General features: G+C 71.1%; 864 protein-coding genes, 15 tRNA genes, 3 rRNA genes, 1 other RNA gene, 2 pseudogenes and 4 riboswitches (2 of these 889 cut by a window edge). Of the genes and pseudogenes, 493 read left to right on the forward strand and 392 right to left on the reverse strand.

Annotation, left to right across the window (positions count from 1 at the left end):
• Both cbiE and cobM read left to right on the forward strand, forming a co-directional pair.
• On the forward strand, nt 1-360 hold the end of the coding sequence (gene cbiE, locus OG379_RS20365; RefSeq protein WP_405664612.1) for a precorrin-6y C5,15-methyltransferase (decarboxylating) subunit CbiE. Its footprint begins 912 nt before the window's first position; 360 of the gene's 1,272 nt are visible here — the last part of the coding sequence; its start codon lies off the left edge, out of view; it ends in the stop codon at nt 358-360.
• Entirely contained in the window at nt 357-1,106 is a 750-nt protein-coding gene (gene cobM / locus OG379_RS20370) for a precorrin-4 C(11)-methyltransferase (RefSeq protein ID WP_405664613.1), read from the forward strand. Before cbiE ends, cobM begins: the two co-directional genes overlap by 4 nt.
• 35 nt (nt 1,107-1,141) lie before the next feature.
• Here cobM and OG379_RS20375 read toward each other — a convergent pair whose 3' ends face one another.
• Entirely contained in the window at nt 1,142-2,260 is a 1,119-nt protein-coding gene (locus OG379_RS20375; RefSeq protein ID WP_405664614.1) for a cobalt-precorrin-5B (C(1))-methyltransferase, read from the reverse strand.
• A gap of 15 nt (nt 2,261-2,275) precedes the next feature.
• Between OG379_RS20375 and OG379_RS20380 the strand changes: the two genes are divergently transcribed.
• Nucleotides 2,276-3,025, forward strand: a complete 750-nt coding sequence (locus OG379_RS20380) for a cobalt-precorrin-6A reductase (RefSeq protein ID WP_393766154.1) — start codon at nt 2,276-2,278, stop codon at nt 3,023-3,025.
• A gap of 22 nt (nt 3,026-3,047) precedes the next feature.
• Here OG379_RS20380 and cobJ read toward each other — a convergent pair whose 3' ends face one another.
• Genes cobJ through cobG form a run of 3 tightly spaced genes read right to left on the reverse strand, consistent with a single transcriptional unit; the run spans nt 3,048 to nt 6,560 of the window.
• Nucleotides 3,048-4,577 carry a precorrin-3B C(17)-methyltransferase gene (gene cobJ, locus OG379_RS20385; RefSeq protein WP_393766153.1) on the reverse strand — a complete coding sequence of 510 codons (1,530 nt, stop codon included), beginning with the start codon at nt 4,575-4,577 and terminating at the stop codon, nt 3,048-3,050.
• Nucleotides 4,574-5,200, reverse strand: a complete 627-nt coding sequence (locus tag OG379_RS20390) for a precorrin-8X methylmutase (protein WP_405664615.1) — start codon at nt 5,198-5,200, stop codon at nt 4,574-4,576. Before OG379_RS20390 ends, cobJ begins: the two co-directional genes overlap by 4 nt.
• A gap of 55 nt (nt 5,201-5,255) precedes the next feature.
• Nucleotides 5,256-6,560, reverse strand: a complete 1,305-nt coding sequence (cobG, locus tag OG379_RS20395) for a precorrin-3B synthase (RefSeq protein WP_405664616.1) — start codon at nt 6,558-6,560, stop codon at nt 5,256-5,258.
• Between the two features lie 172 nt (nt 6,561-6,732).
• Nucleotides 6,733-6,887: riboswitch (cobalamin riboswitch) on the forward strand.
• A 33-nt stretch (nt 6,888-6,920) separates the two neighbouring features.
• Here cobG and cobN point away from each other — a divergent pair.
• Entirely contained in the window at nt 6,921-10,520 is a 3,600-nt protein-coding gene (cobN, locus tag OG379_RS20400) for a cobaltochelatase subunit CobN (protein WP_405664617.1), read from the forward strand.
• Nucleotides 10,521-10,604: 84 nt separating this feature from the next.
• Nucleotides 10,605-11,354 carry an IclR family transcriptional regulator gene (locus tag OG379_RS20405; protein ID WP_405664618.1) on the forward strand — a complete coding sequence of 250 codons (750 nt, stop codon included), beginning with the start codon at nt 10,605-10,607 and terminating at the stop codon, nt 11,352-11,354.
• 194 nt (nt 11,355-11,548) lie between these two features.
• Here the strand turns inward: OG379_RS20405 and OG379_RS20410 are convergent, their stop codons facing one another.
• Nucleotides 11,549-12,121 (reverse strand): TetR/AcrR family transcriptional regulator, encoded by a 573-nt coding sequence (locus OG379_RS20410; protein WP_405664619.1) that lies wholly within the window; start codon nt 12,119-12,121, stop codon nt 11,549-11,551.
• An 86-nt stretch (nt 12,122-12,207) separates the two neighbouring features.
• Between OG379_RS20410 and OG379_RS20415 the strand changes: the two genes are divergently transcribed.
• The 4 genes from OG379_RS20415 (at nt 12,208) to OG379_RS20430 (ending at nt 14,819) form a co-directional block, all read left to right on the forward strand.
• The gene (locus tag OG379_RS20415) at nt 12,208-13,116 is read left to right on the forward strand and encodes an SDR family oxidoreductase (RefSeq protein WP_405664620.1); all 909 of its coding nucleotides are present in this window, start codon (nt 12,208-12,210) and stop codon (nt 13,114-13,116) included.
• Nucleotides 13,117-13,255: 139 nt separating this feature from the next.
• Nucleotides 13,256-13,870, forward strand: coding sequence for a glyoxalase (locus OG379_RS20420; RefSeq protein WP_405664621.1), 615 nt, complete (start codon nt 13,256-13,258; stop codon nt 13,868-13,870).
• An 83-nt stretch (nt 13,871-13,953) separates the two neighbouring features.
• Entirely contained in the window at nt 13,954-14,403 is a 450-nt protein-coding gene (locus OG379_RS20425; protein WP_405664622.1) for a helix-turn-helix transcriptional regulator, read from the forward strand.
• A 5-nt stretch (nt 14,404-14,408) separates the two neighbouring features.
• Nucleotides 14,409-14,819 (forward strand): VOC family protein, encoded by a 411-nt coding sequence (locus OG379_RS20430; protein ID WP_405664623.1) that lies wholly within the window; start codon nt 14,409-14,411, stop codon nt 14,817-14,819.
• Between the two features lie 56 nt (nt 14,820-14,875).
• Here OG379_RS20430 and OG379_RS20435 read toward each other — a convergent pair whose 3' ends face one another.
• Both OG379_RS20435 and OG379_RS20440 read right to left on the reverse strand, forming a co-directional pair.
• Nucleotides 14,876-16,033: a hypothetical protein gene (locus tag OG379_RS20435; protein ID WP_405664624.1), complete on the reverse strand. Its 1,158-nt coding sequence runs from the start codon at nt 16,031-16,033 to the stop codon at nt 14,876-14,878.
• A 219-nt stretch (nt 16,034-16,252) separates the two neighbouring features.
• Nucleotides 16,253-16,897 carry a dihydrofolate reductase family protein gene (locus tag OG379_RS20440; protein ID WP_393766143.1) on the reverse strand — a complete coding sequence of 215 codons (645 nt, stop codon included), beginning with the start codon at nt 16,895-16,897 and terminating at the stop codon, nt 16,253-16,255.
• Nucleotides 16,898-17,250: 353 nt separating this feature from the next.
• Here OG379_RS20440 and uppS point away from each other — a divergent pair, with 353 nt between their 5' ends.
• From uppS to OG379_RS20465, 5 genes are all read left to right on the forward strand, one after another.
• Nucleotides 17,251-18,102 carry a polyprenyl diphosphate synthase gene (gene uppS, locus OG379_RS20445; RefSeq protein ID WP_405664625.1) on the forward strand — a complete coding sequence of 284 codons (852 nt, stop codon included), beginning with the start codon at nt 17,251-17,253 and terminating at the stop codon, nt 18,100-18,102.
• A gap of 98 nt (nt 18,103-18,200) precedes the next feature.
• On the forward strand, nt 18,201-19,619 hold the full coding sequence (locus OG379_RS20450) for an oxygenase MpaB family protein (protein ID WP_405668587.1): 1,419 nt from the start codon (nt 18,201-18,203) through the stop codon (nt 19,617-19,619).
• Nucleotides 19,620-20,380: 761 nt separating this feature from the next.
• Entirely contained in the window at nt 20,381-23,401 is a 3,021-nt protein-coding gene (locus OG379_RS20455) for an NACHT domain-containing protein (RefSeq protein ID WP_405664626.1), read from the forward strand.
• A gap of 232 nt (nt 23,402-23,633) precedes the next feature.
• Complete coding sequence (locus tag OG379_RS20460) at nt 23,634-23,990, forward strand: GntR family transcriptional regulator (protein WP_405668589.1); 357 nt, start codon at nt 23,634-23,636, stop codon at nt 23,988-23,990.
• Nucleotides 23,990-24,559 carry an HD domain-containing protein gene (locus OG379_RS20465; protein WP_405664627.1) on the forward strand — a complete coding sequence of 190 codons (570 nt, stop codon included), beginning with the start codon at nt 23,990-23,992 and terminating at the stop codon, nt 24,557-24,559. The genes OG379_RS20460 and OG379_RS20465 overlap by 1 nt, the downstream gene beginning before the upstream one ends.
• Here OG379_RS20465 and OG379_RS20470 read toward each other — a convergent pair.
• Nucleotides 24,547-25,020, reverse strand: coding sequence for an NUDIX hydrolase (locus OG379_RS20470; RefSeq protein ID WP_405664628.1), 474 nt, complete (start codon nt 25,018-25,020; stop codon nt 24,547-24,549). The genes OG379_RS20465 and OG379_RS20470 overlap by 13 nt on opposite strands.
• A gap of 3 nt (nt 25,021-25,023) precedes the next feature.
• Nucleotides 25,024-25,782, reverse strand: a complete 759-nt coding sequence (locus tag OG379_RS20475; RefSeq protein ID WP_405664629.1) for a helix-turn-helix domain-containing protein — start codon at nt 25,780-25,782, stop codon at nt 25,024-25,026.
• 668 nt (nt 25,783-26,450) lie between these two features.
• On the opposite strand from OG379_RS20475, the gene OG379_RS20480 reads away from it, so the two are divergent.
• The 13 genes from OG379_RS20480 to OG379_RS20540 all read left to right on the forward strand — a co-directional run bounded on the left by OG379_RS20480 (nt 26,451) and on the right by OG379_RS20540 (nt 36,875).
• Entirely contained in the window at nt 26,451-26,747 is a 297-nt protein-coding gene (locus OG379_RS20480; protein WP_405664630.1) for a hypothetical protein, read from the forward strand.
• Nucleotides 26,744-27,766 carry a DUF2637 domain-containing protein gene (locus tag OG379_RS20485; RefSeq protein WP_405664631.1) on the forward strand — a complete coding sequence of 341 codons (1,023 nt, stop codon included), beginning with the start codon at nt 26,744-26,746 and terminating at the stop codon, nt 27,764-27,766. The genes OG379_RS20480 and OG379_RS20485 overlap by 4 nt, the downstream gene beginning before the upstream one ends.
• Nucleotides 27,763-28,407 (forward strand): GGDEF domain-containing protein, encoded by a 645-nt coding sequence (locus OG379_RS20490; protein ID WP_405664632.1) that lies wholly within the window; start codon nt 27,763-27,765, stop codon nt 28,405-28,407. The genes OG379_RS20485 and OG379_RS20490 overlap by 4 nt, the downstream gene beginning before the upstream one ends.
• Nucleotides 28,407-28,793 (forward strand): RRQRL motif-containing zinc-binding protein, encoded by a 387-nt coding sequence (locus OG379_RS20495; protein ID WP_405664633.1) that lies wholly within the window; start codon nt 28,407-28,409, stop codon nt 28,791-28,793. The genes OG379_RS20490 and OG379_RS20495 overlap by 1 nt, the downstream gene beginning before the upstream one ends.
• Nucleotides 28,794-28,934: 141 nt before the next feature.
• On the forward strand, nt 28,935-31,157 hold the full coding sequence (locus tag OG379_RS20500) for a cell division protein FtsK (protein ID WP_405664634.1): 2,223 nt from the start codon (nt 28,935-28,937) through the stop codon (nt 31,155-31,157).
• Nucleotides 31,158-31,296: 139 nt separating this feature from the next.
• Complete coding sequence (locus OG379_RS20505; protein ID WP_362450908.1) at nt 31,297-31,548, forward strand: hypothetical protein; 252 nt, start codon at nt 31,297-31,299, stop codon at nt 31,546-31,548.
• 154 nt (nt 31,549-31,702) lie between these two features.
• Complete coding sequence (locus tag OG379_RS20510) at nt 31,703-31,891, forward strand: hypothetical protein (RefSeq protein ID WP_362450911.1); 189 nt, start codon at nt 31,703-31,705, stop codon at nt 31,889-31,891.
• 11 nt (nt 31,892-31,902) lie between these two features.
• A complete protein-coding gene (locus tag OG379_RS20515; protein ID WP_405664635.1) occupies nt 31,903-32,511 on the forward strand; it encodes a hypothetical protein in 609 nt (202 codons plus the stop codon).
• 1 nt (nt 32,512) lies between these two features.
• Nucleotides 32,513-32,836, forward strand: a complete 324-nt coding sequence (locus tag OG379_RS20520) for a hypothetical protein (RefSeq protein ID WP_405664636.1) — start codon at nt 32,513-32,515, stop codon at nt 32,834-32,836.
• Between the two features lie 85 nt (nt 32,837-32,921).
• A complete protein-coding gene (locus OG379_RS20525) occupies nt 32,922-33,848 on the forward strand; it encodes a bifunctional DNA primase/polymerase (protein WP_405664637.1) in 927 nt (308 codons plus the stop codon).
• Nucleotides 33,845-35,239: a phage/plasmid primase, P4 family gene (locus tag OG379_RS20530; RefSeq protein WP_405664638.1), complete on the forward strand. Its 1,395-nt coding sequence runs from the start codon at nt 33,845-33,847 to the stop codon at nt 35,237-35,239. The genes OG379_RS20525 and OG379_RS20530 overlap by 4 nt, the downstream gene beginning before the upstream one ends.
• A gap of 121 nt (nt 35,240-35,360) precedes the next feature.
• Nucleotides 35,361-35,606 carry a helix-turn-helix domain-containing protein gene (locus OG379_RS20535; RefSeq protein ID WP_405668591.1) on the forward strand — a complete coding sequence of 82 codons (246 nt, stop codon included), beginning with the start codon at nt 35,361-35,363 and terminating at the stop codon, nt 35,604-35,606.
• Nucleotides 35,607-35,615: 9 nt separating this feature from the next.
• Nucleotides 35,616-36,875: a tyrosine-type recombinase/integrase gene (locus tag OG379_RS20540; RefSeq protein ID WP_405664639.1), complete on the forward strand. Its 1,260-nt coding sequence runs from the start codon at nt 35,616-35,618 to the stop codon at nt 36,873-36,875.
• Nucleotides 36,876-36,955: 80 nt separating this feature from the next.
• Here the strand turns inward: OG379_RS20540 and OG379_RS20545 are convergent.
• Nucleotides 36,956-37,043 (reverse strand) — tRNA-Ser (locus OG379_RS20545).
• A gap of 132 nt (nt 37,044-37,175) precedes the next feature.
• Here OG379_RS20545 and ffs point away from each other — a divergent pair.
• The 6 genes from ffs (at nt 37,176) to OG379_RS20575 (ending at nt 45,767) form a co-directional block, all read left to right on the forward strand.
• Nucleotides 37,176-37,272, forward strand: an RNA gene (ffs, locus tag OG379_RS20550) — signal recognition particle sRNA small type.
• A 79-nt stretch (nt 37,273-37,351) separates the two neighbouring features.
• Nucleotides 37,352-39,604 (forward strand): DNA polymerase III subunit gamma and tau, encoded by a 2,253-nt coding sequence (locus OG379_RS20555; protein ID WP_405664640.1) that lies wholly within the window; start codon nt 37,352-37,354, stop codon nt 39,602-39,604.
• 134 nt (nt 39,605-39,738) lie between these two features.
• Nucleotides 39,739-40,992, forward strand: coding sequence for a phosphoribosylamine--glycine ligase (gene purD, locus OG379_RS20560; protein WP_405664641.1), 1,254 nt, complete (start codon nt 39,739-39,741; stop codon nt 40,990-40,992).
• Between the two features lie 299 nt (nt 40,993-41,291).
• Complete coding sequence (locus OG379_RS20565; protein ID WP_405664642.1) at nt 41,292-43,007, forward strand: hypothetical protein; 1,716 nt, start codon at nt 41,292-41,294, stop codon at nt 43,005-43,007.
• 219 nt (nt 43,008-43,226) lie between these two features.
• Complete coding sequence (locus OG379_RS20570; protein ID WP_405664643.1) at nt 43,227-44,690, forward strand: N,N-dimethylformamidase beta subunit family domain-containing protein; 1,464 nt, start codon at nt 43,227-43,229, stop codon at nt 44,688-44,690.
• A 150-nt stretch (nt 44,691-44,840) separates the two neighbouring features.
• Nucleotides 44,841-45,767: a phosphoribosylaminoimidazolesuccinocarboxamide synthase gene (locus OG379_RS20575; protein WP_393766236.1), complete on the forward strand. Its 927-nt coding sequence runs from the start codon at nt 44,841-44,843 to the stop codon at nt 45,765-45,767.
• A 44-nt stretch (nt 45,768-45,811) separates the two neighbouring features.
• On the opposite strand, the gene OG379_RS20580 is transcribed toward OG379_RS20575, so the two are convergent.
• The 6 genes from OG379_RS20580 to OG379_RS20605 form a co-directional block, all read right to left on the reverse strand.
• Nucleotides 45,812-45,884: transfer RNA gene (locus OG379_RS20580), tRNA-Gly, on the reverse strand.
• 22 nt (nt 45,885-45,906) lie between these two features.
• Complete coding sequence (locus OG379_RS20585; RefSeq protein WP_393766235.1) at nt 45,907-46,530, reverse strand: response regulator; 624 nt, start codon at nt 46,528-46,530, stop codon at nt 45,907-45,909.
• Nucleotides 46,527-47,786: a sensor histidine kinase gene (locus OG379_RS20590; RefSeq protein WP_405664644.1), complete on the reverse strand. Its 1,260-nt coding sequence runs from the start codon at nt 47,784-47,786 to the stop codon at nt 46,527-46,529. Before OG379_RS20590 ends, OG379_RS20585 begins: the two co-directional genes overlap by 4 nt.
• 166 nt (nt 47,787-47,952) lie before the next feature.
• Nucleotides 47,953-48,025 (reverse strand) — tRNA-Gly (locus OG379_RS20595).
• 79 nt (nt 48,026-48,104) lie between these two features.
• A tRNA-Gly gene (locus OG379_RS20600) sits at nt 48,105-48,176 on the reverse strand.
• Nucleotides 48,177-48,327: 151 nt separating this feature from the next.
• The gene (locus tag OG379_RS20605; protein WP_393766233.1) at nt 48,328-48,663 is read right to left on the reverse strand and encodes an Lsr2 family protein; all 336 of its coding nucleotides are present in this window, start codon (nt 48,661-48,663) and stop codon (nt 48,328-48,330) included.
• Between the two features lie 384 nt (nt 48,664-49,047).
• Here OG379_RS20605 and purS point away from each other — a divergent pair, with 384 nt between their 5' ends.
• The 8 genes from purS to OG379_RS20645 all read left to right on the forward strand — a co-directional run bounded on the left by purS (nt 49,048) and on the right by OG379_RS20645 (nt 56,771).
• On the forward strand, nt 49,048-49,299 hold the full coding sequence (gene purS, locus OG379_RS20610) for a phosphoribosylformylglycinamidine synthase subunit PurS (protein ID WP_099173088.1): 252 nt from the start codon (nt 49,048-49,050) through the stop codon (nt 49,297-49,299).
• Nucleotides 49,296-49,976, forward strand: a complete 681-nt coding sequence (purQ, locus tag OG379_RS20615; RefSeq protein WP_104787613.1) for a phosphoribosylformylglycinamidine synthase subunit PurQ — start codon at nt 49,296-49,298, stop codon at nt 49,974-49,976. The genes purS and purQ overlap by 4 nt, the downstream gene beginning before the upstream one ends.
• On the forward strand, nt 49,973-52,222 hold the full coding sequence (purL, locus tag OG379_RS20620; RefSeq protein WP_393766231.1) for a phosphoribosylformylglycinamidine synthase subunit PurL: 2,250 nt from the start codon (nt 49,973-49,975) through the stop codon (nt 52,220-52,222). The genes purQ and purL overlap by 4 nt, the downstream gene beginning before the upstream one ends.
• Before the next feature lie 104 nt (nt 52,223-52,326).
• Nucleotides 52,327-52,854: an ArsR/SmtB family transcription factor gene (locus tag OG379_RS20625; protein WP_405664645.1), complete on the forward strand. Its 528-nt coding sequence runs from the start codon at nt 52,327-52,329 to the stop codon at nt 52,852-52,854.
• Between the two features lie 30 nt (nt 52,855-52,884).
• Nucleotides 52,885-53,709 carry a M23 family metallopeptidase gene (locus OG379_RS20630; RefSeq protein ID WP_405664646.1) on the forward strand — a complete coding sequence of 275 codons (825 nt, stop codon included), beginning with the start codon at nt 52,885-52,887 and terminating at the stop codon, nt 53,707-53,709.
• A gap of 43 nt (nt 53,710-53,752) precedes the next feature.
• Nucleotides 53,753-55,036, forward strand: coding sequence for a hypothetical protein (locus tag OG379_RS20635; protein ID WP_405664647.1), 1,284 nt, complete (start codon nt 53,753-53,755; stop codon nt 55,034-55,036).
• Between the two features lie 51 nt (nt 55,037-55,087).
• A complete protein-coding gene (locus tag OG379_RS20640) occupies nt 55,088-55,888 on the forward strand; it encodes a sterol carrier family protein (protein ID WP_405664648.1) in 801 nt (266 codons plus the stop codon).
• A 37-nt stretch (nt 55,889-55,925) separates the two neighbouring features.
• Complete coding sequence (locus OG379_RS20645; RefSeq protein ID WP_405664649.1) at nt 55,926-56,771, forward strand: META domain-containing protein; 846 nt, start codon at nt 55,926-55,928, stop codon at nt 56,769-56,771.
• 33 nt (nt 56,772-56,804) lie between these two features.
• Here OG379_RS20645 and OG379_RS20650 read toward each other — a convergent pair whose 3' ends face one another.
• Nucleotides 56,805-58,265 carry a sulfatase gene (locus OG379_RS20650; RefSeq protein WP_405664650.1) on the reverse strand — a complete coding sequence of 487 codons (1,461 nt, stop codon included), beginning with the start codon at nt 58,263-58,265 and terminating at the stop codon, nt 56,805-56,807.
• A 201-nt stretch (nt 58,266-58,466) separates the two neighbouring features.
• A complete protein-coding gene (locus OG379_RS20655; protein ID WP_351527697.1) occupies nt 58,467-58,559 on the reverse strand; it encodes a putative leader peptide in 93 nt (30 codons plus the stop codon).
• A 443-nt stretch (nt 58,560-59,002) separates the two neighbouring features.
• Between OG379_RS20655 and purF the strand changes: the two genes are divergently transcribed.
• The gene (gene purF, locus OG379_RS20660; protein ID WP_393766224.1) at nt 59,003-60,529 is read left to right on the forward strand and encodes an amidophosphoribosyltransferase; all 1,527 of its coding nucleotides are present in this window, start codon (nt 59,003-59,005) and stop codon (nt 60,527-60,529) included.
• 60 nt (nt 60,530-60,589) lie between these two features.
• Entirely contained in the window at nt 60,590-61,663 is a 1,074-nt protein-coding gene (gene purM / locus OG379_RS20665; protein WP_405664651.1) for a phosphoribosylformylglycinamidine cyclo-ligase, read from the forward strand.
• 144 nt (nt 61,664-61,807) lie between these two features.
• Here the strand turns inward: purM and OG379_RS20670 are convergent, their stop codons facing one another.
• Nucleotides 61,808-62,065: a DUF3073 domain-containing protein gene (locus tag OG379_RS20670; protein ID WP_031097368.1), complete on the reverse strand. Its 258-nt coding sequence runs from the start codon at nt 62,063-62,065 to the stop codon at nt 61,808-61,810.
• Nucleotides 62,066-62,411: 346 nt separating this feature from the next.
• The gene (locus tag OG379_RS20675) at nt 62,412-63,509 is read right to left on the reverse strand and encodes a Leu/Phe/Val dehydrogenase (RefSeq protein ID WP_405664652.1); all 1,098 of its coding nucleotides are present in this window, start codon (nt 63,507-63,509) and stop codon (nt 62,412-62,414) included.
• A 177-nt stretch (nt 63,510-63,686) separates the two neighbouring features.
• Here OG379_RS20675 and OG379_RS20680 point away from each other — a divergent pair, with 177 nt between their 5' ends.
• Together OG379_RS20680 and bldC are read left to right on the forward strand one after the other, a co-directional pair.
• Nucleotides 63,687-64,529, forward strand: coding sequence for a hypothetical protein (locus OG379_RS20680; RefSeq protein WP_405664653.1), 843 nt, complete (start codon nt 63,687-63,689; stop codon nt 64,527-64,529).
• Between the two features lie 660 nt (nt 64,530-65,189).
• A complete protein-coding gene (gene bldC / locus OG379_RS20685; protein WP_003949541.1) occupies nt 65,190-65,396 on the forward strand; it encodes a developmental transcriptional regulator BldC in 207 nt (68 codons plus the stop codon).
• Between the two features lie 547 nt (nt 65,397-65,943).
• Here the strand turns inward: bldC and OG379_RS20690 are convergent.
• The 3 genes from OG379_RS20690 to hrpA form a co-directional block, all read right to left on the reverse strand.
• A complete protein-coding gene (locus OG379_RS20690; protein ID WP_405664654.1) occupies nt 65,944-66,267 on the reverse strand; it encodes a DUF6274 family protein in 324 nt (107 codons plus the stop codon).
• Between the two features lie 141 nt (nt 66,268-66,408).
• A tRNA-Asp gene (locus tag OG379_RS20695) sits at nt 66,409-66,483 on the reverse strand.
• Between the two features lie 116 nt (nt 66,484-66,599).
• Nucleotides 66,600-70,535 (reverse strand): ATP-dependent RNA helicase HrpA, encoded by a 3,936-nt coding sequence (gene hrpA, locus OG379_RS20700; protein WP_405664655.1) that lies wholly within the window; start codon nt 70,533-70,535, stop codon nt 66,600-66,602.
• Between the two features lie 235 nt (nt 70,536-70,770).
• Here hrpA and OG379_RS20705 point away from each other — a divergent pair, with 235 nt between their 5' ends.
• Nucleotides 70,771-71,550: a DsbA family protein gene (locus tag OG379_RS20705; RefSeq protein WP_405664656.1), complete on the forward strand. Its 780-nt coding sequence runs from the start codon at nt 70,771-70,773 to the stop codon at nt 71,548-71,550.
• Entirely contained in the window at nt 71,547-72,377 is an 831-nt protein-coding gene (locus OG379_RS20710) for a cytochrome c biogenesis CcdA family protein (protein WP_405664657.1), read from the forward strand. The genes OG379_RS20705 and OG379_RS20710 overlap by 4 nt, the downstream gene beginning before the upstream one ends.
• 39 nt (nt 72,378-72,416) lie before the next feature.
• On the opposite strand, the gene OG379_RS20715 is transcribed toward OG379_RS20710, so the two are convergent.
• The 4 genes from OG379_RS20715 to OG379_RS20730 form a co-directional block, all read right to left on the reverse strand.
• A tRNA-Phe gene (locus OG379_RS20715) sits at nt 72,417-72,493 on the reverse strand.
• A gap of 22 nt (nt 72,494-72,515) precedes the next feature.
• Nucleotides 72,516-72,590, reverse strand: a tRNA-Asp gene (locus OG379_RS20720).
• 39 nt (nt 72,591-72,629) lie between these two features.
• Nucleotides 72,630-72,702 (reverse strand) — tRNA-Glu (locus OG379_RS20725).
• A gap of 80 nt (nt 72,703-72,782) precedes the next feature.
• The gene (locus OG379_RS20730) at nt 72,783-74,312 is read right to left on the reverse strand and encodes a metallophosphoesterase (RefSeq protein ID WP_393766216.1); all 1,530 of its coding nucleotides are present in this window, start codon (nt 74,310-74,312) and stop codon (nt 72,783-72,785) included.
• A 124-nt stretch (nt 74,313-74,436) separates the two neighbouring features.
• Between OG379_RS20730 and OG379_RS20735 the strand changes: the two genes are divergently transcribed.
• The 8 genes from OG379_RS20735 to OG379_RS20770 all read left to right on the forward strand — a co-directional run bounded on the left by OG379_RS20735 (nt 74,437) and on the right by OG379_RS20770 (nt 81,505).
• The gene (locus OG379_RS20735; RefSeq protein WP_015578045.1) at nt 74,437-74,790 is read left to right on the forward strand and encodes a metallopeptidase family protein; all 354 of its coding nucleotides are present in this window, start codon (nt 74,437-74,439) and stop codon (nt 74,788-74,790) included.
• Between the two features lie 56 nt (nt 74,791-74,846).
• Nucleotides 74,847-75,284: a fluoride efflux transporter FluC gene (locus OG379_RS20740; protein WP_393766240.1), complete on the forward strand. Its 438-nt coding sequence runs from the start codon at nt 74,847-74,849 to the stop codon at nt 75,282-75,284.
• Complete coding sequence (locus OG379_RS20745; RefSeq protein WP_405664658.1) at nt 75,281-75,664, forward strand: fluoride efflux transporter FluC; 384 nt, start codon at nt 75,281-75,283, stop codon at nt 75,662-75,664. The genes OG379_RS20740 and OG379_RS20745 overlap by 4 nt, the downstream gene beginning before the upstream one ends.
• A 118-nt stretch (nt 75,665-75,782) precedes the next feature.
• The gene (locus OG379_RS20750) at nt 75,783-76,340 is read left to right on the forward strand and encodes a hypothetical protein (RefSeq protein ID WP_405664659.1); all 558 of its coding nucleotides are present in this window, start codon (nt 75,783-75,785) and stop codon (nt 76,338-76,340) included.
• Between the two features lie 239 nt (nt 76,341-76,579).
• Nucleotides 76,580-78,793, forward strand: a complete 2,214-nt coding sequence (locus OG379_RS20755; protein WP_405664660.1) for a DEAD/DEAH box helicase — start codon at nt 76,580-76,582, stop codon at nt 78,791-78,793.
• Between the two features lie 102 nt (nt 78,794-78,895).
• The gene (locus tag OG379_RS20760; protein ID WP_405664661.1) at nt 78,896-80,440 is read left to right on the forward strand and encodes an amino acid permease; all 1,545 of its coding nucleotides are present in this window, start codon (nt 78,896-78,898) and stop codon (nt 80,438-80,440) included.
• Nucleotides 80,441-80,530: 90 nt separating this feature from the next.
• Nucleotides 80,531-80,604, forward strand: a tRNA-Lys gene (locus OG379_RS20765).
• Between the two features lie 241 nt (nt 80,605-80,845).
• Nucleotides 80,846-81,505, forward strand: a complete 660-nt coding sequence (locus OG379_RS20770) for a histone protein (RefSeq protein WP_405664662.1) — start codon at nt 80,846-80,848, stop codon at nt 81,503-81,505.
• 57 nt (nt 81,506-81,562) lie between these two features.
• On the opposite strand, the gene OG379_RS20775 is transcribed toward OG379_RS20770, so the two are convergent.
• Nucleotides 81,563-82,018, reverse strand: coding sequence for a MarR family transcriptional regulator (locus OG379_RS20775; protein WP_362936210.1), 456 nt, complete (start codon nt 82,016-82,018; stop codon nt 81,563-81,565).
• 361 nt (nt 82,019-82,379) lie between these two features.
• On the opposite strand from OG379_RS20775, the gene OG379_RS20780 reads away from it, so the two are divergent.
• A complete protein-coding gene (locus OG379_RS20780) occupies nt 82,380-83,720 on the forward strand; it encodes an ABC transporter substrate-binding protein (RefSeq protein ID WP_405664663.1) in 1,341 nt (446 codons plus the stop codon).
• 24 nt (nt 83,721-83,744) lie between these two features.
• Here the strand turns inward: OG379_RS20780 and OG379_RS20785 are convergent, their stop codons facing one another.
• From OG379_RS20785 to OG379_RS20795, 3 genes are all read right to left on the reverse strand, one after another.
• Nucleotides 83,745-83,966, reverse strand: a complete 222-nt coding sequence (locus tag OG379_RS20785) for a hypothetical protein (RefSeq protein ID WP_104787660.1) — start codon at nt 83,964-83,966, stop codon at nt 83,745-83,747.
• 85 nt (nt 83,967-84,051) lie between these two features.
• Nucleotides 84,052-84,210: a hypothetical protein gene (locus tag OG379_RS20790; protein WP_393766209.1), complete on the reverse strand. Its 159-nt coding sequence runs from the start codon at nt 84,208-84,210 to the stop codon at nt 84,052-84,054.
• A gap of 207 nt (nt 84,211-84,417) precedes the next feature.
• Nucleotides 84,418-85,809: an FAD-binding oxidoreductase gene (locus tag OG379_RS20795; protein WP_405664664.1), complete on the reverse strand. Its 1,392-nt coding sequence runs from the start codon at nt 85,807-85,809 to the stop codon at nt 84,418-84,420.
• Between the two features lie 484 nt (nt 85,810-86,293).
• Here OG379_RS20795 and OG379_RS20800 point away from each other — a divergent pair.
• The 5 genes from OG379_RS20800 to OG379_RS20820 all read left to right on the forward strand — a co-directional run bounded on the left by OG379_RS20800 (nt 86,294) and on the right by OG379_RS20820 (nt 91,107).
• Nucleotides 86,294-86,367: transfer RNA gene (locus OG379_RS20800), tRNA-Met, on the forward strand.
• A gap of 114 nt (nt 86,368-86,481) precedes the next feature.
• On the forward strand, nt 86,482-87,228 hold the full coding sequence (locus OG379_RS20805) for a MerR family transcriptional regulator (RefSeq protein WP_405664665.1): 747 nt from the start codon (nt 86,482-86,484) through the stop codon (nt 87,226-87,228).
• Nucleotides 87,229-87,362: 134 nt separating this feature from the next.
• Complete coding sequence (locus OG379_RS20810) at nt 87,363-88,520, forward strand: PP2C family protein-serine/threonine phosphatase (RefSeq protein ID WP_405664666.1); 1,158 nt, start codon at nt 87,363-87,365, stop codon at nt 88,518-88,520.
• A gap of 233 nt (nt 88,521-88,753) precedes the next feature.
• Nucleotides 88,754-88,906: riboswitch (cyclic di-AMP (ydaO/yuaA leader) on the forward strand.
• Between the two features lie 11 nt (nt 88,907-88,917).
• Nucleotides 88,918-89,958: a M23 family metallopeptidase gene (locus OG379_RS20815; protein ID WP_405664667.1), complete on the forward strand. Its 1,041-nt coding sequence runs from the start codon at nt 88,918-88,920 to the stop codon at nt 89,956-89,958.
• Nucleotides 89,959-90,162: 204 nt separating this feature from the next.
• Complete coding sequence (locus OG379_RS20820; protein ID WP_405664668.1) at nt 90,163-91,107, forward strand: aldo/keto reductase; 945 nt, start codon at nt 90,163-90,165, stop codon at nt 91,105-91,107.
• Here the strand turns inward: OG379_RS20820 and OG379_RS20825 are convergent.
• From OG379_RS20825 to OG379_RS20840, 4 genes are all read right to left on the reverse strand, one after another.
• Nucleotides 91,104-92,552, reverse strand: coding sequence for a PrsW family intramembrane metalloprotease (locus OG379_RS20825; RefSeq protein ID WP_405664669.1), 1,449 nt, complete (start codon nt 92,550-92,552; stop codon nt 91,104-91,106). The two genes, OG379_RS20820 and OG379_RS20825, sit on opposite strands and share 4 nt — an antisense overlap.
• Before the next feature lie 70 nt (nt 92,553-92,622).
• Entirely contained in the window at nt 92,623-93,516 is an 894-nt protein-coding gene (gene trmB / locus OG379_RS20830) for a tRNA (guanosine(46)-N7)-methyltransferase TrmB (protein WP_405664670.1), read from the reverse strand.
• On the reverse strand, nt 93,509-94,765 hold the full coding sequence (lhgO, locus tag OG379_RS20835; protein WP_405664671.1) for an L-2-hydroxyglutarate oxidase: 1,257 nt from the start codon (nt 94,763-94,765) through the stop codon (nt 93,509-93,511). The genes trmB and lhgO overlap by 8 nt, the downstream gene beginning before the upstream one ends.
• A 168-nt stretch (nt 94,766-94,933) precedes the next feature.
• On the reverse strand, nt 94,934-96,430 hold the full coding sequence (locus OG379_RS20840; RefSeq protein WP_405664672.1) for a sporulation protein: 1,497 nt from the start codon (nt 96,428-96,430) through the stop codon (nt 94,934-94,936).
• Between the two features lie 941 nt (nt 96,431-97,371).
• On the opposite strand from OG379_RS20840, the gene OG379_RS20845 reads away from it, so the two are divergent.
• Together OG379_RS20845 and OG379_RS20850 are read left to right on the forward strand one after the other, a co-directional pair.
• Nucleotides 97,372-99,483 (forward strand): asparagine synthase-related protein, encoded by a 2,112-nt coding sequence (locus OG379_RS20845; RefSeq protein WP_405664673.1) that lies wholly within the window; start codon nt 97,372-97,374, stop codon nt 99,481-99,483.
• 39 nt (nt 99,484-99,522) lie between these two features.
• Complete coding sequence (locus tag OG379_RS20850) at nt 99,523-102,753, forward strand: ATP-binding protein (RefSeq protein WP_405664674.1); 3,231 nt, start codon at nt 99,523-99,525, stop codon at nt 102,751-102,753.
• On the opposite strand, the gene OG379_RS20855 is transcribed toward OG379_RS20850, so the two are convergent.
• Both OG379_RS20855 and OG379_RS20860 read right to left on the reverse strand, forming a co-directional pair.
• A complete protein-coding gene (locus OG379_RS20855) occupies nt 102,740-104,662 on the reverse strand; it encodes a sigma-70 family RNA polymerase sigma factor (protein WP_405664675.1) in 1,923 nt (640 codons plus the stop codon). The genes OG379_RS20850 and OG379_RS20855 overlap by 14 nt on opposite strands.
• Nucleotides 104,663-104,952: 290 nt before the next feature.
• Complete coding sequence (locus tag OG379_RS20860) at nt 104,953-105,762, reverse strand: TetR/AcrR family transcriptional regulator (RefSeq protein ID WP_405664676.1); 810 nt, start codon at nt 105,760-105,762, stop codon at nt 104,953-104,955.
• 384 nt (nt 105,763-106,146) lie between these two features.
• On the opposite strand from OG379_RS20860, the gene OG379_RS20865 reads away from it, so the two are divergent.
• The gene (locus OG379_RS20865) at nt 106,147-107,535 is read left to right on the forward strand and encodes an NAD(P)/FAD-dependent oxidoreductase (RefSeq protein WP_405664677.1); all 1,389 of its coding nucleotides are present in this window, start codon (nt 106,147-106,149) and stop codon (nt 107,533-107,535) included.
• 322 nt (nt 107,536-107,857) lie between these two features.
• Nucleotides 107,858-109,528 carry a SpoIIE family protein phosphatase gene (locus tag OG379_RS20870; protein ID WP_405664678.1) on the forward strand — a complete coding sequence of 557 codons (1,671 nt, stop codon included), beginning with the start codon at nt 107,858-107,860 and terminating at the stop codon, nt 109,526-109,528.
• Nucleotides 109,529-109,535: 7 nt separating this feature from the next.
• Here OG379_RS20870 and OG379_RS20875 read toward each other — a convergent pair whose 3' ends face one another.
• The gene (locus tag OG379_RS20875) at nt 109,536-110,831 is read right to left on the reverse strand and encodes an MFS transporter (protein ID WP_405668593.1); all 1,296 of its coding nucleotides are present in this window, start codon (nt 110,829-110,831) and stop codon (nt 109,536-109,538) included.
• A gap of 138 nt (nt 110,832-110,969) precedes the next feature.
• Here OG379_RS20875 and OG379_RS20880 point away from each other — a divergent pair, with 138 nt between their 5' ends.
• The 6 genes from OG379_RS20880 (at nt 110,970) to OG379_RS20905 (ending at nt 119,110) form a co-directional block, all read left to right on the forward strand.
• A complete protein-coding gene (locus OG379_RS20880) occupies nt 110,970-111,527 on the forward strand; it encodes a MarR family winged helix-turn-helix transcriptional regulator (RefSeq protein ID WP_099173040.1) in 558 nt (185 codons plus the stop codon).
• Nucleotides 111,528-112,194: 667 nt separating this feature from the next.
• A 16S ribosomal RNA gene (locus OG379_RS20885) occupies nt 112,195-113,720 on the forward strand.
• A 302-nt stretch (nt 113,721-114,022) separates the two neighbouring features.
• Nucleotides 114,023-117,148: ribosomal RNA gene (locus OG379_RS20890) — 23S ribosomal RNA — on the forward strand.
• A 79-nt stretch (nt 117,149-117,227) separates the two neighbouring features.
• Nucleotides 117,228-117,344: ribosomal RNA gene (rrf, locus tag OG379_RS20895) — 5S ribosomal RNA — on the forward strand.
• Together the 16S, 23S and 5S rRNA genes form the textbook arrangement of a ribosomal RNA operon.
• A gap of 207 nt (nt 117,345-117,551) precedes the next feature.
• A complete protein-coding gene (locus tag OG379_RS20900) occupies nt 117,552-117,959 on the forward strand; it encodes a YciI family protein (protein WP_401512307.1) in 408 nt (135 codons plus the stop codon).
• An 8-nt stretch (nt 117,960-117,967) separates the two neighbouring features.
• Nucleotides 117,968-119,110 carry an RNA polymerase sigma factor gene (locus tag OG379_RS20905; RefSeq protein WP_405668595.1) on the forward strand — a complete coding sequence of 381 codons (1,143 nt, stop codon included), beginning with the start codon at nt 117,968-117,970 and terminating at the stop codon, nt 119,108-119,110.
• 36 nt (nt 119,111-119,146) lie between these two features.
• Here the strand turns inward: OG379_RS20905 and OG379_RS20910 are convergent, their stop codons facing one another.
• The 4 genes from OG379_RS20910 to OG379_RS20925 form a co-directional block, all read right to left on the reverse strand.
• Nucleotides 119,147-119,815, reverse strand: coding sequence for a response regulator (locus OG379_RS20910; RefSeq protein WP_405664679.1), 669 nt, complete (start codon nt 119,813-119,815; stop codon nt 119,147-119,149).
• Nucleotides 119,812-120,999 carry a sensor histidine kinase gene (locus OG379_RS20915; RefSeq protein ID WP_405668597.1) on the reverse strand — a complete coding sequence of 396 codons (1,188 nt, stop codon included), beginning with the start codon at nt 120,997-120,999 and terminating at the stop codon, nt 119,812-119,814. The genes OG379_RS20910 and OG379_RS20915 overlap by 4 nt, the downstream gene beginning before the upstream one ends.
• A gap of 116 nt (nt 121,000-121,115) precedes the next feature.
• The gene (locus OG379_RS20920) at nt 121,116-121,904 is read right to left on the reverse strand and encodes an ABC transporter permease (RefSeq protein ID WP_405664680.1); all 789 of its coding nucleotides are present in this window, start codon (nt 121,902-121,904) and stop codon (nt 121,116-121,118) included.
• Nucleotides 121,901-122,830 (reverse strand): ATP-binding cassette domain-containing protein, encoded by a 930-nt coding sequence (locus OG379_RS20925; protein ID WP_405664681.1) that lies wholly within the window; start codon nt 122,828-122,830, stop codon nt 121,901-121,903. Before OG379_RS20925 ends, OG379_RS20920 begins: the two co-directional genes overlap by 4 nt.
• Before the next feature lie 165 nt (nt 122,831-122,995).
• Here OG379_RS20925 and OG379_RS20930 point away from each other — a divergent pair, with 165 nt between their 5' ends.
• Entirely contained in the window at nt 122,996-123,550 is a 555-nt protein-coding gene (locus OG379_RS20930; protein WP_405664682.1) for a GNAT family N-acetyltransferase, read from the forward strand.
• A gap of 22 nt (nt 123,551-123,572) precedes the next feature.
• Here the strand turns inward: OG379_RS20930 and OG379_RS20935 are convergent, their stop codons facing one another.
• From OG379_RS20935 to OG379_RS20975, 9 genes are all read right to left on the reverse strand, one after another.
• Nucleotides 123,573-125,150: a type VI secretion protein gene (locus OG379_RS20935; protein ID WP_405664683.1), complete on the reverse strand. Its 1,578-nt coding sequence runs from the start codon at nt 125,148-125,150 to the stop codon at nt 123,573-123,575.
• Between the two features lies 1 nt (nt 125,151).
• Nucleotides 125,152-126,570: an ATP-binding protein gene (locus OG379_RS20940; RefSeq protein WP_405664684.1), complete on the reverse strand. Its 1,419-nt coding sequence runs from the start codon at nt 126,568-126,570 to the stop codon at nt 125,152-125,154.
• 18 nt (nt 126,571-126,588) lie between these two features.
• On the reverse strand, nt 126,589-128,139 hold the full coding sequence (locus tag OG379_RS20945) for an SCO6880 family protein (RefSeq protein WP_393757164.1): 1,551 nt from the start codon (nt 128,137-128,139) through the stop codon (nt 126,589-126,591).
• Nucleotides 128,136-129,479: a hypothetical protein gene (locus OG379_RS20950; RefSeq protein WP_405664685.1), complete on the reverse strand. Its 1,344-nt coding sequence runs from the start codon at nt 129,477-129,479 to the stop codon at nt 128,136-128,138. Before OG379_RS20950 ends, OG379_RS20945 begins: the two co-directional genes overlap by 4 nt.
• Nucleotides 129,469-130,341, reverse strand: coding sequence for a hypothetical protein (locus OG379_RS20955; protein ID WP_405664686.1), 873 nt, complete (start codon nt 130,339-130,341; stop codon nt 129,469-129,471). The genes OG379_RS20950 and OG379_RS20955 overlap by 11 nt, the downstream gene beginning before the upstream one ends.
• Nucleotides 130,342-130,528: 187 nt before the next feature.
• A complete protein-coding gene (locus OG379_RS20960) occupies nt 130,529-130,837 on the reverse strand; it encodes a hypothetical protein (protein WP_014047394.1) in 309 nt (102 codons plus the stop codon).
• A 370-nt stretch (nt 130,838-131,207) separates the two neighbouring features.
• Nucleotides 131,208-131,849 (reverse strand): DUF402 domain-containing protein, encoded by a 642-nt coding sequence (locus OG379_RS20965; RefSeq protein ID WP_405664687.1) that lies wholly within the window; start codon nt 131,847-131,849, stop codon nt 131,208-131,210.
• Nucleotides 131,846-132,748, reverse strand: coding sequence for an oxidoreductase (locus tag OG379_RS20970; protein WP_405664688.1), 903 nt, complete (start codon nt 132,746-132,748; stop codon nt 131,846-131,848). Before OG379_RS20970 ends, OG379_RS20965 begins: the two co-directional genes overlap by 4 nt.
• A 41-nt stretch (nt 132,749-132,789) precedes the next feature.
• Nucleotides 132,790-135,357, reverse strand: a complete 2,568-nt coding sequence (locus OG379_RS20975) for a polysaccharide lyase family 8 super-sandwich domain-containing protein (RefSeq protein ID WP_405664689.1) — start codon at nt 135,355-135,357, stop codon at nt 132,790-132,792.
• 235 nt (nt 135,358-135,592) lie between these two features.
• Here OG379_RS20975 and OG379_RS20980 point away from each other — a divergent pair, with 235 nt between their 5' ends.
• Together OG379_RS20980 and OG379_RS20985 are read left to right on the forward strand one after the other, a co-directional pair.
• Nucleotides 135,593-136,222 (forward strand): class I SAM-dependent methyltransferase, encoded by a 630-nt coding sequence (locus OG379_RS20980; protein WP_405664690.1) that lies wholly within the window; start codon nt 135,593-135,595, stop codon nt 136,220-136,222.
• A 370-nt stretch (nt 136,223-136,592) separates the two neighbouring features.
• Nucleotides 136,593-137,897 carry an alpha/beta hydrolase gene (locus OG379_RS20985; protein ID WP_405664691.1) on the forward strand — a complete coding sequence of 435 codons (1,305 nt, stop codon included), beginning with the start codon at nt 136,593-136,595 and terminating at the stop codon, nt 137,895-137,897.
• Nucleotide 137,898: 1 nt separating this feature from the next.
• On the opposite strand, the gene OG379_RS20990 is transcribed toward OG379_RS20985, so the two are convergent.
• The 3 genes from OG379_RS20990 to OG379_RS21000 are packed head-to-tail and all read right to left on the reverse strand — an operon-like array spanning nt 137,899 to nt 139,163.
• Entirely contained in the window at nt 137,899-138,126 is a 228-nt protein-coding gene (locus OG379_RS20990; RefSeq protein WP_405664692.1) for a DUF397 domain-containing protein, read from the reverse strand.
• Nucleotides 138,119-138,307: a DUF397 domain-containing protein gene (locus OG379_RS20995; protein WP_405664693.1), complete on the reverse strand. Its 189-nt coding sequence runs from the start codon at nt 138,305-138,307 to the stop codon at nt 138,119-138,121. The genes OG379_RS20990 and OG379_RS20995 overlap by 8 nt, the downstream gene beginning before the upstream one ends.
• A gap of 10 nt (nt 138,308-138,317) precedes the next feature.
• Nucleotides 138,318-139,163: a helix-turn-helix domain-containing protein gene (locus tag OG379_RS21000; RefSeq protein ID WP_405664694.1), complete on the reverse strand. Its 846-nt coding sequence runs from the start codon at nt 139,161-139,163 to the stop codon at nt 138,318-138,320.
• A 204-nt stretch (nt 139,164-139,367) separates the two neighbouring features.
• Between OG379_RS21000 and OG379_RS21005 the strand changes: the two genes are divergently transcribed.
• Nucleotides 139,368-139,832 carry an ATP-binding protein gene (locus OG379_RS21005; RefSeq protein WP_405664695.1) on the forward strand — a complete coding sequence of 155 codons (465 nt, stop codon included), beginning with the start codon at nt 139,368-139,370 and terminating at the stop codon, nt 139,830-139,832.
• Nucleotides 139,833-139,844: 12 nt separating this feature from the next.
• Here OG379_RS21005 and OG379_RS21010 read toward each other — a convergent pair whose 3' ends face one another.
• Nucleotides 139,845-140,228, reverse strand: coding sequence for a VOC family protein (locus OG379_RS21010; RefSeq protein WP_405664696.1), 384 nt, complete (start codon nt 140,226-140,228; stop codon nt 139,845-139,847).
• Between the two features lie 20 nt (nt 140,229-140,248).
• On the opposite strand from OG379_RS21010, the gene OG379_RS21015 reads away from it, so the two are divergent.
• Nucleotides 140,249-140,425 (forward strand): hypothetical protein, encoded by a 177-nt coding sequence (locus OG379_RS21015; RefSeq protein WP_405664697.1) that lies wholly within the window; start codon nt 140,249-140,251, stop codon nt 140,423-140,425.
• Between the two features lie 98 nt (nt 140,426-140,523).
• On the opposite strand, the gene OG379_RS21020 is transcribed toward OG379_RS21015, so the two are convergent.
• Together OG379_RS21020 and OG379_RS21025 are read right to left on the reverse strand one after the other, a co-directional pair.
• Nucleotides 140,524-142,101: an adenosine deaminase gene (locus tag OG379_RS21020; protein WP_405668598.1), complete on the reverse strand. Its 1,578-nt coding sequence runs from the start codon at nt 142,099-142,101 to the stop codon at nt 140,524-140,526.
• 103 nt (nt 142,102-142,204) lie between these two features.
• Complete coding sequence (locus OG379_RS21025) at nt 142,205-142,834, reverse strand: histidine phosphatase family protein (protein WP_405664698.1); 630 nt, start codon at nt 142,832-142,834, stop codon at nt 142,205-142,207.
• 204 nt (nt 142,835-143,038) lie between these two features.
• On the opposite strand from OG379_RS21025, the gene OG379_RS21030 reads away from it, so the two are divergent.
• From OG379_RS21030 to OG379_RS21055, 6 genes are all read left to right on the forward strand, one after another.
• The gene (locus tag OG379_RS21030) at nt 143,039-143,416 is read left to right on the forward strand and encodes a hypothetical protein (RefSeq protein ID WP_405668600.1); all 378 of its coding nucleotides are present in this window, start codon (nt 143,039-143,041) and stop codon (nt 143,414-143,416) included.
• On the forward strand, nt 143,413-145,212 hold the full coding sequence (locus tag OG379_RS21035) for an alpha/beta hydrolase (RefSeq protein WP_405664699.1): 1,800 nt from the start codon (nt 143,413-143,415) through the stop codon (nt 145,210-145,212). Before OG379_RS21030 ends, OG379_RS21035 begins: the two co-directional genes overlap by 4 nt.
• A gap of 101 nt (nt 145,213-145,313) precedes the next feature.
• The gene (locus tag OG379_RS21040) at nt 145,314-145,769 is read left to right on the forward strand and encodes a hypothetical protein (protein WP_405664700.1); all 456 of its coding nucleotides are present in this window, start codon (nt 145,314-145,316) and stop codon (nt 145,767-145,769) included.
• Between the two features lie 100 nt (nt 145,770-145,869).
• A complete protein-coding gene (locus OG379_RS21045) occupies nt 145,870-146,874 on the forward strand; it encodes an NlpC/P60 family protein (protein WP_405664701.1) in 1,005 nt (334 codons plus the stop codon).
• 301 nt (nt 146,875-147,175) lie between these two features.
• Entirely contained in the window at nt 147,176-147,907 is a 732-nt protein-coding gene (locus tag OG379_RS21050; protein WP_405664702.1) for a phosphatase PAP2 family protein, read from the forward strand.
• A gap of 143 nt (nt 147,908-148,050) precedes the next feature.
• Nucleotides 148,051-151,194, forward strand: coding sequence for a tetratricopeptide repeat protein (locus tag OG379_RS21055; RefSeq protein ID WP_405664703.1), 3,144 nt, complete (start codon nt 148,051-148,053; stop codon nt 151,192-151,194).
• A 4-nt stretch (nt 151,195-151,198) separates the two neighbouring features.
• On the opposite strand, the gene OG379_RS21060 is transcribed toward OG379_RS21055, so the two are convergent.
• Nucleotides 151,199-151,414 (reverse strand): hypothetical protein, encoded by a 216-nt coding sequence (locus OG379_RS21060; RefSeq protein WP_405668843.1) that lies wholly within the window; start codon nt 151,412-151,414, stop codon nt 151,199-151,201.
• 153 nt (nt 151,415-151,567) lie between these two features.
• Here OG379_RS21060 and OG379_RS21065 point away from each other — a divergent pair, with 153 nt between their 5' ends.
• A complete protein-coding gene (locus tag OG379_RS21065; RefSeq protein WP_405664704.1) occupies nt 151,568-152,452 on the forward strand; it encodes a hypothetical protein in 885 nt (294 codons plus the stop codon).
• Between the two features lie 99 nt (nt 152,453-152,551).
• The gene (locus OG379_RS21070) at nt 152,552-152,761 is read left to right on the forward strand and encodes a hypothetical protein (RefSeq protein WP_322984271.1); all 210 of its coding nucleotides are present in this window, start codon (nt 152,552-152,554) and stop codon (nt 152,759-152,761) included.
• 22 nt (nt 152,762-152,783) lie between these two features.
• Here OG379_RS21070 and OG379_RS21075 read toward each other — a convergent pair whose 3' ends face one another.
• Nucleotides 152,784-153,131 carry a metal-sensitive transcriptional regulator gene (locus OG379_RS21075; RefSeq protein ID WP_322984270.1) on the reverse strand — a complete coding sequence of 116 codons (348 nt, stop codon included), beginning with the start codon at nt 153,129-153,131 and terminating at the stop codon, nt 152,784-152,786.
• Nucleotides 153,132-153,352: 221 nt separating this feature from the next.
• Between OG379_RS21075 and OG379_RS21080 the strand changes: the two genes are divergently transcribed.
• Together OG379_RS21080 and OG379_RS21085 are read left to right on the forward strand one after the other, a co-directional pair.
• Nucleotides 153,353-153,973 (forward strand): DUF47 domain-containing protein, encoded by a 621-nt coding sequence (locus tag OG379_RS21080; protein WP_073743490.1) that lies wholly within the window; start codon nt 153,353-153,355, stop codon nt 153,971-153,973.
• Nucleotides 153,974-153,978: 5 nt separating this feature from the next.
• Nucleotides 153,979-154,977, forward strand: a complete 999-nt coding sequence (locus tag OG379_RS21085) for an anion permease (RefSeq protein WP_393757208.1) — start codon at nt 153,979-153,981, stop codon at nt 154,975-154,977.
• 148 nt (nt 154,978-155,125) lie between these two features.
• Here the strand turns inward: OG379_RS21085 and pstB are convergent, their stop codons facing one another.
• The 12 genes from pstB to OG379_RS21145 form a co-directional block, all read right to left on the reverse strand.
• A complete protein-coding gene (gene pstB / locus OG379_RS21090) occupies nt 155,126-155,902 on the reverse strand; it encodes a phosphate ABC transporter ATP-binding protein PstB (protein ID WP_405664705.1) in 777 nt (258 codons plus the stop codon).
• Between the two features lie 27 nt (nt 155,903-155,929).
• Complete coding sequence (gene pstA, locus OG379_RS21095; RefSeq protein WP_405664706.1) at nt 155,930-157,018, reverse strand: phosphate ABC transporter permease PstA; 1,089 nt, start codon at nt 157,016-157,018, stop codon at nt 155,930-155,932.
• Nucleotides 157,015-158,007 carry a phosphate ABC transporter permease subunit PstC gene (gene pstC / locus OG379_RS21100; protein WP_393757214.1) on the reverse strand — a complete coding sequence of 331 codons (993 nt, stop codon included), beginning with the start codon at nt 158,005-158,007 and terminating at the stop codon, nt 157,015-157,017. Before pstC ends, pstA begins: the two co-directional genes overlap by 4 nt.
• Before the next feature lie 132 nt (nt 158,008-158,139).
• A complete protein-coding gene (gene pstS / locus OG379_RS21105; protein ID WP_405664707.1) occupies nt 158,140-159,270 on the reverse strand; it encodes a phosphate ABC transporter substrate-binding protein PstS in 1,131 nt (376 codons plus the stop codon).
• 273 nt (nt 159,271-159,543) lie between these two features.
• Nucleotides 159,544-159,954: an NUDIX hydrolase gene (locus OG379_RS21110; protein ID WP_405664708.1), complete on the reverse strand. Its 411-nt coding sequence runs from the start codon at nt 159,952-159,954 to the stop codon at nt 159,544-159,546.
• The gene (locus OG379_RS21115) at nt 159,951-160,943 is read right to left on the reverse strand and encodes a CHAD domain-containing protein (RefSeq protein WP_405664709.1); all 993 of its coding nucleotides are present in this window, start codon (nt 160,941-160,943) and stop codon (nt 159,951-159,953) included. The genes OG379_RS21110 and OG379_RS21115 overlap by 4 nt, the downstream gene beginning before the upstream one ends.
• Nucleotides 160,930-163,176, reverse strand: a complete 2,247-nt coding sequence (locus OG379_RS21120) for an RNA degradosome polyphosphate kinase (protein ID WP_405664710.1) — start codon at nt 163,174-163,176, stop codon at nt 160,930-160,932. The genes OG379_RS21115 and OG379_RS21120 overlap by 14 nt, the downstream gene beginning before the upstream one ends.
• 270 nt (nt 163,177-163,446) lie before the next feature.
• Nucleotides 163,447-164,430 carry a hypothetical protein gene (locus OG379_RS21125; protein WP_405664711.1) on the reverse strand — a complete coding sequence of 328 codons (984 nt, stop codon included), beginning with the start codon at nt 164,428-164,430 and terminating at the stop codon, nt 163,447-163,449.
• Nucleotides 164,427-165,326, reverse strand: coding sequence for an ABC transporter ATP-binding protein (locus OG379_RS21130; protein WP_405664712.1), 900 nt, complete (start codon nt 165,324-165,326; stop codon nt 164,427-164,429). The genes OG379_RS21125 and OG379_RS21130 overlap by 4 nt, the downstream gene beginning before the upstream one ends.
• Nucleotides 165,323-165,733, reverse strand: coding sequence for a GntR family transcriptional regulator (locus tag OG379_RS21135; protein WP_393757229.1), 411 nt, complete (start codon nt 165,731-165,733; stop codon nt 165,323-165,325). Before OG379_RS21135 ends, OG379_RS21130 begins: the two co-directional genes overlap by 4 nt.
• A 92-nt stretch (nt 165,734-165,825) precedes the next feature.
• A complete protein-coding gene (gene mshD, locus OG379_RS21140; RefSeq protein WP_405664713.1) occupies nt 165,826-166,749 on the reverse strand; it encodes a mycothiol synthase in 924 nt (307 codons plus the stop codon).
• Nucleotides 166,750-166,829: 80 nt separating this feature from the next.
• Nucleotides 166,830-167,834 carry a YhcG family protein gene (locus OG379_RS21145; protein WP_405664714.1) on the reverse strand — a complete coding sequence of 335 codons (1,005 nt, stop codon included), beginning with the start codon at nt 167,832-167,834 and terminating at the stop codon, nt 166,830-166,832.
• 181 nt (nt 167,835-168,015) lie between these two features.
• On the opposite strand from OG379_RS21145, the gene OG379_RS21150 reads away from it, so the two are divergent.
• A complete protein-coding gene (locus tag OG379_RS21150; RefSeq protein WP_405664715.1) occupies nt 168,016-169,827 on the forward strand; it encodes a bifunctional metallophosphatase/5'-nucleotidase in 1,812 nt (603 codons plus the stop codon).
• A gap of 166 nt (nt 169,828-169,993) precedes the next feature.
• Entirely contained in the window at nt 169,994-170,887 is an 894-nt protein-coding gene (locus OG379_RS21155) for a phosphatidylinositol-specific phospholipase C (RefSeq protein WP_405664716.1), read from the forward strand.
• A gap of 18 nt (nt 170,888-170,905) precedes the next feature.
• Here the strand turns inward: OG379_RS21155 and OG379_RS21160 are convergent, their stop codons facing one another.
• Nucleotides 170,906-171,247 carry a hypothetical protein gene (locus OG379_RS21160; RefSeq protein WP_405664717.1) on the reverse strand — a complete coding sequence of 114 codons (342 nt, stop codon included), beginning with the start codon at nt 171,245-171,247 and terminating at the stop codon, nt 170,906-170,908.
• A gap of 142 nt (nt 171,248-171,389) precedes the next feature.
• On the opposite strand from OG379_RS21160, the gene OG379_RS21165 reads away from it, so the two are divergent.
• Together OG379_RS21165 and OG379_RS21170 are read left to right on the forward strand one after the other, a co-directional pair.
• Nucleotides 171,390-171,974, forward strand: coding sequence for a DUF2975 domain-containing protein (locus OG379_RS21165; RefSeq protein WP_405664718.1), 585 nt, complete (start codon nt 171,390-171,392; stop codon nt 171,972-171,974).
• Nucleotides 171,974-172,210, forward strand: coding sequence for a helix-turn-helix domain-containing protein (locus OG379_RS21170; RefSeq protein WP_405664719.1), 237 nt, complete (start codon nt 171,974-171,976; stop codon nt 172,208-172,210). The genes OG379_RS21165 and OG379_RS21170 overlap by 1 nt, the downstream gene beginning before the upstream one ends.
• Before the next feature lie 7 nt (nt 172,211-172,217).
• Here OG379_RS21170 and OG379_RS21175 read toward each other — a convergent pair whose 3' ends face one another.
• From OG379_RS21175 to OG379_RS21200, 6 genes are all read right to left on the reverse strand, one after another.
• Nucleotides 172,218-173,627 carry a sensor histidine kinase gene (locus OG379_RS21175; RefSeq protein ID WP_405664720.1) on the reverse strand — a complete coding sequence of 470 codons (1,410 nt, stop codon included), beginning with the start codon at nt 173,625-173,627 and terminating at the stop codon, nt 172,218-172,220.
• Nucleotides 173,624-174,355 (reverse strand): response regulator transcription factor, encoded by a 732-nt coding sequence (locus OG379_RS21180; protein WP_033297079.1) that lies wholly within the window; start codon nt 174,353-174,355, stop codon nt 173,624-173,626. The genes OG379_RS21175 and OG379_RS21180 overlap by 4 nt, the downstream gene beginning before the upstream one ends.
• A gap of 47 nt (nt 174,356-174,402) precedes the next feature.
• Nucleotides 174,403-174,576, reverse strand: a complete 174-nt coding sequence (locus OG379_RS21185; protein ID WP_405664721.1) for a hypothetical protein — start codon at nt 174,574-174,576, stop codon at nt 174,403-174,405.
• Nucleotides 174,577-174,588: 12 nt separating this feature from the next.
• Nucleotides 174,589-175,752 carry a S1C family serine protease gene (locus tag OG379_RS21190; RefSeq protein WP_405664722.1) on the reverse strand — a complete coding sequence of 388 codons (1,164 nt, stop codon included), beginning with the start codon at nt 175,750-175,752 and terminating at the stop codon, nt 174,589-174,591.
• A gap of 94 nt (nt 175,753-175,846) precedes the next feature.
• Nucleotides 175,847-176,890 (reverse strand): LacI family DNA-binding transcriptional regulator, encoded by a 1,044-nt coding sequence (locus OG379_RS21195; protein WP_104787752.1) that lies wholly within the window; start codon nt 176,888-176,890, stop codon nt 175,847-175,849.
• Nucleotides 176,891-176,914: 24 nt separating this feature from the next.
• Complete coding sequence (locus OG379_RS21200; protein ID WP_405664723.1) at nt 176,915-177,739, reverse strand: winged helix-turn-helix domain-containing protein; 825 nt, start codon at nt 177,737-177,739, stop codon at nt 176,915-176,917.
• A gap of 297 nt (nt 177,740-178,036) precedes the next feature.
• Between OG379_RS21200 and OG379_RS21205 the strand changes: the two genes are divergently transcribed.
• From OG379_RS21205 to OG379_RS21240, 8 genes are all read left to right on the forward strand, one after another.
• The gene (locus tag OG379_RS21205; RefSeq protein WP_405664724.1) at nt 178,037-178,975 is read left to right on the forward strand and encodes an alpha/beta hydrolase; all 939 of its coding nucleotides are present in this window, start codon (nt 178,037-178,039) and stop codon (nt 178,973-178,975) included.
• 41 nt (nt 178,976-179,016) lie between these two features.
• Nucleotides 179,017-179,271: a MoaD/ThiS family protein gene (locus tag OG379_RS21210; protein WP_104787757.1), complete on the forward strand. Its 255-nt coding sequence runs from the start codon at nt 179,017-179,019 to the stop codon at nt 179,269-179,271.
• A gap of 10 nt (nt 179,272-179,281) precedes the next feature.
• On the forward strand, nt 179,282-180,574 hold the full coding sequence (locus OG379_RS21215; RefSeq protein WP_405664725.1) for a hypothetical protein: 1,293 nt from the start codon (nt 179,282-179,284) through the stop codon (nt 180,572-180,574).
• 154 nt (nt 180,575-180,728) lie between these two features.
• Nucleotides 180,729-181,424, forward strand: coding sequence for a DUF2993 domain-containing protein (locus OG379_RS21220; protein WP_405664726.1), 696 nt, complete (start codon nt 180,729-180,731; stop codon nt 181,422-181,424).
• A 248-nt stretch (nt 181,425-181,672) separates the two neighbouring features.
• Nucleotides 181,673-181,753, forward strand: coding sequence for a putative leader peptide (locus OG379_RS21225; protein WP_350310325.1), 81 nt, complete (start codon nt 181,673-181,675; stop codon nt 181,751-181,753).
• A 151-nt stretch (nt 181,754-181,904) separates the two neighbouring features.
• Nucleotides 181,905-182,744, forward strand: a complete 840-nt coding sequence (locus OG379_RS21230) for a sulfurtransferase (RefSeq protein WP_099174180.1) — start codon at nt 181,905-181,907, stop codon at nt 182,742-182,744.
• Between the two features lie 48 nt (nt 182,745-182,792).
• Nucleotides 182,793-183,080 (forward strand): DUF1416 domain-containing protein, encoded by a 288-nt coding sequence (locus OG379_RS21235; RefSeq protein WP_014154938.1) that lies wholly within the window; start codon nt 182,793-182,795, stop codon nt 183,078-183,080.
• 120 nt (nt 183,081-183,200) lie between these two features.
• Complete coding sequence (locus OG379_RS21240; RefSeq protein ID WP_405664727.1) at nt 183,201-183,530, forward strand: DUF3099 domain-containing protein; 330 nt, start codon at nt 183,201-183,203, stop codon at nt 183,528-183,530.
• A 41-nt stretch (nt 183,531-183,571) separates the two neighbouring features.
• Here OG379_RS21240 and OG379_RS21245 read toward each other — a convergent pair whose 3' ends face one another.
• Nucleotides 183,572-183,934, reverse strand: coding sequence for a DsrE family protein (locus OG379_RS21245; RefSeq protein ID WP_393757261.1), 363 nt, complete (start codon nt 183,932-183,934; stop codon nt 183,572-183,574).
• 106 nt (nt 183,935-184,040) lie between these two features.
• On the opposite strand from OG379_RS21245, the gene OG379_RS21250 reads away from it, so the two are divergent.
• The 6 genes from OG379_RS21250 to OG379_RS21275 all read left to right on the forward strand — a co-directional run bounded on the left by OG379_RS21250 (nt 184,041) and on the right by OG379_RS21275 (nt 188,907).
• Nucleotides 184,041-184,832, forward strand: a complete 792-nt coding sequence (locus OG379_RS21250) for a hypothetical protein (protein ID WP_405664728.1) — start codon at nt 184,041-184,043, stop codon at nt 184,830-184,832.
• Nucleotides 184,829-185,671: a hypothetical protein gene (locus OG379_RS21255; protein WP_405664729.1), complete on the forward strand. Its 843-nt coding sequence runs from the start codon at nt 184,829-184,831 to the stop codon at nt 185,669-185,671. The genes OG379_RS21250 and OG379_RS21255 overlap by 4 nt, the downstream gene beginning before the upstream one ends.
• Entirely contained in the window at nt 185,668-186,561 is an 894-nt protein-coding gene (locus OG379_RS21260) for a hypothetical protein (protein ID WP_405664730.1), read from the forward strand. The genes OG379_RS21255 and OG379_RS21260 overlap by 4 nt, the downstream gene beginning before the upstream one ends.
• Before the next feature lie 259 nt (nt 186,562-186,820).
• Nucleotides 186,821-187,393, forward strand: coding sequence for an FABP family protein (locus tag OG379_RS21265; protein WP_393757269.1), 573 nt, complete (start codon nt 186,821-186,823; stop codon nt 187,391-187,393).
• Nucleotides 187,394-187,458: 65 nt separating this feature from the next.
• Entirely contained in the window at nt 187,459-187,911 is a 453-nt protein-coding gene (locus OG379_RS21270; protein ID WP_393757271.1) for a Fur family transcriptional regulator, read from the forward strand.
• A 30-nt stretch (nt 187,912-187,941) separates the two neighbouring features.
• Nucleotides 187,942-188,907 carry a YgfZ/GcvT domain-containing protein gene (locus tag OG379_RS21275; protein ID WP_405664731.1) on the forward strand — a complete coding sequence of 322 codons (966 nt, stop codon included), beginning with the start codon at nt 187,942-187,944 and terminating at the stop codon, nt 188,905-188,907.
• Between the two features lie 18 nt (nt 188,908-188,925).
• Here OG379_RS21275 and dtd read toward each other — a convergent pair whose 3' ends face one another.
• On the reverse strand, nt 188,926-189,375 hold the full coding sequence (dtd, locus tag OG379_RS21280; protein ID WP_393757275.1) for a D-aminoacyl-tRNA deacylase: 450 nt from the start codon (nt 189,373-189,375) through the stop codon (nt 188,926-188,928).
• A gap of 115 nt (nt 189,376-189,490) precedes the next feature.
• On the opposite strand from dtd, the gene OG379_RS21285 reads away from it, so the two are divergent.
• From OG379_RS21285 to OG379_RS21295, 3 genes are all read left to right on the forward strand, one after another.
• Nucleotides 189,491-190,171 (forward strand): ABC transporter substrate-binding protein, encoded by a 681-nt coding sequence (locus OG379_RS21285; protein ID WP_393757277.1) that lies wholly within the window; start codon nt 189,491-189,493, stop codon nt 190,169-190,171.
• Nucleotides 190,172-190,223: 52 nt separating this feature from the next.
• Nucleotides 190,224-191,201 (forward strand): asparaginase, encoded by a 978-nt coding sequence (locus OG379_RS21290; RefSeq protein WP_405664732.1) that lies wholly within the window; start codon nt 190,224-190,226, stop codon nt 191,199-191,201.
• Nucleotides 191,202-191,279: 78 nt separating this feature from the next.
• Nucleotides 191,280-192,536 carry a GNAT family N-acetyltransferase gene (locus OG379_RS21295; protein WP_405664733.1) on the forward strand — a complete coding sequence of 419 codons (1,257 nt, stop codon included), beginning with the start codon at nt 191,280-191,282 and terminating at the stop codon, nt 192,534-192,536.
• Nucleotides 192,537-192,559: 23 nt separating this feature from the next.
• On the opposite strand, the gene OG379_RS21300 is transcribed toward OG379_RS21295, so the two are convergent.
• The 3 genes from OG379_RS21300 to OG379_RS21310 form a co-directional block, all read right to left on the reverse strand.
• Nucleotides 192,560-193,387, reverse strand: coding sequence for an alpha/beta fold hydrolase (locus OG379_RS21300; protein WP_405668602.1), 828 nt, complete (start codon nt 193,385-193,387; stop codon nt 192,560-192,562).
• Nucleotides 193,388-193,595: 208 nt separating this feature from the next.
• Complete coding sequence (locus OG379_RS21305) at nt 193,596-194,369, reverse strand: ABC transporter permease (protein ID WP_405664734.1); 774 nt, start codon at nt 194,367-194,369, stop codon at nt 193,596-193,598.
• A complete protein-coding gene (locus OG379_RS21310; RefSeq protein WP_405664735.1) occupies nt 194,362-195,330 on the reverse strand; it encodes an ATP-binding cassette domain-containing protein in 969 nt (322 codons plus the stop codon). Before OG379_RS21310 ends, OG379_RS21305 begins: the two co-directional genes overlap by 8 nt.
• A 97-nt stretch (nt 195,331-195,427) precedes the next feature.
• Here OG379_RS21310 and OG379_RS21315 point away from each other — a divergent pair, with 97 nt between their 5' ends.
• Nucleotides 195,428-196,201, forward strand: coding sequence for a TetR/AcrR family transcriptional regulator C-terminal domain-containing protein (locus OG379_RS21315; protein ID WP_405664736.1), 774 nt, complete (start codon nt 195,428-195,430; stop codon nt 196,199-196,201).
• Entirely contained in the window at nt 196,198-196,842 is a 645-nt protein-coding gene (locus OG379_RS21320; RefSeq protein ID WP_405664737.1) for a TetR/AcrR family transcriptional regulator, read from the forward strand. Before OG379_RS21315 ends, OG379_RS21320 begins: the two co-directional genes overlap by 4 nt.
• Here the strand turns inward: OG379_RS21320 and OG379_RS21325 are convergent.
• The 9 genes from OG379_RS21325 to OG379_RS21365 all read right to left on the reverse strand — a co-directional run bounded on the left by OG379_RS21325 (nt 196,811) and on the right by OG379_RS21365 (nt 202,942).
• Nucleotides 196,811-197,617: a phosphotransferase enzyme family protein gene (locus OG379_RS21325; RefSeq protein WP_405664738.1), complete on the reverse strand. Its 807-nt coding sequence runs from the start codon at nt 197,615-197,617 to the stop codon at nt 196,811-196,813. The two genes, OG379_RS21320 and OG379_RS21325, sit on opposite strands and share 32 nt — an antisense overlap.
• On the reverse strand, nt 197,614-198,237 hold the full coding sequence (locus OG379_RS21330; protein ID WP_405664739.1) for an HAD-IA family hydrolase: 624 nt from the start codon (nt 198,235-198,237) through the stop codon (nt 197,614-197,616). The genes OG379_RS21325 and OG379_RS21330 overlap by 4 nt, the downstream gene beginning before the upstream one ends.
• Nucleotides 198,234-198,722, reverse strand: a complete 489-nt coding sequence (locus OG379_RS21335) for a TIGR03618 family F420-dependent PPOX class oxidoreductase (protein ID WP_405664740.1) — start codon at nt 198,720-198,722, stop codon at nt 198,234-198,236. Before OG379_RS21335 ends, OG379_RS21330 begins: the two co-directional genes overlap by 4 nt.
• A gap of 55 nt (nt 198,723-198,777) precedes the next feature.
• On the reverse strand, nt 198,778-200,139 hold the full coding sequence (locus tag OG379_RS21340) for an MFS transporter (protein WP_405668604.1): 1,362 nt from the start codon (nt 200,137-200,139) through the stop codon (nt 198,778-198,780).
• 214 nt (nt 200,140-200,353) lie between these two features.
• The gene (locus tag OG379_RS21345; RefSeq protein WP_393757300.1) at nt 200,354-200,845 is read right to left on the reverse strand and encodes a MarR family winged helix-turn-helix transcriptional regulator; all 492 of its coding nucleotides are present in this window, start codon (nt 200,843-200,845) and stop codon (nt 200,354-200,356) included.
• A 69-nt stretch (nt 200,846-200,914) separates the two neighbouring features.
• A complete protein-coding gene (locus OG379_RS21350; RefSeq protein ID WP_405664741.1) occupies nt 200,915-201,250 on the reverse strand; it encodes a deoxyxylulose-5-phosphate synthase in 336 nt (111 codons plus the stop codon).
• Nucleotides 201,251-201,290: 40 nt separating this feature from the next.
• Nucleotides 201,291-201,638 (reverse strand): hypothetical protein, encoded by a 348-nt coding sequence (locus tag OG379_RS21355; RefSeq protein WP_405664742.1) that lies wholly within the window; start codon nt 201,636-201,638, stop codon nt 201,291-201,293.
• 51 nt (nt 201,639-201,689) lie between these two features.
• Nucleotides 201,690-202,283 (reverse strand): DinB family protein, encoded by a 594-nt coding sequence (locus tag OG379_RS21360; RefSeq protein ID WP_405664743.1) that lies wholly within the window; start codon nt 202,281-202,283, stop codon nt 201,690-201,692.
• A gap of 137 nt (nt 202,284-202,420) precedes the next feature.
• Nucleotides 202,421-202,942, reverse strand: coding sequence for an ATP-binding protein (locus OG379_RS21365; RefSeq protein ID WP_405664744.1), 522 nt, complete (start codon nt 202,940-202,942; stop codon nt 202,421-202,423).
• A gap of 133 nt (nt 202,943-203,075) precedes the next feature.
• Here OG379_RS21365 and OG379_RS21370 point away from each other — a divergent pair, with 133 nt between their 5' ends.
• The 3 genes from OG379_RS21370 to OG379_RS21380 all read left to right on the forward strand — a co-directional run bounded on the left by OG379_RS21370 (nt 203,076) and on the right by OG379_RS21380 (nt 204,746).
• A complete protein-coding gene (locus OG379_RS21370) occupies nt 203,076-203,582 on the forward strand; it encodes a helix-turn-helix domain-containing protein (RefSeq protein WP_405664745.1) in 507 nt (168 codons plus the stop codon).
• Nucleotides 203,583-203,610: 28 nt separating this feature from the next.
• Nucleotides 203,611-204,291: a hypothetical protein gene (locus OG379_RS21375; RefSeq protein ID WP_405664746.1), complete on the forward strand. Its 681-nt coding sequence runs from the start codon at nt 203,611-203,613 to the stop codon at nt 204,289-204,291.
• Nucleotides 204,292-204,410: 119 nt separating this feature from the next.
• A complete protein-coding gene (locus tag OG379_RS21380) occupies nt 204,411-204,746 on the forward strand; it encodes a DUF2516 family protein (RefSeq protein WP_033298647.1) in 336 nt (111 codons plus the stop codon).
• Here the strand turns inward: OG379_RS21380 and OG379_RS21385 are convergent.
• The 3 genes from OG379_RS21385 to OG379_RS21395 all read right to left on the reverse strand — a co-directional run bounded on the left by OG379_RS21385 (nt 204,728) and on the right by OG379_RS21395 (nt 208,373).
• On the reverse strand, nt 204,728-206,077 hold the full coding sequence (locus OG379_RS21385; protein ID WP_405664747.1) for a PP2C family protein-serine/threonine phosphatase: 1,350 nt from the start codon (nt 206,075-206,077) through the stop codon (nt 204,728-204,730). The two genes, OG379_RS21380 and OG379_RS21385, sit on opposite strands and share 19 nt — an antisense overlap.
• A 256-nt stretch (nt 206,078-206,333) precedes the next feature.
• Nucleotides 206,334-207,401: an NlpC/P60 family protein gene (locus OG379_RS21390; protein ID WP_405664748.1), complete on the reverse strand. Its 1,068-nt coding sequence runs from the start codon at nt 207,399-207,401 to the stop codon at nt 206,334-206,336.
• 186 nt (nt 207,402-207,587) lie between these two features.
• The gene (locus OG379_RS21395) at nt 207,588-208,373 is read right to left on the reverse strand and encodes a class I SAM-dependent methyltransferase (RefSeq protein ID WP_405664749.1); all 786 of its coding nucleotides are present in this window, start codon (nt 208,371-208,373) and stop codon (nt 207,588-207,590) included.
• Between the two features lie 193 nt (nt 208,374-208,566).
• On the opposite strand from OG379_RS21395, the gene mshA reads away from it, so the two are divergent.
• A complete protein-coding gene (mshA, locus tag OG379_RS21400; protein WP_405664750.1) occupies nt 208,567-209,916 on the forward strand; it encodes a D-inositol-3-phosphate glycosyltransferase in 1,350 nt (449 codons plus the stop codon).
• 49 nt (nt 209,917-209,965) lie between these two features.
• Entirely contained in the window at nt 209,966-210,472 is a 507-nt protein-coding gene (locus OG379_RS21405) for a YbjN domain-containing protein (protein ID WP_393757320.1), read from the forward strand.
• A 16-nt stretch (nt 210,473-210,488) separates the two neighbouring features.
• On the opposite strand, the gene OG379_RS21410 is transcribed toward OG379_RS21405, so the two are convergent.
• Nucleotides 210,489-211,463 (reverse strand): phosphotransferase family protein, encoded by a 975-nt coding sequence (locus OG379_RS21410; RefSeq protein ID WP_405664751.1) that lies wholly within the window; start codon nt 211,461-211,463, stop codon nt 210,489-210,491.
• Nucleotides 211,464-211,686: 223 nt separating this feature from the next.
• On the opposite strand from OG379_RS21410, the gene OG379_RS21415 reads away from it, so the two are divergent.
• Entirely contained in the window at nt 211,687-212,466 is a 780-nt protein-coding gene (locus tag OG379_RS21415; RefSeq protein ID WP_405664752.1) for a hypothetical protein, read from the forward strand.
• Nucleotides 212,467-212,487: 21 nt separating this feature from the next.
• Here the strand turns inward: OG379_RS21415 and OG379_RS21420 are convergent, their stop codons facing one another.
• The 4 genes from OG379_RS21420 to OG379_RS21435 form a co-directional block, all read right to left on the reverse strand.
• Nucleotides 212,488-212,730 carry a hypothetical protein gene (locus OG379_RS21420; protein ID WP_104787806.1) on the reverse strand — a complete coding sequence of 81 codons (243 nt, stop codon included), beginning with the start codon at nt 212,728-212,730 and terminating at the stop codon, nt 212,488-212,490.
• Complete coding sequence (locus OG379_RS21425) at nt 212,727-212,975, reverse strand: hypothetical protein (protein WP_393757326.1); 249 nt, start codon at nt 212,973-212,975, stop codon at nt 212,727-212,729. The genes OG379_RS21420 and OG379_RS21425 overlap by 4 nt, the downstream gene beginning before the upstream one ends.
• Before the next feature lie 382 nt (nt 212,976-213,357).
• Nucleotides 213,358-213,786, reverse strand: a complete 429-nt coding sequence (locus OG379_RS21430; RefSeq protein ID WP_405664753.1) for a VOC family protein — start codon at nt 213,784-213,786, stop codon at nt 213,358-213,360.
• Nucleotides 213,787-213,908: 122 nt separating this feature from the next.
• Nucleotides 213,909-214,670 carry a phosphoglyceromutase gene (locus OG379_RS21435; protein WP_393757333.1) on the reverse strand — a complete coding sequence of 254 codons (762 nt, stop codon included), beginning with the start codon at nt 214,668-214,670 and terminating at the stop codon, nt 213,909-213,911.
• Nucleotides 214,671-214,886: 216 nt separating this feature from the next.
• Between OG379_RS21435 and OG379_RS21440 the strand changes: the two genes are divergently transcribed.
• Nucleotides 214,887-216,158: an MDR family MFS transporter gene (locus OG379_RS21440; protein ID WP_405664754.1), complete on the forward strand. Its 1,272-nt coding sequence runs from the start codon at nt 214,887-214,889 to the stop codon at nt 216,156-216,158.
• A 123-nt stretch (nt 216,159-216,281) separates the two neighbouring features.
• Here the strand turns inward: OG379_RS21440 and OG379_RS21445 are convergent, their stop codons facing one another.
• Both OG379_RS21445 and phoU read right to left on the reverse strand, forming a co-directional pair.
• Nucleotides 216,282-216,425 carry a hypothetical protein gene (locus OG379_RS21445; RefSeq protein ID WP_164493608.1) on the reverse strand — a complete coding sequence of 48 codons (144 nt, stop codon included), beginning with the start codon at nt 216,423-216,425 and terminating at the stop codon, nt 216,282-216,284.
• A gap of 181 nt (nt 216,426-216,606) precedes the next feature.
• Nucleotides 216,607-217,284 (reverse strand): phosphate signaling complex protein PhoU, encoded by a 678-nt coding sequence (phoU, locus tag OG379_RS21450; protein ID WP_099174137.1) that lies wholly within the window; start codon nt 217,282-217,284, stop codon nt 216,607-216,609.
• Nucleotides 217,285-217,479: 195 nt separating this feature from the next.
• On the opposite strand from phoU, the gene OG379_RS21455 reads away from it, so the two are divergent.
• The gene (locus OG379_RS21455) at nt 217,480-218,748 is read left to right on the forward strand and encodes a sensor histidine kinase (RefSeq protein WP_393757338.1); all 1,269 of its coding nucleotides are present in this window, start codon (nt 217,480-217,482) and stop codon (nt 218,746-218,748) included.
• The gene (locus tag OG379_RS21460) at nt 218,745-219,425 is read left to right on the forward strand and encodes a response regulator transcription factor (protein ID WP_014047499.1); all 681 of its coding nucleotides are present in this window, start codon (nt 218,745-218,747) and stop codon (nt 219,423-219,425) included. The genes OG379_RS21455 and OG379_RS21460 overlap by 4 nt, the downstream gene beginning before the upstream one ends.
• A gap of 60 nt (nt 219,426-219,485) precedes the next feature.
• Here the strand turns inward: OG379_RS21460 and OG379_RS21465 are convergent, their stop codons facing one another.
• Nucleotides 219,486-220,160 (reverse strand): DUF461 domain-containing protein, encoded by a 675-nt coding sequence (locus OG379_RS21465; protein WP_405664755.1) that lies wholly within the window; start codon nt 220,158-220,160, stop codon nt 219,486-219,488.
• 648 nt (nt 220,161-220,808) lie between these two features.
• Here OG379_RS21465 and OG379_RS21470 point away from each other — a divergent pair.
• The 10 genes from OG379_RS21470 to OG379_RS21515 all read left to right on the forward strand — a co-directional run bounded on the left by OG379_RS21470 (nt 220,809) and on the right by OG379_RS21515 (nt 232,650).
• Entirely contained in the window at nt 220,809-221,291 is a 483-nt protein-coding gene (locus OG379_RS21470; protein ID WP_006380568.1) for a CarD family transcriptional regulator, read from the forward strand.
• Nucleotides 221,292-221,713: 422 nt separating this feature from the next.
• Entirely contained in the window at nt 221,714-222,478 is a 765-nt protein-coding gene (gene ispD, locus OG379_RS21475) for a 2-C-methyl-D-erythritol 4-phosphate cytidylyltransferase (RefSeq protein ID WP_405664756.1), read from the forward strand.
• Nucleotides 222,468-222,980, forward strand: coding sequence for a 2-C-methyl-D-erythritol 2,4-cyclodiphosphate synthase (ispF, locus tag OG379_RS21480; RefSeq protein ID WP_405664757.1), 513 nt, complete (start codon nt 222,468-222,470; stop codon nt 222,978-222,980). Before ispD ends, ispF begins: the two co-directional genes overlap by 11 nt.
• Nucleotides 222,981-223,093: 113 nt before the next feature.
• Complete coding sequence (locus OG379_RS21485; protein WP_405664758.1) at nt 223,094-223,723, forward strand: GNAT family N-acetyltransferase; 630 nt, start codon at nt 223,094-223,096, stop codon at nt 223,721-223,723.
• 27 nt (nt 223,724-223,750) lie between these two features.
• The gene (locus OG379_RS21490) at nt 223,751-225,268 is read left to right on the forward strand and encodes an ABC transporter substrate-binding protein (RefSeq protein ID WP_405664759.1); all 1,518 of its coding nucleotides are present in this window, start codon (nt 223,751-223,753) and stop codon (nt 225,266-225,268) included.
• Nucleotides 225,269-225,272: 4 nt separating this feature from the next.
• A complete protein-coding gene (locus OG379_RS21495) occupies nt 225,273-226,985 on the forward strand; it encodes an ABC transporter permease subunit (RefSeq protein WP_405664760.1) in 1,713 nt (570 codons plus the stop codon).
• 46 nt (nt 226,986-227,031) lie between these two features.
• Entirely contained in the window at nt 227,032-228,288 is a 1,257-nt protein-coding gene (locus tag OG379_RS21500) for an MFS transporter (protein ID WP_405664761.1), read from the forward strand.
• Nucleotides 228,289-228,348: 60 nt separating this feature from the next.
• A complete protein-coding gene (cysS, locus tag OG379_RS21505; protein ID WP_393757354.1) occupies nt 228,349-229,746 on the forward strand; it encodes a cysteine--tRNA ligase in 1,398 nt (465 codons plus the stop codon).
• A gap of 106 nt (nt 229,747-229,852) precedes the next feature.
• On the forward strand, nt 229,853-230,809 hold the full coding sequence (gene rlmB / locus OG379_RS21510) for a 23S rRNA (guanosine(2251)-2'-O)-methyltransferase RlmB (RefSeq protein WP_104787824.1): 957 nt from the start codon (nt 229,853-229,855) through the stop codon (nt 230,807-230,809).
• 206 nt (nt 230,810-231,015) lie between these two features.
• Nucleotides 231,016-232,650, forward strand: a complete 1,635-nt coding sequence (locus OG379_RS21515; protein WP_405664762.1) for a DoxX family membrane protein — start codon at nt 231,016-231,018, stop codon at nt 232,648-232,650.
• Between the two features lie 71 nt (nt 232,651-232,721).
• On the opposite strand, the gene OG379_RS21520 is transcribed toward OG379_RS21515, so the two are convergent.
• The 3 genes from OG379_RS21520 to OG379_RS21530 all read right to left on the reverse strand — a co-directional run bounded on the left by OG379_RS21520 (nt 232,722) and on the right by OG379_RS21530 (nt 235,253).
• Nucleotides 232,722-233,441 (reverse strand): NDP-sugar synthase, encoded by a 720-nt coding sequence (locus OG379_RS21520; protein ID WP_393757359.1) that lies wholly within the window; start codon nt 233,439-233,441, stop codon nt 232,722-232,724.
• Between the two features lie 36 nt (nt 233,442-233,477).
• The gene (locus OG379_RS21525) at nt 233,478-233,891 is read right to left on the reverse strand and encodes a hypothetical protein (RefSeq protein WP_356707977.1); all 414 of its coding nucleotides are present in this window, start codon (nt 233,889-233,891) and stop codon (nt 233,478-233,480) included.
• Between the two features lie 225 nt (nt 233,892-234,116).
• Nucleotides 234,117-235,253 carry an ABC transporter ATP-binding protein gene (locus tag OG379_RS21530; protein ID WP_405664763.1) on the reverse strand — a complete coding sequence of 379 codons (1,137 nt, stop codon included), beginning with the start codon at nt 235,251-235,253 and terminating at the stop codon, nt 234,117-234,119.
• Nucleotides 235,254-235,429: 176 nt separating this feature from the next.
• On the opposite strand from OG379_RS21530, the gene OG379_RS21535 reads away from it, so the two are divergent.
• Nucleotides 235,430-235,504, forward strand: a tRNA-Thr gene (locus OG379_RS21535).
• A gap of 15 nt (nt 235,505-235,519) precedes the next feature.
• Here OG379_RS21535 and OG379_RS21540 read toward each other — a convergent pair.
• The gene (locus OG379_RS21540) at nt 235,520-236,149 is read right to left on the reverse strand and encodes a TetR/AcrR family transcriptional regulator (protein ID WP_405664764.1); all 630 of its coding nucleotides are present in this window, start codon (nt 236,147-236,149) and stop codon (nt 235,520-235,522) included.
• 300 nt (nt 236,150-236,449) lie between these two features.
• Between OG379_RS21540 and OG379_RS21545 the strand changes: the two genes are divergently transcribed.
• Genes OG379_RS21545 through OG379_RS21560 form a run of 4 tightly spaced genes read left to right on the forward strand, consistent with a single transcriptional unit; the run spans nt 236,450 to nt 241,302 of the window.
• Entirely contained in the window at nt 236,450-237,049 is a 600-nt protein-coding gene (locus tag OG379_RS21545) for a (2Fe-2S)-binding protein (protein ID WP_405664765.1), read from the forward strand.
• Nucleotides 237,046-238,038, forward strand: coding sequence for an FAD binding domain-containing protein (locus OG379_RS21550; protein ID WP_405664766.1), 993 nt, complete (start codon nt 237,046-237,048; stop codon nt 238,036-238,038). Before OG379_RS21545 ends, OG379_RS21550 begins: the two co-directional genes overlap by 4 nt.
• Nucleotides 238,035-240,164 carry a xanthine dehydrogenase family protein molybdopterin-binding subunit gene (locus tag OG379_RS21555; RefSeq protein ID WP_405664767.1) on the forward strand — a complete coding sequence of 710 codons (2,130 nt, stop codon included), beginning with the start codon at nt 238,035-238,037 and terminating at the stop codon, nt 240,162-240,164. The genes OG379_RS21550 and OG379_RS21555 overlap by 4 nt, the downstream gene beginning before the upstream one ends.
• Nucleotides 240,157-241,302: an XdhC family protein gene (locus OG379_RS21560; protein ID WP_405664768.1), complete on the forward strand. Its 1,146-nt coding sequence runs from the start codon at nt 240,157-240,159 to the stop codon at nt 241,300-241,302. The genes OG379_RS21555 and OG379_RS21560 overlap by 8 nt, the downstream gene beginning before the upstream one ends.
• A gap of 30 nt (nt 241,303-241,332) precedes the next feature.
• Here the strand turns inward: OG379_RS21560 and OG379_RS21565 are convergent, their stop codons facing one another.
• Nucleotides 241,333-242,742 carry an NAD(P)/FAD-dependent oxidoreductase gene (locus OG379_RS21565; RefSeq protein WP_405664769.1) on the reverse strand — a complete coding sequence of 470 codons (1,410 nt, stop codon included), beginning with the start codon at nt 242,740-242,742 and terminating at the stop codon, nt 241,333-241,335.
• A 59-nt stretch (nt 242,743-242,801) separates the two neighbouring features.
• Here OG379_RS21565 and OG379_RS21570 point away from each other — a divergent pair, with 59 nt between their 5' ends.
• Nucleotides 242,802-243,713, forward strand: coding sequence for an aminoglycoside phosphotransferase family protein (locus tag OG379_RS21570; RefSeq protein WP_405664770.1), 912 nt, complete (start codon nt 242,802-242,804; stop codon nt 243,711-243,713).
• A 32-nt stretch (nt 243,714-243,745) separates the two neighbouring features.
• Nucleotides 243,746-244,222, forward strand: coding sequence for a GNAT family N-acetyltransferase (locus OG379_RS21575; protein WP_104787841.1), 477 nt, complete (start codon nt 243,746-243,748; stop codon nt 244,220-244,222).
• A 10-nt stretch (nt 244,223-244,232) separates the two neighbouring features.
• On the opposite strand, the gene OG379_RS21580 is transcribed toward OG379_RS21575, so the two are convergent.
• Together OG379_RS21580 and OG379_RS21585 are read right to left on the reverse strand one after the other, a co-directional pair.
• Nucleotides 244,233-245,222: a zinc-binding dehydrogenase gene (locus tag OG379_RS21580; protein WP_405664771.1), complete on the reverse strand. Its 990-nt coding sequence runs from the start codon at nt 245,220-245,222 to the stop codon at nt 244,233-244,235.
• 75 nt (nt 245,223-245,297) lie between these two features.
• Nucleotides 245,298-246,494, reverse strand: coding sequence for an NAD(P)-binding protein (locus OG379_RS21585; RefSeq protein ID WP_405664772.1), 1,197 nt, complete (start codon nt 246,492-246,494; stop codon nt 245,298-245,300).
• 100 nt (nt 246,495-246,594) lie between these two features.
• On the opposite strand from OG379_RS21585, the gene OG379_RS21590 reads away from it, so the two are divergent.
• Entirely contained in the window at nt 246,595-247,299 is a 705-nt protein-coding gene (locus OG379_RS21590; protein WP_405664773.1) for a pentapeptide repeat-containing protein, read from the forward strand.
• Nucleotides 247,300-247,315: 16 nt separating this feature from the next.
• On the opposite strand, the gene OG379_RS21595 is transcribed toward OG379_RS21590, so the two are convergent.
• From OG379_RS21595 to OG379_RS21605, 3 genes are read right to left on the reverse strand one after another with little or no spacing between them, the layout of a single operon-like run.
• Entirely contained in the window at nt 247,316-247,813 is a 498-nt protein-coding gene (locus tag OG379_RS21595; RefSeq protein ID WP_033297163.1) for a hypothetical protein, read from the reverse strand.
• A 53-nt stretch (nt 247,814-247,866) separates the two neighbouring features.
• The gene (locus OG379_RS21600) at nt 247,867-248,511 is read right to left on the reverse strand and encodes a response regulator (protein WP_405664774.1); all 645 of its coding nucleotides are present in this window, start codon (nt 248,509-248,511) and stop codon (nt 247,867-247,869) included.
• The gene (locus OG379_RS21605) at nt 248,508-249,791 is read right to left on the reverse strand and encodes a sensor histidine kinase (protein WP_405664775.1); all 1,284 of its coding nucleotides are present in this window, start codon (nt 249,789-249,791) and stop codon (nt 248,508-248,510) included. Before OG379_RS21605 ends, OG379_RS21600 begins: the two co-directional genes overlap by 4 nt.
• Nucleotides 249,792-250,039: 248 nt before the next feature.
• Here OG379_RS21605 and OG379_RS21610 point away from each other — a divergent pair, with 248 nt between their 5' ends.
• The gene (locus OG379_RS21610; protein WP_405664776.1) at nt 250,040-250,597 is read left to right on the forward strand and encodes a heme-binding protein; all 558 of its coding nucleotides are present in this window, start codon (nt 250,040-250,042) and stop codon (nt 250,595-250,597) included.
• A gap of 32 nt (nt 250,598-250,629) precedes the next feature.
• Here the strand turns inward: OG379_RS21610 and OG379_RS21615 are convergent, their stop codons facing one another.
• The 4 genes from OG379_RS21615 to OG379_RS21630 form a co-directional block, all read right to left on the reverse strand.
• Nucleotides 250,630-251,643 carry a hypothetical protein gene (locus OG379_RS21615; protein WP_405664777.1) on the reverse strand — a complete coding sequence of 338 codons (1,014 nt, stop codon included), beginning with the start codon at nt 251,641-251,643 and terminating at the stop codon, nt 250,630-250,632.
• A gap of 129 nt (nt 251,644-251,772) precedes the next feature.
• Entirely contained in the window at nt 251,773-252,003 is a 231-nt protein-coding gene (locus OG379_RS21620) for a hypothetical protein (RefSeq protein WP_405664778.1), read from the reverse strand.
• Between the two features lie 216 nt (nt 252,004-252,219).
• On the reverse strand, nt 252,220-253,797 hold the full coding sequence (locus tag OG379_RS21625) for a M4 family metallopeptidase (RefSeq protein WP_405664779.1): 1,578 nt from the start codon (nt 253,795-253,797) through the stop codon (nt 252,220-252,222).
• A 211-nt stretch (nt 253,798-254,008) separates the two neighbouring features.
• The gene (locus OG379_RS21630) at nt 254,009-254,584 is read right to left on the reverse strand and encodes a TerD family protein (protein WP_104787851.1); all 576 of its coding nucleotides are present in this window, start codon (nt 254,582-254,584) and stop codon (nt 254,009-254,011) included.
• 172 nt (nt 254,585-254,756) lie between these two features.
• Between OG379_RS21630 and arfB the strand changes: the two genes are divergently transcribed.
• Complete coding sequence (gene arfB, locus OG379_RS21635) at nt 254,757-255,191, forward strand: alternative ribosome rescue aminoacyl-tRNA hydrolase ArfB (RefSeq protein WP_187355791.1); 435 nt, start codon at nt 254,757-254,759, stop codon at nt 255,189-255,191.
• Between the two features lie 31 nt (nt 255,192-255,222).
• On the opposite strand, the gene OG379_RS21640 is transcribed toward arfB, so the two are convergent.
• Nucleotides 255,223-255,729 carry a flavin reductase family protein gene (locus OG379_RS21640; RefSeq protein WP_393757393.1) on the reverse strand — a complete coding sequence of 169 codons (507 nt, stop codon included), beginning with the start codon at nt 255,727-255,729 and terminating at the stop codon, nt 255,223-255,225.
• Nucleotides 255,730-256,077: 348 nt separating this feature from the next.
• Here OG379_RS21640 and cdgB point away from each other — a divergent pair, with 348 nt between their 5' ends.
• A complete protein-coding gene (gene cdgB, locus OG379_RS21645; protein WP_393757395.1) occupies nt 256,078-257,730 on the forward strand; it encodes a diguanylate cyclase CdgB in 1,653 nt (550 codons plus the stop codon).
• 132 nt (nt 257,731-257,862) lie between these two features.
• Entirely contained in the window at nt 257,863-258,825 is a 963-nt protein-coding gene (locus tag OG379_RS21650) for a carbohydrate-binding protein (protein ID WP_405664780.1), read from the forward strand.
• A gap of 91 nt (nt 258,826-258,916) precedes the next feature.
• Here OG379_RS21650 and OG379_RS21655 read toward each other — a convergent pair whose 3' ends face one another.
• The 3 genes from OG379_RS21655 to OG379_RS21665 all read right to left on the reverse strand — a co-directional run bounded on the left by OG379_RS21655 (nt 258,917) and on the right by OG379_RS21665 (nt 262,042).
• Nucleotides 258,917-259,849, reverse strand: coding sequence for a 1-phosphofructokinase family hexose kinase (locus tag OG379_RS21655; protein ID WP_405664781.1), 933 nt, complete (start codon nt 259,847-259,849; stop codon nt 258,917-258,919).
• 145 nt (nt 259,850-259,994) lie between these two features.
• The gene (gene nagA / locus OG379_RS21660; protein WP_405664782.1) at nt 259,995-261,149 is read right to left on the reverse strand and encodes an N-acetylglucosamine-6-phosphate deacetylase; all 1,155 of its coding nucleotides are present in this window, start codon (nt 261,147-261,149) and stop codon (nt 259,995-259,997) included.
• The gene (locus tag OG379_RS21665; RefSeq protein WP_405668605.1) at nt 261,149-262,042 is read right to left on the reverse strand and encodes an ROK family protein; all 894 of its coding nucleotides are present in this window, start codon (nt 262,040-262,042) and stop codon (nt 261,149-261,151) included. Before OG379_RS21665 ends, nagA begins: the two co-directional genes overlap by 1 nt.
• Nucleotides 262,043-262,270: 228 nt before the next feature.
• Between OG379_RS21665 and OG379_RS21670 the strand changes: the two genes are divergently transcribed.
• The 3 genes from OG379_RS21670 to otsB all read left to right on the forward strand — a co-directional run bounded on the left by OG379_RS21670 (nt 262,271) and on the right by otsB (nt 264,804).
• The gene (locus tag OG379_RS21670; protein WP_405664783.1) at nt 262,271-263,548 is read left to right on the forward strand and encodes an ABC transporter substrate-binding protein; all 1,278 of its coding nucleotides are present in this window, start codon (nt 262,271-262,273) and stop codon (nt 263,546-263,548) included.
• A 14-nt stretch (nt 263,549-263,562) separates the two neighbouring features.
• On the forward strand, nt 263,563-263,823 hold the full coding sequence (locus tag OG379_RS21675; protein WP_393757405.1) for a DUF3263 domain-containing protein: 261 nt from the start codon (nt 263,563-263,565) through the stop codon (nt 263,821-263,823).
• A 132-nt stretch (nt 263,824-263,955) separates the two neighbouring features.
• A complete protein-coding gene (otsB, locus tag OG379_RS21680; protein WP_405664784.1) occupies nt 263,956-264,804 on the forward strand; it encodes a trehalose-phosphatase in 849 nt (282 codons plus the stop codon).
• Here the strand turns inward: otsB and OG379_RS21685 are convergent.
• Nucleotides 264,791-266,182, reverse strand: coding sequence for a trehalose-6-phosphate synthase (locus OG379_RS21685; RefSeq protein ID WP_405664785.1), 1,392 nt, complete (start codon nt 266,180-266,182; stop codon nt 264,791-264,793). The two genes, otsB and OG379_RS21685, sit on opposite strands and share 14 nt — an antisense overlap.
• A gap of 70 nt (nt 266,183-266,252) precedes the next feature.
• Nucleotides 266,253-267,203 (reverse strand): glucosyl-3-phosphoglycerate synthase, encoded by a 951-nt coding sequence (locus tag OG379_RS21690; protein ID WP_405664786.1) that lies wholly within the window; start codon nt 267,201-267,203, stop codon nt 266,253-266,255.
• Between the two features lie 153 nt (nt 267,204-267,356).
• Nucleotides 267,357-267,484, forward strand: a riboswitch (SAM riboswitch).
• Nucleotides 267,485-267,502: 18 nt separating this feature from the next.
• On the opposite strand from OG379_RS21690, the gene thrC reads away from it, so the two are divergent.
• From thrC to groL (OG379_RS21710), 4 genes are all read left to right on the forward strand, one after another.
• Entirely contained in the window at nt 267,503-268,801 is a 1,299-nt protein-coding gene (gene thrC / locus OG379_RS21695; RefSeq protein WP_356707948.1) for a threonine synthase, read from the forward strand.
• Nucleotides 268,802-268,828: 27 nt separating this feature from the next.
• Nucleotides 268,829-269,104 (forward strand): MoaD/ThiS family protein, encoded by a 276-nt coding sequence (locus tag OG379_RS21700; RefSeq protein ID WP_099174090.1) that lies wholly within the window; start codon nt 268,829-268,831, stop codon nt 269,102-269,104.
• 449 nt (nt 269,105-269,553) lie between these two features.
• Nucleotides 269,554-269,760, forward strand: a complete 207-nt coding sequence (locus tag OG379_RS21705; protein ID WP_003967346.1) for a cold-shock protein — start codon at nt 269,554-269,556, stop codon at nt 269,758-269,760.
• 367 nt (nt 269,761-270,127) lie between these two features.
• Nucleotides 270,128-271,750, forward strand: a complete 1,623-nt coding sequence (gene groL, locus OG379_RS21710) for a chaperonin GroEL (RefSeq protein WP_351272810.1) — start codon at nt 270,128-270,130, stop codon at nt 271,748-271,750.
• A 120-nt stretch (nt 271,751-271,870) separates the two neighbouring features.
• Here groL (OG379_RS21710) and OG379_RS21715 read toward each other — a convergent pair whose 3' ends face one another.
• The 8 genes from OG379_RS21715 to OG379_RS21750 all read right to left on the reverse strand — a co-directional run bounded on the left by OG379_RS21715 (nt 271,871) and on the right by OG379_RS21750 (nt 281,146).
• A complete protein-coding gene (locus tag OG379_RS21715; RefSeq protein ID WP_405664787.1) occupies nt 271,871-273,199 on the reverse strand; it encodes an NADase-type glycan-binding domain-containing protein in 1,329 nt (442 codons plus the stop codon).
• Nucleotides 273,196-273,753, reverse strand: a complete 558-nt coding sequence (locus OG379_RS21720) for a phage tail protein (protein WP_405664788.1) — start codon at nt 273,751-273,753, stop codon at nt 273,196-273,198. Before OG379_RS21720 ends, OG379_RS21715 begins: the two co-directional genes overlap by 4 nt.
• 28 nt (nt 273,754-273,781) lie before the next feature.
• Nucleotides 273,782-275,740: a putative baseplate assembly protein gene (locus OG379_RS21725; protein WP_405664789.1), complete on the reverse strand. Its 1,959-nt coding sequence runs from the start codon at nt 275,738-275,740 to the stop codon at nt 273,782-273,784.
• Nucleotides 275,740-276,192 carry a GPW/gp25 family protein gene (locus OG379_RS21730; RefSeq protein ID WP_393757418.1) on the reverse strand — a complete coding sequence of 151 codons (453 nt, stop codon included), beginning with the start codon at nt 276,190-276,192 and terminating at the stop codon, nt 275,740-275,742. Before OG379_RS21730 ends, OG379_RS21725 begins: the two co-directional genes overlap by 1 nt.
• A gap of 58 nt (nt 276,193-276,250) precedes the next feature.
• The gene (locus tag OG379_RS21735) at nt 276,251-278,152 is read right to left on the reverse strand and encodes a VgrG-related protein (protein WP_405664790.1); all 1,902 of its coding nucleotides are present in this window, start codon (nt 278,150-278,152) and stop codon (nt 276,251-276,253) included.
• Nucleotides 278,152-278,871, reverse strand: a complete 720-nt coding sequence (locus OG379_RS21740; protein WP_393757422.1) for a LysM peptidoglycan-binding domain-containing protein — start codon at nt 278,869-278,871, stop codon at nt 278,152-278,154. The genes OG379_RS21735 and OG379_RS21740 overlap by 1 nt, the downstream gene beginning before the upstream one ends.
• A gap of 27 nt (nt 278,872-278,898) precedes the next feature.
• Complete coding sequence (locus OG379_RS21745) at nt 278,899-279,321, reverse strand: phage tail protein (protein ID WP_104787882.1); 423 nt, start codon at nt 279,319-279,321, stop codon at nt 278,899-278,901.
• A gap of 67 nt (nt 279,322-279,388) precedes the next feature.
• A complete protein-coding gene (locus OG379_RS21750) occupies nt 279,389-281,146 on the reverse strand; it encodes a hypothetical protein (RefSeq protein WP_405664791.1) in 1,758 nt (585 codons plus the stop codon).
• Between the two features lie 772 nt (nt 281,147-281,918).
• Between OG379_RS21750 and OG379_RS21755 the strand changes: the two genes are divergently transcribed.
• Nucleotides 281,919-282,383, forward strand: a complete 465-nt coding sequence (locus tag OG379_RS21755; RefSeq protein ID WP_405664792.1) for a hypothetical protein — start codon at nt 281,919-281,921, stop codon at nt 282,381-282,383.
• Nucleotides 282,384-282,934: 551 nt separating this feature from the next.
• Here OG379_RS21755 and OG379_RS21760 read toward each other — a convergent pair.
• From OG379_RS21760 to OG379_RS21775, 4 genes are all read right to left on the reverse strand, one after another.
• A complete protein-coding gene (locus OG379_RS21760; protein WP_393757426.1) occupies nt 282,935-283,093 on the reverse strand; it encodes a DUF6760 family protein in 159 nt (52 codons plus the stop codon).
• A complete protein-coding gene (locus OG379_RS21765; RefSeq protein WP_405664793.1) occupies nt 283,090-283,587 on the reverse strand; it encodes a hypothetical protein in 498 nt (165 codons plus the stop codon). The genes OG379_RS21760 and OG379_RS21765 overlap by 4 nt, the downstream gene beginning before the upstream one ends.
• A complete protein-coding gene (locus OG379_RS21770) occupies nt 283,587-284,030 on the reverse strand; it encodes a phage tail protein (protein ID WP_104787890.1) in 444 nt (147 codons plus the stop codon). The genes OG379_RS21765 and OG379_RS21770 overlap by 1 nt, the downstream gene beginning before the upstream one ends.
• A gap of 66 nt (nt 284,031-284,096) precedes the next feature.
• Complete coding sequence (locus OG379_RS21775; RefSeq protein WP_405664794.1) at nt 284,097-285,680, reverse strand: phage tail sheath subtilisin-like domain-containing protein; 1,584 nt, start codon at nt 285,678-285,680, stop codon at nt 284,097-284,099.
• A gap of 241 nt (nt 285,681-285,921) precedes the next feature.
• Between OG379_RS21775 and OG379_RS21780 the strand changes: the two genes are divergently transcribed.
• Nucleotides 285,922-287,463 (forward strand): DUF4157 domain-containing protein, encoded by a 1,542-nt coding sequence (locus OG379_RS21780; RefSeq protein ID WP_405664795.1) that lies wholly within the window; start codon nt 285,922-285,924, stop codon nt 287,461-287,463.
• A gap of 121 nt (nt 287,464-287,584) precedes the next feature.
• Nucleotides 287,585-288,988, forward strand: a complete 1,404-nt coding sequence (locus tag OG379_RS21785; protein ID WP_405664796.1) for a hydrolase — start codon at nt 287,585-287,587, stop codon at nt 288,986-288,988.
• Nucleotides 288,989-289,018: 30 nt separating this feature from the next.
• Here OG379_RS21785 and OG379_RS21790 read toward each other — a convergent pair whose 3' ends face one another.
• From OG379_RS21790 to OG379_RS21800, 3 genes are all read right to left on the reverse strand, one after another.
• Entirely contained in the window at nt 289,019-291,154 is a 2,136-nt protein-coding gene (locus OG379_RS21790) for an AAA family ATPase (protein ID WP_405664797.1), read from the reverse strand.
• Entirely contained in the window at nt 291,151-291,831 is a 681-nt protein-coding gene (locus tag OG379_RS21795; protein WP_405664798.1) for a DUF4255 domain-containing protein, read from the reverse strand. The genes OG379_RS21790 and OG379_RS21795 overlap by 4 nt, the downstream gene beginning before the upstream one ends.
• Nucleotides 291,832-291,994: 163 nt before the next feature.
• Nucleotides 291,995-292,651: a LuxR C-terminal-related transcriptional regulator gene (locus OG379_RS21800; RefSeq protein ID WP_393757441.1), complete on the reverse strand. Its 657-nt coding sequence runs from the start codon at nt 292,649-292,651 to the stop codon at nt 291,995-291,997.
• Between the two features lie 358 nt (nt 292,652-293,009).
• Here OG379_RS21800 and OG379_RS21805 point away from each other — a divergent pair, with 358 nt between their 5' ends.
• On the forward strand, nt 293,010-295,760 hold the full coding sequence (locus OG379_RS21805; RefSeq protein ID WP_393757442.1) for a LuxR C-terminal-related transcriptional regulator: 2,751 nt from the start codon (nt 293,010-293,012) through the stop codon (nt 295,758-295,760).
• 11 nt (nt 295,761-295,771) lie between these two features.
• Here the strand turns inward: OG379_RS21805 and OG379_RS21810 are convergent, their stop codons facing one another.
• The 4 genes from OG379_RS21810 to OG379_RS21825 all read right to left on the reverse strand — a co-directional run bounded on the left by OG379_RS21810 (nt 295,772) and on the right by OG379_RS21825 (nt 301,441).
• Nucleotides 295,772-296,659, reverse strand: coding sequence for a hypothetical protein (locus tag OG379_RS21810; RefSeq protein ID WP_405664799.1), 888 nt, complete (start codon nt 296,657-296,659; stop codon nt 295,772-295,774).
• Between the two features lie 248 nt (nt 296,660-296,907).
• Nucleotides 296,908-297,828 (reverse strand): RNA polymerase sigma-70 factor, encoded by a 921-nt coding sequence (locus OG379_RS21815; RefSeq protein WP_393757446.1) that lies wholly within the window; start codon nt 297,826-297,828, stop codon nt 296,908-296,910.
• Complete coding sequence (locus OG379_RS21820; protein WP_393757448.1) at nt 297,825-299,030, reverse strand: NAD(P)/FAD-dependent oxidoreductase; 1,206 nt, start codon at nt 299,028-299,030, stop codon at nt 297,825-297,827. Before OG379_RS21820 ends, OG379_RS21815 begins: the two co-directional genes overlap by 4 nt.
• A gap of 155 nt (nt 299,031-299,185) precedes the next feature.
• The gene (locus OG379_RS21825) at nt 299,186-301,441 is read right to left on the reverse strand and encodes a hypothetical protein (protein ID WP_405664800.1); all 2,256 of its coding nucleotides are present in this window, start codon (nt 301,439-301,441) and stop codon (nt 299,186-299,188) included.
• Between the two features lie 309 nt (nt 301,442-301,750).
• On the opposite strand from OG379_RS21825, the gene OG379_RS21830 reads away from it, so the two are divergent.
• Complete coding sequence (locus tag OG379_RS21830) at nt 301,751-302,332, forward strand: hypothetical protein (protein WP_405664801.1); 582 nt, start codon at nt 301,751-301,753, stop codon at nt 302,330-302,332.
• Between the two features lie 16 nt (nt 302,333-302,348).
• Here the strand turns inward: OG379_RS21830 and OG379_RS21835 are convergent, their stop codons facing one another.
• On the reverse strand, nt 302,349-303,008 hold the full coding sequence (locus OG379_RS21835; protein WP_393757454.1) for a TetR/AcrR family transcriptional regulator: 660 nt from the start codon (nt 303,006-303,008) through the stop codon (nt 302,349-302,351).
• Nucleotides 303,009-303,067: 59 nt separating this feature from the next.
• Here OG379_RS21835 and OG379_RS21840 point away from each other — a divergent pair, with 59 nt between their 5' ends.
• Nucleotides 303,068-304,021 carry an NAD(P)-dependent alcohol dehydrogenase gene (locus tag OG379_RS21840; protein ID WP_405664802.1) on the forward strand — a complete coding sequence of 318 codons (954 nt, stop codon included), beginning with the start codon at nt 303,068-303,070 and terminating at the stop codon, nt 304,019-304,021.
• 14 nt (nt 304,022-304,035) lie between these two features.
• Here the strand turns inward: OG379_RS21840 and OG379_RS21845 are convergent, their stop codons facing one another.
• Both OG379_RS21845 and OG379_RS21850 read right to left on the reverse strand, forming a co-directional pair.
• Complete coding sequence (locus tag OG379_RS21845) at nt 304,036-304,689, reverse strand: response regulator (protein ID WP_405664803.1); 654 nt, start codon at nt 304,687-304,689, stop codon at nt 304,036-304,038.
• An 88-nt stretch (nt 304,690-304,777) separates the two neighbouring features.
• Nucleotides 304,778-306,430: a sensor histidine kinase gene (locus tag OG379_RS21850; protein ID WP_405668607.1), complete on the reverse strand. Its 1,653-nt coding sequence runs from the start codon at nt 306,428-306,430 to the stop codon at nt 304,778-304,780.
• A 504-nt stretch (nt 306,431-306,934) separates the two neighbouring features.
• Between OG379_RS21850 and OG379_RS21855 the strand changes: the two genes are divergently transcribed.
• Nucleotides 306,935-307,174, forward strand: a complete 240-nt coding sequence (locus tag OG379_RS21855) for a hypothetical protein (protein WP_393757460.1) — start codon at nt 306,935-306,937, stop codon at nt 307,172-307,174.
• 67 nt (nt 307,175-307,241) lie between these two features.
• On the opposite strand, the gene OG379_RS21860 is transcribed toward OG379_RS21855, so the two are convergent.
• Together OG379_RS21860 and OG379_RS21865 are read right to left on the reverse strand one after the other, a co-directional pair.
• Nucleotides 307,242-307,508, reverse strand: coding sequence for a DUF397 domain-containing protein (locus OG379_RS21860; RefSeq protein ID WP_405664804.1), 267 nt, complete (start codon nt 307,506-307,508; stop codon nt 307,242-307,244).
• Nucleotides 307,489-308,331, reverse strand: coding sequence for a helix-turn-helix domain-containing protein (locus tag OG379_RS21865; RefSeq protein ID WP_405664805.1), 843 nt, complete (start codon nt 308,329-308,331; stop codon nt 307,489-307,491). The genes OG379_RS21860 and OG379_RS21865 overlap by 20 nt, the downstream gene beginning before the upstream one ends.
• A gap of 118 nt (nt 308,332-308,449) precedes the next feature.
• On the opposite strand from OG379_RS21865, the gene OG379_RS21870 reads away from it, so the two are divergent.
• Nucleotides 308,450-308,689: a hypothetical protein gene (locus tag OG379_RS21870; RefSeq protein ID WP_405668609.1), complete on the forward strand. Its 240-nt coding sequence runs from the start codon at nt 308,450-308,452 to the stop codon at nt 308,687-308,689.
• A complete protein-coding gene (locus OG379_RS21875) occupies nt 308,679-308,912 on the forward strand; it encodes a hypothetical protein (protein ID WP_393757466.1) in 234 nt (77 codons plus the stop codon). Before OG379_RS21870 ends, OG379_RS21875 begins: the two co-directional genes overlap by 11 nt.
• Before the next feature lie 15 nt (nt 308,913-308,927).
• Here OG379_RS21875 and OG379_RS21880 read toward each other — a convergent pair whose 3' ends face one another.
• Nucleotides 308,928-309,920 carry a hypothetical protein gene (locus OG379_RS21880; RefSeq protein ID WP_405664806.1) on the reverse strand — a complete coding sequence of 331 codons (993 nt, stop codon included), beginning with the start codon at nt 309,918-309,920 and terminating at the stop codon, nt 308,928-308,930.
• Nucleotides 309,921-310,057: 137 nt separating this feature from the next.
• Between OG379_RS21880 and OG379_RS21885 the strand changes: the two genes are divergently transcribed.
• Nucleotides 310,058-310,663: a Uma2 family endonuclease gene (locus tag OG379_RS21885; protein ID WP_405664807.1), complete on the forward strand. Its 606-nt coding sequence runs from the start codon at nt 310,058-310,060 to the stop codon at nt 310,661-310,663.
• 70 nt (nt 310,664-310,733) lie between these two features.
• Here the strand turns inward: OG379_RS21885 and OG379_RS21890 are convergent, their stop codons facing one another.
• From OG379_RS21890 to OG379_RS21910, 5 genes are all read right to left on the reverse strand, one after another.
• Nucleotides 310,734-311,087, reverse strand: a complete 354-nt coding sequence (locus tag OG379_RS21890) for a PRC-barrel domain-containing protein (RefSeq protein ID WP_393757472.1) — start codon at nt 311,085-311,087, stop codon at nt 310,734-310,736.
• Nucleotides 311,088-311,279: 192 nt separating this feature from the next.
• Nucleotides 311,280-311,450 (reverse strand): hypothetical protein, encoded by a 171-nt coding sequence (locus tag OG379_RS21895; protein ID WP_031093367.1) that lies wholly within the window; start codon nt 311,448-311,450, stop codon nt 311,280-311,282.
• Nucleotides 311,451-311,585: 135 nt separating this feature from the next.
• Nucleotides 311,586-313,112, reverse strand: a complete 1,527-nt coding sequence (locus tag OG379_RS21900; protein WP_405664808.1) for a PTS transporter subunit EIIC — start codon at nt 313,110-313,112, stop codon at nt 311,586-311,588.
• Nucleotides 313,113-313,147: 35 nt separating this feature from the next.
• Nucleotides 313,148-314,116 carry an N-acetylmuramic acid 6-phosphate etherase gene (murQ, locus tag OG379_RS21905; protein WP_393757476.1) on the reverse strand — a complete coding sequence of 323 codons (969 nt, stop codon included), beginning with the start codon at nt 314,114-314,116 and terminating at the stop codon, nt 313,148-313,150.
• A gap of 58 nt (nt 314,117-314,174) precedes the next feature.
• A complete protein-coding gene (locus OG379_RS21910) occupies nt 314,175-315,092 on the reverse strand; it encodes a MurR/RpiR family transcriptional regulator (protein ID WP_405664809.1) in 918 nt (305 codons plus the stop codon).
• A gap of 104 nt (nt 315,093-315,196) precedes the next feature.
• Between OG379_RS21910 and OG379_RS21915 the strand changes: the two genes are divergently transcribed.
• Nucleotides 315,197-315,565: a hypothetical protein gene (locus OG379_RS21915; RefSeq protein WP_405664810.1), complete on the forward strand. Its 369-nt coding sequence runs from the start codon at nt 315,197-315,199 to the stop codon at nt 315,563-315,565.
• Complete coding sequence (locus tag OG379_RS21920; protein WP_362941310.1) at nt 315,562-315,834, forward strand: DUF4031 domain-containing protein; 273 nt, start codon at nt 315,562-315,564, stop codon at nt 315,832-315,834. Before OG379_RS21915 ends, OG379_RS21920 begins: the two co-directional genes overlap by 4 nt.
• Here OG379_RS21920 and OG379_RS21925 read toward each other — a convergent pair.
• From OG379_RS21925 to OG379_RS21950, 6 genes are all read right to left on the reverse strand, one after another.
• A complete protein-coding gene (locus OG379_RS21925) occupies nt 315,785-317,020 on the reverse strand; it encodes a Cmx/CmrA family chloramphenicol efflux MFS transporter (RefSeq protein ID WP_393757822.1) in 1,236 nt (411 codons plus the stop codon). The genes OG379_RS21920 and OG379_RS21925 overlap by 50 nt on opposite strands.
• A 106-nt stretch (nt 317,021-317,126) precedes the next feature.
• The gene (locus OG379_RS21930; protein ID WP_405664811.1) at nt 317,127-317,795 is read right to left on the reverse strand and encodes a hypothetical protein; all 669 of its coding nucleotides are present in this window, start codon (nt 317,793-317,795) and stop codon (nt 317,127-317,129) included.
• Between the two features lie 50 nt (nt 317,796-317,845).
• On the reverse strand, nt 317,846-318,886 hold the full coding sequence (locus tag OG379_RS21935; protein ID WP_405664812.1) for a DUF2891 domain-containing protein: 1,041 nt from the start codon (nt 318,884-318,886) through the stop codon (nt 317,846-317,848).
• A 37-nt stretch (nt 318,887-318,923) separates the two neighbouring features.
• Entirely contained in the window at nt 318,924-319,892 is a 969-nt protein-coding gene (locus tag OG379_RS21940) for a DUF979 domain-containing protein (RefSeq protein ID WP_393757486.1), read from the reverse strand.
• On the reverse strand, nt 319,889-320,620 hold the full coding sequence (locus tag OG379_RS21945; RefSeq protein ID WP_360368389.1) for a DUF969 domain-containing protein: 732 nt from the start codon (nt 320,618-320,620) through the stop codon (nt 319,889-319,891). The genes OG379_RS21940 and OG379_RS21945 overlap by 4 nt, the downstream gene beginning before the upstream one ends.
• A 193-nt stretch (nt 320,621-320,813) precedes the next feature.
• Nucleotides 320,814-321,539 carry a GntR family transcriptional regulator gene (locus tag OG379_RS21950; RefSeq protein ID WP_405664813.1) on the reverse strand — a complete coding sequence of 242 codons (726 nt, stop codon included), beginning with the start codon at nt 321,537-321,539 and terminating at the stop codon, nt 320,814-320,816.
• Between the two features lie 156 nt (nt 321,540-321,695).
• On the opposite strand from OG379_RS21950, the gene OG379_RS21955 reads away from it, so the two are divergent.
• The 6 genes from OG379_RS21955 to OG379_RS21980 all read left to right on the forward strand — a co-directional run bounded on the left by OG379_RS21955 (nt 321,696) and on the right by OG379_RS21980 (nt 328,787).
• Entirely contained in the window at nt 321,696-322,445 is a 750-nt protein-coding gene (locus OG379_RS21955; RefSeq protein ID WP_405668611.1) for a LamB/YcsF family protein, read from the forward strand.
• Nucleotides 322,442-323,077 (forward strand): allophanate hydrolase subunit 1, encoded by a 636-nt coding sequence (locus OG379_RS21960; protein WP_405664814.1) that lies wholly within the window; start codon nt 322,442-322,444, stop codon nt 323,075-323,077. Before OG379_RS21955 ends, OG379_RS21960 begins: the two co-directional genes overlap by 4 nt.
• Nucleotides 323,074-323,934, forward strand: a complete 861-nt coding sequence (locus OG379_RS21965) for a biotin-dependent carboxyltransferase family protein (RefSeq protein ID WP_405664815.1) — start codon at nt 323,074-323,076, stop codon at nt 323,932-323,934. The genes OG379_RS21960 and OG379_RS21965 overlap by 4 nt, the downstream gene beginning before the upstream one ends.
• A 158-nt stretch (nt 323,935-324,092) precedes the next feature.
• A complete protein-coding gene (locus tag OG379_RS21970) occupies nt 324,093-325,496 on the forward strand; it encodes a lipase family protein (protein WP_405664816.1) in 1,404 nt (467 codons plus the stop codon).
• A gap of 176 nt (nt 325,497-325,672) precedes the next feature.
• Nucleotides 325,673-326,362, forward strand: a complete 690-nt coding sequence (locus tag OG379_RS21975; protein ID WP_405664817.1) for a copper homeostasis protein CutC — start codon at nt 325,673-325,675, stop codon at nt 326,360-326,362.
• A 127-nt stretch (nt 326,363-326,489) separates the two neighbouring features.
• Nucleotides 326,490-328,787 (forward strand): MMPL family transporter, encoded by a 2,298-nt coding sequence (locus tag OG379_RS21980; RefSeq protein ID WP_405664818.1) that lies wholly within the window; start codon nt 326,490-326,492, stop codon nt 328,785-328,787.
• A 33-nt stretch (nt 328,788-328,820) separates the two neighbouring features.
• Here OG379_RS21980 and OG379_RS21985 read toward each other — a convergent pair whose 3' ends face one another.
• Nucleotides 328,821-329,807: a lytic polysaccharide monooxygenase gene (locus tag OG379_RS21985; RefSeq protein ID WP_405664819.1), complete on the reverse strand. Its 987-nt coding sequence runs from the start codon at nt 329,805-329,807 to the stop codon at nt 328,821-328,823.
• A gap of 216 nt (nt 329,808-330,023) precedes the next feature.
• Here OG379_RS21985 and OG379_RS21990 point away from each other — a divergent pair, with 216 nt between their 5' ends.
• On the forward strand, nt 330,024-330,689 hold the full coding sequence (locus OG379_RS21990; protein ID WP_405664820.1) for a GPP34 family phosphoprotein: 666 nt from the start codon (nt 330,024-330,026) through the stop codon (nt 330,687-330,689).
• Between the two features lie 49 nt (nt 330,690-330,738).
• On the opposite strand, the gene OG379_RS21995 is transcribed toward OG379_RS21990, so the two are convergent.
• Nucleotides 330,739-332,799 (reverse strand): HelD family protein, encoded by a 2,061-nt coding sequence (locus tag OG379_RS21995; protein ID WP_405664821.1) that lies wholly within the window; start codon nt 332,797-332,799, stop codon nt 330,739-330,741.
• A 293-nt stretch (nt 332,800-333,092) separates the two neighbouring features.
• Complete coding sequence (locus tag OG379_RS22000) at nt 333,093-333,458, reverse strand: winged helix-turn-helix transcriptional regulator (protein WP_405664822.1); 366 nt, start codon at nt 333,456-333,458, stop codon at nt 333,093-333,095.
• A gap of 149 nt (nt 333,459-333,607) precedes the next feature.
• Between OG379_RS22000 and OG379_RS22005 the strand changes: the two genes are divergently transcribed.
• Nucleotides 333,608-334,588, forward strand: coding sequence for a zinc-dependent alcohol dehydrogenase family protein (locus OG379_RS22005; RefSeq protein ID WP_405664823.1), 981 nt, complete (start codon nt 333,608-333,610; stop codon nt 334,586-334,588).
• Between the two features lie 126 nt (nt 334,589-334,714).
• Nucleotides 334,715-334,906: a hypothetical protein gene (locus tag OG379_RS22010; RefSeq protein ID WP_356707896.1), complete on the forward strand. Its 192-nt coding sequence runs from the start codon at nt 334,715-334,717 to the stop codon at nt 334,904-334,906.
• A gap of 27 nt (nt 334,907-334,933) precedes the next feature.
• On the opposite strand, the gene OG379_RS22015 is transcribed toward OG379_RS22010, so the two are convergent.
• Nucleotides 334,934-336,577: a DNA repair helicase XPB gene (locus OG379_RS22015; protein ID WP_393757511.1), complete on the reverse strand. Its 1,644-nt coding sequence runs from the start codon at nt 336,575-336,577 to the stop codon at nt 334,934-334,936.
• A gap of 325 nt (nt 336,578-336,902) precedes the next feature.
• On the opposite strand from OG379_RS22015, the gene OG379_RS22020 reads away from it, so the two are divergent.
• Nucleotides 336,903-337,688, forward strand: a complete 786-nt coding sequence (locus tag OG379_RS22020) for a uracil-DNA glycosylase (protein ID WP_393757513.1) — start codon at nt 336,903-336,905, stop codon at nt 337,686-337,688.
• 23 nt (nt 337,689-337,711) lie between these two features.
• Here OG379_RS22020 and OG379_RS22025 read toward each other — a convergent pair whose 3' ends face one another.
• Complete coding sequence (locus OG379_RS22025) at nt 337,712-340,171, reverse strand: helicase-associated domain-containing protein (protein ID WP_405664824.1); 2,460 nt, start codon at nt 340,169-340,171, stop codon at nt 337,712-337,714.
• Nucleotides 340,172-340,234: 63 nt separating this feature from the next.
• On the opposite strand from OG379_RS22025, the gene OG379_RS22030 reads away from it, so the two are divergent.
• From OG379_RS22030 to OG379_RS22045, 4 genes are all read left to right on the forward strand, one after another.
• Nucleotides 340,235-341,410, forward strand: coding sequence for a hypothetical protein (locus tag OG379_RS22030; RefSeq protein WP_405664825.1), 1,176 nt, complete (start codon nt 340,235-340,237; stop codon nt 341,408-341,410).
• A gap of 56 nt (nt 341,411-341,466) precedes the next feature.
• Nucleotides 341,467-342,048: a sugar O-acetyltransferase gene (locus OG379_RS22035; RefSeq protein WP_393757519.1), complete on the forward strand. Its 582-nt coding sequence runs from the start codon at nt 341,467-341,469 to the stop codon at nt 342,046-342,048.
• A gap of 10 nt (nt 342,049-342,058) precedes the next feature.
• Complete coding sequence (locus OG379_RS22040; protein ID WP_393757521.1) at nt 342,059-342,598, forward strand: TetR/AcrR family transcriptional regulator; 540 nt, start codon at nt 342,059-342,061, stop codon at nt 342,596-342,598.
• Nucleotides 342,599-342,701: 103 nt separating this feature from the next.
• The gene (locus tag OG379_RS22045; protein WP_405664826.1) at nt 342,702-343,337 is read left to right on the forward strand and encodes a hypothetical protein; all 636 of its coding nucleotides are present in this window, start codon (nt 342,702-342,704) and stop codon (nt 343,335-343,337) included.
• A 13-nt stretch (nt 343,338-343,350) separates the two neighbouring features.
• Here the strand turns inward: OG379_RS22045 and OG379_RS22050 are convergent, their stop codons facing one another.
• The 5 genes from OG379_RS22050 to OG379_RS22070 form a co-directional block, all read right to left on the reverse strand.
• A complete protein-coding gene (locus OG379_RS22050) occupies nt 343,351-344,334 on the reverse strand; it encodes an ABC transporter substrate-binding protein (RefSeq protein WP_405664827.1) in 984 nt (327 codons plus the stop codon).
• Nucleotide 344,335: 1 nt separating this feature from the next.
• Nucleotides 344,336-345,202 (reverse strand): ABC transporter ATP-binding protein, encoded by an 867-nt coding sequence (locus OG379_RS22055; RefSeq protein ID WP_405664828.1) that lies wholly within the window; start codon nt 345,200-345,202, stop codon nt 344,336-344,338.
• Complete coding sequence (locus OG379_RS22060) at nt 345,199-346,284, reverse strand: FecCD family ABC transporter permease (RefSeq protein WP_405664829.1); 1,086 nt, start codon at nt 346,282-346,284, stop codon at nt 345,199-345,201. Before OG379_RS22060 ends, OG379_RS22055 begins: the two co-directional genes overlap by 4 nt.
• Nucleotides 346,281-347,291 carry a FecCD family ABC transporter permease gene (locus OG379_RS22065; RefSeq protein WP_393757531.1) on the reverse strand — a complete coding sequence of 337 codons (1,011 nt, stop codon included), beginning with the start codon at nt 347,289-347,291 and terminating at the stop codon, nt 346,281-346,283. Before OG379_RS22065 ends, OG379_RS22060 begins: the two co-directional genes overlap by 4 nt.
• A 116-nt stretch (nt 347,292-347,407) precedes the next feature.
• Nucleotides 347,408-347,959, reverse strand: coding sequence for a hypothetical protein (locus tag OG379_RS22070; protein WP_405664830.1), 552 nt, complete (start codon nt 347,957-347,959; stop codon nt 347,408-347,410).
• A gap of 79 nt (nt 347,960-348,038) precedes the next feature.
• On the opposite strand from OG379_RS22070, the gene OG379_RS22075 reads away from it, so the two are divergent.
• Entirely contained in the window at nt 348,039-348,665 is a 627-nt protein-coding gene (locus OG379_RS22075; RefSeq protein ID WP_393757535.1) for an HAD family hydrolase, read from the forward strand.
• Between the two features lie 22 nt (nt 348,666-348,687).
• Here OG379_RS22075 and OG379_RS22080 read toward each other — a convergent pair whose 3' ends face one another.
• Nucleotides 348,688-348,924: a hypothetical protein gene (locus OG379_RS22080; protein ID WP_031093294.1), complete on the reverse strand. Its 237-nt coding sequence runs from the start codon at nt 348,922-348,924 to the stop codon at nt 348,688-348,690.
• Nucleotides 348,925-349,090: 166 nt separating this feature from the next.
• On the opposite strand from OG379_RS22080, the gene OG379_RS22085 reads away from it, so the two are divergent.
• Nucleotides 349,091-349,474, forward strand: a complete 384-nt coding sequence (locus OG379_RS22085; RefSeq protein ID WP_014154805.1) for a cold-shock protein — start codon at nt 349,091-349,093, stop codon at nt 349,472-349,474.
• Nucleotides 349,475-349,514: 40 nt separating this feature from the next.
• Here the strand turns inward: OG379_RS22085 and OG379_RS22090 are convergent, their stop codons facing one another.
• From OG379_RS22090 to OG379_RS22105, 4 genes are read right to left on the reverse strand one after another with little or no spacing between them, the layout of a single operon-like run.
• Nucleotides 349,515-350,420 (reverse strand): 1,4-dihydroxy-6-naphthoate synthase, encoded by a 906-nt coding sequence (locus OG379_RS22090; protein ID WP_405664831.1) that lies wholly within the window; start codon nt 350,418-350,420, stop codon nt 349,515-349,517.
• Nucleotides 350,392-351,111, reverse strand: a complete 720-nt coding sequence (locus OG379_RS22095; RefSeq protein WP_405664832.1) for a futalosine hydrolase — start codon at nt 351,109-351,111, stop codon at nt 350,392-350,394. The genes OG379_RS22090 and OG379_RS22095 overlap by 29 nt, the downstream gene beginning before the upstream one ends.
• A 29-nt stretch (nt 351,112-351,140) precedes the next feature.
• On the reverse strand, nt 351,141-351,623 hold the full coding sequence (locus OG379_RS22100) for a DUF2771 domain-containing protein (protein ID WP_405664833.1): 483 nt from the start codon (nt 351,621-351,623) through the stop codon (nt 351,141-351,143).
• Between the two features lie 27 nt (nt 351,624-351,650).
• Entirely contained in the window at nt 351,651-353,096 is a 1,446-nt protein-coding gene (locus OG379_RS22105) for an MFS transporter (protein WP_405664834.1), read from the reverse strand.
• A 439-nt stretch (nt 353,097-353,535) separates the two neighbouring features.
• On the opposite strand from OG379_RS22105, the gene OG379_RS22110 reads away from it, so the two are divergent.
• Both OG379_RS22110 and OG379_RS22115 read left to right on the forward strand, forming a co-directional pair.
• Nucleotides 353,536-354,465, forward strand: coding sequence for a DUF3027 domain-containing protein (locus tag OG379_RS22110; RefSeq protein ID WP_393757544.1), 930 nt, complete (start codon nt 353,536-353,538; stop codon nt 354,463-354,465).
• A gap of 314 nt (nt 354,466-354,779) precedes the next feature.
• A complete protein-coding gene (locus tag OG379_RS22115; protein ID WP_405664835.1) occupies nt 354,780-357,959 on the forward strand; it encodes a sacsin N-terminal ATP-binding-like domain-containing protein in 3,180 nt (1,059 codons plus the stop codon).
• A gap of 46 nt (nt 357,960-358,005) precedes the next feature.
• On the opposite strand, the gene OG379_RS22120 is transcribed toward OG379_RS22115, so the two are convergent.
• Nucleotides 358,006-358,350 (reverse strand): hypothetical protein, encoded by a 345-nt coding sequence (locus OG379_RS22120; RefSeq protein WP_405664836.1) that lies wholly within the window; start codon nt 358,348-358,350, stop codon nt 358,006-358,008.
• A 134-nt stretch (nt 358,351-358,484) separates the two neighbouring features.
• Here OG379_RS22120 and OG379_RS22125 point away from each other — a divergent pair, with 134 nt between their 5' ends.
• Nucleotides 358,485-359,348 carry a calcium-binding protein gene (locus OG379_RS22125; protein ID WP_405664837.1) on the forward strand — a complete coding sequence of 288 codons (864 nt, stop codon included), beginning with the start codon at nt 358,485-358,487 and terminating at the stop codon, nt 359,346-359,348.
• Here the strand turns inward: OG379_RS22125 and OG379_RS22130 are convergent, their stop codons facing one another.
• Nucleotides 359,349-361,757, reverse strand: coding sequence for an HAD-IC family P-type ATPase (locus OG379_RS22130; RefSeq protein ID WP_405664838.1), 2,409 nt, complete (start codon nt 361,755-361,757; stop codon nt 359,349-359,351).
• Between the two features lie 136 nt (nt 361,758-361,893).
• On the reverse strand, nt 361,894-362,175 hold the full coding sequence (locus OG379_RS22135; RefSeq protein ID WP_393757554.1) for a DUF2530 domain-containing protein: 282 nt from the start codon (nt 362,173-362,175) through the stop codon (nt 361,894-361,896).
• Nucleotides 362,176-362,350: 175 nt separating this feature from the next.
• Here OG379_RS22135 and OG379_RS22140 point away from each other — a divergent pair, with 175 nt between their 5' ends.
• Nucleotides 362,351-363,802, forward strand: coding sequence for an NCS2 family permease (locus OG379_RS22140; RefSeq protein ID WP_405664839.1), 1,452 nt, complete (start codon nt 362,351-362,353; stop codon nt 363,800-363,802).
• Between the two features lie 48 nt (nt 363,803-363,850).
• Here OG379_RS22140 and OG379_RS22145 read toward each other — a convergent pair whose 3' ends face one another.
• Complete coding sequence (locus OG379_RS22145) at nt 363,851-364,066, reverse strand: hypothetical protein (RefSeq protein WP_187355795.1); 216 nt, start codon at nt 364,064-364,066, stop codon at nt 363,851-363,853.
• Between the two features lie 134 nt (nt 364,067-364,200).
• Here OG379_RS22145 and OG379_RS22150 point away from each other — a divergent pair, with 134 nt between their 5' ends.
• The 3 genes from OG379_RS22150 (at nt 364,201) to thpR (ending at nt 366,784) form a co-directional block, all read left to right on the forward strand.
• Entirely contained in the window at nt 364,201-364,641 is a 441-nt protein-coding gene (locus tag OG379_RS22150) for a MarR family winged helix-turn-helix transcriptional regulator (protein WP_393757558.1), read from the forward strand.
• Between the two features lie 93 nt (nt 364,642-364,734).
• Entirely contained in the window at nt 364,735-366,069 is a 1,335-nt protein-coding gene (locus OG379_RS22155; protein WP_405664840.1) for an MFS transporter, read from the forward strand.
• A gap of 142 nt (nt 366,070-366,211) precedes the next feature.
• Nucleotides 366,212-366,784 (forward strand): RNA 2',3'-cyclic phosphodiesterase, encoded by a 573-nt coding sequence (thpR, locus tag OG379_RS22160; RefSeq protein ID WP_405664841.1) that lies wholly within the window; start codon nt 366,212-366,214, stop codon nt 366,782-366,784.
• Between the two features lie 142 nt (nt 366,785-366,926).
• Here the strand turns inward: thpR and OG379_RS22165 are convergent, their stop codons facing one another.
• The 5 genes from OG379_RS22165 to OG379_RS22185 form a co-directional block, all read right to left on the reverse strand.
• Nucleotides 366,927-367,922: an aldo/keto reductase gene (locus OG379_RS22165; RefSeq protein WP_351272623.1), complete on the reverse strand. Its 996-nt coding sequence runs from the start codon at nt 367,920-367,922 to the stop codon at nt 366,927-366,929.
• Nucleotides 367,923-367,971: 49 nt separating this feature from the next.
• Nucleotides 367,972-368,946 (reverse strand): prolyl aminopeptidase, encoded by a 975-nt coding sequence (gene pip / locus OG379_RS22170; protein WP_405664842.1) that lies wholly within the window; start codon nt 368,944-368,946, stop codon nt 367,972-367,974.
• A 20-nt stretch (nt 368,947-368,966) separates the two neighbouring features.
• Nucleotides 368,967-369,497 carry a hypothetical protein gene (locus OG379_RS22175; RefSeq protein ID WP_405664843.1) on the reverse strand — a complete coding sequence of 177 codons (531 nt, stop codon included), beginning with the start codon at nt 369,495-369,497 and terminating at the stop codon, nt 368,967-368,969.
• Nucleotides 369,498-369,689: 192 nt separating this feature from the next.
• Nucleotides 369,690-370,520 (reverse strand): ammonia-dependent NAD(+) synthetase, encoded by an 831-nt coding sequence (nadE, locus tag OG379_RS22180; protein ID WP_405664844.1) that lies wholly within the window; start codon nt 370,518-370,520, stop codon nt 369,690-369,692.
• Nucleotides 370,517-371,008 carry a hypothetical protein gene (locus OG379_RS22185; RefSeq protein ID WP_405664845.1) on the reverse strand — a complete coding sequence of 164 codons (492 nt, stop codon included), beginning with the start codon at nt 371,006-371,008 and terminating at the stop codon, nt 370,517-370,519. The genes nadE and OG379_RS22185 overlap by 4 nt, the downstream gene beginning before the upstream one ends.
• Nucleotides 371,009-371,098: 90 nt before the next feature.
• Here OG379_RS22185 and OG379_RS22190 point away from each other — a divergent pair, with 90 nt between their 5' ends.
• Nucleotides 371,099-371,467 (forward strand): MerR family transcriptional regulator, encoded by a 369-nt coding sequence (locus tag OG379_RS22190; RefSeq protein WP_393757573.1) that lies wholly within the window; start codon nt 371,099-371,101, stop codon nt 371,465-371,467.
• Here the strand turns inward: OG379_RS22190 and OG379_RS22195 are convergent.
• Nucleotides 371,457-372,038 (reverse strand): hypothetical protein, encoded by a 582-nt coding sequence (locus tag OG379_RS22195; RefSeq protein ID WP_405664846.1) that lies wholly within the window; start codon nt 372,036-372,038, stop codon nt 371,457-371,459. The genes OG379_RS22190 and OG379_RS22195 overlap by 11 nt on opposite strands.
• Before the next feature lie 237 nt (nt 372,039-372,275).
• On the opposite strand from OG379_RS22195, the gene OG379_RS22200 reads away from it, so the two are divergent.
• Nucleotides 372,276-372,767 (forward strand): hypothetical protein, encoded by a 492-nt coding sequence (locus tag OG379_RS22200; RefSeq protein ID WP_405664847.1) that lies wholly within the window; start codon nt 372,276-372,278, stop codon nt 372,765-372,767.
• A 15-nt stretch (nt 372,768-372,782) separates the two neighbouring features.
• On the opposite strand, the gene OG379_RS22205 is transcribed toward OG379_RS22200, so the two are convergent.
• A complete protein-coding gene (locus OG379_RS22205; RefSeq protein ID WP_405664848.1) occupies nt 372,783-373,061 on the reverse strand; it encodes a metal-sensitive transcriptional regulator in 279 nt (92 codons plus the stop codon).
• A gap of 194 nt (nt 373,062-373,255) precedes the next feature.
• On the opposite strand from OG379_RS22205, the gene OG379_RS22210 reads away from it, so the two are divergent.
• Complete coding sequence (locus OG379_RS22210; protein ID WP_405664849.1) at nt 373,256-374,059, forward strand: ABC transporter ATP-binding protein; 804 nt, start codon at nt 373,256-373,258, stop codon at nt 374,057-374,059.
• Nucleotides 374,060-374,062: 3 nt separating this feature from the next.
• A complete protein-coding gene (locus OG379_RS22215) occupies nt 374,063-375,403 on the forward strand; it encodes an FtsX-like permease family protein (protein WP_405664850.1) in 1,341 nt (446 codons plus the stop codon).
• A gap of 45 nt (nt 375,404-375,448) precedes the next feature.
• Here OG379_RS22215 and OG379_RS22220 read toward each other — a convergent pair whose 3' ends face one another.
• Together OG379_RS22220 and OG379_RS22225 are read right to left on the reverse strand one after the other, a co-directional pair.
• Nucleotides 375,449-376,276, reverse strand: a complete 828-nt coding sequence (locus OG379_RS22220) for an aminoglycoside phosphotransferase (RefSeq protein ID WP_405664851.1) — start codon at nt 376,274-376,276, stop codon at nt 375,449-375,451.
• Between the two features lie 643 nt (nt 376,277-376,919).
• Nucleotides 376,920-377,534, reverse strand: coding sequence for a TetR/AcrR family transcriptional regulator (locus tag OG379_RS22225; RefSeq protein ID WP_405664852.1), 615 nt, complete (start codon nt 377,532-377,534; stop codon nt 376,920-376,922).
• Between the two features lie 113 nt (nt 377,535-377,647).
• Here OG379_RS22225 and OG379_RS22230 point away from each other — a divergent pair, with 113 nt between their 5' ends.
• Complete coding sequence (locus OG379_RS22230) at nt 377,648-378,676, forward strand: aldo/keto reductase (RefSeq protein WP_405664853.1); 1,029 nt, start codon at nt 377,648-377,650, stop codon at nt 378,674-378,676.
• A gap of 12 nt (nt 378,677-378,688) precedes the next feature.
• Here the strand turns inward: OG379_RS22230 and OG379_RS22235 are convergent, their stop codons facing one another.
• Nucleotides 378,689-379,750 (reverse strand): hypothetical protein, encoded by a 1,062-nt coding sequence (locus OG379_RS22235; RefSeq protein ID WP_405664854.1) that lies wholly within the window; start codon nt 379,748-379,750, stop codon nt 378,689-378,691.
• Between the two features lie 132 nt (nt 379,751-379,882).
• Between OG379_RS22235 and OG379_RS22240 the strand changes: the two genes are divergently transcribed.
• The 3 genes from OG379_RS22240 to OG379_RS22250 all read left to right on the forward strand — a co-directional run bounded on the left by OG379_RS22240 (nt 379,883) and on the right by OG379_RS22250 (nt 382,465).
• Nucleotides 379,883-380,518, forward strand: coding sequence for a TetR/AcrR family transcriptional regulator (locus OG379_RS22240; protein ID WP_405664855.1), 636 nt, complete (start codon nt 379,883-379,885; stop codon nt 380,516-380,518).
• 93 nt (nt 380,519-380,611) lie between these two features.
• The gene (locus OG379_RS22245; protein ID WP_393757597.1) at nt 380,612-381,475 is read left to right on the forward strand and encodes a DUF4429 domain-containing protein; all 864 of its coding nucleotides are present in this window, start codon (nt 380,612-380,614) and stop codon (nt 381,473-381,475) included.
• A 348-nt stretch (nt 381,476-381,823) separates the two neighbouring features.
• Nucleotides 381,824-382,465, forward strand: coding sequence for a TetR/AcrR family transcriptional regulator (locus tag OG379_RS22250; RefSeq protein WP_393757599.1), 642 nt, complete (start codon nt 381,824-381,826; stop codon nt 382,463-382,465).
• A gap of 24 nt (nt 382,466-382,489) precedes the next feature.
• On the opposite strand, the gene OG379_RS22255 is transcribed toward OG379_RS22250, so the two are convergent.
• Complete coding sequence (locus OG379_RS22255) at nt 382,490-383,449, reverse strand: endonuclease/exonuclease/phosphatase family protein (RefSeq protein ID WP_405664856.1); 960 nt, start codon at nt 383,447-383,449, stop codon at nt 382,490-382,492.
• Between the two features lie 45 nt (nt 383,450-383,494).
• Nucleotides 383,495-384,253: a GDSL-type esterase/lipase family protein gene (locus tag OG379_RS22260; protein ID WP_405664857.1), complete on the reverse strand. Its 759-nt coding sequence runs from the start codon at nt 384,251-384,253 to the stop codon at nt 383,495-383,497.
• Between OG379_RS22260 and OG379_RS22265 the strand changes: the two genes are divergently transcribed.
• Nucleotides 384,252-385,238 (forward strand): WD40 repeat domain-containing protein, encoded by a 987-nt coding sequence (locus tag OG379_RS22265; protein WP_405664858.1) that lies wholly within the window; start codon nt 384,252-384,254, stop codon nt 385,236-385,238. The genes OG379_RS22260 and OG379_RS22265 overlap by 2 nt on opposite strands.
• 136 nt (nt 385,239-385,374) lie before the next feature.
• The gene (locus OG379_RS22270; protein ID WP_405664859.1) at nt 385,375-386,043 is read left to right on the forward strand and encodes a histidine phosphatase family protein; all 669 of its coding nucleotides are present in this window, start codon (nt 385,375-385,377) and stop codon (nt 386,041-386,043) included.
• On the opposite strand, the gene OG379_RS22275 is transcribed toward OG379_RS22270, so the two are convergent.
• Both OG379_RS22275 and OG379_RS22280 read right to left on the reverse strand, forming a co-directional pair.
• The gene (locus OG379_RS22275; protein ID WP_405664860.1) at nt 386,040-387,182 is read right to left on the reverse strand and encodes a serine hydrolase domain-containing protein; all 1,143 of its coding nucleotides are present in this window, start codon (nt 387,180-387,182) and stop codon (nt 386,040-386,042) included. The genes OG379_RS22270 and OG379_RS22275 overlap by 4 nt on opposite strands.
• 129 nt (nt 387,183-387,311) lie before the next feature.
• Entirely contained in the window at nt 387,312-388,241 is a 930-nt protein-coding gene (locus OG379_RS22280; protein WP_405664861.1) for a LysR family transcriptional regulator, read from the reverse strand.
• A gap of 107 nt (nt 388,242-388,348) precedes the next feature.
• On the opposite strand from OG379_RS22280, the gene OG379_RS22285 reads away from it, so the two are divergent.
• On the forward strand, nt 388,349-389,197 hold the full coding sequence (locus OG379_RS22285) for an SDR family NAD(P)-dependent oxidoreductase (RefSeq protein ID WP_405664862.1): 849 nt from the start codon (nt 388,349-388,351) through the stop codon (nt 389,195-389,197).
• An 89-nt stretch (nt 389,198-389,286) separates the two neighbouring features.
• On the opposite strand, the gene OG379_RS22290 is transcribed toward OG379_RS22285, so the two are convergent.
• A complete protein-coding gene (locus OG379_RS22290) occupies nt 389,287-389,688 on the reverse strand; it encodes a PPOX class F420-dependent oxidoreductase (RefSeq protein WP_393757615.1) in 402 nt (133 codons plus the stop codon).
• 43 nt (nt 389,689-389,731) lie between these two features.
• Nucleotides 389,732-390,505 (reverse strand): TetR/AcrR family transcriptional regulator, encoded by a 774-nt coding sequence (locus OG379_RS22295; RefSeq protein ID WP_405664863.1) that lies wholly within the window; start codon nt 390,503-390,505, stop codon nt 389,732-389,734.
• A gap of 98 nt (nt 390,506-390,603) precedes the next feature.
• Here OG379_RS22295 and OG379_RS22300 point away from each other — a divergent pair, with 98 nt between their 5' ends.
• Genes OG379_RS22300 through OG379_RS22310 form a run of 3 tightly spaced genes read left to right on the forward strand, consistent with a single transcriptional unit; the run spans nt 390,604 to nt 393,016 of the window.
• Nucleotides 390,604-391,602, forward strand: a complete 999-nt coding sequence (locus OG379_RS22300; RefSeq protein ID WP_405664864.1) for an ATP-binding cassette domain-containing protein — start codon at nt 390,604-390,606, stop codon at nt 391,600-391,602.
• Nucleotides 391,599-392,429, forward strand: a complete 831-nt coding sequence (locus OG379_RS22305) for an ABC transporter permease (RefSeq protein WP_393757621.1) — start codon at nt 391,599-391,601, stop codon at nt 392,427-392,429. The genes OG379_RS22300 and OG379_RS22305 overlap by 4 nt, the downstream gene beginning before the upstream one ends.
• Nucleotides 392,430-392,461: 32 nt before the next feature.
• Nucleotides 392,462-393,016 (forward strand): GNAT family N-acetyltransferase, encoded by a 555-nt coding sequence (locus OG379_RS22310; RefSeq protein ID WP_405664865.1) that lies wholly within the window; start codon nt 392,462-392,464, stop codon nt 393,014-393,016.
• A gap of 211 nt (nt 393,017-393,227) precedes the next feature.
• Here the strand turns inward: OG379_RS22310 and OG379_RS22315 are convergent, their stop codons facing one another.
• The 8 genes from OG379_RS22315 to OG379_RS22350 form a co-directional block, all read right to left on the reverse strand.
• A complete protein-coding gene (locus tag OG379_RS22315; protein WP_405664866.1) occupies nt 393,228-393,839 on the reverse strand; it encodes a Uma2 family endonuclease in 612 nt (203 codons plus the stop codon).
• Nucleotides 393,840-393,988: 149 nt separating this feature from the next.
• On the reverse strand, nt 393,989-395,107 hold the full coding sequence (gene serC, locus OG379_RS22320) for a phosphoserine transaminase (RefSeq protein ID WP_393757627.1): 1,119 nt from the start codon (nt 395,105-395,107) through the stop codon (nt 393,989-393,991).
• 140 nt (nt 395,108-395,247) lie between these two features.
• Nucleotides 395,248-396,456 (reverse strand): cytochrome P450, encoded by a 1,209-nt coding sequence (locus tag OG379_RS22325; protein ID WP_405664867.1) that lies wholly within the window; start codon nt 396,454-396,456, stop codon nt 395,248-395,250.
• Nucleotides 396,453-397,688 (reverse strand): cytochrome P450, encoded by a 1,236-nt coding sequence (locus tag OG379_RS22330; protein WP_405664868.1) that lies wholly within the window; start codon nt 397,686-397,688, stop codon nt 396,453-396,455. Before OG379_RS22330 ends, OG379_RS22325 begins: the two co-directional genes overlap by 4 nt.
• Nucleotides 397,685-398,341, reverse strand: coding sequence for an ATP/GTP-binding protein (locus tag OG379_RS22335; RefSeq protein ID WP_393757633.1), 657 nt, complete (start codon nt 398,339-398,341; stop codon nt 397,685-397,687). Before OG379_RS22335 ends, OG379_RS22330 begins: the two co-directional genes overlap by 4 nt.
• On the reverse strand, nt 398,322-398,693 hold the full coding sequence (locus OG379_RS22340; protein ID WP_405664869.1) for a DUF742 domain-containing protein: 372 nt from the start codon (nt 398,691-398,693) through the stop codon (nt 398,322-398,324). Before OG379_RS22340 ends, OG379_RS22335 begins: the two co-directional genes overlap by 20 nt.
• Complete coding sequence (locus tag OG379_RS22345; protein ID WP_393757637.1) at nt 398,690-399,136, reverse strand: roadblock/LC7 domain-containing protein; 447 nt, start codon at nt 399,134-399,136, stop codon at nt 398,690-398,692. Before OG379_RS22345 ends, OG379_RS22340 begins: the two co-directional genes overlap by 4 nt.
• On the reverse strand, nt 399,133-400,635 hold the full coding sequence (locus OG379_RS22350; protein WP_405664870.1) for a sensor histidine kinase: 1,503 nt from the start codon (nt 400,633-400,635) through the stop codon (nt 399,133-399,135). Before OG379_RS22350 ends, OG379_RS22345 begins: the two co-directional genes overlap by 4 nt.
• Before the next feature lie 448 nt (nt 400,636-401,083).
• Between OG379_RS22350 and OG379_RS22355 the strand changes: the two genes are divergently transcribed.
• Nucleotides 401,084-402,853 (forward strand): LCP family protein, encoded by a 1,770-nt coding sequence (locus OG379_RS22355; RefSeq protein WP_405664871.1) that lies wholly within the window; start codon nt 401,084-401,086, stop codon nt 402,851-402,853.
• Nucleotides 402,854-402,917: 64 nt separating this feature from the next.
• Here OG379_RS22355 and OG379_RS22360 read toward each other — a convergent pair whose 3' ends face one another.
• Both OG379_RS22360 and OG379_RS22365 read right to left on the reverse strand, forming a co-directional pair.
• Entirely contained in the window at nt 402,918-404,084 is a 1,167-nt protein-coding gene (locus OG379_RS22360) for a serine hydrolase domain-containing protein (protein WP_405664872.1), read from the reverse strand.
• Nucleotides 404,085-404,150: 66 nt separating this feature from the next.
• Nucleotides 404,151-405,080 (reverse strand): LysR family transcriptional regulator, encoded by a 930-nt coding sequence (locus OG379_RS22365; protein ID WP_393757645.1) that lies wholly within the window; start codon nt 405,078-405,080, stop codon nt 404,151-404,153.
• 141 nt (nt 405,081-405,221) lie between these two features.
• Between OG379_RS22365 and OG379_RS22370 the strand changes: the two genes are divergently transcribed.
• From OG379_RS22370 to OG379_RS22380, 3 genes are all read left to right on the forward strand, one after another.
• Nucleotides 405,222-406,181 carry an EamA family transporter gene (locus tag OG379_RS22370; protein ID WP_405664873.1) on the forward strand — a complete coding sequence of 320 codons (960 nt, stop codon included), beginning with the start codon at nt 405,222-405,224 and terminating at the stop codon, nt 406,179-406,181.
• A gap of 93 nt (nt 406,182-406,274) precedes the next feature.
• Entirely contained in the window at nt 406,275-406,793 is a 519-nt protein-coding gene (locus tag OG379_RS22375) for a DinB family protein (protein ID WP_393757826.1), read from the forward strand.
• Between the two features lie 102 nt (nt 406,794-406,895).
• Nucleotides 406,896-407,063, forward strand: coding sequence for a hypothetical protein (locus OG379_RS22380; RefSeq protein WP_405664874.1), 168 nt, complete (start codon nt 406,896-406,898; stop codon nt 407,061-407,063).
• 64 nt (nt 407,064-407,127) lie between these two features.
• Here OG379_RS22380 and OG379_RS22385 read toward each other — a convergent pair whose 3' ends face one another.
• Nucleotides 407,128-407,541 (reverse strand): spore-associated protein A, encoded by a 414-nt coding sequence (locus OG379_RS22385; RefSeq protein WP_405664875.1) that lies wholly within the window; start codon nt 407,539-407,541, stop codon nt 407,128-407,130.
• Nucleotides 407,542-407,780: 239 nt separating this feature from the next.
• Here OG379_RS22385 and OG379_RS22390 point away from each other — a divergent pair, with 239 nt between their 5' ends.
• From OG379_RS22390 to OG379_RS22430, 9 genes are all read left to right on the forward strand, one after another.
• Nucleotides 407,781-408,170, forward strand: coding sequence for a signal peptidase I (locus OG379_RS22390; RefSeq protein WP_405664876.1), 390 nt, complete (start codon nt 407,781-407,783; stop codon nt 408,168-408,170).
• A gap of 113 nt (nt 408,171-408,283) precedes the next feature.
• A complete protein-coding gene (locus tag OG379_RS22395) occupies nt 408,284-409,090 on the forward strand; it encodes a TIGR03084 family metal-binding protein (RefSeq protein WP_405664877.1) in 807 nt (268 codons plus the stop codon).
• Entirely contained in the window at nt 409,087-410,790 is a 1,704-nt protein-coding gene (locus OG379_RS22400; RefSeq protein WP_405664878.1) for an acyclic terpene utilization AtuA family protein, read from the forward strand. Before OG379_RS22395 ends, OG379_RS22400 begins: the two co-directional genes overlap by 4 nt.
• Nucleotides 410,787-412,382, forward strand: a complete 1,596-nt coding sequence (locus tag OG379_RS22405; protein ID WP_405664879.1) for an acyl-CoA carboxylase subunit beta — start codon at nt 410,787-410,789, stop codon at nt 412,380-412,382. The genes OG379_RS22400 and OG379_RS22405 overlap by 4 nt, the downstream gene beginning before the upstream one ends.
• A gap of 8 nt (nt 412,383-412,390) precedes the next feature.
• Nucleotides 412,391-414,379, forward strand: a complete 1,989-nt coding sequence (locus OG379_RS22410) for an acetyl/propionyl/methylcrotonyl-CoA carboxylase subunit alpha (protein ID WP_405664880.1) — start codon at nt 412,391-412,393, stop codon at nt 414,377-414,379.
• Nucleotides 414,376-415,578 carry an acyl-CoA dehydrogenase family protein gene (locus OG379_RS22415; protein WP_405664881.1) on the forward strand — a complete coding sequence of 401 codons (1,203 nt, stop codon included), beginning with the start codon at nt 414,376-414,378 and terminating at the stop codon, nt 415,576-415,578. The genes OG379_RS22410 and OG379_RS22415 overlap by 4 nt, the downstream gene beginning before the upstream one ends.
• Nucleotides 415,579-415,671: 93 nt before the next feature.
• Nucleotides 415,672-417,249, forward strand: coding sequence for a 4-coumarate--CoA ligase family protein (locus OG379_RS22420; RefSeq protein ID WP_405664882.1), 1,578 nt, complete (start codon nt 415,672-415,674; stop codon nt 417,247-417,249).
• Entirely contained in the window at nt 417,246-417,980 is a 735-nt protein-coding gene (locus OG379_RS22425) for an enoyl-CoA hydratase family protein (protein ID WP_405664883.1), read from the forward strand. Before OG379_RS22420 ends, OG379_RS22425 begins: the two co-directional genes overlap by 4 nt.
• Nucleotides 417,968-418,546: a TetR/AcrR family transcriptional regulator gene (locus OG379_RS22430; protein ID WP_405664884.1), complete on the forward strand. Its 579-nt coding sequence runs from the start codon at nt 417,968-417,970 to the stop codon at nt 418,544-418,546. Before OG379_RS22425 ends, OG379_RS22430 begins: the two co-directional genes overlap by 13 nt.
• A 56-nt stretch (nt 418,547-418,602) precedes the next feature.
• On the opposite strand, the gene OG379_RS22435 is transcribed toward OG379_RS22430, so the two are convergent.
• Together OG379_RS22435 and OG379_RS22440 are read right to left on the reverse strand one after the other, a co-directional pair.
• Nucleotides 418,603-419,469 (reverse strand): isocitrate lyase/phosphoenolpyruvate mutase family protein, encoded by an 867-nt coding sequence (locus tag OG379_RS22435; RefSeq protein WP_405664885.1) that lies wholly within the window; start codon nt 419,467-419,469, stop codon nt 418,603-418,605.
• Nucleotides 419,470-419,536: 67 nt separating this feature from the next.
• On the reverse strand, nt 419,537-420,646 hold the full coding sequence (locus OG379_RS22440) for a citrate synthase 2 (RefSeq protein WP_405664886.1): 1,110 nt from the start codon (nt 420,644-420,646) through the stop codon (nt 419,537-419,539).
• A 258-nt stretch (nt 420,647-420,904) separates the two neighbouring features.
• Here OG379_RS22440 and pdxH point away from each other — a divergent pair, with 258 nt between their 5' ends.
• The gene (gene pdxH / locus OG379_RS22445) at nt 420,905-421,537 is read left to right on the forward strand and encodes a pyridoxamine 5'-phosphate oxidase (protein ID WP_405664887.1); all 633 of its coding nucleotides are present in this window, start codon (nt 420,905-420,907) and stop codon (nt 421,535-421,537) included.
• Between the two features lie 4 nt (nt 421,538-421,541).
• On the opposite strand, the gene OG379_RS22450 is transcribed toward pdxH, so the two are convergent.
• Nucleotides 421,542-422,153, reverse strand: a complete 612-nt coding sequence (locus tag OG379_RS22450) for a TetR/AcrR family transcriptional regulator (RefSeq protein ID WP_405664888.1) — start codon at nt 422,151-422,153, stop codon at nt 421,542-421,544.
• Nucleotides 422,154-422,255: 102 nt separating this feature from the next.
• Between OG379_RS22450 and OG379_RS22455 the strand changes: the two genes are divergently transcribed.
• Both OG379_RS22455 and OG379_RS22460 read left to right on the forward strand, forming a co-directional pair.
• Nucleotides 422,256-423,041, forward strand: coding sequence for an SDR family oxidoreductase (locus tag OG379_RS22455; RefSeq protein ID WP_405664889.1), 786 nt, complete (start codon nt 422,256-422,258; stop codon nt 423,039-423,041).
• Nucleotides 423,042-423,427: 386 nt separating this feature from the next.
• Nucleotides 423,428-424,819: a PAS domain-containing protein gene (locus tag OG379_RS22460; RefSeq protein WP_405664890.1), complete on the forward strand. Its 1,392-nt coding sequence runs from the start codon at nt 423,428-423,430 to the stop codon at nt 424,817-424,819.
• Between the two features lie 46 nt (nt 424,820-424,865).
• Here OG379_RS22460 and OG379_RS22465 read toward each other — a convergent pair whose 3' ends face one another.
• On the reverse strand, nt 424,866-425,621 hold the full coding sequence (locus tag OG379_RS22465; protein WP_362939548.1) for an SIS domain-containing protein: 756 nt from the start codon (nt 425,619-425,621) through the stop codon (nt 424,866-424,868).
• 209 nt (nt 425,622-425,830) lie between these two features.
• On the opposite strand from OG379_RS22465, the gene OG379_RS22470 reads away from it, so the two are divergent.
• Nucleotides 425,831-426,523, forward strand: coding sequence for a metal-dependent transcriptional regulator (locus OG379_RS22470; protein ID WP_393757682.1), 693 nt, complete (start codon nt 425,831-425,833; stop codon nt 426,521-426,523).
• Nucleotides 426,524-427,293: 770 nt separating this feature from the next.
• Nucleotides 427,294-428,187, forward strand: coding sequence for an alpha/beta fold hydrolase (locus OG379_RS22475; RefSeq protein WP_405668613.1), 894 nt, complete (start codon nt 427,294-427,296; stop codon nt 428,185-428,187).
• Nucleotides 428,188-428,218: 31 nt separating this feature from the next.
• On the opposite strand, the gene OG379_RS22480 is transcribed toward OG379_RS22475, so the two are convergent.
• From OG379_RS22480 to OG379_RS22490, 3 genes are read right to left on the reverse strand one after another with little or no spacing between them, the layout of a single operon-like run.
• Complete coding sequence (locus OG379_RS22480) at nt 428,219-429,862, reverse strand: transporter (protein WP_405664891.1); 1,644 nt, start codon at nt 429,860-429,862, stop codon at nt 428,219-428,221.
• Nucleotides 429,859-430,683 (reverse strand): ABC transporter ATP-binding protein, encoded by an 825-nt coding sequence (locus tag OG379_RS22485; RefSeq protein WP_393757686.1) that lies wholly within the window; start codon nt 430,681-430,683, stop codon nt 429,859-429,861. Before OG379_RS22485 ends, OG379_RS22480 begins: the two co-directional genes overlap by 4 nt.
• A gap of 38 nt (nt 430,684-430,721) precedes the next feature.
• On the reverse strand, nt 430,722-431,399 hold the full coding sequence (locus OG379_RS22490; protein WP_405664892.1) for a bifunctional DNA primase/polymerase: 678 nt from the start codon (nt 431,397-431,399) through the stop codon (nt 430,722-430,724).
• Nucleotides 431,400-431,654: 255 nt separating this feature from the next.
• On the opposite strand from OG379_RS22490, the gene OG379_RS22495 reads away from it, so the two are divergent.
• Together OG379_RS22495 and OG379_RS22500 are read left to right on the forward strand one after the other, a co-directional pair.
• Entirely contained in the window at nt 431,655-433,037 is a 1,383-nt protein-coding gene (locus OG379_RS22495) for a transcriptional regulator (RefSeq protein WP_405664893.1), read from the forward strand.
• 159 nt (nt 433,038-433,196) lie between these two features.
• Complete coding sequence (locus OG379_RS22500; RefSeq protein WP_405664894.1) at nt 433,197-434,693, forward strand: hypothetical protein; 1,497 nt, start codon at nt 433,197-433,199, stop codon at nt 434,691-434,693.
• Nucleotides 434,694-434,771: 78 nt separating this feature from the next.
• Here OG379_RS22500 and OG379_RS22505 read toward each other — a convergent pair whose 3' ends face one another.
• Nucleotides 434,772-436,040, reverse strand: a complete 1,269-nt coding sequence (locus OG379_RS22505) for an ABC transporter substrate-binding protein (RefSeq protein ID WP_405664895.1) — start codon at nt 436,038-436,040, stop codon at nt 434,772-434,774.
• A 174-nt stretch (nt 436,041-436,214) separates the two neighbouring features.
• On the opposite strand from OG379_RS22505, the gene OG379_RS22510 reads away from it, so the two are divergent.
• Both OG379_RS22510 and purU read left to right on the forward strand, forming a co-directional pair.
• Nucleotides 436,215-436,661 carry an SCO4402 family protein gene (locus tag OG379_RS22510; RefSeq protein WP_104788089.1) on the forward strand — a complete coding sequence of 149 codons (447 nt, stop codon included), beginning with the start codon at nt 436,215-436,217 and terminating at the stop codon, nt 436,659-436,661.
• 28 nt (nt 436,662-436,689) lie between these two features.
• The gene (gene purU, locus OG379_RS22515; RefSeq protein ID WP_104788091.1) at nt 436,690-437,589 is read left to right on the forward strand and encodes a formyltetrahydrofolate deformylase; all 900 of its coding nucleotides are present in this window, start codon (nt 436,690-436,692) and stop codon (nt 437,587-437,589) included.
• A gap of 4 nt (nt 437,590-437,593) precedes the next feature.
• Here purU and OG379_RS22520 read toward each other — a convergent pair whose 3' ends face one another.
• Together OG379_RS22520 and OG379_RS22525 are read right to left on the reverse strand one after the other, a co-directional pair.
• On the reverse strand, nt 437,594-438,895 hold the full coding sequence (locus OG379_RS22520) for a maleylpyruvate isomerase N-terminal domain-containing protein (RefSeq protein WP_405664896.1): 1,302 nt from the start codon (nt 438,893-438,895) through the stop codon (nt 437,594-437,596).
• Complete coding sequence (locus OG379_RS22525; protein WP_405664897.1) at nt 438,892-439,473, reverse strand: RNA polymerase sigma factor; 582 nt, start codon at nt 439,471-439,473, stop codon at nt 438,892-438,894. Before OG379_RS22525 ends, OG379_RS22520 begins: the two co-directional genes overlap by 4 nt.
• A 289-nt stretch (nt 439,474-439,762) precedes the next feature.
• Between OG379_RS22525 and OG379_RS22530 the strand changes: the two genes are divergently transcribed.
• From OG379_RS22530 to OG379_RS22540, 3 genes are all read left to right on the forward strand, one after another.
• Nucleotides 439,763-440,137, forward strand: a complete 375-nt coding sequence (locus OG379_RS22530) for an STAS domain-containing protein (protein WP_393757701.1) — start codon at nt 439,763-439,765, stop codon at nt 440,135-440,137.
• Nucleotides 440,138-440,219: 82 nt separating this feature from the next.
• Entirely contained in the window at nt 440,220-440,756 is a 537-nt protein-coding gene (locus OG379_RS22535) for an EF-hand domain-containing protein (protein ID WP_405664898.1), read from the forward strand.
• Nucleotides 440,757-441,352: 596 nt separating this feature from the next.
• A complete protein-coding gene (locus OG379_RS22540; protein WP_393757705.1) occupies nt 441,353-441,814 on the forward strand; it encodes an ATP-binding protein in 462 nt (153 codons plus the stop codon).
• A 53-nt stretch (nt 441,815-441,867) separates the two neighbouring features.
• Here the strand turns inward: OG379_RS22540 and OG379_RS22545 are convergent, their stop codons facing one another.
• Nucleotides 441,868-442,857 (reverse strand): GlxA family transcriptional regulator, encoded by a 990-nt coding sequence (locus tag OG379_RS22545; protein WP_405664899.1) that lies wholly within the window; start codon nt 442,855-442,857, stop codon nt 441,868-441,870.
• 76 nt (nt 442,858-442,933) lie between these two features.
• On the opposite strand from OG379_RS22545, the gene OG379_RS22550 reads away from it, so the two are divergent.
• Both OG379_RS22550 and OG379_RS22555 read left to right on the forward strand, forming a co-directional pair.
• Entirely contained in the window at nt 442,934-443,359 is a 426-nt protein-coding gene (locus OG379_RS22550; RefSeq protein WP_405664900.1) for a DUF2809 domain-containing protein, read from the forward strand.
• A 79-nt stretch (nt 443,360-443,438) separates the two neighbouring features.
• Nucleotides 443,439-444,746, forward strand: a complete 1,308-nt coding sequence (locus OG379_RS22555) for an MFS transporter (RefSeq protein ID WP_405664901.1) — start codon at nt 443,439-443,441, stop codon at nt 444,744-444,746.
• Between the two features lie 10 nt (nt 444,747-444,756).
• Here OG379_RS22555 and OG379_RS22560 read toward each other — a convergent pair whose 3' ends face one another.
• From OG379_RS22560 to OG379_RS22580, 5 genes are all read right to left on the reverse strand, one after another.
• Entirely contained in the window at nt 444,757-445,944 is a 1,188-nt protein-coding gene (locus tag OG379_RS22560) for a flavin-containing monooxygenase (RefSeq protein WP_405664902.1), read from the reverse strand.
• Between the two features lie 89 nt (nt 445,945-446,033).
• A complete protein-coding gene (locus tag OG379_RS22565) occupies nt 446,034-446,618 on the reverse strand; it encodes a PspA-associated protein PspAB (protein WP_393757715.1) in 585 nt (194 codons plus the stop codon).
• 9 nt (nt 446,619-446,627) lie between these two features.
• Nucleotides 446,628-447,539, reverse strand: coding sequence for a zinc metalloprotease HtpX (gene htpX / locus OG379_RS22570; protein WP_405664903.1), 912 nt, complete (start codon nt 447,537-447,539; stop codon nt 446,628-446,630).
• A gap of 77 nt (nt 447,540-447,616) precedes the next feature.
• Complete coding sequence (locus tag OG379_RS22575; RefSeq protein WP_405664904.1) at nt 447,617-448,282, reverse strand: pyridoxal 5'-phosphate synthase; 666 nt, start codon at nt 448,280-448,282, stop codon at nt 447,617-447,619.
• Nucleotides 448,283-448,427: 145 nt separating this feature from the next.
• Complete coding sequence (locus OG379_RS22580; protein ID WP_405664905.1) at nt 448,428-449,075, reverse strand: TetR family transcriptional regulator; 648 nt, start codon at nt 449,073-449,075, stop codon at nt 448,428-448,430.
• A gap of 356 nt (nt 449,076-449,431) precedes the next feature.
• Here OG379_RS22580 and OG379_RS22585 point away from each other — a divergent pair, with 356 nt between their 5' ends.
• Together OG379_RS22585 and OG379_RS22590 are read left to right on the forward strand one after the other, a co-directional pair.
• Entirely contained in the window at nt 449,432-450,226 is a 795-nt protein-coding gene (locus OG379_RS22585) for a VOC family protein (RefSeq protein ID WP_405664906.1), read from the forward strand.
• 194 nt (nt 450,227-450,420) lie between these two features.
• The gene (locus OG379_RS22590; RefSeq protein WP_405664907.1) at nt 450,421-452,799 is read left to right on the forward strand and encodes a PQQ-binding-like beta-propeller repeat protein; all 2,379 of its coding nucleotides are present in this window, start codon (nt 450,421-450,423) and stop codon (nt 452,797-452,799) included.
• Nucleotides 452,800-452,814: 15 nt separating this feature from the next.
• Here OG379_RS22590 and OG379_RS22595 read toward each other — a convergent pair whose 3' ends face one another.
• Complete coding sequence (locus OG379_RS22595) at nt 452,815-453,486, reverse strand: hypothetical protein (RefSeq protein ID WP_405664908.1); 672 nt, start codon at nt 453,484-453,486, stop codon at nt 452,815-452,817.
• Between the two features lie 212 nt (nt 453,487-453,698).
• Here OG379_RS22595 and OG379_RS22600 point away from each other — a divergent pair, with 212 nt between their 5' ends.
• From OG379_RS22600 to OG379_RS22610, 3 genes are all read left to right on the forward strand, one after another.
• Nucleotides 453,699-454,235 (forward strand): hypothetical protein, encoded by a 537-nt coding sequence (locus OG379_RS22600; protein ID WP_405664909.1) that lies wholly within the window; start codon nt 453,699-453,701, stop codon nt 454,233-454,235.
• A gap of 138 nt (nt 454,236-454,373) precedes the next feature.
• Nucleotides 454,374-454,520: a hypothetical protein gene (locus OG379_RS22605; RefSeq protein WP_405664910.1), complete on the forward strand. Its 147-nt coding sequence runs from the start codon at nt 454,374-454,376 to the stop codon at nt 454,518-454,520.
• A gap of 36 nt (nt 454,521-454,556) precedes the next feature.
• Nucleotides 454,557-454,772, forward strand: a complete 216-nt coding sequence (locus tag OG379_RS22610; RefSeq protein WP_405664911.1) for a hypothetical protein — start codon at nt 454,557-454,559, stop codon at nt 454,770-454,772.
• A 121-nt stretch (nt 454,773-454,893) separates the two neighbouring features.
• On the opposite strand, the gene OG379_RS22615 is transcribed toward OG379_RS22610, so the two are convergent.
• From OG379_RS22615 to OG379_RS22630, 4 genes are all read right to left on the reverse strand, one after another.
• A complete protein-coding gene (locus tag OG379_RS22615; protein ID WP_393757731.1) occupies nt 454,894-455,067 on the reverse strand; it encodes a hypothetical protein in 174 nt (57 codons plus the stop codon).
• 192 nt (nt 455,068-455,259) lie between these two features.
• Nucleotides 455,260-458,232 carry a BTAD domain-containing putative transcriptional regulator gene (locus tag OG379_RS22620; protein ID WP_393757733.1) on the reverse strand — a complete coding sequence of 991 codons (2,973 nt, stop codon included), beginning with the start codon at nt 458,230-458,232 and terminating at the stop codon, nt 455,260-455,262.
• Nucleotides 458,233-458,410: 178 nt separating this feature from the next.
• Nucleotides 458,411-459,235 (reverse strand): MerR family transcriptional regulator, encoded by an 825-nt coding sequence (locus OG379_RS22625; RefSeq protein WP_405664912.1) that lies wholly within the window; start codon nt 459,233-459,235, stop codon nt 458,411-458,413.
• A 61-nt stretch (nt 459,236-459,296) separates the two neighbouring features.
• The gene (locus OG379_RS22630; protein WP_405664913.1) at nt 459,297-460,187 is read right to left on the reverse strand and encodes a MurR/RpiR family transcriptional regulator; all 891 of its coding nucleotides are present in this window, start codon (nt 460,185-460,187) and stop codon (nt 459,297-459,299) included.
• Between the two features lie 141 nt (nt 460,188-460,328).
• Between OG379_RS22630 and OG379_RS22635 the strand changes: the two genes are divergently transcribed.
• The 6 genes from OG379_RS22635 to OG379_RS22660 are packed head-to-tail and all read left to right on the forward strand — an operon-like array spanning nt 460,329 to nt 466,791.
• A complete protein-coding gene (locus tag OG379_RS22635) occupies nt 460,329-461,513 on the forward strand; it encodes a C45 family autoproteolytic acyltransferase/hydolase (protein WP_405664914.1) in 1,185 nt (394 codons plus the stop codon).
• A gap of 13 nt (nt 461,514-461,526) precedes the next feature.
• Complete coding sequence (locus OG379_RS22640; protein WP_405664915.1) at nt 461,527-463,179, forward strand: ABC transporter substrate-binding protein; 1,653 nt, start codon at nt 461,527-461,529, stop codon at nt 463,177-463,179.
• 4 nt (nt 463,180-463,183) lie between these two features.
• A complete protein-coding gene (locus OG379_RS22645; protein ID WP_393757743.1) occupies nt 463,184-464,131 on the forward strand; it encodes an ABC transporter permease in 948 nt (315 codons plus the stop codon).
• Nucleotides 464,128-464,976, forward strand: a complete 849-nt coding sequence (locus tag OG379_RS22650) for an ABC transporter permease (RefSeq protein ID WP_405664916.1) — start codon at nt 464,128-464,130, stop codon at nt 464,974-464,976. The genes OG379_RS22645 and OG379_RS22650 overlap by 4 nt, the downstream gene beginning before the upstream one ends.
• A 4-nt stretch (nt 464,977-464,980) precedes the next feature.
• Entirely contained in the window at nt 464,981-465,964 is a 984-nt protein-coding gene (locus OG379_RS22655) for an ABC transporter ATP-binding protein (RefSeq protein WP_405664917.1), read from the forward strand.
• Nucleotides 465,961-466,791: an ABC transporter ATP-binding protein gene (locus tag OG379_RS22660; protein ID WP_405664918.1), complete on the forward strand. Its 831-nt coding sequence runs from the start codon at nt 465,961-465,963 to the stop codon at nt 466,789-466,791. The genes OG379_RS22655 and OG379_RS22660 overlap by 4 nt, the downstream gene beginning before the upstream one ends.
• Nucleotides 466,792-466,910: 119 nt before the next feature.
• Here OG379_RS22660 and OG379_RS22665 read toward each other — a convergent pair whose 3' ends face one another.
• Nucleotides 466,911-467,114, reverse strand: a complete 204-nt coding sequence (locus OG379_RS22665; protein ID WP_003967102.1) for a cold-shock protein — start codon at nt 467,112-467,114, stop codon at nt 466,911-466,913.
• Between the two features lie 298 nt (nt 467,115-467,412).
• Between OG379_RS22665 and OG379_RS22670 the strand changes: the two genes are divergently transcribed.
• The 4 genes from OG379_RS22670 to OG379_RS22685 all read left to right on the forward strand — a co-directional run bounded on the left by OG379_RS22670 (nt 467,413) and on the right by OG379_RS22685 (nt 472,345).
• Nucleotides 467,413-468,291 (forward strand): menaquinone biosynthetic enzyme MqnA/MqnD family protein, encoded by an 879-nt coding sequence (locus OG379_RS22670; RefSeq protein ID WP_393757751.1) that lies wholly within the window; start codon nt 467,413-467,415, stop codon nt 468,289-468,291.
• A 459-nt stretch (nt 468,292-468,750) separates the two neighbouring features.
• A complete protein-coding gene (locus OG379_RS22675; RefSeq protein WP_405664919.1) occupies nt 468,751-470,418 on the forward strand; it encodes a serine/threonine-protein kinase in 1,668 nt (555 codons plus the stop codon).
• 72 nt (nt 470,419-470,490) lie between these two features.
• Nucleotides 470,491-471,690, forward strand: coding sequence for a cyclic dehypoxanthinyl futalosine synthase (gene mqnC, locus OG379_RS22680; protein WP_362933603.1), 1,200 nt, complete (start codon nt 470,491-470,493; stop codon nt 471,688-471,690).
• A gap of 7 nt (nt 471,691-471,697) precedes the next feature.
• Nucleotides 471,698-472,345, forward strand: a complete 648-nt coding sequence (locus OG379_RS22685) for an imidazolonepropionase-like domain-containing protein (RefSeq protein WP_405664920.1) — start codon at nt 471,698-471,700, stop codon at nt 472,343-472,345.
• Nucleotides 472,346-472,385: 40 nt separating this feature from the next.
• On the opposite strand, the gene OG379_RS22690 is transcribed toward OG379_RS22685, so the two are convergent.
• Nucleotides 472,386-473,225, reverse strand: coding sequence for a DUF3152 domain-containing protein (locus OG379_RS22690; RefSeq protein ID WP_405664921.1), 840 nt, complete (start codon nt 473,223-473,225; stop codon nt 472,386-472,388).
• 386 nt (nt 473,226-473,611) lie between these two features.
• Between OG379_RS22690 and OG379_RS22695 the strand changes: the two genes are divergently transcribed.
• Complete coding sequence (locus tag OG379_RS22695; RefSeq protein ID WP_405664922.1) at nt 473,612-474,304, forward strand: demethylmenaquinone methyltransferase; 693 nt, start codon at nt 473,612-473,614, stop codon at nt 474,302-474,304.
• A 16-nt stretch (nt 474,305-474,320) separates the two neighbouring features.
• Here OG379_RS22695 and OG379_RS22700 read toward each other — a convergent pair whose 3' ends face one another.
• Nucleotides 474,321-474,839 (reverse strand): GNAT family N-acetyltransferase, encoded by a 519-nt coding sequence (locus OG379_RS22700; protein WP_393757762.1) that lies wholly within the window; start codon nt 474,837-474,839, stop codon nt 474,321-474,323.
• Between the two features lie 97 nt (nt 474,840-474,936).
• Here OG379_RS22700 and OG379_RS22705 point away from each other — a divergent pair, with 97 nt between their 5' ends.
• The 4 genes from OG379_RS22705 to mptB all read left to right on the forward strand — a co-directional run bounded on the left by OG379_RS22705 (nt 474,937) and on the right by mptB (nt 482,337).
• Entirely contained in the window at nt 474,937-476,220 is a 1,284-nt protein-coding gene (locus tag OG379_RS22705; protein ID WP_389198692.1) for a geranylgeranyl reductase family protein, read from the forward strand.
• Between the two features lie 121 nt (nt 476,221-476,341).
• On the forward strand, nt 476,342-478,480 hold the full coding sequence (locus OG379_RS22710) for a protein kinase domain-containing protein (protein ID WP_405664923.1): 2,139 nt from the start codon (nt 476,342-476,344) through the stop codon (nt 478,478-478,480).
• A 47-nt stretch (nt 478,481-478,527) separates the two neighbouring features.
• Complete coding sequence (locus OG379_RS22715) at nt 478,528-480,765, forward strand: protein kinase domain-containing protein (protein WP_405664924.1); 2,238 nt, start codon at nt 478,528-478,530, stop codon at nt 480,763-480,765.
• Between the two features lie 54 nt (nt 480,766-480,819).
• Nucleotides 480,820-482,337, forward strand: a complete 1,518-nt coding sequence (mptB, locus tag OG379_RS22720; protein ID WP_405664925.1) for a polyprenol phosphomannose-dependent alpha 1,6 mannosyltransferase MptB — start codon at nt 480,820-480,822, stop codon at nt 482,335-482,337.
• Nucleotides 482,338-482,511: 174 nt separating this feature from the next.
• Here mptB and OG379_RS22725 read toward each other — a convergent pair whose 3' ends face one another.
• Entirely contained in the window at nt 482,512-483,330 is an 819-nt protein-coding gene (locus OG379_RS22725; RefSeq protein ID WP_405664926.1) for a C40 family peptidase, read from the reverse strand.
• Nucleotides 483,331-484,232: 902 nt separating this feature from the next.
• On the opposite strand from OG379_RS22725, the gene OG379_RS22730 reads away from it, so the two are divergent.
• The 15 genes from OG379_RS22730 to recQ all read left to right on the forward strand — a co-directional run bounded on the left by OG379_RS22730 (nt 484,233) and on the right by recQ (nt 502,321).
• Nucleotides 484,233-484,592 (forward strand): NADH-quinone oxidoreductase subunit A, encoded by a 360-nt coding sequence (locus OG379_RS22730; RefSeq protein WP_405664927.1) that lies wholly within the window; start codon nt 484,233-484,235, stop codon nt 484,590-484,592.
• An 18-nt stretch (nt 484,593-484,610) separates the two neighbouring features.
• Nucleotides 484,611-485,165 (forward strand): NADH-quinone oxidoreductase subunit B family protein, encoded by a 555-nt coding sequence (locus tag OG379_RS22735; protein WP_014154689.1) that lies wholly within the window; start codon nt 484,611-484,613, stop codon nt 485,163-485,165.
• On the forward strand, nt 485,162-485,878 hold the full coding sequence (locus tag OG379_RS22740) for an NADH-quinone oxidoreductase subunit C (RefSeq protein WP_405664928.1): 717 nt from the start codon (nt 485,162-485,164) through the stop codon (nt 485,876-485,878). The genes OG379_RS22735 and OG379_RS22740 overlap by 4 nt, the downstream gene beginning before the upstream one ends.
• Entirely contained in the window at nt 485,878-487,212 is a 1,335-nt protein-coding gene (locus OG379_RS22745; RefSeq protein WP_393757771.1) for an NADH-quinone oxidoreductase subunit D, read from the forward strand. The genes OG379_RS22740 and OG379_RS22745 overlap by 1 nt, the downstream gene beginning before the upstream one ends.
• Before the next feature lie 29 nt (nt 487,213-487,241).
• Entirely contained in the window at nt 487,242-488,060 is an 819-nt protein-coding gene (gene nuoE / locus OG379_RS22750; protein ID WP_393757833.1) for an NADH-quinone oxidoreductase subunit NuoE, read from the forward strand.
• Nucleotides 488,057-489,433, forward strand: coding sequence for an NADH-quinone oxidoreductase subunit NuoF (gene nuoF, locus OG379_RS22755; protein ID WP_405664929.1), 1,377 nt, complete (start codon nt 488,057-488,059; stop codon nt 489,431-489,433). Before nuoE ends, nuoF begins: the two co-directional genes overlap by 4 nt.
• A complete protein-coding gene (locus OG379_RS22760) occupies nt 489,430-491,937 on the forward strand; it encodes an NADH-quinone oxidoreductase subunit G (RefSeq protein WP_405664930.1) in 2,508 nt (835 codons plus the stop codon). Before nuoF ends, OG379_RS22760 begins: the two co-directional genes overlap by 4 nt.
• Entirely contained in the window at nt 491,934-493,352 is a 1,419-nt protein-coding gene (gene nuoH / locus OG379_RS22765) for an NADH-quinone oxidoreductase subunit NuoH (RefSeq protein WP_405664931.1), read from the forward strand. The genes OG379_RS22760 and nuoH overlap by 4 nt, the downstream gene beginning before the upstream one ends.
• Complete coding sequence (nuoI, locus tag OG379_RS22770) at nt 493,345-493,941, forward strand: NADH-quinone oxidoreductase subunit NuoI (protein ID WP_393757779.1); 597 nt, start codon at nt 493,345-493,347, stop codon at nt 493,939-493,941. Before nuoH ends, nuoI begins: the two co-directional genes overlap by 8 nt.
• Nucleotides 493,938-494,792 (forward strand): NADH-quinone oxidoreductase subunit J, encoded by an 855-nt coding sequence (locus tag OG379_RS22775; RefSeq protein WP_405664932.1) that lies wholly within the window; start codon nt 493,938-493,940, stop codon nt 494,790-494,792. The genes nuoI and OG379_RS22775 overlap by 4 nt, the downstream gene beginning before the upstream one ends.
• Complete coding sequence (gene nuoK, locus OG379_RS22780; RefSeq protein ID WP_014154680.1) at nt 494,789-495,088, forward strand: NADH-quinone oxidoreductase subunit NuoK; 300 nt, start codon at nt 494,789-494,791, stop codon at nt 495,086-495,088. The genes OG379_RS22775 and nuoK (OG379_RS22780) overlap by 4 nt, the downstream gene beginning before the upstream one ends.
• 12 nt (nt 495,089-495,100) lie before the next feature.
• A complete protein-coding gene (gene nuoL, locus OG379_RS22785; RefSeq protein WP_405664933.1) occupies nt 495,101-496,996 on the forward strand; it encodes an NADH-quinone oxidoreductase subunit L in 1,896 nt (631 codons plus the stop codon).
• A 4-nt stretch (nt 496,997-497,000) separates the two neighbouring features.
• Nucleotides 497,001-498,572: an NADH-quinone oxidoreductase subunit M gene (locus OG379_RS22790; protein WP_393757785.1), complete on the forward strand. Its 1,572-nt coding sequence runs from the start codon at nt 497,001-497,003 to the stop codon at nt 498,570-498,572.
• Nucleotides 498,569-500,233, forward strand: a complete 1,665-nt coding sequence (nuoN, locus tag OG379_RS22795; RefSeq protein ID WP_405664934.1) for an NADH-quinone oxidoreductase subunit NuoN — start codon at nt 498,569-498,571, stop codon at nt 500,231-500,233. Before OG379_RS22790 ends, nuoN begins: the two co-directional genes overlap by 4 nt.
• Nucleotides 500,234-500,350: 117 nt before the next feature.
• Complete coding sequence (gene recQ / locus OG379_RS22800) at nt 500,351-502,321, forward strand: DNA helicase RecQ (protein ID WP_405664935.1); 1,971 nt, start codon at nt 500,351-500,353, stop codon at nt 502,319-502,321.
• An 18-nt stretch (nt 502,322-502,339) separates the two neighbouring features.
• On the opposite strand, the gene OG379_RS22805 is transcribed toward recQ, so the two are convergent.
• From OG379_RS22805 to OG379_RS22855, 11 genes are all read right to left on the reverse strand, one after another.
• Nucleotides 502,340-502,948, reverse strand: a complete 609-nt coding sequence (locus OG379_RS22805) for a Uma2 family endonuclease (protein WP_405664936.1) — start codon at nt 502,946-502,948, stop codon at nt 502,340-502,342.
• 85 nt (nt 502,949-503,033) lie between these two features.
• Nucleotides 503,034-505,760 (reverse strand): fumarate reductase/succinate dehydrogenase flavoprotein subunit, encoded by a 2,727-nt coding sequence (locus OG379_RS22810; protein ID WP_405664937.1) that lies wholly within the window; start codon nt 505,758-505,760, stop codon nt 503,034-503,036.
• Between the two features lie 5 nt (nt 505,761-505,765).
• Nucleotides 505,766-506,512 carry an ABC transporter ATP-binding protein gene (locus OG379_RS22815; RefSeq protein ID WP_405664938.1) on the reverse strand — a complete coding sequence of 249 codons (747 nt, stop codon included), beginning with the start codon at nt 506,510-506,512 and terminating at the stop codon, nt 505,766-505,768.
• A complete protein-coding gene (locus OG379_RS22820) occupies nt 506,509-507,372 on the reverse strand; it encodes an ABC transporter permease (RefSeq protein ID WP_405664939.1) in 864 nt (287 codons plus the stop codon). Before OG379_RS22820 ends, OG379_RS22815 begins: the two co-directional genes overlap by 4 nt.
• Nucleotides 507,369-508,742 carry an ABC transporter substrate-binding protein gene (locus tag OG379_RS22825; RefSeq protein ID WP_405664940.1) on the reverse strand — a complete coding sequence of 458 codons (1,374 nt, stop codon included), beginning with the start codon at nt 508,740-508,742 and terminating at the stop codon, nt 507,369-507,371. The genes OG379_RS22820 and OG379_RS22825 overlap by 4 nt, the downstream gene beginning before the upstream one ends.
• A 15-nt stretch (nt 508,743-508,757) precedes the next feature.
• Nucleotides 508,758-508,985, reverse strand: a complete 228-nt coding sequence (locus OG379_RS22830) for a ferredoxin family protein (protein WP_033297536.1) — start codon at nt 508,983-508,985, stop codon at nt 508,758-508,760.
• 33 nt (nt 508,986-509,018) lie between these two features.
• Entirely contained in the window at nt 509,019-509,789 is a 771-nt protein-coding gene (locus tag OG379_RS22835; RefSeq protein ID WP_393757802.1) for a GntR family transcriptional regulator, read from the reverse strand.
• A gap of 152 nt (nt 509,790-509,941) precedes the next feature.
• Nucleotides 509,942-510,613: a GPP34 family phosphoprotein gene (locus tag OG379_RS22840; RefSeq protein WP_405664941.1), complete on the reverse strand. Its 672-nt coding sequence runs from the start codon at nt 510,611-510,613 to the stop codon at nt 509,942-509,944.
• On the reverse strand, nt 510,610-511,839 hold the full coding sequence (fahA, locus tag OG379_RS22845) for a fumarylacetoacetase (RefSeq protein ID WP_405664942.1): 1,230 nt from the start codon (nt 511,837-511,839) through the stop codon (nt 510,610-510,612). The genes OG379_RS22840 and fahA overlap by 4 nt, the downstream gene beginning before the upstream one ends.
• Before the next feature lie 110 nt (nt 511,840-511,949).
• A complete protein-coding gene (locus OG379_RS22850; RefSeq protein WP_405664943.1) occupies nt 511,950-513,944 on the reverse strand; it encodes a CocE/NonD family hydrolase in 1,995 nt (664 codons plus the stop codon).
• Between the two features lie 9 nt (nt 513,945-513,953).
• On the reverse strand, nt 513,954-515,453 hold the full coding sequence (locus tag OG379_RS22855; RefSeq protein WP_405664944.1) for a peptide MFS transporter: 1,500 nt from the start codon (nt 515,451-515,453) through the stop codon (nt 513,954-513,956).
• A 156-nt stretch (nt 515,454-515,609) separates the two neighbouring features.
• Between OG379_RS22855 and OG379_RS22860 the strand changes: the two genes are divergently transcribed.
• The 5 genes from OG379_RS22860 to OG379_RS22880 all read left to right on the forward strand — a co-directional run bounded on the left by OG379_RS22860 (nt 515,610) and on the right by OG379_RS22880 (nt 520,891).
• On the forward strand, nt 515,610-516,620 hold the full coding sequence (locus OG379_RS22860; protein WP_405664945.1) for a polyprenyl synthetase family protein: 1,011 nt from the start codon (nt 515,610-515,612) through the stop codon (nt 516,618-516,620).
• Between the two features lie 218 nt (nt 516,621-516,838).
• Nucleotides 516,839-518,077, forward strand: coding sequence for a LolA family protein (locus OG379_RS22865; RefSeq protein ID WP_405664946.1), 1,239 nt, complete (start codon nt 516,839-516,841; stop codon nt 518,075-518,077).
• A 120-nt stretch (nt 518,078-518,197) separates the two neighbouring features.
• Nucleotides 518,198-519,184, forward strand: coding sequence for an ABC transporter ATP-binding protein (locus OG379_RS22870; RefSeq protein ID WP_405664947.1), 987 nt, complete (start codon nt 518,198-518,200; stop codon nt 519,182-519,184).
• Nucleotides 519,171-520,052, forward strand: a complete 882-nt coding sequence (locus OG379_RS22875; protein WP_405664948.1) for an ABC transporter permease — start codon at nt 519,171-519,173, stop codon at nt 520,050-520,052. The genes OG379_RS22870 and OG379_RS22875 overlap by 14 nt, the downstream gene beginning before the upstream one ends.
• Nucleotides 520,053-520,249: 197 nt before the next feature.
• Nucleotides 520,250-520,891 carry a TetR/AcrR family transcriptional regulator gene (locus tag OG379_RS22880; protein WP_405664949.1) on the forward strand — a complete coding sequence of 214 codons (642 nt, stop codon included), beginning with the start codon at nt 520,250-520,252 and terminating at the stop codon, nt 520,889-520,891.
• Here OG379_RS22880 and OG379_RS22885 read toward each other — a convergent pair.
• The 6 genes from OG379_RS22885 to OG379_RS22910 form a co-directional block, all read right to left on the reverse strand.
• A complete protein-coding gene (locus OG379_RS22885) occupies nt 520,884-521,429 on the reverse strand; it encodes a flavodoxin family protein (protein ID WP_405664950.1) in 546 nt (181 codons plus the stop codon). The genes OG379_RS22880 and OG379_RS22885 overlap by 8 nt on opposite strands.
• A 181-nt stretch (nt 521,430-521,610) precedes the next feature.
• Nucleotides 521,611-522,420 (reverse strand): HAD-IIB family hydrolase, encoded by an 810-nt coding sequence (locus tag OG379_RS22890; RefSeq protein ID WP_393765934.1) that lies wholly within the window; start codon nt 522,418-522,420, stop codon nt 521,611-521,613.
• Between the two features lie 114 nt (nt 522,421-522,534).
• Nucleotides 522,535-522,984, reverse strand: a complete 450-nt coding sequence (locus OG379_RS22895; RefSeq protein WP_405664951.1) for a hypothetical protein — start codon at nt 522,982-522,984, stop codon at nt 522,535-522,537.
• 12 nt (nt 522,985-522,996) lie between these two features.
• Nucleotides 522,997-524,607 carry an FAD-dependent monooxygenase gene (locus OG379_RS22900; protein ID WP_405664952.1) on the reverse strand — a complete coding sequence of 537 codons (1,611 nt, stop codon included), beginning with the start codon at nt 524,605-524,607 and terminating at the stop codon, nt 522,997-522,999.
• Nucleotides 524,608-524,676: 69 nt separating this feature from the next.
• Nucleotides 524,677-525,666 (reverse strand): EamA family transporter RarD, encoded by a 990-nt coding sequence (rarD, locus tag OG379_RS22905; protein ID WP_405664953.1) that lies wholly within the window; start codon nt 525,664-525,666, stop codon nt 524,677-524,679.
• Nucleotides 525,667-525,783: 117 nt separating this feature from the next.
• On the reverse strand, nt 525,784-526,644 hold the full coding sequence (locus OG379_RS22910; RefSeq protein WP_405664954.1) for an SDR family oxidoreductase: 861 nt from the start codon (nt 526,642-526,644) through the stop codon (nt 525,784-525,786).
• Between the two features lie 107 nt (nt 526,645-526,751).
• Between OG379_RS22910 and OG379_RS22915 the strand changes: the two genes are divergently transcribed.
• Entirely contained in the window at nt 526,752-527,174 is a 423-nt protein-coding gene (locus OG379_RS22915; protein ID WP_405664955.1) for a winged helix-turn-helix transcriptional regulator, read from the forward strand.
• A 7-nt stretch (nt 527,175-527,181) separates the two neighbouring features.
• On the opposite strand, the gene OG379_RS22920 is transcribed toward OG379_RS22915, so the two are convergent.
• The 5 genes from OG379_RS22920 to OG379_RS22940 all read right to left on the reverse strand — a co-directional run bounded on the left by OG379_RS22920 (nt 527,182) and on the right by OG379_RS22940 (nt 534,060).
• Nucleotides 527,182-528,183, reverse strand: a complete 1,002-nt coding sequence (locus OG379_RS22920) for a 2-oxoacid:ferredoxin oxidoreductase subunit beta (RefSeq protein WP_405668615.1) — start codon at nt 528,181-528,183, stop codon at nt 527,182-527,184.
• 55 nt (nt 528,184-528,238) lie between these two features.
• On the reverse strand, nt 528,239-530,194 hold the full coding sequence (locus tag OG379_RS22925; protein ID WP_393765928.1) for a 2-oxoacid:acceptor oxidoreductase subunit alpha: 1,956 nt from the start codon (nt 530,192-530,194) through the stop codon (nt 528,239-528,241).
• A gap of 256 nt (nt 530,195-530,450) precedes the next feature.
• Complete coding sequence (locus tag OG379_RS22930; protein ID WP_393765946.1) at nt 530,451-531,110, reverse strand: response regulator; 660 nt, start codon at nt 531,108-531,110, stop codon at nt 530,451-530,453.
• A 210-nt stretch (nt 531,111-531,320) separates the two neighbouring features.
• Complete coding sequence (locus OG379_RS22935) at nt 531,321-532,673, reverse strand: sensor histidine kinase (protein WP_405664956.1); 1,353 nt, start codon at nt 532,671-532,673, stop codon at nt 531,321-531,323.
• Nucleotides 532,674-532,860: 187 nt separating this feature from the next.
• The gene (locus tag OG379_RS22940) at nt 532,861-534,060 is read right to left on the reverse strand and encodes a sensor histidine kinase (RefSeq protein WP_405664957.1); all 1,200 of its coding nucleotides are present in this window, start codon (nt 534,058-534,060) and stop codon (nt 532,861-532,863) included.
• A gap of 227 nt (nt 534,061-534,287) precedes the next feature.
• Between OG379_RS22940 and OG379_RS22945 the strand changes: the two genes are divergently transcribed.
• From OG379_RS22945 to OG379_RS23010, 14 genes are all read left to right on the forward strand, one after another.
• A complete protein-coding gene (locus OG379_RS22945) occupies nt 534,288-534,689 on the forward strand; it encodes an NADH-quinone oxidoreductase subunit A (protein WP_099173887.1) in 402 nt (133 codons plus the stop codon).
• Nucleotides 534,680-535,315 carry an NADH-quinone oxidoreductase subunit B gene (locus tag OG379_RS22950; protein ID WP_405664958.1) on the forward strand — a complete coding sequence of 212 codons (636 nt, stop codon included), beginning with the start codon at nt 534,680-534,682 and terminating at the stop codon, nt 535,313-535,315. Before OG379_RS22945 ends, OG379_RS22950 begins: the two co-directional genes overlap by 10 nt.
• The gene (locus OG379_RS22955; protein WP_405664959.1) at nt 535,312-536,439 is read left to right on the forward strand and encodes an NADH-quinone oxidoreductase subunit C; all 1,128 of its coding nucleotides are present in this window, start codon (nt 535,312-535,314) and stop codon (nt 536,437-536,439) included. Before OG379_RS22950 ends, OG379_RS22955 begins: the two co-directional genes overlap by 4 nt.
• Complete coding sequence (locus tag OG379_RS22960; RefSeq protein ID WP_104788209.1) at nt 536,436-537,404, forward strand: complex I subunit 1 family protein; 969 nt, start codon at nt 536,436-536,438, stop codon at nt 537,402-537,404. Before OG379_RS22955 ends, OG379_RS22960 begins: the two co-directional genes overlap by 4 nt.
• Nucleotides 537,404-538,006, forward strand: a complete 603-nt coding sequence (locus tag OG379_RS22965; RefSeq protein WP_405664960.1) for a NuoI/complex I 23 kDa subunit family protein — start codon at nt 537,404-537,406, stop codon at nt 538,004-538,006. Before OG379_RS22960 ends, OG379_RS22965 begins: the two co-directional genes overlap by 1 nt.
• Nucleotides 538,003-538,650 (forward strand): NADH-quinone oxidoreductase subunit J, encoded by a 648-nt coding sequence (locus tag OG379_RS22970; RefSeq protein ID WP_405664961.1) that lies wholly within the window; start codon nt 538,003-538,005, stop codon nt 538,648-538,650. The genes OG379_RS22965 and OG379_RS22970 overlap by 4 nt, the downstream gene beginning before the upstream one ends.
• Nucleotides 538,650-539,066 carry an NADH-quinone oxidoreductase subunit NuoK gene (gene nuoK, locus OG379_RS22975; RefSeq protein WP_405664962.1) on the forward strand — a complete coding sequence of 139 codons (417 nt, stop codon included), beginning with the start codon at nt 538,650-538,652 and terminating at the stop codon, nt 539,064-539,066. The genes OG379_RS22970 and nuoK (OG379_RS22975) overlap by 1 nt, the downstream gene beginning before the upstream one ends.
• Nucleotides 539,063-541,063 carry an NADH-quinone oxidoreductase subunit L gene (locus OG379_RS22980; RefSeq protein ID WP_405664963.1) on the forward strand — a complete coding sequence of 667 codons (2,001 nt, stop codon included), beginning with the start codon at nt 539,063-539,065 and terminating at the stop codon, nt 541,061-541,063. Before nuoK (OG379_RS22975) ends, OG379_RS22980 begins: the two co-directional genes overlap by 4 nt.
• Before the next feature lie 27 nt (nt 541,064-541,090).
• Nucleotides 541,091-542,638, forward strand: a complete 1,548-nt coding sequence (locus tag OG379_RS22985) for an NADH-quinone oxidoreductase subunit M (RefSeq protein ID WP_393765945.1) — start codon at nt 541,091-541,093, stop codon at nt 542,636-542,638.
• Entirely contained in the window at nt 542,635-544,170 is a 1,536-nt protein-coding gene (locus OG379_RS22990) for an NADH-quinone oxidoreductase subunit N (RefSeq protein ID WP_405664964.1), read from the forward strand. Before OG379_RS22985 ends, OG379_RS22990 begins: the two co-directional genes overlap by 4 nt.
• Before the next feature lie 117 nt (nt 544,171-544,287).
• Nucleotides 544,288-544,752, forward strand: a complete 465-nt coding sequence (gene mscL / locus OG379_RS22995) for a large conductance mechanosensitive channel protein MscL (protein ID WP_393765918.1) — start codon at nt 544,288-544,290, stop codon at nt 544,750-544,752.
• Nucleotides 544,753-544,972: 220 nt separating this feature from the next.
• Complete coding sequence (htpX, locus tag OG379_RS23000) at nt 544,973-545,836, forward strand: zinc metalloprotease HtpX (RefSeq protein ID WP_099173877.1); 864 nt, start codon at nt 544,973-544,975, stop codon at nt 545,834-545,836.
• Complete coding sequence (locus OG379_RS23005; RefSeq protein WP_104788222.1) at nt 545,833-546,225, forward strand: YccF domain-containing protein; 393 nt, start codon at nt 545,833-545,835, stop codon at nt 546,223-546,225. The genes htpX (OG379_RS23000) and OG379_RS23005 overlap by 4 nt, the downstream gene beginning before the upstream one ends.
• Nucleotides 546,226-546,303: 78 nt before the next feature.
• On the forward strand, nt 546,304-546,576 hold the full coding sequence (locus OG379_RS23010; protein ID WP_104788223.1) for a GlsB/YeaQ/YmgE family stress response membrane protein: 273 nt from the start codon (nt 546,304-546,306) through the stop codon (nt 546,574-546,576).
• Between the two features lie 102 nt (nt 546,577-546,678).
• On the opposite strand, the gene OG379_RS23015 is transcribed toward OG379_RS23010, so the two are convergent.
• On the reverse strand, nt 546,679-547,167 hold the full coding sequence (locus OG379_RS23015; protein WP_014154639.1) for a YajQ family cyclic di-GMP-binding protein: 489 nt from the start codon (nt 547,165-547,167) through the stop codon (nt 546,679-546,681).
• 162 nt (nt 547,168-547,329) lie between these two features.
• Here OG379_RS23015 and OG379_RS23020 point away from each other — a divergent pair.
• Nucleotides 547,330-547,411 (forward strand) — tRNA-Tyr (locus tag OG379_RS23020).
• A gap of 102 nt (nt 547,412-547,513) precedes the next feature.
• Here the strand turns inward: OG379_RS23020 and OG379_RS23025 are convergent.
• The 7 genes from OG379_RS23025 to OG379_RS23055 form a co-directional block, all read right to left on the reverse strand.
• Nucleotides 547,514-548,350 carry a hypothetical protein gene (locus tag OG379_RS23025; RefSeq protein ID WP_405664965.1) on the reverse strand — a complete coding sequence of 279 codons (837 nt, stop codon included), beginning with the start codon at nt 548,348-548,350 and terminating at the stop codon, nt 547,514-547,516.
• 112 nt (nt 548,351-548,462) lie between these two features.
• The gene (locus OG379_RS23030; protein ID WP_405664966.1) at nt 548,463-549,659 is read right to left on the reverse strand and encodes an MFS transporter; all 1,197 of its coding nucleotides are present in this window, start codon (nt 549,657-549,659) and stop codon (nt 548,463-548,465) included.
• Nucleotides 549,660-549,719: 60 nt separating this feature from the next.
• The gene (locus OG379_RS23035) at nt 549,720-550,364 is read right to left on the reverse strand and encodes a response regulator transcription factor (protein ID WP_362933757.1); all 645 of its coding nucleotides are present in this window, start codon (nt 550,362-550,364) and stop codon (nt 549,720-549,722) included.
• On the reverse strand, nt 550,355-551,497 hold the full coding sequence (locus OG379_RS23040; RefSeq protein ID WP_405664967.1) for a sensor histidine kinase: 1,143 nt from the start codon (nt 551,495-551,497) through the stop codon (nt 550,355-550,357). The genes OG379_RS23035 and OG379_RS23040 overlap by 10 nt, the downstream gene beginning before the upstream one ends.
• Nucleotides 551,498-551,589: 92 nt before the next feature.
• Nucleotides 551,590-552,252 (reverse strand): DedA family protein, encoded by a 663-nt coding sequence (locus OG379_RS23045; protein WP_405664968.1) that lies wholly within the window; start codon nt 552,250-552,252, stop codon nt 551,590-551,592.
• 185 nt (nt 552,253-552,437) lie between these two features.
• Entirely contained in the window at nt 552,438-553,094 is a 657-nt protein-coding gene (locus tag OG379_RS23050) for an SDR family oxidoreductase (RefSeq protein WP_405664969.1), read from the reverse strand.
• 34 nt (nt 553,095-553,128) lie between these two features.
• The gene (locus OG379_RS23055; protein ID WP_405664970.1) at nt 553,129-554,352 is read right to left on the reverse strand and encodes an amidohydrolase family protein; all 1,224 of its coding nucleotides are present in this window, start codon (nt 554,350-554,352) and stop codon (nt 553,129-553,131) included.
• 305 nt (nt 554,353-554,657) lie between these two features.
• Here OG379_RS23055 and OG379_RS23060 point away from each other — a divergent pair.
• From OG379_RS23060 to OG379_RS23095, 8 genes are all read left to right on the forward strand, one after another.
• A tRNA-Thr gene (locus OG379_RS23060) sits at nt 554,658-554,730 on the forward strand.
• A 45-nt stretch (nt 554,731-554,775) separates the two neighbouring features.
• Nucleotides 554,776-554,848 (forward strand) — tRNA-Met (locus OG379_RS23065).
• A gap of 89 nt (nt 554,849-554,937) precedes the next feature.
• Entirely contained in the window at nt 554,938-555,102 is a 165-nt protein-coding gene (gene rpmG / locus OG379_RS23070) for a 50S ribosomal protein L33 (protein WP_003956487.1), read from the forward strand.
• 110 nt (nt 555,103-555,212) lie between these two features.
• Nucleotides 555,213-555,665 (forward strand): MaoC family dehydratase N-terminal domain-containing protein, encoded by a 453-nt coding sequence (locus OG379_RS23075; RefSeq protein WP_393765907.1) that lies wholly within the window; start codon nt 555,213-555,215, stop codon nt 555,663-555,665.
• Nucleotides 555,665-556,093 carry a MaoC family dehydratase gene (locus OG379_RS23080; RefSeq protein WP_405664971.1) on the forward strand — a complete coding sequence of 143 codons (429 nt, stop codon included), beginning with the start codon at nt 555,665-555,667 and terminating at the stop codon, nt 556,091-556,093. Before OG379_RS23075 ends, OG379_RS23080 begins: the two co-directional genes overlap by 1 nt.
• Nucleotides 556,094-556,210: 117 nt before the next feature.
• Entirely contained in the window at nt 556,211-556,756 is a 546-nt protein-coding gene (locus OG379_RS23085; RefSeq protein WP_393765905.1) for a TetR/AcrR family transcriptional regulator, read from the forward strand.
• A 134-nt stretch (nt 556,757-556,890) separates the two neighbouring features.
• Complete coding sequence (locus OG379_RS23090; RefSeq protein ID WP_405664972.1) at nt 556,891-558,321, forward strand: MFS transporter; 1,431 nt, start codon at nt 556,891-556,893, stop codon at nt 558,319-558,321.
• Between the two features lie 64 nt (nt 558,322-558,385).
• Nucleotides 558,386-559,441 carry a UDP-N-acetylmuramate dehydrogenase gene (locus OG379_RS23095; RefSeq protein ID WP_405664973.1) on the forward strand — a complete coding sequence of 352 codons (1,056 nt, stop codon included), beginning with the start codon at nt 558,386-558,388 and terminating at the stop codon, nt 559,439-559,441.
• A 90-nt stretch (nt 559,442-559,531) separates the two neighbouring features.
• Here OG379_RS23095 and OG379_RS23100 read toward each other — a convergent pair whose 3' ends face one another.
• A complete protein-coding gene (locus OG379_RS23100) occupies nt 559,532-560,167 on the reverse strand; it encodes an NAD(P)-dependent oxidoreductase (protein ID WP_405664974.1) in 636 nt (211 codons plus the stop codon).
• Between the two features lie 87 nt (nt 560,168-560,254).
• Between OG379_RS23100 and OG379_RS23105 the strand changes: the two genes are divergently transcribed.
• Nucleotides 560,255-560,836 carry a TetR/AcrR family transcriptional regulator gene (locus tag OG379_RS23105; protein WP_405664975.1) on the forward strand — a complete coding sequence of 194 codons (582 nt, stop codon included), beginning with the start codon at nt 560,255-560,257 and terminating at the stop codon, nt 560,834-560,836.
• Here the strand turns inward: OG379_RS23105 and OG379_RS23110 are convergent.
• Together OG379_RS23110 and OG379_RS23115 are read right to left on the reverse strand one after the other, a co-directional pair.
• The gene (locus OG379_RS23110; RefSeq protein WP_405664976.1) at nt 560,829-561,842 is read right to left on the reverse strand and encodes an adenosine deaminase; all 1,014 of its coding nucleotides are present in this window, start codon (nt 561,840-561,842) and stop codon (nt 560,829-560,831) included. The genes OG379_RS23105 and OG379_RS23110 overlap by 8 nt on opposite strands.
• A 124-nt stretch (nt 561,843-561,966) precedes the next feature.
• On the reverse strand, nt 561,967-563,193 hold the full coding sequence (locus tag OG379_RS23115; RefSeq protein ID WP_405664977.1) for a pyridoxal phosphate-dependent aminotransferase: 1,227 nt from the start codon (nt 563,191-563,193) through the stop codon (nt 561,967-561,969).
• 214 nt (nt 563,194-563,407) lie between these two features.
• On the opposite strand from OG379_RS23115, the gene OG379_RS23120 reads away from it, so the two are divergent.
• The 9 genes from OG379_RS23120 (at nt 563,408) to OG379_RS23160 (ending at nt 575,862) form a co-directional block, all read left to right on the forward strand.
• Nucleotides 563,408-563,480, forward strand: a tRNA-Trp gene (locus OG379_RS23120).
• Between the two features lie 106 nt (nt 563,481-563,586).
• Complete coding sequence (gene secE, locus OG379_RS23125; protein WP_031096325.1) at nt 563,587-563,874, forward strand: preprotein translocase subunit SecE; 288 nt, start codon at nt 563,587-563,589, stop codon at nt 563,872-563,874.
• Nucleotides 563,875-563,948: 74 nt separating this feature from the next.
• On the forward strand, nt 563,949-564,887 hold the full coding sequence (nusG, locus tag OG379_RS23130; protein ID WP_405664978.1) for a transcription termination/antitermination protein NusG: 939 nt from the start codon (nt 563,949-563,951) through the stop codon (nt 564,885-564,887).
• A 178-nt stretch (nt 564,888-565,065) separates the two neighbouring features.
• Complete coding sequence (gene rplK, locus OG379_RS23135; RefSeq protein WP_018550660.1) at nt 565,066-565,500, forward strand: 50S ribosomal protein L11; 435 nt, start codon at nt 565,066-565,068, stop codon at nt 565,498-565,500.
• An 82-nt stretch (nt 565,501-565,582) separates the two neighbouring features.
• Nucleotides 565,583-566,305 (forward strand): 50S ribosomal protein L1, encoded by a 723-nt coding sequence (gene rplA, locus OG379_RS23140; protein WP_014154604.1) that lies wholly within the window; start codon nt 565,583-565,585, stop codon nt 566,303-566,305.
• Between the two features lie 393 nt (nt 566,306-566,698).
• Nucleotides 566,699-567,262, forward strand: coding sequence for a 50S ribosomal protein L10 (rplJ, locus tag OG379_RS23145; RefSeq protein WP_099173858.1), 564 nt, complete (start codon nt 566,699-566,701; stop codon nt 567,260-567,262).
• 89 nt (nt 567,263-567,351) lie between these two features.
• Nucleotides 567,352-567,735, forward strand: coding sequence for a 50S ribosomal protein L7/L12 (gene rplL, locus OG379_RS23150; RefSeq protein WP_405664979.1), 384 nt, complete (start codon nt 567,352-567,354; stop codon nt 567,733-567,735).
• A 612-nt stretch (nt 567,736-568,347) separates the two neighbouring features.
• Nucleotides 568,348-571,833 (forward strand): DNA-directed RNA polymerase subunit beta, encoded by a 3,486-nt coding sequence (rpoB, locus tag OG379_RS23155; protein WP_405664980.1) that lies wholly within the window; start codon nt 568,348-568,350, stop codon nt 571,831-571,833.
• Nucleotides 571,834-571,962: 129 nt separating this feature from the next.
• Complete coding sequence (locus OG379_RS23160; protein WP_073744247.1) at nt 571,963-575,862, forward strand: DNA-directed RNA polymerase subunit beta'; 3,900 nt, start codon at nt 571,963-571,965, stop codon at nt 575,860-575,862.
• Nucleotides 575,863-575,943: 81 nt separating this feature from the next.
• Here OG379_RS23160 and OG379_RS23165 read toward each other — a convergent pair whose 3' ends face one another.
• From OG379_RS23165 to OG379_RS23215, 11 genes are all read right to left on the reverse strand, one after another.
• Entirely contained in the window at nt 575,944-576,204 is a 261-nt protein-coding gene (locus OG379_RS23165; RefSeq protein ID WP_393765895.1) for a hypothetical protein, read from the reverse strand.
• Nucleotides 576,191-576,442 (reverse strand): hypothetical protein, encoded by a 252-nt coding sequence (locus OG379_RS23170; RefSeq protein ID WP_405664981.1) that lies wholly within the window; start codon nt 576,440-576,442, stop codon nt 576,191-576,193. Before OG379_RS23170 ends, OG379_RS23165 begins: the two co-directional genes overlap by 14 nt.
• A 13-nt stretch (nt 576,443-576,455) precedes the next feature.
• The gene (locus OG379_RS23175) at nt 576,456-577,373 is read right to left on the reverse strand and encodes a peptidoglycan-binding protein (RefSeq protein WP_405664982.1); all 918 of its coding nucleotides are present in this window, start codon (nt 577,371-577,373) and stop codon (nt 576,456-576,458) included.
• An 82-nt stretch (nt 577,374-577,455) separates the two neighbouring features.
• Nucleotides 577,456-578,913, reverse strand: coding sequence for a phage tail protein (locus tag OG379_RS23180; protein WP_405664983.1), 1,458 nt, complete (start codon nt 578,911-578,913; stop codon nt 577,456-577,458).
• 51 nt (nt 578,914-578,964) lie between these two features.
• Nucleotides 578,965-579,681: a hypothetical protein gene (locus tag OG379_RS23185; protein WP_405664984.1), complete on the reverse strand. Its 717-nt coding sequence runs from the start codon at nt 579,679-579,681 to the stop codon at nt 578,965-578,967.
• Nucleotides 579,682-579,685: 4 nt separating this feature from the next.
• On the reverse strand, nt 579,686-580,792 hold the full coding sequence (locus OG379_RS23190) for a hypothetical protein (RefSeq protein WP_405664985.1): 1,107 nt from the start codon (nt 580,790-580,792) through the stop codon (nt 579,686-579,688).
• An 8-nt stretch (nt 580,793-580,800) separates the two neighbouring features.
• Nucleotides 580,801-582,000, reverse strand: a complete 1,200-nt coding sequence (locus OG379_RS23195) for a hypothetical protein (RefSeq protein ID WP_393765889.1) — start codon at nt 581,998-582,000, stop codon at nt 580,801-580,803.
• Nucleotides 582,001-582,049: 49 nt separating this feature from the next.
• Nucleotides 582,050-582,994, reverse strand: coding sequence for a phage distal tail protein (locus OG379_RS23200; protein WP_405664986.1), 945 nt, complete (start codon nt 582,992-582,994; stop codon nt 582,050-582,052).
• 42 nt (nt 582,995-583,036) lie between these two features.
• Nucleotides 583,037-584,320: a tape-measure protein gene (locus tag OG379_RS23205; protein ID WP_405664987.1), complete on the reverse strand. Its 1,284-nt coding sequence runs from the start codon at nt 584,318-584,320 to the stop codon at nt 583,037-583,039.
• Nucleotides 584,317-585,516 carry a phage tail protein gene (locus OG379_RS23210; protein WP_405664988.1) on the reverse strand — a complete coding sequence of 400 codons (1,200 nt, stop codon included), beginning with the start codon at nt 585,514-585,516 and terminating at the stop codon, nt 584,317-584,319. The genes OG379_RS23205 and OG379_RS23210 overlap by 4 nt, the downstream gene beginning before the upstream one ends.
• A 38-nt stretch (nt 585,517-585,554) precedes the next feature.
• Nucleotides 585,555-586,256 carry a hypothetical protein gene (locus OG379_RS23215; protein ID WP_405664989.1) on the reverse strand — a complete coding sequence of 234 codons (702 nt, stop codon included), beginning with the start codon at nt 586,254-586,256 and terminating at the stop codon, nt 585,555-585,557.
• Nucleotides 586,257-586,316: 60 nt separating this feature from the next.
• Between OG379_RS23215 and OG379_RS23220 the strand changes: the two genes are divergently transcribed.
• A complete protein-coding gene (locus OG379_RS23220; RefSeq protein ID WP_405664990.1) occupies nt 586,317-586,697 on the forward strand; it encodes a hypothetical protein in 381 nt (126 codons plus the stop codon).
• A 108-nt stretch (nt 586,698-586,805) separates the two neighbouring features.
• Here the strand turns inward: OG379_RS23220 and OG379_RS23225 are convergent, their stop codons facing one another.
• The 4 genes from OG379_RS23225 to OG379_RS23240 form a co-directional block, all read right to left on the reverse strand.
• Nucleotides 586,806-587,132 carry a hypothetical protein gene (locus tag OG379_RS23225; protein WP_405664991.1) on the reverse strand — a complete coding sequence of 109 codons (327 nt, stop codon included), beginning with the start codon at nt 587,130-587,132 and terminating at the stop codon, nt 586,806-586,808.
• A 65-nt stretch (nt 587,133-587,197) separates the two neighbouring features.
• Nucleotides 587,198-587,488 carry a hypothetical protein gene (locus OG379_RS23230; protein ID WP_405664992.1) on the reverse strand — a complete coding sequence of 97 codons (291 nt, stop codon included), beginning with the start codon at nt 587,486-587,488 and terminating at the stop codon, nt 587,198-587,200.
• Between the two features lie 81 nt (nt 587,489-587,569).
• Nucleotides 587,570-588,172: a phage tail protein gene (locus OG379_RS23235; protein ID WP_393765881.1), complete on the reverse strand. Its 603-nt coding sequence runs from the start codon at nt 588,170-588,172 to the stop codon at nt 587,570-587,572.
• A 116-nt stretch (nt 588,173-588,288) separates the two neighbouring features.
• Complete coding sequence (locus OG379_RS23240; RefSeq protein WP_405664993.1) at nt 588,289-588,699, reverse strand: hypothetical protein; 411 nt, start codon at nt 588,697-588,699, stop codon at nt 588,289-588,291.
• A 297-nt stretch (nt 588,700-588,996) separates the two neighbouring features.
• Between OG379_RS23240 and OG379_RS23245 the strand changes: the two genes are divergently transcribed.
• A complete protein-coding gene (locus OG379_RS23245) occupies nt 588,997-589,257 on the forward strand; it encodes a hypothetical protein (protein WP_405664994.1) in 261 nt (86 codons plus the stop codon).
• 78 nt (nt 589,258-589,335) lie between these two features.
• On the opposite strand, the gene OG379_RS23250 is transcribed toward OG379_RS23245, so the two are convergent.
• Together OG379_RS23250 and OG379_RS23255 are read right to left on the reverse strand one after the other, a co-directional pair.
• Nucleotides 589,336-589,530: a hypothetical protein gene (locus tag OG379_RS23250; RefSeq protein WP_356714153.1), complete on the reverse strand. Its 195-nt coding sequence runs from the start codon at nt 589,528-589,530 to the stop codon at nt 589,336-589,338.
• Nucleotides 589,527-590,267 (reverse strand): hypothetical protein, encoded by a 741-nt coding sequence (locus OG379_RS23255; protein ID WP_405664995.1) that lies wholly within the window; start codon nt 590,265-590,267, stop codon nt 589,527-589,529. Before OG379_RS23255 ends, OG379_RS23250 begins: the two co-directional genes overlap by 4 nt.
• A 197-nt stretch (nt 590,268-590,464) precedes the next feature.
• Between OG379_RS23255 and OG379_RS23260 the strand changes: the two genes are divergently transcribed.
• The 6 genes from OG379_RS23260 (at nt 590,465) to tuf (ending at nt 596,457) form a co-directional block, all read left to right on the forward strand.
• Nucleotides 590,465-590,905 (forward strand): helix-turn-helix domain-containing protein, encoded by a 441-nt coding sequence (locus tag OG379_RS23260; protein ID WP_405664996.1) that lies wholly within the window; start codon nt 590,465-590,467, stop codon nt 590,903-590,905.
• A gap of 225 nt (nt 590,906-591,130) precedes the next feature.
• Nucleotides 591,131-591,811: a hypothetical protein gene (locus tag OG379_RS23265; protein ID WP_405664997.1), complete on the forward strand. Its 681-nt coding sequence runs from the start codon at nt 591,131-591,133 to the stop codon at nt 591,809-591,811.
• Nucleotides 591,812-592,092: 281 nt separating this feature from the next.
• Nucleotides 592,093-592,464, forward strand: a complete 372-nt coding sequence (rpsL, locus tag OG379_RS23270; RefSeq protein WP_003948652.1) for a 30S ribosomal protein S12 — start codon at nt 592,093-592,095, stop codon at nt 592,462-592,464.
• 2 nt (nt 592,465-592,466) lie between these two features.
• Nucleotides 592,467-592,937 (forward strand): 30S ribosomal protein S7, encoded by a 471-nt coding sequence (gene rpsG / locus OG379_RS23275; RefSeq protein WP_018101248.1) that lies wholly within the window; start codon nt 592,467-592,469, stop codon nt 592,935-592,937.
• Nucleotides 592,938-592,975: 38 nt separating this feature from the next.
• Nucleotides 592,976-595,105, forward strand: coding sequence for an elongation factor G (gene fusA / locus OG379_RS23280; RefSeq protein WP_104788291.1), 2,130 nt, complete (start codon nt 592,976-592,978; stop codon nt 595,103-595,105).
• Between the two features lie 158 nt (nt 595,106-595,263).
• Entirely contained in the window at nt 595,264-596,457 is a 1,194-nt protein-coding gene (gene tuf / locus OG379_RS23285; protein ID WP_329231830.1) for an elongation factor Tu, read from the forward strand.
• Between the two features lie 113 nt (nt 596,458-596,570).
• Here tuf and OG379_RS23290 read toward each other — a convergent pair whose 3' ends face one another.
• Nucleotides 596,571-598,559 (reverse strand): PIG-L family deacetylase, encoded by a 1,989-nt coding sequence (locus OG379_RS23290; RefSeq protein ID WP_405668616.1) that lies wholly within the window; start codon nt 598,557-598,559, stop codon nt 596,571-596,573.
• A 313-nt stretch (nt 598,560-598,872) separates the two neighbouring features.
• Between OG379_RS23290 and OG379_RS23295 the strand changes: the two genes are divergently transcribed.
• Nucleotides 598,873-600,045: a hypothetical protein gene (locus tag OG379_RS23295; RefSeq protein WP_405664998.1), complete on the forward strand. Its 1,173-nt coding sequence runs from the start codon at nt 598,873-598,875 to the stop codon at nt 600,043-600,045.
• A 12-nt stretch (nt 600,046-600,057) separates the two neighbouring features.
• Here OG379_RS23295 and OG379_RS23300 read toward each other — a convergent pair whose 3' ends face one another.
• Together OG379_RS23300 and OG379_RS23305 are read right to left on the reverse strand one after the other, a co-directional pair.
• Nucleotides 600,058-600,510, reverse strand: a complete 453-nt coding sequence (locus OG379_RS23300; RefSeq protein WP_405664999.1) for a GNAT family N-acetyltransferase — start codon at nt 600,508-600,510, stop codon at nt 600,058-600,060.
• Between the two features lie 55 nt (nt 600,511-600,565).
• Nucleotides 600,566-601,537, reverse strand: coding sequence for an alpha/beta hydrolase fold domain-containing protein (locus OG379_RS23305; RefSeq protein WP_405665000.1), 972 nt, complete (start codon nt 601,535-601,537; stop codon nt 600,566-600,568).
• 186 nt (nt 601,538-601,723) lie between these two features.
• On the opposite strand from OG379_RS23305, the gene OG379_RS23310 reads away from it, so the two are divergent.
• From OG379_RS23310 to truA, 32 genes are all read left to right on the forward strand, one after another.
• Nucleotides 601,724-602,182, forward strand: a complete 459-nt coding sequence (locus tag OG379_RS23310; protein WP_405665001.1) for a MarR family winged helix-turn-helix transcriptional regulator — start codon at nt 601,724-601,726, stop codon at nt 602,180-602,182.
• Nucleotides 602,183-602,623: 441 nt separating this feature from the next.
• Nucleotides 602,624-602,932, forward strand: a complete 309-nt coding sequence (gene rpsJ / locus OG379_RS23315; protein WP_003948644.1) for a 30S ribosomal protein S10 — start codon at nt 602,624-602,626, stop codon at nt 602,930-602,932.
• 14 nt (nt 602,933-602,946) lie between these two features.
• A complete protein-coding gene (gene rplC / locus OG379_RS23320) occupies nt 602,947-603,591 on the forward strand; it encodes a 50S ribosomal protein L3 (protein WP_014154591.1) in 645 nt (214 codons plus the stop codon).
• A gap of 4 nt (nt 603,592-603,595) precedes the next feature.
• Entirely contained in the window at nt 603,596-604,246 is a 651-nt protein-coding gene (gene rplD / locus OG379_RS23325; RefSeq protein WP_103514097.1) for a 50S ribosomal protein L4, read from the forward strand.
• Nucleotides 604,246-604,569 (forward strand): 50S ribosomal protein L23, encoded by a 324-nt coding sequence (rplW, locus tag OG379_RS23330; protein WP_014154589.1) that lies wholly within the window; start codon nt 604,246-604,248, stop codon nt 604,567-604,569. The genes rplD and rplW overlap by 1 nt, the downstream gene beginning before the upstream one ends.
• Before the next feature lie 39 nt (nt 604,570-604,608).
• The gene (gene rplB, locus OG379_RS23335; RefSeq protein WP_099173848.1) at nt 604,609-605,445 is read left to right on the forward strand and encodes a 50S ribosomal protein L2; all 837 of its coding nucleotides are present in this window, start codon (nt 604,609-604,611) and stop codon (nt 605,443-605,445) included.
• Between the two features lie 12 nt (nt 605,446-605,457).
• The gene (rpsS, locus tag OG379_RS23340) at nt 605,458-605,739 is read left to right on the forward strand and encodes a 30S ribosomal protein S19 (RefSeq protein ID WP_003966956.1); all 282 of its coding nucleotides are present in this window, start codon (nt 605,458-605,460) and stop codon (nt 605,737-605,739) included.
• Nucleotides 605,740-605,782: 43 nt separating this feature from the next.
• Entirely contained in the window at nt 605,783-606,130 is a 348-nt protein-coding gene (gene rplV, locus OG379_RS23345; protein ID WP_073733141.1) for a 50S ribosomal protein L22, read from the forward strand.
• A complete protein-coding gene (gene rpsC, locus OG379_RS23350; protein WP_014047784.1) occupies nt 606,130-606,966 on the forward strand; it encodes a 30S ribosomal protein S3 in 837 nt (278 codons plus the stop codon). Before rplV ends, rpsC begins: the two co-directional genes overlap by 1 nt.
• A gap of 5 nt (nt 606,967-606,971) precedes the next feature.
• The gene (gene rplP, locus OG379_RS23355; RefSeq protein WP_014154587.1) at nt 606,972-607,391 is read left to right on the forward strand and encodes a 50S ribosomal protein L16; all 420 of its coding nucleotides are present in this window, start codon (nt 606,972-606,974) and stop codon (nt 607,389-607,391) included.
• Nucleotides 607,391-607,615, forward strand: a complete 225-nt coding sequence (gene rpmC, locus OG379_RS23360) for a 50S ribosomal protein L29 (protein WP_014047786.1) — start codon at nt 607,391-607,393, stop codon at nt 607,613-607,615. Before rplP ends, rpmC begins: the two co-directional genes overlap by 1 nt.
• Nucleotides 607,615-607,899 (forward strand): 30S ribosomal protein S17, encoded by a 285-nt coding sequence (gene rpsQ / locus OG379_RS23365; RefSeq protein WP_069171155.1) that lies wholly within the window; start codon nt 607,615-607,617, stop codon nt 607,897-607,899. The genes rpmC and rpsQ overlap by 1 nt, the downstream gene beginning before the upstream one ends.
• Nucleotides 607,900-607,999: 100 nt before the next feature.
• Nucleotides 608,000-608,368 (forward strand): 50S ribosomal protein L14, encoded by a 369-nt coding sequence (rplN, locus tag OG379_RS23370; protein WP_003974257.1) that lies wholly within the window; start codon nt 608,000-608,002, stop codon nt 608,366-608,368.
• Nucleotides 608,369-608,370: 2 nt separating this feature from the next.
• On the forward strand, nt 608,371-608,694 hold the full coding sequence (rplX, locus tag OG379_RS23375) for a 50S ribosomal protein L24 (RefSeq protein WP_014047788.1): 324 nt from the start codon (nt 608,371-608,373) through the stop codon (nt 608,692-608,694).
• Nucleotides 608,694-609,251: a 50S ribosomal protein L5 gene (gene rplE / locus OG379_RS23380; protein ID WP_073718383.1), complete on the forward strand. Its 558-nt coding sequence runs from the start codon at nt 608,694-608,696 to the stop codon at nt 609,249-609,251. Before rplX ends, rplE begins: the two co-directional genes overlap by 1 nt.
• A 2-nt stretch (nt 609,252-609,253) precedes the next feature.
• Nucleotides 609,254-609,439 (forward strand): type Z 30S ribosomal protein S14, encoded by a 186-nt coding sequence (locus OG379_RS23385; protein ID WP_003948630.1) that lies wholly within the window; start codon nt 609,254-609,256, stop codon nt 609,437-609,439.
• 221 nt (nt 609,440-609,660) lie between these two features.
• Nucleotides 609,661-610,059, forward strand: a complete 399-nt coding sequence (rpsH, locus tag OG379_RS23390) for a 30S ribosomal protein S8 (protein ID WP_104788302.1) — start codon at nt 609,661-609,663, stop codon at nt 610,057-610,059.
• Between the two features lie 21 nt (nt 610,060-610,080).
• Nucleotides 610,081-610,620: a 50S ribosomal protein L6 gene (gene rplF, locus OG379_RS23395; RefSeq protein WP_275493830.1), complete on the forward strand. Its 540-nt coding sequence runs from the start codon at nt 610,081-610,083 to the stop codon at nt 610,618-610,620.
• 2 nt (nt 610,621-610,622) lie between these two features.
• The gene (gene rplR / locus OG379_RS23400) at nt 610,623-611,006 is read left to right on the forward strand and encodes a 50S ribosomal protein L18 (RefSeq protein ID WP_033297607.1); all 384 of its coding nucleotides are present in this window, start codon (nt 610,623-610,625) and stop codon (nt 611,004-611,006) included.
• 47 nt (nt 611,007-611,053) lie between these two features.
• On the forward strand, nt 611,054-611,656 hold the full coding sequence (gene rpsE / locus OG379_RS23405) for a 30S ribosomal protein S5 (protein WP_014047793.1): 603 nt from the start codon (nt 611,054-611,056) through the stop codon (nt 611,654-611,656).
• Nucleotides 611,656-611,838, forward strand: a complete 183-nt coding sequence (gene rpmD / locus OG379_RS23410) for a 50S ribosomal protein L30 (protein WP_214920405.1) — start codon at nt 611,656-611,658, stop codon at nt 611,836-611,838. Before rpsE ends, rpmD begins: the two co-directional genes overlap by 1 nt.
• A gap of 1 nt (nt 611,839) precedes the next feature.
• The gene (gene rplO, locus OG379_RS23415; RefSeq protein WP_014047794.1) at nt 611,840-612,295 is read left to right on the forward strand and encodes a 50S ribosomal protein L15; all 456 of its coding nucleotides are present in this window, start codon (nt 611,840-611,842) and stop codon (nt 612,293-612,295) included.
• Between the two features lie 224 nt (nt 612,296-612,519).
• Nucleotides 612,520-613,839, forward strand: a complete 1,320-nt coding sequence (secY, locus tag OG379_RS23420) for a preprotein translocase subunit SecY (protein ID WP_104788304.1) — start codon at nt 612,520-612,522, stop codon at nt 613,837-613,839.
• Nucleotides 613,839-614,498: an adenylate kinase gene (locus OG379_RS23425; RefSeq protein ID WP_356714192.1), complete on the forward strand. Its 660-nt coding sequence runs from the start codon at nt 613,839-613,841 to the stop codon at nt 614,496-614,498. The genes secY and OG379_RS23425 overlap by 1 nt, the downstream gene beginning before the upstream one ends.
• Before the next feature lie 127 nt (nt 614,499-614,625).
• Nucleotides 614,626-615,462 carry a type I methionyl aminopeptidase gene (map, locus tag OG379_RS23430; protein ID WP_405665002.1) on the forward strand — a complete coding sequence of 279 codons (837 nt, stop codon included), beginning with the start codon at nt 614,626-614,628 and terminating at the stop codon, nt 615,460-615,462.
• Nucleotides 615,463-615,664: 202 nt separating this feature from the next.
• Nucleotides 615,665-615,886 (forward strand): translation initiation factor IF-1, encoded by a 222-nt coding sequence (gene infA, locus OG379_RS23435; protein ID WP_003956442.1) that lies wholly within the window; start codon nt 615,665-615,667, stop codon nt 615,884-615,886.
• Between the two features lie 60 nt (nt 615,887-615,946).
• Nucleotides 615,947-616,060 (forward strand): 50S ribosomal protein L36, encoded by a 114-nt coding sequence (gene rpmJ, locus OG379_RS23440; RefSeq protein ID WP_003956441.1) that lies wholly within the window; start codon nt 615,947-615,949, stop codon nt 616,058-616,060.
• A 197-nt stretch (nt 616,061-616,257) separates the two neighbouring features.
• A complete protein-coding gene (gene rpsM, locus OG379_RS23445) occupies nt 616,258-616,638 on the forward strand; it encodes a 30S ribosomal protein S13 (RefSeq protein ID WP_014154579.1) in 381 nt (126 codons plus the stop codon).
• Nucleotides 616,639-616,742: 104 nt separating this feature from the next.
• Nucleotides 616,743-617,147: a 30S ribosomal protein S11 gene (rpsK, locus tag OG379_RS23450; protein WP_003956432.1), complete on the forward strand. Its 405-nt coding sequence runs from the start codon at nt 616,743-616,745 to the stop codon at nt 617,145-617,147.
• Between the two features lie 137 nt (nt 617,148-617,284).
• Nucleotides 617,285-618,307: a DNA-directed RNA polymerase subunit alpha gene (locus OG379_RS23455; protein ID WP_003966937.1), complete on the forward strand. Its 1,023-nt coding sequence runs from the start codon at nt 617,285-617,287 to the stop codon at nt 618,305-618,307.
• A 131-nt stretch (nt 618,308-618,438) separates the two neighbouring features.
• Nucleotides 618,439-618,942 carry a 50S ribosomal protein L17 gene (gene rplQ / locus OG379_RS23460; protein ID WP_362935024.1) on the forward strand — a complete coding sequence of 168 codons (504 nt, stop codon included), beginning with the start codon at nt 618,439-618,441 and terminating at the stop codon, nt 618,940-618,942.
• Between the two features lie 78 nt (nt 618,943-619,020).
• Nucleotides 619,021-619,875: a tRNA pseudouridine(38-40) synthase TruA gene (truA, locus tag OG379_RS23465; protein ID WP_405665003.1), complete on the forward strand. Its 855-nt coding sequence runs from the start codon at nt 619,021-619,023 to the stop codon at nt 619,873-619,875.
• Here the strand turns inward: truA and OG379_RS23470 are convergent.
• Entirely contained in the window at nt 619,844-621,730 is a 1,887-nt protein-coding gene (locus OG379_RS23470; RefSeq protein ID WP_405665004.1) for a hypothetical protein, read from the reverse strand. The genes truA and OG379_RS23470 overlap by 32 nt on opposite strands.
• Before the next feature lie 70 nt (nt 621,731-621,800).
• The gene (locus tag OG379_RS23475) at nt 621,801-622,652 is read right to left on the reverse strand and encodes a hypothetical protein (protein WP_405665005.1); all 852 of its coding nucleotides are present in this window, start codon (nt 622,650-622,652) and stop codon (nt 621,801-621,803) included.
• A gap of 67 nt (nt 622,653-622,719) precedes the next feature.
• Between OG379_RS23475 and OG379_RS23480 the strand changes: the two genes are divergently transcribed.
• The 4 genes from OG379_RS23480 to glmM all read left to right on the forward strand — a co-directional run bounded on the left by OG379_RS23480 (nt 622,720) and on the right by glmM (nt 627,174).
• Nucleotides 622,720-624,339, forward strand: a complete 1,620-nt coding sequence (locus tag OG379_RS23480; RefSeq protein ID WP_405665006.1) for an ABC-F family ATP-binding cassette domain-containing protein — start codon at nt 622,720-622,722, stop codon at nt 624,337-624,339.
• Between the two features lie 230 nt (nt 624,340-624,569).
• Nucleotides 624,570-625,013, forward strand: a complete 444-nt coding sequence (rplM, locus tag OG379_RS23485) for a 50S ribosomal protein L13 (RefSeq protein ID WP_030914195.1) — start codon at nt 624,570-624,572, stop codon at nt 625,011-625,013.
• Nucleotides 625,014-625,058: 45 nt separating this feature from the next.
• Entirely contained in the window at nt 625,059-625,595 is a 537-nt protein-coding gene (gene rpsI, locus OG379_RS23490; RefSeq protein WP_393762454.1) for a 30S ribosomal protein S9, read from the forward strand.
• Between the two features lie 220 nt (nt 625,596-625,815).
• Entirely contained in the window at nt 625,816-627,174 is a 1,359-nt protein-coding gene (glmM, locus tag OG379_RS23495) for a phosphoglucosamine mutase (protein ID WP_393762452.1), read from the forward strand.
• Nucleotides 627,175-627,181: 7 nt separating this feature from the next.
• On the opposite strand, the gene OG379_RS23500 is transcribed toward glmM, so the two are convergent.
• From OG379_RS23500 to OG379_RS23520, 5 genes are all read right to left on the reverse strand, one after another.
• Nucleotides 627,182-628,774, reverse strand: a complete 1,593-nt coding sequence (locus tag OG379_RS23500; RefSeq protein WP_405665007.1) for a PH domain-containing protein — start codon at nt 628,772-628,774, stop codon at nt 627,182-627,184.
• Nucleotides 628,775-628,908: 134 nt separating this feature from the next.
• Complete coding sequence (locus tag OG379_RS23505; RefSeq protein ID WP_405665008.1) at nt 628,909-629,871, reverse strand: DUF389 domain-containing protein; 963 nt, start codon at nt 629,869-629,871, stop codon at nt 628,909-628,911.
• Nucleotides 629,872-629,889: 18 nt separating this feature from the next.
• Entirely contained in the window at nt 629,890-630,882 is a 993-nt protein-coding gene (gene coaA / locus OG379_RS23510) for a type I pantothenate kinase (RefSeq protein ID WP_393762445.1), read from the reverse strand.
• 251 nt (nt 630,883-631,133) lie between these two features.
• Complete coding sequence (locus OG379_RS23515) at nt 631,134-632,105, reverse strand: CU044_5270 family protein (RefSeq protein WP_405665009.1); 972 nt, start codon at nt 632,103-632,105, stop codon at nt 631,134-631,136.
• On the reverse strand, nt 632,093-632,701 hold the full coding sequence (locus tag OG379_RS23520; RefSeq protein WP_405665010.1) for an RNA polymerase sigma factor: 609 nt from the start codon (nt 632,699-632,701) through the stop codon (nt 632,093-632,095). Before OG379_RS23520 ends, OG379_RS23515 begins: the two co-directional genes overlap by 13 nt.
• Nucleotides 632,702-632,849: 148 nt before the next feature.
• On the opposite strand from OG379_RS23520, the gene glmS reads away from it, so the two are divergent.
• From glmS to OG379_RS23560, 8 genes are all read left to right on the forward strand, one after another.
• Nucleotides 632,850-634,697, forward strand: a complete 1,848-nt coding sequence (gene glmS / locus OG379_RS23525) for a glutamine--fructose-6-phosphate transaminase (isomerizing) (protein WP_405665011.1) — start codon at nt 632,850-632,852, stop codon at nt 634,695-634,697.
• A gap of 12 nt (nt 634,698-634,709) precedes the next feature.
• Nucleotides 634,710-635,078, forward strand: coding sequence for a holo-ACP synthase (locus OG379_RS23530; protein ID WP_362934985.1), 369 nt, complete (start codon nt 634,710-634,712; stop codon nt 635,076-635,078).
• A gap of 3 nt (nt 635,079-635,081) precedes the next feature.
• Entirely contained in the window at nt 635,082-636,527 is a 1,446-nt protein-coding gene (locus tag OG379_RS23535) for an NAD(P)H-hydrate dehydratase (RefSeq protein ID WP_405665013.1), read from the forward strand.
• Nucleotides 636,528-636,564: 37 nt separating this feature from the next.
• Nucleotides 636,565-636,948 carry a DUF488 domain-containing protein gene (locus OG379_RS23540; protein ID WP_393762435.1) on the forward strand — a complete coding sequence of 128 codons (384 nt, stop codon included), beginning with the start codon at nt 636,565-636,567 and terminating at the stop codon, nt 636,946-636,948.
• A 61-nt stretch (nt 636,949-637,009) separates the two neighbouring features.
• Entirely contained in the window at nt 637,010-638,164 is a 1,155-nt protein-coding gene (gene alr, locus OG379_RS23545) for an alanine racemase (protein WP_405665014.1), read from the forward strand.
• A gap of 51 nt (nt 638,165-638,215) precedes the next feature.
• Nucleotides 638,216-639,442, forward strand: coding sequence for an alpha/beta fold hydrolase (locus OG379_RS23550; RefSeq protein ID WP_393762431.1), 1,227 nt, complete (start codon nt 638,216-638,218; stop codon nt 639,440-639,442).
• 19 nt (nt 639,443-639,461) lie between these two features.
• Complete coding sequence (tsaE, locus tag OG379_RS23555) at nt 639,462-640,004, forward strand: tRNA (adenosine(37)-N6)-threonylcarbamoyltransferase complex ATPase subunit type 1 TsaE (RefSeq protein ID WP_405665016.1); 543 nt, start codon at nt 639,462-639,464, stop codon at nt 640,002-640,004.
• 155 nt (nt 640,005-640,159) lie between these two features.
• The gene (locus tag OG379_RS23560) at nt 640,160-640,342 is read left to right on the forward strand and encodes a hypothetical protein (RefSeq protein WP_405665017.1); all 183 of its coding nucleotides are present in this window, start codon (nt 640,160-640,162) and stop codon (nt 640,340-640,342) included.
• Nucleotides 640,343-640,393: 51 nt separating this feature from the next.
• Here the strand turns inward: OG379_RS23560 and OG379_RS23565 are convergent, their stop codons facing one another.
• Nucleotides 640,394-640,951, reverse strand: a complete 558-nt coding sequence (locus OG379_RS23565; RefSeq protein ID WP_405665018.1) for a hypothetical protein — start codon at nt 640,949-640,951, stop codon at nt 640,394-640,396.
• A 169-nt stretch (nt 640,952-641,120) separates the two neighbouring features.
• Here OG379_RS23565 and tsaB point away from each other — a divergent pair, with 169 nt between their 5' ends.
• The 7 genes from tsaB (at nt 641,121) to OG379_RS23600 (ending at nt 645,247) form a co-directional block, all read left to right on the forward strand.
• Complete coding sequence (tsaB, locus tag OG379_RS23570) at nt 641,121-641,768, forward strand: tRNA (adenosine(37)-N6)-threonylcarbamoyltransferase complex dimerization subunit type 1 TsaB (protein ID WP_393762499.1); 648 nt, start codon at nt 641,121-641,123, stop codon at nt 641,766-641,768.
• Entirely contained in the window at nt 641,765-642,256 is a 492-nt protein-coding gene (rimI, locus tag OG379_RS23575) for a ribosomal protein S18-alanine N-acetyltransferase (RefSeq protein ID WP_405665019.1), read from the forward strand. Before tsaB ends, rimI begins: the two co-directional genes overlap by 4 nt.
• Complete coding sequence (gene tsaD / locus OG379_RS23580) at nt 642,256-643,362, forward strand: tRNA (adenosine(37)-N6)-threonylcarbamoyltransferase complex transferase subunit TsaD (RefSeq protein WP_405665020.1); 1,107 nt, start codon at nt 642,256-642,258, stop codon at nt 643,360-643,362. The genes rimI and tsaD overlap by 1 nt, the downstream gene beginning before the upstream one ends.
• Nucleotides 643,359-643,628 (forward strand): hypothetical protein, encoded by a 270-nt coding sequence (locus OG379_RS23585; RefSeq protein WP_405665021.1) that lies wholly within the window; start codon nt 643,359-643,361, stop codon nt 643,626-643,628. Before tsaD ends, OG379_RS23585 begins: the two co-directional genes overlap by 4 nt.
• 98 nt (nt 643,629-643,726) lie before the next feature.
• Nucleotides 643,727-644,191, forward strand: a complete 465-nt coding sequence (locus OG379_RS23590) for a VOC family protein (RefSeq protein ID WP_393762417.1) — start codon at nt 643,727-643,729, stop codon at nt 644,189-644,191.
• Between the two features lie 78 nt (nt 644,192-644,269).
• Nucleotides 644,270-644,542, forward strand: coding sequence for a DUF1876 domain-containing protein (locus OG379_RS23595; protein WP_104791830.1), 273 nt, complete (start codon nt 644,270-644,272; stop codon nt 644,540-644,542).
• A 54-nt stretch (nt 644,543-644,596) separates the two neighbouring features.
• Complete coding sequence (locus OG379_RS23600) at nt 644,597-645,247, forward strand: hypothetical protein (protein WP_405665022.1); 651 nt, start codon at nt 644,597-644,599, stop codon at nt 645,245-645,247.
• Here the strand turns inward: OG379_RS23600 and OG379_RS23605 are convergent, their stop codons facing one another.
• Entirely contained in the window at nt 645,248-646,471 is a 1,224-nt protein-coding gene (locus tag OG379_RS23605; protein WP_405665023.1) for a THUMP-like domain-containing protein, read from the reverse strand.
• A 90-nt stretch (nt 646,472-646,561) separates the two neighbouring features.
• On the opposite strand from OG379_RS23605, the gene OG379_RS23610 reads away from it, so the two are divergent.
• From OG379_RS23610 to groL (OG379_RS23620), 3 genes are all read left to right on the forward strand, one after another.
• On the forward strand, nt 646,562-647,515 hold the full coding sequence (locus tag OG379_RS23610) for a polysaccharide deacetylase family protein (protein WP_405665024.1): 954 nt from the start codon (nt 646,562-646,564) through the stop codon (nt 647,513-647,515).
• 273 nt (nt 647,516-647,788) lie between these two features.
• Nucleotides 647,789-648,097: a co-chaperone GroES gene (gene groES / locus OG379_RS23615; RefSeq protein ID WP_003966899.1), complete on the forward strand. Its 309-nt coding sequence runs from the start codon at nt 647,789-647,791 to the stop codon at nt 648,095-648,097.
• A gap of 98 nt (nt 648,098-648,195) precedes the next feature.
• Complete coding sequence (gene groL / locus OG379_RS23620; protein WP_104788346.1) at nt 648,196-649,824, forward strand: chaperonin GroEL; 1,629 nt, start codon at nt 648,196-648,198, stop codon at nt 649,822-649,824.
• Nucleotides 649,825-649,908: 84 nt separating this feature from the next.
• On the opposite strand, the gene OG379_RS23625 is transcribed toward groL (OG379_RS23620), so the two are convergent.
• Both OG379_RS23625 and OG379_RS23630 read right to left on the reverse strand, forming a co-directional pair.
• Complete coding sequence (locus OG379_RS23625) at nt 649,909-650,682, reverse strand: SDR family NAD(P)-dependent oxidoreductase (protein WP_405665025.1); 774 nt, start codon at nt 650,680-650,682, stop codon at nt 649,909-649,911.
• Between the two features lie 294 nt (nt 650,683-650,976).
• On the reverse strand, nt 650,977-651,651 hold the full coding sequence (locus OG379_RS23630; RefSeq protein ID WP_405665026.1) for an MOSC domain-containing protein: 675 nt from the start codon (nt 651,649-651,651) through the stop codon (nt 650,977-650,979).
• Between the two features lie 82 nt (nt 651,652-651,733).
• Between OG379_RS23630 and OG379_RS23635 the strand changes: the two genes are divergently transcribed.
• Entirely contained in the window at nt 651,734-652,624 is an 891-nt protein-coding gene (locus OG379_RS23635) for a LysR family transcriptional regulator (protein WP_401513126.1), read from the forward strand.
• A gap of 85 nt (nt 652,625-652,709) precedes the next feature.
• Here the strand turns inward: OG379_RS23635 and OG379_RS23640 are convergent, their stop codons facing one another.
• Nucleotides 652,710-653,039, reverse strand: a complete 330-nt coding sequence (locus OG379_RS23640; RefSeq protein ID WP_099173812.1) for a WhiB family transcriptional regulator — start codon at nt 653,037-653,039, stop codon at nt 652,710-652,712.
• Between the two features lie 423 nt (nt 653,040-653,462).
• Between OG379_RS23640 and OG379_RS23645 the strand changes: the two genes are divergently transcribed.
• The 4 genes from OG379_RS23645 to OG379_RS23660 all read left to right on the forward strand — a co-directional run bounded on the left by OG379_RS23645 (nt 653,463) and on the right by OG379_RS23660 (nt 657,852).
• Entirely contained in the window at nt 653,463-654,074 is a 612-nt protein-coding gene (locus OG379_RS23645) for a response regulator transcription factor (RefSeq protein ID WP_003948568.1), read from the forward strand.
• Between the two features lie 335 nt (nt 654,075-654,409).
• Nucleotides 654,410-654,985 carry a sigma-70 family RNA polymerase sigma factor gene (locus tag OG379_RS23650; RefSeq protein ID WP_393762401.1) on the forward strand — a complete coding sequence of 192 codons (576 nt, stop codon included), beginning with the start codon at nt 654,410-654,412 and terminating at the stop codon, nt 654,983-654,985.
• Between the two features lie 136 nt (nt 654,986-655,121).
• Nucleotides 655,122-656,624 (forward strand): IMP dehydrogenase, encoded by a 1,503-nt coding sequence (gene guaB, locus OG379_RS23655; protein WP_393762399.1) that lies wholly within the window; start codon nt 655,122-655,124, stop codon nt 656,622-656,624.
• A gap of 103 nt (nt 656,625-656,727) precedes the next feature.
• Nucleotides 656,728-657,852 (forward strand): GuaB3 family IMP dehydrogenase-related protein, encoded by a 1,125-nt coding sequence (locus OG379_RS23660; protein ID WP_099173810.1) that lies wholly within the window; start codon nt 656,728-656,730, stop codon nt 657,850-657,852.
• Nucleotides 657,853-657,921: 69 nt separating this feature from the next.
• Here OG379_RS23660 and OG379_RS23665 read toward each other — a convergent pair whose 3' ends face one another.
• Nucleotides 657,922-658,536: a hypothetical protein gene (locus tag OG379_RS23665; protein ID WP_405665029.1), complete on the reverse strand. Its 615-nt coding sequence runs from the start codon at nt 658,534-658,536 to the stop codon at nt 657,922-657,924.
• A 121-nt stretch (nt 658,537-658,657) separates the two neighbouring features.
• A complete protein-coding gene (locus tag OG379_RS23670) occupies nt 658,658-659,920 on the reverse strand; it encodes a nucleotide sugar dehydrogenase (RefSeq protein ID WP_405665031.1) in 1,263 nt (420 codons plus the stop codon).
• 255 nt (nt 659,921-660,175) lie between these two features.
• Here OG379_RS23670 and OG379_RS23675 point away from each other — a divergent pair, with 255 nt between their 5' ends.
• The 6 genes from OG379_RS23675 (at nt 660,176) to OG379_RS23700 (ending at nt 672,954) form a co-directional block, all read left to right on the forward strand.
• A complete protein-coding gene (locus OG379_RS23675; protein WP_393762393.1) occupies nt 660,176-661,882 on the forward strand; it encodes a glycerol-3-phosphate dehydrogenase/oxidase in 1,707 nt (568 codons plus the stop codon).
• Nucleotides 661,883-662,298: 416 nt separating this feature from the next.
• Complete coding sequence (locus tag OG379_RS23680; RefSeq protein WP_405665032.1) at nt 662,299-664,392, forward strand: serine/threonine-protein kinase; 2,094 nt, start codon at nt 662,299-662,301, stop codon at nt 664,390-664,392.
• A 189-nt stretch (nt 664,393-664,581) separates the two neighbouring features.
• A complete protein-coding gene (locus OG379_RS23685) occupies nt 664,582-667,431 on the forward strand; it encodes a protein kinase (protein WP_405665034.1) in 2,850 nt (949 codons plus the stop codon).
• Between the two features lie 115 nt (nt 667,432-667,546).
• Entirely contained in the window at nt 667,547-669,208 is a 1,662-nt protein-coding gene (locus tag OG379_RS23690; RefSeq protein WP_405665035.1) for a serine/threonine-protein kinase, read from the forward strand.
• Between the two features lie 226 nt (nt 669,209-669,434).
• Entirely contained in the window at nt 669,435-671,069 is a 1,635-nt protein-coding gene (locus tag OG379_RS23695) for a succinic semialdehyde dehydrogenase (protein WP_393762385.1), read from the forward strand.
• Nucleotides 671,070-671,115: 46 nt separating this feature from the next.
• Nucleotides 671,116-672,954, forward strand: coding sequence for a GMC oxidoreductase (locus OG379_RS23700; protein WP_405665036.1), 1,839 nt, complete (start codon nt 671,116-671,118; stop codon nt 672,952-672,954).
• Between the two features lie 70 nt (nt 672,955-673,024).
• On the opposite strand, the gene OG379_RS23705 is transcribed toward OG379_RS23700, so the two are convergent.
• Nucleotides 673,025-674,035: an LAETG motif-containing sortase-dependent surface protein gene (locus OG379_RS23705; RefSeq protein WP_405665037.1), complete on the reverse strand. Its 1,011-nt coding sequence runs from the start codon at nt 674,033-674,035 to the stop codon at nt 673,025-673,027.
• Nucleotides 674,036-674,324: 289 nt separating this feature from the next.
• Between OG379_RS23705 and OG379_RS23710 the strand changes: the two genes are divergently transcribed.
• The gene (locus OG379_RS23710; protein ID WP_405665039.1) at nt 674,325-676,076 is read left to right on the forward strand and encodes a peptidase; all 1,752 of its coding nucleotides are present in this window, start codon (nt 674,325-674,327) and stop codon (nt 676,074-676,076) included.
• 293 nt (nt 676,077-676,369) lie between these two features.
• On the opposite strand, the gene OG379_RS23715 is transcribed toward OG379_RS23710, so the two are convergent.
• A complete protein-coding gene (locus tag OG379_RS23715; protein ID WP_104788373.1) occupies nt 676,370-676,672 on the reverse strand; it encodes a chorismate mutase in 303 nt (100 codons plus the stop codon).
• A gap of 311 nt (nt 676,673-676,983) precedes the next feature.
• Here OG379_RS23715 and guaA point away from each other — a divergent pair, with 311 nt between their 5' ends.
• The 4 genes from guaA (at nt 676,984) to OG379_RS23735 (ending at nt 681,447) form a co-directional block, all read left to right on the forward strand.
• Nucleotides 676,984-678,570 carry a glutamine-hydrolyzing GMP synthase gene (gene guaA, locus OG379_RS23720; RefSeq protein ID WP_401513155.1) on the forward strand — a complete coding sequence of 529 codons (1,587 nt, stop codon included), beginning with the start codon at nt 676,984-676,986 and terminating at the stop codon, nt 678,568-678,570.
• Between the two features lie 137 nt (nt 678,571-678,707).
• Complete coding sequence (locus OG379_RS23725; RefSeq protein ID WP_405665042.1) at nt 678,708-679,463, forward strand: SAM-dependent methyltransferase; 756 nt, start codon at nt 678,708-678,710, stop codon at nt 679,461-679,463.
• A gap of 130 nt (nt 679,464-679,593) precedes the next feature.
• Nucleotides 679,594-680,862: a hypothetical protein gene (locus OG379_RS23730; protein ID WP_405665044.1), complete on the forward strand. Its 1,269-nt coding sequence runs from the start codon at nt 679,594-679,596 to the stop codon at nt 680,860-680,862.
• Nucleotides 680,863-680,937: 75 nt separating this feature from the next.
• Complete coding sequence (locus OG379_RS23735) at nt 680,938-681,447, forward strand: DoxX family protein (RefSeq protein WP_405665045.1); 510 nt, start codon at nt 680,938-680,940, stop codon at nt 681,445-681,447.
• Between the two features lie 14 nt (nt 681,448-681,461).
• On the opposite strand, the gene OG379_RS23740 is transcribed toward OG379_RS23735, so the two are convergent.
• Both OG379_RS23740 and OG379_RS23745 read right to left on the reverse strand, forming a co-directional pair.
• On the reverse strand, nt 681,462-681,725 hold the full coding sequence (locus OG379_RS23740) for a hypothetical protein (protein WP_405665047.1): 264 nt from the start codon (nt 681,723-681,725) through the stop codon (nt 681,462-681,464).
• A complete protein-coding gene (locus tag OG379_RS23745) occupies nt 681,712-683,046 on the reverse strand; it encodes a PspC domain-containing protein (RefSeq protein WP_405665048.1) in 1,335 nt (444 codons plus the stop codon). Before OG379_RS23745 ends, OG379_RS23740 begins: the two co-directional genes overlap by 14 nt.
• Before the next feature lie 175 nt (nt 683,047-683,221).
• Between OG379_RS23745 and OG379_RS23750 the strand changes: the two genes are divergently transcribed.
• A complete protein-coding gene (locus tag OG379_RS23750) occupies nt 683,222-684,520 on the forward strand; it encodes a PspC domain-containing protein (protein WP_405665050.1) in 1,299 nt (432 codons plus the stop codon).
• On the forward strand, nt 684,517-685,212 hold the full coding sequence (locus OG379_RS23755; RefSeq protein ID WP_099173788.1) for a response regulator transcription factor: 696 nt from the start codon (nt 684,517-684,519) through the stop codon (nt 685,210-685,212). Before OG379_RS23750 ends, OG379_RS23755 begins: the two co-directional genes overlap by 4 nt.
• A 13-nt stretch (nt 685,213-685,225) precedes the next feature.
• On the opposite strand, the gene OG379_RS23760 is transcribed toward OG379_RS23755, so the two are convergent.
• Together OG379_RS23760 and OG379_RS23765 are read right to left on the reverse strand one after the other, a co-directional pair.
• A complete protein-coding gene (locus tag OG379_RS23760) occupies nt 685,226-685,981 on the reverse strand; it encodes a GNAT family N-acetyltransferase (protein WP_405665052.1) in 756 nt (251 codons plus the stop codon).
• Between the two features lie 12 nt (nt 685,982-685,993).
• A complete protein-coding gene (locus OG379_RS23765; RefSeq protein ID WP_405665053.1) occupies nt 685,994-687,064 on the reverse strand; it encodes an NlpC/P60 family protein in 1,071 nt (356 codons plus the stop codon).
• A 353-nt stretch (nt 687,065-687,417) separates the two neighbouring features.
• On the opposite strand from OG379_RS23765, the gene OG379_RS23770 reads away from it, so the two are divergent.
• The gene (locus OG379_RS23770; protein ID WP_393762340.1) at nt 687,418-687,771 is read left to right on the forward strand and encodes a hypothetical protein; all 354 of its coding nucleotides are present in this window, start codon (nt 687,418-687,420) and stop codon (nt 687,769-687,771) included.
• Nucleotides 687,772-687,832: 61 nt separating this feature from the next.
• Here OG379_RS23770 and OG379_RS23775 read toward each other — a convergent pair whose 3' ends face one another.
• Nucleotides 687,833-688,999, reverse strand: a complete 1,167-nt coding sequence (locus OG379_RS23775; protein WP_405665056.1) for an NlpC/P60 family protein — start codon at nt 688,997-688,999, stop codon at nt 687,833-687,835.
• A riboswitch (cyclic di-AMP (ydaO/yuaA leader) is annotated at nt 688,998-689,159 on the reverse strand. (Overlaps the previous gene by 2 nt.)
• A 260-nt stretch (nt 689,160-689,419) precedes the next feature.
• Here OG379_RS23775 and pcrA point away from each other — a divergent pair.
• Complete coding sequence (pcrA, locus tag OG379_RS23780) at nt 689,420-691,858, forward strand: DNA helicase PcrA (protein WP_405665057.1); 2,439 nt, start codon at nt 689,420-689,422, stop codon at nt 691,856-691,858.
• 47 nt (nt 691,859-691,905) lie between these two features.
• Here pcrA and OG379_RS23785 read toward each other — a convergent pair whose 3' ends face one another.
• The gene (locus OG379_RS23785; RefSeq protein WP_405665059.1) at nt 691,906-693,528 is read right to left on the reverse strand and encodes a M23 family metallopeptidase; all 1,623 of its coding nucleotides are present in this window, start codon (nt 693,526-693,528) and stop codon (nt 691,906-691,908) included.
• Between the two features lie 237 nt (nt 693,529-693,765).
• Complete coding sequence (locus OG379_RS23790; protein ID WP_405665060.1) at nt 693,766-694,704, reverse strand: esterase/lipase family protein; 939 nt, start codon at nt 694,702-694,704, stop codon at nt 693,766-693,768.
• 352 nt (nt 694,705-695,056) lie between these two features.
• On the opposite strand from OG379_RS23790, the gene OG379_RS23795 reads away from it, so the two are divergent.
• Nucleotides 695,057-695,470 (forward strand): cobalamin B12-binding domain-containing protein, encoded by a 414-nt coding sequence (locus tag OG379_RS23795; protein WP_277332360.1) that lies wholly within the window; start codon nt 695,057-695,059, stop codon nt 695,468-695,470.
• A gap of 48 nt (nt 695,471-695,518) precedes the next feature.
• On the opposite strand, the gene OG379_RS23800 is transcribed toward OG379_RS23795, so the two are convergent.
• Complete coding sequence (locus tag OG379_RS23800) at nt 695,519-697,147, reverse strand: DUF5691 domain-containing protein (protein ID WP_405665061.1); 1,629 nt, start codon at nt 697,145-697,147, stop codon at nt 695,519-695,521.
• An 85-nt stretch (nt 697,148-697,232) separates the two neighbouring features.
• Nucleotides 697,233-698,603 carry an SWIM zinc finger family protein gene (locus OG379_RS23805; RefSeq protein ID WP_405665062.1) on the reverse strand — a complete coding sequence of 457 codons (1,371 nt, stop codon included), beginning with the start codon at nt 698,601-698,603 and terminating at the stop codon, nt 697,233-697,235.
• 224 nt (nt 698,604-698,827) lie between these two features.
• Here OG379_RS23805 and OG379_RS23810 point away from each other — a divergent pair, with 224 nt between their 5' ends.
• The 5 genes from OG379_RS23810 to sucD all read left to right on the forward strand — a co-directional run bounded on the left by OG379_RS23810 (nt 698,828) and on the right by sucD (nt 705,844).
• On the forward strand, nt 698,828-699,940 hold the full coding sequence (locus OG379_RS23810; protein ID WP_405665063.1) for an AAA family ATPase: 1,113 nt from the start codon (nt 698,828-698,830) through the stop codon (nt 699,938-699,940).
• On the forward strand, nt 699,937-702,246 hold the full coding sequence (locus OG379_RS23815; protein ID WP_405665064.1) for a DUF5682 family protein: 2,310 nt from the start codon (nt 699,937-699,939) through the stop codon (nt 702,244-702,246). Before OG379_RS23810 ends, OG379_RS23815 begins: the two co-directional genes overlap by 4 nt.
• Nucleotides 702,243-703,466, forward strand: a complete 1,224-nt coding sequence (locus OG379_RS23820) for a VWA domain-containing protein (protein ID WP_405665065.1) — start codon at nt 702,243-702,245, stop codon at nt 703,464-703,466. Before OG379_RS23815 ends, OG379_RS23820 begins: the two co-directional genes overlap by 4 nt.
• Nucleotides 703,467-703,756: 290 nt before the next feature.
• The gene (gene sucC, locus OG379_RS23825) at nt 703,757-704,938 is read left to right on the forward strand and encodes an ADP-forming succinate--CoA ligase subunit beta (protein ID WP_104788409.1); all 1,182 of its coding nucleotides are present in this window, start codon (nt 703,757-703,759) and stop codon (nt 704,936-704,938) included.
• 21 nt (nt 704,939-704,959) lie between these two features.
• The gene (sucD, locus tag OG379_RS23830) at nt 704,960-705,844 is read left to right on the forward strand and encodes a succinate--CoA ligase subunit alpha (RefSeq protein ID WP_099173770.1); all 885 of its coding nucleotides are present in this window, start codon (nt 704,960-704,962) and stop codon (nt 705,842-705,844) included.
• Between the two features lie 132 nt (nt 705,845-705,976).
• Here the strand turns inward: sucD and OG379_RS23835 are convergent, their stop codons facing one another.
• Nucleotides 705,977-707,254 (reverse strand): helix-turn-helix domain-containing protein, encoded by a 1,278-nt coding sequence (locus OG379_RS23835; protein ID WP_405665066.1) that lies wholly within the window; start codon nt 707,252-707,254, stop codon nt 705,977-705,979.
• A 131-nt stretch (nt 707,255-707,385) separates the two neighbouring features.
• On the opposite strand from OG379_RS23835, the gene OG379_RS23840 reads away from it, so the two are divergent.
• Nucleotides 707,386-709,185: a DUF6350 family protein gene (locus OG379_RS23840; protein ID WP_405668619.1), complete on the forward strand. Its 1,800-nt coding sequence runs from the start codon at nt 707,386-707,388 to the stop codon at nt 709,183-709,185.
• A 24-nt stretch (nt 709,186-709,209) separates the two neighbouring features.
• Here the strand turns inward: OG379_RS23840 and OG379_RS23845 are convergent, their stop codons facing one another.
• Nucleotides 709,210-710,151, reverse strand: coding sequence for a hypothetical protein (locus tag OG379_RS23845; protein WP_405665067.1), 942 nt, complete (start codon nt 710,149-710,151; stop codon nt 709,210-709,212).
• Nucleotides 710,152-710,390: 239 nt separating this feature from the next.
• Here OG379_RS23845 and purN point away from each other — a divergent pair, with 239 nt between their 5' ends.
• The 3 genes from purN (at nt 710,391) to OG379_RS23860 (ending at nt 714,222) form a co-directional block, all read left to right on the forward strand.
• Nucleotides 710,391-711,047: a phosphoribosylglycinamide formyltransferase gene (gene purN / locus OG379_RS23850; protein WP_405665069.1), complete on the forward strand. Its 657-nt coding sequence runs from the start codon at nt 710,391-710,393 to the stop codon at nt 711,045-711,047.
• Complete coding sequence (gene purH, locus OG379_RS23855; RefSeq protein ID WP_405665070.1) at nt 711,034-712,587, forward strand: bifunctional phosphoribosylaminoimidazolecarboxamide formyltransferase/IMP cyclohydrolase; 1,554 nt, start codon at nt 711,034-711,036, stop codon at nt 712,585-712,587. The genes purN and purH overlap by 14 nt, the downstream gene beginning before the upstream one ends.
• Nucleotides 712,588-712,764: 177 nt before the next feature.
• Nucleotides 712,765-714,222: a DUF2079 domain-containing protein gene (locus tag OG379_RS23860; protein ID WP_405665071.1), complete on the forward strand. Its 1,458-nt coding sequence runs from the start codon at nt 712,765-712,767 to the stop codon at nt 714,220-714,222.
• 62 nt (nt 714,223-714,284) lie between these two features.
• Here the strand turns inward: OG379_RS23860 and OG379_RS23865 are convergent, their stop codons facing one another.
• The gene (locus tag OG379_RS23865) at nt 714,285-714,893 is read right to left on the reverse strand and encodes a hypothetical protein (protein ID WP_393762307.1); all 609 of its coding nucleotides are present in this window, start codon (nt 714,891-714,893) and stop codon (nt 714,285-714,287) included.
• A 233-nt stretch (nt 714,894-715,126) separates the two neighbouring features.
• On the opposite strand from OG379_RS23865, the gene OG379_RS23870 reads away from it, so the two are divergent.
• From OG379_RS23870 to OG379_RS23885, 4 genes are all read left to right on the forward strand, one after another.
• Nucleotides 715,127-716,005, forward strand: coding sequence for a bifunctional methylenetetrahydrofolate dehydrogenase/methenyltetrahydrofolate cyclohydrolase (locus OG379_RS23870; RefSeq protein WP_393762305.1), 879 nt, complete (start codon nt 715,127-715,129; stop codon nt 716,003-716,005).
• 20 nt (nt 716,006-716,025) lie between these two features.
• Complete coding sequence (locus tag OG379_RS23875; protein WP_405665072.1) at nt 716,026-716,658, forward strand: DUF3017 domain-containing protein; 633 nt, start codon at nt 716,026-716,028, stop codon at nt 716,656-716,658.
• Nucleotides 716,659-717,077: 419 nt separating this feature from the next.
• Nucleotides 717,078-718,139, forward strand: coding sequence for a DUF2690 domain-containing protein (locus OG379_RS23880; protein WP_405665073.1), 1,062 nt, complete (start codon nt 717,078-717,080; stop codon nt 718,137-718,139).
• 176 nt (nt 718,140-718,315) lie between these two features.
• Complete coding sequence (locus tag OG379_RS23885) at nt 718,316-719,305, forward strand: malate dehydrogenase (RefSeq protein WP_405665074.1); 990 nt, start codon at nt 718,316-718,318, stop codon at nt 719,303-719,305.
• Between the two features lie 84 nt (nt 719,306-719,389).
• Here OG379_RS23885 and OG379_RS23890 read toward each other — a convergent pair whose 3' ends face one another.
• Complete coding sequence (locus tag OG379_RS23890) at nt 719,390-720,127, reverse strand: isocitrate lyase/phosphoenolpyruvate mutase family protein (protein ID WP_405665075.1); 738 nt, start codon at nt 720,125-720,127, stop codon at nt 719,390-719,392.
• Between the two features lie 48 nt (nt 720,128-720,175).
• The gene (locus tag OG379_RS23895; protein WP_405665076.1) at nt 720,176-720,688 is read right to left on the reverse strand and encodes a carboxymuconolactone decarboxylase family protein; all 513 of its coding nucleotides are present in this window, start codon (nt 720,686-720,688) and stop codon (nt 720,176-720,178) included.
• A 46-nt stretch (nt 720,689-720,734) separates the two neighbouring features.
• Here OG379_RS23895 and OG379_RS23900 point away from each other — a divergent pair, with 46 nt between their 5' ends.
• The 3 genes from OG379_RS23900 (at nt 720,735) to OG379_RS23910 (ending at nt 723,729) form a co-directional block, all read left to right on the forward strand.
• Complete coding sequence (locus OG379_RS23900; RefSeq protein ID WP_393762293.1) at nt 720,735-722,135, forward strand: PLP-dependent aminotransferase family protein; 1,401 nt, start codon at nt 720,735-720,737, stop codon at nt 722,133-722,135.
• 122 nt (nt 722,136-722,257) lie between these two features.
• Nucleotides 722,258-722,533 (forward strand): hypothetical protein, encoded by a 276-nt coding sequence (locus OG379_RS23905; protein WP_405665078.1) that lies wholly within the window; start codon nt 722,258-722,260, stop codon nt 722,531-722,533.
• A gap of 8 nt (nt 722,534-722,541) precedes the next feature.
• Nucleotides 722,542-723,729 (forward strand): glutathionylspermidine synthase family protein, encoded by a 1,188-nt coding sequence (locus tag OG379_RS23910; protein ID WP_405665079.1) that lies wholly within the window; start codon nt 722,542-722,544, stop codon nt 723,727-723,729.
• A 57-nt stretch (nt 723,730-723,786) separates the two neighbouring features.
• On the opposite strand, the gene rocD is transcribed toward OG379_RS23910, so the two are convergent.
• A complete protein-coding gene (gene rocD, locus OG379_RS23915; protein WP_393762287.1) occupies nt 723,787-724,992 on the reverse strand; it encodes an ornithine--oxo-acid transaminase in 1,206 nt (401 codons plus the stop codon).
• Nucleotides 724,993-725,283: 291 nt separating this feature from the next.
• Here rocD and trpS point away from each other — a divergent pair, with 291 nt between their 5' ends.
• Together trpS and OG379_RS23925 are read left to right on the forward strand one after the other, a co-directional pair.
• Entirely contained in the window at nt 725,284-726,297 is a 1,014-nt protein-coding gene (gene trpS, locus OG379_RS23920) for a tryptophan--tRNA ligase (RefSeq protein WP_405665080.1), read from the forward strand.
• 89 nt (nt 726,298-726,386) lie between these two features.
• Entirely contained in the window at nt 726,387-726,977 is a 591-nt protein-coding gene (locus OG379_RS23925) for a 2'-5' RNA ligase family protein (RefSeq protein WP_393762283.1), read from the forward strand.
• Between the two features lie 21 nt (nt 726,978-726,998).
• On the opposite strand, the gene OG379_RS23930 is transcribed toward OG379_RS23925, so the two are convergent.
• Nucleotides 726,999-727,757, reverse strand: a complete 759-nt coding sequence (locus OG379_RS23930; RefSeq protein ID WP_405665081.1) for a decaprenylphospho-beta-D-erythro-pentofuranosid-2-ulose 2-reductase — start codon at nt 727,755-727,757, stop codon at nt 726,999-727,001.
• Nucleotides 727,758-727,916: 159 nt separating this feature from the next.
• On the opposite strand from OG379_RS23930, the gene OG379_RS23935 reads away from it, so the two are divergent.
• Nucleotides 727,917-728,849 carry a YihY/virulence factor BrkB family protein gene (locus tag OG379_RS23935; RefSeq protein ID WP_405665082.1) on the forward strand — a complete coding sequence of 311 codons (933 nt, stop codon included), beginning with the start codon at nt 727,917-727,919 and terminating at the stop codon, nt 728,847-728,849.
• On the opposite strand, the gene OG379_RS23940 is transcribed toward OG379_RS23935, so the two are convergent.
• Complete coding sequence (locus OG379_RS23940; RefSeq protein WP_405665083.1) at nt 728,797-730,044, reverse strand: D-alanyl-D-alanine carboxypeptidase family protein; 1,248 nt, start codon at nt 730,042-730,044, stop codon at nt 728,797-728,799. The two genes, OG379_RS23935 and OG379_RS23940, sit on opposite strands and share 53 nt — an antisense overlap.
• Nucleotides 730,045-730,165: 121 nt before the next feature.
• Here OG379_RS23940 and OG379_RS23945 point away from each other — a divergent pair, with 121 nt between their 5' ends.
• The 3 genes from OG379_RS23945 to OG379_RS23955 all read left to right on the forward strand — a co-directional run bounded on the left by OG379_RS23945 (nt 730,166) and on the right by OG379_RS23955 (nt 733,483).
• Nucleotides 730,166-730,411, forward strand: a complete 246-nt coding sequence (locus OG379_RS23945) for an SCO4848 family membrane protein (RefSeq protein ID WP_104788442.1) — start codon at nt 730,166-730,168, stop codon at nt 730,409-730,411.
• A 54-nt stretch (nt 730,412-730,465) separates the two neighbouring features.
• Entirely contained in the window at nt 730,466-731,797 is a 1,332-nt protein-coding gene (locus tag OG379_RS23950; RefSeq protein ID WP_405665084.1) for a metallophosphoesterase, read from the forward strand.
• Nucleotides 731,798-731,929: 132 nt separating this feature from the next.
• The gene (locus tag OG379_RS23955; protein WP_405665085.1) at nt 731,930-733,483 is read left to right on the forward strand and encodes an ABC transporter substrate-binding protein; all 1,554 of its coding nucleotides are present in this window, start codon (nt 731,930-731,932) and stop codon (nt 733,481-733,483) included.
• On the opposite strand, the gene OG379_RS23960 is transcribed toward OG379_RS23955, so the two are convergent.
• The 9 genes from OG379_RS23960 to OG379_RS24000 all read right to left on the reverse strand — a co-directional run bounded on the left by OG379_RS23960 (nt 733,470) and on the right by OG379_RS24000 (nt 740,353).
• Nucleotides 733,470-734,243: a TetR family transcriptional regulator gene (locus OG379_RS23960; protein WP_405665086.1), complete on the reverse strand. Its 774-nt coding sequence runs from the start codon at nt 734,241-734,243 to the stop codon at nt 733,470-733,472. The two genes, OG379_RS23955 and OG379_RS23960, sit on opposite strands and share 14 nt — an antisense overlap.
• 10 nt (nt 734,244-734,253) lie before the next feature.
• The gene (locus OG379_RS23965) at nt 734,254-734,706 is read right to left on the reverse strand and encodes a thiol-disulfide oxidoreductase DCC family protein (protein WP_405665087.1); all 453 of its coding nucleotides are present in this window, start codon (nt 734,704-734,706) and stop codon (nt 734,254-734,256) included.
• Between the two features lie 7 nt (nt 734,707-734,713).
• Nucleotides 734,714-735,148 carry a hypothetical protein gene (locus tag OG379_RS23970; protein ID WP_393762267.1) on the reverse strand — a complete coding sequence of 145 codons (435 nt, stop codon included), beginning with the start codon at nt 735,146-735,148 and terminating at the stop codon, nt 734,714-734,716.
• 294 nt (nt 735,149-735,442) lie between these two features.
• Nucleotides 735,443-736,033 (reverse strand): hypothetical protein, encoded by a 591-nt coding sequence (locus OG379_RS23975; RefSeq protein ID WP_393762265.1) that lies wholly within the window; start codon nt 736,031-736,033, stop codon nt 735,443-735,445.
• 175 nt (nt 736,034-736,208) lie between these two features.
• The gene (locus tag OG379_RS23980) at nt 736,209-736,976 is read right to left on the reverse strand and encodes a succinate dehydrogenase iron-sulfur subunit (protein ID WP_405665088.1); all 768 of its coding nucleotides are present in this window, start codon (nt 736,974-736,976) and stop codon (nt 736,209-736,211) included.
• Nucleotides 736,976-738,730, reverse strand: a complete 1,755-nt coding sequence (gene sdhA / locus OG379_RS23985; RefSeq protein ID WP_393762261.1) for a succinate dehydrogenase flavoprotein subunit — start codon at nt 738,728-738,730, stop codon at nt 736,976-736,978. Before sdhA ends, OG379_RS23980 begins: the two co-directional genes overlap by 1 nt.
• Before the next feature lie 30 nt (nt 738,731-738,760).
• Nucleotides 738,761-739,240 (reverse strand): succinate dehydrogenase hydrophobic membrane anchor subunit, encoded by a 480-nt coding sequence (locus OG379_RS23990; RefSeq protein WP_393762259.1) that lies wholly within the window; start codon nt 739,238-739,240, stop codon nt 738,761-738,763.
• 5 nt (nt 739,241-739,245) lie between these two features.
• A complete protein-coding gene (sdhC, locus tag OG379_RS23995; protein WP_104788456.1) occupies nt 739,246-739,626 on the reverse strand; it encodes a succinate dehydrogenase, cytochrome b556 subunit in 381 nt (126 codons plus the stop codon).
• Nucleotides 739,627-739,792: 166 nt separating this feature from the next.
• Complete coding sequence (locus OG379_RS24000) at nt 739,793-740,353, reverse strand: 2-oxo-4-hydroxy-4-carboxy-5-ureidoimidazoline decarboxylase (RefSeq protein ID WP_405668621.1); 561 nt, start codon at nt 740,351-740,353, stop codon at nt 739,793-739,795.
• 372 nt (nt 740,354-740,725) lie between these two features.
• Here OG379_RS24000 and OG379_RS24005 point away from each other — a divergent pair, with 372 nt between their 5' ends.
• The 6 genes and pseudogenes from OG379_RS24005 to OG379_RS24030 all read left to right on the forward strand — a co-directional run bounded on the left by OG379_RS24005 (nt 740,726) and on the right by OG379_RS24030 (nt 746,418).
• Entirely contained in the window at nt 740,726-742,315 is a 1,590-nt protein-coding gene (locus OG379_RS24005; RefSeq protein WP_405665089.1) for a beta-N-acetylhexosaminidase, read from the forward strand.
• 314 nt (nt 742,316-742,629) lie between these two features.
• Nucleotides 742,630-742,974, forward strand: a pseudogene (locus OG379_RS24010) (DUF4328 domain-containing protein); the annotation flags it as partial.
• Between the two features lie 205 nt (nt 742,975-743,179).
• Nucleotides 743,180-743,686 (forward strand): hypothetical protein, encoded by a 507-nt coding sequence (locus OG379_RS24015; RefSeq protein ID WP_405665091.1) that lies wholly within the window; start codon nt 743,180-743,182, stop codon nt 743,684-743,686.
• Between the two features lie 124 nt (nt 743,687-743,810).
• Nucleotides 743,811-744,404, forward strand: coding sequence for a hypothetical protein (locus OG379_RS24020; protein ID WP_405665093.1), 594 nt, complete (start codon nt 743,811-743,813; stop codon nt 744,402-744,404).
• A gap of 266 nt (nt 744,405-744,670) precedes the next feature.
• Nucleotides 744,671-745,354, forward strand: a complete 684-nt coding sequence (locus tag OG379_RS24025) for an RNA polymerase sigma factor (RefSeq protein WP_393762249.1) — start codon at nt 744,671-744,673, stop codon at nt 745,352-745,354.
• Nucleotides 745,354-746,418, forward strand: coding sequence for a hypothetical protein (locus OG379_RS24030; protein WP_405665094.1), 1,065 nt, complete (start codon nt 745,354-745,356; stop codon nt 746,416-746,418). The genes OG379_RS24025 and OG379_RS24030 overlap by 1 nt, the downstream gene beginning before the upstream one ends.
• Nucleotides 746,419-746,595: 177 nt before the next feature.
• Here OG379_RS24030 and OG379_RS24035 read toward each other — a convergent pair whose 3' ends face one another.
• Nucleotides 746,596-747,489, reverse strand: a complete 894-nt coding sequence (locus OG379_RS24035; protein WP_405665095.1) for a L,D-transpeptidase family protein — start codon at nt 747,487-747,489, stop codon at nt 746,596-746,598.
• Between the two features lie 255 nt (nt 747,490-747,744).
• Here OG379_RS24035 and OG379_RS24040 point away from each other — a divergent pair, with 255 nt between their 5' ends.
• Nucleotides 747,745-749,325 (forward strand): methylmalonyl-CoA mutase, encoded by a 1,581-nt coding sequence (locus tag OG379_RS24040; protein WP_405665096.1) that lies wholly within the window; start codon nt 747,745-747,747, stop codon nt 749,323-749,325.
• A 254-nt stretch (nt 749,326-749,579) separates the two neighbouring features.
• Complete coding sequence (leuE, locus tag OG379_RS24045; RefSeq protein WP_405665097.1) at nt 749,580-750,239, forward strand: leucine efflux protein LeuE; 660 nt, start codon at nt 749,580-749,582, stop codon at nt 750,237-750,239.
• Nucleotides 750,240-750,251: 12 nt separating this feature from the next.
• On the opposite strand, the gene OG379_RS24050 is transcribed toward leuE, so the two are convergent.
• Both OG379_RS24050 and OG379_RS24055 read right to left on the reverse strand, forming a co-directional pair.
• On the reverse strand, nt 750,252-750,710 hold the full coding sequence (locus tag OG379_RS24050) for a MarR family winged helix-turn-helix transcriptional regulator (RefSeq protein WP_405665098.1): 459 nt from the start codon (nt 750,708-750,710) through the stop codon (nt 750,252-750,254).
• An 18-nt stretch (nt 750,711-750,728) separates the two neighbouring features.
• Nucleotides 750,729-752,153, reverse strand: a complete 1,425-nt coding sequence (locus OG379_RS24055; RefSeq protein ID WP_405665099.1) for an FAD-dependent monooxygenase — start codon at nt 752,151-752,153, stop codon at nt 750,729-750,731.
• Between the two features lie 38 nt (nt 752,154-752,191).
• Between OG379_RS24055 and OG379_RS24060 the strand changes: the two genes are divergently transcribed.
• The 6 genes from OG379_RS24060 (at nt 752,192) to OG379_RS24085 (ending at nt 760,192) form a co-directional block, all read left to right on the forward strand.
• The gene (locus OG379_RS24060; protein WP_405665100.1) at nt 752,192-752,836 is read left to right on the forward strand and encodes a TetR/AcrR family transcriptional regulator C-terminal domain-containing protein; all 645 of its coding nucleotides are present in this window, start codon (nt 752,192-752,194) and stop codon (nt 752,834-752,836) included.
• 180 nt (nt 752,837-753,016) lie between these two features.
• Nucleotides 753,017-753,982, forward strand: a complete 966-nt coding sequence (locus OG379_RS24065) for a glycosyltransferase family 2 protein (RefSeq protein WP_405665101.1) — start codon at nt 753,017-753,019, stop codon at nt 753,980-753,982.
• A 3-nt stretch (nt 753,983-753,985) separates the two neighbouring features.
• On the forward strand, nt 753,986-755,335 hold the full coding sequence (locus OG379_RS24070; RefSeq protein WP_405665102.1) for a polysialyltransferase family glycosyltransferase: 1,350 nt from the start codon (nt 753,986-753,988) through the stop codon (nt 755,333-755,335).
• Between the two features lie 56 nt (nt 755,336-755,391).
• Nucleotides 755,392-756,681 carry a hypothetical protein gene (locus OG379_RS24075; RefSeq protein ID WP_405665103.1) on the forward strand — a complete coding sequence of 430 codons (1,290 nt, stop codon included), beginning with the start codon at nt 755,392-755,394 and terminating at the stop codon, nt 756,679-756,681.
• Nucleotides 756,678-759,041, forward strand: coding sequence for a polysaccharide pyruvyl transferase family protein (locus OG379_RS24080; protein WP_405665104.1), 2,364 nt, complete (start codon nt 756,678-756,680; stop codon nt 759,039-759,041). Before OG379_RS24075 ends, OG379_RS24080 begins: the two co-directional genes overlap by 4 nt.
• A 56-nt stretch (nt 759,042-759,097) precedes the next feature.
• Nucleotides 759,098-760,192 carry an acyltransferase gene (locus OG379_RS24085; protein WP_405665105.1) on the forward strand — a complete coding sequence of 365 codons (1,095 nt, stop codon included), beginning with the start codon at nt 759,098-759,100 and terminating at the stop codon, nt 760,190-760,192.
• On the opposite strand, the gene OG379_RS24090 is transcribed toward OG379_RS24085, so the two are convergent.
• Both OG379_RS24090 and OG379_RS24095 read right to left on the reverse strand, forming a co-directional pair.
• The gene (locus tag OG379_RS24090; RefSeq protein ID WP_405665107.1) at nt 760,193-761,527 is read right to left on the reverse strand and encodes a polysialyltransferase family glycosyltransferase; all 1,335 of its coding nucleotides are present in this window, start codon (nt 761,525-761,527) and stop codon (nt 760,193-760,195) included.
• Complete coding sequence (locus OG379_RS24095; RefSeq protein ID WP_405665109.1) at nt 761,524-762,507, reverse strand: glycosyltransferase family 2 protein; 984 nt, start codon at nt 762,505-762,507, stop codon at nt 761,524-761,526. The genes OG379_RS24090 and OG379_RS24095 overlap by 4 nt, the downstream gene beginning before the upstream one ends.
• A 208-nt stretch (nt 762,508-762,715) precedes the next feature.
• On the opposite strand from OG379_RS24095, the gene OG379_RS24100 reads away from it, so the two are divergent.
• From OG379_RS24100 to OG379_RS24120, 5 genes are all read left to right on the forward strand, one after another.
• Nucleotides 762,716-764,101 (forward strand): DUF6716 putative glycosyltransferase, encoded by a 1,386-nt coding sequence (locus OG379_RS24100; protein ID WP_405665110.1) that lies wholly within the window; start codon nt 762,716-762,718, stop codon nt 764,099-764,101.
• 20 nt (nt 764,102-764,121) lie between these two features.
• Entirely contained in the window at nt 764,122-765,360 is a 1,239-nt protein-coding gene (locus OG379_RS24105; protein WP_405665111.1) for a cytidylyltransferase domain-containing protein, read from the forward strand.
• Between the two features lie 28 nt (nt 765,361-765,388).
• Nucleotides 765,389-766,324 carry an N-acetylneuraminate synthase family protein gene (locus OG379_RS24110; protein WP_405665112.1) on the forward strand — a complete coding sequence of 312 codons (936 nt, stop codon included), beginning with the start codon at nt 765,389-765,391 and terminating at the stop codon, nt 766,322-766,324.
• 11 nt (nt 766,325-766,335) lie between these two features.
• Complete coding sequence (locus OG379_RS24115) at nt 766,336-767,376, forward strand: hypothetical protein (protein WP_405665113.1); 1,041 nt, start codon at nt 766,336-766,338, stop codon at nt 767,374-767,376.
• A 126-nt stretch (nt 767,377-767,502) separates the two neighbouring features.
• Nucleotides 767,503-768,414 (forward strand): hypothetical protein, encoded by a 912-nt coding sequence (locus OG379_RS24120; protein ID WP_405665115.1) that lies wholly within the window; start codon nt 767,503-767,505, stop codon nt 768,412-768,414.
• A 114-nt stretch (nt 768,415-768,528) separates the two neighbouring features.
• Here OG379_RS24120 and OG379_RS24125 read toward each other — a convergent pair whose 3' ends face one another.
• The 4 genes from OG379_RS24125 to OG379_RS24140 form a co-directional block, all read right to left on the reverse strand.
• Nucleotides 768,529-770,262: a protein kinase domain-containing protein gene (locus tag OG379_RS24125; protein WP_405665116.1), complete on the reverse strand. Its 1,734-nt coding sequence runs from the start codon at nt 770,260-770,262 to the stop codon at nt 768,529-768,531.
• 45 nt (nt 770,263-770,307) lie between these two features.
• On the reverse strand, nt 770,308-771,126 hold the full coding sequence (locus tag OG379_RS24130) for an SGNH/GDSL hydrolase family protein (protein WP_405665118.1): 819 nt from the start codon (nt 771,124-771,126) through the stop codon (nt 770,308-770,310).
• Nucleotides 771,113-771,682, reverse strand: a complete 570-nt coding sequence (locus OG379_RS24135) for a PadR family transcriptional regulator (RefSeq protein ID WP_405665119.1) — start codon at nt 771,680-771,682, stop codon at nt 771,113-771,115. The genes OG379_RS24130 and OG379_RS24135 overlap by 14 nt, the downstream gene beginning before the upstream one ends.
• A 100-nt stretch (nt 771,683-771,782) precedes the next feature.
• Nucleotides 771,783-772,463 (reverse strand): macro domain-containing protein, encoded by a 681-nt coding sequence (locus tag OG379_RS24140; RefSeq protein WP_405665120.1) that lies wholly within the window; start codon nt 772,461-772,463, stop codon nt 771,783-771,785.
• 218 nt (nt 772,464-772,681) lie between these two features.
• Between OG379_RS24140 and OG379_RS24145 the strand changes: the two genes are divergently transcribed.
• The 12 genes from OG379_RS24145 (at nt 772,682) to OG379_RS24200 (ending at nt 786,381) form a co-directional block, all read left to right on the forward strand.
• Nucleotides 772,682-774,298: an ADP-ribosyltransferase domain-containing protein gene (locus tag OG379_RS24145; protein WP_405665122.1), complete on the forward strand. Its 1,617-nt coding sequence runs from the start codon at nt 772,682-772,684 to the stop codon at nt 774,296-774,298.
• A 136-nt stretch (nt 774,299-774,434) separates the two neighbouring features.
• Complete coding sequence (locus tag OG379_RS24150) at nt 774,435-775,310, forward strand: NAD(P)-dependent oxidoreductase (RefSeq protein WP_405665123.1); 876 nt, start codon at nt 774,435-774,437, stop codon at nt 775,308-775,310.
• Nucleotides 775,311-775,695: 385 nt separating this feature from the next.
• On the forward strand, nt 775,696-776,676 hold the full coding sequence (locus OG379_RS24155) for a MarR family transcriptional regulator (protein WP_405665124.1): 981 nt from the start codon (nt 775,696-775,698) through the stop codon (nt 776,674-776,676).
• Nucleotides 776,677-776,839: 163 nt separating this feature from the next.
• Nucleotides 776,840-778,054, forward strand: a complete 1,215-nt coding sequence (locus tag OG379_RS24160) for an amidohydrolase (protein WP_405665125.1) — start codon at nt 776,840-776,842, stop codon at nt 778,052-778,054.
• A 206-nt stretch (nt 778,055-778,260) separates the two neighbouring features.
• Entirely contained in the window at nt 778,261-779,310 is a 1,050-nt protein-coding gene (locus tag OG379_RS24165) for a BMP family protein (RefSeq protein WP_393767233.1), read from the forward strand.
• Nucleotides 779,311-779,552: 242 nt separating this feature from the next.
• A complete protein-coding gene (locus OG379_RS24170; RefSeq protein ID WP_405668623.1) occupies nt 779,553-781,136 on the forward strand; it encodes an ABC transporter ATP-binding protein in 1,584 nt (527 codons plus the stop codon).
• The gene (locus tag OG379_RS24175; RefSeq protein WP_405665126.1) at nt 781,136-782,254 is read left to right on the forward strand and encodes an ABC transporter permease; all 1,119 of its coding nucleotides are present in this window, start codon (nt 781,136-781,138) and stop codon (nt 782,252-782,254) included. The genes OG379_RS24170 and OG379_RS24175 overlap by 1 nt, the downstream gene beginning before the upstream one ends.
• Nucleotides 782,251-783,516, forward strand: a complete 1,266-nt coding sequence (locus OG379_RS24180) for an ABC transporter permease (protein WP_405665127.1) — start codon at nt 782,251-782,253, stop codon at nt 783,514-783,516. Before OG379_RS24175 ends, OG379_RS24180 begins: the two co-directional genes overlap by 4 nt.
• Nucleotides 783,513-783,911: a cytidine deaminase gene (locus tag OG379_RS24185; RefSeq protein WP_405665129.1), complete on the forward strand. Its 399-nt coding sequence runs from the start codon at nt 783,513-783,515 to the stop codon at nt 783,909-783,911. The genes OG379_RS24180 and OG379_RS24185 overlap by 4 nt, the downstream gene beginning before the upstream one ends.
• Before the next feature lie 137 nt (nt 783,912-784,048).
• On the forward strand, nt 784,049-785,326 hold the full coding sequence (locus tag OG379_RS24190; protein ID WP_405665130.1) for a thymidine phosphorylase: 1,278 nt from the start codon (nt 784,049-784,051) through the stop codon (nt 785,324-785,326).
• 98 nt (nt 785,327-785,424) lie between these two features.
• Nucleotides 785,425-786,015 carry a Uma2 family endonuclease gene (locus OG379_RS24195; protein ID WP_405665131.1) on the forward strand — a complete coding sequence of 197 codons (591 nt, stop codon included), beginning with the start codon at nt 785,425-785,427 and terminating at the stop codon, nt 786,013-786,015.
• A 21-nt stretch (nt 786,016-786,036) separates the two neighbouring features.
• Entirely contained in the window at nt 786,037-786,381 is a 345-nt protein-coding gene (locus OG379_RS24200) for an STAS domain-containing protein (RefSeq protein WP_405665133.1), read from the forward strand.
• Between the two features lie 7 nt (nt 786,382-786,388).
• Here OG379_RS24200 and OG379_RS24205 read toward each other — a convergent pair whose 3' ends face one another.
• From OG379_RS24205 to OG379_RS24220, 4 genes are all read right to left on the reverse strand, one after another.
• The gene (locus OG379_RS24205) at nt 786,389-786,700 is read right to left on the reverse strand and encodes a hypothetical protein (RefSeq protein WP_405665134.1); all 312 of its coding nucleotides are present in this window, start codon (nt 786,698-786,700) and stop codon (nt 786,389-786,391) included.
• The gene (locus OG379_RS24210; protein ID WP_405665135.1) at nt 786,697-787,683 is read right to left on the reverse strand and encodes a sigma-70 family RNA polymerase sigma factor; all 987 of its coding nucleotides are present in this window, start codon (nt 787,681-787,683) and stop codon (nt 786,697-786,699) included. Before OG379_RS24210 ends, OG379_RS24205 begins: the two co-directional genes overlap by 4 nt.
• Nucleotides 787,684-787,780: 97 nt before the next feature.
• Nucleotides 787,781-788,497, reverse strand: coding sequence for a L,D-transpeptidase family protein (locus tag OG379_RS24215; protein WP_405665136.1), 717 nt, complete (start codon nt 788,495-788,497; stop codon nt 787,781-787,783).
• 89 nt (nt 788,498-788,586) lie between these two features.
• Complete coding sequence (locus OG379_RS24220) at nt 788,587-789,894, reverse strand: MFS transporter (RefSeq protein WP_405665137.1); 1,308 nt, start codon at nt 789,892-789,894, stop codon at nt 788,587-788,589.
• Between the two features lie 62 nt (nt 789,895-789,956).
• Between OG379_RS24220 and OG379_RS24225 the strand changes: the two genes are divergently transcribed.
• On the forward strand, nt 789,957-790,910 hold the full coding sequence (locus tag OG379_RS24225) for a LysR family transcriptional regulator (protein ID WP_405665138.1): 954 nt from the start codon (nt 789,957-789,959) through the stop codon (nt 790,908-790,910).
• 16 nt (nt 790,911-790,926) lie between these two features.
• Here the strand turns inward: OG379_RS24225 and OG379_RS24230 are convergent, their stop codons facing one another.
• On the reverse strand, nt 790,927-791,685 hold the full coding sequence (locus OG379_RS24230; RefSeq protein ID WP_405665139.1) for a dienelactone hydrolase family protein: 759 nt from the start codon (nt 791,683-791,685) through the stop codon (nt 790,927-790,929).
• Nucleotides 791,686-791,788: 103 nt separating this feature from the next.
• Here OG379_RS24230 and OG379_RS24235 point away from each other — a divergent pair, with 103 nt between their 5' ends.
• The gene (locus OG379_RS24235) at nt 791,789-792,943 is read left to right on the forward strand and encodes an adenosine deaminase (protein WP_405665140.1); all 1,155 of its coding nucleotides are present in this window, start codon (nt 791,789-791,791) and stop codon (nt 792,941-792,943) included.
• Nucleotides 792,944-793,077: 134 nt separating this feature from the next.
• On the forward strand, nt 793,078-793,374 hold the full coding sequence (locus tag OG379_RS24240; protein WP_393767205.1) for a hypothetical protein: 297 nt from the start codon (nt 793,078-793,080) through the stop codon (nt 793,372-793,374).
• A 74-nt stretch (nt 793,375-793,448) separates the two neighbouring features.
• On the opposite strand, the gene OG379_RS24245 is transcribed toward OG379_RS24240, so the two are convergent.
• The 5 genes from OG379_RS24245 to afsQ1 all read right to left on the reverse strand — a co-directional run bounded on the left by OG379_RS24245 (nt 793,449) and on the right by afsQ1 (nt 797,322).
• Nucleotides 793,449-793,652, reverse strand: a complete 204-nt coding sequence (locus tag OG379_RS24245) for a PspC domain-containing protein (protein ID WP_104788518.1) — start codon at nt 793,650-793,652, stop codon at nt 793,449-793,451.
• A gap of 92 nt (nt 793,653-793,744) precedes the next feature.
• Nucleotides 793,745-794,320, reverse strand: coding sequence for a VanZ family protein (locus OG379_RS24250; protein ID WP_393764877.1), 576 nt, complete (start codon nt 794,318-794,320; stop codon nt 793,745-793,747).
• Between the two features lie 166 nt (nt 794,321-794,486).
• A complete protein-coding gene (locus OG379_RS24255; RefSeq protein WP_393764676.1) occupies nt 794,487-795,128 on the reverse strand; it encodes a hypothetical protein in 642 nt (213 codons plus the stop codon).
• Complete coding sequence (locus OG379_RS24260) at nt 795,125-796,648, reverse strand: ATP-binding protein (RefSeq protein ID WP_393764678.1); 1,524 nt, start codon at nt 796,646-796,648, stop codon at nt 795,125-795,127. The genes OG379_RS24255 and OG379_RS24260 overlap by 4 nt, the downstream gene beginning before the upstream one ends.
• Entirely contained in the window at nt 796,645-797,322 is a 678-nt protein-coding gene (afsQ1, locus tag OG379_RS24265) for a two-component system response regulator AfsQ1 (RefSeq protein ID WP_176724363.1), read from the reverse strand. The genes OG379_RS24260 and afsQ1 overlap by 4 nt, the downstream gene beginning before the upstream one ends.
• Nucleotides 797,323-797,503: 181 nt before the next feature.
• Between afsQ1 and OG379_RS24270 the strand changes: the two genes are divergently transcribed.
• Nucleotides 797,504-798,250 (forward strand): SigE family RNA polymerase sigma factor, encoded by a 747-nt coding sequence (locus OG379_RS24270; RefSeq protein ID WP_405665141.1) that lies wholly within the window; start codon nt 797,504-797,506, stop codon nt 798,248-798,250.
• Nucleotides 798,251-798,428: 178 nt separating this feature from the next.
• Here OG379_RS24270 and OG379_RS24275 read toward each other — a convergent pair whose 3' ends face one another.
• Nucleotides 798,429-799,133, reverse strand: a complete 705-nt coding sequence (locus OG379_RS24275) for a uridine kinase (RefSeq protein ID WP_405665142.1) — start codon at nt 799,131-799,133, stop codon at nt 798,429-798,431.
• A 63-nt stretch (nt 799,134-799,196) separates the two neighbouring features.
• Here OG379_RS24275 and OG379_RS24280 point away from each other — a divergent pair, with 63 nt between their 5' ends.
• Nucleotides 799,197-799,622: a hypothetical protein gene (locus tag OG379_RS24280; protein ID WP_393764684.1), complete on the forward strand. Its 426-nt coding sequence runs from the start codon at nt 799,197-799,199 to the stop codon at nt 799,620-799,622.
• A gap of 59 nt (nt 799,623-799,681) precedes the next feature.
• Here the strand turns inward: OG379_RS24280 and OG379_RS24285 are convergent, their stop codons facing one another.
• From OG379_RS24285 to deoC, 3 genes are read right to left on the reverse strand one after another with little or no spacing between them, the layout of a single operon-like run.
• Complete coding sequence (locus OG379_RS24285) at nt 799,682-800,578, reverse strand: aldehyde dehydrogenase family protein (RefSeq protein ID WP_405665143.1); 897 nt, start codon at nt 800,576-800,578, stop codon at nt 799,682-799,684.
• The gene (locus OG379_RS24290; protein WP_393764688.1) at nt 800,571-802,007 is read right to left on the reverse strand and encodes an aldehyde dehydrogenase family protein; all 1,437 of its coding nucleotides are present in this window, start codon (nt 802,005-802,007) and stop codon (nt 800,571-800,573) included. Before OG379_RS24290 ends, OG379_RS24285 begins: the two co-directional genes overlap by 8 nt.
• Nucleotides 802,008-802,013: 6 nt before the next feature.
• Nucleotides 802,014-802,961, reverse strand: a complete 948-nt coding sequence (deoC, locus tag OG379_RS24295; protein ID WP_405668625.1) for a deoxyribose-phosphate aldolase — start codon at nt 802,959-802,961, stop codon at nt 802,014-802,016.
• A 124-nt stretch (nt 802,962-803,085) separates the two neighbouring features.
• On the opposite strand from deoC, the gene OG379_RS24300 reads away from it, so the two are divergent.
• Nucleotides 803,086-803,724, forward strand: a complete 639-nt coding sequence (locus OG379_RS24300; protein WP_405665144.1) for a PH domain-containing protein — start codon at nt 803,086-803,088, stop codon at nt 803,722-803,724.
• Between the two features lie 501 nt (nt 803,725-804,225).
• Here OG379_RS24300 and OG379_RS24305 read toward each other — a convergent pair.
• The 3 genes from OG379_RS24305 to OG379_RS24315 form a co-directional block, all read right to left on the reverse strand.
• A complete protein-coding gene (locus OG379_RS24305; RefSeq protein WP_405665145.1) occupies nt 804,226-805,866 on the reverse strand; it encodes a phospho-sugar mutase in 1,641 nt (546 codons plus the stop codon).
• Nucleotides 805,867-805,987: 121 nt separating this feature from the next.
• Entirely contained in the window at nt 805,988-806,812 is an 825-nt protein-coding gene (locus tag OG379_RS24310) for a purine-nucleoside phosphorylase (protein ID WP_362940621.1), read from the reverse strand.
• A gap of 105 nt (nt 806,813-806,917) precedes the next feature.
• The gene (locus OG379_RS24315; RefSeq protein ID WP_033297850.1) at nt 806,918-807,355 is read right to left on the reverse strand and encodes a gamma-glutamylcyclotransferase; all 438 of its coding nucleotides are present in this window, start codon (nt 807,353-807,355) and stop codon (nt 806,918-806,920) included.
• Between the two features lie 251 nt (nt 807,356-807,606).
• On the opposite strand from OG379_RS24315, the gene OG379_RS24320 reads away from it, so the two are divergent.
• On the forward strand, nt 807,607-809,046 hold the full coding sequence (locus OG379_RS24320) for an NAD(P)H-quinone dehydrogenase (RefSeq protein ID WP_405665146.1): 1,440 nt from the start codon (nt 807,607-807,609) through the stop codon (nt 809,044-809,046).
• Nucleotides 809,047-809,169: 123 nt separating this feature from the next.
• Nucleotides 809,170-810,138 carry a DeoR/GlpR family DNA-binding transcription regulator gene (locus tag OG379_RS24325; protein WP_405665147.1) on the forward strand — a complete coding sequence of 323 codons (969 nt, stop codon included), beginning with the start codon at nt 809,170-809,172 and terminating at the stop codon, nt 810,136-810,138.
• 23 nt (nt 810,139-810,161) lie between these two features.
• On the opposite strand, the gene OG379_RS24330 is transcribed toward OG379_RS24325, so the two are convergent.
• Both OG379_RS24330 and OG379_RS24335 read right to left on the reverse strand, forming a co-directional pair.
• Nucleotides 810,162-810,776, reverse strand: a complete 615-nt coding sequence (locus OG379_RS24330) for a TetR/AcrR family transcriptional regulator (protein WP_405665148.1) — start codon at nt 810,774-810,776, stop codon at nt 810,162-810,164.
• A 98-nt stretch (nt 810,777-810,874) separates the two neighbouring features.
• Nucleotides 810,875-812,629 (reverse strand): acetyl/propionyl/methylcrotonyl-CoA carboxylase subunit alpha, encoded by a 1,755-nt coding sequence (locus OG379_RS24335; protein WP_405665149.1) that lies wholly within the window; start codon nt 812,627-812,629, stop codon nt 810,875-810,877.
• A gap of 375 nt (nt 812,630-813,004) precedes the next feature.
• Here OG379_RS24335 and OG379_RS24340 point away from each other — a divergent pair, with 375 nt between their 5' ends.
• On the forward strand, nt 813,005-813,442 hold the full coding sequence (locus OG379_RS24340; protein ID WP_405665150.1) for a hypothetical protein: 438 nt from the start codon (nt 813,005-813,007) through the stop codon (nt 813,440-813,442).
• 12 nt (nt 813,443-813,454) lie between these two features.
• Here OG379_RS24340 and OG379_RS24345 read toward each other — a convergent pair whose 3' ends face one another.
• The 4 genes from OG379_RS24345 to OG379_RS24360 form a co-directional block, all read right to left on the reverse strand.
• Complete coding sequence (locus OG379_RS24345; protein WP_393764705.1) at nt 813,455-814,066, reverse strand: nucleoside triphosphate pyrophosphatase; 612 nt, start codon at nt 814,064-814,066, stop codon at nt 813,455-813,457.
• Nucleotides 814,067-814,097: 31 nt separating this feature from the next.
• Nucleotides 814,098-814,226 (reverse strand): morphogenic membrane protein MmpB, encoded by a 129-nt coding sequence (gene mmpB, locus OG379_RS24350; RefSeq protein ID WP_099174806.1) that lies wholly within the window; start codon nt 814,224-814,226, stop codon nt 814,098-814,100.
• A 70-nt stretch (nt 814,227-814,296) separates the two neighbouring features.
• Nucleotides 814,297-814,503, reverse strand: a complete 207-nt coding sequence (locus OG379_RS24355; RefSeq protein ID WP_356712939.1) for an acyl-CoA carboxylase epsilon subunit — start codon at nt 814,501-814,503, stop codon at nt 814,297-814,299.
• 15 nt (nt 814,504-814,518) lie between these two features.
• Nucleotides 814,519-816,099: an acyl-CoA carboxylase subunit beta gene (locus tag OG379_RS24360; RefSeq protein WP_405665151.1), complete on the reverse strand. Its 1,581-nt coding sequence runs from the start codon at nt 816,097-816,099 to the stop codon at nt 814,519-814,521.
• A 168-nt stretch (nt 816,100-816,267) separates the two neighbouring features.
• Here OG379_RS24360 and OG379_RS24365 point away from each other — a divergent pair, with 168 nt between their 5' ends.
• From OG379_RS24365 to hutH, 5 genes are all read left to right on the forward strand, one after another.
• Complete coding sequence (locus OG379_RS24365; RefSeq protein WP_405665152.1) at nt 816,268-817,137, forward strand: biotin--[acetyl-CoA-carboxylase] ligase; 870 nt, start codon at nt 816,268-816,270, stop codon at nt 817,135-817,137.
• A 151-nt stretch (nt 817,138-817,288) separates the two neighbouring features.
• Nucleotides 817,289-818,479 (forward strand): adenylate/guanylate cyclase domain-containing protein, encoded by a 1,191-nt coding sequence (locus tag OG379_RS24370; RefSeq protein ID WP_393764712.1) that lies wholly within the window; start codon nt 817,289-817,291, stop codon nt 818,477-818,479.
• Nucleotides 818,480-818,536: 57 nt separating this feature from the next.
• A complete protein-coding gene (locus OG379_RS24375) occupies nt 818,537-819,349 on the forward strand; it encodes an enoyl-CoA hydratase-related protein (protein WP_322983928.1) in 813 nt (270 codons plus the stop codon).
• Nucleotides 819,350-819,443: 94 nt separating this feature from the next.
• Entirely contained in the window at nt 819,444-820,619 is a 1,176-nt protein-coding gene (locus OG379_RS24380) for a diguanylate cyclase domain-containing protein (protein ID WP_393764715.1), read from the forward strand.
• A gap of 66 nt (nt 820,620-820,685) precedes the next feature.
• Nucleotides 820,686-822,236, forward strand: coding sequence for a histidine ammonia-lyase (hutH, locus tag OG379_RS24385; protein WP_405665154.1), 1,551 nt, complete (start codon nt 820,686-820,688; stop codon nt 822,234-822,236).
• A 55-nt stretch (nt 822,237-822,291) separates the two neighbouring features.
• Here hutH and OG379_RS24390 read toward each other — a convergent pair whose 3' ends face one another.
• Complete coding sequence (locus OG379_RS24390) at nt 822,292-822,612, reverse strand: hypothetical protein (protein WP_405665155.1); 321 nt, start codon at nt 822,610-822,612, stop codon at nt 822,292-822,294.
• 108 nt (nt 822,613-822,720) lie between these two features.
• Between OG379_RS24390 and OG379_RS24395 the strand changes: the two genes are divergently transcribed.
• From OG379_RS24395 to gdhA, 5 genes are all read left to right on the forward strand, one after another.
• Complete coding sequence (locus OG379_RS24395; protein ID WP_393764721.1) at nt 822,721-823,122, forward strand: hypothetical protein; 402 nt, start codon at nt 822,721-822,723, stop codon at nt 823,120-823,122.
• A 181-nt stretch (nt 823,123-823,303) separates the two neighbouring features.
• A complete protein-coding gene (locus OG379_RS24400) occupies nt 823,304-824,572 on the forward strand; it encodes an Ig-like domain-containing protein (RefSeq protein WP_405665156.1) in 1,269 nt (422 codons plus the stop codon).
• Between the two features lie 180 nt (nt 824,573-824,752).
• The gene (locus tag OG379_RS24405) at nt 824,753-826,216 is read left to right on the forward strand and encodes an ABC transporter permease (RefSeq protein WP_405665157.1); all 1,464 of its coding nucleotides are present in this window, start codon (nt 824,753-824,755) and stop codon (nt 826,214-826,216) included.
• A gap of 46 nt (nt 826,217-826,262) precedes the next feature.
• Nucleotides 826,263-826,946 carry an ABC transporter ATP-binding protein gene (locus OG379_RS24410; RefSeq protein WP_393764727.1) on the forward strand — a complete coding sequence of 228 codons (684 nt, stop codon included), beginning with the start codon at nt 826,263-826,265 and terminating at the stop codon, nt 826,944-826,946.
• 294 nt (nt 826,947-827,240) lie between these two features.
• Nucleotides 827,241-828,620: an NADP-specific glutamate dehydrogenase gene (gene gdhA, locus OG379_RS24415; RefSeq protein WP_405665158.1), complete on the forward strand. Its 1,380-nt coding sequence runs from the start codon at nt 827,241-827,243 to the stop codon at nt 828,618-828,620.
• 53 nt (nt 828,621-828,673) lie between these two features.
• Here the strand turns inward: gdhA and OG379_RS24420 are convergent, their stop codons facing one another.
• Both OG379_RS24420 and OG379_RS24425 read right to left on the reverse strand, forming a co-directional pair.
• Nucleotides 828,674-829,057, reverse strand: a complete 384-nt coding sequence (locus OG379_RS24420; RefSeq protein WP_405665159.1) for a YrdB family protein — start codon at nt 829,055-829,057, stop codon at nt 828,674-828,676.
• A gap of 46 nt (nt 829,058-829,103) precedes the next feature.
• Nucleotides 829,104-831,263, reverse strand: a complete 2,160-nt coding sequence (locus tag OG379_RS24425; RefSeq protein WP_405665160.1) for a sigma-70 family RNA polymerase sigma factor — start codon at nt 831,261-831,263, stop codon at nt 829,104-829,106.
• A 289-nt stretch (nt 831,264-831,552) separates the two neighbouring features.
• Between OG379_RS24425 and OG379_RS24430 the strand changes: the two genes are divergently transcribed.
• From OG379_RS24430 to OG379_RS24440, 3 genes are all read left to right on the forward strand, one after another.
• Nucleotides 831,553-832,986, forward strand: a complete 1,434-nt coding sequence (locus OG379_RS24430) for a pectinesterase family protein (protein ID WP_405665161.1) — start codon at nt 831,553-831,555, stop codon at nt 832,984-832,986.
• 55 nt (nt 832,987-833,041) lie between these two features.
• Nucleotides 833,042-834,508 carry an RICIN domain-containing protein gene (locus OG379_RS24435; RefSeq protein ID WP_405665162.1) on the forward strand — a complete coding sequence of 489 codons (1,467 nt, stop codon included), beginning with the start codon at nt 833,042-833,044 and terminating at the stop codon, nt 834,506-834,508.
• A 99-nt stretch (nt 834,509-834,607) separates the two neighbouring features.
• On the forward strand, nt 834,608-834,970 hold the full coding sequence (locus OG379_RS24440) for a helix-turn-helix domain-containing protein (protein WP_405665163.1): 363 nt from the start codon (nt 834,608-834,610) through the stop codon (nt 834,968-834,970).
• Nucleotides 834,971-834,990: 20 nt separating this feature from the next.
• On the opposite strand, the gene OG379_RS24445 is transcribed toward OG379_RS24440, so the two are convergent.
• Nucleotides 834,991-835,776 (reverse strand): hypothetical protein, encoded by a 786-nt coding sequence (locus tag OG379_RS24445; protein ID WP_405665164.1) that lies wholly within the window; start codon nt 835,774-835,776, stop codon nt 834,991-834,993.
• 174 nt (nt 835,777-835,950) lie between these two features.
• Between OG379_RS24445 and OG379_RS24450 the strand changes: the two genes are divergently transcribed.
• Nucleotides 835,951-836,703, forward strand: coding sequence for an esterase/lipase family protein (locus OG379_RS24450; protein WP_405665165.1), 753 nt, complete (start codon nt 835,951-835,953; stop codon nt 836,701-836,703).
• A gap of 77 nt (nt 836,704-836,780) precedes the next feature.
• Here the strand turns inward: OG379_RS24450 and msrA are convergent, their stop codons facing one another.
• The 3 genes from msrA to OG379_RS24465 form a co-directional block, all read right to left on the reverse strand.
• Nucleotides 836,781-837,485, reverse strand: coding sequence for a peptide-methionine (S)-S-oxide reductase MsrA (gene msrA / locus OG379_RS24455; RefSeq protein ID WP_362940682.1), 705 nt, complete (start codon nt 837,483-837,485; stop codon nt 836,781-836,783).
• 68 nt (nt 837,486-837,553) lie between these two features.
• Nucleotides 837,554-837,712: a hypothetical protein gene (locus OG379_RS24460; RefSeq protein ID WP_393764743.1), complete on the reverse strand. Its 159-nt coding sequence runs from the start codon at nt 837,710-837,712 to the stop codon at nt 837,554-837,556.
• Nucleotides 837,713-837,751: 39 nt separating this feature from the next.
• Entirely contained in the window at nt 837,752-838,855 is a 1,104-nt protein-coding gene (locus OG379_RS24465; RefSeq protein WP_393764745.1) for a hypothetical protein, read from the reverse strand.
• 79 nt (nt 838,856-838,934) lie between these two features.
• Here OG379_RS24465 and OG379_RS24470 point away from each other — a divergent pair, with 79 nt between their 5' ends.
• Nucleotides 838,935-840,080 carry a cystathionine gamma-synthase gene (locus OG379_RS24470; protein ID WP_393764747.1) on the forward strand — a complete coding sequence of 382 codons (1,146 nt, stop codon included), beginning with the start codon at nt 838,935-838,937 and terminating at the stop codon, nt 840,078-840,080.
• Nucleotides 840,081-840,128: 48 nt separating this feature from the next.
• Here OG379_RS24470 and OG379_RS24475 read toward each other — a convergent pair whose 3' ends face one another.
• From OG379_RS24475 to OG379_RS24485, 3 genes are all read right to left on the reverse strand, one after another.
• Nucleotides 840,129-840,662 (reverse strand): triphosphoribosyl-dephospho-CoA synthase, encoded by a 534-nt coding sequence (locus OG379_RS24475; RefSeq protein ID WP_405668627.1) that lies wholly within the window; start codon nt 840,660-840,662, stop codon nt 840,129-840,131.
• Entirely contained in the window at nt 840,659-840,850 is a 192-nt protein-coding gene (locus OG379_RS24480; protein ID WP_393764749.1) for a DUF1059 domain-containing protein, read from the reverse strand. The genes OG379_RS24475 and OG379_RS24480 overlap by 4 nt, the downstream gene beginning before the upstream one ends.
• An 80-nt stretch (nt 840,851-840,930) precedes the next feature.
• Complete coding sequence (locus OG379_RS24485) at nt 840,931-841,461, reverse strand: MarR family winged helix-turn-helix transcriptional regulator (RefSeq protein WP_393764751.1); 531 nt, start codon at nt 841,459-841,461, stop codon at nt 840,931-840,933.
• A 158-nt stretch (nt 841,462-841,619) separates the two neighbouring features.
• Here OG379_RS24485 and ilvA point away from each other — a divergent pair, with 158 nt between their 5' ends.
• From ilvA to OG379_RS24500, 3 genes are all read left to right on the forward strand, one after another.
• Nucleotides 841,620-842,849: a threonine ammonia-lyase gene (gene ilvA, locus OG379_RS24490; RefSeq protein WP_393764753.1), complete on the forward strand. Its 1,230-nt coding sequence runs from the start codon at nt 841,620-841,622 to the stop codon at nt 842,847-842,849.
• 149 nt (nt 842,850-842,998) lie between these two features.
• Nucleotides 842,999-844,003 carry an ATP-binding cassette domain-containing protein gene (locus OG379_RS24495; protein WP_405665166.1) on the forward strand — a complete coding sequence of 335 codons (1,005 nt, stop codon included), beginning with the start codon at nt 842,999-843,001 and terminating at the stop codon, nt 844,001-844,003.
• Nucleotides 844,000-844,851 (forward strand): ABC transporter permease, encoded by an 852-nt coding sequence (locus tag OG379_RS24500; RefSeq protein WP_393764757.1) that lies wholly within the window; start codon nt 844,000-844,002, stop codon nt 844,849-844,851. Before OG379_RS24495 ends, OG379_RS24500 begins: the two co-directional genes overlap by 4 nt.
• Nucleotides 844,852-845,005: 154 nt before the next feature.
• Here OG379_RS24500 and OG379_RS24505 read toward each other — a convergent pair whose 3' ends face one another.
• The 3 genes from OG379_RS24505 to OG379_RS24515 all read right to left on the reverse strand — a co-directional run bounded on the left by OG379_RS24505 (nt 845,006) and on the right by OG379_RS24515 (nt 849,575).
• Nucleotides 845,006-845,764 carry an alpha/beta hydrolase family protein gene (locus OG379_RS24505; protein ID WP_405665168.1) on the reverse strand — a complete coding sequence of 253 codons (759 nt, stop codon included), beginning with the start codon at nt 845,762-845,764 and terminating at the stop codon, nt 845,006-845,008.
• A 141-nt stretch (nt 845,765-845,905) separates the two neighbouring features.
• A complete protein-coding gene (locus OG379_RS24510; protein WP_405665169.1) occupies nt 845,906-847,450 on the reverse strand; it encodes an FMN-binding glutamate synthase family protein in 1,545 nt (514 codons plus the stop codon).
• 175 nt (nt 847,451-847,625) lie between these two features.
• Nucleotides 847,626-849,575: a BTAD domain-containing putative transcriptional regulator gene (locus tag OG379_RS24515; protein WP_405665170.1), complete on the reverse strand. Its 1,950-nt coding sequence runs from the start codon at nt 849,573-849,575 to the stop codon at nt 847,626-847,628.
• Nucleotides 849,576-849,685: 110 nt separating this feature from the next.
• Here OG379_RS24515 and OG379_RS24520 point away from each other — a divergent pair, with 110 nt between their 5' ends.
• Nucleotides 849,686-850,564: an alpha/beta fold hydrolase gene (locus OG379_RS24520; protein ID WP_405665171.1), complete on the forward strand. Its 879-nt coding sequence runs from the start codon at nt 849,686-849,688 to the stop codon at nt 850,562-850,564.
• A 93-nt stretch (nt 850,565-850,657) separates the two neighbouring features.
• Here the strand turns inward: OG379_RS24520 and greA are convergent, their stop codons facing one another.
• Together greA and OG379_RS24530 are read right to left on the reverse strand one after the other, a co-directional pair.
• Nucleotides 850,658-851,155, reverse strand: coding sequence for a transcription elongation factor GreA (gene greA / locus OG379_RS24525; protein WP_033297886.1), 498 nt, complete (start codon nt 851,153-851,155; stop codon nt 850,658-850,660).
• Nucleotides 851,156-851,346: 191 nt separating this feature from the next.
• The gene (locus OG379_RS24530) at nt 851,347-851,748 is read right to left on the reverse strand and encodes a DUF4307 domain-containing protein (RefSeq protein WP_393764767.1); all 402 of its coding nucleotides are present in this window, start codon (nt 851,746-851,748) and stop codon (nt 851,347-851,349) included.
• 97 nt (nt 851,749-851,845) lie between these two features.
• Between OG379_RS24530 and mca the strand changes: the two genes are divergently transcribed.
• On the forward strand, nt 851,846-852,727 hold the full coding sequence (mca, locus tag OG379_RS24535; RefSeq protein WP_362940105.1) for a mycothiol conjugate amidase Mca: 882 nt from the start codon (nt 851,846-851,848) through the stop codon (nt 852,725-852,727).
• 1 nt (nt 852,728) lies between these two features.
• Entirely contained in the window at nt 852,729-853,001 is a 273-nt protein-coding gene (locus OG379_RS24540) for a hypothetical protein (RefSeq protein ID WP_405665173.1), read from the forward strand.
• Between the two features lie 66 nt (nt 853,002-853,067).
• On the opposite strand, the gene OG379_RS24545 is transcribed toward OG379_RS24540, so the two are convergent.
• Both OG379_RS24545 and OG379_RS24550 read right to left on the reverse strand, forming a co-directional pair.
• On the reverse strand, nt 853,068-856,283 hold the full coding sequence (locus tag OG379_RS24545; RefSeq protein WP_405668629.1) for a tetratricopeptide repeat protein: 3,216 nt from the start codon (nt 856,281-856,283) through the stop codon (nt 853,068-853,070).
• 206 nt (nt 856,284-856,489) lie between these two features.
• A complete protein-coding gene (locus tag OG379_RS24550) occupies nt 856,490-857,056 on the reverse strand; it encodes a Uma2 family endonuclease (RefSeq protein ID WP_405665174.1) in 567 nt (188 codons plus the stop codon).
• Between the two features lie 176 nt (nt 857,057-857,232).
• On the opposite strand from OG379_RS24550, the gene OG379_RS24555 reads away from it, so the two are divergent.
• On the forward strand, nt 857,233-859,257 hold the full coding sequence (locus tag OG379_RS24555) for a thioredoxin domain-containing protein (protein ID WP_405665175.1): 2,025 nt from the start codon (nt 857,233-857,235) through the stop codon (nt 859,255-859,257).
• 74 nt (nt 859,258-859,331) lie between these two features.
• Here the strand turns inward: OG379_RS24555 and OG379_RS24560 are convergent, their stop codons facing one another.
• Nucleotides 859,332-860,015 carry a hemolysin III family protein gene (locus OG379_RS24560; RefSeq protein ID WP_405665176.1) on the reverse strand — a complete coding sequence of 228 codons (684 nt, stop codon included), beginning with the start codon at nt 860,013-860,015 and terminating at the stop codon, nt 859,332-859,334.
• 283 nt (nt 860,016-860,298) lie between these two features.
• On the opposite strand from OG379_RS24560, the gene OG379_RS24565 reads away from it, so the two are divergent.
• Complete coding sequence (locus OG379_RS24565) at nt 860,299-862,125, forward strand: phosphoenolpyruvate carboxykinase (GTP) (protein WP_405665177.1); 1,827 nt, start codon at nt 860,299-860,301, stop codon at nt 862,123-862,125.
• A 183-nt stretch (nt 862,126-862,308) separates the two neighbouring features.
• On the opposite strand, the gene OG379_RS24570 is transcribed toward OG379_RS24565, so the two are convergent.
• The 6 genes from OG379_RS24570 to OG379_RS24595 all read right to left on the reverse strand — a co-directional run bounded on the left by OG379_RS24570 (nt 862,309) and on the right by OG379_RS24595 (nt 868,289).
• Nucleotides 862,309-862,707 carry a hypothetical protein gene (locus OG379_RS24570; RefSeq protein ID WP_393764779.1) on the reverse strand — a complete coding sequence of 133 codons (399 nt, stop codon included), beginning with the start codon at nt 862,705-862,707 and terminating at the stop codon, nt 862,309-862,311.
• Between the two features lie 83 nt (nt 862,708-862,790).
• The gene (locus OG379_RS24575) at nt 862,791-864,002 is read right to left on the reverse strand and encodes a pyridoxal phosphate-dependent aminotransferase (protein WP_104788609.1); all 1,212 of its coding nucleotides are present in this window, start codon (nt 864,000-864,002) and stop codon (nt 862,791-862,793) included.
• A 201-nt stretch (nt 864,003-864,203) separates the two neighbouring features.
• Nucleotides 864,204-865,016 (reverse strand): arylamine N-acetyltransferase, encoded by an 813-nt coding sequence (locus tag OG379_RS24580; protein ID WP_393764781.1) that lies wholly within the window; start codon nt 865,014-865,016, stop codon nt 864,204-864,206.
• A 92-nt stretch (nt 865,017-865,108) separates the two neighbouring features.
• Nucleotides 865,109-866,344 (reverse strand): amidohydrolase family protein, encoded by a 1,236-nt coding sequence (locus tag OG379_RS24585; protein WP_405665178.1) that lies wholly within the window; start codon nt 866,342-866,344, stop codon nt 865,109-865,111.
• A 53-nt stretch (nt 866,345-866,397) separates the two neighbouring features.
• Complete coding sequence (locus OG379_RS24590) at nt 866,398-866,865, reverse strand: GAF domain-containing protein (protein ID WP_405665179.1); 468 nt, start codon at nt 866,863-866,865, stop codon at nt 866,398-866,400.
• Complete coding sequence (locus OG379_RS24595) at nt 866,862-868,289, reverse strand: MFS transporter (protein ID WP_405665181.1); 1,428 nt, start codon at nt 868,287-868,289, stop codon at nt 866,862-866,864. Before OG379_RS24595 ends, OG379_RS24590 begins: the two co-directional genes overlap by 4 nt.
• A 162-nt stretch (nt 868,290-868,451) precedes the next feature.
• On the opposite strand from OG379_RS24595, the gene OG379_RS24600 reads away from it, so the two are divergent.
• Complete coding sequence (locus OG379_RS24600) at nt 868,452-869,399, forward strand: MurR/RpiR family transcriptional regulator (protein ID WP_405665182.1); 948 nt, start codon at nt 868,452-868,454, stop codon at nt 869,397-869,399.
• Here the strand turns inward: OG379_RS24600 and OG379_RS24605 are convergent.
• A complete protein-coding gene (locus OG379_RS24605) occupies nt 869,396-869,938 on the reverse strand; it encodes a MarR family winged helix-turn-helix transcriptional regulator (RefSeq protein ID WP_405665183.1) in 543 nt (180 codons plus the stop codon). The genes OG379_RS24600 and OG379_RS24605 overlap by 4 nt on opposite strands.
• Nucleotides 869,939-869,977: 39 nt before the next feature.
• On the opposite strand from OG379_RS24605, the gene OG379_RS24610 reads away from it, so the two are divergent.
• From OG379_RS24610 to OG379_RS24620, 3 genes are all read left to right on the forward strand, one after another.
• Nucleotides 869,978-870,862: a DMT family transporter gene (locus OG379_RS24610; protein WP_405665184.1), complete on the forward strand. Its 885-nt coding sequence runs from the start codon at nt 869,978-869,980 to the stop codon at nt 870,860-870,862.
• Nucleotides 870,863-870,976: 114 nt separating this feature from the next.
• Nucleotides 870,977-871,816: a serine protease gene (locus tag OG379_RS24615; protein WP_405665185.1), complete on the forward strand. Its 840-nt coding sequence runs from the start codon at nt 870,977-870,979 to the stop codon at nt 871,814-871,816.
• 173 nt (nt 871,817-871,989) lie between these two features.
• Nucleotides 871,990-872,205, forward strand: a complete 216-nt coding sequence (locus OG379_RS24620) for a hypothetical protein (RefSeq protein ID WP_405665186.1) — start codon at nt 871,990-871,992, stop codon at nt 872,203-872,205.
• 52 nt (nt 872,206-872,257) lie between these two features.
• On the opposite strand, the gene OG379_RS24625 is transcribed toward OG379_RS24620, so the two are convergent.
• The 3 genes from OG379_RS24625 to OG379_RS24635 all read right to left on the reverse strand — a co-directional run bounded on the left by OG379_RS24625 (nt 872,258) and on the right by OG379_RS24635 (nt 876,448).
• Nucleotides 872,258-873,259: a helix-turn-helix transcriptional regulator gene (locus OG379_RS24625; RefSeq protein WP_405665187.1), complete on the reverse strand. Its 1,002-nt coding sequence runs from the start codon at nt 873,257-873,259 to the stop codon at nt 872,258-872,260.
• Nucleotides 873,260-873,484: 225 nt separating this feature from the next.
• Complete coding sequence (locus tag OG379_RS24630) at nt 873,485-875,107, reverse strand: amidohydrolase family protein (RefSeq protein WP_405665188.1); 1,623 nt, start codon at nt 875,105-875,107, stop codon at nt 873,485-873,487.
• A 39-nt stretch (nt 875,108-875,146) separates the two neighbouring features.
• Nucleotides 875,147-876,448 carry an alanine racemase gene (locus tag OG379_RS24635; protein ID WP_405665189.1) on the reverse strand — a complete coding sequence of 434 codons (1,302 nt, stop codon included), beginning with the start codon at nt 876,446-876,448 and terminating at the stop codon, nt 875,147-875,149.
• Nucleotides 876,449-876,588: 140 nt separating this feature from the next.
• Here OG379_RS24635 and OG379_RS24640 point away from each other — a divergent pair, with 140 nt between their 5' ends.
• The 4 genes from OG379_RS24640 to OG379_RS24655 all read left to right on the forward strand — a co-directional run bounded on the left by OG379_RS24640 (nt 876,589) and on the right by OG379_RS24655 (nt 880,434).
• Nucleotides 876,589-877,641, forward strand: a complete 1,053-nt coding sequence (locus OG379_RS24640; protein WP_393764805.1) for a sugar kinase — start codon at nt 876,589-876,591, stop codon at nt 877,639-877,641.
• Nucleotides 877,638-878,396: an IclR family transcriptional regulator gene (locus OG379_RS24645; RefSeq protein ID WP_393764807.1), complete on the forward strand. Its 759-nt coding sequence runs from the start codon at nt 877,638-877,640 to the stop codon at nt 878,394-878,396. Before OG379_RS24640 ends, OG379_RS24645 begins: the two co-directional genes overlap by 4 nt.
• 6 nt (nt 878,397-878,402) lie before the next feature.
• Nucleotides 878,403-878,813, forward strand: coding sequence for a RidA family protein (locus tag OG379_RS24650; RefSeq protein WP_104788630.1), 411 nt, complete (start codon nt 878,403-878,405; stop codon nt 878,811-878,813).
• Nucleotides 878,814-878,958: 145 nt separating this feature from the next.
• A complete protein-coding gene (locus OG379_RS24655; protein ID WP_393764811.1) occupies nt 878,959-880,434 on the forward strand; it encodes a GntP family permease in 1,476 nt (491 codons plus the stop codon).
• Nucleotides 880,435-880,495: 61 nt separating this feature from the next.
• Here OG379_RS24655 and OG379_RS24660 read toward each other — a convergent pair whose 3' ends face one another.
• Entirely contained in the window at nt 880,496-881,692 is a 1,197-nt protein-coding gene (locus tag OG379_RS24660) for an MFS transporter (RefSeq protein WP_405665191.1), read from the reverse strand.
• Between the two features lie 105 nt (nt 881,693-881,797).
• Here OG379_RS24660 and OG379_RS24665 point away from each other — a divergent pair, with 105 nt between their 5' ends.
• Nucleotides 881,798-882,406: a TetR/AcrR family transcriptional regulator gene (locus OG379_RS24665; RefSeq protein WP_405665192.1), complete on the forward strand. Its 609-nt coding sequence runs from the start codon at nt 881,798-881,800 to the stop codon at nt 882,404-882,406.
• Nucleotides 882,407-882,492: 86 nt separating this feature from the next.
• Nucleotides 882,493-883,797 (forward strand): Nramp family divalent metal transporter, encoded by a 1,305-nt coding sequence (locus tag OG379_RS24670; RefSeq protein WP_405665193.1) that lies wholly within the window; start codon nt 882,493-882,495, stop codon nt 883,795-883,797.
• Between the two features lie 64 nt (nt 883,798-883,861).
• Here OG379_RS24670 and OG379_RS24675 read toward each other — a convergent pair whose 3' ends face one another.
• Nucleotides 883,862-885,595 (reverse strand): chitinase, encoded by a 1,734-nt coding sequence (locus OG379_RS24675; protein ID WP_405665194.1) that lies wholly within the window; start codon nt 885,593-885,595, stop codon nt 883,862-883,864.
• Between the two features lie 560 nt (nt 885,596-886,155).
• Here OG379_RS24675 and OG379_RS24680 point away from each other — a divergent pair.
• From OG379_RS24680 to OG379_RS24750, 15 genes and pseudogenes are all read left to right on the forward strand, one after another.
• Complete coding sequence (locus OG379_RS24680) at nt 886,156-887,022, forward strand: hypothetical protein (RefSeq protein ID WP_405665195.1); 867 nt, start codon at nt 886,156-886,158, stop codon at nt 887,020-887,022.
• A gap of 84 nt (nt 887,023-887,106) precedes the next feature.
• Nucleotides 887,107-887,811, forward strand: a complete 705-nt coding sequence (gene cpaB, locus OG379_RS24685) for a Flp pilus assembly protein CpaB (protein ID WP_362940041.1) — start codon at nt 887,107-887,109, stop codon at nt 887,809-887,811.
• Nucleotides 887,812-887,818: 7 nt separating this feature from the next.
• On the forward strand, nt 887,819-889,093 hold the full coding sequence (locus OG379_RS24690; protein WP_405665196.1) for a CpaE family protein: 1,275 nt from the start codon (nt 887,819-887,821) through the stop codon (nt 889,091-889,093).
• Nucleotides 889,090-889,506: a TadE family protein gene (locus OG379_RS24695; protein WP_405665197.1), complete on the forward strand. Its 417-nt coding sequence runs from the start codon at nt 889,090-889,092 to the stop codon at nt 889,504-889,506. The genes OG379_RS24690 and OG379_RS24695 overlap by 4 nt, the downstream gene beginning before the upstream one ends.
• Nucleotides 889,507-889,512: 6 nt before the next feature.
• Complete coding sequence (locus OG379_RS24700; protein WP_405665198.1) at nt 889,513-889,914, forward strand: TadE/TadG family type IV pilus assembly protein; 402 nt, start codon at nt 889,513-889,515, stop codon at nt 889,912-889,914.
• 30 nt (nt 889,915-889,944) lie between these two features.
• The gene (locus tag OG379_RS24705) at nt 889,945-891,282 is read left to right on the forward strand and encodes a CpaF family protein (protein WP_405665199.1); all 1,338 of its coding nucleotides are present in this window, start codon (nt 889,945-889,947) and stop codon (nt 891,280-891,282) included.
• Nucleotides 891,283-891,292: 10 nt separating this feature from the next.
• Nucleotides 891,293-892,228 (forward strand): type II secretion system F family protein, encoded by a 936-nt coding sequence (locus OG379_RS24710; protein ID WP_393764830.1) that lies wholly within the window; start codon nt 891,293-891,295, stop codon nt 892,226-892,228.
• A gap of 13 nt (nt 892,229-892,241) precedes the next feature.
• Nucleotides 892,242-893,129, forward strand: a complete 888-nt coding sequence (locus OG379_RS24715) for a DUF5936 domain-containing protein (RefSeq protein ID WP_393764832.1) — start codon at nt 892,242-892,244, stop codon at nt 893,127-893,129.
• 11 nt (nt 893,130-893,140) lie between these two features.
• Nucleotides 893,141-894,475, forward strand: coding sequence for a sensor histidine kinase (locus OG379_RS24720; protein WP_405665200.1), 1,335 nt, complete (start codon nt 893,141-893,143; stop codon nt 894,473-894,475).
• Nucleotides 894,476-894,537: 62 nt separating this feature from the next.
• The gene (locus OG379_RS24725) at nt 894,538-895,662 is read left to right on the forward strand and encodes a response regulator (protein ID WP_405665201.1); all 1,125 of its coding nucleotides are present in this window, start codon (nt 894,538-894,540) and stop codon (nt 895,660-895,662) included.
• Between the two features lie 224 nt (nt 895,663-895,886).
• Nucleotides 895,887-896,117, forward strand: coding sequence for a hypothetical protein (locus OG379_RS24730; RefSeq protein ID WP_405668631.1), 231 nt, complete (start codon nt 895,887-895,889; stop codon nt 896,115-896,117).
• A 35-nt stretch (nt 896,118-896,152) separates the two neighbouring features.
• Nucleotides 896,153-896,767 (forward strand): annotated as a pseudogene (locus tag OG379_RS24735) (pilus assembly protein TadG-related protein); the annotation flags it as partial.
• The gene (locus tag OG379_RS24740) at nt 896,768-897,382 is read left to right on the forward strand and encodes a hypothetical protein (protein WP_405665202.1); all 615 of its coding nucleotides are present in this window, start codon (nt 896,768-896,770) and stop codon (nt 897,380-897,382) included.
• An 8-nt stretch (nt 897,383-897,390) separates the two neighbouring features.
• Nucleotides 897,391-898,041 carry an OmpA family protein gene (locus tag OG379_RS24745; RefSeq protein WP_405668633.1) on the forward strand — a complete coding sequence of 217 codons (651 nt, stop codon included), beginning with the start codon at nt 897,391-897,393 and terminating at the stop codon, nt 898,039-898,041.
• A 17-nt stretch (nt 898,042-898,058) separates the two neighbouring features.
• Entirely contained in the window at nt 898,059-899,348 is a 1,290-nt protein-coding gene (locus tag OG379_RS24750; RefSeq protein WP_405665203.1) for a hypothetical protein, read from the forward strand.
• On the opposite strand, the gene OG379_RS24755 is transcribed toward OG379_RS24750, so the two are convergent.
• Both OG379_RS24755 and OG379_RS24760 read right to left on the reverse strand, forming a co-directional pair.
• Nucleotides 899,336-899,527: a hypothetical protein gene (locus tag OG379_RS24755; RefSeq protein WP_405665204.1), complete on the reverse strand. Its 192-nt coding sequence runs from the start codon at nt 899,525-899,527 to the stop codon at nt 899,336-899,338. The genes OG379_RS24750 and OG379_RS24755 overlap by 13 nt on opposite strands.
• 11 nt (nt 899,528-899,538) lie before the next feature.
• Nucleotides 899,539-900,390 carry a helix-turn-helix domain-containing protein gene (locus OG379_RS24760; RefSeq protein WP_405665205.1) on the reverse strand — a complete coding sequence of 284 codons (852 nt, stop codon included), beginning with the start codon at nt 900,388-900,390 and terminating at the stop codon, nt 899,539-899,541.
• Nucleotides 900,391-900,664: 274 nt separating this feature from the next.
• Between OG379_RS24760 and OG379_RS24765 the strand changes: the two genes are divergently transcribed.
• Complete coding sequence (locus OG379_RS24765) at nt 900,665-901,129, forward strand: ATP-binding protein (protein WP_405665206.1); 465 nt, start codon at nt 900,665-900,667, stop codon at nt 901,127-901,129.
• A gap of 108 nt (nt 901,130-901,237) precedes the next feature.
• On the opposite strand, the gene OG379_RS24770 is transcribed toward OG379_RS24765, so the two are convergent.
• The 3 genes from OG379_RS24770 to OG379_RS24780 form a co-directional block, all read right to left on the reverse strand.
• Nucleotides 901,238-901,642, reverse strand: a complete 405-nt coding sequence (locus tag OG379_RS24770) for a squamosa promoter-binding protein 15 (protein ID WP_405665207.1) — start codon at nt 901,640-901,642, stop codon at nt 901,238-901,240.
• A 43-nt stretch (nt 901,643-901,685) separates the two neighbouring features.
• The gene (locus OG379_RS24775; RefSeq protein ID WP_405665208.1) at nt 901,686-902,711 is read right to left on the reverse strand and encodes a S1 RNA-binding domain-containing protein; all 1,026 of its coding nucleotides are present in this window, start codon (nt 902,709-902,711) and stop codon (nt 901,686-901,688) included.
• A 111-nt stretch (nt 902,712-902,822) separates the two neighbouring features.
• Entirely contained in the window at nt 902,823-903,761 is a 939-nt protein-coding gene (locus OG379_RS24780) for an endonuclease domain-containing protein (protein WP_405665210.1), read from the reverse strand.
• A 190-nt stretch (nt 903,762-903,951) separates the two neighbouring features.
• Here OG379_RS24780 and OG379_RS24785 point away from each other — a divergent pair, with 190 nt between their 5' ends.
• Nucleotides 903,952-904,417, forward strand: partial view of a 2-phosphosulfolactate phosphatase gene (locus OG379_RS24785; protein ID WP_405665211.1) — the 5' portion only. 236 nt of this gene lie beyond the right edge of the window; the window shows 466 of its 702 coding nt (coding positions 1-466); its start codon is at nt 903,952-903,954; its stop codon lies off the right edge, out of view.

Here is a 904,417-nt window from a genome sequence, read left to right on the forward strand (position 1 = left end):
CGTAACGCCGACCGACTCGGCGTCCCCGGGCTGCGCGTGGTCACCGGCCGCGCACCCGACGCCCTGGCCGGACTGCCCGTGCCCCACGCCGTGTTCATCGGCGGCGGGCTCACCGCGCCGGGGCTGCTCGACGCCTGCTGGGACGCGCTGCCCCCGGGCGGCCGGCTGGTCGCCAACACGGTCACGCTGGAGTCGGAGGCGCTGCTCGCCGAGTGGTACCGGCGGCTCGGCGGCGACCTGGTCCGGCTCTCGGTGGCCCATGCCGTGCCGGTCGGCGGGTTCACCGGCTGGCGTCAGGCCATGCCCGTCACGCAGTGGTCCGTACAGAAAACCCCGCACGCTCCAGGAGACGACAGATGACCGTGTACTTCATCGGCGCGGGCCCCGGCGCCGCCGACCTGATCACGGTGCGCGGCGCCCGTGTCCTCGCCGCCAGCCAGGTCTGCCTGTACGCCGGCAGCCTGGTGCCGCGTGAACTCCTCGCCGAGTGCCCGGCGGACGCCCGGCTGGTGGACACCGCCCAGCTCGACATCGACCAGATCACCGCCGAGCTGGTGCGCGCCCACGAGGAGGGCCACGACGTGGCCCGGCTGCACTCCGGCGACCCGTCGGTCTTCAGCGCCGTGAACGAGCAGATGCGACGGCTGGACGAGGCGGGCGTGCCGTACGAGGTGGTGCCCGGCGTGCCCGCGTTCGCCGCGGCCGCGGCGGCGCTCAAGCGGGAGCTGACGGTGCCCACCGTCGGCCAGACCGTGATCCTCACCCGGATCGCCCAGCGGGCGACCGCGATGCCCGAGGGCGAGGACCTGGCAACGCTGGGCCGCAGCGGCGCGCTGATCGTGCTGCATCTCGCGGCGCGGTACGTGGACCGGGTGGTCGACGAGCTGCTGCCGCACTACGGCGCGGACTGCCCCACCGCCGTGGTCGCCATGGCCTCGCGCCCGGACGAGATCATCCTGCGAGGGACGCTGGACTCCATCGCGGAGCAGGTGAAGGAGGCCGGGGTGATCCGGACAGCCGTGATCATGGTCGGCAGGACCCTTGGCGCGGAGCAGTTCCGCGACAGCCACCTGTACTCCCCGGAGCGGGACCGCCACAGCTGCTGACGGACGGGCGGGACGGCTGCCGTCCCGCCCGCCGCTCATCGCATCTCGCTGCGCCCAACGACGGCCCCCGCCCGGTCGATGCAGATCACATCCACCGCCACCGGCGCTCCCCGCAGCACCGACAGCGCCTCGTCCCGGGCGCCCACCGCGACCAGGTCGCCCAGCGGCACCCCGGCGGCCGTGCACAACTGGAGCGCGGCGAGGCCGGTGTTGGCGGCCTCGATCTCCGCCGCCAGCTCCTCGCTCGCCCCGCCCTGCCGCGCCAGCCGCGCCAGGAACGGCTTGTCGACCTGCGAGCGGCCCGAGTGCAGGTCCAGATGCCCGGCGGCCAGCTTGGACAGCTTGGCGAACCCGCCGCAGATGGTCAGCCGCTCCACCGGATGCCGACGTACGTATTTCAGCACCGCGCCCGCGAAGTCCCCCATGTCCAGCAGGGCGATCTCCGGCAGCCCGTACTCGGCCACCACCGTCTTCTCCGAGGTCGAGCCCGTGCAGCCCGCGACGTGCCGGTGGCCGGCCGCGCGTGCCACGTCCACCCCCCGGCGGATCGAGTCGATCCAGGCCGAGCAGGAGTAGGGCACCACGATGCCTGTCGTTCCCAGGATCGAGATCCCGCCCAGGATGCCCAGGCGGATGTTCCACGTGAAACGTGCGATCTCCTCGCCGTCGTCCACCGAGACCGTGATCTCGACGTCGCCGGTACCCCCGTGCTCCGCCGCCACCCGCGCGATGTGGTCCCGCATCATCTGGCGGGGAACGGGGTTGATCGCGGGCTCCCCGACGTCGAGCGGCAACCCGGGGAGGGTCACCGTGCCCACGCCCGGGCCGGCCCGGAACACCACTCCGGACCCCGCGGGCAGCAGCCGGACGGTGGACCGCACCAGCGCGCCGTGGGTGACGTCCGGGTCGTCGCCGGCGTCCTTGACCACGCCCGCGGTGGCCCGGCCGTCGGCGAGCTCCTCCACCGCGAGCGCGAAGGCGGGGGTCTGGCCCCTGGGCAGGGTGATGGTCACCGGGTCGGGGAACTCGCCGGTCAGGAGGGCCGTGTACGCGGCCGTGGTCGCCGCCGTCGCACAGGCCCCGGTCGTCCATCCGGGCCGGAGACCGGTGTGCTTGAGTTGGGCGGTGCGCCCGCCCTGCGCCTCACTGCTCATGGATGGACCGATCCGATGCCCTTGCACGTACTCGTACTCGGCGGCACCACGGAGGCCCGCCGACTCGCGGAGTCCCTGGTGGCGGCGGACGGGATCCGGGTGACCAGCTCACTCGCGGGACGCGTCGCCCGGCCGAGGCTGCCACCCGGTGAGGTACGCGTCGGCGGCTTCGGCGGGGCCGAGGGCCTGGCCGAGTGGCTCCGCGCACACCATGTGGATGCGGTCATCGACGCCACCCATCCCTTCGCAGGCACGATCAGTTTCAACGCGGCCTCGGCCGCCGCCGCTGTCCATGTTCCCCTGCTGGCGCTCCGACGGCCCGGCTGGGTGCCGGTGGAGGGCGACCGGTGGCACGTCACCGACTCCCTCGCGGGTGCGGCGGAGCTGCTGCCGGAGCTCGGGTCACGTGTCTTCCTCACCACGGGACGCATGGGTCTGGCGGCTTTCGCGGAGCTGGACTCACTGTGGTTCCTGATGCGCTCGGTGGACGCCCCCGACGCCCCGCACCCGGCGCGGATGGAGGTGCTGCTGGACCGGGGGCCGTTCTCCCTGGAGGGCGAGCGGGAGCTGATCCGGCGCCATCGCGTCGATGTCCTCGTCACCAAGGACAGCGGCGGTGACGCCACCGCCCCCAAGCTCGCCGCCGCCCGTGAGGCCGGAATCCCGGTGGTGGTGGTCGGACGGCCGCCGGTCCCCCCGGGTGTGCCCGTGGCCGGGACGCCCGGGGAGGCCCTCGCGCTGCTGCGGCGCCTCACCGGTCCGTGACCGGCCCGGACCACGCGCGCTGTCAGTCCTCCGGGTAGCGGCGTGGCGTCCAGACGATCTGCTGTCCGTCGCCCCGGCGCACCCAGCGTGTCTGGGAGGACCCGACGATGAGGATCGTCCGCATGTCCACCTCGCCCGGGTCCAGATCGGCCAGCCGCACCGTCCGCACGCTCTCCGCCGGGCCCCCGACATCGCGGCCGAGCACGACGGGTGTGTCCGGGGAGCGGTGCTCCAGCAGCAGGTCGCGGGCCTTGCCGACCTGCCATGTCCGGCTGCGGGAACCGGGGTTGTACAGCGCCATGACGAGGTCGGCCGTGGCCGCCGCACGCAGCCGTTCGGCGATGACCTCCCACGGTTTCAGCCGGTCCGAGAGGGAGATGGTGGCGTAGTCGTGGCCCAGCGGCGCACCCGCCCTGGCGGCGGCGGCGTTGGCAGCCGTCACCCCGGGAAGCACCCGCACCGCTATGTCCGTGTACGCGTCCTGCGAGGCCACTTCCAGTACGGCCGTCGCCATGGCGAAGACCCCCGGATCGCCACCTGACACCACGGCGACGCGGCGCCCGCGGCGGGCCAGGTCCAGGGCGAATTCGGCCCGCTCGGACTCGACCTTGTTGTCGGAGCCGTGGCGCTGCTGCCCCGGCCGCACCGGCACCCTGTCCAGATACGTCGTGTAGCCGACCAGGTCGTCGGCGGCGGCCAGCGCGCCGCGTGTCTCGGGCGTCAGCCACAGCGGTCCGGCCGGCCCGGTGCCGACCACGACGACCTCGCCGCTGTCCGGGCCCGCTGCCGGTGAGGGCCGGGGCGCGTCGATCCGGCTGGGCAGCACGGCGACCGCGAAGTACGGCACGGAGTCCGCGTCGGTGTCCGCCAGGTCGCCGGTCCGCTCCCCGGCCATGGTGGCGCGCTCGACGTACCGCGCCTCGGGCAGCCGGCCGGACGCCTCGAAGGCGCGGCGCACCGCGGGGAAGGTCCGGCCCAGCTTCATCACCACTGCGGAGTCCGTGGCCGCCAGACGTGCCGTCAGCTCCTCCTCGGGCAGGGTGCCCGGCAGGATCGTCAGCACCTCCTCGGCCTCGACGAGCGGGGTGCCGAGACGGGCCGCGGCGGCGCTGACCGAGGTGACGCCGGGGATGACCTCGGTGTCGTAACGGTCCGCGAGCCGCTTGTGCATGTGCTGGTACGAGCCGTAGAAGAGCGGGTCGCCCTCGGCGAGCACGGCGACGGTGCGCCCGGCGTCGAGGTGCGCCGCGAGACGGGCCGCGGCCTCGGTGTAGAACTCGTCCAACGCGCCCCGGTAGCCGCCCGGGTGGTCCGTGGTCTCCGTCGTGACGGGGTAGACCAGCGCCTCCTCGATGTGGTCGGCGCGGATGTGCTGCGCCGCGATCGAGCGGGCGATGGAGCGGCCGTGCCGGGCGGAGTGGTACGCGACGACGTCGGCCTCGCCGATGATCTGCACGGCCCTCACGGTCATCAGGGCAGGGTCGCCCGGGCCGAGCCCGACGCCGTACAGCCGTCCCGTGCCGGTTGTCCGCTGCTGCTCGGGCACGCTCACTCCTCCTCGCTGGCGATCGCGTTGAGGGCGGCGGCGGCGATGGCGCTGCCACCACGCCTGCCGCGCACCACGAGGTGCTCAAGACCCGAAGGGTGGGCGGCCAGAGCCTCCTTGGACTCGGCGGCGCCGATGAATCCGACGGGCACACCGATGACGGCGGCGGGGCGCGGGGCGCCCTCCTCGATCATCTCCAGCAGCCGGAAGAGCGCGGTGGGCGCGTTGCCGACGGCGACGACCGCGCCCTCCATCCGGTCCCGCCACAGCTCCAGGGCGGCGGCGCTGCGCGTGGTGCCGAGCTTCGCCGCCAGCTCGGGGACGGCGGGGTCGGACAGGGTGCAGATCACGTCGTTGTCCGCGGGCAGGCGCTTGCGCGTCACACCGCTGGCGACCATGGCCACGTCGCACAGGATCGGTGCGCCGGACCGCAGGGCCGCACGGGCGTCCGCCACCGCGTTCGGTGAGAAGGCGATGTCGCGTACGAGGTCGACCATGCCGCAGGCGTGGATCATCCGGACGGCGACCTGGCTCACATCGGCGGGCAGCCCTGCCAGATCCGCCTCCGCGCGGATGGTGGCGAAGGACTGGCGGTAGATCGCCGGTCCGTCCTTCTCGTACTGATGCACAGTGCTGTCGCTTTCTTCATCGAACAGGTCGAACAGGGGTGGTGGTGCGTCGTGGTCAGGTGTGCGTGCCCCGGGCCGCCGCCACGGCGTCGGCGAGCGCGGCCGGGTCGTCCCGGACCGTTGCCGCCTCGGTGGCCCGGCCCTCCCGCACATGGGAGATCCGGTGTCCGCCGGGGGTGGCGACCACGTCGATCCACTCCCCCCGCGGATGGCCGCAGCGGCGTTCGCACCCGGACCAGTACACAGGGAGCCGTCCGGCCGGTCCGACGGCGGCCCCCGCATCGGCCCGTACGTCGGCCAGCGACTTCGCACAGCCGGGCCGCCCGATGCAGGCCCCGACACCGGCCCACGGGGAGCCGGGTCCGGTGATCAGACCGGCCTCGGAGAGGCCCTCCAGCAGGCTGTCGGCGCGGTCGGGTCCGATGCCGGTGAGGACGACCCCGCGCCACGGGGTGAGGCGCAGTTCACCGGCGCTCGACAGCAGCCGCCACTGGGTGAGGTCCAGCCGCCCCAGCGGTACGCCGACGGAGAACGCGGCCTCGGCACGGTCGCCCGGGACGGGGCCCGGGGCCGGGGGCAGGGCTTCGAGGGGGCGGGGGTGGGCCGTCCCCGTGGTGACGGCGATGCCGGCCTGCCGGAGCCGTCGTACGACCTCGGCGGGCAGAGCGGCGGCCGTGTCGTCCGGCAGGTCCCTGACCCGCCAGGCGCCGCTGTCACGGGCGGAGTCGAGGAAGGCCTCGGCCGCGGTCAGCGCGGCCGGGGGGCCGTCGGCGGAGGGGACGCGGAGGACGGCGTCACCGTCCCCGACGCGCAGGAGCGCGCAGCCGTCGTCGTGGCCCCGCAGGGTCAGGTCGGCGCCGAGAGCGTCGACGTCGCCACGGCCGTCGTCGAGCGCGAACAGGAAACGTCCGGAAAGCGCAGTCGTGTTGTCGCTTCCGCACAGAAGGCGGTCCAGTTCGGTCAGCCAAGGGCGTACGTCGGTGGACCCGAGGCCGTCGAGCCCGGAGAGCGGGGAGGCGACCACGTTGCGTACACGCTCGTGGCGTTCGGAGGGCAGCAGTCCGGCCGTGTCCAGCAGCCCGGCCAGCTCCGCGCCGCAGTCCGGGGTGAGCCCGCGCAGCTGGACGTTTCCGCGTGAGGTGAGATGCAGCTCACCGTCGCCGAAGCGCTCGGCGGCCTGCCCCAGCGCCTCCGCCTGGCGGGGTGTCAGCACCCCGCCGGGTATCCGGATCCGCGCCAGCGCACCGTCGTCCGCCCGGTGCAGACGCAGCGCGCCGGGGCAGGCGTCGCCGCTGCTCCGGGCGCAGGCATCGCCCGGAGACGAGGTCGTCAGGGGGGAGGCGGACATGGCGGCGAGCATACCGACCGTGACCGTGGCGCACCCCTACGGTCACTGTGACCTACGGGACACCCGCCGGGGCGCCGGTCCGTGAGGTGCGGGACACCCGCCGGGGCGCCGGTCCGTGAGGTGCGGGACACCCGCTGCCGCCGGTCAGGGCGGGGGCCGTCTGGTCAGGACCCCCCACCTGCCGCCTACTATGCCTAACGGCGGTCCGTTCGGCCCGCCATCGCCAGACGGCGACACGGAGGAAGCCCGGTGAGATTCCGGCGCGGTCCCGCCACTGTGAGCCCGGCCCTTCGAAGGCCGTGCGAGTCAGGAACTCCTGCCGTCCGACACACTGCCCGGGGCGTGGACACCCCGAGGAAGGGCTGACGCCGCATGATCCTGCTCCTGTCGACGTCCGACACCGACCTGCTGAGCGCCCGCGCTTCCCAGGGTCCGGTCAGCTACCGCTACGCGAACCCTTCCCGGCTCCCTCTCGAGGACCTTCCTCAGCTCCTGGACGGCACCGACCTCGTCGTCGTACGCCTCCTCGGCGGTGTCCGGGCCTGGCAGGACGGTCTCGACCAGGTGCTCGCCACCGGCCGGCCCGTCGTCGTGCTGACCGGTGAACAGGCCCCCGACGCACAGCTGATGGCCGCCTCCACCGTGCCGATCGGCATCGCCGCCGAGGCGCACGCCTACCTCGCGCACGGCGGCCCCGCCAACCTGGAGCAGCTGGCCCGCTTCCTCTCCGACACCGTGCTGCTCACCGGTCACGGCTTCGAGCCGCCCGCCCCGGCCCCCGCGTGGGGCCCGCTGGAGCGGACCGCCCGGGACGTCACCGGCCCGACCGTCGCGGTGCTCTACTACCGCGCCCACCACATGAGCGGGAACACCGCGTTCATCGAGGCGCTCTGCACCGCCGTTGAGGACGCCGGCGCCCGCCCGCTCCCGCTGTACGTCGCCTCGCTGCGTACGCCGGAGCCCGAACTCATCGACGAACTCCGCGCCGTCGACGCCATCGTGACCACGGTCCTCGCGGCGGGCGGCACCAAGCCGGCCACCGCTTCGGCGGGCGGCGACGACGAGTCCTGGGACGCGGGCGCCCTCACCGGCCTCGACGTACCCGTCCTCCAGGCGCTCTGCCTCACCAGCCCGCGTGCGGCCTGGGAGGAGAACGACGAGGGCGTCTCCCCGCTGGACGCCGCGACCCAGATCGCCGTCCCCGAGTTCGACGGCCGCCTGATCACCGTGCCGTTCTCCTTCAAGGAGATCGACGAGGACGGTCTGCCCGCCTACGTCGCCGATCCCGAGCGGGCCGCCCGCGTCGCCGGGATCGCCGTACGTCACGCCCGGCTCCGCCACATACCGGCCGCCGAGAAGCGGATCGCGCTCGTCCTGTCCGCGTACCCGACGAAGCACTCCCGCATCGGTAACGCCGTCGGCCTCGACACCCCGGCGAGCGCCGTGGCGCTGCTGCGCCGACTGCGCGCCGAAGGTTATGACTTCGGCCCGGAGGAGGAGATCCCGGGCCTGGTCTCGGGCGACGGCGACGAGCTGATCTACGCGCTCATCGAGGCCGGCGGCCACGACCAGGAGTGGCTCACCGAGGAGCAGCTGGCCCGCAACCCCGTGCGGATCCCCGCCGCCGACTACCGCCGCTGGTTCGCCACGCTTCCCGCCGAGCTGCGCGAGTCGGTCGAGCAGCACTGGGGTCCGGCGCCCGGCGAGATGTTCCTCGACCGGTCCCGCAACCCCGAGGGCGACATCGTGCTCGCGGCCCTGCGCCGCGGCAATCTGCTGATCCTCATCCAGCCGCCCCGCGGCTTCGGTGAGAACCCGATCGCGATCTACCACGACCCCGATCTGCCGCCGTCGCACCACTACCTGGCCGCGTACCGCTGGATCGCCGCCTCCGCCGACGACAACGGCTTCGGCGCCGACGCGATGATCCACCTCGGCAAGCACGGCAACCTTGAATGGCTGCCCGGCAAGAACGCCGGCCTCTCCGCCGCCTGCGGCCCCGACGCCGCGCTGGGCGATCTTCCGCTGGTGTACCCGTTCCTGGTCAACGACCCCGGCGAGGGCACCCAGGCCAAGCGCCGTGTGCACGCCACCCTCGTCGACCACCTCGTGCCGCCGATGGCCCGCGCCGACAGCTACGGCGACATCGCCCGTCTCGAACAGCTCCTGGACGAGCACGCCCAGATCGCCGCGATGGACCCGGCCAAGCTCCCGGCCGTCCGCGCCCAGATCTGGACCCTCATCCAGGCCGCGAAGCTCGACCACGACCTGGGCCTGGAGGACCGGCCCGAGGACGAGGGCTTCGACGAGTTCATCATGCATCTCGACGGCTGGCTCTGTGAGATCAAGGACGTGCAGATCCGCGACGGCCTGCACGTCCTGGGCGCCGCTCCGGCCGGCAAGGACCGCGTCAACCTGGTCCTCGCCGTCCTGCGCGCCCGCCAGATCTGGGGCGGTACGGCCTCGCTGCCCGGCCTGCGCGAGGCGCTCGGCCTGGACGAGTCGGCGGCCACCCGCACGGCCGCCGACGAGACCGAGGAGCAGGCCCGGGCGCTCGTCCAGGCGATGGACGACGCGGACTGGGACCCGGCCGCCGTCGCCGGTGTGGCCGCCGGACACCCGCAGGCCGTCGCTGACATCCTCGACTTCGCCGCCCGGGAGGTCGTGCCCCGCCTCGCCGCGACGACCGACGAGCTCGACCACGCGGTCCACGCGCTGAACGGCGGCTTCGTCCCCGCGGGCCCGTCCGGTTCCCCGCTCCGGGGACTGGTCAACGTCCTGCCGACCGGCCGCAACTTCTACTCCGTCGACCCGAAGGCCGTCCCGTCCCGTCTCGCCTGGGAGACCGGCCAGGCCCTCGCCGACTCGCTCCTGGAGCGCTACCGCGCGGACAACGGCGACTGGCCCACCTCCGTCGGCCTCTCCCTGTGGGGCACCAGCGCGATGCGCACCGCGGGCGACGACATCGCCGAGGCCTTCGCCCTGCTCGGCGTACGCCCCGTCTGGGACGACGCCTCACGCCGCGTCACCGGCCTGGAGGCGATCCCGTACGAGGAGCTCGGCCGCCCGCGCATCGACGTCACGCTGCGCATCTCCGGCTTCTTCCGCGACGCGTTCCCGCACACCATCGGCCTGCTCGACGACGCCGTCCGCCTGGCCGCCTCCCTCGACGAGCCCGCCGAGCGGAACTTCGTACGCGCCCACACCCAGGCCGACCTGGCCGAACACGGCGACGAGCGGCGCGCCACCACCCGTATCTTCGGCTCCCGTCCGGGGACGTACGGCGCCGGGCTGCTCCAGCTCATCGACTCCCGCGACTGGCGTACGGACGCCGACCTCGCCGAGGTCTACACGGTGTGGGGCGGCTACGCCTACGGCCGTGAGCTGGACGGACGCCCGGCCCGGGACGAGATGGAGACCGCGTACAAGCGGATCGCGGTGGCGGCGAAGAACACCGACACCCGTGAGCACGACATCGCGGACTCGGACGACTACTTCCAGTACCACGGCGGCATGGTCGCGACCGTACGCGCGCTGAAGGGCACCGCCCCGGAGGCGTACATCGGCGACTCGACCCGCCCCGAGACGGTCCGCACCCGCACCCTGGTCGAGGAGACGTCCCGGGTGTTCCGCGCCCGGGTGGTCAACCCGAAGTGGATCGAGGCGATGCGCCGCCACGGCTACAAGGGCGCCTTCGAGCTCGCCGCGACGGTCGACTACCTCTTCGGCTACGACGCGACGACGGGCGTGGTCGCCGACTGGATGTACGACAAGCTCACCGAGACGTACGTCCTGGACCCGACGAACCGCGAGTTCCTCCAGCAGGCCAACCCCTGGGCCCTTCACGGAATCGCGGAGCGCCTTCTGGAGGCGGAGTCCCGCGGGATGTGGGCGAAGCCGGACCCGGCGGTCCTCGAAGCGCTGCGCCAGGTGTTCCTGGAGACCGAGGGCGACCTGGAGGGCGAGGACTGAGCGGCCCACCGGCCGGTGGGCCTCACCGGCCGGTGAGCCACGTCCTGCCTTGCTGCCTGCCGCCCGCGGGTCCAAGCTTGTGAGATGGGTGACCGAGCGGGCCACACGCCGATCGCTTCTGTCCAGTACGCGTTCCGCTTGATGGAAGCCGTGGCAGCGCACGACGGCGGCGCGCCCGCGAACGAGCTGGCGCGGAAGGCCGGGATGCCCCCGGACACCGCCCTGGGGCTGCTGCGGGACCTCACGCGGGACGGCTACCTCCGTCGGCTCGACGACGGTTGCTTCGTCCTGGGAGACATGCCGCACGGCGACCACTTCGCGCACGATGTGGCCGGTCTGGTCCGCCCCGCCCTCGCGTCACTGCGGGACGACCTGTCGGCCGCCGCCTACCTCACCTTCTACGAGGAGGGCGAGATCAAGATCGTCGAGATAGTCGACGGTCCTCTGACGCCCAAGGTCGACCTCTGGGTGGGTTTCCAGGACGCGGGGCACGCCACGGCACTCGGCAAGTGCGTCCTGCGTGAGCTGGACGCCGAGGCCCGGGTCGAATACCTCACGCGGCACACGCTCGCCGACCTCACTCCCCGCACGATCACGCACCGGGAGGAGCTGATCCGGCAGCTCGAGTCGTCGCGTTCCGTACCGGCGGTGATGGACCGGGAGGAGTACAACCTCGGCACGGTGTGCATCGCGGTGCCGGTGTACGGCGGCGGCACGGTCGGGTCGCTCGGCGTCTCCTTCCGGGCGGACCGGATGTACCGCACCAGTCAGGTCCGCCGGAGCCTGCTGACGTCGGCGGACCGGGTGACCAGGGACATCTCCCTCGGCACCTGAGGGAGATCAGGTGTCCCGCGGGCTGTGAGGCGCTCGCGGCGGGCGATGCCCAGGGTGAGGCGACCACCGCTGAGGCCCTCGACGGCCGGGGCGGCTCCTGCCCAGGTCCTGTGTCTTCCGGCGAGTTCTGAGAGACCCGTCCACGCCGACGCCGCCCGTGGCCCTCCCGGTTCCGGCCGGCCCTCGACGTGCTCCTACGAGCCGTGTCCGCCCGCCGCGACAACCTTGAACTCGTCCAGCAGCTCACGCATCACCGGCGCCATGGCGCGGTCCTCGGAAGCCGCGATCCACCGCTCGAAACCGACCTTGAACACGGCGATCCCCGTCTCGGCGGTCAGGCTCGCGGCCGGCTCAGGGACGCCGCGCCCGCGCAGGGTCTCGGCGAGCGCCGCCGACAACGAGGCGAGCTTGATCAGCTCGCGCTCCTGGAGTTCCGCGTTCGCCGCGATCACGGCCTGCCGCTTACGCGCGTGCTCGCGGCGGTCGTCGAACATCTCCGAGAACGTGTCGAGGACCACCGCCAGCACGTCGATCGGCGCCGTGGACTCCGGAACACCGGCAACCACCTCGACCAGCAGGTCGCGCAGCTCGGAACCGCCGAACAGCACCTCGCGCTTGTCGGCGTAGTGCCTGAAGTAGGTCCGTTCCGTGAGACCGGCCCGCTTGGCGATCTCCGCCACGGTGGTCTGCTCGAAGCCCCGCTCGCTGTAGAGCTCCAACGCCGCTTCCGCCAGGCGCCCGCGGGCGTTCGGCTCCCATCTACCCATGGGCCGATCCTACGTGATGACAGTGGCTGACGTCGGCTGCTACGTTTGATGTCAGCAACTGACATCGATAGATCCTGGAGTGCCCCATGCGTGTCTTCGTCACCGGTGCGTCCGGCTGGATCGGCTCCGCCGTCGTTCCCGAGCTCCTCGACGCCGGGCATCAGGTGGTCGGGCTGGCCCGCTCCGACACCTCGGCCGCCGCGCTCACCACTGCCGGGGCCGAGGTGGTGCGGGGCACCGTCGACGACCTCGACGTCCTGCGGGACGCGGCCGCCGCGTCGGACGGTGTGGTCCACCTCGCCTTCAAGCACGACATCGCCTTCGGCGGTGACTTCCGGGGAGCCGCCGAGGCCGACCGCCGCGCCGTCGAGGCCTTCGGCGACGCCCTGGCGGGCACCGGCCGCCCCTTCGTCATCGCCTCCGGCGCCGCGGGTCTCGCCACCGGGCGGGTGGCGACCGAGCGGGACAAGCCCGCGATCGACGGCTCGCCGTCCTCTGTCAGGGCGGCCACGTCCCTGGCGACGCTCGGACTCGTCTCGCGCGGCATCCGTTCGTCGGTGGTGCGGCTCTCCACCTGTCACGGCGAGGGCGACAACGGCTTCGTCACCGCCCTCGTCGACATCGCCCGCGCCAAGGGCGCTTCCGGCTACATCGGCGACGGCCTCAACCGCTGGCCGGTGGTCCACCGCCTCGACGCGGCGCGGCTGTTCCGGCTGGCGGTGGAGAAGGCCCCCGCCGGGTCCGTGCTGCACGCGGTCGCGGAGGAGGGCGTCGCGATCCGCGACATCGCCGAGGTGATCGGCCGCCGGCTCGACGTGCCGGTGGTGTCCGTCGCCCCGGAGGAAGCGGCGGCCCACTTCTCCTGGCTGGCCGACTTCCTCGGCCTCGACGCCCCGGCGTCGCACGCACTCACCGGCGAGCTGCTGGACTGGCGGCCGACCCGCCCCGGTCTTCTGGAGGACCTGGAGAAGGGCCACTACTTCGGCGCAGCCTGACCGGGGCCGGAGACCGGGGCAGCGGCCCCGGGCCCCAGTCAGCCCCGGGCCCCAGTCAGCCCCGGGCCCCGGCCGGCCCCGGACCGGACCGGTCAGGAATCGAGAAGCGCGCCGCGCGGAGCCGCCATAGCTTCGTTCCATGACTTCCATCGCATCCGTCACCCTCGAGGTGGCCGACCCCACCGCCGCCGAACACTTCTACTCCGCAGCCTTCGGTCTGGGCCATGAGCTGCGCCTACGGGCCTCCGAGGCGCCGACGACCGGCTTCCGCGGCTTCACGCTGTCGCTCACGGTCGCCCAGCCGTCCACCGTCGACAGCCTGGTCGGCTCCGCACTCGACGCCGGTGCCTCGGCGGTGAAGCCGGCCACGAAGTCGCTCTGGGGTTACGGCGGCGTCGTACGGGCTCCCGACGGGACTCTCTGGAAGATCGCCACCTCCGCGAAGAAGGACAAGGGGCCGGCCACCCGGCAGATCGACCGCTTCGTGCTGCTGCTGGGGGTCGAGGACGTGCTCGCGAGCAAGCGGTTCTACGTCGGCCAAGGCCTCACCGTGGGGAAGAGCTTCGGCCGCAAGTACGTCGAGTTCGACACCCCCACGAGCCCCGTCACGCTGGCGCTCTACGGGCGCCGGGCCCTGGCCAAGGACGCCGGCGTCCCGCCGGACGGCACCGGATCGCACCGGATCGCGCTCGGCAGCGACATCGGCCCCTTCACCGACCCGGACGGTTTCGAGTGGGAGAAGGAGTCCCACTGAGCCACGCACCACCCTCGGACCGCACCCGCCCGTCGCGCTGAACGCCATGCGCGGCTCCGGCCGGGCGTGGCACGATCGCGCACGTGACGAACAGACCCTCCGAGGCGCAGTACCTGCGTGACCTGGCACTGCTGCGCCGCGTCCGCGACCGGATGGACCGGGAGTATGCGCAGCCGCTGGACGTCGAGGCGCTCGCCCGGGGCGTGAACATGTCGGCCGGGCACCTCAGCCGTCAGTTCCGGCGGGCGTACGGCGAATCGCCGTACGGCTATCTGATGACGCGGCGTATCGAGCGGGCGATGGCGCTGCTGCGGCGTGGCGACCTCAGCGTCACCGAGGTCTGTTTCGAGGTCGGCTGCTCGTCGCTGGGCACCTTCAGCACACGCTTCACGGAGCTGGTCGGCATGCCGCCCAGCGTCTACCGGCGCCAGGCGGAGAGCAACGCCGCGGGAGTGCCGCCGTGCGTGGCGAAACAGGTGACCAGACCGATCAGGAATCGAGAAGCCCGGCCCCCCGGACCCCCGCTAGCGTGACCGCCATGGACATCAACATCCGTACGAGCGTCCTTCCGCACGACGACCCGGAAGCGGCCCTGGCCTTCTACCGCGACACCCTCGGTTTCGAGGTGCGCAGCGATGTCGGAACCGGCACGATGCGCTGGATCACGGTCGGCCCGGCCGGCCGGCCCGACACGTCCATCCTGCTGGCACCGCCGGCCGCCGACCCTGGCATCACCGAGGACGAGCGCCGCACCGTCGTCGAGATGATGGCCAAGGGCACCTACGGCTGGATCCTCCTGGCCACCGAGGACCTCGACGCCACCTTCGAGAAGCTGCAGGCCGGCGACGCCGAGGTCATCCAGGAGCCGACCGAGCAGCCGTACGGCGTCCGCGACTGCGCCTTCCGCGACCCGGCGGGCAACCAGATCCGCATCCAGGAAGTGCGCTGAGCCCTGCGCCCCGGCGGCGGTGACCACCGGGGCGCCCGACGCGGTGCTCAGTGCGCTCAGCGGCCGGCGACGGCCCCGGTGGATGCCGTGACGGTGGATGCCGAGCCGGTGGGTGCCGTGGACCGCTCGATCAGGCCGTTGACCGTCTGGTCGCCGTGGGTGTCCATGGGCGTGGAGTAGTCGCCGACGGCCCAGAATGCGCCGGATCGGCCGGCCGGTGCCAGGTCGTAGAAGGAGTACGAAGGCCACCGGGTGTCGCCGTCGGGCGCCGGTGCGCCGGCTTCCTTGGTCCAGGACGTGCCGTCGAAGTGCCAGAAGACCGGCTCCGAGTGGGCGGGTTCGGCCTGGTCGTTCCCGGTCACCCACAGCCCGCCGCGGCCGTCGGGCGCGATCGCCTCGAGATCGAAGTCGGCGAGTGCACCCGTGACGTCCTCCCAGGCGGTGCCGTTCCAGTGCGTGACGCTCGGCACGGGCGGGTCGGCGTCGGGTCCGGTGGCCCGTCCGGCGACGTAGACGCTGTCCGGTGACACGGCCGCGATCTTGGCGGTGTCCGTACCGGCGGGTACGGGCGGCTCATCCATCAGCGTCCAGGTGTCGCCGTCCCAGTGGTACGTCACCGGGTGGCCGCCGTTCACCGGGTACTGCATGCCCGTGGCGTAGGCGTCGTCCGCCGAGATCGCGTCGATGTCCCTGATGTCGACGAGCCGGGGCAGCGCGAAGGTCGTCCACGTACCGCCGGAGTAGGTGTAGAGCGCGTTGCCGCCCTTGAAGAGCCGGCCGGGGACGGCATCGATCGGCACCTCGGGCCAGGAGTCGTCGGAGGGGCCGGTGGTGGCGACGCGGCTCCAGCGTTCGCCGTCGTAATGGACGAGCACCTGGTCCCTGACCAGTGTCCCGTAGGCCCAGACGTCGTCGGCGGACACGGCACTGACCGACGACCACTGCCAGACGTCGGGCAGCCCCGGAGCGGTGTCCTCGCTCCACCGCTCGCCGTCCCAGCGCATGATCACGCCGTGGCCGCCCTTCCGGCCGACGGCCCACGCGAGATCGTCGTCGACGGAGGACACGGACATCAGGGATCCGGCGGGGCTGTCCCCGGAGAGGGACACCTCCCAGCCGGATACCTCGGCCGCGCCGGCTCCGCCTGCGGTGAGCAGGGTGGAGGCCAGAGCCAACGAGACGGCCGCCGTGCGGATGAGGTGCCGTGCAAGCATCAGTGAGCTTTCCTTTGCGGTGAGAAGGCATCCCCGGGGGGGCCGTACGAGGCGCACGACCGGCCCGCTACGGGACCAGACTCATGGCTGGGACCGATGGTTGTAGGTGCCAGTCACCGGGGCCCGCTCTCCGGCGCGGCGAGACACCGTCCGACCGGACCTCCCTCTGCCGCACGGCAGTTGCCGTGCGGCACCGCCGCCCAGAGGGATGCCCTGGTGTCACCTGCGCCAGAAGATGTGGTGAGTCACGCCGCTCGGGCTGGGCACGACCTCCAGGTGGTACCGGTCGACCAGCTCGTCGGGTGACTCCCAGAGGCGTACCCCGGCACCGATCTTCACCGGGGCGACCACCACATGCAAGGTGTCGACGAGCCCGGCATCGAGGAACTGCCGGACGGTGGTGGCCCCGCCGCCGAGCCGGACGTCCTTGCCCCGCGCCGCCTCCCGCGCCTGTTCGAGGACGTGGGCGGGGTCGCCGCCGACGAAGTGGAACGTGGTGTCGGAGAGGGTGAACGAGGGCCGCTTGTGGTGGGTCATGACGAACACCGGGGTGTGGAACGGGGGCTCGTCACCCCACCAGCCACGCCACTCCTCGTTCTCCCAGGGCCCGCGCTCCGGCCCGAACTTGTTGCGCCCCATGATCTCCGCGCCGATGTTGTGTGCGAAGTCCCGCGCGAAGTAGTCGTCGATACCCCGGCTCCCCCCGGGGTCGGTGCGATTGGGCCAGCTCGCCGTGGCGCCGGCCCAGGACATCAGGGCACCGGGATCGGCGTCACCGAACGGTCTTTCGAGGCTTTGATGCTCACCGGCGGCGAAACCGTCGCTGGAGACGGTGAAGTTCTGGACTTTCAGCAGTTGTTCCATGCGTTCTCCTCTTGAGCCTGGTGTCAGTAATGAGACTGCACGGGCCGGTGAAAGTCATCGCAGAGACCACCGGTGTGTCACGGCTTCCCACGTCCTGCGGGCGACCGACCGGCTGGGGGAGCGGGCCCGCGTGAGGGTTCAACGCTGCGCGCCCATGTGCCGGAGCCCTCCGACTGGCGTGCTACGGGTGAACCTGCGGGCATCACCGCACGCCGTGAGAGCCGGCACCGGCACTCTGCTGGAGGCGAGGAGCAGCGGGGGTGCGCCGACCACTGGTCGTGGCCTCCGCAGCCGGGGCGCGGCCCCGGCGAAGCCTGCAGCCGCGAGTCGAGGGGGGCGCTTCGATGGCATCCATGGGAGCAGGGTCATCCGGCCGGTCGTGCGCGACGAGGGAGCCGGCCACCGGCGGCGCCACACAGCCGGAGGGCTCCGCCGTACCGGCTGTCCTGGTACAGCCACGCAGCCCGTCCGGCGATGGGTCGCGGCGCCCGGTGCCCCGTCATGTCGCGTGCGTGATGGACGGGAACGGCCGGTGGGCGCAGCAACGCTCCCTGCCGCGCACGTCCGGGCACAGGGCGGCCGAGGCCACGGTGATCGACGTCATCGAGGCGGCGCGGTCGGCCGGGGTGGAATGGCTCAGCCTGTACGCCTTCTCCACCGAGAACTGGCGGCGTCCGGGCGAGGAGATCGACTTCCTCATGCGCCTGGTACGCCGCGTGGTGCGCAAACACGCGCTGCTGCTGCACGCACGTGGCATCCGGTGCCGACTGCTGGGGGCTGAGGATCCGAGGATTCCCGCCCCTCTGGCCCAGGACTTCGCCGACCTCATGACCCTCACCGAGGGCAACCGGGGCATGACGCTGACCGTGGCGTTCGACCACGGAGGGCGCCAGGACATCGTCGCCGCGGCGCGGTCACTCATCCGCGCCGGAGTGCCCGCCGATGCTGTCGACCAGGCCCGCTTCGCCGCGCATCTGCCGGTCCCCGACACGCCTGACGTGGACCTCGTCATCCGTACCTCCGGCGAACAGCGCATCTCCAACTTCATGCTCTGGCAGGTGGCCTACGCCGAGTGGATCTTCCCTCCCGTGCTCTGGCCCGACTTCCGTGCGCCGCACCTTCTGGAGTGCCTGCACGAATACCGGCGCCGCGACCGCCGCTTCGGCGGCGTGGCACCGCAAGCGAATGGAGGACCTCAAAGGTGAAGGACACGGACAGCAGCCGCTTCACGGGGACCGGGCCGGGTGCCGGGGACCCGTACGAAGACCCCGGACGGGAGGCCGCAGAAGCACCGGCCGAATCCCTGTTCGGCCCCGGGGCGCAGTTCCACCGCTTCTTCAACGATCCCCGCTGGGCACTGGCCGTCGTCAGAGCCACGGTGCTCGAAGCCGCCCACCCGCAGATCGGCGCGGCACTGGCCGACAACTCCTCCTTCGTGGTGCACCCGTGGCGACGGCTGCGCAACACCCTCGTGAGCCTGCAGCGCATGTTCGGAGCCGACGAACACACCAGGCAGAGGGAGGCGGCACGGCTCAACCGCATGCACGCACGCCTGAGCGGTACGGACGCCAGGAACCAGCCTTACGACGCGATGGACCCCGAGGTGCGGGCGTGGGTGGTCGCGACGCTCTTCGAGAGCTCCGTCACCATGTGCCGGCTGAGCGGACAGCCGTTGGACCAGATCACCATGGAACGGCTCTACGCCGAATTCCAGTCTTTCCTGGCCGCCTTGGGGGACCAGGCGGGCCACCTCCCGCCCACCTTGCCCGAGTTCTGGCAGTACTACGACCGCATGGTCGCGGAGGAACTGCAGAACACGGAGGCGCTGCGCACCATCCTCTACAGGCTCTTCGAGCATCTGCCGGCCCCGCCGCTGTTCGCGGGGCTGCCCACGCTCTGGGCGACCGGTCGTGCGCTGGCGGGGCCGGTCATCGGCACCATCACGGTGGCGTCCCTCCCCGAGGTCTTCCGCCGTCGGGCGGGGCTGCCGGAGGTCCCGGGCGCGCAGACCCTCATGCAGAGCGCCTACATGGCCGCCCGGCTGGCCCGCGCCCTGCCCGACAACTGGGTCCAGACGGAGAACGTCGTCAGCCTGCTCAACCTGTCGCCCGACAGCGACGGCCCCTGGGCCGAGAAGCTCACCACGCTGCGCGCCCGGACGAAACGGGCCGGCGCGCTGTTCCGGCTGATCACGCCGGTTCCGGCACAGCCGGGTGCCCCGGACGGTCCGGGCGGGGACGACAACCGGCGGGGGGCCCGCGAATTCTTCACCGAGGTTCTGGACCAGACCGGGGACGGCTGTCTGGACTGGCCCGACCTCGCAGCCATGGCACGGGAGCTCTGCTCCCGTCTCGACCTGGACGAGCCGGAGGAGACCCGCCTGTACGACGCGTTCGCCGCGTGGTGGAGGGAGCTCCAGTCGGCTCTGGACAGTGACGGGGACGGACGGGTGAGCGAGGAGGAGTACGTCGCCGCGGTCCCGTCCCTGGCAGGCCCGGCACTGATCAGGGTCGCCGAGGTCCTCTTCGACGTCACGGACGCGGACGGCGAGCAGTTCGTCGACGCCGACGAGTACCGGGCCCTGTTCAGGAGAGGCTTCGGGCGAACCGTCGTGGACGCCGACGGGCGTTACTCCCGAAGCGCGTTCGTGCGGGACTTCCTGTCCTTCATGTCAGGCCGCCGGCGTTCGACCCCCTATGACCCGCTGCTCTCCGACGCGTAGAAACCCCAGCAGCCGCGACCACCGCGGAACATCGGAGGCCCCGCAGTGAGGACCTCCGAACTGTGGCGTAGGCCGGTGAGACTACGAACGCCGAAGGCCCCCGCAGCGAGCTGCGGGGGCCTTCGACGTATTGCCCGGTGAGAGCAATGGCGGAGGATACGAGATTCGAACTCGTGAGGGGTTGCCCCCAACACGCTTTCCAACTCTGCAGGGGGTAGTTCGCCCGGGTTCACGATCGTCCGCAGGCCGTGCCACTCGGCTGCTCGCGGGTGGGCTGAACTGCTGTGAACGGCTGCGGATGAGACTGTCGATGCGACTACTGAGGCACCGAGACATCAGCCGTAGTACCGCAGCACACCCGTCCCGTAGAGGATCCGACACTCCGCATAGGTGCGAGTTCCCACCTCGCTGTGCTCACTGTCGGCCGACCGGCGCGACGGCCGGCACTGGTGTGCGCCCAAGTGGTGAGTGCCCGTCCAGTGCCCCTAGCAGTCAGTGCTGCCCTTCCATAGGTCGAGCAGCAGTTTCGTGCATGGGCCGCGTAGGCGGCGTAGAGCTTCTAAGATGACGGTGCGACGGATCACTCAAGGTAACTGGGGGCAGACATGGTCGGTTGGGAGCAACTCGCGTACAAGGTGGCAGCCGGGGCGCTGCGTTCTGCAGCTTCCGTCGCTATGCAGTCTGCCTTGGCCCCCAAAACTGGAGCCCTGATTGTGCAGGATGGGTCTACAGGGCGTTTCAGAAACAAATTTCTACCAACGGTGGAAATCTCCGATAAAGACATCAAGGCATTCACTAAGCATGTGCGTAGTGTTGTTGAACCCCTGCTAGGGCACGAGTATGCAGACCTAGACGCCCCGGAGATTAACTCTGCATTGGAGGCGGCCAGCAAGTCATTTGCCGCGACTACTGCCGATGTATTCGAAGCAGATTTTGATCCGCGAGTGTACGGCCAGAAGGTGATAGATGAATCGCGCGCCGAGCTTGCTAGGCTCTCCCTAAGCGATTCCGGTTGCCATTTCTACAACACGGTTGTGCAAGAAGTGTCGGCGCAAATTCTTAATTTCATCACGACGTGGCCTTCCTTTTTGGCTCGATCAAACGTCGAGCAACTGAAGCGGCTAACTGCGGCCGCAAAGGAATTGCAGAGCGTGCGCCGAGCCGTGATCGATGACGCCAGTGCTGAGGAGGTACGGTTCGAGGAGAAATATTCAGAGGTCGTAGTTAAGAGGCTAGATCAACTTGAGTTGTTTGGAGTGACTCTATCTCAACCTGAGCAGCGTCCCTACCCTCTAAGTACGGCGTACATCAGCCTGTCCGTATCAGAAGCTGGAGACGTGAACACAAAAAACTTCGAGAAGAACTTCATGGACCTCGAAGTTCCAGTTGGCGATAAATGGCCTGACGCCGCAGTGGTGCCTATGTCGGGTGAGGTGGGTGGCGGGCTTCGTTCTGAAAGTGCTATCTCCAGTTACGACAGAATACTCCTTCGGGGGGATGCCGGATCCGGAAAAACCACACTGCTCCATTGGCTATCCGTCAACTCCGCGCGCCGTTCTTTTGATGGCGAGCTGCGTAGTTTCAACGGCTATGTCCCATTTCTTTTGCCGCTCCGTCGATTCGCCGATCGAGAGCTTCCAGCCGCGCATGAGTTCCTCAACGAGGTTGGAAAGCACATCGTCGGTGAGATGCCCAGTGGTTGGGTAAATCGAGTCCTGCGCAGCGGGCGCGCCTTTGTCCTAGTTGACGGTGTCGATGAACTGCCAGAAAGCCGTCGACAAGAGGCAAAAGAGTGGCTTGAAGGCCTTCTTGATACATACCCGCTGGCTCGCTACATCGTGACTTCTCGTCCCGCTGCAGCTGAAGAGAAATGGCTGACGCAGGACAAGTTCATTTCGGTCGACCTGTTGCCGATGGGAGGCTTGGATATTGCCAATTTTGTGCACCATTGGCATGATGCTGCGAGGTCTTGTCTGACGGAGGACACACCCGACGAGGAAGCCGAAGAGCTAGCAAAATACGAAAGCGAACTAGTAGACGCAATTCGCGGCCAGCGGCAATTGCGTAAGCTGGCGTCTAATCCCCTGCTTTGCGCTCTTCTCTGCACCCTTAGCCGCGATCGGCGTATGCAGTTGCCCCAAGGGCGAATGGAGCTATATGCGGCTGCTCTGGAGATGCTACTCGTTCGGCGAGATATTGAGAGGCGTATTACTCATACGGGTGCGCCCAATTTGACTTTGAAGCAAAAGCGGCAAATTCTCGGCCACTTTTCCTATTGGCTTCTTCGAAACCAACTAACGGACACAACTAACGAATATGCTCTGAACCAAGTGAGCCTGGCCTTGGAGTCCATGCCCACAGTCGGGTCAAGTGCTCCCGATGTGTTCAAGTACCTGATGGTGCGGAGCGGCGTGCTGAGGCAACCGATTGAAGGGCGGGTCGATTTTATTCATCGGACCTTTCAGGAATATCTGGCTGCAGCAACCATTGTCTCCTTGAACGATATTGGGGCCTTGGTCAAGAACGCCCATCTGGACCAATGGCATGAGGTCGTGACAATGGCAGTTGGTCACGCCCGTCCTGAAGAATGCAGCAGCATCCTTAACCGTCTGATTGATCGTGGAAATGAGGAGCCCGACAATACCGCAAGATTGCATCTGCTGGCTGCGGCGTGTCTGGAGAACGCTGATCAAGTTGACCGGAAAACCTATGACCTGGTGAGGCATCATGCGGCACAGCTAATCCCTCCTTCCAAGGTATCGGAAGCGAAGGAGTTGGCTGCCGTAGGCGAATCCGTACTTCCCTTGTTGCCTCGTTCCGGGCGTCGTCTACTTGCCCCTCAAGCCGCATCTACCGTCCGTGCCGCTAGCCTAGTCGGTGGTGAAACTGCTTTGGATATTTTGGCTGGCTACGGAGCGGATAATCGCAAGGCTGTATACTCTGAGCTATCTCGAGCTTGGACACAGTTCGATGTAAGTGAGTACGCCGAGCGGGTAATGAGCAAATCACCGTTTGCCTCTAAAGAACTAATCATCGATCACGAGCAGCTAGTGCCTACCCTAAAGTATTTCCCTAGTCTCGAAAATCTTCAACTCCGCTGTTCCGTTGATAGTATCGAGTGGGTAGACGGTTGCCCTTCACTCGAAAGCCTAGCCCTATGGGACCCCTCTGCAGCCCTGCTGGAGGCTGTTTCTGGTTTGCCTGCGTTGAAGAGTCTGGCTCTTGGATTTTTTGCGGACTCGGAGGTTAGGTACTTCGAAACACTTTCTGCACTGGTGCACCTGCGAGCGCTCACTCTGCATCTTAGTCGTAGAGCTCGACTTGATTTCTCTGATTTCCCAGAGATGGCCGGCCTTCGGCGTCTCCAGATTGGCTCGGCTGGCTCCGTCCTGGGTTTCGCGCGGAAGGGGCAATTCCCCAATCTGGAGCGCGCCCTGTTCACTTTCTGCGAAGAGGTTGATTTTTCCCAATTCAAGAATGTTCGCTCTTTGCTGCTGGTGCAGATGCTGCATGTTGAAACTTTCTTGAACACGCAGGAGCTAAGTGGCCTATCTGATCTGAAGGTTCGAGCGTGGGGGGTCTCGACAGAGCAACTTGATCAATTTGCGAAGATTGAAGGGGTCGACTCGGTGCAAATCCATATGGCACCGGGTGCCGGTGGAGTAGTGGATCTTTCTGCCTTCGCTGGGAAGTCCGGTGTTCGGATCTCCTTTTATGACAAAGTTGAATTTTCCTCACCCGTCGCATCTCTCGGAGACGGGGTGGAAGTAATTACAAGGTAATGCGTAAGCTGGGTGGGCTCTCTCATTTTGCTGGCCGCCTGTGTCGCTAAGGGGCACAGTGCGGCTGTTGCGGACGAGCGGTAGGTCTCACCTAAGTGCCACGAAAAGATGGGAACAGAGTGTGGCTCAGAAGACCAACCCGCGGGGCACCTTCCTGAAAATTGCGAATGTAGTTAAGGCGCAGATTCAGGCCGATGATGAAATGCTTGAGCTACCGTCGGCTACGGAAGTGATGCGAGACCACGGAGTGTCTCGCGGCGTTGCCCTACGAGTCTTCGCAGTCCTCCAGAAGGAAGGGATTGCAGCGCCGGTGCCTGGTGGGCGGTGGAGGGTCGTTCGGCCTGGCCGAGATCTTCACCGCCGTCCCTTGGTTGAGCGCTTGGCGGACGTCATTACGGATGACCACCTTGTGGTGGGGGCAGCCTTCCCCAGTACTGCAGAGCTCAGCTCCCGGTTCGCGGTCTCGCGACCAACCGTGAGTAAGGCTCTCGACAAGCTTGAAGCTGCCGGCTTGCTGTCTGAGGCCCGGCAAGGCAAGCAGCGCACAGTCCGGGCGCTGCCGAAGCGAACGGAGTCTCCGGAGTCTTGATGACCACGGGATTGACCGCGTGGGCCTACCCCCTCGCCGAGAAGCTGCTTGCCGAGCCGTTGCCGCGTCGGTGGGCTCATTGCCAGGGTGTGGCCGAGCGGGCCCGAACCCTGGCCCCGATCCTCGGGGACGATGCCGAGCTGCTGGAGGCCGCGGCCGTCCTGCATGACATCGGGTACACGCCGGACCTGGCCAAGACCGGGTTTCACCCGCTCGACGGCGCCCGGTACCTCCGGGACGTCGCGCATGCGGACGAGCGCATCGTGCGCCTGGTTGCTCACCACTCCTGCGCGTGGATGGAAGCCGAGGCTCGCGGGATGCGCGACGAGCTGGAAGCCGAGTTCCCGCGCGAGCACCCAGACCTTGCCGACGCGCTCTGCTACTGCGACATGAACACGACCCCAGACGGGACCTCGACGAACCCCGTGGACCGGGTGAACGAGATCACCGGCCGATATGGGCCTGACAGCCTCATCGGTACGTTCATCCGTCGTGCCGAACCGGAGATCCTTGCCTGTACTGCGCGGGTCGTGCTGCGGCTCGCAGAGGTCAAGCGTCAGCCGATGTAGGGCGCCGGCCGCGTCTTGTCCATGGCGTGCTCGATACGTAGCCGCATGGTCGGGTGGATGTCGTACGCGGACAGGTCCGTTGGGGGAACCCAGCGGACCTGAGTTGTTTCGTCGCTCGTTCGGAGGTCACCACCGACGGGGCGAGCGCGGAAGCAGATGCTGAACTGCTGCCGTGCCTCTCCGTCGTCGTAGAGCATCACGTGCCCGGGGTCGGTGTAGATCCCGGAAATGCCTATGACTTCGGCATTGATGCCGGTCTCTTCCCAGACCTCTCGCACCACGGTGTCGCTGATGGACTCGCCCACGTCGTGGCCGCCACCGGGGAGCGCCCAACGCCCGTTATCCGAACGCTGGATGAGCAGGACTGCACCTTCGTCGTTCTGCACGAACGCCACGACGGAGGGCACCACCGAGTTGGCCGGCGGGGCGTCCGGGGCGTGGAGGTAGTCAATGCGTCCCATGTTTCAGGCTCCCACCATGTCGTCGTCGGTGACCGGGCGTGCGCTACCCCAGGTCTGTTCGATGCTACGGGCGTAGGTGTCGAAGAGGCCGCCGCCAGGCAGTCGGCGCAGGTGCAGGACGGGGGCCATGTAGGCGCCGATTCCGTAGACGTGCGTGTTCACGAGCATCTCGTCGTCGGATCGGAAGAGTGAGTTGTAGAGCGTGGCGTCATGGAGCCGGAAGCCGATATCTGGGTGGCTCGTGAGGAGCGGCTGGTAGTTCACCAGGGCATTGCGGATCTTGCCGTCCATGATGCGGTGCCCCTCGTCTATGCCGCGCTGCCGAACAGCGTCGCAGCCGGGGTCTCCCAGCATGATCCGCACCTGCGCGTTGCCCTCAACCTTGGCTTTCAGTAGGCCGTGGAAGAGAGGGTCCTCCGAGAGCCAGAGTCCGGAGTAGACCAGCACATCAAGGTGGCTGCGGGCCCGTGTGTACAGCTCCCGCCATAGTCCGTTCGGGACCATGTGGCGGTGCGGGTAGACCGTGACGATCTCCGCCTTGCTCAGGTCGGTAGCGCTGTCGACAGCCCTGCCGTCGTCCCACAACGTCGTGACGTCCACGGCGAGCACAGAGGCCGTCGCGTACTGATGCCGCCGGTACGGCACCTTCCCCTGTGTGATCCAGCGCTCCACCGTCTTGGCGTTCACGTCGATGGCTTCGGCCAGGTCGCGGACGGTCATGCCCTGAGCGAGCAGGGCCGAACGTAAGCGCTCGTTGGTCATCTCTACCCCCGGTGGGACGTCTTGGGACTTCTCGACGGTAGTCAGATCGACCCAAGGTGTCTACGGGAGGGGTAACCAACGCCCCTGGCCTGCACTGATGCTGATGGTGCGCCAAGAAGTTCCGGCGCAAAGCCCAGAGGTTCCGCCGATGAGCTTGACGGCAATCGATGCAATACCTGTAATAGAGGTACTGCATCACCTCGCGAGGTGATCGCAGTGAATGGCTCCACCTGCGCCCGGAGAGCCCCGTGGAACGGGTTCGAAGGAAGCGCTCGTTCCTTGAGAACTGAACAGCGTGCCAAGAACGAATGACGGGGTGGAAGTCCTCGTCCCTGTGGTGACCGGGTGATGTCACCCGGCGGCACCGACCTTCTGTGCAACGGCTCTGGAGAACACCTGAGAACACCTGAGAACACCTGGGTGCCACCCGTACGCACGCCGCCCTGCTGGCGTCAGAGCAGCGACGATGACGCACCCGATTTCCCGGGCTCGGGACCTGCTGGTCGTGGCATCGGCTGACAGGTGAAGCCCTGTGGCCCTCCGCTCGGAGGCTGATCGCTTCGCTGATCATCGCCACCGTCTGATCCCGCTGTACCCGGGGTGGTCGCCTCTCGCCAAAAGACCGCGACCGCCCCGGTTCCCGATCCCTTCGTAGTCCTGGAGTTCTCATGCGCATGTACATCGGCGGCCACCAGGTCGTCTCGGACACTGACTTCGTAGAACTGGCCCTCGGTACCCCGCTGGATCTCTGGCTGGGTGTGGAGGGTGAAAGCGAGATGGAGCGGGCGGCCCGTCTGGACGCGGCCCGCGGCATCCTCGCCGACAACCCCGACCTGCCCGACCGCGTGAGCCAGGCCGCCGCCGAGGCGATCGAGGCTCACGCCCCGGAGCTCTTCAATGTCGAGCTCCTCCCCACCCGCCGGGCGGCCGGCCGACGGCAGTACCTGGGCGGTGCGGCGGCATGACGACCACAACGCACGACGTGGTTCGGCCGGCGGTTCCGCCGCTGACCCGTCCGGAACTGGGATTGGCCGGTGTCGGTGCGCTTGCCGCAGCCGGTGTCGGTGCGCTGGGGCTGATCTCCTCGTTCGACGCGGTCTCGGCTGCGGCGGCCCGGTGGGGGTTCAGCGAAGCGTGGATGGTCCCGGTCGGCATGGACGTGTCCATCCCGGTGTTCTCCGTGGCGAACCTGCTGCTGATCCGGATGGACATGGCGCTGGCCTGGGTCCGCTTCGTCCCCTGGATCCTGACCCTGGTGACCTGCGGACTGAACATCTCCGTCGGACACGGCCTGTGGGCCAAGGTCGCGCACGGAACGATGCCGCTGCTGTGGGTGGTGTTCTCCGAGATCGGCGCCCACATCTACGCCTCCCGCATCGGCGCCGTCACCGGCCGCCGCATGGACAAGATCCGCGCCTCCCGGTGGCTGCTCGCCTTCCCCTCCACGTTCGCCCTGTGGCGCCGGATGACGCTGTGGGAGGTCACCTCCTACGCCGATGCGTTGGCCCGCGAGCGGGAACGTCTGCTCGCCCGTGCCGAGCTGCGCGAGCGGCACGGCCGTCGGTGGCGCTCGCAGACGCCCCGCAGGGAACGTGTCCTGCTCAAGCTCGGCGAGCTCAACCCCGCCACTGAGCAGGAAACGCCTGCCAAGGACTCGGTAACGGCCCCGGAGCAGGAACGCAGCGAGGAACCCAAAGCGGAGCTGAGGGTGCCTGCAAAGCCTGCTCGCCGCAACGTCAAGCCGAAGCCGAAGCCGCGGCGGACGTCGGACGAAACCCTGGCCGAGGCCAGGGAGGTCACCACGGCGTGGCCGGACGCGGCCCTTACCGCGGACGGCATCCGCATGGCGGTGCGCGTCTCTGCGGCGACCGCCCGTACGTTGCGCGACACTCTCAAGGCCGAGCGATCCGCTCTCCCGCTGCACTCCGTGGACACCGAGCAGGACAACGACGGTGACGACACGGACGGGGCGGTGGCGGCATGAACGCCCTGTTATCCGCCCTCGCTGTTGGTGGGCCGATCGCGGCTGGATGGGCGGTCCACTCGCTGTGGCTGCGCCGTTCCCTGCGTAGCGCTCGTAGGGACCCGCTCACCGGGCTGCACACACGGGACGGCTTCACCCGCCGTGCCTCCACTCTGCTCAGGGATCCGCGGGCGGTGGTGGTCCTCGCGGATGTTGACCGCTTCAAGCAGATCAACGACAACTACGGCCACGCAGCGGGGGATGCCCTGCTGCGGGCAACCGCGGACCGGCTGGCCCACTGCGTCGGCCGGGCCGGTGTCGCCGGACGGCTCGGGGGCGATGAGTTCGCTGCCGTCTTCATCGACGACCACGCCACCGTCTCAGACCTCCTCGCGGTCCTGCACGGCGTGCTTGCACGCCCCGCAGACGGTCTGGATCGGGCGGTGCACACCACGGTGTCGCTCGGCTGGGTCCGGGCTGCAGACCACCCCGGTGAGGATCTCTCTGGTCTGCTGCGGCGGGCGGATGAGGCGATGTACGCGGCAAAGCAGGGCCGGGCCGGTGTTCGCCGGGCGGGGCTCGGCAGGCTGCTCGCCACGTGGTCCGGCCGTCGTGCCGGCCGACGCGGCACCGCGCTTGCAGGACCGCGGGACGCAGCCTGATGTCCCCCACGTTCGGCAAGTGCTACGACCCCACCGGGGCGATGCACGGGATACCGACTTTCCCGTGGAAATACGCCCCCGACGGATACGCCACCCGCCGCCAGCTGCGTGCCCGCGGGCTGCGGCCCGGTGGGCAGGAGGTGGCCGCGCAGATCATGCGCCGCTCGCGCCGCCGCAAAGCCGGTATGACCGTCGCCTACCTCTACCGCATCGACAGGGCCAAGCCCGTACGGCCGATGACCCCGGGCCGTGAGATGGCGCTCGCCAAGGCGATGCTCGCCCGCCGGACCTGCCCGAAGTGCCGCGTGGATGCCGGGTACTGCCTCCCGACGTCGCTCGGCATGTGTCCCTCCTGCGCCTACCTCGACGAACAGCGCGCCGCCTGAAATCCACAAAGGATCACGCTCACAGAACTGTGAGCGTTGAGCCCTCTCACGGACGCGATCCTCGAACCACGGGCCCGACCGCTCACCTCTCACAGCGTCGGCCGGGCCCGTGTCCACTCCCTTGTCCAGGAAGGACAGTCAGTGAATCACGACGACGAAAGCGAACTCTTCAACCGACTCGAAGCCGACATGAACACCCCCACCGCACCCGACTCGGGTGGGGAAGTAGTCGACCTCGACAAGGCCCGGTCGGCCCGGACCGAGTCGGCCGACCCGCACGCCGACCGGTCGCCCGACTCGGCTCACGCGCGGTCGGGTGACGGGTTGGGCGATCTGACCACGCCGGTGATGGTCGACGGTCCGGCGGAAGTCGGGCCCGGGTTCATGGGCCGGATCATCGGCGCCAAGCGCCGGGCGATCGTCCCCGCGTGGCTGCGCTCCACCACCGAGCTGCGGACCGCGACCCGGTGGGCCGCAGGCCACTACGGCCACCTGGCCGGGTACCACGCACTGCGCTCCCCGTACTACGCCGCCCGCCTCACCTTCCAAGCCCCCGTCGGGGCGGCGAAGTTCATGGGCGGGACGATGCGGTGGGTGTCCGACCGGGAAGGGGAGCCGGTCCGCCTCGCTTCCGTCCGGCGCGAGGACGCAGCCGAGTACCTCAAGCTCTCCCGGCAGCGTGACGGCCGTGTCCGACTCCGCACCCTCGTTGCGGTGCTGGGCATGTTCGTCGGGCTCGGTTTCGCGCTCGCCATCTACATCCTTGCCCCCGGCTGGCTCCAAGCCCTCTCGGTCGGGGCTCTCCTGCTCGCGCTCGGGTCGGCCGGCACTCAGGCCGATGCACCGGTCATCACCCGCGCCGTGGAGATGACCAAGGCACCCAAGCTCACCAGTGACATCGTGCTCCGGGCCCTCGGAGCGCTGGGCATCACCGCGATCAACCAGGTGCAGAGCAAGGGCCGGGACGGGTTCACCTTCACCGCCCCCATCACCCGCGACGGCCCCGGATGGCGTGCCGAAGGGGACCTCCCCTACGGCGTGACGGTCACCGACGTCATCGAGCGCCGCGACAAGCTGGCATCCGGCCTGCGCCGCCCGCTCGGGTGTGTGTGGCCCGAAGCGGTCCCGGACGAACACACCGGGCGCCTCGTGCTCTGGGTCGGTGATCAGGACATGTCCACGGCCACGAAGCCCGCATGGCCGCTGATCAAGGGCGGATCCGTCGACCTGTTCAAGCCCGTCTCCTTCGGCACGGACCAGCGCGGCCGCTGGGTGGACATCACCCTGATGTACATCGCCGGGGTCATCGGAGCGATCCCCCGCATGGGCAAGACGTTCCTGCTCCGCCTGCTCCTGCTCATCGCCGCCCTCGACAACCGAGCCGAACTCCACACCTACGACCTCAAGGGCACCGGCGACCTCGACCCCGTGGGTGAGCGGGTCTCGCACCGCCACCGGGCCGGAGACGATGACGAGGACATTGAATACGCCCTGGCTGACCTGCGGGAACTGCGCACCGAGCTGCGGCGCCGGGCCAAGGTGATCCGGTCCCTGCCGCGGGATATCTGCCCTGAGTCGAAGGTGACATCCGAGCTGGCGAACAAGCCCAAGCTCGGGCTGCACCCGATCGTCATCGGGGTGGACGAATGCCAGGTCTGGTTCGAGCACCCCAAGCACGGAGCCGAGTTCGAAGAGATCTGCACCGACCTCGTCAAACGCGGCCCCGCCACCGGCATCGTGCTCCTGCTCGCCACCCAGCGCCCGGACGCAAAGGCCCTGCCCACCGGCATCAGCGCGAACGCGTCGGCCCGGTGGTGCCTGAAGGTCATGGGCCAGCTGGAGAACGACATGGTCCTCGGCACCTCCTCCTACAAGCGGGGGATTAGGGCCACGATGTTCAGCTGGAAGGACAAGGGCATCCACTACTTCGTCGGCGAAGGCTCCGACGCCCGGATCGTCTCCTCCGTCTACGTCGATGCGCCCACCGCTGAGGTGATCGGGCTGCGGGCCCGCCGCCTGCGCGAAGCAGCCGGAACCCTCACCGGACATGCGGCCGGAGAGTCGTTCGAGGACCGGGAGTCGTCCGGGTTCGATCTCCTCGCGGACATCCTCGCGGTGGTGCCGGCCGAAGAGCCGAAGCTGTGGTCCGAAGTCGTCGTGGCACGCCTGGCCGAACTCCGGCCGGACGTCTACGGCGGCTGGGAGCCCGAGCAGCTGGCCGCAGCCCTCAAGCCGCACGGCGTCAGCACCGGCCAGGTCTGGGGCAAGACCGAAGCCGGGAAGGGCGCCAACCGGCGCGGTATCGAGCGCTCCCACATCCTCAGCGTGATTGCGGAGCGTGACGGAAACCGGGACGCGAGCTAGCCCGGTTCGCCGCTAGACCTAGCAGCACACTCCGCTAGGTCTAGCGGCACCGCTAGCGGCACATCTACCGCTTGATCAGCGCACTAGCCTCTAGCGCCCCACCTGCGCAAACCCCCGAAACAGGCCCGGGAGGCCCTTCATGACCCCTGCCCTGCTCGCTAGCGCACTCCTCCTGCTCATCACCCTCAGTTACAGCGGTCTGTGTGCAGTCTCGCCGTTCGGAGACTGCCGCAAGTGCCGCGGCTGGGGCTTCGCGACGAAGACCGACCGCAAGGGCCGTGCCAAGCGCGGCAAGGACTGCCGCCGCTGCAAGGCCACCGGCAAACGCATCCGCATCGGCCGCCACCTCTACAACGTCGCCGCCCGCCTCCACCGCGACGGCACCCGCTAACCACGCAGGGGACCGGCGGTCACCCGCCCTGAGGCGATCCCGACCATGTCAGGCGCTCGCCAGCGTGACCGCCGATCCAAGCCCCGAACTTGCGAGCACCCGGGGCCCCGCACCCTACCCAGCACTCCCCATCAGCTTCCAAGGAGTTCCCGTCGTGGCCGTCACCGTCTCCCTCGTCCTGCTCTTCGGACTCGTCCTGTTCTTCCTCCTGCGCTCCAACACCCTCGGCTGGGGCGCCGCGTTCATCGCCGTCATGTTCGGGTTCTTCCTCGCCTCCACCGGCGCATCCGGCCCGATCAACGAACTCACCACCGCCGTCATCGACGCCATCCCCGACCTGTAGGAGGCACCGTCATGAACGAGCCCCTCATCCAACGCCACTGGGCCGCGCTCACAGCCCCCAAGGTGGCCCCCGCCATCGCCACATCCACCGTGCTGATCCTGGGCCGGATCTGGAACGCCAACGGCGCAGAACACTCCGCAGGCAACGCCGCCCTGATGGTCGTCCTCGCCACCGGAGCAGCAACGGCCGGCGCCTTCGCTTCGGCCGGACGCGCTGGGGACTCCGTCATCGCCGGAACCGCGTTCGCCACCTCCGGAGGACTCGCCCTCGCAGGCGTCGCCGGATACGCCGACGGCCTTCCCCTCCCTCTACTGCTGTGGGCCGTGGCCACCACCGCGGCGTACGGCATCGCGGCCCGCTACTGGCGCACCGACCGCCGCGACACCGTCGGCTACGAACGGCAGACCACGACCCGCCGCGAGGAACACAGTCACGTCGAACGCGTAGAGGCTCTGCGGGCCGGTGCACAGATCGAGGTCGCCCGCTCCGGCGCGGCCTACGCCGAACAGCTCGCCACCGCACTCATCACCCGCGCTGCCCTGTCCGGCTTCAACCCGCAGGCACTCACGGACTCCGGTCTGCCCGAGCTCCCCGCCACCGACACCACCAAGGAGTACTGACATGAGCACCGGCACCGGACAGTGGCCCACCCCGGACACGGCATACGCCACTGCCCCGAGCATGGTCCGTGAGATCGGATGGACCGCTCAGGCCGCCACCGGCAAGCCGTTCGGCACCCAGATGGGCCGGGAGTTCTGGCTTCGCAAGGCCGCGCTCCTGGACCGCATCGCGCTGTCCGAAGAAGCCGCGGGCCACGGCGGGGACGCCATCGCAGCGGCCGAACTCGCCGCGTCGCGGCTGATGGACCTGGACGACCCGGACGCCATCTGCGACCCGCGCCACTACGTCCGCCAGCAGTACGCCCTGTGGGCCGACGAGCAGTAGCTATGCCCGGGGCGGTCGCCTCTCGCCAAAGACCGCGACCGCCCCGGTTCCCTTGTCCCTTCGCGGAAACAGGAGAACCCCCAGCATGACACCAACCCCTGCCCCAGCGCTGCTGAGCGCCGCCCTGGCTGCTGCTGAGCGAGGCTGGCACGTCTTCCCCCTCCGGCCGGACGACAAGCGGCCCGCAGGGCACCCTGAACGCCACTGCCCCGGCACCGGCCGCTGCGCGAGTGGCCACCGCACCCCTGAGCAGCGCGCCACCACCGACCCCGGGAACATCGCCACGTGCTGGCAGACGGTCCCCTACAACGTCGGCATCGCCACCGGGCCCGCGAACCTCGTGGTCCTGGACCTCGACCTGCCCAAGGACGACACCGACACCCCACCCACCGCCTGGGCGGGAGCAGCGGACGGTCTGCACGTGTTCGCCATGCTCTGTGAGCGCGCCGGGGAACGGCTGCCGACCGAGACGTACACGGTGCGCACCCGCCGTGGCGGCCAGCACCTGTACTTCACCGCGCCTGCCGGAAAGCAGCTACGCAGTACGGCCGATGTCCTGGGCTGGAAGGTCGACACCCGGGCCTGGGGCGGGTACGTGGTGGGCGCCGGCAGCACCGTAGGTGGAGCGTCGTACGAGATCATTCACGACGCGTCTCCGGCCCCCCTCCCTGCGTGGCTCAGTGACCTGCTCACCCCCAAGCCCGCACCGGCCCCCATGCCGCTGTCTGAGCTGTCGGCCCGGATGCGCAACGCCACCGCCTACAGCACCGCTGCTCTGCGCGGGGAGCTCGAAAAGGTGCTGTCCGCCCGCGAGGGCGGTCGTAATCGTGCCGTGTACTTCGCGGCCTACGCCCTTGCCCGGATGATCCGGAGTGGTGACCTCACCGAGGCCGCCGTCAGCAGCGAACTGATGAGTGCCGGGCAGTCGATCGGCCTGCCTGCCGGAGAGTGCCGCACCGCGATCCGGTCCGGATTCGTCCGGGGCGGCGGGCTGGAGGTGAGTGCGGCATGACCGGCCGGGAGGAACTGCCCGTGCCGTCCAATCCGATGGCCGTGGCGCGCCGTCTGCTCCCGAGCTGGCAGAACGAGAACCAGCGGCTTGTGTGCCGTCGCTGGCGCGGATCGTGGATGCGCTGGACCGGTACCTGCTGGCGTGAGTTGGACGATCAGCAGATGCGGTCCTCGCTCTACAAGCGGCTGGAGTACGCCACCTACAGCGTCCCGGGTAAGGACGGCCAGCCCGAGATCCGCGACTGGTCGCCCACGAAGCAGAAGATCAGCAACCTGCTCGATGCCCTGGGAGCCATCACGCTCCTGCCCACCGACACCGACGCTCCCTCGTGGGTCGAGCAGGACGCCGCGGGCAAGGACGGCAGTCCGATCGTGGCCTGTGAGAACGGCTTGCTTTGCATCCGGGACCGGGCCCTGCTGCCGCACACACCCGGCTTCTTCAACCTCGTCTCCGTCCCGTTCCACTACGACCCCGCCGCCACGGCGCCGACGTGGGAACGCTTCCTGCGGCAGATCTGGCCCGACGACCAAGCCGCCCTGGACGCGCTGCAGGAATGGTTCGGCTACGTTCTCTCCGGCCGCACCGACCAACAGAAGATCCTGCTCATCAAGGGGCCCTCCCGCTCGGGTAAAGGCACCATCGCCCGGGTCCTCAAGGAACTGGTCGGACGCGAGAATCTCGCCGGGCCGACGCTCGCCGGTCTCGGCAGCAACTTTGGTCTGTCCACGCTGCTCGGCAAGCCGCTCGCCGTCATCTCCGACGCCCGTCTGTCCGGCAAGGACGGCGGGCAGGTCGTCGAACGGCTGCTCACCATCTCCGGTGAGGACACGATCGACATCGATCGCAAATTCCGCGACCCGTGGACCGGCAAGCTGCCCACGCGGCTGATGATCCTCACCAACGAGCTGCCGAGCTTCGGGGACTCCTCCGGGGTCATCGCCCGCCGGTTCATCGTGCTCAACATGACCGTGTCCTGGCTCGGCAAGGAAGACACGGCCCTCACCGACAAGCTAGCCGCCGAGATGCCCGGGATTCTCAACTGGGCTCTGGAAGGGCTGGCACGCCTCCAGCGCATTGGCCGGATCACGGACCCGCCTTCCTCACAGGAAGCGGTCATCACGATGCAGGACACCGCCTCGCCGACAAGCGCGTTCATTCGGGAGCGCTGCACCGTCGGCGCCGCCTGTGAGGTTCCGGTCGACACCCTATGGGCGGTCTGGCGCGAGTGGGCCGAGGACAACGGTGTACGGGCCGTCGGGACCAAGCAGATGTTCGGACGGAATCTGCTCTCCGTCGTCCCGCAGCTGCACCGGGCCCGCCCCCGCGACGCGTACGGCCGGCAGGTGCCCACGTACACCGGCATCACCCTCACGCCGCCCGATCCGCGATAGCCCGTGTCGCGACTCAAGCGACTCACGCCGCCCCGGAATGGCCTCTGAGTCGCTTGAGTCGCGACACACAGCAATGCGGACTCCACACACACCAGCTCGCGTGACCGCACTGAGGAGTGCCATGTCCCGGCTCGAATTGCTGAAGAACGACGAGAACCCGCAGGACCTCGATCTCACCCTCCTCGCCGTGACGGTCGAGGAAGCCGCACGCCGCCTGAGCATCGGCAGGACCACGATGTACGGCCTGATCCGTGACGGAGCTATCCAGACGGTTCCGTTCGGCCGTAGTCGGCGAGTCCCCGTTCAGGCGCTCATCGACTACCTGAACCAGCACATGCAGACCAGCATCAACCACGCCGCGGCGTAAGGAGCAGCAATGGCCAAGAGGCCCAAGCGCCCGGACGGGGCGTCATCCATCTATCTCGGCAGCGACGGCTACTGGCACGGACGAGTGACCGTCGGCATCCGTGACGACGGCAAGCCGGACCGGCGACACGTCATGAGCAAGGTCAGCGAAGGGGAGGTGATCAAGAAGGTCCGCGCGCTGGAGAAGCAACGGGACGAAGGCAAGGTACGGAAGCCCGGACGTGCGTGGACCGTCAAGGCGTGGCTGCTGCACTGGGTGGAAGAGATCGCCAAGCCCTCGGTGCGGGAGAACACGTACGCCGGTTACGAGGTGGCCGTGCGGGTTCACCTCGTGCCGGGCGTCGGGGCTCACCGGCTGGACAAGCTGGAGCCCGAACACCTGGAACGCTTCTACAGCCGAATGCTGGCCAACGACAGCAAGCCCGCCACCGCGCACCAGGCGCACCGGACGATCCGTACCGCGTTGAATCACGCGATGCGCCGCGGCCACGTCACACGGAACGTCGCCACCCTCGCGGTCCCGCCGAGGATCGAGGAAGAGGAGGTGGAGCCGTACGACATCGAAGAGGTGCAGCGCCTGCTCTCGGAGGCCGCCAAGCTCCGGAACAGCGCTCGCTGGTCCATCGCGCTCGCTCTGGGACTCCGGCAGGGGGAAGCGCTCGGGCTCCGGTGGGCAGACCTCGATACGAGCAGCGGAGTCCTGCGCGTCAGGAAGAACAGGCTGAGGCCGAAGTACCTCCACGGGTGCGGCGGCGACTGCGGCACGAAGCCGGGGTACTGCAAGAAGCGGGTCAGGAAGAACGAGGACACGGCAAGCACGAAGTCGCGCGCCGGCCGACGCGTCATCGGTGTCCCTGACGAACTGGTGCGGCTGCTGGAGCTCCACCGCAGAGAGCAGGCGCGCGAACGGGCGATCGCGGGGGAGGACTGGCGAGAGTCCGGGTTCGTCTTCACCTCTCCCGTAGGCGAGCCGCTGGTACCGAGCACGGACTACGACGCCTGGAAGCGGCTGCTGACAGATGCGAAGGTTCGGGACGGGCGCCTGCACGACGCCCGGCACACCGCGGCGACGGTTCTGCTCATCCTCGGTGTACCCGAGCGGGTCGTGATGCAGATCATGGGCTGGTCATCCACGGCGATGGCGGCCCGGTACCAGCACGTGACGGGCGGCATCCTCGCCGACGTCGCGCAGCGGGTCGGAGGGCTCATCTGGGAAGTGGCCAACGACGCTGACGACAGCGGCACGGAGGGCTCCGAAGAGTCTCGTTGAGACTGCAGATGAGACTACGAACGTCGAAGGGCCCCACCGCGAACGGTGGGGCCCTTCAACGTATTGCCCGGTGAGAGCAATGGCGGAGGATACGAGATTCGAACTCGTGAGGGGTTGCCCCCAACACGCTTTCCAAGCGTGCGCCCTAGGCCACTAGGCGAATCCTCCGCCGCAAACAATACAAGACGTTGGAGGGTGCTCGCGAACATCTTCCGCGGAGATCGTTCCGGAGAGCTCCCGAGGCCGACCCGGGAGGCCGGGCGGGTGGACGGCAGGGGGCTGGGATCGGTTAAGGTGGGCGTCAGCCCCTCACGTGGCGCTATCTGACTGAACTCCCCCAGGGCCGGAAGGCAGCAAGGGTAGGTTGGCTCTGGCGGGTGCGTGGGGGGCCCTTGCGTGTCCGGGGTGTGGTGTCCCGCCGGGCGCCCGGTCCGGGGCGGGGCCGGTTGTCGGTCCGCCCCGATAACCTCGTATGTGTGTCGTCCCTTGCGCTGTACCGCCGCTATCGCCCCGAGTCCTTCGCCGAGGTCATCGGTCAGGAGCATGTCACTGACCCGTTGCAGCAGGCCCTGAGGAACAACCGGGTCAATCACGCGTATCTGTTCAGCGGGCCGCGCGGCTGTGGAAAGACGACCAGTGCGCGCATCCTGGCCCGCTGTCTGAACTGCGAGCAGGGACCTACGCCGACTCCCTGCGGGGAGTGTCAGTCCTGCCAGGACCTCGCGCGCAACGGGCCGGGTTCGATCGACGTCATCGAGATCGACGCCGCATCGCACGGTGGTGTGGACGACGCCCGTGACCTGCGGGAAAAGGCGTTCTTCGGGCCCGCCTCGAGTCGGTACAAGATCTACATCATCGACGAGGCGCACATGGTCACCCCGGCAGGGTTCAACGCCCTGCTGAAGGTGGTCGAGGAGCCGCCGGAGCACCTCAAGTTCATCTTCGCGACCACCGAGCCCGAGAAGGTCATCGGCACGATCCGGTCGCGTACGCACCACTACCCCTTCCGGCTTGTGCCGCCCGGGACGCTGCGCGGCTATCTCGCGGAGGTGTGCGCCAAGGAGAACAGCTCCGTCGAGGACGGTGTGCTGCCGCTCGTGGTGCGGGCCGGCGCGGGATCCGTGCGTGACTCGATGTCCGTCATGGACCAGCTGCTGGCGTCCGCCGCCGACGACGGTGTGACATACGCCATGGCGACCTCGCTCCTCGGCTATACGGACGGGTCCCTGCTGGACTCGATCGTGGACGCCTTCGCGGCGGGCGACGGGGCGGCGGCCTTCGAGGTCGTGGACCAGGTGATCGAGGGCGGGAACGACCCCCGGCGCTTCGTCGCGGACCTGCTGGAGCGGCTGCGTGACCTGGTGATCCTGGCCGCCGTGCCGGATGCCGGGGAGAAGGGGCTCATCGACGCCCCCGCCGATGTGGTGGAGCGGATGCAGGCCCAGGCGTCCGTCTTCGGCGCCGCGGAGCTGAGCCGCGCCGCCGACCTGGTCAACGAAGGGCTCACCGAGATGCGCGGGGCGACCTCGCCCCGGCTCCAGGTGGAGCTGATCTGTGCCCGGGTGCTGCTCCCCGCCGCCTTCGACGACGAGCGTTCGCTCCAGGCGCGGCTGGACAAGCTGGAGCGCGGCGCGTCCTTCGCCGCCGCCGGGCCGGGCCCCGCCATGGGGTACGTGCCGGGGCCCGAGGCCCATGGGGCCGGTGTCGGGATGCCCGCGGGAGGCGGTCCCGCCGCAGCCCGTGCGGCCGCCCGGGGTGAGGCGCCGGGCGTTGCCCCCGCCGACGTCCCCCGGGCCGCTCCCGCGGCCGCCGAACCCGCCGCTCCTCCAATGGCACCGCAGGAAGGGCCTCCGGTCCACCAGGCCCCGGCTCAGCAGGCCCCGGCCCAGCAGCCCCCGGCCCCCGCGCCCGCCGGTCAGCGCCCCGGCGCCTGGCCCGCGGCGGCCGGAGCCGGCAGCAGCGGCAGTGCCGAAGCGGCGCGCCGTCCCGGCGGCTGGCCGACCGCCTCCACGCCCGGAAGCGGTGTACCGCAGGCCCCGGCGCCCGCCCGGGCACCCGCCGCCCCGCCCCAGGCCCCGTCGGCCCCGGCGCCCGCGCCCGGCGGCGGTCAGGACATGGCGCAGGGCGCCGCCCAGGTGCGGAACATGTGGCCGGACATCCTGGAGGCCGTGAAGAACCGCCGCCGTTTCACCTGGATCCTGCTCAGCCAGAACGCCCAGGTCACCGGCTTCGACGGCGCCACCCTGCAGATCGGCTTCCTCAACGCCGGCGCCCGCGACACCTTCTCGAGCAGCGGCAGCGAAGAGGTGCTCAAGCAGGCTCTCGCCGAGCAGTTCAACGCCAAGTGGAAGGTCGACGCGGTCGTCGACCCGTCGGGCGGCGGCGGCCAGCCCGCGCAGAGCGGTGGTGGCGGCGGCGGTGGCGGCCGGCCTCCGGCAGCCCCGTATCAGCCCCCGCCCGGGCCGCCGGCTCCGGCGTACGAGTCCCGGCCGGCCGCACCCGTCCAGCAGGCACCGCCGCCCGCCCAACAGCCCCCGGCGCAGCAGCACGGTCGCCCCGAGCAGTCCTCGTACGACCGTGGGGCCCCCGAGCCGCCGCGGTCGGTCGCGCCCGAGGACGACACCGCCGAGGCGGACGACCCCGACCTGGTCGACTCCGCGCTCTCCGGACACGACCTGATCGTCCGCGAACTGGGCGCCACGGTCGTCGAGGAGTTCACCAACGAGTAGCGGGCCCCACGGCCCGCACCCCCACGGCCCGCACCCTGCACCCCACGGCACGCACCCCACGGACCGGCCTCCGGTCCGTCCCACGGAGCGGCGCCCGTCGAGGCGGCCGGTCCCCGGCGGTTAGGCTGCACCCCGTGAAGGTCCTCGTCATCGGCGGCGGCGCCCGCGAACACGCCCTGTGCCGCTCTCTCTCCCTCGACCCCGATGTCACCGCTCTGTACTGCGCCCCCGGCAACGCCGGAATCGCAGAGGTGGCCGAACTGCACCCGGTCGACGCACTCGACGGCGACGCCGTCGCGCGTCTCGCGACCGAGCTGGGTGCCGAGCTGGTGGTCGTCGGCCCGGAGGCACCGCTTGTCGCCGGTGTCGCCGACGCCGTGCGCGCGGCCGGCATCCCCTGCTTCGGCCCCTCGGGCGAGGCTGCCCGGCTGGAGGGCTCCAAGGCGTTCGCCAAGGACGTCATGGCCGGGGCCAACGTCCCGACCGCCCGCAGCTACGTCTGCACCACCCCCGCCGAGATCGACGAGGCCCTGGACGCCTTCGGTGCTCCGTACGTCGTGAAGGACGACGGTCTCGCGGCCGGCAAGGGCGTCGTCGTCACGGACGACGTCGAAGCCGCGCGGGCCCACGCCCTGGCCTGCGACCGCGTGGTCATCGAGGAGTTCCTCGACGGCCCCGAGGTCAGCCTCTTCGCGATCACCGACGGCACCACGGTGCTCCCGCTCCAGCCGGCCCAGGACTTCAAGCGCGCCCTGGACGGCGACGAGGGCCCGAACACCGGCGGCATGGGCGCGTACTCCCCGCTCCCGTGGGCCGACCCGAAGCTGGTCGACGAGGTCATGCAGACCGTTCTGCAGCCGACCGTCGACGAGCTCCGCCGCCGCGGTACGCCCTTCTCCGGGCTGCTGTACGCGGGCCTCGCGATCACCTCGCGCGGCGTACGGGTCATCGAGTTCAACGCCCGCTTCGGCGACCCGGAGACCCAGGTGGTCCTGGCCCGGCTGAAGACCCCGCTGGCCGGTGTCCTGCTCGGTTCCGCCAACGGCACCCTCGACGTCGTGCCCGCCCTGAAGTGGCACGACGACGCCGCGGTCACGGTGGTCATCGCCTCGCGCAACTATCCGGGGACGCCCCGGACCGGGGATCCGATCGAGGGTCTCGCGGACGTCGTGGAGAAGGATGCGCCGCACGCGTTCGTCCTGCACGCCGGTACGCGGCAGGACGGTGATGCGGTCGTCAGCGCCGGAGGGCGCGTGCTCTCCGTGACGGCGACCGGCAAGGACCTCACGCAGGCCCGTGAACGCGCCTACACGGCCCTCGGCCGCATCCGGCTCATCGGCTCCCAGCACCGCACGGACATCGCCCGTAAGGCCGCCGAAGGGGCCTGAGAACCGTTCGCCCCCGTGCCCGGCCCTCCACGGAGGCGCCGGGCACAGGCGTGTCAGAGGCCTCCCGGCGAGGCCGCCGTATCACCGAACGCCTGGGTACCGGCACGTCAGCAGCTTTACCCAAAGCCATTCCATCGGGTGACGGCTCGGCCATCCGGATGACGCCCGACGGGGCCCCAACTAGGGTGCGGCGCAAGCATTCCGGCACTTGGCCCACCGGCATTGCGATGTCGGTGACGGGTGCCACAGTGGGGGAGTGACCACTACCGTCGCGGGGGCAGAGGGGGTGACGTCCAGTCGTGTCCGGTACCGGTTCGGTTGAGGAGCTGGGTGCGCACGCAGCGCGGGCCAGGGCCGTGGCTCTGCTGCGCATCCGCAGCAGAGCCACGGCCCTGGCGATCCTGCCCGCGGCCGCGGCCGTCGTGCTGCTCGTCGCGGTCGCCCAGGGGCGCATCGGGCCGGGCGTGTGGTCCACGGTCAGCTGGGCGGTGGCGGCCTGCGCCGTCGTGGTCCTGCTGGTCGCCGCGGCGGTCGCCGTCGCGGTGGCGCGTGCCAGGCCGGCGGTCAGCCCGACCGTGCCTCTCACCGAGGCGGCGGCCCCCGATCTCTACCGGCTGGTCAGGGACCTCGCCGACCGCCTCGACGTCCCGGCGCCGTCGGCCATAGCGCTGACCCCCGACTGCGACAGCTGGCTGGAGGACCGTACGCACCCCGCCGCACAGCCGAAGGGGCCGGCGGGGTCCCGGCGTGGCCGCCGGGTCCCGGCGGCGCCCGTGCTGGTGATCGGCTCCCCCTTCCTGTGGTGGATGAGGGTGGCCGAGCTCCGGGCGGTTCTCGCCCCGGTGGTCGCGGGCACCGGGCCGTCCGCCCACCCGGACATAGCCGCCGCCCGCCGTTTCGTCCGCGGCCTGGACGCCGCGGTCGCGGACGCCACCCTGCCCGGGCAGGGGCGCGTACGCAGGATTCCCGCGGCCTTCGTGGGGTGGATCGCCAGGGTGCTGCTGCGCGGCTGTCGCGGTCACGCGGCGGAGATGGAGCGCTGCGTCGCCGCCGCCGCTTCGGGCCGCGCCCAGGAGGTGGACTACGGGCTGCGGATCGTCGCCCAGGAGCAGGTGGGCCTGGCCTACGCGGGCTGGGACCGGCTGCTGACCCGGGTCGCGCTGCCCGCCTGGCGGATGGGGCGCTGGCCCTCGCGGCTCGACGCCGGTGTCGTCTCCGCGCTCACCGAGCTCTCCCGGCGCGACCGGCTGGCGGAGGACTTCACCTCCCGGCTGGGGGAGCGCCCCGCCTGCGATCTCATCGAGGAGCCCGGTGCGGCCGACGAGGCGGCCTCCCTGCTGGCCGCCCGGCTCTTCCACGGGGGGCCGGCCGAGCCCGGGCCGGGCTGGTCCCCGGTCGACTGGCAGCAGTATCCGGAAGAGGTGGTGGACCGGAAATGGCGTACGGAGGCTGCCCGCCTGCACCGGGTGCTCGACGCCATGGGAGTGGCCACCAGCGTCTCCGTGGGGGCCCCGGACGCGGCGGCCCACGGCTCGGCGGTGCCCACGCTGGCGCGTGTGATCGACCACCTCGCCACACCGGGCGCGGACAGCGAGGCCCTCGCGGCCGGGATCGGCGCCGCGGTCGCCCGCGACGAGGAGAAGGCGGCCCCGCGTCCCCGGACCGGCGGGAGCAGCTCCCCGGACGACGGCACGCAGGCCGGGGCCGACACCGGCCCCCTCGACCTCTGGGGGCCCGTCCCGCTCCCGCTCTTCCCCCTCCAGCCGCCCCGTACGGGCACGGAGCTGCTCGCCGACCACGTCGTGGCGATGGTCTGCTGCGCCGCCGTGGACACGGCGGGGGCCGCGCCCGGCCTCGACTGGCTCGACGGCCCCGCGCTGCTGGTCGACGGCGGCCGCAGGTCGGACCTCGGCGCCCCCGTCTCCAGCCTCGTCGAGGACGGGGACGCGGAGCCGCTGCTCTCCTGGCTCACGGCGGTAGGGGTGCGCACCGACAAGCCCGTACGCCTGGGCTGAGAGGTGCGCCGGGGCCGACGGCCCGCCTGAGTTGAACGGTCGTCCGTCCACTTAGGTGAAGAAATGCCCGAAGTATGCCCCCGATACCCGGAAGATCGGGCTCCGGCCGCGTCAATTCGCGACGAACGGTAACGGAGTGCGTGCGTTATGTGATGTGCTGGGGTGCGGCGCCGGGACCCGGCGCGGCAGACATGTCGGGGGACGAGGGAGGGGAGCGGGATGGGGGCGGAGCAGATCCGGCGATGGGAATCGGGTGCCCTCGCGCATGCCGTGAGCGACCCCTTCGGGCAGGGCCCGCTGCCCTGGCTGCGAGGCAGCGAGAACTACTTCGACGACACCGGCCAGGTCGTCCCCTGGTACGCCGACCCCGAGCTCGGCCGCGGCGGTACCGGCGGCGGCACGCGGACGGCCGACGACGTGCACCAGCAGATCAAGGGGTTCGTGTCCCCCGGCGCCGCGGCACCCGGCGAGGCGATCGACTTCCACATCACGGTGGACCCGCCCCAGCAGTTCTCCGTCGACGTCTACCGCATCGGGCACTACGCGGGCGACGGCGCCGCCAAGATCACCACCAGCCCGCGTCTCTCCGGCATCGTCCAGCCGGCACCGCTGACCGCCGAGCGGACGGTCTCCTGCCATCACTGGTGGCTCTCCTGGCGGCTGCAGATCCCCAGCTACTGGTCGGTCGGGGCGTACGTCGCCGTGCTCACCACCGCCGACGGCCACCGCTCGCACGTCCCCTTCACGGTCCGCGACGACCACCCCGCGGACCTGCTGCTCCTGCTCCCGGACGTCACCTGGCAGGCCTACAACCTCTATCCGGAGGACGGCCGCACCGGCGCGAGCCTCTACCACGCGTGGGACGAGGGGGGCCGGCTGCTGGGCGAGGAGGACGCCGCCGTCACCATCTCCTTCGACCGCCCCTACGCGGGCGCAGGGCTGCCCCTCCACGTCGGCCACGCCTACGACTTCATCCGCTGGGCCGAGCGTTACGGCTACGACCTCGCGTACGCGGACGCCCGCGACCTGCACGCAGGCCGTGTGGACCCCAGCCGCTACCGGGGCCTGGTCTTCCCCGGCCACGACGAGTACTGGTCGGTGCCGATGCGCCGCACCGCCGAGCTGGCCAGGGACACCGGCACCTCGCTCGTCTTCCTCTCGGCCAACACCATGTACTGGCAGGTCGGCCTCGGTCCGTCCCCCTCCGGTGTTCCCGACCGCCTGCTCACCTGCCGCAAGCGCCGCGGGCCGGGAAAGCCCGCGCTGTGGCGTGAGGTCGACCGCCCCGAACAGCAGCTGCTCGGCATCCAGTACGCGGGCCGGGTCCCCGATCCGCACCCGCTGGTCGTGCGGAACGCGAGCCACTGGCTCTGGGAGGCCACCGGCGCGTCCGAGGGCGACGAGATCGACGGGCTGGTCGCCGGCGAGGCCGACCGCTACTTCCCGCGTACGGCGCTCCCCGAGCACGAGAGCCGCATGCTGCTCGCGCACTCCCCGTACGCCGACGGTGAGGGGGCCACCCGGCACCAGGAGACCTCGCTGTACCGCGCCCCGTCGGGCGCGCTCGTCTTCGCCTCGGGCACCTTCGCCTGGTCCCCGGCCCTGGACCGCCCGGGCCACGTCGACTCCCGTATCCAGCGGGCCACGGCCAACCTGCTCGACCGGATCTGCAAGCGGGACTGAGAAGCGGAACCCGTCGGCCGTCCGCTCCGCGAGCTCCTGCTCCGGTCCCTCCGCGGCCCCGCCCTGTCCACCGTGCGACCCCTGGCGGCGCGGCTCCCCGGCATGCGGGACAATCGGAACGACTCCTGGATCAACCTACGCGGAGGCAGCGTGTCCGGTTTCGTAGAAAAGCCCGAGCCCGTGCAGGTGCCGGGGCTCACCCACCTGCACACCGGCAAGGTGCGCGACCTGTACCGGAACGAGGCGGGTGACCTCGTGATGGTCGCCAGTGACCGTATGTCCGCGTACGACTGGGTCCTGCCCACCGAGATCCCCGACAAGGGCCGTGTGCTCACCCAGCTGTCGCTGTGGTGGTTCGACCAGCTCGCCGATCTCGTCCCCAACCATGTGCTGTCGACGGAGCTTCCGCCCGGCGCCCCCGCCGACTGGGCCGGCCGGACCCTGATCTGCCGCTCGCTGCGGATGGTCCCGGTCGAGTGCGTGGCGCGTGGCTATCTGACGGGCTCCGGTCTGACGGAGTACAACGCCACGCGGACCGTCTGCGGTCTCGGTCTGCCCGAGGGCCTGGTCGACGGCTCCGAGCTCCCGGGGCCGATCTTCACCCCGGCCACGAAGGCCGCGGTCGGCGATCACGACGAGAACGTGTCGTACGAGGAGGTCGCCCGCGAGGTCGGCCCCGAGACGGCGGCCGTGCTGCGCCGGACGACGCTGGACGTCTACGGACGTGCCCGGGACATCGCCCGTGAGCGCGGGATCATCCTCGCCGACACGAAGTTCGAGTTCGGTTTCGCGCCGACCGCGGACGGCGGCGAGGAGCTGATCCTCGCGGACGAGGTGCTGACGCCCGACTCCTCCCGCTTCTGGCCGGCCGAGAGCTGGGAGCCGGGCAGGGCGCAGCCTTCCTACGACAAGCAGTTCGTGCGCGACTGGCTGACCTCACCGGCCTCCGGCTGGGACCGCCACGGCGAGCAGCCGCCCCCGCCGCTGCCGCAGGAGATCGTCGACGCGACCCGCGCCAAGTACATCGACGCGTACGAGCTCCTGACCGGCACGAGCTGGCCGGCCCGGGGAGTGTGACAGCAGAAGGCCCCGGTCACGAGGACCGGGGCCTTCTTGTGCGGAGCGGACGACCAGGTTCGAACTGGCGACCTCAACCTTGGCAAGGTTGCGCTCTACCAACTGAGCTACGTCCGCGTGCGCCGAAGCGCGGTGCCTACTATACCCAACCTCTCTGCCGTGCGAGACGCACTGCCGCATGACGGTTCTCCGCCCCGAGTTTGGAGACGGCCGCGGACAGGTAGTTGCGCACGGTGCCCTGCGACAGCGACGCCCGCTCCGCGATCTCAGCGACCGGCGCACCGTCCGCCGCGAGCTCCAGCACCTCCGCCTCCCGCGCGGTCAGGGGGGAGTCCCCGGCGGAGATGGCGTCGGCCGCCAACTCCGGGTCCACATAACGGTTTCCGGCGTGCACCGTGCGGATTATCTCGGCGAGCCGCCGGGCGCTGACCGTCTTCGGGACGAAAGCCCGGACGCCCGCCTCCAGAGCGCGTTTCAGGTGCCCGGGCCGGCCGTGGCTCGTCACGATCATGGTCTTGCAGCCGGGAAGTCCGGTCCGCAGCGATGTGGCGACCTTCACACCGTCGGCGCCCGGCATCTCCAGGTCCAGGACCGCCACATCGGGCCGGTGGGCCATCGCCATGGCGAGCGCCTCCGGCCCGGTCGCCGCCTCGGCGACCAGGACGATGTCGTCCTCCAGGGCGAGGAGGGCGGCCAGCGCGCCCCGGATCAGGTGCTCGTCGTCGGCGAGCAGGACGCGGACGGGGTCCGGTGCGGGTGTCATCTCTTCTCCAGCGGGGAGGGTGCGGTGTTCCGTGGCGAGGGCAGCGGGACAGCCGCGGTCAGCTGGAACCGTCCGTCGCCGGTCGGTCCCGCCTCCAGCGAACCGCCGACCGCGGCAAGCCGTTCCCGGAGCCCGTGGAGTCCTGAGCCGCCGCCGGGGACGACGGCCTTGTCCGGTGTCACGCCGTCGTTCTCCACCACCAGACGGACCCCCTCCCGCGCGGTCTCCAGCCGTATGTCGCACCGCTGCGGATCGCCGTGTCGCAGCACGTTGGTGGCCGCCTCGCGTACGGCCCAGCCGAGCGCCGACTGCACGGCGGAGGGGAGCTGCCCGCCGTCGCCGTGGACGGCGCACTCGATCCCCGCCGCCCGCAAGACCCCCTGGGCCCCGAGCAGTTCAGTACGGAGATCGGCCTCCCGGTAGCCCCGTACGACGTCCCGGACCTCCTGCTGGGAGGCGCGGGCGATGCGCTGCACCTCGACCATCTGGTCCGTCGCGGCGGGCTTTCCGCGCTGCGCCAGCTCGACCGCGAGCTCGCTCTTCAGCGCGATCACCGCCAGATTCCGGCCCAGCACGTCATGCATGTCCCGCCCGAACCGCAGCCGCTCCTCGGCGACCGCCAGCCGCGTCTCGACGTCCTGGGCGTCGCGGAGCTTCTGCATGATGCCGAGCGTCCAGGCCGAGAGACGCACGGTGGAAAAGATCAGCAGACCGCCGAAGCCCACCCCCGTCAGGGTGGTCAGGGCGAAGGAGCCGGTGCCCCCGGCCAGCAGGGTGCCCCCGCTCATGCCGGCCGTCACCACCGCGATGCAGACACTGGACGCCCACATCGGGAAGGCGAGGACGAACGGCGTCAGGAACGGCCACGCCACCGCCGCCAGGGCCAACTGCAGCTCGGGGTAGGTCTCGGTGCCGGCGTAACCGCCGAGTGCCAGCAGGCTTGCCGCGTTCACGATGAACAGGACGGCCGCCAGGGCGATCAGTCGTCGTTCGACACCCCTGCGGCCGAGGTAACCGTCGAGGGCCCGGGAGACCAACGGCACCGAGCAGACGCCCTGCGCGATCACGGTCAGGACCGTGACGGCGATCAGGGCGGCAGGTGCGTCCGAGTGCCGGACCGGGCGCGTCACCGACAGGAGCGCCACGCACACGACCATCCCCCAGACCATGGAGTGCATGGTCCCGCGCGTGTAGAGGTCGATCTTGTCGAATCCATCGCGCCGCTGCCAGCTGCGCACCTGTGTCCGTACCCACACGGTTTCCGCTCCCCCTTGTTCCCCGTGGACCTCTCGCTCAAGACTTCCGCAGGATCACGGCCGCGAGCAGTGCGCATTGTCACCGTTGCCCATGACAAACGTCATGCGCCGATAACCGGAAACGCCAAAGGCCCCGGTCGATATCGACCGGGGCCTTTGAATCAAGAGCGGACGACCAGGTTCGAACTGGCGACCTCAACCTTGGCAAGGTTGCGCTCTACCAACTGAGCTACGTCCGCATTGCTGCCACTCGGCTTTCACCGGTGGAGCGCTCACTACTCTACCTGATCCACTCAGTGGTCCGGTAAGGCAGTGCAGAGCGGGTGACAGGAATTGCACACTGCGCCTTCCCCCTGGAAGGGGGATGTTCTACTACTGAACTACACCCGCACGCTGCGTCGGACCCGGCCCTTCGGCCTTGCCCTTCGGCGTGCTCCAGACTCTAGCCGACCTGCAGGGGTGTTGTGCAAGTCGGCTCCCCGAGGTGTCGCTCCGGGGTCCGGCGGACGCCGGAGCGGAATGGAGCATTCCGGGCGCCGCCTCAACTGGCCGCGTTGAACGCCTCGTAGACCTTCTTGGGGATCCGGCCGCGGGCCGGTACCTCCATCCGGTGCGAGCGGGCCCAGGCGCGCACGGCCGCGGGGTCCGGCGCGAGCGACGTGTGGTGGTACGACACCGGAGCCTTGCCGCGCTTGCCGGTATTTGTCTGCTTTCGGCCTGCCGCGACGTACGGGGCCAGCGACTTACGCAGTTTCTTTGCATTGGCGGGATTGAGGTCGATCTCGTACGACTTCCCGTCCAGGGCGAAGGTGACCGTTTCCGCCGCTTCTCCCCCGTCGATGTCGTCGGAGAGCGTAACCACGACGCGCTGAGCCACGGATATCGGTCCTTTCCTACGGCATCGTCGCGCGTGACATGCGCTGATGCCGGCCTTCCGGCGGCTGGGCGGATACGGATCGACGGCTGTCGACTGTTCCGGGGCAATCGTGCTTTCCCCGGTATTCATTTGTACAGCGGTGGGAGCCGCATTGTGAAGCCCGGCCAATTGCGTCCGCGTGTTGCCGCCGCGTGTCCGCATGCAATCCAGGTGAAGATTTTTTCCAGGATTTTTCCCGGCTGTTGTCGCCTCCGATATCTCGTCGTGATCAGGGCCGCCCGATATCTACCCGCGTAGAATTTCAGGCCAGGTACGCTGAGAGGACCCGCGGGGATCTGGGGAACCCCTCGGAGACACAGCCGCACCACACCACCGGGAGTGCCAGTGGCACGCGTCGTAGTCGACGTCATGCTCAAGCCGGAGATCCTCGACCCGCAGGGACAGGCTGTGCAGCGCGCACTGCCCCGTCTCGGCTTCGACGGAATCGCGGACGTTCGTCAGGGAAAGCGTTTCGAGCTCGAGGTCGAGGGGCCGGTCGACGATGCCGCCCTCGCCCGTATTAACGAGATCGCCGAGACCTTCCTCGCCAACACCGTCATCGAGGACTTCACCGTCAAGGTGGAGGAGGAGAAGTGACCACCCGTATCGGCGTCGTCACTTTTCCCGGCACGCTCGACGACCAGGACAGCCTGCGGGCCGTGCGGATCGCGGGTGGAGAACCCGTATCCCTCTGGCACCGCGACAAGGACCTCCACCAGGTCGACGCGGTCATCCTGGCGGGCGGATTCAGTTACGGCGACTATCTGCGCGCCGGCGCCATCTCGCGTTTCTCGCCGGTGATGGAGACCGTCATCGAGCAGGCGAAGGCCGGCATGCCGGTCCTCGGTATCTGCAACGGTTTCCAGATCCTGACCGAGGCACACCTGCTGCCCGGAGCGATGCTGCGCAACAACCACCTCCACTTCATCTGCCGCGACCAGAAGCTGCGGGTGGAGAACGCGGAGACCGCCTGGACCACGGACTACTCGGCGGGCCAGGAGATCTCCGTCCCGCTGAAGAACGTGGACGGCCGGTACACCGCCGACGAGCGCACGCTCGACGAGCTGGAGGCCGAGGGCCGCGTCGCCTTCCGCTACGCCGACGTCAACCCGAACGGCTCGCTGCGCGACATCGCAGGCATCACCAACGCCGCGGGCAACGTCGTCGGTCTGATGCCGCACCCGGAGCACGCCGTCGAGCCGCTGATCGGTACCGGTCGCACCGACGGTCTGGGTTTCTTCACCTCGATCATCAAGAAGCTGGTCAACGCATGAGCCTGGACACGGTCAAGCACGCGGCCGAAACCCCGGACGCCGGACAGCCCTGGAAGGAGCTCGGCCTCAAGGAGGACGAGTACGCCCGGATCCGCGAGATCCTGGGCCGCCGTCCCACCGGCGCCGAGCTCGCCATGTACTCCGTGATGTGGTCCGAGCACTGCTCGTACAAGAGCAGCAAGGTCCACCTCAAGCAGTTCGGCGAGAAGGTCCCCGCCAACGACGCGATGCTCGTCGGCATCGGCGAGAACGCCGGTGTGGTCGACGTCGGCCAGGGTTACGCGGTCACCTTCAAGGTCGAGTCGCACAACCACCCCTCGTACATCGAGCCCTACCAGGGCGCGGCCACCGGCGTCGGCGGCATCGTCCGCGACATCCTGGCCATGGGCGCCCGGCCGATCGCGGTCGTCGACCCGCTGCGCTTCGGTGCGGCCGACCACCCCGACACCCGCCGGGTCCTGCCGGGCATCGTCGCGGGCATCGGCGGCTACGGGAACTGCCTCGGCCTGCCGAACATCGGCGGCGAGGTCGTCTTCGACGCCTGCTACCAGGGCAACCCGCTCGTCAACGCCGGCTGCATCGGCGTGATGAAGCACGAGGACATCCACCTCGCCCAGGCCTCCGGTCCCGGCAACAAGGTGATCCTCTACGGCGCCCGCACCGGCGGCGACGGCATCGGCGGAGTCTCCGTGCTGGCCTCGGAGACCTTTGACGACACCAAGCCCACCAAGCGCCCCGCCGTCCAGGTCGGCGACCCGTTCCAGGAGAAGCTCCTCATCGAGTGCACCCTGGAGATCTTCAAGGAGAAGCTCGTCGCGGGCATCCAGGACCTCGGCGGCGCCGGGCTCTCCTGCGCCACGAGCGAGCTGGCCTCCGCGGGCTCCGGCGGTATGCGCGTCGAGCTGGACACCGTGCCGCTGCGCGACTCCTCCCTCTCGCCCGAGGAGATCCTCATGAGCGAGTCGCAGGAGCGCATGTGCGCGATCGTCGAGCCGCAGCACGTGGACCGCTTCATGGAGATCTGCGAGAAGTGGGACGTCATCGCCACCGTCATCGGTGAGGTGACCGAGGGCACGCAGCTGGAGATCTTCTGGCACGGCGAGCAGATCGTGGACGTACCGCCGCGGTCCGTGGCCCACGAGGGTCCGACCTACCACCGGCCGTTCGCCCGCCCCTCCTGGCAGGACGCGCTGCAGGCCGACGACGCCGGTGCGCTGGCCCGTCCGGCGAACGGCGCGGAGCTGCGCGAGCAGGTCCTCAAGCTGGTCAGCTCCCCGAACCAGGCCTCCAAGTCCTGGATCACCGACCAGTACGACCGCTTCGTGCAGGGCAACACCGTGCTCGCGATGCCCGAGGACGCCGGCATGGTCCGGATCGACGAGAAGTCGAACCTGGGCGTGGCCATGGCGACCGACGGCAACGGCCGTTACGCCAAGCTCGACCCGTACACGGGCGCGCAGCTCGCGCTGGCCGAGTCCTACCGCAACGTGGCCGCGTCCGGCGCCAAGCCGCTCGCCATCTCCGACTGCCTGAACTTCGGTTCGCCCGAGGACCCGGACGTCATGTGGCAGTTCGCCGAGGCCACCCGTGGTCTCGCGGACGGCTGCCTGGAGCTGGGAACCCCGGTCACCGGCGGCAACGTCTCGCTGTACAACCAGACCGGTGAGACGGCGATCCACCCGACGCCGGTCGTGGCCGTCCTCGGTGTGATCGACGACGTCACCCGGCGCACGCCGGTCGCCTTCGCCGAGGAGGGCCAGCTGCTCTACCTCCTGGGCGACACCCGTGAGGAGTTCGGCGGCTCGGCCTGGTCCGAGGTCATCCACCAGCACCTCGGCGGCATGCCGCCGAAGGTCGACCTGGGCCGCGAGAAGCTGCTCGGCGAGATCCTGATCTCGGCCTCCCGCGACGGCATGATCGACGCGGCGCACGACCTCTCCGACGGCGGTCTGATCCAGGCGGTCACCGAGTCCTGCCTGCGCGGCGGGAAGGGCGCCCGGCTGGTCGTCCCGGACGGCCTGGACGCGTTCACCTTCCTGTTCTCGGAGTCGGCCGGCCGCGCGGTCGTCTCGATCCCGCGCAGCGAGGAGCTCCGCTTCAACGACATGTGCGGGGCGCGGGGACTGCCCGTCGCCCGGATCGGTGTCGTGGACGGCGAGGAGATCGAGATCCAGGGCGAGTTCAGCATTCCGCTGAGCGAGCTGCGCACCGCGCACGAGGGGACCCTGACGGGTCTGTTCGCCTAGGTTCTGCCTGTACCGAAGCCCCCGTCCGGGTCGACCGGACGGGGGCTTCGGCATTCCTGCCGTACCCGTTGATTGAGATTACGTAATTACGTAAGGTGGAAGTCATGGAGCTGGAGGAGCGCGTCGCCGAACTGGAGCGTCGCCTCGCGGTGCTGGAGTCGGCTGCCGGGAGCGAGAAGCCGGAGCTGGGCGTCGGGGACTTCTGGGCGCTGGACGGGCTGAAGGAACAGCTCGGCCAGGTCGGGGACGCGGCGGCGGACGGCGGGGTGCTGTTCACGGGCGCGGTGAAGCTGCCGGCCGGCGAGCGGTACGAGTGGCAGTACGGCGCGCTCACCGTGGGCCTCCTGGGGAGCACGGATGAGGACCGCCCCGACTGGGCGGAAGCCGCCGAACCCCTGGCGGCGCTGGGCCATCCGGTCCGGCTGCGGCTGCTCCGCGAGGTCCTCGGCGGCCGCCGCACGGCCGCCGAACTGGCCGAGCTCGACGACACGGGCACGACCGGCCAGATCTACCACCATCTGCGCCTGCTGACCGGCGCGGGCTGGCTGCACACGACGGGCCGCGGGCGTTACGAGGTGCCGGGCGCCCGGGTGGTGCCGCTGCTGGTGGTGCTCACGGCCGCCCGGCCCTGAGACCTGTACGCCGAGACCGAGGGGGACCTCATGTCCGCACGCAAGGCCGCGATGGTCACCTACCGCTGCTGCTGGCTCGTGTTCGTCGCGCTGGTGCTGGCCGGCCTCTTCGCCGAGCCGCTGGTGCCCTTCGGGCTGACCTTCGTGCCCGCGGCGGCCGCGATCCTCATCGGGCTCCTGATGGGCCGCCGCAGCGCCGAGGACCTGGCGAAGGACCGGCCGGCCGTCGAGGTGGGGCCGCCGGTGACCGGGCGCTGGACAGCGGTCAACAGCCCGGCCGACAAGGTCCCCAGCCACGGCACCCACGGCTACGGGCAGACGTACGCGATCGATATCGTCGCCGAACCGGAGGAGGGCGGCCGTCCCCCCTTCCGGTGGCTGTGGCCCGTCGCCCGGCCCAACCGCGACTTCCCGGCCTTCGACGCCCCGCTCGTCGCGGTGGCGGACGGCACGGTCGTGCACGCGAGCGACGGCCAGCGCGACCACCTCAGCCGGAACTCCGGCCCTGCCCTGGCGTATCTGATGCTGGTGGAGGCCTCCGTACGTGACATGACCGGCGCCCACAGGATCGTCGGCAACCACGTCGTGCTCGACCTCGGCGACGGGACGTACGCCGCGTACGCGCACGTCCGGAACGGCTCCCTCCAGGTGAAGGCGGGGGACACCGTCCGGGAGGGGCAGACGCTGGCACGCTGCGGGAACTCCGGCAACTCGACCGAGCCGCATGTGCACTTCCAGCTGATGGACCACCCGGATCTCGACGTGGCGCGGGGGATCCCCTTCACCTGGCGGGGCGTCGGCGTACCGGCCAACGGCGAGGCGTTCACGGCCGAGGGGGCTGTCGGTACCGGCTGATAGCTTGGCGATCGTAGGCGTAGGGACCGTACGGGGGGCGACGGTGGACGATCGGGGCAGTGCGCAACAGGACGGCGTCGTACGGGAGTGGCCCGACCGCGGGCCCTGGGGCAACGTCTTCAACAAGCTGCTGTGCGTGCTCGCCGTCGCCGGTATCGGACTGAGTGTCTGGGCCTTCGTCATGGAGTTCATCGACCTCCGTGACCGGGGGGAGAGCCGGGATCACATCACGGCGGCGTGCGGCGGCCTCATCGACCCCGACCCCGTCCTCGGGCTGAACGGCGGCGGGATCGACCGGGTCGAGCTCGACGACGAGCACGAGATATCCACCGACGAGCCCTCCAGCGGCTGTCTCGTCTACCGGGTGGGCGATCCGGGGACGACGTACGGGCACTTCTCCATGGCACTCGAGCGCCACTCCGCGGACCCTGACGCCGAGGAGACCCGGACCGAGGTGGACGGTGAGTCCGACCGGCCGTTCCGCAGCGGCTACGACGCCGACGAGCCGGATGTCGTGGTGCGCCATGCTCTCCCGCACCCGCTGGGCGACGGCAGGCTCGGCGAATACGACGAGTACCGGGTGACGGCCCGGGCGTTGTGCGAGAAGGGGGGCGCGGTCTCCTCCCTGGAAGCCACGACCGTCGCCCGGTACGACGAGCCCGTCACGCCCGAGGACCGCCGCACGCTCGCCGGTCTGGCGCGCCAGGCGGTGGACCGGGCCGCCGAACGGACGGGGTGCAGAGCCGACCTCCCCGAGCTGCCCGCCGCACTGGCCGAGCCGAAGCTGGACCTGGGCTCACCGGCGAGCACGGGTGGCACCTGCGCCTGGTACCGGCGTTTCATCGCCGCCGAGGGCCGGGGAAAGCTCCCCGACCGGACCCTCGCCGCTCCGGCGGGAAAGGCGAGCGACCATGACGCCTGTGTGCTCGTGGTCGGTGAGAAGGAGACCCGCAGGCTCTGGCCGGGTTACGCGAAGACCGAGGAGGACCCTCAGCAGTTGAGGGACGTTCTGAAGTATTCCCCCTGGTGGGTGAAGACCGATACGTACGTCGGCGACGAGACACGGGGACTCGTGAGCAACGAGATCCTGGAGCCGACCGAGCTCGCGACGGGCGACGCGGGCACGGACTCCGGTGGCCTCTGGTGGGCGTCGTCCGTCTGCGGCGGCCGGCCCGCCGTGCATGTGATGTGGCTGTCCTATCCGTACGACCGAATAGTTCCGGACCGGCTGGAAGCCCTGTTCCGGGCGTACGTCGACGACGCCACCGAGCGCCGCGGCTGCACGGATGTCGTCCGTCCCGACGCGGTGGACTTCGCGCGTAAGTGAGTCCGGCGGCACACGGGTCCGCTGTCGGACCCTCCCGTTAGTCTCGCCCCTATGCCACCGGCCAAGAAGCGCCCCCGCGCCTACGACATGTCCCGGACCAGGACCGCGGTCCTGGCCCAGTTCGCCCACGTCCAGGACGCCCTCCGCACGCTGACGCCGGAGCAGTTGGCCCTGCCCGGGCTGGGGGAGTGGACCGTGCGTGAGCTCGTGGCGCACATGACCACGGCGCTGGAGCGGGTCAGCCGGTCGATGGAACTGCCGGAGCCGGCCGGTGGGCCCAAGCCGGAGATCGCCCTGCTGGAGTGGCCTTTCTCCACAGCGGGGAACGCCGTGGGAATCGCCGGCCACACCCGGGACCTCGCCGAGGCCCACCCCGACCTCGGCGCGCTGTACGAGGAGACGGCCGCCCGGTTCGCCGAGCTTGTGCCCGTCGGAGCCGGCGACCGGCTGGTGACGACCCGGGCGGGCACGATGCGGCTGGGCGACTTCCTGGTGACCCGCGCCGTCGAGCTCGTCGTCCACACGGACGATCTCCACCGGGCGACCGGCCTCGACATCCCGTACGACCGGCAGGCGCTCGCCGCCTGCACCCGGCTGCTCGCCGACGCGCTCGCGGACAAGGCGCCCGGCGGCTCGGTCGAGGTGCGCGTCCCGCCCTTCGCCGTCCTCCAGTGCATCGGCGGCCCCAAGCACACCAGGGGCACGCCGCCCAACGTCGTGGAGACGGACCCGCTCACCTGGATCCGGCTGGCCACCGGACGTACGCAGTGGGCGGACGCGCTCGAAGCGGCGCAGGTCAGCGCCAGTGGGGAGCGGGCCGACCTCGCCCCGCTGCTTCCGCTGATGGGCTGAGGGGAACCGGATCGGCCGGTCGATCCGTCCCATGGCCATGCGCAAACAACGTATGGCTGTCAGCGCCGTTGTCGTCCTGGCCACCTTCACCCTTGCCGCCTGCGGTACGGAGTCGGGCTCCGGAGCGGGTTCCGGGGACTCCGGAGACGGCAGCGGCACCGTACGGACGGGCCCATCCCTGACCGGTGTCCACTGGAATGTGTCCTCCCTGACCGTCGGCGGGAAGAAGACCACCGCCCCCGCCGGTGCCCATGTCGAGATCGGCCCCGAGGGCAAGGCCACCGGCAATCTGGGCTGCAACCGCTTCACCGCCGAGGTCCAGGTCGAGGGCGACAAGGTGACCGTCGGACCGGGCACGACCACGGAAATGGGGTGCGAGGAGGATGTCCAGCAGTTCGAGAAGGCGATGGGCCGTGCCTTCAGCGGCGAGCTCAAGGCCGCGGTGGCGGACCGGAGCGGCGGGAAGGCCCTGACCCTGACCACCGCGCAGGGCGACTCCATCGCCCTCAGCTCCGAGCCGCCGGCCCCGCTCACCGGCACCACCTGGAAGATCACCGGACTCGTGTCCGGCAGTGTCGCCACTTCCCTGCCCGCCGGTACGGAGAAGAAGGCGCATCTCACCTTCGGCAAGGACGGCTCGGTGGAGGGGAACCTCGGCTGCAACTCGTTCCACGGAAAGGCGGCGGTCTCCGGTTCCACCCTCACCTTCGGTCCCCTCGCCTCCACCCGGAAGATGTGCGCGGCTCCGGAGATGAAGCTTGAACGTGCGCTGCAGGGTGTGCTGGAGGGGAGGACGACGTACGAGATCGATCACCGCTCCCTGTCGATCGAGGGCAAGGGCGGCAAGGGACTCGACGCCGCCGCCCCGGCGGCCGAGGGATGACCGGCCGGGGCGGATCCGCGCGGAACGGATTCCTCAGGAACCGGTCGGATACGGGAGCAGGCCGGAGTCCGTCTTCTCCCACGACGCCCGCAGCGCGGCCAGCCGCTCCGGCTCGGCCGCCGCACGGTCGGCCTGTTCGCGCTGGTCGTCGGCAAGGTTGAAGAGCTGGTCCGTCCCGCTCTGCCCCCTGTAGTACTTCCAGTCGCCGCGCCGCAGCGCCCGCTCACCGCGCACCCGCCAGAACAGGTCACGCTCCTTCGGTGTCTCGTCGCGCAGCAGATATCCCGCGAGGCTGACGCCGTCCAGCGGGTGGGCGGGGTCCGGCCTTGCTCCGCCGAGCTCCAGCAGGGTCGCCGTCCAGTCGGGCGAGAACACAGGGAGATCGCTGACCTGGTGACCGTCGATCCGGGCGGGCCAGCGCAGCACCGAGGGGACGCGGATGCCGCCCTCCTGGAGGGAGCTCTTGTTGCCGGACAGCGGCCAGTTGTAGGAGAACCGCTCGCCCCCGTTGTCGCTGGCGAAGAAGACCAGAGTGTCCTCCTCCTGCCCCGACCGCTTCAGCGCCTGCAGCACCTCGCCGACGGAGCGGTCCAGGTCCTCGACCATCTCCGTGTACTTCTCGACCGAACCGCCGTCGGCGTTCCAGAGTGCGCCCCGGTCGCCGGCCTTGATCCGGCGGACGATCTCGGCGGAGGCCTCCGTGTCGCCGTCGGCGATCCAGGGCCAGTGCGGGGTGGTGAAGTTCAGGTTGAGGAGCCACGGCTTGTCGTGGTCACGCTGCACGTACTCGCTGGCGCGCTCGGTGAGGACCCGGGTGTAGTAGCGCAGGTCCTTGTACTCGGCGTCGCCCTCGTACAGGTCGTACTCGCCGCCCAGACCGAGCTTGGAGTAGTACTCCAGGGCTCCGCCGAAGTTGCCGAAGAACTCGTCCCAGCCCGACCTGGTGGGGCTGTAGTCCGGCAGGTATCCGCAGTGCCACTTGCCGATCAGCGCGGTCGAGTAGCCGGCGCCGCGCAGGAGGGAGGCGAGCGTCGGGTGGGTGGGCTCCAGCCCCACGGACCTGTCGGCGATGGGCTCGGCGAGCCCGCCCTTCGTACGCCCCGGATAGCGCCCCGTGTAGAGGCTGAACCGGGTGGGCGAGCAGGTGGCGGAGCCGGAGTAGGCGTCCGTGAACCGCACGCCCTGCCGCCCGAGCCTGTCCAGGTTGGGGGTGCGGATGTGCGGAGCGCCGTACGAGGAGAGGTCCGCCCAGCCGAGGTCGTCGCCGAGGATGAACAGGATGTTGGGACGGCGCGAGTGCCTTCCGCGGGCGGCGCGGAACGGCCGCTCCCGCGTCACGCCGTCGGACGCGGGAGCGGCGGCTGCCGGGGCAGCGGCCTGTATCCCGACGGCGGCGGTCGCTGCGGTCGCGCCCACGGCGGTGGTGAAGGCGCGCCGGCTCAGCGGCGAGCCGGAAAGCTCATCCGAACCTGTATTCGAATTACGAGACGTCATGGGGGCTCCAGGGCGGGGCCCGCGCGCCGGTGGGGGAGGGGCGGCGCGCGAGGGGGCGGGTGCGGTGATCCGTCGGAAAGGGCGCGCGGGCGGGCGTACCCGGGCATGACGGGGCAGTGCGGGGAGAAGAGCGGAAACGCGTGCATACGTGCCGGAGTTCGGGGCGGAAGCCCTATGGGAGGCCCCGGGGGCGCGGCAGGCTCAGGCGCAGCGACAGATGGCGCTCGCGACACGTCCCAGATCGACGTGGCGGCGCTCCACGAGCGTGACCGAGTGATCACCGAGGGGCTGCATGAGGAAGGAGCCTGCCCAACGGCCATCGGCCTGTCAACGGTGGTCTCGCACTGCGGACAGCTGTCCCACGAGCCGCCGGACGCGGTCGGTGGGGCCCCGGCCGGGCTCGCGCGGTGTGAGGCTCGCCACGAAACGAGCGTTCGGCCAGCGTCTGCCCCACGGGCGATCCCGGCTCACCGAGTGCCACGACGGAGGCGGCGCCGGCGCGGAACGGCTGCGCCGCCCGACTCGTCGGTAACAGCCGTCCATCCCGGGCGTCGGCGGCTTCAGGGCACTCCGGGGCCAGGGTGGAGGCGGAGCGCCGAGGTGGTCGCGGTCACCCGGAGTGATCGCTCGGTGCCTGCTGGGGCGCCCGTGGAAAGGCCCCTGCCACCCCGCCCGTGGCTCCGGGTGGGCGGCCACCCAATTCGGACCGGTGGTCGATCTCGCCTACACTCGGTGGTGTGCCTCGTGGTGATGGACGACTCAACCACGACCTGCTCCCCGGAGAGAAAGGCCCCCAGGACGCTTGCGGCGTCTTCGGTGTCTGGGCTCCGGGCGAAGAGGTCGCCAAGCTCACCTATTTCGGACTGTATGCCCTGCAGCACCGTGGACAGGAGTCCGCGGGCATCGCAGTGAGCAACGGGTCCCAGATCCTGGTCTTCAAGGACATGGGACTGGTCTCGCAGGTCTTCGACGAAACGTCTCTGGGATCGCTCCAGGGCCATATCGCGGTCGGTCATGCCCGCTACTCCACCACCGGTGCCTCGGTGTGGGAGAACGCGCAGCCGACGTTCCGTGCCACCGCGCACGGCTCGATCGCCCTGGGTCACAACGGCAACCTGGTCAATACGGCCCAGCTCGCGGAGATGGTCGCCGACCTTCCCCGCAAGGACGGCCGTGCCACCCAGGTCGCCGCGACGAACGACACCGATCTGGTGACCGCGCTGCTCGCCGGCCAGAGAGATGACGACGACAAGCCGCTCACCATCGAGGAGGCCGCCGCAAAGGTGCTCCCCGAGGTCAAGGGCGCCTTCTCGCTCGTCTACATGGACGAGCACACGCTCTACGCGGCCCGCGACCCGCAGGGCATCCGCCCTCTGGTCCTCGGCCGGCTCGAGCGTGGCTGGGTGGTGGCCTCCGAGTCCGCCGCCCTCGACATCTGCGGTGCCAGCTACGTCCGCGAGATCGAGCCGGGCGAGCTCGTCGCCATCGACGAGAACGGCCTCCGCAGCACCCGCTTCGCAGAAGCGAAGCCCAAGGGCTGCGTCTTCGAGTACGTCTACCTGGCCCGTCCCGACACCGACATCGCCGGGCGGAACGTCTACCTCTCCCGCGTGGAGATGGGTCGGAAGCTGGCGGCCGAGGCCCCCGTCGAGGCCGATCTGGTCATAGCGACGCCGGAATCGGGAACCCCTGCGGCCATCGGCTACGCCGAGGCGAGCGGAATTCCGTTCGGAGCCGGTCTGGTCAAGAACGCCTACGTCGGCCGGACCTTCATCCAGCCTTCACAGACCATCCGCCAGTTGGGCATCCGGCTCAAGCTCAATCCCCTCAAGGAAGTCATCAAGGGCAAGCGCCTGGTGGTCGTCGACGACTCGATCGTCCGCGGCAACACGCAGCGCGCCCTGGTGAGGATGCTCCGCGAGGCGGGCGCCGCCGAGATCCACATCCGGATCTCCTCCCCGCCCGTGAAGTGGCCGTGCTTCTTCGGCATCGACTTCGCGACGCGCGCCGAGCTGATCGCCAACGGCATGTCCGTGGACGAGATCGCCACCTCCATGGGTGCCGACTCCCTCTCGTACATCTCGCTCGACGCGATGGTCGAGGCCACGACGATCGCCAAGCCGAATCTCTGCCGCGCCTGCTTCGACGGCGAATACCCGATGGAGCTTCCGGACCCGGAGCTGCTCGGGAAGCAGCTGCTGGAGACCGAGCTGGCGGCCGGCCCCGCCGCGACCGCGGCGGCCGACGCGCTGCGTCGTCCGTGATCCGGACCGACCGGCTGCCTCCCCACCAGCCCCGTATTCCCACACGAAAGATCCCGGGCAATGTCTGAGACAACAGGTGCTTCCTACGCTGCGGCGGGCGTCGACATCGAAGCCGGTGACCGCGCCGTCGAGCTGATGAAGGAGTGGGTGAAGAAGACGCAGCGCCCCGAGGTCGCGGGCCTCGGCGGCCTCGGCGGATTCGCCGGCCTCTTCGACGCCTCGGCGCTCAAGCGTTACGAGCGCCCGCTGCTCGCCTCCGCCACCGACGGCGTCGGCACGAAGGTCGACCTGGCCCGGCAGATGGGCGTGTACGACACCATCGGCCACGACCTCGTCGGCATGGTCGTCGACGACCTGGTCGTCTGCGGCGCCGAGCCGCTCTTCATGACCGACTACATCTGTGTCGGCAAGGTGCATCCCGAGCGTGTCGCGGCCATCGTGAAGGGCATCGCCGAAGGCTGTGTCCTGGCGGGCTGCGCCCTGGTCGGCGGCGAGACGGCCGAGCACCCCGGCCTGCTGGGCCCCGACGACTTCGACGTCGCCGGCGCCGGGACGGGCGTGGTCGAGGCCGACAGGCTGCTGGGTCCGGACCGTATCCGTAAGGGTGACGCCGTGATCGCGATGGCGTCGTCCGGTCTTCACTCGAACGGGTACTCGCTCGTGCGCCACGTGGTCTTCGACCGGGCCGGCTGGACCCTGGACCGCGAGGTCGAGGAGTTCGGCAGGACGCTCGGTGAGGAGCTCCTGGAGCCCACCAGGATCTACTCCCTGGACTGCCTGGCGCTGACCCGTACGACCGAGGTGCACGGCTTCAGCCACGTCACCGGGGGCGGCCTGGCCAACAACCTGGCCCGGGTGATCCCGGACGGGCTGCACGCCACGGTCGACCGGTCCACCTGGGCGCCGGGTGCCGTCTTCGACCTGGTCGGCAAGGCCGGGAAGGTCGAGCAGCTCGAGCTGGAGAAGACGCTCAACATGGGCGTCGGCATGATCGCGGTCGTCCCCGCCGACTCGGTGGAGGCAGCGCTGACGACGCTGGCCGACCGGGGTGTCGACTCCTGGGTCGCCGGCGAGATCACCGAGCGCGGTGACCACGCCACGGGCGCCGAGCTGACCGGCAGCTACGCACGGTAGAACGCGCCGCACCGCCGGTCCGGGCACACCACCGGACCGGCGGGGCCCGGCGGGCCTGTCACGAGGAACTCCGCGCATCCGTACCGGGACAGCACAGAACCCGGTCCGGGCAGGCCCGGACCGGGTTGATGTGTCAGCGCGAGGTCAAGCGCCGCGGCGCTGTGACGACGGACCGGACTGGCCGTCCTCGTCCGCGTCCTCGTCGTCGTTGTACAGATCCGCGTACTGTGCGTACGGGTCATCTTCCTCGTCGTCGTCCTCGAACGGCTCGGCGTTCGGTGGCTGACTCGAAGGCGATGCGCCCAGCTCATTGGCCAGACGCGACAGGTCTGTCCCGCCGCTGCTGTACTTCAGCTGGCGGGCGACCTTGGTCTGCTTGGCCTTTGCCCGGCCGCGCCCCATGGCTCGACCCCCTCGGTGACGGGGCTCGACGGCCCCAGAGTCTTGACACGCGTTCATGTTTCGGGACGGACTCTCAGCTGAGAGACCGCGCCCGTGGCTTTAACGGTACCTGCTTCCTCGGCCATACGGTACGCCGCCCGCATCACGCACCTCGGTGCAGGACCGCAGAGGAGCCCGTCCTCGCTGGTCAACCCCGATTTTAACCTCTTGTGGACGGCCGACCCGCCGACCGGAGTGAGTCTTGTCTCCCTGTGGCCCGGCCGGCTGATCCCACGCCCGTACGGGGCCGCCGTCACCGGACCTTCCTCACTGTCCGGTGACGGGTGCTCGACTCCGGGGTGACGGGTCAGCGACGCCGGGCGTCCGCCATCCGCTGTTCGGCGATCCGGTCGGCCGCCGCAGCCGGCGGGATGCCGTCCGCCTTCGCACGTGCGAATATGGCCAGCGTGGTGTCGAAGATCTTCGTGGCTTTCGCCTTGCACCGGTCGAAGTCGAAACCGTGGAGCTCGTCGGCGACCTGGATCACGCCGCCGGCGTTCACCACGTAGTCCGGTGCGTACAGAACCGATCGGTCGGCAAGGTCCTTCTCGACGCCCGGGTGCGCGAGCTGGTTGTTGGCCGCGCCGCACACCACCTTGGCGGTGAGCACGGGAACGCTGTGGTCGTCGAGCGCGCCGCCGAGCGCGCACGGGGCGTAGATGTCGAGCCCCTCCGTGCGGATCAGCGCGTCGGTGTCCACGGCCACGGAGACCTCGGGGTGCAGGTCGGTGATCCGGCGTACGGACTCCTCGCGCACATCGGTCACGACGACCTCGGCGCCGTCGCTCAGCAGGTGCTCGACCAGGTGGCGGCCGACCTTCCCGACGCCCGCGACGCCGACCTTGCGGCCGCGCAGCGTGGGGTCGCCCCAGAGGTGCTGCGCGGAGGCCCGCATGCCCTGGAAGACGCCGAACGCGGTGAGGACGGAGGAGTCGCCCGCGCCGCCGTTCTCGGGGGAGCGGCCGGTGGTCCAGCGGCACTCCCGGGCGACGACGTCCATGTCTGCGACGTACGTGCCCACATCACAGGCGGTCACATAGCGCCCGCCGAGCGAGGCCACGAACCGTCCGTAGGCCAGGAGCAGTTCCTCGGACTTGATCCGGTCGGGATCGCCGATGATGACGGCCTTGCCGCCGCCGTGGTCGAGGCCGGCCATGGCGTTCTTGTACGACATGCCGCGCGAGAGGTTCAGCGCGTCGGCGACGGCCTCGGCCTCGGAGGCGTACGGGTAGAAGCGGGTCCCGCCGAGGGCCGGGCCCAGAGCGGTGGAGTGGAGGGCGATGACGGCCTTGAGGCCGCTGGCACGGTCCTGGCAGATGACGACCTGCTCATGGCCGCCCTGGTCCGAGTGGAACAGGGTGTGCAGGACATCTGACGGGTCAGGCACGCCGGTCACATCGGTCACTGTGGTGACTCCCAAGTACGAAGCGGCGGAAGACCCTCCTGAAGGTGGGGAGGGCCCCGGACCGACCGCGACGGGACGGTCCGACTGGGCAAGAGCGTAAGTCCTCGTGAGACGTAGATCTGTTCCCGTGCCCGGGATCACCCCCCTGTGGAGTACCGGCGTGACACGATTTACCGCATGTCGGTGGTGTCTTCGGTGCTCATCCCTTACGCGTCCTACCTGCGGGTGTACGAACCGCTCGCCGCCTTCCGCGAACCCGAACGGGGCCACTGGACGCGCTACGCGCAGCGCTCCGAGCTCCCCACGGCCCAGGACGAACTGCGTAGTTCGCTCGCCGACTTGGTCCCCACCCCTCCGGTGGCCGTACCGGTGCACGAGAGCGCGGACGCCTTCGTCGCGCTGGTCGACGGAGTGGTCTGCGTCTGCCCGTGGCGGACCCGGATGCGCGGCTGGATGGCAATGAGCGAACTGGGGGGTCTGTTTCCGGCCACAGTGCTGGACGCGGTCCTGCCCCCGGTGGTGCGGGGGCAGGCGGCGGCGGACTACGAGCGGTGGGCCGAGCGGAATCCCGACGCCCGCCCCTGGATCCGGACCACGGTGTGGCACGTCCCGGTGCGCTGGTTCGTGCTGTTCGACGACGAGGAGCGGGAGTACCTGACGGCGGGCGGGGCGGGGGACCGGCTGCTGCGGTACCGGACTCCGATGGTGCAGGCACGCCGCAGGCTCGCGAGGGCGCTGCGGACGCTGCGGGAGACCGTGGACGAGGGGCCGCTGACCGAGGGGCTCGTGGAGGTGGGGCGCTGGCTGGAGGAGTTCCATCCGCGCGCCATGGTCGAGCTGGACTACGGCGGCCTGGTCCACGCGCTGAGCGGCGAGCAGCTCGCCGCGGACCGGTCGGCAGCCGATGTGGCCGAGGGCATCGCGGCGCTGCGCTCCGGGGACAGCGACGCGGCGGGTGTGGCGTACGGGCGTCTCGCCGACCGCTGGCGAGCGGTGCGTGACCTACAATCCTCCAACTAGCCCGAAGCGGTGTGAATGGGATCGCACCGTCGCATAGAGGGGCTATCCGCAGGGAAGAGACATCCTGTGAGGTGTCCGACATCCGTGGGCACCAAGGAGGCCCGGCGGAGGTGAACGGAGATGTCCTGAGGGGAACTGACGGGCCGTGAACCGGTGCCCGGTGTGACGCGTGCGACAGGTGGGGCGGGAGACCGCTCGCCAGGGGCGGGACCTACGTCCCGAACCGGGCCTTTGCCTCAAGCGTGATGGATAGCACTAACGGGGCCCTTGCGCCCTTCCCTACTCCTCATGCCAAAATAGGACAAGGAGTCCGGGGAGGACTCTGTCCGCCCAACTATGGGCGGAATGCTCAGCATTGCACGCTATGGGGGGTCTGACGACTTCTGACGACTCCTGGTTGTCCTGTGACTGATCGTTACTGGGGCGTGACTGTCCGCTATGGCATGGTCCATCGGCTTCCGTCGCTGATGAACACCTGGGAGGGCAATTCCATCGGTTTGGCCGACGTGGCTGGACGGATGGTGTAGTTGTAGTGCCGAAGACAAGCCGTTCGTCCTATAACCGACTCGGCCCGCGTCCGCCATTTCGGGCAACGCGGGTCAAGGTGCAGAATTTAGAGGAAAGAACCGAGATGGTTCGGTTCTCCCGAGGAGGCCGCTCATGACCGCTCGCACCCCTGATGCCGAGCCGCTGCTGACCCCGGCTGAGGTTGCCACGATGTTCCGCGTGGACCCGAAGACGGTCACCCGTTGGGCAAAGGCTGGCAAGCTCACGTCCATCCGCACGCTCGGTGGGCATCGCCGGTACCGCGAGGCAGAGGTCCGCGCACTGCTTGCGGGTATTCCGCAGCAGCGCAGCGAGGCCTGACACACCCCTGTCGCCGCAGCCACAACAGGGCGCTGAAGGGTCCCCCAACCCTCGGTGTTCCCACTCATAGCTCCACACGACGGGCGCCCGCCCCAACGGGCGCCATCCCGGCGAGATGCGGGTACGTCGTTCGATCGCGCTGGACTCCGCCGGGTCCAGCGCGATCTTTTTTGTGCCCGGAGCGGTGCGGGACGGCTGCCCGGGAGGGCTCCCGCCGGCGTACGGAGGGCGCCCGCAGGGTGTCCGAACGGCCCTGCCGCGCGCCCGAACCTGCCGACGGGTCGGTTTGCGGGGCGCCCGTGTGCGACTCCGGTCGGGGCTGTTCGGGACTGTTCGCCCGGTTCCCGGGCGTCGTGGGGCAGCTCGGGTGGAACGGTCCGGGATGTACTTCCAGGGCAGTGCAATTGCACATATTAAATTCGCCAGTTGTAGGAAGTGCGTAAAGTACCCCCCGCGCAAAACTGATTCGGTGACTCCCGTCACACCTGTGCGGTCTTGCCAACTACGAGCCTGCCACTGTGGGAGGGCGTCAGGCTGCGGCAGATGGTCATGTCGTGGGAGGACTTTCGTCCACAGGTCGACGCGTGCGGGGGTCCGTACCGGCGGTGTCGTCCTCCGCCGTCGACGCCCCGGCGGGGGTGCCCGGTACGAGGGCACCGGCGGCGGCCTCCGGGGCCTGTGGCGGGTCGGCCGCGTTGTCGGTCTGCCGCGCCGTGCGCGGCGCCTGTGGGGCCGTCAGCGGCTCCATGGCGAGCCGCAGGAGGCGGTGGCAGATCGGGCAGTGCCGGGTGAGGTGGCGGTAGCCGGAGGCGGCCGCCAGATGGGCGCGCAGCAGCGCGCGGGTCTCGTGCCTTTCCGTGGGCGCAGACATGCGTGCGGCCTCCCGGTGACCCGGCCACCCCGCGTCGAGGGAAAGAGGGGTGGACTCCGTCCTACGGAGTTACCCGCGGCGGGAGCCGGCGTCAAGAAGCACGGAAGCCCGGATCCAGAGGATCCGGGCTTCCGTCTACTGCGGTCCTGACGGGATTTGAACCCGCGGCCTCCACCTTGACAGGGTGGCGAGCACTCCAAACTGCTCCACAGGACCAGGTTTTCGCTGCCTGCCTTGCGGCCTGCTGCGAAGACAGACTGTACAGGAGGTCCGAGGGCCAGGTCGAACTCACTCACAGTGGGGGCGCCGCTACGGCTCCGTGGAGGGGTGGTTCACGGAGCGGCCGCGTCGATCGCCTTCACGATCCGCTTGTCGGAGACCGGCTGCGCGGTGCCCAGGGCGTGCGCGAAGTAGCTCACCCGCAGCTCCTCGATCATCCAGCGGATGTCCAGGACCTCCTGCGGCACGGGCCGCCCCTGCGGCAGCTGTTCGAGCAGCCAGGCGTACTCGTCCTGCATCTCGTGGACCTTCTCCATGCGCGTGGTGTCGCGCTGGACGTTCGTCGGCATCTGCTGCAGCCGGCGGTCCTCCGCGACCAGGTAGCGCATCAGGTCGGGCAGTCTGCGCAGCCCCGTCATGGTGACGAACCCCGACGGCACGAGGCGGGCGAGGTGGTCCCGTACGTCCGTGACGTTGTTGATCAGGACCAGGCTGTTCGTGGACTTCAGCCGGCGTTCGCAGGCCTGCCAGGCGGCCAGGATCTGCTGCACCTGCCCGATCGTGCGGACGGTGAGGTCCACCAGGTCGGCGCGCACCTTGTCGTACAGCTTCCGGAACGACGCCTCGTCCCAGGCCGGGCCGCCGTGCGCGGCGATCAGGCGGTCGGCCGCCGCCGTCGCGCAGTCGTCGAAGAGCGCCTGGATGGAGCCGTGCGGATTACGCGACAGCGCCAGCTTCTGCTGGTTGGAGAGCTTGTCCGAGGCGAACTTCGCGGGGTTCACCGGGATGTTCAGCAGGATCAGCTTCCGGGTGCCGCGCCACATCGCCTGCTGCTGCTCGGCCTCGGTGTCGAAGAGCCGTACGGCGACGGTCTCGCCCTGGTCGACGAGGGCCGGATACGCCTTGACCGGCTGGCCCGCCCGACGGGTCTCGAAGACCTTGTCCAGGGTGCCGATCGTCCAGTCCGTGAGGCCCGAACGCTCGATGGACTCCCCCGAGGGCCCCGCGGTGGCCGCGGCGGCCTTGGAGAGGGCCTGACGGGCCTTGGGGCGCAGCTGGATCTTGAGCGCCTCCAGGTCCTTGTCCTCGGCGACCTTGCGCCGCCGCTCGTCGGTGATCCGGAAGGTGATCTTCAGATGGTCCGGGATCCGGGACAGGTCGAAGTCGTCGGCCGTGACCGGGACGCCCACCATCCGCTGGAGCTCACGGGCGAGAGTCAGCGGCAGCGGCTCCTGGAGCGGCACCGCGCGCTCCAGGAACTTCGTCGCGTAGTTCGGGGCGGGGACGTAGTGCCGGCGGACCGGCTTGGGCAGCGAGCGGATCAGCTCGGTGACCACCTCTTCGCGCAGGCCGGGGATCTGCCAGTCGAAGCCCTCGGAGGTGACCTGGTTGAGCACCTGGAGCGGGATGTGGATGGTCACACCGTCGGCGTCCGCACCGGGCTCGAACTGGTAGGTCACCCGGAACTTGAGCTTCCCCTGCCGCCAGGAGTCCGGGTAGTCGTCCTTGGTGACGGCCCCGGCCTTCTCGTTGATGAGCATCGAGCGCTCGAAGTCGAGCGCGTCCGGCTCGTCACGGCGCTTGTGCTTCCACCAGGAGTCGAAGTGCGCCCCGGAGACGATGTGCTCCGGAATCCGCTGGTCGTAGAAGTCGAAGAGCGTCTCGTCGTCCACGAGGATGTCGCGGCGCCGCGCACGGTGCTCCAACTCCTCGACCTCGCCGAGGAGTTTGCGATTGTCATGGAAGAACTGGTGGTGGGTCCGCCAGTCGCCCTCGACCAGGGCGTTACGGATGAACAGATCCCGCGACGCCTCCTGGTCGATACGGCCGAAATTGATCTTGCGCTGGGCGACGATCGGTACCCCGTAGAGCGTGACCCGCTCGTACGCCATCACCGCCGCCTGGTCCTTCTCCCAGTGCGGTTCGCTGTAGGTGCGCTTCAGCAGGTGCTGCGCCAGCGGCTCGATCCACTCGGGCTCGATCTTGGCGTTGACCCGCGCCCACAGCCGGGACGTCTCGACCAGCTCCGCCGACATCACGAACCGCGGCTGCTTCTTGAACAGCGCGGAGCCCGGGAAGATCGCGAACTTGGCGCTGCGGGCGCCCACGTATTCGTTCTTCTCGGTGTCCTTCAGCCCGATGTGCGACAGCAGCCCGGCCAGCAGCGAGGTGTGCACCGACTGCTCCGGCGCGTCCTGCTCGTTGAGCTCGATGCCCATCTGCTTGGCCACCGTGCGCAGCTGCGAGTAGATGTCCTGCCACTCACGGATCCGCAGGAAGTTCAGGTACTCCTGCTTGCACATCCGGCGGAAGCTGGAGGAACCGCGCTCCTTCTGCTGCTCCCGGATGTAGCGCCACATGTTCAGGAACGCCAGGAAGTCGGACGTCTCGTCCTTGAAGCGGGCGTGGTGCTGATCGGCCTGGGTCTGCTTCTCCGAGGGCCGCTCGCGCGGGTCCTGGATGGAGAGCGCCGCGGCGATGACCATGACCTCGCGGGCGCAGCCGTTCTTCTCGGCCTCGATGACCATGCGGGCCAGGCGCGGGTCGACGGGCAGCTGGGAGAGCTTGCGGCCCAGCGGGGTGAGCCGCTGCCCCCGCTTTCCCTCCTGGGGGGACTTCTCGGCCTGCTCCAGCGCTCCGAGCTCCTGGAGCAGCTGGATGCCGTCGCGGATGTTGCGGTGGTCCGGCGGGTCGATGAAGGGGAACTTCTCGATGTCGCCCAGGCCGGCCGCGGTCATCTGGAGGATGACGGAGGCGAGGTTGGTCCGCAGGATCTCGGGGTCGGTGAACTCCGGACGCGTGACGAAGTCGTCCTCGGAGTACAGCCGGATGCAGATGCCGTCCGACGTACGGCCGCAGCGGCCCTTGCGCTGGTTGGCGCTTGCCTGGGAGATCCGCTCGATCGGCAGCCGCTGGACCTTGGTGCGGTGGCTGTAGCGGGAGATGCGGGCGTTGCCCGGGTCGATCACGTACTTGATGCCGGGGACCGTCAGGGAGGTCTCGGCGACGTTCGTCGCCAGAACGATCCTGCGCCCCGTGTGGCGCTGGAACACCCGGTGCTGCTCGGCGTGCGAGAGGCGGGCGTAGAGGGGGAGCACCTCGGTGTGTCTGAGGTTGCGTTTGTTCAGCGCGTCCGCTGTGTCGCGGATCTCCCGCTCCCCGGAGAGGAAGACCAGGACGTCACCGGGGGCCTCGTGGTCCAGCTCGTCGACGGCGTCGCAGATCGCGGTGATCTGGTCGCGGTCGGAGTCGTCGGAATCATCCTCCAGGAGAGGGCGGTAGCGCACCTCCACCGGGTACGTCCGGCCGCTGACCTCCACGATCGGCGCCTCGCCGAAGTGCTTCGCGAAGCGCTCCGGGTCGATGGTCGCCGACGTGATGACGACCTTCAGATCGGGGCGCTTGGGCAGCAGCCGGGCCAGATAGCCCAGCAGGAAGTCGATGTTCAGAGACCGCTCGTGGGCCTCGTCGATGATGATCGTGTCGTAGGCGAGGAGCTCGCGGTCCGTCTGGATCTCGGCCAGCAGGATGCCGTCCGTCATCAGCTTCACGAAGGTCGCGTCCGGGTTCACCTGGTCGGTGAAGCGCACCTTCCAGCCGACGGCCTCCCCGAGCGGGGTCTTCAGCTCGTCCGCGATACGTTCGGCGACCGTGCGTGCCGCGATCCGGCGGGGCTGGGTGTGCCCGATCATGCCCCGGACGCCGCGCCCCAGCTCCATGCAGATCTTGGGGATCTGCGTGGTCTTGCCCGAGCCGGTCTCACCGGCGACGATCACGACCTGGTGGTCGCGTATCGCCTCCAGGATCTCGTCCTTCTTCTGGCTGACCGGGAGCTGTTCCGGGTACGACAGGGCGGGCATCCGCGCGGCGCGTCCCGCGAGCCGTTCGGCTGCCTTCCCGGCTTCGGCCGAGATCTCGTCCACCACGGACTGGCGGGCCTCGGGCTTGCGGATGCGGCGGGCACCCTCGAGGCGACGGCCGAGCCTGTGCGCGTCGCGGAGCGAGAGCTGCCCGAGCTGGGACTGGAGATCGGCGAAGGAAGTAGACATACGGATCCCAGGATCTCACCCGGGCGCGAGGAGTGGCGAACCTATTTCGTCCGGGCCGTGTCACACCGCTCGCGGAAGGGCCCCGTGGCGGCGGGGGTGACCGAGCGGGACCGCGGCGTCACAGGACGTACCATTTCGGGCAACTGATCATCCGTTCCCCGTCGCAGGGCGACCCCGCTCCTCCCGCGGACCCCCACTCGCCCTTCCCCGCACCGCACCCCGCACGGAGCGCCGTATGCCCACGCCCGACCGCCCCTCGCCCTCCGCGAAGAAGCCGTCCTCCGCGAGGAAGCCGATGCTTTTCGGCCTCGTCGTCGTGCTCGCCGCCGGGCTGCTCGGCTTCGTCTCCTACCGGGCGACCGCCCCGGACGCACCCGCATCCGACACCCCGGCCGCCGCCACGACCGCGGGACCGGACCCCGATGTCTACGAGGAGCTGGCGGGACTGGCCCGGCGCGACGCCGGCGACAAGCTCGCCCAGGGCCGCACCGACGCCCCCGTCGTCCTCATCGAGTACGCCGACTTCCAGTGCGGCTACTGCGGGAAGTTCGCCCGGGACACCGAACCCGAGCTGATCAAGAGGTACGTCCAGGACGGCACCCTGCGCATCGAGTGGCGCAACTTCCCGATCTTCGGCGAGGCCTCGGAGGCCGCCGCCCGCGCCTCCTGGGCGGCCGGCCGCCAGGACCGCTTCTGGGCCTTCCACCGGGCCGCCTACGCCGAGGGCGCCAAGGAGAAGGGCTTCGGCAAGGACCGCCTCAGGGCCCTCGCCCAGCAGGCCGGTGTGAAGGACCTCGACCGTTTCGCTCGCGACACGGACAGCGCGGCCGCCACCGAAGCGGTCCGCGAGGACCGGGAGCAGGCCTACGGGATCGGCGCCACGTCCACCCCGTCCTTCCTCATCAACGGCCGCCCCCTGGCCGGAGCCCAGCCCATGGCCGTCTTCACCGAGGCCATCGAGGACGCGGCGGCGGAGGAAGCCAACGTCGGAAGCGCCGGGGACCCCGCGAAGTGACCCCGGACATCGGCTACTTCGCCGCCCTCCTCGGAGGCCTGCTGGCCCTCGTCAGCCCGTGCAGCGCCCTGCTGCTCCCGGCCTTCTTCGCGTATTCCGTGGACTCCGCCTCACGACTCCTGGCGCGTACGGGCATCTTCTACGCCGGTCTCGCCACCACCCTCGTCCCGCTCGGCGCCGCCGGCTCGTACGCCGGGCGGCTCTTCTACGGGCACCGTGACGCGCTCGTCCTCGGCGCGGGCTGGCTGATCATCGGGCTCGGCCTCGCCCAGATCGTCGGGCTGGGCTTCGCCTCCCGGCGGATCGCCGCCATCAGCGGCCGGATCAGGCCCACCACCGCCCTCTCCGTCTACGCCCTGGGCGCGGTCTACGGGCTGGCTGGGTTCTGCGCGGGCCCCATCCTCGGCAGCGTCCTCACGGTGGCCGCCGTCAGCGGCAGCCCCGTCTACGGCGGACTGCTGCTCGCCGTCTACGCGCTGGGCATGGCCGTGCCGCTGTTCGTGCTCGCCCTGCTCTGGGAACGCTTCGACCTCGGCCGCCGGGCCTGGCTGCGCGGCAGGCCGCTGCGGGCCGGCCGCTTCGAGCTGCACAGCACCACGCTGCTCTCCGGCCTCTTCTTCATCGGGCTCGGAGCGCTCTTCCTCGTGTACGACGGGACGACCGCGCTGCCCGGACTCCTGGACGTGGACGACTCGTTCGCCGTCGAGCAGTGGGCCCGAGGCCTCGGCGAGCGGGTGCCGGACGGGGCGGCGCTGACGGCCGTGGCGGCCGTGGTGCTGCTCGGACTGACCGTGCAGGCGGTGCGGCGGCGGCGTGACGCCGGGTGAGTACGGCGAAAGCCCCGTCCGGGGGACGGGGCTTTCGGGTGGTGGCTGGGGCCGGGATCGAACCGGCGACCTATCGCTTTTCAGGCGATCGCTCGTACCAACTGAGCTACCCAGCCACGCAGCTCATACGGGCTGCAGCGGTCCTGACGGGATTTGAACCCGCGGCCTCCACCTTGACAGGGTGGCGAGCACTCCAAACTGCTCCACAGGACCTAGCTAATGTGCGAGACAAGTCTCGCACACGGTTAAGCGTGCCCCCAACGGGATTCGAACCCGTGCTACCGCCTTGAAAGGGCGGCGTCCTGGGCCACTAGACGATGAGGGCTAAGGGCCCACCTGCGCGCTTTCCAGCGCGTCGGGGACGTGAGAAGCATATGGGATGCGGGGAGGTATCGCCAAAACGGTTTACGGGGAGGGCGTCGGGACGCTCGGGGAGGGTGCCGGACTCTTCAGGTTCTCCTCCGGGAGATGGCGGCTGACCTCTGCCGTCGTCAGGCCCAGACCGCCCAGGGTGATCTCGTCCCAGGCCTGCAGATGCCGGGTGGCGCGGTCCAGATAGAGCACCGAGGCGCGCACCTTCTCGGGCTTCTGGTTCTGCACGGCACGCAGTCCGCCGCCGCCCGTGGAGCCTTCGACCTTCAGCCGCGTACCCAGGGGCAGCAGTTCGTTGACCCGGTGGTGCACGTGGCCGGCCAGGACCAGCGGCACCGTGCCGTCCGTCTCCCGCGCCGCGTTCGGGTCGTGCGCCACCGCGATGTCCACCGGGGTGCCCGCCCGCTTCTGGTCGCGGAGCGCCGAGGCGAGGCGCATGCCCGCGAGCTGCTCGGAGGCCTTGCCGCCGGTGGGGCGTGACCGGTCGGGGGTGAACTGGGGGTCGCCGGTGCCGGCGATCCGCACCCCGGCCACGCTCACGGCGTGGCCCTCGTCCAGTACGTACGCGTTCCTGGTCTTCCTCAGATAGGCCTGGGTCTGCTTGGAGTCGTGGTTGCCCCTCACCCACACATAGGGGGCGCCGAGGTCGCGGACCGGGTCGAGGAAGCCGTTCTCCGCCGCCGTGCCGTGGTCCATGGTGTCGCCCGAGTCGATGATCACGTCGATCTCGTACTGCTCGACGAGCGATCCGATGATGTGCCAGGCGGCGGGGTTGAGATGGATGTCGGAGACGTGCAGAACCCGGATGGTCGCCGGGTCCGGCTGGTACACCGGGAGCGTGGACGTGGCGTCGTACAGCTTGGTGACGTTGGTGACGAGCCGGGCCAGCTCCTGCTGGTAGACGTCGAATTCGGTGACGATCGAGCGGGCGTCGCCGACGACCGAGGGGGCGCTGGAGAGCAGCCCGGAGAATTTCGGCTCCAGGACGGACTTCGGGTTCCAGGTGGCGTAGGCGCTGACGCCCGAGGCGGCCAGCAGCGCCAGGGCGAGGCCTCCGGCGGCCAGGGCGCGGCGCGGGCGCCGGTAGACGACGAGGCCGAGTGCGGTGGCGCCGGAGACCACGGCCACGCAGGAACGGACGGCCAGCTCCCGGGTGCCGGAGGCGACGTCGTCGGTGACCTCGTCCTGGAGACCCGAGAGGCGCTCGGGGTGCTTGACCAGGGCCTGGGAGCGCTCCGGGTCGAGCTGGTCGACGTCCACGTCCAGGCGGACCGGGGCGTGGTGGGAGTCCAGCTCCAGGGCGCCGAGCGGTGACACGTTGATCTTGGTGCCGCCGACCGCCGACGGCCGCAGCGTCATGGTGGTGTCCATGGGCCCCACCGGCGTACGCACGCTGCCGACGACCAGCAGCCCCAGCCAGGCGCCCAGCACGACCACGGCCAGCAGGCCGAAGGCCCGTTTCCAGGGGTGCGCGGCGGGAACGAGTCCGCCGGCGGGGGCGGTGGCGCGCGAGCGGTAGAGGCGGCGGACACGGACGGCTGCGGCGTGGAACGGGCGTGCCATTGGGCGCGTATGCCCCGATCGGGCGGCGGACATGCGGGAGGGCGGGGTGGTGTGGGCCGGGCGGGTGGCCGCCGGGGCGGGTGCGGCCCGTCCCGTCACGCCCGGCGTACGTGACAATGGCGGGGTGCTGGAGATGACGCGCGAGGAGTTCGAAGAGCTGGTGAGCCTGGCTCTTGACCGGGTCCCGCCGGAGCTGATGCGGCTGATGGACAACGTCGCGGTGTTCGTGGAGGAGGAGCCGGAGGACCCGGAGGACCGGGAGCTGCTCGGACTCTACGAGGGCACGCCGCTCACCGAGCGTGGTGAGTGGTACGCGGGTGTGCTGCCGGACCGGATCACCATCTACCGGGGGCCGACGCTGCGGATGTGCGAGACCCGCGAGGACGTGGTCGCCGAGACGGAGATCACCGTGGTCCACGAGATCGCCCACCACTTCGGCATCGACGACGAACGGCTGCACGAGCTGGGGTACGGGTGAGCACCCAGGACCCACCGCCCGAGCGGCCCGTCGTCGACCCGGACGTCGACCTCTCCGTGCCCGCGCAGCGCGCCGAGACGGCGGGCGCGGGCAAGTGGCGGGTCCTGGCGGTGATCGCGGCGGGCGGCGCGGCCGGGGCCACGGCGCGGTACGCGGCGTCCCTCGCCTGGCCCACCGCCGAGGACGGCTTCCCCTGGGCGGTCTTCGCGGTCAATGTGGCGGGCTGCGCCCTGATCGGCGTGCTGATGGTGCTGACCGCCGAGCGGGGGAGGATCACGCATCCGCTGGTGCGGCCCTTCCTGGGGGTCGGGGTGCTCGGCGGGTTCACCACGTTCTCGACGTACGCGGCCGATGTGTCCCGGCTGCTGGCGCGTCAGGAGGTGGCCACGGCGATGGCGTACGCGGGGGCGACGGCCGTGGCGGCGCTCGGCGCGGTGTGGGGGGCGGCCGCGCTCACCCGGGCGCTGGCGGACCGCCGGTGGGGAGCGGCGTGAACTGGCTGCTGGTCGTCCTCGGGGGCGCGGCCGGGGCTCCGCTGCGCTATCTGACGGACCGTGCGGTGCAGGCGCGGCACGGTGCGGGTACGCCATACGTCTTCCCCTGGGGGACCTTCACCGTGAACGCCGCGGGCAGCCTGCTGCTCGGCGTACTCACGGGAGCCACGGTGTCCACACCGGTGTACGCGCTGCTGGGTACGGGGCTGTGCGGGGCGCTTACGACGTATTCGACGTTCTCGTACGAGACTCTGCGGCTGGCCGAGACGGGGCGCGGCTTCCTGGCCGGCGCCAATCTGCTGGCGTCCTTGCTGGTGGGGCTCGGGGCCGTGTTCCTGGGCGCGGAGCTCGCGGGGGGCTTCGGGGGTCCCGGCGGGTGACCCGTGCCGGCCGGCGTGTGTGCGGGTGTTGTGCCGGGGCGTGTCCCCGGCGGGTGCGGGGGAGTTGGACACATCGCTCTCCCTTCCCGCCGTCTCTCCTCCCCGGAGGTGCCATCCCGTGCGCCAGTTGTCCGTCCGCGTCCGCTGGGCAGCCGTCACCGTGCTGACGATCGCCGCGTCCACAGGCTGTGTGAGCGTCGGCGACGACGCCGGGAAGCCGGCCCCTTCGCGTACCGCCGGCGAGAAGGGTGCGCCGGACCGTCCGGACGGCGGCACCGTGTCCGGCACCGGGCGGTCCGGATCGGGTGGCGGCCGTGCCGAGGCGCAGTCCGACCGGGGCGACTCCCGTAAGCCGGACGCCAAGGCGTCGGGCCGTGGCCCGTCGTCCGGGCCGAAGGGCACCCGCCCGGAGCCCGGGGGCCCCGGCACCCCGGAGCCCACCCGGGGCGGCCCTCTGCCCACCCCGGGGCCCAGCGAACCCGGCCCGGGTGAACCGCCTCCTCCGCCGGTCACTCCCGAGGAGCCTCCGCCCTCGCCCGAGCCGGAACCCTCGTCGCCGCCGGAGCAGCCTTCGGCCTCGCCGGCCGCGCAGTCCCGTACGGATGCGATGGGGGCGCCGGGGAGGATCGAGGTGTGGCCCACTCCCCGGGTATCACCGCAGGTCGCGCCGGTGTGAGCAGGGTCGGGAGGGACCCGGTTTGCGCGAATGGGGGGAGGGTGCGTATGGTAGTAGATCGTTTGATCCTATGCCCGGCGCCGACACAGAAGAGCGCCGTGTGGCGCGTACTCTCCCTTGCCGTGGCTGGACCGCATTGAGGCGGTCGAAATTGCGAAAACACGGAGTTACGGGCGCGTGCCGAGACTCCGGAAGGTTTCGCATTTCGCATGTCAATTTCCAGTTCTGACCACACCGTCATGCCCGAGAACGACGTCGAGAACATCGAGGTCGTGGAGGCCGCCGAGGCCGTAGTGGCGGCCCAGGCCCCCGAGGCGGCCGACGAGACCCCCGCGACGGAGGCCCCGATCGCGGAGAGCCCCGCCACGGAGACCTCCGACGAGGCCGCGTCCGACGAGGACGCAGAGCCGAGCATCACCTTCGCCTCGCTCGGACTGCCCGAGGGCATCGTCCGCAAGCTCGCGCAGAACGGTGTGACGGCCCCCTTCCCGATCCAGGCCGCGACCATCCCGGACGCCCTGGCCGGCAAGGACATCCTCGGCCGTGGCCGTACCGGCTCCGGCAAGACCCTCTCCTTCGGTCTGCCGCTGCTGGCCACGCTCTCCGGTGGCACCACCGAGAAGAAGAAGCCGCGCGGCATCATCCTCACGCCGACCCGTGAGCTCGCGATGCAGGTCGCGGACGCCCTCCAGCCCTACGGCGACGTGCTCGGCCTGAAGATGAAGGTCGTCTGCGGCGGTACGTCGATGGGCAACCAGATCTACGCGCTGGAGCGCGGTGTCGACGTCCTCGTCGCCACGCCCGGCCGTCTGCGCGACATCATCAACCGCGGGGCGTGCTCGCTCGCGAACGTCCAGGTCGCCGTCCTCGACGAGGCCGACCAGATGTCCGACCTGGGCTTCCTGCCCGAGGTCACCGAGCTGCTCGACCAGATCCCCGGCGGCGGCCAGCGCATGCTCTTCTCCGCCACCATGGAGAACGAGATCGGCACGCTGGTCAAGCGCTACCTGACCAACCCGGTGACGCACGAGGTCGACAGCGCCCAGGGCAACGTCACGACCATGTCGCACCACGTCCTCGTCGTGAAGCCGAAGGACAAGGCGCCCGTCACGGCGGCGATCGCCGCCCGTAAGGGCCGCACGATCATCTTCGTCCGCACCCAGCTGGGCGCCGACCGCATCGCCGAGCAGCTCATCGAGTCCGGCGTGAAGGCCGACGCGCTGCACGGCGGCATGACGCAGGGCGCTCGTACCCGCGTCCTCGAGGACTTCAAGAAGGGCTACGTCAACGCCCTCGTCGCCACCGACGTCGCCGCCCGCGGCATCCACGTCGACGGCATCGACCTCGTCCTCAACGTGGACCCGGCCGGCGACCACAAGGACTACCTGCACCGCTCGGGCCGTACCGCCCGTGCCGGCAAGTCCGGTGTCGTCGTCTCGCTGGCGCTCCCGCACCAGCGCCGTCAGATCTTCCGCCTGATGGAGGACGCGGGCGTCGACGCCTCGCGCCACATCGTGCAGGGCGCGGGCGTCTTCGAGCCCGAGGTCGCCGAGATCACCGGTGCCCGTTCGCTGACCGAGGTCCAGGCCGACTCCGCGAACAACGCGGCCAAGCAGGCCGAGCGCGAGGCGGCCGACCTCACCAAGCAGCTGGAGCGCGTCCAGCGCCGTGCCGTCGAGCTGCGCGAGGAGGCCGACCGTCTGGTCGCCCGTGCCGCCCGCGAGCGGGGCGACGACCCGGAGGCGGCGGTGGCCGAGGTGGCCGCCGAGGCCGAGGCGGCGCTCATCGCAGCGGTGTCCGTCCCGGAGCAGCCGGCCGCGCGCGACGACCGTCGTGACGACCGGGGCAACTTCAACCGCCGTGACGACCGTGGCGGCGACCGCGGAGGTTACCGCGGTGGCAACGACCGTGGCACCGGCGAGCGCAGCGGCCGTCCCTCGGGTGGGACCGGCTACCGCGGGAGCAACGACCGTCCGTCGTTCCGCGGCAGCAACGACCGTCGTGACGACCGTCCCTCGGGCGGCTTCCGCTCCGGTGGCGGCGACCGTCGTGACGACCGGGGTGGCCGTTCGTTCGAGCGTCGTGACAACGACCGTCCGGCGTTCAACCGCGACCGTCGTGACGACCGTCCCTCGGGCGGCTTCCGCTCCGGTGGCGGCGACCGTCGTGACGACCGGGGTGGCCGTTCGTTCGAGCGTCGTGACAACGACCGTCCGGCGTTCAACCGCGACCGTCGTGACGACCGTCCGTCCGGTGGCTTCCGCTCCGGTGGCAGCGACCGTCCGTTCAACCGCGACCGTCGTGACGACCGTCCCTCGGGCGGCTTCCGCTCCGGCGGCAGCGACCGCCCGACCGGCCGCCGCGACGACCACCGTGGTGGCACCGGCACGGGTACCGGCACCGGTACCTTCGGCCGCCGGGACGACAAGCCGCGCTGGAAGCGCAACGGCTGAGTCCGGCTGACAGGCTGACCGATCGCGGGGCCCGTACGACACTTCGGTGGCGTACGGGCCCCGCGGCGTTTCCGGCGTCCGTGCCAGGGCATCGCTGGGGGCATGACAAACGACGAAGCCGTGGCGGCAGAGCCACCGCCCGATGCCCTCCGGAGTCCGTCCGCGCCCACCACCGACGAGGAGCGGCTGGCGGAACTCGGCTACACCCAGGTGCTCGCACGCCGGATGTCCGCCTTCTCCAACTACGCCGTCTCGTTCACGATCATCTCGGTGCTCTCCGGCTGCCTGACGCTGTATCTGTTCGGCATGAACACCGGCGGCCCTGCCGTCATCACCTGGGGATGGGTCGGCGTCGGGCTGATGACGCTGTTCGTCGGCCTGGCGATGGCCGAGATCTGTTCGGCGTACCCGACGTCCGCGGGCCTGTACTTCTGGGCCCACCGCCTCGCTCCGCCGCGTTCGGCCGCGGCGTGGGCCTGGTTCGCCGGCTGGTTCAACGTGCTCGGTCAGGTGGCCGTCACCGCCGGCATCGACTTCGGGGCGGCGTCCTTCCTCGGGGCGTACCTGAACCTGCAGTTCGGTTTCGAGGTCACACCCGGCCGTACGATCCTGCTCTTCGCGGCGATCCTGATCCTGCACGGCCTGCTGAACACCTTCGGGGTCGGCATCGTCGCCGTCCTCAACAACGTGAGTGTGTGGTGGCACGTCGTCGGGGTCGCCGTCATCGTGGGCGCGCTCACGTTCGTACCGGACTCGCACCAGTCGGCTTCGTACGTCTTCACCGAGTTCGTCAACAACACCGGCTGGGGCAGCGGCTTCTACGTCGTGATGATCGGCCTGCTGATGGCGCAGTACACCTTCACCGGCTACGACGCCTCCGCCCACATGACCGAGGAGACCCACGACGCGGCCGTGGCGGGCCCGCGCGGAATCGTGCAGTCCATCTGGACGTCCTGGATCGCCGGGTTCGTGCTCCTGCTCGGCTTCACCTTCGCCATCCAGTCGTACGACGGCGCGCTGAACTCCCCGACCGGCGCCCCGCCCGCCCAGATCCTCCTGGACGCGCTGGGAGCCACCACGGGCAAGCTCCTGCTGCTCGTCGTGATCGGAGCCCAGTTGTTCTGCGGGATGGCCTCGGTGACCGCCAACAGCCGCATGATCTACGCCTTCTCGCGCGACGGGGCGCTGCCCTTCTCCCGGGTGTGGCACACGGTCAGCCCTCGCACCCGCACGCCCGTCGCGGCGGTCTGGCTGGCCGCTCTCGGCGCCCTGGCCCTCGGCCTGCCGTACCTCATCAACGTCACCGCGTACGCCGCCGTGACGTCCATCGCGGTCATCGGCCTCTACATCGCCTACGTCATCCCCACGCTGCTCAGGCTTCTTCGGGGTGACGACTTCGTGCGGGGGCCCTGGCACCTGGGCCGGTGGTCCCGGCCCATCGGCGTCATCGCGGTGACCTGGGTCGGGGTGATCACGGTGCTCTTCATGCTGCCCCAGGTGTCCCCGGTCACCTGGGAGAGCTTCAACTACGCACCGCTGGCTGTGCTGGTGGTGCTCGGCTTCGCCGCGGTCTGGTGGCTGGTCTCGGCCCGCCACTGGTTCCTCAAGCCGGAAACCCAGGATCACAAGCGCACGAGCACGGACTGAACGTCCCGCCTCGGCCATGACAGGGCCCGGCACCCGATACCCGATCGGCTGCCGGGTCCGGGGCAGCTATGCTCGGGGGTGATCCATCAGGGGCCGTTAGCTCAATTGGTCAGAGCAGCGGACTTTTAATCCGTTGGTTGTGGGTTCGAGTCCCACACGGCCTACCTGGTGCAGGCGGAGGGGGACCCCTCCGAACTGCTGCGCAGCGCCCCGACGGCTCCGGCCGGCCGGGGCGCTCCGTCGTGAACGGCCTGTCGCGTGGACGGGGGCGGTCCCTTGTGGCGCCCCTCCCTGTCCCGCGCACAATGGAAGTGGGGCCGCCGACCGGCGGATACAGGAGCGAATCTCTCGGGTCCGAGCGCAGGCCCGACCGTCGCCCGTCGCAAGTGTGTGAGGCGAACCGTCATGGACACCACCACCAGGGCCGCTCTCGCGGCCGCACTGGCCGCCGGATATGTCATCGGCAGGACGAAGCAGGGGAAGCTCGCTCTGGGGCTTCTGGCCGTCGCCTCCGGTAAATCGCTCGATCCCAAGGCTCTGATCGGCGAGGGAGTCAAGAAGCTCTCCGAGAATCCCCAGTTCGCGCAGCTCGGCGAGCAGGTCCGCGGGGAGCTGCTGGCTTCCGGGCGAGAGGCCCTGTCCGAGGTGACCAACCGAGGTGTCGCGTCCCTCGGTGAGGCGCTCCAGCAGCGGATGCTCTCCCTGACCGGTGCGCCGGAGGACGAGGAAGAGGGCCTGGAGGAAGAAGAGCCGGAGTACGAGGACGAGGATGTGGAGGACGAGGACGAGGACGTGGAAGCGGAGGAGCCGGAGCCTGCGCGTCCCTCCCGTCGTCGTCCCGCGAAGAGCACGAAGGCCGAGAAGCCCACTGACAGGAAGCCGGGGCCGAAGAATCCTCCGGCGAAGAGAGCGATGGCGCGCAAGGCGGCCGAGAGGAAGCCGGGGCCGAAGAACCCCCCGGCCAGGAAGGCCATGGAGCGCAAGGCGGCGCAAGGGGAGTCGGCCGGCAAGAGGAGTTCGGCCGGGAGGGCTGGGGGGCGGCGGCCCGCTCGTGGGACGCGCTGAGGGGGACACGGAAGGGGCGCCCCCGGGCCGGGGCGCCCCTTCCTCCGTGCCGTCGGCTCAGGGCCGTGGCCAGGGGCGGCCGCCGAGGCGTTCGAGGTCGGTGTTGAAGCGGCGCAGATAGCCGGCGAAGGCGGAGATGTCCTCGTCGGGCCAGTCGGCCATGACCCGCTGCAGTGAGCTGACCATGCCCTCGCGTTCCGCGTCGAGAGTCCTCGCGCCCTCCTCGGTGATGCGGAACTTGCGGGCCATGCCCCCGTCCGGGTCCGGGATGCGCTCCACGAAGCCGGCGCGCATGACCGCGGCGGTCTGCCGGTTGAGGGTGGAGACGTCGAGATCGAAGGCTTCGCTGAGCTCGCCGACGGACATCGGGCCCTGGACACGGATGCGGCTGAGCAGGACGTACGCACTCCGCTCCAGGAGGCCGTCCTTGCGGCGTCCCTTTCTGTGGGTGAGCAGGCCGTGACGACTGAGCAGCATCTGCTCGTACTCGACCTCTTGCGTTGCCCTGTTCATGCGCGGGCACCTCCTGCTTCCTGCCGGGCGAGGCCGGTGTCTCGTCGTGCCGTTGTACGTGCCGACTTCATCGTATGGTCATGGCAAAGTGCATAGGCCACATCATGTGCGTGATGCAAATCGGCAGGTGCCGTGAAGACGCGGCCGGTGGGGCGCCTCGCGTCGGCGTGCGGGGCCGGGGAATTTTCTGCTGCACGGGCATTGACCCTGGGAGCGGGCCGACTTTACGTTCTTCGCGTTGCCTTCGTATGTCATATATGAGACGCGATATGAGAGCCGAGCATCCCCCCCCACGGCTACACGTTGCGGCGGCATGGTGCCGAGCGCCCCGCAGGTGAGCACTCAGAGAAGAGAGCCGACCATGATCAAACCCCGCAACAGCCGTCTCGCCGCCGCGATATCCCTGGTCTCCGCCCTGGCCCTCACGGCCACCGCCTGCGGTGACGACGGCAGCGGGATCACCGGCGCCAAGGGCTCGGAGGGCTCGGGCACCGGGAAGATCGTGTTCTGGGACGAGAACGGGGGCGTCCGTACGGCGATCTGGAAGGAGATCATCGCCGACTTCGAGAAGGCGAACCCGGACATCGACGTGCAGTACGTGGGGATCGCGTCCACCGAGGCCCAGTCCAAGTACGACACCGCCATCCAGGGCGGCGGTCTGCCGGACGTCGGGGGCGTGGGGGCCGCGATGGTCGCCGGGATCACCGCGCAGGACGCGCTGGAGCCGCTGGACGACCGGGTCGAGGCGAGCTCCCTGAAGGGCAAGCTCAACGAGGCGATGATCGAGAACGTGCGGAGCGCCGCCGGCCGGGACGAGATGTACACGGTGCCGATCTCCGCCACCAACGGCGTCCTCTACTACCGTACGGACCTGTTCAAGAAGGCCGGGCTGGGCGAGCCGGACACCTGGGACGACTTCTACAAGTCCGCCGCGAAGCTGACGGACCGGCAGAAGAACCGGTTCGGCTACACCATCCGCGGCGGCCCGGGCTCGATCGCGCAGGCGCTGGACGCGATGTACGGGCAGTCGGGCATCGATTCGTTCTGGGACGCCTCCGGCACGCGGACGACGGTCAACGACCCGAAGAACGTGGCGGCACTGGAGAGGTACGCGGGCCTGTACAGGAAGGTCACACCGGAGGCCGACCTCAACAACGACTTCACCAAGATGGTCGCCCAGTTCGACTCCGGCAGCATCGCCATGCTCAACCACAACCTGGGGTCCTACCAGGACCATGTGAGCTCGCTCGGCGCCGACAAGTTCCGCGGCATCCCGCAGCCCGAACTGGCCGACGGCACCCGGGTGATGGTCTCCAACCCGGTCTCCGGTCTGGGGCTGCTCAAGTCGTCCGAGAACAAGGCGGCGGCCTGGAAGTTCATCGAGTTCGCCGCGTCCCACGCCTCGAACTCCAAGTTCAGCGAGTCCGCGGGCCTGATCCCGGCCAACAAGGAGGCCGCCGAGGACCCCTGGCTCGACAAGGCCGAGACCACCAAGCTGGGTGCCGAGGCGCTGTTCTCGGGCGACACCAAGATCGTCCAGCTGCCCTACTACCTGCCGGACTGGAACACCCTGTCCAAGGCCGACAGCGAATCGGGCTTCCAGAAGGTGCTGCTCGGCAAGACGAGCGCCAAGGACTTCCTGGACACGTTCGCAGAGGACCTCGACGAGGCCCAGGCGGAGTGGAAGGAACAGCAGGGCTGACGGGCCGGAGGCCCGCCATCCCCCTCAGTCCAGGCCCTCCTCCCGCAACTGGTACATCAGGAGGAACGTCCGGTAGGTCTCCGCGGACACGTCCAGGCAGACGTCCGGCCGGAAGGTCCACGTCGACGTGTTGTCGAGGGCCCGCCGGCAGGCCGCCTCGGTCTCGGCCTCTGTCGGGATGTTCGAGATGAACGCGGCGATCAGCAGGACCACTGCGAGGACGACCACGCCGATACGGATGCGCATGGTCTCCCAACGACCGTGCGGCCGTACCGGTCACTCGGGCCGGCCGCTCCGGGCCGGACCCGCGGGGCCGGTCACGGCAGCCCGGTCACTCGGGCTCGTCGGCGACCGGGGGCAGGTCGGGCTCGATGAACAGGCCCGCGTACTGCGGAGTGGGCAGCGGCGACGAGGCGCCCGTGTCGGCGATCGTGGCCGCGGAGGCCGCGTCGTGGTGGCGCTGGGCCGTGCGGGCAGGCGTGTCGGTCATCTCAGGTGTCCTGTACGTAGGTGTGCGGTGAGAGCCCCGTGACCGAATCGCTGCGGTGCATGCCGGACCGGTCCTGACCGGCAGGGCGACGATGTGCCGCTACCGGTGCCGCGCCGCTCCGGGGGCGTCCGGATCATCAAGCGGTGCATGCAGACTGTAACCCTCCCAGCACGGCTTTCCCCCGGTATTCCGAGCCCGGCGTGACGGTCAGTGCGGCGGTGCGGGCTCGATGTTCTGGTTTGCGTGGAAGAGGTTGTGCGGGTCGTAGGATCGCTTGATCTCCGCGAGCCGGTCGTGGTGGCCGCGGTAGGTGGCCCGGACCCGGTCCTGGGACTCGTCCGTGCCGAGGAAGTTCACGTAGCCGCCGCCCATGGAGTACGGGTGCAGCGCCTCCCAGTAGCCTACGGCCCACTCCCGCAGCGCCGCCGCGTTGGCCGGATCGGGGTCGATGCCGGCGATGACGCCCGACCAGAGCGCGTCACGGTAGGCCCAGGCGGTGTCGTCGGGGCCGACCCGGCCGGCGGCTCCGTCGACCGGGTACAGGTGCATGGTCGACAGGCCGGTGGGGAGCTTCTCGGCGAAGGCGGCGTGCACGTCGACGGCGTCGTCCGTGATCCGGTCGAAGAAGTCCCCGCGCCAGTACCACTGGAGGCCGGACGGCATCAGTGCGTCGAACATCGACTGCAGCGCCGGATAGGGCATCGGCGCCGTGAAGTGGAAGGCGGGCGGCCCCGGTTCGTTCACCACCGCGAGGGTCTCGCCCAGGGAGTCCGGGTCGGCCGTCGAGGACCAGACGACCCCGCACATCTTCTGCCCGTGTATCTCCTCGGGGAAGGGCGGGCCCGGCGGGACGCTCAGCGAGGCGAAGAAGCCGGACAGGTCGTCGGGTGCCTGCGGCAGGAAGTCGCGGTACCAGCGCATGACGTCCTGGAAGAGCTCCAGGGGCCAGACGGTGATGCCGACACCCACTGTGTCGACGGGGTGCAGCTCGAAGTCGAACGACGTGACGATGCCGAAGTTGCCGCCGCCGCCGCGCAGCGCCCAGAACAGGTCGGGGTGCTCGCTCGGGTTCGTGGCGACGAAGCTGCCGTCGGCCAGGACCACGTCCGCGGAGACCAGGTTGTCCACCGAGAGGCCGTACTTCCGGGTGAGATAGCCGTGGCCGCCGCCGAGGGTGAGCCCGCCGACGCCGGTGGTGGACATGATCCCCGACGGGGTGGCGAGGCCGAAGGCATGCGTGACGTGGTCGAGGTCGCCCAGCGTCGCGCCGCCGTCCGCCTGGGCGGTCTGGGTGGCCGGGTCGACCCGTACGCCGTGCATCGGCGAGAGGTCGAGCGTCACGGCACCGTCCCGGAGGCCGAGGCCGAGGCCGGGGCCGCTGTGCCCGCCGCCCCGGACGGCGACGTCCAGGCCGTTGTCGCGGACGAAGTCGACGGCCGCCATCACGTCCGCCGTGTCGCGGCACCGGACCACGGCCGCCGGCCTCTTGTCGATCATGGCGTTGTAGACCGCCCGGGCCTGCCCGTACTCCTGGTCGTCCGGGCCGATGACCGGGCCGCGCAGAGCCGTTCTCATCGTTTCGAGCAGGGTGCCGTCCATGATCGTCTCCTAGCGCACGCATGCGCCCGGCCTCTCCTGGCACACCCCCGCGTCGGGTGGGGCAGCTGGGCCGACGCCGGCACCTGGGATGCCGCGCAGACGGGACCGAACACCGAAAGGCTTGCCCTTCCAGCGTCCCGCCGCTCCGGATGCCGCGCAATCGCGGAGCCGTGCCCCGGTGCCGGCCGGGGCACGGCGTGGGCTCAGCCCTGTGGCGCGGCCGAGGCGTTGTCCCGCGGGGCGATCGGGGCGGGTATGTGCGGTGTGGACATCCAGTAGCCGTCCAGACAGGCGAAACGCGAGATCGGGGGGTGCGGAAACATCCTTGAGCACGTCACTGTGCCTGCCAACTGCAAGGTATGCGCCCTGTGTTGACGCATAGCATCGGGGGCGAGGGGTTCCCGGTCGCGAGGGGGGTGGGGCAGGTGCGGCCATAAGTGGTCGGAGCACCGTCCCGGATGGCGTAGAGTTGCAATCACAACGGCGCGGGGTGGAGCAGCTCGGTAGCTCGCTGGGCTCATAACCCAGAGGTCGCAGGTTCAAATCCTGTCCCCGCTACTGAAGACAGAGGCCCGGATCCTTTCGAGGATCCGGGCCTCTGTCGTATGTCGTCACCCGGCCGTACGTGCGGCGCTTGACCTTGACGCTGCGTAAAGATCTAGCGTTTCCGGCATGGAGTGGTCCATCCAGGAAATCGCCCGGCGGGCCGGCACCACGAGCCGGACTCTCCGGCACTACGGCGACATCGGTCTCCTCGTGCCGAGCCGCACGGGCGCCAACGGCTACCGCTATTACGACCAGGAGGCCCTGGTCCGGCTCCAGCGCATCCTGCTCCTGCGGGAGCTGGGACTCTCGCTGCCCGCGATCAAGGACGTGCTGGAAGGGCAGCGGGACACCTCGGCGGCGCTCCGGGCCCATCTGCGCCTGCTGGAGCAGGAGCGCGAGCGCATCGGGCGGCAGATCGCCTCGGTGCGGACCACTCTCCGCAGGACCGAGGAAGGGGAGGAACTCATGGCCGAGGAAGTGCTCGACGGCTTCGACCACACGGTGTACGAGCAGGAGGTCACCGAGCGCTGGGGCAAGGAGGCGTACGAGCGGAGCGGCAGGTGGTGGCGCGGGCTGAGCGAGGACGGGCGCGCGCGCTTCCAGGGCGCGCACGATGCCATCGCCCGGGACTACGGGGAGGCCAGGGCGGCGGGCCTGGAGGCCGGCAGCGACGAGGTGCAGGACATCGCGCGCCGGCACTGCGAGTGGCTGTCGGTGACCATGGAGGTCACGCGCGCGTATGTGACGGGCATCGGGGAGATGTACGTCGCCGATCCCCGGTTCGGGAGGAACTACGATCGCCACGGGGACGGAACTGCCGTCTTCGTACGGGACGCACTGACGATCTACGCGCAGCACCGGCTCCCCGGCTGACCACCGGCGGGCGGGGGCTCCGGAGCGCTCCTCCCTTTGGCCGATGACGAGTCGCCGTTCGGCGCGGCTCCGGCCAGCCTGGGTGGGGCGCGGTACCGTCCGCACCCGTGGGTGGAGCGGGCAGGAGCGCACAGGTGGGGAAGCGGGACGGACGGCGGGGGAGCGCACCTGGGGCCTCCCGTTCCCGGAATTTCGTGCGTGCGCTGCCGGCTCTGATGATCGGTGCCGGCGTCGTCCTCGACCTCTCGACCCCGACCGTGGTCTCCGCCGTTCCGCTCTTCGCGGCGGCGCCACTGATCGCCGCACCGTTCTTCTCGCTGGCCAGCACCGTCCGCGTCGGGGTGACCGCGATCCTCGTGGTGCTCGCCATCCGGATCTCGGACGGGGAGCTCGGCAGGGTCGTGCCGGTCACCGATCTGCTCACCCTGGTCACGGTCGCCGCGCTCTCCCTCGTCATCAACCGCGTCGTGCGCCGCAGGAACGAGCAGCTGGCCTCGGCGAGGGTCATCGCGGAGACCGCGATGCGCGCGGTGCTCCCGACGCCCGAGGACCGGATCGGCGGGCTGCAGGTCGCGGCGCGGTACGAGGCGGCCCAGGCGGACGAGTTCGTCGGCGGCGACCTGTTCGCGGTCGCGGACACGCCGTACGGGGTGCGCCTGGTCCTCGGGGACGTACGGGGCAAAGGGCTGGACGCCGTGGCCGCGGTGGCCGTCGTGATCGGTGCGTTCCGGGAGGCCGCCGAGCAGGAGAGGTCGCTGGAGGGGGTCGTCCAGCGGCTGGAGCGGGCGCTGGCCCGTGAGGGCTCGCGACGGGGCGGGCTCGACTCCATGGAGGGGTTCGTCACCGCTGTCGTCGCGGAGATCCAGTCCGGCTCGGACGTCCTGCGGGTCGTCAACCGCGGGCACCCCGAGCCGCTCGTCCTGCACGCGGACGGGACGCTCGACGTGCTGGCGCCGACGGCGCCCGCGCTGCCGCTCGGGATGGGGCTGGACGCGTGGCCGGACCGGTCGGACGAGTGGACACTGCCGGCCGGGTCGATGTTCCTGGCGTTCACGGACGGGCTCTCCGAGGCGCGGGACGCGAAGGGCGTCTTCTACGACCCGGCGGCCCGGCTGCGCGGCCGGCTCTTCCCGGGGCCGGAGGAACTGCTGTCCGCGCTCACCGACGACGTACGGCTGCACACCGGCGGCCGGTCGACGGACGACCTGGCGCTCCTCGCGGTCGGGCGTCCGGCGCGGGGCCAGCAGGAGCGGCGGACGACGGTGAAGATCGTGGGGCGGGACCGTGAATGACCGGTCGCGACCGTCGGTAGTCGAAGGACCTCGCTCCGCATAACATTTGACGTACCGTCAGAAACTGCTGGCCGGATGAGGGGTGCTCAACTCGCCCGTTTGCGCCCGTTTGGCACCCGAAAGTCCAGGCCGGAGTCACGACTGATCTAAGGGAACAGCTTGGAATCGGACCCGGGTGTCTATTAACGTTCGATAACGCAGCGCGGTTGTACCCGCCGTCGCCAGAGACGGCACCGTGCGCAGCGCCGAATTCCGCAAGGGAACCGGGGAACCACCTACATGGGGTGAATCGGACACCTGTGTCTCGCGAGAGGCGAAGGGGTCCGTAGGAGACCTTCCTGCTCCGAACCCGTCAGCTAACCCGGTAGGCGAGAAGGAAGGAAAGGAGTGCGCCCACGTGGCGTCCAATCAGCCTGCCCCCGAGGCCCCGTCATCCTTCAGGGCCGACAGCCTCGGTCACGAGGACAGGACTTGGGAGGAATGGAACCCCACCGAGGAGTCCATCCGTCCCGTACGCGGTCGGCACCGCGTAGCCAAGCAGCGCGGTCTCGCCCGTAGCTCCACCGTCCTCGGCGTCGGCGTCATCGCGGCCGTCGGAGCGGGTGGCATGGCCACCGCGCAGAGCAAGCCGCCGGTCTCCATTTCTCTTCCCGATTCCATCGCGGACAATCTTCCCGACGCCAAGTCCCTTCCCGGCGTGGGTGCTTTCATGTCCGGCGACTCCGACCCGGACCACGAGACGGTCGCCGTGTCCGCTCCGCTGACCAGCGCGGGCATCACCGCCGCCGAGGCCGAGCAGGGCACCACCGACGCGGGCGAGGCGCTCCGCGCGCGCATCCTCCAGCAGGCCGAGCAGCAGCAGGCCGGAGCCGAGGCCGAGGCCAAGGCCGCGGAGGAGCAGGCGGCGGCCGAGGCGGCCGCGGCCGAGGCGGCGAAGCAGCAGAGCGAGGCGGAGGCGAAGGCCGCCGCGAAGAAGAAGGCGGCCGAAGAGGCGGCGAAGAAGAAGGCCGAGGCCGAGCGCCTCGCCAAGCTCGCCGCCAGCTACGCCATTCCGACCTCCTCGTACACCATCACCTCGACCTACGGGCAGTCCGGTTCGATGTGGTCGTCAGGCCACCACACCGGCCTGGACTTCGCGGCTCCGACCGGCACGCCGGTCAAGGCCGTGCACAGCGGCACCGTGAAGTCGGCCGGCTGGTCCGGCTCGTACGGCTACCGCACGGTCCTGGAGCTCGATGACGGCACGGAGATCTGGTACTGCCACCAGTCCTCGATGGACGTCACCGCCGGACAGAAGGTCACCACCGGCGAGACCATCGGCCGCGTCGGCGCCACCGGCAACGTGACCGGACCGCACCTCCACCTTGAGGTCCACACCCCGGACGGCACCGGCATCGACCCGATGGGCTGGCTGAGCAGCAAGGGTCTCTCGGTCTGATCCCGCTCGGACGCTGACTGATCCCGCTCGGACACCGGCCGATCCTGTTCGGACCGGCTGACCGATGCCGTTCGGACGTCGACGCCGCAGGCGGCGCACCGGAACCCCGGCGGCCCTGACGCACGACCCCCCGACGTCAGGGCCGCCGGTCTCTCCGGGGCCGTAAACGGAATAGTGGCCTCAGTCGGATCGTTGTTGCCGGGTATGACTTCTCTGCGCCCGCTCGGTTCATCGAGCCTTCAGGTCTTTCCCCTCGCCCTCGGTGGCAACGTCTTCGGCTGGACGGCCGACGAGGACCGCACCTTCGCGGTTCTCGACGCGTACGTGGCGGCCGGAGGAAACTTCATCGACACGGCCGACTCCTACTCCGCCTGGGTCCCGGGCAACGAGGGCGGTGAGTCGGAGACCCTCATCGGCAAGTGGCTGGCGGCCCGCTCCCGCCGCGACGATGTCGTCATCGCCACGAAGGTCGGCGCCCATCCCGCGTACAAGGGCCTCTCGCCCACCACGATCAAGGCGGCGGCCGAGGCGTCCCTGCGCCGGCTCGGCACCGACCACATCGACCTCTACTACACGCACTTCGACGACGAGAGCGTCCCCGTCGAGGAGATCATCACCGCGCTCGACCAGCTGGTGAAGGCGGGCACGGTCCGGGAGATCGCCGCCTCCAACATCAGCCCCGAGCGGCTCCAGGCCTCCCTGGACTTCTCCGAGCGAGAGGGCCTCGCCCGCTACGTCGCGCTGCAGCCGCACTACAACCTCGTCTCGCGTGACACCTACGAGGGCGCGCTCCAGGACACGGCGGCCGCTTCCGGTCTCGCCGCCGTCCCGTACTTCGCGCTGGCCTCGGGCTTCCTCACCGGCAAGTACCGGGTGGGCGCCTCGGTCGACAGCGCGCGGGCCGAGGGCGCGGCCAAGCACCTGGAGACCGAGCGCGGGCGCAAGGTGCTCACGGCGCTCGACAGGATCGCCCAGGAGCACGGTGCCGAGATCGCCACCGTGGCCCTCGCCTGGCTGGCCTCGCAGCCGACCGTGGCCGCGCCCATCGCCTCCGCGCGTACGGTCGAGCAGCTGCCGGCGCTGGTGGCGGTGGCGGAACTCCGGCTGACCGACCGGGAGCTGGCGGAGCTGACCGAGGCATCCGCCTAGGAGGGACCGGTGGGGCGCCCGCCCTCCTCCAGGTACGGGTTGTGGCCGCCGTAGTGCCGGTGCGGTGCGGGGAGGTGCTGCGGCGGGCCGCCGTACGGGAACTGACGGGGGAACGGCGGCGGCGCCGACGGGCGGGAGGCGCGTAGCCGCCCCGTCGCGTGGGCCGCGTACGTCAGAGCCGGCGCCGCGATCTCCCGGCGGTGCCACAGATGGTGCAGCAACTCCTGCTCGCGGAGGGCGAAGTCCCGGCCCGCGCCGTCATGGCGTGCCCTCCGGCGCAGCATGGCCAGGGACGTGGCGAACGACTCGTACTCCGCGACGGCGCGGGCCGCGGCCCTGCCCCGTGCTCGGTCCGGGTGGCTGTTCCAGTGCCTGGCCATGTCGCGGGCCATGCCCCGCGCCCGCATCGAGGCCAGGGCGAGCGGCTCGGCGGGGGTCAGCCAGCCGGCCGCCGCGTACACCGGCAGCTCGGTGGAGAGGGTGCGCAGCTCCCGCTGGCGCGACCAGACCGCCAGCCAGGTCACCAGTCCGAAACACGGCACCATGAACGCGCCGTACACCGCGTAGAAGCCGTACGGTCCGAAGGCCGACGAGCCGTTCCACAGGGCGTGCATGCCCATGGCGAGGGTGAGACCGAGCAGGGGCAGGACGACCCGGCGCACCCGGTGGCGTGAGCCGCCGAGCGCCGCGATGCCGAAGCCGATGCCGGAGAGCACGGTGAACAAGGGGTGCGCGAACGGCGACATGACCACGCGGACGAAGAACGTCCCCGCCGTCACCGAGGCGAAGCCCGTGGTCCCCATCTGCTGGTCCTCGCCGAAGGCGTTGCCCAGGTAGAGGATGTTCTCGGTGAAGGCGAAACCGGTCGCGGTGAACCCGGCGACCACGATCCCGTCGACGATCCCGCCGAACTGCCGTCTGCGGAAGAGGAAGATCAGCAGGACCGCGATGGCCTTCGCGCTCTCCTCGACGACAGGGGCGACGACCGTGGCCCCGAGGGTGTCGGCGCTCGCCGGATCCGCGGTGGCTGTCGCTATCCACCGGGTCGCGAAGGAGTTGGCGATGATCGCCACGAGCGCCGCGGCGCACGCGCCCCAGGAGAACGCGAACAGCAGATTCCGCCAGGGGCCGGGCTCGACCCGGTCGAGCCAGCGGAAGGCCGCCATCAGCAGCGGCACGGGCAGCACGGCCAGCCCCAGCCCCACCAGGAAGCCCTCCGTGCCCGTCTGCCGGCGCACCAGGGCCAGGATCACCAGACCGCAGAGCGCGAGCACCGTGATCAGCGCACCGGCGCGGAACGCCTTGCTGCGCCAGACCATGCCGACGCGGCGGGGCCGGTAACGCCACTGGCCTCGCTCCGGGACGGCGCCCAGGAACTCGTCGAGCTTCTGCTCCTCGAGAACCGGGACGTCCGGCTGCTGGTGCTGCACGGACCCCTGGTACACCCGACGACCCTAACCAGGGTCACTGACACCTGGCCATGCCGCCGTGGCCGAGATGGCGGGCCGTGGCTGATCAGCGACGGGTGAACAGCACGTCGTGCACGACATGGCCCTTGTCCAGGCCCTGGCCCTCGAAGCGGGTCAGCGGCCGGAACGCGGGCCGTGGCGCGTAGCCGCCGTCCGCCTGGGTGTTCTCGAACAGGGGGTGGGCCGTCAGGACTTCCAGCATCTGCTCCGCGTACGGCTCCCAGTCCGTCGCGCAGTGGACGAGCGCGCCCGGCTTCAGGCGCCGCGCCACCAGGTCGAGGAACTCCGGCTGGATCAGCCGCCTCTTGTGGTGCCGCTTCTTGGGCCAGGGATCGGGGAAATACACCCGGAGCCCGTCCAGAGCGGCCGGCTCCAGCATCTCGCGGAGCAGGATGATCGCGTCGCCGTTGGCGACACGGACGTTGGACACCCCGGCCCGGTCCGCGAGACCCAGCAGGTTGCCCTGGCCGGGGGTGTGGACGTCGACGGCCAGGATCCCGGTGCCGGGGTCGTCGGCCGCCATCTGCGCCGTCGCCTCGCCCATCCCGAAGCCGATCTCCAGGACCACCGGAAGGCCGTCGAACAGGGTGGGGAGATCGAGGACGCCCTTGCCGTCGATGTCCAGGCCCCACTTGGGCCACAGCCGCTGGAGAGCGTCCTCCTGGCCGGCGGTCACCCGGCTGCGGCGGGGCTGGAAGCTGCGGATCCGGCGCTCGTGGTGCGAGCCCGCCGGGTCGGCGGCCGGGCCGCCGGGGAAGCGGGGCTCCTGGCGCAGCCTGCGCTGTCGCTCGAAGGAGGCGGCGCGCCGCTCCGCGGCGTCCGCGTCCGGCGTGGCACCGGGGCCGGTCTCCGGCGTGGCGCCGGGCGTCTCCGCGGCGGGGCCGGGCGTCTCCGCGGCGGGGCCGGGCGTCTCTGGGGTGGGGTTCAGGGGCTCAGACACAATGACCCGATTCTACGGCGGGAGGCGCCCACCCCGTCGCGCGAGCCCGCAGCAGGGCCCGTCGCGCCACCTCCCTCCCGATGGGCAGGGACGCGGTCGCGGCGGGGGACGGGGCGTTCAGCACGTGCACGGTGTGCGGGGCGTCCCGGATCAGGAAGTCGTCCACCAGCGTGCCGTCCCGCAGGACCGCCTGGGCCCTGACCCCGGCCGGGGAGGGCCGCAGATCGGCCTCCGTCACCTCCGGCAGCAGCCGCTGGACGGCCCGCGTGAACGCGCTCTTCGACAGCGATCTGTGCACCTCGCCCGCCCCGTACCGCCAGTGGCGCCGGGCGATGCGCCAGGAGCCGGGCCAGGCCAGGGTGGCGGCCAGCTCGCGCGGGTGGACGACCGCCCGGCCGTATCCCTCGCGGGCCAGGGCCGGCACGGCGTTCGGACCGACGTGGACCGCGCCGTCGACGCCCCGGGTCAGATGGACCCCGAGGAAGGGGAACGCAGGGTCCGGGACCGGATAGACCAGCCCGCGCACCAGCTCCGGCCTGGCCAGCTCGTAGTACTCCCCGCGGAACGGCACGATGCGCGCGCCCGGGTCGTCGCCCGCGAGCCGGGCCACCCGGTCGCTGTGCAGCCCCGCGCAGTTGACCAGCACACGGGCCCTGACCACCTGGCCGTCGGCCGTGCGCACCGCGACACCCCAGGGGCGCCGGTCGACGGCGACGACCTCCGCGCCGTAACGGATCTGTCCGCCCGAGGCGCTCACCTCCGCGGCGAACCGGACGGCGACCGCGGTGAAGTCACACACCCCCGTCGTCCCCACCCGGATCGCCGCGAGGCCGCGCACCCGTGGTTCGTACTCCGCGATCTGGGCGGGGCCGAGCTCCCGGACCGGCAGGCCGTGCGCCCGTCCGCGCTGCACCAGGGCGTGCAGCCGGGGCAGCTCTCCCCTGTCGGTCGCGACGATCAGCTTGCCCGTCACCGCATGGGCGATCTCGTGCTCCGTGCAGAAGTCCACCAGCTCGGCGGCGCCCCGCACCGCGTAGCGCGCCTTGAGCGAGCCCGGCGCGTAGTAGATGCCGCTGTGGATCACCCCGCTGTTGCGTCCCGTCTGGTGCTTGGCCGGGCCCCACTCCTTCTCCAGCACCGTGACCCGGGTCCCTGGCGCGGTGCGCGTGATCGCGTACGCGGTCGACAGACCGACGATTCCGCCACCGATCACCAGCACATCGCAGTCGTACGCCGCGTGCGTCATCATCACGCCACCTCCCACCCCGATAGTGCACTGACCCACTGACAACGGGCTCAAACCAGGGAAGGCGTCTGCGTGGCGGGACGTTTCTGCTCCGGACCTTCCCCGGATCGGGCGAAGATCCGGCGAAACCGGGGCGTACCGGTGGAGTCCCGGGGTCCCGCCCGGGAGGGCCTATGCCGGGGCGACGAGGAGCGGACGGGCCCGTTCCCGCAGCTCGGCCACGCGGGGCTCGTCCCCGTACGGTTCCAGGCGGTGCAGCAGGTCGCGTACGTACTCGTTGGTGCGCGCCGAGGAGATGCGTCCGGCCACCTCCACCGCCCGCGTCCCGGCCGCGCAGGCGGCGTCGAGGTTGCCCGACTCCAGCTCGGCGACCGCGGACACGACGAGCCGCAGCCCGTGGGAGCGGACGAACTCGTCCGTGGGTTTCGACAGGGCCTGCTCGGTGAAGCGCCGCACCTGCCGGGGCGCCTTCAGGTCGCGGTAGCACTCGGCGGCGTCGGCGGCGAACCTGTCGTACGAGTAGAACCCGAGCCACGCCGGGTCGGAATCGCCGGCCCGGGAGCGCTCCAGCCAGCTCTCGGCGGCCCGCAGAGCGGCCCCCGCGGCCGGTGCGTCGCCTGCCTTCGCGTGGGCGCGCGCCTCCACGAGCCGGAAGAAGCTCATGGTCCGCGCGGTGGCGAGCCCGCGGTTGCGCTCGACCGCGGCCTGCGCGAGGTCGACGCCCTCGTCGGCGAAGCCCCGGTAGGTCGCCTGGAGGGACATCGACGCCAGGACGTATCCGCCCAGCGGCACGTCGGCGGCGGCACGGGCCAGGCGCAGCGCCTGGATGTAGTAGCGCTGGGCGGCCTCCTGCTGGCCGGTGTCGAAGGCCATCCACCCGGCGAGCCTGGTCAGCTCGGCGGAGGCACCGAAGAGCGCCCTGCCCACCTCGTCGCTGTACGAGCCCAGCAGGAGCGGGGCGGCGTCGACCCGTAAGCACTCCGGGACCATGGAGGAACGCCAGTCGCCGCCGCCGTACTTGGAGTCCCACCGGCGTGCGTCCTGGGCTGCCTCGCGCAGCTTGGTCACGTCGCTGTGGCCGACGCGCAGCAGCGGGCCGTCGGCGGCGGTGTCCGGGCCGGGCTGGACGGGCACGCCGGCCTGCGCGCCGGGTGCGCCCTCCGTGCCGAGGATCGCGGCCTGCGCGGCGGTCGGGTCCCGTGCGACCGACGGATCGGCGGGGGTTATGAGCCAGCGGGACGCGGGGGTCGCATAGGCGCTCACGGCGAAGGAACCCGCCAGCGACTGCCAGATCCCTCCGCCGCCCCGTCGGCCCGCCAGATCCAGCCGGTACAGATCCGTCGCCGAGCGGACCGCCTCACCCACGTCGCGGGGGAAGGCGAGACCGACCTCCGGCGCCGGATCGGCGTCGGCGAGCCCGATCTCGTGCAGCGGGACGGGACGGCCGAGTTTGGCCCCTATCGCCGCCGCGATGAGATGGGGCGCGGCGCCCTGCGGCACCATGCCCTTGGCGACCCACCTGGCCACCGACGTCTTGTCGTAACGAAGCGTCAGACCGCGCTGTGCTCCGAGGTCGTTGACCCGCCGGGCGAGCCCGGCGTTGCTGATTCCCGCGAGGGCGAGAACCGTGCCGAGCTTCTCGTTCGGCCCGCGTTGCTCCCTGGACATGCGCCACCCCTCGACACACAGACGGCCGCCGCGTCACCGTCAGGCGCGCGGCATTCGTACCGTGTTCTCCCCAGGTACGGTCCTGGGCACTCCGGCCGCACACGCATTTGGCCGAGCCCCGTGGAATATGCCGCCCTGCTGAGAACATCGGTAAACCCAGCGTAGTTCGCCGCATCCCCACCGTTAAGGGGCAGACCTCCGTATGGCGGGAATGTTGTCCGTGCGGTGCGGGGCGTGGGCGCCGTGCTCCTGATGTGTGGCCGTGCGCCCGGCCGTGCGCTCTGGTCCGGCCGTTGCGCAAGCGCTTCGATGGATCCTGCGTGGGTCGGCCCGCTGAACTGGACTCGGCGGGCTGGGGGAGACCGCCGCCCCAATCCCCGCGGGCGGCGAACCGGTCCGGGAGGTGACGAACACCTCCCGGACTGTGCGCCGCACGGGCGGGGTTCGGAGAAGCGGTCGTGCGGGCCGGCGCACCGGGGGGATGCGCCGGCCCGCACGTCGCCGCACCTCGGACGGTGATCCGGGGAGGAGCCGTGAACCCCCGGGAGACCCGCGAACAGCTCCGGGAGGGACGTGCGGTGTGCGCCCTCGGCGCGCTGTCCTGAGCGAAACTCCCGGTTCCGTCGCGATCCGAGAATGGCCGAATAGCGCCGGTCGGGCGGGGCGTGGCGAAGCCGCCCGACTATGGCCGGATTGCGTCTGTTCCGCGCCTCGGCCGGGGCAGGGGCGGGGCTCCGAGCCGGACGCCGCAACTCCCGGAAGATCCGCTTCCGTTGTGGAGGGCCGGGCGGAGCCGTGGCCAGGCTCTTGCCAGGGGCGCATGCGCATCCGGTGTGCGCCGCCCGTACCCCCTCCAGGGCGCCGTTGTCGTGGCAGCATGTCCCGCAACGGCGTTCCCGTGTCCTGGTACGCCGGTTCGTCCACAGCCTGTGGAGGCGGCGATGCGTTGGTTGGTGGGGTGGAGCAGTATCGCCGCGAGCTTCGGCACCGTGGGCGCGGTCGGCCACCACGGGGAAGGGCGCACCGTCCAGCCGGTGGGTTCCCAACTCCTGTGGGGGGACCCGGATCCGCTCTGGGCCGTGGGGGACTGGCGCCCTGACGAGATCCGCATCATCACGGTCGCGACCCCCGAGGGGGCGCCCACCACCCGCCTCGCCGTCCTCGGCTGCTGCGGGGCCACCGACGAACAGCTCCGCGTCGGGCTGCTGGCCGCCCGTGGCGGGGCGCTGCGGCATCTCACCGCCTGGTCCGGCAGTTACACGGCCGTCGTGCAGATCGGCCGCCGCATCACCGTCGCCGGAGACCTCGCCGGAGCCCGGCCCGTCTTCCACACGCCCTGGGCCAACGGCACCGCGTACGCCACCGCCGCCCTCCCGCTCGCCGACCTCATCGAGGCGCAGCTGGACATCGGCCACCTTGCCGCGCTGCTGGCCTGCCCCGAGACGCCGGAGGCGCTGGGCGACGGCACACCGTACGCGGGAGTGAAGCGGATCCCGCCCGGGCACGCGCTGATCCTCCGCGAGGGCTCGCGCGAGATCACCGGGTACGAGGCGGTGGCCTCGCTGGCCGTGGCGGCCGCCCAGACCGATCCGGTGAGTGCCGTCGAAGGCGTGCGGGACGCGCTCGTCGACGCCGTACGGGCACGGCTCACGGCCCCCCGCCACGCCCCGGAGACCATGCCGCCCGATCCCGGGCCCGTACCCGGCATGGGGCCCGCCGAACGCCGCGCGGCCCGTGGGGCGCCCGTACCCGGCATCGGCGCGGACCTCTCCGGGGGCAGCGCCTCCGCCACGCTCGCCCTGCTGGCCGCGGGGCTGCCCGGGCTGCCGGGCACCGTGCTGGGCCACGGCACGGGGGCCGGCGAACGGCTCCTCGCCGTCACCTTCAACGATCTGTCCACGCACGGCCGCGAGGACGAGCTGGAGCGCGCCCGGGTCATCGCGGCCAACCCCCGCCTGCACCATGTGGTCGTGGCGGCGGGCGAGGAGGCCCTGCCGTACGCGTCCCTGGAGAGCGGCCCTCTCACCGACGAGCCCGCCCCGTCCCTCGTCGTCGCCGAACGCCACCGCCGCCGGCTGGCCGCGGGCAGCGCGGACCACTTCGTCGGCCACGGCGCCCGTCAGGTCCTGGACGCCCATCCGGCGCGGCTCGCCGACCTCCTCATGGACCGGCGCAGACGCCACCTGCTGCGGCCCGTCGCCGCGCTCGCCAGGGCCGAAGGGCCCTCCACGCACTCCCTGTTCGTGCCACTGGCCGTCTACCGGGCCGCCCGCAGGCTGGCCCGTACGTCGTACCGCACCGGGCTCGAGACGGCGGCGTCCCTGCTGCCCGACGCCAATCGTGACGCCCCCGACCTCGACACCCCGGCCGACGCCTCGCTCGCCTCCCTCGCCTGGTCCCGGCCGGGGCCGGCCGCGCGCTGGCTCACCGGGGAGGCTCTCGCGGAAGTATCGGTTCGTCTCCAGGAGGCGGCCATCCGGCCCGCCTCGGTCCAGCGCCCGGGGGAGGCCAGGGCCCGCGCGGCGCTGGCCCGGCACGCGGCCGACCAGCGGATCCTCGAGCAGGCCGCGGAGATCCGCAGCCAGCGGCTGCACGCCCCCTACCTCGACAACCAGGTCGTACGGGCCGCCCGCGCCCTCCCGGAATCGCTGCGGGTCCAGCCGGGCGCCCGCGCCGCGATCCTGCGCCGGGTCCTCGCGGGCGCCGGTATCCACGACCTTCCGCCCGGCTGGGGCACGCCGTCACAGGCCACCTCGAACGCCGCCGGACGCATCGGCCTGCGTGCCGCCCTTCCGGATCTGATCGCCCTCTTCGACGCCCCGCTGCTGGCCGACGCGGGCCTGATCGAGGCACGCGTCGTGCGCAAGGCACTGCGCGCGGCCTCCGAGGGCGAGCCACTCCCCCTGGACGGCCTGGCCGAGCTGGCGTCCACGGAACTCTGGCTCCGCCGTCTGGTCACCCGCCGGGGCACCTGCTGGACCGGCACGGCGGCCCCGCGGCAGCGAGCGGTGGCGGGCGGCGTCGTCCCGGCCCGCCGCACCCTGCAGCCCTGAGGGCACTTCACCCGCGCCCTCCGGGGACACAATGGCCAGGTGCGGTATCTGATCCTGGGCGTCACCGAGGCGCGCGACGAGCACGGCGGTGTGCTGCCCGTCGGCGGCGTGCGGCTGCGTGCCCTGCTCGCCGCTCTCGCCCTGCGTGCGGGGCGCCCGGCGACCGTCGCCGGGCTCATCGACGACGTATGGACCGACGGTCCCCCGCAGGACGCCCCCGGCGCCCTCCAGGCCCTCGTCGGACGGCTGCGGCGGGTCCTCGGCCGGGAGACGGTCGCCGGCACCCCGGGCGGCTACCGGCTCACCGCTGCGCCCGACGACATCGACCTGTACGTCTTCGAGCGGCTCGCCCGCCGGGGCGCAGCCGAGCTCGACGCGGGTGCTCCCGAGGACGCCGCCCGCACCCTGCGCACCGCGCTCGCCCTGTGGCGCGGCCCCGCGCTCGCCGATCTCCCCGGGCACGAGCACGGGGTCCGGGCAGAGGCCCGTCGGCTCACCGCGCACCAGCAGCGCATCGAGGCCGACCTCCGGCGCGGGGCCACGGCCGGCCTCGTACCGGAGCTCAGGGAGCTCACCGCCGCCCACCCGTACCACGAGCCGCTGCACGCCCAACTGCTCCGCGGCCTGCGCGCCGAGGGCCGGCATGCCGACGCGCTCGCCGCGTACGAAGAGGCCCGCCGGGCCCTCGCGGACGGTCTGGGCACCGATCCGGGACCGGAGCTCACCACCCTCCACCGGGAACTCCTCGGCCCCGGCCGGCAACCCGTGCCGGCCCCGGACGTCCGTACGCCGGCCGAGGGCAACCTCCGCCCCCGGCTCACCTCCTTCGTCGGCCGCGAGCCCGAACTCCGCCTCATCCGCTCCGACCTGTCGCGGGCCCGCCTCGTCACGCTCACGGGCCCCGGCGGCTCCGGCAAGACCAGGCTGGCGGAGGAGTCCGCGGCCGGGCAGGGCGCCGCCTGGATCGTCGAACTCGCCCCGCTCGACGACCCCTCCGCCGTGCCGGGGGCCGTGCTCTCCGCCCTCGGACTGCGCGAGACGGCCCTGCTGCGGAGTGGTTCCCGCGACGGACACCCCGCGTCGGCGGACCCCACCGAGCGGCTGGTCGAGCACCTCGCCCACCAGTCGCGTCACCGCCCGCTCCTCCTCGTGCTCGACAACTGCGAGCACGTCGTCGACGCGGCGGCGGCGCTCGCGGAGACACTCCTCACGCGCTGTCCCGGGCTGCGGATCCTCGCCACCAGCCGCGAGCCCCTCGGCGTGCCCGGCGAGACCGTCCGCCCCGTCGACCCCCTGCCGCCGGAACCCGCGCACCGCCTGTTCGCCGAGCGGGCCCGCGCAGTGCGGCCGGACTTCGACCCGGGCGCCGACGCGGCCGGCAACCCGGCGGCCATCGCCGAGATCTGCCGTCGGCTCGACGGTCTCCCGCTCGCCGTCGAGCTGGCCGCCGCCCGGCTCCGGCTGCTCACCCCGCGCCAGATCGCGGACCGCCTCGACGACCGCTTCCGGCTGCTCACCAGCGGCAGCCGCACCGTGCTGCCCCGCCAGCAGACGCTCCGGGCCGTGGTGGACTGGTCCTGGGAACTGCTGTCCCAGGACGAGCGGACCCTGCTGCGCCAGGTCTCCGTCTTCGCCGGCGGATGGGACCTGGCCGCGGCCGAAGCGGTGACCGGCCCGGACGCCGCCGGCCTGCTCGGCGCCCTCGTCGACAAGTCACTCGTGGTCGCGGCCCCCACGGACGGCACGGAGATGCGCTACCGCCTCCTGGAAACCATCCACGAATACGCCGCGGAGCGGGCCGCCGAGACGCCCGGCATCCGGGAGGCCGCCGCCTCGGCCCACACCGCCCACTTCACCGCGCTCGCCGAGGAGGCCGACCCCCAGCTGCGTTCCGGGGGACAGCTGCCCTGGATCCGGCGCCTGGAGACGGACCTGGACAACATCCGCGCCGCCCTGCACCGCACGGTCGTCGCGCGCCCCTCCGAACAGGAGGCGCTGCGCCTGGTGCTCGCCATGGGATGGTTCTGGTGGGTGCGCAACTTCCGCACCGAGGGCATGGCGTGGGCCAACCGGGCCGCCGCTCTCGGCGAGGACCCGCAGGACCCGGCCGACCCCCGCTACTGGCCCCGCATGCGCGCCCACATGCTGCGGTTCTTCCTCGCGGTGGAGAGCCGTCCGGTCGAGAACATGCACGAGGACGAGGAATTCCAGGCGCTGGTCAGCCGGGTGGCCGAGGTCTTCGGATCGGGCGGCCCGGAATCCGCCCGTTTCCCCGGGCTGCTCTGGCCGATGACCTCGCACATGCGCCGCGAGCACACCTTCGACATGACGCACTACGACGTGGCCGTCGCCAACTCCCGGGCGTACGGCGGCGACTGGGAGTACGGCGTCGCTCTGATGGCCCGTACGCACATGCTGATCGACACACCTCAGGGCATGGACGGCATCGACGAGGACATCGCCGAGCTGCGCGTGCTGAGCCGTCGCGTCGGCGACCGCTTCCTTCTCGCCCAGGTCGCTAGCGCCGTCGCCGAGGCGGGGATGAACCGGGGGAGGTACGAGGAGTCGCGCGCCGCCTACCAGGAGGCACTGGAGCTGGCCCGGGAGGTCGGCGCGTACGCGGAGACGCCTTTCCTGCTCGCCCGCCTCGCCGAACTCTCCTACCGCGCCGGGGACCTGGACACCGCGATGAAGAGCCTGGACGTGGCGGAGGCGGAGGCGGAGCGCCAGCACGTGCTGGACGCCCTGGCGTACGTGGACTTCCTGCGGTCCTCCGTCGCACTGACAGCGGGCGACATCCCGCAGGCGCGCAGGTACGCCGACGCCGCGCTCGACGGCCGGTCGTACGGCGCGCGGCCGCCACAGTTCGCCGCAGCCGTCCTCGGGGTCTCGGCGCGCGTCAGGGTGCACGAACCGTCCGGCGGGCCCGCCGAGGGACTGCGCGGCGTGACCGAGGCGCTGCGCCTGGCCGTGACGTCCGGATGCGCGGACAACTTCACCGCCCACCTGGCGGAAGCGGCCGGCACCATCCTGGTCCGCCTGGACCTGTTCACGGCGTCGGCCCGGATCCTCGCGGCGTCCTCCACCTGGCGGGCGAACGGCCCCCGCTCGGCGGTGGAGGAGAGCGAGGTGGCCGCGGCGGTGGAGCGGCTGCGCGAGGAACTCGGCCCCGGGCGGTACGAGGAGGAGAGCGCCCTGGGGGTCGGACTGACACCGGACGAGGTCCTCGGCCTCCTGACCGAGGCCGCCGAGGGGCTCAGCCGCAGTTGATGCGCGACTGCGCCCAGTCGGCCAGCGCGACCCCGCCGAGCGGCCCCGAGGGCTCCACGACGAGCCGGATGGTCTCCCGGCCCGCGATGCCGACGCTCACCGGTACGGCGGGCTCACCGCCCCGCAGCACCGGGGACTGCCACAGCGGCGTCCCGTCGTCGTCACGCACGGAGAAACGCACGGCGCCGATCCCCAGGGTCAGGTCGTCGACCCCGGCCATCGCCTCGTAGCGGGTGCACGCCCGGTTGAGCTGGACGGCGACCGAGGAGGTGGAGGGGGCGGTCACCCCGTGGGCGTACGTCGTGGAGGCGATCGACAGCCCGTTGCGCTGCCAGAACACACCGCTGCTCCGGCCGAGCAGGATCTCGGGACCCGTGTGATCGCCGGTGAGGGAGTACGCCAGCTCGTTGACCTGGTAGACCTCCGGCGCGGGCGGCGGCGGTTCCTTCGGGGCGGAGGGGGCCGGGGCCGGGGTGGGCGTGGGGGCCGGTGTCGGCTTCTTCTCAGGGGGCGGCGTCGGTGCCGGTGTCGGCGTGGGAGTCGGCGTCGGAGTGGGCTCCGTGGCGGGCGGCGCCTCGGGCGCCGGTGCGGCGGGCGGGGCCGGCGGCCGCGGGCTCGGTGTCGGCTCCGGCGGGGGAGTGGGGGCGGCGGGTGCCGCGACCGGCGGCTTGGCCACCGGCTTCTCCTCCGGCGCGGGCCGGTCCTCGCCAACCAGGGCCCATACGAGACCGGCGGCGGCCACCGCGGCCACCGCGGCCGCGATTCCCGCCTTCAGCGGAGCGCCGAGGCCTTCCGAGGCGGCGGCGCCGCCCGCCGTGCCTCCCCCGGAGGACGCACCGCCCGTCGCAGCGGCGGCGGCTCCTGCGCCGGCCGCTCCCGCCGCGCCGCCCGCCACGATGCCGGCCGCCTTGAGCGAATAGCCCGCGGCGAACCAGCCGATGACGGCGACGGGAAGCAGCGCCGGGATGCCTGCGTTCACACGGTCCAGCTCACCGGCGGCGATCCGGCACTTCGCGCACTCGTCCAGATGCTTGCGCAGCCCGCGCTCCGCCCGGGTCCGGAGACCGCCCCGGGCATGGGCGCCGAGCCGGTCGGCGTACCGGGCGCAGTCGCCGCCGGCTGTCAGCGACTGGCTCACATGGGCCTGCAGATACGCCTGCTTGAGCCCTTCACGGGCCCTGACGGCCAGCACCGCGGTGGCATTGGCCGTCAGGCCGAAGAGGGGGGCGACCTCGCTCGGCGACTCCTCCTCCACGGTGGTGTGCCACAACACGGCCTGCCAGCGCTCCGGCAGGCTGCGGAACGCCTGCATGGCCATCGACCGGTCTGCCTCGTGCATGGCCAGCACATCGGCGCCGAGGTCGAGGGTGTCGGTCTCCGACAGCTCGGCGGAGCGGGTGGCCTGCGCGGCGAACACCGCGAAGTCGTCGACGAGATGCTCGCGCTTCGCGCTCTTGGTCCACGCCGCGGCGACATGGCGGACAGCCGTCATGAGGTAGGCGCGGACGGCTTCCTCCGGCCCCTTCCCGCCGCGCACCGCCTGCAGCGTCCGGGCGAACACCTCGGCCGTCAGATCGTCGGCGGTGTGCGCGTCCCGGCAGCACGTACGGGCGTAGCGACCCACCGCTCCGGAGTGGCGCCGGAAGAGCTCCTCGTACGCCTGGTCGTCGCCGGCGCGCATGCCCTGGATCAACTGCGCGTCGGAGGGGCCCAGATCGGCCGACCCGGCGCGCCCCTCGCGCTGCAGGGGGACCGCGTACGCGGCGTCGGTCTCTGCGGCGGGCTCCGACGGCGCCCCGTCATCGGCGGACGCCGGCGGCCACGGACCGGGCAGCACGGTGCCGCCGCCCTCCTTGTTCGCGGCGGCGATACCGTCGGACGGTTCTTCCTGCTGCGCTTCACCGCTCATCGCGGAAGCCCCCGTAATACACCTGCGGACCCGAATACCGGGGCAACAGTGCCACAGAGCCACGGGGCGACGAACCCCGAAGCCGGAGCATCCACTCGTCCGGGGTGTCTTCCCCTGCCCCCGGGGTGACATGGCCCCGACGGGGAAGGAGCAACGCCCCCCGGCCGCCCAGGTGTCGGCCGACGGGGAGCGTGCCTCTCGGTCCGCCGCTCCTGCCGGGTGGCCGCACGGTGTGCCTACGGGTGGCCGCGCCTCGGCGGTGGTCGCGCGGCGCACCCGCGTCCGAGCGTCTACGCCGGGCGGGAGCGGAGCCCCTCCAGCAGGATGTCCAGCAGCCTGGCCGAAGCGGCGGCCTGGTGGGCGGGGTCCGGCAGAGCCGGAGCCGCTGTGGCGATGACCAGCAAAACATCGCCCACCGTCACGTCGCCCCGCAGCTCACCCGACTCACGGGCCCGGTCCACCAGCCTGCCCACGACCTCGAGCAGCTCGGCCGCCCCGGGGTCGTCGCCGAGCCCGTCCTCGCCGGCGGAGTGTCCGCCGGCGATCTGGAAGTCGGGCTGTGCCACTCCCTGCCGCTGATGCGGGACGCGCGTCTCGCTGTCGGCCGCACCGGGGCCCGGTATCGCGGCCTCGTCGTGCTCCGCCCCGACGCGCAGCACCTGCGGCGGCAGCAGCCGGCCCGCACCCGACGCCACCGAGGTGCGCAGGAAGCGGGAGAGCGCCGACCACGGCTCGTCCTCGTGGCCGAGGGCCGAGCGCGCCTGATCGGTCAGCCGCGCCGTCTCCTCCTCGGCTATCCGGCGCACCAGCACGTCCTTGCTGGGGAAACGCCGGTAGACCGTGCCGACGCCCACCCGTGCGCGGCGCGCCACGTCCTCCATCGGTGCGCCGTAACCCAGCTCGCCGAACACCTCGCGCGCGGCACGCAGGACGTGTTCGAGATTGCGCTGTGCGTCCACGCGGAGCGGCGCGGAACGGGCCGTGCCGCCCGTCGCTCCCGCCCCCGCGACCGTACCGACCGCTCCCACATGGCTCAGCCGCCCGTGGTCCTCACTGGAAGAGGTGACAGCGCTCGGCCCATGCAAATCCTGAATGTGCATAACTTCCCCCGGTTATGACGTCTCCCCCCGGAGACTTCCCCGCCGTATCAGCCGGCGTGTGGACCTTCGTCCGAATCCGACACCCCGACGGGGTACGAACATAGTTGAGCCCGGGTCAATTCAGAAGGGGGTAGTTCCGCACGGAGCGCCCCCCGATCGGAGCAAGGGCCGGTTGGACCCTGATTCGACCCCTGCGTACCCGCCCTGCTGCCGCACCTGACCTGCGCAACTCCGGAAAAGGGCAGAGGCCGGGGGCCGCCCGGTGATCGACGAGCTCCGGTCACACAATTTGCCGGGCCTGTGGACAAACACCGGACTCCGTTGCGTCATGGGAAGGTGATGGCACCAGATTCCCGGGGGGCACCCCCCGGCACCCGGCCAAGTGTGCGCATTCTCGTCGTCGGCGGCGGCTACGTCGGGATGTACACCGCGCTGCGTCTCCAGCGGAAGCTGCGGCAGAGACTGAAAAGCGGCGAGGCCGAGATCGTGGTGGTCACGCCCGAGCCCTACATGACGTATCAGCCCTTCCTGCCGGAGGCCGCCGCGGGCTCGATCTCGCCGCGCCATGTCGTCGTGCCCCTGCGCCGGGTCCTGAAGAACTGCACGATCGTCATCGGCGAGGCGGAACGCGTCGACCACGCCAAGCGCACCGTGACGGTCACGACACTCGCCACCGGCGAGGACGGCACCGGCGCCCTCGAGATCCCGTACGACGAGATCGTCCTCGCGCCCGGATCCGTGTCACGCACCCTGCCGGTCCCCGGCCTCGCCGATTTCGGCATCGGCTTCAAGACCGTCGAGGAGGCCATCGGACTCCGGAACCACGTCATCGAACAGATGGACATCGCCTCCGCCACCCGGGACCCCGCCATCCGCGACGCGGCGCTCACCTTCGTCTTCGTAGGCGGTGGGTACGCCGGTGTGGAGGCGCTCGCGGAGCTCGAGGACATGGCCCGCTACACCTCGCGGTACTACCACAACATCAAGCCCTCGGACCTGCGCTGGATCCTGGTCGAGGCGACCGGGCGGATCCTGCCCGAGGTCGGCGAGGCGATGGGCAAGTACGCCGTCAGGGAGCTGCGGGGCCGCAACATCGACGTAAGACTCGACACCCGTCTGGACAGCTGCGAAGGCCGGGTCGCCGTCCTCAGCGACGGATCCCGCTTCCCGACCCGCACCCTGGTGTGGACCGCGGGGGTCAAACCCGCGCCGATCCTCGCCGCCACCGACCTCCCGCTCACGGAGCGCGGCCGGATCCGCTGCACCACCACGCTCTCGGTCGACGGCGCCGAGCACGCCTGGGCCGCCGGTGACGCGGCGGCCGTCCCCGACCTCACCTCGTCGGAGCCCGGCACGGACACCGCGCCGAACGCCCAGCACGCGGTGCGCCAGGCCAAGGCCCTCGCGGACAACATCGTGGCCACGCTCGCCGGCCGGCCGGCCGAGGACTACCGGCACTCGTACGCGGGATCCGTCGCCTCGCTCGGCCTGCACAAAGGCGTCGCCCACGTCTACGGGCGCAAGCTCAAGGGCTATCCGGCCTGGCTGATGCACCGCGTCTACCACCTCAGCCGCGTACCCACGTTCAACCGGAAGGCGCGTGTCCTTGCCGAGTGGACCCTGGCCGGACTCTTCAAGCGAGAGATCGTCTCCCTCGGCTCGCTCGAACACCCGCGTGCTGAGTTCGCCCTCGCGGCCCGGGGACACGCGCACCCGGGGCCTCCCGGAGAGACCCCGCCGAAGAACGGCAGGCCACCGGACACGTCCGGCTGATCCGCGGTTCCGCGCGCACCGGAACCCCCCGGGAGGGGCCGTAGTTCAGCGGATGGACCGACTGCCGTACGGCAACTGTCAGTACGGTCGGTCACACTGGGCGTGTGACCATAGGTGGGCTCACACCTGCGCAGAGTTACCCGGCAGGCAGTCACCTACAGTGACCGGCAGCGAAGACCACCAGCACGAAGAGGCCCGGCCGCGTGTTCCCGGAAGCCGGGGCCCCGGCGCCCCGCCCCGGCAGGGGACCACCGGCCACAGGACCAGCAGAAGAAGCAGCTCGCCCGAGCGGACCAGACCGACACACGAGGCCAGAAATTCCGTGAACTTCACGCGCTGGAGCGCCCGCATTCCCGGAACGCAGCGTAGAGCCGCCGCGCGGGACGACCACAGTTCCGTACCCGCCGCCCGCGCCGAATCCGTACGGCCGAAGCCCGCGGTCACTCCGCCGGACGACGCCCCGGAAACCTCCGTCCCCGCCACGGCTCCCTCCCTGGAAGCCCTGCCGGCACGGGAGCTCCTCGGAAGGCTCCCGGCCCCCGTCGCGCTGCTCCACGGCCCCGAGCACCGCATCACCTACGTCAACCCCGCCTACACCTCGGCCTTCGGCCCACGCCCCTGCGGCGCACCGGCGGCCGAGGCCATGCCCGAGCTGGGCGAGCTCAGCCTGCTGCCCCTCATGGACCAGGTCCTGCGCAGCGGCACTCCCCGTACGGTCAAGTCCCGCAAGGTCCTGGCGGGCAGCTCCTACACGGTGACCTGCACCCCCGTGGCCGTCGGTGACCCGGACGGACCTGACGGGGAGGCGGGAGTCCTCCTCTACGCCACCGATGTCACCGACCACGCCGAGGCGGCGGAGAGACTCCGCGCCAGCGAGCGCCGCCACCGTGAAACAGCCGTCACCCTCCAGCGCTCCCTGCTCCCGCAGGATCTCGAACAGCCGGACGACCTGCGCATCGCCGCCACCTATCAGCCGGGCGGCACGGACGCGGCGGTCGGCGGCGACTGGTACGACGTCATCACCCTGGGCGCCGGCCGCACCGCGCTCGTCATCGGCGACGTGATGGGGCGCGGTGTGCGGGCCGCCGCGGTCATGGGCCAGCTGCGCACCGCCGTCCGCGCCTACGCGCGCCTCGACCTTCCGCCGCACGAGGTGCTCCAGCTCCTCGACGTGCTGGCCGCCGAGATCGACGCCAGCCAGATCGCCACCTGCGCCTACGCCGTCCACGACCCCAACGAGGGGCACCTCGTCTACGCCTCAGCGGGACACCTCCCGATCCTCGTGTGCGACGAGGCCGGCACGGTCCACCGCGCCGAGGACCCGACCGGACCACCGCTCGGCACCGGAGGCTGGGTCCACACCTCGGGGACGATCCCCCTGCCGCCCGGCTCGACGGCCGTGCTCTACACGGACGGTCTGGTCGAACGCCGTAGCGAGGACATCGACGAGGGCGTGGCCGCCCTGGAGCGCGCGCTGTCGGGCGCCAAGGGGACGCCCCAGGTGGTCTGCGACCGGCTCATCCGCTCCCTGGGCGTCACGGCGGAGCACGACGACGACGTGGCCGTCCTCGTGGTCCAGCACCCCGCCCGCACGGGAGCGAGCGCGGAGCTCTTCCACAACGCCTCGCTCGAACTGCTCGGCGGCATCGAGGCCGCTCCCAGGGCCCGCGCCTTCGCCACGGGTGTCCTGGCGTCCTGGCGCTTTCCCGTGGCCCTCTGCGACCTGGGGGTTCTCGCCGCGAGCGAGCTCGTGGCGAACTCCCTCCAGCACGGCACCCCGCCCATGCGTCTCGGCCTGCGCCGGACGGACCGCCGCCTGATCATCGAAGTGACGGACGGGGACGACCACCTGCCGCGGCGCCGCCGAGCCGAACCCGCCGACGAGGCGGGACGCGGCATCTCCATCGTGGCGACGATCGCCACGTCCTGGGGCAGTCGCCGCACCCCCGGCGGCGGCAAGGCCGTCTGGTGCGAATTCGCGCTCCCGGACTGACCCCGGCTCAGCGCACGACGGGCGCGGTGACCGGCCCGCTCTCCGGCAGCGACACGGCGACCACCCGGGACGGCACGGCCGCGAGCGACGGCTTGTCCTGCACGGGAGTGAGCTGACGGCCCAGCTTGAGCGCCAGCACGGTGATGCCCAGCGAGAACAGCACGAAGGTCACGATGTACGGCCCGTGCAGCGCGGCCCCCATGGGACCGCCCACGGCGGGCCCGACGGCCAGGGCCAACTGCTTCACCAAGGCGAATGCCGAGTTGTACTGACCGACCATGGCCTCGGGCGCCAGATCCGCGACGAGCGGAGCCACCGTCGGCGACAGCATCGACTCACCCAGCCCGAAGAGGGCGTACGTCGAGATCATCGCGGCCGTCGCCATGGTCTGGCTGCCGTGTCCGAGGCCCGCGTACCCCGCCACGATCCAGGCGAAGGCCCAGATCAGACCGACCCACGCGATGACCCTGCTGCGTCGCCGCCGTTCCACGAGACGGAGCACGACGAACTGTGCGACGACGATGACCGCGGTGTTGGCGGCCAGCGCGATCCCCAGGGTGGACGGGTCGATCCCGGCGGCCTCGGTGCCGTAGGCGGCGAGGCCGGACTCGAACTGTCCGTAGCAGGCGAAGAAGATCACGAAGCCCAGGACGCACAGCTGCACCATGGCCCTGTGGGAGAGCAGTACCCGCAGTCCCGCCTTGGGGGCCGTGCCGTCGGCGGGCACAGCCTCCGCGAGGGAGGGGGAACGCGGCATGCGCACCGTGGCCGCGACGACGCCGAGCACCAGGAACATCGCGGCCTCGATGAGGAAGAGCAGGGTGAAGCTCGACGGGCGGTCGACGTCCACGAGCTGCCCGCCCACCAGGCCGCCGATGCCGAGGCCGAGGTTCTGCAGGAAGAACTGCATAGCAAAGGCACGGGTACGGGTCGAGGAGCTCGAGCACCACACCAGCATCGTCGCGAGGGCCGGCTGCATGACCGCGGTGCCGGCACCGAGGACCGCGGCGGAGAGCACGGCGGAGGTCACGCCGTTCGAGACGCCCAGTGCGCAGGCGCCCACAGCGGCCGCGACGGCGGCGACGATCAGCACCGGCAGGGGGCCACGCCGGTCGATGGCCCGCCCCGTGAACGGCAGTACGGCCAGCGCCGCCATGGCGAAGACGGCCAGCACGACACCTGCCGTACCGGCACCGAGATCCCGCACCTGCGCCACGTAGACGTACAGATACGGGACGGTGAACCCGAGGCCGAACGCGCTCAGCGCGCTCCCCACCTGGATCCGCCGCAGCGCTGCACCCATCTCCCTGGTCACACTCACCTACCTCAAGAAACGATTTTCCAGAACACAGACTCGTAGACTTTAACACTAAAGTTAGATGCTGAACTCTTCACTCTGAAGGACTTCGAAGGCGATGGAGAGCGTGCGATACTGCCCGCCATGTCTGACACCACCGAGCAGCCCGAGCTCCAGGAGCCGAGCCTCGACGAGCAGATCGCCGCCTACCAGCGCGAATTCCGCGACCTCGACCCGCAGGTCGAGCAGATCGTCTCCGCGCTGGGCAGGCTGAACCGCCGGATGAACGTCGCCTACGGCAGACAGGTCGCCGCTCTCGGCATCAGCAACGCCGAGTGGGAGGTCCTCAAGACCCTGGTCCTCTCCGGCACCCCGTACCGGCTGGGCCCGGGTGAGCTCGCCAAGCGCCTCGGGCTCACCCCCGCCGCTATGACCCATCGCATCGACCGCATGGCAGGCGAAGGCCTGGTCACGCGGGACCGGGACGAGAACAACCGGGTGCGGGTCATCGTGGAGCTCACCGACGAGGGCCGTACGAAGTGGCTCGAGGCGATGCGGATGGCCACCACCTTCGAGGAGGACCTCCTCCAGGACCTCTCGGGCGACGAACGCGGGGCTCTGGGCGAGATCCTGATCCGGCTCCTGCGCCGCGTGGAACACGAACAGCCGGACGCCGGCGGCCGGCTCACCGACCTGGACTGACGGTCTGCGGCGGGGCGGAGAGGGGGGCTTGACACGCCTCCCTCGCGTCCGTAAGGTTCTTCGAGTTGTCACGGAGCCGGTACGGTTCTGCGGCAGCCGATCCCGCCGCGAATGCGGCAACCAAACTCAGCACGATCTCCCACCGGGGAGAATTTCGGCATGCCGAAATTCAATTCGAAGGCTCGATTATGAGTCGCCGGGAGAATCCGCTAGAGTTTGAGCGTCGGAACGGCCCAAGGGCCGGGAAGACAAGCCCCGCTGACTGGGAATCAGGCCCGAAAGGATCTGATAGAGTCGGACTCGCCGGAAAGGGAAACGCGAAAGCGAAGAACTGGAAAGCGATTGAGTAGGAACCCGCTTCGACCGGGAATCGGACACGAAAGAGTCTGATAGAGTCGGAAACGCAAGAACGAAGGGAAGCGCCCGGAGGGCCCCGGTGAAACGGGACCGAAGGAAGCGTCCGTTCCTTGAGAACTCAACAGCGTGCCAAAAGTCAACGCCAAATATGTTGATACCCCGGCCCACTTCGGTGGGTTGGTGGTTCCTTTGAAGTCCTACCGGCCCATGTGGCAGGTAGGCAACATCAGCGAGGACGCAGTGGATTGCCAACCCTATTCCGGTTGGTTGTCCCGCTCTTTTATGGTGCTCTCCCGATTACGGGAAAACATTCATGGAGAGTTTGATCCTGGCTCAGGACGAACGCTGGCGGCGTGCTTAACACATGCAAGTCGAACGATGAAGCCCTTCGGGGTGGATTAGTGGCGAACGGGTGAGTAACACGTGGGCAATCTGCCCTTCACTCTGGGACAAGCCCTGGAAACGGGGTCTAATACCGGATAACACTCTGTCCCTCATGGGGCGGGGTTAAAAGCTCCGGCGGTGAAGGATGAGCCCGCGGCCTATCAGCTTGTTGGTGGGGTAATGGCCTACCAAGGCGACGACGGGTAGCCGGCCTGAGAGGGCGACCGGCCACACTGGGACTGAGACACGGCCCAGACTCCTACGGGAGGCAGCAGTGGGGAATATTGCACAATGGGCGAAAGCCTGATGCAGCGACGCCGCGTGAGGGATGACGGCCTTCGGGTTGTAAACCTCTTTCAGCAGGGAAGAAGCGAAAGTGACGGTACCTGCAGAAGAAGCACCGGCTAACTACGTGCCAGCAGCCGCGGTAATACGTAGGGTGCGAGCGTTGTCCGGAATTATTGGGCGTAAAGAGCTCGTAGGCGGCTTGTCACGTCGGATGTGAAAGCTCGGGGCTTAACCCCGAGTCTGCATTCGATACGGGCTAGCTAGAGTGTGGTAGGGGAGATCGGAATTCCTGGTGTAGCGGTGAAATGCGCAGATATCAGGAGGAACACCGGTGGCGAAGGCGGATCTCTGGGCCATTACTGACGCTGAGGAGCGAAAGCGTGGGGAGCGAACAGGATTAGATACCCTGGTAGTCCACGCCGTAAACGTTGGGAACTAGGTGTTGGCGACATTCCACGTCGTCGGTGCCGCAGCTAACGCATTAAGTTCCCCGCCTGGGGAGTACGGCCGCAAGGCTAAAACTCAAAGGAATTGACGGGGGCCCGCACAAGCAGCGGAGCATGTGGCTTAATTCGACGCAACGCGAAGAACCTTACCAAGGCTTGACATATACCGGAAAGCATCAGAGATGGTGCCCCCCTTGTGGTCGGTATACAGGTGGTGCATGGCTGTCGTCAGCTCGTGTCGTGAGATGTTGGGTTAAGTCCCGCAACGAGCGCAACCCTTGTTCTGTGTTGCCAGCATGCCCTTCGGGGTGATGGGGACTCACAGGAGACTGCCGGGGTCAACTCGGAGGAAGGTGGGGACGACGTCAAGTCATCATGCCCCTTATGTCTTGGGCTGCACACGTGCTACAATGGCCGGTACAATGAGCTGCGATGCCGCGAGGCGGAGCGAATCTCAAAAAGCCGGTCTCAGTTCGGATTGGGGTCTGCAACTCGACCCCATGAAGTCGGAGTTGCTAGTAATCGCAGATCAGCATTGCTGCGGTGAATACGTTCCCGGGCCTTGTACACACCGCCCGTCACGTCACGAAAGTCGGTAACACCCGAAGCCGGTGGCCCAACCCCTTGTGGGAGGGAGCTGTCGAAGGTGGGACTGGCGATTGGGACGAAGTCGTAACAAGGTAGCCGTACCGGAAGGTGCGGCTGGATCACCTCCTTTCTAAGGAGCATCTAGGTTCTCTTCGGGGAATCCAGAGACCATTTCGTCGGCAAATGTTCGACGGTGGTTGCTCAAGGGTGGAACGTTGACTATTCGGCACGACAGGTCATCACTGCTAGTACTGCTTCGGCGTGGAACGTAGTGAGGATCGGTCGGGTCGGGCACGCTGTTGGGTATCTGAAGGTACGGGCTCGTTTGAGTCTGTCTCTTTGGTTGCCGGCCCCAGTGAACTCGCCTGTAAGGGTGGGGTGATGGGTGGCTGGTCGTTGTTTGAGAACTGCACAGTGGACGCGAGCATCTGTGGCCAAGTTTTTAAGGGCGCACGGTGGATGCCTTGGCACCAGGAACCGATGAAGGACGTGGGAGGCCACGATAGTCCCCGGGGAGCTGTCAACCAAGCTTTGATCCGGGGGTTTCCGAATGGGGAAACCCGGCAGTCGTCATGGGCTGTCACCCGCTGCTGAACACATAGGCAGTGTGGAGGGAACGAGGGGAAGTGAAACATCTCAGTACCCTCAGGAAGAGAAAACAACCGTGATTCCGGGAGTAGTGGCGAGCGAAACTGGATGAGGCCAAACCGTATGCGTGTGATACCCGGCAGGGGTTGCGCATACGGGGTTGTGGGATCTCTTTTTCACAGTCTGCCGGCTGTGAGGCGAGTCAGAAACCGTTGATGTAGGCGAAGGACATGCGAAAGGTCCGGCGTAGAGGGTAAGACCCCCGTAGCTGAAACATCAACGGCTCGTTTAAGAGACACCCAAGTAGCACGGGGCCCGAGAAATCCCGTGTGAATCTGGCGGGACCACCCGCTAAGCCTAAATATTCCCTGGTGACCGATAGCGGATAGTACCGTGAGGGAATGGTGAAAAGTACCGCGGGAGCGGAGTGAAATAGTACCTGAAACCGTGTGCCTACAAGCCGTGGGAGCGTCGCTGTATGTGCTTGCACATGCAGTCGTGACTGCGTGCCTTTTGAAGAATGAGCCTGCGAGTTAGCGGTGTGTAGCGAGGTTAACCCGTGTGGGGAAGCCGTAGCGAAAGCGAGTCCGAATAGGGCGATTGAGTTGCACGCTCTAGACCCGAAGCGGAGTGATCTAGCCATGGGCAGGTTGAAGCGGAGGTAAGACTTCGTGGAGGACCGAACCCACCAGGGTTGAAAACCTGGGGGATGACCTGTGGTTAGGGGTGAAAGGCCAATCAAACTCCGTGATAGCTGGTTCTCCCCGAAATGCATTTAGGTGCAGCGTCGTGTGTTTCTTGCCGGAGGTAGAGCACTGGATAGGCGATGGGCCCTACCGGGTTACTGACCTTAGCCAAACTCCGAATGCCGGTAAGTGAGAGCACGGCAGTGAGACTGTGGGGGATAAGCTCCATGGTCGAGAGGGAAACAGCCCAGAGCATCGACTAAGGCCCCTAAGCGTACGCTAAGTGGGAAAGGATGTGGAGTCGCAGAGACAACCAGGAGGTTGGCTTAGAAGCAGCCACCCTTGAAAGAGTGCGTAATAGCTCACTGGTCAAGTGATTCCGCGCCGACAATGTAGCGGGGCTCAAGCGTACCGCCGAAGTCGTGTCATTCACACATATAGGGCCAACGCCTGTGTGGATGGGTAGGGGAGCGTCGTGTGCCGGGTGAAGCAGCCGCGGAAGCGAGTTGTGGACGGTTCACGAGTGAGAATGCAGGCATGAGTAGCGATACACACGTGAGAAACGTGTGCGCCGATTGACTAAGGGTTCCTGGGTCAAGCTGATCTGCCCAGGGTAAGTCGGGACCTAAGGCGAGGCCGACAGGCGTAGTCGATGGACAACCGGTTGATATTCCGGTACCCGCTTTGAAACGCCCAATACTGAATCAGGCGATGCTAAGTCCGTGAAGCCGGCCCGATCTCTTCGGAGTTGAGGGTAGTGGTGGAGCCGACGAACCAGACTTGTACTAGGTAAGCGATGGGGTGACGCAGGAAGGTAGTCCAACCCGGGCGATGGTTGTTCCCGGGGTAAGGGTGTAGGCCGTGTGGTAGGTAAATCCGTCACACATTAAGGCTGAGACCTGATGCCGAGCCGATTGTGGTGAAGTGGATGATCCTATGCTGTCGAGAAAAGCCTCTAGCGAGTTTCATGGCGGCCCGTACCCTAAACCGACTCAGGTAGTCAGGTAGAGAATACCGAGGCGTTCGGGTGAACTATGGTTAAGGAACTCGGCAAAATGCCCCCGTAACTTCGGGAGAAGGGGGGCCATCACTGGTGATCCGATTTACTCGGTGAGCTGGGGGTGGCCGCAGAGACCAGCGAGAAGCGACTGTTTACTAAAAACACAGGTCCGTGCGAAGCCGTAAGGCGATGTATACGGACTGACGCCTGCCCGGTGCTGGAACGTTAAGGGGACCGGTTAGTGCACTTTCGGGTGTGCGAAGCTGAGAACTTAAGCGCCAGTAAACGGCGGTGGTAACTATAACCATCCTAAGGTAGCGAAATTCCTTGTCGGGTAAGTTCCGACCTGCACGAATGGCGTAACGACTTCTCGACTGTCTCAACCATAGGCCCGGTGAAATTGCACTACGAGTAAAGATGCTCGTTTCGCGCAGCAGGACGGAAAGACCCCGGGACCTTTACTATAGTTTGATATTGGTGTTCGGTTCGGCTTGTGTAGGATAGGTGGGAGACTTTGAAGCGGCCACGCCAGTGGTTGTGGAGTCGTCGTTGAAATACCACTCTGGTCGTGCTGGATGTCTAACCTGGGTCCGTGATCCGGATCAGGGACAGTGTCTGATGGGTAGTTTAACTGGGGCGGTTGCCTCCTAAAGAGTAACGGAGGCGCCCAAAGGTTCCCTCAGCCTGGTTGGCAATCAGGTGTTGAGTGTAAGTGCACAAGGGAGCTTGACTGTGAGACCGACGGGTCGAGCAGGGACGAAAGTCGGGACTAGTGATCCGGCAGTGGCTTGTGGAAGCGCTGTCGCTCAACGGATAAAAGGTACCCCGGGGATAACAGGCTGATCTTCCCCAAGAGTCCATATCGACGGGATGGTTTGGCACCTCGATGTCGGCTCGTCGCATCCTGGGGCTGGAGTCGGTCCCAAGGGTTGGGCTGTTCGCCCATTAAAGCGGTACGCGAGCTGGGTTTAGAACGTCGTGAGACAGTTCGGTCCCTATCCGCTGTGCGCGTAGGAATATTGAGAAGGGCTGTCCCTAGTACGAGAGGACCGGGACGGACGAACCTCTGGTGTGCCAGTTGTCCTGCCAAGGGCATGGCTGGTTGGCTACGTTCGGAAAGGATAACCGCTGAAAGCATCTAAGCGGGAAGCCTGCTTCGAGATGAGTATTCCCACCACCTTGAGTGGTTAAGGCTCCCAGTAGACGACTGGGTTGATAGGCCAGATGTGGAAGCCCGGTAACGGGTGGAGCTGACTGGTACTAATAGGCCGAGGGCTTGTCCTCAGTTGCTCGCGTCCACTGTGTTAGTTCTGAAATAACGAACGGCCGTGTTTTTATCCGGTGTTGGTTAATTTCATAGTGTTTCGGTGGTCATTGCGTTAGGGAAACGCCCGGTTACATTCCGAACCCGGAAGCTAAGCCTTTCAGCGCCGATGGTACTGCAGGGGGGACCCTGTGGGAGAGTAGGACGCCGCCGAACAATTATTCCGGGAAAGCCCCGTGCCCTTGTGGCACGGGGCTTTTCTGCGTTCACGGCCCATCGCGGAGAGTCACAGGTCGTCACGTACCGGATCGGCCCGGATCGGCCCGAAAAAGTTTGGTCGGCGATGTCGAGAACCCGTGCCTGGCTTCGTCCCCGTAGTGAAGGCGACCACAATGGGGTCGCACCAGCATCGAGGGAGACGCAATGGCCAAGTACCTGCTGCTCAAGCACTACCGCGGCGCCCCGGATCCGGTCAACAACGTGCCGATGGACCGGTGGACGCCGGAGGAGATCTCGGCTCACGTGCAGTACATGAACGACTTCGCGGCCCGGCTGGAGAAGACGGGGGAGTTCGTCGACGGTCAGGCGCTCGCCCCCGAGGGCGCGTGGGTCCGTTACGACGGTGAGGGGCGGCCGCCGGTCACCGACGGGCCGTTCGCGGAGACCAAGGACCTCATCGCCGGCTGGATGATCATCGACGTGGACAGCTACGACCGCGCCGTCGAACTGGCCGGGGAGCTGTCTGCCGCGCCAGGGGCGGGCGGCAAGGCGATTCATGAGTGGCTGGAGGTGCGTCCGTTCCTGACCGCGCATCCCACCATCACGGAGTGACGTCGCCGATGGACGAGGTTCTGCTCAGGAGCCTCACTCCGAGCGTGCTCACCGTCCTCGTCCGCCGCGGAGCTGATTTCGCGGCGGCCGAGGACGCCGTGCAGGACGCTCTGGTCGAGGCGCTCCGGGTCTGGGCGGCCGACCCGCCGCGCGACCCCAAGGGCTGGCTGGTCACCGTGGCCTGGCGCAAGTTCCTCGATGCGGCCCGGGCGGACACCGCCCGCCGCCGGCGTGAGGACCGCGTCGAGGAGGAGCCGGCGCCGGGGCCGGCGCGGCCGGTGGACGACACGCTTCAGCTCTACTTCCTTTGTGCTCAGCCGTCGTTGACCCCGGCATCGGCGGTCGCGCTCACGCTGCGCGCCGTCGGTGGGCTGACCACCCGCCAGATCGCCCAGGCCTATCTGGTGCCCGAGGCGACCATGGCTCAGCGCATCAGCCGGGCCAAGCGCACCGTCGCGGGGGTGCGGTTCGACCAGCCCGGCAATGTGGCCACGGTGCTGCGCGTCCTCTACCTGGTCTTCAACGAGGGGTACTCCGGTGATGTCGACCTCGCCGCCGAGGCGATCCGGCTCACCCGGCAGCTCGCGGGCGTGATCGACCACCCCGAGGTCGCGGGGCTGCTCGCCCTCATGCTGCTCCACCACGCCCGGCGTGCGGCGCGGACCGCGCCCGACGGCAGCCTGGTGCCGCTCGCCGAGCAGGACCGGGGGCTCTGGGACACCGAGTTGATCGCTTCAGGCGTGGAGATCCTGCAGGCGGCGCTCGCCCGTGACCGGCTGGGTGAGTACCAGGCGCAGGCCGCCGTCGCGGCGCTTCACGCCGACGCGCCGGCTGCCGAGGAGACCGACTGGGTGCAGATCGTCGAGTGGTACGACGAGCTCGCGCGTCTGACGGACAGCCCGGTGGTCCGGCTGAACCGTGCGGTGGCCGTCGGGGAGGCCGACGGACCGCGCGCCGGTCTGGCGGCGCTCGACGGGCTGGACACATCCATCCCCCGCTACACCGCGGTGGCGGCATACCTCCACGAGCGGGACGGCGACCCGGTCACGGCCGCACAGCTGTACGCGGAGGCGGCGAGGAAGGCGTCCAACCTCGCCGAGCGGGACCATCTGACGCGCCAGGCCGCCCGGCTCAACCGGACTGTGCAGTGAAGGCAGTGAAGGCAGGGAATGGCGTGGAAGGCGTGATCACCGCGGGTTCACCATGCGGGTGTCGTACGCCAGGATGACGGCCTGGACGCGGTCCCGGGACCCCGTCTTGGCGAGGATGCGGGTGACGTGAGTCTTCACCGTCGATTCGGCGAGGTGGAGGCGTTCGGCGATCTCGCTGTTCGTCCAGCCCTGTCCGATGACCGTGAGGATTTCCCTCTCCCGCTCCGTCAGCGACGCGATGCGCGGGTCCCCGCCGACAGGGTTGTCGCCGGGTGCGGCGGGCAGGTGGTGCACATAGGCGTCCAGGAGCCGCCGGGTGAGGCTCGGGGCGACGACCGCGTCGCCGCTCGCGACGGCGCGGATGCCGGAGAGGAGCTCCTCGGGCAGCGCGTCCTTGACGAGGAACCCGCTGGCCCCCGCCCGCAGGCCGTCGTACGCGTACTCGTCCAGGTCGAAGGTCGTCACGATGAGGACCCTGGTGCGGGCTCCGGATGTGACGATGCGGCGCGTGGCCTCGATGCCGTCGAGTCCCGGCATCCGGATGTCCATCAGAGCGACGTCGGGGTGGTGACGGGCGACCAGCCCCACCGCCTCCGTGCCGTTGGCCGCCTCGCCGACGACGGTCATGTCGTCCTGGCTCTCCAGCAGCATGCGGAAGCCGAAGCGCTGCATGGCCTGGTCGTCGGCGATGAGTACCGTGGTCACGGCGGTGTGTCCTCCAGGGGAAGGCGAAGTCGTGTCTGCCAGCCGCCGGCGGGGAGCCGGCCCGATTCGAGTGTGCCGTCGTAGAGCGAGGCGCGCTCGCGCATTCCGCTGATGCCCCGTCCGTGACCGGGCCTCCCGCTCTCCGGGGGCTGCCGGCCACCGCCGGAATCCGTGGTCCGTACCTCCAGATCCGTCGGTGTGTACGTGAGGGTGACCTCGGCGGTGGCTTCGGGGCCCGCGTGCTTGAGGGTGTTGGTGAGGGATTCCTGGACCACGCGGTAGACGGCGAGTTGGTGTCCTGGCGAGGCGGGGCCGGGTGGTGGGGTGCCGTGGACGGTCAGCCGTACGGGCAGCCCCGCTTCCCGTACGCCGGCCAGCAGGGTGTCCAGGTCGGCGAGTGAGGGCTGGGGCGCCAGGTCGGCGGCCGGGGTCGGTTCACGCAGGACGCCGAGTACGCGCCGTAGTTCCGCGAGGGCCTGCCGGCTCGTGGTGCCGATGGCTTCGAGGGCCTGGCCCGCGCGTTCCGGGTTCTTGGCCGCGGCGTACGCCCCGCCGTCGGCCAGGCCCGTGATTACGGAGAGGTTGTGGCCGATGATGTCGTGCATCTCGCGGGCGATACGGGCGCGTTCGGCGGCGGCCGCGAGCTGGGCCTGCTGGTCACGTTCGCGTTCGAGCCGGTGGGCGCGTTCGACGAGTGCCTCGGTGTACTCGCGGCGGGTGCGCACCACTATGGCGAGCAGCGTGACGAAGGCGAAACCCCAGAGGTAGGAGACGAGTTGCCGGTCTGCGGTGCCGGGGATGAGGATCGCGCCCGTCGCGGCGGGAAGGCACATCACCAGGCCGGACCAGGCGAGGGCCCTGAGGGGCAGCCGCAGGGCGATCGTGTAGACGGGGATCAGCTGGAGGAAGGCTGCCTGGACGACGGCGCCCGTCCAGATGTTGACCAGCGAGACGGGTGTCATCAGGAGAAGCACCGCCACGGGTCTGCGGCGGCGCCACAGCAGCGGGACGGAGAAGCACAGGCTCATCAGGAGGACCAGAAGCTCCGGCGCCTCCCTGTTGTGGGCGACCGTGCGCCAGCCCCCGGTGCTGTAGTCGAGTACCGCGACGACGACCCAGAAGCCGGTGACCGCGATGTCCCACAGCCTCGGCCGGCGGCGGTCGAGGGCGCGGAGCCGCTGCATGAGGTCCTGGATGTACAGGGTCAGCGGGGCGCCGCCCGGGGCCAGGTGCCCCGGGTGCGGGTTCTTGTCGTCGCTCACCCTGTCCGTCCTCCGTCCGTACGTCACCGACTGTCCGGTTACGCGTCCCTGCGGCGCAGGAGCACCGCCCCCGCGGCCAGGGACGCGCCCGCCCACAGGCAGAGGGCCAGGAGCGCCGGGCCGGTGCTCGCGGTGCCCGGGATCGGGGTGGCCGAGCCGAGCGCCCCGGCGGCCTGGGTCGGGAAGTACTTCAGGACGCTGTCCACGGCATCGTACGGAAGCATGCCGAGGACCTCGGGAAGGATCAGGACGCAGCCGATGTACGCCCCGATGCTGCCGGGTACGGAGCGCAGGGTGGCACCGAGGCCGAGGGCGATGAGGCTGAGCAGGGTGATGCCGGCCGAATTGCCGGCGATCGCGCCGAGGACGCCCGGGTCGGTGAGTCCGGCGGCCTGGTCGGTGTCCCGCAGGAGCAGCTGGGCGGCGAGGAAGGTGATGAGAGCTGTGGTGAACATCGAGGCGAACGCGGCGACGGTGAACACCGCGGCCTTGGCCCACAGAACGGGCAGCCGGCGCGGTACGACGGTGAGCGAGGCGCGGATCATGCCGGTGGAGTACTCGCCGGCCGTGACGAGGATGCCGAGGACCGTGACGCACAGCTGGCCGAGCAGGGTGCCGTAGAGGACGAGGACGACGGTGTCGACGTCGGAGTCGCCGCCGTCCGACGTGTAGGTGGCGCCCATGACGAGCCCGACGCCGAGGATCAGCACCGCGGCCGACAGGAGGGTGATCCAGGTCGAGCGCAGGGACCAGAGTTTGTGCCACTCGGAGCGCAGGACGTGGCGTGGGGTGACGCGGTACGGGGAGGGTGCGGTGGCGGTGGTCATGCGGGGACTCCGGTCATGGGTGCGGCGTTCCGGTACTCGACGGATTCCTGGGTGAGGTCCATGAAGGCCTGTTCCAGGGAGACGGTCTGCGGGGTGAGTTCATGGAGCGGGATGGCGTGGTCGGCGGCGGTACGGCCGATGTGGGCGGCGTCGGTGCCGTGGACGGTGAGCTCGTCGGCGGTTCCGGTGGTGGTGATCCGCACGCCGGGGCCGGTGAGCAGGGTGCGCAGGGTGTCGGCCTGCGGGGTGACGACCTTGACCGAGGCGCCGCCCGCCGAGCGGACCAGTTCGCCGACGGTGGTGTCGGCGAGGAGCCGGCCGCGGCCGATGATGACGAGGTGGTCGGCGGTGAGCGCCATCTCGCTCATGAGGTGTGAGGAGACGAGGACGGTGCGGCCCTCCGCGGCGAGGGAGGTGAGCAGGGTGCGGATCCAGAGGACGCCTTCGGGGTCCAGCCCGTTGACCGGTTCGTCGAGGATGAGGGTCGCCGGGTCGCCGAGGAGCGCGGCGGCGATGCCGAGACGCTGTCCCATACCGAGCGAGAAGCCCTTGATCCTCCTGTGGGCGGCTCCGGTGAGACCGGCGAGGTCCAGGACGTGTTCGACGCGGCTGCGCGGGATGCCGTGGGTGTGGGCGAGGGCCATGAGGTGGTTGAAGGCGGTACGCCCCGGATGGACCGACCGGGCTTCCAGGAGGGCCCCGACCTCGGTCAGCGGTGCGGGGTGGGTGGCGTAGGCGCGGCCGCCGATGGTGGACCGGCCGCCGGTGGGGGCGTCCAGTCCGAGCAGCATGCGCATGGTGGTGGACTTCCCGGCTCCGTTGGGGCCGAGGAAGCCGGTGACGGTGCCCGGGTGGACGGTGAAGTCCAGGCCGTGGACGACGGTCGTCCCCCCGTACCGCTTGGTGAGTTCGTATGCCCTGATCATGTGGTCGACGCTACGGAGCGGGCGCGTGCCGGTCGTCCGACCGCGGGCTGGACGGGCGGGTGCCCGTAGTACCGGGGTACGACGCCGTTGGCGTCCCGTCGTGGGACGCCCGGCGGCCGGGGTATCTCGTTTGCCGTGGTGGGGGCGGCAGTGCACGATCGGCGGATGGACTACGTAGTACGTGCGGTGCGGGCGGAGGAGTGGGAGCGGGCCAAGGAGATCCGGCTCGCGGCGCTGCGGGACCCGGTCGCCTCGATCGCCTTCCTGGAGACGTTCGAGCAGGCCCTGGCCAAGCCCGATGTGTTCTGGCAGGAGCGGACGGCGGGTGCTGCCGAGGGGACGCACAACCGTCAGTTCGTCGCCGAGGCTCCGGACGGGCAGTGGGCGGGGACGGTGTCGGTGCTCGTCGAGCGGCCGGCCGGTGAGCCGGGGTTCGGGGAGGCCGCGGAGGTCGATCAGGCCCACCTGGTGGGCGTGTTCGTGCGGCCGGAGCACCGGGGGAGCGGGGTGGTGGACGCGCTGTTCCGCGAGGCCGTCGACTGGGCATGGTCGCTGGCCGGGCCGCCGCTGCAACGGGTGCGGCTCTACGTCCACGAGGCCAACGCGCGTGCCGAGGCCTCCTACCGCCGGATCGGATTCGTCCCCACGGGGCAGACGCTGCCGATGCAGGGTGACCCGGCTTCCCTGGAGCTGGAGTTCGAGATCCAGCGGCCGACGTAGGAGCGTCCGTCTGCCGTCGCGGTCAGCTCGGGCCGGGTGCCGGGAGGCGTTCCCGCCAGCGGGCACGGGCCTGTTCCTCCGAGCGGAGCAGGACCAGGGCGGGCATCCCCTGATTCTGGCCGGCGAGAAGCAGTTCCGGCAGCTGGGGGAGCGGAGCCACGGCGGCGACGTCGTCGAGGACGAGCGTCATTGGTGGGTCGAGCCGACCGTCGGTTGACCGTGCGGCCATGCGGCGGCCGTGCTCGACCACGTGCGAGGCGAGTGCGGTGAGCAGGGGCATCGCACCGGGGTGGTGGTGAGGATCCTCGATGGGTTCACCGACCACATAGAGCGTTCCCCCTTCATGTGCAAAAGAATCCAGCACGAGCGCATCGGCTCGGTTGGGTGTGCACGCTTCCCGGATGTGGACCGAGGAGAGCGCCTCGAAGGCTCGTACGGTCAGTTCCTGGGCCATCTCCCGGCGTTCGGGATAGGCGGTGAGGGCGGACTCCAGGAGCCCGGCGAGCCCGGACGCCGCCTTGGGGTGCGTACGGAGCACGCGGACCGGCTCGTGGCCGCCGGAGCCGGAGGCCCAGCGGTGGACCTGGCGGAAGGGGCGGCCGTCCACGGCGGCGGCGTGCAGCCAGCACCGGAGGAGGGTCTGGGCGGTGTCGGCGACGGCCGTGTCGACCCTGGCCAGGGGACGGACCGGGGTGAGGAGGGCGGCCGCCCGGGAGCCGGCGGCGGCGGGGTCCTCGCAGCCCGCGACGGGGGACCAGTGGAGGCGGGCCGGGGTGTCGCAGAGGTGGCCCGGGTCGTAGACGAGGACCGGGCCGAGCTTGCCGCGGGCGTCCTTCGTCTCGGCCCAGACGGTGGGGTCCGAGGTCACGACGAGTGCGGGGCCGTCGGCGTCCCGGATGGCCTGGACGACGGCGGGGCGGCGGGCGGCGGAGGCGCCGTAGAGGATCTGCGGGGTACGCGGCGTGGGGACCAGCGGGGAGGGCTCTCGCGCGTACGCGGCGAGGGCGGGCTCGTGCGCGTGCGGGGCGGCGGGGGCTGTTTCCGCAGGGGCCGCCTCCATGGGGGCCGGAGCGGGCGCCGGAGCGGTTTCCGCAGGTGCCGGAGCGTGCTCCCGGGGTGCTGCTGCTGCGGTGGTGGTCGTCGCTTCCCGTGTGGGCTCCTGGACCGCCGGGCCTGTGCGTACGGGCTCCCGGTCGGGGTCGTACGGTGCCGGGGCCGCGCGCCTCTGTTTCCGGACCAGCCGCCAGCGGGCCACCACACCCACCGCGAACACGGTCAGGACGAGCAGCACCATCACCTCGCCGATGAACAGGCCCCAGAACAGCCCGTATCCGGAGAGCTCGCCCGGCGGGGTGTCCGGCCAGGCGCCCGGCAGGTCCGTCGGCTCGACGGCCAGGGCGCGCAGGGCCAGTGGCGTCCGCGTGAACGTGACGCCGTCCGGCCAGCCACCGTGGGCGAACAGTCCGGCGAGCCCCGTGGCCGTCCAGGCCAGGACCGTCAGCCCGAAGAGGAAGGCCAGAAGGCCGATCAGCAGCCCGTCCGGAACACCGCCCTGGCCCTCGGCGCCGCGCCCCGAACCGGATGGTGCCTGGCGTGCCATGTCATGCCACCGTTGACTCGGACGACGCGTTCAGCCGTTGCTGGTGCTCGATCCGCGCCGCCCGCTGCTCCGCCTCCAGCTCCGCGGCCCGTACGTCCTCGGGGAGCAGGTCCGCCGCGGAACCCTCGGTCATCGCGCGGTCGGTGAAGACCAGGGGGCGTTCCGCCTCGGTGATCAGGTGCTTGACGACCTGTACGTTGCCGTTGACGTCCCATACGGCGATGCCGGGCGTCAGCGTCGGGATGATCTCGACCGCCCACCTGGGGAGGCCGATGACCTTGCCCGTCGCTCTCGCCTCGTCCGCCTTCTGGGCGTAGATCGTGCGGGTGGAGGCCATCTTCAGGATGGCCGCCGCTTCCTTCGCCGCGGCTCCGTCGACGACGTCGCTGAGGTGGTGGACGACCGCGACGAAGGAGAGCCCGAGGCGACGGCCGAACTTCAGCAGGCGCTGGAAGAGCTGCGCCACGAAGGGCGAGTTGATGATGTGCCAGGCCTCCTCGACGAGGAAGATGCGCTTCTTCCGGTCGGGCCTGATCCAGGTGTGCTCCAGCCAGACACCGACGATCGCCATGAGGATCGGCATCGCGATGGAGTTCCGGTCGATGTGCGAGAGGTCGAAGACGATCAGCGGCGCGTCGAGGTCGATGCCGATCGTGGTCGGGCCGTCGAACATGCCGCGGAGGTCACCGTCGACGAGCCGGTCCAGGACGAGGGCGACGTCCAGGCCCCAGGCCCGCACGTCGTCTATGTCCACGTTCATCGCCGCGGCTGACTCGGGCTTCGGGTGGCGCAGTTGCTCCACGATGTCCATCAGGACCGGCTGGCGGTCGACGATCGTGTCGTTGACGTACGCGTGTGCGACCTTGAGCGCGAAGCCGGACCGCTCGTCGAGGCCATGGCCCATGGCGACCTCGATGATCGTGCGGAGCAGGGCGAGCTGGCCCGTCGTGGTGATCGAGGGGTCCAGCGGGTTGAGCCGGATCCCGTCGTTCAGCGCGGCGGTCGGGTCGAGGCGGATGGGCGTGATCCCCAGCTCCTCGGCGATGAGGTTCCACTCGCCGACGCCGTCCTCGCCCTGGGCGTCCAGGACGACGACCTGGCGGTCGCGGAAGCGGAGCTGGCGGAGCACATAGGTCTTCTCCAGCGCCGACTTGCCGTTGCCCGACTCGCCGAGCACCAGCCAGTGCGGGGCCGGCAGTTGCTGCCCGTACAGCTGGAACGGGTCGTAGATGTAGCCCTTGCCCGAATACACCTCACGCCCGATGATCACGCCGGAGTCGCCGAGGCCCGGCGCGGCGGTCGGCAGGTAGACGGCCTGGGCCTGGCCCGTCGACGTACGCACCGGCAGCCGGGTCGTCTCCACGTTCCCGAAGAGGAAGGCGGTGAACGCATCCGACAACGCGGACAGCGGATCTCGCATGGCGTGACTGCCCTCTCGTTAGCGACGGATGCCGGTGGCGAACGGCAAGGTGTTCACAAACGCACGATGGTGCTCCCGGTCGCACCACTCCAGCTTGAGATACGACTTGCCGGCCGAGGCACGGATCGTCCGCTTGTCGCGGGCGAGCGCCTCGGGGGACCGGGACGACACGGTGATGTACCCCACCAGATTCACCCCGGCCGCGCCGCTCGCCAGATCTTCACCCCGCTGGTCGAGCCTGCCGTGGGCGGCGATGTCGCGCGGGTCGACCGTGCGGTTCATCTTGGCCTGGCGGCTGGCTTCGGCGTCGTCGTTGGTCTTCTCCGTCAGCATGCGCTCGATGGCGACCTCGGTGGGTTCGAGGTCCATGGTGACCGCGACCGTACGGATCACGTCGGGCGTGTGGACGAGGAGGGGAGCAAGGAAGTTCACGCCGACGGGAGTCATCGGCCATTCCTTCACCCAGGCCGTCGAGTGGCACCAGGGGGCGCGCGTCGTCGACTCGCGGGTCTTGGCCTGGAGGAAGGTCGGCTCTACCGCGTCGAGTTCGGCCGGCCAGGCGTTGCGCTTCGTCATCGCCTGGATGTGGTCGATGGGGTGGTCCGGGTCGTACATCGAGTGCACGAGGGAGGCCAGCCGGCTCTGGCCGAGGGGCTGGCGGACCCGGATGTCGGCCTCGGCGAGGCGGGCGCAGATGTCGGTCAGCTCGCGCGCCATGACGACGGCGAGCCCCGCGTCGCGGTCGATCCTGCGGCCGCCCTTGGGGCGTACGGCGCGGGCCATGGCGTTGGCCTCGGCCGCCAGGTCGCGGCTGTAGTGCATGCAGGCGACGAGGTAGGCGCGGTGCTGCTCGCTGGAGGTCGACACCATCGACTGGAGCTGGTCGTAGGACTCCTGGAGCCAGCCGGGCGCCGACCGGTCACCACGCTGGGCGACGTCCTTGGCGTGCGCGTCGGGGTCGGCGGGCAGCGTACGGGCCAGCATCTGGAGGCGGGTCACGAAGCCGTCGCCGTTGGCCACGTGCTTGAGGAGGGTGCCGAAGCGGTCGACGAGGGCCTCCTGGTCCTCGCTGTCACGCAGGCCGACCCCGGGGCCCTCGATCTCGATGGCGGCGGTGACCGTACGCCGGTCGGCGTGCAGCAGTACGGCGATCTCGTCGGGGCCGAACGGTGCGGCGAGCCAGCTGATCCGGCCGATGCCGGGCGGCGGCCCGATCTCCACCTCACGCCCGTCGGCGCTGACCCCGGCCTCCATGGCGGAGGAACGGTAGGCCGTGCCGCGACGCAGGGTGCGCTTGAAGCTCCGGTTGATCTCGAACCATTTGTAGAAGGTGCGGCCCTTGTACGGGAAGTACACGACGGCCAGGGCCAGCATGGGGAAGCCCACGAGCGCCACGATCCGGAGGGAGAGGACCGGGACGAGGAGTCCGCTCATCATGCCGAGGAACGCTCCGGCGATGATCAGCGCGATCTCGCCCGTCTCACGGTTCTTGCCGACGATCGCGTTCGGCCGGGCGCGGCCGATGAGATACGTACGGCGGGGCGCGATCGTGTGGGACTGGGTCGTCAACGCCCTCCACCTCCTGTGCTCGTGTTACCTGTGCTGCCTGAACCGCCCCGTGAGGAGCGGCTGCTGTGAGGGGTGCCGGAGGTGGGTCCGGACCCGCTGCGGGGCGAGGGCGCGGACCCGCCTCCGCCCGGGGTGCGGGAGCTGTGGGCGGCGACTCCGCCGCTGGCCGGGTTGGCGGGCCTGGCGCCTCCGCCTCCGCCGCCCCCTTCACCGCCGCCGCCGCGGCCGCTGTGCGTCTTGATGCCCTGGGAGACGAGTGCGGCGGGCGAGCTGATCATCGCGGCGGCCTGGGAGCCGTCGGTGGCCTGCTTGCGGTTGGTGCGGGCGCCCTGGATCTCGTCGCCGAAGCCGGGGACGAAGCGGTAGATCATGGCGGAGGCGAAGATGGCCAGCAGGATGATGGCGAGGCCTGACACGACGGCCGAGAAGGCGTTGGGCCCGTCGTCGGCGGAGAGCGCCCCGGCGAGCCCCAGCACGATGACGATGACGGGCTTCACCATGATCACGGCGATCATGATGCCCGCCCAGCGGCGCACGTGGCCCCACATGTTCTTGTCCACGAGCCCGGAGTACACGACGACACCCAGCAGGGCGCCCACGTAGAGCAGGGCGGCCCGGATCACGAGCTCCAGCCAGAGGATGCCGGCGGCGAGGATCGACACGAGCGATACGACGATCAGCATGATCGGGCCGCCGCCGATGTCGGTGCCCTTCTTGAGCGCCTCGGCGAACGAGCCGAAGAAGACATCGGTCTGCCCGCCTGTCGCGGCGGAGATGACCTCGGTGACGCCGTCGGTGGCCGAGACGACCACGTACAGGATGAGCGGGGTGAAGGCCGAGGCCAGGACCGTGAGCCAGAGGAATCCGATGGCCTCGGAGATCGCGGTGGTGAACGGCACGCCCCTGATGGCCCGCTTGGCGACGGCGAAGAGCCAGAGGACCAGGGTGAGGATGGTGGACGCGGCGAAGACGACGGCGTACTGGGTGCGGAAGGTGGAGTTGGTGAAGTCGACGGTCGCGGTGCTCTCCACGGCCTCGCTCAGCTTGCCCACGAGGTAGGCGGCGGCGTCGGCGCAGCCGCGGGCGAGGGAGGTGAGGGGGTCCAGGGCGTCGTCGGTGACGGGGGGCGTGCTGCGGTCGCCCGTGCCCGCTTCACCTTCGCAGTAGTCCTTGGCAGGGCCGCGGATGAGATCACACGCATCGTTGCTCGCGCTGGGCGAGGGGGTTGGTGTCGGCGATGGAGCGGCGGCGACACGGCTTGAGAACAGAACGGCAGACACCTGAATGCTGCTCAGCACAGCTGCAATCGAGAACGCTCGGAGAGAAGGCTTACCGGGCATAGGTGAACCCTCCGAACTGTTCAACGGCGTCGGCCATTTCATCCGCAGGAGAGGCAGCCTGATCGCGGCCGACCGGTACGGGGCCGTCCTTCTGGGTGAAGTCGGTGACCTTCCAGTCACCGTTGATCCATCTCAGCTCGAAGGTGTTCGTGTACCAGCTCTCGGACACGGGGTTCTTGGAGCCCTCGCCTGCCAGGCCGAACAGCGCCGAATACCAAACAGCAACGCTGGCGGAATCGCCGGCGAACTTCTCGACCTTGGCCCCGACCGGGTTGGAACGCGAGATGAAGACCAGGCCTTCTGGGGCAGTGCCGTCAGGGTTCAGACCGATGCTCGCCAGGAATTCTTCGCCGGAGTAGACCTTGTCGAGGTCGCTCTGCCGTGCGGCTGCTACGTCCGGGGCGTACACGGCGGTGGTGATCTCGCGGCGGCGGACGGAGTCGAACATCTCCGCAGACCCCAGCGCCACCGCGTAATTCGCCGCAGCGCTCTGCGCCCCCTGCTCGTCGTGCGCGAAACCGGAGGCGATCGAGCCGTTCTTGCCCTGGACCGGCTTCGTGCCCGTCGCAGCCGTGGGGCCCGCTCCTGCGGCTTCGGACTTCTTCTCGTTGCCGCCGCCGTCCGACCCCCCGCCTCCGCCCTGGTTCGCGAACGCGATGGCCGCGACCAGCAGGACCACCACGCCGACCACCATGATCAGCGAGCGGGAGTTCCGGGCGGGCCTGCGGCCGTAGCCGTCGCCCTCGTCGCCGTCGGGCAGGCGCGTGCGTGTCTGGCGCGTCCCGCCGAGGGTGCTGTACGCGTCGTCCGGGTGGGCCCCCGGCTCGTGGCCGCCGTAGCCGCGCTCGTCGCCCTGGCTCATGCCGCGTACGCCCCCTCAGCCGTGTGCAGATCCGCGTAGTACGACCGTAGCGGTGCTGGTTTCCGCGTGGGCGCGGTGTGGTGACTCGACATCAGGGGACGCAACCTCTGCCGGTGGGCACGACGGACGGGTGGGGTGGACGACGGGTACGGGTGGCCCGGGGGCAGGACGGCTGGCTGACAGGTGGTCAGACAGCCATGCCGTACACAATGGTGAACAGCGTGCCCAGCGACCCGATGATGAAGACGCCGGTCAGCCCCGCCACGATCAGGCCCTTGCCCTGTTCCGCGCTGAAGGTGTCACGCAGTGCCGTCGCGCCGATGCGCTGTTTCGCCGCACCCCAGATCGCGATGCCGAGACAGAGCAGGATGGCTACCGCCATCACCACCTCGATCATGATGCGCGCCTCGTTGCCCAGGGTCCCGAACGGCCCCCAGTTCGGGGCGATTCCGCCGATGATGGTGGTGATATCGCCCTTTTCAGCTGCCAGGATCATGTAAGTCACCGCCCCTGTTGGGTAGTTCGCAGCCCGCGCCGTGCGACACGGGTCGGCCTCTATCTTCGCTGATGAAACCGGCATCGCACGACGCCTTCCCGGGTCTCTTTACCCGGATCTCGCACGTTTGACCGGAGAAGCCGCCCTGACCTGCGGCTCGCGTAGGGATCTGCCCGCATATGCATGGTTACTCTGTGTATCACGCGGTGTGACGGCTAGCAACGACGGTGGCCATGGTTCCGGATGCGGTCGATGCGTTCACGGGGCGGCGGGCATTCGTACGCGCTGTTCGAGAGCCGTGTGTGCGCCGGTGGCTTCCGGCCGACGCGTCATCAGGTGCCGTACGGGGAAGGTCTCGCGGGCTCTCCTCTCAGAGCACGGTGCGTACGGGCGCCGCCCCCCGGGCCGGGGTCTTCCACCGGGACGGTGGCTTGAAGTCGCACCAGGAGCCGTCGAAAGGGAACGCCCCCGACGCGGCGAGACGGGCCACGCGTTCCCCCTCGGCGCGGATCGCCGCCGCCTCTTCCGCCGACCAGTACGCGGGGTGCCCGGTCTTCTCGGCGAACGACCGCTCGTCCTTCCATCGCCAGCTGAGGTCCGTCGCCACGGTGATGTCCAGCTCGTGGTCGGCCACGTCGATGTTCTCGCCGTGATGGGTCCGGTGCTCCAGATTCACGTACCAGCCGGCGAACTTCTGCCTCCGCCCGAAGAACCAGAACACCGCGTGGCCGGCCCCGGTCGGCTGGTGGATGAGCGCGCTGCCCAGGGGCCACCGGCCGGCCCTCGCCGGATAGCCCTGGACCGGCCGGTGCTCGGGCGCGATGTCCCGGAGGTGGGCCCCACGGGGCAGGTCCGTACGCCACATCGGGGTGCCGGTCTCCAGCCACACCAACTGGCCCTCGTCCGTGCGTTCGACCAGGCGTACGGGCACGGAGGAGCTCAGATGCCCGCCGATGAAGAGGTTCCAGCGCAGCACCTGCCCGGCCTCGGCCCCGCCCCCGGTGCCGCTCATGACGCGAGGAGGCTCAGGTCTTCCGGCGTGAGCCGCAGCGCCCCGGCGGCCACGTTCTCGGCGAGGTGGTCCGGGTTGCCTGTGCCGGGGATGGCGAGCACGTGCGGCCCCTGGTGGAGCGTCCAGGCGAGGCGTACCTGTGCGGGTGTCGCCCCGTGGCGGCGGGCGACGGTGTGCACGGTCTCGCTCCGGTCGCCGTTCGAGCCCTCCTCGCGCCCCGCGCCGGCGATGGCGAAGAACGGCACGAACGCGATGCCCTGTTGGCCGCAGGCGCGGAGGAGGGCGTGGTCCTCGGCGGGGGAGCCGATGCCGTACGCGTTCTGCACGCAGACCACGGGCGCGATGCCCTGGGCCTCGGCGAGCTGTTCCGGTGTGGTGTTGGAGATGCCCAGGTGGCGGATGAGTCCGGCCGTGCGGAGTTCGGCCAGGGCGCCGAAGTGATCTGCGACGGAGGCGGTGGCCTGGCTGTGCGCGAGGCGCAGGTTGACCACGTCCATGTGGTCACGGCCGAGCTGGCGCAGATTCTCCTCGACCTGGCCGCGCAGCTGCTCCGGTGTGGCCCACACCCATGCGCCGGAGGGGTCCCGGCCGGGGCCGACCTTGGTGGTGATGACCAGGTCGTCGGCGTACGGGGCGAGCGCGCTGTTGATGAGCTCGTTGGCGGACCGCAGTGGCGAGAAGTAGAAGGCGGCGGTGTCGATGTGGTTCACGCCGAGTTCGATCGCGCGCCGCAGGACGTTCAGCGCGCGGTCCCGGTCGCTGGAGGTTCCGTCGCCGAACGCCGCGCCGTTCTGGGGGAGGCGCATCGTGCCGAAGCCGAGGCGGTTGACCGTGAGGTCGCCGAGCTCCCAGGTGCCGGAGGCCGATGCGTTGATCGTTTCCGATGATGAAGGCATCATCGGATTCTTTCACTCGCCGGGTGTCGGGCGCCTCCTCTTCGCTAGGGCCTCTCCGTCAGGGTCGCCGTGAAGCTCCGGCCGTAGGCCTGGTGGGTCGTGACATCGAGTCGGGTGCCGCCGGGGACATGACGGACGCGGACTCCGGCGTCGGCCGAGACGCGTCGCAGGGGCCGGCCGTGGAGGGTGACCGAGACGGTGCGCCGCGTCGTCGTGGGGTCGGACACCGCGATGGAGTACGCGCCGCCTCCGGTCCGGCGCAGCATGACCGACGCCGGGCCGTCGATCGAGAGGCGACCGGCGTGGTGCGTCCCCGGGGTGAAGGCGTTGGCGGCGGTGATGCCGAGGCGGGTGTGCACGGCGGCCTGCAGGCGGACCGTGTTGGACAGCACCGAGAGCGGGCCGTGGGCGTAGGACGCCAGCTGCTGGGCGGAGGCGTTCGGGACGAGGGCGTGCGCCATGGCGGTGGGCCGCCTTCCGGCAGCCTGCTCGTAGGACAGTGTGAAGACCTGCTTGGTCACCGCCGTGTCCGCGTTGGCGAGCCGTACGAGACGCCGGCTGCGCGTGACCGTGCCGAGTGCGACGACCGGGTCCGGACCGGACAGGAAGACGTAGCCGACCGCGGTCCGCTGCCCTTCGTCGGCGTACCGCAGCCAGGCCGGCGGTGCGGTTCCGGCGGCCTCCCAGGGGGATCCGTCGCGGAGGCCGCCCGTGAGGACGACGGGGGAGGAGGAGTCGGCGATGCGGCTGTCGACCGTCGTGGTCACGGCGCGTCCGGCCAGGCCGGTCACGCCCGCGGAGAGGACGAGGATCTCGTCGTCGAACATGAACCACGACCTGGTGGCACCCGCCGCCCGGTAGGCGACGAAGTCCTCGGGCAGCGTGCCCGCCTCCCGGGCGGCGTACGCGGCGTCGTCGGACTGCACGAGACCGGCCACGCCGTACGCGCCGAGGCGGGCGCCGCCGGAGAACGCCTGGGTGCCACGGGGGAAGTAGACGTACGTGTTCTGGGCCTCGGAGGACGAGGTGAAGCCGCGCTCCGGATTGTCGTACCAGAGGGTGCCGTAGAGCTCGGGGACGGTGCGCCGCGTCTCGACGGGAGCGGTGACGCCCGCGAGGCGGTGGGGCGGGACGGCGGTGAAGTAGTCGATGCCGAACGCCTGCCGCTGGTCCGCGCCGGAGAGGTAGAGGTAGTGGGCGCCGTCACCCTGGAACCACGGCATCAGGTTCTCGCCGCTCATGTACTCGTACTTGCTGACGCGTTCGGAACTGCGGGCGAGGGCGAAGGCGTAACCGGGCCGGCGGTGGACGGTGCGGTCCATCGCGTTGAACGCGCCGTGGGCGGCGGCGGGGCCGAGATCCCGGGCGGGCGCGGGTGAGGCCAGGATGTCGGCGTAGCGGGCGATGCTGACGGGGGAGACGAAGGACGTGGTGTCGAGGGCCACCTTCGAGGTCTCCCGCACGTATTTGACGTACCCCTCGAGAGCTTCGGCGTCGCTGCCCGAGGTGTGCGCGGAGAGGTCGACGACCGCCTCCACGACGGCGATGACGTCCGCGTATCCCGTGCCGGTCCGGGAGACCGCCCGCCCCTTGACGATCTCCATCATCCAGCCTTCGAAGATCAGCGGGGCGAAACCGTCGGCGACCCAGCCCTGTACGACGCCGACGAGGCTCTCGTCGGGCAGGTAGCCGGTGCCGTCGAGGATCTTGACGGTCTGGACGATCCGGGTGAGCAGCCCCTTGCCGTAGGAGCCGGTGTACGCCACGGAGGAGTGCTGGACGAACGAGCCGTCGGCGTAGAAACCGTCGGTGACCCCGTGGCGCGGCTGGTACGGGTCGATCGTCGAGTAGACGGTCAGCTGGTCGGCGAGGGCCTTGGTGATGCGGGCCTCGTCACCGAGCAGGGCGCCTTGCAGGATGCGGTTCGTCGTGATGTCGGCGAGATTGGCGCCGGTGTGGAAGCGGGAGTCGAGATCGACGTCGCCGTCCTTGCCGTTGCGGAGGTACGCGTCCATGGAGGCGATGTACGTCGCTGTGAGCTCCGGCCGGTATGCCGCGAGCTCCTCCCTGAGCAGGACCAGGGTCTTGGTCACGTAGGCCGGGATGCCGATCTCCCAGTGGAACCAGTTGCCGTAGTAGCCCTTCGACTGGTCGCCGAACCAGTCATTGTGGAGCTGCGCCAGCCCGTCCACGACCCGGCGCCGGACGGCTGTGTCATCACCCGGGGTGGAGGCGCCGGTGCCGGGCAGGCAGGTGGCGAGGGCGATCTCGTAGAGGTACTGGTACGACGTGCTCAGGTTGGGGTCGCTGGTGCCGAGCGGTACGCCCTCGAAGAGCTCGTCCGGCCCGGCGCCGTCCATCGCGGCGAGCCTGGCCTGCGCCGTCGCCCGCAGGGAAGCGAGTTTGGGGGCGACCTCGGGGCGGGCGTTCGATTCTGCGGTGCCCGCGAAGACCGCGACGGTGTTGGTGAGCAGGGCGTCCGGGACCCTGTCCGAGGAGCCGGTCGACTCCTGTGAGGCGGCAGGAGCGGCCTCGGCCCGCAGGGTCTGGGACAGCGCCCAGAGCGTCGCAGCGGGGATCATGGACAGTGCGGAACGACGCGAGAACTCCACCAGTACGCTCCAAAAGTCCGGCCCGTAAGCGCTTGTTCCCCCGCCGCCCAGCCAAGCGCCGGCCTCCGACCGATGTCAACGGCCCGGACCGTTGACAGTGCGCGGGCTTTCGGGCGGCGGGTCGTGAGAGCGAGGCGTCGCGGCCGGCGGGTCGTGAGAGCGAGGCGTCGCGGCCGGCGGCCACCGGTCCTCGCGCAGCCCTCATGCCGGCGGCGCGGATGTTAGCTTCCTCCCCGTGGCGGGACACCAGGACAGGACCAGGACGGCCTACGACGGGGTCGTCGAGCTCTACGCGTCGTTGTTCGCCGACCGGCTGGAGACGCAGCCGTTCGCGCGGTCCATGATCGGTACCTTCGCCGAGCTGGTGCGCGGGACGGGGAACCTCCGGACAGCCGACGTCGGCTGCGGGCCGGGGCATCTGACGGCCATGCTCAGCGACCTGGGGCTGGACGCCTTCGGGCTCGACCTCTCCCCGGGCATGATCGACTACGCCCGGCAGGCCCATCCGGCGCTGCGGTTCGACGAGGCGCGCATGGAGGCCCTGCCGGTCGAGGACGGCGCGCTGGGCGGTGTGCTGGCGCACTACTCGATGATTCACACGCCGCCCGGTGACCTGCCCGCGCTGCTCGCCGAGCAGGTCCGCGTCCTGGCCCCTGGCGGCCTGCTCATGGCCTCGTTCTTCGGGACGGAGGGGCCCGAGCCGGTCCGGTTCGACCACAAAGTGGCACCCGCCTACAGCTGGCCGGTGGAACAGTTCGCCGAGCTGCTCACCGGGGCAGGGCTCACACCCTTCGCCCGGCTGCTCTTCGACCCTGCCTCCGAGCGGGGCTACCTCGACACCCACGTGCTGGCCCGCCGCCCGTAGAGCGGGCACCGCTGCCGCTGAGCCCGGGCCCTTAGGGACGGACTCCAGGGTCTTGCCGGATACCGGGCGGGGCGAACGCGGACGATGCTCGATGCCTCGGACGAGGTGAGGGGCAGTTGCTGTGATGGGCAGTCATGTGTGGGGCGTGCGGCGGGGCGGACGAGGTCGGTCGCACCTTGCCTGGGGTTCTGTGCTGGCCTTAGTGGTCAGTTTCACGGGCGTGGAGATCGCGAGCGGTGCGCCAGGTCCGGGAGAGGCCGGAGCGGCGAGTGAGGGTCGGGTGCCCGGGCCGGCCGGGGCGAGCGCGCTCATCAAGTGGAAGCCGTGTCGGACCGATGCTTCGGCGGAGTGTGGCGCGCTTTCGGTGCCGGTGGACTGGAGCGATCCGGACGGGGCGCACTTCGGCCTCCAGCTCGCCCGGCGCAAGGCCACGGACCCGGGCGCGCGGGTCGGCTCCATGGTGTTCGGGCCGGGCGGGCCCGGGGACTCGGGCGTGAACCGGATCGTGAAGGAGGCCAACATGGGCCGGTTCAGCGACGACCTCCGCAGCCGATTCGACATCGTCAGTTTCGATCCACGCGGAGTGGGGCTCAGCAACCCGATCCTCTGCTCGCAGGAGCTCCTGGACAGGCGTCCGTCGCCGGTCATGAAGAGCCAGGCCGAATTCGACGCCACGGCGAAGTACAACCGTGAACTGCGAGCGGACTGCCGGAAGAACACCGAGAACGGCCTCTTCGACCACGTCGACACCCTCAGCATGGTGCAGGACCTCGACGCCATCCGGGCGGCGCTCGGCGAGAGGTCCCTGACGTTCCACGGCAGTTCGTACGGCACGCTGCTCGGCGAGCAGTACGCGGAGGAGTACCCGAAGCGGGTCCGTGCCCTGGTCCTGGAGGCTGTGGTGGACCACAGCCTGGGCACGAGGAAGTTCCTCTCCACGCAGTCCGCCACGCTCCAGGACTCCTTCGACGAGTTCGTGGCGTGGTGTGACCGGACCGAGAGCTGCGCCGTGCACGGCTCGGACGTGCGGGCACTCTGGGCGGATCTCCTGAAACGCGCCGAGCGGGGGGAGCTCTCGGACGACGGTAGGACGCTGACCCCGTTCGAACTCAACGTCGAGGTGATGAAGCGGCTGTACGACCCCGAGTGGAGGGGACTGGGTACGTTCCTGCGCGGGCCGGCGGAGAGCGACCCGGAGGCGACGCAGGCGGCCGGAACGGCCGGGGACAGCCCCGCGCCCGCGCTCGGGGAGAATGCGTTCGAGATCTTCTGCCAGGACTGGAGCCTGCCGGTCAGCGGCTACCAGGAGTACGCGCGGGAACTGCGCCGCATCAGCAGGATCGCCCCGGACATGAAGTACCCCCGCTCCCTGATGTCCGTCTCCGCCTGTCTCGGCGCACCGGAGCCGGACAACCCGCAGCACCGGCTGAAGGTGAGGGACAGCAGGACCGTCCTGCTCACCAACTCGATCCACGACCCGGCGTCCGGCTACAACTGGGCCACCAACGTGGCGAAGCAGCTCGGCAGCAACGCGGTCCTGCACACCTACGAGGGCTGGGGCCATGGCACGTACAGCAGCAGTCCCTGTACCCAGGAAGCGACCGACGCCTACCTGATCTCGCTCAAGGTCCCCAGGCGCGGCGCGAGTTGCCCCGCTGTCGAACCGGTGGGTTGAGTCAGCCGGCGTCGGTCGCGGCGAAGTGATCGAATTCGCCGGCCACGACGCCCTTGGTGAAGGCCTCCCACTTCTCCACGGTGGTGGTCACCACCGTGGCTGGATCGCCGGTCTCACGGAGGTACACGAGCTCTCCGGGGCCGAACGCGATCTCGATCCAGGGCCCGGGGCCCTGCGCGTCCTCGGGGGCGGCGCGGGTCCAGGTGAGGTCGTCAGAGGCGTCAGCCACGGTCGTGGGCTTGCTTGACGGTGCGGATGAGGGCGGCCCAGGCGGACGGGCTGGTCCGGAGTATCGCGCCGGTGGGGTCACTGCTCTCGGTGAGGGCGACGGATCCCTGGTCGGCGGCGACGTGTACGCACGAGTTGCCTTGAGCGCAGTAGGACGACTTCTGCCAAGCGAGTGCGGACATCTTGGATCCCTCACAGATTCCGGGCGATGGTGTGTATGAAGTCGCGTGACTTCGCGGGCGCGAGTGCGATGGCCTCGATCCGGCTCAGTAGCACGCGGTACTTCTGCAACTGGGCCTCCGCGTCCAGGAACACAGGGCCGTGGGACTGGTCCAGGTTGACACTGTCGAGCTGCGGTACGGAGCCGTGGATGTAGTAGATCGACTGTCCTGAACCGGCAAAGGCTCCCGCGGAGAACGGGATGACCTGAAGCACGACATGAGCGTGGTCGCTCATCTCCGCGAGGTGCTCCAGCTGTTGGCGGGCCACCTTCGGTCCGCCGAACTGCATGCGCAGAGCAGCCTCATGGATGACGACGTGCTGGGAGGTCGGCGGATCGCGGAAGAGTACCGCTTGCCGCTTGATGCGGAACGAGATGCGGTGCTCGATATCGGGCGGGGACAGTTCGGGCACGTCCTGGCGGAAGATCTCACGGGCATGCTCCGGGGTCTGAAGAAGCCCGGGGATGTGGACGGTGACAGCGGTGCGCAGTCGCCGTGCATGGTGCTCGATCTCGGCGAGGTCCAGCAGAGGCGCGGGCAGGATCTCCCGGTACTCCTCCCACCATCCGCGTGTGCGGTCGGAGGTCATGTTGCAGAGCGCCTCGATGACCCCCTCGTCCGGGCAGCGGTAATGACCGGCCAGCGTACGGACCCTTTCCGGGCTCACGCCTACGCGGCCGGCTTCCATGTTGCTGATCTGGTTCTGTTTCACGCCCAGAAGCTGGCCGGCCTGTGTCGCGGTGAGGCCGGCGAGCTCGCGGAGCTTCCGTAGCTCACTGCCGAGGCGTAGCTGGCGGCCTGTCGGGTTGGTTCTCACCGGCCGGTTCGCCTCCTTGAACGCCTCGTCACCCACAAGGGTGGTAGTTCACGCATTACTCATCTTTCGGTTAATGCATTAGCCGGAGCTGGCTACCTTGGAGCCCAGGCCACCCGCCCGGAAGTACCCCGCTCGACGGAGCGGCCTCGTCACCGGGCCATGCGACACGCACATCCCAACGCTCCTCCGTGAACGGAGACTTCCATGGCTCTGGCCACCGTAACGCCGCCCTGGGCGTACACCTTGCAACTTCCGCAGGATCCCCGTGGGCCCGGGATCGCCCGGGCGACTCTGCGGACCGTGCTGACGGTGCACGGGATGCGGGATCTCATCGACACCGCCGAACTGCTGGCGAGCGAACTGGTCACCAACGCGTACCGGCACTCCTCGGGCGCGTACTCGCTCCGGCTGTGCGGGGCGGGGCGGAACAGGGTGCGGGTCGGGGTGTGGGACTCCAGCCCGGAGATCCCGGATCCGTTCGGCCGGGGCGGAACACCGTCCCCGCCCGCGGTTCTCGCCGAGCGAGGGCGGGGTCTGCACCTCGTGCGGGAGTACGCGGACAGCTGGGGCGCGTACCTGATCCAGGGTGGTCTGCCGGGGCAGGGTGGCAAGGTGCTGTGGGTCGAATGCGCGTGGAAACCGGAGTGTCGGTGGGATGGCCCGGCGTGACACGCGGCGGGGTCAGAGGGGCTGGAGCCGGGCGCGCAGGAGGCAGAACTCGTTGCCTTCCGGGTCCGCCAGGACGTGCCAGCTCTCCGTGCCGGTCTGGCCCACGTCGGCGGGCCTGGCGCCGAGGGCGAGCAGTCGTTCCAGCTCGGCGTCCTGGTCGCGGTCGGTTGCGTTGACGTCGATGTGCAGCGGGAGCTTCCCGGCTCGCGGGGCGCTGCTGGGGCTGAGGACGAGCGTGGGCTGCGGGCCGCCGAAGCCGGCGTCGCGCGGCCCGATCTCGATGCTTCCGTCGTCCTCCCGGCCGAGCTCCACGTAACCGAGGACCTCGCTCCAGAACGCGGCGAGCCGCTCGGGGTCGGCGGCGTCGATGACCAGCTCACTGATGCGGCATGCCATGCCGGTCAGTGTACGGAGAGATGCGCGTTCTGCTCGGCGGCCGCGCCTCCTGTGCGGCCGCCTCCGCGTCGGTGATCCACAGGTCGTGGAGGGTCGATTCACAGGGCCACTTCCACATCCACACCATCATCCGCACGCCCGACGGCAACGACTACGGGAAGGATCTCCTGGCCATGCACTTGGCCCTCGACCACTGATGAGTCGTATCGGTCGCTTCGGCGCCGGTCAGGGGCGGGAAGGTGCTGCGGGTCGCACGCACCGTCCCGCCCCTGACCGGGACCGGGGCCGGGCAGGATCAGCCGGCGTAGCGGGCCTCGAAGGCGCGGAAGGACCGCTCCTGGCGCAGTTCCAGGCCGGCCTTCGGGTTCCGGTCGGTGAAGCGGGCGCAGCGCGCGGACTCCAGGGCGCGGCACTCCTCGACCGGGCGGAAGCCCTGGCGTACGGGGTCGGGACGCCACAGGCTGCGGCCCGGCAGGAAGCTGTACTCCAGGGAGGCCCGGGCCAGGTCCTTCAGTTCCGGGTAGCCGAGTGCGTACGTACGGGCCGCGCGCTGGTACTCCTGGCCGATGTCACCGCGTGAGACCCCGGGGTCGTCGGTGGACAGCACCACGGGAACCCCGTACTTCCGGTAGACGGGGAACGGGTGCTCGTCGCCCTCGACCTGGAGGATCTGCGCGTTGCTCGTGAGCGGGACTTCGACGGCGACCTGACGACGCGCCATGTCGCGGGCCAGGCGCTGCCAGTTGTCCTCCTGTACGAGGTCGACACCGTGGCCGATGCGTTCGGCCTGGCCGGTGCGTACGGCGTCGTCGATGTGGAAGGTGAGGTCTTCCGGCTTCACCAGTCCGGGGACGAGCTCGCCGGCGTGCAGGGTGATGTGGGCGCGGGGGTAGACGCCGTGCAGGTAGTTCAGCATGCGCATGTGCAGGCGGTAGTCCCGCAGGGAGATCTCACCGTCCTCCGGTTGGACCAGGTTGACGGCGACGAACCGCTGGTCGCGTTCGGCCAGGCGGAGCCCCAGGGCGATCTGGGTGAAGACGCGCTCCGGGGCGCTGTTGCGTGACACCTGGGAGATCCAGCGCACCGTGATCCGGCATGCGGGGCCGGGCTCGGAGGTCGCGCACTTCGCGGTCTCGCGGAACTCGACGTCGGCGGTGTCGGCTTCCTGCTTCGCCGTCGTCACGAGCTGGTCGAGCCGGCCACCGGCGAGCAGCTTGCGGTGCAGGGCGGCCAGGTCGGCGTCCCAGCCGACGTCCGTCGCCAGCTGCCTGGCGCCCGCCGAGGCGGGGCTGACCATGGTCTCCAGATACGTCTGGTTCTGCGCGGCGGCGGTTCCCGCCACGTCGGCCAGCATCTTCCCCCGGTGCGACGTCGCGGCGCCGAACTTCCCGAACGTGGCGAAGAAGTGGTCGTGGCCCGACTGGCCCTGCGGGAAGTCCTGCATGGACCAGGCCCGGACGATCTCCTGGCGGAACCGGCTGTCGGTGAGGGCGTCGGCGGCCGGCCGGGTGCCCGCACCGCACGGCGGTGCGACGGCGGTCATCGTGGAGTCGATGCAGAGGTCGTCGTCGGCCGCGAGCTGGATGAGGTACTCGGTCCGTACCGCGCCGGACAGATGGTTGTGCAGGTCACCGCCCTTGGGCAGGTCCCGGAAGAAGCGGCCGGCCTCCTTCGGGTGGGTGTTCAGCCAGGCGGCGGCACGGGCCTCGGCGGGGGTGGCGGTCCGGGGCGGAGGTACGGGTGCGGAGGCGGCGGCCCGCGCCGGCGGCCCGGCGGGCAGCGATGCGGCAAGGGCGGCCGCGGCGAGGCCCGCGGCCGTCAACAACCGTCGGACACGGGATGAGTTGTGGTGTACGGAGATCACGCTCTGCATGATCACGAAGAGCGGCCCACGTCACCCCGGACCGCGAGGGCGGTGGCCCGTAAACCATCCGTCCGGGGGACATCCGGGGAACGCATGAGCCACCCGGCACGGCTCATGCGCGGAGCTCCGGTGGGAATCCTGTCCAGCGGAGGTCCTCCGGGAGGTGCCCCATGTCGTTGACCATGACCAGGGCGGCGGGCCTGCCGGGGGTGTACCGGATGACGGTCAGCGCCGCGTTGGCGTGGTTGAGGCCCAGCCAGCGCCAGGCGGGGGCGTCGAGTGCGTCGCGTACCAGCCAGGCGGCCAGAAACGCGTGGGTGACGACCAGTTCGTAACGGGGTTCGTCGCCATCCGCCGGGCCGGTGAACCGTGCCGTCGCGGAGTCGGCCAGCTCCGGGCCCCGGCTGCGTTCGGCGTACGGGAACTGCTCGACGAACCCGAGGAGCCGGTCCGCCGACTCCTCGGGCAGCTCCTCCCGTCGCGGGACGTACGGCACGTAGTCCCCCGCCGGCTCCGAGGCATGGAGGGGGATGCCCTCCCCGAGCCGCTCGTGGACCAGCCGGGCGGTCTGCGCGGCCCGGGGGAGCGGGCCGTGGTGGACGGCGGAGAACGGTGTGCCCCGGAGCCGCTCGCCGAGGAGAGCCGCTTGGCGGCGGCCGCGTTCCGTCAGTTCGGTCTCGTCCGTGGACGCCTCGCCGTGCCGGGCGATGTAGAGGAAGCGGGTCGCGTTCGCGGTGGGCATGGGGCCCTTTCGGCTGGTCCGGGTGATGCAGGGATGGACGGTGTCTCCCTCCGGCCGGTTCCGCGTCCCGCGTTCGGGTGAAGTCGGTGAGGTCGCTTCCTTGCGGGGGCGGGGGTCGGGCTCACGCCGCCGGTACGTCCGGCGTGTCGGGTACGCCGCCTTTGGCACAGTGCCGCTCCGTGATCGAGGAACGGGGTGAGCGTGATGGCCGTGGTGCACGGGCTGAGTGATCCGGCGGGGCCGCCGAGCGGGGGCGGCTGTGGCCCGAGGCTGAAGCACAGCGACGGACCGTGGCTGCTGGCGGCAGGGGGCGCGGCGGAGCTGGCGGCCCAGCTGGCGCCTGTACGGGGAGAGTTGGGGCTGGCGCATCAGGGGCTCATGGAGGGGGCAGGCCGGCTTACCGCGCTCGCGGAGCTGGCGGCCGTACGGGAGTCCTGGGAGCGGCGGTTCCAGGCGGCGCAGGGCGAGTGCGGAAGCCTGGCGGCCAAGCTGCGGGACGTCGCGCGTACGCAGGGCGCCACGAACGAGGCCGTCAGGGCGTCCTTCGCCGCGGTGACGCCGTGCGGGGGTGACGAGCGGTGACGCCGACGCCGGCGCTGACGTGGGCGCAGTTACGGGACCTGAGGTGCGCCGAGCTGGAGGGCGCGGCCGACGGGTGGGGCAAGTCGAGCAACCGTGCCGACGCGGCGCGGGACCGCATCGAGCAGCAACTGCTCACCGGGCTCCGCGACACGCAGGAGGGCGAGGCGGCACAGGCGGCGGTCGCGAGGCTGCGGCAGCTGGGGCGGAACCTCCAGTACGTGTACACCGAGTGCGGGTTGCTCCGTACGACCCTGAACTCCCTGTCCCACGAGATGAAGACCCAGCAGCGGGCACTGAACGAGGCGCTGGACGATGCGGCCGCGCTGAGGTTCACGGTCCACGCGGACGGTTCGGTGACGTACCCGGCTGCGGGTGTGGGGCTCATCGACGGCGCGGCCGTCCGGGGCGGCACGACGTCGTCGAACGGGCTGCCGGGGCTTGTGCCACCCTCGGGCCTGGTCGCACCGAACCCCAACGCGGCCAAGGCGCAGGACATCGCGGAGCGGGTGACCGGGGCGGTGCGGGCGGCGGCCGAGATCGACTGGCGGTACGCGGGGATCCTGCGCCGGCTGAAGGCGGAAGAGGGACTGAAGGTCCCGGACTCCACATGGAAGGACGCGGCGGGCGACGCGGAGGCGGTGCGGGGGGCGGCGGGGGCGTACCTGAAGGACGCCATCCCTCACGACGCGTCTCCGGCGGAGCGGCGGGACTGGTGGGCGGGGCTGACGCAGGAACAGCGCGAGGAGTACCTCGCGGTGTACCCGGACCAGATCGGGAACCTGGACGGGATCCCGGCCCTGATCCGCGACGCGGCCAACCGGGACAACCTGCGGTTGCTGATCGGGGAGCTGGAGGGGCGGGACGACGAGAGGTCGGTGACGCAGTTGGCGGGGCTGCGGGAGATCGACCGGCAGTTGGGGGCGGGAGCCAAGCCTGGGGAGCCGCCGATGTACCTCCTAGGGGTCAGTGACGAGGGGAACGGGCGGGCGATCGTCGCGTATGGAAATCCAGATACTGCCAAGAATGTGTCGACCTATGTGCCCGGCTTGAATACCTCCTTGGATAAAGAATTTGCGGAGGGTGACCTCAAGCGTGCTCGTGACACGGCGATTGGTTCCCGATACCACGACCCGTCAAGTGCAGCCATTGCATGGCTCGGCTACGACGCTCCTCAGGCCATTGACGGTCTCGGTACTCTCGCAGTGGCTCATGATGAGCGGGCCGTTGAGGGTGGGAAACGGTTGAACGAATTTGCTAGCGGATTGACGGCTACGAACATAAACGACGATCCGCATTTTACGGCTATTGGGCACTCGTACGGATCACGCACAGTGGGTGCGGCCACACAGCAGGGCGGGGGGATTCCGGGAGTCGACGACATCGTTTTGGTCGGGAGTCCAGGGGTGGGTGTTGATCGTGCGGAGGATCTCGGGGTAGGGAAGTCCCACGTCTTTGTCGGGGCGGCGGAGAACGACGGGGTGACAATGGTGCCGTCCAAAAGGCAGGCGGTCGTGGGTGCTTCGGTGAGCGTGCTCGGTCCACTTTCCCTTCTTGCAGGTGACGTTGCTGACCGAGGAGATGATGACCTCTGGTTCGGCAAGGATCCGGCGAGTGAAGAATTCGGCGCACGGCGCTTCCGTGTCGATGACGGCCCGGGCCTCACCGGAGCCAGTGGGCCGACAATTGCCGCACACTCTCTGTACTTTGACCCGAAGAGAGACGCGGTGTCATCGTCCAACATTGCGCTAATTGCTGCCGGGCGTTCTGAGAAGATCAGCAATCAGGAGTATCGATGAGTCGTGCGTTCTGTTACGCAACTGCGGCGGTAGCCGTCTCATTCGTCTTGTCGAGTTGCGCGGGTGGAGTTGAGCCGCTCGTGGGAACAGGGGGTTCTGAAATGAATATGCAGGAAGCGGCGAATCGCGCTGACAGGATTCTGGATGACATGTTTGACCAGGTTCACCCGGCGGTCCGGTGGACCCACGGCCCGACCACTACCGGAAGCTGCGACGTAACCAGACGGCGTGCTGTCATGACCATCGTGTCCGCGCAACGTAGGGGAAGCTTCTTGGGTGTAGTGGACCGCTCATGGCGCAGCAGCGGGTATCGGATGAAATCCATCAACGATGATCCGGATGTGCCGGCAATCTTTGCCCAGACGAAGGACGGGTTCGGCGTAAGTCTGATCGTCGGAGGTGAAGGGCAGGTGTTCTTCGAGGTAGACAGCCCCTGCGTCGAGGAGTCAGAGGTCGCCGAATCCACCACCAAGGCGACCGCGCCCACCTACGAGGGCATGGAGCACATCCCCCGCCCCAACATCCGCTCGCCCTTCTGGTCCGCCGGCGCCCCCTGATCCCCCTCGGCCGCCCCTGACGCCCCCTCATGCCTCCATCCACCCGTACACACCAGCGAATCGCGTCGTGAACCGCGCCCGAATGGGGGATGGTTGAGACGTGCGGAAATACTGGGTGTTCGTCGGCGGTGGGATCGGGCTGGGCCTGTGCTTCATCGCCCTGCTCGTCGTCGGTACGTACTCCGCCGCCGCCGGGATCGCCGGGGCGAGCGGAGCCGTCGGGCTGGCCAAGGGGGCCGTGCCCGCGCGGTACCAGCCCCTCGTCGAGAAGTGGGGCAACCTCTGCCCCGCCATCAACCCCGCTCTGCTGGCGGCGCAGTTGTATCAGGAAAGTGGCTGGAATCCGCGCGCCCAGAGCCACGCCGCCGCGCAGGGCATCGCCCAGTTCATCCCCGGCACCTGGGCCTCGCACGGCATCGACGGGGACAAGGACGGGGACCGGGACGTATGGGACCCCGCCGACGCGATCCCGTCCGCCGCGTCCTACGACTGCGAGCTCGCCGGGTACGTCAAGAAGGTGCCGGGCGACGTGACCGACAACATGCTCGCCGCGTACAACGCGGGTGCGTACCGTGTGATCCGGTCGGGCGGGGTGCCTGCGATCAGCGAGACGCAGAACTACGTAAAGATCATCAGGTCGCTGGAGAAGAGCTTCGCCAAGCCGGTCGGCCGGGTGCAGCCTTCACAGCAGGCCGCCGGGGCCATCTACTTCGCGCAGAAGAAGCTGGGTACCCCCTATCTCTGGGGCGGGAACGGGACGGCCGACCAGGGGGGCCGGTTCGACTGTTCCGGGCTGACTCAGGCCGCGTACCGGACGGTGGACATCGAGCTTCCCCGGGTGGCCAACGATCAGTACAACGCCGGACCGCACCCCTCCCGCGAGGAGCTCCTCCCCGGAGACCTGGTGTTCTTTTCGGACGATCTGAACAACTCGCGGGCCATCCACCACGTGGGCCTCTACGTCGGTGGCGGCTACATGATCAACGCGCCGTACACCGGCGCGGTGATCCGGTTCGACAAGATCGACACCCCCGACTACTTCGGTGCGACAAGGGTCACGAAAGACGGGGCCGCGGCGCTTCCCACCGCGCTCCCGGAAAGCTGACAGGTAGTCGGTCATGGCCGGAACTCTCCGTGAAGCCCAGGCCCTGAGCTGCGACGATGAGTCACTCTTCGATAACGTCATGGTGATCATTCGGTGGAGAGCGGAACGCAGAGAGCTGACAGGCCGTTCCCTGGACTGGGACAGCATGCGCACATGACCATGCGCGGTTGTCCAGACCGGTCAGGCGTGACGGCATCATGGCGTGGCGCGGCACTGAATCCGCACCGACCACGGGGGTCAGACCAAGGCGACGCACGCCGTTGTGCGTCGCAGCAGCAGACAAGGCAAGGGGCCGCGGCAGATGGCTGGACTCGCACTCGATGGGTCGAACCCCGATGTCAGCCTGCTCTACGACATCAATGGGCTGGCGAAGGCCGCTCCGACCTGGTTCGACCGGGTCATGGAGTTCGTCGGTGAATTCGGGATCATGTTCGCCATGGTCCTGGCGGTCCTGTGGTGCTGGTGGAGCGTGCGCCGACGCGGGACGACCGAGGACTCGGTGACGGCGGTTGCCGGGCTCGTGTGGGCACCGCTCGCCGCCGGGATCGCGTTGCTCGTCAACATCCCGATCAGGGGCTTCGTGGAGCGGCCCCGTCCGTTCTTCGACCACAAGGGGCTCGAAGTCCTGGTGAAGGGCAAGACGGACTTCTCTTTCGTGAGCGACCACGCGACGATGGCGATGGCGATCGCCGTGGGGGTTTTCGTGGCCAACAGGAAGTTCGGCCTGGTGGCGATCGCGCTGGCGCTCCTGGAGGGCTTCTGCCGCGTCTACATGGGCGTGCACTACCCGACCGACGTGATCGGCGGCTTCGCTCTCGGCACCGCTGTGGCGCTGCTGCTCGCCCCGCTCGCGATGATGCTGCTGACTCCTCTGGTGGGGGCCGTGGCCCGCGCCGGAGTGCTCGGCCGGCTCGTCCGCTCGGGCGGGGCGGGCGCCACCGCCGGTGGGCGGGGCGAGGCGCAGGGGATCCCCGAGCCGAGCACGGGCTCCGGCCGTGGCGGTGAGCCCGGCGAGAGGGACCTCGCCGCGTAGGCATGGCGAACTCGCCGCGTAGGCGGAGAGACCGGCGGTTTCATGAGGGGCGTCCCGTGGAGGGGCGCCCCTCACGCATGGGCAGGGCAGCCCGAGGGGCCACTTCGGCGGTTCCGATCCCGCGCCCCGGACGGCGGGGCATCATGGCCGGAGATCCGGGGGTGGTGCATGTGGCCGGTCGGCGGCCGACGCGGCAGGAAGTCAATCGGCGGCACGAGCGTTCGGGCTTCGTGGGGCGCCGCGGTGAGCTCGCGGTGTTCCGGGAGACGTTCGCGCGTGATCCGGAGGAGGCCGACTTCCCGTTCCTGTTCCATGTGCGCGGCAACGGGGGTGTGGGCAAGTCCACCCTCGTCCGGCAGTGGGAATCCACCGCCCGCGAGCAGTCCACCGTCGTCACGGCGTTCGTGGACGACGAGGTGCACGACGCCGTCGAGGCGATGGAGGCCGTCAGCGCCCGGCTGGGCAGGCAGGGGCACCCGCTGAAGCGGTTCGACAAGCAGCTGGCGACCTACCGGCAGCGCCGGCACCAGGCCGAGAGCGCTGTCCCCGCACCACAGCCCGACCCTCCGGGCGGTCAGGCCGCACCGGCCGCGAGGCCGTCCAGCACGGTGGCGGCGCAGGTGGGACTGGTCGGTCTCGGCATGGTGCCCGGGGTCGGGGCCTTCGTCGGCGCGGTGGATCCGCAGCAGGTCGCGCTGGGCGCGGACCGGGTGCGGGCGGCCCTCAACATGCGCCTGCGCAGCCATGACGACGTACGGCTGGTGATGGATCCGGTCGCGGTCCTCGCCCCGGTCTTCCTGGAGGACCTGGCCGAGGTCGCGGAGCGGTGCGAGCGGGTGGTGCTGTTCTTCGACGTGTACGAGCGGACCGGGCCCGTGCTCGACGCCTGGCTGCACGACATCGTCTTCGGCGAGGAGTACGGGGGCCTGCCGGTCAACGTCCAGGTCGTGCTCTCCGGCCGGCCGCGCCTGGACGCCCGGGTCTGGGGCGACCGGCTGGGCCAGGTCACCGAGGTGCGCCTGGAGGTGTTCACGGAGGAGGAGGCGCGCACGCTGCTCGCCACCCACGGCGTCACCGACGAGCCCAGCGTCGATCTGGTCCTGCGCCTGTCGGGGCGGCTGCCGCTGCTGGTCGACATGCTGGCCCGCAGTGACGCCAGCAGCGGCGACAGCTTCGGGGATCCGTCGGAGACGGCGGTCGAGCGGTTTCTGAAGTGGGAGCCGGACGCCCGGCGGCGTGACGCGGCGCTGGCCTGTGCGCTTCCGCTGCAGATCGACGAGGACGTGTACCGGGCCGCCGTGCCGGAGGCCGCCGCCGCCGACTACCCGTGGCTGCGCGGCCTCGCGTTCGTCTCCACGCAGGCGGGCCGGTGCCGCTACCACGATGTGGTGCGCGCGGCGATGCTGCGCCTGCAGCGCGGTCGGTCGCCGGCCCGCTGGCAGCAGGCGCACACCCGTCTTGCCGATGTGTTCGAGCGGTGGCGCCTGGGCGCGGAGTCCGACCTCGGCACCGCCGCCGGCACCTTCACGTGCTGGGAGGACGCCGTCTGGCGCGAACACCGGCTCAACGAGACGTACCACCGGCTGTGCGCGAATCACCGGACCGCGTTGCCCGACGCCCTCCACCAGGCCGTCCACGCGATCGACCACGACCTCGCGACGCTGCGGCGCTGGGCCCAGATCCTCGGGCAGGCGGGAGACGACACGGAGACGGCGGTTCTCGGCGCCTGGGGGCGGCGTCTGGAAGCCGCCGGTGAGCAGGACGGGGCGAGCATCGCGGTGCTGAACGTGCTGCTGGCGGCGCCCGGACTCGGTGCGGCGGGGCGCGCTCTGGCCTACTGCGTCCGGGCCGGGGAGCACCGGATCGCGGGCGACCACGAGAGGGCGCTGGCGGACTACGCGCTGGCCATGGACATCGATCCGGACGACGCGCGTCCGCACGCGGGGCGTGGTGAGACGTACCGGCTGATGGGCCGTCACGAGGAGGCGGCCGCCGCCTGTACCCGTGCGCTGGAGCTCGATCCCCTCGACGAACGGGCCGTCGGCAGCCGTGGCGACGCCTACCGGAACCTGGGCCGCCACGACGAGGCACTCGCGGACTTCGCCCGCGCCATCGAGCTCGACCCGGGGTACGCGTGGGCGTACGGCAGCCGTGCCCAGGTCCACGAGGCGTCGGGACGCCCCGACGACGCGGTCGCCGACTACACCCGGGCCATCGAGCTCAACCCGCGGTACGCGTGGGCCTTCGGGAGCCGGGCGTACGTCCACCAGGTCCAGGGCCGCCATGCCGAGGCCCTCGCCGACTACACCCGGGCCCTCGGGATCAACCCGCGCTACGAGTGGGCCTTCGCCAGCCGTGCCCGGGTCCACCACATCATGGGCGAGTACGAGGATGCTCTCGCCGACTACGCCAGGGCCGTCGAGATCGACCCGGACTACGCGTGGGCCCTCGCCAGCCGGGCGGCCACCTACGAGAAGCTCGGCCGTCACGAGGAAGCGCTGGCCGACTACACCCGGGCCATCGAGGCCGACCCCCGCTACGAATGGGCCCTCACGGGCCGTGGGGAGCTGTACCGGCGGCTCGGTCGCTACGAGGAAGCGCTGGCCGACCACTCCCTGGCCTTCGAGATCAATCCCCGCTACGACTGGGCCGTCCTCAACCGAGGGATGGTCTTCCGGCGGCTGGGCCGGTACGAGGAGGCCGCCGCCGACTACACGCGGGCCATGGAGATCGACCCCATGTCCGGGGCGTTCGTCTCCCACCGCGCGGAGATGTACCGGCGGGCGGGCCTCCACGAGGAGGCGGCCGCCGACTACCGCCTGGTCATGGCGGCCGAGGCTCCCGCCGCGTGGTCGTACGCCGGCCGTGCGCAGATGCATCTGCGGCTCGGGCGTTACGAGGAGGCGCTCGCCGACTGCGTACGGGCTGTGGAGATCAACTCGGATGACGGCTGGTACGTAGGCCTGTACGCCCTCTCCTCGCGTCTGACGGGTGACGAGCAGGAGGCCGACCGCAATTTCCGGCGTGCGATCCGTCTGCTCCTGGCGGACGGGACCGGGGACAGCACCAGGCAGGCGCTGGTGCTGGGGTGCGTCCTGTTCATGCACTGCGCGCTCCAGGAATGGGAGCGTGCCACCGCGCGGTGCGACGACCTTCTCGGCCGGACGCCGGAGGCGCACGTGATCCGGGAGGTACTGGAAGACCTCTCACTGCTCCGGGACGTACTGCCGTCCGTGGTGCCCGGCACCGACCCTCTCGTACGTCGGCTGGGGGACGCGCTCGCCTGACCGCTCAGCGGTCCGTTCCGGCGCGGTGTTCGGCCGCGTCCGTGCGGGCCCGGTCACGCGCGCGCCGGGCCGGTCCCGACCAGCCGCAGCTGCAGCGTGCGATGCAGAACGAGCCTCGTTCGACCGTGGTGACGCTGTGCGGCGGGGCGAGGGCGGTGATGGGTGCGGAGCCCGGAGCGAGCGACGGGGCCGGGGCGTGGGCTGGGGGGTCCTCATGCACGGATCCACGGTACTGCGGGCCGGCCGGTGCCGTCACCGAGTGGGCCGATCGGCTTCCGGAAGGGGCCCGGTGGCGTGACGGGGCGCCCCGGCCGTCGTTAGGCGAGGCGGGCGGGAACTCGGTCAGGTGTGCGTCGTTGGGGGTTGGCAGGCGATGGTGGTGCAGCAGCGCAGGTGCGGAGGCGGGCCACTGGCTGTGTTGGCCCTGGCCGTCGCGGGCGTGGTGTCGGTGGTCGGCGGATGTTCCGGCACGGGCGGTGACGACGGCGACGGGGCCGGTGAGCGCGTCGCCCGGGCCGGCCCGGCCGGCACCCCGGTGGCCGTGGTGCGCGGGGCGGCCGAGGCGCTCGCCGGTGCGGGCAGCGCCGAGACGCGTACGTCGATGGAGACGGCGGCCGGCGGGACCCGGGTGACGATCAGGGGCCAGGGGGCGTACGACTTCCGCAGACAGCTGGGCCGGATCAAGGTCGTCCTGCCCAAGGACGCCGCCGGGGCCGACGAGCACCGGCCGATCACGGAGCTGCTGGCCCCCGGTGCGCTGTACATGAAGAACCGTGGTGCCGGGGTGCCCGACGACAAATGGGTGCGGATCGACACGACGACCCTGGAGGACGGGAATCTGGTCACCGGAGGCGTGACCGATCCGATGGCCTCCGCCGAGCTGCTGCGCGGCGCGGGCGATGTGACGTACGTCGGGCGGACGGAGCTGGCCGGGGTGGCGGTCCGGCACTACCGGGGGACGGCGGATCTCGGGCGGGCGGCGCGGGAGGCGTCGCCGTCCTCGCGCGGGGCGATGGCCGCCGCGGCGAAAGGGTTCAGCACGGACACGGTGCCCTTCGACGTCTATCTGGACGACGAGGGCCTGCTGCGGAAGGTGCGCCACCACTTCACCTTCGCGACCGAGGGCCCGGCGGTCGCGGTGGTCTCGACGATGCTGCTGTACGGCTTCGGGGCGCCGGTCTCCGTGGAGCTTCCGCGCGGGGCGGACATCTACACGGGGCGGGTCCAGCAGGGCGGGAGTGGCCCGGAAACGCCGTAGGGAGGGGGCCGAAATGGTCCGTCCGTGCCATGCGCGGCGCGTGCCGCGCTCCCTACGCTAGGGAGTCGGTGCGCCAGGAGTCGGCGACAGCAGAGAGAGGTGACGCAGGTGGTGACGCTCAGCGCTCCGAACGCTCAGGACTGTGTGGCCCTCGCCGAGATCGAACTCTGCGGCGAGCTCATGATCGCCGCGGCGGACGCGCTCGAGGACCGGCTCAGTCCCGACCGTATCGACGAGGTGCTCAACGTCAGGGACCTTCCCTCCGAGCCGGTGCCGACGATCCCCCGGCAGGGCCGACACCGGGGATGACCTTTCCCACCCGGGGCCGCGGTCATGTCCGCAGGAGGCGGGCGATCGCCTTGGTGGCCTCCTCGACCTTCGCGTCGATCTCCTCGCCGCCCTTGAGAGCGGCGTCCGCGACGCAGTGGCGCAAATGCTCCTCCAGCAGCTGGAGCGCGAAGGACTGAAGTGCCTTGGTGGAGGCCGAGACCTGGGTGAGTATGTCGATGCAGTAGACGTCCTCGTCCACCATCCGCTGGAGGCCGCGGATCTGGCCCTCGATGCGGCGCAGCCGCTTGAGGTGCTCGTCCTTCTGGTGGTGGTACCCGTGGATGCCGCGGTCGTGGTCGGTGACGACTGCTTCCGTACCGCCTGCTCCGGTGGCCTCGGTGGTGGTCATGGGGTCCTCCCGTTGTCCTCGTGGCCTGCGGTGAGCGTGCCGTTCCGTACCCTCTGTATACCCCTGCCGGGTATATCGTACCGAATCCAGCCGAAACGTGACCGGGGGGCCGTGCTGATCACTGTGCCCGATGCGCGACACTGAAGAACGCCGGTTAGCCGTGGCCGGATGATGCGCCTAGCATCAGCCTGACCGAATCCAAAGCACCCCGAGGACCCCACGTGCGCTTTCGTCTGACCCCCAGGGAGACGAGCTTCTACGACATGTTTTCCGCATCCGCGGACAACATCGTCACGGGCTCGAAGCTCCTCATGGAACTGCTCGGGGCGGATTCTGCCTCCCGAGTCGAGATCGCGGAGCGTATGCGGGCAGCGGAGCACGCGGGGGACGATGCCACCCACGCGATCTTCCACCAGCTGAACTCCTCCTTCATCACGCCGTTCGACCGCGAGGACATCTACAACCTCGCGTCGTCGCTCGACGACATCATGGACTTCATGGAGGAGGCCGTCGACCTGGTCGTGCTGTACCAGATCGACGAGCTCCCGAAGGGTGTCGAGCAGCAGATCGAGGTCCTGGCCAGGGCGGCGGAACTCACCGCCGAGGCCATGCCGAGTCTGCGGACCATGGACAACCTCACCGAGTACTGGATCGAGGTCAACCGTCTGGAGAACCAGGCCGACCAGATCCACCGCAAGCTGCTCGCGCATCTGTTCAACGGCAAGTACGACGCCATGGACGTGCTGAAGCTCAAGCAGATCGTGGATGTGCTGGAAGAGGCGGCTGACGCGTTCGAGCACGTCGCCAACACCGTGGAGACCATCGCGGTCAAGGAGTCCTGAACCTCGTGGACACCTTTGCGCTGATCGTGACCATCGGTGTCGCGCTCGGCTTCACGTATACGAACGGCTTCCACGACTCGGCGAACGCCATCGCCACCTCGGTCTCCACCCGGGCGCTGACCCCGCGTGCGGCTCTGGCGATGGCCGCTGTGATGAACCTCGCAGGCGCCTTCCTGGGCCAGGGGGTCGCCAAGACCGTCAGCGAAGGCCTGATCGCCACGCCGGAGGGCCAGAAGGGGATGGGCATCCTCTTCGCGGCGCTGGTCGGCGCGATCATATGGAACCTCGTCACCTGGTACTACGGTCTGCCGTCGTCGTCCTCGCACGCCCTGTTCGGCGGCATGGTCGGCGCGGCGCTGGCCGGCGGGACGATGGTGCACTGGGACGGCGTGCTCGACAAGATCGTCATCCCGATGTTCCTGTCCCCCGTCATCGGCCTGGTCGGCGGCTATCTGGTGATGGTCGTGATCATGTGGATATTCCGGAAGTCCAACCCTCACAAGGCCAAGCGCGGCTTCCGTATCGCGCAGACGGTCTCGGCGGCCGGCATGGCGCTCGGACACGGTCTGCAGGACGCCCAGAAGACGATGGGCATCGTGGTGATGGCCCTGGTCATCGCTGATGTCGAGGGCCCGAACGACGAGATCCCGGTCTGGGTGAAGATCGCCTGTGCGGCGATGCTGTCCCTCGGGACGTACGCGGGCGGCTGGCGCATCATGCGTACGCTCGGCCGCAAGATCATCGAGCTGGACCCGCCGCAGGGCTTCGCCGCGGAGACGACCGGCGCGTCGATCATGTTCGGCTCGGCGTTCCTCTTCCACGCACCGATCTCCACGACTCATGTGATCACGTCGGCGATCATGGGTGTCGGCGCCACGAAGCGGGTGAACGCCGTGCGGTGGGGCGTGGCCAAGAACATCATCCTGGGGTGGTTCATCACCATGCCGGCCGCCGCGCTGGTGGCCGCGCTCAGCTACGGGATCGTCGTGCTGCTCTTCGGGTGAGTGGTTCCGCCCGGCCTGAATGTGCCCGGCCGGGCTCGCCCGGTGACCCGGCTGCTCATGGGTCCGCCCCTGCTCTCCTGTGGAGAGCGGGGGCGGACCCTTCGCCTTGTGGTGGCACCGCCATGCAGCACCCCAAGGCCGTCTGTGTTTATCCGAAGCGGCCCGAGATGTAGTCCTCGGTCGCCTGGACCGACGGGTTGGAGAAGATCCGCTCCGTCTCGTCGATCTCGATCAGCCGGCCGGGCTTGCCCACCGCCGAGAGGTTGAAGAAGGCCGTACGGTCCGAGACACGTGCTGCCTGCTGCATGTTGTGCGTCACGATGACGATCGTGAAGCGCTCCTTCAGCTCGCCGATGAGGTCCTCGATGGCGAGGGTCGAGATCGGGTCGAGCGCCGAGCACGGCTCGTCCATCAGCAGCACGTCCGGCTCGACCGCGATCGCGCGGGCGATGCACAGACGCTGCTGCTGTCCGCCGGAGAGACCCGAGCCCGGCTTGTTCAGGCGGTCCTTGACCTCGTTCCAGAGGTTGGCGCCCTTGAGGGACTTCTCGACGACGTCGGACAGCTCGCTCTTGCGGTACGAACCGTTCAGTCGCAGGCCCGCCGCGACGTTGTCGAAGATCGACATGGTCGGGAAGGGGTTCGGGCGCTGGAAGACCATGCCGACCGTGCGGCGCACGGTGACGGGGTCGACGCCGGGCCCGTACAGGTTCTCGTCGTCCAGCAGCACCTTGCCCTCGACGCGGCCACCCGGGGTGACCTCGTGCATGCGGTTCAGGGTGCGCAGGAAGGTGGACTTACCGCAGCCGGACGGGCCGATGAAGGCGGTCACGGAGCGGGGCTCCACCGTCATCGAGATGTCCTCGATGGTCTTGTGGGAGCCGTAGTAGGCGGTGAGGCCGCCGATGTCGATGCGCTTGGCCATGTGGAATCAACTGCTTTCTGCGTGGCCTCAGCGGCCGGTCTTCGGGGCCTTCCAGCGGGCGATGCCGCGGGCCACCAGATTGAGGATCATGACGAAGGCGATCAGCACCAGGGCTGCGGCCCAGGCACGGTCGTAGGACGCGGCCTCGCCGACCTTGTACTGCTCGTAGATGTAGAACGGCAGCGAGGACTGGGCGCCTTCGAAGGGGTTGCTGTTGATCAGCTGACTGCCGAAGACCAGCAGGATGATCGGCGCGGTCTCACCGGCGATACGGGCGATGGCGAGCATGACGCCCGTGGTGATGCCGCCGATCGCGGTGGGCAGGACCACCTTCAGGATGGTGCGCCACTTCGGGATGCCCAGCGCGAGGGAGGCCTCTCGGAGCTCGTTGGGGACGAGCTTGAGCATCTCCTCGGTGGAGCGGACCACGACCGGGATCATCAGGATCGTCAGGGCCAGGGCGCCCATCAGCCCGGAGGGCTCGAGGTTGGCGATCAGCATGATCGACAGGATGAAGAGACCGGCCACGATGGACGGGATGCCCGTCATGACGTCGACGAAGAAGGTGACGGCCTTGGCGAGCGCGCCCTTGCCGTACTCGACCAGGTAGACGGCGGTCAGCAGTCCGAGGGGGGCGGAGATCACGGTGGCGATCCCGACCTGCTCCAGGGTCCCGATCAGCGCGTGGTAGACGCCGCCGCTGGCCTCGGGGCCGAGGACGCCGGCCATCGAGTGGGTGAGGAAGTAACCGTCGAGGCGCTCGGCGCCGCGGCTGATCGTGGTCCAGAGCAGCGAGGCGAGCGGGACGACGGCGACGAGGAAGCAGACCCAGACGATGCTGGTGGCGAGGCGGTCCTTGGCCTGGCGCTTGTTCTCGACCGCGGTCGTCACGACGTACGAGACGGCCAGGAAGATCAGGGCCGAGATCAGCCCCCACTGGACACGGCTGTGCCAGCCGGCTGCCAGGGAGATCCCCACACCGAGCGCGACCGACACGACGGCGAAGCCGAGCGGCGCCCAACGGGGGAGGCTGCGGCTGCTGAGGCCGGTCCTGCCCGGTTCCGGCGGGGTCTGCGGACGCTTGTCCTGGACGTCGGTGGTGGTGGCGTGGGTCATGCGTTGGCCCCCGAGTACTCCTTGCGGCGGGCGATGATGAGCCGGGCCGCGCCGTTGACCAGCAGGGTGAGGACGAAGAGGACGAGGCCCGAGGCGATCAGTGCGTCGCGCCCGAACTCGTCGGCCTCACCGAACTTGGCCGCGATGTTCTGGGCGAAGGTGCCGCCGCCGTGATTGAGCACGTGCAGCGAGATGAGGAAGCTCGGCGACAGGACCGTGGCGACGGCCATCGTCTCGCCGAGCGCACGGCCCAGACCGAGCATCGAGGCCGAGATGATGCCGGAGCGGCCGAACGGCAGCACCGAGAGGCGGATGACCTCCCAGCGGGTGGCGCCGAGGGCGAGGGCCGCTTCCTCGTTCATCTTCGGGACCTGGAGGAAGACCTCGCGGCTGACGCTGGTCACGATCGGCAGGATCATGATCGCGAGCAGGATGCCGACGGTGAAGAGTGAGCGGGGGACGCCGATCTCGGTCTTGTCGAAGATGTACGTCCATCCGAAGAACTGGTCGAGCCAGAGGTTCAGGCCCTCCAGATACGGGACGAGGACGAGGGCGCCCCAGATGCCGTAGACGATGCTGGGCACCGCGGCGAGCAGGTCGATCACGTAGGCGAGGGGGGCGGCCAGCTTGCGCGGCGCGTAGTGCGAGATGAAGAGGGCGATGCCGACAGCGATCGGGACCGCGATGACCATCGCGATGATCGAGCTGACGACCGTGCCGAAGAGCAGGACCGCGATGCCGAAGACCGGCGGGTCACCGGCCGGGTTCCAGTCGAGCGTGGTGAGGAAGTTGCCCTCGTCCTTGGATATGGCGGTGGCGGCGCGGTAGCTGAGGAACACGGCGATCGACGCCATGATCACGAGCAGCAGAATGCCCGAGCCGCGTGAGAGGCCCAGGAAGATCTTGTCGCCGGCGCGTCCGGTGGACTTGGGACGCGATCGTGTTTCCGGCGGAGCCGGTGGGAGGTCGAGCGGTGTGGTGGAAGCCATGGTCTTTCCGGTCTGTGTGGGGGAGCGGATGCTCCCCTGGCGGCGGTGCACCGGATGGTCGGGCGGTGGGGGCCGGTCCGGAGGGGTGCGCCGGACCGGCCCGCCTGTGCGTGCGTGTCGTGCGGGGCCGGGCTACTTGAGGCCGGCGACCGTCTCGCGGACCTTGGTGTTGATCGCCTCGGGGATCGGGGCGTAGCCGGCGTCGGTGAGGACCTTCTGGCCGTCCGCGGAGGCGGTGTAGGTCAGGAAGGACTTGACGGTGCCGAGGGTGTCGGCCTTGTTGCCGGTGTCGCAGACGACCTCGTACGTCACCAGGACCAGCGGGTAGGCGCCCTCGGCCTTGGTGGTGTAGTCGAGGTCGAGCGCCAGGTCCTTGCCGGTTCCCTTGACCTTGGCGGCCGCGATGGCCTTGGAAGCGTTCTCCGAGGTCGCCTCGACCGGGGCCGCACCGCCCGTGTTGATGTCGACGGTGGTGATGTCCTGCGACTTGGCGTACGACAGCTCGAAGTAGCCGATGGAGCCGTTGACGGCCTTCACCTGGCTGGCGACGCCGGACGAGCCGGAGGCTGCCTGGCCGCCGGGGGCGGGCCACTTCTTCTCGGCCTCGTACTTCCAGTCGCTCGGTGCCGCGGCGTTCAGGTACTTGCCGAGGTTCTGCGTGGTGCCGGAGTCCTCGGAGCGGTGGAAGGCCTGGATGTCCGTGGCCGGCAGCTTGACGCCGTCGTTGAGCTTGGCGATCGCCGGGTCGTTCCACTTCTTGATCTTGTTGTCGAAGATCTTGGCGAGTGTGGAGGCGTCCAGCGTGAGGCTGTCGACACCCTCCACGTTGAAGCCGACCGCGATCGGGCCGCCGACCATCGGGAGGTTGATCCCCTGGCCGGACTTGCAGATCTTCTTCGACTCGGCGACCTCTTCGGGCTTCAGGGCGGAGTCCGAGCCGGCGAAGCCGACGGTGCCCTGGTTGAAGGCGACGATTCCCTCGCCCGAGGAGGAGGAGCTGTAATTGACCTCCACGCCGGAGCAGGCGGCCATGTAGTTCTTGACCCAGAGGTCCATCGCGTTCTTCTGGGCACTGGACCCGGAAGCGCGCAGCTGGCCCTCGGCGCCGTCGCACTTGATGTTCGACGCGGCGGCACTCGTCTTGCCGCCGGCGTCGGCACCGGTGTTGTCGTCCGAACCGCACGCCGTGAGGACCAGGGCGCCGGAGACGGCGAGGGCACCGAGCGCGGTGGCACGAAGCCGGTTCTTGCGCTGAAGCTTCACTTTCGGGGTGTTCCTTCCAGGAGCCGCCGCGGCTGGTGGGGACGAGGCGGCGTGCGATGAGGATCGGTGCGTCCGGCTTGGCGCCGTGCACCGTGTACGTCCGAAATTAGGCAGAACAGGTGAAGCGGCCTACGGGGCAGAGTGAACGGCAGGTGAACCGTGTCGGGCGGGCTGGTTCCGTCGCGCGGCGGGGGTGGCCGGCGGACCCGACCGGGCCGTGGTCATGGGCCGGGCGGCCCGGCGGCGGGACGGAGGTGCCGGTCGGCAAGGCCCTCAGACCCGCGGGCCGCTCTCCAGGAAGGCGTCCAGCTGGACGCGGTCGCCGGGACGGCTCAGGCGCGCCCGGGCCGGGCCGGGGGAGAGCCATGCCAGTCGGTCGACCTCGTCGTTGGGCTCGAAATCGCCGTCCGTCGCCTCCGCCGCCCAGTAGCTGACCTCTTTGGGGCGCCCGTTCGCCATGTAGTGAGCGGTGGGCAGGGCGGCGCCCGGCGCGCAGTGGTGGCCCGTCTCCTCGAGGACCTCGCGCAGGGCGGCCTCCAGCGTCGTCTCGCCGCGCTTCAGCTTGCCCTTGGGGAACGACCAGTCGTCGTAGCGGGGCCGGTGGACCAGGCAGATCTCCAGGCCGCCGTCCGGGGCGCGGCGCCACAGCACGCACCCCGCGGCCAGGACCGGTGTGCCGCTCATGGCGCGGTCACGGCCGCCGCGTACGGCCAGGTCTCCCGGAACACGGCGCGCGCCGCCTCCACCTCGTGCCGCTGGTCGGCGTGGAGCACCCCCAGGGCGTACGCCGTCGCGGGGGCGATGCGCGGGGTGCGCGCCGCCGAGGCCGCGGCCGCCGCGGCCTCTGCCGCGTCCCGGTGCAGGTCCAGCGCGTGTCCCGGCCCGGCCAGGGCCGGATCGGGGGCGCCCCGCAGCATCTCGTGGGCGTACCGGTGGAGCCGCAGCAGCAGGCGGGCCTGGTGCCAGAGGGCGTCGTGGGCCTCGTTGTACGGCTCCACGGCCTCGTCGGGCGGGAGCGCGGCCACCGCGTCCAGCATCAGCTGTTCGGCCAGCCCGGCGGGTGCGCGCAGCACCTCGTCCGCCGGTTCCGCCGCCGAGGCCGACAGAGGGACCTCCGAGGCGAGCAGCGCGACGGCGTCGGCGACGGCGTGGAAGCGGGAGGAGCCCAGGGCCTGGAGCGCCGCCGAGTGGGCGCGGGTCCGGGCGAGGGTCAGCCGGCGCTCCAGGAGCGCCCCGGCCCGGGCCGCGCCGACACCGAGCGCGGCCCGCTCCTTGTCGCTGCCGTCCGGGCTCTCGCCCGGAGCGGGCCGGGCCGACGGGAGCGAGACGCCGGAGAGCTGGTGCAGCGCCTCCAGGAGCCGGCCGAGCCGGGTGGCGTACGCGTGCTCGCGGGCCAGGGTGCCGGAGAGCCAGGCCAGTTCGGCGCGGAGCTGGTCGGCCCAGGCCGGGTCGAGTGCACCCCGGAAGGTGTGCAGCGTGCCGCTGATCCGGCGTGCCGCGTGGCGCAGCGCGCGGGCCGCGTCGTCGGCGCTCTGCGTGCCGGCGTCCGCGGGGGCGCTGTGCTCGCGGTGCAGCCGCAGGCCCCGCAGGAAGCAGGCGGCCTGTTCGCGCAGGTAGGGCGCGAGGACCGCTTCCGTGGAGAGGGTCGTCGTCTGGTGGTCAGGGCGTCGCACGCCGGCGCCTCCGGGCGTCAATGAGCATCTCTTGTACGTGCCGCAGCGGCTGCCCGTCCGCGTCCGTGGAGTGCCGGGTCCAGTTTCCGTCGGGGCCCAGGTGCCAGGAGGAGGTGGTGTCGGACATCCCTGTTTCCAGGAGCCTGCTGAGGGCGGCGCGATGCGCGGGGTCGGTGACGCGGACCAGTGCTTCGATCCGGCGGTCGAGGTTACGGTGCATCATGTCGGCGCTGCCGAACCACACTTCGGGTTCTCCGCCGTTGCCGAAGGCGAAGACCCGGGAGTGTTCGAGGAAGCGGCCGAGTATCGAGCGGACCCGGACGTTCTCGGAGAGTCCGGTGACGCCGGGGCGGATGGCGCAGATGCCGCGCACCCAGATGTCGACCGGCACGCCGGCCTGCCCCGCCCGGTAGCAGGCGTCGATGACCGCTTCGTCGACCATCGAGTTGACCTTGATGCGTACATAGGCGGAGCGTCCGGCGCGCTGGTGGGTGATCTCCTTGTTGATACGGGCGATCAGGCCGTCGCGCAGGGACTTCGGGGCGACCAGCAGTCGGCGGTAGGTCTCGCGGCGGGAGTAGCCGGAGAGCCGGTTGAAGAGGTCGGAGAGGTCCGCCCCGACCTGCGGGTCCGCGGTGAGCAGGCCGAGGTCCTCGTAGAGCCGGGCCGTCTTGGGGTGGTAGTTGCCGGTGCCGACGTGGGAGTAGCGGCGCAGCGTGTCGCCCTCCTGGCGGACGACCAGCGACAGCTTGCAGTGCGTCTTGAGGCCGACGAGGCCGTAGACGACGTGGCAGCCGGACTCCTCCAGCTTGCGGGCCCACTTGATGTTGGCCTGCTCGTCGAAGCGTGCCTTGATCTCGACGAGGACGAGGACCTGCTTGCCGGATTCGGCCGCGTCGATCAGGGCGTCGACTATCGGTGAGTCGCCCGAGGTCCGGTACAGGGTCTGCTTGATCGCGAGGACGTCCGGGTCTCCCGCCGCCTGTTCCAGGAAGGCCTGGACGGAGGTGGAGAAGGAGTCGTACGGGTGGTGCAGCAGCACATCGCGTTCGCGCAGGGCGGCGAATATGTCGGGCGCGGAGGCGGACTCGACCTCGGCGAGGTCACGGTGGGTGCCGGCGACGAACTTGGGGTACTTCAGCTCGGGCCGGTCCAGCGACGCGATGCCGAACAGCCCGGTGAGGTCGAGGGGGCCCGGCAGCGGGTAGAGCTCGGTCTCGGAGATCTTCAGCTCGCGCACGAGCAGGTCCAGGACGTACGGGTCGATGGACTCCTCGACCTCCAGACGGACCGGCGGGCCGAAGCGGCGCCGCATGAGCTCCTTCTCCAGGGCCTGGAGAAGGTTCTCGGCGTCGTCCTCCTCGACCTCCAGGTCCTCGTTCCTGGTGACCCGGAACATGTGGTGGGCGAGGACCTCCATGCCCGGGAAGAGCTCTTCGAGGTGGGCCGCGATGATGTCCTCTATCGGGACGTAACGCTGCGGGGACGCCTCCAGGAAGCGGGTGAGCAGCGGCGGCACCTTGACGCGGGCGAAGTGCCGGTGGCCGCTGACGGGGTTGCGCACGACGACCGCGAGGTTCAGCGACAGCCCGGAGATGTACGGGAACGGGTGCGCGGGGTCGACGGCCAGCGGGGTCAGCACGGGGAAGACCCGCTGCCGGAAGAAGGTGAACAGGCGGGCCTGCTCCTTCTCGGTCAGCTCGGGCCAGCGGACCAGCTGGATGCCCTCGTCGGACAGGGCCGGCGCGATGTCCTGCTGGTAGCAGGCGGCGTGGCGGGCCATGAGCTCGCGGGAGCGGGTCCAGATCAGGTCCAGGACCTCGCGGGGCTGCAGTCCGGACGCGGAGCGGGTGGCGACCCCGGTCGCGATACGGCGCTTGAGACCGGCGACCCGGACCATGAAGAACTCGTCCAGGTTCGAGGCGAAGATCGCGAGGAAATTAGCCCGTTCGAGTAGTGGTGTGGCGGGGTCCTCGGCGAGTTCCAGAACGCGTTCGTTGAACGCGAGCCAACTGCGCTCCCGGTCGAGGAACCGTCCCTGCGGCAGCTCGTCGCCGTCGCCCTCGGGCTCGTACGCGTCCGGGTCGTTGTCCAGATCGGGGTCCAGATCGGCGGCTGTGGACAGACCCGCGGGCACCGCGCCCGCGACGGCGTGGGGGCGGTGGGCGGCGAGGGAGCCGACCGACGGCTGGGCGGGCTGGACCGGGACCTCGGAGCTGGGCTGCTGGCTCATGGACCTATTCTTCCGCGCGTTCGGCTCCTCAGGCGCGTCGGAGCCCGGAAAGATCGCGGAAGGAGCGGAAGTGGCCCCTGGACCGGGGCCGCTCCCGTTGCGGGGGGTGGGCACAGCTGGCTGCATCCCGTGAGGGTCGCAAGCCCGTCTGAATGGCCGGTAACGGTGACATGACGTACAGGAAGCGGTGTGGCTGCGGGTGCCGACCCCTCCTCACCGTAGGTGAACCTTCCGCCCGGGCTCCCCCGGGGCCCGGGCGGAAGGCGGCTCTCAGACCGTGCGGCGGCGCAGGACGCGGAACGCGACGGCGACGGCCAGGGCGGCGAGGGCGAGCACGATGCCCGTCTCGACGAGCTGGAGGGGCCAGAGGTGGGTGGCCGGGTGGTGGTCGACGAACCAGCCGGTGATGTCGCGCTCGGCCATGCACCGGGCCTCCTGCGCCTGGTCCACATACGGCCGGCACACATCCATGGGCAGCCGGTCGCCGCTCGCGGTGAGGCGGCCGACGCCGACCACCCAGGAGTCGAGGGGGACGTCCGAGCTCCCGTAGTTCGTGGTGGTCGCGGTCCGCAGGGGCCAGAGGCCGTCCCGGAGGGTGCCGAGCGTCACCATCACCGTGCCGGTGACGACCACGGCCACCGCCATCGCGGCCACGGTGCGGTGAACCAGCAGGCCCGTGAGCGCGCCCACGGCGATGCCGAGCAGGGTGTAGCCGATGACCACGGGGACGGTCGCGCCGAAGACCTGGGCGTCGAACCAGTCGACCGTGAAGTCGGCGGCCGTCCGCGTCTGTGCCCAGGCGAGGACGACGGACAGCACGGTCACACCGGCGACGAGGAGCACGGTGGGCACGGCGAGCTTGGCCGCCAGCCAGCGGGCGGGAGTGACGGACTGGGTCCAGGCCACGCGGTAGGTGCCGCTCTCCAGCTCCCGGGCGATCAGGGGGCCGGCGACGAACGCGCTCGCGATCACGGGAAGGACCGTCAGGGCCGTCCCCGCGTACATGAGCACGCTGCTGAACAGGGACATCGACCCGTTGAAGTCCACGATCCGCTGGTCGCACGCGGGTCCGGAGACGCCCGAGGCCTTGCAGGAGCCCGCGTCGAACTCGTCGATCAGGTGGGACGTCCACAGGGCGAAGCCGATGACGACGACGAGTCCGGCCAGGGCGAGAAGCCCCGCGACGCGCAGGGTGCTGCGGTGCTGGCGTGCGACGACGCGGGCGGGGCCGCGCAGGGTGGTGAGAGTGCTCATGCGGCTGCCACCGTCCGGGCCGGTTCGTTGGACGCGCTGGGGGTGAGCAGCGGCGGTGCCTCCGGGGACCGGAGATGGGCGAGCAGCAGCTCCTCCAGGGAGGGTTGCGTGACGTCCCAGGCGGCGGGGTCCACCGGACCCTCCTTGCGTACGAGTGCGGTGAGCTGACGTCCGGTCGTGCGGGACTCGACGACGGTGTGCGGGGTGAGGTCGCGGGCCTGGCCGGTGACCAGGGCGTGCGCGGCGACGATGTCCTCGCTCTCGCCGCCGAGACGGACCCGGCCGCCGTCGACGAACAGGAGGTAGTCGCAGGAGCCTTCGAGCTCGGTGAGGATGTGCGAGGACATCACGATGGTGGTGGCGTTGTCGGCCGCCTCGGCCATCAGGATGCCCATCAGCTGGTGCCGGGCCAGCGGGTCGAGATCGGCCATCGGCTCGTCCAGCAGCATCAGTTCGGGCCGCTTGCCCAGCGCGAGCGCGAGGGCGAGCCGGGTCCGCTGCCCGCCGGAGAGCGCCCGGACCTTGGCGTCCTGGGGGAGCGGTCCGGCGACGCGGTCGGCGGCCGCACGGTCCCAGGTGGCGGGGTTGAGCTCCTGGCCCGCCCACAGGGTGTCGGCCACGGTGAGCTGCCCGTACAGCGGCTTGTCCTGGGAGACGTACGCGATGCGGGGCCGCGCCTCTCCGGGACCGGTGCCGAGCACGCGCACCGAGCCCTCGGTGGGCCGGAGCAGGCCGGCGGTGAGGGCGAGCAGTGTGGACTTCCCGGCTCCGTTGGGCCCGACGAGGGCGCAGACCCGTCCTGCGGGCAGCCGGAACGAGCAGTCGCGCAGGGCCCACCCCCGCTTACGTCCGTACGTCATACCGAGGCCGTTCGCCTCGATCGCGGCGCCTGTCATGAGTCCTGGTCCCCCTTGAATGTGCTGTCCAGTACGTCGGTGAAGAGCGCGCTCACGTCGTCCTTGTCCAGTCCCGCGGCGCGGGCCCTGCGGGTCCAGTCGGTGAGTTCGGCGCGCAGGGGCGCGTCGGTGGTGACCGCCGCGCTGCCGAGGGTGCGGCGGACGAAGGTGCCGAGGCCGCGGCGGGCCTCGACGAGGCCTTCGCGCTCCAGCTCGCGGTAGGCCTTGAGCACGGTGTTCGGATTGATCGCCGTGGCCTCGACGACCTCACGGGCCGTCGGCAGTCGGTCGCCCGGCTCCAGCACACCGAGGCGGAGCGCCTGCTTGGTCTGCTGCACGATCTGCAGGTAGGTGGCGACGCCGCTGCGCCGGTCGATGCGGAACTCGACCGCTGCGGATCCTGCCATCTGCACCACCCTTTCACTAATTGAGTAGTGAAAGGGTGTCGCAAAGAAGGGGCGGCGTCAAGCGACGCCGCCCCTCGGCCGGCCGAGCGTGTTCAGGACTCCGTGCGGTACATCAGGTCGACCTCGTGCGTGGCGAAGCCCATCCGCTCGTACACCGACAGGGCGGCCGGGTTGTCGGCGTCCACGTAGAGCATCGCCGTCGGCAGCCCCCGGGAGGCCAGGTGTCGCAGTCCGATCGCGGTGAGCGCCTTGCCGAGCCCGCCACCCTGGGCGTCGGGGAGGATGCCGACGACGTAGACCTCGCCGAGCTCGTCCTCGGCGTGCACCTTCGTCCAGTGGAAGCCGATGATCTCGCCGTCGCGCTCGGCCAGGAAGAATCCCTCCGGGTCGAACCACGGCTCGGCCTTGCGGTCGTCCAGGTCGCGCTGGGTGAGGGAGCCCTGCTCGGGGTGGTGGGCGAAGGCGGCCCTGTTGACGGCGAGCCAGGCCGCGTCGTCCTGTCCCGGGACGAAGGTGCGGACGGTGACGCCCGGCGGAAGTACCGGCTCGGCGATGTCGAGGTCGGTCAAGGAGCGCCGCAGCTGGCGCAGTTCGCGGAAGAGGGAGAGGCCCAGCACCTGTGCGAGGTGCCGGGCGGCCGACTTGCCGCCGTGCGCCCAGACCCGCAGCCGCTTCCCGGTCGCGGCGAGGAGCGCGGCACCCAGGGCGCGCCCGTGTCCGCGTCCGCGGTGGGAGGGGTGGACGACGAGTTCGGCGGCGGGAGCCTCGACGGGGTCCGTGTCCTCCAGCTGCGCGTATCCGGCCAGGGTGCCCTCGACGTTCAGCAGGAAATGCCGGACACCCTCACGGTGTCCGCCCCTCAACTGCAGCCGCCCCTGCTCGGAGACGGCCTGCCGGCCGTCGGTCCCGGCGGCCTCGCCGAGGAGGGCGAGGACGGCGTCGGCCTGCTCGGGGGTGAGCGCGTCGAGGGTCTCGATCTCGCGCCCGGGGGAGGGGAGGGGTGCGTCAGTCGTCATGGGGACGAGCGTACGGGGCGGGGGTGGGAGGCCGGGGGCGGCGACCACGACGAGGCGCCACGCGGCCCGCCCGGGCCTCGTCAGCTCTGTCGGTCCTCGCGGCGCAGGACTTCACGCGCGATGCGGGAGAGGTCGTCCGAGGTGGGCATCAGCTCTCGTACCCGTGAGGGGAGAGAGGCGTAGGTGCTCACCGCGAGGGGCTGGTTCTGCGACTGGAGGGCGAACTCGACCGTCGTCTCGTCCTGGCTCTCCGCGATGAGGATCCCGAGTGTCCGGTCGTCCCGCTCCGGGTCGCGCAGGAGCCGGTCCACGGCGGTGACGTAGAAGCTGAGCTGACCGAGGTGTGAGGGATGAGCCTTGGTGGTCTTCAGCTCGATCACCACGAAACGGTGCAGCCTGAAGTGGTAGAAGAGCAGGTCGATGCGGAACTCGGTGTCCCCCACGGTGAGGGGGTACTGGCGGCCGACGAAGGCGAACCCGAAGCCGAGCTCGGTGAGGAACTGGACGATCCGGGTGACGAGCGCGTCCTCGAGGTCGCGCTCCGCGGCGGTGTTCGACAGCTGGGTGAAGTCCAGGCGGTAGGGATCCTTGAAGATCTGTTCCGCGGCCTCGGAATGCTCCGGGATGGTGACGCCGAAGTTGTTGGCGGCCGCGCCCTGGGCGAGGTGGAGACCGCTGCGGATGTGTGTGGTGAGACGGTCGCGGGACCAGCCGTGGTGGACGGCGTGCTGGGCGTAGAAGTCCAGCTCGAAGCGGGTCTTGCATGCGCTCATGAGAGTGACGACGTGGCCCCACGGCAATTGTCCAACAGCCTGTTGGACAATTGGGTCAGGCCATGTTCGGGCCATCTGCTGCATGTAGTGGAGGTTGGTGCGGCTGAATCCCCGCTGGTTCGGGAACTCGGTCCGCAGTTCCGTGGCGATTCGGTCGACGACCTTCGTCCCCCACTTCTCCGCTCCCTGGCGCTCCACGATCGTCCGCCCGATCTCCCACTTGAGGTCGTCGACCATCGCGTAGAAGCCTGGGGGCAATTCGCCCTGTTGCTGGGCCGGTACCCCTGCCTCGGCCGTGAGTTCGTCGTCCACGGGGCACACGCTCCCGGCATTTTTAGCTACGGTGACGTTTCTGCTCGCATATGTACGCCCTACGGGTGATCGACCCCTTTCTGAGCGTGCGGCAACCAGTTCGTAACCCCGTACATCTGTCGCGCTACGCGCGTTGACTCTAGGCTGCCGCACGCAGGATCCAGAGACTCGAAGGGGACCGATGTCAGCGACTCCGCATCCGCAGAAGAACCGTGCGCCCCGGCGGGTGCTCGCCGCCGCGGCCGGGCTGGCCACCGTCGGCGCGCTCGTCGCCGCGATGCCGGCCGACGCCCACGACCGGGGGCACGGCCACGGCCACCCGTCCCGCACCGTCGACGTGCAGCTGCTCTCCTTCAACGACCTGCACGGCAACCTGGAGCCGCCGGCCGGCTCCGCCGGGACGGTCAGCGAGACGCAGGCCGACGGCACGGTGAAGTCGGTCCCGGCGGGAGGCGTCGAGTACCTCGCCACCTCGCTTCGCGACGCGCGCAAGGGCAACCCGTACTCCGTCACGGCGGCCGGCGGCGACATGGTGGGAGCGAGCCCGCTGCTCTCGGGGCTCTTCCACGACGAACCCACCATCGAGGCGCTCAACGGGCTGGACCTCGATGTGACGGCCGTGGGCAACCACGAGTTCGACGAGGGGGCCACGGAGCTCGCCCGTCTGCAGAACGGCGGTTGCCACCCCGTCGAGGGCTGCTACGAGAAGGGCAAGAAGTTCAAGGGGGCGGACTTCCCGTACCTCGCGGCCAATGTGACGGACGAGAAGACCGGGAAGCCGGTCCTCAAGCCGTACACGGTCTGGAAGAAGAACGGCGTCAAGATCGGCTTCATCGGGGTGACCCTGGAGGGCACGCCGAACATCGTCACGGCCAACGGCGTCAAGGGCCTGAAGTTCCACGACGAGATCGAGACGGTCAACAAGTACGCCAAGGAGCTCGACCGGCAGGGCGTCAAGTCCATCGTCGCGCTGATCCACGAGGGCGGGGCCCCGGCCTCCTCCTCGTACAACTACGACTGCGACAGCCCGGGCGCCGGTGACGGCATCTCCGGGCCGATCACCGACATCGCCAAGGGCATCACGCCGAAGGTCGACGCCCTGGTCACCGGCCACACCCACCAGGCGTACGTCTGCACGGTCCCGGACCCCTCGGGCAAGCCGCGCATGGTCACCTCGGCGTCGTCGTTCGGCAAGCTCTACACCGACACGACCCTCACCTACGACCGCCGCACCAAGGACATCGTGCGTACGTCGGTGGAGTCGGCCAATCACATCGTCAGCCGGGACCAGGCCAAGGCCACCGACATGACGAAGCTGATCGCCCGCTGGAACACGCTCGCCGCGCCCATCGCCGGGCGCCCGCAGGGCTTCATCTCCGCCGACATCAACGGCCGCGGCTCCACGGCCCCCGAGAAGCCGCTCGGCAATCTGATCGCAGACGCCCAGCTGGAGGGCCTGGCCCCCGCCGACAAGGGCGGCGCGGTCGTCGCGTTCATGAACCCGGGCGGCATCCGCTCGGACCTGGTGTACGCGGCGTCGGGCAGTGAGGGCGACGGGGTGGTGACGTACGGCGAGGCGTTCACCGTCCAGCCGTTCACCAACATGATGAACGTCGTCGATCTGACCGGTGCGCAACTCGTCGCCGCGCTCCAGCAGCAGGTCAGCGGCTCCAACGAGGCGTCCCCGAAGATCCTCCAGGTCTCGAAGGGCCTCACCTACACGCTGGACATGACGAAGACGGGCGCCGGGCGGGTGGTCGCGGACACGATCCGTCTGAACGGTGAGGCGATCGACCCGGCGAAGACGTACCGCGTCGCGATGAACGAGTTCCTCGCGGGCGGCGGCGACGGCTTCGCGGCCCTCGGCGCAGGCACGAACAAGCTGGTCGGCCCGTCCGACCTGGACCTGTTCAACTCCTACCTGGCGGCGCACTCCACGGCCGCCGCACCGCTGGCCCCGCCGGCCACGGACCGGATCACGGTCGTGCAGTAACTCCGGGCGCCGAGGCGTCATCGGGAGACCACGGACGGAGAACCGGCCCCTGGAGGGGATGGACCGTCCGCAGGTTCCCGATGACGCCTCGGCGGCCTTCCGGGGGTGACGTGTGCGCGTCATACTGCGGGGGCTGACCCCCCACGGCAGACGGAGGCACCCCCGCATGGCCACACCCCTGACCACCCGCAGAGGCTTTCTGACCGGAGCGCTCGCGCTCTCCGCCACCGCAGTCGTCGGCGCCGGCCCCGCTCTCGCGGCCCCCGCCAGGGTGCTCGGCACCCAGGACTGGATGAGCGCCGTTCCCGACGCCACCGCGCTGCGGCGCCTCACGATCCCGGGAACGCACAACGCCGGGGCCCGGTACGGCGGTCCGTGGACGGAGTGCCAGAACACCACGATCGCCGAGCAGCTCGACAGCGGCATCCGCTTCCTCGACATACGCTGCAGGATCAGTGGAGACGCGTACGCCATTCATCACGGGGCGTCGTACCAGAACCTGAACTTCGACGATGTGCTGCGCGCCTGCCGGGACTTCCTGGCCCGGCGGCCGTCGGAGACGGTGCTGATGCGGGTCAAGCAGGAGTACTCCGAGGAGAGCGACGCCGCGTTCCGGCGGATCTTCGACCTCTACCTCGACGGCAAGGGCTGGCGCCCGCTCCTCCACCTCGATCCGGTGCTGCCGGACCTCGGCGGTGCCCGCGGCAAGGTCGTGCTGCTCGCGGACAACGGCGGTCTGCCCGGTGTCCGGTACGCCGACCCGGCGGTCTTCGACATCCAGGACGACTACATGGCGGAGCCGTTCGGCAAGTACCCCAAGATCGAGGCGCAGTTCCGCAAGGCCGCGCAGCAGCCCGGCAAGTTCTTCATGAACTACGTGAGCACCGCCGCCCTGATGCCGCCGCGCTGGAACTCCGACCGGCTCAACCCGCAGGTGCACTCGTTCCTCGACGGATCGGAGGCGGCGGGCTGGACCGGTCTCGGCATCGTCCCCCTGGACTACCCGGCGACCCGTTCCGGCCTGGTCGAGTCACTGATCCGGCACAACCCGACGGGCTGAGCCGCACGCCGGCGTCGCCTACGAAGGCCCCGTCCGCTGCTGCCGCACACGCCGCCTCATGACCACACCGGGGATGCCGACCGCGAGCAGGACCGGGATCGCGACGGCGATCCCGAACCAGAGGAAGAGGGCGAGGTAGCCGTAGGCGGCGTTCCGCGTGTCCGCGTCCGCCCGCACGAGCAGGACGAGGCTCGCGACGAACGCGGCCGCCATGAGGAACGCGACGACGGCGGCGAGCCGGAAGAGGATGCCGGCCCACCGTCGGTAGGCGTCGCTGACCGCAGGGGCCTGCGGGGGCGCGTACGCCATGGGGGCGCTGGGGGCCCGGTCCGGGTGACGGGCCGACTGCTGGTCTGACATGGGGCCCAGTTGTACTGCGCGCAGCCCGGAAACACCAGGCCTTCCGGCCCTTCGGCGCGGTCATGCCGACGGGCACGGACTTGTCGAATATCGATATGGACCCTAACCTCGGGCATATCGAAAAACGATGGGACGGGGCGCCATGCAGACGCGAATCACCAGGATCCTGGCCACTGTGACCTTTGTGATGGCGGTGCTCTTCGGGCTCGCCCTCATCGGCACGGCGGTCACGCACCTGCTCGACGACGGCGCGGTCTGCGTGGAGACGGACTTCTGGAACAACGCCTCGCTGGCGGACAAGGTGTCGACCGGCGAGGGCGTGCAGGAGTCCAGCAGTGTCACGCGCCTCTGCCAGGACGGCCCCTCCGTGGGGCAGCGCGTCGCCGACCTCGGGGGCGAACTCCCCTGGCTGCTGTTCAGCTCCCTGGCGCTGCTGCTCTTCAACCGGTTGCTGGAGGCGGTCCTGCAGCAGGGCCCGTTCACCCACGCGGTGTCGAAGCGGCTCTCCGTGCTGGGCTGGGTCGTCGCCCTGGGCGCGCCGGCGGCCGGTCTCGTGGTCGGCACGTCGCAGTCCTGGCTCGTCGACAGCATGTCGCCGAACGTGGGCTTCGGGGTGGAGATCGACGGGCCGATGGTGCTCATCCTGGCCGGCCTGGCGGCAGTGATCGTAGGATCGTTCATGCGCGAGGGCGTGCGCATGCGAGAGGACCTCGAAGGGACCATCTGATGGCCGAAGAGGAACTCCACGGGATCCGGATCCATCTCGACCGGATCCTGGCCGAGCAGGACATGACGCTCACCGAACTGTCCGCACGGGTGGGCATCACCGTCGTCAACCTGTCCGTGCTCAAGAACGGGCGGGCCAAGGCCATCCGCTTCTCGACCCTGTCGCGGATCTGCGACGTCCTCGGATGCCAGCCGGGGGATCTGATCACCCACGACCCCACCGGGGCAGCCCCTTAGCCGGTCCTCACGCCCCCGGCGGCGGCTGCGGCGCCCCGGGCAGGTGGATCGATGCCACTGTGCCGCCGCCTTCCGCGGGGCTCAGGGTGATCCGGCCGCCGGCGTGCTGGACCGTGCGGGCGACGATGGACAGGCCGAGGCCGGAGCCGGGGAGCTGGCGGGCCGAGGGGGAGCGCCAGAAGCGGTCGAAGACGTGGGGGAGATCCTCGGCCGGGATGCCGGGTCCGTGGTCCCGTACGGTCAGCTCGCCGCGGTGGAGGACGACGTCGACCGTGCCGCCGGCCGGGCTGAACTTCACCGCGTTGTCCAGGACGTTGACGACCGCCCGCTCCAGGGCGGAGGGCTCGGCGCGTACGTACCAGGGGGCGAGCTCCGCGGTGATGGTGAGCTCCGGTCCGCGCAGCCGGGCGCGCTGCAGGGCGTTACGGGTGATCTCGTGCAGCGCGACCACCTGGAGGGGGCCGGGCTGGGCGGCGTCGGGGCGTGAGAGCTCCTGGAGGTCGCCGATGAGCGCGGCGAGTTCCGTCATCTGGGCCTTGACCGAGGTCATCAGCGCCCTGCGGTCGTCGGGCGGGATGGCGCGGCCCGTCTCGTCGCTGCGGGCGAGCAGCTCGATGTTCGTACGGAGCGAGGTGAGCGGGGTGCGCAGTTCGTGCCCGGCGTCCGCGATGAGCTGGGACTGACGGTCTCGGGAGGTGGCCAGGGAGCTGGTCATGGCGTTGAAGGAGCGGGAGAGGCGCGCGATCTCGTCCTCGCCCTCGGCGGGGATCCGGACGGTCAGGTCCTCGGTCTCGGCCACGTGCTCGACCGCGTGGGCGAGGTCGTCGACGGGGCGCAGACCGGTACGGGCGATCCACAGACCGGCCGCGCCGGCCCCGACGACGCCGATGCCGGCGACGAGGAACAGCACCCAGGCGAGGGTGGAGAGCGGGTCGGTGACCTCCTTCTCGGCGCGCGCCACGGAGACGGCGTACACATCGCCGGAAGGGCGCAGTTCCAGGCCGTAGGTGTAGATCCGCATCTTCTGGCCCTGGGCGTCGGTGCCCGAGTGCAGCACGTCCCGCCTCTTGCCCGCGGCCACGGCGATGTCCTCGTCCGTCGGTGAGATACGGGTGGAGCCGGGGCTCTCGCAGACCGTGCCCGAGGCGTCGATGATCTGCAGGGTGTACGAGCCCGGCGGGCGCAGGGGGCCGCGGCCCGCGCCCTGGCAGCTGGCCAGCAGCTCCGTGACGAGTGACTTGTCCACTGCCGGTGAGTTGCGAAGGGAGCTGTCCAGCTGATGCTCCAGCTGCTCCCGCGTCACGAACCAGCACGCTGCCGCCACCGCCGCGACCGCCACCGCCACCGCCATGGCGACCAGCAGGGCGAGCCGTGAGCGCAGCGGCAGGGCGCGGAGCCGGCGGGGGAGGCCGGTCACCCGTCACCGCCGCCGGAGCGCAGGGCGTATCCGACGCCCCGGACCGTGTGCACGAGGCGCGGTTCGCCGCCCGCTTCGGTCTTGCGGCGGAGGTACATCACGTACACGTCCAGAGAGTTGGAGCTGGGTTCGAAGTCGAAGCCCCAGACCGCCTTGAGGATCTGCTCGCGGGTCAGGACCTGCCGGGGGTGGGCCAGGAACATCTCCAGGAGGGTGAACTCGGTGCGGGTGAGCTCCACCCGGCGCGTCCCCCGGGTGACCTCGCGGGTGTTCAGGTCCATGCGGAGGTCCGCGAAGGACAGCACGTCGTCGTCGGGGAGGGGGCCGCCCGCCGCGACCGCGTAGGAGCTGCGGCGCAGCAGGGCGCGGATGCGGGCGAAGAGCTCGTCCAGCTCGAAGGGCTTGACGAGGTAGTCGTCGGCGCCCGCGTCGAGTCCGGTGACCCGGTCGCCGACGGTGTCGCGGGCGGTGAGCATCAGGATGGGCGTGGTCGATCCGGTGGACCGGATGCGCCGGGCGGCGGTGAGGCCGTCCATGCGGGGCATCTGGATGTCCAGGACGATCAGGTCGGGGGCGTACGACTCGGCCTTGGCGAGGGCGTCGTAGCCGTCCACGGCCACCTCGGTGCCGTAACCCTCGAAGGCGAGGCTGCGCTGCAGGGCCTCGCGCACGGCGGGCTCGTCGTCGACGATCAGGACGCGCTGGGGATCGTCTTCGGCGGGGCTCATCGCTTCTTCGTCCTCTTCCTTCGTGCCGGGTGCTGCGTGCTGGGCTCTCAGCCTCGCACGGCCGCCGCACGACGTCGTGCGGCACGGCGCCCACGGCCGGAGCCGCTGCGGATCTCGGCCGGGCGGGGCGCGGTGTGCGCCGAGGCGGCCAGTTCGGCGGCCAGGGCGAGCGGGAGGGTCAGGCCGGAGGGGCCGGCGGCCACGGGGGTGTCGGGGTTCATGGGACCTCCTCGTCAGGAGCCGTCGCCGGAGCGCAGGGCGTCCAGGTCGGCCTTGACCGTGTTGACCGGGATGGCGAAGCCGAGGCCCACGCTGCCCGCGGCCGAGCTGCCCGAGGTGCTGGACGAACTGGGTGAGTACATCGCGGAGTTGATGCCGATGATCTCGCCGTGCATGTTGATCAGGGCGCCGCCGGAGTTGCCGGGGTTGAGCGAGGCGTCGGTCTGCAGGGCCTTGTACGTCGTCTGGGACGAGCCGGTGTCGCCGTTGAACTGCTGGCCGCCGAACTCGAACGGCCAGTTCTGGCCGCCCTGTTGCTGCTGCTGGTCCTGCCCGTCCTCCTTGGCGACCGTGACGTCGCGGTCGAGGGCCGAGACGATGCCGCTGGTGACCGTGCCGGTGAGGCCTTCGGGCGAGCCGATCGCCACGACCTCGTCGCCGACCTTCACCGAGGAGGAGTCACCGAGCGAGGCCGTCTTCAGTCCGCTCGCGCCCTGCAGCTTGATGAGGGCCAGGTCCTTGTCGGGGTCCGTGCCGACGACATCGGCGGTGTACGACTTGCCGGTGCTGAGGGTCACCTTGATCTCGGAGGCGCCCGAGATGACGTGGTTGTTGGTGACGATCTCGCCGTCCGCCGTGATGACGACGCCGGAACCGGTGGCCTCGCCCGACGAGGACGTCGCACCGATCTCGACGATGGCGGGGGACACGGCGGCCGCCACGCCGGAGACCGTACCGGCGCTGCTCTGCGAGACGGTGGTGCCGCTGACGACGCCGCTGGAGCCCGAGCTGCCGGAGCCGCCGCCCGCGAGCTCGCCGATGAGGGTGGCGGTGCCGCCGCCGATCGCCGCGGCGGCGATCGCGACGGCCGCCAGCAGGGCGAGCGGCCGCTTGACCCGGCGCTCGGACGCGGGGGCCGCGGCCGGGACGGGCTCGGGCGCCGGGGCGGGCCAGGCGTAGGCGGCGGCGGGCACCTCGGTGGTCTGCCGCGCGGGCTCGTAGGCCGGCGGCGGCGGGTAGGCCGCCTCACCGCCGCCGTGCGAGGCGGTGTCGTACGAGCCGGTGCCGTGCGAGGCGCTGTCGTACGAGCCGGTGCCGTGCGAGGCGCTGCCGTACGAACCGTTGTCGTGCGAGGGGGACATCGGGTACTCGCCGCTCGGGCGGTGGCTGTCGGTCATGTCTACGAGAGTGGCCAGCGAACATGAGAGCAGCCTGAGTACGCCCTGAGAAGCCCGGCAGAACCTCGTATGCCCGATATAAGGAAGCGCCCCGCTACAGCGCGGTGACCGTCGGTTCGCCGCAGCCGCACGACCGGCGCACCACCAGCGCCGACGGGAACTGCTTCAGCCGCTCGCGCCGCGACCCCGAGACCCGCAGGGAGTCGTCGAGGACCAGGTCCACGGCCGCCCGCGCCATCGCCGGACGGTCCGAGAAGACCGTCGTGAGCGGCGGATCGGTCAGTCCCGCTTCTTTCACGTCGTCGAAGCCCGCGACCGCCAGCTCACCCGGCACGTCGATCCGCAGCTCGCGCGCGGCCCGCAGCACCCCGATGGCCTGGTCGTCCGTGGAGCAGAAGATCGCCGGGGGACGGTCGGGCCCGGAGAGCAGCTTCAGCGCCACCTGGTAGGCGTCGTAGCGGTTGTACGGAGCGTGGAAGAGCCGGCCCTCGGTCGGCCGTCCGGCCTCCTGCATCGCCCGGCGCCAGCCCTCGATGTGGTCGGCGACCGGGTCGCCGACCACCGGGGTCGACTCCATGCCGCCGAGGCACGCCACGTAGGCGTTGCCGTGCTCCAGGAGGTGACGGGTGGCGAGCTGGGCGCCGCCGACGTCGTCGGTGACGACCGCGACGTCGTCGATCGCCTCGGGGCGTTCGTGCAGCAGGACCACGCGGGCGTCCCAGGCCTCTATCTCGGCCGCGGCACGCTCACTGGGCCCCTGGCTGACCAGGATCAGCCCGGAGACCCGCATGCCGAGGAAGGCCCGCAGATAGTGGACCTCGCGCTCGTCGCGGTAGTCCGAGTTGCCGACGAGCACCATCTTCCCGCGCTCCGCCGCCGCCTGTTCGACGGCGTGAGCCATCTCGGCGAAGAAGGGCTGCCGGGCGTCCGGCACGATCATCCCTATGAGGTCGGTGCGCCGCGAGGCCATGGCCTGGGCGACCCGGTCGGGCCGGTACCCCAGCTCCTTGATCGCGGCGAGCACCCGCTCGCGCGTGGCCGGGGCGACCGGCCTGGGTCCGTTGTTGATGACGTAGCTGACGACCGCTGTCGAGGTCCCCGCCAGTCTCGCCACATCGTCCCGCGTCACCTTGGCCACGCGCGGCAGTCTACGCGGATCGACCTAGCGCTTGGCAGGCCGGACCGGGGCTTCTTCCGTGATCTCAGCCTCCGCGGACTGCTCCGAACGGGTGACCACCTCGGCCACGGGCTCCGGCGCCGCCTTGGCCCCGGCCTCCCCGGCTCCCCGGTCGCCCTTATCAGCTCCCCTGTCACCCTTCTCGGGGGTGACGAAGCGGTAGCCGACGTTGCGGACCGTGCCGATCAGCGACTCGTGCTCGGGGCCCAGCTTGGCCCGCAGCCGCCGCACGTGTACGTCGACCGTGCGGGTGCCGCCGAAGTAGTCGTAGCCCCAGACCTCCTGGAGCAGCTGGGCGCGGGTGAAGACCCGGCCCGGGTGCTGCGCGAGGTACTTGAGCAGCTCGAATTCCTTGAAGGTCAGGTCGAGGACCCGGCCCTTGAGCTTCGCGCTGTACGTCGCCTCGTCGACCGACAGATCGCCGTTGCGGATCTCCATGGGGGAGTCGTCGGCGGTGATCTGCTGGCGGCCGGTGGCCAGCCGCAGCCGGGCCTCGACCTCCGCGGGACCCGCGGTGTCCAGCAGGACGTCGTCGATGCCCCAGTCGGCGGTGACGGCCGCGAGGCCGCCCTCCGTCACGACGAGGATCAGCGGACAGCCGGGCCCGGTGGACCGCAGCAGCTGACAGAGCGAGCGGACCTGCGGGAGGTCGCGCCGGCCGTCGATGAGGATGACGTCGGCACCAGGGGTGTCGACGAGAGCTGGTCCCTCGGCGGGGGCGACCCGCACGCTGTGCAGCAGAAGGCCGAGGGCGGGGAGCACCTCCGTCGACGGTTGAAGGGCATTCGTCAGAAGCAGCAGTGAACTCATCGCCGCCCACCTGCCTGGGTCGTCGGTCGATCGTGCACGTTCAGCTCGCCCATTACGTCGGTCCTCCTCGTTCCCTGCGAGAGGGGCACTCCCGGGTCGGACCCGGGGGAGTATGCGGCACTGCTTCGTACTCCCGTACGACCATTTCTCTCGACGGCCGTCATACGGTTTTTACTGTGCGGTCCCGCGCCCGGGGAACGCTGAGCTTGTGGAAACGCTGCCGTAACAACGCTCGGAAAGCACAAAAGGACCCGGGGGCTGCATTGCCCGGATCCTCTTCGCAGCAGAATAGCCCACATGAGTTCTGTGTCCGAGGGTCGTTTCTCGAGTTCTTCTGTTCCCTCGATCACGCGGGCCCCGCGGCGCACCACGTTGCTGACCGGTGACGGGGTCCGTATCGAGGCGGTGTACACCCCGTGTACGGCGGGTTCCGGGGCAGCCGGCGGCGATGGGTCCGCGGGGACCGCCATCGTCCTCGCACACGGTTTCACCGGCTCCGTCGACCGGCCGGCCGTCCTGCGCGCAGCGGAGGTGTTCGCCCAGCGTGCGGCCGTGATCACGTTCTCCTTCCGGGGTCACGGAAAGTCCGGCGGGCGGTCCACGGTGGGTGACCGCGAGGTGCTGGATCTAGCGGCCGCGGTCGCCTGGGCGCGGTCGTTGGGACACCGCCGCATCGTTACGGTCGGCTTCTCGATGGGCGGTTCCGTGGTGCTCCGGCACGCCGCTCTGTATACGGCGCCGGAAGCCGGTGAATCCGTGGACGAGGAATCGGGAGCCGTGGGGGCCGAACGGGTGGACCAGCGCACGGGGGCTCACAAGGCGCACGGGGAGCGCGCAGAGGCGCATACAGGCGCGCATACGGATGTGGTCGTCTCGGTGAGCGCGCCCGCTCGCTGGTACTACCGGGGTACGGCGCCCATGCGCCGCCTGCACTGGGTCGTCACCCGCCCCGTGGGCCGGCTCGTCGGCCGCTACGGATTCCGCACCCGGATCCACCGCGAGGACTGGAACCCCGTGCCGCTCTCGCCGGTGGAGGCCGTCCCGCTGATCACCGCGCCCCTGCTGATCGTGCACGGCGACCGGGACCCGTACTTCCCGGTCGACCACCCGAGGATGCTGGCAGGGGCCGCCGGTGACGGGGCGGAGCTCTGGCTGGAGCACGGCATGGGCCACGCGGAGAACGCCGCGGACGAGAAACTGCTGACCCGTATCGCCGACTGGACCGACTCGGCGTGATCCATGATGGACAGCCGACGTACGACGAAAGGGGTGCCGCCATGGCGGCGGGAACGATCCGCTACTGGGCCGCGGCCAAGGCTGCCGCGGGGACCGCGGAGGAGCCGTACACGGCGGACACGCTCGCCGAGGCGCTCGACGGTGTGCGGGAGCGGCACCCCGGCGAGCTGACGCGCGTGCTGCTCCGATGCTCGTTCCTGATCGACGGGAATCCTGTGGGGACCCGCGGTCATGAGACCGTACGGCTTGCCGAGGGCGGCACGGTCGAGGTGCTCCCGCCGTTCGCAGGAGGGTGAACCGCAGACCATGAGCAACAGCGATCAGCAGTATCCGTACGACCCGGGACACGGGCAGCAGCACCAGGGGCAGCAGCCCTACGACCCGGCTTACGGGCAGCAGCACGACGACCCGGCTTACGGGCAGCAGGACCAGCAGCAGGCGTACCAGCAGCAGGCGTACGGGCAGCAGACGTACGGGCAGCAGCCGGCGCAGCCCGCCTACGGTCAGGAGCCCATGCCGCCCGCGTACGGCTCGCAGCAGCCCTACGCGCAGCAGCAGCCCTCCGCCTACCCGGAGCCGGGCGCGCCCCAGGTCCCGGCCGACCAAGGCGCGACCCAGACGTGGCAGGGGCAGACCTGGGACACCCAGTACCAGCCGACGGTCCAGCGGCAGCACCCGGCGGCGCCCGAGCCGACCCCCGCATCCGTGCAGGGCGCTCAGGGCGCCTACCCGCTGCCCCCCGAGGCTCCGGCGGCCCAGCCCGCCCTGTCGGCTCCGGAGGTGTCGGCGGCCGCACCCGCCGACACCGGCTACAGCGCGCCCACCACCCTGGGCAACAGCCGCGTCACCGACGCCCAGCGGGCCCGGGCCGAGGGGCGTTCGCCGATCATCGCGCCGGGGATCCAGCCCGCCGCGATCACCGCGGGCCTCGGGCTGCTCCTCGCCCTCGGCGCCGCGATCGGTCCGTACGCCCTGCTCGTGCCCCTCGTCCTGCTCCAGGCCGTGACCGCGGCCGGGTGGTTCCGGCTCAACGGCATGTGGCCCGCCAGGCAGGGCATCGCGCTCGCGTTCGCAGGCGGTGTGGTGGCCGACGTCGTGCTGCTCGCCGCGGGCCGGAGCAACGCCCCGGCGGCCATCCTCGGCACGCTCGGTGTCTGGGTGCTGCTCACCCTCGTCCTCCAGCTGCGCAGCCGGGCCGGGGCGGACGAGCGGATGTACGGCCTGACGGCCACCGTCGCGTCGGCCGCGCTCGCCGTGCTGGCCGCCGGACACCTGGCGGCCGTCCCGGACGCGGTGACGGTGGGCGCCATCGCGGTCGCGGTGGCGGTGCTCGTCAGGGCCCTGCCGCTGCCCGGCCCGGTCTCGGTCGTCGTGTCGCTGCTCGCCGCGGCGGGTGCCGGCCTGGCCGCCGGAGCCTTCACGGACTTCGGCGCGCAGGCCGCGTTCCTCGGGTTCGCGGCCGGCGGCTGCGCGCTGATCGGCCTGCGGGTCGCGAGCTACGACTACCCGTCCCGTTTCGTGCACATGACCGCCGGTGTGGCGCTGCCGCTCACGGCCGCGGCTCCCGCCGTCTATCTGATCGGCCGTGCGATCGCCTGACGCCCGGACGTTCCTGACGTTCCCTCACTCACACTGCCCGCTCCCGGGGAACCGGCGGGGCCGTCCGCTCGTCGATCACTCCGGGCGCGCCGCACGGCGGCAGTAGGCTCACGCCCACAGGGGTCAGGCCGGTCCGAGTGGGGGAACAACAGGCATGCGAGCACTGCGAGTACTGCTGATCATCGCCGTGGTGCTGGGTGGCGTCTTCGTCGCCGTGGACCGCGCCGCCGTGTATTTCGCGGAGTCGGAGGCCGAGGGGCGGGTCTCCTTCGCCGGTGCCGAGGCCGGTTCGACCGAGGTCTCGATCAAGGGCTTCCCCTTCCTGACCCAGGTGGCCGGGTCCGAGCTCGACCGTGTCGACGTCACGGTCAAGGACGTCCGTGCGGGCGCGGCGGGCCGGGAGATACGGATCGGTGAGATCCGGGCCCAGCTGAGTCAGGTGACGCTGGGCGCCGGTTACACCAGCGCTACGGCCTCCCGTGCCACCGGGACTGCCGTCATCTCGTACGCGGCTCTCACGGAGGCGGCCGACGACGGCGTCACTGTCGCCTACGGGGGCGACGGCAAGGTCAAGGTCACCGGTTCGGTGCAGATCCCGCTGGTGGGCCAGACGGTCACGCGCAGCGTGCTCTCCACGGTCACCCTGGTCGACGGGGACACCGTCAAGGTGCACGCCGACGAGGTCCCGGGTGAGGGCATCCCCGGCCTGGAGGGCCTGGTCAGGAAGAAGACCGACTTCGAGCGCAGGATCGCGGGGCTGCCCGAGGGCCTGAAGATGGAGAAGATCGAGGTGGCGCCGGGCGGCCTGGAGATCTCGATGACCGGCGCCGACATCCGGCTCGCCGGGTGACGACAGGGCACGGGCCCCACGGGTAACTCCTGGCCGGCCGGGGTAGGGGTCCGCGAAGGCCGCCCGGACGGCCGATCCAGATAATGAGACGAGCTCGTCCGTTCCGTAGGTGACCGTCGCCCGGAGGCCGCCCGTTCCCGGGCCGGCGAGGGCATCGATCTCGCTCTCGTCTCGCATCGCGGACGATCGTGTCTCATTATCCGACACGACGGTGACATCTCCGGCCGTACCTCCCTACGATCGGACGCATGAAGCGACAGGCGGACCTCACGAAGCGGCGGGCAGTAGACCTGTGCCGCGTCGCCGCCATGCTCTGTCGCACCTTCTGAGCGGGACCCTCTCCCGTTTCCCCCGGCCCTTCGACCACGTCAGGGCCGAACCCGTGCCTTCCGTACGCGTTCCGCTCCAAGCACCTGCGCGTACACCTCGCACTCCGCACACCGCACCACCCCGCCGAAGACTGCCCCGGAGGAGAAACACATGAGCCGCGCAGACGTTCTGGTCGACGCCGACTGGGTCGAGGCCCACATCGACGACCCGCAGGTCGCCATCGTCGAGGTCGACGAGGACACCTCGGCGTACGAGAAGAACCACATCAAGAACGCGATCCGGATCGACTGGACCAAGGACCTCCAGGACCCGGTCCGCCGTGACTTCGTCGACCAGGCCGGCTTCGAGAAGCTCCTGTCCGAGAAGGGCATCGGCAACGACACGCTGGTCGTGCTCTACGGCGGCAACAACAACTGGTTCGCCTCGTACGCGTACTGGTACTTCAAGCTCTACGGCCACGAGAACGTCAAGCTGCTCGACGGCGGCCGCAAGAAGTGGGAGCTCGACTCCCGCGACCTGACCGACGCCGTTCCGACGCGCCCGGCCACCCAGTACAAGGCCAAGGCCCAGGACGAGTCGATCCGCGCCTACCGCGACGACGTCGTGAAGGCCATCGGCAGCCAGAACCTCGTCGACGTGCGTTCGCCCGACGAGTTCAGCGGCAAGCTGCTCGCCCCGGCGCACCTCCCGCAGGAGCAGTCGCAGCGTCCCGGCCACGTGCCGAGCGCCCGCAACATCCCGTGGTCGAAGAACGCCAACGACGACGGCACGTTCAAGTCGGACGACGAGCTCAAGGCCCTCTACGAGGACGAGCAGGTCGACCTGGCCAAGGACACCATCGCGTACTGCCGCATCGGTGAGCGCTCCGCGCTCACCTGGTTCGTCCTGCACGAGCTGCTCGGCCAGGAGAACGTCAAGAACTACGACGGTTCGTGGACCGAGTACGGCTCCCTCGTGGGCGTGCCGATCGAGCTCGGCGCCAACAAGTAATTCCGCAGGACCCGATCAGCAGGACCCCGACCAGAAGGACAGAACACCATGTGTGGAGCACAGGCCGGCGGCCCCGACGCTTCGACGATCAAGCCGGGCGAGACGACCATCCAGGGCAGCGTGACCCGCGACGGCGAGCCCGTCACCGGCTACGTCCGTCTGCTGGACTCGACCGGTGAGTTCACCGCCGAGGTCCCGACCTCGGCGACCGGACAGTTCCGCTTCTACGCGGCCGAGGGCACCTGGACGCTCCGCGCCCTGGTTCCGGGCGGCACCGCCGACCGCACGGTCGTGGCGCAGACCGGTGGCCTCGCCGAGGTCGCCATCGCCGTGTAGTTCACGCGCACATACGGCCGGAGGGCCGCACCCCAGGGGGTTGGACGCCACCTGAACAGGGGTGTGGCCCTTCGTGCCGTCCGCGTTCGCTTCCTCGCCGAAGAGCTCTACGCTGGAAACATGTACGCCCGGCGCAGGCGCGTCTATTTTCTGATGATGGGCGGATGCCTCTTCCTCTTCGTCTCCGCCTGGGCCTTCGTGCGTCTGTGGTCCGTCCCGGCCGCCGTGGCGATGTGCGTGGTCGCCATGGTCATACCGCCCGTCGCCGCGATCGTCGCCAACCGCAAGGGACCCGAGGACCGTTGGTGGGACGACCCCGCCCGCGCCTCCCGGCCTCCTGATCCCCGTCCGCGTGACGAGCGGCCCCGTCCGCCGCGGGAGCAGCGCACGGGGGACAAGATCTCGGACGAGTGGTGGGACGAGCTCGACGGCAGGGACCACCGCCGCTAGGCCGAGTCCGCGAAGTGCCGTCCGGCCCCGCGGCCCGGCGATCAGTAGACGAGGGCCTGGGTGCCGTCCGCCATGGCCTCCTGCACGAAGACCTGGGCGCCTGCGATCCGTACGCCCTCCAGGACGTCCTTCTCCGTGATGTCGCGCCGCGCCGCGCACTGGGTGCAGAGCGTGATCCCGCCGCCCGCCAGGATCGAGTCGATCAGATCGGGCAGCGGCGCGGAGTGCGGCAGTTCGAATTCGGCGGCACGCCCCGGCAGGGCGAACCAGGCGGACTCGCCGGTCAGCCACAGCGAGACCTCGACCCCGCTGGCGACGGCCACGGCCGCCACGGTGAAGGCCTGCGAGCAGCGCTCGGCTCCATCGGCTCCGGCGGTCACCTTGATCACGAGCTTCTTCGGCATGTACCGAACTGTAATCCTCGGCGGTGCAACCTCTCCTGTGACCTGTGGGTCAGTTGTGTGCGCAGGTAATGGAACCCGCGCCTCAGGTCTCTTGGGGGGGACCCTTTTGGAACCGAACGACACCATTTCCGGCCCGTCGGCCGAGCCGCCCGCCGCCCCGGGACGGCAGCGTCCACGGGGCCGTACGACCCTGCTGATCGCCGCGGCCGCCCTGCTCGGCATCTCCGGCGGCACGGCGATCGGCTACGGCATCCAGGCGCAGCGGCCTCCGTCGCAACTGCCCGCGCTGTCGCAGACGGAGCTGGCCTACCCGGCGAAGGCGCTTCCCGCGGACAAGGTCCCGGCTCCGCTGCCCGCCTCGCAGGACCGGCAGGTCAAGACGGACGGCGATCTGCGCAAGCTGCTCGTCGACCGTCCGGCAGGCTGGAGCGAGAACGAGGAAGCGGACTGGCTGGACGACGGCTGGATGAGCGTGGGGGACCTCGCGCGCGACTTCACCCACGAGGACTCCACGTACGAGTACTTCCTGGAGTCCGACATACGCCGCATCGCGGGGGCCTCGTGGAAGAAGGGCGCGCACCGCGAGGCGGAGATCCGTCTCGTCCAGTTCTCCTCCGGGGCGGACACCGCGGCCGCCGGCTTCGCCGATGGGCAGCGCTCGTACATGTCCGGGGCCGAAGGGGGTGCGGGCAACGAAGGCGACGCGGTCAAGGGAAGCGGCGAGGGCCGCTACTACGTCTACGGCGTCGACCGGAAGCCCGGCTATCTGCCCTTCTACCGGGCCAGGGCCGTCATGCACCGCGGCGACATCATGATCGAGATCAATATCTACGACGCCCGGCCGATCAGCAAGAAGGACATCCGGACGCTGGCCGAGCGACAGCTGGAGCGCGTGTGAACGACATGACCCCGCCCGAGCCCTCCGGCACGGCACCGCTCCCCGAACCGCTCGACGCCCCGGACGCCGCTGACACCCCGGTCGCCCCCTCGCGGTCCCGCAGGGCCCGGCGGATCCTGCTCACGGCCCTTCCCTTCGTGCTGGTGCTGGGCGCCGTCGGAGGTGCCGCCGCCTACACGAAGATCACGGTGGACAGCGCTGACCGCACCGTGGAGACCATTCCCTGGAAGGTGTCCGACCGCGAGGCCGGCAAGGACCCCGCGGGCGCCATCGACCGGGGCCGTTCCGACACCGAGCTCAGCAAGCTGCTGCTGCCGGTGCCCAAGGGCTACCGCCTCGGTCCGGACGACGGTGAGCACGGCAACGACGACGAGGTGGACGGCAGGCGGGCCGTCGCCGCGATGAAGGAGTCCAGCCGGGGGCTCGCGGGCAAGAAGCGCCGGGAGTACGAGAAGCGGATCGACAAGCTCCGCGTGCAGGGCCTCGCTCTCCGGTCGTACGTCTCCGATGGCAACGACCTTGAGGTGCACGCCGAGATCGTGCGGATGAAGGACAAGAACGCCGTCCGGAACTTCTACACCTTCCAGACGGAGCTGTTCGACCTCGTCGGGATCTTCCGTGACGGCCCGAAGGTCAAGGGCCACACCCGCAAGGCGACCTGCTACCTGCAGCCCAAGGACAGCGAGAGCGGCATCGAGGACATGGTGTGCGCGGCGTACGACGGTGAGCTGAGCATCACCTACCGGGCGACCGGCATCAAGCCCGTCGACAAGGCCGCCGTCGCTGAACTGCTGAAGGACCAGCTGGACCACATCACGTCCCCGGGGGAGTACATATGACCGAGCAGACGGCCCCACCGGCCGACGTGGCCGTTCCCGCCACGACCACCCTCCCGCCGGTCCCGAACGACCCGCCGCCTCTTCCTGTGCAGGAGGAGGGCCCCGCGGCCGCCACACCCCGCCCGCCGCGCCGCGTCCTGCGGGCCGTCCTCCGGTGGACGGCCGCCGTGCTCGTCATGGGCGGGCTGGGAGCCGGCACGGTCGCCGGCATCACGTCGATGAAGCGCACCGACGTACCGGGCCTCGCCACGCGCGACGACGGGCGGTGGGACTACCCGGCACTGACCCTCCCCGCCCTGCCCGCCGACGCGCCCCGCCCGTTCAGCGACTCCAACAGCGCCGAGATCCATCACGCGGATCTGCGGCGCCTGCTGCTGCCGGCACCGGCCGGGGCCACCGCGGTCAAGGGCCTCGACGGCGGGTGGGTGGACACCGCCCGGTACGTCACCGAGTACGGCAAGGACGACCGGGCCGCTCTCACCCAGCACCTGAAGGACTCCGCCCTGCGGCACATAGCCGCCCGCGGCTGGACCATGCCGGACGGCACGTCGTCCCGGATCTATCTGCTCCAGTTCAACTCGGTGGCGTACTCGACGGCCTTCCACGACGAGCTCTACGAGGACGACTCGCTCGACTCGCTGCCGCTCCCCCTCGCCGGGACCACCGAGCACGTGTTCGACGAGGACTGGACGGCCACGGCCGGGGCGGAATTCACCACGGCGCACGTCTACTCCGAAGCCGAGCCCCACGGCGCCGAGCTGGTCCGCCACGCCTACGTGCTGGCCGGGGACACCGTCGCCCTGATCGTCCACAGCCGCAAGGGCGAGGCCGGCACGGAGGTGGTTCCGTTCCACCAGACGCTGATCCTCCAGAACCAGCTCCTGGGCTGAGCCGACCGGGCCCGGGCGAAGCCCCGGGCCGCCGCGCCGGGCCCCCACCCATTAGGCTGGGGGCCCGGCCGTCTGCTGCCGTCATGTCGTTCGTTCCGAGGAGCTCCCGTGCTTGAGGCTTTCTTCTCCGCCCTGCTGGTCCTGGTCTGCGTCGGCGTGCTCGCCTTCGCCGCCGTGACCGTGAAGAAGCTGTACCAGGGCCAGCGCTGACCCTCGCCGAACACTTTCCGTACACCCTCACAGATCGTCTGAGCCGCTCATGATCGAGATTCCGTCCGACCTTCACCCGGACCTCGTACCGCTGGCCTTCCTCCTCGGCAACTGGGCGGGTGCGGGCGTCTCCGACTTCCCCGGTGCCGAGAAGTGCAACTTCGGCCAGGAGGTCACCTTCAGCCACGACGGCCGTGACTTCCTCGAGTACGTCTCGCACTCCTGGGTGCTGGACGCCGAGGGCAACCAGGTCAAGCCGCTCGAGTCCGAGTCCGGCTACTGGCGCATCGACAAGGACCGCAAGGTCGAGATCGTCATGGTCCGCGACCAGGGCATCGTCGAGGTCTGGTACGGCGAGCTGGCGAAGCAGAAGCCGCAGATCGACATCGTCACCGACGCGGTGGCCCGCACCGCGGCCTCCGGCCCGTACAGCGGCGGCAAGCGTCTCTACGGCTATGTGAACAGCGACCTGATGTGGGTCGGCGAGAAGTCCACCCCCGACGTGGAGCTCCGGCCGTACATGTCGGCGCACCTGAAGAAGGTCGTCACCCCGGAACAGGTCGCGGAGATGGCGCGGGGCCTCGGAGACCTGCCGGACGACGGCATCGCGTTCTTCAAGTAGGCCCTGTCGGGGTCGTGGAGCGCCGGTCCGACGGGCCGGCGCTCGCTCAGCCCTACACTGGGCACGTGGTGAGCACCGACTGGAAGACCGATCTTCGGAAGCGTGGCTACCGGCTGACGCCTCAGCGTCAGCTCGTCCTTGAGGCCGTGGACAAGCTCGAGCACGCGACGCCCGACGACATCCTCTGCGAGGTGCGCAGGACGGCGTCGGGCGTGAACATCTCCACCGTCTACCGGACCCTGGAGCTCCTGGAGGAGCTCGGGCTGGTCAGCCATGCCCACCTCGGGCACGGCTCCCCGACGTACCACCTCGCGGACCGCCACCACCACATCCACCTGGTCTGCCGCGACTGCACGGACGTCATCGAGGCCGATGTCGACGTGGTCGCCGACTTCACGGCGAAGCTGCGGGACACGTTCGGCTTCGAGACCGACATGAAGCACTTCGCGATCTTCGGACGCTGTGCCGACTGCGCGGCGAAGGCCGGTGCACCGGAGGAACCCGGCAGCGCCCGGTAGCCGGGGCCGCGCGGGTCGTACGCTGGTCGCATGAAGAGCCCCTTGCTGTCCCTGCCCGGCGCCGTCCCCGCCGAGGGGCGCGACGAAGGCGTCGCCGCGCACTACGGCGACCTGTTCCGTGAGCAACGCGCACTCGCCGACGGCAACGGCCTCGTCGACCTCTCGCACCGCGGGGTCGTCACGGTCACCGGCGACGACCGGCTGGCCTGGCTGCACCTGCTGCTCACCCAGCACGTCAGCGACCTCGCGCCGAACCAGGCGACCGAGGCGCTGATCCTCTCCGCCAACGGGCACATCGAGCACGCCCTCTACCTGGTCGACGACGGCACGACGGTGTGGATGCACGCCGAGCCGGAGAGCCAGGGCGAGCTGATCGCGTACCTGGAGTCGATGAAGTTCTTCTACCGGGTCGAGGTCGCCGACCGCACCGAGGACATCGCCGTCGTGTACCTTCCGGCCGGCTCCATCGCCGAGGTCCCGGAGGGTGCCGCCGTACGGGAGACGGCACACGGCCGCGACCTCTTCCTGCCCCGGGCCGACCTGGAGGCGTACGCCGCCGAGCACGGCCCGGTGGCCGGGATCCTGGCGTACGAGGCGCTTCGCGTCGAGGCGCACCGCCCGCGCCTGAACTTCGAGACCGACCACCGCACCATCCCGCACGAGCTGGGCTGGATCGGCAGCGCCGTGCATCTCCAGAAGGGCTGCTACCGCGGCCAGGAGACGGTCGCCCGTGTCCACAACCTGGGGAAGCCGCCGCGCCGCCTCGTCTTCCTGCACCTCGACGGCAGCGAGGTCCATCTACCGGGCCACGGGACGCCGGTCAGGCTCGCCGCCGACGGCCAGGAGGGCCGCCAGCTCGGCTTCATCACCACCTCGGCCCGCCACCACGAGCTGGGGCCGATCGCCCTGGCGCTGGTGAAGCGGAACGTCGCGGTGGACGCGGAGCTGATCGCGGGTGACACCGCGGCGGCCCAGGAGACGGTCGTCGAGCCGTAGGGCGTGCCGGAGGGCCCGCTACACCTCGACGAGCACGGTGAACGGGCCGTGGTTCGTGAGCGAGACGCGCATGTCCGCCCCGAACCGGCCCGTCTCCACCTGCGCCCCGAGGGCGCGCAGCTGTGCCACCACCTCGTCGACCAGGGGCTCGGCGACCTCGCCCGGCGCGGCGGCGTTCCACGTGGGCCTGCGGCCCTTCCTGGCGTCCCCGTAGAGGGTGAACTGCGAAATGACCAAAAGCGGTGCATTCACATCCGAGCAGGACTTCTCGCCCTCCAGGATCCGCAGGGTCCACAGCTTGCGGGCGAGCTGCGCCGCCTTCTCCGCGGTGTCGCCGTGAGTGACCCCCACCAGCACACACAGGCCCTCGCCGACGATCTCGCCGACCGTTCCGGTCCCCGGCGGATCGTCCGCGGCGCCCGCCACGGTGACGCTCGCGCCGTCCACTCTCTGTATCACTGCACGCATACAGACCAACCTATCTTGGGCTGAACGGGTACAGAGCACCTGCGTGAACACCGTGCGTAGTGGCACCATGCACGGTGTCGGTGTGCCGACGCACCGGTCGAGGGGACGGAACATCATGACGACACATGGAACCGGGCCATCACCCGGTGCCGTACCAGGGACACGTGCAGCTGCCGGCCTGCGGCCGCCGGTGCAGCGGACCGGTACCGCGCCGCCCGGCCAGCTGCCCGCCCCACCGCTCGCACAGCTGCCGGGAGCGGTGTCCGTGCCCGGGCAGGCCGGGGGCGGTGCGGTCGAAGGACTGGCCTCCGTACGCCCGCAGCCCGAATTCAAGGGGCTGCGGCTGCCGGACCTGCGCTCCCTGCGCCGTGACGCCCAGCGCGACGAGGCGGACCTCAGCTACGTACGCCGTCTGGTCCAGGGCCGGATCGACATCCTGCGCGCGGAGCTCGCCCGCCGGGTGGATCCCGAGTCGCCCGTCGTGGACCGGCTCTCGGAGATCCTCGCCGACACCCCGTCCGTCCACCGCTCCTCGGCCCGGCACGTCACCCTCACCACGCCGCGCAGCGACGAGTACCGCCAACTGGCGGCGGACACGCTCTCGGAGATCGAGCTCTCCGACCTCGACGCCCGGACGGACGAGGAGCTCCTCACCGCCATGGGACGCCTCGTCCGCTACGAGCAGCAGGTGTCCCGGCGCCGGCACCGGCTCCAGCGCACCGTCGACGATTGCAGCGCGGAGATCGCCCGCAGGTACCGTGACGGGGAAGCACAAGTAGAGGACCTGCTCGCCTGAGGTGACCCTTCGGGGGGCGGGTCACGCCCGTCCCCGGAAGGCCACCACCCCCATGAGCTCCTCCATAGCCTCGTACGCGTCCTCGTCGCCCGTGCCCCCGGTCCTGGCCGAGGTCGTGCGGTCCGGCTTCACCGAGGGCCACCACAGGGGATCGCTGGTCGTCCTGGCCGCGGACGGGAGCGTGGAGCTCGCGCTCGGCGACCCGGCGGCCCCGGTCTTCCCGCGCTCCTCCAACAAGCCGATGCAGGCCGCCGCGATCCTCCGGGCCGGTCTCGACCTCTCCGGGGAGCGGCTGGCGCTGGCGGCCGCGAGCCACTCGGGCGAGGCCTTCCACCTCGACCTGGTGCGCACGATGCTCGCGGAGCACGGGCTGAAGCCGGAGGACCTCCAGACGCCGCCCGACCTGCCCCTGGACCCCGTCGAGGCGGAGGCGTACCTGGCCGCCGGGGGTGTGCGGGAGCCGCTCACCATGAACTGCTCCGGCAAGCACGCGGCGATGCTCGCCGTCTGCGTACGCAACGGGTGGGACACCGCGACGTATCTCGACCCGGCCCACCCGCTGCAGCGACTGGTCGGCGAGGTCGTCGCGGAGGCGGCGGGCGAGCCCGTCGCGTCGATCGGCACGGACGGCTGCGGGGCCCCGCTGATGGCGATCGGGCTGGTGGGCCTGGCCCGCGCGTTCCGGGCGTTCGTGCTGGCGGAGCCGGGCACGGCGGAGCGCCGGGTCGCGGACGCGATGCGGGCGCACCCCGAGTACGTCGCGGGCACGCGGCGGCCGGACACCTGGCTGATGCGGGAGGTGCCGGGCACGCTCTCCAAGATGGGCGCGGAGGCGGTCCAGGCGCTCGCCCTTCCGGACGGCAGGGCCCTGGCCTTCAAGATCGACGACGGCTCCACCCGTGCCCTGGGTCCGGTGCTGGCCCGCGCCCTGGGGCTGCTGGGCGTCGACGCCCCGGTGGTGTCCCGCATCGGGCGGGCCCCGCTGCTGGGCGGCGCCGCCGAGGTCGGCGAGATCCGCGCGGCGTTCTGAGCGAGGGCGCCCGGCAGCGGCGGGGGCGGCCGGAAAAGCGGGCGACACCGCGAACACGTTGTGCCTAGCGTGGGCCGCATGAGCCCTGATCCGCGTAGCGTCTCCGAAGCCGAATACCCCGACTGGATGCGCGCCGTGGGCACCGGGTTCCTCCGGGCGTCGGCCTCGGTGCCGCCGGAGGAGGAGGTCGCGGTGCGCCTGGCCCATACCGATCTCTCCCGTGTCCAGGGGGTGTTCGACGCCGGACGCTGTGTCGCCACCTTCGCCTCGTTCGAGCAGGAGCTGACCGTCGTGGGCGGCGCGAAGGTGCGGGCCGACGCGGTCACGGGCGTGACGGTGACCCCGACGCACCGCCGGCGCAGGCTGCTCAGCCGGATGATGGCCACGGACCTGGCGGCGGCCAAGGAGCGCGGCGACGTGGTCGCCTCGCTGATCGCCGCCGAGTACCCCATCTACGGGCGGTACGGATTCGGGCCGGCCTCCTGGACCGCCGAGTGGGAGATCGACGTCCCCCGCGCGGGTCTGGACCCGCGCGGCCGGGTTCCCTCCGAGGAGGACGGCGGCCGGATCGAGCTGGTGGACGGCGCGGACGTACGCAAGCTGGGCCCCGAACTCCACGGCCGTCTCGCCGGGCGCCAGCACGGCGTGGTCTCCCGGGACGAGCGCTGGTGGCAGCGCAGCACGGGCGTGGACGCCCCCGCGTCCGACAAGTGGACGGAGCCGTTCTACGCGGTGTACCGGTCGGCGGACGGAGAGACGGACGGACTGATCGTCTACCGCGCCGACGACAAGTGGGGCGACCGGATGCAGCCGCTCAACACGGCGACGGTGGCCAGCATGATCGCGACGACCCCGGAGGCGGAACGCGCCCTCTGGCACTTCGTCTGCTCCATCGACTGGATCACCACGGTCCGCTCGGGCTGCCGCGCGCCCGACGACCTGCTCCCGCTCCTCCTCCCGGACCCGCGCGCCGCCCGCGTCGTGTCCCAGGCGGACTGGATGTGGCTGCGCGTCCTGGACGTCCCCCGGGCCCTGGAGGCGCGTACGTACGCGACCGAGGGCTCCCTGGTCCTGGACATCCAGGACGGAGCGGGCCTGGCGGGCGGCCGTTTCCTGCTGGAGGCGTCACCGTCCGGCTCCTCGTGCGCCCCCACGACACGGGACGCCGACCTCACGCTGGACGTGGCGGAGCTGGCCACGCTCTACCTGGGCGACGAGTCGCCGGTGCGGCTGGCGGCGCTGGGCCGGCTCGACGAGCACCGGGCAGGCGCGGCGGCGACGGCGGACGCGGTGTTCCGGACGCCACGGCGGGCGTGGTGTCCGGACGTCTTCTGAGGCTTCACCGGACCTTCCCGGCGTCACCTCCTGAGGAATTCCAGGAGGTCCTCGTTGAACCTCTCCTTGTCGCCGGGGACGAGAGCGATGCCGTGCGAGCTGCCCTGGTACACCTTGAGCGTCGCGTTCTTCACGAGCTCGGCGGCCTTGCGGCCGGTCGCGTCGATCGGCACGATCTGGTCGTCGTCGCCGTGGACGACGAGGGTGGGGATGTCGAACTTCTTCAGGTCCTCGTGGAAGTCGGTCGCGGCGAAGGCGTCCACACAGTCCACGCCGCCCTCGATGGTCTGGGCCATGGCCATGTACCAGAAGGCGTCCTGGTTTCCCCGGGTGACCTTGTTGCCGTCCCGGTTCGCCCCGAAGAACCCGACGGCGGTGTCCTTCCAGAACTGTGAGCGCTCGGCCAGGATGCCGTCCTTGATCCCGTCGAAGACCGACTGCGGCACGCCCTCGGGGTTGTCCGGGCCCTGGAGCATCAGCGGTGTGATCGAGGAGAGGAGCACGGCGGACCTGACGCGGTCCGTGCCGTGCCGCCCGATGTAGCGGGCGAGCTCGCCGCCGCCCATCGAGTGGGCGACCAGGGTGACGTCCCGCAGGTCGAGCCTCGTGAGGAGGTCGTCGAGGTCGTCGGCGAAGGTGTCGAAGTCGTACCCGTCGTAGACCGGCGTCGAGCGTCCGTGGCCCCGGCGGTCGTGGGCGATACCCCGGAAGCCGGCGTCCGCGACGGCCTTCAGCTGGTCCTGCCAGGCGTCACCGTTCAGTGGCCAGCCGTGGACGAAGACCACGGGGCGGCCCTTGCCCCAGTCCTTGTAGAAGATGTCGACACCGTCGCGGGTCGTGCAGATCGGCATGATGTCCCTCTCGGTCTGCGGCAGGCCGGAGCCCTTCTCATCCCCTGTTCCATCCTCCACACGGGGGCTCCGGCCGCACCTCGGCCGCGGCTCCCCGTGACCGCGCGGCGGGTCCGCGAGGTGCTGGCGGGCCAGGGCGCCCCTCGGCCTCGCCTCGCTGCCGTCCCTGCGCGAGGTCATGGGCGCCTACGACCACGGCTCCGGGGCCTCACCGCGTCCGTGTCCTGAAGAGCACCCCCGACAGGAACACGGCCACCAGCAGGATCCCCGCCGCCCACGCGAGCGCTGTCCAGGGGGCGTTGCCGACGGGCTGGTCCAGGAGGAGGCCGCGGAGGGATTCGATGGCCGGGGTGACCGGCTGGTTGTCGGCGAAGCCGTGGAGCCAGCCCGGCATGCTGTCGACCGGGACGAACGCGCTGCTCGGGTACGGGAGGAACGACATGAAGAAGGTGAATCCGCCGGCCGCCTCCGGCGTGCGCGCGAGCAGGCCGATCGCCGCCGAGATCCAGGACAGCGCCACGATGTAGGCGAGGAGCACGGCTGCGACGGCGAGCCAGCCCGCGGCGGTGGCCGCGGGGCGGAAGCCGATGAGCAGGGCCACGGCGAACACCAGAGTGGTGGAGACCAGGTTGCGTACCGTGCTCGCCACGACGTGGCCGGCCACCACCGGCGTCCCGCCGATGTCCATGGAGCGGAAGCGGTCGATGATGCCGCCCTTCATGTCCTCGCTCACCGCCACGGCGGTGGTGGCCGAGCCGAAGCCGGCGCAGAGGAACAGGACACCGGGGACGACGTACATGACGTACGAGTCGTAGTCCGCGCCGGTTTCGATCGCGCCGCCGAAGAAGTAGACGAAGATCAGCATCAGCATGATCGGCAGCATCATCGACGTGATGACGGCGTCGATGTTGCGGCGGCTGATGAGCAGGCTGCGGCCGGTCATGACCGTGGCGTGGGTCAGGGCTCCGGGTGCGTCAGACATGGGCGGGTGCCTCCGTCTTCTCGGCGGTGAGGGCGAGGAACACGTCGTCGAGGGTCGCGCTGTGCACGGAGAAGCGGTCGACGTCGGTGCGGTGCGGGTCGATCTCGTCGAGCAGGGCGCGGGCGTGGGCGGCGGTGCCGTCCGTGGGGATGCCCAGCGTGAGGGTCTCGGGGGAGTGGTGGACGGCGCGGGTCGCGAGCCGGAGGTAGGCCTCACGGCTGCTGAGGACGACGTCCAGACGGTGTCCCGCGACGCGTGACTTCAGGTCCTCCGGGGTGCCCTCGGCGACGCTGCCGCCCTGGTGGAGCACGGTGATGCGGTCGGCGAGCCGGTCCGCCTCCTCCAGGTACTGGGTGGTGAGCAGCACCGCGGCGCCCCGGCCGGCGAGGTCGCGGACCACCTGCCAGAGCTCACGGCGGCTGCGCGGGTCGAGGCCGGTGGTGGGCTCGTCGAGGAAGAAGACGCCGGGCTCGGGCGAGCCCACCAGTCCCGCGGCCAGGTCCAGGCGGCGCCGCATCCCCCCGGAGTACGTACGGGCCTGTCGGCGGGCCGCGTCGGTGAGGTCGAAGCGCACGAGGAGTTCCTCCGCGCGGCGCCGGGCCTGGCTGCGGGGCAGGCCGGACAGCCGCGCCATCATCCGCAGGTTCTCCTCGCCGGTCAGCGTCTCGTCCACGGCGGCGAACTGCCCGGTCAGGCTGATGGCGCGGCGTACCCGGGCCCGGTCGGTGACGACGTCGTGGCCGGCGACGCGCGCCGTGCCGGAGTCGGCGGTGGTGAGGGTGGCGAGGATCCGCACGGTCGTGGTCTTGCCCGCGCCGTTGGGGCCGAGCAGTGCGTGGACCCCGGCGCGGGCGACCCGTAGGCCGACGCCGTCCAGGACCCGGACCCGGGCTCCCGCTTTTCCGTAGGACTTGGTCAGGCCGTGCGCCTCGATCATGACGTCGTTCATGGCCGTGGACATGATGATCCCCCTTCTGCGTATGACATACGCGTTACTGTGTAAGCATTACGCAAACTTAGGATGGTGGCAAGCCAGTACTGGGGAAGGCGGCCTTCGGGTGACGGAGAACAGCAGCGCGTCGGGCGGCACGGGCCTGCCGGCCAGCATCGAGGCCGCGTGGGGACTGCGCGACCGGCCGGTCAAGGGACCGAAGCCCGGCCTGTCGCTGGACCGCATCGTCGCCGCGGCCGTGGAGGTGGCGGCGGCGGAGGGGCTCTCGGCCGTCTCCATGGGCCGGGTCGCCAAGGAACTGGGCGCCTCCACGATGTCGCTCTACCGCTACGTCTCCGCCAAGGAGGAGCTCTACGTCCTCATGCAGGACGCGGCCATGGGCCTCCCCGAACCGCTGCCCGCCCTGGAGGAGGGTGCGGGCTGGCGGGAAGCGGTCGGCCAGTGGGCGTGGGCCCAGCGCCGGATGTTCCAGCGCCACCTGTGGTCCCTGCGCATCCCGATCGCGGGCCCGCCGGCCAGCCCCCATTCGGTCGCCTGGTGGGAACAGGGCCTCCAGGCGCTGGAGGACAGCGGACTGGCCGAGGGCGACAAGATCTCCGCCATCCTCCTCATCTCGGGCTTCGTGCGGAACGAGGCCCTGCTGATGAGCGACCTCGCCGCCGCCGTCGAGGCGAAGGGTGTCCCGCCCACGGAGGTGATGGGGCAGTGGGAGCGGACGGTCCAGCGGCTCGTCGACCCCGTCCGCCATCCGGCGCTGTCCCGGCTGCTGGCCACCGACGTCCTGAGCGAACCGGACGAACCCGACTACGAGTTCGTGTTCGGTCTCGAACGGATCCTCGACGGTGTCGAGGCGCTCGTCGAGAAGAGCGCACCGTCATGAGCGCCGAGAGGATCAGCCTGCGCGAGCGGAAGAAGCAGCTGACCTACGAGGCCGTCTCCGAGGCCGCGATCTCGATGTTCCTCGAGCGGGGCTTCGACAAGGTCTCGGTGGCCGAGGTGGCGGCGGCGGCCGACATCTCGAAGCCGACGCTGTTCCGCTACTTCCCCACCAAGGAGGACCTGGTCCTGCACCGGTTCTCCGACCACGAGGACGAGGCCGCCCGTGTCGTCGAAGGCCGGCCGGACGGCACCACCCCCCTGGACGCGCTGCGCCACCACTTCCTCGACGGCCTGGAACGCCGCGACCCGGTGACCGGGCTCTGCGACCACCCCAACGTGCTGGTCTTCCACCGGCTGCTCTACGGGACCCCGTCGCTCGTCGCCCGCCTGTACGCCTACCAGGGTCGCTCCGAGGCCGCGCTCGCCCGCGCCCTCGACCCCGGCACCCCGGTGGCGGCGCGGCTCGCGGCGGGCCAGATCATCGCCGTACTGCGGATCCTGGCCGAGGAGAACTGGCGGCGGATCGACGCGGGGGAGAGCACCGGCCAGGTGTACGCGGACGCGGTGGAGGCCGCAGGCCTGGCCTTCGCCCAGCTGGAGAACGGGCTGCTCACGCCCCGTCCCGGAGAAGCCCCTCGGTGAACACGGCACGGTGCGCGGCCAGCCATGCCTGGTGGCGGTCCCAGCGCTCCCAGCCGCCGCGTGCCGCGAGGGCGCGCACATAAAGGGGGTCGCCGTCGCGTACCCGCCGCTCGGTGAAGGCGCGGGCCGCCGCCGCGGCCTGCTCGATCGCCGGGAGGAGAGCGGTGCGGTCCTCGGTCGTCAGGCCGTAGCCGTCGGCGAGGACGCGGAGCCGGTGCGCCGTGCCGGGATCCTCCGCGAATATCGGCACCCAGTAGCGCGCGGCCGTCGCGACGTCCCAGAGCGGACGGCCGGGAGCGGCCAGGTCGAAGTCGATGAGGGCGGCGGCGTGGCCCTCGCGGAAGACCACGTTCTCCGGACAGACGTCGTTGTGGCACAGGATCAGGGCGGTGTCCGGCGACGAGGCGGCCTCCGGGTCGGCCAGTTCGGCCGGCCACGGGACGGCGCGGTCCACCGGCAGGGAGGCGGACGCCCGGTGCAGCCGCCGCAGCAGTACGCCGACCGAGTGGAGCGCCTCGTCCGTGAGCGACCAGGGCGGGAAGGGCGGGAGCGGCACATCGCCGGGGATGTAGCCGAGCCGCTCGCGCAAGCCGTCACCGCTCGTCCCCAGAGGCGTCGGGGCGCCGTCGAAGCCCGCGGCGGCCAGCGCCCTCAGGTGCGTGTGGAGTGCGGGGGTGTGCGGCTGGGCCGGTCGCTCGACCGTGTCCCCCCGGCGGACGACGGCGCCCGGGTGGGTCATGCCGCCGTGCAGTACTTCGCCTTCGTCCTCGCTCATGCCTCTCCCGGAGTGATGCCGAACGGCCCGTGCAGATCGGCCGGTTCGCGGAAATGTACGCCGGTCATGCCGAGCGCGACGGCCGCGTCGACGTTCTCCCGGCTGTCGTCCACGAAGAGGCACCGGTCCATCGGCACCCCGGCCCGTGCGGCGGCGATCCGGTAGATCGCGGGGTCCGGCTTGGCGACCCCCTCGACGGCGCTGCTGACCACATGGTGGGCCAGGTCCGTGAGCCCCAGGGAAGCGAGGTCATCGGCCAGCCGGGGTGTGGCGTTGGTGACGAGCACCAGCGGTACGCGGGCCCGTATGCGGCGCAGCAGGGCGACGACCGATCCGTCCGCCCGGAACGGCGCCTCCGCGAGCGCCCTGCCCAGCTCCCGGGCCTCGGCCTCGCCGACCCGGCGGGCGAGAGCGAGCGCGATGGTCCCGGTCCACTCCTCCAGGGTGATCCGGCCGAGGAGGAGCGGGAGGTCGACCTCGGGGGCGTACGCGATGTCCTCCGTGGTGCCCTCCGGCAGACCGGCCGCCCGCTCCAGTGCGGCCAGGTGCGTCACGTCGTAGTGGCGGACCACGTTGTCGAGGTCGCACAGCACGGCGTCGTAGGCCAGGTCGTGCGTCACCGCTCGGCCTTCTCCGTCACGTCCAGGGCGGCTCCGTACAGCCTCGACACCCGGAGCCTGATCACCACGCGGTGCTCGGCCACGGCCTGCTCCAGGAAGGCGCGTTCGTCCGCGGGGTCGTCGAAATCCGGCGCCAGGGAGAGGAGTTCCCGTCCGACGGCGTCTCCGGCCGTCACGGTCGGCTCCGACACCTCCGCCAGGCCCTCGGCCACGGCGAACGACCAGACGTCGCCGCTGTCGACATGCAGGGAGGCATGAGGGTTCCGCCGCAGGAGGCGGGTCTTGAGGCGGCCCTCGGTGGAGGAGACGCGCAGGACGCGCTCGTCGGCGTCCCAGCGGTACAGCACGGTCGACAGGTGCGGATGACCTGTGGAACGGACCGCTGCGAGCACTCCGAACTGCTGGTTCCGGAGGATCCGGGAGAGCGCCCGGTCGGTGAGGGTGCGGGGCGCGGGCCCGCTCTTCGTCTCGTCGGTGGTGTTCACGGTGTGTACCTTTCGGAGTTCGGAGTTCGGGGCTCGGGGCTCGGAGTCCGGTGCCTCAGGGGCGGGTTGTCGCGGAGCCCGAGGGCCGCAGGACGAGGAACGCCACGGCGAAGGCGGCGACGAGCAGTCCGGTGCCGACGGTGAACGCGAGCTGGTAGCCGCCGGTCAGCGCCTCTGCCCGGGGGTGGCCTTCGCCGAGCAGCCGGTCGGTCCGGGACGCCGCCAGTGTGGTCAGCACGGCGACGCCCATGGCCATGCCGATCTGCTGGGTGGTGTTGAAGACCCCCGAGGCGAGCCCGGCGTCGTCCTTGCCGGCACCGGACATCCCGAGGGACGTCAGTGCGGGCAGCGCCAGGCCGAAGCCGGCCGCGAGGAGCATCACGGGGAGCACGTCGGTGACGTACCGCGCGTCCGCGGGGATCCGGGTGAGGAACCCGAGGGCGCCGATCAGCAGGACGATGCCGGTCAGCAGCACGGCGCGCTCGCCGAACCGGGCGTTCAGCCGGGCCGACACGCCGAGGGAGACGCCGCCGATGACGACGGCGGCGGGGAGCATGGCGAGACCGGTCTCGGCGGCGCCGTAGCCGAGGACGTTCTGCAGGTGCAGCGCGACGATGATCTGGAACGAGAACAGCGCGGCCACCATGAGGACCTGGACCAGATTGGCCCCGGCGACACTGCGGGAACGCAGAATCCGCAGGGGCATGAGCGGGGTACGGGCGGTGGCCTGGCGTACGACGAACGCTCCGAGCAGCGCGAGCGCGACCGCCCCGAGGCCGAGCGTGGGCGGTGAGATCCAGCCGTACTCCTCGACCTTGACCACCGTGTAGATCCCCAGCATCAGCCCCGCCGTCACGAGAGCGGCCCCGATGACGTCGGCGCCGGCGGCGAGCCCGGGGCCACGGTCGGCGGGCAGGACCCGGCGGGCGACCAGGAGGGACGCCACACCGATCGGCAGGTTGATGAAGAAGATCCAGTGCCAGCTGAGGGCATCGGTGAGAATTCCGCCGAGCACCTGCCCGACGGACGCGCCCGCGGCGCCGGTGAACGAGAACACGGCGATGGCCCTGGCCCGTTCGCGGGGTTCGCCGAAGAGGGTGATGAGGATGCCCAGCCCGACGGCGGAGGCCATCGCGCTGCCGACCCCCTGGAGGAAGCGGGCGGCGATGAGCGTCGCGGGGGTCGTGGCCGCACCGGCCAGCAGGGAGGCGACGGTGAAGACGGCGGTGCCGGCCAGGAAGACGCGGGTGCGGCCGATCAGGTCGCCGATCCGGCCCGCGAGCAGGAGCAGGCTGCCGAAGGCGATCAGGTAGGCGTTGACCACCCAGCTGAGGCCGGCGGAGGTGAACCCCAGGTCGCGCTGGATGGTGGGCATGGCCACCGTGACGATCGAGCCGTCGAGGGTGAGCGTGAGCATCCCCGCGGCGATCACCGCGAGGGCGAGACCACGGTGGCGGACGGTCGCCCCGGACGCGGTGGGTTCGGCGGTGGCGGGTCCGGAAGTGGTGCCACCGGGGCGGCCTTGCGAGGCATCAACAGCCATCGGTCTTCTCCTGTCGGACGGGTCGACAAGAGAGACCGTAACAGATGGTTCTGTTGCGGACTATCTTTTACGGTCCAGTTCGAAGTGATTACCCCTGCCCCTGGCGCGCCCGCCGGACCGGCCGGGGGTTCTCGGAGGGGGTCGCCAGGTGACCCGTGGCCAGCTGGTTCAGCGCGCGCAGCAGTGCCTCGCGGTCTCCGTCGGGAAGCGCCCCCAGGGCCTCCTGGTGCACCCGGTCGACGATTTCCTGGCTCTGTGCGGCGACCCGGGCGCCTTCCTCGGTGACGGCGATGATCCGGGCCCGCCGGTCGCGGCTGGAGGGGCGCCGCTCCGCCAGCCCCGCGCTCTCCAGGGCGTCCACGGTCACCACCATCGTGGTCTTGTCCATGTCGCCGATCTCGGCGAGCTGGATCTGCGTGCGCTCCTCCTCCAGGGCGTGGACGAGGACGCAGTGCATGCGTGCGGTCAGCCCGATCCCGTCCAGCGCGGCCGCCATCCGGGTCCGCAGGACGTGGCTGGTGTGGTCGAGGAGGAAGGACAGGTCGGGTGACGTGCGGGCGGTGGGGGTGAGGGCGGTCATGCCGACCAGCGTAACAATTCGTACCGTGGCAGATCGTCCGCAAGGGGACGTTAGCGCCTCCGGGCGCTCCTACTGCGGCAGCTCGCGCCGGAGCAGGGACTCCGCGAACGGCTCCCCGCTTCTCTCCGCGTAGGCCATGCGCTCCTTCACCTCGCGCAGCGTGCGCGGGCGGTAGCCCGGTCCGTCGCTGCAGCCCGCGTGGAAGCGGACCCCTGCGTTCAGCAGCACCGAGAGCGTGCGCCACGCCGCGGTGTCCCGCCGCCTCGGTGCCGCGAAGGCGGAGCCGACATGGACCAGCGCCTCGGCGCACCGGGGGCAGACGCGGTCCGTCCGCTCCCGGTCGTAGGGCTGCTTGTACGAGGCCCGGCACGGCAGGCAGACGTACGAGGTCTTGGACGGAGGCATGCGGCCAGGGTAGGGCGCGCGTCCCCGCGGTTCGACCGGTTTACGCGCCCCAGGCCCGGCGTCCGCGCCTGCGCCACGGGCGGCCGGCCCGGCGCCGCAGCGGCCGCCGGCTCCGCGGGCGTCCGCCCGACGACGGACCGCCGCCGCGGCCGGTCTCCCACGGGTGGTCGGGCGAGAGCAGCGGGGCCTTGCGCTCGGCCTGCGCCCGGATCTCGTGGTGGGCGTCGTGGGCGGTCACCCGGAACGCCTCGTCGTAGGACGCCAGCGCCGCGCTGATCGCCGCCCCCGCGGTCCCGCGCCGCCGGACGTGGGACGCCAGCCACCTGAAGAGGCCCATGACGGCGGCGAGCGCGCCCGCGAGTACGAGCAGTGGCAGGAGGTCGCTCATGAGGCCGACGCTACGGGACCGGCGGCCCCGCCCGGCCTCCGTCCCGCGGTGTCACGCATCCCGGTCGGCTTCACGGGCCGCGCGCTCCAGCCGGTTCCGGTGGTCCGCCCACCACGCGGCGTCGCCCGGCGGGATGCTGTCGTTGCCCTCGCTCATCCCCACGGCGCCGTCGATGAGTTCCCGGACGATGTCGGCGTGCCCGGCGTGCCGGTGCGTATCGCCGATCACGCGGACCACGGCATGGTGCAGTGTCACCCGGGCCCGGTGGCTCGGCCACCACGGGACGGTGCCGACCGCGTCCAGCGGCAGTGCGTCGAGCGTCGCGTCCGCGTGGGCCCAGGCCCGGCGGTAGAGCCCCACGATCTGCTCACGTGACTCGTCCGCGGTCGCCCACATGTCCGCGTTGGGCTCGGCCCCTTCCTCGACCCACGGCAGCGCCTCGCCGGACGGCCGCCCGAACGTGTCGCCGAGGTAGCCCAGTTCCACACTCGCCACGTGCTTGACCAGGCCCAGGATGTTGGTGCCGGTCGGCGTCAGGGGGCGTCGTGCGTCGTACTCGGAGAGCCCTTCGAGCTTCCAGAGCAGCGCGTCACGGGCCGACTGCAGGTAGAAGTGGAGGTCGGCCTTGGCGTCAGGTGCGGTCATGCCGCCCAGCCTCCCCCGCCGGAGCCGCCCCGCGGAAGCCCGTCGCGGGGACGGCCTCCCGTCGTTGGGAGGTTGCGGACGGGGCGTGGCCGCATATGCCCGATTCGGGCGTCCGTAACTTCCCGACGACCTGCGGCTCAGCCGACCGCGGAGCCTGCGATTTGTTGTGCGGCTTGAGCAGGGGTGAGGTTCGTGGTGTCGATCACCTCGGCCTCGTCGTGCAGCCAGGTGTGCGCCGCCTCGGCGTAGGGCTCGAGGTACTGGAGGCGGAACGTGGAGGGGCCGAGGGCGAGGTCCCCCTCGATGCGGCCGCGCAGGGTGTCCTGGTCGGCGTGGAGGACGAAGTGCCGCACCGGGATCCCGTGCTGGGCGAGGCCCGCGCTGATCTCGCGCCAGTACTGCTCGACCAGGACGGTCATGGGCATCACCAGGGTGCCGCCGGCGTAGTCGAGTACGTGGCGGGCGGTCTCGACCACGAGGGGCCGCCACGGCGGCCAGTCCTGGAAGTTGCCCGTCCAGGGCAGCCCCGGCGTGATGTCCATGAGCGTCTCGCCGACCTTCTCGGCGTCGAAAACCCGCGAGTCCGGGATCAGCTGCTGCACGAGTGCGCTCGTCGTCGTCTTGCCGGCGCCGTGGGTGCCGTTGAGCCATACGATCATGGGCCGACGCTAGCGCCGCGGGGGCCTGGGAGGCGGGCGGGGCAGGGCTTCGGGACGCCGCTGTGACATGACGCGGAACACTTTTGCAAGCATGCGCTTGCAATAGTTAGCAAGGGTGTTGCAGTATCGACCCATGGCATCACTCAACGTCGGCAATCTCGGCGAGTACCTGCGTGAGCAGCGGCGTACCGCGCAGCTCTCCCTGCGGCAGCTCGCCGACGCCGCCGGGGTGTCCAATCCGTATCTCAGCCAGATCGAGCGCGGACTGCGCAAGCCGAGCGCCGAGGTGCTGCAGCAGGTCGCCAAGGCCCTGCGGATCTCGGCCGAGACGCTCTACGTGCGGGCCGGGATCCTCGATGAGCGGGAGCGGGAGGAGCTGGAGACACGGGCGGTCATATTGGCCGATCCGTCGATCAACGAGCGGCAGAAGAACGTGCTGCTGCAGATCTACGACTCCTTCCGCCGGGAGAACGGTTTCGATGTCGCGCCCGACACCGGCGCCGAGTTCCACGGTGTCGCCGACGCGGAGAGCAGAATCGATGCCGACGCGGAAAGCGGTGCCGACGCGGACGGTGCCGGTCCGGATGCCCGCGGCCCCCGCACGGCCGGCGGCAGTGATGCAGACCCACCAGCGAACTGACTTCTGATGATCCGGGAGGACCACAGTCATGGCCATCACCGATGACCTGCGTAAGACCCTCACCGACCCCACCCCCCTCTACTTCGCCGCCGGCACGGCCGACCTCGCCGTGGAGCAGGCGCGCAAGGTCCCCGCTCTGCTCGACCAGCTCAGGGCCGAGGCGCCCGAGCGGATCGAGGCCGTGCGCAACACCGACCCGAAGGCCGTCCAGGAGCGGGTCACCACGCAGGCCAAGGAGGCTCAGGCCACCGTGCAGGCGAAGGTGACCGAGGTCTTCGGCGCGCTGGACACCGACCTGAAGAAGTGGGGCGAGACCGCCCAGGACCTGGCGCTGCGGAGCGTGGGTGTGGCCGCCGAGTACGCGGTCCGCGCCCGGGAGACGTACGAGAAGGTCGCCGAGCGCGGCGAGCAGAGCGTGCGGACGTGGCGCGGCGAGACGGCCGATGAGATCGTCGAGATCGCCGCCGTCGTCGAGGCGGAGCCGAAGTCCGTGCCGAAGCAGAAGTCGGAGGCGGCGGCCAAGCCGGTGACCCCTGCCAAGCCCGTGACCCCTGCGAAGCCGGTCGCCGCGAAGCCGGTGGCGCCTGCCGCGAAGAAGCCCGCGCCGAAGGCCGCCGAGTCCAAGGCCGCGCCCGCCGCGACGCCGAAGAAGACGGCGCCCGTGCGCAATCCCGCGGCGAAGAAGACGACCCCGCCCTCCGCGAAGTAGACGGAAGCGGCGGCCCTGGGTTGCCGGAAGAACGGGCCGGGCACCTTTGGGGGTGCCCGGGTCGTTGTCCCGGTACCTTGGCCGCGAGGCGCTCATCCACTGACTAGGCGGTGCTCACCGTGTTGCTCGAAGCATTCGGCTCGTTCCTCCAGCTGCTGTACCTGGCCATGCTCGTCCTGGCCGTGGTCGCGCTGGTCTTCGCCGTGACGGCGCGGGAGGACGCCTACCGGGCCGCGGACAAGCAGAAGAAGTCCTTCTGGCTGATCATCCTCGGCGTCACGGTCTTCGTGAACCTCGTCATCCCGATCCTGTTTCTGCAGATCGCGGGCGTGATCGCGTCCATCGTATTCATGGTCGACGTCCGGCCGGCGATCAAGGCCGTATCGGGTGGCGGCGGCCGCCGCGGAGGCTCCAGCAGCGACGGACCGTACGGCCCCTACAACGGCGGGCGCTGAGCGCTCGCCGACGAGGCGGCACCGGGGCGGGAGCGCGACGCGCTCCTGCCCCTCCGTCGTATCCGGGCCTCGTCGCGTTCCAGCAGGAGGACCGCCACGTCGTCGGTCAGCTCGCCGCCGTTCAGCTCCTGCACCTGGGTGACCGCCGCCTCCAGCAGGGCCTCGCCGCCGAGCCCCTGGTCCAGCCGGCCGTTGATCATGGCGACCATGCCGTCCTGGCCCAGCCGCTGGGTGCCCTCCTGCCCGACGCGCCCTTCGATGAGCCCGTCGGTGTACATCATCAGGCTCCAGGAGCCCCCGAGCTCGACCTGCCGGCGCGGCCACCGGGCGTGCGGCAGCAGGCCGAGGGCCGGGCCGCCGTCCTCGTACGGGAGCAGGTGCGCCGCCCGTCCCTGGCGGGCGATGAGCGGTGCGGGGTGGCCCGCGATGCACAGGCCGGCGCGGCGGCCGTCGGGAGCGATGTCGATGGTGCAGAGGGTCGCGAAGATCTCCTCGCTCTGCCGCTCGTGCTCCAGGACCTGCTGCAGCGTGGAGAGCAGGGCGTCGCCGCAGAGCCCGGCCAGCGTGAGTGCCCGCCAGGCGATACGCAGCTCGACGCCGAGCGCCGCCTCGTCCGGGCCGTGTCCGCAGACGTCGCCGATCATCGCGTGGACCGTGCCGTCCGGTGTGCGGACCGTGTCGTAGAAGTCCCCGCCGAGCAGGGCACGACTGCGGCCCGGCCGGTAGTGGGCGGCGAAGGCGAGATCGGAGCCGTCGAGGAGCGGGGTGGGCAGCAGTCCGCGTTCCAGCCGGGCGTTCTCCTGGGCGCGCAGCCGGGACTCGGTCAGCTGGTGCTGGGCGGTGTCCGCGCGCTTGCGCTCCACGGCGTACCGGATGGCGCGGCTGAGGAGACGCCCGTCGAGCTCGTCGCGGAAGAGGTAGTCCTGGGCCCCGACCCGTACGGCCTCGGCGGCCCGCTCGGCGTCGTCCTCCGCGGTGAGGGCGAGGACGGCGTGGCGCGGCGCGATGCGCAGGACGTGCTTGAGGGCGGCGAGCCCGTCCGGCCGGCCGGGTTCTTCGTCCCGGCCGTCGGCGCGCGCGCCGGCGGGCAGCGCGGCAGCCTCCAGGTCGAGGTCGAGCAGGATGCAGTCGACGTCGTCGGTGAGCAGCCGTCCGGCCTCGGTGAGGTTACGGGCGGTACGGACGCGGACCCGGGCCCCGGTCGTGGACGACAGCTCGGGGACGGCGAAGGTGCCCGCAGGGTCGTCCTCGATCACCAGGAGTGTGAGGTCGGCGCCATGAGTGGTCTCCGCAGCGGGAACGGCACGTTGCTGCGGTACGGGTACGGGCATCGGTTCGGGTTTCCTTCCCTCCCCCCGAGGGCGCGGCGGGACGACGATCGACGACCCGCCGACGGGGACGATAGCGGTCCGCGGCAGGGGAACGGAATGGCGTCTGCCGATGATCCTTTGTCATATGCGCGGCCATAAGCCGCTTCCCGCCACGGATCCGGCGGGATGGGCGCGCACGAAACGGACATGAGGCCATGACGAACATCACGCGCTCGACACGCACTGCGCACAATTCCCCGGGCCGCCCCGGGAAGGCCTACTTGTCGGGCCGGACCACGCCGAGGATCTGCATGGAGCCCGCGCCCGTCACTGTGACGTCCCGGCCGGGCCGGGGGGCGTGCACGATCGAGCCGTCGCCGACGTACATCCCGACGTGGCTGGCGTCGCTGTGGTAGATGATCAGGTCGCCGGGGCGCATGTCCTCGATGTCGATGTGGGGCAGCTGCCGCCACTGCTCCTGCGACGTCCGGGGGATCGGCTGCTTCGCCGCAGCCCAGGCCTGTGAGGTCAGCCCCGAGCAGTCGTACGAACCGGGGCCCTCGGCCCCCCATACGTACGGCTTGCCGATCTGGGCGGTCGCGAAGGCCACCGCCTGCTTCCCGGCGGCGCTCGCCTCGCGGTTGATGTCCTTGAGCGCGCCGGAGGAGAGCCAGGCCGCCTGCGCCGTGGAAGCGGCGTCCTTCTCCAGCTGGAGGAGCCTGGCCCGCTCCTCCTTCGCCAGCTGCGATTCGAGCTTCTCCGCCGCCGCGATCTGCGAGTCGATGCTCTTCTTGGCCTTGGCCTGCTTGACGCGGCCGGCCTCGATCTTCTCCAGGTTGAGGTTGGCGTCCTTGGTGTAGGTCTCCAAGTCCTCCTGGGCCTGCTCCAGTTCGGTCAGCATGCCCTTGGTGGCCTGCTGACCCTGCCTGGCCTGGTTGATGCCGTCCATGAAGAGGTCCGGATTGCCGCTCAGCATCAGCTGCGCGCCCGGGGGGAGTCCGCCGTTGCGGTACTGCTCGCGGGCCTGGGCGCCTGCCCTGTCCTTGAGTTCGGCGATCTTCGCCTGGCCGTCGGCGATCGACTTCGTCAGCCGGACGATCTCGCTGGACTGCTTCTTCGACTGCTCCTCGGCGAGGTTGTACGCGTCCGTGGCCGCCCCGGCCTTGCGGTAGAGGGTGTCGATCTCCTCGCGGACCTCCTCGAGGCTCTTCTTCGGGGAGGCGGAGGAGGTGGCTGTCGGGCTGGGCTCGGGTACCGGGGCCGCCATGGCCTGGACCGGCGCGGTCAGCAGGGCCAGTGCGCAGACCAGGGTGATCGCGGCAGCGGCACAGTGGCGTCGGTTCACAAGCTCCCCCTCCGGGCGAAAGGCAACGAAAGCCGTATCGCTCACATCTGACTTACCGTCAGTAACAATTCCGTGACGACGCGATCGTGCCATGTTGTCCCGTGAAGCAACAGAGGTCCGCGTCACCCTCCCCGTCACACAGGGGGACGAACGGTGATCCGCCGGTGTTCCCGGATCCAGTGTTGTTCACCCCGTGGCCGGCCGCAGCGCGGACCAGCGCACCGTGATCTCGCCCTGCCGCCACCTTCGTACGCCGTCCGTCAGGGGCCAGTCGGTCGAGACCGCGCGGACCGCCGCGATCCAGCGCTGCCGCGCGCCCAGGGACGCGTAAGGAGAGGCCGTGGCCCAGGCGCGGTCGAGGTCCCGCAGGAAGGCGTGGACGGGTTCGCCCGGCACATTGCGGTGGATCAGGGCCTTCGGGAGGCGCTCGGCCAGATCGGAGGGGCGGTCCAGCGAGCCGAGCCGGGTCGCGAAGGTGACCGTGCGCGGGCCTTCCGGGCCGAGCGCGACCCACACGTGCCGGCGGCCGATCTCGTCGCAGGTGCCCTCGACCAGCAGGCCGTCCGGGGCGAGCCGTGCGCACAGCCGCTGCCAGACCGCGGCGACCTCACCCTCGTCGTACTGGCGCAGCACGTTCGCGGCCCGGATGAGGAGCGGCCGGCCGGCGGTGGGGATCTCGAAGCCGCCGTGCACGAAGGTGAGGCCCTCGCGCTCGTACGGCTGCGCCGCCGCGACCCGGGCGGGATCGATCTCGACGCCCACGACCGCCGTGCGCGGCTCGGCGGTGCGCAGTCGCTCCAGCAGCTCGACGGCGGTCCAGGGGGCGGCGCCGTAGCCGAGATCGACCGCGACGGGCGCGTCGCTGCGGCGCAGTGCGGGGCCGTGGGTGGCGGCGATCCAGCGGTCCATGCGGCGCAGCCGGTTGGGGTTGGTGGTCCCGCGGGTCGCGGTGCCGATGGGGCGCTGGTGCATGCAAGGGAGCGTATGCGAAGCCCCGGCGGGCAGACGCGGGAGCAGCGGGGCGCGGGAGCGGTCGTCCGGCGCGCCGGAGAGTTCGCAATGTTTTGGCAAAGTGGAAATGAAAGGCGGGGTTCCGCTGTTTTGGCACTTCGAAGGGGTCGTGTGCCCTGTACGTGTCATGCCCTGAGCGAGGAGGAGCGGACCCGTGAGCCAGTACGTCTCCCGGCTCGGCAGCAGCCGTGCGGCACCCCGTATCCGCTTCCCGGGCACCTTCGCCGGACACCGTAAGCCGCGCCGTGTCGCGATGCTCTCCGTGCACACCTCTCCGCTGCACCAGCCCGGCACGGGCGACGCCGGCGGTATGAACGTCTACATCGTGGAGCTGGCCAGGCGCCTCGCCGCGATCGGCATCGAGGTCGAGATCTTCACCCGGGCCACCACCGGCGGGCTGCCCCCGACGGTCGAACTGGCTCCCGGAGTCCTGGTCCGGCACGTCGACGCGGGGCCCTACGAGGGCCTCGCCAAGGAAGAGCTGCCCGCACAGCTCTGTGCCTTCACCCACGGCGTGATGCAGGCGTGGGCAGGTCAGCGGCCCGGTTACTACGACCTGGTCCACTCCCACTACTGGCTCTCCGGCCAGGTCGGCTGGCTCGCCGCACAGCGCTGGGGTGTCCCGCTCGTCCACGCCATGCACACCATGGCGAAGGTCAAAAACGCCGCGCTCGCCGAGGGCGACACCCCCGAGCCGGCCGCCCGCGTCATCGGCGAGACCCAGATCGTGCACGCCTCCGACCGGCTCATCGCGAACACCGCGGGCGAGGCCGACGAGCTCGTCCGCTTCTACGACGCGGACCCGGCGTCCGTCGCCGTCGTGCACCCCGGGGTGAACCTGGAGCGCTTCCGCCCCGGCGACGGACGCGCCGCCGCGCGCGCCCGCCTCGGGCTGCCGCAGGACGCGCTGATCCCGCTGTTCGCGGGGCGCATCCAGCCGCTGAAGGCCCCGGACGTGCTGCTGCGGGCCGTCGCCGTGCTCCTGGACCGTGACCCCTCGCTGCGTTCGCGCATCCTCGTACCCGTCGTCGGAGGGCCCAGCGGCAGCGGGCTCGCCAAGCCGGAGGGCCTCCAGAAGCTCGCCGCGCGCCTCGGCATCGCCGATGTCGTACGGTTCCACCCGCCGGTCGGCCAGGACCAGCTCGCCGACTGGTTCCGGGCGGCATCCGTCCTGGTCATGCCCTCGTACAACGAGTCCTTCGGGCTGGTCGCCATAGAGGCCCAGGCGGCCGGCACACCTGTGGTCGCGGCAGCGGTGGGCGGTCTTCCGGTCGCCGTACGGGACGGAGTCAGCGGCTTCCTGATCCCCGGCCACGACCCGGAGGCGTACGCACAGGCGCTGAGCCGCTTCGCGGACAGCGCGGAGCTGGCCGACCGGATGGGCGAGGCCGCGGCCGTGCACGCCCAGTCGTTCGGCTGGGACACGGCGGCGTCTGCCACCGCCGACGTGTACACGGCGGCCATGCACGACCACCGGCGCCGCGCCCGCGCACACCACGGCTGAGCGGAGGCGTCCGGCTGAGCGCGCGGACGCGTTGTCGTACGCTCGCACCATGGCTGACGTATCCGACGAGGCAGCAGCGGCGCAGGTCATCGAGGCGACGCTGAACGACGCGGAGCTCGAATGGGAGAGCCCCGGGCCCGGGAACTACGTCGTGAAGCTGCCCGGCACGCGCAAGCTGTCCACGACCTGCTCCCTGATCGTCGGGCAGCACTCCCTCTCCCTCAACGCGTTCGTCATCCGTCACCCCGACGAGAACGACGCGGCCGTGCACCGCTGGCTCCTGGAGCACAATCTCCGCCTCTTCGGGGTGAGTTACGCCATCGATCAGCTCGGCGACATCTATCTCGTCGGCAAGCTCCCCCTCTCGGTCGTCACGCACGACGAGCTCGACCGGCTGCTCGGCGCGGTCCTGGAGGCGGCGGACGGCGCGTTCAACCCTCTGCTGGAGCTGGGCTTCGCGAGCGCCATCCGCAAGGAGTACGCCTGGCGGGTGGAGCGCGGCGAATCGACGCGCAACCTGGATGCCTTCACGCATCTGACGCAGCGCCCCTCCTGAGGCCGGTCGCGGCGCGCTACACGAGTTCCTTCAGGGCCCTGACGAGCCTCGGCGCCACTTCGTTCCACGTCGTCTCCACCGCGTCGGGTCCCGCGCTCCGGGGCACCGTCTCGGTGAGCATGATCAGGTAGAGGTAGCTGCGGCAGAGGTCGATCCGGCGGCGTACGGACGGGGTGAACCCGAGCGGTGCGCCCGTCGCGGCCGCGTATCCCGCGAGGAAGTCCTGGTCCGTCTCCGGGTCTCCGAAGAGCGACGTGGAGACGAGATCGGCGACCGGATCGCCCCAGAACATCCGCTCACCGTCGACGACCCCTCCGATGCGCCGGGCGCCGGGCTCCCCGGTCACCAGGAGGTTCCCCTGCCAGAGGTCGAAGTGGACCAGGGCGGGCCGGGTGACCTCGTCCAGCACGTCCGACGCCCCGGCGAGCACCTCGCGGATCAGTCGCACGGGGTACGGCAGCCTCGCGCCGTACCTCTCGGCGTCGGCGAGCACGGCGTCCGTCATCGCCGTGAACGCCTGGCGCCAGGTGGGGGAGAGCGGCCCCAGGGGCTCGGCGGGATACCCGAAACCGCCGGGGCCCGTGACCCCGTGCAGCCGGCCGACGATGCTCCCGAACTCGGTACGCAGACCCCGTGTCTCGTCGGCAGTCAGGTCACCGGCGACGGCGCTCCAGGGCCGCCCCGGGCATGCGGTCATGACGACGTACGCCCCGGCCGGCGCCCCGGGGTCGAGCTCGCTGTGCACGACCTGCGGGATCGTGCCACCGGTCCCGGCGGCGGCGCCGTAGAAGGTGACCTCGTTGACGAGCAGGCGCTGTTCGTAGCTCAGCCCGGTGGTGTGCGCCTGAGGGACCTTCACCACCCAGTCCCTGCCGTCGCCGAAGGTCACGCGGGTGACGGTGTTGTACGTGCCCCCGGCGAGCGGCTCGACGGACGTGGGCTCGGGGGCTCCCACGGCTTCCAGTACGGCTGCTGTCGCGTCGACGGACACGGGCGGGTCCCCTCTGTGGCTCACCTGCGGAATCGGCCACCCCATAGGAGCTTCACAGAGTGATCACAGCGCAGTCACGATCACATCCCGTGACCGGTCGGGGCGATCATCGGACAGGTGTCCGATCGTAGAGTGTCCTGCACTGCCACAGCCCCCCGTAGCGGCCATGAATTACTGCCCGGGGAGGGGCTGTTGCTCCTTCAGACGGAGAGATGAACGAACCATGCGCGCCACCGCCGTACGCCGTACCGCCCTCGTCGCCGCCGCGGCGTCCATGACCCTGCTCGCCACCGCGTGCAGCGGCTCGGACTCCGACGCCAAGGGTGACGGCGGCACCTCGGGAGGCAAGGACGACACCGCCTCCAAGCCCGCCGCGGTCAAGGCGCTGACGTCGGCCGAGCTGGAGAAGGCGTCGCTGGAGCAGGGTGACGTCACGGGCCACAAGGTCTCGAAGACGGGCCCCGAGGACATCGCGCAGCCCGGGGACGTCACCGTCGACAAGAAGGAGTGCGAGCCGATCGGCTTCGCCTTCTACGGCGTGAAGCGGGGGACCCCGGCCGGAAACGCGGGGCGCAAGGTCGTCCAAGAGCCCAAGAAGGACGAGTCCGCCGACCCCGAGGACCTCCTCGCCGGCATGCTCGACATGACGTCGTCGCTGGTCACCCTGGCCTCGTACGAGGGCGACGGCGCGGCGAAGAGCATCGCCGAGCTCCGCGACTCCGCCGCCAAGTGCACCGGCGGGTTCACCCTCTCCATGAAGGGCTCGAAGCAGAAGGTCACCAAGCTGACCGAGGAGAAGGTGACCGGCGGCGAGGAGGCCCTCGCCTGGCGGGTGCAGATGGGAGAGGGCGACGAGGTGGCCCCCTTCAAGCTCGTGAGCCTGCGTCAGGGCGGCACGGTCGCCACCTTCTTCTCCTTCAACCTCGGCAAGACGGGCGCGGACGCCGACTTCGAACAGCCGACCGCGGTGATCGACGCACAGGTCAAGAAGCTCGGCGGCTGAGCCTTCGGCCGTCTCTCCGGGTCACGGCAGCGGCACGAGCCTGACCACGGTGACCGTCAGCACGGACCCGGAGACGTAGTAGAGGACGATGGCGCCGTACACCGTCGCCTCGCGGCGGTCGCGTTCACGTTTCACGGCGGACGAGGCGTGTCCGTAAGGATCCAGGGCCAGGGTGCGCGCCATCTCGTCCCGGAACGAGTCGCCGTCGCGCATCTTGGCCAGGGTGTCGTCGGCGGGCGGTGCGTACGAGATGCGGAAACTCAAGCGACGTTCCGCCTCTCGGCCTCGTCCTGCGCCAGCCGGTCCAGGATCTGTTCGGCCTCGGGATCGGGTACGGACTCGAGCATCCAGTGCCGCATGACGGCCTGGATCTCGTGCACCCCGGCGTCGTTGATCGCGTGGTCGAACTCCTCGCGTCTCTCCTCGGGCAGCGCGGCACGGATCGCCGGAATGCTGTTGGGCACCTCTACCTCGGTGCCGCCGACGAAGGTCTTCAGAGACTCGCCCATGATCGCTCTCCCCGATCTCCTTGCTCTCCGCGCCCCGCCTGCCTCTGCCGCCTACGGCGTGCGCCGGGGTAACGGGCAGGTGTAAAGGTCACGTTAGCGGGTGCCACCCCGCTGGGGTGCCTGACTGCCCGCCGGGCGGGGCGAGGTGCGCGTCGAGCTGCGCGACCTGGCCGGGCAGACCGGGGGCCTTCGCCGGACTTGAAGACACGCTGTTCGCTCCAGCGAGTTAACTGGCTTCCGTACCGGTGCCGTTGCGGCCTGTCGCGCGCTTCCGTCGGGACCGATCCTGCCGGCGGGATGCTCCCAGACATTCCGGTGATGGCCGTGGACCATGAACACGCAGGCCTTCTCCCCGCTCACCGCCCCGGAGATGCACGGGTGCTTACGTCACCGGCTGTCCGATCCCCAACATGTTGCCCTCGCTGTCGCGGAACCAGGCGCCGCGTTCACCCCTGGCACCCTTGCTCGGATAGTTGCCCTCGATGTCGGCAATGCCGTCCCGAGTACGGAGACCGGGCAGATCGACCGTCTCGAACTCCACGCCGCGTCGTTTGAGCTCCGACACCACAGCCTCGATGTCGTCGACCTGCCAGCCCATCTGGGTGAAGGTGCCGGGCGAGGCACCGACCGACCGGAACACGACGAACTCCGCGTCGCCGCACCGGTACAGCAGCCCGCCCGGGCGTTCGTCGACGGGCTCCAGGCCGAGCTTCTCGGAGTAGAACCGCCGCGCCCGCTCCAGGTCCTGCGCCGGCAGCCTGGTCGCGGGACTGCGCGCACCGGCCAGAAGGTTGCTGTCGTCTGCGTCCATGCCTTCACTCTGCCGTGGGCGGGACCCGATCCAAGGGAAGAGGCCCGGGTGATTTCCGCTGCCAGGACAGCGAAGAGCCCCCCACCCGCGGACGTACCGCAGGCAAGGGGCTCGCCGGAGGGTTACTTCTTCTTGCCCTGGTTCTTCACGGCCTCGATCGCGGCCTTCGCCGCGTCCGGGTCCAGGTAGGTGCCGCCCGGCTTCAGGGGGCGGAAGTCGGCGTCCAGCTCGTAGGCGAGCGGGATGCCGGTCGGGATGTTGAGGCCCGAGATGGCGTCGTCGGAGATGCCGTCCAGGTGCTTCACCAGGCCGCGGAGGCTGTTGCCGTGGGCGGCGACCAGGACGGTCTTGCCGTCGAGGAGGTCCGGGACGATGCCGTCGTACCAGTAGGGCAGCATGCGGGTGACGACGTCCTTGAGGCACTCCGTGCGGGGGCGCAGCTCCGGCGGGATCGTCGCGTAGCGGGCGTCGTCGCTCTGCGAGAACTCGGTGCCGTCCTCGAGGGGCGGCGGCGGGGTGTCGTACGAACGGCGCCAGAGCATGAACTGCTCCTCGCCGAACTCGGCGAGCGTCTGGGCCTTGTCCTTGCCCTGGAGGGCGCCGTAGTGGCGCTCGTTCAGGCGCCAGGAGCGGTGCACGGGGATCCAGTGGCGGTCCGCGGCTTCCAGCCCGAGCTGGGCGGTGCGGATCGCGCGCTTCTGGAGGGAGGTGTGCACGACGTCGGGGAGCAGGCCGGCGTCCTTGAGCAGCTCACCGCCGCGGACCGCCTCCTTCTCGCCCTTGTCGGTGAGGTCTACGTCCACCCAACCGGTGAACAGGTTCTTCGCGTTCCATTCGCTCTCGCCGTGGCGGAGGAGGATCAGCTTGTACGGTGCGTCGGCCATGGGTCCGAGCGTAATCGAACCCGCGCGCCCTACGCGCGCGCGGTCACAGGGCGGACCGGGGGAGGACAGGAGCGCGGGGCCGGGCGCGACTGTTGACGGGCGGCGTCAATCGAGTGGCAGCCGGGGACTCCGCTTTCGTAATGTTCGGATAGCCGTCGGGCCGCTTACACAGGCCGGCGGTTCATCCGTACACGCACGTCCCGGGGGAGTAGCCCTATGTCTGTCGCTGGTCTCGGAAAGGCGGCACACGAGACGGTCGCCGGCCTCCCCAGGGAGTTCTGGTGGTTGTGGACCAGCACGCTGGTCAACCGCCTCGGGGCGTTCGTCGCCACGTTCATGGCGCTCTATCTGACCCTGGACCGTGGCTACTCGGCCTCGTACGCCGGCCTCGTCGCCTCCCTCCACGGGCTCGGCGGGGTCGTGTCGTCCCTGGGTGCCGGGGTGATGACGGACCGGCTGGGGCGCCGCCCGACCATGCTGATCGCGCAGCTCTCGACCGCCGTGTCCGTGGCCGTGCTCGGCTTCATGGTCCATCCGGTGGCGATCGCCGGTGTGGCCTTCGTCGTGGGTATGGCCAGCAACGCGTCGCGGCCGGCCGTTCAGGCGATGATGGCCGACATCGTCCGGCCCGAGGACCGGGTGCGGGCCTTCTCGCTCAACTACTGGGCCATCAACCTGGGGTTCGCCGTCTCGTCGGCCGGGGCGGGGTTCATCGCCGAGTACAGCTATCTGGCGGGGTTCATGGGCGAGGCGGCCCTGACCCTGCTCTGTGCGGTCGTCGTCTTCCTCAAGGTGCCGGAGTCCCGCCCCGAGGTGGCGCCCCGGGCCGCCGGGAGCCGGGCACCGGACGACGTGCGGCTGGGTACGGTCCTGCGCGACGGGCGCTACATGGGTGTCGTCGGGCTGTCGTTCCTGGTCGCGCTGATCTTCCAGCAGGGGTACGTGGGTCTGCCGGTGGCCATGGGCACGGACGGGTTGTCCAGCTCCGACTTCGGCACGGCCATCGCCGTCAACGGTGTGCTGATCGTGGCCCTGCAGATCCCCGTCACCCGGTTCATCCAGCATCGCGACCCGCGCCGGCTGCTGATCCTCTCGTCCCTGATCGCGGGCTACGGCTTCGGGCTGACCGCCTTCGCGGGATCGGTCGGGGTGTACGCCCTGACGGTGTGTGTCTGGACCCTGGCCGAGATCGTCAACGCGCCGACGCAGACGGGCATCGTCGTGCAGTTGTCACCGGCCCACGGCCGGGGCCGCTACCAGGGCATGTACACGATGTCCTGGTCGGTGGCGGCGCTCGTAGCCCCGCTGATGTCCGGCTTCGTGATCGACCATTACGGAGCCGCCTGGCTGTGGGGTACCTGCGCGGTCCTGGGCACGGTGGCCGCGTTCGGCTACTGGCTGCTGATGCGGAACCTGGACCTGCCGGAGCCCGTGGTCGCCGCCTCTCCGGTGCCCGAGGACCGGGCGGTCGCCGAGCCCGCGGTCTGAGGAGCAGGGTGCCGCGGTCCGAGGAGCAGGTGCCTGCGGTCCGAGGAGCAGGAAAACGCGGCGCCGCTGCCCCGTGACGGACAGGCGTCCGTCACGGGGCACCGCCACCTGATTCGGCCGGACTCAGCCGCCGCACTGGCACGGCGCGCCGGCCTGGCAGCCGCACCCGCAGCCCGAGCCGCAGCCGCAGGCTCCCAGCAACGGCAGATGCACCACTTCGGTCGGGGTCTCCTGCTGCTGGGGTTCGGTCATGGGGGAATCGGCCATGGTCCCTCCTCAGGGCGTACCACTCGACGGCGTACGGCACATGTATGGGGCACACATGCCGACGGCGGGGGCCGCAGCATGCCGTGCCGCCCCCGCACCCATTGCATGCCCAGCCAGGAGGGCGCATCAACGGCGCACAAGCGCTGGAACGGACGTGCGACTGCCGTGACGGTCGCGCCCCCTACGCCCCCTCGACCGGCGTCGCCGCCTGGATCTCGTCGGCGTGCTCGCCCGTGACCAGGTAGACGACCCGCTTGGCGACCGAGACGGCGTGGTCGGCGAAGCGCTCGTAGTAGCGGCCGAGCAGGGTCACGTCGACAGCGGTCTCGATGCCGTGCTTCCAGCGGTCGTCCATCAGGTGCTGGAACAGCGTGCGGTGCAGCAGATCCATCTCGTCGTCGTCCTGCTCCAGCTGGAGCGCCAGGTCGACGTCCTTGGTGATGATCACCTCGGCGGCCTTCGCCATCAGCCGCTGGGCGAGCTGCCCCATCTCCAGGATGGTGGCGTGCAGGTCGTGCGGCACCGCCGACTCGGGGAAGCGCAGCCGCGCGAGCTTGGCGACGTGCTGGGCGAGGTCGCCCGAGCGCTCCAGGTCGGCACTCATCCGCAGGGAGGTGACCACTATCCGCAGATCGGTGGCGACCGGCTGCTGGCGGGCCAGCAGCGCGATGGCACGGGCCTCCAGGTCGTGCTGGAGGTCGTCGACCTTCTGGTCCGCGGCGATCACGCTCTCGGCGAGCTTGAGATCGGCGTCGAGCATGGACGTCGTGGCCCGGCCGATCGCCGAGCCGACGAGCCTGGCCATCTCGACCAGGTCCTCGCCGATCGAATCGAGTTCCTCGTGATAAGCGTCGCGCATGGAAGTCCCTCTCCAGATCCTGAGGCCGGGGTCTTGGGGCCGACCCCCACGTTGCCACGGTGCGGGGCCAACGCGTCGGGATCCGGCCCCCGAAGTGAACCGGCACTATCCCCTTGGTGAACTCTGGGCGACGAGTGTTCGAGATGGCACCCGGATGGCTGGGAGAGTGTCGGCGCGCCCGCATAACCTTGAGGCATGGACGTGAACGCGGCGGTCGCCGCAGCTGCCGCGATCGCCGGGCTCTGTACCGGCGTGATCGCGATGCTGGCGTTCCGCTGGAGCGAGCGCGAGCAGAAGCGGCCCACGCGTACGTCCCTGCGGCCCGACAGCAACGCCGCGCTGCCCCCGGGGGTGGACACGGTCCTCTCCGTGCTCAGCTCGTCGGCCGTGGTGCTCGACGAGAGTGACAGCGTCGTCAAGGCCAGCTCCGCCGCTTATGCGCTGGGCCTGGTCAGAGGCGGACGCCTGGCGGTCGAGCCGATGCTCCACATGGCCAGGGACACCCGGCGCGACGGTGAGATACGACAGGTCGAGCTGGACCTGCCGCGTCGCGGTACGGGCAGGGGCGAGGCGCTCGCCGTGTCGGCCCGGGTCGCCCCGCTGGGCTCACGCCTGGTCCTCCTGCTGGTCGAGGACCTCACGGAGGCCCGTCGCATAGAAGCGGTGCGGCGTGACTTCGTCGCCAATGTCAGTCATGAGCTCAAGACACCGGTCGGAGCGCTCTCCCTGCTCTCCGAGGCGGTCATGGACGCCTCCGACGACCCGGAGGCGGTGGAGCGGTTCGCCGGCCGCATGCAGATCGAGGCGACCCGGCTGACCAACCTGGTGCAGGAGCTGATCGACCTCTCCCGGGTGCAGAACGACGACCCGCTGGAGGACGCCGAACCCGTACGGGTCGAGGATCTGGTCGCCGAGGCGATCGACCGGTGCCGGCAGCAGGCCGGTTCGAAGCAGATCACCATGGCCTCGGGCGGCACCGCGGACCTCTTCGTCTGGGGCAACCGGAGCCAGCTCGCGGCCGCCCTCGGCAATCTCGTGGAGAATGCCGTCAACTACAGCCCCGCCCGCACACGCGTCGGCATCGCCGTCCGGAAGCTGGCCGCGCCCGGCGGGGATCTGATCGAGATAGCCGTGACCGACCAGGGCATCGGCATCTCCGAGAAGGACCGTGAACGCGTCTTCGAGCGGTTCTACCGCGTCGACCCGGCCCGCTCACGGGCCACCGGTGGCACCGGTCTCGGCCTCGCCATCGTCAAGCATGTGGCCGCCTCGCACGGCGGGGAGGTCACCGTATGGAGCTCGGAGGGACAGGGCTCCACGTTCACCCTGCGACTGCCCGAGTCGGGCGTCGTACGGGGTCGTACCACCGGCGGATCCCTCGTCGTCAACGGTGCTGTTGACCACGACGGCCCGTACGGGACCGATTCTTTTGAACCATTTCCTGCCCCGGAGGCCCTTCCGTGACCCGAGTGCTTGTCGTCGAGGATGAGGAATCCTTCAGCGACGCCCTGTCCTACATGCTCCGCAAGGAAGGCTTCGAGGTGGCCATCGCGGCCACCGGCCCGGACGGTCTCGACGAGTTCGAGCGCAACGGCGCCGATCTCGTGCTGCTCGACCTGATGCTGCCGGGTCTGCCCGGCACGGAGGTCTGCCGACAGCTGCGCGTCCGGTCCAACGTCCCGGTGATCATGGTCACCGCCAAGGACAGCGAGATCGACAAGGTCGTGGGCCTCGAAATAGGAGCCGACGACTATGTGACCAAGCCCTTCTCCTCGCGGGAGCTCGTGGCCCGCATCCGCGCGGTCCTGCGCCGCCGTGGGGAGCCGGAGGAGGTCACCCCCGCGGCCCTGGAGGCCGGCCCGGTCCGGATGGACGTGGACCGCCACGTCGTCACGGTCTCCGGTGGCAAGGTCGACCTCCCGTTGAAGGAGTTCGACCTCCTCGAGATGCTCCTGCGCAACGCCGGTCGCGTGCTGACGCGTATGCAGCTGATCGACCGGGTCTGGGGCGCGGACTACGTGGGCGACACGAAGACCCTGGACGTCCACGTCAAGCGGCTGCGCGCCAAGATCGAGCCCGACCCCGGGGCGCCGCGCTACCTGGTGACGGTGCGGGGCCTGGGTTACAAGTTCGAGCCGTAAACCGGGGGCTGCGAGCTACGTGGGGGGTGTCTCCGCCGGAGACACCCCCCACGCGCGCGATCAGTGCTCGGCGGCTGCGCCGTCGGCCGGCGGGGCCGTGTCGGTCGCCTCGCCCGAGGGGCTCCCGGACTGCTCGCCAGGCGTCTCGGACGCGCCGGGAGTCTCGGACGCGCCGGGAGTCCCGGACGCGGAGTCCGAGGGGGTGGGCTTCGCCGACGGCAGTGCGCTCGGGCCGAAGTCCTTGAAGAAGTGGGTCGCCGGGACGATGGCGGCGCCGAGCGAGATCTCGCCGGTCTCGCTGAACGTGAAGGCGACGTTCTGCACGTTGCCGTTCGCCCCTGCCTGGCGGCCGTTCTCGATCACGGCCGAGGCGTTGTCCTTCCCGCCGATGATGAGCCGTCCGCCGGCCGGGACCACGAGCGGTCCCTTGCCCTTGGCGGGCTTCAGCGCCACCGTCGCGTTGGTGCCCGGCAGGGCGATCGTCTCCACGACCTCACGCTTCGGGCCGTCGTTGAAGAGGGTGGCGGCGATGACCGCGGGGCCCTCGGCGTCCGGCTCGGGCTGGGTGATGATGTTCAGGTTCTGGATCTTGATGGAGTCGACAGCGGTGGCTGCGTTGTCCGGCCTGACCTGAAGCGTCTGCGCGTTGTTGCCGGCACTGCACGCGGACAGCGCGGCGATCGAGAACACGAGGGCAGTGGCGGCGAAGGCGCCGTGTCGAAGGCTGCGGCTCACGGCGGCGGCAACTCCTTGAACGTTCGGACTGCGGACTTCGGACTCTGCGGACAGGAAGGCCCGAGCGGCCGTAAAGCCGCCCTAAGTGTGTGTCAGCGGGCTCAGGTTACCGAGCCGCCGTCCTGGGCCCGCACCCGACCCGCCCCTGCGGACGCCCGAGCTGCGGACCGGCGCCGCCGGCCGTGGTTCCGACACCCCCGGCCGTCTCTCCGGGCATGACGATTCGCACGGTGTTCACAAAACGCGGTGAGCGGCGCGTTGATGTGCCGATGATCGATTTCCGGCGGTGGCGCATTTCCCGCGCATAATCCACCCGGTCCCGGGTCGTTGATCAATTTCAATGACCATGGACGCTAAGAGCCGTACGGGTGATCGAGGGCCGAACGGAGTACAGAAAGTTCACCATCCGGAATCCGGCAAAACGGGACTTTCGGCACCTTCTTGAGGGCTTCCGGCACCTGTGACGCGCGTGTTTCGGCTCGGTCGTACGCCCGCTCCGACCTGCGAATATCGCCTTCCGGAAGGCTCCCGCAGCACGTTCGTGTCTCAGTTGTCAAGCCCCGAGATATGCCCTGACCTGCGAAAACGCCATTCAGGAGAAGCCGTTCTCGTGTTACTCTGGATAGCCACGGAAGGGGTACCTGTCACATGACGTTCAAGGTTGGCGACACCGTGGTCTATCCCCATCACGGGGCCGCGCTGATCGAGGCTATCGAAACTCGCCAGATCAAAGGCGTGGACAAGACCTACTTGGTGCTCAAGGTCGCCCAGGGCGACTTGACGGTTCGTGTACCGGCGGACAATGCGGAGTTCGTCGGTGTGCGTGACGTAGTCGGGCAGGAGGGGCTGGACCGGGTCTTCGAGGTGCTGCGCGCACCGTACGCCGAAGAGCCGACGAACTGGTCCCGACGCTACAAGGCAAATCTCGAGAAGCTCGCCTCAGGCGATGTCATCAAGGTCGCCGAAGTGGTGCGTGACCTGTGGCGTCGCGAGCGCGAGCGTGGACTCTCCGCAGGTGAGAAGCGCATGCTCGCCAAGGCCCGCCAGATCCTGGTGAGCGAGCTCGCTCTCGCGGAGAACACGAACGAGGACAAGGCCGAGGCCCTGCTCGACGAGGTCCTCGCGTCCTGAACGGGACGACACCGGTGACCAAGGTGACCGGACACCGGTAACCGGACCTCGCCGGTGACCGGATGACGCCGACCAGCCGGATCCGGTGTCGATGAAATATGCAGCGGTGCCCGCTGACCAGCCGTTTTCATGGCAGTCGTCGGGCGCTGCGGCATGTTCGGACCCGAGCGGCGTGTCCCGAGCGGCATGTTCGGACCCGAGAAGAAGATCCGTCCGGAAAGCTGCCGACGCACCTGCTGCCGTCCCCTCGGCAACCTCCACCGGGCCCTGCTGCGGCTCGTCCGACCGGGGGTCACGGAAGGGGTCCCGGCCAGGTCGAGGCGTCGCGCCCGGCTCGTCCCCCGGCCTACGGTCGGGGCACGCCCAGGCCATACCCATGTCGGCCGTGGAAACAAACCTGCCGAAGCTTCGGAGTGCAACCGATGTCACCGATGTCACCGATGCCCGCTGAACCGAGCCCTTCCCGCACCGCTGCCGTGATCCCCGCGGCGGGCCGCGGAGTGCGGCTCGGCCCCGGCGCCCCGAAGGCGCTGCGCGCGCTCGGCGGCACCCCCATGCTGATCCACGCCGTACGGGCCATGGCCGCCTCCAGGGCCGTCAGCCTCGTCGTCGTGGTCGCGCCCCCGGACGGGGCGCCCGAGGTCAAGAACCTCATCGACGGGCACGCGCTGCCCGAGCGCACCGACTACGTCGTCGTCCCCGGCGGTGCGACACGCCAGGAGTCGGTGAAGCTCGGCCTCGACGCCCTGCCGGAGGACGTCTCCGTCGTCCTCGTCCATGACGCGGCCCGGCCGCTCGTGCCGGTCGACACCGTGGACGCCGTGATCGAGGCCGTACGGGAAGGGGCTCCGGCCGTCGTTCCCGCGCTTCCCCTCGCCGACACCGTCAAGGAGGTCGAACCGGGGGAGCCGGGTGTGCCGGAGCCGGTCCTCTCGACCCCCGTACGGGCGCGGCTGCGGGCCGTGCAGACGCCCCAGGGCTTCGACCGGTCCACGCTCGTCGAGGCGCACGCGAGCGTGGCCGTCGACGGTGAGGGCGCCACCGACGACGCGGGGATGGTCGAGCGGCTGGGCTCGCCGGTCGTCGTCGTACCCGGGCACGAGGAAGCGTTCAAGGTGACCCGCCCCCTGGACCTGGTCCTGGCGGAGGCCGTTCTCGCACGCCGGAGGGCGAACGATGGATTCTGAGGCAACGACGCAGCCGGCTCCCCTGATCCCGCGCGTCGGTATCGGGACCGACATCCACGCCTTCGAGGCGGGCCGCGAACTCTGGTGCGCGGGCCTGCTGTGGGAGGGCGAGGGCCCCGGCCTCGCCGGCCACTCCGACGCCGACGTGGTGGCGCACGCCGCCTGCAACGCCCTGTTCTCGGCCGCCGGACTCGGTGACCTGGGGCAGCACTTCGGGACCGGCCGCCCGGAGTGGTCTGGTGCCTCCGGTGTCACCCTGCTCGCGGAGGCCGCCCGGATCGTCCGCGCCGAGGGCTTCGCCATCGGCAACGTCGCCGTGCAGGTCGTCGGTCTCCGGCCGAAGATCGGAAAGCGGCGCGACGAGGCCCAGAAGGTGCTCTCCGAGGCGGTCGGCGCCCCCGTCTCGCTTTCGGCCGCGACCTCCGACGGCCTCGGCTTCACCGGTCGCGGCGAGGGCATCGCGGGCATCGCCACCGCCCTGGTCTACCGCGCGGGCGCCTGACGCACCGTCCCGCCGCCCGGGCTCGCACCCCGCCCGCCTTATTGCACATCGCTTGCACGTACGCTGGTGCGGCAAGTGATGTGCCGTACGGCCGAGAGCGAGGGTGAGCGTCAGTGGTGAGCGCGACCGCCGGGGCGACAAGGGCGCCGGAAGCACCGGCCGGAGCGGACGGATACGTCCTGCGGACCGCCACCGCCCAGGACGTCGGCGGCGCCCGGGCCGTCATGCTGGACACCGTCTACCACGACCTGCGCTCGGGCTACGTGCCCCGCTGGCACGCCGACATCATCGACCTCGAGGGTGCCTATCTGCGCCCCGAACGCTGCACCCTCCTGGTCGTCGTACGCGGCGACGAGGTCGTGGCGACCGGGGCGGTACGGGACCGGGGGCCGCAGGCGCCGCCCAATCCGCAGTGGGTCGCGGACCGCTTCCCCTCCGGGCCGACGGCGCAGCTGTGCCGGATCTACGTACGCCCCGGCCACCGCAGGCACGGCCTGGCCCGCAGGCTGGTGCGGGAGCTCGGGGCCTTCGCCTCTCGGGCGGGGGGCTACACCTCGCTCTATCTGCACACCGATCCGGCCGTGCCGGGCGCCGAGCCGTTCTGGCGGTCGCTCGCCCATGAGGTCTGCGACGAGCGGACGCTGCCGGGTGGCGGGCAGGGCATCATCCATTTCGAGCTGCCGATGCCCGCACTCCAGGGGCCCTCGGGGGCGGTCCGGACGGACACCCCGAATATCAGATGACAATCGTTTTCACATAGGGTCTCTGTCATGCCTACGTCCCGAAGCCGCCGCTTCCCGCTGCCGGTCATCGCCGCCGCCACCGCCCTGCTGCTCCCGCTCGCCGCCTGTTCCTCGTCGAGCGGCTCCGGGGCGTCCGGCGACGCGCAGCGGCTCCGGGTCGTCATGGCGTTCCCGCCCGCCCAGGCCATGTCCCCGTACGGGGACGACGCGGTCACCCTCAGCCGGCTCGCCGTCATCGAGGGCCTCACCACCCTGGACAAGAACGGCGCCGCGAAGCCCGCCCTGGCCACGTCGTGGAAGCGGGACAACCCCACCACCTGGACGTTCACCCTCCGCGACGCCCTCTTCCAGGACGGCGCGAAGGTCGACGCCGACGCGGTCGCCCGGTCCCTCACCGCCGCGAGCAAGGCGTCCCCGTTGCCCCGGGTCCTCTCCGACACCACCCTGAAGGCCGCCGCCGCGGGCAAGGACACCGTGCGGATCGTCACCGGTGAGGCCGACCCGCTGCTTCCGCAGCGGCTCGCCAACCCGTCCCTCACGATCCTGTCCCCCGGCGCCTACAAGAACGGCAAGGTGAACCCCGCGGGGCACGCCACCGGTCCGTTCACCCTCACCGACGTCAAGGGCGCGGTCGCCGCCACTCTCGAACGCAACGCCGACTACTGGGGCGACAAGGCCGAGGCCCCGGGCGTCGACGTCACCTTCGCCGCGGACGGCACCGCCCGCGCCAACGCACTGCGCACGAAGTCCGTCGACGTGGCCGAGTACGTACCGATCTCGCAGGCGTCCCTGCTCGGCGACGCGTACGTCCACGAATTCCCGTCCGCCCGGACCAACGGCCTCTCGCTCAACACCGAGCGCGGTGTCTTCGCCGACCCGGCCGTGCGCGCCGCCGCCCGCGAAGCCATCGACTCCAAGGCCCTGGCCGACGGGGTGTACGAGGGCCGCGCCGACACCGCACAGGGGCTCCTCGGCCCCGGCATCCCCTGGGCCGCAGGGAAGCGCACCACGCCCACCGGCCGGACCGAGGCGGCGAGCCGCGCCGAGGTGGCGAAGACGAAGGAGATCGTCCTCGCCACCTACACCAACCGTCCCGAGCTCCCCGAGGTCGCGACGCTCGTCCAGCAGCAGCTGGAGAAGCGCGGATTCACCGTCAAGCAGGTCGTCCGCGACTACGCGCAGATGGAGGCGGACGCGCTCGCCGGGAAGTACGACGCCTTCATCCAGGCCCGCAACACCCTGCTGGACACCGCCGACCCCGTCTCCTACCTGGCCTCCGACTTCACCTGCGACGGCAGCTTCAACATCTCCCAGCTGTGCGACGAGCGGGTCGACGCCGCCATCGGCAAGGCCGCCTCGCTGACCGGTACGGACGCCCGGCACACCGCAGAGATGACCGCCGAGGCCGCCGTCCTCGGCGCCGACGCCCTCGTACCGCTCGTCCACGAGCGCTTCGTCCAGGGCTATGACGACGCCCGCGTCGAAGGCGTCGCCCTCGACCCCATGGAACGCACCCTCATCACCGCCGACACCCGCGTCGGGTGACCGCGTGAAGTACCTGGCCGGACGGCTGGGCGCGCTCCTGGCCGTCCTCGCCGTCATCGGTCTCCTGCCCAGGCTGACCCGCACCGATCCGGCGCTGACCATCCTCCACGCCCGCTACGCGGACCGTCCGCCCACACCGGCCGTGCTCGACGCCATCCGCGCCGAGACCGGCCTCGACGGAGGCCCGCTGCACGTCCTCGGCGGCTGGGCGTCCGGACTGCTCCGCGGCGACCTGGGGGAGTCCTGGGTCTCCGGACAGCCGGTCGGCCCCGACGCGACCTCCGCGCTCGGCGTCTCCCTCACCCTCATGGGCGCCTCGCTCGCCGTCGCCGTCCTCCTGGCGCTCGCGCTCGCCGCCGGAACACTCCGGCGGGGCGCCCGCCGCGGGCTCGTCACCACCCGGGCGGGTGTCGGAGCGGCCGTGCTCGCCGCCCTGCCGGAGTTCCTCCTCGCCGCGGTCCTGGCCACCGTCCTCGCCGTACAGCTGGGCTGGTTCCCCGCCCTCGGCTGGGGCGGGCCCGAGCAGCTCGTCCTGCCCGCCCTCGCCATGGGTGTCCCCGCCGGCGCGCTCCTCGGACGGCTGCTCGACGACGCGCTGCCCGCCGCTTTCGCCGAACCCTGGGCGCGCGCCGCCACCGCCCACGGGATGCCCGCCCGCCGGATCGCCGCCCATGCCCTGCGCCGCACCCTGCCGGCACTGCTGCCCCAGCTCGGCCTCGTCGTCGTCGGGCTCACCGGCGGGGCGGTCGCCGTCGAGACGCTCTACGCCATTCCCGGGCTCGGCGGTACTGCCCTGGCCGCCGCTCTGGCCCAGGACCTGCCCGTCCTCCAGGCCTGCGTGCTGCTCCTGCTCCTCCTGGGCGTCGCGGCCGGGCTCGCGGCACGGCTCGGCTCCCGGGCCCTGCTCGGCCCCGCACGGGCCGACGGCGCCCTCCCCCCGCTGGTCGCACCGCCCCTCCCCGCGCGCCGCACCGTGGCCGTCGGGGCGGCGGTCCTGGGAGCCCTCCTCGTCGCCGTGGTCCTCACGGGACTCCTGCGCGACCCCCTGTACGCCGACGCCGCCGCCCGCCTCGCGTCCCCCTCGGCCGCCCATCCGCTGGGCACCGACTCCCTGGGCCGCGACGTCCTCGCCCGCCTCGGCCACGGGGCGGCCCGGACCGTGCTCACCGCGATCGCCGTCGGAGCCGTCACGCTCCTCCTGGGGCTGCTCGCCGGGGCGGCCCGCGCCGGAGCCCTCACCGAGACGGCCAACGCCCTGCCCGCGGTCCTGGCCGGCCTCGTCGTCGCGGGGATCGCGGGCCCCGGCCCCTGGGGCGCGGCCGGCGCCGTCGCCGCCGTCGCCTGGGCACCGCTCGCCGCCCACACCTCCGCGCTGTACGCCCAGGAACGCGCCGCCCCGCACGTCACCGTGGCCCGCGCCCTCGGCGCCGGGCCGTGGCACCGGCTGCGCCGCCACATCCTGCCCGGCGTCCTGCCGCCCGTCGTACGCCACGCCGTCCTGCGCATCCCCGCCATCGTCCTGGCCCTTGCCTCCCTCGGCTTCCTGGGCCTCGGCACCCCCGCTCCCGCGCCGGAGTGGGGCCGCATGCTCTCGGAGAACATGCCCTACGCCGAGCGCGCCCCCTGGGCCGTCCTCGCCCCCGCCGCCGCACTCGCCGCCCTCGGAGCGCTCGCGGTGCTGACCTCGACGGCCGTACGCGGCAGGCGGCACCGATGACGATTTCCACGACGCGCACCGGTGCCGTACGCGGCAGGCGGCACCGATGACGACCTCCACGGCCCGCACCCGGCCCGGCGCCGCCCGGGGGCTCACGCCCTACCTCCGGCTCCTGACCGCCACCCAGTTCGCCTTCAACACCGGCTTCTACGCGGTCCTGCCCTACCTCGCCGCACACCTCGGCGACGGACTCGGCATGGCCGGGTGGCTCGTCGGCCTCGTGCTCGGCCTGCGCACCTTCAGCCAGCAGGGCCTCTTCGTCGTCGGAGGCGTCCTCACCGACCGCTACGGCCCCCGGCCCGTCGTCCTCGCCGGCTGCGTCCTGCGCATCGCCGGATTCTGCTGGCTCGCCCAGGCCGGCACCACAGGCACCGTCATCGGCGCCGTCCTCCTCATCGGCTTCGCCGCCGCCCTCTTCTCACCGGCCGTCGAATCCGAGACCGTCAGGGCCGCCGTCGGCCACGAGACCGGGACCGGGACGCCGCGCGCCCAGGTGCTGGCCGTCTTCTCCGCCGCCGGCCAGGCCGGAGCATTCCTCGGGCCCCTGCTCGGCAGCCTGCTGCTGCTCCTGGGAGGAGACTTCCGGACGGCGTGCCTGGCCGGGGCCGTCGTCTTCGTCGGCGTACTCGCCGGCCACGCCCGCCTCATGCCCCGACGGCCGCGCCGCGTCCGCACCGGCCCGACGGAAGCCGTCCCCCTCCGCCAGGTCTTCGCCAACCGGCCCTTCCTCGTGCTCTGCCTCGCCTACAGCACCTATCTCGTCTCCTACAACCAGCTCTACCTCGCCCTGCCGGCGGAGGTGGAGCGGGCCACCGGCTCCCAGAGCGCGCTCGGCGGACTCTTCGCGCTCTCCTCCCTGCTCGTCGTCGCCGCCCAGCTGCCCCTGACCCGCTGGTCCGCCCACCGGGTCGCACCCCGGACCGCCCTCGTCGCAGGGCTCGCCGTCGTCGCCGCCGGATTCGCCGCGGTGCCCCTCGCGCCGGACGGGCCCGCCGGACTGCTCCCCGGGGCGCTCCTCGTCGTCCTGCTCACGCTCGGCCAGATGCTGCTGGTCCCCGCCGCCCGGGGCCTCGTGCCCGACCTGGTCGACGACCGGCGGCTCGGGCTCGCCACCGGGGCCCTGTCCTCCGTGTCGGGCCTCGCCGTCCTCGTGGGCAGCGCCGCCACCGGAACGCTCCTCGACGCCCCCGGACCCGTCCTCTGGACGGTGCTCGCCGCCGTCCCCCTCGCCGGCGCCGTGCTCTCCCTGACCCTGCCCATCGGGCGCCGCACGCCGGAGCCCGGCACCGCCGTCACCGATTAGTTGTGACACGTTTTCCACAGGGGGCGCTGGGCACGGGTGCGGGCCCACTACCCTTGAGGGGTGACTATTCGCCTGCATGACACCAACGCCCGGCAGATTCGTGACTTCGTCCCGCTCACAGCGGGCTGTGTCTCGATCTACCTCTGTGGCGCGACTGTCCAGGCCGCCCCGCACATCGGGCACATCAGGTCCGGGCTGAACTTCGACATCATGCGCCGCTGGTTCGAATACCGCGGGTACGACGTGACGTTCATCCGGAATGTCACCGACATCGACGACAAGATCATCAGGAAGTCCGCCGAGCAGGGCCGCCCCTGGTGGGCCATCGGCTACGAGAACGAGCGCGCGTTCAACGCCGGCTACGACGCCCTGGGCTGCCTCCCGCCCACGTACGAGCCGCGGGCCACCGGCCACATCACCGAGATGGTCGAGATGATGCGCGGCCTCATCGAGCGCGGCCACGCCTACGAGGCCGACGGCAACGTCTACTTCGACGTCCGCTCGTACGAGGGATATCTCGAGCTCTCCAACCAGGACCTCGACGACCTGCGGCAGCCCTCGGGCGACAACGAGACCGGCAAGCGGGACAAGCGCGACTTCGCCATGTGGAAGGCCACCAAGCCCGGCGAGCCCAGCTGGGAGACCCCCTGGGGCCGCGGCCGGCCCGGGTGGCACCTGGAGTGCTCCGCCATGGCGCACAAGTACCTCGGCAGCGCCTTCGACATCCACGGCGGCGGCATCGACCTGATCTTCCCGCACCACGAGAACGAGATCGCCCAGGCCAAGGCCTTCGGCGACGAGTTCGCGAAGTACTGGGTGCACAACGGCTGGGTCACCCTGGCCGGCGAGAAGATGTCGAAGTCCCTCGGCAACTCCGTGCTGGTCAGCGAGATGGTCAAGCAGTGGCGGCCCATCGTCCTGCGCTACTACCTCGGGACCCCGCACTACCGCTCCATGATCGAGTACAGCGAGGAGTCGCTGCGCGACGCCGAGTCCGCCTTCGCGCGGATCGAGGGCTTCGTCCAGCGCGTGGTCGAGAAGGCCGGGCCCGTCGAGGCCGCCGCCGAGGTGCCGCCCGCGTTCGCCGAGGCCATGGACGACGACCTCGGTGTCCCGCAGGCACTCGCGATCGTCCACACCACCGTCCGGCAGGGCAATTCCGCCCTCGCCGCCGACGACAAGGAAGCCGCAGTCGCCCGCCTCGCAGAGGTCCGCGCGATGCTCGGCGTCCTCGGACTCGACCCCCTCGACCCCCACTGGGCCGGCGAGAGCGACCGCGGCGAGGACCTCCACGGCGTCGTCGACACGCTCGTACGCCTCGTCCTCGACCAGCGCCAGTCCGCGCGGGCACGCAAGGACTGGCCCGCCGCCGACGCCATCCGCGACCAGCTCAACCAGTCCGGCCTCGTCATCGAGGACAGCCCCAGCGGACCCCGGTGGACGCTCGGACCGCGCTGAGCGGACCTTCGCACCATGCGTGAGCAGCGCAAATGTGCCGCCCGGCCGTCCGGGCGGCACACTTTCACTTGACGACGTTTTTCTGAAGCAACGAAACAGGTAGGTCATGGCCGGGAACAGCCAGCGCAGGAACCGCCGCACGTCCAACAAGAAGGGCATGCAGGTCGGCAGCGGTGGGCAGCGTCGCCGTGGCCTCGAAGGCCGGGGACCGACGCCGCCCGCCGAGGAGCGTAAGAAGCACAAGAAGAACCGCATGGCCACCGCCAAGGCCAAGCAGGCCGCCAAGCGCCGTCCCGCCCCCCGGCGCGGCGGCGTCAAGGGCACCTCGGAGATGGTCGTCGGCCGCAACCCCGTCTTCGAGGCTCTCCGCGACGGCGTGCCCGCCACCACCCTCTACGTCCAGCAGTACATCGACAACGACGAGCGGGTCCGCGAAGCACTCCAGCTCGCCGGTGAGCGCGGCAACATCCACCTCATGGAGGCCCCGCGCCCCGAGCTCGACCGGATGACGAACGGCCTGAACCACCAGGGCCTCGTCCTCCAGGTCCCGCCCTACGAGTACGCGGACCCGCAGGACCTCACCGCCGCCGCCTACGACAACGGCGAGGACCCCCTCATCGTCGCCCTCGACGGTGTCACCGACCCCCGCAACCTCGGCGCCATCGTCCGCTCCGTCTCCGCCTTCGGCGGCCACGGCGTCGTCGTGCCCGAACGCCGCGCCGCCGGCATGACCGCCGGAGCCTGGAAGTCCTCCGCCGGCACCGCCGCCCGCACGCCCGTCTCCCGGGTCACCAACCTGACCCGCGCGCTCGAGGCGTACAAGAAGGAAGGCATCGCGATCGTCGGCCTCGCCGCCGACGGCGAGCACACCGTCGAGGACCTCGAAGCCCTCGGCGGCCCCGTCGTCATCGTCATCGGCAGCGAGGGCAAGGGCCTCGGCCGCCTCGTCGGCGAGACCTGCGACTACCGCGTCCGCATCTCCATGCCGGGCGGCGCCGAATCCCTCAACGCCGGCGTCGCCGCCGGCATCGTGATGTACGAGGTCGCACGCCGCAGGGCGTGACCCCGCCGTACGGGACCGGGCCCCGCGGTCGACCACGACGCGCGGGGCGCCCCCGGCCGGGCGCCGTACGCCCGCTGGAGGACGCACGCCCCCGCCCCGCGGACGGGCGGGAGTACGCGGACTCACGTACCGCGGAGGACTGTTGACGGGTCTCGGACACTTCGGACGCGTCAAGGCAGTGTCCTAATCACACATCACTCGGTTAGATGAGTGTGGACACCAGAACGCCTCGGTTCGACGACCAACCCGCCCTGAGCATGACGAAGGTGGACAGCGACCCCGCGCAGGTCATCGTCAGCCACGCCAGCTTCCGGGTGCAGCTCGCCCCGGGTCAGCGCACCCGTCTGCGCCCTGTGGGCCCCGCCGGACCGGCCAGGATCCCCGCCATGGGCGGCGCGGGCGGCCGCAGGCGGGCTCCCGTCGTCTGGAGCGGCAGGTCCGAACCGGGTGACCCCGGAGCGACCGGACTCCTGCAGGCCGTACGGAACTCCACCGCCGGCCATCTCGACTCCCGCACCGGCGGAGGCTTCGGAGCGGGCCACGACGACGCGGGCGGCGGCACGCAGGTCATCCCGCGCCTCGACGAGACCCAGCCCAACCCCGTACTCCGGCCGCCTCACCAGCCCGGGGGCCGCACCGGCCCGCTGCTGCCTCCCATGCGGCAGGCCGTCGGGGCGTACGACGCCGTCGACACCCCGGCCCGCGACGCGTACGACATCACCTACGACGACGACCCCGACACCGAGGGCCAGGACGGCACCTCCACCGGGGAACGACGCCACGCCAACGACACCGTCCGGCACGCCTACTACCCCGGCCGCCGGATGAACCTCGGGGTCGTGCTCCTCCCGCTGCGCGTCATCCTCGGCTTCCTCGCCATCTACACCGGCATGGGCAAGCTCTGCGATCCCGCCTACTTCGACGGCGGCGACCGCGGCTCCATGGTCAAGTGGCTGACCTCGCTGCACCCCTGGACCGCCGCCGAACCCCTGCGCGACTTCGCGCTCGGCCACCCCGTCGCCGCCGGCCTCTCCGTCGCCTTCCTCCAGGTCGTCGTCGGAGTCCTCACCGTCCTCGGGCTCTGGCAGCGGGTCGCAGCGGCCTTCGGCGCCCTGCTCTCCGCCGCCATCCTGGTGACGGTCAGCTGGCGCACCGCCGCCGCCTACGACACCCCCGACATCATCCTGCTGGCCGCCTGGAGCCCGCTCGTCATCGCCGGCGCCCCCGTCTACTCTCTCGACGGACGCCTCGCCGGGGAGGCCTGGCGCACCCTCGGCCCGCGCTCCGGCATCTGGGACCTCCGCCGCCGCGTACTGCGCCGCGGCAGCGCGGTCGCCACCGTCGTGGTCGGCCTGACCCTGCTGGTCGGCTCCATGCTCGGCGGTGCCGTCCGCTCCACCGAGGTCGTCACCGTGCCGGGCCCCGACAGCTACCCGACCAACCAGCTGCCCGGTTCCCCGCTCCCCGAGAAGTCCAAGGACAGGACGGGCAAGCCCTCCAGGACCCCGGACAACCGCACGCCCGAGACATCCCCCTCCAGCGCCCCCGGCACCCCGTCGGCCGAGGAGTCCACCCCGGGCTCCGGCTCCGGGCGTGACTCCGGGCCGACGGCCGGGGCGAGCACCGGTCAGCCCAGCCAGACCCAGGGCACCGGCCAGGCGCCCCCGCAGGAGCCGGCCCCGCAGGAGCCCCCCACCGGCGACGCGGACCCCAGCTCGTCGGGTTCCGACGGCTCGGGCGGCGCCACCGGCGGCTCGGACGACGGCGGTTCCACCGGCGGATCCGACGGCGGCTCGTCCGGCGGTGCCGGACAGAACCCCATCGGCGGGCTGCTCGGCTGACGCAGGCATCACACACCACGAGGACGGTCACCGGAGCCCGGTGACCGTCCTCGCCTACGTACAGGGGCGGGTCAGCCGCCCGCGTGGGCGCCCAGTTCCTTCGCCGCCTCGGTGAGGTCCTTCGCGGTGTCGATCGCCCGCCAGTACGCCCCGTGCGGCAGGGGGAACCCGGCCAGTCGGCGCTCACGGGCCAGCCGGGGGAAGGTCGTCCGCTCGTGGTCGCCGAGGTCCGGGAGCATCGCGGTGAACGCCGGCGCGAAGACGTACACGCCCGCGTTGATCAGATACGGCGACGGCGGCGACTCGATGAAGTCGGTGATGTGCCCGAACGCGTCGGTCTCCACGGCGCCCCACGGGATCCGGGGACGGGCGAGCGCGAGCGTCGCGGTTGCGTCCCGCTCGGCGTGGAAGGCGGCCATCTCCCGCAGCGAGAAGCGGGTCCAGATGTCGCCGTTCGTCGCGTACCAGGGCTCCGACGGATCGGGCAGCCGCGTCGCGGCATGCTTGAGACCGCCGCCCCGGCCCAAGGGCTCGGTCTCGACGACGGTCGTGACACGCAACGGAAGAACGGCCGAGTCCAGCCACTCCTGCAGCACATCGGCAAGATGGCCGCACGAGATCACGGCGTCCGTGACGCCCTCGGCGGCCAGCCAGGACAGCTGATGGCCGATGATCGGGGTCCCGGTCCCCGGGATCTCGACCATCGGCTTGGGGCGGTCATCGGTGTACGGGCGCAGCCGCGAGCCCTGACCACCCGCCAGGATCACGGCCTGCGTCGGATACGTATGCATGCCAGGCACGATATGCCGTGCCCGGACGCACCCGGCTCAGCTGAACTGCGCGACGCCCGAGGCGAACGAGGTGTCGCAGACCGGACGCGAGAAGCGGTGGGCACGGGTCGGGCCGTACTGGTCCACGGCGGCCTTGCCCAGCGCCTTGGCGATCGACATGCAGTGCTTGGCCAGGGAGGGCCGCCCCTCGACGGTGCGCTGGAGGCTCGTCAGTGCGACACCCGGGTCCTTCTCACGGAGCTCCAGGAGGAGCTTGTCCCGCAGAACGTCCTGAGGTGCCCGGGCCTTCGCCCGCTTGGACACGGTCTCCGAGGCAGCGGTCAGCAGCTGGGTCTCGGTGTCCTGCCCCGACCACTGCACACGGGTGACCGCGAGGGTCCCGGACAGAACCATGACGACGGGCAGTACGAGAGCTAGGGTTCGGCCGATTCGGCGCGCGGTGTGGGTCACGCAGGCGAGCGTAGCGGGCAGTGATGACTTGGCGACATTTCGTCACCCTTGCGAGGGATGGTTCGAGAGGTCTTTTCGAATTACGTGTTGACGCTCTGGGGTTAATTGACCGGTGTGCCAGGGTATTTGAGGCCTGCCCGATCCGAAACCCGATCCTGCCCGCGACACGCGAACGGCCCCGCGTCCCTCGGAGGGAGCGGGGCCGTAGCGGCTGGATCGTGAGGATCAGGCGGTCAGACGCTCACCGGTCGAGGTGGCGAAGACGTGCAGCTCCTCCGGGCGCGGCACGACGTGCAGCTCGGTGCCCTTCTCCGGGACGGCGCGGCCGCCGACGCGGACGACCAGGTCCTTGTGCTCGCCACCGACCTGCGCGGCACCGTAGACGAAACCGTCGGCGCCGAGCTCCTCGACGACGTTGACGGAGACGGCCAGACCGGCCGGGGCGTCGGAGGAGGCCTTGGAGAGGCCGGTCGCGGCGGCGCCGCCGTGCTCGACGATGTCGAAGTGCTCGGGGCGGATGCCGACCGTGACGGTGGTGTCACCGCGGTTCGCGGCGGCGGTGAGCGCCTCACGCGAGACCGGGACGACGCTGTTGCCGAACTTCACGCCGCCGTCGGTGATCGGGACCTCGACGAGGTTCATCGCGGGGGAGCCGATGAAGCCGGCCACGAAGAGGTTCGCCGGGCGGTCGTACATGTTGCGCGGCGAGTCGACCTGCTGGAGCAGACCGTCCTTGAGGACCGCGACGCGGTCGCCCATGGTGAGGGCCTCGACCTGGTCGTGGGTGACGTACACGGTGGTGATGCCGAGGCGGCGCTGCAGCGAGGCGATCTGCGTACGCGTCGAGACACGGAGCTTGGCGTCGAGGTTCGACAGCGGCTCGTCCATGAGGAAGACCTGCGGCTCACGCACGATGGCACGGCCCATCGCCACACGCTGACGCTGACCACCGGAGAGCGCCTTCGGCTTGCGGTCCAGGTAGTCGGTGAGGTCCAGCATCTTGGCGGCCTCTTCGACCTTCGCCCGGATGTCGGTCTTGTTCACACCGGCGATCTTGAGGGCGAAGCCCATGTTGTCCGCGACGGACATGTGCGGGTAGAGCGCGTAGTTCTGGAACACCATGGCGATGTCCCGGTCCTTCGGGGGCAGGTGCGTGACGTCGCGGTCACCGATGCGGATCGCACCGCCGTTGACGTCCTCGAGACCCGCGAGCATGCGCAGGGAGGTCGACTTGCCGCAACCGGAAGGACCGACGAGGACGAGGAACTCGCCGTCCTCGATGTCGATCTCGAGCTGGTCCACAGCCGGCTTGGTGGAGCCGGGGTAGACGCGGGACGCCTTGTCGAACGTGACACTGGCCATGACGATGCTTCTCCTCAACCGGCAGGAACGTGCCGGACGATCCGAGTAGGGAGTGGTGTGGTCCACTGGAGTGAACCTGAGGTGACGCTACCTGGCGGTTTCGGATCTGTCAGTAGTCCGAGGTCTCGAATATCGAGCAGGTTCCGGTGCCGACGTTAGTTACACTGCTCCCGCACGCCTCCTTAGCTCAGTCCGGCCAGAGCAACGCACTTGTAATGCGTAGGTCGTCGGTTCGAATCCGACAGGGGGCTCAGTGAAAGCCCAGGTCAGACATCCTCTGACCTGGGCTTTTCCGTTGTTTTCCCGCTACCTGGCCCCCGCCTGCCCGGGGCCCCCGCGCGCAGGCCGTCCATGACCAGGTCCAGGAGGCGGGCGGCGCGGGGCTGCCAGTCGTCGTGGGGGTCGAGCTGCCAGAGGCCGGCGATGGCGAGGATGAAGTCGTCCGCCGTCACTCCGGGGCGAATGGTCCCGGCCTCCTCGTTGGCGCGGAGGAGCGTCTCGGTCGCTGTCGTCAGGGGGGTGTGGCCCGGCTTCGCCGGGCCGTCCGGGGCGCTGGTGGCCTGGCGGATCGCGTTCGCCAGGCCTGCCTTGGTCATGGCGAACCGGGCGAGGTGGTCCATCCACTCGCGCAGGGCGCGGTCGGGTTCGTGGGTCCTGACCAGTTCGGTCGCGGCGTCGGCGACCTGCTGCATCTCGTGGCGGTAGATCTCCAGGACGAGGGACTCGCGCTTGGGGAAGTTGCGGTAGAAGGTGCCCTGTCCGACGCCCGCCTTCCTGGCGATCACGCTGAGCGGGACGTCCGCGCAGAGCGTCAGTTCCGTCAGGGCCACCTCCAGGATGCGCTCGCGGTTCCGCTGCGCGTCCGAGCGCAGAGGTGCGTCCTTCTTCCGCTGCACTCGTCCTCCTCGCGGGTTCGTGGCCGAATCCCACCCTTGCTAAGTGGACAACTGTCCACTACGTTTTCCAGTGAACGGACAGTTGTCCACTTCACTTAGGCACACCTTAGCGGTGGGTGGTCCGGGTGGACAGCCGATGGCCGGCACCGGTCTCCCCCTCCCGCGTCTCCGGTCCGTCGTCTCCGCATGCCGCGCGCCCCCCACCCCCGAAACCTCTCCCATACGTCCTTGTGTCTTCCGTCTCCCTGCCTGCCGGACCGCCCTCGCGTCGCGGTCCGGGAACGCGAAAGAAGGCTGATCATGGCCCCAGCGCCCTCGTCGACGTACAGCGCCGTCACTCTGAACATCAACGGCGAGAAGCACACGCTGACCGTCGACCACCGCACGACCCTGCTCGACGCCCTGCGTGAGCGTCTCGATCTGACCGGCACGAAGAAGGGCTGCGACCAGGGGCAGTGCGGTGCGTGCACCGTCCTGCTCGACAAACGCCGGGCCGTCGCCTGTCTGCAGCTGGCGGTGGCGGCCGAGGGCCGGGAGATCACCACCATCGAGGGGATCGCCGAGGGCGAGGAACTGCACCCCGTGCAACAGGCGTTCCTCGATCTCGACGGCTTTCAGTGCGGCTACTGCACGCCTGGCCAGATCTGTTCGGCCGTCGCGGTGATCGAGGAACACGCCGCCGGCTGGCCGAGCGCCGTCACCGACGACCTGAGTCCGGAGGCGGGGCCGCCGCCGCTGACCGCCGACGAGGTGCGGGAGCGGATGAGCGGCAACCTGTGCCGCTGCGGTGCCTACGTGTCGATCGTGCAGGCGGTCGAACGCGCGGCCGGGATCCACGCGGAGGCCGTCCGGGCCGATGAGAGTACGCAGGACGGGAAGCGCGAGGGGGCGGCGGCATGAGGGAGTTCGGATATGAACGCGCGGTCGACGTCTCCGGCGCCCTGGCGCTGCTCGACGCCGACCCGGACGCCCGATTTCTCGGCGGCGGCACCAATCTCGTCGACCTGATGAAGACCGGTGTCGAGCGGCCCGGCAGGCTCGTCGACGTACGTGAACTCCCGCTGGACCGGATCGAGGTGACCGAGGGTGGCGGGCTGCGCATCGGTGCCACCGTCACCAACAGCGACCTCGCGGCCCACCCCGACGTGCGCCGGAGCTACCCGGCGCTGACCCAGGCGGTGCTGGCCGGTGCCTCCGGGCAGCTGCGCAACATGGCCACCGTCGGCGGGAACCTGCTGCAGCGGACCCGCTGCGGCTACTTCGCCGACGTGACCAAGCCGTGCAACAAGCGCGTCCCCGGCAGCGGCTGCCCCGCGATCGAGGGCGAGCACCACAACCACGCGATCCTGGGCGCCTCCGGTCACTGCGTGGCCACCAGCCCCTCCGACCTCGGTGTGGCGCTGACGGCCTTCGACGCCGTCGTCGAGTACGAGACGGCCGACGGGCCGGGCCGGGTGCCGCTCGCCGAGTTCTACCTGCCGGTGGGGGACACCCCGCACCGGGAGACCGCCCTTCCGGCGGGTGCGCTGATCACCGGCGTGGTCCTGCCGCCGGCCCTGGTGGCCGTCAACTCCCGCTACCGCAAGGTGCGTGAGCGTGCCTCGTACGCCTTCGCGATCGGCTCGATCGCCGCCGCGCTCGACGTCCGTGACGGCGTCGTGCACGAGGTGCGGCTGGCCTTCGGGGCTGTCGCCTCCCGGCCGTGGCGGGCCCTCGCGGCCGAACAGGCCCTGACCGGCGGGCCGGCCTCCGCCGCGGCCTTCGCCGCCGCGGCCGATGCCGAACTGGCGGCCGCCCGGCCGCTGCCGGGCAACGCGTACAAGGTGACGCTGATGCGCAACCTCGTCGTCGCCGTGCTCAGCGAACTCACCGAGGAGGCCACCCGATGACCACCACCACGACCGGGACCAGGGCGGCCAGGGCCGTCGGTACCGCGCACACCCGCGTGGAGGGCCGGGACAAGGTCACCGGAGCGGCCCGTTACGCGGGCGAGATCCCCTTCGCCGGACTGGCGCACGGATGGCTGGTGCTGTCGACGATCACCCGTGGCCGCATCCGCTCGGTGGAGACGGACGCGGTCCTGGGGATGCCGGGCGTCCTCCTGGTCCTGCACCACGGGAACGCCCCGCGGGTCGACACGGACTACACCGGCATGCTCGGTATGCCGCCGGACCCGACCGTCGCCGTCTTCCAGCACGACCGGGTGCCGCACGCGGGCTGGCCGGTCGCGCTGGTCGTGGCCGAGACCTCCGAGCAGGCCCGGGAAGCAGCCGAGGCGCTGGTCGTGCGGTACGAGGAGGAGCCGCACGACGTCACCTTCGCCGGCGAGCACCCGGACGCGTACGCGGTGCCGGGCCCCAGCGGCGCGGGAGTGGAGGAGAAGGGGGACATGGACGCCGAACTGGCGGGGTCCTCCGTCGTCCTGGACGCCGAGTACTCCACGCCGGAGGAGCACCACAACTCGATGGAGCCGCACGCGGCGACCGCCCTGTGGGACGGTGGCCGGCTCGAGGTCGTGGACTCCAACCAGGGCACGGTGTGGGTGGCGAACGAGCTCGCGAGTCTCTTCTCGCTGGATCCGGCCTCGGTTCGCGTGCGGTCCGAGCACGTCGGCGGTGGCTTCGGGAGCAAGGGCGTCCGTGCGCACCAGGTGGCCGCGGTCATGGCGGCCACCGCTCTGTCGCGCCCGGTCCGGGTGGTGATGACGCGGCGTCAGATGTTCTCGCTCGCGGGCTACCGGAGTCCCACGACCCAGCGGGTCCGGCTCGGTGCCGATGCCGAGGGGCGGTTGCGCGCGCTGGAGCACAGCTGTCTGAGTCTCACCTCGACGGTGTACGAGTTCGTCGAGTCGGGGGCCGGCCCGGCCCGGGTGATGTACGACGCACCCGCCCATTACACCGCGAACCGGGTCGTACGGCTCGATGTGCCGAGTCCGACGTTCATGCGCGCGCCTGGTGAGGCGCCCGGGTCGTTCGCGCTGGAGTCGGCGCTCGACGAGCTCGCCGAGAAGTGCGGGATCGACCCGATCGAGCTGCGCATGCGCAACGAGCCCGAGCTGGGTCCGGTCTCCGGGCTGCCGTTCGCGACGCGTAACCTGCCGGCTTGCTTCCGGGAGGGTGCCCGAAGGTTCGGCTGGGCCGACCGGGACCCGCGTCCGGGTCTGCGCCGGGACGGGCGCTGGCTGCTCGGCACCGGGACGGCGGCGGCCTCCTTCGGCGCGGGAGCGATGCCGTCGACGGCGGCCGTGACAGCGGAGGCCGATGGCACCTTCACCGTGCGGATCAACGCGGCGGACATCGGCACGGGGGCACGGACGGCGCTCACCCTGGTCGCCGCCGACGCCCTGGAGGTGCCGACCGGCCGGGTGCGCGTAAGGATCGGCGACAGTGACTTCGGCCCGGCGATGATCGCCGGCGGCTCGATGGGCACTCGGTCGTGGGCGTGGGCGGTCACCGCCGCGGCCGAGGAGCTGCGGGAGCGGCTCGCGCTGAGCGGTGTCGTTCCGCCGGAGGGCATCACGGTGCGGTCGGACACGACCGAGGCGATCGGGGCTCTCGCGCAGAAGGAGCGGCACTCGTTCGGGGCGCAGTTCGCCGAGGTGGCCGTGGACGTGACGACGGGGGAGGTGCGGGTGCGCCGCATGCTCGGCATCTTCGCCGCCGGGCGGATCGTCAACCCGCTCACGGCCCGTGGGCAGTTCGTCGGCGGGATGATCTGGGGCATCTCCATGGCTCTGCACGAGGAGGCGGTCAGGGACGGGAACACCGGTGCCCTCTACGGTGCGGATCTCGCGGGCTATCACGTCGCCACGAACGCCGATGTGCCGGTGATCGAGGCGGACTGGGTGGACGACCCCGACCCGGACGACCCGGTGGGGATCAAGGGCATCGGCGAGATCGGGATCGTGGGGGCGGCGGCGGCGATCGCCAACGCCGTCTGGCACGCGACGGGTGTGCGCCACCGCTCCCTGCCGATCAGGCCCGACCGTGTTCTCACGGCAGGCCCGCATGCTTGACATCGCCGGTGAGCTGGCGCGTTGGGCCGAGGAGGGAAGGGAGTTCGCCGTCGCGACCGTCGTGGCCGTCGGCGGCAGCGCGCCGCGCGGTCCGGGTGCGGCGCTCGCCGTCGACAGCGAGGGCACGGCCGTCGGTTCGGTCTCCGGCGGGTGTGTGGAGGGGGCGGTGTACGACCTGTGCGTCCAGGCGCTGGAGGACGGCGGGACCGTCGTCGAACGGTTCGGGTACAGCGACGAGGACGCCTTCGCGGTCGGGCTGACCTGTGGCGGGGTCATCGATGTCGTGGTCACCCCGTTCGACGCGCGGTCGCCTGCCCGGGAGGCGGTCAGGTCGGCGCTGTCGGCCGCCGCCTCGGGTGAGCCGACGGCCCTGGCCCGGGTCGTCCGTGGTCCGGCCGAACTCCTGGGCAGGGCGCTGTCGGTGCGCTCGGACGGGTCGTACGAGGGGTCGTACGGGAGTGGTTCCACGGAGCTGGACCGGACGGCGGCGGCCGAGGCGCGGGCGATGCTGGACGCGGGGCGCACCGGCACCCGGGACCTGGCGGAGGACGGAACGCAGTGCCCGGGGGGCCTCACACTCCTCGTGGAGTCGAATGTGCCGCCGCCTCGCATGATCGTGTTCGGTGCGATCGATTTCGCTGCGGCGCTCGTGCGCGCGGGCAAGTTCCTCGGCTATCACGTCACGGTGTGCGATGCCCGTCCTGTCTTCGCCACCCGGGCCCGCTTCCCCGAGGCGGACGATCTGGTCGTGGACTGGCCGCACCGGTATCTGCGGCGCACCGCGACCGACCGGCGGACGGTTCTGTGCGTGCTCACGCACGATGCCAAGTTCGACGTCCCTCTGCTGGAGCAGGCTTTGCGGATGCCGGTCGCGTTCGTCGGGGCGATGGGGTCGCGCAGGACCCATGCGGACCGTGACCGGAAGCTGCGGGAGGCCGGTCTGAAGGAGAGCGAGCTGGCGCGGCTCAGGTCGCCGATCGGCCTCGACCTCGGGGCCCGTACGCCGGAGGAGACGGCCCTGTCCATCGCGGCGGAGATCGTCGCGGCGCGTCGGGGCGGGACCGGCGCTCCCCTCACGGGTTCGGCGACGCCGATCCACCACGACGGGAGGCGGCCGGCCGGGGCGGAGGCCGCCTGAGGCCCGGAAGCGGACCGCATCGCGGGTCGGTCAGTGCCGGCCCGCGATGCGGTCCGCCGCCTTGGCGATGCGGTCGGTGCCGAGGTGCGGTGAGGCGGCTTCGCGGCGGTCGGCGGCGCGGTAGGCGGCGTAGAGGCTGTGGACGCCGAGCCAGCGGAAGGGTTCGGGTTCCCAGCGGCGGACCTTGTGGTTGACCCAGGGCAGGGCCGTGAGGTCGGTGGGGCCGGCCTGCCCGGAGTCCTGCTGGATCAGGTCGCGCAGGGTGCGGGCTGCGAGGTTGGCGGTGGCGACGCCGGAGCCGACGTAGCCGCCGGCCCAGCCGAGGCCGGTGGAGCGGTCCAGGGTGACGGTGGCGCACCAGTCGCGGGGGACGCCGAGCACGCCGGACCAGGCGTGGTCGATGCGGGTGCCGGCGGTGGTGGGGAAGAAGCGGACGAGCAGGTCGCGGAGGGCCTCGACGGTGGCGGGCCGGGTGCGTGCTGTTCCGTTGACGTGGGCGGCGGCCGAGCCGTAACGGTAGGGGACGCCCCGGCCGCCGAGGGCGATGCGGCCGTCGGCGGTGCGCTGGGCGTACATGTAGGCGTGGGCCATGTCGCCGAGGGTTTCGCGGCCGTCCCAGCCGATGGTGTCCCAGACGGCCTCGGGCAGGGGCTCGGTGACGATCATGGAGGAGTTCATGGGGAGCCAGGTGCGCTTCTCGCCCTTGAGGCCCGCGGTGAAGCCTTCGGTGCAGCGCAGCACGTAGGGGGCGCGGACCGTGCCGTAGGGGGTGACGGCGTGCTTGGGCTTGATCTCGGTGACGGGTGTCGACTCGTGGATGGTGACGCCGAGGGCTTCCACGGTGTCGGCGAGGCCCTTGACCAGTTTGGCGGGGTGCAGGCGCGCGCCGTGCGGGGTCCAGCTGGAGCCGACGGCTCCGGAGACGCGGATGCGCTCGGCGGTCTCGCGGGCTCCGCGCAGGACGCGGTCGGTCTCGCCGAAGGCGATCTCGACGGAGTGGAAGTCCTTGAGTCGGGCGAGCTGGGAGGGGGTGTGGGCGACTTCGAGGACGCCGCCGTGGTGGATGTCGGCGTCGATCTTCTCCTCGCCGGCGATGCGGATGACCTCGCCGACGGTGTCGTTCATGGCCTGCTGGAGGCGGACGGCGGCGTCGTGGCCGTGCAGCTTGGCGTAGCGGTCGCGGCCTGCGATGCCGTTGTAGAGCCAGCCGCCGTTGCGCCCGGAGGCCCCGTATCCGCAGAACTTGGCTTCCAGGACGGTGATGTTGAGGAAGGGGACGGCCTTCTTGAGGTAGTACGCCGTCCAGAGTCCGGTGTAGCCGCCGCCGACGATGCACACGTCGGCGTTGGTGTCGCCGGGCAGGGGTTCGCGTGGGGCGGGTGTGCCCTCGTTCGCGTACCAGAACGAGATGCCGCCGTTGACCGTACTGACGGTGCTCATGTGTCCCCTGCTTGTCCGTGTGCAGACCGGTCGCTGGAGGGTACCTCTAGGCTCGGGGTGTGATCGACGTTCCGGATGACCTGGCCGTGAATCTGAGTGAGCACAGCGGCGCGGAGGGGCGGGAGTTCGCCGCCGCGTTGCCCGCGCTGGCCGGGAGGTTCCTGGACGAGTGGGGGCTGCGGCCCGACGGGGCCTCGATGTGCGGGATGTGCGCGCTGGTGCTGCCGGTGGTGCGGGAGGCGGACGGCCGCGGGGCGGCGCTGAAGCTTCAGATGGTGGACGCGGAGACGGTGGGGGAGCCGGTCGCGCTACGGGTGTGGGGTGCGGCGGGCGCGGGGGCGGTGGGCCTGCTGGAGTACGACGCGGCGACGGGGACGATGCTGCTGGAACGGCTGGACGAGCGGCGCCCGTTGACCGAGGTGCCGGATGCGCGGTCGGCGGTGCGGGTGCTCGCGGAGTCGTTGGCCCGGCTGGTGCGTGTGCCGGCTCCGCCGGGGATGCGGCGGCTGGGGGATCTGGCGGCGCTGATGCTGGCGGAGACGCCCGGGGCGGCCGGGGTGCTGGAGGACGCGGGGGAGCGGCGGCTGCTGCTGGACTGTGCGGCCGCGGTGCGGGAGGTGGCGGGGGAGCCGGGGGACCGCCTGCTGCACTGGGACCTGCATTACGCCAACATCCTGGCGGGGCGCGCGGAGGAGGGCCGGGCGGGGGAGTGGGTGGCCCTGGACCCGAAGCCGCTGGCGGGCGATCCGGCGTTCGACCTCTTTCCGGCGCTGGACCAGAGGTGGGACGCGTCGGAGGTGCTCTGGAGGTTCGATCTGCTGTGCGGGGTGCTGGAGCTGGACCGGGAGCGGGCGAGGTCGTGGACGCTGGGGCGGGTGCTGCAGAACGCGCTGTGGGGGATCCGGCGGGGGAGGCCGCGGCTCTACGCGGACCATGCGGAGATCGCCCGGCAGTTGCTGGGGCGGGACTGAGGCGCGAGGTCCCGCCTGTCTAGGCTGCCCCCATGATTCGCGTAGCCACCCCTGAAGACGTCCCCGCCATCCACGCCATGGTCCGTGAGCTCGCCGAGTACGAGAAGGCGCTCGACGAGGCGAACGCCACCGAGGAGCAGCTGCGCGAGGCCCTGTTCGGTGAGCGCCCCGCCGCGTACGCGCATGTCGCGGTGGCGGACGACGACGGCGCGGTGGTCGGCTTCGCGCTGTGGTTCCTCAACTTCTCGACGTGGCGCGGGGTGCACGGGGTGTATCTGGAGGATCTGTACGTGCGCCCCGAGCGGCGTGGTGGCGGTTACGGGAAGGCGCTGCTGACGGAGCTCGCGCGGATCTGTGTGGAGCGCGGTTACGGGCGCCTGGAGTGGTCGGTGCTGAACTGGAACGCCCCGTCCATCGCGTTCTACGAGTCGCTGGGTGCGCGTCCCCAGGACGAGTGGACGGTGTACCGGCTGACGGACGGGGCGCTGGCGGAGCTCGGAGCGGCCTGAGGAGTCCTCCTTACGGTACGAGGACGACCTTGCCCACCGTGCCCCGCGTCTCCAGCGCGCGGTGGGCGGCGGCCGCTTCGGCGAGGGGGAAGCGCTGGACGGTGGGGCGGAGTCGGCCTGCCGCGGCTTCGGCCAGGGAGCGGGTCTCCAGGGCTCTCATGCCGCCGCCCTTCTCGATCATGGCGGGGCCCAGGACGTTCCGGGACGTGATGCCGCGCTCGGCGAGTTCCGTCTCGCCGAGGGTGAGCACCTGGCCGCCGGATCCGCCGTGGACGAGGTGTTCGCCGCCCTTGCCGAGCAGGTCGACGGCGGCGCGGGCGGTGATCCCGCCGACCGAGTCGAAGACGACGGTGGCGGGGCGGCCGAGGGTGTCGAGGTACGGGCGGACGCGGCCCGGCCAGTCGGGCAGGGTGTAGTCGACGGCGAGGTCGGCTCCGTTCTCCGAGACGAGGGAGGTCTTGGCGGGTCCGCCGGCCAGTCCGATGACGGTGGCTCCGGCGTTCTTGGCGTACTGGACGAGGAGCGTGCCGACGCCGCCGGCCGCGGCGGTGACGAGGGCGACGGAGCCGGGGCCGAGGTCGGCGAACTGCACGATCCCGAGGGTGATGCGGCCTGTGCCGATCATGGCGACGGCCTCGGCCGGGTCGAGGCCGTCGGGGAGCGGGTGGAGCTTCTCGGCGTCGACGACGGTCAGTTCGGCGTAGCCGCCGGGGGCCGCGCCGATGTGGGCGACGACTTCGCGGCCGAGCCAGGCGGGGTCGGTGCCCTCTCCGAGTGACTCGACGGTGCCCGCGATCTCGCGGCCTGGGATGGTCGGCAGGTCGGCGGCGGTGATCGGGTAGGGGCCGGGTCTGCCTTCGCGCAGGTGGGTGTCCACGAGGTGCACGCCGGCCGCGGCCACGGCGATGCGGACCTGGCCGGGGGCCGGTACGGGGTCCTCGGTCCGCTCGTGGACGAGGTTCTCCGCGGGGCCGAAGGCGTGGAGGCGGATGGCGTACATGGTGGGCTCCCCGGGTGGCGGCGCGACGGCCTGTGGCTGGTGCTCCCCACCCTTTGACCTCAAGCGCGTTTGAGGTCAAGGGGCTTCTGCCGGGCGGGGGGTCTCCGGAGCCGTCCTGCCGAGGAGTTTCAGCGCCAGGACCGCCGCTTCGATGCCGCTGTTGAACGCGACCTCGCTGAGGAGTCCCGGGGCGGCGACCTGGTCGCCCGCGAGCAGGATCCCGTCGCCGCGGTCGACGGCGGGCCGGTCGCGCCAGGTGGTGCCGGGCCTGTCGACGGCGCCGGTGCGGCCCGCCGCGAGTGCTTCGCGGCGCCAGGTGGTGCGGTCGCGCCACCCGGGGAAGCCGAGGTCGAGCAGGTCCTCGGCCCGGCGGACGGCGTCGGCGCGGGGGGTGCCGGGGGCGAGGGGGATCTGCGCCTGGACGAGCTGTTCGCCGGCCGGGGCGAGGGTCGGGTCCTGGGCGGTGAACCGTTCGATCCAGCCGGGGGCGTCGAGGTCGGAGATGATGAACGGGTCGCCGCGCCGGGTCCGCAGAGCGAGGTCGAGCAGGGCGGTGCGGCCGCTGTCCCAGGTCAGGGAGGGGTCCTCCAGCAGGGTGCGGGCGGAGTCCAGGTGGGTGGCGACGATCACCGGTCCGTCGCGGTGGAGGGCTGCCAGGTCGTCGTGGCCGATGCGCTCGGCGGTCTCGATGCGCACGCCGAGATTCCAGGCCCGGGAGGCCATCCGGTCGACCAGCTGTGCCCAGCCGCCGACGGGGTAGTGGGCCTCGGGCGGCAGTGCGGTGGCGCGGCGCAGCCGTGCCTGGACGAAGGCGGCGGAGAGGGAACCGGGGTCGTGGTGGAAGAGGGCCACGCCCATGTAGTGCGCCGCCGCGCGTGCGCCTTCCTCGCCCACCTGGCGGGTGGCCCAGCTGAGGAAGTCGGCGTCGACGGGGGCCCGGCGGGGGTCGCGGCGGGCGAGGCGCAGCAGGGCGAGGGGCGGGGTCCTGCGCAGGGCGCCGTCGCGGCGGAAGAGGAAGCGGGTGCCTTCCAGGGGCGGTACGGAGGCGATCGGGCCGAGGAGTTTCCGCTGTTCGAGCCAGGTCCAGTGCGGTCCGCGGCGGTACAGCGCGTGCGGCCCCTCGTTGGTGAGGTAGGGGCCCTCGGAGGTCCTGGCCCGTCCGCCGAGGGTGTGGTGGGCCTCGTGGAGGGTGACCTGGGCCCGGGATTCGGCGGCGGTGATCGCGGCGGTCAGTCCGGCGAGGCCGCCGCCGACGATGTGGATGCGCTGCATGGCTGGGTCTCCTTGCTGTGGGGCGCTTCTGCACGGAGGACGGTTCGGCCTTCTCGTTCTGTGACACCGGGCCGGGGCGATGTCAGTGGTGTGCGTCACGATGGGGGGCATGGCACGTACAGGCAACAGGAGCAGCAGGAGCGCGGGCGCGAAGGAGGTGGCCCAGGCACGGCGGGCGGAGGTCAGGCTGCCGCCCCTCGTGGAGTACGAGGGGGAGGGCCTGGAGCCCGACGGGGATTACGACGGTGTGCGGTTCGGGGAGACGGACCTGTCCGACGCGTCGGGTCCCGGGGCGCGCTTCATGGACTGCGAGCTGCGCGGATGCGCCCTGGACCGTACGGAGCTGGTGCGGGCCAGGTTCATCGACTCGGTGCTTTCGGGGGTGCGGGGTGTGGGCACCGATCTCGCGGGGGCGTCGCTGCGGGACGTGGAGGTCCTGGACGCGCGGCTGGGCGGGGTGCAGCTGCACGGCGCGGTGCTGGAGCGGGTGCTGGTCCGGGGCGGGAAGATCGATTACCTGAATCTTCGCAAGGCGCGGCTGAAGGACGTCGTGTTCGAGGGGTGTGTGCTCTCGGAGCCGGACTTCGGGGAGGCGCAGCTGGTCCGGGTGGAGTTCCGGGACTGTGTGCTGAAGCGTGCCGACTTCAGTGCGGTGCGGATGGAGTCCGTCGATCTGCGGACGGTCGCGGAGCTCGACATCGCGCGGGGTGTGGAGCGGCTGGCGGGGGCGGTGATCAGCCCGTCCCAGCTGATGGAGCTGGCTCCGGCGTTCGCGGCGCAGATCGGGGTGCGGGTGGAGGCGTAGCCGCCGGCGGGCCCGCTCAGAGGCGGGGGAAGCGGGCCTGGAGGTCCCAGACGACGGGGTTGTCGGCGAGGCCTTCGTGCATGTCGGCCAGGTCGGCGATGAGGTCGTGCAGGAAGTCGCGGGCCTCGCGGCGCAGCAGGGAGTGGCTGAAGGTGAGCGGGGGTTCGTCGCCGGGCATCCAGTCGGCCTCGACGTCAACCCAGCCGAAGCGGCGCTCGAAGAGCATGCGGTCGGACGATTCGGTGAAGTCGAGTTCGGCGTACTGCTGGCGGTGCGAACGGTTGCCCCGGGGGTCGCGGTCGATCTGCTCGACGATGTCGCAGAGTGCCCAGGCGAAGTCGAGCACGGGGACCCATCCCCAGGCTGTGGACACCTCGCGGTCGGCCTTGGTGTCGGCGAGGTAGACGTCCCCGGAGAACAGGTCGTGCCGCAGGGCGTGGACGTCCGCGCGGCGGTAGTCGGTCTGCGGGGGGTCCGGGAAGCGCCGGGAGAGGGAGTAGCCGATGTCGAGCACGGTTCGATGGTGTCATGCCGCGCGAGCGCCCCGCGCCGCCCGCCGACGGGGGCTTACGGCAGCAGCCTCTGTTCCTTGGCGACCGCGACGGCTCCCGCCCGGGTGTCCACGCCGAGCTTCTCGTAGATCCGGCCCAGGTGGGTCTTGACGGTGGCCTCGCTGATGAAGAGGGCCCGCGCGATGTCACGGTTGCCGAGGCCCTGCGACAGCTGGCCCAGGATGTCGAGTTCGCGTTCCGTGAGGGTGGGACGGGGGCTGCGCATCCGGGCCATGACACGGCTGGCGACCGGCGCGGAGAGTGTGGTGCGGCCCTGGGCGGCGGCGCGGATCGCGGCGAAGAGTTCTTCCGGGCGTTCGGCCTTCAGCAGGTAGCCGGTGGCCCCCGCCTCGATGGCGCGGGTGATGTCGGCGTCGGTGTCGTACGTCGTGAGGACGAGGACGTTGGCGGCTCCGGTGCCGGTTCCGGCGGCGATGCGGCGGGTGGCTTCGACGCCGTCGATCCCGGGGCCCAGTTGGAGGTCCATGAGGACGACGTCGGGGCCGAGCCGGTGGGCCAGGGCGACGGCCTCCTCGCCGCTGCCCGCCTCGCCCACGACCTCGATGTCGGGTTCGCCGCCGAGGAGGGCGAGCAGCCCCGCCCGTACGACGGCGTGGTCGTCGCAGAGCAGGATCCGTACGGGCCTCACGGGCGGGGTCATGCGCGTTCCTCCGGGGGCGGTGGGGTGGTCTGGGGCAGAGGCACGGCGGCGGACAGGACCGTGCCCTCGCCGGGTGCCGATTCGATGGTCAGGGTGCCGCCGAGCTGCTGGACCCGGGCCCGCATCGCCGGCAGCCCGTGGCCGCGTACGCCTTCGGGCGGGCGGGGTGCCGTCCGGCCTGGACTGAAACCCCGGCCGTTGTCGGCGATGTCGAGGGCGACCCGGTCACCGAGGTGGGTCAGGGTCAGCGCGGCGACGGTGGCCCCGGCGTGCTCGGTGATGTTCGCGAGGGCGCCCTGCGCGATCCGCAGCAGCGCGGACTGCACCCGGTCGGGCAGAGCGGCGGCCGGCACGCCCTCCACATGGCAGCGGACGGTGAGGCGGCCTCCGGCCTGGGCGGTCTCCCGTGCGGCGAGCGCGTGCAGCGCCGCCTCCAGCCCGCCGCCCTCCGCGAGGTCGGCCGGGGCGAGGTCGTGCACGAAGCGGCGGGCCTCGGCGAGGTTGCGCTCGGCGATGCCGGTCGCCGTCAGTACGTGGCGGCGGGCGGCGGCCGGGTCGGTGTCCCAGGAGCGGTCGGCGGCCTGGAGCAGCATCTGCTGGCTGGAGAGGCCCTGCGCCAGGGTGTCGTGGATCTCCATGGACAGCCGCTGGCGTTCGGCGAGGGTGCCTTCCCGGCGTTCGGTCGCGGCCAGTTCCCTGCGGGTGCGCAGCAGGTCGTCGATGAGTTCGCGCTGACGTGCGGCCAGATCCCGCTGGCGTACGGCCTGGCGCCGCATGTGGACGAAGACGGCGGTGGCGACGGCGGCGACCGCGGGCGGGGCCAGGACGAGATTCGGGTCGAAGCCCGTGGCGAGCCTCAGCTGTGCGGCGACCACGAAGACGGTGAGCAGGGCGACGAGTGCCAGGGCGGCGCGCGGCGGCAGGATGCGCAGGCCCGTGTAGAAGAGCGGGACGGCGCACCACGCGAAGCTCGGCGCGAGGACGACCAGGACCATCCACACCACGACGAGGACACCGAGCCAGGTCAGCCGTCGGGGGGTGGGGCGGGAGCCGAGCACCGGCCCGACGAGGTACAGCACGGCGAGCACGGCCGACAGGGCGATGATCCAGGGGGTACGGGTCTCGCCGGGGTGGCGCATCAGGAAGCGCGCGAGGGAGGCGCCGAGCAGCAGGAAGAACGCGGCGTGCATGAGGAGGGCCATCCACCGGGCGTCCGGGTCCCCCGCCGCGTCCGGCGCTGCCGCCCGCTCCGTGTCCGGGCCGGTTCCGTTCCGCCGCACCTCGTACCCCGCGCTCCCTCGACCGTGACCTGTGCTGCCTCAGCACCGCGCTGCTGACCTGCGCGGACACCCCATGGTCACCCCGCGGGGCCACCTCCGCATCAACCGATCGGCTGACGGGGCGGTCAGCCGACCCGGGTGCGGCTTCCAGCCGGTACGCCGACCGTGGGGGCCCGGATCCGGCCGGAGGATCGAAGCAGGAAGCCGGACGGTTCGAGACAGAGCCGAGAACACCCGAGGAGACCACCATGAAGAAGATGTCGCTGCGCACCCGAGTCCTGACCGGTGCCGTCGCCGCAGCCGCCCTGGGCGCCGGAACCTTCGGCGCGATGTCCGCGAACGCGTCCACCCCGGCCGCCGCGCCCGCCGCCGCCGTGAAGGCCGACGCCTCCGACCGGAATCTCCAGCAGTCCACGCACCTGACGGTCGCCGCCGCCACCAAGGCCGCGCAGGCCGCTCTGGACGCCGCGAAGAAGGAGAACCAGCGGATCTCGGTGGCCGTCGTCGACCGTAACGGCAACACCCTCGTCACCCTGCGCGGCGACGGTGCGGGCCCGCAGTCCCCCGAGTCGGCCGTGAAGAAGGCGTACACCGCCGTCTCCTGGAACGCGCCCACCTCCGAGCTGGTCAAGCGCCTGGAGCAGGCCCCGAACCTGAAGGACATCCCCGGCACCCTCTTCCTGGCGGGCGGCTCACCCGTGCAGGCCAAGGGCGCTCCGGTGGCGGGCGTCGGCGTCGCGGGGGCCCCCAGCGGTGACCTGGACGAGAAGTTCGCCGCGGCGGGCGTCGCCGCGCTCGGCCGCTGACGGCCGGCCCGGCGAGCGCGGCAGCCGTCCGGTCAGTCGCAGGCGAGTGCTTTGCGGGCGGCGGCGGTGAAGCGGTTCTGCACGTCGGATGCCTTGACCAGGGTCGCCGCTGCCTTCTCCTCCGGGGTGTCCGGGGAGTGCACGTAACCGATGTCCGTCGCGAAGTAGGTCTCCTTGCCACCGCATACGGCATGGTCGAAGTGCCGCTCCTTCGCCGCGGGCAACAGCGCGGGGTTACGGATGACCGCGAGCCGGGCGAACGGCTCGCGGTCGTCGTCCCGGGGCAGCCCGGTGGCGGGCTGGTGCAGGGAGAGGTCGCAGAACCAGGCGTCGTCGCGGGAGCCCGAGGTCTGTTCCCGCAGAGGACTGTCCGCCGGAGCCTCCGCGCCGAGGGCGAAGCCGTCCAGTCCGCACACCGTGGCAGGGTCGCTCTTGGCGGGAGCGGACGTCTGGATGAGGTCCGCCGAGGCGTTCCCCGCAGCCGAGTCGGCAGGCGCGCAGTCGTGATCGGCGGCGAGCTTACGGGCTGTGGCCCGGGTCAGCCGGGCGAGTTCCGCCGGGTCGGCGTCCCCCCGCTCGGTGACGACGCTCAGGACCGTGTGGTCGCCCTTGGCCCATGCGGCGCCGATCGGGCCGCAGTCGGACGGCAGGGCCACCCAGCCGTTGCCGTACGTGTCGAAGGCGCCGGGCAGCTCGCCCGGCAGGATGTTCTGTGCACCCGAGGCCTTCCACTCGGACCGGCCGAAGGGGTGGGCGGGGGTGACAGAGGTGGCCGACAGCCGGATTTTCGCGTCCGTGGTGCCCGGCAGCCAGCCGGACTGTTCCACCGTGCAGCCTCCGAGGCTGTCGGTGCTGCCGGTCACCCGGCCGAAGCCGTCAAGGCTCTTCCCGGCGTCCTCGCCGCTGAACCACCCGCCGCACAGGTCACGAGGCCCCAGGACATTGGTGTTGGTCACCACCGTCACGCCGGCCACCACGGCCAGCGCGCAGACGCCGGCCGTGACCAGCCAAGCCCGGCGGCGCCTGCCGGATGTTTCCGTACTCACTTGTACTCAATCCCGTCCGAGGTAGGTCGCGGCGTCGCCACGTGCTCCCGTCACGCAGGGCGGCGCTCTCGGAGGAGAGCCGGTTACAGAGCACCCGGACCGAGCTGTCCCAGTCCTTGTCGGCCTTCTTCAGGGCAGCCGCCGTGTCCCAGCCGTCGCCGTCCTTGGGCCGAATGCCTTGGCCGCCGCGCTGTTGGCCTCGTCCGCCCACTTACCCGCTTTACGCGTGTCGGTGAGGATGTGCTCGTCGATGGCTTCGGCCGCGGCCTTCTTCTTGGCAGGAGAGGACGCGAAAGAGGGGGCGAAGGGGCCGTACACAGGGGGACCCCCTTGGTCGGCCGGCAGCTGGTTCAACCGCATACCGGTCGATGGGTCCTCATGCTGAGTGGTTTGATCTGTTCCCACTCGTCCCATGCCATTGAATCCCAGCCCCCGCCCGCCTGGCGCGCTTGAAGATCACTGCCGTTCACAAGTTGTATATCAACATACAAGTTTTTGAACGCCGCGGTGAGGGACTCCGGCTCGACGGCGGGAGCCGGCCGGCCAGAGGCTGACCGGCTCCCGGTGTTTCTTCGGTTACTTGACGTTGACGCCGGTCCAGGCGGCCTGGACGGCCGTCAGTTCGGCGCTGTCGGCCCCGAACAGGTCGGTGGCCGCCTTCTCCGTCGCGTCGCGGGCTCCCGCGTAGTCGGTGCTCGACGTCATGTAGACGGAGAGCGCCTTGTACCAGATCTGGTAGGCCTTCTGGCGGCCGATGCCCGTGACCGTGGAGCCGTCGGCGGTCGGGGAGTCGTAGTCGACACCGTCGATGGTCTTGGCGCCGCTGCCCTCGGCCAGCAGGTAGAAGAAGTGGTTGGCGACACCGGAGGAGTAGTGCACGTCGAGGTCGCCGACGCCGGAGTCCCAGTAGTCCGCCGAGCCCCCGTCCTTGCTCGGCTTGTCCATGTAGCGCAGGGGTGTCCCGTCGCCGTTGATGTCGATCTTCTCGCCGATGAGGTAGTCACCGGGGTCGGTGGCGTTGTCGGCGAAGAACTCCACGGAGGTGCCGAGTATGTCGCTGGTCGCCTCGTTGAGGCCACCGGACTCGCCCGCGTAGTCGAGGTTGGCGGTGGCCGAGGTCAGGCCGTGGCTCATCTCGTGGCCCGCGACGTCGATCGCGGTGAGCGCGCTCTTGTCGTCGGCCCCGTCGCCGTAGGTCATGCAGAAGCAGCTGTCGTCCCAGAAGGCGTTGACGTAGCCGGTGCTGAAGTGGACGCGGGAGTAAGCGGCGCGGCCGTCGCCGGCTATGCCGTCACGTCCGAGCTCGGACTTGTAGAAGTCCCAGGTCGTGGCGGCTCCGTAGTGGGCGTCGACCGCCGCGGTCTGGCGGTCGTTCCCGGTGCCGTCACCCCAGGTGTCGTCGGCGTCGGTGACGAGGTCGCCGGTGCCGGTCTGGCCCTGGTTGAGGTCGTACGTCTTGTGCCCACCCCGGTCGCCGTCGGTCAGCTCGAAGCCCGAACCGCCCTGGGTGGTCGAGAGCGTGACCTTCCCGCTGTACTGGCTGTTCCCGGTGCCGGTCTCGACGGCCTCGTAGCTGTGCAGGCGCTTGCCGGTCGTGGCGTCGGTGATGACGTGGAGCCGGCTCGGGGTGCCGTCCTTCTGGACACCGTTCTTGACGGTCTCGAAGGCGAGGGCGGGCTTGCCGCCGCCCGCCCAGACGACCGTGCGCGCGTCGGCCGCGGCCTTCAGCTTCGGCTGGGTCGAGGGCACGGTGATGCGGGCCTCGGTGGCCTTGTCGACGCCCTTGGAGGTGCCGTCGGCGGCGGTGTGGGTGACGAGGTCACCGCCGAGGACCGGCAGCCCGGCGTAGGTGCGCTCGTAGCGGGTGTGGACGGTGCCGTGGGCGTCCTTGATCACGTCACGGACGATCAGTTTCTCCTGGCTGCCGAGTCCGAGGGTCTCGGCGGCAGACGAGGCGTCCGCCTGGGCGGCACGGAGGGCGGTGGCACGGTGGTCGGCCGTGTTCACGCCGAGGGCGGTGGCGCCGGCAGGTGAGGCGGTGTCATCAGCTGTGCGGGAACCGGCCGTTGCCGTTCCCGTCTGGACGCCGACGACGACCATCGCGGCAACTGCGGCCAGGGCGGCGGCGCGACGGGTGTTCATGTGGGGGGTCATGCCTTCTCCGTTGCTCGTTCCTGTGGGGGTTACGAGCGGAGAGCGTGCCACCGAATGAACAGTTTTGACGGGGCGCCGACAATTACCTCACAAGTTTTTGACCAGTTCTTGTCCGACTGGCGCGCGTTCGTGTCCGCTATATGAAGCGAACGCACGGGAGCCCCCGGCCGACCTGAGTCGGGCGGGGGCTCCCGTGGGGAAGTCGTCTACGTCAGAGGTTGACGCCGAAGTCCTGGGCGATGCCGCGCAGGCCCGAGGCGTAGCCCTGGCCCACGGCGCGGAACTTCCACTCGGCGCCGTTGCGGTAGAGCTCGCCGAAGACCATGGCGGTCTCGGTGGCGGCGTCCTCGCTCAGGTCGTAGCGGGCGATCTCGGTGCCGCCGGCCTGGTTGATGATGCGGATGAAGGCGTTCCGCACCTGGCCGAAGTTCTGGCTGCGAGCCTCGGCGTCGTAGATGGAGACCGGGAAGACGATCTTGTCGATGTCCGCCGGGAGGCCCGCGAGGTTCACGTTGATCTGCTCGTCGTCGCCCTCGCCCTGACCCGTGACGTTGTCACCGGTGTGGACGATGGTCTGGTCCGGCGTCGCCTTGTTGTTGAAGAAGACGAAGTGGCCGTCGGAGAAGACCTTGCCGGCGGTGTTGACCGCGATCGCCGAGGCGTCGAGGTCGAAGTCGGTGCCGGTGGTGGTGCGGACGTCCCAGCCGAGGCCGACCGTGACGGCGGTCAGGCCCGGGGCCTCCTTGGTGAGCGAGACGTTGCCGCCCTTGGACAGGCTTACAGCCATGGGAAGTCCCTTTCCTCGTCATGTGCGGGCTTCGTGCCATCACGAAAGCTACCGTCACCCGTCCTAACGCAGACAAGAGACCACGAGGTTCCTGTTCCCTTTACTTTCTTTGCCGAACTTCTGGCCGAACGCTCGCAAAACAAGGTGACGAACCGGTCGTGGGCCAGGGAACATGGGTGTCATGTCCGGGCCCTATGTCATCCGCGGTTCGGTCTCCCTGCCGGAGGCCGAACTCATGTGGCGTTTCTCGCGGTCCTCCGGGCCCGGCGGGCAGCACGTCAACACGAGCGACTCCCAGGTGGAGCTCCGCTTCGACCTCGCGGCGACCGAGGCCCTGCCCGAGGTGTGGAAGGCCCGGGCCCTCGAACGGCTGGCGAGCCGGCTGGTCGGCGGTGTCGTGTCCGTGCGCTCCTCGGAGCACCGCTCCCAGTGGCGCAACCGTGAGACGGCCGCCGTGCGGCTCGCGGCGCTCCTGGCGGAGGCCACGGCCCCGCCGCCCAAGCCGCGCCTCAAGAAGAAGATTCCGCGTGGCATCAACGAGCGCAGGCTGCGCGAGAAGAAGCAGCGGGGCGACACGAAGCGCGGGCGCTCCGGCCGCGACTGGTGACGGCCCCCGCGAAGATCCGCGGGCGCGCCGGTCAGCCCAGCTGCCGGTAGCGGCCCTTGAAGTACGTCAGCGGCTCTCCGTCCGCGCTCGGCAGCGAAGCCGTCAGCACCCTGCCGATCACCAGCGTGTGATCCCCGGCCAGGACGCGCTGCTCCGTGCGGCACTCAAGGGTGGCCAGTGCCCCCTCCACCAGGAACGCCCCCGTGACCTCGCCCCGTATGCAGGGGACGTCCGCGAACAGCAGCCGGTCGCTGATCCGTCCCTTCATGGCGAACCGCCCCGCGATGCTCCGCTGGTTCTCCGCGAGCACCGACACCGCCCACTGCGGCTGCTCGGCCAGCAGATCGTCCATCCGTGAGTCGTTGCGCAGGCTCACCACGACCAGCGGCGGGTCCAGGGAGACCGACATGAAGGCCGTCGCCGTCATCCCGACGTCCTCGCCCCGGCCGTCCTCGTCCAGCGGCGGCTCCTGGGCGGTGACAAGCACCACCCCGGCGGCCAGTCTGGACAGGGCGGCGCGGAATTCGTCGTTGCTCACCCCTTCAGCATGGGGGACGGCTTCGGGGCGCGGGGCGGGGGGAGTCTTCTGCAGCACACGGGGCACGCTAGTGCCGCGGTACGCCCCGTCGCATCGGGCCAGAGGACCAGCCGGGTCCTAGGACCACCGCCCCAGGTGTGCCGATTTGCGTTCGGCAAATAAAAGGAGGCCCCCGGAGGTACCTCGGACACCCTTTACCATCTGTTGTGACTTGAGTCACAGAGAGCAATATTTGTTGACCCTGTGTACCGGGTGCACAGCTCACTGTGATTCAGTGGCCGTGACAGTGCAACAAGTACGTCGATATGAAACCTGGAGTTGCTGTCGAGGTCTCAGGGAGTGCGAGCAATGGAGGCCGAGTCGGAGCCGTACGTCCGTCTTGCGACCATGCGGCAGTTGCACCAGGCCGTCGCTGATCTCAATACGGCGCGGAGCCTGGCGGACACGCTGCAGTCCGTGGCCGACGGCATCGTCACCGGTCTCGGTTACGAGCTGGGCTGCGTGAACCTCGTCCGCCCCGACGGTGATCTCGTGGTCGCCGCCTTCGCCGGTAACAGCGCCGCGGAAGCCCTGATCACCGGCCGTGTCGGCTCCCGTGAGTCCTGGGAGCGCAGGCTGTCGATGGGCGAGGCCTGGGACGAGCTCCGGTTCATACCCCACACCGAGGGCTGGGTGCTCCTCGACGACGACGTACCGCAGTGGCACACCGAGGGGCCCGAGCCCCGCTTCGAGGACGAGTGGCACCCCTTGGACCGCCTCTACGCCCCCATGTACGCCTCCGGCGGAGGTCTGGACCTCCTGGGGGTCATCTCGGTCGACAGGCCGCGCAACGGCCGCCGCCCCGGCGCCTGGGGCCGTGAAGCCCTCCAGATGTACGCCTCCCAGGCGGCGATTGCGATCAGTAACGCTCGTCTCCGAGCAAACATGCAGCGCGCACTGGTCAGGCTCGAACGCGAACAGCAGGCGCTGCGCGCCAGCGAGGAATCCTTCCGCCAGGCATTCGAGTACGCCCCCAGCGGCATGGCCATCGCCGAGATGGGCGGCGACCAGCACGGCAGGCTGCTGCGCACCAATGACGCGCTCTGCCGGCTCCTGGGACGCCCCGCGTCGGTCCTGCGCCGCTACTCCTTCGCCGACCTCGTCCACCCCGAGGACATCGGGACCCTGCTCCGCACGTCCGCCGAGGGAGGCCGGGCGGAGCTGCGGCTCGGGCGCAGGGACGGCACGTATCTCTGGGTCTCGCTGCGCAACTCCGTCGTCGCCGACACCACCGACGGCCCGCGTTTCCTGCTCACCCATGTCGAGGACATCGAGGAGCGCAAGCGCAACGAACTGAACCTCGCGCACCGCGCCTCGCACGACGCGCTCACCGGTCTGCCCAACAGTGCCGAGCTGCGCTCCCGGCTCGGAGCGCGGCTGTGTGAGAGGCCTCACTCGGTCACCTCCAGCGCGATCGAGGCGCTGGACGCGGCCTACGGCGATGTCGAGAGCGCGGTGCACGGCTACCGGGCGGACGGTTACGAGGGGGAGATCGCCCCGGGTGTCGGCCCCTACGACCACCATGTGCACACCGTGGCGCCCGACCCGGACCGCGACGACGGCACCAAGGGGCTCGCGGTGCTCTTCTGCGACCTGGACGGCTTCAAGTCCATCAACGACCGCTTCGGGCATCACGCGGGTGACGCGGTTCTCATCGAGGTCGCCCGGCGGCTCACGACCTGCGTACGGGACGGTGACACGGTCGCGCGGCTCGGGGGTGACGAATTCGTCGTCCTCGCGGACGGCCTCGGGGCCGCAGATGCCGCGGATCTGGCCGTACGCTTGCGTAACGCCATCATTCCGCCCATCCGGGTGGACGGCCGGGCAGTCAGGGTCGGGGCGAGTTTCGGTATCGGCTGGGCCGAGTGCGGCATGACCGAGGAAGAGGTCCTGCACTCCGCCGACCAGCGGATGTATGTGGAAAAGCGGTCCCGATCGAAGGTTCACCGCAGAGCCGGCTGACGTTCACGCCCTGGCTGTCCCCGTACACCGCCCGGTTTTCCGGGGGACCGAGAGCAATTCGACGCGTGCTCCGTTCGGGGTAGGCTCGGCCGGTCGGCGACGGCTGGCGACATGGTGAGGAGTGACCCAGGGATGACGGCCGGAAACAACGGCGCGAGCAAGCCCGAGGACGACGATCCGTTCGGCTATCTGTACGAGGACGGGCGGGCGGCGGGCGCACAGCCGCCCGGGCAGGGTGGATACGGCTACCCCGGTCCGGCCGCGCAGCCCGGCGTGCCCAGAACGTCGTACAACCAGGTGCGGACGGTCGGTGAGCGCCAGTACGGGCAGGTACCGCCGCAGCAGGCGTACGGCCAGCAGCCCCAGTACGGCCAGCCGAACCCGCAGTACGCGGCGCCGGAGACCTACCCCGGCGGTGCGGTGACCGCGCAGCACGGGTCGGTGCCCGGCGGGAACGGCGGTCCGGGCCGTGGGGGCCCCAACACCAAGGCGCTGCTGATCGCGGCCGTCGCGGTGGTCGCGGTGGTGCTCATCGGCATCGGCGCGGCGCTGATGACGGGCGACGACAGCGAGGGCAAGAAGGACGAGGCCGGGTCGTCGGCGGGTCCGGCCGACGAGGTCGAGGACTCCCCGAAGCCCGAGAAGTCCGCGAAGCCGTCGCAGGAGCCCGTCGATCTGCCGAAGCAGGACGCGGCGACGCTGACTCTCGGGGGCACGGCGTCCCTGGACAGCACGGTCAAGGGCGCCAAGAGCGCGAACGGCCAGTACATCAGCCTCAACGAGGTCGGCCGGTCGGCCACCTGGACCGTCGATGTGCCGGAGAGCGGCCCGTACACGCTGTACGTGACGTACGGGGTGCCGGGCAAGGACGCCAAGACGTCCCTGACGGTCAACGACGAGGACCCGCGCTCGATCAACATGAAGAACTTCGCGAACGCCGCGGAGGGCGACCTGGAGAAGGGCTGGACGAACACGTACGCGTACGTGCAGCTCCACAAGGGGTCGAACACCCTCATGCTGTCGTGCAACGAAGGCGACTCGTGTGACGCAAACCTCGACCAGCTGTCGCTGAAGTCGGGTCACGTCAAGGACTGATCAGCCGCTCGGAAAACGCTCAGGAAACCAGCACCACCGTCGTCCCGGTCATCGCCCAGCGCGAGCCGGGACGCGGTCGTTGGGGGGCTGTTCAGGCCGCCGGTGCGTGCTGTTCGACGGCGACGCGGGTCAGCAGGTCCTCGTAGGCGGCGCGGTCGAACTCGCCGGCCGCCGGGGCCAGCACGGTCGCCGTGGACAGGGCCACCGCGCGGATCAGCCGGTCCTGCCAGCCGAGCCCTTCGGCGAGGGCGGAGAGCAGTCCGGCCACGGCGGAGTCGCCCGCGCCGGTCGGGTTGCCCCGTACGGCGGTCGGCGGTGCGGCCCGCCAGACACCGTCGGGGGTGACGGCGAGGAGCCCGTCCGCGCCCAGCGACGCGACGACGCTGTGCGCGCCCCGGCGGCGGGCGTCGCGGGTGGCGCGCAGAGGTTCGCGGGCGCCGGTGAGCCGGGCGAGCTCGTCGGCGTTCGGCTTGACGAGGTCGGGGCGGGCGGCGATGCCGCGGCGCAGGGGCTCGCCGTCGGTGTCCAGGAGCACGGGTACGCCGGCCGCGCGGGCGAGCCGTACGAGTTCCGCGTACGCGCCGACGTGGATGCCGGGGGGCAGGCTGCCGCAGAGGGCGACGGCCGCGGCCCCGGGGAGGAGTTCTCCGAACGTGCCGAGGAAGGCCGCCCATTCGTCGGCGCCGATCAGCGGGCCCGGCTCGTTGAGCTGGGTGGTGTCACCGCTGGAGCGGTCGACGACGGCGAGGGTGCGGCGGGTGTTCCCCGCGACGGTGACGAGCGCGTCGGTGGGGCGGTGGGGGAGTGCGCCGAGGAGTTCGCGCAGGACCGCTCCGGTGGCGCCGCCGGCGAAGCCGGTCACCACGGTCTCGTGGCCGAGCGCGGAGAGCACCCGGGCCACGTTGACGCCCTTGCCGCCGGGGCGCTCGGTCACGTCGTCGACGCGGTGGCTGGTGTGCGGGACGAGTGCGGGGACGGCGTAGGTCAGGTCGAGTGCCGTGTTCAGCGTGACGGTCAGTATCACCTGTACCGGCCCCCGGTTCCTTGGTCGTCCGTGCCCACGCACCGTCTCCCTGCGGCGCCGTCCCTGGTGATCATGCCAAAGAGGCGGCGGCCGTCCCAGGCCTCCGGGACAACCGCCGTCTCTTCGTTACGTGTTCAACCGCCCGTCAGACGACCGGGGGCTCCACGATCCACTCGCCCCGGCGCATGACGCCCTTGAGTGCGAAGTCCGCGTCCAGGACCACCAGGTCGGCGTCCTTGCCCGGGTCCAGCGAGCCGATCCGGTCGTACAGGCCGAGGAGCCGGGCCGGGTTGGCGGAGATGGACCGGACGACGTCGTCGACGGGGATCCGGTCGACGGTCACGGCCCTGCGGAAGGCGGTGTCCAGGGTGAGGGTGGAGCCCGCGATCGAACCACCCTCCACCAGGCGTGCGACGCCGTCCTTGACCTCGACGGCGAGCGGCCCGAGCTCGTAGAAGCCGTCGCCCCCGCCGGCCGCGTCCATGGCGTCGGTGATCAGCGCGACCCGGGCCGCGCCCGCGTGGTGGTAGGCCAGCTCCAGGGCGGCGGGGTGCAGATGCGTGCCGTCGTTGATCAGCTCGACGGTGACCCGCTCGTCCTCCAGGAGCGCCGCGACCGGGCCGGGGGCGCGGTGGCCGATGGCGGGCATCGCGTTGAAGAGGTGCGTGGCGACGGTGGCGCCCGCGTCGATCGCCTCGACGGTCTGCTCGTACGTCGCGTCCGTGTGGCCGACGGCGGCGATCACCCCGTGCTCGGCGAGCAGCCGTACGGACTCGATGCCGCCCGGGAGTTCGGTGGCGAGGGTGACCATCCTGGCGCTCCCGCGCGCCGCGTCGAGCAGCTTGCGGACCTCTGCCGGGTCGGGGTCGCGAAGGAGGCCCTCGCTGTGGGCGCCCTTGCGGCACGGGGAGATGAAGGGGCCCTCGAAGTGGATTCCGGCGAGCTCGCCCTGCTCGACCAGTTCGGAGAGCATGCCGGCCTGTCGGGCCAGGAAGTCCATCTCGCCGGTGACGGTCGAGGCGACGACGGTCGTCGTGCCGTGGGCGCGGTGCGCCCGCACCGCGGTCAGGGCGTCCTCGGCGGTGCCGGTGGCGAAGGACGCGCCACCGCCGCCGTGGTTGTGGATGTCCACGAATCCGGGGACCACCCAGTGGCCCGAGAGGTCGACGGTCCGGGCGTCCTCCCGCGTGCTGCCGGCGATCCGGGTGCCCTCGACGATCACCCGGCCGTTCTCGACGGTGCCGGTGGGGAGCACCACCCGGGCACCTGCGAGAACCGTGCTGTCTGCGCGTCCGGCCATCAGGCGGAAACCTCCGTGGAGAGTAGATCCCAGGCGAGCAGCCCTGCGCCCAGGCATCCGGCGGTGTCCCCGAGGGCCGCCGGGACGATGTGAGGCAGCTTCTGGAACGTGACCCGTTCCTCGACAGCCGCACGCAGTGGTGTGAACAAGGTTTCCCCTGCCTCGGCAAGACCGCCACCGATGATGAGCGTGCGGGGGTCCAGCAGGGTGAGTGCGGTGACCAGTCCCGCGGCCAGCGCGTCGACGGCGTCCCGCCACACGCGCAGGGCCGCCGGGTCGCCCGACGCCACGGCCTTCGCGCAGTCCGCGGCGTCCGCGTCGGGGTCTCCGGACGCGGCGGCCCAGGCCCTGGACACGGCGGCGGCCGAGGCGAGGGTCTCCAGGCAGCCGCGCTGGCCGCAGCCGCAGTCCGGGCCGTCCGGGCGGACCACGATGTGGCCGATCTCGCCCGCGTAACCGTGGGCGCCCGCCTCGATGGTGCCCGCGATGCCTATGGCGCCGGCGATCCCGGTGCCCAGCGGCACGAACAGGAAGCGGTCCGCTCCCTGGCCGGCACCGATCCGTCCTTCGGCGAGACCGCCGGCCCGGACGTCGTGGCCGAGCGCCACGGGTACGCCGCCGAGCCGTTCGCCGAGCAGCTTGCGCAGGGGCACGTCGCGCCAGCCCAGATTGGCGGAGTAGACGGCGATCCCGCGTTCCGCGTCGACTATGCCGGGCACGGCGACCCCGGCGGCGACGGCACTCTCGCCGAAATGCTCCTCGCCGTACGCGCGGAGGGCCTCGGCGAAGCCGAGGATCGTCTCCACGACGGCTTCGGCGCCGCGGTCCCTGCCGGTGGCCCGGCGCGCCTCGTGGAGCAGGGTGCCGTCGGCCCCGACCAGAGCGGCCTTCATTCCTGTGCCGCCCACATCGAGGGCGATGACGTGTCTCACGGAAGACAGTTTCGCCCGCCGACCCCTAAAAGGTCTAGTCCACTATCGTGGTTTGTTGAGCACCCATACAAAACGGTCCTGCTAGATTGCCGAATCGATACGCGGGTGGTGTAGACCTCCATGCGGTCGTGAGGCAGTATCGCGGGTTCGCCGTCGGGAGCGGCGGTGTCCGCGTCGATCAATGTAGGGATGGGCAAGGCTGTGCAGCGGCGCTATGTGGGTCTGACCGCGGTGGTGGCGGCATTCGGGATGACGGCAACGTTGTCCGGGTGCGGTTCGGACACCGGGGGCGGCGACGTCACCCTGCGACTGGTCGCGGCCGACTACGGCACGGGTGCGGAGAACAGCTCCCAGAAGTACTGGGACGACGTCGCCGGGAAGTTCGAGAAGGCCAACCCCGACATCAAGGTCGAGGTCAGCGTCTACTCCTGGAAGGACGTCGACCGCAAGGTCGCCGAGATGGTGAAGGCCGGCGAGGCCCCCGACATCGCGCAGATCGGCGCGTACGCCGACTACGCCAAGGCGGACAAGCTCTACGCCGCCGACGAGATGATCGCCATCCGCACCGGGTCGAACTTCCTGCCCTCGCTCACCGACGCGGGTGAGGTCGACAACACTCTGTACGGCCTCCCGTTCGTGGCCAGCACCCGGCTCCTCTTCTACAACAAGGGCCTCTTCGCCAAGGCGGGCCTCGGGGCACCGCAGACCTGGGACGACATCCAGAGCGACGCCACCGCGCTCAAGCAGCGCGGTGTGACCTACCCCTTCGCCCTGCCGCTCGGCCAGGAGGAGTCCCAGGCCGAGACCCTGATGTGGCTGCTCAGCGGGGGTGGTGGCTACACGGACGAGGTCGGCAACTACAACATCGACTCCCAGGCCAACATAGAGACCTTCAAGTGGCTGAAGAACAACCTCGTGGGCAAGGGCCTCACCGGCCCCGTCGCCCCGGGGAAGCTCGACCGGGCGAAGGCCTTCGACGCGTTCACCAAGGGTGACGTCGGCATGCTCAACGGCCACCCGACGCTGATGCAGGAGGCCGAGAAGAAGGGCGTCGAGGTCGGCATGGTCCCGCTGCCCGGGATCGAGGGTCCGACCAAGGGCTCGATGGGCGTGGCCGACTGGATGATGGGCTTCAAGCAGAACGGCCACCGGGCGGAGATCGGCAAGTTCCTCGACTTCGCCTACACGGACGAGAACGTGCTCGCCTTCGCCGACCAGTACGACCTGCTGCCCGTGACCGGCACCGCGTCCGCCGCGATGGAGGCGGACAGCAAGCACAAGCAGCTGCGCGAGTTCCTGTCGGCGCTGCCGAACTCGCAGCTGTACCCGTTCGGCAAGACATCGTGGGCGCAGGCCAGCGAGAGCATCAAGGAGAAGATCGGCTCGGCGGTCGAGCCCGGCGGCAGCCCGGAGAGCGTGCTCGTGGACATCGCGTCCCAGGCCCGGCAGGCGGAGAGTGCCGAGTAGGTAGGTTGGTTCATATGACCGGCCCTCCCGCTGATGAAGCGGACTCCGCTGCCCCGCTCTCCGACCAGGAGCGCGCGGTGCTGGCCCTGGAGCGGCGCTCCTGGCCGGGCCCCGGTGCGAAGGAGCGGGCGATCCGTGAAGACCTGGGCATCTCGCCGGTCCGCTACTACCAGCTGCTCAACGCGCTCCTTGACGACCGGCGGGCGCTGGAGGCGGACCCGGTGACGGTGAACCGGCTGCGGCGGGTCCGGGACGCGAGGCGTGGGCGGCGCTGAGTCCCGGGCCTGCCGGGGCTCCGCCCCGGACCCCGTGCCTCGAACGCCGACCGGGCTGATCCTGCCCCCCGCTGAGCCTCAGGGATGGCGGGCTGGGCTGGACTTGGCCCTGCTCACGGATACGCTCGGGCCATGGGCAATTCGGCACACCCCCTCCCGACCCCGTCCACCCAGGCCGGCCGCGAAGGCCTCGCCGCGCTCCTGGCGCGTCCCTCCCGTGCGGTCGTCGCGCTGGACTTCGACGGCACGCTCGCCGACATCGTCCCCGATCCGGAGCAGTCCCGGGCGCACCCCGGTGTCGTCCCGGCCCTCTCCGCGCTCGCCCCCCAGGTCGCCGCCGTCGCCGTGATCACCGGCCGCCCGGCCTACACCGCCGTCCGCTACGGCGGCTTCGCCGGCGTGCGCGGCCTGGACCACCTCGTCGTCCTCGGGCACTACGGGGCCGAACGCTGGGACGCCGCCACCGGGTCCGCCCACGCCCCGGCCCAGGACCCCGGAGTCGAAGCCGTCCGGGGCGAGCTCCCGGCCGTGCTGGCGGAGGCGGGCGCCGACAGCGGCACCTGGATCGAGGAGAAGGGCCGCGCGGTCGCCGTGCACACCCGCCGCGCCGCCGATCCGCAGGCCACCTTCGAGGCGCTGCGCGCCCCCCTGGCCGACCTCGCGGCCCGCCACGGCCTGATCGTCGAACCGGGCCGGCTGGTCCTGGAGCTGCGCCCGTCAGGCATGGACAAGGGCGTGGCGCTGGAGGAGTACGTGAAGGAGGTCGGCGCCGAGACGGTGCTGTACGCCGGCGACGACCTCGGCGACCTCGCCGCCTACGCGGCCGTGGAGAAGCTCCGCACCCGCGGCACGGCGGGCCTCCTGGTGTGCAGCGGCACCGAGGTCCCCGAACTAGCCGAGCGTGCCGACCTGGTGCTGCCGGGCCCCGCGGCGGTGGCGGAGTTCCTCCACTCCCTCGCCCAGCACCTCATCCGGGGCTAGGGGCCTCTTTCAGCGCGTCCAGCTGATCCAGGAACCACTGCTGCGGGGGCAGCGCGGTCGCGGCGGCGGCCAGGCGCTTCGAGCGGGCGCCGCGCTCGTCGGAGTCCATCGTGAGCCCTTCGTGCAGCGCCGCCGCCGTGGCCGACACGTCGTACGGGTTGACCACGATCGCGTCCTCGCCCAGCTCCTCGTACGCCCCCGCCTCGCGGGAGAGCACCAGCGCGCAGCCGTGGTCCGAGACGACCGGGACCTCCTTGGCGACGAGGTTCATGCCGTCGCGGATCGGGTTGACGAGGGCCACGTCCGCCATCCGGTACGCCGCCAGGGAGCGGGCGAAGTCGTCGTCGACGTGGAGCAGGACCGGGGTCCAGCCCTCGGTGCCGTACTCCGCGTTGATCGCGTCGGCGACCCGCTGCACCTCCGCCGTGTAGTCGCGGTAGACCGTGAGGTCCTGCCGGGAGGGGTAGGCGAAGGCGATGTGCACCACGCGCTCGCGCCATTCGGGGCGCTCCTCCAGCAGCGCACGGTAGGCGTGCAGACCGCGCACGATGTTCTTGGAGAGCTCCGTGCGGTCCACCCGCACGATCGTGCGGCGGTCCGCGCCGACCTGTTCCCGCAGGAGCTCCATGCGGTCGTCCACGTCCGCCTCGTGGGAGCGGCGGCGCAGGAAGTCCCCGTCGGCGCCCAGCCCGTGCACCCCGATCCGGGTGCGGCCGGTGCCGCCGAGGATCTCCGTGCAGCAGCTGATGAAGGCGTCCGCCCAGCGTCGGGTGAGGAACGCGGCGCGGTCGGCGCCCAGGATGCCGTTGAGCAGCTGCTCGCCGATGTCGTCGGGCAGCAGCCGGAAGTAGTCGACGGGCGCCCAGGGGGTGTGCGAGAAGTGCCCGATCCGCAGGTCGGGCCGGAGCTCGCGCAGGAGGCCGGGGACCAGCGAGAGGTGGTAGTCCTGCACCAGGACCGCCGCCCCCTGGCCCGCCTCCTCGGCGAGCGCCTCGGCGAAGGCCTGGTTGTACGCCTCGAAGGAGGCCCACTGCCGGCGGAACTCCGCGTCGAAGACGGGCTCCACCGGCGTCTCGTAGATCATGTGGTGGACGAACCAGAGCACGGAGTTCGCGATGCCGTTGTAGGCGTCGGCGTGGACCCCTGCGTCGATGTCGAGCATCCGGACGCCGGGCTCGGAGACACCGCGCCGGACCGCCTCGCGGTCGCCGTCGCCGAGGGCGGCGCAGACCCACAGCTTGTCGTCGACGGCGCTCAGGCCGGAGACGAGCCCGCCCCCGCCCCGCTTCGAGTCGAGCGTGCCGTCCTCCCGACGTGTGTACGACACCGGGCCGCGGTTGGACGCGACGAGTACCTGGGCAGCGTGCTCGGAGACCATGTACCCGAACCTAGCCCGTTCGGGAAGCCTCCAAACGTGAAGCGTGTGCGGAGCCGGGCGGGAAGAACCGTTACGCCGCGTTTCGCGAGGCGTACTCCGCGATCTCGCGCATCGGGGGGCGTTCCTCGGTGTCCACCGCATGGGTGTGCGGGACGAATCCGTCGGGCCCCCGGTCGAACTGGGTGATCTCGGGGCGTACGAGGGTCCCCCGGGAGAGCCGCAGCTGCGCCGTCCGGTAGATCGTGGCCGCCATCCGGCCGAGGGCCTGGCCGTCCTGGTGGCGGTGTTTGCGTACGCCGACGTCGACCTGGGCCAGCGCGTCCAGACCGACCGTGTGCAGCGCGTCGACGAGCAGGCCCAGCTCCACTCCGTAACCGACGGGGAAGGGGAGCTGCTCCAGCAGGGAACGCCGCACCGCGTACTCGCCGCCCAGCGGCTGGACGAAGCCGGCCAGGCTCGGCCAGTGCAGATTGAGCAGCGGGCGGGCCACCAGTTCGGTCACCCGGCCGCCCTGACCTGCGGCGTCGCCCAGCGGCCGGTCGTACATGGCCTTCACGAAGTGCACCGAGGGGTCGGTCAGCAGCGGGCCGACGATCCCGGAGACGAATTCGGCCGAGAAGTCCTTGAGGTCCGCGTCGACGAAGCAGACGATCTCCCCGCTGGTCACCAGCAGTGATCGCCACAGGACCTCGCCCTTGCCGGGGACGGCGGGGATCCGGGGGAGTATCGCGTCCCGGTGCACGACCCGGGCACCGGCCAGCCGCGCCGCGTCGGCGGTGGCGTCGGTGGATCCGGAGTCGATCACCACCAGTTCGTCGACGAGCTGGACCTTCTCCATCAGCTCGCGCCGGATCTCCGCGACGATCGCTCCGACCGTCGCCTCCTCGTTCAGCGCGGGCAGGACGACGCTCACGCGCGAGCGGCGCGGATCCTTCGCCCGCGCGGCCGTGAGCCGGTCCAGCGGGCGGTCGGCAGCAGACCAGGAACGCCTGGTCAGCCAGCGTTCCACCTCTTCCAGCACGGTCGATACTCCCTGTATGTGATCCATCTCGCGGTTCGGACGACTATCTCAACCGTCCGGTGCTTCGGTTACAGTCTTGAACAACGCGGATGGCCCTCGCATGTCGGGGTCGGTCCGCGAATAAACGCCCGGATCCATGGTCCGGTGCCATAGCGCTCATCCAGAGGGACTGAGGGAACGGCCCGTTGAAGTCCCGGCAACCCTCCTGCCGACCGCGAGGTCACGGTGGGGAAGGTGCCAATTCCGTCTTGTGGCGAAATACGTCGCAAGGAAGATGAGGAGAAAGGGCCTCCGCCATCATGGCCGTGCAGACAGTTGCAGCCGACACCAATACCTCCGCAGTGGACCTCGGTCCCGCCGCGGCACTTTCCTGCCGCGAATGCGGCGAGCGTTTCGAGCTCGGTCCCATTTTCGCCTGTGCGTCCTGTTTCGGGCCGCTCGAAGTGGCGTACGACCTGCCGAGCGGCTCCCCCGAAGAGCTGAAGAAGCGCATCGCCGAGGGCCCGAACAACATCTGGCGCTACGCGCCGCTGCTGCCGGTCCCCGCCGACGTCGCGGACAAGCCCAACATCAACCCCGGTTTCACCAAGCTGGTCAAGGCCGACAACCTGGCCCGCGAGCTGGGCGTGACCGGTGGTCTGTACGTCAAGGACGACTCCGGCAACCCGACGCACTCCTTCAAGGACCGTGTCGTCGCCATCGCCGTCGAGGCCGCCCGTGCCTTCGGGTTCACCACCCTCTCCTGCTCCTCCACCGGCAACCTCGCCGGTGCGGTGGGCGCCGCCGCCGCCCGCGCCGGCTTCCGCTCCTGCGTGTTCATCCCGCACGACCTGGAGCAGGGCAAGGTCGTCATGGCCGCGGTGTACGGCGGCGAGCTGGTCGGCATCGAGGGCAATTACGACGACGTCAACCGCTTCTGCTCGGAGCTCATCGGTGACCCGCTCGGCGAGGGCTGGGGCTTCGTCAACGTCAACCTCCGGCCGTACTACGGCGAGGGCTCCAAGACCCTGGCGTACGAGATCTGTGAGCAGCTCGGCTGGCAGCTGCCCGACCAGCTCGTCATCCCGATCGCGTCCGGCTCGCAGCTCACGAAGATCGACAAGGGCCTCCAGGAGCTGATCAAGCTCGGCCTCGTCGAGGACAAGCCGTACAAGATCTTCGGCGCCCAGGCCGAGGGCTGTTCCCCGGTCTCCACCGCCTTCAAGGCCGGCCACGACGTGGTGCGTCCGCAGAAGCCGAACACCATCGCCAAGTCCCTGGCGATCGGCAACCCGGCCGACGGCCCCTACGTCCTGGACATCGCCCGGCGCACCGGCGGCGCCGTGGAGGACGTGAACGACGAGCAGGTCGTCGACGCGATCAAGCTGCTGGCCCGCACCGAGGGCATCTTCGCGGAGACCGCGGGCGGGGTGACGGTCGGTGTGACGAAGAAGCTGATCGACGCCGGCCTGCTCGACCCGTCCCTCACCACCGTCGTGCTGAACACCGGCGACGGACTGAAGACGCTCGACGCGGTCGCCCCCACGACCGGCCTGTCGGCGACGATCCGGCCCAGCCTGGACGCGTTCCGCGACGCGGGCCTCGCCGCCGCCAACTGACACCCGAGACCGAAGGAAGGCACCCACATGAGCGTCAAGGTCCGTATCCCCACCATTCTCCGCACCTACACGGGCGGTCAGGCCGAGGTCCCGGCCGAGGGTGCGACCCTCTCCGAGGTCATCGCGTCCCTGGAGCAGAACCACCCGGGCATCGGCGCCCGTGTCCTGGACGACCAGGGCAAGCTGCGCCGCTTCGTCAACGTGTACGTCAACGACGACGACGTGCGCTTCGAGGGCGGCCTGGACGCGGTCACCCCGGACGGCGCGGGCGTCTCGATCATCCCGGCCGTCGCCGGAGGCTGATCTCCCCGCACGGTCACGGCCCCGACCGGCGGCCCGACCGCACAGCGTGAACGATATGGCCCCCTCCGCGAGAGAAGCGGAGGGGGCCATTCTGCATGGTTGAGCACGGTACAGTTGGGGAAGTCCCCGCCGCTGCGCATGCCGCCCGCATATGAGAATGCGCCCGGCCGCGACAAGAAGCAGCCAAAGTAAGTGAACTCCTTGTGGCATAAGTGGCCTTTGTCAGGCCCGACTTGCCCTGGAATCCTATGAATCCCCCCATTGCGTGCGGTCACCTGTGCCCAGAATTCTCGTCCGATTGACCTGTTGCAGAGGGCAGTTGGGCAGATACATTCGGCCGCGGTCGACGCGTTCCGGCGCACGCCACCCTCTCCTGTCGGAGGGTGAGTTCTGACCCGGGCCCGCGAAGTGCGGTGCTCGTGCAAGGGCCAGTAATAGGGGAGTTAGGCATGGCTCAGGGCACCGTCAAGTGGTTCAACGCGGAGAAGGGGTACGGCTTCATCGCGGTCGACGGTGGTGCGGATGTTTTCGTCCACTACAGCGCGATCCAGATGGACGGGTACCGCACCCTCGAAGAGGGTCAGCGAGTTGAATTCGAGATCTCGCAGGGCCAGAAGGGGCCGCAGGCGGACATGGTCAAGCTCGCCGTCGGCTGAGCTCGGCGCGGTCGGCCAACGACACTACTCACGCACGTGAGGCCCGTACCCCGGCCAGGGGTACGGGCCTCACGTGCGTCCTCGTCCACCCCGAAGGTTGTCCACATCCGAGGGGTGACGCCTGCGCCCACCCGTCGCCCGACCACCGCCCCTCCAGCGAGCCTTCTCCGAAGGCGCTTGCACTCGAAGGGGTCGAGTGCTAATCATTGGCGTTAGCACTCTCCAGGTGAGAGTGACAGAAAACTTGGACCGGGCCGGTGAGGCCCGCAGGCCCGGTGGGGCAAGGAACCACTGAGCACGCTGGCCGTCCGTCGCGGGCGCCACTCGGTCCGGAGAAATCCACCCCTGTCCGGGAGGACCACTTCACATGGCCAAGATCATCGCGTTCGACGAGGAGGCACGGCGCGGTCTCGAGCGCGGGATGAACCAGCTCGCCGACGCCGTCAAGGTCACCCTCGGCCCCAAGGGCCGTAACGTCGTCCTCGAGAAGAAGTGGGGCGCGCCCACGATCACCAACGATGGTGTTTCCATCGCCAAGGAGATCGAGCTCGAGGACCCGTACGAGAAGATCGGTGCGGAGCTGGTCAAGGAGGTCGCCAAGAAGACGGACGACGTCGCCGGCGACGGTACGACCACCGCCACCGTTCTCGCCCAGGCGCTCGTCCGCGAGGGCCTGCGCAACGTCGCCGCCGGTGCCAACCCGATGGCTCTGAAGCGTGGCATCGAGAAGGCCGTCGAGGCCGTCTCCGCCGCTCTGCTGGAGCAGGCGAAGGACGTGGAGACCAAGGAGCAGATCGCTTCGACGGCCTCCATCTCCGCCGCCGACACCGAGATCGGCGCCAAGATCGCCGAGGCGATGGACAAGGTCGGCAAGGAAGGCGTCATCACCGTCGAGGAGTCCCAGACCTTCGGTCTGGAGCTCGAGCTCACCGAGGGTATGCGCTTCGACAAGGGCTACATCTCGGCGTACTTCGCCACCGACATGGAGCGCATGGAGTCGTCCTTCGACGACCCGTACATCCTGATCGTCAACTCCAAGATCAGCAACGTGAAGGACCTCCTTCCGCTGCTCGAGAAGGTCATGCAGTCGGGCAAGCCCCTGCTGATCATCGCCGAGGACGTCGAGGGCGAGGCTCTGTCGACCCTGGTCGTCAACAAGATCCGTGGCACCTTCAAGTCCGTCGCCGTCAAGGCTCCGGGCTTCGGTGACCGCCGCAAGGCCATGCTCGGCGACATCGCCATCCTCACCGGTGGCACCGTCATCTCCGAGGAGGTCGGTCTCAAGCTCGAGAACGCCGGTCTCGACCTGCTCGGCACCGCCCGCAAGGTCGTCATCACCAAGGACGAGACGACCATCGTCGACGGTGGCGGCGAGAGCGACCAGGTCCAGGGTCGCGTCAAGCAGATCCGTGCCGAGATCGAGAACTCCGACTCGGACTACGACCGCGAGAAGCTCCAGGAGCGCCTCGCGAAGCTGGCCGGCGGCGTGGCCGTCATCAAGGCCGGCGCCGCCACCGAGGTGGAGCTCAAGGAGCGCAAGCACCGCATCGAGGACGCGGTGCGCAACGCCAAGGCCGCCGTCGAGGAGGGCATCGTCGCCGGTGGTGGCGTGGCTCTGCTCCAGGCCTCGGCCGTCTTCGAGAAGCTCGACCTGACCGGTGACGAGGCCACGGGCGCCAACGCCGTGAAGCTCGCGCTGGAGGCCCCGCTCAAGCAGATCGCCGTCAACGGTGGTCTCGAGGGTGGCGTCATCGTCGAGAAGGTGCGCAACCTGCCGATCGGTCACGGCCTCAACGCCGCGACCGGCGAGTACGTCGACATGATTGCCGAGGGCATCATCGACCCGGCGAAGGTCACGCGCTCCGCTCTGCAGAACGCCGCGTCCATCGCCGCGCTCTTCCTCACCACCGAGGCCGTCATCGCCGACAAGCCGGAGAAGGCCTCTGCGGCCGCTCCGGGCGGCATGCCGGGCGGTGACATGGACTTCTGATCCTCGGATCAGGAGCTCCAGGCAGTACCGCGGTATCCGTACGACGCCGGCCCCCGGGATTCGTTCCCGGGGGCCGGCGTCGTCGTCGGTGCCGCTGTGCGGTGTTCAGGTGCGGCCGGGTCAGGACCCGTCGGTGTTCGACCGGCCGAAGAACTCGATCTCGGCGATGGCCACCTGCTTGTCCGAGGACGCGGCGTGGGCCGACTCGACGGTGAAGCGCACCTTGACGGCCTCGCCGACGCGGAAGGCGCGCCGCTGGCCGCCCGAGCCCTGGTCCAGGGTCAGGTGGCGGGTCGCTTTCTTTCCGTCCTTCGTCGTGATCGTCGCCTTGATGCGCTGCGGCAGCGCGGACTTGTTGAGGTCGTCGGGGCGGATGGACACGCCCGGCGTGATGATCACGTCCAGCAGCCGGGTCGGCCGGTCGAAGCGGGCCTCGATCCACTCGCCCTCACCGGACTGGGTGACCCCCGGGCCCCACCACGTGTTGTTCACCTTGTCGAAGGCGAGCTGCGGCTTGTGGCCGGTCCAGGAGCGGGACGCCGCGAGCTCGTCGGGGGCGACCATCGCGCGCTTGGCGAAGTGGTCCCTGGTGGCCTGGATGCCGTCGGGGAGATACACCACGCCGAGAACGGCCAGGGTGACGACGACGGCGGCGGTGATCCATGTGCCGATGCGGTCGAAGGCACGGCGGACGCGAGGCCTGTCGCCGGCCCACGGGTTCTCGTGCCGGCGGGAGCCCGCGAGGCGGCGCCACCACGGGCGGGGGGCGGGCGCGCGTTCGTCGTTGTCGGCCAGCGGCATCGCGCAGCGGGCGCAGTAGTGGCGGTCGGGGCGGTTGGGGGTGGCGCACCAGGAGCAGGGCGGGCCGTTCCCGGTGTCCTGCTGGGGGCCGGGGACGCGTACCTGCGGCCGGTCGGTGTCGGGGCGGCCGGGAAGGACCGGAGCGGCGGCGGGGGCCGGCGAGGAGTGGGACGGCTCGGGCTCGGCGACGGGCACGAGGAGGGAGCGGGCGCGGTCGGCCGCGCTCTCGCCCGAGGTGGGCAGCGGGACGGTGGGGTCGGTCTCGCCCGGGTGCCGGCCGTCGGAGGCGCCGGGCGAGGCGGTGGCCCAGCCGTCGGTCGCCCCGCCCGCCGCGTTCGCCCGGCCGGGCTCGTGGACGTCGCGGTGGTGGCGGGGCAGGCGCGAGGCGTCGGGTGTCGCGGCCGAAGGGCCGGCCTCACCGGGCGCCGTCGCGGCGGCGCCGGTGTGGATGCCTACGCCGGCCGGGGGCGTCGCTTCCGGGGGGTTGCCGGGCGACGCGGATCCGGCGGGCGGGGTGGAACCGGCGGTCCGTGCCGCGTTACCGGTGCGGGGACCTGGGCTCCAGCTGAGCACGGCGCCGCAGGCGTCGCAGAACGACTGACCCGGTTCCGCGCGGGTGCCGCACTCGGCGCAGTTCTGCGTGGTCATCTCTCCGGGGTCCTTTCGGCGGCCGTCACGGTGACGGTGTAGGGCATGTGCGCGGGGCGGGCGGCCGCCACGAGGGCGTCCAGGCGGTGCGTGTCCGCGGGGGTGGGATCAGGGAGGGCGATGGTGACGTGGAGGTGCGGGCGGGGCTTGCCGGGGATGGGGCCGAGGGGGCGCGCGTTCCACGTGGCGCCGCCGCTCTCGGAGATCTCCGGCTCGGTGCCGAAGGCGAGTTGTACGGCTTCGGAGAGGCCGCGCCGGGTGCCCCGTACGCGGTGCAGCCGTGCGGCCGCGGCCACGGCGGCGCGCAGCCGGGGCTCCGGTTCGGTGCCGTCGGTCTCGGCGCCGACCCAGGTGCTGAGCCACTGGGCGAAGTCCACCGGGGTGAGGGCGGGGTCGAAGTAGGCGTCCACGCAGTCGAGTACGTTCAGGATCGGCGCCAGGACGTCGTCGAGCCCGCCGACGAAGCGCTGGGCGAGATCGTCCTCCGCGAAGACGGCGGGGAGCATCGTGCTGATGGGTGTGGACGAGCCGAGGCCGTCGACCGAGCCTCTCATCGGTGGCCTCCTGAGCAGATGATGGCCGTCACGCCCCGTCTCCGATCACGCGTACGCGGTGGTCGAAGGAGAAGACCAGGGACGGCGGTTCGAGGTCGATGCGGTTGGTCGGGTCGCCGCGCTTGCCGGTCAGCGGGTCGGCGGGGTGCAGGATGACCTCGTCGACCAGTTCGACACCGGGGACCCGCTGGAGGACGGCGAAGACCTCGCCCGCCTGGACCGGGCGGCCGAAGGGCCAGCCGCGGCCGTCGGCGCCCCCGGTGAGCGGGTCGAGGTGGTGGTAGAGGGCGTCGTGGACCTGGCGGCGTACGCGGTCGGTGTCCACCCCGCGGAAGGCGTGGACGGTGGCCACCACGGTGACCCCCTGGTAGTAGGGCGGGCCCACGGCGACCCGGGTGCCGATGAGGCGGCGTTCGTCGAGGTGGCGGGTGATGCGGCCGAGCAGCGCGTCGCCCGGGACGAGTTGTTCGAAGCGGAGCCGGCCGCCGGGGTCGGGGACGGCCTGGGGCACGACGAGGACCCGTATCGCGTAGGCGCCGTACTCGCTCTCCTCGCCCTCCAGGCAGGTGATGCGGGCCGTCTCGGGGGCGGCCCGGCGGGCGAGTTCCTCGTAGTCGCGCAGGGTCACGGCGCGTTCCTGGGCCCGGAGGGTGATGGGCGCCCGGAGCTTGGCCTCCTCGACCGTCTCGCCGTCGACGCCGCCGCGGGCGGCTTCGCGGTTGACGACCTCGGCGACGTACGGGATGGAGGTGCGCAGGACCTGGACGGTGCCACGGGCCACGTTGCCCTCCCGGCCGCCTCCGGTGCGGTAGCGGCGGGCGCGGATGACGGAGCCCTTGGGGGCGACGGCGCCGTACTGGCGGAGGGTGCCGTCGGGCTCGCGGACGGCGGGGCCGAAGGCGATCTCGCCGGTCGCGGCGTCCAGGGTGATGTGCCGGTCGTCGGGCCGGGACGCGGCGAAGTGCGGGACCACCTGCCAGTCCTCCCAGCCGTCGTGTTCGGCGGTCTGGAGCCAGAGGGGCGGGTCGTCACCGACCACGGGGGCGTGGTTGAGGCGCAGCCGCTGGCCCGGCAGCCCGATGGACTCGCCGAGCGCCTCGTCGTACACGGCCTCGGCGTGCACGACGCCGGTGGTGCCGCCGATGGTGTAGGCCTCGGCGGACCTGATGGTCGGCGACGTGGCGTAGAAGGGCTGGCCGGGCTGGGGTTCGGTGACGCGGCAGCGCAGCCAGCCCGCCTCCTGGCCGCCGTTGCGGGAGAGGACGTGGCCGCCGGGGATGTGCAGGACGACGTCGCCGGGCCGGTTGAGACCACCGGTGCCGTCGCGGTCGACCTCGCAGGGCCGCCAGCCGTCCTCGGTCCAGGCCTCCCACACGAGCGGGGGCTGCCGGGGGTCGACGCCGACACCGTCGACGCGGCTGTCGAGTTCGAGGGCGAGGGCGCAGTGCGGGACGGCGGCCGTGAGGCCGATCAGCATGCAGTCGCCGGGGGTGGGCGACTCGGCGAAGCAGAGCAGGTCCTTGCCCTCGGCGAGGTCGTCGGTCCGGTCGGCGACGGGCTCGCCCTGGTGCTGCACCACGAGGCGCCGGAGCGCGCTGGGCACGACGGTCAGTTCGCGTTCGGTGGCGAAGACGACGGCGCTCTCCCGCTCCGTGCGTACGGTCGCCACCTCGGTGCCGACGGGTACGGCTATCGCCTCCTCCTGCGGGGCGGACAGCCAGAACGTGACGTCGGTGCGGGCGGCGGCCGGGGGGAAGAGGGTGATGCCGACGAGGTCGAGGAAGGCCAGATGGTTCTTCTCCGGCACCCGGTTGAGGCGGTAGACGATCTGGTCGGCCATGTGCGCGACCGTCTCGACGAGGGTGACGCCCGGGTCGGAGACGTTGTGGTCGGTCCACTCCGGGGCGCGCTGCTGGATGTAGCGCTTGGCGTCGTCGACGAACTGCTGGAAGCGGCGGTCGTCGAGGTTGGGGGAGGGCAGAGACATCAGCCGTCGCTTTCGGGAGGGGCACCGGAGCCGCCGGAGGGGCCCGGCTCCCCGGGTTCGTCGTGGGAGGGGATGACGTAGAAAGGGAAGACCAGGCTGCGGGGGTTGTTGGTGCCGCGGATGGCGTAACGGACGTCGATGAACAGGACGTTCTGCTCCGCACCTGCGGTGACCTCGACCTCGTGGACCTCGATGCGGGGCTCCCAGCGGTCCAGGCTGGCGTGGACCTCGTGCTGGATGCGGCCGGCGGTCTGTTCGTTGACCGGTGCGAAGACGAGGTCGTGGATGGCGCAGCCGAACTCGGGGCGCATCGGCCGCTCGCCCGGGGCGGTGGCCAGGACGAGCCTGATGGCCTCCTCGACCTCCCGCTCCCCGCTGACGAGGGCGATGCCGCCCGTGGGGCCGATGCGCAGCGGGAAGGCCCAGCCGGAACCGACGAACTGTTCGGCCATCAGGGAGCCACCTGCCTTCTTCTCGATACGGACCCGGCATGCGGGTGCGGTCGTCCGGTCATCCGAACGGGTACTTGATGGTGTTGACGAAGAAGCCACCCATGAGGTCGAGCTTGATGGCCTTGATGTTCACGTTGGCCACGGACTGGACCGACACGATCCCCGTGGCGGAGAGCGATGCGGCGCCGGTCGCCGACAGGTTCAGGGCGCCCATCGCGTTCACGCTGACCACACCACCCGTGGACCGGAGGTTGACCAGGCCCTGCCCCTGAAGCGTGAGCGGACCGCCGCTCTTGATCGTCACCGCGCGGCGCCCGCTCAGCGAGAGGTTCGTGCCGGCCTCCACCGACACCGATCGGCTGCCCGTGATGCTGACCGCACCCTTGCTGTCGACGGTGATCTCCGTCTTGGTGCGGTCGAGGTTGATGGTGAGCCTGTCGTCGCCGCTGGCGATCCGGACGCCCTGCTTCCGTCCGCCGGTCCGCTGGCTGAGCAGGTCGACGCGGTTGCCCTGGCGGTCGGACACGGTGTGCCGGGTGGCCTTCTTCTTGAGGCCGTCGTGCAGGGGCACGTCGTTGGTGGTGGGCACGTCCCGGCCGTTGTAGAGCCCGCCGATCACGAACGGGTGGTCCAGCGCCCCCCGGTCGAAGGCGACCAGCACCTCGTCGCCGACGTCCATGGGGAAGACACCGCCACCGCCCACGCCGCCGAGCTGCACGCTGCGCGCCCAGTCGCTGACGTAGGTGTTGTCGAGCCACGGGAACTGGAGCTTGACCCTGCCCTGCTTGAGCGGGTCCTGCACGTCGGTGACGATGGCGTTGGCGACGCTGGGCAGCCGACCGCCGTCCGGGGTGCCGCCGCCCGACGCCAGGCCGTACAACGAGCGCCACTGGCGTCCGCTGACGGTGACCCAGGACTCGTAGTGCTTCCCGTCACCGAAGACATGGCGTACGGAGGTGACGGTGTACTTCCCCTCGAAGGGCTTGCCGACGTCGGCGAGGGCCACGGGCACGCCGGGCCGCAGGTCCGGGTTGCCGCGCACCACGGCCTCCAGCTCGGCGAAGGAGGAGGTGACATCGGCGGCGAGCGCCTGCGAGGCGTGTCTCACCTCGTCCTGCTTGTCGTAGGGGTTGTTGGTCTCGACGAGCTTGGCCGCCTTGAACTTGCCGGCGGCCTCGCCGGGGGTGAGCCCGATGGTGATCCCCGGGTCGGTCTTGGCGGGCGAGACCTCGGTGATCTTCTTCTTGGTGGTGACGTTCCAGCCGCGCGACTCGACCTCACCGACCTGGTCGGCGGCGGTGACGGCGGCCCGCAGCCGCAGGATGTCGTGACCGGCCTGGAGCACGAAGGGGCTCTTGTCGCCGTCCGTGCTGGGCGAGGGAGCGCCGGACGACGGGTTCGGCTTGACGAAGCGGAACTTCCCCTTGGGGTCCAGGGACATCACCATGCCGTTCTCGTCGGCGAGCCGGGCGAGGAAGTCCCAGTCGGTGACGTTGGACTGGCTGATGAACCCGTATGCGCCCTTCGTCGACTGGATGCGGCCGATGGGCACGCCGTCCATGCCGACGAGTTTGCGGGCGATGTCGGAGGCCGACTGGTTGCGGTACGCGGCGACCCGGCGCTGGCGCATCAGGCGGTGCCCGAAGTCGTAGCCGCGGATGACGGTGAAGCTGCCGGTGCCGTCGTAGTCGGCCTCCATGCCGGTGACCTCGCCGGTCAGCAGCGGCTTGCCGATGCCCTGGCCGTCCGCCACCGGCGTGAGGACCACCCTGGTGCCGAACTTCACGCTCAGCTCGCCGAGCACCAGGTGGTAAGGGTCGCGGAAGGTGAGCCGGAACGCCGCGGGGACACCGGCGCCCTGGTCGACCCAGCCCTCGACGAGCATCGGGGCGATGGCGGCGGGCAGCTTCGCACCGCCGATGGTGACCTGCATGATGCTGGAGAACGCGGTCTGCACCATCAGTGACGCACCTCCTCCGCGGCGGGCAGCACGAGTTCCGTGCCGGAGGGCAGACGGGACGGGTCGTCGATGCCGTTGGCCTCGGCGATCGCGCGCCACGCGGTGGCGTTGCCGTACTCGCGCCATGCCAGCGACTGGAGCGAGTCACCCGCGACGACCTGGTGCACGCGCTGGGCGGTGAGCGCCCCGGAGGTCGGGTTCTGGCCCTTGGTCTTGCCGGGGATCTCGTGCAGCTGCACCTGGCAGGTGGCGCGGATGGGGACGCCCGTCGTGCCGAACAGGGTGTACGACGCCTCGATGGAGCTGACGTACGCCGTGAAGCGGGCCGTGGAGAACGACCCCCACTGGAAGACCACCCATGGCGGCGAAGGCTGGTTGGCGGCGATGCTCTTGGCGGTCACCTCGCAGCAGCCCAGCAGCGACTCCACCTTCTTCAGCACGGTGTTGCCGGTCGGCTTGGTGGAGGAGTCCAGGAAGATCTCCAGGGTCATCTCCCGGGGCTCGGCTCCCATGAACTCCGGCTTCGAGCCGTCCCGTACGGCCGCGGTCGGGGTCGCCTTCCACTGGGCGCGCTGGCTGAGGGACAGCTGCGCCGGGTTGAACTCGAAGCTGAACGTCCGCATGAGCGCGCCGGGTGTGGTGCTCGTGCCCACCGGTGGCTCGTGGATGGCGAGGCCGGCTCGCACGAGGCTCTTGCCGGCGCCCTTGCTCTGGGCCATGGTCTTCCTCTCTGCTCTTCGGCGCCGTCAGTCCGTGAAGCCGTGGTGGGCGATCTCCAGGACCTCGTTGGCCACGGCCGGATTTCCGGGGTCGAGGCTGGGGCCCTGCCAGCTGACGGGCAGTACGTCGATCAGTCCCCAGCGGGCGACCAGCGACCCGTCCGCGCGCAGGGCGGAGATCTGGGCGGTCGGCCGCTTGATCCCCGTCTGGACCGAGGAGATCCACTTGGCGACCTTGGCCGTGTCCGGGGTGAGGGGACGGGTCAGCCGGATGTTGGAGAAGGAGACGCGGGTGGGCAGTTGCCACACGAACCCGTTGTTGCCGCCCTCCTGGCGCTGCTCGATCTCCACCTGGGACGACAGGCCTTCGCACCCGTTGAAGTAACCGAGGCTCTCGCCGTCGATGGTGAGGGTGAACCAGATGGTTGAGCCCGGGTCCTGGCGGGGCATCGCGGGTGGGCCTTTCGTCGGATACGTCTACGTCGGAGGTGGTCGTCGGGCGGCAGTGGCTGCCCGGTCAGTGACGGGGGTCGCGGAGCCTGCCGATCCGTTCGCGGTCCATCCGCAACTCGGTACGGATGAGGCGGGTGATGCGGCCGATGATCCGGTGCACGAGCTCGTCGAGCTGGAAGTCGGTGAGCTCGCGGGGGTCGAACCCGCCGGGCGGGACGGCCGCGTACTCGGGCGGCGGCTCCTGCTGCGAGGTCGTGGAACCCGGGGGCGGGGTGGAGCCGCCGGCGGGCGGGGAGTACGGGGGCGGCGAAGCCGCGGGCGGGCTGCCGGCGGGCCGTTCGTGGGCCGGGGGCGGGGTGGTGCGCTCACTCCGGTGCGGCCGGATACGGCTCAGGGTGGTGGCCACCGTGCCGGCGGCCGCGGAGGCGAGTGCGCCGATGGACGAACCGCCGCCGAGGCGCTGGACGGTGGGCTCCGAGGCACTGCCGCCGCTGGACTGTACGGGGCGGGAGGGCGTCGGGGGTGTCGCCGGCGGCGGGGTGAGGGGCGCGACGGGGAGCGGGGACGCGGCGGCGGCCCCGGGCGGTGTGAGGCCGCGCCTCGGTACGGCGGTGAGGGGGATGGCCCGGCGCTGGACGCGGGTGGGCGACGGGGGCGGGACGGCGGCCGGAGGCCGGGGGGTCTGAGGAGGCTCCGGGAGTGGGGGCGGAGGGGGCAGCGGGGCCTGGGTGCTCGGTGCGGGGACGGCCGGGGCCGTGGTGGTGGTCGGCGGGCTGACAGATGACGCAGGTGACGCCGGTGCGGTGGCGCGGGGGCCGACGGCCGGCGGGGTGGGAGGGGCGATGAGCGGGGCCGCGTCCGTGGGCGCCGAGGACATCGGGGCGCCGAGCGGGGTACGACGCCGGGTCGCGGCGGGGGGCGGCGTGGCCGTGGTGCGCTGGACCTGCTGCCCGACGGCGGCGGGAGCCACCGCGCGTCGGACCTGCTGCACGGGGGGCGCGGGTGCGGGGGAGCCTTGGGCCGACGAGGCCGGGGACGGCACGGTGGGAAGCGGATCGTGTGCGGGGGTCGGTGATTGCGGGGCCGTCCGCACGGGCGGCTGTGAGGCGGGTACGGGTGCGGGGGTCGTGGGAGGCGCGGATGCCGGTGCGGACGACATCGGGGCGCCGAGACCCGGGCGGGCCGACTTCGGTGCGTCGCCGCGCGGGCCGGTCGGCCGGTTGCTGCCCGTACCCGGCGGTGTGGTGCGTGGGAGGGACGAGACCGGGAGGGCGGCGGGGACGGTGGCCGTGGGCGGAGTGGGGGACGCCGGGCCACGGGTGTCGGACACCGCGCGCTGGACGGGCGCCGGGGAGGGCGAAGGGCCGCCGGGGGCGGCGCCGGTGGCCGGGCCACGGGTGTCCGACGCCGCGCGCTGGACGGGCGCCGGGGAGGGCGAAGGGCCGCCGGGGGCGGCGCCGGTGGCCGGGCCACGGGTGTCGGACACCGCGCGCTGGACGGGCGCCGGGGAGCCCGATGCCGGAGAAGTGGTGCGCCCGGCTCCGCCGTTGCCGGAGCCCGCTGTCGCGGACGGCCGGGCGGCAGGCGTGTCCGAGCCGGCGGCCGAGGGCCTCGGCTCGGTGCGCCGCACCGGGGGCTGCCCGTCCGCGCGTACGGTGCCGCCGCGCGGGGTGGGGGCAGCCGGACCGGCCGACCCGGCAGGTGCGGCAGGGGCCACCGGGCGGGCGCGGTCGCCGGTGGGCGGCTGGGTGCGGGGGCTGCCGGCGTCGGCGGTGCGCCGCTGCACAGCGGCCTTCGCGTCGCGCGGACCGGCGGAGGCCATGGGGGCGCTCGGGGCAGCCGGATCGCGGGGCGCGCTCGGGGGCGTCTCCGCCTGCGCGGGCGCGGTCCGGGGCGTGTTCGTCGGGCGGCCGAGGCCGCGCGGGGCGCTCTGCTCGGCCGGTGCCGTTCCCCCGGGGCCGGCGGGCCGTACGGGTGGGGAGGCTGCCCTGTCGCGGGGGCCACGGGGTGCCGAGCCCTCGGCCACGGCCCGCTGGACCGGGGCAGATGCCGGGGCGGGCCCGGCGGGGCCCGTGCCGGAAGCGCTGCGTGCGCCTTCCGTCCTGGAAGCGCCCGCCTCTGCTCCACCGCGCGAACCGGCACCGCGTGAACCGGCGTCGGGCGAGGCGGCACCGCGTGAACCGGCACCGCGTGAACCGGCACCGCGTGAACCGGCGTCGGGCGAGGCGGCACCACGTGACCCTCCACCCGTCGAACCCGCACCGGACGAAGCGGCGCGGGGCGTTTCGGCACCGCGCGTCCCCGTGGTCACGCCGTCGCCGGGGCGGCCCTGTGCGGTGTCACGCGGGGCCGCCGCGCGCTGCACGGCGGCGCCACCGGTCGGCGTACGCCCGGCGGTGCCCTGCGGCGAGGGCGAGGGCGAAGGGGCGGGCGAGGGCGAAGGCGAAGGAGAGGACGAAGGAGAGGACGAGGGCGAGGGCGAGGGCGTGGCGCGGGGGGAGCCGGTCGCGCCGACTCCCCCTCGGTCACCTTCAGTTGATGTCGCGGCTCCGGGCGCACGCTGCGTGCTCCCCGGGGCCGAAGGCTCTCGCCGCGTGGCCGGCAGGACCCGCCGCTGCACGGCCGGGGCCTTCGTCAGGGGCCGGGCCCGCGACGGGGCGGGCGGGACCGGCGCCACGCGGACACCGGGCGCCGGGGCGGGGGCGCTCCTGGGACCCGGGCTCCGGACCGCCCGTACGGGTGCGGGTGAGCCGCCGGAAGGCGCCGATGCCTCAGCGGCGGCTGCCCGCCGGCCCGGCGCGGGGGTCGCGTCCGCACGGGGCGCGCTCCCCGCTGCGGTCGGTGCGGCGACAGCCGCGCCCCGGTCACCGACAGCCGGAGGCGCCGCCGCCGGAGACACCGGCAGGGAAGCGGGAGTTGACGCCGATGGACTGCCCAGGGACCGCGTCTGCACGGCCGGAACGGCAGCCGTCGGCGCGGGTGCCGAGGAGGCCGGTGGAGCAGCGGGCCGCGCAGCCGCAGGACGTCCGGCCGCGCGCGCAGGACCCCCGGTCCTCTGAGACGCAGGCGCCGGTGCAGGCGCCGAGGCCGGCCCCGACGCAGGTTCCGGCCGTGCCGACGGTGCCGGCCGTGCCGAAGGCAGTGCCCGTAGCGGCACCGCCGGCGCACGCTGCACCACCGGCTCTGCCGCACCTGTCGCCAGCGGCAGTACGCCCGAGCGCCCTTCGAGCCCCGCCACCGGGTGGGCCGAGCGGGTCAGCGCGCCCGAGAGGAGGTTGTCCGGCGCCGTGTTCATGACGCCGAGCGACGGCGCCCCGGTGAACGACGGGTTCTGCCACGTCGGCAGCCGCCCGCCGAACCCGGCGTCCGCGACCACCGACCGCCCGGCGCCCATGGCCCGCTGGATCGGCGGCAGGCCGGACCAGGACGCGACGGCCGTCGGCACCGACCCGGAGCCGGAGCCGGACACCGACCCCGGGTCGGCCCCCTGGCCGGACCCGGTCGAGTCGGCAGGTCCGGTGGGCCCGGTGGGTCCGGCCCCGGCGGGTGCGGTGTGTTGTGCGTCTGCGCGAGCCTCACGGCCCCGCATCCGGTCCAGGAACCCCACGTCTCAGCCCTCCGCCCCGGCGCGCGTCACGAAGGACGCGATCTGGTCCGCGTACAGCCTGCGGTCGTGGTGTTCCAGGTCCAGGATCGCGTCGAGGCTCCAGTGGAAGTGATAGGCGACGTACGCGATCTCCTCATGCAGCCGGTCGGTCGCGTACGTCACGATTCCCCCAGGCGGCTCCCGCCGAGTTCCACCTCGAAGGGCTCGGAACAGTGCGGGCACGCCACCGCCGCCCGGGTGTGGCCCTCGGCGTTGATCTGCCGGTAGAAGTCCTGGAGGAACGCGAGGTCGGAGGCGAACATGTTCTCCACCGTCCCGTCGTGCACCATCGACAGCGTGCCGAGCCGGGTGATGACCCGGCCGAGCAGCACCACCGACAGATACGCGGGGTTCTCCTGGACCCGGACGTCCCGCAGGGGGATCAGCTCGTCCCGGGCCGTGGACAGGCGCATCACGCCGTCCCTGTGCACGGTGCCCGCCTCGTCGACGTAACCGCGCGGCAGCTCGAAGGGGAACTCCGTCTGCAGCCGCTGCGGCACGGGAGCGGGGGCGGGGGCCGGGGCCGGAGCAGGCGTCTGCTCCGGCCCCGCCACGGCCTCGGGCGCCGGTACGTCCGCGATCGGGCCCGCGCCGGCCCTGGCCGTAGTACGCCGCATTACTCGATGACCAGTTCTTCGAAGACGATGGTCACGGTCTCCGTCAGCGCCGAGGCCTCACCGGCCTTCAGGGCGCTGGCGTCGATCTTGCTGCACCAGGCGTTGCGCATGTTGTAACGCTTCGTCGGGTTGTTCTGGTAGTCCATCACGATGATGGAGGCGTTCTTGCGCGCCGTGGACATCTGACCGGCGATCGAGTCGTTGATCCACGTCGTGAACGACGCCGACGGGGTCATACCCCGGACCACCGTGCACTGCCCGTCCTTCTGCGTGCCCGGCATGAGGCTTACCTCAGGCTTGCCCTGCGCGGAGTTGGAAAGGTGCTTGATGACGTCCTGCTCGATGGTGAGGCCGTTGACCTCAGCGAGGTACTCGACCATGACGCCGTCGATCTGGAGGCCGAAGTTATGTGAGGTGAACGCGTCACCCGGGCCGATACTCATCTGTTTCCCGTCCTACCGAAAGTTCTTGTCGATTGCGTGCGATGGCTGATGGCGCAGGCCGGGGACCTACTCCTCCAGCTCGCCGTTGCCGCTGGAGAACTGGGCCAGCCGGAAGATCACGAACTCGGCGGGCTTGACCGGGGAGATGCCGATCTCGCAGATCACGCGACCGACGTCGACCGACTCCGGAGGGTTGGTCTCCTCGTCGCACTTGACGTAGAAGGCCTCCTCGGGACGCGAGCCGAAGAGGGCGCCGCTGCGCCACTCGTTGACCAGGAACGCCGATACGTTGCGCCGGATGCGGGCCCACAGGTTCGTGTCGTTCGGCTCGAACACCACCCACTGGGTGCCGATCAGGATCGACTCCTCCAGGTAGTTGAAGTACCGGCGCACGTTCAGGTAGCGCCAGGCCGGGTCCGAGGACATGGTGCGGGCGCCCCAGACGCGGACACCGCGGCCGGGGAAGGCGCGGATGCAGTTGACGCCGATGGGGTTGAGCAGGTCCTGCTCACCGCGGGTGATCTGGATCTCCAGGTCGACCGCGCCGCGTACGACCTCGTTGGCGGGCGCCTTGTGCACGCCGCGCTCGAAGTCGTTGCGCGCCCAGATGCCGGAGACGTGGCCGCTCGGCGGGACCAGCCGTGACTGGCCGGACGCCGGGTCGAAGACCTTGATCCAGGGGTAGTACAGGGCCGCGTACTTGGAGTCGTAGCCGGCGGTCTCCTGGCGCCAGACCCTGATCTCGCGGGCGTTCAGGCTCGGCGGCGGGTCGATGACCGCGACGCGGTCGCCCATCAGCTCGCAGTGCGCGATCAGACCGAGCTGGACCGCCTTGACGGCCTCCAGGTCGATCGCTCCGCGCTGGTAGGCGGACATCAGGTCGGGGACGGCGACCATGGAGATCTCGTCCACGGCTTCCAGGCCGCCGAAGCCGGTGCGGTCCGCGGAGTCACCGAGGTACTGGGCGGGCCCGGGGTGGGCGGAGGTGTCCGCCGCGGGGACGGCCGGGGCGGCGGCGGTCGGTGCCGCGAGCGCCACGGTCTGGTTCTCGGGCCGTGCGAGCTGCGCGGCGGGCACGGCCTCCTGCACGGTGATGAGCTTGGAGCGCTCCTTGACCTGCGTGACGACGTAGTTGCGGCCGCTCTTCTTGGCGGTCACGTCGAAGGTCTCGGCGGTCTTCTCGCCGTCCTTGACGACCAGCTTGAAGCGCTCGGCCGGGCCCTCGCCCTCGGGGTCGGCGACCTCGACGGTCAGCGGGCCGCTCTGGCCGGGCGCGAGCGCCGTCACCGTGAAGGTGCCCAGCTGCTGCGGCTCACCCGTCGGCAGCGCGGCCGGGGTCCTGGAGCCGGTCACGGCGGCGGGGGCGGCGTCGGACGCGCCCTCTGCCGAACCGCCGACCCGCACGACGTAGGCGGCGCTGCCGCCGTTGTTGAAGAAGCCGTAGACGGAGTGCGCCAGGTAGTACCCGTCGGTGAAGTCACCGAACGCCGCGACGTACTGCGTCCAGTTGGTCACCAGGGTGGGTTCGTTCAGGGGCCCGGTCGACGCGAGGCCGACAAAGGCCGCAACCGAAGTGCCCACACCCTCGATCGGGCGCGAGCCGCTGGCCACCTCCTCGACGTATACGCCGGGCGACAGGTAGGACGGCATGCTCTGCTCTCCTCGGGGTACGAGACAGGACGGCTTTCACCTTCACGCGCGAAGCGCGTCTCCCGAAACGTCCTGCGGGGCCCGATCGGGGGCACCCCTCTTGCCCACAAGGGCACTTCTGTGCAATGCGCCCCCCTGTGGGTGACCACGTTGCCCGCAAGGCTGCCCTCGCGGACCTGTCCGGGGCCGGGGCGGGCGGGTAGAGCTGGGGGGTCAGCTTTCCGGTTCCGAAGGGAGCGTCGTGCGCGCACACGAAACACCGGCCCCGCAGCCCGGGGACCGGAGCAGACCTCGCGGCGCCGGTACGCCGAGCGCGCAGGCCGGCCGGATGCTGGCCCTCCAGCGCATGGCGGGGAACGCGGCCGTGTCGCGCGCCATCGAGGAGGAGCGGCACGCGCACGGGCCCGGGTGCGGCCACGGTGAGGCGGCGCCGTCCGGAGAGCAGTCGGCCGTCCAGCGGAGGGTGTCGGTGCAGGAGGCGATCTCCTCGCCGGGCAGCCGGCCGGAGCCCCGCATCCTCGACAGGGCCCAGCAGGCGTACGGGATGAGCTTCGACCACGTCCGGCTGCACACCGGCCCGGTCGCGCAGCGTTCGGCGATGGAGTTCAACGCCGTTGCCTACACAACGGGTTCGGACATCGTCAGTCAGAAGCCGCACCTGGACGACGAGACGATCTTCCACGAGCTGGACCACGTCCGTCAGCAGACGATGGGGCCGGTGGCGGGGACGGACAACGGTGCGGGGGCCAAGGTCTCGCACCAGGACGACCCCTTCGAGAAGCAGTCCGCCGCCAACGGCCGGAAGATGGCCCAGGGGGGTGCCCCGGACCTCTCACTGCCGGGCTCGTCCGCGCCGGTGCAGCGCGCGGTGGACTCTGCGGGGACGGACACGCACGACGTCCAGCGGGTCACCTCCGCCCCCGAGAAGGACACCGCCGCCAAATACCAGCAGACGAAGCCGTCCGCCGCCGAGGACCGGGACGTGACCCTGCGTGCGCTGGACCGGATGTCCCGTGTCGCTCTGAAGACCATCGTCGGCACGAACGCGGACTACAAGAACAAGAGCGGCAACCCCGAGCGCGGCAAGGGGAAGATCACTCCTCACCTGGCCGTGTCGCTCCTGCCCGACGGGGCGCTGGCCATCGCGGGGAACACCGGCGACAAGCGGGTCACCGACAGGGACAAGGACGTCGTCGGGAAAGAGCTCCAGAAGTACGTCAACGGGGACCCTGAGATGCAGCACGCCAGGGAGAAGGACCGGACGAAGCTCAAGGCCCTGACGTCGGGCGACTACGCCAAGAAGCACGGCGACGACCCCGGGCTGCTCGCTGTCGACGCCGCCCTGCGCAAGCCCATCCAGTGGTACGCGGTCGGCGGCACCGAGTCCGACAAGAGCTCGCAGCACGGTGAGATGACCGTGCTGGGACAGCACGTCGCCCACTGGGTGGCGAACCCGAAGGACTCGGGCGACCCGGAGAAGGTCATGATGGGAGGCGTCAAGAAGGCTTGCCGCAGCTGCCAGTGGGCCTTCGACGCGGTCAACCAGTACATCGGCCGGCCCAACGGGTACGAGGTCGAGGCATCCGGCACCCACAACCAGTTCTTCCCCGGCTGGCGGATGCCGGAGTGGATGAAGGGTTATCCCGAGGTTGTGGCGGCGATACAGACGCAAGCCGCCGCATCCGGCGCGAAGCTGGAGAACGGGGTTCTCGAGGGGACGATGTCGGAGAGGACCGTGGGACACGATCCGGACTCCTCGGGCTCCGAGTGGGACAACGCGTAGCGGTACGGAGCCCGGACCGGACGCCGGGCGGGCCGGGCGGGCGCACCGGGGGAGCCCTGAGGGCACCCGGTGTGCCCCTGAGGCCCCTGACTCCCGTCAAGTCCCCGCCTAGCGTGGGCCCGTGAGCCTGTGGACTTCTCTCGAACCCCTCTCCACCACCGTCGACCCCGGCAGCAGCACCACCGTGCGGCTACGGCTTCGCAACACCGGCGATGTGGTGGACGAATATCGCTTCGAACCGATCGGCGGCCTCGCCCCCTGGACCATCGTGGAGCCGCAGACGCTCCGCCTGTACCCCGGCACCACCGGCTCGGTGGAGTTGACGTTCGCTCCGCCGCGCACGCCGGACGCCACCGCCGGACCGAATCCGTACGCCGTACGGATCACGCCGACCGAGCATCCCGAGGCGGTGACCGTCCCGGAGGGCAACCTCACCATCACCCCCTTCACGGAGGTGAGGGCCGAGCTGGTGCCGCCGGTCGTCAAGGGCCGCTTCCGAGGCCGGCCCCGGCTCGCGGTCGACAACCTCGGCAACACCAAGGTCACCGCCTCGCTCAGCGGCAGTGACTCCGGCGACCGGCTGTCGTACGACATCCAGCCGAGCAACGTCCAGATCGAGCCTGGCCGGGCCGCGTTCGTCAGGACGACGCTGAAGCCGAGGCAGATCATCTGGTTCGGGTCGAAGGAGGAGCAGCCCTACGCGCTGGCCCTGCGGCGCTCCGGTGCCAAGAGCGTGGACGTGGACGGCACTTACGTCCAGCGGGGGTTCCTGCCGGGATGGCTGGCCACCGTGCTCGGTCTGCTCCTGACGCTGACCATCGCGTTCGTGGTGATCTGGCTGGCGTACAAGCCTCAGGTGCGGAGCATGGCGACGGAGAGGAGCTCGGAGACCGTCAGCGCCATCCCGCCGCCCAAGGAGAGCGCCGCGCCCACGTCCGCGCCGCCCACCCCGGAGCCGGAGAAGACCCCCGAGACCGAGACCGTGACCGAGAGCCCCGAAGGCGACGGCGACGGCGGGGGCGGGGGCGGCGGTGGTTCGGAGACGGAGAAGCCGCCGGAGCGGACAGCGGCGGTCGCCGTGCACGAGATCGCCAAGCTCAGCGGGGGCCGTCACATCTGCTACCGCGCCTACGTCGCCGACCACGGCTGGCAGGAGCCGGTGTGCGACGGCGAGGACGCCGGGATGGTCGGCAAGGGGCTGCCCATCAAGGCCCTCAACATCGCGGTGTCCAAGACCGGGGGTGTCCGGGGCGCGTCCGCCTACGTGGTCGAGGGCTGGCGGAAGGGCGATAAGTGGCAGCAGCAGAGCACCGGCAAGGACATGTACCTCGGTAGCACCAAGGAGTCGTACTCCGCCTTGCAGGGGTTCACCATCGGGGTACTCGAAGGCACCGTCTGCCTCAGGACCAGTGTGGGCGGCAAGGGGTGGGGCGGCCGCGTCTGCACCAAGCCCGCGGACTGGGTCTACGGCGGGAGCGACATGAAGCTGAAACTCCAGCTCGAAGCCGTCAGGTTCGTCGTGTGACGCGGACGGCCCCGGCCGGCCGGGGCGGACTCACCAGTTCGCCTCGCCCGGCACCAGCCTGCCTGCCTTGCGGTACTCGCGGCGGGCGCCCTCCAGCAGGTCGCCCGCTCCGACCGGCTCGTCCCGACCGGCGGCGAGGTAGGCGGCGGTGACCACCGCGCTGCGGATCGACCCGCCGGCCAGCTCGAAGTCCTGGGCCAGGGGCGTGGCGTCGATGTCCTCGGCCGACGGGACGTGCGCCAGGCCGTGATGCCACAGCGCCAGCCGCTGGCCGGCGTCCGGGAACGGGAAGTCGACCACCAGGTCCAGACGCCGGGTGAACGCCTCGTCGATGTTGGACCGCAGGTTGGTGGTGAGCAGGGCGATGCCGTCGAAGGACTCCAGCCGCTGCAGGAGGTAGGAGCTCTCCATGTTGGCGTACCGGTCGTGGGAGTCCTTGACCTCGGAGCGTTTCCCGAAGACGGCGTCGGCCTCGTCGAAGAGGAGCACGGCGTCCGTGCTGTCGGCCTCGGTGAAGATCCGTTCGAGGTTCTTCTCGGTCTCGCCGATGTACTTGTCCACGATCGAGGACAGCTGGACCACGTAGAGGTCGAGGCCCAGATCGGCCGAGACCACCTCCGCCGCCAGGGTCTTCCCGGTGCCGGACTCGCCCGCGAACATGCCGACGACGCCACGGCCGCGCCCACCGCCCGCGCTGAGCCGCCAGTCGCCGAGGACCCGGTCGCGGTGGCGGGCGCGCAGGGCGAGTTCGCGCAGCTGCGTGAGGGGCTGGTCGGGGAGGACGAGGTCCCCCCAGCCCACGGCGGGCCGGATCCGGCGGGCGTGCTGTTCGAGGCCCGACGCCGACTGCTGCCGCGCCGCGAGCCGGATGTGCTCGGCGGTGAGCGGTGTCCCGTCGAAGCCGGCGAGTGACAGGGCGGCACGGGCCGCACGCCCGATGCGCTCGCCGCCGAGGTGGTACGGCGCCACGGTGGCGGTCAGGTCGAGGTGGCCGGCGTCGGGGCCCAGAGCGGCCTGCCAGACGGCGGCGCCGCCGGCCGGTCGCCGTGGCGCCTCCAGGACGAGCGGGTCGTCCGGGGACCAGTGCGGGTCGTACGGGCGTGGGTCGGCCAGCAGCACGGTCACGTCCGTGGCCCGGGTCAGCGCTTCGACCAGCGGGCCCGGCCGGCCGGGCAGGCCGGACACCACGATCGCCCGGCCGCTGAGGCGTGCTTCGCGCAGCAGCGCGCGCACGCTGTCGTCAGTGCCGGCTGCCGAGGCGCCGGAAGAGGTGCCGGAAGAGGTGCCGGGGGCGTCCGAGGGGTGGGCGTGGCCGGAAGGGTCCGGGGGACCGGAGTGGCCCGTGTAGCGCAGCGCGTCGACGCCCGCCGTGTGCAGGGCGGACGCGAGGGCGGCCAGGCCGTCACCCTCCCGGTGTTCCCGCAGGTAGACGGCGAGCGGACCGTCGTGCAGCCGGGCTGCCAGCTGTCGGCCGAAGGTCTCGTCCTGCTCGGCTGCGGACAGCGGGTCAGGCATGGGCTGCAGCCGGCCGAGCAGCGCGGCGTCCGGGGTGTCGTCACCCAGCAGGTGTGCGGCCACCCGGTCCGGAACCCGCAACGAGCGCGAGAGGAAGGGGCGTTCGGGCTCCTCGACCTCCAGCAGCCCGAGGGCGAGCAGCGGCGCCGTCGGATGGAAGCGCGCGCGTCCGTCCGGCAGATGGGCGGGCAGCCCGCACAGTTCGAGGGCGAGGCCCACCGTGGCGCGGCGCCGGCTCACGTCGTCGTTGAGGTAGCCGTAGAGCGGCTCGAAGGTGCGGTCGAGGTCCGGCGCGAGCGCGATGAGCAGGACGGCCGCGTCCCACTCGGTCAGCCGCAGCCGGGCGGCGGTCCTGGCCAGCCGGTCGTCGGCGTCGTCCGGCTGTCCGGCCCGCGTCTCCGGCGGGAGGGAGCCGTCCGGGTCCGTGGCGGGCCAGGTGTTCAGCAGGTGGAGCACGGCCTCGTCGGAGAGGTACAGGCCGCGCAGCGGGTCGCCCGCCGTCGGGTCGGTGGCGGAACGCCGTTCGACCAGCGTGGTCACCGCCTGCCGCAGTCCGGCCAGCCGGGCGAGCAGCGGGTGGGAGGGATCGCGGGGCCGGGTGTCCGGGATGTCGCCGTGCAGCGCCTCGGCGGGCGGGTGCGGGGCGTTCATCGCTTCTCCGCGCGGCGGGCCGCCGCCGCCTCCTCGTGGGCGGCGCGGGCCGCCGCCACCTGGTGCGGCCGGTGGGAGCGCCCCGAGGGCTGGGAGGCGCCGCCCTCCAGGTCGCGTACGCGGATCGTCGCGCCCTCGGTGACCGGGGGCCCGGCGTCGTATTCGGGGAAGGCCGGGAAGGGCGCGGTGACCACCAGGTCCAGGGAGGGCTTGAGCTCGCCGCCCAGCGCGGACCAGATCTCGGCGAAGGAGCGCGACTCCGCCTGGAGGCCGGCCACCGTCAGCGGAATCGTCAGGCCGAGCCGCCCCAGCGAGCCGGGGAGTTCCTCGGGGGCCAGCAGCTCCCGGGGCAGCAGCGTCGCCAGCACGGCGGACAGCAGCCGGTGTTCGTCCTGCGGGGTCTTCGTCCAAGCCGTCACCAGGTACGAGAGCCGGAACCAGCGCGGCGGCTGGCTGCGGCGCACCACTATGTTCCGTTCGTCGCGCACCGAGGTGTGGCCGCGCTGCCGCCGGGTCACGTCCTCGCGGATGTCGTACAAGTAGGTGTTGACCACGGGGGCATTGCGCCGGGCCGCCCAGTCACGGGTGGGCGCCTCGAAGGACACCTCGATGCCGGAACCCGCCAACGCGCCGCCGCTGAGCAGGCGTTTGAGGACCTCGTCCACCTCGTGGATCACTCTTGCCGCTCCTGCCCTGCCGTGGTGCCTGCCGTACGTCCGGCGCCGCTCGGCACCGTATGCCACCGATCGTGCCCTGTGTGCCGCCGGGGCCCCAGGCACGCCGGGGACGGCCGACGGACAGCGGTCCTGCCCGGCGGCCCGCCCGGGATTGCCCCAACGGTCAGATGTAGCCCTCCCGGAGGGCATGGGCGACGGCGTGCGCGCGGTTACGCAGATGGAGACGGGTGGTGAGCCCGTGCATCACGTTCTTGACGGTGCGTTCGGAATAGGACAGCTTTCCGGCGATCTCACCGGTGTCGAGACCCTCGGCGACGAGCCGCAGCACATCCACCTCACGGGGGGTCAGGCCCAGGGACGGGCTGCCCTGCCGTCCGGAGCCGCCCCGGTGCAGGGTCCCCACCTGGTTGATGAGCCGGCCGAGCAGGTCCGCGGGCAGGTCGCCCTCGCCGCGGGCTGCGGCCAGCACCGCCTGCACCAGACGGTGGGCGGTGGCCTCGCGCCGCCACACGATGGCCCCGACGCCGCACTCGATGACATCCAGCAGTTCGTTCTCGCGGATCGTGTCCACGACGAGCACGGCACGCGCACCCTCGCTGCGCACGACCCGGCGCAGCCGGGTGAGGGCCGTCTCGTCCAGGGTGTCCTCGATCAGCAGGGCCACCGTGCCGGGGCGGGACTCCTCGCGCAGTTCGACCTCCGGGTGCCGGCGCAGCTGGCTGACGGCACCTTCGCGGCTGATCGGGTCGGGGGCGGTCACGGACACGGGCACCCGGCTTCCCAGCGCGGTGTCCGAGGTGGTCCGGGGTGAGCTGAGCAACCGTTTTCCTCTGTTCACAGATCCGCCGGGCGTGAGCGCCGTCGGCGGAAGGACCTGAGCCACACTTCTGCGAATCCCGTGGAACGGGCAATCGTGGACCACCACGACGCGGACCACGAGAGAAGCGCGCCGGTCACCCGCAGGCCCCGCCAGGAATCCGTATCACCGCAGGTCAACACGGTTGCGTACGCAGCGTGTCGGCCTGCGGGGGCTATGCACATCAAGGCCGTGAGCCTCGACACACCAGGGGCAGAGAAGGGGGCAGAAAATCTGCCCTGTGGGTCATATCACGCCACCTGGGCTCGCGCCGGTCACTCTCACACAGCGACGGCGCGCACCATCTTCTCAGGAGGCCTGGATGATCAATGTGCTGCGCGAACGCGACGACGCACACGCACTGTTGGCGGCCGGGACCGAGCGCGCCCTCCGTGGCGTGGGCGGCCTCGTCCTGCTGCGCGGTGCGACCGGCACCGGCCGCACCGCCGTGCTGGAGGCCGCGGCCGCGCATGCCGCGGAGCGCGGACTGTGCGTGCTGCGTGCGCGGTGTTCCCCCGAGGACGACGGCATGCCCCTCTCGACCGTGGGGCGTCTTCTCGGCCACGTTCCGGAGTACGCGGGCATGCCGTCCTCCGATTACCACCGCAGAGCGGCCCGGTTGTGGGAGCTGCTGCGCTCTCTGGCGGCGCAGTCGCCCTTGCTGCTGGCCGTGGACGACGTCCATCTGGCCGACCGTTCCTCGCGCCGCTGGCTCGCCGAGGCCGCCGGCCACCTGGACCGGATGCCGGTCCTGATGGTGGCGACCGAGCGCAGCCAGTACGACATCGACCCGCAGTCCGCCGGTCTCACCCACGCGCTCTCCGCCTCCTTCGTCCGCACGCACACCCTGTCCCCGCTCACCGACGAGGCGTCGGCGGAGATGCTCGAAGCCCTGCTCCCCGGGGCGGACCCGGAGTGGACGGCGGAGTGCGTACGGGCCTCGGCGGGCCATCCGCTGCTGCTGCTCGCCCTGCTCGACGACCTGCGCGGCACCCCGCCGCTCCCGCTTCCGGACTCCTGCGCCGCCCTGTACCCGGGGGCGTATCCCGCGGCCGTCGCCTGGTGGCTGGACAGCGCCGGGACGGCGACCGCCGACGTGGCCCGCGCCCTCGCCGCCCTGGAGGAGGTGGGGACGCCGGACCCCGCCGACGATCCGCCCGCCCTGCTCGCCGAGGCGACCGGGGCCGATCCCGCCCGGGTCGCCGGCTGGCTCACCGCGATGACCCGGCTCGGACTGCTGCGCCTCGGCCCCGACGGGCAGCCCCGCTACGCCCATCCGCTGCTGCGGGACGCGGTGCTCACCGGCTGGCCGACACCGCGACGGCAGGAGGTGCACCGGGCGGCCGCGGAAGCGCTGCTGTCCCGGGGCGGACGGGTCGAGGCGGTCGCCCGGCATCTGCTCCGCGCCCCCGTCGTCGGCAAGCCGTGGGCGTTACGCGTCCTGCGGGACGCGGTGACGGTGGCCGTCGACGCCACGCGGGCCGACGACGCCGTCGGCTATCTGCGCCGGGCGCTCGACGAACCGCTGTCCGACGCCCGCAGGCAGCGCCTGCTGACCGAACTGGGTTCCCTGGAATACCACTCGGCGGACGCCGGGGCCGCGATCTCGCGGCTGGCGGAGGCCCTGCACCTGGAGGGCGAGCCCCGCGACCGGGTGCACACGGCGATCGCCCTCGGCACCGCGCTCGCCGGCCAGGGCGAGGTCCGTACGGCGATGGGGATGCTGCGCCGGACCGAGGCCGGACTGTCGGGACACCCCGGACTGGCCCGCACCGTGCAGACCGCCACGGCGATCCTGTCCGACCAGGACCAGGTGCAGCGGCAGGAGGCGTACGGATGGCTGGGCGAGAGGGCGGCGCGCTCCCCGGAGCTGGTCGGCACCGCAGGACAGGCCCTGCTCGTGCGGTACGCGGCGACGGCCGGGCTCGTCTCGGCACAGGACGCGATGAGACAGGTGCACGCCCTGCTGGCCGAGCCCGCGGACCCGTCCGCGGAGCCCTTCCTGCTGGGCACCGCCGCGGCCGTGGCCCAGTGGGCGGACGAACTCGACGAGGCGGAAAGGCTCGTGGAGCGCGGCCTGGCCCTGCAGAGCTGCTCCCTGCTGCACCCGATGCACCGCGCCCTGGTCAACACCCGGGCCGACATCGCCGCCGCCCGGGGTGACCAGGCCGCGCTGCTCGCCGCCGCCGCGGATCCGCGCCGGATACCGGCCGACGCGGGGCCGGGCAACATCGACGCCCATGTGCTGATGGCGCTCGTGCACGCCGACCGCACCGATGAGGCACAGCGGCTCGCCGCGGGGTTCGACCTGCGCCGGGCGCCGGACTCCTGGGAGCTGAACCGTTTCCTGTATGCCCGGGGCGTGCTGCGGGCCGCCGTGGGCGACTCGGCGGGAGCGCTCCACGACTGGCTGGAGTGCGGCAGGCGCCAGCTGGCGCGCGAGGTGGTCAGCCCGGTCGTCACGCCGTGGCGGACGGCGGTCGCCGAGTGCGGCCCGGGGCCGGGAGCGGGGGAGGCCGTGGAGCTGGCGGAGGAGGAGTTACGGCTCGCCGAGGTGTGGAACACCCCGCGCACGGTCGGCCGCGCCCTGCGGGTGCTGGGCACCGTGACCGGTGGACGACGCGGCCTGGAACTGGCCGGGGAAGCGGTACTGATCTTACGCGGCGCGGCGGCCGACACGGACATGGAGCTGATCCCGGCGCTGCTCGCGCAGGGCCGCCAGCTCATGGCCGCAGGGGAGCGCTCCCGTGCCCGCGACTGCCTGCGCGAGGCCGCGGAACGGGCGGAACGCAAGGGTGCCGTACGGCTCCAGGCCCTGGCCGCCCGGGCGCTGCGCGAGGGAGGCGCCCGCCATCACTCCTCCTCCCGCACCGGGTCCGCCGCCCTGACGGCGAGTGAACGGCGCGTCGCCGAACTGGCCGCGGACGGACGGACCAACACGGAGATCGCCGGGCTGCTGCACCTGGCCCGGCGCACGGTGGAGACCCACCTCACCCACGCCTACCGCAAGCTGCGGATACGGCGCAGGTCCGAGCTCACGGCCGCGCTGGGGACGCGCGGCGAGGAGGCCTGAGCGTCGCGCGTTCAGCAACGGCCGCGCGCCCAGGACGTCCTGTCCGAGCGGGGGACGAGACCCGCCCGCACCGAGGCCATCCGCTCCTGGACCCCGCCGGTGGACACGGCGCCGGGAGGACCCGTCGGCACGTGTGCCGCCTCGCCCCGGCACGGTGCGCAGAGTCCGCCCGCCAGCGCTTCGGGGCTCCCCGGCGCACGGCACTCGCCGCATTCCAGCGTGAGCAGTGAGGTCCGCCGCTCCGGGACCGGCCGGTGCGGGGGCAGCTTGTCGGTGAGCCGCCTGCGGAGGAGCGAGGCCGCGTGATGGACCGGCACGGGAAGCCCGTCGGTGAGGGCGTGCAGCAGCTCCGCCTCCGTGGCACCCCGCTCGAACCACTCGCTGACCTGCGGCTCCAGGCTCGCGCACTCGGCCGCCGACAGGCTCAGCGCGGGAGCCGTGCGCCCCAGGGCGGCCAGCAGGACGAACGCGCGTGTGCGGGTGGGCTGTTGCCTTTCCTGCGGTACGTCGCCCCGGATGAACGCCGCCCACCATTCGTCGTCGCGCGCGGTCCGGGAGAAGAACGTCCGGGTCACCCAGAGCATGACCTCGTCGGTGGCGAGGCACTCCCTGCCCCGGCGCAGATGCCCGGCGGCCTGGAGCCTGTTGAGCGCGGTCCGCAGGGCGCACTGTCCGTACGGAAGCACCTTGGCGAGCGTCTTCACGGAGATGTCGGAGCCGTCCGGCAGCCGGTCGATGTAGGCGGCGACGGCGGCCTCACGGGGCGCCAGATGCGAGAAGTCGCGCTCGTCGCGCGGGCGCTGGTCCGGGGCGGAACGCTTGCCGTAGCCGGGGTTCGCCATCGGGTGCGGGGTCACGTACGGGGTGCGGGGGGCAGCACTAAGCTGGTTGACAGCCATCAGATCGGGTTCCAGTTCAGTCGATCTCGTTGGTCAGACCCCTGTCAGGTGTTGGCGCACCGACGGGGGTCGTCTGTTGTTCGGCACGCTAGAGCGTGGCGACGGTCCGTTGCAAGTCGGTCACATCCGGTCAACTTCGCAGGCGGGGAGGGTGGGTGGGCGGGGAGGAGACCCACCATCCATTCCCTGGAAAGAGCGCTCGGGGCCCAAGGCTTGAGCCTCGGGCCCGCGAGCGGGCCGCCACGTCCTCACCGCGTCCGGAGGGGATGCGGTGCGCCCGAGCCGACCGCCCGCAGCTTGTCGGGGTTGGCGACGTTGTGGATCGTCGAGATGCGCCCGTCCTCGTCGAAGTCGAAGGTGACCGTGGCGATCACGCGGCCCGCCCCGCTGAAGACCAGGCCCGGACCGCCGTTGATCTCGACGAGTTCGGCCTTCATGTCGGCGGGCTCGACGCCCTGGTAGGTGACGGTCCCGATGGCTGCGAACCAGGCTGCCACCGTGGACGCGCCCACGACCGGGCGCAGGGCCTGGCGGACCTTGCCGCCGCCGTCCGTCCACAGCGTGACGTCCGGGGACAGCAGCTCCATCAGGGAGTTCATGTCCCCGCCGGTCGCGGCGGTGAAGAACCGTTCCGTGGCGTCGCGCTGCTTCGACCGGTCCGCCGTGAAGCGCGGGCGCCGGGCCCGGACGTGTTCGCGGGCGCGGTGCGCGGCCTGCCGTACCGAGGCTTCGGACCGCTCCACCGCCTCCGCGATCTCGGCATGGCTGAAGTCGAAGACCTCCTTCAGCACGAACACCGCACGCTCCAGCGGGCTCAGCGTCTCCAGCACCACCAGCATCGCCATCGACACCGACTCGGCGTCCATGACGGTGTCGGCGGTGTCCGCGCTGGTCAGGATGGGCTCCGGGAGCCACGGCCCGACATAGACCTCGCGCTTGTGCCGGGTGGAGCGCAGCCGGTCCATCGCCAGGTTCGACACGATCCGCGCCAGGTAGGCCTTGGGGTCGGCCACCTGGGAGCGGTCGGCGGCCGACCACTTGATCCAGGCGTCCTGCACCGCGTCCTCGGCGTCGGCCGCCGTGCCGAGGATGCGGTAGGCCACCGAGAACAGCAGATTGCGGTACAGGTCGAAGGCGTCCTGGCCGGTGTCGGGCGCCGTCCGGGTCATCGGGCACCCCGGATCCGGGTGAAGCGGCCGCCACGGGGCCAGAACGCGCCCGACGCGGGCATCTTCTTCATGCGGACGTAGGTCGCCCAGGGGGATGCGGTCACGGTCTCCTTATACCTGGCGGCCGAACGGCCTGTCAGGTACATCCTCCGCGGGCTGTCGTCGGGCCGGGTGAACTGCACGACGGCGTCGTGCCGGCCGAGGCTGACCGGCGTGTGGTAGTAGCCGAAGCGGAAGGGCTTGGGCCGCTTTCCCCGCAGGGTGCGGACGACCGACACCGCCGCGTGCACGCCGGTCGGCATCCCGCTCTGGCAGGTGCCGTGCATGACGCCGTACCCCTGGCGGACGGCGGCCGCGTCGCCCACGGCGTACACGTCCGGGTGGGACGTGGACCGCAGTGTGGTGTCCGTGACGATACGTCCGCGCTCGTCGACCTCCAGGCCGGCGGCGGCGGCCAGCGGTGACACCCGCGTGCCGCTGGTCCACAGGACGAGGTCGGCCGGGACGCTCTCCCCGCCCGCCAGTTCGACCGAGTCCGGCAGCACCTTCACCACCTCGGCCCCGCTGCGGACCCGGACGGTCAGGCGGTCCAGCGCGGACCGCACGTACGCCCCGGCCTTCGGGTTCATCAGCGCACCGGGTTCGTCGCGGCCCAGCAGCACGACGTCCAGTCCGGGGTGCTGCTCGGCGATCTCCGCGGCCGACTCGACGCCCGTCAGCCCGCTGCCGCCGACGACCACCGTGCCCCTGTCGAGCCGGGCCAGTCGGTGGGCCACCGCCTCGGCGTCCTGCGGGCTGTTCAGGGTGTACGCGTACTCCTCGACGCCCGGCACCGCCGCGGTGTCGGCCACGCTGCCCAGCCCGTACACGAGCGTGTCGTAGTGCAGGACCCGGTCGTCGTCGATCCGTACGGTCCTCGCGTCCGCGTCCACCGCCGTGACCCAGCCGCGCACGAACTGCGCGCCCGTGCCGTCGAGCAGCTCCGGGATGCTCAGCTCGTCGAGCTGCTGCCCCGTCGCGGTCATGTGCAGCCGCAGCCGCTCGGTGAAGTGGTCCTGCGCGTTGACCAGGGTGACGCGTACGTCCTTCTGCCGCTTGACCCGGGCCGCCAGCTGGATGGCCGCTGCCATGCCCGCGTACCCGGCGCCCAGGATCAGGACGTGGTGGGGGGCCGGCCGGTCCGTCTCGTGCTGTGTGTTCATCGCTTCCGCCTTCTTCCGCCGTTTGCTGGTGACCTCGGGACGGAAGTTGCGGGCCCGACTGTGACGCGACTTGAATGTGACCTGCATCACATGCGACGTGAAGGGCCCCACCCAGCCTCGGGTGGGGCCCTTCCGGTCGTCCGCTGTGCCGTGGGCTACTCCTGGGCAGCCTTACGGCGGCGCATCCACCACATCAGGGCGCCGCCCGCGACCGCGAGAGCGGCGGCGACGCCTGCGATGAGGCCGACGGGGGTGTCGGAACCGGTGCCGGCGAGGTCGCCGCCCGGGTCCTTCCCGCCGGCCGGCGGGGTCGGCTTGCCGGTGTCACCGGGGCCGGGAGTGGTGGGGTCCGGGGCCGGGGACGACGGGGGGTCGGTCGGCTTGCCGGTGCCCGTCGGGGTCGGCGTCGGGGTGGGCGTGGTGTCGCCCTCGTCGTTGCGGCCCGCACTGTTGCCGCCGAGGAGGAGCAGGTCATCGGTGCGGGTGTCGTTGGTGACGGTCTTGACCGACGTCCTGGTCTGGCGGGGCCGGTAGGGGTGTTCGACGCGGAACTCGGCCTGGGAGACGTTCCGCTTCGGCTGCTTGGAGAAGTCGACGCCGCCTACGCCCTGGTTGTAGACCTTGCCGCCGTAACGGAGCTCGAACCACTCCACGCCGTCGCGGATGCTCTTCATGTACCGGTCCCAGACGCCCTCGCGGGTCCACTCCTGGTTCGGCGCGCGCAGCGGCCACGCGGAGGCGTCGTCGCTGTTGATGATCTTCCGGTAGTCGGTGGGCTTCTGCGCGTCCTGCTGCCGGATGTATTCGGCGGCGACGCGGGCGGTGTAGACGGCGCGCAGGTCGGCGTAGGTCGCGTCCTTGTTGATGCGCTCCTCGACGACGGGCATGACGTTGGTGCTGATGCTGCGCTCGATGGCCGTCTTCTCGGCGTCGGACAGGTCCTTGCACTCGGTGCTGCCGGGCACCGTGTAGTCGACGTCGAGCCACTGGACGTCCACCTTCAGGGGCGCGTCCAGGATGTAGATCCCGCCGTCCTGCTGGCGGACCTTCGCCGTCTCGGGGCTGATCCACATGCGCACGCCGGGGAAGCACGGGATTCCGTCACGGCGCGGTGCGGTGTCCCAGTACCGCTTGGCCCCGGCGTGCTTGTCGGGGTTCACGGCTTCGGCGAAGTCGTGCTTCATCTCCAGGTCGGCCTCCAGCAGGACACGGCCGGCGTCGGTCTTGCCGAACTTGGTGTCCATGACCTTGCCGGGCTGGTCCGGGTTCAGATTGACCCAGAACTTGTCCGGAGTGAGGGCCAGCCAGGTGAAGAACGAATCGGAGATCAACTGGGCGCGGGTCTTGCCGCCCCAGCCCATCTCCTGGCCTTCGGGGGCCTCGTTCGCTGCGAACGAGTAGTCCAGACCCTGGCCCTTGACGGGCTTTCCGACGTACTGGAGGTCCATCGTGGTGAAGTCGACGCCGCCCGGGCCCTTCATGCCACGGTCCATGCTGGGGATCTTCCCGATCCGCTCCAGCCGCTTCTTCATGTCCTCGGGGGTGGGGGCGGACCTGTTGATGAGGTCGTTGCCGCCGCCACGCGAGCCGGTGGAGGTGCCGGGCTTGGCGTTCATGTAGGGGTCGACGCGGCGGGTGGGCGCGTTCTGGGTCCCCTTGGGAGCGTTCTCGACGGCGTCCGACCGGTAGTAGACCTTCTTCACCCGGTCCGGCGCGATCTTCCGCATCGCCTCGTCGTGGTTCTTGGCGCCGCCCTTCGGCTCCTGACCGTAGGCGTAGGTCAGGCTCTTGCCCTTGTGGGCGGGGTCCTTGAGCATGGCGATGTCTTTGGGGCGCTGCGTGCGGTCGGGCTTGTTGTTCGACTTGCCCTCGACGACCTCCTCGGTGCGCGTGTTGTACGCGTCCAGGCGCCTCACGTAGGTCTTCTTGGTGTCGGGGTCGTAGACCTCGATCTCTTTCTCGCAGATCCAGTCCGGCCCGACGAGGCCGCGGTCGTGGACGAGCTTCGCCATGTAGGCACGGCCGCGCGGGTCGTGCCCGCCCTGGGGGATGTAGAAGTCGTCCCGGTAGTCGGTGAAGGAGGCGTTCTTCCACCGGCTGGTGTCCTTGGCCCGCTTCCAGTAGGCCCAGACGCGGCGCTTGTCGCCCTTCTTGTAGTCGTCGGGGTCGTCGCTGATGCCGTCCAGCTCCGCCTGGGTGGGTTCCCTCAGCCCGTCCCACTGCTTCTGCCCGTTGACATAGTCGAACTCGTCCCAGTCGGCCTTGTTGCGCTCGAAGCCGTCGTCGGGCATGGAGCCCTCCACGACATCGGCGAAGTCGTAGAGATCGCTGAACATCTCGTCGCAGCGCTTGCCGGGCTTGAGGGCCTTCGGCGCCGCCTCCGCCGCCGTCAGCGACGGCAGACCGGTCATGGTCAAGGCCCCGGCACAGGCCGCGGCTATCGCAGTTCTCGCCCACCAGCTTCGCCGGCGGGCACGGATCGCTTGTGTCACGCGAAACCCCCAGGGGGCCCAGATCAGCACAGTGCTCCACGCGGCACCACGGGCCCCCGTGGTCGATCGGTGCCGCCCGAGCGACCGCTCACACTAGGGACTCAACTGGCCCTTGGCACGGGGTATTTGGCGTGGCGTGGCCGTCAACTCCGCTGTTCCACCGGAACGTCACACTCCGCACACACGGCCGCGCGGCCGTCTCGCGGTGAGGGACTAGGCTCGCGCCCCATGGAATGGACAGACCCCCGCGACATGGATCCCGAGGAGCACGCCGCCTACCTGCGCGAGGAGAAGCAGGCCGAGGAGGAGGCAGCCCACAACCCGGCCCTGACGGCGTGGCTCGACGCCCAGAAGCAGGCGTTCGAGACGTGGAAGCGGCACCGGGAGGAGTGGGGGCCGTGGGACTTCACCGTCGACTCCCTGGTCCGGCTGGAGGCGATGGTCCGCGCCGCGTACGCGAGCCCGGACCGGGCACGCGAGAAGGCCGGCGAGGCGGAGATCACGGTGGCCGCCTGGTATCTCGGCGAGGTCCACAACCGGGCCTTCGGCACCGGGTGGCGCCTCACCCCCGGCGGCAGCGGTCTGCCGAAGCCCCGCATCACTCCGCCGTGGGACCGCCGGGACGAGTTCTACTTCACGGACCCCGAACACATAGAGGAGGACGCCCGGCCGGTGTACACGCCGACCGACGTCATCTGCTCCCTGCCCGCACGGCCGCCGGAGCGGGGGCTGCTGCACCGGATCGACACCCGGTGGGAGGTCCCCACCTCATGTGACGACCCGGACTGCCGCTACCACCGGAACGGCTGAGACGACGCCCGGCCCACTATCGGCCGGTGTGCGGCGAGTTCGGGATGTCGCCCAGTCCCAGGGACGCGGGCGGCGGCAGGGGTGCCGCCCGGTCGGCCCGGAATGCCTGGAGCAGATAGGCGGCCAGACGCCGGGAGGCTGCGGCCGCCTCCTCGCCCGAGCCGACCGCGACCCCGCAGTTGGCGAGCAGCAGCAGGGTGATGTCGCTCGGGTCGAAGTCCTGGCGCAGCCCGCCCGCGTCCTTGGCCCGTCGGACCAGCAGGGCCAGACGTTCCTCGGCGCGGGTGCGTTCGAGCGCGAAGTCCGCCTGGCCGGGGAACTCCGCGAGGAACGCCTGCGTGAACCCCCGGTCCACCGCCTGCATCAGACAGACCTGCTCGATCACCGTGCAGAACCCGCGCCAGGGGTCCGGGTCCGCCAGCCCTTCGTCGAGGACGGACACACAGTGGGTGAGCTCCTCCGCGAACGCCTCCGTCACGAGCGCGTCGCGGGTGGGGAACCGCCGGTACAGCGTGGCGACCCCCACCCCGGCCCGCCGGGCGACCGCCGCCACGGGGACGTCGATGCCCTGCGCGGCGAAGGCCTCGCGCGCCGCCCGGAGGATCCGCTCCCGGTTCTCCCGGGCATCGGCGCGCAGGCCTTCACGGACCGGTTTGTGAGAGGTCTGATCAGGCATGTTTCTCACTTTAGGCCAAGTGGAGGGGGCCATCCACTTACGCGCATAGCCTGGAGGACATGAACGACATGCGCGCGGCGCTCTACGACAGCTATGGCCCTCCCGACGTGCTCTACGTAGGCGAGGTCCCGGTACCGGCACTACAGCGGGGCGAGGTACTGGTCCGCGTCCACGCGGCGAGCGTCAACGGCGGTGAGCTGTACGGCAGGGCCGGACGGCTCCGCCTGCTGACCGGCCGCACCTTCCCGAAGCGCACGGGGATCGACTTCGCCGGCGAGGTCGCCGAGGTGGACCCGGCCGTCACCGGCCTGCGCCCCGGCGCCCGGGTGTGGGGCGTCCTGCCCCGCACCTTCGGCAGCGCGGCCGAATTCGTCGCCGTACGCCCCCGGAACCTCGCGTACGCCCCCGAGAACCTCGGCCTCGTCGAGGCCGCCTCCCTTCCCGTCGGCACGACAGCCATCACCGCCCTCCGGACCAAGGCAGGGCTGAAGGCAGGCGAGCGCCTGCTCGTGCGGGGTGCCGCTGGGGGAGTCGGCAGCATCGCCGTCCAGCTCGGCAAGGCTCTCGGCGCCCACGTCACGGGCCTCGCGGGCACGAAGAACCTCGACCTCGTCCGGGAGCTGGGCGCGGACGAGGCCCACAGCTACGCGACCACCGGACCGTCCGACCTGGGGCGGTTCGACGTCATCATGGACACCGTCGGCACCGAACTCCGCTCCTTCCGGGGGCAGCTGGCACCCGGGGGCCGCATGGTCTCCATCTCCTTCGACATCGACCACATCGCCGCGAGCCTCGGCTACATGCTGGCCTCGACGGCCCACGGCCGGGGGCGTGTCCGCTTCTTCAGCGGCAACCCGACCCACGACCTGCTCGCCGAACTCACCCGGTACGTGGAGAGCGGCGCCATCCGCCCGGTCGTGGACACCGTCCACCCGCTCTCCGGAATCGCCGCAGCGCACCGGGCCCTGGAGGCCGGCGGCGTACGGGGGAAGCATGTGATCCAGGTGGTCTGAGACGCGCCCCGCACTCACACACCGAGGCCGGCGTCCCGCGCCAGCAGCGCGGCCTGCACCCTGTTCTCGCACTCCAGCTTGGCGAGGATGCGGCTCACGTACGCCTTCACCGTCGCCTCGCTCATATGGATCCGCTGACCCGCGTCCGCGTTGGAGAGGCCCTCGCCGAGCAGGGCCAGGACGTCACGTTCGCGGACCGTCAGCTTCTCCAGCCTGCGGCGGGCGTCCTCCGCACGCTGCGTGGTGCCTCCGGAAGCCAGCGAGTCCACGACATGCCGGGTGGCGCCGGGCGACAGATACGCCTCCCCGGCCGCCGCCGCCCGCACCGCCCGCATCAGCTCCGCGGGCGCAGAGTCCTTCAGCAGAAAGCCCGCGCTCCCTCCGGTCAGGGCACGCAGCACGTTCTGGCGCTCGCCGAACGTCGTCAGGATCAGCACCCTCACCTGGGGGACCGCCCGGCGCAGCTCGGTCAGGGCCGTCAGCCCGTCCATCACCGGCATCTGGATGTCCAGCAGCGCGACGTCCACCCGTTGGGACCGGGCGAGTTCGACCGCCTCACGGCCGTCCGCCGCCTCGGCGACGACGTCGATGTCGTCGGCCGAGGAGAGGATCATCCGGATGCCCGCCCGGATCAGCGGCTCGTCATCCGCCACAAGAATCCTGATCACGACTCTCCTGAGCGGTTCTGATCGGTCAACTCTGCGGGCATCGGGCCATCATCCCCGATCACCCGGCCCGCCGGGAGCCCGTGCTCCCTCAGCCCGCCTCGAAGGACTTCTTCTCGATCAGCTTGCCGTCCTTGAAGCAGAACCGGAAGACCGGATCGGCGTCCAGGCTGGACCCGATCTCCGTGGAGAGCAGGGTGAGACACGTCGCGCCGTCCGGCTCCGGCGGTGCGCCGTCGCCCGGACCGGTGTTCATGAACGAGTCGCCGCTGGGCAGTTCATCGCGTACGGACCGCTCGGACTGGCCGATCGTCACCGCGTCGTACTGCTTGGGCTCGATCATCGCCTTGTCCGCCTCCCGCACGAGAAGGACCCCCGCCACGACCACCCCGATCACGAGCACGACGGCGACCAGAGCCGCCACCCCGCACCCGATGGCTACTCCGTTGCCCCTCTTGGTCCTGTTCACTGCCTTGGCCAACTCCTTCGGGAGACCGTTCCAGTCGATGACCGGATCACTCTCGCCCGGAGGGCCCGCCGGGTTCTGCGCCCGAAAGTCGTCCGGCGGAGCGACGAACGTCTTCCTCGCGTCACCGGGCGACGTGTACGGCAGCACCCCGGCCAGCCGGAACCCGCCGTCAGCCGTGGGACCCGCGTGCACCATGCCGCCGACGAGCCGGGCCCGTTCCTCGAGACCGGTCAGCCCCTGGCCCCCGCTCGCCACGCCGTCGCGCACCGGCTCCGCCACCGGTCCGTTGGCGACCTCCACGACCAGCGAGTCCGGCTCGTACCGCAGGCCGATGGTGATCGACGCACCCGGAGCGTGCTTATGGGCGTTGGTCAGGCCCTCCTGGACCACGCGGTAGGCCGCGTGGTCGGCGGTCGTCGCGAGCGGACGCGCCTCGCCCGAACGCCGGATCTCCACAGCCGCGCCCGCTCTCCGGGACGTCTCGGCCAGGCCGTCGATGCCGCCCACACCACGCGACGGCGCCCCGGGGTCCTCGCCTCGGAGGCCTTCTCCGGCGGGGGGAGCGTCCGCGCCGTCCCGCAGCACGCCCACCACGTCGCGCAGTTCGTGCATCGCGGCCACCGACGCCTCACGCAGCACACCGACGGCCTCGCGCTGCTGCCCGGTCAGCTCGCGGTCCACCTCCAGCGCTCCGGTGTGCACCGCGATCAGCGCGAGCTGGTGACCGAGGCTGTCGTGCATGTCCTGCGCGATCCGCTGACGCTCCAGCATCCTGGCCTGCCCGACGAGCATCGTCCGCTCTCGCAGGAGTTGGGCGTTGTACTCGTGGAGGGTGTCGGTCAGCGTCCTGCGCTGCGACCAGTAGCGTCCCGCGAGGCCCGGGACGATCATCGCGACCAGGATGAACATCCCGGCGACGGCCAGCAGCGTCCACGACGCGTGCGACTCCCACGCGGCGGTCAGGCCGAGGCAGAGACCGTACGCAAGAGCGAAGACGGCACATGCCCTGCCGAGGCCGTCGATCCGCCGCCCGGCCGACCAGGCGACGACGAGGAGCAGGGGCGCGAAACCGAAGAACGGCGCGGAACCGGCCGCGGCAGCCAGCAGCACGGCCGCGGGCAGCCCTCGGCGCAGGAGCGACAACAGCCCGGCCAGCACCCCGGCCACGAGGGCCTGCACCGTGCTCTCGTCGTCCAGCAGCCCGGCGCCCACCCCCAGCAGCGCGAGCACCAGGCTCAGGAAGATCTCCCCCACGACGCGCTGGGCAGACCACATCCCGGGCGCGAGGAGGGCCCGCCCCGGCACGGCCGACCAGGACGCCGCCCGCGTCCTCACCGCCGATGCCAGGGGGGAGGGGTTTGCGGGGGCCATGGAATCAACACGAGTCACGCGCCCACGGTAGAGAGCCCCGACCCGGCACCGCTGTAGCCATTGGTCGCGACGGAGTACGACGAAAGTCGTTCCAGCGTCGGCGTAATGGCCTCTTCAGGGCTTCGTCCGGGGCCTGTAACAGGACTTGTCGATCTTTGTGGAAGTCGTTGCAGGTGTGATCAGATGACAAATGCCCGGGGAATCCCCGGCGTGTACCAGTGCTCCGCCCGGTCTGAATCCACGACCGTGCCGGAGTGCGAGGCGTATCAGCTGCGTCGCCCCTCCGGCCCCGTATCGACGCGGGTCGGGGCGGTAGGGCGGAAACGTGTGATGTCCCCGCGTCCGTCCCCCCACCAGCGGGTCGTGCGCCCTTCGGCGCGCGTGCCCTCAGGCGAAAGAGAGCGAACAATGCGCAAGACCCTCATCAAGGCCGCAGTCGTCGGTGCGAGCGTCCTGGCCCTCACCGGTATCACCGCCGGCGCCGCTCAGGCGTCGGTGCAGGGCCCGGACATCAAGGGAACCGGCAGCTTCGAAGACTGCATGAACTGGGGCAGGGCGCTCAAGGCGAACGGTACGGTCGAGGACTTCGCCTGCATGGTGGGCTCCGAGCCCAACACGTACGAGCTGACCCCGTTCTACAAGGGCTGATCACTCTTACCTGACAGGCCTTTCCGGCTTCCCCGGCGGAGCGCGCCCGCCGGGGGGCCGGACCTGTTCAGCCGTGCTTCAGGCCGCCGACGAAGGCGGACCATGCGGCGGTCCGGAACACGAGTGCCGGGCCGTCGGTGACCTTGGAGTCCCGGACGGGGACGACGTGGGGGAGACCGTCGGCGACCTCCAGGCAGTTGCCGCCGCTGGCATCGCTGTACGTGGACTTGCGCCAGGTCGCGACTTCAAGGCAGTCGCCGCCATCTCCGCCGCTGTACGAGGACTTATGCCAGCTTGCTGTGGAGAGGTCGTAGTCAGAACTGCTGATCTTCATGGGCGTAATCCTCCGCCACCGACTCGATCAAGGCCAGGGACGCAACAGGTGACAGTGCGCTGGCCACCAGCAAATCGTAGGTCAGTTCGTACGACCGCACTGATGCCGGATCGTCGAGTAGTTGCCCTGAGCCCAGCCCGTCCAGGTATGCGAGGGACGGGGCGTCCGGGAATGCCATGAGCTTGAGAGGCCCGCCCATGGCTGCGTGCCCACCAGCGCTGTAAGGCAAGACCTGGATGATGACTCGTCGTTGTTGGATGAGCCTCACCAGGTGGCGAAGTGCCTCCGCCATGACGGCGGGGCCGCCGACCCTTCGTCGTAGCACTGCCTCGTCCAGAACCATCCATACCGTGGGGGTTGTTGGATGGCCCAGAAGGCTGGCGCGCTCGATCCTGGCGGCGACAAGCTCGTCGATCGCCTCCTCCGGAGTGGTGGGCCTTCCCGCGCGGAACACGGCCCGCGCGTATGGCTCAGCCTGCAGGAGTCCAGGGATGAGGAGCGGCGAGTACTCCTTGATCGTCTCCGCAACCGCCTCCGCCTCGGCGGCCTCCGCGAAGTGGTCCGGGTACTTGGACTTCTTCAGGGCCGCGCAGTTCCGTACGAAGAACCCGCCCGCGCCCAGCACCTCGTCCAGTTTCTGGGCCTGGTCCACCTGCATGCGCCGCGTGCCGGCCTCCAACTGTCCGATGAAGGAGCCGCTGACGAACAGCGGTGCCCCCAGGTCGTCCTGCGAGAGGCCCGCCGCCTCCCTGCGGTGGCGGAGTTCGGCGCCGAGGAGCGCGCGGGGTGAGGACGAGGGGTCGAGCTTCTTGGGTCCGGGCAAGGCGACTCCCTGTGACACATCTGCGGGTGTTGGAACTGCGCCTCTTCCACGGTAGCGACGAATTGGACACGCTGTGTAGGCATAGCCACTACTCAGCGTGGAAATGGGGAAGATCATGATGACGGCTACGGAACGGCGCAAAGAAGCAGCGGGCAGAGTGCGGGCTGCGGAGGACGCGGTGGCGCGGCTGCGGGCCGGCCTCGCGGGGGTCGGCGTGAAGCTGCCCTCGCTGCGGATCGACCCGGTCTCGTGTGCTGGAAACGAGCCGACCCCGCTCGTCGACCTCGGCCGGTGCTCGCTGGAGACGGCCATGCGGCTGAGCGTGCAGTTGGAAACGGCGGCGGCTCATGACAGTTGAAGGACTGGAGCCGTGTAAGCCGGAGCCCGGGACGTTCGCGGTGGACGGCAGGGACGGCCGCGTGGGCCGGGTGATGGGCCACGTCGGACCGTACGTGCAACTGCGTCCGCCGGGCGGCGGCGCGGAGTGGGACTGCCCGCCGGACGCCGTCCGGCCGGCCCCGCCGGGGCTCGTGCTCCGGGCCCGGGTACGGGAGATCAACCGGGAGGGGCGGCTGCCGTGAGGCCGCCCCGGGGCGTCATGGCCGGGCCGCGGCCTGGCGCTCCCGGGACTGGACGAGCCGCTGCTGGAGTACCGCGAGGGTGGCGTGCGCAGGCGGAAGGGCCAGGGCGCCGGTGAGCAGCAGGGCGACGGCGATCGGGACGAGGAGCCCGACGACGTACGCGGCGTAGGTGTTGTCCGGGCCCCACTCCAGGAAGACGTGAACCGTGCCGGAGCGCAGGGGCCGTGCGGCGAGTTGGAGCAGGACGTACATGCCGACGGTGAGCCCGCCCAGGGAAAGCGCGAACGCCACGGTCCGGAACCAGGCGGAGGCCCGGCCCCACACGAGCGACCAGGAGCGGCGCATCGCGGCCCGGGGCCCGAGGCCTTCCGTCGCCGCGGTGGCCGGGGCCAGGGTCCAGCCGAGCCGGAGCACCAGTGCGGTCGTCATGCCCAGCAGGGGTGGGCCGTAGCGCAGCACCTCGAACAGGTTGGGGTACTCCCACTTCGGGACGAGCGCGGTGTACTCCCTGAACGTGGTGGTGGTGAAGTACTCCTCCACCAGGACCCCGAGCACCACCGGAGCCCACACGAGCACTCCGCGCAGCACGTACACGCCCAGGACCGCGCGGAATCGGCCGCGTCCCCCGCCGGTCGCACGGGCCGCAGCGGTCTGGATGGCGGCGCAGCCGACGTGCAGCAGGAGTATCAGGAACGGCAGACAGACAAGGAGTGTGAGCCACATGTCGTTCACCCGGCTGCCGTCGGGGGCGTAGGAGTCCTCGTCGATGCGGGCCCGGATCGCGCCCAGGCGTATCTCGGTGAACGTGGGCCACATGACGAGGAACGCCACGACCGTCACCGCCAGGCCCCCCAGCGCGGCCAGCCCGGTCACGCGCGCCGTCACTCCGAACAGCGGGCGCCCGTCCCGGCGCAGGGCGCTGAAGGCCGTGCGGACGATGCCACGCCGTGGCCCGTACCCGCCCTCCTCCGCCCGCGCTTGCTCGGGCGTGGTGGGACCCTGCGTCATGTTTTCCGCCTTCCGCCGTCCAGATGCGCGCTGCTCGGTGATCAGCGTCTGCACACTGAGATGCAGGTGAACGGCCGCCCGGTTCTCCGGAACGCCGATCTCCGCTCCACGCCAGGCGACAGGAGAAGGGACGTGCAATGACCGCTGCGACGATCGAAAGCGATCGGGGCTCCGGACATCACCCGTGGGAGTACCTGTTGCAGACATGGCAGGAACTGGACGTACCTGAGGGGTGGCGCGCTGAGATCGATGAAGGACAGATCGTTCTGGTACCGCCGCCTCATGCGCACCACAGCGGCATCGCCGGGACGGTGCAGCGCAGGCTCTACACGAACCTCTCCGAAGAGCTTGGGATTTACCAGAAGCTCAGTGTGCATGTCGCGCCTCTCGACAAGCTGTACGTCCCGGACCTCGTCGTGATGCCGACCGAGGTGATCGCAGCCGCAGACCCGGAGACCAGCGAACCGATGGATGCGTCGGAGGCGCTGCTGATCGTCGAGATCACGTCCAAGGGGAACGCCCGGGAGGACAGGACGAAGAAGTACCGCGCCTATGCGCGGGCAGGCGTCCCGATGTACCTGCTGATCGACCGCTTCGACACGCGAGGTGCGACGGCCACGCTGTTCACGGAGCCGAACGAGGACGGAACGTACAAGCGTTCCGACGCCGTGCCTTTCGGCAAGCCGCTCCCGCTGCCCGAACCCTTCGGCGTCACCCTGCTCACGGGGGACTTCCCGGGCTGAACCAACAGCGGGGCCGGCTCCGTGATGGGAGCCGGCCCCGCCTCTGATCATGGTGCGCTGTGCGTCGGGGTCACATGATGCGGTAGCTGTCGTAGTAGCCGCCGACCTGTGCGTGGTAACCCGGGTCGTTCGCGTGGTTGTGCTTGTCGAACACCGGGGAGTCCTTTATCTGGTCCTTGGTGAGGTCGACGAAGATCGTCTTGTGCTCCGTGTCGATCCCCTTGACCGTGCCTGCCGGAAGCAGGACGGTCCTGCCGAAGATCCAGACCCCGGTGTCGACGACCAGGTAGGCCGAGCCCACCTCGTCGGAGTGCTTGTCGACCTTGCCGATGCTTCCGTCCGTCGCCTCGACCGAGAATCCGGTCAGGTCGGCGCCCGCGGTGTGACCGCTCGTGGGCTGGTAGCCCCACAGGTTGTCGCTCATTTTTACGGCTCCTTCCTAGACGGTTTCATTCGGTACGGCGAATCCCATCGTGATGAGGACGAGTGCCGCTCACTATTTCGGCTGCCCGTACTTTTCCGGTCCACACCCCGTGAATTCGGCGAACGCAGTAAACGCGGGTGGCGCAGGACCCGAAGGTCCTGCGCCACCCGCGTCATTGCTGGTCAGGGCGGACTACCAGCGATACCACCGGCCCCGCTTGCCACCGCCGGCAGCCGGGCGGACGAAGAATCCGATCAGCCAGACCACGAGCACGATCACCGCGATCCACCAGAGTGCCTTGAGTGCGAAACCGGCACCGAAAAGGATCAGGGCGAGCAGAAGAACGAGAAGCAGGGGAACCATTGTTATCAACCTCCGTGACCTCTGGTGCCCGGCAATCAATTGCCTACACACCCGTGTTCGTGAGGAAAATTTTGAGGCCTTCTCGTGACCATGCCCGGTCGGCCGGGCGGCACCCGGCGGTCGGCGGACAGCCGCTCAGACGCCCGCCGGCTCCTTCGCCGGGGAGCCACCGGAGCCATCGGAGGCGGCGGCCGGTCCGGTGGCCGCGACCGTCGACGGGGCCGGTTCCTGGGAGACGTTGAACTCCTCCAGCAGCGCCTTGCTGAAGCCGAAGAAGTACGTCGCCACGAAGCCCGCGACGTAGCCGACGAGCAGGCCGCCCGCGTAGATCGCGATCGTGGAGCCGAGGCCGTGGTTGCCGTCGAGTAGCGGGAACAGGGCCCAGCCGGACGGGCCGATGGCCGTCGAGCCGACGGAGTCGCCGAGCTGGTTGAACAGGCCCACGAAGCCGCCGCCGAACGCGCCGCCTACACAGGCCGTGATGAAGGGGCGGCCCAGCGGGAGCGAGACGCCGTAGATCAGGGGCTCGCCGACACCGAGCAGGCCCGCCGGCATGGCGGACTTGATGGTCTTGCGGATCGACTCGTTGCGGGGGAGGCGGAGGTAGACCGCGGCCGCCGCGCCGACCTGGCCGGCTCCGGCCATCGCGAGGATCGGGAGCAGGACCGTGAAGCCCTGCTGCTCGATCAGCGTCGTGTGGATCGGGATCAGGGCCTGGTGCAGGCCCAGCATCACCAGGGGCAGGAAGAAGCCGCCGAGCAGGAAGCCCGCACCCGCGCCGCCCGTGGAGAGCAGCCAGTCGGCGAACGTGCCGATGGCGGAGGAGACCTCACCGGCGACGTACATCAGGCCGAAGATCGTGACGAGGCCGGAGATCAGGACCGTCAGGGTCGGGGTGACCAGGACGTCCAGTGCTTCCGGCACCCAGCGGCGGCACCACTTCTCGACGTACACCGCGAGGACCGCCGCGCCGAGCGCGCCGAGGACGCCGCCCTGGCCGGGGGAGAGGGTCTGGCCGAAGGCGTCGATGTTCGCGACGCCGGGGAAGACGATGATCGCCGCGACCGCACCACCGAGGATCGGCGTACCGCCGAACTCCTTCGCCGTGTTGTAGCCGACGAAGACCGCGATCAGGGCCATGAAGCCGGAGGCCATCGCAGCCAGGGCGGGGGTGACCGAGGGCAGCCAGCCGAGGTTCACCAGGAGGCCGTTGAGGCCGGCGATGATGCCGCAGCCGATCAGGGCGGGGATCAGCGGGACGAAGATGTTCGCGATCTTGCGCAGGAAGAGCTTGAACGGGGTGGCGTTCTTCGCCTTCCGCTGCGCCTTGAGGGACGCGCCCTTGTCGGCGAGCTCCTCGGCCGTGCGGGCGGGGGCGGGTGCGGGGGCGCCGGACGCCCGGCCCTCCTCGACCAGCTGCTCGAACTCGGGGGTGACCCGGGCGACGGTGCCCGGGCCGAGGACGATCTGGTAGGTGTCGTCCTCGACCACGCCCATCACGGCGGGGACCGCCTTGAGGGCCTCGTCGTCCACGAGGGAACGGTCGTGCAGGCCCAGCCGGAGCCGGGTCATGCAGTGGGCGATCGAGCTGACGTTCGCGGCGCCACCGACAAGCGGCAGGATCGCGGCGGCAGTGGCGCGGTTCTTGTCTTCAGTAGCCATGGTGCGTGGTGCCTTGCTGTGCGGGGAGTGGTGCGTCAGGTGGTTCGGACGGCCGCGAGAGCGGCGCGGAGGTGACCGTCGGAGTCGGCCAGGAGGGTGGCGGCTGTGGGGCCGTCGACCCCGCCGAGGATGGTGAGGATGGCGTTCTTCACCTCGCCGTCGGTGGCGGCGAGAGCCGCCTCGATCTCCTGGTCGGAGGCGCCGGTGGCGAGGGAGACGATCCGCCGGGAGCGGGCGCGCAGCTTCTCGTTGGAAGCGCGCACGTCGACCATGAGATTCCCGTACGTCTTGCCGAGCCGGATCATGGTGATCGTCGAGAGCATGTTCAGGACGAGCTTCTGTGCCGTGCCCGCCTTGAGGCGGGTGGAGCCGGTGAGGAGCTCGGGGCCGACGACGATCTCCAGGCCGTGTTCGGCCGCGGCGGCGAGCGCGGAGTCCGCGTTGCAGGAGAGGCCGATGGTGAGCGCGCCCTTGGCCCGGGCGTGCTCGACGGCCCCGATGGCGTACGGCGTGCGGCCGGAGGCGGAGATTCCGACCACGGTGTCGTCGGCGCCCAGGTTCAGTCCGTCGAGGTCGGCCGCGGCCAGTTCCTTGCTGTCCTCGGCACCCTCGACGGCCGTGACCATCGCGGAGGGTCCGCCCGCGATCAGGCCGATGACCTCGGACGGGTCGGTGTTGAAGGTGGGCGGGCACTCGCTCGCGTCGAGCACACCGAGACGGCCGGCGGTGCCGGCGCCCGCGTAGATCAGCCGGCCGCCGCGCGCCATGCGCTCGGCGGTGGCGTCGATCGCGGCGGCGATCTGCGGCAGCTTCTCGGCCACGGCGGCGGGGACGGTGGTGTCCTCGCCGTTCATGATCCGCGCTATGTCCTGCGTGGGGAGCTGGTCGATCTCGGCGAGCTCGGGGCGGAACGCCTCGGTGGTGAGGGTGGCGAGCTGGGCACGCAGTTCGCCGTAGCCGCCGGGGGCGTCGGCGTCGGTGCTGGGGTCGGTGGTGGAGGTCATGGACAGTAGCTCTGCTTTCTCGGGCTCGTACGGTTCGCGGGTGCGGGTGCTGCCGGGGTCAGCGGCTGCGAGGGGTGTGGCGGTGGGCGAGCGCCTCGTAGGAGGCGGACAGAGCGGGTGCGGCCGTCTCGTACGTCTGCTGGGCGACCCCTATGAAGAGGCAGTCGACGACGAGGAGCTGGCTCGTGCGGCTCGACATGGCGGCGGGCCGCAGCTCGCTCTCCCGGGCGGTGGACGTGGTGAGCACGTGGTCGGCGTACTGCGAGACCGGCCCGTCGGGGCGGCCGGTGATCGCGATCGTCGTCGCGCCGCGGTCGAAGGCGACCCGGAGCGGCTCGATGACGTCGCCCGTGGAGCCGGAGTGCGTGATCGCGATGGCCACGTCGCCGGAGCGGAGCTGTACCGCGTTGGTCACGGCGAGGTGCGGGTCCATGTGGGCGTGGGCTATCAGGCCGATCCGGAGCAGCTTCTGGGCCAGGTCCTGGCCGACCAGGGAGGACGCGCCGGCGCCGTAGATGTCGATGCGGCGGGCGGTCGCGGCGGCGGTCACGGCGGCCCCGAGCTGCACGGTGTCGAGACCGGCCGCCGTGTCGGCGAGGGTCTGCTGCTCGTCGTAGGCGAGCTTCGTGACGACGTCGGCGATCGGGTCGTCGACCGCGATGTCGGCGGTGACGGCGGGCGCCCGGCCGGACAGCTGATGGGCGGCGAGGCCGGCGAGCGCGAGACGCAGGTCCCGGTAGCCCGGGTAGCCGAGAAGGCGGGCGGTGCGGACGACGGTCGCCTCGCTCGTGCCGGTGAGCTCGGCGAGACCGGTGACGGTGAGGGCGGCACACCCGGCGGGGTCCCCCGCGACCGCTTCGGCGACCCGCTGCATGGAACGGGTCATGGTCGGGGCGAGGGTGCGCACCTTGGCGGCGAGAGCCGCGGGGGCGGGCGGGGAGTCCGGGTTGAAACTTTCCTTCACGTCATTGGTCACATCTGAAAGATATTTTCAGTCGTGAATCCCGTCAACCCCCCTTTGGTCCCTACCTCTGAAGGATCCAGGACCGGGCCGTTGCGCGGCCGGGGGACAATGGGGCCATGGAGTTGAACAGCCTGGAACAGGAGCTGCACACCGCGCGTGCGCGTGTGATGGCCGACCTCGTCGCGGGCGACGTGGCCGAGGCCGGAATCGTCTCGATGGTCGAGGACGCGGTGGCCCACCGGCGGTGGTGGGTCGAGCAGTGGCCCGAGGGCGTGGCCTTCGTCACGGGGCTCGTGGCGCAGGACGTCCAGGACGCCCTCCTCGAGGAGCACGGGCGCTGGCCGCTGTGCCCGGTCTGCACGGAGGAAGGGCCGCACGCCCTGGACGTCGAGCCGGAGCTCGGGTCCGATCCGCACTGGGTCTGCACGAAGGCGACGGTCTCCGTCGCACGGGTGGGATCGCTCGCCGAGGTGCTCGGGCGGTGACCGTCTACATCGATCCGCCGACCTGGCCGGGGCACGGCCGCATGTGGTCGCACCTGGTCAGCGACGTGTCGTTCGACGAGCTGCACGCCTTCGCCGCCACGATCGGCTGCCCGCCCCGCGCCTTCGAGCGCGACCACTACGACGTGCCCGAGGCGCGCTACGCGGACGCGGTGCGCGCCGGGGCGCTGGAGGTCGGCTCGAAGGAGATCGTGCGCCGGCTCACCGACGCGGGGCTGCGGAGGCCGAAGGGGCGTCCTGCGCCGGGATGACGTGCGCCGGTGTGCCCGTGGCGATGCGCCGGGACGGCTTCCCGTCGCCGCCCAGCCGCAGTGAGACCGTGACGGCCACCAGGCCGAGCAGCAGCATCGCGGCCCCCGCCCAGGCCGTGGCCCGGAAGCCGAAGTCCGCGTCGATCACCGCACCGCCCAGCCAGGGCCCGCTCGTGTTGCCCAGGTTGAACGCGGCCGTGGTCGTCGCACCCGCCAGTGTCGGGGCCACCCCCGCGACGTTGAACATCCGGGCGTTGAGCGCCGGGGCCGTGTAGAACGCCGACAGCCCCAGCAGGAACGCCAGGACGACGACGGCGACCTGGTTCGACGCGAAGAGGGCCAGGGCGACCAGGAAGACCGTCGAGGCGCTGATGCCGCTGAGCAGCACACCGAAGAGATGCGCGTCCGCGACCCGGCCACCGATCGTCGTACCGATCAGCGCACCCGCGCCGAAGAGCGCGAGGACCCACGGCACCCAGCCCGAGCTCAGTCCCGCCACGTCGGTGAGCAGGGGTGCGAGATAGCTGAACGCGCAGAACACGCCGCCGGCCGCGAGAGCGGTGATCACGATGGACAGCCACACCTGGCGGTCCCTGTAGATCGCGACTTCCTTCTTGAGCTGCGGCTTCTCGTCCGGCAGCGGAATGCGCGGGATGCGTGTGACGACCCCGACCAGCGCCACTGCGGACGCGGCGCCCACCGCCCAGAACGCCGAACGCCAGCCGAAGCTCTCCCCGAGGAAGGCGCCCAGCGGCACCCCGAGCACGTTGGCGATCGACAGCCCACCGATCATCACGGCCATCGCCCTGGCCCGCGCGTTCACCGGCACCATCGCGATGGCGACCGCGGCGCCGACCGCCCAGAAGCCGGCGCACGCCAGCGCACTCACCACCCGGGAGACGAACAGCACCTCGTACGTCGGCGCCAGCGCACCGGCGACCTGCCCCAGCCCGAAGACCGAGATGAGGGCGATGAGGGTCGTGCGGCGAGGCAGCCGCAGCGTGGCGACGGCCAGCAGCGGGGCGCCGACCACCATGCCGATCGCGAAGGCGGATATGAGGAGGCCCGCCTTCGGGATGGACACGTCCATGTCCTCGGCGATGGGCGGCAGCAGCCCGGACAGCATGAACTCGCTGGTGCCGAGGGCGAAGACGGACAGGCCGAGGATGTAGACGGCCATCGGCATGCGGGAGCGGCTGGACACAGAGTCGGGCATGACAGTGGCCAACAGTGCTTTCGGCCCTGTCATTCCCCCTGTCTCAAGGGGTGAGCAGGCTCACCGGACGGCGAGTTCAGCGGGTGAGCAGCTCCAGCTCCGTGGTCAGGTTCTGCCGGGCCCTCGGCTCCCACTCCGCCGCCCCGTGCGGCGTGCGGAAGAGCCGGGGCAGCTCCAGCAGCTGCCGCAGGACGGCGGCCCGGCCCTCGCGGAAAGCGTCGTCCGGGACGAAGCCGTACTCCTCCCGTACCTGCGCCGCGTACGCCGCGTACTCCTTGGGGGACGCCGCCAGGATCGCGAGGTCCGCGTCGCAGAGCACCTCGCCGTTGGTGTCGCCGTCCGCCGGGTCGTGCGTGACGGTGAGCCGGACCAGCCGGGCGACCTCGGCCGTCGCCCCGTCGGGGAGGCCGGCCTCGGGCAGGGCCCGCTCGGCGAGCGCGGCACTGCGCTCCTCGTTCTCGGAGCGGTCGGGGCGGTACACCGCGTCGTGGAACCAGACGGCGAGGCGCACCAGGTCCGGGTCGGCGGCGTGGCCGGCCAGGGTGTCGACGCGGTCCAGGACCTGGGTGAGGTGAGCCGTGGTGTGGTAACGCCGCTGGGGCTCGGCCCAGCGCGCGAGGAGGGCGTCGGCGTACGGCTCTGGATCGGGCGCGAGGCCCGTCCCGCCGCGTGCGGCGAGCAGGGCCTCGCGCCACCGGCCACGGAGCGCGGAGGTGCCGGACGTGTCGGGGGCGCTGTCGCTCATACGCCGAGCGTAGGACCTGCGCCCCGCGCGCACGGTCCACCCCCCGCCGGTCAGTGACCGGGCGCCGTGTCCAGGGCCAGTGCGGCGTACGTCGCCAGCCAGTGGTCCGAGGAGAAGTCTCCGGAGGACACCGTCGGCAGGCCGAGCGTGAGATGGGCCTCGGCCGAGGCCAGGAGCGCGGTGCGGGCCGGGCCGTCCGGGAGCGCGCCGGCGATCGAACGGAGGGCGGCCGCCCGGCTCAGGGTGAGACCGAGGAGGTGGCCGATCTGGGGGTCGGCGTGATCGGAGACCACCGGCGGGTCGAGCAGCGTGGAGTCGGGCGTGGCGGAGACCAGGTCCGGCAGGAATCCGGCGATCCAGGTGCGGAACTCCGTCACCGGCAGCACCCGTCGCATCGCGTCCGCCTCGGCCAGGGCGGGGGAGAGGAAGTCCTGGCCGGAGGGTTCCCAGTGGGCCGGGGCGTCGTGGTCGTCGGTGAACCAGGTCTTCAGCCGGTCCGTCGCCGCGTCGAGGACCGGTGCCGGCAGCCCGGCCGCGCCGCCCGCGTCGAGGATCAGGCCCAGACCGAACGCACTGTTGTTGTGGACGCCGTGCCGGACCGGGTAGGTCGCCTTCGGCAGCCAGGCACCGAGCAGGTCGCCGACCGCTGCCACGCCGGGAGCCAGGGCCTCGGCCCAGCGGTCGCCGTCGGGCGTGGCGAGTGCCCGGCACTCCCCGGCGAGCGCGATCAGCCAGGCCCAGCCGTAGGGACGCTCGAAGTGCGGCCGGCCACGCAGGTAGGACGCCTCGACGGCGATGTTCTCGGGGGTCAGGTGGGTGTCGAGCACCTCGCGGATACGGGTGGTGAGGGTGGCCGGAAGATCACCGGTGGTGGAGAAGCGGCGCACGATGCGGACGAGCAGCCAGTGCATGTGCACCGTGGAGTGCCAGTCGTAGCCCCCGTAGAACGCGGGGTGCAGCGTGCGGGGGGCGACGAGCTCCTCGGGGCCGGCGTAGAGGTGGGCGGGCGCGTTGGGGTATTCGCGTACGACGTTGGCGAGGGCCAGTTCCGCGAAGGGGACGGCGTACGCGGCGGGGAGCGCGGGGGACATCGGGGTCACTCCAGGGGTGGTGGGTGAGCGGCTCGGGTCAGAAGGCGAAGAGGGCCATGATCGCGACGTTGCAGACCAGCAGGGCCGCGGCGGTGGGGAGCTGGGCCTTGATCGGGCCGTACTGGTCCTTGAGTTCGAGGAGCGCCGCCGGGACCAGGTTGAAGTTGGCGGCCATCGGCGTGACGAGCGTGCCGCAGAAGCCGCACAGCATGCCGATCGCGAGGACGGCGGGGGCGTTGCCGTTCATCTGCTCGATGAGGACGGGCCACCCGATCGCGGCGGTCATCACCGGGAACGCGGCGAAGGCGTTGCCCATGACGATGGTGAACAGCGCCATGCCGCAGCAGTAGACGGCCACGGCCACCAGCTTCTGGCCGTCAGGCAGCACCGCCTCGGTGATCCTTCCGACCTGCTCCCCGACACCGGCGGTCTGGAAGATCGAGCCGAGGACGGAGAGCAGTTGCGGGAGGAGCAGGGCCCAGCCCATCGATTCGAGCATGTTGCGGCCGGAGTGCAGCGGCACGGAGACCTTCCGCTCGCGCAGGAGCACCATGCCCACGGCCAGCGCGGCGATCGCGCCGACACCGAGGCCGAGGATGGTCTCGGACCCCGGCTCCAGGACCGGTTCGCCACCGATCTTCCAGTTCTTCACGAGCGTCGCGCAGATCATCGCGACGACGGGGATGGTGAGAGCCGGGAGGAACAGCTTGTTGCCGAAGCGGGCGGCCGAGGCCGCGCGCTTCTCGCGGGTCGGGGTGTGTGCCTCGCCCTTGCCGGTGAGGCCGAAGCCGCCCAGGACGATCAGGATCAGGACGACGACGCCCAGGGGTTCGGCGGGGAGGGACTTGTCGACGACTCCGGTGGAGTAGAAGAACGCGGCGCCGAGCAGACCCCAGAAGCCGGCGGAGCCGAAGCGCTTGGGGTTGGTGCGGTCCACGGCCATCTGCGCGGCCATGACGAGGAACACCGCGCCGACCAGCCAGAAGAAGTACTCGGACTTGATCACTTGGCGTCCTCCGTCCGGAGCCCGGCGTGTGCCGTCAGGTCGTTCTCGGCGGCGGCGACGGCGAGTTCGCGCTCCAGCTGCCGGTCCAGGTTGAGCAGGCGGGCCCCGTGGATCAGGAAGGCGCAGATCGCGGAGGGGATCGCCCACATCGCCAGGTGCAAGGGCTCCAGGTGCTGGTCGTACGTGGAGTTCACGAAACCGGTGATCAGCAGGATCGATCCGATGGCGAGGAAGCAGTCCTCACCGAAGAACACTCCGATGGTGTCGGCGCCGGACGCGTGGGAGCGGACCTTCTCGCGCAGCTTCTGCGGCAGTGGACCACCCGCCTTGGTCTCGGCGGCGGCCTCGGCCATCGGGGCGATCAGCGGCCGCACGCTCTGCGCGGGGCCACCGATGCTGGTGAGGCCGACAGCGGCGGTGAGCTGGCGGATCAGCAGGTACAGCGTCAGGAAACGGCCGGTGGTCAGCTTGCCCAGCTTGCCGATGAGCGTGCGGGCCTGTTCCTGGAGTCCGTAGCGCTCCAGGAGCCCGATGACCGGCAGCGTGATGACGAAGACCGTCACGGAACGCGCGGAGGCGAAGCTCTCCCCGAAGGAGGCCAGCACCTCCTGCGGGGACATCTTGCCGAGCAGCCCCGTGACGATGCCTGCGACACCCACGACGAGGAGGGGATTGCGGCGGGTGGCGAATCCGAGGATCACCACGAGCACGCCGAGGAGAACGATCACGCGTCGGCCTTCTTCCGCACAGGGACGTGGCGGTGCACGGTCCTGCTCAGACGGGGGTTATTACGCGAGACCTTAGGGTCTTGTTCAACAATCCCACAAGAGTGTGGGCTACATGGATCGGAATCGGGCTGTACGGGAGGGAAGGCCGCTTTCGGGGTGGCGATCGGGGTGTGGACCGGAGAACAATCCGGGACTACCGCTCGGTGAGCCGCTGTGCGTACGCCTCCGCCAGCTGGCGCCGGGAATCCTCCAGGTAGAAGGCGAGCATCCGCTCGGCCCCGGCCGCGTCCCCCTTGGCCAGTTTGTCCGCGATCTCTCGGTTACGGGTGAGATAGGGCTCGTGGAAGCGGCGGGGGTCGGCCATCACATGGAAGGCGAGCCGCAGTTCGGCGAGGACGTTGCGCATCAGTTCGTCGGTGCGGGGGCTGTCCGCCAGGCCGGCCAGCGCCTGGTGGAAGCGGATGTTGGCCGTGGAGCAGGCGGGCCAGTCGTCACGGAGGGCGGCCTGCTCGCCCGTCGACACCGCCGCCTCGACCGCCGCCAGGTCGAACGGGGGCTCGCCCAGGGTCCGCAGGGCCGCGCACTCGACGAGGAGCCGCACCCGGTAGATGTCGACCAGGTCGTCCACGGCCAGGATGCGGACGAAGACGCCCCGGTTGAGGCGGTGCTCCAGGAGGCGTTCGTGCGACAGCAGGCGGAACGCCTCGCGCAGTGTGTTGCGGGACACGGCCAGGGCGCCGCTGATGCTCTCCTCGGACAGGCGGCTGCCCGGCGGGAAGTAGCCTTCGGTGATCCGGTCCCGCAGGATCGCGGCGACCCGCTCGGCCGTGCCGGACCGCTCCAGGGAGGCGCTGTGCGCCGCGAGTTCCGAGAGGTCCGGGGTGGAGCCGGTCCGTCCGCCGTTCGTCGTCCCCGCCATGCCCCGCCCCTTGCCTGGTGTTCTGTCAGCTGTGTTCAGTGCTCAGTGAACCGTACGGGCGTCCCGGGCGGTGGGCAGGCTCTTGTCAGATTGTTGAACAATCGCTAGCGTGCGCCCGTGACGGATCTGACGAGTGTGACGCGCCCGGCGCGGTCGATGGACCTCAACGCGGACCTGGGTGAAGGGTTCGGACGCTGGACCCTCACCGATGACGAGGCGCTGCTGACCTGTGTCACCAGCGCCAACGTCGCCTGCGGCTTCCACGCGGGCGACGCCTCCGTGATGCGGCGGGTCTGCGACACGGCGGCCGAGCGGGGTGTGCGCATCGGCGCGCAGGTCTCCTACCGCGACCTGGCCGGATTCGGGCGGCGCGCCATGGACGTACCGGCGGACGAGCTGACCGCCGAGATCGCCTACCAGATCGGCGCCCTGCGGGTCTTCGCGGAGGCGGCCGGGTCCACGGTGTCGTACGTGAAACCGCACGGCGCCCTCTACAACCGTGTCGTCCGGGACGAGGAGCAGGCCGCCGCCGTCGTCGCGGGCGTCCTGCTCGCGGGTGGCCGGCCGGCCGTCCTCGGGCTGCCCGGTTCGCGGCTGCTCGCCCACGCGGAGGCGGCGGGGCTGACCGCCGTCGAGGAGGCCTTCGCCGATCGCGCGTACACCCCGCAGGGCACGCTCGTGCCCCGGGGCGAGGCCGGTGCCGTGGTGCACGACGCGGACGAGGTGGTACGCCGCAGTGTCGGCATGGCCGTCCACGGCGCCGTGACCGGGGTGGACGGCAGCCGGATAGCCGTCGCGGCCCGGTCGCTGTGCGTCCACGGGGACACCCCCGGGGCCGCCGCGCTCGCCCTGCGGGTGCGGACGGCGCTGGAAGAGGCGGGCGTGCGCGTACAGGCGTTCGCGTGAGCGGCATCCAGGTCTTCGAGGCCGGGCCCCGCGCCCTGCTCGTGGAGCTCGCGTCCGGCGAGGACGCGGAGGCCTTCCACGCGGAGCTGCTCCGCCGCCGGGCCGCCGGGGAGCTCCCCGCCGTACGCGAGATCGTCCCCGGTGCCCGGACCGTGCTGCTGGACGGGGTGGAGGACCGGACGCTCGCGGGGCGGCTGCGGTCGTGGACCGTGCCGCCGCTGAGCCGGGGCGCGGGGGCGGCCGTCGAGATACCCGTCGTCTACGACGGCCCGGACCTCGCCGATGTGGCCGACGCGTGGGGCGTCGCCGTGGAGGAGGTGGGGAGCATCCACGCGCGTACGGAATTCCGGGTGGCCTTCTGCGGGTTCGCGCCCGGCTTCGGTTATCTGACCGGCCTGCCCGGTCACTTGAGCGTGCCGCGCCGGGCCACGCCGCGGACCCGGGTGCCGGCCGGGGCGCTGGCCCTCGCGGGGCCGTACACCGGGGTCTATCCGCGCGAGTCGCCCGGCGGCTGGCAGCTCATCGGCCGGATGCCCGGGCAGGACGCACTCTGGGACCCGGGACGCGAACCCGCGGCTCTGCTCGGCCCCGGGGTCCGGGTCCGCTTCGTGCCGACGGGGGTGTCCGGATGAGCCCGGGGCTCGAAGTGGTCCGGGCGGGCGCCCTGACCACGGTGCAGGACGAGGGCCGGACCGGCTGGGCCCACCTCGGCGTACCCAGGGCGGGGGCGCTGGACGCCCCGGCCCGGCGGCTGGCCAACCGGCTCGTCGGCAACGCGCCGGACGCGGCGGTGCTGGAGACCACGCTCACGGGGTGCGCGGTCCGGGTGACCGGCACACGGCCGGTGTACGCCGTCGTCGGCGGGGCGGGGTGCCGGGTCACGGTGGACGGCCGCCCCGTCGCGTGGGGCGAACCCGTCCGGGTGCCCGGCGGCGCGGTGCTGGAGGCCGGTCCCGCGGTGCACGGGCTGCGCGGCTACCTGGCGTTCGCGGGCGGCCTGGTGCCCGAACCGGTGCTCGGCAGCCGGTCCGCGGACCTGCTCTCCGGGCTCGGCCCGCCGGTCCTGCGCGACGGTGACGTCCTGCCGCTGGGCCGGCCCGGCGGCGTGCCGTACACCGGTCCCGTGCCCTGGCCGGGTGCTCCGGCCGAGCTGGTGCTGCCCCTGCACCGGGGCCCGCGCGACAGCTGGTTCACCGAGGCGGCCCTGCGCACGCTCACGAGCGCCGCGTACCGGGTCTCGGAGCGCAGCAACCGCATCGGGCTGCGCACGGAGGGGCCGGCCCTGCGACGTGCCCGGGACGGCGAACTGCCCAGCGAGGGCATGGTGCTGGGGGCCGTCCAGGTCCCGCCGGACGGCCTGCCCGTGGTGTTCCTCAACGACCATCCGACGACGGGGGGTTACCCGGTCGTGGGCGTGGTCGCCGAAGCCGCGCTGGCAGGCGCGGCACAGGCGGCCCCGGGCACGGCGGTGCGCTTCGTGCGCGCGTGACGGGAGCCCGGACGCCTCTCAGGCAGGACCGGGGAGCGGGCCCGCCCCCGGCGCGGGATTTCACGTTACCGAAGCGTAACTTACCGACGAGTTACCTCAGGTAACGCCACGGTGCTAGCTTGCGCAGACCTTCATCGGAGCAGAGCGAGGAGTGAGCCGTGAGTCCGCGCAAGACCACCCGTTCGAGCTCGACCGTGAACATCCCCCACCTTCCTGGGCCCCGCCGGACGGGGCGCCTGCTGGCCGCCTCGGTGGCCGCCGCGGCCTGCCTCGGCGCGGTGGCCGTACCCGCCTCCGCCACCACCCCCGCCTCCACCGGGTCGGAGCCGGTGGTGTCCCGGGGAGTGACCATCCCCGCCTTCTACAACCCGCCGGCGCAGCTGCCCTCCGCCGACGGGTCCCTCGTCCGTACGGAGCCGCTGCCGCTCGGGCTCAGCCTCCCCGGCCTGGACGGCCGGCGGATACCCGGCACCGCGACGCGGCTGATGTACAAGTCCACCGACGCGGGCGGCGGGCCCGTCGCCGTCACCGGCGCGTACATCGAGCCGTCGGCCGCGTGGAAGGGCGACGGCCCCCGCCCCCTGGTGGCGCTGGCCTCGGGAACGATGGGCCAGGGCGACCAGTGCGCCCCCTCGCTCTCGCTCCAGCACCCGCTGACCATCGGCGAGGGCACGGTCTCCATCGGCTACGACAACATAGCGGTCTACCGCTTCCTCGCCGCCGGTGCCGCCGTCGTCGTCACCGACTACGCCGGCCTCGGCGCGACCGACCGGCTCCACACCTACGTCAACCGCGTCGACGAGGGGCACGCCCTTCTGGACGCGGCCCGCGCGGCGCGCTCCGTCTCCGGCGCCTCGATCACCTCCGCCTCGCGGGTCGGCCTCTACGGCTACAGCCAGGGCGGGGGCGCCAGCGCTTCGGCCGCCGAGCTGCACCCGTCGTACGCACCCGACGTCAATCTGGCGGGCGCCTATGCCGGAGCCCCGCCCGCCGACCTCGCCGAGGTCATGAAGGGCATCGACGGCAGCGCCCTGGCCGGCGCGCTGGGCTGGTCGATCAACGGCTTCACCCAGTCCGACCCGTCCCTGAAGGCGGTCGTCGACGCGAACACGAACGACGTGGGCAAGGCCGCGCTGAAGGACACCTCGACCATGTGTGTGGGCGACGCGATCCTCGGCCACGGCTTCACCAACAGCAAGAAGTGGACCGCGAACGGCAAGCCGATCGCCGACATCATCGCGGCCGAGCCGAAGCTGCAGGCGGTCCTCGCCCGACAGCGCATCGGCGATCTGAAGCCGACGACCCCGGTGCGGGTGGCGACCGGCGTGCAGGACGACATCGTCGGTCACAAGCAGGCCAGGCAGCTCGCGGTGGACTGGTGCCGCAAGGGTGCGAACGTGACGTACGAGGCCGTGCAGCTGCCCAACCTCGGCGACAAGATCCTCACCAACCACCTGGCCCCCTACCTCACCGACCAGGGCAGTGCCATCTCCTGGATGACCGACCGTCTCTCCGGCAAGAAGGCCGCCTCCAACTGCTGGTCGATGCCGCTCCAGCCCTGACCGTCCTCCTCGTGACCATCGAGGCCGCGGCGCGTCCGTTCCCCGGATGCCGCCGCGGCCTCGCGTATCTTCACGCACGCGTCCGCATGGGGAGCTGCGCGCCGGGTTGCTGACCCGTAGTCTGGTTTATTGGACTAGACCTGTAGTCCGTAGCCGCTCCGAAGGATGGGAACACCATGAGCAACCGTGCACTCCTGGAGGTGATCGCTCTCGACGCGGAGGACGCGGTCGCGGCGCAGGCGGGCGGTGCGGACCGCCTCGAACTGGTCACCGACATGGCGGCCGACGGCCTGACGCCCTCGCTCGCCGCCTTCGAGGAGATCCGGGCCGCCGTCGGGATCCCCCTGCGGGTCATGCTCAGGGTCGCGGACGGGTTCGCGGCCGGTGACATCGGCGTCCTCGTGGAGAAGGCCCGCACGATGCGCGCCGCCGGGGCCGACGAATTCGTCCTGGGCTTCCTCGACCAGGACGGCCACGTCGACCTGGTCGCTGTCGAGCGGCTCGTCGCCGCGCTGAACGGGTGCTCGTGGACCTTCCACCGCGCCATCGACCGTGCGGCCGACCGTGATGTCCTGCGCAAGCACCTCGCCGACTTCCCGGGCCTGGACACCTACCTCACGGCGGGCTCGCCGGACGGCGTCGACGCGGGCATGGAGACCCTGCTTGCCGAAGCGGGACACTCCGACCTGCCCGGCTACGAACCGCAGATCATGGTCGGCGGCGGCCTGCGCCTGGACCACCTGCCGCGCCTGCGCGCCGAGGGCATCGAGGCCTTCCACATCGGAGGAGCGGCACGGCCCGGCGGCTGGACCGGCCCGGTGGACGCCGACGCCGTACGGGAATGGCGCACGGTGCTCGACAGCTGACCGGGGCGCGGCGACGCTCCTGGACCCGCACGGGTGTCACCCGTTCCCTCACTCCGGCGTGCCACGGCGGTGGGACCGGCTTTGAATGCTGAGTGTCCCAGGTGCCCGGCCCAGCCCCGGAGTCCCCATGTCGCATCAGCAGCCCGCCCACGACTCCGGCACGGCTGCGCGCCGGGCGGGGGTCCTGCATACGACCGGAGCGTGGTGTGCGCGGCACTTCGTGATCGTCCTCGTGCTGTGGCTGGCCGCGATCGCCGCGCTCCAGGTGCTGCAGCACGCGTACGGCGGCGACTACTCCGACAACTTCTCGATCCCCGGAACACAGTCGCAGGACGGCCTCGACGTCCTCGAAGCGCACGCCCCCTCGGCGGGCGGTTACAGCAGCCAGGTGGTGGTGCACGACGCGGACAAGTCCCTCAGCGGGCTGAGCGCCCAGATGTCCACGGTCGTCGGAAGCCTCCAGAAGCTGCCCGACGTGCTGTCCGCCCAGAATCCGCTGACGGCGCCGGGCAGCAGCGGCGGGCCGGACGTGGGCCCGCTCTCCAGCGACGGGAAAACGGCGTACATCACCGTCCGGTTCAGCGTGCAGCCCTCCACCCTGGAGGCCGGCTACCTCGACGGGGTGGACTCCGCCGTGCAGCCGCTGCGGGCGGCGGGCGCCGAGGTGGAGTACGGCGGCTCGCTGGGCGAACTGGCCCGGCCCGAGGCGAACGACCGCACCAGCGAGGCCATCGGCTTCGGGGTTGCCGTCCTGGTGCTGCTGATCGGTTTCGGCAGTCTCCTGGCAGCACTGCTGCCGTTGGTCACGGCCCTCATCTGTGTCGTCTGCGGGCTGGGCCTGCTGGGGCTGCTCGCCGCGGCGACGACCTTCGCCACCGTGTCACCGACGCTGGCCACGATGATCGGGCTGGGCGTCGGCATCGACTACGCCCTGTTCCTCGTCACCCGGCACCGCCAGAACCTCAACGACGGCAGGGATCCGGTGGCGGCCGCCGCGGCCGCGACGGCGACCAGCGGACGGGCCGTGCTGCTCTCCGGGTGCACAGTGATCATCGCCCTCTGCGGGCTGTGGGTCTCCGGCATCGGCTTCATCGGCAAGCTCGGCGTGGCGGCCGCCGTCACCGTCGTCACGGCGGTGCTCGGCGCCCTCACCCTCGTACCGGCCGTGCTCGGACTGATCGGGCGGCACATCGACCGGATCCACGTCCGCAAGCCGGTCGCCGAGGTGGAGGCCGGTGCGGAGCCAAGCCCGGGGGCCGGTCCGGACCCGGACAAGGGGCGGACGACGCACGGCACCTGGCACCGGTACGCACAGCGGGTGGAGCGCCGGCCGTGGTGGTTCCTCGCCGGCGGGGTCGTCGTACTGGCCGTGCTCGCCTTCCCCGTCTTCTTCATCCAGCTCGGACACATCGGGGACGGCGCCGATCCCAAGTCCTTCACCGACCGGCGCGCCTACGACCTCATGTCGTCGGCCTTCGGCCCCGGGTCGAACGGCCCGCTGACGCTCGTGATCGACCAGAGCAAGGTCCCCCAGAGCGACCGGTCCGCACTGCAGAACCAGGCCCAGCAGTCCCTGACCAAGGTGCCGGACGCGGCCGTCGTCACCCCGCTCACCGCCACCCAGGACGGGGACGTCCTCACGGCGACCGCCTACTCCGTCGCCGCCCCGCAGGACGCGCGGACCACGAGCCTGGTCAACCACCTGTCGGACGACGTCCTGCCCGACGCGGTCTCCGGTACCGCCGCGAGCACCTACGTGACCGGCACGACGGCAGCCCAGGTCGACTTCCTGGACATCGTCTCCAGCCGGCTGCCACTGATCATCGCGGTCGTGGTCGGCCTCGCGTTCCTCGTGATCCTGGCGGTGTTCCGCGGGGTGCTGGTCGCGGTCAAGGCGGCCCTGCTCAACGTCCTGTCGATCGCGGCCTCGTACGGAGTCGTGGTGGCCGTCTTCCAGTGGGGCTGGGGCGGGCCCGCGCTCGGCGTCTCGGGCGACGTCCCGATCGAGAGCTATGTGCCGATGATGATGTTCGCCATCGTCTTCGGCCTCAGCATGGACTACGAGATCTTCCTCCTGACCCGGATCCACGAGGCGTGGCTGGCCACCGGGGACCCGAAGGCGAGCGTCGCGCACGCCCTGGAGATCACCGCGCGGGTCATCACCTGCGCCGCGCTGATCATGGTCAGCGTGTTCGCGGCCTTCATCATCAGCGACAACATCGTCGTCAAGATGCTGGGTCTTGGTCTCGCGGTGAGCGTGCTCATCGACGCGACCGTCGTGCGGCTGCTGCTGGTGCCCGCGGTGATGACCCTGCTCGGCCGCGCCGCCTGGTGGACTCCGCGATGGCTGGACCGGATCCTTCCGCACCTCGACGCGGAAGGGGAGGCGAAGGCCGGGGCCGGCCGTGCGGCCCCGGGCCGGTGATTCCGGTCCGGGGCCGTGAACGGTTCCCCGCGGTCAGTGGTCCTGCGCGGCCTCGCGGCGCCGGCGCCGGCTCTGGGCCACCGCCCCCGCCGCGAACATCAGGGCGGCGCCGGTCAGTGAGACCGCCGTCGCGGCGGGCAGATAGCCGGCCGAGGAGTCCTCGGCGGAGGCCACGAGACCGGCCTCACCGGCCTCGGCCGCATGCCCGGCGTGCTCCGCATGGACCTGTGCGGGCTTGATTCCGGCCTTCTTCTCGGCCGCCGCCAGCTCGGCCGCGGACATCCCGCCGCCCTTCATGCCGGTGACCTCGCCGTTGCCGCCGTCGAAGGCGACGTCGGAGCAGGAGTAGAAGTTCTCCTGGCTGTCCGAGCGGATCCATTGGATGAAGATCATGTGCTTCCCGGACTTGCCCTGAGGGAGCTGGAGATTCCAGTAGTAGTTACCGCCGTCCGAGCCCGCCCCGCCCGCCTGCGGCGGGTTGTCCACGGTCTGGGTGAGCGTCAGGTCGTCCCACGCCAGGGGCTGGGTCGGCGACCAGCCGTCCTTGGTGATGTAGACGTTGAACTTGCCCGGGTGGGCGGCCCAGTTGCTGTACTTCACCTGGGCGGTGGTGCCCGCCGTGAGATGGGTCGTCGGCCAGTCGCTGCGGGCCGCGTTGTACGACGAGAAGTTGTACGGGCCGTTGTGGCCGCCGCTGCAGAGCTCGCCGTCCGGGATGTAACCCTTGGTCTTCCCGCCGCCGTTGGAGTCCAGGACGCCGAACCAGTTGTACAGCGGAGTGGTGCCGGTCGCCGCGACCGCGGCCGCACAGGCGGGGTTGGACGGGGTCTGGTTCCCGCTCGCGATCATGTCCTTGTAGCACAGGTAGCTGCGCGAGCCCGGATCCATGGCGACGCCGTGGGCTGACGCGGGGGAGGGCAGGCCGGCCAGGGTGAGGCCCAACAGGCCGGCTCCCAGGAGGCTCAGCACGCGGGGCGCGCGCATCGGAGACGTGCTCCGGAAGAGGGTTCGCATGGCCATGAGGTTGTTCTCCTCTGGGGGGATGAAGGAGAGTGCGGGGGTGTGTGGGAGCGCTCCCAAAAACGTAGCGCGCACCGGGTGGTCTGTAAACGCCTCGTGCAGCGACTGCTGCAACATCCCGCGAATGCGCGGTAGTTACGGACATCCGAGTGGCCGGGAACCGATTGCCGCCCCCGTTCGTCACTAAGAGTAAGCGAATGGACGGGGAGTGGAATCATGTCGGTCACGCTGGGCGAAGAGATCATGCTGCTGTCTCTGGACGACGAGTCCGGAGCGGCCAAGGACCGGCAGGCCGCCGGATGGGCCGTCGCGGGTGGCATCCTGCTCGAACTCGTCCTGGCGGGGCGGCTCTCGGTGGACGGTGGCCGGTTGTCGGTGACCGACCGCACGCCCACCGGTGCCGCCCTGCTCGACGAGCGGCTCGGTCTGATCGACGCCTGGGCGGCGAAGAAGAGCAAGCCGCCCAAGGTGACGGACTGGCTGACGAGGGATCACGGCAAGGCGGTCGAGGCCACGACGGAGAGCCTGCGGGCACGTGGCCTCGTGAGCGAGGAGCAGCGCCGGGTGCTCGGCGTCTTCCCGGTGCGCCGCTATCCCGAGGCGGACGGGGCGACCGAGGCGGAGCTGCGCGAGCGCCTGGCCTCCGTGGTGCTGCACGGCACGGATCCGGACGACCGCACGGCCGGCCTCGTCGCCCTGATCCACGCCGCCAAGCTGCACCGGCTCGCGTTCCCCGAGGTGCCGGCTCGGGAGGTGAAGCCGCGCATGGAGAAGATCGCGGAGGGCCAGTGGGCGGGCGATGACGTCCGTACGGCGATCCGCAACATGCAGGCTGCGATGGTGGCGGTCACCGTCGCCACCACGGCGGTGGTGACCGCTTGACCTGAGCCGGCCTGTCCCCGCGTGCGGCCCGGTCCGGCATGTGCCGGTCCTAGCCGAGTTGCTCCGGCAGCGCCGCCGCGTGCAGTACGACCAGGCCCGACACCGCGCGGGTCAGGGCCACGTACAGGCGGCGCAGACCCGTGCGTTCGTCGGGTTCGCCGTCGACCACGGCCGCCGGTTCGTCCAGCACCACGTAGTCGTACTCCAGCCCCTTGGCCAGCGAGGCCGGGACCAGGGTCAGCCGGGACGCGGCGGTCGTCTCCTCGCCCGGGGAGAGATACGCGTGGCCCGCCGCCCCGAGCGCCGCCGCCAGGGCCGGGATCCGGGCGTCGGCGGCGATCAGGCCGATCGAGCCCTCGTGCCGCAGCGACTCCACGCATGCCGCGACCACCGCGGAGTCCAGCTCGTCGGCCGCCGCCACCGCACGCACCGCGAGGGAGCCGGGCGTCTCACGCACCGACTCCACCGGCGCCAGGCCCGGCGAGATCGCGGGGAGCAGCCGGGAGGCGTACGCGATGACCTCGCGCGGCACACGGAAACCGGCCGTGAGCTCCTCCACCACCGCGTCCGCCTTGCCCAGATGGAAGAGCGCCTGCTCCCAGCTCCCCGTCGACCAGGGCGTCGTCCCCTGCGCCAGGTCGCCGAGCACCGTCGCCGAACCGGTCGAGCAGCGGCGGCCCACCGCGCGGTACTGCATCGGGGACAGGTCCTGGGCCTCGTCGATCACAACATGGCCCAGCGAGTGCGTCCGGGCCACCAGGTCGGCCGCCTCGTCGATCAGGACCGCGTCAGCCGCGGTCCACTTCGCCGACTTCACGCTGCGGGCGGGCTTCGTCATGAGGATCTGCTTCTGCTCGTCGTCGGTGAGGATCCCCTCCGCGTGCGCGCCCAGGAACTCCGCGTCCGTCAGGAGCCGCAGCACCAGCTTCGCCGGGTCCACCGCCGGCCAGACCGCCTTCACGGCCGCCTTGACCGCGGGGTCGCGCGCCACCGCGTTCTGCACCCGGTCGTCCGGGGCCTCGCCCGCCTCCTCCATCCGTACGAGGACGGCGTGGGCGATGCGCTGCGGAAGAGCCTCGTGGGCGGCCCCGTACCGCATGTCACGGGCCAGCAGCTCGGTGGTCATCTCCTCGACCTCGTAGGCCGGGACCCGCCAGCGGCGGGATCCGCGCACCACCACGACCGGCTCCGTCGGAGGCGTCACGTGCGAACGGATCGCCCGGCGCAGGACCTCCGCCATCCGGGCGTCGCCCTTGATCACCGCGGCGACGGACCCGTCCGTGCCGCGCACCTCGACGCGAGCGGCCACCAGGTCCTCGACGGTGGCCTGCTGCACCTCCAGCTCGCCCAGCGCGGGCAGGACCTGCTCGATGTAGTGGAGGAACGACCGGTTCGGGCCGACGACGAGGGTGCCGGTGCGGGCGAGGCGCTCGCGGTGCGCGTACAGGAGGTAGGCGACACGGTGCAGGCCGACGGCCGTCTTCCCGGTCCCGGGGCCACCCTGGACGCAGACCGTGCCGCCGAGATCACTTCGGACGATCTCGTCCTGCTCCGGCTGGATCGTCGCCACGATGTCGCGCATCGGCCCGACACGGGGCCGCTCGATCTCCGCCTGGAGGAGCTTGCTGGTCTGTTCGGTCTCCGCCGGGTCGGTGAGGTACTCGTCCTCGTACGCGGTCAGCTCCCCACCGGTGTAGCCGAAGCGGCGGCGGTGGTCGACGTCCAGCGGGTTGTTCCTGGAGGCCTGGTAGAACGGCTGGGAGACCGGGGCGCGCCAGTCGATGACCATGGGGTCGCCATGGGCGTCGTGGACGTGGCGGCGCCCGATGTAGAACCGCTCTCCCTCGGCCCCCTCCGCCTTCTCGGCCCCGACCACGTGCAGATAGTCGAGGCGCCCGAAGAACAGCGGGGTGTGGGTGAGGTCGGCGAGCGCCTTGATGCGGTCGTCGATCTGCGACTGGAGGACCGCGGCGTTGACCCAGTTCGCGGTGACGTCGCGGATGTCGAGCGCCTGCACGTCCTCGCGCATGGCGCGCAGCGCGGCACGGGACGCGGCGAGGTGCGCCCGCTCCCTGACCAGTGGATTGCTTGACTCTTCGTGCGCGGGCACGGTGTTGCCTCCGGCTTTTCGACGCAGGACGGCGGACAGGGCTCATCACCCGGTCCGCTCGGGGACGTTCACACACAGATGCGCACGCGGGGTGGGCGCGTGCGGCTGTTGTCGGCCGGTTTCCGTCCGGTCGGCGGCGCTCCCCCGGCTGCCGGCCGCTCGAAGGGCTGGCCGGTACCACGGTGCGGGAGGCGGGCAGACCGGCGATTGTATCGACCGCCGCACCCGGGGGCGAACGAATAGATCACAGGGCCCGGACATCCCCCGCCGGGCGCCGGGCGCCCGGGTGCCGCCTACCGGCCGTCCTGCTCCGACTCCTGGAAGTCGGCGACGGCCTCGCCGTGCAGGGTCGCCCACTCCGTCAGCGCGGCGATGGGCACCACGAGCGTCCGGCCGAGTGCGGTGAGGCTGTACTCGACCCGCGGCGGCGCCTCGGCGTAGGCGTGGCGTTCGACGAGGCCGTAGCCCTGGAGCCTGCGCAGCGTCTGGGTGAGGACCTTGCGCGAGATACCGCCGATGAGACCGACGAGTTCGCCGTGCCGGCACGGTCGGCGGCTGAGCGCGAAGATCACGACGACAGCCCATTTGTCGGTGATGATCTCGATCGCCAGCCGGGCCGGGCAGTCGGCGAGGAAGACGTCTCCGGCCGAGTGGCTCATGGCATGGAAGGTACCAGGAGGTACCTGTCGGATCAGTAATTTCGTCTGTGTGCAGCGGCACCGGACGCGGACAACACCCGCGTACGCCCGGCCTGTTGAGCGCCCTTCCGTCGCACCGCACAGCCCTCCGAGAGAAAGACGGTCACCCCATGCCACGAGTCGTCGTGTTCGACAGGACCGGAGCTCCGGACGTCCTGTGCGTCGTCGATGAGCCGGTCACCGAGCCCGCCGCCGGCGAGGTGCGGATCAGGATCGAGGCCATCGGCGTCAACCGGCTCGACCAGATGATGCGCGCCGGCTCCTACCCCGGGCCGGTACGTCTGCCGCAGGCCCGGCTGGGCTGCGAGGGGACCGGCGTCGTCGACGCGGTGGGCCCCGGCGTCGAGGAGCCCGGAGTCGGTGACGCGGTCATCATCACCGCCGTCCCCGAGATGGATCTCAACGGCACCTACGCCGAATACACCACGGTGCCGGCCGCTTCCGTCGTCCCGCGGCCCACCGGGCTGGACGCGACCGGCGCGGCGGCCCTGTGGGTGGCGTACTCCACGGCGTACGGCGCGCTCATGGAGAAGGCCGGGACGCGGCCCGGCGACCATGTCCTGATCACCGCCGCCTCCAGCTCCGTCGGCCTCGCCGCCATCCAGGTCGCCGGCCAGATCGGCGCCGTCCCCCTGGCGGTCACCCGGCACACCGCGAAGAAGGAGGGGCTGCTCGCCGCAGGCGCCGCCGCCGTCATCGTCACCGACCACGAGGACGTGGCCGAAGCCGCCCGCCGGCACAGCGGCGGGGCCGGAGCCGACATCATCCTCGATTCCGTCATGGGCCCCGGCCTGGCCGACCTGGCGAAGGCGGCCAGGGCCGGCGGGACCCTGGTCACCGCGGGCCGGCTGGACCCCCGGCCCGCGTCGTTCCCGATGTCCTGGCCCCTCACGGTCCTCGGCTACGCAAGCTTCGAGCACACGCTGGACCCCACGGTGGTCCGCCGGATCGCGGCGTTCCTGAACGCCGGCCTGCGCACCGGGGCGCTGCGGCCCACCGTCGACCGGGAGTTCGGCCTCGACGACATCGTCGAGGCGCACCGGTACCTGGAGCAGGGACACCAGGTCGGCAAGATCGTCGTCACCGTCTGACCGCGAGCGGCTCGGCAGCGTCCGTCCCGTAGGGGACGGGTCCGTCTTTCGGCCGACCCGGATCCGCGCATTCTTCGGCCGGTCGGCCGATGCAGGGGAGCGGGCCGGCGGAGCACCATGGAATACATGAGCACCGTTTACCTGAACCCACGAAGGACCGGCCCCGCGCACGGCGCCACGGCGGCCACCGGTCACCCACGCGGCCACCGCATAGGAAACGCGGTGCGTGCCGTCTCGGTCTTCACACGCACCGCGTTCGGTGTGGCCGTCCTCGGGGAGTACGCGGAGGAGGCGGGCGTCGTCCGCCGCCACCGCTGAGCCCTCCGGCCCGGCCACCGGTCCCTGTCAGCTCTCCGTCAGCAACTCGTCCGCGTCGACGATCCGGTACGCGTAACCCTGCTCGGCCAGGAACCGCTGGCGGTGCGCCGCGAAGTCCTGGTCGATCGTGTCGCGCGCGACCACCGAGTAGAACCGGGCCTCGTGCCCGTCCGCCTTCGGCCGCAGCACCCGGCCGAGCCGCTGTGCCTCCTCCTGCCGCGAGCCGAACGTGCCCGACACCTGGATGGCGACCGTCGCCTCCGGAAGGTCGATCGAGAAGTTCGCGACCTTCGACACGACCAGCACGCTGATCTCGCCCTGACGGAACGCCTCGAACAGCTTCTCGCGCTGAGCGTTGCTCGTCTCGCCCTTGATCACCGGGGCGTCCAGGTGCTCACCGAGCTCGTCGAGCTGGTCGATGTACTGCCCGATGACCAGGGTCTGCTCTCCCCGGTGCTTGCGCACGAGCGCCTCGGTGACCTTCCGCTTCGTCGCGGTCGTCGCGCAGAACCGGTACTTCTCCTCGGCCTCCGCGGTCGCGTAGGCGAGGCGCTCCGAGTCCGTGAGGTTCACGCGGACCTCGACGCAGTCGGCGGGCGCGATGTAGCCCTGCGCCTCGATCTCCTTCCACGGGGCGTCGAACCGCTTGGGCCCGATGAGCGAGAAGACGTCCGACTCGCGCCCGTCCTCACGCACCAGCGTCGCGGTGAGCCCGAGACGGCGGCGGGCCTGGAGGTCGGCGGTGAACTTGAAGACGGGCGCGGGCAGCAGGTGCACCTCGTCGTAGATCACGAGCCCCCAGTCACGGGAGTCGAACAGCTCCAGGTGCGGGTAGATCCCCTTACGGCGGGTCGTCAGCACCTGGTACGTGGCGATGGTGACCGGCCGGATCTCCTTGCGCGTACCGCTGTACTCGCCGATCTCCTCCTCGGTCAGTGAGGTCCGCTTCACCAGCTCGTGCTTCCACTGCCGGGCGGAGACGGTGTTGGTGACCAGGATCAGGGTGGTCGCCTTGGCCTCCGCCATGGCGCCGGCTCCGACCAGGGTCTTGCCCGCGCCGCAGGGGAGGACGACGACGCCCGAGCCGCCGTGCCAGAAGCCCTCGACGGCCTGCTTCTGGTACGGGCGCAGCGCCCAGCCGTCCTGGTCGAGATCGATCGGGTGCGCCTCGCCGTCGACGTATCCGGCGAGGTCCTCGGCAGGCCAGCCCAGCTTCAGCAGCGTCTGCTTGATCTGGCCGCGCTCCGAGGGGTGCACGGCCACGGTGTCCGGGTCGAGGCGCGCCCCGACCAGCGGCTGGACCTTCTTCGAGCGGAGGATCTCCTCCAGCACCGGCCGGTCGTTGGACGTCAGCACCAGCCCGTGGACCGGGTGCTTGGACAGGGTGAGGCGGCCGTACCGCGCCATCGTCTCGGCGATGTCGACGAGGAGCGCGTGCGGCACGGGGTAGCGCGAGTACTCCACGAGCGCGTCGACGACCTGCTCGGCGTCGTGCCCCGCGGCGCGGGCGTTCCACAGGCCGAGCGGGGTCACCCGGTAGGTGTGGATGTGCTCGGGGGCACGCTCCAGCTCGGCGAAGGGGGCGATGACACGGCGGCAGGCCTCGGCCTGGTCGTGGTCGACTTCGAGGAGCAGCGTCTTGTCGCTCTGGACGATGAGGGGTCCGGTCACGCGCGTCGGCCCTTTCCGGCGTGGGGTGGCCGCCGGGTGCGAACGGCCAAACGTCCAGTGTGCCTCATCGGCCGCTGACGGGCGGGGCTCCTGCGGCCGGCGCCCCTGGAACCGCGCACCGCGCCTACGTACCCTGAGACCGCCTGTGACGCACGTCATGGCACGGACGACGTCCGTTCCGACCGCCGCGGTCGGCCGCGATCCGCCGGCGACGCCTCGCCGGGCTTCCACCGCAGGCCGGGCTTCGAGGAGCTGGGCGGTGCTGCCGGCCATGTTCATCCGGCGCTGACCCGAACGCGAGGCCCCGGGCCCGTAGCGTGGAGGGATGGACGGAGCGGAAGCCGCAGGACGGGCGCCGGGCGCCGACGACCGGGGCTTCCCGGCCCACCACGCGCCGGGGTGCGGCGCGCTGGGCGAGCTGGACGCCCTCGTCACGCGGTGCCGCGCCTGCCCCCGGCTGGTCGCCTGGCGGGAGGAGATCGCCGGGACCAAGCGCGCGGCCTTCCAGGACTGGGACTACTGGGCGCGGCCCGTCCCCGGCTTCGGGCCGCCCGACGCCTCGGTGGCGGTGGTCGGGCTCGCTCCCGCCGCCCACGGCGGCAACAGGACCGGCCGGATGTTCACCGGCGACGCGGCCGGCGACTTCCTCTTCGCCGCACTGCACACCGTGGGCCTGGCCTCGCAACCGTCCTCCGTCCACGCGGAGGACGGGCTCACCCTGCGCGGCGTACGGCTCACCTCCCCCGTGCACTGCGCGCCCCCGGCGAACAGGCCCACGCCGGAGGAGCGCGACAACTGCCGCCCCTGGCTGGCCGCCGAGCTGGACCTGCTGAGCCCGGGGCTGCGCGCGGTGGTCGTCCTCGGCGGTTTCGGCTGGCAGGCGGTGCTCCCGGTGCTCGCCGAGGCGGGGTGGCGGCTGCCGCGCCCGCGTCCCGCCTTCGGCCACGGTGCGCATGTCGTGCTGCCCGCCACGGAGCGCAGGCAGGAACTGCACCTGCTGGGGAGTTACCACCCGAGTCAGCGCAACACGTTCACCGGCCGGCTCACCATGCCCATGCTGGTCGACGTGCTCCGCGAGGCCGCGACCGCCGGCGGGCTCCCGGTGTCCTGAGCGCGGCACCCGGCGTCAGGGCGTCAGGGCGTCTGCTCGTCGGCGAGCTCCGCGACGCCCGTGATCCGGTGCAGCGGATACGTCCGGACCTCGTCGGCCGTGTGGTCGTACGCCGTCACGAAGCCGCCCTCCACCTTGACCGGCGCGATCACCCGCTGGCTGGCCGCGCCGTCGGCGTTGACGTAGCCGATCCAGACGGCCGAGCCGGTCATCGCGGCCGCCTGCACCGTGGCCAGGGTCTCGGCGGGGGCCGTGCGGGGGAGCGAGCCCGCCGTGGCCGTGTCCGGGCTCTCCTTGTGGACGGCTCTGGCCGCCGTGTCGCCCGCCCGGATGGCCCGGACCGCGGCGCTCAGCAGGGTGGCGTCCGGGACCGGCGGGCCCTCGGGGACGGGGGCGGGGGGCGTACGCGGCGGAGTGCGGCGGGCGCCGGCGCGCGTGATCAGGACGTCGCCCTCGGCGGACTCGGCGGCGGGGGCGTACCCCATCTCGCGAAGCCCTTCGAGGAGCGACCCCGGGTCGGCCTGCGAGGCCAGGACGGTCGGCGCGAGCCGGCGCAGCCGCAGGGTGGCCGAGCGCTTGTCGGCCAGGATCTCGTTGAGCACGGCCTCGTCGTCGCAGCGTACGTACGCGGAGGCGGCGCCGATCCGCAGGTGGCCGTGGCGGCGGGCCACGTCGTCGATGAGGTAGCTCAGCGGCTGCGGCACCGGCGTACGGCTGTGGGTGGCCAGGAAGGCGTGCAGGTCCGTGGCGGCCTGTCCGGCGTCGAGTGCGCGGCGTACGGAGCCGGGGGTGAAGCGGTAGACCGTCGCGCCGCCCTTGGACTCGACGTCGGCGAGCACCGAGAGCATGTCGGCGAGCGGGCGTTCCAGCGGGCCGGGGGCGACGGCCGTCAGGTCGGCCTGGAGCAGCACATGGTCCAGGGGTTCGGGGATCAGCGGGGCGAGGCGGGCGGCGGCCGCGTCGGGGCCCTCGTCGAGCAGCGCGCGGGCCTGGGAGGAGAGGGCGCCGCGGCCGGTGATCCCCAGCAGCTCGGCGTCGTTGACCGTCCACAGGGCGATCCGGGAGCGGAGGTCGGAGGCCTCGCCCGTGGGTCCGCCCGGGATCGAGGAGCGCAGCGGCCGTTCCCAGCGGAGCCGGGCGAGCAGCGTCTGCGGGTCGGGTGCGGTGCCCGGCGGGAGCGACGCGAACAGGGCCAGCACCCGGCGGCGTACCTCGGGGGCGGCCGAGCGGTCCAGGTCGGGGCCGAGTGCGGACAGCGCCCTGCCCTTGGCGTCCTGGCCGCCGATCAGGCCCGCCGTGCGGGTGGCGGCGAGCCAGGCGGTGGCGAGGTGGGTCCAGCGGTCCTGGGCGGGGAGGTCCAGCCACTCGTCGGACGCGGGGGTCGGCGCGTACCGCTCGTCGGTCTCGCCGTCGGAGGCCAGCAGGCCCGCCGCGTAGGCGAGTTCGATCCAGAAGGCGGCGACGGTCTCCGAGACGTCGAGCGCGCTCGCGGCGCGCTTCAGCTCGCGCACGCTCAGGCCGCCCGCGCGGAGGATGGCCGGACCGCCGTCGTTCCAGAGCTTGAGGAGCTCCTCGACGGTGGACAGCGCCATGAAGCCCTGGCCCGCCGCGGCTCTGTCCACAGCCTGGGGATCCCGCTCGGCCGCCGCCACGATCACCGGGGGCACGGGCTCGGGCACACGGTGGGCGCGGCCCGCCCGCAGATGCAGCGCGGCCTCGCGCGGCAGGACGACGGTGCGCGTCGACACGGGCAGCAACAGCCCGCGGTCGCGCAGCCATTGCACGGGCGGCGCGGGGTTGGGGGTGACCTCCCCGTACGGCGGACCCCAGACCAGCCGGTCGAGCACGGACAGCGCCTCGACGGGGGCGGTGTCGAGCAGCTCCGCCATCCTCGTCCGGTCCGTGAAGAGCCCGGCCAGCGCGGAGACGGCGGAGACCGGGTCGTGGGTGGCGGGCAGCCCGGCGGCGGTCAGGATCTCCTGCAGCCTGCCGGGCGACATCCCGGCCGTGGCCTCGGAGACGGTCGGGCCGAGGCCCGTGGGGGAGGGGTGCTGCGGTGACGGGGCGAGCAGCTCGCGCGCGGTGCGCACGAGGTGCAGCCGGGTGTCCTCGCCCCAGACCAGGGCCTGTTCGCGGAGGGTCGTGAGGGCGGCGGGCAGCGCGGCGGTGATCGCGGCGCCCGCGTCGTCGCGCCCGTCGCCGTCGTCCTGGCCGTCACCGGTGAGGAGCGCGAGCAGCGTGTCGTACGGTGCCGGGTCCGGCGCCACGGCCAGCGCCTCCGCGGTCTGCAGGGCGAAGCGGTCGAGGTGCTCCAGCGCACGGACGACGGAGGCGCGCGTGCCGGCCCGCGTCGCCAGCTGGGTGATGTCGTTCGGCACGGGGCTGAGCAGGTCGGGGCGGGCACGCAGCAGCCCTGCCAGCGATTCGTCGCCCCGGGCGCGCAGAGCTTCGGCGAGCGTGCGCGGTGGTGTGGTCGTCCCCATCCGTCCCACGGTAGCCCCTGGAACGCTACCGTCGGGGCAGGGCGGTGGAGGGAGAACGATCGCGTGGGGATCGAGAGCGACCAGCTTGTCTACGACTACCTCAGCCGGGTCGGTGACCTGGCGCAGCAGCAACAGCTGTCCTCGGGCGCCCGGATGAGGCTCGTCGCGACGCTCCGGGGCGAGATCGACCGGCAGCGCTCCACGGACGGCTCGGACTCTCCCGCGGTGGTCCGGCGCATCCTCGGACGGCTCGGAGCCCCGGGTGAACTCGTGGCCGCGGCGGCCGAGTCGGGCGACGGGGCGGTGCCCCTGCCGTCTCCCCGGGCGGACGCGGCCACGGGCTCGGCGACGGACCCGGCGGAACCGCGCGGGGTGCCACGTGCGCGGCGGAGTGTGCTCAGGAAAGCCGCGGCGCGCAAGGGCGCGTCGCCGGTCCTCAAGGAGTCCCGGAGTGCCGCCGCGAGCCCGGAGTCAGGACTCGGGGAGCCGGACACCGAGGGCCGGGCGTCCGGCGAGCCGGACCCGGACTGGCCGTCCGCGTCCGCGCCGCACATGGCCGGCCTGGACCAGGCGCCCGCCGGGGCGGAGCCCGAGTGGTGGCGGATCGAGCCGGGACCCTTCGGCGAGGGCGGGCAGGCCGGACCCGGCGAGCAGGGCGCGCCGGGGGCCATGGGGCCCGGCACCGCCGTGCCGGGGTTCGTGGGCGGGCTGGAGAGCCCGGAGCTGTTCGGACTGCCGAGCGCTCCGAGGCCCCCGGGGCCGCGCGCGCCGGCCGAGGCGGAGGAGCCGGAGCCGGCGGAGGCAGGGAAGGAGGCCGAGCCACCGGCGCCCCGGCGCCGGAAGCTGCGGCTGCGCCGCGTCCGGCGGGCCGCCGTGGACGGCGAGGGCGCCGTGCGGCCCCGCCTCTCGAACCCGTTGCTGCTGCTGGCGGCCGCGCTGCTGGTGGCCGGCGCCGTGACCGGGTCGTGGCTGGCGCTCGCGGGCGGCTGGCTGCTGGCGTACAGCTCGCGCAAGTTCTCGCGCGCCGAGGCGAAATGGGTGGCGCTGGGCCTGCCGGGCGTGGTCGTGGCCGGGGCCTTCGTCTGGCTGTGGGGCCGCACGGACGGCCGTTGGGGCGAGCCCCTCGCGGCGGATGCGATGGGGGACGCGATGACGGAGGTCTGGCCCGTGGTGGTGCGGGTGGCGGCGGTGTCGTCGGCGTTGTATCTGGTGTGGCGGTCGCGCAGGCTGGCGGGGTGACAGCGGCCGCCACGGGGAGTGTACGTTCGTACACTCCAGGGTATACGCTCGTACGCATGCCGACGGACTACTTCGCCAACGATCCGCGTACCAACCTCGAGCGCATGCTCGCCGGTGACCTCTACGTCGCCGACGACCCGGAGATCGGCCGGCGTCAGCAGCGGGCCATGCGCCTCGCGGCCCGCTTCCAGGCCGCCTACACCGAGGACGCCGACGCGGCCAGGACGATCCTGGCCGAGCTGCTGGACTCCGTGGGCGAGGGCGTCGACCTGCGCCCGCCGCTGTACGTCGACTACGGCAGCAACATCACGATCGGCGCCCGCACCTTCGTCAACTACCACCTCACGGCGCTGGACGTCGCGCGCATCACCATCGGCGAGGACTGCCAGATCGGCCCCAACGTCCAGCTCCTGACACCCACCCACCCCGTGGAGCCCGAGCCCCGCAGGGACAAGCTGGAAGCGGCGCTCCCCATCACCATCGGTGACAACGTCTGGCTGGGCGGCGGGGTCATCGTCTGCCCCGGGGTGACCATCGGCTCCAACTCCGTGATCGGGGCCGGAGCCGTGGTCACGAAGGACATCCCCGCCGACGTCGTCGCCGTGGGCAACCCCGCCCGCGTCGTCCGCGGCGTCTGACACGCCCGCCATGGCCACCGGACGCACGGATCCGCAGCGGCGCGAGCGCATCCTCGCCGCCACGCTCGACCACATCGCCGAGGAGGGTGTCGTCGGCGTCTCCCACCGCAAGATCGCCGGCCGCGCCGAGGTCCCGCTGGGCTCGATGACGTACCACTTCGACGGCATCGACGACCTGCTGCGCGAGGCCTTCACCCGCTTCGCCGACCACATCGTGGCCGTCTTCGAGCTGCACCTGGGCCGGGTCGACACCCCGGAGCAGGCCCGTGAGGCCGTCACCGACCTCATCCACGTGCTCTCCGAGGGCCCCCGGCGCGACCTCGTCCTCACCCAGGAGCTCTACACGCTGGCCGCCCGGCGCGACGAGTACCGCGAGCTCACCCACGCGTGGATGAACCGCAGCCGCCGCCTGCTGGAACAGCACTTCGACCCGGACACAGCCCGTCAGCTGGACGCGCTGATCGAGGGGCTGGCCCTGCACCGGTCCCTCGACACCGAGCCGCAGGACCGCGAGCTGACGCGGCTGGCAGTGCTGCGGATGACCTCCTAGGGCCACCGAACCGCCTGTGGGGCGCGGACCTGACACCGCGCCCCACAGGCCTCTCCACCGATGAGACCATCTCCTTCACGCTCCACGAGGGGGGTTGGGCTCCATGGCACGCCGGTCCGGGGCAAGGGCCAGAGAGGCGCGGCGCACGCGCGCGGCGAAGCGGGCAGAGGAGACGAGGCTCGCGGCGAAGCGGACCGCGTCCGAGGACGGCGGCGGGGAACGCCGGGAGAGATGGCGCGGGAAGCTGTGGCCGGTGACCGGGGCGCTGGTCCTGGCCGCCGTCGTCTGCGGGGCTGTGCTGCTGTTCCTCTCCCCCCTGCCGGAGGACGTGTGGCGCGACGTCGCCCCGCGGTGGCCCGGCGGCGGGTACGGCCTCGCCGCCTCGGCCGGTTTCGTGCTCTTCCCGTGCGTGGGCGGTGTCGTCGTGGGCCTGGGCGGTCTCTTCGAGGGCATCTCGGCATGGCGCCGGAGCCGTGAGCCGCGCCGGCTCACCGGTGCGGCCGGTCACGGCCTGCTCGCGGCGGGCTGCGGTCTGCTGGGCGCCGCCGGCGTCGTCGTGGTGACGACGACGCTCGGCGGCAAGGGAGGCGCCCGCTCGGACAGCCTCTCCGTCTTCCTCCGCGGTGAGTACCCCTTGGTCGGCTACGCGGCGCTGGGCGGCATCGTGGCCCCGCTCCTCGTGGCTCCGGCGGCCGTCAGGCTCCGGGAAGCGCTGGGACGCCGGGACCGGGAGGGATGACCGCGCGGCGGGCCTACTTCGTCAGGTCCGCCTGGAGCTCGTCCAGGATCTTGTCCGCCGCCGTGTAGCCGATGCCCTGGATCCACAGCTCGTCCTCGACCGGGAACACCTTGCCGGCCTTCACCGCGCCCATGCTCTTCCACAGCCCGCTGCCCACGGTCTGCTTCTGCTTGGACTTCTCCGCGTCCCCGTACGTCGAGTGGAAGACGACGTCCGCGTCCGCCTGGTCGATCTTCTCCGGGCTGACGTCGTACGAGAAGCCGTCCTTGGCCTTGTCGACGATCGCCGGCCGGCCGAGGCCGACGTCGGCGAGGATCGTCGCGATGTAGCTCTGGCGGCCGTAGATGCGGATGTCCGCGCCCTCGACGAACCGCACCATGTTGACCTCGGTGGCCGCCGCCTTCTTCTTGCCGCCGAGCGCCTCGGTGACCTCGCCGACGTGCGCGTCGTAGCCGGCGATGACCTTCTCGGCCGCCGGAACCTTGCCGAGGGCGTTGGCGTGGACCTGGAAGTTCTCCTTCCAGGGGTGGCCCGTGTTCTCCGTCATGACCGTCGGGGCGATCTTCGAGAGCTCGTCGTACTTGTCGCCGTGGCGGATCTTGCTGGTGAGGATCAGGTCCGGCTTCAGCCCTGCGATCGCCTCCAGGTTCGGCGTCATCATCTCGCCGACGTCCTCGACGCCCGCGACCTTCTCCTTCGGCAGGTAGCTCGGGTAACCCGACTCCGTGCCGGTGTGCGTGGCGCCGACCGGCTTCACACCGAGGGTGAGCGCGGAGTCCAGCTCGGCGGTGTCCAGGACGACGACCCGCTTCGGGGCGACGGGGACCTTGACGTTGCCCATGGCCGTGGCGACGGTGTGGGTCTTGGCGTCGGAGGAGGACGCCGAGCCGCCGGAGCCGGAGCCGGAGTCGGACGAGCCGCAGGAGGTGAGGGTCAGCGCGGCGGTCACGGCCAGCGAACCGGTGACGAGCAGACGAGCCGCAGGAGGTGTGGGCATGTCAGAGGGCCTTTCCGGAAAGGGATGAGGAGGACGTGGCGGGAGTCCAGGGCGCGCCGGGTACGACGAGCGGCGAGCCCGTGACCGGGTCCGGGACGATGACGGCTTCCAGGCCGAAGACCTCGCGCACGAGCTCGGCGGTGACGACGTCCCCGGGCCGCCCCTCGGCGACGATGCGGCCCGCCTTCATGGCGACGAGGTGGTCGGCGTAACGGGCGGCCTGGTTGAGGTCGTGCAGGACGGTGACGACGGTCCGCCCCCGGCTGCCGTCCGCGGCCGGGGCGGCGAGCCGGCGCACCAGGTCCAGGACCTCGACCTGGTGAGCGATGTCGAGATACGTCGTCGGCTCGTCGAGCAGCAGCAGATCCGTGTCCTGTGCGAGCGCCATCGCGATCCACACCCGCTGGCGCTGGCCCCCGGACAGCTCGTCCACCGGCCGGTCGCCGAGCGCGGTGATGTCCGTGCGCTCCATGGCGTCACTCACCGCGCGCTCGTCCGCGTCCGACCACTGCTGCCACCAGCGCTGGTGCGGCTGGCGGCCACGGGCGACCAGGTCGGAGACGGTGATCGCCTCGGGTGCCACGGGTGTCTGCGGGAGCAGCCCGACCGACTGGGCGATCGTGCGCGTGGGGATGCGCGACAGCTCCGTACCGTCCAGGAGCACGGAGCCGCCGGCCGGCTTCAGCAGCCGCCCCAGCGCGCGCAGAGTCGTCGACTTGCCGCAGGCGTTCGGGCCGACGATGACCGTCACGCATCCGTCGGGCACGGCCAGGTCCAGCTCGTGCACGACGGTGCGGTCGTCGTAGGCGAGGGTCAGGGCGCGGGTCGTGAGCCTGGACGTGGCGGTGTCCTGCGTACGGGTCGTCATGCGTTGCCTCCACTGCGGCCGCCGTGGCCACGGATGATCAGCCAGATCAGATACGGGGCGCCGACCGCCGCCGTCAGCACACCCACCGGGAGCTCGGTGGGGGAGAAGAGCCTGCGGGCCAGCAGGTCCGCGAGGACGACGATCACGGCGCCGAGCAGTGCCGAGCACAGCAGCGGGATCTGCGCCGTACGCGTCATCCGGCGGGCGATCTGCGGGGCGAGCAGCGCCACGAAGTCGACCGGCCCGGCCGTCCCCGTCGCCACCGACGCCAGGACCACCCCGAGGGCGACGAGCCCCAGCCGTACGCGCCCGAGGCGGACGCCCAGCGCCGTCGCGGTGTCGTCGTCCATCGAGACGGTGCGCTGCGCGCGCGCCGCCCACAGGACGGCCGGGAGCAGGACCAGGAGCGCCCAGCCGATGGGGGCGGCCTCGTTCCAGCCGCGGCCGTTGAGCGAGCCCGTCATCCAGATCTGCGCCTGCTGGGCGACCAGGTAGTCGCCCTTCGTCAGGAACAGGGTGGTCACCGACCGCAGGGCGATCGCGAAGCCGATCCCGATGAGGACGAAGCGGGTCGCGTGGAGCCCGCCGCGCCACGCGAAGAGGTAGACCAGAGCGGCGGCGGCGACGCCGCCGATGACGGAGAGGTAGGGCAGGACGGTGTACGACGTGAGGCCGAAGGTCATCGCGCCGACCGTGAGCGCGCTCGCGCCCTGGCTGATGCCGATGATGTCGGGGCTGGCGAGCGGGTTGCGGGCGACGGTCTGGATCAGCGCACCGGCGATCCCGAAGGCCGCGCCGACGAGCAGTCCGACGACCATGCGGGGCAGCCGCAGGGTGCCCACGACCAGTTCGTCCGGCGACGGCTGCCCGAGGACGACCTTCACCACCTCCGCGGGCGCCACGAAGCTCTGACCGGTGCAGAGGTAGGCGACACAGACCGCCGCCAGCAGGACGACGAGGGCCACGGCGACCAGCCCGGCCCGCCGGTGGAGCAGGAACCGGGTCCGCTTCCCGACCCGTACGACCCGGTAGCCGGCGGGACGTACCGGGGTCCGTACGGGCACTGCCGTGTCCGGGCTCATGCGGGCACCGCCTTCCGGCGTACGAGGGTGACCAGGAACGGCACTCCGATCAGCGCCGTCATCACGCCTGCCGGGACCTCGCCGGGCGGGAACAGGACCCGGCCGACGACATCGGAGACGAGGAGCATCACGGGCCCGACGAGGGCCGCCATCGGCAGCACCCAGCGGTGGTCGCTTCCCACGATCGCGCGGGCGATGTGCGGCACCGCGAGGCCGACGAAGGCGATCGGTCCGGCCGCGGCGACGCCCGCGCCGGTGAGCACGGTGGCCCCGACACCGCCGACGATGCGGACGGCCGCGACGTTCTGCCCCAGGCCCTTCGCGACGTCCTCGCCCAGCGCCAGCGCGTCGAGCCCGCGCGCCACGGACACCACGAGGACGGCCCCGATCAGCAGGAACGGCCAGATCTGCTGGGCGACCTGGGCCTCGCGGCCGGCGATCGAGCCCACCTGCCAGAAGCGGAACTCGTCGAGCGCCGAAGCCTTCGTGGTGAGCACCGCCATGGTCACCGACACGAGCAGTGCGTTGATCGCGGCGCCGCCCAGCGCGAGCTTCACCGGCGTCGCACCGCCCCGGCCCCGGGAGGCGATGGCGTACACCGCGACGGACGCGACGGCGGCCCCCGCGAAGGCGAACCACACATAGCCGGTAAGGGTGTGGATCCCGGCGTAGGCGATGGCGAGCACCACGGCCACCGAGGCGCCCTGGCTGATCCCGAGGATCCCCGGGTCGGCGATGGGGTTGCGCGTGATGCCCTGGAGCACCGTGCCCGCGAGGGCGAGCGCCGCGCCGACCATCAGCCCGATCACGGTGCGCGGCACCCGCATCTGCCGGATCACCTCGGCGGCGTCGGAGTGCCCGCCGTGCAGCAGGGCGTCCAGGACCGCGGACGGCGCGATGGTCCTCGCCCCGACGGCGAGGCTGAGCAGGACGGAGAGCAGCAGGGCGACGACGGCGGCAGCGGTCGCGAGTGCGCGTCTGGACAGGCGTGGAGCGGCGGCTGCCATCGGAACCAATCGGGTGAGCGAGAGCCGGGAACTGCGAGGGCCGGGGCATTGCGAGGTAAGGCTTGGCTAAGTCTATGTGTGGCCCATGAACCCCTGCCGGGCGCCCATGGGCTCCGTCACCGGGCCCTCGCCCCGCGCAGGGCGACGTCCTCGGCGGTGACGGGGGTCTGGATCGTGTAGACGTCCCCCACGCGCAGACCGTCCGGCGTGCTGTACTCCCCGTGTACGGAGACGAAGGTGACGGCCGTCCGCGAGGCGGGCTGCCAGAACGTGCGGTAGTACGGCGCGTTCCCCGGATACTCCGGGATCTCCACCAGCGGGACGCCCCGCCGCCGCAGGAGACGCTCCAGCTTCTCGAACCGGAGCCGCGGGGCGAACCGTCCGTAGCGGGCACGGAGCACGTCGCCCGGGAGGGTGCGGTCACGGCGGGCGAGCCGGTGCACCTGGAGGCTGAAGTGGTGCCCCGACCAGGGGTCGCGGGCCCGGGCGCGGTGGTAGTGGAACTCCGCCAGGCCGTAGTCACGGCACATGGCCCGGCCGAAGTCGTTCTCGGCGAAATCCGTCCCCAGGACCGAGGCGACCTCGTCGGGGGACCCGTCGGGGCGGAGGCCGAGCACGGTGCCGGTGGTGACGGCATGGACGTAGAACGCCAGGGAGTACGGGGTCAACGGCCGTTCCTCGGTAGGGGGCGGGTGCGGTGGGCCCGCACTTCGGACGGCCGGTCGCCCGGTCCGGGACACCGGCACAATGGACCTCATGCCTTCACCCACCCTGACGGTCGGATTCGACCTCGACATGACGCTCATCGACTCCCGGCCCGGCATCAAGGTCGCCTACGAGAAACTGGCCGCCGAGACGGGTGTGTACATCGACACCGACCTGGTCGTCAGCCGGCTCGGCCCGCCGCTCCAGGACGAGATGCGGAACTGGTTCCCGGCCGACGCGATCGAGGCGGCCTGCGACCGGTACCGCGCCCTCTACCCGGACACGGCGATCACCCCGACGACCGCGCTCCCCGGCGCCCGGGAGGCCGTCCAGGCCGTCCAGGCGCTCGGCGGGCGGGCGATGGTCGTCACCGCCAAGTACGAGCCGAACGCCAAGCTCCACCTCGCGCACCTCGGCATAGACGCGGACGTGCTGATCGGCGGGCTCTGGGCGGAGGGCAAGGCGCAGGCGCTCCTGGAGCACGGCGCGCGGGTCTACGTCGGGGACCACACCGGGGACGTACGGGGTGCGCACGCGGCGGACGCCCTGTCGGTCGGCGTCACCACCGGCCCGTGCGACGAGGAGGAGCTCCGGGCCGCCGGAGCCGATGTGATCCTGCCGGACCTCACGGCGTTCCCCGCCTGGCTGCGGACCTTCGCCGCGGCCTGACGGGCCAGGGGGGGCCCGGCCGCTACCTCGCGGCGGCGCGCTTCGGGGAGTTCTTCCACACCGACCGCACCACCCCCGCGGCCGCGATCAGGAAGCCCAGACCCATCAGCATGCACACCGCGTAGGCGATGGACGGGAACGGGTCGGTGCCCAGGAAGAGTGGGGCCACGGTGACCAGAGTGGCCAGTGCGCCGATGAAGAAGACGATCGCGCCGACCTGTACGAGCCGGTCGCCTGCGCCGGAAGGAGTAGTACTCACCCGGTCAGGGTAGTTCCCAGCTCGGCGGAACCGTTCGGCGACGTCTTGTGTCCGGCCCCTGGACCATTAGCCTGGGGCATGGCGGGTCGGAAGACCCGCTGTACTGCTATCCGGAGCCGTTTCGCGGCTCTCCCGCGCACCGACGAGTACGAGGACGAGGACAGACGTGCCCACGGGTAAGGTCAAATGGTTCAATTCGGAAAAGGGCTTCGGCTTTCTTTCGCGCGACGACGGCGCCGACGTCTTCGTCCACTCCTCCGTACTCCCGGCCGGCGTCGAAGCGCTCAAGCCCGGCCAGCGCGTCGAGTTCGGCGTGGTCGCCGGCCAGCGCGGTGACCAGGCCCTCTCCGTGGTGATCCTCGACCCCACGCCGTCCGTCGCCGCCGCGCAGCGGCGCAGGCCGGACGAGCTGGCCTCGATCGTGCAGGACCTGACGACGGTGCTGGAGAACATCACGCCGCTGCTGGAACGCGGCCGGTACCCCGACAAGGCGGCGGGCGCGAAGATCGCCGGCCTGCTGAGGGCCGTCGCCGACCAGCTCGACGTCTGACGTACGCGGGGACGCCCGGGCAGGGCCCGGGCGTCCCTGGTCAGCGCCCGGTGACGGAGAACGCGTCCGGCGCCAGCGCCGGCACGAGGCCCTCGGCCGCCGCCCGGGTCAGCAGGCCGCGGATCGCCGCGTAGCCGCTCTCGCCCAGGTCGGCGGTGAACTCGTTCACGTACAGCCCGATGTGCTGGTCGGCCACGGCCGGGTCCATCTCCTGGGCGTGCTCCAGGACGTACGGACGCGAACGCTCCGGGTCGTCCCAGGCCATCCGCACCGACGTACGGATCGACTCCGCCAGCCTGTTCAGCGTCTCCTCGCCCAGCGAGCGCTTCGCGATGATCGCGCCCAGGGGGATGGGCAGGCCGGTGGTCGACTCCCAGTGCTCACCCATGTCGGCGAGGCTGTGCAGGCCGTAGTTCCGGTAGGTGAAACGGGCCTCGTGGATCACGAGCCCGGCGTCCACCCGGCCGTCGCGCACCGCCGGCATGATCTCGTCGAACGGCATGACGACGATCTCGCCGACGCCGTCCGGCACGACCTCGGCCGCCCACAGCCGGAACAGCAGATAGGCGGTGGAGCGCTCGCTCGGCACGGCGACGGTCTTCCCCGTCAGGTCCGCGCCCGCCTCCTTCGTGAGGACGAGCGGCCCGCAGCCGCGCCCCAGGGCGCCGCCGCACGGCAGCAGCGCGTACTCGTCGAGGACCCACGGGAGGACGGCGTACGACACCTTCAGCACGTCGAGCTCGCCGCGCTCGGCCATGCCGTTGGTGAGGTCGATGTCGGCGAAGGTGACATCGAGGGCGGGCGCGCCGGGGACCCTTCCGTGCGCCCAGGCGTCGAAGACGAAGGTGTCGTTCGGGCACGGCGAGAAGGCGATCCGCAGCGCGGGGAGCGATGCGCCGGCGGAGTCGGTCGCGGTGTCAGTCACGGTCTCGGTCGAGTCGGTCATGCCAGGTCCAACTTTCCACTACAGGTGCGGTCTTCCCGAACGCCTCGGTGAGCGCCGCCAGGGCGTCGCCGATACGCCAGGCCCCGCGGTCGCGCGGCCCCACGGTGTTCGAGACGGCCCGGAGCTCCAGCGCCGGCACGCCGAACCTGTCGGCGGCCTCAGCGACGCCGAAGCCCTCCATGGCCTCGGCGACGGCTCCGGGGTGCGCGGCCAGCAGCTCGGCGGTGCGGGCCGCGCTGCCGGTCACGGTGGAGACGGTGAGGACGGGGCCCGGCACGGCGCCGGTGGCCTCCGCCACGGCCCGTACGAGGGCCTCGGGCGGCAGGAAGGTGTCCCTGCCGAAGCCGAGACCGGTGACGGGCACGAAGCCGTCCGGGGTCTCGGCGCCCAGGTCCGCGGCGACGATGCCGGTCGCCACGACGAGTGAGCCGACGGGCGCGGCGGGTGCGAAGCCGCCGCCGATGCCGGCCGAGACGACGGCCGCGTACGGCTGCGAGGCGGGCGCGGCGGCGAGGGCGAAGGCGGTGGCGGCCGCCGCGGCGGCCGGACCCGCGCTACCCGCGAGGACGTCGAACGGGCCGGCCCGGTGCAGCTCGGCGCCGGGAACCTCCCGTACCTCCGGATCACCCCCGAACGCGCGCGTGACCGCGTCCCGTTCGGCCGGGACGGCGGTCACGACAAGCACCCGCACGGCGGTGGTCCTCGGGGTCGAAGGGGCGGTCAGGAAGTCTTCGTGAGCTGGAAGTGCCAGACGCCCGTGAGCTTCTGACCCTTGGTCTCGACGATGCTGACCTGCGTCTTGTCCGCCGTGGTCTCACCGGTCTGGCTGGCGAAGAAGGCGCTGCCGGGGATCGACCGGTAGGTCTTCTTGTACGGCTCCTGCTCGGCCTGCTGGCCGTTGATGAAGAGGCTCCAGCCGTGGTCCGCGACCTCGGGGTCGACGCCGAAGCGGACCTTGTCGTCCATCGCGACCTTGACGGACTTCTCCGCCTTCTTGTTCAGGCAGCCCTGGATCTCGGACTCCTTGAGGGCGTTGCCGTCGTTGTAGCAGGACGCCTCGGTGCTCACCGAGTTGTCGCCGACCGTCACGGTGGCGAGCGGCGTCGGCTTGTCGCAGGCGGACAGGACAAGGAGTCCCGCGGACACGGCACCAAGAGCGACGCCGATTCGACGGCCCTTACCGGAGAAGAACGCAACGGTCATGCGCCGAAGGTTATCGGTCGGTGCCGCTCACGCCACGCGGGGGTGCGGTGAGCCGCGCCGTGCGGCCCCCAGGAGGCCCCGTACGGAGGCGGCCGCGCCCAGCGCCAGGAGCCCCGCGGCGACGGACATGCCGAGTACTCCGTTGAGCGGTAGGGCGATGCCGATCGCGCCGCCGACCACCCAGGACATCTGGAGCAGCGTCTCCGACCGGGCGAAGGCCGACGTACGCACCTCCTCCGGCACGTCGCGCTGGATCATCGCGTCCAGCGACAGCTTCGACAGGGCCTGCGTGAACCCCGCGACCGCGGCGAGGGCGGCGACCATCACCGTGCTGAAGAACACCGCGGTGAGCACGGCGACCCCCAGGGCGAGCCCCAGCACCGTCGCGACGATCACCTCGGGGCCGCGCGCCCTGAGCCAGGAGCCGACCGCCGTGCCACAGGCGTTCCCGGCGCCGGCCGCGACCCCGACGATGCCGAGGGAGACGGCGGCGCTCTGCCCCGCCAGGGGGTGCTCGCGCAGCAGGAACGCCAGGAAGAAGATCAGGAAGCCGGAGAGCGCGCGGTGCGCGGCGTTGGCCTGGAGGCCGTGCAGGACGGACGGCCCGACGGACCGCAGCCCCGGCGGCTTCTCCCGCCCGCGTCTCCTCGCGGCCCACGTGCTGCCGGTCCTGCCGCCCATGGCGCTCTTCGAGGTGCTGACGCGGACGGGCGGCGGAGCGGCCGCCTCCTCGTGCGGGACGACGAGGCGGGCCTTGCTCTCGCCCTTCGCGGAGTCGACCTTGTGGGGCAGCGTGAAGGCGAGGACCGTACCGCCGAGGAAGATCGCACAGGCGCCGTAGAGCGGCCAGGGGGATCCGATGCTCTGCAGCCCCGCCCCGATCGGCGCCGCGACCCCTGTGGCCAGCAGACCGGCAAGGGTGACCCGCGAATTGGCCTTCACCAGGGAGAAGCGGGGCGGCAGGAGACGGGGCACGACGGCGCTGCGCACGACCCCGTACGCCTTCGAGCAGACCAGGACGCCCAGGGCCGCCGGATAGAGCTCCAGGCCGCCCGTGGCCACCGCGCCGGACATCGTGATCGCGAGCACCGCCCGGGCGAACATCGCACCGGCCATCGCGGCGCGGCGGCCGTGCGGCAGGCGGTCCAGGAGGGGGCCGACCACCGGGGCGAGCAGGATGAAGGGGGCCATGGTGACGGCGAGGTACAGGGCGACGCGCCCCCGTGCCTCGTCCGTCGGTACGGAGAAGAACACCGTGGAGGCGAGCGCCACGGTGATCATGACGTCACCGGCGCCGTTGACCGCGTGCAGCTCGATCAGCTTGCCGAGACCGGACTCACCGGCCCCGTGGGCGTGGGTCGCCTTCCTGATCCCCCGCGCGGTGCCCGTGAACGGGGCGCGCAGGGCACGGGCCATCGCCCGGCCCGCCCTGCGGAGCGGGCCGGATCCGTCGGACGACCTGGCGGCGGCCACGTGGTCATAGTGCCCCACGCCCCCCCGTCACGAACCCATGATCGGGGCGGGGCGTGGCGGCGGACGCTCCGTCGGGTGAGTCGCCCCCGGTCGGGAATCGGCCGGTACGCACCGCCGATCCCGGGCGTTTCCGCCCTCCGCCCGGTGACGGATCAGAACCGGTACGGAAGGGTTCCGGTGCTGTTTGGGACGGGCAGGTGGGCGCGGGGCGGCGGAGAGGGTAGCGTGCACTCACGCGCCACCGGCGGTTGTTCTTGGCCGCGCGCCTCTCCGCGATCCCGCAGAATGGGTGGCAGAAGGCGCGCCCGAGGCAGGCACAACGGGTGTGGACGTCGACGCGGCCCCCAGGTCCGCTCCGCTCACAACTGTCATGGCCGAAATCGGACATCGATGGAGCTGCTGGCGCGCTCGAGACGGCGTATGGAGAGAAGCGAGACCTGTGAGTGCTGCGACGACGCGAAGCCGTACGGCCCGTACCCCCGCCCCTGACCGTCTGTGCGCCGAGGCGGTAGACCTCGCGCGCGCTGCGGCGGAGGAGGCCGCCGCCCCAGGAGTGGTGGGTGAGCACGTGGCCCTGGTCTCCGAAGGTGACCGGGTGGTCACGCACTACTTCGAGTCCAAGGAGCCCGGCTACCGGGGCTGGCGCTGGGCGGTGACGGTCGCCAGGGCCTCCCGCGCCAAGAACGTCACCCTTGACGAAACGGTGCTCCTGCCCGGATCCGACGCGCTCCTCGCCCCGGAGTGGGTGCCCTGGAGCGAGCGGCTGCGGCCCGGCGACATGGGGCCCGGCGACCTGCTGCCCACGGAGGCGGAGGACCCGCGCCTGGAGCCCGGCTGGACGGGCGAGGACGAGCCCCTGCCGAACTCCGCGGTCTCCGAGGTGTCGCAGGAGCTTGCCGCCCTCGCCGACGTCGAGGACGCGGAGCTGACGGCGCTGCCGGGGACGCGCCGGGGCTCGATCGCCGCGGTCGCCGACGAGCTGGGGACGCGGCGTGCGCGGGTGCTGTCCCGGTACGGGCTGCGGCTGGCGGCGGACCGCTGGGACGAGGAGTTCGGCGCGAAGACGCCCATGGCGCAGGCGGCGCCCGCGTCCTGTGTCACCTGCGCGTTCCTGGTGCCGATGGCCGGCTCGCTGAAGCAGGCCTTCGGGGTCTGCGCGAACGAGTTCGCCCCGGCGGACGGCCGGGTCGTCTCCCTGGCGTACGGCTGCGGTGGCCACTCCGAGGCGGCGGTCATGCCGAAGACGCCGAAGCCGTCGCACGCGCTCGACACGATGCGGGTGGACGACTACTCCCTGCGTCCGGCCGACGAATCCGGATCGGTCCCGGACCTGCCGGACGGCGCGACGGAGGACCTGGGCCACTCCTGACGCTCCTGTCCGCCGCGGGGTCCGGGCTTGCGGTGCCCGGGTATCGCGGGGCCCGCGGGCGCCCCTGCAGGCTTTGTCCTCGATCGCCGGACGGGCTTGATTCCGGGCCTGTGTGTCGGGGCTTCGGGCGAGGCCTGGTCCTGGGGCGGGCTTTGTCCTCAACAGCCGGACGGGCTTGGTCTTGCCGGGGTGCGGTCTGGCCCTGCTGTTGCTGGTCCCGGGGCCGGCCGACGTCGGGGGCTGCCCCGTCGCGGTACCTTCGGGCGCACACTGGGCGTCACGGGTCACCGGAAGAGCGGAGTACGAGCGTGAGCATGAATGCGACCGAGGGGGCCGATCCGTTCGGGACGGCGCGACTGCGGCGCGGCGTGCTCGACGCCTGGGGAGCGGGCCCGGCCCGCTTCCGGGAGGACGCCAACGCCGAGGAGGACCTCGCGCTGGGCGGCTACCGCGACCGCCTGGTCGTCGAGCTCGCCCAGAACGCCGCCGACGCCGCCGCCCGCGCCGGTGTCCCCGGCCGGCTCCGCCTCACCCTGCACGGGGCGGACGGCGGCAGCCCCGCCGTCCTGGCCGCCGCCAACAACGGCGCGCCCCTCGACGCGACCGGCGTCGAGTCGCTGAGCACCCTGCGCGCCTCCGCCAAGCGCGAGGGGCACGAGTCGTCCGTGGGCCGCTTCGGCGTCGGCTTCGCCGCCGTGCTGGCCGTCAGTGACGAGCCCGCCGTCATCGGACGCCACGGAGGAGTCCGCTGGTCCCTCGCGGAGGCCCGTGACCTCGCGCGGCAGGCGGCCGTCGGCAGCCCCGGCCTCGGCGACGAGCTGCGCCGCCGCGACGGACACGTACCGCTGCTCCGGCTCCCGCTGCCCGCCGAGGGCACCGCGCCCGACGGTTACGACACGGTGGTCGTCCTGCCGCTCCGCGACGGTGTCGCCGAGGACCTCGTGAGCAGGCTGCTCGAAGGCGTCGACGACGCGCTCCTCCTGACGCTGTCCGGCCTCGACGAGGTCGTCATCGAAACCCCCGACGGCGTACGGACGTTGCGTCGCTCGCAGCACGGCCCGTACACGCACGTCGACGACTCCGTGCACGGTCTCCACCGCTGGCGCACCGTCGCCGCCCAGGGCCCCCTGGAGCCCGCTCTGCTGGCCGACCGGCCCGTCGAGGAGCGGCTGCGTCCGCACTGGTCCGTGACGTGGGCCGTGCCCGTGGGCGAGGACGGGGCGCCCCAGCAGCCCCGTACGGCACCCGTCGTGCACGCGCCGACCCCCACCGACGAGCCCCTCGGCGTCCCCGCGCTGCTGATCGCCTCGCTGCCGCTGGACACCACCCGCCGGCACCCCGCGCCGGGCCCGCTGACCGACTTCCTGGTGGAGCGTGCCGCCGACGCCTACGCCGAGCTGCTCGCCGGGTGGGAGCCCGTCTCCGTCGCCACGATCGCGCTGGTGCCGAGCGTGCTCGGCAAGGGGCAGCTCGACGGGGCCCTGCGGGCCGCGATCCTGGAGCGGCTGCCCCGGGTGGCGTTCCTGGAGCCCGCCGCGCCCCGGGACCCCGCCGAGGCCGCGGCCCAGTGGGACGACTGGGACGGCGCCGGGGCACCGAGCCCGGGGACGACCGCGCTGCGGCCCGTCGAGGCCGAGGTGGTCGAGGGCGTGGGCGACCGGACCGTACGGGTCCTCGCCGAGGTCCTGCCCTGTCTGCTGCCCGCCGGCCTCGAACGCCGCGTCGAGCTGCGCACGCTCGGCGTCGCCCGCGTCCCGCTGACCGAGGCCATCGACCGGCTGGCCGGTCTGGAGCGCGACCCGGACTGGTGGCGGCGGCTGTACGACAGCCTGGCCGGCGTCGACCCCGACCGGCTCTCCGGACTGCCCGTGCCCCTCGCGGGCCCGGTGGACGCGCCGCCCCGCACCACGATCGGCCCCCGTCAGGTCCTCCTGCCGCTGCCGGACGCGCTCACCTCGCCCGTCCTCGCCCGGCTGGCCCGGCTCGGGCTGAAGGTCGCCCACCCGGACGCCGCGCACCCCCTGCTGGAGAAGCTCGGCGCCCTGCCGGCCACGCCCCGCGCCGTCCTGCGGACCCCGCAGGTCCGGGCCGCCGTCGCCGGTTCGCTGGACGCGGGCGAGATCTGGGACGAGGACGCCCTGGACGGGGACGAGCTCGCCGAGACCGTCCTCACGCTCGTACGCGACGCGGACCTCGCGCCCGGCGACGAGCCCTGGCTGGGCGCGCTCGCCCTGCCCGACGAGGACGGCGAACCCGCCCCCGCCGGCGAACTCGTGCTGCCGGACAGCCCGTTCGCCCAGGTGATGCGTGAGGGCGAACTCGCCCTGTGCGACGCGGAGCTGGCCGGCCGCTGGGGCGAACAGCCCCTGACCGCCTGCGGGGTGCTGGCCACCTTCGCCCTCGTACGGGCCACCGACGTCGTCCTGGACCCGGACGAACTGGAGCCCCGCGAAGGCGACTTCGCCGAGCCCGACGACGCGGGCCTGCTCGACGCCGTCGACGTGTGGTGCGAGGACGTCCTGGACCAGCTCCCGGACACCCCCGTGCCGCCGGTCGCCACCGAGCTCGTCGCCGTACGCGACCTGGACCTCGTCGACGACGACGCCTGGCCGCAGGCGCTGGCGATGCTCGCCCTCCCGCCGCTGCGCGACGCGCTGACCCAGCCGGTACGGGTGCTGCTCCCGGACGGTACGACGCAGTCGGTGCGGCCCTACACCGCGTGGTGGCTGCGCGACCACCCCGTGCTCGACGGCCGCCGCCCGGCCGGCCTGCGCGCGGCGGGCGGTGACCCGCGCCTGGCGGGCCTGTACGACTCCGCCGACGCGACGGGCTTCGACGACGCGCAGGTGCTGCGCGCCCTCGGCGTACGGACCTCGGTGGCGGCGCTCCTGGACGAGCCGGGCGGGGCGGCCGAGCTGCTGGGCCGGCTCGCCGACGAGGACCGCCCCGTCGGCCCCGTGCAGCTGCACTCGCTCTACACGGCGCTCGCCGAGCTGGACCCCGAACAGGTCACGCTGCCCGACGAGTTGCGGGCCGTCGTGGACGACGAGGTGCGGGTCGCCGACGCGGCCGACGTCGTGATCGCCGACGCCCCCGACCTGCTGCCGCTGACCGGCGGGCTCCCGCTGCTCCCGGTGGCCCCGGCCCGGGCGGCCGAGCTGGCGGACCTGCTCCAGGTGCGGCGGCTCGGCGAGAGCGTCGAGGCCGTGGTGACGACGGAGGGCGAGGAGCACCAGGTGCCGGAGTCCGTACGGATTCTGCTCGGCGCCGGGACCCCCGACACGTACGTCGAGCACAGCGAACTGCGCGCGGGCGGCGTCGAGCTGGACTGGCGCCGCACCCCGGACGGTGTGGTCCACGCGTCGACGGTGGAGGGCGTGGCGGCCGGCCTCGCCTGGGCGGCCGGCCAGTGGCCGCGCCGCTTCGAGGTGGCGGCGCTCCTGGAGGACCCGTCCCGCACGGAGGAGCTGGCCCGGGACCGCTGGTTCGACTGACGGCCGGGAACCGTGAGGCTGTCGGAGACCCGCGACGGGGCGGGTCTCACAGCTCCTGGACGTACCGCTTCGCGACGACCAGCGAGGCGAGCGGGTGGTCGCCCCGGACCGCCTTGATCGCCGCGACGTCCCCACGGGCGCCGCGTACGGCGCGGACCTTGTCCTCGTCGACCTGGCGCCGGAACCCTTCGTAGGTTCCGTAGTGGTCCCAGAACGCGCGCTTCCGCCTGCGGGCGGCACGTTCGCCGGCGACGCCCAGCGCTCCTGAGACCGCGATCGCGACGACACCGGTGAGCAGGTCGACCATCCGTGTCCCCTTTCCGCTCCGGAAGGCGTCCGGGTGCACCGGTGTTGATACAGGCCCGATCTTGCGGACCGGTGTGATCTTCACAAGAAATGCATTCTCAGGGCACAACCATTCACATACGGGCGCTGTCTGATCATGCGAGTCATCAGACTCATCGACCAGTTGGGGCCCGCCGGGTGCACACCACCTCGCGGGTCCCCTGCTCCACAGGGGACCACATGCGTATTCGTGCCACCGTCGCCGCTGTTTCCGGCGCCCTGGCTCTGTCCGCTCTCGCCGTACCGGCCGCGCAGGCGGGGGACCAGGAAGTCCCGAACCTGGACAGGCCCACCGCGGCCGAGGTCTTCGGCACCGGGGCCAAGGCCCCTCGCGCGGCCGCGCGCGCCGCCGTGGCGACTCCGGTGATCTCCAAGGTCGTCATCAACGGCGGCAAGGACGTCGTCGTCGGCACCACGGCCGCGAAGAAGATCACCGTCTCCGTCACCGCCTCGCACCCGTCCGGCATCGTCGACGGCTACATCGACCTGTGGCACGGCACGAACGTGGACTCCGGTCTCGACGGGGTGCTGCTGCCGAACGAGGACGCGGCGTCCTGCAAGAACGTCAACGCCACGACCGCCACCTGCACGATGACGATCACGGCGTACCCGGGCTACGACCTGTACAAGAACACGCTGGCCGGTACCTGGAAGGTCACCGCCGGCGCGCTCGCCGGCGACCAGTCGGTCGCGTGGAACGACTACCAGGCCACGGCCCGCGTCCAGCGTCTCTCCAAGCTGACCGTCAACGCCGCGCCGGAGCCCGTCAAGAAGGGCAAGACCATCACGGTCACCGGCAAGCTCTCGCGTGCCAACTGGGAGAACGGCACGTACATGGGCTACACCGTGCAGCCCGTCAAGCTGCAGTTCCGCAAGAAGACCAGCAGCACCTACACCACCGTCAAGACCATCAAGACGAACAGCACCGGTGCGCTGAAGACCACGGTCAAGGCCTCGGTGGACGGCTACTGGCGCTACAGCTTCGCCGGCACCTCGACCACCCCGGCCGTCACGACCGCGGGTGACTTCGTCGACGTGAAGTAGTCACGAGCGGAAGCGGCGGCCGACCATACGCCAGGCCAGTTCCAGGACGGCCGCCGCGACCACCGCGATCCCCACCGCCGCCCACGGCATCGTCGTCCCCACCAGCTTCAGCGCGAAGAAGCCCTGGAGCCAGGGCACCGCGAGCACGACGAGGAAGCACAGGCCCATCGTCGCCACCAGGGCGACCCGCCACCACGTGTAGGGGCGGGCGATGATCGCCAGGACCCACATGGAGACCAGGAACAGCGTGAGGGTCGCCGCGCTCGTCTCCGCGTCCAGCGCCCCCGTACCGGCGTAGTGGTGGCGGGCGACCAGATACGTGGTGAAGGTGGCCGCCGCCGCGATCACCCCGGAGGGGATCGCGTACCGCATGACACGGCGTACGAAGTGCGGCTGGGCCCGCTCCTTGTTGGGGGCGAGCGCCAGGAAGAACGCCGGGACGCCGATCGTCAGCGTGGACAGCAGCGTGAGGTGGCGCGGCAGGAACGGGTACTCCACCTGGAAGCAGACCACCAGGATCGCCAGCAGCACCGAGTAGACGGTCTTCGTCAGGAACAGGGTGGCGACCCGGGTGATGTTCCCGATGACCCGCCGCCCCTCGGCCACGACGGACGGCAGCGTCGCGAAGCTGTTGTCCATCAGCACGATCTGGGCCACCGCGCGGGTCGCCTCCGAGCCCGAGCCCATCGAGACCCCGATGTCGGCGTCCTTCAGCGCCAGCACGTCGTTGACGCCGTCACCGGTCATCGCGACCGTGTGCCCGCGTGACTGGAGCGCCCCGACCATGTCCCGCTTCTGCTGCGGGGTGACCCGGCCGAAGACCGCGTTCCGCTCGATCTCCGTCGCCATGTCGTCGCTGTCCTCGGGCAGCCGGCGGGCGTCCAGGGGGTGCTCGGCACCCGGCATCCCCAGCTTCTGGGCCACCGCGCCGACCGAGACGGCGTTGTCGCCGGAGATGACCTTCGCCGCGACGTTCTGGTCGTCGAAGTAGGCCAGCGTGTCTCCGGCGTCGGGCCGCAGCCGCTGCTCCAGGACGACGAGCGCGGTGGGCACGGCCTCGGAGGCGGCCTCGGGGGAGTCCAGCTCGCCCCGCACCCGGGCGAGGAGCAGGACCCGCAGTCCCTGCTCGTTGAGGTGGCCGGTCTCGGCGAGGGCGGGGTCGTCGGGGCCCAGCAGCACATCGGGGGCGCCCAGCAGCCAGGCGGACGCGTCGCCGTCGCCCTCGGTGAAGGCGGCCCCGCTGTACTTGCGGGCCGAGGAGAACGGCATGGCCTGCGTGACGCCCCAGCCCTCCCCGTCCGGGTAGGCGTCGATGATGGCCTGGAGGCTGGCGTTGGGCCGGGGATCGGAGGCGCCGAGGGCGCCCAGGACGCGGCGTACGTACTCCTCGTCGGAGCCGTTCAGCGGGCGGACCTCGGTGACGTCCATGCCGCCCTCGGTGAGGGTGCCGGTCTTGTCCAGGCAGACGACGTCGACCCGGGCCAGGCCCTCGATGGCGGGCAGCTCCTGCACGAGGCACTGCTTGCGGCCGAGCCGGATGACCCCGATCGCGAAGGCGACCGAGGTGAGGAGCACCAGGCCCTCGGGGATCATCGGGACGATGCCGCCGACCGTGCGGGCCACCGAGTCCTTGAAGTTGTTGTCCTTGACGACCAGCTGGCTGATGATGAGCCCGATCGCCGTCGGCACCATCATCCAGGTCACGTACTTGAGGATCGTGCTGATGCCGCTGCGGAGCTCGGACTGCACGAGGGTGAAGCGGGACGCCTCCTCGGCGAGCTGCGCGGCGTAGGCCTCGCGGCCGACCTTGGTGGCGGTGAACGACCCGCCTCCGGCGACGACGAAGCTGCCGGACATCACCGGGTCGCCGGGTCGCTTGACCACGGGGTCGGCCTCGCCCGTCAGGAGCGACTCGTCGATCTCCAGGCTGTCGGCCTCGGCGACGGTGCCGTCCACGACGGCCTTGTCCCCGGGACCCAGCTCGACCAGGTCGCCGAGCACGATCTCGGAGACGGAGACCTCCGCGGCCTTCCCGTCGCGCCGTACGGTCGGTTTCGCCTCGCCGATCACCGCGAGGCTGTCCAGGGTCTTCTTGGCGCGCCACTCCTGGACGATGCCGATCCCCGTGTTGGCGATGATCACGAAGCCGAAGAGGCTGTCCTGGATCGGCGCGACGAACAACATGATCACCCAGAGCACGCCGATGATCAGGTTGAACCGGGTGAGGACGTTCGCGCGGACGATCTCGGTGACGGAGCGGGACGAGCGGACCGGTACGTCGTTGACCTCGCCCCGGGCGACCCGTTCGGCGACCTCGGCGTTGGTCAGCCCGCCCGGTGGCGCGGGCGCCGGCGAGGTCCGTACGGGGTCCGGCTGATCACCGAAGGAATCGAGTGCCCGCTGCGTCATGATTCCGACCGTACGGGCGGAAGGGGCGGTTCACCCGCCGGGCGCCGGAAGATCCGACCGGGGGAGGACCGGAATGGGCCCACGGTCGTACGACAGGGACCGGGGCCGGGGGATCAGGGCCGTACGGGCCCCGGTGTCAGCGGTGCGCGCCGTCGGGCGCGTCGGCGGCGGCCTGCGCGGCGGCCCGCTTGAGCGCGGCGTCCCGCCCCCGGACGTACCAGATGCCGATCAGGCCCAGTCCGGCACCGGCCAGGCAGACCCAGATCCACCAGGCGTGACCCCGGTCGTCGAACCAGCCGTAGAAGGGAACCTGCACGACGAAGAGGACGAACCAGAGGATCGTGCCGCCCGTGACGGTGGCGACGACCGGGCCCTCCAGGGGCTCGGGCGCCTCGTGCTTCGGTGTCCACTTCTGCATGCGGTCAGTCTACGGGCTGTGCTGCGGGCCAGTCGGCCCAAGGATCTACGCGCGGAGATAGCGATCTTTCCCTTATGTATTCATACTGAATCTGCTTGTGGATGACTCGATTCATTCGTGTGAACATCCAAATCTGACTGCTTTCATCCCCCCGATGCACGACTGAAGGTCATACATGTCCTCCTCGGCCACCGCTCCGGTCGATCAGCCGCCGATGCCGCAGCAGCCTCACGGTGTCCTTGATCGTTACTTCAAGATCTCCGAGCGGGGGTCGACGGTCGCGCGCGAGGTCCGTGGTGGCTTCGCCACGTTCTTCGCGATGGCGTACATCATCGTGCTCAACCCGATCATCCTCGGCAGCGCGAAGGACATGTACGGGCACCAGCTCGACGGTGGCCAGCTCGTCACGGCCACCGTGCTGGCGGCCGCGTTCTCCACGCTCCTGATGGGCGTCATCGGCAACGTGCCGATCGCGCTCGCCGCGGGCCTCGGCGTCAACACCGTCGTCGCCCTCCAGCTCGCCCCCCGGATGAGCTGGCCCGACGCGATGGGCATGGTCGTCCTCGCGGGCATCGTCGTCATGCTGCTCGTCGCGACCGGGCTGCGCGAGCGCGTGATGAACGCGGTGCCGCGCTCGCTCCGCAAGGGCATCGCGATGGGCATCGGCCTCTTCGTGCTCCTGGTCGGCCTGGTCGACTCCGGCTTCGTCTCCCGCATCCCGGACGCCGCGCACACCACGGTGCCGCTGCAGCTCGGCAACGACGGTCACCTCAACGGCTGGCCGGTCCTGGTCTTCGTCCTGGGCACGCTGCTCACCCTCGCGCTGATCGTCCGCAAGGTGCCGGGCGCGATCCTGCTCTCCATCGTCGTCATGACGGTCGTCGCGCTGGTCATCGACGCGGTCGCCGACCTGCCGGCCGGCGCCTGGGGGCTGACCGTCCCGGAGTGGCCCGGCAATCCGGTGGCCTCCCCGGACTTCGGGCTGATCGGTCAGGTCAGCCTGTTCGGCGGCTTCGGGAAGGTCGGCCTCCTGACCGGCATCCTCTTCGTCTTCACCGTGCTGCTGTCCTGCTTCTTCGACGCGATGGGCACCATCCTCGGCGTCGGCGACGAGGCCAAGCTGATGGACAAGGACGGCCACTTCCCGGGCATCAACAAGGTCCTCCTCGTCGACGGTGTCGCCGTCGCCGCGGGTGGCGTGAGCTCCTCCTCCGCGTCGACCTGCTTCGTCGAGTCCACGGCGGGCGTCGGCGAGGGCGCCCGTACCGGGCTCGCGAGCGTGGTCAGCGGGCTGCTCTTCTCGGTGGCGCTGCTCCTGACGCCGCTGGCGACGATGGTCCCCTCACAGGCGGCCACCCCGGCGCTGATCGCGGTCGGTTTCCTGATCCTCGCGGGCAATGTGCGGGACGTCGACTGGAGCGACTACACGCTCGCCATCCCGGCCTTCATGGCCATGCTGATGATGCCGCTCACGTACTCGATCACCAACGGCATCGGCATCGGCTGCATCGCCTTCAGCGTCATGCGCCTGGCGGCCGGGCGAGGCCGGGAGGTCCCGATGGCGATGTACGTGGTGTCCGCGGTCTTCGTCTTCTACTACGCGATGCCGGCGCTCGGCCTCACGTAAGCGCGCACCTGGACGCGCGAAGTTTTCACCCCTGCGGGGCGGAGCCCGTCATGTGACCCGGTCGGCCGGGTCGGCGTGACGGGTCTCCGCCCCGTAGAACTTCTCCGTCTCGTCGACGGCGGCGTGGAAACGTTCGTCGAAATCGTCGCGTACGAGCGTCTGGACCACGTAGTCCTGGACGCTCATTCCGCGTCTCGCGGCGTGCCGGCGGAGCCGGTCGAGCAGCTCACCGTCTATGCGCAGGCTGAGCACTGTCGATCCCATGCCAAGCAGGGTCGCGGCACGTGCGGCCTTTTCGCGCGTCTTTCCGCCTCATACTCACTCGTTCGGGTGATCAGTTTCTCGCGCGTGTACCACCGGGTGGTATTTAGCATGGCTAATGAGTTACGCTAAGGAACATGCCTGACCTGATCCACGACGGTGACAGTGCCGCCGCCGTGAGCTCCCTCCGCTCCGCCGTGATGCTGCTGGGCCGGCGACTGAAGCACCAGCGCGTCGACGAGTCGCTGAGCCCCACCGAGATGTCGGTGCTCGGCACACTCGCCCGCTGCGGTTCAGCCACCCCCGGTGAGCTGGCCCGCAAGGAGCACGTGCAGCCGCCGTCGATGACCCGCATCGTCGCGCTGCTGGAAGCGAAGGGCCTGGTCAGACTGGAACCGCACCCCGATGACCGTCGGCAGAAGATGGTCAGCCGGACCGAGCAGGCGGAAGCCATGCTCGCCGAGAGCCGCGACAAGCGGAACGCCTGGCTGACCAGACTCGCCGAGGGCCTGGACGAGGACGAGTGGGAGAAGCTGCGGGCCGCCGCGCCCGTGCTGGAGAAGCTCGCCCACCTGTGACCCCTTCGGGCGCCGCCGGACCCCGGTCCGCAGCGCCCGCAGTCACGTCCCCGTCAGTACGAACGCCGTATACGTCCGAGGAGGCGAACTCTTTTGAGTACGGGATCCGGAGCAGACTCCGCCCCCGCACCGACTTCCACCCACGAGAGCAAGACCGGCGGGACCTTCTCGTCGCTGAAGATCCGTAACTACCGCCTGTTCGCCACGGGCGCCGTGATCTCCAACACCGGTACCTGGATGTCCCGCATCACGCAGGACTGGCTCGTCCTGAGCCTCACCGGGTCCGCCGCCGCCGTCGGTATCACCACGGCCCTCCAGTTCCTTCCGATGCTGCTCTTCGGCCTGTACGGCGGGGTCATCGCCGACCGGCTCCCGAAGCGGCGTCTGCTGCTCATCAGCCAGGCCGCACTCGGCCTCTGCGGCGTCGCGCTCGCCGTCCTGACCCTCTCCGGCGTCGTCGAGGTCTGGCACGTCTACCTGATCGCCTTCCTGCTCGGCATGGTGACCGTCGTCGACAACCCGGCGCGCCAGTCGTTCGTCTCCGAGATGGTCGGCCCCGCGCAGCTGCGCAACGCCGTCAGCCTGAACTCGGCGAACTTCCAGTCCGCCCGGCTCATCGGCCCCGCAGTCGCGGGTGTCCTGATCACGACGGTCGGCAGCGGCTGGGCGTTCATGTTCAACGGGCTGTCCTTCATCGCGCCGCTCGTCGGCCTGATGATGATGCGGACGAGCGAGCTCCACGCGTCCGTGACCGTCAAGCGGGCCAAGGGCCAGCTCCGTGACGGCCTGCGCTATGTATCCGGCAGGCCCGATCTGATCTGGCCGATCGTCCTGGTCGGCTTCGTCGGCACGTTCGGGTTCAACTTCCCGATCTTCCTGACGGCCTTCGCGGACGAGATCTTCCACGGCGGCGCCGGGATGTACTCGTTCTTCAACATCCTCATGGCGGCCGGTTCCCTCGCCGGGGCCCTGCTCGCCGCCCGCCGCCGCTCCTCGCGGCTGCGGATGCTGGTGGCGGCGGGCACCCTGTTCGGTCTGCTGGAGATCGCCGCTGCCCTGTCGCCGTCCGTCTGGCTGTTCTCGCTGCTGCTGCTCCCGATCGGCATGATCGGCCTGACGACCAACATCAGCGCCAACACGAGCGTCCAGATGGCCGCGGACCCGGAGATGCGGGGCCGCGTGATGAGCCTCTACATGATGGTCTTCGCCGGAGGCACACCGGTGGGCGCCCCGATCGTCGGCTGGATCAGCGACACCTACGGCGCCCGGATCGGCATGGTGGCCGGAGGCGCGATCTCGATGCTGGCCGCGATCGGCGTCGGGTTCATGCTGACCCGGGTCGGCGGCCTGCGCCTGAAGGTCGACCTGCGGCCGGGTCGCCCGCGCGTACGAATAGTCCCGCGCGAGCAGCTGGCTACGGCGGCCTGAGAGCCGGTGACACGCGACTGCCCTCCTCCCCGCCGGGAGGAGGGCAGTCGTGCGTTCAGGCGTGCGGGGGAGCCGGCGGTCTCCAGGTGAGGCCGTACGCCGACGGGCCCCGGACACGCCGGGACGCTGGGAGACTCGCCGCATGAGCAGCCAGAGACTCTTCGCCGCCGTCCTGCCGCCCGGTCCCGCCGCCGACGAGCTGGCGGGGGCCCTCGGCCCCCTGCACACCATCCCCGGGGCCGTGAACCTCCGCTGGACCGCCCGTGCGGGCTGGCACTACACGCTGGCCTTTCTGGGGAACGTCGACGAGGAGCTGCTGCCGGAGCTGTACAGCCGGCTGGAGCGTGCCGCGCACCGGACCGAGCCCTTCCCGCTCCGGGTCCACGGTGGCGGCAGGTTCGACGGGCGGGCGCTCTGGGCGGGGGCGGAGGGTGACCTGCCGACGCTGCGGCTGCTGGCGCAGCGGGCGCATGCCGCCGCGCGCAAGGCCGGGATCCCGATGGAGGAGCACCGCCGCTACACCCCCCACCTCACCCTGGCCCGCAGCCGCGACCAGGCCGACCTGACGCCGTACACGGCGGCACTGGAAGGCTTCGAGGGCATGCGCTGGGAGGCCGGGGAGCTCAGTCTCGTACGCAGTGATCTGCCCGTGGACGGGGTGCCGGGGGAGCAGCCGCGGTACGAGGTGGTGCGGGCCTGGCCGCTGGGGCGGTGAGCGGGGCGGTTACGCTCGTCGGGTGGATCCGAAGACCAGAAACCGCATCATGGCCGCCGTGCTCGTACTGATGTTCATCGTCGTCGCGGCGGCGTCCGCCCTCGGGGGCTGAGCCCGCCGAGGACGCACGCACGCGCGCCGGCTACCAGGCGAAGTTCTCCGGCGACGGCCCCGGGCCGGGGAAGATCTCGTCGAGGGCCGACAGCACCTCGTCCGACAGCTCCAGCTCCACCGCCCGCAGCGCCGAGTCGAGCTGCTCACGTGTGCGCGGGCCGGAGATCGGCCCCGTGACGCCGGGACGCGTGAGCAGCCAGGCCAGACCGGCCTCGCCGGGCTCCAGGCCGTGCTTCTCCAGCAGGTCCTCGTACGCCTGGATCTGCGCCCGCACCTTCGGGTCGGCGAGCGCCTCGCCGGACCGGCCGGAGGTGGACCGGGCGCCGCCGCCGTCGCGCTCCTTGCGGATCGCGCCACCGAGCAGTCCGCCGTGCAGCGGCGACCACGGGATGACGCCCAGGCCGTACTCCTGGGCGGCCGGGATGACCTCCATCTCGGCCCCGCGCTCCATCAGGTTGTAGATGCACTGCTCGCTGACCAGGCCGTAGCTGCCCCGCTGCCGGGCCCTCTCGTTGGCCTGGGCGATCTTGTAGCCCGAGAAGTTGGACGAGCCCGCGTAAAGGATCTTGCCCTGCTGGATCAGTACGTCGATGGCCTGCCAGATCTCGTCGATCGGGGTGTCCCGGTCCACGTGGTGGAACTGGTACAGGTCGATGTGGTCCGTCTGCAGCCGCTTGAGGCTGGCGTCGACGGCGCGGCGGATGTTGAGGGCGGAGAGCTTGTCGTGGTTGGGCCACGCCTCGCCGTCCGCGCCCATGTTGCCGTAGACCTTGGTGGCGAGGACGACCTTGTCACGGCGGTCGCCGCCCTGCGCGAACCAGGTGCCGAGGATCTCCTCGGTGCGGCCCTTGTTCTCGCCCCAGCCGTAGACATTCGCGGTGTCGAAGAAATTGACGCCCGCCTCCAGGGCGGCGTCCATGAGCGCGTGGCTGTCGCTCTCGTTGGTCTGGGGGCCGAAGTTCATCGTCCCCAGCACGAGGCGGCTGACCTTGAGTCCGGTGCGTCCGAGCTGCGTGTACTTCATGGAGCCCAAGCCAACTCCTTCGAGCGCGCTCGAAGCAAGAGGGACCTGCTCAGGCGCGCCGTGCGAAACGGTCCAGCGCGGCCAGCACCGCGCGGGTCGTCGCCGGACCTCCCGTGTGGCCCGCGTCGTCGATCACCGTCAGCTCGGCGTCAGGCCAGGCCTTGGCCAGCTCCCAGGCCGTGATCAGCGGACCGCCCAGGTCGAAGCGGCCGTGCACCAGGACGCCGGGGATGCCCGCGAGGCGACCGGCGTCGCGGATCAGCTGCCCCTCCTCCAGCCAGGCGGCGTGCGAGAAGTAGTGCGCGCAGATCCGGACGAACGCCAGTTGGTCACGGCCCGGCCGCCCGCTGTACGGAGCCGGGCCGCTGTGCGTCTCCATGGACAGCACCGCGTCCTCCCAGGCGCACCAGTCGGCCGTCGCCTTCGCCCGGACCTCCGGGTCGGGGCTCTCCGTCCGCCGGGCGTACGCGGCGACGAGGTCCCCCGGGCCCTCGGCCTCCGGGACGCCCGCCCGGAACCGGTCCCACGCCTCGGGGAAGATCTGCCCGGCGCCCCGGTACAGCCAGTCGATCTCGCTGCGCCGGGTCGTCGTCACCGCGGGGATCACGATCTCCGAGACCCGCTCCGGGTGCTGTTCGGCGTAGGCCAGGATCAGTGTGGAGCCCCAGGACCACCCGTGCAGCAGCCATTTCCCGATGCCGAGGTGCTCGCGCAGGAGCTCCATGTCGGCGATCAGGTGCGCCGTCGTGTTGTGCCGCATGTCGGCGGCCGGGTCGCTCGCGTGCGGGGTGGAGCGGCCGCAGTTGCGCTGGTCGAGGAGCACGACGCGGTAGAGGTCCGGGTCGAAGTGCTGCCGGGCCCCTGGCCCGCATCCCGAGCCCGGGCCGCCGTGGACGACGAGGGCGGGCTTGCCGGCCGGGTTGCCGCAGACCTCCCAGTACACGAGGTTGCCGTCGCCGACGTCCAGCATTCCGTGGTCGTAGGGCTCGATCGGCGGGTACTTCCCGTCGGGCTCACGGGGCATGGTGACGGTCCCTCCCGGGGTCACTCGATGACGGTGAACGGGGTATCGGCCTGATTGTCCGTGTCCACGTCGTCCAGGCTCCACACACGGAACGTGGGAGTCTCCGACCCGTTGCCCTCCTCGCTGGGCACGTGGACCTCCGCCGCGAAGCTCCCGTCCGGGCCGGCGGTGACATCGCGCAGATCCTTCTCGACGAACCCGCTGTCCCGGAAGGTGATGCGGATCCGCTCGTCCGGGGCGAAGCCGGTGGCCTTGAGCGTCACCACCGTTCCCGCCGGGGCCCGGTCGGGGACGGCGGTCAGACGCGGCCTGCCGTGCGGTGTCGCGGTCGCCTGACCGGCGGGCAGGGTCTGGAGCGGTGGATCCGACGGGTCCACCGAGGACTCGGACGGTGTCGCCGAGGGCTCGGTGGACGCGGAGGCCGCCGTCGATGTCCCTGCCGGGCCGGCCGCCGACGCCGTGGGCGGGGGCGGGTCCCCGCCCGACACCGCCACGGCGGCGATGACCGCGGCGATGATCGTCGCCGCCGCCGTGATCACGGCGGCGGTCACATGCCGGCCGCCCTCACCCCGCGGGACCGGAGGGTGAGGGGGAGGCGGGGGGATCGGCGGGGTGGGGCTGGACAAGCGAGTCCCCCTGCTGGCTCGTGAAGATCGGTGGAGCCCGTCAGGATAACGGCCGAGGCGCGACGCGCGCCGCCCAATTCCCCTCGCCTCAGGCGGAATTGCGACAGCCCTGCGGGCCTATGGAGCGAGGGGAAGCCGGCGCTTGTGGTCGGTGAGGCGGTAGCGGCCGACGATCGTGTCGAAGGCCTGCTCGTCCACCGGCTTGCCCTCCAGGAAGTCGTCGATGGTGTCGTAGGTGACGCCGAGCGCGTGCTCGTCCGCCTTGCCCGGGTCGAGCGTCTCCAGGTCGGCCGTCGGCACCTTCCCGACCAGCTCGGCCGGCGCGCCGAGTGCCTCCGCGACGGCACGCACCCGGCGCTTGGTCAGCCCGGTCAGCGGGACCAGGTCGGCCGCGCCGTCCCCGAACTTGGTGAAGAAGCCGGACACCGCCTCGGCGGCGTGGTCCGTGCCGACGACGAGGCCGCTGTGCGCTCCGGCCACCGCGTACTGGGCGATCATGCGCTGCCGGGCCTTGACGTTGCCGAGCACGAAGTCCTGGTGGTGGGGGTCGCGGAAGGCCACGTCGCCACCGAGCAGGGACTCCTGCATGGCGTCGGTCGCGGGCTTGATGTCCACGGTCAGCACCTGGTCGGCCTGGATGAAGGAGAGCGCGAGCTGTGCGTCGTGCTCGTCGGCCTGGACGCCGTAGGGCAGCCGCATCGCGTAGAACCGGGCCTCGTGGCCCGCGGCCCTGGCCCGCTCGACGGCGAGCTGGCACAGCCGGCCGGCGGTGGTGGAGTCGACGCCTCCGCTGATGCCGAGCACCAGGGAGCCCAGACCCGTGGAGGTCAGCCGCTCGGCGAGGAAGGCCACGCGGCGCTCGATCTCCTGGTGGGCGTCGAAGGTCTCCGCGACCTCCAGCTCCCTGGCGATTTCCTGCTGCAGGGCGATGTCCGCCGGCTCGCTCACGTCTGCTCCTCGGTCCGGTTCACGGTGCGCTGTCGCGCCCACCCTACCCAGGGCCGCTCTCCCGTCGGCCCGGTGTGATGCCTGCGGAGCCAGGGCGCCAGCTGCGCGATGCCGAAGGCCGCCTCGACGCCGAGGAAGAGCCACAGCAGACCCGGGCCGCCGTGGGCGAGCGCATATGTCTGCCAGGCCGCGAACAAGGCCCGTGCGGCGCCGTCGTACAGGCCGTGGGCCGGCAGCGGATCCATGAGCCGCAGGACGGCCCAGACGACCACGACCGAGCCCATCAGGTTCGCGTACAGGGTCTGCATCGGGTCCCGCGGGGGCAGCGCGCCCAGACCGAGCGCGGTGCCCAGCATGGACAGAGCGTCGTGCAGCAGGCCGTACGTCCACGGTGTGGCGAAGCCGGCCGTGACGACGAGGTCGTACCAGGCGCTCGTGCGTACGACGCGCAGGTAGGGGGCGGAGGAGGGGGCGGGCAGAAGGGGCATCAGGGGCTCCCTGGGGTCTCGGGTAAGCGACGGCCCGACGCTGAACAGTGGAGTACGGTCCAAGGTCAAGCCCGGTGCCGAGGGGGAGCCATGCTGATCGGGGAACTGGCCGCGCAGGCAGGCATGTCGAGGGACGCCATCCGCTTCTACGAGAAGTCCGGGCTCGTCACCAGCGAGCGGCTGCCCAGCGGTTACCGCGACTTCCCGCCGGAGACGGTGGCCTGGCTGCTGTACGTCCGCACCGCGCAGACGCTCGGGTTCTCCCTTGCGGAGATCGCCCGGCACGGCGAGGAGCTGCGGGAGGCGCCCGACCAGGCCGACGCCCTGTCCGCGCTGCTGGAGGAGAGGATCCGGATGATCGACGCGCGCATGGCCGAACTCGCCTCCCTGCGCGCCGAGCTCGACGCCCGCGTGGGCACCGGGTGCCCGCTCCGTGCGGCCGGAGCCGTCAGCCCCTGACGGCCACGTGGTACGCCGACGCCCACAGCGTCACCGCGGACCCCAGACCCACCACGGCGCGTACGCTCCCGTCCGAGAGGCCGACCGCGATCAGCGCGAAGCCGAGGACCGCGACGCCGCTCAGCAGCGCGGCCGTCCCCTTGTACTGCCACTGGTCGTAGAGACGCGCGAGCGGGACGAAGTGCAGGCCGACCACGAGCGCGATGGCCGGCGGAATGAAGGCGGGGTGGCCGGTGGCATTGCACACGGCGATCACCGCGAAGATCGCCGCGAGTTCGACGACGTTGACGATGCCGACCGAACGCGCCCAGTTCGCGGGCAGGGAGACCAGGCGGGGCGAGGGTGCGGCGTCCTTGCGGTAGGCGAGGTGGAAGGCCGCCGCGGTGACCGGTACGGCGATGATCTCGACAGCCAGGGCCGCACCCGACGACGCCAGCCCGGACGCCCCGGCGAAGGCCCACACCAAGGCGAACACCGACAGGACCGCGGTGCCCCGGCGGCGCAGGGTCCGGGTGAGCGCGGCGCACTCGGCGTCCGTGGCCGAGGTGTTCGAGGGCGACGGCTGGATCATTGGGCGAGAGTACAGCGGTCACCGGGCCCACTCGGCGGTTTCGGACCGGAGGGAGAAGGCCTCCACTTACGGAGGCACTCCGTCCGGCCCTCACCCCTGACCTGCCCGTTTCAGAGCACGAGGACGAGCGGCCCCTCTGTCCGGCAGCTGCCCGCCTCCCGCTCCCGCGAGCCCGGGAGGAGTTACTCTCGACCAGGTCCACGAGGCCCGCGAACGCTACGACGAGGAGGCGGCGAAGTGAACGCCACCCCGCAGGTGCTGGCCGTCCTGGACGGACTCCTCGCCGCCGCGGCACCCGGCGAGCGCGGCGCCCTCTGGCGTCTCGCCGAAGAGGGACGGGAGCTCGACGCCAACATCGTCCATCTGCCGCCGGACGCCGGGGTGGGGGAGCACCAGGAGGACGTCCTGGACGTGCTGCTCGTCGTCCTCGCGGGCGGCGGAAGCCTGCATGCGGGCCGCGACACCCTGGACCTCGCCCCGACGACCGTCACCTGGTTGCCCCGGACCTCACGGCGGGCGCTGGAGGCGGGGCCGGACGGGCTGACCTACCTCACGGTGCACCGCCGGCGCCCGGGCCTCACGATCACGCCGGCCGTGCGCACTCCCGCGTACGAGGGCGGTGAGGCTCCCTGCATGCTGGATCTGGTCTGCCCGGAGTGCGGGCGGCTGTCGGCCGACCGGGCGCCGAAGTTCTGCAGCGCGTGCGGGGAGCCGTTCCCGGAGCGCTGACGGGCGTGCGTGCGCTCACGCCAGCGAGAGGAACAGCTTCTCCAGGCGGGCGCGCATCCGGTCCTTGTCGGCGGGCGACTGCCCCTCGTCGGTCAGGCACTGTTCGAGCCCCGTCGCGATGATGGAGAACCCCGCCCGGTCCAGGGCCCGGGACGCGGCGGCCAGCTGCGTGACCACGTCCTCGCAGTCCCTGCCCTCCTCGATCATCCTGATGACCCCGGCGATCTGGCCCTGGGCCCGCCGGAGCCGGTTGAGGACGGACGTCAGCTCTTCGGCCGCCATGTCGAGTTGCATGGTTCCTCCCGCGCATACCTGTCGCCGGGGTCCGTATACCCCCAGGGGTATCGTACCCGGGCGCTTCCCCCCGGGCCGGGTGTACTCAGCGCCACCCCGAACTCGGGGGCGTACGTCCAATGTGCCCGGCCGCTCCTCTCCGTAGCGTCTTCGATGTGGCGCAGAGCGCGTCCGACGAGCAGAGGGTGATGGTCATGTTCGATCGCAGACGACAGCCCACGAGCCGGACCGCCGAGGCTCTGCGGCTGGTTTCGGTGAGCAAGGTGTACGGAACCGGGGACAGCGCCGTGACCGCCCTGGACGGCGTGTCCCTGAGCCTGCCGCGGGGGAGCTTCACCGCGGTCATGGGCCCCTCGGGCTCCGGCAAGTCCACGTTGCTCCAGTGCGCCGCCGGCCTGGACCGCCCCGACCGGGGGCAGATCGTCGTGGACGGCGAGGAGATGAGCGGCGGCGGCGAGGCGGCGCTCACGCGGTTCCGGCGGGACCGGATCGGCTTCGTCTTCCAGCAGTACAACCTGCTCCCCACCCTGACCGTCGAGGAGAACACCGCGCTGCCGCTCCGCCTCGCCGGCCGCAAGGCCGACCGGGAGGGCATCCGCGCGGTCCTCACACAGGTCGGCCTGGGCGACCGCCTCGGCCATCTCCCCGACGAGCTCTCCGGCGGGCAGCGCCAGCGTGTCGCCATCGCGCGCGCACTCGTGACCCGGCCCGCGGTGATCTTCGCCGACGAGCCGACCGGCGCCCTGGACACGCGCAGCGCACGCGATGTTCTGAGCCTGCTGAAGGAGACCGTCCGGCTGCACGGCAGCACCGTCGTGCTCGTCACCCACGACCCGGTCGCCGCCTCCTACGCCGACTCGGTGCTCTTCCTCGCGGACGGGCGGCTGGCGGGCCACCTCCCCGCTCCCACCGCCGAGGCCGTCGCCGAACGCATGACCCACCTCGGGGACCGTGCGGCCGGACGGCGCTCGGCCAACGGCCCGTTGATGGAGGTGTGAGCCATGCTGTTCCTTGCCATGCGCTCGGTCCGCAAGCGCCCGGGCCGCTTCCTCGCAACCCTGCTCTCGGCGTTCCTCGGCGCCGTGATCATCATGACGTTCAGCTCACTGCACGACACGGCGGCGGCCCCCGGGGTCGACAAGGTGAGCTCGGAGTCCATGACCATCTCCGCGAGCGTCGTCGGCGGATACGGCTCCCTCCTCGTCTTCTTCGCCATCGCCTCCACCCTCACCGTCAGCGTCCGCCAGCGGGCGGAGGAGATCCACCTGCTGCGCTGCACCGGGGCAACTCCCGCCCAGGTCACGCGCATGATGGTCGGGGAGTCCGCCGTCGTCGCACTCGTCGGCGCCGCGCTCGCCGTCGGGCCCGCCGTGCTCGGCGGCCGGCTCTTGGTCGACCTGTTCAAGGACAGCGGCCAGGTCGCCGCGAACGTCGAACCGGCCTTCGGCGCGATAGCCCTCGGCTCGGGCTTCGGCATCGCGGTCCTCGCCTCCGTCGGCGCCGCGTTCCTCGCCGTACGCCGCGCCACCAAGGCCGGCGCCGGAGCGCGCGGCCCGTCCGGCCGCCGGGGCCGCACCCTGGCCGGCTGCGCCGCGCTGGTGGCCGGGACCGGGGGGATCCTGACCACGTACGCCGTCGACAGCACCGAGGAGATGCTGATGGCGTTCCCCGCCTACGGCGCCATCCTGCTCTCCGTCGGCTTCGCCGTCCTCGCCCCGTCCCTGCTGGGCAGGCTCCTGGAGCTGCTGCGAGGCCCCCTTGCGACGGTGGGCGGCGCGGGCGGCTACCTGAGCGCCCGCAACCTGCGCCGACGCGGCGCGGAACTGGCCGGGGTGCTCATGCCGATGATCATCTTCACCGGCATGGCCACCGCCACCCTCTACATCCAGGGCGTCGAGAGCGACTGGGTCGCGGCGTCCGGCCTGGACAAGACGGTCGACGACAAGAACCTGGAGACCCTCAACCTCGTCGTCGTCGGCATCATCGTCGTCTTCTCCTGCATCATGCTCGTCAACAGCCTGTACGCCGCCACCTCCTACCGCAGCCGCGAGTTCGGCCAGCAGCGCCTCGCCGGAGCCACACCCGGACAGGTCCTGGGCGTGGTCGGCTGGGAGGCGGTGCTCCTCACACTGACCGGGCTCGTCCTGGGCACGGCCGCGGGAATCGCGGGGATCATCCCCTTCACGATGGTCCGCACCGACCAGGTCCTGCCGGACCAGGGACCGGGCACCTGGCTGGTCATCATGGCCATCGCCACCGTGGTCACCCTCGGCACGAGCCTCGGAACCGCGCGCAGGACCCTGCGTGCCCCGGCCATCGAGGCCGTCACCGTGGCCGCGTGATCCGGATGCGTACGCCCCGGGGCCTCGGCTGCGCCTGAGGCCCCGTCACCTGTCCGTCACCAGGCGGGTCGCCCGCGCATACCGCTCCGGCTCGCCCGGCCCGGCGGGCCCCGACGGCCTCACGAGCTCGCTGTACGCGACGAGCCGGAAGATCAGCGCCCGGATCAGCAACTGCTGCCACTCGGCGTGATCGCTGCCCACCGAAAGCAGTTCGCCCGGGAGGTCCCACCACAGCAGACCATCGACGATCACGACGGCCTCGGCGAACAGCGGCGGCCGCCAGTAGGGCGAGAAGTCGATCACGGCGGGCAGTTCGTGCGGGGCGAAGAGGACGTTGCCGGTCAGATCTCCGTGGATGAGCTGAGCCGCGTCCTGCCGCACGGGGCGCCTCAGCTCCAGCAGGGCCGAGAACGGCGCCGCGAGGTCCTCGGTCACCTCGACGTCCTCCTCGCCCCACGCGACCCGGTCGGCCACCGCCCAGGGATGGGACCGCCGTTCGAGGAAGGCGGGCCGTGGGTGCGGCCGCAACGCGGCGTGGAAGGCGCGGCCGGCGCGCAGGACGTCGTCCCAACGCCCCTGCGGACCGGGTTCGCCGGTCAGGAACTCACCGGCCGTCCAGCCGTCCACGACACTCCGGCCGTCGGGCGCCCGGAGCGGCCGTGGGACGCGGAAGCCGCTGCCCGTCGCCAGCCCGTCGAACAGCGAAGCGCCCCACTCGGCCTCCGCCTCGGCGCCCTCGGCCGGTTTGAACACGTACCCGCCGACGAGAACACTCCGCCCTTGCCCACCGGCGAGCGGAACAGGAGTCCCCCGCACCCCGAAGGCCTCGAGGACGGGACGGGGCGGAACGGCGTCGCTCAGTGGCTCGGTCACGGCGCCATCCTGCGACGCGGCCCTGCCGGGCGCACCTCCTTTTGCCGGCCGCCCACCGGATCGGACCCGGTCGTCAGGGCGTTCCCAGGGCGGGAGGTCTTCCTCGCGGCGACCGCAGCGGGCCGCACTCCCGGCAGGCCCTCTCCCGTCGCTGCTCCTGTGAACCGATGCCGGCGTCGAGGGCGACCTCTTCGGCCCCGACGCGAAGGCCCTGGCGGGCTTCCGGGTGGTGATGTCCGCCTTCAACGCGGCGAACCAGAACGAGGCCGCCACCCGCGAGGACCCCGCGCTGACCCTCGCCGATATGGAGAAGATCGCCACGAGCAAGGTGTGGCTGAGCTGAACCGTTCCGCTGCGTGGCCGGTCGTCGGGAGGAACGAGACAACAGGGTGACCCCTGTGTGCCGTTCTGGGCGTCCGTGTCCTCCCAACGACCGGGCCCGTGAGAGGGGCCCTCGCGCCGGCTTCCGCCAGACCGGGATGTGGCGGCCGCTCTCGCTCGTGAACGGCCGGCGACCGAACGGTACGACGCTCTGCCCGGCCGGAAGCTTCCGCAGCTCGTCTTCCCCGAAGTGGCCGTCCTCGTCATTCGTGCGCGGGGCCGTACTGCCGACGGGGCTCTCCGCGCCCGTGGTCTTCCCGGCTCAGCTCACCCCGTAGCGGAGTCCGTCCACCAGAAGGGCGATCATCCGCCGCGTGTGGTCGTTGTCGTCCTCGGTGGCGGGCAGGGTCAGATTGCGCGTGGCGATCAGCAGGTCCTCGGGATCCGCGTCGGAGCGGATCTCGCCGGCCTTCGCCGCCGCGTCGATGAGCGTGGTGAGTACGGGCATGAAGCGCTGCTCGAAGTAGGACGGCAGGCTGTCGTACGCCGAGTCCCCCGAGTGCAGGGCGGCGCTGAGTCCGCGCTTCGTGGCGAAGAAGAGCGCGAAGCGCTGGAGCCACCTGGTGAGCGCCTCCGCCGGTCCGTACTCCGCCGCGAGGGCGGGCGCGGCGTCGGCGCAGGCGTCGACCTCGTGGCGGAAGACCGCGGCGATGAGGTCGGAGCGCTGCGGGAAGTGCCGGTAGAGCGTCCCGGCTCCCACGCCCGCCTTCGCGGTGATCTGGCGTACGGGCGCGTCCACTCCCGAGGTGAGGAACACCTCCGCCGCCGCTGTGAGCAGGGCGTCGGTGTTGCGCCGCACGTCCGCGCGCACCCGCTTCGCCGGGGGCTGTCCGGCGTCGGCGCCGGCTTCGGCTTCCCGGGTCGTGTCCTTGCGCACGGTGCTCCCCTTGCTATACGGAACACTGTTCCGTATTGTCGATGCTGAACGTTGTTCCGTTTATGCAGCCTAATGCCCGCGCCCTGTGTGGGCCAAGGGACGAGGAGCTCCTCATGTACTACCGCACGCTCGGCCGGACCGGCATCAAGGTCAGTCCGTACTGCCTGGGCGCGATGATGTTCGGTGCCGTGGGAAACCCTGATCACGGTGAGTCCGTCAGGATCATCCACAAGGCCCTCGACGCCGGCGTCAATTTCGTCGACACCGCCGACTTCTACTCGCACGGCGAGTCCGAGGAGATCGTCGGGAAGGCGCTCAAGGGCCGTCGGGACGACGTCGTGCTGGCGACCAAGGCCCATCTGCCGATGGGGGACGACCCCAACCGGCGGGGCAATTCGCGGCGTTGGCTGGTCCGCGCGCTGGAGGACTCGCTGCGCCGCCTGGGCACCGACCACGTCGATCTGTTCCAGGTCCACAGGCCCGATCCGGACACCGACGTGGAGGAGACGCTCTCCGCGCTCACCGACCTCGTGCGCGCCGGGAAGGTCCGGAACATCGGCGGCTCCACCTTCCCCGCCTCGGACATCGTCGAGGCGCAGTGGGCGTCCGAACGGCGGGGCCTGGAGCGGTTCCGCACCGAGCAGCCGCCGTACTCCATCCTGAACCGGGGCATCGAGCGCGAGGTGCTGCCCGCCTGTGAGCGTTACGGGATGGGCGCCCTGGTCTGGAGTCCTCTCGCGGGTGGCATGCTCACCGGGCGCTACCGGAAGGGTGAGGCGGCGGACACCCACCGGGCGGGCTTCGGCCACAAGCACCTCGGCGACGAGCGCCGGCTCGACGTGGTCGAGCAGCTGATCCCCGTCGCCCAGGACGCCGGGATGTCGCTGACGCACATGGCGACCGCCTTCGCGATCGCCCACCCGGCCGTCACCTCCGCGATCATCGGCCCGCGCACCATGGACCACCTCGACGACCTGCTCGCGGGTGCGGAGACCGTGCTGGACGACGAGACCCTCGACCGGATCGACGCGATCGTGCCTCCCGGCACCGACATCGGGAGGCTCGACATGGCGTACGACCCTCCGGCCGTCCAGCAGGCCCGCCTGCGCCGCCGGCTGCCCGGCGAGCGCTCCGCCGCCTGACACGGGGGTGCCTCAGTGGGCGGAGGCCGCGGCTTCCGTGCGGCCGCGGCCGTACTCCGCGAGTGCGTGGAAGGCCGCCTTCGGCTCCCACGGGAGGCCCGGGAACGCGGTGCCCGTACGGCCGTCGGCGAAAACCCTGACCACGCCGAAGGACGCCTTGTCGAAGTCGCGGTCGTCGGTCCCCGTCCCGGTCGTCCCGGCGTCGGGCAGGTCGTAGCGGGCGAAGGTGTAGACGAAGGCGGCTTCGATGCCGGAGTTCTCGAAGAGGCCGAGGAGTTCGCGTACGTGACCGGCCTGTTCCTGCTCGTCGCGGACCACCGGGCGGGTGAAGCGCGCGGGGCGTGCCCCGTCGTCCCACTCGACGACCTCGTCGGCCCGGCTCGCGATGGCGGCGCCGCCCCGGAAGGGGGCGCAGCCGAACTCCGTGACCGCCGCAGGCTTGCCGTGCGAGGTCAGCGCCCTCAGCCCGTCGGCCAGTTGGCCCGCGTTCCCCGCGTCGCGGTAGCCGGCGTCGGTGGCGACCAGGTCGAAGGGTGTCCAGTCGACGCCCTCGAAGGGGAGTGAGGCGTAGCCGACGCGTCCGCCGAACTCGGCCCGCACGGCGGTGACCGCGGTGCCGAGGAAGGCGTTGACCCGGGCGGTCAAGGCGGGGAGGGCGGCCCGCAGCCGTTGTGGGTCGGAGAGGACGGCCACCCGGTCGGCCATGGTGTCGCCGGGGAGGAAGTCGTCGGTGAAGAGGGAGATCTCCGACCCGGTGAGGAAGACCACCTCGGCGCCGTCCCGCCGTAGCTTCTCCGCGCGGGCGGCACTGTCGGTGAGGAGGTCGAGGAGCTCGTCCTGGGTGAGGGCGTTGGTGAACGGGCAGTACCAGACGGCGAGTCCGGCCTCGGCCGCCAGCCGGGCGGCCGTCTCCAGGCGGTCGCGGTCACCGCCGGTGACGCGAACGGCGTCGCAGCGCAGCTCGTCGCGGATGATCTCCATCTCGCGGCGGACGACGGCGGGGTCGAAGGGCTCGCGGGTGGTGGTTCCGGCACTGGTGAAGCCGGTGTCGAAGTTGATCCCGAAGGTGCGCACGGCGGGGCCTCTCTGCGCGGACGAAATTAGGGTACTCAACGTACCCTATGTGGAGTGCCCCGGCCGTCCGGATTTGGTGTGGGCGCCCTCCGTGCCGTAGATATCGGCGTACGGGACGAGAGGGGACGACCAGTGCCGGAAGCCGGTGACGGGCCGAGGCAGGCCGGGGCGCCGCGGCGGCGCGGGGCGGTGTTGGAGGACGCGATCCTCCGGGCGGCGGCCGAGGTGCTGGGGGAGTCCGGCGTCGCCGGGCTGACGATGGACGAGGTGGCCCGGCGGGCGGGCACGAACAAGAACGCGATCTACCGCCGCTGGCCCAGCCGCGTCGCCCTGGGCGTCGCCGCGTACCGCCGGCTGACCGCGGCGGAGACCACCGTGCCGGACACCGGATCGCTCCGGGACGACGCCCTGGAGCTGCTGCGGCGCGCCAACGCCACCTGGTCGTCGCCGTACGGGGAGATCCTGCGCGGCCTGATCGCGGCGGCCGGCGGGACGCCGGGGCTGCTCGCCGAGCTGCGCGATCCCGAGGCCGGCGGCGACGCCTACGGGGCCGCGTGGACGGCGGTGCTCGGCCGGGCGGTGTCCCGCGGCGAGGCCGCCCCCCGGGCGCTGCACCCCCGGGTCGTGTCCGCGCCGGTGGCGCTGCTTCGCAACGAGTACCTGACGCGGGGTGTCCCGGCCGTGCCGGACGCCGTCCTCGTCGAGATCGTCGACGAGGTCTTCCTGCCGCTGGTCCACGGCCGGAGCGCGGGCCGCGACACCGGCTGACGGCGCCCGGAGGTCCTCCGTGACCTCGTAGCCGCGTCCGGGCGGGGAGTTGTGCCGGTCACGTACGCGGGTGCGCCTGGCAGAATCCGGCGTATGGCGGACATCATCTCGCGCGACGGCACGTGGAGCTTCGACGGGGACACGGTGCGCATCGTCCCGGGCAGCAAGGTGCACCCGGTGCGGCAGGAACTCGGCGAGTTCGCCGTCCCCCTGCAGGCGGTCGCGGGCGTCTCCTTCGAGCCGGACCGCAAGGGCGGCCGTCTGCGGCTGCGGCTGCGCACCGGCGCCTGCCCCGTCCTGCGGGCCGCGGACGGCCGGCTGAAGGACGCCTCCGATCCGTATCAGCTCGTCGTGGAGAAGGACCGCACGGGCGTGGCGGAATACCTCGTCGACGAGATACGCAATGCCCTGCTCATCGAGCAGGTGCCCGACGGGCCGGTGGACCGCTTCCTGCTGCCGGGACCGTCGGTGCCGGTGTCGGGCGGCGGCGGGGACGGCACGGCGTCCTTCGACGGGGAGGCGGTCCGCCTCACCTGGAACTGGAAGGCAGAGGAGTCGAAGACCGCGGGCGGTGCGGTCACCCTTCCGCTGCCGGAGGTGACCGGGGTGCGCTGGATGCCCGCCATCGGGCTGGAGAACGGCTCCCTGCGCTTCGACCGGGGCTCCGTATCGGCCTCGCCCGCCAAGTTCGACCCGTACTCCCTCGATCTGTGGGGGCTGTCGAAGCGGGAGTACACCGCGGTCCTGGTCGCCGCCGCCGTGCTCGTACGGATGCCGGCACCCGCCGACCCCGCCCTCCCGCTCGAAGCCGCCCCGGCCCCCGGGCCCGCTCCGTCCGCCGACGACCACGACGTCCTGCTGCGGCGGCTCCGCGAGCTCGGCGAGCTGCACGTGGCCGGCATCCTCACCGACGACGAGTTCGCCGCCGCCAAGCAGGCCGTGCTGAAGCGGCTCTGACGACGCGGGGACGGAGGCGACCTCCGGCGGCTTCCATGTGACGTACCACTGGCCGGGGGAGAGCTGGGAACGTCCTTCGGCGGTTTCACGTCCGGGACACGCACCGTGGACATCGGCCGGCGCGTGTGAGGGCCGGCTCGGCGCCGTGATCCTTGTTGCACATCCGTGCGAGCGCTCACCGGTCTTGGCGGACTGTCGGCGTGGCGGCGCGCCGCGGGACGCGTAGGACGGGACGTACCAGGACAATGGCGCACGCGCCATCCAGAGGCGCCCGCGCCCTCTCCCGGCCCGCACGACCGCTCGACGGCGGTCGTGGGCACCGGATGTGCGGCAGACCAAGGAGGACCCGTGGTGGATGTCCCGGTGGACCAACTGACCGGCGCGGTCGACGGTGTGCGTACGCGGGCCCGTGGGCAGCTCCTCGACGCCGGCCTGGAGTTGTTCGGGGTGTACGGCTACGCGCAGACGTCGGACTACGCCCTGTGCGCGGCGGCCGGGGTGCCGGAGGAGGTGCTCCGGGAGGAGTTCGGCTCCCGGGAGGGCCTGTTGATGGCCCTGCACAACCAGATCACGACGGCCGGACTGCGGGCGTCCGAAGTGGCCCTGCTCTCCGAGGGGATGGACGACTGCCCGCTGGAGCAGCGCTTCCGGCGGCTCTTCGACGCCTACGTGACGGCGGTGACCCGGGACCTGCGTGAGGCGCGGGTGACGTTCGTCGAGGTGCTCGGCGTGAGCCCGGCCGTGGACGCCCACTGCAAGCGGTGGCGCGACCTGTGGACCGACTTCCTGACCGGTGAGGCCGAACGTGCCGCTGTGCGCGGCGAGGTGGAGGAGCGGGACCACCGGGTCGTGGTGATGGTGATGGTGGGCACGGTCCACGAACTCATGGCGCACCACGCCCGCCGTCCGCGCAGGGCCCGGCCCGACGAGGTGTCGGAGGAGCTGACCAAGCTGGGACTCGCGATGCTCGGGATCGAGATGGCGGGCTGAGACCGGACCGCCCCGGTGCACCGCTCAGAGCCTGATGTCCGCCGCTACGGGCAGGTGGTCGCTGCCGGTGGCGGGCAGCGACCGGACGCGGGCGACCGTCGCGGACCGGGTGAGGACCTGGTCGATCCGGGCCACCGGGAGCTTCGCGGGCCAGCTGAACGCGAAGCCCGGGCCCGGAGCCTCCATCAGGGAGGTGACCGGCTCCAGGCCCCGGTCGTCCAGCGTGCTGTTGAGGTCTCCGACGAGGATCACCCGGTCCAGGGGCTCGGCGGCGATGGCCTCGCCGAGGAGAGCGGCGCTCTCGTCCCGCCGCCCGGAGGTGAGCCCGGTCGCCCCGATCCGGACCGAGGGCAGGTGCGCGACGTACACGGCGACCTCGCCCCGCGGTGTACGGGCGGTCGCCCGCAGGCCCCGGTCCCAGCCCGCGCCGACGCCCTTCGGTCTGATGTCCACCAGCCGTACGCCGGTGAGGGGGTGCTTCGACCAGAGGCCGACCGTGCCCTTCGTCGCGTGGTGGGGGTAGTCCGCGGCCAGGGCGGCCTCGAAGGCGGGCAGGGCCGGGGCCGTCAGCTCCTCCAGGGCGACGATGTCGGCGCCCGTCCCGGCCAACGCCCGTGCGGTGGCGGCCGGATCGGGGTTCACATCGCTGACGTTGTGCTGGACCACGGTGAAAGCGCCGTCCGGGGCCTGGCCCCCGGGGAACAGCAGACCCCCGAAGACTGCGGCCCAGGCGGCCACGGGCAGCAGCAGCGCCGCCGACGCCAGGAGCGAGCGGCGCAGGAGCGCCGGGACCAGCAGGACGGCGACGGCCGGACCGAGCCAGGGGAGGAAGGTCTCCATCAGGCTCCCGACGCGACCCGGGGTGTTGGGGACCAGACCGGGGAAGACCAGGAGGACGGCCGCCAGGAGGCAGAGCAGGGCGGTCGCGCGGCCCCGCTCCCAGCTCCAGCCGGGCGCTCGCCCGTCCCGCTTCTTCTCCGTCACGCGTTCATGCTCCAGCCCACGGGTGTGAGGGTCAGGGGGATCAGGTCAGGCCGCCGCCAGCGCTCCCGCGTACGGGCCGCCCACGCCCCAGGCCTGGTGCATCGCGTCGGCGAAGGCTCCGGCCAGTTTGTGCTCACCGGTGGGGCCGGGGTGGGTGCCGTCGTAGGTGTCCGTGTGGATGTCGTAGCCCGCGGGGTGCGAGGCCAGCAGGATCGGGGACGAGGAGGTGTCCAGGTCTGCGACCGCCTTCGCGAGGAGCGTGTTGAAGCGGTCGCACTCGGCGGCGAAGGGGGCGTCGGTCTCGGCCCGGATGTTCGGGATGACGGGGAGCAGAACCAGCCTGATCCTCGGGTTGGCGGCGCGGGCCGCGGCGATGAACTCCCGGGCGTTCGCGGCCGTCTGCGTGCTGTCCGTGTAGAAGCCGAGGTCTATCAGGCCGAGCGAGACCAGCAGGACGTCGGCACGGGCCGCCGTGACCGTGTCCGCGATGGCCGGGGCCATGTGGAGCCAGCCCTCGCCCCAGCCGGCCAGGTGGCGGCGGGCGGGCGCGGGGAAGGCCGGGTCGGCGTAGGCGTGGGACAGCGGGGCGTTCGCCCCGGTGTCGTACAGCTCCGCACGCGGGCCGGTGATCGCGTACCCGCCGTCGCCGAGGGTCGCCTCGAGGTGCTGCCACATGCGGTAGCGCCAGGTGAAGTCGCCGGAACGCCCGATGGTCATGGAGTCGCCGACGAAGAGAAAACGCATGGCGACATCATGGCCGATCACCGCTCCGGCCTGCGACGTGACAGTGGACACTTGTGCCATGAGATCGCTGCTGACCGCCTCCGCCGCCGCCACCCTCCTGTTCCTGACGGGGACGGTGCCCGCCGTCGCGGACGACGGGGACGGGGCGGACCGGACCTTCACGATCGAGGACTCCCGCATCACCGAGTCCAGCGGTCTCGCCGCCAGCCGGATCCACCCGGGGATCTACTGGACGCACAACGACAGCGATGACGGGCCGTACGTCTACGCCGTCGACTCCCGGACCGGGAAGACCGTGGCGACGATCACCATGAAGGGTGTGGGGGAGCCACGCGACGTGGAGGCGATCTCCGTCGGGCCCGACGGGAACCTGTACGTCGGTGACATCGGCGACAACCTCGACGGCTCCTGGGACCACGTCTGGATCTACCGCTTCCCCGAGCCGAAACGGCTCGCGGACGCCACGGTGCGGGCGACGCAGTTCGACGTGACGTACGCGGACGGGGCACGCAACGCCGAGGCGATGATGGTCCACCCCAGGACCGGCCGGGTGTACATCGCCTCGAAGAGGGAGGGAGGCGGCGGGCTCTACGAGGGCCCCGAGAAGCTGACCGCCGGCGGGTCCAACGTCTTCCGGCGCGTGGGCGAGGTGCCGTGGGTGACGGACGGGGCGTTCTCGCCGGACGGCGAGGAGCTGGTGCTGCGCTCCTACTTCAGCGCCCGCCGCTACGCCTTCGAGAACGGCCGGCTCGGCGCCGACCACGCGCTGAGCGTGCCGCTCCAGGGGCAGTCCGAGTCGGTGACGTACACGGCGGACGGCTCGGCGATGATGTTCGGCTCCGAGGGGGAGCGGAGCGAAGTGGTGCGCGTCGAGGTGGAGGGCGGGGGCGGCGACAAGGCCTCCCCGAACGGCGGGGGCGGTGGGACGTCCTCCGAGGACGGCGGGGAGGACGGCGTGTCGAAGAAGGGCACCGCCACGGGCGGCGCCGTGGCCGTCGTCGTCATCGTGCTGGCCCTGATCGCGGCCAAGCGCCGCCGGGGGTAGCCGCGAGCCGACCGGGTCACCCCGCCGGCCGTCGAAGGAGGATCAGCGGTGGCAGAGTGGAAGACCGACCCGCCCCCGAGCTCCCCTCAAGACCCCCGAGACCCCGGACCCCCGCCTCACGGAGACAGATCTGTTTATGCGGCTGCTGCTCATTCGCCACGGCCAGACTCCTTCCAACGTCAAGCGCCTGCTGGACACCGCTGAACCAGGCCCGGCCCTGACCCCGCTGGGCCAGGAGCAGGCTGCGGCGCTCCCGGACGCGCTGGCGGCGGAGAGGATCGACGCCCTCTACGCCTCCACCCTGCTCCGCACCCAGCTCACCGCGGCACCGCTTGCGGCGCGGACGGGGCTGGAGGTCCAGGTGCGGGAGGGGCTCCGGGAGCTGTCCGCCGGGGACCTCGAGATGCGCGGGGACGACCAGGCCGTCGAGACCTACATGACCACTGCCTTCGCCTGGTCGGCGGGGGACACCGGCCTCCGTATGCCGGGCGGCGAGAACGGCGTGGAGGCGCTGCGGCGTTACGACGCCGTCGTCGACGAGGCCGCGGGCACCGGGGCCGGGACCGTGGCCATGGTCAGCCATGGCGCCGCCATCCGCATGTGGGTGGCGGCCCGGGCAGAGAACATCGACGTCGACTTCGCGTCCGCCCGCGCGCTGCGGAACACCGGGATCGTCATCCTCTCCGGGGCGCCCGGCGAAGGCTGGCGGGCGCTGCACTGGGAAGGCCGGGCACTCGGCGCGGAGGACAGCGGCATCGGGTCGACGGGCCCGGCGGGCGAGCCCGTCGACGGTACGGAGGGCTAGGGCCCCTCGTGCGACCGGCACAGCTCCCGGTCCACGAGGGCGGTCATGGCCTCCTCGGTGTGCGGGCCGCCGTCACCGGTGACGTACACCACCGCTGTCCGGGTCCCGTCCCGGGTGACGCCACCCCAGGTGAGGTAGCCGAGCAGCTCGCCCCTGTGCCCGAAGTAGCTGCCGCCGCAGGACAGCGGGATCTCGGCCAGGCCGAGTCCGTAGTTCACACCCAGCTCGGGCGCGGGCTCGGTGGCCGTCATCTCGTGGAGCTGTGCCGGAGCCAGCAGACGGCCGCCGAGCAGCGCGGCGTAGAACCGGGTCAGGTCGTGCGTGGTGCTGATGATCGAGCCGCTGCCGACGGCCATGCTCGGGTTGAGCACCGTGACGTCGGTGCCGAACGCGTAGGCGTGGGCGTGCGGGCCCAGGATGAACGGGAAGGCGCCGGGCGTGTTGGTGTCCCGCAGGCCCAGCGGGCGGATGATCCGGTCCGTGACCTCCCGTTCCCAGCTCCGGCCGGTGACCTTGTGGATGATCATCGCGGCGAGAACGTAGTTGGTGTTGGAGTACGACCAGCCGTCGTCGCCCGGGGGGAATTCGGGGGAGTTCCGCATCGCCTGCCTCACCAGGCTCTTGGCGGTGAAGGTGCGGAACCTGTCGGCCCGATAGCCGTCCGCGCTGTTCAAGGCGGGTATCTCCGGCCCGACATCATGGATCCCGCTGGTGTGCTGCAGGAGACGCCGCACGGTGATCAGGCTGCCGTCGTTGCCGTTGCCCCGGACGACTCCTGGGAGCCACTGCTCGACGGTGTCCTCCAGGGACATGCGCCCCTCGCCGACGAGTTGCAGTACGACCGTGGCGGTGAAGGTCTTGGTGGAGCTGCCGATCCGAAATCTTCCGTTCCAGGGCATCGGCTTCCCGGTGTCCCTCCGGGCCGTCCCGGCGCGCGCGCTGTCACGTGTGTGCGGTGACGTCACCTCGGCGCCCACACCGACGGTCCCGGTGTCGTGGATCGCGTCCACCTGCTGCTGGAGCGGATCGGCCCGCTGCGGCCTCGCCACTGCCGTCAGCCCGCTCGACGCGGTGAGGAGGGCCACGGTCAGACCGGTCGCGACCAGCAGGCGTCGCCGACGCCTGGCTAAGACATGCATGATGATCCCTTTTCTCTTCGCTCGCCCGCCGGGGCGGTTCCGCCCGGAGCCGAGGGCCGGTGACCATCCCACCAGCGGAGAGGGGGCCGGCCCATCCGGCCTGCCCCCTGATGCGCCGGTGCGCTGTCCTCAGTGCGGTGCCGGGGGGTTTCCCCCGGCCGCCAGCTCCTCCGCGCCGGCCAGATAGGCGCGGACCAGGGGGCGTTCGTCGTCGCGGCGGGCCGCCACCGCCAGCTCCGAGGGGGTGATGCCCCGGACCGGCAGGCAGATGACGGTGTCACGGGCGATCAGCGGGGCGTTCCCGGACGCCAGCAGCGCCACGCCCTGCCCGTTGGCCACGGCCTCATGCGTCTCCTCGGCGCTGGCGATCACGCCCCCGATCACCGGCTCCCGCCCGCCACGGGCGTCCAGGGCCAGCCAGTGGTCCCGCATCGGTCCTGCGTCCGGGGGCAGGGCGAGGAAGGGCTCGTCCAGGAAGTCCGTGAAGTCGGCCATGCCCTCAGGGTCCTCGGAAGCCCGCGCCGCGAGCGGGTGGTCGGCGGGCAGCGCGATCAGCCTCGGCTCACGGGCCACGACCACGCAGCGGTAGCGCCCGGCGTCCGGCAGCGGCAGCCAGACGAACGACACGTCGCAGGAACCGTCCGCCAACCCGGCGCTCGCGTCGGCCCAGTTGACCTGGCGCAGCACCGGGCGGACGGTGGGGAAGCGGGCGGTGAGGCGGGCCCGCAGGGCGGGCAGCAGGCCACGGCCCGGGCTCGTGGACATACCGATGGTCAGCGTGGTCCGCTCGGCGGCCTTCGCCTCCTCCAGCGCCTGTTCCGCCGCCGTCCAGGCCGCCAGCACCGCGCGGGCGTGCGGCAGCAGGGCCTCGCCGGCCGCCGTGAGCCGGACCGTACGCCGGTCCCGGTCGAAGAGGTCGGCGCCGGTCTGCTTCTCCAGCATCCGTATCTGCTTGCTGAGCGCGGGCTGCGAGACGAAGAGCCGCTCGGCGGCCCGGGTGAAGCTCAACTCCTCGGCCACAGCGGTGAAGTAGCGGAGATCGCGCCCGTGGACGTCCATAACTCATGGCTATCACAGGAAGTCTTGGACGCGCCCCGGGGCCCGGGCGAAGGATGGGACCAGCCGACGGGAACGGTCCCGGAGGGCGGACGGCGAGGGAGACCATCATGAGCGCGAACGACGGCAAGGTGTGGCTGGTCACCGGGGCGAACAGCGGCTTCGGGCGCGCCGTCGCGGAGGCCGCGGTCGCCGCGGGCGACACCGTGATCGCCGCGGTCCGGCGGCCCTCGGCGATGGACGACCTGGTCGCCGCCCACCCCGACCAGGTCGAGGCGATCGGTCTGGACATCACCGACGGCGAGCGGGTGGACGAGGTCGCCGCCGATGTCCTGGCCCGCTACGGCAGGGTGGACGTCCTGGTCAACAACGCCGGGCGCACCCAGGTCGGCGCGTTCGAGGAGACCACGGAGCGGGAGCTGCGGGACCTCTTCGACCTGCACGTCTTCGGTCCCGCCCGGCTGACGCGGGCTCTCCTGCCGAGCATGCGGGAGCGGCGCAGCGGGGCGGTCGTGATGATGAGCAGCATGGGAGGCCAGCTGTCCTTCCCCGGCTTCTCGGCGTACAGCGCCACCAAGGCCGCGCTGGAACAGCTCTCCGAGGGCCTGGTCGACGAGGTGCGGCCCTTCGGCATCAAGGTGCTGGTCGTGGAGCCGGGCGCCTTCAGGACCAACCTCTTCGGCAAGGGCGCGGCGTACTTCAGCGAGGAGACCGAGGCCTACACCGGTACGGCCGGTGTGACCCGGCGGACCGTGGAGGCCGGTGGAGGTGACGCGCCGGGTGACCCGGCGAAGGCCGCGGCGGCGATCCGGCTGGCGCTGGAGGCCGAGCGGACCCCCCTGCGGCTGCCGCTCGGCGGGGACGCGGTCGACGCCCTCGCCGGTCACCTCGACTCGGTGCGGGCGGAGCTGACCGAGTGGGAGAAGGTCTCCCGGGGCACGGACTTCGACGGCGTGTGACCCGCCGGGGCGCCCGCCTGCGGGGCCCGCGTCGGGCTGCCGGGCGGCCGCGCCGCCCGCCCCGCGCCCGGCAGCCCTGTCCGGGCCGCTCAGATGTCGTCGGTGACGGGGCGCAGCTCGTAGTGGAGGGTGCGGTCGCGCTTCAGCCGGTGGGTGAGCGGGACGGCCACGCCCTGGAGCGCCGGGTACTTCCGGGAGAGCGTCCGGGCCGCGTGGGTGTTCTCCTTCGAGTCCTGCGGCAGGAGCCGCGCCCATGCCTTCACCGGCGGCCCGGTCGGCGCGCCCCGCACGGTGCACGGGGCGATCTCCACGACCGGATGGTTACGCATCCGGTCGACCTTCCAGGCCGAGGAGAACGTACGGATGTAGGCGTGGTCCCCCTCGACGGCGATGCTGACGGGGGTCTTGGCAGCTGATCCGTCCGGCCTGCGGCTGCTGAGCAGGACGGTGTACTGCTTCACGAAGGGCTCTAGCTCCCGGATCGTCTCCATACATCCCATGGTGCATGAAAACGGTGCGATACGGGCTTTTCGGTCACTGCTCCTCGCGCTGCCGGACCAGGGTCTCGAGGCCGTCGATGATGCGGCCCAGGCCGAATGCGAAGTGGTCGAAGTCGGAGGCGAACGCATCCTCCGACAGGGCGGCCATGTGCGGGTAGTCGCCGCTCAGCATGGCCCGCTCCAGGTAGGGGCGCTGGCCCTCCCAGAAGGCGGCGTCGTCCAGGCCCGTCTCCCGGGCGGCTTCCACGGCGTGGTTCTCGGTGCGGGCGAGGCCCTCGACGAAGCTGTTGACCGTGATGATCACCCCGATCAGCTCGGGGTCGGTGAGCCCCATGCCCCGGAGGCCGGTGAGGGCCAGTTCGAGGCCGCGCAGGGCGCTCGGGCCGAGGACCGTGCGCGCCTGGTTGATCTTGAGGAGCCACGGGTGGGCCCGGAGGGTGGCCAGGTAGGTGCGGGCCATCACGTCGACGGCCACCCGCCAGTCCCCGGGCACCTCCGAGGCGTCCACGGCGAGCGGTTCGCCCTGGACGCGGTCGAGCATCAGGTCGAGCAGTTCGGCCTTGCCCGGGACGTACCGGTAGAGCGTCATCGTGCCGGTGCCGAGCTCCGTGGCGAGTGAGCGCATCGAGAGGACGTCGAGGCCCTCCGCGTCGGCGATCCCGATGGCCGTGGTGACGATCCGGTCGAGCGTGAGACCCGGCTTGGGGCCGCGGCTGGGGCGCTCGCCGGTGCCCCACAGGAGCTCCAGGCTGCGCCCGATGTCGCCGCTGCCCGTGGTCGTGCCGTCTGCCCGTGCGCTCTTCGCCATGGCCTCAGGGTAAGCCCGTCGGCAGAAAACTGGGTACGGTGTACTCGTAATCGGGTACGGTGTACTCAGTTTATCGGAGTCGGAGAGGGGAGTGAGCCATGTCCGCATCCGGATATGCCGTGCTGGCCGAGCGGGTGGTGAAGAGGTACGGGGCGAAGAAGGGGGCAGCGGAGAAGCACGCGCTCGACGGGTTCGACCTCGCGGTCCGCCGCGGGACCGTGCATGGGCTGCTCGGGCCGAACGGGGCGGGGAAGACCACCGCCGTCCGGGTTCTCGCGACCCTGCTGCGGTTCGACGCCGGCCGGGCCGAGGTCGCGGGTCTGGACGTGGCGCGCGAACCGCGCCGCGTACGGAGCCGGATCGGGCTCGCCGGACAGTACGCCGCCGTGGACGAGGTGCTCACCGGCAGGCAGAACCTGGAGATGTTCGGCCGCCTCTTCCATCTGGGCGCCGACGGGGCCCGGCGGCGTGCCGGGGAACTGCTGGAGCAGTTCGACCTGGTCGACGCCGCGGGCAAGGGCGTCAAGGAGTACAGCGGAGGGATGCGGCGGCGGCTCGACCTGGCCGCCTCGATGATCCTGGCACCCACCGTGCTGTTCCTCGACGAGCCGACGACCGGTCTCGACCCCCGCGGCCGCGGCGAGGTCTGGGACGCCGTACGGAAGCTCGTGGCCGGCGGGACGACGGTGCTGCTGACCACGCAGTATCTCGACGAGGCCGACAAGCTCGCCTCGCGCATCACCGTCATGGACCGCGGGCGGGCCATCGCCGACGACAGTCCGGACGGGCTCAAGGACCGGGTAGGCGGTGACCGGATCGAGGTCGTCGCCGCAGAACCCGCCGACCTGCCCGCGGTGGCGAAGGCCGTGGACCGGGTGGCGGGCGGCGGACTGGTGGTGACGGATGCGCCCGACCGCCGTGTGCACGCCCAGGTCGCCGACCGGGTGGCCGCGCTGACCGAGGTCGCGCGCGCCCTCCAGGACGAGGGGGTCGCGGTGGAGGACATCGGGCTGCGCAGGCCGAGCCTGGACGACGTGTTCCTGCGCCTGACGGGACGCGGGGCGGAAGCCGCCGCGGGAATGGAGGTCGCGGCATGACCACCCTGGAACTGCACGCCACCACGGGCCGCGAGCGGAGCCGCGCGTACTGGGCGCTCGCCGACTGCTGGAACGTCACCCGCCGCAGCCTCACCCACTACCAGCGGCAGCCTCTCGCGATCATCTGGCAGCTCGGTTTCCCGATCATCTCCGTGCTGCTGTACGGCTATGTCTTCGGCAGCGCGATGAAGGTCCCCGGTGGCGGCGACTACCGGGAGTTCCTGATGCCCGGCATGTTCGCCACGACCATGACCATGGGCTTCATGAGCACCGCCACGGCCGTGGTCACGGACGCCGGCAAGGGCGTCATCGACCGCTTCCGGTCCATGCCCATGGCGCCGTCCGCCGTCGCCACCGGGCGCGGCGTCGCGGACCTCGTGGTGGCCTGCGCCGAACTGGCGATCCTGGCCGCCACGGCGCTCGCGATCGGCTGGCGGGCCGGCGGCAGCCCACTGGAGGCGGTGGCGGCCTTCGGGCTGCTCCTGCTGCTCAGGTTCAGCCTGATCTGGGTGGGCGTCTGGCTGGGGCTGGTCGTCCCGAACGCGGAGTCGGCGGGCGGGCTGTACGCCATCGCGTTCCCCGTCACCATGATCTCCAGCGCCCTGGTCGCCCCTTCGCTGATGCCCGGCTGGCTGGGCACACTCGCCGCCTGGAACCCGGTCTCCTCCACGGTCACCGCCGCCCGGCAGCTGTTCGGCAACCCCGTGGCGAGCGGCGGCACCTGGGTCGAGGAACACGCCCTGCTGATGGCACTGGTGTGGCCCTCGGCGATCACGCTGGTGTTCCTGCCGCTCGCCGTACGCAGATTTCAGCGGCTCAGCCGCTGATCCTCGGCGGGACGCCGCGTAGGCTCCGCCTCATGCAGGTCAACGGGGCCCCCGAGCCCTTCTCCACCTCCCGTCTCGACGCGCTCCCGCTCGACGTCGCGCACGCGGAGGAGATGGCCGTGGTCCTCTTCGACCCCGCCCTGCACACCTACACCGGAGGAACTCCGGAGGACGCCGGCACCCTGCGGGCCCGCTACGAGCGCCAGACCGCCGGCTCGCCCGACCCCGCCGAGCGCTGGTGGAACTGGGTGCTCCGGGTGCGTACCGACGGATACCTGGCCGGGTACGTCCAGGCCACCGTGCGCGGGGCGCGGGCGGAGGTCGCCTGGGTGGTCGGGGCCCGGTGGCAGGGCAGGGGATACGCCAAGGAGGCGGCGGCCGGCCTGGTCCGGCACCTGCTGGACCAGGGCTCCGTCCACACCGTCGTCGCCCACATCCACCCGGGCCACGCGGCGTCCGCCGCCGTGGCCTCGGCCGCCGGACTGCTGCCGACGGGCGAGTGGGAGGACGGCGAGGTGCGGTGGCGGCTGGACGTGTCCACGGATGCCGCGCCGGGCCGGGTGGCGGACGCCGGGCACGGTCCCTGATCACGGCATGGCAGAAATTGTCTTGTACCTGCGGAGAGCGCGGTGCGTGGATACCGCCCCGGTTCCCGAGCGATCGACGGAGGCCCCGGGATGGGCGAACCGCGTCGGTGGTGGCCCCGGGGCTCAGGAAGCGGGGTGAGTCCCCGCGGAACCGCCGTACGGCACAGTCCTTGTCATGCCGGGGAACGCAACAGCCGGTGCTGACACGGCCTCAGGCGCGAGGACGGCCCGCCTTGACCAGCTCGGCGACGTCGAGGGTCATCTCCGCACCGATCGACGCGGGAAGCGCGGCCGACTGGCCCGGGGCGTAGACCTCGTGGCTGTCGTACGTGCAGCCGGTGGGCTCCGTCAGGACGTGGAGGCGGCCGTGGCGGCGGTCCAGGATCACGTACACCGGGATCTTGGCCTCGGCGTACGCGGAGACCTTGTTGCGCAGGTCGCTCTTGTAGTTGCCGGAGGTCACTTCCAGGACGAGGCGGAAGACGGCCGGGTCGTAGCAGTTGTTCTCCATCAGATGCCCGTCGAAGTCCGCGTCGACGACGGCGAGGTCCGGGATGGCGTAGTCCTCGGGCCCGCCGGGCAGCCACAGGCCGATCGACTGGAGGACTGTGGTCTCCCCGTCGTCGAGCCCGGCCGCGATGAAGGGCCGCATGAGCTTGGTCAGAGCGCGCGCGTGCGGGCCGTCCGGGGGTGGGGCCACGGTGATGACGCCTCCGATGATCTCGACGCGATAACCCGGAAGCTGCTCCGTCAGGCGGTTCGCCGTGACGAGCATCGGTTCCGGCTCATCGTCACAGGGGTGCTCGACTGCTGCTGCAGACATGAGGGCCCTCCTGGAACGGCTGGTGTCGAGACCATCATCGTAGGGCGGGACGCCCCACTTCGTCCCGCAGGCGGTTCATCACCCGGGTGAGTGAAGCAGAGACGGCCCTGCACACCGAGGTGTGCAGGGCCGTCCCGGACGGGTGACCGTCAGAGCTTGTCGATCACGTAGTCGATGCAGGCGGTGAGCGCCTGGACGTCCGCCGGGTCGATCGCCGGGAACATCGCCACGCGCAGCTGGTTGCGGCCCAGCTTGCGGTACGGCTCCGTGTCGACGATGCCGTTGGCGCGGAGCACCTTGGCGACGGCCGCCGCGTCGATGCCGTCCTCGAAGTCGATCGTGCCGATGACCTGCGAGCGCTTCGCCGGGTCGGTGACGAACGGGGTGGCGTACTTGGACTCCTCGGCCCAGCCGTACAGGTGCTGCGAGGACGCGGCCGTACGGCCGGTCGTGAAGTCCAGGCCGCCCTGGGTGTTCATCCACTTCAGCTGCTCGTTCAGCAGGAAGAGGGTGGCCAGCGCCGGGGTGTTGTACGTCTGGTTCTTGAGGGAGTTGTCGATCGCCGTGGGCAGCGAGAAGAACTCGGGGACGTGCCGGCCCGACGCGTGGACGCGCGCGGCGCGGTCCAGGGCCGCCGGGGAGAACACGCCGATCCACAGTCCGCCGTCGGAGGCGAAGGACTTCTGCGGGGCGAAGTAGTAGACGTCCGTCTCGGCGATGTCGACCGGCAGGCCGCCCGCGCCGGAGGTGGCGTCCACCAGGACGAGGGAGCCCTCGTCGGCGCCCGCGACCCGCTTGACCGGGGCCGCGACACCGGTGGAGGTCTCGTTGTGGGTGAAGGCGTAGACGTCGACGCCCGCCTCGGCCTTCGGGTCCGGGTGGGTGCCCGGGTCCGAGGCGATGACGGTCGGGTCGGACAGCCACGGGGCGAGCTTGGCGGCCTTCGCGAACTTCGAGGAGAACTCGCCGAAGTTCAGGTGCTGGGACTTCGACTCGATCAGACCGTGCGTCGCGACGTCCCAGAAGGCGGTGGAGCCGCCGTTGCCCAGGATCACCTCGTATCCCTCGGGGAGGGAGAAGAGGCTGCGCACGCCGTCACGCACCTCGCCGACCAGGTTCTTGACCGGGGCCTGGCGGTGAGACGTACCGAGAAGAGAGGTGCCGGTCGCGGCCAGCGCGTCGACCGCCTCCGTCCGCACCTTGGAGGGCCCGGCGCCGAAACGTCCGTCGGCGGGCTTGAGGTCTGCGGGAATCTGGATGTCAGCCACGATCCGGAGCGTAGTCCCTCCCGGAAGCGGTCGAGGACCGTGTCCGTCCGATGAGACACACGCTCCGGATCGTGGGCGTCCGGTGCGGCGGGAGACCGGGGCCTCCCGCCCGACCCGGACGAGAGGCCATCGAGCCGTGATCAGCCGAGATCGACCGGGAGCTCGTACAGGTCGTTCTGGGTCACGATCGGCTTGTTCCGCAGCTCGGAGGCCGGTACAGCGAGGTCCAGGTCGGGGAAGCGCTCGTAAAGGGCGGGCAGCGCGACCCCCGCCTCCAGCCGGGACAGCGCGGCGCCGGGGCAGACGTGCGGGCCGTGGCCGAAGGCGATGTGGCGGTTGGGGGAGCGGGTGATGTCGAACTCACCGGCGGTCGGCCCGTACTGCTTCTCGTCGCGGCCCAGTGCGCCGAACGAGACGATGAGGGCCTCGCCCTTCGGCAGGACCTTGTCGCCGACCTCGATGTCCTCGGTCGCGAAGCGGATCAGGACGTGCGAGGTGGGGGTGTTCCAGCGCAGCGTCTCCTCGATGACGTTCTCCCAGGGCACCTCGCCGCTCAGCACGCGCTTGCGCTGCTCGGGGTGGGTCTGGAGCGCCTCCACGACGTTGACGACCAGGCTGATCGTGGTCTCGTGGCCGGCCGCGATGATCAGCTGCAGCGTGTTGACGATCTCCTCGTCGGTGAGGTGGTCGCCCTCCTCGGAGGCCGCGATCAGGGCGCTGGTCAGGTCGTCGCCCGGGTTCGCCCGCTTGTCGTGGACGATCTTCGTGAAGAGGGCGCCGAGGTCCGCCATCATCTGCGGGACCTCCTCCGGCGGGGTCTGCGTCGAGAAGAACTTCTCGAACAGCTCCTTGAGCCGGGGGTGGTCGGCCGCGTCCACGCCCATCAGGTCGCTGATGACGTTCATCGGCAGCGGGTAGGCGAACTCCGCCTTCAGATCGACGGTCTCACCCTTGGGCAGCGCCGCCAGCCGGTCCAGGGAGGCGTTCGTCAGCGCCTCGATGCCGGACCGCAGCCGCTCCACCCGCTTCACGGTGAGCGCCTGCGCGACCAGGCTGCGCAGCCTGCGGTGCTCGGTCCCGTCGACCGTCAGCATGGAGCGGCCCGGGTTGGCGAGTCCGATCAGCGGCCAGTCCATCGGGATCTCGCCGCGCTGCCAGGCGTTCCAGACGTTGATGTCCTTGACCACGCGGCTGTCGGTCAGCAGCTGGCGTGCCTCGGCGTGGTGCGTCACCGCGTAGCAGTGCACCCCGCCGGGGAGCTCCACCTCGGCCAGCGGCCCGGCGGCGCGCAGGGCGGCGCTCTCGGTGTCGAGGTCGGCGACGAGGGGATCGAGGGCGATCCGGGTCATTTCTGGCCTCCAAGTGCTGGGGTGGGCGTGAAGAGCACCGGCAGCTCCGTCAGCCCCCGCAGCCACGGGGACGGGCGCCGGGTCAGCTGCTCCTCGGGGATGGCGAGGTCCACGTCCGGGAGCCGGTCCAGGAGCACCTCGATCCCCGTACGGGCGATGACCTCCGCGGTCTCCTGGGCGGGGAACGGGCAGCGGTGCTCGCCGTGGCCGAAGGAGAGGAACGCGTTGTTGCCGCCGGTCAGGGCGGAGCCGTCGGTGCGTACCTGCGGGTCGCCGTTGGCGGCGGCTATACCGAGGAGCAGCAGGTCACCGGCGCGGATGTGGCGTCCGCCGAGGTGGGTGTCGCGGGACGCCCAGCGGCCCGCGACGTTCTGGGTGGGGGTGTCCTCCCAGAGCACCTCGTTCATGGCCTCGGCGACGCTGTGCCGGCCGCCGGACAGCGACGCGGCGAAGCGGTCGTCGGTGAGCATCAGCCGCAGGGAGTTGCCCATCCAGTCGGCGGTCGGCTGGTGGCCCGCCGCCATCATCACCATGAGGTCCTGGGCGACCTCCTCGTCGGTGAAGCCGCCCGGGTCCTGGAGCATCCGGCTCGCGACGTCGTCGCCGGGCCCGGCGTGCTTGTCGAGGAGGAGCTGCTGCATGGCCGCGCCGAGGTGCTGCTGTCCGGCCAGGGCCCTCTCACGGCCGTCGATCATGTCGTTGAGCGCGCCGACGAGGGGCCCTCCGACCTCGTCGCTGAAGCCGTAGATCCTCGCGAGGACGCGGGCCGGGAGCAGCATCGCGTACTCGGCGATGATGTCGGTGCGGCCGGTGGAGCAGAAGCCGTCGATGAGGTCGTCGGCGAACTCCTCCGCGTACCGCTTGAGCGCGAACGGGTCGACGGCCTCCAGCGCGTTGCTGATCATCGACGCCCGGACGGTGTGCCGCTCACCGACCGTGTACAGGATCGACGGCTGCTTGCGGCCGATCATCGGCAGCAGCGGCCAGCCGTCCGGGATGTTCTCCCACTGGTTCCACAGGTCCGAGTCCCGGCTGAAGAGCACCGGGTCGTTGGTGACCTGGTGCAGCTCCCGGTAGCCGAGGATCAGCCAGGCGGGTATGTCGCCGTCGAGCGCGACGGGGGCCACGGCGCCGTGGTCGCGTCGCATGTCCCGGTACACCTGCACGGGGTCGGTCTGGAAGCGCGGCCCGGACAGGGGCACGGAGCCGTGGGACACGGGGCACTTGGTCACGGGGTCCGCTCCGGGGTCATCGCCGCGGCGCCCTGGCCGGCCGCGAGTGCCGCTTCGGCACCCTTCGCGCGGGCGAGGGAGAGAGCGTGGAGGTGCTCGACGAGCGTGATCAGGACGTACTTGCTGGAGGAGCGGTCCCGGGCGTCGCACTCGACGAGCGGGACGTCGGGGGAGAGGTCGAGGGCCTCGCGGATCTGCTGCTCGGTGTGGAGCGGGCCGCCGAAGTCGTTGCACGCGACGATGAACGGCGTGCCGTGGTGCTCCAGCCGGTCGATCGCGTACCAGGAGTCGGCGAGCCGCCGGGTGTCGACGAGGACGACGGCGCCCAGGGTGCCGGAGAAGAGGCGGTCCCACAGGAACCAGAAGCGTTCCTGTCCGGGCGCGCCGAAGAGATAGAGGACCGACCGCGCGTCGAGCGTGATGCGGCCGAAGTCGAAGGCGACCGTGGTGGACGTCTTGGAGTGCACACCGTCGAGGTCGTCGACCGCCTCGCCCGCGCGGGTCATGGTCTCCTCCGTGTTGAGCGGACGGATCTCGCTCACGGATCGGACCATGGTTGTCTTGCCGACCCCGAAGCCGCCGACAACGACGATCTTCAGTCCGTTGTCGGCCGTCGCCTGCAGGGCGGCACGGTCAGAGGTTGCGGAGTCCAACGAGCACCTGTTCCAGGGTGTCGGTGTCGGGGAGCCGGTCCTCGACACGTGCAGTACGGGGGTGGCGGGCGCTGATCCGGCCGGTGTCGAGCAGGTCGCACAGCATGATGCGGACGATGCTGACGGGCAGACTCAGGGTGGCCGAGATCTCGACGACCGCGGTAGGGCTGTGGCACATCCGCAGGATCGCGACGTGCTCCGACTGCATCCCGGGGTTCGGTTCGCACTCGGCGACGACGAGCGTCACCAGGTCGAACGCGGCCGAGTCGGACCGGCTGCGGCCACCCGTCAGGGTGTACAGCCGGTCCGGGTCGTCATCGCGTCCGGGGCGGGGGCGCGGGACCGATGTCATACGTCCGCTTTTTCCGTGGCCGGGGCCGCCGCGTCGCCGGCCACGGGGTCACGCGGAGGTGCGACGAGGTATTCGCCGAGCTGCTCGACGAGTTCGCTCATGTTGTGGCCGACGAGGCCGACGTCGGAGTCCTCGGCCGCCACGACCGCCAGGTGGGCGCCCGCGCCCGCTTCGACGATGAACAGCACGCCGCCGTAGAACTCGGTCATCGCGGACCGTACGCCGCCGGTGCCGTCACCGAACTCCATGGACGCGCCGTGCGACAGGCTCTGGATGCCGGCGGAGATCGCGGCCAGCTGGTCGGCCTGGTCGACTGAGAGTTCGGGGGTGCGGCACAGCTTCAGGCCGTCCCGGGACAGGACGAGGGCGTGCCGGGCGCCGGGCGTGCGGTCGAGCAGCCCCTCCAGCAGCCAGTTCAGCTTCTCGTCGGTGGTCGCGCTCATCGGGTGTTGCCTTCCGGGTGCGGGGAGTTGGCTCGTACGGCCTTGCTGAAGGTGCTGAAGCGGGCAGCCTGCACCTTCGGGTCGGTGGTACGGGGCCTGGGGGTTTCGGCTCCGCCGGGGGCGGCATCGCCGGTACGTGCTTCGGCGGCGGCCAGGGTGCGGCCGCGGCGGCGCTTGGGCAGGCCGCTCTCTCCGAACTGGGGGACGGAACCGGTGGACTCGGACGCCGACTCGGGCTTCCCGGGCGCGGACGCCGTGCGGGACGCGGACCCGGGGGAGCCCGCCGTGGCCCGGCCCCGGTCCTCCGCGTCCGGCGTCGCGTGGTCGGGCTCCGGCTCGGGGTGCCGGGCGGGCTCGGGGGCCGGGGCGGGCGTGGGCGTACGGGAGATGAGCTCCTGCGGCAGCATCATCAGCGCGCCCGTGCCGCCGCGCGCCGACGGCCGGAAGGAGACGGTGAGGCCGTGCTTCCTGGCCAGTCGGCCGACGACCGCGAGTCCGAGCCGGGTGCCGGAGAGCCCCGTGAGGTCCTGGTTGTCGGCGGAGACGGCCCGTTCGGCGCGGCGCAGCTGCACATCGCTCATCACCAGGCCGCTGTCCTCGACGGTGACGACGATGCCCGCCGGGACCTCCTCGACGTACACGTGCACCTCGGCGGTGGGCGGCGAGAAGTTGGCAGCGTTGTCGAGGAGCTCCGCCAGGGCGTGCATGACGCCCTCGGCGGCGTGGCCGGCGATCGCCACATCGCTGGTGGAGTGGAGGCGGATGCGCTGGTAGCCGCCGATACGGCCCATCGCGCCGCGCAGGATCGACTCCATCACGATCGGCTTGGCCCAGCGGCGCCCGGAACGCGCCCCGGTCAGCACGGCGATGGAGTCGGCGAGACGGCCCGCCTGCGCCGTGCGGTGGTCCAGGTGCAGCAGGTCGCCGAGCACGTCCTCGGCGGTGTGCCGGTGCTCCATCTCACGCAGGTCGGCCAGCATGCTCGTGGCCAGGGCCTGCATCCGGCCGGCGGCGTTGGCACACGCGGCGACCGCGGCGGAGCGCTCGGTCTCGCTGCGCCGGGCGCGGGCGGTGAGGCGCGCGGTCTCGGCGGTGAGCCGCTCGTGCTGCTCGGCCGCCTCGGCGGTGACCCGTGCGACACGCTCGTCCGCCTCGGCGGTGACCCGGGCCGCCTCGGAAGAGGCCGCCGCTCTGATCCGGGCGGTCTCCGCGGTGAAGCGCTGCGCCTCGGCGGCGGAGGTCGAGACGAGGCGGGAGGTCTCGGCGGTGAAGCGTTCGGAGTCGGCGGCCCGCAGGGCCCGCAGGTTGCGGGCGGTGGCGAGCGTGTGGACCGTCACGGCCACCGCGACGCACAGCAGCACGGCGGCGGCACCCGCCCCCCAGGCGAGCGGTGTCCGTACCGAGGCGGGCGCGGCGGAGACCGCCCACAGGCACAGAGCACCGGTAACGGCTGCCGAGATCAGCAGGGCGAGTGCGGTCGGCCGGAGTGAAGGGCGCAATCGGAGTCCTCGGGGCGGACGGTGCGGCGGGAGGGACAGGTGCGACGAGGGGACAATCGGGGCATATCGGTGTGGTGACGGCGAAAGAACCACAACTGGAGCTGATTGTTCCTGATCAAGTCACGGCAACTATAGGAGAATTGGCGACTTGTTTGGGGATTCCTTGTGGCCACTTCTGTATGAAATCTGGCTCGAACCGACCTGATTCGTGTCCGTCGGCGCGTGTTTCCGGCGTTGCGTGAGAGGCGGGGTGGGTGACTCATGGTGAATGTGTGGGTATGTCCCCTGTGTGGGGCTTGATTTGTCACGATCGTCGCTCCCGGGCCGGTGGCCAGCTAGTGTGAGCGCTCCGGTGCGTCCGACCTCCCAGGTCGGCACTGCCGTAAGACACACCGCGCGCCTTGAAGGGGGAGGCGCCGCGTGGCCCCGACGGAGGACGCAGGCAACCGTGGACGCGCAAGGCCGTGGGCGGGACGAGGGTATCGACCCCGCAGACCAGTGGGTACTCAACCCGGACACCGGTGATTACGAACTGCGACTGACCCCCTCCCCAGGGCGATCATCCGCGTCGGCCGGTACGTCGGAGGCCGGGACGCCCGGACCGCGCCGCAGGCCGAAGCCGGGGACGACACCGTCCGGCGACCGGGCATCCGTGCCCGGCCAGCGCGGCGGCCGCAGGGGTGCGGGCGGCGCCGGCGGGCGCGGGGACCGGGACGAGCCGCGGAAGCCGGGGAACCGGGCGGCAGCGCCTGCCACCGGGCGCCGCAAGGCGAAGCCCAGGAAGTCCCGCAAGAAGAAGGCCCTGGTGTGGACCGGCGGTGTGCTCGCCTTCCTCCTGGTGGGCACCGGCACCGCGGGCTACCTCGTGTACCAGCACTTCAACGGCAACATCACCGCCGTCTCCACCGACGGGGCCGGCACCGGTGGCTTCAGCAAGGACCGGGCGATCAACGTCCTGGTGATCGGGACCGACAAGCGGACCGGCGAGGGCAACGAGGGCTACGGGGACGCGGGGAGTGTCGGCCACGCCGACACCAACATCCTGTTCCACGTCTCCAAGGACCGTACGAACGCGACCGCGCTGAGCATCCCCCGGGACCTGATAACCGACATCCCCAACTGCCCCACGAAGCTGGAGAGCGGGGAGGAGAAGGACATCCCCGCGACCACCGGGGCGCGCTTCAACACCAGCCTCGGACAGTCCGACCGCACGCCCAGCTGCACCATGCGGACCGTCACCGAGCTCACGGGCCTGAAGGTCGACCACTTCATGGTGGCCGACTTCAACGCGGTCAAGTCCCTGACGACGGCCGTCGACGGCGTGGAAGTCTGCCTCGCCAAGGACATCGACGACAAGGACTCCCACCTCAAGCTGCCCAAGGGGAAGCACAGCCTCCAGGGCGAGGAAGCCCTGGCCTTCCTGCGCACCCGGCACTCCGTCGGATTCGGCAGTGACCTGAGCCGCATCGAGATCCAGCAGCAGTTCCTGGGCTCGTTGATGCGCAAGCTGAAGTCCAACGACACCCTGACCAGCCCCACCAAGATGTGGTCGCTCGCAGAGGCCGCCACCAAGGCGCTCACCGTCGACGACAAGATCGACGACATAAACCAGCTCCGCAAGCTGGGCATGGAGCTGGCGTCGGTCGATCCCAAGAACATCACGTTCACCACCGTCCCGGTGCGGGACAACCCGGATGACGTGGCGACCGTCCTGCTGGACAGCGCCAAGGCTCAGAAGGTCTTCTCGATGATGCGTGAGGACGTCTCCTTCACCGCGGTGGAGAAGCAGGAGAAGGCCGCGGCGAAAGCCAAGAACGACGCCAAGCTGAAGGGCGAGAAGGCCGACGCGGCGGACGTGCGGGTCGACGTCTTCAACGGCGGCGCGCCCGCCGGCTCCGCGCAGAGCGCCCTGGACTGGCTGCAGAACGAAGAAGGCGTGCTGAAGTCCACCAACAAGGCGAACGCGCCCGAGGACGTGAAGAAGACCCAGCTCGTCTACGCCCCCAACCAGGCGGACCAGGCCCGCAGCCTGGCCGCCATGATGGGACTGTCGGCCTCGGCCCTCAAGCCGACCACGACGGACGCGGGCGAGATGGACCCCATGGTGCTGACCCTGGGCCCGGACTTCACGGAGGCGGGCAGCCCGCTCTCGGCCCCCGACAAGACGCCGGAGGGCGTCCAGCGCGTGGAGGCCGACAAGGCGGTCTGCGCCAAGTGACCCGGGCCGGCCCCGCGGCCCACCGCGGGGCCGGCCCGGGCCGGGCCCCGCGACCGGCCCCGTCTCAGAGCTTCGCGACGGCCTCGCTCACCGCCGCGGACAGCCGCTCGTTCTCCGCGGCGGCACCGCCGGGAAGGGCGAAGCGCCGCCGGGTGTAGCCGTAGGCCACACCGTTGACCGGATCCGCGTACGCCTGCGACCCCGCGGCTCCCGAGTGCCCGAAGGCGCCCTCACCCAGGGCCGGGTAGTGCCCTTGCTGCGCCTCGAAACCCAGGGCGAAGGGGTCGGCCTGGGCGGTCACCACGTCGGTGCCCTTCCACCGCACCCGGCCTGCCTCGGCCACCGTCTCCGGGGTGAGCAGCGGCGGCAGACCGTCCAGCCCGGAGACCGCCGCGGCGTACATCCCCGCCAGCCCTCGCGCCGAGCCCACCCCGCCGACCGAGGCGGGGCCGAGCGCGCGTACGGCGCGTGTGTTGGCGAGGGCGACCAGATCGAGCGGCGGGTCCTCCGCGAAGCCGAACGCGAGCGCCGTCAGGCTGTCCAGGTCGAGCGGGTTCGCCGCGGCCTCCGCACGCTGCTCGGGGGTGGCCACGGCGGGTCGGATGGCCACGTAACGGGGTTCGAGGGCCTCGGGCAGGCCCAGGTGGAAGTCGAGCCCGTACGGCGCGCGCACCCGCTCCTCGTAGATCTCCTGGATCGACCGCCCGGTGACCCGGCGGACCACCTCGCCGGTGAGGGCGCCGATCATCAGCGCGTGGTAGCCGACCTCCGTGCCGGGCGTCCAGTAGGGCCGCTGTCCCGCCAGCCGCCCGGCGATGAGGCGGTCGTCGGCCAGCTCCTCGATGCGGAACCCGCCGTCGGCCCAGATCAGCCCGGCCCGGTGCGCCAGCAGCTCGCGTACGGTCAGTTCGCCCTTGCCCTCGGCGGCGAACTCCGGCCAGTAGGACGCGACCGTGCGGTCCGGGTCCATGACCCCGTCCTGGATGAGAAGGGCGACGACGAGATGCGCGGCGCCCTTGGTCGAGGAGTACACGGCGGGCAGCGAGTCGCCGTCGATGCCCTCCCCGGCCCACAGGTCCACCACGGGCCGGCCGTGGTGGTACACGGCGAGCTGGCTGCCCGGCTCGGTGTGGTCCGCGGCGAGTACGGCGGCGAACTCCTCCCGTACGCCCTCGAAGCCCGCCGCGACCGTGCCGTGCACGTTGATGGTGGTATCGCCGGTGTCCGTCATGAGACGTCCCCCCCTGGAGTGATCGACCTGATCGGTACAGGTCCCCAACTCCCTTACGTCACGGCTTCATTCCCCGCCGGCTGACGGAATTCCGGACGGCGTGCCCTGTTCCCGCGCCACGATCTCCCGGGCGAGCGCCGCCAGTCGGGGCAACGCTGGATGGCCGGGGCCGTCCCGGCGTGCCAGCAGGACGGGCAGCGGCGGGGCGTCGTCCAGCGGCACGTAGATGACACCCGCATACGCGTGCATCCGGGCGGTGGAGGTCCCCGAGACCCCGACGCCCCGCCCGGCCGCGATGGCGGTGAACCAGTCGTCGGTGTTGGCGACGGTGACGGTGGCGGCGGGCCGGGCGTCCGGGGGCCACAGGCCTAGCGTGGTGGTGCCCGAGACGGTGTTGAGGACGACCGGATCACCGGTCAGATCCGCCAGCGAAACGGAGGTACGGGCGGCGAGCGGGCCGTCGGCGGCCACGGCCGCCACCCGGGCCTCGGTGAACAGCACCTCGGTGACGAGTCCAGGGGTCTCCACGGGCCCGCGCAGCAGCGCCGCGTCCACCTCGCCGCGGGTGAGACCGGCCGTACGGTCGTCGATCCGGAGCAGTTCGAGCGGGGTCCCCGGGTGGCGCTGCTGCCAGGCCCGCAGCAGCGGCGTGGTGTACGGGCCGAGCGCGGACCAGGCGTGCCCGATCCGCAGCGGCCGGTCGTGAGGCCGTCCCGGGTCGACGGCCTCGTCGAAGGCGCCGACCGCGGCGGCCGCCTTGTCGCGGAAGGAGACGCCTTCGGGGGTGAGGGCGAGGTGGTGGGTGGACCGGTCGACGAGCCGGACGCCCAGGTGCCGCTCCAGGGCGGCGAGCGTGCGGGATACGACCGGCTGGGTCACGCCGAGCAGGGCGGCGGCGCGGGTGACGCTGCCCTCGTCGGCGATGGCGAGGAAGGCCCGAAGGTGCCGGACCTCGATGGAGCGGCCGCCGTTCCCCGTGCCCTGTCCAGTGCTCATGCCTGCGGAGCATAACGGGAGCACAATCGGCATTTCACGGGAGGCGCGCGGGTCCCTACGGTGAGGAGGTGGAGGACCCCCGCCCGGTGCCGTATCGTAGACCTCTTGGTGCACTTCATTAGACTGAATGAAAGGTTTCCGGTGAACGACCCGCGCGCTGCCGCAGAGCCCGCCGCCGCCGTTGCCGTACCCGAGGCGGTGTCCGCGCTCGACGAGCCGGGACACGGCCGGCCGGGGCGCCCCGGCGCCCGGAGAGCCGCACTCGGCCCGGTCGCGCTGGTGGTGGCGGGCGGGCTCTCCGTCCAGTTCGGCGCGGCGGTCGCCGTCCTGCTGATGCCGAAGGCGGGCGCGCTCGGCGTCGTCACCCTGCGCCTCGCCGCCGCGGCTGTCGTCCTGCTGGTCATCTGCAGGCCGAAGCTGCGGGGGCACTCGCGCGCCGACTGGGGCACCGTGGTCGCCTTCGGTGTCGCGATGGGCGGCATGAACATGCTCTTCTACCAGGCCGTCGACCGCATCCCGCTGGGCGCGGCCGTCACCCTGGAGGTGCTGGGGCCCCTGGTCCTGTCCGTCGTCGCCTCCCGCCGGCTGACCAGCCTCGTCTGGGCCGCTCTCGCCCTCGGGGGTGTCGTCCTGCTCAGTGGCGGCGGCTTCGACCGCCTGGACCCGGTCGGGGCGGCGTTCGCCCTGGGTGCGGGCGTGATGTGGGCGCTGTACATCCTCTTCAGCGCCCGCACCGGCCGCCGCTTCCCGCAGGCGGACGGGCTGGCCCTCGCCATGGCGGTGGCAGCGGTCCTCTCGCTGCCCCTCGGCATCATGGAATCGGGCTCGAAGCTCGTCGTCCCGACCACGCTGGCTCTGGGTGTGGCCGTGGCGCTGCTGAGCTCGGTCCTTCCGTACACCCTCGAACTCATGGCCCTGCGCCGGCTGCCCGCGCCCACCTTCGCTGTCCTGATGAGCCTGGAACCGGCCATCGCGGCCACGGCGGGCTTCCTCCTCCTCGACCAGGCCCTCTCGTCCACCGACGCCCTCGCCATCGCCCTGGTCATCGGGGCGAGCATGGGCGCGGTGCGCAGCCAGACGCGGGGTGCGCGGAAGCGGTGAGTCCGCCGCGCCGGGGGACCGGCCTGCCCGTTCCGCCTGCGCGGGCAGGCGTCCGATCCTAGGGTGGTCGCGATGGCCGACCTGGAGGAACACATGCCCGAACGCGACGATCTCTTGGCGCTCGTGACCGATCAGCGCACCAACTTTCTCTACACCGTCGCGGAGCTCGACGACGCCGGGGCCCGCGCCCGGACGACGGTCAGCGAGCTGACCCTCGGCGGACTCCTGAAGCACCTCGGAGGCGTGCAGCGCAGTTGGCTCGACGTCGTCGAGGGCACCGCCCCCGCCAAGATCGACTGGGCGGACCTCGACCCCGACGGCAACCGGATGACCGACGCCGAGACGGTGCCCGGGCTGCTGGAGGCCTTCCACGCGGCGGCGGCCGCCTTCGACCGTACGGTGCGCGAGGAGGCCGACCTCGACCGCGAGGTCACGCTGCCCACGTACCCCTGGTCGCCCCCGGAGCCGGTCGTCTGGACCGTCCGCCACGTCCTGTGGCACATCTTCCGGGAGATCACCCACCACAGCGGCCATGCCGACATCATCCGCGAAGCGCTGGACGGCGCCAGCACCACGGCGAAGATGGCCGAGGCGGCGTCGAAGGGGCAGTGACGCGGCCCCCGCGCGGAGGCGGGGACTCCCGGCGCGGCGTCACCGCGCCGGGAGTGGGCACGGGGAGCACGATGGAAGGGAGCGAAGGAAGGAGGCCCGCGCATGGGAGCCACCAAGGAAACCGATGAGTACGCCGGGCTGTACTCGCACACGCCCTCGCAGGCCGAGGGCGAACGCGAGGAGCCGGTCGTGCGCGGCAGGTCCCCCGAGACCCACCCCGACGTCCCCCGGACCGAACCCTCCCAGGCGGAGGGCGACCGCACGGAGTAGCCCGGGAGATCTCTCACCCGTCGGCGGCGAGGTCGAGTGCCGACCTGACGTGTGGGGTGCCGGCTCAGCCGCAGTGGACGCCGTAGTTGACGCGCGTGTAGTTGGACGCCGCGCGGCCGCCCCAGTCGATGCACGAACCCTTGGCGTAGGCGTAGACCGGACCCGCGTAGTAGCTGAACACCCCGTCGTCCAGCTCACTGGACTTCCACGTGGTGGAAGTGCTGTGCAGCCGCAGACGGGCGCCCAGGATCTGGGACGTCCCCGGGGCGTCGCCGACGGTCACGACGCAGTTGTAACCGGTGGAGCTGTTGTAGGTCAGGAACGTGTTGCCGTCGCCGACATCCATGGAGTCGATCACGCTGTAACCCGACCCGCAGGCGCTGTTGTAGGAAGCGGCCTCGGCGGTGCCGACCGTGAGGGTCATCCCGGCGGCGGTGAGGCCGAGGACCGTCGCAGCGGACGCGAGTCGTCTGGGCATGCGCATGAGTGAACTCCTGGTGGGCTTGTCGAGATGTCGAAACCGGCCGGGCGAGGCGGAACCGGCGCGCGGTATGGTCCGTAGCGACCAAGATCATTTCACGACTCGTTCATTCCGGAGAACTGTTGTGCGGCGATGGCTGAATGGGTGCGAACAATGGCCGATGTGAGTCAACCGCCCCGGCGTTCGCTGGGAAGTCACGGACTGGATAACGCCCGGAATGTTCGAAGGGGATGTCCGTGACTCCCCGTCGGCCGGGCGCCGGTGGCGGGGATGGTGTGTATGCAGGCCGTGCGGAGGTGGACGCGGCGCTGGACCGCGGATGGCTGCTCGGCCACTTCAAGGACCCCTCCGACCCGCGCCACAGCGAGGCCCTGGAGATCAAGTGGGGCATCCATCCGCAGGGGGACGAGCGGCCTGAGTGGGTGCGGGGCGAGGAGCGCACCGCCCTGCTCGTGCTTGTCAGCGGCCGCTTCCGGATGCGGTTCCCCGAGCGTGACGTGCTGCTGGAACGCCAGGGTGACTACGTCGTGTGGGGCCGGGGTGTCGACCACTCCTGGCACGCGGAGGAGGAGTCCGTGGTGCTGACCGTGCGCTGGCCCTCCGTGCCGGGATACCGGGCCGACTGAGCGCCCTCCACCGGGGTCAGGGTCGCCGAACAAAGCATGCAAGCATGCTTGCTTGTTTTATGGGGCGCTGGCATGCTCCGGGGCACACCGCCACGCCCCGAGGGGAGCGCACCGTGCCCGACGCATCGGCCGTGACCGCCGCCGTGCTCGACGACATGCGGGAGGAGAGCGACGGACTCGACCTGCTGGTAGCGGGTTTGAGCGCACACGAGTGGGCCGCGCCGACTCCCGCCGAAGGGTGGACCGTCGCCCATCAGATCGCCCACCTCAACTGGACCGACGAGGTGGCCCTGACCGCCGCCACCGAGCCCGAAGCTTTCGCCGCCGAGGTCGAGAAGGCGCTGGCCGCGCCCGAGACCTTCGTCGGCGACGCTGCCGAGGAAGCCGTCACCGCCCTGACCCCCGAGGCGCTGCTCGTGGAGTGGCGGGAGGGCCGGGCCCGGCTCCAGGAGGCACTGCGCGCGGCGCCCGCCGGGACGAAACTGCCCTGGTACGGCCCGCCGATGAGCATCGCCTCGATGGCGACCGCACGGCTCATGGAGACCTGGGCCCACGGTCAGGACATCGCCGACGCGCTGGGCGTGACCAGGAAGCCGACCGCGCGGCTGCGGCACGTCGCCAGGATCGGCGTACGCGCCCGGGACTACGCCTACTTCGTACGGGGCCTGCAACCGCCCGCCGAGCAGTTCCGTATCGAGCTTCGGGCCGAGGACGGCGGGTTGACCGTGTACGGGCCCGAGGACGCCGCCCAGCGGGTCACCGGGCCCCTCCTCGACTTCTGCCTGCTCGTCACCCAGCGCGCGCACCGGGACGACCTCGCCGTCGAGGCGGTGGGCGCGGACGCCGGGCAGTGGCTGGACATCGCGCAGGCCTTCGCCGGACCCGCCGGTCCCGGGCGCCCCCGGAAGACGGACCGATGACCCGGCCGCTGCGCATCGGCAACGCGTCCGGCTTCTACGGCGACCGCTTCGACGCCCTGCGGGAGATGCTCACCGGCGGCCCGCTGGACGTCCTCACCGGGGACTACCTCGCCGAACTCACCATGCTGATCCTCGGCCGCAGCCGTCTCAAGGACCCGAAGCGCGGCTACGCCTCCACCTTCCTGCGGCAGCTGGAGGAGGGGCTGGGGCTTGCCCACGAGCGGGGGGTGAAGATCGTCGCCAACGCCGGCGGGCTGAACCCGGCCGGACTCGCCGACGCCGTACGGGAGCTGGCGGAGCGGACCGGTGTGCCCGTGCGCGTCGCGCACGTCGAGGGCGACAGCCGGCCCGTGCCCGACGGTTACCTCACCGCCAACGCCTACCTCGGCGGCGGAGGCATCGCCGCCTGTCTGCGCGCCGGGGCCGACATCGTCGTCACCGGCCGGGTCACCGACGCGGCCCTCGTCACCGGGCCCGCCGCCGCCCACTTCGGCTGGGCGCCGGACGACCGTGACGCCCTCGCCGGGGCCGTGGTCGCCGGGCACGTCCTGGAGTGCGGAACCCAGGCCACCGGCGGCAACTACGCCTTCTTCGGCGACCACGACGTCCGCCGCCCCGGATTCCCGCTCGCCGAGATCCACGAGGACGGCAGCAGCGTCATCACCAAGCACGACGGCACGGGCGGTGTCGTCGACGTCGGCACCGTCACCGCCCAACTGCTCTACGAGACCGGCGGCGCCCGATACGCCGGCCCCGACGTCACCGCCCGGCTCGACACCGTCAAGCTGACGCAGGACGGGTCCGACCGGGTGCGGATCAGCGGCGTACGCGGCGAGGCACCGCCGCCCACGCTCAAGGTCGGGCTCAACCGGCTCGGGGGGTGGCGCAACGAGGTCGTCTTCGTGCTGACGGGGCTCGACATCGAGGCCAAGGCCCGGCTGGTGCGCGGCCAGTTCGCCGACGCCCTCGACCGCGCGGGCTCGAAACCCGCCGAGGTGCGGTGGGAGCTCGCCCGCACCGACCGGGCCGACGCCGCGACGGAGGAGACCGCGAGCGCCCTGCTCCGCCTCGTCGTGCGCGACCCGGAAGCGGACGCGGTCGGCCGCGCGGTGTCCGGGGCGGCCGTCGAGCTGGCACTCGGCAGCTACCCGGGCTTCCATGTGACCGCCCCGCCCGGGAAGGGCGCGCCGTACGGGGTGTTCGAGGCCACGTACGTACCGGCCGGTGAGGTCGAGCACGTCGCCGTGGGGCCCGACGGGTCCCGGGAGGCCGTCCCGGCGGCCGGCCCGTACCGCCGGCTGGAAGACGTCCCGGAGCCGGAGCTGCCCGAACCGCTGCCCTCCGGGCCCACCCGCACCACCCCTCTCGGACGGATCGCGGGCGCCCGCAGCGGCGACAAGGGCGGGGACGCCAATGTCGGCGTGTGGGTCCGCACCGACGACGCCTGGCGGTGGCTCGCCCACGAGCTGACCGTCGCGCGGTTCCGGGAACTGCTGCCGGAGACCGCCGGGCTCACCGTCGTACGCCACGTCCTGCCCCGGCTGCGGGCGCTCAACTTCGTCGTCCACGGCCTCCTCGGCGAGGGCGTCGCCGCGCAGGCGCGCTTCGATCCGCAGGCCAAGGCGGTGGGGGAGTGGCTGCGGTCCCGGCACGTCACCGTGCCCGTACGGCTGCTGGACCGACCGGAGGTGAACGCATGACCGTCCTGCCCACCGCGCTCGACACCACGGGGCCCGAATACGCCGCCCACCGCGAGGCCATGCTCGCGAAGCTCGCCGAGCTGGACACCGAGCACGCCAAGGCCCTGGCAGGCGGCGGCGAGAAATACGTGGCCCGCCACCGGGGGCGCGGCAAGCTCCTCGCCCGCGAGCGCATCGAGCTGCTCGTCGACCCGGACACCCCCTTCCTGGAGCTGTCCCCGCTGGCCGCCTGGGGCAGCGACTACGCCATCGGAGCCTCGCTCGTCACCGGCATCGGGACCGTGTCCGGCGTGGAGTGCCTGATCACCGCCAACGACCCGACCGTGCGCGGCGGCGCATCCAACCCCTGGACCCTGAAGAAGGCGCTGCGCGCCAACGAGATCGCCTTCGCCAACCGGCTCCCCTGCATCTCACTGGTGGAGTCCGGGGGCGCGGACCTGCCCTCGCAGAAGGAGATCTTCATCCCCGGCGGGGCGCTCTTCCGCGACCTCACCCGGCTGTCCGCCGCCGGAATCCCCACCGTCGCGGTGGTGTTCGGGAATTCCACGGCCGGCGGGGCGTACGTCCCCGGCATGTCCGACCACACCGTGATGATCAAGGATCAGTCCAAGGTCTTCCTCGGCGGACCGCCCCTGGTGAAGATGGCGACCGGCGAGGAGAGCGACGACGAATCGCTCGGCGGCGCCGAGATGCACGCCCGCACCTCCGGCCTCGCCGACCACTACGCCGTCGACGAGCACGACGCGCTGCGCCAGGCCCGCCGGATCGTCGCCCGGCTCAACTGGCGCAAGGCGCACCCGGATCCGGGACCGGCGGAACCGCCGAAGTACGACGAGGACGAGCTGGTCGGCATCGTGCCCGGCGACCTCAAGATCCCCTTCGACCCCCGTGAGGTCATCGCCCGCCTCGTCGACGGCTCGGACTTCGATGCCTTCAAGCCGCTCTACGGGACCAGCCTGGTCACCGGCTGGGCCCGCCTGCACGGCTATCCCGTCGGCATCCTCGCCAACGCGCAGGGCGTGCTGTTCAGCGAGGAGTCGCAGAAGGCCGCCCAGTTCATCCAGCTCGCCAACCAGCGCGACATCCCGCTCCTCTTCCTGCACAACACCACCGGCTACATGGTCGGCAAGGAGTACGAACAGGGCGGCATCATCAAGCACGGCGCGATGATGATCAACGCGGTGTCGAACTCGCGGGTCCCCCACCTCTCCGTACTGATGGGCGCCTCCTACGGCGCCGGGCACTACGGCATGTGCGGCAGGGCCTACGACCCCCGCTTCCTCTTCGCCTGGCCCAGCAGCAAGTCCGCCGTCATGGGCCCCCAGCAGCTCGCGGGCGTCCTCTCGATCGTCGCCCGCGCCTCCTCCGCCGCGAAGGGGCTGCCCTACGACGACGAGGCCGACGCCGGTCTGCGCGCCATGGTGGAGCAGCAGATCGAGTCCGAGTCGCTGCCGATGTTCCTCTCGGGGCGGCTGTACGACGACGGGGTCATCGACCCGCGCGACACCAGGACCGTCCTCGGGATGTGCCTGTCCGCGATCCATACGGCACCGGTCGAAGGCGCGCGCGGCTTCGGCGTCTTCCGGATGTGAGGAATCGGATGATCACCGCACTGCTTGTCGCCAACCGGGGCGAGATCGCCTGCCGGATCTTCCGTACCTGCCGTGAACTGGGCATCTCCACCGTCGCCGTGTACTCCGACGCGGACGCCGGCGCCCTGCACGTACGGGAGGCCGACACCGCCGTACGCCTGCCGGGGGCCGCACCCGCCGATACGTATCTGCGGGGCGACCTCGTCGTCGCCGCCGCGCTCGCCGCGGGGGCCGACGCCGTGCACCCGGGGTACGGCTTCCTCTCGGAGAACGCCGGGTTCGCCCAGGCCGTGCTGGACGCCGGCCTCGTCTGGGTGGGGCCGCCGGTCAAGGCCATCGAACTGATGGCGTCCAAGACCCGCGCCAAGGAGCTGATGGCCGCCGCCGATGTCCCCCTGCTCGCCCCGGTCGACCCGGGAAGCGCCACCGGCGCCGATCTGCCCCTGCTGCTGAAGGCGGCGGCGGGCGGCGGCGGGCGCGGCATGCGGATCGTGCGGGAACTGGACGCGCTGCCGGCTGAGTTGACCGCAGCGTCCGCCGAGGCCGCCTCCGCCTTCGGGGACGGCGAGGTCTTCGCCGAGCCGTACGTCGAGCGGGGCCGGCACGTCGAGGTCCAGGTCATGGCGGACGGGGAGGGCACGGTCTGGGCGCTCGGCACCCGCGACTGCTCGCTCCAGCGACGCCACCAGAAGGTCATCGAGGAGGCCCCCGCACCCGGCCTCGACGACGGGCTGCGCCGGACGCTGCACGACGCCGCCGTCGCCGCCGCTCAGGCGGTGGGCTACCGGGGCGCGGGGACCGTCGAGTTCCTCGTATCGGCCGGAGGGCGCCCGTACTTCCTGGAGATGAACACCCGGCTCCAGGTCGAACACCCCGTCACCGAGGCGGTGTTCGGCCTCGACCTCGTCGCCCTGCAACTGCGCGTCGCCGAGGGCGGGGCGCTGCCTGCCGCCACACCGCCGGGGCCGGCCGGACACGCCGTCGAGGCCCGGCTCTACGCCGAGGACCCGGCGCGTGACTGGCAGCCACAGACCGGAGCACTGCTCACACTCGACGTGCCCGACGGACCCGGCCTCCGTCTCGACACGGGCTACACCGGCGGCGACACCGTCGGGGTGCACTACGACCCGATGCTCGCCAAGGTCATCGCCCACGCCCCCACCCGCACCGAAGCCGTCCGGCTCCTCGCCCGCGCCCTGGAACGCGCCCGCGTCCACGGCCCGGTCACCAACCGGCAGCTCCTCGTACGCTCCCTGCGCCACCCCGACTTCGTCGCGGGCGACCTCGACACCGGCTTCTACGACCGGAACCTGGCGGCCCTGACCACGTCCGCCGCCCCCGGTGACGAGGAGGCCCGCCGCCTCGCCGCCACCGCCGCGGCGCTCGCCTCCGCCGTGGGGGCGGGCAGCGGTCCGGGCCCCGCCCGCCTAGGCGCCTGGCGCAACCTCGCCTCGCAGCCCCGGAGCAGGAGCTACCGGTGCGAGCCCGAGGGCACCGCGTACGAGATCCCCTACCGCACCGGCCGGGGCGGCATCCCCGCCCCCGTGACCGGCGAGCGGGTCCTCGCCGCCCGCTCCGACGCGGTCACCCTCGAAGCGGGCGGTGTGACCCGGCACTTCACCGTGGCCACCCACGGTGACCGGGTGTACGTGGACACGGCCGCCGGCTCGTACACCTTCACCGCCCTGCCCCGCTTCACCGACCCCGCCGAACGCACCGAACCCGGCTCCCTGCTCGCCCCCATGCCCGGCACCGTCGTACGCCTCGCCGACGGCCTCGCGCCCGGCGCGCCCGTCGCGGCCGGGCAGCCGCTGATCTGGCTGGAGGCGATGAAGATGGAGCACCGCATCCTCGCCCCCGCCTCCGGCACCCTCACCGCGCTCCACGCCGCCCCCGGACTCCAGGTCGAGGTCGGCGCACTGCTCGCCGTCGTACAGGACACACCCGTCCAGGCGCCTGCGCCCGCACCCGCGCACCAGGAGGAGACGACCCCATGAGCACCGTCCTCGAAACCGAAGAGCACAAGGCCCTCCGCGCCGCCGTCGCCGCACTCGGCAAGCGCTTCGGCCGCGACTACAGCACCGGTCTGGCCCGGAAGGGCGAGCACCCCCGCGAACTCTGGGAAGAGGCGGGCAAGCTCGGATACCTCGGCGTCAACCTCCCCGAGGAGTACGGCGGCGGGGGCGGCGGCATGGCCGAACTCTCCATCGTCCTGGAGGAGCTCGGCGCAGCCGGCAGCCCTCTGCTCATGATGGTCGTCTCCCCGGCGATCTGCGGCACCGTCATCGCCCGCTTCGGCACCGAGGAGCAGAAACGGGCCTGGCTCCCGGGCCTCTCCGACGGCTCCCTGACCATGTCCTTCGGTATCACCGAGCCCGACGCCGGCTCCAACTCCCACCGCATCACCACCACCGCCCGGCGGGACCGTGGGGGAGAGTGGGTCCTCAGCGGACGCAAGGTCTTCATCTCCGGCGTCGACATCTCCGACGCCACCCTGATCGTCGGCCGCACCGAGGACGCGAGGTCCGGCAGCCTCAAGCCCTGTCTCTTCATCGTCCCCCGCGACGCCCCGGGCTTCTCCCGCACTCAGATCGACATGGAGCTCCAGGCGGCGGAGAAGCAGTTCGAGCTGGTCCTCGACGACGTACGGCTGCCCGCCGACGCCCTCGTCGGTGGGGGCCCCTCCCGCTCGAGCGGAGCCGAGAGCGGGGGAGAGGACGCGGGGCTGCTCCAGCTCTTCGCCGGACTGAACCCGGAACGCATCATGGGCGCCGCCTTCGCCATCGGCATGGGCCGCTACGCCGTCGAACGGGCCGTGGAGTACGCGAAGACCCGCACCGTCTGGAAGGGCGCGCCCATCGGCGCCCACCAGGCCATCGCCCACCCGCTCGCCCAGGCGCACATAGAGCTCGAACTCTCCCGGCTGATGATGCAGAAGGCCGCCAAGCTCTACGACGACGGCGACGACACCGGCGCGGGGGAGGCCGCCAACATGGCGAAGTACGCCGCGGCCGAAGCCTGCGTCAGGGCCGTCGACCAGGCTGTTCACACCCTCGGCGGCAACGGCCTCACCCGCGAGTACGGGCTCGCCTCGCTCATCACGGCGGCGCGTGTCTCCCGTATCGCGCCGGTCAGCCGGGAAATGATCCTGAACTACGTCTCCCACCAGACCCTGGGCCTGCCGAAGTCGTACTGAGGTCGTCCCGACGAGTTCGGCCACGTCCCGGGTCTCCCCATCCGCCCCCGCAGGGGCGATTCTGGCTCTCCACCCGCGTCGAAGGGGACCGCCATGGTGTTCCACAGCGAGTACGCAGACGTCACGCCCCTCGAAAAACCCATCCACGAGGCCGTCCTCGGCAACGCCCCGGACTTCGGTGACATCCCCGCCCTGATCGACGGGACCAACGGGATGACCGTCACCTACGGCCAGCTCGACACCTTCCACCGGCGCATCGCCGCCCACCTCGCCGCGGCGGGCCTGCGCAAGGGCGACGTCCTCGCCCTGCACAGCCCCAACACGATCGCCTACCCGCCCGTCTTCTACGGGGCGACCCGGGCCGGCGCCACCGTCACCACCATCCACCCGCTGGCCACACCCGAGGAGTTCGCCAAACAGCTCAAGGACTCGGGCGCCCGCTGGATCGTCACCGTGTCCCTGCTCCTCGACGTCGCCCGCCGGGCCGCCGAGCTCGCGGGCGGCATCGAGGAGATCTACGTCTGCGACCAGGCCGAGGGCCACACCTCCGTACTCGACATGCTGGGCTCCACCGCCCCCGAACCCGACATCGCCTTCGACCCGGCCGAGGACATCGCCGTACTCCCGTACTCCTCCGGCACCACGGGGACCCCCAAGGGCGTCATGCTCACCCACCGCTCCATCGCCACCAACCTGGAGCAGCTGCGGCCCCTCGTCCCCCTCGGCGAACGCGAACGCATCCTGGCGGTGCTGCCCTTCTTCCACATCTACGGGCTGACCGCCCTCATGAACGGGCCGCTGCGCTACGGCGCCACGGTCGTCGTCCTGCCCCGCTTCGATCTCGCCCAGTTCCTGGAGACGATCCAGACCCACCGCATCACGGGCCTGTACGTCGCACCGCCCATCGTCCTGGCCCTCGCCAAGCACCCGCTCGTCGGCGACTACGACCTCTCCTCGCTGGAGTACATCGTCAGCGCCGCCGCCCCGCTGGACGCCCAGCTCGCCGCCGCCTGCTCCACCCGGCTCGGGGTGCCCGCCGTACGGCAGGCCTACGGGATGACGGAACTCTCGCCCGGCACCCATGTCGTCCCCCTCGACGCTGAGAACCCGCCGCCGGGCACGGTCGGCAAGCTGCTGCCCGGCACCGAGATGCGGATCGTCTCGCTCACCGACCCCGGCACCGACGTCCGCGACGGAACCGACGGCGAGATCCTCATCCGCGGCCCCCAGGTCATGAAGGGCTACCTCGGCCGCCCCGACGCCACCGCCGCCATGATCGACGAGGAGGGATGGCTGCACACCGGGGACGTCGGCCGCGTCGACGCGGAGGGCTGGCTGTACGTCGTCGACCGGGTCAAGGAACTCATCAAGTACAAGGGCTACCAGGTGGCCCCCGCCGACCTGGAGGCCCTCCTCCTGACCCACCCCTCGATCGCCGACGCCGCCGTCATCGGCGTCCACGACACCGACGGCAACGAGATCCCCAAGGCCTACCTGGTGCGTCGGCCGGACGCGGGGGACCTCACGGAGGACGACGTCATCGCGTACGTCGCCGAGCGCGTCTCCCCGTACAAGAAGGTCAGACAGGCCGAGTTCATCGAGGCGGTGCCCCGCGCGGTGTCCGGCAAGATCCTGCGGCGCGAGCTGCGTGACCGGGAGAAGACGCGATGACCCTGGCACCCCCGGCCCACGACCGCGGAATCACCACCCTCACCCTCGACTCCCCGGCCAACCGCAACGCGCTCTCGGCCCGGCTCGTCGGCGAGCTGACCGAGGCCCTGGCCGGCTGCGCGGCCGACGACACCGTCCGCGCCGTCGTCCTCACCCACACCGGCAACACGTTCTGCGCGGGCGCCGATCTGACCGCACCGCCCGAACCGGCGGCGTTCGTCGCCCTGATGCGGGCGGTCGTCGCCCTCCCCAAGCCCGTCGTCGCCCGGGTCACCGGGCACGTCCGGGCCGGGGGCCTCGGGCTCCTCGGGGCGTGCGACATCTCCGTGGCGGGCCCCGAGTCGTCGTTCGCCCTCACCGAATCGCGCCTGGGCCTCGCCCCCGCCGTGATCTCCCTGCCGCTGCTGCCCCGCCTCGACCCGCGCGCAGCCACCCGCTACTACCTCACCGGTGAACGCTTCGACGCTGTGGAAGCGGCCCGTACCGGGGTCGTCACCATCGCCGCCGAGGACGTGGACAAGGCGCTCGTACCGGTACTCGACGGACTGCGCAGGGCGTCACCCCAGGGGCTGAAGGCATCGAAGGAGCTGGTCACGGCTACTGTGCTGCAGAGTTTCGACAGTCACGCCGAAGACCTCATCGCCCGCTCGGCAGCGCTCTTCGCCTCCGACGAAGCACGGGAGGGGATGACGGCCTTCCTGGAACGACGGGATCCCGCATGGGTGCTGTGACGCCCCCGAAGCAGGACAGGAGCCGCGCCACCCGGCAACGGCTCCTGGCATCGGCGGTCGCCTGCCTCGCCGAACGCGGCTGGGCAGGCTCCACCGTATCCGTCGTCGCCGAGCACGCCGGGGTCTCGCGAGGCGCCGCCCAGCACCACTTCCCCACCCGGGAGGACCTGTTCACCGGCGCCGTCGAGTACGTCGCCGAGGAACGCTCCGCCGCCCTGCGCGCCCTGCCCGTGCAGGGCCGCGCCGAGGTCGTTGCCGCGCTCGTCGACCTCTACACCGGGCCGCTCTTCCGCGCCGCGCTCCAGCTCTGGGTCGCCGCGTCGAACGAGGCCCAGCTCCGGCCCCGCGTCACCGAACTCGAAGCACGGGTGGGCCGCGAGACCCACCGCATCGCCGTGGAACTCCTGGGCGCCGACGAGACCCGGCCCGGGGTACGCGAGACGGTGCAGGGCCTCCTCGACATGGCCCGGGGCCTGGGCCTCGCCAACCTGCTGACGGACGACACGGCAAGGCGCGAGAGGGTGGTCGCCCAGTGGGCGCGCCTGCTGGACGCCGCCCTGATCTGACGCGCCCCACCGCTCGTCGGGAGGTTACGGACAGATGGCGGCCCGATATATCCGGTTCAGGCGTCCGTAATCTCCCAATGACCGGAGGAACCCGGTGGAGGGGGAGCGTCGGGCAGCCCGAGCGCCTGGACCTCCGCGTAGGAGAGTGTCCTGAGGTCCGCGGGCGGGCGGTGACCGTCGCGGACGGCGGTCGCCGTGGCGACCGCCGCCGCCAGGGCGCTGCGGTAGAGCAGCGAGCCGAGGCTGACCCTGCGGACGCCCAGCGCGGCCAGCTCGGCGAGGGTGGGGCCGGCCGGTGTGTACAGGATGTTCAGGGGGACGGTGAGGGCTGCCGTCAGGGTCGCGATCGCGTCCGGATCCGAGAGGCCGGGCACGAACGCACCGTCCGCGCCCGCCCGTTCGTAGACGGCGAGACGCGCCGCGGTCTCCTCCTCCCGGACCCCGAGCCAGTGGGTGTCGGTGCGGGCGTTCACGAACAACCCAGGCGCGGAGGCCTTCACCGCAGCGATCTTCGCGGCGTGCAGTTCCGCGGGGGCGAGGGTGCCGTCCGGGAGGCCGTCCTCGAGGTTGATCCCTGCAGCGCCTGCGTCGCGCAACTCCCGGGCCAGGCGTGCTACTTCCTCCGGGTCGTCACTGAAGCCGCCTTCGGCGTCGACGGTGAAGAGGAAGGAACCCTCCCCGAGCCGTCGGGCCAGCGCCAGGGTCGCGTCGAGCGTGGCGGCCGCTCCGTCGGGCAGGCCGGCGGCCGCGGCCACACCCAGGCTGGTGGTGCCGATCGCCGGGAAGCCCTCTGCGGACAGAGCGGCGGCAGAGGCGTGGTCCCAGGCGTTGGGAAGCAACAGCGGGGCGGCGTCCTGGTGGTGCAGGCGGGCGAAGGCGGTCGGCGGGCGCTGGTGCGTGCCGTCGCGGATCGTGTGCGTCATAGGTCCCGACGCTAGGGCCGGGACGGTTCGGCGCCGCCCGAACCGTCCCCGCACCCGCCCCGCCCCGTCAGTTCCCCAGGTCCGCCAGCTGGTCGTACCCCTGGATCGAGCGGGGGTCACGCGTGCCCGGGCCGACGTATGTCGCCGAGGGGCGGACGAGACGGCCGGTCCTCTTCTGCTCCAGGATGTGCGCCGACCAGCCCGCCGTGCGGGCGCAGCTGAACATCGACGTGAACATGTGCGCCGGGACCTCCGCGAAGTCCAGCACGATCGCCGCCCAGAACTCGACGTTCGTCGCCAGGACGCGGTCCGGGCGGCGGGCGTGGAGCTCCTCCAGGGCCGCCTTCTCCAGGGCCTCCGCCACCTCGAAGCGCGGGGCGGCAAGCTCACGGGCCGTGCGGCGCAGCACGCGGGCCCGGGGGTCCTCGGCACGGTAGACACGGTGGCCGAAGCCCATCAGGCGCTCACCCTTGTCCAGTGCCTGCTTCACATACGCCTTGGCGTCGCCCGTCCGCTCGATCTCCTCGATCATCCCGAGGACCCGGGACGGCGCCCCGCCGTGCAGCGGGCCCGACATCGCGCCCACCGCCCCGGACAGTGCGGCGGAGACATCGGCGCCGGTCGACGCGATGACGCGGGCGGTGAACGTGGAGGCGTTCATGCCGTGCTCGGCGGCCGACGTCCAGTAGGCGTCGACGGCCTTGACGTGCTTCGGGTCCGGCTCGCCGCGCCAGCGGATCATGAACCGTTCGACCACGGACCCGGCCTTGTCGATCTCGCTCTGCGGCACCATCGGCAGCCCCTGGCCACGGGCCGACTGGGCGACGTACGACAGGGCCATCACTGCGGCCCGCGCCAGGTCGTTGCGCGCGGTCTCCTCGTCGATGTCGAGCAGCGGTTTCAGGCCCCACACCGGCGCCAGCATGGCCAGCGCGGACTGCACGTCGACGCGGATGTCGCCGGAGTGCACGGGGATCGGGAACGGTTCGGCGGGCGGCAGACCGGGGTTGAACGCCCCGTCCACCAGCAGACCCCAGACGTTGCCGAACGACACATGGCCGACGAGGTCCTCGATGTCGACGCCGCGATAACGGAGCGATCCGCCTTCCTTGTCGGGCTCGGCGATCTCCGTCTCGAACGCGACGACTCCTTCAAGTCCGGGTACGAAGTCGGACATCGGGCGGCTCCCTCGACTCGGCGGCTGCATGACGGCCACAAAGGCCGGTCCACGAATACTGGCGGGTTACCACGACGCGGGGAAGGGTGACGTCCGGCACAGCCTCCCGGCTCGCGGACCGGCGATCGCGCCCCTCCCCGCAGGGATTCCGGCCCGCTGCGGCAGGATGGCCCCGTGCCCACAGCAGATGCCACTCCGTCTTCCGCTTCCGCCTCCTCTCGCGTTCCGTCATCCGATTGCACCACCGATCCGGCCGCGATGCGCGAGCAGTACCGCTCGGAGGACTTCGTCGAGAAGGACCTCGCCGCCGACCCCATGGATCAGTTCGCCCACTGGTTCCGCCAGGTCGCCGGGGGCGGCGCGCTCCACGAGCCGAACGCGATGGTCGTCTCCACGGCCGATTCCCGGGGCCGGCCGTCCTCCCGGACCGTGCTGCTGAAGCACTACGACGACCGCGGTTTCGTCTTCTTCACCAATTACGGATCCCGCAAGGGCCGCGAGCTGACGGCGAACCCGTACGTCTCGCTGCTCTTCCCCTGGCACCCGCTCGCCCGCCAGGTCATCGTCACGGGCACAGCGGCCCGCGTCGGGCGCGAGGAGACGGTCGCGTACTTCCGCACCCGCCCCCACGGCTCCCAGCTGGGCGCCTGGGCCAGCGACCAGTCGACGGTGGTCGGCTCCCGCGAGGAGCTGACCGCCCGCTACGAGGAGCTCGCCGCCCGCTACCCCGAGGGCGAGAAGGTTCCCGCACCGCCGCAGTGGGGCGGATTCCGCGTCGTACCGGACGCGATCGAATTCTGGCAGGGCCGCGAGAACCGGCTGCACGACCGGCTGCGGTACGTCAGGGAGAGCCCGGCCGCCGACTGGCGGGTGGAGCGCCTCTGCCCGTGAGCGGTCAGCCCGCCTCCCCGCCGGACGGTCCGGGAGGCGGCGGCAGGAGGCGTACGAGGTCCAGGAGGTCGGCCTCGGCGATCTCCTGGCCCAGGAACACCGTCCGGTACACGACGTAACCGATCCAGCTGTCCACGACCGCGTCCAGTGGCAGATCGTCCGGCAGCCCGCCCCGGGCCACGCCGTTCCGCATCAGCTCCGCGGCCGGTTCGGCATGCGCCTTGAGCAGGTCGCGCAGTTCGGCCCGGCCGGGCTCCCCGCGCTCGGTCAGCGCGCCCATCACGACACTGGGGTCGCCGAGCAGGGTCAGGGTGTGCACCAGGCCGCGCAGCCAGAGCAGCGCGTCCTCGCGTACGTCGCCCGTGTCGGGGGCCGGGCCCGGGGCGAGCCGGTCCGCGACCGCCTCGGTGATCACCGCCGCCTTGTTCGGCCACCAGCGGTAGACCGTCATCCGGGCCACCCCGGCCCGTGAGGCGATGCGCTCCATGGTCACGCCCTTGTAGCCGAGCTCGGCCACCAGCTCGCGCGTGGCCGCCAGCACGGCCTCGTGGGCGTCCGGGTCGCGGTGGGGGCCACGCCGGGGGCGGGAGCCGGCGGGGCGGTCGTCGTGGTCCACGGGACCTCCGGGAGCGGGGGTGGGCGCACAGCCGGGAATATTTAGACTGTACGTACTGTCTAGTCTAGTGCCCATTCAGCATCTCGGCGTGGAGGTTCAGTCATGGAAGACCGGTTCAGCGGCAAGGTCGTCCTCATCACCGGCGGCGGCTCCGGTCTCGGGCGCTCGGCGGCCGTGCGGGTCGCGTCCGAAGGCGCCAGGCTGGCGCTCGTCGACATCAGCGAGCAGGGCCTCGCGGACACGGCGGCCGAGGTGGAGAAGACCGCGCCCGGCGCGGAGGTCCTGCGGATCACCGCCGATGTGAGCTCCGAGGACGACGTGCGGCGGTACGTCACCGCCACGGTGGAGGCCTACGGCCGCATCGACGGCTTCTTCAACAACGCCGGCATCGAGGGCAAGCAGAACCTCACCGAGGACTTCGGCTCCGACGAGTTCGACCGAGTCGTGTCGATCAACCTCCGCGGCGTGTTCCTCGGCCTCAAGTACGTGCTCCCGGTCATGAAGGGCCAGGGCACCGGCTCTGTCGTGAACACGGCGTCCGTCGGCGGCATACGGGGCGTGGGAAACCAGTCCGGTTACGCGGCGGCCAAGCACGGCGTCGTCGGCCTCACCCGCAACTCCGGTGTCGAGTACGGCCGGTTCGGCGTCTCCGTCAAGGCGATCGCCCCCGGCGCCATCATGACCCCCATGGTCGAGGCGTCGCTCAAGCAGATCGACGCGGACAACTGGGAGCAGGCCGGCGAGGCCTTCGTGAGCGTCAACCCGATGAAGCGCTTCGGCAGGCCGGAGGAGGTCGGCAACCTGGTCGCGTTCCTGCTCTCCGAGGAGTCCGGCTTCATCAACGCCACGGTCATCCCGATCGACGGGGGCCAGTCCGAGCAGTACTGACCCGCCCCGCCCCGTGAACGCAGAAACCCGCAGGCTCTGGTCCCTCCTTGCGGAGGAGCCGGCCGGACTTACCGGCGAGCCTGCGGGTCGGTGACTGCTTGGGTTTCGGCAGACAGCCTGCCGAGGTGCACAGTGTGCGACGACGGGCTGTCAGCCCGCAGCCACCTCACGAATCCGATAAGACTGCACTTTTCGGATCACCTCCTTTCAACGTGTGCCCACAGCCTAAGAACGTCCCCCGGCGCCACACAAGCGAATTAACGGATCCATCGATGGACAGCGGATTTCGTGGAAGTGGCTGTGTGGTGGCTCACGTTCGAGTTCAATGGGTCTGACGTGCGGCAATGCGGAATCCGCAGCGGAATATGCCATGCAGGGGGTACGGAGTGAGTGCTTCCAGGAGCACCGGGACCACCGACGAGATCGGCCCGGACGAGGACCCCGGGCGGGAGCCCTCGGCGGTGGCGATTCCGGGGTCCCGGCTTCTCGCCGCGCTGCTCGACGGCATGGACGCCGCGCTCTGCGCGTTCGACGCGCACGGCACCATCACCCACTGGAACCGCGAGGCCGAGCGCATCCTGGGCTGGAGCGCCGCCGAGGCCGTGGGGCGGCGCGGTTTCGCGGGGTGGGCCGTGCGGAGCGCTGACGCGGGGGACGTGCAGGGGCGGCTGCTGGCGGCCATGGACGCGCCGGGGCGGCAGGTCCACGAATTCGCGCTGCTGCGCAAGGACGGCGGGCGCGTCCTCGTGCGGACCCAGTCGTCGGGGGTGCGGGGCGAGGACGGGAAGCCCGCCGGGGTGTACTGCGCGTTCAGCGAGGTGCACGCGCAGATCGATCTGGAGCGGTCCATCGCGCTCAGCGAGGCCCTGTTCGAGGACGCGTCCTGGGGCGTCGTCGCCGTGGACGTCGACCTGCGTCCGACCGTGGTCAACGCGTACGCCGCGCGGGCGCTGGGCGGCGGGCGTACGACGCTGCTGGGGCGCCCGCTGGGTGAGCTGATCGTGCAGGGTGTCGAGGACCTGGAGGGGGCGCTGCACCATGTCCTCGCCGAGGGTGCGCCGTCCGCCCCCGCCGAGCTGTGGGTGACCCTGCGGACCGCCGAGGGCGAGCGGCGGCGCTGCTGGCGCAGCGGGTTCCTGAGGCTGGCCTCGCCGCTGGCGGAAGAACCCGTCCCCCTGGGGGTCGGCTGGCTGTTCCGGGACGTCACGGCGGCGAAGCTCGCGGAGCAGGACGCGGACCGGGTGCGTTTCCGCTCCAACCAGCTGCACCGGGCGGCGCGCCAGGCGGCGGAGTGCGAGGACCCCATGGAGGCGGCGACCACGTCGCTGGACTACGCCCTGGCGGGGTTCGCCGACCATGTGGTGGTCGACCTCATGGCGGATCTGGCGGTGGGGGAGAAGCTCGTACGGGCCGCGTCCACGCCTCCCGACGCGCCGGGACCGTGTCTCCCGGTCTCCGGGGGGCCGCTCCCGGTGCGGTACGGGCCGGGGCACCCCGCCCTCCAGGCCGTGGAGCGTACGGGTTCCGTGCGTGCCGTGGCACCGGCGGGTGCGGGCGAGGCGTGGGCGGTGGAGCACCAGTGGCCGGGGGACTCGGCGCACGCCCTGTGCGCGGTGCTGAGGAGCCGGGGGCGGACGCTGGGGGTGGTGACGTTCCTGCGCGCGGCCAACCGGGGCGCGTTCGAACGGCCCGACGTGATGTACGCGGAGAGTGTGGCGGTCCGGGTCGCCTCGGCGGTCGACCTGGCCAAGCTGACGGCCGGACAGGAACCGGTCTGAGCCGGCCTGCCTGCCCGTGCCGCCTCCCGGCATCGTGGCGGAGTGCTCAGTGCCGGTAGAAGATGCGGTCGCCGTACTCCCGCATCACGCGTCCGTTCCACTCGTGGCCGCCGTCGACGTTGCCCGAGCGCAGCAGCGGCGGTTCGATGCCGCGGGCGACGAGCTCCTCCGCGGCGGTGGCCATCATGGCCTGCATCAGCGCGCTGGTGACGACGGTCGAGGCGGGTGCGAACGGCGCCTCGACGCCCTCCGCGCTCAGTTCGGCGTCGCCGATCGCGATCTTGCTGTCGAGCACGATGTCGCAGTGGTCGCGGAGGAATCCGCCCGAGACGTGCCGGGACTTGGTACCCGTCGTGTACGCGACCGAGGTGACCCCGACGACCGTCAGCCCGAGCGCGCGCGCGTTCTGCGCCATCTCCACGGGCAGCGCGTTGCGCCCGGACAGGGAGATGATCACGAGGAGGTCGCCGGCCCGGGCCGGGCTGGAGTCGAGCACGGCGCTCGCGAGGCCGTCCACCCGCTCCAGCGCGGAGCCGAGCGTGGCCGGCATGACGTCGACGCCGACGGTGCCGGGTACGGCGAGCAGGTTCATCAGGGCCAGGCCGCCCGCGCGGTAGACGACGTCCTGCGCGGCGAGCGAGGAGTGCCCGGCGCCGAAGGCGAAGAGCCGTCCGCCCGCGGCGACGGTGTCGGCGATCGCGGCACCCGCGGCGGCGATCGCTCCGGACTCCTCGTCGCGCACCCGCTCCAGCAGGCCGATCGCTGCGTCGAAGAACTGACCGGCGAGCTTGCTGTCGCTCATCGAGGAGGCCTTTCCTGCGGGGATGGGGGTCCGTGCGGTGCCCGTGTCGCGGATCACGTTGCGGTCTGGACCAGTGGGCTGTCAATAGCGCTCCGGACCGTCCGTCAGCACGGACTCCCGACGGCGGGGCACGGTTGTCGGTGCTATGCGTCAGAATTGGTGGAGGGCCATCGCACGACGACTTCATGTCACAGCATCGAGGGGCACGTATGTCCGGACTGATCGATACAACGGAGATGTATCTCCGCACCATCCTCGAGCTCGAAGAGGAAGGCGTGGTCCCCATGCGCGCCCGGATTGCCGAACGGCTGGACCAGAGCGGTCCGACGGTCAGCCAGACGGTGGCGCGCATGGAGCGGGACGGCCTGGTCCAGGTCGCGGGAGACCGCCATCTGGAGCTGACCGAGGAGGGGCGCCGCCTGGCGACACGGGTGATGCGCAAGCACCGGCTCGCCGAGTGCCTGCTCGTCGACGTCATCGGCCTGGAGTGGGAGCAGGTCCACGCCGAGGCGTGTCGCTGGGAGCACGTGATGAGCGAGGCCGTGGAGCGCCGGGTCCTGGAGCTGCTGCGGCACCCGACGGAGTCTCCGTACGGGAATCCGATCCCGGGCCTGGAGGAGCTGGGCGAGAAGGCCGAGGCCGATCCCTTCCTGGACGAGGGCATGGTCAGCCTGGCCGAGCTCGACCCGGGCTCGGAGGGCAAGACCGTGGTGGTGCGCCGGATCGGTGAGCCGATCCAGACCGACGCACAACTGATGTATTCGCTGCGGCGGGCGGGCGTGCAGCCCGGTTCGGTCGTCAGCGTGACCGAGTCGGCCGGCGGGGTGCTGGTCGGATCCAGCGGTGAGGCGGCCGAGCTGGACGCCGAAGTCGCCTCGCACGTGTTCGTCGCGAAGCGCTGAGCAGGGCCTTTCCATCCACCGGCGCCCTGCCCGCAAGTGCAGGCGCCGGTGCGGATGCACGTGCAGATGTGAACCGGTAAGCCCGGTTTCTGTTTTCCGCCCGGAATCGCAGCGCCCGGGCGAAACGCGTGCCAGGCTGTGGCCAGGCCTATGACCTGAGGGTGCCGGCAGAACCTGCCGGGCGGTCGGGGAGGGAGCAGGGAATGCGCCCGTCGCACTGGCACGTGCACCGTGAGGTGACTGCCGGAATTTCCTGCGCCCGTACGCCGGGCGCCCTCGCGCGTCCCGGGGTCTTCGCGCCCGGCGCCACGTATCCCGGCGCCATGTTTCCCGCTGTCGCGTATTCCGGTGTCACGCCGTCAGGTGCCCTGCTCCCCGGTGCGTCCATGACCGTGCGGGGCGTTCGAATCGTCCCGGTGGGGCCCCGCACCGCTCCGGCGGCCGGCCGGGCGATCCCAGCCGTCCGCCGTGAGCGCGGATCCGTGCGTTCCGGAACAAGGGAAGGCCCCGGCGCCCGAAGGCGCCGGGGCCGGTCCTCCCCTGCGCTGACCTGGAGCCCCGAGCTCTCGAGGTCAGTCCCCGCGGACCCCTGTCCCCGAGTGGTCCGCTTCCCGGAGAAGGTCTCCCCTGGGGAGCCGTCGTCAATCCTGAACCGCTGTCACTCAAACGTGGGATGTTGTGAGCCGGAAGCAGGTTTTCGAATAAAGGTTCGATAGTCTGGCACGCACGAACACACGGTGATCGAGGACCAGAAGGGGGTGCCAGAACCTATGGTGCGGCGCATCGATGTGACCGGATCGGACGGCGTACGCCTCGCGGCCTGGGAGTTCGCCGATCCGCCCAAAGGGCGCCCGGAGGCCGCGAACGCCCCCGGGATCTTAATGCTCCACGGGCTGATGGGCCGGGCCACGCACTGGGCCTCCACCGCCCGCTGGCTCTCCGAGCGCCACCGGCCGGTCGGCCTCGACCAGCGCGGTCACGGACGCAGCGAGAAGCCGGCCGACGGCCCGTACACCCGAGACGCCTACGTCGCGGACGCCGAGGCCGCGATCGAACAGCTCGACCTCGGCCCGGTCACCCTGATCGGGCACTCGATGGGTGCGCTCACCGCCTGGCAGCTCGCCGCGAAGCGCCCCGATCTCGTCAAGGCGCTGATCATCTGCGACATGCGGGCTTCCGCGCTCGGGGCGGCCTCGCAACGCGAGTGGGCGGACTGGTTCAACACCTGGCCGCTCCCCTTCGCGACGCTCGCCGACGTACGGAAGTGGTTCGGCGAGGACGACCCCTGGGTGGAGCGGCCCAGCCCCTCCCGCGGTGAGTTCTTCGCCGAGGTGATGGCCGAGAGCGCCGACGGCTGGCGGCCCGTCTTCTCCCAGGAGCAGATGCTGACATCCCGGGCCACCTGGGTCTACGACGCCCACTGGGAGGAGCTGGCGCAGGTGCGCTGCCCCACCCTGGTCCTGCGAGGGATCGACGGGGAGCTGGGCAGGGCCGAGGCCCAGGAGATGGTCCGCGTCCTGCCGCGCGGGCAGTACGCCGAGGTGGAGGACGCCGGCCACCTCGTCCACTACGACCGGCCGGAGGGCTGGCGCCGGGCCGTGGAGCCCTTCCTGGAGCGCCTCACCGACGGCTTCCGGGACGACCGGGAGGCCGTCAGCCCCTGATCCCGGACGCCCCGCCCCGTGAGCCCGTCCCTCAGCCCTTGCTGACCGCGGCCAGGATCTCCGGGAGCCGGTCCGCCGTGCGCGGCGCCGCAAGCCGCACGCCCAGCCATCCGATGAGCGCACCGTAGACCGCTCCCACCGGCAGCAGCAGCCACAGCTGGTCCTGACGGTCCGCCACGTGCAGCCAGATCGTCAGACCGATCACCGGACCGCTGAGCACCGCGGCCGCGACCATGCCGCCGAAGATGGAGATCCAGGCGAGCCCGGCCTGCCCCGGCACGACGTTCTTGAACGCCCCGTCCTGAGGGATCGAGTAGGGGAACAGAGCCGAAGCCAGCGCCCCCGTCGCCAGCATCGCGCCCAGCAGGGCGAACGACAGCCCCATGACCCCCGGCAGTGCCGTCCAGTCCCCGAGCACCGCCGCGGTCACCACCGTCACCAGGACCGTGTACGGCAGGGTGATCAGCAGCAGTGCCAGCGCACGCGCCCGGAGTTCGAGATAGGCGTCCCGGGTCGAGGAGACCGACAGCGCCACCATCCAGAAGGCGGAGGTGTCCTGCCCGAACTGGTTGTACATCTGCATGCCGAGCATCCCGGCCGCGAAGCACGCGAAGTAGACCGACCCGGACCCCTGCACCGCGTTGAGCACGGGCACGATCAGGCCGATCGCCAGGGCCGTCACCCAGGACGCCTTGGTCTTCGGGTCGCGTACGACATACCTCAGGCTGCGCTCCATCACCGTGCCCGTGCGCCCCTCGGGCAGCAGCGAGAAGGGGCCGGAGCGCCCGGTGCCCGCCCGGCGGGCCGACGGCTCGGCGGCGGCGAGCGTGGAGCCGTCCGGTGACGTCATCAGCTTGACCAGGCTCCGCTGCCACAACCACATCAGGCCGCCCAGCGCGAGCACCGAGACCAGCAGCTGGCCGAGCGCCGCCCCGTACGACCCCTCCGAAGCGGACCCCACGGCGCCGAGGGCCGAGGCCGGCGGCAGCCAGCGCACCACCTCCGCGACCGGTTCCAGCGAGGACAGCCCGCCCGCCCGGCCGAGGCGCTGCGCGCCGAAGTTGACGAACTGGATGCCCACCGCGATCACCAGCCCGCTGAGCACCGCGAGGTCGCGGCCCTTGCGCGAGGTCAGCAGCCGGATGTTGGCCGTGGCGACGGACCGCGCCAGCGCCACACAGACAAGCAGCGTCAGAGGCACGGCGACCACCCCGAACACCACCGCGGCGGCGCCGTGCGCCACCGCGATCACCGAGCCGAAGGCCAGGGCGAGCGTGAAGAGCGGTCCGATGCCGATCAGCGAGGCTACCAGCAGCGCCCCGATCAGAGGACGGGGCCGCAGCGGCAGCATCACCAGCCGGCTCGGGTCCAGGGTCTCGTCGCCGCTCGGGAAGAACAGCGGCATCACCGCCCAGCCCACCGCCACCACCGCGGTCAGCAGCACCACCAGGGTGCCCGCCTGGGCGTGGCCGCGGAGCGCGACCAGGCCGATCACCTGGGCAGCCGCGAACAGGAGGGTGACGACGAGCGACGCGACATAGGCGGCCCGGCGCCCGGACGACTGGCGCAGCCCGTTGCGCAGCAGCGTCAGCTTGAGCCGTACGAAGACGGGGACGATGCCCTGCCCGGGGACGGCAGGGACGGCGGAACCGGCGGGGGCGTCCAGCACGGTCATCGGGCACCGCCCAGCCAGTCCAGGGAGTCCCCGGTGTCCCGGGCGCCCGCACCGACCAGTTCCAGGAAGGCGTCCTGGAGGGAGGCCGCCTCGCCGCGCACCTCGGCCAGCGTGCCCTGGGCGCGGATCCGCCCCGCCGCCATGACGGCCACCCAGTCGCAGAGGGACTCGACGAGCTCCATCACATGGCTGGAGAAGACCACGGTGGCACCGGAGCGGGTGTAGCGCTCCAGCACCCCGCGGATGGTCTGCGCCGACACCGGGTCGACACCCTCGAACGGCTCGTCGAGGAAAAGCACTTCGGGGTTGTGCAGCAGGGCGGACGCCAGCCCGATCTTCTTCCGCATCCCGGTCGAGTAGTCCACGACCAGCTTGTGCTGCGCCCCCGCGAGATCCAGCACATCGAGCAGCTGGGTCGCCCGCTTGTCGACCTCGGCGCCCGGAAGCCCGCGCAGACGCCCGGTGTAGCCGAGGAGTTCACGCCCCGACAGCCGCTCGAAGAGCCGCAGACCCTCCGGCAGCACCCCGATCCGGGCCTTCACCTCGACCGGGTCGCGCCACACGTCGTGGCCGCCGACCTCGATCCGGCCCATGTCGGGCCTGAGGAGCCCGGTCACCATCGAGAGGGTGGTCGTCTTCCCCGCGCCGTTCGGGCCCACCAGGCCGATGAACTTTCCGGCCGGCAGCTCGAGATCGATCCCGCCGACCGCGACCTGCTCCCCGAACCGCTTCCAGAGCCCCTCGACCCGCACGGCGGGAGGTGGCGTCGCAGCCCCACCCGCCGTGTCCGTCCTGCCCGCGCTGTCCGACTGGTCCGGCATGGCACTGCCTTTCGATATCCCCACGTGTGGGGACCACCCTACGAAAGGCGTGTCCGGGCGTCGGCCGCCTCTCGCGCGCAGGCGTACGCGAGCGGGCTGATCAGCTCTTCCGCGTCGGGCAGCCAGAGATCGGCGCGGGAGGGCGGGCGGGCCCACTGCACGGCCCCGCGTCCGGCCACCCGGGTCGGCGGCGCGGCCAGGTAATGGCCCTCGCCGGCTCCCGTCAGGCCGATCGCCCCGGCGTCCCACCCGAGTTGCCGTACGAGCCCGGGTGCCTTGGCGGCCGCGCCCGGCAGGACGAAGAACAGCATCCGGCGGTCCGGGGTCCGGGTCACCGGGCCGAGCGTGAGGCCCATGCGCTCCATCCTGGCGAGGGCCAGGAAGCCGGCGGACTCCGGTACGTCCAGGGCGTCGAAGGTCCGGCCCGCGGGCAGGAGGACGGAGGACCCGGGCTGCCTGGCCCACATCCGGCGGGCCGCGGCGGCGCTGCCGGTCGCCTGGCCCGCCCAGTCCGGCCGGGTGGGATGGGCTCCGGGGGCGGCGCAGCCGGCGTCACCGCACGAACAGCGCTCCGCCCCTCCGGCGGCCACGAGCCAGGTGCCCGGGAACACGTCCCAGTGCCGTTCCTGGGCGTACCAGGCCGCGGCCTCGAGCAGCTGTTCACTCCGCTGTTGGGGGATCCGGGCGGCTTCCGTCACTCCGATGGGCTCTTCCACGCCCCGCTCAACTCCCGTCGTCACCAGGGGTTACGGGCGCGCGTGCGCCCTTCGAGAGGGATCGATCCTGCATGCGGGGCGCACGGATGCACGGTCGGGGGCGCGTGGGAGGAAACGCACCGATGTGCGGGTAACCAGGTGCAGGACTGCGCCAACTCGCCACGACTCGTACCCGATACAGATGAATATGCGCATTTCTTGTGCCGTGCCGGGCAGTGATTCCTGCACCGAATCACTGCGGTCTCAGGGGGAAATATGGCAGCCAGGCCTCTCGTCGCCCGTCAGCCGAACGAACGGCTCCAGACGCTCATCCAGGAGGCGGCGTGTTCCAACGCCGGCCTCGCCCGCCGGGTGAACATGGTCGGCGCGGAGAGAGGACTCGATCTCCGCTACGACAAGACGTCCGTGGCCCGCTGGCTGCGCGGACAACAACCGCGTGGCAGGGCCCCGGGGATCATCGCCGAGGCAATCGGCCGCAAGCTCGGCCGCACGGTCACGATCGACGAGATCGGCATGGCCAACGGCAAGAGTCTGGCGTCCGGTGTCGGCCTGCAGTTCGCGCCCACCGTGCTCGGCGCCGTCGAGCAGGTCTGCGAGCTCTGGCGCAGCGACGTGGGCCGCCGGGACCTGCTGTCCGGATCGGCGGTGGCCGCCTCCGCCCTGGTCGAGCCCAGTCGCGACTGGCTGATCACGGGCGTCGACCCACAGGTGGCGCGGACCTCCGGGAACCGGGTCGGCATGCCGGACGTGGAGGCGGTGCGGGCGATGACGGCCGCGCTCGTCGACCTCGACCACCGCTTCGGCAGCGGACATGTGCGCCCCGTCCTGGTGCACTACCTCAACAGCGTGGTGTCCGGGCTCCTTTCGGGGTCGTACCGCGAATCGGTCGGCCGGGAGCTGTTCGGCGCGGTCGCCAGACTCACGGAGCTCGCCGGGTACATGGCCGTGGACACAGGCCAGCCGGGACTGGCTCAGCGGTACTACATCCAGGCGCTGCGTCTGGCCCAGGCCGCGGGCGACCGGGCGTACGGGGGCTATGTGCTGGCCGCGTCGATGAGCCATCTCGCCGCGCAGCTCGGCAATCCGCGCGAGATCGCCCAGCTGGCGCGGGCCGCGCAGGAGGGCGCGCGGGGACGCGTGACCCCTCGGGCGGAGGCGATGTTCCACGCGGCGGAGGCGCGGGGTCACGCGCTGATGGGCGATGCCCGCACCTGCCAGGCCGCGGCGGGCCGGGCGCTGGCCGCCCTGGAGCAGGCCGACCCGGAGAAGGGCGACGACCCGGCCTGGATCACGCACTTCGACGCGGGGTACCTCGCCGACGAACTGGCGCACTGCCACCGGGACCTGGGGCAGGCCGAGCCGGCCGCGCGGCGGGCGAAGGAGGCCCTGGCGGCCCTGCCGGAGTCCCGGACCCGGCGCCGGGGCATCGGCCTGGTGCTGCTGGCCTCGGCGCAGGTGCAGCAGCGTGAGGTGGAGCAGGCGTGCCACACGGGGCTGCGGGCGATGGAGCTCCTGGGGACGGTGCGCTCCAGCCGGGGTGCCGAATATCTCGATGACCTCCAGCAGCGGTTCGAGCCGTACGCGGACGAGCCGGCGGTCCGTGAGTTCGGCGCGAGGCTGGAGCTCCAGGCCGCCTGACCGGCTCCTTCGGCGAGTTGACCATGAACAGCGCCGTGGGGGTTCCAGGTGTTACCCCCTGTGTGAAGGGGTCGTGAGGCTCTTGGGCGCTTGGCGCCGGGCTCCGGGCACCCGGTAGCGTGAGCCGACGATTCCATAGGTTCACACGTAGGAGTCCCGGTGACGCAGAGCGGACAGGGTGACGAGCCGCAGCTTCCCGCTGTACGGCACGCCCACGAAGGTGTCGTGCTGCCCGCGGAGGGCGGTGCCCCCTGGAACGCGGGGGGGCCGGCGGGCGGGCAGCCGGACCAGGCCGTCCCCGCGGGCGGGCAGCCGTGGGGCCAGCCCTGGGGGCCGCAGGCCGCGCACCAGGACGGCCCGCCACCGGGGCAGCTGCCGCCGGAGCAGCACCAGCAGCAGGGCGGGTACCAGCAGCCGCAGCACGGGCAGTACCAGCAGCCTCAGCAGTACGCGCCCCAGCATGGCCAGTACCAGCAGGATTCCTACCAGCAGCACCAGCAGCACCAGCAGCAGCCGTACGCCCAGCCCCTGCCGCCCGAGGCCGGCGCGCCCGGGCAGGGCATGGGGCAGGGCGGGGACGCGGACGCCACGCAGTACATCGCGCCCGTGCCCGGCGGTCCCCTCCCCGGGGGGCTGCCGCCCGAGCTCCCGGCGGATTCCAACCGGTACCCGGGCCGGTCCGCCGCCCCCGCGCAGCCGTCCGACGCCGACGCGACCCAGTACATACCCCCGGTTCCCGGCGGTGCCCCGTACGGGATCCGGCCGGGAACCCCGGGCGACCGGCAGCCGCCCGCGGAGTTCGACAGCCTCTTCCGCAGCGACGAGCCCGCCGGTGCCACGCAGCAGATGCCCCGCTTCGACGGGCCGCCCCAGCAGCAACGCCCCCAGCAGCCACACCAGCCCCATCCCGGCGCGCAGCAGCCGCAGGCCGCCCAGCCCTACCAGCCGGGCCTGCAGGGCTTCCACGGCGGGCACGGGGGAAACGGCCCGGAGGAGCCGGGCCAGGGCGGTGACGCGCCGCGCAGGCGGTCCGCGCACATCCCGCTGATCGCCGCCGTCGTCGTCGGCTGTGCCGTCATCGGACTCGGCGCGGGCGCGCTGATGAGCGGGGGCGACGAGACCCCCTCGGACGACAAGCAGCCGGTGGCCTCGCAGAGTTCGCCCGCGTCCGAGGCTTCCGAGAAGGCGGCGGACGACCCCGCGCAGCCCCAGGCCGTGGAGCTCGACAAGCTGCTCGCGGACAGCAACAACAGCCGCTCGGCGGTGATCGGCGCGGTGGAGAAGATCAAGGCCTGCAAGGCCCTCGACCAGGCGGTCACCGATCTGAAGGGCGCAGCCGCACAGCGCCGGGATCTCGTGACCCGGCTCGAGACGCTGAGCGTCGACCAGCTCCCCTCCCACGAACAGCTGAAGACCTCCCTGACCAAGGCCTGGCAGGCGTCGGCCGAGGCCGACGACCACTACGCCACGTGGGCGAGCCAGGCCAAGAACAACAAGAAGGTCTGCAAGGGCGGCAAGGCCGGATCGACCGACGCGACCGCCAAGGCCGCCGCGTCCAGCAGCGACGCCACGATCCAGAAGCGCACGGCCTCGGGGCTGTGGAACAAGATCGCGCAGAAGTACGGGCTGACCGAGCGCGCCCCCACGCAGCTCTGACACGGCGGCCTCCGCCCCGGTGCCCGCCGGGGGCGGAGGCCGGGGCGGAAACCCGGGAACGAGGCCGGTGAGCGTGCGTCAGCCGCCGGACCGGGCGTTCACGAGGGTCTCCGTCACATCCACGAAGCCCTTCTTCGCGGCGGTCAGACGCCCGTCGCGGACCACCTGGAACGTCACCCGCCCGTTGACGATGCGCCCGTAGGCCGCCGTCCCGACCATGTCCTGGAAGCGCCAGCGCAGGACCGGGGTGAGGCCGCCGGTGTCCACCTCGGTGCCGCGGTTGAGGCTGACGGAGATCCCGCCCGCCGTGATGTCCGGCCGGTCCATCGCCTCGACGACCGCCTTGAGCGCGGTGTACGCGATCCAGGTCGTCTGCACGCCGGTGTCCTCGGGATCGATCCGGTTGTCCCCGAAGGCGTACTTCGTGATCACGTCGCGCATCCCGTTCCAGCGGGCGTCGCCGGACGCCGGGTACCAGCCGGTGACGAGGGCCCCCTCGAAGGGGCTGTCCGCGCCGCCCGACCGGTTGATGAGGCCCTGGCCGACGCTGCCGAGCACCGACGAGATGCGCACGCCGCTGTCCTCGGGTTCGAGCCTGCGGAAGGAGTCGAAGAACGTCTCCGTGCCCTTGCCGAGCACCGCGGTCACACAGCCGTCGCCGGCCTGGGCGAGGGCCTTGGCCGCCTCGGGGTCGTACGACGTGGCCTCCTCGGCCGCGCTGATGTCGTAGGAGGCGGGGCGGTCGCTCCGGCTGAGGCTCGTGTCGAGGAGCCCGGGCATGGTGTCGCCGACCAGGGTGTCGGGCCGCACGAGCGAAACCCGCTCGCAACTGGCCGCCAACTGCTCGCCGTTGCCCGCGACGAGTGCCGGCTGACCACCGTTGACCGGGTAGGAGAGGTAACTGGTGAACTCGTCGGCGGAGGCACCGTACCCGCCGATGTACGGGATCCCGGCCGCCTCCAGCGGCGCCAGGAACGCCCGCCCGTACCTGCTGTACGAGCCGACGACCGCCGCCACGTCCTCGTCGGCCGCCCGCCGGGCACACTTCGACGCGCCGGTCGCGGTGTCCTGCTCGTTGCAGGTGAGGACCCGCAGTTCGTGGCCGTCGATGCCGCCCTCCTCGTTGATCCAGCGGGCGTAGGTCCTGGCCATGGCCGGCATGCCCGCCATGTTCACGGTGTCGGCTCCGGTGGTGTCGGGGGCCCACGTCATCACGGTGACGGGCTCCCTGGAGCCCCCCGGGACTCCAGGGAGTGCACCGCAGCCGGATATCAGCAGCGCCCCGGCCGCCACCGATGTGAGGAGCCTGTAGGGGCGGGGGGAGGTGAGGCGTCGCCGTCCGGTCATGGGCATGAACTTTTGCGGTCCACGGGTAACGCCACAGCATGCTCCGGTCGACGCAGGGTGACCTGGAGGTGAATTACGGGGGGCCGCGCACGGCACCGGCGAGGGAACGTACGATCGGCAACCGTGCAGCAAGGTTCGGAGAACACTTCCCGTCGCGGCCGTCGCTCCTCCACCATGGGCGGCATGCCGCTCAATGACATGCCGTGGTGGCGCTGGCGCAGCAACGTGCGCTCGGCGCTGCACATGCTCTCCGACCCCGTCTTCCATCACGAGTGCTGGCTGGCCGGCCGGGAAGGGTACGGCGACGTCACCGACGCCGTGTACCGCCTGGTCGAGGACACCTGGCTGGACAACTGGTCCGCCGAGAAGTACGTGGGGACGATCTTCCGCGACTCCGCCGAGGCCGCCCTCGTGGACGTCGCCGCCCTGCGGGTGCTGCGCATCATGCACCAGATAGGCGCCGACGCCCCCGTCTCCGCCTATCTGGAGCACCCGGGCTGGCAGGAGGCGGTCGTGGCCGCCCGCGAGGCCCATGTGATGCTCGCCACCAACGACGGCGAGGACCCCGACACCCCGCCGCGGTCCCTGGACGTGCTCCGCATCATGACCAGATCGGCGTGACCTGCGGAGGGTGTGGCACCCTACGGGAATGACCGCGCCGCAGCCCGCCGAATCCGTACCCGCTGCCTCGGACACCGTCGCCGAGCAGTACGTCCTCACGCTCTCCTGCCCCGACAAGCAGGGCATCGTCCACGCCGTGTCGAGCTACCTCTTCATGACCGGCTGCAACATCGAGGACAGTCAGCAGTTCGGCGACCACGACACCGGTCTCTTCTTCATGCGCGTCCACTTCTCGGCGGATGCCACGGTCACCGTGGACAAGCTGCGCGCCAGCTTCGCCGCGATCGGGGACTCGTTCCGGATGGAGTGGCAGATCCACCGGGCGAGCGACCGGATGCGGATCGTGCTGATGGTCAGCAAGTTCGGGCACTGCCTCAACGACCTGCTGTTCCGCTCCCGCACCGGTGCACTGCCGGTCGAGATCGTGGCGGTCGTCTCCAACCACACGGACTTCGCCGAGCTGGTCGCCTCGTACGGCGTCCCCTTCCGGCACATCCCCGTGAACAGGGAGAACAAGCCGGAGGCCGAGGCGCAGCTGCTGGAGCTCGTCCGGGGGGAGAACGTCGAGCTCGTCGTTCTGGCGCGCTACATGCAGGTGCTCTCGGACGATCTCTGCAAGCAGCTGAGCGGCCGGATCATCAACATCCACCACTCCTTCCTGCCGAGCTTCAAGGGCGCCAAGCCGTACCACCAGGCCCATGCGCGCGGTGTGAAGCTGATCGGCGCGACGGCGCACTACGTGACCGCCGACCTCGACGAGGGGCCGATCATCGAGCAGGAGGTCGAGCGCGTGGGGCACGGCGTCACGCCGGACCAGCTCGTCGCCGTCGGTCGCGACGTGGAGTGCCAGGCGCTGGCCCGCGCCGTCCAGTGGCACGCCGAGCGGCGCATCCTGCTCAACGGCCGCCGTACGGTCGTCTTCCCGTAGGGATTCAGAGCCGGCTGAGGGAGGCCGCGGCGAACAGGACGTCGCGGATCGCCTCGCGGTCCCCCTGCTGGCCCGCCGCGGCTTCCACCGGCAGCACATGACCGGCGACCAGCCGGCAGAACTCCACCCCGTCGAGCGCGACCTGCGCGACCGTGTGGGCGGGGGAGCCGAGGGCGGCCGGTGAGTCCAGAGCGATGTACCAGTCGCCGCCACCGCGGCCCTCGACCTCCAGGTGGAGGGAGCGGCCGGGTGATCCCGCGGTGACCAGGTGGCGGGCCGGTGCGGCCAGCCCCGTGCGGCGGCGCTCGGCCAGGGTGGCGGGCAGCAGCCGGGCGGCCAGGTCGATCATCCGGTGCAGATGGGCGGCGGCGGGCGGCTCGTAGGGGTAGTCCACCGCGTCGGCGATGTCACCGCCGTGCACCCAGCACTCGAAGGCCCGCTCCAGGAGCGAGTCCTGCAGCGGGAGGGCGAAGCCGCCGTACGGGACGGAGAGCTCCGAGACGCCGCGGCCGGCGAACGACACCGTGCGGACGAGGGAGTGACTCTGGTCACGCCAGGGCTCCCGCACGGCCCGGGTGGGCGGCCGGTGCGCGGCCGACCAGTACGCCTCGGTGCGCGCGGTCGGCGGCAGGGGCTGGTCGCCCGTCCCGAGCGGGTCGTCCAGGCCGAGGGCCTTGGAGACCAGACCGTCGACCGCCATGAGGTGGCTGATCACCCCGGCGACCGTCGTCTTGCGGTTCACCTGCCGGTCGTCCTCGAACCACTTCAGCCGCACCGGCGCGTGCCACTCCGAGTCGCCGATGTCCCGCAGCAGCGCGTCGAGCCGCGCCGTCTCCGCGTCGTACGGCGAGGCCCACGCCGGCACGGGGATGCGCGCGGGGCGCCGGCCCAGACAGCCCTCCAGCACCCGGGACCGGAGCATCGGGTCCAGGTCCAGGGTGCCGTCGCTGTGCAGCAGACCCACCGCGTCGCGCAGCCGCAGCGCCTCGTCGGCGCAGGGCGCGCACGACGTGAGGTGTTCCTCGACGGCCGCCGTCTCCTCGGCGGAGCAGGCAGTCAGGGCCCAGGCGCCGAGGAGGGACTTGAGCACGTTGTGGGGCAGCGGCGGGGCGGGCGGTTCCGGTGGATCCGGAGGGCCGGGCGGCCCCGGAGGATCGGGCGGTTCCGGTGGTCCGGGCGGCTCCGAGCCGCCGGGCCGGACCGGGGGCAGCCTTTCCCGGTCGTCCGCGGCAGCCCTCGGCCCCGGTATGCGCCGCTCGACCGGCTGCTCCCCGTCGCGGCCGCTGCCGCCGTGGCCGCCGTTCACGGCGTCGGCCCGTAGCCGGGAGGCGCCGCGCCGGCCGACGGCCGGGTGTTCGCGGTGGCGAGCAGCTGGAGTCCGAGCCGCAGCCGGCGCCTGGCCTCGTCCCCGGTGACACCGAGGTCGGCGGCGGCCTGCCGGTAGTCCCGGCGCTGGACGTAGGCGAGCTCCAGGGCGGCGCGCAGCGGCGCGGGCATGGAGGCGACGATGTAGTCGGCCCGGGCCGCGGCTGTGGCCCTGAGCACCCGGTGCTCCAGCTCCTCGGCCCGCTCCTCCGCGTGGGGCCCGTCGGCCTCGCCGTGCGTGCTGCGGATCCGCTGCACGGACCGGCGGTGTGTGAGCCGTGCCACCCAGGAGCGCATGGAGCCGTGTTTGGGGTCGTACGCGTCGGGGTTCTCCCAGACGTAGCCGAAGACCTCACGCGTCACCTGGTCCGCGGCGTCCTCGTCCTCCAGCATGCGGTGGGCCTGGCTGTGCACGAGGGCCGCGAACCGGTCGTAGAGCTCACCGAGGGCGGCCGCCTCGCCACGCGCCAGCCGCTGCTGCATCCGGCGGTCCCAGCGCGGTGGTGCGTCCTTCGCCATCCAGCCCCCAGCCCTGTGCCTCTCGTCATGCCGAATGTAGTCGGCGGCCTGGTCGGGGCACGTACCTTTGCGGCAAGTACGTCCCTCAAGTGCCGCCGAATGATAGGGAACGCTTCGCCCCTTGCCCTTTCCTGACCGGGTAAACGATCCTGAAGCGATCATTTCTGGATCAATCCTGTGCCAGGCCGGTGGGCGGAAAGGTGTTTCACGGGGCGGGTACGCGGGCAGCCGCGAGGAGGAACGGAAACTTCCGGATCCTCCGGAGCCCCGGAACGAGAGGCCGAGTCGCGTGACGCTGAAGGTGTACGAGACCGAGCAGGACGCGTGGACGGTGCTGCGGATCCACGGCGAACTCGACCTCGTGAGCTCACCTGTCGTGCGTCAGTCCGTCCACGGGGCGGTGGCCGAGGGCCGGCACGACGTGGTCCTCGACCTCTCCGGCGTCCTCTTCTGCGACTCCAGCGGTGTCAGCGTCCTGATCGCCTCCCGCCGCCTCATGAAGTCCTGCGGCGGCCGGCTGCGGCTGATCCTTCCGGCCCGCGGTGCGGTCGACGGCTCGCACGTCAACAAGGTGCTCGGCGCCCTCGGGGTGCGCCGGCTCTTCGACGTCTACCCCGACTCGGACGCGGCCACCGACGACGAGTCCCGGCCGCTCACCGCCTGAAACGCCGGACCGGCGCGAAATTGTCACACCTCTGCCGACCATCGGTGACACGTGACGCCGCTCGGCGTCGTACGCTCCCCGCATGGACAGCGCAGAGTACGAGCGCAAGATCGCCCACCGCTTCGCCGCCTTCGACCAGGACGGCAACGGCTACATCGATCGCGCCGATTTCAATGCCGCGGCGGCCCGTCTGCTCACCGAGTTCGGTACGACGGCCCGCTGCGACCGGGGCCAGTCCCTCTACACGGGCGCCGAGGCCTTCTGGCAGGGCATGGCGGGCATCGCCGACGTGGACGGGGACCAGCGCGTCACCCGGGAGGAGTTCGTCGGCGGGGCCGTGAAGCGGCTCCGTGACAACCCCGAACGCTTCGCGGAGATCGCGCGCCCCTTCCTGCGCGCGGCGATCAGGGTCGCCGCCGACACGGACCCCGAGGGCGCCGGGCCCGCCTCGGCGCCGGTCGCCGCGGTGGAACGCGCCCTGCGGGTGCTGGGCGCCGCGGACGACATCGCGAGCGTCGCGGCCCGGAGCCTGGACACCGACCAGGACGGCCGGATCGCCGAGACGGAGGCGGTCGCCGCCTTCTCCGCGTACTTCACCGTGATCGAGCCCGACGCGTAACCCGCGCGGGCGAAAGCGGTGCGCAGTCACCGCGATCGCCCGCGTCCGTGCGTCAACACGCCCAACGACATGAGCAGTTCGTGCCCTTCCGCGGCCCGGCTCGGGGTGCACCCCGAGCCGGGCCGCGGTGCGTCGTCCGGGGTGGTCGTGGCTGACCGGGGGGCGTACGGGCCGTGCGGGGCGGGTGACGCAACGCATCCGGATCGCGGGTGCGCCCCCGGGGTGAACTGTCACCGGGCGGAGTCGCGGGCCCGCGCTCGGGTACGCTCCGTTGGATGCGAGTGGTACTGGAACCGGAGGATCCGGGTACGGCCCCTGTGGCCGCCCCGGGCGGTGCGCGGTGCCCTGCTCGTGATCCACGGAGCTGCGACGGGCCTGCCGGGGACTCGGTCCCCGGGATGCCGGTGCGCTCCTGTTCGACTCTCCGCAGCACGCGTCGCACAGTATGGGCCACGCGTACTCCTTCGCGCTGGAATATGCCCGAAGCGCTTGTTGCGGTGACTGTACGTCAACCATGCTGTCTCGCAGGGGAGTCACGTTCCGTGACCCTGAGGAGGCGCTAGGCGATGTGTCCGCCGGTTCGGATGGTGTGAGCGGTGCAGGTGCTTCAGGTTCAGCTGGAGGTCGGGCCGGATCCCGCGGAAGTGGGGCGGGCCCGCAGATGGGCGCGGTCGCGGCTGATCGGGTCCGGGATGGAGGACGACGAGCCGCTCGCGGAGACTCTGATCCTGCTGATCTCGGAGCTCGTCACCAACGCGGTGGTCCACACGGGCTGTCCGGCCGTGCTGCGGATGCTGTTCGGCTCGGCGAGCCCGGCCGGTTCGGCGGGGACGGTTCGGGTGGAGGTGGCCGACACCAGCTGCCGTCCGCCCCAGCCGCGTCACGCCGAAGGTGAGGACACCAACGGCCGTGGCCTGGAGCTGGTGGACGGTCTGGCGGACCGCTGGGGCTGGCAGCCGGAGGGCGCGGGCAAGCGGATCTGGTGCGAGATCGACCGGGGCGGCCCGGTGATGGTCCCGGTGATCCAGGAGCAGCCCTGCGACCGCGCCAACGCCTGAGGCGACCGCCCGGCGGTGGGGCCGGCGCCTGAGGGCACCGCCCGGTGCGCCCCTCAGCGCCCCGGGACCGTCGAGCGGAACGTCCGCCGGTAGACCGTGGGCGACACCCCCAGCGCGGCCTGCACATGCTGCCGCAGCGAAGTGGCCGTACCGAAGCCGGCGTCCCGTGCCACCTGGTCGACCGACAGGCCCGTGGACTCCAGCAGCTGCCGCGCCCGCTCGACCCTCTGCTGGGCGAGCCACTGCCCGGGGCTCACGCCGACCTCCTCGCGGAAGCGGCGGGTGAAGGTGCGCACGCTCATCGACTCCTGCCGTGCCATGTCGCGCAGCAGGATCGGCTGGTCCAGCCGACCGAGCGCCCAGGCCCGTGCGCCGGTCGTCGTGGCGAGCCCCGCCTCGGGCAGCGGCCGCCGGATGAACTGCGCCTGACCGCCGTCGCGGTGCGGGGGCACGACGGTGCGGCGGGCGATGTCGTTGGCGACGGCGGTGCCGTGGTCGCGGCGCACGATGTGCAGGCAGAGATCGATCCCGGCGGCCACACCGGCCGAGGTCAGGACGTCGCCGTCGTCGATGAACAGGACGTCCGGGTCGACGCGGACCTTCGGGAAGAGCCGCTGGAAGTGGTCGGCCGATGACCAGTGGGTCGTGGCGGGCCGCCCGTCGAGGTATCCGGCGGCGGCGAGGACGTAGCCGCCCGTGCAGATGGAGACCATACGGGTCCCCGGCCTGATGTACGCGAGCGCGGCGGCCAGTTCGTCGGTGAGCCGGCCCTCCTCGTGGACGGGTCCGAGTTCGTACGAGGCCGGGACGACGACGGTGTCGGCGGTGGCGAGCGCCTCGGGGCCGTGCTCGGCCATGATGCTGAAGTCGGCGTCGGTGCGGACCGGGCCCGGCGGGCGCACGGAGCAGGTCACGACGTCGTACAGCCTCTCGCCGGCGCCGGGCGTCTCCGTGCTCAGTGTGCGGCCGAAGATGCGTTGCGGGATGCCCAGTTCGAAGGGGATCACTCCGTCCAGGGCGAGCACGACGACGCGGTGACACATGCGGACTCCTGCTCTCCCGCGGATGCTCTCCTGCGGATTGGGTGCGGCCGTCTCCGGCCTGATAAACGTACCGACCATGAGAGAGAAGCCGGCCGTCCGCGCATCCATTCCCCGGTCCGCCGTCGTCCGCGCGGCGGCCGCGGGGGCGGCGCTCGTCACCGTGGCGGCGGGTCTCGGCGTGCGCTCGGCGGCGAGCGGGGACGTGGCGAAATACGCGGGCGACGCGCTCTACACCGTGCTGATCCACGCCCTGGTGGTCCTCCTCGTGCCCCGTGTGCGGCCGCTGACGGCCGCGAGCACCGCGCTGGCCTTCAGCTGGGCGGTGGAACTGGCCCAGCTCACCGGCGTACCGGCCGAGCTGGCACAACGGAGCCCGGTGGCACGGCTGGTGCTCGGCTCGACGTTCAACGCCCCGGATCTCCTCTGGTACGGGGTGGGCGCGGGCCTGGCCTGGGCCGTCCACAGCCGCCTGCGGTCCGGGCGCTCCCCCGCGCAGTCCTGACCCCGGTGGCCCGATCCCTGCGAAGGGTGTCCCTCCGGCCACTCGTCCGAGGGCGGCCCCGGGCCGGATGCTGAGCGGCGTGACCCGGACAACCGACAGCGCGACGATCGAGCGCGCCCCCCGCCGCCACTCCCGCCCGCGGATACACCGCGCGTGGATCGTCGCCGCCGTCACCTTCGTGACGATCATCGGCGGCGCAGCCTTCAACTCCCTGCCGGGCCTGCTCATCGACCCCCTCAACGAGAAGTTCGGCTGGTCACGCGGCGAGATCGGTCTCGCCGTCTCCCTCGACATGGCGCTGTACGGGCTGACCGCGCCGTTCGCGGCGGCGCTGATGGACCGCTTCGGCATCCGCCGGGTCGTGGTCGTCGCGCTCAGCGCGGTCGCGGCCGGGGCTCTCGCGAGCTACTGGATGACGGCGGTCTGGCAGCTGATGCTCTACTGGGGCCTGCTCGTCGGGCTGGGCACCGGCTCCATGGCGATGGCGTTCTCGGCGACCGTCACCAACCGCTGGTTCGTGGCCCGGCGCGGTCTGGTGACCGGCATCCTGACCGCGGCCGGCGCCTCCGGCCAGCTGGTCTTCCTTCCGCTGTGCGCCTGGATCGTCGACAGTCACGGCTGGCAGCCGGCGACGGTGACGGTCGGACTGGCGGCGCTCGTCGTCGTCCCGTTCGTCTGGCTCCTGATGCGCGACCACCCGGCCGACGTGGGCCTCACCCCGTACGGCGGCTCGTACGTGGAGAAGCCGGCCCCCGTGACGGGCGCCGCGACCCGCGCCGTACGCGTCCTGGTCGACGCGGCCCGCACGGGCCCCTTCTGGCTGCTGGCGGGCTCGTTCGCCATCTGCGGCGCCTCCACCAACGGCCTGATCCGCACGTACTTCGTGCCCTCGGCCCACGACCACGGCATGCAGATCACCGCGGCGGCCTCGCTGCTGGCCGTCATCGGTGTCTTCGACGTCATCGGCACGATCTTCAGCGGCTGGCTCACCGACCGCTTCGACGCCCGCAGGCTGCTGGCCGTCTACTACGCCCTGCGCGGGATCTCGCTGCTGTTCCTGCCGATGCTGATGGCCCCGACGGTGCATCCGCCGATGGTCTTCTTCATCGTCTTCTACGGACTGGACTGGGTCGCGACGGTCCCGCCGACGCTGGCGCTGTGCAGGGAGCAGTACGGCGACGACAGCGCGATCGTCTTCGGCTGGGTCCTGGCATCGCACCAGGTGGGGGCGGCCCTGGTGGCGTTCCTCGGCGGGGTCGTGCGGGACGTGACCGGCTCGTACGACCTCGTCTGGTACGCCGCGGGGGCCCTCTGCGCGACGGCGGCCCTGATGGCCCTGGTGATCCGACGCAAGGGGGCGGCGCCGTTGCCGGCGGCCGTCCATTGAGGGCCGTCGGTCAGCGCGTCCTCGCCACGCGGGCGGCTATCTTCCGCGCGTCCAGCGCCATCTCCCGGAGCATTCCGCTGATCGGGTTGGTGAAGCCGGTGAAGTAGAGGCCCGGTGCCCCCTCCGGGGTGCGTGCGCCGTGCACCACGGGGCGGCCCCGGGAGTCCAGTACGCCGAGGTGGCCGACCAGGTCCTCCAGGGCGCGTTCGTATCCGGTGGCCGCGATCACGGCGTCCGGGGTGATCCGGGTGCCGTCGGCCAGCGCCACGGCGTCCCCGTCGAACGACTCGACCGCTGCCACGGGCACCACCCGGCCGCGCTTCACCGCGTCGATCAGCCCGACGTCCTGGACGGGGATCGCGCCCTCCTTTACCCGGGAGTACAGACCCGTGTCGGGGCGGGGGAGGCCCTGTTCCGCCAGGTCGGGGACGGAGACGCGGCACATCACGCTCCCCGCCCGGTCGACGAGCCCGACCGGCAGCCTGCGGACCAGGACGGCGGTGGCCTGCGCGGGCCAGCCCGCCGTGGAGCGGCGCACGATGTGCGGCGTCGTGCGGACCGCGATCCGCACCCGGGACGCGCCGCCCTCGACCAGGTCCACGGCGATCTCGGCGCCCGTGTTGCCGATGCCGACGACGAGGACGTCCTTGCCGGCGTACGGGGCCGGGCCGCGGTACCGCGCCGCGTGCACCAGCTCGCCGGTGAAGTCCTCGCGGCCGGGCCACAGGGGGATCCGCGGGGTGTGGTTGAAGCCGGTGGCCACCACCACCGCCCGCCCGGTGAGCACCCGGCCGCCGGTCGCGCTCAGCTGCCAGCCCGTGCCGTCGGCGGTCCGCTCGATCCGGGAGACCTCGACGCCCGTCACGACTTCCAGCTCGTGGTGCTCGGCGTACTTCTCCAGGTAGCGCACCATGTCGTCGCGCGACACCCAGCGCCCGAACCGGCGGGGCATTGCCAGCCCCGGGAGCGCCGACCAGCGCCGGGTCGTGTGGAGGTGCAGCCGGTCGTAGTGGTTGCGCCAGGACGTCCCGACGCTGCCGGACTTCTCCAGCACCACCGCTCGTACGCCCTGTTCCCGCAGGGCGGCCGCGGCGGCGAGGCCGCCCGGGCCGCCGCCGATCACATAGACCGGCCGGCCGTCGGTGCGGTCGATGGAGGCGGGCAGGGCTTCACCGGAGGTGGGGGTCGATTCGGGCATGGTCCGGAGCGTAATAGGACATGGACATGATGGGTTCCGGTCCGGACGGGAATCGGTTGCAAAATGATCACGAGACGAGGCGGCGGCCTTCACATCCCGGGAGCGCCCCACACCGGGAACCAGCGCGAGAGGTCGTCCTCCACCCGGAGGTCGTCGCCGAGCGTGGCGCGCACCTGGAGTTCCAGCTGGTTGTCGCGCTTCTCGCCGCCGCCGGGGGCCGGGGCGAAGGGATAGAAAGTCCCCCTCTTGTAGAGGTAGACCAGGGCCAGCGAACGCCCCTCCGGGTTCCGGAACCCGATCATCGAGCAGAGCAGATGGGGGCCGAAGCCACCGTCCTGGAGGAGGGTGTTGACCGCGTGCAGGTCGTTGACCAGGGCGGCCGTGTCATCGGGTTCCTGGCGGGCGAGCAGCCAGGTGTAGCCGTAGGTGTCCCGGCTGAACTCGACCGGGACCCCGCCCCGGCCCGTGTCCGCGTCGAGCAGCTCACGGACGTCCTGCTGGACACGCGCGAAGGTACCGCCCTCCACCCCCGCGAAGCACACCGACCCGAGCCCGGTCGGCGTGAAACCGGTGCCGGCCTGGAGGGTGAGCGCGGCCGACGGCACGGCGAAGAGCTGGTCGAGATCGGGGCGGACCGGTTTGCTGCGGCCCAGGATGCTGTCGAGCAGGCCCACGGAAGCTCCTTACGGGTGGGACAGGCCGGCGGAGATGCGGGCCAGCTGGTCCAGTCGCTGTTCGAGGGTCGGGTGGGAGGAGAGCAGCCGGCCCAGGCTCTCCTTGGCGGCGAAGGCGGGCACGAAGTAGAAGGCGTTGTACGGCTCCGCCTTCCGCAGATCCTCCGTCGGGATCCTGGCCATCTGTCCGCTCACCTTGGTGAGGGCGGAGGCCAGCGCCGACGGCCGCCCGGTGAGCAGGGCGGCCGTACGGTCGGCGGAGAGCTCCCTGTAGCGGGAGAGCAGCCGGGTCAGCAGGAAGCTCAGGGCGTACACCACCGCGCTGATCAGCGGGATGAGCATGATGATGATGCCCGCGGGGTCGTTGCCCCGGCTGTTGCGGGCCAAGCCGCCCCACAGGGCGACCCGGGTGACGATGCCGGCGAGGACCCCGAGGAACGACGCGATGGTCATCACGGCCACGTCGCGGTGCGCGACGTGCGACATCTCGTGGGCCAGGACGCCTTCGAGCTCCTCGGGCTCCAGTCTGCGCAGCAGCCCGGTCGTGGCGCAGACCAGGGCCGTCCTCTCGCTGCGGCCCGTGGCGAATGCGTTCGGGACGTCGCTCTGCGCGATGGCCACCCGGGGCTTCGGCATGTCCGCGAGGGCGCAGATCCGGTCGATCGCGCCGTGCAGCTCCGGCGCCTCCTGAGGGGTGACCTCCCGGGCTCCCATGCCGTACGCCGCGATGCGGTCGCTGAACCAGAACTGGGCGACGAACAGGCCGCCCGTGATGACCAGGATGACGGGCCAGGAGCCGCGCAGGGCTGCGAGCAGCACGCCCACGAGGACCACGTACAGCAGGCCGATGAAGAACATCGTGCCCACCATGCGGGTGGTCAGCCCTCGGTCCGGGGCGTAACGGGAACGCGTTCGTGCCATGGGTGCCTCCAGCAGCTCACCTGCCTCCCATAGTGCTCCTTTCCGGTAGGAACCGGATGAAGATGGCTCAGGGCCGCTCAGGGCCAGAGGAGCTCGCGGGTCCAGCCCGCGCCGTCCCGGCGGTAGCGCAGCCGTACGTGCCGGCGCCGGTCGTCGCCCTGGAAGAACTCCACCTCGCGGGGCTCGACGACGTACCGCGTCCAGGTCTCCGCCTCGGTGCCGGGCTCCGCCCGCGCCCGCTCCCACGCCGCCTCGGAGGCCCGTACGAGGTCCTCGTACGCGGGCAGCACCTCGCTCTGCGAGCCGGTCAGCGCGGCGGCCAGCGCGCCGGTGGACCTGGCCCGCAGATCGGCCCGGCTCTCCTCCCGGGTCGCGGGGGCGGCCGTACCCCGGACGCGCACCTGACGGCCCTGGGCGGGCCAGTAGAAACCGAGCGCCGCGTACGGCCGGGCGGCGAGCTGCCGGCCCTTCGTGCTGGTGGCGTGCGTGGCGAAGTGCCAGCCGCGCTCGTCCGCGTCGTGCAGCATCAGCGTGCGCACATCGGGCAGGCCCTCCGCGTCCGCCGTCGCCAGTGTCATGGTGTGCGGCTCGGTCTGCCCGGCGGCCACCGCCTCGGCGAACCAGGTGTGGAAGAGGGGGAGCGGCGAAGCGGGCGCGGCGGACGGGTCGAAACGGGGGAGGGTCACGTCCCAGACGCGCTGCGCGTGGAGCAGGTCGCGGAAGTCCTTCTGTGCATCGCTCATGGGTCCATTCCACAGCGTCCCGCGCCGGTGCGGAAACGCCGACGGCGGACCACAGGGGGTGGTCCGCCGTCGGTGAGACAGGACGTGGGGAGCCGCGAGGGAGCGCGGCACCCGGCGTGTGCGGGGGAGGCGGAGCTGCCGGGGCCTACCTGACCGGCTTCTTGCCGGTGATGCCCAGATGGACCAACAGGGCGAGGTTCGGCCGGAGTTCGGCCTGCTTCACGCCCCACGTGGTGAAGCTCTTCTGATGAGAGGCGACCCCCGCCATCATGACGACCAGGGAGCCCGCCACCGCGCCGGGGCTGACGTCCTTGTCCACCTTGCCCTTGGACTGGAGCTCCTTGACCGCGTCCGCCAGGGAGTTGGTGACGGAGCTCAGGACCTTCATGCGGATCTTGTAGAACCGCTTGTCGCCCTCGGCCGCGCCGAGATCGACGACGCGGAGGATCGCGTCGTGGCGCCGCCAGAAGTCGAGGAATCCCTCGACGAGTTCTTCGGAGGCCTGCCAGCCGGCCTTGCCGACCCAGGAGCGGTCACCGACCAGTTCGGTCAGTCCGGCACCTTCCTTGGCCATTTCCTCGGCGAGTTCGAGAACGGCGCCCTCGACGTCGGGGAAATACTGGTAGAAAGTCGCGGGTGAAGTCCCCGCCTTCCGTGCGACGTCGATGACTTTGACGTCCCGGTACGGCGAGGAGCTGAGCATCTCGCTGAGGCAGTCGAGCAGCTTCTGCCGCGTCGCCTGACCTCGCCGACCAGCCACGCGGCCGTCGACGGTGCGTACTTGTCCTGTCATGCCGTCAGCTTACCGAGGGGTGATCCGAGCGCGATCTGACCGACTGCAAATGGGGAACGCCCCAGTGCGGACGGGGGGAACAGCGCAATTCCCGGAGCTGTGTGATCGGCTTTTCGCGCGGGCGTACCTGTTTATGGAATTGCTCTTCATTGCCGCGCGCAGGGGTTCCGGTGCGATGTTGTTATCAACAGCCTGTGGATAACTTCGGTGGACAACCCTCGTCCACGCAGGTCGCAGGACCTTCACGATTCGGGCAAAGGTTCTATTCAGCCCCTCGAGGCGCGCCGGAAGGCCCCCGACGCTACGTTGAGTGTGACGGGCGTCACGGTGATCCATGCGACGGAAGGACCCGGGCCATGGCCGTATTCGCGCAGTCCGCGCCGTGCTGGGTGGATGTGCAGCTCTCCGACCTGGAGGCCGGCAAGCGCTTCTACGGCGGGCTCTTCGGCTGGACCTTCCGGGTGGGCGACGGCATGCCGTTCGCGGACGCGTACAGCGAAGGCGAGCTCGTGGCCGCGCTCGCCGCCAAGCGGGACGGCCGCATGCCCACGACCTGGGGCGTCTACTTCTCGACCGACGACATCCGCGCCACCGTGGCCCTGGTCAGGAGGGCGGGCGGCCAGGTGATCACCGATCCGGTGCGGGCCGGCGCGGCCGGGGTCCTCGCCCAGGCGGCCGACCCCGGCGGCGCGGTCTTCGGTCTCTGGCAGGCGGGCGAGCGCGCGGGCTTCGAGAAGCAGAACAAGCCTGCGTCCTTCTGCTGGACCGAGGTCTACACCCGGCAGCCGGAGCGCGTGGACGCCTTCTACGAGGAGGTCTTCGGCTTCCGGGGGAGCGACATCGAACTGCCGGGCGACACCGGGGCGGCCGAGCCGTTCCGGATCTGGTCCCCGGCCGGGACCGAGCCCGGTGAGGACTCCGCGGTCGGCGGGCGCGCGGTCATCACGGACGCGTTCCCCGCGATGCTGCCCAGCTACTTCCTCAGCTACTTCGCCGTCGTCGACTGCGACGGCACCGCCGAGGCCGCCGCACGCCTCGGTGGCCGGATCACAGCCCCTCCCCTGGACATCCCGTACGGGCGGATGGCGGTCCTCCAGGACGACCAGGGTGCGGCTTTCGCCGTGCTCCAGCCGACCGAGCTGCTGCCGTAGGCCTTTCCGGAGGTGTCCTGAAAGGGATGGAGTGCCACACAACACTCCGTTCCGCCCCCGGGTTCGCAACCGGGCCCCGAGCCAGGAAGAATCAGGGTGCGCACCGCCAAGTGGTGCCCAGTGGTGAGACGCTGCACAGGGCGGGATTTCGCGGGCTTCTGTTCCTGAGGTCCGTACGGGGAGGTGGCAGGCAAGTGGAGCAGCTGACGCAGCATGACCCGAGGCGGATCGGCCCGTTCGAGGTGCTGGGACGGCTCGGGGCCGGCGGCATGGGGCTGGTCTATCTGGCGCGATCGGCGTCGGGCCGGCGGGTGGCGATCAAGACGGTCCGTACGGAACTGGCCGAGGACCAGCTGTTCCGGGTCCGCTTCACGCGTGAGGTGGAGGCCGCTCGCGCGGTCAGCGGTTTCTACACCGCCGCGGTGGTGGACGCCGACCCGAGGGCGGCCGTGCCCTGGCTGGCCACCGCCTACGTCCCCGCCCCCTCCCTCGAGGAGATAGTGAATGAGTGCGGGCCGATGCCGACGCAGGCCGTGCGCTGGCTGGCCGCCGGGATCGCCGAGGCCCTGCAGTCGATCCACGGGGCCGGTCTCGTCCACCGCGACCTGAAGCCGTCCAACGTCCTCGTGGTCGAGGACGGGCCGCGGGTGATCGACTTCGGTATCGCGTCCGGCGTCTCCAACACCCGGCTGACGATGACGAACGTCGCGGTGGGAACGCCCGCGTACATGTCTCCGGAGCAGGCCCGCGACTCGCGCAGCGTGACGGGTGCCAGCGATGTGTTCTCGCTCGGCTCGACCCTCGTCTTCGCGGCGACGGGGCACGCGCCCTTCCACGGGGCGAATCCGGTCGAGACCGTGTTCATGCTCCTGCGGGAGGGCCCCGACACCGAGGGGCTGCCCGACGATCTGCGCCCGCTCATCGAGTCCTGCATGCAGATGGACGCGGCCCGGCGGCCCAGCCCCGCGGACCTGCAGTCGCAGCTGGCCCCGCACCTGTTCGCCTCCGGCGGCGACGACAGCGGCACGGCGTCGGCCTGGCTGCCGACCGTTGCGACCGCGATGATCGAGCAGCGTCGCGGCGGTGGCCGTGCCGTCGCCGTCGCGCCCGCCCCCGTGGTCGTGCCTCCGCCCCCGTCCCAGCCGCCGCCCGGTGCCGACTGGGACGGGGCGTGGCGCAGCGGCGGCGATCTGCGGACCGCGCCGGCCCCCGCGCCAGTGTCGGCGCCCGCACCCGACGGCGGTCCCGTGCGGCTGCCCAACGCCAAGGTGCCGATCGGCCCCGGGCCGCGCCCCGTGGACGTGCGGGGCCCGGCGGCCGCGCACGCCGACCCGGCCACCGGCTGGGTGCGGGCGCCCGGAGGACAGACCTCGGCGGCGCCGACCGCCCCGGTGCCCGCCCCGGCACCGGCCCCGGACGCGGCACCCGCCGCGCCGGAGCGCTGGCGGCCGTGGCGTTTCCGTATGTCGAACGACGTGTGGGGCACGCCCGTCGTGGTGGGCGACCTGCTCTACGTGACGTCCTTCGAGGTCCACGCCCTGGACGTGGGCAACGGGCGGCGTCAGTTCAAGACCCGCGACGTGGCCTGGTCGATGGCGGTCGACGGCGGCCGGATCCACGCCTCGGACGGCCCGTCCCTGTACGCCCTGGACGCGGCGACCGGCAGCGAGCGGTGGCGGCTCCAGACCGACGCCTGGGTGTACTCCCTCAAGGCCGACCGGGGCACCGTCCTGACCGGGACGCGCGGCGGCGGCGTACAGGCCTGGGAGGCGTCCAGCGGCGAGAAGCTGTGGGAGACCTCGGGAGTCCAGACGGACTTCGAGACGCCGGAGGCCGGTCCCGTCATCCACGACGGCACGGTGTTCCTGTGGCAGGACGCCCGGCTGCGTGCCGTCGACGCGCGCACGGGCACGGAGCGGTGGTCGTACCCCGTCGGCGACGCCGCGTCCTGCGGCGGGGTCCCGGTCCGGGTCACCCCCGCACCCGACGGCTTCGTGTACGTCGCGGCGGGGACCCGGGTGCTGGCCGTGGACACGGTCTCCGGACGGGTGCGCTGGCACTTCGAGTCACCGGCCGTCTTCCTCTCCCCGCCCGCCTTCGCGCCCGGCCCCGCGGTCACCGGCGGCGGGGTGTACCTCGCCGACTACCTCGGCACCGTGTACGCCCTGGACGCCTCCACCGGCAAGGACCGCTGGCGGATCGCGACGGAGGCCCGGCAGTCCATCGAGCCCGTGCTGGTCACGGCGGGCAACGTGCACGTGGGCAGCGGCAGCGCGTTGTACACCCTGGACGCGGTCACCGGCACGCCGAAGTGGCGTTTCGCCGCAGGCGGTGAGGTCGTCGGCGCACCGGTGGTCGCGGACGGCCGGGTCCATTTCGGCTCGGCGGACCACGTCCTCTACACCCTGGACGCGGCAGGCGGCCAGCTCCGCTGGAAGCTGGCCACGGGCGGCGAGATCACGGGCTCCCCGGTGGCGGAGGCGGGAGTCGTCTACGCGTGCAGCAAGGACCGCTGCGTGTACGCCCTGGACGCGCTGAAGGGCACGGGGACGGGAAACAGGGCCCGGGCCTGACGCCCTTCAGGGCCCTCAGGGGTGGGGCGGGTGATATCGGTCCCGGTCCTGCTGATCCCCCTCGTCGGGGTGCTGGACGGGGTACTGGGCGGTGTCCTCGTCGGCGGGGGACGCCCGGTGCCGGCCCGGCCCGGTGTACGGATCGGCCTCGGGCTCCGGCCCGGGAGAGGTGTACACGGCCGGCCCGGGCTCCTGCGTCGGCGGCCAGGTGTCGGGACGGTCGTCCGGCGGCACGGGGTAGGGCTCGGGGGTGTACCCCGCCCGGGGCGCCCGCTTCTTCCGCCCCGACATCAGCAGTGCGCCCAGCAGGAGCAGGAGACCGCCCGCCAGGGCCTGCGCGACGCCCCACCGCAGCCCCTGCCCGTCGCCGTCGACCGTGAGGCTCCCCGCCTCCTGGCCCTGCCGGACCATCCACAGCACGGTGAAGCCGATCACGATCAGGCCGGCGAGGGCCACGGCCCAGCGCGAGCGGAACAGGATGCCGACGAGGGTCACCAGGGCGGCGAAGAGGAACGGCAGCAGGATCGAACCGATCACGGACGACGGGACGCCGCTGATGCCGTCGAACAGGTCCTGGATGCGGTAGTCCCGCCCGAGGCGGTCGTCGAACCAGCTGTGGAAGGGGCTCTGCACGGCCGCCGCCGCTCCCACCAGCGCTACGACGGAGCCGAGGACATTGCGGATCATCGACAACCTCCCGGGCCAAGGCGCACGGCTGTGCGCACCGCTCCCCGAGCCGACGCTACGCCGGGCCGATCTTCCCTGCCATCGGAGACGATGACGAGACCGTGACAGGGTCATGACGGGGCCATGGGTGAGCGTCCGCGATGCTGTGCGTTACGGTGTCGCGCGGCCGTGCGACGGCCGGGAAGCCGACTACAGCAAGGGGGGCTGCGTCGATGATGCGGCGACAGATGAGGTTCGCGGCGGTACTGGTCGTGGTGGTGCTCGCGCTCACCGGATTCTCCACGTCCAGCCACGGCGGCAAGAGCGGGAAGAGCCGGAGCGGCGGCGGTTCGAGCGGGGGCGGCTGCTCCAGCTCCAAGAAGAGCAACGGCAGCTACCACGACTACGACGACGATGACTACGACAGCTCCTCGGGCTCGTCCGGCGGCTCCACGTACGAGTCGGCCACTCCCGCCGCGACCTCCTCCGAGGCACCCTCCCTGCGCGTCATCCGCTGCGCCCAGCCCAAGAAGGGCAAGCGCAGGGCGTACACCGCCTCGTCGGTCGAGATCCGCTCGACGGCGACGACCGAGCACACGTACGAGGTGGACGTGACGTTCGTCGATGCCAAGGGCCTGACCGTCGACACGGGCGAGGCCGACATCGGCCTCGCGGCCGGCGAGAAGCAGATCATCTCGGTCCCCATGGACAGCCCGCGCTCGGTCTCCCGTGTGAAGCGCTGTGTGGTGACGGCGGAGCTGCGCTACTGATCCCGCTTGCGCGTGGACGCAGGAGAAGGTCGGGCCGCTCACCGAGGAGGAGCAGGCGGCGGCGTGGGCGGAACTCCGCGAGATCGAGCGGTGGTTCGGGGAGCGGGCGCCCGGGGCGCACGGAGGGACGACGGCCGCGTGACGTCTGAACCGTGCGTCGCGCTGGACTGTGAGGCTCTGTCGCGGGCCGTGTCCCGTGAGCGGGTCATGACGGGGATTCTCACCAAGGCGCACCGGGTGGGGGTCCGTGTGATGACCAGTTCCATGACCCTCATCGAGGCGTAACACGGCAAGATCCGGCGCGCCGAGTGGAACCGGGCCATGTCCCGCATCGCCGTGGAGCCGGTGACCAAGGACGTGGCGGACGAGGCGATCGGCCTGCTGAGCGAGGCCGGGCTGCACGGTCACACGTACGCCGTCGGCGCGGCGCTCGCGGTCGTCGCGAGGCGGCGGCGGGGGCGGGTCGCGGTCTTCACCTCGGGCGCGGACGACATGCGGAAGCTGTGCCGGCCGGAGGTCCGGGTCCGGGCGTTGTGACCGTGGAGCACGGCGGAGGGCCCGAGCCGACCGGCTCGGGCCCTCCTTCTTGCGCGGACATGCAGCGGCCGCGACGGCTCCCCCTCCGCGCCGCCGCGGCCGCTCCCCGTGCGGGTGAGGTCTAGTTGGCCGGCTCGCTCGTGGCATGCGCGTCCTGGGTGGTGATCTCCCCGCCGGTGGCGTGCGCGTCCGTCGGCTTGAGCGGCGAACCGGTGGCGTGGGCGTCCTGGGTGGTGATCTCCTCGCCGGTGGCGTGCGCGTCCGTGGGCTTGAGGATGTCGCTCTTGTCGGCCATGAAGTTCAACTCCTGAAAGGTTGTGACTGCGGATGGAGAGCCCACCCGGCGGTTCCCCCGTGGATCGCCGGGTGGGCCTCCCAGGGCCGATCACCCTAACGGTGAGGCCACTCGCCAATCCGTCTGCCCCCCGACGCGACGGATCGATGAGTAGAGAGTGCCGTGGGGCGATAAACGATTGATGAACGCCGGTCAGGAGGCCCTGGCGACAGTGGCCGGGGCGAGAAGGTCACGCACGGAGGCGGCCTCGGGCGAGTCGAGGTCGTCGTAGATCGAGAGCGCCTCGTTCCAGCAGACCTGGGCGCGGTCCGTCTGGCCGATGCCCGCGAGCCCGCGGCCCAGCGCGGTGAGCACGTTCGCCCGGCGCCATTCACCGCCGATACCGCGCAGGATCGCCAGGGCCTGTTCGGCCTGCGATGCGGCGTGGGCGGGCTGACGGATGGCCAGGTGCAGCTCGGCCAGCCGGAACAGGGTCATGCCGTGCCAGAGCTGCTGCCGGCTGTCGCGGAATATCGACATGGCTTCGGTGAGCACCTCCTGGGCGGAGGCCGTCTGCCCGGTACCGGTGAGCGCCAGTCCCAGGGCGTACTTCCCGTTGGCGAGGCGCAGGGCCAGCCCCGAGGTGTCCGCCTCGTAGATGCCGACGCCCTGCTGGGCGAGGCTCACCGCGCTCGCCGTCCTCCCCGTGGCCAGATGGACACGGGAGAGGTTGCACAGGGCCGAGGCCTCGCCGGGCTTGTTGCCGTCCGCGCGGAAAGCGGCCAGCGCTTCACTCAGGTGGTTCTCGGCGTCGGAGTGCCGGTTCTCGTACAGGGCGATGATCCCGCGCTGATTCGGGACCTGTCCGAGGGAGACCGGGTCCCCGGCCAGCCGGCCGAGCTCCAACGCGCGCCGGGCCTCGGTCTCGGCCTCCGCGAACCGTCCGGAGACGCTGAGGGCATGGGTCAGCATCGTCCGGGCCCGGCCCTCGGCCTGTGCGTCGCCCGCGGTCCGCGCCGCGTCGCTCACGGCTTTCGCGGCAGTCGCGAACTGGTGGGAGTTGGCACCGGATTCGCCCAGGTCCACCATCGCCATGAGCAGATCGGCAGCGCGCCGCGGCATGCCGGAGCCGGCTGACTGGGCCGCGCAGGCCAGCAGTCCGCTGGACTCGGAGAAGAGCCAGTCCAGCGCGGTCTCACGCACCTGGAAAGTGAGCCCGGGGTATTCGGTCCGCGAGAAGTGGTCGAGCACCCGCTCCCCGGGCCGCTCCAACGCGTACACCCCCGCCGCCGTGGCCAGGTAGAAGTCCAGCAGCCGTGACAGCGCCAGCTCCCGTCCCGCCGGGGGCTGTTCGTCCCGCTCGACGCACGCACGCGCGTAGAGGCGTACCAGGTCGTGGTAGCGGTAGCGGCCCGGGGCGGCGGACTCCAGGAGGCTGGTGTCGACCAGGGTCTCCAGGAGGTCCTCCGCCGTATGGGTGTCCAGGTCCAGGAGGGCTGCCGCCGCGGCGAGGGAGATGTCCGGGCCGTCCGCCAGACCGAGGAGGCGGAAGGCGCGCGCCTGGGCCGGCTCCAGCTGGCCGTAGCCGAGCTCGAAGGTGGCCTTCACCGCGAGGTCGCCGGCCTGGAGTTCGTCGAGGCGGCGGCGCTCGTCGGCGAGCTTCGCGGCCAGCACCGAGACCGTCCAGGTGCGGCGGGCGGCCAGCCGGGAGGCGGCGATGCGGATGGCCAGCGGCAGGAAGCCGCACGCGGCCACCACGTCCAGGGCCGCTTCGCGCTCCGAGCGGACGCGTTCGTCGCCGACGATGCGGGTGAAGAGCTGCAGGGCCTCCTCGGGGGACATCACGTCCAGGTCCACGAGATGCGCACCGGCCAGGTCGACCATGCGTACGCGGCTGGTGACCAGGGCCGCACACCCCTCCGTGCCGGGGAGGAGGGGCCGGATCTGGGCCGCGTCGTGGGCGTTGTCGAGCAGGACCAGGATGCGGCGGCCGTCCAGCGTGGAGCGGTAGAGCGCGGCCCGCTCGTCCAGGGAGTCCGGGATGGCGGAGTCGGCGGTGCCCAGCGCGCGCAGGAACGCGCCGAGGACGGTCTCGGGTTCGGCGGCCCGCGCGCCCGCGCCCTGGAGGTCGACGTACAGCTGGCCGTCCGGGAAGTGCGGGCGTGCCTGGTGGGCGAGGTGCACGGCGAGGGTCGTCTTGCCGACGCCGCCGATGCCGGCGAGCGCGGAGACCGCCATCACGGAGCCCTCCGCGGTCGCGAGCCGGGCGCCCAGTTCGCGTACGAACGCGTCGCGGCCCGTGAAGTCCGGGACGGTGGCCGGGAGCTGGGCCGGGCGGACCGCGGCGGTGGCGGGCACCGGCTCGTCGGCGGGGCGGGCCAGCTCCTCGTCGGCCTGGAGGATCCGCTGCTGGAGCTGGGCGAGTTCGGGGCGCGGGTCCACGCCCAGTTCCTCCGCGAGGAGGCGGCGGGTGTCCGCGTACACCGCGAGGGCCTCTGCCTGCCGGCCGCTGCGGTACAGGGCGACCATCAGCAGCTCGCGCAGCCGTTCGCGCAGGGGGTGCGCCGCGGTGAGGGCGGTGAGTTCGGAGACCGCCTCCGCGTGGCAGCCGAGCTCCAGGTCCAGGTCCAGCCGGGTCTCGGTGAGCTGGAGGCGCCATTCCTCCAGGCTGGTCCGCTGGTTCTCCGCGTACGGGCCGGGGAGGGAGGCGAGTCCCTCGCCGTCCCAGAGACCGAGCAGTTTGTTGATCAGGGTGCGGGCCTGGCAGCGGTCCCCGCCGCCGCGCGCCTTCTCCGCCTCCGCCGCCAGGTCCTGAGCGAGCGTCAGGTCGAGTGCCTCGCGCGGGATCCGGACCGCGTAGCCCCCGGACTCGCTGACCAGGGTGTCCTGGCCCAGGGTCTTGCGGAGCCGGGAGGCGTACGTCCGTACGGTGGCCAGTGCCTGGGACGGGGGGTCGTCGCCCCAGAGGGCGTCGATGAGTTCGCCGGCGGTGGCCGTGCGGCCGTCGCGCAGGAGGAGGGCTGCCAGCAGGGCGCGCTGTTGCGGGGACCCGGACGGCAGGAGTTCACTGCCACGCCAGGCGCGTACGGGGCCGAGCACGGTGAAGCGCAGTTCGGTGCCGGCCGGCCGTTCCCGTGGAGCGCGCTGCTCCGGAACGCGCACACCGGGTCCGTTGTCGCGGTCCATGATGCCCCCTGTCCTGCTTGCCCCGCCGGTCCTGCTGATCCCGCTCTGCTTCATACCGTTGGTATCGCGGTCAACAGTCTGCCTTGTTATGGGCGGGCTCGTCAGTATCGGGTGGTCCTCTGCACAGGCCCTCGACATGATTGGGGGGGCGAGAGCCTGCGCGGAGGGTGACGTCAGGTCAGACGATGAGCGGGAGCTGGAGTTCGGTGACCCACTCGTCGCGGTCCTCGGGGCACTCCAGCGTGACCTCCCGGGCGTAACCGGCGGCGCGTCGGCCGTGGTCGTCGATCCAGCGGGCCAGGATCTGCTCGGTCTCCAGGACGTGGTCCATGGAGCCTCGGTGCACGATGACCGCCGCCTCGACGGCGGGCAGTTCGACGACGGTGACGCCCGTGCCGCCCAGCGGGCCGGCCGGCGCCTCGACCGCCACACCGGCGTGGACGATGACCGCACCGTCGGCCGCCGGATCGTCCTCGTACCGTGCGACACCGTGTCCGGACGGGCTGACGCCCGCCGCGGCCAGGAGGGGGAACAGGCGGCCGTACAGCGGTCCGATCACCGGGGTGATGTCCTCTGGCTGGTAACCCGCCGCCGTGGCGGCCAGTTCGGCGACCCGTACCGCCGGGATCGTCCTGACGACTACATCGTTCTCGGGCATGCGTCCCTCGCTCTCGATGGACCGGAGCCTGGCCTCGACCTGTGCCAGCCGGGCCGCGGCCGCGGTCATGGCGGCCTCCAGCTCCGCCCGGCGCAAGCGCAGCATCCCGCGCAGCTCGTCCGCCCCCACCTCGTCGTCGACGACGGCCCTCACCTGCTGGAGCGTGAAGCCGAGGTCCTTGAGCGCGATGACGCGGTTGAGGCGCGCCAGTTGGGCGGCGCCGTAGTAGCGGTAGCCGGTGACGGGGTCGGTGCGGTCCGGGCGCAGGAGGCCGATGGCGTCGTAGTGGCGCAGCATCCGGGCCGACACCCGGCCGTGGCGGGCGAAGTCTCCGATGGTGAACATGGCGGCTCCCATTGCAGGCCCTCACACGGGGAGAAGGTCAAGCGGCGCTCGCGGCCTCTTCTCAGGGGCGGCGCTTCGGGTTGAGCAACTGTTCGCGCAGCGCGGTGAGTTGGTGCGAGGATTCCACGGCCCGCGTCTCGTCCAGGGTGGCCAGTGCCAGGAGCAGCGCGTCGGCGACGAGCAGGCCCGTCAGTGACTCCGCCGTGATGCCCGTCGGGGTGTGCGGTGCGGTGAGGACCGCCGCGACGCGGTCCGCGTAGGCCTCGCCCAGTTCGTCCGTCACCAGCACGACCTTGGCGCCGACCGCGCGGGCGCGTTCCATCATCACGGTCAGCTCCACCAGCCGCCGGCCCGGCTGGAAGATGACCACGGCGTCGCCCTGCCCCAGGGCCAGCAACTGGTCGGCGAGGGCGAAGCCCGTCTCTGAGACGAAACGGGCCCGGCGGCCGATCCTGCCCAGTGCGAGCGCGAGGTGGCGGGCGCCCGGCTCCGAGGCGGCGATGCCGTAGCAGAACACCTCGTGCGCCTCGGCCAGGACGGTCACCGCGCTTCTCACGGCGTCCGGTTCGGTGAGCCTGCGGGCCTGCTCGACGCGCTCCTGGGCCTCGTCGAAGACATCGCTCCAGATGGAGTCCAGGTCCCGGCCCACGTGCGCGATGCGCCGCTTCAGGCGCACCTCGGGGGCCACCGTCGAGGTGAAGTCGTTGGCCAGCTCGCGCTTCAGGGCGGGCAGGCCCGCGTATCCCAGGCGCTGCAGGGCGCGTACGACGGTGGCGTTGCTGGTGGAGCTGGCGGCGCCCAGCTCCTGGGCGCTGGCGAAGAGCAACTGCTCGACGGGGGCGGTGGCCAGGTACTGCGCGACGGCGCGTTCGGATGTCGACAGGTCGTCCCATTGGTCACGAATCGCCGCACGCAGCCGTGTCACTCCGGTTCCGTTCTCTGGAATTTCCATTACAACCATTGACTTCCGTGTGACCCGCGTTACTGTCCTGGGCAGAACGTTCCAAGGGGAACGCATCCTGAAATCGACGTTACAGGATCAGGGTGATCCTCAGGCCGTCGTTCGCGGAAGCGTCCCGTCGCGAGGAGAACAATGGCACCCCGTTCCACGAAACCCGCTCCCGCCCGGGTCCTCCCGGTCATCGAGATCTCCGGAAGCCCGCTCGACCGCGGGCGCCAGTACGGCGAGGCCGTACGGCCCCAACTGCACGCCGCCCTGGCCTACTACGAGGAGGCGTTCGGCCGGTCCGCCGGGCTGACCTGGGACCGGGTCGCCGCCCGCGCGGGGCGCTGGCTCGACCCCGTACGGGAGTACGCGCCCGACCTCGTCGAGGAGATGCGGGGCATCGCGGACGGCGCGGGTGTCGGCCTGCTCGACGTCCTCGCCCTGAACGCGCGGGGCGAGGTCATCTACGACAAGTCCTTCGCGGAGATGGAGGCCACCGGGCGGCAGGCCGACGAGGAGCCCGCCGAGGGTTGCACCTCATTCGCCGCCTACGGCGAGGCCAGCGGCGACGGGCACGTCTACGCCGGGCAGAACTGGGACTGGCGTGCGGGCGTGGCCGACACCGTCGTCATGATCCGGATCGTCCAGCCCCCGAAGCCGACCCTGATCATGCAGGTCGAGGCCGGCCAGGTCGGCCGCCAGGGCGCCAGCTCCGCGGGGATCGCGCTCAACGCCAACGGCCTCGGCGGCCGCTTCGACGACGCGGTCGGGCTGCCCCAGACCGTCGTACGCCGCAGCGTCCTGGACCAGAGCAACATCACCGACGCACTCGACGTGCTCTGCCGCACCAGGGCCCACATCGCCAGCAACGCGCTCCTCACCTGCCGCGAGGGCTTCGCCATCGACCTGGAGACCACCCCGGCCGGGCACGGCTGGATGTATCCCACGGACGGCCTCCTGGTGCACGGCAACCACTACCAGGCCGGCATACCCGCCCAGTTGGCGGCATCCGGCTACCGGCCCATGTCGTCCGACTCGCTGGTCCGCGTCCCGCGCGCCGAGCAGGGGCTCAGGGCGCTGCGCGGCTCCACCGGCCCCGAGGAGTCCCGCAGGGTCATCCGCCGGGCGATGTCGGACCACCTCGGCCACCCGGAATCCCTCTGCACCCACCCCGACCCGCGCCGCCCGGCCGTCGAGCACTGGACCACGCTCGTCTCCTCCCTGGCCGACCTGACCTCCGGCGACTACCACGTGACCGCCGGGACACCCTGCGACCGCGAGTACCAGCACCTCCCCTGGAACCTCTACGACGGCCCGTACGGCCAGGACTGACAGGACATCAGTGATGAACCGAACCCATCGACGAAGGACGGTCCTGGCCGCGGGTCTCGTCGCGGCGACGATCGTCGCGGCCGCGGGCTGCAGCGGCGCCACCCAGAACACGGGTGGCGGCTCCTCGGCCACCGACGCCGCCGATCTCACCCTCACGCCGACGACCCCGGCGGCCAAGGGCGAACTGGCGAACGCGAACTGGCTCCTGGAGGACGAACCGGACTCGCTCGACCTGGACACCCAGGGCTCCAGCGCAGGCCGCGTCGTCCTCACCAACGTCTGTGAGCGGCTCTACCAGCTCCAGCCGGACATGTCGACGAGGCCCCTCCTCGCGGAGAAGGCCGGGACACCGGACGACAAGACCCTCGTCCTGACACTGCGCTCCGGCGTCACCTTCCACGACGGCACCCCGATGACCGCCGACGACGTGCTGTGGAGCCTGGAGCGGCACGCCGACCCGGACATGGAGCAGGGTGACGAGTTCGGCAACATCGCCGCGATGAGGAAGACCGGCGACCGGCAGATCACGATCACCTTCAAGACGCCGGACGCGATGTTCTTCAAGGCGCTCGCCGGTGACGCGGGCATCGTCTGGAACAAGGAACAGGTCGAGGAGGCGGGCGACGACTTCGGCACCCCCGGACAGACCGACGCCTGCACCGGCCCGTACCGGCTGGGCGCCTGGAAGTCCGGCGACTCGATCACCATCGAGCGCTACGACGCGTACTGGGGCGAGAAGCCGCTGACGAAGCGGGTCACCTTCCGCTGGGCCTCCGACAGCGCCCTGGTCAACGCCCTGACCACCGGGGCGGCCGACGGCGCGTACGCGGAATCGCCCAACACCGCGGCGGCCCTCGGCGGCAAGAAGGGCATCGAGCGGCACTACGGCCCCTCCACCGGCACCCTCGTCCTGATCCCGACCGAGCGCGGCGGGCTGAAGGACCCGAAGATCCGCCGGGCGCTCTCCCTCGCCCTGGACCGCAAGGGCATCGCCGCCTCCGGCTACGGCTCCATGGTCCAGCCGTGGGGCACCCCGGTCGGCTCCGGCGCCTGGGGCTACGAGAAGGACACCTTCGAGGCCGCCCAGAAGGACATCGCGTACGCCCCCGAGAGCCCGGACGCCGACGACCTCGCCGAGGCGAAGAAGCTGGTGAAGGAGGCGGGCGGCGGTCCCGGCGAGCCGATCGTGATCGGTACGGACGCCAGTCAGGGCCGCACCGTCGTCGCCAACGCCGTGCGCGCGGCGCTCCAGCGGATCGGCCTCACGGGGCAGATCAAGACGGTGCCGACCTCGCAGTTCGAGCAGTTCTACAGCGACCCCTCGGTGCGTGGGGAGATCGACGTGCTCGTCGGTGACTGGTACATCTCCAAGGCCGACCCGATGGGCTTCTACGACAACGCCCTCTCCGACTCCTCCAACAACTGGGTCGGCTTCGAGGACGCCGCGTACGACGCCGAGGTGAAGAAGGCGCTCTCCACCCTCGACGACGCCGAGCGGGCGAAGCTCGCCGTCGACGTGCAGAAGACGTTCACCGACGCCGCCGTCTGGATCTCGGTCGCCCAGGTGCCGTCCGTGCTCGTCCTGAACGACGGACTCACCGGACCCCCGGCCTCCATGGCGTACCTCTACTACCCCTGGGCCGCCGGGCTCGGCAGGAAGGGCTGACCCGATGCTCGCCCGGATCTCCCGGCGACTGGCCGGACTGCTGGCCACACTCCTCGCCGCCTCGTTCGTCATCTTCGCCGCCGTCTACGCCGCCCCCGGCGACCCGGCCGTCTTCCTGGCCGGCGGGCGCGACAAGCTCACCCCGGAGAAGCTGGAGCTGGTCCGCGCCCAGTACCACCTCGACGAGCCCCTCGTCGTGCAGTACGGCCGCTGGCTGGGCGACTGCCTCCACTTCGACCTCGGCCGCTCGTTCAAGTACAGCGACCAGGTGGCCGACCTGGTGGCAGCGCGCTTCCCGACGACGCTCGCCCTGGTGGCCTACGCGACCGTGCTGTTCGTCGTCCTCGGGGTCGGCGCCGGTGTCCTCGCCGCCGTCCGGCGCGGGACGTGGGTCGACTCCACCGTCGTCGGCGGCACCACGCTGGCCGCCTCCGTCCCCTCCTTCGTCTCGGCCATCGCGCTGGTCGCGCTGTTCGGCGTACAGCTCGGCTGGTTCCCCGTGACCGGCAGCGGGGAGGGGATCGCGGGCACCCTGCACCATCTGACCCTGCCCGCCCTGTCGTTGGCGCTCGGCGCCCTCGCCCTGATCAGCCGGGTCACCCGGCAGTCCATGGTCGACGCGGGCACCGCCGACCATGTGGAGGTCGCCCGGGCCTCCGGCGTCCCCGAGCGGGAGATCGTCGTCCGGCACGTCCTGCGCAACGCGCTCGGGCCGATCGTCACCATGTGCGGCCTGGTCATGGCGGGCATGCTCGCCGGTACGGTCGTGGTGGAGACGGCGTTCGGGATCAGCGGCATCGGCTCACTGCTCGTCGGCGCGATCAACACGCACGACTTCCCCGTCGCCCAGGCCGTGCTCCTGCTCATGGTCACCGGCTACATCGTCGTGACCACGCTCGTCGACCTGGTGCACCCGCTGCTCGACCCCCGTGTGAAGGAGGCCGCCGCGTGAGCGCGCTCACCCTCGCCCCTGCGGGAATCGGAGAGGGGGCACGCCGGCCGGTGAGCGTCATGATCGCGGGCGCGGTCCTCGTGCTGGTGATCCTCGCCGCCGTGCTCGCCCCGGTCCTCGCCCCGTACGCCCCCGACGCCATCGACCTCTCCGCCTCGCTCGTCGGAACCGGCGGCGAACACCTACTCGGCACCGACTCCTCAGGACAGGACCTGCTCTCCCGGGCGCTGTACGGAGCCCGCACCAGCCTCATCGCGCCGATCCTGCTGCTCGCCATCGCGGCGCTCCTCGGCGTCGTGCTCGGCACGCTCGCCGCCTGGCGCGGCGGCTGGGTGGACACCGTGGTCTCCCGGCTGACCGACGTCATGTACGCCTTCCCGGGGCTGCTGTTCACCGTGATGATCATCGCGGTCTTCGGGGCCGGCATGACGACCTCCGTGCTCGCGCTCGGGCTCGCCTACACCCCGACCGTCGCCAAGTACACCCGCTCCGTGGCCCTCGCCGAGCGCCGCAAGCCGTACATCGACGCCTACCGGGTCCAGGGCATGGGCGGCGCCCGCATCTGCGCCCGCCATCTCGTGCCCAACCTCGGCCGCTCGGTCATCGGCTACCTGGTGGTGCTGTTCGGCGAGGCGCTCATGTCCCTGGCCACGCTCTCCTACCTGGGGTTCGGCGCCCAGCCGCCCAGCTCCGACTGGGGGCTCATGGTGCAGGAGGGCCAGGCCGCCGTCGTCCAGGGCGCGCTCCTGCCCGCCCTGGTGCCCGGCTTCGCCATCGCCCTCGTCGTGGTGTCCTTCAACGTCGTCGGGGTCTGGGCCGCCGACCGACTCGGCAGCAGGAGGTAACCGCATGCTCCTCGACATCGAGAACCTCACCGTCGAACTCCCCGGCACCGCCCGGCCCGTCCTCACCGACGTGACCCTGCGGGTGGCGGCCGGAGAGGTGGTCGGACTGGTCGGCGAATCCGGCTCCGGGAAGTCGACGACCGCCCGGGCCGCCCTCCGCACGCTCCCCGAGGGCGCCGCCGTCTCCGGCTCCGTACACGTCGACGGCACCGACGTCCTGGCGCTGCGGGGCGAGGCGCTGCGCGCCCACCGGGCCCGTACGGTCGCGATGGTCCACCAGGACCCCCGCTCCGCGCTCAACCCGGTCCGCCGCATCGGCGACTTCCTGGTGGAACGGCTCGCCGGCACCGGCCTCGACCGGAAGGCGGCCCGCGCCCGTGCCGTCGAACTACTGGGCACGGTCGGCCTCCCCGATCCCGGGCGACGGGTCCGCCAGCGCCCCCACGAACTGTCCGGCGGCATGCTCCAGCGCGTCGTCATCGCGGGCGCGCTGGCCGCCGAACCAGGGCTGCTGCTCGCCGACGAGGCCACCAGCGCCCTGGACGTCACCACCCAGGCCGAGATCCTCGCCCTGCTCCGCACCCTGCGCGCCGAGCGGAGCCTGGGCCTCCTCTTCATCACCCACGATCTGCACCTGGCCGCCGCCTACTGCGACCGTGTGTACGTCATGTACGCGGGCCGGGTCGTCGAGGAGCAGACGGCGGGGGCTCTCTTCGACCGGCCCCGCCATCCCTATACGAAGGGCCTGCTGGCCTGTTCGCCGGCCCTGGGCGAGGCGGAGCGCGAGATCCGCCCGATCCCCGGCCGTCCGCCGTCGCTCGCGGACACCTTCGGCGGCTGCGAGTTCGCGGACCGATGCCCGGACGCCGAACCCGAGTGTGCGTCCTGGCGGCCGGAGCCGGTGGCGCTGGACGGCGGGGGCGCGGCGGCCTGCCGGCGCCTTCCCGTCCTCACGGGGACCGGCCAGGACGGGAGGAGCGCCCGATGACCACGACCGCACAAGGCGACGCGCCCCTGCTGGCCGTCGAGGGTCTGCGCAAGACGTACGCGCTGCCCGGCGGCGGACGGCACACCGCCGCCGACGACGTCACCTTCACCGTCCCGGCGGGCGGCTCGCTGGGGATCGTGGGGGAGTCCGGGTCCGGCAAGACGACCGTGGCACGGATGCTCGTGGGGCTCGTACGCCCCGACGCGGGCACCGTCTCCGTCTCCGGGCGGCCCCGCGCCCCGCGTACCCCGCGAGGACGGACCGCCCGGCTGGCCAGGGCCCGGGAGATCCAGATCGTCTTCCAGGACCCCTACGTCTCCCTGGACCCACGCCTCACCGCCCGCCGGTGCCTCACCACGGCCCTGCGGCTGCACGGCCGGGACGAGTCGCTCGCCGACGGCCTGCTCGACCGGGTGGGCCTCGGGTCCCGCGAGGCAGGGGCGCTGCCGCACGGCCTCTCCGGCGGGCAGCGTCAGCGCCTGGCCATCGCGCGGGCCCTGGCGGTCGACCCCGAAGTACTCGTCCTCGACGAGGCCGTCGCCGCGCTTGACGTCTCGATCCAGGCGCAGATCCTCGCGCTGCTCGCCGAGATCCGGCGGGACACCGGGGTCGCGCTGGTCTTCGTCAGCCACGACCTGGCGGTCGTCCAGCACATCACGGACGAGGTGCTGGTGATGCGCCGCGGCACCGTGGTGGAACAGGGGCCGACGGCCGGGGTGCTGGCCGCGCCGCAGGACCCCTACACGGGACTGCTGCTGGCTTCGGTGCCCCGTGAGGGCTGGGACCCGGCGGACGCCGTCAGGGCCCGGGCCGCCGCCGGGCTCTGAGTCCGGCCCTTCTCGGAAAACCGGGGCGGAAAAGGCAGGAGCCCCGTTCCTCCGCCGAAGCGGGGGAGCGGGGCTCCTTGGGTACTGCTCACTCGGCCGCGATCGGCCGACCCGGGCAACTAGGCCGGGGTGACGTTCTCAGCCTGCGGACCCTTGGGTCCCTGAGTGACGTCGAAGTTCACGACCTGGTTCTCCTCGAGGGAGCGGAACCCGGACGCGTTGATCGCGGAGTAGTGGACGAAGACATCCGGGCCGCCGCCGTCCTGGGCGATGAAGCCGAAGCCCTTTTCAGCGTTGAACCACTTGACGGTTCCGGTAGCCATAAAGCCCTCCTTGGGCCAAAGGGTTGCCCTGCTCCAGAACCTGCAAACAAGTCTGAAAACTACAAAAGCCTGCGGGTTACATGCTCCGCAGGCTCTGTACTGCAAGGGAAACCAAACTGCAACTTGCGGGCGAGCCTAGCACGCAGTGTGCGGGGAGCGGTAGAGGGAAAGATCTCTTCACCCGGATGTTTGATTGAGCCGCCGGAGCGCTGACGGACATAGCCCGCGCCGCACTCGGGCACCCCCTCCGGGCGCCCCCGATGATGCCCGCCGGGAGGGGCAGGTCTAGCCTCGCGATGTGGACAATTCAACCGTCTCTCCTGCAGAAGGCGACGACCGTCGCACCAGGCCGCGCGTCGGCCACATCCAGTTCCTGAACTGCCTCCCCCTCTACTGGGGCCTGGCGAGGACCGGAACCCTGCTCGACCTGGAGCTCTCGAAGGACACCCCGGAGAGACTCAGCGAGCAGCTGGTCAGGGGGGATCTCGACATCGGTCCCGTGACCCTGATCGAGTTCCTGAAGAACGCCGACGACCTGGTCGCCCTCCCCGACATCGCCGTCGGCTGCGACGGGCCGGTCATGTCGTGCGTGATCGTGTCCCAGCTGCCGCTGGAGCAGCTGGACGGGGCCCGGGTGGCCCTGGGCTCGACCTCGCGCACCTCCGTACGGCTGGCCCAGCTGCTGCTCGCCGAGCGGTACGGCGTCGCCCCCGACTACTACACCTGCCCGCCGGACCTCGGCCTGATGATGCAGGAGGCCGACGCGGCCGTCCTCATCGGTGACGCCGCGCTGCGCGCGAACCTGCACGACGCCCCCAGGCTCGGGCTGCAGGTCCACGACCTGGGCCAGATGTGGAAGGAGTGGACGGGGCTGCCGTTCGTCTTCGCCGTCTGGGCGGCCCGCAAGGACTACCTGGCCTCGCACCCGGACTACGTCGAGAAGGTGCACGAGGCGTTCCTGGCCTCCCGCGACGTCTCGCTGGAGGAGGTCACCAAGGTGGCCGAGCAGGCCGCGCGCTGGGAGGCCTTCGACGCCGAGGTGCTGGAGCGCTACTTCACCACCCTGGACTTCCGCTTCGGTCCGGACCAGCTGGCGGGCGTGCGCGAGTTCGCCCGGCGTACCGGTCCGACGACCGGCTTCCCGGCGGACGTCAAGGTCGAGCTGCTCGGCGGCTGACCCCGGGGCACACGGGAATGGTGCGGGAGAGAAGGTGAATCCCGTACCTTCCCGGTCCTTCGCTCGCGTTCCCGGGCCTTCCCCCGCGGGCCTTCCCCCGTGTTCCCCGGCCTTGCTCCACGGGCCTTCCTTCCCGGGCCGCCCATTCCTCCCGGCGGGCCCTGACGCACGACGGCTCCATTCCGTTCCCTTGAAAGGGCGCGAATGTCCGGAGTTCTGTCGCGGAGGGTCTCTCCAAGGGCGCGCGGGGGAATAGCGGGCGTCTCCCGTAACGCCTTCCGGTTTCCCTCCGGTGAACCCCGGGTGGTGCGGACGAACGACGTATTCACGCCTTTCCGTGTGGCGAAATCCCTGCTTCGTGCCCATAGGGGCGATATCGGCGGAAGGGGTCTCCGTGACCGTGCGACCCGGGCCGCCTAGGCTGCCGTCCGAGTCCCGGGGACCACAGGGGGAGACCGTATGCAGCCGCTGGAAGCCGGCGAACCGCACACCATCGGCGCCTACCGGCTGCTCGGCAGGCTCGGCGCCGGCGGGATGGGCCGGGTCTATCTGGGCCGCAGCGCGGGCGGACGCACCGTGGCGGTCAAGGTCGTGCACCCCCACTTCGCCCTCGACGAGCAGTTCCGCGCGCGCTTCCGCCGCGAGGTGGACGCGGCGCGGCGCCTCGGCGCGCGGTGGACCGCCCCGGTCCTCGACGCCGACCCCGACGCGGCCGTGCCGTGGGTCGCGACCGGTTACGTGGCCGGGCCGCCGCTCTCCGACGCGGTCACCCGCCACGGCCCGCTGCCCGAGTACGCGGTACGGACCCTGGGGGCCGGGCTCGGCGAGGCACTGGACGCCGTACACGCGCACGGCCTGATCCACCGTGACGTGAAGCCGTCCAACGTCCTGCTCGCCCTCGACGGCCCCCGGCTGATCGACTTCGGCATCGCCCGGGCCCTCGGCGCCACGGTCTCCCTCACCTCCACCGGCGTCTCCGTCGGCTCGCCGGGCTACATGGCGCCGGAGCAGATCCGCGGCCTGGACATCTCCGGCGCGGCCGACGTCTTCTCGCTCGGCGCGGTCCTCGCCTACGCGGCCACCGGAACCGCGCCCTTCCCCGGTGACTCCTCCGCCGTACTCCTCTACAAGGTGGTGCACGAGGAACCCGAACTCGGGGACATGGAGGGCGAACTGCGGGAGCTGGTCGCCGGGTGCCTCGCAAAGGACCCCGCCGACCGGCCCGCCCCCGCCGAACTCGCCCGCAGTCTCGCGCCCGGCGGGGCCGCCGCACTGGTGGCACCGGGCTGGCTGCCCGGTCCGCTGGTGCGTGAGGTCAGCACCTCGGCGGTGGCCCTGCTGGACCTGGAGCCGCAGGACGCCCCGGTGCAGTCCGGGCCGGTGCCGTTCAGCAACGCCTCACTGGGGAGCGCGGCGCTCGGCACCTTCGGCCCGCCGCTGCCGCCCCCGCCGGCCGAGCCGCCGCCCACCACCGACACGCCGGGGAAGCGGGACCCCGACGCCCGGATCGCCGTCACCGTGGACACCGGCCGGCAGCCCGGCGCGCGGCGGGGGCGGCGGGTCAGCTGCACCGTCGCGCTGGCCGTCGCCGGGGCGCTCGCCGTGGTGACCGTGGGTGCCGCGATGCTGGGGGACCTGTTCCCCGGCGGCGGCAGCAACGACCACGGCAACGACGCCGCGGAGCCCCCGGCGTCCGGCCAGTCGCAGAAGCCGACGGACGCCGCGTCGAAGCCCCCCGCGCCCTCCGCCTCGGTGAGCACGCTGCCCAAGGCCTTCGCCGGTACGTGGAAGGGCTCCGCCACCGAACGCAGCGGCGCGCCGCACGGCACGGTCACCGCCGTCTTCGTCGAGGGGAAGAAGGACGAGGAGGTGGTCCGGCTGTCGTACAGGTTCGACGCGCTCGGAACGACCGTCGTCTGCAAGGGCATCGGCACGCTCGTCTCCGGCACGGCCACCGAGCTGAAGATCCGGGAGCGCGCCGACCCGGACGCCCGCACCGGCACGCTGTGCACCGGGGGCGAGGCCGACCTCGTCTTCACCCTCACCTCCGAGGACACCCTGCGCTACGAGTCCCACGAGGAGGTGGCGGGCAACCCCAAGGGAACCCTCAGCCGGTCCGGCGGCTGACCCCGGGAACGGCTGGCGTACGCTGGATCGGTCCGTAGATCCGTTGAAAAACCGCCGAAAGGTGACAGCCCGGTGACCGAGAAGGCCGACCTCCAGCCCATCCTCGACCGAGCCGCCGAAGGCGGGCGGATCACTCCGGAAGAGGCCCTCGACCTGTACCGGTCGGCTCCGCTGCACGCCCTGGGTTCCGCCGCCGACGCCGTGCGCCGCCGCCGTTACGCCGGTACGGAGCACATCGCGACGTACATCATCGAGCGCAACATCAACTACACCAACGTCTGCGTCACGGCCTGCAAGTTCTGCGCCTTCTACGCGCCGCCCAAGGACACCGCCAAGGGCTGGTCCCGCGACCTCGACGACATCCTGCGCCGCTGCGCGGAGACCGTCGAGCTCGGCGGCACCCAGATCATGTTCCAGGGCGGACACCACCCGGACTACGGCGTCGAGTACTACGAGGAGCACTTCTCCGCGATCAAGAAGGCGTTCCCGCAGCTGGTCATCCACTCGCTGGGCGCCTCCGAGATCGAGCACATGGCCCGCATCTCGGGCGTCTCCGCCAAGGAGGCCATCGAGCGCATCCACGCCGCCGGCCTCGACTCCTTCGCCGGCGCCGGCGCCGAACTCCTGCCCGCCCGGCCGCGTACGGCGATCGCCCCGCTCAAGGAGTCCGGCGAGCGCTGGCTGGAGATCATGGAGATCGCGCACGGCCTCGGCGTCGAGTCCACCTCCACCATGCTGATGGGCACCGGCGAGACCAACGCCGAGCGCATCGAGCACCTGCGGATGATCCGCGACGTCCAGGACCGCACGGGCGGCTTCCGCGCCTTCATCCCGTACACCTACCAGCCGGAGAACAACAAGCTGAAGGGACAGACGCAGGCCACCCTCTTCGAGTACCTGCGGATGATCGCGATCGCCCGGCTCTTCCTCGACAACGTCGCCCACATCCAGGGCTCCTGGCTGACCACCGGCAAGGAGGTCGGCCAGCTCTCCCTGCACTACGGCGCGGACGACCTCGGCTCGATCATGCTGGAGGAGAACGTCGTCTCCTCGGCCGGCGCCAAGCACCGCTCGAACCGGCTCGAGATCATCGACCTGATCCGCAAGGCGGGCCGCGTCCCCGCCCAGCGCGCCACGACGTACGAGCACCTCGTCGTCCACGACGACCCGGCGAACGACCCGGTCGACGAGCGCGTCGTCTCGCACATCTCGTCCACGGCGATCGCGGGCGGCACGGCGCACCCGGAGCTCAAGCTCCTGAACGCCAACTGACGTATCCGTGCTGACGATTCACGCCGCGCCGCTGGTCCTTCCGGTCGGCGCGGCGGCCGTCGACGGCGGTGCGGTCGCGGTGGACGGCGACCGGATCGTGGCCATCGGGCCGTACGAGGTGGTGACCTCGGCGCACCCGGGGGCCCGGGTCCGGCAGTGGCCGGGCGTCCTCACCCCCGGCCTGCGTCAGTGGGACGCGGTCGCGCTGCTGACCCGCTGCTACCACCCCGACCCGCGCGAGGCGGACGAGCTCGGCGAACAGCCTCTGACCGGGGCGGACTTCGAGCGGCTGGCCGGGCGGATGGACGAGCCCCGCCGGGCCGGCAGCGTACGCCGGGGGCTGCAGCGGATGCTGAGCCACGGCACCACCCATGTCGCGGGACCGTTCGACGACCACGCCGTACGCACCGCCGTGGCCCGCTCGGGACTCACGGCGGTGGCCGGGGCTCCCGGCGGCCTCCCCGGTGGGCCGGGCCTCGACCCGTTCGCCCGCGGCCGCGACCTGCCGGGTTCCGTGCACGCCCCGCTCACGGCCGGCGGCCGCGCCGACCTCGCGGTCTTCGACGTGCCCGACGAGGCGGCGCTGGTCGCGGCGGGCGCCGGGAGCTGCGTCGCCACGGTGCTCGGCGGACGGCTGGTCCACCGGCGGCGGTGAGGGCCGCCCCGCGAGGACGGGCGTACCGGGCCGACGCGGCCTACGGCACGGACGGACCGCCCAGGTAGCGGCCTTTCCCGTCGTACGGCCAGGCGTTGGAGGTGCAGCCCTTGAGCCCCTTGATCTGCTGCATCATCGCGGGGGCCGGCTTGCCTGCGCCGGGGCAGGTCTCGTGACCGTGCCCGAGCCAGTGGCCCACCTCGTGATTGATGATCAGGGCGCGGTACTCGGTCGCCGGACCGTCGAAGGTCGGTGAACCCAGCTGCCACCGGTCCAGGTTGACCATGACGTTCTTCCCGCCGCGGCAGTTCACCTCGCCCCCGGTGTTCAGCCCGTACTGCCCGCAGAGCCGGTCGGTGGTCTTCGCCGTCCCTATCTTGATCACCAGCCCGGCCGAATCGTCGTCGACCCGGGTGAAGGTGCGGGTCCCGCCCTTGCTCCAGCCCCGTGGGTCGGCGAGTATCTCCGCCACGTCCTCGGCGGCGCTGTCGGGGTCCACGCCGATGCCGTTTTCGACCTCCACGCGGTAGCGGCTGCCGCCGCCGGACGAGGTGCCCTCGCCGGCCACGGTGAAGGTGCCGGGACCCGACTTCGGCACGGAGTCCGGATCGACGGACTCCTCGTCGCTCGGTGAGGCCGTGGGGGACTTCGACGCCTCGGGGCTCACCAGGGCCTTCGGTGAGGCCGAAGCCTCCGGTGCGGTCGTGGCCGACGGCGGGGTGGTCCGGTCGGCCGCCACGGCGGCGCCGTCGTCCTGCCACGGCGGGTCGACGTAGAGGAACGTCGCGGCCGCGGCCACCGCGACCACCGCCCCGGTGAGGACCGCGCGCCGTCGCCGCGTCCGTTTTCGGAGGGCCGTGGAGCGCTTCCGGGACTGCACGCGCGAGGGTCCGGATCCCGGAGCGGGTGCCCCGGCCCCCCGCCGGGAGCCGGCGGCGTTCCGTATTCGAAGTGTGTCGTCACTGTGCATGTTCTGGTGAGTATCCGTGGTCTCGGTGTGGCCGTCCAGGGCGGATGATCACCCGCCCCACACGCTGACCTGCTCCTCGAGCAGCGGGTGCTCGTCCGCGTACCGCACGACAGCCAGCGGTCCGTTCTCCCGTGCGCCGTCCAGGAGTTGCTGGGTGTCACCGGGGCGGAAACCCCTTTCTTCTCGTCGGGAGAGACGGCGATCGGGGCGTTGCTGTTCCCGAATTCGAAAGACAGTTCACCGCGTCGCTCCACGCCGCCGCCGGATATCAAGGGCGGGGCTGCTTGAATGGGAGGGTGACCCGAGCATCCCTGGACAAGCAGCCGCACGAAGTCGCCTCGATGTTCGACGACGTGGCGGCGAACTACGACCTCACCAATGACGTGCTGTCGCTCGGACAGGCGCGGCTCTGGCGCAAGGAGGTCGCCCGCGCCGTCGATGCCCGGCCTGCCCAGAAGATCCTCGACCTGGCGGCCGGCACGGCCACCTCCTCACAGCCGTTCGCCCGGGCCGGCGCCTATGTGGTGCCCTGCGACTTCTCGATCGGGATGCTCCGGGTCGGCAAGGCGCGCCACCCGTGGATGCCGTTCACCGCGGGCGACGGCACGAAGCTCCCGTTCAAGGACGAGACCTTCGACGCCGTCACGATCTCCTTCGGGCTGCGCAACATCCAGGACACCGGCGCCGCGCTGAGCGAGCTGTACCGGGTCACGAAGCGCGGCGGACGGGTCGTGATCTGCGAGTTCTCCCAGCCGACCTGGGCGCCCTTCCGGACCGTCTACACCGAGTACCTGATGCGCGCGCTGCCGCCGGTGGCGCGGGCGGTGTCGTCCAACCCGGACGCCTACGTCTACCTCGCCGAGTCGATCCGCGCCTGGCCCGACCAGGCCGGCCTCGCGACGCTGCTGCAGAAGGCCGGCTGGTCGAAGGTGGCCTGGCGCAATCTCACCGGTGGAGTGGTGGCACTCCACCGGGGCGTACGCGACTGAGGCCTCCCGGCCGGATTCAGAGCTCCAGCCGGAAGCAGTACGCCTCCTGCTTCGTCACCGGGGACGTGTACGTCTCGGCCTGCCGCATGCCGAGGCGTACGGCCACCGCCACCGAGCGGGCGTTCCGCGTGTTGATCATCGCGACGACCTCCCGCACCCCGAGCGCCCTTGTCCGCTCCAGCGTGAGGCGGGCCGCCGTGGTCGCGTAGCCGCGCCCCCAGGCGGCCCGGCCCAGCCGCCAGCCGATCTCGATCTCGCCCACCGGTCCGAACGACTCGTGCGGCCACGGCTGGGCACCCGTGAAGCCGAGCACCTCCCCGTCGTCGCCGAGCACCGTCCACAGACAGTGGCCGAGCTCCGCGTCGTGCCGGCGCTGGCGGGCGGTCAACTCCTCGTACACGGAGTACTCCGCCGAACGGCCGCCGTGGAACTCCATCACCTCCGGATCGTCGAACACCCTGTGCCAGGCCATGGCGTCCTCGTCGGTGGGGACACGCAGATGGACGGACGGAGTCGAGTCAGGCACGTGCGGCATCGGGGAGCCCTTCGGAAGGTTGATCAGCAGGCACCCATAGACTGCACGCGACATGTGCCGCGCGGCACGCGAATTCGAGTCTTCGGGAGATCCGACCGTGACCGAGCCCCTCTCCGAGCACAGCGCGGACGTGATCGTCGTCGGAGCGGGCCCAGCCGGCTCCACGACCGCGTACCACCTCGCCAAGTCCGGACTCGACGTCCTCCTCCTGGAGAAGACGGCCTTCCCCCGGGAAAAGGTCTGCGGCGACGGGCTCACCCCGCGCGCCACCAAGCAGCTCGTCTCCATGGGCATCGACATCTCCGAAGAGGCCGGCTGGCTCCGCAACAAGGGCCTGCGCATCATCGGCGGCGGCGTCCGCCTCCAGCTGGACTGGCCGGACCTCGCCTCGTACCCGGACTACGGTCTGGTCCGCAAGCGTGACGACTTCGACGAGCAGCTCGCCCGCCAGGCCCAGAAGGCGGGCGCCCGGCTGTACGAGCGCTGCAACGTCGGCGAGCCGGTCAAGGACGAGCGCACCGGGCGCATCACCGGCGTCCACGCCAAGCTCGGCGAGGAGAAGACCCCGGTCACCTTCCACGCCCCGCTCGTCGTCGCCGCCGACGGCAACTCCACCCGGCTCTCCCTCCACATGGGCCTGCACCGCCGTGAGGACCGCCCGATGGGCGTCGCGGTCCGTACGTACTTCACCTCGCCCCGCCACGACGACGACTACCTGGAGTCCTGGCTGGAGCTGTGGGACCGCCGCGGCGCCGAGGACCGTCTGCTGCCCGGCTACGGCTGGATCTTCGGCATGGGCGACGGCACGTCCAACGTCGGCCTGGGCATCCTCAACTCCTCGTCCGCCTTCAAGGAGCTCGACTGGCGCGAGGTGCTCAAGGCCTGGTGCGCCTCGATGCCGGAGGACTGGGGCTACACCCCGGAGAACATGACCACGCCGATCCGCGGCGCCGCGCTCCCGATGGCCTTCAACCGCCAGCCGCACTACACCAAGGGCCTGCTGCTCGTCGGTGACGCGGGCGGGCTCGTCAACCCGTTCAACGGCGAAGGCATCGCGTACGCCATGGAGTCGGGCCAGATCGCCGCGGACGTCATCGTCCAGGCGCACGCCCGCGCCACGCCCGCCCAGCGGGAACTGGCCCTGCACAACTACCCGAAGATCCTCAAGGACACCTACGGCGGCTACTACACGCTGGGCCGCGCCTTCGTGAAGATGATCGGGAACCCGAAGGTCATGAAGATCGCCACGCAGCGCGGTCTGACCCACCCCGTCCTGATGAAGTTCACGCTGAAGATGCTCGCCAACCTCACCGACCCGACGGGCGGCGACGCCATGGACCGCATCATCAACGGCCTCTCGAAGGTCGCGCCGAAGGCCTGAGCGCCCGCAAGCCCTCCCGCGTTGCGCTGGAACCGCAGGGGCGGTTACCGGAGTCCCGTGCAGGGAAGGCCCGTCGGGACGGCAGGCCGGAAGGCACCGTGGGCGGCGGGAGGGGTGGACGGTGGCGTCGGTACCGTTGACGGCGGGGGATCCGGTGCGGGTGGGCCGGTACCTGCTGCTGGCGAGGCTGGGCCAGGGTGGCATGGGACGTGTGTACCTGGGCCGCTCGCCCGGGGGGCGTGCGGTGGCGGTCAAGGTGGTGCGGGAGGCGCTGCTGCGGGACGAGGGGTCCCGGCGGCGCTTCGTGCGTGAGGTCGAGGCGGCACGCCAGGTGACGGGGTTCTTCACCGCCGCGGTGGTCGACGCCGATCCGGTGGGGGACCCGGCCTGGCTGGCCACGGAGTACATCCCCGGGCTGTCCCTCCAGGAGGCGGTGGCCCGGCACGGGGTGTGGGGGGAGCCGGCGGTACGCGGCCTCGGCGCCGCCCTCGCCGAGGCGCTTGCCGCGGTGCACGCGGAGGATCTGGTGCACCGCGACCTGAAACCGTCGAACGTGCTGCTGGCGCCGGACGGGCCCAGGGTGATCGACTTCGGGATCTCGGCGGCGGCCGACGACACCGCCCTCACGGAGACCGGGATGGTGATCGGCACTCCCGGTTTCATCCCTCCCGAACAGCTGCGCCACCAGCGCTCCGGACCCGCCGGTGACGTGTTCGCCCTGGGGGCGGTGCTGGCGTACGCGGCCGCGGGCTCCGGCCCGTTCGGCGGCGGCGCGTCCCACGCGGTCAACTACCGGGTCGTGCACCAGGACCCGGATCTGAGGGGCCTGCCACCCGCACTCGCGGAGGTGGTGGCCCGGTGCCTGGCGAAGGACCCGGAGGAGCGGCCCACGGTGCAGTGGCTGCTGGACGCGTTAGGACACCCGGAACCCGCCGCCGACGACCATGCGGTGCGGGGCGGCCCGGTGCGGGGCGGAGACGTCACAGCGGCCGGCTGGATGCCCGGCCCGGTGGTCGACTCGGCCACGCGGCTCCAGGCCGAGGTGCCCACCGAGCCCGTGCTCCGGGCGGGGGACGACGCGCCGGAGTCCCCGCACACCACCGCACCGCCGCGCTCCGGGCGCCGCCGTCTGCGGACGGTTCTCGCCGCGGCGACCGCCCTGGCCGTTGTCGTGACCGGCGCCGTCATCTGGCAGGTGGCGGCGAACGAGGAGAAGGACGACTCCCCGCCCACCGCCCCTCGGAACGTCGAGGAACTCTGGTCCCGGCCGCTGGACGAGGGACAGACCGTGGCCATGACGGCGAGTCGGGCGGTCTACCTCGCGAACGAGGGCCGCCACGAGATCACCGCCCTGTCCCTCGCCGACGGCTCCGAGCTCTGGGACCGCCGCGTCGAAATCTCCGGCATCTCCGGGGAGAGCGACTACGTCAGGAACACGGTGGGAGACGGCATCGAGGTCACCGCCGTATCGGGCGGCCTGCTGTACTACGGGAGCGGCCAGTACCTGTACGCGCTGGACGCGGACGACGGCGCTCCGCTCTGGAAACACATGGACGACTCCTTCCACCCCTCCCCGGTGGCCGTGGGCGACGCCGCCTACGCCCACATGAACGCCTTCTTCTACGTCCTCGACCCGCGCACGGGGTTCGAGCTGTGGAAGCACTCGTTCGACGGCCTGACGTCCGACGACGTCACCGTCACCGGCGGCGCTCTCCTCACGCACGGCGAGAAGAAGCTGATCGCGGTCGACACCCGCACTCGCAAGGAGACATGGACCTACGAGGCCGACAGCGAGGTGGAGACGGGGCTTGTCGTGGCGGGCGGAAAAGTCTACTTCGGCACCACGGACGGCGCCCTGTACGCCGTCGACGCCGCGTCGGGCGAGGAGGCGTGGCGCGGCACCTTCGAGGGAGAGCTGTGGGACGGCCGGCTCGGCGGGGGAGCAGGCGAGCCCGAAGTGGCCGACGGGAACGTCTACTTCGAGAACGACGGCTACGTCTCGGCTTTCGCCGCGGACGACGGCCGGGTCCTGTGGCGGAACAAGCCGAAGGCCGAGGAGGTGAGGTCCCTGACCGTCGTGGACGACACCCTCCTCGTCCACGACTCGGAGGGGTACCTGAGCGCGCTGGACGCCCGCAGCGGGAAGTCCCGATGGCGGGAACCGGTCGACGTGGACGAGGACTCGGACTTCGGGATCGTCGGGGACACGGTGCTCGTCGAGGTGGCCGGCCGGCTGACCGCCTACCGGGCCGCGACCTGATGCGCACCTGCGCACAGCCGGGACAGGGACATAGGAGGAGGAGCGGAGTGCGGACGTTCACGCCGTTGCAGGCGGGCGACCCCGAGCGGGTCGGCCCGTACCGGATCGTCGGGAGGCTCGGCTCGGGCGGGATGGGTCGTGTGTACCTGGCCCGGTCGCCGGGCGGCCGGGCCACCGCGGTGAAGGTGGTGCACGACGAACTGGCCGAGGACCCGTCCTTCCGCACACGGTTCCGGCGGGAGGTGGCGGCGGCACATCGGGTGGCGGGCCCCTTCACCGCGCCCCTGGTCGACGCGGACCCGGACGCGGACGTGCCGTGGCTGGCCACCGCCCACGTGCCGGGCCCCTCGCTGGGAGCGGCGGTCGCCGCGCACGGTGCCTGGCCCGAGTGGTCCGTACGGGCGCTGGGGTCAGGGCTGGCGGAGGCACTGGAGGCGATCCACCGGGTCCACGTGGTGCACCGCGACCTGAAGCCGTCGAACGTGCTGCTGGCGCCGGACGGTCCCCGGGTGATCGACTTCGGAATCTCGGTGGCCGCCGACGACACCAAGCTGACGACCCCCGGGGCCGTGGTCGGCAGCCCCGGCTACCTTCCGCCCGAGCAACTGGTCGGCGGCGAGGTAGGGCCCGCCGGCGACGTCTTCGCGCTGGGCGCACTGCTGGTGTTCGCCGCGACCGGGACCGGGGCGTTCGGGGGCGGGCCCGCGTACAGCGTCACCTACCGCGTCGTCCACGAGGACCCCGGTCTGGAGGGCCTGCCGGACGGGCTCGCCGATGTGGTCACCCGGTGCCTGGAGAAGGACCCGTCACGACGGCCAGGGCTGCCGGAACTCGTCGCGGAGCTGGGCCGGTGGGAGGGGGCCGACGGGACCCGGGGCACGTTCACCGGCGCCACCTGGCTGCCCGTGCCGGTCGCCGCCGAGGTCAACGCCCTCCGCCCCGGCCCGCTTCCGGAGGTGGCCGGCGGGACGACGGTGGACGAGGACCTGCCGACGGCCGCCCCGGCGCACACCGCCGTCGCCACGGCGCGGCTGGGAGAGCCGCCCGCCCCGCCGGGCGGGTGGATTCGGCAGCGGCGTACGGCGGTCGTCGCCGCGGCGGGCACCCTCGTCGTCCTGGCCCTCGTCGCCGGTCTGCTCCTGCCTCGCGTCCTTTCCGGCCCGTCGGGCGGGAACGACGAGGCGAGCTCCACCGGCCCCACGGCCGTCGCGAAGCAGCTGACGGTGCGGGAACAGTGGCCGTCCGACGAGGACCTCTGGCAGCCGGTGGTCGCCGACGGCAAGGTGGTCGGCGAGGGCCAGGACAGCCTGCTGCACGCGGTGGACGCCGACAGCGGCGACACCCTGTGGAAGTACGACGATCCGACCGCGTCGACCCTGGAGGGCGTGAGCGACGGTCTGGTGGTGGCCTCCAGTGCGGAGGAGGGCACGATCCAGGGCATCGATCTGGACAGCGGCGAACAGGTCTGGAGCCTGGACGCCGACGCGCACACGGCACCGGGCACGAGGTTCAGCCTCTACCTGCGGGTCGTGGTGGCCGACGGGGCCGTCTACGTGAACGCCATGTACGACGCGCCTGAGGGGTCGGACTCCTACGGCAGCTACGCGGTGTCGGCGCTGGACGCCGCCACCGGGCGGCTGAAGTGGACCCGCCCTGTCGAGTCCGGCCTGTCCGACGCGCTCACGGTGGTGGACGGGGTGGTCTACGGCGGGAGGTGGGACAAGGACGGCAGCTTCTTCCACGCCCTGGACGCGGACACCGGGGACCAGCGCTGGCGGTACCGCATGCAGGAGAAGTACGGGAGCGAGGTGACGGCGATCAAGGTGTCGGGAGGCACGGTCTACGCCGGCGACAGTCGCGGTGTCCTCCACGCCGTCGACGCCCGAAGGGGCACACGGCTGTGGACCTACGAACCGGACGTCCAGAGCATGCCGTGGCTCGAACCGCTTCTGGTCACCGACGGGATGGTCCTCGGCGGCACCGGCGAGAACCAGAGCACGACGAGCCCCGGAGACGTGCACGCGGTCGCCGTCGGCTCCGGCAGACCGCTCTGGGCCGAGCACACGGAAGGCGAACCCGAGCTGCACGGCCTGCTGGACGGCTCCGTGCTCTTCAGCACGGAGGACGGCACCCTGCACGCCGTCGACGCCCGCACCGGGAAGTCCCCCGCCGAGACGCGTCTGTCGCCCGACGACCCCGACGCGGTTGTTGCCGGGGACCGAGTGTACTTCGACGGCGGCGACGGACGCCTTCACGCGGGAAGAGTCTCCCTCACCGAGGAGTGAGGAGCAGGGAATGGACCGGAGGGCCGCCCGGACCGTTGCGATAGGTTGCGGACCATGCGGGCAACGGGGACGGGAAACGGCGGAAGGTACCGCCTGCTGGGGGCGGCAGGGGCGACGGCGGCCGTCGCGGGCGGCTGGGCCGTCGGCACGCTGCCCGCCCACGACCCGTGGGGGCTCTGGGTGCCGCACGGCACCGCCGTCACGGCTGTCGGCTACGCCCTGGCGTACGGCGGACTGACCGTGCTCGTCGTCGCCTGGTGGCTGTACGGCAGGACCGGTGCCGGCGTACGGGACACCCTCGTCACCCTCGCGTGGTGGACCGCGCCGTTCGTGGTGGCGCCACCGCTCTACAGCGCCGACGTCTACAGCTACATCGCGCAGGGCGCGATGGTCCTCGAGGGCCATGACGTCTACGAGGTGGGGCCGTCCGTCCTGGACCCCGCCGGGCCGGGCGGGGACGCCGCCGCGAGCGTCGGCGGCCACTGGACCGACACGCCCGCGCCGTACGGCCCGTTCTTCCTCATCCTGGCGCGGGGCGTGGCCTGGGCGACCGGTGGCACGATCGTGCCCGCCGTCCTCGCGATGCGGCTGGTCGCCCTGGCGGCGCTGGCACTGATCGCCTGGGCGCTGCCGCACCTCGCCCGGGAGCACGGCCGCAGCCCGGGCGCCGCGTTGTGGCTGGGTGCGCTGAACCCGCTGCTGCTGATGCATGTGGCGGGCGGCCTCCACAACGACGGGCTGATGATCGGCCTGATGCTGGCGGGCGTCGTGCTCGCGCTGTGGGGGCGCTGGATCAGCGGCTCGGTGCTCGTAGGGCTCGCCATGATGGTCAAGACCCCGGCGGCGGTGGCACTGCTGTTCATCGCCGTCCTGGTGGGCCGGGCCGCCGCCGGAGGGCTCGTACGCCGTGTGGCCAAGGGGCTGTCGGGGCCGGGGGCGGTGGCCGGGGCGGTCGTGGTGCTGATGACGTTGCTCGGCGGGACCGGATTCGGCTGGGTGAGCACGCAGGGCGTCGCCGGGCGGATCCACACCGCGCTCTCGGTGGGCAGCGACCTGGGCCTCGGGCTCGGTGAACTCCTGCGGCTGCTCGCCGGGATCGACCCGGATCCGGTCAAGGCCGCCGTGCAGAACCTGGGTTTCGCCGCGGCGGTCGCCCTGATCCTGCTGCTGGCGTGGCGTTCCGCTGCCGGACGCCTGGAAGCCGTGCACGGGCTGGGCCTCGGGCTGGTGGCTCTGGTGGCGCTCTCCCCGATGGTGCAGCCGTGGTACCTGCTCTGGGGGACGGCCGTGCTGGCCGCCACCGCGGCCGACAGCAAGGTCCGGGACGTGCTCGTGGTGCTCTCAGCGGCACTCGTCTACGAGACGCAGCCTTCGGGCTCCACCCCGCCGTACGGCTTCGTGCTCGCCGGGCTCACCGGTGTGGCCGGGGTGATGCTCCTGCGCCGGGAGGCGGCCGGGCGCGGGACGCCCCTGCTGCCCGGTCAGCGCCAGGCCGGGGACGCGGAGGGCACCGCGCCCACGGAGGGCACCGGAGACACGGCGGCCGGGGCGGGCGTCCGAGCAGGAGCCTGACGGCCGGCGCACGTGCGGGGCTGCACGGCCGGGTCTCCGTGCGGCCGGTCTCCGTACGCCCGTCTCCGTACCGGGGCATGACGACGGGCCGTCACCCCGGCTGGGGGTGACGGCCCGTGGCGGCGGACGCGTCACCCTGGAGGACGGCAGGGGCGACGCGCGACCGCTTGTGAATCAGAGAACGCGGACGGCGCCCGACGGCGGGTCGTAGTCCAGGGACTTCTGCACGACGCCGGTGCTGGAGTTCTGCGCACCGACGAACTCGCCGCCGCCCACGTAGATCCCGACGTGGTACGCGCTGCCGGCACCGCCCCAGTACAGGATGTCGCCGGGCTGGAGGTTGTCGAGCGAGACCTGGGTGCCGGCCGTCGACTGGCTCTGCGAGACGCGCGGCAGGTCGATGCCCACCGAGCCGAAGGCGGCCTGGACCAGGCCCGAGCAGTCCCACGAGTTCGGGCCGGTGCCGCCGGAGACGTACGCGTCGCCGATCTGGGACTGCGCGAACGCGATGACGGACGCGGCGGACCCGGTGGCGCTCGACGACGAGGAGGAAGAAGAGGACGACGAGGAGTCGGAGGCAGCGCTGAGCGTGGTGCGCTCGGCGCTGCGGGAGGCGCGCTCGGCGGCCTCCGCCTTGGCCTTGGCGGCTGCTTCGGCCTTCTTCTTGGCCTCGGCCTTGCGGACCGCCTCGGCCTTGGCCTTCTTGGCGGCCTTGGCGGCGGTCTCGGCGGCGGCGTCCTCCTGGGCCTGGATCTCCAGGTCCAGGGCGACCGCCTGGGTTGCCTGCGCGGACGCGGCGACGGAAGTGGAGAGCCCGGCCGTGATGGTGGGCATCTCGATGGTCTGGGTCACCGGCTCGGCCTGAGCCGGACCGGCGGCACCTGCGACCGCGATGGTGCTGAGGACGCCACCGGCAACTCCTGCCCGCAGCGCCGTCTTCGAGGCACTCTGGCGGGGCTTCCGGTGGCTGGGTATGTGAGCGGTGTGGGACATGAGTACTAGCGCTATCAGGGCCGTAGGGGTCCCATCAAGAAACGTGTGTTGCGACACAGTTACGTTCGGAATCCATGAATCCGCTTATTACGGGCCCTTATTGACGCCCTAACGGACAAAACGGGCGCGACCGCGCACCCCTGTGATCACGGTGTTCTTTCAATACGTCCGAATTGCCCGTCGCTTACCATCCGTTCACACGGTTGGCCAAGCCCGCTTTTCTTGAAGCGTGCATGAAGTGATGCAGGTCACAGTATGACTCTCCTGTGAGAGGCAACCGCGCGTCCGCGCGCCGCGTGCGGAGCGAGGCCGGCCGTCGCCTCGCGACGTCCTGCCTCATTGGTGCGTCATGTCCGTCTCCATGGCGGCCCGTCGGCGCTCGCGCGGCCCGTTCGCGGATGGCCCGGCCGACGGGAGCTCCGCCGCTCCGCGCATCCGGAGGACGCGCTCCGGTCCGACGCCCTCCGGCCGCCCGGAACTTCGTGAATGCGTGCGCATTGTCCACATCGGTACCGGAGGCCCCCCGTCCGAGTGTCTCCCTCCTGGGGCCGATCCCTATATCACCAGTCCGGTGTCCATCGCCAATTTGCTTGTACGGTCCGTCGATTGATAGAGCCATGCGCCTTTGACCAGCGGTAACGCCGTGAGATGTCACGTCTCGTAACCGCACGGCCGCTTCGCGTATGAAGATCACCGCTCATCCGACTTCATGATCGTTCGTCAGGTGGTGGAGATCACAAAGACGTTGGTGTACCCCGTGTCGCAGATCACAGGACGGCAGGCATAGGATGCGGGGCAGTCGGGCTTGTGAACTGCCTCACATGTGCACGATCTTGATGAGGCGGCGAGCCGGTCGCCCGATGCGGTCCAACGGTCAAGGACGACTGGAAGGAGCGAGGAGCGTGAATGCCTACGCGCCCATCCTCGTGCTCGGCGCCCTCGGGGCAGGGTTTGCGATCTTCTCCGTGGTCATGGCCACGCTAATCGGCCCCAAGCGGTACAACCGAGCAAAGCTCGAAGCGTACGAGTGCGGTATCGAACCCACCCCCACTCCAGCCGGAGGCGGCCGTTTCCCCATCAAGTACTACCTGACGGCGATGGTGTTCATCGTCTTCGACATCGAGATCGTCTTCCTCTATCCCTGGGCGGTCACCTTCGACGCCCTGGGGATCTTCGGGCTCGTGGAGATGCTGCTCTTCGTGCTCACCGTCTTCGTCGCCTACGCGTATGTGTGGCGCCGGGGCGGCCTGGAATGGGACTGAGGGGCTGAGGGGCACACCATGGGACTCGAAGAGAAGCTGCCGAGCGGCTTTGTTCTGACCACTGTCGAGCAGGCCGCCGGCTGGGTACGGAAGTCGTCCGTCTTCCCTGCCACCTTCGGCCTCGCCTGCTGCGCCATCGAGATGATGACGACCGGCGCAGGGCGGTACGACCTGGCCCGTTTCGGGATGGAGGTCTTCCGCGGGTCGCCGCGGCAGGCGGACCTGATGATCGTCGCCGGGCGGGTGAGCCAGAAGATGGCGCCCGTCCTGCGGCAGGTCTACGACCAGATGCCGAGCCCCAAGTGGGTCATCTCCATGGGGGTTTGCGCGTCATCTGGCGGGATGTTCAATAATTACGCCATTGTTCAGGGTGTTGACCATATTGTCCCGGTCGACATCTATCTGCCGGGATGCCCGCCGCGTCCCGAGATGCTGATCGACGCCATCCTCAAGCTCCACCAGAAGATCCAGGGCTCCAAGCTCGGGGTCAACGCGGAGGAGGCCGCCCGCGAGGCGGAGGAGGCGGCCCTCAAGGCACTTCCCCTGATCGAGATGAAGGGGCTGCTGCGATGAGCGAGGAACCCAACAGCAACAGCGGCCAGGTGCCCGTCCCGCGCGACGACTCCGGTGAGGTCATCGGCGTACGCAAGGGCATGTTCGGCGCCGCCAACGGCGGTGACACCTCCGGCTACGGCGGACTCGTCCGCACGGTGACCCTGCCGGGGGCCACCTCCCGCCCGTACGGCGGCTGGTTCGACGAGGTGGCGGACGAGCTGGAAGGGGCCCTGGAGGAACAGGACCTGCTCCCGGACAACACCATCGAGAAGACGGTCGTCGACCGGGGCGAACTCACCTTCTTCATCGCCCGCGAGCACCTTGTCCAGGTCGCCCGCACCCTGCGCGACGACCCGGCCCTGCGCTTCGAGCTCTGTACGGGCGTCAACGGTGTCCACTACCTGGGGGACAAGGGACGCGAGCTGCACGCGGTCTACCACCTGCGCTCGCTCACCCACGGGCGGCTGATCCGCCTCGAGGTGTCGGCCCCCGACAGCGATCCGCACGTCCCGTCCCTCGTCGAGGTCTACCCGGCCAACGACTGGCACGAGCGCGAGACCTACGACTTCTTCGGGCTGATCTTCGACGGGCACCCCGCCCTGACCCGGATCATGATGCCGGACGACTGGCAGGGCTTCCCGCAGCGCAAGGACTACCCCCTCGGCGGCATCGCAGTCGAGTACAAGGGCGCCCAGATCCCGGCTCCGGACCAGCGGAGGTCGTACAGCTGATGACCACTCCCCACGCAACTCCCCATGCCACGCCCCGCGCCACGACCGAGGGGACTGTATATACAGTCACCGGCGGCGACTGGGACGAGGTCGTCGAGTCCGCCGCGAAGTCGGACGACGAACGCATCATCGTCAACATGGGTCCCCAGCACCCGTCCACGCACGGCGTGCTGCGGCTCATCCTGGAGATCGACGGTGAGACCGTCACCGAGGCCCGCTGCGGCATCGGCTACCTCCACACCGGCATCGAGAAGAACCTCGAATTCCGGAACTGGACGCAGGGCACCACCTTCGTCACCCGCATGGACTATCTGACCCCGTTCTTCAACGAGGCGGCGTACTGCCTCGGGGTCGAGAAGCTGCTCGGTATCGAGGACCAGATCCCGGACCGGGCCACCGTCCTGCGGGTGCTCCTGATGGAGCTCAACCGGATCTCCTCGCACCTGGTGTGCATCGCCACCGGCGGTATGGAGCTCGGGGCCACGACGATCATGATCTACGGCTTCCGCGATCGTGAACTCGTTCTCGATCTCTTCGAGCTGATCACCGGCCTGCGCATGAACCACGCGTTCATCCGCCCCGGCGGCCTCGCCCAGGACCTGCCCATGGGTGCGATCGACCGGCTCCGCGAGTTCATCAAGACCATGAAGAAGAACCTGCCGGAGTACGACAAGCTCGCCACCGGCAACCCCATCTTCAAGGCCCGTATGCAGGACGTCGGCTATCTCGACCTGACGGGCTGCATGGCGCTCGGCGCCACCGGCCCGATCCTCAGGTCCGCCGGGCTCCCGCACGACCTGCGCAAGACCGATCCGTACTGCGGCTACGAGACGTACGACTTCGACGTGCCCACCGCGGACACCTGCGACGCCTACGGCCGCTTCCTCATCCGGCTGGAGGAGATGCGCCAGTCGCTGAGGATCGTCGAGCAGTGCCTGGAACGGCTGGAGCCCGGACCGGTCATGGTCGCGGACAAGAAGATCGCCTGGCCCGCGCAGCTCGCGCTGGGACCCGACGGACTCGGCAACTCGCTCGACCACATCAAGAAGATCATGGGCACCTCCATGGAGGCCCTGATCCACCACTTCAAGCTGGTGACCGAGGGCTTCCGGGTTCCGGCCGGGCAGACGTACACCGCCATAGAGTCCCCCAAGGGCGAACTGGGCGTGCACGTCGTCTCGGACGGTGGCACGCGCCCCTTCCGGGTCCACTTCCGCGACCCGTCCTTCACCAATCTGCAGGCCATGGCGGCGATGTGCGAGGGCGGCCAGGTCGCCGACGTCATCGTCGCCGTCGCGTCCATCGACCCCGTGATGGGAGGCGTCGACCGGTGACCGCGTCCAACCAAGAAGTCAGCCTGGGGATGCCGCAGCTCCCCGCCCCCGCCTACCCGGCCGAGGTGCTCACCCGGCTCGAAGCGGACGCGAAGGAGGTGATCGCCCGCTACCCCGGCAGCCGCTCCGCCCTGCTGCCGCTGCTGCACCTGGTGCAGTCCGAGGAGGGGTACGTCTCCCGTACGGGCATGGCCTTCTGCGCCGACCAGCTCGGACTCACCACCGCCGAGGTCACCGCGGTCGCCACCTTCTACACGATGTACCGCCGCCGGCCGAGCGGTGAGTACCAGGTCGGAGTCTGCACCAACACCCTGTGCGCGGTCATGGGCGGCGACGCCATCTTCGACCGGCTCAAGGACCACCTGGGCGTCGGCAACGACGAGACGACCGAGGACGGCAAGGTCACCCTCGAACACATCGAGTGCAACGCGGCCTGCGACTTCGCGCCCGTCGTGATGGTCAACTGGGAGTTCTTCGACAACCAGACGCCGGAGAGCGCGACGCGGCTCGTCGACGACCTGATCGCCGGCCGCACCGTCGAGCCCACCCGGGGCGCCCCCCTCTGCACGTACAAGGAGACCGCCCGGATCCTGGCCGGCTTCCCCGACGAACGCCCCGGCGCCGTCGAGGCGAGCGGCGGAGCGGGCGCCGCCTCCCTGGTCGGTCTGAAGCTGGCCAAGGGCGAGGGCGCACCGCACGCGCGCGTGGTCGGACAGCGGGGCGAGGCGCCCCGGGACGCACAGCCGCAGAAGGGCGCCGAGCACCTCAGCTCGCACGACGCACCGCAGCAGACCTCGGCCTCCGACCCGGAGCACCCGGCCGGGCCCGCAGCCGAGGAGGGGGAGTGATGACCTTGGCAGCCGAGATCGACAAGAACGGGACCAGCCCGGAGAAGCTCCTGGCCCCCGTCCTCTCCTCCTTCTGGGACGAGCCGGAGTCCTGGACGCTGGACACCTACCACCGCCACGACGGATACGAGGGTCTGCGCAAGGCCCTGGCCATGGCGCCCGACGACCTCATCGCATACGTCAAGGACTCCGGTCTGCGCGGACGCGGGGGCGCGGGCTTCCCCACCGGGATGAAGTGGCAGTTCATCCCGCAGGGCGACGGCAAGCCGCACTACCTCGTGGTCAACGCCGACGAGTCGGAGCCCGGGACCTGCAAGGACATCCCGCTCCTCTTCGCGAACCCGCACAGCCTCATCGAGGGCATCGTGATCGCCTGTTACGCGATCCGCTCCTCGCACGCCTTCATCTATCTGCGCGGCGAGGTCGTCCCCGTACTGCGGCGGCTGCACGAGGCCGTGCGCGAGGCGTACGAGGCGGGCTACCTCGGGACGAACATCCTGGGTTCCGGGCTCGACCTGGAACTCACCGTGCACGCGGGTGCCGGGGCGTACATCTGCGGTGAGGAAACCGCGCTGCTCGACTCGCTCGAAGGACGGCGCGGCCAGCCCCGGCTGCGACCCCCCTTCCCCGCGGTCGCCGGTCTGTACGCCTGCCCCACTGTCGTGAACAACGTCGAGTCCATCGCCTCGGTTCCCGCGATCCTGAACAAGGGCAAGGACTGGTTCAAGTCGATGGGCAGCGAGAAGTCCCCGGGCTTCACGCTGTACTCACTCAGCGGGCACGTCACCAGCCCCGGACAGTACGAGGCCCCGCTCGGCATCACCCTGCGGCAGCTGCTCGACATGAGCGGCGGCATCAGGGCCGGGCACCGGCTGAAGTTCTGGACGCCCGGCGGCTCCTCCACCCCGATGTTCACCGACGAACACCTCGACGTCCCCCTGGACTACGAGGGCGTCGGCGCCGCCGGATCCATGCTCGGCACCAAGGCGCTGCAGTGCTTCGACGAGACCACCTGCGTGGTGCGCGCGGTCACCCGCTGGACCGAGTTCTACGCCCATGAGTCCTGCGGCAAGTGCACGCCGTGCCGTGAGGGCACCTACTGGCTCGTCCAGCTGCTCCGCGACATCGAGGCAGGCAAGGGCCAGATGTCCGACCTCGACAAGCTCAACGACATCGCCGACAACATCAACGGCAAGTCGTTCTGCGCACTCGGCGACGGCGCCGCCTCGCCGATCTTCTCCTCGCTGAAGTACTTCCGCGAGGAGTACGAGCAGCACATCACCGGCAAGGGCTGCCCCTTCGACCCGGCCAGGTCGACCCTCTGGGCCGACGACGAAGACGACAAGAACGCTCACCGGGGGGTGAACGCATGACAGTCACCACGAGTGCGCCCTCCGGGGGCGGCGAGGCGGCCGTTCCGCCCGAGGACCTCGTCACGCTCACGATCGACGGCATCGAGATCAGCGTCCCCAAGGGAACCCTGGTCATCCGCGCCGCCGAGCTCCTCGGCATCGAGATCCCGCGCTTCTGCGACCACCCGCTCCTCGACCCGGCCGGCGCCTGCCGGCAGTGCATCGTCGAGGTCGAGGGCCAGCGCAAGCCGATGGCCTCCTGCACCATCACGTGCACCGACGGCATGGTCGTGAAGTCGCAGATCACCTCGCCCGTCGCGGAGAAGGCCCAGAAGGGGGTGATGGAGCTCCTGCTCATCAACCACCCGCTGGACTGCCCGGTCTGCGACAAGGGCGGCGAGTGCCCCCTGCAGAACCAGGCGATGTCGCACGGCGGCGCCGACTCCCGCTTCGACGGGAAGAAGCGCACCTTCGAGAAGCCGGTCCCCATCTCCACCCAGGTGCTGCTGGACCGCGAGCGGTGCGTGCTCTGCGCACGCTGCACCCGGTTCTCCAACCAGGTGGCGGGCGACCCGATGATCGAGCTGCTCGAGCGCGGCGCCCTCCAGCAGGTCGGCACCGGCGAGGGCGACCCCTTCGAGTCGTACTTCTCCGGCAACACCATCCAGATCTGCCCGGTCGGGGCGCTGACCTCGGCGGCGTACCGCTTCCGCTCCCGGCCCTTCGACCTGGTGTCGACGCCCTCCGTGTGCGAGCACTGTGCCGGCGGCTGCGCCACCCGGACCGACCACCGGCGCGGCAAGGTCATGCGGCGGCTCGCCGCCAACGACCCCGAGGTCAACGAGGAGTGGCTCTGCGACAAGGGCCGCTTCGGCTTCCGCTACGCCCAGCAGCGCGACCGGCTCACCACGCCGCTCGTACGCAACGCGGAGGGTGTGCTGGAGCCGGCGAGCTGGCCGGAGGCGCTGGAAGCGGCGGCGGCCGGACTCTCGGCCGCACACGGCAGGACCGGCGTGCTCACCGGAGGGCGGCTGACGGTCGAGGACGCCTACGCGTACAGCAAGTTCGCGCGGGTCGCCCTCGGCACCAACGACATCGACTTCCGGGCCCGTGTCCACAGTGGTGAGGAGGCCGACTTCCTCGCCGCGCGGGTGGCCGGGCGCGGCCGCGACCTGGACGGCAGCGGGGTCACCTACACCGCGCTGGAGAAGGCGCCGGCGGTCCTGCTGGCCGGCTTCGAGTCCGAGGAGGAGGCGCCCGGCGTCTTCCTGCGGCTCCGCAAGGCCCACCGCAAGCACGGGCAGCGGACGTTCGCGCTCGCCTCGCACGCCAGCCGGGGCCTGGAGAAGGCGGGCGGCACCCTGCTCCCCGCCGCTCCCGGCACCGAGACCGAGTGGCTGGACGCCCTCGCGGGCGGCGTCGGCCTGGAGGGTGACGGAGCCGTCGCCGCCGAGGCGCTGCGCGGCGAAGGCGCCGTGATCGTGGTGGGCGAGCGGCTCGCCGCGGTGCCCGGGGGACTGACCGCGGCCCTGCGCACCGCCACCGCGACCGGGGCCGCACTGGTGTGGATCCCGCGCCGGGCCGGCGAACGCGGCGCACTGGAGGCGGGCGCGCTCCCGTCCCTGCTGCCCGGCGGCCGTCCCGCGACGGACCCCAGGGCCAGGGAGGAGGTGGCGTCCGTCTGGGGCGTCGCCGAACTTCCCGCCCGCTTCGGCCGCGACACCGGCCAGATCGTGGAGGCAGCGGCCACCGGTGAGCTGGGGGCGCTGCTGGTCGCGGGGGTCGACCCCGAGGACCTGCCCGACCCGGCCCGCGCGATCGAGGCACTGGACGAGGTCGGCTTCCTCGTCTCGCTGGAGCTGCGCCCCGGCGCGGTGACCGAGCGCGCCGACGTGGTGCTCCCGGTCGCGGCCGTGGCGGAGAAGCCCGGCACCTTCCTCAACTGGGAGGGCAGGGCGCGGATGTTCGAGGCGGCGTTGAAGCCCGAGCAGCTGCCGAGGACGCTCTGCCCGGCCGACGCGCGGGTGCTGCACATGCTGGCCGACGCCCTCGACGTACGTCTCGGACTGCCCGACCTGAGGGCGGCCCGCCGCGAACTCGACCGCCTCGGCGGCCGGCAGGGCGGTTACGCCGACGACCCGCGGGCGACGTCCCGCCCGGTGCCCCGGCCCGGAGACGGCGAGGCGGTCCTCGCGGGCCACCGGATGCTGCTCGACCGGGGCCGGCTCCAGGAGGGCGACGAGGCGCTGGCCGGTACCCGGCACGCGGCCGTCGCCCGGCTCTCCCCGGCCACCGCCGCCGAGTCCGGGGTGAAGGACGGTGACCTGCTGGCCGTCACCGGCCCCGCGGGCACCACCGAACTCCCGCTGGCGGTCACCGAGATGCCGGACCGGGTGGTGTGGGTGCCGCTCAACTCCGTCGGCCGGGGCGTTCCGGCCGACACCGGCGCCCAGCCGGGCGGACTCGTCCGGATCGGTCCGGCCGCCCCGGGCTCCCACGTCGTGACTACGGAGGTAGGAGAGTGACCGGCCTCGCCCAACTCGCCGCGGCACCGCAGGGCACCGTCCTCGCGGCCGAGGACCTCTCGATGTTCGGCACGGACCCCTGGTGGCTCGTCGTCGTCAAGGCGGTGTTCTGCTTCGCGTTCCTGATGGTGACCGTGCTGTTCTCCATCGTGTGGGAGCGCAAGGTCGTCGCCTGGATGCAGCTGCGCATCGGTCCCAACCGGCACGGCCCCTGGGGCATGCTCCAGTCGCTCGCCGACGGCATCAAGCTGATGCTCAAGGAAGACGTCGTCGTCAAGCGGGCCGACAAGGTCGTCTACATCCTGGCCCCGATCGTCGCCGCCGCACCGGCGTTCATGGCGATCGCGGTGATCCCGTTCGGCCCGTCCGGCAACGAGGTCTCGATCTTCGGCCACCGTACGACGATGCAGCTGACCGACCTGCCGATCGCGATGCTGTACATCCTCGCGGTCGCCTCCGTCGGCATCTACGGCATCGTGCTGGCGGGCTGGTCCTCCGGATCGACGTACCCGCTGCTCGGCGGTCTGCGCTCCTGCGCCCAGATGATCAGCTACGAGATCGCGATGGGCGCCGCGTTCGCCTCGGTGTTCCTCTACTCGGGCTCGATGTCGACGTCGGAGATCGTGGCGGCGCAGGAGGACCGCTGGTTCATCCTCCTGCTGCCGGTCTCCTTCATCATCTACATCATCACGATGGTCGGTGAGACCAACCGCGCCCCGTTCGACATGCCGGAATCCGAGGGTGACCTGGTCGGCGGCTTCAACACCGAGTACTCCTCGATCAAGTTCGCGATGTTCATGCTCGCCGAGTACGTCAACATGGTCACCGTCTCCGCGGTCTCCGTGACCCTCTTCCTGGGCGGCTGGCGGGCTCCGTACCCGGTCAGCACCTTCTGGGAGGGCGCGAACCACGGCTGGTGGCCGATGCTCTGGTTCGTCGTCAAGGTGCAGCTGCTCCTCTTCTTCTTCATCTGGCTGCGCGGCACGCTGCCCCGCGTCCGCTACGACCAGCTGATGAAGCTCGGCTGGAAGGTCCTGATCCCGGTCTCCGTGGTCTGGCTGATGCTGGTCGCCACCGTGAGGGCGCTGAACAACGAGGGCTACGACTACTCCAAGATCCTGCTGTACGTCGCCGGAGCCGTGATCGCGGTCCTGCTGATCTCCTTCGTCGCGGACATGTTCCGCGACCGGAAGGCCAAGGCCGCCGAGGAGGCGGCCGGACCGGAGCCGGCGTTCGACCCGATGGCGGGCGGATATCCCGTGCCGCCACTGCCCGGGCAGTCCCTGCCGCCGGTGCCGCGCCGTAGGCCGCGACGTGAGCGGGAGCTCGTCGTCAGTGGCGGGCCGGACACTCGGAGTGACGACCAGGTGGGTGCCGGAAGTTCGAGTGACGGAAGGGAGGCCGACGGTGTCTGAGTCATCAGAACCCTCAGGGGAGAAGTTCCAGAATCCTGTGGCCGGCTTCGGCGTGACCTTCAAGGCCATGTTCAAGAAGCGGCTCACGGAGCAGTACCCGGAAACGCAGAAGGTGACAGCGCCGCGCTTCCACGGCCGGCACCAGCTCAACCGCCATCCGGACGGGCTGGAGAAGTGCGTCGGCTGCGAGCTCTGCGCCTGGGCGTGTCCGGCGGACGCGATCTATGTCGAGGGCGCGGACAACACGGACGAGGAGCGCTACTCCCCGGGCGAGCGCTACGGCCGCGTCTACCAGATCAACTACGCACGCTGCATCCTGTGCGGGCTCTGCATCGAGGCGTGCCCCACCCGGGCACTGACCATGACCAACGACTTCGAGCTCGCCAACACCACCCGCGAGAGCCTCATCTACACCAAGGACGAGCTGCTCGCGGGGCTCGAGGACGGCATGGTCGACAGCCCGCACGCGATCTTCCCCGGCATGGACGAACAGGACTACTACCGCGGTCTGGTGACCGAGGCCGCTCCCGGCACGGAGCGCCAGGTCGCCGTCTCCAAGGGAGAAGCGGACAAGGAGGCGGACGCATGACCTCCACCCTGGCCGCAGCGGCCACCGCCACCTCGACCGGCGAGGCCGTCCAGTTCTGGATCCTCGGCACCGTCGCCGTCATCGGCGCACTCTCCACCGTCCTGATGAAGAAGGCGGTGCACAGCGCGCTGTCGCTCGCCGGCACCATGATCGTGCTGGCGGTCTTCTACCTCGCCAACGGCGCCTACTTCCTGGGCATCGTCCAGGTCGTCGTCTACACCGGCGCGATCATGATGCTGTTCCTCTTCGTGGTCATGCTCGTCGGCGTCACGGCTGCGGACTCGCTGAAGGAGACGCTCAAGGGGCAGCGCTGGCTGGCCGCCGCCTGCGGACTCGGCTTCGGCATCCTGCTGATCGCCGGCATCGGGCAGGCGTCCCTCACGTCCTTCAACGGTCTGGGAGCGGCGAACGCCCGGCACGGCGGAAACGTCGAGGGCCTCGCCAACCTCATCTTCACCAAGTACGTCTTCGCGTTCGAGATCACCGGCGCCCTGCTGATCACGGCGACCGTCGGCGCGATGCTGCTCACGCACCGCGAGCGCACCGAACGCGCCAAGACGCAGCGCGAGCTCTCCCAGGAGCGGGTGCGCAGCAGCCACCTCCCGCCGCTGCCCGCCCCCGGTGTCTACGCCCGGCACAACGCCGTGGACATCGCGGGACTGCTCCCGGACGGCACCCCGTCCGAGCTCACCGTCATGCAGACGCTGCGGCAGCGCGGCCAGATCCGCGATGTGTCCAGCGAGTCGCTCGCCGACCTCAAGGCGCTGGAACAGCGCTCCGGGGAGCGGCTCGGCCGCGACCGCGGACCAGTCCGTGACCAGGCGGAAGAAGAGGAGGAGGTCGCCAAGTGAATCCCGTCAACTACCTCTACCTCGCGGCCCTTTTGTTCACGATCGGCGCCTCCGGCGTGCTGATCAGGCGGAACGCGATCGTGGTGTTCATGTGCGTCGAGCTGATGCTCAACGCCTGCAACCTCACGCTCGTCGCGTTCTCCCGGATGCACGGCAACCTCGACGGCCAGATCATCGCCTTCTTCACGATGGTCGTCGCCGCCGCGGAGGTCGTCATCGGGCTCGCGATCATCGTGTCGCTGTTCCGCTCCCGCCACTCGGCCTCGGTCGACGACGCCAGCCTGATGAAGCTGTAAGGGGTCGGAATCGTGGAAAACCTGATTGCGCTGCTGGTCGCGGCGCCCCTGCTCGGAGCGGCGGTCCTGCTCTGCGGCGGCCGTCGGCTCGACCGGGCCGGACACTGGATCGGCACAGTGCTCGCCGCCGCGTCGTTCGTCATCGGTGTCGTGCTCTTCACCGACATGCTCGGCAAGGGCGCCGAGGACCGCGCCCTGCACCAGAAGCTGTTCAGCTGGATCCCCGTCGAGGGGTTCCAGGCCGACGTGGCCTTCCAGCTCGACCAGCTGTCGATGACGTTCGTCCTGCTGATCACGGGTGTGGGCACGCTGATCCACATCTACTCCATCGGCTACATGGAGCACGACGAGCGCCGCCGCCGCTTCTTCGGCTATCTGAATCTCTTCCTCGCGGCGATGCTCATCCTGGTCATCGCCGACAACTACCTCCTGCTGTACGTCGGGTGGGAGGGCGTCGGTCTGGCGTCGTACCTGCTCATCGGTTTCTGGCAGCACAAGCCCAGCGCGGCCACCGCCGCCAAGAAGGCCTTCCTGGTCAACCGGGTCGGCGACATGGGCCTGTCCATCGCGATCATGCTGATGTTCACCACCTTCGGCACGTTCGCCTTCGGACCGGTGCTCGAGGCGACCGGCGACACGAGCGAGGGCAAGCTCACCGCCATCGGCCTGATGCTGCTCCTCGCCGCCTGCGGCAAGTCGGCCCAGGTACCGCTGCAGTCCTGGCTCGGTGACGCGATGGAGGGCCCGACCCCGGTCTCGGCCCTCATCCACGCCGCCACCATGGTCACCGCGGGCGTCTACCTCATCGTCCGGTCCGGCGCGATCTTCAACGGGGCCCCCGACGCCCAGCTGGTCGTCGTGGTCGTCGGCGCGGTCACGCTGATCTTCGGTGCGATCGTCGGTTGCGCGAAGGACGACATCAAGAAGGCCCTCGCCGGGTCGACGATGTCGCAGATCGGCTACATGATCCTCGCCGCGGGCCTCGGCCCCATCGGCTACGTCTTCGCGATCATGCACCTCGTGACGCACGGCTTCTTCAAGGCCGGGCTCTTCCTCGGCGCCGGTTCGGTCATGCACGGCATGAACGACGAGGTGGACATGCGGAAGTACGGCGGCCTGCGGAAGTACATGCCGGTCACCTTCGTCACCTTCGGCCTCGGCTATCTCGCGATCATCGGCTTCCCGGGTCTGTCCGGGTTCTTCTCCAAGGACATGATCATCGAGGCGGCCTTCGCCAAGGGTGGCACCGAGGGCTGGATCCTCGGCTCCGTCACCCTGCTGGGCGCCGCGATCACCGCCTTCTACATGACGCGCGTGATGCTGCTGACGTTCTTCGGCGAGAAGCGCTGGGTGCCGGACGCCGAAGGTCACGAGCCGCATCCGCACGAGTCACCGAAGTCGATGACGATCCCGATGATCGTGCTGGCCTTCGGGTCGGTCTTCGCCGGAGGCTTCTTCTCCATCGGGGACCGCTTCATGCACTGGCTGGAGCCCGTCACCGGACACGACCACGGACACGCCCCGGTCAGCGCGACCACCGTCACCGCCGCCACCATGGTGGTGCTCGTCATCGGTGTCGCCATCGCCTGGGCCATGTACGGGCGCAAGCCCGTGCCCGCCGTCGCCCCGCGCGGCTCCCTGCTCACCAGGGCGGCCCGCCGGGATCTCCTCCAGGACGACTTCAACCACGTGGTCCTGGTCCGCGGCGGCGAACACCTCACCCGCTCCCTGGTCTACGTCGACCACACCCTGGTCGACGGTGTCGTCAACGGCACGGCCGCCTCGATGGGCGGGCTGTCCGGCCGGCTGCGCAAGCTGCAGAACGGCTATGCCCGCTCCTACGCGGTCTCGATGTTCGGCGGTGCGGCGGTCCTCATCGCCGCGACCCTGCTGATGAGGGCGGTCTGATCCCATGTCCTTTCCCCTCCTGACAGCGACGGCGGCGCTCCCGGCGATCGGCGCGATCGCCACCGCCGCCGTCCCGGCCGCCCGGCGCACCGCGGCCAAGTGGCTCGCCCTGGTCGTCTCGCTGGCGACGCTCGTCCTGGCCGGCATCGTGTTCGCCCGCTTCGAACCGGGCGGCGACCGCTACCAGCTCACCGAATCGCACGCCTGGATCAAGGACTTCGGCGTCCGTTACGAACTGGGCGTCGACGGCATCGGGGTGGCGCTCCTCGCGCTCACCGCGCTGCTGATCCCCTTCGTCATCCTGGCCGGCTGGCACGACGCAGATCCCCTGGAGACCAACTCCAGCCGCTGGCGGCCGACCCAGGGCTTCTTCGCCCTGATCCTGATGGTGGAAGCGATGGTGGTCCTCTCCTTCGTGGCCACCGACGTCTTCCTCTTCTACATCCTCTTCGAAGCCATGCTCATCCCGATGTACTTCCTCATCGGCGGCTTCGGGGACCGGGCGCACGCGGGCAGCGACGAGAACGCCGCGGCGCAGCGCAGCTACGCGGCCGTGAAGTTCCTCCTGTACAACCTCGTCGGCGGGCTCATCATGCTGGCGGCCGTCATCGGGCTCTACGTCGTCGCGGGGAGCTTCTCGCTCTCCGAGATCGCCGAGGCCCGGGCCAACGGGTCACTGGACATGGCGACCTCCACCGAGCGGTGGCTGTTCCTCGGGTTCTTCTTCGCCTTCGCGGTGAAGGCCCCGCTGTGGCCGCTGCACACCTGGCTGCCCAACGCCATGGGGGAGGCGACCACGCCGGTCGCCGTCCTGATCACCGCGGTCGTCGACAAGGTCGGCACCTTCGCGATGCTCCGCTTCTGCCTCCAGCTGTTCCCGGAGGCCAGCAAGTGGGCGACGCCGGTGATCATCGTCCTGGCGCTGATCTCCATCGTCTACGGCGCCCTGCTCGCCGTCGGCCAGCGCGACATCAAGCGGCTCATCGCCTACGCGTCGATCTCCCACTTCGGCTTCATCGTGCTCGGCATCTTCGCGATGACCAGCCAGGGCCAGTCGGGCGCCACGCTCTACATGGTCAACCACGGGCTCTCGACGGCCGCGCTGATGCTGGTCGCCGGATTCCTGATCACCCGGCGGGGTTCCCGTCTCATCTCCGACTACGGCGGGGTGCAGAAGGTGGCGCCCGTCCTGGCGGGAACCTTCCTCATCGGCGGCCTGGCCACGCTCTCGCTGCCCGGCCTCGCCCCGTTCGTCAGTGAGTTCCTGGTCCTGGTCGGAGCGTTCAGCGCGTACCCGGTGGCCGGGATCATCGCCACCGTCGGCATCGTGCTCGCCGCGCTCTACGTCCTCGTCCTCTACCAGCGGACGATGACGGGACCGGTCAGGGAGGGGATCGGGGGCATGCCCGACCTCAAGGTCCGTGAGCTGGCGGTGGCCCTTCCGCTGATCGCCCTGCTGATCTTCCTGGGCGTCTTCCCGAAGCCGCTCACCGAGGTCGTCAACCCGGCGGTCCAGCACACCATGCACGACGTACAGAAGAAGGACCCCCAGCCCGAGGTGGAGGCCGCCAAGTGAGCGCAACAGCTGTCCACAGCCTGTGGACGACGGCGGGCGAGGTGACATCGGCTGCCCCGGGCGACAAGTTCACCGCGCCGACCATCGAGTACGCCCAGCTGGCACCCGTCCTGATCGTGGTCGGTGCCGCAGTCATCGGGATCCTGGTGGAGGCGTTCGTCCCGCGACGGGCCCGCTACACCACCCAGGTGCTCCTGACGGTGGTCGCGATCGCCGCCGCGTTCGCCGCGGTGGTGGGACTCGCCGCCGACGGGTACGCCACGAAGAACGCGCACATCGCCGCGATGGGCGCCGTCGCCGTCGACGGACCCGCCCTGTTCCTCCAGGGCACCATCCTGCTGGTCTCCATGGTCTCCGTCTTCACGTTCGCCGAGCGGCGCCTCGATCCGGCCTCGCACGGCAACCGCGTGGACTCCTTCGCCGCCCAGGCCGGTTCGGTGCCCGGCAGCGAGGGGGAGAAGGCCGCGGTCAGGGCCGGATTCACCACCACCGAGGTCTTCCCGCTGGCCCTCTTCTCCGTGGCGGGCATGCTGGTCTTCCCGGCGGCCAACGACCTCCTGACGCTCTTCGTGGCGCTCGAGGTCTTCTCGCTCCCGCTCTACCTCCTCTGCGCCGTCGCCCGCCGCAAGCGGCTGATGTCGCAGGAGGCCGCCGTGAAGTACTTCCTGCTCGGCGCCTTCTCCTCGGCCTTCCTGCTCTTCGGGATCGCCCTGCTCTACGGATACGCGGGCACCGTCTCGTACGCGGGAATCGCGAACGTCGTGGACGGCAGCGTCCAGCAGATCGACCCGGCGCTCGCCTCCACCATGGGCAACGACGCGCTGCTGCTGATCGGCGGCGCGATGATCCTCATGGGCCTCCTCTTCAAGGTCGGCGCGGTCCCGTTCCACATGTGGACCCCGGACGTCTACCAGGGAGCCCCGACCCCGGTCACCGGCTTCATGGCGGCCGCCACGAAGGTCGCCGCGTTCGGCGCGCTGCTGCGCCTGCTGTACGTGGTGCTGCCCGGCCTCACCTGGGACCTGCGTCCCGTCATGTGGGGTGTCGCGATCGTCACGATGCTGGGCGGAGCGATCGTCGCGATCACCCAGACCGACATCAAGCGGCTCCTGGCCTACTCCTCGATCGCACACGCGGGCTTCATCCTCGCCGGTGTCATCGCGGCCAGCCCGGAGGGCGTCTCCTCGGTCCTCTTCTACCTCGGGGTGTACTCCTTCGTGACCGTCGGCGCCTTCGCCGTCGTCACCCTGGTGCGGGACGCGGGCGGCGAGGCGACCCATCTGTCGAAGTGGGCCGGTCTCGGCCGGCGCTCGCCGCTGACCGCGGCGGTCTTCGCGGTGTTCCTGCTGTCCTTCGCCGGCATCCCGCTCACCTCGGGCTTCTCCGGCAAGTTCGCCGTTTTCAAGGCGGCGGCGGACGGCGGCGCGGGCGGCCTCGTCGTGATCGGTGTGATCTCGTCGGCCATCGCCGCGTTCTTCTACATCCGGGTCATCGTCCTGATGTTCTTCAGCGAGCCGAAGGCGGACGGCCCGACGGTCGCCGTCCCGTCCCCGCTGACGATGACCACGATCGCCGTCGGGGTCGCCGTGACCCTGGTCCTCGGCCTCGCCCCGCAGTACTTCCTCGACCTGGCGAGTCAGGCGGGGGTGTTCGTGCGGTAACCGGACGAACGCGCTGCGACGCCGGACGGGCCTTGGAAAGTCAAGCCCGTCCGGCGTTGTCGTAGGCGGCGCCTATGGTTGCCGGTGACGGGTGAAGACGGACGGACGGGCGCGACCATGAGTGTGACGACCGAGAGCGCTGCACAGCAGACGCTGCACCGGGTGTTCGGTTACGAGGCGTTCCGCGGCGAGCAGGGCGCGGTGATCGAGCATGTCGTCGAGGGCGGCGACGCGGTGGTGCTCATGCCCACCGGCGGCGGCAAGTCCCTCTGCTACCAGATCCCCGCCCTCGTCAGGCCCGGCACCGGTGTCGTGATCTCCCCGCTGATCGCGCTCATGCAGGACCAGGTGGACGCCCTGCGCGCGCTGGGGGTCCGCGCGGGCTTCATGAACTCCACGCAGGACTTCGACGAGCGCCGCTCGATGGAGGCCCAGTTCGTCGCCGGTGAGCTCGACGTGCTGTATCTGGCCCCCGAGCGACTGCGCCTCGATTCGACGCTCGCGCTGCTGGCCCGCGGCGAGATCTCCGTCTTCGCCATCGACGAGGCCCACTGCGTCGCCCAGTGGGGCCACGACTTCCGCCCCGACTACCTGGCCCTGTCCGTGCTGGGCGAGCGGTGGCCCGACGTACCCCGTATCGCGCTGACGGCCACGGCGACCGATGCCACGCACCGGGAGATCACCCAGCGGCTGGGCATGCCCGACGCCAGGCACTTCGTGGCCAGCTTCGACCGGCCGAACATCCAGTACCGCGTCGTGGGGAAGTCCGACCCGAAGAGGCAGCTGCTGACCTTCCTGAAGGAGGAGCACGCGGGGGACGCCGGGATCGTCTACTGCCTCTCGCGCAACTCCACGGAGAAGACCGCCGAGTACCTCTGCCGCAACGGCATCGAGGCCGTGCCGTACCACGCGGGTCTGGACGCCGGCACGCGTGCTGCCCACCAGTCGCGCTTCCTGCGCGAGGAGGGTCTGGTCGTCGTCGCGACCATCGCGTTCGGCATGGGCATCGACAAGCCCGACGTGCGTTTCGTCGCCCACCTCGACCTGCCCAAGTCCGTCGAGGGGTATTACCAGGAGACCGGCCGCGCCGGCCGTGACGGAGCACCGTCCACGGCCTGGATGGCGTACGGCCTCCAGGACGTCGTCCAGCAGCGCAAGCTGATCCAGGGCGGCGAGGGCGACGAGGCCTTCCGGCGGCGCGCGGCCGCGCACCTGGACTCGATGCTGGCGCTCTGCGAGACCGTCCAGTGCCGCCGGGCCCAGCTCCTCACGTACTTCGGCCAGGAGCCCGGTGAGCAGGCCTGCGGGAACTGCGACACGTGCCTCAGCCCGCCCGAGACCTGGGACGGCACCGTGGTAGCCCAGAAGCTGCTGTCCACCGTGGTCCGGCTGAAGCGGGAGCGGAACCAGAAGTTCGGGGCCGGCCAGATCATCGACATCCTGCTGGGCCGTCGCACGGCCAAGGTCATCCAGTTCGACCACGACCAGCTCTCGGTCTTCGGTATCGGCGAGGAGCTCGCCGAGGCGGAGTGGCGGGGCGTGGTGCGCCAGCTCCTCGCCCAGGGGCTGCTCGCCGTCGAGGGTGAGTACGGCACGCTGGTGCTGACCGAGGAGAGCGGTTCCGTGCTCGGCCGGGAGCGGGAGGTGCTGCTGCGCAAGGAGCCGAAGAGGCCCACGACGCGGTCCGGCGGCTCGGGCGAGCGCAAGGCCAAGTCGGCGGCGGCCGTGCCCGACCTGCCGGCGGAGGCCGTCCCGGTCTTCGAGGCGCTGCGCGCCTGGCGCGGCGCCCAGGCGAAGGAACTGGGCCTCCCGGCGTACGTGATCTTCCACGACGCCACGCTGCGCGAGATCGCCGCCCTGCGCCCCGGCTCCTTGACGGAGCTGGGCGGGGTCAGCGGCCTCGGCGAGAAGAAGCTGGCGACGTACGGCGAAGGAGTGCTGGAGGTGCTGGCCGGACTGGGAGAAGCGGGCCCGTCGGCCGCTCCGGCAGCGGAAGCGGCTCCGGCCCCGGTGCCTCCCACTCGGACCCCGGCCCAGGACGCGGACCCGGAGTTCGGCTGGGACGAGGAGCCGCCGGAGTTCGAGTGAGCCGGGGCGGTGCGTGCGTCAGCGAGGGTCTGCCGCCCGGCGGCGGGAGACGATCGCGGTCAGGTCGAGATCCACGGTGAAGGGCATCGAGACCTTCATCCGGTCGTGGAAGATCCCCGTGGACGTGTAGGCGCCGGTCGCGGGTTCCAGCTCGAAGACGTAGACCACCGCCCGGCCGTCCTGGTTCTCCACCCGCCAGTAGTGGGGGATCTTCGCCCGCGCGTACTTCACGGGCTTGGTCTCCCGGTCACGGGTGACGGACTCGTCGGAGACGACCTCGATCGCCAGCAGCACACTGCTCGCGGGGAACCGCGTCTGTCGCAGACTCTCGACCGCGTCCGCACGCACCACGACGACATCCGGTTCGGGCCGGTTCTGGAAGTCGACGTCGATGGTGAACTCGCGAAAGACTTCCAGGTCGAGCGGTGCGAGCGACTGCAACTGCCACTTCAGGTAGTCGATGGCACGCTCATGGAAAACGGTCTGCGGACTCACAAAAACAAGGCTCCCGTCGATCAGCTCCGTATGCGGAGGCAGATTCGGGAGTGTGTCCAGGTCATCGGCGGTCCAGCCGCCCACGGGCGGGACCGCCCACCGCGGCTCGGGGGCCTCGGGTTCGATGCTCATCAGTGCTCCCATGGGACGAAGTCTCGCGGGCCCGTTCAGCGTATCCGGCGAGAACCGATCATGGCCGCTCAAACGTGTGAGCGAGTCACGCGTCGTTGACCACCACCCCCCGCGCCGCGTACGCGCGCACGTCCGCGTCGGGGTCCGTGAGTACCCCGGCCAGGGCCTCCCGTGCCGCCCCGTGGGCCGTGTGGTGGAGCAGGGCCAGCACCCCGGCCTTGCGCACGTCGGCGTTCGGGTCACCCAGCGCCCCCGCCAGCGCCGCGACAGCCGGAACAGGACCGGCCGAGGAGAGCGCCGTCGCGGCCCCCGCCCTGACCTGCCAGGCCGGATCCGTCAGCGCCGCGGTGGCCTGAGCCGCATACGGCTCCGGGCACCCCGTCGCCGCGAGCGCCGCCAGGGCCGCCGCCCGCACCAGCGGGTCCGGGTCGGACAGCAGCGGGGCCAGCGGTTCCGGGCCGGGGGAGCGGGTGGCCGCCAGCCCCTTGGCGACGGCCACCCGGACCTCGCGGGACGGGTCGGCCACGGCCCCGGCCAGCAGACCGGTCGCGTCCACCGAGACGAGGGCGCTCACCGTGTGGACCCGTACGTCGATGTCGGGGTCGCCGAGCGTGCCCGCGAACAGCTCCGCGTCCCCCAGCCGCAGCGCCCGCAGGGTGTCCAGCGCCGTGGACCGTACGACGGGGTCGTCCGAGCCCAGGGCCGCCACCAGCGGTTCGCGCAGGGCCCGTTCGGCCGGCAGCACCTCGACCAGCTCCCGCAGGGACGCGGCGGCAGCCGCCCGCACCGACGGAGCGGGGTCCGCGAGCGTCGCCGCCAGCGCGGGCCCCGCGCCCGCCGGCGTCGACTCGGTGAGCGCCGCCACCGCCGCCCGCCGGACCGCCGGTTCGGGGTCGGTCAGGTACGGGGCGAGGTCCGGCAGCTCCGGCTGGTCCTCGGCCAGCGCGAGGAGTTCGAGGATGCGGGGAGAGGGGCCGGACGAAGCCGAGGCGGAGGCCCCGGAGCGCACGGGCGCCGTCGAACCGGAAGGGGCCGACTCCCGTGCCCCGGCCGTCGCCACCTGCTCCGCCTCGACCTCGCCGAGCTCCCGCGAGACCCCGCCCACCGGGTCGAAACCGTCCACCGGCACGAGATAGGGCGCCACCGGCCGGGCTGTGAACTCCATCGCCCCCGAAGCGGACTTACGCAGGTCCAGGTGGTGGAACCAGCCCGTGTCGTCGCGCTTCGGATGGTCCGTACGCTCGTGGTACAGCCCCCAGCGGGATTCCGTGCGGGCCAGGGAGGAGCGCGCCGCCATCTCCGCGCAGTCCCGGATGAAGCTCACCTCCGCGCACCGCATCAGCTCGTGCGGGGTGGTCGCCCCCATCTCCCCGATGTCCGTGCGCATCCGCTCGAAGTGCTCCAGGGCGAGCGAGAGCCGCGCCCCCGACTTGGGCGGTGCCACGTAGTCGTTCACGAACCGGCGCAGCTTGTACTCGACCTGGGTCTGCGGCGGGCCGTCGGGGTTGCGCAGCGGCCGGTAGATCAGCTCGTGGGCCTCGCGCAACTGTTCCGCGGGGAGCTCGCCCTCGTAGGCCGTGTACTGCGAGGCGTCGGCGCCCGCCAGATCGCCGTAGACGAACGCGCCGATCATGTAGTTGTGCGGGACGCAGGCCAGGTCCCCGGCCGCGTACAGGCGCGGCACCGTCGTGCGGGCCCGGTCGTCGACGCGGACGCCGGAGGCCGAGTGGCCGCCGCACAGGCCGATCTCGGAGATGTGCATCTCGATGTCGTGGGTGCGGTAGTCATGGCCCCGGTTGGCGTGGAACGTGCCGCGCGTCGGCCGTTCCGTGGTGTGCAGGATGCCCTCCAGGGCGCTGACGGACTCCTCGGGGAGGTGGCTCAGCTTCAGATACACCGGCCCCCGGTCCGAGGCGACCTCCGCCGCGAACTCGGACATCATCTGCCCCGACCAGTAGTCGGAGTCGACGAACCGCTCGCCGTGCCGGTTCACCTGGTAGCCGCCGAACGGGTTGGCGACGTAGGCGCAGGCCGGGCCGTTGTAGTCCTTGATCAGTGGGTTGATCTGGAAGCACTCGATCCCGGTCAGCTCGGCGCCCGCGTGGTACGCCATGGCGTAGCCGTCACCCGCGTTCGTGGGGTTCTCGTACGTCCCGTAGAGGTAGCCGGAGGCGGGCAGTCCGAGCCGGCCGCACGGCCCGGTGGCCAGCACGACGGCACCGGCGCGGACCGTGACGAACGCTCCGGTACGGGTGTTGAAGGCCGCCGCCCCGATCGCCCTGCCGTCGTCACCGGTGAGGATCCGGACGGGCATCACCCGGTTCTCGATGCGGATCCGCTCCCGCATCTCCCGGCGCCGCAACTGCCGGTAGAGGACCTTCTTGACGTCCTTGCCCTCGGGCATAGGCAGGACGTACGAGCCGGAGCGGTGCACCTGCCGGACGGCGTACTCCCCGTGCTCGTCCTTCTCGAACTTCACCCCGTACGACTCCAGCCGCCGCACCATTCCGTAGCCGCGCACGGCGGTCTGCCGGACGGTGGACTGGTCGACGATGCCGTCGTTGGCCCGGGTGATCTCGGCGACGTAGTCGTCGGGTTCGGCCCGGCCCGGGATCACCGCGTTGTTCACGCCGTCCATGCCCATGGCGAGGGCGCCCGAGTGCCGGACGTGCGCCTTCTCCAGCAGCAGGACGGAGGAGCCGTGCTCGGCGGCGGTGAGCGCGGCCATCGTGCCGGCCGTGCCGCCCCCGACGACCAGGACGTCGCAGGAGAGTTCCTCGGCGTCGGTAAGGGCGGGGATCTGCACGGTCATGCCTTTCAGTGGGCGGGAGTGAGCGATTCGAGGACCTCGCGGCGCAGCGCGACGGTCGCCGGGTCGGCATGCGCGGCGCGTTCGCGCGGACGCGGTACGTCCAGGACGCGGCCGGTGGGCAGCAGAGCGACCCGGTCACCGAGGAAGAGCGCCTCGTCCACGTCGTGCGTGACGAAGACGACCGTGGCGCCCGTGCCGTGCAGGACGTCGACGAGCAGTTGCTGCATCCCGGCCCTGGTCTGGGCGTCCAGGGCGCCGAAGGGCTCGTCCATCAGGACCGCGCGCGGCTCGGCCGCCAGAGCGCGGGCCAGCTGGACGCGCTGGCGCTGACCGCCGGAGATCCGGTGCGGGAGCTTCGCGCCGTGCCCGTCCAGGCCGACCCGGGCCAGCCATGACTCGGCGCGTGTCCGGCGTTCGGCCCGTGCGACCCCTCGGATGGCCAGGGGCAGTTCGACGTTCGCCCGCACCGTGCGCCACGGCAGCAGGGCGTCGTCCTGGAAGACGAGGGCCCGCTCGGCGCGGGGCGTGGTGATCGCCTCACCGTCCTGGGCGACCTCGCCCCCGAGGGCGGGCAGCAGCCCGGCCAGGGTGCGCAGCAGCGTGGACTTGCCGCAGCCGGAGGGGCCGACGACGGCGAGGATCTCACCGGGTACGACATCGAGGTCGATCCCCTCCAGGACGGGGGTCCCGGCCCTGCCGAGCACGGCACCGCGCAGGGTGAGCCGGACGCCTCGGGACGTGGTGGTGGTCATGGGTGCACCCGCTCCTTCGACAGGGGGACCGGCACCGCCGCCGGAGAAGCGACCGGGTTCCGGCGCCGTACGGGGGACGGCGGACGGTTCTCCGTACGCGGCAGCCACCGCGTGAGCCGGCGGCCCAGCAGCTCCACCGCCGTCGAGGTGATCCACCCGAGCAGGCCGATCGTGGCCATGCCGACGAAGACCCCCGGATAGTCGACGACCGTGTAGTCCTGCCAGGTGCGGTAGCCGACCCCGTACTCGCCGGAGATCATCTCTGCGGAGATCACACAGATCCACGACACCCCGATGCCGACGGAGAGCCCGCCGAGGATGCCGGGGAGCGCGCCGGGCAGGACGACGGAGCCGAGGATCCGCCACCGGCCGCCGCCCATGGTCAGGACCGCCTCCTCCCACACCGGGGTGAGCGCCCGCACCGCGTGCCGGGTGGAGACCATGACCGGGAAGAACGCCGCGGTGCAGGTGATGAAGACGATGCCCTGTTCGTTGCTGGGGAAGAGCAGGATCGCCACGGGCACCAGGGCGATCGCCGGTACCGGGCGGATCACTTCGAGGACGGGGCCCAGCAGGTCCGAGGCGATCCGGGACCGTGCGACGGCGGTGCCGACCGTGATGCCGAGGACGGCGGCCAGGGCGAAGCCGGTGACGATCCGGGTCAGGCTGTCGGTGAGGTCCTGCCAGTACGCGTCGCCGCCGAGCCGGTCCCCGAACGCCCTGGCCACATCGGTCACCGTGGGGAACTGCTCGAAGCGCAGCCACAGACTGACGTCGTAGGTGGTCAGCAGCTGCCATACACCCAGCGCGGCCACCAGCGACAGGGCCCGCAGCGCGGCCGACCACCGCCGCCCCCTCATGAGGCGCGGGCCTGTTCGAGCGCGGTGGCGTACGGGACGATACGCGCGCCCGGGTGCGCGGCGGCGTCCGCGCGGGCCGCGGCTCCGGTGACGTACGGCCTCAGCTCCGGGCCGTCCGACACCCAGACGGCCCGGTCCGCGAACCACAGGGTGCCGGTGCCCGCGTCGGGGACGTACGCGGCGCGGACCTTGCCCGCGTGCCCGGCGGCGTACCGCAGGACCTCGGCGGGAGTGGCGAAAGCCGTTGTGGTGTCCTCGCCCTTCAGCCAGACCTCCCCGCCCCGCGCGGCGGGCGGGCCGGCGGCCCGTGCCTTCGCGTAGGCGGAGCCGTACACCCGCTTCACGTACCGCTCGTCGACGAAGTCGTCGACGTCCACGTCACCGACCAGCTTCGCCGAACGCAGCACCGGGACGTCCTTCTTGAGCGCCGAGACCAGGGCGGGCTTCACCGTCGTGTCGAACGTGGCGATGCCCTGGGCGCCGTTGTAGAGGTGGACGACCTCGGCGGGCAGCCCCGTCGCCTTCGCCACCGACTCGGAGGCCGCCACCGGGTGCTCGTGCAGATACTCCGTCGCCCGGCCCTGTGCCCGGAGGAAGTCCTCCAGCACGGCGGGCCGCTTCTCCGCGAAGTCCTCGACGACGGTGACACCGTGGAAGGTCGGAAGATTCAGCTCCGCCCCGTCGTAGAGGGCCTTTGCCCTGCCCTGGAAGGCCAGCAGCCCGGGCCATGCCACGAACTGCGACAGGGCGTCGGCGCTGCCGGCCTGGAGTGCCGACGCCCCCACGGCGGGCTGCTGGTTGAGCTTGCGGATGTCCTTCTCCGGGTCGAGCCCGGCCTGCTGGAGCGCCCGGACGAGCGTCCCGTCGGCGGCCGAACCGACGCTCGTGGAGACCTTCCTGCCGCGCAGGTCTCCCAGGGAGCGGAGACCGGAATCAGGGCCGGTCACCACGGTGTTGAGGCCGCCGCGCAGGTTGTAGCCGGTCACCGAGACCAGCTTGGTCGGACGGTTCAGCTGCTTGCCGCGCGCCGCGTTGATCAGCAGCGGGAAGTCGCCCATCGAGCCGATGTCGATCTTTCCCGCGGTCATCTGGGCCGTGATCGGGGCGCCGGTCGCGTAGTCCTGCCACTTCACCTCGTACGTGACGCCGTCGCGCTCCCCGCGGGCGCGCAGCTCGTCCTCGAAGTAGCCGAGCGACCGCAGCAGGGTGCCCGCCGTGACGGTGTTGATGGTCCTGGACTGATAGCCGACGGTCACCGTGACCGTGTCGTCGTCACCCGCGCTCGCCTCGCCGCCGCAGCCCGCCGTGAGCGGGACGAGCAGTGCGGAGGTCAGCAGGGCCCCGGCAGTACGGCTTGCCGTTCGTCGCATGGGAGGAGTGGCCTTTCACCGGAGGAGGTAGGGCATGTTGACCGTGACCGCGTCGGTGGGACACCGGGCCGCGCACGGGCCGCAGTACCAGCACTCGTCGACGTGCATGTAGGCCTTGCCGCTGTCCGGGTGGATGGCCAGGGAGTCGAGCGGGCACATGTCGACGCAGAGGGTGCAGCCGTCGATGCACTTGGACTCGTCGATGGTCACGGGCACGTCGGCCCGCTGGGGCGCCAGAGGCATGGCGGTCTCCAGGAAAGAGGGGGAAGAGGGGGGTCAGTCGGACCTGTGCAGCAGGCCGCTCATGCTGATGCGGTCACCGCGGAACCGGATGAACTCCAGGTCCACGGGCCGCCCGTCACAGAGATGGGTGAGGCGTTCCAGCATCAGGACGGCGGCGCCCTGCGGGGTCTCCAGGACGGCGGCGGAGTGCGCGTCGGCGTTGACGGCCTCCATGGTGATCTCGGCGGTGCCGAGCGGCCGGCCGGTCAGGGACTCCAGCAGCCGGAAGACATCGGTGTTCTCCAGGTCGCACCCCAGCAGCCCGGCTCCGATGTCCATCGGGATGTACGTGAGGTCGAGCGACAGCGGCAGCCCGTTCAGCAGCCGGCGCCGCTCGATGTAGAGAACGTCGGTGTGCTCCGCGATCCCGAGCCGGCGCGCGACGGGGCCCGGCGCGGGCACGGGGCCGACGGTGCGGACCTCGTTGGTGACCCGGCCGTGTTCGTGGAGGGTCTCGGCCAGGCCCTGGAGCCGGTCCAGGCGGTGCGGGTACCGCTCGCTGACGACGACGGTGCCGACGCCCGGCTGCCGTTCCACCAGGCCTTCGGCGCGGAGCAGGTCAAGGGCCTGGCGGACGGTGTTGCGGGAGACGCGGTAGTCACTGCCGATGGCGTCCTCGAAGGGCAGCACCCCGCCCGGGAAGCCGCCCGTACGCACCTGGTGGCGCAGCAGGTCGGCCAGCAGCCGGGCATGGTCCGCGCGCAGCCGGCGCCGGCGGGCGGCGGCGACGGGCACGGTGTGCTCACGGGTGCGTTCGGCTGGCATGCGCTGGACCATACCGACGGGGTCCGCGCGATGGTGTTGCCACAGTGTTGCGCCACCTGCGGACGCCGGGCGTACCGCCGTGACCAGGTGTTCTCCGCCCGGCCGGCGAAGATCTGCCACCCGGACGACCACCCCTCGGACACCGGAGGGCGTCAGCCGTCGCCGCCCCCGCCACCGTCGTCCCCGCCACCGGCCGCTGCGGCCTTGTCCTGGCGCACATTGCGGTGCACGGCCTGCGCGGGCCACTCCTCGCGGGCCAGGGACCGCACCGCCGCGCGCGTGCGGCGGTCGCCCTGCCTCACCACGGACGGCAGCTCCACCGCCGCCGCCAGCGCCGCGAGCAGACGGTCCCCGCGGGCGGGGAAGTCAGCCGCACGGGCCTCCTCGAAGCGCTGCCGCACCTGCTCCGCCGGGGAGGCGGGACCCGCCGGGTGCCGGTGGAACGGGAACAGGCCGAGGAAGCGGCGGGACTCCCGGCGCAGGACGTCGCGCTCCACCAGGGCGTCCAGATACAGTCCTTCGGCCCGGCGTCCCGACTGCCGCACCCAGCGCCGGGACGGGGTCCCCGAGCCGAACCTGCTCTTGCCCGGCGGCGGAAGGCTCCGCAGGAACACCGCGAGCAGCGGATCCGGCGGGTCCAGCGGATTCACGACGACCACCCGGCCGCGCTCCTCGGCGATCCGCCCCTGGAGCTCCAGCTCCGCCAGGACCGCCCCGGCGACGCCGTACTCCAGGAACCGGCCCCGGCAGTACGGCTTGCCGCGAACGGGATCCAGGGCGAGCAGCAGCAGCCTCTCGGGGAGCGTGGGCGCGGCGCCGGTCACGCTGCGGCCGTGATCCGTCCGGTGACCTCGCCGAGCCCGACCCGCGTGCCGTGCGGTCCGGGCGCCCAGGCGGTCAGGGTGACGGTGTCGCCGTCCTCCAGGAACGTCCGCTTGCCGTCGGCCAGGTCCAGCGGATCGCGGCCGTTCCAGGTGAGTTCGAGCAGGGAGCCGCGCTGGCCCGGCTCCGCACCGCTGACGGTGCCGGAGCCGTACAGGTCGCCCGTGCGCAGCGACGCGCCGTTCACCGTCATCTGCGCCAGCTGCTGGGCAGCCGTCCAGTACATGGAGGCGAACGGGGGCTCGGAGACGGTCTCTCCGTTGATCTCCACCGAGATCCGGATGTCGAAGCCGCCCGGCTCCTCGTCGTCCGCGTCCTCCAGGTAGGGGAGCAGCTCGGCGTCACGGGCCGGCGGCGCCGTCCGGGCCGCGTCCAGCGCCTCCAGCGGAGTCACCCACGCCGACACGGACGTCGCGAAGGACTTGCCGAGGAACGGGCCCAGCGGCACGTACTCCCAGGCCTGGATGTCCCGTGCCGACCAGTCGTTGAGCAGGGAGAGCCCGAAGACGTGCTCGCGGAAGTCACCGAGCGCCACGGGGGAGCCCTGCTCCGAGGGGACACCGACGACGAAGCCGACCTCGGCCTCGATGTCCAGCTTCACCGAGGGGCCGAAGACGGGGACGGGGTCGGCCGGCGCCTTGCGCTGCCCGGAGGGGCGGACCACGTCCGTGCCGGAGACGACGACCGTGCCGGCCCGCCCGTGGTAACCGATCGGCAGGTGCTTCCAGTTGGGGGTGAGGGCCGCGCCGTCGGGACGGAAGATCCGCCCCACGTTGGTGGCGTGGTGCTCACTGGCGTAGAAGTCGACGTAGTCCGCGACCTCGTACGGCAGGTGCAGGGTCACCGAGTCGAGCGGGTACAGCAGGGGTTCCAGGTCCGGGCGGTGGGACGGGACCGTCACCCACGCCGTCAGTGCCCGCCGCACGTCCCGCCACGCGGTGCGCCCCGCCGCCAGCAGCGGCATCAGGCTGGGCTGCGCCAGCAGCCGGGCGTACGGCGAACCCAGCGCGTGGGCCGCCGCCCCGGCGTCCAGCACGTGCTTCCCCACACGGACTCCGACCCTTCGGTCCTCGGGGCGTCCAGGGGTGGAGAACACGCCGTACGGAAGGTTGTGCGGACCGAAGGGATCGCCCTCGGCCAGGTCGAGCGGGCTGCTCTGCTCGGGCATCTGTCGCTGCCCCTTTCCAGTCGCTTGAGGAACACGGTACGTGGCCGCCGTCGGCGGGCGGCAGCGCCTCAAGTAGGCGTAATGCCCGGAAAGTTACGCGATAACCCTGGTCAGCCCGCCGTGCGGGGGATCCGCTTCTCCCAGGTCCGGTGGAAGACGATCTCGTCGCCGTCCCTGCACACGACCTCGTTGGACGTGATGAAGTCGTCCGCGTCCGCGCTCGTCTCCGAACGGGTCTCGATCCGCACGTCCCAGGCCATCTCCGGCCGGTGCAGCCGGATCGTCCAGTCCGAACGGGCCCGCGCCGACAGCGGGTCGTCCTCCTGGATCGTGTACGTCTCCAGGGCGTCCTCGGTGAACTCCAGCCCGTCGGGGTAGACACGCGTGCCGCCGTAACGCGGATCGACCTCCAGGCGCCACTCGCCCTTGGCGACGTCCCGCACCACCAGACGCTCCGGGCGCTGCTCGTCGAGTGTGGCCGGGTACACGACGCCGAGCGGCTCCGACTGCTCCGGCTCGCCGAAGGTGATGCCCGGGTCCTCGGTGTGCCGGCGCACCGGGAGCTCGACGAGGCTGCCGTCCGCCTCGAGCGTGAAGCCCGCCGAGCCGGCCTGGGGCCAGATCCACGGCCAGTACGAGGAGGAGACGGCGAGCCTGATCCGGTGGCCGGGCGGGAAGGTGTGCCCGATGCCGTTCAGCTCGAAGGTCACGTCCTCGGTCTCCCCGACGGGCCAGTCCTCCGCGCGGTCGCGTCCGTGACGGGTGGCGAGGTTGAGGGCCCCGCGGGTCACCAGGGTGGAGGCCCCGTCCGGGGCCACGTCGCAGAGCCGGGCGATCGCCTGGCCGCGCGGTACGTCCATCCGGACCCGGAGCGTCACCCGGGGGCGGCCGAGGATCTCGATGGGGGCGTCCTCGACGGGGAACTCGAAGCACACCGATTTGGCGTCCTCGTCCCGCTGGTCGGGCGGCAGGTCGGCGTCGTTGCCGAACGGGAAGAAGCGGCCCGCGTCCAGCCCGGTCTGCTGCGGTGAGCGGACGGTCTGCGGTCCGCCCGCCAGGGCGTACGCCACGGGGGCGACGTTCTCGGACGGCCAGCTCGCGTCGCCGACCCAGCGGCCGGGCAGCGTCTCGTACACCGTGGCAGGCGGGTGCGAGCCAGTGATCCAGGACCTCAGGAGGGGCTCGTTCATCACCCCGGTGTCCTCGTCCTTGAGGTGCTGGTCCCACCAGCGCAGCGTCTCCTGGAGGAAGCCGATCGCGGGTCCCGGGGGGAGGCCCCGGTCCGGGTACTGGTGCGACCAGGGGCCGATCAGCCCGCGTACCTGCCCGGGGTCCAGGTGCTCGACGAGCCTCAGGACGGTGTCGCGGTACGGGTCGTGCCAGCCGCCGACCGCGAGGACCTTCGCCTTGACGGCGCCGTAGTCCTCGCAGACGCTGCCGTGCTTCCAGTAGTCGTCGCGGGTCTGGTGCGCCAGCCACGTGTGGATGAACGGCTCCACCTTTTCGAGCCGCCTCAGCCACATGTCCCGCCAGTCGTCGCCCACGTCCGCCGGGTCCGGGGGCCGGGAGACGAAGGCCAGCATGGTGGAGGCCCAGGCGTGCATGTCCACACCGAGGACGGAGCCGCCCATGTAGTGGACGTCGTTGTCGTAGCGGTCGTCGGTCGAGCACACGGTGACGACCGCCTTCAGGGGCTCCGGTGCGAGCGCGGCGATCTGGAGCGAGTTGAAGCCGCCCCAGGAGATCCCGAACATGCCGACCTTCCCGGAGCACCACTCCTGCTGGGCCAGCCAGTGCACGACGGCCACCCCGTCGGCGAGCTCCTGCGCGTCGTACTCGTCGCCCGGCATGCCCTCGCTGTTGCCGTGCCCGCGGACATCGACCCGCACGGAGGCGTATCCGTGGCCCGCGTACCAGGGGTGGCGCTGCCAGTCGCGCGGCGCCGTCCAGTCGCTGAGCCGGTAGGGCAGGTACTCCAGCAGCGCGGGCACCGGTTCGTCGGTGACCGGCCGCCAGATCCTGGCGTACAGCTGGGTGCCGTCCGCCAGAGGGATGTAGAGGTCCTCGTGGGTGGTCTCGTACGGGAAATCGGTGCGGATCTGCATGGCGGTACCTCAGTGGACGGGGTGCATGGTGCGCTTGAGCCAGGGAGCGGCGGCGATGACGGCCACACCGGCCGCCACCGCGATAGCGCCATTGACACCGAAGTAGGCGGGGTTGGAGACCTCGCCGTAGAGCTTCACGATCTGTGCCTGGATGCCGTTGGCGAGGGCCAGCGACAGGAACCACAGCGCCATCGTCTGGCTGGCGAACGCCCTGGGGGCGAGCTTGGTGGTGGCGGACATGCCGGAGGTCTCCAGCAGGATGTCGCCGAGGCCGAGCAGGAGATAGGAGCCGACGATCCACCAGGCGGCCATCTTGTACGTCTCGTCGGCGTGGCCCGAGGTGGGGATGACCATCAGGAGGAAGGACAGACCGCCGAGGATCACCCCGATCGCGATCTTGTTCGAGGCGTGCGGCTGGCGCGGCCCCATCCGGGCCCAGACGGCTGCCACGACGGGCGCCAGCGCGACCTCGAAGGCACCCAGCGCCGAGGCGTACCAGCTCGCCGGGAAGTGGAAGCCGAAGATCTCCGTACGGGCGTTCGTCGAGGCGAGCAGCATCATCGTCGAGTACGCCTGGAAGAGGATGAAGTTGAAGACGACGGAGGCCAGGAACAGCACGACGTACGGCCGGAGCCTGCCGCGCTCCTCCGGGGTGACCCGGGGGCTCCTGAACATCACGGCGAAGTACACGACGGGTGCGATCACCGAGACGAGGGTGAGGACGTCGACGAACCGGTCCATCGTGAGCCAGCCGGCGAGGGTCAGGGCCGTCGCCACCAGGGCGGCCAGCACGACGCCGGCCACGATCGTCAGCACGGCCCGGCGCATCGGGCCGGGGGCGAGGGCGTACTCCGCCGCGTGCTTTCGCCCGGCCAGGTGACGCCGGCCCGCGACGTACTGGATCAGGCCGAGCGTCATGCCGACCGCGGCGGCCGAGAAGCCCCAGTGCCAGCCCGCGTGCTCGCCGAGCCAGCCGGTGACCAGCGGCCCGGCGAAGGCGCCGATGTTGATGCCCATGTAGTAGAGCGCGAAGCCGGCGTCGCGGCGCTGGTCCTCGGTGCGGTAGAGCTTGCCGACCATCGAGGCGACATTGGGCTTGAGCAGCCCCGTCCCCGCGCTGATCAGGCCGAGGCCCACCCAGGTCATCGTGGCGGTCGGCACGGCCATGGCGTAGTGGCCGCAGGCGATGAGGATGCCGCCGTAGAGGACGGCGCGGTACGAACCGAGGATCCGGTCGGCCAGCCAGCCGCCCGCGACGGACACCAGATAGACGAGGGTGCCGTAGGCGGCGGAGACGGAGGCGGCGGTGCCGGGGTCCATGCCCATGCCGCCGTCGGAGACCGTGTCGGCGAAGAAGAGGACCAGGATGGCCTGCATCCCGAGGAAAGAGAAACGCTCCCAGACCTCCAGCCCGGACAGGGTCATCAGACCCCGTGGCTGGCCGAAGAAGGCGTGATCGTCTCCGGGCGGTGGCTGGGCCGGTTCGGTACCGGTCGGGGCGTGGGACAAAGCGACAACTCCTGATCGTATGAGCTGATGCCGAACATACCGGCGGTGGCGGGAAGGCGCCCACGGTGATCCAAAGGGGACCGGATACGCTGAGTTGAGTGAGGACAACGACACATCGACATTCCGTGTGATCGTCAGCAGACAGGAGATCCCCTCGTGACCGTCGTCGGGCCGTTCGGACTGAGCGTGCGGGACCAGGCTCTTGAGGCCGATGTCCAGGCCGGTTTGGCCGCTGTCGAGGCGGGGCTGCTGGATGCCACCAAAAGTGAGGTCCCGTTCATCACGGAGGCCGCGCAGCACCTCGTGAGCGCGGGGGGCAAGCGCTTCCGGCCGCTGCTGGTGATGCTCGCGTCCCAGTTCGGTGACCCCGACGCTCCGGGCGTCGTCCCCTCGGCCGTGGTCGTCGAACTGACGCACCTGGCGACGCTGTACCACGACGACGTGATGGACGAGGCGGACGTACGCCGGGGGGTGGACAGTGCCAACACCCGCTGGGGCAACTCCGTCGCCGTCCTGACGGGCGACTTCCTCTTCGCCCGCGCCTCGCACATCCTGGCCGACCTCGGGCCGGAGGCCGTCCGCATCCAGGCGGAGGCGTTCGAACGCCTGGTCACCGGTCAGATCCTGGAGACCGCGGGTCCGCGCGACGGACGCGACCCCGTCGACCACTACATGGACGTGCTGGGCGGCAAGACCGGCTCGCTGGTCGCCGTGTCCGGCCGGTTCGGCGCCCTGATGTCGGGGGCCGACGAGTCGGTCGTCGACATCCTCACCCAGTACGGCGAACGCCTCGGCATCGCCTTCCAGCTCGCCGACGACGTCCTGGACATCGCCTCCGACTCCCACGAGTCGGGCAAGACGCCCGGCACCGACCTGCGCGAGGGCATTCCCACCCTGCCGGTCCTCCACCTGCGCGCCAGGGCGGCGGCCGAGGGCCGTCCGGAGGACAAGGAGCTCGTGGAGCTGCTGGACGGCGACCTCGCCGACGACGCCCGGCTCGCGGAGGCGCTGCGCAGGCTGCGCGCCCACCCGGCGCTGGAGCAGGCGCGGCGCGACACCGTCCGGTACGCCCAGGAGGCACGGGCGACGCTGGCGCCGCTGCCCGAGTGCTACGCGAAGGCCGCACTCGAAGAGCTGTGCGACGCCGTGGTGCACCGGGCAGGCTGATCCAAGGACCCCCGGGACCCCTAAGGGCTCGGTGGACCGTGTACTCCCGGGGTCATCCCGGAGAGGTACGCGCAGTTGCTCCCGAGGGCTGACGCTTGTCCCCGCCCGATTTGGTCAGATGGATAACAACCACTCCTGACCACATCGGGTGAGAATGGCGGCGGGGAGTGGACACGTGCAACGGGATGGCAGCCGCCGACCACGGAGGTAGAGCACACATGGCACCGAACGACAGCGCAGAGACCAACGGCGAGGCCACGGGCACTGTCGTGGGCCGCCGGAAGGCGGCGCGCTACATCGTCCCGTTCGCGGTGGCGGGAGTGGCGGCCGCGACGATCGGACTCGTCCCGGCGCTCGCGGACTCCGGAGACCCGGAGCTCCCGGACATCACCGCGCAGGAACTCATCGAGAAGATCGCCGCATCGGACCAGGAGCAGCTGTCCGGCACGGTGAAGGTCAGCACCGACCTCGGAATCCCGTCGCTCGGCGGGCTCGCGGGCTCCTTCGCGCCGGACGGAGCATCGGGATCGGGTGAGTCGAGCGCGTCCCCCGACGCCAAGCTGATGGAGCTCGCCTCCGGGACCCACACGCTCCGGGTCGCGGCCGACGGCCCCGACAAGCAGCGTCTCTCGATCCTCGGCGAGGGCTCCGAGTACAGCCTCGTCCACAACGGTGACGACATCTGGGGATACGACAGCGAGAGCAACGAGGTCTACCACGCGGAGTCCGGCGGAAACGGACGTCCGGGCGGCAAGGCCGAGGAGCACAAGGCGCCGGAGGGAGTTCCTGCCACTCCGAAGGAGCTCGCCGAGGAGGCGCTCGCCGCCGCGGACGACACCACGTCCGTCACCGTCGGCGGCACGGCGCAGGTGGCGGGACGCGACGCCTACAAGCTCGTGATCAAGCCGAAGCAGTCCGGTTCGACGATCGGCTCCGTCACCGTCGCGGTCGACGCCTCGACCGGCGTACCGCTGAAGTTCACCCTGGCCCCGAGCAGCGGCGGCAAGGCGGCGGTCGACGCCGGCTTCACGAAGGTCGACTTCGGGAAGCCCGACGCCTCCTCCTTCTCCTTCACCCCGCCCAAGGGCGCGAAGGTGACCGAGGCCGACGAGCTGAAGGCCGAGGCGGAGAAGAAGGGCACGGCGGACAAGGCGCGCAAGGACCTGGGCGCGCTGGAGGACTTCAAGGGCCTCAACGTCATCGGCGAGGGCTGGAACGCCGTCGCCGAGATCGAGGCCCCCGGCGGGGCGGGGCTGCCCGCCCAGGGCTCCGGCGGTGTCCCCGCGGAGGCCCAGCAGTTCCTCGACGCGCTCGGCGACAAGGTCACCGGCGACTTCGGCTCGGGCACGGTCTTCAAGACGCGCCTGGTCAACGCGCTGCTGACGGACGACGGCAAGGTCTATGTCGGCGCGGTCACCAAGGACGCGCTGGTGAAGGCGGCCGACACCGCCAAATAGGACGCACGGTACGCCCCGCCCCGTCGTACGCTCCGTACGGCGGGGCGGTCCGTGCGACAGGGCCCGGCGGACACAGGTCGCGGGGTGCCGGACCACGGCGGGACAGGACCGGGAGTGCGTATGACCGACACAGCGGCCGCGACGGCCGGACCGGACACGGGGCGGGAGCCCGGCGCGGTGATCGAGACGCGCGGGCTCACCAAGCGCTACCGCGGCGGGCAGTTGGCCGTCGACGGGCTCGACCTCGCCGTCCCCGCCGGAAGCGTCTTCGGCTTCCTGGGGCCCAACGGCTCCGGCAAGACCACCACGATCCGGATGCTCATGGGGCTCATCGACCCGACCTCCGGCACCGCACAGGTCCTGGGCCGCCCCATGCCGGCGGCCGCCCGGGCGGTGCTCCCGCAGGTCGGCGCGCTCATCGAAGGGCCCGCGCTGTACGGGTTCCTGACGGGCCGCGACAATCTCGTGCGCTTCGACTCCGCCGACCCGTCCGCCGACCCACGCACCCGGCGCGCGCGAGTGGGCGACGCCCTGGAGCGGGTCGGGCTCGCCGCCGCGGCCGGCAAGAAGGCCAAGGCGTACTCACTCGGGATGAAGCAGCGGCTCGGGCTGGCCGCCGCTCTCCTCCAGCCGCGCAGACTGCTCGTGCTGGACGAACCGACCAACGGCCTCGACCCGCAGGGCATGCGCGAGATCCGCTCCCTGGTGCGGGAGCTGGCGGGCGAGGGCACCACCGTCTTCCTCTCCTCCCACCTGCTCGACGAGATCGAGCAGGTCTGCACCCACGCCGCGGTGATGGCCCGCGGCCGGCTCCTCGTCCAGGGCCCGGTCGCCACGCTCGCCGCGGGCGCCCGGGGCCGGCTCGCCGTGACCACGCCGGACCCGGTTGACGCGGCCCGCGTCCTCGCGGAACACGGGGCGACGGGCCTGGTGACCGACGGGGACCGGGTCAGCGCCGACGCGCCGCCGGGCGAGGTGGAACTCGCGGACCTCAACGCGGCCCTGGTACGCGGTGGCGTCCGCGTACGCGCCTTCGGCGTCGAACGGGCCTCGCTGGAGGACGCCTTCGTCGCGCTCACCGGAGAGGGATTCGATGTCGCAGGCTGAACTCACGGCGCCCCCGGCGCCCCCGCGCCGTGCGCTGTGGACCCTCGGAATCCTCCGCTCCGAACTGACCACCACCCTCCGCCGGTGGCGGACCCTGGCCCTGCTCGGGGTCCTGGCGGCCGTCCCCGTCCTCATCGGGATCGCCGTCCGCATCGAGACGGGTGACGGCTCCCAGGCCGGGCCGGGCGGCGGGGGCGGGCCCGCCTTCCTCTCCCAGGTCACCAACAACGGACTGTTCCTGGTCTTCGCGGCCCTCTCCGCGACGCTGCCCGTCTTCCTCCCGATGGCCGTCGGCGTCATCGCGGGGGACTCCGTCGCGGGCGAGGCGAGCGGCGGCACCCTGCGCTATCTGCTGGTGGCGCCGGCGGGCCGCACCCGGCTGCTGCTCGCGAAGTACGCGGCCGTGCTGGTGTTCTGCCTGGTCGCCACTCTGGTCGTGGCGGCGTCGGCGCTCGCGGCAGGGGCGCTGCTCTTCCCCGTCGGGGAGGTCACGACGATCTCGGGCACCCGGATCGGCTTCGGCGAGGGACTCCTGCGGGCCGGACTGATCGCGGTGGCGGTGGCGGTGTCCCTCGTCGGCTTCGCGGCGCTGGGCCTCTTCGTCTCGACGCTTACCAACAGCGGGATCGCGGCGATGGCGGCCACCGTCGGCGTGCTGATCACCGTGCAGATCCTGGACACGATGCCGCAGCTGCACGGGATTCATCCGTATCTCTTCCCGCACTACTGGCTGTCCTTCACGGACCTGTTGCGGGACCCGGTCCACTGGGACGAGATGGCCAGGAATCTGGGCCTGCAGGCGGTGTACGCGGCGGTGTTCGGCTCCGCGGCCTGGGCGCGCTTCACCACGAGGGACGTCACCGTCTGAGGGGCCCGGCACGGGCCGTCCGTACCGTCGGCCGGTCGAGCCGTCCCCCGATCGGCTCGTCGCGGCACGAACGGCACGAACGGTGTGCTGCACGGAACGTCACGACACGGTACGTTCCGTTTCCAGCCTGGTCATTGTTCGACTTTTGGCGACGACCTGTCAATAAGCGGTGGGCGGAATCCCCCTATGCTCACCGAATGATCACATCGCCGAGTTCCCTGCGCCGCAGCGAGAGGTCACGACGGGCGACGCTGGACGCCGCCCTGGAGCTGTGTACGGAGAAGGGGTACGGCCGGGTCACCGTCGAGGCCATCGCGGCCCGCGCCGGCGTGAGCAAGAAGACGATCTACCGCTGGTGGCCGTCGAAGGGCGCGGTGATGCTGGAGGCGTTCGCCGAGGTGTTCGTCGGCTCCACGCCGTTCGTCGACACCGGTGACATCGAGGCCGATCTGCGGACGCACATCAACAGCGCGGTGAAGCTGGTCTCCACGGCGCCGTACGGCCCGGCCTACGCCGGGATCCTGTCCGAGATGCATCACGACGACGCGCTCGCGCTGGCCGTACGCGAACAGCTGGTCCACCCGCGCTTCGAGGCCGCCGTGGGGCGCATGCGGCGTGCCCAGGAGCAGGGGCAGATACCGTACGGCGCCGATCTGCCGCTCGCGGTGGAGATGCTCTACGGCCCCGTCTACTACCGCCACGTGCTGCGGAAGCCGGCGCAGGACGAGGCGACGGTCGCCGCGCTGGTGGCCCATGTCCTGCGGTCCCTGGCCGGCGCCGGCGAACCCGGGGACGCCTCCGGCGGTGGGGGCGACCCCGGGGCCGGGCGCGTCAGCTGAAGAAGACCTTCGCCCGGGCCGCGGCCTCGGTGTCGGTCAGTACGTCACCGGGCCGGGTGCCGTTGCCCAGCAGCACCCCGCCCCACCGCATCCCGAGGTACCGCGCGGAATTCCGCAGGGTTCCAGCGAGCGGTTCGGCGACCGCGGGGTCGTCGTCCGCGAGCGCGGTGACCCCCCACAGCGTCTTCCCGGCCATCCGCCGCCGGAAGTCGGCGCCGGGCGCCTCCAGCCAGCCCGACCAGTGGTCGAGGTAGCGCTTGGTGGAGGTGGAGACGGAGTACCAGTACAGCGGCGAGGCGATGACCACGTCGGTGGCGGCGAGTGTTTCCTCCAGCAAGGTCGCGGAGTTACCCGTGGGGGCAGGCTGGCCGTCCGCGTGCCGCCGGTCCTCGAAGTCGGGCAGCGGGAGGTCCCGCAGGTCCAGCCACCGCTGTCGCGTGCTGGCCGGGAGCTGCTCGGCCGCGAGCCGGGCCAGCGTCTCGGTGTTGCCGCCGGTGCGGCTGCTGCCGAGCAGGAAGAGGAAGTCGCGCGTGGTCATGCCATGCCCCCGATTGATTGCGTACGGCTTTTACCTGCGTACGCATCATATGCATGTGCATGAAGTTTTGGGGAGGTGCTTTTCGGCCGCGGGGTGTCGCGAAGCCTCACGGGCCGCGAGACCCCGGATGTGTCGTGAAGCCCCGGGCGGCGCATGGTCCCGGCCGGCGGCACGTGCGGTCTCAGGCGAACAGCCGCTCGAGGACCACCGCGACGCCGTCCTCCTCGTTCGAGAGCGTGATCTCGTCGGCGGCGGCCCGCAGCTCCGCGTGAGCGTCGGCCATCGCCACCCGGTGGCCGGCCAGGCGGAACATGGGCAGGTCGTTGGGCATGTCGCCGAACGCCACCGCGCCGGCGAGGTCGAGGCCGAGCACCCCGGCGGCCAGGGTGACCCCCGTGCCCTTGTCCACGCCGAAGGGGGCCAGCTCCACCGTGCCGGGGCCCGCCATCGTGACCGACGCCAGATCGCCCACCGCTCCCCGGGCGGCGGCGGCCAGCTCGTCGTCCGTCAGCTCCGGGTGGCGTATCAGGACCTTGATGACGGGCGCGGCCCACAGCTCGGACCGGTGCCCGGCGCGCTGAGCGGGGAGCGAGGGGTGCGGCATGCGGTAGCCCGGCTCGATCAGGGTCCGGCCGTCGGCGCCGTCCTGGTCCACCGCGGCGAACACCGGCCCCACCTCCGCCTCGATCTTGCCGAGCGCGGTGTCGGCCAGCTCCCGGTCCAGGGTCACCGAACTCAGCATGCGGGCCGACCCGGCGTCGTACACCTGTGCGCCCTGGCCGCAGACCACGAGCCCGTCGTAGCCGAGGTCCGCGAGCAGGGCGCGTATGCCGGGCACCGGCCGGCCCGTGACGATCAGATGCCGTGCGCCGGCCGACGTGGCGCGGGCGAGGGCGGCACGTGAGCGGGCGCTCACGGTGTCGTCGGAACGCAGCAGCGTGCCGTCCAGATCCGTGGCGACAAGGGTGTATGCGGCGGGTGGCGTGAACATGGGCTCAGCCTAGAGAGATCGCCTTCCCGTCGTACGTCGCTGACCTGCGGGGACGGTCGGCCCCCTCGGCGGAGGCCGGGTTCGCCGGTCGCGGGGGTGTGTCCGCCCCCGCTCTCACCGCGGCGGGCAGGCCGAGCAGACGTGTCCGGCGCACACGGTCACCAGGGCCCCGGCAGCCGCGCTCACCGCCGGATCGCCGTCCGTGGCGAGCCGCTCGGCCGTCGTCCGGCCGGCCAGGACCGCCAGATGCGCGTCCCTGGTCCACTCCGGATGGTGCGCGTGGCCATGGGCGAGGATCGTCCCCAGCAGGCCGAGCACCCCCACGCGGTCCTTCACGGTCTCCATGGCGGCGAGCTCCCAGAGGAACGGCACCGTGGCGGCCGTCGCGTCGAACACGGCCATGGCGCCGATCCACTGCCTCAGATCGCTCAGGGCGTCCTCGGCCGACTCGCTGTCGCCCCAGGCGATCCGTGACAGCAACCCGGGGACCTGGGACGCGGAGCCCTGGGCGTGGCGCAGCTCATGCCACTGAACGTGCCTCATGTCCCTCAGGATCGTCCCCATCCGGGCACTCAATCAGCCTTTGCGGGTGCCGTCCACCATGCTTGCCACACTCATCGGATCCGGCTCCCGCGCCCCGTCCAGCGCGGCGAGATACCGCCGTACCGCGTCCCGGTCGCGGGCGTCCGCGATCAGCCCCACATGATTGTCGGGCCGGACCACGACGACGGTGTCGCCGTCCACGCCGTAGGCCGCGTGGGCGAGCCCCTCCCGGTCGCGCAGCGCCTCCGGGGCGCCGGCGCCGGGCCCGGAGGCCCCGGCGTCGTACACCCGGAAGGTCCGCACCGCGTCGCCATGGGTGGCGGCCGCCTCCCGCAAGGCCCGCTCCGCGCCCGCCCCGAAGCCCAGCACCGTGATGTGCGGACCGGCGAAGACACGGAACAGACGGGTGGGTGCACCCGTCGCGGCCTCGGTGCAGGGGGCGTCCGGCGCGCGGTCGCCCGACCGTACGCCGTCCCCGCTTCCCGGCCGGGCGAGGGAGCTCCACCGGTAGCCGCGGTCGAGCCCCGCCGTCGACGGGGTGATCGCGGTGTCCAGTCCGCCGCCCGGTTCCCTGATCGCCTCCAGCGTGGCCCGCAGCCGCTCCGAGGTGAGGTCCAGCGTCCAGGTGGCGACCGGCAGCCGCTCCTCCTCGTAGGTGTCCAGCAGCCCCGGCACGCCCCGCCCCCGCAGCGTCCGGGCGAGCTTCCAGCCGAGGTTGTAGGCGTCCTGGATGCCGGTGTTCATGCCCAGCCCGCCCGCGATGGCGTGCACATGGGCGGCGTCCCCGGCCAGGAGCACCCGGCCCACCCGGTAGCGGTCGGCCATGCGCACGTTGACGCGGTACGTCGAGAGCAGTGTGGCTCCGGTGAGACTGTCGGCCGGCAGCCGGGTGTGCCGGGCGAAGAGCCGCCTGAAACCGTCGAGGGCGGGGGCGAGGGGCCGGCCGTCCGCGTCACGCTCCGGGCCCGACTGGAACCACCAGCCCGTCCGTGTGCCGGGGATGGGGCAGAGCATGACGGCTCCGTCCTCGTCGAACCACTGGTGCCAGATGCCCCGGTCCAGGACGCCCGGGGCGATCTCGACGTCGCCGCAGACCATCATCTGCTCCTCGTCCGTCTCCCCCTCGAACGGGACGCCGAGCAGTTTCCGTACGCGGCTGTGGGCACCGTCGCAGCCCACCACGTACCGCGCGCCGGCCGTGGAGCCGTCGGCGAGGGCGACGGTCACCGAGGATCCGTCGTCGGTGAGGCCCACGACCTCGGTGCCGGTCTCCACCGCCACGCCGTACCCGGCGAGGCGGTCGCGCAGGATCTCCTCCAGCCGCCACTGGGCGATCAGCCGGCCCCGGTCGTACGGGGCGTCCGGCGTCGGCGAGGAACCGGCGTACGGGTCGGAGTCCGCGACCGCCACGCCGTCGCGGTACTTGCGCATCGGGAGCGGCGGTGAACCCGCAGCCAGCACCGCCTCGACGACCCCCAGGTCCTCGAGCACCTCCAGCGAGCGCGCGTTGGGGCCCTTCGACCGCGAACTGCGCGGATGCTCCGGCGACCTGTCCACGATCCGGACCGCGACGCCACGCCTGGCCAGATCACAGGCCAGCGTGAGTCCGGTCGGGCCCGCGCCCACGATCAGTACGTCGGTCATGCCGGCTCCTCGGTCGCGTCGTCCTGCCGTACAGGAAAACGCAACCGAGTTAAAAAGGCAACTCAGTAACTATTTTATGGCCGGGGTGTCCGTGTCCGGCGCGGAAGTGGAAGCCGTACCGAGGGGAGCCGAGGCTTCTGCCGCCCGTACGGCCAGGCGCAGGGCCTCGGCCCGCGTACGGCGCGCCGTACGCAACGCGTCCCAGGTCAGCAGCATCAGGGCCACCCAGACCAGTGCGAATCCGGCCCACCGCTCGGGCGGCATCTCCTCGTGGAAGTACAGGATGCCGAGCGCGAACTGGAACACCGGCGCCAGATACTGCAGCAGGCCCAGGACCGACAGCGGCACCCGGATCGCGGCGGCGCCGAAGCAGACGAGGGGGATCGCGGTGACGAGTCCTGTCGCGGCGAGCAGGGCACCGTGGCCCGCGCCCCCGGCCAGGAACGTCGCGTCGCCGCTCGCCCCCAGCCACAGCAGGAATCCGAGCGCCGGCACGAACAGCACGGCGGTCTCCGCGGCCAGGGACTCCAGGCCGCCCATGTTGACCTTCTTCTTCACCAGGCCGTACGTCGCGAAGGAGAACGCCAGCACCAGCGAGATCCACGGCGGCTGCCCGTAGCCGATCGCCAGCACGAGCACCGCGGTGAAGCCGGTCGCCACCGCGGTCCACTGCACCGGCCTCAGCCGCTCGCCGAGCAGCAGAACGCCCATGGCGATGGTGACCAGCGGGTTGATGAAGTAGCCGAGCGAGGCCTCGACGACGTGGCCGTTGTTCACGGACCAGATGTAGAGACCCCAGTTGACCGAGATCACCGTCGCGGCGATCGCGATCAGCCCCAGCCGCCGCCGCTGCCGGAGCAGCTCCCCGATCCACGCCCAGCGGCGCAGGAACAGCAGGGCGATGCCTACGACGCCCAGCGACCACACCATCCGGTGGGCGAGGATCTCCACCGCCCCCGACGGTTCCAGCAGCGGCCAGAAGAGGGGCACGAGGCCCCACATCCCGTACGCGCCGATTCCGTACAGCAGGCCTGCCCGCTGTTCGTTCTTCCCCTTCACGGGCCCTCCCGGCACTCCTGCGTCGGCGGACGGCCGACTGCACGACGGTAGCGCCGGAAGAGCCCTCTGTCATTGCCGTCTCAGGGAAACGGTCGTGACAGGCGCGGGCGTGCCCGTTCAGGCCGTGGCGACCGCCGCCGCGACCGTCTCGGCCAGCGGAGTGGTCGGCCGGCCGATCAGGCGGGCCAGGTCGCCGCTCGTCCCCGCGAGCAGGCCCCGTGCGATGGCCTCGTCGACGTCGACGAGGATCGCGGCGAAGGGCTCGGGCAGCCCGGCGCCGACGAGGATCTCCTGGTGCACCGGGGCCGGAACGTTCTTGTAGACGATCTCCTTGCCGGCCGCGGCCGCCACCACGTCGGCGTACTCGGCCAGCGACCAGGCCACGTCCCCGCTCAGCTCGTACGCCGCGCCCAGGTGGCCCTCGCCGGTCAGCACGGCGGCGGCCGCGTCCGCGTAGTCGGCCCGGGTGGCGGAGGCGACGCGCCCGTCACCGGCGTTGGCGACGACGGCACCGTGCTCCAGGACGGGTGCCAGATTTGCCGTGTAGTTCTCGGTGTACCAGCCGTTGCGCAGGAAGGTGTACGGCAGCCCGGAGTCGAGGATCAGCTGCTCGGTTGCCTTGTGCTCCTCGGCCAGCAGGAAGTCCGCCTCGGGCCCGCCCAGCACCCCGGTGTACGCGAGCTGCGCGACCCCGGCCTCCTTCGCGGCGTCGATCACCGCGGCGTGCTGGGGTATCCGCCTGCCGGGCTCGCTGCCCGAGACGAACAGCACCCGGTCACCGGCCCGGAACGCGCCGGCGAGGGTCTCGGGGCGGTCGTAGTCGGCGATGCGGAGCTCGACGCCCCGGGCGGCGAGCGGGGCGGCCTTCTCCTTGTCGCGGACGACCGCGACGACCTGGTGGGCCGGGACCGTGTCGAGCAGACGCTCGACGACGAGGCGGCCGAGTGCGCCGGTGGCTCCGGTGACGACGATGCTCATGGGGGTTCTCTCCTGGGTGGCGCTGGTCCTGCTGCGAGTGGAACACAACTCACCATAGGGGGTGTACTAACTCTGAGAAAGTACCCACTTTGAAGTAAGGTACTGGTATGACGGTAAGCATCCTGGACGAAGTGGGCGGCCGACGCCCGGACGTCAACCAGCAGAACTGCCCCTCCCGGCTGGTCCTCGAACACATCACCAGCCGGTGGGGTGTGCTCGTGCTGGCCGCGCTCCTGGAGCGCTCCTACAGGTTCAGCGAACTGCGCCGCACGGTCGGCGGCGTCAGCGAGAAGATGCTGGCCCAGACCCTCCAGACGCTGGAGCGCGACGGCTTCGTGCACCGGGACGCGAAACCGGTGATCCCGCCCCGCGTGGACTACTCGCTCACCCCCGTCGGCAGGGAGGCCGCCGACCAGGTCTGGGCGCTGGCCCGCTGGTCCGAGCGGCAGGTGGACGAGGTCGAGGCGGCCCGCGCGGCATACGACGAGGCCCGGAACCAGTCGGCTCCGGGCCCCGGCGAACAGGTGTGACGGTGGATCAGCCGACCACGGTCCAGGTGTCGCTGCCCGCCAGCAGGGTGCTCAGGTCACCCTTGCCGTGCTGCTCGATCGCGGCATCGAGCTGGTCGGACATGAGCGCGTCGTAGACCGGGCGCTCCACGCTGCGCAGCACGCCGATGGGCGTGTGGTGCAGGGTGTCGGCGTCGGCCAGCCGGGACAGCGCGAACGCCGTCGTGGGGCTGGGGTTGTGGGCGTCGTGGACGAGGACCTGCGACTGGTTCTCCTCGGTGACCGCGACGACGCTCAGGTCGCCCGTGATCGCGTCGCGCACGACGCCCTTGGAGTTGTCGGCTCCGAAGAGGATCGGCCGGCCGTGCTCCAGGCGGATCACCGCCTCCTCGGCCCGCTCCTTGTCCTTGAGCACCTCGAAGGCGCCGTCGTTGAAGATGTTGCAGTTCTGGTAGATCTCCACCAGCGCGGTGCCGGGATGGTCGGCGGCCGCGCGCAGCACGCTCGTGAGGTGCTTGCGGTCCGAGTCCACCGTGCGGGCGACGAAGGAGGCTTCGGCGCCCAGGGCGAGGGAGACCGGGTTGAAGGGGGCATCGAGCGACCCCATCGGCGTCGACTTGGTGATCTTGCCGACCTCGGAGGTGGGGCTGTACTGCCCCTTGGTGAGCCCGTAGATCCGGTTGTTGAACAGCAGGATCTTGAGGTTGACGTTGCGGCGCAGGGCGTGGATGAGGTGGTTCCCGCCGATGGACAGCGCGTCGCCGTCACCGGTGACGACCCAGACGGACAGGTCGCGGCGCGAGGTGGCCAGGCCCGTCGCGATGGAGGGGGCGCGGCCGTGGATGGAGTGCATCCCGTACGTGTTCATGTAGTACGGGAAGCGGGACGAGCAGCCGATGCCGGAGACGAAGGTGATGTTCTCCTTGGCCAGCCCCAGTTCGGGCATGAAGCCCTGCACGGCCGCGAGGACCGCGTAGTCACCGCAGCCCGGGCACCAGCGCACCTCCTGGTCGGACTTGAAGTCCTTCATGGACTGCTTGCCCTCGGCCTTGGGGACCAGCTGGAGGAGTTCGTTGGCGTTGGCGTCAGGCACCGTTGGCCTCCCTGAGGACTGTGGCGAGCTGCTCGGCCTTGAAGGGCATTCCGTTGACCTGGTTGTAACTCCGGGCGTCCACGAGGTACTCGGCCCTCAGCAGCAGGGCCAGCTGCCCGAGGTTCATCTCCGGGACCACGACCTTGTCGTAACGCCTCAGCACCTCACCGAGATTCCGCGGGAACGGGTTGAGGTGGCGCAGATGGACCTGCGCGATCGTCTCGCCCGCCGCGCGGAGCCTCCGTACGGCCGCGGTGATCGGCCCGTACGTCGAACCCCAGCCCACGACCAGGGTCGTGGCGCCGGCCGGGTCGTCGACCTCCACGTCGGGGACCCGGATGCCGTCGATCTTCGCCTGACGGGTGCGGACCATGAAGTCGTGGTTGGCCGGATCGTAGGAGATGTTCCCCGTGCCGTCCTGCTTCTCGATCCCGCCGATCCGGTGCTCCAGACCCGGAGTGCCCGGCACCGCCCACGGCCGGGCCAGGGTCTCAGGGTCCCGCTTGTACGGCCAGAACACCTCGGTGCCGTCGGCCAGTTCGTGGTTCGGTCCGGTCGCGAACTGTGTCCGCAGATCCGGGAGGCTGTCGATCTCCGGGATCCGCCACGGCTCGGAGCCGTTCGCCAGATACCCGTCCGAGAGCAGGAACACCGGCGTCCGGTACGTCAGCGCGATCCGGGCGGCGTCGAGCGCCGCGTCGAAGCAGTCCGCCGGCGTCCTCGGCGCCACGATCGGGACCGGTGCCTCGCCGTTGCGCCCGTACATGGCCTGGAGCAGGTCGGCCTGCTCCGTCTTGGTCGGCAGGCCGGTGGACGGCCCGCCCCGCTGGATGTCGATGATCAGCAGCGGCAGCTCCAGCGACACCGCGAGACCGATCGTCTCCGACTTCAGTGCCACACCCGGACCCGACGTGGTCGTCACACCCAGCGACCCGCCGAACGACGCGCCGAGCGCCGCCCCGATCCCGGCGATCTCGTCCTCCGCCTGGAACGTCCGTACGCCGAAATTCTTGTGCTTGCTGAGCTCGTGCAGGATGTCGGACGCCGGAGTGATCGGATACGAGCCCAGATACACCGGCAGATCCGCCTGCCGGCCCGCCGCGATCAGCCCGTACGACAATGCGAGGTTCCCCGAGATATTGCGGTACGTGCCCGTGGGGAAAGCCTGCGACGCCGGTGCCACCTCGTACGAGACCGCGAAATCCTCCGTGGTCTCACCGAAATTCCAGCCCGCGCGGAACGCCGCCACATTCGCCTCGGCGATGTCCGGCTTCCTGGCGAACTTCGACCGGAGGAATGTCTCCGTCCCCTCGGTCGGACGGTTGTACATCCAGGACAACAGCCCGAGCGCGAACATGTTCTTCGATCGCTCGGCCTCCTTGCGGGAAAGCCCGAACTCCTTCAATGCCTCGATCGTCAAGGTGGTCAACGGCACAGGGTGCACGTTGTACGCCTCGAGCGATCCGTCCTCGAGGGGGGATTCGGCGTAGCCGACTTTCGCCATCGGGCGTTTCGTGAACTCGTCGGTGTTCACGATGATGTCGGCCCCGCGCGGCACATCGGCGATATTCGCCTTCAGCGCGGCGGGATTCATCGCGACCAGGACGTTCGGCGCGTCGCCCGGGGTCAGGATGTCGTGGTCCGCGAAATGCAGCTGGAACGACGACACACCCGGCAGCGTCCCGGCGGGCGCCCGGATCTCGGCCGGGAAGTTGGGCAGCGTCGACAGGTCGTTCCCGAACGACGCGGTCTCCGACGTGAACCGGTCGCCCGTCAACTGCATGCCGTCACCGGAGTCACCCGCGAAACGGATGATCACCCGGTCGAGGCGGCGGATTTCCTTCTCGGTGGCACCCGTACGATCAATGCGCGGGGCTCGCTGCTCCCCGACGACAGCCTCGTCGGCCTCATCGGACTTTCCGGCTGGGCTACTGACCTGGCTGGTCACTGAACTGGACCTCCCTCGGGGCGGCGGCTCGGGACCGGCCGACCCGCCGGCGGTCCAGGCCCCACCCTACTTCTGTAAGGGTCGCCTTCCTCGGACCGGTCATATGGTGGACGCGTTTTTGAGACATGAATGCGTCACGCTTTGCCATATTTTTCCGGACCTTTCGATCACTGGACGAGGCCCCCGGTGCTCATCCTTTCGTCCTGGTCCTGAGGTCTCACTCGACTACCGGTGGATCATCCAGATCATCGCCTTGTCACGAGTTCAGATAAGTGAGAACAGCGAGAACACGCCGGTGATCCCCGTCACTGGGCGAGAGGCCGAGTTTCAGGAAGATGTTGCTGACGTGCTTCTCCACCGCTCCGTCACTGACCACCAGCTGCCGGGCGACGGCTGAATTCGTGCGTCCCTCCGCCATCAGTCCCAGGACCTCTCGCTCGCGCGGAGTGAGCCCGGCCAGCACGTCCTGCTTGCGGCTGCGGCCCAGCAGCTGTGCCACCACCTCCGGGTCCAGGGCGGTCCCGCCCCGCGCCACCCGGACCACGGCGTCCACGAACTCCCTGACCTCGGCGACCCGGTCCTTCAGCAGGTAGCCCACCCCGCGGCTGCTGCCGGCCAGCAGCTCGGTGGCGTACTGCTCCTCGACGTACTGCGAGAGCACCAGGACCCCCATGTCCGGGTAGTCCTTGCGCAGCCGCACCGCCGCCCGCACGCCCTCGTCGGTGTGGGTCGGCGGCATCCGCACGTCGGCGACCACCACGTCCGGCAGCGCGTCCTGCCCGGCGAGGTCGCTCACCGTCTTGATCAGCGCCTCGGCGTCCCCGACCCCCGCGACGACGTCGTGCCCCAGATCGGTCAGCAGCCGGGTGAGTCCCTCCCGGAGCAGCACCGAATCCTCGGCGATGACGACTCGCACTCTTTCTTCCACGACGTTGTGTCCCCCACTGTCGGTGTTCCGTGTGTTCACGTGTTCGCCGCTGCCTGCGGCCGCTCGTGTGTCCAGCATTCCAGCTCCGGCGCCCGGACGGGCCGTACACCAGCGGTTCCGGCGACACCGGACGCGCCGCAGTGCCCCGGCCGCCGTGGTGGCGGCCGGGGCACTGCGGCTGGGTGCGGAGCCGGATACTCAGCCCCTCCAGGGCAGCTCGGCCGTGACGGTCGTGGGTCCGCCGGCGGGGGAGTCGACGACGAGGATGCCGTCCACCGCGTCCAGCCGCTCCGTCAGCCCGGCGAGACCGCTGCCAGTGGACACACCGGCCCCGCCGCGCCCGTCGTCCCGGACCTGGAGCATCAGCCGGTCCGCCGCCCGCCACACGTCGACCGAGGCACGGGTGGCCCGGGCGTGTTTGCTGACGTTCTGGAGGAGTTCGGAGACCGTGAAGTAGGCGATGCCCTCGATGGCCTGCGCGGGCCGCGACTCCAGGTCCACGACGACCTTCACGGGGACGGTGCAGCGGGAGGCGATGGCGGAGAGTGCGGCGTCGAGTCCGCGGTCGGTGAGGACGGCGGGGTGGATGCCGCGGGCGAGGTCGCGGAGTTCCTGGAGGGCGACCTTGACCTCGCCGTGGGCCTCGTCGACCATGCGGGCGGCGGCTTCGGGGTCGTCGGTGAGCTTCTCCTTCGCCAGCCCCAGATCCATGGCGAGGGCGACGAGGCGGGCCTGTGCGCCGTCGTGGAGGTCGCGTTCGATGCGGCGCAGGTCCGCGGCGGCCGTGTCCACGACCACACCCCGGCCCGACTCCAGCTCCGAGACCCTGGTGGCCAGCCGGGAAGGGCCGAGCAGACCCGCGACCATGGCCCGGTCCACGGTCGCCAGGCCCCGGATGATCCACGGCGTGACCAGGACGAGAGCCAGGCCGAGCGCGGCGGTGGCCCCCAGCTCGAAGGACGAGTCGAGGTAGAACTGGTGCGTCCCGTCCCCGTACAGCTGGATGCCGTCGGCACCCACGTACGTGGGGAAGACCCAGTGCCACAGCGGGTACGTGAACGCGGCCCAGCCGTAGGCCCAGAAGGTCACCGCCACGGTGAACGCGAACACCGCCCACGGCATGTGCAGCACCGCGTAGAGGAGATGCCGCCAGGACACCCCGCTCTTCAGCGTCGCGCCGACCCAGGACATCAGGCCGCCCTTGCCGCGCACCGGCGCGGGATCGGCGACATCGAGCTTCAGCAGCCCGCGCGCCCGGCCGCGTTCCATGACACCGAAGCCGCGGCACATGACGAGGCCGGCGGCGAGTATCGGAATGCCGAGGAAGGTGATCAGCATGCCGAGGCCGAGCGACACCATCGTCACAGCGAAGGAGAACAGCACCACGCTGATCGGCAGGCTCAGGAGCAGATAGGCCAGCTCGCGCCACGTACGCGCCTCGAAGGGCGCGCGGAGCGCCGCGGGGAGGAAGTGCTTCGCCGGCGGGTAGCCCCCCGACCCGGTGCCGGGCCTGTGCTGGTCCCGGGTGTCCGGTCCGTATGCCGTGGCCATCAGTGGCGTCCGTCCGTTTCTTCTGAGCGGGAACTCCCCGCGGACCGATACAACGGCTGATATCTCAAGAGTGCTGTGCCGGGGGCCGCCTCACCATGAGGGCCGTATCCGTATCCGGCCGGGGGTTTTCCCCACCACGGGGACGCCCCGTCCCGTACCCGGGGCGGGAGCCCCCGCTGTCGCTGTGTCACGCCGCACCGGCCCGGTCTGCACCGGTGGCGAGGCGGTCGCGCCAGGGCAGCTCCGCGGTGACCGTGGTCGGGCCGCCCTCGGGGGAGTCCAGGACGAACACCCCGTCGACCGCTCCCAGCCGCTCCGCCAGCCCCGACATGCCCGTACCGCCGTCGAGCCGGGCGCCGCCCGTCCCGTCGTCCCGGACCTGGAGCATCAGCCGGTCGCAGGACCGCCACACGTCGACCGACGCCTGACCGGCGCGGCTGTGCTTGCTGACGTTCTGGAGGAGTTCGGAGACCGTGAAGTACGCGATGCCCTCGATCGCCTCGGCCGGGCGGCCCGGCAGTTGCACCGACACGGTCACGGGGACGGTGCAGCGGGAGGCGATGGCGGAGAGTGCGGCGTCGAGTCCGCGGTCGGTGAGGACGGCGGGGTGGATGCCGCGGGCGAGGTCGCGGAGTTCCTGGAGGGCGACCTTGACCTCGCCGTGGGCCTCGTCGACCATGCGGGCGGCGGCTTCGGGGTCGTCGGTGAGCTTCTCCTTCGCCAGCCCCAGGCCCATGGCGAGGGCGACGAGGCGGGCCTGTGCGCCGTCGTGGAGGTCGCGTTCGATGCGGCGCAGGTCCGCGGCGGCCGTGTCCACGACCACACCCCGGTCCGACTCCAGCTCGGCGATCCTGCGTTCCAGTTCGTCGGAGGGCGAGAGCAGCCCCCGCACCATCGCCCGGTCCGCGTTCGTCAGCCCGCGCGCCAGGTACGGGAGCACCGGCCAGAGGACGAACAGGCTCACCAGCGTCACGGCGAACGTCGCCACGCCCCACGGCAGCCGGATGAACGAGTACAGCAACGCCCGCCAGCCGACCGGGTCCTTCAGCCCCGACCACAGCCAGCTGAAGAAGCCCTGGTCCCGGCGTCCGCGCACCATCGGGCTCGGCTCCTCGATCCGCACGCCGAGCATCCTCCGCGCCCTGCCGCGTTCGGCCCGGCCGAGACCGCGCGCGCCCTTCAGCCCCAGCGCGAGGAGCGGCAGCCCGATCACGGTGACGGAGAGCCCCGCGCCCACGGCGACCAGGAAGACGGTGTAGACGAACCCGACGATCGCCATCGGCAGATTGGCCAGGAGATGTGCGATCTCCTTCCACGTCCACCGGTCGAAAGCGAAGCGCGCGGGCGGCGGCCGGTCGTTGTCCGGCGGGGAGGGGCTCATGGTCATACGACCAGCGTGCCGGGCCGGGCGCGCCCACGCCATGGGGTTCGTGGGTGAGGCCGAGTAGGGATAACCCCACCTCTCGTCGGCTCTCCCCCGTCACCTCCCGCCCCACCCGTCATGCGACTCCCGCCCCACCCGTTGTGCGACGGGGCTGCTTACCGTCTCTTTAACAGGGCCTAGACTCCCGTGCGTACAGACCGTCGAACAGGTTGAGGGAGCGAGGGGCGGACGTGGCGGACGTGCCGGGACCGACCGTTCTCGCGTCGGACTACTTCCAGAGCTACTCAGTGGTCGGACTGCTCGCCCTGGTGGGCGTGGTGTTCGTCGCCGTCGCCTTCGGGGCCGGCCGGCTGCTGAGGCCCGTGGTGCCGACGCCGGAGAAACTCCTCACGTACGAGTGCGGCGTGGACCCCGTGGGCGAGGGCTGGGCCCACACCCAGGTTCGCTATTACGTGTACGCCTTCCTGTACGTGATCTTCGCCGTCGACTCGATCTTCCTGTTCCCGTGGGCGACGGTCTTCGCGGCCCCCGGATACGGGGCGACGACGCTGGTGGAGATGTTCATCTTCCTCGGTTTCCTGGCCGTGGGACTGCTCTACGCATGGAAGAAGGGCGTCCTCGAATGGGCGTGACGAGCCGGCCGAACCCCGAACTCCCCGTGTCGCTGCCCGACCCGACGCCGCTGCCCGAGCCGAAGAGGCTCGGCGTGCTGTCCCGGCTCGCGCCCGAACCGATGAAGGTGGTCCTCAACTGGGGCCGCCGCTACAGCCTGTGGGTCTTCAACTTCGGACTCGCCTGCTGCGCCATCGAATTCATCGCCGCCTCCATGGCGCGGCACGACTTCATCCGGCTCGGCGTCATCCCCTTCGCGCCCGGCCCCCGGCAGGCAGACCTGATGGTCGTGTCCGGCACGGTGACGGACAAGATGGCCCCTGCCGTGAAGCGGCTCTACGAGCAGATGCCCGAGCCGAAGTACGTCATCTCCTTCGGCGCCTGCTCCAACTGCGGCGGACCGTACTGGGATTCGTACTCCGTGACGAAGGGCGTCGACCAGATCATCCCCGTCGACGTCTATGTGCCCGGCTGCCCGCCCCGGCCCGAGGCGCTCCTGCAGGGCATCCTCAAGCTCCAGGAGAAGATCGCCCGCGAATCGCTGGCCGAGCGGTACAGCACCGAGGACACGGCCCGCCCCTCGGCCGCCGCCCTGCGCAGCGGTCTCGTCGAGGCCCCGCAGGCACCGGGGGAGGAGGGGAAGTGACCGCGCCGGACCTCTACAGCACGCTGCCCGACGCCGTGACCGACGTCTTCGGCGCGGACGCCACCGCCGCGCACGCGTACGACCTGCTGACCGTCGACGTCCCGGCCGCCTCCTGGACCGCCGCCCTCGAAACGGCCCGCGACGATCTGGGCTGCACCTACTTCGACTGGCTGAGCGCCGTCGACGAACCGGGCACCGGCTTCCGGGTCTGCGCCCATGTCGCGGCTCTCGGCGGGGGTACGGTCCGGCGCCTGCTGGTCCGTACGACCGTCCCGCACGACGCGGCCACCCTGCCCACCGCCGTCGGCGTCTACGCGGGCGCCGCGTGGCACGAGCGTGAGACGCACGAGATGTTCGGCATCGGCTTCGAGGACCATCCCCATCTGGTCCCCCTGCTGCTGCCCGAGAGCTTCGAGGGCCACCCGCTGCGCAAGGACTTCGTCCTGGCGGCCCGGGTCGCCAAGGCCTGGCCGGGGGCGAAGGAGCCGGGAGAGTCCGAACACGGCGGACCCAAGCGGCGGACCATGCTGCCGCCCGGGGTGCCCGATCCCAACGAATGGGGCCCGCTCAAGGGACAGCTCCCGCCCGCACCGGCCCGCCCCGCCCGAGGGGCCCGCGCGGCGGGCGACCGCCCGGTGCGCCGGACCCGCACCGCGAGCGAGGGCTCGGCGGGCCGGCGGCCGGACGCGACGGAGACCCCGCAGCCGGCGGCGCCACCACGCCGTACCCGCAGCGCCTCCCAGGGCTCGGCGAGCCAGACCACCGGCCCTGAGGCCACGCCTCCGGCCGGTACGGGGGACGCGGGCGGCGCGCCACCCGCGAAGGGCGCGGCCGGCGGCGCGGACGCACCCTGGCACGACGCGCGCCCCGCCTTCGACGACACCCCGAAGCGGCCGACGCCGGAACGGCCTGCCCCGGAACGGCCTGCCACGGAACGGCCGACGCCGCCCGAGACCGAGCGACCGAGCGAGCCCGAGCCCGAGCCGTCGTCGGAGGCCCCCGCGCAGGACGACGCCGACCCTGCCCCGGACAGCGCCGCCGAGCGTGAGGGCACCCCCGACTCCTCATCCCGCACCGACCGTTCCGACGGTCCCGACCGTCCCGCCGGAGGCGATACCGCGTGAACGACGTACTCGACGTCGCCCTCCGCCTCGTCATCGTCTTCGCCGTGTTCATGGTCGTCCCGCTGATCGTGGGACAGGCCGAACACAAGGTGATGGCACACATGCAGGGCCGCCTCGGCCCGATGTACGCGGGCGGGTTCCACGGCTGGGCCCAGCTCGTCGCGGACGGGGTGAAGTTCGCGCAGAAGGAAGACGTCGTACCGGCCGAGGCGGACCGCCGCATCTTCCAGCTGGCACCCGCCGTAGCCCTGCTCCCGTACCTCCTCGTGATCGTCGCCATCCCGATCGGCCCCAGCGAGGGTGCGGTCGGTCAGGTCGTCGACGCGGGCATCTTCTTCGTGCTGGCCGTCATGGGCGTCGGCGTGCTCGGCTCACTGATGGCCGGGTGGGCCTCGGCCAACAAGTTCTCCCTCCTCGGTGGTCTCCGCACCGCCGCGCAGCTCCTCGCGTACGAACTGCCCATGCTGCTCGCCGCAGCCTCCGTCGCCATGGCGGCCGGCACCGTCTCGCTCCCCGGCATCCTCAACGCCTTCGAGTGGTGGTGGCTGCCCTGGCAGATCGTCGGCGCACTCGTCTTCTTCGTGGCAGGGCTCGCCGAACTCCAGCGCCCGCCCTTCGACATGCCGGTCGCCGACTCGGAGATCATCTTCGGGGCGTACACCGAGTACACGGGCCTCCGGTTCGCGTTGTTCCTGCTCGCCGAGTACGCCGGGATCGTCGTCCTGTGCGGTCTGACGACGGTCCTGTTCCTCGGCGGGTGGCACGGGCCGCTCGGCGCGGACGGGCTCGGCTGGGTCTGGACCCTGCTCAAGACGGGCGTTCTCGCGTTCGTCGTCATCTGGCTCCGGGTCACCTACCCCCGTCTGCGCGAGGACCAGCTGCAGAAGCTCGCCTGGACCACGCTCATCCCCCTCGCTCTCGCGCAGATCGCGCTCACCGGCATCGTGAAGGTGGCGATCAACTAGTGCCCCCGATCCCCGGATCAGGCCTGGCCAAGGGCCTCGCCGTCACCCTGCGGACCATGACGAAGCGCACGGTCACCGCGCAGTACCCGGACGTCCAGCCCGAACTGCCGCCCCGCAGCCGGGGCGTCATCGGGCTGTTCGAGGAGAACTGCACGGTCTGCATGCTCTGCGCCCGCGAGTGCCCCGACTGGTGCATCTACATCGACTCCCACAAGGAGACGGTGCCCCCGGCCGCCCCCGGCGGCCGCGAGCGCAGCCGCAACGTCCTGGACCGCTTCGCGATCGACTTCGCCCTGTGCATGTACTGCGGTATCTGCATCGAGGTCTGCCCTTTCGACGCGCTGTTCTGGTCGCCCGAGTTCGAGTACGCGGAGACGGACATCCACGAACTCACCCACGAGCGCGACAAGCTCCGCGAGTGGATGTGGACCGTCCCGGAGCCGCCCGCGCTCGACCCGGGAGCCGAGGAACCCAAGGAGATCGCCGCCGCCCGCAAGACGGCCGACAAGCTCCAGGCCCAGGAAGCCCAGGAAGCCCAGGCGGCGCAGGAAGCTGAGCAGGCCAGGCCGGCGCAGGCCCCGGAAGAGGAGGGTCAGGAGTGACCCTCGCGGCCACGGCCGGCCACCCCGGCTTCCTCTCACCCACCGGCGTCGAGATCGCCTTCCTCCTGGTCGGGCTCGCCACCTTCGGCGCGGCTCTCATCACGGTCACGACCAAGCAACTCGTGCACGCGGCCCTCTGGCTCGTCGTCGCGCTCGGCGGTATCGCGGTGGAGTACCTCCTCCTCACCGCCGAGTTCATCGCATGGGTGCAGGTGCTGATCTACGTCGGCTCCATCGTGGTCCTCCTCCTCTTCGGGCTGATGCTCACCAGAGCCCCCATCGGCCGCTCCCCGGACGCCGACTCGGGCAACCGGTGGATCGCCCTCGGCGCTTCCGTCGCCGCCGCGGGCGCCCTCGTCTGGGTCGTCGTGGACGCCTTCCGGACGACCTGGATCGATCTGGACGGTCCCGCCCAGGGGTCCACCAAGGCCTCGGGGGAGTTCCTCTTCCGGCACTGGGTGCTCCCCTTCGAGGCGCTCTCCGTCCTGCTGCTCGCCGCCCTCGTCGGCGCGATCGTCCTGTCCCGCAAGGACCGCCCGGACAAGCAGAGCCGCACGGACAAGCAGGGACGCCGGGACAGGCCGGGCAGCAGGCACCAGGAGAAGCAGGGACGGCCCGCCGCCGGCCGGGAGGACAAGAGCTGATGCACCTCGCCTATCCCGCGGTCCTCGCCGTCCTGCTCTTCTGCACCGGGCTCTACGGCGTACTCGCCCGCCGCAACGCGATCCTCGTCCTGATGTCCGTCGAGCTCATGCTCAACGCCGTCAACCTCAACCTGGTCGCCTTCGACGTCTGGCTCCGCGACGCGCTCCACGCCGGCCAGGCCCTCACCCTCTTCACGATCGCCATCGCCGCCGCCGAGATCGGCATCGGCCTCGCGATCGTCCTGGCCGTCTACCGCAACCGCGGCAGCTCGGACGTCGACCTCCTCCGCGACACCGCGGAGACCGACGACGCCGAGACGCTCCCCGACGAAGCGGACGACGACGCCCCGGACACCACCGCAGACCAGGCCACTGCTCCGGCAGGGAAGGCAAAGAAGGCAGAGGCCACCGCGTGACCACCACGACCCTCGCCGTCCTCGTCCCCCTCCTCCCCTTCCTGGGCGCCGCCGCAGGACTGCTCCTGGGCCGGACCGCGCCCGGCTTCGTCCGTCCCCTCGCTGTGCTGCCGACGCTCGTCGCCGCCGTCCTCGCCGTCCTCGTCGCCGCCCGCCAGGGAGGCGGCCGCCCCATCGACGCCGCGACCCAGCTGACCCCCACCGGCTCGGTCCCGGTCGACCTGGCCCTGCACCTGGACGGCTTCGCGGTCCTCGTCGCCGTGCTCGTCGGACTCGTAGCCACCTGCGTGCAGATCTACTCGACGGCGTATCTCAAGGACGACGTCCGCTACCCGTCGTACGCGGCCCTCGTCTCCCTCTTCACCTCCGCGATGCTGCTCGTCGTCTACTCCGGCGACCTCATGGTGCTCCTGGTCGGCTGGGAGATCATGGGCATCTGCTCGTACTTCCTCGTCGGCCACTACTGGGAGACCCCCGAGGCCCGCGCGGCCTCCCTCAAGGCCTTCCTCGTCACCAAGCTCGGCGACGTGCCCTTCCTCATCGGCCTGTTCGCGCTCGCCGCCGATACCGGCACCTTCCGCATCACCGGGATCCTGGCCGCCGTCACCAACGGCGGACTCGACCACCCCACCCTCATCGCGCTGCTGCTCCTCGCCGGTGTCGCGGGCAAGTCCGCGCAGTTCCCCCTGCACACCTGGCTGCCCGACGCGATGGCAGGCCCCACCCCCGTCTCCGCGCTCATCCACGCCGCGACGATGGTCGCCGCCGGAATCTACTTCGTGGCCCGGCTCCTCCCCGTCTTCGCAGCCTCCGGCGCCGCCCTGGTCGTCCTCGCCGTCATGGCGGCCGTCACGATGATCGGATCCGGACTCGCCGCACTCGCACAGGACGACATCAAGCGCGTCCTCGCCTACTCGACGATCGGCCAGCTGGGCTACATGTCCGGCGCCCTGGCCGTGGGCGACCGCGGGGCCGCCGTCTTCCACCTCCTGTCGCACGGTGCGTTCAAAGCCGTCCTCTTCCTCGCGGCGGGCGTCGTCATCCACGCTGCGGGAACCAACTCACTCGCCGCCATGTCCCGCATGGGCGGGCTGGCCAAGCGCATCCCCGACGCCTACTGGACGATGACCGTCGCCCTCCTCGCGCTCGCCGCCATCCCGCCGTTCGCCGGCTTCTTCTCCAAGGAAGCCGTCCTCGTCGCCGCCGAGCACACCGCCTTCGGGGACCGTGACGTCGCCCCCGCAGCGGCCGGCTGGACGATCCTCGTCGCCGGACTCGCCGCCGCGGTCCTCACCGCCGCCTACGCCACCCGGCTGTGGCTCCTCGCCTTCCGCGGGCGCGGCACCGAGGCCCCCGACCACGGCAAGCAGCCCGCCGCGATGACCTCCGTCCTCTGGGTCCTCGCCGTTCCCACCATCGCGTTCGGCCTCACCACCGGCGTCCTCACCGACTGGTTCGACGGACACAGCCTCACCCCGTCCCTCACGACCGCCGTCCTCTCCACCGGCGTAGGACTCGTCGGCGGACTCGTCACCTACGGGGCCTGGCGCCACACCACGGCACTCGCCGACCGCCCCCCGGTCGGCGCGGTGGCCGCCCACCCCGACGCCGAACCCGCCCTCGTGGAGGCCGAGGCCATGACCTCGCACACCGCGGCGTACGGCACCATCGCGGACGCCCAGGACCCCTCGGACCCCGGCAGGCTCCTGCTGGGCCCGCTGCACCGCCACGCGGTCACCGGTTTCCACCTCGACGCCATGTACACGGTGCTGTTCGTCCGCCCCGTGGGAGCCGCCGCACGGCTCGTCCGCTTCCTGGACCGTGAGGTCGTCGACACCTACGTACACGGCTCGGGCAGCATCGCCCGCGGACTCGGCACCCTGATCCGCCGCGCCCAGACCGGCAACGTGCAGACCTACCTCGGCGCGCTGCTCGCCGGAACCCTTGTCCTGGCGATCGCCGCCGTCGTCTTTGCCAACGTCTACGCCGGGGCGTGAGCCGTGTTCGATATCAGCGCATCCGTGATGCAGTTCCTTCTGGCGTTCATCGTCGTCGGCCCGCTCCTCGGCGCGGCCGCCGCGCTCCTGCCCGCCCCGCCCGGCCTCAAGGGCAGGAACCCCGACCAGGCCGTGCTCCGCCACGGCGTGACCGTCACCGGCGCCGTACTCCTCGCCGCGCTCGTCCTGGCCGCGGGCTTCGACCACGACCACCCGTCGAAGATGCAGGCCACCACGGACATCAGCTGGATCCCGGCACTCGACGTCCGGATCCACCTCGGCACCGACGGCATCTCGCTCCCCCTTCTCGTGCTGACCGCGCTGCTGACCTTCCTCTGCGCGCTCTACAGCTACTTCAAGCTCCCCGCAGGCCCCTCCCCGAAGGCCTTCGTCGCCCTGGTCCTCGTCCTCGAGTCCGGCACCCTCGCGACCTTCGCCGTCCTCGACCTGCTGCTGTTCTTCCTGGCCTTCGAGATGGTCCTCATCCCGATGTACTTCCTCATCGCCCGCTGGGGCGGCGACCGGAAGCAGCCCGCCGCCTGGAAATTCATCCTCTACACGCTGCTCGGCTCCGTGATCATGCTGCTCGGGCTGCTCCTCATCGGACTGAAGAGCGGCACCTTCGACATGGTGGCACTCGCCACTGACAACGGCCGGGGCCTCACCACATCCGTGCAGGTCATCGCCGTACTGGCCGTCGGGCTCGGGCTGGCAGTGAAGACCCCGATGTGGCCCCTGCACAGCTGGCTCCCCGACGCCCACACCGCGGCCCCGACCGTCGGCTCCGTGCTCCTCGCCGGCGTACTGCTGAAGATGGGCACGTACGGATTCGTGCGCATCCTGCTCCCCGTCACCCCCGACGGGATGCAGACCTTCGCGCCGTACCTCGCGGCGTTCGCCGTCGTCGGGATCATCTACGGTTCCCTCGCCTGCCTGGCCCTCGCGCGCCCCGGAGCGAAGGGCGACCTCAAGCGCCTGATCGCCTACTCCTCCGTGGGCCACATGGGCTTCGTGCTCCTCGGCATCGCGACCATGACCCCCACCGGCGTGAACGGCGCGCTCTTCGCGAACATCGCCCACGGCCTCATCACCGGCCTGCTGTTCTTCCTGGTCGGCGCCGTCAAGGACCGCTACGGCACGGCGGACCTCGACACCCTGTCCGGAGCCACCGGAGCCGCTCTCTACGGCCGTGCGCCCCGGCTCGGCGGCCTCCTCGCCTTCGCCGCCGTCGCCTCGCTCGGACTCCCCGGCCTTGCCGGCTTCTGGGGCGAGATGCTCACCCTGTTCGGAGCCTTCGACCCCGCCGAAGGGCTCAGCCGCCCCGCCTTCCTCACCTTCATGTCCATCGGCGCCCTCGGCACCCTGCTCACGGCCGCGTACATGCTGATCGTCGTACGCCGCGTCTGCATGGGCGAGCACCGCGAGCAGCAGCCGGTCGCAGACATCCAGCGCTACGAATTCGCCGCCTGGACCCCGCTCGCCGCCCTGACCGTCCTCGCCGGCCTCTGGCCCGCCGTCCTCCTCGGCCTCACCGACCCGGCCGTGCAGAAGCTCCTCGCAGGAGGCAAGTCGTGACCGTGGCAGCCGACAGCGCAACCGGGGCGGCGAGCCTCGTCCAGTCCGTCGACTGGCTCGCGATCGCCCCGCCCGTCATCGCGGCGTCCGTGGCCCTGCTCGTCCTCGTCGCCGACCTCTTCACCGGCGAACGCCGTAAGCCGCTCCTCGGCTACGGAGCCGTGGCCGGACTCCTCGCCGCGCTCGCCATGCTCGTCCCGCTGCGCGCCGGGGACCGCTCCACCTTCTGCCTCACCGGCGGGACACAGGCCTGCAGCTACACCGCCGACCACTTCGCCCTCGTCATCCAGGCCCTCGTGCTCGGCGGAGCCCTGCTCACCGCGCTGCTCTCGATCGGCGACACCCGCAAGCTCCCCGCGGGCGAGTTCTGGTTCCTGCTGCTGTCCTCCGCGGCCGGAGCCGCGCTTCTCCCCGCCGCCCGGGACCTCGCCACCCTCGTCGTCGCCCTCGAAGTCGCGTCGCTCCCCGCCTTCGCCCTCGTCGGCATCAAGCGCGGCGACCGCCGCTCCTCCGAAGCGGCCCTGAAGTTCTTCCTGTCCTCCGTCGTCGCCACCGCCGTGATGCTCCTGGGCGTCAGCTTCGTCTACGCGACCACCGGCACGATGCACCTCACGGAGATCGCCGCCCGCCTCGACGACGTACCGGGCCGGTTCTCCACCCTCGCCGAGGCGGGCGTCGTCCTCACCCTCGTCGGCTTCGCCTTCAAGACGGCCGCCGCGCCGTTCCACTTCTGGGTCCCCGACACCTACGTGGGAGCACCGCTCCCCATCGCCGCCTACCTCTCCGTCGTCGGTAAAGCCGTCGGCTTCTCCGGCATCGTCCTCGTCACGGTGATCGGCTTCCCGTCGTACGCCGACGTCTGGGGCCCCGCCCTGGCCGTCCTCGCCGCGCTCACCATGACCGTCGGCAACGTCGCCGCACTCCGGCAGACCGCCACCCGCGCCCGCAGCGCCGTCCGCCTCCTCGCCTGGTCGTCCGTCGGGCAGGCGGGCTACCTCCTCGTCCCGATCGCCGCCGCCGCGTACTCCAGCGACGCCCAGATCGGCTCCACCGTCGCCTACGCGCTCATGTACGCCGTGGTGAACCTCGGGGCCTTCGCGGTGGCCGCCCTGGTCGCCCGCAGCCGCCCCGGCAACCGCCTGAGCGACTACCGCGGCCTGTACGCCACCCGCCCCCTGGCCGCGCTCGCCATGGGCTTCTTCCTGCTCTGCCTGGCAGGCCTGCCGCCCGGCATCATCGGCCTCTTCGCCAAGGTCACCGTCTTCTCCTCGGCCGTCGACGCCGGGCTCGGCTGGCTCGCCGTCGTCATGGCCGTCAACGTGGTGATCGCGCTGTACTACTACCTCCGGTGGACCGCCGCGCTCTTCAGCACCCCGGAGCCGGCCCCGGCAGCCGAGGAGGCGCCCGAGGTCCCCGCGCTCCGGGTCCCCGCCCCGCTCACCCTGGCGATCGCCCTCACAGCCGTAGCCGGAATCACACTGTCCGGCGCCCCCCAGCTCATCCTCCGTTTCGCCACCCTCAGCCTCTTCTGACCGGCTCCGACCGGCTTGCCCGTGCAGCCACGCACAGGGCATGGTCATGCGTGCACGCGTCACGTATCGGAGCGCGCAGGACGAGCACACACTGAAGAGCACAGAGGAGCCAGAGCGTTGCTGAACGGGTTCAAGGACTTCATCCTTCGCGGGAACGTCATCTCCATGGCCATCGGCCTCGCCGTAGGAGCCGCCTTCACCGCGGTGGTCACCGGCTTCAGCAACGCGTTCATCGTGCCGCTCATCGGCCTCTTCACCCGCGGCACCGGCGACTTCAGCAAGGCCACATTCACCGTCGAGGGCGCGATCTTCCCTTACGGCCTCTTCGTCAGCGCCGCCATCGCCTTCCTCATCACCGCCGCAGTCCTCTACTTCCTGGTCGTCGTCCCCATGGCCAAGGTCCAGAACCGCTTCACGACGAAGGCGGAGGAGCAGAAGGCCGACATCAAGGCCGCCCTGCGCGACTGCCCCCACTGCTACAGCGAGATCCCCTCCATCGCCTCCCGCTGTGCCCACTGCACCAGCGAGGTCGAGCCGGACGCGGAGGCCCGCGCGCTCGCCGAGCTGCCCGCCCAGCGCTGACCCCGCTGCCGCAGGGCCCCACGGGCCCGCGCAGGTACACCCACCCGTACGGCCCAGGGGCGGATCCATCCGGATCCGCCCCTTCTGCCTGTGCCCCCGGCCACCTCGCACAAGGGAACTAGCTTCCGTCGCCTCGCGTTGACCTGTACGGGAGGCTCCACTGGAGAGTGGAGCACCACCGAGCAAGGGTTCCCCTGCTGCACCACTTGGAGGGCGTACCGTGCACCGCCGGCACAACGGGCTGAAAACCGCTGTACTCCTCGGGGGCCTCTCGGCCCTCATCATCGTCATCGGCAGTTTCTTCGGCCGGACCGGCCTGATCGTGGCCCTCCTGGTCGCGCTCGCCACCAACGCCTACGCGTACTGGAACAGCGACAAGCTCGCCCTGCGCGCCATGCGGGCCCGCCCGGTCAGCGAATTCGAGGCGCCGCAGCTCTACCGCACCGTCCGCGAGCTCTCGACGGCGGCCCGCCAGCCCATGCCCCGGCTCTACATCTCCCCGACCCAGGCACCCAACGCCTTCGCCACCGGACGCAACCCGCGCAACGCCGCCGTGTGCTGCACCGAGGGGATCCTCCAGATCCTCGACGAGCGCGAGCTGCGCGGGGTCCTCGGCCATGAGCTGAGCCATGTCTACAACCGCGACATCCTCATCTCGTCGGTCGCGGGTGCCCTCGCCTCGGTGGTCATGTTCCTGGTCAACTTCGCGTGGCTCATCCCCGTCGGCAGGTCCGACGACGACGACGGCCCCGGGCTCCTCGGGATGCTCCTGATCATGATCCTCGGCCCGCTCGCCGCCTCCGTGATCCAGCTCGCCGTGAGCCGTTCTCGTGAGTACCAGGCCGACGCGTCAGGGGCCCAGCTCACCGGGGACCCGCTCGCCCTGGCGTCCGCCCTGCGCAAGCTCGACGCCGGGACCAAACAGCTTCCGCTCCCACCCGAACCACGGATCGAGACCGCGAGTCACATGATGATCGCGAACCCGTTCCGTCCCGGTCAGGGCATGTCCAAGATGTTCTCGACCCACCCGCCCATGGCCGAACGCATCGCCCGACTCGAGCAGATGGCAGGGTACCGACCATGAACGCAATCCTGAACGTCATTTGGCTGGTCCTGTGCGGACTGTGGATGTTCCTCGGCTACATCGCCGCAGGGCTCCTGCTCTGCATCACGATCATCGGCATCCCCTTCGGCGTGGCCGCTTTCCGTATCGGCGTCTACGCCCTCTGGCCCTTCGGCCGCACCGTCGTCGACCGTCGCGACGCGGGCGGCGGCTCCCTCATCGGCAACGTCCTCTGGGTGATCCTGGCCGGCTGGTGGCTCGCCCTCGGCCACATCTTCACGGGCATCGCCCTGTGCGTCACGATCATCGGCATCCCCCTGGGCATCGCGAACTTCAAGCTCATCCCGGTCTCGCTGATGCCCTTCGGCAAGGAGATCGTCCCCACGGACCAGCCGTTCGCCACCCGCTAGACAGCCGGCCCGGGCAACCGCACCCGTCCCCGCAAGCGTCCTGGCTTGCAGGAACAAGTGACGGGTAGGTACGCGAACATGAGCATCATCAGCTGGATCATCCTCGGGCTGCTGGCCGGAGCAATAGCCAAGTTTCTTCTGCCGGGCCGCGACCCCGGGGGCATCATCGGCACGACCGTCATCGGCATCGTGGGCGCCTTTCTCGGGGGCTGGCTGTCGTCCCGCTTCCTCGACCGCCCCATCAGCACGGACTTCTACGACACGGCCACCTGGGTGGCGGCCATCGCCGGATCCCTCGTCCTGCTGATCGCCTACCGCCTGCTCTTCGGCAACTCCCGCGACCGCCGCTGACCCGGCGCCCGCCCAGCCCCTCAGGACACGGCTACGGGGCGGGCCATGCCGACCGGCACGCCCCGCCCCGCCCACGACCCGCTGCACACGGCAGCGAACCGTCTACCGGTAGTTGGCGAACTGCACCGCGAAGTCGAGGTCCTTGCCCTTGATCAGCGCCTGCACCGCCTGCAGGTCGTCCCGGCTCTTGGAGCTGACCCGCAGCTCCTCGCCCTGAACCTGCGCCTTGACGCCCTTCGGGCCCTCATCGCGAATGATCTTCGCCACCTTCTTGGCGTTCTCCTGGGAGATGCCCTCCTCGATCGTGGCGAAGATCTTGTACTCCTTGCCGGAAAGCTGCGGCTCGCCCGCGTCCAGCGACTTCAGCGAGATCCCGCGCTTGATCAGCTTGGACTGGAAGATGTCGAGGATCGCCTTGACCCGCTCCTCGCCGTTCGCCTCCATCAGGATCTTCTCGCCGGACCAGGAGATCGACGCGCCCGTCCCCTTGAAGTCGTAGCGCTGGGAGATCTCCTTGGCGGCCTGGTTGAGGGCGTTGTCGACCTCCTGCCGCTCGACCTTCGAGACGATGTCGAAACTGGAGTCGGCCATGACGTGTGGCTCCTTGCGTCGTATGCGTTGGGGTACGGCACAAAGCCTAGCCACCCGCGCGCGTCCGGTGCTGATCAATCAGGTGGCGTAGCACCCCTGGGCATCAGGTATCGTTTACGACGTCGCCAAGGAGCCCCAACCGGGATCCGACGCGTCGTTCAAGGCGGTGTGCCCGAGTGGCCAAAGGGAGCAGACTGTAAATCTGCCGGCTCAGCCTACCCAGGTTCGAACCCTGGCGCCGCCACAGGACGGGAAACCCCGTCCGACCTGCTTAAACACCAGGTCGGGCGGGGTTTCTGCATGTGTGCGCGTGGGACCGCGAACTGCGCCGGACGGTCGGCGCATCCTAGGGGCGTTCGAAGGACTGGAGTACGCCTCCGACGGAGAAGCAGAGCGCGCCCGTGAGGGTGCCCCAGTTGGCGATGTCGATGTTCAGGACGCTCCCCGTGGCGGGACGGGTGAAGTCGGCCAGTGCCGAACCCATGAAGAGCACGGATCCGAGTTGGTTGACCGCGACGATCCACCAGCCGAGATCGCGGGGGCGGATGCCCGGCCGGCCGTGGCAGACCTCTGCCAGAGCAAGGTGCCCCGAGACCAGGAACAGGATGCATCCGACCAGGTCAGGAGCCCAGATCAGCCTGTTCTCCTGCTGCACGGAGAGCCCCTGCAGCAGGGAGCTGAGCAGGTTGATGCCGAACACGAGCGTTCCCACGAACAGCAGGAAGGTGCTCAGCCAGTCGATCCGTCCGGGCTCGTAGCTCCACCATCTCCAGCGCTTTGCCGCAAGAGCACCGATTCCGCTGTCCCGGCGGGGAGCGTTGACCGCCTGGAGCAGCGAGGCGTAACCGCCCGTGTTGAAGAACAGGCCGCCGGCGAAGTAGATCCAGGCGCTCGTCGCGTCGCCGGTGCCGAACTGGGCCACCGCGGCACCGGCGGCGAACAGGCCCCCACCCACCGTGAAGGCACCCGAGGCAATGGTGTTCAGCCGCCTGAGGCGGCCGACCGATTCGCTGTCCGCGCTTCGTGAAAGGGGTTCCGATTCACTCACGGCCCGCACGGTGAGCAGCCCGCGCTTGCGCGCCGGTCGTGACTCCCATACGGCGGTGGCCCCGTCGCTGAGGTGCCAGGTCAGCCGGGTCGTGAACGGCCCTGCGCCTTCGGCGCTCTCCTCGGTTCGGTCCACTCGCCGACCCTAGCCTTTTGGTGCGTGTTTCTCCTGACTTGCGGCTCCTGTCGCAAGTCGGGTGGTTTCCCAGGACTCCTGAAGCAGTGGTCACGCGCCGGGCGAGCCGCCTTCAGGCCTTCTGCACCGCGGGGCGCCGCAGGAGGTAGAGGCCGGCGCAGGTGACCAGGACGGCCATGCACGCGATGAAGGCCAGCCCCGCGTCCTGGAGCCCGATGTGGTCCGAGAGGATGCCCACGCCGATCACCGGCAGCGAGATGCCCGCGTACGCCACCACGAACAGCGTCGAGATCACCGCCGCCCGGCTGTCCGCGGGCGACGCCGCCGCCACCTGGGACAGGGCCGCCCGGAACGCCAGCCCCTGGCCTGCGCCGCCGAGGAGCGCGCTCAGCACGATCAGGGGCAGCAGCTGCCACCAGAGTGCGGCCGCGAGCAGCGCCAGTCCGCCCAGGAGGCCGGCGCAGCCCAGCGACAGTGACCGCTGTTCTCCGATCCTGCCGACCGCCGACTGGCCCGCGACCGAGGCGAAGAAGGCCAGCGCGACGATCAGACCGCTCACGGCGTGGTTGTCCACGTCCAGGAACTCGGAGAGGAACGCGGGGCTGACCGAGGTGAACACGCCGAACAGGGCGAACCCCACGAAGGAGGCGAGCGCCGCGGGCCTGAAGACCTTCCGGACCTCGGGCGGCAGCCCCGGGCGCTGCGGGCGGACGGTGCTCAGCGGGCGCCGCTCGCCCACGGTCTCCTTCAGGCCGAGCAGGACAACCGCAGAGACGGCCAGCAGCACCAGGTGTACGACGAACGGCAGATACAGCGGCCAGGGCGCGTACTGCGCGAGGATTCCGGCCAGCAGCGGGCCGCAGCCCAGACCGCCCATGTTGGCGGCCGTCGCCACGAACGAGGCCCTGGGGGAACCCTTGCCGGGCGCCAGCTCCATGACGTACGCGGTGGCCGCCCCGGTGAACAGCCCGGCCGACAGGCCCGACAGGAGCCGCCCCGCGAAGAGCCAGCCCAGGGCGGTGGCGCACAGGAAGCAGACGGCGCTCGCCGCCGCGCAGCCCAGGCCCCACAGCAGCACAGGTCGCCTGCCCACCGCGTCGGAGGCGTTTCCGGCGAGCAGCAGCACCCCGATCACACCGAAGGCGTACACGGCGTAGACGACCGTCACCGTCATCTCGGAGAACCCGAGTTCGTCCTGATAGAGGCTGTAGAGCGGGGTCGGCAGGGTCGTCCCCGCCATGCATACGGCGAATACCGCCCCGCTGAGACAACAGGGGAGCCAGCCTCGGCTGTCCGGGCCACCGTTCATGTGCCCGACGGTAGCCCGCGGACGTTCCGGCGAGCCGCAACGCCTCGCGGGCCGATACACCTAGGACTCCAGGTACCTCAGGACAGCGAGGATCCGCCTGCTGTGACCGGTGGTGTGCGACAGCTCCAGCTTGTCGAAGATCGCGTTGAGGTTCTTCTCCACCGCACTCACGGAGATGTGCAGTTGCTTCGCGATCGCCGTGTTGGTGAGCCCCTGGGCCAGGGGTTCGAGCACACTGCGCTCGCGGGGCGTGAGGCGGGCCAGCGGGTCCCCGTGCGTGGAGCGGATGACCAACTGCCGGACCACCTCGGGATCGAGGGCGGCGCCACCCGCCTGGATGCGCTCCAACGCGTCCAGGAACTCGTCGACCTGCGCGACCCGGTCCTTGAGGAGATACCCCACGCGTTCCGCGCTGGAGGCCAGCAACTGGGCCGCGTAGTGGCGTTCGATGTGCTGGGAGAGCACCAGCACGCCCGTTTCCGGCCATCGCTCGCGGATCTCCAGGGCCGCGCGCAGCCCCTCGGTGGTGTGTGTCGGAGGCATCCGGATGTCGAGGACGACGATGTCCGGCCGTCGCGTCTCCATCTCCTTCAGCAGGGACACCGCGTCCCCGAACGAGGCCAGGACCTCGTGCCCCTCCTCGACGAGGAGCCGTACCAGACCCTCCCGCAGCAGCGTCGAGTCCTCGGCGAGCATCAGACGCATGGAAGCTCCGCGATCACCATGGTGGGTCCCCCCTCGGGGCTGTCGATGTGCAGGGTGCCGTCCAGCGCGTCCACCCTGCTGCGCAGGCCGCTCAGCCCCATGCCCGCAGGATCCGCGCCGCCCTTGCCGTTGTCCTGGGTGCGCACCGTGAGCACGCCCCCGCCCAGCACGACGCGTACGGACACCGCCGTCGCACCTGAGTGTTTGGCCGCGTTGGTCACGCACTCCGACACCACGAAGTACGCGGCGGTCTCCACCGGCCGTGGCAGAGGCCGGCTGACGTCGAACACGGTACGGACGGGTATGGAGCACCGCTCGGACACCCCTCCCAGGGCCTCCTCGAGACCCAGGCTGTCGAGCGCCGACGGATAGACCCGCCAGGCCACTTCGCGCAGTTCCGCGAGTACGTCCCTCGATTCCTGGTGCGCCTGGAGCAGCAGGGCCTCCGCCTGCTCGGGCTCGCGCCCCCTGCGCGCCCGGCCGAGCAGCATGGCCAGGGCGACCAGCCGCTGCTGGATCCCGTCGTGGATGTCCCGCTCGATGCGCCGGCGTTCGGCGTCCACCGCCTGTACGACCGCCGCCCGGCTGCTGGACAGTTCGTCGATGCGACGGCGCAACAGCTCCTGCTCGGAGGGGCCGAAGCACTCGCGGGCGAGCCGGGAGTCCAGGGCGACGAGCGAGCGCAGCCCCTGGAGGTCGAGGAAGAGCAGCACCCCGCCGAGGACTGCCTGCACCAGCAGTTCGTCCCACCCGAGCGAGCCCTGGACCACCCCCCTGGACAACAGTCCTGCCAGGACGACACCGAAACCCAGCAGCCCGATCACGAGGGCGCACAACAGGCCGGTGTAGCTGCGTACCGCGAGGTAGCGGAGGACCTTCTGGCCGGACGCCTCGTAGTGCTCCGGGAAGCGGTCGTCGAAGAAGAAGGACCTCCGCGCCCGTTCCACGCCCGTCAGTCGCAGGGCTCCCGCCATGAGGACGCCGAGGGCGCGGGCCCGGGTGAGCGGCCACAGCAGGAAGGGGCCGAGAGCGGTGCCGGCCACGAGGAAGTAGAGGAATCCGGCCGAGGCGGTCACGCAGCCGAGGATCGTGCCCAGGCCCCGGCGCAACCAGGAGAGTGTCCGACCGCCCACGACGGCGGAGCCTAGTGCGGCCGCGGGGGCGCAGCAAGATCGATCGGGCTGACGCGGAGGCGGGGCCGCCGCCCGCGGATGCCCCGGGTGGGTCATGAACTGCGGCGGCTCTGCGCCCGGTCGGTGGAGCGCAGCCTCCGGACGACGTATGTCGCGACGGCCACGACCCCCAGGACCAGTACGGCCTTGGAGGCGAACCCGACGTAGGTCTCCACCGTCTCCCACCGGTCGCCCAGCCAGTAACCGGCCATGACCAGGACGGAGTTCCAGATCAGGCTGCCGAGTGCGGTCAGCGCGACGAAGACGTGGAGCGGCATCCGCTCCACACCGGCGGGGACGGAGATGAGGCTGCGGAAGATCGGCACCATACGGCCGAAGAAGACCGCCTTGGTGCCGTGCTTCGCGAACCACTTCTCCGTGCGCACCAGATCGGAGGCCTTCACCAGCGGGAGCTTCCCCCAGATGGTGTGCATGCGCTCCCGGCCGAAGGCCGCGCCGATCCAGTAGAGGACGACGGCTCCCACGACCGAGCCGAGCGTGGTCCAGAACAGCGCGGAGGCCAGGCTGAGGACCCCCTGCCCGGCGGCGAACCCGGTCAGCGGCAGGATCACTTCGCTCGGCAGCGGCGGGAACAGGTTCTCCAGCGCGATGGCCAGACCGGCTCCGGGACCGCCCATGGTGTCGACGAGATCCGTGGCCCAGCCGGCGATACCACCCGAGGGCTCCTGCGGCGAGGCCGAGTACGTGAGATGCATATGAGTCTCCAAGGCGGCGGGTCATTACCCCGGGGCGTGTACCCCCGATCACCCTCCACGTTAGAAACCGCCGCTCAACGGCCGGTATGCGGATGGCCGTCCGCTCCGCTGCGGTTCTCCGCAGGAGGCGGACCTGCGGAAAACCACACCTGCGGGGGAGTGAGCCGGCCCGGCGGCCCCCGCACTCAGTTCCCGGCGACGTCCTTCACCGCGACCGCGACGGGCTTGCTCCCGCTGATCAGCTCCAGCGTCAGTCCCGCCGTCGCGGGGGTGTCCAGCAGCTCCGTCAGCACCGCCGCCACGTCGTCGCGGGGGATCGGGCCGCGGCCGGTCGAGGCGGCGAGCAGGACCTGGCCGGTCCCGGCGTCGTTCGTGAGCATGCCGGGGCGCAGGATCGTCCAGTCCAGGCCGCTCCGGGAACGTACGTACGCGTCCGCCTCGCCCTTGGCCCGCTGGTAGACGTCGAAGACCTCGTCGCCGGGGTGATCCGGGTCGGCTCCCATGGAGGACACCACGACGTAGCGCCGCACCCCCGCCCGTTCCGCCGCGTCCGCGAAGAGCACGGCCGCTCCCCGGTCCACCGTGTCCTTGCGTGCCGAACCGCTGCTCGGGCCGGCACCGGCCGCGAAGACCGCGGCGTCCGCGCCCCGCAGGACTTCCGCCGCCTCCTCGACGGACGCCGATTCGAGGTCGAGGACGACGGGCTCGGCGCCTGCCGCCCTCAGGCCGTCACTCTGCTCCGGATTCCGGATGACGCCCACCGCTTCGTCACCGCGCGCGGCGAGCAGCCGCTCGAGCCGCAGCGCGATCTGACCATGTCCACCTGCAATGACAATGCGCATGCTTCCGACCGTACGCCGCGGGGAGCGCTCGTGCTCAAGGCCCGCCGCCGGGGCCGGAATCGGTGCGTCCCTGACGGGGGAGGTCGAGGGCCGACGCGGCGGCCCCGGAGTCGCGGTACTCACGTACGGCACTGGTCCGCGCCACCACCCGCCCCCGGTGCACGACGATCCTGCTGTACGCGAGGGAGAGCGCTCCGGCCAGCCCGTCCCCGCGCACGGCGAGCAGCTCGGCGGGGAAGCCGGCCTCGACGCGCACCCCGGGCAGGCCCAGGGCCGCTCTGGCGTCGCCGGAGACGGCGTCGTAGGCGTGTTCGGGGCGGAGGCCCTCCTGCGAGGCCAGCAGGTACGCCGCCTCCAGGGGGTCGCCCCGGCCGACGGGGTTGGAGGCGTCACGCAGGGCTCCGCTGCCCGCGGCCACCCGCACCCCGGCGTCCCGCAGCAGCCGTACGGGCGGGGTGCCGCGGAGCCGGGCTTCGGAGCAGCCGCCCTGCGGGAGGCAGACCACGGTCACGGCCGCGGCGGCGAGCCGGTCGGCGGCGCGGGCCGCCTCGTCGCCGGGAAGCCGCGAGAGGCCCGCACAGGGTCCGACGCAGACGCCCGGGCGGAGCCCGCCGGCCATGGCGGTCAGCCGGGCGAGCCGGCCCGGGTCGTCACCGTCCGTGTGCAGGTCGACGGGGAGCCCGTGGGCTGCGGCGAGATCCAGGACGGCTTCCGCGTGACCGGCCGGATCGGGGTCGAGGTCGGGGCAGCCGCCGATCACGCCCGCGCCCATGTCCACCGCGTCACGGAGCACGGCGAGACCGTCGGCGCCCGCCACCCCCGTGAGGAGCCGGGGCACGGCGACGGCGGTCAGGTCGGTGAGGCCCCGCAGGGAACGGCGGGCCGCCAGCACGCCCTCCAGCAGGCCGAGCTCCTGTACGCCGCCGACGCGCACATGGGCGCGCAGCGCGGTGGCCCCGTGGCTGAGCTGGAGCAGCGCGGCCTCGGTGGCACGGCGCCGGACGTCCTCGGGGCGGTGGGACGGCGAGCCCCCCGTGGTGGCGGTGAGCGCCGTGCCGGGGTGGGCGTGGGGCTCCGCGGGGGCGGGCAGCAGGAGGTATCCGCGCAGGTCCAGGCGGATCCCCGGAGTGGTGAGGCTGCCCGCCGTCCCTACGGCCTCGATGCGCTGCCCGCCGATCCTCACGTCGACGGAACGCCCGTCCGTGAGCCGTGCCCCGCTGAGGAGGAGCCCGGGCGCCTCGCCGGGACTTTCGGGCATCGCACCGCTCCTGGAAGGCCTGGACGAAACGCAAGATCACGCAGAGTGCGCCGAGCCTAGGCCGGGGCCCGGTGCACTCCGAGGAGGAGCGAATTAGTCGTACGAATGTGGCCTTGCGGGGCGGGCGGTGGGAGCGGCGCCGCAAGGGCTTGTGAGTCTGCCCGTGGAGGTGGCGTACGTCCTGATCAAGGGCCTGATCAGGAGGGCTGCCACCGGGGTCGTCCGGGAGCGGGAGGGGGGCCGGTGCGGGTCGCGGAAACGGATTTGGGCGATCGGCGACAGAGCGTGTAATGTCTTCCTCGCTCGCCCCAATAGCTCAGTCGGTAGAGCGTCTCCATGGTAAGGAGAAGGTCTGCGGTTCGATTCCGCATTGGGGCTCTGGTGACCGGGTGACCCCGCTTCGGCGGGGGAGCTCGTCATCAAAGCGGTGTAGCTCAGTCGGTAGAGCAAGCGGCTCATAATCGCTGTGTCACCGGTTCAAGTCCGGTCACCGCTACTAACGGTAGCCGATTGTGGGGTCGGTCCTTCGATCGGCTACTCTTTTATGCGTTCATCCGTCCATCCGTCCGTCCAAGGAGCACTCACGTGGCTGCCACCGACGTCCGCCCGAAGATCACGCTGGCCTGCGTGGAGTGCAAGGAGCGGAACTACATCACCAAGAAGAACCGGCGTAACAACCCGGACCGTCTTGAGATGAAGAAGCACTGCCCGCGCTGCAACTCGCACACCGCGCACCGCGAAACGCGCTGAAACAGGCTCGTACACGAGGCCGTCCCCACTGGGGGCGGCCTCGTGTCGTTTATCTTGATGACTCGGGTGGTCAACGCCCCATTCGACTTTCACCAGGAGGTACCGGGCTCATGGCGCTCGACCAGTCCTTCGTGGGGCGGACCTATCCGCCCACCCCGGCGTACGAGGTCGGCCGGGAGAAGATCCGGGAGTTCGCGGAGGCGGTGGGTGACACCAATCCCGCGTATGTGGACCCGGAGGCCGCCAAGGCCTTGGGGTATTCGGATGTGATCGCCCCGCCCACGTTCGTCTTCTCCATCACCTTCAAGGCCGCGGGCCAGGTGGTGCGGGACCCGCAGCTGGGCCTGGACTACAGCCGCGTGGTGCACGGTGACCAGAAGTTCGCCTACGTGCGTCCCGTGCGGGCGGGGGACCGGCTCACGGTCACCTCGACGATCGAGGCCATCAAGACGATGGCGGGCAACGACATCGTGGACGTCCGCGGTGAGGTGCACGACGAGTCCGGTGAGCACGTGGTGACCGCATGGACCAAGCTGGTGGCGCGCGCCGCCGAGGAGGCGTGATGACGGCGAGCATCGCCTACGAGGCGGTCGAGGTCGGTACGGAGCTGCCGGCGCAGTCGTTCCCGGTGACCCGGGCCACGCTGGTGCAGTACGCGGGCGCCTCCGGCGACTTCAACCCGATCCACTGGAACGAGAAGTTCGCGCGCGAGGTCGGTCTGCCGGACGTGATCGCGCACGGCATGTTCACCATGGCCGAAGCGATCAGGGTCGTCACGGACTGGGCCGGTGACCCGGGCGCGGTCGTCGAGTACGGCGTGCGGTTCACCAAGCCGGTCGTCGTCCCGAACGACGACACCGGGGCGCTGATCGAGGTCAGCGGCAAGGTCGCCGCGAAGCTGGACGACAACACCGTCCGGGTCGACCTGATCGCCATGAGCGACGGCAAGAAGGTGCTGGGTATGTCCCGCGCCGTCGTCCGCCTCCCCTGAGCGGCACAGCCACACAGCGGAGGGGTGCCCACGCGGCGCCCCTCCGCTGTCGGTTTCCGTGCGGGTGCCGCCCTTGACAAGTTAGTAAGTGGCCAATAACTTACTGCCATGGCAAGGATGAGCGCAGAGGACAGGCGGGAGAGCGTCGTGCGGGCGGCTGTCGCCGAGTTCGCCCGCAGCGGGTACAACGGCACCTCGACGGAGGCGATCGCCAAGCGGGTCGGCGTCTCGCAGCCGTATCTGTTCCGGCTCTTCCCCGGCAAGCAGGCCATCTTCCTCGCCGCGTCCGAGCGGTGCCTCGCGGACACCCGGGAGGTGTTCATGAAGGCGGCCGAAGGGCTGGAGGGCGAGGAGCTGTCACAGGCCCTGGCCCGGGCGTATCAGCGGCTGATCGTGGACGACCCCGACAAGCTGCTCATGCAGATGCAGATGTACGCGGCTGTCGCGGCGGCCGAGGCGGCGGGTGATCACGAGTTCGGTGAGCGCCTGCGGCTCGGCTGGGTGGCGATGTGGGACGAGATCCACCTCCTGCTGGGGGCGGACCAGGACGAGACCACGTCGTTCCTGGCCTACGGCATGCTCATCAACACGCTGGCCTCGATGGGCTTTCCGGCCGGTCATCGCGTGTGGTCCGGCTTCCATCTCGCGACCAGGCCCAGCTGACCGGGCGGCGCCACCCGCCGGGACCGCCCGTCGGCGGGGCGGCTCCGTCCGGGGGTGCCGAGAGCCTTCGGCGGTCCGCCCGTTCTTCTGTCCGCTTAAGTTAGTCATTGATAACTAACCCTTGGGGGGTAGCAGTGAAGCAGCAAGCATCCAGCCGCGGGGGAGCCGTCTGGGCCCTCGTCATCACGAGCGTCGCCGGATTCATGGCGGCACTCGACAACCTCGTCGTCACCACCGCACTGCCGTCCATCCGCGAAAGCCTCGGCGGCCGGCTGGAGGAGCTCGAGTGGACGGTGAACGCCTACACGCTCACCTTCGCGGTGCTGCTGATGACGGGTGCCGCACTCGGTGACCGCTTCGGCAGGCGCCGGCTCTTCCTCGCCGGCCTCACGGTCTTCACCGCCGCCTCCGCGGCCGCCGCCCTCTCACCGGGGATCGACGAACTCATCGCCTTCCGGGCCGTCCAGGGCGTCGGGGCCGCGGTCATGATGCCGCTCACCCTCACTCTGCTCACCGCCGCGGTCCCGCCCGCCAGGCGCGGCATGGCGCTCGGATTCTTCGGCGCGGTCACCGGACTCGCGGTCGCCAGCGGCCCCCTGATCGGCGGGAGCCTCACCGAACACGTCTCCTGGCAGTGGATCTTCTGGCTCAACGTCCCGGTCGGCCTGATCCTGCTGCCCCTGGCACGACTGCGGCTGGCCGAGTCCCACGCCCCCGAGGCGCGGCTCGACGTGCCCGGCACCGTCCTGGTCAGCGGAGGCCTCTTCGGCATCGTCTACGCGCTCGTCAGCAGCACGAGCGACGGCTGGACCGACCCGCTCGTGCTGACCGGGCTGATCGCGGGGACGCTCCTCCTGGGTGTCTTCGTCCGTCACGGGTTCCGCGCGAAGAACCCCGTCCTGCCCATGCGGCTCTTCCGTGACCGGGCCTTCTTCGGCATCAACATGGCGAGCCTGCTGATGTTCCTGGGCATGTTCGGCTCGATCTTCCTGCTCAGCCAGTTCCTCCAGAACGCGCTGGGCTACTCGCCGACCGAGGCGGGCCTGCGGATGCTGCCGTGGACCGGAATGCCGATGCTCGTGGCGCCCGTCGCCGGATATCTGGCCGACCGGCTCGGCGGCCGCCCCGTGGTGGTGACCGGGCTCGCCCTCCAGGCGGTGGGTCTCGGCCTCTTCGCGGCGGTCCTGGAACCGGACGTCTCCTACTCGGCCCAGCTGCCCGGTCTGATCGTCGGCGGCATCGGCATGGCCCTGTACTTCGCGCCGGCCGCCAGCCTCGTGATGTCCAGCGTCAGGCCGGGGGAGCAGGGCATCGCCTCCGGGGCCAACAACGCCTTGCGCGAGGTCGGCGGTGCCCTCGGGGTCGCCGTACTGGCCGCGGTCTTCTCCGCCCAGGGCGGATACGGCTCCCCGCAGGCCTTCTCCGACGGGACCGTACCGGCCGTATGGATCGGTGCCGGCGTGGTGGCCCTCGCCGCGCTCACGGCCCTCCTCATCCCGCGCCGCGGGCGGGTGACCGGCCCGGCGCCCGAAGCCTCCGAGGAGCGTGTGTCCGTCGCCGCCTGACCCACCGTCCCCGTCCGTACGGTCCATGGCCCGCTCCAGGGACGTGGACCGTACTCTTGTCCCCGTGCAGGAACTCCACGACGCCCCCCTCGCCCCCCTGACCACCTTCCGGCTCGGCGGCCCGGCCAACCGCCTCCTGACGGCCACCACCGACGCGGAGGTGATCGCCGCCGTACGCGAGGCCGACGACAGCGGCACCCCGCTCCTGGTCGTCGGCGGCGGTTCCAACCTGGTCATCGGCGACAAGGGCTTCGACGGGACGGCCCTGCGCATCGCGACCAAGGGCTTCGACCTCTCCGGTACGGCGCTCGAACTGGCCGCAGGCGAGGTCTGGACCGACGCCGTGGCCCGTACGGTCGAGGCGGGGCTGGCCGGGATCGAATGCCTCGCCGGCATCCCCGGGTCCGCCGGGGCCACACCGATCCAGAACGTCGGCGCCTACGGGCAGGAGGTGTCCTCGGTCATCACCGAGGTCGTCGCCTACGACCGGCACGCCCGGGAGACGGTCACCCTCCCGAACGAGGCGTGCGCGTTCTCGTACCGCCACAGCCGCTTCAAGGCCGAGCCCGACCGTTTCGTCGTGCTGCGGGTCCGGTTCGGTCTCGAGGACGCGGGCGGACAGTCGGCGCCCCTCCTCTACCCCGAGACGGCCAGGGCCATGGGCGTCGAACAGGGTGATCGCGTTCCCGCCGCCTCCGCCCGCGAAACCGTCCTCCGGCTGAGGGCGGGCAAGGGGATGGTGCTCGACCCGGAGGACCACGACACCTGGTCGGCCGGGTCCTTCTTCACCAACCCGATCCTCGACGAGGCGGAGCACGCGCTCTTCCTCGCCCGCGCCGGCGAGCGCCTGGGCGCGGACATCACGCCCCCTGCCTTCCCCACGGGCGACGGACGGGTGAAGACCTCGGCAGCCTGGCTCATCGACAAGGCCGGCTTCACCAAGGGCTACGGCACGGGCCCCGCCCGCATCTCCACCAAGCACACGCTCGCCCTCACCAACCGGGGCGGCGCGACCACCGAGGACCTGCTGGCCCTGGCCCGCGAGGTCGTCGCCGGGGTGCACGAGGCCTTCGGGGTCACGCTCGTCAACGAGCCGGTGACGGTGGGCGTCAGCCTGTAGCCCGGCTCGGGTCTTTCGTTCGGATCAGGCTGGATCAGGGAGCACGCGAGCCCAGCCTGATCCGAACGAGAGGCCCTGGGGGCGGCAGGCTCAGTAGGCGACCCCCACGCCCTGCTTCAGGGCGGCCGGGTCGTCGATCAGCGCCAGCATCGCGTGGGCCACATCGGCCCGCGCGATGGACCGGCCGCTCCGCGGGGTGCCGCCCACGACCGTCCGGTACGCCCCCGTCAGCGGGCCGTTCGTCAGCTTCGGCGGCCGCACCGACGTCCAGTCCGTCGCGCTCGCGGCCAGCGCGGCCTCCATACGCGTCAGATCCGCGTACACCTCCTTGAGGACCACGCCGATCACTCTGCGGACCGCCCGGTCCAGCATCGGGTCGTCCGCCGGCTCCGGGCCGACCGGGGCCGCGCTCACGACCAGCAGCCGCCGTACCCCCTCGGCCCCCATCGCCTCCAGCACCTGCCCGGTGAGCCGCTCCGCGACGTCACCGGCCTTCCGGCCCCGGGCCCCGAGTCCGGAGAGCACGGCGTCCCGCCCCGCGACCGCCTCACGCACCGCCGCCCCGTCGCCCAGCGGCACGACCGCGTGCAGGGCGGCGCCACCGAGCCCGTCCGGGAGCCGGGCGGGATCACGGACCACCGCCGTCACCTCGTGCCCCGCCGCCAGCGCCTGCCGCACGACCTCCTGGCCGACTGCCCCCGTCGCCCCGAACACTGTGAGCCTCATCGCGCCGCCCTCCTGAGTGGGTGAGTATTCACTTACCCATAGGGTGAGTGGACGCTCACCCCTTCGTCAAGCCTTGCTGGAGCATTCATGGAGCAGAAGCCGGCCCGCGTCCGCATCGTCGACGCGGCTCATGAACTCATGCTGGGCATCGGTCTCGCGCGGACGACGACGAAGGAGATCGCCAAGGCGGCCGGCTGCTCCGAGGCGGCGCTGTACAAGTACTTCGCCAGCAAGGAAGAGCTCTTCGTGACCGTGCTCGGCGAACGCATGCCGAGGCTCGGCCCGCTCCTGGGCGACCTGGAGGCGGGTGAAGGGGATCTGGAACAGAACCTCACCGAGGTCGCCCGCCAGGCCGCGCTCTTCTACGAGCAGACCTTCCCGGTCCTCGCGTCGCTGTACGCCGAGCCCCGGCTCAAGCAGCGTCACGAAGCGGCGATGCGCGAGATGGGCACCGGCCCGCACAAGCCGATCCAGGGCCTCGACGCCTATCTCCGCGCCGAACAGCGGGCGGGCCGCGTCGTTCCCGGAGCCGACACGTACGCGGCGGCCTCGCTCCTGCTGGGCGCCTGCGCCCAGCGCGCCTTCGCCTACGAGACGGCCGGCGCCCCCCAGTCGCTGGACGACTTCGCCACGTCCCTCGCCCGCACCCTGCTGGGCGGCATCAGCTAGCCAGCCACGCGTCGATCCCGTCCAGCAGCTTCTCCCGCACCTCGACGGGTGCGACGGACCCCCGCACGGACTGCCGCGCCAGCTCGGCCAGCTCCTCGTCGGTGAACGCGTGATGACGGCGTACGAGGTCGTACTGCGCGGCCAGCCGGGAACCGAAGAGCAGCGGATCGTCCGCGCCGAGCGCCATCGGTACCCCGGCCTCGAACAGAGTGCGCAGGGGTACGTCGGCGGGCTTCTCGTAGACGCCGAGCGCCACATTGGACGCGGGGCAGACCTCGCAGGTCACCCCCCGCTCCGCGAGCTTGCGCAACAGCCTCGGATCCTCGGCCGCCCGCACGCCGTGCCCGACCCGGGCCGCGTCGAGGTCGTCCAGGCAGTCCCGGACGCTGGACGGGCCCGACAGCTCGCCGCCGTGCGGGGCCGCGATCAGTCCGCCCTCCCGGGCGATGGCGAAGGCGCGGTCGAAGTCGCGGGCCATCCCGCGGCGTTCGTCGTTGGAGAGCCCGAAGCCGATGACACCCCGGTCCGCGTAGCGCACCGCGAGCCGGGCCAGCGTCCGGGCGTCCAGCGGATGCTTCATCCGGTTCGCCGCGATCACCACCCGGATTCCGAGCCCGGTCTCGCGGGCCGCACGGTCCACGGCGTCCAGGATGATCTCGATCGCCGGGATGAGCCCTCCGAGCAGCGGGGCGTACGAGGTCGGGTCGACCTGGATCTCGAGCCACCCGGAGCCGTCCGCGACGTCCTCCATGGCGGTCTCACGCACGAGCCGCTGGATGTCCTCCGCAGAGCGGAGGCAGGACCGGGCGATGTCGTACAGGCGCTGGAAACGGAACCAGCCGCGCTCGTCGGTGGCCCGCAGCTGGGGCGGCTCACCGCCGGTCAGGGCATCGGGCAGATGCACGCCGTACTTGTCCGCGAGTTCGAGCAGGGTCGTGGGCCGCATCGACCCGGTGAAGTGCAGGTGCAGGTGGGCCTTGGGCAACAGCCGTACGTCACGCTCCATCGATCGATCTTGCCGCACCCGAGGGGCGCGGCGGTAGCCGGATCCCCATGTGAGTTACCCGTCGAACAAGAAAGTGGCCCCCGGCCGGAGCCGGGGGCCACACCGCTCAGGTGGGTTTCCCGCGTCAGTCGCGGGCCTCGCCCAGCAGCTTCTGGAGCCGGGAGACGCCCTCGACGAGGTCGTCGTCGCCCAGCGCGTAGGAGAGCCGCAGGTAACCGGGCGTACCGAACGCCTCGCCCGGCACCACGGCCACCTCGGCCTCGTCCAGGATGAGGGCCGCGAGCTCGACGGAGTCCGCGGGGCGCTTGCCGCGGATCTCCTTGCCGAGCAGGCCCTTCACCGACGGGTACACGTAGAACGCGCCCTCGGGCTCGGGGCAGAGCACGCCGTCGATCTCGTTGAGCATGCGCACGATCGTCTTACGGCGGCGGTCGAAGGCGGAGCCCATCTCGGCGACCGCGTCCAGCGGACCCGAGAGCGCGGCGAGCGCGGCGGCCTGAGCGACGTTGTTGACGTTGGACGTGGCGTGCGACTGCAGGTTGGTCGCGGCCTTCACGATGTCCTTCGGGCCGATGATCCAGCCCACCCGCCAGCCGGTCATGGCGTAGGTCTTGGCGACACCGTTGACCACGATGCACTTGTCGCGCAGCTCGGGCACGACCGCGGGGAGCGAGGCGGCGGCCGCGCCCCCGTAGACCAGGTGCTCGTAGATCTCGTCCGTCATCACCCAGAGGCCGTGCTCGACGGCCCAGCGGCCGATCGCCTCGGTCTCGGCCTCGCTGTAGACCGCGCCCGTCGGGTTGGACGGGGACACGAACAGGACGACCTTCGTGCGCTCGGTGCGCGCGGCCTCGAGCTGCTCGACCGAGACCCGGTAGCCGGTGGTCTCGTCGGCCACGACCTCGACCGGGACACCGCCGGCGAGACGGATGGACTCGGGGTAGGTCGTCCAGTACGGCGCGGGGACGATGACCTCGTCGCCCGGGTCGAGGATCGCGGCGAAGGCCTCGTAGATGGCCTGCTTGCCGCCGTTGGTCACCAGGACCTGGGAGGCGTCGACCTCGTAGCCGGAGTCGCGCAGCGTCTTCGCCACGATGGCGGCCTTGAGCTCGGGGAGCCCGCCCGCCGGGGTGTAGCGGTGGTACTTCGGGTTTCGGCACGCCTCGATGGCGGCGTCCACGATGTAACCGGGGGTCGGGAAGTCGGGCTCGCCGGCGCCGAAGCCGATCACCGGACGCCCGGCGGCCTTGAGGGCCTTGGCCTTGGCGTCGACGGCGAGGGTGGCGGACTCGGAGATCGCACCGATGCGGGCCGAAACCCGGCGCTCGGACGGAGAAGTTGCAGCGCTCATGCCCCCCATGCTCGCAGACCGGAAAACCCCTCGGCACAGGGGTTTCAGGGACCGGACAGGACTCGGACAGCATCCGGACAGGACCGGTCGGTTGTTGTCTGTTCGACGCGGCGCCCCTGAGCACGTACACTCACCTGTCGTTGGCCTTCATCAGCCACACCGTTTTCCCAACCGGCCCACCGGGGAAGATGCGGTAGGTTGGTGGAAACCACAAAGGGTCGTAGCTCAATTGGTAGAGCACTGGTCTCCAAAACCAGCGGTTGGGGGTTCAAGTCCCTCCGGCCCTGCTACACACTCCTTCGCCAGGATGTGTGCGCATGTACGTACTTCAATGCACCGCCGTGCGGCTCCACCGGGCGCGGCACGGCCACGACCCGGAATCAGGTGAGTAGCGTGACGGACGCCGTGGGCTCCATCGACATGCCTGATGCCGAGGACGAAGCCCCCGAGTCGAAGAAGAAGACTCGGAAGGGCGGCAAGCGCGGCAAGAAGGGCCCTCTGGGCCGTCTCGCGCTGTTCTACCGCCAGATCGTCGCCGAGCTCCGCAAGGTCGTATGGCCGACGCGCAGCCAGCTGTCGACGTACACGGCCGTGGTGATCGTGTTCGTGGTCGTCATGATCGGTCTCGTCACCGTGATTGACTTCGGATTTGCGCGGGTCATCAAGTACGTCTTCGGCTGATCCCCGCGGAGGGCGCCTCATCGGCGCCCCTTTCGCATGTTCCACCCATTTGTATCCAGGAAGAAGCAGCCATCGTGTCTGACCCGAACCTGAACGACGACGCCGAGCCCACGGCGAGCGCCGTCGAGTCCGCCGAGGACGAGCTCGACATCGTCGAGGCGGCGGATGCCGTGGCCCCGGACCAGGTCGACGCTGCTGACGCCGCCGCGGGCGAGCCCGCCGAGCAGGATGCCGTGCGTGTCGAGTCCGACGAGGACGAAGAGGCCGCCGAGTCCGTCGAGGACGAAGAGTCCGTCGAGTCCGTCGAGGACGAAGAGTCCGTCGAGGACGACGAGGCCGCGGACGAGTCCGACGCCGACGAAGAGGCAGTCGAGGAAGCCGAGCCGGCCGCCCCCGTCGACGCCGTCGCCGCCCTGCGCGAAGAGCTCCGCGGACTTCCCGGCGAGTGGTACGTCATCCACACGTACGCCGGTTACGAGAAGCGCGTGAAGGCCAACCTGGAGCAGCGCGCCGTCTCGCTCAACGTCGAGGACTTCATCTACCAGGCCGAGGTGCCCGAGGAAGAGATCGTCCAGATCAAGAACGGTGAGCGGAAGAACGTCCGTCAGAACAAGCTCCCGGGATACGTCCTGGTGCGCATGGACCTGACGAACGAGTCCTGGGGTGTTGTCCGCAACACGCCCGGCGTCACCGGCTTCGTGGGCAACGCCTACGACCCGTATCCGCTGACCCTGGACGAGATCGTCAAGATGCTCGCCCCCGAGGCCGAGGAGAAGGCGGCCCGCGAGGCGGCCGAGGCCGAGGGCAAGCCGGCTCCGGCCCGCAAGGTCGAGGTGCAGGTCCTGGACTTCGAGGTGGGCGACTCGGTCACCGTCACCGACGGCCCGTTCGCGACCCTGCAGGCGACGATCAACGAGATCAACGCCGACTCGAAGAAGGTCAAGGGCCTCGTCGAGATCTTCGGTCGCGAGACCCCGGTCGAGCTCAGCTTCGACCAGATCCAGAAGAACTGACGGCCTTTCGGCCCGTCTCTGGACACATGCCTACCGAGCAGGTCAGACAGGCTTCGCAGCCGGTCTGACCTGCTCGGTTTTTGGTCGCGCAGCTATACCCGTTATCGTTGTGCGGTATGCCTCCATCCGGATGACCGGAATGGCGGCGAAACACTCTCACTAGGACCCGGAGAGAGCAATGCCTCCCAAGAAGAAGAAGGTCACGGGGCTTATCAAGCTCCAGATCAACGCCGGTGCGGCCAACCCGGCGCCGCCGGTCGGTCCCGCACTGGGCCAGCACGGCGTCAACATCATGGAGTTCTGCAAGGCCTACAACGCCGCGACCGAGTCGCAGCGTGGCATGGTCGTGCCGGTGGAGATCACGGTCTACGAGGACCGCTCCTTCACCTTCATCACGAAGACTCCGCCGGCCGCCAAGCTGATCCTCAAGGCCGCGGGTGTGGACAAGGGCTCCGGCGAGCCGCACAAGACCAAGGTCGCCAAGCTCACGGCCGACCAGGTCCGCGAGATCGCCACGACCAAGCTTCCCGACCTGAACGCCAACGACCTCGACGCCGCGTCGAAGATCATCGCTGGCACCGCCCGTTCCATGGGCATCACGGTCGAAGGCTGAGTCAGCCCCGTAGCCCCACAGTGGTAGGACCAAGCGCTGGTCCGCACCACGACTCCACACTCTGAAAACCACAGGAGTAGATGTGAAGCGCAGCAAGAACCTCCGCGCTGCGGACGCGAAGATCGACCGGGAGCGTACGTACGCCCCGCTCGAGGCCGTCCGTCTCGCCAAGGACACCGCCGCCACCAAGTTCGACGGCACCGTCGAGGTCGCGTTCTGCCTGGGTGTTGACCCTCGCAAGGCCGACCAGATGGTCCGTGGCACCGTGAACCTCCCGCACGGCACCGGCAAGACCGCCCGGGTCCTGGTCTTCGCGACCGGTGACCGTGCTGCGGCCGCGGAAGCCGCGGGCGCCGACATCGTCGGCGCCGACGAGCTCATCGACGAGGTGGCGAAGGGCCGTCTGGACTTCGACGCCGTCGTCGCCACGCCGGACCTCATGGGCAAGGTCGGCCGCCTGGGCCGCGTGCTCGGTCCGCGTGGTCTGATGCCGAACCCGAAGACCGGCACCGTCACCCCGGATGTCGTCAAGGCTGTCAACGACATCAAGGGCGGAAAGATCGAGTTCCGCGTCGACAAGCACTCGAACCTGCACTTCATCATCGGAAAGACCTCTTTCGATGACACGAAGCTGGTCGAGAACTACGGCGCGGCGCTGGAGGAGATCCTCCGTCTGAAGCCGTCCGCCGCGAAGGGTCGCTTCATCAAGAAGGCGACCATGAGCACGACGATGGGCCCCGGCATCCCGCTGGACGCCAACCGCGTGCGCAACCTCCTCGTCGAGGAGGACCCGGCCGCCGTCTGAGCCCCCGTGCTCAGCCGGTAGCCGCGTCACGGCATGGGACGGGCCCCGCAGCCTCCTCGGAGGCTGCGGGGCCCGTCCTCGTGCGAGGGGCGTCCTGAGCCGTGCGAGAGGCCCTTAAACCTCTCGCACGGGTCGAACCGGGACGGATTTGCTCCGAACGGCCCCCGTCGCGTAGTCTCACCAAGAAGCCAAAGACCGCTGGTCGTCGCCGCGTCCTCGTAAGAGGAAACGGTGACCGAAGGATCCGTCAAGAACGGGCGACCTGCGCAGGTGACTGTGGAAAGCTCCCGAATCCCGTTCGGTCGAGCTACGCCCTGGCGCCTGCGCCGGGGCGTTTTGTTTTTACCGGCCCCTTCTGAGCGGTCCTCATCACCCGGAAGGAGGCCGACGCTCATGGCAAGGCCCGACAAGGCTGCCGCGGTAGCCGAGCTGACGGACCAGTTCCGCAGCTCGAACGCCGCCGTGCTGACCGAGTACCGGGGTCTCACCGTGGCACAGCTCAAGGAGCTGCGCCGTTCGCTCGGTGAGAACGCCCAGTACGCCGTGGTGAAGAACACGCTGACCAAGATTGCGGCCAACGAGGCCGGGATCGACACGCTGGACGACCTGTTCTCGGGTCCGACGGCGGTTGCCTTCGTCACCGGTGACCCGGTGGAGTCGGCGAAGGGTCTTCGTGACTTCGCCAAGGACAACCCCAACCTCATCATCAAGGGCGGTGTCCTTGACGGTAAGGCGCTGTCCGCCGATGAGTTCAAGAAGCTCGCGGACCTCGAGTCCCGCGAGGTTCTGCTCGCCAAGCTGGCCGGCGCCATGAAGGGCAAGCAGACTCAGGCTGCGCAGCTCTTCCAGGCTCTGCCGTCGAAGTTCGTCCGCACCGCGGAAGCGCTTCGCGCCAAGAAGGCCGAGCAGGGCGGTGCCGACACGTCGGCTCCCGCCGAGGCCGAGGTGGCGGAGTAACCCTCCGCCCTCACGGCTCGCAGCGGGCCCGTACGCCCGCCTACATATACATCCGGCACCCCCTGCCGAATTAGTGGAAGGACGCCATCATGGCGAAGCTCAGCCAGGAAGACCTGCTCGCTCAGTTCGAGGAGCTCACCCTCATCGAGCTCTCCGAGTTCGTTAAGGCCTTCGAGGAGAAGTTCGACGTCACCGCCGCCGCCGCGGTCGCCGTCGCCGGTCCCGCGGGCCCGGGCGCCCCGGCCGAGGCCGAGGCCGAGCAGGACGAGTTCGACGTCATCCTCACGGGTGCCGGCGAGAAGAAGATCCAGGTCATCAAGGTCGTGCGTGAGCTGACCTCGCTGGGTCTGAAGGAGGCCAAGGACCTCGTCGACGGCACCCCGAAGCCGGTCCTCGAGAAGGTCGCCAAGGAGGCCGCTGACAAGGCTGCCGAGTCCCTCAAGGCCGCCGGCGCTTCCGTCGAGGTCAAGTGACCCTGCGAGTCCTCTGACTCCCCAGGACCGTCCCTGCCGCAAGGCGGAGATGTCACATCGCAAAGGGCGATCACCCATCCGGGTGGTCGCCCTTTGGCGTGGCCCCGGAGGCTGCCTTGATCTTCCGTGCGCGGCGAGTAGGGTGATCTTCGCCGTGCGTTCCTCCGGGGGCGCCGCGAGGCGTCAACCGGCGTCCTTCCGGCGCAGGTGAAGATCGCCGGGCGTCCGCCGGACCCTTCGGGGCCTTGACGAACCGCACGCGGCGCGCAATTCTCAGGACGCGTCGTCATCTCGATCCGCATCCGAGGCATGGATCGAGAGCGAAGAGGGCAGTAAAGAAGAGCGCACACTCGCGCGAGGGCTATTCATAGGTGTTGAGAACAGCTGTTGAGAGCAACGTGGGTCTCTGAGAACCGCGACTGGACATCAGTGTGGCGTTTGGCTACACTGACCCTTTGCGCTGCCTGTTAGCTGCCTCCTGCCCGTCACCAGGGGCATGCCCACGCCTAGCACCGATGACCGGACATTCCCTGACCTTGGGATCCCTGTCTCTGTGTGCGGCTTGGGGCCGGTACGCGCGTAGTGAGTCCGAGCCCTCGGAAGGACCCCCTCTTGGCCGCCTCGCGCAACGCCTCGACCTCGAATACGAACAACGGTGCCAGCACCGCCCCGCTGCGCATCTCTTTTGCAAAGATCAAGGAGCCCCTCGAGGTTCCGAACCTCCTCGCGCTGCAGACCGAGAGCTTTGACTGGCTCCTCGGCAATGCCGCCTGGAAGGCTCGCGTCGAGGCTGCTCTGGACAGCGGACAAGACGTCCCCACCAAGTCCGGCCTGGAGGAAATCTTCGAGGAGATCTCCCCGATCGAGGACTTCTCCGGGTCGATGTCGCTCACCTTCCGCGACCACCGCTTCGAGCCCCCGAAGAACTCGATCGACGAGTGCAAGGAGCGCGACTTCACGTTCGCCGCGCCGCTCTTCGTCACGGCCGAGTTCACCAACAACGAGACCGGCGAGATCAAGTCCCAGACGGTCTTCATGGGCGACTTCCCGCTCATGACCAACAAGGGCACCTTCGTCATCAACGGCACCGAGCGTGTCGTCGTGTCGCAGCTCGTGCGCTCGCCGGGTGTCTACTTCGACTCCTCCATCGACAAGACGTCCGACAAGGACATCTTCTCCGCCAAGATCATCCCGTCCCGGGGTGCCTGGCTGGAGATGGAGATCGACAAGCGCGACATGGTCGGTGTCCGCATCGACCGCAAGCGCAAGCAGTCCGTCACCGTCCTCCTGAAGGCTCTCGGCTGGACCACCGAGCAGATCCTCGAGGAGTTCGGCGAGTACGAGTCGATGCGCGCCACCCTGGAGAAGGACCACACCCAGGGCCAGGACGACGCGCTGCTCGACATCTACCGCAAGCTGCGTCCGGGCGAGCCGCCCACGCGCGAGGCCGCTCAGACGCTGCTCGAGAACCTCTACTTCAACCCGAAGCGCTACGACCTCGCGAAGGTCGGCCGCTACAAGGTGAACAAGAAGCTCGGCGCCGACGAGCCGCTCGACGCGGGTGTCCTCACCAGCGACGACATCATCGCCACCATCAAGTACCTGGTGAAGCTGCACGCCGGTGAGACCGAGACCGTCGGTGAGTCCGGCCGTTCGATCATGGTCGAGACCGACGACATCGACCACTTCGGCAACCGCCGTATCCGTAACGTCGGTGAGCTGATCCAGAACCAGGTCCGTACGGGTCTCGCCCGTATGGAGCGCGTCGTGCGTGAGCGCATGACCACTCAGGACGTCGAGGCGATCACGCCGCAGACCCTGATCAACATCCGGCCGGTCGTCGCCTCCATCAAGGAGTTCTTCGGCACCAGCCAGCTGTCCCAGTTCATGGACCAGAACAACCCGCTGTCGGGCCTGACGCACAAGCGTCGTCTCAACGCCCTCGGCCCGGGTGGTCTCTCGCGTGAGCGGGCCGGCTTCGAGGTCCGTGACGTTCACCCGTCGCACTACGGCCGCATGTGCCCGATCGAGACGCCCGAAGGCCCGAACATCGGTCTGATCGGCTCGCTGGCCTCCTACGGGCGCATCAACCCGTTCGGCTTCATCGAGACGCCGTACCGCAAGGTCGTCGAGGGTGTCGTCACCGACGACGTCGACTACCTGACGGCCGACGAAGAGGACCGCTTCGTGATCGCCCAGGCGAACGCGACGCTCTCCGAGGACATGCGCTTCACCGAGGCCCGTGTCCTGGTCCGCCGTCGTGGCGGCGAGATCGACTACATCCCCGGCGACGACGTCGACTACATGGACGTCTCGCCGCGCCAGATGGTGTCGGTCGCCACCGCGATGATCCCGTTCCTCGAGCACGACGACGCCAACCGTGCCCTCATGGGCGCGAACATGATGCGTCAGGCCGTCCCGCTCATCAAGAGCGAGGCGCCGCTGGTCGGCACCGGCATGGAGTACCGCTGTGCCACCGACGCCGGTGACGTGCTCAAGGCCGAGAAGGCGGGTGTGGTCCAGGAGGTCTCCGCGGACTACATCACCGTGACGAACGACGACGGCACGTACACCACGTACCGCATCTCGAAGTTCTCGCGCTCCAACCAGGGCACCTCGGTCAACCAGAAGGTCGTCGTCTCCGAGGGCGACCGCGTGATCGAGAGCCAGGTCCTCGCCGACGGGCCGGCCACCGAGAACGGTGAGATGGCGCTCGGCAAGAACCTGCTCGTGGCGTTCATGCCGTGGGAGGGTCACAACTACGAGGACGCGATCATCCTGTCGCAGCGCCTCGTGCAGGACGACGTCCTCTCCTCGATCCACATCGAGGAGCACGAGGTCGACGCCCGTGACACCAAGCTCGGCCCGGAGGAGATCACCCGGGACATCCCGAACGTCTCCGAGGAGGTCCTCGCCGACCTCGACGAGCGCGGCATCATCCGTATCGGTGCCGAGGTCGTCGCCGGCGACATCCTCGTCGGCAAGGTCACGCCCAAGGGTGAGACCGAGCTGACCCCGGAGGAGCGCCTGCTCCGCGCGATCTTCGGTGAGAAGGCGCGCGAGGTGCGCGACACCTCGCTGAAGGTGCCGCACGGTGAGATCGGCAAGGTCATCGGCGTCCGCGTCTTCGACCGCGAAGAGGGCGACGAGCTGCCGCCGGGCGTGAACCAGCTGGTCCGCGTCTACGTCGCGCAGAAGCGCAAGATCACCGATGGTGACAAGCTCGCCGGCCGTCACGGCAACAAGGGCGTCATCTCGAAGATCCTCCCGATCGAGGACATGCCGTTCCTGGAGGACGGCACCCCGGTCGACATCATCCTCAACCCGCTGGGTGTCCCGTCCCGAATGAACCCGGGACAGGTCCTGGAGATCCACCTCGGCTGGCTCGCCAGCCGCGGCTGGGACGTCTCCGGCCTCGGTGACGAGTGGGCACAGCGCCTGCAGGCCATCGGCGCCGACCAGGTCGCGCCCGGCACCAACGTCGCGACCCCGGTCTTCGACGGTGCCCGCGAGGACGAGATCACCGGCCTCTTCAAGGCCACGATCCCGAACCGCGACGGCGACCGGCTGGTCCAGCCCTCCGGCAAGGCCCAGCTGTACGACGGCCGCTCCGGCGAGCCGTTCCCGGACCCGGTCTCGGTCGGGTTCATGTACATCCTCAAGCTGCACCACCTGGTCGACGACAAGCTCCACGCGCGTTCGACCGGCCCGTACTCCATGATCACGCAGCAGCCGCTGGGTGGTAAGGCGCAGTTCGGTGGGCAGCGATTCGGTGAGATGGAGGTGTGGGCCCTTGAGGCTTACGGCGCCGCATACGCCCTCCAGGAACTGCTGACGATCAAGTCCGACGACGTGACCGGCCGCGTGAAGGTCTACGAGGCGATCGTCAAGGGCGAGAACATCCCCGAGCCCGGTATCCCCGAGTCCTTCAAGGTGCTCATCAAGGAGATGCAGTCGCTCTGCCTCAACGTGGAGGTGCTGTCCTCGGACGGCATGTCCATCGAGATGCGCGACACGGACGAGGACGTCTTCCGCGCGGCGGAGGAGCTCGGTATCGACCTGTCCCGGCGCGAGCCGAGCAGCGTCGAAGAGGTCTGACGGGTTGTCCGGCCGGATCCTCGTGATCCGGCCGGCTCTCCCCGGACCCGTTCAGACCATTGCTGAAGTGCCCCGATTTCTCGCGTGAAGCGAGGGGGCTCGAACCCCCGAAAGAGGGATTGACGACAAGTGCTCGACGTCAACTTCTTCGACGAGCTGCGGATCGGCCTTGCCACCGCGGACGACATCCGGACCTGGTCCCACGGCGAAGTGAAGAAGCCGGAGACCATCAACTACCGCACGCTCAAGCCCGAAAAGGACGGACTCTTCTGCGAGAAGATCTTCGGTCCGACCCGGGACTGGGAGTGCTACTGCGGCAAGTACAAGCGTGTCCGCTTCAAGGGCATCATCTGTGAGCGCTGTGGCGTAGAGGTCACGCGCGCCAAGGTGCGCCGTGAGCGCATGGGGCACATCGAGCTTGCCGCTCCCGTCACCCACATCTGGTACTTCAAGGGTGTCCCGTCGCGTCTGGGCTACCTGCTGGACCTCGCGCCGAAGGACCTCGAGAAGGTCATCTACTTCGCCGCGTACATGATCACGTTCGTCGACGAGGAGCGCCGCACGCGTGACCTCCCGTCGCTGGAGGCGCACGTCTCCGTCGAGCGTCAGCAGGTCGAGAACCGCCGTGACTCGGACCTCGAGAACCGCGCCAAGAAGCTCGAGACCGACCTGGCCGAGCTCGAGGCCGAGGGCGCCAAGGCCGACGTACGCCGCAAGGTGCGCGAAGGTGCCGAGCGTGAGATGAAGCAGCTGCGTGACCGTGCGCAGCGCGAGATCGACCGTCTCGACGAGGTGTGGAGCCGCTTCAAGAACCTCAAGGTCCAGGACCTCGAGGGCGACGAGCTGCTCTACCGCGAGCTGCGTGACCGCTTCGGCACGTACTTCGACGGCTGCATGGGCGCCGCCGCCCTGCAGAAGCGCCTGGAGTCCTTCGACCTCGACGAGGAGGCCGAGCGCCTCCGCGAGATCATCCGTACCGGCAAGGGCCAGAAGAAGACCCGTGCGCTCAAGCGCCTCAAGGTCGTCTCCGCGTTCCTGCAGACCAGCAACAAGCCCAAGGGCATGGTGCTCGACTGCGTGCCGGTCATCCCGCCGGACCTGCGTCCGATGGTGCAGCTGGACGGTGGCCGCTTCGCGACCTCCGACCTGAACGACCTGTACCGCCGTGTGATCAACCGCAACAACCGCCTCAAGCGTCTCCTCGACCTCGGTGCCCCCGAGATCATCGTGAACAACGAGAAGCGGATGCTGCAGGAGGCCGTCGACGCGCTGTTCGACAACGGCCGCCGCGGTCGCCCGGTCACCGGTCCCGGTAACCGTCCCCTGAAGTCCCTCAGCGACATGCTGAAGGGCAAGCAGGGCCGTTTCCGTCAGAACCTCCTCGGCAAGCGCGTGGACTACTCCGCGCGTTCCGTGATCGTCGTCGGTCCGCAGCTCAAGCTGCACCAGTGCGGTCTGCCGAAGGCGATGGCGCTGGAGCTCTTCAAGCCGTTCGTGATGAAGCGCCTGGTGGACCTGAACCACGCGCAGAACATCAAGTCGGCCAAGCGCATGGTCGAGCGTGGCCGCACCGTCGTGTACGACGTCCTCGAAGAGGTCATCGCCGAGCACCCGGTGCTGCTGAACCGTGCGCCCACCCTGCACCGCCTCGGCATCCAGGCCTTCGAGCCGCAGCTGGTCGAGGGCAAGGCCATCCAGATCCACCCGCTCGTCTGCACCGCGTTCAACGCGGACTTCGACGGTGACCAGATGGCCGTGCACCTTCCGCTCTCCGCGGAGGCGCAGGCCGAGGCCCGCATCCTGATGCTGTCCTCGAACAACATCCTGAAGCCGGCTGACGGCCGTCCGGTCACGATGCCGACCCAGGACATGGTGCTGGGCCTCTTCTTCCTCACCACGGACGAAGAGGGCCGCAACGTCAAGGGCACGGACCGCGCGTTCGGCTCCACGGCCGAGGCCACCATGGCCTTCGACGCCCGCGAGCTCTCGCTCCAGGCGAAGGTCGACATCCGCTTCCCGGTCGGCACCATGCCGCCGCGTGGCTGGGTGCCGCCGGTCGCCGAGGAGGGCGAGCCCGAGTACCAGCCGGGTGACACCTTCCGCCTGCGTACGAGCCTGGGCCGCGCGCTCTTCAACGAGCTGCTGCCCGAGGACTACCCGTTCGTCGACTACTCGGTGGGCAAGAAGCAGCTCTCCGAGATCGTCAACGACCTGGCCGAGCGCTACCCCAAGGTCATCGTGGCGGCGACGCTCGACAACCTGAAGGCGGCCGGTTTCCACTGGGCGACCCGCTCCGGTGTGACCGTGGCCATCTCCGACGTCGTCGTGCCCGAGGCCAAGAAGGCCATCGTCAAGGGCTACGAGGAGCAGGACGAGAAGGTCCAGAAGCAGTACGAGCGCGGTCTCATCACCAAGGACGAGCGCACGCAGGAGCTCATCGCGATCTGGACCAAGGCGACCAACGAGGTTGCCGAGGCGATGAACGCGAACTTCCCGAAGACGAACCCCATCTTCATGATGGTCGACTCGGGTGCCCGAGGAAACATGATGCAGATGCGTCAGATCGCGGGTATGCGTGGTCTGGTGTCGAACGCCAAGAACGAGACGATTCCCCGTCCCATCAAGGCGTCCTTCCGCGAGGGCCTCACCGTTCTGGAGTACTTCATCTCCACGCACGGTGCCCGTAAGGGTCTGGCGGACACCGCCCTGCGTACCGCCGACTCGGGTTACCTGACCCGTCGTCTGGTGGACGTCTCGCAGGACGTGATCATTCGCGAGGAGGACTGCGGCACCGACCGTGGCCTCAAGCTGAAGATCGCCGTCAAGGGTGCCGACGGTGTCCTCCGCAAGACGGACGACGTCGAGACCTCGGTCTACGCCCGCATGCTCGCCGAGGACGTCGTCGTCGACGGCAAGGTCATCGCGCCTGCCAACGTCGACCTCGGTGACGTCCTGATCGACGCCCTCGTGGGCGCCGGCGTCGAGGAGGTCAAGACCCGCTCGGTCCTGACCTGTGAGTCCGCGGTCGGCACCTGTGCCTTCTGCTACGGACGCTCGCTCGCCACCGGCAAGCTGGTCGACATCGGTGAGGCGGTCGGCATCATCGCCGCCCAGTCCATCGGTGAGCCCGGTACCCAGCTGACGATGCGTACCTTCCACACCGGTGGTGTGGCCGGTGACGACATCACGCAGGGTCTGCCGCGTGTCGTCGAGCTCTTCGAGGCGCGTACGCCCAAGGGTGTCGCCCCGATCTCGGAGGCCAAGGGCCGTGTCCGGATCGAGGAGACCGAGAAGACCAAGAAGCTCGTCGTCACCCCGGACGACGGCAGCGAGGAGACGGCGTTCCCGATCTCCAAGCGTGCCCGTCTCCTGGTCGGCGAGGGCGACGCGGTCGAGGTGGGCCAGAAGCTCACCGTCGGTGCCACCAACCCGCACGACGTGCTGCGGATCCTCGGTCAGCGCGCGGTCCAGGTCCACCTGGTCGGCGAGGTCCAGAAGGTCTACAACTCGCAGGGCGTGTCGATCCACGACAAGCACATCGAGATCATCATCCGGCAGATGCTGCGCCGTGTGACGATCATCGAGTCCGGCGACGCGGAGCTGCTGCCGGGCGAGCTCGTCGAGCGCTCGAAGTTCGAGACCGAGAACCGTCGTGTGGTCACCGAGGGCGGTCACCCCGCCTCCGGCCGTCCGCAGCTGATGGGTATCACCAAGGCCTCGCTCGCCACCGAGTCGTGGCTGTCGGCGGCGTCCTTCCAGGAGACGACCAGGGTCCTGACCGACGCGGCGATCAACGCCAAGTCGGACTCCCTGATCGGCCTCAAGGAGAACGTCATCATCGGTAAGCTCATCCCGGCCGGTACGGGTCTCTCCCGCTACCGCAACATCCGGGTCGAGCCGACCGAGGAAGCCAAGGCCGCGATGTACTCGGCCGTCGGCTACGACGACATCGACTACTCGCCGTTCGGCACGGGCTCCGGCCAGGCCGTTCCGCTGGAGGACTACGACTACGGTCCGTACAACCAGTAACAGTGAGTGAGAAGGGCGCCCACCCCCGTCGAGTACCGGCGTACGGGGTGGGCGCCCTTCTGCGTGCCGTGGTCCGGCGGTTCAGCGCACGGATTCCCACAGGGCGACGGCGAGCCCGGCGGCCGCGGTGAGCGCGCCGATGCTCGCCAGCGGCCAGCGGGAACGTTCCAGCGTGTCGAGGCGGGCCTCGTGGTCCGCCAGTTGTTTGTCGGTCTGGTCGCTGCGCTGCACGAGGAGCGCGAGCTGGCCGTCGGCCCGGGCGAAGCCGGCCTCCAGCGAGCCGCGCAGGCGTTCCAGCTCCAGGGCGACGGCGACCGGGTTGTTCGGATCAGTCTCGGTCACGGGCGGCTCCCACGGTCTCGTTCCCCGGCCGTTCGGTGCGGAGCCACGCCGGGAGAAGCGCCTGCACGCCGGGTACGGCCATCACCCGGGTCAGCGCCCCCGCGACGGCCAGGGCCCCGGCGACCCGGGGCAGGGACGCCGGGAGACCGGACGCGTCGACAAGCGCGGGCAGGAGCACGGCAAGGGCGAAGGCGGTCTGGACCACGGTGCGGGCGGTGCGGCGGGTGGCATCGGACATGGCTGCGGACTCCTCATTTCGTGTGCGGGACCTTGAGGGCGTTCCAGGAGGTACGGCCGGGGACCCCGTCGGCGTCGCTGCCCCGGAAGCCGAGCTTGCGCTGCCAGGCGGCGTACGAGCGGCGGTCGGCGTCGGTCCAGCGGGGGCCCGGCCCGACGGCGTAGGACGAGCAGCCCTCGGCGACGAGCCGCCGGCCCATGGCGGTGATCACGGGGGAACTGGTGCGGCCGCTGAAGAACGAGGTGCCGGGGAACGGCTGGTACGCGGGGGCCGATGTCCCGTCGGCCGGTCTGTCCGCGGGAGTGCCGCTCGCCGGGCCGCTCAGCCGCGTGGCGATGCGGTCGCGCAGCGCCGGCATGGTGAAGCCGCGCGGGTCGACCTTCCAGTCGGACCACTCCAGGTGGCCGATGACGCTGCGGGCGGACCAGCCGTGGGCCCGGCAGACGGCCGCCGAAACCCGTTCGATCGCGTCGAGCTGGGCGGCCGGCCAGGGGTCCTCGCCGTCGCCCAGGTTGACGCACTCGAACCCGTAGAAGCGGGCGTTGCCGTCGACGGAACCGGCGCTGCCCTCGTGTTCCTGCGGGGCGGGCGGGCGGTCGCCGTAGTCCTCGGCGATCACCCGCTGGAGGACGACCGGGTCGCCGCCGCCCGCGTGGTTGGCGCGGCCGTTGCCGACCAGGTGGACGGTGCCCGCCTTGTCGATGACGCCGTGGCAGAGCGGGCCCGGCAGCGCCGAGTGTCCGTTGTAGCAGAGCTCCACGGACGCGTCGGTGCCGCTGCTGACGGTGTGGTGGATCATGACGCCGTTCAGCGGGCCCCAGGCGCCCTTGTGGTTGCGGTTGTGGGTGCGCCAGTCCGCGTACTCGACGACGGAGACGCCTTCGGCGTGCAGCGCGGCGAGCAGCTGGTCGGCGGTCAGGGGAGTGGCCATGGATGTGTTCCTTTCGGTACGGCGCACGCGGGTGCGGCAGGGGCCCCGCACCGGGCGGTGAGGGGCCCCTCGCACGGGTGCGTCAGGAGAGTGCTGCCCAGATCGCGTTGGAGTCCGCGACCACCTTGTCGAGGGGGAAGGAGGTGGGCAGCGAGGTCTGGCCGGTGGTGCTGAGCCGGCCGTGGCGGATGAACTCACCCGGCATCCGGGCGCTGCCGCCCGGCGCTTCGCCCACATGGGCGCCCCGCGAGAAGGCGGGCCCGTTGGTGCTGGGGCTGGGCCCGTTGATGACGAGCCCGATCCAGTAGTTGCCCGCCTTCGCGGTGTACGGGGCGGTCAGCGGGCAGACCACGGTCGCGCCCTCGGTCTTGGGGATCAGGGTGGTGAGGTTGGCGGTCAGCCCGACCCGGGCACCGGCATCGGTGTAGAGCCCGGCGAACGAGGAGGTGCTGAGCGTGCCGCCGACGTAGCCCGGGACGTAGAACACCAGGTTCCTCACGGTGGTGGGTGCGTGCAGCGGGATGCCGATCAGGTACACCCAGCCGTTGATGCAGTACTGGGGGGTGGGGGCGGAGGCCGCCGCCGGGTCGAACGCCCAGCCGCTGAAGCCCATCGATGAGGGGGTCCAGGTGCCCGCCGCCGAGACCGCGTCCACGTAACCGCGCCGGGTCAGGTGGTCGTCGGTGGTCGGGGCGGCCGTGGTGGAGGGCGGGGTGACGAATGTCTTGGCGCCCTCGATCTGCTGGGCTCCCGCGAGCAGGACCCCCTCGCCGACCGGCACCGCCGCCACGTCCGACGCGGAGAGAGCCACCTCGCCGGTGAGGCCGTTGACCGAGGTGACGGGGGCGCCGTCGAGCGCCAGGTAGCGGGCGTCGCCCGCCGCCTGGGTCAGTGCGCCCAGGTCGTTCGCGGTCAGCAGGACCTCGCCGGTCTGACCGTTGACGGAGGCGACGGCGCCGCCGCCCGCCGGGAGCTGGGCGGCCGGGACGAGGCCGTCGGTGCCGAGGGTGGCGACCCCGCCCGGCGCTCCCGCCGACGCGGAGGCGAGGGCCGAGACGTCCGCCGCGCTCAGCACGATGTCGGCCTCGGTGTGCCCGTTGACGGAGTGCACCGCCCCGGCCGGTCCGGCCGGTCCCTGCGGGCCGGGTCCGCCGGCGGGTCCCGGCGGCCCCGGTACGGCGACGTACTGCGGGGTGCCCGGATCGGCCGGGGCGATGTCGGCGAGGTCCACGGCGGGCACGGCCGCGGCCAGCGCGATCTGGTAGACGCGTCCGCCGCGGGCGAGCCCGGCCAGCTTCTCCGTGACGGTGTACGTCCACGCCCCGGGGTTCCAGCCCGGGGCGTCGGTGGCGGGCAGGACGACGCTGATCCTGCCCTCCGCGTCGAGCGTGGTCCGGGTCGGGCCGCCCAGGAAGAGGTCCTCCTCGGCATGGGTGAGGAGCGCCGGGGGCCGGAATTCGACGGTGCCGCTCATCGGGCGGCCGTCGGGGGTCATGTAGCGGGCGGTGACGGTGACGGTGGGGATGTTTTCAGGCAGCACTCGGGTGCCCTCCTCGGTGGTTGTCGGGTGGCCGTCCGGTCTGGCCCGGCGTCAGGACTGGACGCCGTACAGGGCGAGCGGACGGCAGCGCAGGGTGTCGCCGGTGGCCGCGACCCTGGCCTGGATCTCGAAGGTGACCGTGGTCCCGAAGGCAGCGGGCAGCCGCTCGGTGAACACCAGGCCGGCGCCCGGCGCGCCCACCCCTGAGAGCTGGACGCCGTCGACGAGCAGCCGCACCTCGGAGCCCGTACCGCCCTCGGCGGCGACCGCGCAGTGCAGCCGCGGGTGCTGGACGATGCCCGGGCCCCGGTAGAGGGTGGTCCAGTCGGTCGACCCGGTGGATTCCCAGTGCGCCGCGTCGGCCGGGGCGGGCAGCGGGTACGGGATGTAGGGGCGGGCCAGACCGCCGTGGACGGCGTCGTCGGCGAGGACCACGTTGCCCCGGCGGTCGAAGACCTGCACCGGCTGGACGGGCAGGGTGTCGGGAGCCGCCGTCCAGATGGTCAGGGCCAGGGAGCCGTCGTCACGGCGTACGACGAAGCCCTGCTGCGGATCGTCCTTGCCCCGGTCGGGCTGGACTCGGCCCAGATAGAGCAGGTCCTCGTCGCCCGAGGTGCGTACGCGCAGCCGGCCCTTGTCGCCGATGACGACCTCGCCGCCCATGATCCGGTTCAGCGCCGGTGTGGTGTTGGCACTGCCCATGAGGTCCCTGACCTGGCGTTCCAGTGCGCGGATACGGTCGAGCAGATCGGTGGGGATGATCGCCACGGGGTCACGCTCCTTCCAGGTAGAGGACGGCGGTCTCGGCCTTGGTGCGCTGCGGCGGGGTGACGGCGATGCCGACGATCCGGTAGGCGGCGTCGAGGCCCTCGTGATGCCACAGGTCGTGGATCCGGAGCCGGATGCGGGCGCCGAGGAGGGCCGGGGTGATCCGCCCGTCCAGCAGTACGGTCAGCTCCGGGATGATCTCGGGGCGGTTCTGGCGGGCCAGTTCGGCGCGGGCCAGCGAGCGCAGGGTCGCCTCGTCCGTGACGCCGCTGTGGTCGGAGGTGAGCTCCAGGCGGGGCCAGCCGGCCTCCAGGTCGCCGGGGGACTCCTCGCTGACGGTCAGCGGCTGGGACTCCTGGGACTGGTCGGTGTTGTCGGAGTCGCCCCGCGCCACCCAGACGTTCGCCTGCACGGTGGAGTCCGTCGGCAGACTGTAGGTGAGGACCTGGCCGGGATGGTTCAGGACGATGTCCGTGTGGCCCGTGCGGATCTGCGGGTGACCGAGCTGGAGACGCTTGACCCGGCGGCCTTCGGCGTCCCGGTAGCAGTGGATGCGCCACTCGAACCCGTCGCTCAACCGGCCGAGGTTGTCGATGAGCTCCCGGATCCGGGCGAGGGCGGAGTAGGTGTAGGCGTAGTCCCGCGCCACCCCGGACCGGTCGTGGCCCGGGATGATGCCGATGTCGCCGCCGGTCTGCTCCTGCGCGTGGGTGATCAGGGCGCGGACGATGTCGAACTGGTCCCTGCCGGTGCCCGCCAGGCCGTCGGCGAGGATGCGGTGGTCCAGGTACGAGTCGAACGTGCCGGCCTGGAACTCCACCATGATCCGGCCCTGTTCGTCGGAGACCGGGGTGCAGGTCCACAGGATCCCGCCCCACCAGATGTCACCGTCACGCTCCAGCCAGACCGCGGTGCGGCCGGGCTGGAGGGCGGCCCGCGCCCGGGCGGCGAGTGCGGCCCCGGGCAGGGGGACATTGGCGGTGAGCGACCCGGGCTTGCCTATGTAGTCGTCGAACTTGGTCTCCGTGAGCGGCAGCACGTCCAGCAGGCGGTCGGTGCGCAGGTCGCAGAAGAGCGCTCGGTAGACAGGCGTGGTGACGGATGTGGTCATCGGCTGCCTCACACGAGCGGGTCGACGCGGATGAAACGGTTGTCGTACCAGCCCTTGTTGCTGGTCGCGGACGAGCAGTAGGCGGAGACCGCCGTGTAGACCGCGCCCGCCTGGAGCCCCGTGACGCGGAACGTGGTCGACACCGACGTCAGCAACTTGGACGAGACGACCGCGGAGCGGACCTCGTGCGCGTCGACGACCAGGGCCCCCTCCTTGCGGATGGTGGCGCTCATCCGGGACCACTGGCCGTCGGCCGCGGTGTTGCCCATGAACCCGAGGGTGACCAGGACAGCGCCTGTCACCGGCACGGTGAAGGTGGTGGTGACCGTCGGACCGTCCGTGTCGGCCACCGCCTCGACCCAGGTGGTGGTGGCGCAGAAGCCGCCGTCGGTCTGGATCGCGTATGCCGAGGACGGGACGGCCGGCCGCCAGACGGTGCCGTCCCAGCGCTGGAGCCGCCCGGCCTCGTCGCGGTACTGACCGGTGTACTCACCCGAGGCAAGTGCCCCCTGCGGGGCGATGCCGCCGGTCTGGCGGGGGTAGTTCGCCCAGCGGGTGCCGTTCCAGCGCTGCAGCGTGCTGGAGGTGTCGCGGTACTGGCCCGGGTACCCGCCGGGTGTCTCACGGTTCCAAGAGTCGGCGAGGATGCCGCCCACGGCCACCGTCGACACGCGCATGTCGTACACGGCGTCGGCCCACGCGATGCCGCCCGTCCCCACCGACGCACCCGCGGGCACGGTGACACGGGCGAGCGGGAGCGAGGCCTCCGGGAGCTGCGGCGGCTGGGGGGTGGCCTCCGGCTTGCCCACGACGACCTGGAGTACGGCCTCCGTACGGTTGCCGCCGTCGGACTGGGCGTCGTACACGCGGACGACCACCAGGTCGATGCGCGGGTTGGAGGCGTCCCCGTCGTCGAAGGTCACGTCGGTGTAGTCGGTGAGGACGACCGGGTAGGCCCCGGCGGAGCCCCGGCCCTGGATCACCGCACGGCCCGGTGCGACGCTGGCCCTCATTCCGGCGCTCTCGCCGAAGACGTAGAGCCCCGACATCAGGTACTCGCCGCCGGCGGAGCCCGGGACGACACCGCTGGTGGTGGTCAGTGCCCCGCTCGGGGTCATGGTGCCGACCGGGGAGAGCCGGGTGTCGGCCCGGGACTGACCGGTCTCGGTCTCGGTGCGGTTGATCAGCCAGGCGCTGCGTACGGGCATGTTGTCCTCCTGGGAAGGGATGGGAAGGTCGGTCGGTGGCCGCGGGGCGTCACCAGTGGGCGTCACGCCAGCGCAGGGTGACGGAGGCCCGGGGGTCGGGGGTGGCGTCGTCGGAGCGGAAGGCCAGCTCCGTGCTGCCCGGCGGCAGGTGGAACAGCTGCTCGGGGGCTGAGGAAGGGGACGCGGTGTAGAGCCGGGAGGCGGTGGCGTTGAGCAGCACCGTGCCGGACTCGGTGTCCACCGTCAGTACGTCCTGGGAGCCCAGCACGATGTCGTACCGGAGCTGCCGGCCGTCGCCCAGGCGGGTCAGTGCCGGGCGCCGGAGTGGGCCCCGGAACTCGATCACCGGGTGGGCCTCCGCCGTTCCGTCGTTGACGGCGGTGCATGTGCCGGCGGCACCGGTCGCCCCCCACTCCAGGGGCCACTCGAGCCCCATCCCGGCGGCTCCGGGCTCGGCCGGCCAGTCCAGGCCCGGCTCCATGATCGGCAGCGAGGCCTGCGCCTCCCGGAGGACGGCCCCGAACCGGCGCGGATCGGTGGCGGTCCACTGCAGGCTGGTCCTGGCCGCCCCGTGCACGACGAACGACCGGTCCTGCGGGACGACGCGTCGGCTGACCCTGGCACGTACGGCCAGGGTCTCGCCGTGCAGTCGTACGGCCAGCCACTGCTCGCCGCCGTCCGCACCGGTGGCGGCGCGGAAGGCGGAGACGACACCGAGGGCCTGCCCGGTCGTGCGGGGCAGCAGCCAGACGGACGCGCCGACGAGCCGGGGCTGCGCCCAGCGGGCGCCGGGCCAGGCGCCGTGCTGGTCGGGGCGGACGATGTCGCCCGTGTCGAGCACCGGCAGGTCGTCCCAGCCGGTGATCCCGGTGCGGTCGATCTCGTACGGTGTGCCGGGGCCCATCAGCAGTCCGGCCCACTGGATCTGCCCGTCGCGGGTGATCAGTGAGCCGGGTGCGGTCTCCTGGGGATATGTGGTTGTGGTCTCGGCCATGAGGGGCCGTCACCTCGCTTCAGTCGTGGGGCGGGTGGATGCTCATGCGGCCGCCCCGTGCAGGAACAGCAGGTCGGTGGCGACGGCGAGCGGGCCGTTGCCCTCGGCGGCGTGGTACGTGCGCAGCCGTGAGCGGTCCGTCGAGCCGGTGGGGCCGGTCGTACGCGTCGTCGACTCGGCGGGGCGCAGCCGGCTGAGCGCGGACAGCGGCAGCACGGTCGAGGCGGAGCCGGGCCCAGCGGGCCGGACGACGCCGCCTTCGGCGAGCTGCGGGATCTTGGGCAGGTCGACGCCGAACTTCTTGCCGAAGAAGCTGAAGCTGAGCTTGTTGAGGCCGTCGATGACCCAGTTGGCGAAGGAGATCAGGGCCTTGACCGGCCCGGTGACGGCCGCCATGACGCCCTGCATGCCGGTGCTGAGGAAGCGGCCGATACCGTCCAGGGTCCTGGACATGGCGTCCTTGACCCGGGTGAACATGCCGGGGATCTTTTCCGTGATCCAGTCCAGGACGGGCTGGATCACCGCGCGGAAGCCGCTCCAGGCCCGGCGGACGATGCCGGTCACGGCCTGGGTGGCCGTGCTGACGGCGCTCCGGGTGCCGTCGAAGTCCTTGGAGAGGACGGCGCCCACGACGGCCAGGACCGTGGTGACGACCTTGAAGGCGGCCTTGAAACAGGCCGAGATCACGGTGGCGTACACCTCGATGACGGGGCCGAGGAATTTCCCGATGGTCCGGAACACCTCGAGGACCTGGTCGAAGACCTGCTTCATGATCTTCTGTCCGGTCTGCGAGCTGAGCGCGTACTCGATCAGATAGCCGGCCAGGGGAGCGACCAGGCCGAGGACGAAGCCGAGCGGGTTGGCGCGCATGGCGACGTTGACGGCGGTCATCGCGCCGGAGGCGACGGTGAGCGCGCCGCCGAAGAGGCCCATGAGCTTGGACACCGTGCCGGAGCCCTTGCCCAGGGCGCCGACGACTCCGCTGAACGCGGCGCCCTCGGTGGCGATGGAGTTGAGGGGCGCGACGGTGGCGCGGGCCTTGTTGCCGCCGGTACGGAGCTGGGTCGCCGTCCGGCCGGCTGTCCGGCCCGCCTTGGTCAGGGACTTCCCGGCCGCGTCCGCCTTGGACTTGATCTGCCGGAGCTGGGTGCCGGCCGAGGCGGCGGAGCTCTGGATCCGGTCGGCGGCCGACGCGGCCCCGCCGATGCCCCGCGCGGCGGACCGTACGGACCGCGCGGCGTCGGTGAGCCGGCCGCGGAAGGAACTCAGTGCTCCGGCGACTCCCGCGAGCGGGTCCGCGCCCGCACCGATCGCCGCGGCGCTCACCCGCGGGCCTTGGACAGGAACAGCAGGGCGGTTGCAGTCTCCTGGAGGTCGGCCGTGGACGCCTCGTAGTAGTTCTCGATCTGGAAGCCGGAGACGGCTCCGGCCGTCGCGTTGACCGAGTCGGCCCTGGCCCGGCGGGCGGTGTGGCGCAGCAGCCGGTCGAGCTTGGACAGCGGCAGCACGGCCTCGGCCTCACCGGCCTCGGCGACGATCGCGTGCACACCGCCGTTGCGCGGGGCCACGATGCCGCCGGCCGCCAGCTGCGGGATCTTCGGCAGGCTGATGCCGAAGGTCTTGCCGCCGACGCCGGGGACCCAGCCCGGGATCGAGACCTTGATGCGGTTGAGCTTGTCGATCGCGGAGTTGATGAGCCGGATCACGGAGTTGATCGGGCCCTTCACCGCCCCCGTGATCTTGTCGAAGGCGCGTTTCGCGATGGACTGGAGCCCGCCCCAGATGCTGGACAGCTTCTCCTTGACCCTGCTGAAGGCCTTGGGGATGACGTCGCGGATCCAGTTGACGACGGGGGTGATGACCTTCTTGATGCCGTTCCAGACGCTGGAGATCACGTTCTTGACGGCGGTCATCACCGTCGTGATGATCTTCTTCCAGGCGTTGAAGTAGGTGGTGATCACCGTGGCGACGGCCTTGATGACGACGGTGATCGCCTTCTTGATGCCGTCCCAGACCTTCTTGATCAGCGTGCCGGCCTTCTGCATGATCGGTCCGACGACCTTCATGACCGAGCTGATGACCTTCTTGATCGCGTCGAAGGCGACCTTGAGGACCTTCTGCATGGTCTTCGACCGGGTGGCCATCTCGACCACCTTCTCGACCAGTGGGGCCAGCAGGGACAGCAACTGGCCGACGAGGTTGCCCTTCATCGACTTGTTGAGCCCCTTCATGCCCTTGGACGCCTTGTCGGCCCCGGACTTGAACTTCCCGACCTGGGTGCCGCTCTTCTGACCGGTCGTGCCGGCCTTGGACATCGAGCGCTCGGCCTTGTCGGCGGCTTTCTGGACCTTGGTGAGTTCGCGGGCGGAGGTCTGGGCGGAGGTTTTGATCTTCTTGAGGCCGGATTCCGCGTTCCGGACGCCACCGGTCAGCGATGAGGCCGACTTTCCGACGCCGTCGGCCTGCGACCGGAACTGCTTGAGTGCGCTGGTCGACCGCCCCAGGGCTTGAGTCAGGTTCATACGTGTACTCCTCTGCTAGCCGCCTTCTCGATGTGCCGTCAGAGATCGCCGGCCAGGTCGGCGGCTGCCGATCGTGTGGCGCGCATCGCCGATGTCGTGGTGCCCAGCCCTTGTGCGGTGCGCCTGCTCGCCTCGTTCGTGAGGCGCAGTTGTTCCCGCAGCCGACGCTGTGCCGCTTCGTCCGTCCCCGCCGTCGGTGAGGCTGCCGGGCGGCCGGAACCGGGCGCGGTCCGGGCCGGCTGGTTCCGTGCTCCCGGAGCCGCGGTGGAAGGGTTCGTGGTCGGGGTGGGGGTCGCCGGGGTGGTTGGGGTGGCCGGGGTGGTCGGGGTGGCCGGGGTCGTGCCCGGCGGCTGGGTCCCGGGGCGCTCCTCTCCCGTACCGTCCGTCTGGGGGAGGAGTAGTCCGTAGTCGTTGTACTCAAGGCTGAACTTCTTCTTGAGGTACTCTTCCAGGCTGAAAAAGGATGGAAGAGACGCGTTCAGCGGGACCCATTCGGCCTTGAGGGCGGTGAATTCCGACTTGAGTACGTTGAGCTCTGTCGGAACCCAGCCTTTCCATTCGCTGACGAGTTCCTCTTCTTTTTCCTTGTCCTCCTTCTCTTTCTCCTTGTCGTAGGCCTCGATTTTTCCCGCGACTCTTGCGTCCGCCTCTTCCGCTGTGAGGTACCCTTTCCCGGCAGAACTCTCGCGTTCCTTCTCGAGACGAGCCTCCAGTTGACTCGGAGTGATGTAGTCAGTCATTCCGGCTCCTCTGCATGGATATATGGGGAATTCATGGAAATGTCGCGATACGCTATCCCTGTGGCGATTTTCGCGGTGCCCGTCGCCGTTGTCGTCCTTCTGTCTGTTCCGCAGATGCTCCGGGATCGTCGCCTCAACGCTGCAGGGTCGAGAGTCCTGGCGACGTGCACCGAACGCCTTTACCTGGGCGGCAGTACGGTGAGGAAGGTCAGGTGCACCTTTCCGACTGCTTCCGGCGGAGTCGCGAGAGCGCTCGTGACTGCTCCCGTCCCGGCGCCCGAAGTGGGCCAGGAGTTCGAGATAGCGGTTGACCCACGTAATCCGAAATCCGTGGAGAGCAGCCATTATCTGAATTCACCGTTGCCGCGTGTCGGGTATTTTGCCGCAGGGCTGCTCGCAGTCATGGTCATCGCTATAGCAGTGCTTCTGGTCTTCTTCTGAGCCGGCGGTGTCGCTGCCCTGCGGGAAAGCGCGCCGGCCTTGCTCGCTTCCGGTCCGCGCGGCCAGGTGCGCTGGGGAATGGAGTCGCGGACCGGCGGGCGCACCGGGTCAGGCGAAGAAGCGCATGAGCTCCGCCCGGTCGGGTGCGCTCGGCGGGTCCGTCTCCTCGTCGGCCCGGCCGGCGTCCCCCGGCCGGGGGACGGGCACCGGCGGCTCGGGCGGTTCGGAGTCCTCGTCGGTGTTGACCGAGGCGAACATCCAGTTGGCGGCCGCCAGGTGGTCGACGGCGGCGGCCAGCAGGTAGTCCGTGACCGTCCATTCGGCGCCGTCACCGTGGAGTTCCTGGGCGACGGCGCTGTCCCGTGGCATGTGCTTGACCAGCACCGCGAGCCGGCGTGAGGTCAGCCGGCCGCGGTACCAGTCGAGCAGGTCCACGCCGTAGTGCCGCAGCAGGTCGGCTTCGAGTGCCTCGGCGTGTTCTTCGGCGAACGCGTCGAGGCTCAGCCTTCCCCCAGGCCGAGCCCGGTCTCCTTGCCGTACGCCTCCAGGACCGCCGCGATGTCCTGCATGGTGATGTCGTGCTGCTCGAAGCGGGCGAACTGCTCCTCGCCCAGCAGGAGCTTCAGCAGCCCGTCGACGTCGTTGTCGTCGAGGGAGCGGAGCGCCTTGGCGGTGTTGCGGCCGAGCTCGGTGGGGAGCTCGAAGGTGTCGTCGTCCAGGTCGAAGGACCAGGAGCGGCCGAGCGCCTCCATGCGCTGGGCGCGGGCCGCGTTGACGTCGAATGAAGCCATGGGTGGGGAGTCTCCTTCACGTGGTGGTGCGGGCGGGGTGCCGGGCGGGACCGGGGTGGACCGGCCCGCCCGGCAGGGAGATCAGGCCTCGGCCGGTACCGCGTAGGCGGCGTCCTTCATGACGAAGGTCGCGAGTGCCTGGCCGTCGCCCGGGGAGAGCGCGGTGAAGGTGACGCCGAGCATCGCGGCGGCCTTGCGGGCCAGCTTGATGTCGTCGGTGGCCGTCACCTGGCCGCGCGGGATGACGAAGCGGTAGGTGACCGCCGTGCCGTCGGTGAACTCCAGGCCGAGCGCACGCTCGTCGAAGGTCGGACCGTCCGGCACGTCGAACTGGACGATGTCCGAACCGGCCGACCCCCGGCGGATGTCGCTCCCGGAGCCGCCCAGGAAGAAGGGCAGCGTGTCCTCGTTGAACTGCAGCATCGAGAACTTCAGCGTCAGGTCGCGGTCCGCGTAGACGAACCGCGCCGGGCTGATCGACTGCCACGTCTCGACCGGGTCCAGCTTGTCCTTCTTGGAGAAGGTCACCCCGTCCGTGGAGGTGTAGCCGAGGTCGGTCCACTCCGACCCCCAGTCGGCCGCCGGATTGTCGGAGAACGCGTCCGGGAGGGGGGCGTTGAGGCTCCCGACCAGGATGCGGCCGGTGCCGGCCACGCGGATCTCGGACGAGTTGTTGCCTGCCATGGATGACTCCTTGGGATGGTTGGGCGTGGGTGGTGCCTGCCGCGGGTACGGCGAAGGCCCCGCCGGCGGCGGGGCCTTGTCTGTGGGGCGCGGTGTCGCGCCGGGGTGGTGCGGGGTCAGCCGATGCGCAGGGAGACCCGCAGCACGGTGAGGTAGCGGTTTGCCGCCGGGTAGAGGTACTCCGGCAGCCAGCGCGGGCCGTCGGCCTCGACCACGTCGGTGATCACGACGCCCGTCCCGTACGTCCGGCCGACCGCCGAGAGCAGCTCGGCCCGGGCGGAGTTCGCGAGGCGGTGCGCCGTCGCCTTGTCCGGCCCGTAGGCCTCCAGCTCGATGAGCGGCTGGTCGAGGTGGAGGTCGTCGATCCAGGCGCCGCCGCGCCGGCTGACGATCACCGCCGGCTGGGTGCCGTCGAAGCCCGGCGGAGGAGTTTCGTCCACGACCGCGTCCGCGAGGTCCGGGCGGTCGGAGAGGAGCTCCACGACGATGGCCTCCACGTCGGGGAAGGTGCTGGGAGGTGAACTCATGACGGGGCATCACTCCTGTTCGTGGCCGTCCGGCCGGTGGGCGTACGGGTACGGGAACGGCGGAGCCGCGCCCCGGAGGGAAGGTGGGCGCAGCTCCGCCGCTGCACCAACTGTGACGCATAACGTGCGTGCGCGCAACCACTTAGTGCGGAGCGGCAACTCCCAGGGGTGCGCAACTCCCGCATATGACGGGCCGGGTGCGTTAGTCTGCGGCTATCGAACATGCATTCGAGAGGTGGCGGTTCTGAAGCACGGAGCGCCGTTACTGGGCGTGCGGAACAAGGAAGTGGAACAGGTGTGGACGGGAGCGCGATGGTGATCAGTGCCCAGGAGCGGCTGGCCGATGTCATGGCCGCCGTGGTCGAAGTGGCCGCGGAATCAGGGGAAGCGGGCACGTACACCGCTGACGTCGCCAGGACGCTCACCGCCGTCGTCGGCAAGGTCGGAGCGAGAATCGCCGTGGAGGCGGAGACGCGGGGGTTCCGCAGCGGCTGGGGTGAGGCGGTGGCGCTGACCGCCGGGGGCAAGGACGAGGGTGCCCAGGTGTTCCGGATGTAACTCGCGCCCGGGCTCCGGACGGGGCGACATGGGGGAGGGCGGGCCCGTGCGGGCCCGCCCCCCGTCTTTCTGTTCCTCTCAGCCGGCCGTACGCGGCTTCCGCCGGGCGGCACGCTCCGCCGCGAAGACGTCCTCCAGCCGGAACAGCTGCGCCCGGCCCTGCTTCCCCGCGGGGGAGAGGCGGCCCAGCTGGACCCACTTGCGGATCGTCGCCGGGGTCACGCCCGCCTCGTCGGCGGCCAGCGCTCCCGTGATCAGGGTCGCCGCCGTCACCGGCGTACCTCCCGCTCCGCGGTGTCCGCCGTCGAGCCGGACAGTTCCGTGAGGTCCCCGCCGGACTCCGCCGCCAGCCGCGCCCAGGCGCCCTCGCTCCAGCCGTGCCGGTGGGCGGGGTCCGTACGGCAGTCGCACTCCCGGTCGGCGCAACGGCAGGCCGGATTGACGCAGAGCACCGCCCGGCGGGCCGGGAAGGCGCGCAGGGAGACCGAGTCGCACCAGGGGCAGCGGCCGCGGACCCGTACGACCGGCTCTGTCGAGCCCAGGACGCGGGTGCAGCGCCTTGCCATCCGGCGGGTCTCGTCCCGGATGTGGGTCGTGAGCAGGGCGTCCCCGGCCGCCTGCCCGAGCAGTGAGGCGACGCGGAGCAGTCGCTCGGCCACCTGGGCGCGGCGGGGGCGCGGCAGGCGGAGCCTGTCGTGCACGGCCTCGTCGAGCTCCACCACGCCGTCGGTGATGTCGCGGATGGCGTCGGAGACGTGCAGGCGCAATGGGGCGGTGGTGGGGCCGGACGGCGTCAGGCCGTGCAGTTGCTCGGCCCGAAGGGCCTCCTCGCGTTCCGCGCGGGAGCGGCCCTGCGGGGCGGACGGCCTCGCGCTGTCCGGCGGAGGGGCGGAGGGGGAGCGGTGGGCCGGCGCCAGCTCGCCGAGCAGCTCGGGGAACTGCTTCAGTAGCAGCTCGATCCAGAGCACGGCGTCATGGGCGGTCTTCTCGTTCTCGGCGCGTGTGGTCATGGGTGGTCCCTTCTCCCCGGCACAACTTGTTGCGGGGTCGCACGTTCGCATGTTGCGTGCCCGCCCGCAAGAGCATTTGACCGAAGCGGCCTGCGTTTATGTCAGCAGAAACTTCACAAACGAGACGGTGCGAGGGGGTAATTCTGTGCGCGCAAGCGCGATACGCTGATGTCCGCTTCGGAGGGAGGCGACCGCTCATGACCACAGGCGAACTCGACCGCTTCGCGACCTGGATCGAAGAGCTGATCCGCCGGCGCGGGTTCGATATCGACAGCCCGCGCGGTGGCGGAAAATCGCGCCTCGCCGACGAGGCCGGAGTCCATCGGGCGGCCATCACGCGGCTGCTCCAGCGCCAGAGCATGCCCGACCTGGAGACCACGCGCCGACTGGCCCAGGTGCTCCAGGTCCCGGTGCGCGACATGCTCATCGAGTCCGGCCGGCTCACCGAGGAGGACCTGCCGCTGCCGTCGGTCGGCCAGGCCCCGGCGGGTGGGCGGCGCCTCACGCTGGAGGAGGCGGCGGACGGTCTCGGGATCGCGGCGGACCAGCGGGAGATGTTCATCAGGATCGCCGGCCAGTTCCTGCCCTCGGAAGCCGTCAGGGCCTCCGGGAGCCGGGCACCGCTCGCCTCCGACTGACCCGTCCCGCGCACTCCCCGGCCGGGCTGCCCGGGTTCCGTCGCCCGGCGCCACCGTTCCGCTTCCGGCCCCTCCTGTGGATCATGAAGCGTCCCCGTAGGACCCGCCCCCGGAACCGGCCCGTAAGCTGACTCGGCCTGTCCCCCCGCTCCAGCAGGCATTCACGCGGCGATGACATATGTTCCGCCCGTGTGCGATTCGGGCGGGACGGGGATGGGGGCGCGCGTGGCGAGGCGTAACGGGCGATCCCGGGTTCCGGCCGAAGGGCCCGCCACGGGGGACACCTCCACGGACTCCGTCGCGGACGCTGCGCCCCGGACGGACGCCACGGCCGGGTCCGCGTCGCCCGCCGGCGCCCTTGTCGAGGACCTGGCTCCCGCCGGCCGGGCGGACGGTGCCGCCGACGACGCACCGGACACGCTCTCCGGGCTCCTCGCCGAACTCGGCCGGCATCTCGAGAGCCACGCACCGGACGAGGTCATGGTGCTGCTGCGGGAGGAGATGGAGCGACGGGAGCTGCGCGCCTACTCCAGCGGCTGGCGCGACGCCGCCGCACACTACGAACCCGCGCTCCAGGAGGCGAGGGCCGCCGGCGGACGCGCGTTACGGCTGGTGGGAGGGGTGCGCGGGCAGGCGGCCGTGATCCCTCTCCGCCAGCAGGGCCGCGACACGGCCGGCCGTCGCACGGAAGACCGGAACGGGGAGGGTGGCGCCGCGGACGAGCGGACCGCCCGGCCCGGGCCGACGGCCGACGGCGAGCGGGGGGACCGCCCTCAGGCCCCCGCCCCCGCCCTGGTCCCCAAGAGCCGCACCTCCCGGGTGCCCACGATCCCGCGCCTGCGCCCCCGGTCCCGCCGGCCGGCGGGAGGCACGGCGCCCGTCACTCCGGACGGCGAGTCCCTGTGAGGCGAGGCGGACCGAGTCGTGCCCCGGGAGGGGGCGGCCGGCCCCGGGGCATTTGTTTTGACCCAGGTCCGTGAGGTAGGTACGCTCAAGCCTTGTGCCTGGGGTGTGCCTGGGCTCGGGTGCGTGTCCTCAACCGCATGGCGAGTCCGTAAGTGGCCACCGCAATCTGTGTTCCGTCTGCCTTCCAGCAGGGGCGTGCAGTGTTCGACACACCCGACCGCGTGGGTCGGTGACTGTTCCAGGTTAGTTTCACCGAACGGCACACAGAAACCGGAGAAGTAGTGCCTACGATCCAGCAGCTGGTCCGGAAGGGCCGGCAGGACAAGGTCGAGAAGAACAAGACGCCCGCGCTCGAGGGTTCGCCCCAGCGTCGTGGCGTCTGCACGCGTGTGTTCACGACCACCCCGAAGAAGCCGAACTCGGCCCTCCGTAAGGTCGCGCGTGTGCGTCTGACCTCCGGTATCGAGGTCACGGCCTACATCCCGGGTGAGGGACACAACCTGCAGGAGCACTCCATCGTGCTCGTGCGTGGTGGCCGTGTGAAGGACCTGCCGGGTGTTCGTTACAAGATCATCCGCGGTTCGCTCGACACCCAGGGTGTCAAGAACCGCAAGCAGGCCCGCAGCCGCTACGGCGCCAAGAAGGAGAAGTAAGAATGCCTCGTAAGGGCCCCGCCCCGAAGCGCCCGGTCATCATCGACCCGGTCTACAGCTCTCCTCTTGTCACCTCGCTGATCAACAAGATCCTCCTCGACGGCAAGCGTTCCACCGCCGAGCGGATCGTGTACGGCGCCATGGAAGGCCTCCGCGAGAAGACCGGCGCTGACCCGGTCATCACGCTGAAGCGCGCGCTTGAGAACGTCAAGCCCTCGCTCGAGGTCAAGTCCCGCCGTGTCGGTGGCGCCACCTACCAGGTGCCGATCGAGGTCAAGCCCGGTCGCGCCGCCACCCTCGCGCTCCGCTGGGTCGTCGGTTACTCCCGCGCCCGTCGCGAGAAGACCATGACCGAGCGCCTCATGAACGAGCTGCTCGACGCCTCCAACGGTCTTGGCGCTGCCGTCAAGAAGCGCGAGGACACCCACAAGATGGCCGAGTCCAACAAGGCCTTCGCGCACTACCGCTGGTAGTCGCTCACCCCATCGAGACCGAGAGAAGATTGAGCCTTATGGCCACCACTTCGCTTGACCTGGCCAAGGTCCGCAACATCGGGATCATGGCCCACATCGACGCGGGCAAGACGACCACCACTGAGCGGATCCTCTTCTACACCGGCGTTTCGTACAAGATCGGTGAAGTCCACGACGGCGCAGCCACGATGGACTGGATGGAGCAGGAGCAGGAGCGCGGCATCACGATCACGTCGGCCGCGACGACCTGTCACTGGCCGCTCAATGATGTTGACCACACCATCAACATCATCGACACCCCCGGTCACGTCGACTTCACCGTCGAGGTGGAGCGTTCGCTCCGCGTCCTCGACGGTGCCGTCACCGTGTTCGACGGTGTGGCCGGCGTCGAGCCCCAGTCCGAGACTGTCTGGCGTCAGGCGGACCGCTACGGCGTGCCGCGTATCTGCTTCGTCAACAAGCTCGACCGTACGGGCGCCGAGTTCCACCGCTGCGTCGACATGATCGTGGACCGCCTGGGCGCGGTTCCGCTGGTCATGCAGCTCCCCATCGGTGCCGAAGCCGACTTCAAGGGCGTCGTCGACCTCGTGTCGATGAAGGCCTTCGTGTGGTCGGAAGAAGCCGCCAAGGGCGAGATGTACGACACCGTCGAGATCCCGGACACCCACAAGGAGGCCGCCGAGGAATGGCGCGGCAAGCTCCTTGAGGCCGTCTCGGAGAACGACGACCAGATGATGGAGCTGTACCTCGAGGGCGTCGAGCCCACCGAGGAGCAGCTGCACGAGGCGATCCGTCGGATCACCCTCGCGTCGAAGGGCTCGGCCGACTCCGTCACCGTGACCCCCGTCTTCTGTGGCACGGCGTTCAAGAACAAGGGCGTCCAGCCCCTGCTCGACGCGGTCGTCCGCTACCTGCCTTCCCCCCTGGACGTCGAGGCCATCGAGGGCCACGACGTCAAGGACCCGGAGCTGGTCGTCAAGCGCAAGCCTTCGGACGACGAGCCGTTCTCCGGCCTTGCGTTCAAGATCGCGAGCGACCCGCACCTCGGTAAGCTCACCTTCGTCCGGATCTACTCCGGTCGCCTCGAGGCCGGCACCGCGGTGCTGAACTCGGTCAAGGGCAAGAAGGAGCGCATCGGCAAGATCTACCGTATGCACGCGAACAAGCGTGAGGAGATCGCGTCGGTGGGCGCCGGTGACATCGTCGCCGTCATGGGCCTGAAGCAGACCACCACGGGTGAGACGCTGTCCGACGACAAGCACCCGGTGATCCTGGAGTCCATGGACTTCCCGGCGCCGGTCATCCAGGTCGCCATCGAGCCCAAGTCCAAGGGTGACCAGGAGAAGCTGGGTGTCGCCATCCAGCGGCTCTCGGAGGAGGACCCCTCCTTCCAGGTGCACTCCGACGAGGAGACCGGCCAGACCATCATCGGTGGTATGGGCGAGCTTCACCTCGAGGTGCTCGTCGACCGCATGAAGCGCGAGTTCCGCGTCGAGGCGAACGTCGGCAAGCCGCAGGTCGCGTACCGCGAGACGATCCGCAAGACCGTCGAGCGCATCGACTACACGCACAAGAAGCAGACTGGTGGTACCGGCCAGTTCGCGAAGGTGCAGATCGCCCTCGAGCCCATCGAGGGTGGCGACGCCTCCTACGAGTTCGTCAACAAGGTCACCGGTGGCCGCATCCCCCGTGAGTACATTCCCTCGGTGGACGCGGGTGCCCAGGAAGCCATGCAGTTCGGCATCCTGGCCGGCTACGAGATGGTGGGCGTCCGCGTCACCCTTCTCGACGGTGGTTACCACGAGGTCGACTCCTCGGAGCTCGCCTTCAAGATCGCCGGTTCGCAGGCGTTCAAGGAGGGTGCCCGCAAGGCGTCCCCCGTGCTCCTCGAGCCGATGATGGCCGTCGAGGTCACCACGCCCGAGGACTACATGGGCGATGTCATCGGCGACCTCAACTCCCGCCGTGGCCAGATCCAGGCCATGGAGGAGCGCAGCGGCGCTCGCGTCGTGAAGGGCCTCGTGCCCCTCTCGGAGATGTTCGGCTACGTCGGAGACCTCCGCAGCAAGACCTCGGGTCGCGCAAGCTACTCGATGCAGTTCGACTCCTACGCCGAGGTTCCGCGGAACGTCGCCGAGGAGATCATCGCGAAGGCCAAGGGCGAGTAACTCTTCCGAGCTCACGCTTTAGGCTTGTCACCGGAGCCCGGTCGGACATTCGTCGCAGCGCGTAAGCAGCGTGGCGAATGTCCCCGGCACCGGCATTCCAGCAAAGATCACCTGGCGCCGATGAAGCAAGGCGTACAGAACCACTCAGGAGGACCCCAGTGGCGAAGGCAAAGTTCGAGCGGACTAAGCCGCACGTCAACATCGGCACCATCGGTCACATCGACCACGGTAAGACGACCCTCACGGCCGCCATTACCAAGGTGCTGCACGACGCGTACCCGGACCTGAACGAGGCCTCGGCCTTCGACCAGATCGACAAGGCTCCTGAAGAGCGCCAGCGCGGTATCACGATCTCGATCGCGCACGTCGAGTACCAGACGGAGTCGCGTCACTACGCGCACGTCGACTGCCCGGGTCACGCCGACTACATCAAGAACATGATCACGGGTGCGGCGCAGATGGACGGCGCCATCCTCGTGGTCGCGGCCACCGACGGCCCGATGCCGCAGACCAAGGAGCACGTGCTCCTGGCCCGCCAGGTAGGCGTGCCGTACATCGTCGTCGCGCTGAACAAGGCCGACATGGTGGACGACGAGGAGATCCTGGAGCTCGTCGAGCTCGAGGTTCGTGAGCTCCTCTCCGAGTACGAGTTCCCGGGCGACGACCTTCCGGTCGTCAAGGTCTCGGCGCTCAAGGCCCTCGAGGGCGACGCCGAGTGGGGCAAGACCGTTCTCGACCTGATGAAGGCCGTCGACGAGTCCATCCCGCAGCCCGAGCGTGACGTCGAGAAGCCGTTCCTCATGCCGATCGAGGACGTCTTCACGATCACCGGTCGCGGTACGGTCGTCACCGGCCGCATCGAGCGTGGTGTCCTCAAGGTCAACGAGACCGTTGACATCGTGGGCATCAAGCAGGAGAAGACCACCACCACGGTCACCGGCATCGAGATGTTCCGCAAGCTGCTCGACGAGGGCCAGGCCGGTGAGAACGTCGGTCTGCTGCTTCGTGGCATCAAGCGCGAGGACGTCGAGCGCGGCCAGGTCATCATCAAGCCGGGTTCGGTCACGCCGCACACCGAGTTCCAGGCCCAGGCCTACATCCTGTCGAAGGACGAGGGTGGCCGTCACACCCCGTTCTTCAACAACTACCGCCCGCAGTTCTACTTCCGTACCACGGACGTGACGGGCGTTGTGACCCTTCCCGAGGGCACCGAGATGGTCATGCCGGGTGACAACACCCTCATGGACGTCGCGCTGATCCAGCCGGTCGCCATGGAAGAGGGCCTGAAGTTCGCCATCCGTGAGGGTGGCCGGACCGTGGGCGCCGGCCAGGTCACCAAGATCGTCAAGTAATCACCTGACTGTCTGACCTGGTTGCTCCGCACAGAGCACCGAGAGGGGCCCCGGCCCGCCGCGCGAGCGGTGGGACGGGGCCCCTCTTCTGTGTGCGTACGAGGGCGCACGGGTTACGGGCGCCACGTCCAGGGAAGCGCGTCCGTCCCCAGCCCCACCACCACCGGACGGCCGTCGTCGCCGGCCCGGAGCGCGGCTCCGTCCAGTGCGACGGGCCCGTGCGACCGCACCGAGAGCCGCGTGCCCGTACGGAGCTGGAGCAGGCCGCCGACCGTGCGGCCGAGCAGCGCGGGACCCGCGGCGGTCAGCTCTCCGTACCCGTCGAAGCCGGTGAGGTCCGTGGCCGCCCCGCCCCGTACGACCGTCGTCACGGCCCCCGCCTGACCCCGGTAGAACAGGTCGACGGACCCGTCCGCCGCCGGCAGCGCCGTGGGCGCGTCGCCCGGTACGGGGCCGGCGTCGATCTGCGTACGAGCGGTGAGCCCGCGGCCCGGGGTGTCCTGGGTCCAGTGGTGGACCGCGTGATGGCCCGCGGCGTACACATGGACCCGGCCGCCGCCGTCCACCACGGCGCTCAGACCGTCCTGGACCTCTCCGCCGCCCAGGTCCAGCCACTCGCCCCAGCTCCGGTCCGCCTCCCGTACCCGGGTGCTGAGCCCCTTCTCCGCGTTGCGTACGAAGAGGTGGACCCGGCCGTCCGGCGCCGCTACGGCGACGGGGACGCCGATGCGCCGCCCCTCGTCCCGGCCGGGGGAGGGGGTGCCGAGACCGCGCCAGGCGAGGAATCCGCCGCCCGGGGTGCTCCGCTCCAGCAGGACGATCTCGCGCTCGTTGTCGGCCCCGTGTCCGCCGAGCGCCGCGAACCGCAGCCCGAACAGGAGGAGACCGCCGTCGCCCGTGGCGGCCGATCCCAGCGCCGGGGCGAGCGGGCCGCCGCCGAGGTCGCGGGGCGGGCCCCACGCCCCGCCGGCGGCGTCGGCCTCGCGCCACACGACCAGGCGGAGCCCCACCACCGCGTACGCCGCGAGCCGCCCGCCGGGGTCGGCCGCGACGACGGTACGGGGGCCCGGATAGCGGTGGCGGGTGGAGCGGACCCAGCCCTTCCTGTTGGTCAGCGGCCGGTCACCGCCCACGTTGTAGTCACCGCACCCGGACGGATTGCCGCAGTCCCAGTCGGGCGAGCCGCCGTAGGGGACCAGGGCGGCGGCCTTCCCGTCGAGCACACCGGGCGGCAGGTTCTTCGGCCAGTGCCGGTTGTAGTACCCGCGGAACGAGGTGACGACGAAACCCGGTATCCCCGCGCCGTCCCGCGTACTCCTGGCGACCCGGCGGATCATCGCCGCCCAGGCGAAGCAGGCCGCCGCGGTGTGGTCGGCGTGGTCGGAGTACCCGTGCTGCTCACTGTCCGCCCGCCGGACCGCCTCGGTGCTGTGCTGGATGTCCGGATCCGGGTCCAGGGTGTGCACGACGGTGGGCTCGTAGCGCTCCAGCAGCCCGGTGAGGACGTCGATCAGTCCGTCGTACGTGTAAGAGCCGGCGCGACGCAGCGGCGAGCCGTCGGCGACGACGGTGCGCAGGACCAGTCGGCGGTCCTGCCAGAGGCTGGGCAGCCCGAGCCGGTGGCGTCCGGTGTGCATGGCGGTGCCGAGGAAGATCAGCTCGACCCGGCGCACCCCGGCGGTCAGGGTGTTGACCTCGGCCCGGTGCCCGCCGTCGAGCTCGGCGACGGAGACCTCCCAGGGTGCGAACTTCTCCAGCCCGAGCAGGGTCGCGTACGCCTGTCGCAGGCCCTGGTGGCGCGCCGAGGAGTACGCGGCCTTGTCCGGTGCGGGGCGGGCCCGGCCGGGGATCTTGTTGACGCCGTCCGCCTCGCCCGCCGTGAGGTACACGCAGACCAGTGGTGTCCCGGCATCGAGGGCGCGCCGGGTGTCAGGGTTCATGAAGTACAGGTCGTCGTCCGGGTGGGCGAGTATCTGCATGAGCAGCGCACGCCGCGCGGTGCTGATGGGACGGCCGGGCGCGGGATCCGGGGCGGGATCCGCACGCCGGGGCGCGGGGACCGAGCAGGCGCTGAGTGCCGCCCCCGCGGCGGCGATCGTCATGACGGTGCGTCGTCGCACACCGTTTCCGGGCAGGGCAGGTCCATCCGTCACGCCACGCACTCCGTCCGCGTCCCCCCGCAGCGGGCGGGCGGGAGCCCAGGGCTGCGTGCTGTCGGTCAGTGCAGGTCAGGGCCGTGCCCCTGTTCCTGCGAGGGGATAGACGGGGATCCGGACGGCAGGGTTGCCCGGCGGATGCGCGAGGCCCCCACGTCACGGTCACAAGAACGTCACGGAATGCCGCGTTCCCTTGTTCGTGTTCGCACGCCCCGGATGAAGTTGCCCTGACAACTTCATGGGGGAGTGGGGCAGAACGATGAGCACGAGCACGCCAGGGGGATCTCCTGATCACGGCGACGGCACGGATCGCGTCACCGACGAGCAATGGGCGGAGCTGGTCCGGCGGGCGGGGGAGGGCGGGGCCGACGCGCCGAAGGAGCCCTCGGCCCGCGCCCGGATGGTCACCGCGCGGCTGCGCGCGCTGGACGAGGAGGCGGCGCGGGGGCGGGGCCGGGGCCGTAAGGGCGAGCCGGCCGGACAGTGGCAGCCGGAGGGCTGGCGCACGGGCCCGCCGATCGGGGGCGCCCGTCCCAGGAAGAGCCGCCGCGTCGCCGCGGTCCTGGGGTTCGCCGTGGTCGTGGGGATCCTGGTGGTCACCATGCGGCCGAGCCTGCTGACCGACCACCTGCCCGGGGGCGGCGACTCCGCCAGTGCCGACCCGCTGCCCGCCGAGACCGCGCCGCCGACCGCCGCGCCCGCCGACGGACCCGCCGGTGACCGGCCGACCCCGGCGGAGCCGTTCCGCGGATCGCCCGCCGTCCGCTGGGCGGACGGGGCGAAGGGCATCGAGATCCCGGAGGCCGAGGCGGCCGGAGGGATGAGCAAGGGGGAGGTCGAGCAGGCCCTGCGGGCGACCCGGCAGCTGCTCGTCGCCGCCAACCTCGATCCCGCCACCCTGCGGGGGGAGAAGCCCGAGGAGGCGCTGAACCTGCTCGACCCGCGGCAGAAGGGTGAGCGGGAACGCCTGGAGCGGTCACTGGCGGAGCCCGGCGAGGACCAGGACCCGCTGATGCTGTTCAGCCGGTTCGACCCGGACGAGGCACGACTGGCGGGGGGCGTCGTGAAGACCCGCGGACGGATGACCTTCGAGGCGGGCGCCGCAGGCTCCGTCGAGGTGCACGCCGACTACACGTTCGTCTACCCGCTGGTGAAGCCGGGCGGCGACGAAGTGGCGCGCACGATCGTGCGGCGGAAGCTGACGACGGCGCTGCACGACCCGGAGCGGTTCGTGGCGACGCGCGGCAAGCTCTCCGTCGTCAGTTCCGAGCAGAACGTCGGCAACACCGCCTGCGAGGTGAACGACGGCTTCCTCCACCCGTCCTTCCCGAGCGATGTGGCGGACCCGACCCCTCGCGGCGAGGACGTGGACCCGTACGACCGCAGCGAGTGGCAGCCCGACGGGGCCTGCGGGACGGTCACGCGTACGTGAGTCCGCGGAGATCTACCGTGCCCGCACCATGAATACGTCCACCGCGTCCTCCCGCTCCAGGACGAACCCGTGGCGCTCGTACAGCCTGCGGGCCACGCTCCCCTGGAGGACGTCCAGGCGGACCGGCAGGCCGTCGGCGTCGGTGCGGGCCAGGAGCCGGGTGAGGACGGCGGTGCCGATGCCTCTGCCCTGGAGCTCCGGGGTGAGGTAGAAGTGCTCCAGGCACCAGCCGTCCTCGGAGGGGCGCAGGGCGACGCACCCAGCGACGTCCCCGTCGACCTCCACCACGGAGGTGTGCTCGGGGGCGTAGGCGTCGCGCAGCCGCTGCCGGACGCGGTGTTCGTCGTACCGGCCGAGACGTTCCAGGTCGGGGCGCATCACCACGGCCCGGATCTCGGCCATGGCCTCGAGGTCGTCGGACGTGGCCGGGCGCAGGCTCCAGGCCTGGACGGTGCTCGTGGACATGGCCGGATTCTGTCAGGCCTCCGCGACCGGTCGCCGCGGAGGTCCGACAACGGCGTCAGGCGGTGGCGAGCGCCGTGCGCAGGGTGGCGACGGCCTGGGCGATGGCGGCCTCGGCGGCATGCGTCCCGCGCAGGGCGTCGAGCATCACGAAGTCATGGATGACGCCTTGGTAGCGGACGGCGGTCACCGGAACCCCCGCCTCGCGCAGCTTGGCCGCGTACGCCTCGCCCTCGTCCCGCAGAACGTCGGCCTCACCGGTGATGACCAGGGCCGGAGGCAGGCCGGTGAGCTGGTCGACGGTGGCGCGCAGCGGCGACGCGGTGATCTCGGCGCGCTGCCCCTCATCGGTCGTGTACTGGTCCCAGAACCACTGCATGGCGTCGCGGCGCAGGAAGTACCCCTCGGCGAACTCGTGGTAGGAGGGGGTGTCGAAGGCGGCGTCGGTGACCGGGTAGAACAGCACCTGGTGGGCGAAGGAGACGTCGCCGCGCTTCTTGGCGAGCAGGGTCAGGACCGTCGCCATGTTGCCGCCGACGGAATCCCCGGCCACGGCCAGCCGCGTCGGGTCGAGGCGGTGGGCGGCGCCCTCCGTGGTGATCCAGCGGGCGACCGCGTAGCTCTGCTCGACGGCCACGGGGTAGCGGGCCTCGGGTGAGAGGTCGTACTCGGGGAAGACGACGGCCGCCCGGGCCCCGACGGCCAGTTCCCGCACGAGGCGGTCATGGGTGTGGGCGTTGCCGAACACCCAGCCGGCGCCGTGGACGTACAGCACGACGGGCAGCGGTCCCTCGGCGCCGGCGGGGCGCGTGACGCGGGCCCGGACCGATCCGGTCGGTCCGCCCTCGACGGTGACCCACTCCTGGGTGACCTCGGGTGCGTCGACGGGGCCGGACTGCACCTCGTCCACGGCCTTGCGGCCCTCGGCCGGACCGAGGTCGAAGAGGTAGGGCGGGTTCGCGGTGGCCTCGGCGAACGCGGCGGCGGCGGGTTCCAGTACGACCGGACGGGGGCTGGTCTGCTCGGACAAGGCGGGCTCCTCGGGACAAGGGCGGGGCGGCCACCCGAAGCGGCGGCCACGACAGGACCATAGCGCTCGACTAAGTCGTGCACAACTTAATCGAGCGCGAAGCGATCGCGGACACCTGAAGGGCTACACTGAAAGGCCCCTGTCGCCCCACGGGCCCGCCGTCGACGGAAGCGAGGAGTCCGCCCCATGGCCACCACCGCGAACACCCCGCCCGCCGAGGGCTCGCTCCAGCTGCAGGACCAGCTCTGCTTCGCCCTGTACGCCGCCTCGCGGGCGGTGACGGCGCGCTACCGCCCCCTGCTGGACGAGCTGGGCCTGACCTACCCGCAGTACCTGGTGATGCTGGTCCTCTGGGAGCGGGACGCCGTCTCCGTGCGGGACCTGGGTGGAGCGCTGCAGCTGGAGTCGAGCACGCTCTCGCCGCTCCTCAAGCGCCTCGAGGCGAACGGCCTGGTCCGCCGCGAACGCCGGGAGGACGACGAGCGCTCGGTGGCGGTGCGTCTCACCGGGGCCGGCCTGGACCTGCGGGAGCGGGCGCGTGCGGTGCCTCTCGCCATCGGCGACGCGATGGGGCTGACACCCGAGCAGGACGCCACGGCCAAGCACCTGCTCCGGCTGCTCACCGAGAACGTCAGTCGCGGCTGACGCGTCGGACTGGCAGATGTGCGGCGGGTCGCGACGGGCCCCGAAGCGTGCCCGCGTTTGACCGGTCCCCCGCAGGGGGTAAGATCCCCGGCCCGATTGGCCAGGCCCCCGAGCCGTGTGGCACACTAGCCAGGTTGCTCGGTTGAGTGTCAATGCTGCGCGCCTCCCGCCGGGAGGACCGGAAGCGAGTCCCACAGTACTCGTCGACCCCCAGGGTCGGACGTACGGGAATCTTTCGGGAAGTTCAGCAGGGCGCTGACCAGGCACCCGGTGGGGTTTCGCCCCCGGCAGCGCGGTTTCGGCCCGCACCCCCTTGGTTGGGAAATCCTTCGGGAGATCTTCGTAGAGGGGATGCGACACGCCCGACCGCGTGGGTCGGAGGCGGAGTTAAGAGAACTCCCGGGTACCAGAGCGTTATGAGAGACAGGACTACTAGTAGCCATGGCGGGACAGAAGATCCGCATCCGGCTCAAGGCCTACGACCACGAGGTCATCGACTCCTCGGCGAAGAAGATCGTCGAGACGGTGACGCGCACTGGTGCGTCGGTCGCGGGCCCGGTGCCGCTGCCCACTGAGAAGAACGTGTACTGCGTCATCAAGTCGCCGCACAAGTACAAGGACTCTCGCGAGCACTTCGAGATGCGCACGCACAAGCGCCTCATCGACATTCTCGACCCCACGCCGAAGACGGTTGACTCGCTGATGCGCCTCGACCTGCCGGCAGGCGTCGACATCGAGATCAAGCTCTGAGGGGACGGGCCGAGATGAGCAAGAACATCAAGGGCGTCCTGGGCGAGAAGCTCGGCATGACCCAGGTCTGGGACGAGAACAACCGGGTTGTCCCGGTGACCGTCGTCAAGGCCGGTCCGTGCGTCGTGACGCAGGTTCGCACGAATGACAGCGACGGCTACGAGTCGGTCCAGATCGCCTTCGGCGAGATCGACCCGCGCAAGGTGAACAAGCCCCTCAAGGGCCACTTCGCCAAGGCCGACGTGACCCCGCGCCGCCACCTGGTGGAGCTCCGCACCCCTGACGCCAGCGAGTACACGCTGGGCCAGGAGGTCACTGCCGAGGTGTTCGAGTCCGGCGTCAAGGTCGACGTCACGGGCAAGAGCAAGGGCAAGGGCTTCGCCGGTGTCATGAAGCGTCACAACTTCAAGGGCCTCGGCGCCGGCCACGGCGTCCAGCGCAAGCACCGTTCCCCCGGTTCGATCGGTGGCTGTGCCACCCCTGGGCGTGTCTTCAAGGGCATGCGCATGGCCGGTCGTATGGGTAACGAGCGCGTCACCACCCAGAACCTGACCATCCACGCGGTTGACGCGGAGAAGGGTCTGCTGCTCATCAAGGGCGCGGTCCCCGGTCCGAACGGCGGCCTCGTCCTGGTCCGTACCGCGGCCAAGGGGGCTTGAGGTAATGAGCACCATTGACATCCTTTCGCCGGCAGGCGACAAGGCCGGTACCGTCGAGCTCCCCGCGGAGATCTTCGACGCGAAGACCAGCGTTCCGCTGATCCACCAGGTCGTTGTCGCACAGCTGGCAGCTGCCCGTCAGGGCACGCACAAGACCAAGCGTCGCGGCGAAGTCCGTGGTGGTGGGCGCAAGCCGTACCGCCAGAAGGGCACCGGCCGCGCGCGCCAGGGTTCGACCCGTGCGCCGCAGTTCGCCGGTGGTGGCGTCGTCCACGGCCCGCAGCCGCGTGACTACTCGCAGCGCACCCCGAAGAAGATGAAGGCCGCCGCCCTGCGCGGTGCCCTCTCGGACCGGGCGCGTCACTCCCGCATCCACGTCGTCACCGGCGTGGTCGAGGGTGGGATCTCCACCAAGGCCGCCAAGACGCTGTTCGGCAAGATCTCGGAGCGCAGCAACCTGCTCCTGGTCGTCGACCGCGCCGACGAGGCCGCGTGGCTGTCCGCGCGCAACCTGCCCCAGGTGCACATCCTGGAGCCGGGCCAGCTGAACACGTACGACGTGATCGTCTCTGACGACGTGGTCTTCACCCAGGCCGCTTTCGAGTCCTTCGTGTCTGGCCCCCAGACCGCTGAGACCGAAGGGAGCGCCGCCTGATGAGTGAGGCGACCGTTACCAGCAAGACCTACTCGGACCCGCGTGACGTTCTCGTCAAGCCGGTTGTTTCCGAGAAGAGCTACGCGCTGCTCGACGAGAACAAGTACACGTTCATCGTCGCGCCCGGCTCCAACAAGACCCAGATCAAGCAGGCCGTGGAAGCGGTCTTCTCGGTCAAGGTCACCGGGGTCAACACGATCAACCGGCAGGGTAAGCGCAAGCGCACCAAGACCGGTTTCGGCAAGCGCGCCGACACGAAGCGCGCCATCGTGACCCTCGCCGAGGGCGACCGTATCGACATCTTCGGCGGCCCGACCTCCTGACGGAGGTCGAGTCGTCCGGAATCGGACGAGGACTGAGAAATGGGTATCCGCAAGTACAAGCCGACGACCCCGGGCCGTCGTGGCTCCAGCGTCGCCGACTTTGTCGAGATCACGCGGTCCACGCCGGAGAAGTCGCTGGTCCGCCCCCTGCACAGCAAGGGCGGCCGTAACAACGCCGGTCGTGTGACCGTTCGCCACCAGGGTGGTGGCCACAAGCGCGCCTACCGCGTGATCGACTTCCGTCGTCACGACAAGGACGGCGTGCCGGCCAAGGTCGCGCACATCGAGTACGACCCCAACCGCACCGCGCGCATCGCGCTGCTGCACTACGCGGACGGCGAGAAGCGTTACATCGTCGCCCCCCGTGGTCTGTCGCAGGGTGACCGCGTCGAGAACGGTCCGGGCGCCGACATCAAGCCGGGCAACAACCTGGCGCTGCGCAACATCCCGGTCGGTACGACCATCCACGCCATCGAGCTGCGGCCCGGCGGCGGCGCGAAGTTCGCCCGTTCCGCGGGTGCATCCGTGCAGCTGCTGGCGAAGGAGGGCACGATGGCCCACCTTCGTATGCCTTCCGGTGAGATCCGGCTGGTCGACGCCCGCTGCCGCGCCACCATCGGCGAGGTCGGCAACGCCGAGCAGTCGAACATCAACTGGGGCAAGGCCGGCCGCATGCGCTGGAAGGGCGTTCGCCCGACCGTCCGCGGTGTCGCGATGAACCCGGTTGACCACCCGCACGGTGGTGGTGAAGGCAAGACCTCCGGTGGACGTCACCCGGTCTCGCCGTGGGGTCAGAAGGAGGGTCGTACTCGCTCGCCGAAGAAGGCATCGAGCAAGTACATCGTCCGCCGCCGCAAGACGAACAAGAAGCGCTAGGAGCGGGTTTAGATGCCGCGCAGTCTCAAGAAGGGGCCCTTCGTCGACGGCCACCTCATCAAGAAGGTGGACGTACAGAACGAGGCAGGCACCAAGAACGTCATCAAGACCTGGTCCCGTCGCTCGATGATCGTCCCGGCAATGCTGGGCCACACCATCGCGGTGCACAACGGCAAGATCCATGTCCCGGTGTTCGTCACCGAGTCGATGGTCGGCCACAAGCTCGGCGAGTTCTCGCCGACTCGCACCTTCCGCGGCCACGTCAAGGACGACCGGAAGTCGAAGCGCCGCTAACCGCGGGGTGGAAACGACTATGACTTACACCGAAGGGACAACCATGGAAGCCAGGGCCCAGGCGCGGTACATCCGCGTCACGCCCATGAAGGCCCGCCGAGTGGTGGACCTCATCCGTGGCATGGATGCCACGGAGGCTCAGGCGGTCCTGCGTTTCGCCCCGCAGGCCGCGAGCGTGCCGGTTGGCAAGGTGCTTGACAGCGCCATCGCCAACGCTGCACACAACTACGACCACCCTGACGCCTCTTCGCTGGTCATCAGCGAGGCGTTCGTGGACGAGGGTCCGACCCTGAAGCGGTTCCGTCCGCGTGCTCAGGGCCGTGCCTACCGGATCCGTAAGCGGACCAGCCACATCACCGTGGTCGTCAGCAGCAAGGAAGGAACCCGGTAATGGGCCAGAAGGTAAACCCGCACGGGTTCCGGCTCGGCATTACCACGGACTTCAAGTCCCGTTGGTACGCCGACAAGCTGTACAAGGACTACGTCAAGGAAGACGTCGCCATTCGTCGCATGATGACGAAGGGCATGGAGCGGGCCGGCATCTCGAAGGTCGAGATCGAGCGCACCCGCGACCGCGTCCGCGTTGACATCCACACCGCCCGCCCGGGCATCGTCATCGGTCGCCGTGGCGCCGAGGCCGACCGCATCCGTGGCGAGCTGGAGAAGCTGACCGGCAAGCAGGTCCAGCTGAACATCCTCGAGGTCAAGAACCCCGAGGTGGACGCTCAGCTGGTGGCCCAGGCCGTCGCCGAGCAGCTCTCCTCCCGTGTCTCCTTCCGTCGTGCCATGCGTAAGAGCATGCAGAGCACGATGAAGGCGGGCGCAAAGGGCATCAAGATCCAGTGCGGTGGCCGCCTCGGCGGCGCCGAGATGTCCCGCTCGGAGTTCTACCGCGAGGGCCGCGTGCCCCTGCACACGCTCCGTGCGAACGTCGACTACGGCTTCTTCGAGGCCAAGACGACCTTCGGCCGCATCGGTGTGAAGGTCTGGATCTACAAGGGCGACGTCAAGAACATCGCCGAGGTCCGCGCCGAGAACGCAGCGGCTCGCGCCGGCAACCGTCCGGCCCGTGGCGGCGCTGACCGCCCGGCCGGCCGTGGTGGCCGTGGTGGCGAGCGTGGCGGTCGCGGCCGCAAGCCGCAGCAGTCCGCGCCGGCAGCGGAGGCCCCCAAGGCCGACGCTCCCGCCGCCGCTGCTCCGGCTGAGAGCACCGGAACGGAGGCCTGACCGAAATGCTGATCCCCCGTAGGGTCAAGCACCGCAAGCAGCACCACCCGAAGCGCAGCGGTATGTCCAAGGGTGGCACGCAGGTTGCGTTCGGCGAGTACGGCATCCAGGCGCTGTCCCCGGCGTACGTGACGAACCGCCAGATCGAGGCAGCTCGTATCGCGATGACCCGCCACATCAAGCGTGGCGGCAAGGTCTGGATCAACATCTACCCGGACCGCCCCCTGACGAAGAAGCCTGCCGAGACCCGCATGGGTTCCGGTAAGGGTTCTCCCGAGTGGTGGATCGCGAACGTCAAGCCCGGTCGGGTGATGTTCGAGCTGTCCTACCCGAACGAGAAGATTGCTCGTGAGGCGCTCACCCGCGCTGCTCACAAGCTTCCGATGAAGTGCCGGATCGTTCGGCGCGAGGCAGGTGAGTCGTGATGTCGGCCGGTACCAAGGCGTCCGAGCTGCGCGAGCTGGGCAACGAGGAGCTTCTCAACAAGCTCCGCGAGGCCAAGGAAGAGCTGTTCAATCTCCGCTTCCAGGCGGCGACGGGCCAGCTCGAGAACCACGGTCGGCTCAAGTCCGTCCGTAAGGACATCGCCCGGATCTACACCCTGATGCGCGAGCGCGAGCTGGGCATCGAGACGGTGGAGAGCGTCTGATGAGCGAGAAGACTGTGACTGAGACCAACACCGACCGCGGTTTCCGTAAGACCCGTGAGGGTCTGGTCGTCAGCGACAAGATGGACAAGACCGTCGTCGTCGCTGTCGAGGACCGCGTCAAGCACGCGCTGTACGGCAAGGTCATCCGCCGTACGAACAAGCTCAAGGCCCACGACGAGCAGAACGCTGCAGGCGTCGGCGACCGCGTTGTCATCATGGAGACGCGTCCGCTGTCGGCCACGAAGCGCTGGCGCATCGTCGAGATCCTCGAGAAGGCCAAGTAATTCCTGAGGGGCATCCCCCTCAGGCAAGTTCCGCCAGGCTCGGCGGGGGCACCTTCACCGGAGCCCCCGCCGGGAACCGGCAGACGATCAGGAGATAGACGTGATCCAGCAGGAGTCGCGACTGCGCGTCGCCGACAACACGGGTGCGAAGGAAATTCTCACCATCCGTGTTCTCGGTGGCTCGGGTCGCCGCTACGCGGGCATCGGTGACGTCATCGTCGCCACCGTCAAGGACGCGATCCCCGGTGGCAACGTGAAGAAGGGTGACGTCGTCAAGGCGGTCATCGTTCGCACCGTCAAGGAGCGTCGTCGCCCGGATGGCTCGTACATCCGCTTCGACGAGAACGCCGCTGTCATTCTCAAGAACGACGGCGACCCCCGCGGCACCCGTATCTTCGGCCCGGTGGGCCGTGAGCTGCGCGAGAAGAAGTTCATGAAGATCATCTCGCTCGCGCCGGAGGTGCTGTAAGCATGAAGATCAAGAAGGGCGACCTGGTTCAGGTCATCACCGGTAAGGACAAGGGCAAGCAGGGCAAGGTCATCGTTGCCTTCCCCGCTCAGGACCGCGTCCTCGTCGAGGGTGTCAACCGGGTCAAGAAGCACACCAAGGCCGGTCAGACGGCTCGCGGTTCGCAGACGGGTGGCATTGTCACCACCGAGGCCCCGATTCACGTCAGCAACGTTCAGCTGGTTGTGGAGAAGGACGGCAACAAGGTCGTCACCCGCGTCGGCTACCGCTTTGACGACGAGGGCAAGAAGATCCGCGTTGCCAAGCGGACCGGTGAGGACATCTGATGACGACCACCACTGCGCCGCGTCTCAAGACGCGCTACCGCGAGGAAATCGCCGGCAAGCTGCGTGAGGAGTTCTCTTACGAGAACGTCATGCAGGTCCCCGGTCTGGTCAAGATCGTGGTCAACATGGGTGTGGGCGACGCCGCCCGCGACTCCAAGCTGATCGACGGTGCCGTCAAGGACCTCACCACGATCACCGGCCAGAAGCCCGCCGTCACGAAGGCCCGCAAGTCGATCGCGCAGTTCAAGCTGCGCGAGGGGCAGCCGATCGGCTGCCACGTCACCCTCCGTGGTGACCGCATGTGGGAGTTCCTGGACCGTACGCTGTCGCTCGCGCTTCCGCGTATCCGTGACTTCCGTGGTCTGTCGCCGAAGCAGTTCGACGGCCGTGGCAACTACACCTTCGGTCTCACGGAGCAGGTCATGTTCCACGAGATCGACCAGGACAAGATCGACCGGGTCCGGGGCATGGACATCACCGTGGTCACCACGGCGACCAACGACGACGAGGGTCGTGCCCTGCTTCGTCACCTCGGCTTCCCGTTCAAGGAGAACTGACCGTGGCGAAGAAGGCTCTGATCGCTAAGGCCGCCCGTAAGCCGAAGTTCGGCGTGCGCGGTTACACCCGCTGCCAGCGCTGCGGCCGGCCCCACTCCGTCTACCGCAAGTTCGGCCTCTGCCGCGTGTGCCTTCGTGAGATGGCTCACCGTGGCGAGCTGCCGGGCGTGACCAAGAGCTCCTGGTAATCCTCCTTCGCCCTCGGGCGTCGTAGGACCAGAAAGCTCTCGGTAAGTATCCGGTCGGCAGGAGCCCCGCTCTTCATGCCGTAGGCTTGAAGGGTTGGGCGCCTGCCGCCCTGACCGACTTACTACGCCGTAGGTCCCCGCACCGCACCCGTCCCGCCACTGAGTGGGGAGAGGGATGGCGCATACAGGAAACCCCGGCGAGAGAGGCCGAAGGCCAACTCATGACCATGACTGATCCCATCGCAGACATGCTCACGCGTCTGCGTAACGCGAACTCGGCGTATCACGACGATGTTTCGATGCCGCACAGCAAGATCAAGTCGCACATCGCGGAGATCCTCCAGCAGGAGGGCTTCATCACCGGCTGGAAGGTCGAGGATGCCGAGGTCGGTAAGAGCCTCGTTCTCGAGCTGAAGTTCGGGCCGAACCGCGAGCGTTCGATCGCCGGCATCAAGCGCATCTCGAAGCCGGGTCTGCGTGTATACGCAAAGTCCACCAATCTGCCGAAGGTTCTCGGCGGCCTGGGCGTGGCGATCATCTCCACGTCCCACGGTCTCCTGACCGGCCAGCAGGCCAGCAAGAAGGGCGTAGGTGGGGAAGTCCTCGCCTACGTCTGGTAGTCGGGAACGGAGGAAAAGCTCATGTCGCGAATCGGCAAGCTCCCCATCCAGGTTCCCGCCGGTGTGGACGTCACCATCGATGGCCGCACGGTCGCGGTGAAGGGCCCGAAGGGTTCCCTCTCGCACACCGTCGCAGCGCCGATCGAGGTCACCAAGGGTGAGGACGGCGTGCTCAACGTCGTCCGCCCGAACGACGAGCGTCAGAACAAGGCCCTTCACGGCCTGTCCCGCACGCTGGTGGCGAACATGATCACCGGTGTGACCCAGGGATACAGCAAGGCGCTCGAGATCAGCGGTGTCGGTTACCGCGTCCAGGCGAAGGGCTCCAACCTGGAGTTCGCCCTGGGCTACAGCCACCCGATCCTCATCGAGGCTCCGGATGGCATCACCTTCAAGGTCGAGTCGCCCACGAAGCTCAGCGTCGAGGGCATCGACAAGCAGAAGGTCGGCGAGGTAGCCGCCAACATCCGCAAGCTGCGGAAGCCCGACCCGTACAAGGCCAAGGGCGTCAAGTACGCGGGCGAGGTCATCCGCCGCAAGGTCGGAAAGGCTGGTAAGTAGCCATGGCATACGGTGTGAAGATCGCCAAGGGCGACGCGTACAAGCGTGCCGCTCTCAAGCGGCGCCACATCCGCGTCCGCAAGCACATCTCCGGTTCGCCGGAGCGTCCCCGCTTGGTCGTGACGCGTTCCAACCGCCACATCGTGGCCCAGGTCATCGACGACATCGCGGGCCACACGCTCGCGTCGGCGTCGACCCTGGACACCTCGATCCGTGGTGCGGAGGGTGACAAGAGCGCCCAGGCCAAGCAGGTCGGCGCCCTGGTCGCCGAGCGTGCCAAGGCTGCAGGCGTCGAGGCCGTCGTGTTTGACCGCGGTGGTAACCAGTACGCCGGGCGGATTGCCGCTCTGGCTGACGCCGCCCGTGAAGCCGGGCTGAAGTTCTAAGCCCCGGTTCCAACGCACAGCGGACGTAACAGAGAGAGGTAAATCCAATGGCTGGACCCCAGCGCCGCGGAAGCGGTGCCGGTGGCGGCGAGCGGCGGGACCGGAAGGGCCGTGACGGTGGCGCTGCCGCCGAGAAGACCGCGTACGTCGAGCGTGTCGTCGCGATCAACCGCGTCGCCAAGGTAGTGAAGGGTGGTCGTCGCTTCAGCTTCACCGCGCTGGTCGTGGTGGGCGATGGTGACGGCACCGTCGGTGTCGGATACGGCAAGGCCAAGGAAGTTCCCGCGGCCATCGCCAAGGGCGTCGAAGAGGCCAAGAAGAGCTTCTTCAAGGTCCCGCGTATCCAGGGCACCATCCCTCACCCGATCCAGGGCGAGAAGGCTGCGGGCGTCGTCCTGCTGAAGCCTGCTTCCCCCGGTACCGGTGTTATCGCCGGTGGCCCGGTGCGCGCCGTTCTGGAGTGCGCCGGCGTTCACGACATCCTGTCGAAGTCGCTCGGTTCTTCGAACCCGATCAACATCGTGCACGCGACCGTGGCGGCCCTCCAGGGCCTGCAGCGTCCCGAGGAGATCGCGGCCCGCCGCGGTCTGCCCCTCGAGGACGTCGCCCCCGCGGCTCTGCTCCGTGCGCGTGCGGGAGCGGGTGCGTAATGGCTCGCCTCAAGATCACGCAGACGAAGTCGTACATCGGCAGCAAGCAGAACCACCGCGACACCCTGCGTTCGCTCGGGCTCAAGCGCCTGCACGACGTGGTTGTCAAGGAGGACCGCCCCGAGTTCCGCGGAATGGTTCAGACCGTCCGCCACCTCGTGACGGTTGAGGAGGTTGACTGACATGGCGGAGAACAGCCCGCTGAAGGCCCACAACCTCCGGCCTGCCCCGGGCGCCAAGACCGCCAAGACCCGTGTGGGTCGTGGTGAGGCGTCCAAGGGTAAGACCGCAGGCCGTGGTACCAAGGGTACGAAGGCTCGTTACCAGGTTCCGGAGCGCTTCGAGGGTGGCCAGATGCCCCTCCACATGCGTCTCCCGAAGCTCAAGGGCTTCAAGAACCCGTTCCGCACGGAGTACCAGGTCGTGAACCTGGACAAGCTCGCGACGCTCTACCCCGAGGGTGGAGAGGTCACGGTGGCCGACCTGGTCGCCAAGGGCGCTGTGCGCAACAACCACCTCGTCAAGGTCCTCGGACAGGGCGAGATCTCCGTGGCGCTGCAGGTTTCGGTTGACGCCGTCTCCGGCTCCGCCAAGGAGAAGATCGCCGCCGCCGGCGGCACCGTCACCGAACTCGTCTGAGACAACTCGGACAGGGCTGTGGCCTGAACACCCGACCGGGGATGCCTCTCATTTGGGGCATCCCCGGTTGGTCGTTCCTAGGGGGGCATGTACGCCGGTAAGGTGGCGTGCACTGTTGCTGTGGTAAGTCCTGGGCAAGAGCCCGGGGTCCTTTGGCTGTTACGTAATCGTCGATCCTCAAGACCGTCACCTCACGCTTTTGCGCGGGGGTCGCAGGAGGCACCGTGCTCACCGCGTTCGCCCGGGCGTTCAAGACGCCCGACCTGCGCAAGAAGCTGCTCTTCACGCTCGGCATCATCGTGCTCTACCGTCTCGGGGCGCACATTCCCGTACCGGGGGTGAGCTACGAGAACGTCCAGACCTGTGTTGACCAGGCGAGTCAGGGCAACAACAGCCTGTTCGGTCTGGTGAACATGTTCAGCGGTGGTGCACTGCTGCAGATCACGATCTTCGCGCTCGGCATCATGCCGTACATCACGGCCAGCATCATTCTCCAACTGCTGACCGTCGTCATCCCCAGGCTCGAAGCCCTCAAGAAGGAGGGGCAGTCGGGCACGGCCAAGATCACGCAGTACACGCGTTATCTGACCGTCGCGCTGGCCATCCTCCAGGGCACCGGCCTCGTGGCGACCGCCCGCAGCGGCGCCCTCTTCAGCGGCTGCTCCGTCGCCGACCAGGTCGTCCCGAACCAGTCGATCTTCACGACCATCGTCATGGTGATCACCATGACCGCCGGCACCGCCGCCGTCATGTGGCTCGGTGAGCTCATCACCGACCGCGGCATCGGCAACGGCATGTCGATCCTGATGTTCATCTCGATCGCCGCCAGCTTCCCCGGCGCTCTCTGGGCCATCAAGCAGAGCGGCAAGCTGGCCGACGGCTGGATCGAGTTCATCACCGTCATCCTCATCGGCTTCGTGATGGTCGGCCTCGTCGTCTTCGTCGAACAGGCCCAGCGCCGGGTTCCGGTGCAGTACGCGAAGCGGATGATCGGGCGCCGGTCCTACGGTGGTACGTCCACTTACATCCCGCTGAAGGTGAACCAGGCGGGTGTGATTCCCGTCATCTTCGCTTCTTCGCTGCTCTATATCCCTGCTCTAATCGTTCAGTTCTCCAACTCCACCGCGGGCTGGGCGACCTGGATTCAGGACCACTTCGTCAAGGGCGACCACCCGTACTACATCGCGACGTACTTCCTGTTGATCGTGTTCTTCGCATTCTTCTATGTGGCGATCTCGTTCAACCCCGAGGAAGTCGCGGACAACATGAAGAAGTATGGTGGCTTCATCCCGGGTATCCGGGCAGGTCGACCTACTGCCGAGTATCTGAGCTACGTGCTCAACCGGATCACTTGGCCGGGCTCGCTGTACCTGGGTCTGATCGCTCTGGTGCCGACGATGGCGTTGGCAGGCTTCGGTGGCGCTAACCAGAACTTCCCGTTCGGCGGGACGAGCATCCTGATCATCGTGGGTGTGGGTCTGGAGACCGTGAAGCAGATCGAGAGTCAGCTCCAGCAGCGCAATTACGAAGGGTTCCTCCGCTGATGCGAATCGTCCTCGTCGGGCCGCCCGGTGCCGGCAAGGGAACGCAGGCTGCGTTCCTTGCCAAGAATCTGTCGATTCCGCACATCTCCACGGGCGACCTCTTCCGCGCCAACATCAGCCAGGGCACCGACCTTGGCAAGCAGGCCCGCGCCTTCATGGACGCGGGACAGCTGGTGCCGGACGAAGTCACCATCGCGATGGCCAAGGACCGCATGTCCCAGTCGGACGCCGAGAACGGCTTCCTCCTGGACGGCTTTCCCCGCAATGTGGGGCAGGCCGCGGCACTCGACGAGATGCTGCACAGTGAGGGCGTCAAGCTCGACGCGGTTCTTGACCTCGAGGTCCCCGAGGACGAGGTGGTCAAGCGCATCGCCGGCCGCCGTATCTGCCGTAACGACAGCGCGCACGTCTTCCACGTGACGTACAACCCGCCGAAGACCGAGGGCGTCTGCGACGCCTGCGGTGGCGAGCTGTACCAGCGGGACGACGACACCGAGGAGACGGTCCGTACCCGTCTCGAGGTCTACCACACGCAGACCGAGCCGATCATCGACTACTACCGGTCCCAGGGGCTGGTCGTGACGATCTCCGCGCTCGGCAAGGTCACCGAGGTGACCGAGCGGGCCATGGAGGCCCTCAAGAAGTCCGACGAGGGCTGACCACCCGCCTCCGTAGAACCACACAGCCGGCCGCGGCGCCCTCGGGCGTCGCGGCCGACTGTTTTGGCGCCGTATCGTGGAGTACGGCTTCAACCGTTTCCCTTCGTACGCAGAGAGGCGCCGCGCAATGGTGCAGATCAAGACCCCCGAGCAGATCGCGAAGATGCGCGAGGCGGGCCTCGTGGTCGCTGCCATTCACGCCGCCACCCGCGAGGCGGCCGTCCCCGGCGCCACGACGAAGGACCTGGACGAGGTCGCCCGCAAGGTGATCGCCGACCACGGCGCGAAGTCGAACTTCCTGGGTTACGGCGGGTTCCCCGCGACGATCTGCACCTCGGTCAACGAGGTCGTCGTCCACGGCATCCCGGACGAGAAGACCGTCCTGAAGGACGGCGACATCATCTCGATCGACGCCGGTGCGATCGTCGACGGCTGGCACGGCGACGCGGCGTACACGGCCTTCGTGGGCACCGGTCACGCTCCGGAGCTCGTCGAGCTCTCCCGGGTGACCGAGGAGTCGATGTGGGCCGGGATCGCCGCGATGAAGGTGAACAACCGGCTCGTCGACATCTCGAAGGCCATCGAGTCCTACATCCGCCGCCAGCCCCGCCCGGCGACCGGCAAGTACGGGATCATCGAGGACTACGGCGGCCACGGCATCGGCACCGAGATGCACATGGACCCGCACCTCCTGAACTACGTCTCCCGCAAGCGCGGCAAGGGCATCAAGCTGGTTCCGGGCGTCTGCCTGGCGATCGAGCCGATGGTCTCGCTGGGCACGGCGCAGACGAAGGTCCTCGACGACGAGTGGACCGTCCTCACGACGGACGGCACCTGGTCCTCGCACTGGGAGCACTCGATCGCTCTCACGGAGCAGGGGCCGCTGGTCCTGACCTCCCCGGACTGCGGCCGTGCGAAGCTCGCCCAGTACGGCGTGGAGGCCGCGCCGGACCCGCTGGCCTGACACTCCGGCCTGATGCTCGTGCCTGACGCTCACCAGGACTGTCCGGCTGATCCGTGTCTAAGGATCAGAGGAAGTGGGCAAACTTGACGGATTCGTCTTTTGGAGTCCGCTGACGTAGACTGACTCGTCGGCTCTCGTGCATCCGTGTGTCTTCATGCGGCGGGCGTGAGTCGATCAAGGTAGCCGATTCGAAAGGCGAAGCGTGGCCAAGAAGCAAGGTGCCATCGAAATTGAGGGCACCGTGATCGAGTCCCTCCCGAACGCCATGTTCAAGGTGGAACTCCAGAACGGTCACAAAGTCCTCGCGCACATCAGCGGCAAGATGCGGATGCACTACATCCGCATCCTCCCGGATGACCGGGTCGTCGTGGAGCTGTCTCCGTACGACCTGACGCGTGGCCGGATCGTCTACCGGTACAAGTAGATCTTGCCGCCACCCCGCTTCGGCGTGGTGAGGGCACTGACCCGGAGAACCTGACATCCCATGAAGGTCAAGCCGAGCGTCAAGAAGATCTGCGACAAGTGCAAGGTGATCCGCCGTCACGGCCGGGTCATGGTCATCTGCGACAACCTGCGCCACAAGCAGCGCCAGGGCTGACGCACGACCACCTGCATCTCGCAGCTCTTCGCGCGACGCACGTAAACGTACATACGCAGAGCCCGTCCAAGCTTCGGCTGACGACACCTCCGGCGGGGGCCGGGGACCCGGGCGTACCACCTCTTCCCACGCGGACGAGGTCGGCGTTCGGGAGTGGCACTGCGGAAGACCCCCGAAATAACAACTGGAGCCATTGAATGGCACGCGTTTCAGGTGTTGACATCCCGCGTGAAAAGCGCGTGGAGGTTGCCCTCACCTACGTCTTCGGTATCGGGCGCACCCGGTCCAAGGAGATCCTCGCCGCCGCCGGCGTGAACCCGAACACCCGCGTTCGTGACCTGGCCGAAGAGGACCTGGTCAAGATCCGCGAGTACGTGGACGCCAACCTTCGCACCGAGGGTGACCTTCGCCGCGAGATCCAGGGCGACATCCGCCGCAAGATCGAGATCGGCTGCTACCAGGGCATCCGGCACCGCCGCGGTCTGCCGGTCCACGGTCAGCGCACCAGCACCAACGCGCGTACCCGTAAGGGCCCGCGTCGCGCCATCGCCGGTAAGAAGAAGCCGGGCAAGAAGTAGTCCTCAGCGGACGTACTGCGGGTGTCCGGTCACCGGGCCTCCGCGGAAACCAGCGGTCTTCGCTGTAGGACCGATCACCTCCCCTCTCCATCTGGAGTCAAGACATGCCCCCCAAGGGTCGTCAGGGCGCAGCCAAGAAGGTGCGTCGCAAGGAAAAGAAGAACGTCGCTCACGGGCACGCCCACATCAAGAGCACGTTCAACAACACCATCGTCTCGATCACGGACCCCTCGGGCAACGTGATCTCCTGGGCCTCCGCCGGCCACGTCGGCTTCAAGGGCTCGCGCAAGTCCACCCCCTTCGCCGCGCAGATGGCCGCCGAGTCGGCCGCCCGCCGCGCGCAGGAGCACGGCATGCGCAAGGTCGACGTCTTCGTGAAGGGTCCGGGCTCCGGCCGCGAGACCGCGATCCGCTCCCTCCAGGCCACGGGCCTCGAGGTCGGTTCGATCCAGGACGTCACCCCGACGCCGCACAACGGCTGCCGTCCGCCGAAGCGTCGCCGCGTCTGATTCGTCACGGCCGGTGACGGCCGTGCGTCAGTAGCGTCGGATCCGGGCGGTATGTCCTTCCCAGGGCGTGCCGCCCGTATCCTTGTTTCATCTGTCGGGCATCAAATAGTGGGTGCCCACGACTGAAGGATTCCTTCATGCTTATCGCTCAGCGTCCGTCGCTGACCGAAGAGGTCGTCGACGAGTTCCGCTCCCGGTTCGTGATCGAGCCGCTGGAGCCGGGCTTCGGTTACACCCTCGGTAACTCCCTGCGTCGTACCCTCCTCTCCTCGATCCCCGGTGCCGCTGTCACCAGCATCCGGATCGACGGTGTCCTGCACGAGTTCACCACCGTGCCGGGCGTCAAGGAGGACGTGACCGACCTCATCCTCAACATCAAGCAGCTGGTCGTCTCCTCGGAGCACGACGAGCCGGTCGTGATGTACCTGCGCAAGCAGGGTCCCGGCCTGGTCACCGCTGCTGACATCGCCCCGCCGGCCGGTGTCGAGGTCCACAACCCGGACCTGGTCCTGGCCACGCTCAACGGCAAGGGCAAGCTGGAGATGGAGCTGACCGTCGAGCGCGGTCGCGGCTACGTCTCCGCCGTCCAGAACAAGCAGGTGGGCCAGGAGATCGGCCGGATCCCGGTCGACTCCATCTACTCGCCGGTGCTCAAGGTCACGTACAAGGTCGAGGCGACCCGTGTCGAGCAGCGCACCGACTTCGACAAGCTGATCGTCGACGTCGAGACCAAGCAGGCCATGCGTCCCCGTGACGCCATGGCGTCGGCCGGTAAGACCCTGGTCGAGCTGTTCGGCCTGGCGCGCGAGCTCAACATCGACGCCGAGGGCATCGACATGGGCCCGTCCCCGACGGACGCCGCGCTCGCCGCCGATCTGGCGCTGCCGATCGAGGAGCTCGAGCTCACGGTCCGTTCGTACAACTGCCTCAAGCGCGAGGGCATCCACTCCGTGGGTGAGCTCGTGGCCCGCTCCGAGGCGGACCTGCTCGACATCCGCAACTTCGGTGCGAAGTCGATCGACGAGGTCAAGGCGAAGCTGGCCGGTATGGGCCTGGCGCTCAAGGACTCGCCTCCCGGCTTCGACCCGACCGCTGCCGCGGACGCCTTCGGCGCGGACGACGACGCGGACGCCGGTTTCGTGGAGACCGAGCAGTACTGAGCCGCCTCCCGGCGGGGGGTGCCCATGGGCGCCCCCCGCCGGGGCAAGTAAGGACTTCCGCGGGGCGGCCGCCTCGCGGGAACTGACACCGGTACCTGATACGGCCGGTGCAGCACACAAGGAGAAAAACCATGCCTCAGCCCGCCAAGGGTGCCCGTCTGGGCGGCAGCGCTGCGCACGAGAAGCTTCTTCTCATCAACCTCGCGAAGTCGCTGTTCGAGCACGGCCGCATCACCACGACCGAGGCCAAGGCCCGCCGCCTGCGTCCGGTCGCCGAGCGTTTCATCACCAAGGCGAAGAAGGGCGACATCCACAACCGTCGCCTGGTGCTGCAGTCGATCACGGACAAGGGCATCGTGCACACGCTCTTCACCGAGATCGCCCCGCGGTACGAGAACCGCCCCGGTGGTTACACCCGCATCACCAAGATCGGCAACCGTCGTGGCGACAACGCCCCGATGGCCGTCATCGAGCTGGTCGAGGCGCTGACCGTGGCCCAGCAGGCCACCGGTGAGGCCGAGGCCGCGACGAAGCGTGCTGTCAAGGAAGACGCCCTCAAGAAGGACGAGGCTCCGGCCGAGACCGTCGAGGACGCCAAGCCGGCCGACGCCGCTGAGGAGTCCAAGGACGCCTGAGCGTTCTGAGACCCAGGTACGGGCCCGCATCACCCTTCGGGGCGGTGCGGGCCCGTTCGGTTTTGAGAGGATCTGCGGGTGAGTGACGAGGCAGAGCCCGGCTTTGTACGGGTACGGCTGGACCTTTCCTACGACGGCAAGGACTTCTCCGGCTGGGCGAAGCAGACCAGCAGGCGCACGGTGCAGGGCGAGATCGAGGACGCGCTGCGCACCGTGACGCGGTCGTCGGTGACGTACGACCTGACGGTGGCCGGGCGCACCGACGCCGGGGTGCACGCGCGCGGGCAGGTGGCGCACGTCGACCTGCCGGCCGAGGTGTGGGCGGAGCACGAGGAGAAGCTGCTGCGGCGGATGGCGGGGCGCCTGCCGCTGGACGTACGGATCTGGCGGGCGGCCGAGGCCCCCGCGGGGTTCAACGCGCGCTTCTCCGCGCTGTGGCGGCGTTACGCGTACCGCGTGGGGGACCGGCCGGGCGGTGTGGACCCGCTGACCCGCGGCCATGTGCTCTGGCACGACCGGCCGCTGAACCTGGACGCGATGAACGAGGCGGCCGCCCTGATGGTGGGGGAGCACGACTTCGCCGCGTACTGCAAGAAGCGTGAGGGTGCGACGACCATCCGTACGCTCCAGAAGCTGCACTGGGTGCGGGACGCGGAGTCGGGTGTGCTGACGGCGACCGTTCAGGCGGACGCGTTCTGCCACAACATGGTGCGGGCGCTGATCGGCGCGGCGCTGTTCGTCGGGGACGGGCGCAGGCCGGCCGGGTGGCCTGCCGAGGTGCTGGCGGCCAAGGTGCGGGATCCGGCGGTGCACGTGGTGCGGCCGCACGGGCTGACGCTGGAGGAAGTGGCCTATCCGGCCGACGAGTTGCTGGCGGCCAGGGCGCTGGAGGCCCGGAACGTCAGGACGCTTCCGGGGGCGGGCTGCTGCTGACCGGTCTGCGGCGCCGGGCCCGGAGCAGCTTGGCCGCGAAGTACAGGGCGACGGCGGTGGACGCGGTGGAGCGGAACCAGCCGATGTCGGGCGTCCACCAGGCGTAGACCGCCGCCGCGCTGAAGAAGAGCAGTCCGGCCGTGCGCAGGACCCACCAGCGGGCCGGGTGCGGTTCGTCCGGGGCGGGGGCCTCCGGGTGGACGCCGTCCTTGGTGGTCATGGTGTCCCGCATGCCCGCGAGGAAGCCGCGCCGGGCCAGCACCCGGGCCCCGGGGAGCGCCGTGAGGATCTCCTGCTCGCCCCCGTATCCGGCCGGCAGCGGCGGGAGGCCCAGGGCGGCGACGAGCTCTCCCTGGTGGCGGGCGGGATCGCCGGTGGCCCGCAGGATGTGTGCCAGGGGACGCGGGTCGGTCAGCTTGTACACCCGGGCCAGCGCGGCGGCCGTCGCGCCCGCCTCGGCGTGGTCGGTGGCGGGTGCGGCGGTCTCCCAGGTGTGGTCCGTCACCTTCCTGCCCCGGTGCAGCAGGGTGAAGCTGCTGCGTTCCGGGGTGCGGTGCAGGACCAGGGCGGGCCACTCCTCGGCCGTGGTGAAGTTGTCGGCCGCCGAGGTGAGCGGGTCCTCCGGGAGCAGGGCCGCGCGTTTGCCGCGTACGGGGTCCGGGACGATCTCGACGTACGTGTGATGGCTGCCGGCCGGAGCCGTCCGCAGGCTGTGGCCGCAGATCAGGGCGGCGTGGGCCACCTCGGTGGGGCCGGTGGAGGCGATGGCGACCGACCGCGGTGCCAGCTCACCCTCCCATTCGGGCGCGCCGGTGGCCGGGGGCTCGGGGGAGGGGCGGAAGAAGGGGACCTTCATGGCCAACTCGACGCGGGTGTCGGAGCGGGCCTCCAGGAATTCGGCCCGGGGCTCGCCGAAATAGGTCCACGGGAAGGTCGTGGCGTGCACCCCGATGCTGCGGAAGGCCGTGAGGGCCTCCTCGTAGCGGTTCATCGACCACAGGACCAGGGCCAGGTGGTTCCGGAAGCCGGCGGCCTCCCGGTCCCCCGGGGCGTAGCTGTCGGACAGGGCCTGGGCGCGGGTCACCGCCGCCTCGGCGCGGGCGGTGTGGTCGGGGCCGGACGTCTCCTCGTCGGCGATCAGGTATTCGACGACGGCCTGGAGCGGCAGCGCGTGGAGCCGGGAGCCGGGAGGTGCCTGATCGGCCGCGCGCTCGGCGAAGGCGAACATCTCCTCGTGCGAGCCGTACCACTTGCCGCAGAGGTACTGGAGCGCCTGGGTGTGGCAGCCCTCGTGGTGCGGGTCGCGTGCGTTCGCCTCGGCCAGATAGGTGTCGAAGACGTCCCGCGGGGCCTGGATGCCCCGGGCCTGGGTCAGCGCGACGCGCCACGGGACGGGGTCGTCGGGGTTGAGCTCGGCGGCGGCGGATATCACCGGCACCGAGTCCCGCAGCACCGCGTGGAACGCCCGGAACTGGTCGGCCTCGATGTGCTTGGCCCGGGCCCCCGTCCGTATCTGCCAGGCCTGGCAGATGTACTGGTCGGCCTTGACCAGTACGGCGTCGGGGTCTTCCGGGGACTCCTCCAGCCAGCTGTCCAGCCAGCCCGGGTGGTGCAGCGAGGCCCGTGCGAGGCGGGTGACACAGGTGTCCCTGCGCTCCCACTGGGCGTGCTCGCGGGTGAGGGCGAGCAGTTCGGCGGCCGGGGCGTGGTCACCCGCCGCGGCGGCGGCGAGGGCCACCCGCAGCGAGGGGTCCGGGGCGTCGAGGACCACGGCCTCGTCCGGGGGCAGACCGGCGCCTATCGCGTCACTGTGGCGCAGGACGCGCGGGAGGGTGAAGAGGGTGGTCAGACGCACGGCTGCGGGTCCTCGGTCGAGGGGAGGGACGGGGACTGGTGCGTGGGGGGACGGAGCACAGCACGGGCGGTCAGACGACGGGGGCCCCTGCGGCGGCCGAGGCCTGGACCTCGCCGCGGTGTCGGATCTGCCGGAAGGTGAAGTCGGTCAGGTCGTCACCCACCTTGTACGCGTCCCTGGAGGCCGTGGTGACGTTCTTCCCGCTGGTGTAGCCGCCGATCGTGAAGTAGGCGTAACGGCCGTAGGAGTTGGCGGTGCGCCGGCAGACGGATCCGCCGCGGCAGAAGGTGGGGACTCCCGAACCGCTGAGCGAGGCGACTCCGCCGGACGCCTGCTGGGCGGCCTTCCTGGCCTCCGCCTCGGTGCCGAAGACGGCGAGTCCGACGGTGACCGCCACGCCACCCTTGCTGTACGTCGCGCGGATGACCTGGTCACAGCCGTTGTTCTCGAGGATCGAGCCGAGCGCGCCCTGGGTCGTCGCGGCGCAGTTCGCCGTGCGGGCGGTGGCGCCCTTGGCGTAGACGCGGTCGCCCATGGTCAGCTTCTTGCCGGGGAAGAAGGCGTTGACGTCCACCGGGGCCTTGTCCTTCTTCTCGTCGGCTATGTAGTCCTTCGGGTCCGGCGGGGGCGGCGGTGCCACCGAGGAGAAGGAGGGCTCCGGTGCGGAGGTCTCCGAGGGCAGGTCGGCGGGGGCCGGCAGCTCGCTCGCGTTCTTGTCCGACCCGGAGGCCCCGCCTCCGTCGGTCGTGATGACGGCCGTGGCCACGATCGCGGCCACCGCGGCGGTGGCCAGCGCACCGCCGCCGATCATCAGCCACTTCTTGCGCCTGCCGCGTGCCGCGGACGCCTCCGCGAGCGCCGCCCAGTCCGGAGTCCGGCTCTCTCCCGGCCCCCAGGAGGGCCCCCCTTGCCCAAAGCTCATGCGGCGAATCCTAGACCGACCGTAATCCGGTTGGGTCAACGGTTCGCATGCCGTGACAATGCTGTGCATGGGACATCTTGAAGCGGGCCATCTGGAGTACTACCTACCGGACGGACGGGTGCTGCTCGGCGACGCTTCGTTCCGGGTGGCCGACGGCGCCGTCGTCGCCCTCGTCGGCGCGAACGGGGCGGGCAAGACGACGCTGCTGAAGCTGCTCGCCGGAGAGCTCCAGCCGCACGGCGGCTCGGTCTCGGTGAGCGGCGGGCTGGGCGTGATGGCCCAGTTCGTGGGCTCCGTACGCGACGAGCGGACCGTCCGCGACCTGCTGGTGTCCGTGGCCCAGCCCCGCATCAGGGAAGCGGCGAAGGCGGTCGACGCGGCGGAGGAGCGCATCCTCACCGTGGACGACGAGGCCGCGCAGATGGCGTACGCGCAGGCGCTCAGCGACTGGGCCGAGGCGCGGGGGTACGAGGCCGAGACGCTCTGGGACATGTGCACCACGGCCGCGCTCGGTGTCCCGTACGAGAAGGCGCAGTGGCGCGAGGTGCGCACGCTCAGCGGGGGCGAGCAGAAGCGGCTGGTCCTGGAGGCGCTGCTGAGGGGCCCGGACGAGGTGCTGCTCCTGGACGAGCCGGACAACTATCTGGACGTACCCGGCAAGCGGTGGCTGGAGGAGAAGCTCAAGGAGACCCGTAAGACGGTCCTCTTCGTCTCCCACGACCGGGAGCTGCTCTCGCGGGCCGCCGAGAAGATCGTGAGTGTGGAGCCAAGCCCCGCCGGCTCGGACGTCTGGGTGCACGGCGGCGGATTCGGGACGTACCACCAGGCCCGCAAGGAGCGTTTCGCGCGCTTCGAGGAGCTCCTGCGGCGCTGGGAGGAGGAGCACGCCCGGCTGAAGGCGCTCGTCCTGCGGATGCGGCAGCAGGCGGCGAACAGTCCCGACATGGCGAACCGCTACCACGCGATGCAGACCCGCTTCAAGAAGTTCGAGGAGGCGGGCCCGCCGCCGGAGCCGCCCCGCGAGCAGGACATCAGGATGCGGCTGCGCGGCGGGCGGACCGGGGTGCGGGCGGTGACGTGCGCCAACCTGGAGCTGACCGGTCTGATGAAGCCGTTCGACCTGGAGATCTACTACGGGGAGCGGGTCGCGGTCCTCGGCTCCAACGGTTCGGGGAAGTCGCACTTCCTGCGGCTGCTGGCCGGGGAGCCGGTCGCGCACACCGGTGAGTGGAAGCTCGGGGCGCGGGTCGTGCCCGGCCACTTCGCGCAGACGCACGCCCATCCGGAGCTGCTGGGCAAGACACTCGTCGAGATCCTGTGGACGGAGCACGCCAAGGACCGTGGCGGCGCGATGTCGGTGCTGCGGCGCTACGAGCTGGAGCGCCAGGGCGACCAGGCCTTCGAGAGGCTGTCCGGCGGGCAGCAGGCGCGGTTCCAGATCCTGCTCCTGGAGCTGGCCGGCACGACCGCGCTGCTGCTGGACGAGCCGACGGACAACCTGGACCTGGAGTCGGCCGAGGCACTGCAGGACGGGCTCGAGGTGTACGACGGGACGGTCGTGGCCGTGACGCACGACCGCTGGTTCGCGAAGTCCTTCGACCGCTATCTGGTCTTCGGCTCGGACGGGATGGTGCGGGAGTCCACGGAGCCGGTCTGGGACGAGCGCCGGGTCGAGCGGAAGCGGTAGGACCGGCGCGTTTTGACCCGTCCCGGGCGGGGCGGGTACTGTCGGTGGTTGTTATACGTATGGGCTTCGGCGTTCTCACGCGAAGAGCCCGTACGTAGGTTCTCTGGAGCAGTTACCAGTGGCTCGCATACGGGCATCGTCCCCGGCATTGTGTGCCCCAGCTGCATGATCGCTTCAGGGGTGCCATGTGTTGTCTGGACCTCATCCACTGAAGAAGCGAAGGCTACGAAGTGCGTACGTACAGCCCCAAGCCCGGCGATGTCACTCGCCAGTGGCACATCATCGACGCTGAGGACATCGTCCTCGGCCGTCTGGCCACCACGGCTGCGAACCTCCTCCGAGGCAAGCACAAGGCGATCTACGCCCCCCACATGGACATGGGCGACTTCGTCATCATCATCAACGCCGAGAAGGTTCACCTCTCCGGCAACAAGAAGACCCAGAAGATGGCGTACCGCCACTCGGGCTTCCCGGGCGGTCTCCGTTCCGTGCGCTACGACGAGCTCCTCTCGAAGAACCCCGAGAAGGCTGTCGAGAAGGCCATCAAGGGCATGATCCCCAAGAACACCCTGGGTCGCCAGATGCTCTCGAAGCTCAAGGTCTACGCGGGCGACCAGCACCCGCACGCTGCGCAGCAGCCGGTCCCGTTCGAGATCACCCAGGTCGCGCAGTAGTTCCGGCCTCCCCCCTAAGACGTAAAGAAAGATCTGAGGAGCATCGTGGCCGAGACCACTGTTGAGACGACCGCCGACGACACGGCGGGCACCGAGGGCGAAGAGACCTTCGCCGAGGTGACCACCTTCGAGTCGGAGGTCCCCGTCGAGGGTGAGTACACCTCCGAGTCGCTCGCCGGCCGCTTCGGCGACCCGCAGCCCGCGGCCGGCCTTGGCCGTCGCAAGAATGCCATCGCCCGCGTCCGGATCGTTCCGGGCACCGGCAAGTGGAAGATCAACGGTCGCACCCTTGAGGACTACTTCCCCAACAAGGTGCACCAGCAGGAAGTCAACGAGCCCTTCAAGGTGCTCGAGCTCGACGGCCGCTACGACGTCATCGCCCGCATCTCGGGTGGCGGCGTCTCCGGTCAGGCCGGCGCCCTGCGCCTCGGTGTGGCCCGCGCGCTGAACGAGGCGGACGCGGACAACAACCGCGCCACGCTGAAGAAGGCCGGCTTCCTCTCCCGCGACGACCGTGCGGTCGAGCGCAAGAAGGCCGGTCTCAAGAAGGCCCGTAAGGCCCCGCAGTACAGCAAGCGCTAAATCGCCTGCTCGTCTGCTTTACACGTTCGCCCCGGCGGCACACACCGTGCTGCTGGGGCGTTCGTTTATCAACCCGTGCGGGCGTATAACGGCATAAGACGTTTGCACGTTCATAGGGTCGGTGGCCTCAGGCGCACCCTTCTTTGTTGTGCCTTGCCTCGCTTCGCCCTGTTTTGATTACTTTGGTTTTGCGGTTTCGGAGCACTCTCGGAGGACACCAGTGGGACGACTCTTCGGCACGGACGGCGTGCGCGGCGTTGCCAACGCGGACCTGACAGCCGAGCTCGCGCTCGGGCTCTCGGTCGCGGCGGCGCACGTACTGGCCGAAGCGGGCACCTTCGAGGGGCATCGGGCCACCGCGCTGGTGGGCCGCGACCCCCGTGCGTCGGGAGAGTTCCTGGAGGCCGCCGTCGTGGCGGGCCTGGCCAGCGCCGGCGTGGACGTGCTGCGTGTCGGGGTGCTGCCCACCCCCGCCGTGGCGTACCTCACCGGCGCGCTGGGCGCGGACATCGGCGTCATGCTCTCGGCCAGCCACAACGCGATGCCGGACAACGGCATCAAGTTCTTCGCGCGCGGCGGGCACAAGCTCGCCGACGAGCTGGAGGACCGCATCGAGACGGTCTACGACCAGCACCGCACCGGTGAGCCGTGGAGCCGTCCGACCGGTGCCGGCGTGGGCCGCGTCACCGACTACACCGAGGGCTTCGACCGTTACGTCGCCCACCTCATCGGCGTCCTGCCGAACCGGCTCGACGGACTGAAGGTCGTCCTCGACGAGGCGCACGGCGCCGCCGCCCGCGTCTCGCCCGAGGCGTTCGCCCGGGCCGGGGCCGAGGTCGTCACCATCGGCGCAGAACCGGACGGCCTGAACATCAACGACGGCTGCGGCTCCACGCACCTGGAGCTGCTGCGGGCCGCCGTCGTCGAGCACGGCGCGGACCTCGGCATCGCGCACGACGGCGACGCGGACCGCTGCCTGGCCGTGGACGCGACCGGCGCGGAGGTCGACGGCGACCAGATCCTGGCGGTGCTCGCCCTCGCCATGCGCGACGCCGGCCAGCTGCGCAAGGACACCGTCGTCGGGACGGTCATGTCCAACCTCGGCTTCAAGATGGCGATGGAGCGGGAGGGCATCCAGCTCGTCCAGACCGCCGTCGGTGACCGCTACGTCCTGGAGTCGATGAAGGCCGAGGGCTTCGCGCTGGGCGGCGAGCAGTCCGGGCACGTCATCGTCCTGGACCACGCGACGACGGGTGACGGCACGCTGACCGGGCTGATGCTCGCGGCCCGGGTCGCCGCCACCGGCCGTACGCTCGCCGACCTGGCGGGTGTGATGCAGCGCCTCCCGCAGATCCTCATCAACGTGCCGGACGTCGACAAGTCCCGCGTGGACACCTCGCCCGAGGTAGCCGCCGCGGTGTCCCAGGCCGAGCACGCGCTGGGTGACACCGGTCGCGTACTCCTGCGCAAGTCGGGCACCGAGCCGCTCGTACGGGTCATGGTCGAGGCAGCCGACCTCGAACAGGCCCGCGCCGTGGCCGGGCAGCTGGCCGACGTGGTGAAGTCCGCGCTCGGCTGACGGCACCTCAGCTCCCGGACGGGCCCGGCCTCACGGCCGGGTCCGTCCTGCGTTCCGGCGGGCGCTGCCCGCGCTTCAGCTCCCGGATGATCCGGATCAGGTCGGCCGGAGCGGCCGCGAGGCGGACCGGCTCGCCGGCGTCGTCGAGTTCGGCGATGTGCCAGCTCCTGTGGACGGTGTCGCCGTCGCTGCCCCTGGCACGCCGTACGTCCGTGACGGTGAGCCGGTCCGCCGGTATCCGTCTGGCCGCGAAGCGGCCCGGGCCGGGATGGGGTGTCACCGCCGGCGGGCCGTCCCCCAGAACGATGTGGGTGCCGAAGCCGTTCGGGTTGTAGTCGGTGTGTTCGAGGAAGCGGGCGGCGAGGAAGCGGTCCTCCTTCTCCGGGGACCCGTCTTCGGTCTCCGCGACGTCCCCTGTCTCCGCGACGTCCCCGGGTGTACGGACGCGGGTGGCGTGCCAGGCCCAGGCGAACAGGACCGGTGTGGCCGACGCACCCGAGACCGCCCACGCGAGCGTCACGGGGGATCCGAGCGGGTCCGTCGGGTGGAGGTAGCAGAGCGGCAGCAGCCACGCGGCCGTACCGACGAGCGCGCCCGCGAACGGCAGCGCCGAGGGAAGGATCTCGTCGTCCGGCAGCCGGCGCCCCCGGCGGCGCAGCAGCACCCGGGCGCCGGGGTAGCCCGCCGCGAGGGCGCACCCGGCCGCGATGACGGCCACCTCTCCCGCACCGGTGAAGGGGTCGCGCCACACATGGTGTTCTCCGGCGACCTCCCTCACCTGATTCCGCCAGACGGTCAGTTCCACGCTGTCCCCGGGGTGGAATCCCCGGACGCCCTCCCGGGAGACCCCGAGGCGCTCCATCGGCCGGCCGTCGGCGAAGTAGAGCCAGCTGCTCTGCTTCCCTCCGCCGGCTTCCGTGCGCGCGATCACCGCTCTCCGGGTGCTCAGGCACTCGCCGCGCTCCGCGGCAGGCGTGCCGGCTGTGCAGGGGACGGCCGACCTCCACGCCCGTTCCTCCGACGCCGCGGCCGGAACGAACCACGCGGCCAGGCCCGCGCCCGCGAGCAGCAGCACGCACAGGGCCACCGGTACGGCCGAGCCACGCCCGGCGGTGCGGTACGAGATGACGGGGGCGTGGCCCGACTCCGGGGCCCCGTGACGGCGGTGCAGCGCGCGGAGCGTGTCCAGCTTCGCGTCGAATGCCGGGCGGTCCTCGGAGGATCCGCTCATCGGCAGGGGCAGCCGACGCGTGCGTCCGTCGTGCAGCAGCACGCTGACGCGGTAGATCTCCTGGTTGCGCCCGTACTGGATGTATGTGCGGAGGTCGGCGACGTCGGGCCACGGCATGTTCCGGCGGCGTAGCAGCGTCCGGGAGCGCAGGCCGCAGGCGTCCGCGCTCACCCGGGCGGTGGCCGCGTACAGGCACACGAGGCCCAGCAGTGCGAGCAGCAGGCCCACCGCCACCCACAGGTCCAGGCGCCCGCCCCGGTACGCCGCGCGCACCGCGGCCGGAGCGGCCCCGGCCGCCCCGAGCGCGACGAAGCACCACAGGGCACGCCTCCTGGCGGGGCGGCAGATCACTTCCCGGGCGTCGGTCATGTCCGGGATCGTGGCATCGTCGGGGCCGCTCCCGCATGTGCGGTGTACGGCAGATTCACCATGCGCGTCATTGCCGGGCCGTCACCCCCGGACGGGACACGGTCCCTTGGGCAGGCTCCCGCACGGGGCCGCGGTCACCTGGGAAGGTGCGCCGTCCGCCGGCCGGCCGGAGCCGTCCGGCGCGTCACGTTCCACAGCGCCCTCTGGACCAGCAGCGTCAGCGTCCCCGCCAGGACGATTCCGCCCAGGTTGGCCAGCAGCTGTGCCGACGATCCCCACGTCTGCTGGAGGTCCTGATAGCTGAAGGCCACCGCCGCGTTGGCGGCGGCCGGCACCGTGGTCACCGAGATCGCCACGCCGATCAGGGCCCCCGACTTCGCCGAGGTCAGCGAGAGCGTCCCCGCGATGCCCGCCAGGAGCGCGACCACGAACGACATCCAGTCCGGGTGCCAGATGAAGCCGGTGTTGGGCCTCTCCGCCTTGACCATGTCCTCGGTGAACAGCCCGAGGGCGTCCAGCAGCCAGGCGAAGCCGGCCGTGAGCACCATCGCCACCGCGAAGCCGCCGATCAGCGCCCACAGCGACCGCGCCACCAGCCGGGGCGCGCGCTGAACCAGCGCTGTCGAGATCCCGGCCAGCGGGCCGAACTCCGGGCCCACGGCCATCGCGCCCACGATCAGGACCGCGTTGTCCAGCATCACCCCGCACGCGGCGAGCATCGTCGCGAGGGCGAGGAAGGCAACGTAGGTGACGCTGAAGGTCGACTCCTCGTGGGTGACCTCGCTCAGCTCTTCCCAGAGGACCGCGTCCGCGCTCTCACCCGGCGCCGCCCGTTCGGCCTCGTCGGCGCGCCTGGAGAGGGTGAGGTCCATGTTCTCGACGGTGATGGAACCGCAGTCGTCGATGCCCATCTTCCGAAGTTGGCCGATGAGTTCGTCACCGGCCTCCCGGGCCACGTCGCACAGGACCACATCGCCCACCGGGCTCCGCGCGGCCCCTGCGAGCACCACGACATGGGCGGTGCCCACGGTCCGCTCGATCAGCCCGACCACCTCGTCGGTGCGGTCCGCGGGCACGATGAGGCGCAGATGCAGCACGGTGCACCCTTTCCGGAGTCAGAGCTTGCGCAGTGACAGACGCTGGACCTTGTGGTCCGGTCCCTTGCGGAGCACAAGGGTGGCACGGCCGCGCGTCGGCGCCACGTTCTCCAGCAGATTGGGCTTGTTGATGGTCCGCCACATCGTGCGCGCGTAGTCCAGCGCCTCCTCCTCGGAGACCTGGGTGTACTTGCGGAAGTACGAGAACGGGTTCTGGAACGCGGTCTCACGCAGCCGGCGGAAGCGGTGGAGGTACCAGGTCTCGATGTCCTCGGCCTTCGCGTCGACGTACACGCTGAAGTCGAAGTAGTCCGCGAGCCCGACCCTGGTCCGCCCGTCCTTGCCGGGCAGTGCGGGCTGGAGGACGTTCAGCCCCTCGACGATCAGGATGTCGGGGCGGCGCACGGTCAGCCGCTCACCCGGCACGATGTCGTAGATCAGATGCGAGTAGACGGGAGCGGTCACCTCGTCCTTGCCGGCCTTGATGTCGGCGACGAACCGGGTCAGCGCCCGCCGGTCGTACGACTCGGGGAACCCCTTGCGCGACATCAGGCCCCGTGACTCGAGCTCCTTCATCGGCAGCAGGAAGCCGTCGGTCGTGACCAGCTCCACGCGGGGGTGCTCCGGCCAGCGCGCCAGCAGCGCCTGCAGGATGCGGGCGGTGGTGGACTTGCCGACGGCGACGCTCCCGGCGACGCCTATGACGAACGGGGTACCGCGCTGCTCGCCGTGCCCGTTGCCCGCGTCACCCAGGAAGGTGTTCAGCGCACCGCGCAGGCCCGAGGTGGCCTGGACGTAGAGGTTGAGCAGCCGGGAGAGCGGCAGATAGACGTCCCGGACCTCGTCGAGGTCGATGACGTCGCCGAGCCCTCTCAACTTCTCGACCTCCTCCGCGGTCAGCGGAAGCGGAGTCTTGTCACGCAGGGCGCTCCACTCGGCCCGGGTCAGGTCGACGTAGGGCGTCGGCGCGTGCTCGGTGCGGCGGGGGCTCCGTGCGGGTGAGGTGATCACGTACTCATTGTTGCGGGAGTTTTAACGGAGTGGGGGGTGGGGTCGGTCACGTGGCTGCGGTTCTCCGGGACGGGAAGCGCACGCAGACGCGGTCGGCTCCTGCTGTCCGTGACGTGCCGATTCTTGTTCAGCGCCCGGAGCGGGGGCGAGTACGACGAGACGTCGGCCGAGCAGGGCGTCCCGGCCGGGGCCGGTGTCCGCACCCCTGTGGCGGACACCGGCACCGGCCGGGTGCATCAGGGCCGCGTCGCTCAGGGCTTGTCGCCCTCGGCGTCGACGACGGCTGCGGCGGTGCGGGCCTCGGTGAGCGTGATGTCACCGGCGGTGAGCTTCGGGTCGATGCCCTCGGTGCCTTCGGGCAGCTTCATCTCGTGGTCCTCCGCGACCACGAAGCGCAGGCCCGCGTAGCTGTAGTCGTACGGGGAGAGGAGCAGCTCGCGGCGTTGGTGGGTGCCCTCCTCCTCCCGGGTGACGGCGATGGCCTCGCGGCCGGCCGCGTCCTCGACGAGGTGGTCGGTGATCTCCACGCCGGGGACCGTGGCCATCGCCCGGTAGATGCGGGCGAGGGCGGCCGGGGCGAGCGGGTAGGACTCCATGAGCACGCCCAGACCGCGGAAGGTCTGCGCGCCCTCGCTCTCGGGGGTGTCGGCTCCTGAGGGGTAGAGGTCACGGACCTCGGCCAGCAGGGCCGCGGGATCAGCGGGCAGGGCGTTCGCGGCACGGTAGATCTGGCGGGCCGAGCGGTCGTCGTCCGACCCGTCCTTCTCCGCGGCGGCGTTGCCGTACGGGGTCCAGGAGTCGGGGTCGTACTGCACCTTGCCCCTCTGAGCGTCCCCGGTCGCCGGCTCCGGCTGTCCTATCACCTGCCTGGTGTAGATCCACTGGTCGTCGCGCGGCTCCGGGGGAGGCGTCAGGTCTTCCAGGAAGTCGGCTGCCCGGCCCAGGGTCTGGGCGGGGCCGGACAGGTCGAGGTCGCCCGCGACGGTGGCGGGGCCCGTGGAGCGTGGGTCGGAGGCGTCGAGCAGCTGGGTGCCGAGCAGGGCCGCAACGGTGACGGCCACGGCCGCGCCGAGTGAGGCGATCCGCCAGTCGGCCCGCAGCCTGCGGCCCTGCCGCTTGCCCGCGATGGCGTCGGTCAGCCGCTGCCGCCCGGGGGCGAGTGCGGAGCGGTCCGGTGCCGGGGCGCCGGCACGCAGCTCGCGCAGCTGGGTCATTTCGTCCATGACGGATTCAGCTCCTGGGGGGCCGAAGTGAACGCGGGGTCGATGCACAGCGCCTCGCGGACCTTGCGGCGGGCGCGGTTGAGACGGGAGCGGACGGTGCCGAGCGGTATCCCGAGCGCCTCGGCCACCTCCTGGTAGCCCAGGTCCGCCCAGGCGACCAGCAGCAGCACGTGCCGGTCCCCGGGGGAGAGCGCGGCGAGCGCGCCGGCCAGTGGCGCCTGGACGGCGATCCGGTCGTCGGAGCGCTCGCTCCAGGACGCGGCGACGGGGTCCTCACCGGTACGCGCCAGGGCCTTGAGGGCGCGGACCTCGCTGCGCCGGTGCTTGCCGATGAGGTTGGCGGCGATGCCGTACAGCCAGGGGCGGGCGAGGCGGTGGGCGGAGTCGTAGCGGGCGCGGGTTCGGAACGCGACGAGGAACACCTCGGCGGTGATGTCGTCCGCCGCGCCCTCCCCGAGGCGGCGGGCGGTGTACCGGTGGATGTCCGCCGCGTGGCGGTCGTACAGCCCGGCGAAGAGCTCCGGGTCGTCGAGGGACCGGGTGATCAGCTCGGCGTCGTCCGGCCCGCCCGGTGGCGGTGTTCGTCTTCCGGGCACAGCGCCTCCAGCGGTCCGGTCGGTAAGTCTGGCACCCCCTGTTGCCCGCACGGGCCGGAAAGGTTCACGGCCCGAGGGCACACTTTTGGCGCAGCGTCAGGCCCTTCGGCGCCACCCCCGCCAGGGGCACCAGCCTTATGGTGTCGTTATGTGCGGAATCGTGGGTTATGTCGGGGCGCAGTCGGCGCAGGATGTCGTTGTCGCGGGGCTGAAGCGGCTGGAGTACCGGGGGTACGACTCCGCCGGGGTCGCCGTCCTCGCGGACGGGGGGCTGGCCTCCGCGAAGAAGGCCGGGAAGCTCCTCAATCTGGAGAAGGAGCTCAAGGACCGGCCGCTGCCGGCCGGGAACACCGGCCTCGGGCACACCCGTTGGGCCACGCACGGCGGGCCGACCGATGCCAACGCCCACCCGCACCTCGACAACGCGGGCCGGGTCGCCGTCGTGCACAACGGGATCATCGAGAACTTCGCCGCCCTGCGCGAGGAGTTGGCCGGGCGGGGCCACGACCTGACCTCCGAGACCGACACCGAGGTGGTCGCCCATCTGCTCGCCGAGGCGTACTCGTCCGGCGGTGACCTGGCGGAGGCCCTGCGGCAGGTGTGCCGGCAGCTGGAGGGGGCGTTCACGCTGGTCGCCGTGCACGCGGACGAGCCCGGCGTGGTCGTCGGGGCCCGGCGGAACTCGCCGCTGGTCGTCGGAGTGGGGGAAGGGGAGATGTTCCTGGCCTCCGACGTGGCCGCCTTCATCGCGCACACCCGGGACGCGATCGAGCTCGGCCAGGACCAGGTGGTCGAGCTGGGCCGGGACGGGGTGACGGTCACCGGTTTCGACGGCCTGCCCGCCGACGTACGCGAGTACCACGTGGACTGGGACGCCTCGGCCGCCGAGAAGGGCGGCTACGCCTCATTCATGCTCAAGGAGATCGCCGACCAGCCCAAGGCCGTGGCCGACACGCTGCTCGGCCGGATCGACGGCTCGGGCGCGCTCCACCTCGACGAGGTGCGCATCTCGCCGGGTGTGCTCCGCGAGGTCGACAAGGTCGTCGTCGTCGCCTGCGGGACCGCCTTCCACGCCGGGATGATCGCCAAGTACGCCATCGAGCACTGGACCAGGCTGCCCTGCGAGACGGAGCTCGCCAGCGAGTTCCGCTACCGCGACCCGATCCTGGACCAGCGCACCCTCGTCGTCGCCATCTCGCAGTCCGGCGAGACGATGGACACGCTGATGGCGGTCCGGCACGCCCGTGAGCAGGGGGCGAGGGTCCTCGCCATCTGCAACACGAACGGGTCGACCATCCCCAGGGAGTCGGACGCGGTCCTCTACACGCACGCCGGGCCGGAGGTCGCCGTCGCCTCCACCAAGGCGTTCCTGACCCAGCTCGTCGCCTGCTACCTCGTGGCGCTCTACCTCGGACAGGTGCGCGGCACCAAGAGGGGCGACGAGATCCGCACGGTCGTGCGCCAGCTCTCCGAGATGTCCGGCGCCGTCGAACGCGTGCTGGGGACCATGGAGCCGGTGCGTGAACTGGCCCGCTCCCTGGCCACCCACGACACCGTGCTCTTCGTGGGCCGGCACGTGGGCTACCCGGTGGCCATGGAAGGCGCGCTGAAGCTCAAGGAGCTCGCGTACATGCATGCCGAGGGCTTCGCCGCGGGGGAGCTCAAGCACGGGCCGATCGCCCTGATCGAGGAGGGGCTGCCGGTCGTCGTGATCGTGCCGTCCCCGCGCGGCCGTTCGGTGCTGCACGACAAGATCGTGTCGAACATCCAGGAGATCCGGGCCCGTGGCGCCCTTACCGTCGTCATCGCGGAGGAGGGCGACGAGGAGGTCGTCCCGTACGCCGATCACCTCATCAGGATCCCGGCTACGCCTACGCTGCTTCAGCCGCTGGTCGCCACGGTGCCGTTGCAGGTCTTCGCCTGCGAGCTGGCGACCGCCCGGGGCAACGAGGTGGACCAGCCGCGCAATCTGGCGAAGTCCGTGACAGTCGAGTGAGTGAGTGAGCGCGTGATCATTGGGGTCGGGATCGATGTGGCGGAGATCGAGCGCTTCGGCGCCGCGCTGGGGCGCACGCCGCAGCTGGCCGAGCGGCTCTTCCTGGAGCGGGAGCTCCTGCTGCCCGGCGGGGAGCGGCGGGGGATCGCCTCGCTGGCGGCCAGGTTCGCCGCCAAGGAGGCCCTGGCCAAGGCGCTCGGCGCACCGGGCGGCCTGCTCTGGACCGACGCCGAGGTGTGCGTCGAGGACAGCGGGAAGCCACGCCTGGAGGTCCGCGGCACCGTCGCGGCCCGGGCGGCCGAGCTCGGCGTGCGCAGCTGGCACGTCTCGCTCAGCCACGACGCGGGGGTGGCGTCCGCCGTGGTGATCGCGGAGGGTTGAGGTATGCGACATGCCTACAGCGTCGAGACCGTAAGGACCGCCGAGAAGGCGCTCATGGCACGGCTCCCGGAGGGCGCGCTGATGCAGCGCGCCGCCGCCGGGCTCGCGGTGGCCTGCGGTGACCTGCTCCGGCGCAACGGGCGGGTCTACGGCTCCCGGGTGCTGCTCCTCGTCGGCAGCGGCGACAACGGCGGCGACACGCTGTACGCGGGGGCCCGGCTGGCCCGGCGCGGAGCCGGCGTGCGGGCCGTGCTGACCTCGCCGGACAAGGTCCACCGGGCCGCACTCGCCGCCCTGCTGGCCGCCGGTGGGCAGGTCCTGGACACCCCCGAGGGGCTGAGCCCCGTCGACCTCGTCGTCGACGGGATCACCGGGATCGGCGGCCGCGGCGGCCTGCGCCCCGAGGCCGCCGAGCTGGTCCGCTCGGTCACCGGGGGCCACGCGCCCGTGCTGGCGGTTGACCTGCCGAGCGGGGTCGAGGCGGACACCGGCCAGGTGCTCGGCGCGGCCGTACGGGCGGACGCGACGGTCACCTTCGGTACGTACAAGCCGGGGCTGCTCATCGACCCCGCCGCCGAACACGCGGGCGCCCTCCGGCTCGTCGACATCGGACTGGCGGCGGAGCTGCCCGCGCGCCCCGACCTGGAAGCCCTCCAGTACGCCGACGTGGCCGCCCTGCTGCCCGTGCCCGACGCCGAGAGCGACAAGTACCGGCGCGGGGTCGTCGGGGTGGCCGCGGGCTCGGAGCGGTACCCGGGCGCGGCCGTGCTCGCCGTCGCCGGGGCGCTGCGGGGCGGCGCCGGAGCCGTGCGGTACGCGGGCCCCGGGGCCGACGCGGTGGTCGCCCGCTTCCCGGAGACCCTGGTGCACCCCGGGCCGCCGTCGAAGGCCGGGCGCGTCCAGGCGTGGGTGGTCGGGCCCGGGCTCGGCGACGGTGCGCAGGCCGCGACCGCGGTGTCCGACGTGCTGGCCGCGGACGTCCCCGTGCTGGTCGACGCGGACGGGCTGCGGCTGATGGACGCCGGGGCCGTACGGGAGCGGACCGCCGCCACCGTCCTCACCCCGCACGCCGGTGAGGCCGCCGCACTGCTGGGCGTGGAGCGCGAGGAGGTCGAGGCGGGCCGGCTCGCCGCCGTACGGGAGCTTGCCGCGCGCTACCGCGCCACGGTGCTGCTGAAGGGCTCGACGACCCTCGTCGCGGAGGCCGGGGACACGCCCGTGCGGGTCAATCCGACCGGGACGTCCTGGCTGGCCACAGCCGGCAGCGGCGATGTGCTCTCCGGGCTGACCGGTTCGCTGCTGGCCGCGGGCCTCGCCCCGCGCGACGCCGCGTCGGTGGGCGCCTATCTGCACGGGCTCGCGGCCCGCCGGACCTCCGACGGGGCGCCGGTGACGGCACAGGACGTCGCGGACGCCGTACCGGCTGCCTGGCGGGACGTGCGGGCCTGATCCAGGCTGGAGGCACGGGAACGGAAGGTGGTCGGTCGTGGGCAGCGGCAGCGGCATCCGCGTACGCAGGGTCTACGACCCTCCGGAGGAGGACGACGGCACCCGCGTGCTCGTCGACCGGCTCTGGCCGCGGGGGATCTCCAAGGAGCACGCGGCGGTGGACCTGTGGGCCAAGGACGTGACGCCCTCGAAGGAACTCCGCACCTGGTACCACGAGGACCGCGACACCCGGTACGACGAGTTCGTGGACCGCTACCGGACCGAGCTCGGCGACCCCGCGCACACCGAGGCCGTCGAGCAGCTGCTCGCACTGCTGCGCCGGGGCGGCGCCTTCACCCTCGTCACGGCGGTGAAGGACGTCCCGGTCAGCCATGTCCCGGTGCTCGTCGAGCATCTGGAGCACGCCCTGGACCACCGCTGACCGCCTCACCGGGCACAGAGGGTCGAGGGCACAGGCGTACGGCTCTGAGAGACTGGGCGCGATGAACGAGACAGCGACCCTGAGAGCCCGTGCCGAGATCGACCTCGCCGCGTTGCGCGCCAATGTGCGGGAACTGCGCGCGCGGGCGTCCGGGGCGCAGCTCATGGCCGTGGTGAAGTCCGACGCGTACGGGCACGGGGCGCTGCCCTGCGCCAGGGCGGCTCTGGAGGCCGGTGCGGCCTGGCTGGGCACCGCCACCCCGCAGGAGGCGCTCGCGCTGCGCGCGGCCGGGATCGGCGGCCGGGTGATGTGCTGGCTGTGGACGCCCGGCGGCCCCTGGCGCGAGGCGGTCGAGGCCGACATCGATGTCTCGGTGAGCGGTATGTGGGCGCTCGACGAGGTTGTCGCCGCGGCCACGGAGGCCGGGATCCCGGCCCGCGTCCAGCTCAAGGCCGACACGGGCCTGGGACGCAACGGCTGCCAGCCCGCCGACTGGCCGGCGCTCGTCTCGGCCGCACGCGCCGCCGAGGACGCGGGCATCCTGCGCGTCACCGGCCTCTGGTCGCACTTCGCCTGCGCCGACGAGCCCGGCCACCCGTCGATCGCCGCCCAGCTGGACGTCTTCCGCGACATGGTGGCGTACGCCGAGAAGGAGGGCGTCCGGCCCGAGGTGCGGCACATCGCCAACTCCCCGGCGACGCTGACGGTGCCCGAGTCCCACTTCGATCTCGTGCGCACCGGTATCGCGATGTACGGCATCTCGCCCAGCCCCGAGCTGGGCACCTCGGCCGACTTCGGGCTGCGGCCCGTCATGACGCTCGCCGCCTCCGTCGCGCTGGTCAAGCAGGTCCCCCCGGGCCACGGCATCAGCTACGGGCACCACTACACGACCTCCGCCGAGACGACGCTCGCCCTGGTACCGGTCGGCTACGCGGACGGCATCCCCCGCCATGCCTCCGGCCGGGGCCCCGTCCTCGTCGGAGGCGCCGTACGCAGGATCGCGGGCCGGGTGGCGATGGACCAGTTCGTGGTCGACCTCGGGGGCGACGTCCTCGACGCGGGCGCGGAAGCGGTGCTGTTCGGGCCGGGCGACCGGGGCGAGCCGAGCGCCGAGGACTGGGCGCAGGCGGCGGACACGATCGCGTACGAGATCGTCACACGCATCGGCTCACGCGTCCCCCGCGTCCATCTCCACGAGGACTCGGGCCGGGACTGACACCCCGGCCCGGCGGACCCGACCACATCGACGACGAAGGAGCACGGCACGGTGAGCGAGACCAGCGCCGAGGACGTGGTGGCGACGGCGGCCGTCGCGGCGGCCGGCTGGCGCCGGGCGGGCGTCGCCGGGGCGGCGATAGGCGTCATCGCAGCGGGAGCGGCCGCGGGAGTCGCCGTCGAGCGGCTCACCGTCGGCCGGGGCATGCGCAAGAAGGCCCGCCTCGCACTGGACGCCTCCGGTCCGTACGGCTCACTGCGCGGGCAGCCCGGCCGGGCGGTCGCGGACGACGGCACCGAGCTGTACTACGAGGTCGACGAGATCGAGCCGGACGGCGGGACGGGCCGTGCGGGCGTGGGCGCCGGGGCGAGCACCCCCGCGGGCTCCGGCAAGCGCCGGCGCAGGCTCTTCGGCAGCAAGGACCCCGCGCCCCTGACCGTCGTCTTCAGCCACGGCTACTGCCTCGGCCAGGACTCCTGGCACTTCCAGCGGGCGGCGCTCCGCGGCCTGGTCCGCGCGGTCTACTGGGACCAGCGCAGCCACGGCCGGTCCGAGCGGGGCAGGGCGCAGGCCGAGGGCGTACCGGTCGGCATCGACCAGCTCGGCCGCGACCTCAAGGCGGTCCTCGACGCCGCGGCTCCCGAGGGCCCGCTGGTGCTGGTCGGGCACTCCATGGGCGGCATGACGATGATGGCGCTCGCCGACCGGTATCCGGAGCTGATCCGCGACCGGGTGGCCGCGGTCGCGTTCGTGGGGACGTCGAGCGGCAAGCTCGGCGAGGTGAACTTCGGGCTGCCGGTGGCGGGCGTGAACGCGGTGCGCCGGGTGCTGCCCGGGGTCCTGAAGGCGCTCGGCTCGCAGGCGGAGCTGGTGGAGCGCGGTCGGCGGGCGACCGCCGACCTGTTCGCGGGGCTGATCAAGCGGTATTCGTTCGGGTCGCGCGACGTGGACCCGGCGGTCGCGCGGTTCGCGGAACGGCTCATCGAGTCCACCCCGATCGATGTGGTCGCCGAGTTCTACCCGGCCTTCACGGAGCACGACAAGAGTGAGGCCCTGCCCGCCTTCCGCGGGCTTCCGGTGCTGATCCTGGCCGGTGACAAGGACCTCGTGACGCCGAGCTCCCACAGCGAGGCCATCGCGGACGAGCTTCCGGACGCGGAGCTGGTCATCGTGCCGGACGCCGGTCATCTGGTGATGCTGGAGCACCCCGAGACGGTGACCGACCGGCTCGCGGACCTGCTGGTGCGGATCGGAGCCGTTCCGGCCGAGGGGTGCTGATCCTCTACCGTTGGTCGGCATGGAAGCAGCGCACAACGGCCCCGCGGCCGACACCGTCGAACCGGGCACCGTCACCCTGGACGTCGCCGTCGAGTCCCCCGAAGAGATGAAGGAGCTGGGCCGCCGGATCGCCGGTGTGCTGGCCCCCGGCGACCTGGTGATGCTCAGCGGCGAGCTCGGCGCGGGCAAGACCACCCTCACCCGCGGCCTCGGTGAGGGCCTCGGGGTACGCGGTGCCGTCACCTCGCCGACCTTCGTGATCGCCCGGGTCCATCCGCCGCTGGGAGAGGGCCCCGCCCTGGTCCACGTCGACGCGTACCGCCTGGGCGGCGGGCTCGACGAGATGGAGGACCTGGACCTCGACGTGTCGCTGCCGGAGTCGGTGATCGTCGTGGAGTGGGGCGACGGCAAGGTCGAGGAACTCTCGGAGGACCGGCTGCGGGTGGTGATCGACCGCGCGGTCGGCGACACGGACGACGAGCGCCGCGCGGTGACCCTGACGGGCATCGGCGCGCGCTGGTCGGGACTGGACGCGGAGCTGGCGGCGCTCCGGGAGCTCTGAGGGGCGGAGCGGCTTCCGTGACCCTGTTTCCCGGCGCTTTCCGACAGGACGTCGGTAAAATGTTGCGCCGGGGCGGCCCGTCGTGGTCACATGGGATACAGGGACTGGTTAGGTCTACCTAACCACGCCTCTCACCGAAGCCCGAGGAGGCATCCATGCCGGGACCCGAGCGTGAAGTGCAGCCGCAGCCGCAGCAGGCGGAGTCACCGTCGGTCTCCGCCGTGTCGATGAAGGACCTGCTGGCCTCCTGCGCCGCCGCGACGGCGGTGTCGACGCCGCCCCGCGGCGAGGACGCCGATGAGGGCGATGCCGAGGACCTGGGGCGCGACGCCGCTTAAGGACGCCGCTCAAGGCCCTCAGGGCCCTCAAGGCCCAGGCCCTCAGGGCCCTCAGGGGACGACGACGACCTTCACGCCGACCGTGGCGAAGGTCCACAGAGCGTTACCGTCGGCGCGCTTCATGCGGACGCCGCCGGTCTTCATCGTGGGGTCGGGGCTTTCCATCGAGTTGTCCTGCGCGGCGCTGAAGCCCACGGAGACGTCGCCGACGTTCGCGAAACGCACCACGTGCTCGATCGGGACGCCGTCCGATCCCTTGATGCTGCCGGAGCGCGAGGTCACCGCGTAGACGCCGGGCAACGGGTTCACGGAGCTCGGCATGACGGTGAACGTCCGGAGAGCCTTCTCCTTGTCGTCCACGATCCACACCCGGCGGTCCTTCAGCGCGTACACGACGCGGGTCCCGGTGTCGGAGTCGGCGGGGACCGCGAGCGGCTCCTTCGTCGGCTTGGGCTTCGCGGAGGGGGCGGCCGTCGGCCCGGAGGCCTTGTCCGAGGGCGCGGCGACCGAGTCGGGCGCGTTGGCCGACGCCTGGTAGGCGAGGAAACAGACCGCGGCCAACGCCGCGGCAGTGAGCCCGGCCACGATTCCCGAGCTGCCCCTTGCCACCGTGAGGTCCCCTTTCACATGCCGTCCGTCGCATGTCGTACAAGCATTTACGTCGTACACGCGTATACCCGGCGACGGTACCAGCAGCGGCAGGGCAGACCGGGACGTTGTACGGGCTGCCGTGACCGGGTCGGCGGAGCCGTAGGCTGTTTGTGTGCTGCTGCTCGCCATGGATACCGCCACCCCCGCCGTCACCGTCGCACTCCACGACGGGTCCTCCGTCGTGGCCGAGACAGGTCAGGTCGATGCCCGGAGGCACGGGGAGCTGCTGCTGCCCGCCGTCGACCGGGTCCTCGCCGAGGCCGGGGTGAAGCTCGACGCCGTGACCGACGTTGCCGTCGGCGTCGGACCCGGCCCCTACACCGGGCTGCGCGTCGGCCTCGTCACCGCCGCCACCTTCGGCTCCGCCCTCTCCGTGCCGGTGCACGGACTCTGCACGCTGGACGCCCTCGCGTACGCCGCCGGACGGGACGGCCTCGAAGGCCCGTTCGCCGTGGCGACCGACGCGCGCCGCAAGGAGGTCTACTGGGCGCGGTACGAGGACTTCCGCACCCGGGACGGTGAGCCCGCCGTCGACCGGCCCGCCGACATCGCGGACCGGCTCGCCGGACTGCCCGTCGTCGGCGCGGGTGCGCTGCTCTACCCCGAGGCCTTCCCCGACGCCCGCGGCCCGGAACACGTCTCCGCCGCCGCGCTCGCCGCCCTGGCCGCCGAGCGGCTGGCCTCCGGCGCCGCGCTGCTGCCGCCGCAGCCGCTCTATCTGCGCAGGCCCGACGCCCAGGTCCCGAAGAACTACAAGGTGGTCACCCCCAAGTGACCACCGCGACCGCTGTGCTCCGCGAGATGCGCTGGTGGGACATCGATCCGGTGCTGGAGCTGGAACACGAGTTGTTCCCCGACGACGCCTGGTCCGCCGGCATGTTCTGGTCCGAGCTGGCCCGAGCGCGCGGGCCCCGGGCCACGCACCGCTACGTCGTCGCCGAGGACCCCGTCGACGGCCGGATCGTCGGCTACGCGGGCCTCGCCTCGGCCGGTGACCTCGCCGACGTCCAGACGATCGCGGTCAGCCGCGGCCAGTGGGGCGGCGGCCTCGGATCCGAACTCCTCACCGACCTGCTCCGGCACGCCACGGCCTTCGAGTGCACCGCCGTGCTCCTGGAGGTCCGTGTCGACAACACCCGCGCGCAGAAACTCTACGAACGCTTCGGCTTCGAACCCATCGGCTTCCGCCGTGGCTACTACCAGCCGGGGAACATCGACGCACTCGTCATGCGGCTGACCGTACAAGGAACAGAGACAGACTGATGGCTGACGAACCGCTCGTACTCGGTATCGAGACCTCCTGCGACGAGACCGGCGTCGGCATCGTGCGCGGCACGACGCTCCTCGCCGACGCCGTGGCGTCCAGCGTCGAGACGCACGCCCGCTTCGGCGGTGTCGTCCCCGAGATCGCCTCCCGCGCCCACCTGGAATCGATGGTGCCCACCATCGAGCGCGCCCTGAAGGAAGCCGGGATCAGCGCCCGTGACCTCGACGGCATCGCCGTCACGGCCGGCCCCGGGCTCGCCGGGGCGCTGCTCGTCGGTGTGTCGGCCGCCAAGGCGTACGCGTACGCCCTGAACAAGCCGCTGTACGGGGTGAACCACCTGGCCTCGCACATCTGCGTCGACCAGCTGGAGCACGGCCCGCTGCCCGAGCCGACGATGGCGCTGCTGGTGAGCGGCGGGCACTCCTCGCTGCTGCTGGCCCCGGACATCACGAGCGACGTACGGCCGCTGGGCGCGACCATCGACGACGCGGCGGGCGAGGCGTTCGACAAGATCGCCCGGGTGCTGGACCTCGGCTTCCCCGGCGGCCCGGTCATCGACCGGCTGGCCAGGGAGGGCGATCCGAAGGTGATCGCGTTCCCCCGGGGACTGAGCGGCTCGCGCGATCCGGCGTACGACTTCTCCTTCTCCGGGCTCAAGACGTCCGTGGCGCGCTGGATCGAGGCGAAGCGCGCGGCCGGCGAGGACGTGCCCGTGCGCGACGTGGCGGCGTCCTTCCAGGAGGCCGTGGTGGACGTCCTCACCCGCAAGGCCGTCCGGGCGTGCAAGGACGAGGGCGTCGACCACCTGATGATCGGCGGCGGCGTGGCGGCCAACTCGCGGCTGCGGGCGCTCGCCGAGGAGCGGTGCGAGAGGGCGGGCATCCGGCTGCGGGTCCCCAGGCCGGGGCTCTGCACGGACAACGGCGCCATGGTCGCCGCGCTGGGCGCGGAGATGGTCGCGCGCAACCGGCCGGTGTCGGACCTGGACCTCTCGGCGGACTCCTCGTTGCCGGTCACGGAGACCCATGTGCCGGGTGTCCACGGGCACAGCCACAGCCACGACCACGTGCACGAGGTCAGCAAGGACAACCTCTACTCATGACCGTCGCCCTGATGTGGGAGGCCCGCGCCGCCGAGGGCCGCGGCGCGGAGCTGCTGGAGTGGGCCCGGGCCCGGGCGGCCGAGCTGGCCCGGGAGCCGCTGCGCGGCGAGCTCCTGCGGGCGCCGCAGGACCGGGTGCTCGTGCTGACCTGGTGGGACGCGGAATACGACGACGAGCTGCCCGAGCTGCCCGAGCCGGAGGCCGGTCTGATCAGCCGCCCGGTGCACCGGTGGCGGTTCGAATCCCTGGGTCCGGCGGTCGGCTGACGGGCGTACGGGCCGCGCGTGTTCCGATGAGTTCCGGGCGCGGGCGCGGTCTACCTTGCACAGCGAACGACGACGTTCCTTGTGCGAGGAGAGAGACCATGCAGAAGATCAGGCCCTGTCTGTGGTTCGACGACCAGGCCCAGGAGGCCGCGGAGTTCTACGTCTCGGTCTTCGGCGGGGACTCCCGCATCGTCGACATCAGCCGTAATTCCGACGCCGCGCCGGGGGAGACCGGTTCGGTCCTGACGGTGGACTTCGTGCTCGCCGGCCAGGAGTACCTCGGTCTCAACGGCGGCCCGCACTTCCACTTCAGCGAGGCCATCTCGCTCAGTGTGGACTGCGCGGACCAGGAGGAGGTCGACACCCTGTGGGCGAAGCTCACCGACGGCGGTGAGGAGAGCATGTGCGGGTGGCTGAAGGACAGGTACGGCCTGTCCTGGCAGATCGTCCCGCGCGCGCTGCCCGAGCTGCTCGCGGGTCCCGACCGGGCCAAGGCCGACCGCGTGATGAAGGCGATGATGGGGATGCGGAAGCTGGACGTCCAGGCCTTGCGCGACGCCTGAGCCGCGCTGTGCCGCACGCCGTGCGCGGGTGGGGGATCGGGCGCACCCTGGAAGCAGGAATCCCGGGAGGTGACCGACATGATGGAGACCACGGTCGGCTGGCACATCGAGCTGGAATTCGAGGAGGACACCCATCGGACCCGCGCGGCCGCGATGGTGCGGCTGAGCGACGGGACCGAGGTGCGGGCCCACGGGTACGCCAGCCGCCACCCCTCCGACGCGGAGCAGCCGAGGGTCGGCGAGGAGATCGCCGGCGCCCGTGCGCTCAACGAGCTGGCGATGAAGCTGCTCACCAAGGCGCACGACGAGATCGACGAGGCGTCCGGCCGCACGTCGTACCCGCTGACCTGACGCAGGCCTGTCCGTCGTTCCGGGGCGGGCGCGGCACTCGGTAATCTCTGGGCCATGCCCAGTCGTTCACCGCTTCCGCCGCCTCCTCCGCCCGTGGAGATACGTACGTGGCCCGACCGCGACGCCCTGCTGAGGGACCGGGCGCTGATCCTCGGTGAGCTGGTGAAGATGTTCATCGGACCGGGGCGGCTCGGAATTCTCTGGATGTGGGCGGGGACCGCCGCGCTCGGCTGGTCCCTGGTGGGTTCGGCGTTCCTCATGTTCGAGGACGCCTACGACGCTCTCGGTGTGATTCCGGGAGTCATCTGTCTCGCCGTCGGTGCCGCGGTGCTGGTCCCCGCGGCCGTACTCATGGCCGTGGGCGTGGCCAGGGACCTGCGGGTCCACCGCCTGCTCGTGCAGTGGGGCGCGCTGGACCGAGACCCTGAGGGGGACAAGCTCCTGCGCCGGCCGCGGGCGAGCCTCGCGTGGCTGCTGATGTCGTTCACGCTCTGCGCGGCGGGGCTCTTCGGTTGTGTGGCCGTCCCGGCGACCGCCCGGGCGGGCGAGGAGACGTACGGCCTCGTGGCCTGGCTGATGGGGCTCGGGTTCCTCGCCTGGCTGACGGGGCTGACCGGCCTGGTGAAGGCTTTCGCCCACCGCCGCTGGGTGCTGCGGATGCCGGCCGGGGCCCCGGCCGAACCGCTGGTCGCGGCGGACCGCTGATCAGGTCCGCTGCACGGGCTGCCCGATCAGCATCGTCGGCGCCCCGGCGACCCGGGTCAGGAAGACGGTGGCCGCGTGCGGCCCCTGGAGCTTCATCTTCCGGCGCAGCTCCTCCGGTTCGACGGCCGAGCCGCGCTTCTTGACGGTCAGCACGCCCACCTGGCGCTCCCTCAGCAGGGCTTTCAGCTTCTTCATGTTGAAGGGCAGCTGATCGGTGATCTCGTACGCGGCCGTGGCGTCGGACTCGTACGGCCGGTCGCTCGTGACGTAGGCGATCGTCTCGTCGATCAGCCTGCCCTCGCACCGTTCCACGATGTCGGCCACCAGATGGGCGCGGATCACGGCGCCGTCAGGCTCGTACAGATAGCGGCCGACGGGACCGACCGGCGGGGCGGGGAGCGGGCCGTCGGAGGCGAGGGTGGTGCGGGACGGGAGCAGCGTCGCCCGGAAGGTGCCGGGGGCGAAGCCCTCGCCGAACCAGAGCACGGCCTCCTTCACGTCTCCGCCGTCCGAGATCCACTCCGCCTCGGCCTGCGGTTCGATCGCCTCGTGCGGGACGCCGGGAGCGATCTTCAGCGCGGCTCGGGGGGCCTTCAGCGCGGCCCCGGTCGCCCAGGAGAGCGGCGGTGAGTAGGCCTCGGGGTCGAAGATCCTGCCTCGCCCGCCGCGCCTCGCGGGGTCGACGAAGACCGCGTCGTACGGGGAGGTGTCGACCTCCGTGACATCGGCGCACCGCACCTCGACGAGGTCCTGGAGGCCGAGCGCCTCGGCGTTGGCGCGGGCGACCTGGGCGGTGAGCGGATCGCGGTCCACCGCCAGGACCGAGATGCCCGCCCTGGCCAGGGCGATCGCGTCCCCGCCGATTCCGCAGCACAGGTCGGCGACGCTCCGTACGCCGAGCTCCGCGAACCGCCCGGCCCGGTAGCCGGCGACCGAGGTCCGGGTCGCCTGCTCCACGCCGTCGGGGGTGAAGAACATGCGGTACGCGTCCGCCGCCCCGAACTTCGCCACGGCTCGCTGACGCAGCCGCGCCTGGCCGAGCGCCGCCGACACGAGGGCGGCGGGGTGCGTGCGGCGCAGCCGGGTCGCGGTCGCCAGCTCCCGGGCGGGGTCGTGGTCGCGCAGCTCGTCCAGGAGCGCCGCGCCCTCGGGGGTGCGGAGGGCGGCGAAGGCGGCGAGCGGGTCGGCCAGGTCGGCCTGATCGGCAGGGGGAAGGGCGTTCACCAGTCCATTGTGAGCCAGCCGGGGGACCCGGCGGGTCCCCCGGAGGTGTCGCCGGAGACGGCCGGGGGCCCGGTGGCAGGATGCGGCGCCATGCAGCTAGTACGACAAAACGACAAAAGAGTCCCAAAGCGCCACAGGCCGGTCTGTGCGGTCCTGGTCGCCCTGCTGGTCGGTGCCGCCGCCTCCGCGTGTGGCGACGGTGCGGACGAAGGGGCCGCCGGGCGGCAGAAGCCGGTGGCCGGGCAGCCGGGAGCCGCCGCCGCGCAGCCGGGCCCCGCCGCGGCCGAGGCGAAGGCGAAGGCCGAGGCCGAGCGGCTGAAGCGGGCGGTCGCAGCTCGTACCGCCGTCGCGAGGAAGTGGGGCCTGGCGAAGGTCCCGCTCGTCGCGCCCGCGCCGCCGGCCGGCAAGCCGCACATCACCACCCGTGAGGGCTTCGAGGTCGAGGGCGGGGAGGATCTGCCGCCGGTCTTCACCACCGTGCCGACCAAGGAGCGGATCGTCTTCCTGACGATGGACGACGGCGCGGAGAAGGACCCCGAACTGCTGCGGATGATGTCGGAGCTGAACATCCCGTACAGCGCCTTCCTCAGCGACTACGAAGTCAGCGACGACTACGAGTACTTCAAGGACATGCAGGCCCGGGGTGTCACCCTCAGCAACCACACGCTCAACCACCGCTATCTCCCGGGGCTCTCCCGGGAGGAGCAGCGACGGGAGATCTGTGGCTCGCAGGACAAGATCGAGAAGTTCCTGGGGAAGCGGCCCACCCTCTTCCGCCCGCCGTACGGCAACTACAACGGCGACACCCTGCGCATCGCCAAGTCCTGCGGCATCAAGGCCGTGCCCCTGTGGGCCGCCGAGGCGTTCCCCGACCACATGGAGTGGCGCGAGTGGGACCAGGACCTGCACCCCGGCGACATCATCCTCACCCACTTCCGGGGGCGTGAGGACTGGGACGGTTCCATGACCGACATGATCCGCAACGTCATGAAGACGGTCACCGACAAGGGATACGCCGTGGCCAGGCTGGAGGACTACGTCTGACGGGCGGTCATCCGCCGGACGGAACCCTGTGGAGATCTCCCGCGTTGTCCGGGCGTGAGCCGGTTCCGCGGCGCCACGCGAGGGTGGTGAATTGGCACTCCGCTTGACCGAGTGCTAATCGCGGTCATAGTGTCAGTGCTGGCACTCCCCGATGGAGAGTGCCAGCACAACCGCGCGACAGGGCAGGTCCGGCACCCGCGACGACGGATCGACCTGGTCGCCACCCCACAGACTGTTAAACCCCGTGAGATCTCCGAAGGGGGAGACCGGATCGTGTCGACCACCAGCTCCAAGGTTGCGATCAAGCCGCTCGAGGACCGCATTGTGGTCCAGCCGCTCGACGCCGAGCAGACCACGGCTTCCGGCCTGGTCATTCCGGACACCGCCAAGGAGAAGCCCCAGGAGGGCGTCGTCCTGGCCGTGGGCCCGGGCCGCTTCGAGAACGGCGAGCGCCTTCCGCTCGACGTCAAGACCGGCGATGTCGTTCTGTACAGCAAGTACGGCGGCACCGAGGTGAAGTACAACGGCGAGGAGTACCTCGTCCTCTCGGCGCGCGACGTTCTCGCGATCGTCGAGAAGTAATTCACCCACGTTTGCTTCTGTTCTGCGCCCCTGGCCCCCTGCGAGATAACTAGCCGGGCGGCGAGGGGCGCAGTTCGTTTGAGAGGACAGCTCAGCCCATGGCGAAGATTCTGAAGTTCGACGAGGACGCCCGTCGCGCCCTTGAGCGCGGCGTCAACAAGCTTGCCGACACGGTGAAGGTGACGATCGGCCCGAAGGGCCGCAACGTCGTCATCGACAAGAAGTTCGGCGCCCCCACCATCACCAACGACGGTGTCACCATCGCGCGCGAGGTCGAGCTCGACGACCCGTACGAGAACCTCGGTGCCCAGCTGGTGAAGGAGGTGGCGACCAAGACCAACGACGTAGCGGGTGACGGCACCACCACCGCCACCGTGCTCGCCCAGGCCCTCGTCCGCGAAGGCCTGCGCAACGTCGCCGCGGGCGCGTCCCCGGCCGCCCTGAAGAAGGGCATCGACGCCGCCGTGAAGGCCGTGTCCGAGGACCTCCTCGCGACCGCCCGCCCGATCGACGACAAGGCCGACATCGCCGCCGTGGCCGCGCTCTCCGCGCAGGACCCGCAGGTCGGCGAGCTCATCGCGGACGCGATGGACAAGGTCGGCAAGGACGGTGTCATCACCGTCGAGGAGTCCAACACCTTCGGTCTGGACCTCGAGTTCACCGAGGGCATGGCCTTCGACAAGGGCTACCTGTCCCCGTACATGGTGACCGACCAGGAGCGTATGGAGGCCGTCCTCGACGACCCGTACATCCTGATCCACCAGGGCAAGATCGGCTCGATCCAGGAGCTGCTCCCGCTGCTGGAGAAGGTCATCCAGGCCGGTGCCTCCAAGCCGCTCCTGATCATCGCCGAGGACGTCGAGGGCGAGGCGCTCTCCACCCTCGTCGTCAACAAGATCCGTGGCACCTTCAACGCCGTCGCGGTGAAGGCCCCGGGCTTCGGTGACCGCCGCAAGGCCATGCTCGGCGACATCGCCACCCTCACCGGTGCGACCGTCATCGCCGAGGAGGTCGGCCTCAAGCTCGACCAGGCCGGTCTGGACGTGCTGGGCACCGCCCGCCGCGTCACCGTCTCCAAGGACGACACGACCATCGTCGACGGCGGCGGCGACTCCGCCGACGTCAAGGGCCGCGTCAACCAGATCAAGGCCGAGATCGAGTCCACGGACTCCGACTGGGACCGCGAGAAGCTCCAGGAGCGCCTCGCGAAGCTGGCCGGCGGCGTGTGCGTGATCCGCGTCGGTGCGGCCACCGAGGTGGAGCTCAAGGAGAAGAAGCACCGTCTGGAGGACGCCATCTCCGCGACCCGCGCCGCGGTCGAGGAGGGCATCGTCTCCGGTGGTGGCTCCGCTCTGGTCCACGCCGTCAAGGTCCTCGAGGGCAACCTCGGCAAGACCGGCGACGAGGCCACGGGTGTCGCGGTCGTGCGCCGCGCCGCCGTCGAGCCGCTCCGCTGGATCGCGGAGAACGCGGGCCTCGAGGGCTACGTCATCACCTCGAAGGTCTCCGAGCTCGACAAGGGTCAGGGCTTCAACGCCGCGACCGGCGAGTACGGCGACCTGGTGAAGGCCGGCGTCATCGACCCGGTCAAGGTCACCCGCTCCGCCCTGGAGAACGCCGCGTCCATCGCGTCGCTGCTGCTCACGACCGAGACCCTGGTCGTCGAGAAGCCGGCCGAGGAAGAGGCCGACGCCGGTCACGGCCACGGTCACGGCCACTCCCACTAGTACGACCCCGTACGCCGCCGAGGCCCGGTACCCCCGTCGCGGGGGCACCGGGCCTCGGTGCGTCGCAGGACCGGCCCCGGCCGGTTACTGGGGTCCGTAACTCCGGCCCGCGCGGGACGTGACCCCGCCGAGGAGACTGCGGGGCGTCAGCTTCACGAGACCCATCAGGGCCTTGTAACGCGGGTCAGGGATCGACACCGACCTGCCCCGCGCCAGGTCCTCCAGGGCCGCGGCCACCAGCTTGTCCGCGTCGAGCCACATCCAGTCCGGGATGTTGCCCGTCCCCATCCCGGCACGCTCGTGGAACTCGGTCCGTACGAAGCCCGGGCACAGCGCCATCAGCCGCACCCCCGAGCCCGCGAGGTCCTTCGCCGCGCCCTGGGTGAACTGGACGACCCAGGCCTTCGACGCCCCGTACGTCCCCCGCGGCAGGAACGCCGCGACGGAGGCCACGTTGACCACTCCGCCGCGACCGCGCTCCCGCATCGAGCCGGCGGCGGCCGACGTCAGACGCAGCACCGCCTCGCAGTGGACCTTCAGCATCGTCAGCTCGTCGGCCACCGGGACGTCCAGGTAGCGCCCCTTGTTGCCGAAGCCCGCGTTGTTGACCAGCAGGTCGACAGGGCTCACGCGGTCCGTCAGCCGTGCCGCGACCGCGTCGATCCCGCTGTCCGTGGACAGATCGGCCGTCAGCACCTCGGCCTCGATGCCGTGTCCGTCGTGCAGCTCCGTGGCCTGGGCCCGCAGTCGCTCCGTGTCACGGGCCACCAGCACCAGATTGTGCCCGTCACTCGCGAGCCGCCGCGCGAAGGCGGCCCCGATCCCCGCCGTCGCGCCCGTAATCAGTGCAGTCGTCATAGGCGGCACGTTAGCCGCCTCGCGCACCGGCGGTGGACCCGGCTTCTTCCAGGTGGGGCCACCCTTCGTCCGGGCGGGGCTGCCCCTGCGTCCGGGTGGGGCCGTCCCTCGTCCGGGTGGGCCTCGTCCGCCCCCTACCGCGGTAGCACGTCCATGTCGGCTCCCGGGTATGACGCCAGGCCGTCCCCGTACTTTCCACCCAGTCGGTCCGGAGAACATCGCGAAAGGGCGGAACACGAGGCTACGCAGCGGCAAACGGGAGCAGGCGCGGCACCGCGTGACCGGGAGGCGGGATCATGACGCGGCGCTCCGCTTCGCCACGTACGCCCGTGCCGCGCGCAGGGTTTCCGTGTGCAGCGCGTCACCGGCTTCGAGCAGACGCGGCAGCAGCTCCCGCTCCGTGGTCGTCGCCCGGAACTCCAGGGCCGTGGTGATGTCGTGGCCGGGTACGTGCACCACCTCGACCGGGTCACCGGAACGGATCGTCCCCGGCTCGATCACCCGGAGATACGCGCCCGTGGCCCCCTCGCGCGTGAACCGCTTCACCCAGCCCCGCTCGCCCATGTGGCCCGCGAACGTACGGCACGGGATGCGGCCCGACGTCACCTCCAGGAGCACCTCGCCGCCGATCCGCCAGCGCTCCCCGATCCGCGCGTGGCTCACGGTGAGCCCGAGGGTCGTCAGGTTCTCGCCGAACGCGCCGTTGGGCAGGGGGCGGCCGAGCTGCTTCTCCCAGGCGTCGAGCTCCTCGCGGGCGTACGCGTACACGGCCTGGTCCGATCCGCCGTGGTGCCTGAGGTCGCACACCGCGTCACCGGCCAGACCGCTGCCGCCGCTGCCCTTGGGGCCGGGGTCGGCGACCCGCACGGGATGGTCGGACGGCCGCTTGCCGATCCCGGTGAGCCCGTCGGCTCCGTCGCTGTGGGGAGAGGGCGTGGGACGGCTGAGATTCACGGTGAGCACCTTCATAACCGGACAGGCTAATGGGGCTGCCCTCAAAGCCGCTCATGATTAATCGCCCGAAGCTGCAAGAGTCCCTTATGGTTGAGGGGTGATCGAAGCTCGTCATCTCCGTGTCCTGCGCGCCGTGGCCACCACCGGCTCCTTCTCCGCCGCCGCGCGGGAGCTGGGCTGCACCCAGCCCGCCGTCAGCCAGCAGATGAAGGCTCTGGAGGGCTCGGCGGGGACTCCGCTGCTGATCCGTACGGGGCGCGAGATGCGCCTCACCCAGGCGGGTGAGGCACTGGTGCGGCATGCCTCCGGCATCCTCGCGGGGCTGACCGCCGCCGAGGAGGAGATCGCCGCGATCGCCGGGCTGCGGGCCGGCCGGGTCCGGCTCGTGTCGTTCCCCAGCGGGAGCTCCACCCTGGTCCCCGGGGCTCTCGCCGCGCTGCGCGCCGCGCACCCCGGCACCCAGGTCTCGCTCGTCGAGGCGGAACCGCCGCGTTCGGTGGAGATGCTCCGCGACGGGGACTGCGACATCGCGCTGGCGTTCCGCTACGGGACGGCCGGCGGCGAGTGGGACGACCTGGTCGTGCGCCCGCTGCTCAGGGACCGGCTGATCGGCCTGGTGCCCGAGGGGCACCGGCTGGCGGACGCGGACGCGGTGGGCATCGGGGAGCTGGCCGACGAGTCGTGGATCGCCGGCTGCCCGCGCTGCCGGCGCCAGCTGGTCGAGGTCTGCGAGGAGTCCGGCTTCACCCCGCGGATCGACTTCGCCACCGATGACTACCCGGCGGTGATCGGCCTCGTCGGAGCGGGTCTCGGGGTCGCCGTCCTGCCCCGGCTGGCCATCGAGTCCGTACGTTCCAAGGGGGCCCGCACCGTGACGGTGGAGCCTGCCGTGGAGCGGGAGATCGTCGCCCTCACCCTGCCCGACCTCTCCCGGGTGCCGGCGGTGGCGGCGACCCTGGACCAGCTGTCCCTGGCGGCCGCACGCTGACCTGCCCGGCCCGCGGTACCCGTGGCGCCAGGCCCTGCGGCAGGTGTGAGGAAACGTTTCTTCGTTCGGCGGGTCGGGCTGAGTGTCAGGTGTGACCGGCCTCCGGGGCCGGTCCTGAGTGGGCGGAGATCAGACGGTTGCGGGCGCGGCCCATGAGCTCTTCGCGCTCGTCCTCGGTCAGACCGCCCCATACGCCGTAGGGCTCTCGTACCGCGAGCGCGTGCGCCGCGCACTCGGCGCGCACCGGGCAGCGCATGCAGACCTCTTTCGCAGAGGTCTCACGGGCACTCCGGGCTGCTCCGCGTTCCCCTTCGGGGTGGAAGAAGAGCGAACTGTCGACCCCGCGGCAGGCGGCCAGCAGCTGCCAGTCCCACAGGTCCGCGTTGGGTCCGGGAAGGCGGGAGAAATCTGCCATTGCGTGTCCCCTCGAAACCTTGCTGGTTCGGAAACGGCTTCCTCGACCGTTGTTGCTCGTCGGTGACCTGAGTCCCGACCGTACATCTACGGTGTTAGTAGATGTAAATATGACTGATTGGGAATCTAGCCGCAGACGCCAGCAAAAGGGAAGAAAACCCGCTAAATGGGGCAGGTCGCAGGGTGAGAGATCGGTTGAGGGATGAATGATCCCGTGTCGCTCTCCTCCGTGTACGGGCCCTCACTTAGAGTGCCGAACCGGATGCTTCGACCCGTAACTCTTTCGAGTGACCGTCGTTGATGGGGGAGAGGCGGTTGACGGAGAACGAGCTCGGGCAGATGTCCGAGGGGGTCAACCGCACAGGTGACGACTTGTATCAGCCTGGAGGCTCAAGGTGACGCGCATCAGCTGCGGAGGACGGTCATGACATCCGTCCTCGTCTGCGACGACTCCCCGCTTGCCCGAGAAGCGCTCCGCCGCGCGGTTGCGACCGTGCCCGGCGTCGAGCGTGTGACGACGGCGGCCAACGGCGAGGAAGTCCTCCGCCGCTGGGGGGCCGATCGTTCGGATTTGATTCTGATGGACGTACGCATGCCCGGTCTGGGGGGTGTGGAGACGGTCCGGCGGCTGCTCTCGGCGGACCCCGGGGCCAGGATCATCATGCTGACCGTCGCCGAGGATCTGGACGGTGTCGCGCTCGCGGTCGCCGCCGGGGCCCGCGGCTATCTGCACAAGGACGCCTCGCGCGCCGAGCTGCGCGCGACGGTGACCCAGGCGCTCGCGGATCCGACGTGGCGGCTCGCCCCGCGCCGGCTGCGCTCCGCCGAGATGGGGGCGGCGCCGACCCTCACCGCGCGGGAGATCCAGGTGCTCGAAGGCATGAGCCACGGGCGTTCCAACGCGGAGATCGGGCGTGAGCTGTTCCTCTCCGAGGACACGGTGAAGACGCACGCGCGGCGTCTGTTCAAGAAGCTCGGGGCCTCGGACCGTGCGCACGCCGTCGCGCTCGGATTCCGCTGGGGTCTGGTCCGCTGATGCCGCCGCGCGGCCGGTAGCCGTGCGATCCCGTCCGCATGCCGGCGGACGGGGCGACGGTGGCGGCGGACCTGCGGCCGGGCCCTCCCCACCAGCGTTATGTGACGCTTCCCGGCCGATGCCGCATCCTTGGGGTTGTGGAGTTCCTCGGGGAACATTCGGTCGAGCGGAAGGGGAGGGCGCAGGACATGACATCCGGCGCAACCGCTCAGAACGCTGGAGCACTAGCTCACGACGCAGACGACGCACATACCGGCGCACCCGCTGATAACGCTTCGGTGCACAACTCGGGACGCGATGCATCGGATCGGACGCCGCCAAGGCACCATGGTCCGATGCGCGAGGACGGGACGACGGCGATCGGTGCACTGGTGCACCGTGCCGTCGACGGCGACGCGCAGGCCACCCATGACCTGCTGGCCCATGTCCACCCCCTCGCTCTGCGCTACTGCAGGTCACGGCTGAGCCGGCTGCCCGGTGATGCCCGTCACTTCGTCGAGGACCTCGCGCAGGAGGTCTGCGTCGCGGTCCTGATGGCGCTGCCGCGGTACAAGGACACCGGCAGGCCCTTCGAGGCGTTCGTCTTCGCCATCGCGGGCCACAAGGTCGCCGACCTCCAGCGCGCCGCGATGCGGCACCCCGGATCGACGGCCGTGCCCTCCGACGAGATGCCGGAGCGGCCCGACGACTCGCTCGGCCCCGAGGAGCGGGCGCTGCTCAGCAGTGACGCGGCCTGGGCCAAGAAGCTTCTCGCCAATCTGCCGGAGAACCAGCGTGAGCTGCTGGTCCTCCGGGTCGCGGTCGGACTGACCGCGGAGGAGACCGGGCAGATGCTCGGGATGTCCCCGGGCGCCGTCCGCGTCGCCCAGCACCGCGCGCTGAGCAGACTGCGGGCCCTCGCGGGCCAGTAGAGGCCGGTTCCTGCGGGCTCCCACGATGTGGAGGAAGCCACAGAACCGCCAGGTGATCTTGCTCGTGGAATGAGACACCCCGTTGGGCCGTTAGCATGGACATCCGCACCGATCAAGGCCATTTGGGGAAGGTGTCATGACTGCAAACGTCGACGGAGTGCCCGAGAAATTCGCGACGCTCGGGCTGACATACGACGACGTGCTGCTGCTGCCGGGCGCATCTGACGTGCTGCCCAACGCGGTCGACACCTCGTCGCTCATCTCGCGGAACGTACGCGTGAACATCCCGCTGCTCTCCGCCGCGATGGACAAGGTGACCGAGGCCCGGATGGCCATCGCCATGGCCCGGCAGGGCGGTGTCGGTGTGCTGCACCGCAACCTCTCGGTCGAGGACCAGGTCAACCAGGTCGACCTCGTGAAGCGGTCCGAGTCCGGCATGGTGACCGACCCGATCACCGTGCATCCCGACGCCACGCTCGGCGAGGCCGACGCGCTCTGCGCGAAGTTCCGCATCAGCGGAGTGCCGGTCACCGACGCCGCGGGCAAGCTCCTCGGCATCGTGACCAACCGTGACATGGCCTTCGAGTCGGACCGGTCGCGCCAGGTGCGCGAGGTCATGACGCCGATGCCGCTGGTCACGGGCAAGGTCGGGATCTCCGGCGTGGAGGCCATGGAGCTGCTGCGCCGCCACAAGATCGAGAAGCTGCCGCTGGTCGACGAGGCCGGCATCCTCAAGGGCCTCATCACGGTCAAGGACTTCAAGAAGGCCGAGCAGTACCCGAACGCCGCCAAGGACGCCGAAGGCCGTCTGCTGGTCGGCGCGGCCGTCGGTGCCAGCCCCGAGGCGCTGGACCGCGCGCAGGCGCTCGCGTCCGCCGGGGTCGACTTCCTGATCGTCGACACCTCGCACGGCCACAACAGCAACGCCCTCAACTGGATGGCGAAGATCAAGTCGGCCGTGGACGTGGACGTGATCGGCGGCAACGTCGCGACCCGCGACGGCGCCCAGGCGCTGATCGACGCCGGCGTGGACGGCGTCAAGGTCGGCGTCGGACCCGGTTCTATCTGTACCACCCGTGTGGTCGCCGGCATCGGCGTCCCGCAGGTCACCGCGATCTACGAGGCCGCGCTGGCCGCCCGCGCGGCGGGCGTCCCGGTCATCGGCGACGGCGGCCTGCAGTACTCCGGCGACATCGGCAAGGCCCTGGTGGCCGGCGCGGACACGGTGATGCTCGGCTCGCTGCTCGCCGGTTGCGAGGAGTCCCCGGGTGAGCTGATGTTCATCAACGGCAAGCAGTTCAAGTCGTACCGCGGCATGGGTTCGCTGGGTGCGATGCAGTCCCGTGGGCAGGGCCGCTCGTACTCGAAGGACCGCTACTTCCAGGCCGAGGTGTCCTCGGACGACAAGCTCGTCCCCGAGGGCATCGAGGGCCAGGTGCCCTACCGCGGCCCGCTGGCCAACGTGCTGCACCAGCTCGTCGGCGGTCTCCGCCAGACGATGGGTTATGTGGGTGCGGCCTCGGTCGACGAGATGGAGAGCAAGGGACGCTTCGTCCGGATCACCTCGGCGGGTCTCAAGGAGAGCCACCCGCACGACATCCAGATGACGGTCGAAGCACCGAACTACAGCAGGAAGTAAGACATCAACGCAGCTGAGGGGCGGACCGGGGTTCCCGGGACCGCCCCTCACCTGTGTGTCGGGGATACTGGTCAGCGCAGACGTAGAGGAAAGGCACACCATCGTGACTGAGATCGAGATCGGGCGCGGCAAGCGCGGTCGCCGGGCATACGCGTTCGACGACATCGCTGTCGTGCCGAGCCGCCGCACCCGCGACCCGAAGGAGGTCTCGATCGCCTGGCAGATCGACGCCTACCGCTTCGAGCTGCCCTTCCTGGCCGCCCCCATGGACTCGGTGGTCTCCCCGCAGACCGCCATCCGCATCGGTGAGCTGGGCGGCCTCGGCGTCCTCAACCTCGAGGGGCTGTGGACCCGGCACGCCGACCCGCAGGCGCTTCTCGACGAGATCGCCGAGATGCCCGTCGAGACCGCCACCCCGCGGCTCCAGGAGATCTACTCCGCCCCCATCCAGGAGGAGCTGATCGGGCAGCGCATCAAGGAGGTGCGCGACTCCGGTGTCGTCACCGCCGCCGCGCTGTCGCCGCAGCGCACCGCGCAGTTCTCCAAGGCCGTGGTCGACGCGGGTGTGGACATCTTCGTCATCCGCGGTACGACGGTCTCCGCCGAACACGTCTCCGGTGCAGCCGAGCCGCTCAACCTGAAGCAGTTCATCTACGAGCTGGACGTCCCGGTCATCGTCGGCGGCTGCGCCACGTACACCGCCGCCCTGCACCTGATGCGCACCGGCGCGGCCGGTGTCCTCGTCGGCTTCGGCGGCGGCGCGGCGCACACCACGCGCAACGTCTTCGGCATCCAGGTCCCGATGGCGACCGCGGTCGCCGATGTGGCCGGGGCCCGCCGTGACTACATGGACGAGTCCGGCGGCCGGTACGTCCACGTCATCGCGGACGGTGGCGTCGGCTGGTCCGGCGACATCCCGAAGGCCGTCGCCTGCGGCGCGGACGCCGTGATGATGGGCTCCCCGCTGGCCCGCGCCACGGACGCGCCCGGCCGCGGCCGGCACTGGGGCATGGAGGCCGTCCACGAGGACGTGCCGCGCGGCAAGCTGGTCGACCTCGGCTCCGTCGGCACGACGGAGGAGGTCCTCACCGGCCCCTCGCACAACCCCGACGGCTCGATGAACATCTTCGGCGCGCTGCGCCGGGCGATGGCCACCACGGGCTACAGCGACCTCAAGGAGTTCCAGCGCGTCGAGGTGACGGTGGCGGACTCGCAGCACCGCCGCTGATCTCCCCCGCGATACGCGTGACGGCCCGGACCAGGGAAATGGTCCGGGCCGTCGTGCGTGCGCGAAGTGTCAGCCGGCGCGCTTGGCGCCACCGAAGGCGGCCACGGGGCCCAGGAGGAGGAAGAGGTACGTCATGAAGTCGGCCTCCTCCTTCCAGATGTCGAGGACGTCGCTGAAGTGGTCGAAGAACACCTCGGAGAAGCCGACGCCCAGACCGTCCGCGAGGATCATCGACATGCCGATGAGCTGGCCGAGGAAGACGGCCACCAGGGAGAAGACGGCGCCGGCGCCGAGGACGGCGGGGTTGGCGCCGCCGATCTTGCTCCCGGCGAAGCCGACCAGGAAGCCGACGCCGATGGCCGCGTAACCGACCTCACGCTCGATGGACCCGGCCAGGACGCCGTAGAGGATGGCGGCCACGATCGCGGCGCCCAGAGCGGCCAGCACACCGAGGCCGACCTTGTTGCCGGCCGCCTGCGGGGCGGGCGGGAACGGTCCACCGCCGAACTGGCCCGGCTGCTGGCCCTGCTGTCCCGCGAACGGGTTGCCCGTCGGCGCCGGAGGCTGCTGGCCGTACGGGTTGCCGGGCTGGACGGGCTGCTGACCCGCGTACGGGTTGCCGTCCGCCGGCTGTCCGCCGTAGGGCTGCTGCGGTGGGTTCGGCGGCTGCACGGGCTGGCTCATGGTGGATCTTCCCCCTGGGACGAATACGCGCACGACTGTGCGAGAAGTGACGCCGCAGGCTAGCAGTCCATGCCGACATGGCCCACCGTAATCCTTGGGGGCATTGGCCTCGGGGCCTTCCCTACAGCCGGTGCGCGGCCCCAGCCGGGGTCGCCCCCCGGGTGTCCAGGAGGAGCTGGGCCTTCACCGCGAGCCCCTGGAGGTCGTACGTGCGGTGGTGCTGGAGGAGCACCGTCAGATCGGCCCCGGCGGCGGCCTCGTAGAGCGAGTCGGCGCGGGGGACGGGCAGGTCGCGCACCCGCCAGTCCAGCACGTGCGGATCGTGGTAACCGATCTGGGCACCCATGTCCATCAGCCGGGTCGCGATCTCCCGGGCGGGCGAGGCCTCCTGGTCGGCGAGGTCCGGCTTGTAGGTGACACCGAGCAGCAGGACCCGGGCCCCCCGGACGGACTTGCCGTGTTCGTTCAGCAGGGTCGCGCAGCGCTGGATCACATAGCTCGGCATCCGGTCGTTGATCTCCTTCGCCAGCGAGACCATGCGCAAGGGGTGTCCGGGCGTACGACTGTTGTACGGGAAGTAGCCCGGATCCACGGGGACGCCGTGGCCGCCGACACCCGGGCCGGGGCGGAACGGCTCGAAGCCGAACGGCTTCGTCTCGGAGCACCTGATGACGTCCCAGAGGTCGACACCGAGGTCGTGGCAGAGCACCGCCATCTCGTTGACCAGCGCGATGTTGACGTGCCGGAAGTTGGTTTCGAGGACCTTCGTCATCTCCGCCTCGCGCGGCCCGCGGGCCCGGACGACCTTGTCGGTGAGCCGCCCGTAGAAGGCGGCGGCCGACTCGGTGCAGGCGGGAGTGAGGCCGCCGATGACCTTCGGGGTGTTGCCGTACGCGTGGGTGCGGTTGCCTGGGTCGAGGCGGCCGGGGGAGTGGGCGAGGTGGAAGTCCCGTCCGGCGCGCAGCCCGGAGCCCTCCTCCAGCAGGGGGCGTACGACGTTCTCGGTGGTGCCGGGCGGGACGGCCGACTCCACCAGGACGGTGGTGTGCGGCCGCAGGCGGGTGGCGAGCGCCCGGGCCGCGTCGGTGACGGCGCGGAGGTCGAGGGCGCGGTCCGGCCCGAGGGGGGTGGGGGCGCAGATCGCGGCGGTGCGCACCCGCCCCAGTTCGGCCGGGTCGGCGGTGGGCCGGAAGCCGCCCGAGATCATCCGCCGGATGTCGGATGCGCTGAGGGATCCCTCGACCGGAGTACGGCCCGCGGAGAGTTCGGCGAAGGGGCGTGGGTCGGTGTCGTAGCCGACGGTGTGGATTCCCACGCCTACGGCTGCTTGGGCGAGGGGCAGGCCGAGGTGACCGAGTCCGATGACGGCGAGGTCTGCGGGCATGTGGGCCGTCCTTTCCCTAAGACCAAGAGACAGAAAGTGCAACTGCTGGGGACAGCGCTATGTCAGACTAGGCGTAAATATGACCTATATGTCGCATTCTGTGACTCTTGTGGGGCGGGTGTTGTCCACAGGCGGTGGCTGAAGTCGTGGACCGCGGACAGAATCGAGGGGTGGGCACGGGCGCCCGGCCCTCCGGCCGGTCTCCGCTCACGTGCCGTACGACCCCCGATGCACCGGGAATACCGGGAGGCAGCAGTGAGGACAGCGACACTGGGACCCGCGGAGCGCGCCGAGGCGCTGACCGCGATGGCCGAGCGCGAACTGGACGTGCTGGTCGTGGGAGCGGGCGTGGTCGGCGCCGGCACCGTGCTGGACGCCGCCACCAGAGGCCTTTCGACCGGACTGGTCGAGGCGCGCGACTGGGCGTCCGGCACATCGAGCAGGTCGAGCAAGCTGATCCACGGCGGGCTGCGCTATCTGGAGATGCTGGACTTCGCACTCGTACGGGAGGCGCTGAAGGAGCGCGGGCTGCTGCTGGAGCGGCTGGCGCCGCACCTGGTGAAGCCCGTCCCCTTCCTCTACCCGCTGCAGCACAAGGGCTGGGAACGGCTCTACGCGGGCTCGGGCGTCGCGCTGTACGACGCGATGTCGGTCTCCTCCGGCCACGGCCGCGGACTGCCCGTGCACCGGCATCTCTCCCGGCGGCACGCCCTCCGGGTGGCTCCCGCGCTCAAGAAGGACGCCCTGGTCGGCGCCCTGCAGTACTACGACGCCCAGATGGACGACGCGCGCTATGTGGCGACCCTGGTGCGCACGGCCGCGGGCTACGGCGCGCATGTGGCCAACAGGGCGCGGGTGACCGGCTTCCTCCGCGAGGGCGAGCGGGTCGTCGGCGCGCGGGTGCAGGACGTCGAGGGCGGCGAGGAGTACGAGATCAGGGCAAAGCAGGTGGTCAACGCCACCGGGGTGTGGACGGACGACACCCAGGCCCTGATCGGCGAGCGCGGCCAGTTCCACGTCCGGGCGTCCAAGGGCATCCATCTCGTGGTGCCCAAGGACCGGATCCACTCCTCGACCGGGCTCATCCTGCGGACCGAGAAATCGGTGCTCTTCGTGATCCCGTGGGGACGGCACTGGATCATCGGCACGACCGACACCGACTGGGATCTGGACAAGGCCCATCCGGCCGCCTCCAGCGCCGACATCGACTATCTCCTCGAACACGTGAACTCGGTGCTGAACACCCCGCTGGGCAGGGACGACGTCGAGGGCGTCTACGCCGGGCTCCGCCCCCTGCTGGCCGGCGAGTCGGACGCCACGAGCAAGCTCTCGCGCGAACACACGGTGGCGCACCCGGCGCCCGGGCTCGTCGTCGTGGCGGGCGGCAAGTACACGACGTACCGGGTGATGGCGAAGGACGCCGTCGACGAGGCGGTGCACGCGCTGGACCAGCGGGTGGCGGAGTGCGTCACGGAGGACATCCCGCTGCTGGGCGCCGAGGGGTACCGCGCCCTGTGGAACGCCCGGGCCAGGATGGCCGCCCGTACGGGTCTGCACGTCGTCCGGGTCGAGCACCTGCTCAACCGGTACGGCTCGATGACCGAGGAGCTCCTGGAGCTCGTGAAGGGCGACTCCTCGCTGGGTGAGCCGCTGGCCGGCGCCGAGGACTATCTGCGGGCCGAGGTCGTCTACGCCGCCTCGCACGAGGGCGCCCGGCACCTCGACGACGTCCTGACGCGGCGCACCCGGATCTCCATCGAGACCTTCGACCGGGGCACCCGCTGTGCCCGGGAGTGCGCGGACCTGATGGCGCCGGTGCTCGGCTGGGACACGGACCAGGTCGAGCGGGAGGTGGAGCACTACCGCAAGCGCGTGGAGGCCGAGAGGGAGTCCCAGCGGCAGCCCGACGACCAGACGGCGGACGCGGCTCGGCTGGGGGCGCCGGACATCGTGCCTCGCTGAGGGCGTCTCAAAAAGCCGCGCCGGGGGCCCCGTCCGGGGGCCCCCGGCGCGGGCGGGCCGGCTCCGTTCGGCGGGCGGGGAGGGGGAATTCCCCGGCCCGCGGAGTCGTATTCCCCTTCGCTCCGGGGGTGTCTCGGGGGCGCCGGAAGAGGGCCGCGGGGGCGCGGCCCTCGACGGCGAACCGGGGGAGGTAGGACGATGCGGTCGTGAGGTGTGGTTCGCTTGGCAGGCTCGCCGTTCCCAGGGCGGGCGGAGTCAGCACCGGCGGGGCGGTGGGCAGCGCCCTGTATGTAGGCATGGCAGGGGATTTCTTCCGCCGGCCGCACGAGGGCCGCCCCGGACCCGGGGCCACGACCGGTCCCGGGGTGAGGGACAATGAACGCTCTGCCAGGGCGGGTTGATCGCAGAGGGGACGCATGTCGGAGGCGGAGCAGTCGCGGGAGCCCCAAGGGGACAAGGACGGACGTCTCCTCGCGGGGCGGTACCGGCTCGGGGAGGTGCTCGGCCGGGGCGGCATGGGCACGGTCTGGCGTGCTGCCGACGAGACGTTGGGGCGTACGGTCGCGGTCAAGGAACTGCGGTTCCCGTCGTCGATCGACGAGGACGAGAAGCGGCGTCTCATCACGCGAACCCTGCGTGAGGCGAAGGCGATCGCGAGGATCCGCAACACCAGCGCGGTGACGGTCTACGACGTGGTCGACGAGGACGACCGGCCGTGGATCGTCATGGAACTCATCGAGGGCAAGTCCCTCGCCGAGGTGATCCGTGAGGACGGGACGCTGACGCCGAGGCGCGCGGCGGAGGTCGGTCTCGCCATCCTCGACGTGCTGCGCTCGGCGCACCGCGAGGGCATCCTGCACCGCGACGTGAAGCCGTCCAACGTGCTGATCTCCGAGGACGGACGGGTCGTCCTGACCGACTTCGGGATCGCTCAGGTCGAGGGCGACCCCTCGGTCACCTCGACGGGCATGCTCGTCGGCGCCCCCTCCTACATCTCGCCCGAGCGGGCCCGCGGCCACAAGCCGGGGCCGCCCGCCGACCTGTGGTCGCTGGGCGGGCTGCTGTACGCGAGCGTCGAGGGGCGCCCGCCGTACGACAAGGGCTCGGCGATCGCCACGCTCACCGCGGTGATGACGGAACCGGTCGAGCCGCCGGCGCACGCGGGCATGCTGGAGGAGGTCATCTACGGCCTGCTCGCCAGGGACCCCGACGAGCGGCTGGACGACGCCGGGGCGCGCGTCCTGCTCAACGCGGTGATCAATGCTCCGGAACAGCCCGTCGTGCCGCCGGCCGACTCCACCCAGGTCATGGCGCTGCCCGCGATCGGTGACGCCAAGAGCGACAAGGGCGGCAGGAGCGACTCCAAGGGCGGTGGCAAGAAGGCCGCCGCCGCTGCGGCCGCAGCCGCCGCAGCGTCCACCCCGGCAGCCGAGAGCGGCGTGCCCGGGGCCGTCACGGGCTCCGGAAGACCGGACACCGGCGGATCGGCCCCCGCGGGTCAGGCCGCCGGCTCCGCATCCTCCTCCGCGACCACCCCGGTCGGCGTCTCCGGGATCGCCGAGGGAACGCGGGACCGGCTGCGCGGCGCCCTGCGGTCCGTACGCAACGCGAAGTCCCCGGCCGCGGGCGCCGGCGTTCCCCCGGTGCCCTCGCATGCTCCGGGCGCGGCCGCCACGGCGTCGGCCTCCGGGCCCGCGGGCTCCGGACGTCCGGCCGTGCCCCGCGCGTCGATCACCGATGTCGTGCCGCGCCGCACGCTGGCGGTCATCGCCGGCGTCGTCGTGCTCGCCGTCCTCGGTACGGTCCTGGCGCTCACCCTCGGCGATGACGACACGGGCAACGAAGGCGGCGGCTCCAAGGGCGACACCGCCGCGTCCGCCGGTGCGGCGGGCGGCGGCGACACCGAGGCCGCCTCCGGTGGAAGCTCGGGCAAGGGCGACGGCAGCGAGCAGGACGGCGGCAAGGACGGCCAGGGCCAGGACAAGGGCGAGGCGACCGGCGGCACGTCCCCCTCGCCGGAGACCGGCGAGCAGACCCCGGACCCGGACGCGTTGCCCGCCGGGTTCAAGACGGTCACCAACCAGCAGTTCCACTTCTCCATGGCGATGCCTGGGAAATTCAAGTTCGACAAGATAGCGGGACAGAACTCCGGCGCCATCTACAACGCCGACGGCGGATTCCCCCGCGTCCAGATCGACTACAACTCCTCCCCGAAGGACGACGCGGCGGCCGCCTGGGCCGGGGCGGTCGCGGCGACCAAGAGCCTCAGCAACGGCTACAAGCACATCGGGATAAAGAAGGTCGAGTACAACGGCTATCCGACCGTGGCCGACTGGGAGTTCACACGCGACCAGCAGGGCATGCGGATCCGAGTACTCAACCGGGGCTTCAAGGTCGACGCCACCCACGGCTACTCGATCATGATCAGCTGCAAGGCGGACGCCTGGGACGACGACGAGTGCCGGACGCTGCGTGAGACGGCGTTCGCCACGTTCAAGCCGACCGACTGACCGACCGACTGACCGCCCGGGCGGCCGGGTTGCCCTGACACGGCCGCGCACCATCGACTTGCCACGTATTGTGAGAGGCCGAAGACCGTACGCAGCCGGAATGTAGGGTCAATTGCACAGCAAGTGACCGCAATTGACGGACTCGTGCGGTCTCGGTGACCGGGGGACAGCGCGCTCTGGGGAGGCGTCGTGGACGACTACGCGGGTCGGGTGCTTGCCGACCGCTACCGCCTTCCGCTGCCCCCGTCCGACGCCTTCGAGCTGGTCGAGACGCGGGCCTTCGACACGTACAGCGGACAGGAAGTCCTGGTGCGGCAGGTGCCGTTGCCGGAGGTCGTGGACGCGGAGGTGCTCGACGCCGACGGTCTCCCCTCGGCCAGGCGGGCCACCGGGCGTACGGTGCGGCGGTCCACGGACCCCGCGGTCCGTCGGGCGATCGAGGCCGCGCAGGCGGCGGCCCAGGTGCCCGACCATCCGCGCCTGGACCAGGTCTTCGACGTCTTCGCCGAGGCGGGATCGCTCTGGATAGTGAGCGAGCTGGTGGCCGCCCGGCCGCTTGCCGCGCTCCTCGCGGAGCGGCCCCTCAACCCCTACCGGGCCGCCGAGATCGGCTCCGACGTGCTCACGGCGCTGCGGGTGCTGCACGCGCACGGCTGGACGCACCGCAACATCACGGTCCGCACGGTGCTGGTCTGCGACGACGGCAGGGTCGTGCTGACCGGGCTCGCGGCAGGCGCGGCCGAGGAGGCGCTCTGCGGATACGTTCCGGGGCCTCGCACGGATCCGGACGAGGAGAACGCCTACGGGCCGCCGGCGGTCGAATCGGGCCCCACCGGCCCGTACGAGCCCCCGGCCGCCGAGGCGGACCCGTACGAGGCCGAGGCAGCCGAGGCGGACCCGTACGAGGCCGAGGCAGCCGAGGCGGACCCGTACGAGCCCCCGGCCCTCGGGTCCGGCCCGTACGAGCCCCCCGCGTCGTTCGAGCCGGACGCCGACCTGCCCGGCCCCGACGCGCTGTCCGCTCCGGAGGTCCTGCCCGGCCCCCGGGCAGCCACCGGCGGAGTGCCGGCCCCCGGGCCCCGTGGGGAGATCGAGGTGGCGCCGCCCGCCGGCCTGCCCGCGGCGGAGCCCGGTGCCGGGAGCGCCGCGCAGCTGCGCGCCGCCCGTGCCGGAGCCATCGCCGCCTACCGTGCGGGGGCCCGTGCCGCGGCCCGCGCGGGCGAGGACCGGAAGCGCGCGGAGCACGACCGCGACGAAGGCCCCGGCGAGGGTCCCGGTGCGGATGAGCGGCAGCAGCCCGTCGCGCCTCCCGCCCCTGGACTGCCGCAGTTGCCCGCCACCTGGGGCCGGGCGGCGGACGACCCGTACACCTACGTGTACGACGAGGACGAGGACGACGAGGACGACGACGAGGGCCCGGACCCCGCACCCCCCAGCCGGCGTGTCCACCTCGCCGGCACGTGGGGCGACGGCCCCGGCTCCGGCCGGCCCGTGCCCGCGGGCGGCTCCGGAGGGTCGGGCGGCTCCGGCGAGGACGCGCTGCGCGCCGACGCCCGGCGGCTCGGCAGCGGGCCGGCGGAGCGCCAGGACCGGCTGCTGCCGGAGCCGGTGGCCGCCCGTACGCCCGCCGGAGGATGGGACGAGGTCGTCGCCGGAAGCGGCACCACCCCCGCATACCGGGGCCCGGCCACCCCCCTCGCCGCCGAACGCGCCCGGCAGGCCCGCATCGCCGTGGTCGGTGCGGTCACCGAGCGGTGGGCGCCCGAGCAGGCCGGACCGGTCCACGACAACTGGCAGCTCGCCCCGCCCATCGGCCCATCCACCGACCTGTGGGCGCTCGGCGCGCTGCTCTACCGCGCCGTGCAGGGCCACGCGCCGTATCCGGAGGAGAACGCCGCCGAGCTCGTCCAGATGGTGTGCGGCGAGCCGCCCGCCTTCGCGGAGGAGTGCGGTCCGCTGCGGCCCGTCGTCGAGTCGCTGCTGCGTCAGGACCCCACGGAGCGGCCCGACTTCGAGGAGCTGCGCGGATGGCTGCGCTCCCTCGTGCGCTCGGCTCCGGAGCCCGAGGCCGGCGCCGACATCGTTACGCTGCCGCCCGCCGACGCCACCCGCCTTCCGGTAGTACGCCGCCGGGGCGAGCTGGTGCGTCGTCGCCGGGGCCGCGGAGGCGCGGCGCACGGCCGGCACCGCCAGGGGAAGCCGCAGCGCCGCGAGCAGCCGCAGACGTACGAGCAGCAGGAGGTGTACGAGAAGCCGCCGCGTGCGCCCCGCGAGCCCAAGGGGCCCAAGGTGCTGCGCCAGCCGCAGCCGGGCGGCCGGGCACCACGACGGCTGGGACGGCTGCTGCTGGTGCTGATCCTGCTGCTGATGGCGGCCGCCGTCGCCTACGCCATGCTGTTCATGCCCGAGTCGGAATCGGGGACGGGAACGGGCGCGTCGCCCTCGGGCTCCGCCGCCCCGGGCCCCGGCAACAGCCCGTCCGGCGGCGCGGCGCCGTCCGGCGGGCCGTCGGAATCGGCCTCGTCGGGCTCATCGGGCTCATCGGGTTCGCAGAAGCCGCAGACCAGCCGCTCCGCCGTGGCTCTCGCGGAGGGCTACGAGCTGCGCAAGGACGCCGAGGGCTTCGAGATCGGTGTGCCGAAGGGATGGCAGCGCGGCGCGACCGGATCCGACCGTCAGATCCGTTACGGCAGCGACGGGTTCACGGTGCTCGTCGTGCCCGGCCGGGACACCGTCAAGGCCAACGGGAGCGACCCGCTGGACTACCAGCGGACCGCGGAGCCCGAGCTGAAGCCCTTCAGGGAGTCCAGCTGGGCCACGTCCACCGGCCTGCGCCGTGTCGACATCGGGCGACAGGCCATGGCGGAGGGGCAGTTCACCTGGCAGGAGGGCGACGGCCGTCAGGTGTACGTCCGTAACCTGGTCATGATCGTGGACGGCAGGTATCACGTCGTCCAGGTCATCGGCCCGGAGAACGAGCGTGACAAGGTCTCGGAGATCTACGAGCAGGCCATCTCCACGTACCGCGTGGGCTCCTGACAGCGCGTCGGCGCGGCGCGACAAGCATCACAGTGCGGTCTCGTGAGCGATGCGAGGTTTCCCGGTACCACCTCCCGTCCGTACCCTGGCGTCCCAAGGAACGGGGCGAACAGACGTGGAACACGCGCAGGGCACGAACGCTGGGCTCGTACTGGCCGGAAGGTACCGACTGGGGGAGGTCCTGGGCCGAGGCGGCATGGGCAAGGTGTGGCGCGCCCAGGACGAAGTGCTCCACCGGACGGTCGCCGTCAAGGAGTTGACCGCCGGCCTGTACGTCGCCGAGGCGGACCGGGCCGTGCTGCACGCCCGCACGCAGAAGGAGGCGCGCGCGGCGGCCCGGATCACGCACCCGGGTGTCGTCACCGTGCACGACGTCCTCGAGTACGACAACCGCCCCTGGATCGTCATGCAGTACGTCGACGGGCCCTCGCTCGCCGACGCGACGAAGGAGTCGGGCGAGGTCGAGCCGCGCGAGGCGGCCAGGATCGGGCTCCATGTGCTGAGCGCCCTGCGGGCGGCCCACGGCGCGGGTGTCCTGCACCGTGACGTGAAGCCGGCCAACGTCCTGCTCGCCAGGGACGGCCAGGTCCTGCTGACGGACTTCGGGATAGCCGCGATCGAGGGTGACTCCACCATCACCAGGACCGGTGAACTGGTGGGCTCCATCGACTATCTGGCGCCCGAGCGGGTGCGCGGAGGCGACCCCGGCCCCGCCTCCGACCTCTGGTCGCTGGGTGCCACGCTCTACACGGCCGTCGAGGGCAGCTCGCCCTTCCGCCGTACGTCCCCCATCTCCACCATGCAGGCCGTCGTCACCGAGGAGCCGCCCCCGCCGCTGCGCGGTGGCGCGCTGGCGCCCGTGATCACCGCGCTGCTGCGCAAGGACCCCGCGGACCGCCCCACGGCCGAGGAGGCCGAGCGCATGCTGCTGGACGCGATGGAGGGGCGGAAGCCCCGGGCCGCGCAGGCGCACGTGCCGACGCAGCGGGTCTCCGAGGACGACCTGCGCGACTTCTTCAGCCCGGACGGTTCCACCGCCCAGCTCCCGCCGTCCCTGCCCCCGCCGCCCGTGCCTCCGCACACCGCTCCGCCCGCCGCCCCGCGCGGCCGGGGCCGCTGGCGTACGGTGCTGCTCGTCATCGCGGTGGCCGCTCTGCTCGGCGGGGCCGCGGGTCTGATCGCGATGAAGGCGGACAACGACGGCGGAGCGACCGGAGGCACGTCGGAGCTGAGCACCGCCGGCCCGGCCCCCACCCCTTCCGGCTCCGCCGCCGACGACGCGTCCGGCAAGGAGAGCGGGTCCGCCCGGCCGGAGATACCCGACGGCTGGAAGAAGGTCACCGACCCCGAGGGCTTCAGCCTCGTCGTGCCCGAGGACTGGGAGCGGCAGCTGAACGACGGCCAGATCGACTACACCCCGGACAACGGTGCGCACCGCATCCGGATCAGCCTCGATCCGCAGCCCGACTTCAACAACTCGTACGCGCACATGCAGAGCATCGAGAAGGACCTGGCCGTGCGCCTGCCGGCGTACGAACGCCTGTTGCTGGAGGAGAACGTCTTCCGCGACCGCCCCGGCTCCCTGTGGGAGTTCACCTGGGTCGAGTCCAAGGACTTCCCCGGCCCGCGCCACGGCATCGACCAGATGTACTTCGCCGAGGAGGGCGGGCCGGAGTACGCGTTCTACATGACGGGGCCCGAGGGGGACTGGGCCGAGACCCGGAAGCTCTTCGACACGATGCTCCGCGGCTGGGAACCGCCGGAGGAGACGGGCTGAGGGGGCTCACCCCCGTACGGGCCACACCGAGGTGGCCGGGCGGCCGAGGATTCACGATTCCTGACGTCCGATCCCGCGAAAGGCGGCGAATCGCCCCTGATCAGCGGTTATACCGCCAGTGATCACTGGCCGTATGGCTGGTCGGGGCAGGGGCCTCTGGTGGGGTCTGTGAAAACCTGTTACCCACGGGTACCCAAAGTGGGCGGGTGGACATACTCTCGCCCTCATGACGGACTCGCAGGCCTCCACGACCACCGCCGCCCCCGGCACCCGCGTCGGCACCAATCCGGTGGCCGCCGCCCCGGCAGGTGCGCGCACCGCCGCCGACGTGGTCACACCCGAGGTGATCGCCCAGCTGACCCGTGACGTCATCGGTTCCGGCCGTACGGCCAACCACAGCCCCTTCACCGGGGAGAAGCTGGCCGACCTGCCCGAGTCCACCCCCGAGGACGTCGCGACCGCCTTCGACCGCGCCCGCGCCGCCCAGCCGGCCTGGGCCGCGACACCGGTCCGGGCCAGGGCCGCCGTGCTGCTCCGCTTCCACGACCTGGTGCTGCAGCGCCAGTCCGAGGTCCTCGACCTCATCCAGCTGGAGACCGGCAAGGCCAGGCTGCACGCCCACGAGGAGGTGCAGGCCGTCGCCGTCGCGGCCCGGCACTACGGGCGCAAGGCCGCCTCGTACCTCAAGCCGAAGCGGCACACCGGAGTCGTCCCGACCCTCACCAAGGTCACCGAACTGCGCCAGCCGCGCGGGGTCGTCGGCCAGATCGCCCCCTGGAACTACCCGCTCGAACTCTCCGTCGGCGACGCGCTCCCCGCCTTCGTCTCCGGCAACGCCGTCGTGATGAAGCCCGACACCGAGACCGCGCTGACCGCCCTGTGGGCCCGTGACCTGCTGATCGAGGCCGGGCTGCCCGCCGAGGTGTTCCAGGTCGTCATCGGCGAGGGACCGGTCGTCGGCCCCGAGGTCGTCAGCCGTGCCGACTACGTCTCCTTCACCGGCTCCACCCGCACCGGCCGCGAGGTCGCCCAGGGCGCCGCCGCCAGGCTCGTCGGCGTGTCCCTCGAACTCGGCGGCAAGAACGCCATGCTCGTCCTGGCGGACGCCGACGTGGAGAAGGCCGCCGCGGGCGCCGTCCGCGCCTGCTTCTCCTCCGCGGGGCAGCTCTGCATCTCCATCGAGCGGCTCTACGTCCACGAGTCGGTCGCCGACGACTTCGTGGAGCGTTTCGCCGCCCGCACGAAGGCCATGCGGCTCGGCAACTCCCTCGCGTACGGCGCCGACATGGGCTCCCTCGTCGGCGAGCGGCAGTTGGAGACCGTCAGCCGTCATGTGGCCGAAGCCGTCGAGAAGGGCGCCACGCTCGTCGCGGGCGGCGTCGCCCGACCCGACATCGGTCCGCTGTTCTACGAGCCGACCATCCTCGACGGCGTCGAGGCGCCCATGGCCGTCTGCGGCGAGGAGACCTTCGGCCCGGTCGTCTCCATCTACCGCTTCAGCGACGACGACGAAGCCGTGGCCCTCGCCAACGCCACTCCGTACGGCCTCAACTCCAGTGTCTGGACGAAGAACGCCGGACGCGGACACCGCGTCGCCGCGCGGCTGCGGACCGGCACGGTCAACATCAACGAGGGGTACGCACCCGCGTACGGCAGCGTCCAGTCGCCCATGGGCGGCATGAAGGACTCCGGCCTCGGCCGGCGGCACGGCTCCGAGGGCATCCTGAAGTACACCGAGGCCCAGACGGTCGCCCAGCAACGGCTGATCCCCCTCGCTCCGGCCTTCGGGATGGACGACGAGAAGTACGCCGCCTTCATGAGCCGCAGTCTCAAGGCGATGAAGGCCTTCCGGCTGCGCTGACCCCCTCAGCCACCCCTTATCTGCCCTTTTCGTACCGAGGAGAGCCATGTCCCAGGACAGCCCTGCCCAGAATCAGGCCGCACCGGCCGTTCCGGCGGCGGACGACGACGCGTACGACTACGACGTCCTCGTCGTCGGCTCGGGCTTCGGCGGCGCGGTCTCGGCCCTGCGGCTGAGCGAGAAGGGATACCGGGTCGGTGTCCTGGAGGCCGGCCGCCGCTTCACGCGCGCGACGCTGCCCAAGAACTCCTGGGACATCAAGAACTACCTGTGGGCACCCGCGCTCGGCCTGTTCGGCATCCAGCGGGTGCATCTGCTGGGCAAGGTGATGGTGCTGGCCGGGGCGGGCGTCGGCGGTGGCTCCCTCAACTACGCCAACACCCTTTACGTGCCGCCCGCGCCGTTCTTCGAGGACCGCCAGTGGGCGGACATCACCGACTGGAAGGACGAGCTGGCGCCGTACTACGACCAGGCGAAGCGGATGCTCGGGGTGCGGCTCAACCCGACCGTGACCCCGGCGGACGTCCACCTCAAGTCCGTGGCCGAGTCCATGGGCGTCGGCGACACCTTCCACCTCGCCCCGGTCGGCGTCTTCTTCGGCGACGGCCAGGACGCCGACGGCACGGCGCGCACGAAGCCCGGCGGGGAGACGGCCGACCCCTACTTCGGGGGTGCGGGCCCCGACCGCAAGGCCTGCTCCCAGTGCGGCGAGTGCATGACGGGCTGCCGGCACGGCGCGAAGAACACCCTCAACGAGAACTACCTCTACCTGGCGGAGAAGGCCGGCGCCGTCATCCACCCGATGACCTCCGTCGTCGCGGTCACCGACGACCCGGACGGCGGCTACCGCGTCTCGACCGTGCCCACGCACCGGCGCCGCAAGGCGGCACCGTCCGTGCTGCGGGCCCGGAAGGTGATCGTCGCGGCGGGCACGTACGGCACCCAGACCCTGCTGCACACCATGAAGGACGAAGGGCTGCTGCCCCGGCTGTCGTCCCGGCTCGGCGAGCTGACCCGCACCAACTCCGAGGGCCTGGTGGGGGCGCAGACCAGCGACCGCCGCTACCGCAAGAAGCACGGCACCGCCAAGGCCGACTTCACCCAGGGCGTCGCCATCACCTCGTCGATCCACCCGGACGAGAACACCCACATCGAGCCGGTGCGTTACGGCAAGGGCTCCAACGCCATGGGCGCGCTGACCATCCTCCAGGTGCCCTACAGCACCCACAGGGTGCTGAGCTGGTTCGGCAATGTGGCCCGGCACCCGTGGCTCTTGATGCGCTCGCTGTCCAACCGGCGCTGGTCGGAGCGGACCATCATCGGGCTCGTCATGCAGTCGCTGGACAACTCGCTGACCGCGTACCGCAAGCCGGGCGGCGTCGGGAAGGGCCTGCTCACCGCCCGCCAGGGCCACGGTTCGCCCAACCCGACCCAGATAGCCGAGGCCACCCAGGGCGCGACGCTGCTCGCCCAGGAGATCAACGGCTTCGCGGGATCGAACATCGGGGAGCTGATGGGCACCCCGCTCACCGCGCACTTCCTCGGCGGCTGCCCGATCGGGGCGAGCCCGGACGAGGGCGTCATCGACCCGTACCACCGGCTGTACGGGCACCCCGGCATCTCCGTGGTCGACGGCTCCGCGGTCTCCGCCAACCTGGGCGTCAACCCCTCGCTGACCATCACGGCACAGGCGGAGCGCGCGATGTCCTTCTGGCCCAACAAGGGGGAGACGGACCCGCGCCCGGCACAGGACACGGCGTACGAACGGCTCGCCGCCGTCGAGCCGAAGGCGCCCGCGGTGCCGAAGGAGGCGTTCGGCGCGCTGAAGCTGCCGTTCCTGGGCATTCCGGCGGTGCCGCCGAAGAAGGCCGCGTCGGACGCCTGACTCCGGGAACGCCAAGGGGCTGCACCCCCCTCCGAGTGCAGCCCCTTCGCGGTCCTACGGGCGACGCGCCTTACGCGGCGGCGTCACCGTTCCTGCGGCGCCGCACGACGAACATCGCACCGGCACCCAGCACCACGGCCGCGCCGCCCGCGAGGGCGATCACCGACGTGCTGGAGGACGAACCGGTCTCGGCGAGGCTGCCGGTGACCTCGGCGGTGTCGGCGGCCGGCTTCGTGGTGGGGACGGGGACCTTGCCGCCCTCCTGGGGCTTCGCGCCGTCGTCGTCACCGGCCTTGACGATCTGGAACCTGTAGGCGACGTCGGTGAAGCACGGAACGGCCTCCAGCTCCTCGCCGAAGACGAGCCCGCCGCCGAGGCTGAAGCCGGCACCCACCGGGGCGCTCGATTCCACCTTGAGGCGCAGGTCGATGTCGACCTCGTAGCCGGGCTTGATCTCGTCGGTCTGGCCGACGTAGCCGGATGACGTGCCCAGGTCCTCCAGGTCCTCCCAGGTGCCGTTCGCCTCGTCGAGGGCCTGGAGCCGGACCTGCTTGGTCGTGAAGAGCTGCGTGCCCGCCTTGTCGGCGGCGGCGCCCGCGAAGAACGCGATGTTCTTCACGGTCTTCTCCGAGTCGTTGTAGACGTTGAGGGTGAACCGGTCCCAGCCGCTCCCCCGGACGATCTTGCCGGAGAGGCCCTTGATGGAGAGTTCGAGCGGACGCGGCTCGCAGGCGTCGAGCGGCTCCTCCCCCTCCTCCTCGTCGGTCTCCGAAGCGGTGGGCGTCGGCGTCGCGGACGCCGTCTCCGACTCGGTGGCGGTCGGGGTCGGGGTGGCCGTCCCGGGGGTGATGCCCTCGGACGACTCCGTGGCCGACGGCGTCACGGACGGCGAAGCGGACTCGGTGTTCTCGGGGGTCGCCGTCGGGGACGGCGACTCGCTCTCCGTCTCGGTCGGCGTGGCCGAAGGGCTCTCGGTCGTCGTGGTCTCGACGTCCGCGAAGGCGGCCGGTGCCGAGAGCAGGACGACCGGGCCTATGACAGCGGTGGCGGCAGCGAGTGCCAGTGTGCGGCGGAGCTTCATCTGGGGCCTCAGCGGGTCCGTGGTACCGCGTGGGCTGCGGTACGTCTGAAAATAATGAACGGGCCGCCGTTGTGGGGACGGATCAAGCCGGTGTGTTCGCCATGCATGACCTGTGAGGTGCGAAAACGGTTGTCCTGGGTCTCACAGAATCTTTATGTGGCGCCCGCCACACCCGCGCGCCGTGCCCAATCCGTGATCTTGGCCGGAGCAACTGTTCGCACCCCTGCGTGGTCGAACCCGTACTGCGTCACAGCAGTCACACAGCTCCGCCGATCCCCAGAGGTTCGCGATGACACGCCTTTCCCCGAGAACAGCGCTGCGCCGGACGGCAGGCGGCTTCGCCGCCGCCGGGCTGCTCGCCGCCGGTTCGCTCGCCGTGGCCGCCCCCGCGCAGGCGGACGGCCCGGTCTTCACGCTCGGAGGCCCGGCCGAGACGGCCCTGCACCCCTACCCGGAGACCGGGAGCCCCCAGAAGTCCTCGCTCGGGCTCACCGTCCACAACCCGGACCCCGACGAGGAGAGCATGGGTTACGAGGGCGAGGTGACCTACACCCTCGACCTCAGCGGCATCGCGGGCGTCGCCGAGCTGACCCCGGCCGAGGACACGGGATCGGACTGCGAGATCACCGGGACCACGGCCGTCTGCCACGACTGGGGCGTCTACGCGGGCCTCAGCTCCATCGCCGACTTCGACCTCGCCGCGGCGAAGGGCAGCAAGGACGGCGCCTCCGGCACCATCGAGGTGACCGGATCGGCGGACGGGGTCACCTTCACGCCCTTCTCGACGAAGGTGACCGTCGGCGGCCCCGACCTGGTCATGAAGCAGCTCCCCTTCAAGCAGGAGCTCGAGCCGGGCGACGTACAGCCCGCCCCGATCACCTTCACCAACAAGGGCACCACGGCCGCCGACGGCGTCCTGCTGACCCTGAGGTACTCGCGCGGGATGGAGATCCCCGAGCGCTACGCCAACTGCGAGTACAACGGTGAGGCCGGGGAAGAGCCGTTCGACGGCTTCGCCTGGGCCACCGCCCTGTGCTCGGTCCCGGGCTCCTACGAACCGGGCGCCACCTACACACTGGCGGAGCCCCTGTCCGTCAAGGCCACCGAGCGCGCGTTCTACGACACCTTCATCTACCGCATCAACGAGGACAGCGCCGCACAGCGCTCCGCGCAGCGCGCGGGCGCGGCCTTCACCCGGGGCACCGGCCCCGAACTGACCATGAAGCAGGTCACCTCCTCCGCCCGGGGCGCGGACCTGAACCCCTGGGACAACCAGCAGGAGATCGACTTCCGTACGGAGAACACCGCGAACTTCGTCGCCGTGGGCGGCAAGGCCGACGGCGACGTGGGGGAGACCGTCACCGCGGACATCGGCTTCCGTAACGACGGACCGGCCTGGATCGGCTACATCCGGTCCGGCGAGCCCGTCGCCGCCTTCGACTTCACCGTCCCCGAGGGCGCCGAGGTCACCCGCAAGCCGGAGTCCTGCCGGGGCGTGACGGCGGACGGCAAGTACCGCGAGGACCAGAACCGCGCACCCCGCTACGTCTGCAACACGTCGATGACCGTGCGCGACGGGGCCGACGTCTCGCTGCCCTTCGACCTGAAGATCACCGCACTGGTCCCGAACGCCGACGGCGCCGTCCGGATCCGCAACACCTGGCTGAGCGACCCCGAACTGCCCTTCGACCCGAAGCCGGCCGACAACACCGCGCGACTGGTGCTCAACGACGACGGCTCCGGCTCCGAGGACACCGGCGGGACGTCGGACGGCGCAACCGGCACGGGCGGGGCCACCGAGGGCTCCGCGGGCGGTGACACGGCGGGCCAGGACTCCGGGACGTCCGGCACCTCGGGCACGTCCTCCGGCTCGGGACCGAGCGGGAGCACGGGCTCGTCCGGCACCGCGTCGGCGAGCACGGGTGGCGGCCTCGCCTCCACCGGCTCGGTCGCACTGATGGCCTCCGGCGGAGCGGTGATGGCCCTGGCCGTGGGTGGCGTGCTGTACGCGACGAACCGGCGCCGGGCCCGGCAGGCCTGAGGCCGCCGCTCACGACGGTCCGTAGGCGGCCGGTCCCGGGCGTCCCCGGAACCGGCCGCACATGGGTGACCGGGCTGCTGTCCCCTGCCGACCGGTCACACGCGCCGGATCGTGGTCCCACGGCGTACCTGCGGTACGCCACACGTCCCGGCGGAGCCACGCGTGGATTCCTACCGATGCCGCCCCTGGCTGGCACGGACACACGGACCAACGAAGCCGTCCGGGCCCGGTCACGCGCCGTACGGGTGAGACCCGGACCGAACGCGGGTGCGGCCGTACAGCCTTCCCGTACGTCACACCCGGCCGCGGCACAGCTCCAGCAGCGTCATGGCGAGTGCCGTGCCCGGCTTGCCCAGGGCATCGCTGTAGTGGCTGAGGACGTCCATCTCCCGCGAGAGGTTCACCCGGCGGCCTCCGGACGTGATCCTCGCCTCCTGGATGACCGCCGAGACGGCCATCCGTTCCTGGACGAGGCCGATGATCCGGTCGTCCAGCGCGTCGATGCGGGTGCGGGCGCCCCCGATCAGGGACGCGGCCTCGTCGGTGTGCGCGCCGGTCCGCTCGGCGGCCGTCTTCGTGGGTGCGGTGCTGGTCATCTGTGACTCCCGGTGGGCTGAGGGCCCGGAGCGACAGGTCCCGAACGCCAGAACGCCCCGGGCCTGTCGGCCCGGGGCGCCTGGAACGTTGCTTGTCAGTTGCTCAAGCAGCACGACCATGGCAGCCGGCGGGCCGGGTGCCATAGGTAAAGACGAAGATCGTGTGCTGACGCATGGAGCCAGTATGGACCCCGCCCCGGGCCGGGGTCCACGCCGGGCCCGGATGGTGAGACGGGAGCCCGGCGGGGTCATGTCCCAAGGCCGGTAGAATTGGGAGGACCGACCCCTCTCCACCGCCGGAAGGCCGCCCCGTGCCAGCAGCACCCCCCGCCGCCCCCGACACCACGACCGACGTCGTCCTGGTTGTCGACTTCGGCGCCCAGTACGCCCAGCTCATCGCCCGACGCGTCCGCGAGGCCCGCGTCTACAGCGAGATCGTCCCGTCCACGATGCCGGTGGCCGAGATGCTGGCGAAGAACCCCCGGGCGATCATCCTGTCCGGCGGACCGTCGTCGGTGTACGCGGAGGGCGCACCCAGCCTCGACCGTTCGCTCTTCGAGGCCGGGGTCCCGGTCTTCGGCATGTGCTACGGCTTCCAGATCATGGCCACCACCCTCGGCGGCACGGTCGACGACAACGGTGCCCGCGAGTACGGCCGCACCCCGCTCACGGTCTCCAAGGCCGGCTCCACCCTCTTCGAGGGCACGCCCTCCGAGCAGTCGGTCTGGATGTCGCACGGCGACGCCTGCTCCGCCGCCCCCGAGGGCTTCACCGTGACGGCGTCCACCGACGTCGTCCCTGTCGCCGCCTTCGAGAACGACGAGAAGAAGCTCTACGGCGTCCAGTACCACCCGGAGGTCATGCACTCGACCTACGGCCAGCAGGTCCTGGAGCACTTCCTCTACCGGGGCGCGGGCATCGAGCCGACCTGGACGACCACCAACGTCGTCGAGGAGCAGATCGCTCTGATCCGCGAGCAGGTCGGCGACAAGCGCGCCATCTGCGGCCTCTCCGGCGGCGTGGACTCCGCGGTCGCCGCGGCCCTCGTGCAGAAGGCCATCGGCTCCCAGCTCACCTGCGTGTACGTCGACCACGGCCTGATGCGCAAGGGCGAGACCGAGCAGGTCGAGAAGGACTTCGTCGCCGCGACCGGCGCGAAGCTGAAGGTCGTCGACGCGGAGAAGCGCTTCCTCGACGCCCTGGCCGGTGTGTCCGACCCGGAGCAGAAGCGGAAGATCATCGGCCGCGAGTTCATCCGCGTCTTCGAACAGGCCCAGCTGGAGATCCTCCAGGAGGACGGCCCCGAGGTCGCCTTCCTCGTCCAGGGCACGCTCTACCCGGACGTCGTGGAGTCCGGCGGCGGCACCGGCACCGCCAACATCAAGTCCCACCACAACGTGGGCGGGCTTCCCGACGACATCGAGTTCCAGCTCGTCGAGCCGCTGCGCCAGCTGTTCAAGGACGAGGTCCGGATGGTCGGCCAGGAGCTCGGCCTGCCGGAGGAGATCGTCCAGCGCCAGCCGTTCCCGGGCCCCGGCCTCGGGATCCGTATCGTCGGCGACGTCACCAAGGAGCGGCTCGACCTGCTGCGCGAGGCCGACGCCATCGCCCGCGAGGAGCTCACGGCGGCCGGCCTGGACCGTGACATCTGGCAGTGCCCCGTGGTCCTGCTCGCGGACGTCCGCAGCGTCGGTGTCCAGGGCGACGGCCGTACCTACGGCCACCCGATCGTGCTGCGCCCGGTCTCCTCCGAGGACGCCATGACGGCCGACTGGTCGCGCCTGCCGTACGAGACGCTGGCGAAGATCTCCACCCGCATCACCAACGAGGTCGCCGACGTCAACCGCGTGGTGCTCGACGTGACGAGCAAGCCGCCGGGGACGATCGAGTGGGAGTGATCCCCGCGCCCTGAGGTCCAAGCCGTTGCCGTCGCTCATTCGTTTGGGCGGCGGCATCGTCGTATCCGCTGGGTACGCCGGGGCGCCCTCTCCAATTCGGTGGCAGAGCTCATTCAGCCGTGGAATGGTGCGTCCCCATGTCCGCCGAAGAAGTCCGCGCTGTCATGTCCGCCCCCGGCAACGACCGCCTCACCTGGAACACCCCCCTGTCCGAGGAGCACGCCGCCCAGCTGATCTCGGCCTGCGCCCCCGATCCCGGCGCCCGGATCGCCGACTTCGGCAGCGGCTGGGGTGAGCTGCTGATGCGTCTGGTCGAGGCAGCGCCCGGCTCCACGGGGGACGGCATCGAGACCGACCCGGAAGCCGTTGCCCGGGGACGCCGCCTGGCGGAGGAGCGAGGGCTCACCGGCCGGGTTCGGTTCCACGAGGTCCCGGCGGCCGGACATCCGGCGACCGGCTACGACCTCGCCGTCTCCATCGGTTCCTCGCACGCCTGGCCGGGCGGTACCCCGGAGGCGCTGAAAGCTCTGCGCGCCGCCGTACGTCCCGGTGGCCGGGTGCTGTTCGGGGACGGGTTCTGGGAGCGCGAGCCCTCGTCCGCCGCGCTGGAGGGCCTCGGCGCGGAGCCGGACGACTTCGGCCCGCTCCTGGGTCTGATCAGGCAGGCGGAGGCGGCCGGGCTCAGGCCGCTCCAAGTGACCGTCGCCGACCGGCGCGAGTGGGACCTCTTCGAGTCCGCCGCCAACATCGGGCGCGGCGAGCGCTGGGCGCTGGCCAATCCCGGGCACCGGCTGCACGCCGCGGTGACCGAGGCCGTCGACGCCCGCCGCACCGGCTACTACGGGGGATACCGGGGAACACTGGGCCTCGCCTACCTCGTGCTCAGCGCCTGACAATCGCACATCCGTACAACGAGCGCCCCCGAGCCGCCCCGATGCGGGGAGGAGCAGCCCCGTACGGCACAATTCGCAGAAATCAGAGGCGAGTTGGTTGGTACCGGGGCGGGAAAGGGCGGCGTTCTCCGTGGCGTTGGACGAGGCGAGGGCGAAAAGTACGCACGGCGGTGGCTGTACGTGCGGCGACTGCCCGCACGGGGCGCGCGAAGGGCACCGGCGGGCCGTGGCGGCCTTCCTCGCCAAGCGGGACGAACTCGCCGCCGGCCAGGGCCTGCCCGGCGGTGTCGCCCAGTCGGTGTCCGCGTCCCGGCAGTGGGTGTCGGACGAGCTGACCGAGTCGGCCCGCACCGTCGCCGACCGCAGCAGGGAGGCCGGTGACGCCTGGCTCCACGCCCTCTGGCGACGCACCCTGACCGTGGTCTGGGGCGGCGTCGCCCTGCTGGTCATCGGCGAAGCCGTCACCGCCATCGGCGCCGGCTGGTCCACCGCACGCACCGCGGGCCTGCTCGCCGCACTCGTCACCGCGGGCCTGCTGACGGGAGCCGCCCACGTCCACCGGGCCCGCGGCGGCCTCCTCGCCCCGTTGATCGGCGAGGACAACCGGCTCTCCACCTCCCGTACGGTCGCCGCCTCCTGGGTGCTGCTCGCCGTCTTCGCCGTCCTCGTCCTCGCGCTCCAGCTGGCCGGGGCGTCGGCCCACGCCGACCGGGACGCCCTGATCGAGGGGCTGGACCTGGTCCGCTCGGCCGGCGTGCTGTCCGTGCTCGCGCTGGTGTGCGCCGTAGCCGTCGTCGTACGCCGGGTGGTGACCGTACGCGTCCTGGGGCAGCGGCTGCAGAAGCTGCGGGCCGACCGGCCGCGGGCCGCCGATCTGCTGACCGACGACTCCGGACGCGGCAGCTTCACCGACGTGCAGTACGTCCTGGTCAGTACGGTCGCCGTGCTGTTCGCCGCGGTCCGCCTGGCCCGCCGCCCCGAGCAGCTGCCTGATCTGCCGTGGGGCCTGGCGGTCCTGGTGGCCGTCTCGGCGGTGACGTACTTCGCGGGGAAGTACGCGGAGGGCGGCCGGCCGGTCATCCTGTCGGTCGTCCGGGCCAGGGAGGCCGGGGACCTGGACGCCCCGATCCGTACCGGCGACGACATCGAGATCCGGGGCGCCGGATTCGTGCCGCCGGGCGCCGGGAGTCCCGACAGGCTGGCACGGGTGGTCGTCAGGATCGGCCGCGTACACGTGCACGTGCCCCTGATCCCGGTCACCGGAGGCTTCGCCAACCCGGCGGACACCGTGCTCACCGTGCCCGTGCCCGTCGAGGTCGAGCCCGGCGAGGTGGAGGTACAGGTCGTCACGGCCGCGGGCGTGGAGACCAACTCCTGCCGCATCGACGTCACGGACTGATCCGCACACCTGGTGAGCCGCACCGAACCGGCGTACGTATGGTCTGTCGGAAGGCCAACGGAAAGCGGGACAGTGATGACTGGGTACAGGGGCGGTTCCTACGGGCTCGACGAGCCGAGAAGTCTCCGGGACCGGGCGGGGCAGTACGCGCTTCTCCCTCTGCGGATCTTTCTCGGCGTCACCTTCGTCTACGCGGGGCTCGACAAGCTGACCGACAGCGCGTTCCTGTCAGCGAGCGGGCCCGGCTCCATCGGCGAGATGATGAACGGCGTACGTGACAGCGCGGCGATCCCGGGCCTCGTCGACCTGGCTCTGAAGAGCCCCGAAGGGTTCGGCTACGCCATCGCGATCGGCGAACTCCTCGTCGGCCTGGGCACCCTGGCCGGCCTGTGGGCGCGGCTCGCGGCGCTCGGCGGGGCGCTGATCTCGCTGAGCCTGTGGCTGACGGTGAGCTGGCAGAGCACGCCGTACTACTACGGCAACGACCTGGTCTACCTCATGGCCTGGCTGCCGCTGCTGCTGGCCGGAGCGCCCTACTGGTCGGTGGACGCCCGGCGAGGAGGCCGGCGCCGCGGGCGTATCTGAGGGCCGCGCGGTGGTCAGGGCGCCATGGTGGAACCACCGGGCGCGGGCTGCGGTGCCGACGCCTCCGTCGCGGCCTTCCGCGCCTCCCGCCGTCGCCGCAGCCGGTAGCTCACCCAGGTCACCGTGGCCGCCAGCCCCAGGCCGCCGAGGAACACCGGGGCGAAGAACGTCCACGGGGCGTTCCACGCGCCCGCCGCGTCCGCCGCGTAACCGGCCGCCAGGGTCAGCATGACGAGGCCCGCCACCGCTCGGCCCGGCCGGATCTCATGACGCAGCACGGGTGACCTCCAGTTGTCCGATGCCGACTCCCATGCCCAGTTCGACGGTGCCGGCGGGCTTGCTGTTCTCGGCGGGTCCGATGGTCTGCCGGGTGCGCCGGTCGGGGGCGATGTCCACGTCCTTGCGCCGGTCGGACGGGAACTGGATGTCGCCGAGGCCCGCCTCCGCGTCCACCTTCACCGTCACCCCGGCCGGTACGACGACGAGCGCGCGGCCCGCGCCGACCTCGATCCGGGTGCGCAGGGTCTCGCCCTTCGGGACGGTCACCCCGGAGAGGTCGAGCTTCGCGACCCCGGTGCCCAGCTTGTACTGCGGCTGGACCGCGGCCACCGACGCCGGGCGCCACTCCTTGCGGACCCAGTCGGTGCCGACGTTCTCCGGGACGGCCGAGGCCCCCGCCAGCAGTCCCGCAGTGATCATGGCCAGCAGGACAGTGCCGAAGCCGGTCCTGCCGAGGACGGAGGCGGCGAGCAGGCCGAGGCCGAACACCCCCAGTGCCGCCGCGAGCCCGATCTGCAGGCTCGTACCCAGTGGATGGGTGTCCCAGCTCAGCCCCGTGCCGAGGCCTCCCGCGATCAGGGCGAGCAGGAGGACGAGGCCGCCGATCGAGCGCGGGCCCCGGTTGCCGGTCGGGCGGTAGGGCGGGCGGTACGGGTCGTCCGCCGTAGGCCTGTTCCTGCCGAGCTCCGCCGCCTCCGGCGCCGCGTTCTCGGGACCCCAGAGATAGCCGGTCCCCGCCGGGCCGGTCGTGCCGTCCTTGACGATCGGGTCCCGCCACCAGGACGGGCTGCCCGGCGTGGGCGGCGCCTTCACCTCGGGCGGGGCCCCGTGGCCGGCGGCGTGCGCAGTGCTTCCCGGGGCGTGCGACGCGGAGCCCGGCGCGTCCTCGGGCGGGGCCGTCCGGCGGTGCTGGCTCCAGACCGAGAAGCCGATCACGGTCAGCGACAGCATCGCCGCGAAGGCGAGCATCCCGCCGTTGTGCAGCATCGACAGCAGCAGCCCGCACCCCGCCAGGGCCAGCACCAGCGCGATCAGTGAGGCGCCCTCGACCCGGCCCGACAGCAGCCTGCGCGCCTCGTTCTCGTCCTCGCCCTCCACCGGGAGCAGCAGCCACGCGAAGCCGTAGAAGATCAGTCCGATGCCGCCCGTCGCAGCGAGGACGCCGAGCACGATCCGGAAGATCACCGGGTCCACGTCGCAGTACCGGCCGAGCCCGCCGCACACCCCGGCCACGACTTTCTGCCGCGGGCTGCGCCGCAGCCGCGGTGCCGGCCCGGGGGGCGGTGTGACGCCGGGGGAGGCGTCCTGGGGAACGGTCATGGCTCCATGGTGACGGCCCGTACGCCCTTGTGGGACCCGCGACGACCCTGGCCGATCCCTGATATTGCGTCCCGGAGGCCGGTGGGGGCCCGCCCGGTCACCCCCTGACCTCCTCAGGGTCGAGTCCGGGCAGACCCTGATGCCGTGGCCCGCCGGAACGTGTGACGATCGGTACATGCCAGCAGCCACGAGCCGAGCCCCGAGCTCCCACGCCCCGGACCCGGAGGAGCCGGCACCGCGCAAGCTCTACCGCAGCGCCGACGGGCGGATGCTCGGCGGCGTCGCGCGCGGGCTCGCCGGACACCTGGGGCTGCCCGTCGCCTGGGTCCGGTTCGTCTTCCTCGGACTGTTCTTCGCCGACGGCCTCGGCGCCCTGCTCTACGCCGTGTTCTGGATCGTCGTACCGCTCGGGGTCGGCGGGGGCGGCGGGATGGGCGGGGTGGAGCGGTCCCTCTTCGAGACCGCCCCGGACGGCCGGCGCAGACTCCGCAAGCCGGACAAGGGCCAGGTCTTCGCCCTCGTCGCGCTGCTCGTCGGAGCCATGATCTTCGTCGGCAACGTCGACATGGGCAGCGAGGCGGACCGTTACGTCTGGCCCGCGCTGCTGATAGGCGCGGGCTCCGTCCTGGTCTGGCGCCAGGCCGACAACGCGCGCCGCGCCCGCTGGATGGAGGTCGGCCGCCGCCGCCGAGTGCTGCAACTGGCCCGGGGGCTGGCGGGCGTCGCGCTCGTCGGCCTCGGCCTCGCCGCCTTCATGGTGGTGCGGGGCTCGGCGGCCCAGCTCGGCACCGCGCTGACCGCCGCCATCGCCGTACTCACCGGGATCGCGCTGCTCGCGGGCCCCTATCTCGTACGGATGACACAGGACCTCTCCGAGGAACGCCTGATGCGCATCCGGGCGCAGGAGCGTGCCGAGGTCGCCGCCCATGTCCACGACTCCGTCCTGCACACGCTCACGCTGATCCAGCGCAACGCGGACGACGGCGGCGAGGTCCGCAGGCTGGCCCGTGCCCAGGAGCGCGAGCTGCGCAACTGGCTGTACAACCCGGAGGGCACCGGCAAGGAGGAGGCCGAGGAACCGGCGACCCTGGCCGAGGCGGTCAAGCGGGCCGCCGCCGAGGTCGAGGACAAGCACGGGGTCCCGCTGGAGGTCGTCGTCGTCGGCGACTGCCCGCTCGACGAGAAGCTGGCTGCGCAGATGCAGGCCGCACGCGAGGCGATGGTCAACGCCGCCAAGTACGGTGGCGAGGGCGGTGCCGTACAGGTCTTCGCGGAGGTCGAGGGCCGCACGGTCTTCGTCTCCGTACGTGACCGGGGGCCGGGATTCGACCTGGACGCAGTTCCGGGCGACAGGATGGGCGTACGAGAATCGATCATCGGCCGGATGCAGCGCAACGGCGGTACGGCGCGGCTGCGTTCGGTGCCCGGTGGGGGCACGGAAGTCGAACTGGAGATGGAGAGGGCGAGCGAATGACCGAGAACACCGAAGCGACCGGGGGCCCGGAGCGCCGGGTACGGGTCGTGCTCGTCGACGACCACCGGATGTTCCGCACCGGCGTCCAGGCCGAGATCGGCCGCACCGAGGAGACCGGGGTCGAGGTCGTCGGCGAGGCCGCCGACGTCGATCAGGCGGTCACCGTGATCACCGCGACCCGTCCCGAGGTCGTCCTCCTCGACGTCCACCTCCCGGGAGGCGGCGGTGTCGAGGTGCTGCGGCGCTGCGCCCCGATGATGGGCGCCGTCGAGAACCCGGTGCGCTTCCTCGCGCTGTCCGTCTCGGACGCCGCCGAGGACGTCATCGGCGTCATCCGTGGCGGCGCACGCGGCTACGTCACCAAGACCATCACCGGCACCGACCTCGTCGACTCGGTCTTCCGGGTCCAGGAGGGCGACGCGGTGTTCTCGCCGCGGCTGGCCGGCTTCGTCCTGGACGCGTTCGCCTCGACGGACGCCCCGCCGGTCGACGAGGACCTGGACCGGCTGACGCAGCGCGAGCGCGAGGTGCTGCGGCTCATCGCCCGGGGGTACGCGTACAAGGAGATCGCCAAGCAGCTGTTCATCTCGGTGAAGACGGTCGAATCCCATGTCTCGGCCGTGCTGCGCAAGCTCCAGCTCTCCAACCGGCACGAACTGACCCGGTGGGCCACGGCGCGTCGGCTGGTCTGAGCCCGGCCCGTGCTCAGGTGGGGTCGAGCGAGATGTTGAGCTTCTCGCCGGTCCTGCGGTAGCCGACGCCCGCGTAGATCCGCTCGACGTCGGGGCCGCCCGGCTCCAGCCACACGGTGTGGAAGGCACGCTCGAACGCGGTGCGGGTCAGCCAGGCGGAGAGCGCCGCGCCGACGCCCCTGCGGCGGAAGGCGTCGGCGACGGCCAGACCGGCCAGTTCGCCGATGCCGTCGGCCGGGGTCGAGCAGCCGCCCGCTCCGGCGGGCCGGCCGTCCACGGTGGCCAGTCCCGAGACGCCACCGCTCTCCGTCGCCCGGCGCAGCCAGGCGATCTCGCCGTCGTCGGGGCCGCCCTCCCCGCCGAAGCCGGTGTGCTGGACGGCGGCCGCGGAGGCGAACTCCGCGTCGGTGACGGGCTCGGCGATGCGGAGGCCGTCCACCGGCTTGGACGTGAGCAGGTCGTCGGCGGTGCAGGCCATGACGGGTGCGCGGTTCTCGACGGTGAAACCGGCCGCCAGCAGGGCCGGTTCGACCGCGGGCGCCCAGGCGGGCAGGAACTCCAGCCGTGGGAGCCGGTCGTGCTCACGGAACGCGGCGACCAGATCGGCGACGTCCTGGGCGGTGGGCTCGGCCCCCTGGTCGGGGATGGCGTAGTTGGCGAACTTCAGCTCCCAGCCCGGGTTGTGGCGCACCGTGAAGGGGCCGACCCGGTAGTGGTCCGGCGAGCGGAGAGCGAGCGTACGGGCGTAGTTCTGGATAGCGGTGTCCATGGGCCCGGGAGCCTATGCGACACGGGTCGCTCCCGCGAAGGGCATTTCGCTGATCGGCGCGATACGGACGGGGGCACCCGGACGCGGGGCGTGGATCATCTGGCCGCCGCCGATGTAGAGCCCGACGTGGGTGACCCCGGAGTAGAAGAACACCAGGTCTCCCGGGGCGAGTTCGGATTGGGACACGCGTTGGCCCGCGTTGATCTGGGTGTACGTCGTACGCGGCAGCGAGACTCCCGCCGCGCGCCAGGCGGCCTGGGTGAGGCCGGAGCAGTCGAAGGACGAGGGGCCGGTGGCGCCCCAGACGTACGGCTTGCCGAGTGCCCCGTACGCGAAGGCGACGGCCTGTGCCGCGCGGGCGTTGGGGGCGGCCACGGAGCCGCGCGGGACGCCCCGGTCGGCGCGTACGGCGCTGCCGCCGTGCGCGGCGTCGGCCGAGCGCTCGTAGTCGGCGCGCTGCCCGGCGGTGAGGCCGGCCAGGAGCTTCCGGGCGTCGGCGAGCTTGGCGCGTACCGCGTCCTTGTGCTTCTTCAGGTCGGCCCGGCGTGAGGTGAGGACCTCCAGCTCGTCCTGGGCCCGGGCGCGCAGCTGGGCGATTTCGCCGACCTGCCGGCGTACGCCCTGGAGCGCACCGGCCTGGCGGTCGCCCGCCCGGTCCTCGTAGGAGGCGCGCTCCAGATACTCGTCCGGGTCGGAGGAGAGGGCCAGCCGGACGGCGGGGTCGATGCCGGCGCTGCGGTACTGCGCGGCGGCGAACGAGCCGAGGGCGTCGCGCGCGGCGTTGAGACGCTCGGTCCTGCGGGCGGCCTCGTCCCGGAGGGCTTCGAGGGACTTCTCGGAGGCCGCCGCCTCCTCCTTCGCGCCGTTGTACTTCTCGGTGGCCACCTCGGCGTCGTGGTAGAGCCGGTCGACCTTGGCCTCGACCTGGGCCGGGGTGAGCTGGGGGTCGGCCTGGGCGGCGCCTTCGAGGGCGGTCGCGGTCGCGGCCCCGGCGAGGGCGAGGGTGGCTGCTGTGCGGGCAGCAGGCCCGGTGAACAGACGCTGCTTGGGCTTGCGGTGAGCGGCTTCTCGATGGGCGGCCACGAGGGTGGTGCGTCCTTCCGTTCGACTGCCCGTCGGTGGGTGCCGCGGGCCCGCCGGGGTCCGGCGGCGGGCCACCACAGGGGGGAGTGGCCCGCCGCCGGATTCCTGGCGGGGCGACCGGGGCCGCCCGGTACGGGGGCGGTGGTACAGAGCCGGTCACCTGGGAGGACGCTAAACCCGTCGCACAGGGAAGAGGTGTAATGACAGCTATTGCCCTCATATGCTGTTTCGTTTCCGTCGGTTGACCGGAAAAATCAACCGGAGTCCGGCAATCCGCGCAGGGTCCGGGGGAACTCATCAGTAAGTCGTACCTGGCCGAAGAGTGGTGATATGGCCGCGGTTAGGCTGCGGCCATGGACGTACTCATCAATGTCTTCGTGGCCCTGCACATCATCGGTATCGCCTCCCTGCTGGGCGGCTTCCTGACCCAGATGAAGGCCATGGGGGCAGGCACGGCGCGCTTCGTCCCGGCCATGCTGCACGGCGCGCTCACCATGCTCGTCACGGGTGTCGCCCTGGTCGGGCTCAACCAGGCCGACGACCAGAGCGTGAACAACGTCAAGATCGGCGTCAAGCTGCTGGTCCTGATCGTGATCCTGGCGCTCGTCTATGTGAAGCGGGACGAGGAGAAGGTGGACAAGGGTGCGTTCGCCGCCGTCGGCGGGCTGACGGTCGCCAACATCTTCATCGCCACGCTCTGGACCTGAGCGCGGGCGGGCGGGCCCGGGGCTGTGCCCCGGGCCCGCCCGCCGACGGCGCTCCCGCGCGTCAGGCGGGGCGCACGCTGCCGTAGATCGGCATGTAGTAGATCGACTCCTCGCGGACGTTCGCACCCGGCTTCGGCGCGTGGATCATCATGCCGTCGCCCTTGTAGATGCCGACGTGGCTGATGTCGTCGTAGAAGAAGACCAGGTCCCCCGGCTGCAGATCCGCCGTGGCCACCCGGGTGCCGACCTCGACCTGGTCCCAGGTGGTGCGGGGCAGATCGACGCCCGCCTCCTTCCAGGCCGCCTGGGTGAGCCCGGAGCAGTCGTACGAGGACGGGCCCGTCGCCCCCCAGACGTACGGCTTGCCGATCTGGGCGCGCGCGAAGGCCAGGACCTTCTCGGCCTTCGAGGCGTAGCCGCTGTCGGAGCCCGTGCCGCCGGTCTCCGTGCCGGTGCCGGTGCCCGAGCCGGCCTCCTCCTGCCCGGCCTCTTCCTCGGCGGCCTGCTCGGCCTTCTCCTTCGCGGCCTGCTGCCGGGCCAGCTCCTCGGCCTTGCGCTTGGCCTCGGCCTCCTTCTTGCGCTCCAGCTCCGCGAGCCGCGCCTTCTCCTCGGCGGTCAGTTTCGACAGCAGCGAGCGTGCCTCGGTGAGCTTCGTCTGCACCTGCTGCTTGCTGGTGCGCAGCGTGGCCTGCGACTCGGTGAGCGTCTCCAGGCTCTTCGTCGCCTCGACGCGCTTCGCCGCCGCCTCCTTCTGCTGCGTACGGAAGTCGGCGACCGCCTTCTGCTGCTGGCTGGTCATCCGGGCCATCAGCTGGTCCTGGTCGAAGTACGACTGCGGGTCGTCCGCGAGGAAGAACGTCGCCGTCGGGGCGATCGAGCCGCTGCGGTACTGCGCGGTGGCGTAGTTGCCCAGCTCCCGGCGCGTCTCGTTGAGCTTGTCGGCCCGCTTCGCCGCGGCCTCCAGCAGCGCGTCGACCTTGGAGCGCTGCCCGGCCGACGCGCTCTTCGCCTTGTTGTACTGCTGCGTCGCCGTGCCGGCCTGCCGGTAGAGGGCGTCGACCTTCTTCTGCACTTCCTCGATGCTGGGCTTGGGCTCGGCGGGGGCGGCCGTCGCGCTCTGCATGGAGAGCAGGGTGACGGAGGCGAGCGCCGCGGTCGTGAGACCGACGGCGGGGGTGGTGGTGCGCACCCGGGTGCGCGGCTTGCGATGCGACGCCAAGGCCGGCATCTCCTTCCGTGGACCGCCTACCGGGTTAGCTGTCGGGTTCGGGCGGAACGGAAGGCTGCCCTACGGTCCTGTGGAGACGGACCGATTCACCCCGGTGCTGCGTGTGGGTCCCCGGTTCCGGACACCCTTCGGGGGAGTACGGATTCGGCGGGGGCGCCCGTGCGGCGCGGTTCGCCTCAAGGGGGTACGGGGCACCCGTCGGAGCACGCTAGCCAACCCGTGGTGTCCCTGTGAAGGTTGATGTTCGATATGCCCGATACATTTTCGTGACCTTTTCCTGGCGTCGGTCCACGGGCCGGGGAACCGGCCTGGAATCTCACGTTCCGTGGGTGGATGATCTCGGTACGCACACGGTCCGGGGCGGCCCTTGTCGCCGATGCGGCCCGGGCTGTCGGTGCGGCCGCCTAGACTCGTGAGGCGATGAGCAGCCTCTTTGACGACAGTTTCCTGACCGGCCTCCAGCAAGCGGAGGACGGCCCCCCGCCGCCCCCTGAGGAGCACGCGCCCGAAGCGGTGCCGGAGGGCCTCTTCGAGGACGTCTTCGACGCGCCTCCGCCGCCGCGCGACGCCTACTACCGCGACGGCGCCCCGCGCCCCGTCATCGACTCCGCCGCGCTGCTCGAAGGGCTGAACACCGAGCAGCGTGCCGCCGTCGTGCACGCCGGGGCCCCGCTGCTCATCGTCGCGGGGGCCGGCTCGGGCAAGACCAGGGTGCTCACCCACCGGATCGCCCATCTTCTGGCCGAGCGCGGTGTGCACCCGGGGCAGATCCTCGCGATCACCTTCACCAACAAGGCCGCCGGCGAGATGAAGGAGCGCGTCGAGGACCTCGTCGGCCCGCGCGCCAACGCCATGTGGGTCATGACGTTCCACAGCGCCTGCGTGCGGATCCTGCGCCGCGAGTCGAAGCGCCTGGGCTTCACCTCGTCGTTCTCGATCTACGACGCCGCCGACTCCAAGCGGCTGATGGCGCTGGTCTGCCGCGATCTGGACCTCGACCCGAAGCGCTACCCGCCGAAGTCGTTCACGGCGAAGGTGTCGAACCTGAAGAACGAGCTGATCGACGAGGAGACGTTCGCCGGGCAGGCTGCCGACGGCTTCGAGAAGACGCTGGCGCAGGCCTACGCGCTCTACCAGGCGCGGCTCCGCGAGGCCAACGCCCTGGACTTCGACGACATCATCATGACGGCGGTGCACCTGCTCCAGGCGTTCCCCGACGTCGCCGAGCACTACCGCCGCCGCTTCCGGCACGTCCTCGTCGACGAGTACCAGGACACCAACCACGCCCAGTACACCCTGGTGCGCGAGCTGGTGGGCCCGGCCGGCGAGGACGACGCCCCGGGTGAGCTGTGCGTCGTCGGTGACGCGGACCAGTCGATCTACGCCTTCCGCGGCGCGACCATCCGCAACATCCTCCAGTTCGAGGAGGACTATCCGGACGCGACGACGATCATGCTGGAGCAGAACTACCGCTCCACGCAGACGATCCTCTCCGCGGCCAACGCCGTCATCGAGCGCAACGAGAGCCGCCGCCCCAAGAACCTCTGGACGAACGCCGGCGCCGGCACCAGGATCGCGGGCTACGTCGCTGACACCGAGCACGACGAGGCGCAGTTCGTCGCCGACGAGATCGACCGCCTGACGGACTCCGGGGACGCGAAGGCGGGCGACGTCGCCGTCTTCTACCGCACGAACGCCCAGTCCCGTGTCTTCGAAGAGATCTTCATCCGCGTCGGACTGCCCTACAAGGTCGTCGGCGGAGTGCGCTTCTACGAGCGCAAGGAGGTCAGGGACGTCCTGGCCTACCTCCGGGTGCTGTCCAACCCCGAGGACACCGTCCCGCTGCGCCGCATCCTCAATGTGCCCAAGCGGGGCATCGGCGACCGGGCCGAGGCGATGATCGACGCCCTGTCGATGCGGGAGAAGATCTCCTTCCCGCAGGCGCTGCGCCGGGTGGACGAGGCGTACGGCATGGCGGCCCGGTCCGCGAACGCCGTGAAGCGGTTCAACACGCTGATGGAGGAGCTCCGCACGATCGTGGAGTCCGGCGCGGGCCCGGCGGTCGTGGTGGAGGCCGTCATGGAGCGGACCGGCTATCTCGCCGAGCTCCAGGCGTCCACCGACCCGCAGGACGAGACCCGTATCGAGAACCTCCAGGAGCTCGCCTCCGTCGCTCTCGAATTCGAGCAGGAGCGGGCGGAGGAGGAGGGCGCGGGCACCCTCGCCGAGTTCCTGGAGAAGGTCGCGCTCGTCGCCGACGCCGACCAGATCCCCGACGAGGACGAGGACGGCTCCGGTGTCGTCACACTGATGACGCTGCACACCGCGAAGGGCCTCGAATTCCCCGTGGTGTTCCTGACGGGCATGGAGGACGGCGTCTTCCCGCACATGCGCGCGCTGGGACAGGTGAAGGAGCTGGAGGAGGAGCGCCGGCTCGCCTATGTGGGCATCACGCGCGCCCGTGAGCGCCTGTATCTGACCCGGGCGTCGATGCGGAGTGCGTGGGGACAGCCCTCGTACAACCCGCCGTCGCGGTTCCTGGAGGAGATCCCGGACCAGCACCTGGAGTGGAAGCGCAAGGGGCCGATGGCGGCTCCGGCGGGGCCGACGTCGGGCATCACGTCGTCGCTGTCCTCGTCCCGCTCGAAGTCCGGGCCGTCGGGGTTCGCGACCCGGCGCACCTCCGAGAAGCCGGTGGTCACGCTGGTGGTCGGGGACCGGGTCACGCACGACCAGTTCGGCCTGGGCACGGTGACCGCGGTCGAGGGGTTCGGCGACCAGGCGAAGGCGACGGTCGACTTCGGCGGCGAGCGGCCCAAGAAGCTGCTGCTGCGTTACGCGCCGGTCGAGAAGCTCTGACCCGGACTGGCCGTCACACGGGGGCAGCCCTCATGTGACGGCCGGACTCAGTTCGGGTTGATGCCGTGGCTGCGGAGCCAGGGCATGGGGTCGATCGCCGAGCCGCCGCCGGGGCGTACCTCGAAGTGCAGGTGCGGGCCGGTGGAGTTGCCGGAGTTCCCCGAGTAGGCGATGACGTCGCCCGCCTTGACCGAGCCGGAGCGGATCTTCGTGGTGCTGAGGTGGCAGTACCACGTCTCGGTGCCGTCGGCCGCGGTGACGATGGCCATGTTCCCGTAGGCGCTGTTCCACTGGGTGCGGACCGTGCCGTCGGTCGCCGCCATGACGGGGGTGCCGTAGGAGACGGGGAAGTCGATGCCCGTGTGGACGGACATCCAGTTCACACCGGCCTGGCCGTACATGGCGCTGAGGCCGTGCTGCTTCACGGGCAGCATGAACTTGGGACGCGCGGCCTCGCGGCGCGCGGCCTCCTCCTCGCGCTTCTTCTTCTCGGCGGCCTGACGCTCCTTCAGGTCGATGCGCTCCTGGGTGCGGCTGGCGCGATCGGCGAAGTTCTCGGCGTCGGCGCTGAGGTTGGCGAGCTGGGTGTCCAGCTTGTTGTTGGCCACGGCCGGCTTGACCGTGTCGGCGGCCGCCATGGACGCGGTCTCGTCCTTCGTCTCCTCGCCTCCGCCGACACCGCTCACCGAGGCCGCGGCGATGCCCGCGACGCTCATGACGCAGGCGGAGGGGACGGCGACGGTGAGGAGCGCGGAGCGCTTCGCGGGGGTACGGCGCCGGCCCCGGCCACCGCGCGGGGCGGCGGAACGGCCCCCGGGGCGGGCGGACGCGGCCACGGACGCGGACTCCGCGGTCACGTCGACGACGTCCGACAGCGGCTCGGGCTCACCGTGGGCTTCGAGCGCCTCGGCGTACGGGTCGGTCTGCACGAACCCGTCCTCAGCGGTTCCGGCGTGGTCGTGGGAGCCGGGGGAGTCGTGCGTCTCCTGTGCGCCGTGGAGGTCGTGGGCGCCGACGCCGTCGTGGGAGGCGAACTCGGCGGTCTCGTACGGCTCGTAGGGCGCCGACCGGTGTTCGTACGAGGGATACGACGTCTGTTCGGGTGCGTACGCGGGGTCCTCGGGCGTGGCGCCGGTGTTCCATGCGGTGGCGTCGAAGGTGCCGGTGTCCGGCGTCGCGTAGCTCTCGTAACCCGTGGTCTCGAAGGCGGGCACGCTGTACGTGCCGGTCGCGTAGGCCGTGGTGTCGAACGTCGTGGTGGGGAAGGCACCGGTGTCGCCCGTCTCCCACTGGCCGGCCTGGCCGGTGTGGTCCCAGCCCGTGGTGTCCCACTGGCCCGTCGCGTCGGGGGCGGCGGCCTGGGCCGGGATTCCGGCCTCGGGCATCCAGGTGGCCGTCGTGTCGTAGCCCTGGGACGCCTGCGGGGGGTGGGCCTGGGCGTCATAGGCGTCGTACGAGGCTTGCTGATGCGCTCCGGTGTCCCACTGGCCGCTGTCGTAACCGCCGCCGTAGCCGCCGTCGTACGCCGGGGCGTAGTCGCCGTCGTACGTCGTCCCGTGGCTGTTGTCGTGCTGACCCGGCAGGGTCCCGAAGAGCGGGTCGGTGTCGAAGCTGCCGGTGGACTGGCTGTCGTATCCGGCATACCCGGCGTGGGGGTGCTGGTCGTTCACCAACTTCTCTCTCGCCTCGGCAGCAGGACCTGTTCCGGGGTCCGATGGGGGGATCCCAGGGTGAGCAGTGGCCGCGACTGTACCCGGCGGTAGGTGAAGACGACAATCTTCGGCGGCTTTCAGCCCCTCAGGAAACGGGCAATCGGCCGCCTTTCGGTGGACCGTAGAGGCAGCCTTGGCTCTATGTTCGACGATTGTTCTATTCGGCGGGGGCGTGTGGGGGGCCTGAGGCGGAGATCAGGCGACGGAGGTGGCTCCCGGAGCGGCTCCCGGAGCTCCGAGTGACGCACCGTCGGACTCGAGCGCCTGACGGATCGCTGACGCGACCGCGGGGTGGACCGGCAGGGCGAGATGGCCGATTCCCGTGACGCGCACATTCACCGCGTCGAGGTCGGGGTGCTCGACGCATGCCGTCTCGACGGGCAGCATCACCCGGTCCAGATCGCTCCAGAAGCTGATGAAGCGTGTCCGGCAGCCCGGGGCGGGGCGACGCAGCTCCTCGATGAGATCCGATCCGCTGCGCATCTGGCGGACGATGGGGTGCGCGCCTGCCAGCGGGGCGGCGGCGGTGCCGCTGTGGGGTGTACCGAGGGTGACGAGTGTGCGGACCCGCCGGTCCCCGCCGAGCCGCTGCACGTAGTACCGCGCGATCAGGCCGCCGAGGCTGTGGCCGACGATGTCGATCTCGCGGTGCCCGGTGCGGGCGCAGATCTCCTCCACATGGCGGTCGAGCAGCTCGGCCGCCGTGCGGATGTCGCAGGTCAGCGGTGAGTAGTTGAGTGACTCCAGATGGTGCCAGCCGTGCCGGGCCAGGGAGCGGCGGAGCAGGACGAACACGGAGCGGTTGTCGATGAAGCCGTGCAGGAGCACGACGGGCGGGCGGGTGTCGGCCGCAGAGGGCAGTGCTGTCGTGCCCGCCGTGTCAGTCGAGTGAGCGGTGTCCGCTGTGTCCGCCGAACGGGTGAGGCGCTCGGGATCCGCGTCGGATCCGGCGCCGGTGTCGGGCGGCGTCATGGGGTGCCGGCGCTCAGGGGCGAGGCCGGAGGGGTAGATGAGTACGTGCCCGGCGAGGATCACCAGCTCCAGTGCGGTGGCTCTGATCAGCGTCGACGACAGCCATGCGGGGCGCAGGCACGGCCTGCGCAGCAGTAGGGGTAGGAAGGACAGGACCTTCATGGCCGACCTCCTGCACTGGCATGCGGGGGAGGCGGCTCCCTGCCCCGTACGCCCTCACGGGGGTGCTGCGGAGGTGACCGGCGGCCCTGCGGCCCTGATGCGGCCGGGGGCCGTACCACCGTGCCGTGCGGCTGACGGCGCGGTGGTACGGCGACCTCGTTGCGGCTCCCCTGGCGGCGCTCCCCGCGCGGCCGATGGGCCGCCCGGTGCTGGGAACGACGCCGGCGAACATGTCCCATGTGTGATTTCCCCCTCCCGGTCCACCGCGAAACGGGACCGTGCGGGATGCTGTGGATAACGTTCGTTCACATCACCGGCCCTCCGGGCACGGGAAACGCATGTGGAGGCTTTGATGGGTGTGACCGGTCCGATCCGTGTGGTGGTGGCCAAGCCGGGCCTCGACGGCCATGACCGCGGGGCAAAGGTGATCGCGCGGGCGCTGCGGGACGCCGGCATGGAGGTCATCTACACGGGGCTCCACCAGACCCCCGAGCAGATCGTCGACACCGCGATCCAGGAGGACGCCGACGCCATCGGTCTCTCGATCCTCTCGGGTGCGCACAACACGCTCTTCGCCAAGGTCATCGAGCTGCTGAAGGAGCGCGACGCGGAGGACATCAAGGTCTTCGGCGGCGGCATCATCCCCGAGGCGGACATCGCTCCGCTGAAGGAGCAGGGGGTCGCGGAGATCTTCACCCCGGGTGCGACGACGGCCTCGATCGTGGACTGGGTGAACGCGCACGTCCGCCAGCCCGCGGAGGCCTGAGGCCGCGGAGGCCTGAGGCCGCCGGGCCCCGCCCTCCTCCTTCCGTGGTCATTCCGTGCCGTCCCGGACCAGCTCCGCGTCCATGGCGGCGCGCAGGCGCAGGGTGGAGACCAGGCGCTGGAAAGCCTCCGACCAGTAGCCGCCCGCCCCCGGTGAGGCGCCTTCCGGCTCGTCGGGCGTGGTGGTGAGCACCGCGAGCCGGTCCGCCTCGGCAGGGTTGAGGCAGCGCTCGGCGAGGCCCATCACCCCGCTGAAGCTCCAGGGGTAGCTCCCGGCGTCCCGGGCGATGTCCAGTGCGTCGACCACCGACCGGCCGAGCGGCCCGTCCCAGGGCACGGAGCAGACGCCGAGCAGCTGGAACGCCTCGGACAGGCCGTGCGCGGCTATGAAACCGGCGACCCAGAGCGCCCGCTCGGAGGCGGGCAGGGTGGCGAGGAGCTTCGACCGCTCCGCCAGCGACGCCGTCCCGGGGCCGTTCGCCAGGGGCGTCGAGGGGGCCCCGAGGAGCGCCCGCGCCCACTCGGGGTCCCGCTGCCGCACGGCGGCCCGGCACCAGGCGGCGTGCAGCTCACCCGCCCAGCCGTCGGCCACCGGCAGCGCCACGAGCTCCTGCGCCGTCCGGCCGCCGAACCTCTCCCGCCAGACACCGAGCGGTGCCGCCTCCACCAACTGGCCGAGCCACCAGGACCGTTCGCCTCGCCCCGAGGGCGGCACCGGCACCACGCCGTCGCGCTGCATCGCGGCGTCGCACTCGTGCGGAGCCTCCACGGCGACGGATACGGCTCCGCCCGTACGGTCGGGGTTCACGCAGGATGTGGCACGGGCCGCCATCCGCCGGGCGAGCGCCGAATCGGGCAGGGCGGACAGCAGTTCGGCGGCCGTGGAGCGCACGTTGCGGCTGCGGTCCGCCAGGGCCTCCTCCAGAAACGTCTCGTCGGCCCCCGAAAGGCCGGAGCGCAGCGAATCGAGGAACATCAGCCGGTCCTCGGCCCGCTCCATGGACCAGGTGGTGGCGAGCAGGGACCGGGCGGCACCCGCATCCCGCTCCCGCACGGCCCCGAGCAGCGCGACCCGTTCGGCGAAGAGCCCCTCCTCCCAGAGCCTGCGCACCGCCTCCGGATCCGCGGTCTCCGGCCGCTGCGCGCCGCGCGAGGAGGCGCGCAGCGCGAACCTCCACTCGGGATTCAGCCCGGCCAGCCAGAGCCCGCGTGGACCGGCGAACGCCAGCACGTGCGGACGCAGATCCGTACGCGCTCTCGCCGCGTCCAGCAGCGCGGGCAGAAGCTCCGCAGGCGCCCGGTAACCGTGCGCACCGGCGGAGGCCAGCCACTGGGGGATGAGCTCCGTGAGATCGGGAGCCGCTCCGCGCCTCCCTCCGGTGGGCGGCGCCGAGCGGTCGGCGAGCAACTGCGCCAGCCGGCGGCGGGCGGGGGCAGGCAGCGCCGGCCGGGGGTCGGCGGGCGCGGGCGTGGGCAGGGCGGCCCCGGTGGCCGGCCGCAGCGCCGCCCTGCGGCGCACGGTGTGCACCGCCGCCGTGTCGAGCAGCGCCGCCGGACCGACCGCGGCGCCGTCATCCGCCCGGAGAGGGCGCCGGTCGGTGCCGAGCAGCGCCGAGGTGACGAGGTCTTCCCACAGGGCGCTCACGGGCACGTCGTTCGTCGTGGCGGTGGTGGACATCGGGTCCCTTCCGGTGGTCCGGTGGTCGGTCGAGGGGGAGAGGGAACGCGGTGGGCCGGGCGGGTGCCGGGTGAACGCGTCGTGGTCAGGCGAGCGCCACCGCCGCCCTCGGCGCGTCCTCGTCGTCGGATGTCTCGGTGCACCACGCCGCGAGCGGGTCGAAACCCCGGTGCCCGCACTCGCCGAACACCGTCAGCGAGCGGCCGCCGGAGAGCGCCACGAGCTTCCACAGACCGGGCCGGGAGAGCGCCGCAGGTGCTATCGGCAGGGCGGATCCGTCCGCCGCGCCGACCAGTTGCCAGCCGTCCCCGGACGGCGCGGGTATGACTGCGCGCAGCGTGACCGGCCAGGCGTCCAGCCAGGGGTCGTCGCGCAGCGCGTTCCCGTACGCGGCAAGGGCGTCGGCGGTGGTGCCGCCCGGCGGCGGCGCCGTTGTGGCGAGAGGCTCGCCGAACTGCGGCCCCAGCTCGCCCCGCAGTCCTCCGCCGCCCGGATACGGCGTCACCTCGGCATCCATCACGGTGCCCACCGGCAGCGCCGGAGCGGGGGCGCGTCCCGGCGCCCCGTATGACAGCAGCAGCGTGGTGTGCCCCGATTCCCTGCCGTACAGCCAGGTGCGACGGGTGACGATCCTGCCGTCCGGTGTGTCGTACTGCGCGAGGACCAGCCAGTGGTCGCGGACGGCCGGGCCCTCGGCCGAGGCCGTCAGCCCCACCCTCGTACGGACCGTGGCCGCCAGGGGTCCGGGCAGCCGGTCGAGTCCGAGCCAGGCCGAGTCCAGCAGACGCAGGAGCGCGCACTCCTCGAGCAGCCGCGCCGGCCAGCCGGGCCCCGAAGCCGGGACGGACCCCAACTCCCGCACACGGGACGCCAGCCCCGGCGCCTGCGCGTCGATCATGCGGGCTGCCGTCTCCTCCCACAGCCCGTATCCCGGCCGGTCCGCCGCAGCGAGTCCGCCGCGCAGCAGGTCGATGAGCCGCTGGTCCAGCTCCCGCGCGCCGCCGGTGACGCGCTCCGCCCTGCGGTCGGCGCGCCGGGCAGCCGCGCGCGCCGCGGACCCCCCGGACGTCGCCCGCGCGCGTCGGTCCGCCAGCCACTGCGCGACCCAGGGGGGCGGCTCCTTCGTCCGGTCCAGCATCGGGGCGTCGGACGCGTGGAGCAGCAGCAACCCCAGGACGTGCCCGCAGGGCGTCTCCCCGCCGGTACAACCGCACGTGTACGCCGCGTCGTTCGTGTCCACCGCCGTCCGGTGCGGTGGTCTCTCGCCGGCCTCGCGGATCCCCCACACCACGCCTCGGCCGCACCCCGCTCCGGTCCACGCGTGCTCCGAGGCGAACGCACGCCCAGCCTCGCGTGACCGCACGTCAGGAGCGAGGGCCAGCACCCGTTCCATCGCCTGGCGTGCCTCCACCGGTCCGGTGGAGCGCCAGGGTTCTCCCCCTTGAGACAGCACCATGGAACCGACGGTAGAGCGCACCACTGACAATCGGCCCCGACCTGCGATTCCGCCCGTTCCGAGGTGTCTTGACCGCCTCACGAGCGGCGGGTGCGTCGCGGTCTCGCCCGTCACGGGCTGATCCTCCACGCCGGGACGGGCCCCGGCCGTGCGCCGGGGCCGATTGTCAGTGGCATGGTGCACCGTGGAAACCGCATCGGATCGACCGATCCGGAGGGGGATCCATGACCGTGTCCGTACAGACCGACGCAGCCGGCGGCGAAGCTCTGAGGCCGCACGCCGAGCATGCTTTCGCCGACGAGCTCAAGGCGCTCGCCGCCGCCGACGACCGCACCAGGCCTGCCCGTTGGAAGCTCTCGCCCTGGGCCGTCTCCACCTATCTGCTCGGCGGGACACTCCCTGACGGCACGCTGATCACACCGAAGTACGTGGGTCCGCGCCGCCTTGTCGAAGTAGCCGTCACCACGCTCGCCACCGACCGGGCGCTCCTGCTCCTCGGTGTTCCGGGGACCGCCAAGACCTGGGTGTCCGAGCACCTGGCCGCGGCCGTCAGCGGAGACTCGACCCTGCTGGTCCAGGGGACCGCGGGCACCCCCGAGGAGGCCGTCCGCTACGGGTGGAACTACGCGCGGCTGCTGGCGGACGGGCCGAGCAGGGAGGCCCTGGTGCCGAGCCCCGTCATGCGGGCCATGGCCGAGGGAATGACGGCGCGCGTCGAAGAGCTCACGCGTATCCCCGCCGATGTGCAGGACGCGCTCATCACGATCCTGTCGGAGAAGACGCTCCCCGTCCCCGAGCTGGGCCAAGAGGTCCAGGCGGTGAAGGGGTTCAACCTCGTCGCCACGGCCAACGACCGCGACCGCGGGGTCAACGAGCTCTCCAGCGCCCTGCGCCGACGGTTCAACACCGTCGTGCTGCCGCTCCCCGCGACGCCCGAGGCCGAGGTGGACATCGTGTCCCGGCGCGTGGCCCAGACGGGACGCTCGCTCGACCTGCCACCGACACCCGACGGCATGGCCGAGATCCGGCGCGTCGTCACGGTCTTCCGCGAGCTGCGCGACGGCGTCACCACGGACGGCCGCACCAAGCTCAAGTCGCCGTCCGGGACGCTGTCCACGGCCGAGGCCATCTCCGTCGTCACCGGAGGCCTCGCACTCGCCGCCCACTTCGGCGACGGTGTCCTGCGCCCCGGGGACGTGGCGGCGGGCATCATCGGAGCCGTCGTCCGCGATCCCACGACCGACCGCGTGGTCTGGCAGGAGTACGTGGAGACCGTCGTCCGGGAGCGGGACGGCTGGAAGGACTTCTACCGCGCCTGCCGTGAGGCGGCCGAATGACAGCCCGCGCCGGGGGGACCACAGCTCCCGGGGGACCGCTGCTGCTGGGGGTGCGCCATCACGGCCCGGGGTCCGCCCGCGCGGTGCTGGCCGCCCTCGAATCCGTACGGCCGGCTGCCGTGCTCGTCGAAGGGCCGCCCGAGGCGGACGCGTTGCTGCCGCTCGCCGCGCACGCCCGGATGCGTCCGCCGGTCGCGCTGCTCGCCCATGCCGTGGACGATCCGGGGCGTGCCGCCTTCTGGCCGATGGCCGACTTCTCCCCCGAGTGGGTGGGGATCCGCTGGGCATCGGCGAACGGGGTCCCCGTGCGGTTCGTGGACCTGCCGGCCGCGCACTCCCTGGCGTTGACGGAGCAGCGTGAGGACGGCCCGGAGGAGGGCAGGGGCATCGATCCGATCGGAATCCTCGCCGGGACCGCGGGCTACGACGACCCCGAGCGCTGGTGGGAGGACGTCGTCGAGCACCGCGCGGCCGGCGGCGGCCCGGCTGATCCGTGCGCGCCGTTCGCCGCGCTCGCCGAGGCGATGACCGCGCTGCGTGAGGCGTACGGCGACGGGGGCCACCCGCAGGACGCCGTCCGGGAGGCCGCCATGCGCCTTCAGCTGCGCGCCGCCCGCAAGGAGTTCGGCGACGACATCGCCGTGGTCTGCGGCGCGTGGCACGTGCCCGCCCTCGGCGCGCGGACGACGGTCGCCGCCGACCGGGCGCTCCTCAAGGGGATGCCCAAGGTCAAGGCGGAGCTGACCTGGGTGCCCTGGACCCATCGCAGGCTCGCCCGGCACAGCGGATACGGCGCGGGGATCGAGTCCCCCGGCTGGTACGGCCACCTCTTCGGCGCCCACGACCGGCCCGTGGAGCGCTGGATGACGAAGGTGGCCGGCCTGCTGCGCGACGCGGACAGGGCCGTGTCCCCGGCGCATGTCATCGAGGCCGTCCGGCTCGCCGGAACGCTGGCCGCCCTGCGCGACCGCCCGGCTGTCGGCCTGGCCGAGGCCACCGACGCGGTCAGGGCCGTCATGTGCGAGGGGTCCGATGTGCCACTGGCCCTCGTGCGGGACCGGCTCGTCGTCGGCGAGATCCTCGGCGAGGTCCCGGAGACGGCCCCCGCCGTCCCCCTCCAGCGCGACCTGGACCGGCAGCAGCGCACGCTGAGGCTCAGGCCGGAGGCGGAGAGACGCGAGCTCGACCTCGACCTGCGCAAGGACACCGACGCGGCCCGCAGCAGACTGCTGCACAGGCTGCGGCTCCTCGGAGTGGGCTGGGGCGAACCCGTCGTGGGCCGGGGGAGCACGGGGACGTTCCGGGAGAGCTGGCGGCTGCGCTGGGAGCCCGAGCTCTTCGTCCGGATCGCCGAGGCCGGGGTGTGGGGCACCACCGTGCTCGGAGCCGCGACGGCCAGGGCCGCCTCGGAGGCCGTTTCCGCGCCGTCGCTCGCCGGGGTCACCGCGCTCGCCGAGCAATGCCTCCTGGCCGGACTGCCGGACGCCCTGCCCGTCGTGATGAGGGCCCTCTCCGACCGGGCCGCCCTCGACGCGGACGTGGGCCACCTCGCGGACGCCCTGCCGGCCCTGGCCCGCTCCCTGCGGTACGGGGACGTGCGCTCCACCGACACCGCGGCCCTGGGAGAGGTGGCCGTCGGCCTCGCCGAGCGTGTCTGCGTGGGCCTGCCGCCCGCCTGCACGGGCCTCGACGCGGACGCGGCCGCGGAGGCCCATCGCCGGGTTGAGGGCGTGCACACCGCGGTCGGGCTGCTCGCCGACGCCGTAGGGGCGGACGGGCTGGCCGGGCGGTGGGCCGGAGTCCTGCGCAAGCTCTCCGCCAGGGACACGGTCGCCGGGGTCGTCCGGGGCCGCGCCACGCGCCTGCTCCTGGACGACGGCCGGCTGGCCGGTAGCGAGGCAGCGCGCCTGATGGGACTCGCCCTCTCACCCGGCGCCGCCCCACCCGACGCGGCCGGCTGGATCGAGGGCTTCGTCGGCGGGGCCGCGGGCGGCGGCCTGCTGCTCGTCCACGACGAGCGGCTCCTCGGGCTCGTCGACACCTGGCTGACGGGCATACCGGCCGACACGTTCACCGTCGTGCTGCCCCTGCTGCGCCGGACGTTCTCGGCCTACGAGCCAGGTGTACGCCGCACGCTCGGCGAGCTCGTGCGCCGCGGACCGGGTTCCGGCGGGGCGCGCGACCAGGGCGTACCCACAACACCGGGGTTCGGTGAAGGACTCGACGAGGAGCGGGCGGACGCGGTGGTGCCCGTGCTCCGGCTGCTGCTCGGTCCGGTAGCCCCGGACAAGGAGGCGGCCGGATGACCACGAGCTGGGCGGACACGGAGAAGGGGGAGAGGACGATGGACGCGACTCCGGCCGAGGACGAGCGGCTGCGGCGCTGGCGCATGGTGCTCGGCGCGGACGGTACCGAGAGCACGGGACGCGCGCTCACCGGGCGCGACGCGGCGATGGACGGAGCGCTGACCGCGCTCTACGACGGCGGGAGGAAGCCCGGCGGCCGGGGCGGGGCGGAGCGTTCGGCGGGGCTGGGGGCGTCCGCCCCCTCGGTGGCCCGTTGGCTCGGCGACATCCGTACGTACTTCCCGGCCTCCGTCGTCCAGGTCATGCAGCGCGACGCGATCGACCGCCTCGGGCTCTCCGCCCTGCTGGTGGAGCCGGAGATGCTGGAGGCCGTGGAGCCCGACGTCCACCTGGTCGGCACCCTGCTCTCGCTCGGCAAGGCCATGCCGGAGACGACGAGGGAGACGGCCCGCGCCGTCGTACGCAAGGTCGTCGAGGACCTGGAGCGCCGGCTGGCCACCCGCACCCGGGCGACGCTCACCGGTGCCCTGGACCGCTCGGCCAGGGCCTCCAGGCCGCGCCACAGGGACATCGACTGGGACCGCACGATCCGGGCCAACCTGAAGAACTACGTGCCCCTCCCCGGCCGTGAGGGGGCCGGCACGGTCATACCCGAACGTCTCGTAGGTTACGGGCGCACGGACCGGTCCGTGAAGAAGGACGTCATCCTCTGCGTCGACCAGTCGGGGTCCATGGCCGCCTCCGTCGTCCACGCCTCGGTCTTCGGCGCGGTGCTCGCCTCGATGCGGACCCTGACGACCCGGCTCGTCGTGTTCGACACGGCGGTCGTCGATCTCACCGATCAGCTCGACGACCCCGTCGACGTCCTCCTCGGCACGCGGCTCGGCGGCGGTACGGACATCAACCGCGCGCTCGCCTACTGCCAGTCGAGAATCACCCGTCCGGCGGACACCGTCGTCGTCCTCATCAGCGATCTCCACGAGGGCGGGATCCGCGACGAGATGGTCGGGCGGGCCGCGGCGATGAAGGCGTCCGGAGTGCAGTTCGTGACCCTGCTGGCTCTCTCCGACGAGGGCACGCCCTCCTACGACCGCGAGCACGCCGCGGCGCTGGGCGCGCTCGGCGCCCCCGCTTTCGCCTGCACTCCGGATCTCTTTCCCGAGGTCATGGCGGCGGCGATCGAGAAACGGCCGCTGCCGATACCGGACACCTGGCGCTGACCGGCCGTGGTCCCGGCTCCGCGCCCCGGCCACGGACCGTCCGGCGGGCCCGCGGAGGTGGCGTTTTGTCCCTCGTAACCCGGCCACCAGCGGGGTCTGTGACCGGTATCACCGCTCAGGTGTGATCTGCAATTTAGGGTCCGGTCCGGTGCGGGGGATAACCTGCCGGATGGACATGCCGCGTACCCGGTCACCGTGTGCGCCTCCCTTGTGACTGCGCAGTCACGTTGCCCTCGCGGCACGCCCACGCAGAAAACGAACCGCGAGACCACTAAAAGGGACGGACGCGCGTGGACCTGTTCGAGTACCAGGCGAGGGACCTCTTCGCCAAGCACGGTGTACCGGTGCTGGCCGGTGAAGTCATCGACACGCCTGAGGCAGCCCGCGAGGCGACCGAGCGGCTGGGCGGCAAGTCCGTCGTCAAGGCGCAGGTGAAGGTCGGTGGCCGAGGCAAGGCCGGCGGCGTGAAGCTGGCGGCAGACCCGGACGAGGCGGTCGCTCGCGCGACCGACATCCTCGGCATGGACATCAAGGGCCACACGGTCCACAAGGTGATGATCGCCGAGCTGTCCCCGGAGATCGAGGCGGAGTACTACGTCTCGTACCTCCTCGACCGCACCAACCGCACCTTCCTCGCCATGGCGTCGGTGCAGGGCGGCATGGACATCGAGGAGGTCGCGGAGAAGACCCCCGAGGCCCTCGCGAAGGTCCCGGTCAACGCCGTCGACGGCGTCGACATCGAGAAGGCCCGCGAGATCGTGGCCCAGGCGAAGTTCCCGGCCGAGGTGGCCGAGGGTGTCGCCGAGGCCATGGTGACCCTGTGGGACACCTTCGTCGCCGAGGACGCGCTCCTCGTCGAGGTCAACCCGCTGGTGAAGACCAAGGACGGCCGCATCCTGGCGCTGGACGGCAAGGTGTCTCTCGACGAGAACGCCGACTTCCGTCAGCCCGACCACGAGGCGCTCGAGGACAAGGCCGCGGCCAACCCCCTCGAGGCGGCCGCCAAGGCCAAGAACCTCAACTACGTCAAGCTCGAGGGCGAGGTCGGCATCATCGGTAACGGTGCCGGTCTGGTCATGTCGACCCTGGACGTCGTCGCGTACGCCGGTGAGAAGCACGGCAACGTGAAGCCCGCCAACTTCCTCGACATCGGTGGCGGCGCCTCCGCAGAGGTCATGGCGAACGGCCTGGAGATCATCCTCGGCGACGCGGACGTCAAGTCCGTCTTCGTCAACGTCTTCGGTGGCATCACCGCCTGCGACGAGGTCGCCAACGGCATCGTCCAGGCCCTGGAGCTGCTCAAGTCCAAGGGCGAGGACGTCACCAAGCCGCTGGTCGTGCGCCTCGACGGCAACAACGCGGAGCTGGGTCGCAAGATCCTCTCCGACGCCAACCACCCGCTCGTTCAGCGTGTGGACACCATGGACGGCGCGGCCGACAAGGCCGCCGAGCTCGCCGCGGCTGCGAAGTAAGGGACGAGGGACTCCAACACCATGGCTATCTTCCTCACCAAGGACAGCAAGGTCATCGTCCAGGGGATGACCGGCGCCACGGGCATGAAGCACACCAAGCTCATGCTGGCCGACGGCACCAACATCGTCGGTGGCGTGAACCCCCGTAAGGCGGGCACCTCCGTCGACTTCGACGGCACCGAGGTACCCGTGTTCGGGTCGGTCGCCGAGGCGATCGAGAAGACCGGCGCCGACGTGTCCGTCCTCTTCGTGCCGCCGGCCTTCGCGAAGGCCGCGGTCGTCGAGGCGATCGACGCCGAGATCCCGCTGGCCGTCGTGATCACCGAGGGCATCGCCGTCCACGACTCGGCCGCCTTCTGGGCGTACGCCGGCTCGAAGGGCAACAAGACCCGGATCATCGGCCCGAACTGCCCCGGCCTGATCACCCCCGGCCAGTCCAACGCCGGCATCATCCCGGGCGACATCACCAAGCCCGGCCGCATCGGTCTCGTGTCCAAGTCCGGCACGCTGACCTACCAGATGATGTACGAGCTCCGTGACATCGGCTTCTCGTCGGCCGTCGGCATCGGTGGCGACCCGGTCATCGGTACGACGCACATCGACGCGCTCGCCGCGTTCGAGGCCGACCCCGACACGGACCTCATCGTGATGATCGGCGAGATCGGCGGCGACGCCGAGGAGCGTGCCGCCGACTACATCGCGAAGAACGTCACGAAGCCGGTCGTCGGTTACGTCGCGGGCTTCACCGCCCCGGAGGGCAAGACCATGGGCCACGCCGGCGCCATCGTCTCCGGCTCCTCCGGCACCGCCGCGGCCAAGAAGGAGGCCCTCGAGGCCGCAGGCGTGAAGGTCGGCAAGACGCCGACCGAGACCGCCAAGCTGGCCCGCGAGATCCTCGGCGGCTGACGCCCACCGCGTCACACGTCGCACCGCCTCACAGCGGAATCGGCGCGGGCCCGCACCCCTTCATCGAAGGGGGTGCGGGCCCGCGCCGTTTCCGTTCCGGAAGCCCGCCGGAGAGTTGCTTCCGGGCTACGGTCAGGGAATACGTGGCACCAGCCGCTCAGGTCCGTGCGTCAGCTCGCCCCGCAGCGACTTCTGGAGTTTCAGGTCCTGCGGCGTCAGCTTTTCCGGTCCACCCAGCGGAGGGACGCCGCCGACACGTTCGGCGGGTGCCAGCGGCTGCACGTACTGGGTGGGGGCCGTGTGCAGGGTGAAGGCGGTCGTGCCGATGAGCATCGCCCCGAAGCAGAGCGCCGCCCGGGTCCAGAGTTCGGCGATGCGCTCGCTGCCCGCGCGGACGGCGGGGGCCGGTGGCGGTTCGGGCACCTCTTCCGCGAGGGCGAGTGCGCCCAGCCGGTCGTGGAGTGCCGGCCTGCCGCCGGGCTCCGTCGGCTCCACCGTTCCGGGCAGCCGCTCGGCGACGGCGGCCCGGGCGTTGAGCAGTCTGCTCGCGGTGGCGGGAGTGCTCGCCTCCGTCTCCGCCGCCGTCTCGGGGAGCCCGAGACCCACACCGTCGTGGAGCAGCAGGGTGCGCCGGTAAGCGGGTGGCAGGCCGAGCAGGGCGTCGAGCAGCGCGCGCCGCGCCGGGTCCTCGGGCAGCGCGTCGGGCCGGCGGTGGGCGCGGCGCAGCCGGTGCCAGGGCGACATCGCGTACTCGTACGACGCCGCCCGCACCCAGCCCGCCGGATCGCGGTCCCTGGCCACCTCGGGCCAGCGCTGCCAGGTGATCCGGAAGGCGTGTTCGACGGCTTCCCGGGCGAGCGTCCGGCGGCCGGTCAGCAGGTACATCTGACGGGTGAGGCCCGGTGCCGTGCGGCCGTACAGCGCGTCGTACGCCTCCTCGGCGGTGAGGGCCGGCGGGGGCTGCGGGGCGGCGTCGTGCGCGTCCGGCGCCGTGGTCCCGGGCGGGCCCCCGTCCTGGGCAGGGACGCCCGGGGCCGACGCCTCAGGCGGGGGCGCCCCGGGGGCCCTCGGCGTGGGGGTGTGCGTGGAGGGTTCTCCGGGCGTGGGCGCGTCCGGGGCGGTGCCGGTGCCGGGCTCGGTCGGGGACATCGTGCTGCTCCCGGTGGCTTCGACGGAGGGGGGTGGCGCAGGGCGGTGCTCGTCGCAGCCGATGAGCCTGGCGTAGGCCGTGCGCCGCCGGCCCCGCGGGCTCGTGCGCCCGGTCTCCCAGGCGCGGACGGTGGCGGGCGTGACTCCCACGGCCGCCGCGACCTGTTCCTCACTCAGTGCCCTGGCCTCGCGCAGCCTGCGGCGCTCCTTCGGGGAGGGCAGGGGGGCGGCGGGGGCCGGACCGGTGGCGCTCCGCGTCATGCCCGGCCTCCGTCCCCGATGACACTGCACTGGGTGAAAAAGTACATAAACGTATATTGAGCGACACAACGGCCATTCGCCCGTTACACGGAATAAGCGCGTGTCGTTGGCAGCATGGCCGCGTGACCCAAGTGACCGAACGCAGCCCGACGTTGCCGGCCGAGCGGAGCAGGTCCGCCGCTCTGGCCTCCGCCTTCGTGCGCGGGGCACTGGCCGCAGGGCTCGGGCTGGGCGCGCTGGCGGTCCTGGTCATGGTGCTGTGGATCAGCTCTCCGTACCCCGACAGCGGGCCCGCCGGGGCCCTCCATGTGGCGACCGGGATCTGGCTGCTCGCCCACGGTGCCGAACTCGTCAGGGCCGACACGGTGGGAGGCCACCCCGCGCCCGTGGGGACGGTCCCGCTGCTGCTCGTCGTGCTGCCCGTGTGGCTGCTGCACCGGGCCGCCAGGGACTCGGCGGAGACCGAGGAGAAGCCATCGCGCGAGCACTCGGCGGTCGGGGCGTTCTGTGCGGTGGGCGCCGGATATCTGCTGGTGGTGCTGGCCGCGGCGGCCTACGCGCGGGACGGGGCGCTGCCCGCCGACCGGGCCTCGCTCGCCTTCCCCGTCACCTTCGTGGTGGCCGCCTCGGCCGCCGCGGGGGTGTGGACGGCCCGCGGGCGGCCCTTGACCCCGCTGCTGGTCTGGGCACCGCTGAGCCTTCAGGAGGCCGCGGCCCGCGCCCGGTTCCGGTCCGGGGCCGCGGTGGCCCTGCGGTCGGCCGCCGTGGGTGTGCTCACGCTGCTCGGCGGCGGGGCGCTGCTGGTCGCGGTGGCACTGGTGTGGCACACGGGGGCGGCGCGGGAGTCGTTCGTGGGGCTCTCGGGCGACTGGGCGGGCCGGATCTCCGTCCTTCTGCTGGCGACGGCGCTCGTGCCGAACGCGGCGATGTGGGGCGCCGCCTACGGCCTCGGGCCGGGATTCGCTCTCGGCACGGAGTCCGTGGTCACACCGCTCGCGTTCACCGGGCCCCCCGCGCTGCCCGACTTCCCGTTGCTCGCCGCGGTGCCGTCCCACGGGCCGGGGACGCTCGCGAACTGGGCGGCGGTCGCGGTGCCGTCCGTCGCGGCCCTGGCCGTCGCCCGGTTCGTCGCCCGGGGGGCGGTTCCGGAGCGCGGTGCGCGTGAGGAGGCGTGGGGCCAGGCGCGTACCGCACTGGTGGCGGGGCTGGCGGCCCTGGGCTGCGGCGCCGGCGCGGCGGTGCTGGCGGCGGTCTCGGGGGGCCCGTTGGGCACCGGGGCGCTCGCGGAGTTCGGCCCCGTGTGGTGGCTGGTGGGCCCGGCCGCTCTCGCCTGGACTGCCGTGATCGGCGTACCGGCGGCGCTGCTGCTCAGGGCGTGGCGGCTGAGGGAACACCGTTGGGGATGGCGGTGGGAGTCGGTGAAGAAGGAGCAGGCGAAGGCGGAACCTGGGCAGAAGCCGGAGCCGAGTACGGAGGAGGGGCCCGGGGGAGCGGGCGAGGGCGCGGAGCCGTACGACTTCCTGTCGGCCGACCCGTGGCACGAGGACGGGGCGAGGGAGGCGCGCTGGGCCGCGCTGAAGAAGAAGTCCGGCGGGCTGATGGCGGGCTTCCCGGCGGACGCGGACACGGAGCCCGCACCCGGCCCGGTACCGGCCGCCCCGCCGGCACCCACGCCGCCGTCGACGCCACCGTCCACGCCGCCCCCCGCGCCGGTTGCCGCGCACGCGCCCGCTCCGGCGCCCGCATCGGCCCCCGTGACCGCACCCGCACCTGCTTCAGCCCCGGCCACCGTGCCCGAACCGGAGCCCGAACCGGAGCCGGAGCCCGAACCGGAGACGGGACCCGAGCCCGTCACCGGCCCGGATACGCCGAACGGCCGGGTGCCGGATGCCGAGGGGCACCCGGAACCCGGCCGGGAAGCTGCTCCGTGACGAGCGTTCCAGCGCGGGGCGGAGCTACTCCTTCACGCCGAAGAAGGGCTCCAGCGGGTCGGGCAGCTTGTTGTTGCAGGCGATGGCGCCGGTCTTGGTGAGTGCGTCGTTCACGCAGGTGTAGTAGTCGCGGTAGACCAGCTGGACCGTATAGCCGGTGGCCACGATCGCCAGGGCCAGGAGCGCCGTCACCAGGCCGCTGACGGCCGCCGTCGTCTGCTGACGGCTGCTGCTCTGCGCGACGGGGGGCGCGGCCCCCGGCTGCGGGGGCGTGGCGGCCCGGTCCGGGCTGCTCGCGGCGGACACCGCCGCCTGCCCCGGGCCGGCCGCCTGGTCCTTCCGCGGCCCGCCACGGAGGGCGCTGATCGACCAGTACACGGCGAGGGCGCCGAGGAGCATCGCGATCTCGGGGAAGTCGAAGAGGGCGAAGAAGAACGCCCACATGCCGCCGAGCACCGCGTAACGCGCCCGCCGCTGGGCGGGGTCGGTCGGGTCCCAGCGCAGCCCGCCGGGGCTGCCCTCCGGGCCACCGCCCTGGCCGCTCGGTCCGCCGGTGCCGCCGGGACGGCCGCCGAAGCCGCCGCTCTGCCGGCCCGGCTGCTGGTCGCTCCACTGGCTGCCCCAGACGGGGCGGTCATCGGACTGTCCTTCGCCGCCGTCACCGCTTCCGCCGTTGCCGTGGTTCGGCGTGTGGGGAGGGTGGCGCGGCTGCCAGGGCTGATCGGGCCGGTCCTCGGGCGGTGCCGCGAACGGATTGTCGTCGGACGACCCGGACGACGAACCCGAACCCGACGAGGAACCCGAACCCGACGAGGAACCCGAGCCCGACGACGAACTTGAAGAGGAACCCGAGCCCGAAGAGGAGCCCGACGAGGAGTCCGGCGATGAGGACTGGCGTTCCCGCATCAGCGTGGATGCCCGCTCGGGCAGCGGGTGGCCAAGGGCGGTGCGGAGGCGGTCCGGCATGTGGTGAACGTCTTCCCCATCTCGTCATTTCCGCCCGGGGGCGGTTCCCTGTCCCCTGACGCTACCTCCCGGCTACGCCCCCGTCCCGTGGGGGCCGCCGGGTGTGCCGGTATCGTTGCTGACGGTCGGACCGTTCGTAGAGTTCCCCGTATCCCGGGACGAGCTTCTTTCGTACGACCATACAAACGCACCTCCTGTACATCGCGTACCTGCTGCACCACGCGAGAAAGGGCCCTGCCGTGGCCTCCCCGCCCCCCTCCGCCGTTCCGGCCCGTGTGGTCGTGCTCGTCTCCGGCTCAGGCACGAACCTCCAGGCACTCCTCGACGCGATCGGTGACGACCCCGATGGCTACGGCGCCCGGATCGTCGCGGTCGGCGCGGACCGCTACGGCACCCTCGGCATCGAGCGTGCCGAGCGTGCCGGGCTTCCCACCTTCGTGTGCAAGCTCGGTGAGTACGCGAGCCGCGAGGAGTGGGACGCGGCCCTGGCGGCGGCCGTGGCGGAACACCGTCCGGACCTCGTCGTGTCCGCGGGATTCATGAAGATCGTGGGCAAGGAGTTCCTCGCCGGGTTCGGCGGCCGGATCGTCAACACCCACCCCGCCCTGCTCCCCAGCTTTCCCGGTGCTCACGGGGTCCGCGACGCGCTCGCGTACGGCGTGAAGGTCACCGGGTGCACCGTCCACTTCGTCGACGACGGCGTCGACACCGGTCCGATCATCGCGCAGGGCGTGGTCGAGGTGACCGAAGAGGAAACGGCGGAGGGCGAAGCCGCCCTCCACGAACGCATCAAGGAAGTCGAGCGCAAGCTGCTCGTCGAGGCCGTGGGGCGGCTCGCCCGCGACGGCTATCGCATTGAGGGACGAAAGGTTCATCTCGGTCATGTCGGTGAATAAGCCCATCCGCCGCGCCCTGGTCAGCGTCTACGACAAGACGGGGCTCGAAGACCTCGCCCGCGGTCTGCACGAGGCGGGTGTCGAGCTGGTGTCCACCGGCTCCACCGCCGGGAAGATCGCAGCCGCCGGGGTGCCGGTCACCAAGGTCGAGGAGCTCACCGGCTTCCCCGAGTGCCTCGACGGCCGCGTCAAGACGCTGCACCCCCGCGTGCACGCCGGCATCCTCGCCGACCTGCGCCTGGACGCCCACCGCGAGCAGCTCGCCGAGCTCGGCGTGGAGCCGTTCGACCTGGTGGTCGTCAACCTCTACCCGTTCAAGGCCACCGTCGCCTCCGGCGCGTCCGACGACGAGTGTGTGGAGCAGATCGACATCGGCGGCCCCTCGATGGTCCGCGCCGCCGCCAAGAATCACCCGTCCGTGGCGGTCGTGACCAGCCCGGAGCGTTACGCCGACGTCTTGGCCGCGGTCAAGGCGGGCGGCTTCGACCTGACCGCCCGCAAGCGGCTCGCCGCCGAGGCGTTCCAGCACACCGCCGCCTACGACGTGGCCGTCGCCTCCTGGTTCGCGGACGACTACGCAGCCGCGGGTGACTCGGGCCTCCCCGAGTTCCTCGGTGACACGTTCACGCGGAAGAACGTCCTGCGCTACGGCGAGAACCCGCACCAGCCGGCCGCGCTCTACACCGAGGGCGAGGGCGGCCTCGCGGAGGCCGAGCAGCTGCACGGCAAGGAGATGTCCTACAACAACTACACGGACACCGACGCCGCCCGCCGTGCCGCCTACGACCACGCCGAGCCGTGCGTCGCGATCATCAAGCACGCCAACCCGTGCGGCATCGCGATCGCCGACGACGTCGCGACCGCGCACCGCAACGCGCACGCCTGCGACCCGCTGTCCGCCTACGGCGGCGTCATCGCCGTCAACCGGCCGGTGACCGTCGCGATGGCCGAGCAGGTCGCGGACATCTTCACCGAGGTCATCGTCGCCCCGGCGTACGAGGACGGTGCGGTCGAGATCCTCGCCCGCAAGAAGAACATCCGCGTGCTGCGCTGCCCGGAGGCCCCGGCCTCCGCGTTCGAGGTCAAGCCGATCGACGGCGGCGCGCTCCTTCAGGTCACCGACCGGCTCCAGGCCGACGGCGACGACCCGGCCAACTGGACCCTCGCCGCCGGTGAGGCCCTGTCCGCCGAGGAACTGAAGGAGCTCTCCTTCGCGTGGAAGGCCTGCCGGGCGGTCAAGTCCAACGCGATCCTGCTCGCCAAGGACGGTGCCTCGGTCGGCGTCGGCATGGGGCAGGTCAACCGTGTCGACTCCGCGAAGCTCGCGGTCGAGCGGGCCGGCGAGGAGCGGGCCCAGGGTTCGTACGCCGCGTCCGACGCCTTCTTCCCCTTCCCCGACGGTCTGGAGATCCTGACCGCCGCCGGCATCAGGGCCGTCGCCCAGCCGGGCGGCTCGGTCCGTGACGAGCTCGTCGTCGAGGCCGCACAGAAGGCGGGCGTGACCATGTACTTCACCGGCACGCGCCACTTCTTCCACTGACGGCGCCCGCAGTTTCATGCCGCAGGCCGTACCCGTTCCGGGTGCGGCCTGCGGTGCGTCCCGGCGTACGGAGATCAGTCGTCCCTCTGTTCTAATGAATGGCCTTGTCGGGCCGTGCCGGGCGGGACCGGTGCGACCGGCAGTGACCAGTGAGGGATTCCGTTGTGCGGGGGCACCGTGCTTGACCTGAACCAGAACGGGACCGAGACGTCCGGAGACCACGTCCCGGAGCCGGCCGTCGGTACGCACCCGGCGCCGCTGCGCCCGTACCTCATCGCCGCCGTGGTCCTGTGCGCGCTCTACTTCCTCTACGCGTACCTGCGGTACAGCCACTTCCAGTCGCCCTCCTGGGACCTGGGCATCTTCGAGCAGGAGGTGCGCGCGTACGCCGGTTTCGACGCGCCGGTCGTCGACATCAAGGGACCGGGCTATCTGATACTCGGCGACCACTTCAGCCCGGTGGTGGCGCTCCTCGTCCCCCTCTACTGGATCTGGCCGTCCGCCGTCGCCCTGCTGTTCGCCCAGGCCGCGCTCTTCGCCGGCTCCGCGGTCATCGTCGGGCGTACCGTCCAACAGATCCTGGGCGGCCGCTCCGGTCTCTGCGTCACCGTCGCGTACGGGCTGTCCTGGGGGCTCCAGGAAGCGGTGAAGGCCGACTTCCACGAGATAGCGTTCGCCGTCCCGCTGCTGGCCCTGGTCTGCCGTGCCCTTCTCATGGAGCGCTGGCGGGCGGTCGTCCTGTGGTCGCTGCCGCTGGTCCTGGTCAAGGAGGACCTCGGGATCACCGTCGCCGTCGTCGGCCTGCTCCTGGCCCTGTACGGACGGCGGCTCCAGGGGTTCCTGCTGGCGGCCTTCGGCGTGTTCGCGTTCGCGCTGACCGTGCTGGTGCTCATCCCCGCGGCCAGCAGCGCGGGGACGTACGACTACTGGAAGAAGATCGAGGAGAACGGCGGGCAGGAGGTCTCCCTGCTCGACTCCGTCCTCGGGGTACTCGACTCCTCCGTCAAGCTGGAGATGCTGGTCTTCCTCGTCGGCATCACCGCCTTCATGGCGCTCCGCTCACCCCTGGCCCTGCTCGTCCTGCCCACGCTCGGCTGGCGTCTGCTCTCCCAGGACTCCAACCACTGGGGCATGGTCTGGCACTACAGCGCGATCCTGATGCCGGTGGTCTTCCTCGCCATGGCCGACGGCGTCCGGCGCAGCCGGGGCTCGAAGCGGCCCTGGCTCGTCTCCTACGCGAACGTCGCCGTCCCCGTCGCGGCGGCGATCGCCGTCGCCCTCACCCAGCACCTCCCGCTCCGCGATCTGCTGCGCCCGGAGACGTACCGCGCCGACGCCCGCACCCATGCCGCCGAAGAGGCGCTGGAGGCGATACCCGTGGGCTCGCGGGTGGAGACGGACATCACGCTGATGGCGCACCTGACCGCCGACCGCACGGTCTACTGGGTCGGCGGGGCCCCCGGCACCGCACCCGACGTCGTCGCGATCAACCTGGACTTCGGCTGGTCGCAGCCGATCGACGACCCGGTGAAGTACGCGCAGCAGCTGCACCCCGAGGCGCGCTACCGGGTCACCCGCGAGGCGGGCTCCTTCGTCGTCATGGAGCGGACCACGCCGGCGCCCGGAAACGGCTGAAGGCCGCATACCCGCCGGTGAGCGGGTGCTGCGGCCTTCACGCGCACGTGTGTACGGCGACGTCAGTACTGCGGCTGCTGCTGGCGGTTGAACCAGGCGCCGCCGTCGGACTTCGCCACGAAGACGACGACCAGGACAGCGAGAATCGTGTGGACGAGGCCCATGACGACGAAGGGGTAGATGCCGAGGATCGCCGTGATCACGCCGAAGACGATGGTCGCGATGCGGATTCCGTTGCCCCCCTTGCCGAACTTGGCGGCGAAGACGACCGCGAGGACTCCCCACAGCACGGCGAAGACGACGATGCCCCACAGCACGGCGCCCGAGTAGTCGGCGAGCTGCTGGAACTGGACGTCCTCCTGCAGCGTCGGGTCGTCCTTGGCCGCGCTCACGGCCACGGCCGCGAGGGCGACGAAGATCGCGCCGATGACCTGGAGGCCGGCGATCACGAAGAGCATGACGCGCGCGGCCTTCACACCGCCGGGCATCTCGGTGGGCGCGCCCGGGAAGCCGTAGCCGCCCTGGACCGGCGGCGCCTGCGGGTAGCCGTAACCCTGCTGCGGGACACCCTGCGGGGCCTGCTGCGGGTAGCCGTAGCCCGGCTGCTGCCCGCCCGGCTGCTGGCCACCCTGCTGCTGGCCGTAGGGGTTGTTGGGGTCGCCGAAGCTCATGGCGGGTTTCCTCCGTTGTGATGTGGGGACTACGCGGTCCTGACGGAGGAAAGCTGCGCGATCTTAACGGTTGGTCCCCCCGACACTGCCCGCAGTGATGCGGGCCTTATCGTCGTCGTGACATCCACCTTTTGTCCAGCCGATCGCCCAATGTGTTGTGCAAGTGCAATCTCGCGTCCACGTGGCAAGCCACGATTGGTACGGGGGCGGGGTCATCCGCGAGGATGGGTGTCATGACTGCCCAGATTCTCGATGGCAAGGCCACCGCAGCTGCGATCAAGTCCGATCTGACCGTCCGCGTGGCGGCCCTCAAGGCACAGGGCATCACACCCGGCCTGGGAACCCTGCTCGTCGGCGACGACCCGGGCAGCCGCTGGTACGTGAACGGCAAACACCGTGACTGCGCCCAGGTCGGCATGGGCTCCATCCAGCGCGAACTCCCCGACACCGCCACGCAGGAGGAGATCGAGGAGGTCGTACGGGAGCTCAACGCCAACCCGGACTGCACGGGCTACATCGTGCAGCTTCCCCTCCCCAAGGGGATCGACACCAACCGCATCCTGGAGCTGATGGACCCGGCCAAGGACGCGGACGGCCTCCACCCGATGAGCCTGGGCAAGCTGGTGCTGAACGAGAGCGGCCCGCTGCCCTGCACCCCGCAGGGCGTCGTCACCCTGCTCCGCCGCCACGGTGTGGAGATCAACGGCGCCCATGTGGTCGTCGTCGGCCGGGGCGTCACCATCGGCCGCCCCCTCCCGCTGCTGCTGACGCGCAAGTCCGAGAACGCGACCGTCACCCAGTGCCACACCGGCACCCGTGACCTCTCGGCGCACCTCAGGAAGGCCGACATCATCGTCGCGGCCGCCGGTGTGCCCCACCTGATCAAGCCGGAGGACGTGAAGCCGGGCGCGGCCGTGCTGGACGTCGGTGTCAGCCGGGACGAGAACGGCAAGATCGTCGGCGACGTCCACCCCGGAGTGGCGGAGGTGGCCGCCTGGGTCGCCCCGAACCCGGGCGGTGTCGGCCCCATGACCAGGGCCCAGCTGCTCGTCAACGTGGTCGAGGCGGCCGAGCGCGGCGCCGCCGAGGCCTCCGCCGCATCCGCGGGCTGACCCCGGACCGGAGGAACGTCATGGGCGCTGGTACGAGTCCGGCGGGCGGCACGCACGCGGACGGGCCGGCCGAGGAGGCAGACACGGCCGAGGAGGCCCGGGTGTCCGAGAAGGTCCAGGTGTCCGGGGAGACCGGGACACCGGGAGAGGCGGGGCAGGGCGAGGCCGGTACCCCAGGGGAAGAGGGGGTGCCCGGCACCGCAGACGCGGCCGGGGCCTCCGGGGAAGTGGCAGCAGGGCAGAGTGGTTCGACCTGGGAGCCCTCGCGTCGTTTCTCGCTGACCCGGGACACCGCACGTCCCGAAGGCGGCGGCCGGGCAGCCCCGGGCGACGCCCCCGCACCCGCCCGGCAGTGGCCGCTGCTCACGGTGCTCTGCACCGCCGGGATCGGGCTGCTGATCGTGGCGATCGACCCCTTCGCCGAGGCGTTCAGGGTCGGCGCCATGGTGATGGGCCTCGCCCTGCTCGCGGGAGCGGTGTTCCGCTGGACGGTCCCCTCGGTCGGCATGCTCGCCGTACGGTCCCGGTTCACCGACCTGGTCACGTACGGCCTGATGGGCGCGCTGATCGTGCTGCTCGCGCTGATGGAGCAGCCCGGCCCGTGGCTGCGGGTCCCGTTCCTGCAGGACGTCGTCCACTTCACGATCCGCTGAGGGGTGTCCGTCCCCTCCCCCGAGAAGGGACGGACACCGGACAGGGCGCCGGTGCAAGAAGCGCCGGAATGCGGTGACTTGAGCGGCCTTGCCCTGTCCTGGGTCAAGCGTCATGGACATGAGGTACCAGGTTCAAGGGATGGCCGGTGCCTGTGGCACGGAAGTGACCATTCCGCCATCGTGTGATCGTCACGCAACGATGGGAACACTGCGCGGTGTTCGCTACGGCGCACGACGGAGACCGCGCTCATACCGAATGCCCCCGTGCGCCCCTTTGTCCGGAACTGAGATCCTGGATCCGTGCATTCTTCTGGGTAGTCCGGAGCGCAGTAACCAGACGCTTCGGCGGCAGGGGGGAAGGGCCCGGTGCCGGGATCGGGGGCGCGCCGGGGCGTCCGGGGGAATCGGTTGGGGGAGTAATGCCTCGTTGGAAGGCGCTACCGGAAGAACTCGATTCGCAGGTGCGGGAGTTCACGGGCCAGCTGCGCGGACTGGTGGACCGCAGTGGTCTTAGCCTGGCCGCGGTCGCCGACCGCACGGGCTACAGCAAGACGTCGTGGGAGCGTTATCTCAACGGCAGGCTGCTCGCGCCCAAGGGGGCGGTCGTCGCCCTCGCCGAGGTGACGGGCGTTCAGCAGCACCATCTGACGACGATGTGGGAGCCGGCCGAGCTGGCCTGGAGCCGCTCCGAGATGCGCCACGACATGACGATGGAGGCCATCAGGATCTCCCAGGCGCGTGCGGCGCCCGGCGAGGCGGGTGTGGCCGCGGCCCCCGTGGCCGGCAGGCGTGCGGACGGCGCTACGGGAGTCCCCACCGCCCCTGGACCGGGAGGAGAGGGGTGCGACAGTGGCCGTCCGCCGTCCGTGCCCGTCCAGCGCGGCACGGTTCCACGGATTCCGCAGCAGCCGCAGCCGGGGGCGGTGCCGGACCCCACCGGCGGCGGACACCACCCGGTGGGCGGTCCCGGAGGGCGGCGGGAGGGCGGCCGGAGCAGGCTGCCGCTCTTCCTGGCGGGGCTCGTGGGCGCGCTCCTGCTGATGGCCGGGGCCGTGCTGCTCACCGATCTGGGTGGCGACCAAGACACCGGTACGGCCGCCGCGACACCGTCCGCCGAGCCGGGCACCAGCGCGCCCCAGCTGCCCGCCGGGGTCGAGTGCAGACACGCCGACTGCACCGGCCAGGACCCGGAAGCGATGGGCTGCGGCGGCCAGTTCGCCTCCACGGTGGCCAGGGAGACCGTCGGCGGAGGCCTCGTCGAGGTCCGCTACAGCGAGACCTGCGGCGCCGCGTGGGCCCGTATCACCCGGGCGTCCCCGGGGGACACCGTGAAGATCGCCGCCGGTCCCTCGGAGCAGGACGGCACGGTGGACGCCGGCTCCGAGGCGTACACCCCGATGGTCGCCGTGAAGAAGGCCTCCGACGCCAAGGCCTGCGCGACCCTCGCCTCCGGGACGACCGGCTGCACCACGCCGGAGTGAGACAGGGGAGCCGCTGCGCTGTGTGACCGACTGTGCGCGGTGCCACAGGGGGCCGGGCGGCTCCTGCGGCGAGGGTCGGATAGCCTGACCGCTGGATATCTCTTCACGTCAAGATTCAGAGGTATCCAGCACCAGGGGCAGGGACCCCTACCGCCAGCTGTCTAACGGAGACCGCCATGACCCGCACTCCCGTGAATGTCACCGTGACCGGCGCAGCCGGCCAGATCGGCTACGCGCTGCTCTTCCGCATCGCCTCCGGCCACCTGCTCGGCCCGGATGTGCCGGTCAACCTGCGGCTCCTCGAGATCCCGCAGGGCCTGAAGGCCGCCGAGGGCACCGCCATGGAGCTCGACGACTGCGCCTTCCCGCTGCTGCGCGGCATCGAGATCACGGACGACGCCAACGTCGGCTTCGCCGGCGCCAACGTCGCCCTCCTGGTCGGCGCCCGCCCGCGCATGAAGGGCATGGAGCGCGGCGACCTGCTGTCCGCCAACGGCGGCATCTTCAAGCCGCAGGGCAAGGCCATCAACGACAACGCCGCGGACGACATCAAGGTCCTCGTCGTCGGCAACCCGGCCAACACCAACGCCCTCATCGCGCAGGCCGCGGCCCCGGACGTACCGGCCGAGCGCTTCACCGCGATGACCCGCCTGGACCACAACCGCGCGATCTCGCAGCTGGCCGCCAGGACCGGTGCCGCCGTCTCCGACATCAAGCGGCTGACGATCTGGGGCAACCACTCGGCGACCCAGTACCCGGACATCTTCCACGCGGAGATCGCCGGCAAGAACGCCGCCGAGGTCGTCAACGACGAGGCCTGGCTGGCCGACACCTTCATCCCGACCGTCGCCAAGCGCGGCGCCGCGATCATCGAGGCCCGTGGCGCGTCCTCGGCCGCCTCGGCCGCCAACGCCGCCATCGACCACGTGCACACCTGGGTCAACGGCACCGCCGAGGGCGACTGGACCTCGATGGGTATCCCGTCGGACGGCTCCTACGGCGTTCCCGAGGGCATCATCTCCTCCTTCCCGGTCACCACGAAGGACGGGAAGTACGAGATCGTCCAGGGCCTGGACATCAACGAGTTCTCCCGTGCGCGCATCGACGCGTCCGTGCAGGAGCTCACCGAGGAGCGCGACGCGGTCCGCGAGCTCGGCCTGATCTGACCGGGGCCCGGCCACCGGCCGGCCCGGAGGACGTACGAGGGCGCCCCCGCTGCACCAGCTGCGGGGGCGCCCTCATACGTCTGCTCAGTCGCCGAGCAGCCGCCCGGCCAGGTCCCGCACGGCGTCCGCCGCCCTGCGCTGGAGCTGCGGGCCGAAGGTGATCCGTGTTGCGCCGAGCTCGCCGAGCCGGCGGGTGGCGGCCCGGCCGTCGGGTGCGCCGAGCGCGTTGAGCGGGACCGGGACCGCTGCGGCCAGAGCGGGCAGGGTGTCCGGCGGGGCCATGATCGGGTAGACGCAGTCGGCACCGGCGTCGGCGTAGAGCCGGGCACGGGCCACCGTGTCCGCCACCACGTCCGTGGCGGCCGGGTCCCCGTGGACGTAGGTGTCGATGCGGGCATTGACGAAGAGGCGCCCGCCCGCCGCCGCGCACACCTCGGCGAGCCGGTCGGCCTGCCGCCGCGGGTCGACGAGCACGCCGTCCACCGAGTCCTCCAGGTTGCAGCCGACGACCCCGGCCTCCAGGAGGCGGTCGACGAGCTCGTCCGGAGCCAGACCGTAACCGGCCTCGACGTCCGCCGAGACGGGAACGGACACCGCTCGGGCGATCCGCGCCACCGCCGCGAACATCTCGTCCGCCGGCGTCTCCCCGTCGGCGTGGCCGAGGGAGGCGGCGACACCCGCGCTCGGGGTGGCCAGTGCGGGAGAACCTGCCTCCTCGAACACGCGGGCGCTCGCGGCGTCCCACGGGCCGGGCAGGACCAGCGGGTCGCCGGGAGTGCGGCCGTGGTGCAGGGCGCGGAAGACGGACACGGGCTCGGTCATCAGGGCTCCGGGGCGGGAGGTGCGTACGGGGGGCTCGGCGGCTGCGGCTCAGTGCTTGATGTCGCCGGGCGTGTAGTGCCCCGGGGCCATCCGGCAGGTCACGCCGAACCGGTTCCAGGCGTTGATCACCGTGATCGCGGCGATGAGCTGGGCGAGTTCGGCCTCCTCGAACTGCTTCGCGGCCTTCGCGTAGACCTCGTCCGGCACGAAACCGTCGGTCAGGACCGTCACCGCCTCCGTCAGCTGGATCGCGGCAAGCTCCTTCTCCGTGTAGAAGTGCTGCGACTCCTCCCAGGCGCTGAGCTGGATGAGCCGCTCGACGGACTCGCCCGCCGCGAGGGCGTCCTTCGAGTGCATGTCCAGGCAGAGGGCGCAGTGGTTGAGCTGCGAGGCGCGGACCTTCACCAGTTCGAGCAGTGTCGGGTCCAGTCCCTGACGGGACGCGGCGTCCAGCCGGACCATGGCCTTGTAGACATCCGGGACGAGCTGGGCCCACTGCAGGCGGGCGGGGTGCTCGGGGGCGTTTTCGGCGGGTGTGCGGTGCTGCGTGTGCGTCGTCATGCTTCGAAGCTAACGGTCGGATGGCGCACCGGTATGGTCCATTTCCATGACAGATTCCTGGGCCGCTTTCGGCGCCGACCTGCATATCGAACCGGTCGGCACGGGCCTGCGCAGCGGGCTGATGAACGCGCTGCGTGAGGCCGTGCGCACCGGACGGCTGACGCCGGGCACGCGGCTGCCCTCGTCCCGGACGCTCGCCGTGGATCTCGGGATCGCCCGCAACACCGTCGCCGACGCCTACGCCGAGCTCGTGGCCGAGGGCTGGCTCACCGCGCGGCAGGGTTCGGGGACCAGGGTCGCGCAGCGGGCCGACGCGCCCGGCCCGGCCGCCCGGGGGGCCGCGGGCCGGCAGACGCGACGGCGGCCCGTCCACAACCTGATGCCGGGGTCACCGGACCTCTCGGCGTTCCCCCGCGCCGAGTGGCTCAAGGCCGCCAGGCGCGCCCTCACCGCCGCCCCCGACGCGGCCTTCGGATACGACGACCCGCAGGGCCGCTTCGAGCTGCGGAGCGTGCTGGCGGACTATCTGGCACGGGCACGAGGGGTGTACGCGGACCCGGAGCGCATCGTGATCTGCTCCGGATTCGTCCACGGACTCACGCTGATGGGGAAGGTGCTGCGGCGCCGCAAGGTGCGGGCGGCGGCCGTCGAGTCGTACGGGCTGGACATCCACTGGAACCTCCTGGCCGACGCCGGCCTGCGCACCCCGTGCCTCCCGGTGGACGCGCTCGGGGCCAGGACCGGGGAGCTGGGAGGGACACCCGGCGTGGGCGCGGTGCTGCTGACCCCCGCCCACCAGTTCCCCACGGGCGTCCCGCTCCATCCCGACCGGCGGGCCGCGGCGGTCGACTGGGCGCGGTCCTCGGGCGGTCTGATCCTGGAGGACGACTACGACGGCGAGTTCCGCTACGACCGCCAGCCGGTGGGCGCCCTCCAGGGCCTCGACCCGGAACGGGTGGTCTACATGGGCACGGCCAGCAAGTCCCTGGCGCCCGGGCTGCGGCTGGCCTGGATGGTGCTGCCGGAGGGGCTGGTGGACGAGGTGTGCGACGCGAAGGGCGGCTTCGACTGGATGTCCGCGGCGCCGGACCAGCTGACCCTCGCGGAGCTCATCGCCTCAGGAGCGTACGACCGGCACGTGCGGGCGATGCGGCTGCGCTACCGGCGCCGTCGTGACCAGCTCGTCGAGGCGCTCGCCGAGCGGGCACCGGACTTCGAGGTGAGCGGCATCGCGGCGGGGCTGCACGCCGTGCTCGAACTCCCCGAGGGGACCGAGCAGTCGGTCGTCCAGGCGGCCACCTGGCAGGGGCTCGCACTGGAGCGGCTCTCGCGCTTCCGGCACCAGGACGCGGCCCCCGGCCGCGACGGGCTGGTCATCGGTTACGGCACGCCGTCGGAGAGCGGGTGGGCGGGGGCGCTGGACGCGCTCTGCCGGGTGCTGCCGTAGGAGAGTGATGCCGGGCAGTGGGCGGCACCGGGTTTCAGCCGGGGGAGTCGTGCATCTAATCTGACTGGGAGTTGGCCGGTGGGCGTACACCGGCCCGTGGGTGCGAGGGGGGAGAACAGAACATGGACAGGCGCAAGCTGAGGTCGAGCACCGTCGTGCTCGGCGGCATGGGAGTACTCGCGGCGACGCTCACCGCGTGCGGCTCGGAACCGGACGAGCGGTGCGTCGACCGGGTCACCCAGGAGATCCTGCCGAAGTACGAGTGCGAGGACAGCAACGGCAGCGGGACGTACTACTACGGCGGCAGCAGCCACAACAACCGGGTCTCCGGCGGCAGTTTCGACAAGTCCGCGGTCGAGCGCGACGGATTCGGCTCCTCCGGCTCCAGCGGCGGCTGAGACCCCTCATGGAACGCCGCACTACGGAACCGCGCCCCGGCTGGCAGGAGACCGTCGAGGAGCAGGGGCTGATCTACCCCCTGACCCGCTACCCGGACGGCTCCCTGCGCCCCTACTGGGACGAGAGTGCCTACTACGTCTTCTCCCTGCCCGAGGTCGAGGCGCTGGAGGAGGTCGTGGAGGAGCTCCACACGATGTGTCTGGCCGCCGCGGCGCACATCGTCGAGCACGACCGCTTCGCCGATCTCGGCATCACGGACGCCCGGCTGGCGGGCCTGATCGCCGAGTCCTGGCGGCGCCGCGCCGAACTGCCCTCGCTGTACGGCAGGTTCGACCTGCGGTACGACGGGACCGGCCCGGCCAAGATGCTGGAGTACAACGCCGACACCCCCACCTCGCTGGTGGAGGCCGCCAGCCCCCAGTGGTTCTGGATGGAGGACCGGTTCCCCGGCGCCGACCAGTGGAACTCCCTGCACGAGCGTCTCGTCGCCGCCTGGAAGCGGCAGGCCCCGCTGCTGCCGCCCGGCCCCCTCCACTTCGCCCACTCCGACGGCGACGAGCTGGGCGAGGACCTGATGACGGTGGCGTATCTGCGGGAGACGGCCGAGCAGGCCGGGATCGAGACCCGGGCGCTCTCCGTCGAGCGGATCGGCTGGGACCGGCTGTCCCGCCGCTTCGTCGACGAGCGGCTCCGCTTCATCCGCAGCTGCTTCAAGCTGTACCCGTGGGAATGGCTGGCGACGGACCGCTTCGGACCGCATGTGCTGGAGACCCTGGACAACGGCGGAGGAACCGGCAGCACCTGCTGGATCGAACCCGCCTGGAAGATGCTCCTCTCCAACAAGGCGCTGCTGCCCATCCTCTGGGAGCTGTACCCGGGCCACCCCAACCTCCTCCCCGCCTACCTCGACGGACCCCGCGAGCTGGCCGGGCCGGACGGGGTGGGATACGTCGCCAAGCCGCTGCTCGGCCGTGAGGGCGCCGGCGTCACCGTCCACGAACCGGGCAGCGCCCCGGTCCTGCGCGACGAGCCCTGCTGCTACCAGGAGCTGGCCCCCCTCCCCGACTTCGCGGGCAACCGGGTGGTGCTCGGCGCCTGGGTGGTCGAGGACGAGGCCGCCGGGCTCGGCATCCGGGAATCGGCGGGGCTGGTCACGGACGAGTACGCGCGCTTCCTGCCCCACGTCATCCTCTGACCGGGCGCCCGCGGCCGGGCCGGGCGCTCAGCCGGCCAGTACGGCCGGGCCGGGCGCTCAGCCGGCCAGTACGCCGCGGAGCTGCTCCAGGCCCCAGTCCAGGTCCTCCTTGCTGATCACCAGGGGCGGGGCGATCCGGATCGTGGAGCCGTGGGTGTCCTTGACCAGCACCCCGCGGTCCATCAGCTTCTCCGAGATCTCCCGGCCCGTCCCGAGGGCCGGGGAGACGTCGACCCCCGCCCACAGCCCACGGCCCCGCACGGCCTCCACCGCGCCGCCGCCGGCCAGAAGCCCCAGCTCGTGGTGGAGATGGTCGCCCAGCTCCGCCGCCCGCTGCTGGAACTCACCGGTGCGAAGCATCGCGACCACCTCCAGGGCCACCGCGCAGGCCAGCGGATTCCCGCCGAAGGTGGATCCGTGCTCGCCCGGCCTGTACACACCGAGGACCGCGGAGGACGACACGACGGCCGAGACGGGCACGACGCCACCGCCCAGCGCCTTGCCCAGCACGTACATGTCGGGGACGACGCCCTCGTGCTCGCACGCGAAGGTCCGGCCCGTGCGGCCCAGGCCCGACTGGATCTCGTCCGCGATGAACAGCACGTTCCGCTCCCGGGTCATCTCCCGCACCCCGGCCAGATAGCCCGGCGGCGGAACCAGCACCCCGGCCTCGCCCTGGATCGGCTCCATCAGCACCGCGACGGTGTTCTCCGTCATCGCTCCGGAGAGCGCGGTGAGATCCCCGTACGGCACGATCTCGAACCCCGGGGTGTACGGCCCGAAGTCGGCCCGCGCCTCCTGGTCCGTGGAGAAGCTGACGATCGTGGTCGTCCTGCCGTGGAAGTTGCCGGCGGCGACGATGATCTTCGCCATGCCGTCCGGGACGCCCTTGACGCGGTAGCCCCACTTGCGGGCCGTCTTCACGGCCGTCTCCACGGCCTCGGCCCCCGTGTTCATGGGGAGGACCATCTCCATGCCGCAGAGCTCGGCGAGCTGCGTACAGAACTCCGCGAACCGGTCGTGGTAGAAGGCGCGGGAGGTCAGTGTCACGCGTTCGAGCTGAGCCTTGGCCGCGTCGATCAGGCGCCTGTTGCCGTGCCCGAAGTTGAGCGCCGAGTAGCCGGCGAGCATGTCGAGGTAACGGCGCCCCTCGACATCGGTCATCCAGGCGCCGTCCGCCGAGGCGACGACGACGGGCAACGGGTGGTAGTTGTGCGCACTGTGCGCCTCGGCGGAGGCGATGGCGGTTTCCGTGGTCGACACGGGATCTCCGTTCGTCGTGCGGCGGGGGCAGGGGTGGTGCCCACTTTGTATCGTCGGTCGGATTCAGGACCTGGAAACCTTCCGCGTGCGGCGCGCCTCGCGGTGCCCGCGCGGACCCTGCCGGGCGGACCGTGTTTCTCGTCTCATTCATCGCGGTGCCCCGGCGCGCGCACGGGTGATCACCGAGGCCCCGCCGCCGCGGTGGCCCGCCGGCCGAGCCCCTTCCCGCGTCCTCACATCTTTCCTACACCGGTTGCCGGAGATCGGTTCCACACCTGAGACAATGGCTTCATGGCCTCTGATCGACCCCGCGTGCTTTCCGGAATCCAGCCCACCGCAGGCTCGTTCCACCTCGGCAACTATCTCGGTGCGGTCCGCCAGTGGGTGGCGCTGCAGGAGTCCCACGACGCCTTCTACATGGTGGTCGACCTGCACGCGATCACCGTGCCGCAGGACCCGAAGGAGCTCCGGGCCAACACCCGGCTCGCCGCCGCACAGTTGCTGGCGGCCGGGCTCGATCCGGAGCGGTGCACGCTCTTCGTCCAGAGCCATGTCCCGGAACACGCCCAGCTCGGCTGGATCATGAACTGCCTCACCGGCTTCGGCGAGGCGTCCCGCATGACGCAGTTCAAGGACAAGTCCGCGAAGCAGGGCGCCGACCGGGCGACCGTGGGCCTCTTCACCTACCCGGTCCTCCAGGTCGCCGACATCCTGCTCTACCAGGCGAACCAGGTCCCGGTCGGCGAGGACCAGCGCCAGCACATCGAGCTCACCAGGGACCTCGCCGAGCGCTTCAACGGCCGCTTCGGCGAGACGTTCACGATCCCCGCGCCGTACATCCTCAAGGAGACGGCGAAGATCTTCGATCTCCAGGACCCGTCGATCAAGATGAGCAAGTCGGCGTCCACGCCGAAGGGCCTGATCAACCTCCTCGACGACCCGAAGGTCACCGCCAAGAAGGTCAAGAGCGCGGTGACGGACACGGACACGGTGGTCCGCTACGACGCGGAGAAGAAGCCCGGGGTCAGCAACCTCCTGAGCATCTACTCCACCCTCACCGGCACCGCCGTCACGGACCTTGAACAGAAGTACGAGGGCAAGGGGTACGGCGCGCTCAAGACCGACCTCGCCGAGGTCATGGTGGAGTTCGTCACCCCGTTCCGGACCCGGACCCAGGAGTACCTGGACGACCCGGAGACCCTGGACGCCCTGCTGGCCAAGGGCGCCGAGAAGGCCAGGACCGTCGCCGCCGAGACGCTGGCGCAGACCTACGACCGGATGGGCCTTCTGCCTGCGAAGCACTGAGTCCAAGGGCCCTGGCGGGACCACGGCCGAAGGGCCACACTGGCGTCGGCACGACAGAAGAACGACCTTCGAAGATTGAGGAGAACGATGTGGGGACCGTAACGCTTGGCGTTTCGATCGCGGTCCCGGAGCCTTACGGCAGCCTGCTCCAGGAGCGGCGCGCGAGCTTCGGGGACCCTGCCGCGTACGGCATCCCCACCCACGTCACCCTTCTTCCGCCGACCGAGGCCGAGGCGGCCGACCTGCCGGCGATCGAGACCCACCTCTCCCAGATCGCCACGGCCGGCCGCCCCTTCCCGATGCGCCTGTCGGGCACGGGCACTTTCCGCCCGCTCTCGCCGGTCGTCTTCGTCCAGGTCGTCGAGGGCGCCTCGGCCTGCTCCTGGCTCCAGAAGCGGGTCCGGGAGGCGTCCGGGCCCCTGGTGCGCGAGCTCCAGTTCCCGTACCACCCGCACGTGACCGTGGCGCACGGCATCGCGGAGGAGGCCATGGACCGGGCGTACGAGGAGCTCTCCTCGTACGAGGCGGCCTGGACCTGTGGCTCCTTCGCGCTCTACGAGCAGGGCGCGGACGGCGTCTGGCGCAAGATCAACGAGTTCCCGTTCGGAGGCGGCGGCGCCGCGCCCGCCGTACCGGCCCAGGGCGGCAGCTCCATGGACCAGCCGTCCCTGCACCCCTGAGCCCAGCCTGACCGCGGTGCCCTACCGCACCGGCAGCCGCCGGAACAGCGGACGCGGCACGTGCCGCAGGGCCGACATCACCACGCGCAGCGCCCCGGGGACCCACACCGTCTCCGAGCGCCGCCGCAGCCCCGTCACGATCGCGTCCGCCACCGCGCCCGGGGTCGTGGAGAGCGGCGCCTCCTCGCGCCCGGCGGTCATCCGCGACCGCACGAAGCCGGGGCGTACGACCATCACGTGCACCCCCGTCCCGTGGAGCGCGTCGCCGAGCCCCTGTGCGAAGGCGTCCAGGCCCGCCTTGCTGGAGCCGTAGATGAAGTCGGCGCGCCGGGCACGCTCGCCCGCCACCGAGGAGAGCACCACCAGCGACCCATGGCCCTGCGCCTGGAGTGCGCCGGCGCACACCAGACCCGCGGAGACCGCTCCCGTGTAGTTGGTCTGCGCCACCCGGACCGCGGCCAGGGGCTCCTCCTCGTCGCGCGCCTGATCGCCCAGGACCCCGAAGGCCAGCAGCACCATCTCGATGTCCCCGTCGGTGAAGAGCTTCCCGAGCACCTCCTCGTGGGAGGCGGAGTCGAGCGCGTCGAAGGCGACGGTACGGACGTCGGCGCCCAGCTCACGCAGCTCGGCCGCGGCGCGTTCCAGAGCGGGGGAGGGCCGCCCGGCCAGCTGGACGGTCCGGGTGCGGCGGGCGATCAGCCGCCGCGCGGTGGCCAGCCCGATCTCCGAGGTGCCGCCCAGGACGAGCAGGGAACGCGGGGCACCGAAGGCGTCCTTCACGGGATAACTCCTAGCGGGGTGTCGACGGACGTGGTCGTGACCGTATCGCCCAAGAAAACCCGTTTGAGGGATTTGTTACAGCACTCACCGAAATGGGTGATTGATGATCCCGGCGGCCCCGGACGTCGGTTTTCGTGCCCGGGAGGGTACGCGTAGTGCATGGACTGGCTGAAGAATCTCCCCGTCATCGGGCCGTTCGCCGCACGGCTGATGGAGACGCACGCGTGGCGCTCCTACGAGACGCTGGACCGGGTCCACTGGACCAGGCTCGCCGCCGCGATCACCTTCCTCAGCTTCCTGGCGCTCTTCCCGCTGATCGCCGTCGGTGCCGCCGTCGGCGCCGCGCTGCTCTCGCCCCAGCAGCTCGACAAGATCGAGGACAAGCTCGCCGAGCAGGTGCCCGGCATCTCGGACCAGCTCGGCATCGACAACCTCGTGGCCCACGCGGGCACGGTCGGGGTCGTCGCCGGTGTGCTGCTGCTCTTCACCGGCGTCGGCTGGATCGGCTCGATGCGGGACTGCCTGCGCGCCGTGTGGGAGAAGGACGACGTGGACGAGGGGAACCCGGTCGTCCGCAAGCTCAAGGACGCCGGTCTGCTGCTCGGTCTCGGCGGAGCGGCGCTCGTGACCCTCGCGGTCTCCACCGTCGCGTCCACGGCCATCGGCTGGACGGCCGACCGCCTGGGCATCCCCGAGGACGGCGTGGGCGGGGTGCTGCTCCAGGCGGCCGCCGTGGTCGTGGCCGTCCTCGCCGACTTCCTGATCCTGCTCTACCTGCTGACCCTGCTGCCCGGGGTGGAGCCGCCGCGCCGGCGGCTGATCGTGGCGGGGCTGGTCGGCGCGGTCGGCTTCGAACTCCTCAAGCTGCTGCTCGGCAGCTACATGAGGGATGTCGCCTCGAAGAGCATGTACGGCGCCTTCGGCCTGCCGATCGCCCTCCTCCTGTGGATCAACTTCAGCGCGAAGCTGCTGCTGGTCTGTGCCGCCTGGACGGCGACGCCGAGCAAGGACGGCACAGTGGAGGCGGAGGGCACGGAGGTCAGCGACGGGGGAGGCGACGCACCAGGTCGGGCAGCGGCCAGCGCCGGTTGACCAGGAACACCGCGGCCGCCAGGGCCACCAGCGCTGCGCCGGCGACCGACAGCGCGGTCCAGACCCCGTTGGAGCCGGTGGTGGCGGCGTGGGCCGTGGCGGCCGGCTGCTTCTCCTTCGCGGCGCCCTTGCCCGTACCCGCGGGTTCCGAGCCCTTCGAGACCACGGCGGACTTCGGTGGTACCAGCTCGCCGACCGGGGTCACCTTGCCGCTGGCGGAGAAGCCCCAGTCGAGCAGGCCGGCGGCCTCCTTGTAGACGGCGTGGCTCTCCTCCGACGAAGGGTTCATCACCGTCACCAGCAGCACCTTCCCGTCGCGCTCGGCGATCCCCGTGAAGGTGTTGCCCGCGTGGGTGGTGTAGCCGTTCTTGACGCCCGCGATGCCCTTGTACGGCTCCACCCCGATGTCACCGGTGATCAGCCGGTTGGTGTTCTGGATCTCGAAGCTCTCCCGCTTCTTGCCCTTCTTCTGCTCGCCGGGGAACTCCGCCGTCGCCGTCGCGGCGTACTCGCGGAAGTCCGCCTTCTGCATGCCGCTCCGGGCGAACAGCGTCAGGTCGTACGCGCTGGAGACCTGGTGCGGGGCGTCGTAACCGTCGGGGGAGACGACGTGGGTGTCCAGCGCCTGGAGCTCCTCGGCGTGCCGCTGCATCGCGGCGACCGTCGCGGGCACGCCTCCGTACATCTCGGAGAGCACGTGGACCGCGTCGTTGCCGGAGCGCAGGAAGACGCCGAGCCACAGGTCGTGGACCGTGTAGGAGTGGTCCTCCTTGACGCCCACCAGGCTGCTTCCCTCACCGACGCCGGCGAGTTCGTCCTCGGTCACCAGATGGGTGAGGGACTTCGGCTGCAGGGCGGGCAGGACCGTGTCGGCGAAGAGCATCTTCAGGGTGGAGGCGGGCGGCAGCCGCCAGTGCGAATTGTGCGACGCGAGCACCTGCCCGTTCTCCGCGTCCGCGACGATCCACGACCGTGCGGTGAGGTCCTTCGGCAGGACCGGGGCGCCTGGGCCCAGATTGACCTGGGTGCCCACCTCGCCCAGCCGCTTGCCGCCCAGGGTCGACATCGGACCGGTCGGCTTCGGCTGTTTGTCGTCGGTCTTGTCCTTGTCGGCTGCCCCGGCGGGACTGACGACGCATACGGACAGCAACGCGGCAGAGAGGACCGTCATTACGATCTTTTTCAGAGCAGGCACGGTCGGAAACGTACATGGCGTTGCTGAGGATGGGGACTCGGATGGCCTGACCCGCCGTGCATACCGCCGGGACAGCCCACCCCGGGCGATCGGACGGGAGCGGGGCGGCGATACTGATTCCATGAAGCTCAGCCGCCCCGTCTCCTGGTTCCTGCTCGTCTTCGGAGCGTGGAGCTGGGTCATCTGGGTCACCTTTGTCAAAAATCTCTGGAAGGACGGCAGCGGGCTCGCGTTCGACGACGCGGGCGATCCGACCGCGTACTTCTGGGTCCATCTCCTGCTCGCCATCACCTCGTTTCTTCTGGGGACGGCTGTGGGGGTCATCGGGTTCCGCGGCGTCAGGGCTTTGCGTCGCGAAGGCGGATGACGGCCCGGGCGTGGGCCGCCGTCCGTACAGGATCGTTTCAGCGGGGGAGCGTACGTGGTTGTGGTCTTCGTACTGGTGGCGGTCGCGGTTCTCGCGCTGCTCGCGGCGGTACACCGGTATGTGTGGCGCCGGCTGATCGGTGACACGACGGCGAAGGGCAGCCTCGCGCGCCGCGCGGGCACCGTCGCCGCCTTCGTGCTGCCGCTGCTGAGCGTCGGGGCCCTGGTCTCCAGCCGCGCCGGGGTCCCCTTCCCGGTGCAGCAGGTGCTCGCCTGGCCGGGTTACCTCTGGCTGGCCGCCCTGCTCTATCTGACGCTGGCTCTGCTGGTGGGCGAGGCCGTCCGGCCCCTGCTGCGCCGGCTGCTCGCCCGCCGGGCCGCGACGGCCGGCGACAAGCCCGTGGACCGGGCCGCCGCTCCGGCCTCCGAGAGCCCTCACCAGGCCTCCGTCACCGCCACGGCCTCCACCACCGCCACAGCCTCCGGGCCCGGCTCGGGCGGCGGCAGCACCCGTACGGACCTCGCGCCGCCCGCCGAGGCCCCCGCACCGTCCGTCGCCGACCCCTCGCGCCGGCTTTTCGTCGCCCGTGCGGTCGGGGGAGCGGCCGCCGTCGCCGGTCTCGGCACCGTCGGCCACGGCACCTACGGCGTGCTGCGCGGGCCCCGCACCAAGCGGATCACCGTCCCCCTCGCCGGGCTCCCGCGGAGCGCCCACGGCTTCCGCATCGCCGTGGTCAGCGACATCCACCTCGGCCCCATCCTGGGCCGCGCCCACACCCGGCGGATCGTCGACGCGATCAACGCCACCGGCTCCGACCTGGTCGCCGTCGTCGGAGACCTCGTCGACGGATCCGTCGCCGATCTCGGCCCCGCGGCCGAGCCGCTCGCGGGGCTCGAAGCCCGCCACGGCAGCTACTTCGTCACCGGCAACCACGAGTACTTCTCCGGCGCCGCCGAATGGGTCGATCACGTACGCGAGCTGGGTCTGCACCCGCTGGAGAACGCCCGCGTCGAGATCGCCGGCTTCGACCTCGCCGGAGTCAACGACGTGGCGGGCGAGAGCGAGGGCCAGGGCCCCGACTTCGCCCGCGCGCTCGGCGACCGTGACCGCAGCCGCGCCTCCGTCCTCCTCGCGCACCAGCCCGTCGTCATCGACGAGGCCGTCGAGTACGGCGTCGGACTCCAGCTCTCCGGCCACACGCACGGGGGTCAGCTCTGGCCGGGGAACCTCCTGGCGGAGCTCGCCAACCCCACCGTCGCGGGGTACGAACGCTACGGCGACACGCAGTTGTACGTCTCGCGAGGTGCGGGCGCCTGGGGCCCGCCCGTGCGCGTCGGCGCACCCTCCGACATCACCGTGGTGGAGCTCGCTTCCCTGCAGGCCTGAGCCCGAAACCTGTGAGTACCCACCCTGACCTTCCATATGTGAATATCGTGTGATTGGGTAAGGCGATCATGCGGCGATGATGTGCCTCTCTGTGCACGCTGGCCGGGGTGGGTTGGCAAGGGAGCACGGCACATGCGGTTCATCCGTCTACGGATTCTCGCGATTCTGGCGGTTTTGGTCATCGCAGGCGTCGGCGCCTGGCAACTGCTTCCCTCGGACGAGGTGGACGAGTCCCCGATCACGGTCGGAACGTCCGACGAGGTCACCTCGCTCGACCCGGCCGGTGCGTACGACGCCGGCTCCTGGGCGATCTACAGCAACCTCTACCAGTCCCTGATGACCTTCAGGTCCGGGGCGGTCGTGCCGGAACCGGACGCCGCCGAGAGCTGCGGCTTCGTCGGCCAGAAGCTCCAGACCTACCAGTGCGAGCTGCGGGACGACCTGACCTTCTCCAACGGCCGCAAGATCACAGCCGAGGACGTCAAGTACTCCTTCGAGCGCATGCTCAGGATCAAGGCGGACGCCGGGCCCTCGGTGCTGTTCCCCAGCCTCGACACCATCGTGACCGAGGGCCGCACGATCACCTTCAACCTCTCGGCCAGGGACGCGACGTTCCCGCAGAAGCTGGCCACAGGCGCCGGGTCGATCGTCGACCCCACCCAGTACCCGAAGGACAAGCTCCGCGCGGGCGGCCAGGTCGACGGTTCGGGCCCGTACACCCTGAAGTCGTTCGAGTCCGGCGTCCAGGCCGAGCTGGTGCCCAACCCGGCGTACAAGGGCGCGCTGAAGAAGACGGGTGTCGCGGTCGACATCCGCTACTTCGAGGGGTCCGAGGCGCTCCAGGCGGCCTGGACGGCCGGGGACGTCGATGTCACGCACCGCCAGCTCCCCTCCGAGCAGCTCGCCGAGCTCGACCCGGCCGCCGATGACCAGCGTGTCACCGAGGCGGACAGCGCAGAGATCCGCAACCTCGTCTTCAACGTCCGGGACGGCGCGCCGCTCGCGGACAAGAAGGTCCGCCAGGCCATCGCCTGGCTCATCGACCGCGGGCCGCTGGTCACCAAGGCCTACCGGAGCACCGTCGAACCGCTGTACTCGCTGATCCCTCAGGGCTACATCGGGCACAGCACCCCCTTCTTCGACTCCTACCCGGAGTCGGACCCGGAGCGGGCCAGGGAGCTGATGGAGGAGGCCGGTGTGGATCTTCCGCTGCACATCACCTTCGCCCACCGCGACGACGACGCCAACAAGGCCGAGTCCGCCGAACTGGTCCGCCAGCTGGAGAAGGACGGGCTCTTCGAGGTCAAGGAGAAAGCCGTCGAGTGGCAGGCCTTCCAGAAGGGATACGCGGCCGGTGAGTACGACGCGTACACCCTGGGATGGCTTCCCGACTACCCGGACCCCGACACCTTCAGCCAGCCGCTGGTCGGCAGCGAGAACTCCCTCCACAACGGCTACAGCAGCGAGAAGATGGACGCGCTGATCGCGGCCACGCAGCAGTACAGCGACCGCGGCCGGACCTCGGACGACTTCAAGGAGATGCAGAAGCTGGTCGGCGAGGACGTGCCCCTGGTCCCGCTGTGGCAGAAGAAGGACTACGTCGTCAGCAAGCAGTCCGTGTCCGGCTCCCAGTACCTCTCCGACGGCACCGGGATCTGGCGGCTGTGGGAACTCAGCTGGATCTGACGTCCTGTGCGCCGCGCGAGGCCGCCCCGGGCATGAACTCCACCAGTACGTCGTGGACCTGCCGCACCAGCGGCCGCAGCACCCGGAAGCGGGAGAGTGCGATCGCCCGGGCGGCGATCGGCGCGGTGCGCTCGACGAGCCGGCGGCTGCGGCCGGTGCCCTCTGACCGGTCGTAGACCCAGAAGAGCACCAGGCCCATCTGCATCAGCCACATCAACTGCGGCAGTATTTCGCCCAGTTCCGGATCGTGCTTGGTGCTGGAGCCGGCCAGGCAGCGCTCGTGCACGGAGATCGCCGCCTCGCGGGCGGCCACGGACTCCTCCGAGAAGGGGGAGAGCGGGCTCTCCGGGTCGGCGGCGTTCTTGAAGAACTGGGCGGCGAAGCGGTGGTACGGCTCGGCCACGTCCAGCCAGCGGAGCAGTACGCCCCGGATGCGCGGGGCGAGATCCGTCTCTTCGGCCAGGACCGGCCGGACCGCCGCCTCGTGCTCGGCGGCGATCCGGTCGTAGAAGCCCTGGACCAGGTGTTCCTTGGAGGAGAAGTAGTAGTAGGCGTTCCCGACGGAGACGCCCGCCTCCTTGGCGATCGCCCGCATCGTCGTCCGGTCGTACCCCCGCTCCTCGAAGAGCCGGAGCGCGGTCTCCAGGATCAGGGTGCGGGTCTGCTCGCTCTTCGGGGCTTTGGCCGCCTTGCCCGCCAGGTCTGCTCCGGTCGGCTTCGCTTCGTTCGCGTCAGCCACGTTCTTCTCGTCCTTCACCACGGCCCCAAGGCTATCCGGGAGATCCGCCCGCCGGATCCGGCGGGCGGCAGCCACTCACGGCGGAGCCGCACCGCTCCGCCGTGGCGGACCGGTACTTCGCAGCGGCGAGCACCGTCGCACGGGCGAGCGGACGCCCCAGGGGAGTGGTCAGCCAGTGGGCCGCGGGCCGGTGCTCGGCCAGGGCCCAGAGGCAGACGATCCAGGCGTCGGTCCCCCGGTAGACCTGTCCCAGGTCCCCGACGACCGTGATCTCCTCCAGCGTTCCCGTGTGGTCGAGCCCGGGGAAGCGGCGCCGCGCCTCCCCGGAACCGGCCGGGACGAGATCGAGCGGGACGAGTTGGCGCTGCCTCAGCAGCCAGTCCCGCAGATGGGCGCAGAGCGGGCACCGGGCGTCGTAGAGCACCGTGAGCCGGGTGACCGGAGGGTGCGGGCCCGGGGCCGGTGTGGCCGGGGTGTGCGCCACGGCCCGTTCACCTCCCGGTGGCGGGTGCGGCCCAGGGACCCTGGGGCCCCGGGCCTGCCCAGCCCTGCGGCGGCACGGGCGGGGTCTGCTCGCGCTCCATCAGGCCGCGGCGGCGGATCTTGTTGAGTACGTAGACGTTGCCCAGGTGCATCACTCCCAGCACCAGCAGGACGACGCCGACCTTCACCGAGAGGGCCTCGAAGAGCTGCCGGGCGTCGGCGACCCCGTCGGCGTTCTTCAGATAGAGCGTGACGAAGCCCAGGTTGACCAGGTAGAAGCCGACCACCAGCAGGTGGTTCACGGCGTCCGCGAGCTTCTCGTTGCCCTGGAGCACGTCGGCGAGGAAGACCTTGCCGTTGCGGCTGAGAGTGCGGGCGACCCAGATGGTGAGCGCCACGCTGATGAGCAGGTAGATGACGTACGCGAGCACAGTGAGGTCCATGCCCCACCCTCCCTTGAACGCGTTCAAAATGCTGATGCCGTAACTGTAGGCCTGTCTTTGAACATGTTCAAGTAGCGCTCCGGCGGCTGCCGGAACGCTGGAGGGAGGGAAAGCAGGAAGGGACGCGACGGCGGCCGGACGCGGGGCGGCGGTGACACGCGCCCGCCCGGGCCCGGCCGGAGGCCTGTTGCGGCTCGACGGCGTCCGAGGCGGCCCCGGACCGCTCCCCCGGGGCGTACATGACGGCCTTTCAGCAGCCGGTCGCCCTGGGGGCCTGCGGGGCCGTGACGGGTCTCAGGCGCTCATCGAACGCGCGGTGTTCACCTGCGACATGACCCACTGGAAGGTCTCGGGGCCCGTCGCCGGGATCATCGTCTGGTGGTGCCGGCCGCCGCTGGTGACCGTGATCTGTACGAAGCCGGTCGTGCGCTTCTCCTTCATCAGGAGGAACAGCAGACCGATGAGGCAGAACAGCGCGAAGACGATCGCGAGCACGATGCCCACGGTCGGGATCTTCTCCTCCGTGCGCGACATGTCGGTCGCCGTCCACACCGCGCCCTTGAGCGGCAGGGTGCCCGACGGGGTCACGATGGCGTCGTTCATCACCGTGATGTCACCGAGCGAGAGCACCGGGACTCCGCCGCCGCCCTGCTGCACCGGCAGGTTGAAGCCGGGCTCCGTCGGCTGTCCGGGGCCCGGATAGCCGTAACCGGGGCCGGGCTGGGCCGCGGAGTCGGGCAGCGGCTGCGGATAGCCGTACGCCGGAGCGGCGCCCGGCGCCGGATAGCCGTAACCCTGACCGTCCGGCATCGTGGGCGGGTTGCCCGGCGGCTGGGGCGGGCCCCACTTGTATGAGTCGTCCGCGTACGGATTCGGATCGCTCACAACGTTCCCCGTTCTCCATCAAGCCATCTGCTCCCGTGCTGTCCTGCGTCGGGAGAGGGTGAGCCGGTCGACGGCTCCGCATGACCGTACCGTCCCGGCCCGCCCGACGCACCAAGAGGCCCCGCTTCCCGCACAGTCCGTGCGGGAAGCGGGGCCTTCCGGTGCAACGCGTGGGTCAGAAGCGGCGGGTGATCAGCGCGCGCTTCACTTCCTGGATCGCCTTGGTGACCTCGATGCCACGCGGGCAGGCGTCCGTGCAGTTGAACGTCGTGCGGCAACGCCACACACCGTCACGGTCGTTGAGGATCTCCAGGCGCTGCTCCCCGGCCTCGTCACGCGAGTCGAAGATGAAGCGGTGCGCGTTGACGATCGCCGCCGGGCCGAAGTACTGGCCGTCGTTCCAGAACACCGGGCACGAGGACGTGCACGCGGCGCACAGGATGCACTTGGTGGTGTCGTCGAAGCGCTCGCGGTCCTCGGGGGACTGCAGACGCTCGCGGGTCGGCTCGTTCCCCTTGGTGACGAGGAAGGGCATGACATCGCGGTAGGCCTGGAAGAACGGGTCCATGTCGACCACGAGGTCCTTGAGGACCGTGAGGCCCTTGATGGCCTCGACCGTGATCGGCTTGTCCGGGTTGATGTCCTTGATCAGCGTCTTGCAGGCGAGCCTGTTCTTGCCGTTGATCCGCATCGCGTCGGAGCCGCAGATGCCGTGTGCGCAGGAGCGCCGGAACGTCAGCGTGCCGTCCTGCTCCCACTTGATCTTGTGAAGGGCGTCGAGCACACGCTCCTTCGGGTCGATCGAGATCTGGAAGTCCTGCCACTGGACCTCGTCGGAGACCTCGGGGTTGAAGCGGCGGATCCGGAACGTGGCCGTGATGTACGGGGTGTCGGCGAAGCCCGCCTCGGCCTTGTCGGTCTTGTCCAGGGTCGGGGTAGCCATCAGTACTTACGCTCCATCGGCTGGTAGCGGGTCGTGACGACCGGCTTGTAGTCGAGCCGGATCGACTCGGTGCCGTCGTCCGCGACCTCGCGGTACGCCATGGTGTGGCGCATGAAGTTGACGTCGTCGCGGTTCGGGAAGTCCTCGCGGTAGTGACCGCCGCGGGACTCCTTGCGGGCCAGCGCGGAGGTCGCCATGACCTCGGCCAGGTCGAGCAGGTTGCCCAGCTCGATGGCCTCCAGCAGGTCGGTGTTGAACCGCTTGCCCTTGTCCTGGATGGACACGTTGAGGTAGCGCGCCCGCAGCTCGGCGATCTTGTCGACCGCCGTCTTGATGGTCTGCTCGGTGCGGAACACCATCACGTTGGCGTCCATGCACTCCTGCAGCTCCGTGCGGAGCGTGTGGACCCGCTCGGTACCCGTGGAGTTGCGCAGCCGCTCGACCTGCTCCTGGACCAGCTGGGCCGGGTTCTCGGGAAGCTCGACGAAGTCGTTCTTCGCGGAGTACTCGGCGGCGGCGATGCCCGAGCGGCGTCCGAAGACGTTGATGTCGAGCAGCGAGTTGGTGCCGAGGCGGTTGGCGCCGTGCACGGAGACACAGGCGACCTCGCCGGCGGCGTACAGGCCCGGGACGACGGTGGTGTTGTCGGCCAGCACCTCGCCCTCGACGTTGGTCGGGATGCCGCCCATGGCGTAGTGCGCGGTCGGCTGGATCGGGATCGGGTCCGTGTAGGGCTCGATACCGAGGTACGTACGCGCGAACTCGGTGATGTCCGGGAGCTTCGCGTCCAGCTGCTCCGGGGGGAGGTGCGTGAGGTCGAGGTAGACGTGGTCGCCCTCGGGACCGCAGCCGCGGCCCTCACGGATCTCCGTGTAGATGGAGCGGGACACGACGTCACGGGACGCGAGGTCCTTCATGACCGGCGCGTACTTCTCCATGAAGCGCTCGCCGTCCTTGTTGCGGAGGATGCCGCCCTCACCACGGGCGCCCTCCGTCAGCAGGATGCCCATGCGCCAGATGCCGGTCGGGTGGAACTGGAAGAACTCCATGTCCTCCAGCGGCAGACCCCGGCGGTAGCAGGCGGCCTGGCCGTCACCGGTCAGGGTGTGCGCGTTCGACGTCACCTTGAAAAACTTGCCGGTGCCGCCCGAGGCATAGATGACCGACTTCGCCTGGAAGACGTGGATCTCGCCGGTGGCCAGCTCGTAGGCGACGACGCCGGCGGACTTCTTGACGCCGTCCTCCTCGACGACCAGCTGGTCCAGGACGTAGAACTCGTTGAAGAATTCCACGCCCTCCTTGACGCAGTTCTGGTACAGCGTCTGGAGGATCATGTGGCCGGTGCGGTCGCCCGAGTAGCAGGCGCGACGGACCGGGGCCTCACCGTGGTTGCGGGAGTGACCGCCGAAGCGGCGCTGGTCGATCTTGCCCTCGGGCGTACGGCCGAACGGCAGGCCCATCTTCTCCAGGTCGAGGACGGCGTCGATGGCCTCCTTCGCGAGGATCTCGGCGGCGTCCTGGTCGACCAGGTAGTCGCCGCCCTTGATCGTGTCGAAGGTGTGCCACTCCCAGTTGTCCTCCTCCACGTTGGCCAGCGCGGCGGCCATGCCGCCCTGCGCGGCGCCCGTGTGGGAGCGGGTGGGGTAGAGCTTCGTCAGCACGGCGGTGCGGCTGCGCTTGGTCGACTCGATGGCCGCGCGCATGCCGGCGCCGCCGGCGCCGACGATGACGGTGTCGTACTTGTGGATCTGCATGGTTTCCCTCTGGTCCCTCTGTCCCGGCGCCTAGCGGATGTTCGGGTCGAAGGTGAAGATCACCAGCGTGCCCAGCAGGACGGTGAACACCGTGGCGGTGTACAGGAGCATCTTCAGCCAGAAGCGGGTGTTGTCCCGTTCGGCGTAGTCGTTGATGACCGTACGGAGGCCGTTGGCGCCGTGCAGCATGGCGAGCCACAGCATCGCCAGGTCCCAGACCTGCCAGAACGGCGAGGCCCACCGGCCCGCGACGAAGGCGAAGCCGATCTTGGACACGCCGCCGTCGAGCACCAGCTGGATCAGCAGGTGGCCGATGACGAGGACGACCAGCACGATGCCCGACAGGCGCATGAAGAGCCAGGCGTACATCTCGAAGTTCGTGCGCGAACCCTTGGGGGTCTTGCCCGTGCGCTGGCGCGGGGGCTCGATCACCGGGGCCGGGTTGTCGACGTCGTACAGGCTTACGCCCTCGACGTCCCCGATCGCGGAAGAAGGTGTCTCGGTGGACATCGGCCTCAGCTCCCGAAGACTTCACGTACGGCGTGACCGAGGACGGGGTACAGGGCCCCGACCATCAGCACGATCCAGATACCCAGGACGGTCCAGAGCATCTGCTTCTGATAGCGCGCGCCCTTGGACCAGAAGTCCACGGCGACGATGCGGAGACCGTTCAGCGCGTGGAACAGGATCGCGGCCACCAGGCCGTACTCGAGCAGCGCGACGAGCGGGGTCTTGTAGGTGGCCACGACGTCGTCGTACGCCTCGGGGGAGACACGCACGAGAGCGGTGTCCAGGACGTGTACGAACAGGAAGAAGAAAATGAGGACACCGGTGACTCGATGAGCCACCCAGGACCACATGCCTTCCCGGCCGCGGTACAGCGTTCCAGCCGGCACGGAAGAACCCTCCGGGAGCGGGGATTGGGGTCGGCCGGCTTGACTGTCGGTCTGACCCGGCCGGGTACGGTCCACCGGCCCTGGCCATCGTAGCGACGCTTTGTCGGTTCCATTGCGGCGGGGGCTCCGGTGTGATCAAAGCGGCAGTCAAACAGGCACGGACGGGCTACCGCGGGTCATATGCCACCGGGGGGAACGGGTCGGGCGTCAGGCCCGCCTCCGTCACCAGCTCGATGATGCGGCCCCGGGCGAGTCGCCGCATCTCCTCCGCGGTCAGGGAGCGCTCCTCGTCCGGTTCGTGCGCCAGCCGGGTGCGGATGGCGGCCAGCACCTGGTCGACGTGCTGGGAGGGGCGCAGGCCGTCGAGGCAGATCACGAAGGCGTGGCCGAACCGGCTCTCGTACGCCGCGTGCGCGGCGCGCAGCGCCAGATGGGCGGCCCGGGGTGCGTCGTGGTGCAGGCAGGGGGCGCTCTCCGCGGCGAGCGCCTCGGCCAGATCGGCGGGCCCGAGGTCGTATCCCGCCTCGTCCGAGGCGGCGAGCAGCGTCTCCAGGTCCGGATAGGGGCGGTGGGCGGCCAGCCGCTGCGCCCAGCGGCGGCTCCCGCAGCACTCCAGCAGGGCGGCCTCGGCCAGGCCCCGGGGCCAGGCGTTGAAGCGGCCGAGGCCACTCGAGTGGGCACTGGGGCGCCGACTCACGGACACTGGTTGCGGAACGGGGGCCTCCACCGTGACCTCGCGAAGGGCCGGGGCAGGGCCCCGGTTCTGGACGGGAACGGCCGTCGGCCCGGCCTGCTGCGGTGGTTTCGGCAGGCCGGCGTGGGACTCGCTGGACCTGGACAGCGGGACTCCTCGAATGAATGACATCTGTGACCCTGGAGAGGGGCCGGAGAGCGACGAGGTTGCGCGGAGGGTGGGAGTGAGGACTGGACTTATGTGCCGTCACGCTATCGAGGACGGGCGACGCGCAGCCGAATGATGCGCGAAATTCACCCGGACGGGAGAGTTTCGGAAGGCTTGATGGACGAATCAGCGGGGGAAATGCCCGACTTTCTCATCTTCTTTGAACTGTTTCTCCCCCGATCCGGAGGTTTCTGACCGATGTCGCCCTCACGCGCACCCCTGGTCGCCGGCGCCGCCGTCGCGGTGGCAGCCGCCGTCACCCTCACCGTCGTCGTCTGGCCCGAGGACTCCGGCCCCGGAGCGGGGAACGGCGCGTCGGCCTCGTCCCGCACGTCGGCGTCCCCGTCACCCAGCCGGAGCTACCCGCTCTCCACGACGCCGCGGACGATACCCGCGGTCAGGGAGCACACCGCCGCGCGCGGGCCGGGCTGGAAGCCGGCCAAGGACAGCACGGTCGTCGCTGCCGACCCCCAGCTCGCCGACGAGGCGAAACTGCTCGCCCAGGAGCTGAAGATCGGCTACCGGGGCGAGAAGTCCGCCCGCTCCGGTGACGTCGAGCTTGCGCTCGGGGGCAAGGGAGGCCAGGAGTCCTACACCCTGAGGACCGAGGGCAACCGGGTCACGATCAGCGGTCCGGGCCAGGCGGGCGTCTTCTACGGGACCCGCACCCTCAAGCAGTCGCTGAGCGCCGACGACACCGTGCCCGAGGGCGTGGTGCGTGACACGCCCGACCGCCCGCAGCGCGGGCTCAACCTCGACATCGCGCGCAAGCACTACGACGCGGACTGGATCGAGGACCGGCTGCGCGAGATGGCCGACCTCAAGCTCAACCAGCTCGGTCTCCACTTCTCCGACGACCAGGCCTTCCGCATCGAGTCCGACACGCACCCCGAGGTCGTCTCCGAGGAGCACCTCAGCAAGGCGGAGGTCCGTCGGATCGTGAAGCTCGCGCAGAGCCTCCACATCACGATCGTCGCCGAGATCGACTCGCCCGGACACCTGGGCGCGGTCCTGGAGGCCCACCCCGACCTGCAGCTGCGGAACACGCAGGGAGTCGTGCGGGAGGGCGCCATCGACATCTCGAAGCCCGAGTCGGCACAGATCGTCGACGACCTGATCAAGGAGTACGCGGAGCTCTTCCCCGGCGACTGGTTCCACGTCGGTGCGGACGAGTACCAGGCGCTCACCGTGAGCGATCCGGCCGCCTCCTACCCGCAGCTGGCCGCCGCCGCACGGGAGAAGTACGGCGACGACGCCACCGTCCAGGACCTGGCGGAGGGCTGGCTGAACGACCGCGCCGCGGTCGTCACCAAGGCGAAGAAGATCCCCAAGGCGTGGAACGACGGATTCTTCAGCGGCGGGACGGTCTCCGGCGACAAGGGCGTCGAGGTCGAGTACTGGACGGGCAAGGAGATCGGTGCCCGGCCGCCCCAGGCCTACCTCGCCGAGGGCCGCAAGGTGATCAACCTCAACGACGAGTACCTCTACTACGTGCTCGGCGAGCCCAACGACTTCACGTACCCGACGGGTGAGCGGATCTACGAGCAGTGGACGCCGTTCGTCCTGCGTGGAACCGAGCCGGTGGCCGAGCGCTATTCGAAGCAGATCCTGGGCGGCCGGTTCGCGGTCTGGGGCGACTTCCCGAACGCGCAGACGCAGGCGCAGGTGGCGGAGGGGATCCGGATGCCGCTCAACGCGGTCTCCCAGAAGCTGTGGGACCCGCGGGAGCCGAAGCTGACCTGGGCACAGTTCGAGAAGCTCGCCGACGAGGTCGACGCGTCGAACTGACCGGGGCTCCGTGGACGGCGACGCCGCGGGAAGGCCAGGTTCCGCATGCCGCGCGCCCTGGGAGGGGCGCGCGGCTCGTGCGTCTCACTCCGCACGTGGTGCACTTCATGAAGCGGAGCCCCCCAGGGCTCGCCAGGGCGGCCGTCGTCCTGCTCGGGACCGTCATCGCCACCGACCTCCTGACCGTGGCGGCCGGGCTGAACCTCCGCGGGGAGTACGCCGTCGTCACCGACGGTTTCGTGTCCGACGGCGACGGGTCGTACCGCGCGGCGCAGTGGTACGACGGGGTGCGCGTTCCGCAGAGTTACGCGATCATGGCGACCGCCGTGCTCTTCATCCTCTGGTTCCGCAGGGTCCGGCTCAACGCCGAGGTGTTCGACGCGGGTCTGCAGTCCATGAGGCCGGGCTGGGCGGTCGGCGCGTGGTTCATCCCGGTCGCCAACTTCTGGCTGCGGCGCAGGGTCGCGGGCGGCATCTGGGCCGCGAGCGCGCAGACGAGTCCGGACGGCGCCTGGCGCACCGTCTCCACGGCTCCGCTGAACCTCTGGTGGGGTGTCTGGGTCTTCTCGATGTTCTTCAGCCTGCACTCGGGCAGGCAGTACGAGCGGGCCCAACTGTCGCCTGAGATCGTGGCCGCGGTCGGCCTGGTCCTCGTGGGTGATGTGCTCGACATCGCCGCGGCCGTCCTCGCGATCCTCTTCGTACGGAAGCTGACCCGGATGCAGGGTGAGCGCGCGGCCCTCGGCGTGACCCCGCTGTCCGCCCCTCTCCGACCGGCCCGGCGCCCGCCTGAGTTGACCCGTTTTCGCGCTTCCCCGTGGTCCCGGACGGGAAGAATGGCCCGGACCGCGGGGGGAGCACGACGTGGGTTTCTGGGGCTTGTATCTCGTGGGCCGCAGCGGGGAGCCGCTCATCGGCCACCCCGCGCTGCGCGACGCGCGCGAACGGCTCACGCTGCGGGAGTACCGCGCGGACGGCTGGCAGGTCTGGTCCCACCCCACCGAGCCCTCACCGGGCAGCATGACCGCACTCGCCGACGCAGCACGGGCGCCGGTCCTCCTCGGCTTCGTCATGGACGGTGTCTGCGTGGCCGTCGAGGCGGCGGCGCCGCACAGCGGGTCCTGGTACGCCTGCCTGGGCAGGGCGCCGATGGCCGCGCACATCGACCGGGACGGCCTGACGCTGGAAGACCTTTTCCTGCCACCCGAGGACGCCGCGGCGCGGGCCGTCGCATGGGCGGCCGAATCCGGCCAGGGCGTCCTCGAAGGCCCCCTGCTCGAACTGCTGCGCATCGAGCGGTCCGAGTGGTCCGCGGAGGAACTTTTCTTCGCTTTCCTGGACCGTCTGGGCATCGAGAGTCGATCCGACTGAGTCCCGCTGTGATCTCCCGTGTCGGAAGAGTGACGCTTTTCAGCCATCTGACGCTGTACGCGGTAACGGGAAGCGGTGTGCTCCCCGGGACCGAGTGAGCGGTGAACCGATGGGGGAGGCGTCGATGAGTCTGCTGGAGCTGATCGCTGGTGCCGACGAACGAGGTCTGGCGGCGAGCGCGGTCGCCTGTCTGGACCGCTGTCTTCCGCCGCCGGAGGACGGGGACGATCCCGAGCCGCTGCGCCCGCTCTGGGCGGGCTGCGAGAGCGGCGCGGACTGGGCCGCCCGGCTCGACGCCGCGCACGCGGCCCTGGAGGGTGGAGCGGGCCGGGACGCCACGACGGCCCGCGTCCGGGCACTGCTGGCCACCGCACCCCGGGAATTCGCCGCCGGGCCGCTGCGCGCGTGGGCGGACGCCTGCTCGCTCCTCGCGCTGGACATCCACCGGCAGTCGGACTTCCCGGCCGGTGACGGCGCGCGGACGGCCGAGGCCTGCCGGGCCGACGGCGCCGTGGGCGGTGGCCCTCTCGTCACGGGAGAACTCCGCCGGCAGTCCGTGATCCTGGAGGGGCTCGCCGGGACCGCCGGAACACCGGGCGGTGCGACGGGCCTGCGCCGGGCCCTGGATCTGTCGACCGAGGGCCGGCGGGTGCTGCGCGCGGTGATGTCCCGCCGCGCTCGCGGCCGTGGCCGGCCCGGCGACATGACCCTGACGTGACGTCATGAGGGGAGGGGACGACGACCGGGGCCGCCACCCCCCACAGGAGAGGCCCCGGCCGTCTTCCACGGGGCCGCAGAGCGACCCCGTACTCATCTCAGCGTCACGGGTGCGTTTTCTGTCACACCGCACTGAGTCAGGAGACAGTTGCGGGTTGTACAAGTCATGGACGGGGCACCGTCCGACCACGTAGCGTGCTGAGTCGCGCAGCGTGGCGCAGTAGTGGTGACCAGCTACGATTCGGATCAGCAGGGCGGGTTGAGGGAGTGCTGGGGGACGACGCGGAGCTGACCGCCGCGGTGCTCGCGGCACAGGACGGGGACGAGGACGCCTTCCGGACTGTGTACCGCGCCGTGCACCCACGGCTGCTCGGCTACATACGGACGCTGGTCGGTGAACCGGACGCCGAGGACGTGGCGTCCGAGTCCTGGCTGCAGATAGCGCGTGACCTCGACCGCTTCAGCGGGGACGCCGACCGGTTCCGCGGCTGGGCGGCCCGGATAGCGCGCAACCGCTCACTCGACCACATACGGATGCGGGGCAGGCGCCCCGCGATCGGCGGCGACGAGAGCGAACTGGCCGGTGAGCCCGCGGAGTCCGACACGGCGGGCGAGGCGCTGGAGTCACTGGCCACCGGGCGCACCATGTCCCTCATCGCCCAGCTGCCCCAGGACCAGGCCGAGGCTGTCGTGCTCCGTGTGGTGGTCGGTCTCGACGCGAAGAGCGCGGCGCGGACGCTGGGCAAGCGCCCTGGCGCGGTGCGCACCGCCGCCCACCGAGGACTGAAACGGCTGGCGGAGCTGGTCGGCGCCGACAACGGCCCGGAGGAAGAGATTCCGGCGGCGGGTGCGGAGCTCGGCGCCGTACCCGCACAACGCCCTGGCCGTCAGGGTGTGGTGGCACCCGTCGGTGTGACGCATTCGCGTCCGTGGACGCAGAAGGACATGTGATGGCCGACGAGCAGCACGAGTGGCTTGACGCGGACGCGGCGGAGATGTTGCTCCGTGGCGAGTCCGTCGAGCCCGTCGACGATCACGCGAGAACCGAGGCCCGCCGGGTGGAGGCGGCGCTGCGCGCCCTGCGCGCCCCCGGCCCGGCCGGTGAGGAACTGCCCGGTGAGGCCGCGGTGCTGGCCGCCTTCCGTGAGGTGTCCCGGGGCGGGAAGCGGGCCGGAGCGGCGAGCCCCACCGGAGTCGCGAGACAGCCGGACGCCCTGCACACCGTACGGATCGGGGCAGCGCGCACGGCCCCGGTCCGCCGCCCGCGATGGACCCGCCCGCTGCGCTACGGCCTCGCCGTCTCGCTCGCCGGGTGCGCACTCGGCGGGGTGGCGGTCGCCGGGGGTACAGGCATGCTTCCCGCGCCGTTCGGCGGCAAGGACTCGCCGGTTCCGGCCGCGTCCGTCTCGGCGTCCGCGTCTCCCGAGGAGCTGGGCGCCGGAGTGCCCGACGCCGGTGAACCGCCTTCGCCGCTGCCCTCGGGAACACCCGGTGCGCCCAGCTCCCCGGCGCCCTCGGACGTGCCGGACGGCGGGGTGCCCGGTGGTGATCCCGGCACCGGGCAGGACGGCGGCGGTGCGACGGAGCGCGAGGAGACCGGCCGGGACGGCGGAACCGGCGGCGCCCAGGACGGCACGGACGCGCCCGAGGCGCCCGGAAGGTCCCCGGGCGAGGTGTTCAAGAAGTCGGTCAAGGCCTGCCGCGCCTACCGCGGGAACACCCTGAGCCAGGAGGAGAGGTCCCGGCTCCTCGAACTGGCCGACGGCGAACGCAACCTGGACCGCTTCTGCGACCGCCTCCTCGGCACGGACGACCGTGACGGCGGGAGCGGTGAGGGCGGCCAGGACGACGACCGGAACGACGGCAAGGACGACGGCAAGGACGGCGGGAGCTCCCTGCCCGCCATCACCTTCCGTACGCCGTCCGGCGATGACGCGCCTCAGGACGGCACGGGGCGGCCGACGGCAGGACCAACCGCGAGTTCACCGTCCGCCCTTCTGTCGGCAACGCGCTGACCTGCGAGAACAACTCGGCAGTAACGTTCTTCGGCGGTCCGGCGCAGTAGTAAGTGCCGACTGGTCATCGGCCGCGCAACGAGCCGGGGTTCCCCCCGTACCTTCGGCTCAGCGCATCCGGCGCGGGCGGGACACGTTCCCCCGGTCCCGCCCGCGCCCCTAATTCGGTTGAACCGTCTACCAATAGACGACGACCTTGTCGCCGTTCCGCACCTGGGCGAAGAGCGACGCGATCTTCCCTTCGTCCCGTACGTTCACGCAGCCGTGCGAGGCTCCGTTGTAACCGCGCGCCGCGAAGTCGGACGAGTAGTGCACCGCCTGGCCGCCGCTGAAGAACATCGCGTACGGCATGGGGGAGTCGTAGAGCGTCGACACGTGGTGGCGGGACTTCCAGTACACCGAGAAGACGCCTTCACGGGTGGGTGTGTACTGCGAGCCGAACCGCACGTCCATCGTCGAGACGACCCTGCCGTCGATCACCCAGGACAGCGTGCGGCTGTTCTTGCTGATGCACAGGACCCGGCCCTTCATGCAGCGGGCGTCGGGCTTCGCGGCCGCCGGTGCGGCCGGCGGGTCGAGCTCCTTCGCCGTCGGCCGGCGCGTCATCGCGAGCAGCCGCTCCCAGGTCACCGTGTCGGTCCGGCCCGTGCGGGGCAGGCCCCGCTTGCCCTGGAAGGACTGCACTGACGCGACGGTCGCGTCGCCGTAGTACCCGGTGGGGCTGCGGTCGAAGTGGCCGATCTGACGCAGCCGGGCCTGGAGCTCCCGTACGCGCTTGCTCCGGTCGCCGACCGACATCAGGGTGCTGGGCTGTGGAGAGGGGCGCGCGCTCGGTGTCCGGGAGGGAGTGGCCGAGGGGCTCGGCCGGTCGCCGCCCGGCTTGGCGTCGTCCGGTGAGGGCGAGGGCGTGGGGGGCGAGGACGTCTTCGCCGGGAGAGCGGTGGGCTCCGCCGCTCCCACCGTCTCGACCTTGCAGCCCGCCGTCAGCGTGGCCAGTGCGATTACGCCCACGGCTGCCGCGCCCGCCGCGCGTACCCCGCGCGTGTACCTGTCCGTCCGTGTGCGTCTCATCCTTCGGCCCCCTGGTTCTCGCCCGTCGCCGCCCCGGTCGCGCGTGACCCTTCGCGCGGCACGGATATCTCATGGGACGGATTCCCGTCCTGCCCGGTTGCCGAATCCTGTCCATGATGGGAGACATGCGTCCAGGCTTTCCCGGTACGGGCTGTGAGCAAGGTCCCAGCGGAGGGATCCCAAGGGCCGGGGCGCCGGGGCTAGAGTCCGTCGCGAGGTTGTTACCGATAAGTAGCTTGAACGGGAGGCACAGCAATGACGCGTGAGTCCGAGTCGGGACTGCCCATCGAGCCGGTCTACGGGCCGGAGGCACTCGACGGCTGGCGGGCCGAGGAGAAGCTCGGGGACCCGGGCGCCTTCCCCTTCACGCGTGGTGTGTACCCGTCGATGTACACGGGCCGGCCGTGGACGATGCGGCAGTACGCGGGATTCGGCACCGCCACCGAGTCCAACGCCCGCTACAAGCAGCTGATCGCCAACGGCACGACCGGACTCTCCGTCGCGTTCGACCTGCCCACCCAGATGGGGCACGACTCGGACGCCCCCATCGCCTCCGGTGAGGTCGGCAAGGTCGGCGTGGCGATCGACTCGCTCGACGACATGCGCGTCCTGTTCGGCGGGATCCCGCTGGACGAGGTCTCCACCTCGATGACCATCAACGCCCCGGCCGCGCTCCTCCTCCTGCTCTACCAACTGGTCGCGGAGGAGCAGGGCGTCCCCGCGGACCGGCTGACGGGCACCATCCAGAACGACGTGCTCAAGGAGTACATCGCCCGGGGCACGTACATCTTCCCGCCGAAGCCCTCACTGCGGCTGATCGCCGACATCTTCAAGTACTGCCGGGCCGAGATCCCGAAGTGGAACACCATCTCCATCTCCGGCTACCACATGGCGGAGGCCGGCGCCTCGCCCGCGCAGGAGATCGCCTTCACCCTCGCGGACGGCATCGAGTACGTCCGCACCGCCGTCTCGGCCGGCATGGACGTGGACGACTTCGCGCCCCGGCTCTCCTTCTTCTTCGTCGCCCGTACGACGATCCTCGAGGAGGTCGCCAAATTCCGTGCCGCCCGCCGGATCTGGGCGAAGGTGATGCGGGAGGAGTTCGGCGCGAAGAACCCCAAGTCCCTGATGCTGCGCTTCCACACCCAGACCGCCGGGGTCCAGCTCACCGCCCAGCAGCCCGAGGTCAACCTGGTCCGGGTCGCCGTGCAGGGCCTGGGCGCGGTCCTGGGCGGCACGCAGTCGCTGCACACCAACTCCTTCGACGAGGCCATCGCCCTGCCGACCGACAAGTCGGCCCGCCTCGCGCTGCGCACCCAGCAGGTCCTGGCGTACGAGACGGACGTGACGGCGACGGTGGACCCCTTCGCCGGGTCGTACGTCGTCGAGAGGATGACCGACGACGTCGAAGCGGCGGCGCTGGACCTGATGCTCAAGGTCGAGGACATGGGCGGCGCGGTCAACGCCATCGAACGCGGCTTCCAGAAGGGCGAGATCGAGCGCAGCGCCTACCGCATCGCCCAGGAGACGGACAGCGGCGAACGCGTCGTCGTCGGCGTCAACCGCTTCCGCCTCGACGAGGAGGAGCCGTACGAGCCGCTCCGCGTCGACCCGGCGATCGAGGCCCAGCAGGCGGCCCGCCTGGCGAAGCTCCGCGCCGAACGCGACCAGGGGGCGGTGGACGCGGCGCTGGCGGAGCTGAAGAAGGCGGCCGAGGGGACGGACAACGTGCTCTACCCGATGAAGGACGCGCTCAGGGCCCGGGCCACGGTGGGCGAGGTCTGCAACGCGCTGCGGGAGGTCTGGGGGGCGTACGTCCCGACGGACGCGTTCTGAGGGGCCGGGGCACTCTCACGGGTGATCTCTCCCCGATCGGCCGCACCCGTGGATAGGCTCATGGCATCGCGTGGAGATTCTCCAGGGGAGGCTCACTGTGACACCACCGGCCGACATGTCGTTCACCGTGCCGGACGTGGTCGGGATGGAGATGGAGCTCTCCGTGGAACGTCTGCTGGACGGCGACGAGGACTGACCGGCCGCATTCTGGACCGTTCTGCCGGGGTGTCGTACCCGCGTGCGACACTCCGTTCATGCTGGGTGTCACCGATCTTCCGACCTATCTCGCCGGCCTTGTGCTGATCATTCTGCTGCCGGGACCGAACTCGCTGTACGTGCTCTCCGTCGCCGCCAGGCGCGGGGTGCGCACCGGTTATGTGGCCGCCGCCGGGGTGTGGACCGGGGACACGATCCTGATGACGTTGTCCGCGCTGGGCGCCGCCTCGCTGCTGCAGACGACGCCCCTGCTCTTCGCGGTCGTCAAGTTCGCCGGCGCGGGTTATCTGACCTGGATGGCGATCGGGATGATGCGGACGGCCGTGTCGATGTGGCGCGAGCGGCACCAGCGCATGGCCGAGCTTTCGGTGGAGGACGCGGCGCCCGCGAAGGAGACGGAGCATCCCTACCGGCGGGCGCTCGTGGTCAGCCTGTTCAATCCCAAGCTGATCCTGTTCCTCATCTCCTTCTTCGTGCAGTTCGTCGATCCGGGTTACGCCTATCCGGGGCTCTCCTTCCTGCTGCTGGGGACGCTGCTGCAGATCGGCAGCTTCCTCTACCTCACGGCGCTCATCTTCGGCGGCACCCGCCTGGCCGCCGCCTTCCGCCGCCGTAAGCGGCTGTCGGCGGGGGCCACTTCGGCGGCGGGTGTGCTGTTCCTCGGGTTCGCGGCGAAGCTGTCGTTCAGCAGCGTGTGATCCCGGCCCGGGTCAGTGGTGCCAGGCCTTGCCGCCCACGTTGTGGATCATGCGCTGGAGGACCTTGAGGGCGGCGACGAACTCCTCGTCGGGGATGCCGGCATGGATCTCCGCGAGCGCCCTGCCGACCCGTTCGGCCGCCTTGGCGTGCAGCGCGTGTCCCTCGGCGGTCAGCCGCAGGCGGGTCGTGGGGTCCTCGGTGACGAGGCCCTGGACGATGAGGGTGTCGATCTCGGGCTCCAGCGAGCCGCCGGTGTTCAGATAGCCGCTGAGCATCGCGACCACCTCGGCGCGCGGACGGCCCCGTTCGTCCGCGTCGATGAGCTGGTTGAGGACCCACCAGGGGGGCTGGGTCAGTCCGTGTTCGGCCAGTGCGGCCCGGATGTGGGTCACGGTCGCGTCGTGGGCCGCCCAGCTCCAGTAGCCGATGGGCTGCCGTGCCAGTCCTGCGTCGTCATGTGAGTAGTCCATGCCCTGGACCGTAGAACCTCAAGCAAAGTTGAGGTCAAGGCCCAGTGATCCGGCGTACTCCGCGAGCCCTGTGGTGTCCTCGCCCGCCCAGCCGATGTAGCCGTCGGGCCGGACCAGGAACAGGCCCTTGCCGTAGGCCTCGTACGCCTCCGTGCGAAAGGTCCGCAGCAGCTCGCCGTCGTGTGCGGGCGGTGCGGCGTCCGTGGAGACCGCGAGCAGGGTGAAGTGCGGGCCCCGGAAGACGTCGAACAGTCGCCTGCCCTCTCCGGCGGGCCCGTCCGGCGCCCGGTCACCGGCCTCCAGGGCCCCCGCCCGGCCGGACGCCAGCGGACCCTCGCGGTAGCCGAGCCCCAACTGCTGGGCCGCTGAACCGCGTTCCTGCTCGCCCCGGTGGATGCGGGTCGAGAGGCCCAGCATCTCTGCGGCGACCGGGCGGCGTTCCTGCTCGTAGGTCTCCAACAGGGCGGCGGGTGCGCCGTGCAGCAGCACCTGGCCGAGCTTCCAGCCCAGGTTGTACGCGTCCTGGACGCTCGTGTTCAGCCCCTGGCCGCCGGCCGGGGAGTGGATGTGCGCGGCGTCGCCCGCGAGGAGGACCCGGCCGTCGCGGAACCGTCCGGCCAGCGCGGCGCGCGGCCGGAAGTCCGACGACCAGCGCACCTCGGTGACGTCGTCCGCCTCCAGGTGGGTGCGGGCCGCGACGAGGGTCCGTACGCCATCCGGTGTGGTGTCGGGCGCCCCTTCCTTGAACTGGGCGACCAGCTGGAAGTCCGGGGTGCCGGGCAGCGGGCAGAGCGTGAGCATGCCCGCCTCGCCCAGGAAGATGTGCCAGTTGAGCCGGTCGAGGGCCGCCTCCGCGATCCGCACGTCGGCCACCAGGGTGGGCGACGGGTCGACGGTCTCGCCCTCCATCGTGATGGAGAGCAGGCGTCGGACCGTGGAGCGTCCGCCGTCCGCCGCGACCAGGTAGGAGGCGCGCACCTCGCCGGTGGTGAGCCGTGCGGTGACCCCGTCGGCGTCCTGCGACAGACCCGTGAGGGCGGCCGAGAAGAGGACGTCGCCGCCCAGTTCGCGCAGACGCCCGATCAGGATCTCCTGGGTCCGCCACTGCGGCATCATCCAGGGCTCCCCGTACGGCTCCGCCTCGGTGGGCGCCGCGCGGCGGAACATGTCGTACTCGCCCTGGCGCTCACCGTCCTTCCAGGTCATCCCGACCGGCGCGGGCCCGCCGTGCTCGTGCACCGCGCCGCCCACGCCGAGGTCGTCGAACACCTCCCGGGTGCGCGGCTGGATGCCCTTGCCGCGCGAGCCGGGGAAGAGCGAGGGGGCCTGTTCGACGACGAGGGCGCGCACTCCCCGGCGTGCGAGGTCGCATGCCAGGGCGAGGCCGCTGGGGCCCGCGCCGACGACCAGGACCCCGGTTTCCTTAACGCTGTTAAGTTCCATGATTGGGAGTGTCTGCTTAACGCTGTTAAATTGTCAAGGTGGGTACGACGAAGATCGACCGGGCGCGCGTCGCGGACACCGCCCTGGAACTGCTGAACGAGGTGGGCCTCGACGGGCTGACCCTGCGCGCCATCGCCAGGGAGCTGGACGTCAAGGCGCCCGCGCTCTACTGGCACTTCAAGGACAAGCAGGCGCTGCTCGACGAGATGGCCACGGTGATGTACCGCCGGATGCTGGCGCAGGAGCTGCCAGGGCCCACGCCCCACACCTGGCAGCAGCAGATGGTCGCGTACCAGAGCGCGCTGCGCGGAGCGCTGCTGCGTTACCGCGACGGCGCCAAGGTCTACAGCGGTGCCCGCTTCACCGGCACCGACCACGCCGACGGCCTGGAGGCCCACCTCCGCACCATGGTCGACGCGGGGTTCGAGCTCTGGCAGGCCGTGCGCGCCGGCACCACCGTGAACGCGTACACGATGGGCTTCGTCACCGAGGAGCAGGGCGTCCAGCCCATGCCGGACGAGCGCCGGGAGGGTTACGACATCGACGAGCGGGCCGGACGTCTGGAGCGCTATCCGCTCGCGGCGGCGGCAGGGGCCGAGATCTTCACCAACTACGACGAACGCTTCGAGGACGGCCTGTGGATCGTCGTCGCGGGCATCGAGGCACGGTACGGCGTGACGTAGGGCCTCTCGTTCGGGTCAGGCCGGGCTCGCGGGCCTGAGCTGAAAGGCCCTCGCGCTGCCCGCCCCGGTCCGGGACACTTCGGCGACGCCCAGAGTTCACCGTTCGTCGGGCCGTGCGACACCCGCCCCTTCATCCGCGTCACTAGCGTGTGCGGACCATGATCGAAGGTGAGGGCCCGCGTGCCGAAGCTGTCCGTTGTCGTTCCGTTCCACAATGTCGGCGCCTACGCCGACACGACGCTGGGCAGTCTTGCCCGTAACGCGGGCCCGGACATCGAGTTCCTGCTGGTCGACGACTGCTCCACGGACGAGACGCCGGCCGTCGTCGACCGCTGGGCCGACAGACTCCCGAACGCCGAGGTCATCCGGCACGAGAAGAACGTGGGCATCGCGGCGGCCCGCAACAGCGGCATCGACGCGGCCCGGGGCGACTTCGTCACCTTCCTCGACGGCGACGACTGGTACGCCCCCGGCCACCTGGGCCGGCTGCTGCACGCCGCCGCCGAGCTGGACTGCGACTTCGCCCGCACCGACCATGTCCAGGCCACCGGGACCAGCCGCATCGTGAAGCGCGCGCCCGCCCGGCTCCGTGACACGGTGCTGGATCCACGCGAGGGCATCGCGGCCCCCGAGTGGGAGACCATGGTCGACTACCCCTTCGTATGGGCGGGCGTCTACCACCGGCGGCTCTTCGAGGACGGCGGCCACCGCTTCACCACCCGGCTGCGCACCGCCGAGGACCGGCTGTGGATCTGGCAGCTGCACCTGCGGGCCCGCACCTACGCCGCGCTCAACCTGTACGGCATCTTCTACCGGCGCGGTGTCACCACGTCCCTGACGCAGATCAAGGACTCCCGCCAGCTGGACTTCTTCCCCGCCTACGACACGCTGATCGACGAGATCCTCGAGGACCCGGACGCGGAGATCCTCCTGCCCAAGGCGGTCCGCACCTACTGCGCGATGATCGCCTTCCACAACGAGAAGGCGGACGCCTACGAACCCGCGACGTTCCGGCGTCTGCGCCACGAGTCGGCAGCCGCACTGCGCCGCATGCCGCAGCAGGTGCTCGACCACACCCTGACGATGATGGACACCAGGCGCAGCACGCTGCTCAACCGCCTGCGTGACAAGCAGAAGGCCGCCTGACCCATGCCCACGCGCACCCAGATCTTCCAGGTGTCGACCCTGTACGGGGCGGCCACACTCGCGGCGGCCCTCGACGCCGGCCAGTTCGGGCCCGGGCAGGACAGCCACCGCGTCCTGCTCGTGACCAACAACGCGGCGATCCCCGAGACCGCCCTCCGGCTGGAGGAGATGCGGGGCTACGGGGACATCGCAGCCCGCTTCGACTCCGTCGTCGACTGGAACGACGCCATCAGCCCCCACCACCCGAGCGGCTGGGGGCCGCGCGCCGAGGAGACCGAGCTCTGGCAGCGCGCCTTCCGCCTCGCGTGGGGCATCGCCCCCGAGGACCCCGTCGACCTCGCCGTCGAGTCCATCCAGGTCAACCCGGCCCGTGCGCTGGCCGCGATCTTCTCCGAGAGCGCCGTGCACGTCTACGCGGACGGGCTGATGAGCTACGGCCCGACCCGCAACAAGGTGCCGCGGTCCATCGCCTGCCGCATCCAGCGGGTGCTCCACCTGGATCTCGTACCGGGACTGCGTCCGCTCCTCCTCGCCGAGTCCGGCGTCGAGCCCGAGCTCGTCCCGAACGACGCCTTCCGCAAGGTCCTCGGCGAGATCGCCGGGGCGGCGGACGGCGACCGCCGGCTCGCGGAGGCCGAGGCCGAGGCGCCCACGGCCGTGCTCCTCGGCCAGTACCTCGCGGCGCTGAACATCCTCACGGCCGAGGAGGAGGAGGACCTGCACCTGCGCATGCTGCGCGGCGCGGCGCGGGCCGGCCACACCTCCGTCCTCTTCAAGCCCCACCCCACCGCACCGGCCCGCTACTCCAGGGCCCTGGACGACGCGGCCGCCGCACTGGGCATACGTCTGACCACCCTGGACAGCCCGCTGCTCGCCGAGACCCTCTACGAGCGGTGCGCTCCCACGCTCGTCGTCGGCTGCTTCTCGACCGCGATGTTCACCGCCGCCGCGTACTACGGCATCCCCGTCGCCCGGGTCGGCACCCGTCTCGTCCTGGACCGCATCACCCCGTACGAGAACAGCAACCGCATCCCGCTGACGATCGTCGACCACCTCGTGCCCGACCTGGACGAGCAGGCCGCCGGCCGGCCCGTGCCCGAACTCCCCTCCACGGCGCCGGAAACCCTCGCGCCCCTGGTCAGGACGGTCGGCTACTGCATGCAGTCCGGTCTCCACCCCACGCTGCGCGCCGAGGCCGAGGCCTGGCTGCGGGACCACCTCGGCACGGACACGCAGCACTACTTCAAGCGGCGTCGCCTGCAGAAGCTCACCCTGCCCGGCGGCGGCCCGCGAGGAGCGGCGATCCGGCTGCGCCGGACCGTGCGGCGCACCCGCACCAGCCTGGGCCTCTGACCCCGGAACCGGGGTGCGCCCCGGCCGGCCACTGATGACAGAACGGCGGAACGAGCATGGGCCAGACCTTCACGGGGCTGCTCAAGGCAGTGCGGGCGAGAACCGGGCAGGGCTCCACGGCGCGGTCGGCCCCCACGGCCGCCCTGCGCCTGTGCGGCGACTACCTCGCGGGCCTCACCGCGGGCGGTCCCACGGGCGACGCCCCGCAGACCCGGCTCCTCGCCGCCATCGGCGGCCTCACCACGGCCTGCGGAACCGACGGGGACGACCTCTTCGACGCCCTGCTCCGCACAGGGCAGCGCGCCCTGGAGGCCGGCGGGGAGACGGAGACACATCTCGCCCTGGACATCGCCGTCGAGGCCACCGCGCTGCGCGCCAGGTCCAAGGGCGCATGGCGGCTGCGTGGAGGCGCGCTGGAGGCGCTGGGCCGCCGGGACGAGGCGGAGCAGGCGTACGGAGAACACCTGGCGCTTCAGCAGAACCCGGCGGCGGCCGAGGACATCGTGCGCCGTGTCGCCACGCTGCGGGATCTCCGTGCCTGTCTGGAGGAGGCCGCCGGGCTGCTCCCCGGCGAGGACGGCGACGCCCTGCGGGCGCTGCACAACACCCCCGCCGGACAGGCGCGTACGGTCTTCGCCGGGATCGTGCGCCGGCACACCGCCGAGCGTGGCGGCATGGCCGACCCGGCCGTCCGCCGCTTCACCGCGCGGTACGCCGCCTACCGCCGGCTCCTGGACCGGGACAGGATGGCCGACCCTCTGCTCGGCGGCGCGGAGCCGGCCGGGGTCGGCGCCCTGCGCCGCCTGATCGCGGGCCGGTCGGTCTGCCTGGTCGCGGGCGCGGCCCGGATCGCCGACGAGGAGAAGGCCCCCGGCAGCCCGCTCGGCAGGCTGATCGACGGATACGACCTGGTGGTGCGCTGCGACACCCTTCCGGCCGCCGCGCCGCGCACCGACCTGCACGCGGTCACCCTGCGGGGGGACACTCCGTGGACGGGCCCGGCCTGGGACCGCCGGGCGGGCACCCGGCTGGTCTTCGGTGAGTCGCTGTCGCAGTGGCGCCGTTCGCTGCGCGCCCGGCTGGTCGCCGGCGCGCAGGACCACATCGGCGACGCCACGCTGCGGCATCCCCTGGACGACCCGGCCCTCCTCGGTGAGGACGGCTGGGGCCCGCGAAAGGGCACCGCGTTCACCGTGCTCCGGCTGCTGGACTTCCTGGACGCGGCCGACCGCCTGGACCTCATCGGCTTCGGACTCCCGGGGCAGCTGTCGCCGCGCGAGCGGGAGTGGGTCACGGCCCGCGCGACACAGGAGGACGAGACCGAGATGAGGACCGCGCTCCGATGAACAGCCCCGCCGAGCCCACCCACGGCAGACGCACCGGGCCCACCGCCCCTCACGGACGGCCGGGCGCCCCCGACGCCGACGACCGGAGCGCCGTCACCGGCAAGCGCAGGATCGCCTTCGCCGCCTACGCCGACGAGGACCGGATGCCCGGTCTCCTGGTGCTGCTGCGCAGCCTCGCGCTGGCGGATCCGGCCGTCTGCGAGGACTTCCTCCTCCTGCACCCCGGGCTGCCCGACTCCGCGCTCGACGCCGCCCGCAGGCTGCACCCGCGCCTCGTCCCGCGTATCGCGGAGAGCCGCCTCGACGTCTTCCGGGCGACCGGTTACGACACCGTCATCGCGGTCGGCCCCGACATGGTCGTCCTCGGCTCCCTCCGGCCGCTGCTGGCCCTCCGCACAGGAGTGGCAGCCGTGCTACAGCCCGCCCCCGGCGGCGGACGGACCGTGCGGGACGACGGGCTGCTGGTCATCCAGCGCCAGGACGTGACAGACGACGTGCTCGACGTCCTCGCCGAAGGCGGCGAGGACGCGGTGGACCGCGCGCTGACGGAGGCGGGCATCCTCGAACCGCTCGGCTCCCCCTACGACTTCCCGGCCGACCGGCTGTACGACGGCGTCCCCGTACCCGGGAGCACCGTCGTCCTGCACCTCGGCGAGGACCCTGCCCCCGGCACCCCGGCGCACGAGGCGCGCGAACGCTTCGAGCTGGACGACGCGGCATTCCGCGCCGCCTACTGCGCCCTCCCGGGACCCACCCACCCCGAACTGCTGCTGCACTGCGCCCTGCCGTTCCCCGAGGAGGGGCGTGCGCCCGTGGACCTGGTCCGCCGGGTCGCCGAGGTGCACCGGCAGCAGGGCCGCTACGACGAGGCCGTCGCCCTGCTGACCGCCGCCGTGGCGGACCGGCCCGACCTGCCGCGCTGCCACGAGACGCTGGGCATCAGCCTGATGGCCCTGTCCCGCTACGAGGAGGCCGAGGCCCATCTCCTCCTGGCCACCGTGTCACCGGACTTCGCCGCCCGCGCCTACGGCCAGCTCGCCCGCCTCGCCTGGCTGCTGGGCCGGACCGAGGACGCGGCGGCGTACGCACGCGAGGGCCTCGACGCCGACCCCACCGACGGCAACTGCCACGCCTGGTACGTCCGTACGCGCTCTGCCGAGGACCCCGCCCAGGGCCCCGCGGACGAACAGCTCGCCCATGTCGCCCTGTTCGCCGACGGTCAGGAGAACGCCGGCGACAAGGTGCTCCCCGAAGCGGTGCGCATGTGCTTCGGTCCCGACACCGGCCCCGCCCGCTGGCACGAGCGCTCCGTGCACCGGCTGGTCGACGAGCCCGCACTGGAGGAGCTGAACGCCCGGCGCGGCATCGTCGTCGGCGGCGGCGGCCTTTTCCTCCCGGACACAGCGCCCAACAGCAACAGCGGCTGGCAGTGGAACATCCCCGATGACGTCCTGGCCCGGATCACCGCGCCGCTCGCCGTCTTCGCGGTCGGCTACAACGTCTTCGACGGCCAGCGCTACCGCAGGGAGCGCTTCGCCGAGAGCCTGCGCGCCCTGGTCGGGAAGTCGGCCTTCTTCGGACTGCGGAACCACGGTTCGGTGGACCGGGTCAGGGAACTCCTGCCCGAGGAGCTACGGGACCGGGTGCGCTACCAGCCGTGTCCCACGACCGTCGCCCGCCACCTCGACCCCGGCCCGGACGACGGTGTGAGCCGGGACGACACCGTGCTGGTCAACTGCGCCTACGACCGCGCCGGCCTGCGTTTCGGCCACGACTACGGCCACTTCCTGGCCGAGTCGGCCGCCGCCGTACGCGCCGTCGGCGAGCGCGCCGAGGTCCGTTACGCGGCCCATATGCCGGCCGACGAGAAGTTCGTCCACGACCTGCGCCGGGAACACGGCATCACCCTCCCGGTGGAGCCGCTGTACCTGTTCTCCAACGACCGCATCCGCGAGCTCTACCGGCGCACGCGACTGGTCATCGGCATGCGCGGGCACGCGGGAATGATCCCCTTCGGCTGCGGCACGCCGATCATCAGCCTGGTCTCGCACCCCAAGCTCGCCTACTTCCTCGCCGACATCGACCGCCCCGACTGGGGGGTGTCCGTCCACGACCGTGCGCTGGGCGCCCGCCTCGCCGAGCGTGCGGCGGCCGTACTCGACGACCACGGGGCAGCCGTGGCCGACGTACACGGCCGGCAGGAGCACCTGTGGTCGGTCACCCGCGCCAACCTCGCCGAGCTCCGGGACGTCTTCGGCCTACCGGACCCCTTCTCCGGGCGCCCCGTCCCGCACCTCCCCGGACCCAGGACCGCCGAGCCGGCACGCGGCCTTCACCTGCCGGACACCCGGACGAAGTGACTGTTCACCTGACCGGAGTTCACCCGGGGCCCGCCCGTTCATAGCCTTCGTTGACCATGTCTTCTTCTGTCTCCCCGGCCGGCTCGCCTGCCCCCGCGCAGTCCCCGGAGCCCGCCCCCGCACCCCGCCCGCGCCGCGAACACCGGTACGACATCGATCTGATCCGGCTGCTCTGCTCCGTCGGCGTGATCCTCTGCCACACGGGCTCCGCCTTCGTGAGCGCGGCGGGCCGGGACGCCGCCAACGGTCCCGGCACTTACTGGGCGGGCCTGGCGGCGGACTCGGCGGGCCGCTTCGCCGTTCCGCTGTTCTTCGCGATCGCCGGATGGGTCGTACTCGTCGGCGCCCCCGTCCGGGACGGCCGGCAGCTGTGGCAGCGCATCGTCCGGATCGTGGTGCCTCTCGCCGTGTGGACGGTGCTCTACGTGGCATGGGGCCGGCTGCGCACCACCAACGACGCCCCGGCCGACGAGCTGGCGTTCGACGCGCTGTTCGCCTCGGTGCGCCCGGCGTACCACCTCTGGTACCTGTACGCCTACATCCCCGTGATCCTGCTGCTGGCCTTCGCCGCCCTGGTGAAGTCGGGCAAGCGCCCCTGGGGCCTCGGCGCCGCCCTCCTCGTGTCGGGGGCCGCCCCGACCCTCTTCGGCGACCTGGGGAAGGTCACGGACCTGGAACTGCCGCGCTTCGGCTGGGGCTTCGGCCCGTACCAGCTGATCTACGCGGTCCTCGGCGCCCTGGTCCTCGCACTGCCCGCAGGGACGTTCGGCAGGCGGAGCCTGTGGTGGCTGCTGCCGGCGGGGGCGTGCCTGGCCGCCGTCATCGCTTACCAGCACGAGGTGCACTACGCGATCCCGTACGCGAGCATCCTGGTGGCCCTGTTCAGCGCGGGTGTGCTGGTCTCGCTGCACCGGCTGCGCGTCCCGGAGCGCCTGCGCCCGGCGCTGACCCGGCTGGCGGGCGCCTCGTTCGGGGCGTACATGATCCACGTGCTGGTGCTGGGTTTCCTCACCGACGTACTCGTCGACGCCGACCTCTCGCTGCCGTCGGCGGCGGCCCTGGTCGTCACGGTGACCGCCGCCACGTCGGCCCTCTCCTTCGGCGCGGCCATGCTGTGGGCCCGGCTCGGCCTGACGCGGCTGCTGGGCTGATCAGCGGCGCGCGCGCCGCTTCAGGGCCCGTGCGCGCCGCGCGAGCCGGCGCAGGGTGGCGTTCCGCCGGACGAAGGCGAGGCGGGCGGGGACGACGCCGGGGAGGGCAAGCGACCCGAGGCGGCGGCGTTTGAAGTAGCGCCAGGTCCGGGTGTTCAGACGGGTGGAGAGGTAGCGCTCGGCGGCCGGGCGGAGGTCCGGACGGACGCGTGGCTGCATGGCGAAGGCGACGGCCGGCAGCAGGCCGTCGAGTGCCTCGGCCACCATGGCCTCCGTCAGCGGCGACCGGTCCGCCACGGCGGCGGGGTCGGCCAGGTCGGGCAGCAGGGCGTCGACGATCGTGACCGGGATCCTCGAGGGGTTCTCGTACGGGGTGAGGCGCTCCAGGAGGGTGCCGGTCCCGGTCCGCGCCACCGGCAGGCCGTAGTACGCGGCGGCGGTGAGCAGCGCCGTCGAGAACGTGCCGACGACGAGCGCGGGGCGCAGTTTCTCGTAGAGGACCTCGGCCGGGAGGGCGGAGTCCGGGACGGTCAGCTCGACACCGAGGCGTACGGCCTCCGCCCGCAGGGCCGCCATGGAGGGCGCGGGGCCGCTGGGGTGGGGCTGGAGGACGAGGTGGGTGTGGCCGAGGGCGGCCGTGCCGCGGAGCATCCGCAGGTGGAGTTCCGTCTCCTCGGCGGCGGGGAGTGTCCCGGCCCCGGAGAGAAGCAGCACCGCGGCCCCCTGCGGGGCCCCGGTCTCCGGCGCGGCCTCCGCGAGTTCGGCGAAGACCTTGAGCAGGGCCGCGACGGGCAGCGGGCGGGGTACGGCGTCGAACTCGCCCAGCAGCAGCGGTGTCAGGCCGGGGAGCAGGTCCGGGTGGAGCAGCCGCCGGACGCGGGTGCCGGTCAGCGGCGGGATCTTGCCTCCGGTCGGGCCGTAGCCGGTCAGCCCGTCCGCGTACACGGTCACCGGCCCGCCGGTGAAGATCTGGGCGACGGCCTGGGCGGGGGAGGCGTGCGGGGATTCCAGGGCCAGCTCGACCTCCTCGTCCCCGAGGTCCCACGCCTGCCGTAGGTGGCGTTCCCACAGGGGTACGTCGTCGGGCCTGGGGGTCCAGGCGCCCGGGTGCAGCGGGAAGACGGCGTCGTTCCACGAACGCACCTCGTCGAAGCGGGTGCTCAGCCGCCCGAACCCGGGTGTCGCGTCGACCGGGAGTGCCGCCTCGGGGACCGCCGTGTTGTCGCTCAGCAGGAGGATGCGGCGTCCGGAGCTCTCGAAGCAGCCCGAGTCGAGTGCCGCGGCGAGCACCGCCGTGCCGTGGAGGCTGGAGGCGACGAAGATCTGGACGGTCATGCGGCGGTCGCTCCCTCGGTGACGGCGGACCGGCGGCGCAGCTTGCGCAGCACGGTCGCCCTTTCGGTGTCCATCGAGTCCAGGACGTCGTCGAGCACGCGCCGGGGCATGTTTCCGAATGCCGCCGAGGCGAGTGATCTGAGCGTGCGGGCCACCGGCGGTTCGAATTTCTCGATGGATCCGACGTGATGCGAAATAACGGCGCAGTATGTCCGCACGGCTTTCGGCATCAGGATGTCGGCGTCGCGGTCCTTCGCGGTATCGGCCACCACCTGGTCGTAGGCCCGAATGAAATCAAGCTGGCGTTCATCCCCGATCTGGGTGAGGGATGAAGCGACTCCCCGCCGGTAGAAATGGCCCAGCGTTCCCAGGACCGCGAAGGATTCCGCCTCCCGGTGCAGCCGCCAGATCCACGGCCGGTCCTCGGCGGTGCGCAGCCCGTCGGTGAAATGCAGCAGCCCCCGGTCGAGCAGGCCGCGGTGGTAGAGCCCCGCCCAGGCGAAGGCGTAGTCGACCGAGGTCGTCCGGTCGGCCGGCAGGATCGCTTCCCTGGGGTCGCTCACCACCCCGCGCAGGCCGTGCGGGACGCGGCGCACGGTGCGCGAAACGCCGGTGACCTGGACGTGGTCCGTGCGCACGAACGCGCAGCCCAGGGCCTCGGTCCGGGCGAGCAGACGGTCGTAGTGGCCGGGTGCGAGCCAGTCGTCGCCGTCCAGGAAGGCGATGTACTCGCCCCGGGCGGCGTCCAGACCGGTGTTGCGGGCGGTGGCCAGACCGGCGTTGCGCTCATGCCTGTGCACGACCACCCCCTCGATCTCTTCCCGGGCCCGGCGCAACAGATCCGGCGTCCCGTCGGTCGAGCAGTCGTCGACGAGGATGAACTCGAAATCCTCACGGGTATTGGCCCGCAGACTTCTGAGGGTGTCGGGTGCGTATGCCTGAACGTTGTAGAACGGCACGATGACGGAGAGCTTGACCACCCGCATCACGCTAGGGGTGGCCCCGGCATTTGCCTTGACTCCCGCCCGTACGGAAAGTGAACGGAACGCATCGGGAAAGTGAACCGGCCTGCCTGCGGGGCCGATTCAGCCCCTCGAAGGGGCGAATCCCCAATCGTCGACCGGCTGTTAACCATCTGTTGCCATCACGTTGGGCCGCGGATCGAAATGGCTTCCTAACTTTTACGACGTGCCCCCCCGTACCGATGACGCGGCCGCTCCGGCCGCCACACCAGCAGCCGGCCGTACGGCCCTCCGCATCGCTGTGCTCGCGGACTCCGACACCCGGTGGAAGTGGGGCGCGCTCACCGCGCGCCGCCTCTCCACCGCCCCGGAGTCCGGAGCGGCGGAGCGTCCTGTGGAGATCAGCGGACTGCTGCTGCGCGGCCGGGCCACCCCGACGCCCCGCCAGCTCGCCGAAGTGGGCGAGGTCGGCGTCGACGCCGACCGGGTGCGCGAGGTGACAGCGGTCGAGTTCCTGCACACGGTGCGGGACGAGGCGTACGACGTCGTCGTCCTCGCCCTCGTGGGCGGCGCGGTCCAGGCGATGCTGCACGGCCTGGCCGCACTGGACCTGCCCCGCAGGCCCGTCGTCGTCACCGGCTACGTCGGGGTCGTCTACGAGAAGCTCGCCGACGGTCTGCTGCTGCGCCACGGCGCGGACGTCGTCCTCGCCAACTCCCGCCACGACGGGGAGCGGTTCCGCGCGGTGTACGAAGGGGTCGGCGCCGACGCGTCGTCCGTCACGGAGGCCGCCCTGCCGTTCCTCGGCGGGGAGCCGCACCGGGCGCAGGAGGGCCGCGACACCGTCGTGTTCGCCGCCCAGCCGTCCGTGCCGGCCTCGCGTGCCGACCGCACCTACCTGCTGCGCCGGCTCGTCGAGCACGCCCGGCTGCACCCCGCCCGCGAGGTGCTGCTGAAGCTGCGCTCCAAGCCCGGCGAGCACACCACGCACATCGAGGAGCTGCCCTACCAGCGGCTCGCCGAGCGGATCCCCGGCGGCCTCCCGCCGAACTTCCGCCTCGTGTACGGGCACATGGGTGAGGTCCTGGACCGCACCGACCTGCTGGTCACCGTCTCCTCGACCGCCGCACTGGAGTCCCTGCACCGGCGGATCCCGACCGCGGTCCTCTCCGACCTCGGCGTACGCGAGGCCCTCGGCAACCACCACTTCATCGGATCGGGACTGATCACGTCCTGGGACCACCTCGACGGCGGCCTCCGCCCCGAACCCGACGAGGAGTGGCTCTCCGGCCAGGGCGTCGCCGCCGACGGCACCTACGGGACGGCCTACGACACCGCCCGCGCCCGGGTGGCGGCGCTGCTCGCCGCCGGGCCGCTTCCCCGCCTCGCCCCCTACTACACGCCCGCCACCGCGCCCGGATACCTCCCCGGCATCCTCGCCCGCTACCACCTGGGCCCCGACGGCCACCCGCTTCCGGGCGCCGTCACGCCCAAGGAGACGGGCCGGGTCCGGGGCGCGGTCCGCGAAACCGTACGCAACGCGGCGCGCGGCGCCTACCGCCACGGCGTCCAGCGGGTCGCCCCCGTGATCCGGCGGATGGGTGAGCTGTGACCACCGATTCAGGAGCATCCATGACCCCGCCCCCCACCGTGCTCGCCGTGATCCCCGCCCGCGGCGGATCCAAGGGCGTGCCCGCGAAGAACCTCGCCCGTGTCGGCGGCGTACCGCTCGTCGCCCGCGCCATCCGCGCCTGCCTCGCCTCGGCCGAGGTCACGGACGTCGTCGTCACCACCGACGACCCGGCCATCGCCGCGGCGGCGGTCGCCGCCGCGGAGGCCCTGGGGGAGGGCGCCCGGCTGCACTGCGTGCAGCGCCCCGCCGCGATCGCCGGCGACACGGCCACCAGCGAGGACGCGGTCCTGCACGCCCTGCACAGCTACGAGACGACGACGCACGGCCGGAAGGCCGACGTCGTGCTCCTGGTCCAGTGCACGAGCCCCTTCATCACCCGCGAGGACATCGACGGCGTCGCCACCGCGGTCGCCCGCGACGGCGCCGACACCGCCGTCACCGTGGCGCCCTTCCACGGCTTCGTGTGGCGCGACGGCAGTGCGGTCGAGGAGGACACCTACGGCGTCAACCACGACAAGGCCGTACGCCCCCGCCGTCAGGACCGGCCCCAGGACTACCTGGAGACCGGCGCCGCGTACGCCATGGACGTCGAGGGCTTCCGCACCCACCGCCACCGCTTCTTCGGCCACACGGCGCTCGTGCCGACCGACCCGGCCCGGGTCCTGGAGATCGACGACCCGCACGACCTGGCCCGCGCCCGCGCCCTCGCGCCGCTCCTGGACCCCTCGCCGTTCCCCACCCGGGCGGACATCGACGCCGTCGTCCTCGACTTCGACGGCACGCAGACCGACGACCGCGTCCTCATCGACTCCGACGGCCGCGAGATCGTCTCCGTGCACCGCGGCGACGGCCTCGGCGTCGCCGCCCTGCGCCGGGCCGGCGTACCGCTCCTGATCCTGTCCACGGAACAGAACCCGGTCGTCGCCGCCCGCGCCCGCAAACTCCAGGTCCCCGTCCTGCACGGCATCGACCGCAAGGACCTGGCACTCAAGCAGTGGTGCGAGGAGCAGTCCATCGCTCCCGACCGCGTGCTCTACGTCGGCAACGACGTCAACGACCTGGCCTGCTTCGGCCTGGCGGGCTGGCCCGTCGCCGTCGCGAGCGCCCACGACTCGGTGCGCGCCGCCGCGCGCGCCGTGACCACCAACCCCGGCGGCTCCGGCGCCATCCGCGAGATCGCGGCCTGGCTCCTGGGCCCCACCCTCTCCACCGGAACCACCCCCACCCCCACCAGGTAACGTCCCCACCACGTAAGGAAGCACCACCATGAGCAACACCTCCCGCCTGCGCACGTTCGGGTCCCGCACCGCCGGACCCGGCCACCCCGTCTACGTCACCGGCGAGATCGGCATCAACCACAACGGCGACCTCGACAACGCCATCGCGCTGATCGACGTGGCCGCCGACGCCGGCTGCGACGCGGTCAAGTTCCAGAAGCGCACCCCGGAGATCTGCACCCCGCGCGACCAGTGGGACATCGAGCGCGACACCCCCTGGGGCCGGATGACGTACATCGACTACCGCCACCGCGTCGAGTTCGGCGAGGCCGAGTACACCGCCATCGCCGAGCACTGCGCCGAGCGCGGCATCGACTGGTTCGCCTCCCCGTGGGACACCGAGGCCGTCGCCTTCCTGGAGAAGTTCGACGTTCCCGCGCACAAGGTCGCCTCCGCCTCCCTCACGGACGACGAGCTGCTCCGCTCGCTGCGCGCCACCGGCCGCACCGTCATCCTCTCCACCGGCATGTCGACGCCGAAGCAGATCCGGCACGCGGTCGAGGTCCTCGGCAGCGACAACATCCTGCTCTGCCACGCCACCTCGACGTACCCGGCGAAGGCCGAGGAGCTCAACCTGCGGGTCATCAACACCCTGCAGCAGGAGTACCCGAACGTCCCGATCGGCTACAGCGGCCACGAGACCGGCCTGCAGACGACCCTCGCCGCCGTCGCGCTGGGCGCCACCTTCGTCGAGCGCCACATCACCCTGGACCGCGCCATGTGGGGCTCCGACCAGGCCGCCTCCGTCGAGCCGCAGGGCCTCACGCGCCTCGTCCGCGACATCCGCACCATCGAGGCGTCGCTCGGCGACGGAGTCAAGAAGGTGTACGAGTCCGAGCTCGGCCCGATGAAGAAGCTCCGCCGGGTCGCGGGCGTCGTCGCCGAGGGCGAGAACGCGCCGGCCGCCGAGCCGGTCGCGGTCTGACGGGCCGACCGGTGAACCTCGCCTTCGTCGAGAGCCCGGTCCAGCTCCTGAACGTCCTGGAGTGGACCCACACCCGGGGAGGAACCGACACCACGGTCGTCGTCCTCCCCCCGGTCGACCCGATGTCGCGCGGACAGCTGCGCAGGATGGCGGAGCTGGCCCGCGACGAGGGCATCACCGTCCGCTGGCAGGAGGCGCGCGGGGAGACCGGCGCGCCTCTGAAGGCCCTGCGGGCGCTGACCGGCCTGATCCGCAAGGCCGACCGCATCGTCATCGGGGACCCCTTCTCCCGGTACGTGCAACTGCTCCTCACCCTGGTCCGGGCCCGCCGGATCACGGTCGTCGACGACGGCACGGCCACCATGGAGTTCGTCGCCCAACTGGCGCGCGGCGAACGCCTGGTGCGCTGGCACCGCCGGGGGAGCGGGGGCCCGCGCGAACTGCTCCTGGCCCCGGTCACCACCGCGGCCCGCCGCAGCTTCACCCCGTCGGCGTCCCGCACCGTCGAGGTGTTCACCGCGATGCCGGTGGACGCCCCCGACGGCATCGAGGTCACCGCGAACACCTTCGCGTGGACGCGCGAGCGCTTCGGCCCGCCCCTCATCACCAAGGGCGCCGACCTGGTCGGCACCTCCCTCGTGGAGACCGGCGTGGTCGACCCCGTCCCGTACGAGGAGGCGGTCACCTCGCTGGCCCGTGCTCACGGCGCGACCCGCTACTTCGCCCACCGCCGCGAGTCCGCGGACAAGCTCCACGCCCTGGAAGCCGCCACCGGCCTGGAGATAGTCCGCCCCGATCTGCCGCTGGAACTCATCGCCCGCAGAGGCCCGATCGGCCACACGGTGCTGAGCTTCCCGTCCACCGTGGTCCACACCCTCCCGCTGGCCCTGGCGGGCACGGGCGTGAAGGTCGCGGTGTGCGACATAGCGCCGGAGTGGCTCCGCGACACGGCGTCCCCGCGCGCCCAGGGCTTCCTGAGCGGAGTCACGGAGACGGCCAAGGACGTGCAGCGGCTCGCCCCTTGGCGGGCCACGGCGGTGGCGGAGGGCTGAGGGCGGTTGCTGGTTCCGTGCACGGCGGGGAGCGTCGCCCCGATACGCTGCACGCGGTGACGATCACGACCGCACCGACTGTCTCCATGCCCGTCATCGGCATGGCCCGACCTGGAGTCCGAGCGGATGCCTCACTCGCTGACACCCCGTGACACGGGGAACCTGCCCGCGATCGGCGCACCTCCGCTGATCCGTCTCGACGCGTACGTCGCCGAGGACGGTTCGACGGTGGTCAACGGCCATCTGCTGGAGATGGGCGGCACGCGCCCGCCCAACGAGGCGATCCTCGACGCCGTGGCCATGTTCGCCCGCACCCTGGGGGCTCCGGTGGCGGCGACCGTCATCGACCGCAGCGTGCGGCAGGTGGCGCGGCTCCGGGTGTACCCCGACGGCTCCAGCCGGACCATAGCCGAGGAGGAGGATCTGCCGCCCGGGCACGAGCGAACCACCGCGGAGGAAGAGGCGTTTCCTCCGCTCGCCCGCGTCGAGCGGATCATTCAGCACGCTCGCCGCGAGGAGTTGCACGCCGCGTTCGTCCTCGCCGGCGCACTGCGGGAGCACCTGACGCTGCGCCGGGGCGCGGAGGACGAACTGTCACTGGAGGCTCGGGCGATCGAGGCGTACATCGCCTATCTCCGCGGCGACTACATGACCTCCACCGCCCTCGCGCTGACCGTCGCGCGCATCCGCTGCCGCACCGATCTGAAACGGGCCGTGCCCGAGGTGGCCCGGGCCACCGCGGCGTGGCAACGGATGCGGGAGGAAGGCCAGATAACGACCCGGGGAAGAGAACTGCTGCACATGTGGGAACGGTTGTCCGCGGAGGGCCTGTTACGAGAGCCGTCCCACCAGGCCATGGCCCAGGCCGTCCGGAGCCGGATAGAACGGGGCAGCCAGTACGTGGAAGGCCGGAACCCCGCCTTCGCACCAGCCCTGACCGCTACTCAGGTACCCGCCACACCCGAGGACGAGCCGCTCAGGCCCACCCGAAGGGGGTTGCGCCGCTTCACCAGACGACCGGCCCGATCAGACGACTGAACCGGCCGGCCACCCCTTACGTCAGTTGATCCTGACCGGAGGGCACGGGCGGGTCGGGCGCGGCGCTCAGGCGTCAACACTGCTCACCGGCCGGCACGACCCACGCACGAAGCGCTACCGGTCCGCGTTCCGCCAGACGGTCAGGTCTCCGGTGAGGAAGGCGATCTCCGGGAGGGCGGTCGACTTCGTCTGGATCACGTACAGCCCGATGTTGCCCTCGTCGTCCTTCATGCAGATCTCGGTACCGGCCGCCGCCGCGGCCAGCGGCCAGCTGTGCTTCGCGGCGCTCCCGAGCATGAGACGGCACTCGTCGAGGGTCGTCCCATGTCCTCCGAAGATCTGCATGAACACGACGTTATCGCTCTTCAGTTCACAGTCGGCCTGCTCACAACCGAAGCGGATGTCGCCCTTCCGGCCCTTCAGCTCCGGCTCGGAGTTGTTGAGGCTCAGCGAGTTCTTGGCGTCCAGCCACACACCGGGGAACCCCTCCGGCCGCGGATCCTGGGACGAGCCCGACGGGAACGCGGCGTCGTCGGACGCGTCGTCCCCGGCCCCGACCGCCGACGGATCCGAGGCACCGGACGGATCCGAGGCCTTGGACGGATCCGTGGAGGGGCCCGTCGACGATCCCGGTGCGGATTCCGACGAGCGTGCGGCAGGTCCCGTCGCGGACACCGTGGGGCCGGCAGTGTCCCGGTCGCCGATCCGGCCCATCGCGTCCATGACCGACCAGGCCAGTGCCACCACAGCCAGCGCCCCAGCTACGACACAGGCGGTCGCGATCAGCACCGTGCGCCGCCTGCCGGCCTTACGTTGTTCCGGCGTCGGCGTCGGCCACGCGAACTGCGGCTGCGGATAGGCCGGGCCGGACGGCACCGGCGGCTGCGGGGCGGTCGACGCCGCCGCGGGCACCGGCGCCTGCGGGTAGGCCGGGGTGGGCTCCGGTACCGGCGCCGGGATCACGGGCTCCGGCCCGGTGATCTCCCGCCACACGGCAGGTCCGCCGCCCGCGTCGGCCTCCGCACCCAGCCGGTCCCGGCACCATTCCACGACCTCCTCCGGCGTGGCCCGCGCGGCCGGGTCGACGGCCAGACAACGGGTGAACAGCGGACGCAGCGACTGGGGCAGCAAGGACAGGTCGGGTTCGGAGTGCACGATCCGGTACAGCACGTTGACGGCCGGACCGTCGCCGTAGAGCGGCTTTCCGAGCAGCGCGAACGCCGCGGTCTGGGCGAGCGCGAAGACGTCGGTCGCCGCCGTGATCTCACCCCCGGAGGCCTGTTCCGGAGCCATGAAGGAGGGCGTGCCGATCGTGCCACCGGTCGCCGTGTACGAGGTCCCGTCGGCGGCCAGCGCGATACCGAAGTCGATCACCCGTGGGCCGTCGCCGGCCAGCAGCACGTTCGACGGCTTCAGGTCGCGGTGCACGATGCCCTCGGCGTGGATGGCCTGCAGTGCCTCGGCCACCCCCGCCATCAGCCACAGCGCCGCGGGCACCGGCAGGGGTCCGCTCCGGGTCACCGCCTCCGTCAGCGACGGTCCCGGCACGTACAGCGTGGCCAGCCAGGGCGGGACGCCGTCCGCGTCGGCGTCGATCAGTTCGGCGGTGTACGCACCCCGGACCCGTCGGGCCGCTTTGATCTCCCGGCCGAACCGGCGCCGGAAGTCCGGATCGTCGGCGAGCTCCGGCCGTACGACCTTGATCGCCACGGGACGGCCACCCTGGGTGTGCGACAGATACACCCGGCCCATGCCACCGGCCCCCAGCCGCGCGGCGAGCCGATAGCCCGCCACCACGGGCGGGTCGTCGGCCTGAAGTGGCTCGAATACATCCATCGCATGGCTCATCGGCCCTGTACCCCCCACAGTGATGCGTTGGCCAACGACAGCAGCCTATGCGGGGTGTTGACGCACCCCGTCCGCAGGGGAGTCGGGCACGGCGCCCAGGGGCTGCAGCAGGGGGCGTTTCGCGGTGCGGCCGTCGCCGGAGGACCGGCCGCGCAGACGGCGCCCGAGCCAGGGGCCGAGGAAGCCGGCGGCCCAGCGCACTTCGGCACCCGCGGCTTGCCAACGCGAAGGAAGCCGCTGTTCCGGCAGGGGGAGGGTCCAGGCGTCGCCGCTTCCGGGCAGCTGGATGGCCTGAGCGACGGCGGCGGCGATCCGCTCGTGACCGAGGGGGCTGGTGTGGAGTCGGTCCGTACTCCACAGACGCGGATCGGCGGCGGCGGCATGCAGGTCGATCTCGGCGACAGCGACCCCATGACGGGCGGCCGCGGCGCGGATGTGGGCGTTGAGGTCGAACACGCGGCCTCGGACCGGCCGGGCAAGGGGCGCGATCTTCCCCACGTCGGGGAAGGTCATCGTCACCACCCGGGCCCCGGCGGCCGTGAGCTCGGCGAACATCTCCTCCAGGTGCCCCGCCACCTCTGCCGCGTCGAACCGGGGCCGGAGCACGTCGTTGACCCCGGCGACGACGGTGGCCAGGTCGGGTCGCAGGGCCAGGGCGGGCCCCAGCTGCTCGGCGCGGACCTGGGCCGCGACTCGGCCGCGCACGGCCAGGTTCGCGTACTGGAGAGCGGGGTTGACGGCTGCGAGGTGCTCGGCGAGCCGGTCGGCCCAGCCGCGCAGCCCGACGGTGTCGTCCCCGTCGCCGACGCCTTCGGTCTGACTGTCGCCCAGGGCGACATAGCGCACGTATTCACCGCTCGGCACGGGTGGACTGCCTTTCCTTGAGGACGGATGCGATCCGCAGGCACCAGTCCCGGTGTTCCTGCTCGAAGGACAGGCCGCGCAGGCACGTCAGGTACGGTCCGATCCGCTCGCCGTGGCGGAGGAACTCCTCCTCGTCCACGTCACCGCGGAGCTGCCGCAGGAGCTTGCCGAGAAGCTCGATCTTGCCCTCGGCCGCGGACGCCCGCTCCTCGAGCTGGCCGATCACCGACGCCGTGCCGACGCGGTCGGCGGCCTGGACCTTGACGAGCAGATCGTCGCGGATGGACGAGGGCTTCGACGCGGCTGCGGCGAAGTCCTCCAGCTCGGCGCGGCCGGCGTCGGTGACCTGGAACAGGCGTTTGTTGGGCCGGGTCTCCTGGACCACCTGCCGGCCCGCGATCAGCCCTTCCTTCTCCAGCTTGGTCAGCTCGGCGTACAACTGCTGCGGCAGGGCGTGCCAGAAGTTCGCGACGCCGATGTCGAACGCCTTGGCCAACTGGTATCCGCTGTACTCGCCGTCCAGCAGCGCCGCCAGCACCGCGTGTCGCAGGGCCATGGAGGCACCCCCTTCCCTCTCCCTCGCGCATCATACTCAAGAATATGACTAATCAGATCCTTGAATACCAAGAAGGGTGAGGTGTGAGCCTCGGCTTCCGTCAGCGGCGCGCCCCGCCGCGCCTGGCGGGGTCGATGCGGACGCGCTCCGTGACGGGTGCGGCCTCGATGTCGTCGAGTTGCGCGACGATCGTGCTGCGCAGGTCGTCGTAGTCCTCGAAGCGGTGGTCGTTGAACAAGGTGTAGCCCGTCCACATCAGGTTGGCGCACACCCGCGCCGGCACCCGGCCCGTACGGGCGCCCATGCCGACCAGCGCCACGGACTCGATGCTGCCCGGCGCCTCCTGGTTCTGCCGGTGGATCGCCTGGAAGGCGGCGGCGCAGGCCAGGGCCACGTTCAGGGTCTCGCTGACGTTCTGCGAGGACCCCTCCATCGTCGGCGTCGGTATGAGGAACTTCGGGTTGACCGCTCCGGACGGCACGCACACCGCGCTCCCCACGGGGAGGCTTCCGCCGAACCCGTCACGGATCGCCCGCTGCACGCGCAACTGGATGCCCGCGCCGAGATACCGCTTGACGGCTGCGTCGGTGCCACCGTCCATACGGCCCCGGGAGTTGGTCGGACTGACCCAGGCGTCGACCCGCTCGTCGAGGATCGATCCCTTGCGGATCTCGATCTCCGGGGTGTCGGCGAACGCGGCCCGCCACGCCTCGACGACATCGGTGCTGAGGTCGGTCAGAACCACCCGGACAGGGGGCGACTGCAAGCGGCTCGCGGTCATCGTTCGCTCCGATCAAAAGGCGGTCTCTCCACTGATCAGGACGCTACAGCGCACCACTGACAACGCCTCCGCGAGCGGAAGTTGGGCCATCACCGCTGTCAGTGGCGAGCGATATGAATCGTCCTGTGCGGGGCCCCGGCCCGTCCGGTACCGGACCCGCCCGACGACTTGCCCTGCCCTGCCCTCAGCACGGACCGACACCGCGGAGAGCCTTCACCATGAGCGATGCCAACACCCCGGCCCAGCCCGACCCGAGCGACCCGCTGGCTCTCGCCGATCTGTTCAAGGACGGCGGAGAACCATGGCTTCCGCTCCTGAAGCCGGTCATCGAGTCCCACGCGGACGCCGCGGAGTTCATCGGCCCTGCCCGCGGGCCGGGGGTCGTCCCGGTGCGCGAGCTGACCTTCCAGGCGCTCAAGCCGAATCCGCCGCACAAGTGGAAGGTCGTCGTCTTCGGCCAGAACCCTTATCCCAGGCCGGAGAGCGCCACCGGTATCGCCATGTTCGACAACACCTTCCACGACTGGAAGGACAGCCAGTTCGGCCGGGTCGTCAGCATCCGCTGCATCATCAAGGCGGCGGCGATGTGGAAGTACGGCATACCGAAGAAGACCCCGATCGCCGACGTGCGCGCGCTGCTGAAGAAGCAGGACACCGTCCAGCCGCCCGAGTGGTTCCAGGCAATGCTCACGCAGGGCGTTCTGCTGCTCAACGCGGCCCTCACCGCCAGCAGCGACGGCGCGATGGCCACCGATCAGCACACCAGGTTCTGGCGCCCGGCGGTCGAGCGGATCGTCGAGGAGATCCTCAGGGCCAAGCAGAACGCCGAGGAGGAGGACCGCTACGTCGTCTTCGCCTGGTGGGGCGCTCACGCCCGCAGCCTGAAGAACGTCGTCCTCCGGCTTCAGAAGAGATATCCGGACGTCGAGGTCCGGCACATCGACCACCCCAACCCCGCCGCGCAGGGCGACATCTTCTGCGAGGGCGAGCACTTCGGGACGGTCAACGCCGCACTCACCTCGCTGGGCGCCGACGAGATCGACTGGTTGCCCAGCAAGGGGTGGAACACGGCCGCGGAGGGGACCGGGGGAGAGGGTGACGGGGTCGCGGACCGCATGGGCGCGTTCATCGCGTCCACCATGGAGCTGCATCAGCTGTATCTGGACCGGCTCGCGAGCGTCAAGGACGAGGGCCTCGTCCTGCCGGCGATCACCGGTGTCTTCGACACCCCGCTCCTCGACTTCCAGGAGGCCGTCAGCCCCGTCGCGTCCCTGCTCTCCGGCATCGGCCGGCACGTCGAGCAGTCGCACGAATTCGGCAAGAGGCGCGCGGACGAGGCGGCCGGTGAGCTGTCCGCCGACGCGATCGCCGCCCTCCACCTCTACACCTGCGAGTCCGCGTTCTACCGGGAGATCAACGCGGTCCTGCGCTCCCCGGACCGGACGAAGGTCGTCCCGTACCTCCCCTACCTGCGGCTGCTCTTCTCGGCGGTCTCCCGACTCCCCGCCCACACGAAGCCGTTGTGGCGCGGAGTCTCGCTCGACCTCCGTGCGCAGTACCCCCTCGGCCGGACGGTGACCTGGTGGGGTGTGTCCTCGTGCACGTCCGAGGTCGGGGTCGCCCGGTCGTTCCTCGGCAGCCGTGGCAAGCGGACGCTCTTCGAGGTGACTCCTGCCAGGGCCGTGGGCATCCGCCGCTTCTCCGCCTTCACGGGTGAGGAGGAGTTCATCCTCTCGCCCGGCACGCAGCTGAAGGTGACGGACGTGAAGGCCGAGCGCGGCGGCCTGTGCACCGTGAAGCTGACGGAGTTGGAGGAGCAGACCCTCGTGTCCTGAGACCCGGGCCGGACGCTCCACGCCGGACGAAGCACTTACCGACGGGTGAGTACCCCACTATTTAGTCCGTTCTGGTCAACCCCCCAGGAGGCAGCGAGGATTCAGGAGAAGGGCGACAGGAAGGGAAATACCGGAAGTGACAGCCAACAGCAGACACCCGGTGAGCGTTCTCGGGCTGGGTGCGATGGGTGGCGCCCTCGCAGGCGCCCTGGTGAAGGCCGGGTACGCGACAACGGTCTGGAACCGCTCGCCGGGAAAGGCGGACGACCTCGTCGCGCAGGGCGCGGAGGCCGCACCCACGGCCGGCGACGCGGTCCGGGCGAGCGGTCCGGTGATCGCATGCCTGCTGGACCACGCGTCGCTCCACGAGGTGCTCGACCCGCTCGTCGGTGAGCTGGCCGGGCGAACCCTGATCAACGTGACCACGACGTCACCGGCGCAGTCACGGGAGCTCGCCGCCTGGGCCGCCCGTGCCGGGATCGCGTATCTGGACGGCGGCATCATGGCCGTACCGTCCATGATCGGCCGGTCCGGGTCCTCGGTCCTCTACAGCGGCTCGGCCGACGTCTTCCAGCAGTGCAGGCCGCTGCTCGACGAGTGGGGGACCAGCACCTACTTCGGCGAGGACGCAGGGCTGGCGTCCCTGTACGACCTCGCGCTGCTCGCCGGCATGTACGTCATGTTCGCGGGATTCATGCACGGTGCCGCGATGGTCGCGCCGGCAGGTGTGACGGCGGGTGAGTTCGCCGCCAGTGCCACACCGTGGCTGAGGGCCATGGCCGACAGCTTCCAGGGGTTCGCCACCGTCATCGACGGCGGGGACTACACCGTCGAGGGGCAGCAGAGTCTCAAGTTCTCCAGCCTCGGTGATCTCCTCGACGCCAGTTCCGACCAGGGCATCAGCACGGAGGTGGTCGCAATGGTCCAGGGGCTCATCCAGCGACAGATCGATGCGGGCCACGGCGACGAAGGCTTCGCCCGGATCATCGAGAGCATCAAGCGGCCGGGCTGAGGGTTCGCACCGCCCCGAGTGGAGGCCCGGCGCTCGACCCCCGACGCTCGGCCCTCGGGGTTCGACCCCCGAGCGCCGGGATCGGGCGGTTCACTCGTTCGGGGGTACGCAGGCGGGTGCGGGCCCGAAGCTTGAGCTTCGGGATCCGAGGATCGGGGTTCGAGGGCCGGTACCCGAGACGTGCAGTCAACCGGTAGGGAAAAGAAGGGTGGAAAGAACCTTCCCACCCTCCCTGACCCGTCACAGCCAGCAAGTATGACTAATCGTTACCAGCTTGCGGCGCAACGTCACGAGTGCTTACGGTGCCCACAACTGAACGACCCCGACCTGGTGTTGGTAGCACCGCGCCGGGGTCTCACCCCAAGATCGACAAGGACCCGATCTCGTGGCTACGCAGCACATTAACTCCGCCCTCCGCGCGCCCGCACCCCCCTCCCGCCCGTACGCGAAGGCCAGTCCGGGCTACGGCAAGCGGTCCGCGCCGGACCAACGCCCGCCTCGGCCCGACGATTTCGCCCTGCTGCCGGAGCGCGAGCGCTACGTCGCCGGATATGTCGACCACCTGCCCGACGGCGCGGCGATGGACATCAAGTCCCTGGCCAAGTCCCTGCCGCTGTACGGGCAGATGGCCGTCGGCAGCGCGCTGAAGGCCTTGGCGGTCGCCGGGCACCTGCGCCATGTGCGCTGCCCCGCAGACGCCGGTGGCGGCCGGATCCGCTGGATCACCCGCACCTACTGGTCCCGTACCGCCCGCGACAACGAGTGGTGGGCCACGTTCCTCAGCGGCGCTCCGGTTGCCCCCGCCGTACCGCAGCACCCGGCCGCCCCCGCCGTACCGCAGCAGCGGACCCAGGAGCCCGAACCGGCGCCCGCGCCGGAGGCGGCCCCGCAGGATGCTCCGGCCGACGTGCCCTCGCCCGCCTACCCCGCCCTCGCCCGGCTCGGTCACGCCGACGCCCGTCTCGCCCTCTCCGCCGCCGACTGTGCCGCACTGGAGGAGGCTGCCACCGCCTGGCTGGCGCGGGGTGTGGACGCCGAGTACCTGGTCCGGGCGCTCACGGCAGGGCTTCCGGCGGCCGTCGACTCACCTGTGGGGCTCGTCAGGCGCCGCCTCCGCGACAAGCTCCCGCCCCTGCTGCCCACCGCCGCACCGGCCGTCGCTGCGGGTATGCCCGAGCACCGCCCGATGGTCGAGTGCGCGGAGTGCGGCGCACCGGGCCGCCCCGAAGCGCTCCCCGACGGTCTCTGCCGCTCCTGCCGCACCCCTGGCCCGGCCGCCGACACCACGGCCGACCCCGAGCTGCCTGCCGAGCGTGATGTCGCGGCGTATGTGGGCACCCTCCGCGACCTGCTCAAGCTGCCGTGAGTGCGGGTAACTCGCGCAGCCTCACGCCGGAAAATCGGATGGGAGAGCATACCCACCTCAACCTCTCGTCACACGCCGCAACACCACTTTTTGTTCCCCTGAGCGGCTGAACTTTTGTCGATCAGTGGCCAGTTGTGGGTACCGGGGGCCTACCCTTGACTGGGTGAACCAGTTGAAGTCCCGCGCGCCCCACGCCGAGGCCGTCCTGCCCGGCGCCCTGCCCGACGACCTGCGTGCCGAGCTCATCGCCTTCCGCCGTGATCTGCACATGCACCCGGAGCTCGGCAACCAGGAGTTCCGCACCACCGCGGCCATCAAGGCGAGGCTCGAGAAGGCCGGCCTGGAGCCGCAGGTCCTGCCCGGTGGCACGGGACTCGTCTGTGACGTCGGGGAGTGGGACGGCGTGACGCCGATGCTGGCGCTCCGGGGCGACATCGACGCGCTGCCGATCCCGGACACCAAGGCGGGGGTCTCCTACCGGTCCACCGTGCCCGACCGTGCGCACGCCTGCGGGCACGACGTCCACACGAGCTGTGTCCTGGGCGCGGGGCTCGTGCTGAGCGACCTGGACCGGCAGGGGCTGCTGCCCCGCCCGGTGCGGCTGCTGTTCCAGCCCGCCGAGGAGGTGCTGCCCGGCGGCGCGGCCGACGCGGTGGCGGCCGGGGTGCTGGAAGGCGTGGGGCGGATCATCGGGGTGCACTGCGACCCGAAGGTGGACGTGGGCAGGATCGGGCTCCGGATCGGGCCGATCACCTCCGCCTGCGACCGCGTGGAGGTCTCCCTCGACGGACCCGGCGGACACACCGCCCGGCCGCACCTCACCACCGACCTGGTCACCGCCGCGGCCCGGGTGGCCACCGACGTGCCCGCGCTGCTGGCCAGGCGCGTCGACGCGCGCGCAGGGCTCGCGGTCACCTGGGGCCGGCTGCAGACCGGCCACGCGCCCAACGTCATCCCGCAGCACGCCGAGCTGTCCGGGACGGTCCGCTGCCTCGATCTGGAGAGCTGGCGCCAGGCACCCGACCTCGTGCACGCGGCGATCGACGAGGTGGCCGGAATGTACCGGGCCAAGACGGTGATCGACTACGTCCGGGGTGTGCCGCCCGTGGTGAACGAGGCGGAGACGATCGGCCTTCTCGACGCCGCGATGACCATCCGCCGCGGATCGTATGCGATCGAGGACACCGAGCAGAGCCTGGGCGGCGAGGACTTCTCCTGGTACCTGGAGAAGATCCCCGGCGCCATGGCCAGGCTCGGCGTCCGGACGCCGGGTGACACCCGTGGCCTGGACCTGCACCGGGGCAACTTCGACGTGGACGAGGAGGCCATCACGGTCGGCGTGGAACTGTTCACCGCCGCCGCGCTGCTGGACGCCTGAGCGCGGAACGTGGGTGAACGGCCCTCCGCTCCTGCGGCCACGCGTCACCTTCGGGTGGCCGCTCGTAACCGGACAGGACACCTCCTGTTCGCGACGATCCGATAACAGCTTCCGTAGGGGTCCTTATCTGACATCTACGCGCGTTACGATCGCCGCGAAACCAGCGCCGGAAGAGGCGCTTCGGTCAGGTTTGAAGGAGCCTTCCCTTGCGCCGGATCACCAGGATTGCCACCGTGGGCGTCATGTCCGCGGCACTCGCGCTAAGCGTCACGGCGTGTGGCGAGTCTTCCTCCTCGAGTAGCAGTTCCGACTCCAAGGCCGACAAAACGGCTATTGCCTACGACATCGGTGGCCGCGGCGACCAGTCGTTCAACGACGCCGCCTACGCGGGCCTGGCCCGGGCCGAGAAGGACCTCGGAGTCAAGGGCACCGAGGCCGAGCCGTCGGACGGCGAAGCGGACGCCGACAAGGTGCAGCGCCTCACCGCACTTGCTCGCGCCGGCAACAACCCGGTGATCGGCGTCGGCTTCGCCTACGCCCCCGCCATCAAGAAGGTCGCGCCGAAGTTCCCGAAGATCACCTTCGGCATCATCGACGACGCCTCCGTGACCGGCGAGAACATCGCCAACATCGTCTTCAACGAGGAGCAGGGCTCCTACCTCGCGGGCGTGGCTGCCGCCAAGGTCACCAAGACCAAGACGGTCGGCTTCATCGGTGGTGTCGAGACCCCCCTGATCAAGAAGTTCCAGGCCGGCTTCGAGCAGGGCGTCAAGGAGACCGACCCCTCGGTCAAGGTCGTCCCGCAGTACCTGACGCAGCCGCCGAACTTCGACGGTTTCTCCAAGCCGGACCTCGGCAAGGCCGCAGCCCAGGGCCAGCTCGACAAGGGCGCCGACGTGGTCTACTCGGCAGCCGGTCTCGCCGGGTCCGGTGCGATCGAAGCCGTCTCCAAGGCCGGCAAGTGGAACATCGGCGTCGACTCCGACCAGTACAAGCAGGCGGGTCTGGCCGACTACAAGGAGTCGATCCTGACCTCGGTCACCAAGGACGTCGAGGACTCCGTCTTCAACCTGATCAAGTCCGTCCAGGACGGCAAGCCGCAGTCCGGTGAGGTCCGCTACGGCCTCGACAAGGACGGCGTCGGCCTGGCCATGTCCAACCCGGCCTTCACCAAGATGACCGATGTCATCGCCGCCGTGGACAAGGCGAAGAAGGAAATCATCGACGGCAAGATCACCGTCAAGACCGCCCCGTAACGATCCCGGTCGTCACGCTGGTTTCCCGTGGGCCCGGAGCGCGCACCGTCGTCGCCGCTCCGGGCCCGTGGGGTGCTCATCGAGGAAGTTGTGCCCTTCGCAGTGCCCTGCTCGCACAGGTCCGGAACCAGGTGTCCGGACCGTGCCGTGCGCCTACGCTTTACGATTCGGCAGCGCTACGCGTGTAGACGGTCCTCAGGCGCGATAACTTCACCCCGCCCCCTGCCCCTGTGCTCCCGCTCCTGTCCGGCCAAGGAGAGTGCGTCATCAACGCGTCCAGCAGTCCCCCTGCCGTAGAACTGCACGGCATCACCAAGCGCTTCCCCGGCGTCGTGGCCAACCACGACATCGGCATCACCGTACGCAAGGGAACGGTCCACGCCCTCGTCGGTGAGAACGGCGCGGGTAAGTCCACCCTGATGAAGATCCTCTACGGCATGCAGAAGCCGGACGAGGGCACCATCGCCGTGGACGGCGAGCAGGTCTCGTTCGGTAACCCCGGTGACGCCATCGCGCGCGGAATCGGCATGGTCCACCAGCACTTCATGCTCGCCGACAACTTCACCGTCCTGGAGAACGTCGTACTGGGCGGCGAGAAGCTGCACGGTATCGGCTCCGCCGCACGCAAGAAGATCAAGGAGATCTCCGACGCGTACGGTCTGGGGGTCAGGCCCGACGCACTCGTCGAGGACCTCGGCGTCGCCGACCGCCAGCGTGTGGAGATCCTCAAGGTCCTCTACCGCGGCGCCCGCATCCTGATCCTGGACGAGCCGACCGCGGTACTGGTCCCGCAGGAGGTCGACGCGCTCTTCGCGAACCTCCGCGAACTCAAGGCCGAGGGCCTCACCGTCATCTTCATCTCGCACAAGCTCGGCGAGGTCCTCTCCGTCGCGGACGAGATCACGGTGATCCGACGCGGCACGACGGTGGGAACCGCCGACCCCGCGAACACCACCTCCAAGCAGCTCGCCGAGCTGATGGTCGGCAGTGAACTCCCCTCGCCGGAGACCCGCGAGTCGACGGTGACGGACGTGCCGATGCTGCACGTCGAAGGGCTCACCCTCAGCGTGACGGATCCTGACGGGGCCGTGCGTGACGTCCTGTCCGACGTGGGCTTCACGATCCACAAGGGCGAGGTCCTGGGCATCGCGGGCGTCGAGGGCAACGGGCAGACCGAACTGATCGAGACGCTCGTCGGCATGCGGAACCCGGACAGCGGGGTCATCACGCTGGACACCGACGACATCTCGCGCACCCCCACGCGCAAGAGGCGCGAGGGCGGCATCGGTTACATCCCCGAGGACCGCCACCGCCACGGGGTGCTGCTGGACTCCCCGCTCTGGGAGAACCGCATCCTCGGCCATGTCACCGAGAAGCCCAACAGCAAGGGCTGGCTGCTGGACCCGAAGGCGGCACGCGCCGACACGGAGCGGATCGTGCGTGAGTACGACGTCCGTACCCCGGGCATCGAGGTCACCGCGGCCTCCCTCTCCGGCGGCAACCAGCAGAAGCTGATCGTCGGCCGCGAGATGAGCCACAACCCGAAGCTCCTGATCGCGGCCCACCCCACCCGCGGGGTGGACGTCGGCGCACAGGCGCAGATCTGGGACCAGATCCGCGAAGCGCGCCGCGAAGGACTGGCGGTGCTGCTGATCTCGGCGGACCTGGATGAGCTCATCGGGCTCTCCGACACTCTGCGCGTCATGTTCCGCGGGCAGCTGGTCGCTGACGCCGACCCCGCCACCATCACACCCGAGGAACTGGGCTCGGCCATGACCGGTGCCGCCGCCGGTCACCTCGAAGCAGCACCGGAGGACGAGGCCTGATGAGGAAATTCGACAAGGACCGGCTGATCCTGGGCTTCGCCGGCCCGGTACTCGCCCTGGTCGTGGCCTTCGTGCTCAGCACCCTGGTGCTGCTCGTCTCGGACCGCGACCCCTTCGAGCTGTACCGACTGCTGTTCGAGCAGGTTTCGTACAGCGACGTACAGGTCCTGATCATCAACCAGGCCGGTACGTACTACCTCGCCGCTCTCGCGGTCGCGGTCGGCTTCCGCATGAACCTCTTCAACATTGGTGTCGACGGGCAGTACCGGCTCGCGGCGATGATGGCAGCACTCGTCGGCGCCAGCGTCAGCCTCCCCGGGCCGCTCCAGATCGCGCTGGTCGTCGTCGTGGCGATGCTCGTGGGCGCCTTCTGGGCCGGCATCGCCGGCATCCTCAAGACCACGCGCGGCGTGAGCGAAGTCGTCTCGACGATCATGCTCAACTCCATCTCGACCTCGCTGATCGCCTGGCTGATCCTGCCGAAGAACTTCGGTGAGCAGGCCGCGGGATCCAACAACCTGACGACAGGCGACATCCCGGAATCCGGCTGGTTCCCGGGCCTCACCCTGAGCCCCGACGCCGGCGAGATCTACGGTTTCACCTTCGTCGCCGTCGGCTGCGGCCTCGTCTACTGGCTCGTTCTGAACCGCACCCGCTTCGGCTTCGACCTCCGTGCCACCGGCGCCAGCGAGAGCGCCGCCCAGGCCTCTGGTGTGGACGCCAAGAAGATGATCCTCACCTCGATGCTGATCTCCGGCGCGATCGCGGGTCTCGTCGGGATGCCGACGCTGCTGGGAGACACCCACACCTACAGCCTCGACTTCCCCGTCGGCCTCGGCTTCACCGGCATCACCATCGCCCTGCTCGGCCGGAACCACCCCGTGGGCATCGCGCTCAGCGCGCTGCTCATCGCGTTTCTGGACAAGGCGTCGTCCCCTCTCGACCAGTTCGGCTTCGAGAAGGAGATCGCCACGATCATGCAAGGCCTGATCGTGATCTCGGTCGTCGTCAGTTACGAACTCGTCCGGCGCTACGGGACCCGCCGCCAGCAGCAGAAGGTCGGCGAGGAACTCGCCGCCGGCCACGCCCTCACCACCGAGAAGGAGGCGGCCCTGTGAGCACCAGCAAAGTCTCCGCCGCACGCGTCGCCGCCCCGAAGGGCGGCGGACGGCGCAAGCTGTCCCTGCCCGTGGTCCTCCTGATCATCGCCGGCGCGCTCGCCCTCGTCTCGCTGGTGCGCCTCATCAGCGGTGCCGACGACGTGACCTCCGTGGGCCAGGTGAGCGGCGCCCTCGAACTCGCGGTCCCGATCGGCCTGGCGGGTCTCGGCGGCCTCTGGGCCGAGCGGGCCGGTGTCGTCAACATCGGCCTTGAGGGCATGATGATCCTGGGCACGTGGTTCGGCGCCTGGGCCGGTTTCCAGTGGGGCCCGTGGGTGGGCGTCCTCTTCGGCATCATCGGTGGCGCGCTCGGCGGACTGCTCCACGCGATCATCACCGTCACCTTCGGCGTGAACCACATCGTCTCCGGTGTGGCCATCAACATCCTTGCCGTCGGCGTCACCCGCTACCTCTCCAACTTCACCTTCGCCGACGAGCCCGGCGGATCCTCCAAGCAGTCTCCGCGCCTCGAGGAGATCGACAAGATCACCATCCCAGGGCTCTCGGACTGGATGCAGGACCTGCAACAACACCACTGGTTCTTCGTGTCCGACCTCGCCGGCATCGTCGGAGGTCTGGTCACCGGACTGTCGTGGCTCACCGTCGTCGCCCTGCTGCTCATCCCCGCCACCTGGTACGTGCTGTGGCGCACGGCCTTCGGTCTGCGACTCCGCTCCTGCGGTGAGAGCCCGGTGGCGGCCGAGACCCTCGGCGTGAACGTCTACAAGTACAAGTACATCGCTGTGACGATCTCCGGAGGTCTGGCCGGACTCGGTGGTGCGTTCCTGGCCATCGTCGCCACCAGCATCTACCAGGAGGGCCAGACGGGCGGCCGCGGTTACATCGGTCTCGCCGCGATGATCTTCGGTAACTGGATGCCGGGCGGCATGGCGCTGGGCGCGGGGCTCTTCGGCTTCACCGACAGCCTCAAGCTCCGCGGTGGCGCGGAGAACGTCCACGCGATGCTGCTGCTCCTGGCGATCCTCCTGGTGATCGTCGTCTTCTGGCAGCTTTACCGGAAGAAGTACGTGAGCGCGCTGATCTCGGCGGTCATCTCCGGCGTGCTGTTCACCTGGTACGGCCTCACCGACCAGGTCCCGAGCCAGTTCGTGGACGCCGCGCCGTACGTCACGACGCTGCTGGTACTCGCCCTGTCCGCGCAGCGGTTGCGCATGCCCAAGGCGGACGGCATGCCGTATCGCAAGGGCGAGGGCAAGTGACGACTCCCTCGCCCATCGACTGGGACGCGCTCCGCGAGGCCGCCCGGGACGCCATGTCCCGGGCGTACGCCCCGTATTCGGGCTACGCGGTCGGGGTGGCCGCCCTCGTCGACGACGGCCGCATGATCACCGGATGCAACGTCGAGAACGCCTCGTACGGCATCAGCCTGTGCGCCGAGTGCGGGCTGGTCTCGCAGCTGGCCGCCACGGGCGGCGGCAGACTGACCCACTTCACCTGCGTGGACGGCACGGGCGCCCCGCTCGTGCCGTGCGGGCGGTGCCGGCAGCTGCTGTACGAGTTCGGGGGGCCCGGCCTCGTCCTCGAGACGCCGGACGGCCTCCGTACGCTCGACGAGATGCTGCCGCAGGCCTTCGGTCCGCAGCACCTGGGGTAGTGCCCCGCCGCCGCTCCGTTCCCCCGGCGGGCCCGACCGGCCCGCCGGGGGAACGCGGCGGCGGAACGTTTCCTCTCTATGCGCGTAGAGTCAGCAGGACTCTCGCCCACCCCTCCGGCCGGAAGGACTCCCATCCCATGGACGCCATCTCCGTCATCCGCACCAAGCGGGACCGAGGCGAGCTCAGCCCCGAGCAGATCGACTGGGTCATCGACGCGTACACCCGCGGCGAGGTCGCCGACGAGCAGATGTCCGCACTGGCCATGGCGATCCTGCTCAACGGCATGAACCGGACCGAGATCGCCCGCTGGACCGCCGCGATGATCGCCTCCGGCGAGCGTATGGACTTCGGCGCGCTCTCCCGCCCCACCACGGACAAGCACTCCACCGGTGGCGTCGGCGACAAGATCACCCTGCCGCTCGCCCCGCTGGTCGCCGCCTGCGGCGCCGCCGTGCCGCAGCTCAGCGGCCGGGGCCTCGGCCACACCGGCGGAACCCTCGACAAGCTGGAGTCCATCCCCGGCTGGCGCGCCCACCTCTCCAACGCCGAGATGCTGGACGTCCTGGACACCACCGGCGCCGTGATCTGCGCGGCCGGCGACGGGCTCGCCCCCGCCGACAAGAAGCTGTACGCGCTGCGCGACGTCACCGGCACCGTCGAGGCGATCCCGCTGATCGCCAGCTCGATCATGTCCAAGAAGATCGCCGAGGGCACCGGGGCGCTCGTCCTGGACGTCAAGGTCGGCTCCGGCGCCTTCATGAAGACGATCGAGGACGCCCGCGAACTGGCCTCCACCATGGTCGCGCTGGGCACCGACAGCGGCGTACGGACCGTGGCGCTGCTGACCGACATGGCGACCCCGCTCGGTCTCACCGCCGGGAACGCCCTGGAGGTGCGCGAGTCCGTCGAGGTCCTGGCCGGGGGCGGCCCGAAGGACGTCATCGACCTGACCCTCGCGCTCGCCCGCGAGATGCTCGACGCCGCCGGGCTCAAGGACGCCGACCCGGAGAAGGCCCTGGCGGACGGCTCCGCCATGGACGTCTGGCGCCGCATGATCTCCGCGCAGGGCGGCGACCCCGACGCCGAACTCCCCGTCGCCCGCGAGCAGCACGTGATCAGCGCCCCGTCCTCGGGCGTGCTGACCCGCCTCGACGCATACGACGTCGGCGTCGCCGCCTGGCGCCTCGGCGCGGGCCGTGCGCGCAAGGAGGACCCGGTGCAGGCGGGCGCGGGCGTCGAGCTGCACGCCAAGCCGGGGGACACGGTGACCGAGGGCCAGCCGCTGCTGACCCTGCACACGGACACCCCCGAGAAGTTCGAGTACGCCCTGAAGGCGCTGCCCGGCTCGTACGACATCGCCCCGACCGGCACGCCCTTCACCGCCACGCCGGTGGTGCGGGAACGTATCGCCTGACCTGCGGCTTTCCCTTTCGGGTGAACGGGACCGGTGGACCATCACCGGTCCCGTTCGGCATGCTGGGATCGGTGACGCACCGATAAGAGGAGACCGCCATGAGCGCACTCACTGTCGATCCCGGGCCGGGCCACGGTCAGGACTGGGACGACCTCGTCCGGATCTGGGAGGAGACGGACGCACCCGAGGGCTGCAAGGTGGAGATCATCGAGGGGATCGTCACCGTGTCGCCACCGCCGTCCAAGGACCACAACACCACTGCGGCGCTGCTCCAGCGCAGGCTCTACACCGTCATCCCGGAGGACTGGGAGATCTACCAGACGCTCGGCGTCTCCGTGCCCGGACGGGCCGGGCTCTACATCCCCGATCTCGTCGTCCTGCCGCGGGCGGTCGCGTCCGGGCCCGGAAATCGCGTACCGGCGGAGGATGTCCGGCTCGTCGTGGAGATCACCTCACCGGCCAACGCCAACCACGACCGCATCGGCAAGGCGCGCGGGTATGCGAGGGCCGGTGTCGAGCTGTTCCTGCTGCTCGACCCCTGGCACACCGGGCGCCCGACCGCGACCCTGTACGGGGAGCCGAGCGACGGCACCTATCGAGTCCTGGAAGCGGTCGAGTACGGGCAGACGCTGTCGCTGCCGAAGCCGTTCGGGCTGGACCTGGACACCGGGGCGTTCCCTGTCAGCTGAGTCACAGGTGCGTGGGCGCCGATGAGTTTCGGGCACCCCACCGGTCTCCCTGGTGTGGATGCCACGACTCCGAACGCCCTCGTCCTCACCGGGCGGATCACCCGCGCCGATGTGCCGGGCCTCTGCGCCGAGCTGGAGGCGCTGCTGAGCGGCGCCCCGGAGGCCGCGGTGGTGGACTGCGACGTGGGCGGTGTCGTACGTCCGGACCTGGCCCTGGTCGAGGCGGTCGCCCGGCTGGGGCTCGTCGCACGCCGGGCCGGAGACGTCGAGCTGCGGCTGCGCAACGTCCCGGCCGAACTCGAAGCGCTGCTCGGCCTGGTGGGGCTGACCGATGTGGTGGGCAACGTCCGGTCGGTGCCGGAATGACCGGCGCTCAGCGGGCCACAGCGGTGTCACGGGCCACGCTGTAGCTGCAGGCCACCAGCTCCGCACGTCCTTCCGCGTACTCCTCCGGCACGTCCTTCAGCGACGGCACCGGGACCGCCGACGGCGTCGGTGCCGGCCACCGCGTCGGGCATGAACCCTCCGGCTGCGGACCCGGCTCGGTGGCGTCGGCCGGAACCCAGGCGGCACGGCCCGGGCCAGGCCCCGCCGTGGCGGACGGCTCGCCCAGCCACAGTGTCGCTGCCCAGCCACCCGCCACCAACAGGGCCCAGGCGATCACCACAGGATGTCTCACAGTCACGCGGCGTCGTCCAGGTGGTCCGGCAGCCCGAACAGCGGGAACCAGCGCGGGGTGTCCAGGAAGCAGTGCATCCCCGTGATGGCACCGTCCGAGATGTCGATGACCTGCACCGCCCACGGGACGAACCCCGGTCCGTCCGGATTCGGCTTGTAGTGCGCGAAGGCCGGGGACCCGTTGGCCTCGGTCGCCACCAGCCGGGAACCCGCGCAGCTCGCACCGAAGCTGAGCATGAAGCCGGTGATGTCGTCGTGCCCCTGGAGCCAGAGGTCGAACGGCGGCATGGTCATCACGGCGTCCTCATGGAGCAGCGCCGTCAGCGCCGCCATGTCGTAACCCTCGAACGCCGCCACATAGCGGTCCAGCAGCTTGCGCTGCTCGTCGTCCAGCGGATTCGCGGTGTCCGATGCCGTGGTCTCCGTGTCGGACAGCGTCGCCCGGGCGCGCTGCAGGGCGCTGTTGACCGACGCGACGGACGTGTCGAGCAGCTCGGCGACCTCGCTCGCCTTCCACGCCAGGACCTCGCGCAGGATCAGCACCGCACGCTGCTTGGGCGGCAGATGCTGGAGCGCGGCGACGAACGCGAGGCGCACCGACTCACGTGCCACGGCCGCCTCCGCCGGGTCGGCCACCGAGGGCAGGATGCGCCCGTCCGGCATCGGCTCCAGCCAGGTGTTCTCAGGGAGAGGGTTCAGCGCTGCCTGGGCCAGCGGTGTCGGGCCGGTCAGGTCCACCGGCCTGGCCCGCTTGTTGCCCGCGTTCAGCATGTCGAGGCAGACGTTCGTCGCGATGCGGTAGAGCCAGGAGCGAAGGGAGGAACGGCCCTCGAACTTGTCGAAGTTGCGCCAGGCGCGCACCAGCGTGTCCTGGACCGCGTCCTCCGCCTCGAAGGCCGAGCCGAGCATCCGGTAGCAGTAACCGGTGAGCTCGACCCGGTGTCCCTCCAGCCGGCTGTCGATGTCCGCTGTCGCTGTCTGATCACTCATCGCTCCACCCCTGTTGCGCTGTGACACCGCTCACTCAGCACTGTGGAAGCTACCGCAGGGCACTGACAGCCGGGGCGGGAAGCGTGGAAACCGCTGCTCAGGTGCCGGGCTTGCGTCCGTAGACGAAGACGTCGTCGCCGTTCTTCAGCAGCTTCCAGTATGACTTCGCGTCCGCGGGGCGCATGTTGACGCAGCCCGCCGACCCAGGGTTGTTGTACATGGACTTGGTGACCGAGTGGAACGCCTGCCCGCCGTCGAAGAACTGGGCGTACGGCATGCGGACGTCGTAGAGCGTCGACCAGTGGTCGATGTTGCGCCAGTAGATCTTCTTGGCACCGGTCCGGGTCTCGTCGCCGTTACGGCCCGTGCGCACCGGTACCGGGCCGAACTTCAGCTTGGACCCGTCCTGGATCCAGCTCAGCTGCCTGGTCAGGTCCACGCACGCGATGCGCCCCTTGTTCGTGGGGCACTTCTTCGCCTTGTTCGGCGTCTTTCCCGCGGCCTTCTGGGCGGTGATCGTCTTCATCGTGCGCCAGGTGACCGGCCCCGCGTAACCGATGTTCGGGGTGATGCCCTTGCCGGTCTGGAACGAGCGGATCGCCTTGCAGTCGGCCGTCGACTGCCGGCCGTCCGCCGTCCGCCCCAGCCACTTCTCGACCTGCTTCTGGTACGGCCCGGTGGAGGCCGTGCAGGACGCCGCCTGGGCGGCCGTACCCGTGCCCAGGACCAGGGCCGGCGCGGCCACCAGTCCGGCGACGGACAGGACGGCCCCGCGCCGCACCCGTACGCCGCGTATGTTCCCCATGATCGTCATGTACGCCTGCTCCCCTTCGCGTTCGCCCGCGGTGTGTGACTCCGCTTGTTGGACGTGCGCAGGGGAGCTGCGGTTGTGCCGGGAAGGTCTCAGTTGTGCACCGGTGCCGGGGCCGCGGCGCGGAGCCGCTCGGTCCGGGCCGCGCGGCTCCCGAAGAGGGTGATCGACAGGACGCCGAGGACCGCCAGGACGCCCAGTACGACCGTGCCGGCCCAGCCTCCGGCGTGGAACGCGACGGCACCGAGCGTGCCGCCCGCGCTGGAGCCCAGGTAGTACGCGGACTGGTAGAGCGCCGAAGCCTGGGCGCGGCCCGAGGTCGCCGTACGGCTCACCGAGGACGAGGCGACCGCGTGTCCGGCGAAGAAGCCGGCCGTGATCAGGACGAGGCCGGCCAGGACGGCGGCCAGCTGGTCGGCCAGGGAGACCAGCAGACCCGCGGCCGTCGTGGAGACGGCGAGGTAGAGCGCGCCCCGGCGTCCCAGCCGGGCGACCAGCCGGCCCGCGGCGGCGGAGGAGACCGTACCGACGAGGTAGACGAGGAAGATCGAGCCGACGATGCCCTGCGGGAGGCTGAAGGGCTCCTCGACGAGCCGGTAGCCGATCACGGTGTAGACCGCGCCGAACACCGTCATGAACAGGGCGCCGATCGCGTACAGCCTGCGCAGCAACGGGTCGGAGAGGTGGCCGGTGACGGTCTTCGCCAGGGCCTTCGGGTTGAGCGAGGCGGGGCTGAAGTGCCGGGCCTTGGGGATCATGAAGTGGAAGACCACCGCGCAGGCCACGGCGAGCAGCCCGATCGCGCCGAGCGCCACCCGCCAGCCCCACAGCTGGGCGACCCAGCCGGCGAGGATGCGGCCACTCATGCCGCCGATGCTGTTGCCCGCCACGAACAGTCCGATCGCGGCCACCAGCGCCTTGGGCCGCACCTCCTCGGCCAGGTAGGCCATCGCGGAGGCGGGCAGCCCTGCCAGGGCGGCGCCCTGGATCGCGCGCAGCGCGATCAGCCAGCCGAGCGAAGGGGCGAAGGGCACGAGCAGCCCGATCACCACGGCGACCGACAAGGAGGCCGTCATCATCTGGCGCCGCCCGAAGCGCTCGGAGAGCGCACTCAGCGGCAGGACACAGAGGGCCAGGGCGCCCGTCGCCGCGGAGACCGTCCAGCTCGCCTGGCCGGCCGTCGCGCCGAAGGACGCGGAGACGGCGGGCAGCAGGGCCTGGGTCGAGTAGAGGAGGGCGAAGGTCGCGATCCCCGCCGCGAAGAGCGCGAAGCTCATCCGGCGGTAGCCGGGACCGCCGGGAGCGAGGCGGTCCGGGACGGTCGGGGAGACGGCGGCGGGGGATGACGGAACGGCGGCGTCCAGCACGATGGTGGACGCCCCGGTACTGGCAGGAGGCATGCATCGAACGTAGACCGCACGGTTTCATGCGTCCAATGCATGAAACCCTCATAATCGTTCCCATGGCGCATCAATACAGCTCACAGCTGCGGCTGTCACCGAGCAGTTACGAAGAAGACATCCGGGCAGTGCTCGCGCCACGCCTCGCGTACTTCGAGGCGGTGGCCCGCCACGAGCACGTCACCCGTGCCGCTCACGAGCTCGGTGTCCCGCAGTCGACGCTGTCGCGGGCCATGGTGAGGCTGGAACAGGACCTGGGCGTCGCCCTGTTCGCCCGCAGGGGCCGCACCGTCTCGCTCACCCCCGCGGGCCGCACCTTCCTCGGCTCCGCCGAACGCGCGCTGGCGGAGGTGGAGAAGGCCGCCGACTCGGTGCGCGCCGACGCCGACCCCACGGCGGGCAAGGTCGCCTTCGGCTTCCTCCACACCATGGGCTCCGAGACGGTGCCGGCCCTGATCCGCGCCTTCCGCGCCGACCACCCCCGGGTCCGCTTCCAGCTCGTCCAGAACTACGGCGAGGCGATGATCGACCGCCTGCGGGCGGGCGGCCTCGACCTCTGCCTCACCTCGCCCGTCCCCGACGCCCCGGACCTCGTCGCCATGCGGCTGGACGAGCAGCGGCTCCGCCTGGTCGTCCCCGACGACCACCGGCTGGCGGGGCGCCGGCGCATCCGCCTCGCCGAGGCCGCCGACGAAACGTTCGTCACCCTGGAACCCGGTTACGGGCTGCGGCGGATCACGGACGACCTCTGCGCCGAGGCGGGCTTCACCCCGCGCGTCGCGTTCGAGGGCGAGGAGGCGGAGACCCTGCGCGGCCTGGTCGCGGCCGGGCTCGGGGTGGCACTGCTGCCGCCGCCCGCCGTCGCCCGGCCCGGCGTGGTCGAGCTGACGGTCACCGCCCCGCGCGCGGCCCGCGAGATCGGGGTCGCCTGGCTGGACGGCCATCCCGACACGCCGCCGGTGGCAGCCTTCAAGCGCTTCCTGCTGTCGCGCCGGGGAAGCCTGCTGCCGGACTGAGCCCGTCAGCAGGAGCTCAGTGCCGCAGCGACCGCCCGAACCCCGCCGCGAGCGGCATCCGCAGCCCCAGCGGCGGGGGAGCGGCGAAGGCGTCGGCGACCGGGCGCGCGTACGACCGGGCGAAGAGCGAGCCCCGTACGAAGTCCGAAGCCAGCGCCGACACCTCGGCCCGGTGCTGGCGCAGGGCGTGCCCGTCCGAGTGGACCTCGAAGCGGCAGGTGTCCCGGTTGGCCTTCTTGGCCCGCTCGGCCAGCCGGTAGGACAGCTCCGGATCCGTCCGCGCGTCGTTCGTGCCGTGGACGATCAGCACCCGGCGGCCCGCCAGATGTTTCACCGGTTCGGGTTCCGGCTCGGTGTCCTCCGGAAGCCAGGGTGCCATCGCCAGCACGGAGTTGACGGCCGTGTGCCCGGCGCCGCGCAACGCGGCCCGGCCTCCCATGCCGTGCCCCACGAGGCATACGGGGATGTCGCCGTAGCGGCGTACGACCTCGTCGGCCGCCCAGTGGGCGTCGGCCGCCGGATCCGCGTCGGCGTTCCACCCCCGGGTGCGGTAGCGCACGACGTGCACCGCGAGCCCGTCGTCCTGGCCGGCGCGGGCCAGCATCCGGGCGAACGGCAGTTGTGCCGCGTACGAGAAGGTGGACGGACGACGTCGTGAATCGGTCTCGCCGTCCGGGAGCAGCAGGACCACGCCGCTGACCTCGGGTGCTGCTCCGGCCGTGAGGACGGCCCGTCCCAGCCTGGCGGCAGGCAGGGGAAGTGCGCGCTGTGCCATGACAGAACAGTGTCAGAAGGGCAGGTGTATTCCACCCGGCTTCGGGGTCACTGTTACGCATCGACGGCCAGCGCTCTACGCGCGTAGGCGCTAGAGTGCCCCAATGACGAGCCAGACCCTGAACGTCCCCGGTCCCGACCAGATCCGCCGCGCGCCCAAGGTGCTCCTCCACGACCATCTCGACGGCGGCCTGCGCCCCGGCACCGTCGCCGAGCTGGCGCGGGAACAGGGCTACGACGCCCTCCCCGAGACCGAGCCCGACAAGCTCGGCCTCTGGTTCCGCGAGGCCGCCGACTCGGGTTCGCTGGAGCGCTACCTGGAGACGTTCGCCCACACCTGCGCCGTCATGCAGACCCGTGACGCGCTGTTCCGGGTGGCCATGGAATGCGCCGAGGACCTCGCCGAGGACGGAGTCGTCTACGCCGAGGTGCGCTACGCGCCCGAGCAGCACCTCACCGAGGGCCTGTCCCTCGAAGAGGTCGTCGAGGCGGTCAACGAGGGTTTCCGCGAGGGTGAGCGCCGGGCCCGTGCCGCCGGCCACCGCATCCGCGTCGGCGCCCTCCTCACGGCGATGCGGCACGCCGCACGCGCGCTGGAGATCGCCGAACTCGCCAACCGCTACCGCGATCTGGGCGTCGTGGGCTTCGACATCGCGGGCGCCGAGGCGGGCTACCCGCCCACCCGCCACCTGGACGCCTTCGAGTACCTCAAGCGCGAGAACAACCACTTCACCATCCACGCGGGCGAGGCCTTCGGACTGCCCTCGATCTGGCAGGCCCTGCAGTGGTGCGGCGCCGACCGGCTCGGCCACGGTGTCCGCATCATCGACGACATCGAGATCGCCGACGACGGCGGCGTGACGCTCGGCCGCCTCGCCTCCTACGTACGCGACAAGCGCATTCCGCTGGAGCTCTGCCCGACCTCCAACCTCCAGACCGGTGCCGCGGCGTCGTACGCCGACCACCCCATCGGGCTGCTGCGGAAGCTGCATTTCCGCGCCACCGTGAACACGGACAACCGGCTGATGAGCGGGACGAGCATGAGCCGGGAATTCGAGCGACTGATCGAGACTTTCGGATACACGCTCGACGACATGCAGTGGTTCACAGTCAATGCGATGAAATCAGCGTTCATTCCTTTCGATGAACGTCTGGCGATGATCAATGACGTGGTCAAGCCCGGATACGCGGAACTGAAATCCGAGTGGCTCTTCCGTCAGACGGCTGTGACCAGCGCTTCTTCATCCGTCGCGGGCTGAGTAAAGCAAAAACGGAACGGCCGGGATCGCGAGATCCCGGCCGTTTTCCGTGTCCCGGCATGTTTGCGGGACGGGTGTGGAGCTGACTACGTTGCAGAGCCGCTCACATCCCCTTCCCCAAGGATGAATTTCACATGAAGCAGTCTGCTGTCAGGACCCTCGGTGTCGCAGCCCTCGGTGCCGCTTTCGCCGCCGCCGGCGCGGGCAGCGCCTCCGCTGTCGCCGTGCCCGTCGACTCCCTGGCCGGCGCCCTGCCCGCCAATGTCGCGCTCGACTCCGTCACCGACGCGCTGCCCGCCGTGCAGAAGGCGGCCGGCGGTCTGCTCGACCAGCAGCAGCGGGGCAGCGGCGACCTCTCGGCCCCCGGCACCAACCTGCTCGGCGGTCTGCCCGCCGGCGGCCTGACCGGCGTCCTGCCGATCGGTGGCTGATCACCGCACACGCATGTGGGGCGCACACCCGGACCGGGTGTGCGCCCCACAGCTTTTCCCCGTGGTCCCCGCGGTCACCAGGCCGTCGCGGCCGGGCTCTTCTCCGACGGCAGCAGCGCCCACAGCGCCAGGTAGAGCAGGAACTGGGGGCCGGGGAGCAGACACGACACCAGGAAGATGACGCGCATCGTTCCCGCGGAGGTGCCGAAGCGCCGGGCCAGCGCCGCGCACACCCCACCGATCATGCGTCCCTCACGGGGGCGGACAAGTGCGGCCATGGTGAGCTCCTTCGCGAACCGTTTCGGGGAGCAGCTCCGTCGCGCTCCCGGTACCTCCATAGTGGCTCCGCGGAGGGGGACAAAGCATCGCTCTACGGTGCGATACCGACCCTGGTAATCGTCGGGGTGGACCCCTGAGGGGCCGCGCCGCGGGAAGACCAGGTCCCGTTCCCGATCCGGGACAGGTCGCCCGCCCCCGCCCGGTTGCCCCGGCGCAGCCGTGACCGCGACATCGGGACGACCAGCAGATGGGCCAGTGCGACGCCCGCGGTGTTGAGCAGCAGCGAGTCGACGTCGACGACCTGGCCGGGCACCCCCGTCTGCGCCAGCTCGATGGCCATCGAGATCAGGGCCCCGGCCGCGACCGTACGGGCCAGCGAGGCCCACGGGGAGACGAGCAGCCTGCCGCCGGCCATCGGCAGGAGTATGCCCAGCGGTGCCAGCAGCAGCAGGCCCTCACCGATGCGGCGCACCGCCTCGGCCGTGCCGAGGGCCAGGTCCGCCCTGATGCCGGCGAACGGCTGGAAGTTCGCGGCCGTCATCCAGGGCACGTCCAGCGGGCGCAGCGTCAGCCAGCCGACGAACAGAAGATGCGCGAGGAGGAGGGTTACCCCCGCCGCACGGAAGCGGATGACGGCCGGGCCGTCCGAACTGTGACGCACGTGCACCAAGACGCCACGACCGGCAGGATCGGTTCCGCCCCCTCCCCGACAACCCCTGTGACGAGCGGCACGCCCTCCTGGGCCGTCGGGTCATCGGGAAGTCAGGGACGCCCGTACGGGGCAGACCGGGTTCCTTGCCGTCTCCGGCCTCACGGGACCGGAGAGACCGGGCTCAGGACAGTTCCAGCGCGCCCAGGGTGGGGACCTCGCCGGGGAGGCTCTTCGTCTCCGATGTGCACAGGTATCCGCGCGGGGCGTAGTTGCCCGGTCCGCCCAGCAGCACCGAGCCCCCGGAACCGAGCGGCTCGCTCTCCGCGTACGAACACACCACCTGCGCGAGCGCCTCCGCCGGCAGGTCGTCCGGCTGCTGGTTGAGGCGCAGCGTGCCCTCCGGGTCCCCCTTGTGGGCCTCGGTGACCCGCAGCCCCGCCGGGACATCGGTGGAGAAGCCGGCACGCCGCTCATCGGCGTCCGGGTCCCGCTGGAGCTCGCTCAGGAGCGCCTGCGCGACCAGGAGGGGGTCGGAGCGCGACTCGTCGACCTCGACCGTGCGCTCGACCGTCACCAGCTGCGAGGCGCACACCAGGTACACCCGTACGGAGACACTCCCCTGCGGTGGAGCGGTCGCGTCCGCCGACGCCGTGCGGCACGGCATCCGGGACGGCGCAGCCCCCGCGTCGACCGGCACCGAGGTGCTGCGGATGCCGCAGCCCGCGGCCAGCGCCGCACAGGCCGCGACGGCGGCCAGCGCGGCGACCCGGCGCCCCGGCCCGCCCCTGCGCGGTGCGCCGTACGCCCGCTCGCTGCGCGTCACTTGGCGTCGCCCTTCTCGTTCGGGTCCGGGTCGTCCGGCCCCGTCAGCCGCTCCGCGTCCCTCGGGAGCCGCAGCACGAACATCGCGCCCTCACCGTCCGGCAGATTCGAGGCCGTGATGTCACCGCCGTGGATGTGCGCGTTCTCCACCGCGATGGAGAGGCCGAGACCACTGCCCTCGGAGCGCGGGCGGGAGGCGCTCGCCTTGTAGAAGCGGTCGAACACGTGCGGCAGGACCTCTTCGGGGATGCCGGGACCGTGGTCGCGCACCTCGATGACCAGATCGTCCTCGTCGGTCCGCACGGACACCCGCACCGGTGACCCGCCGTGCTTGAGGGCGTTGCCGATCAGATTCGCCAGGATCACGTCCAGCCGGCGCGGATCGAGCCGCACCATGATGCCGCGCTCCGCGTCCAGATCGACCGCGTCCAGCCAGGCACGGGCGTCGATGCAGGCGGTCACCTGGTCGGCCACGTCGACCGTGTCCAGCACGAGGCGGGCCGTACCGGCGTCGAAGCGGGTGACCTCCATGAGGTTCTCGACCAGGTCGTTCAGCCGCCGGGTCTCGCTCACCACCAGGTGCACGGCCGGAGCGATCATCGGGTCGAGGCTGTCAGCCTCGTCCTCGAGCACCTCGGCGACCGCCGTGATGGCGGTCAGCGGTGTGCGCAGCTCGTGCGACATGTCGGCGACGAACCTGCGGCTCGACTCCTCCCGGGCGCTCATGTCCGCGACCTTCCTCTCCAGGGAGCTCGCGGCCTTGTTGAACGTATGGGAGAGATCGGCGAGTTCGTCGGTGCCGGAGACGGCCAGACGGGTGTCGAGCTTGCCCTCGCCCAGCTTGCGGGCCGCGTCACCGAGCCGCTGCACCGGCCGCAGCACGGTCGTCGCCGCGGCCTGGGCGAGGAGCGCCGAGCCCACGAGGGCCAGCGCGGTGGCGATCCCCAGGGACCAGGCGAGGGAGTTGAGGTCCTCGCGTTCCTGGTCGAGCGACTTCAGCATGTAACCGGCGGGACCACCGCCGATGATCTTCGTCCCGGCCACCAGGTAAGGCGTGTTGCCGAGGGTCGTGCGCTGCCAGAACAGGTGGTACTCAAAGGTGTTGGCCGATGTCAGCGGCTGCTTCTTGTTCACCTGCTTCTGCAGCGAGGCGGGCACGTCGGCCTTGGTGAAGGAGTCGAGGTCGGACGAGCCGGTGACGGGCTTGCCGTCACGGGTGCCGATCAGCAGCACGTGATAGCCCGGACCGCTGGTGGCCATCTGCTCGGCGGCGTCCCGCAGATCGCCCGCCGTGGGTTCCAGCGGCAGCGAGGCCGCCCGGTTCTGCATCTGGCGGCGGAAGTCCCCGAGCGCCGTGTCCTGTGTACGCGTCAGGACGGCCTCGCGGTTGAGCCAGTACGCGATGCCCGAGGCGGACACCGCCGCCGTCAGGGCCACCAGCGCGAACACGATCAGGAGCCGAAGCCGCAGGCTGGTCCAGCGAAGACCCGCGAGTATGGAACGCTTCGCGGTATCGCTCACTGAGGCGTGTCCAGCCGGTAGCCCACGCCCCGCACGGTACGGATCAGGGTCGGCGAGGACGGCACGTCCTCCACCTTCGCCCGCAGTCGCTGCACACAGGCGTCCACCAGCCGCGAGTCACCGAGGTAGTCGTGCTCCCACACCAGGCGGAGCAACTGCTGCCGGGACAGGGCCTGTCCGGGCCGGCGGCTCAGCTCCAGCAGGAGCCGCAGCTCGGTCGGCGTGAGCTGCAGGTCCTCCCCGTTCTTCGTGACGGTCATCGCCGAACGGTCGATGACGACACTCCCGAAGGTCGCCGAGTCGGTGGACTCTCTCTCCCCGCGGCGCAGGACCGCGCGGATACGGGCGTCGAGCACCCGGCCCTGCACGGGTTTCACGACATAGTCGTCCGCGCCGGACTCCAGTCCCACCACGACGTCGATGTCGTCGCTGCGCGCGGTCAGCAGAATGATCGGCAGTTGGTCGGTACGCCGGATACGCCGGCAGACCTCGAAACCGTCGATCCCGGGCAGCATCACATCCAGCACAACCAGGTCCGGCCGCTGCTCCCGGAGCAGCTCCAGGCCGTCCTCTCCCGTCGCCGCGGTGGCCACACGGTGGCCCTGGCGTGACAGTGAGAGTTCGAGGGCCGTGCGGATGGCGTCATCGTCCTCGATCAGCAACAGGAAAGGCACGGGGGCCATTCTGGCCCATGGTGGTGCCACGTTTCGACAATCCCCCCGACTTGATCCGTCGACTTGAGCCCCGACATGCCCTGTGACAGCTCTGTGACAGTCGGGGGACAGGGCCATGAAACTGCCCCGGCAAGCTCATTGGCACAGGGAACGAACGGACTCCACCGATGGGGGGCGCCAGATGAACGCACTGCACAGCACCACCTCAAGCGCAGTTGTCACGCGCCTTCACGACGTCGGGCGGAGCCCGGAGAAGTCCGGTGCCGGAGCACGGGGGCGTGTACGTGGCGCCGGGCGTCAGCACTCGTCGTACCTGACGATGGTTGACGCGACCACGGGGGAGCACGGGGGAAGCGCGTACGGGGAGGGCTCGGGGGAGCGGAAGCCCCTGGCGCGGACGGAGGACGCCGAAGCGGCGTTCACCGCCTACGTCCAGGAGCGCCGCGCCTCCCTGTACGCGACCGCCTACCACCTGACCGGCGACCGGTTCGAGGCCGAGGACCTGCTGCAGAGCGCCCTCTTCTCGACGTACCGGGCGTGGGACAGGATCAGCGACAAGGCGGCCGTCGGCGGATATCTCCGCCGCACCATGACCAACCTGCACATCAGCGCATGGCGCAGGCGCAAGCTGAACGAATACCCGACCGAGGAGCTGCCGGAGACGGTGGGCGACACGGACGCGATGCGGGGCACGGAGCTGCGGGCGGTGCTCTGGCAGGCGCTCGCGCGGCTGCCGGAACTCCAGCGCACGATGCTGGTGCTCCGCTACTACGAGGGCCGCACGGACCCCGAGATCGCGTCCATCCTCGACATCAGTGTCGGCACGGTGAAGTCGAGCATCTGGCGGTCGCTCCGCCGGCTGCGCGAGGACGAGGTCCTCAGCTTCGGCCGTGACGAGGAGGAGTCCTTCGGCGAGCTGGTGGCCTGAGGTCTACGGGGGAAACGGGGGAAGGGCCGCGGCTTCGGGGGAGGCGGCGGCACGGGGGTGGCGCGCAGCGGGGGCGGACAGGCCGGGGGGTCCTGTCCGCCCCCGCCGCGTGTCCTGCGGCCTAGGGTCTTTCGTCTGGATCAGGCTGGCGAGCCCAGCAAGATCCAAACGAGAGGCCCTAGTTCGGCACGCGGGTGCGCGGGGTGCGGCAGCGTCCCGCCGCGGCTGCGGCCAGACGGCCCAGGGCCTCCTGCTTGGCGCAGGGATACGCGCCCAGGGCCTTCTGGCGGGCCACGATGCCCCGCTCGGCCCGCATCAGGCGCCATCCACGCCGCAGCAGGAACGGCACCGATTTGCGGCCCTCCCGCAGATCCCGCACCAGCCGTCGGCGGAACGTCGTCGACGGCCGGCCGCGCAGGCACAACGCGTCCGCGAGCAGGCCCAGCTCCTGGCAGCGCCGCACGATGTCCGCCGCGAAGATGCCCTCCGCGACGAAGAGAGGCGTGCGTTCGATGTCGAGGGTCTCGCGGCCCGTCCGTGAGCTCGTGGCGATGTCGTACAGGGGAACGGACGTGCGTCCCGTGCGGCACAGCTCCGCTATGGCCGCTACCGCGCCGTCCGCGTCCCAGGAGAGGGCCGAGTCCCAGTCGATGTCCGCGCTGCCGGTGACTCGCGGCAGTGTCGGATCGTTGGCCTCCTTGTAGAAGTCGTCCAGGCGTAGCACCGGGAGACCGCTGCGGGCCGCGAGGGACGACTTGCCGGAGCCGGACGGACCGGCGAGCAGTACGACGCGCGTGGGGATCGGTTGGGAACTCACAGAACAGAAGTGTGAGGCATTGACCCGCGTAGGGGATCCCCGGGAGGTCCTGTTGGTATCGAGCATCACACCTCAACTACTCTGCGCGCACGGATGATTACCCGACACGTCCCGATCAGGTGGGAAAACATGGCACGTCATGCACTGTCCAAGCCCCGGAAACGCGCGCTGCTGCGCGCCGGTCTGACCCTCACCGCGCTGGGCGCGGCGCTCGGCGCCGGAGGTGCGGCAGCCCAGGCCGCACCGCTGCCCGCCCCGCCCGCGACGGGTGCGGACACGGCGGACAGCACTCTGGGGGCGGTCAGCGACGCGGCGGCGCCCGCGCTGACCAGCGCGCTCGGTTACGGGCTCGCCGGGGCCGTCAAGCCCGTCACCGACCTGCAGCTCGACCCGCTGGCCGGGACGGGCGTGGACCCGCTGGACAACGCGGTGGGGACCCAGATCGCCGACTTCAAGCCCGTGACCACGGCGGTGGTCACGGACCCGCTGACCAGCGGCGCCGCGCTCGGTGATCTGCCCCTGATCGGAGAGGTGACCGGTCTGATCACCGGCTGATCCGACGTACGCATGCGTGTGGGGCCGCCCGGAGGTGGCCCCACACGCATGCGCAGAGGTCAGTACGAGGAGCCTGAGGCCCCCAGGGCGCCGGTCGGGTGCCAGACCGTCTTGGTCTCCAGGAAGGCCGTCAGGCGGTGCGTGCCGGGGTCGGCCGACCAGTCGTCACCGTCCACAGCCTGTGGACGCGACACCCGCTTCAGGTTGTCCGCCGCCGCGATCTCCAGTTCCTTCGCCAGGGCGGCGTCGGCCCCGGTGAGGTCGATGGCGTTGACGTCCTGGTGGGACGCCAGTGGTGCCGCGAGCTCCGCCGTCCTCCCCGACAGGATGTTCACCACACCGCCGGGCAGGTCGGAGGTCGCCAGGACCTCGCCCAGCGAGAGCGCGGGCAGCGGAGCCTCGGCCGAGGCGATCACGACCGCCGTGTTGCCCGTGGCGATCACCGGGGCGACGACCGACACCAGACCGAGGAACGACGACTCCTGGGGAGCCAGGACCGCGACGACACCCGTCGGTTCCGGGGTGGACAGGTTGAAGAACGGTCCCGCGACCGGGTTCGCCCCGCCCACGACCTGGCCGATCTTGTCCGTCCAGCCCGCGTACCAGACCCAGCGGTCGACCGCCGCGTCGACGACGGCAGCCGCCTTGGACTTCGACAGCCCCTCGGCGTCCGCCACCTCCCGCACGAACTGCTCCCGGCGGCCCTCCAGCATCTCCGCGACGCGGTAGAGGATCTGCCCGCGGTTGTAGGCGGTCGCGCCCGACCAGCCGCCGAACGCCTTGCGCGCGGCCACGACCGCGTCACGCGCGTCCTTGCGGGAGGACTGCGGGGCGTTCGCCAGCCACTTGCCCTTCGAGTCCGTCACCTCGTACACCCGGCCGCTCTCGGAGCGGGGGAACTTGCCCCCGACGTACAGCTTGTAGGTCTTGAAGACACTCAGTCGCCCGTCAGACATCGAGGTAGGCCTCCAGACCGTGGCGGCCGCCCTCGCGGCCGAAGCCCGACTCCTTGTATCCGCCGAACGGCGAGGTCGGGTCGAACTTGTTGAACGTGTTGGCCCAGACGACGCCGGCCCGGAGCTTGTTCGCCACCGCGAGGATGCGGGAGCCCTTCTCCGTCCAGATGCCCGCCGAGAGGCCGTACTGGCTGTTGTTGGCCTTCGCGACGGCCTCGTCCGGCGTGCGGAAGGTCAGCACCGACAGCACCGGGCCGAAGATCTCGTCGCGGGCGACGGTGTGCGCCTGGGTGACGCCCGTGAAGAGGGTCGGCGCGAACCAGTAGCCGGACGACGGCAGTTCGCACGGAGCGGACCACCGCTCGGCGCCCTCCGCCTCGCCGGTCTCGACGAGCGCGCTGATCCGGGCGAGCTGCTCCGCGGAGTTGATCGCGCCGATGTCGGTGTTCTTGTCCAGCGGATCGCCGAGCCTGAGCGTGGACAGCCGGCGCTTGAGGGCGTGCAGCACCTCGTCGTGCACGGACTCCTGTACGAGGAGTCGGGAGCCCGCGCAGCAGACCTGGCCCTGGTTGAAGAAGATGCCGGTGACGATGCCCTCGACGGCCTGGTCGACCGGGGCGTCGTCGAAGACGATGTTGGCACCCTTGCCGCCCAGCTCGAGCGTGGCCTTCTTGTCCGTGCCCGCGATCTGCCGGGCGATCGCCTTGCCGACGGCGGTCGACCCGGTGAAGGCGACCTTGTTCACGTCCGGGTGCTCGACGAGGGCGGAGCCCGCGTCGCCGTAACCGGTCAGGATGTTGACGACACCCTTGGGGAGGCCCGCCTGGCGGCAGATGTCGGCGAAGAACAGCGCGGAGAGCGGGGTCGTCTCCGCCGGCTTCAGCACCACCGTGTTGCCTGTGGCGAGCGCCGGGGCGATCTTCCAGGCCAGCATGAGGAGCGGGAAGTTCCACGGGATGATCTGGCCGGCCACGCCCAGCGGGCGCGGATTCGCGCCGTACCCCGCGTGGTCCAGCTTGTCGGCCCAGCCCGCGTAGTAGAAGAAGTGCGCGGCGACCAGAGGGAGGTCCGCGTCGCGGGTCTCCTTGATCGGCTTGCCGTTGTCCAGGGTCTCCAGGACGGCGAGCTCGCGGGAGCGCTCCTGGATGATCCGGGCGATCCGGAAGAGGTACTTGGCGCGCTCGGAGCCGGGCAGCGCCGACCACTTCTCGAACGCCCTGCGGGCCGCCTTCACGGCGCGGTCCACGTCCTCGGCGCCTGCTCGCGCGACCTCGGAGAGCACCTCCTCGGTGGACGGGCTGACCGTCTTGAAGACCTTGCCGTCGGCCGCCTCGGCGAATTCGCCGTCGATGAACAGGCCGTACGAGGGGGCGATGTCGACGACGGAGCGGGACTCCGGAGCCGGTGCGTAATCGAATGCGGATGCCATGGCGTATCAGTCCACCGTCACGTAATCGGGGCCGGAGTAACGGCCGGTGCTGAGCTTCTGGCGCTGCATCAGCAGGTCGTTCAACAGGCTGGAGGCGCCGAACCGGAACCAGTGGTTGTCCAGCCAGTCCTCGCCCGCGGTCTCGTTCACCAGGACGAGGAACTTGATCGCGTCCTTGGAGGTGCGGATGCCGCCCGCGGGCTTCACACCGATCTGGATGCCCGTCTGCTCGCGGAAGTCGCGCACGGCCTCCAGCATCAGGAGCGTGTTCGCCGGGGTGGCGTTCGTCCCGACCTTGCCGGTCGACGTCTTGATGAAGTCCGCGCCGGCCAGCATCCCGAGCCAGGAGGCCCGCCGGATGTTGTCGTACGTGGACAGCTCGCCGGTCTCGAAGATCACCTTCAGCCGTGCGGAGCCGCACTCGGCCTTCACGGCGACGATCTCCTCGTAGACCTTGAGGTAGCGGCCCGAGAGGAAGGCGCCGCGGTCGATCACCATGTCGATCTCGTCGGCCCCGGCCGCCACGGCGTCGCGGACGTCCGCGAGCTTGACGTCCAGCGCGGCGCGGCCGGCGGGGAAGGCCGTCGCGACGGACGCGACCTTCACGCCGGAGCCGGCCAGCGCGGCGACGGCGGTCGCCGCCATGTCGGGGTAGACGCAGACGGCCGCGGTGCGCGGGGTCGTGCGGTCGGTCGGGTCGGGGTTGACGGCCTTGGCGGCGAGAGCCCGGACCTTGCCCGGGGTGTCCGCGCCTTCCAGCGTCGTCAGGTCGATCATCGAGATGGCGAGATCGATCGCGTACGCCTTGGCGGTCGTCTTGATCGAACGGGTGCCGAGGGCGGAGGCGCGCGCTTCGAGGCCGACGGTGTCGACGCCGGGCAGCCCGTGCAGGAAGCGGCGCAGCGCACTGTCGGACGCCGTCGCGTCGGAGAATGCCGGAGCAGTGGTGGGCATGGTCACCACATGAGCATATCTACGCGCGTAGCGACCTGTACAGGGGGCTCCCCGCTTCCGCGCCTTCCACGGACCGTACGAGGCCTCTCCACACCCCGCCGGGCCGTCAGGCAGAATCGGGACCATGACGAGCCCCACACCCCCCGCAGAGCCCGCCCACGCCGACCGGACCTTCCGGTCGGGCGCCGGGCTGGTCAGCGGCGTGCTGCTGATCCTGCTGGTCGGCTGGATCGGCGGCGACGCGGTGGTCCAGGGCAAGGGATGGGTGCCGTGGCTGTCGCTGGCCGCGCTGCTGACGGTGATCCCGCTGATCGTCGCCTTCACGCTGCGCCCGGCCGTGTTCGCCGACGAGGAACGGATCCGGATCCGCAACCCGTTCCGCACGATCGTGCTGCCGTGGACGGAGGTCTCCACCGTGCGCGCGGCGTACTCGAGCGAGGTCTTCACCCACGGCGGCGACAAGTACCAGCTGTGGGCGGTCCCCGTCTCGCTGCGCGAGCGCAAGCGGGCGGCCAGGAAGGCCACCCAGCAGGCGCACGACGATCCGTACGGCCGGACCTCCGTGCACGCCGACGTCCGCGACACGCAGGCCCGCGCGGCAGCCGCCGACCAGACGGTGAGCGACCTGCGGGAGCTCGCCGAGCGCGCCGCCGCCCGCAAGGAACAGGGCACGACCACCGCTTCGGTCCGCTGGGCCTACGAGGTGATCGCCCCGGCCGCCGTCGGCGCCCTGCTGCTCGTGGTGCTGCTCGCCATCGGCTGACCAGGGCCGGGTCCACGCGTTCCCCGTGGAGGGGCCGGGCGAGCCGATGCTCGATATGGTCTGCCCCCGCCGGGGGCAGACCATATCGAGCAGGTACAGCTGTCGACAGATCAGCTGTCGTTGTTGATCCAGGTGCTTGTCTGGCACTCGTCGTCGCCGAGGCTGGCAACGCAGGCGGAGACCTGGATGCGACTGCCATCGCGGTCCGCCGGGCGCAGTTGGACCGACTGGCTCCCGCCGTACGCGTCGCCGGGTGGTGCCTCGGTGGCGTGGACATCGGCGGGTTCCGTGGGGTTTCGATATGCAAATTACCCGCAGGTGCATCCAGATATCCCAGCCCCGGTTTCCTGGAAGGCGGGCCTGCCTTCTCGCGCAGCTTCCGAAGGCCTCGAGCCGTTCGGCGAGCCGGGTTTCGGTGAGTCGAGTGCGGCGAGCCGCTGCACGAGCCGGCCCGGAGTGAGGCCGAGCTCGGCAGCCGGAGTCGCCCGACGGTCGCGGATGTCAGATGCCGGCCGCAGCCGCCAGGTCCCGCTTGATGGCGGCGAGCAGCTCCGCCGCCTTCTCCCCGGCCGCCGGCAGCTCGTCCGGGCCGCCGACCGGGACCACGACCTCCAGGTAGCACTTGAGCTTCGGCTCGGTGCCGCTCGGGCGGACGATGACCCTGGCCCCCGTCAGGTGGTAGCGCAGGCCGTCGGTCGGCGGCAGGGTCTCCGTGCCCTGCGAGAGGTCCTCGGCCGAGGTGACGGGGAGGCCCGCCAGAGCGGCCGGGGGAGTCTCGCGCAGGCGTCGCATGGCGTCCGCGATGACGGTCAGGTCCTCGACCCGGACGGACAGCTGGTCCGTCGCGTGCAGGCCGTGTGCGAGTGCCAGGTCGTCGAGGAGGTCGAGGAGGGTGCGGCCCTTCTCCTTGAGCCCGGAGGCGAGTTCGGCGATCAGCAGCGCGGCGGTGATGCCGTCCTTGTCGCGGACACCCTCGGGGTCCACGCAGTAGCCGAGCGCCTCCTCGTACCCGTAGCGCAGGCCCTCGACGCGGGCGATCCACTTGAAGCCCGTCAGCGTCTCCTCGTGGCCCAGGCCCGCCTTCTCGGCGATCCGGCCCAGCAGGGACGAGGACACGATCGACTCGGCGAAGACTCCGGTGACCCCGCGGTCCACCAGATGGGCGGCCAGCAGCGCGCCCACCTCGTCGCCGCGCAGCATCCGCCAGCCGCCCCCGGCCGACGGGTCGGGCACGGCGACGGCGCAGCGGTCGGCGTCCGGGTCGTTGGCGATGACGATGTCAGGCTGTGCCCGGCGCGCGGTCGCGAAGGCGAGATCCATGGCGCCGGGCTCTTCCGGGTTGGGGAAGGCGACGGTGGGGAACGCCGGGTCCGGCTCCGCCTGCTCGGCCACGAGTACGGGCTCGGGGAAGCCGGCCCGGGCGAAGGCGGCCGTCAGGACGGAGGCGCCGACACCGTGCATCGCGGTGTAGACGGTCCGGGCGGTACGGGGCGACCCCGGGCTGAGGACGGCGTCCGTACGCGCGAGATATGCGGCCAGGACCTCGTCGCCGAGGATCTCCCAGCCCGACTCCGGGCGCGGTACGCCGTCGAGCGGGCCGACCGCCGCGATCGCGGAGGCGATCTCCGCATCGGCCGGGGGCACGATCTGCGAACCGTCGCCGAGGTAGACCTTGTAGCCGTTGTCGCGCGGCGGGTTGTGGCTGGCCGTGACCTCCACGCCCGCGACGGCCCCCAGGTGCCGTATGGCGTACGCGAGGACGGGCGTGGGCAGCGGGCGGGGGAGCACGGCGGCGCGCAGGCCGGCGCCGGTCATCACCGCCGCGGTGTCGCGGGCGAAGTCGGCCGACTTGTAGCGGGCGTCGTAGCCGACGACGACGAGTCCGCCGGACTGCCCCTGTGCCTTCAGGTACGCCGCGAGGCCGGCGGCGGCGCGGATGACGACCGAGCGGTTCATGCGCATCGGGCCGGCGCCGATCTCGCCGCGCAGGCCGGCCGTGCCGAACTGGAGCGTGCCCGCGAAGCGGTCCGCCAGTGCGGCCAGGTCCCCGGCGTCGATCAGCCCGGCGAGTTCCGCGCGGGTCTCGGGGTCCGGGTCCTCGGCGAGCCAGGTCCTGGCCTGCGTGATGAGGTCCTGCTGCACGGTGTCCGCCTTTCTGCGGGTGGGGGTGCGGGAGTGGGGCCGCGGCGCGGGGCTGCCGGGGGCTCTGCCCCCGGGCCCCCGCGCCTCAAACGCCGGCGGGGCCGGGTTCAGCTGCTGCCGGTCAGATCCGGTCCAGTACCCGGGCCAGCAGTGCGCCCATCCGGGTCGCCGAGTCGCGGCCGGCCTGGAGGACCTCCTCGTGGTTGAGGGGTTCGCCGCTGAGGCCCGCCGCGAGGTTCGTGACCAGGGAGATGCCCAGCACCTCCGCGCCCGCCTCGCGCGCGGCGATGGCCTCCAGGACGGTGGACATGCCGACCAGGTCTCCGCCCATGGCCCGCACCATGCCGATCTCGGCCGGGGTCTCGTAGTGCGGGCCGGGGAACTGCACGTACACGCCCTCTTCGAGCGACTCGTCGATCTCCTTGCACAGCGCGCGCAGCCGCGGCGAGTACAGGTCCGTCAGGTCGACGAAGTTGGCGCCGATGATCGGCGACGCCGCCGTGAGGTTGATGTGGTCGCTGATGAGGACCGGCTGGCCGGGGCGCATGCCCTCGCGCAGGCCGCCGCACCCGTTCGTGAGGATGACGGTCCCGCAGCCCGCGGAGACCGCCGTACGGACGCCGTGCGCGACCGCCGCGACTCCCCGGCCCTCGTAGTAGTGCGTACGGCCCAGGAAGACCAGGGCGCGCTTCTCCCCGATCCGGTACGAGCGGACGGTGCCGCCGTGGCCCTCCACGGCCGGGGCCGGGAATCCGGGCAGCGCGGTGACCGGGAACTCGGCCTCCGGGATGCCGAGCGCATCGCCGGCGGGGGCCCACCCGGAGCCCATCACGAGAGCGACGTCGTGGGTATCGGCGCCGGTCAGCTCGCGCAGGCGGGCGGCGGCGTCGGCAGCGGCGGCGCGGGGGTCGCCCTGGATGTGGTCCGGAATAACAGATGCGTTCACGCGGATGAGGGTAACCGCTGATTCCCTACGCGCGTAGATGTGACGGCGGAGAGTCTGGCCGGTCACATTCGTATTTTCGTACAGGACGCGCCCGGAGGACCCGGCTCAGCAGGGTCGTTTGCGCAGGTTCATCACATAGTCGTGGGGCGCGCCCGCGGACTCGGCGGCGTCCGCCACCTCGCCCAGATAGCGCGCGGAGGGCAGCCCGCCCTCGTAGCCGTTGAGGACGTACATCCAGGCCGGTTCCTCGCCGTCCAGCGTGTGCACGCGCACCCGCATGCGCCGGTAGATGTCGAGGCCGACACCCTCCCAGCGGTCCATGGAGTCCTCGTCCATCGGAGCCAGGTCGTACAGCGCGACGAACACCTGCGAACGGGGTGCCTCCACCACCGTGGCCAGCGCGCCCTCCCAGCCCATCTGCTCCCCGCCGAACGTCAGCCGCCAGCCGTTGAGCCAGCCCGTGCCGCGCAGCGGGGAGTGCGGTGCGCGGCGCGTCATCAGCCGCGCGTCGAGGTTGCCGGCGTACGCGGCGTAGAGCGACATGGGGTCGAGGGTACGGGAGGCGGCGGGAAGCATGCCGGTTCCGGCGAGGAAAGGGCCCGGTCGTGGGCGGTCCGCCGGAGCCGGAGGCCGTGGCCCGGCCAGGCCCGTTCCCGTATGGAGGGCCCCGGGGCGAAGCAGCTTGGCGCGTGCGGGACAATGAATTACGTACTGCATACGCCGGGGCGATCCCCCGGACCCCCGGCCGGGGCGGCAGACGGCCGTGGGATGACACCACGCGAGGCGGACTTTTCGTGACCCGGATCGTGATCATCGGCGGCGGCCCCGGCGGCTACGAGGCGGCACTGGTCGGCGCCCAGCTCGGCGCGGAGGTGACCGTCGTCGACTGCGACGGCCTCGGCGGCGCGTCGGTCCTCACCGACTGCGTGCCCTCCAAGACCCTGATCGCGACGGCCGAGGTGATGACCACCTTCGACTCCTCCTACGAGGAACTCGGCATCATCGTCGCCGACGACACCCCGCACATCGAGCAGGCCGCCCGGGTCGTCGGCGTGGACCTCGGCAAGGTCAACCGGCGTGTGAAGCGCCTCGCGCTCGCCCAGTCCCACGACATCACCGCCTCCGTCACCCGCGCGGGCGCCAGGGTCATGCGCGGCCGCGGCCGGCTGGAGGGCCTCCAGGCCGCCGACGGGTCCCGGCAGGTCGTGGTGACCGCCGCCGACGGCACCGAGGAGCGGCTCACCGCCGACGCGGTGCTGATCGCGACCGGCGGCCACCCCCGGGAGATCCCGGACGCCCAGCCCGACGGCGAGCGCATCCTGAACTGGACCCAGGTCTACGACCTCGACGAGCTCCCCGAGGAGCTCATCGTGGTCGGCTCGGGTGTCACCGGCGCCGAGTTCGCCGGCGCCTACCAGGCGCTCGGCTCGCGCGTCACGCTCGTCTCCTCCCGCGACCGGGTGCTCCCCGGCGAGGACCCGGACGCCGCCGCCGTCCTGGAGGACGTCTTCCGGCGCCGCGGCATGAACGTCATGGCCCGCTCCCGCGCCCAGTCCGCCAAGCGCGTCGGCGACCGGGTCGAGGTCACGCTGGCCGACGGCCGCGTCATCACCGGCACGCACTGCCTGATGGCGGTCGGCGCGATCCCCAACACCGCGGGCATGGGCCTGGAGGAGTCCGGGGTCCAGCTCAAGGAGTCCGGGCACATCAGGACCGACCGGGTCTCCCGCACCAGCGCGCCCGGGGTGTACGCCGCGGGCGACGTCACCGGGGTCTTCGCGCTGGCCTCGGTCGCCGCGATGCAGGGCCGGATCGCGATGTACCACTTCCTCGGGGACGCGGTGGCGCCGCTGAATCTGAAGACGGTCTCCGCGAACGTCTTCACCGACCCCGAGATCGCCACCGTGGGTTACAGCCAGTCGGACGTCGACTCCGGCAAGATCGACGCCCGTGTCGTGAAGCTGCCGCTCCTGCGCAACCCGCGCGCCAAGATGCAGGGCATCAGGGACGGTTTCGTCAAGATCTTCTGCCGGCCCGGCACCGGCATCGTGGTCGGCGGCTGCGTCGTCGCGCCGAGGGCCAGCGAGCTCATCCACCCGATCGCGCTCGCCGTGGACAACAACCTGACGGTGGAGCAGATCGCCAACGCGTTCACGGTGTACCCGTCGCTCTCCGGCTCGATCGCGGAAGTGGCCCGGCAGTTGCACACCCGTAAGACCGAGGGCGAGGCGTAGCCCGCACTGCTCGTACCGACGGCGGGGCCCCCTATACCACCAGGGGGCCCCGCCTATGTACAACTTCTCTTATTCGGCGCAAACTGCTGAAAAGCAACCTACGGCCAGGTTACTGTCAGTTTCGTGTTCGCTGCAGAACGTCGTCAATTGATCCTCGAAATGGTGCGCGCCAACGGAGCGGTATCGCTCCGTGAGCTCGCCCGCGTCGTCCAGACCTCCGAAGTGACCGTACGGCGGGACGTGCGGGCACTGGAGGCAGAAGGACTCCTCGACCGCCGGCACGGCGGTGCGGTCTTGCCGGGCGGTTTTACGCGGGAGTCCGGCTTTCCGCAGAAATCCCATCTCTCCACCGCGGAGAAAACGGCCATCGCCGACCTGGCGGCCGGGCTGGTCGGTGAGGGCGAGGCCATCGTGGTCGGCGCCGGAACGACCACGCAGGAGCTGGCCCGCCGGCTCGCCCGGGTGCCCGGCCTCACCGTGGTCACCAACTCGCTGCTGGTCGCCCAGGCGTTGGCCCATGCCAACCGGGTGGAAGTGGTGATGACGGGCGGCACCCTGCGCGGGAGCAACTACGCGCTCGTGGGCAGCGGTGCCGAGCAGTCCCTCCAGGGGCTGCGGGTGAGCCGTGCCTTCCTCTCCGGCAGCGGGCTGACCGCGGAGCGCGGGCTCTCCACGTCCAACATGCTCTCGGCGAGCGTGGACCGGGCACTGGTGCAGGCCGCAGCCGAGGTGGTGGTCCTCGCGGACCACACGAAGCTCGGCTCCGACACCATGTTCCAGACGGTTCCCACGGAGCTGATCACCCGTCTGGTGACGGACGAGCCACCGGTGCACGACGAGCGTGCGGCCACGGAGCTCCAGGCCCTCGCCGACCAGGGCGTGGAGATCACGGTGGCGGGGCCCGACGCGGAGTCCGGGGGCGGCGATCCCCTGCCACCGGGTCGGCAGCCACGGCAGGACATGCCGCTGCCGGGCCAGCGGCGTACGCAGGGCGGACATGGAGGTCCGGGAGGGCTCGGCCCGCAACTGCGGAGCGCCGCGGCGCTGGCGGAGGGGCCGGTGGGCCGGGTCGCGGACATGCGGCGCCGGTGAGGCAGTGAAGGGCGGAGGCCCGGTCAGCCGCCCTGCGGATCCGACGGGGCGGGGTCGGTCGGGTCGGCCTTCAGGCCGCGGAGCGTCAGTCGCAGCAGCCGGTCGGCCAGGGCGGGGTCGGACGGGGTCTGTTCCGCGGCCAGCGCGATCGCGTTCGTCAGCTGGAGAAGGTCGTCGATCGACACGTCCGCCCGCACCGAGCCGCTCGACTTGGCTCGCGTCAGCAGCCGGTCCCCGGCCTGACGCAGCGGCACATGGCAGGACGTCAGGGCCGAAGTCCTGTCGCCCGAGGCCGACATGAGTGCCTGTGCCAGCCCGTGGTACTCACCCGCGTGGGTGACGATCGCGCCCAGCCACTCCACCAGCGCGGCGCAGGGCCGGTCGGACCGTGCCAGTTCGCGGGAGCGGTCGAGCAGCGCGGTCAGGGCCTCCTGGAACACCGCGTTCATCAGGGCCTGGCGGTTCGGGAAGTGCCGGTAGAGCGTGCCGATGCCGACGCCCGCCCGCCGGGCGATGTCCTCCAGCGAGGCGTCCGTGCCGTGGGCGGCGAAGGACACCCGGGCCTCGCTCAGCAGCCGGTCGTAGTTGCGGCGCGCGTCGGCGCGCATCGGCCGTGCCGGTGTCGGTGCCGTGCCCATCGCCCTCACCCTGTCCTCCCTGGTGTCCGCTCCGCGTCACAAGGATGCCACTGGGGGCCCGGCGGTCGCCGGGCCCCCAGTGTCGGAAGAGCGGGTGCTCAGTCCTTGATCTCGCAGATCGCGGCGCCGGACGACACCGAGGTGCCGACCTCCGCCGCCAGACCCTTCACCGTGCCGGAGCGGTGCGCGTTGAGGGGCTGCTCCATCTTCATGGCTTCGAGGACGACGATGAGGTCGCCTTCCTTGACCTCCTGGCCCTCCTCGACGGCGATCTTGACGATCGTGCCCTGCATCGGGGACGCGAGGGTGTCGCCGGAGGCCGCGGAGCCGGACTTCTTCGCGGCGCGGCGCTTGGGCTTGGCCCCGGCGGCGAGGCCGGTACGGGCCAGGCTCATGCCGAGCGAGGACGGCAGGGAGACTTCCAGGCGCTTGCCGCCGACCTCGACGACGACGGTCTCGCGGCCGGACTCCTCGTCGGCCTCCGTGTCGGCGGGGACCGCGAAGGGCTTGATGTCGTTGACGAACTCCGTCTCGATCCACCGGGTGTGGATCGAGAAGGGGTCCGAGGTGAACGCCGGGTCGGCGACGACCGCACGGTGGAAGGGGATGGCGGTGGCCATGCCCTCCACCTGGAACTCGGCCAGCGCACGCGCGGCGCGCTGCAGTGCCTGCTCGCGGGACGCGCCGGTCACGATCAGCTTGGCCAGCAGCGAGTCCCACGCCGGGCCGATGACGCTGCCCGACTCGACACCCGCGTCCAGGCGGACACCGGGGCCGGTGGGCGGGGCGAAGAGGGTGACGGTGCCGGGGGCGGGCAGGAAGCCGCGGCCCGGGTCCTCACCGTTGATCCGGAACTCGAAGGAGTGCCCGCGCACCGCGGGGTCGCCGTAGCCGAGCTCCTCGCCGTCGGCGATGCGGAACATCTCGCGCACGAGGTCGAGGCCGGTGACCTCCTCGGTGACCGGGTGCTCGACCTGGAGGCGGGTGTTGACCTCCAGGAAGGAGATCGTGCCGTCCGCACCGACGAGGAACTCCACGGTGCCGGCGCCGACGTAGCCGGCTTCCTTCAGGATGGCCTTCGACGCCGCGTACAGCTGCTCGTTCTGGGCCTCGGACAGGAACGGGGCCGGGGCCTCCTCGACCAGCTTCTGGTGGCGGCGCTGCAGCGAGCAGTCACGGGTGGACACGACCACGACGTTGCCGTGGGTGTCGGCCAGGCACTGCGTCTCCACGTGCCGGGGCTTGTCGAGGTAGCGCTCCACGAAGCACTCCCCGCGGCCGAACGCCGCGACGGCCTCACGGACCGCCGAGTCGTACAGCTCGGGGATCTCCTCCAGGGTGCGGGCCACCTTCAGCCCGCGCCCGCCGCCGCCGAAGGCGGCCTTGATCGCGATCGGCAGGCCGTTCTTCTCCGCGAACTCCACGACCTCGGCCGAGCCGGACACCGGGTCGGGTGTGCCGGCCACGAGCGGGGCGCCGGCGCGCTGTGCGATGTGGCGGGCCGCGACCTTGTCGCCGAGGTCCCGGATCGCCTGCGGCGGCGGTCCGATCCACGTCAGACCCGCGTCCAGCACCGCCTGCGCGAACTCCGCGTTCTCCGACAGGAAGCCGTAACCGGGGTGGATCGCGTCCGCTCCCGAATCCTTCGCCGCCTGGAGCACCTTGGCCATGTCCAGATAGCTGGCGGCCGGAGTGTCACCGCCCAGGGCGAATGCCTCGTCGGCCGCGCGCACATGCAGAGCATCCCGGTCCGGATCGGCGTAGACGGCTACGCTCCCGATTCCGGCATCCCGGCAAGCCCGAGCAACACGGACAGCGATTTCGCCACGGTTGGCGATAAGCACCTTGCGCACGATGACTCCCTCCTTGAGAACAAGCTGAGTTTAGGGACTACCAACACGGCCGTACGACCCGTCCCCAATAGTGAACTTGCCCACACGGAGTGTGATTCGAGGCTTGCTCGAGTCGCGAAATCCCTTGTCGCACCACGGTACGCCGGGATCCTCAACCGCACAGTAGCCACGAAGTGTGGCCCAAGTCTCTGTTCGTACGGTTCACGCCGCGCGGCGTTTCTTTGTGGACTCCCTACGAACGGACGAGGGAATCTTTGCTGTCGGCCCGGGGAGGCGCCGCGGGCGCGCGAGGCGAGCGCGACCTCTTGTCCGTGGCGTTACCCGTTAGTAGGGTCCGCGCTACCGCACATACTGCAGGTAACAGGGGGTGGCGCCGTGGTCCGCAGACCAGTGGCCTTCGTGACCGCGATCGTTCTGTTCGTGGAAGCCGTGGGCATCGTGATCGTCAACGGCGTCCTCGCGACGGTCGCCGGCAACCAGAGCATGTCGCTGGCCGGGATGGATCCCGACGCCATGGTCACCGGCACATGGGTGATGGGCGGGGTCTCCGGGGTCCTGCTGGTGCTCTGCGGGCTGATACCGCTCCTGGCCGGGATACGCGACCGGGCTCCGGGCCGCGTCGGCAGGATCACCCTGATCGCCTGCGCGGTCGTCCACGGGGTGCTGGGCGCACTCGCCGTGGGGCTGATCGGCTGGGCGGCCTTCGTGTTCCTGATGGTCGTCCTGGGGCTGATCGTGCTGACGCTGGTGGCGTTCGACCGGCGTGATCCGGAAGCGGTGAAGCCCACCGGAGCCGCTCCGGAGCCGGTGTGACGCCGGCTGTGCTCAGACCCACAAGTCGGTGACGGAGACGCCCAGTTCGCCCAGCAGTCGGCGCAGCAGCGGCAGCGAGAGTCCGATGACGTTGCCGTGGCTGCCCTCGATCGCCTCGACGAACGGAGCCGAGCGGCCGTCCAGGGTGAACGCCCCGGCGACATGGAGAGGCTCACCGGAGGCGACGTAGGCCGCCACCTCGGCGTCCGTCGGCTCGCCGAACCTGACGACGGTGGACGCGGTCTCCGACACCGTGCGGCCGGTGGCCGTGTCGACGACGCAGTGCCCCGTCTGCAGGATGCCCGAACGCCCGCGCATGGACTTCCAGCGGGCGGTGGCCTCCTCGCTGTCGGCGGGCTTGCCGAGCGCCTCGCCGTCCAGCTCCAGCACCGAGTCGCAGCCGATGACGAGCGCGCCCGAGGCCTCCGGACGGGCCGCCACCGCGGCGGCCTTCGCCTCGGCCAGCACGAGCGCCAGCTCGCCCGGGGACGGAGCGGTCAGCGCGTCCTCGTCCACACCGCTGACGATCACCTCGGGGGCGAATCCCGCCTGTCGCAGGAGGCCGAGACGGGCGGGGGACGCGGAGGCGAGCACGAGGCGGCGCTGGTCAGTCATACCCGCCATCGTAGGCGGGGCCGCAGCGGCCCCCGTCGCCTCACCGGGTGCCCAGGACGAACATCGCCACGACCATGGCCAGCGCGAGCAGAAGCCCCGCACGGCGCATCATGTCCTGGGCGTCGCGCAGTTCCTTCGGCGGCTTGTTCTCGGGGTCGGACCACAGCATGGATCCGATGGTGCTCCGGAGACGGCTGCGGCGCCTGAGTACGCGTACTCAAGCGCCGCTCGGCCCGCTCTCAGGAGGGCCAGTACGTCCGCGCCCAGGACCGGGGCCCCGGCCGGAGCGCGCCCCGGCGCGCGATTCGCCCCGGGTCCGACCACTGCTCGGGCGGCAGCGGGGCGCCGGACGGCACGTCGGTCACCGCCGCCGCGCGCGCCCGCACCACGGCGAGGGCGGCGGCGAGCTCCTCCGGGGTCGGATTGCCCCGTACGACCTTGATCATGGTGGCTCCCGGTGGTTAGAGGGGGATGTTGCCGTGCTTCTTGGGCGGCAGGCTCTCGCGCTTCGTACGGAGCTGGCGCAGGCCCTTCACGAGGTGCGCCCGGGTGTCGGACGGCATGATCACCGCGTCGACGTAGCCGCGCTCGGCCGCGACGTACGGGTTGAGGAGCGCGTCCTCGTAGTCGGCCATCAGCTCGGCACGGGTGGCTTCCTGGTCCTCGGCTGCGGCGATGGTGCGCCGGTGCAGGATGTTCACCGCGCCCTGCGCGCCCATCACCGCGATCTGCGCGGTCGGCCAGGCCAGATTCAGGTCGGCGCCCAGGTGCTTGGACCCCATCACGTCGTACGCCCCGCCGAACGCCTTGCGCGTGATCACCGTGATCAGCGGGACGGTCGCCTCCGCGTACGCGTAGATCAGCTTGGCGCCGCGCCGGATGATCCCGCCGTACTCCTGGTCGACACCCGGCAGGAAGCCCGGGACGTCCACGAAGGTCAGGACCGGCACGTTGAACGCGTCGCACGTACGGACGAAGCGTGCGGCCTTCTCGCTCGCGTTGATGTCCAGGCAGCCGGCGAACTGCATCGGCTGGTTGGCGACGATGCCGACCGGGTAGCCCTCGACGCGCCCGAAACCGGTGAGGATGTTCGGCGCGAACAGGGCCTGCGTCTCCAGGAACTCGCCGTCGTCGAGCACGTGCTCGATGGCGGTGTGCATGTCGTACGGCTGGTTCGCCGAGTCCGGGATGAGGCTGTCGAGCTCGCGGTCCTCGTCCGTGGTCTCCAGGTCGGCCTCCTCCGGGAAGGCCGGGGCCTCGGAGAGGTTGTTCGACGGGAGGTAGGACAGCAGGGACTTGACGTACTCGATGGCGTCCTTCTCGTCGCCCGCCATGTGGTGGGCCACGCCGGACGTGGTGTTGTGCGTGCGGGCGCCGCCCAGCTCCTCGAAGCCGACGTCCTCACCGGTGACCGTCTTGATGACGTCCGGACCCGTGATGAACATGTGCGAGGTCTGGTCGACCATGACCGTGAAGTCGGTGATCGCGGGGGAGTAGACCGCGCCGCCCGCGCACGGCCCGACGATCAGGGAGATCTGCGGCACGACACCCGAGGCGTGGACGTTGCGGCGGAAGATCTCGGCGAAGAGTCCGAGGGCGGCCACGCCCTCCTGGATGCGGGCGCCGCCGCCGTCGTTGATGCCGATCACCGGGCAGCCGGTCTTCATCGCGAAGTCCATGACCTTGACGATCTTCTCGCCGTAGACCTCGCCGAGCGATCCGCCGAAAATCGTGAAGTCCTGCGAGTACACGCAGACGGGGCGGCCGTCGACCGTGCCGTAGCCGGTGACGACGCCGTCCCCGTAGGGGCGGTTCTTCTCGATGCCGAAATTGGTGGACCGGTGCCGTGCGAACTCGTCGAGCTCCACGAAGGAACCTTCGTCGAGCAGGAGATCGACGCGCTCCCGGGCGGTCAACTTGCCCTTCGCGTGCTGCTTTTCGACCGCACGGGCGGAACCTGCGTGTGTGGCCTCTTCGATACGGCGCTGCAGGTCCGCGATCTTGCCCGCGGTGGTGTGGATGTCGCTCTGCGGCTCGGACATCGGGTGGCGGCTCCCTGCCTTGTCACGGGGACGGCTGGTACATCCAGTAAATGTGCTGGACCGTGCGTGCTCGACGGCTACCTGCTCGTCGGCTGGCTACTGACCCGTAGCGTATCGGCGCGGATACGGTTCAGCAGTGCGTCGTTGGCCACACCTAATGTGGGTTGCATGACTCCTCCCGATGCGCCGCACAACCGCTGGTCGGACCTCGACAGGCCGCCCCTGAACGCCGCGGCGCTCCGCCGGGGGCTGCTGAAGCCCGACGGCCTGTGGAGCTCGCTCGACATCGTCGAGGCGACCGGCTCCACCAACACCGACCTGGCGGCACGGGCCGCCGGGGGCGGTCTGGCCGAAGGCGCGGTGCTGGTCGCGGAGGAGCAGACCGCCGGCCGCGGGCGTCTCGACCGGAGCTGGACGGCCCCGCCCCGCTCGGGCCTCTTCCTCTCCGTCTACCTGACCCCCGGCGGCGTACCCGCCGAGCGGTGGGGATGGCTGCCGTTGCTGACCGGCGTCGCGGCCGCCACGGGCCTCGCGCAGTCGGCGGGCGTGGACATGGCGCTGAAATGGCCCAACGACCTCCTGGTGACGATCGGGGACACGGAGCGCAAGACCGGCGGCATCCTCGCCGAGCGCGCCGGGGACGGTGTCGTCATCGGTATCGGCCTCAACGTGTCGCTGCGCGCCGCCGAGCTGCCGGCCCCGCACGCCGGTTCGCTGGCGCTCGCCGGAGCCGTCTCCACCGACCGCGAGACCCTGCTCCGGGCCGTCCTGCGTTCACTGGAACAGTGGTACGGCCGCTGGCGCGACGCGAACGGCGACGCCGCCGAGAGCGGGCTGCAGGCGGCCTACGCGGCGGGCTGCGCCACGCTCGACCGGACCGTGCGGGCCGAGCTGCCCGGCGACCGGTCCCTCGTCGGCGAGGCCGTCGCGATCGACGGCGACGGACGGCTCGTGCTGGCCACGGGTGACGGTCTCCAGGAACCCGTGTCGGCCGGCGACATCGTCCACCTGCGCGGGGAGGAGGGCGGTCTCACCTGATCCCGCGCCCGCACATACGGGTGATGTCACGTATGACGGAGCCGGGTCCGCGCCACCGCGGACGTGAGCCAGGGCACACCTGCCGTATCGTTGAGGCGATCCAGCGACAGATCGGCAGGGCAGTGCGCAGGGAACGGGCAGGAGGCGGCCGGTGACCGTCGACGACACGAACTCCGACGACGGCGCGGAGCCCTCGTCGGGACCGTCCGTCCACTCGACACCGCATCACGAGGTCGACCACACGGCAGAACCGACGGACGACCCGCTCGCCATCCGGCTGGAGGCCCTGATCCTGGGGGCCGACCGCCGCTACACGCCGTTCCAGGCGGCCAGGACGGCCGGGGTCTCCATGGACCTGGCGTCCCGGTTCTGGCGGGCGATGGGCTTCGCCGACATCGGGCAGGCCAAGGCGCTGACCGAGGCCGACGTCCTGGCGCTGCGCCGCCTCGCCGGTCTCGTGGAGGCCGGGCTGCTCAGTGAGCCGATGGCGATCCAGGTCGCCCGGTCGACCGGGCAGACCACCGCCCGGCTCGCCGAGTGGCAGATCGACTCGTTCCTGGCGGGGCTGACCGAGCCCCCCGAGCCCGGAATGACCCGCACCGAGGTCACGTATCCGCTGATCGAGCTGCTCCTGCCCGAGCTGCAGGAGTTCCTGGTCTACGTGTGGCGGCGCCAGCTCGCCGCCGCCACGGGACGGGTCGTGCAGACCGGGGACGACGAGGAGATGGTCGACCGGCGGCTCGCCGTGGGCTTCGCCGACCTCGTCGGCTTCACCCGGCTGACCCGGCGGCTGGAGGAGGAGGAGCTCGGCGAGCTGGTCGAGGCCTTCGAGACCACCTCGGCCGACCTGGTCGCCGCTCACGGCGGACGGCTCATCAAGACCCTGGGCGACGAGGTCCTCTTCGCTGCGGACGACGCGGGCACGGCCGGCGAGATAGCGCTCCGGCTGGTCGAGGCGATGGCCCAGGACCCCACGATGCCCTCGCTGCGGGTCGGCATCGCGTTCGGCACGGTCACCACGCGCATGGGCGACGTGTTCGGTACGACGGTCAACCTGGCCAGCCGGCTCACGTCGATAGCGCCGAAGGACGCGGTGCTGGTCGACGGCGCCTTCGCCGCGGAGCTGATCAGGAACGGCGACGCCCCCGCCTCCGAGGCCGAGGAGGCCGCCGCGGCGGCCGAGCGGGCCCGGCTGGCGGAGAAGGAGGGCCGCCGCCCCGACGAGGAGCCGCCGGCGCCCGCGTACCGCTTCGGGCTGCAGCCGATGTGGCAGCGGCCGGTCCGCGGGCTGGGCGTGGTGGAGCCGTGGCTGCTGGCCCGGCGGGGCAAGGCGTCGACCTGACGCGGAGGGGCCCCGCCTAGGATCCCGGTAACGCTCGTTAACCGGAGGGGTGCAGTCATGGGTGTCACGTCGGAGCAGAGGTTCGGGGAGTTCGTCGTCGTACGGCGGCACGAGGGCCAGGACCACGTCGCGGAGCTGGTGCTCGACCGGCCCAAGGCCATGAACGCCGTGAGCACCGCGATGGCCCGGTCCATCGCCGAGGCCTGTGCCGCGCTCGGCGCCGATCAGGGGGTGCGGGCGACCGTGCTCACGTCCAGCCACGACCGGGCCTTCTGCGTGGGCGCGGACCTCAAGGAGCGGAACTCCTTCACCGATGCCGAGCTCGTGCGGCAGCGGCCCACGGCGAGGGCCGCCTACACCGGTGTGCTGGAGCTCCCGATGCCGGTCGTCGCCGCCGTGCACGGCTTCGCCCTCGGTGGCGGCTTCGAGCTGGCGCTGGCCTGCGACGTGATCGTGGCCGACCGCACGGCCGTGGTCGGCCTGCCCGAGGTGTCCGTCGGCGTCATCCCCGGCGGCGGCGGCACGCAGCTGCTGCCCAGGCGGGTCGGCGCGGCGCGCGCCGCCGAGCTGGTCTTCTCCGCCCGGCGGGTGGAGGCCGCCGAGGCGCGCGAGCTGGGCCTGGTCGACGAGCTGGTCGAGGCCGGCCGGGACCGGGAGGAGGCGCTGGCGCTCGGCGGCCGGATCGCGGCGAACTCCCCGGTGGGGCTCCGGGCGGCCAAGCGGGCCCTGCGGCTGGGGCAGGGGCTGGACCTGCGGGCCGGCCTCGAGGTGGAGGACGCTGCCTGGCGGTCCGTGGCCTTCTCCGGCGACCGGGCCGAAGGTGTCGCCGCGTTCAACGAGAAGCGGAAGCCCAGCTGGCCCGGCGAATGATCCGCGCGTGGTCCGGGGTGTTCCGGGCAGCGATCTGAAGATCATCAGCGCCGCCAACTGATCAAATCATCACAAACCTCCCTAAGCTGGGGCGATGGGCGATGATGCGCGGCTGCGCGCCGTGGTTGCGCTGGCACAGACGATGGCGGCGGCCTACACCCCGCGCGAGTCCTGGCGCGCCGCGGCGGTGGGGGCGTGCGAGGCGCTGGCCGGCAGCTTCGCCGCCCTCTCCGTATGGGAGCGGGAGCAGGGCAGGCTGCGCGTGCTGGTCAACGCCGGGGAGCGCGCCGAGGGGGAAGAGGAGTTCCCCGAGGCCGAGGCCTACCCCGTGCACCAGTTCCCGGAGATCACCGAGTTCCTGCATGAGCGCTGGGCGGGCGGCGGCGAGCCCGACGCCTGGGTGGAGACCGCAGACGGCGGCCCCGCCGCCGGGGCGCCGGCCAGGGGCGCCCGCCCTTACTGCCACCAGCGGGTCGCCGCGCTGCGCCGGCGCGGACGGGGCTGCTGTGTGGTGGCGCCGATCGTGCTGCACGGGCGGGCCTGGGGGGAGCTGTACGTGGCCCGTCCGGCGGGGGCTCCGGTCTTCGACCGGGACGACGCGGACTTCGCGACCGTCCTGGCCGCCGTCGTCGCAGCGGGCATCGCGCAGACCGAGCGCCTGGAGGAGGTCCGCCAGCTGGCCTTCACGGACCCGCTGACCGGCCTCGCCAACCGCAGGGCCGTCGATCTCCGCCTGGACGAGGCGGTGGACCTGCACCGCACCGAGGGGGCCGTGGTCAGCCTGGTCGTGTGCGATCTGAACGGCCTCAAGGCGGTCAACGACACGCATGGTCACGCGGTCGGCGACCGTCTGCTGGAACGTTTCGGCTCAGTGCTCTCACTCTGTGGCGCGATGCTCCCCGGCGCCCTCGCCGCACGTCTGGGCGGGGACGAGTTCTGCCTGCTGGTCGTGGGCCCTCCGGCGGACGACGTGGTCCGGGTCTCCGAGGAGCTCTGTGCGCGGGCCGTCTCCCTGGAGCTCGGGGACGGGGTCGCCTGCGGGGTCGCGTCCACCGGTGACGACATCGGTCCGGTCCCGTTCGCGCGCCGGCTCTTCCGGCTGGCGGACGCCGCCCAGTACCAGGCGAAGGCCGCGCACTCCCGGCGGCCGGTGGTCGCCGGGCGTGACGGTGACGTGATCCGGCTGGCCGACTCCCCGCCCAGGTCCCCCCACGACCGCCGCAGGCTCCGCGGCAATCCGCCCGGTGGCGACGCCGGTGGCCGTGGATGAGGGCGTAAGGGGTCAACCGCGCGACCACTGGTGACATGGCGAGTTTCAGTCCGTACGCTTCTGAATATGGATATGCATACAGTCGTGGTGGGGACGTCCGGAACGACCGCGGAGGACGTCGTCGCCGTGGCCCGTCAGGGTGCCCGGGTCGAGCTCTCCGCAGCCGCCGTCGAGGCGCTCTCCGCAGCACGGGAGATCGTCGACGCCCTCGCCGCCAAGCCCGAGCCGGTCTACGGCGTCTCCACCGGCTTCGGGGCCCTGGCCAGCCGGCACATCAGCCCCGGTCTGCGGGCGCAGCTGCAGCGCAACATCGTCCGCTCGCACGCGGCGGGCATGGGCCCCCACGTCGAGCGCGAGGTCGTCCGCGCCTTGATGTTCCTGCGGCTGAAGACGCTCGCCTCCGGTCACACCGGCGTACGCCCCGAGGTCGCGCAGACCATGGCAGACGTGCTCAACGCGGGCATCACGCCAGTCGTCCACGAATACGGCTCGCTCGGCTGCTCCGGCGACCTCGCCCCGCTCTCGCACTGCGCCCTGACCCTGATGGGGGAGGGCGACGCGGAGGGCCCCGACGGCACCGTGCGGCCGGCCGGCGAACTCCTCGCCGCGCACGGCATCACCCCCGTCGAGCTGCGCGAGAAGGAGGGCCTCGCCCTCCTCAACGGCACCGACGGCATGCTCGGCATGCTCGTGATGGCCCTGGCGGACCTGAAGAACCTCTACACCAGCGCGGACATCACCGCCGCGCTCTCCTTGGAGGCGCTCCTCGGCACCGACCGGGTCCTCGCCCCGGAGCTGCACGCCATCCGCCCGCACCCCGGCCAGGGCGTCTCCGCCGACAACATGCTGCGGGTGCTCGAAGGGTCGGGCCTCACGGGCCACCATCAGGACGACGCCCCCCGGGTACAGGACGCCTACTCCGTGCGCTGCGCGCCCCAGGTCAACGGGGCCGGGCGCGACACACTCACGCACGGGGCGCTCGTCGCGGACCGTGAGCTGGCCTCGGCGGTCGACAACCCGGTCGTGCTTCCGGACGGGCGGGTGGAGTCGAACGGGAACTTCCACGGCGCCCCCGTCGCGTACGTCCTCGACTTCCTGGCCATCGTCGCCGCCGACCTCGGATCGATCACCGAGCGCCGCACGGACCGGCTGCTGGACAAGAACCGCTCGCACGGCCTTCCGCCGTTCCTCGCCGGCGACGCAGGGGTGGACTCGGGGCTGATGATCGCCCAGTACACGCAGGCCGCCCTGGTCAGCGAGCTGAAGCGGCTCGCCGTACCGGCGTCCGTCGACTCGATCCCGTCCTCCGCGATGCAGGAGGACCACGTCTCCATGGGCTGGTCGGCCGCGCGGAAGCTCCGTACCGCCGTCACCGGTCTCGCGAGGATCGTGGCCGTCGAGCTGTACGCCGCCACGCGCGCCGTCGAGCTGCGCGCCGCCGAGGGGCTGACCCCCGGGCCCGCCTCTCAGGCCGTCATCGCGGCACTGCGCGCCGCCGGGGTCCAGGGCCCGGGCCCCGACCGCTTCCTCGCCCCTGACCTGGCCGCCGCCGACGCCTTCGTGCGGGAGGGGAAGCTGGTCACGGCCGTGGAGGCGGTGACCGGGCCGCTGGCCTGAGGGCGTACGCGTGAGGGCTGCCGCACCCCGCGGGGCGCGGCAGCCCTCACGTACCTCAGAGGCCGGTGCGCAGTGTGCCGCCCCGGCGCACCGAGTACACGACGAACCCCGCGCCGACGCACAGGGAGGCCGTCCCGCCGATCAGGTAGGGAGTCGTGTCGACGCCCGCCCCGGTGTCGGCGAGCGTGTCCCCGGAGGTGAACTCCGCCGTGGCGGAGGCCTGTCGGGTCTCGGTGGAGGTACCGGCGGACGAGCCGGCCGTACCGCTCCGCGTGTCTGTCCCGCCGCTCGCGTTGGCGGAGGGGACGAACCAGAGAGCACAGAGCAGGGTGCCTGCCGCTGTGGTGGTCAGCAGCGTGCGACGAGCGATGGACACAGAATCGATCCCCTTGCGACAACCATCAGTTAGCCCCGTGGGCCGATGCTAAGCAAAGCAGCGGGTCGGTGGAAAGCCACAGGTCCCGGGAGCCTTACGCTCCGGCGTATGAGCACTTCGGAGACACCCTCATTTGTTCGGCTTCGCGTGGAGATGGTGCTGGAGGTCAGCGACGCGGACGCCCTGACCGGCACCGCCCTGGAGAGCATCGCCGCGGATTTCACCGCGTCCGGGGCGTCCGCCGACGAGTCCGCCGAGGAACGTACGCATGCTGAGGAGACGGTCAGGGAAGACGCAGCGGAGGCCCTCGCCTCGCTGATCGACCCGTTCGATCTGATCAGCCAGGTGCCCGGGGTCGAGCTCGCCCAGGCCTCCTGGAGCAGCGAGACGATCGACTACGACCCCGACGCCGAGGACTGGGCCGCCGGAGAGGACGGGGACGAGGCGTACTACGGGATCGAGGACAATGACACGGACGACGAAGAAGGCGGCGGGAATACGGAACGCTGACGTCGGCGAGGCACTCCTCACAGGTGGCGGGAACCGCCGTGGCCCTGGGAGCGTCGATGAGTGTTGTTCCCCACATCCACGGCGGATGTGGAACGGAAGACCCGGTCACGGTGTTCTTGGAACATTGACGGGGAGTCGCCGTCGGGCGACCCTGTCCGGGGATCTTGGGGAATCGGCAACGATGGAGAAGCGTGTGATGACGGACAGCAAGCGGCGCAGGGGCCTCATGGCCGCGTCCGCACTGCTCGGTGGCGTGCTGGTGCTTTCTGCCTGCAGCGACGACGGCGGTACGAACTCGGGCGCGAGCTCCGACAGCTCGAAGTCGTCACAGGCGCAGGTGGACGAGGCGGCGGCGAAGGACGCTTCCGAGGCGCAGATAACGATCGCGCCGAAGAACGGTGCGACGAACGCGAGCATCAACAACGCCGCGATGGTCACCGTCGCCAAGGGCAAGCTGACCGAGGTCACCATGACCACGGCCGAGGGCGAAGCCGTCGAGGGCACCCTGGCGGCCGACGGCTCCAGCTGGAAGCCCGCCGGCCAGCTCGAGCGCTCGACGACGTACAAGATCAGCGCGACGGCGGCCGACTCCGACGGCCGTGAGGCGCACGGCAACAGCTCCTTCACCACGGTCTCCCCCGAGAACAGCTTCATCGGGAACTTCACCCCCGAGGACGGTTCCACCGTCGGTGTGGGCATGCCGGTCTCGATCAACTTCAACAAGGCGATCACCAACAAGAAGGCCGTCCAGGACGGCATCAAGGTGACGTCGAGCAGCGGCCAGGAAGTCGTCGGCCACTGGTTCAACAACCAGCGCCTCGACCTGCGCCCCGAGGACTACTGGCAGGGCGGCTCCACCGTCACGCTGAAGCTGGCGCTGGACGGCGTCGAGGGCGCCGACGGTGTCGTGGGCGTGCAGCAGAAGACGGTCACCTTCAAGGTCGGCCGCAACCAGGTCTCCACCGTGGACGCCAAGGCGCACACCATGACGGTCACCCGGGACGGCAAGACGGTGAAGACCATCCCGATCTCCGCCGGTTCCTCCGACAACCCGACGTACAACGGCCAGATGGTGATCTCCGAGAAGTTCAAGGAGACCCGCATGGACGGTTCGACGGTCGGCTTCACGGACGACGACGGCAAGGGCGAGTACGACATCAAGGACGTGCCGCACGCCATGCGGCTGTCCACGTCGGGCACCTTCATCCACGGCAACTACTGGGGCGCCAAGTCGATCTTCGGCAGCGCGAACACCAGCCACGGCTGCGTCGGCCTGTCCGACACCCAGGGCGCGGACGACCCCAACACCCCGGCCGCCTGGCTGTACGACAACTCCATGATCGGCGACGTGGTCATCGTCAAGAACTCCCCGGACAAGACCATCGCTCCCGACAACGGCCTCAACGGCTGGAACATGAGCTGGTCGGAGTGGACGGCGAACGCCGCCTGACCTCCTGACCGCGCCTCTTCCCCTCCGAAGGCGGCGGCACCCGGATCCTTCCGGGCGCCGCCGCCTTCGGCGTGTGCGGGCACGTGCGCGCGCCGGGCACGTATGCGCGTCGGCAGTGTTCTCATGCTGCTCTCATCGGAGACTTAACTCCTCATCACGCCCGCTCCATATCTTCGCGCCATGTTCTTCACCTACCTCCGGCGCGAGCTGCGCCGCCGCAGAAAGGCGGCGCTCGTCGTCGCCTCGGGGCTCGCCCTCGGCATTGCGCTGGTCATCATCGTCAGTTCGGTCTCCTCGGGCATGAGCAAGGCCCAGGACAAGGTCCTCGAATCGCTGTACGGCCTGGGCACGGACATGACGGTGACCAAGGCCGCCGCAGCCCAGGGGTCCGGGGGCACCGAGCGGCCCAGGTTCAACTTCGACGCCAAGGAGGACGAGGACGCCACCCAGAGCACGGACCGCGTCATGGTCCAGGGCTTCCAGACGCTGGCCTCCAGCACCGTCGACAAGGTCGGCGAGCAGGAGGGTGTGGCGGACGCCGTCGGCGGGCTGAGCCTCTCGGTGATGAAGGTCGACGGCCAGTTCAAGCGCGGCGAGTTCAAGCAGGACGAGAGCGCGGGACAGAGCGGACCCGGCGGTGGCCAGGGCGGCGGCGGTGGCCAGCCGCAGGGCCGGGTCGAGGGCGGCGGAGCATCCTTCGACGTCAACTCCTTCACCGTGTACGGCACCGACGTCACCCAGCAGAACCTCGGCCCGCTGACCTCGTCGAAGATCACCAAGGGCCGTACGTTCAAGGCCGCCGAGACCGACGCCAAGGTCGCGATAGTCGACTCCGCCTACGCCAAGGAGAAGGAACTCGCGGTCGACAAGACCGTCACCATCTCCGGCACGAAGTACACGATCGTCGGCGTCTCCACCGCGGACAGCGGTGACGCGGCCGCCAACGTCTACATCCCGCTGAAGCAGGCGCAGACCGTCTCCGACTCCAAGGACAAGGTCACCACGGTCTACGTCCAGGCCGCGGACTCGCAGCAGATCGACACCGTCAAGGCCGCCATCCAGAAGAACATCTCCGGCACGACGGTCACCACGTCCGCCGACCTCGCCGACACGGTCTCCGGCTCCCTCTCCACCGCCTCCGACCTGGCCTCCAGCGTCGGCAAGTGGCTCTCCATCGCGGTCCTGATCGCCGCCTTCCTCGTCGCGGGCCTGCTGACCTCCTCCGCGGTCAGCCGGCGCGTGCGGGAGTTCGGCACACTCAAGGCACTCGGCTGGAAGAGCGGACGCGTCACCGGCCAGGTCATCGGCGAAGCCCTCGTCAACGGCCTGATGGGCGGAGTCCTCGGTATCGCCGTCGGAGTCGCCGGCGCCTACGTCGTGACCGCCATCAGCCCCACCCTCAGCGCCCAGCTCGGTTCCACCGGCGGGGGCGGCATGGGCGGCGGAGGTCCGATGGGCGGTGGCGGCCCCGGCCGTCAGACCGCGTCCAAGACCCTGGACATCGCGCTGACCGCGCCCGTCTCCCTCACCACGATCCTCGTGGCCGTCGCCCTGGCGGTGGCGGGCGGACTGATCGCCGGGGCCTTCGGCGGCTGGCGCGCCTCCCGGCTCCGGCCGGCCGACGCCCTGCGCCGCGTCGCCTAGCTCCCCCCGGCCCCACCCCTCCCGTACGTACAGCAGGAGTCCACACGTGTACCAGCTCAAGGGCGTCACCAAGCGCTACATGCGCGGCAAGAATCCCGTCGACGCGCTCGCCGGTGTCGATCTGACCATCGAGGACGGCGGAAGGCTCGTCATCCAGGGCCCGACCGGCGGAGGCAAGTCCACCCTCCTCCAGATGCTCGGCGGGCTCGACCGGCCCACCTCCGGCACCATCGAGCTCGACGGTGTCGACCTGGCCAAGCTCCCCGAGTCCCGGCTGACCAAGGTCCGGGCCGAGTCCATCGGGTTCGTCTTCCAGAGCTTCAACCTGATCCCGACGCTCACCGCCCAGGAGAACGTCGAGACCGCCCTCGTCCCCCTCGGCCTCGGTGCGAGGACCCGTCGCGAACGCGCCGCCGAAGCGCTGGAGTCGGTGGGCCTCGGCGACCGGCCCACCCACCTGCCGAGCGAGATGTCCGGCGGTCAGCAGCAGCGCGTCGCGATCGCCCGGGCCCTGGTGAAGCGGCCCAAGGTGCTGCTCGCCGACGAACCGACCGGCAACCTCGACGAGTCCATGCGCGACGAGATCATGGAGCTGCTCGACGGACTGTGGAAGGAGCACGGACTGACCTTCGTGATGGTCACCCACGACAGCTCCCTCGCCCGCAAGGCGCCCCGGGTGGCGACCATCCGCAAGGGAAAGGTCACCGTGACGGAGAACGCGACGGCCTGATCCGCGGCGGCGCGGACCTCACGGCCGTCCTCCTCCGGCTGTGAGGTTCGCCACCCGTACGGCCCCGCGACGCGGGCGCCGTACGGGCCCTCCGCTCCGGCGGGAGCGGGGTGTACGGGTGCAGAAGGGCCCGCAGCAGGACGAACTGGCGTGGCCACTATGTGGATGTCGCCGGGGCGCGGCGGGGCCGCGCTGCGAGACTTGCCGGGTGCAACGGCCCCCACGGGCCGGTGGCGCCTCCGGGGACAGGGAGCGCCGACGCGCAAGAGCCCACCCACGGAAGGTCTTGATCAGATGCCGGCCAGCTCCGACTCCCTCACCCCGCGTACCGCCGAGAACCGTGTCATCGAGCCGCTCTACGCGGAGATCCTGCGACGCAACCAGGGCGAGGGCGAGTTCCACCAGGCGGTGCGCGAGGTCCTCGAAACCCTGGGCCCCGTGCTGGCGAAGCGACCGGAGTTCGTCGACGCCCGCATCATCGAGCGTGTCTGCGAGCCCGAACGCCAGCTCATCTTCCGGGTGCCGTGGTCGGACGACGCCGGCGACATCCACGTCAACCGCGGCTTCCGCGTCGAGTTCTCCAGCTCGCTCGGCCCGTACAAGGGCGGGCTGCGCTTCCACCCCTCCGTCAACCTCGGCATCGTGAAGTTCCTCGGCTTCGAGCAGATCTTCAAGAACGCCCTCACCGGCATGCCGATCGGCGGCGGCAAGGGCGGCGCGGACTTCGACCCCAAGGGCCGGTCCGACGCCGAGGTGATGCGGTTCTGCCAGTCGTTCATGACGGAACTCCACCGCCACCTGGGCGAGTACACCGACGTCCCCGCCGGTGACATCGGCGTCGGCGGCCGGGAGATCGGTTACCTCTTCGGCCAGTACAAGCGGATCACCAACCGCTACGAGTCCGGCGTGCTCACCGGAAAGGGCCTCGGCTGGGGAGGCGCCCAGGCACGCACCGAGGCCACCGGCTACGGCTGCGTCCTGTTCACCGCCGAAATGCTGCGCGTGCGCGGCGAGTCGCTCGACGGCCAGCGCATCGCCGTGTCCGGCTCCGGCAACGTGGCCATCTACGCCATCGAGAAGGCCCAGCAGCTCGGCGCGACCGTCGTGACCTGCTCCGACTCGGGCGGCTACGTGGTGGACGAGAAGGGCATCGACCTCGACCTGCTCAAGGAGATCAAGGAGACGGGCCGCGGCCGCATCTCCGAGTACGCCGAGCGGCGCGGCGACCACGTGCGGTACGTCGAGGGCACCGGCGTCTGGAGCGTCCCCGTGGACGTGGCCCTGCCCTGCGCCACCCAGAACGAACTCCACGAGACCGACGCCCTCGCCCTCGTACGCAACGGGGTCAAGGCGGTCGCCGAGGGCGCCAACATGCCCACCACCCCCGACGCCGTCCGCATCCTCCAGGACGCGGGCGTCGCCTTCGCCCCCGGCAAGGCGGCCAACGCCGGCGGAGTGGCCACCAGCGCGCTGGAGATGCAGCAGAACGCCTCACGCGACTCCTGGACCTTCTCCCACACCGAGGAGCGGCTGGCGGAGATCATGCGCCACATCCACGACTCCTGCCACACGACGGCCGAGAAGTACGGCAGCCCGGGCAACTACGTGGTGGGCGCGAACATCGCGGGCTTCGAGCTCGTCGCGGACGCGATGCTGGCGCAGGGCCTGATCTGACCCTGCCTGACCGGGGGCCGGGGCGGCGAGCCCCGGACCCCCGACGGCGGGCGTCACCTGCGCCGGAAGTACTCCGCGCAGCCGGTGTTCGCCACCAGCACCGCGGCGAGGACGACGGCAGCCACCGGGTGGCCCGTCCCGTACACCGCCGCGGCGCCGCCGCCGAGGACCACGGTCTTCACCGCCAGCACACCCGCGAGCGGCAGCGGGATACGGGCGCGCGGAGCGGCGAACAGGCCCCACAGCACGACGGCCGCCACCGGCGCGCCGATCCCCAGGGCCACCGACGCCGCCGTGCCCTCCGGAGCAGTGAAGCCCCACCGGGCGAGAGCGCCGATCGCGACGATTTCGAGCACGAACGCGAGCAGCTCGTTGGCGGCGAACCAGGGCCGGCCGCGCAGGGCGGTGAGATGTCTGTCGTCCTCGTTCGTCGTCATCGGTTCCTGACTCCCCCTGTGCGGACCCTGTGCGGACGTCCTCCCATCAGGATGTCTCACCCACCGGCGCCATGCGGGCCCCCGGCGCGCTTCCGGACGTGCGCAGGAACGAGGTCCTGGGCAGCGTCGCGTCGGCCGCGCGCCGCGCCTCGGCGGTCGACGGGTCGGTGGTCGTGAACACCGGCGCGCCACCGCTCCCGCCGTCCCAGGTGTTGCCCTCGGACCGGGAGGACTCCGCGAGCACGGTGTCCGGCCCGTCGCCGCTGTCCACCGCCGCGTTGGAGGTCAGCACGGCGGCGGCGGTGGCCAGATAGAAACCCGTGCCGTTGCGGTAGGCGGTGTTGCGGGTGAGGCGGATCGCGCCGCCGTTCCCCTCGTCGTTGAAGCCCAGCCCGGCGTTGTCCCAGGCCGCGTCGTCGGTGAGCACGTGCGCGACGGAGGCCGAGGTGTGGCCGCCGCCCAGGGTGAACCCGTTGCCGTTGCGGTAGGACCAGGTGGAGCGCACCGTCACCGGGCTGGTGAAGCCGCCGAGATCGATCCCGTCGGCCCCGTTGCCGAAAGCGCGGCAGCCACGGACCGTGTTCCCACCTCCGGAGCCGAATTTGACGGCCAGACCGACTCCGCCCGCCTCACCGGGGCCGTTGGCGTAGAAGTCGCTGTCCAGCACCGTGTTGTTCTCGGTGCCGGCATCGCGCAGGGTGAGCCCGGACTCCGCGTTGTCGTGGAGGGAGAGGCCCCGGAAGACCGTGTTCCGGCAGCTCCGGCAGACATACGCGTGGCTGGCCGAGCCGCGGATCTCCAGCCCCTGCACGGTCCAGTTGTCCGCCTCCTGGGTGACGGCCCAGGTGCCGTCCGGAAGCCCGGACGCGTCGATGACGGGCCGCTCGCCCCGGTAGTTGCTGAGCGTGATCCGGCGCCCCGCCGTGCCGTCGGTGGTGAGGGAGGCCCCCTCGGCGGGGCGGTAGGTCCCGCCGCGCATCGCGATCGTCTGCCCGGGGCGGACCACGGACGCCGCCTTGCCGAGCGTGGCGAAGGGCCGCCCTCGGCTGCCGTCCCCGTCGTCCGACCCGTCGGGCGCGATATAGACGTCGGCGCCGGTCACGCCGATCGCGGCACCCGTCCGCGGCGCGGCGACCGCTGTCGGGGAAGCGGACGGTGAGGCGGAGGCCGTAGGCGTCCGGGAGGGCCGGGCGGCGGCCGTGGCCACCGGCTGGGCGGAACGGCTCGCGGCGGGCGGCGCCGAGGACGGGGAAGGGGCGGGGGAGTGCCACACCGGATACGTCAGCGCCCCGGTGACGACCGCGAGCACGGCCGCCGTCGCCGTGACCGACTTGGCCGTGGCATGGTGCAGCAGGCCACGGATCCCGCCGGTGGCCGTCTGCCCGAGCAGGGACGCCGCCTCGGCGGCGTGACGTACCCCGTCCACCAGCCCTCCGGGCACCGGGATCAGGCCGAGCCCGGGCAGCAGCTTCTCCGGCGGGACCAGGCCGGTGCCCTGCGCACCGCACTGCGGGCAGCTCCGCACATGGCGGGTCAGCCGCTTGCGCCAGAGCGCGCCCGTGCCGCCGTCCCAGCCCTGCGCCGCATCGGCCAGTCCCGGACAGCGCGGTGCGACGGCCAGGGCGCGGACCACCGTACGGGCCTCCTCCAGCCGCAGCTTCATGCGCCGCACCCGGACCGCGGTGTGCCGCGCGTTCAGGCCGAGGGCGCGGGCCACGTCCGCCCGGGCGATCCTGCCCGCCTCCTCCTCCCACCACAGGGCGAGCAGCCGCCGGTCCTCGGCGTCCAGCCAGCGTGCCGCGCGCGCCAGATCCCTGCGCTGGCCGCTGAGTTCGAGCTCGGCGACGGTGCGCTCGGCGAAGTCGGTGAGCGGGTCCGCGGCGTCCTCCACCTCGTGCCCCTGGAACCGGTCGCGGGCCGTGCGCCGCTGGTACTGCTGGATTTCCCGGTAGGCGATGGCCACGGCCCACGAGCGGAATCTGTCGGGCTCCCGCAGGGACGGCAGCGCGCGGACGACGCGCAGCATCACCTCCTGCACGAGGTCGTCCACATCGGCGTGGCCGTTGAGCGCCCGGCCGACGATTCCGTATACCAACGGCAGGTGTGCGGCCAGCAGTTCCTCCATGGCCCGGGTGTCGCCGCGCCGGGCCTCATCCACGAGCGTCGCGGTGTCGCGCACCGCCCGGCCGGTCCCGCTGTCCGTCATCCCGTCACGGCTCCTCACTCGCTTCGGGGCCGGTCACCGGCGTCCCCGTGGAAGCGGCCGTACCGGCCCGGGGCCCAGAGGCACGCATCGTGGCACAACGGTGAGGGCCCGTAAAGAAGTTGCCGTACCGCCGCTCACGTCACGCGCGCCACACCCGCCCCACGGAGGCCCGCCCTCCGGCCCGGAAAAGTTTCTTCCGGATTTCTGTCATCCGCACGCGCCCCGCGCATCTACCTGGGCACTGCGGCTCACAGCACCGCACCCACCGGCCTATCCGAAGGAGCGAACGATGACCGAGAAACCGAACAGGAGACGACGCGCCCTGGCCGTCGCGATCGTGGCGGGGGGTGTCCTGGCCGGTGGTCTGGTCTCACCGGCGGGGGCGGCGGCGCTCCCCGCAGCGGGCGAGGTGTACCAGCTGGCGGTGAAGAAGAGCGGGAAGTGCATCGATGTGCCCGGTGCGTCGACGGCGAACGGTGCGTTGTTGCAGCAGTGGGGATGTACGGAGGGTGCGGCGTGGCAGCAGTTCACGCTGGCGGCGGACGGGTCGGGGAAGTACCGGCTGGTGAACCGGAGCAGCGGTAAGTGCGTCGATGTGCCGGACGGTTCGAAGGTGAGCGGGGTACAGCTCCAGCAGTGGGGGTGCGCGGGTCAGACGAACCAGCAGTGGACGCTGACGCCGAGCGGTACGGGTACGTACCAGATCGTCAACGTCAACAGCGGTCTCTGCGTCAGTGACAAGGACGCGTCCACGGCGAGCGGTGCGGCGATCATCCAGGAGACCTGCACCGCCAACAGCAACAAGCAGTGGGCGTTCAACCCCGTCGGCGCCTCCGGTCCCGCCACCGTCGCCGCGGACGGCACCGGCACCTACCGCACCGTCCAGGCCGCCGTGAACGCCGTCGGCAGCGGCAACGCGAGCCGGGTCACCATCACCATCAAGCCCGGCACCTACCGCGAGCAGGTCACCATCCCCGCGGACAAGCCCTTCATCACCCTGAAGGGCCTCGGCGACTCACCGGACGACGTCGTCATCGTCAACAACCGCAACGCGGGCGACTACGGCACCGCGGGCTCCGCCACCCTCGTCGCGCTCGGCCACGACTTCGACGCCACCGGCCTCACGCTGTCCAACGACTTCGACGAGAACACCTCCGACACCGGCGACCAGGCCCTCGCCCTCTACCTGGACGCGGACAAGGCCGTCCTGGACGACGTACGGCTCCTCGGGGACCAGGACACCTTCCTGGTCAACAACAAGACGCGCGCCTACGTCGTGGACTCGTACATCGAGGGCACCGTGGACTTCGTCTACGGCGGCGGCACCGCCGTCTTCCACGCCTGCACCATCCACGAGAAGCGCAACACCGGCGGCCCGATCACGGCGGCCAGCACCCCCGCCGAGAAGGCGTACGGCTTCCTCTTCTACCGGTCCACCGTGACGGGCGCCGTGTCGAACACCACCCAGCTGGGCCGTCCATGGCGGGCCGACGCCCAGGTCCTGTACCGGGAGACCTCGCTCTCCTCGGCACTGGCGACCGCACAGCCGTGGACGGACATGTCCTCCAACTCCTGGAAGAACGCCCGGTTCTCCGAATACCGCAACACCGGTGCCGGCGCGACCGTCAACGGAAACCGTCCGCAGCTGACGGACGCCCAGGCGGCGAACTACACCCCGCAGAAGTACCTGGCCGGCACGGACGGCTGGAATCCGGTGCGCTGAGGCGGCCCCCTCACACCGACGACCCCGCACACGTACGAGAGGAACGAGCACACACATGCGCGGAACACACAGGAACAAGCGGAAAACCCTGGGACTCGGAGCCCTGCTGACAGCACTGCTCCTGGCCGTCGGCGGCGTCCTGGCCGGTGGTCTGGTCTCACCCGCGGGTGCGGCGACGCTGCCCGCGGCCGGTGAGGCCTATCAGCTGGCGGTGAAGAAGAGCGGGAAGTGCATCGATGTGCCCGGTGCGTCGACGGCGAACGGTGCGTTGTTGCAGCAGTGGGGATGTACGGAGGGTGCGGCGTGGCAGCAGTTCACGCTGGCGGCGGACGGGTCGGGGAAGTACCGGCTGGTGAACCGGAGCAGCGGTAAGTGCGTCGATGTGCCGGACGGTTCGAAGGTGAGCGGGGTGCAGCTCCAGCAGTGGGGGTGCGCGGGTCAGACGAATCAGCAGTGGACGCTGACGCCGAGCGGTACGGGTACGTACCAGATCGTCAACGTCAACAGCGGTCTCTGCGTCAGTGACAAGGACGCCTCCACGGCCAGTGGTACGGCGATCATCCAGGAGACCTGCACCGCCAACAGCAACAAGCAGTGGGCCTTCACGCCGGTCTCCGCAGGCCGCACCTGGTCGGACAAGGCCGACGGTTTCGCGTCCACCGGAGGCGGCACCACGGGCGGGGCGGCCGGCACGACCGTCACCGTCAAGAACTACGCGGACCTGGTGAAGTACGCCACCGCCTCCGAGCCCTACGTCATCAAGGTCGCCGCCGCGATCACGGTCACCCCGTACGGGCATGAGATACCCGTGAAGTCCGACAAGACCCTCGTCGGCGTCGGGACCTCCGGCGAGATCGTCGGTGGCGGCTTCTTCCTCGGGACGGGCGTCCACAACGTCATCATCCGCAACCTCACCATCCGCGACACCCGGATGACCGAGGACGACCCCGACGACAAGGACTACGACTACGACGGCATCCAGATGGACACCGCCGACCACATCTGGATCGACCACAACCGCATCGAGCGGATGAACGACGGCCTCATCGACAGCCGTAAGGACACCAGCTACCTCACGGTGTCCTGGAACGTCATGGGCGAGCAGAACAAGGCCTTCGGTATCGGCTGGACGGACAACGTCACCGCCAGGATGACCATCCACCACAACTGGATCCACGACACCAACCAGCGCAACCCCAGCATCGACAACGTCGCCTACGCGCACCTCTACAACAACTACATGCAGAACGTGACGTCGTACGGAAACCTCTCGCGCGGAGCCTCGAAGACCGTCATCGAGAACACCTACTACCGCAACGTCGCCAACCCGTACAACATCGACACCACGGCCGCGTCCCTCACCCAGAGCGGCAGCATCTGCGTCTCCTGCACCGGCAAGCAGCAGACCAACGGGACGACCTTCAAGCCGTCCGACCACTACGGCTACACGCTCGACCCGGCCGCAGACGTCCCCGCGCTGCTCCAGGAGTACGCCGGCCCGCAGAGCAACATCGGAGGCTGACGGCCTCCCGCGCCAACCGCTCTTCTGCCGACAGCAGATCCGCCCGGCGCGGAAGGGTTTCCCCTCCCGCGCCGGGCGCTTCGTTCCTAGGCTGGGACGATGAGCAGCAACGCGCCGAACCACGCCCGCGTCATTCCTCTGCGTCCCGCTCCCGCCGCCAAGGAGCCTCTCTGGCGGGACGTCGTCGGTGACGTCCTGCGCCGCGAGCGCACCGCCCAGGAGCGGACGCTCAAGGACGTGGCCGAGGACGCCCGGATCTCCGTGCCGTACCTCTCCGAGATCGAGCGCGGCCGCAAGGAAGCGTCGTCCGAGGTCCTCGCGGCGGCAGCCCGCTCGCTCGGCCTCGGGCTGACCGACGTGCTGTCCCTGGCCCAGCGGGAGCTGGCCGGGCAGCAGCCCGCCCGGCGGAGCCGGATCGCACCCGCCCCGACCTCCACGGTCGAGGTGCGGCTCGCCGCCTGACCGCGGCGGCCGGCACCCGGCTACTTCACCGTGACCGCGTCACCGGTGGACACGACCTTCATGGTCGTCGTCGTACCGAGGAACGCCCAGCGCCAACTGCCCGACGAGGCGGCCTTCACGGTCGTCCGGAGACGGCCCGCGCTGTCCGTGGTCGCCGTCTTGACCGTGTGGTAGGCGCCGCCGGGCTTCTTGTACTGCAGCTTCACCACCTGCTTGGTGTACCCGTGGTACTTGAGGTCCGTCCAGTTGGCCCGGGACAGCTTGCCCGTGACGGTGAGCGTGCCGCCCTTCCTCACCGGCTCGGGCGCCGCGTCCGTGGTCAGGGTCGCGGCGCGCTTCACCCTGAAGGTGGCGATGCGGTCGGAGATCCAGTAGTCCTTGTCGTTGGCCTGCACCGTGGCGTTGACCTGCCAGGTCCCGGCCACCGCGTTGGCGTCCCAGCCCTCGTTGCCGCTGCCGTAGAAGTCGATCCACGACGGGTCGATCTCCATCGTCGCCGTGCACACGGACGTCGTGCTGCTGCTCTTCTTGCACGACGTGCCCAGGGAGGACACCGGCCCGTGGCCGTTGGACGCGTTGAAGGCGGACACGTGCGAGACCCCCTTCACCCCCGAGTTGTCCTTGATCGTCATGGTGATCGGGAACCGCTTCACGTTCTTGACGCCGACGATCACACTGCCGCCCGCGTTCACGACCGTCTTGACGACCCGGATGTCGCCCCGGCCCTCCGCATGTGCGGCCGGCGCCGCCACCATGACGGTGCCCACAACCCCCACTGCCGCGAGTGCGGCGATTCCTCTGCGCATGTCCCCACCCCTGTGTTCCCTCGCCCGCAGCCGGGCGGGGGAACAGAGTAGCGATCACGAAGGACAACTGCCCCCCGGACGTGGGCCGTCGCCGGTCATTTCGCCGATGGCGGGCCGCGCGCAGCCCGCCACTCTGGTCGCGTCAGGCACCCGTAACCCCGTCAGGAGTGCTCCATGCGTCGTCGTTCCCCGCGCCGGCTTCTCGGCGTTCTCGCGTCCGCCGCGGTCGCCCTCACCCTTCTCTCCTCGGCCCCGACGGCCGGCGCGGCCGAAGCGGCGCGCCCCGCCGAGGCCGCCCCCGCCGCGCGGTCGGCCGGCACGGCCGCGGCGCCGCTGTCGACCAGCACACCGGTCGTCTTCGTCCACGGGTACACCGGCAACGCGTCCAACTGGGTCACCGCCATGAGCGTCTTCCAGCTCAACGGCTGGTCGAGCTCCAAGCTCTTCGCCTACGAGTACGACTCGTACGGCAACAACGTCTCCAACGCCCAGGGGCTCGCGTCCTTCGTCAACAACGTGAAGTCCCGGACCGGGGCGAGCAAGGTCGCGATCGTCAACCACTCGATGGGCGGTCTCGTCAGCCAGTACTACCTGAAGGTGCTGGGCGGCAACACCAGCGTCAGCCACCTCGCCTCGATCGCCGGCGCGAACCACGGGACCACGTTCGCGAGCGCCTGTCTGATCTACACGACCTGCCAGCAGATGTACCCGGGCTCCTCCTTCATCTCCCAGATCACCGCGGGTGACGAGACACCGGGGGACACCAGGTACGCCACCTGGTACTCGGCGTGCGACGGCGTCATCATCCCGTACACCAGCACCCGGCTGAGCGGCGCGACGAACAACAACGTGCTCTGCCAGACCCACATCGGATTCCTGGCGGACACCGTCGTGCTCGGCCAGATCGCACGCTTCGTCGCCTCCTGACCTGCCCCGGAGCGATGTGGGCCCCGTGTCCGGCAGCTGCCGGACACGGGGCCCACATCATCGAGTCACGCCTCGGCTCACGCGCCGGGAGCCGGGGCGATGCCCGTCGGGCAGGCACGGCCCCAGTTGGTCTCCGACGGGGACTCCAGGGTGGCACCCGTCCCGCCGATGCCGCAGTAGCCGTCGGGGTTCTTGTCGAGGTACTGCTGGTGGTACGCCTCGGCGGGCCAGAAGGTGCGGCCCTCCGCCGGGAGGATCTCCGTGGTGATCTGCTTGAAGCCGGCGCCGGTCAGCACCTGCTGATAGGCCTCGCGGGACGCCTCCGCGGCCTCCGCCTGCTCGGGGGAGTGGGTGTAGAGGGCCGAGCGGTACTGCGTGCCCACGTCGTTGCCCTGGCGGAAGCCCTGGGTCGGGTTGTGGGACTCCCAGAAGAGCTTCAGCAGATCCGCGTAGCTCACGACCTTCGGGTCGAAGACGACGCGGACGGCCTCCGTGTGGCCGGTCAGACCCGAGCAGGTCTCCTCGTACGAGGGATTCTCGGTGTAGCCGCCCTGGTAGCCGACGAGCGTCGTCCAGACGCCCTCGGTCTGCCAGAACTTGCGCTCGGCGCCCCAGAAACAGCCCAGCGCGAAGTCTGCGACCTCCAGGCCCTGCGGATACGGGCCGGTCAGCGGGTTGCCGAGGACCGTGTGGCGGGACGGCACCGTGAATTCGGGGGTGGGGCGACCACGCAGGGCCTCCTCCGGGGTGGGGAGCTGCGGGGTGCGGTGGGTCAGGAACATGCGGGGGCTCCTCCGGGGTCGGTGTTCGCTCCGTACAACGCCGCGGGGGCGCCGTGGATTCCGGGGCCTCAGGCCGCGGGAGCCGGGGGATCGCGGCGCTCGTCACCCTCGCGGCCCCCGCCCGCCTGCGACTCGTACGAGGCCATGTAGGCGGCGGTCTTCCTGCGCGCCCGCAGCCAGAACCAGACGGCGAGGGCTATCAGGATCAGCGGAATCAGTCGTGCCATGGGTGTGCCGGTCCAATCCGGTCGGGCGGGTGTGCCGGGTCAGTGGAGCAGCGTCGCGGGGCTGCCGCCGTTCGCCTCGTACCCCGCGACGGCCAGGGCCCGGTACACGGTGTACTCGGCGGCCGGGTCCGGGTTCTGGGTCCAGGGCAGCGCGCCCACGTGGCCGTCGATGTGGACGAGCTGGTGCATCGCCTCCGACCAGCGTTCCATGCGGACCAGGAAGAGGACCAGCAGGTGCCGGACGTGGGCGAGCATCGGGTCGTCCGCGCGCGCCGAGTGCACCGCGAACATCGCGCCCTCGACCGCCTTCGTCACGACGACACCGCGGTAGAAGCCCTGCACCAGATTGACCTCGGGGAGGTGCTCGTACACCGCGAACAGCGGCAGCGCGGCGAGCAGAGAGCCCTGCGGGGCGCGGGCGGCGGCCGTCGTCGCGAAGCGGTCGGCCTCCTCGCGGGAGCCGTGCCACTTCTCGCACCAGAAGTGCAGGGCCGCGATGTGGGCGCCCATGTGCGCGGGGGCACGGTCGATGATCTTCACCCAGAGCTGGTCGAACTGCTCGTGGGAGTAGCCCAGTCCACGCGCGACGGCCAGTTCCACGATGTACGGGACGGGGTCGCCCGGGGCGAGCAGGGCCGCCTCGCCGCAGACCGTACGGGCCTCCTCCAGGATGATCCGGAAGTCGTCGGTGCCCACGGTGCCGGTGCGCCACGCCTGCTGCACCAGGAACTCCGCGTGCACCGCTGCCGCCCCCGCGTCCTTCGGAGCCTCGGCCCGCCACGACCGCAGCCACGCCCCGCCGGCACCGGGCCGCTGGGCCAGCTCCAGGGAGGCCGCGCCGGCGAACGCCTGGACCCGCTGCCAGCGGATCTCGCTCTCCTTGGGCGTGCCCGCCAGCAGCTGGGAGGCGGCCCGCCAGCTCCCGGTCCCCTGGACGACATCGAGGACGTCCAGGAGGTCCTGGTCCGGCCCCGGCATCCGGATGTCCAGCTCCTCCTGGCGTGCGAAGCCGTACGTGTCCGGGTCCGCGGCGTCGGGCGAACCGGGCGCGACCTGGCGGATACCGCCACGGCGCCGCAGCATGATCGGGCCGACGACGGCTACGAGCATGCACAGGGCGAGCAGGAACCAGAGAATCTCCATGCGGTCCATTGTCCCCGGACGGGTAACCCGGCGGCGAGTGGCCTGTAACTCCCCTCCTGACGAACTACGCTCGGGCCCCATGAGCGACCAGCACAGCTTCGAGACCCTTGCGATCCACGCCGGCAACACGGCGGATCCCCTTACCGGCGCCGTGGTCCCGCCGATCTACCAGGTGTCCACGTACAAGCAGGACGGCGTCGGCGGACTGCGCGGCGGTTACGAGTACAGCCGCAGCGCCAACCCCACCCGCACCGCACTGGAGGAGAACCTGGCGGCCCTGGAGGGCGGCCGCCGCGGCCTCGCCTTCGCGTCGGGCCTCGCCGCGGAGGACTGCCTCCTGCGTACGCTGCTGACCCCCGGCGACCACGTGGTCATCCCGAACGACGCCTACGGCGGCACTTTCCGGCTGTTCGCGAAGGTCGCCTCGCGCTGGGGCGTGGAGTTCTCGGTCGCCGACACCTCGGACGTGAGCGCGGTGCGGGCGGCGCTCACCCCGCGGACCAAGGCGATCTGGGTGGAGACGCCCTCGAACCCGCTGCTCGGCATCACCGACATCGCGGCCGTCGCCGGGGTGGCCCGGCAGGCCGGCGTGCGCCTGGTCGTCGACAACACCTTCGCGAGCCCGTACCTCCAGCAGCCGCTCTCGCTCGGCGCCGACGTCGTGGTGCACTCCACCACGAAGTACATGGGCGGCCACTCGGACGTCGTCGGCGGCGCGCTCGTCGTCAGCGACCCGGAGCTCGCCGATGAGCTGGCGTACCACCAGAACGCGATGGGCGCGGTCGCCGGGCCGTTCGACGCGTGGCTGGTGCTGCGGGGCATCAAGACCCTCGCGGTCCGCATGGACCGTCACGACGAGAACGCCACCAAGGTCGCCGACCTGCTGACCCGGCACCCGAAGGTGACCCAGGTCCTCTACCCGGGTCTGCCGGAGCACCCGGGCCACGAGGTCGCCGCCAAGCAGATGAAGGCGTTCGGCGGGATGGTCTCGTTCCGCGTCGCGGGCGGCGAGGAGGCGGCGGTCGAGGTCTGCAACCGCGCGAAGCTCTTCACGCTCGGTGAGTCGCTCGGTGGTGTGGAGTCGCTGATCGAGCACCCCGGCCGGATGACGCACGCGTCCACCGCCGGTTCCCTGCTGGAGGTCCCGGCCGACCTGGTCCGGCTGTCCGTCGGCATCGAGAACGCCGACGACCTGCTCGCAGACCTGACGCAGGCCCTCGGCTGACAGCCGGAACCGTCCGGCGGCGGGGAGGGCCCGGCCGCCGGACGGGCGTCAGCAGATCCGGTCGAGGAACAGTGCGGCCGCGAACATCGGTTCGCTGCCGCCGGCCCGCAGCTCGTGCGACCTGAGCTCCTCGTCCCTGGTGCGGAGCGCGTCCTGCCCCCGGTCAGCCGCCACGCCTCCGGCCTCCAGGACCGCACGCGCCCCGCTCTGCACCAGGCGGAGGCCGTTCGGGCCCGCCCTGTACAGAAGCCCGGTGTCCTGGAGCGTGCTCATGACGCCGAGCAGGACGTTCAGCCGGGCGGACTCCTCCCCGATGCCCCGGCCCCGCGTGCCACGAAGGGTCTCCAGCGCCCGCCGGGCGTGCGGGAACCCCGCCCTGGCCTCGCCCTTCGCCCCGGCGGCACCGTAACGCGCCGCCACCGACGAGCCCTGCGACGGGACGCGCGGTGCCTTGCGGTCGCGGAGCAGGGCGAGGGACCTGGCCGTGGACGTCACCTCGGCGGACCGCGCGCCCGGTTCCAGCGCGGCCGCCGAGACCAGCAGCCCCAGGACCGCCGCCGGACGGCGTGTTCCGACGGTCAGACAGCGGCCTTCTCGTCCTCCAGGGAGGCGCGGATCTGCTCGCGCATCTCCGGGCTGTCCGTGTGCTCGTGGACCGAGACGGCGTGCTCGGCGGCGGCGCGGACGACTTCGTCCTCCTCACCGGAAATGGTGAGTGTGCAGTTCGAGACGCTCGGATACTTACGGCAGTCGGCGACCTTGCGTGTCATGGCGGGCCTCCTCGACTCGCGAGTGCAGGCACTTCCAGCGTAGATCCGATGACGCCGCCGAACAGACCGGCAGGGCCCGGTCAGCCCTCCTGCGCCGGCTGGCTCGCCGCCTGCCTGGCCGCCAGCGACGCGTTGAACCGGGTCAGCAGGGCGCAGAAGGTGTCGCGCTCCTCCTCGGTCCATTCACCGGTCACCTGGGACATCAGCTCACGCCGCGAGGCGCGGACCTCCTCCAGACGGGCCTGGCCGCGCGGCGACAGCTGCAGCACGACGGCGCGTCCGTCCTCCGGATGCGAGGTGCGCTTGACCAGTCCGGTGTCGACGAGCGGCGCGACCTGCCGGGTCACGGTCGAGGAGTCGATCCCCATGCCCGCGGCCAGCGCCTTGACGCCCATGGGGCCTTCCACGTCGAGCCGGTTGAGCAGCAGATAGGCCGCCCGGTCCATAGAGTTGCGGACCTGGCCGACACCGCCGAGGCGGGTCTGCTCGGCACGGCGGGCGAAGACCGCCACCTGGTGCTGGAGAGAGTCGAGCAGGTGGTCCGTTCCCGGATGTCCGGGGGTCGCGCCCCCGGAAGGAGACGCAGCAGTCGTCATGTCCTGAGGGGGCATGGCCGGGGGCTCTCTTCGTGCGAGTGTCGGATGGGTGGGGGACAGAGTACGCGGCCACGGGGCAACGTGTACCAGCGCTGCACAAACCTGTGGACACCACCGCAGGCCGCCATGAGATGCGACGGCCCCGGCCGCCCCGAGCTGCAAGACTTGCTGTCATGACCTTCCGTACGTCAGGCCCCTTTCCTCCTCTGATCCTCGACGACATCCGAGGGGCGCAGAAGATGCTGTCCGGGGTGGCCAGAACGACCGGGATGGAGGGCAGCCGCCATCTCAGCTCCCTCGTCGGGGCGCCGGTCCACTTCAAGTGCGAGAACCTCCAGCGCACCGGCTCGTTCAAACTGCGCGGCGCGTACGTGCGGATCGCCGGGCTCAGCCCCGTCGAGCGGGCGAGCGGAGTGGTGGCCGCGAGTGCCGGAAACCATGCGCAGGGTGTCGCACTCGCCTCTTCGCTGCTCGGCGTACGCTCCACGGTCTTCATGCCGGTCGGCGCGCCCCTGCCGAAGGTCGCCGCGACCCGGGAGTACGGGGCGGAGGTCCGGCTGGAGGGGCAAGTCGTCGACGAGACGCTCGCCGCCGCGCAGGCGTACGCCGAGGAGACCGGAGCCGTCTTCATCCACCCCTTCGACCACCCGGACATCATCGCGGGCCAGGGCACCGTGGGCCTGGAGATCCTCGAACAGTGCCCGGAGGTCCGCACGATCGTCGTCGGTATCGGCGGGGGCGGGCTCGCCGCGGGGATCGCGGTCGCGGTGAAGGCGCTGCGCCCCGACGTCCGTGTCGTCGGTGTCCAGGCCGCGGGCGCGGCCGCCTTCCCGCCCTCGCTGTCCGCCGGGCACCCGGTGGCGCTCGGCTCGGTGCAGACCATGGCCGACGGGATCAAGGTGGGGCGGCCCGGCGACCTCACGTTCCCGCTGGTCCAGGAGCTGGTGGACGAGGTCCGCACCGTCTCCGAGGACGAGCTCTCCAGCGCGCTGCTGCTGTGCCTGGAGCGGGCCAAGATGGTCGTCGAGCCCGCCGGCGCGAGCCCCGTCGCGGCGCTGCTGAGCGATCCGGAGTCGTTCCGCGGGCCCGTCGTGGCGGTGCTGTCGGGCGGCAACATGGACCCCCTGCTGATGCAGCGCGTCCTGACGCACGGCATGGTCGCGGCGGGCCGCTACCTCAGCCTGCGGCTGCGGCTCACCGACCGCCCGGGGGCGCTGGCCGCGATGCTCGCCACGCTGTCCGTCGCCGACGCCAACGTGCTCGACATCAGCCACGTACGGACCGATCCCCGGCTCGGACTCACCGAGGCGGAAGTGGAACTCCACCTGGAGACCAAGGGCCCGGAGCACTGCGAGGAGGTCGCCGCCGCGCTGCGCGCCGCGGGGTACCTGGTGAGGACCTGAGCGGCGGGATCCCCTCACGAAACCTGTTGTGGGTCGCGATGTATCGCGTTACCGTGCATCGCCGAACACTCCGATGTCCCGCCTCCGAGGGGTCGGGAACTCTACGATCCGCTCAGGAATTCACGCGAAAGCAACTGGGGGAATCCCGTATGCCAGGCGCCATTTACGCCGAAGGTCTGGTGAAGACCTTCGGCGATGTACGAGCACTGGACGGCGTCGACCTCGACGTACCCGAAGGCACCGTCCTCGGCCTGCTGGGACCCAACGGCGCGGGCAAGACCACCGCCGTACGTGTCCTGACCACCCTGCTCCAGCCGGACAGCGGGCGGGCTGTCGTGGCCGGCATCGACGTCCTGCGGAATCCCGACGCCGTCCGCCGGTCGATCGGCCTTTCCGGACAGTTCGCGGCCGTCGACGAATACCTCACGGGGCGCGAGAACCTCCAGATGGTCGGGCAGCTCTACCAGATGAGCTCACGCGACGCGAAGAAGCGGGCCGGGGAGCTCCTGGAGAAGTTCAACCTCGCCGACGCGGCCGACCGCACCGCGAAGACGTACTCCGGAGGCATGCGCCGCCGCCTCGACCTGGCGGCGGCGCTCGTCGTCTCGCCGCCGGTGATGTTCATGGACGAGCCCACCACCGGGCTCGACCCGCGGAACCGGCAGCAGCTGTGGGAGGTCATCGAGGAGCTCGTCGCGGGCGGTACGACGCTGCTGCTGACCACGCAGTACCTGGAGGAGGCCGACCACCTCGCCCACGACATCTGCGTCATCGACCACGGCAAGGTCATCGCCCGTGGCACCTCCGACCAGCTCAAGGCCCGTACCGGCGGCGAGCGCGTCGAGGTCGTCGTGCACCAGCCCGACCAGATCGGGCCCGCCCGCTCGGTGCTCGCCACGTACGGCAAGGGCGAGATCTCCGTGGCCGAACACACCCGCAAGCTGACCGTCCCGGTCACCGGCGGGGCCAAGCTGCTCGCGGAGGTCATCCGCGACCTCGACACCCACGGCGTGGAGATCGACGACATCGGCCTGCGCCGCCCCACCCTCGACGACGTCTTCATCTCGCTCACCGGCCACGCCGCCGAGCTGGAGAAGAACGGCGAGAACGCATCGACCGAGGCCGCAGAGGGCCGGAAGGAGGACGGGCAGTGACCACCGTCACGGGTACGCGCGACCCGGCACCGTTCAAGTCCCGCGGGGCGATCGGCCGTTCGGTGGCCGACTCCCTGGTCATCGCCCGTCGCAACCTGATCCGGATGAGCCGGATCCCGGAGATGGTTCTCTTCGGGCTCATCCAGCCGGTCATGTTCGTCGTGCTGTTCAGCTACGTCTTCGGCGGGTCGCTCGTCGTCGACGGCTCCACGAGCGCGGCCGAGTACCGCGAGTTCCTGATGGCAGGGATCTTCGCCCAGACGGTCACCTTCGCCACGGCCGGCGCGGGCGCCGGGATCGCGGACGACATGCACAAGGGGCTGATCGACCGGTTCCGTTCCCTGCCCATGGCACGCGGTGCGGTGCTCACCGGACGTACGCTCGCCGACCTCGTCCAGACCACGCTCACCGTCATCGTGCTCACGATCGTCGCCCTGCTCGTCGGCTGGCGCGTCCACGAGGGCATCCCGAAGGCTCTGGGGGCCTTCGCCCTGCTGCTCCTCCTCGGCTACGCGTTCTCCTGGATCGGCGCACTGATCGGCCTGTCCGTGCGCACCCCGGAAGCGGCCACCTCGGGCGGTCTCATCTGGCTGTTCCCGGTCACCTTCATCTCGAACGCCTTCGTGCCCACCGAGAACATGGCGGGCTGGCTCCAGCCCATCGCCGAGTGGAACCCGTTCAGCGCGACCGTCCAGGCGTGCCGCGAGCTGTTCGGGAACCCCGGTGTCTCCCCGTCGGACGCCTGGCCGATGCAGCACCCCGTGTGGGCCTCGGTCATCTGGTCGGTGGTGATCATCGCCGTGTTCCGCACGCTGGCCGTACGCAAGTACCGCCAGGCGGCCATCTGACGGCTGCGTCCTGCTGACGGCCGCTCATCCCGAGCCGTGTGCCTTCCCGAGTCCCCGACAGGCGTGTCCTGTGGGGGCTCGGGCCGGGCTGTCCCGGGGTGTTTCGCAAGGTCGAGCATGTGGTGAAGTCGACCGGCCGGAACCGGACATCACCTCACGCCCGGATGTACTGGTCGGCCCAGGCGCTGATGATGTGGGCGGCTCGCTGCGCCTGTCCTCGTGCGGTCAGGAGATGGTCTGCTTCCTCGAGCGCGACGAAGCTTCGCGGGTGCCGTGCCTCGCGGAAGATCTCTCCGGCGTTGTCGATGTCGACGGTGGAGTCGGTGGGCGAATGCAGAACGAGGAGCGGCAGGTTCAACTCGCTGATCCGGTCGCGCAGGTGAGCCTGTTGGACGTCTTCGACGAAGGCGCGCTTGAGGACCAGGGTCCGCCCGCCGACGAACCACTCGTGCTCCCCTTCGCTGAGGACGCGGTCCACGACCGCGTCGTACTGCCGCTCGACGTGGCTGGGGTCGATGGGCGCCCCGATGGTGGCGAGCGCGCGGACGCCGGTTGCCCCGGCCGCTGCGGCGAGGACCGCCGCGCCTCCCCACGAGTGCCCCACCAGCAGTTCCACCGGAGTTCCCCGCTCTGCCATCAGGGTCACCGCACGGATCGTGTCCTGGACCTTGATGGTGAAGGAACCGTCTCCCCAGTCGCCGTCGGAGTCGCCGATCCCGAGGTTGTCGTAGCGCAGCATCCCGATCCCCTCGCGTGCCAGCTGCTTGCTGACGCGCGAGGCGGCGGGTGAGTCCTTGCCGAGGGTGAATCCGTGCACGAAGAGCCCCCAGCCCCGGATCTCGCCCTCGGGATGGTCGATCACTCCGGCCAGTTCAGGGCCGACAGTGCTCTGGAATCTCACTTTTTCGGGCATTTGTGCTCACCTAGGGTCTTTCGTCTGGATCAGGCTGGATCGGGGAGCGGCGCCGGGCCCCACGAGTCCAGCATGAGGCAGACGAGAGGACCCAGGGACCGGCTGTTCCCGGGGCATGGGAATGAGGGCGATACCGGCGGGTCAGACGACCGGCTTCTGCTCGGAGGCCCGTTTCGTGGTGAGCAGTGCGGTGAGCTCCTCGGCGAGGTGCGGGCCGAGCTCGCCCCAGCCGTTCTTGTAGCCGTAGACGCTGAGCAGGGTGCGGGCGTCGTAGTCGCCGTTCATTATCTCGACGTCGGTGGCTGTGATGAGTGCCGGGTGGGCGACGCCGACGGCCGCCGAGAGCTTCATCAGCTCCCTGCGCAGGGTGCGCAGGTAGGCAGCCGCCCGGATGGCCTTCGAGGCCGGGTCGATGCCACGGGCCAGCCTGGGGTTCTGGGTGGCGACGCCGGTGGGGCACTTGTCCGTGTGGCACTTCTGCGCCTGGATGCAGCCGATCGACAGCATCGCCTCACGCGCCACGTTGATCATGTCGGCACCCAGGGCGAAGGCGACCGCGGCGTTCTCGGGCAGACCGAGCTTGCCGGAGGCGATGAAGGTCAGGTCGTCGGTCAGCCCCAGTTCGGCGAAGGTGCCGTAGACCCGGGAGAAACCCATCCGGAACGGCAGCGACACCGAGTCGGCGAAGGTCAGCGGCGCCGCCCCGGTGCCGCCCTCGCCGCCGTCGACGGTCACGAAGTCGACACCCCGGTCACCACGTGCCATCAGCTGGGCAAGCTCCTGCCAGAAGTCCATCTCGCCGACCGCGCTCTTGACCCCGACCGGCAGACCGGTCTCGGTGGCGATCAGTTCGACGAAGTCGAGCATCGAGTCGACGTCGCTGAACGCGGTGTGCCGCGAGGGCGAGGCGCAGTCCTGGCCGACCGGGATACCGCGGATCCCGGCGATCTCCGGGGTCACCTTCGAGCCCGGCAGCATCCCGCCCAGCCCTGGCTTGGCGCCCTGGGAGAGTTTGATCTCTATCGCCTTGACCGGGGCGCCGGCGACGACGTCCTTGAGCTTGTCGATGCTGAAGGTGCCGTCCTCGTTGCGGCAGCCGAAGTACGCCGTACCGATCTGCAGGACGAGGTCGCCGCCGTTGCGGTGGTACGGCGAGAGGCCGCCCTCTCCGGTGTTCTGCAGCGTGCCCGCCAGCGCCGCCCCCTTGTTGAGCGCCGTGACCGCCGCACCGGAGAGCGATCCGAAGCTCATCGCCGAGATGTTCACCACGCTCGCCGGCCGGAACGCCCGGGCGCGCCCACGCGGCCCGCCCAGCACCTTGGCCGAAGGCAGCGGGGCCTGCGCGTCGTGCACGTCGGGCAGCGCACCGGCGAACGTGCGCTGCTTCAGGTACGCGTGCCCCTGCATGTGCTCGACGTCGTTGTCGGTTCCGAACCCGAAGTAGTTGTTCTCCTCCTTCGCCGACGCGTAGATCCACGTGCGCTGGTCGCGGCTGAACGGGCGCTCCTCGTCGTTGGAGGTCACGATGTACTGCCGCAGTTCCGGCCCGATCGTCTCCAGCAGGTAGCGGGCGTGCCCGATCACCGGGAAGTTCCGGAGCAGTGCGTGCTTCTTCTGGACGAGGTCGCGGGCTGCCACCAGCGCCACTGCTGTCGCGGTGGCCGCTGCGATGCTCCGGGCGCGCATGAACGTTCCTCTCCTCGATGCTCGGCTCTGTCGCCGGGCGTTGGACGTGGTGTCAGGCGTTGGGCGGCGGGCACGACCAAGCGGGCGTCAGCGTCCGTCGGAGAACACGGTTTCTCATACTAGGAGCCCGCTCGGACCGGCCTGTGACCAGGCTTGCCCACTGGGGCTTGCCGGTTCACGGCGTCGATGTGTGCGGGCCGGCGCAGGCCTCCGCCTCCGCCAGGTAGCGCGCCACCGGGCCCAGGGTCAGCATCCCGCTCGCGGCGCCCGCGTCTTCCGCGCGGGCGCCGCGCAGGGCAGCCGCCGCGCGTGCGGCGGTCCCGCGCTCGCCGAGGCGCGCGGCGGCGTGGGCGGTCAGGCACCACAGCGCCTCCTGCATGTGGTCACGCGGGGGCTCGGGCGCCGCGGCGAGGGCCGCACGGGCCTCCTCGGACCGGTCCCGGGCGAGCAGTACGAGAGGGCGCACCCAGGGTCCGTACGGGCCCCAGTCGAGGTGCGGGCCGGTGGGCGGTGGCCGGTCGTGCAGCAGGCGCAGCCCCAGGAGGGCGAGTGGGAACAGACCGCGGTGCAACCCCGGCATACCGGCCGTCCGGAGGGCGTCCTCCGCGGCGCGGTAGTGCGCCGCGGCCTCGGCAGCGGTCGGTCCACCGGGTTCGGCACTGCGGGCGGCCGTGACCCGGGCCCGGAACCACCTGGTGAGGACGGGGACGAGGGGCGCCTCGGTCGTGGCGGCGAGCTGTTCGGCCGCGTCGGCGTGCGAGGCCGCGGCTTCGAGGTCGCCGAGGGCCGAGGCGGACTGCAGGCGGACGAGCCGTCCGAGCACGGCGAAGTCCGGCAGCCCGTGGCGGGTGGCCAGGGCGAGGATCTCGGCGCCGGTCCCGTCCCGGACGGGGGCCAGCCCGGGGCGGGTGAAGGACTGCAGGAACACCCCGTTGAGGGCGAACGCCAGCACGGCGGGGTCGGCCTGCTCCCGTGCCAGCGTCCCGGCCCGCCGTGCCGCCTGCTGAGCGCGCTCCAGCTCGGGCAGGGACAGATCGGCGCTGCGGCTCTCGACGGCGACCGTGGCCAGGAGGCGGGCGACCAGGACGGCGGGGCCGTCGGGGCCGAGCGCGGCCAGCGTGCGCTCGGCAGCCGCGACGACGGCGCGGGACTGCTCGGGGTCGTCGGCCCGGCTCCAGATGGCGGGCACGTCGTAGGCGCCGATGATCCGGGCGGTCAGGGCGAGGTCTCCGGTGCGTTCCGCCGCCCTGACGGCGGCGAGACGGTCGCGCCGCGAGTGGACGAGGGCCTCGCCGCCCGCCAGCGCGAGGGTGCGGGCCAGATCCACGGTGGTGCGCGGCCCGAGCCGGACCCCATGGCCGGTCCACGAGGCGGGCGCGGCTTCCAGGGGCTCGTGCCCGTTGAGGATGTCCGTCTCCAGCCTGCGGAGACCGGCGCCGGGGTCGAGCCCGAGCTGACCGACCAGCATGGCGCGGGCACGACGGAGGGTGGCGAGCGCGTCGGCCCGGCGGCCCGCCCGGTGGAGCGCCCGGGCGAGCAGCCCCCAGGCCGGCTCCCGCCACGGGTGTTCGGCGACATGGGCACCCAGTTCGGCGACGAGAGCGGCGCCCTCCCCGGAATCGAGGAGGATGCGGGCACGCAGCTCCACCCCCTCCAGCCTCAGCTCCTCCAGCCGGGCCCGTTCGCGCTCTGCCCATACGGAGCCGGTCACATCGGCGTAGGCGGGGCCACGCCAGGCCGCGAGTGCCGAGCCCAGGGCGGTCACCGCGTCGGGGCTGTGCCGGGTGCGGGCCAGCGTGTCCTCGAACCGGTGGACGTCCACGTCCTCGCGCGGCAGGCGCAGCGCGTAGCCGGGGCCCTCGGTGACGAGCACGCGCGAGGGATCGCGGGGCGGCCGACCGGGTTCGACGGCGCGGCGCAGCGCGGCGACGAACGTACGCAGAGCGCCCACGGCGCGGGCCGGCGGATCGGCCCACAGGTCGTCGACCAGGGTGTCGGTGGTGACCATCCGTCCCTCGGCGGCCACGAGCCGGGCGAGCACCTCACGATGGCGGGGCCCGCCCAGGACGACCGGGCTCCCGTCGTCGTGGAAGGCCCGCACGGCACCGAGCGCGTCGATTCGCATGCACCCATCCTCCGTGCCGGGGGTGGCCGCGCCCAACCGTGCTGATCGGCTGCTGATCACCGTCGCCCACGCTGGCCCGGTCAGCCCCCGACCCGACAGGACGGTCCCTCATGACGCTCACCCTCCCCGGCTTCGACCACATCCGCCTCCCCGGTGCGGACGGGGTGGAGCTGGCCGCCGCTGTCGGCGGCAGCGGCACCCCGGTGGTGCTGCTGCACGGCTTCCCCCAGACCCACCTGATGTGGCGGCACGTCGCCGAGCGGCTCGCCGGCGAGCACACGGTGATCTGTCCCGACCTGCGGGGCTACGGCGCGAGCGACAAGCCGGAGGCCACCGGCCCCGACGTCTACGCCAAGCGCACCATGGCCGCCGACGTCGTCGCCCTGGCGGCGGCGCTCGGCCACGGGCGCTTCGCTCTCGTCGGCCACGACCGGGGCGCGCTGGTCGCCTTCCGGGCGGGGCTGGACCACCCCGAGACCGTCACGCACCTGGGCATCCTCGACGTCGTACCGACGCTCGACATGTGGAAGGTCCTGCACGGCGTCCCGGCGGCCGTCGGCTACCACCTCTTCCTCATGGCGCAGCCGCCCGGCCTGCCGGAGACGATGATCGCCAACAGCGCGGACGCGTTCTTCGGCTCGTTCCTCGACGCCTGGGCCGCCGACCCCGCCGCCATGCCGGAGGAGGTGCGTGCCGAGTACCTGCGGACGAGCGCCGCGGCGGTGACGTCGATCGTCGCCGACTACCGGGCCTCGGCGGGCATCGACGTCACGCACGACCAGGCTGACCTGGACGCCGGGTCGCAGCTGGCCATGCCCGTGACGGTCCTCCAGCAGGACTGGGACGCGCAGCTGGGCTACGACGCCGCGGGCGTGTGGAAGGCATGGGCCCAGGACCTGGACCACCGGCTGACCCGGGCGGGGCATTTCATGGCCGAGGAGGCGCCCGACGAGATCGCGGCGGCGATCCGGGACCTGCTGGCCCGCTGAGCCCGCGACCCCGGCCTGATCCGGACGAGAGGTACCGGGCACGACGGAGCCCCGGCCGCACTCGCGGCCGGGGCTCCGTACGTGTGTGGGGGCTCAGCCCTGGTAGGGCTTCGCCGAGACGATCTTCACCGTGGCCTTCTTGCCGTTCGGGAGCTCGTACTCCGCGTCGTCGCCCACCCGCTTGCCGTTCACGCCAGTGCCGAGCGGGGACTGCGGGGAGTAGGTCTCGATGTCGGTGCTCGCGTACTCGCGGGAGGCGAGCAGGAAGGTGACTGTGTCGTCGGGGTCGCCGTCGAAGGCGATGGTCACGACCATGCCGGGCTCGACCACGCCGTCGTCGGCGGGGGCTTCGCCGACCTTCGCGTGCTCCAGGAGCTGGGTCAGCTGGCGGACCCGGAGCTCCATCTTGCCCTGCTCCTCCTTGGCCGCGTGGTACCCGCCGTTCTCGCGGAGGTCACCCTCCTCGCGGGCCGCCGCGATCTTGACGGAGATCTCCGTGCGCGCGGGACCAGACAGGTACTCCAGCTCCGCCTTCAGCTGGTTGTACGCCTCCGGCGTGAGCCAGGTGACGTTATCGCTGGTCTGGGTCACAGGGTGCTCCTCGTCGGTGCTGGGAATACAAAGCAACGCCCTACCCCAAGCATGCGCTGCCACGGGTGGGCGAAACAACGAGCCTAACAATTCCGCGCGAAAAGGGGGAGAAGGTAAATCGTCACACGCGCATCCGTGCAGGTCAGCACCGGAGTGCGGGTATCAGGCACGGCGCGCGCCCCGGAGCGCGGTCAGCCGGCGGCGCACCCCTTCAGTTCCACCGCCGTCGCCCTTGAGGTGGTGCGCAGGGAGACGACCTCGTCGATCCGCTCGGAGCGCTCGTCGAACCGGAAGTCCGCCCGGCCGACCTCGCCGCCGTCCTCGCTCAGGGCGCGGAGCGTGCAGTGCCCGTCGGCGTCCCGGTCCTTGCGGACCTCCAGGTGGGCCTCGGCGCGGCTGTCCGAGACGATCCTGGACTTGATGAGCTCGGCGCTGACGTCCTGACCGGCCACGTAGTCGTAGCCGAACCAGCCGAGCATCGCGAGGAAGAGCACGCCCAGCACCGAACCGATGATCTTCAGCTTGCGGTCCGCGCGCTCATCCTGCGACCGGCCGTAGCGCCCCTCGGGCAAGGCCTCGCGCACCGCTGCCATGATCGTTCCTCCCGTACCGGGGATCGAGGAATTTTCCACCCCCCGGTTCAGTCACTATAGAAGCCGACCACTGCGACCAATCACTGAGGACCGAGTCTTGACCGAGCAGCTGAGACTGATGGCCGTGCACGCCCACCCCGACGACGAGTCGAGCAAGGGCGCGGCCACCATGGCCAAGTACGTGTCCGAGGGGGTGGACGTCCTGGTCGTCACCTGCACAGGGGGCGAACGGGGATCCATCCTCAACCCGAAGCTCCAGGGGGACGCGTACATCGAGGCGAACATCCACGAGGTGCGCAAGAAGGAGATGGACGAGGCCCGGGAGATCCTGGGCGTCAAGCAGGAGTGGCTCGGCTTCGTCGACTCGGGTCTCCCCGAGGGCGACCCGCTGCCCCCGCTGCCCGAGGGCTGCTTCGCACTGGAGGACGACGAGACGGCGGCGGGGCGTCTCGTCGCGAAGATCCGCGCGTTCCGGCCGCAGGTGATCACCACCTACGACGAGAACGGCGGGTATCCGCACCCCGACCACATCAAGACCCACACGATCTCCATGATCGCGTTCGAGGCCGCGGGGGACACCGAGAGGTTCCCCGAGGCGGAGTTCGGCCCGGCCTGGCAGCCGCAGAAGCTCTACTACAACCAGGGCTTCAACAAGCCGCGCACGCTCGCCCTGCACGAGGCGCTGCTCGCCCGCGGGCTGGAGTCCCCGTACGGCGACTGGCTGGAGCGCTGGAAGGAGTTCGAGCGCGCCGAACGCACGCTGACCACGCACATCCCGTGCGACGACTTCTTCGAGATCCGCGACAAGGCGCTGATCGCGCACGCGACGCAGATCGATCCGGACGGCGGCTGGTTCCGGGTGCCGATGGACGTCCAGAGGGAGGTCTGGCCGACCGAGGAGTACGAGCTCGCCAAGTCTCTGGTCGATACCTCCCTCCCCGAGAGCGACCTCTTCGCGGGCATCCGCGACAATGCCTGATATGTACGCGACCCAGGCACTGACGCAGCTCGTTCCGCTCGCCGCCGATGAGCTCGACAAGAACAAGGTGACTCCCGGCGTCCTCGGCTTCCTCGTCTTCGCGGCGCTCGCCGTCGGGGTGTGGCTCCTGATGAAGTCGATGAACCGCCACATGGGCAAGGTCGACTTCGAGGAGGCCCCCGACCCGGCGGCGGAGCCCGCGGGCGCCGACGGCGGGGCGGAGACGGCCGCCTCCGGCAGCGGGACGAAGGCGAACGCCTCGGGCAAGGGCTGACCCGGCCCGGCCGGGCGGCCGGACCGGGGAAACGGCCCGGCAGCCCGGCGCCTTGAGCGGCCCGCCTCAGGGCCGTACGCCCACCGCGACCCCCATCACCTCGCGGGCGTGCCGGGACGGCGTCAGGCCGAGGCGCCAGGCCTGCCAGCCGTCGTCCAGCTCCACCCCGCGGTTCAGGACGACGCGGAAGGCCTCCGCGCAGTCCTCCAGCTTGGCGTCCCGGAGCGGGTGGGCCGCCTCCATCAGGTCCGCGAGCTCCTGCTGCGCCACCGCGGTGCCCACCTCGCTGCCGCCCGGTGAGGCGTACGGCAGCAGCGTGCACCGCAGGAACGCCGCCCAGTCGCCGCCGCGGGCGTCGCCGTACGAGGCGAACAGGGTGATCGCCTCGCCGCAGAGATCCAGAGCCTGCGCCGCCCGGTTGTTCCCGCCGTCGACCAGGGCCAGCTCCAGGCAGGTCCAGGCCTCGCCGTGGGCCACCCCGATCCGCCGGAAGTCGGCCCGGGCGTCCACCAGGAGCTGCCGGGCGAATCCGGAGTTCCGCAGGTTGCCCGTCTGCGCGGCCCGCTGGTCACGGGTGACGCGCCCCGAATGGTGGCGGGCGCACGCCAGCCCGTAGACGTCCCGCATCCGGGAGAACATCGTGCGCGCCCGCTCCAGCTCCCGTACCGCCTGGTCGGTGTCGCCGTCCTCCTCCAGCGCCTGCCCGAGGTAGTACCGCGTCCACGCCTCGCCCCGCGCGTCCTCGTTGCCCCGGTGCCGGGCGAGGGCGTCGCGCAGCTGCTCCACCGCCGGCGCGGGGTCGCCGTCCAACAGCCGTGCGCGGGCCAGCTGGGTCAGCGCCCAGGCCTCCCCTCGCTCGTCCCGGGTGCGGCCGTACAGGTCCAGCGCGGCGGACAGCTCCTCCTCGGCCCGGGCCACCTCGCCGAGGCGCAGACAGACCTGGCCGAGCTGGAAGTGCGACCAGGCCTCGCCGTGCAGGGACTCGCCCTCGCGGTGCAGGGCCAGCGCGGTGTCCAGCAGGGCCAGGGCCTCGGACAGATTCGCCCGGTCGCGTTCGACGGCAGCCAGGGCGTGCAGGGACCAGGCCCGGTCCTCCGCCTGCTCCGGGGAGGCCTGCAGGGTGAGCGCCTCCCGCAGCCGGGCCGACGCCTCGGCCAGATTGCCCTGGTGGTGCAGGGTGATGCCGAGCGAACAGAGGGCGAGGGCGGCGCCCGCGTCGTTCTGCGCCTCGCGGTAGAGGCCGACGACGGAGGACAGCGTCGTGCGGGCCTTGTCGAGCTCACCGAGCTGCCGGGCCGCGATACCCGTACGCCACTGCACCGACCGCTCCAGGAGCCCCTGGTCGACGGCCTGCGTCAGCTCGCTGATCTCACCGAGCCGGTAGAGGTCGCCGCGCAACAGGCAGTAGTCGCACAGGGCGCCCAGCAGATGGAGCACGGCCGCCTGGTCGACGCCCTCGGCGTGCCGCAGCGCCGAGGTGATGAAGCTCGACTCGTCGTCCAGCCAGCGCAGGGCGGCGTCCAGCGAACTGAAGCCGTGCGAGCCGAACTGCCCGGCACGGGTGGACATCTTGCCGTCGACCATGCGGATCACCGCGTCGGCGAGCTCCGCGTAGTTCTGGATGAGACGCTCCTGCGCGGCTGTACGGTCGGCCGCCGGCTCCTCGTCGAGCAGCCTGGCCAGGGCGAAGTCCCGTACGAGGTCGTGCAGCCGGTAACGCGCGCCCCGCACATGCACCAGCAGCCCGGCCCGGGCCAGCGTCTCCAGCAGACGGCCGGCCTCCTGCTCGTCCGAGGACAGCAGCGACGCGGCCGCGGCGGCCCCGAGGCTGGCCCGCCCGGCGAGGGCGAGCCGCCGCAACAGCCGGCGGGCCGCCTCGGACTGGTCGGTGTAGCGCAGCCACAGGGCCCGTTCGACGGGCGCGACCGGACCGTACGCCCCGAGGGCCGACGCAAGCTCGGCCCGGGACCGCGCGCCGAGTGCGGAGCCCACCACCCGCAGGGCGAGCGGCAGCCCGCCGCACAGTTCGACGACGGTGTCGGTCGACGGGTAGTCGTACGGACCGGCCTCCTCGTCCAGGGCCGACTCCCGCAACAACTCCTCGGCGCCCGCCGCCTCCAGACCGCCGACGGGCAGGTGGTACACCCGGGCCGGGATGTCGTCGGGCAGGGCGAGCGGCTCGCGGGCCGTGACGAGGACCAGGCTGTCCGAGCGCTCGGGGACGAGCGTGCGGACCTGGGCGGCGTCGGTGGCGTCGTCCAGGACGATCGTGACCGGTGTTCCCGTCAGATGCTGGTGGTAGAGCTCGCTCAGGCGCCGGACCTGCTGCTCGGCGGAGGACCTCTCACGGAAGAGCAGCTGTTCGCGCGGCGCTCCCAGCCGGTTGAGCAGGTGCAGCAGCGCGTCCCGGGTCGGCAGCGGGGTCTCGCCGGAGACATCGCCCCGCAGATCGACCACGCACGCCCCGCGGAACTGGTCCTTGAGCGCGTGCGCTGCCCGTACGGCGAGTGTGGTGCGCCCGGAGCCCGGGGTGCCGTGCAGGACGACGACGGTCGGCCTGGTCTCGGTCGCGGCGCGGGCCGCGTGCACCCACCGGGCGATCTGCGCCAGTTCCTCGCGGCGCCCCGCGAACGGGCCGTCCACGGCCGGCAGATGGCCGAAGGACTGTTCCAGGACCGACCGGGCGCGTGCGGCGGCACTGCGGTCACCGCCGCGCAGCTGCGCCACCACGGAGGTGCCCGTCTTCTTCGGCGGACGGGTGGACGCGGTCAGCATGCGCTGCTGGTCGAGGAACGGGCGGATGCCCCGTACCTCCAGGGCCGTCAGCCACTCCAGGCGCAGCTGCTCGGGGCCGCCGGGCTGATTCCGTTCGCCCGCCCTGCGGTGCGCGGCCGGCCAGTGCGAGGCGGTCGCCCGCGCCACCGTGACCGTCGTCCCCGCGGCGGCGACGACCGCGCCCGCGCCCAGGGCGAGACCGGTCGCGGTGCCCAGGGCCAGATCCGCGCCGAAGGCGGCCGCGGCGGCAACTCCCGTCACCAGCAGCGGCGTTCCCAGGGTCGCTCGGCTGAACCGCGCGGACAGCGGCTGGCCGGCCCCCGAGTCGTCCAGCGCCCGGGTGTAGGCGGCGTACTCCTCGGCCGCTCCCGCGGCCATGGTGTCGAGTGCGCCCCGCGCACGGGCCAGCAGCGCGCCGGAGTCCGTCCGGCCACCTGTCCGCCGTGCCTCTTCCTCCACGGCACGTACCAACAGCCGTTCGGCTTCGGCCCGGTGGCTGTCCCGCATCCCCATGCATCCCCCTCGTTCCCGACCCTGGCCAGGTCGCGGCCGGATCCGCTGCGTTGACCATCCAGTGTCCTCGGTCCGGCGCCCCCGCGACAGGGAGTCCGCGAGACTGCGCCCCCGGGTTCGGCGCGCCGCCGGACGCCGCCGTACCGCGCGAACGGGGGAGGTCCGTCGAACGGCCAGGTGCGCGGCACCGTCGGGGACCGTCAGACGGTTCCCAGGTCCACAGCTACGTAGAAGGGCGCGGCAGCCTTGATCACGCCGGTGAACATCTCGCCGTCCCTGTAGGCCTTGGTGGCGGGGTCGAGTACGTATGTGTAGACGATCGGGACACCGGTGGGGGCCTGCTCGATGCGCCAGTAGAAGGGGATGCCGGCCTTGGCGTACTGGTCCACCTTCACGACTCGGTCGGTGGTCTCCGAGCCCGGCGACACGATCTCGGCGACCAGGAGCACGTGTTCGGGGCGGGTGGGCGTGATGTCGATGGTCTCCGCCCGGTGGACGACGACGTCCGGACGGCGGTTCGTGAGGGGAACGTCCTGCAGGCGGACATCGAAGTCCGTGTCGGCGTTCCAGTCCGGGCCTGCCGCGGCGTCCAGGGCATTGGCCAGGATGCGGGCCGGCCGGTTGTGCCGCTTGGAGGCGCTCGGGGTCACGACGACCGTCCCGTCCACGATCTCGATACCGGCACACTGCTCCTCGGACCAGGAGTCGTACTGCTCCGCGCTGATCCGCGTATGCATCCACGTGGGCGCCACCATCTCGGAAGTCATGGTGTACCTCCTTCGAGGAGCTCTGCAGTTCCAGCACTGCTTGGCTCAGCCTAGTGTCCCTGTGCTGTCCGAGGGCTCGGCCCGCCGTGGCTCCCGACAGGCGCGGGCGGGCCGAACCTCAGCGCCCCGGTGAGCCCGTCCCCCCGCCGCCATCCTCCGTGCGCAAGGATTGGGGTATGGCCAACCGACTTGCGCAGACCACCTCCCCCTACCTCCTCCAGCACGCCGACAACCCCGTCGACTGGTGGCCGTGGTCGCCCGAGGCGTTCGAGGAGGCCCGCCGCCGCGGCGTCCCCGTGCTGCTCAGCGTCGGGTACGCCAGCTGCCACTGGTGTCATGTGATGGCCCACGAGTCGTTCGAGGACCCCGCCGTCGCCGACTACCTCAACGCGCACTTCGTGCCGGTGAAGGTCGACCGCGAGGAGCGGCCCGACGTCGACGCCGTGTACATGGAGGCCGTCCAGGCCGCGACCGGCCAGGGCGGCTGGCCGATGACCGTCTTCCTGACCGACGAGGCCGAGCCCTTCTACTTCGGCACGTACTTCCCGCCCGAGCCCCGCCACGGCATGCCCTCCTTCCACCAGGTCCTCGAAGGCGTCGTGGCCGCCTGGACCGACCGGCGCGACGAGGTCGCCGAGGTGGCCGGGCGCATCGTCCGCGACCTCGCGGGCCGCTCCCTGGCCGCCGGCGAGGGCGGCCTGCCCGGCGAACCGGAGCTGGCGCAGGCCCTGCTGCGGCTGACCCGGGACTACGACGAGAAGCACGGCGGTTTCGGCGGCGCGCCCAAGTTCCCGCCGTCCATGGTCATCGAGTTCCTGCTGCGCCACCACGCCCGTACGGGTGCCGAGGGCGCCCTGCAGATGGCCGCCGACAGCTGCGCGGCCATGGCGCGCGGCGGGATCTACGACCAGCTCGGCGGCGGCTTCGCCCGCTACGCGGTCGACGGGGAGTGGACCGTCCCGCACTTCGAGAAGATGCTCTACGACAACGCGCTGCTGTGCCGTGTGTACGCCCATCTGTGGCGGGCCACCGGCTCGGACCTGGCCCGACGGGTCGCCCTGGAGACGGCGGACTTCATGGTCCGCGAGCTGCGGACCACCGAGGGAGGCTTCGCCTCCGCGCTGGACGCCGACAGCGAGGACGCGCAGGGGCGCCACGTCGAGGGCGCCTTCTACGCGTGGACGCCCGCGCAGCTGCGCGAGGTCCTGGGCGAGGAGGACGCCGCCTTCGCCGCCGACTACTTCGGGGTGACCGAGGAGGGCACCTTCGAGGAGGGCTCCTCCGTCCTGCGGCTCGTGCGGACCGGGGAGGAGGACACCGACGCCGCCCGGGTCGCAGACGTACGGGCCCGGCTGCTCGCGGCGCGCGAGCTGCGGGTGCGCCCCGAGCGCGACGACAAGATCGTCGCCGCCTGGAACGGCCTCGCGATCGCCGCGCTCGCCGAGACCGGGGCGTACTTCGACCGCCCGGACCTGGTCGAGCGGGCCACCGAGGCCGCCGACCTGCTCGTACGGGTGCACATGGGCGACGTGGCCCGGCTCTGCCGCACGTCGAAGGACGGCCGCGCGGGGGACAACTCCGGGGTCCTGGAGGACTACGGCGACGTCGCCGAGGGGTTCCTCGCACTCGCCTCCGTCACCGGTGAGGGCGCCTGGCTCGACTTCGCGGGCTTCCTGCTGGACATCGTGCTGGAGCGCTTCACCGGCGAAGGCGGGCAGCTGTTCGATACCGCCGACGACGCGGAGCGGCTGATCCGCCGCCCCCAGGACCCCACCGACAGCGCCACCCCGGCCGGCTGGACCGCCGCCGCGGGCGCGCTGCTCTCCTACGCGGCCCACACCGGCTCCGAGGCGCACCGCACGGCGGCCGAGGGCGCCCTCGGGATCGTCCGGGCGCTCGGCCCTAAGGCTCCCCGCTTCATCGGCTGGGGGCTGGCGGTCGCCGAAGCGCTGCTGGACGGCCCGCGCGAGGTCGCCGTGGCCGGACCGGTCGGCGGGGAGCTGCACCGGACCGCGCTGCTCGGCCGGGCGCCCGGCGCGGTCGTCGCGGCGGGCGAGGTGGCGGACGCGGGCACCGAGTTCCCGCTGCTGGTGGACCGGCCGATGGTGGGCGGCGAGCCGACCGCGTACGTCTGCCGGCACTTCGTGTGCGACGCGCCCACGACGGACGCGGAGGAGCTGGCCGGGAAGCTGGGCGGCTGACCTCGGCGCGGCGACGTGGGTACGGCGAAGGGCCCGGCCGTGGTGGCCGGGCCCTTCGCCGTTCGCAGAGGCGGTTACCGCTGGTAGGCGACCAGGGAGATGCCGACGTAGTGCGCGACGAACGCCGCCAGGGTCAGCGAGTGGAACACCTCGTGGAAGCCGAACCAGCGCGGTGACGGATTCGGGCGCTTGAGGCCGTAGATGACGCCCCCCGCGCTGTAGAGCACCCCGCCGACGATGACGAGGACCAGGACGGCGACGCCGCCGGCGCGCATGAAGTCCGGAAGGAAGAACACCGCGGCCCAGCCCATGGCGATGTAGCACGGAGTGTAGAGCCAGCGCGGGGCGCCGACCCAGAACACGCGGAAGGCGATGCCGGCCGCCGCGGCGCCCCAGATCGCCCAGAGGAGCGGGCGGCTGGTGGACTCGGGCAGCAGCAGGAGGGTCAGCGGCGTGTAGGTGCCCGCGATGATCAGGAAGATGTTGGCGTGGTCGAGCCTGCGCAGCACGGCCTCGCCGCGCGGGCCCCAGGTGCCCCGGTGGTAGACCCCGCTCACACCGAACAGCAGGCAGGCGCTGACGACGTAGACGGCGCAGGCGACCCGTGCGCGCGTGCTGTCGGCCATGGCGATCAGGGCAATTCCCGAGATGACCACCGCGGGGAACATTCCGGCGTGCAGCCAGCCGCGCATCCGTGGTTTGACCGGGACGGGGTCGGTGAGCTCGACGGGTCCGGACCCGGGGGCTACAGAAGTCATATCCGCATGCTACCTACGCTCCCGTAGGTAGGGCCGACCGGTACATGGGGGGCGGCGTCGCGGGGCTGGGCACGCGACGCCGCCCCCCCATGTACCGGTCGGTCCGGCTCACCTCAGTGGCGATGCTCACGTGTGCGGCCCTCTGGACATATGGGCGGGATGGTCGGATGATCAAATGAGTGCGGTCGGCACCGGATGAGCGCCAGGGGATTTCGAAGGGGTCAGCATCCGGGTCGCAGCCCCCACGGGGCCTGACATCACACCCTCTCTACAAGGAGCGATCGTGGCGCGAGACATCGCGGCTCCCCTCACTGTTCCCACTCGGCACCAGGAGCTCGTCTCCTGGGTGGACGAGATCGCGGCCCTCACCCAGCCGGACCGCGTGGTCTGGTGCGACGGATCCGAGGCCGAGTACGAGCGCCTGTGCGAGGAGCTCGTCGCCAAGGGCACCTTCACGAAACTCGACCCGGTCAAGCGACCCAACTCGTACTACGCCGCCTCCGACCCGAGCGATGTCGCCCGCGTCGAGGACCGCACCTTCATCTGCTCCGAGAAGGAGGAGGACGCGGGCCCGACCAACCACTGGAAGGCGCCCGCCGAGATGCGGGAGATCTTCACCGGGGAGAACGGCGTCTTCCGCGGCTCCATGCGCGGCCGCACGATGTACGTCGTCCCGTTCTGCATGGGCCCCGTCGGCTCGCCGCTCTCCGCGATCGGAGTCGAGATCACCGACTCCGCGTACGTCGCCGTCTCGATGCGCACCATGACGCGCATGGGCCAGGACGTCCTGGACGAGCTCGGCACCGACGGCTTCTTCGTCAAGGCCGTCCACACCCTCGGCGCACCCCTGGCCGAGGGCGAGGCCGACGTGCCCTGGCCCTGCAACTCCACCAAGTACATCTCGCACTTCCCCGAGGACCGCGAGATCTGGTCGTACGGATCCGGCTACGGCGGCAACGCCCTGCTCGGCAAGAAGTGCTACGCCCTGCGCATCGCCTCCGTGATGGCGCGGGACGAGGGCTGGCTCGCCGAGCACATGCTGATCCTCAAGCTCACGCCGCCGCGCGGTGAGTCCAAGTACGTCGCGGCGGCCTTCCCGAGCGCCTGCGGCAAGACCAACCTCGCCATGCTGGAGCCCACGATCTCCGGCTGGACCGTCGAGACCATCGGCGACGACATCGCCTGGATGCGGTTCGGCGAGGACGGTCAGCTGTACGCGATCAACCCCGAGGCCGGCTTCTTCGGCGTCGCGCCCGGCACCGGTGAGCACACCAACGCCAACGCCATGAAGACCATGTGGGGCAACTCCGTCTTCACCAACGTCGCGCTCACCGACGACGGCGACGTCTGGTGGGAGGGCATGACCGAGGAGCTTCCCGCGCACCTCACGGACTGGAAGGGCAACGACTGGACCCCGGAGTCCGGCACGCCCGCCGCCCATCCCAACGCCCGTTTCACCGTCCCGGCCGGCCAGTGCCCGATCATCGCCCCGGAGTGGGAGGACCCGAAGGGTGTGCCGATCTCGGCGATCCTCTTCGGCGGCCGCCGCGCCTCCGCGGTCCCGCTGGTCACCGAGTCCTTCACCTGGCAGCACGGCGTCTTCCTCGGGGCGAACGTCGCCTCCGAGAAGACCGCCGCCGCCGAGGGCAAGGTCGGCGAACTGCGCCGCGACCCGTTCGCCATGCTGCCGTTCTGCGGCTACAACATGGGCGACTACATGAAGCACTGGGTCGAGGTCGGCGCCGACAAGGCGGACCAGTCGAAGCTCCCGAAGATCTACTACGTGAACTGGTTCCGCAAGAACGAGGCGGGCAAGTTCGTGTGGCCCGGATTCGGCGAGAACAGCCGTGTCCTCAAGTGGATCGTCGAGCGGCTGGAGGGCAAGGCCGAGGGCGTCGAGACCCCGATCGGCATCCTGCCGGCCAAGGGCTCCCTGGACACCGAGGGCCTGGAGCTCTCCGAGTCCGAGCTCGACTTCCTGCTCACGGTGGACAAGGAGGTCTGGCGCGAGGAGGCCGCCCTGATCCCCGAGCACCTCAACACCTTCGGCGACCACACCCCGAAGGAGCTGTGGGACGAGTACCGCGCGCTGGTCCAGCGCCTGGGCTGACCCACTTCCGATCCCCGCGGCCGGGCCCTTCCGGCATCCGCCCTGACCTGTGGGGTCCACGGGCCCGCCGCGGCACGGCACCCGGAGCCCCCTCATGGCTCCGGGTGCCGCTCTGTGTCCGGCGCACCCGGCGCATGTGTGGCACCCGGTCCACGCGTCTTCGCGACACGTGGACCGGGGCCGTCAGGGGGCGCCGACCAGGACGGTCGGCGCGGCGGTGGCGGACAGGGCCTCGGCGTGCGCGTCCATGGCCTCGGCCGCGAGGATCGCCACGGCGGTGTCCGCGCGGGACGCGGCCACCACCAGGGCCCTCCCGGCCAGGGCGTGGGCGCGGCGGTGCAGAGCGGCCGGGGAGGCGTCGCTCCGGCCGGCGTGCCGGGCGGGCGGCGCCGAGCGCAGCCGGGCGACCTGCCCTGCGATGCGGTCGCCCATGGCGGCGAGGCCCAGCTCGTCGGTGACGGCGAGCAGGGCCGCGAGATGTCCGGCGAGCTGGATGTCCAGCTCGTCCTCGCGGCTGCGGTGCGGGAAATCGGCGTTGTCGGCCGATGTGTGGACCGACTTGGTGCGGATCGGCTCGTACATGGGTGGCCTCCTGATCGTGCAGTAAAGCCATCCTATCTTGGATTCAGTCTAAAGTTGTGTCCGATCCGGAGATCCGGGCTCGCTCAGGGCTGGCTGTAGCCGTCCAGGAAGTTCCCGATGCGCGTCACCGCGTCGGTCAGGTCCTTGGCCGGCGGCAGCGTGACCACCCGGAAGTGATCGGGCTCCGGCCAGTTGAAGCCCGTACCCTGCACCACCATGATCTTCTCGGCCCGCAGCAGATCGAGGACCATCTGACGGTCGTCCTTGATCTTGAAGACCTTGGGGTCGAGCCTCGGGAAGAGATACAGCGCCCCCTTCGGCTTCACGCAGGTCACACCGGGGATCTGCGTCAGCAGGTCGTACGCCACATCCCGCTGCTCCAGGATCCGCCCGCCCGGCAGCACCAGCTCGTTGATCGACTGCCGCCCGCCGAGCGCGGTCGCCACCGCGTGCTGCGCGGGCATGTTGGCGCAGAGGCGCATGTTGGCCAGGATCGTCAGCCCCTCGATGTACGAGGACGCGTGCGCCTTCGGGCCGCAGACCGCCATCCAGCCGGAGCGGTACCCCGCGATCCGGTAGTTCTTGGAGAGCCCGTTGAAGGTGAGCACCATCAGGTCGGGGGCGATGGCGGCGGTCGGGGTGTGCGTCGCGCCGTCGTAGAGGATCCGGTCGTAGATCTCGTCCGAGCAGACGACCAGGTTGTGGCGGCGGGCGATCTCGGTCAGCCCGCGCAGCATCTCGTCGTCGTAGACGGCGCCGGTCGGGTTGTTCGGGTTGATGATCACGAGCGCCTTGGTGCGGTCGGTGATCTTCCGCTCGATGTCCGCGAGGTCGGGCATCCAGTCGGCCTGCTCGTCGCACCGGTAGTGCACGGCCGTACCGCCGGCCAGGGAGACCGAGGCCGTCCACAGCGGGTAGTCCGGAGCGGGGACGAGCACCTCGTCGCCGTCGTCGAGCAGCGCCTGCATCGACATCTGGATCAGCTCGGAGACGCCGTTGCCCAGGTAGACGTCCTCGACGTCGAGGTCGATCCCCTTGGTCTGGTAGTGCTGCATCACCGCGCGGCGCGCGGACAGCAGGCCTTTCGCGTCGCCGTAGCCGTGCGCGCCCGAGAGGTTGCGCAGGATGTCCTCGAGGATCTCCGGCGGACACTCGAAGCCGAACGCCGCGGGGTTGCCCGTGTTGAGCTTGAGGATGCGATGACCTGCGGCTTCGAGCCGCATCGCTTCCTCGAGCACGGGGCCGCGGATTTCGTAACAGACGCCGGCGAGCTTCGTGGACTGGATGACCTGCATGTCTGCGAGCTTACGACCGTGTTTCGAGCGCTGCGTCCGGTTCGCGCGGTGGTTGCTCCCTCCGGGGGCGTGTCACGGCCCGCCGGGTCTTCCATCGCCATGCCGCCCCGGCCGCGGACCGTGGGAACGGCCGGTCCGGGCGGGGCCGCGGCTTGGAATGCGGGCGTGGGCGGCGGCACCTGGTGAGATGCGCCACCCTGGTCAGCCGGGCAGGACGGTCCCGTCCGGAAGGCGTACGCCGAAGTCCTCGGCCAGCACCCGCAGCACCTCGGCGTCGTCGCTCAGCTCCCGCTCCGCGACCGTGCCGTCGTCGGCGGTCTCCACCAGCGTCCGGCCGGACAGGGCGCGGTGCAGGCCCGGCAGGGTGCGCTGGGCGTACACCGCCTGCCGGAAGGGCGAGCGCGGGTTCGTCGCGATGTGCCAGTTGATGACCTCGTAGTCCGGGGCCTCGAAAGGCTCCAGGGTGAATTCGTACTGCGGCTCCCAGTAGCCGCCCTTGTCCGCCTGCAGCTCCCACATCTCCAGTGGGCCGTCGTGCGGGGCGTGCACGAGCCGGTGGCGGCGCGGGGTGTCGAGCAGCTCGGTGTCCACCACCAGCGGGATCGGCTCCAGCAGCGCGCCGTGCGAGCCGAAGCCGACGTCGGCCAGCCAGGGGGTGGGCTCACCCTCCACGTCCACCTTCATCAGCATGTGCGTACGGGGCCGGACGTCACCGGGCGCGGCGCCCACCACCACCCGTGCGGTCAGCAGCGTCACCTGGAACCCGAGCTGGGTCAGGGCGGCGGTGAGGAGGGTGTTGTGCTCGTAGCAGTACCCGCCACGCTCACTGCGGACGAGCTTCTTCTCCAGATCCGGGAGCGCGAGGGACGGGGCGCTGCCGAGGAGGGGCTCCAGATTCTCGAACGGGATGCCCAGCATGTGGGCGCGGTGCACGGACCGCAGCACCTCCACGGTGGGGCGGCGCTCCCCGGACCAGCCGATGCGGGCGAAGTAGGCGTCGAGGTCGAGTGTCATACCCCGACACTACGCAGAGACCTCAAGGGTTTCTCAAATGCCCTGGCGGCACGGGAGGTACGGGGAGCGTGTCCCGGCGGCGGACCCGCGTGTCACGCGGCGAGCGCGGACCCCCGCTGCGCGGACACCACCGAGCCGCCCTGGACGACGCCCATCACGTGCGACGGGTCCGCCAGGAAGCCGATGTCGGTCAGCGGGTCGCCCCGGAGCACCACCAGGTCGGCGTGGGCCCCCGGCTCCAGGGTTCCGATCTCCCCCCGCATGCTGAGGAGTTCGGCTGCCGTGGAGGTGGCAGCCCGGATCACGTCGATCGGCTTCTGCACCTCGGCGCGGATGCGGAACTCCTCGTTCTGATGGCGGTGCATCCCGCCCAGGAGGTCGCTCCCGTACACGGTCCTGACCCCTCCCCGCGCGGCCCGCTCCAGCGCCACGAGGCCCTGCCCCAGCACCTCGTCCACCTTGCGGTGGCTGTCGGCGGGCAGACCGAACTCCGGGCCCTCCTTCTTCAGCGCCCAGTAGGTCACCAGCGTCGGCACCAGGAACGCGTCGTACTCGGCGAACAGCCGCACGCTCTCGTCGTCCAGCAGGTTGCCGTGCTCGACCGACCGGATGCCCGCCCGCAGGGCCCGGTTGACGGCCCGCGCGGTGTAGGCGTGCGCGGCGACGTAACGGTTCGCGGCCTCGGCCTCCTCGACCACGGCCCGCAGCTCGTCCATCGAGTACTGGGTGGAGTCGATGCGGTCGGTGGGCGAGGCGACGCCCCCGGAGGCCATCACCTTGAGGTGGTGGGCGCCCTTGCGGAGCTCGTCGCGGGCCGCCGCCCGTACCGCGTCGACGCCGTCGGCCACCCTGCCGAGCCCCGCGCAGCAGGGGTGGTCGTCGCTGACCCGCGTGCCTCGGCCACGGCTGTCCCCGTGCCCGCCGGTCTGGCTGAGGGCGCGGCCGCAGAACAACAGCCGGGGCCCGCGCAGCAGCCCCTCCTCCTGGGCGTCGCACAGACCGTAGTCGGCGCCCGAGGCGTCCCGCACGGTGGTGAATCCCCGGTCGAGCATCCCGCTCATGATCCGGGCGCTGTGCGCGGCGACGTAACTGGGGGAGGAGGAGGGCAGTGCGCCCAGGTCGGCGGTGGAGGCCGTCACATGGACGTGGGCGTCGATCAGGCCCGGCAGCACCGGGGCGCCGGCCAGGTCGACGGACCTGACGCCGTCGGGAGCGCTCAGTCCGGTGCCGGTCTCGACGATGCGCCCGTCGGCACACCGCAGGTCGGCCTCCTGGTAGTCGCCGGTGGCCACATCGAGCAGTCGGGCGTTGCGCAGCAGAAGGGACAAGGGGGTCTCCTCGGTGAATCAGATGTACGGGGGTGCGGGCGGAAATGCCGGGGTCAGCGGCCGGTCCTGTCCGCCCGTGCGGTGGCGGAGCGCAGGTCCGGGACGGCCCGGGAGGCGAGGGCGGTCAGCGCCCGGACGGACTCGTCGTCGTAACTGCCCTCGGCGTCCAGGACGTTGAGCATGCCCAGCGTGCGGCCGCCATCGACGACTGGGATGTTGACCACCGCGCCGCAGCCGAGCTCGTCGATGGTCCGGTGGTCGGCGAAGACCTCGCGTACGGCGGCGCGGTCGGCTCCCAGATACGGCAGCTGCCGTGCGATGCACTGCTCCAGCCAGCCGCCGGACACCTCGACGGACTTCTCGCCCCCGACCGGGTACGGGCCGGGGTGGCTGCTGTGGACACGGTGCAGGACGCGCCGCTCGGGCAGCCAGGCCAGGACGGTGAAGAGGCGGACGCCCACCGTCGTGCGGATCTCCTCCTCCAACGCGGGGAGCAGGCCGGTCGCGGATGTGTCGCTCATCGGGAGGTCACCTCGGTGGTGGTGGGTGCGGAAGGGAGGACGGACGGTGCCGGCCCCGGTTCGGTGAGCTCCTCGAGGGAACGTCCGGCCGTGCTCACGCCGAACAGCACCGTGCAGATGACTCCGACCGCGAGCACGGCCGTGGTCAGACCGAAGACGCCGGCGAAACCGAAGCTCGCGGAGGAGACCCCGATGATCACCGGGGCGAGGATGGAGCCGACCCGGCCGAAGGCGCTGGACATACCCGTCCCGCTGGCCCTGATCCAGGTCGGGAAGACCTCGGGGGTGTAGGAGTAGACGCCCGCGTAGGTGCCGTTGAGGAAGAAGGAGAGCACCGCCCCCGCCAGGGTGATCGACGCCGGGGTCGTGGTCTGGCTGAGCCAGAAGGCACTGAGGGCCGAGCCGGTGAGGTAGAGGGCGATGACGTTCTTGCGGTCGAGCCGCTCCGACAGCCAGGCCGCCGAGAAATACCCGGGGATCTGCGCCAGGTAGATGATGATCGAGAACTCGAAGCTCTTGGTGACGGTGATCCCGCGCTGGATCAGCAGGGTCGGGATCCAGGAGAAGAACCCGTAGTACGAGAACGTGATCACGAACCAGATCAGCCAGGTGATCGCGGTGCGACGCGCCATCCTGCCGCTCCAGAGGTACTTCAGCGCGGCGAAAAGGCCCAGCGCCGGCCTGGCGGGAGCGATCGCGGCCGCCGTCGTCGCGGCGTCCTCCACCGGCACGGGAGGCAGTGGCTCGCCGGTGGCCTTCTCGACCTTGCGTTCGAGATCGGAGACGACCTGTTCCGCGGCCGCGAGCTCTCCCCGGGCGATCAGATAGCGCGGCGACTCGGGCAGGGAGCGCCGCCACCAGAGCAGCATCACCACGGGCAGGGCGGTGATCACCTGGGCGACCCGCCAGCCCTCGTGGACGGTCGGGACGACGAACCGGCCGATGAGCGCGGCGGCGACGAAGCCGAAGGAGAAGAATCCGGCGAGCGCCCCGACGAACCAGCCCCGGCGCGCGGCGGGCACGAACTCCGAGAGGAACGGGGCGATGATGGCGCTCTCCGCGCCGGCCCCCGCCCCGGCCAGGGTCCGGGCGCCCAGGAAGAGTTCGTAGTTGGGCGCGAACGCCGCCACCAGGGAGAAGAAGGCGTAGAAGGCGAGCGCCCACATCATCACCTTGCGGCGGCCGATCCGGTCGCCCAGCAGTCCGGCGGCCACGGCCCCGAAGAGGAAACCGAAGGGCGAGGCGGAGCCGATGAGCCCGAGTGCGCCGTTGCTGAGGTCCCAGGCCTCCTGCGCGCTGGGCATCAGGAAGGCGACCACGGCCGAGTCCATCCCGTCGAACGTGTAGCCGAGGCCACCGATCAGCAGCAGGGCGTAATGGGGCTTGCTCAGCGGCAGCCGGTCCAGTCGGGCCAACAGCGTCATGCCGCACCTCCGGGGCTTCGAGTTGGAGGCAACGTAATATGCAGAATCGACAAACTGCAATGGTTGTTGCAGATTTTTCTGATCGTTACACCGGTAGCCTGGGCCGGAAACACGTCGGAGACCCGCCTCACGGGGCCGTGATGAACAGAGGGAGGCCCAGTGGTGGCAGCAGGACCCGACGCCGACGTGGACGCCGACGGCAGCCGCGGCCCCGGTGACGAGCGGCCCGCTCCCGACGCGGGCGACAGCTTCGAGGAGTGGCTGCGTGGCCGGCTCCCCCTGCGCGGGCTGCGCAGCAAGGGCACGGCCGTCCTGGACGTCCTCCTCACCCAGCCGCGACGGGCCTCGTTCGCCTCGACCGCCGAGCTGGCCACCCTGGCCGGGGTCAACATCGCCACCGTCACCCGCACCGCCCAGGCTCTCGGCTTTGCGGGCTGGCCGGCGCTCCAGCAGGAGCTCAGGGCGCGCTATCTGTCCGCCCTCAGTGCCCCCGACGTCGCCGCCGAGCATCACGCGACGGACGGCGTGGCGGACGCGTCCTTGCGCCGCGACCTCGACAGCGTCGCCCTGCTCACCCGACGGCTCGACGGCGACGCCATACGGAGGGTCGCCGAAGCGGTGGCGGGCGCCCGGCACACGGTCGTGGTCGCCGACGGCAGTTACGCGGCGACCGGGATCGCCTTCGCGCACAACGCGCGGCTGGCCGGCTACCGCATCACCGCGATCACCGGTGGCGACGCCCAACTCGCCAACGTCATCTCAGACATGACGGACGAGGACGCGCTCGTCGCCATCAGCTTCTGGCGGCTCTACGCGAGCACCGTCCTCGCGGCCGGAGAGGCGCACCGCCGGGGCGCCAAGGTCTTCGCGCTCACGGACGCCGCGAGCCCGGCGCTCACCGAGGCGGCGGACGAGGTCGTCCTCGTGCCCGCCGAGGGCGTGTCCTTCTTCCCCTCGCTCACGGCCGGAACCGCCGTGGTGCAGGCCGTCGTCGCGGAGCTGGCGGCCATCGACCCCGAGCGGACCCGCCGGGCCATCGAGGCCGCCGAGGCGGAATGGGACCGCTTCGGCTTGCTGCACCGGCGCCCCCGGCCGCGCAACGGGAGTTAGGGCCTCCCGTCCGGCTCCTGCCGGTCCCGCGGGGGCTCGACGCGCGCCAGCCAGGCGGTCAGCAGTGTCTCCAGCTCTGCCGCCTCCTCGGGTGACAGGGTGTCCAGCAGTCGGCGCTCGTTCCGCATGTGGGCGGCGAAGGCCTGGTCGATCAGGTTCCGGCCCGCCGGGGTGAGCGCCACGACCCGCCCCCGGCCGTCGGCCGCCGAGCGGCGGCGGGTGACGAGGCCGTCGCGCTCCAGCCGGTCGATCCGCTTCGTCATGGCGCCCGTCGTGACCATGGTGTGCGCCGCGAGCTCGCCCGGGGCGCGCTCGAACGGCTCGCCCGCGCGACGGAGGGCGGCCAGCACGTCGAACTCGCCCTCACTCAGTCCGTGGCGCCGGTAGACGGCACAGAGCTGCTCGGTGAGCAGTGCGCCCAGCCGGTGCAGCCGCCCGATCACCGCCTGCGGGCGTACGTCGAGATCCGGGCGCTCCCGGGCCCACTCGGCCTGGATGCGGGCCACGTGGTCGAGCGGTTCCTCGGGGTGCTCCTGCATGACTTCACTATAGCTTCCCTGGAAGACATAATAGTTTCCATGGAAGCTAACGTCCGATGGACGCTGGTCACGGCGATCGCACCCGTGGCCTGGGGCACGAACTACTTCGTCACCCATGAGTACCTGCCGGCCGGTGACCCGCTGTACGGCGCCGCGATCAGGGCGCTGCCCGCGGGGCTGCTCCTCCTCGCCGTACGCAGGGAGCTGCCGCACGCGTCGTGGTGGTGGCGCAGTGCCGTTCTCGGGCTTCTCAACACGGGTGTCTTCTTCGCCCTTGTGTACGTCGCTGCCCAGTTGCTCCCGACCAGCCTGGCCTCGACGGTCATGGCGGCCTCGCCGGTGGTCATGATGCTGATCGCGTGGGGTCTGGTTGCGGAACGCCCGCAGGCGCGGCACCTCGCCGGTGCGGGCATCGGTACCGGGGGAGTGGCGCTCATGCTCCTCACGGGAGAGGCGTCGGCCGCGCCGCTGGGTGTGGCGGCGTCCGTCGCGGCCATGCTCCTGTCGTCCCTGGGGTACGTGCTCGCCAAGCGGTGGGGCGGCGAAGTGGACGTACTCGCCTCGACGTCCTGGCAGTTGACCGCCGGAGGGCTGTTGCTGCTCCCGTTCGCCGTCGTCGTCGAGGGGGCGCCGCCGCGCCTGGACGGACCCGCGCTGCTCGGCTTCGGTTACGTCTCCGTGGTGGCGACGGCGCTGGCCTTCGCCGCCTGGTTCGCGGGTCTGCGCCATCTGCCCGCCGGGACGGTGGGCCTCGTCGGCCTGCTCAATCCCGTGACCGGCGTCCTGCTGGGCACGCTGGCCGCGGACGAGGTCCTCACCGGGCGCCAGCTCTGCGGGCTGGTCCTGGTGCTGGCCGCGGTCGTCCTCGGCCGGCCGGTGGCCGCGAAGGTCCGCGCGGCACGGGCGATGACCCAGGTGCGCTGATGCACCGCGCGGCTTGATTTCGCCCCTTGTGGGACCCCTCTCCGTACGCAAACATGCGCATGTCAAAAACCGGAAGAACTCCGGTCGCAGACGGATACGGAGGGGACCCCCCACATGAAGAAGCCTCTCATCGGCGCGCTTTTTGCTGTTCTGTTCCTCGGCGCGGGCATCGCACCCGCAACCGCGGCCACCGGAGCCGACACCTCCGAAGTCCGTGTGAAGGCGGTCGACTTCGCCGGAACGGTCGCACTCAGCAACTGCTCCGGCTCGGTCGTACGGGCACCGTCGTCGCAGCCGGGCGACCCGGCCCTTGTGCTCTCCAACGGCCACTGCCTGGAGTCCGGCTTCCCCGGCCCGGGCGAGGTCGTGCTCGACCAGGCCTCGACCCGGAGCTTCACCCTGCTGAACGCGGCGGGCAGCGGCGTCGGCACCCTGCGCGCCGACAAGATCGCGTACGGGACGATGACGGACACGGATGTCTCGCTCTACCGGCTCACCAGCACGTACGCCCAGATCGAGAGCAGCTACGGCATCGAGGCGCTGGAACTCGACGCCGGACGCCCGGCCCAGGGCACCGCCATCACAGTCGCCTCGGGCTACTGGAAGCGCACCTACAGCTGCGACATCGACGGCTTCGCCTACCGGCTGAAGGAGGGCGCCTGGACGTGGAAGGACTCCATCCGCTACACCTCCGCCTGCGAGACCATCGGCGGCACGTCCGGGTCCCCCGTGATCGACGATGCGACCGGCAAGGTGGTCGCCGTCAACAACACCGGTAACGAGGACGGGAAGCGGTGCACGGACAACAACCCGTGCGAGGTCGACGAGAACGGCACCGTCACCGTCCGCGAGGGCACCAACTACGCCCAGCAGACGTACGGCATCGTGCCGTGCATCGGCAGCGGCAACCGGATCGATCTGGACCGGGCCGGGTGCGCGCTGCCCAAACCGTGACCCGGGACGCCGCCGCCCCGGAGCGGTGCAGGATCCTGCCCGGAGGTTGGCAGGAGGCTGCCGCGCGCAGCCGTCCCACTCGGGTGCACCCGCTGCCAGACTGACGGCTGTTCACCCGTGACGCCCCGGCTGGACGGGGACCGGGGCGCCGGGCGGGTCACGAGGGAACAATGATGCGTGTGATCTTCGGCGGTACGCGTGGAACCATCGCGGGAGCGGCCCTCGCGGCCCTCACGCTGGCCGGGCCGGCCTGGGCGATGTCCGGGCCGGGCTGGCAGACGGGCGGAGCGGACAGGGAGGTCCGGCAGCTCGCCGACTCTCCCTTGAACGACCCGTGCCGCGATCCGATCAACGGCTGGCAGGGGAAGCCGCCCGTCGGCTGCCCCTGAAACCGAAGGCCCGACGGCTCCCACGGCACGTCCGGGGGAGCCGGCGGCTTTCTCAGATCCAGCTGCGCTCGCGGGCGAGCAGCGCGGCGTGGGCGCGGTTCTCCGCGCCCAGAAGCTGCATCAGGTCCGAGATGTGACGGCGATAGGTGCGCAGGGCGATACCCGCCTCACGTGCGCCGATCTCGTCCTTGCCGACCGTGCACATCAGGCGCAGCACCTTGCCCTGGATCTCGGTGAGTCCCGGGCCGGGCATGCTGTCGCCACGCTGCTCCAGCAGGGCCGTGAGGTCGTCCGCCCCTGCCCAGAGCCGCTCGAAGTTGTTGACCACGGTCGTCACGATGCCCTCCTCCTGCGAACACAGCGCCCCCTTGGCCGTGTTGCCGGGGTCGAGGGGGACCAGGGCGGTGTGGCGGTCGTAGACGAGCATGAGTTCGTCCAGCTCGTCCAGGACCCTGATCCGCGCACCCGCCGCGGTGAGTTCCAGGAGATAGGCGAGGGTGGGGCCGTCCTCCAGGGCGGTCCGGCGGATCAGGCTGCGGCAGCTGACGCCGCGGCGCAGGCAGCGCATGTCCAGGGGCCTGGAGCTCTCGATGTTCTCGGGCGTCAGCGCGTCGTAGGGCTCGGCGGCGAGCACTTCGTCGCGGGCGAAGAACGCCAGCTCGTCGAGGCGTGTGCGGATCGCCTCCAGACCGGTGATCCGCTCGACGGGCCTCTGGTCCTCACCCAGCTCCGGCTCGGGGATCTCGCGTCCCAGCGAGTCCACGAGGGGGCGCAGATGGGTGAGGGAGCGGATGTCGTCGTACAGCTCCTCGAGCCGCTGCTCGGCCAGGCGTGCCACCACGAGTTCCGGCTCGCAGGCCCGGGTCCGGCCGTCGACCTGCTGGATGATCTTGAGGTCCCGCAGCCTCTGTATGGACCGGCGGGTCGGTTCGGCCTCGTGACGCAGCAGGACGTGGATGTCCTCCACCTCGACGCCTGGGTTGCGGAGCAGATGCCGGTAGACGTCTTCCTCGATGTTCGACAACCCGAGTACGAGCATTTCGTGCTCAGCCAATGGGGACACTCCGTTGTGAACCGGTCCGGTGCGACCGAGTGATCTCCAGGTTTCCGACGGAGTGTAGGAGCGGCGCGACCACCCGGTAAAGCTTCTGCGGGGACTGGTGGACGGACGGAGACCGGATGCGAACACGTTGAAGACATAAACGAGTTGACGCCGGGGACGCACCTCGGCCCGCCGGGGAAGGCCGGCGGGCCGAGGCGCGCTCGCACGTGAGTCCCCTCAGCCCCGGGCGGCGCCCGTGCCCCGTACCGACCGGCCGGCCAGGGTGGAGGTCCGCCTGCCGTCCTCGATGACGAAGCGGCCGTCGATCAGGACGTGCGGGACGCCCACCGGGAGGGTGCGCGGCTCGTCGAAGGTCGAGCCTGCCGCCACCGTGGCCGGGTCGAAGAGGACCAGGTCCGCGCGGTAGCCCTCGCGGACGTACCCGCGGTCCGGCAGGCGCAGGCGGGCGGCCGGCCGGGAGGTGAGGTGGGCGACGCACTCCTCCAGCGTGAGGATGCCCAGCTCCCGTACGTACCGGCCGAGGTACTGGGGGAACGTGCCGTACGCGCGGGGGTGCGGCTTGTCGCCCTGGAGGATGCCGTCGCTGCCCCCGGTGTGCACCCGGTGGCGCATGATCTGCTGGACGTTCTCCTCATGGCCGACGTGCTGGAGGATCGTCGTGCCCAGCCGGTCCTCGACGAGCAGCCGACGGGCCGTCACCCAGGGCTCCTCGCCGCGCAGCCGGGCGGACTCGGCCACCGTACGGCCGACGTATCCGGACAGGGCCGGTGAGCCGACGCCGGAGATCTCGATCCTGTCCCATTCGATCGGGACGCCGTGGCAGCCGTCGGACCCCACGACCTCGACGACGTGACGGATCCGCTCGGCAGTCTCCCCGTCGGCGAGCCGGGTCAGGACCGACTCAGGCCCGCCCTCGTTCGCCCAGCTCGGCAGCATCGCCACGAGGGTCGTGCAGCCGGGCGTGTACGGATAGGTGTCGAGCGAGATGTCCGCGCCCGCCGCGAGCGCCTCGTCCAGGAGGGAGAGGAGCTCGGGTGCCTTGCCCTTGTTCACGCCGAAGTTCATCGTGGCGTGGGCGAGATGGAGTGCGCAGCCGGCGTCGCGGGTGAGCCGCACCATCTCCTCGTACGCCTGGAGCGCTCCCGCCCCGTACGAGCGGTGATGCGGGCAGTAGTAGCCGTCGTGCGCCGCCACCACCCGGCACAGTTCTGTGAGTTCGGCGTCCTTCGCGTACATCCCGGGGGTGTACGTCAGGCCCGAGGACATGCCGACCGCGCCCTCGGCCATGCCCTGGGCGACGAGCTCCTTCATGCGGTCCAGCTCGGCGCCGGTGGCGGGGCGGTCGTCCCAGCCGACGGCGAGCATCCGGACGGTGCCCTGCGGGATGAGGTAGGCGGCGTTGACGGCGATGCCCTCGCCGCCGAAGTTGCGGTCGAGGCGGTCCAGATAGCCGCCGACGGTGCGCCAGTCGAAGTCGATGTCGCTTCCGTCGCCGTTCCAGCCGGCGATGGAGCGGCGGACCTCGGCGAGGGTGCGGTCGTCGGCGGGGGCGTACGACAGACCGTCCTGGCCGAGCACCTCCAGGGTGACGCCCTGGGCGGCCTTCGCGCTGTGGTCGGGGTCGCGCAGCAGCGCGAGGTCGCTGTGCGCGTGCATGTCGATGAAGCCCGGCGAGAGCGCGAGGCCGTCGGCGTCCAGGGTGCGGGCGGCGGTGGGGCGGGGGCCGTCGCCCTCCCCGCGGATCTCGGTGATCCGGCCGTCCGTGATGCCTACGTCGGCGCGGTAGGAGGGGGCGCCGGTGCCGTCGACGACGCGGGCGTCGCGGATGACCAGGTCCATGGGAGGTCGCCTTTCGAGGGGTGGGGGAGGGGGCAGGGATCAGAAGAAGGTGCGGATGTAATCCGTGACCGTGCCGTCGGCCTCGACCAGCGGGATCAGCTGCCACTTGTCGAACGACGTGCAGGGATGCGAGAGACCCATGCCGATCCAGTCCCCGACCTCCAGCTCGGCGCCCTCCTCCGTACGCACCCAGCCGTGCTGGTCGGACAGCCCGCTGACGGTGATTCCGGTGGCCGGTCGCACCGAGCCGTCGCGCGCGGAGCGGACGACCTGCGCCTCGGGGAGGTCCAGGTCGTAGGCCGCGTCACGCTTGCCGGCGTTGACGAACGCCTGCCCGGGGGTGGGGCGGGAGACGACCTGGGCCCAGAGGCGGAAGGCGGGCTGCAGCGTGCCCTCCTCGGGGATCCGGTTGAAGGGGGTGAGGTGGCGGTAGTGGCCGTCGTCGTGACTGACGTACGCCCCGGAGCGCAGCAGCTTGAGGACGGGCCGGCTCAGCGCGGGGATCCCGGCGAAGACGTCGGCGACCGCGTCGAACCACGCACTGCCGCCCGCGCTGACCAGGATCTCCTCGCCGTCGCCGAGCGCGGCGAAGCGGCCGGCGGTATCGAAGTCCGCTGCCAGCGCGACGAGCCGGCGCAGCCACTCGCGTACGCGTTCCGGGGAGGCGTCCGGCACCTCGCCCTCGTAACCCGCGACGCCCACCAGCCGCAGGGTGGACGTGGCCGCCACCGCGTCGGCGACCGCCGCGCAGTCGGCCTCCGTGCGGGCGCCGGTGCGGGCGCCCTCGCCCGCGCCCAGCTCCACCACGACGTCCACGGGGCGCACGGCACCCGCCGCGCGCAGGGCCTCGTCCATCAGCTCGACGCCGCGCACGGAGTCGACGTAACAGGCGAACGTGAAGTCCGGGTCGGAGTCCAGCTCACCGGCCAGCCAGCGCAGGGCCACCGCGTCGACGAGCTCGTTGGCCAGGAAGATCCGCGCGATGCCGTAGGCCCGGTAGACCCGTGCCTGGTGGGGGACGGCGGCGGTGATGCCCCACGCGCCGTACTCCAGCTGACGGGCGAAGAGCTGCGGGGACATCGACGTCTTGCCGTGCGGTGCGAAGGCCAGGCCGTGCCGCTCCGCGTACGTCTCCAGCAGCGCGAGGTTGGCCTCGACCGACTCGGCGGACAGGGCCAGCACCGGCGTGGTGAAGCCACCCGTGAACAGATTGCGGCGCTCGGCCGCCAGTGCGCCCACCGTGAGGCCCTCCGCGTCCGGCGGCAGCGCCTTGAAGCGGTGGTCGACCCGTTCGCCGGCGAGTGACGTCACGGACTGTTCGGGGGACTGCTCGGCGGCCAAGGGGATCTCCTCGGGGGAAGTAGTCGTTGCATCCTGTGCAACAGGCGTTGCGTATATCGCTCAAGGCTGTCTAACATCCGAGCCGATGCCGGGTCAATGGTGACCACCGGCCCCCGACGACCGACCACGAGGAGCCCAGAGTGCCCGGATCCGCAGCCAGGACAGCCACCGCGGACGTCGTCTGCCTCGGCGAGTCCATGGTGACGTTCCTGCCCTCGCAGCCGGGCCGCCTCGCCGACGTCCCCTCCTTCGGCCGGGGCATCGGTGGTGCCGAGTCCAACGTCGCCTGCGCGCTCGCCGCGGCGGGCCACCGGGCGAAATGGGTCGGCCGGGTGGGCGCCGACGGCTTCGGCGACCACCTCGTCGACACGATCACCGGCTACGGCGTCGACACCTCCGCCGTCCGCCGCGACCCGGGCCGCCCCACCGGCATCTACTTCCGCACGGCGACGGACCGGGCCACCGACACCCACGAGGTCGCCTACTACCGGGCAGGCTCCGCCGCCTCCGCGATGTCCCCGCACAACGTGCCGTACGAGGACCTCCTCGACACCCGCGTCCTGCACCTGTCCGGCATCACCGCCGCCCTCTCCGCCGACTGCCTGGCCCTCCTCCACGACCTCACCGCCCCCCGCGACGGCCGCCCCCTGATCTCCTTCGACGTCAACCACCGCCCCGGCCTGTGGCGCGACGGCGAGGCCGGCCCGGAGGTCCTGCTCGACCTCGCCCGCCGCTGCGACCTCGTCTTCGTCGGCGAGGACGAGGCGGAGGAGGCCTGGGGCGTCCACGGCACCGAAGCCGTCCGCGCCGCCCTCCCGGAGCCCGACGTCCTCGTCGTCAAGCGGGGTTCGGACGGTGCCACGGTCTTCTCCAGGACCGGGAGCGGCACGGACACCGTCACCACCGTCCCCTCCCTGCGCGTCGACGTCGTCGCCGCCGTCGGCGCGGGCGACGCCTTCGCAGCGGGCTTCCTCTCCGCCACCCTGCGCGGCCTGCCCGTACGCGACCGTGCCCGGCACGGCCACCTCATGGCCGCCGCCGTCCTCACCGTCCCCGGCGACCTCACCGGCCCCCCGGCCCGGGCCTACGCCGACCGGCTCGCCGCCCTGGACGACGAGGCCTGGGGCACACTTCGTCTCGGCCCCGGCTGGACAGCCGCCGCAGGGGCGAACGAGGAGGTACGAGTCACATGAGCCAGACCGTCGACCGCGCGCTGAGCATCCTGCCGCTGCTCGCCCAGGGCCCCGCCGACCTCGGCCAGGTCGCCGAGCGGCTCGGGGTCCACAAGTCCACGGCGCTGCGCCTGCTCCGTACGCTCCACGAGCACGGACTCGTCTACCGCCAGGAGGACCAGCGCTACCGCCTCGGCGCCCGGCTCTTCGCGCTCGCGCAGGAAGCCGTCGAGAACCTCGACGTACGCGAGATCGCGCACAGCCACCTCGTCGCACTCAACGAGCAGTGCGGGCACACCGTCCACCTCGCGGTGTACGAGGAGAACGAGGTCCTCTACATCGACAAGGTCGAGAGCCGCTACCCCGTGCGGATGTACTCACGGATCGGCAAACCCGTCGCGATCACCGTCGCCGCGGTCGCCAAGCTGCTCCTCGCCGACCTCCCCGAGCCCGAACGGCGCGCCATCGCCGAACGGCTCGACTACCCCATGTACACGTCCCGTTCGCTCCCGAACGCCGGCGCCTTCCTCAAGGAACTCGCCGTCGTACGCGAACAGGGCTGGGCCACCGACCTCGGCGGCCACGAGGAGTCCATCAACTGCGTCGGCGCCCCCATCCGGGGCGCGGACGGGCGCGTCGTCGCGGCCATGTCGGTGTCCGCGCCGAACGTGGTCGTCACGGCCGAGGAACTCCTCACCCTGCTCCCCGTGGTGCGCCGCACCGCGGAGACCATCAGCCGGGAGTACTCCGGCACCGCCCCCACCAAGAAAGCCTGAACCGCCATGACCGAGAAGACCGCCCTCACCCCCAGCACCCACACCGCCCCGCCCGCCAAGTTCTCGCACGGCGTGAAGAAGGGGAACATCCTCCAGGTCGCCGGTCAGGTCGGCTTCCTGCCCGCCGTCGAGGGCCAGGCCCCCACCCCGGCCGGCCCGACGCTGCGCGAGCAGACCCTGCAGACCTTCGCCAACGTCAAGGCGATCCTGGAGGAGGGCGGCGCGAGCTGGGACGACGTGATGATGATGCGCGTCTACCTCACGGACGTCGACCACTTCGCCGAGATGAACGCCATCTACAACGAGTACTTCGAGGAGCAGGGCCTCAAGGCCCCCGCCGCCGCACGTACGACGGTGTACGTCGGCCTGCCCAAGGGCCTGCTCATCGAGATCGACGCGCTCGCGGTCCTCGGCTGATCATCTGATCCGCCGGCCCGCCCCCGGAGCCGGCACCCCTGAACCGCCACCTCACGGCACGGCGCCCCACCCCTTCCCCCGAGGGGCGCCGTGCCGCGCTCCCCCCTGCCCCGAAGGACCCCGTCACCAACGGAGTTGACCGTTCATGCTGCTCGCCGCCGCCGCCCCCGCCCCCGAGGTGCCACCCCACACCGGTGGACTGCTCCTCCTGATCGGCGGTACGCCCGGTCTGCTGACCGTCGCCGCTCTCGGGATAGCGCTCCTGCTCTTCCTGATAATCAAGGTCAGGCTGCAGCCGTTCGTCGCGCTGCTCGCCGTGTCCATAGCCGTCGGCCTGGGTGCCGGTCTCTCCGTCACCGAACTCTTCGGCACGGTCCAGAAGTCGGCCGCCGTCTCGGTCATCGAATCCGGCATGGGCGGCATCCTCGGGCACGTCGCGATCATCATCGGCCTCGGCACGATGCTCGGTGCCATCCTGGAGGTGTCCGGCGGCGCGGAGGTCCTCAGCGCCCGCCTGCTGAACCTCTTCGGCGAGAAGCGCGCCCCGCTCGCCATGGGCCTCACCGGCCTCATCTTCGGCATCCCGGTCTTCTTCGACGTCGGCATCTTCGTCCTCGCGCCGATCGTCTACGCCGCCGCCAAGCGCTCCGGCAAGTCGGTCATCCTGTACGCGATGCCGCTGCTGGCCGGCCTCTCGATGACGCACGCGTTCCTGCCCCCGCACCCCGGGCCGGTCGCCGCGGCGGGCCTGTTCAACGTCTCCCTCGGCTGGGTCATCCTGATGGGCGCCGTGGTCGGCATCCCGTCCGTCCTCGCCGCCTGGGTCTACGCCGCCTGGATCGGCAAGCGCATCTTCGTCGAGGTGCCGCAGGACATGGTCGAGGCGGCCGCCGAGGCCAAGGCCGCGGTCGTCGCCGAACAGCGCGCCGCCGGTGTCACCCCCCACGAGAAGCCCGTACCGCTCGGCACGGTGCTCGCGATCATCGGTACGCCGCTGATCCTCATCCTGGCCGCGACGTTCTCCTCCATCGCGCTCGACCCGTCGACCCCGCGCTCCGTCATCGAGTTCTTCGGAAACCCCTTCGTCGCGCTGACGATCGCCCTGCTGCTCGCCTACTACCTGCTGGGCATCCGCCGGGGCTGGTCCCGCAAGTCCCTCGAGTCGGTCTCCACGTCCTCGCTGAAGCCCGTCGGCAACATCCTGCTGGTCGTCGGCGCGGGCGGCATCTTCGGAGCCGTGCTGAAGGGCAGCGGCATCGCCGACGCGCTCGCCGACACCTTCAACGACGTGGGCCTGCCGGTCATCCTGCTCGCATGGCTGATCTCCGTCGTCCTGCGGGTCGCGCAGGGCTCGGCGACGGTCGCGATCGTCACCACCGCCGGCATCGTCGTCCCGCTCGTCGAGGGCCAGGACATGTCGCAGGCCCACCTCGCGCTGATCATCATGGCGATCTCGGCGGGCTCCATCTTCGCCTCGCACGTCAACGACGGCGGATTCTGGATGGTCTCGAAGTACTTCGGTATCTCCGAGCGCGACACCCTGAAGACCTGGACGGTCCTGGAGACGGTCCTCTCGGTCGCCGGCTTCGTGGTCGCCGCGGCGCTCAGTCTGGTGATCTGAGGCCTCCGTCCTCACCCTCCGCCGGGGGCCCGGCCGTCCGCGCCGAGCCCCCGGTGCCCGGTCACCGTCCCGTGGGGAAGGCGGCCCGTCGGCCGAAGCCGACCGCGACGAGTGCCACGAGGGCCAGGGCGATCATCCAGGCGGGCAGCGCGCGTGCGCCCACACCGTCGACGACGAGGGCCCCCACGGCCCCGCCCGCGAAGATCGCCAGGTTGAAGGAGGTCGTCAGCATCGCGTTCGCCGCGTCCGCGTTCTCCCTCGCGGCCTCGCCCATGGCCGTCTGCAGCTGCGTCGCCGAACCGCCGAACGCGAGGCCCCACAGGACGACCGCGAGCAGCGCGAGCACGGTGGACTGCTGCGCCACGGCGAGAAGCGCCCCGGCGACGGCGAAGAGGGCCACTCCGGCCAGGGTGAGGCCGCGAAGGGCGCGGTCGATGAACACGCCGGTGATCCAGATCCCTCCGAGCGCGGCGACGCCGAAGACGAGCAGCGTGATGTCGGGCCGGAGCGCGAGCCCCGTCTGCCGCAGGTAGGACGCGATGTACGTGTAGAGCAGGTTGTGCGCGAGCATCCAGATGAAGACGACGGTGAGGACGGTCGCCACGCCGGGGATGGTCAGCACCCGGCCGAGCGGGGCGCGGGTCCGTGCCGACTGCCCCGGGGCGTCGGGCACCAGGTACTTCGCGAACACCATGACGACGATGCTGAGCAGCGACATCGCGGCGAAGGACCAGCGCCATCCGACCGTCGAGCCCAGCCAGGCGCCGAGGGGAGTTCCGACTGCGAGCGCGACCGGGGTCCCGGTCATCGCGACGGCGAGGGCGCGCCCGGCGTGCTCGGGCGCGGCGATCCGGCGGGCGTACCCGGCGAGCATGCCCCAGAGCAGGCCGGAGAAGGCTCCCCCGACGAACCGGGCGACGAGAGCGACGTTGAACGACGGCGCCAGCGCCGTCACGCCGTTGGCGATGAGGAATCCGAGCAGCCCGGCGAGGAGAAGCGGCTTCCGCCGTGCCCCGCGTGTCAGCGTGATCGCGGGGATCGCGGCGAGGACCGTCCCGACGGCATAGGCGCTCACCAGCTGCCCGGCGCCGCCCTCGGAGACGCCCAGCCCGGCGGAGAGCTGCGGGAGCAACCCCGCCGGCAGCGTCTCGGTCATGATCACGATGAATCCGGTACACGCCATCACCAGCAGCGCCGGAACGGGAAGCGCGTCACGCGCTCGCTCGTGCACGGCTGGCGTGGGGCACGTGGTGGTCATGGGCCGGACTCCCTCGATTGATTACGGATCGACCGATCCGATATTGACCGGGTGGTCCATGGGTGTCAAACTGGATCGCACAGTCTGTAATGGAGGTGGTTCGTCGTGTCCCCCGCCGGTCGTCCCCGCGCCTTCGACATGGAGGTGGTCCTGGAGGCGGCGATGCTCCTGTTCTGGGAACAGGGCTACGAAGCGACATCGCTCGCCCAGCTCCGTGACGCCACAGGGCTGTCCTCGGCCAGCCTGTACGGCGCCTTCGGCTCGAAGGAGGGGCTGTTCGAGAGGGCCGTCGAGCACTACATCGCCGGGCCGGGCAGCGTGACCGACGCCGCGGCCGACGAGGCGGTGAGCCCCCGCGCGGCCGTCGCCCGGCTCCTGCACGCATCGATCGACATGCAGACCGACCCGTCCCACCCGCCGGGGTGTCTCATCGCCCTCTCGGGAACGGTGCACCCGCCCATGGCGGACGAAGCCGGAGCACGCAGGGTCGTGGCGGCGCGCCGCGCGACCGACCGGGCACACATCAGGGAGTGCGTCGTACGTGGCGTCGCCTCCGGTGAACTCGCCGAGGACACCGACGTGGACGGCGTGACCTCGATGATCCACGGCTTCCTGCTCGGCGTCTCCACGCAGGTGTGTGACGGCACGCCCGCCCAGGTCCTGCACGCCGGGGCGGACGCCGTCCTCGCGCACTGGGACGGCAAGGGACACTGACGCCCGCACACCGCCGGCGGCGCCCGACCCGAAAGGGGCGACGCGCCCCCTTGTGCGATCCGGCGTGATGCGCTTCGTTGATCGACATGGCGGAGACAAGCGAGACCACAGGGGCGGGGGAGCTGAGCTCCCAGCCGCGTAAATCCAGTTGGCGCTACATCGGGCCCGGCATCGTCGTCGCGGCCACCGGTGTCGGAGCGGGGGACCTGGTCGCGACGCTCATCGCGGGCAGCAAATTCGGCTACACCCTCATGTGGGCGGCGGTGATCGGCTGCCTGGTCAAGATCTCCCTCGCGGAGGCCGTGGGCCGCTGGCACCTGGCGACGGGCCGCACCCTCTTCGACGGCTGGCGCACCCTCGGCGGGTGGACCACGGGCTACTTCGCCGTGTACGTCGTCATCTGGGGCTTCGTGTACGGCGCGACGGCCATGTCCTCCAGCGCCCTGCCCATCGTGGCGCTCTTCCCCGACGGGCCCGGCCTGAAGAGCTGGGCGATCATCACCGGGCTGGTCGGCCTGGTCTTCGTCTGGTTCAACCAGTACGCCGTCTTCGAGAAGGTCATGACCGTCCTGATCGGCGTGATGTTCATCGTCGTGGTCTACGTCGCGATCCGGGTGGTGCCGGACGTCGGCGCCTCCTTCGCGGGGCTGCTCCCCGTCCTCCCGGACGGCTCACTGATCTATACGCTCGGGCTGATCGGCGGGGTCGGCGGCACCATCACCATGGCGGCGTACGGGTACTGGGTCAACGCCAAGGGGTGGTCCGACACCTCCTGGATGAAGGTGATGCGGCTCGACAACCGGGCCGCCTACATCACCACCGGTGTCTTCGTCGTCGCCATGCTGATCGTCGGTGCCGAACTGCTGCACTCCTCGCAGATCGCCCTGACGAAGGGCGACCGGGGGCTGATCGACCTCGGCCAGATCCTGGAGGACCGCTTCGGGGCGGGCACGGCGAAGCTGTTCCTGGTCGGCTTCTTCGCGACGTCGTTCTCGTCGCTCATCGGTGTGTGGCACGGCGTGAGCCTGATGTTCGCCGACTTCGTGGAGCGGATCCGGGCCGCCCGCGACGAGACGGGCGTGGAGAGGGCGGGCAGCGAGACCGTCGGCCGGCAGGAGCGGTCCGTGCCGTTCCGGGCGTATCTGCTCTGGCTGACCTTCCCGCCGATGACGCTGCTGTGGCTGGACGAACCCTTCGGGCTCGTCATCGGCTACGGCGTCCTGGGCGCCTTCTTCATGCCGTTCCTGGCCCTGACCCTGCTGTGGCTGCTCAACTCGTCCCGCACGCCGAGGGAATGGCGCAACGGCTGGCTGAGTAACGGGATGCTGGGCGCCGCGGGCCTGCTGTTCATCGTGCTGTGCGTCCAGCAGGTGCGCGAACTGCCCTGGTGACGCGGAGTACGCAGCAGCGCCGCCGGGGGAGCGGCGGCGCTGCTGGACCGATGGGGCCTTCGCGTTACGGGAGGCCGTGGACGTGCGGGCCGACCGCCTTGGACCAGGCGTTGCCCGCCGTGGCGTCCCAGTTCGTGGACCAGGTCATCGCGCCGCGCAGGTCCGGGTAGGTCCTGGACGGCTTGAAGGAGCCGCAGCCCGTGCCCTTGGCCAGGCAGTCCAGGGCCGCGTTCACGACGGACGGGGCGACGTAGCCGCTGCCCGCGCCGCGGGTGGAGGCGGGGACGCCGAGGCCGACCTGGGACGGGGCGAGGCCGCCCTCCAGCTGGATGCAGGCGAGCGCGGTGAGGAAGTCCACCGAGCCCTGCGAGTAGACCTTGCCGTCGCAGCCCAGCATCGAGCCGCTGTTGTAGTACTGCATGTTGACGACGGTCAGGATGTCCTTGATGTTGAGCGCCGTCTTGAAGTACTCACCGGACGTGGACTGCATGTCGATGGTCTGCGGGGCCATCGTGATGACGAGGCCGGAGCCCGCCTTCGACGAGAGAGAGCGCAGGGCCTTCGTCATGTAGGTGGAGTTGAGGCCGTTCTCCAGGTCGATGTCGACGCCGTTGAAGCCGTACTCCTGGATGAGCGCGTACACCGAGTCCGCGAAGGCGGTGGCGGAGGCGTCGCTGTTGACGGCGACGGCCCCCTTCTCTCCGCCGACGGAGATGATGACGTTCTTGCCGGCGGCCTGCTTGGCCTTGATGTCGGCCTTGAACTGGTCGACGGTGTAACCGTTCAGCCCCGCCGAGTCCAGGTTGAAGGTGACGGCGCCGGGCGTGGCCGTGGCGTCCGCGAAGGAGACGGCGATGATGTCGTAGTCGGCGGGGACGTCGCTGAGCTTCTGGACGGTGGCGCCGTTGTTGAAGTTCTGCCAGTAGCCGGTCACCGCGTGCTTGGGGACCGACGTCGTCGGGCCGGGGCCCGGGTCGGTGGCCTTCGCCGTACGGCCGCTGACGGTGGCCGACTTGACGGACTCACCGGCGGCGTTCGTCGCGCTGACGGAGAACTGGTACGCGGTGTCCGCGGCGAGACCGGTCACCGTCGCGGAGGTGCCGGTGGAGGTGGTCGCCTTCGAGCCGTTCCGGTAGACGGTGTAGCCGGTGGCGCCGGAGACCGCGTTCCAGTTCAGGGTGACGGAGGAGGTGGTCGTCGTGGCGACGGCCAGTCCGGCGGGGGCCCCGGGGATCGCGGGCCCCGGGTCCGTGCCACCGCCGCCGTCGGGTCCGCTCACCTCGACGTCGTCCGCGACGTAGGCGGCCTGGCCGTACCAGCCGTGGGTGTAGACGGTCACCGAGGTGGTGGAGGGGCCGGTGGTGAAGGTGGTCCGCAGCTGGGTCCAGTTGCTGGAGCCGGGCGACCAGGTGGAGACGTCCGTCGTGCCCGTGCCGCTCGCACCGAGATAGGCGTAACCGCCCTGTACCCAGGAGCTCAGGGTGTAGGTGGAGCTGGGCTTCACGGCCACGCTCTGGGCGCACTTGGCGTTGTCCTGGCCCGCCGGAGTGGCCCTGAGCGCGGAGGAACCGCCGTGCACGGGGGAGGTGACGGCGGCGCCGCTGCCCCCGGAACAGGTCCAGTTGGCGAGCCCGGACTCGAATCCGGCGTTCCTGGCCACGTTGACGTCGGCCGCCTGAGCGGTGCTGACGAGCCCGGTGACGCCCAGCGCCCCCGCCGCGACCACGACGACGGCCCCGCCGAGGAGCGGCCGGACCCGGCGTCTTCTGTGCCTGCTGCTGCCTGCGGAGCGTTCCACTTGCTGCCTCCGGTGGGGGAGTTGGGGGTGCTGGCGGGAACGGTGGCCACCGTTGGCCGATAAACTGGTCCAGACCAATCAAGTTGTCAAGACCTCTGGCGGTCCTGATGCGTACGGTGGGGCGGTCCCGAAGGGCCGGACAGGGTTCGCGCTCACCTTCGAGTGACCGTTCCCGGTCGCGCGGGTCCACTCGCACGGGTGGTTCGGCCGGAACGCGTCGAGCGTGACGGAGTGGATATCGCGGAGGGCCGGGGAAAGCGGCCGCAATCCGTTCTGACGTGGGCGGATGAATTCCCGCGGATTTCAAACCCGGTCGGCCGGGGTAACTCTGCGCAGTGGTGCAGGAGTTAACCACATTGCTTTTCGTCCGATTTCGTACGGAGGCGTAGCGAACGCCTGTGCCGTACCGTCTTCGTACTGGGTTCCGGTATCTGTTCTCTGCCTGGTCTGACGTGGCTAAAGTGCTGGGGAAGAAGCACGGAGCAGGAGCGATTGCGGCCGGAGTCCCCCCGACGACGGCCGGAGCCGGAACGGGGAAGAGCGTGCCGACCGCAATAGCAGTGACCAGTGCTGATCTCGTGCTACCGCCGACCGATCAGCAGACACCCACGGCGGCGCTGCTCCAGGCACCCGAAGCCCAGCCCCTCGACCTCGCGATCGGTGACATGAACCTGCTCCTGGAGCAGCACGGTTATGTGATCGCCGTCTATCCCACGGGTATCGGCCCCGCACATGAACGCAGACTGCACGCCATCCGCTCGGTCCTGGAGAGCGACCGCATCGCCCTGCTGAAGACGGACCTGCCACCGCTCGGTGTGGCCGTCCTCGTGCGGCAGTTGCGTCAGCTCTCCATCTGCGATTTCAGCCCGGGGGTGGTGGCCTCGGCGGCCCGGCTGCTCGCGCACTACATCCACGCCGGAGCCCTGCTGAACTCGGTGGCCAGGCTCGACATGGTCCCCGTCAGCCTCAAGACCCACGCCAAGTCCTGGCTGCCAGGATCCCAGTTCGCCGTGCTCGCCGGCCCGAGCCCGCAGCTGGTCAGGATCGGCCCGACGGCCGAACCGCCGGCCGGACCGCCATTCGCCACACAACTGCTGGTCGCCAAAGGCCAGTTGGCGTCGGAATGGGTCCAGCAGACGCTCGCCCCTGCATGGGGGGTACAGGCCATTCAGGAGTGTGCGCTGCCTTCCGGTTCGCCGCGCTGGTGGGGCACCGGGAAGCTGGTGGAATTCGCCTCCTTCCTTCCGGACATCTCCGTGATCTACCAGCTCGTTTCCTCCGTACGCCGGGAAAGCTGCCACTGGTGCGGAATGGAGCTCATCGGCGACCGCTGCGGGTTCTGTTCCTCCCCGCTGGCACCGCCGGAGAACCGAATGCACTCCCCGGGTGTCCTGAGTCTTGGCGCGGCCGCGCCACCGAGCACCTAGCGTGCCCGGGGCTCTCCGCAGACACCGCGCATCCCTTTCTGTCCGCTGCTCCACGCATCCGAATCGAACGAGGTTGTCCGGCCCATGAACTCCCGCCAGCGCCGCGGCGTGATACTCCTGCTCCTGTCGGTCCTGTGCGCCTTCGGTGCCTTCGCCGGGGTGCTCTCGGTGATCAGCGACGTCAACTCCAAGGTCGGGCCCGAGGTCGACGCCTACCGGCTCAAGAAGGACGTGGCCCCGTACACGGACCTCTCCGCAGGGCAGTTCGAGAAGGTCTCCATGCCCAAACGCTGGCTGTCGGACAACGCCGTCACGGACATCGACGAGGTCGACGGCAAGATCGCGGTCACCGAGCTGCAGGAGGGTTCCCTGATGCAGTCCGACATGATGGTGAGGAGCCCGGAGCTGAGGCCGGGCGAGCAGGAGATCGCCATCATGATCGACGCCGCGACGGGCGTCGCGGGCAAGATCCGGCCGAACGACAAGGTGAACATCTACGCCACGTTCGCGGGCGAGCGGGACGGCGAGGTCTCCCAGTCCAAGGTCATCGTCTCCAACGCCAAGGTCCTCGACGTCGGCGAACTGACCGCCCTGGAGCCGAAGAAGGACGACAGGAACCAGGCGACCGAGGCCGTGCCGATCACCTTCGCGCTCAACACCCTCGACACCCAGCGCGTCGCGTACGCGGAGTCCTTCGCCCAGCACGTGCGTCTCGCACTGATCGCCCCCGGCAGCGACGGCACCATCCGTCCGGGCGACCGGACCTACACGCTCGACAAGGACAAGTGAGGATCGGATGACCACCAGAATCCTCCCGTCGGTCGGTGACCCCGACGCGGCCAGGTCCGTCACCACCCTGCTCAGCCAGCTCCCCGACGCGGAGCCGGCCGCTCCGGTCGGCGACTCGACGCAGCTCATCGACACCCTCGCACGCCTCGCCGGGGAGTCCATCGAGGAACTGCCCGAGGTCGTGCTGGTCCACGAGGGGATCGGCCCGGTGCCCGCCCTGGAGCTGATCCGGGAGGTGTCCCTGCGCTTCCCCGCCGTGGGGGTCGTGCTGATCACCGCCGACGCGAGCCCCGGCCTCTTCGCCGCGGCCATGGACGCGGGAGCGCGGGGCCTGGTCACCCTCCCCCTGAGTTACGAGGAGCTCGCCAACCGGGTGCAGGCCGCCGCGCAGTGGTCCACGGGCGTACGACGCCACCTCGGGGCGGGCGCCGATGTGTTCACCGGCCCGGGCGGCACGGTCGTCACGGTCACCGGGGCCAAGGGCGGGGTCGGGACGACCCTCACCGCCGTACAGCTGGCCCTGGCCGCGCAGGCCTCCGGGCGCACGGCCGCGCTCGTCGACCTGGACCTCCAGACCGGTGACATCGCCGCCTACCTCGACGTGCAGTTCCGGCGTTCCGTCGTCGACCTCGCGGCCATCGCCGACATATCACCGCGCGTCCTCTCCGACGCCGTCTTCTCCCACACCACCGGGCTGGCGCTGTTGCTGGCACCGGGGGAGGGCGAACGCGGCGAGGAGGTCAGCGACCGGTCGGCCCGACAGATCGTCAGTGCGCTGCGCTCGCGCTACGAGATCGTCGTCATCGACTGCGGAAGCCAGATGAACGGGGCCAACGCGGCGGCGATCGAGATGGCCGACACCGCCGTGCTGGTGACGACACCGGACGTCGTCGCCGTGCGGGGCGCCAAGCGCATCGTGCGGATGTGGGACCGGCTCCAGGTCCGCAAGGCCGAGGAGACGGTGATCCTCGTCAACCGCTTCAACCGCAACACGGAGATCCAGCCCGCCCTGATCCAGCGGATCACCGGGACCCGGATGGCGGGCACGGCGGTCCCGGCGAACTTCAAGGAGCTCCAGGGCGCCGTGGACTCGGGCCGGATGCACGAGCTGGACCCACGCTCCACCGTCAAACAGGCCCTCTGGGCCCTGGCGGGAGAGCTCGGGCTCGTGAAGCCTTCGCAGGGAGCGGAGTCGCGCGGCGGCATGCTGCGCGGCGACAAGGGCTCGATCGGGGGCCGCAAGCGCAAGGGCGGCACGACCAGCGGGGGAGGCCGACAGTGACGAGGGACGCGGGAGAACCGGGCCGGATACGGACATGGCTGAGACGCGACGGCGGACAGCTGAGCGTCGAGTTCACCGGGATGGTGCCCATCATCCTGGTGACCCTGGTGCTGCTCTGGCAGGCGGTCCTGGTGGGCTACACGTTCACGCTGGCGAGCGGAGCCGCCGACGAAGGCGTACGCAAAGCGGTCGCGGCGGGGGCGTGGGACATGCAGAGCAAGTGCGAGGCGGCCGTGTACGAACGTCTTCCGAGCGCCTGGGACGAGACCGTGGAGATCGGCGAATGCGGGTCCCCGGGGGACGACATGGTCAAGGTCAACATCCGCCTGAGGGCCCCCGTCCTGTTCCCCGGCTTCGCCAGCCTCCCCATCCCCGTAACGGCAACGGCCGGCGCGGCCGCGGAAGGGAAGTGACGCGTCATGGCACCCGTACGCATCCCCTGCTCGGCCGGACGGAGACCGGGAAGGGCCAGGGGCAGGGACCGCGGCTCGACCGCCGTCGAGTACCTCGGCTTCCTCCCCGTCCTCATCCTCATCGGCCTCGCAGGCATCCAGCTCGGCCTGATCGCCTACACCGCCCAGCAGGCGGGCACCGCGGCCAGGGCCGCCGCGCGTACCGCCGCGCAGGAGGACGTGTCGGGGTCCTACGCGCAGGTCGGAAGGGCGTCCATGACCGGCTGGGTCGCCGAGCGGTCCCAGATCTCGCCGCCCGCCGGGGGCGACGCGGTCACCGTGACGGTCACCGTCAAGATCCCGGACATCCTGCTCGGCCTGCTCGGTGACCGGACCGTCGAGAAGTCCGCCACCATGCCCCGCGACTAGGCACCCCATCCCATCCGAGGAGTACCACCCATGAGCCTGCGGGCACGCATCACCGCCCCCGAGGAGCGCGGAGGGGGACGGGAGGACGGCCACCTGGTCGCGACGTACCGCGCGAAGCTCCTCGAGGAGATCGACCTCGCGGAGATGTCCTCGCTGGCCACGGCGGACCGCCGCGCCCGGCTCGAACGCGTGCTGGGCCACATCATCAGCCGTGAGGGCCCGGTCCTCTCCACCGTCGAACGCTCCCAGCTCATCCGGCGCGTCGTCGACGAGGCACTCGGGCTCGGCGTCCTCGAACCGCTCCTGGAGGACGCCTCCATCACGGAGATCATGGTCAACGGACCTGACCAGATCTACGTCGAACGGGCGGGCAGGGTCGAGCAGCTGCCCCTGCGCTTCGCCAGCCACGAGCAGCTGATGCAGACCATCGAGCGCATCGTCTCCACCGTCAACCGGCGCGTGGACGAGGCCAATCCGATGGTCGACGCCCGCCTCCCCAGCGGCGAGCGCGTCAACGTCATCATCCCGCCGCTCTCCCTCACCGGCGCGACGCTCACCATCCGGCGCTTCCCCAGGTCCTTCTCGCTCCAGGAGATGATCAGCTTCGGCTCCCTGGACCAGCACATGCTGCTGCTGCTCGCCGGGCTCGTCCAGGCCAAGTTCAACGTGATCGTCTCCGGGGCCACGGGCACCGGGAAGACCACGCTGCTCAACGCGCTCTCCGGGCTCATCCCCGAGGGCGAGCGGATCGTCACCATCGAGGACTCCGCCGAACTCCAGCTCCAGCAGAAGCACGTGATCCGGCTGGAGTCGCGTCCCGCGAACGTGGAGGGGAAGGGCCAGATCACCATCCGCGACCTGGTCCGCAACTCCCTGCGTATGCGCCCCGACCGGATCGTCGTCGGTGAGGTGCGAGGCGGCGAATCGCTCGACATGCTCCAGGCGATGTCGACCGGCCACGACGGTTCGCTGGCCACCGTTCACGCCAACAGCGCCGAGGACGCGCTGATGCGACTCCAGACCCTCGCGTCGATGTCCGAGATCAAGATCCCCTTCGAGGCCCTGCACGACCAGATCAACAGCGCCGTGGACGTGATCGTCCAGCTGACCCGGCACGCCGACGGCAGCAGGAGGGTCACCGAGATCGCGGTGCTCGACTCGCACGGCCGTGACCCGTACAAGATCGTCACCGTCGCCCGGTTCGACGCCCGGCCGATGGACACCGACGGCGCGATCCACGGTGACTTCCAGGCCCTCCCGCTCCCGCGTCGTATCGCCGACCGGCTCTACATGGCCGGACAGCCGATCCCCCAGGCCTTCGGGGTCGCCCCGTCAGACGAATACCTCGCCACCCGAGAGGCCAGATAGGTACCCCGACATGGACAACCTCGCACCGCTCACCCTCGGCGTCACGCTGCTGTGCTGCGTACTCGGCGTCCTGGGCCTGCACGCCTACACCTCGGGCAAGGCCCAGCGCGAAGCCCTCGTCGACCGGCTCTCCTCGACCGGCCAGATCGACATGGGCCCGCAGCGCCGCTTCCGGGGGGTCGACCGCCGGCTGCGCCGTACGAAACTGGGCAAGAGGATCGAGCTGAAGCTCGCGGCCACCGGCCTCGACCTCACTCCCGGCGAGTACTTCCTCTACGTCGTGGCCGGGGTGGTGGCCCTGTGGCTCATCGCGGCATCCGTCCTGGCCTCGTTCTTCGGACCGCTCGCCGGGCTCGCAGGGATCTGGGCCGCCAACACCTTCCTCAACTGGCACCGCACCAAGCGCACCGAGGCCTTCATCAGCCAGCTGCCGGAGATCTCCAGGGTGCTGGCCAACGCCACCCAGGCAGGGCTCTCCCTGCGCACCTCCATCGCCATGGCCGCCGATGAACTCGAAGCGCCCGCGGGCGACGAACTCCGCATCGTCGCCGACCAGCTGGGTGTGGGCCGCACGCTCGACGACGCGCTGGACGAGCTCGCCACCCGCCTGCCCTCCCGCGAACTGGTCGTCCTCGTCGCCACCCTCATCCTCTCCAACCGGGCCGGTGGCCAGGTCGTCTCCTCGCTGCGCAACCTCACCATCACCCTGGAGGAGCGCAAGGAGACCCGGCGCGAGGTCCGCACCCAGCTCTCGCAGATCAACGCCACCGCGTACGCCGTCCCCGCCATCGGCGTCGGCGCGATGCTCCTCGTCAACACGATGCTCCCGGGAGCACTCGACCGTATGACGGGATCGTTCGCCGGCCAGGTCGCCGTCATCGTCTCGCTCGGCCTCTACACCGTCGGCTTCGTCGCCATCCGCCGCATTTCCAAGATCGATATCTGAGGAGGGGACCGATATGGAACTGCTGCTCGCTCTCGTCGTCGGCCTCAGTGTGTTCGGCGTCTTCAAGGGCGTACGGATGTACCGCGCCGAGGCCACCCTCCCCGGCGACCTCGCGCTCGCCCTGGAGGTGGGCTCGACCCGCACCACGGCGGTGGGCTCCGGCATCGACCGTCTCGGAATGCGCTGGGCACCCCTCGTGCTCCGCCTGATGGGGCCCAAGAAGGTCAACGACAAACGCCGCAAGATCGACATGGCGGGCAACCCCGGCGGACTCACCATCGACCGCTACGCCGCCCGCCGCGCCGTCTACAGCATCCTCGGCGGCACCGCCGCCTTCGTCATGCTCACCAGCGGCCAGTTCTTCGTGGCACTCCTCATGGTCGCCTTCGGCCTCTTCTGGGGCGAGGTCGGCATCTGGGCCGCCGTCCGCAAACGCCGGGACGACATCGACCGCACGCTCCCCGACTTCCTGGACGTCCTTGCCGTCGTCGTCTCCGCCGGGCTCGGCTTCCGGCAGGCACTCGACCGGGTCTCGGACAAGTACAAGGGCCCGTGGGCCGACGAACTGCGCATCACCCTGCGCCAGATGGACATGGGCGTCAGCCGCCGCCAGGCCTTCGACGAGCTGCGCCGACGCAACGACTCCGAACAGGTCGCCATGTTCGTCACCGCGCTCCAGCAGGGTGAGGAGCTCGGCGCGCCCATCGTCGACACCCTCATCGCCATCGCCAACGACATGCGGCGCACCGACGCGCAGAACGCCCGGCGGAAGGCGGCCAAGGCGGTCCCCAGGGCCACCCTGATGGTGACCACGTTCATGATCCCCGCGACCGTGATCCTCATGGGCGCCGCCATGCTGCTCGGATCCGGCACCAACTTCGGATCCCTGACGGGGGAGTGAGCGACGGGCCGATGACGATCTCCCTGCAGCCGGGACCGGAGTCCGCGGACCCCCGCCACACCCTGTCCACCCCGGTGGGCCCCGCGCCCACGGTCTCCATCCAGGTCAACGCCCTCCAGGCGCTGGCCCGCCAGGTGTTCCTCTTCCGGCTCGCCATGATCGCCATCGGCACCCCCCAAGCGGTCGACAACAGCGCCCCCGGACTCGCCGGCTGGCTCGTGGGATCGGCGGTCCTGGTGACGTTCGTCGGCTCGTACGCCCTCTACCGCGACTGGGAACGCTTCGGGCCGCTCCTCGTGCGTCACCCGCTGCTCCTCGGGGTGGACACGGTCTTCGGCGCGCTGCTCCTGTTCACCGCCACCCCCGAGTCGACCCTCGGTTACGCGGTCGTCTGCACCCCGCTGCTCGCCGGACTGCTCTACGGCTGGCGCGTCGCCGGCATCTTCGCCGTCGTGCAGAGCCTGATCCTGGCCGCCGCCTTCAGCGTCGACAACCGCCCCCAGTCAAGCGTGGCCGAGGTGCTCCTCCTCCCCGGCTTCTGCGTCCTCGCGGGAGCCGTCGGCGTCGCCCTGCGCAATCTGATGCTCCGCGTCGGCGCGGCCAGCCAGGCGCTGACCGAGACCCGGGCCCGTCTCGCCGTCAGCGTGGCCGTCGAGGACGAACGCGCCCGGCTGGCACGGGAGATGCACGACTCCGTCGCCAAGACCCTGCACGGCCTCGCCCTGGCAGCCGAGGGACTCGCCCGCTCCTCCGACCGGATGGACCCGCTCACCGTCCGGCACCAGGCGGAACTGGTGGCCAGATCCGCCCGCCGGGCCGCCGCCGAGTCCCGCGAACTCCTGTCCGACCTGCGCCGCGAATCCGGGCTCGACGGCGGCGTCGACCTCGTCGCGGAACTCCGCTCCAGGGCTGAGGACTTCACCCGGCGCCACGGGATGAACACCGTGTTCCGCACCCTGGGCGACACGCCCGTACCCCTCGTCCCGCAGGTCGTCGCCCGGCAGCTGCTCACCGTCGCCTCCGAAGCGATGGAGAACGCCAACCGGCACGCCCATCCCACGTACCTCGTCGTCCTCGCCGGCATCAAGGGCGACGTCCTGCGTGTCAGCGTGTACGACGACGGCCAGGGCCTGCCCACGGGCACCACGCTCGACGACCTGCGGCGGGCCGGCCACTTCGGGCTCGTCGGCATGGTCGAACGCGCGGCCTCCATCGGCGCACGCATCCGCATCGGCAAGGGACGGGCGGCCAAGGGCACGGAGGTCCGCGTGGAACTCCCGACGGCCGCCCTCACCCCGACCGGTGCGACGGACCCGGCGGCCCGGGCCCCCGCTCCGTCCCCGTAACCGCTCGCGCTTCACCGCTCCCCGCACCTACGTCCCCACAACTCCTGAGAGGAGGTCGCAGAATGCCGGACGACGTCTCGCGTGTGTCGGGCCAGGACTGGGCGGCACAGAACCACGCCTCCCAGCACACGTCCTCGCACGGCTCCCCGCTCAGCACGGAACTCAGCTCCCCCGCATTCCCGGCCACCCAGCTCCCGCCGACTTCCCAGCGGCCCCCGGCACCCGCCGACGGGCCCCGCGCGCCCGAGCAGATGCCCGCGTTCCCCGCCGCCCCCGACGGGCCGGCGCCCGGGCCCCTCCGGGTCGTCGTCGCGGACGACAACCCCGTCGTACGGGCGGGTCTCGGGGTCCTGCTCAGCGGCCGGGCGGACATCGAGGTCGTGGCCGAGGCCGCGGACGGGCGCGCAGCCTACGAGGCCGCTGTACGCCACCGGCCGGACGTCATCCTGCTCGACGTACGGATGCCCGGCGTGGACGGCCTGTCCGCCCTGCCGCACCTGGTGCAGGTTGCACCCGTGATGATGCTGACGTACAGCCGCGAGAGCGACATCGTGCACGAGGCGCTGCGCCTTGGTGCGGGCGGCTACCTGGTGCACGGCGAGTTCACGGCCGATGAACTCGTGCAGTCCGTACGCGACACGAAGAGCGGCCGCGCCCCCTTCACCGCGACCGCGGCCAAGGCGCTTCTCGCCCATATGCGCCAAGGGGCGGACCATGAGCCGAGGAGGCTGCCGGAGGGGCTCGGAACGGCGCTGACGACCGGCACGCCGCAGAGCGCCCCGGGCCCGGGCTCCGAGGCACAGCCCGCGGGCGGCAGCGTCCACGCCGGGCGGGCGCCCTCGCCGACGGCGGCGCGACCGGCGGGAAATCCGGAAGCCCTTTCGCAACTGCAACCCGTTGTGGCACAGTCTTCGACAGACAGTGAGCGCGATCGGCCCCAAGCGCCCAACCGGCGGCAGTACGACCTGAGTTCGAGGGAGGCGGAGGTCATGGAGCTCATCTCTTCGGGCATGAGCAACCAGCAGATCGCCGCCACGTGCTTCATCAGCGAAAAGACCGTCAAGAACCACATCAACAGGATCTTCACCAAGCTGCACAGCGGCAGCCGCAGTGAGGCCATAGCCCGCTGGCTCGGCACCGCGCCGGGCTCGGGACCTGGAGCGAGGGGGACAGGCAGCCATGGCTGAACGGGGGAGAAGCCCCGACAGGGGGACGCGTACGGGACGACGGGCCCAACGGCCGCTTTGGGCCCGGGTTTGGGCCCTGGGGCCCTCCGTGGGACAGGCGGATCCGTCGTACCTTTCTCATGTCGCCGACGGCACCGGCCAGGAGGAAGCCGGTTCCGGAGGCGACACCGCAGAGACATACGCGTCGGCCGGCCTCCGGTCGGCCGGACCCGGAGGGGAACACCATGAGCAAGCTGATGCTGAAGGCTTCCGTCAACGCCAAGGTCTGGGCGAACACCTCGGTGGAGCGCATGAAGGCCCGGGCAGACCGGGACCGGGGGCAGGGCTCGGTGGAGTACCTGGGCATCATCGTGGTGGTCGTGGCGATCATCGCGGCGCTCATGCTGACGAACATCGGCACGACGATCGGTACTGCCATCACCGGGCAGATCAACAAGATCACCGGCGGGAAGTAGCAGCCGGACAGGCGCGCGAGGCAGGGCAGGCTTTCCCCATCTACATCATGGTGGTGGCGGGCCTGCTCTTTCTTGCGTTCGCCTACTTCGCCGTCGGCCAGGCGTCGATGAAGAAGAACGAGGCCCAGACCGCCGCAGATGCCGCCGCGCTCGCGGCGGCGACGGACGCGCGCGACCAGATGAGCTGGCCCGGCGTCTTCGACCTGGACGAGTGGGACGATCTGCTCAGCGGGCGCGGAGCTCTTTCGGGGGCCTGCGATGCCGCCGACCGGCTGGCTGCCGAGAACGATGCCCACATCCGGGGTGCGGCCGACTGCTACGCGGACGACTGGCCAGAGGTGTCGTACACCGTCACGGTCGAGACGAACAAACCCGTCGGCGACTCGGTGATCGCCAGTACGAAGACGACGAAGGCCACGGCAACCGCACGAGCGGTCATCGAGCCGCGCTGCCGTATCGAAGAGGACACACGTCCCGCGCCGAGCCCTCCGACGGACGACGACGACGGCGACACGGGCGAGTCCGAGGAGCAGAAGGCGTACAAAGTCGTCTGCGATGACGAAGACTTGGACTTCGACATCGACCCGAAGAACCTCAAGCTCCTGCCGGACCTGGCAGACCTGTTCTCCGTCCACCTGGCCGACAAGTAGATGAATGACATCGAGAGGACCACGCCGATGCGTGCAGCCATGACCCGGATTCGCTTCAAGGGGGCCGCCGTGGCGGCTGCCTCTGTAGCCATGGCTGTCGTGCTGACGGCATGCGGCGGCGACGGGGGATCGGGCAAGACTGAGGGCAAGCCCAGGGAATCCTCCGCTTCTTCCGACAGCCAGAAGAGTGAGGCCCCGGGGCCCGAAGCAGAGGATGAGGACCAGGTGCTGGCCACGATCAAGGGCAAGGACGGCGTAGAGGTCGTTGTCAGCTCGGCCAAGCGTGAATCCGGGGGATTTGTCACGGTCAAGGGGCAGGTGAAGAACGGATCGGAGCAGATTTGGGCTGCAGTCGGATGGCAGGGGCTTGAGCAGGAGCTCGTGAACAACGGTGCATCCATGGCCGGCGCGACCTTGGTGGACCAGGCAGGCAAGAAGCGATACCTGATTCTGCGTGACACCGACGGACGGTGCCTGTGCACGAAGTTCGATGGACTCGAACCCGGTGAAGAAACCCCGTTCTTCGCACAGTTCCCCGCCCCGCCGCAGGGCACGGCTGAGGTCGACTTCCAGATCCCGACCATGCCCACCGCGCCGATCAAGATCTCCGGGTGATGACCACCATGCAGCCACCCGCCCCCACACCAAGCGCCTCACGGGGCGCCCTGCGCCGCCGCGTCGCGCTCTGCGCCGCCGCCACCGTGGTCCTCGGTACCTCGACCCTGTGGGGCGTCGCCTCCGCGACGGCGGACGACAACCCCACGGCCGTCCCCTCCGCCTCGCCGCCCGTCGAGGTCGACGCGAACTCGCCCGGACTGATGCTCGGGGACGGCGCGACCCTCGGTGATGTCCGCGTACTCGACATCAAGTCCGTCGTCGAGGACCTGGGCGGTGAGGAGCGCCGCGAGGACACCAACGTGGACATCACCTTCGCCCTCCAGGCCGAGGTCCTCTTCGGCAAGGACAGCGCGAAGCTGAGCGGTGAGGCCAACGCCCGCATCACCGCGATCGCCCAGGAGATCAAGAACCAGAAGGCGACCAAGGTCCGCGTCTTCGGTTTCACCGACAACCTCGGCTCCTCCGCCCACGGTGACGTCCTCTCCAAGGAGCGGGCCGACGCGGTGCAAGCAGTCCTCTCGCCGGGGCTCCCGACCGTCACCTTCGAGATTCGTGGCTACGGGGAGGATTATCCGATCGCAAGCAACGAGACCGAGGAAGGCCGTAAGAAGAACCGCCGCGTGGAGGTCACCTTCCAGCGCGCCGGCGCGTCATAGGCACGAACAGGAGCGAAATGAAGTCGAGGCCCGTAGGCGGTGCTGCCTCCGGGGCGGCGGCAGCACTCTGCGTGCTGCTGCTGACGGGCACCGCGGCGGCGGACCCGCGCGCGGACGATGCCCCGGGAGGCGGCGCCGCCTCCTACCGGCCTGCGCAAGGCTCCGTGCCCGTCACCGGCACGGAGTCGAGCGCGGACGGACCCCGGCTGGAGCGGGCGAAGGTCTACTCGGACACCATCGGGCCGGGTCAGAAGAAGTACTACCGGGTCCGGCTGGACGACACGTCCAACGCGTTCGTCTCCACGGTGCTCGCCCCACCTCCCGGCACCCCGAGCGGCATTCTCGACGGGCTCCAGGTCGACCTGACCTCGGCCGCCGGCACACCGTGCGGTTCGAGCCCGGCCGCGTACTTCGGGGGCGACACCACGCGTCCGATCGCGAGCTACGCGTCGCGTCGCATCAAGGACGACGCCGGTGCCTGCCAGCAGGCCGGGGACTACCTCTACACCGTCACCCGGGTGGGTTCGAAGACCGGCGGCGGAGCCGAGTGGCCGATCGAGCTGACCTACATGGCGGAACCAGGGCTCAAGCCCGGTGCGGCCGAGCCCCAGGCGCCCTCCTCCTGGAGCTCGGAAGCGCCGTCCCCGGCCGACGGCACGCCGCAGAAGGTGAGCGGCGGCACGGGGTTCAACGACGCGGCAGCCGTCGACGAGGGCATCTGGCGGGACGACCTCCAGCCGGGAGACAGTCGCTTCTACAAGGTGCCGGTCGCCTGGGGCCGGCAGCTCTTCCTGCGGGCCCAACTGGCCAACGGCACCGAGGACGGTTCGTTCTCCGTCTACGGGCTGCGTCTCGCGCTGTACAACACCGCACGTGGCCCGGTCTCCGACAAGAGCATCGGTTACCGGGGCGCCCCCGTCGGAGTCGATCTCGGTACGGCCCCGGCCGCCTGGGCGAACCGGTTCGAGGGAGAGACGACCGCGGAATCGGCGATGAGGTTCCAGGGCTGGTACTACGTACAGGTGACGCTCGACCCGAAGGTCCCGCGCGGTGTCCCCATGACGCTGAACGTCGGCCTCAAGGGAGAGGTGCAGCCCGGCCCGCCGTACGACGGTGACCCGGAAGCGGCAGGCTTCGGCATCGGCGACACGGGCCCCGGCAGCGGTGAGGACCTCACGATGCGAGCGATCGGGTTCGCCGGAATCGGCGCCGGGACCGTGCTGGTCCTGGGCCTGGGCGCCTGGCAGCTCCTGAGCCGTCGCAGGCGCCCGGCCGACGGGGAGGCGGGCGTCGTCTACAGCAGGTGATCGGCCTTGCCGGCCTTGATCTCCCGGATCATCTGCTGGAGGGCCTCGCGGCTGTCGGTGAGGTAACGATCCTCCGCCCCCACGAGGGCGACGTAGCCGTTTCCTTGCGTATCGGTCCCTATCCGGAAGCAGGAGTTTCCTTCACCGCAGAACGGCTCTTCCCACTGGACGTCTGGCATAGGTCTTCTCCTCAGAGTTGGTGTGCGACGGCACGGATGAAGTCGCGCGATTCACGAGGCGGCAGGGCGATCCGCTCCATCCAGTCCAGATGCGCCCGGTACTTCGTCAGTTGGGTCCCAGTGCAGACGAAGACCGGGCCGTGCGAGTTGTCGATCTGCACGGTGTCCAGCTGCGGCGCCGCGCCGTCCGCGTACAGCACCGTCTGTCCGGCACCGGGGAACGCTCCCGCGACGAAGGGGATGACCAGCAGCCTCACATTTGGCTGCTCGGACTTCTCCAGCAGGTTTCCGAGCTGGGCCCGTGCCACGGAGCGTCCGCCGAACTGCATGCGCAGTGCCGCCTCGTGGACGATGGCGGTGTACGAGGGGGGTGCGTCACCGTCGAGGACGGCTTGACGTTCTACGCGGTGCGCCAGTCGCAGAGTGATCTCCCGTTCCGGCAGCTGGGGGATGACCACTCGGAACAGAGACAGGGCATGGTCGGTCGTCTGGAGAAGGCCGGGCATGTGCATCGCGTAGGCAGCCCGCATGCGTAGGGCGTGGGCCTCCAACTCCGCGATGTCGAGGAGCCCCTGGGGGAGCGCGTCCCGGTACTTCTCCCACCAGCCCCGGCCACGGGGCTGCGCCATCTCGACCAGGGCGTCAACGTACTTGTCGTCCGTGCAGCCGCAGTTGTAGGCCAGAGTGCGCAGTCGATCCGGGCTGATGGGCCGAGCGCCCGACTCGATGTTCGAGATCTTGCCCCGGTCGACGCCAAGGAGCCCGGCCGCGAACTCGGCCGACACACCGGCTGACGTGCGCATTCTCCGCAGCTCTGCCCCAAGTCGCTTCTGGCGTTCGGTAGGGGACGTCCTCGCTGCCATACCGTTCCTCTCCGCGTGCGGTCACGGGCAGTCTGCCGTCTGTGCGCGTGACGCATCCACGAAAGGGTTCACTTCTCCTCCGGCGAGGGTAATTTTGCCCCTTCATGGCTACATTGAGTTCCGCACCGTATGCGCTGCGTAGAGCCGAAGTGCATCGCGCGGTCCTGCCCGCCCTCCTGCCCTGGGAGGGGCAGGTCCGCGCCAGGGAGACAGGCCACAGCTCACCCGCAGCGCCGGTGACCGTCAACTCGGCATCTGAACCAGGGAGTCAGCCATGCACCCGTACGCGCCACCGCCCCAACGCGCCGCCCTGTGTCCTGCGAGGGCACCCCGCCCCGCCCCCGGGCTCGTGCTCAGCCTCACCCTGCCCGGCGATCCGCGCAGCGCGGCGGTAGGGCGGCACGCGGTCGCAGCCTCGCTACCGAGGTACGGGCTCCATTCGTACGCCTGGCCGGTCACCCTCGCCGTCACCGAACTCATCGCCGTGAACGCCGCGCTGACCCCCGGCCGTGAGCTCTATCTCTCCCTCCGTCACCGTGACGACGTCCTCCGCCTCGTCCTGTGGGACCAGCACCCCCGCCACACGGACCCGGACACCCTCACCCTCTGCGAGGCCCGCCGCCGCCGCGCCCTCTGGCTGCTGGCGGCCGTCGTCGACGACTGGGGTGGCGAGTGGGGCGTCACCGAGGGGCCCCCACCGCACCGGGGAACCAAGTCGTGGGCTCTCCTCCCGAGGTGACGCCGGGTCGCTGGGAGATTACGGACGGGCAGCTGCTCTCTACGTACGCCATGGCTGTCCGTACTTTCCTAGCGACAGGAATCGGTGGCTATGGCGGGACCGGCCCGCTCAGCAGTCCTGGTAGAAGCCCTCGTCCTCCTCGTTCGGCTCCAGCGGCGCGAACTGCCGTAGTTCTCCGCCGCGAATCATCCACACACGGAAGAACCCCTCCTCCTGATCCATGATCAGGAGCTGCATCAGATTCGGCTCGCGCCACGGCACCTCGGAGACGCGGTGCCTTAGAGCGAAGAGGTCGGCATGGTTCAGGGCCCCCGCCCACACCGTGCACTCCGGGTGCTTCCAGCCACCCCACTGGTTGGTGTCGACGCTGGTGAGCAGGTTCAGGAATCCCACCCCGCAGGCCTCCGGCTGTGCGCGGCGAGGGGCCGCTGTCCGCAGCCACTCGCTCAACGCCTCCACGTGGGCGTTGTCCACCCTGTCGACCGAGACCATCACGTTCGCTACCCAGCTCATAGTGTTGTTGTACTGGAATGGGTGGTGGTGTCTCCATCACATTTCAGGGGGCGGTTCCAACGTCGCCGTGCAGGGCTTTGAGGGACATCGTCACGCGGTCGCGGGTCAGGTCGATGCCGAGAATCCGGGCGCTGATCTCCTGACCGAGGGAAACCACCTCGGAGGGGTGCTCGATGGGGTGCCAGGAGAGCTCGGGGATGTTGATCAGCGCCGCGAAGCCGCCGATGTCCACGTTGATGCCGAAGTTGGCGATGCACGTCACCCGGCCGGTCACGATGTCACCTCGGTGGAGCGACGTGAGGAAGGCCCACCGGCGGTCACTCGGAGTCGGCTCGGTCCGCCAGCGGGCACGTAGCACTCCGTCGCTGTCGGGCATGACAGCCGTGAACAGCGGAACCCGGTCATCGGCATCCAAGGACAGGAGCGCTGCCGCGTCGGCCCCGGAGACCCGTTGGGCCAGCGCCGGGAAGTCCTCCTCGTCGGCGACCGCGCTGCGGATCAGGCCGTCCTCCTCCTGCCAGACGCACTCGACGAGGCCCTCGGAGGGCAGGGCGCCGAGGATCGCGCCGACGTCGGAGGACAGGCCCGGCCACACGGCGAGCCGCGCGCGGGGAGCGAGCCCCGCACGCACCGTGTCGACGGTGCCGAGGCCGAGGCGGTGCCATCGGGAAGCGCCTTCGACGTACGTCTCCTCCAGGAGGCCGGCACCACCCGCGCCCACCGCCCGGCGCACGCCGTCCCAGAAGTCGTCGTCGCCCGGCCGCTGGACGTCGTGCCCGTCGCTCTCCACGTCGTATGGTGAGGCGTCCAGGCGCTCCGCGAACAGCCCGAGGGCCCGCGCCCGGGCCGGCGGCTGCTCGCAGGGCCGGTCGCTGCCGATGTAGACGTACTGGTCCCACCCCACGTGTACGGCGAACGCACCCTCCGCCTCCAGCCGGCACCAGGCGCCACCGTCGCGGAGCATGACCCGCACCAGCTCCAGCGCGACGCCGAGCGGCACCTCCGTACCGTCGCGGAAGCCGGCCAGGCCGCCCGGGAGGACACCGTCCAGCCCGAATCCGTCCCTCATCCACTCGACGCAGAAGCGCGCGAGGATTGTCCGGCACACAGCTTCCGGCGTGGGCCGTCGATGGGAGGTTGAGGACGAATAGGTGCCCTGAATGTCCGGAACGGGCGTCCACTACTTCCCACCGACCGGACGACGGGACGCCGACCTCGCCAGTGCCGCGCGGATTTCGCTGAGCATGCGGTCGGGTGTCCTGAACACCGTCGAGGCGGGGAAGCGGAGGATCAGCCGCACTCCGGGACAGGCGCTCAGCGCGTTGAAGCGGTCCAGGTCGCGGCGGTGTGCCTCACGGCTGCCGTGGTACGCGTAGCCCTCGATCTCCACCACCACGCCCTCCCTGACGAAGAGGAAGTCGGCCACGATCCGGCGGCCGGTGTACGCCCGCAGTTCCGCCTGGCTGAGCGGGTGCAGGCCGGCGTCGTGCATCCGTAACCGCGCCACCGTCTCGGCGGGTGAGCCGCTTCGCGGATCGGCCAGGGCGAGCCATCCTGCCGCCCGCGGGGTGCCGTGGCGACGCGTGGGATGCGCCGAGCAGGCGGCGGTCAGTTGGGCGGTGCTGACCAAACCGCTCCTGCGCCCACCGCTCACCACGCGAGGGCCCAGCGCGGAGTCCACGGCGACCAGTGCCTCATCCCTGGGGCCGCACAGGAGCAGGTCGTGCACCGTACGCAGCGGGGTGGTGGCCCGCAGCCCATGGCGTACACAGATCTCGGCCGGGGCGAGGGGCATGCGGTGCACCATGAACCCGTGGCGTCGGCCGGCAGGACTGTCGGAGGCGTTGAACTCGATCGCCTCCCGCAGCAGTTCGATCCGGTGGAGCGAGGCGGCGGCGCGGTGGCTGATGACGAGCTCGGGGTGGAGTATCTGCACGGCGCGGGCCTTGAGCCACGGCGTCAGCACGACACCCGGCGTAGCCCAGGCCCCGCGTACGACGCGCTGCCAGCCCTCCGCGTCGAGTGACCGGCTCAACTGCCGCGAGGCCGCGCCGGCCGCGATCGCCTCGTGGGTGAGCAGAATGCCTCGCTGGGTGAAGCACTGCAGGTTCCCCGTCATCCGCCCGCTCCGTGATACTCCGCCGTTCAGTTCACGGTCCTCCCCCTCGCCGGAGGGGGAGGACCGTCAAGGAGAGAGGATGCCTTGCGCACCGGGATGCCGCGCGGGCCTGTGGATAACAGGGCAGCATGCGGCCGGGCCGGGCCGGGCCGGGGCGGGGTCGGGGCCGGGCATGCGCGATCATGACCGGATGGACGCTCGCTTCCTTGGCATCACCGATCTTGTAGAAGTCCCTTCCGTCGCAGTCGTGGTGGACGTCATGCGCGCCTACACCGTGGCGGCCTGGGCCTTCGCCCAGGGGGCGGAGAAGATCGTTCTCGCCGGGTCGCTCGACGAGGCCCTGGCGCTCAAGGCGCGCCACCCGGATTGGGTGGCGATCAAGGACGGTCCGCCCGCACCTGGTTTCGACGCCGTCAACTCGCCCGGCCTGCTGCGGTCCGTCGACCTCGGCGGACGGACCGTCGTGCAGAAGACCACGGCAGGCACGGTCGGCGCCCTCGCGGTCAAAGAGGCGTCGCTGGTGCTGTGCGCCGGCTTCGTCGTGGCGGAGGCGACGGCTCAGCTCCTGCGGACACGGAGGAGCGACAGCGTCACGTTCGTCGTCACCGGCGAGGACGGGCAGGCCGATGAAGACCTGGCGTGTGCTCAGTACATCG

It is taken from the genome of Streptomyces sp. NBC_01166 (assembly GCF_045039765.1).
GTDB lineage: Bacteria > Actinomycetota > Actinomycetes > Streptomycetales > Streptomycetaceae > Streptomyces.

Bases quoted from the DNA above. Each gene is read 5' to 3' on its own strand.
- OG379_RS23800 (WP_405665061.1), bottom strand. From the start codon at position 697,147: ATGTCCACCACCGCCACGACGAACGACGTGCCCGTGAGCGCCCTGTGG.
- OG379_RS23585 (WP_405665021.1), top strand. From the start codon at position 643,359: ATGACCGTCGCCCTGATGTGGGAGGCCCGCGCCGCCGAGGGCCGCGGC.
- OG379_RS20770 (WP_405664662.1), top strand. From the start codon at position 80,846: ATGGACACCACCACCAGGGCCGCTCTCGCGGCCGCACTGGCCGCCGGA.
- rpsC (WP_014047784.1), top strand. From the start codon at position 606,130: ATGGGCCAGAAGGTAAACCCGCACGGGTTCCGGCTCGGCATTACCACG.
- OG379_RS21685 (WP_405664785.1), bottom strand. From the start codon at position 266,182: ATGGTCTCCGAGCACGCTGCCCAGGTACTCGTCGCGTCCAACCGCGGC.
- OG379_RS22055 (WP_405664828.1), bottom strand. From the start codon at position 345,202: ATGACGACCCGTACGCAGGACACCGCCACGTCCAGGCTCACGACCCGC.
- OG379_RS24035 (WP_405665095.1), bottom strand. From the start codon at position 747,489: ATGAGACGCACACGGACGGACAGGTACACGCGCGGGGTACGCGCGGCG.
- tsaE (WP_405665016.1), top strand. From the start codon at position 639,462: ATGGAAGCAGCGCACAACGGCCCCGCGGCCGACACCGTCGAACCGGGC.
- OG379_RS22575 (WP_405664904.1), bottom strand. From the start codon at position 448,282: ATGAGCGATGCACAGAAGGACTTCCGCGACCTGCTCCACGCGCAGCGC.
- rpmJ (WP_003956441.1), top strand. From the start codon at position 615,947: ATGAAGGTCAAGCCGAGCGTCAAGAAGATCTGCGACAAGTGCAAGGTG.
- OG379_RS20805 (WP_405664665.1), top strand. From the start codon at position 86,482: ATGGAGTGGTCCATCCAGGAAATCGCCCGGCGGGCCGGCACCACGAGC.
- OG379_RS23010 (WP_104788223.1), top strand. From the start codon at position 546,304: ATGAGCATCATCAGCTGGATCATCCTCGGGCTGCTGGCCGGAGCAATA.
- OG379_RS21190 (WP_405664722.1), bottom strand. From the start codon at position 175,752: ATGACCGACAGCCACCGCCCGAGCGGCGAGTACCCGATGTCCCCCTCG.
- OG379_RS20535 (WP_405668591.1), top strand. From the start codon at position 35,361: ATGTCCCGGCTCGAATTGCTGAAGAACGACGAGAACCCGCAGGACCTC.
- OG379_RS20875 (WP_405668593.1), bottom strand. From the start codon at position 110,831: ATGGGTGCAGCGCTGCGGCGGATCCAGGTGGGGAGCGCGCTGAGCGCG.
- OG379_RS24190 (WP_405665130.1), top strand. From the start codon at position 784,049: ATGGACGCCATCTCCGTCATCCGCACCAAGCGGGACCGAGGCGAGCTC.
- OG379_RS22045 (WP_405664826.1), top strand. From the start codon at position 342,702: ATGGCACGCCGGTCCGGGGCAAGGGCCAGAGAGGCGCGGCGCACGCGC.
- OG379_RS23705 (WP_405665037.1), bottom strand. From the start codon at position 674,035: ATGAAGCTCCGCCGCACACTGGCACTCGCTGCCGCCACCGCTGTCATA.
- OG379_RS24775 (WP_405665208.1), bottom strand. From the start codon at position 902,711: ATGAGGGACGGATTCGGGCTGGACGGTGTCCTCCCGGGCGGCCTGGCC.
- OG379_RS22635 (WP_405664914.1), top strand. From the start codon at position 460,329: ATGGCACCCCGTTCCACGAAACCCGCTCCCGCCCGGGTCCTCCCGGTC.
- OG379_RS23895 (WP_405665076.1), bottom strand. From the start codon at position 720,688: ATGACGACGCACACGCAGCACCGCACACCCGCCGAAAACGCCCCCGAG.
- OG379_RS22310 (WP_405664865.1), top strand. From the start codon at position 392,462: ATGCAGGTCAACGGGGCCCCCGAGCCCTTCTCCACCTCCCGTCTCGAC.
- OG379_RS21325 (WP_405664738.1), bottom strand. From the start codon at position 197,617: ATGAGCGAGGACGAAGGCGAAGTACTGCACGGCGGCATGACCCACCCG.
- rpsS (WP_003966956.1), top strand. From the start codon at position 605,458: ATGCCGCGCAGTCTCAAGAAGGGGCCCTTCGTCGACGGCCACCTCATC.
- deoC (WP_405668625.1), bottom strand. From the start codon at position 802,961: ATGCCCACCACTGCTCCGGCATTCTCCGACGCGACGGCGTCCGACAGT.
- OG379_RS21915 (WP_405664810.1), top strand. From the start codon at position 315,197: ATGGAGTTGAACAGCCTGGAACAGGAGCTGCACACCGCGCGTGCGCGT.
- OG379_RS23080 (WP_405664971.1), top strand. From the start codon at position 555,665: ATGACGGCGAGCATCGCCTACGAGGCGGTCGAGGTCGGTACGGAGCTG.
- OG379_RS23735 (WP_405665045.1), top strand. From the start codon at position 680,938: ATGACTGGGTACAGGGGCGGTTCCTACGGGCTCGACGAGCCGAGAAGT.
- OG379_RS20670 (WP_031097368.1), bottom strand. From the start codon at position 62,065: ATGGGGCGCGGCCGGGCAAAGGCCAAGCAGACCAAGGTCGCCCGCCAG.
- OG379_RS21810 (WP_405664799.1), bottom strand. From the start codon at position 296,659: ATGGCTGTCAACCAGCTTAGTGCTGCCCCCCGCACCCCGTACGTGACC.
- cobG (WP_405664616.1), bottom strand. From the start codon at position 6,560: ATGCTCGCCGCCATGTCCGCCTCCCCCCTGACGACCTCGTCTCCGGGC.
- OG379_RS21955 (WP_405668611.1), top strand. From the start codon at position 321,696: ATGGACCTCAACGCGGACCTGGGTGAAGGGTTCGGACGCTGGACCCTC.
- OG379_RS23700 (WP_405665036.1), top strand. From the start codon at position 671,116: ATGTCCCAGGACAGCCCTGCCCAGAATCAGGCCGCACCGGCCGTTCCG.
- OG379_RS23050 (WP_405664969.1), bottom strand. From the start codon at position 553,094: ATGCGCATTGTCATTGCAGGTGGACATGGTCAGATCGCGCTGCGGCTC.
- OG379_RS20995 (WP_405664693.1), bottom strand. From the start codon at position 138,307: ATGTCCGCACTCGCTTGGCAGAAGTCGTCCTACTGCGCTCAAGGCAAC.
- OG379_RS21375 (WP_405664746.1), top strand. From the start codon at position 203,611: ATGGCCATCACCGATGACCTGCGTAAGACCCTCACCGACCCCACCCCC.
- OG379_RS24630 (WP_405665188.1), bottom strand. From the start codon at position 875,107: ATGGACCTGGTCATCCGCGACGCCCGCGTCGTCGACGGCACCGGCGCC.
- OG379_RS23870 (WP_393762305.1), top strand. From the start codon at position 715,127: ATGACTGCCCAGATTCTCGATGGCAAGGCCACCGCAGCTGCGATCAAG.
- OG379_RS22185 (WP_405664845.1), bottom strand. From the start codon at position 371,008: ATGCCCCTTCTGCCCGCCCCCTCCTCCGCCCCCTACCTGCGCGTCGTA.
- OG379_RS20650 (WP_405664650.1), bottom strand. From the start codon at position 58,265: ATGACGTCTCGTAATTCGAATACAGGTTCGGATGAGCTTTCCGGCTCG.
- OG379_RS24400 (WP_405665156.1), top strand. From the start codon at position 823,304: ATGGAGAAGCGTGTGATGACGGACAGCAAGCGGCGCAGGGGCCTCATG.
- OG379_RS24075 (WP_405665103.1), top strand. From the start codon at position 755,392: ATGGGCCAGACCTTCACGGGGCTGCTCAAGGCAGTGCGGGCGAGAACC.
- mmpB (WP_099174806.1), bottom strand. From the start codon at position 814,226: ATGCTGTGGTCCGACCCCGAGAACAAGCCGCCGAAGGAACTGCGCGAC.
- OG379_RS24545 (WP_405668629.1), bottom strand. From the start codon at position 856,283: ATGCGGGACAGCCACCGGGCCGAAGCCGAACGGCTGTTGGTACGTGCC.
- rplQ (WP_362935024.1), top strand. From the start codon at position 618,439: ATGCCTCAGCCCGCCAAGGGTGCCCGTCTGGGCGGCAGCGCTGCGCAC.
- rpsG (WP_018101248.1), top strand. From the start codon at position 592,467: ATGCCTCGTAAGGGCCCCGCCCCGAAGCGCCCGGTCATCATCGACCCG.
- OG379_RS20935 (WP_405664683.1), bottom strand. From the start codon at position 125,150: ATGGCACGCCAGGCACCATCCGGTTCGGGGCGCGGCGCCGAGGGCCAG.
- rplK (WP_018550660.1), top strand. From the start codon at position 565,066: ATGCCTCCCAAGAAGAAGAAGGTCACGGGGCTTATCAAGCTCCAGATC.
- OG379_RS22425 (WP_405664883.1), top strand. From the start codon at position 417,246: ATGACCCTGGCACCCCCGGCCCACGACCGCGGAATCACCACCCTCACC.
- OG379_RS20465 (WP_405664627.1), top strand. From the start codon at position 23,990: ATGACCACGGGATTGACCGCGTGGGCCTACCCCCTCGCCGAGAAGCTG.
- OG379_RS24140 (WP_405665120.1), bottom strand. From the start codon at position 772,463: ATGACCGCGAGCCGCTTGCAGTCGCCCCCTGTCCGGGTGGTTCTGACC.
- OG379_RS20410 (WP_405664619.1), bottom strand. From the start codon at position 12,121: ATGGGTAGATGGGAGCCGAACGCCCGCGGGCGCCTGGCGGAAGCGGCG.
- rpsH (WP_104788302.1), top strand. From the start codon at position 609,661: ATGACCATGACTGATCCCATCGCAGACATGCTCACGCGTCTGCGTAAC.
- OG379_RS21575 (WP_104787841.1), top strand. From the start codon at position 243,746: ATGATTCGCGTAGCCACCCCTGAAGACGTCCCCGCCATCCACGCCATG.
- OG379_RS22135 (WP_393757554.1), bottom strand. From the start codon at position 362,175: ATGCAGAAGTGGACACCGAAGCACGAGGCGCCCGAGCCCCTGGAGGGC.
- OG379_RS22600 (WP_405664909.1), top strand. From the start codon at position 453,699: ATGATGCGGCGACAGATGAGGTTCGCGGCGGTACTGGTCGTGGTGGTG.
- OG379_RS21675 (WP_393757405.1), top strand. From the start codon at position 263,563: ATGACCGGCCCTCCCGCTGATGAAGCGGACTCCGCTGCCCCGCTCTCC.
- OG379_RS22700 (WP_393757762.1), bottom strand. From the start codon at position 474,839: ATGCCGCACGTGCCTGACTCGACTCCGTCCGTCCATCTGCGTGTCCCC.
- OG379_RS21930 (WP_405664811.1), bottom strand. From the start codon at position 317,795: ATGAGCGACAGCGCCCCCGACACGTCCGGCACCTCCGCGCTCCGTGGC.
- OG379_RS22810 (WP_405664937.1), bottom strand. From the start codon at position 505,760: ATGACCGTGCAGATCCCCGCCCTTACCGACGCCGAGGAACTCTCCTGC.
- groL (WP_351272810.1), top strand. From the start codon at position 270,128: ATGGCCAAGATCATCGCGTTCGACGAGGAGGCACGGCGCGGTCTCGAG.
- OG379_RS21020 (WP_405668598.1), bottom strand. From the start codon at position 142,101: ATGCAGAGCGTGATCTCCGTACACCACAACTCATCCCGTGTCCGACGG.
- OG379_RS22400 (WP_405664878.1), top strand. From the start codon at position 409,087: ATGACCCGGCCGCTGCGCATCGGCAACGCGTCCGGCTTCTACGGCGAC.
- OG379_RS20840 (WP_405664672.1), bottom strand. From the start codon at position 96,430: ATGTCCAGGGAGCAACGCGGGCCGAACGAGAAGCTCGGCACGGTTCTC.
- OG379_RS21210 (WP_104787757.1), top strand. From the start codon at position 179,017: ATGGCGGCGGGAACGATCCGCTACTGGGCCGCGGCCAAGGCTGCCGCG.
- OG379_RS22480 (WP_405664891.1), bottom strand. From the start codon at position 429,862: ATGACCGTGCTGGACGCCCCCGCCGGTTCCGCCGTCCCTGCCGTCCCC.
- OG379_RS22195 (WP_405664846.1), bottom strand. From the start codon at position 372,038: ATGATCCAGCCGTCGCCCTCGAACACCTCGGCCACGGACGCCGAGTGC.
- OG379_RS24710 (WP_393764830.1), top strand. From the start codon at position 891,293: ATGGACAACCTCGCACCGCTCACCCTCGGCGTCACGCTGCTGTGCTGC.
- OG379_RS21825 (WP_405664800.1), bottom strand. From the start codon at position 301,441: ATGACCGGTCTGCCGTCGCTGACGGCGGCGGAGGCGGCGCCGAAGGCC.
- rplP (WP_014154587.1), top strand. From the start codon at position 606,972: ATGCTGATCCCCCGTAGGGTCAAGCACCGCAAGCAGCACCACCCGAAG.
- OG379_RS24430 (WP_405665161.1), top strand. From the start codon at position 831,553: ATGACCGAGAAACCGAACAGGAGACGACGCGCCCTGGCCGTCGCGATC.
- OG379_RS22495 (WP_405664893.1), top strand. From the start codon at position 431,655: ATGGCAGCCAGGCCTCTCGTCGCCCGTCAGCCGAACGAACGGCTCCAG.
- pip (WP_405664842.1), bottom strand. From the start codon at position 368,946: ATGCCCCGTGAGCCCGACGGGAAGTACCCGCCGATCGAGCCCTACGAC.
- OG379_RS21050 (WP_405664702.1), top strand. From the start codon at position 147,176: ATGGCTGGACTCGCACTCGATGGGTCGAACCCCGATGTCAGCCTGCTC.
- groL (WP_104788346.1), top strand. From the start codon at position 648,196: ATGGCGAAGATTCTGAAGTTCGACGAGGACGCCCGTCGCGCCCTTGAG.
- OG379_RS24240 (WP_393767205.1), top strand. From the start codon at position 793,078: ATGAAGCAGTCTGCTGTCAGGACCCTCGGTGTCGCAGCCCTCGGTGCC.
- OG379_RS21545 (WP_405664765.1), top strand. From the start codon at position 236,450: ATGGCCCCAGCGCCCTCGTCGACGTACAGCGCCGTCACTCTGAACATC.
- OG379_RS24405 (WP_405665157.1), top strand. From the start codon at position 824,753: ATGTTCTTCACCTACCTCCGGCGCGAGCTGCGCCGCCGCAGAAAGGCG.
- OG379_RS23725 (WP_405665042.1), top strand. From the start codon at position 678,708: ATGTCCGCCGAAGAAGTCCGCGCTGTCATGTCCGCCCCCGGCAACGAC.
- OG379_RS24195 (WP_405665131.1), top strand. From the start codon at position 785,425: ATGAGCGCACTCACTGTCGATCCCGGGCCGGGCCACGGTCAGGACTGG.
- OG379_RS20930 (WP_405664682.1), top strand. From the start codon at position 122,996: ATGGACTACGTAGTACGTGCGGTGCGGGCGGAGGAGTGGGAGCGGGCC.
- OG379_RS20405 (WP_405664618.1), top strand. From the start codon at position 10,605: ATGGGTGACCGAGCGGGCCACACGCCGATCGCTTCTGTCCAGTACGCG.
- OG379_RS24755 (WP_405665204.1), bottom strand. From the start codon at position 899,527: ATGCCAGACGTCCAGTGGGAAGAGCCGTTCTGCGGTGAAGGAAACTCC.
- OG379_RS21200 (WP_405664723.1), bottom strand. From the start codon at position 177,739: ATGAGTTCACTGCTGCTTCTGACGAATGCCCTTCAACCGTCGACGGAG.
- OG379_RS22125 (WP_405664837.1), top strand. From the start codon at position 358,485: ATGCGTATTCGTGCCACCGTCGCCGCTGTTTCCGGCGCCCTGGCTCTG.
- uppS (WP_405664625.1), top strand. From the start codon at position 17,251: ATGGGAGCAGGGTCATCCGGCCGGTCGTGCGCGACGAGGGAGCCGGCC.
- rplV (WP_073733141.1), top strand. From the start codon at position 605,783: ATGGAAGCCAGGGCCCAGGCGCGGTACATCCGCGTCACGCCCATGAAG.
- OG379_RS22595 (WP_405664908.1), bottom strand. From the start codon at position 453,486: ATGATCCGCAATGTCCTCGGCTCCGTCGTAGCGCTGGTGGGAGCGGCG.
- OG379_RS24235 (WP_405665140.1), top strand. From the start codon at position 791,789: ATGACGAGCCAGACCCTGAACGTCCCCGGTCCCGACCAGATCCGCCGC.
- OG379_RS23115 (WP_405664977.1), bottom strand. From the start codon at position 563,193: ATGAGCGCTGCAACTTCTCCGTCCGAGCGCCGGGTTTCGGCCCGCATC.
- OG379_RS24760 (WP_405665205.1), bottom strand. From the start codon at position 900,390: ATGGCAGCGAGGACGTCCCCTACCGAACGCCAGAAGCGACTTGGGGCA.
- OG379_RS21240 (WP_405664727.1), top strand. From the start codon at position 183,201: ATGTACGCCCGGCGCAGGCGCGTCTATTTTCTGATGATGGGCGGATGC.
- OG379_RS24230 (WP_405665139.1), bottom strand. From the start codon at position 791,685: ATGGCACAGCGCGCACTTCCCCTGCCTGCCGCCAGGCTGGGACGGGCC.
- OG379_RS22470 (WP_393757682.1), top strand. From the start codon at position 425,831: ATGTCCGGACTGATCGATACAACGGAGATGTATCTCCGCACCATCCTC.
- OG379_RS23515 (WP_405665009.1), bottom strand. From the start codon at position 632,105: ATGGACGAAATGACCCAGCTGCGCGAGCTGCGTGCCGGCGCCCCGGCA.
- OG379_RS22895 (WP_405664951.1), bottom strand. From the start codon at position 522,984: ATGGGGACGATCCTGAGGGACATGAGGCACGTTCAGTGGCATGAGCTG.
- OG379_RS24645 (WP_393764807.1), top strand. From the start codon at position 877,638: ATGAGCCAGACCGTCGACCGCGCGCTGAGCATCCTGCCGCTGCTCGCC.
- OG379_RS21610 (WP_405664776.1), top strand. From the start codon at position 250,040: ATGAAGAAGATGTCGCTGCGCACCCGAGTCCTGACCGGTGCCGTCGCC.
- OG379_RS20655 (WP_351527697.1), bottom strand. From the start codon at position 58,559: ATGCAGCCCCTCGGTGATCACTCGGTCACGCTCGTGGAGCGCCGCCAC.
- OG379_RS22270 (WP_405664859.1), top strand. From the start codon at position 385,375: ATGCGGCTGCTGCTCATTCGCCACGGCCAGACTCCTTCCAACGTCAAG.
- OG379_RS23760 (WP_405665052.1), bottom strand. From the start codon at position 685,981: ATGGACACCGCTATCCAGAACTACGCCCGTACGCTCGCTCTCCGCTCG.
- OG379_RS21950 (WP_405664813.1), bottom strand. From the start codon at position 321,539: ATGGCGGGGACGACGAACGGCGGACGGACCGGCTCCACCCCGGACCTC.
- purU (WP_104788091.1), top strand. From the start codon at position 436,690: ATGACCGCGCCGCAGCCCGCCGAATCCGTACCCGCTGCCTCGGACACC.
- OG379_RS22805 (WP_405664936.1), bottom strand. From the start codon at position 502,948: ATGAGCATCGAACCCGAGGCCCCCGAGCCGCGGTGGGCGGTCCCGCCC.
- OG379_RS24420 (WP_405665159.1), bottom strand. From the start codon at position 829,057: ATGACGACGAACGAGGACGACAGACATCTCACCGCCCTGCGCGGCCGG.
- OG379_RS21310 (WP_405664735.1), bottom strand. From the start codon at position 195,330: ATGTCCACGGCCATGAACGACGTCATGATCGAGGCGCACGGCCTGACC.
- OG379_RS21290 (WP_405664732.1), top strand. From the start codon at position 190,224: ATGAGCTCCTCCATAGCCTCGTACGCGTCCTCGTCGCCCGTGCCCCCG.
- OG379_RS23810 (WP_405665063.1), top strand. From the start codon at position 698,828: ATGACCGTGTCCGTACAGACCGACGCAGCCGGCGGCGAAGCTCTGAGG.
- OG379_RS20570 (WP_405664643.1), top strand. From the start codon at position 43,227: ATGGGGGCGGAGCAGATCCGGCGATGGGAATCGGGTGCCCTCGCGCAT.
- OG379_RS21630 (WP_104787851.1), bottom strand. From the start codon at position 254,584: ATGGCTGTAAGCCTGTCCAAGGGCGGCAACGTCTCGCTCACCAAGGAG.
- OG379_RS21135 (WP_393757229.1), bottom strand. From the start codon at position 165,733: ATGGCAGGATCCGCAGCGGTCGAGTTCCGCATCGACCGGCGCAGCGGC.
- OG379_RS23480 (WP_405665006.1), top strand. From the start codon at position 622,720: ATGGGACATCTTGAAGCGGGCCATCTGGAGTACTACCTACCGGACGGA.
- OG379_RS22940 (WP_405664957.1), bottom strand. From the start codon at position 534,060: ATGACCATGAGCCCCTCCCCGCCGGACAACGACCGGCCGCCGCCCGCG.
- nuoE (WP_393757833.1), top strand. From the start codon at position 487,242: ATGCCGCAGCTCCCCGCCCCCGCCTACCCGGCCGAGGTGCTCACCCGG.
- OG379_RS21860 (WP_405664804.1), bottom strand. From the start codon at position 307,508: ATGAAGATCAGCAGTTCTGACTACGACCTCTCCACAGCAAGCTGGCAT.
- OG379_RS20705 (WP_405664656.1), top strand. From the start codon at position 70,771: ATGCCCACGCCCGACCGCCCCTCGCCCTCCGCGAAGAAGCCGTCCTCC.
- OG379_RS24745 (WP_405668633.1), top strand. From the start codon at position 897,391: ATGCAGCCACCCGCCCCCACACCAAGCGCCTCACGGGGCGCCCTGCGC.
- OG379_RS20755 (WP_405664660.1), top strand. From the start codon at position 76,580: ATGCCCGAGAACGACGTCGAGAACATCGAGGTCGTGGAGGCCGCCGAG.
- OG379_RS21435 (WP_393757333.1), bottom strand. From the start codon at position 214,670: ATGGCCGACGCACCGTACAAGCTGATCCTCCTCCGCCACGGCGAGAGC.
- OG379_RS24520 (WP_405665171.1), top strand. From the start codon at position 849,686: ATGACGCTCACCCTCCCCGGCTTCGACCACATCCGCCTCCCCGGTGCG.
- OG379_RS24125 (WP_405665116.1), bottom strand. From the start codon at position 770,262: ATGAGCCATGCGATGGATGTATTCGAGCCACTTCAGGCCGACGACCCG.
- OG379_RS21345 (WP_393757300.1), bottom strand. From the start codon at position 200,845: ATGACCGCCCTCACCCCCACCGCCCGCACGTCACCCGACCTGTCCTTC.
- OG379_RS21260 (WP_405664730.1), top strand. From the start codon at position 185,668: ATGACCGAGCAGACGGCCCCACCGGCCGACGTGGCCGTTCCCGCCACG.
- OG379_RS21745 (WP_104787882.1), bottom strand. From the start codon at position 279,321: ATGCCCCGCCAGGACCCGGGCTCAACCATCTGGTTCACCCTCACCATC.
- OG379_RS24005 (WP_405665089.1), top strand. From the start codon at position 740,726: ATGTCGCCCTCACGCGCACCCCTGGTCGCCGGCGCCGCCGTCGCGGTG.
- OG379_RS22325 (WP_405664867.1), bottom strand. From the start codon at position 396,456: ATGACCCGGATCGCCCTCGATCCCCTCGTCGCCGACCTCGACACCGAG.
- OG379_RS22145 (WP_187355795.1), bottom strand. From the start codon at position 364,066: ATGGGATCGACAGTGCTCAGCCTGCGCATAGACGGTGAGCTGCTCGAC.
- OG379_RS24575 (WP_104788609.1), bottom strand. From the start codon at position 864,002: ATGCAGGTCATCCAGTCCACGAAGCTCGCCGGCGTCTGTTACGAAATC.
- nagA (WP_405664782.1), bottom strand. From the start codon at position 261,149: ATGGCCGGACGCGCAGACAGCACGGTTCTCGCAGGTGCCCGGGTGGTG.
- OG379_RS21840 (WP_405664802.1), top strand. From the start codon at position 303,068: ATGAACGACATGCGCGCGGCGCTCTACGACAGCTATGGCCCTCCCGAC.
- OG379_RS22620 (WP_393757733.1), bottom strand. From the start codon at position 458,232: ATGGACCGCGACAACGGACCCGGTGTGCGCGTTCCGGAGCAGCGCGCT.
- OG379_RS23055 (WP_405664970.1), bottom strand. From the start codon at position 554,352: ATGCCCGAAAGTCCCGGCGAGGCGCCCGGGCTCCTCCTCAGCGGGGCA.
- OG379_RS24450 (WP_405665165.1), top strand. From the start codon at position 835,951: ATGCGTCGTCGTTCCCCGCGCCGGCTTCTCGGCGTTCTCGCGTCCGCC.
- OG379_RS21425 (WP_393757326.1), bottom strand. From the start codon at position 212,975: ATGGGCGAGTCTCTGAAGACCTTCGTCGGCGGCACCGAGGTAGAGGTG.
- murQ (WP_393757476.1), bottom strand. From the start codon at position 314,116: ATGACCTCCACCACCGACCCCAGCACCGACGCCGACGCCCCCGGCGGC.
- OG379_RS24050 (WP_405665098.1), bottom strand. From the start codon at position 750,710: ATGGACTACTCACATGACGACGCAGGACTGGCACGGCAGCCCATCGGC.
- OG379_RS22190 (WP_393757573.1), top strand. From the start codon at position 371,099: ATGCTGATCGGGGAACTGGCCGCGCAGGCAGGCATGTCGAGGGACGCC.
- pstC (WP_393757214.1), bottom strand. From the start codon at position 158,007: ATGGCTTCCACCACACCGCTCGACCTCCCACCGGCTCCGCCGGAAACA.
- OG379_RS23795 (WP_277332360.1), top strand. From the start codon at position 695,057: ATGGGTGTGACCGGTCCGATCCGTGTGGTGGTGGCCAAGCCGGGCCTC.
- OG379_RS22725 (WP_405664926.1), bottom strand. From the start codon at position 483,330: ATGTCCCACACCGCTCACATACCCAGCCACCGGAAGCCCCGCCAGAGT.
- glmS (WP_405665011.1), top strand. From the start codon at position 632,850: ATGTGCGGAATCGTGGGTTATGTCGGGGCGCAGTCGGCGCAGGATGTC.
- OG379_RS21815 (WP_393757446.1), bottom strand. From the start codon at position 297,828: ATGACCCGGACGGCGCCCGACACCGGCCAGGACGCCTTCGACCTGTAC.
- OG379_RS24395 (WP_393764721.1), top strand. From the start codon at position 822,721: ATGAGCACTTCGGAGACACCCTCATTTGTTCGGCTTCGCGTGGAGATG.
- OG379_RS23295 (WP_405664998.1), top strand. From the start codon at position 598,873: ATGAGCACGAGCACGCCAGGGGGATCTCCTGATCACGGCGACGGCACG.
- OG379_RS21230 (WP_099174180.1), top strand. From the start codon at position 181,905: ATGAGCCGCGCAGACGTTCTGGTCGACGCCGACTGGGTCGAGGCCCAC.
- OG379_RS22140 (WP_405664839.1), top strand. From the start codon at position 362,351: ATGTCCTCCTCGGCCACCGCTCCGGTCGATCAGCCGCCGATGCCGCAG.
- OG379_RS20435 (WP_405664624.1), bottom strand. From the start codon at position 16,033: ATGCTTGCACGGCACCTCATCCGCACGGCGGCCGTCTCGTTGGCTCTG.
- OG379_RS24750 (WP_405665203.1), top strand. From the start codon at position 898,059: ATGAAGTCGAGGCCCGTAGGCGGTGCTGCCTCCGGGGCGGCGGCAGCA.
- OG379_RS22275 (WP_405664860.1), bottom strand. From the start codon at position 387,182: ATGCATGTCTTAGCCAGGCGTCGGCGACGCCTGCTGGTCGCGACCGGT.
- OG379_RS21350 (WP_405664741.1), bottom strand. From the start codon at position 201,250: ATGCCTCCGTCCAAGACCTCGTACGTCTGCCTGCCGTGCCGGGCCTCG.
- OG379_RS22385 (WP_405664875.1), bottom strand. From the start codon at position 407,541: ATGCCCAGACGACTCGCGTCCGCTGCGACGGTCCTCGGCCTCACCGCC.
- pstB (WP_405664705.1), bottom strand. From the start codon at position 155,902: ATGGCCAAGCGCATCGACATCGGCGGCCTCACCGCCTACTACGGCTCC.
- OG379_RS23255 (WP_405664995.1), bottom strand. From the start codon at position 590,267: ATGACCACACGCGCCGAGAACGAGAAGACCGCCCATGACGCCGTGCTC.
- thrC (WP_356707948.1), top strand. From the start codon at position 267,503: ATGGCCGTGCAGACAGTTGCAGCCGACACCAATACCTCCGCAGTGGAC.
- OG379_RS24040 (WP_405665096.1), top strand. From the start codon at position 747,745: ATGACGCGTGAGTCCGAGTCGGGACTGCCCATCGAGCCGGTCTACGGG.
- OG379_RS22455 (WP_405664889.1), top strand. From the start codon at position 422,256: ATGGAAGACCGGTTCAGCGGCAAGGTCGTCCTCATCACCGGCGGCGGC.
- OG379_RS21355 (WP_405664742.1), bottom strand. From the start codon at position 201,638: ATGAGCGACCTCCTGCCACTGCTCGTACTCGCGGGCGCGCTCGCCGCC.
- cobN (WP_405664617.1), top strand. From the start codon at position 6,921: ATGATCCTGCTCCTGTCGACGTCCGACACCGACCTGCTGAGCGCCCGC.
- OG379_RS21385 (WP_405664747.1), bottom strand. From the start codon at position 206,077: ATGCCCGTACCCGTACCGCAGCAACGTGCCGTTCCCGCTGCGGAGACC.
- OG379_RS23890 (WP_405665075.1), bottom strand. From the start codon at position 720,127: ATGACCGAGCCCGTGTCCGTCTTCCGCGCCCTGCACCACGGCCGCACT.
- OG379_RS21005 (WP_405664695.1), top strand. From the start codon at position 139,368: ATGGCTCTGGCCACCGTAACGCCGCCCTGGGCGTACACCTTGCAACTT.
- OG379_RS24285 (WP_405665143.1), bottom strand. From the start codon at position 800,578: ATGTCTGACGGGCGACTGAGTGTCTTCAAGACCTACAAGCTGTACGTC.
- OG379_RS21075 (WP_322984270.1), bottom strand. From the start codon at position 153,131: ATGACCACCACCGAGGCCACCGGAGCAGGCGGTACGGAAGCAGTCGTC.
- OG379_RS21830 (WP_405664801.1), top strand. From the start codon at position 301,751: ATGGAATGGACAGACCCCCGCGACATGGATCCCGAGGAGCACGCCGCC.
- OG379_RS23475 (WP_405665005.1), bottom strand. From the start codon at position 622,652: ATGAGCTTTGGGCAAGGGGGGCCCTCCTGGGGGCCGGGAGAGAGCCGG.
- OG379_RS22825 (WP_405664940.1), bottom strand. From the start codon at position 508,742: ATGCGACGAACGGCAAGCCGTACTGCCGGGGCCCTGCTGACCTCCGCA.
- OG379_RS24715 (WP_393764832.1), top strand. From the start codon at position 892,242: ATGGAACTGCTGCTCGCTCTCGTCGTCGGCCTCAGTGTGTTCGGCGTC.
- rplX (WP_014047788.1), top strand. From the start codon at position 608,371: ATGAAGATCAAGAAGGGCGACCTGGTTCAGGTCATCACCGGTAAGGAC.
- OG379_RS21010 (WP_405664696.1), bottom strand. From the start codon at position 140,228: ATGGCATGCCGCATCAGTGAGCTGGTCATCGACGCCGCCGACCCCGAG.
- OG379_RS21305 (WP_405664734.1), bottom strand. From the start codon at position 194,369: ATGTCTGACGCACCCGGAGCCCTGACCCACGCCACGGTCATGACCGGC.
- OG379_RS22885 (WP_405664950.1), bottom strand. From the start codon at position 521,429: ATGACCACGCGCGACTTCCTCTTCCTGCTCGGCAGCAGCCGCACCGGC.
- OG379_RS23845 (WP_405665067.1), bottom strand. From the start codon at position 710,151: ATGCCGGACCGCCTCCGCACCGCCCTTGGCCACCCGCTGCCCGAGCGG.
- thpR (WP_405664841.1), top strand. From the start codon at position 366,212: ATGAGCAGCCAGAGACTCTTCGCCGCCGTCCTGCCGCCCGGTCCCGCC.
- bldC (WP_003949541.1), top strand. From the start codon at position 65,190: ATGACCGCTCGCACCCCTGATGCCGAGCCGCTGCTGACCCCGGCTGAG.
- OG379_RS21990 (WP_405664820.1), top strand. From the start codon at position 330,024: ATGTCGGTCACGCTGGGCGAAGAGATCATGCTGCTGTCTCTGGACGAC.
- arfB (WP_187355791.1), top strand. From the start codon at position 254,757: ATGGGTGTCATGTCCGGGCCCTATGTCATCCGCGGTTCGGTCTCCCTG.
- OG379_RS24700 (WP_405665198.1), top strand. From the start codon at position 889,513: ATGGCACCCGTACGCATCCCCTGCTCGGCCGGACGGAGACCGGGAAGG.
- OG379_RS24515 (WP_405665170.1), bottom strand. From the start codon at position 849,575: ATGCGAATCGACGCGCTCGGTGCCGTGCGGGCCTTCCACGACGACGGG.
- OG379_RS24560 (WP_405665176.1), bottom strand. From the start codon at position 860,015: ATGACTTCTGTAGCCCCCGGGTCCGGACCCGTCGAGCTCACCGACCCC.
- OG379_RS24425 (WP_405665160.1), bottom strand. From the start codon at position 831,263: ATGACGGACAGCGGGACCGGCCGGGCGGTGCGCGACACCGCGACGCTC.
- rpsJ (WP_003948644.1), top strand. From the start codon at position 602,624: ATGGCGGGACAGAAGATCCGCATCCGGCTCAAGGCCTACGACCACGAG.
- OG379_RS22870 (WP_405664947.1), top strand. From the start codon at position 518,198: ATGACCGACACAGCGGCCGCGACGGCCGGACCGGACACGGGGCGGGAG.
- OG379_RS20415 (WP_405664620.1), top strand. From the start codon at position 12,208: ATGCGTGTCTTCGTCACCGGTGCGTCCGGCTGGATCGGCTCCGCCGTC.
- OG379_RS21550 (WP_405664766.1), top strand. From the start codon at position 237,046: ATGAGGGAGTTCGGATATGAACGCGCGGTCGACGTCTCCGGCGCCCTG.
- OG379_RS23710 (WP_405665039.1), top strand. From the start codon at position 674,325: ATGACACGCCTTTCCCCGAGAACAGCGCTGCGCCGGACGGCAGGCGGC.
- OG379_RS20845 (WP_405664673.1), top strand. From the start codon at position 97,372: ATGCGTTGGTTGGTGGGGTGGAGCAGTATCGCCGCGAGCTTCGGCACC.
- OG379_RS23110 (WP_405664976.1), bottom strand. From the start codon at position 561,842: ATGGAGCGTGACGTACGGCTGTTGCCCAAGGCCCACCTGCACCTGCAC.
- OG379_RS21625 (WP_405664779.1), bottom strand. From the start codon at position 253,797: ATGACCCCCCACATGAACACCCGTCGCGCCGCCGCCCTGGCCGCAGTT.
- OG379_RS21885 (WP_405664807.1), top strand. From the start codon at position 310,058: ATGACCGCTGCGACGATCGAAAGCGATCGGGGCTCCGGACATCACCCG.
- OG379_RS21585 (WP_405664772.1), bottom strand. From the start codon at position 246,494: ATGCAGCGCATCCACATCGTCGGCGGCGGCCTCGCCGGACTGACCGCC.
- OG379_RS23695 (WP_393762385.1), top strand. From the start codon at position 669,435: ATGACGGACTCGCAGGCCTCCACGACCACCGCCGCCCCCGGCACCCGC.
- OG379_RS21850 (WP_405668607.1), bottom strand. From the start codon at position 306,430: ATGTGGTCTGCCCAGCGCGTCGTGGGGGAGATCTTCCTGAGCCTGGTG.
- OG379_RS23805 (WP_405665062.1), bottom strand. From the start codon at position 698,603: ATGGTGCTGTCTCAAGGGGGAGAACCCTGGCGCTCCACCGGACCGGTG.
- OG379_RS23260 (WP_405664996.1), top strand. From the start codon at position 590,465: ATGACCACAGGCGAACTCGACCGCTTCGCGACCTGGATCGAAGAGCTG.
- OG379_RS21925 (WP_393757822.1), bottom strand. From the start codon at position 317,020: ATGCCGATGGCCGTCTACATCCTCGGCCTGTCCGTCTTCGCCCTCGGC.
- OG379_RS23875 (WP_405665072.1), top strand. From the start codon at position 716,026: ATGGGCGCTGGTACGAGTCCGGCGGGCGGCACGCACGCGGACGGGCCG.
- OG379_RS22150 (WP_393757558.1), top strand. From the start codon at position 364,201: ATGCCTGACCTGATCCACGACGGTGACAGTGCCGCCGCCGTGAGCTCC.
- OG379_RS22875 (WP_405664948.1), top strand. From the start codon at position 519,171: ATGTCGCAGGCTGAACTCACGGCGCCCCCGGCGCCCCCGCGCCGTGCG.
- OG379_RS21170 (WP_405664719.1), top strand. From the start codon at position 171,974: ATGGCCGAAGAGGAACTCCACGGGATCCGGATCCATCTCGACCGGATC.
- OG379_RS20640 (WP_405664648.1), top strand. From the start codon at position 55,088: ATGCCACCGGCCAAGAAGCGCCCCCGCGCCTACGACATGTCCCGGACC.
- OG379_RS24085 (WP_405665105.1), top strand. From the start codon at position 759,098: ATGTCTTCTTCTGTCTCCCCGGCCGGCTCGCCTGCCCCCGCGCAGTCC.
- OG379_RS22365 (WP_393757645.1), bottom strand. From the start codon at position 405,080: ATGAGCACTGGACAGGGCACGGGGAACGGCGGCCGCTCCATCGAGGTC.
- OG379_RS23945 (WP_104788442.1), top strand. From the start codon at position 730,166: ATGAAGCTCAGCCGCCCCGTCTCCTGGTTCCTGCTCGTCTTCGGAGCG.
- OG379_RS24270 (WP_405665141.1), top strand. From the start codon at position 797,504: ATGAACGCACTGCACAGCACCACCTCAAGCGCAGTTGTCACGCGCCTT.
- OG379_RS20940 (WP_405664684.1), bottom strand. From the start codon at position 126,570: ATGCGAGATCCGCTGTCCGCGTTGTCGGATGCGTTCACCGCCTTCCTC.
- OG379_RS24245 (WP_104788518.1), bottom strand. From the start codon at position 793,652: ATGGCCGCACTTGTCCGCCCCCGTGAGGGACGCATGATCGGTGGGGTG.
- OG379_RS22880 (WP_405664949.1), top strand. From the start codon at position 520,250: ATGATCACATCGCCGAGTTCCCTGCGCCGCAGCGAGAGGTCACGACGG.
- OG379_RS22675 (WP_405664919.1), top strand. From the start codon at position 468,751: ATGCAGCCGCTGGAAGCCGGCGAACCGCACACCATCGGCGCCTACCGG.
- OG379_RS20960 (WP_014047394.1), bottom strand. From the start codon at position 130,837: ATGATCCTGGCAGCTGAAAAGGGCGATATCACCACCATCATCGGCGGA.
- OG379_RS21275 (WP_405664731.1), top strand. From the start codon at position 187,942: ATGAAGAGCCCCTTGCTGTCCCTGCCCGGCGCCGTCCCCGCCGAGGGG.
- OG379_RS24055 (WP_405665099.1), bottom strand. From the start codon at position 752,153: ATGGAACTTAACAGCGTTAAGGAAACCGGGGTCCTGGTCGTCGGCGCG.
- OG379_RS24120 (WP_405665115.1), top strand. From the start codon at position 767,503: ATGCCTCACTCGCTGACACCCCGTGACACGGGGAACCTGCCCGCGATC.
- OG379_RS21875 (WP_393757466.1), top strand. From the start codon at position 308,679: ATGACAGTTGAAGGACTGGAGCCGTGTAAGCCGGAGCCCGGGACGTTC.
- rpsE (WP_014047793.1), top strand. From the start codon at position 611,054: ATGGCTGGACCCCAGCGCCGCGGAAGCGGTGCCGGTGGCGGCGAGCGG.
- OG379_RS24105 (WP_405665111.1), top strand. From the start codon at position 764,122: ATGACCCCGCCCCCCACCGTGCTCGCCGTGATCCCCGCCCGCGGCGGA.
- OG379_RS22405 (WP_405664879.1), top strand. From the start codon at position 410,787: ATGACCGTCCTGCCCACCGCGCTCGACACCACGGGGCCCGAATACGCC.
- OG379_RS22660 (WP_405664918.1), top strand. From the start codon at position 465,961: ATGACCACGACCGCACAAGGCGACGCGCCCCTGCTGGCCGTCGAGGGT.
- OG379_RS21580 (WP_405664771.1), bottom strand. From the start codon at position 245,222: ATGTACGCCATCCGCCTCCACGCCTTCGGCCCCGCGGAGAACCTCGTC.
- hutH (WP_405665154.1), top strand. From the start codon at position 820,686: ATGGATATGCATACAGTCGTGGTGGGGACGTCCGGAACGACCGCGGAG.
- OG379_RS20645 (WP_405664649.1), top strand. From the start codon at position 55,926: ATGCGCAAACAACGTATGGCTGTCAGCGCCGTTGTCGTCCTGGCCACC.
- OG379_RS22735 (WP_014154689.1), top strand. From the start codon at position 484,611: ATGGGACTCGAAGAGAAGCTGCCGAGCGGCTTTGTTCTGACCACTGTC.
- OG379_RS23425 (WP_356714192.1), top strand. From the start codon at position 613,839: ATGCGAATCGTCCTCGTCGGGCCGCCCGGTGCCGGCAAGGGAACGCAG.
- OG379_RS20625 (WP_405664645.1), top strand. From the start codon at position 52,327: ATGGAGCTGGAGGAGCGCGTCGCCGAACTGGAGCGTCGCCTCGCGGTG.
- rplF (WP_275493830.1), top strand. From the start codon at position 610,081: ATGTCGCGAATCGGCAAGCTCCCCATCCAGGTTCCCGCCGGTGTGGAC.
- alr (WP_405665014.1), top strand. From the start codon at position 637,010: ATGAACGAGACAGCGACCCTGAGAGCCCGTGCCGAGATCGACCTCGCC.
- OG379_RS22580 (WP_405664905.1), bottom strand. From the start codon at position 449,075: ATGACAGGACAAGTACGCACCGTCGACGGCCGCGTGGCTGGTCGGCGA.
- OG379_RS23310 (WP_405665001.1), top strand. From the start codon at position 601,724: ATGGCCACCACCGCGAACACCCCGCCCGCCGAGGGCTCGCTCCAGCTG.
- cpaB (WP_362940041.1), top strand. From the start codon at position 887,107: ATGAACTCCCGCCAGCGCCGCGGCGTGATACTCCTGCTCCTGTCGGTC.
- OG379_RS24550 (WP_405665174.1), bottom strand. From the start codon at position 857,056: ATGACTTCCGAGATGGTGGCGCCCACGTGGATGCATACGCGGATCAGC.
- OG379_RS24485 (WP_393764751.1), bottom strand. From the start codon at position 841,461: ATGCCCCCTCAGGACATGACGACTGCTGCGTCTCCTTCCGGGGGCGCG.
- OG379_RS21870 (WP_405668609.1), top strand. From the start codon at position 308,450: ATGACGGCTACGGAACGGCGCAAAGAAGCAGCGGGCAGAGTGCGGGCT.
- OG379_RS20420 (WP_405664621.1), top strand. From the start codon at position 13,256: ATGACTTCCATCGCATCCGTCACCCTCGAGGTGGCCGACCCCACCGCC.
- OG379_RS24660 (WP_405665191.1), bottom strand. From the start codon at position 881,692: ATGACCACCACGTGCCCCACGCCAGCCGTGCACGAGCGAGCGCGTGAC.
- OG379_RS23240 (WP_405664993.1), bottom strand. From the start codon at position 588,699: ATGAGTTCACCTCCCAGCACCTTCCCCGACGTGGAGGCCATCGTCGTG.
- OG379_RS22465 (WP_362939548.1), bottom strand. From the start codon at position 425,621: ATGAGCGACAGCAAGCTCGCCGGTCAGTTCTTCGACGCAGCGATCGGC.
- OG379_RS23500 (WP_405665007.1), bottom strand. From the start codon at position 628,774: ATGACCGACGCCCGGGAAGTGATCTGCCGCCCCGCCAGGAGGCGTGCC.
- OG379_RS24280 (WP_393764684.1), top strand. From the start codon at position 799,197: ATGGCACGTCATGCACTGTCCAAGCCCCGGAAACGCGCGCTGCTGCGC.
- OG379_RS23990 (WP_393762259.1), bottom strand. From the start codon at position 739,240: ATGTCCACCGAGACACCTTCTTCCGCGATCGGGGACGTCGAGGGCGTA.
- OG379_RS23595 (WP_104791830.1), top strand. From the start codon at position 644,270: ATGATGGAGACCACGGTCGGCTGGCACATCGAGCTGGAATTCGAGGAG.
- OG379_RS23625 (WP_405665025.1), bottom strand. From the start codon at position 650,682: ATGACGACTGCACTGATTACGGGCGCGACGGCGGGGATCGGGGCCGCC.
- OG379_RS22130 (WP_405664838.1), bottom strand. From the start codon at position 361,757: ATGACGCAGCGGGCACTCGATTCCTTCGGTGATCAGCCGGACCCCGTA.
- rplW (WP_014154589.1), top strand. From the start codon at position 604,246: ATGAGTGAGGCGACCGTTACCAGCAAGACCTACTCGGACCCGCGTGAC.
- OG379_RS22615 (WP_393757731.1), bottom strand. From the start codon at position 455,067: ATGGCCGACAAGAGCGACATCCTCAAGCCCACGGACGCGCACGCCACC.
- OG379_RS23230 (WP_405664992.1), bottom strand. From the start codon at position 587,488: ATGGCTTCATTCGACGTCAACGCGGCCCGCGCCCAGCGCATGGAGGCG.
- OG379_RS22740 (WP_405664928.1), top strand. From the start codon at position 485,162: ATGAGCGAGGAACCCAACAGCAACAGCGGCCAGGTGCCCGTCCCGCGC.
- OG379_RS21245 (WP_393757261.1), bottom strand. From the start codon at position 183,934: ATGCCGAAGAAGCTCGTGATCAAGGTGACCGCCGGAGCCGATGGAGCC.
- OG379_RS21590 (WP_405664773.1), top strand. From the start codon at position 246,595: ATGGGGGGCATGGCACGTACAGGCAACAGGAGCAGCAGGAGCGCGGGC.
- OG379_RS24080 (WP_405665104.1), top strand. From the start codon at position 756,678: ATGAACAGCCCCGCCGAGCCCACCCACGGCAGACGCACCGGGCCCACC.
- hrpA (WP_405664655.1), bottom strand. From the start codon at position 70,535: ATGTCTACTTCCTTCGCCGATCTCCAGTCCCAGCTCGGGCAGCTCTCG.
- OG379_RS21320 (WP_405664737.1), top strand. From the start codon at position 196,198: ATGAGCGCCGAGAGGATCAGCCTGCGCGAGCGGAAGAAGCAGCTGACC.
- OG379_RS24725 (WP_405665201.1), top strand. From the start codon at position 894,538: ATGCCGGACGACGTCTCGCGTGTGTCGGGCCAGGACTGGGCGGCACAG.
- OG379_RS23045 (WP_405664968.1), bottom strand. From the start codon at position 552,252: ATGCATCTCACGTACTCGGCCTCGCCGCAGGAGCCCTCGGGTGGTATC.
- rpmC (WP_014047786.1), top strand. From the start codon at position 607,391: ATGTCGGCCGGTACCAAGGCGTCCGAGCTGCGCGAGCTGGGCAACGAG.
- OG379_RS21620 (WP_405664778.1), bottom strand. From the start codon at position 252,003: ATGCGGTTGAACCAGCTGCCGGCCGACCAAGGGGGTCCCCCTGTGTAC.
- OG379_RS24380 (WP_393764715.1), top strand. From the start codon at position 819,444: ATGGGCGATGATGCGCGGCTGCGCGCCGTGGTTGCGCTGGCACAGACG.
- OG379_RS21670 (WP_405664783.1), top strand. From the start codon at position 262,271: ATGGGCAAGGCTGTGCAGCGGCGCTATGTGGGTCTGACCGCGGTGGTG.
- OG379_RS22380 (WP_405664874.1), top strand. From the start codon at position 406,896: ATGGGAGCCACCAAGGAAACCGATGAGTACGCCGGGCTGTACTCGCAC.
- OG379_RS23680 (WP_405665032.1), top strand. From the start codon at position 662,299: ATGTCGGAGGCGGAGCAGTCGCGGGAGCCCCAAGGGGACAAGGACGGA.
- OG379_RS21015 (WP_405664697.1), top strand. From the start codon at position 140,249: ATGCGCGTTCTGCTCGGCGGCCGCGCCTCCTGTGCGGCCGCCTCCGCG.
- OG379_RS22315 (WP_405664866.1), bottom strand. From the start codon at position 393,839: ATGTCTGCAGCAGCAGTCGAGCACCCCTGTGACGATGAGCCGGAACCG.
- OG379_RS20630 (WP_405664646.1), top strand. From the start codon at position 52,885: ATGTCCGCACGCAAGGCCGCGATGGTCACCTACCGCTGCTGCTGGCTC.
- OG379_RS20965 (WP_405664687.1), bottom strand. From the start codon at position 131,849: ATGAGCGGCACCGGGGGCGGGGCCGAGGCCGGGCAGGTGCTGCGCTGG.
- OG379_RS24345 (WP_393764705.1), bottom strand. From the start codon at position 814,066: ATGGCGGGTATGACTGACCAGCGCCGCCTCGTGCTCGCCTCCGCGTCC.
- OG379_RS22775 (WP_405664932.1), top strand. From the start codon at position 493,938: ATGACCTCCACCCTGGCCGCAGCGGCCACCGCCACCTCGACCGGCGAG.
- OG379_RS23820 (WP_405665065.1), top strand. From the start codon at position 702,243: ATGACCACGAGCTGGGCGGACACGGAGAAGGGGGAGAGGACGATGGAC.
- OG379_RS21730 (WP_393757418.1), bottom strand. From the start codon at position 276,192: ATGGCCGAACAGTTCGTCGGTTCCGGCTGGGCCTTCCCGCTGCGCATC.
- OG379_RS22420 (WP_405664882.1), top strand. From the start codon at position 415,672: ATGGTGTTCCACAGCGAGTACGCAGACGTCACGCCCCTCGAAAAACCC.
- OG379_RS23905 (WP_405665078.1), top strand. From the start codon at position 722,258: ATGGACAGGCGCAAGCTGAGGTCGAGCACCGTCGTGCTCGGCGGCATG.
- OG379_RS22060 (WP_405664829.1), bottom strand. From the start codon at position 346,284: ATGAGCCCGGACACGGCAGTGCCCGTACGGACCCCGGTACGTCCCGCC.
- OG379_RS20925 (WP_405664681.1), bottom strand. From the start codon at position 122,830: ATGATCAGGGCATACGAACTCACCAAGCGGTACGGGGGGACGACCGTC.
- OG379_RS22505 (WP_405664895.1), bottom strand. From the start codon at position 436,040: ATGACCGGACGGCGACGCCTCACCTCCCCCCGCCCCTACAGGCTCCTC.
- OG379_RS21965 (WP_405664815.1), top strand. From the start codon at position 323,074: ATGAGCCCGGGGCTCGAAGTGGTCCGGGCGGGCGCCCTGACCACGGTG.
- OG379_RS24495 (WP_405665166.1), top strand. From the start codon at position 842,999: ATGCCAGGCGCCATTTACGCCGAAGGTCTGGTGAAGACCTTCGGCGAT.
- OG379_RS22305 (WP_393757621.1), top strand. From the start codon at position 391,599: ATGACCACCCTGGAACTGCACGCCACCACGGGCCGCGAGCGGAGCCGC.
- OG379_RS22300 (WP_405664864.1), top strand. From the start codon at position 390,604: ATGTCCGCATCCGGATATGCCGTGCTGGCCGAGCGGGTGGTGAAGAGG.
- OG379_RS24620 (WP_405665186.1), top strand. From the start codon at position 871,990: ATGCGTGTGATCTTCGGCGGTACGCGTGGAACCATCGCGGGAGCGGCC.
- OG379_RS22290 (WP_393757615.1), bottom strand. From the start codon at position 389,688: ATGGAGACGATCCGGGAGCTAGAGCCCTTCGTGAAGCAGTACACCGTC.
- OG379_RS23600 (WP_405665022.1), top strand. From the start codon at position 644,597: ATGCCCAGTCGTTCACCGCTTCCGCCGCCTCCTCCGCCCGTGGAGATA.
- OG379_RS22830 (WP_033297536.1), bottom strand. From the start codon at position 508,985: ATGCCTCTGGCGCCCCAGCGGGCCGACGTGCCCGTGACCATCGACGAG.
- OG379_RS22115 (WP_405664835.1), top strand. From the start codon at position 354,780: ATGAATGCGACCGAGGGGGCCGATCCGTTCGGGACGGCGCGACTGCGG.
- OG379_RS22610 (WP_405664911.1), top strand. From the start codon at position 454,557: ATGTCCCGCATCGCCGTGGAGCCGGTGACCAAGGACGTGGCGGACGAG.
- OG379_RS21530 (WP_405664763.1), bottom strand. From the start codon at position 235,253: ATGGCCAGTGTCACGTTCGACAAGGCGTCCCGCGTCTACCCCGGCTCC.
- OG379_RS22665 (WP_003967102.1), bottom strand. From the start codon at position 467,114: ATGGCTACCGGAACCGTCAAGTGGTTCAACGCTGAAAAGGGCTTCGGC.
- OG379_RS21770 (WP_104787890.1), bottom strand. From the start codon at position 284,030: ATGAGTATCGGCCCGGGTGACGCGTTCACCTCACATAACTTCGGCCTC.
- OG379_RS22410 (WP_405664880.1), top strand. From the start codon at position 412,391: ATGATCACCGCACTGCTTGTCGCCAACCGGGGCGAGATCGCCTGCCGG.
- OG379_RS23910 (WP_405665079.1), top strand. From the start codon at position 722,542: ATGGAACGCCGCACTACGGAACCGCGCCCCGGCTGGCAGGAGACCGTC.
- OG379_RS21880 (WP_405664806.1), bottom strand. From the start codon at position 309,920: ATGACGCAGGGTCCCACCACGCCCGAGCAAGCGCGGGCGGAGGAGGGC.
- OG379_RS21285 (WP_393757277.1), top strand. From the start codon at position 189,491: ATGACGACACATGGAACCGGGCCATCACCCGGTGCCGTACCAGGGACA.
- OG379_RS22525 (WP_405664897.1), bottom strand. From the start codon at position 439,473: ATGGCGAAGGACGCACCACCGCGCTGGGACCGCCGGATGCAGCAGCGG.
- OG379_RS22910 (WP_405664954.1), bottom strand. From the start codon at position 526,644: ATGAGCATCGTCGTCACCGGAGCCACCGGCGCACTCGGCCGCCTCGTC.
- OG379_RS23195 (WP_393765889.1), bottom strand. From the start codon at position 582,000: ATGCCCGTACGCAGCGCCTGGCTGATCAACCGCACCGAGACCGAGACC.
- OG379_RS20490 (WP_405664632.1), top strand. From the start codon at position 27,763: ATGAACGCCCTGTTATCCGCCCTCGCTGTTGGTGGGCCGATCGCGGCT.
- OG379_RS20680 (WP_405664653.1), top strand. From the start codon at position 63,687: ATGTCGGTGGTGTCTTCGGTGCTCATCCCTTACGCGTCCTACCTGCGG.
- OG379_RS21360 (WP_405664743.1), bottom strand. From the start codon at position 202,283: ATGACCGCACCTGACGCCAAGGCCGACCTCCACTTCTACCTGCAGTCG.
- OG379_RS24655 (WP_393764811.1), top strand. From the start codon at position 878,959: ATGCTGCTCGCCGCCGCCGCCCCCGCCCCCGAGGTGCCACCCCACACC.
- OG379_RS22050 (WP_405664827.1), bottom strand. From the start codon at position 344,334: ATGCCCACACCTCCTGCGGCTCGTCTGCTCGTCACCGGTTCGCTGGCC.
- OG379_RS21565 (WP_405664769.1), bottom strand. From the start codon at position 242,742: ATGAGCACCGTCAGTACGGTCAACGGCGGCATCTCGTTCTGGTACGCG.
- OG379_RS24555 (WP_405665175.1), top strand. From the start codon at position 857,233: ATGGCCAACCGACTTGCGCAGACCACCTCCCCCTACCTCCTCCAGCAC.
- OG379_RS21735 (WP_405664790.1), bottom strand. From the start codon at position 278,152: ATGGTGCAGACCGCGTTCTCCAGCATCATGCAGGTCACCATCGGCGGT.
- rplD (WP_103514097.1), top strand. From the start codon at position 603,596: ATGAGCACCATTGACATCCTTTCGCCGGCAGGCGACAAGGCCGGTACC.
- OG379_RS20475 (WP_405664629.1), bottom strand. From the start codon at position 25,782: ATGACCAACGAGCGCTTACGTTCGGCCCTGCTCGCTCAGGGCATGACC.
- OG379_RS22010 (WP_356707896.1), top strand. From the start codon at position 334,715: ATGAGCACCGTTTACCTGAACCCACGAAGGACCGGCCCCGCGCACGGC.
- OG379_RS21030 (WP_405668600.1), top strand. From the start codon at position 143,039: ATGGCCGTGGTGCACGGGCTGAGTGATCCGGCGGGGCCGCCGAGCGGG.
- OG379_RS21445 (WP_164493608.1), bottom strand. From the start codon at position 216,425: ATGGCCGATTCCCCCATGACCGAACCCCAGCAGCAGGAGACCCCGACC.
- OG379_RS21180 (WP_033297079.1), bottom strand. From the start codon at position 174,355: ATGAGCCCCGCCGAAGACGATCCCCAGCGCGTCCTGATCGTCGACGAC.
- pcrA (WP_405665057.1), top strand. From the start codon at position 689,420: ATGAGCAGCCTCTTTGACGACAGTTTCCTGACCGGCCTCCAGCAAGCG.
- rpsM (WP_014154579.1), top strand. From the start codon at position 616,258: ATGGCACGCGTTTCAGGTGTTGACATCCCGCGTGAAAAGCGCGTGGAG.
- OG379_RS21600 (WP_405664774.1), bottom strand. From the start codon at position 248,511: ATGACCCCGCCCGTGAGGCCCGTACGGATCCTGCTCTGCGACGACCAC.
- rplJ (WP_099173858.1), top strand. From the start codon at position 566,699: ATGGCAAGGCCCGACAAGGCTGCCGCGGTAGCCGAGCTGACGGACCAG.
- OG379_RS23880 (WP_405665073.1), top strand. From the start codon at position 717,078: ATGCCTCGTTGGAAGGCGCTACCGGAAGAACTCGATTCGCAGGTGCGG.
- OG379_RS22210 (WP_405664849.1), top strand. From the start codon at position 373,256: ATGTTCGATCGCAGACGACAGCCCACGAGCCGGACCGCCGAGGCTCTG.
- OG379_RS23035 (WP_362933757.1), bottom strand. From the start codon at position 550,364: ATGCGTCTGATGCTCGCCGAGGACTCGACGCTGCTGCGGGAGGGTCTG.
- cobM (WP_405664613.1), top strand. From the start codon at position 357: ATGACCGTGTACTTCATCGGCGCGGGCCCCGGCGCCGCCGACCTGATC.
- OG379_RS22035 (WP_393757519.1), top strand. From the start codon at position 341,467: ATGCCGACGGACTACTTCGCCAACGATCCGCGTACCAACCTCGAGCGC.
- fusA (WP_104788291.1), top strand. From the start codon at position 592,976: ATGGCCACCACTTCGCTTGACCTGGCCAAGGTCCGCAACATCGGGATC.
- OG379_RS24595 (WP_405665181.1), bottom strand. From the start codon at position 868,289: ATGACGCTGTTGGCCCGACTGGACCGGCTGCCGCTGAGCAAGCCCCAT.
- OG379_RS21900 (WP_405664808.1), bottom strand. From the start codon at position 313,112: ATGGCTACTGAAGACAAGAACCGCGCCACTGCCGCCGCGATCCTGCCG.
- OG379_RS22020 (WP_393757513.1), top strand. From the start codon at position 336,903: ATGGACGGAGCGGAAGCCGCAGGACGGGCGCCGGGCGCCGACGACCGG.
- OG379_RS21555 (WP_405664767.1), top strand. From the start codon at position 238,035: ATGACCACCACCACGACCGGGACCAGGGCGGCCAGGGCCGTCGGTACC.
- OG379_RS22075 (WP_393757535.1), top strand. From the start codon at position 348,039: ATGGACCTCATGCCTTCACCCACCCTGACGGTCGGATTCGACCTCGAC.
- OG379_RS24690 (WP_405665196.1), top strand. From the start codon at position 887,819: ATGACCACCAGAATCCTCCCGTCGGTCGGTGACCCCGACGCGGCCAGG.
- OG379_RS23835 (WP_405665066.1), bottom strand. From the start codon at position 707,254: ATGACGCGGAGCGCCACCGGTCCGGCCCCCGCCGCCCCCCTGCCCTCC.
- OG379_RS21715 (WP_405664787.1), bottom strand. From the start codon at position 273,199: ATGACCACGCAGAACTGCGCCGAGTGCGGCACCCGCGCGGAACCGGGT.
- OG379_RS24220 (WP_405665137.1), bottom strand. From the start codon at position 789,894: ATGCCTCCTGCCAGTACCGGGGCGTCCACCATCGTGCTGGACGCCGCC.
- sdhA (WP_393762261.1), bottom strand. From the start codon at position 738,730: ATGCAGATCCACAAGTACGACACCGTCATCGTCGGCGCCGGCGGCGCC.
- OG379_RS21220 (WP_405664726.1), top strand. From the start codon at position 180,729: ATGCGAGCACTGCGAGTACTGCTGATCATCGCCGTGGTGCTGGGTGGC.
- OG379_RS22295 (WP_405664863.1), bottom strand. From the start codon at position 390,505: ATGGCGAAGAGCGCACGGGCAGACGGCACGACCACGGGCAGCGGCGAC.
- OG379_RS22230 (WP_405664853.1), top strand. From the start codon at position 377,648: ATGTACTACCGCACGCTCGGCCGGACCGGCATCAAGGTCAGTCCGTAC.
- OG379_RS22790 (WP_393757785.1), top strand. From the start codon at position 497,001: ATGTCCTTTCCCCTCCTGACAGCGACGGCGGCGCTCCCGGCGATCGGC.
- OG379_RS22430 (WP_405664884.1), top strand. From the start codon at position 417,968: ATGGGTGCTGTGACGCCCCCGAAGCAGGACAGGAGCCGCGCCACCCGG.
- OG379_RS24650 (WP_104788630.1), top strand. From the start codon at position 878,403: ATGACCGAGAAGACCGCCCTCACCCCCAGCACCCACACCGCCCCGCCC.
- OG379_RS22510 (WP_104788089.1), top strand. From the start codon at position 436,215: ATGGGCGGCATGCCGCTCAATGACATGCCGTGGTGGCGCTGGCGCAGC.
- OG379_RS24580 (WP_393764781.1), bottom strand. From the start codon at position 865,016: ATGACACTCGACCTCGACGCCTACTTCGCCCGCATCGGCTGGTCCGGG.
- OG379_RS22100 (WP_405664833.1), bottom strand. From the start codon at position 351,623: ATGACCGTTGCGTTCTTCTCCGGTAAGGGCCGTCGAATCGGCGTCGCT.
- OG379_RS20775 (WP_362936210.1), bottom strand. From the start codon at position 82,018: ATGAACAGGGCAACGCAAGAGGTCGAGTACGAGCAGATGCTGCTCAGT.
- OG379_RS20375 (WP_405664614.1), bottom strand. From the start codon at position 2,260: ATGAGCAGTGAGGCGCAGGGCGGGCGCACCGCCCAACTCAAGCACACC.
- OG379_RS22585 (WP_405664906.1), top strand. From the start codon at position 449,432: ATGGCCGTATTCGCGCAGTCCGCGCCGTGCTGGGTGGATGTGCAGCTC.
- OG379_RS21895 (WP_031093367.1), bottom strand. From the start codon at position 311,450: ATGGTTCCCCTGCTTCTCGTTCTTCTGCTCGCCCTGATCCTTTTCGGT.
- OG379_RS20900 (WP_401512307.1), top strand. From the start codon at position 117,552: ATGGCCAAGTACCTGCTGCTCAAGCACTACCGCGGCGCCCCGGATCCG.
- OG379_RS22000 (WP_405664822.1), bottom strand. From the start codon at position 333,458: ATGAGCCACTCGGCCGGAGACGTCTTCCTCGCCGACTGCCCGGCCCGG.
- OG379_RS24765 (WP_405665206.1), top strand. From the start codon at position 900,665: ATGCACCCGTACGCGCCACCGCCCCAACGCGCCGCCCTGTGTCCTGCG.
- OG379_RS21720 (WP_405664788.1), bottom strand. From the start codon at position 273,753: ATGAGAGGCTCGGTCGACGGCCTCGGCTCGTCCACACCCATCAGCACG.
- OG379_RS21165 (WP_405664718.1), top strand. From the start codon at position 171,390: ATGCAGACGCGAATCACCAGGATCCTGGCCACTGTGACCTTTGTGATG.
- OG379_RS24670 (WP_405665193.1), top strand. From the start codon at position 882,493: ATGGCGGAGACAAGCGAGACCACAGGGGCGGGGGAGCTGAGCTCCCAG.
- OG379_RS20440 (WP_393766143.1), bottom strand. From the start codon at position 16,897: ATGGAACAACTGCTGAAAGTCCAGAACTTCACCGTCTCCAGCGACGGT.
- cdgB (WP_393757395.1), top strand. From the start codon at position 256,078: ATGGAGGCCGAGTCGGAGCCGTACGTCCGTCTTGCGACCATGCGGCAG.
- OG379_RS21440 (WP_405664754.1), top strand. From the start codon at position 214,887: ATGTCTGTCGCTGGTCTCGGAAAGGCGGCACACGAGACGGTCGCCGGC.
- OG379_RS24610 (WP_405665184.1), top strand. From the start codon at position 869,978: ATGGAAGCTAACGTCCGATGGACGCTGGTCACGGCGATCGCACCCGTG.
- OG379_RS22360 (WP_405664872.1), bottom strand. From the start codon at position 404,084: ATGACGGACACCGGCGATACCACCATCAACGTGCACGGCACGGTCGCG.
- OG379_RS21985 (WP_405664819.1), bottom strand. From the start codon at position 329,807: ATGGCCATGCGAACCCTCTTCCGGAGCACGTCTCCGATGCGCGCGCCC.
- OG379_RS21725 (WP_405664789.1), bottom strand. From the start codon at position 275,740: ATGTCTCTGCCCTCCCCCAACCTCGACGACCGCCGCTTCCAGCAGTTC.
- map (WP_405665002.1), top strand. From the start codon at position 614,626: ATGGTGCAGATCAAGACCCCCGAGCAGATCGCGAAGATGCGCGAGGCG.
- OG379_RS24360 (WP_405665151.1), bottom strand. From the start codon at position 816,099: ATGTCCGAGCCGCAGAGCGACATCCACACCACCGCGGGCAAGATCGCG.
- OG379_RS20470 (WP_405664628.1), bottom strand. From the start codon at position 25,020: ATGGGACGCATTGACTACCTCCACGCCCCGGACGCCCCGCCGGCCAAC.
- OG379_RS21740 (WP_393757422.1), bottom strand. From the start codon at position 278,871: ATGGCCCAGAGCAAGGGCGCCGGCAAGAGCCTCGTGCGAGCCGGCCTC.
- OG379_RS24460 (WP_393764743.1), bottom strand. From the start codon at position 837,712: ATGGCACGACTGATTCCGCTGATCCTGATAGCCCTCGCCGTCTGGTTC.
- OG379_RS23770 (WP_393762340.1), top strand. From the start codon at position 687,418: ATGGACGTACTCATCAATGTCTTCGTGGCCCTGCACATCATCGGTATC.
- trpS (WP_405665080.1), top strand. From the start codon at position 725,284: ATGGCCTCTGATCGACCCCGCGTGCTTTCCGGAATCCAGCCCACCGCA.
- OG379_RS23560 (WP_405665017.1), top strand. From the start codon at position 640,160: ATGCCGGGACCCGAGCGTGAAGTGCAGCCGCAGCCGCAGCAGGCGGAG.
- OG379_RS23455 (WP_003966937.1), top strand. From the start codon at position 617,285: ATGCTTATCGCTCAGCGTCCGTCGCTGACCGAAGAGGTCGTCGACGAG.
- OG379_RS20690 (WP_405664654.1), bottom strand. From the start codon at position 66,267: ATGTCTGCGCCCACGGAAAGGCACGAGACCCGCGCGCTGCTGCGCGCC.
- rpmD (WP_214920405.1), top strand. From the start codon at position 611,656: ATGGCTCGCCTCAAGATCACGCAGACGAAGTCGTACATCGGCAGCAAG.
- OG379_RS24505 (WP_405665168.1), bottom strand. From the start codon at position 845,764: ATGCCCGAAAAAGTGAGATTCCAGAGCACTGTCGGCCCTGAACTGGCC.
- OG379_RS20485 (WP_405664631.1), top strand. From the start codon at position 26,744: ATGACGACCACAACGCACGACGTGGTTCGGCCGGCGGTTCCGCCGCTG.
- OG379_RS22745 (WP_393757771.1), top strand. From the start codon at position 485,878: ATGACCACTCCCCACGCAACTCCCCATGCCACGCCCCGCGCCACGACC.
- ispD (WP_405664756.1), top strand. From the start codon at position 221,714: ATGTCACCGATGTCACCGATGCCCGCTGAACCGAGCCCTTCCCGCACC.
- mptB (WP_405664925.1), top strand. From the start codon at position 480,820: ATGCGGGCAACGGGGACGGGAAACGGCGGAAGGTACCGCCTGCTGGGG.
- OG379_RS23775 (WP_405665056.1), bottom strand. From the start codon at position 688,999: ATGCCGGCCTTGGCGTCGCATCGCAAGCCGCGCACCCGGGTGCGCACC.
- OG379_RS24465 (WP_393764745.1), bottom strand. From the start codon at position 838,855: ATGGAGATTCTCTGGTTCCTGCTCGCCCTGTGCATGCTCGTAGCCGTC.
- pdxH (WP_405664887.1), top strand. From the start codon at position 420,905: ATGCGCGAGCAGTACCGCTCGGAGGACTTCGTCGAGAAGGACCTCGCC.
- OG379_RS24730 (WP_405668631.1), top strand. From the start codon at position 895,887: ATGAGCAAGCTGATGCTGAAGGCTTCCGTCAACGCCAAGGTCTGGGCG.
- OG379_RS23215 (WP_405664989.1), bottom strand. From the start codon at position 586,256: ATGACTGACTACATCACTCCGAGTCAACTGGAGGCTCGTCTCGAGAAG.
- OG379_RS21130 (WP_405664712.1), bottom strand. From the start codon at position 165,326: ATGACAGGCGCCGCGATCGAGGCGAACGGCCTCGGTATGACGTACGGA.
- OG379_RS20520 (WP_405664636.1), top strand. From the start codon at position 32,513: ATGAGCACCGGCACCGGACAGTGGCCCACCCCGGACACGGCATACGCC.
- OG379_RS23175 (WP_405664982.1), bottom strand. From the start codon at position 577,373: ATGGCCACTCCCCTGACCGCCGACCAGCTGCTCGCCGCGCTGCACGCC.
- OG379_RS23900 (WP_393762293.1), top strand. From the start codon at position 720,735: ATGACAGATTCCTGGGCCGCTTTCGGCGCCGACCTGCATATCGAACCG.
- OG379_RS22900 (WP_405664952.1), bottom strand. From the start codon at position 524,607: ATGACCGACGTACTGATCGTGGGCGCGGGCCCGACCGGACTCACGCTG.
- OG379_RS21340 (WP_405668604.1), bottom strand. From the start codon at position 200,139: ATGCTCACGCTCACCCTCGACGGCTCGATCGTCACGGTGGCCATGCCC.
- OG379_RS24740 (WP_405665202.1), top strand. From the start codon at position 896,768: ATGAATGACATCGAGAGGACCACGCCGATGCGTGCAGCCATGACCCGG.
- OG379_RS22645 (WP_393757743.1), top strand. From the start codon at position 463,184: ATGCTCGCCCGGATCTCCCGGCGACTGGCCGGACTGCTGGCCACACTC.
- OG379_RS20430 (WP_405664623.1), top strand. From the start codon at position 14,409: ATGGACATCAACATCCGTACGAGCGTCCTTCCGCACGACGACCCGGAA.
- OG379_RS23670 (WP_405665031.1), bottom strand. From the start codon at position 659,920: ATGCCCGCAGACCTCGCCGTCATCGGACTCGGTCACCTCGGCCTGCCC.
- OG379_RS23665 (WP_405665029.1), bottom strand. From the start codon at position 658,536: ATGAGCCAGCCCGTGCAGCCGCCGAACCCACCGCAGCAGCCCTACGGC.
- OG379_RS21300 (WP_405668602.1), bottom strand. From the start codon at position 193,387: ATGCCGATCTGCACGACCCGCGACGGTGTCGACATCTTCTACAAGGAC.
- tsaD (WP_405665020.1), top strand. From the start codon at position 642,256: ATGGCTGACGAACCGCTCGTACTCGGTATCGAGACCTCCTGCGACGAG.
- ilvA (WP_393764753.1), top strand. From the start codon at position 841,620: ATGACCTTCCGTACGTCAGGCCCCTTTCCTCCTCTGATCCTCGACGAC.
- OG379_RS24275 (WP_405665142.1), bottom strand. From the start codon at position 799,133: ATGCTCGATACCAACAGGACCTCCCGGGGATCCCCTACGCGGGTCAAT.
- purH (WP_405665070.1), top strand. From the start codon at position 711,034: ATGTCGGTGAATAAGCCCATCCGCCGCGCCCTGGTCAGCGTCTACGAC.
- gdhA (WP_405665158.1), top strand. From the start codon at position 827,241: ATGCCGGCCAGCTCCGACTCCCTCACCCCGCGTACCGCCGAGAACCGT.
- OG379_RS23290 (WP_405668616.1), bottom strand. From the start codon at position 598,559: ATGACGATCGCCGCCGCGGGGGCGGCACTCAGCGCCTGCTCGGTCCCC.
- OG379_RS20380 (WP_393766154.1), top strand. From the start codon at position 2,276: ATGCCCTTGCACGTACTCGTACTCGGCGGCACCACGGAGGCCCGCCGA.
- OG379_RS21025 (WP_405664698.1), bottom strand. From the start codon at position 142,834: ATGCCCACCGCGAACGCGACCCGCTTCCTCTACATCGCCCGGCACGGC.
- OG379_RS24200 (WP_405665133.1), top strand. From the start codon at position 786,037: ATGAGTTTCGGGCACCCCACCGGTCTCCCTGGTGTGGATGCCACGACT.
- OG379_RS21415 (WP_405664752.1), top strand. From the start codon at position 211,687: ATGCGCGCCACCGCCGTACGCCGTACCGCCCTCGTCGCCGCCGCGGCG.
- OG379_RS21820 (WP_393757448.1), bottom strand. From the start codon at position 299,030: ATGAACACACAGCACGAGACGGACCGGCCGGCCCCCCACCACGTCCTG.
- OG379_RS23200 (WP_405664986.1), bottom strand. From the start codon at position 582,994: ATGGCCGAGACCACAACCACATATCCCCAGGAGACCGCACCCGGCTCA.
- OG379_RS21365 (WP_405664744.1), bottom strand. From the start codon at position 202,942: ATGATCGTATGGCTCAACGGCACCCACGGCGCCGGCAAGACGACGACG.
- OG379_RS21430 (WP_405664753.1), bottom strand. From the start codon at position 213,786: ATGGACGCAGACGACAGCAACCTTCTGGCCGGTGCGCGCAGTCCCGCG.
- OG379_RS24315 (WP_033297850.1), bottom strand. From the start codon at position 807,355: ATGTCGCTCTACGCCGCGTACGCCGGCAACCTCGACGCGCGGCTGATG.
- OG379_RS23030 (WP_405664966.1), bottom strand. From the start codon at position 549,659: ATGAACGGTGGCCCGGACAGCCGAGGCTGGCTCCCCTGTTGTCTCAGC.
- OG379_RS23640 (WP_099173812.1), bottom strand. From the start codon at position 653,039: ATGGCAGATTTCTCCCGCCTTCCCGGACCCAACGCGGACCTGTGGGAC.
- OG379_RS24770 (WP_405665207.1), bottom strand. From the start codon at position 901,642: ATGAGCTGGGTAGCGAACGTGATGGTCTCGGTCGACAGGGTGGACAAC.
- OG379_RS23300 (WP_405664999.1), bottom strand. From the start codon at position 600,510: ATGTCCACGAGCACCGTCCAGGCCTGGAGCCTGCGCCCGGCCACGTCC.
- OG379_RS21750 (WP_405664791.1), bottom strand. From the start codon at position 281,146: ATGGCCTCCGCCGGTCCGCGCGACGCGAAGGCCGCTGTGCAGCGGCGC.
- OG379_RS22440 (WP_405664886.1), bottom strand. From the start codon at position 420,646: ATGTCCGACTTCGTACCCGGACTTGAAGGAGTCGTCGCGTTCGAGACG.
- OG379_RS21395 (WP_405664749.1), bottom strand. From the start codon at position 208,373: ATGCACCAGCGCCCCATCGGCACCGCGACCCGCGGGACCACCAACCCC.
- purL (WP_393766231.1), top strand. From the start codon at position 49,973: ATGAGCCTGGACACGGTCAAGCACGCGGCCGAAACCCCGGACGCCGGA.
- OG379_RS23100 (WP_405664974.1), bottom strand. From the start codon at position 560,167: ATGAGGCTCACAGTGTTCGGGGCGACGGGGGCAGTCGGCCAGGAGGTC.
- OG379_RS23170 (WP_405664981.1), bottom strand. From the start codon at position 576,442: ATGTCCGATGCCACCCGCCGCACCGCCCGCACCGTGGTCCAGACCGCC.
- OG379_RS23980 (WP_405665088.1), bottom strand. From the start codon at position 736,976: ATGGCTACCCCGACCCTGGACAAGACCGACAAGGCCGAGGCGGGCTTC.
- OG379_RS24210 (WP_405665135.1), bottom strand. From the start codon at position 787,683: ATGAGTGATCAGACAGCGACAGCGGACATCGACAGCCGGCTGGAGGGA.
- OG379_RS22850 (WP_405664943.1), bottom strand. From the start codon at position 513,944: ATGCAGATCCGCACCGATTTCCCGTACGAGACCACCCACGAGGACCTC.
- OG379_RS20585 (WP_393766235.1), bottom strand. From the start codon at position 46,530: ATGACACCCGCACCGGACCCCGTCCGCGTCCTGCTCGCCGACGACGAG.
- OG379_RS21665 (WP_405668605.1), bottom strand. From the start codon at position 262,042: ATGAAGGCCGCTCTGGTCGGGGCCGACGGCACCCTGCTCCACGAGGCG.
- OG379_RS24290 (WP_393764688.1), bottom strand. From the start codon at position 802,007: ATGGCATCCGCATTCGATTACGCACCGGCTCCGGAGTCCCGCTCCGTC.
- OG379_RS22435 (WP_405664885.1), bottom strand. From the start codon at position 419,469: ATGACGCACACGATCCGCGACGGCACGCACCAGCGCCCGCCGACCGCC.
- OG379_RS20920 (WP_405664680.1), bottom strand. From the start codon at position 121,904: ATGACCACCGCCACCGCACCCTCCCCGTACCGCGTCACCCCACGCCAC.
- OG379_RS24030 (WP_405665094.1), top strand. From the start codon at position 745,354: ATGGCCGACGAGCAGCACGAGTGGCTTGACGCGGACGCGGCGGAGATG.
- OG379_RS22760 (WP_405664930.1), top strand. From the start codon at position 489,430: ATGACAGTCACCACGAGTGCGCCCTCCGGGGGCGGCGAGGCGGCCGTT.
- OG379_RS23005 (WP_104788222.1), top strand. From the start codon at position 545,833: ATGAACGCAATCCTGAACGTCATTTGGCTGGTCCTGTGCGGACTGTGG.
- OG379_RS20915 (WP_405668597.1), bottom strand. From the start codon at position 120,999: ATGCAGCGGCTCCGCGCCCTCGACCGCCGCCGGCCGAGGCTGTGGGAC.
- OG379_RS21235 (WP_014154938.1), top strand. From the start codon at position 182,793: ATGTGTGGAGCACAGGCCGGCGGCCCCGACGCTTCGACGATCAAGCCG.
- fahA (WP_405664942.1), bottom strand. From the start codon at position 511,839: ATGCCCGAGCAGAGCAGCCCGCTCGACCTGGCCGAGGGCGATCCCTTC.
- OG379_RS23750 (WP_405665050.1), top strand. From the start codon at position 683,222: ATGCCAGCAGCCACGAGCCGAGCCCCGAGCTCCCACGCCCCGGACCCG.
- OG379_RS22625 (WP_405664912.1), bottom strand. From the start codon at position 459,235: ATGTTCACCATCGGAGACTTCGCCCGCCACGGCCGGGTGTCGGCCCGG.
- OG379_RS21650 (WP_405664780.1), top strand. From the start codon at position 257,863: ATGACGGCCGGAAACAACGGCGCGAGCAAGCCCGAGGACGACGATCCG.
- OG379_RS23630 (WP_405665026.1), bottom strand. From the start codon at position 651,651: ATGAAGGTGCTCACCGTGAATCTCAGCCGTCCCACGCCCTCTCCCCAC.
- OG379_RS21265 (WP_393757269.1), top strand. From the start codon at position 186,821: ATGATCGAGATTCCGTCCGACCTTCACCCGGACCTCGTACCGCTGGCC.
- OG379_RS21185 (WP_405664721.1), bottom strand. From the start codon at position 174,576: ATGAACCCCGACACCCCCGTGGCCGCCGGCCCCTCCGGCCTGACCCTC.
- OG379_RS24375 (WP_322983928.1), top strand. From the start codon at position 818,537: ATGGGTGTCACGTCGGAGCAGAGGTTCGGGGAGTTCGTCGTCGTACGG.
- mshD (WP_405664713.1), bottom strand. From the start codon at position 166,749: ATGACGACTGACGCACCCCTCCCCTCCCCCGGGCGCGAGATCGAGACC.
- OG379_RS24175 (WP_405665126.1), top strand. From the start codon at position 781,136: ATGAGGAAATTCGACAAGGACCGGCTGATCCTGGGCTTCGCCGGCCCG.
- OG379_RS22040 (WP_393757521.1), top strand. From the start codon at position 342,059: ATGGCCACCGGACGCACGGATCCGCAGCGGCGCGAGCGCATCCTCGCC.
- OG379_RS24440 (WP_405665163.1), top strand. From the start codon at position 834,608: ATGAGCAGCAACGCGCCGAACCACGCCCGCGTCATTCCTCTGCGTCCC.
- OG379_RS20780 (WP_405664663.1), top strand. From the start codon at position 82,380: ATGATCAAACCCCGCAACAGCCGTCTCGCCGCCGCGATATCCCTGGTC.
- rplO (WP_014047794.1), top strand. From the start codon at position 611,840: ATGGCGGAGAACAGCCCGCTGAAGGCCCACAACCTCCGGCCTGCCCCG.
- OG379_RS23815 (WP_405665064.1), top strand. From the start codon at position 699,937: ATGACAGCCCGCGCCGGGGGGACCACAGCTCCCGGGGGACCGCTGCTG.
- OG379_RS22375 (WP_393757826.1), top strand. From the start codon at position 406,275: ATGCCCGAACGCGACGATCTCTTGGCGCTCGTGACCGATCAGCGCACC.
- rplE (WP_073718383.1), top strand. From the start codon at position 608,694: ATGACGACCACCACTGCGCCGCGTCTCAAGACGCGCTACCGCGAGGAA.
- OG379_RS24145 (WP_405665122.1), top strand. From the start codon at position 772,682: ATGAGCGATGCCAACACCCCGGCCCAGCCCGACCCGAGCGACCCGCTG.
- sucD (WP_099173770.1), top strand. From the start codon at position 704,960: ATGGCTATCTTCCTCACCAAGGACAGCAAGGTCATCGTCCAGGGGATG.
- rplL (WP_405664979.1), top strand. From the start codon at position 567,352: ATGGCGAAGCTCAGCCAGGAAGACCTGCTCGCTCAGTTCGAGGAGCTC.
- OG379_RS23865 (WP_393762307.1), bottom strand. From the start codon at position 714,893: ATGAGCTTCGGCGACCCCAACAACCCCTACGGCCAGCAGCAGGGTGGC.
- OG379_RS20905 (WP_405668595.1), top strand. From the start codon at position 117,968: ATGGACGAGGTTCTGCTCAGGAGCCTCACTCCGAGCGTGCTCACCGTC.
- rpsK (WP_003956432.1), top strand. From the start codon at position 616,743: ATGCCCCCCAAGGGTCGTCAGGGCGCAGCCAAGAAGGTGCGTCGCAAG.
- OG379_RS20515 (WP_405664635.1), top strand. From the start codon at position 31,903: ATGAACGAGCCCCTCATCCAACGCCACTGGGCCGCGCTCACAGCCCCC.
- OG379_RS23085 (WP_393765905.1), top strand. From the start codon at position 556,211: ATGAGCGCAGAGGACAGGCGGGAGAGCGTCGTGCGGGCGGCTGTCGCC.
- guaB (WP_393762399.1), top strand. From the start codon at position 655,122: ATGACTGCAAACGTCGACGGAGTGCCCGAGAAATTCGCGACGCTCGGG.
- OG379_RS21890 (WP_393757472.1), bottom strand. From the start codon at position 311,087: ATGAGCGACAACCTGTGGGGCTACCAGCCCACGAGCGGTCACACCGCG.
- OG379_RS23650 (WP_393762401.1), top strand. From the start codon at position 654,410: ATGCGCGAGGACGGGACGACGGCGATCGGTGCACTGGTGCACCGTGCC.
- OG379_RS23715 (WP_104788373.1), bottom strand. From the start codon at position 676,672: ATGACCAGCACCGCACCCACGAAGACGGCCGCCGAGCGGACCGGCGCG.
- OG379_RS23610 (WP_405665024.1), top strand. From the start codon at position 646,562: ATGCAGCTAGTACGACAAAACGACAAAAGAGTCCCAAAGCGCCACAGG.
- nuoK (WP_405664962.1), top strand. From the start codon at position 538,650: ATGCACCTCGCCTATCCCGCGGTCCTCGCCGTCCTGCTCTTCTGCACC.
- OG379_RS22820 (WP_405664939.1), bottom strand. From the start codon at position 507,372: ATGAGGGGGCGGCGGTGGTCGGCCGCGCTGCGGGCCCTGTCGCTGGTG.
- lhgO (WP_405664671.1), bottom strand. From the start codon at position 94,765: ATGATGACGCACGCGGCGTACGACTGCGATGTGCTGGTGATCGGTGGC.
- OG379_RS21225 (WP_350310325.1), top strand. From the start codon at position 181,673: ATGAAGCGACAGGCGGACCTCACGAAGCGGCGGGCAGTAGACCTGTGC.
- OG379_RS23755 (WP_099173788.1), top strand. From the start codon at position 684,517: ATGACCGAGAACACCGAAGCGACCGGGGGCCCGGAGCGCCGGGTACGG.
- OG379_RS23790 (WP_405665060.1), bottom strand. From the start codon at position 694,704: ATGAAGGTCCTGTCCTTCCTACCCCTACTGCTGCGCAGGCCGTGCCTG.
- OG379_RS21700 (WP_099174090.1), top strand. From the start codon at position 268,829: ATGAGCGTCAAGGTCCGTATCCCCACCATTCTCCGCACCTACACGGGC.
- OG379_RS20950 (WP_405664685.1), bottom strand. From the start codon at position 129,479: ATGCCCGGTAAGCCTTCTCTCCGAGCGTTCTCGATTGCAGCTGTGCTG.
- OG379_RS23645 (WP_003948568.1), top strand. From the start codon at position 653,463: ATGACATCCGTCCTCGTCTGCGACGACTCCCCGCTTGCCCGAGAAGCG.
- OG379_RS21155 (WP_405664716.1), top strand. From the start codon at position 169,994: ATGGCCACACCCCTGACCACCCGCAGAGGCTTTCTGACCGGAGCGCTC.
- OG379_RS24110 (WP_405665112.1), top strand. From the start codon at position 765,389: ATGAGCAACACCTCCCGCCTGCGCACGTTCGGGTCCCGCACCGCCGGA.
- OG379_RS21775 (WP_405664794.1), bottom strand. From the start codon at position 285,680: ATGCCGTCCTACCTGTCGCCCGGCGTATACGTCGAGGAGGTGGCCAGC.
- OG379_RS20730 (WP_393766216.1), bottom strand. From the start codon at position 74,312: ATGGCACGCCCGTTCCACGCCGCAGCCGTCCGTGTCCGCCGCCTCTAC.
- OG379_RS20760 (WP_405664661.1), top strand. From the start codon at position 78,896: ATGACAAACGACGAAGCCGTGGCGGCAGAGCCACCGCCCGATGCCCTC.
- OG379_RS22835 (WP_393757802.1), bottom strand. From the start codon at position 509,789: ATGCCAGCCGAACGCACCCGTGAGCACACCGTGCCCGTCGCCGCCGCC.
- OG379_RS24590 (WP_405665179.1), bottom strand. From the start codon at position 866,865: ATGAGCGACACATCCGCGACCGGCCTGCTCCCCGCGTTGGAGGAGGAG.
- OG379_RS23970 (WP_393762267.1), bottom strand. From the start codon at position 735,148: ATGGACCTCACTGTGCTCGCGTACGTCATCTACCTGCTCATCAGCGTG.
- OG379_RS24705 (WP_405665199.1), top strand. From the start codon at position 889,945: ATGAGCCTGCGGGCACGCATCACCGCCCCCGAGGAGCGCGGAGGGGGA.
- OG379_RS22950 (WP_405664958.1), top strand. From the start codon at position 534,680: ATGGGCGTGACGAGCCGGCCGAACCCCGAACTCCCCGTGTCGCTGCCC.
- OG379_RS20530 (WP_405664638.1), top strand. From the start codon at position 33,845: ATGACCGGCCGGGAGGAACTGCCCGTGCCGTCCAATCCGATGGCCGTG.
- OG379_RS24510 (WP_405665169.1), bottom strand. From the start codon at position 847,450: ATGCGCGCCCGGAGCATCGCAGCGGCCACCGCGACAGCAGTGGCGCTG.
- OG379_RS22985 (WP_393765945.1), top strand. From the start codon at position 541,091: ATGCAGTTCCTTCTGGCGTTCATCGTCGTCGGCCCGCTCCTCGGCGCG.
- rplB (WP_099173848.1), top strand. From the start codon at position 604,609: ATGGGTATCCGCAAGTACAAGCCGACGACCCCGGGCCGTCGTGGCTCC.
- OG379_RS21455 (WP_393757338.1), top strand. From the start codon at position 217,480: ATGGACGTGAACGCGGCGGTCGCCGCAGCTGCCGCGATCGCCGGGCTC.
- OG379_RS21765 (WP_405664793.1), bottom strand. From the start codon at position 283,587: ATGCGGCGTACTACGGCCAGGGCCGGCGCGGGCCCGATCGCGGACGTA.
- OG379_RS21160 (WP_405664717.1), bottom strand. From the start codon at position 171,247: ATGTCAGACCAGCAGTCGGCCCGTCACCCGGACCGGGCCCCCAGCGCC.
- OG379_RS20785 (WP_104787660.1), bottom strand. From the start codon at position 83,966: ATGCGCATCCGTATCGGCGTGGTCGTCCTCGCAGTGGTCCTGCTGATC.
- OG379_RS24225 (WP_405665138.1), top strand. From the start codon at position 789,957: ATGGCGCATCAATACAGCTCACAGCTGCGGCTGTCACCGAGCAGTTAC.
- OG379_RS21110 (WP_405664708.1), bottom strand. From the start codon at position 159,954: ATGAGCGGCACACCGGTCCTGGCCGCGGGGTGCGTGCTGTGGCGCCGC.
- OG379_RS22260 (WP_405664857.1), bottom strand. From the start codon at position 384,253: ATGGCACAAGTGTCCACTGTCACGTCGCAGGCCGGAGCGGTGATCGGC.
- OG379_RS21065 (WP_405664704.1), top strand. From the start codon at position 151,568: ATGGTGGTGCAGCAGCGCAGGTGCGGAGGCGGGCCACTGGCTGTGTTG.
- OG379_RS21040 (WP_405664700.1), top strand. From the start codon at position 145,314: ATGAATATGCAGGAAGCGGCGAATCGCGCTGACAGGATTCTGGATGAC.
- OG379_RS22545 (WP_405664899.1), bottom strand. From the start codon at position 442,857: ATGTGTCACCGCGTCGTCGTGCTCGCCCTGGACGGAGTGATCCCCTTC.
- ispF (WP_405664757.1), top strand. From the start codon at position 222,468: ATGGATTCTGAGGCAACGACGCAGCCGGCTCCCCTGATCCCGCGCGTC.
- OG379_RS23190 (WP_405664985.1), bottom strand. From the start codon at position 580,792: ATGACCACATCCGTCACCACGCCTGTCTACCGAGCGCTCTTCTGCGAC.
- OG379_RS23955 (WP_405665085.1), top strand. From the start codon at position 731,930: ATGCGGTTCATCCGTCTACGGATTCTCGCGATTCTGGCGGTTTTGGTC.
- recQ (WP_405664935.1), top strand. From the start codon at position 500,351: ATGAGTGTGACGACCGAGAGCGCTGCACAGCAGACGCTGCACCGGGTG.
- OG379_RS21500 (WP_405664761.1), top strand. From the start codon at position 227,032: ATGACGACCTCCACGGCCCGCACCCGGCCCGGCGCCGCCCGGGGGCTC.
- OG379_RS21205 (WP_405664724.1), top strand. From the start codon at position 178,037: ATGAGTTCTGTGTCCGAGGGTCGTTTCTCGAGTTCTTCTGTTCCCTCG.
- OG379_RS22205 (WP_405664848.1), bottom strand. From the start codon at position 373,061: ATGCAACTCGACATGGCGGCCGAAGAGCTGACGTCCGTCCTCAACCGG.
- OG379_RS24530 (WP_393764767.1), bottom strand. From the start codon at position 851,748: ATGGCAGCGGTGCGCGAGGCCTTGCCCGAGGGGCGCTACGGCCGGTCG.
- OG379_RS23745 (WP_405665048.1), bottom strand. From the start codon at position 683,046: ATGACCGTTCCCCAGGACGCCTCCCCCGGCGTCACACCGCCCCCCGGG.
- OG379_RS24365 (WP_405665152.1), top strand. From the start codon at position 816,268: ATGACTCCTCCCGATGCGCCGCACAACCGCTGGTCGGACCTCGACAGG.
- OG379_RS20855 (WP_405664675.1), bottom strand. From the start codon at position 104,662: ATGAGCGGTGAAGCGCAGCAGGAAGAACCGTCCGACGGTATCGCCGCC.
- OG379_RS22630 (WP_405664913.1), bottom strand. From the start codon at position 460,187: ATGGAAATTCCAGAGAACGGAACCGGAGTGACACGGCTGCGTGCGGCG.
- OG379_RS22215 (WP_405664850.1), top strand. From the start codon at position 374,063: ATGCTGTTCCTTGCCATGCGCTCGGTCCGCAAGCGCCCGGGCCGCTTC.
- OG379_RS23590 (WP_393762417.1), top strand. From the start codon at position 643,727: ATGCAGAAGATCAGGCCCTGTCTGTGGTTCGACGACCAGGCCCAGGAG.
- OG379_RS20955 (WP_405664686.1), bottom strand. From the start codon at position 130,341: ATGAGCCAGGGCGACGAGCGCGGCTACGGCGGCCACGAGCCGGGGGCC.
- OG379_RS22640 (WP_405664915.1), top strand. From the start codon at position 461,527: ATGAACCGAACCCATCGACGAAGGACGGTCCTGGCCGCGGGTCTCGTC.
- OG379_RS20505 (WP_362450908.1), top strand. From the start codon at position 31,297: ATGACCCCTGCCCTGCTCGCTAGCGCACTCCTCCTGCTCATCACCCTC.
- OG379_RS20790 (WP_393766209.1), bottom strand. From the start codon at position 84,210: ATGACCGACACGCCTGCCCGCACGGCCCAGCGCCACCACGACGCGGCC.
- OG379_RS22815 (WP_405664938.1), bottom strand. From the start codon at position 506,512: ATGACCACCACCACGTCCCGAGGCGTCCGGCTCACCCTGCGCGGTGCC.
- OG379_RS24355 (WP_356712939.1), bottom strand. From the start codon at position 814,503: ATGATCAAGGTCGTACGGGGCAATCCGACCCCGGAGGAGCTCGCCGCC.
- OG379_RS21805 (WP_393757442.1), top strand. From the start codon at position 293,010: ATGATCAATGTGCTGCGCGAACGCGACGACGCACACGCACTGTTGGCG.
- OG379_RS24540 (WP_405665173.1), top strand. From the start codon at position 852,729: ATGTACGCGACCCAGGCACTGACGCAGCTCGTTCCGCTCGCCGCCGAT.
- OG379_RS21125 (WP_405664711.1), bottom strand. From the start codon at position 164,430: ATGAGCACTCTCACCACCCTGCGCGGCCCCGCCCGCGTCGTCGCACGC.
- OG379_RS23235 (WP_393765881.1), bottom strand. From the start codon at position 588,172: ATGGCAGGCAACAACTCGTCCGAGATCCGCGTGGCCGGCACCGGCCGC.
- OG379_RS22550 (WP_405664900.1), top strand. From the start codon at position 442,934: ATGAGAGAGAAGCCGGCCGTCCGCGCATCCATTCCCCGGTCCGCCGTC.
- OG379_RS24330 (WP_405665148.1), bottom strand. From the start codon at position 810,776: ATGGGCACGGCACCGACACCGGCACGGCCGATGCGCGCCGACGCGCGC.
- OG379_RS21705 (WP_003967346.1), top strand. From the start codon at position 269,554: ATGGCTCAGGGCACCGTCAAGTGGTTCAACGCGGAGAAGGGGTACGGC.
- OG379_RS21490 (WP_405664759.1), top strand. From the start codon at position 223,751: ATGCCTACGTCCCGAAGCCGCCGCTTCCCGCTGCCGGTCATCGCCGCC.
- phoU (WP_099174137.1), bottom strand. From the start codon at position 217,284: ATGCGCGACGCTTATCACGAGGAACTCGATTCGATCGGCGAGGACCTG.
- rplR (WP_033297607.1), top strand. From the start codon at position 610,623: ATGGCATACGGTGTGAAGATCGCCAAGGGCGACGCGTACAAGCGTGCC.
- dtd (WP_393757275.1), bottom strand. From the start codon at position 189,375: ATGCGTGCAGTGATACAGAGAGTGGACGGCGCGAGCGTCACCGTGGCG.
- OG379_RS24445 (WP_405665164.1), bottom strand. From the start codon at position 835,776: ATGCGCAGAGGAATCGCCGCACTCGCGGCAGTGGGGGTTGTGGGCACC.
- OG379_RS22560 (WP_405664902.1), bottom strand. From the start codon at position 445,944: ATGCCCGAATCGACCCCCACCTCCGGTGAAGCCCTGCCCGCCTCCATC.
- OG379_RS21855 (WP_393757460.1), top strand. From the start codon at position 306,935: ATGCGCAAGACCCTCATCAAGGCCGCAGTCGTCGGTGCGAGCGTCCTG.
- OG379_RS24480 (WP_393764749.1), bottom strand. From the start codon at position 840,850: ATGACACGCAAGGTCGCCGACTGCCGTAAGTATCCGAGCGTCTCGAAC.
- OG379_RS21470 (WP_006380568.1), top strand. From the start codon at position 220,809: ATGACGTTCAAGGTTGGCGACACCGTGGTCTATCCCCATCACGGGGCC.
- OG379_RS20860 (WP_405664676.1), bottom strand. From the start codon at position 105,762: ATGCACATTCAGGATTTGCATGGGCCGAGCGCTGTCACCTCTTCCAGT.
- OG379_RS22655 (WP_405664917.1), top strand. From the start codon at position 464,981: ATGCTCCTCGACATCGAGAACCTCACCGTCGAACTCCCCGGCACCGCC.
- OG379_RS21370 (WP_405664745.1), top strand. From the start codon at position 203,076: ATGGCATCACTCAACGTCGGCAATCTCGGCGAGTACCTGCGTGAGCAG.
- OG379_RS23885 (WP_405665074.1), top strand. From the start codon at position 718,316: ATGACCCGCACTCCCGTGAATGTCACCGTGACCGGCGCAGCCGGCCAG.
- OG379_RS22090 (WP_405664831.1), bottom strand. From the start codon at position 350,420: ATGACCGACTCGACCGAGACCGTGACTGACACCGCGACCGACTCCGCC.
- OG379_RS23210 (WP_405664988.1), bottom strand. From the start codon at position 585,516: ATGAACCTGACTCAAGCCCTGGGGCGGTCGACCAGCGCACTCAAGCAG.
- OG379_RS21405 (WP_393757320.1), top strand. From the start codon at position 209,966: ATGGCTGACGTATCCGACGAGGCAGCAGCGGCGCAGGTCATCGAGGCG.
- OG379_RS22340 (WP_405664869.1), bottom strand. From the start codon at position 398,693: ATGACATCGGTCCCGCGCCCCCGCCCCGGACGCGATGACGACCCGGAC.
- otsB (WP_405664784.1), top strand. From the start codon at position 263,956: ATGGGCAATTCGGCACACCCCCTCCCGACCCCGTCCACCCAGGCCGGC.
- OG379_RS20795 (WP_405664664.1), bottom strand. From the start codon at position 85,809: ATGGACGGCACCCTGCTCGAAACGATGAGAACGGCTCTGCGCGGCCCG.
- OG379_RS23935 (WP_405665082.1), top strand. From the start codon at position 727,917: ATGGACTGGCTGAAGAATCTCCCCGTCATCGGGCCGTTCGCCGCACGG.
- OG379_RS21980 (WP_405664818.1), top strand. From the start codon at position 326,490: ATGTCGCATCAGCAGCCCGCCCACGACTCCGGCACGGCTGCGCGCCGG.
- OG379_RS20495 (WP_405664633.1), top strand. From the start codon at position 28,407: ATGTCCCCCACGTTCGGCAAGTGCTACGACCCCACCGGGGCGATGCAC.
- OG379_RS20820 (WP_405664668.1), top strand. From the start codon at position 90,163: ATGACTTCTCTGCGCCCGCTCGGTTCATCGAGCCTTCAGGTCTTTCCC.
- OG379_RS20970 (WP_405664688.1), bottom strand. From the start codon at position 132,748: ATGATGCCTTCATCATCGGAAACGATCAACGCATCGGCCTCCGGCACC.
- OG379_RS21935 (WP_405664812.1), bottom strand. From the start codon at position 318,886: ATGTCCCCCGCGCTCCCCGCCGCGTACGCCGTCCCCTTCGCGGAACTG.
- OG379_RS22415 (WP_405664881.1), top strand. From the start codon at position 414,376: ATGAGCACCGTCCTCGAAACCGAAGAGCACAAGGCCCTCCGCGCCGCC.
- OG379_RS24090 (WP_405665107.1), bottom strand. From the start codon at position 761,527: ATGACCGTCCAGATCTTCGTCGCCTCCAGCCTCCACGGCACGGCGGTG.
- OG379_RS21975 (WP_405664817.1), top strand. From the start codon at position 325,673: ATGAGCAACCGTGCACTCCTGGAGGTGATCGCTCTCGACGCGGAGGAC.
- OG379_RS21150 (WP_405664715.1), top strand. From the start codon at position 168,016: ATGTCAGCGACTCCGCATCCGCAGAAGAACCGTGCGCCCCGGCGGGTG.
- OG379_RS24020 (WP_405665093.1), top strand. From the start codon at position 743,811: ATGAGTCTGCTGGAGCTGATCGCTGGTGCCGACGAACGAGGTCTGGCG.
- OG379_RS24720 (WP_405665200.1), top strand. From the start codon at position 893,141: ATGACGATCTCCCTGCAGCCGGGACCGGAGTCCGCGGACCCCCGCCAC.
- OG379_RS22245 (WP_393757597.1), top strand. From the start codon at position 380,612: ATGGCGGACATCATCTCGCGCGACGGCACGTGGAGCTTCGACGGGGAC.
- OG379_RS23075 (WP_393765907.1), top strand. From the start codon at position 555,213: ATGGCGCTCGACCAGTCCTTCGTGGGGCGGACCTATCCGCCCACCCCG.
- rlmB (WP_104787824.1), top strand. From the start codon at position 229,853: ATGGCCGGGAACAGCCAGCGCAGGAACCGCCGCACGTCCAACAAGAAG.
- OG379_RS22165 (WP_351272623.1), bottom strand. From the start codon at position 367,922: ATGAAGTACACGCAGCTCGGACGCACCGGACTCAAGGTCAGCCGCCTC.
- OG379_RS23105 (WP_405664975.1), top strand. From the start codon at position 560,255: ATGGAGCAGAAGCCGGCCCGCGTCCGCATCGTCGACGCGGCTCATGAA.
- OG379_RS21055 (WP_405664703.1), top strand. From the start codon at position 148,051: ATGGCCGGAGATCCGGGGGTGGTGCATGTGGCCGGTCGGCGGCCGACG.
- OG379_RS21835 (WP_393757454.1), bottom strand. From the start codon at position 303,008: ATGCCTGATCAGACCTCTCACAAACCGGTCCGTGAAGGCCTGCGCGCC.
- OG379_RS22475 (WP_405668613.1), top strand. From the start codon at position 427,294: ATGGTGCGGCGCATCGATGTGACCGGATCGGACGGCGTACGCCTCGCG.
- OG379_RS21560 (WP_405664768.1), top strand. From the start codon at position 240,157: ATGCTTGACATCGCCGGTGAGCTGGCGCGTTGGGCCGAGGAGGGAAGG.
- OG379_RS20460 (WP_405668589.1), top strand. From the start codon at position 23,634: ATGCGAGACCACGGAGTGTCTCGCGGCGTTGCCCTACGAGTCTTCGCA.
- OG379_RS22265 (WP_405664858.1), top strand. From the start codon at position 384,252: ATGAGATCGCTGCTGACCGCCTCCGCCGCCGCCACCCTCCTGTTCCTG.
- OG379_RS22535 (WP_405664898.1), top strand. From the start codon at position 440,220: ATGGACAGCGCAGAGTACGAGCGCAAGATCGCCCACCGCTTCGCCGCC.
- OG379_RS23535 (WP_405665013.1), top strand. From the start codon at position 635,082: ATGCGACATGCCTACAGCGTCGAGACCGTAAGGACCGCCGAGAAGGCG.
- OG379_RS20480 (WP_405664630.1), top strand. From the start codon at position 26,451: ATGCGCATGTACATCGGCGGCCACCAGGTCGTCTCGGACACTGACTTC.
- rplC (WP_014154591.1), top strand. From the start codon at position 602,947: ATGAGCAAGAACATCAAGGGCGTCCTGGGCGAGAAGCTCGGCATGACC.
- OG379_RS22920 (WP_405668615.1), bottom strand. From the start codon at position 528,183: ATGAAGGACTTCAAGTCCGACCAGGAGGTGCGCTGGTGCCCGGGCTGC.
- OG379_RS20880 (WP_099173040.1), top strand. From the start codon at position 110,970: ATGTCTGACACCACCGAGCAGCCCGAGCTCCAGGAGCCGAGCCTCGAC.
- OG379_RS24215 (WP_405665136.1), bottom strand. From the start codon at position 788,497: ATGACGATCATGGGGAACATACGCGGCGTACGGGTGCGGCGCGGGGCC.
- OG379_RS22485 (WP_393757686.1), bottom strand. From the start codon at position 430,683: ATGCCGGACCAGTCGGACAGCGCGGGCAGGACGGACACGGCGGGTGGG.
- rpsQ (WP_069171155.1), top strand. From the start codon at position 607,615: ATGAGCGAGAAGACTGTGACTGAGACCAACACCGACCGCGGTTTCCGT.
- OG379_RS24570 (WP_393764779.1), bottom strand. From the start codon at position 862,707: ATGTACGAGCCGATCCGCACCAAGTCGGTCCACACATCGGCCGACAAC.
- OG379_RS22345 (WP_393757637.1), bottom strand. From the start codon at position 399,136: ATGAGCGCGACCACCGACGAGAAGCTGAACTGGCTGCTGGAGGGGCTG.
- pstA (WP_405664706.1), bottom strand. From the start codon at position 157,018: ATGACCCACGCCACCACCACCGACGTCCAGGACAAGCGTCCGCAGACC.
- OG379_RS22005 (WP_405664823.1), top strand. From the start codon at position 333,608: ATGCCACGAGTCGTCGTGTTCGACAGGACCGGAGCTCCGGACGTCCTG.
- OG379_RS24470 (WP_393764747.1), top strand. From the start codon at position 838,935: ATGAGCGACCAGCACAGCTTCGAGACCCTTGCGATCCACGCCGGCAAC.
- OG379_RS20540 (WP_405664639.1), top strand. From the start codon at position 35,616: ATGGCCAAGAGGCCCAAGCGCCCGGACGGGGCGTCATCCATCTATCTC.
- OG379_RS22025 (WP_405664824.1), bottom strand. From the start codon at position 340,171: ATGGGGACGACCACACCACCGCGCACGCTCGCCGAAGCTCTGCGCGCC.
- OG379_RS21120 (WP_405664710.1), bottom strand. From the start codon at position 163,176: ATGAGCCAGCAGCCCAGCTCCGAGGTCCCGGTCCAGCCCGCCCAGCCG.
- OG379_RS24435 (WP_405665162.1), top strand. From the start codon at position 833,042: ATGCGCGGAACACACAGGAACAAGCGGAAAACCCTGGGACTCGGAGCC.
- OG379_RS22280 (WP_405664861.1), bottom strand. From the start codon at position 388,241: ATGGACGTCCACGGGCGCGATCTCCGCTACTTCACCGCTGTGGCCGAG.
- OG379_RS22865 (WP_405664946.1), top strand. From the start codon at position 516,839: ATGGCACCGAACGACAGCGCAGAGACCAACGGCGAGGCCACGGGCACT.
- htpX (WP_405664903.1), bottom strand. From the start codon at position 447,539: ATGGCACGAACGCGTTCCCGTTACGCCCCGGACCGAGGGCTGACCACC.
- OG379_RS22285 (WP_405664862.1), top strand. From the start codon at position 388,349: ATGAGCGCGAACGACGGCAAGGTGTGGCTGGTCACCGGGGCGAACAGC.
- OG379_RS21515 (WP_405664762.1), top strand. From the start codon at position 231,016: ATGAGTGTGGACACCAGAACGCCTCGGTTCGACGACCAACCCGCCCTG.
- OG379_RS24615 (WP_405665185.1), top strand. From the start codon at position 870,977: ATGAAGAAGCCTCTCATCGGCGCGCTTTTTGCTGTTCTGTTCCTCGGC.
- OG379_RS21790 (WP_405664797.1), bottom strand. From the start codon at position 291,154: ATGAACGCCCCGCACCCGCCCGCCGAGGCGCTGCACGGCGACATCCCG.
- msrA (WP_362940682.1), bottom strand. From the start codon at position 837,485: ATGTTCCTGACCCACCGCACCCCGCAGCTCCCCACCCCGGAGGAGGCC.
- OG379_RS22065 (WP_393757531.1), bottom strand. From the start codon at position 347,291: ATGGCAGCCGCCGCTCCACGCCTGTCCAGACGCGCACTCGCGACCGCT.
- OG379_RS24780 (WP_405665210.1), bottom strand. From the start codon at position 903,761: ATGACGGGGAACCTGCAGTGCTTCACCCAGCGAGGCATTCTGCTCACC.
- OG379_RS22890 (WP_393765934.1), bottom strand. From the start codon at position 522,420: ATGTTCACGCCACCCGCCGCATACACCCTTGTCGCCACGGATCTGGAC.
- OG379_RS24135 (WP_405665119.1), bottom strand. From the start codon at position 771,682: ATGGCCCTGCGACACGCGGTGCTGGCGGCGCTGCTGGACGGCGAGTAC.
- OG379_RS20525 (WP_405664637.1), top strand. From the start codon at position 32,922: ATGACACCAACCCCTGCCCCAGCGCTGCTGAGCGCCGCCCTGGCTGCT.
- OG379_RS22915 (WP_405664955.1), top strand. From the start codon at position 526,752: ATGACGGTAAGCATCCTGGACGAAGTGGGCGGCCGACGCCCGGACGTC.
- OG379_RS21520 (WP_393757359.1), bottom strand. From the start codon at position 233,441: ATGCATACGTATCCGACGCAGGCCGTGATCCTGGCGGGTGGTCAGGGC.
- leuE (WP_405665097.1), top strand. From the start codon at position 749,580: ATGCTGGGTGTCACCGATCTTCCGACCTATCTCGCCGGCCTTGTGCTG.
- OG379_RS24070 (WP_405665102.1), top strand. From the start codon at position 753,986: ATGCCCACGCGCACCCAGATCTTCCAGGTGTCGACCCTGTACGGGGCG.
- OG379_RS24605 (WP_405665183.1), bottom strand. From the start codon at position 869,938: ATGCAGGAGCACCCCGAGGAACCGCTCGACCACGTGGCCCGCATCCAG.
- tsaB (WP_393762499.1), top strand. From the start codon at position 641,121: ATGGATACCGCCACCCCCGCCGTCACCGTCGCACTCCACGACGGGTCC.
- OG379_RS22935 (WP_405664956.1), bottom strand. From the start codon at position 532,673: ATGGCCACGGCATACGGACCGGACACCCGGGACCAGCACAGGCCCGGC.
- OG379_RS21295 (WP_405664733.1), top strand. From the start codon at position 191,280: ATGAGCCCTGATCCGCGTAGCGTCTCCGAAGCCGAATACCCCGACTGG.
- OG379_RS24300 (WP_405665144.1), top strand. From the start codon at position 803,086: ATGACGAGCCCCACACCCCCCGCAGAGCCCGCCCACGCCGACCGGACC.
- OG379_RS23015 (WP_014154639.1), bottom strand. From the start codon at position 547,167: ATGGCCGACTCCAGTTTCGACATCGTCTCGAAGGTCGAGCGGCAGGAG.
- OG379_RS21215 (WP_405664725.1), top strand. From the start codon at position 179,282: ATGAGCAACAGCGATCAGCAGTATCCGTACGACCCGGGACACGGGCAG.
- purM (WP_405664651.1), top strand. From the start codon at position 60,590: ATGTCTGAGACAACAGGTGCTTCCTACGCTGCGGCGGGCGTCGACATC.